We start from the raw sequence: 850,976 nt of genomic DNA, 5'->3' as shown, positions 1-850,976 counted from the left end.
TGGAAATACAGGATCAACGGGAGATACGGGTCCAACGGGAAGTACCGGATCGACGGGGAACACTGGTCCAACGGGAAGTACGGGATCAACGGGAAATACGGGAGTAACAGGTTCAACAGGACCAACCGGAAGCACGGGATCAACGGGAGCCACGGGAGTAACAGGCCCAACTGGAAGTACGGGAGCAACAGGAAGCACTGGCCCAACCGGAAGCATGGGTTCAACGGGAGTAACAGGCCCAACTGGAAGTACAGGAGTAACGGGAAGTACGGGAGCCACAGGAGTAACAGGCCCAACCGGAAATACAGGAGTAACGGGAAGTACGGGAGCGACAGGAAATACAGGGGCAACGGGAGATACGGGCCCGACAGGAAGTACCGGATCAACGGGAAGCACGGGAGCGACAGGAAGTACCGGATCGACAGGGAACACAGGTCCAACGGGAAGTACGGGATCAACAGGAAGCACGGGATCAACGGGAAATACGGGAGTAACAGGCCCAACTGGAAATACAGGAGCAACGGGAGATACGGGTCCAACGGGAAGTACCGGATCGACGGGGAACACAGGTCCAACGGGAAGTACGGGAGCAACAGGAAGTACGGGAGCAACAGGAAGCACAGGCCCAACCGGAAATACGGGAGTAACGGGAAGTACGGGAGCGACAGGAAATACCGGGGCAACGGGAGATACGGGATCGACGGGGAACACAGGTCCAACGGGAAGTACGGGATCAACGGGAAGTACGGGAGTAACAGGTTTAACAGGCCCAACCGGAAATACAGGAGTAACGGGAAGTACGGGAGCGACAGGAAATACCGGGGCAACGGGAGATACGGGCCCGACAGGAAGTACCGGATCGACGGGGAACACAGGTCCAACGGGAAGTACGGGAGTAACAGGTTCAACAGGCCCAACCGGAAATACGGGAGTAACGGGAAGTACGGGAGCGACAGGTTCAACAGGCCCAACCGGAAATACCGGAGCAACAGGAAGTACGGGAGCGACAGGAAACACCGGTCTAACGGGAAGTATCGGTCCAACAGGAGACACGGGAGCGACCGGGGCGACTGGAGTTAGTACAACTGCAACGTACGCGTTTGCAAATAATACATCAGGAAGTGTTATTTCTGTTTTGTTAGGTGGCACGAATATTCCGTTACCAAACAATCAAAATATTGGACCGGGAATAACTGTTAGTGGTGGGAATACTGTATTTACAGTTGCAAATGCAGGGAATTATTATATAGCCTATACAATTAATTTAACAGCAGGTTTACTTGTGAGTTCCCGTATAACTGTAAATAGCAGCCCACTTGCGGGAACGATAAATGCTCCGACAGTGGCTACTGGTTCATTTAGTGCAACAATCATTGCTAACTTGCCTGCTGGAGCTGCTGTTAGCTTACAATTATTTGGAGTAGTTGCGTTGGCTACATTATCGACGGCAACGCCAGGAGCTACTTTAACGATTATTAGATTAAGTTAATAAGGAGAAAACCTTGGGGCTTTTATGCTTCAAGGTTTTTTATCTCCTTATTTGTATGTAGTCTCATTGATTAGGAAAGTTTTACTTTATTCACATGAGTAAAAACATCGCAGTTCGAAAATATATTATAATAGAATGAAAAGAGAGAAATTTGGCAGAAAGGGAGGGTGGCGATGCAGGAGATGGTTACAGATTTTTTTGGACGCCCACTTCAAGATTTACGCATATCTGTCATTGATCGTTGCAATTTTAGATGTACATATTGTATGCCAGCGGAAGTGTTTGGGCCAGATTATGCTTTTTTGAAAGATGAGTTTTTACTGACGTTTGATGAAATTGAGCGTTTAGCAAAACTATTTGTGAACATCGGTGTACGAAAAATTAGACTTACTGGTGGCGAGCCACTACTTCGTAAAGATTTAACAAAACTTATTGCACGTCTCGTGAAAATTGATGGGCTATTAGATATAGGGTTAACGACCAATGCAATTCATTTAACGAAGCAAGCAAAAGTATTAAAAGAAGCTGGATTACATAGAGTAAATGTTAGTTTGGATGCAATAGATGATGATGTGTTTAAGGCTATTAATGGCCGAAATATTAATACGAAACCTGTTATAAAGGGAATTATGGCTGCAAAAGAGGCCGGGCTTGATGTAAAGGTAAACATGGTTGTGAAAAAAGGGATGAATGATCATCAAGTACTTCCGATGGCTGCGTATTTTAAAGAGCAAGGAATCCCGCTTAGGTTCATTGAGTTTATGGATGTTGGTAGTACAAATGGATGGAATTTTGATCAAGTTGTTACGAAGCGAGAGTTAATTGAGATGATTCATCGCGTGTATCCGCTTGAGCCAGCTGAAGCGCATTATTTTGGTGAAGTTGCGAAGCGATATCGTTACGTTGGAACAAATGTTGAAGTCGGTTTTATTACTTCTGTTTCTGAGTCCTTTTGTTCCTCTTGTACGAGAGCGAGAATTTCAGCAGATGGAAAGTTTTATACTTGCTTATTTGCGACAGAGGGACTCGACCTAAGGGAACTTCTTAGAGGAAATCTTTCGGATGAGGAGTTAGTAAGCGTTATACAAGATGTATGGATGAATAGAAAAGATAGGTATTCGGATGAACGGACAGAAGAAAGTGCGAAAAATCGTCCGAAAATTGAAATGTCTTATATAGGAGGATAAGAAGGGAGGCTATCGTATGCAGGAGCGATATTCAAGGCAAATATTATTTTCTGGTGTTGGAGAAGAAGGACAGAGAAAAATTAGAGAGAAGCATGTGCTTATTATTGGTGCGGGAGCTCTTGGTGCAGCAAATGCAGAAGCGATTGTTAGAGCAGGTGTTGGAAAAGTAACAATTGCGGATCGTGATTATGTAGAGTGGAGTAATTTACAAAGGCAACAATTATATACAGAAGAAGATGCAAAGCAGTATAAACCGAAGGCGGTAGCAGCGGCAGAGCATTTAAAAGCGATTAATTCTGAGGTGGAAATAAATCCGGTTGTAACTGATGTAACAGTGCAGGAAATGGAAGAGTTAGTGAAGGGTGTAGATTTAATATTAGATGCGACAGATAATTTTGAAACGCGTCTTCTTATTAATGATATTTCACAAAAGTATAATATTCCATGGATATATGGTGGTTGTGTCGGAAGCTACGGAGTAACGTATACAATTGTACCAGGAAAAACACCGTGTTTCCGCTGTTTAATGGAGCATCCAGCAAGCGGAGCAACATGTGATACGGCTGGTATTATACAGCCGGCGGTGCAATTAGTAGTTGCGCATCAAATAACAGAAGCGTTGAAAATATTAGTAGAAGACTATGGGGCGCTTCGCGAAACGATGTTATCGTTTGATCTTTGGAATAATCAACAGATGGCATTTAAAGTGAATAGACAGAAAAAAGAAACGTGTTTATCTTGCGGAAGATTACGTACATATCCGAGTTTAACATTTGAAGCACAAACGAAAACAGAAGTGTTATGTGGACGAAATACAGTACAAATCCGTCCAGGTGTGCGGAATGAATTTAATTTAGAAGAAATTAAAAAGCGCTTACAAAGAAGTGTGGATGTAAAGGCTACTCCGTATTTAGTATCGTTTCTAGTAGAGGAATTTCGTTTTGTTTTATTTACAGATGGCAGAGCTTTTATTCATGGGACGAATGATATAAATGTAGCAAAACGTTTATATGCAAGATATATAGGTTGAACCTAAAGGGAAGTCCTTTAGGTTCAACAGGGAGAAGGTTAAGACTTTCTCGCATAATCTCCACTTTTTCCACCTGTTTTTTCAAGTAAGTACGTTTCGCCGATAATCATACCTTTATCAACAGCTTTACACATATCGTACACGGTAAGAGCGGTAGCGGAAGCAGCTGTTAAAGCTTCCATCTCAACACCGGTGCTACCTTCTGTTTTAACTTTTACTTCAATCAGTAATCGATATTGTTCATCGGATTGTTTCCAATCGAAAGAAACGTCAACACCTTTTAATAATAAAGGATGACACATTGGGATAATATCAGAAGTGCGTTTCGCAGCCATAATACCAGCGATTTGTGCAACTGCTAATACGTCACCTTTCCCGATTTCATTATGAGAGATTTTATCGTAAATTTCTTTCGTAACGACAATGCTAGAGCGCGCAATTGCTGTTCGAACGGTTGCTTTTTTATCGCTTATATCAACCATTTTCGCGCGTCCTTGGTCATTAAAGTGTGTGAATGAAGACATGGAATTCCTCCTTGAAGTAATTTCTATTTAATATATAAAGTTTAATCGAGATAAAAAAAATTGCAAATATGGGGTGAGAAACGATGGTAGAAAAACGAATTCCGATTCAAGTTGCTGATGCAGTAGAGAGAGTAATGGAATATGCGAAATTTGGTGAAGTAGAAGAAGTTTCTATTACGGAAAGTTACGGGAGAATTCTTGGGGAGGATGTTGTCTCTGATCATGACGTTCCTCATTTTGATCGTTCCCCTTACGATGGTTTCGCAATTCGAGCGGAAGATACGAAAGAAGCAAATCAAGAGAATGCAATTGAGTTTGAAGTAATAGGAGAAATCGGGGCGGGGTCTGTTTTTCTAGATACAGTAGGATCTTTTCAGGCGGTTCGTATTATGACAGGAGCAGCTATTCCAGCGGATTGTAATGCAGTCGTAATGCTAGAACTGACGGAAGGTTTTGAGAAGGACGGAAAAACATATATGAAGTTAAAGCGTCCTTTTCATAGTGGCGACAATGTGTCATGTAAAGGGGAAGATATAAAACAAAATCAAGTTCTCGTTCAGAAAGGTGTTGCAATTAATCCAGGTGTTGCGGCCTTATTAGCGACGTTTGGATATAGTACTGTGAAAGTTGTAAAACAGCCTGTTGTTGGTATTGTGACGACAGGAAGTGAATTGTTAGAAGTACATGAGTCGTTACAACCGGGGAAAATTAGAAATAGTAACTCTTATATGATTGCTGCTCAAATTATGAAAGCTGGAGGTAAAGTCCGATATTATGGCCAACTTGCCGACGAGTTAGATGCATGTTTTACAGCTGTTCAATCAGCGATGGATGAAGTTGATATTTTAATTACGACAGGCGGTGTGTCGGTAGGAGATTATGACTACTTGCCGGCTATTTATGAAAGATTACAAGCGAATGTACTCTTCAATAAAATAGCGATGAGACCAGGAAGTGTAACGACTGTAGCTGAAGTGGATGGAAAGTTACTTTTCGGTTTATCAGGGAATCCGTCAGCTTGTTATGTGGGATTTGAGTTATTTGTGCATCCGGTTATAAAAACTTATTTGTATGCGAAGGAACCCCACGTATATAGAGCAGATGCTATTTTACAAAAAGATTTTCCAAAACCAAATCCGTTTACTCGTTTTGTAAGAGCAAAGGTGACAATCGTGGACGGGGCATTACACGCGACGCCGGTCGGTTTAGATAAATCGAGTGCGGTATCTTCACTTGCAGATGCGAATGCTTTTATTGTGTTGCCTGGAGGAACGAGAGGCTTTGAGGCAGGGATGAAAGTGTCTGTATTATTGTTAGAGCACGCTGAGGGATGTGATTGGCCATGGGCAAAGCCCCTTCAATCTTACAAATAGTAGGGTATCAAAATAGCGGGAAAACAACACTTGTAGAGAAAATTGTACATGCATTAGCTGAACGGAAAATAAAAGTTGCTACGATTAAACATCACGGGCATGGAGGGTTTCCAGAAGTAGCGCAAAAAGATAGTGAAAGGCATAGAAAGGCCGGTGCTGTCGTAAGTAGTGTAGAAGGCGCTGGATTACTTTCATTGTCGTCATTAAGAGAGGAATGGTCCTTGCAAAAAATTATCCGTTTATACGAGTTTTTTGAAGTGGATACAATTTTAATTGAGGGCTATAAAAAAGAGAGCTATCCGAAAGTGGTGTTACTTCGTTCTGAGGAAGACGTTGAACTTTTACATAAAGTAGAAAATATAGTAGCAGTTATTACGTGGTATGATGCTCCTGCAAACTTACGAGAAGAATATAAAGTATTTCATATAACAGAAGAAGATTTGTATATAGATTGGTTTGTACAAACGGTAAGGAGTGCGAAATGACACATACGTATTATGAAGTAATTGATACAGAAATTTCAATTGAAGAAGTAGCGAATAAGGTTATTCGCCGCGAATGTGGTGCTGTTACAACATTTATTGGAACGGTTAGAGAGTTTACGAAAGGGCGTCGTACATTATACTTAGAATATGTCGCTTATAAAACGATGGCAGAAAAGATGCTAGAGAAAATCGGATCAGAAGTGAAAGAGAAATGGCCAGATACACACGTTGCGATTACACATCGCATCGGTACACTGCAAATTTCTGATATCGCGGTTGTTGTGGCTGTTTCAACGCCGCATCGTAAAGCGGCTTATGAAGCAAATGAATACATTATGGAACGCATAAAACAAATTGTTCCGATTTGGAAAAAGGAGTTTTGGGAAGATGGAGACTCTTGGATTGGCGATCAATTAGAAAAAACGCCATATCCGGCGGGAGAGCCTGGGAAGGAGCTATAAGTATGATTCGAGTATTGTTATTTGCGAACTTGCAAGAAGAAGCAGGAAGAAGTGAATTACAAATAGAGAAAGAAAGTATTACGGTTGCAGAGTTAAAAGATGTTATTGCAAAAGAATATAATGTACCAGTCACAGAACCAATTATGGTTGCGATTAATGAAGAATATGCAAATGAGGATGATACGATTCAATCTGGTGATGTTGTTGCACTAATCCCACCAGTGAGCGGTGGTTAATATTGGATTCATTAAAACGACTTTCCTATATAGGGAAAGTCGTTTTTTTTATGGCGTTTTTGAGAACACTAACGTATAGAACAAGGAGGGCGTTATGAAAAAAATATGTGTAATGCTAACAATGATATGTTCTATCTTTTCCTTTTTGCCAAGTTATTCTTTGGCAAAAGAATCGAATGAACAACTTTTAGAAAGTGCATTATTAAATCGATATTATTCTGTGATAAGACAAGTGACAGAAGATCAATATGAATGTGCTTCAGTTATCAATATAAAGCGTCTCGGCAAGAATGGTGAGTTCGTTCCTAGATATGAAGTGACGCTACAATTTCTTACATTTCAAGGAGCACATAATCCGCCAAATGATAAAGTTACGCTTACTTTGGAAGATTATTTAGATCACGTAAGGATAAAGAAAGTGGAGCGAGAAAAGAATGTTTCTGGTGCTATTGCAGAAAAAATTTGTGAAAGGGAAAAAGAAAAAATAAAAGCTCACTCTACTGATTCAGAGTGATAACCTATGACATTTAGTAAAGAAAGGTAATGAGCGATGGATATATTTTTAGCGATTTTACCAGCTATATTTTGGGGAAGTATTGTGCTATTTAACGTAAAACTGGGCGGGGGGCCTTATAGTCAAACGCTCGGTACAACGTTTGGCGCACTTATTTTCTCGATTGTTGTTTATATTTTTATGAAACCAGTGTTGACCCCAACTGTTATCGGAGTTGGAATTGTGTCAGGCTTATTTTGGGCGCTCGGTCAGGCGAATCAATTAAAAAGTATTGATTTAATGGGCGTTTCGAGAACGATGCCGATTTCAACGGGACTTCAATTAGTTTCGACGACTTTATTTGGAGTCATCGTATTTCATGAGTGGTCCACAACAATATCAGTCGTCCTTGGTGTATTAGCTCTCGTTTGTATTATTATTGGTGTTATTTTAACATCTCTTCAAAGTGAAGAAGAAAAGAATGCAGAGCAAGCGGGGAATTTTAAAAGGGGCATTATCATTTTATTAATTTCAACAGTTGGTTATTTAGTTTATGTAGTAGTGATTAGACTGTTTAACGTAGATGGTTGGTCAGCTTTGTTGCCACAAGCAGTTGGTATGGTGTTAGGAGGGATTTTGCTTACTTTTAAACATCATCCATTTAATAAATATGCAATACGAAATATTATTCCAGGATTAATTTGGGCAGCTGGAAATATGTTTTTATTCATTTCACAGCCGCGTGTTGGAGTGGCAACAAGTTTCTCGTTATCGCAAATGGGAATTATTATTTCGACACTTGGCGGGATTCTTATATTAGGTGAAAGAAAAACGAAACGCCAATTAACGGGTATCGTTGTCGGTATCGTTTTTATTATCGCAGCCGGAATTATGCTAGGTATAGCAAAAAGTTAAAGGAGGTATGGAAATGTATAGTGATTTAGAAGGAAAGGTTGTCGTTATTACAGGATCAGCAAGTGGTCTTGGGAGAGCAATGGGAGTAAGGTTTGCTGCGGAGAAAGCAAAGGTAGTGATTAATTATCGCTCACGGGAGTCAGAAGCGAATGATGTGTTAGAAGAAATTAAAAAGGTAGGCGGAGAAGCGATTGCTGTAAAAGGTGATGTGACGGTCGAATCAGATGTGGCGAATCTCATTCAATCTGCTGTGAAAGAGTTTGGTACGCTTGACGTTATGATTAATAATGCAGGGATAGAAACTGCGGTACCATCGCATGAAATGCCGCTTGAAGATTGGAATAGGGTAATTAACACAAATTTAACAGGTGCTTTTTTAGGAAGCCGTGAAGCGATTAAATATTTTGTAGAACATGATATTAAAGGATCTGTCATTAACATGTCGAGTGTTCATGAGAAAATTCCGTGGCCGCTATTCGTGCATTATGCAGCTAGTAAGGGCGGTATGAAACTAATGACAGAAACGTTAGCGATGGAATATGCACCAAAAGGTATTCGAGTAAATAATATAGGGCCAGGTGCAATTAATACGCCGATCAATGCAGAGAAGTTTGCTGATCCTAAAAAACGTGCTGACGTAGAAAGTATGATACCGATGGGCTACATTGGAAAACCAGAAGAAATTGCAGCAGTAGCAACTTGGCTCGCTTCTTCAGAGGCGAGTTATGTAACGGGCATTACGCTATTTGCAGATGGTGGAATGACGTTATATCCATCGTTTCAAGCTGGGCGTGGGTAATAGAAAAGGACGAAGAGATAAAACTCTTCGTCCTTTTTTACAAAAAAAAAATAGCGGCCAGCTATTTTAAATTTAGTGATTAATTGTATCTTGAAGATATTCTGTTGCTTGATGTTCAGAAACATTTTGTACGAGTGCAACTTCACTAATCATCATTTTTCGGGCATTATCTAGCATTTGTTTTTCGCTCGCATTTAAAGCTCTCTCTTTATTGCGGCGAAGTAAATCCCGAACAACTTCTGCGCTATCTTGCAGATTGCCGTTTTTCATTTTTTCCATATTCATTGTATATCTTTGTTTCCAGGAAAGTGATGTATCTGATTCCCCGTTTTGAAATTCAAGAAGTATATCATCTAACGTACCTTTATCTACGATATAACGAATACCTGATTTTTGTAATTGATCCATCGGAAGCATTACTTGCATATCTTTACTAATGATACGTATTACACAATATTGACGTATTGTTCCTAATATTTCTTTCTCTTCAATGGCCTCGATGACTCCTGCGCCGTTCATTGGATAAACGATTTTATCACCAATTTGAAACAAATCATCCACCTCCATATGTGGTAACCATCTTTAATGATAGCATAAGTAAATGGAAATGTCAAATTTTATATAATACCATAATAATTATATTTGAGTCAATAAGTAAAAGCTCTTTTTATGTATATTTTTTTGCTTTTATTTATGGATGATTTTTTTAGAAAAATAGTACAGGTGAAGAAAGGAGGCATATCCACTTATTTTTAAGCATAAAATGTAAAATCGCTAATACAATATACCTAAATCCGTTCTTTGCAAAGGAGGGAGAGAAGGTGGGGCGCACAATAAAAATCGATATTACAAATAAAGTGGTAGCTAAATTTAGACCAGATTATTTGGAATTGTATACGAGTAAATTTATGATAGGTAAGTTTTATGTCTATACTGAAGGTAAACAATATGTGTTAGAAGACGGATATATATATGAAGACGGAAAGTTTTATCGCATCATAGATACGCACCGTGGCAATAATCAAGCGGCGGAGGGCTGCGATCTAGGATGGTGTTAACATGATTCGTGTAAAAGTGTTTGATGAAAGTCACGAAAAAGACTTAGAAGACGCTGTAAATGTTTTTTTGAAAAAGATTGATGATAGTAACTTTGTAGACATTAAGTACCAAGTCGGTGTTTCTATTAACGATGACGAAAACCAAATTTATTGTTTTTCAGCAATGATCGTTTATAAAGCATAAAAAAGAGCTGGATGAGCCAGCTCTTTTTTATGCTTTATGTTGGGACAACATGTGTCGGTAATACGTTCATAATAGATTGGGTTGCGCCTAATTTCTTTGTCGTTAAAAGAGGCTCACCTGTCTCATGATTTTGGGCATCTTTACACATACCAAGGTGATAGCGATCACCTAAAAATGGATCAATATAAAAACCGTTTTTGAATACTTTATCATTCGGATGTTTTTCATGGTGAATATCAGAGCAGTTAATGCAATAGAACATAGCGTTCAACCCCTTTTTATTTTTGTTTGAAAAAAGTGAGTCGGTAGTCATTTCGCTCCTAAGGAAATGTTGAGGAGAAGAGAAATAACTACCTACTCAAATGGTGGGCATATTCCTTCTGATTTTTCATATCTCGCGTAGTGTCCCTGAGGGAAGGAGGAGAGACGAAATACGCATGATATACGTAAGGCGCTTCTTCCAAGATGAATGATGGAGTTTCATGTTGAGAGAAGTTTTTATTTTTTGTTGCCTTTGTGAGTATATTATGAGGAAATGTTCGGAGGGTGTTTGTCCTGTTGAAAAAATGTTGAGAATTTCTCAACAGTAAAAAAGAGTTAGTGTTGACATGAAACTAAAAGGTGTTATATTATCGAAGTGTAACCAAAAGGTGTTATATTTGATTACCGAATAAAGGAGAATGGAAATGGAACAACAAAATACATTAACTGACATTAAACAAACGATCGTTTTTAACGCGTCTATTCAAAAGGTGTGGAATGTAGTATCAACTGCAGAAGGGATTGCCTCATGGTTTATGCCAAATGATTTCGTATTAGAGGTAGGACATGAATTTCATATACAATCACCATTTGGACCATCACCATGTAAAGTATTAGAAATCGATGAGCCAAATCATCTATCTTTTTCATGGGATACAGATGGCTGGGTTGTTTCATTTCATCTGAAAGACCTAGGAGATAATAAAACAGAATTTACGTTAATTCACGGCGGCTGGAAACACCCTGATGAAATTCTTCCGAAAGCGAATGCGAAGAGCTCTATTATTCGCGACAGAATGAGCGGAGGCTGGGTAGCGATTGTAAATGAAAAACTGAAAAAGGTTGTCGAAGGCTAAGTGTCCTCATCAGCAGCGAAATATGATGTGTTTCAAGCAATTGCTGATCCAACCCGCCGAGAAGTAATACGGTTATTAAGTGATAAAGAGTTACCGATTTCCAAAATAACGGATCATTTTCCGATGAGTCGTACTGCGGTTGTAAAGCACCTTCATATTCTTTCAGAAGCGAATTTAGTAAGTGGAAGAAAAAGCGGAAGAGAGAAAATATATCGCTTGCATCCAGAACCATTAGAGGAATTACAACAGTGGCTCTCGTATTATGAACGTTTTTGGGATAATAAATTGTCCATGCTGAAACATATTGTGGAGAATGAAGAGTAAAAGAGGATGACCAAAATGGTCATCCTCTTTATTATTGCTCACTTGTTTGTGTAGCGGGCTTTAATAAAAGCCAAGCGATAATTAATGTACATACTGCTAATACGAAAGTGCTCATATAAATGACGTGTACACTTGATGCTAATGCGGATTGAGATTCGCTTACTACGTTTGCTGTAGTTCCGCCGTGTCCGCCAGATACAAGGTCAAGGTTTTTAATACCACGTGCGTGAATCATCGTATTGAAGATTGTGCCAAATACTGCCGCACCTAATGTTTGGCTAAATGTATTGATAAATGTGTTTAAACCTACTGCTGTCCCGCGTGTTTGAGCTGGTACGGCAGCTTGAATTGTTACCATATAAATAGGTGTTACAAGTCCCATTCCTAATCCGAATAATCCGACTGATACATAAATAAGGAATGATGGTGAAGTAGTTGACAATGTAAATAGTAAGAAGGTAGCGACTGATAAAATGCTAGCTCCAAGTAAAATGATTTGTTTCGTTTTCAATTTGCCGACTAAGTTACCGGAGAAAATAGCACCAAATGTCCACATAACAGGGATTGGCATTAAAATAAGTCCAGCTTCAGTCGCATTTTTCCCTAATACACCTTGGCTCCAAATTGGAAGGTACATTGTAATACCGATGATCATTGCACCAGCCATAAGAGTTAATATGTTTATCGTAGATAATGTACGGTTAGAGAAAAGTGCTAACGGAATTAATGGTTCTGGAGACTTTTTCTCGATGTATAAGAAAAGAATGAATGCAACGACAGCAAAGATTAATAGGCCGATAATTGATATGTCTCCCCAATTTTGCTTACTGCTACCTGTTAATAATGCATATAGTAGAGCGATTGTACTTAATGAGAATACTGTTGCACCAAGATAGTCGATATGGTGCTTAGCAGGCTTAATAGATTCTTTGTAATAAATTGCAATCATTAAGCAAGCGATAATTCCAAATGGAACGTTTAAGAAGAAGATGTAGCGCCAAGATAGAGAATCAACTAAAAATCCACCTACTAATGGCCCGATAACACCTGAGACGCCCCAAACAGCACTTATCCATCCTTGTGCTTTTGCGCGGTCTTTCGCTTCGTCATATAAGTCACCAATGATTGTCATAGTAATTGGCATGACAGCACCAGCACCTAAACCTTGAAGGGCACGAAAGACGATAAGTTGTTCCATCGATGTAACGACACCGCAAAGTGCAGAGCCGACTAAAAAGATTGTAGCTCCGATGAGTAGAACTTTTTTACGGCCGAATAAATCAGCTAGCTTTCCGTATATTGGAGTTGAAACCGCTGTGGCAAGCATGTAAATTGCGTAAACCCAGCTAACAAGTTCAACGCCTGATAAATCACTCGTTATACGAGGGATCGCTGTACTAACAATCGTTCCTTCTACAGCAGAAAGAAACGTCATTAGCATTAAAGACATCATGACTTTTTTTCGCATATGATTTCCCCTTACCCTTTTTCAAATATTCAACAATATAAAATATAAAGCTACTAAGGTATATAAAGCAATAAAAAAGCACTGGGAAGTTAAGGGGAGGGGATATTTGTCGTTTTTTGTCGGTAAGTCGATATATTTGAAAAATCGCCGATATAAGTAGCAGAATCGCTGATATATTTGGAAAATCGCCGATATAAGTAGCAGAATCGCTGATATATTTACAGAATCGCCGATATAATTTCATGTACCTATAAAAAAAGAAACAGGAATCCCTGTTTCTCAGTTTAATATTGCATTTTTGCATTTTCTCCAGCTGTTGTTCCAGCAATTCTACCAGTAACAAGGGCAGATGTAATGTTATAGCCACCAGTATAACCGTGAATATCAAGAACTTCCCCGCAGAAATATAAGCCATTTGTAAATTTAGAAGACATTTCTTTCGGGTTAATTTCTTTAACGGATACACCGCCGCCAGTAACGAATGCTTTTTCAATGGACTGCGTACCATTTACATTCACAGTAAATTCTTTAAAGTCTTTCACAAGTGCACGAATCTTCTCATGAGAAACTTGTCCAGCTTGCTCGCTGCCATCAATTTCATTTTTTTCTAATAAGAATAGGAAGTAACGTTCAGGAACATAACCTTTTAAAACGTTTTTAATTCCTTTTTTCGGATCTTCCTTCATTTGTTTCAGCATGCGCTGGAATAGTTGTTCACTATTTTCTTCTGGCAATGCATCGATGCTCATTTGCACTGTATTCGTTTTGAACTTTTTCAGTGCTTTTACAACGAATTGACTACAGCGAAGGGCAGCAGGACCAGATAGGCCGAAATGAGTGAAGAGCATGTCCATTTTGTGAGAAATGATAGCTTTTCCTTTCGGGTTTAATACGCTTAAGTTTACGTCTCGTAAAGCGAGGCCTTGCAGTGAACGGTCTCGAATAAATGGTTCGTTTGAAAGGATTGGTACTTCTGTTGGGAATAATTCTGTAATTGTATGACCAGCTTTTTCTGCCCAAGCATATCCGTCTCCAGTAGAACCAGTTTGAGGAACAGATTTTCCGCCAACAGCGATAACGACGTGATTTGTTTCTAGCACTTCGCCAGTCTTTAGTACGACTGCTTTCGTTTGACCATTTTCATATTCAATCGTTTCAACAGGTGTATTCGTGCGGATCTTTACACCTAAATCTTTTAATCGTGTTAAAAGTGCGTCTACTACCGATTGGGCTTTATTTGAAACAGGGAACATGCGGCCATGATCCTCTTCTTTCAGTTTTACACCGAGATTTTCGAAGAATGTAATAATATCTTCATTATTGAAAATAGAAAAAGCGCTGTATAAGAAGCGGCCATTTCCTGGTATATGTTTAACGATCTCATCAAGTGGTAGACGGTTCGTTACGTTACAACGGCCACCACCTGAAATCGCAAGTTTACGCCCTAGTTTATTTCCTTTATCAAGAAGCAAGACACTTGCGCCTTCTTCTGCAGCACCGATTGCAGCCATTAGCCCAGAAGGCCCGCCGCCGATGACAATAACATCATAATGCATAATATATCGACCTCATTTTCTACATTTCCTGCCTAAAAGAATAGCATGTTTTCCCTTAAAAGAAAAATAGAGTGAAGTACTGCTTAAGGAGAGAATTGTGGTACAATACAAAAGTTAGAGTTCAGCACTATCCTGCTATTTGTGGGCCATAGGACTAAAACCTTAAGAGTTAGGGGAAGTCTAATAGTTCTCGAATGCTCGAATAGTTCAATTTATTATAGTTTCACTTTACCCCGCATTAACGGGCAGTAAGACTCCCACCTTAAAGTTTGCTTAGGTCAAAGAAGTAGGTGGGAGATTAACTGCCCCTAAATGCCCGATTGGTGGGGGCTAATAATCTGTGGGGAAGAACACCCCACTGATTAAAGTTTCACTTTATGTAGATGTAGGAGGATTTTTGTATGTCCGATTCGAAATTTCTGCGCGGAACGCTTATCGTTACGTTAGGGACATTTTTAGTGAAGTTCTTAGGCATGATTTACGTCTTTCCGTTTCATGCATTAGTAGGGACAGAAGGCGGAACGCTCTATACATATGGATACATTCCATATACGATCTTTTTAAGTATTGCAACGGCAGGGGTGCCGCTTGCTGTTTCAAAATTCGTTTCCAAATATAATGCGCTTGGCGATTATAAAACGAGCCGGAGAATGTTCCGCTCGGGAATGGTTATGATGATAGTAACAGGAGTTCTTTCATTCCTAGTACTGTACATGACGGCGCCGTTGTTTGCAGAAGCAATGCTTGGTAAACAAAGTGTACACAGTAATATAGGAGAAGTTACGACGATTATTCGTCTTGTAAGTTTTGCGCTTATTGTTGTGCCGGCAGCGAGTTTAATTCGTGGTTATTTCCAAGGTCACCAATCGATGGGACCAACTACTGTTTCGCAAATTATTGAACAAATTATTCGTATCGTCTTTTTATTAGCGGGTAGTTTTATCGTTATTAAAGTACTTGGCGGTACAGTTGCAACAGCAGTTGGGGTAGCGACATTTGCTGCATTCGTTTCAGCAGTTGGAGCGCTCGGTGTACTCATTTGGTACTGGCTAAAACGTAAAAAACATTTGGATCAATATTTAATTGAACAAACTGTACCAGAATCGACAGTGAGTACTGTTCAATTATTTAAAGAATTATTTGCATATGCGATTCCTTACGTTGTAATTGGGTTAACAATTCCTTTATATCAACAAATTGATACATTGACATTTAACTCAATTATGCAAGCGATTGGCCAAGGTGATATTGCAGAGCGAGCGCTCGGTATTTTCACAATGTGGACGCATAAATTAATTATGATTCCTGTATCACTTGCGACAGCGTTTAGTTTAACGCTCGTACCAGCGATTACAAAATCATTTACTGAAAAGCAATACCGTTATTTAAAGTTACAAATTACACAAACATTCCAGGCAAATATGTTCTTAACATTGCCAGCAGTTGTCGGTATTTCATCACTTGCATATCCAATTTATACTGCATTTTACGATTCAGATCCATTAGGTGGACAAGTATTAATGTGGTATGCACCGGTTGCGTTGTTATTTGCTTTATTTACAGTAACAGCGGCAATTTTGCAAGGTATTAACCAACAAAAGCATGCGATTATCGCACTTATAATGGGTGTTATTTTGAAATTTGTATGTAACGTAATCTTTATTCGTTATTTCGGTACAGTAGGGGCGATTCTAGCAACAGCTGTTGGTTTCTTAGCTTCTGTTTGGTACACAAATCAACAAATTAAAAAATACGCACACTATTCATTCGGTGTTGTATATAAGAGAACGTTCCAAATTGCAGTATTAACATTTGTAATGGTTGTGGTCGTAAAACTATCACAATGGATTCTATCCTTCATGATTTCGCCGGATGGCCGAGTTGGCGCTCTTATTACAGTTGCGATTTGTGCAGGTCTTGGCGGTCTCGTTTACGGATTGTTAGCAATTCGCACAGGAGTACTTGAAAGAGTATTCGGCGGAGAAGCGTTAGAGAAAATCCAGCGTAAACTTGGCAATAGATTGAAAATAAAGTTGAAATCAAAAGGGGCGTAATTACGTCCCCTTTTCTATGATAAATAAAGAAGGTGAAAAACGTGAGATTAGATAAATTATTAGCAAATATGGGATATGGAAGTAGAAAAGAAGTAAAGAAATTATTGAAAGACGGCGTTGTGAAAATTGATGGAATACCGGTGAAAGATGCAAAGGTTCATGTAAATGTAGAAGAACAAGAAGTTATGATTCACGGTGAAGTCGTGGAATATAAAGAGTTTGTCTACTTAATGATGCATAAACCACAAGGCGTTATTTCAGCTACAGAAGATGATAATCATGAAACGGTAATAGATTTATTAGAGTTAGAAGATGCGATTTTTAATCCGTTCCCAGTGGGAAGACTTGATATTGATACAGAAGGTTTCTTATTAATAACAAATGACGGGAAGTTATCACATCAATTGTTATCTCCGAAAAAGCATGTGCCGAAAAAATATTATGCACACGTTGCAGGAGTAGTAACGGAAGAGGATGTAAAAGAGTTTGCTAAAGGTGTTATTCTAGATGATGGCTATGAAACAAAGCCAGGTGCACTTACAATATTAAAAAGCGATGATATTTCTGAAATCGAGCTTGTCATTACAGAAGGAAAGTTCCATCAAGTGAAGCGTATGTTTGAAGCGGTAGGGAAAAAAGTAGTCTACTTAAAGAGAACAGAGATGGGACCGTTAGTGTTAGATGAAGAGCTAGAACTTGGACAATACCGAGAGTTAACAGATGAAGAAGTAGAGATGTTAAAAACATATCAAGTAGATACTGACAAATAGTGCTATTTTTAGGTGCAGAAAAGACCCCTTTCTAATGAGTTAGAAAGGGGTATGTATTTATTTACATACAATTATTTTTCGTTATGAGGTCATTCTCACTTTCTTTCCTGTTGTTGTCCACTTACCGCGGCAAGGGCTATACACGAGTTCATTAAACTGCAACACATTTAGATCACGTTGTATCGTTCGCGGTGTGATCCCGAACTCATCTACAAGGTCTTTCGTCGTTACCGTTCCGTTTTCATTGATGTACATATAAATTGATTTAATGCGTGTTAGCATACGAGTAGTTGTAGGTTTCAAGAGAAAACCACTCCTCTACTAGTTTTTTTGACCCCATTCAGGAAAGAAGGTCGTTACTACCATTGTACTCTACATGATAAAATTCATGCTTTAATCTACTTAAATTTTACAGAAATTTAACAAATATTCATATAGAAAAATATTGGTAGTTGACATTGTATATATGGTCAGTCAACTAACACATAAAATTCTACGTAAAACGCCAAATTCCTGCAAATTTTTTTGAAAAAATAAAAGAAAAACTAATAAGAAATATCTGAAATATTACAATTGTTCGGTATTTGGTTTTCGTATATGGCATAAGAGATTTCGGTTTGTTATGATGAAAGAAACAATATAGTGAAGGATGGATGCGTGATGTCAGCAATTAATTGGACAGAAGAAGTTGCAAAACGAAAAGATGATTTAATTCGTGATACACAACAATTTTTACAAATTAAAAGTGTATGGGAAGAAGAATCGGCGAAAGAGGGCGCACCATTCGGTGAAGGTGTAGAAAAAGCTTTATCTTTCATGTTACATAAAGGAGAAACGGAAGGCTTTACTTCTAAAAATTTAGAAGGGTATGCAGGTCATCTTGAAATGGGACAAGGAGAAGAATTAGTAGGTATTCTTTGTCACGTTGATGTTGTACCAGAAGGAGATGGCTGGACGACTCCTGCATATAGTGCAGATATTCGTGATGGGAAGATTTTTGCACGTGGTGCAATTGACGATAAAGGCCCAACGATGGCAGCTTACTATGCGATGAAAATTGTGAAAGAATTAGGTTTACCTCTTTCAAAACGTGTTCGTATGATTTTAGGAACAGATGAGGAAAGCAATTGGAAATGTGTAGATCACTACTTTAAAAACGAAGAAATGCCAACAATCGGTTTTGCGCCAGACGCGGACTTTCCAATTATTAATGCAGAAAAAGGAATTTCTGATATACAAGTTGTGCAAAATGGTAGTGAAGAGAAGAAAGGTACATATGAACTTGTTTCATTTGAGTCAGGTCGCCGTTTAAATATGGTTCCTGATTTTGCAGAAGCGGTTGTTACAGGAGAGGATGTAAGTGCACTTACAGTAGCATATGAAGAGTATTTACAAACTGCTAAAAAAATAGGTGAAGCAATTGTAGAAGGTAATACAGTGACATTGCGAATTAAAGGGATTTCAGCTCACGGATCTACTCCGGAGAAGGGAGAAAATGCAGGCTTATTACTGGCAAACTTCTTAACTACAGTTGCTCTTGATGGAAAAGGGGCATCGTTTGTATCGTTTGCAACAGAAACATTTACAGGAGATACTTTAGGAGAGAAAGCTGGTATTTCTTATAAAGACGATATTAGTGGTCCATTAACAGTGAATGTTGGTCGCCTTTCTTATGCGAAAGAGAATGGTGGTAATTTAGGATTAAACGTACGTTACCCAGTTACGACTAACTTTGAAGAAACGATTGCAAAGTTAAAAGAATATATGGGTACTCATGGATTTGAAGTGGCAGATTATTCGAACTCTCGCCCGCATCATGTTGATAAAGATCATGTATTAATTCGTACGTTGCAACGTGTATACGAAGAACAAACAGGTGAAAAAGCAGAACTATTAGCAATTGGCGGCGGTACTTACGCTCGTTCGTTAAAAGCTGGTGTTGCATTTGGCCCATTGTTCCCTGGAAAAGAAGAACTTGCACATCAAAAAGATGAGTATATTGAAATTGAAGACTTATTAAAGGCAACAGCAATTTACGCGCAAGCAATTTATGAATTAGCGAAGTAATGGATATATAAATAATAAAAGACCGTCCCGATACATACTTTGGGACGGTTTTCTATTACGTGTCGTTTGTTGGTAAGCAGATGTTCCTTGTCGAAATGTCGATATCATTTCATCTATTAACGCGACCTGAACTTGGTTAGACTTGTAGGGAAGTTGGATTCTTTTTAATGGAATGAGATAAGAAAGAAAAGCAACAATAGAAAGAAGGAGAAGATGTACATGGAACTGCATTATTTTGTCGCGATTACGTTACCAAATCATATAAAAGAAGTGCTGTCTAACTATAGAGAGGAAATGCAGGAGAAATTACCATTTCGTTCGTGGGTACATAAAGAAGACTATCATATTACCCTTTCCTTTTTAGGGAGTGCGACAGAGGAACAATTAGAAGGAATAAAGAATGGATTACAAACACTTATACAAATGAAAGAACTATCGTTCACATTACAAGGATTTTCAACGTTTGGTATGGAAGACAGGCCGCGTATTTTTTGGGCAAAGGTAAGCGAAAATCAAGATTTGTTTCAATTGCAAAAGCGAGTACACGTTATGTGTGAAGAGAATGGATTTTCTTTAGAAACGCGCCCATATCATCCGCATATTACTGTTGCACGTAAATGGGTAGGAGAAGAAAAGTTTGATTTAGAACATATAAAGGAAGTGCCTGAAATATCATTTCAAGCGGATACGATTACTTTATACGAATCTCACGTAAAGGAGACGCCGAAATATAAAGCAATTGCTGAAATAAAATTACAAAAATAGAATGTATGAAAACGTTTTTTATACAGGTGAATATACTATAAAGAACAATGTGTTACTGTATAGGGCTTCGCTGATAAGAAAAGCCTTATCATTTGCAGCTCGTTTCATTTTAACTTTAAGAATGATGGTGATTTTTTTATGTTGAAAGTAAAACGTCCATTTGATGCCTATTTAGATGAAATGAATAAAATTACAATTTTGCTCCCACATGCGTATGGAACAAGTCGGACATTTCGTTTGCAAGAAGGAAGTAACGTGAAAGATTTACCGATTGCTCATACAATTGCGCTTCCGGATGCAACGAAGTATGAGTGCTTTATAGAAGAGCCGCTAGATGTGGGGAAGTATTATACAGTACGAGATGAACGGAATGAAGAAACAGATTTACAAATAGGTGCTGTCATAAGAACAGCGATTTTCGATGAAAAGTATTATTACGAAGGTACAGATTTAGGGGCAGTACACCAAAAGGAAGCAACTACATTTAAAGTATGGGCTCCAACTGCGAGGCTTGCGAAAGTAAGAATTTATAAAAGTGATAAAGAATATACCGATCACGAAATGCACAGAGAAGAAAATGGGGTATGGGCTCATACATTACAAGGCGATTTAGCCGGAGAAAAGTATACATTTCTTGTTTGTATAAATTTAATATGGAACGAAGCTGTGGATCCTTATGCAAAATCAGTGACTGTAAATGGGAAGTACGGCGTTGTTATTGATTTGGAAAAGACGAATGTAACAAAGCGAGGGCAATTACCACCTTTACAAGCAATGACAGACGCCATATTGTATGAACTGCATATTCGTGATGCTACTATTCATCCGAATAGTGGAGTGAGTAAAAAAGGAACATATAAAGGGCTAATGGAAGAAGGGACAACAGGACAAAATGGGACGTTAACAGGTTTGTCTCATATAAAAGATTTAGGTGTTACACATGTTGAACTATTACCTTTATATTGTTTCGGTGGTGTAGATGAGGCAAACCCTTCCTCTGCGTATAATTGGGGTTACAATCCATTATATTACAACGCACCAACGGGATTTTATGCTACAAATCCTTCTGACCCGTATAACAGGATCGTAGAGTGTAAACAGCTGATTGAAACATTTCATGAGCACGGTATTAGAGTGATTATAGATGTTGTATATAATCATGTGTATGAAAGAGAGCTATCGTCATTTGAAAAGCTTGTTCCAGGATATTATTTTCGTCATGGTGAAAATGGTATGCCTTCTAATGGGACGGGAGTCGGAAATGATATAGCATCTGAACGGAAAATGATGAGGAAATTCATTGTAGAGTCTATTTTATATTGGCTTACAGAATACAATGTTGATGGATTTCGATTCGACTTAATGGGAATTTTAGATGTTGATACAATAAATATAATAGAAAAAGAAGTGCGAAACATAAAGCGAGATGCACTGCTATTAGGAGAAGGATGGGATCTACAAACACCACTTCCTCTAGAGGAAAAAGCAACGTTAAATAACGCAAAGAAAATGCCGCATATTGCGCAATTTAATGATCAATTTCGTGATGGGATAAAAGGGAGTACCTTTCATATAAATAAACGTGGTTTTGCATTTGGTGGGTATGTAGACTGTAATCATTTGCAGTATATTGCATCAGGAAGCCTTTTGAGTATGAAAGAAACAGGTTTGTTTCTAGAGCCTGTGCAAAGCATTAACTATGTAGAATGTCATGACAATATGACGATGTGGGATAAACTAATGCGCAGTAATGAAGAGTCGGAAGAGATTTTGAAAAAACGTCACGTGCTAGCAACTGCAATGGTGATTCTGTCGCAAGGCATCCCTTTCTTACATGCTGGGCAAGAGTTTTATCGTACGAAGCAAGGAAATGAAAATAGTTATAATGCAAATGATGAAATTAATCAATTAGATTGGGATCGAAAAGAGAAAGAAATAGAAACCGTTAACTATATAAAAGGTTTAATTGCTATTCGTAAAGAGCACGGAGCATTCCGGTTACAAAATGCAGACCTTATAAAAAAGTATATGACTTTTTTGCAAACATCCCCAGAAGTACTTGCATATCATTTAGAACATGTAGAGTCGTTTGGACCGTGGAAAGAAATTGTCGTTTTATTTAATAGCAGTTTAGAAGCGAAAACGGTGCAACTGCCGAAAGAAGAAACGTGGCATGTGCTAGTAAACGAAAAGCAAGCGAAAATAGAGCCAATTTCTTCATTTAGAGGAAAGGAACTTAGGCTCGCTCCGATTAGCACGTATATATTGACGATAATGTGACAAATCGCTACTTGACGATGAGAATGTAATAAATGTAGAATTGACAAAGGTGACGATTTTGATAAGTTGTCATTCTATGGCTGGTTTTGTAAAATAAAATAGAGAATTTTTGGCTTATGCCAAGTTTTCTTTTCATTTACAGTAAAATATATATGAATCCACAACATGTGTAGAAATGTTGCGGTTTTTCTTTTCATAACTATAAAAGATAAGGATTTGTTAACGGGTAATGAATATGGAATGGTTGGAACAATTATTAGGAAAAGAGTGGAGTCTTGTACCGGCTGGTGGAGTAACGGGCGATGCATATATTGCGCAAAACGGACAACAGAAGTTATTTTTAAAGCGGAATACATCGCCCTTTTTAGCGGTATTGTCAGCAGAAGGAATTGTTCCAAAATTACTTTGGACAAGAAGGGTAACGAACGGTGATGTAATTTCTGCTCAAAAATGGCTTCCGGGACAGAAGTTAGAGCCAGAGGATATGAAACTAGAACGTGTTGCGAAACTTTTGAAGAAAATACACTCCTCTAAAGCACTTGTGCAGATGATTCAGAGACTTGGGAAGCAGCCGCTTCACGCACAAGAGTTATTACAACAACTGCAACTTGTTTTAAGAGGAGATATAAGGGATGAGGAAACAATTCAGCAAGGTCTTCAATATTTAATGGATTCATTAAAAGATATTGAATACAATGAATTCGTTGTATGCCATTGTGATGTAAACCATAACAATTGGCTATTGTCGGATGAAGATGAGTTGTTTTTAATTGATTGGGATGGAGCTGTAATTGCTGACCCAGCTCTAGACCTCGGTATGTTATTATATTGGTACATTCCGCGCCAAGAATGGAGTGAGTGGCTCGGTTACTATGATATTGAAATGGATGAATCGCTGCTTAAACGTATGAGATGGTATGTGATAGCACAAACGATTTTGTCTATTCAATGGCATACAACAAAAAAACAGCAAGCAGAAGCTGAATATTGGCATCAATATTTACAGCAACTACTTGCTTCAGAGTAATACTTAAGAAAAATTGTCCATTCCAGCAATCCACTGAGTAAGTTGTTCTTGATTATTGGAAATGTGGTTGTCCAAATTAGAGGAAGATTTACCCGATTGACTATAAGAATATACATCGTTTAGCATTGCTTTAGCGTCACTACTTATATTATCGTTTGCGAGTAACGATTGAATGAGACGCTCTAATTGCTCGCATTCAGAAACTGTCCCGCAACAATCACTTTGGTGATTGACTAAAATATCTTTCAGCACTTCTAATTGATGTTGTTGATTAATTGGCATGAACGGATCATCCTTTCGATTGTTTTTCTCTTCTTAGAAAAGTAAGAGAAAAAGCTGTTTCGTCATGGAATGTTTAATGCTGTATGTAGTTTTTATCAAAATGGTACATCTTATACTTGAAAGAAACGGACCGAGTGCTCGTACGTACTTGGTTTTTTGTTTGGTAGATTGATTAAAAACAGAAAGAAGGAATTATTCCTTTAAAATAGCTATGTAAAGAGAGGGAAACATCTATGCGTTTAAGACATAAACCATATGCAATGGATCGAATTAATGAGTATTCACATATCGTAATCGGAAACCCAGAGGAGCGCGCTGGTAACTGGAAAGAAGTATTTGGAAATGAGCAACCCATTCACATCGAAGTAGGTACAGGTCGTGGCCGCTTTATGTATGATATGGCAAAAGCCAATCCACATATTAATTATATTGGAATTGAAAAATTCACAAGTGTTGTTGTAGATGCACTTGATAAATTAATTGAAGAAGAATTACCGAACTTAAAGTTAATTAATAAAGATGCTGAAGATTTAACAGTTTTCTTTGCAAAAGGTGAAATTGATCGCGTGTATTTAAACTTCTCAGATCCATGGCCAAAGAAACGTCATACGAAGCGTCGTTTAACGTACAAAACGTTTTTACGCAATTATGAAGAAGTGTTAGTAGAAGGCGGAGAAATTCATTTCAAAACAGATAACCAAGGTTTATTTGAATATTCTCTTATGAGTATGGCGGAGTATGGTATGTTACTAACTTACTTAAGCTTAGATCTTCATAACAGCGACTTTGAAGGTAACATTATGACTGAGTACGAAGAGAAATTCTCTAGTAAAGGTCATCGCATTTACCGAGTAGAAGCAAAATATCGTACAGAGCCTATGCAGTAATGCATAGGTTTTTTTGTGTCTAAAATAATCAGAATTTTATGTTAGTATTAAAAGAAAAGGGGGATGAAAAATGGAACAGTTACAAGTTGGAGATATAAAAGTGACGTGGCTAAAAGGTGGGAACACACATTTAGACGGAGGAGCAATGTTTGGCGTTGTGCCGAAAGTACTTTGGTCACGTAAATATAAACATAATGATACAAATCATATTTATTTACGAACAGATCCGTTACTTTTACAAACGAAAGATGGCAACATGCTCATTGATTCTGGTATAGGAAATGGTAAATTGAATGAAAAGATGAAGCGGAATCAAGGTGTAACGGAAGAGTCGTCAGTTGAGAATTCTTTAGAAAAGATGGGACTAAAGCCTGAAGATATTCATTACGTTTTAATGACGCACCTTCACTTTGATCATGCATCTGGTTTAACGAAATGGGAAGGTGATCAACTTGTACCAACTTTTCCAAATGCAAAAGTTTACGTAAGTGAAACAGAGTGGAATGAAATGAGAAATCCAAATATTAGATCCCGTAATACATATTGGAAGGAAAATTGGGAGCCGATTGTAGATCAAGTTGTTACGTTTCAGCAAGAAATAGAAATTACGGATGAAATAAAAATGGCGCATACGGGCGGCCATAGTGACGGACACGCAGTGATTGCTTTAGAAAGCAAAGGGGAAACGATGCTGCATTTAGCAGACCTATTGCCGACGCACGCTCATCAAAATGTATTATGGGTCATGGCTTATGATGATTATCCGATGACATCGATTGAAAATAAGAAAAAGTGGATGAAGTATGGAGCTGAAAAGGATGCTTGGTTCACTTTTTATCATGACGCGTATTACCGTGCAGTAAAGTGGAATGAGGAAGGGTATATTGTAGAAAAAATAGAACGGAAAACGGGTATAGAAGCATAAAAATGGGAGGGTGTTCCAGCAGTCTGTTGGAGCAGTCTCCTTTTTGTTGTCGTTTTTTGTCGGTAAGTCGATATATTTCAAAAATCGCCGATATAATTTGAGTTACGGTCGATATATTTCAAAAATCGCTGATATATTTGGAGTTGCAGCCGATATATTCGAAAAAACGCCGATATAATTTCAAGCACTATCTGCAATTAAAAAATAAGAGGTTCACCTAATGGGAACCCTCCTGTTTATGCTGCTATAACCTCTAGAACAGTACCTGTTTTAGCATCAACTAAAAATTCAAATCGTTCTTGTATATCATTTAACATCGTTGTAAGACCGCCGCGATACACTTCATACGCGACATCATATTTTTCAAATGTCTCTGGAACCATATGTACCCAAGAGCCAGTAATTTCACCTTTATGACTTAATGCTTGTTTTACCATTTTCAATGCTTTTTCTGAAGAAATATGGGATTGTTCTTGTACTTTGTTTGCAACGAAATAACCAGCTGCAAATCCAACGCCAAGACCTGCTACTAAACCTTTCCAGCTCATATATTCACCTCAATTCTATAAAATAAAAATAGTGTACCGATAATAATTATAAATCAAATACAGCTAAAAAAGAAGAAACTAGAAACATTTCGAAAATTTCGTTACAATAAAAGAGGTATTCTACTAAGGTTTGAAAGAAGGGGACTTCGTGAATAAAGAGACATTACAATTATTTCGTACGTTAACAGAATTACAAGGTGCATCAGGTTTCGAACATGATGTACGCCGTTTTATGAAGCAAGAATTAAGCAAATATGCAGATGAAATTGTACAAGACGGTTTAGGTAGCGTATTTGGTCTGAAAAAAGGGGACGAAACTGGCCCGCGTGTTCTTGTAGCAGGTCATATGGATGAAGTAGGTTTCATGATTACGCAAATTACGAAAAACGGAATGCTTCGTTTTCAACCGTTAGGCGGCTGGTGGAGCCAAGTACTATTAGCTCAGCGCGTTCAAGTTATGACGAAGAATGGTCCTGTTATTGGGGTTGTTGGTTCTATCCCTCCTCATTTATTAAGTGACGCGCAACGTGCAAAACCGATGGATATAAAAAATATGTTAATTGATATAGGCGCAGATAGCTATGAAGATGCGATTGAAATTGGTGTAAAACCAGGACAACAAATCGTGCCAATCTGCCCGTTTACGCCGATGGCAAACGAAAAGAAAATTATGGCGAAAGCTTGGGACAACCGTTATGGATGTGGCCTTGCAATCGAATTACTAAAAGAATTAAAAGACGAAACATTACCAAACACATTGTACTCTGGTGCGACTGTACAAGAAGAAGTTGGTCTTCGCGGTGCTCAAACTGCTGCAAATATGATTCAACCAGATATTTTCTATGCGCTTGATGCAAGTCCAGCCAACGACGCATCTGGTGATAAAACACAGTTCGGTCAATTAGGAAAAGGTGCTCTTCTTCGTATTTATGACCGTACGATGGTAACGCATAGAGGAATGCGCGAATTCATTTTAGATACAGCAGAAACACATAACATTCCGTACCAATACTTTATTTCGCAAGGTGGTACAGATGCGGGCCGTGTACATACAAGTAACTCAGGTATCCCATCAGCAGTGATTGGTGTTTGCGCACGTTACATTCATACACATGCTTCTATTTTACATGTTGATGACTATGCAGCAGCAAAAGAGTTAATTACGAAGCTTGTAAGAGCAACAGATAAAACGACGTTAGAGACAATTAAGAATAACGCGTAGAGAAGAAGGGCTGAAGAGCCTTTCTTTTTTTGGATTGAATAGATGCTCGAGCGATATATGGTAGCGGTCAGTGCTTAATTGATTCTCGTACGGGGATTAAAACCCCAGGTAGGAAGTGAGAGTAAGGTTGCTTTTGGGTTCGAGGTCTGCAATGTTGTGAGAAAAACTCTTCTTTTTCAGAGTGAAGAGACAAACAAGCGATGTGTGGTGGCCGTGCTCCCGTGTATAAAGAACAATTTGATTAAGGGAAAATGATAAATTTTTATAGAGGTGAATGAAATGAAAGTAGTAGTTGGATCGAAGAATAAAACGAAGGTTGGAGCTGTGGAGAAGGTTTGGAAAGATGCTACAATTACATCTCTTTCTGTTCCTTCAGGAGTAGCAGCACAACCGTTTTCAGATGAAGAGACGATGCAAGGAGCGATCAATAGAGCGAAGCGGGCGCTAGAGGAAGGGGAAGCTCAAATTGGCATTGGACTAGAAGGCGGCGTAATGAAAACGGAGCACGGTTTATTTATGTGTAACTGGGGCGCGCTAGCAACAAGTGATGGTAAAACGTTCGTTGCCGGCGGAGCACGTATTACGTTACCAGATGATTTTTTAGCACCTCTTGAAGATGGCAAAGAGTTAAGTGAAGTGATGGAAGAGTTTGTACAGAGAAAAGATATTCGTAGTCATGAAGGTGCTATCGGTATTTTTACGGATGATTATGTGGACCGCACGGAATTATTTGTACATGTTGTTAAGTTACTTGTTGGGCAATATAAGTATGATGAAAAACAAGCATAAACCTTGCACCGTGCGCGATGTATGGTAGTATAAAAGAAAGATTATAACATGAAAAATGCACTCGTTAGAGGAGGAAATATAGATGAAATCATTAGAAAGCATGGAGCAATTCCAAGAGTTAAAAAATGAAGAGAATGTAGTCTTTATGTTCTCAGCAGAATGGTGCCCAGACTGCCGCTTTGTAGATCCATTTATGCCAGAAGTAGAAGAGAAATATAGTGATTTCTCATTTTACTACGTAGATCGTGATGAGTTTATTGATCTATGCGTAAAATTAGACGTATTTGGCATTCCGAGCTTTGTAGCGTACAATAAAGGTGAAGAAACAGGTCGCTATGTAAACAAAGATCGTAAAACACAAGAACAAATCGAAGAGTTCATTGAAGGTTTAAAATAAGGCAATTTGCCAATTGAATTGTAAAACAACCTCTACCTTCGCGGGGGAGGTTATTTTTTTGGAAGGGAGGAAAAAGAGATGAAGATGACAAGTAAAAAGATGAAAGACGAGTTAATGAAGAAATTATCTCGCCCGGAATGGGACTTTCAGTATGATAGCGAGAAAGAGGTTCTACGTATAGAACAGAAAGACTCGAAAAAAGGTATTAACGTATCGCTTCCAGGAGTTGTGGCAAAATGGGAAGTGAATAAAGAAAAAGCAATCGAAGAGGTTGCCTATTACGTACAAGAAGCGTTAATTGCGATGCATAAGGAAGAAAATAGCGCGGCGAAAATTTTACCTGTTATTCGCTCTACTTCTTTCCCGAAACAAGCAGAAGAAGGAAATCCGTTTATTATGACGGATCATACGGCGGAAACACGTATTTACTATGCGCTAGATTCGAATAAAACATATCGTCTCATTGACGAGCGTTTATTACAAAAATTAGGGCTTACAGAGCAACAAGTACGTGAAATGGCATTATTCAACGCTCGCTCATTAAGTTATGAATTTAAACAAGACACAGTAGCAGGTAATACATTCTACTTTTTAAACACAAATGATGGGTATGATGCGACGCGTATTTTAAACGAATCATTACTACAATCGATGCGTGAAAAGATTTCTGGTGACATGGTTGTTGCTGTTCCTCACCAAGATGTATTAATTATTGCTGATATCGTCAACGAAATCGGTTATGATATTATTGCACAAATGACAATGAAATTTTTTGCCGAAGGGCATGTTCCGATTACATCACTTTCATTCGTATATGAAGATGGGGACTTTGAACCAATCTTTATTTTAGCGAAGAATCGGAAGAAGACAGATGGAAAAGAGAAAGGATGAACGAAGTGAACGTTTTTTACAACCTTGAAGGAATTGGTGACACTTTAATTGTTGCCTTACAAGATATTACTTTAGAGAACCGTACTTTTGATCGCAAAGGAGATGTTGCACGCGTATACGATCGTGAAAGCAATGTAACAGCAGGATTCAACATCTTTAATGCATCTTCTTACTTAGAAGTAAAAGAAACAGGTAACCTTACGTTAACGAAAGAACTTGTAGAAAAAATCAACGAAATTTTAGCGAAGAACGGCTTTGAAGAAACAGTAGAAGCAGATCTTTCTCCGAAATTTGTTGTAGGCTATGTAGCTGAAAAAGAGAAACACCCAAATGCCGATAAGCTAAACATCTGTAAAGTAGAAATCGGTACAGAAACATTACAAATCGTATGTGGCGCACCAAACGTTGATGCAGGACAAAAAGTTGTCGTTGCAAAAATCGGCGCTGTAATGCCAAGCGGTATGTTAATTAAGCCAGCTGAGCTTCGCGGAGTTCCTTCTGCTGGAATGATTTGTTCAGCACGTGAATTAGAGCTTCCAGATGCTCCACAAGAAAAAGGTATTCTTGTATTAGAAGATAGCTTTGAAGTTGGACAAGAGTTTAAATTTTAATTGATATAAGAAAAGAGAGGTTGTCCTTTTGGGCAGCCTCTCTTTTCGTTTTGTCATCTTTTGTCGGTAAGTCGATATTCATTGTCGAATCGTTGATATATTGCGAGTTACGATAGATATATTTGAAAAATCGTTGATATATTGCGAGTTATGATAGATATATTTGAAAAATCGTTGATATATTGCGAGTTACGGTAGATATATTTGAAAAATCGTTGATATATTGCGAGTTGTGACAGATATATTCAAAAAATCATTCATATTATAAGGATGTCACCTTTTTTCACAAAATCTATATTGTATTTTATAAACAATCTAGTTAAAATTTAGAAAAATAGAAGGGGATAGACGTATGAAACAACAACCAAAAATCGCAGAACTTCTGAAACGAATTGAAACTTCAAAACAGCAAGATATCGAGTTAGGTACTTATGAGATATATTTGTTTAGTGAAATTGAATTAGAAAAAGGACAAATTGGTTATCGATATGATAAACATAAAAATTCATTAATAAGTAAAGAACACGGAAAATGGAAAGATGAATGGATTGTTATTGGATATGAAACAGATATGGGAGACCCAGTTTTCGTGAATATCGATGATGATGCGTATCCAGTGTATACGGCAGAGCGTGGTACAGAAGTGTGGCAACCCGTTCATATTGGAAATATAGATGAGATTATAAAACAATTATAAAAAACTTTGAGGCCGGTGCAAAGTGTAACGGATAGTGTAGATGAATATTGGAAGAGTAAAGCTTAAACGCAGTCTTACATGTAAGGGTGCGTTTTTCTATATGAAAACAATCGTAAATTAGAATATTATGGATAAATATGACATGCTTAATTTTACCTGCACTTTTTGCCGAATGCTGATACAATAAAGGATGTTACTATTTAGTAGAAAGAGTGGTAAGCATGTTAGATTGGATGAAAAAGCTGTTTAACAAAGAGGAAGAACAAACAGCGATGAATAAAGAAGTACCAAAGCAAGTTGAAAGTCAGCCGAAAATTCCTCGTGTAAACCACTACACTGAAGCAAGAGAAGCACAAATGGCAAGTAGGAATGCAGGTAAATGCCGTTTTCCATTAGTACCGGATAATGGGTTCGATGAAGAGGATGTTATAGAAACAGGGCATTTTGAAGAACAACCTGTTCAAGCTGTAACATATGAAAATGAGCCTATTCAAAGAGGAATCAAAGTGGAAAGAAGCAGACGACAGTATGTGGAGAAGGTAGTTTCTACATATGAAGAACCGGAAATGCAATATGAACCGGAGCGAGAACCTGTCGTAAAGAAAGCATCTACACCAGCGCAAGAAAGTAACCGTAGACCATTTCGTCCAACAGAAATGATTTCGCCAATTTACGGATATAATCGTCCTTCAGTAGAGAAAAAGGAAGAAAAGCAGGAGGAAGTAAAGGAAAGAGAAGACCTTGAAATATCTGTAGAGGGCAAATCAGTCGTTGATGCATGGTTAGAGAAAAAAGGATATACATTATCTGATTTCTCAGATGGACAAGCACCGACTTCTTCTAGTCATGGAGCTGCTAACGAGCAAGGAGAGCGACAATATGAAGAGAGTAAAAAGGAAGAAAAGTCAGTTGTCGATCAATGGCTAGAGAAAAACGGTTATGAAATCGAACGCCAAGAGCCTATAGTAGAAGAAAAAGAAGTGGTTCAAGAAATGAGTGCACCGCAGGAAGTTCCAGCGGCTGAATTACTTCATGAAACAATTGCTGAGCGCATGGAAGGTGCGAAGCAAGAAAGTGATGTAGTGGACAAACACATTCTACAAGAGGAATTAGTAGATTCTAAAGTAGAGCACGAGGATACAATATTATCAGAAGAAATGAAACGTAGTACAGAAATAGAACAACCTACTATTGAAGTAGAAAAACAAGCACCAGAAGAATCAGTGATTGTCAAAGCAGAAGAAAAACTTGAAGAAACAATTGTTGTAGAAATACCAGAAGAAGTGGAAGTAATTGCGGAAACAGAAGAGTCAGAAGAAGTAGAAGTAATTGCGGAAACAGAAGAGTCAGAAGAAGTAGAAGTAATTGCGGAAGCTGAAGAGTCAGAAGAAGTAGAAGTAATTGCGGAAACAGAAGAGTCAGAAGAAGTAGAAGTAATTGCGGAAGCTGAAGAGTCAGAAGAAGTAGAAGTAATTGCGGAAGCTGAAGAGTCAGAAGAAGTAGAAGTAATTGCGGAAGCTGAAGAATCAGAAGAAGTGGAAGTAATTGCGGAAACAGAAGAACCAAAAGAAGTAGAAGTAATTGCAGAAACAGAAGAACCAAAAGAAGTAGAAGTAATTGCAGAAGCTGAAGAGTTAGAAGAAGTAGAAGTAATTGCAGAAACAGAAGAACCAGAAGAAGCCGAACCTGTAGCACTTGAGGAAATGCAACAAGAAATGGTGTTAAATAAAGCAATTGAACAAAAGAATGAATGCATACATGTTGCTGAGGCTGATGAACAAACGAAAAAAGATGTTCAAAGCTTTGCGGATATTTTAATTGCAGAAGAACAACGAGTTGTAGAGGAAGCACCGGTCGTAGAAGAACAACCAGTTGCAGAAGAAACATCGGTCGTAGAAGAACAACCAGTTGCAGAAGAAGCACCGGTCGTAGAAGAACAATCAGTTGTAGAAGAAGCACCGATTGCAGAAGAACAACCAGCTGCAGAAGAAGCACCGGTCGTAGAAGAACAACCAGCTGCAGAAGAAGCACCGGTCGTAGAAGAACAACCAGTTGTAGAAGAAGCACCGATTGCAGAAGAACAGCCAGTTGCAGAAGAAGCACCAGTCGTAGAAGAACAAACAGTTGTACAAAAAGAAGAACCAAAACGTGAGAAAAAGCGTCACGTACCATTTAATGTTGTTATGTTGAAACAAGACAGAACGCGATTAATGGAAAGACATGCGGCTAGAACGAATGCAATGCAACCTTCTATGAGTGAACGAGTAGAGAATAAGCCTGTACATCAAGTAGAAGAACAGCCACAAGTGGAAGAAAAACCAATGCAACAAGTAGTAGTGGAACCACAAGTGGAAGAAAAACCAATGCAACAAGTAGTAGTGGAACCACAAGTGGAAGAAAAACCAATGCAACAAGTAGTAGTGGAACCACAAGTGGAAGAACAACCAGTGCAGCAAGTAGTGGTAGAACCACAAGTGGAAGAAAGACCAATGCAACAAGTAGTAGTGGAACCACAAGTGGAAGAAAAGCCAATGCAGCAAGTAGTGGAGCCACAAGTGCAGCAAGTACAACAAGTAGTGGCAGAGCAAGTACAAAAGCCAATTTCAAGTACGGAAGTAGAAGAGAAAGCATATGTTGTAAATCAAAGAGAGAATGATGTGCGCAATGTATTGCAAACGCCACCGACGTATACGATTCCATCATTAACATTACTATCGATTCCGCAGCAAGCAGCGTTAGATAATACGGAATGGTTGGAAGAACAGAAAGAATTATTAGATACAACGTTTAATAATTTCCACGTTGGCGCACATGTTATTAATGTATCGCAAGGTCCAGCAGTAACTCGTTTTGAAGTACAGCCAGACCCAGGTGTAAAAGTAAATAAAATTACAAACTTAAGTGATGATATTAAGCTAAGTTTAGCTGCGAAAGATATTCGTATTGAAGCGCCGATTCCAGGGAAGAGTGCGATTGGAATCGAAGTTCCCAATAAAGAAAGTAAGCCAGTATTTCTTCGTGAAATTTTAAGAAGTCCTGTGTTTACAAAGAGTGAATCACCGCTTACGGTTGCGCTTGGACTTGATATTTCAGGTGATCCAATTGTAACGGATATTCGAAAAATGCCACACGGACTTATTGCAGGTGCAACAGGTTCAGGTAAAAGTGTGTGTATTAACGCCATTTTAACGAGCATTTTATATAAAGCGAAACCACATGAAGTGAAGTTAATGTTAATCGATCCGAAGATGGTTGAGCTTGCACCATACAATTCTGTTCCACATCTTGTAGCACCTGTTATTACGGATGTAAAAGCAGCGACAGCTGCATTAAAATGGGCAGTTGAAGAAATGGAGCGCCGTTATGAATTATTTGCGCACGCAGGAGCTCGTGATTTAACCCGTTACAATACGATTGTAAGTGAGCGAGAAATTCCGGGAGAGACATTACCTTATATCGTTATTGTCATTGACGAGCTAGCCGATTTAATGATGGTAGCACCTGGTGATGTTGAGGAAGCGATTTGTCGTATTGCGCAAAAAGCACGTGCTTGTGGTATTCATTTATTAGTAGCGACGCAGCGTCCATCTGTAGATGTTATTACAGGTTTAATTAAGTCGAACATTCCAACGCGTATTGCGTTTACTGTATCATCTCAAGTTGATTCGCGTACGATTATTGATATTGGGGGCGCGGAGAAATTACTTGGCCGTGGTGATATGTTATTCTTAGGGAACGGTACGTCTAAGCCAGTTCGTGTACAAGGTGTATATGTATCGGATGATGAGATTGAAAAGACAGTTGATCATGTGAAAAAGCAAATGAAGCCGAATTACTTATTTAAGCAAGAGGATTTATTAGCGAAAACAGAACAGGCTGAGTCGGAAGACGAATTGTTCCTTGATGCATGTCAATTTGTTGTAGAACAAGGGGGAGCGTCCACATCTTCTGTACAGCGAAAATTCCGCATCGGTTATAATCGCGCGGCACGTCTCATTGAAGAGATGGAATCGCAAGGAATTATTTCTGAAGCACGAGGAACGAAGCCAAGAGATGTCCTTATTTCTGAGGATGAATTTGCCGCTATGCAGGAAACAAATGTATAGTAAACGGTTTTGCTGTATACTAAGAGAAAATGTTGGATAGTAAAGTAGGGAGTAAAGCGACATGAAAGAAATTGAATTAAAATTAAAAGGTGAAATAAATAGACTAACAAATAAAACATTTAAATTTGACGAACGCGTTGGAGAAGGTTGGTTCTCTGCCGTTTACTTTTTAAAGACTAGAGAAATCATCGAAGAATTTCGCCCGAAAAGTGTTGTAACGATGCAATTTTTCCAAAAGGAAAATGCAGTTCTTTGCGGAACAGATGAAGTTATTGCATTGCTACAAACATTCGCTAAAAATCCTGAGGAACTTGAGATTAACTCTTTAAAAGATGGCGATAAAATTAGTCCATTTGAAACAGTGTTAACAATTCATGGTCCTTATGAAAATTTCGGATTTTTAGAAGGTGTTATTGATGGGATTTTAGCTCGTCGTACATCGGTTGCAACAAACGTATATAACGTTGTCCAAGCTGCGCGTAGCGTAGATAAAGAAAAACCAGTTATTTTCATGGGAGACCGTGATGATCATTATACACAACAAGCTGGTGACGGTTATGCAGCATACATCGGTGGTATGAGCGCACAAGCGACGCATGCGATGAATGAATGGTGGGGCAAAAGTGGTATGGGGACAATGCCTCACGCATTAATTCAAATGTTTAATGGTGATGTTGTGGAAGCGGCAAAAGCATATCATAAAAAATTCCCAGAAGATGAATTAGTTGTATTAATTGATTACAACAATGATGTCATTACAGATGCACTTCGCGTAGCACGTGAATTTGGATCAACATTAAAAGGTGTACGTGTAGATACGTCTCGCACGATGATTGATCAATACTTCATTCGCCACCCAGAAGTACTTGGAACATTCGATCCACGTGGTGTAAACCCATCGCTTGTATTCGCACTTCGTAAAGCACTTGATGAAGAAGGATTCCAGCATGTAGACATCGTTGTAACTGGTGGATTTGATGAGAAACGTATTCGTGAATTTGAAGCTCAAAACGTACCTGTTGATATATACGGAGTAGGAAGTAGCTTATTAAAAATGAATATTGGCTTTACTGGTGATAACGTAGAATTAAATGGAAAACCAGAGGCGAAAGCTGGTCGCAAATATCGTCCAAACCCACGTCTAGAACGTGTTCAATTAGAAAAAAGAGAAGATATGTAAGAGAGAGAAAAACTGATAGGTGATTGACCCTATCAGTTTTTCTGTTATCATAGTATAGCGGCTTCTTTTTTGCTATAATGGATTTGTTATGGACATAAAAAAGAAGTACGTACGAGTTTATCCTGATAAGTGAAGGGAAGAATAACTTCACTACATCAAAAATGTATGATGATTACCAAAATAAGAAAAGATTCATATACTGTCTTATAGATAGGCCGTTGTATTAGTTCGAAATGTTGGAGGTTCTTTAAGATGACAGTTTACCATTTTGTAGGAATTAAAGGAACAGGAATGAGTTCATTAGCGCAAATTCTTCATGACATGAAGCATACTGTTCAAGGGTCTGATTATGAAAAGCGTTTCTTTACACAAACAGCGTTGGAAAAGCGTAGTATCTCGATTCTTCCTTTTGATAAAAATAATGTAAAAGAAGGACAAGTGATTATTGCAGGAAATGCATTTCCTGATACGCATGAAGAAATCGTAGCAGCAAAAGAATTAAACATCCCAGTACATCGTTACCATCACTTCTTAGGTGACCTTATGAACCAATACACAAGTGTTGCTGTAACTGGTGCACATGGAAAAACATCAACAACTGGTTTGTTAGCCCATGTAATGCAAGGTGCACACCCTACATCTTACCTTATTGGAGATGGAACAGGGCATGGGGTAGAAAATAGTAAGTATTTTGTATTTGAAGCTTGTGAGTATCGTCGTCATTTCTTGTCTTACAATCCAGACTATGCGATTATGACAAACATTGATTTTGATCATCCAGATTATTTCACAGATATCAATGATGTATTCAGTGCATTCCAAGAGATGGCATTGCAAGTGAAAAAAGGCATTATTGCATGTGGAGATGATGAAGAACTTCAAAAAATTCAAGCGAAAGTACCTGTTATTTTCTATGGATTTGGAGAAGATAATGATTTCCAAGCACGTAACATTCAAAAGAGAACAGATGGTACTATTTTCGATGTATTCGTTCGTAATACGTACTATGACACGTTCAAAATTACAGGATACGGCAATCACAGCGTATTAAATGCATTAGCAGTAATCGCGCTTTGCCATTATGAAAATGTTGATGTAGAAGCAGTTAAGCATCAGTTAACAACTTTTGAAGGCGTAAAACGTCGCTTTAATGAGAAGCCGATGGGAGAGCAAGTTATTATTGATGACTACGCACACCATCCGACAGAAATTAATGCAACGATTGAAGCCGCTCGTCAAAAACATCCAGAGCGTGAAATTGTCGCTGTATTCCAGCCGCACACATTCTCACGTACAGAAAAGTTCTTAGATGAGTTCGCTGAAAGCCTAAGCAAAGCTGATCAAGTATACTTATGTGATATTTTCGGATCAGCGCGCGAAAACAAAGGTGAATTAACAATCGAAGATCTGCAAAAGCGTATTGACGGTGCAGAATTAATTACAGATACAACAACGGATGTATTAAAGAAACATAAAAACGGCGTTCTCATTTTCATGGGCGCAGGAGACATCCAAAAATTCGAAGCAGCTTACGTAAAAGAAGTTCAAGTTGCAGAGAAGTAATAGAAAAGACGCATAGCTTAGCTGTGCGTCTTTTTTGTTGTGTTAGATATATGTTAAAAAGCGTTGATATGTTGGTGCGTATTGTTCTTTTTATAGTTTTGTTTTAAGAAAACGATATATAGTAAACTAAAAAGTACATATCCAATTAAATAATAGAATGAAAACAGATCGAATTGTTTTGTTATCATAATTCGAATCGCGAAAAATCCAAATGGAAGGGCAATTAAAACGCTAGTACTAAAGGAAATAACTGTTTTTAAAAACTTTAATTGACTTGTATTCCAATGATTTTCTCTACAAATAAACCAAATGTTGCTCGCGATAAAGGCTAGTAAAAATGGCAAGCAAGCTGAAATGTTGATAAAACCAAGTACAATCGGTATTGATAGAGCGCCAAGTGGAGCAATTGAAAATCCTGTAAAGTATTTAATAAATGTATTCGTAGATTGATGTGCTTTTTCAATCACATCTGTATATTCTACTGCAATTTCCTTTGCTAGTTCTTTTGGAGGAAGAAATTCTGCAATCACTTGTGAAGGAATGACTCCTGATGGTATCCCTTCACTTTCTTTACTTAATGCATTTTCGTATAAATCAGATTTAATTTCTAGCACATGTTGTTCGCGTGCTGATGTAGGTAAGTTCATTAAACCTTTCTGAAAATCGTGTAAGAAAGAAATAATGAGTTCATTTGCAAAGAATTGTTCCTTGTTCATTTTTTATCCTCTCCTTTAGCTAGTAACATTAGAGCTTGATACACGGCATCATAATCATGTAAGCGACTATGTAAAATTTCTCTCCCTTCGTCTGTAATGCGATAGTATTTTCTTTTTGGGCCATCACCAGACTCTTCCCAATAGGAAACAGCCCAATTGTTTTTCGTGATTCGATTTAATATAGGATAAATCGAGCCATTGGGGATATGAAATACAGGGATTTCTTGTAATGCACTTGTAATTTCGTATCCGTACATAGGTTGTTTACTTATTAAGGATAAAATAGCGAGATCAAAAACACCTTTACGTAATTGAATTATAAAATTATCATTTTTTTCCATACTTTAACTATATACGATTCATATCTAGATATCAATCATATATAGCGGATTTTTATTTCTGTATTGACCTAGAGCTAACTCTAGGTTGTAAGATGAATATGTAAAAACAAGGGGGAGAGAACATGTATAAAATCGGTGAAGTAGCAGAATTAACAGGGATGGGTATTCATACTTTGCGTTACTATGAGAAATTAGGATTATTACCACCACCAACGCGAAATAGCGGGATTCGTCAATATACAGAAGGTGATGTGCGCCTATTAAAATTTTTATGTTCATTAAAACAAACTGGAATGTCATTAGAAGAGATGGCTGAGTTTGCAAGTGATGGATGCATTATAGAGGAAATTAGGCAGAGGAAAGAGGAAGTGCCAGCGAAAGTAAAAAAGAGAATTTTAATTTTAACAACTCATTTAGAAAGATTAAAAGAACAGCAAGAACAATTGCGAAAAGTTGTCCAGCTAACAGAAGAGAAGTTAGAAATCTATTACGGTTTTCTAGAAGGAAAAGACTTGGAGGCCGACAATGAAAAATAAAGTATATGCGCAGTTATTAGGATTTGCGATATTTACTGGTGGAACATTTAATGCTTCGAAATATGCGGTGCAGTATTTCGAAGCGATTCATATAGCAGCATGGCGTTTTGGGATTGCTGCATTTGTGATGTTATGTCTGTTAAAAATACGAAAAGATTTTGAGGTGGAGGTATGGAGGCAAAACAGGATCTATTACCTTTTGTTAGGCATTGTTGGTGTATTCGGTTTTAACTTCTTTTTCTTTTTAGGAATGAAACATACAGAAGCTATGAATGGTGCACTTATTATGGCGACAAACCCGCTTGTTACGACGCTGTTAGCAAGTGTCATTTTACGGGAGAAAATAGTAAAGCGTCAAGGTATTGGAATGTTACTTGCACTAATTGGTGTTGTTTTTGTGCTTACGAAAGGTTCGTTTATCGCAATACAAAATTTATCATTTTCAAAAGGGGATTTTTATATTTTATTAGGAAATATTTGCTGGGCGTTATACGGTGTACTAGGCAGAAAGTTTATTAAAACTGGGAGCCCAATACAGACTACAACCTATACAATGACTATTGGTGCTCTTGCCTTTACCATCATGTCTTTTACGCAAAAAAGTACAGTGCCACTTTTTGAAATCACCCTATTAGCTTGGGGAGCGATTCTCTTTATGGCAATCGGAATGAGTGTGCTAGGTTACTTATGGTGGAATAATGGAATTGCTCAAATTGGTGCAGCAAGGACATCTTTATTTTTTAATCTAGTGCCTGTAGTTACAATGATTATTTCTTTTGTAGAGGGAGTAAATATAGCACCCGCACAATGTATTGGGATGCTATTGGTTATTACGGGAGTATTGTGTTCATCAGGTTTTATACAAATAAAATCAAAAGAAAGTGTGAATATTTAACATTTTTTGCTTAGAAATGTTAGAATAATAAGAAAAATAAAAAGGGAGCTAAAAAACATGTTCACACTCCGGGTAGATGACGAAATCGAACTACAATTACTAGAAAAACATCATAAAGAGGAACTATATCAATTAATAAATCAAAACCGTACTCATTTAAGAAGATGGCTCCCTTGGGTAGATGGGACGAAATCTGCTGATGCTTATGATGAAATTTTTCCGATGTGGTTAAAGAAGTTTGCAGAGGGAGACGGTTTTGAAAGTGGTATACGTTACAAAGGAAAGCTCGTTGGGATGGTAGGCATTCATCCAGTGAGCTGGGGGAAGAAAGCGACGAGTCTTGGGTATTATCTTGCAGAAGATGCTGGCGGGAAAGGTATTATGACGCGTAGCGTGAAGGCTGTACTTCACTATGCATTTGAGAATTTAAAATTAAATAAAATGGAAATTAGATGCGGTGTTGAAAATGTGAAAAGCCGCGCGATCCCAGAGCGTTTAGGATTTAAGTTAGATGGTATTTTAAGAGATGAAGAATGGCTATACGATCACTTCCACGATATCGCTGTATATAGTTTATTAGCTTCAGAATGGAAGGAGATTCGATGAACGAGAAGATTCATATTGTTCCGTATGAAAGTACATTTCAAGAGGAAGTAGTAAACCTTATCGTTCATATTCAGCAAAAAGAGTACAATGTCCCCATTATGAAAGAAGAGCAGCCGGACCTGCTTGAAATAGAAACATTTTATCAAAGGAATCATGGCAACTTTTGGGTAGCAATTTATGATGGTAAAGTAGTTGGAACAGTAGCTTTATTAGATATTGGGAATCATCAAGTAGCGTTAAGAAAAATGTTCGTAAAAAAAGAATTTCGGGGAAAAGAGTGGGGTGCATCACATAAGTTGCTCCAAACAGCAATTTCGTGGGCTGAGAATAAAAAGCTGAAGGATATTTACTTAGGAACGACAGTGAAATTTTTAGCGGCGCATCGCTTTTATGAAAAGAATGGTTTTGAAAGTGTGAGTATAGATGAGTTGCCAAAAAGTTTTCCAGTGTTGCAGGTGGATAAGAAATTTTATAGATATATTGTTTAAGAAGGTCATATAGAAATGGCCTTTTTTTATGAACTAAAATGGAAAAAGTGGTATAATTTAGGTTAGGGGGTGCATGTATGAATTTTCCGATTCAAAGAAGTAAGTCAGTAGTCATTTTCGTTTGTCTCACGTTAGCTTTTATGTTTGTGTATCCACTCGTCATGATTGTCGCAAATAAAGAGCAGTGGATGACAGCGTTAATTGGGATGAGTTTATGCTTCCTTGTTAATGTACCACTCGTTTGGGAAGTATTTATTAAAAAGCATAAAGTAGAAGATGGTGTATTAAAGTACGGTATTTTAAATGATGATGTTGTATTAAAAGATATAAGAGTTGTTAGTCAAGTTGGAAACTACCTTGAAATTACGACGAATGCATACAAAGTACATATGGTTGCGATGCCGCAACATATGAAGCAGTTTTTATCACTTGTAGAAAAAGAGAATCCACATGTGAAAATAGAAATGGTAGGGAAGAAATGAAATATGTAAAACCTTTGTTTTGCTTGGAAATATTATTTGTACTTGTTGGTTGCACTAGAGTATATATGAAATGGGATCTGCCTTTATATGTTCCTATATTGATTGGTACTATTGCAGTGGCGCTTTTGTATTATTTTCACTTCCAGCAAACAAAAAGTGAGAAAAGTAGCTCAATATAGAGTGAAGATAAAAAAACGCTCGGAAAAAATCCCGAGCGTTTTTTATTATTTTAAGTTCTCTGGATTTAAAGCTTCTAATTCAGGTACAACGAAGCGTCCGTCTTTACGGATTAGTACGTCGTCGAAGTAAATTTCGCCGCCGCCGTATTCAGGGCGTTGGATGCATACTAAATCCCAGTGAATGTTCGAGTTGTTACCGTTCCAAGCATCGTCGTAAGCTTGTCCAGGAGTGAAGTGGAAGCTGCCATCGATTTTTTCATCGAATAGGATATCTCCCATTGGATGTAAGATGTATGGGTTTACGCCAATTGCGAACTCACCAACGTAGCGTGCGCCTTCGTCTGTATCGAAGATTTTGTTAATGCGTTCTGTATCGTTTGCAGTTGCTTCAACGATTTGGCCGTTCTCGAACTTAAGTTGTACATTTTCAAATGTATAACCGTTGTAAGGAGATGGTGTATTGTAAGAAACTGTACCGTTAACAGAATCACGAACTGGTGCAGAGTATACTTCACCGTCTGGAATGTTTAAATGACCAGAGCATTTAATTGCTGGAATGTCTTTAATAGAGAATGTTAAGTCAGTTCCAGGGCCAGTTAGGCGAACTTTATCAGTTTTATTCATTAATGTAACAAGGCTATCCATTGCCTTATCCATTTTACCGTAGTCTAAGTTACAAACTTCGAAGTAGAAGTCTTCGAAAGCTTCTGTGCTCATTTTTGCAAGTTGCGCCATAGAAGCATTTGGGTAGCGAAGAACAACCCAGCGTGTTTTTGGAACGCGAATGTCTCTATGAACTTTCTTACCAACTGTTTGACCGTGAATTTGCATTCTTTCACTTGGCACGTCAGCTTGTTCGTTAATGTTATCGCCAGAGCGAAGACCGATATAAGCGTCCATATCTTTCATTACGTTTGCTTCATAGGCTGCGATTTGTTCAAAATGTTCTTCAGTAGCACCCATTAATAAAGAGCGATCTACTTGATGATCTTTTAAAGAAACGAATGGGAAACCACCAGCTGCATATGCTTCTTTAACAAGTGCAGTTACAAGTTCTTTTTGTAAGCCAAAGTTTTCAATTAATACTTTTTCGCCTTTTTGTAAGCGAATAGAGTAGTTAATTAAATTGTATGCTAACTTTTCAATGCGTGGATCTTTCATATGTAAAGCCTCCCTACTAATTATGTATCCTCTCCTATTGTAACCTACTTAGTGGAATTTGTTGAATCATTTATGTTAAAGTTAACGAATAAGTATGAAAATTCTAATGGAAAGATAGGGATTAGAACGAAACGGAAAATGATTGTATAATAGGGGAAAGTATGAAAAAGATAAAGGAAGTGATGAAATGCAAGTTCTTTTATATGTAAGTGCAGCTATTATCGCGGTTGCTTTCGCTGTATTAGTAGTGTATGTATGCAGAACGTTGTTATCGGTTCAGAAGACGTTAGAAAACGTTGCAAGCACGTTAGAAGGTTTAGAAAAGCAAATGCAAGGGATTAGCGTAGAAACGGAGCAATTATTACATAAAACAAATGCGTTAGCTGATGACATTCAACAGAAGTCACAATCATTAAATAAAGTAGTGTCGGGTGTAGATGGAATTGGAACGACAATCCATTCTTTAAATACGAAACTTCGTAATGTATCAGAGTCTGTTACGGACGAAATTGAAAATAATGCAGATAAAGTAGCGCAAGTTGTACAGTGGAGTAGCGCAGCAATTGAAGTATACAATCATTATCGTGCGACAAGACAAGAGAAAAAGGTTGAAAAAGAAGAGCGTAAATTAGAAAGACTTGAGAAAAAAGCTGAAAAGAAAGAGAAGCGCTCTAGACTTCGTATGAGAGGTGAATCGTGATGAATATGACAAAACTTGAAACAATTGAAGAGCTTGAAGTATTAGTAGAAAAAAACGAACCTTATGTTCTTTTTAAACATAGTACGACATGTCCGATTAGTCATGGTGCCTATACAGAATTTCAAGCTTATTGTAGTGAAGAAAGGGCAGTGCCAGCGTATTACTTATACGTACAAGATGCGAGAGATGTTTCGAATCGTGTTGCAGAACAGTACAGCATGAAACATGAATCTCCGCAAGTGTTATACATAAAAGATGGGATGGTAGTATGGAATACGTCTCATTGGAACATAAAAAAAGACGCTTTAGAAGAGAATATTAAGTAAAAAGAAGCAAGCGAAAGGTGCTTGCTTCTTTTTTTGTTTTTGTTGAAATATATTTAATGGTACACTGTTATTAGTTCAAATTAAATAACTAGATTGTTGAAAGTAGGTTTTAAGTAATGAAGAAAATGGCATTATCCTTCGCGGTCGTAAGTTTATTACTAGGAGCTTGTAGTAATGATACGATTAGTAAGAAGGATGAAGTTATACAAAAGGATACGAAAGAAAAAAGTATGATTCCAAGAACTGCTGTTTCTAAAGATTATTATAGAACTGTAATTCCTTTAAAAGAACAAAAGGTTATAAATACAGCTAATGTAAAAACAAATTCTAAATTAGATTTAGCAGAGTATGAAAATGGTTTAATGAATATTGCAAAAGAGCAATTTGATACAGAAAACCATGTGCTTCAATTAAATCAGTATATTCCTGAGAAGTTAGTTGATGAACTAGTCGCAAAAGTAGAAGCACCCGTTTTGACAAATATTATAGAACAAGACTATTTCGGGAAACAGAATTCAAATGAATTAAGTTTATCTGGCGTTGTAATTGGGTTAGCTATGTCTTCAAGTGTATCCAATGAAGAGGCAATGTCTAAGGGGACTGAAGTTGCTAAGCAACTTATTGAAGCTATTCATAAAAATGACAAGTATAATAAATCCCCAATTACGTTTGCTATCTTTAAGCAAGAAAGTACAAGTTCTTTAAAAAATGGCACGTATATTGCTAGTGCTACCGTTCAAAAGAATGATACGAACCTTGGAAATTGGAATGCAATTGAAGAAAAAGCGTATTCATATCCTTCCGATGAATTTACACAAGCACATGGAGAAGATAATGAAAAAATAAATAAATTTGCTGAGGCAATGAAAGGTTTTTCTCCTGGAGACTTTATCCCAGTAAATGCTAAAGTTTCTTATAAGAAAAATCAAATGGATACATTAAATATGGATATTGTTATTAAATATAACGGTAAAACAGAATTAATGGCTCTTACTCAACTCGCCGCTCAAAGTATGTTAGACCAATTACCGAAAGATGCAAAAGTACAATTGCAGATAAAGTCCGAGAATAAAATTGAGGCAATTGTTATAAAAGAGAAAAACAGCGATAAACCGTTTGTTTCCTTCTTATAAAAAAAGACAGTGTTTAAACTGTCTTTTTTTACTGTAAATGAAAGGGGACGATGGGACAGGGCGTCATGTAATACGCTCCATATTTCCGCTGTACTAATCTCAAAGAAAGAAACCTATTTTACCCCTTGCATTGTCGATTTTTGTTGGTAAGTCGATATATTTGGAAAATCGCTGATATAAATTTCATTTACTATCGTACTGCTTAAAATAAGGTTTCTACGCATGAGATATCTATATTTTTACAAAAAATGCCCTTTTTTTCATAAAAAATACGAAAATACGAGAAAAGAAGCGAATTTTTTCGAAACTTTTGCGGGAAAATATTGTATGAGCCTGCGTTTTTATCGTATCATTAGTAAAAGGAAGAACTCGGGACGATTGGTGGCATCTGCAAATAGAGTTGATGTCTTTTTTTCATTCAAGTAACCGATACATAAAAATAGATAGCAAAAATAGAAGGAGTGTGCGATGAGATGAACGTAACAATATATGATGTAGCGCGCGAAGCGAACGTTTCAATGGCTACCGTGTCACGCGTTGTGAACGGTAACCCAAATGTAAAGCCTACAACAAGAAAGAAAGTATTAGAAGCAATTGATCGTTTAGGATACCGCCCAAATGCGGTAGCACGTGGATTAGCAAGTAAGAAGACAACTACAGTAGGTGTTATTATTCCTGATATCTCAAATACGTTTTATGCAGAACTTGCTCGTGGAATTGAAGATATCGCAACAATGTACAAATATAACATCATTTTAAGTAACTCTGACCAAAACAAAGAGAAAGAGTTCCATTTATTAAATACGATGCTTGGAAAACAAGTGGACGGAATTGTTTTCATGGGTGAAGATATTACAGATATTCACATTGAAGAATTTAAAAAGTCTCCAGTACCAATCGTATTAGCAGCGTCATTTGATGAGCAAAATGAAACGCCATCAGTAAACATTGATTATACACAAGCAGCTTACGACGCAATGAAGCACTTTATTGAACAAGGACATAAGCGTATCGGTTTCGTCTCTGGTCCTTTCATTGATAAAGCGGGAAGCGCGAAGAAGTTACAAGGTTATAAAAAAGCTTTAGAAGAAGCAGGTATTTCATATGATGAAAATCTTGTAATCGATGGAGATTACACATATGATTCAGGTATCGAAGCATTCGAAAAGCTTTGGGGCCTTGATGAAAAGCCAACAGCAATCTTCGTATCTTCTGACGAAATGGCACTAGGTGTAATCCATGCAGCACAAGACGCTGGATTAAACGTACCAACTGATGTAGAAGTACTTGGTTTCGATAATACACGCCTTGCATTAATGGTTCGTCCACAACTTTCAACAGTTGTACAACCGATGTATGATATCGGTGCAGTAGCAATGCGTCTATTAACAAAGTATATGAACAAAGAAAAAGTGGAAGATCACACTGTTATCTTACCTCACCGTATCCAATTTAGAGATTCAACGAAGTAAGTATAAAAAAGCTCACAGCGATTGCTGTGAGCTTTTATTTATATTCAGGATAGTATGTTTGAACTATAGTATCCACCGTTTCATTTTTCTTAACGTGTAAAAATCTTGCGTATAATTCTTTTCCGGTTTCAAATGGTGTATCGTCTAATTCAAACACATGTAATAGTTTTCGAAACGTCCATGTTATTTGCTCATCGTACATATTAACGTACGTATGCTCAGACTGTATAGCGATCTGTTCACTTAGTGCATGAGCTTCTTCCAAACTGTGTGCCTTAACAAGAATAATACTTTCTTCAAAAAGTGTATCGTGATTTTCTTCATAATGCTCATCCATTTTCGTAGGATCAGGCTCACCAGAATGAACAGATTCAAACAATAATTTTACAGCATATATATCATGCTGCATGTTTCACCTTATAAATAATACTTGCGACAAGCGAAGCAGGTATTGTAAATACGTTACTTTGGTAATGGTAATGTACTTGAGATTCTTCATAAGACATGTTGTCATATAATTCGTTTTGTGACACATTCATTTTCCTCTGTTTTTCTTTGAGTATTTTAATGTAGTTATACTGTATTGGGACGAGAATGATGAAATAGGCTAATACGATTAGTGAAATCCAAATCATTATGAACACTCCCTTATAAAGAATATTTATATATGGTAATTATATCAATTTATACGAATAATATCCATTTGTTTCTAGTGGTCAATTTCCTTTCCAAAATGCAAAAAGTTCTTCAGGACTTCGTAAATTATGTTCAAGACATGTTTGGGCAGTGTGTTTAAAGCTTTGTATGAATTGTTCTAACCTAGAAGGATCATATTGTTTCACATTGCCAGCAATAATAGTTTCATCTTTATCTAAGTTAAGTGATATTTTTAGCGAAGTTATATTTGTTTTTAGTTGTACAACTTCCATGTAAAAAAACTTTTTGTCTAAGTCAATTATAATATAATCATATCGCTCTACTTGTTTACAGTATCCTACAATATCATCTTCCAATTGAAATCCTCCCGAGTATATGGCTTATTGGTGACTTCGCTACAAAATGGTATTGTTCCTTGTTATATGTCACATAAGTGTAAAAATAACTATTATAGGGCAATGTCATGTATAATAGAAAGAAAAGGCTTGTGAGGGGGGAGAAGAGATGATCGTTCTTTGGATAATTACGCTTTGTATGACTGCTATTTTTGCATATATGACGTTAAAACAAAATGGTTTAAAGCGATTTGTTCCAGGAAGTATTCTTGCAGGAATTGCCCTTATCACGTATGTAATTTCTATTTTTATTGAAAGTGTATCAGTGGATATGAGCACAAGTTTAATGTTTATGGGGATTACACTATTTGCAAGTAGTATTATGGTACTTATGGTTGCTGGTATTATTTTATTTATTCATATGAATTCGGAAACGTTATAGCATATAGAAAAGGCATGTCCCCTTGGGACATGCCTTTTTATCCGTTCAATTATGCTCTATCTTTAGAAGAGTTTTGCTGTTTTAGCAAGTCGCGAATTTCGCCAAGAAGAACTTCTTCTTTTGTTGGTTCTGGAATTTCTTCCTCTTTTTCTTCTTCTTCTTCTTCTTTTCTAGATGTTAGTTTGTTGAACACTTTAACGAACATAAAGATAGCCGCTGCAATAATTAAGAAATCAAAAATTGTTTGGATGAAGTTACCGTACATAATAGATGACTTACCGAATGTAAGTTTTAAATCTGTAAAGTCAACGCCACCTAATACCATACCAAGTAATGGTGTAATAACATCTTTTACTAAAGAACTAACGATTTTACCGAATGCAGCACCGATTACAACCCCGACAGCTAAATCAACGACATTCCCTTTGAAAGCGAACTTTTTAAACTCGTTCCACATGTGTTAATCCCATCCTTTCCACGATTCATTATGAAATTTATAATTCCTATCAACATATTCTATAGAAATTTTCGAGAGAAATAAAGAGGGAATGGGAATGAAAGTAAATTCTGAAAAATGTATCCGTTTTAATTTTTGTTTACATTATGCAGCAGAGATTGCAAAAGTTGCTGCGTTTTTAATCCTTCTAATCCATCTACAACAGGCTTTGTATCTCCTTGTACACATTCAATGAAATGATGAACAGCATCTTCAAAACCACGTTGTTTTAACGTCGTATCCCATGATGGGGAACCAATTTGAGAAACTGCATTTTCTTGTTCAACTTCAAATGTGTTCATGTTTTTTACGCGAATGATTTTTCCCGCCGTTACAAGTTCAATTTGTTCTAAATTTGTACCGGCATGGCGATGCATTGCGGTAGAAAGTAACATTCCATTTGCAGTTGTATATGTATGATGTCCGTAAAGAAGTTCATTCTTTTCATTGATTTGCATCATATTATGGACGACGTTAAGCTCATCGTTAGCTAACCAGCGAGCAGTATCTACAATATGTAAGTAATCATCTAACATCGTAAAGTCGTACGTATAGGGCCCGACTTTATTTGTACGATGCTTTTCAATTCGAATCCATGAAATATGATGAGCTTGCTCTTTTGCCGCAACATACATAGGAACGAAGCGGCGATTAAATCCGACCATTAACTTTCGGTTATATTTTTCGCTCAACTCGACTAGTTTTTCAGCCTGTTCCACTGTAGCAGCTAACGGCTTATCAACGTAAACATCGATTCCTTTTTTCAGAAGTTCAGAAACGATTTCATAATGCGATGCAGTTGAACTATGAACGAAGATTGCATCACATTCCGAAGCTAACGTTTCAATAGAATGGAAGTCTTGAATGCGGTATTGCTGGCAAACTTGTTTTCTTTTCTCCGCGTTAGGTGTAAACGCCCCTACAAAATTCCAATCTGTTTCTTTTGTAAGTGTTGGAAGATAAGCTTTTTGTGCAATACTTCCAAGTCCAATCATCCCAATTTTAGGTTTTTTCATGTGTATTCCCACCCTATTAATAGTAATGTAACGGGTTAAATGTAGCATAGGGTGGGGGAGGAAGGCAAAAATTAGCTTTTTACTTATGTCCTTCTAGCAAAATCTTTTCTATCTCTTCAAAGTTATGAGCACGAGCATGCTCTAGCGGAGTAACACCATCATTATCTGGAATGTTTACATCTGCACCGTGCTCAATAAGAAGGCGGATAACTTGTTGTTGTGTTTCATTTCCGTTACTTAGTACGATGGCTTCCATTAAAGCTGTCCATCCGAGATTATTGACATGGTTTACATCGATATTTGTTCGCGTGAGGAGTTCTTTTATAACATCAACATAGCCATGTTCTGAGGCTGGGATAAGAGCTGTACCGCCATATCGATTCGTAAGCGATGGATCTGCGCCAGCATCAATTGTTAGTTTTAAAATATCTAAGTAACCTTCTGCCCCGGCGTATAGAAAGGGATTGTTTTTCATATCATCTTGGATATTTACGTCAGCACCAGCATCGATAAGCGCTTTTGCGGTTTTTACATCATTTTTGTATGTAGCAATCATAAGAGGGGTGCGTCCTTTATTGTCTGTTATATTTATGTCAGCCCCTTTTTTGAGTAACGATATAACAGTATTCGTTTCTTGTTTCTCAGTAGCTGTTAGTAGCGCTGTCTCCATGTTTGTCATCTCCTTTTTAACTTCTTGTTCTTGCGAGCAACCTTGTAAAAAAATTACGCAACATATCATGCTTACTGTTTTTTTGAACATGGAATCTCAACCTCCTCATTTCAACTGTAAAATAAGAACATTAAATTTTTATAAACTGACGCTAAAATTACTATAAAATCGCTTGAGTATTTGAACATATATTCTTATGCTTTAAATAATAAGGTTTGATAAAGTGAGGATGTAACATATGTCTATTAAAACAAGGTTTTTATTTTCTTATATCGCTGTCATTCTCGTTTCCATTACGCTTATATTAATCGCGGGATTTTTAATCGTTTTTTCGATAACAGGTGACTTGGAAGCAGTGAGAAATTTCTATAAAAGCTCCTATATTCAAAAGCCGCTTACGTCAGAAGAAGAGAATGCGTATATTGAGTTAAAGACGGCAGCAAAGAAACATCAATCGCAACTATTAGATGAATCGTTCGTTTCATCACTTGAAAAAGAAGGGGTGAAAATCGTTGTAAGAAAGGGAGAAAACATTTCTTATGCTACAAAAGTATTTGAAAGTGGGGCTTTAAAGGAAGCCCTTCCGAAATTTGAATCTGCAAATATTAATAGTCGTGGTACAACGGAACTCGGCGATACATTTTATCGATATGTAAAGTTTGATTTTTATTTTCCTCAGGAAGAAGAGGGGAGTATATTTGTATTAAAGAAGCAAAGTTCATTTGTAGATCTTACACAAAAGTTATTTCCGATTTTGTTCGTATCACTTTTACTGTTAGCTATTTTACTTATTGGATTATTAAGTTACCTCGTCTCAAGAAGTGTTATAAAACCAATCTTTGTATTGAAAGATGCGACTGAAAAAATTAAAGAAGGAAATTTAGATTTTCAAATACCAGTTACATCGCACGATGAAATTGGGCAATTGAATCAAGGATTTGAGGAAATGAGGAAGAAATTAAAAGAATCGATAGAGATGCAAACGCAGTATGAAGAAAATCGAAAAGAGCTCATTTCAAACATCTCTCACGATTTAAAAACACCAATTACATCTATTATTGGATATGTAGAAGGAATAAAAGACGGAGTAGCAAATACGCCAGAAAAAATGGATAAGTATTTGACAACTATCCATACGAAAGCAAGACATATGGATACACTCATTGATGAATTATTTTTATTCTCAAAGCTCGATTTGAATCGAGTTCCCTTTCAGTTTGAAACGGTTGAATTAAATATGTTTATGCAAGAATTAATAGAAGAGATGCAGATGGATTTAAGTAAAGAAGGTATAGAAGTTAACTTACAATTACATGCATCACCACTTTACGTAAAGGCTGATTGCGAAAAGATAAATAGAGTGATATCAAATTTAATTCATAATAGTGTGAAATACATGGATAAAGAAGAAAAGAAAATTACTGTAACAGTATCGAGTGATAACAATAAAGTGATTGTGAAAGTAATGGACAACGGATCAGGTATAGAATCTGATACACTTCCTTATATTTTTGAACGTTTCTATCGTGCAGAGAAATCGCGAAATTCTAGTACAGGTGGAAGTGGACTTGGCTTAGCGATAGCGAAGCAAATTATTGAAGAACATGGCGGGAATATTTGGGCGGAAAGCGAGCTTGGGGAAGGTACAAGCATTTTCTTCTCATTGGAAAAAGTAGAGAAATGTGGTGAGTAAATTGAAAAGAATTTTACTAATAGAAGATGAAGTAAGCATTGCAGAATTACAGCGAGATTATTTAGAAATTAATGATTTTCAAGTTGATGTCGAACATTCAGGAGAAACAGGTTTACAAATGGCCCTGCAAGAAGACTACGATTTAATTATTTTAGATATTATGCTTCCGAAAATGAATGGATTTGAAATTTGTAAGCAAATTCGAGCTATAAAAGATATTCCGATTTTACTTGTTTCAGCAAAAAAAGAAGATATAGATAAAATTCGCGGGCTCGGTTTAGGAGCGGATGATTATATAACGAAACCGTTTAGCCCGAGTGAGCTAGTAGCAAGAGTAAAAGCGCATATTTCTCGTTATGAAAGATTATCAGGGAATGTAAGTAAGCAACGCGATACGTTATATATTCACGGAATCTCTATTGATCAACGGGCGAGGAAAGTGTTTATCAACAATGAAGAAATTGCGTTTACAACGAAGGAATTTGATTTATTAACATTCTTTGTCACAAACCCAAATCAAGTATTAAATAAAGAACAGTTATTTGAGCGCATCTGGGGATTAGATTCCGCTGGTGATTTAGCAACTGTTGTCGTTCATATTAGAAAGTTACGTGAAAAAATTGAAAGAGATCCAGCTCACCCGCAATATATTGAAACGGTATGGGGGGCTGGTTATCGTTTTAACGTGTAGGGAACCTGTCAAAGCTTTGGCAGGTTTTTTATGTGATCAAAAGGGAATAATAGGTAATTTATGTTAAAATATAAAGAGAGATAAAACATAGGAGAGTGTGAGAGGGCGTGCTACATTTTGGGAGATACATTAAAAGATAATAAATCACACAAGGCTTTAAAAATCGGGACTAATATTATACTTATCTTATTAATTATTGGTGCAATACAAATGTTTTATGATGAAGATTATACAAATGATCATTTCGGTGGGTTGTTTATGATGGTCTTTTTTGCAATTAAAATAGTTTCTAGTTTTCTAATAAGTTTAAAAGAAGGAGATAAAAAGGCAGTATTTATTGATTTAGGTTTAGTGGTTTTGTGTGTTCTTCTTTTAATTGTTACTAGTTGAAATATTTCTTTTGAAAAAAACTCATAGTCTCATAGAGGCTGTGAGCTTTCCTTAATAATAACGGTACTGGCGTAATGATTTATAAAATGTTTGAGTGGTAGAAGTAAACAGAGTAGTTTCTTCTAAAAAAGGATAATGATTACTCTCTTCAAATATCACAAAAATAGAACTACGTATGCCCTCATGCATATCGATAGAATACTGAATCGGGCATTGCACATCGTGTCTTCCGCATATAATAAGTGTCTTTGTTTTCATAGAAGGTAAATGTTCTCGTAAATTAAATGCTGGATATTCGTGAGAAAAAGCATTCATCCGGCTAGCAGATATTGTTTTTACAATTGGTTTACAAAAATAAGAATTATAGTTTTCCGGTTTATATAATGATAATTTTGTTCTCTCAGTAGATAGCTCTTTCCGTTCTTCACTTGTAAGGAGAGGGTTTTTTAAGTTTTCGATGAGTTGTTGCATATAATGAAACTGAGGATGTTCCGGATGATAAATGCAAAATGGTGTTTCGGTATAATTACTTGCTGCCGCTCCAACGACGACTAGTGATTGTAAGGATTTTGGATATGTAATTGCGTATAGAAGTCCAAGCATACCACCTGTTGAGTGGCCAGCGAAATGCCATATTGGAAGTTGTAAAGCTTCTCGTATCGCTTCTAAATCGTGAATCGTTTCAATCATACTTAATTCTTTTTCTGAATTGGCTTTTGCGGAGTTACCAGCATCTCGTAAATTAATGAGCAATACACGATGCGTAGAAGTGAAAACATCCGCAAAGTAATCACCAGTCTCATTAAATTGGGAATAGTGATGTGTAATGCAAAGCGGTTCGCCACTGCCTTTAGTAAAAAGCTCGAATGTGCCACGTTTCGTGTTGACCATTTGTTGTTTCCGCATAATATCACGACCTTTTCTTATAAAGTCCGTTAGTACATAAAAATATATCAGCGATTATTAGAATATATCGGCGTATCTCGAAATATATCAGCGATTATCAAAATATATCGGCGTATCTCGAAATATATCAGCGATTATCAAAATATATCGACTTACCGACAGAAATCGACAATAATAGCAAACTTTAAATAAAAGGAGGCTATTCAAAAACGAGCCTCCTTTTCGTTTAGTACAAAGATTTTTTCATATTATTCCGAATAATTTCAAGGGATTTCGCTACAGTTAATGCATTCTTTTCTTCAATTTCTGGTTTTCGGGGGATAGGTTTATACATGTTGTCTGGATCTTCCCATGTGAGAGGAAGTTCTGTTTCAGCTTGTCCTTTCCAAGCGTCAATCCATTCTGGAGGGAGATAACCTGAGATGTTTTGGATGTTGTTCATTTCGAGCCAAATGAGTGCCCAAGCCCTTGGGACGACGCGCCAGTGGTCATAGCCACCGCCGCCGACAGCAATCCAGCGACCTTCGCAATATTCGTTAGCGATTTCGCGAGCGAGCTTCGGTATCTCGCGGTAAATATTCATCGTTGCGCAAAGGTGTGTAAGTGGGTCGTAATAATGTGCGTCAGCACCATTTTGCGTTAAAATAATATCCGGTTTAAAGTATGCGGCCACTTCTCTTACGACAGTTCGATAGGAATCTAAAAACGATTCGTCTTCTGTAAAAGCATCGAGTGGAACGTTAAAAGAATAACTATAGCCATTACCTTGTCCGCGTTCATTTACAGCGCCAGTTCCAGGGAATAAATATCGCCCCGTTTCATGTAGTGAAATGGTGCATATGTTAGGATCGTCATAAAAAGACCACTGTACACCATCACCGTGATGAGCATCTGTATCAATATATAAAACGCGTAAACCGTATTTCTTCTGAATATATTTCATTGCGATGGAACTGTCGTTATAAATACAAAAGCCAGATGCCTTGCCGCGGAAGCCGTGATGTAAGCCGCCACCTAAATTAAGCGCGTGCTTTACTTTTCCAGAAAGAACAGCGTCAACAGCTGTTAATGTACCGCCAACGAGTAATGCACTTGCTTCGTGCATATTTGGAAACATCGGTGTATCTTCTGTTCCGAGTCCATATGTCATCGCAATTGATTTTTCTAACTTACCTTCTCCAGCACGTTTTACCGCATTTATGTACTCCTCTGTATGAATGTAGGCAATCTCTTCATCTGTAGCCATCCGTGGTGAGATGATTTGAGAAGGAGAGATGAAACCACCCTTTTGTAATAAATCGTACGTAAGTGTGACGCGCAGTTGGTTAAAAGGATGATCAGGGCTAAATGAATAGCCCCGAAAGTCATCCGAATAAATAAACGCGCTACTCATGCTTGCATCCCCATAATGTTCGGCCATAATACGCGGTAGCCTTCTGCTTCAAGTGCATCAATCACTTTTAGCGGATTCATCGTTTGAATGCGGAAAACGAGTACTTTATCATTCTCATCTTTTGCTGGGGAGACGAGAACGCTCACGATATTTATTTGTAACTCACTAAAAATAGCAACGACTTTTCCGAGAATGCCAGGTTCATTTTTTACTTGAATTTCAATTTGTGAACTCGGTTGATGTGCTCCTGTTAATTTCACTAACGTGTGCAGTACAGTAGATTCAGAAATAATTCCAACTAACTTTCCTGCCTTTGTAACAGGAAGACAGCCAATTTTATTTTCAAAAAATAAAGTAGCAATTTCCTCAACAAAGTCGAGAGGATGGCAAGTCATAACAGAATGTTTCATAATCAGTTCGAGCGGTTGCTTCAGCATATCGAGTGAAACTTGTTCATCTAAGATAGACGGACTTGCATCTCTTACATCCCGATCCGAAATAATGCCTACAACATGATTATTTTGATCGACAATTGGAATGTGCCGAATGCCTTTCGTGCGTATCGTTCGGATTGCTGTTTCGATTGTATCGTTTGGGTGTAGTGTCACCACATCTTGATTCATAATTTCTTCTACAATCATTCCAGTTGCCCCCTTTATTTAGTACATAAAACGATTGTGAAAACGTAGACGATCAAATGCTTGAATAGAATCCGTATCAACGCGTTTGCCGATGCGGACCATTAAACAGTTAGCAGGATGTGAACAAATTTCAGGATCATCTGTAGCCATCCATTGTAACCCGCCAGCATTCATCATCTTTTCCATTACTTTTCGGTACTCCCAAACATTTAAGCCTGTTTGTTTCAAATCCCAGTGCCAATAATATTCAGTCGTCAATATAATGTAATCTTCCATATAATCGTCCATCATAGAAACCTCTAGTAAGTTCTTTCCGACAGAACTCCCGCGGAAGGCTGGGACCACTTCAATTGCCCCAAGCTCAATTAAGTTTTCCATTTTTCCTTCTGACCATCGTTCAAGTGGATCAGGATACAAGTATGTAACATATCCAACAATCGTTTGGTCATGTCTAGCAATAATGAGACGAGCTTCTGGCAATTTAGAAATTTCGACAATTGCTTTATATTGCTGCTCGGCAGGACGAAACGCAACTAAATCTGGATGAAATTCATACATTTCTAAGTTATGTGTAGAGACAGGCCCTTCAATAATTAAAGTGCCTTTCGCTGTTTTTAAGTTTCTAGCATTATATATTTTTTTATGGATCAATGTATTGCTCACCACCTTGAGGGTTTGTGAATCTATTCATATCGTACTTTATAATATATGCGATGTGAATCGAAATTTGTCATTAAAAATTTGTCTAAAAATCAACAAATATACTGAAAATTTTAAATAATGTTATTATAATAGATAATAGAATACATAGGAGGGGGATGTAAAGTATGAAAGTAGAAACGCTTCCTGTCATTAAAGGAGAAAATAATTTGCCGAATTATGATGAGGCATACGCGAATTTTAACTGGGAAGAGGTTAATAAAAACTTTACTTGGAATGAAACAGGCCGAGTGAATATGGCGTATGAGGCAATTGATAAGCATGCGAAATCCGATCGGAAGAATAAAGTAGCCCTTTATTATCAAGATGGATCTCGAAAAGAGAAGTATACATTTAAGGAAATGAAGGATTTTTCTAATAAAGCAGGAAATGTCCTAAAAAATTATGGCGATGTAGAAAAAGGCGATCGCGTTTTTATTTTTATGCCGCGTTCCCCAGAGTTATATTTCGCACTTCTTGGTGCAGTGAAGTTGGGAGCAATTGTTGGTCCGCTATTTGAAGCATTTATGGAAGGCGCAGTTCGCGATCGTTTAGAAGATAGCGAAGCAAAGGTGTTAATTACAACGCCTGAATTGTTAGAGCGCGTACCATTAAATGATTTACCAGCTTTAAAAACAGTCTTCCTTGTTGGAGATAATGTAGAAGAAGGCGGTAAAACGGTAGCATTCAATCCTTTATTCGAACAAGCTTCAAAAGAATTACATATTGAATGGTTAGGCCGTGAAGACGGTTTGATTCTACATTACACGTCTGGTTCTACTGGTAAACCAAAAGGTGTGCTTCATGCACAAAACGCAATGGTTCAGCACTACCAAACGGCGAAATGGGTATTAGATTTAAAAGAAGACGATGTATATTGGTGCACAGCTGACCCAGGCTGGGTAACGGGAACTGCTTACGGTATTTTCGCGCCGTGGTTAGTCGGAGCATCAAATGTTATTTTAGGCGGACGCTTTAGTCCAGAAGCTTGGTATGAAGCATTGCAAGATTACGGTGTAACAGTTTGGTATAGCGCACCAACAGCTTTCCGTATGTTAATGGGTGCTGGACAAGATGCAATTAAAAAATATGATTTATCACAAGTGCGCCACGTGTTAAGCGTTGGTGAACCGTTAAATCCAGAAGTAATTCGCTGGGGTATGAACGCATTTGGACTTCGTATTCATGATACGTGGTGGATGACAGAAACAGGTGGACAAGTTATTTGTAATTACCCTTGTATGGAAATCCGTCCAGGTTCAATGGGTAAACCAATTCCAGGTGTGAAAGCAGCGATTGTTGATAATGAAGGAAATGAAGTGCCTCCATACACAATGGGTAACTTAGCAATTGGCAAAGGTTGGCCAGCTATGATGCGTGGAATTTGGAATAACAAGCAAAAGTATGAATCTTACTTTATGCCGGGCGATTGGTACGTATCAGGTGATTCTGCCTATATGGACGAGGATGGATACTTCTGGTTCCAAGGACGTATTGACGATGTAATTATGACGTCAGGTGAGCGCGTTGGTCCGTTTGAAGTAGAAAGCAAATTAATCGAGCATGCTGCTGTTGCAGAAGCGGGTGTAATTGGTATTCCTGATCCGGTGCGCGGCGAAATTATTAAAGCATTTATCGCGCTTCGTGCAGGGTACGAACCATCTGAAGAATTAAAAGAAGAAATTCGTCAATTTGTAAAGAAAGGTCTAGCAGCTCATGCAGCGCCAAGACAAATTGAATTTAGAGATAAATTACCGAAAACGAGAAGCGGTAAAATTATGCGCCGCGTATTAAAAGCGTGGGAGTTAAACTTACCAACAGGTGACTTATCAACGATGGAAGATTAAGAGAGAAAGGTCTGAACGAAATAGCGTTCAGACCTTTCTTTTTTCTTCTCTCTTTAACCTACATATAAAGAGGAAAGAAAATGAAAACAGAAAAAGAAAAAATGATACTAGGAGAAATATATATACCGACTGATCCAGTTGTATGAAAAGATGTGCCAGATCATGTAGTAGTTGGCGGAAATCCTGCAAAGATTATAAAAAAATAAAATAATATTTGAACGAAGTGCCTTCCTCATCTGTATACATTTATGAAAGAATAGATGAGGGAGGCTTTTTTATGTCTAATAAATTACTTCTTACTTTTGCTTTAATCGGAATTATAGTTGTATTTTCTTGTGGAATGTTTTTGCCAATGCCAATTGGATTTAAAGTTTCAATGTTCACAGCTGGAGTTATGATGAGTGTTATGTTTTCAATCATTATTCCATTTGATAGAAAACATATAGTACGGAAAAATGGATATAAAATTGATTTTACAAAAACAAAAGTGTATTTTCGCTGGAATGTATTTGATACGATTTCGGTTTGTCTTGCAGTGTATGCATGTATATGTGTGCAAGTATTAAACTTTTTAGTTTCAAGTGGTCATACGATACAAAATCCGTATGTTCAATTTTTTACGAATCAATCGCAAGTATGGATTATTGTCGCAAGTTGCTATTTAATTTCCCGTATTTCATTAACGTTAAAAGGAATAAAGGAGATTAAAAATCATGGCGCAGATTGGGATTGAGGAGGAACTTATGCTTGCATATCAAAGCGGAGATAAGCAGGCTGGGGAAAAACTATACGTTTTAATCAAACCGGCGCTATATACATTTTTGTATCGATTTAACCGGGATGAACAATTAAGTATTGACCTTGTCCAAGATACGTTTTTGACATTAGAACGAAAGAAACATATGTATGAACTTGAAAAGGGAAAAATAAAAACGTATTTATTTCAAATCGGTTATCGTCTTATGATTAATAAATTAAATAGGAGAAAAAAGTGGCGTACGCTTTTGCCATTTTTAGTGCCGATTCCGGAAAAAGAATTTTCTCACGAAGATCGGCTCACAGTAAGAGAAGCAATTTTGAAAGTTCCAGAAGAGCAAAGAGCAGTCCTAATCCTTTCTTATTATCATGACATGCAGCAAAAAGAAATTGCAGAGGTATTAGATATTCCAGTCGGAACGGTGAAGTCGAGACTTCATAACGGGATAAAGAAATTGAAACAATTGCTGGAGGTGGACGAAATTGAGCGAAAATCCCTTTAAGAGTGAATATAAATTAAAACAGCATTTAGATAGTGACCATGTAGAAGTACCGGACTTTCCAAAAATGGTAAGTCGATTCGATCGATTAATCGGGTTTCTTGGTTCCCCGGCGAAAGATCCTGTGGAAGCGACAATTGGGAATGATTTATCAGTTGTGTTTCACGTATCGTTATTAGTTGGGGTTCCAATTCTCTCTCTTATTACGATACTCTTTATGACGTTGTAAAGGATTGGCAAGAAGAGAAACCCGACCTTATTTGACACGCCTATATAAATGATGGTATAAAGAAAAGTATATGAATAATTGAGCGTGGAAAGGGAGAAGTAGTGATCATTTCCCTGTTTTAGAGAGCTGATGGCCGGTGAAAATCAGCACATAGATGATCGCGAATTACGCCCCTAGAGCATCTTTTTTCGATTGAATTGTATTCAAAAGGGAAGAGACGGTGCTAAGCCGTTATGTAAATAAGGTGGTAGGCTTTTTTTGGTCTGCAACTAGGGTGGTAACGCGATAATCAAAATCGTCCCTTATTTGAAGGGGCGATTTTTTTATGTTTTTAACCTTCACGCCAGTAATGAACTTAAAGGAGAGTATGTAGGATATGGGTATTTTACAAGATCTTGAATTTCGCGGTCTAATTAATCAGCAAACAGACGCTGAGGGCCTTGAGCAATTATTAGAAAAAGAAAGCGTTAAATTATACTGTGGTTTCGACCCGACAGCGGATAGCTTACACATCGGTCATATGTTACCAGTATTAATGTTACGTCGTTTCCAATTAGCTGGTCACCAACCAATCGCACTTGTTGGCGGTGGTACTGGTATGATCGGTGATCCAAGTGGTAAAAAAGCAGAGCGTACATTAAATACGAAAGATACAGTTGCTTACTACACAGAAAGCATTAAAAACCAACTTTCAAACTTCTTAGAGTTCGAAAACGTGGACAACCCAGCAACAATGGCTAACAACTATGATTGGCTTGGTAACTTAGATGTCATTTCATTCTTACGCGATATCGGTAAAAACTTCGGTTTAAACTATATGCTAGCAAAAGATACAGTAGCATCCCGTTTAGAGACTGGTATTTCATTTACTGAGTTTAGTTACATGATTTTACAATCATACGACTTCTTAAACTTATACCAACACCATAATTGCCGCCTACAAATCGGTGGTAGTGACCAATGGGGTAACATTACAGCTGGTCTTGAATTAATCCGTAAATCAGAAGAAGATGCGAAAGCATTCGGTTTAACAATTCCACTTGTTACAAAATCTGACGGTACGAAGTTTGGTAAAACAGAAGGCGGCGCAATTTGGTTAGACCCAGAGAAAACAACTCCTTACGAGTTCTACCAATTCTGGATTAACACAGATGACCGTGATGTTGTTAAATACTTAAAATACTTTACATTCTTATCTCATGAAGAAATTCTTGAGCTTGAAAAGCAAGTAGCCGAGGCACCAGAAAAACGTGCAGCACAAAAAGCATTAGGTGCAGAAATGACAAAACTTGTTCACGGCGAAGAAGCATTAGAACAAGCGATTAAAATTTCAGCTGCATTATTCAGCGGTTCTGTAGCAGAACTAACTGCAAGCGAAATCGAGCAAGGATTCAAAGACGTACCATCTGTAGAACGTACTGCAGAAGATACAGTATTAATCGACTTACTTGTAGAAAGCAAAATCTCTCCATCAAAACGTCAAGCACGTGAAGATGTAACAAACGGCGCAATCTACGTAAACGGTGAGCGTACACAAGCATTAGACTACGTTGTAACAGAAAAAGACCGCATCGAAGGTAAATTCACAATCATTCGCCGCGGTAAAAAGAAATATTTCTTAATTCGTTACTAATCCGAAACGAATATAAACAAATAGTACCCCGAATTGTAGGCTGAAAAGTTTATGATTCGGGGTTTTTATGTATGGATTTAAAACGCCGCATCTTTTCTTTTAAATAGAATATAAAGAATTAATATGAGCATATAAAGTAAACTCACTAGCATAACGATAAATGCTGTTGGATAAAATTTTGCTGCATATATAAAGAAATCAATTTGATAAATATCTTCGTAATTTGAAACGGTGCCTTTGAAGTAATTCGTAAACTTAGCGCTATATTTCCATTCATCAGGATCATCTATTAAATTACTTCCCTGATACCAATTAATAAGCGCGGAAGTAATAAACAACATACATGCACTGCCTAACTGAACCATTTGGTTTATTGTCAAAATGAATCAACCTCCTATTTTATGGTTATTATAGCGTGCATTCATATACTTGTAACCATTTTGTTGTAATCTCCTTTTCGAGTTCATACGGAAATCACATGTAAGCGGTATGATAAATGTATAACAACTAGAAAGGAGTGGTAAAACGAAATGTCACTAGAAGCGCTCATTATTTTTTCTTTGCTAAATGCGGGTCAGCTTGCAGAGAATTCGAAGGTGGATGTACATAAAGAGCAGAAAGATGCTTATGTATATGTTCAGAAAGAGGAAAATAAATAACTTTATTTTATATATAAACGAAAAAAGCCAATCCACAGGATTGGCTTTTTGTCATTAACGAGAGTAGAACTCTACGATTAATGCTTCGTTGATTTCAGCTGGTAACTCAGCACGCTCAGCGTGACGAGTGTAAGTAGCTTCTAATTTGTCAGCATCGAAAGTTAAGTATTCTGGTACGAAGTTGTTAACTTCGATCGCTTCTTTAACAACAACAAGGTTGTTAGATTTTTCGCGAACGCTGATAGTTTGACCAGGTTTTACACGGTAAGATGGGATATCTACGCGAGCGCCATCAACCATGATGTGACCGTGGTTTACTAATTGGCGAGCTGCACGACGAGTGCGAGCTAAGCCCATACGGTAAACTAAGTTGTCAAGACGAGCTTCAAGAAGGATCATGAAGTTTTCGCCGTGCTTACCAGGCATTTTACCTGCTTGGTCAAATGTGCGACGGAATTGACGCTCAGTCATGCCGTACATGTGACGAAGTTTTTGTTTCTCTTGTAATTGTAAACCGTATTCTGAAAGTTTCTTACGTTGGTTAGGACCGTGAGGACCTGGTGCGTAAGGGCGTTTTTCTAATTCTTTTCCTGTGCCGCTTAGAGAGATTCCAAGACGACGAGACAGTTTCCAAGCTGGACCTGTATAACGAGCCATAGTTGACTCCTCCTTTAAAATGTTTTTATTTACGTAAAATAAAAACAGACGTAATCGATATTTACGGGCATTTTGTTTTCATGTACCTTCGCTCCAGCAGCAGGGAGTTACGAGATACACCTCCGTAGAGGAACAAAATACAAACGATAAACTCACATTACAAGGCTGCCTTTTTATTTTACACAAACGCTATTATATCTTTTACCCAGAGTTTCGTCAAGCGAGTACGTTTTTGTTTTATGCATATAAATTTTGGAAATGAACAAGAAGGAATTTAAAACGATATAAAAGAAGAGATAGAAACACAAATAAAACGCTTACATAAAATGAAGTAAAACGTTCATCAAAGTTTTAATGATGAATATGCGGCAATAAAAACATAAAAGGGGATGTTTTTATGAAAAAGAAGCATATGGAGACAGCGTTAATTCATCACGGTTATACATCAGAGGAACATAAAGGAAGTTTAACACCGCCTTTATTTCAAACGTCTACATTTACATTTGAGACTGCCCAGCAAGGAGAGGCGAGTTTTGCGGGAGTGGATCCATCTTATATTTACTCAAGACTTGGAAATCCGACTGTGAAATTATTCGAAGAACGTATGGCGGTGTTAGAAGGAGGAGAAGAAGCGCTTGCTTTCGGATCCGGTATGGCAGCTATTTCCGCAACGTTAATTGGCTTTTTAAAAGCTGGAGATCATATTATTTGTTCAAATGGATTATACGGCTGCACATACGGTTTTTTAGAAGTGTTAGAAGAAAAATTTATGATTACGCATTCGTTTTGTGATATGGAGACAGAGGCTGATATGGAAAATAAAATTCGCCCGAATACAAAGCTTATTTTCGTTGAAACACCGATTAATCCGACAATGAAATTAATTGATTTAAAACAAATGATTCGGGTTGCGAAGCGAAATGGGTTACTTGTTATTGTTGATAATACGTTTTGTTCACCTTATTTACAAAGACCGCTTGAACTTGGCTGTGACGCGGTTGTTCATAGTGCGACAAAATATATTGGTGGTCACGGTGATGTTGTGGCGGGTGTAACAATTTGTAAAACGAAAGCGTTAGCTGAAAAAATCCGCCCGATGCGAAAAGATATCGGCGGTATTATGGCACCGTTTGACGCATGGTTATTGTTACGCGGATTAAAGACACTAGCAGTAAGAATGGATCGTCATTGTGATAATGCAGAAAAAATTGTATCGTTCCTAAAAAATCATGATGCGGTAGAAGGTGTTTGGTATCCAGAAGGAGAGTTAGCATCTCGCCAAATGAAACGTGGGGGCGGCGTTATATCTTTTTCAATTAAAGGCGGGAAAGAAGAGACGCAGGCGTTTATTAATGACCTTCACTTTATTACAATTGCGGTAAGTTTAGGAGATACAGAAACGTTAATTCAGCACCCGGCAACGATGACGCACGCCGCGATTCCAGCTGCGTTAAGACAAGAAATGGGCATTTATGATAATTTAATACGTTTATCTGTCGGTTTAGAATCGTGGGAGGATATCGTTTCTGATTTAGAGCAAGCGTTAAAGAAAATATCTACTGTTAGTAATCAATAAAAAAAGAGCTAGCTATCGATTTTGTACGTCATGTACTTAATCGATAACTAGTTCTTTTTTGTTACATATGTTTTAGGAGTGTTTCCACAAACTTTTCTAAATAGCGCTGATCTACTTCGTCGAAACGTTTTTTTTCAGGGCTATCAATATCAAGTACACCAATGACATTCCCATCCTTAATAATCGGTACGACGATTTCTGAATTTGAAGCACTGTCGCAAGCGATGTGTCCTGGGAATTGGTGAACGTCTGCTACAAGCTGCGTAGTTTTCGTTTCAGCTGCAACGCCGCAAACGCCTCGTCCAAATGGAATGCGTACGCAAGCAGGCATTCCTTGGAATGGTCCAAGAACAAGCTGATTTCCTTCTGTTACGTAAAAGCCAACCCAATTAACACGATCCAAAAATTGGTTTAATAATGCGGACGCATTTGATAAGTTTGCGACTACGTTTGATTCGCCAGTTAATAATGCATCCAGTTGTTTTATTACTGTCTCATATTGCTGCACGCGAGATCCTGTATAACTTTCTTTAGTAAACATGGAAACAGCTCCTTTTTTATCGAGATGTGTAAAATATTAGCAAAATACGATGTATTTCACATGACTTTGTCGATAGAAAATTAAAGGAATTTGTCTTAAAAGTCAAGAAATTTACACTATAGCTGTTCAGTGAGAGGAAGTGAGCGCATGAAACAGACGAAACAAAAAGTAATTGATGCGGCAATATCGTTGTTTAACACGAAAGGTTATGATGGAACGTCGGTGCGAGACATTGCAAAGCGAGCGGATGTGAATGTAGCGAATATTTCATATTATTTTGCTGGAAAGCAAGGCCTATTAGAGCAGCTTATTACTAATTTTTTAGAAGGGTATATTCATGTGATTGAAACGTCCTTTGAACAGAGAGAATATTTGTCGGCTAAAGATGTGATGGTGCAAATGGTGCGCGGGATTTTACGATATCAATTTGATAATAGGGAACTGACACGTTTTTTTTACCGAGAGCTTTCGCTTGATACGACATTAATTCGCGAAGTGATGACCGTTTATTTTTCTAAAGAAAGATATTATATAGAGCAAATGATTAGACAGGGACAAATGAAACAAGAGTTTAAGAAGGTATCTTTTACAATGTTTATGACGCAATTAAAAGGCATGATAAATATGCCGTTTTTATATCCGCAATATATATCAGAAGTGTTGCATTCTTTTCCATCTGAGACCTTTTTCTTAGAAATGTACACGAAAGAAATTGAACAATGGATGGAACAAACATTATGTATAACGAATATGTATTATGAATGGCCAAGAGCTGTTCATATGTGAGAAATCCCCACCTAACGAACTGAGGTGGGGATTTCTGTGCTTTCTTTTCTTTGCCATAAATTGTTGCATAATAGCGCGATAATTGTTAATGAGGCTCCAGCAACTTCAATTTTGTCGACTGTATAACCTCGAAAGATGGAACCGATAAGTGCAAGTACAGGAACTAAATTCATAAATAATATGCCATTAATAGATGAGATATAGCGATTTCCTGCGTTCCAGCAAAATACTGCGATAACGCCTGCAATAATAGACATATATAAGAGTTCAAAACGAACGTTCATAATTGTCGATAGTGAAGGTACAGTAACGACGTTTGTATAAGTTAAAAAAGTGACGATAGTGATGAGTGAAATTGAGCCAAATAAACAAGTTAACGTCGTATACCTAAGTGGCGACCAAGATTGAAAACTAGCACCACCGTTTGTATAAATGACCCAGCAAGTAACGCCGCATAACATAAGTATATTCGTTGAAAGGTGACTGGCAGCTCCAAATAATAAGTGAATATTTCCTTTTGAAATGACAAGCATAACACCGATAAGTGCAACGAACATACAAAGGAAAGTGTAGTTTTGTGGACGTTTGTTTTTTGTTAGCCACTGCAATAATAAAGCGATGAGTGGCATAAGAGACTGAATCATCGCGGCATGGATGGCTCCAGACGGTCCGGCAAGTTGTTGTCCGTAGAAAACGAGAAAACCGTATCCTGCGAAACCGACTGTTCCGTAAAAGAGTAACGAAAGTGTTTTCTTTTCTAAGCGGAGTGACTTTGTCCCTTCGGTAAGTAATAGCAGAATAAGAAAAATAATAGCTGCTGATCCATAGCGAATCGTTGTGAAGAAGAACGGATCGATAAACTGTAAGGCGTTTGCCATGACAGGAAACATAAATCCCCAAGCCGTTACGGCAAGTAAGCATAGGAGGGACCCGATTAGCATTTGTTTTTTGTTCAAGAGTATCTTTCCCCTTTACATTTCGTTATAGTAAGTTGATGAAATAAGTATAAAGAGTAATTGTTTATAGAAGGAAATATCGATTTTTTATGACAGTTATAACTTTTTGTTAGAGGTGTGTACGATGGATTTAGAGGCAGTACGATCGTTTATTGAAGTGAAGAATACGCGAAGTTTATCAAAGGCGAGTAAGATTTTACATATTTCTCAGCCGGCGCTTAGTAAACAAATTCAAAGGTTAGAAGCGGATTTAGAGGTTACTTTATTAAAACGTTCCGCGCAAGGAGTCGAATTAACAAGTGCTGGAGAGTTATTCATAACAAGAATGTTACCGATTTTGGGACACATACATGAAGTGAAAGCCGAAATGAAGAAATTTCAAGAGAAGCGGAACATTTCTATAGGCATATTGCCAAGTTTAGCAGCACATTACATATCAAAATGTAAAGATATATTAGGTGACGGGTTCGAAGTAGAATGGAAAATTGAGCATACGAAAGTACTGATGGGACTCTTTAAAGAACGTAAGATTGAAGCGATGTTCATCGATTCAGTAGTAGAAGGCGCTACGTGTATAAAAGAAATGCGAGAAGAAAAAATTGTGTGTGTCGTTTCAAATGATCATCTTTATAAAGAGAAAACAGTAATCCAAATGGAAGATTTGCAAAATGAAAAGTTAATCGTATATCCAGAAATCTGTGATGTAAGGAAAATGATTACGAATATGTTTCAAGGGATAGGTGCGAAACCAATTATTGCATTTGAAACTTCTTATGCAGAACCGATGCTTGCGATGGTCAGTGCTGGACTTGGCATTACGTTACTTCCAGAAATAGCAGTAGAGCAAGCGGTAAGGCAAGGAAATGTGCATGCGATTTCTATTGAACCGCCACTTTTGCGCAAAATTTATTTCGCATCTCATATGGAAGAAGGCCTTGTATTGCATTCATTTGATGATGAGAGGTAATCCAAACGGAATATTGAGAAAGATTACAATTGCATTGAAAGAAACATGAAATTTTAAAAAAAACTAGGTCAAAAACAAACCATTACATGGTATGATTAGTACATTGTTAGTTGTTAAATATAGGGGAATTCCCTTTTTATACATAATGCCTTCCATTTCATAAACGGAACGGACAAAAAAAGAGATATAACTAGGAGGCTTTTTTGCATGGATTCTATCCTGACGATCGTTATCATTGTAGTAAGCTCTATTCTAGTGCTGCTCATGATAGAGCTTGTGATAAGAAATCGTTCATATAAAGATATTGAAGCACTTGAGCAGTGGAAACAAGAGATAAAAGATAAACCTGTGGCAGATGAACTAAAACGGGTGAAAGATTTAAATATGACGGGTCAAACAGAAGAACTGTTTGGTAAATGGCGTGAAGAATGGGATGAAATTGTATCAACAACCATTCCGAAAGCTGACAAAGATTTAGCGCAAGCGCGAAAATTCGCCTCGCAATTCTCCTTCCGAAAAGCAAAGCATGCGATGAATGAATCCATAAGTGGTTTAGATGACGCTGATAATCGTATTACAGACATTTTAAATGAATTACAGCAATTGTTAGAAAGCCATGAAAAAAATAGCTCAGAAATCGAAGGGTTACGTGATACATATCGTAGTATGAAGAAGAGTGTTCTTGCTCATAGACATATGTATGGAGCAGCAGAGCAGAAAATCGAAGAGATGCTAGACGCTGAATCTGAGAAATTTAAAACCTTTGAAGAAGCAACAAACAATGGCGACTATTTAAAAGCGAGAGAAATTGTTATTAGTTTGGAAGAAGGTTTAGCAGATTTAGAAATCATTATTCACCAAATTCCAGATTTATTGGTAGAGTGTCAAGCGACGTTACCAGTTCAGCTGGAAGATTTATTACACGGACATAATGATATGGTAAGACAAGGTTATGTATTAGATTATTTGGAAGTCCCTAAAGAAGTTCGCGATATGACGAAACAACTACAAACATGTTTAATGGATATACAAGAGCTTCACATAACGGAAGCGGCTGAAAAAGTAGAAAACTTAAAAACGCGTTTAGATGGCTTCTATGATCAACTGGAACAAGAAGTGCATGCGAGACATTATGTGGAGCAAAAAACACTTTCTGTTTATGAAGACTTAGAAGAAATTCGCATTGAAACGATTGAAACAAAAGCAGAAACGCAACTTGTGAAACAAAGTTATCAGTTACAAGATAAGGACATTGAGTCTCAAAAAGTAATTGAAAAGCAAATGCACATTTTAATGAAACGTTTTGAAATGCTGCAATTACGCGTTGCGGAACAAGATATTGCCTTCTCTATTATTCGTGAGGAACTAGAAGAGGTTTATGAGCAATGTGAAACATTAAAAGTACTTCATGCAGAATATAAAGAAATGCTGCAAACGATGCGTAAAGAAGAATTTGAAGCACGTGAGAAGTTACAAGAAATGCGAAATACTATTTTCGAAACGAAACGCTTTATGCAAAAGTCGAATTTGCCAGGTCTTCCAGAGAGTATTATGGAAGATTTAAAAAGAGGACAAATGGCAATGCAAGCTGTATATGAGCAATTAGAAGTAAAGCCGTTAAATATGAATGCTGTAAATAGCAGTTTAGAAGAAGCTTACACAACTGTTAATGGTGTTGCTGAAATGACAGAAGAGTTAATTGGACAAGCGTATTTAGTTGAAAAATTAATTCAATACGGTAATCGTTACCGCAGTCATGATGAGAACCTTGCAGAGAGCTTAAATTATGCGGAGAAATTATTCCGTGAATATCAATACGATGCAGCTTTAGAACAAGCGGCTTCTGTACTAGAGCAACTTGAGCCTGGCGTTGTTCAAAAAATAGCTGAATATGTAGACAATGAACAAACCCTTTCATAAGGGTTTGTTTTTTTGTGTAATTTTGCAGGCGATGTTGCTATAATGAAGAGCGGAATACAGTAAGGTTATTCGTTTTAAAATATAACGGAACCTTTGAGTAGTCTTAGCGTAATGACACGTATTTGTGATATGATTATATGATGTGACAGCGCTGAAAGGGGAAGAACGATGATCTATTTTGATAATAGTGCGACGACAAAGCCATATCCAGAAGCTCTTCAATCGTACGTAACGGTTGCGGGGAAATATTTTGGGAATCCTTCTTCTATTCATTCGCTTGGAGGAGAGGCAGAGCGTCTATTAACACAATCAAGAACAATTGCAGCGCAGCTTCTTCACGTTAAACCTTCTGAAATTATTTTCACATCAGGTGGAACGGAAGGGAATAACCTTGCGATTAAAGGAATAGCGATGAGGAATCGTTCGCGCGGTAAACATATCATTACAACAAATATTGAACACGCGTCTGTGTTTGAAGCATATAAACAATTAGAAGATCTCGGTTTTGATGTAACATATTTACCGGTTAATGAGCATGGTGTTGTATCGGTAGAGGATGTAAAACGAGCACTTCGTGAAGATACGATTCTTGTGTCAATTATTCACGTGAACAACGAGACTGGAGCAATTCAGCCCGTTGCTGAAATTGGAACGTTATTATCGAATTATCCGAAAATAAGATTCCATGTGGACCATGTACAAGGGATAGGAAAAGTACCGCTTAATTTATACGCTTCTCATATTGATCTTTGCTCAATATCTGGACATAAATTCCACAGTGTAAAAGGAACGGGTCTTCTTTATGTACGTGATGGCGTAAGGTTAGATCCAATTTTATCAGGTGGTCAACAAGAGCTGAAGTATCGCTCTGGTACAGAGAACTTACCTGGCATTGTAGCGATGGTGAAAGCACTTCGCATGACAATGGAACAAGTGAAAGAAAAGGTAGCTCATTTGCAAAGTTTACAAGCAGAGCTTGTTCGTTTCTTTAAAGAGATGGAAGATGTAACGATTAATACGTCGCTTGCATACGCAGCACCGCATATTTTAAATGTATCATTTGTAGGTTTAAAACCAGAAGTGGTCGTTCATGCTTTAGAAGAGCACGGTGTATATGTATCAACGAAATCGGCTTGTTCTTCAAAAGCAAATGAAGTGAGCAGAGTGTTAGTGTCAATGGGAGTACCGCATGCCGCTGCTGCAAGTGCTATTCGCATTAGTTTGGCGCCAGAAAACACGATGGAAGAAGTAAAGCAATTTGAAGGTATTGTGAAAGAGACGATGCCAAAATTATATGAAGTGATGAGGTAAAGGAATATGATGACATATGAATATATTTTAGTTCGTTATGGAGAGATGACGACTAAAGGTAAGAACCGTTCTAAATTTGTAAGCACATTAAAAGATAACGTGAAGTTCAAACTGAAAAAATTCCCAAATATTAAAATCGATGCAACGCATGACCGTATGTACATCCAATTAAATGGCGAAGATCATGAAGCGGTATCTGAAAGATTAAAAGATGTATTTGGTATTCATAAGTTTAACTTAGCGATGAAAGTACCATCAGAATTAGAAGATATTAAAAAAGGTGCATTAGCAGCTTTCTTACAAGTAAAAGGCGATGTGAAAACATTTAAAATTACTGTACACCGTTCTTATAAGCATTTCCCAATGAGAACGATGGAATTATTACCTGAGATTGGTGGACACATTCTAGAAAATACAGAAGATATTACTGTAGATGTTCATAATCCAGATGTAAATGTACGTGTAGAAATTCGCAGTGGTTATAGCTACATTATGTGCGATGAGCGTATGGGAGCTGGCGGTTTACCAGTTGGCGTTGGCGGAAAAGTAATGGTACTTCTTTCTGGCGGTATTGATAGCCCAGTAGCAGCGTACTTAACGATGAAACGCGGCGTATCTGTGGAAGCAGTTCACTTCCATAGCCCACCTTTCACAAGTGAGCGCGCGAAACAAAAAGTAATCGATTTAGCACAAGAATTAACGAAATACTGTAAACGTGTAACACTTCACCTTGTTCCATTTACTGAAGTGCAAAAAACGATTAATAAAGAAATCCCATCTAGCTATTCAATGACAGTTATGCGCCGTATGATGATGCGTATTACAGAGCGTATCGCAGAGGAGCGTAACGCACTAGCAATCACGACTGGTGAAAGTCTTGGACAAGTAGCAAGTCAAACATTAGATAGTATGCATACGATTAATGAAGTAACGAACTATCCAGTTATTCGTCCACTTATTACGATGGATAAATTAGAGATTATTAAAATCGCTGAAGAAATCGGCACATATGAAATTTCAATTCGTCCGTACGAAGATTGCTGTACAGTATTTACACCAGCAAGCCCAGCGACGAAGCCGAAGCGTGAAAAAGCGAATCGTTTTGAAGCGAAATACGATTTCACACCATTGATCGATGAAGCTGTAGCGAACAAAGAAACTATGGTATTACAAACGGTAGAAGTAGTGGCGGAAGAAGAAAAATTTGAAGAACTTTTCTAAAACCATAAATTACCATATCTAAAACGTGTATGAAGTCATGTTATTTATCACACTCTATACTCACAAGGAGGTGATATAACATGGCACGTAGCACAAATAAATTAGCGGTTCCTGGTGCTGAATCAGCATTAGACCAAATGAAATACGAAATCGCTCAAGAGTTTGGTGTTCAACTTGGAGCTGATGCAACAGCTCGCGCTAACGGTTCTGTTGGTGGCGAAATCACTAAACGTCTAGTTTCACTAGCTGAGCAACAATTAGGCGGTTACCAAAAATAATCCCATATGATGGCTTAGAAAGAGCGGGTTCTCCCGCTCTTTCTTTTTTGTGTTGTGTCGCTATTTGTTGGTAAGTCAATATATTTAATTTTTTGTTGATATATTCTAAGTTGTGTTCGATATATTCGACAGAACTAAAAAATTTGTCAAAAGATGAGGGTTCAAAATTGACAGAAAATTCTTTATTATATAAGGGAGGCATAAAGAAAAAGGAGGATGTTTATGAAGAGAGAGGAATTGTTGGCACCACCGTCTTATAATTTAGTTTCTGAAATAGAGAAATATACAGGTGATAAAGAGAAGCTTGCTTTAATTTGGCAAGATGATAAAGGGAATCGACGAGAAGTTACATACGCTGAGTTAATGAAAGGTGCAAATAAAATTGGAAACGCTTTTATAAAGAGTGGTCTGCAAAAAGGGGACAAGCTCCTCATTATGATGCCGCGTTTAATTGAAGCATACATGACGTATATCGCTGCGATTAAAGCAGGATTTGTCGTAATTCCGAGTTCGGAAATGTTGCGCAAAAAGGATATTGAATACCGCATTGGACACGGGGAAGTAAAAGCAATCGTAAGTTACGAGCCTTACATTGGACAGTTTGATGATATAGAAGCGATGGAGTCCCTTCAAAAATTCGTTCTGAGCGAGCAGTCAGTAGATGGATGGATCAATTTAAAAACAGCGTTAGAAACAGAAAGTGACATGTTAGAGATGGCAAAGACAGATAAAGAAGATATGGTCTTTTTATCTTACACGTCAGGAACGACAGGAAATCCAAAAGGTGTTGTTCATACGCATGCGTGGGCATACGCTCACTTACGTACGAGCGCTCCAAATTGGCTTGGAATTGAAGAGAATGATGTTGTATGGGCAACAGCTAGTCCAGGATGGCAAAAGTGGATTTGGAGCCCGTTTTTAGCAACTCTAGGCTCGGGGGCAACAGGGTTTGTATACCACGGTAAGTTTGAACCAAAAACGTATTTAAATTTATTAGACGATAATAAGGTGAATGTGCTCTGTTGTACACCGACTGAGTATAGGTTAATGGCAAAGGTAGAAGATTTAAGACAGTACAATTTAGAGGCGTTACATAGCGCTGTATCCGCAGGTGAGCCGTTAAATAGAGAAGTCATTGAAACGTTCCAAAAGCACTTTCATATTACAGTGAGAGACGGCTATGGGCAAACGGAAAATACATTGCTTGTTGGTGTAATGAAAGGAATGGATATTAGACCAGGATCAATGGGGAAACCGACGCCAGGTAACCACGTTGATATTGTAGATGAAGAAGGCGTTCCGGTACAGGTAGGAGAGGTTGGTGATATTGCGGTTCACATTGAAACACCAGCCCTCTTTAAACAATACTATAAAGACGATGAGCGCACAGCGATGCAATTCCGCGGTGATTATTATATTACCGGTGATAAAGCAAAGAAAGATGAAGACGGCTATTTCTGGTTTGAAGGGCGTGGTGATGATATTATTATTAGCTCTGGTTATACAATCGGGCCGTTTGAAGTAGAAGATGCGCTCGTAAAGCACCCTTACGTGAGAGAATGTGCAGTTGTCGCAAGTCCTGATGAAATTCGCGGAAGTGTCGTGAAGGCATTTATCGTATTAAGAGAGAATATAGAAAAGAACGAAGAAACATTAATTCCAATACTCCAACAACACGTCAAAGAACTTACTGCACCATATAAATACCCTCGCAAAATTGAATTTGTAGATGAACTACCAAAAACGATTTCTGGAAAAATTCGCCGTATTGAGCTTAGAAAACAAGAGATGGAGATTCCGTCAAAATAAATTTGAAAACAGTGAAGGAAATAGTTGAATGAAATGGAAAACAATGATAATATAAAAACGAACACAAGTTCGATTTTATAAATTGAAAAAAGAGGTGTCCGTATGATTTTAGGTATTAATCCGTACTTAGTTTTAGATGGTAGTGGGCAAGAAGCTGTACAGTTTTATAAAGAGGCGTTAGATGCAAAAGTGGAAGTCATGCAAACTTTTGGTGATATGCCTGAAAATCCAGAATACCCGGTTCCAGCTGAAGCGAAAGAGCGCGTTTTACACGCTACTTTAAAAGTTGGTAGTACGGATCTTATGATTTCTGATACATTTCCAGGTCAAGGGCATGCAATTGGATCTCAAGTAACAATCGCAATTCAAATTAGTAACGCGGAAAAAGCGAAAGAAGTATTCGATAAGTTACAAGAAGGTGGCGAAGTTATTATGCCCCTTCAAGAAACGTTCTGGAGCCCAGCATACGGACAAGTAAAAGATAAATTTAATATTGAATGGCAAGTTACAACGTCTACTACTGAACAAAAGTAATGTTTAGAAAAGCACCATGTTTTGAAATGGTGCTTTTTTTTATACAATAAAACAAAGGAGATGAAATATATGGGGGAAATTTGGTATGGCGGCAACATTTACACGATGAGGGAAGAAAATGAAAAATTGGACGCTGTTTACGTTGAAAACGGTATGATTGTTGATGTTGGAAGTAAAGAAGAGTTAGAAAGCCGATATGCTGCGGTTACATTGCATAATTTAGAAGGCAAAACAATGATTCCAGGTCTCGTTGATAGCCATATGCATCTTATTGGTCACGGGGAGAGATTACTTCGTCTAGATTTATCAAATTGCACATCATATAGCGAAGTACTTACTCTCGTTCAGAAGCGCGTAGAAAAAGCCCCAAAAGGTTCTTGGATTATTGGAGAAGGCTGGAATGAGAATAACTTTACAGATACGAAAGATGTTCACGCGCGTGATTTAGATGAAATTTCGAAAGAACATCCCATTTTATTAAAGAGAGTTTGTCGCCATGTTACATGGGTGAACTCATACATACTGCAAGAAGCGAACATAACAGAAAAGGCAGAAGATCCAAAAGGCGGGAAAGTTGGACGGGACTCATTCAATAAATTAACAGGACTTTTATATGAACAAGGCCAAGAGTTAATCAAACATGTCCAGCCTGAAATTGATGAAGCCTACTTACAAAGTGCTTTGCAAACAGCAATTAAAGACTGCTGGCAATATGGACTCGTTGGCGGGCATACGGAAGATTTAAATTATTACGGTGGATTTAGAAAAACGCATAATGCGTTTTCTCATGTTATAAAAGAAATGCCATTTAAAGCACATTTACTCGTTCACCATGAAGTAGCACATGAACGAAAAGAATATGAAAATGAGCATTATATTGAGTTTGGGGCAATGAAAATTTTTTCTGACGGTTCTTTTGGCGGAAGAACAGCTTTATTAAGTGAACCGTATGAAGATGCGAGAGAAACAAATGGAGTTGCCATTTTCTCACGTGAAGAACTTGCGGAATTAGTGAAGAAAGCACGAGACTTACATATGCCAGTTGCGATTCATACTATCGGTGACTTATCGCTTGAATATGTCATTGATGCGCTTGAATTGTATCCGCCAGCAAAAGGATTACGCGACCGCATTATTCATTGTCAGCTAGCTCGTGAAGAGTTGATTGAAAGAATGAAAAACTTGCAAGCCATTATTGATATACAACCAGTCTTTGTTTCATCAGATTTTCCATCAGTCATTGAAAAACTAGGCGAGCACCGTCTTCGTTATGCGTATGCTTGGAAGACGTTACTGGAAGCGGGATTACACTGTAACGGGGGATCTGATGCTCCAATCGAGCAAGTAAATCCGTTTCTAGGCATATATAGTGCTGTCACACGTAGAAGTTTTATTGACGGTGTATGCTATATGCCAGAGGAAAGATTAACGGCATATGAGGCTGTTAATCTATTTACAACAGGAAGTGCCTATGCAATTGGAAAAGAAGCGAAGCGAGGGCAAATTACAAAAGGATATGAAGCAGACTTTACGATATTAGACCGCGATATTTTTGAAATAGAGGCAGAGGAAATAAAAGAAGTACAAGCAGAGATGACCGTAATAGATGGCAAAGTCGTCTATAGAAAAGGTGCGTAAAAATATATGAGCGATTATCGGAATATATCGAACGTAACCTGAATTATATCAGCGATTATTGAAATATATCGAACGTAACCTGAATTATATCAGCGATTATTGAAATATATCGAACGTAACCTGAATTATATCAGCGATTATTAGAATATATCGACTTACCGACAAAAACTGACAAGAATATCGGCCGGATAGCGAGAGGTTGTTGCTCGCACCAATCGGGGTAAATAAATAACCGTAGAATTATGGGCCACCATAATTCTACGGTTATTTTAATCTTATAAAAACGTTCTCTGTACTTTTTCCCAGAAAGAGTTGTTTTTTAATTTAACTGTTTTAATTTGTTTATCGCTTAAGCGTACAACAGCTTTTTCCACTTGTTTAATGCTAAGCGCTTCATTATCCATACCGATAACAGGATAATCGTTACCGTCTGGTCTTAGTTTTAAAGTTAATGTACGTTCGTGATTTAAAATGAACGGTGAACCAAGTGTACGGTATGTGTTGTTATTTAAAGATGCTAATTCACTTACTTGGAAGCAAGGGATAAGCGGGTCAACAACTGCACCACGTAACGATTTATTGTAAGCTGTACTTCCTGTTGGAGTAGAAACAACTAAACCGTCACCTCTAAATGTTTCGAAATATAAATTATCAACGTGAACATCTACAACGAACGTTTTAATAATGCTAGAACGTAATGAGAACTCATTTAAACAATGGAAAGATGTGCTACCATCTACATCTACCTCAATTGTTGGATATTTTCGCACTTCAATTTCATTTTTTGTAATTTCTTGAAGGGCTGTATCAACGTGATCAATATGGAAATCGCAGTAGAATGAAATTTCATCTTTCGTAGAAATCCCTGCGTATAAACAATCTTCCCTAAAACCAGTTTTACGAACGGCTTGTAAGAAAGTTGCATCATCTCCAACACTGACGATAGCGTTTGCATTTTTTGGATGATCTAATATGGTAAATCCATTCTCTTCTAAAATACGATAGATTGGTTTCATTTTTTCAACGAGCTTTGCTTTGTCATCACCATAAAAGAAAAATAAATTGCGACGATCTGCCATTATGTATCCCTCCACTGCAGTTAAATTTTCTATGCTTCGTGCTACATATCATTAGAGTCCGTTCCCTGATGATATGTTCAAATAATATATTTCGATATAAATTGTCAAAATACCTTTTTATTTTTAGAAAAATTTTTATATTCAATCTTATGAAACGCTGTTTAATGATGAATAAAGTTGTCGATAATGGGTACGGAGTGAAAGGATGATACGTATGAAGTGGCTCATAATTGGAATAATAATTCTTCTCCTTTTTATTTTGTTTATACTATTGTCGAAAATAAAGCTTAAAGTGACATTTTTATATTCAGAAATGGAAAAGCAATGTTTGCTTCAAGTGAAAATATGGATGATCCGATATACATTTGATGTGTTGGAAAGAATTGAAAAACAGCAGAAGAAAACAGGACAAAAAATCGAAAAAGCTGAAGAGGACGGCGGACTTGATAATAAAATTATGGCACAACTTGATAGTATTGGGGAACTGATAAAAAAGCTGCAAGAAGTTCATACTATCGTTAAAGATTTTCTCAAACGAGTGAAAATCAATGGTTGGAAATGGCATACGCAAATTGGAGCAGGCGACGCAGCTAGTACTGGAATTGTCACCGGATATGCATGGGGGACAAAAGGAATGGCTGCTGGAGTTGTAGGACAATATATGCATATTGTCGACGTACCAGAATTTGAAATTACTCCTGTTTTTCAAGGGAAAGGATTTGCATCAAGATGTGAGTTAACAGCATCTTTTCGTATATTCCGTACTATAAAAACAGCGGTGAAATTACTCGTGTTTATGAGAAGACAAAGATCTGGTACGACAGAAAAATCTGTTCAAGCATAGGGGGGATATAGAATGGACCATCCAATTCAAGGTTTAATGACAACTGCAATGCAGCATTTAAAACAAATGACTGATGTAAATACAATTGTGGGCGATCCAATTAAAGCGGCAGATGGAAGTGTAATTCTTACCGTTTCAAAAGTTAGCTTTGGATTTGCTGCTGGTGGAAGTGAATTTGGTAAAGTAGAACATTCAGGCCGTCATCCATTTGGCGGGGGAAGTGGTGGAGGAGTTTCTATTAATCCTGTTGCTTTTCTTGTTATAAATGGAGATGGTGTGAAAGTGTTACATTTAGATAAGCAAACACACGTCATCGATAAAATAATTGAATTAGCGCCACAAGCTGTTGATAAAGTGAAAGAAATGATGGATAAACGAAAAGAAGATGATCCTGAATTTCAAATTTAACGAATAAAGAAGCTGATCAATGGATTGGCTTCTTTAATTTTTTTGTAAATAAAGCGATTTTATTTGCATTATCGATAGGGACAAACTATCATTTACATTGTACATATTTTGTTTAAATAAGGGAGGATTTTCAAGTGGCAAACGTAACTTTTAAAGGTAACCCAATGACTTTAGTTGGAACAGAAGTTAAAGTTGGCGATCAAGCGCCAAACTTCCAAGTGTTAGCAAACGACTTATCTCCAGTAAGTTTAGAAACATACAAAGGCGAAGTGAAATTAATTAGTGTTGTACCTTCAATCGACACAGGTGTGTGTGATGCACAAACACGTCGTTTTAACCAAGATGCAGCAGGTATTGAAAACGCGAAAGTATTAACAATTAGCGCTGACTTACCATTCGCTCAAAAACGCTGGTGTGCAGCAAACGGTTTAGAAAATGTTGTTACACTTTCTGACCACCGCGACCTTTCATTCGGTGAAGCTTACGGCTTAGTAATGAAAGAGCTTCGTTTACTTGCTCGTGCAGTATTCGTAGTAGATAGCAATGACAAAGTAGTTTACGTAGAATACGTAAGTGAAGGTACAAGCCATCCAAACTATGAAGCAGCATTAGAAGCAGCTAAAGCTGCAAAATAATGCAAAAGAAATGACCTCTTATAAAGAGGTCGTTTTTTCTCATATATTGCTCTGTAACGGCATCGATATATGAGAAAAAACGTTATATCATATATAACTGAAAGGGGAGCTCTTTGTAGGAGGTCGCTTTTTCTTTTTGGAAAAAAACACTTTGTGGTATGATATAAGTTATGTGTAAAAGAGAGAAGGAGGAATGTACGTGAGTCAGACAGTAGAAACTTTATTTTCTATTTTTGATTCTTCTGCGGTAGTTTTACGTAAAGAATTAGATGTAACATATTTAGAGGCGCTTGTAGAAACAGGGGATAACTTGTTTGAAGGAGCGATTTTACAAGAGGAATTATCAGAATCAGCAATTGAAAGGCTGAATCGTGAATATAGTACGTTTAATGAAGAAACATATAAAGGTGAAGAAATTCGTAAAGCATTTCAGTTAGCCATCTTAAAAGGAATGAAAGAAGGCGTACAAGCGAATCACGAAATGACACCTGATGCAGTTGGTATGTTCATGAGCTACTTATTCCATAAATTTATGCAAGGTCAAAATGAAATTGCTGTCTTAGACCCTGCAATTGGAACAGGTAACTTAATGACTACCGTATTTAATAGCGCCAAAGAAGGACTAGCAATGAGTGGATTTGGTGTAGAAGTGGATGAAGTGCTAATTAAACTTGCCTTAGTAAATGCGAATTTACAAAAGCATGCAATCGAATTCTTCCATCAAGATGGACTAGCACCGCTTTATATTGATCCAGTTGATGCAGTTATTTCAGACTTACCGATTGGCTACTATCCAAATGAAATCGGTGCAAGTGAATATAAATTAAAAGCAGATGAAGGAATGTCATATGCCCACCACCTATTTATTGAACAAAGTGTGAAGCATACGAAAGAAGGCGGCTACTTATTCTTCCTAGTACCGAACTTCATTTTTGAAAGTGATCAAGCACCGAAATTACATGCATTTATTAAAGAAACATGCTTTATTCAGGGGTTATTACAGCTACCTGTTTCCATGTTTAAAAACGAGAAAAATGCAAAAAGTATATTTGTTCTCCAAAAGAAAGGCCCTAGTGTAACGATGCCAAAACAGGCATTATTAGTGGAGTTACCTAAATTCTCCAACATGAAGGCGATGGAGGACATTATGGACCAATTAAATACTTGGTTTGCAACGCATAAATAAGGCTAGGTATATGTAACAGGGTTAGTAATTCATGTAGTACAGTTTTATATGATATGTCATATTTTTAAATATATACAAGATTTAACTGAATTTTTTTGAAATCTGTAATATATTTTTTTTCTTGGTGTTACAATTTTTTCACTTGAAATATATGTCGTACGATGTTTAAATTAAAATCGTGAGTATAAAATTTGCTAATGATGAAACGTTTTCATATTTAGTAAATTTGATCAGATAAAATCGAGCGGTTTGTGGAAACATCCACACAACTACCAAGAGAAAAAGGGGCGAAAGACTAGATGTCAAAAATCATCGCGATTAACGCAGGAAGCTCTTCCTTAAAATTCCAATTATTTGAAATGCCAAGTGAAACAGTATTAACAAAAGGTTTAGTAGAACGTATCGGTTTAGAAGATAGTATCTTCACTATTACTGTAGATGGCGAAAAACAAAAAGAAATTACAAACATTCCAGATCACGCAGTAGCAGTTAATATGCTTCTAAAAAAATTAACTGAAAACGGAATCGTTAAATCTCTAGATGAGATTGGCGGTATCGGTCACCGTGTTGTTCACGGCGGCGAAAAATTTGCTGACTCTGTTCTAATTACTGATGAAGTATTAGCTGATATCGAAGAATTAAGCGATTTAGCACCACTTCATAACCCAGCAAACGTTGTTGGTATTAAAGCATTCCAAGAAGTATTACCAAACGTACCAGCAGTAGCAGTATTCGATACAGCATTCCACCAAACAATGCCGGAATCTGCATTCCTATACAGCTTACCATATGAGTACTATGAAAAATTCGGTATCCGTAAATACGGTTTCCACGGAACTTCTCATAAATATGTAACTGAGCGTGCGGCTGAACTATTAGGTCGTCCACTTGAAAGCTTAAGCTTACTTTCTTGTCACTTAGGTAACGGTGCAAGTATCGCAGCAGTAGAAGGCGGTAAATCTATCGATACTTCTATGGGCTTCACTCCACTTGCTGGTGTAACAATGGGTACACGTTCTGGTAACATTGACCCTGCGTTAATTCCATACATCATGGAAAAAACAGGCCAAACAGTAGAAGAAGTAGTTAACGTATTAAACAAGAAGAGTGGTATGTTAGGTCTTACTGGTTACTCTAGTGACCTACGTGACATCATTGCGAAAGAAGAAGAAGGCGATCACCGTGCGAAAGTAGCACTTGATGTATTCGTAAGCCGTATCCACAAATACATCGGTTCTTACACTGCTCGTATGAAAGGTGTAGACGCAATCATCTTCACAGCTGGTGTAGGTGAAAACAGTGCGATTATTCGTGAACGCGTATTAGAAGGCCTTGAATACATGGGCGTATACTTCGATGCAAAACGCAATAACGTATTCGGTGAGGAAGCATTCATCAACTTCCCACATTCTCCAGTAAAAATTATTGTAATTCCAACTGACGAAGAAGTTATGATCGCTCGTGACGTACTACGTCTTGGAAACATTGGTTAATATATGAAAAGAAAGACGAGATCCTATAGGATTTCGTCTTTTTTCTTTTGGATATAGTTTAAAATTCCATTTGGATAGAGTACTTTCTTCTTCTGAATGAATGCTGTAATGGGGATCCACTTCGCATACGATACTGTTTGCTCATCTTGTATATTCACTTTTTCCATTTCATATAGTGATTTGTCTAATAAGCGTAAAGAATATAGTTGAATGATTTCATGAGCAATTTCTCCATCAAGATGAAAGATGTTTTCTAAGCAACCTAAATAAGCAGTGATTTCCACTTCTGTATGAAGCTCTTCTTGAAATTCACGAATAACGGTATGTGCTGATTTTTCACCAAATTCAATTGAACCGCCAAGAGGCCGGTAATATGTTTCATCGTCTGTATGATATTCTTGTACGAGAAGCCGCTCGTGATGTAAAGCAAGACTGAAAGCTTTTGCACGTGGATACATATACAATCACTCCTTATTTATCCCGCTTTAACGGGCAGTAAGACCCCCACCTCAAAATTCAGCGGAAGCAAAGAAGTTAGGTGGGGGTCGGGCTGTCCGTAAAAGTCCGATTGGTGAGGGCTGATTAAAGTTTCACTTTATTTTGTATAAGGATGATTATAATGTATTGCGTAATAAAAGTGTCGTGTATTTAAGAATGTGGTCGAATTACAATGCCATTAAATAAGTCATTCCAAAATGCTTCATTGTACTGAAATACATCCATAATAGGACATTTTATAACGCAAATATTTTGCAATCCCCAATCTTCTTCCGTAACAGTTGGTACATCTTCAGGAATGAGTAATAGGACAGAGAATGTATGTGTAACGATTTGAGATAAAATGTGTTCCAAGGAACGTGCTTCTTCGTATGTTCCTCCAGTTCGAATAAATAATATGGATTGTGCTGTGTCAATTGTAGTTAGAAAACGATTAATTCGGTGCTCATAATTTAACTTAATTTCTGTATAAGAAGGCCAAGAAGTTGGTGTGTTTACATCTGTTTTAAAGTCGTGGCAGGAGTCGATTTCATATAGATTGTCCCGTAGTCTTAATTTCGCATCATCATCCCAAAATGAGATGAAGGATAGGTTTTCTAACTGTAAAAAACGGTCGAATCGATTTTGTAATAATATATTCACCTTTTCTAATGATGGGCTTAGCATAAAATCAATAACGCCAAAAAATGGCGATAATTTGAATTGATATAACGCCCAAGCAGGCCAGCAGTTTTGTCCTAAACTGAATACTGCATGATATTCTTTTTTTATATCGGATAGATTCATGTGATTTATCTCATCCTTTTTGTTAATATTTTATGTCACTAAAAGTGGTATGTGAATAAAGATAGACAAGCATATTTGCAAAGAATAAGCAGAAATATGTTACAATAGAAAAAAATCGAACGAGGTGGTTGTTACGATGCGATCGAAGCGAGAACAAGCCATTTTAGACAATATAAAAGAATGGGAATCGCAATTAGTTGAGCAAGAAGCGACTGATTTTCAAAAACTGTTTGATAAATGGGTACATAATACAATTGCGAAACTACCTGAGAAAAAACGAAAAGATTTCTTTACGAAAGCAGATGGATGGCTCTTTCATTTGCATGCATTGATTCAAAGTTCACAATCACAGTTAGAGGCGCGTAATCGTATTTTAGGAACATCGAGATTATTTGATGAATCGATTGAGCAACTAGAGGATTTAAAAGCATTATCTATCGATCAATTAACATACATAGCAGAGCAGCAAACAGCACGCCATCGCCTATATTCATTCGTACAAGGCGGAGCAACGGGTGCTGGAGGTTTATTATTATTAACAGCTGATTTTCCGGTTATGATTGCGTTAAATGTGAAGGCTGTCCAACTTATTGCAACGTCATTTGGGCATGATGTGAACAAGCCTTATGAAATGATGCTTGCGTTAAAGGTATTTCATGCGTCATTACTACCAGGAAGACTTCAGCAATACGCATGGTACAATTTACTGCAAGAGCTAGAACAAGAAGATTCCTTCTTCTACGAAGGAGATGAAGCGGTGTTACAACCAGCTTCGACTGAAATTATTTTAAAACAAATTTTGAAAACATTTTCGATTTATGCTCTTCGTCGTAAATTATTCCAAGGTATTCCGGTAATTGGAATGGCAATCGGGTCTACAGTGAATTATCGTTTAACAAGAAACGTTACTGAATTTGCAAATAGATTTTATCAAGTGCGCCACATAGTCGAGAAGGAAAAAAGAGCATAAAAAAAGCGAGAGGCCGAAGCCTTTCGCTTTTTTAATTTGTTGCATGCTTTTTGGACATTGGAATAGATACTGGCTGCTTTTCTTCTGCTTTTTCTGTTTTTGGATAATAAATTAAATCCAATGTTTTTGCCTGTACGGCAATCGAAAGAATAGTAAAAGCAATTTCTGTCCAATTTAAATAATATAATGAAAGCGCAAGAACAATCGCGTCAAAGACGAAGAAAATTTGCCCAATTGTAAAACGTGTTTTTTTACTTAATACAATTGTTAAAATATCGTCTCCACCGGTTGCACCGCCAAATCGCAATATAAAACCGAGTCCAATACCAGCTAACGCACCGCCAACTACTGCAGCTATAAATAAATTGTTTGATAAATCGACCGTAAATGGAGAATAATTTTCCATAAGAGAATAAAATACTCCGAATGAAATTGAACCTAAGAATGAATAGCCAACCATTTTTCTACCTAACAATGAAGCGCATAGTAGAATAATTGGGATATCCATCATTACAGTTGAAATAGATGGTGAAATATCATAAAAATTTTGGATGAATAGTGCGATACCTACAAAGCCACCTTCTGTTAAGTGGTTTTGGAAGTGAATGTGATATAGCGCTGCTGCTAAAATAAATGAACCGATTAAAACCATAAAAACTTCTTTAATAATTTGTCGACTTTGGATGTTCCTCATCGTTATTCCTTCTTTCCGTAGTTAGTAGTCCTTTTTTGTGTTGTAAACTAACTACGAGCTCACATGTAGCTTCAGTTAGTTTACGAAAAAACTAACTACGCTATATGTCGCTGAAGAAATAACGAATAATCCTCTCGTCCATCAATTCTCCCTACTTTCGTTTTAGTTTAAGTCTTAAAACGACTAAACAAAACGTGGAGTAGGATTCTTCATTTAGCAATCCTGCTCTTCTTTGTTTTGTTTAGCTAGTAACAATTAAGCCCTAAACAAAACGCTATGTGTAAGAAGAGTCTTTTTTTTGCCAAATTATCCTTCGGGCAATCATAATTTCCCCACTCTCGTATTTTTTTCGCTAGACTAAAGTATCTGAGCTGGAAAATACGCTACGTGTATGATTCGTCAATACGATGCCACATGCTCCTTCGAGCGATCATGATATCAAAATCCCTTCCTTCAAGATTTATATTATTATATCATACTTTCAAAAAATGTATGCGGATGGAAACCGACAATAAACGGAGGAAATCTACAAAAATTGTTATGTTTAAATATTTTTGTAGAAAAGCCTAAGTTATTTCGCAGAATTGGACAGTTTTTAACGGGTTGTCCAATAAGTAAGAAAAATCGGTTTTATTCAGTTGTATCCTTTTTATCTTTAAAAAACGCATCCCAGCTAATCACACTTAAAAAAGTTAAAGCGATAATAACGAAAGCGCGCATAAGTGTAAGGCCTCCTTTTGTACATAGTATATGAATCATTTACTTTATAATGTGTCATTTTTTTACAAGTTTTAACTATTATGAGAGTATATTAATATAGACAGATGAAGAGGAAAGTGAGAATATGCTAAAAGACATGTTTAAAAGAAAAGAGTTAATATGCGTTTCATGTCAGAAAAAGATTCAATATGAAGAAGAGCTTGTTGCTTTTGTAAAGTTGCCGAAAGAAAGAAGTATATTAGTTGGTCCATTTGATGTGTGTTTGGCAAAAACAGCAAAAGAAATATATTGTAAATCGTGTTACGACAAAAAAGCATGACCCAAAGTAATTGAGGGGCATGCTTTTTTTATTGGTGTGCTTTCCCCTCAGATACATTTTGAGTGAGTCGATACCAAAGCCAAAGGTCATTAATGATGGAAGCGAGATCGGCAATTTCTGAATTCAGTTTGCAAGAAATTTCGAAGTCTTCTTCGTTATTTAAATGATGCTGTTTTGCATTAATATAATGTTCGAGTTCTTTTATACGATCAGGAATCTTTCCGCGAACTTGTTCCCATTTTAATAAAATCGCATGTTGCATTTTTTCGGGGATATCTTCCCAGTCTTCTTGTAAATGCGGAATTTCAATTCCGAGATGTTCATCGTATAAGAAATACTTTTCCATAAGTTCACCCCCGTTTTCCTGCTTATATTGTACAAAAAAACAGAAAGAAGTTCGACGAAATTGTTTGAAAAAATTTGAAAATGACTCTTGATACATTTTGTAAAAGGTGTTAAAGTGTGAATTATTATAAAAGAAAATGAATATTTATTCTTTAGGGGGATGCAAAATGGAGAAGAAAAAAGTTGTATTAGCATATTCTGGAGGCCTTGATACTTCCGTTGCAATTAAATGGTTACAAGAGAAGAATTATGATATTATCGCGCTTTGTTTAGACTTAGGGGAAGGTAAAGACTTAGCATTTGTAAAAGAAAAGGCACTTTCAGTAGGTGCAATTAAATCATATATGATTGATGTTCAAGAAGAATTTGCAAATGAATATGCATTGATGGCGATGCAAGCGCACACGTTATACGAAGGGAAATACCCTCTTGTTTCAGCGTTATCACGTCCGCTTATCGCGAAGAAATTAGTAGAGATTGCAGAACAAGAAGGAGCGACTGCAGTGGCACACGGATGTACAGGGAAAGGGAATGATCAAGTTCGTTTTGAAGTTTCTATTCAAGCGTTAAATCCTTACTTAGAAGTGATTGCGCCTGTACGTGAATGGAAATGGTCACGTGAAGAAGAAATTGCCTATGCAAAAGAAAACGATGTACCAATTCCGATTAATTTAGACAGCCCATTTTCAATCGATCAAAACTTATGGGGACGCAGTAATGAATGTGGCATTTTAGAAGATCCATGGGCAGCACCGCCAGAAGATGCATATGAGATGACATTAGCATTAGAAGATACACCGAATAAACCAGAGTTTGTAGAAATCGGCTTTGAAGCAGGCGTACCGACGACTTTAAATGGTACTGCATACCCACTTTCAGAACTTATTAAAACGTTAAATGCACTTGCTGGAAAACATGGCGTTGGACGTATCGATCACGTAGAAAATCGTCTTGTTGGTATTAAATCGCGTGAAGTATACGAATGCCCAGCAGCAATGACATTAATTACGGCGCATAAAGAACTTGAAGATTTAACACTCGTAAAAGAAGTAGCACATTTTAAACCGATGATTGAGCAAAAAATAACAGAGCTTATTTATAACGGTTTATGGTTCTCGCCTTTAAAACAAGCGCTGAATGCTTTCTTACAAGAAACGCAAAAGAATGTAACAGGCATGGTGCGTGTGAAATTATTTAAAGGTCATGCAATTGTAGAAGGACGTAAATCTGAATACTCTTTATACGATGAAAAATTAGCAACATATACTGCTCAGGATGAATTTAATCATGATGCAGCAGTTGGATTCATTTCATTATTCGGTTTACCGACGAAAGTATACAGCCAAGTGAATCAAAAGAAGGTGGAAGCGTGAGCAAACTTTGGGGCGGACGTTTTACAGAAGAAGCGGAAGCATGGGTTGAAGAGTTCGGAGCATCCATCTCCTTCGATCAACAATTAGTAAATCAAGATATAAACGGAAGTATTGCACACGTAACGATGCTAGCAAAGCAAGGCATCGTTACGAAAGAAGAAGCAGAGAAAATAAAGATAGGTCTTCAATATTTATTAGAAGAAGCGAAACAAAATAAATTGCATTTTTCCGTTGAAGCGGAAGACATTCATTTAAATATCGAAAAGATGTTAATTGAAAAAATCGGTGAAGTAGGCGGGAAACTTCATACTGGCCGAAGTCGTAACGATCAAGTAGCGACAGATATGCACTTATATTTAAAAGAAAAAGTAGAGCATATTATAAAAGCTACAAAACAATTGCAGACGGTTCTTGTTCATCAAGCAGAAAATAATATTGAAACGATTATGCCTGGCTATACGCACTTACAGCGTGCTCAGCCAATTTCATTTGCGCATCATATTCTCGCTTACTTTTGGATGTTAGAGCGCGATGTGAATCGTTATGAAGATTCGTTAAAGCGTATTAACATTTCGCCATTAGGAGCAGGAGCGTTAGCTGGGACAACATTCCCGATTGACCGAGAATATAGTGCGGAGCTTCTTGGATTTCATGGAATCTATGAAAATAGTTTAGATGCAGTAAGCGATCGCGATTTCATACTGGAGTTCCTCAGTAACTCATCTATGCTTATGATGCACTTATCACGCTTTTGCGAAGAACTTATTTTATGGAGTAGCCAAGAGTTTCAATTTATTGAAATGAGCGATCAATACGCAACGGGAAGCAGCATTATGCCACAAAAGAAAAATCCAGATATGGCGGAACTTATTCGTGGTAAAACAGGCAGGGTGTACGGTAATTTATTTAGCTTACTTACAGTAATGAAAGGATTGCCGCTCGCTTACAATAAAGACTTGCAAGAAGATAAAGAAGGAATGTTTGATACAGTAAAAACAGTAGAAGGATGCCTTCATATTATGGCAGGCATGCTAGAGACGATGACTGTCAACAAAGAAAAAATGGGGCAAGCTGTAACGCAAGATTTCTCTAACGCAACAGAAATTGCTGACTACTTAGCAAACAAAGGACTACCATTCCGTCAAGCTCATGAAATTGTTGGAAAGCTAGTGCTGCACTGTACACAAAAAGGAATTTATTTAGTAGATGTACCACTTGAAACGTATAAAGAAATGAGCTCGTTATTTGAAGAAGATTTGTATGAAGTGCTGTCACCATATGCAGCTGTAAAGCGTCGTAACAGTGCTGGTGGAACAGGATTTGAACAGATTGAAAAGGCTTTGGAGAAGGCGAAGGGATTAACGAAAGAAGTTATCAAGAATTGAGTTAAAAAGTACGCCAGTCTGTTAAAGTCTGGCGTACTTTCTTTTTTACTAGTATTTAAGTTATGATATAGTAAAAAAGAATAATTTAGGGGAAGTCTATGAAAAAAATAATATTTATCGTTTTACTGTTAATTAGCTTAAGTGCAAATGTTAAAGTGTTTCTCCTAGACAAATATATCTTTGTTGGTGAACAAGTAAAGCGAGAGGAAGCGATTCTTGCAACGATGTGGCACTTGCAAGAAAAAGGATATAAAGAAAGTGATATTTCGTACATAAAACCGGCCTTTTATAGTAAAATCGGTTCTTACGGTATGAATGTACAGTTTAAAGATGAACCAAACGAATCATATACATATAGAGTTTTGAAAGATGCGAAAACCAATAAAGTAACTGTACACCAAGATAGCAATGAGCCAGGTGGTATGGGCGGGAAGCATCAAGAGCTTAAATAAAGAAAGAAAAACGACTGATGGCATTCGCCTGCAGTCGTTTTCTTTTAATCATACTTATGTCGATCTTCCGTAATTCGAATATACTCAATATCCATTAAATCTCGCAGTAATGCACCATTACTTAGCTCAATTCCATGTGTTTCTCTAAAATGTGCGCGAATTGTATCTAACATTTCGATTTCTTTCCCATTCACATCTAAAATAATACGTTCAGAATCATCCATGTAGCACCCTCCTTTTCTAAACATATATATTTTGTCCGTTTATTTCTAAAAAATGTATGTTAATGTAATGTTAGGAAATAAGAAAGGGATGGAAAATGAGACGTATTTATTTTATAGGGTTAATTTTGTATACGCTAATTGTATTGCACGTTGCATTCCCAAATATCTTTTCATTTGAGGATGTAGAAACAGTACATATCGGGATATTTATCTTTATTCTATTTGTAGTAGACTGCTGTATTTCGATATGGCTTTCGAAAAGAAAACATGTACAAGATAAAAAAGAAATGGAACGAAAAAAGAGAAAACGTTCATTTTGGATAACGACGTATTGTTTTTCTTTAGTGATTGCCGCTGCTTGTTTTAGTGAACATATTCCAATAGAAAGATTAAATATTGGATTTGGAGCGTTCGTATTTGCATACTATTTTTTCATGCATTTTCTTCCTTATATGAAAGAAAAGCGAGGAGAAGAGGAAGATCCGCTTGTAGAAGAAGCGAGAGAACAAGAGCATAAGAGAATAGAAGAAGATATACAGAAACTTGGGGAACAAAAATGGTATTTGAAATCTAAAATTATATATGTTCTTTGCTTTATTACGCCGCCAATCGGTTATTTGTATGTATTCTGCCTTCGTAAAAAAATGACAGAAGATGCAAGGCAATCTTATTTAACAGTAGCTACGATTATGATGGCATTATGGTCTTTGAAGTTTCTTCCGCCTTATGTGTTGGCGATCGTTATTGTTGTTGTGGTTTGTTTTGTGTTTATAGTAAAGTATGTGAAATAAGTTGTAGTTATATAGACTACAGCTATATAATTATAATCGCAATAGTTTTATATAATGATATTAAAAAGGAGATGCGGTATGAGTTTAATTAAATTAGTAACTAAAGCAGCCGCTAAAGTTACAGCCGAAGTAGTGGGCGGTGCGATAGAAGCAGTAGGAGAAGTTACGAACAGTAATTTCATAAAGGATGTTGGAAAAGGTGTTAATAAAGCTACTGTGAAAACTGGGGAAATCGTTGGGAATCTTGCTGATGGGACGTATGATGCTATAGGTGGTCTTATTACAGATGATAAACAGCAAGCGAAGCGAGGATACGAAGAAATACTTGGAACAGTTCAAGATACAGCAACGACAATTGGAAAAGGGATTGTACATGTTTCGGAAAAGGGAGTTGAAACTGTACAAGCAATAAGAGAAGGAGATACTGATAAAGCAATAGAAGCAGGGAAAGAATTAGCTAAAGTTGCAGCTGTAGGCGTCTTCTCAGTTGGAGTTATTGATATAGTTGATGGTGTGGATGGAATCGCCGACGGAGTAGAAGGTGATAGTGTAGCACAAGCATCAGCTCCAGAAGTAATGGATGCAGAATATCCAGCGGAGGAAAACCCGAATACGCATCATGTAACACCCCATGAAAGAGTTTTACCTGACGGGAGAACAATATGGGTAGATGGTGATGGCGATACGAGTGTACATACACAAGGTGGCTGGGAACAGCATAATCCAGATTACAGAATTCCAAAAGTATAAATGAAAATAGGGTAAATAAGAGAAGCCTCTTATTTATCCTATTTATTTTTATAAATTAAAGCTCACCTTGCTCCTCATCACCACGAACAACAAGGACATCGCATTTCGCATAGCGAATAATATGTTCAGAGACGCTACCAATTAGGAAACGCTCAACAGCATTTAAACCAGTTGCACCACACATAATTAAATCTACTTTATGATTTGGAGCGATTTCTTTTGAAATTTTTGATTTAGGATTACCAAATTCTAATACAGTTTCAATTTTTTCAAGGCCAGCTTCAAGCGCAGTTTTTTTGTAGTCTTCTAATAAGTCTTCTGCAAATAGATTTGCACGTTCAGCAATTGCACGGCTATAAGCTTCTACTGCTGAGTATGCTTTTACATCAACGATATGAGCAATAGTTAATGTTGCATTGTTGCGTTTTGCGACTTGAATTGCTTTTTTAAAGGCTTTTTCTGCTTCTTTAGAACCATCCACCGCGATTAAAATATTTGTATATGTATTATTCATAGTAAATTCCTCCCAATCATTTTTATTACCGTTTACAACTTTATTATAAAACAAATTTTGGTAATGCGCTTGCCAGAAACGTTACAGAATTTCGAAAACTCTGTTTTGATTCATTTTAGTTGTAATTGGTGCGAGAACTTGTTACATATGAACTATAGCAATTTAAAAGGGGGCCGTTTTGTGAGACACGCGCTCATTACAGCCGGTACGAAAGGTTTAGGAAAGCAAGTAACAGAAAAATTATTGGCTAAAGGCTATTCAGTAACAGTAACATATCATAGCGATATCACGGCTATGGAAAAGATGAAAGAAACATATAAAAATATGGAAGAGCGTCTACAATTCGTGCAAGCGGATGTCACGAAAAAGGAAGATTTACATAAAATAGTAGAAGAAGCGATAAGCCGTTTTGGCAAAATCGATTTCTTAATTAATAATGCTGGTCCATATGTATTTGAACGAAAAAAGTTAGTCGATTATGAAGAAGATGAATGGAATGAAATGATTCAGGGTAATTTAACAGCGGTGTTTCATTTGTTGAAACTTGTCGTTCCGATTATGAGAAAACAGAACTTTGGCCGTATTATTAATTACGGATTTCAAGGGGCGGATAGCGCACCGGGATGGATTTATCGTTCAGCTTTTGCCGCAGCGAAAGTAGGACTTGTTTCATTAACGAAAACAGTTGCTTACGAAGAAGCTGAATATGGTATTACTGCAAACATGGTATGTCCTGGTGATATTATTGGTGAAATGAAAGAAGCGACGATTCAAGAAGCACGTCAGTTGAAAGAACATAACACACCAGTTGGTAGATCTGGAACAGGTGAAGATATTGCAAGAACGATTGTGTTTTTATGTGAGGACGATTCCGATATGATTACCGGTACAATTATTGAAGTGACTGGTGCAGTTGATGTTATTCATAGACATCGATAGAGAAAAATAAAGAGAAGTTTCGAATAATTGGACAGTTTATCCTTTATGCAAAGAGGTGCGGATAATACTGTCCTTTAATATAAAATTAAATCTATCGGAAAACTTGTATTATTTTTTGTCAAATATTGAGATATTATGTTAAAATATAAGAGCGTAGAAAGCGCTTTAAAAAATGATTCAGGGGTCATTTCATAACTCAAGGGGGAACTAATAATGCGTATCGGTATTCCAACAGAAATTAAAAACAATGAAAACCGCGTGGCAATGACGCCAGCGGGAGCAGTACATTTAGTACAAAATGGTCATGAAGTTTTTGTTCAAAAAGGAGCAGGTTTAGGATCTGGCTTTACGGATGAAGAATACGTACAAGCTGGTGCGAAACTTGTTGAAACTGCTGAAGAAGCATGGAATCAAGATATGGTTATGAAGGTAAAAGAGCCAGTAGCAAGTGAATACGGCTATTTCCGTGAAGGTTTAATTTTATTCACATACTTACACTTAGCTCCAGAACCAGAATTAACGAAAGCATTAATTGATAACAAAGTTGTATCAATTGCATACGAAACAGTACAATTAGACAATCGTTCATTACCATTACTTGCACCTATGAGTGAAGTAGCAGGTCGTATGTCTGCACAAATCGGTGCACAATTCCTTGAGAAAAACAAGGGTGGTAAAGGTATTTTACTTGCAGGCGTTCCAGGGGTAAAACGCGGCAAAGTAACAATTATCGGCGGTGGTCAAGCTGGTACAAACGCAGCGAAGATTGCAGTAGGTTTAGGTGCAGATGTAACAATCATCGACTTAAGTGCAGAACGTCTTCGTCAACTAGATGACATTTTCGGTAACCAAGTAAAAACGTTAATGTCTAATCCATACAACATCGCAGAAGCCGTAAAAGAATCTGATCTTGTTATTGGTGCAGTATTAATTCCAGGTGCAAAAGCGCCAAAACTTGTAACAGAAGAAATGATTCAATCAATGGAACCAGGTTCTGTCGTTGTAGATATCGCGATTGACCAAGGTGGTATTTTTGAAACAACTGACCGTATTACAACTCATGACAACCCAACTTACGAAAAACATGGCGTTGTTCATTATGCAGTTGCTAATATGCCAGGTGCGGTTCCACGTACATCAACTCTTGCATTAACAAATGTAACAGTACCATATGCAGTACAAATTGCGAACAAAGGCTACAAAGATGCTTGCTTAGGCAACACTGCATTACTAAAAGGTATTAACACATTAGATGGATACGTAACATTCGAAGCAGTTGCAGAAGCTCACGGTTTACAATACGCTGATGCGAAAGAGCTTCTTGAAAAAGCTCCTGCTTTATCATAATTAAAATATATGTAGCCTTCCTTTTTTTAGGAGGGCTTTTATTTAAAATAAAAACATCTTATAATATATATAATAAGAAATTAGGATGATAATGGGAGGCACGACATGGGGTATATTTATGATATTTTGTCATTTGTTTTGCTTATAGCAGGAATTATTACAATGATTTTAGGTAAAAAGAAGAATAATCCGAAACTAAGAGGTATTGGTATTGGAATTGTAACCGCAGTACTTATTATTGGATTGCCTGATTTTGCAAAAGGTTATATGAAAGGTGTACTTTCTGCTGGAGATAGTACATTTCCGATAAAATAAAAAAAAGATCTTTAATTTTTCTTATAGTTAGGAAAGATTAGGGATCTTTTTTGATTTCAGAATATGGGATTTTTTTCTTGTTAGTAAAATACCTCTTATGCTAATTTTAAGATAAGTATATAAAGGGGTGTAAAGGGGAGAGATTCTATGGGGAAAATAAATTTAATAGAGCTAACAAAAGACATTCAAGAGCAACATAAAAACTTCGTCGTTTCAAATGTAAATAGTCATTGCTTACGAATCGCTGTGTTTACTGGTGAATATGATTGGCACTATCATTCTAATTCAGATGAATTATTTATTGTGTTAGAGGGAGAATTACTTATTGATTTTGAAGATGGAGAAACAGCGGTATTAAAGCCGAATGATTCTATTTTAATTCCAGCATGTACGATTCATAGAACGAGAGCATTAAAGAGAACGGTAAATCTTTGTTTTGAACATATAGAGGCGGATACGATTAAAGTGGAGCAATTATGAAAAAATTATCTGTAGCTGAGTATAGAAAAATCCTTCCGATTTTAGAAAGCCATACAAAAACGACGACGTTTGCTTATGCGGTATGTGATCAAGTGATAGATGGTGATGTTTTTGTAAACGAGAAGTTAACAGCAGGGCTAATTCGTACAGCGAATGGCATTTATTATTTATTTGGTCATACGGATGATCAAAATTACAACGAAGATTTATTTTCTTTTATAAAAAAGGCTATTGAAAAAACAGAGAAGAGATTTACATTGTTCTCTTCGAGTGACGAGTGGGAAATGATGATAGAAGAACGTTTTAGTCATGTACTTCGAAACATCCCGCGAATGAAGTTTCAAAGCGTAATCTTTGAAGAGAGAAAACAAGATTGTAACAAAAATACATATGAAGTGAAGCGTATTGATAGAAGATATATAGAACGAAGCAGTGAATTTACAGAAGAGTACTACAAAGAATATTGGGGATCAAAAGAAACATTTTTAAACGATGGTTTTGGATTTTGTATAGAACTAGAGGGAATGATTGTAGCGGAATGTGTTTCAATATTTCGTGGGAATGGATTTGCTGAAATTGATATTGTGACGCATAAAGCATATCAAGGGAAAGGATTAGCCCAAGCGGTTGCAACACGGTTCATTGAACATTGCATACAAAATGATATTATACCGTGCTGGGATTGTTATGTAGACAATATTCCTTCGCAAAAATTAGCTAGTAAATTAAGTTTTTATAATCCAATAGAATATAGCTTGTTTGTACGGAAGAAAACGGGGGAATAAAAATGAATGTGGAGTTAACGAGATTTAAAGTGAAGCCTGGTAAAAGTCATCGTGTAGATGAATGGATGCAGCTTCTGAATGAAAATATGAAAGAAGTACTTTTGACATTAAATGACGAAAAGATGTACGTTGAGACAATTTTCCGGGAAATAAGAGATGGAGAAGAGTACTTATATTGGTATTCTGTGCAAGGAGAAGGCGGGGCTCTTGTCGAAAATTCTCATCATGAAATTGATAAAAAGCATTTGGAATTTTGGTATGAATGTATCGATGAGGAAGTCCCCTCTGTTGATATGAAAACAGAAGTCGTTATGATTCAAGATATTGTGAAGGACGCGATGAAATAATAGATTGGTATTTTATAATCGTAAAATGGTCATCTTTTTGGTTGGAATATATATTATTGGAGATGCTGTAGGATGAGAATTAGTAATAAATATATCACTCTCGATGAAATAGAAGTAATAAGAGAACCTTTAAATAAATTGCATGAATATCATAATAATACATCAAAACATTTTTCTGGTGACTATCCAAGAATGTCATTTGAGGAACGTATTGAAAATTATAAACAAAATTCAAAGTACGGAGAGTATAGAATTGAATTATTAGTTGAGACGGAAACAGATAATATATTAGGATGTTGTATAGCATATAGCAAAAGTGTAAACGGAAAGATTGAAGTTTTATTCGTTGATGAAAAACACCGAGGAAACGGATTTGGTTTGAAATTAATGAATAGTGCAGTGGAATGGTTTAAAGCGAAGAAGATAGATGAAATTGAATTAACAGTAGTGTACGGAAATGAAGCTATATCGTTTTATGAAAAGCTGGGGTTTTATCCTCGTTCAATTATTATGGCAACTAAGTCATAGATAGTATGGAGAGAGATGAGTAAGAGTTTTTATTTCAAAAAATGATTTATATGTTACTAAAGTATATGTGAAAGGCGCATCAAAATAGATGTGCTTTTTATTATGATAAAAATGTAGAAAAGCTGTATTTGGATATCTTTAAGTGAAGATAAAAGTGGGATATTAAGAATCTTTTAGGACAAACTATAAAGAAATAAAAAACAGAAAACCAAAAGACCTACCAATATACGGTATAGTCGTAACAGGCAAAACAGAGGATTTACAAAGTTTACAAGGAGCGCCATATATTAAAGCGGCTGTTAGAGGTGTAACAGTTGAGAAATATTAATTACAGTCTATTAATGTGAATAATCAGAAAATTTATGTTATACTATATGAAAAGGAGGTTTATATGAGGCAAATACATGGAGCAATTTATATTTACATAACAATGTTTTTCGTGGCGATATCTTATGGATTAGGGCACGTGTATTCGCATCCTATACTAACTTTTTTAAGCGGAGCATGTATGGCGTTTGCGCTTCTTGTCCACCTTTTCTCAGTTTGGATTGTGAAATTTCAATTAAATATTAGTGAAATAGAAGAAGGCACTTTTTAAGTGGCCTTCTTTTTTTAATAATATTTTGGAAGTTCTTGTAGCAATGTTTCAACTTCACATTCAGTTTCTTCACATATAGAAAGCTTGCGCAGTCTGAAAAATAAGCTGCGTAAGAAAGATTTTATATTTCCGTATAGAAACTCGTACGATTCAATATGTAATGTTTGTTTTTGAACGGGTAATTGAGCTACTAAATCACGAAGGGCTGATATGAGTGCTTCTTCCTTTAAGCCATTTTGTAGCATTGCCACAATCGGATAAACGAGACGCTCGTCTTCTTCATATTTGTAGTAAATAGAATGGACACAGACTTTGTTTAATAAAGTTTGTAATATTTCTTCGTAATGTAAAGTTTCCAGTTTAGGACTACGAACAAGCGCTTCAAATGTATCGGAAGCATGAGCGATACTATGTGCCCAGCCGTGGTTTTGCACATATCCCCGGAAATCATGTTCGTTGTTCATATATAGAATTAGTTGATCTTTTACATTTGAAATATCAGTCTGTGATAAGAAATTATGATTTGTATCAGCATCAATAATGAGGGCAATTAATAATGTTGTAAATGCACGGGTAAATACCGCATCTTCATCAGCCGAATGAATCTTATACAATAAATATTTTTCACTGATGCTTTCTAATAGTAGTTTCTGTAATTGCGTGTGTGAAAGGTATTCCTTTTTGATGAGATGATAAAAAGTAGAGTAAATAAGTTTGTCTCTTAAATAGCTATCAGTAACACCGATATGTTCAAGCATATTGGAACTTAAAGAATCAATGTTAACTTTGTTATCCAGCATGTAATTATTATTACGAATTTCTTCTAACTGTTGTTGTAACATATAAACCTCCTGTTTTAGAAAATTCTGTATTTTAATAGTATAATAGAAGGAAGAAATAGACAATAAATAAGTGCATTTGAATGGAGGGGCATGATGAAGAGAGCATTATTCTTTTTCATTAGTATTTTCTTTTTAGGAAGCTGCTCGATTTGGTATGTTACTTTTTCTAGCGAGAGCAAAAGTTGGACGGGACAATATAAAGGCCATATTAAGGATGACAGTGAAGATGGAATGTTTACATTTCGGTATAAGGGCGGAGATGGAAATACAGAATTTAAAAATTTAGAGATTGCTATTAATGGAGCCTTTAGCACAATGACACAAACGTCAGAAAATCATAAAGGAGCAAAGATTGAAATGAAGTCTTCTTGTGTAAGTTGTGCGCCTCTATCTAAAGATGAACCGATAGAGATTGTGATTAAATGGGATGATAAGTATGAAGAGAAGATGGTGTTAAAGCGGAAATAGAAAAAGGCAGCACTTACGCTGCCTTTTTTATTATTTTACAAATTGTAATTCTTTCGGGAATTTCGTTAAAATTTCTGATCCGTCTTTTGTGATATAAATATCATCTTCAATACGAACACCACCTACGTTTGGTACGTAAATACCTGGCTCGATTGTGAAGACCATACCTTCTTTTAATGGAGACTCGTTACCAGCTTTTACATCTGGATATTCATGTACGCTAATTCCAAGTCCGTGACCAAGACGGTGCGGGAAGAAGTCGCCGTAACCTGCATCTGCGATAACAGAACGAGCAGCGTTGTCGATTGCACCAAGTGTAACACCTGGTTTACATGCTTCAACTGCTTGTAGTTGTCCAGCAAGTACAGTGTTGTAAATACGAGTTTGCTCTTCAGAAATGTCGCCAAATGCCACTGTACGTGTAATGTCAGAGCAATAACCATCTATGATTACGCCTAAATCAAATAGTACGAAATCGCCGCGTTTCATTTTGTTTGCACCTGGAATACCGTGTGGAAGAGCAGAGTTTGCACCTGCTAATACCATCGTATCAAATGACATTTTATGTATGCCTTTTGTTTTTAATTCGTGTTCAATAATTGCTAATACTTCTAGTTCGCTACGATCTTCTTTAATTGCATTTACACCAACTTCAACAGCATAGTCTGCCATTTTAGCTGCTTCGCGTAAAATAGAAAGTTCTTTTTCGTCTTTAATTAAACGAAGTTCACGAACTTTTTCCTCAGCTGACGTGAAAGCTGCATTTGGGAATAATTTTGTTAATTCTTCGTAGCGCTCTACGTTTAAATGTTCTTTTTCAATTGCAACTGCATTTGCATTGATACCGCGGTCTTTAATTGCTTTTGCAATCATATCCCATGGTCTGTCAGTATCAGTAAATCCGATAATTTCATGTGCCCAGCCAGCGTTACGTGCTTGGCCTTCTTCCATTTTAGGGCAAATTAAAATAGGTTCTTTTTCTTGGAATACAAACATACCAAGAAGTCTTTCGTGTGGTTCACAGTGGAAGTTTGTCATGTAGAAGACGTTTGGTGTAGAAGTTAAGAACGCAGCTTCTACGTTTTTTTCTTTTAGCCATTGCATTAAATTTTCTAATCTAGCATTCATCGATTGGCACCCCCGAGATATTTAATTACAAATATAACTTTAACTCGGAAGAAAGCGTTATGACAAGTAAATCGATGTTAGAAAAGACAGGGAATTGAAAAATCATGTAGAATAAAAAGTGAGAATGTAATAAGGGGAGGAATGTAATAATGAAAGTATCTTATCACGGGCATTCAGTTGTAAAGATTGAAACGAATGGAAAAGTAATTTTAATTGATCCGTTTTTAACAGGAAATCCAAAAACAGATTTAAAGGCTGAAGATGTAAAAGTAGATGCGATTCTTTTATCACACGGTCATGGTGATCATGTTGGAGATACAGTAGAACTTGCGAAGAAAAATAATGCAGTTGTAGTGGCACCGTTTGAACTAGCGACATTTTTAAGTTGGCAAGGTGTAAAAACACATCCGATGCATATTGGTGGTTCACATGAATTTGACTTCGGAAAAGTGAAGTTTACACAAGCATTCCACGGTTCTAGTTATATTGATGAAGAAAATAAGACGATTACATATACTGGTATGCCAGCGGGTATTTTATTTACAGCAGAAGAGAAGACTTTGTACCATGCAGGGGATACTGCTCTATTCTCTGATATGAAATTAATTGGGGAATTAAATAACATTGATGTAGCATTTTTACCAATTGGTGATAATTTCACAATGGGACCAGAAGATGCTGTTTTAGCAGCAAAATGGGTTCAGGCGAAAACTGTTGTACCGATGCATTACAATACGTTCCCGGTTATTGAACAAGATCCATATCAATTTGTAGAAAAGCTACAAAATTGTACAGGGAAAGTATTAGAAGCTGGAGAAAGTATTACACTATAGAAAAGAAACCCTTCATTTGAAAAGACAAGTGAAGGGTTTTTTACGTGTGTAGGACAGCTTGTAAAGGTTGTACTTGTTTTGATGATTCTTTTCTTTTTGGAAGTGGCTGTTCAGGTGTTTCATTCAATTCCATTGCAACTTTTTTCCCGTCTACGAAAGCTAACAATACAGCACCTACAACTTCTAATAATTTTTTCATCATGTATCCGCTCCTTTGTTTCATTTCTTGTCTTCATTGTATATGGAAGTGGCTGGACAAACTATCGAACGAGATGACAATACCATTACATTGTTGTAATAGAAGAAGTGGTGTAATGTAAGGTGTATTTTGTTATAAAAAAAATAGTACAGATATACAAAGAGAGAGTGTAACAGTTTTGAAAATATAGTATACTGAAAATACAACACATGAAGAATTTAGGGAAAAGAAAGTATGGTGAAACCATTTGGCTACCAAGCATAACCAAATTTTAGAACATATTAATAGCCTGCCAGTAGGGCATAAAATTTCTGTAAGGCAAATTGCAAAAGATTTGAGTGTAAGTGAAGGTACAGCTTATCGTGCAATTAAAGATGCAGAAAATAAAGGGTATGTTAGTACGATTGAACGTGTCGGAACAATTCGAATTGAACAAAAGAAGAAAGAAAATATTGAAAAGCTGACATATGCAGAAGTCGTTAACATTGTCGATGGTCAAGTACTTGGAGGCAGAGAAGGACTACATAAAACGTTAAATAAATTCGTAATCGGAGCAATGAAATTAGAAGCGATGATGCGCTATACAGAAGCTGGAAACTTACTTATTGTCGGTAATCGTACGAACGCACATCAATTAGCGTTAGAAACCGGAGCTGCGGTGTTAATTACGGGCGGATTTGATACGGAAGATCATGTGAAGAAATTAGCAGATGAATTAAAACTGCCGATTATTTCAAGTAGTTACGATACATTTACAGTTGCAACGTTAATTAACCGTGCGATTTACGATCAGCTTATTAAGAAAGAAATTGTACTCGTTGAAGATATTTTAACGCCAATTGAAGAAACGTTATATTTAAAGCCAGATGATACAGTGCAGCAATGGCATGCGTATAACGAAGAGACGATGCACGGAAGATATCCGATTGTTGATGAAAATAAAAAGGTGTTAGGTATTGTAACTTCAAAAGATATGATCGGTGTAGCGAAAGAAACACCAATTGATAAAGTGATGACAAAGCATCCGATTACGGTAAATGGAAAAATGTCTGTCGCAGCTGCGGCGCGTATGATGGTGTGGGAAGGTATTGAGTTACTTCCAGTTGTTGATGAAGGAAATAAGTTGCAAGGTATTATTAGCCGTCAAGATGTACTTCAGGCGTTGCAAATGATTCAGCGTCAACCGCAAGTCGGTGAAACAATCGATGATATTGTAACGAATCAATTTATGACGCCGAAAGAAGCGAAAAATGAGCATCTATATCAATTTTCAGTGACGCCGCAAATGACGAATTCAATCGGAACGCTATCTTACGGTGTATTCGCAACGATTGTGACAGAAGCAACGAATCGCGTTATTCGTGCGCAAAAGAAGAGCGATTTAATTGTTGAGAACTTAACAATTTATTTCGTAAAACCAGTTCAAATTGACAATGTTGTATCGGTTCATCCGAAAGTATTAGAAATTGGACGTAAATTTGGTAAGGTTGATGTAGAAGTACATCATGAAGGTAATGTTGTTGGGAAAGCATTACTTATGGTGCAATTGATCGATAAATAAAAAGATGGAGCAAGCCGCTTTGGTTTGTTCCATTTTTTTTAAGAAGGTATAGTAGAGCTTTTTAAAATTTAGTTATCAACTGAATCTATTATGTTTTTAATTGCAAAAAAAAAGGTAAATTACGTTCTGTTTCATATTTATAAATAGAAGCGTGCAATCATTTGAAGATGCTTGAACAATAATTGTGGAGGTGTCGAATGGGAGTAATAATTCTCTTTTTAGGGGTAGTATTTGCAATAACTTTTCATGTGTTAACACATCGAAGAATGGATATAAAGAAAAAGAAATTGTATGTAGTAAGTTTGATTTTCGCTATTGTTTGTTCCTTTATCTCTACAGCTGGAGAAAATAAGGGTGATTTTCTATACTTTGGTGTACCAGCTGAAACATTTGTTTATTATGGTGGATGGGAAATATCTTTTAATCCATTAGGCTTTTTCTTTAACTTTATTTTGTTTTATTGGATTTTGAAGCTGTTATTTAAGCTGCGTAAGAGTTTGGGTAGTGAAGTGCAAAAATAGCAGTATATGTTGGAGACTTTAGCTAATCTATATCAGGTTAGAGAATTGGTTGTTAGTCGATAGAAAAGCTTACACTACTAATTATTAAAGGGAAACTATGCTGCACTATATGTACTAGGGGGGGAGAAGAATGGATTTTCACATTAAAGAGCAGTTATGTAAGCAATATAATTTAAATAGTTTTACGAAAGTTTCATTGTTGCATGGGGGAGAAAATCAAACATATATGTTCGAATCGGACAAAAATAAATTTGTAGTTAGGCAGTATAGAGAAGGACGTTATACAGCCGAGCAAATAGAAGCTGAAATACATTGGTTAATAGCGATACAAAAACAAATGTTAGTACCAGAAGTAGTTGTAAATAAAGATGGTGACTGGATCACACCTGTTATGAAAGATGAGGTAAGTATCCAGTATTTTGTTGTCTTTAGGTTTATAAATGGAAGTGAAATTATAGAACCAAAGGATAAAGATTATGAAAAACTTGGATCACTCATGCGAATGTTTCATGAAAAAACAAATGGAGTACTTAAAAGTGTGCCGCAAACTTGGAGGGGTTATGAAAGACCTATATATAGCGAGAAAAAGATGATTCATGAGCCTTTACAATGTTTATTACATGCTTCTTTTTTATCTTATGAGGATAAAAATAAATGCTTGAGAATTGCAGAAAGAATACAAGAACTTACAAACTCAATTCAATTGGGAGAAAAACAATTTGTTCACGGAGATATGCATTTTGGAAATATTCTTGTAGACAAAGAGGATTGGTATTTACTCGATTTTGATGAATGTGGATTTGGGTATAAAGAGTTTGATATTGGTGTTCCTAGATTGCATTTAATTGCTTCTGGACAGTTAGAAGAGGCATGGGGGAACTTCATGATGGGATATGGGGGAAATATTTCGGAAGCAGCCATTCGACTTGGAACTGCTTTAAGAATCTTTTATATGGCAGGGAAAATACCATTAAGACTTGATATTGAACCTATTAAAAAGAATCCTGATTATTTCATTCGCCGATATATTCAGTATGCGGAAGAGGAGTTATGCAGTAAGACAATTGTCTGATAAAAAAACAGAATATTAATTCATTTGGATTCTAGACTATGTTATAATTTGATTGTAAGAAAATGGATTTATGAAAGGTGGTATGCATGATGTCATCAACAGTACTCTTTTTTGGTAGTATCGCACTATTTTACTTCCTTGTGATGATACCGATTCAATATTTATACTTACAAGGTTTACATGAAAAAAAGAAAAAAACAGGATTATCTCAGCGAGAACTATATGAAAAAATGTCTTTTGGGGAAGAACAATTACATCTCCATGTGCAAGGCAATCCATTCAATATTCCTTCTGCGTTTGTCGCATATATGATTTTAAAAGTTAGAGGACGTAAAAAAGCATCACAATGTTGATGCTTTTTTACGTTGTTTCATAGACTTCGGCTTCTTCAACTGCTAATGGTAAGAAATGTTTATATTGGCGAAATCCATTAAAGGCACTTGCACTGCCAAATAGAACGAATAAGATACCAACGATAATACGAGCGGTTGAAAGTTCTAAAAAGAATTGGTTTATCCCGAAGAATAAGACGAATGAACCGAGTGCCATTGCGGATTTTCCTGAGAGCCAACCTTTCTCCATTGGGCGGTTTGTACGAAAGTATTTTGTTTTGTAGAAGAGGTACAACATAAATGAGACGATAATACAGAAGACTAATACTGGCATCATGCACACTCCCATCGCTTTATGAAAAAATAGTAGAGAAAAAAGAAATATCTAAACTTTCTAATTTTTATTATAAAGCAATTGTTCGCATGTATGAAATACTTTCCGTTATAATGGAGGATAAAGTGAGACTTTCATTAGTGTGGGGATGTTTCCGCGCTAATGATTAGCCCGCATTCATTGGGCTTTTACTGCACGTTGAAGTGAAGAAGTTGAATAAAAAGGAGATTATACATATGCATGAGCAAATTTTAGGAGCAATTAAAGAGTTTGATACAATTATTATTCATCGTCATGTGCGTCCGGATCCAGATGCGTTAGGTTCACAGGGCGGTCTTAGTACAATTCTACAAGAATCGTTTCCAGAGAAAAATATTTATACGGTTGGGTACAATGAACCGTCATTAGCATATTTACGAGTAATGGATGATATTGAAGATAGTGTATACGAAAATGCGCTCGTTATCGTTTGTGATACAGCAAACCAAGAACGTGTTGACGATCAACGCTATACAAAAGGGAAGATGTTAATCAAAATTGATCATCATCCAAATGAAGATCCATACGGAGACATTACGTGGGTAGATACGACAGCAAGTTCTACAAGTGAAATGATTTATGAGTTTTATAATTATGGAAAAGATAAAGGGTTACAAATAACGAAAGAAGCAGCTCGTCTTATTTTAGCGGGTATTGTTGGGGATACAGGTCGTTTCTTATTCCCGAATACAACAGCGAAAACACTTCGTTATGTGAGTGAGCTTGTTGATATGGATGTGAAGTTTACAGATTTATACAACGAAATGTATAAGACGAAAGAAAAGATTGCTCGTTTAAACGGCTATATTTTACAAAACTTTACGATGGTAGAAGAAGGAGCAGCTTACATTAAATTAACGAAAGAAGTATTAGAAGAATTTGATGTACTTCCTTCTGAAGCATCTGGCGTTGTTGGAGCACTTGGTAACATTGATGGATTAAAGGCATGGGTTCTATTTTTAGAGGAAGACGATGTGATTCGTGTTCGTCTTCGCTCAAAAGGGCCAGTAATAAATAAATTAGCAATGCAATATAACGGCGGAGGGCATCCGATGGCTTCTGGTGCAAAAGCATCTTCTTGGGAAGAAGCGGATCGTCTTTTTGCTGATTTACGTGAGCTGTGTAGATAAGAGATTATATAGTAGAACAAAAAGAAGGAGTGGCGCTAAAGCCCTCCTTCTTTATTTTTCTTTCTCTATCGTAATGCTAATTTCAAGCACGGTATCAAAAGATATTGTATCGACTTTGAAACGGTATAGCCGATCGTAATGTTTGTACGTTTTGTTTTCGATTACTTTTTTGAGTAGGTCTTTATTTTTTGCGATACTTTGTATGTTTTTCGTTAAAAGATGCTGGAGGTCATTATGGATAGAAGTGGTCATGTTTTCAATTGTAAGGTTGTCTAAATCGTATTTTTCTCGATTTATAAGTTTTATTTTAATCTCTTGAATGGTTAAGAGCCGTTTATTTTCAGTATTTAATTTTTCTTGATCTTCGAGAAGGACGTGGAGCTTTGCTTCTTGTTTTTCTATAATTTCTCTTTGTTCTGCTATTTTACTAGCTTGTTCTTCTTGAAAAACACCGTATATGTACAAAAAAATAAACCAGCTCAACACGCCCCCAACAGCAGCACCAGCTAAAACTAAATACCATCTTTTTGCTGTATTGGCACTTGGTACTCTCATACATGCTCCTGCGTTAGCCATTTAATAATAATAAGACCAGTTTGCATACCACCTGTTGCGAAAAAAATAAGGAGAATTTGTTTTACGATATCTTTCATATCCCCGCCAAAGAAACTTCTTTCAAAACTATAAAAAGTATCAAATGTTCCGCCGATCGCTGCAACGAGTGCCCAAATTCTTAAATTTTGGGCGAATTGATTAATGTAAGTGAGAGTTGGTTTTCCGATAAGAAATGCACCAAATCCACCAATTAATGAACCACCAAGTATAACCCCAAAGGCAATAAAATAACTAATAATAAGCAGAGAGAAAAAAGTGTGTTCTCTTACATCCATCGTCATTCCCCTTTCTTCTTCATATATATGGACAAAGTATAAGAAGTATGTTTTGATTTCCTCTTTCCTCTTCACCTATAATAAAAGTAGTCAAATAGGTAAAGAGAGGGTACAACAGTGAAGTTTGTGCATTTACAATGTCAAACCGTTTTTAGTTTATTAAAAAGTGCTTGTAAAATTGATGAACTTGTAATTAGGGCGAAAGAGCTCGGTTATTTATCGCTAGCTATTACGGATGAAAATGTTATGTATGGCGTTATTCCGTTTTATAAAGCATGTAAGAAACATGGTATACATCCTATCATCGGCTTAACAGCTTCTATTTTTAGTGAAGAAGGAGAAAAGTCTTATCCGCTTGTCTTACTTGCTGAAAATGAAATAGGTTATCAAAATTTATTAAAGATCTCTAGTAGCATTATGACGAAGTCAAAAGAAGGTATTCCGAAGAAATGGCTTGCACATTATGCGAAAGGATTAATTGCTATTTCACCAGGTAAAGATGGGGAAATCGAACAATTATTATTAGAAGACAAAGAGAGTCAAGCTGAAGAAGTAGCTCGTATGTATCAAAATATGTTCGGCAGTTTTTATATGAGTTTACAGCATCATGCGATTCAAGATGAACTGCTTCTGCAAGAAAAATTACCTGCATTTATGAATAGGATAAATATTCCAGTTGTAGCGACGAACGATGTACGCTACATCAATCAAAGTGACGCACTTGTTCATGAATGTTTATTATCTGTTGAAAGTGGAACGAAAATGACGGATCCTGATAGGCCGAGGCTGAAAACAGATCAATATTATTTAAAATCATCAGATGAAATGGAAGCCCTATTTTCTCACGTAGAAGAAGCGATTTATAACACAGTAGAAATTGCAGAACGTTGTAGAGTAGAAATACCGTTTCATGTAAATCAATTACCGAAATTCCCTGTTCCATCTAACGAGACGAATGATATGTATTTGCGCCGCGTTTGTGAAGAAGGATTACAAAAACGTTATGGTACGCCGAAAGAAGTACATATAAAGCGTTTGAATCATGAATTAAACGTGATTTCTAGCATGGGGTTTAGTGATTATTTCCTCATTGTCTGGGATTTTATGAAGTACGCGCATGAAAATCATATTTTAACAGGACCAGGTCGTGGATCAGCGGCTGGCTCACTCGTTTCTTACGTATTAGAAATTACAGATATTGATCCAATTGAATACGATCTATTATTTGAAAGGTTTTTAAACCCAGAGCGTGTGACACTTCCAGATATTGATATTGATTTTCCGGATATAAGACGTGATGAGATGATTCGATATGTGAAAGATAAATATGGTCAGCTTCGTGTTGCACAAATTGTAACGTTTGGGACGTTGGCAGCGAAAGCGGCAATTAGAGATATTGCGCGTGTAATGGGGCTTCCGCCGCGAGATATTGATATATTCTCAAAACTTATTCCATCAAAGCTTGGTATAACGTTAAAAGATGCATATGAGGAATCGCAATCACTCCGTGAGTTTATACAAGGGAATCTTTTGCATGAACGTGTGTTTGAAATTGCAAAACGTGTAGAAGGCTTACCGCGTCATACGTCTATTCATGCAGCTGGCGTTATTATGAGCCAAGAGCCATTAACCGGAAGTGTTGCAATTCAAGAAGGGCATAACGATGTGTATGTTACGCAATACCCAGCTGATGCATTAGAAGAACTTGGGTTGCTCAAGATGGACTTTTTAGGATTACGTAATTTAACGTTACTTGAAAATATTATAAAGTTTATCGTGCAAAAAACAGGAAAAGAAATCGATATAAGAAATTTACCACTTCAAGATGAAAAGACATTCCAATTGTTAGGTAGAGGGGATACAACAGGTGTATTCCAGCTTGAATCAGGCGGTATGCGAAATGTACTTCGCGGGTTAAAGCCGAATGAATTTGAAGATATTGTTGCTGTTAACTCGTTATATAGACCAGGACCGATGGAACAAATTCCAACCTTTATTGAATCAAAACACGGAAAAAGACAAATTGAATATTTACATCCGGACTTAAAGCCGATTTTAGAAAGAACATACGGTGTAATTGTATACCAAGAACAAATTATGCAAATCGCGTCGAAGTTGGCGGGCTTCTCGCTCGGAGAAGCCGATTTATTACGCCGTGCAGTGAGTAAAAAAAATCGTGATATTTTAGATCAGGAACGTAAGCATTTTGTGCAAGGATGTTTACAAAATGGTTATGACGAGACATCTGCAGAGAAAATTTACGATTTAATTGTAAGATTTGCAAATTACGGCTTTAACCGAAGTCACGCTGTAGCCTACAGTATGATTGGATATCAGCTTGCTTACTTAAAAGCGAATTATACGCTGGAATTTATGACGGCACTATTATCGAGTGCAATTGGAAATGAAGATAAGATTGTGCAGTATATACGCGAAACGAAGCGAAAAGGTTTTCATGTTTTGCCGCCGTCTCTTCAGATAAGTGGTTACAATTTCCAAATAGAAGGAAATGCAATACGTTACAGCTTACTTTCCATTCGAAACATCGGAATGGCTACAGTGACAGCATTAATCGAAGAACGAGAGAAAAAAATGTTTGAAGATTTATTTGAATTTTGTCTGCGCATGCCATCAAAGTTTGTAACAGAGCGAAATTTAGAGGCGTTCGTCTGGTCTGGGTGTTTTGACGATTTCGGTGTTTCGAGAACGAATTTATGGAAAAGTCTTAAAGGAGCGTTAGAGTATGCCAATCTTGCACGTGATTTAGGAGATGCTGTTCCGAAATCAAAATACGTACAAGGAGAAGAGCTCTCTTTTATTGAACAGTTAAATAAAGAGAAGGAAGTACTAGGTTTTTATTTATCAAGCTATCCGACAGCGCAGTATGTGAAGTTAGCGAAAGAATTAGAAATTCCAACTCTCGCTCAGGCGATGCGACATAAGAAAAAAGTACAAAGAGCTATCGTGTACATAACAAGCGTGAGAGTGATTCGTACGAAAAAGTTGCAAAAGATGGCATTTATTACATTTTGTGATCAAAATGATGAAATGGAAGCAGTTCTTTTCCCCGAAACGTATATACATTTCTCAGATAAGTTACAAGAAGGAGCAATTGTTTTAGTTGACGGCATGATTGAGCTTAGAAATCATAAGCTGCAATGGATTGTAAATGGACTATATCCGTTAGAAGAAATGGATGTGTATGAAGAAAAGAAAGATGCGTCTGTTTACGTGAAATTGCCATCTCAATATGAGAAAAAGCTTTTAAATCAGGTTACTAAAATATTGTTTGACTATTCGGGTTTTGCGAAAGTACTAATTTATTATGAAAAGGAACATAAAATGGTACAATTATCACGAAGTTTATCGATTCATCCAAGTGAAGAATGTTTAGGAGCACTTCGTGAAATTGTCGGGGAAGAAAATGTGGTTGTGAAAATATAATGGACAATTTCCCTACATTTCGATTATTATAGTAGTAGTGTTCGTGGTCAGACCACTTGGAGAAATTGATATCAGCAAGAATAATTTGAGGAGAGTGGATAGTTTGTCAACACTTCGTGAAGAAGCACTTCACATGCATAAAGTGCATCAAGGAAAATTAGAAACTGTATCAAAAGTAAAAGTAGAAAATGCAAAAGATTTAAGTCTTGCATATTCTCCAGGGGTTGCAGAACCTTGTAAAGAAATTTATGACGATAAAAGTAAGGTATATGAATATACAATGAAGGGAAATATGGTAGCAGTTGTGACAGATGGAACGGCTGTACTTGGTCTTGGTAACATCGGGCCTGAAGCATCTCTTCCAGTAATGGAAGGTAAAGCTGTATTATTCAAGAGCTTTGCTGGTGTAGATGCATTCCCAATTGCCTTAAATACAAACGATGTAGATAAAATTGTTGAAACTGTAAAATTAATGGAGCCAACTTTTGGCGGCGTTAACTTAGAGGATATCGCAGCACCAAACTGCTTCATTATTGAAGAACGTTTGAAAAAAGAAACAAATATTCCTATCTTCCATGATGATCAACACGGAACAGCTATCGTAACAGTAGCGGGTCTTGTGAACGCGCTAAAACTAGTTGGAAAGAAAATGTCTGACATTAAAGTTGTCGCAAATGGCGCAGGTGCAGCAGGTATTGCAATTATTAAACTTTTATATCGCTATGGCGTACGCGACATTATTATGTGTGACCGTAAAGGGGCAATCTATGATGGTCGTCCTACAGGTATGAATCCGGTGAAGGATGAAGTGGCAAAATATACAAATAAGAATCGTATCGAAGGTTCTTTAGCTGATGTTGTACAAGGTGCGGACGTATTCATTGGTGTATCTGCAGAAGGTGCATTAACAGAAGAGATGGTTCGTACAATGAATGACGATGCAATTATTTTTGCAATGGCGAATCCAGTTCCAGAAATTATGCCAGAATTGGCAAAAGCAGCGGGCGCAGCTGTTGTTGGAACGGGTCGTTCTGACTTCGCAAACCAAGTAAATAATGTACTAGCGTTCCCTGGTATTTTCCGCGGTGCACTTGACGTACATGCGACACAAATTAACGAAGAAATGAAGATGGCAGCTGTACAAGCTATTGCTGAGCTTGTAGCAGAAGATGAGTTAAATGCAGACTATATCATTCCAGCACCGTTTGACGCGCGTGTAGCGCCTCAAGTAGCAGCTTACGTTGCAAAAGCTGCAATGGAGACAGGAGTAGCTCGCCGTCAAGTAGATCCAAATGAAGTTGCTGAGAAAACAAAACAATTAGCGCTGATTGGTAAAGAATAAGCGAGGAATTTCCATTGACATCATCAAATACAAAAGTATATCTCGAAATTGTAAAAAAAATCCGTTCCATTATGGAAGAGGATGGATTGGTAGCAGGGGATCGTTTGCCGTCTGAGCGTGAGTTAAGTTCACGTTTAAACGTAGGACGTTCCTCTGTAAGAGAAGCGTTGCGTGCTTTAGAACTTGTAGGATTAATTGAAACGAGACGTGGTGAAGGGACGTTTATTCGAAACTTTTACGATAACGGTCTTGTACAATTGATTGCTCCGTTCTTGCTGCAAGATGAGAAAACAATTCGTGATTTATTACAAACAAAACGATTGCTTGAGAAAGATATGATTCGAATTGTATGTAATTTACCGAAAGAAATGTTTTCTAAAGTGCTAAGTAAATTACATCAAGTGCTTGAAGGAAATGAAAACTCAGTTCCAATGCTTCACCAAACGTTCTTTAAAACACTTATTGAACAAGTCGATAATTATTTACTATATCGCATTTGGATGATCGTAAATGATTACGTATCAACGCTTTCTTGTAAAGTTTCAGGAGATTCTATCGATATGTATAGAAAGCTTTACGCTATTTTGGAAGAAAAACAAGAAAATGATGCACTAAAAATTTACGATGAATTAGTAGAGAATATACAGTTTCACTCGTAATGTATAAAATTTGTCGAAATGACCATGACACGTTATGACAAACATTCTATCGCGTAGCGGTTAAAGTTAAACGTAAAGAGTGAGGTTATTAGACAGATTGAGAAGATAAGGCTAACATCAAACTTTGGTGTTAGCCCAATTTTCTTCTTACGCTAACCTTAGCTCTCAACGAAGGGGGTCAAATTGTGCTAAGAGATTTATTCGTGAAAAAGAAAAAGTACGCTGCAATACCTTCAGAACAAGTACGAAAAGATGTACCAGACGGCGTTATGACAAAATGTCCGAAATGTAAAAAAATCATGTATACGAAAGAGCTTCTAAAAAATTTAAAAGTATGTGTGAATTGTGGATATCATCATCCTATGAATGCATGGGAACGTCTTGATAGTATATTGGACGAAGGGTCATTCCGTGAGTATGACAAAGAAATGGTTTCATTAAATCCACTCGAGTTTCCAGATTATGAAGAGAAACTAGAGAGCGATCGTAAGAAGACTGACTTGAACGAAGCGGTTGTAACTGGTGAAGGAACAATTGATGACATGCTTGTTGTTGTTGCAGTAATGGATTCTCGTTTTCGAATGGGGAGCATGGGCTCTGTTGTAGGAGAAAAAATTGCCCGTGCGGTTGAAAAGGCATACGACTTACAAGTTCCATTTATTATCTTTACTGCTTCGGGTGGTGCCCGTATGCAAGAAGGGATATTAAGTTTAATGCAAATGGCAAAAACAAGCGTAGCTTTGAAAAAGCATAGTAATGCAGGAGGATTATTTATTTCTGTTATGACTCACCCAACGACGGGCGGGGTTTCAGCGAGTTTCGCTTCACTTGGTGATTATAATCTTGCAGAACCAGGGGCGCTGATCGGATTTGCTGGTAGACGTGTAATTGAACAAACGGTGCGTGAGAAACTACCGGAAGATTTCCAAACGGCAGAATTCTTACTAGAACATGGTCAATTAGATGCGGTGGTACATCGTGATGATATGAGAGAATCGCTTCGTAAGATTTTAGAAGTTCATCAAGGAGGGGAAATGGCTGTATGGCAGAGCTAGAATTTGAGAAACCAGTTGTTGAGCTAAGAAATAAGATTCGTGAACTGAAAGACTATACGAAAAACAGCCAGATGGACTTCAGTGAGGAGATTCGTATTTTGGAAGACAAGCTAGAAAATTTAGAGGAAGATATATACGGCAATATGAAAGTATGGGACCGTGTTCAAATTGCTCGTCATGCAGAACGACCGACAACGCTCGATTATATTGAGCACTTATTTACTGATTTTTTTGAATGTCATGGAGATCGTCTATTTGGCGATGATGCAGCGATTGTCGGCGGCATTGCGAAGTATAAAGGGATGCCTGTAACTGTAATCGGGCATCAACGCGGAAAAGATACGAAAGAAAATATTCGCCGTAATTTTGGGATGCCTCACCCAGAAGGATATCGAAAAGCATTGCGTTTAATGAAGCAGGCGGAAAAGTTCAATCGTCCAATTATTTGTTTTATTGATACGAAAGGAGCTTATCCTGGTAAAGCTGCTGAAGAACGTGGTCAAAGTGAAGCGATCGCCCGCAATTTATTTGAAATGGCAGGCTTAACGGTGCCTGTTATTTGTATCGTTATCGGCGAAGGTGGTAGTGGTGGTGCACTAGGTCTTGGAGTAGGAGATTACATTCATATGCTAGAAAATTCCACTTATTCTGTTATTACGCCAGAGGGTGCAGCGGCAATTCTTTGGAAAGATGCAGGAAAAGCAAAGGAAGCTGCAGAGGCGATGAGAATTACAGCAGCAGATTTGAAAGAATTAGGTGTAATTGACGAAATTATTCCAGAGACAAAAGGTGGAGCACACCGTAATATTTTGAAACAGTCAGAAAATATAGATTTAATGATTAGAAAAACTTTTGAACAATTAAACGGAATTTCGAAAGAGGAATTAATCGAAAAACGTTATGAAAAATATATGAAAATTGGGCAAGTTTCGTTTTCAAACGCTTCCATTTGGATAAAATAAGAAAAGCGTGCGTTCCACTTCGCGAATGCACGTTTTTATTATGAAAAGACACATCTTCTCCATTGTATTTTTATATTTTTTCGTGTTATTTTATTATAAGGCAAATAATCTTTATGAGGTGAGTACAAATGAAACGTATTGGTGTATTAACAAGTGGTGGAGATTCACCTGGTATGAATGCTGCCATTCGTGCAGTGGTTCGTAAAGCGATTTTCCATGATATTGAAGTATATGGTATTTACCATGGATACGCTGGATTAATTTCTGGTCACATTGAAAAATTAGAACTAGGTTCTGTTGGCGATATTATCCACCGCGGTGGTACGAAATTATATACAGCAAGATGTCCTGAGTTTAAAGACCCAGAAGTACGACTAAAAGGTATCGAGCAATTAAAGAAACATGGTATCGAAGGACTTGTTGTTATTGGTGGAGATGGTTCTTACCAAGGCGCTAAAAAATTAACTGAACAAGGATTCCCATGTGTTGGTGTACCAGGTACAATCGACAATGATATCCCTGGAACAGACTTTACAATTGGTTTCGATACAGCTTTAAATACTGTTATTGATGCAATTGATAAAATTCGTGACACAGCTACATCTCATGAACGTACATATGTTATCGAAGTAATGGGACGTCACGCTGGTGATATCGCATTATGGGCTGGTTTAGCTGATGGTGCGGAGACAATCTTAATTCCAGAAGAAGAGTATGACATGGATGAGGTTATCGCTCGTCTGAAACGCGGTAGTGAACGTGGTAAAAAACACAGTATTATCGTTGTAGCTGAAGGTGTTGGAAGTGCAATTGACTTCGGTAAGCACATTGAAGAAGCAACAAACTTTGATACTCGTGTAACTGTATTAGGTCACGTACAACGTGGTGGATCACCAAGTGCACAAGACCGTGTATTAGCAAGTCGTCTTGGTGCAAGAGCAGTTGAATTGTTAATTGCTGGTAAAGGTGGACGTTGTGTAGGTATTCAAAATAATAAACTTGTTGATCATGACATTATCGAAGCGTTAGCTCAAAAACATACAATCGATAAAGATATGTGTCAATTATCTAAAGAATTATCCATCTAATCGGCGTAATGTCGGATATTTGGGAACGGTTTCATAATTTTCGGAGGTGCAATATGCGTAAAACTAAAATTGTATGTACTATAGGTCCTGCTAGTGAAAGTATTGAAAAATTAGAGCAATTAATCGAAGCAGGTATGAACGTTGCTCGTTTAAACTTCTCTCATGGTAGCCATGAAGAGCACGGCGCTCGTATTAAAAACATTCGTGAAGCTTCAAAGAAAACTGGTAAAACAGTTGGTATCTTACTTGATACAAAAGGTCCAGAAATCCGTACTCATGACTTCGTAGACGGACAAGCTGAGCTTGTAACAGGTGCAGAAGTAGTTCTTTCTACTGAGCAAGTATTAGGTACTGCAGAGAAGTTCTCTGTATCTTATGCTGGTCTTTATGACGATGTAGACCCAGGTTCTCGCATTCTAATCGATGACGGTCTTATCGAGCTAGAAGTAATCGAAAAAGCTGACGGAAACATCCGTACAAAAGTTCTTAACAGCGGAACTGTAAAAAATAAAAAAGGTGTTAACGTACCAAACGTAAGCATTAAGCTTCCTGGTATCACTGAAAAAGACGTAAAAGATATCATCTTCGGTATCGAGCAAAAAGTTGATTTCATCGCAGCTTCATTCGTACGTAAAGCAGCTGACGTATTAGAAATCCGTGAATTATTAGAAGAGCATAACGCTCAATACATCCAAATCGTACCAAAAATCGAAAACCAAGAGGGTATCGACAACATCGATTCAATCTTAGAAGTTTCTGACGGTTTAATGGTAGCTCGTGGTGACATGGGTGTAGAAATTCCACCAGAAGAAGTACCATTAGTACAAAAACGTCTAATCAAAAAATGTAACGTGTTAGGTAAACCAGTTATTACTGCAACACAAATGTTAGATTCTATGCAACGTAACCCACGTCCAACTCGTGCGGAAGCAAGTGACGTAGCTAACGCAATCTTCGATGGTACAGATGCAATCATGCTTTCAGGTGAAACAGCTGCTGGACAATACCCAGTAGAAGCAGTAACAATGATGGCTAACATCGCAGTACGTGTTGAAAAGTCATTACAATATGAAGATATGTTCAAAAAACGTATTAAAGAGTTCACTCCAACAATTACAGATGCAATTAGCCAATCTGTTGCGCATACAGCACTTGCTCTTGATGTAGCTGCAATCGTAGCTCCAACAGAAAGCGGATATACTGCGAAAATGATCTCTAAATACCGTCCAAAATCTCCAATCGTAGCTGTAACATCTGACGAGCAAGTAGGACGTCGTCTTGCACTTGTTTGGGGTGTACAAGCATTTATGGCTGAGAAGCGCGCAGCTTCTACTGACGAAATGTTAGATACAGCGATTCAAACAGGTATGGATGCAGGTCTAATCGGACTTGGAGACACTGTAGTAATCACTGCTGGTGTACCAGTTGCTGAAACTGGTACAACAAACTTAATGAAGATCCACGTTGTTGGTGAAGAAGTTGCTAAAGGACAAGGAATCGGTCGTAAAGCTGCAAAAGGTAAAGTAGTTGTAGCGAAAACAGCTGCTGAAGCTGTAGCGAACGTAAACGAAGGTGATATCCTTGTTACAGCAAGCACTGATAAAGATATGATTCCTGCAATCGAAAAAGCTGCTGCTCTAGTTGTAGAAGAAGGCGGTCTAACAAGCCATGCGGCTGTTGTAGGTGTATCAATCGGTATTCCTGTTATCGTTGGTGTAAACGGCGTAACAGCAACTTTAAAAAATGGCCAAGAAGTAACAGTTGATGCAGCACGCGGAATTGTTTATAATGGACATGCGGAAGTGCTATAAGTAATACGGAGAGAAGGATCGGAGTCCTTCTCTTTTTTTTTACACAAAAAATGAGATAAAACTAGCTTGAGGCGTCTGAAATTGCTTTTAAAAGCTGTTTATTATGAAATTTGATAGGGAAAGTGCATTCGGATTTCATGTGGTGTATATGAGCGTTTTGAGGGCGTTAAAAGTGATGGTATATGAGAGGGGTGTAGAACTATGAAGTGGTTACTATTCTTGTTTATTTTAATACCGGCTATTGAAATTACAGTCTTAATTGGATCGAGTCATGTAATAGGTTTGTGGTCTACGTTCGCTATGATCGTATTTACAGGTGTTGTAGGTGTATATTTGGCGAAAAGACAAGGGTTTAAAGTACTTAGAGAGATTCAATCTAAGTTGAATAGAGGAGAAATGCCAGGAGGGGCAGTGCTAGATGGTATTTTTATCTTTGTAGGAGGTATTCTTTTAGTGCTTCCTGGATATGTAACGGATATAATGGGTTTTATCTTTGTTATTCCTGTGACGAGGGCTTTGTTGAAACCGTTTGTTATGAAGTGGATGGAATGGAAGTTTAGAAAGAACTCTACTATTATTGTGCAGAAATAGTACTTAGATCATAGCGATCTAAGTACTATTTTTTTATCTGCAACAGGATGAGAGGGTGGTTAAAGTTCAGTTAACGAAAGATGTGTTTTAACATGCGGCGAACGTGGCGGTTAATAATCGATGGGGATAGGATCCTTGTAGATTAAAGTTTTGCTTTATTGTATTTGTTGTGTATTTTTTTCGATTTGAGGAGTTATTAGCTCTTAATCAGTGTGTTTAAAGTGGGAATCTGAACTTAAGATTGTTTTTGTATGTAAAAGAATGAATTGGAACGAAAAAAGTTAAATAAGAGCAGGGAAATGGTCAGTTTAAGTCTCATTCTGTGCTATTTTGTATATTTATTCATTTACATAAAAAGTAATAAATGTAAGTAATAATTATAAAATTAATAGAATAAATATGTAAAATCACCACGAAATATGCGTTTTTTATGCAAAAAAACAAGAGAATTATCTTTTTTGAGTGCAATTCTCTTGTTTTATGTAATGAGTATGAAAAATAAGTACAAGGAATAATCAGTGGGAATTTCCCACTGATTACATGTAAGTTTTTTGTTGTGTATGAATTAGAAACTATTATTTTGAAGGTGAGCCTTTAATATATTTCCACAAATCATGGAATACACGAGCTTTGTGCAATGTATTAAGTAGTACTAAGGTGACTGGACCGATGATTAATCCTAAGAAGCCAAAGAGCTTAAAGCCGACAAATAGAGCAATCAGTGTTGCTAATGGATCGAGGCCGATATTAGATGAAAGTACCTTTGGCTCCATAATTTGTCTTTGGAAAATCACGACGATGTATAAAATGAGAAGACCGATGGCGAAAGCAGTGTCGCCAGTGAAAAATACGTATATAACCCAAGGAACGAAGACAGCCCCTGTTCCTAAATACGGGAGTAAATCTACAACCCCTGTAATAATCGCGATAGTAATGGCGTATGGTACGCGTAATATTAAAAGTCCGATTAGTACAATAACAGTTGTCATAGATACGAGTGTAAGTTGCGCTTTAACAAAACCGAATAAAGCTTTTCTTAAATCCACAAAAATAGTTTTTCCATAGCCATGAACACGGTTGGGTAAAAACTTTCTTACTTTCTGAGCAAGACGATGCCAATCGTAACTAATAAAGAAAGTGGCTAATAAAACGAATACAAGTACAGTTAAAGTGGTTGGTAGTGCACTAATGAAATTTGTTAACCCGCTTATAATGGCGGTTAAAAGTTCTTTCATTTGTGTCGTTGCTTCGGTTCCTAAGTTTTGGATGTTTTGTGTAATCGTATAGCGCTGTGGTTCCCCAAGATGATTAAATTTAGAGATTAAATCATCATAGAGAGGCATAATATGATTAAGTGCAAACTGCTGAGCGAATGCAACGATATCCGGAAATTTTACTGTAACAAGTTGTAGTAAGTATGTTGTGGCAGATATTGCTTCTGTTACAAGATATGTAACGAGTCCGACGATAGCTCCAAATACGAGAATTAAGCTAACGAGTACTGCGAGTGCGCGAGGAAATTGTAGTTTTTGATTAAGGAAATTGACGACAGGATTAATCAAATAAGCAAATGCGAAAGCGATAATAAAAGGGTAGATAAGCCCTGACATATATAGTAATGCATAGAACCCGGCTACCGTCGCTATAATGACAAATACGAGTCGCAATATCATATATAGTAAGTTTCGATTCAAAGATGTATACCTCCAATTCCAATTTGGATTATCCTATTTCGTTCAACTTGTAACGAGTGTGCCCCACTGATTAAAGTTTCACTTTATGTTATAGTGGAATGATGGATTTTCCTGCTTTTTCAGTACGTGAGTGACTGTGAAAGCTTGGTGTTGATGCTTCTACTATATGGTAAAAACTTCATTTTCTCTTCTTTTTATTTTACCTGTTTCTAATTAGAAAAGAAAGGAGAGACGCCCGTTTTTTAAAATGTATACATGCTTACATTTGGATGGTGAAAGTCTCAGTTTGTCATTTTAAAATGCGTAAAAAAAATGAAGTGATTCATGTTGAATAGGCATCGATATAGCATGTATAACGATAGGTTTAAAGGTATTTTTGTTTGGAAATGAGTTCATTATTTTCAGAAAGGAAGTGCAAACATGATTAGTCAGTCAACGTTATTTTTATTCATACTACTTATTATAGGACTTATTGCGAAAAACCAATCGCTTACTGTAGCTATTGGTGTGTTATTTCTATTAAAATTTACATTTCTAGGGGATAAAGTCTTTCCTTATCTACAAACGAAAGGGATTAACCTCGGTGTTACGGTTATTACAATAGCAGTACTCGTACCGATTGCGACGGGGGAAATAGGATTTAAGCAACTTGGAGAAGCAGCGAAATCGTATTATGCATGGATTGCTTTAGCTTCAGGGGTAGCAGTTGCTCTGTTAGCAAAAGGTGGCGTACAATTATTAACGACAGATCCTCATATTACAACTGCGCTCGTTTTCGGGACAATTATAGCAGTTGCTTTATTTAATGGGGTCGCTGTAGGTCCATTAATTGGGGCTGGAATTGCCTATGCAGTAATGAGTATTATACAGATGTTTAAATAAGGAATTTTATAGTAATATAAAATTTTTGAATTCTTTCTGTTCACAAAAGTCAGATAATTGTTTATAATAGGATTAGAAACTTTGAAAAGTTACATAACAGCAGAGACTTTACACCAGATAAAATAAAAACAACATAAAACAATTTTATAATGATATTGTTTTATGTTGTTTTTATCATAAAACTCTTCGGAATTCATTTTCCTCACTAACTTGTTGTTTTGAGCGTGAGGATTCGGGGAGACATTCACGCTCATGCTTTCCATGTAGACAATGGACAATAAGAGGGGAACATCGCAACAAATTTGCATGATCGTGCATTTTGCTTGCCTAAAGAGTGAACGGGCGTTCATAATTCAAAAGGGGAGCAAATAGATATAAGAAGCAAGGTTGGGAGAATTTTCAGGAAAAGGAGAGAATGTCATGACTGTTATTCGAGGTTTAGAAGGGGTAGTAGCAACAACATCATCTGTGAGCTCTATTATTGATGATACATTAACTTATGTTGGGTATAATATTGATGATTTAGCTGAGAATGCTACATTTGAAGAAGTAGTGTACTTATTATGGCATCGCAAGCTTCCTAACGAGCAAGAACTAGCGAAATTTAATGAGATTGTATCGGAATACTATAAAGTTCCAGGTGAGATTTTAGCATATTTGAAACAAGTAGATTTAAAAATCGCACATCCGATGTCTGTTTTACGAACTGCAATTTCCATGCTATCATTATACGATGAGAGCGCTGAAATTATGGATGAAAAGTCCAATTATTTGAAAGCGGTTAAATTACAGGCTCAAGTGGGTACTTTAGTTGCTGCTTATGCAAGAATCCGTAAAGGTTTAGATGTTGTTGAGCCTAGAAATGATTTATCATTAGCTGCAAACTTCTTGTACATGTTAAATGATCGCGAGCCAAATGAAGTTGAAATTGAAGCTTTTGATAAGGCGCTTGTACTTCACGCAGATCATGAGTTAAACGCTTCTACATTTACTGCACGCGTTTGTGTAGCTACACTTTCAGATGTATATTCTGGCATTACAGCAGCAATCGGTGCGTTAAAAGGTCCTCTTCACGGTGGGGCAAATGAAAATGTAATGAAGATGTTAACTGAAATCGGCGAAGAAGAAAATGTAGAATCATATATTCATAATGCTCTTCAAAATAAAGTAAAAATCATGGGCTTTGGCCACCGTGTATATGAGCAGGGTGATCCGCGTGCAAAACATTTACGCGAAATGTCTAAGAGATTATGCGTGCTTTTAGGAGAAGAGAAATGGTATAATATGTCTATCAAAATTGAAGACATTGTAACAAAAGAAAAAGGTCTTCCACCAAATGTTGATTTCTATTCAGCTTCTGTATACCATTGTTTAGGAATTGACCATGACTTATTTACACCTATTTTTGCAATTAGCCGTATGTCAGGCTGGTTAGCTCATATTCTAGAACAATATGAAAATAACCGTTTAATCCGTCCGCGTGCTGATTATAATGGACCAACACATCAAGTGTATGTTCCAATTGCACAACGATAAGCGAATAACACTATTTTGATAGTGAAAATACGCTTTCAAAAGTCTGATTTTTTCGGAAAAATGTAATGATTAGAATATTTTAATTTGACTAACGGTTTGAACTGAGGGGTTATTCCCTCAGTTTCATACATATGAAATTTCAAACATGGGGGTTATCACATTGACGACAGGTGAAAAAATTACTGTAACTAATGGTGTTATGAATGTACCAAACAATCCGATTATTCCATTTATCGAAGGAGATGGAATTGGTCCTGATATTTGGGCAGCTGCATCTCGTGTACTAGAAGCAGCAGTTGAAAAAGCTTATGATGGTGAGAAGAAAATCGTTTGGAAAGAAGTGCTTGCAGGGGAAAAAGCATTCAACCAAACAGGCGAGTGGTTACCAGAAGAAACTTTAAATTTAATTCGTGAATATTTAATCGCGATTAAAGGTCCACTTACAACTCCAGTTGGCGGTGGTATTCGTTCTCTAAACGTAGCACTTCGTCAAGAATTAGATTTATATGTATGTCTACGTCCAGTTCGTTATTTTGAAGGTGTTCCTTCACCTGTAAAACGTCCGGAAGATACTGATATGGTTATTTTCCGTGAAAATACAGAAGACATTTATGCTGGAATTGAATATGCGCAAGGATCTCCAGAAGCAGAAAAAGTTCTTGCTTTCTTAAAAGAAGCAATGGGTGTTAATAAAATCCGCTTCCCAGAAACATCTGGTATTGGTATTAAACCAATCTCAGAAGAAGGGACAAAGCGTCTTGTTCGTGCTGCAATTCAATATGCAATTAACGAAAAACGCTCTTCTGTTACATTAGTTCATAAAGGAAACATTATGAAATTTACAGAAGGTGCTTTCAAAAACTGGGGTTACGAAGTAGCGGAACAAGAATTCGGCGACAAAGTATTTACTTGGGCTGAATATGATCGTATCGTTGAGAAAGATGGCAAAGATGCAGCGAATAAAGCGATGGCAGACGCTGAAGTGGCTGGAAAAATCATCGTAAAAGATTCTATTGCAGACATCTTCTTACAACAAATTTTAACTCGTCCACGTGAGTTCGATGTTGTTGCAACAATGAACTTAAACGGAGACTACATCTCTGATGCACTTGCTGCACAAGTAGGTGGAATTGGTATTGCACCTGGTGCAAACATTAACTATGTAACTGGACATGCTATCTTTGAAGCTACGCACGGTACAGCTCCAAAATATGCAGGTTTAGATAAAGTAAACCCATCTTCAGTTCTTCTTTCTGGTGTATTATTATTAGAGCACTTAGGATGGAACGAAGCTGCGAAATTAGTAACTGCTTCAGTTGAGAAAACAATTGCTTCAAAAGTAGTAACTTATGATTTCGCACGCTTAATGGAAGGTGCAACAGAAGTGAAATGTTCTGAGTTCGCTAATGAACTTATTAAAAACATGGATGTAGCGATAATCAAAAACGCATAATTAAAGTGGGGGGTAAATTATGACAATCAAACGCAAGAAGGTTTCAGTCATCGGTGCAGGATTTACAGGAGCAACAACAGCATTCTTATTAGCACAAAAAGAACTTGCAGATGTTGTATTAGTGGACATTCCACAGCTGGAAAATCCAACAAAAGGGAAAGCGTTAGATATGTTAGAAGCGAGCCCAGTACAAGGTTTTGATGCTAACATTATTGGAACATCTGATTACGCAGATACTGCTGATTCTGACGTTGTTGTAATTACAGCAGGTATTGCGCGTAAGCCTGGTATGAGCCGTGATGATTTAGTAGCAACAAACTCCAAAATTATGAAAAGTATTACGCGCGACATTGCAAAACATTCACCAAATGCGATTATTGTTGTATTAACAAATCCAGTTGATGCAATGACATATTCTGTATTTAAAGAAGCAGGATTCCCGAAAGAGCGTGTTATCGGTCAATCGGGCGTATTAGATACAGCTCGTTTCCGTACATTCATCGCACAAGAATTAAATCTTTCTGTGAAAGACATTACAGGATTTGTTCTTGGTGGACACGGTGACGATATGGTACCTCTTGTACGTTATTCATATGCAGGTGGCATTCCGTTAGAAACGTTAATTCCGAAAGAGCGTTTAGAAGCAATCGTAGAACGTACCCGTAAAGGTGGCGGCGAGATTGTAGGCTTATTAGGAAACGGTAGTGCATATTACGCACCAGCTGCTTCTTTAGTTGAAATGACAGAAGCAATCTTAAAAGATCAACGCCGTGTATTACCGGCTATTGCGTACCTTGAAGGTGAATACGGTTATAGTGACCTTTACTTAGGGGTACCAGTAATTCTAGGTGGTAACGGAATTGAAAAAATTATTGAATTAGAACTTCTTGCAGATGAAAAAGAAGCGTTAGATCGCTCTGTAGAATCTGTACGTAATGTTATGAAGGTTCTTGTTTAATCATTAAATATAAGTAGAAAAAGATTCGGGGCCCCGAATCTTTTTCTACTATTTATACAAATGTTTTTTTGAAATAACATGAAAACGCTATCATTTGTAATATCCTATAATGAAACTGTAGATTTATACTATACATTGCCCTCATCATAGTAAATATCGGATCAAGTATCGCTTTTAGTAGGATAATAAGGTGAAAAAATCGGAGGGGGTTGTAACATGTTAAAGAAAAAAGTTCAAATTGGTCGTAAAATGGATGAAATTACAGTAGGAGAGAAATTATCTATCACTGAAAAAATTGAGGATAAAGATTTGTTATTGTACTTAGGGTTAACGAATGATGCCAATCCATTATATATTCAGCATGATTACGCATCCCAAACTCCGTATGAAAAGCCGATTGTACCAAGCATTATGCTAACTGGAATGATTACAACGGCAGTTACGAAATATTTACCAGGTCCAGGTAGTCATATTACTAGGAAGGACCTTACGTTCGTGAAGCATGTTCACCATTATGAAACGTTACAAATCCACTTTGAAGTTGTGGCTGTTTCTGAGGAGGAACATACAATTGATATGCTTGTATCTGCTCATGATGAAAAAGGGGATACTGTTGTGAAAGGCTCATTAACAGTAACACCACCTTACAAATCAGTCTCTATTATGGAAAAAGCATTAGATAATTTTTAAAACATGAAAATGTGAATAGCGCTAGCATGCCTTTCATAAGGGGGCTAGCGCTATTTTTAGTTGAAGAATCCCTCTTTGAACCCTTCAGCAAAATCTGAACACCCCGTTTTAATTGTATCCCAGCTCGGTACGTTAAAAGTAAGGAAACATGTTACTAATAAAGTTAAAATAGATAGTAATATTCGCATAATAGCTCCTTTATTGCATTTATTAATATATTAAAATTAATAATATATCAATTGGTAATTAAAGTCAATTAAAGGGTTTTTTTAAGATGAAGTGGAAGAGAGAAGACGTTATCTTTGAAACGATAAGAGAAGCTGAAGTATGGGCGGACGGGGTTGCGAATGAAATGTATGGAAGACTATTTGATGGATATGAAACGCTAGATTATAAAATAGCGTACGCTGTATCTTTTTCTTAGCGCAAAGTCGAGAATATCATATCCATACGAGTATTGAATTTAATAAAGATATAGAAGTGTATAAAGTATGGATCACTACAAGTTAATTGCACAATCCGAATCCATGAATAGACAATTATATTGAGAGGGACCTTGTTTTCTAGTATGATGAGAATAACGGGGAAAATACTAGGATGAAGAAGGTTTCAAGTCTATAACTTGGAGGAAAAGAATGAACAATCGTATTTTAGTAGTTGATGATGAGGAGTTTATCTTAACTTTAATCGAATTTAATTTACAACAAGCTGGTTTTGAAGTGATAACAGCGATGGATGGAGAAATGGCGCTTCAAAAAGCGACAACAGAACGTCCAGATTTAATTATATTAGATTTAATGCTTCCAAAAATGGATGGTATGGAAGTATGTAAAGAATTACGATTGCAGCGCGTTATGACGCCAATTTTAATGTTAACAGCAAAAGATGATGAATTTGATAAGGTGCTAGGTCTTGAACTTGGGGCGGATGATTATATGACGAAGCCATTTAGTCCAAGGGAAGTTGTCGCGCGTGTGAAGGCAATTTTACGCCGCACGAAATTACAACAAGAAGAGCAAGTTACAGAATCGTCAGATGAAGAGAGCATTACAATTGCTGAACTTAAAATTTTACCGGAGTTTTATGAAGCTTATTTCCAAGGAAGAAAGCTTGAATTAACACCAAAAGAATTTGAACTACTTGTTTATCTTGCGAAAAATAAAAGTCGCGTATTAACGCGTGATCAATTATTAAGTGCTGTATGGAATTATGATTTCGCTGGTGATACACGAATTGTTGACGTTCATATTAGCCATTTGCGCGATAAAATTGAACAAAATACGAAAAAACCGACGTACATTAAAACGATACGTGGTTTAGGATATAAATTAGAGGAGCCAAAAGGGGATGAATAAATTTCGTTCCAGGCTTCTTTTTACATTTGTTTCTCTTATTGTTTTTATTTTAGTCGGACTCGGTTTATTGCTGGAAACCGTGTTTGAAAACTATTATATAGATCATGCGAAAGAGAGAATGGTAAAAGAGACAGAGTATGTTGCGGTATTAGCAGAAGAACAAGGTTTTGATGATGTTTTAAAAAATCCATATATATTTAAAAAGCTAGAAGAAAAAATTCAGGCTTCTATTGCCTTTGTAGATGAGAAAAAGAAAGTTCAATATAGCGGGGGAGAACCGTCTGCTTTTAGCCAAGGGATAATAAAAGAACTTTCCTCTGAAACAACGAAACAAAGAAATAAAGTCATTACGAAAGAAACAGATCAAAATAATGAATTTTACCATGCAGTGTTCGTGCAAGATGTAGCAGGGAAACAAGGATACATTTTGGTGAAGAGCACAATTGAGCCTTTGAAAGACGTTCATCAAAAAACGTGGGGATTATTAATTATCGGATTTGTTATTGCGTGTCTTGTAGTCGTATTTTTAGGTATGAAAATTACAGGGCAATATATTAGGCCGATTGAGTCCGTTACGAAAGTTGCCATCGAATTAGCGAAGGGGAATTATAAAGCACGCGCTTATGAAAGTCATTCGGATGAAACGGGAATGTTAAGTAAAGCGATTAATATTTTAGCTCGTAATTTACAAGAGATGACACTTGAGCAAGAAATGCAACAAGATCGTCTGCATACGTTAATTGAAAATATGGGAAGCGGAATGATTTTAATTGATAGCCGCGGTTATATCAACCTTGTAAACCGTTCGTATAAGGAAACTTTCCACGTCACAGATGAAGAATATTTAGATCGTTTATATTATGAGTCGTTTCATCATCCGGAAATTATAGAGCTTGTGGAAGAAATCTTTATGACAGAAGTGAAAGTGCGCAAACAAATGTTATTGCCACTTGGAATTGAGCGAAAGCATTTCGAGGTATATGGAGCACCGATTATCGGGACGAACCATGAATGGAAAGGGATTGTCCTTGTATTCCATGACATTACTGAGCTGAAAAAGTTAGAACAAATGAGAAAAGACTTTTTAGCGAATGTTTCTCATGAACTAAAAACGCCGATTACTTCTATTAAAGGTTTTTCAGAAACACTTTTAGACGGTGCTATGGATAATAAAAAATTCTGCGAACATTTCTTGCACATTATTTTAAAAGAAAGTGAACGTATGCAAGGATTAATTGAAGATTTATTAGATTTATCAAAGATTGAGCAACAAGGATTTAAATTGAATATGGGTACCGTTGATATGAAGGGACTTCTTGAAGATATTCATATGGTGCTTGATAATAAAGCGGGAGAAAAAGAAATCTCTTTACAAGTAAATGCATTAAAACGTGTCTCTGTCATTGGAGATCCAAGTCGTTTGCAGCAAATCTTTATTAATTTAATGAATAACGCAATCGTATATACACCGGCTGGAGGCGTTGTTTCTGTAGAATTAGCAGAAGATAAATATAATGCTTATATAAAAGTGTCGGATACTGGAATTGGTATTAGTAAAGATGAAATTCCACGTATTTTTGAACGCTTTTACCGAGTGGATAAAGCGAGAAGTAGAAATACTGGTGGTACAGGTCTTGGGTTATCAATCGTAAAGCATTTAGTCGAGGCCCATCACGGTACGATTACAGTGGATAGTGAAGTAGGAGAAGGGACAACCTTTACAGTTGTTTTACCAAAATCAGCAACTGAAAAATAGGATGAAGGATGTTTACAATATATTAACAATGGCTTAATTAAATATTAATAAAGCTCTGTTAATATAATACATGAAAACCCCTTCATCCAAGGAGTAATTTTGGACGAGAATAGTTAAGCTGTTCTCGTCACTTCCCTTTATGCCAATATAAGTCTGTTTTATATATGAAAGAAAATAACCGTTATTTTTCTTCTCTCTATTAGTCATGTTAATATAGAGAGAGGAAAGAAACGGTTTTTTTCTGTGAAAAAAATCATTTCAAATTTGTATGGGGAGGTTTCTGATTTGGAAAAAAAGGTCGTATTAGTAGATGGTAATAATATCGCGTATCGTGCTTTCTTTGCACTACCGCTTTTAAATAACGACAAAGGTATACATACGAACGCAATTTACGGTTTTACAATGATGTTAATGAGAATATTAGAGGAAGAAAAACCGACGCATATGTTAGTTGCATTTGATGCGGGTAAAACAACGTTCCGTCACAAAACGTATAGTGAGTATAAAGGAGGACGTCAAAAGACTCCGCCTGAGTTATCAGAGCAATTCCCATTTATTCGTGAGATGCTTGATGCATTCAATGTACCGCGTTATGAATTAGAAAATTATGAAGCGGATGACATTATGGGAACGCTAGCGAAAGAAGCGAGTGAACAAGGAGCTAGTGTAAAAGTTATTTCAGGAGATAAAGATTTACTTCAACTTGTTTCTGATAACACGCTTGTATGTATTCCTCGAAAAGGGATTACGGAAGTAGATGAATATACGAAAGAAGCTTTATTTGAGAAATACAGCTTATCACCGAAGCAAATTATCGATATGAAAGGTTTAATGGGAGACCAATCAGATAATATTCCAGGTGTACCAGGAGTTGGTGAAAAAACTGCGATTAAATTGTTAACACAGTTTGGAACGGTTGAAGAAGTGTATGAAAATATAGATCAAGTAAGCGGGAAGAAATTAAAAGAAAAGCTGGAAGCAAATAAAGACCAAGCTCTTATGAGTAAAGATCTTGCAACGATTATTACAGACGCGCCGATTACAGTGCATGTGGATGATATGGAGTATAAAGGGTATGAAGCAAGTGATGTCATTCCAATGTTCGAGAATTTAGGATTCACATCTCTTTTAAATAAATTAGGTGTTACGCCAGAAGAAACGGCTCCAGCTGAATTAGATGATATTACATTTGATATTGTGGAAGAAGTTACAGAAGAAATGCTTCAACAAGATAGTGCGCTTATCGTTGAAGTACAAGAAGATAATTATCATAAAGCAGATATTCAAGGTTTCGGTATTCAAAATGAAAACGGATGTTACTTTATTCAGACAGACATTGCACTTAAGTCAGATGCTTTTAAAGAGTGGCTTGCAGATGGAGAAATGAGAAAGTATACATTTGATGCGAAGCGTGCGATCGTTGCACTGAAATGGAACGGTATAGATATGCAAGGGATTGACTTTGATCTATTAATTGCTGCTTACTTACTTGACCCGGCTGATACAGATAAAGATTTCCGTACTGTAGCGAAAATGAAAGAAACGCATGCTGTGAAATCTGATGAAGAAGTTTACGGAAAAGGTGCGAAGCGTGCTGTTCCAGAGCTAGAGATAGTAGCGGAGCATGTAGCTCGTAAAGTGCATGTATTATATGATGTGAAGCAAACATTCGTTGAAGAGTTAGAAAAGAATGAGCAATATGAACTGTTTACAGAGTTAGAATTACCACTTGCACGTGTATTAGCTGATATGGAAGTAAAAGGTGTAAAAGTTGATACAGAACGTCTTCGTAATATGGGAGAAGAACTTGCAGGTAGATTAAAGGAAATGGAACAGGAAATTTATAAGCTGGCGGGAACAGAATTTAATATTAATTCACCGAAGCAGCTTGGTGTGATTCTGTTTGAGAATTTAAACTTACCGGTTATTAAGAAGACGAAAACAGGTTATTCTACGTCAGCTGATGTACTAGACAAGCTGATGGATCACCATGAAATTATTCCAAACATTTTACATTACCGTCAATTAGGGAAACTAAATTCAACTTATATTGAAGGTTTATTAAAAGTTGTACATGAAGATTCATCTAAAATCCATACTCGTTTCAATCAAGTATTAACGCAAACGGGCCGATTAAGTTCAACGGATCCAAACTTACAAAATATCCCGATTCGATTAGAAGAAGGAAGAAAGATTCGTCAGGCATTCGTTCCATCAGAAGAAGGATGGATTATGTACGCAGCGGATTATTCACAAATTGAACTTCGTGTATTAGCTCATATTGCAAATGATAAAGGGCTAGTCGACGCGTTCCAACATGACATGGATATTCATACAAAAACAGCTATGGATGTATTTGGCGTTGAAAAAGATGAAGTAACTTCAAATATGAGACGACAAGCGAAAGCTGTTAACTTCGGAATTGTGTATGGTATTAGTGATTATGGTCTTTCACAAAACTTAGGAATTACAAGAAAAGCAGCAGCGGAATTTATTGAAAAGTATTTAGAAAGTTTTCCTGGTGTACAAGAATACATGGATGACATCGTAAAAGATGCGAAACAAAAAGGATATGTAGCTACATTATTAAATCGCCGCCGTTACATTCCGGAAATTACGAGTCGTAATTTCAACTTGCGGAGCTTTGCTGAGCGTACAGCTATGAATACACCAATTCAAGGTACTGCAGCAGATATTATTAAAAAAGCGATGATTATTATGGCAGATCGTTTAGAAGAAGAAGGATTACAAGCGCGTCTTCTATTGCAAGTACACGATGAATTAATATTTGAAGCACCAAAAGAAGAAATTGAAAAATTAGAGAAGCTTGTACCAGAAGTAATGGAGCATGCAATTGAACTCGCAGTTCCGCTGAAAGTTGATTATTCTTACGGTCCAACTTGGTACGACGCAAAATAAGGAAGTGATGAAATGCCTGAATTACCAGAGGTTGAAAACGTCAGACGGACACTTGAAAATCTTGTAACAGGAAAAACGATTGAAGATGTTATTGTTACTTATCCGAAAATCGTAAAACGACCGGATGATGCAGAAATCTTTAAAGAAATGCTAAAAGGCGAGACGATTGAAAATATAAAGCGAAGAGGAAAGTTTTTGCTTTTATATGTAACAAATTATGTCATTGTTTCACATTTGCGTATGGAAGGTAAGTTTTTACTGCATCAAGAGGATGAGCCAATTGATAAGCATACGCACGTCCGTTTCTTATTTACAGATGGAACTGAATTACATTATAAAGATGTGAGAAAGTTTGGTACGATGCATCTCTTTAAAAAAGGTGAGGAAATGAATCAAATGCCTCTTGCTGACTTAGGTCCGGAGCCATTTGATGCTGAATTGACACCACAGTATTTACAAGAGAGATTGCAAAAGACAAATCGTAAAATAAAAGTTGTATTGTTAGACCAGCGTCTTTTAGTAGGACTTGGAAATATATATGTAGATGAAGTTTTATTCCGTTCTCAAATTCATCCAGAACGAGAAGCGTCGTCTTTAACAGTAGAAGAAATTGAGCGAATTTATGAGGCGACTGTTACAACGTTAGGTGAAGCAGTGAAGCGTGGCGGAAGTACAATTCGAACGTATATCAACTCACAAGGGCAAATTGGTTCGTTCCAAGAACTGCTAAATGTATATGGAAAAAAAGGAGAACCGTGTGTGACTTGCGGTACGATATTAGAAAAAACAGTTGTTGGCGGAAGAGGAACGCATTATTGCCCGATTTGTCAGCCAAGAATATAGAAAAGAGATAACATCGGATAGGCATTTGTCATATACATACAGCAGAGCTATGTATAAGGGAGGAGCTTACCGATGTACCTTTATTTATCTCTTATTTTATTAGCTTTTACATTAAGCTTAGATAGCTGTAGTGTAGGGCTAACATATGGTTTAAGAAGCGTAAGAATTCCACTAAGATCAATTGTAATTATCGGAATGTGTTCAGCGGCTGTTATGCTTGTTTCAATGGGAATTGGACATATGATCGCGAAAATATTTTCACCTGTTATCGCAACGCGTATCGGTGGGCTTGTTCTTATTGGAATAGGGATTTGGGTATTATATCAATTTTTTCGAAGTGAGAAAAAAGAAGAACCGAAGCAAGAGGAGAAGGTCTGGAAATTAGAGATTGCCTCGCTTGGGTTAGTCATTCAAATTTTACGGAAACCGACTGTAGCAGATTTCGATAAATCAGGCACCATTTCTGCAGGAGAAGCATTGCTTCTTGGTATCGCTCTTTCTGTAGATTCATTCGGTGCTGGAATTGGTGCGTCTTTATTAGGATATGCACCTGCTATGATGGCGATATTAGTTGCAGTGATGAGTTCTTTGTTTTTATTTATTGGAATGAAACTTGGAACGGTTTTATCAAATATGAAATGGTTGCAAAAATTTACATTCCTGCCTGGGGTATTACTCATTATTATTGGAATTTGGAAAATGTAAGTACGGGCGTGGAACATTAGTTTCGCGCCTTTTATTATGAGGAGGGTTATGATGACGGTAGTAATTGGATTAACGGGAGGTATTGCAAGCGGAAAAAGTACAGTATCTCAAATGTTTCGCGAGCTCAGTATACCAGTTATTGATGCAGATATTATTGCAAGAGAAGTTGTAGAAAAAGGAAAACCAGCATATAACAAAATTGTAGAAGTGTTTGGAACGGAAGTACTACAAGAAGATGGAGAACTGGATCGACCGAAATTAGGAAGTGTCGTTTTCTATAATGAAGAGAAACGATTGCAGTTAAACAAAATTGTTCATCCTGCAGTGCGTGAGGAAATGAATAGGCAGAAGGAAATGTACATAAAAGAAGGTATGCAAGCGGTTGTGTTAGATATTCCTCTCTTATTTGAAAGTAAATTAACAAGTCTCGTTGACCGCGTTTTAGTTGTAGCAGTTAAGCCGCATACGCAATTAGAACGTTTAATGAAGCGAAATAATTTTTCAGAAGAAGAAGCAACAGCTCGTATTCAATCTCAAATGTCGTTAGAAGAAAAAGTGAAACATGCAGATGAAGTGATAAATAATGATGGCACAATTATGGGAACGAAAACACAATTACAGGCGATTTTAAAGAAATGGAACATTATTGACTAAAAAATTGTGAAATTAATGAAAATGCTTAGTGACATACCCCCTTTTTGTGTTATACTATTATTGGGATTGGAGATAAATAGTATAACGCATTCAAGGGGGATAACATATTATGACTCGTGTGGCAATTAATGGATTTGGACGTATTGGGAGAATGGTATTTCGTCAGGCAATAAAAGAAAGCGCATTCGAAATTGTAGCAATCAATGCAAGCTATCCATCTGAAACGTTAGCACATTTAATTAAATATGATACAGTTCACGGCAAGTTTGACGGAACAGTAGAAGCATTTGAAGATCACTTATTAGTTGATGGGAAAATGATTCGCCTTTTAAACAACCGCGATCCAAAGGAATTGCCTTGGACAGATTTAGGTGTTGAAGTTGTAATTGAAGCAACTGGTAAATTTAATTCAAAAGAAAAAGCAATTCTTCACGTTGAAGCTGGAGCGAAAAAAGTTATTTTAACAGCGCCTGGTAAAAATGAAGATGTAACAATTGTAGTAGGTGTGAACGAAGACCAATTAGATATTACAAAACATACTGTTATTTCAAATGCATCTTGTACAACAAACTGTTTAGCACCTGTTGTGAAGGTGTTAGATGAGCAGTTTGGAATTGAAAACGGTTTAATGACGACAGTTCACGCTTATACAAATGACCAAAAAAATATTGATAACCCACATAAAGATTTAAGAAGAGCACGTGCTTGCGGACAATCAATTATTCCGACAACGACAGGTGCTGCGAAAGCGCTAGCAAAAGTTCTTCCACATTTAAATGGAAAACTTCATGGTATGGCACTTCGTGTACCAACACCAAACGTGTCTCTTGTTGACTTAGTAGTAGATGTAAAACGTGATGTAACAGTGGAAGCTATTAACGATGCATTCAAAACTGTTGCAAACGGTGCGTTAAAAGGCATTGTAGAATTCAGTGAAGAGCCTTTAGTATCTATTGACTTTAATACAAATACACACTCAGCTATTATCGATGGTTTATCTACAATGGTAATGGGTGATCGTAAAGTAAAAGTACTTGCTTGGTATGATAACGAGTGGGGCTACTCTCGTCGTGTTGTAGATCTTGTAACGTTAGTTGTTGACGAATTAGCGAAGCAAGAAAATGTGCAACATATTTAATTGAATAAGGAGAGGGCAAGTGGAATATTTGCCCTCTTTTTTTTATTTTTTTCTGAAAAGGAAAAAAATTATAGGAGTATATTTTTGAAAGTGGACATACCACGAAACGTTGGGGTTACTGTATTTGTGAATCATTTATTTTTTTTAGGGAAAAGTAAAGAGGAAAATATGACAGAAAATCGAAAAAACTGTTGTTGCAAAATGAAAATAAACAAAGTATACTAACACTCGTAAACTTAAGAGCTGAGGTACGTAGTCACTACTTAAAGGGTTAGGACCTCTCTGGACTAACTTTCCCCCGTGGTAGTGGAGCAAGCCAAATTGCAAATTAGTTTTCAATTCGAACAGTTAGAATAAATTTACAAGGGGGAACTGTAGAATGGATACTATGGATACGATGGGTCGTCACGTGATCGCTGAACTTTGGGATTGCGATTTCGACAAGCTTAATGACATGCCGTATATTGAACAATTATTTGTGGATGCAGCACTAAGAGCTGGTGCTGAAGTGCGTGAGGTTGCTTTCCATAAATTTGCACCACAAGGTGTAAGTGGAGTAGTAATTATCTCGGAATCACATTTAACAATTCATAGCTTTCCGGAGCACGGTTACGCAAGTATTGATGTTTATACTTGTGGGGATCGTATTGATCCAAATGTTGCTGCAGAATATATTGCAGAAGGTTTAAACGCGAAAACGCGTGAGAGCATCGAGCTTCCTCGAGGCACTGGTAGCTTCGAAATTAAGCAGAGAGAAACAAAAGCTCTTTAAAAAAGAACATAATTGATTTAAAATGTAAAGAGGTGTATAATGCACCTCTTTTTTAGTTTATAAAAAAGGGAAAATATAATGTACTCGTTAGTTGAATAAATGGAGCTCTTACGAATAAGTTAACAACGCATCTATCATCGTATTTTTTTAAACGAGATAATAATGCGCTTAAACTTAAAGTGGTAAGAGAGTTAAAATGAGTTATATAATAATGTATATATATTGTCAGATGAAGTAAGTAGAGAAAAAATAAAGAGTATAGTGTAAAGGAGTGAATATATTGCGTTGTCCATCCTGTTCTCATAATGGTACAAGAGTGTTAGATTCGCGTCCGGTAGACGAGGGGCGCTCTATTCGAAGAAGGAGAGAGTGTGAAAGCTGTTTAAGCCGCTTTACGACATTTGAAAGAGTGGAAGAGTCACCTCTTATCGTTGTAAAAAAAGAAGGAACACGAGAAGAGTTTAATAAAGAAAAGATTTTACGTGGCTTAATTAAAGCGTGCGAAAAAAGACCAGTATCTTTAAGACAATTAGAAGAAGTAACTCAAAGTGTGGAACGTGAACTTCGTAATTTAGGTATATCAGAAGTGAAAAGTGATATGATTGGTGAAATTGTTATGGAAGAACTGCGTGATATCGATGATGTTGCTTACGTGCGTTTTGCTTCTGTATATCGCCAATTTAAAGATTTAAATGTATTTATTGAAGAATTAAAAGATATACTGCAAAAAGAAAGAGAGTAGAATCTGTATCGTATTCTCTTTACATACCGTAAGTAATGAGATAAGAGAGCTAGAAGCGAAAGCTAATAGCTCTTTTTCGCTAATAAATTATATAGTGAAGATTGGATGAGAGAAAGGAAAGCAAGAATGGAAAAACAGTCATGGATGGAGCTATTGCCGATTGATCGTTATAAAGTAAGTGCGAAAGGGTTATTGCATAATTACGACCGAAAAGTGTTAACGATGTTATATCAGCCGTTAATAGGTAGTAGAGCTTTTAGCTTGTACATGACGCTATGGGGAGAGTTAGAACAAGATCGTGTATTTGGAAAAGAGAATACGCATCATTCCCTTATGGTGACCATGCAAATGCAGCTTCCCGAAGTATATGAGGAACGAGTAAAGTTAGAGGCAATTGGACTTTTGAAAGTATATATTAAGAAAGAAAAAGATATTCGAATGTTTATATATGAGCTGCAACCACCTTTATCTCCGAAGCAGTTTTTTGATGATATTGTTTTAAGTATCTTTTTATACAATCGATTGAGTCGGACAAAATATAATCAAGTAAAGCATTATTTCTTAGAAGAAGAATTTGATTTTGCTTCTTATGAAAATGTTACGCGTTCTTTTAATGATGTGTTTGGTTCGTTTAATCCAGGGCAGCTTGAGCATGCGCAAGAAGACCTTCGTATTCCAAAAACGACAGCTATGCCAAGTAATGAAAAGGGAGACGCTCCGAAAGTTTGGAATGATTTCTTTGATTTCTCCTTATTTGTAGATGGCTTGTCCGCTCTTGTCCCTAAAAAGGCGATTACAGATCAAGTGAGAGACTGCGTTATAACACTCGCTTACGTGTATGGTGTAGATGTGTTATCGATGCAAAATATCGTTCTTGGTGCAGTGACGGAGATGCAGACAATTGATATCGAAAGGCTTAGAAAAGGAGCGCGTGATTGGTATCAGTTCGAAAACGGCCAAGCGTTACCTGTATTAAGTGAAAGAGTACAGCCTCACGCTGCACGTATGATGAAAGAAAAAGAGCCTTCTACGCAAGAAGAGATGTTAATCAAACAGCTAGAGGAAATCTCACCAAAGCAACTATTGAAAGAAATCTCTGGCGGTGCAGAGGCAACGAAGGCTGACTTGCAAATCGTTGAAGATGTAATGATCAATCAAAAATTAACGCCAGGTGTTGTGAATGTACTTATTTATTACGTTATGCTACGCTCAGATATGAAACTTGCGAAAACGTATGTGGAGAAGATTGCTGGACATTGGGCACGTAAAAAGGTCGGTACAGTAGCTGAAGCAATGGCGTTAGCGAAAGAAGAAAACCGTCAATATCAAGAATGGGCTGAGACGAAGAAGAAAGGCCGTACGTCGAAGAAAACGGTACGAAAAGAAATGGTACCAGATTGGCTGAAAGAAGAGCCGAAAGAACAAGAGAAAGAAACTGTGAAAAAAGATGTAAATGCTGAAAAAGGTACAACGTTAGAGGACGAACGAAAACGATTAGAAGAAGTGTTAAAAAAATATAAGCGTGATTAATAGAAGAGAATGAACGCTCTTTGAGGTGAGAAAATGGAGCATATTCAAAATTCATTTGCAAAGTTAATGGAAAATGAAAATTTTAAAAATAGATATGAAGTATTAAAGGCGGAAGTAATGGCACATCCGCGTGTGAAAGAATTTATAGACGAACATAAAGGGGAAGTAACAACGTCTATGATTGAACGCAGTCTTGTGAAATTATACGAATATATTGGACAAAGTGTAGGTTGCGCGGATTGTCCGGATCTAGGTTCGTGTAAAAACATGCTGCAAGGGTATGAGCCAAAGCTCGTTATCCAAGGGAAGATGATTGATATTCAATACGATCGTTGCGTGAGAAAAGTAGCCTATGACGAAAGAAAGAAATATGAAAAGCTCGTTCAGAGTGTATATATGCCGACTGATATTTTACAAGCAACGATGGAAAACTTAGACCCTTCAGATTTAGATGCGCGTATTGATGCAATTGGTGCAGCCAATGAATTTTTAAGTACATATGAACCTGGTAAAAAAGTACAAGGTTTATATTTGTACGGTAAATTTGGTGTAGGGAAAACGTATTTATTAGGAGCAATTGCGAATGAGCTTGCTCGAAAGAAAATAAGTTCAATGCTCGTATATTTCCCTGAATTTTTACGTGAAATTAAAAGTTCAATTCAAGATAATTCGATTGGGGAAAAGATTGATGCGGTGAAACGCGTACAAGTTTTAATGTTAGATGATATTGGAGCAGAAGCGATGTCAAGCTTTGTGCGTGATGATGTACTCGGTGCAATTTTACAATTCCGTATGTTAGAAAACTTACCGACGTTCTTTACGTCTAACTTTGATTTTAAACAACTAGAACATCATTTAACATATACGCAGCGCGGTGAAGCGGAAGAAATGAAAGCAGCTCGTATTATGGAGCGAATTAAATATTTGGCGAAACCAATTCCGATTGGCGGGAAAAACCGTCGTCATAAGTAAAGAGCAAGCTGAGAAGCTTGCTCTTCTTTTGTAGTTAAACGCTTTTTAAAGTAGCCGAATTATAAAATGAAAAGTTCTTATTGAAAATTCCTAGTAGCTTGTATCATTTTTTTCTCCCTCCCTTAATATATATAAAATTAGCAAGCCATATCGAGTGGATTTTCTAACGATAAGAAATGTAATTCTACTAAGAGTGAACTTTCACGCGGGACGGACTCTTATAGGATTTGTAACGTATAGATACAGTCCTTTAGAGCAGGGATAAAAGGGGGGACAAAAGTGATTGAAATTTGCTTCGAAGAAAAAAATGATGCTATGCACGTATATAGACAACTACTGAAAAGAGCGGAATTGTTATATAAGGAAACGAGTGTGTATTTACAGGAACAAAAAGTGGTGATTCACATACCAGTATGTGAATCAAATTATATTGAAAAGATTTTATTGCCAGTAATGGTATATTTCATTGTGAATGTGAAACAAAATGAGTGGATATATACAATCTTAACAGAGAAGTTTTTTTATGAAGAAGAGGAAGAGTGCCATCAAATATTGCATATGGCACAAGAGATTTTAAAAGGAAGAAGAAAAGGAATTGCTCGTGAATTAACACGTCACACATTTGAATCATATATTAAATCCTCTTTAAATAACTGGCTTTGTGATCCGCTTTCATTCTCGTTTTCATCATATGTTCGTTTTCGTCTTCGTACATATAGGGAAATGGTAGCTAAGCTTGCTGAAGTGGCAATTGATGAGTATAAGTTAGAACAAGAATATCAAATGTTTATTGAGACGCTCCGGCAACAAGTCCGTAGCCGGAAATCACGTTTGTCATGTGTACATCTTATTTTTGATGAAAGTTTTATTTTCTATGATGATAAAGGTAGACGTTTAAAACAAGAGAAATTGGTTCAATATATAGATGAAGACTTATTAAAACAAAAGGATGTATATATTGATACGAAAGTAATTGCACCACTTCTGTCTATTTCGCCGAAAAAAATTTATTTATATACGAAAGAACAAGACCATAATATGATTATTACTTTGCGAAATGTATTTCAAGAACGGGTACAATTACATGGATTACATGAGTTTGAGCGCAATGTGAAAAATTTAAAAAATAAAGGTAACGCCCTTGATTTTCTAAGTTTTTGAGCATATAATTACCTACATAAATGAAATATATTGAAATGTCATGATGAGGACATGAGTAGTTTTCTACGATTTTCAGAGAGGGAAGCCTTAGGGTGTGAGCTTCCTAGTACGGGATTATTACTTACCACCTCTAAACTTTAGCAGTGAACGATTCTTCTAGTAATTGCTAACGGACAACACCGTTATGTTGAACTTGAGCAATTAACAATAATGTTAATTGGAACAAGGGTGGAACCACGAATTCAACACTCGTCCCTTTTTACGGGATGAGTGTTTTTTATTTTGAGAAAAAGAGGAGTGACCAGTGATGGCAGATGTAGTTAAAATTACTTTCCCTGATGGAGCTGTGAAGGAGTTTCCAAAAGGCGTAACAACTGAAGAAATCGCAGCTTCTATTAGCCCAGGCTTAAAGAAAAAAGCTGTGGCTGGAAAATTAAACGATGAGATGATTGATCTTGTTACACCAATCGAAGAAGATGGTGCAGTTTCTATCATTACATTAGATTCTGAAGATGGCTTATATATTTTACGCCACTCAACAGCTCACCTTTTAGCACAAGCGTTAAAACGTTTATATAAAGATGTTAAGGTTGAGCTTGGCATTGGTCCGGTAATTGAAAATGGCTTCTACTACGATATTGATATGGAAGAAGCAATTACAGTTGAAGACTTCAAGAAAATCGAAAAAGAAATGCAAAAAATTGTGAACGAGAACTTAGAAATCGTTCGTCATGAAGTACCACGTGCAGAAGCAATTCGTCGTTTTGAAGAAATCGGCGACGAGTTAAAATTAGATTTAATTAACGATCTTCCAGAAGATGCAGTTATTTCAATCTATGAGCAAGGCGAATTCTTCGACCTTTGCCGTGGTGTCCACCTTCCATCTACAGGGAAAATTAAAGTATTTAAATTATTAAGCGTTGCGGGTGCTTACTGGCGCGGCGATAGCAATAATAAAATGTTACAACGTATTTACGGTACTGCATTCGTTAAGAAAGCAGAATTAGATGAGCATTTACGTATGCTTGAAGAAGCGAAAGAGCGCGATCACCGTAAATTAGGTAAAGAATTAAAACTATTTACTAATAGCCAAAAAGTAGGACAAGGTTTACCACTTTGGTTACCAAAGGGTGCAACAATCCGCCGCATTATCGAGCGTTACATCGTTGATAAAGAAGCAAGCTTAGGCTATGATCACGTATACACTCCAGTACTAGGAAGCAGAGAGCTTTATGAAACTTCTGGTCACTGGAACCACTACCGTGATGGTATGTTCCCATCAATGGAAATGGATAATGAAGAGTTAGTTCTTCGTCCAATGAACTGTCCTCACCACATGATGGTTTATAAAAACGATATTCACAGCTACCGTGAATTACCAATCCGTATTGCGGAACTTGGAACAATGCACCGCTATGAAATGTCAGGTGCGTTATCTGGATTACAACGTGTACGCGGAATGACTTTAAACGATGCGCACATTTTCGTACGCCCAGATCAAATTAAAGAAGAATTAAAACGTGTTGTAAACTTAACTCTAGAAGTGTACAAAGATTTCGGTTTAGAGAACTACTCATTCCGTCTATCTTATCGCGACCCAGCAGATACTAAAAAGTACTATGCTGATGATGAGATGTGGGAAAAGGCACAAGGTATGTTAAAAGAAGCTATGGATGAAATGGGTCTTGATTACTATGAAGCTGAAGGTGAAGCGGCATTCTACGGTCCAAAACTTGACGTTCAAGTTCGTACTGCTCTTGGAAAAGACGAAACACTTTCAACTGTACAATTAGACTTCTTACTTCCAGAACGCTTTGAACTAGCTTACGTTGGTGAAGACGGTAAACAACACCGTCCAGTTGTAATTCACCGTGGTGTTGTATCAACTATGGAACGTTTCGTAGCATTCTTAATTGAAGAATACAAAGGTGCATTCCCAACTTGGTTAGCTCCAGTTCAAGTGCAAGTAATTCCAGTTTCTCCACAAGTACATTTAGACTATGCGAAGAAAGTACAAGACGAATTACGCCGTGCTGGTATGCGTGTTGAATTAGATACTCGTGAAGAGAAAATTGGTTACAAAATCCGTGAAGCACAAATGCAAAAAATTCCGTACATGCTTGTAGTAGGTGACAATGAAGTAACTGAAAACGGCGTAAACGTACGTAAATACGGTGAACAAAAATCAGAAACAATCGCATTAGATGCTTTTGTTGATATGATTAAAGTAGAAGGAAAACGATAAGAAAAAGCCGCGGTATACCGCGGCTTTTCTATGTAATATAAGTAAGAGGAATTAGAAAAAAAAACCATGTAATACTTATCGTAAAAAAGTATTGCAAGTATGTTAGTTGTTTGTTACAATATTTCTTGTTGTTAGTAAAACACATCGCGTCTTCTTGACAGACGTCATGTCCTATGATAAACTCATCAAGGATAATAGAATATTGTTTTGTGGAACAAGTAGAAGCACCCGCTTCTCACCTGATGGACGCATTCGCAGTTTACAGGTAAATGTATTTCTTACTTAAGATTTTACAAGTGTGGGTGTCGTATGCCCGCACTTTTTTTGTCGGGTTCTATGACTACAAACTATGTTCTGAGAAAACCTTGGAGGTGGCTTACTATTAGCAAGGATATGATGATTAACGAGCAAATTCGTGCACGTGAAGTACGTTTAGTTGGTGCAAATGGCGATCAACTTGGAATCAAGTCTCGTAATGACGCTTTAGACTTAGCTGCAAATCTTAATCTTGATTTAGTATTAGTTGCTCCAAATGCGAAACCGCCAGTATGCCGCATTATGGACTACGGTAAATTCCGCTTTGAGCAACAGAAGAAAGAAAAAGAACAGCGCAAAAATCAAAAAGTAATTAGCATGAAAGAAGTTCGTTTAAGTCCAACAATTGATGAACACGACTTTAACACAAAACTTCGTAATGCTATCAAGTTTTTAGAGAAAGGCGACAAGGTTAAAGCGTCAATTCGCTTTAAAGGACGTGCCATTACTCATAAAGAAATCGGTCAACGTGTTTTAGATCGCTTCTCAGAAGCTTGTGCTGAAGTTAGTACAATCGAATCTAAGCCTAAAATGGAAGGACGCAGTATGTTCTTAGTTTTAGCACCGAAAAACGATAAGTAATAGATAGAGGAGGAAATACCTATGCCTAAACAAAAAACTCATCGCGGCGCTGCAAAGCGTTTCAAAAAGACTGGATCAGGTAAACTGAAACGTTCTCACGCTTACACAAGCCATTTATTCGCTAACAAATCTACAAAAGCTAAACGTAAACTACGTAAAGCTGGTGTAGTAAGCGCTGGTGACTTCAAACGCATTCGTCAAATGCTTGACAACTTAAAATAAGTTCGGCTGATATATAGAACAATTAGGAGGTAATATTATGCCAAGAGTAAAAGGTGGTACAGTTACTCGTCAACGTCGTAAAAAAGTAATTAAATTAGCAAAAGGTTACTACGGTTCAAAAAATACATTATTCAAGGTTGCTAACCAACAGGTTATGAAATCTCTAATGTATGCATTCCGTGACCGCCGTCAAAAGAAACGTGACTTCCGTAAATTATGGATTACACGTATCAACGCAGCAGCTCGTATGAATGGTCTTTCTTACAGCCGCTTAATGCACGGTCTTAAAAATGCTGGCATCGAAGTTAACCGCAAGATGCTTGCTGACTTAGCTGTTCATGACGAAAAAGCTTTCGCTGAATTAGCAACAGTTGCAAAAAACAACATTAACTAATTAATTAGTTGAAACCTTAGAAGATTTTTCTTCTAAGGTTTTTTTATTTGTATGCAAAGAGAAGTGTGTCGTTATCGATATGACAAAATCAATATAAAAGTTATAGCAATATAGAAGAATATGCATATGAAGTCAGGAGAATCCTCCTGGCTTCTTTTAATTATCATCCTCTGGAAAGAAGAGTAGCTTTCCTACCTGAAACGACACTGCTATAATGGAAAGATGATATGGAACTTTCATCAGATAAAATAATATTTTTATTAGTGGACAATCCACGTATAATGATTAACTACCACCAATCGGAGTGAACAATCTAATCGTGATGATTGAAACGTATTTGTAAATTAAGGACAAGCTATTTTGTAAAGAGGTAAATGGCTGACTTATTAATAAGAAACGAAAAAAATAATGAACTTTGAGATGAAACAACATTGTTGCGTAAAATGCGATGTTGGAGGAGGACAATAGAGTGGACTTACTACAACTATTTAAATTACAAAAAGAATTAGATGACCGTATTGCGAAAGAACATGACTTACAACCGAAAAAATTGTTAAAAGAGAAAATGTTAGCTCTTCTTGTAGAAATTGGAGAACTTGCAAATGAAACACGTTGTTTTAAATATTGGAGCAACAAACCAGCATCAGAACGTGAAGTAATATTAGAAGAATACGTAGATGGTTTGCATTTTATTTTATCAATCGGAATTGATTTAGGTATTGATAAAAACTTCTTATTCTATAAGTGTGCACAGACGAATAAAACACAAGTGGAAATTTTCTTAGACACATATGCGAAGGTGATTCGTTTTACGGATCAACCATCTATTACGAACTATATTGAATTATTTACAAGCTACCTTCGACTTGGACAAGCGCTTGAGTTTGAACAAGAAGAGATTGAAAAGGCATATTTAGATAAAAACGAAGTAAATCATCAGCGTCAAACACAAGGATACTAAGTTAATTTTTGAATATTTCAATTTCCTTTTGTATAATGAAGTGAATGAAGAAAAAGGAGGGTGTTGGCAATGACAAAATTAGACGAAACATTGACAATGCTAAAAGAATTAACAGATGCGCGTGGTATTGCGGGTAACGAGCGTGAACCACGTGAAGTAATGAAGAAATATATTGAGCCGTTTGCGGACGAACTTTCTACTGATAATTTAGGAAGTTTAGTTGCGAAAAAAGTAGGGGAAGAGAACGGCCCAAAAATTATGGTTGCAGGTCATTTAGATGAAGTTGGCTTTATGATTACACAAATTGATGACAAAGGTTTCCTTCGTTTCCAAACGGTTGGTGGCTGGTGGTCACAAGTTATGCTTGCACAACGGGTAACAATTGTAACGCGTACAGGAGATGTAACAGGTGTTATCGGTTCAAAACCACCTCATATCTTACCTCCAGAAGCGCGTAAAAAGCCAGTTGACATTAAAGACATGTTCATCGATATTGGTGCTTCTAGTCAAGAAGAGGCAATGGAGTGGGGCGTACGACCAGGAGATCAAGTTGTACCTTATTTTGAATTCCAAGTAATGAAGAATGAAAAAATGCTACTTGCAAAAGCATGGGATAACCGAATTGGTTGTGCAATTGCAATTGACGTATTAAAACAATTAAAAGATGAAAAGCATCCAAACGTTGTATACGGCGTAGGGACTGTACAAGAAGAAGTCGGTCTTCGTGGTGCAAAAACATCTGCAAACTATATTAAACCGGATATCGCGTTCGCGGTAGATGTTGGTATTGCTGGTGACACACCTGGTGTAACATCAAAAGAAGCGCAAAGTAAAATGGGTGATGGACCACAGATCATTTTATATGATGCTTCTGTTATTGGTCATACAGGTTTACGTGACTTTGTAGTTGATGTTGCTGATGAATTACAAATTCCATACCAATATGATTCAGTAGCGGGCGGTGGAACGGATGCAGGTGCAATTCATATTGCTGTAAATGGTATTCCGTCTATGGCAATTACGATTGCAACCCGTTACATTCATTCTCATGCGGCAATGTTACACCGTGATGATTATGAAAATGCAGTGAAGTTAATTGTAGAAGTTATTAAACGTCTTGATAAAGAGGCTGTACATAACATTACATTTAATTGATAGAAAAAGCGAAGGAGCCTCTCCTTCGCTTTTTTGTGTTTTAAAAAGGTCGTTCTAATCCCGCGGCAGTATGAGCCCCTAAAATGATTAAACGAGTTAATTGCATGGCCATAAAATGTGGGGTATATATCATCCCTTTTTTTAGCCATGACATAATCATGCCGAGGTGGGCACCAGTAACATAACTAAGGAGAATATCACGTGGAACCATTAGTTTTTCATCGTTAGGCTGTGCAATAGAGAGGCTTAATGTTAAATGTGTTTGAATTGCTTTCATCATCTTATACGTATAGTTTCCAGCAGCTTTATCACCAAGCATGACGTTATAGAAGTTCGCATTTTCTGCGATATGTTCAAATAAAGCCAAGAAATTTGGGTGTGGTGAATCAAATGTAAGTTGAAAATCTTCTTTATTTCTATTTTTTGGTTTAATAACTTCTGTTAGCTTCTCTAACATTTCTTCAATGCTTTTGTCTAATAAGTCATATTTATCGTGGTAATGGCTATAAAACGTAGCACGATTTACAGGAGCACGTTCTGCAATATGTTGAACAGTTACATTTTCAAACCCTTTTTCGCCTACTAAAGCGACAAAAGCATCCTGTATGAGTTGTCTCGTCCGTTTTACACGTGGATCATTTGTATTTTTAATAGACATTTTTACTTCACCTCGTTTAATTTTCTGTATTTAAACAACATATTGGTATCATATTGTTGTTTAAGCGACATTTCGTACGTGAATTGTCGGTTGTAGATTTGAAATAATTATTTATAATTATAAACGATAGTCCTTCAGAAATCAGCACCGCTCGCAGGTAGATAAATTTCGATTTACACTGCAGATGGTGTGATTTTTTTGTTTAAAAGTTAATATAATTAACAATTAAACAATCTAAACAATAAGGACGTAAATAGTTTAGAAAAAAATTATATGCGATATAAGGAGAGGAATGCAATGAATCAGTTTCGAAGAATGGTGATTATCAACATTATCACATTAATTGTACTAGTTGGTGGTGGTATTGGTGGTTATTACTATTACAATCAAGCGGAAAATTACTTAAAAACAGACAATGCAAAAATTGATGGAAAGGTAATTCCGATTGCATCACCAGTAGCAGGGAAATTAACTGACTGGAAAGCTGAAGTAGGTAAGAACTACAACGAGAATGATAAATTAGGTGCTGTCACTGTAGCAGCAGCGAATGGAGAACAAACAGTAGATGTAACAATTCCACAAAATGCAACAGTTGTACAATCAAACGCAACAACAAATGCTTTCGTTGGAGCAGGTAGCCCGATTGCTTATGCATTTGATATGAACAATTTATGGGTAACAGCAAATATTGAAGAAACAGATGTTGATGATGTTCAAAAAGGTCAAGATGTAGATGTGTATGTAGATGCATACCCAGATACAACGTTAACAGGAAAAGTAGAACAAGTTGGCTTAACAACAGCGAACACATTCTCTATGTTGCCATCAAGCAACGCAACAGCGAACTATACGAAAGTAACACAAGTAGTACCAGTTAAAATTTCTTTAGATCATAGCAAATCAGTAAATATTGTTCCTGGCATGAATGTGACAGTTCGTATTCATAAGTAAGGGGGAGATGAGATGTCCTCAATTGTAATTGCAGGATATGCACTATTTTGTATAATCGTCTTCTTCCTTGTAAATCGTCTTTTACGAAAGAAAAAAACGAAAATGGGAGAAGAACAAGTCCCAGCCGTAAGTAAAATAGAAGTAAGTAAAGTTGAAACAGAAGAGAAAGACATTGAACGAAAGCAAGAACCGGAAATTTCTAATGTAGTTGAGTTGGAAACAGGAAAGCAAGAAGAAGTAAAACAAGAAAAAGAAGTGCCGAAAAAACAAATGTCTATGCCTGTAGAGAATGTGAACGTAAAAGCAGTGGTAGCTGTATTAATTCTCGGCATGTTCGTTTCTATTTTAAACCAAACAATCATTAACGTTGCATTGCCTCCGTTAATGAATGAATTTAACGTATCAACTTCAACAGCACAATGGTTAATTACAGGCTTCATGCTTGTAAATGGTATTTTAGTACCGATTAGTGCCTTTTTAGTTTCACGATTTACGTATCGTAAATTATTCGTAGCAGCAATGTTATTCTTCACGGTAGGATCTATCATTTGTGCTACTTCAGGAAACTTTACAATGATGATGACGGGCCGTGTTATTCAAGCGGTTGGCGCGGGTATTTTAATGCCGGTTGGTATGAATATCTTCATGACACTATTCCCGCCTCATAAGCGCGGAGCAGCGATGGGATTACTAGGCGTAGCAATGATTTTAGCACCAGCTATCGGACCAACTGTAACAGGTTGGGTAATTGAAAATTACAGCTGGAACTTAATGTTCTATGCGATGTTTATTATCGGTTTAATTATTACGTTCCTATCTTTAAAATTCTTTACACTAGCTCAGCCAGTGTCTAACACGAAATTAGATATATTCGGTGTGGTTAGTTCAAGTATTGGACTAGGAAGCTTATTGTACGGATTTAGTGAAGCTGGAAACAATAGTTGGACTAGTGCCGAAGTTGTTATTTCACTTATTATCGGTGTAATTGGTTTAGCGTTATTTATTTGGAGAGAGTTAACAACGGATAATAAAATGCTTGATTTACAAGTATTTAAATACCCGGTATTTACTTTTACTTTAGTAATTAACGCAATCGTTACGATGGCATTATTCGGAGGTATGTTATTACTTCCGGTATATCTGCAAAACATTCGTGGCTTTACGCCAATTGAATCTGGTTTACTACTTCTTCCAGGATCATTAATTATGGGGATCATGGGACCAGTAGCGGGTAAATTATTCGATAAATATGGCATTCGTCCATTAGCGATAATTGGATTGGCAATTACGACGTATGCGACATATGAATTTACAAAATTATCGATGGATACACCGTATAGCGTTATTATGACGGATTATATTATACGCTCAATTGGTATGTCATTCATTATGATGCCAATTATGACAGCTGGTATGAACGCGCTACCGATGAAATTAATTTCTCACGGTACAGCAACGCAAAATACGTCAAGACAAGTAGCTGGTTCAATTGGAACAGCGATATTAATCACGCTTATGACGCAACAAACGACTGCGCATGTAGCAGATTATGGAAACATGTTAACAACGTCAAATCCAATTTTAGTTGATAAAGTGCATGGCATGGGGCAAAGCTTAGCGGCCTTAGCTGGCTCAGCGCAAGCAGGAGATGCGATGAGCACGCAACTATTATTTGGACAAATTTCGAAGTTATCTGCAATTAACGGTATTAACGATGCCTTCTTAATTGCAACGATACTCGCAGGGATTGCTTGGGTGTTATCGTTCTTCTTACCATCAGGCAATAAACCAAATAGAAAAGCAGGGAATTAATTTCCCTGCTTTTTTGTGTTTTTTTACGTAGTTAGATATAAAAGATGATAACCAGTTACGGAGCACAGCCCTGTTATAACCAAAATTGTCCCCATAGAACGAATACTTGATATTTGTCTTCCGCTTATAATAGCTAATAGTCCAGCTAAAGAGAAGAAGAACCAATATAAAGTTCCCGAAATTGGAACCATCCCCTCTAAATCTATTCCATAACCTATACAAATGATAGGAACAACGATAAGAGATATGCTAATTAAACCAGCTATAATAGTAAGTAATTTACGATATTTCATACCAGCAATAATTAAAAAAATGCCGACGATGAATTCGCATAACATCAAAGTAAGAGCTAAAATCATCCAAGTTAATATTCCAAACACTTTTGCATTACCTCCGATTTGTAGGTTGATAAAAAATATTATATATAGAATGAATCACCTACAGACATGAGTAACCAGAAGATAACCCCTAATATACCAGCGATAAAAATAATGAATCCCATATTACGGATACTTTTAATTTTTGCTTGTAATCCACTTATTCCAGCTAATAATCCAGTTAAAGAAAACAGTATCCAATATAAAGTAGTTGAAATAGGAAGGATTGTATTGCCCTCCATTCCCATGCCCCAAAAAACAAAAGGTAGTGTGACAAAGGAAAAGCTAAGTAGCCCCATTAAACCGACAAATAATTTACGGTGTTTCACGCTAGTAACAATTAAAAAAATACCACCAAAAAATCCGCATAAAACAAGAAGTGGCATATAAATAACCCAAAGTAAGCTCAACATATGTAATCTCCTTCTGTGTAATCAGTTATATTTTACTACATGAGGTTTATTTTGGATATTATTAATAAATATGTATAAATTGATAGAAATGAGTAATAACGATACGAATTAATAGATGTAGAGCATGAGAGAGAGGAGGAGACATATGAAAATTACAGAAGAAAATGTGGTGAATCAGCTAAGGAAAAGGAACGAAAAAGCATTAGATTTTATTATTGACCAGTACAGCGGACTAATAAAAAGTATTATTCAGAAGCATTTAGCTTCGTTTGAAGATGTGCAAGAGGAATGTATGGACGATGTGTTATTGGTAATTTGGAATCATATTGAAGAGTATGATGAAGAGAAAAATACGCTAAAAAATTGGATTGCAGCTATTACAAAATATAAATCTATCGATTATGCGAGAAAATATACGAAGACAGTAAATGAAAAAGGAATAGATCAAATAGATGAAATAGCGGTACATACCGATACTACTAAAAGAGAAATTAGTAATGATATGGAACATATATTAAATCATTTAAAGAAGAACGATAAAGAAATCTTTATGTTGCATTACGTGGAAGAAGAGTTTGAAGTTGTTATAAAAGAGTAAAGAGAGGTATCGTGATGATACCTCTCTTTATCCTAAAAAGGCTAACATATTATTTATAATATGAAGTAATATAGCTGGAATAATGGATTTTGTTTTTTTACATAAAATTGCCATAAATAGACCCATGATGAACATACTAAACATCACACCAGTTGAGTATATATGACCTATTCCGAAGAGGAAACTAGACCCAAGTGCTGCAATCCAAAAGGGGAAGCGCTGTTGTAGGAAGTGAAGAATAATGCCGCGAACTATAAGTTCTTCAAAAATAGGTACAAGTATAGCGCCACCTATTAGCAATAACAGTTTGTATTGTTTTAACATTTCTAGGTCTAAAGCGGATGACTGTTCTTTTACCGCATCAGGAAAAATATTATTAATGATAAATATATCATTAACGATATGTAGTCCGTAAAAAAGGATTATATAGATGTAGGTGCTTACTTTTTTTAATGCTGTAAAGTTTAGTGTTGGGACAATTAAATTTCTTAACGGTTTATATGCATAAATTAAAATTAATAAAATGCACAATACAAATAAATGCCTTCCAAAAGTAGTAAGTGATTTTGCTAAAGCAATTTGTTTTGGATCGGTTAAACTGTCTGTATAAATAACGGTAGGAAGACCTATAAAGAGATCAGCTAGAAATCCTGTTCCCCAAATCGCGAAAACGAGCGAAAATAGAAATTGTGAGAGTGACATAGGATGTTTTTGTGGGTAAGTTAGTTGCGTGGCTTGTATAATAGTGAATCACCTATCCTTTTTTATTAAATAGTTATATATAAAGATTATAGAATATTTATGCAAAAAAGTCATCATTGTAGTAAAAAGATATGTTGAAGCTACTATTTACAGACATTAATAATTTTATATAGATGTTCTGTACAAATGGTTTGTCTAAAAGTGTTAACAGAAGAGTTTATAATTGTGATAAAAGAGTAAAGAGAGGTATTGTGATACCTCTCTCTTAATATAAAAAAGCGATTACGTTGGTTAAAATGTGTAATAGGACAGCTGGAATAATAGATTTAGTTTTTTTGTACAATAAACAAGCGAAAATTCCAGTAACAAATGCACTAAACATAACTCCCACAGAGTAGACATGAGCAATACCGAAAATTAAACTTGAGAGGATTACAGCTATCCAAAAGGTAAACTTCTCTTCGAAAAAACGAAGAAGAATCCCTCTGCATACAAGCTCTTCAAAAATAGGGGCAAAAATCCCACTAGCTAGAAGTAAGAGAAGTGGATAGTGCTCTAGTGTTGAAAGTTGTAATGCATCAGACTGTTCTTGTACGGATGAAGGGAATAATTTATCTAGCACAAACATATCTACAAACAAGGTGATTACATAATAAATAAGAACATAGATGTACATCCGAAAAGATTTTAAAACTCGAAAATCGAATGTAGGTAATACTAGTTCTTTCAGTGGTCTATATTTCGTGATAAATGCAATTAGTAAAAGTAAGGCAACTAATTCGTAACTTACATTTTTTATAGAATCAAGCAAAAATTTATTTGTATTTGGGTTAATGTATCCGTATAACTCAATAGGTAAAAATGTAAGAATTATATTTATTAATGAGAGACATGGAAAGAGAATGAATAAAACTCCAAGAAATTGTAACCATGACATAGAGTAGTTCTGTTCATTAGAAAGTTGTGTAGCAGATTGCATATGTAAAATCACCTCTTTATATTTGTATATTTAATTATAGAACATCTTGTTTTCGGGTGTAACATTTAAATATTACATATAAAGGTGTATTTTCCATAAAATAATAAAAGAGGTATCACCCTATAGTGATGCCTCTTTCTTATTGATAACTATGTTCTGCTTTGTTATTTGATTTTGATTGTTCTATTTGTAATTCACGCTCTACCAATCGGTCTAATTGCTGAATTGCTTTTAATGCTTTTTCATAAGAAATTGTTCGATAATGATGCGCTCCGCCCGGTTCTTCATCTGCTTCGTCTGCCCATTTAATAATATTTTGAAGAGACGTTCTTTCAATTTCTTGTTCCACTAAGAAAGAATCTGTATGAAGAAGAATTGCGATAGAAATTTCTTTTGCTAGTTTAGGGTGCTCTCCTAATCTAATAAGCAATTTATGAGCTCTTTCTGCTCCTTTAATTGCGTGTATATCATTCTTTTTATATAAATCATAGTCCCATTCGCCGCCTGTGTACCACGTATGATGTCCGATATCATGAAGGAAACCGGCTTTTGTCGCAGCATCGACTGAGGCGTGATGCTTTTTAGCTAAGTGAAACGCATGGTAAGCGACAGCGATCGCGTGGACCATCCCAGAACGATTTACGTATTTTTGTGTAATGTGGTGTTTAAAAATTTGTTCAAGCGTAATACGGTGCATAAAACATTCACTCCTTTTATCTAATGGTGTATATGAAGAAAAATCGATCGGTTTAAATGTATTTTGAACATTGTACTCCATCGAGTAGCGTTAGTAAAGTAGAAATGTTTAGGAGAAGAAAAAAATCACCTTAGCTTATGCAAAGGTGATTTTTAAATTGCTTATTTTTTTAATCCTTGCTCTAGTGTTTCTAACATTTCATGCTTTTCATTTTCATCAGCGTTTTTCCAAATGACTTCGAATAAAACACCAAGACCTGGAAGCATTTTTTCTTCACCGCTTTGAATTGCATCGACAATTGTTTCTTGTAATTGGTCTTGTGTATTACCAGATACATTTGCTAATACAGCACCGCGTAAATTAAAACTCATTGTTTTCACCTCTTCTTCAGAATTGAAACTGACGTTAGTTTTTGTTCTTTTTTATGTAAATATGTATGAAAAATAGGCTATAATGATAAGACAAGAAGAGAGGGAAATACATATTATGAAAAACATTGATTCAGTACAAAATCCGCGTGTGAAGCAGTGGAAAAAGCTGCAAACGAAAAAAGAGCGCGATAAAAAAGGTTTATTTTTTGTAGAAGGATTCCACTTAGTGGAAGAAGCTTTAAAAGCAGGAGTTGTAACAGAACTTATCGTTTCAGATCAGACAGACCTTCCGAAAGATTGGACAGTTAATGATGTGGAAATGTATATCGTACCGGAAGCAATCGTAAAAGTACTTCGTGAAACAGAAACGACACAAGGTGTATTTGCTGTTTGTGAAAAGCATGAGAAGGAAGTAGCTCTTGCTGATGGGAAGTTTCTTTTATTAGATGGCCTGCAAGACCCAGGTAACTTAGGGACAATTATTCGTACGGCTGATGCAGCTGGTATTCATGCCGTTGTGCTTGGAGAAGGTTGTGTTGATGTTTATAATAGTAAAGTACTCCGTTCTACACAAGGTTCTATTTTTCACTTACCAATTGTAAAAGGGAACTTAGAAGAATGGGTAGACAAGCTAAAAGAAAATAACGTTCCTGTATATGGAACAGCTCTTGAAAATGGAGTTCCGTACGGGGAAGTAACACCAGCTGGTAGCTTTGCATTAATTGTAGGAAATGAAGGAAACGGCGTACGCCAAGAAATTCTTGCAAAAACGGATCGAAACTTGTATATTCCGATTTACGGCGGGGCAGAATCATTAAATGTTGCAGTTGCAGCAGGGATTTTAACGTATTATTTGCAAAGCCCGGTTGCGAACAAATAAAAAACTTCTTATAATAAGTTGAAGTATATTATATTAAAAGTTAAATAACGAAAAACGTTGATAGAGAAGAGTAGCTTACAAAATCGCCATATAGGGAGAGAATGCCTTAGACTGAAAGCATTCTTATGGTAGACGGAAGTGAATTCACCTCTGGAGTTGACGCCAGGACCATGTATATGTAAAGGCGTTCCGGTCAGAATTGATCGTTATAACTAATGAGTGGGCAGACATGTTCTGTCAATTTAGGGTGGTACCGCGAATTTACCTCGTCCCTTTTTGGGAGCGAGGTTTTTTTATTTTTAAAATTAGGAGGGTTCCAAATGGAAGCACGTTTAAAAGAGCTAAAGCAAAAAGCGTTAGAGCTTATTGAAGAAGCGAAAGAGCTAAAAGGCTTAAACGACGTACGCGTAGCGTATTTAGGAAAAAAAGGTCCAATTACAGAAGTATTACGCGGCATGGGAAAATTATCAGCAGAAGAGCGTCCACGTATGGGAGCATTAGTAAATGAAGTACGTGAAGCGATTCAAACGCGTCTAGACGACAAAATCAGCAACTTAGAAAAAGCAGTAATTGAAGCGAAATTAGCAACTGAAACAATTGATGTTACATTGCCAGGTCGTCCTGTTGAAACAGGTTGTCACCATCCGTTAACAGCTGTTGTTGAACAAATTGAAGATGTATTCATCGGTATGGGTTATGAAGTAGCAGAAGGAACAGAAGTAGAAAAAGACTACTACAACTTCGAAGCATTAAACTTACCGAAAGATCACCCAGCGCGTGATATGCAAGATACATTCTACATTACAGAAGAAACGTTACTACGTACACATACATCTTCTGTGCAAGCACGTACGATGGAAAATAATAAAGAAAAAGGCCCAATTAAAATTATTTGTCCTGGTAAAGTGTATCGCCGTGATGACGATGATGCGACGCATTCACACCAGTTCATGCAAATTGAAGGTCTTGTAATTGATAAAAACATTCGCATGAGTGACTTAAAAGGTACACTGCAAGTATTCGTGAAAAAGATGTTCGGTGAAGATCGTGAAATCCGTCTTCGTCCAAGTTTCTTCCCATTCACAGAGCCATCTGTAGAGATGGATATTTCTTGTATGATGTGTCATGGCAAAGGTTGCGGCACTTGTAAAGGAACTGGTTGGATTGAAATTTTAGGTGCAGGTATGGTTCACCCGAACGTACTTGAAATGGCTGGTTATGATTCAAAAGAATATCAAGGTTTCGCATTCGGTATGGGCGCAGAGCGTATCGCAATGTTGAAATACGGCGTAGATGACATTCGTCATTTCTATACAAATGATGTACGTTTCTTACAACAATTCAAACGAGCGTAAGGGAAGGAGAGGATAAGTATGTTCGTATCATATCGTTGGTTACAAGAGTATGTAGATATTAAAGATGTAACGGCACAAGAACTAGCAGACAAAATCACGAAAAGTGGTATTGAAGTAGAAGGCGTTGAAGTATTAAATAAAGGTGTAAAAGGTGTTGTAGTTGGTCACGTATTAGAATGTGAAAAACACCCAGAAGCTGATAAGTTAAGCAAATGTTTAATCGATATCGGTGAAGAAGAACCAGTTCAAATTATTTGTGGTGCTGCTAACATTGCAAAAGGTTTAAAAGTACCAGTTGCAAAAGTTGGCGCTGTACTTCCTGGTAATTTCAAAATTAAAAAAGCAAAACTACGTGGTGAAGCTTCTCACGGTATGGTTTGTGCTCTTCAAGAGCTTGGCATTGATGGAAAGTTAGTTTCAAAAGAATATGCAGATGGTATCTTCATCTTCCCAAGTGACGCTGAAGTTGGTGCAGATGCACTTGAAATTTTAAACTTACATGATGAAGTACTTGAGCTTGGTTTAACACCAAACCGTGCAGATTGCTTAAACATGTTAGGTGTTGCATATGAAGTAGCTGCTATTTATGGCTGTGAAGTAAAACTTCCAGCTATCGACCTACAAGAAACAGCAGAAAAAACTGCTGATTACATTTCTGTAAGTGTAGAAGCGAAAGAAGAAAATCCATTATACATTGCAAAAATGGTGAAGAACGTAAAAATTGGTCCATCACCAATGTGGATGCAAACTCGCCTTATGGCAGCTGGCATTCGTCCGATTAGCAACGTAGTTGATATTACAAACTACATTTTAATGGAATACGGTCAACCGTTACATGCATTCGATTACGATAAATTAGGTTCAAAAGAAATCGTTGTTCGTCTTGCAAAAGAAGGCGAAAAAATTGAAACATTAGATGATCAAGAGCGTACGTTACAAGACCACCATCTTGTCATTACAAACGGAACAAAAGCTTTAGCAGTTGCTGGTGTAATGGGCGGAGCGGATTCAGAAGTTACAAATGAAACAGTAAACGTTCTAATTGAGTCTGCATACTTTGCAGGTCAAACAGTGCGCCGTACATCAAAAGACTTAGGTCTTCGCAGTGAATCAAGTGCACGTTTCGAAAAAGGAATCGACCCAACACGTACATTTGAAGCAATTCAACATGCAGCTGCTTTAATGGCAAAATACGCTGGCGGTGAAGCACTTGAAGGAGTAGTAGAAGCTGACAACTTACAAGTACAAGAGCGTACAGTGTCTGTTACTGCTGAAAAAGTAAACCGTGTATTAGGTACAAATATTTCTGCAAGTGAAATGGGTACAATGTTCACAAACTTAAAATTCCCATTCACAGAAGTAGAAGGAACATTCCACGTGAATGTACCAGCACGTCGTCCTGATATTACAATTTCAGAAGACTTAGTAGAAGAAGTGGGCCGTCTATACGGTTATGATCACATTCCAGTTACATTACCTTCTGGAACGATGACACGTGGTAAATTAACAGCAGCGCAAACGAAACGTCGTAAAGTACGTCGCTTCTTAGAAGGTGCTGGTTTATATGAAGCAATCACGTATTCATTAACAAGCGCTGACAAAGCGAAACAATATATGGTGGAGCCAAACGAAAAAGCGCCTGTAGCTCTTGCACTTCCAATGAGTGAAGAACGCAGCCAACTTCGTTTAAGCTTAGTGCCACAATTGTTAGAAGCAGTTTCATACAATGTCGCTCGTAAAAACGATAGCGTTGCTTTATACGAAGTAGGTTCTATCTTCTTACCGACAGAAGAAGGAGAACTTCCGAAAGAAGAACAACATCTTGCGGGTGTTATGACAGGTCTTGCTCTTCACCATGCATGGCAAGGTGAGAAAAAAGTAGTAGACTTCTTCGTTGTGAAAGGTGTACTAGAAGGTCTATTTGACGTACTTGGCGTTTCAAACCAAATCACATATGCACCAGCAAAACGTGAAGGTATGCACCCAGGTCGTACAGCTGACATCGTATTAGAAGGCGAAGTAATTGGTTTCATCGGTCAATTGCACCCAGAAGCAGAAAAACAATTAGATGTGAAAAATACATTCGTATTTGAACTATCTCTTGTAAAAGTATTCGGTGCAGACGCTGAAGAAACTTACTACTCAGCAATTCCACGTTTCCCATCTATGACACGTGACATGGCTGTTGTCGTAACGAAAGAAACAAAAGCTGGCGAAATGAAGCAAGTTATTGCTGAAGCTGGTGGAGAACTTCTGAAAGACGTAACACTATTTGACTTATACGAAGGTGAAAAAATGGAAGAAGGCAAGAAATCACTTGCATTCTCTATGAACTACTTCGATGCAGAGCGTACGTTAACAGACGAAGAAGTAACAGAAGCACATAACCGCGTGTTAACAGCGGTAGAAGAGAAATTTGGTGCGGAGTTACGTAAATAATAAGAAATTGCCGGATTTATTCCGGCAATTTTTTTATGGAACGATTGTAAAAATCGTCGATATATTTTTAGGTGTCTTGCATCTTTCTCTCGAATGTAGTACATTAATTTTAGTTTAACAAAATGAAAGACGATGATAAGGAAAAGTAGTATATACTATAATCCAAAGCGAGTCAGGGACGGTGAGAGCCTGATGAGGCGGTATATGTGAAGAACACCTTGGAGTTGCTAACCGAAATTGAATCTTGTATTCAAGAGTAGACTTAGACGGGAATCCGGCCTGTTACAAACCGGGAAGTATGTATTACATACGAGTTAAAGTTGGTCTTTATGACAAATTGGGTGGTACCGCGAAGTTTAACCTTTCGTCCCTTTATGGATGAAAGGTTTTTTTGTATTTAAATATATCAGCAAAGGAGAATTTAACTATGGAAAACACATTAGTAAAAAGTCTGTATAGAGATACAGATAAATACGCAAGTCAAACAGTACAAGTATCAGGGTGGATTCGTAACTTACGTGATTCAAAAGCATTTGGCTTCATCGAATTAAACGACGGTAGCTTCTTCAAAAGCGTTCAAATCGTTTTCGATACAGAATTAGATAACTTCAAAGAAATTGCAAAACTTCCACTTAGCTCTTCAGTTAAAGTAGAAGGTAAAGTAATTGTAACGCCTGGAGCGAAACAACCATTTGAAATTAAAGCAGAAAAAATTGATATTGAGGGCTTATCAGATTCTGATTATCCACTTCAAAAGAAACGTCATACGTTTGAATACTTACGTACAATTGCTCACTTACGTCCAAGAACAAATGCATTCTCTGCAACGTTCCGCGTACGTTCTATCGCAGCATTTGCGATTCACCAATTCTTCCAAGAGCGTGGATTCGTACATGTTCACACACCAATCATTACTGGTAGTGATACAGAAGGTGCGGGCGAAATGTTCCGCGTAACAACGCAAGATTTAAACAACGTACCAAAAGGCGAAGACGGACAAGTTGATGAATCAAAAGACTTCTTCGGCAAAGAAACAAACTTAACAGTAAGTGGACAGCTGAACGCTGAAGCTTATGCATTAGCATTCCGTGATGTATACACATTCGGACCTACATTCCGTGCAGAAAACTCAAACACAACTCGCCACGCAGCTGAGTTCTGGATGGTTGAGCCTGAGATTGCATTTGCTGAACTAGGTGACGTAATGAACCTTACAGAAGATATGCTGAAATATGCAATGAAATACGTATTAGAGCATGCACCAGAAGAAATGGAATTCTTCAACAGCTTCGTTGATAAAACAGTTCTAGAGCGTATGAACAACGTAATTAACTCTGACTTCGGTCGCATCACTTATACAGAAGCAATTAAAGTACTTCAAGAATCAGGTGCTGACTTCAAATACCCAGTAGAATGGGGTATTGACTTACAAACAGAGCATGAAAGATACTTATCAGAAGAAATCTTCAAACGCCCTGTATTCGTAACTGACTATCCGAAAGACATTAAAGCATTCTACATGCGCTTAAATGATGACGGTAAAACAGTAGCTGCTACTGACCTTCTAGTTCCGGGCATCGGCGAATTAATCGGCGGAAGTCAACGTGAAGAAAGAATGGACGTTTTAGTAGATAGAATTAAAGAATTAGGCATGAAAGAAGAGGACTACTGGTGGTACTTAGAACTTAGAAAATACGGCGGTACAAAACACGCTGGATTCGGTCTAGGTTTCGAGCGCTTCCTAATGTACATCACTGGCATGGCTAACATCCGTGACGTAATTCCATTCCCAAGAACTCCAGGTTCTTCTGAATTCTAAAATATGAAAAAAGCGAGAGGATTTCCTCTCGCTTTTTATTTTGTATAGTTTATTCTCCTGTAGCAAAAAGTAACGCGAAGGGGTGAATATAAATGAGTAAAAAAGTGAAAAAAGATCATTCAAGATCGGGCCTAGGTTCTCCAGAAGTAGAAGGACAAGGAACGACAACACATGAAACAGGTTCTCATAAAGTATCTTCATCTAATAAGAAGCAGAAACAAAGCTAACATAAAAAGGAGAGTCTTGGCGACTCTCCTTTTTATGTGTTACATCTTTTTATCATGAATCTCTTTTGTAATGTTATCTACATCTTTGTCTAATCGATCGAAATAGAAAAACCACAGTAAACTCATGAACACGTAATAGATGGCCATCACGCCAAGATTATCAGATATATTTTCAAATGTAGATTTAGTAGTGAAAAAAGCGCCCCAAATGGTAGAAATAGTGAGGTAAGATAGAGGACCTACGATGTGTACGAAAGCATATAATACCTTTTTAACTTTTACAGCGTTCATATGAAAAACCTCCTTTTTCTAATCATACATTCAAGTTCCTCACAGAAGTGTTGTAGTTTTGCTGGATTATGTATTAACGAGCGGGCATCGTGTTTCCCGATAAACCTGCGGATCCGAAAGTTTAATAAGAAAGATCGGCCATAGCGCTCTATTAAATCGTTGAACTCTCGTTGTTCGCTTAGTAGATGAATGTTTTCCCTAATTTCGAACTGTCTTTCGTGTGGATTACCTAGTAAAATATTTAGAATCATTTGTAGAAGTAGCAATAGGGATCCCCTCCTATGTTAGAATAATCTGTATATTATAATTATAACAAAACTATAAGGATAATAGTAGGATGAAACAAAAAACAGGAGTTTGTAGGCTCCTGTTTTTGTCGATACTATTTTAGTAAGCGAAACGCCTTTTCCGTATTAGCAAAATGCAGTTTCACAAACTCAGGTAATCGTTCTTTACCAAGCTTTTGAATTAATTTAGCGGCGGCGATATCAACTTGTTTACCTGCACCTTTTGGAAGGGGCATACCAGCTTTTTTGCTTAGTTCGTTAAATTGTTTTACGAATGAGTAACGAGCTAAAATGGAGGCGGCGGCTACTGCTAAATGGACGCTTTCGCCTTTCGTTGCGAAGTAAACATTTTCACGTTGTACCTGTTTTTGTTTTGCTAAATATTTGTAGTATGTATCAGGCTGTGTGAATTGGTCGATTAAGACGCCTTCAGGTTTTATAGGTGCCATTTTAGCTAATAAGTTTGTAATAGCTTTATTGTGTAGTAAAGCTTTTAACTTACCTTGGTTGTTTCCTTTATCAAATAGCTCGTTATATTTTTCGTTATGAAGAACGAGAGAGCTGTAAGGAACAACGTGTAGAAGTTGTTTTGCAATGGCAGTAATTTGTTCGTCATTTAAGTTTTTAGAGTCTTTTACACCAAGTTCTTTTAGTAGTGGAATTTGCTTCGCATCCACATATACAGCAACGACTGTCATCGGTCCGAAGAAATCACCAGTCCCCACTTCATCTGACCCTACGATCGACATTGTACCGATGGAAGCAGGCGGTGCATAACGGTGTGAATCAACAGATCTTTTTACAGCTGTTTTCGGTGTTTGAGAGACAGTTTGCCAACGAGAAGCTTCTGCTTCAGCACGTCCACCTTGGAACATTACTTTTCCAGATTTATACGCTGTGATTGTGCAAGATGGCACTTTTGCCATGAAGATTCCGCCTTGTGGAGTTTTCGGGCTAAGCGAATGTTTATATTGTTGTTTCATGTCTTCAATTACTGTAGAATTTGTTTGAATTACGATAGAATTTGACATAATGGTCACCCCTTTTTTTATATTGTTATTTTTATCATATCGGATTGTTCTTTCTGTTTCCATATTATGAAGGTTCATGGTATGATAAACTTTAGGATTCTGTACGTGATTGGAGGCCGGTGAGTTGTCACAACAAAAGGGAAAGAAAAGTCGAATTAATGTAGAAATCTATGGTCAGCAATATTCAGTTGTTGGCGATGAAAGTACAAGTCATATCCGCATGGTAGCAGCGATTGTGGATGATAAAATGCGCGAACTCAATGCCAAGAATCCTTCGCTTGACACGAGTAGACTAGCGGTATTGACGGCGGTAAACGTCATACACGATTACATAAAATTAAAAGAAGAACATGAGAAATTGAAAGAAAGTATGACAAAAAAAGGAATGGAATAACATGATTGATATTATTATCATTTTACTGCTTGTTATGGGATTTTTCCTCGGCTTACGCAGAGGGTTTATTCTGCAACTTGTAAAGTTAACAAGCTTTATTATCGCATACCTTGTTGCATACTGGTACTGTAAAGATTTAGCGCCAGCACTTGCGAAATTTATTCCGTATCCATTTGATAAAAACGTATCTGTTCCAGAATGGATTGATGCAAATAATATTGAGACAGTATTTTATCAAGCGCTTGCGTTTATCATATTGTTTATTATCACAAAAATTGCACTTTCATTACTTGGTAATTTGTTAAATATGTTTGCAGAAATACCGGTTTTAAAGCAAGTAAATGCGTTTGCGGGGGCACTCCTCGGATTTTTAGAAGTATATATTATTTTGTTTGTCTTAATTATCATTGGAAACATTCTTCCGATTGAACAATTACAAACACCATTACAACAATCATCAATTAGCAAAATAATTGTAGACGATACACCGATTCTCTCTGAAAAGGTGAAGGAACTATGGCAGACAGGTAGCAGAGTATAACTTCTCTTTTTTCGGAAAGAGAAGTTTTTTTCTATGAAAGAAAGGCGGGGTAATGATGAAAGTAAATAAAAAACAAGTTATCAAATTATTAGAGACAATCGGGCTTTTTATGGAACTAAAGGGCGCGAATCCATTTAAAATATCTGCATTTCGTAAAGCGGCAGCAGCATTAGAAAGTGATGATCGTAGTCTTTCTGAGATTGAAGATTTCACGAAGATTCCGGGCATTGGAAAAGGAACAGCGGCAGTTATTCAAGAATATATAGAATCGGGAACATCTGAAGTATTACAAGAGCTTGAACAAGAAGTGCCAAGTAGCTTATTACCGTTATTAAAATTACCAGGCCTTGGTGGTAAAAAGGTAGCTAAGTTATATAAAGAACTTGGTGTTGTTGATATGGAATCGCTAAAAGCGGTTTGTGAGGAAAATAAAGTACAAGCTTTAGCTGGTTTCGGCAAAAAAACAGAAGAGAAAATATTAGAAGCAATCGATCAAGTAGGATCTCGTCCAGAGCGTTTACCAATCGCGATGGTATTGCCTATTGCCGGGGAAATAGAGGAGAAATTGTCGAATATTGCTGAGGTAATTCGTTTCTCTCGCGCTGGTAGTTTGCGCCGTGTTCGTGAAACAGTAAAAGATTTAGACTTTATTATTGCAACGACAGAACCAGCTGCAGTACGTGAGCATTTACTACAATTTGATAATATGATTGAAGTAATCGCGAGCGGAGATACGAAAGTTTCGGTCCGTCTTCAATATGAATATGATATTTCGATTGATTTCCGCCTAGTAAAACCAGAAGAGTTTATTACAACTCTTCACCATTTCACAGGATCAAAAGACCATAACGTAAAAATGCGTCAAATCGCAAAAGATAAAGGCGAGAAAATTAGTGAGTACGGTGTAGAGAACTTGGAAACAGGTGAAGTGAAAACATTTGAGACGGAAGAAGAATTTTTTGCTCATTTCGGTCTTCCATTTATCCCGCCAGAAGTGCGTGAAGATGGAAAAGAAATTGAATTAATTAAAGAGTATCCTAACTTAATTCAGTTCTCTGACATACAAGGTGATTTACATATGCATACAACATGGAGTGATGGTGCTTTTTCTATTGAAGAGATGGTACAAGCGTGCCGTGCTCGTGGATATAAGTTTATGGCAATTACTGATCACTCACAATACTTGAAAGTAGCGAACGGTTTAACGAAAGAGCGCCTTCGTGAACAAGCGAAAGAAATTGAACGTATGAACGAAAAGTATCCAGACATTACAATTTTACGCGGAATTGAAATGGACATTTTACCGGATGCCTCGCTTGATTTTGATGATGAAGTATTATCAGAACTAGATTATGTCATTGGAGCAATTCACTCTAGCTTCTCACAAGACCGTGAAACGATTATGAAACGTCTTCGTGCTGCGCTAGAGAATAAACATGTCACAATGATTGCCCATCCGACAGGACGTCTTCTTGGACGTCGTGAGGGCTACGATGTAGATACAGACTTATTAATCGAACTCGCAAAAGAAACAAATACAGTTTTAGAATTAAATGCGAATCCAAACCGTCTAGATTTAAGCGCGAAATTATTAAAACAAGCACAAGATGCCGGTGTAAAAGTAGCGATTAACACGGATGCTCATACACTTGAAATGTTAGAAGATATGGAAACAGGTGTAGCGGCAGCACGTAAGGGTTGGATTCAAAAAGATAACGTAATTAACACGTGGGATATTGAACGTTTATTAGACTATATTAAACGTAATAAGTAACACAAGGGGGACCTGCAACATGTTAGAAAGAACGTTGCGTGTATTAGAATATAATAAAGTAAAAGAACAATTACTTGAACATACAGCATCTTCACTTGGTCGTGACAAAGTGAAGCATTTAGTGCCGAGCACTGATTTTGAAGAAATTGTAGAAATGCAAGATACAACGGATGAAGCAGCGAAAGTTATTCGTCTAAAGGGTAGTGCACCATTAGGTGGTATTACGGATATTCGCTCCAATGTGAAGCGTGCAAAGATTGGAAGTATGTTAAGTCCAAATGAACTACTTGATATTGCCAATACGATGTATGGCAGTCGCAATATGAAACGTTTCATTGAAGATATGGTTGATAATGGTGTTGAGCTTCCCATTTTAGAAACTCATGTCGCTCAAATTGTATCTTTATATGATTTAGAAAAGAAAATTACAAATTGTATCGGTGATGGCGGGGAAGTAGTCGATAGCGCAAGTGATAAACTGCGCGGTATTCGTACTCAAATTCGTACTGCAGAAAGCCGTATTCGTGAAAAGTTAGAAAACATGACGCGTTCTTCAAACGCGCAAAAGATGCTGTCTGACTCAATTGTAACGATCCGTAACGAACGTTACGTAATCCCAGTAAAACAAGAATATCGCGGCGTATATGGCGGTATTGTTCATGATCAATCAGCTTCGGGACAAACGTTATTTATTGAACCGCAAGTCATTGTAGAGTTAAATAACGCGCTCCAAGAAGCACGTGTGAAAGAAAAACAAGAAATCGAACGCATCTTATTGATGTTAACAGAAGAAGTGGCAGTAGAAGCCGATATCGTTTTATCAAACGTAGAAGTAGTTGCAAATCTTGATTTCATTTTTGCGAAAGCTTTTTATGCGAAGCGAATTAAAGCAACGAAACCGATTGTAAATAACGAGCGTTATATGGATTTAAGACAAGCTCGTCATCCGCTAATCGATCCAGAAATTATTGTGCCAAATAACATTATGTTAGGGAAAGATTTCACGACAATTGTTATTACAGGACCGAATACAGGTGGTAAAACAGTTACGCTGAAAACAGTTGGTATTTGTGTGTTAATGGCGCAATCTGGTCTTCACATTCCAGTAATGGATGAGTCAGAGATTTGTGTATTCAAACATATCTTTGCTGATATCGGTGATGAGCAATCGATTGAACAAAGTTTAAGTACGTTCTCCTCACATATGGTGAACATTGTTGATATTTTAGAAAAAGCTGATTTCGAAAGCTTAGTTTTATTCGATGAATTAGGTGCTGGAACAGACCCACAAGAAGGGGCTGCACTAGCCATTTCGATTTTAGATGAAGTATGTAATCGTGGTGCTCGCGTTGTTGCTACGACGCATTACCCAGAATTAAAAGCATACGGATATAATCGTGAGCAAGTTATTAATGCGAGCGTTGAGTTTGATGTAAATACATTAAGCCCAACGTATAAATTATTAATCGGTGTACCAGGACGTAGTAATGCCTTTGAAATTTCGAAACGCCTTGGATTATCTGATCGCGTCATTGAGCAAGCACGCAATCACATTAGTACAGATACAAACAAAATTGAAAATATGATTGCGAAGTTAGAAGAAAGTCAAAAGAATGCAGAGCGTGACTGGAACGAAGCAGAAGCACTTCGCAAGCAATCTGAAAAACTACATCGCGAATTACAACGTCAAATCATTGAATTTAATGAAGATCGTGATGAACGATTATTAAAAGCGCAAAAAGAAGGGGAAGAAAAAGTCGAAGCTGCAAAGAAAGAAGCAGAAGGCATTATTCAAGAACTTCGTCAATTGCGTAAAGCACAGCTTGCAAACGTGAAAGATCACGAGTTAATTGAAGCGAAGAGCCGTCTAGAAGGCGCAGCACCAGAGCTTGTGAAGAAACAAAAAGTAAACGTGAAAAACACTGCGCCGAAACAACAGTTGCGCGCAGGTGATGAAGTAAAAGTATTAACGTTCGGTCAAAAAGGTCAATTACTTGAAAAAGTAAGTGATACAGAGTGGAGCGTACAAATTGGTATTCTGAAGATGAAAGTAAAAGAATCTAACATGGAATACATTAACACACCGAAACAAACAGAGAAAAAAGCAGTTGCAACAGTAAAAGGTAGAGACTATCACGTTTCATTAGAACTTGACCTTCGTGGTGAACGATTTGAAAATGCAATGGCGCGCGTTGAGAAATATTTAGACGATGCCCAGCTTGCAAGCTATCCTCGCGTATCAATCATTCACGGTAAAGGAACAGGAGCGCTTCGCCAAGGTGTACAAGATTACTTGAAGAAGCATCGCGGTGTGAAAACATTCCGTTACGGTGACATGGGCGAGGGAGGCTTAGGCGTAACAGTTGTCGAATTAAAATAGAAAACAACGAAACAAAGGGGAAACCATTATATGTTTATGGACAAACTTGCAAAAGTATTGTTAGCTTGTTGCGGAATATTTTTGGTGATTGGGGTTATTTATTTAGTTGTTTTTGCGAAGTAAACGAGCGTCAATCGTGGCATAATGATATTGCCATAGATTGACGCTTTTAATATATGTGAAAAGGAATAAGCTATGAAAATCAACCAATACATAAGCGAAGCAAAATCCTGCTCAAGACGTGAAACAGATCGCCTTATTAAAGCTGGGCGCGTGGCTATTAACGGCGAAATATGTACGCACGGTGCACTCGTGAACGATGGTGATGTTGTAACGATTGATGGGCAGGTTCTTGCAAAAGAAGAGAAAGAAAAGGTGTATATCGCCTTTCATAAGCCAGTTGGCATTACTTGTACAGCAGCTGATCATATTGAAGATAATATTATTGATTATATCAATTACCCAGAGCGAATCTTTCCAGTTGGGCGATTAGATAAAGCGTCAGAAGGCCTTATTTTATTAACGAATGACGGTGCGATTGCAAATCAAATTTTACATGGTGATCATGAGCACGAGAAGGAATATGTTGTCACAGTCGATAAACCTTTTACGGACTGGTTTATTGATGAGATGTCCAGCGGTGTAAAGATTAAAGATGGAATGACGAAGCCATGTAAAGTGACGAGAGTGGATCAGTCTACATTTCGCATCGTTTTAACGCAAGGAATGAACAGACAAATTCGTAGAATGAGTCGAGCTTTCGGGTTTACTGTAACAAAGTTAAAGCGAGTACGCATTATGAATATAGAGCTAAATGAGCTTGAAGTTGGAAAGTGGCGGAGCGTTACAGCTGAAGAGTTAGAAATTTTAATAGGGCAGTTATAGGGAGGGGAAATTTTCTCCCTATATTTTTTTGTCAGAAAAAATAAAACTATTGATTTTTTAAAAAATAGCCCATATAATAAAAAACAACAAGTTTCGACAAGATATTTTATAAAAGTAATGATGAGGACATGAGTTGTTTTTTACGATTCTCAGAGAGGGAAGCCTTAGGCTGTGAGCTTCCTAATACGAAAAGACAAGCTTACCACCTCTAAACTTCAAGAGTGAACTGCATACATGATGCATTGTAATTCTTGGCGGATAAAACCGTTATCAATTTACACGAGCTATAAAATGAGCTTATTTCGCTATAAATTCATTTTATTAGAATAAGGGTGGAACCACGATTTCAACACTCGTCCCTTTGTTAGGGACGGGTGTTTTTTGCGTTCTTTTACGGGGAAGTATGCTTGAAAGAGGATATGTGACGGATTTTAATTCAGAATATTTTGTTAATTTATAATTATGTAGGAGGTTAGTAGAAATGAAATCATCTTTAAAGTTTTCTGAGATGTTTGCAATAAGTTTAATGTTATTTGCACTATTTTTCGGTGCGGGTAATATGATTTTTCCACCAGCATTAGGACAAGGCGCTGGAACAGATGTATGGATCGCGCTATTTGGTTTTGTCGTAACAGGCGTTGGATTGCCTTTATTAGGAGTTATCGTTATAGCTTTAAAGGGAGATATTAATGAGCTAGCAGGGCGTGTACACCCTATATTCGCACTAGTTTTTATTACTGCAATTTATTTATGTTTAGGCGTATTCGTAAGTGTGCCGCGTACAGGAACGGTTGCTTATGAAATGAGTGTTGCACCATTTTTACCAAGTGAAATAGCTGGTCAATCGTATCCACTTGTTATCTTTACATTTATTTTCTTTGCTCTCACTTTCTATTTAGCTTTAAACCCATCAAAATTAGTGGGCCGCATCGGTAAAGTATTAACTCCGATTTTATTAGCTGTTATTGCAATTATTGTAGTGAAAGCACTTATTACACCAATGGGTGAATTTGGTGCACCAACAGAAGCATATAGTGCTCCGCTATTTAAAGGTTTTATTGACGGATATTTAACTTTAGATGGACTTGCAGCACTTGTATTCGGAAATGTTGTAATTCATGCGTTAAAAGAAAAAGGTATTACAAATAAAAATAGCATTGCAAAAGTAACAATTTTTGCAGGATTTATTGCAGCACTTGGTTTACTACTCGTTTACTTAGCGCTTGCTTATCTCGGAGCTTCTAGTGTCTCTCTTGGAATGGGAGCAAACGGCGGAATTATTTTAACAAACGTTGTAAATCATTTATTCGGTAGTTACGGAACTTTATTATTAGGAATCGCAATTTCAGCAGCATGTTTAACAACTTCAGTAGGGATTGTCGCAGCTTGCGGAGAATATTTCTCTTCTTTATTACCGAAGCTTTCTTATCAAAAAGTTGTTTTCATTTTCTGTGTATTAGCATTTATGGTAGCGAATCTTGGTTTAACTCAGTTAAATGCATTAGCATTACCAATCTTAATCGCAATTTACCCAATTGGTATCGTGCTAATTATATTATCACTGGTTGAAAACTATATTCGTCTTCCTTTAGTAATGTATGTAGGTGGTATTGTAGGAGCATTCATGATTAGCTTCTTTGATGGATTACACAATGCAAATCTTGAGATTGCAGCATTAACACCAATTTTAAATAAAATTCCATTATATAGTGTTGGGATTGGTTGGTTCGTTCCTGCTCTAGTAGGTATTGTAATTGGATATGTCATTTCATTGTTTCAAAAGCAAGAAGTTGCTGTAGAAAAATAGAGAAAAGAGGCTTTCTATGAAAGAAAGCCTCTTTTTTTGTAGAAAAAGCCACATATAAGGAAATTCAGATATTTAAAGTTTTATACGTAATATAGTTGACAAAAAAATTATGAGTAGGCTAAGATTGACTTAGTTGTGGAAATATTGGAAGGAAAGTGAGGAGTGAAAGGTATAAGACTTTCTATAACGATATCATTTTGGTAGATAGAGGTGATAGAGTAGAAAAATGGTTAGTTTTATTTTTTTTGAGCTTTATTGAGAATGATAATCAACGAAAAATAGGGACTTATGTTAAAATACGAATTACTCTTTATAAAGAATAGGGAGGGGGATTATTTTTAACATACAGTGAGAATGATAATCAATAATATCTACATTACATAAATAAACTACAATTAAATAATGATAGAAGATTGTTATTTTTTTCTAACAAAATGAGAATAATTATCATTTTCAAAAAAAGTATGGATGAAAGATAAACAAGGAGGAAGTAAGCCAAATGAGAAAGATTTCTGTATTACCCGCTTTTATTATAACGTTCGTATGTATGCTAGCTTTTCTTATCATGCCATATGGGAAAGTTTCAGCACAACTAGCTGACGGTACTTATGACATTAACTATGTCATTCAAAAAGCAGAAAATGATTCAGCTTCAATGGCAAATGATTATTTTGAAAAACCAGCTAAGCTAATTGTGAAAAATGGTGAGATGAGAGTACAAATTCCGATGAATCATAGTGCTTGGATTACAGAATTTAAAGCACCTGAGAACGGGAATTTTGTTGATGCAAAAGTAGTTAGCAAGGACGAGGCTGCTGATAAAAGAACGGTTGAATTTAAAATTGATGATTTATCAAAACCATTAGGAGTAAAAATTCATGTTGTCGTACCAAGTGCAAACTATGACCACCACTACACAATTCGTTTTGCTTTTGATGCAAATGTAAAAGCTGTAGGTGGAGATAACGGCGCGGCTGCTACAACAAAAAACAATGATCAAACGAAAACAGGTACACAAGTCAAAGAAGAGAAAACAAAAGTAGAGAATAAAGAAACAACAAAAGAAGCGAACAAAGAAACAAATAAAGATACAAAAAATGAAAATGGTAAAGCTGAAAAAACAGATAATCCTAAAACAGGCGATGAAGCACGTATCGGATTATTTGCGGTGTTAATTCTTATTTCAGGTGTTTTCTTAATTCGTAACGTGAAGTTTAGTAAATAAATAAAAAGGAGCGTTATTTCATTGAACAGGTATCTTAAGATTGTTGTTGCTATGTTTTTAATGATATTTACATTCGTATCAACACTACAACCACTTGCAGTTCAAGCAGCTACTCAATTAGCTGACGGTGAATACTCAATCGGTTTTAAAGTTCTTAAAGACGCATCGGATGAAATATCCATGATGAATGAATACTCTGTAAGTCCAGGAACTTTAAAAGTGAAGGATGGGAAAAAGAAAGTGTCCTTTACATTAAAAAATAGTTCATGGATTACGAAATTTGAAACAGACAAAGCAGGTCAACTTGTTGAGACAAATGTAATTAGTGAAGATAAAGAAAAAGATACAAGAGTAGTAGAATTCGATGTGGAAGATGTAGAGAAGATATTAAAAGCGAAAGTAAAAGTAGATATTGATTTTCTGAACTATCATCATGAATATGATGTTCGTATTGCATTTGATCAAAATAGCATTACACCAATTCATGTAGAAAAACCAGATGAAAAAGAGGACCCAGCTAATAAGCCAGATCCAAATGAAACTACGGATCCAGGTCAGAAGCCCGACCAAAAGCCTGACCCAGATCAACAACCAAATTCTAACACAATTGAAGATGGTGCGTACAGCATTCCTTTCAAAGTGTTAAAAGATCAAACAGATGAAGAATCTAAAATGAATAGTTACATGGAAAATCCAGGAGTATTGAAAGTAGAAAATGGTAAGAAAAAAGCGGTTGTAACGTTAAAAAGTAGCTCATTAATTAAAAATTTCCAAACGGAAAAAGATGGTGCATTTGTTGATGCAAAAGTAGTGAGTGAAGATAAAGAAAAAGATACAAGAGTAGTAGAGTTTGAAGTAGCTGATTTATCGAAAAAACTTAATACAAAAGTATTTATTGAGATGGCATCAAGAAATTATAAACAAACACATGACGTACAACTTGTATTTGAACAAGACAAATTGGAAGCTATTAAAAGTGAAGACAAACAACCAGACGGAGACAAACAACCAGACGGAGATAAACAACCAGACGGAGATAAACAACCAGACGGAGACAAACAACCAGACGGAGATAAACAACCAGACGGAGACAAACAACCAGACGGAGATAAACAACCAGACGGAGGTAAACAACCAGATGGAGGTAAACAACCAGACGGAGGCAAACAACCAGACGGAGGCAAACAACCAGACGGAGATAAACAATCAGACGTAGATACCATTAAAGATGGTGAATACAGTATTGGTTTTAAAGTATTGAAAGATAAAACAGAAGAAATTTCAATGATGAATACGTACACGAAGAGTCCAGGTGTATTAAAAGTGAAAGATGGGAAGAAATATGTATCCTTCACATTAACGAATAGCTCATGGATTACAAAGTTCGAATTTGAAAAGAATAATTCATTTGTTGATGCAAGTGTATTAAGTGAAGATAAGAAAGCTGATACACGTGTAGTAGAAGTAGAAGTAGCTGATTTATCTAAGAAACTAAATGCAAAAGTGAAAGTAGATATTGATTCAATGAATTATCACCATTTCTATGATATTCAATTTGCATTTGATAATGATAGTATTCAACCGTTAGACAACCAAGGTGGAAACGATAACCAAGGTGAAAATGACAACCAAGGTGGAAACGATAACCAAGGCGAAAATGACAACCAAGGTGGAAACAACAATCAAGGCGAAAATAACAACCAAGGTGGAAACAACAATCAAGGCGGAAATAACGACCAAGATGGAAACGACAACCAAGGTGGAAATAACGACCAAGGCGGAAACGACAGCCAAGACGATAACACAGCAATTGATCCAAACGCTCTTAAAGACGGTGAATACAGTATCGGTTTTAAAGTGTTAAAAGATAAAACAGAAGAAATTTCAATGATGAACACATATACGAAGAATCCAGGTGTATTAAAAGTGAAAGATGGAAAGAAATATGTATCCTTCACATTAACAAATAGCTCATGGATTACGAAGTTTGAGTTTGAAAAGAATGGTGCGTTCGTCGATGCGCAAGTATTAGGTACAAATAAAGAGAAAGATACAAGAGTAGTAGAAGTGGAAGTAGCTGATTTATCGAAAAAGTTAAATGCAAAAGTGAAGGTAGATATCGATGCAATGAATTATCATCATTTCTATGATATTCAACTTGCATTCGATAAAGGAAGTATTAAAGCTTTAGGTAACCAAGGTGGAGATACTAACCAAGATGGTAATGGTAATCAAGTCGGAAGCGACAACCAAGGCGGAAGCGACAACCAAGGTGGAAGTAACAACCAAGATGGAACGAATAATCTAAATGAAAAACCAACAGTTGATCCGAAAAATTTAAAAGATGGTCAGTACGATATTGCTTTTAAAGTGTTAAAAGATAAGACAGAAGAAATTTCAATGATGAATCAATATGTTGTAAGTCCAGCAAGATTAACAGTGAAAGATGGCAAGAAGTATGTTGCAATGACACTGAAAAATAGTGAATGGATTACGAAGTTCCAAACAGAAAATAATGGTGGATTTGCAGATGCAAAAGTAGTAAGTGAAGATAAGGCTGCCAATACAAGAGTCGTAGAATTTGAAGCTAATGATTTATTTGCAAAATTAAATGCAAAAGTAAAAGTAGATATCGATTCAATGAATTACCATCATTTCTACGACGTACAAATTCAATTTGATACGACGAAGATTGGCGCTGTAGGAACGGTAAAAGAAGAGCCAAAGAATGAACCGAAAAAACCAGTAACTACACCAAAAGTAGATAATGTAAAAACAGTAGGAACTCCTGATTTTAACCGAAATGCAGATGGTAAAAAGAAAAACGAAGCTACAAATAATGATTCGAAAAAAGAGAAAAACTCAAAAACTGCAGATACAGCACAACTTGGTTTATACATGATGTTACTGCTAGGTTCACTTGCTTTACTAGTTCGTAAATATAGAGCAGGTAGATTGTAATTTTTGGAGTCTTGATGCATGTTCGCGTGCATCAAGACTTGTTTCATATTGTTTGGAAAGGAGTGGTGATTGAGAGTGAGGAAAATTGCAAGTGTACTAATGGCTATCATTTTATTAGTGAGTATAGCTGGGTGCTCATCACCTAAAAAAGAAACCGCGAAGCAAGTAAAGAGTGAGAGTAAAGAGCGAATTGTTGCAACGACAGTCGCTGTTACTGAAATTATGGATGTGTTAGAAGTAGATTTAGTTGGTGTTCCAACTAGTTCTAAAACCTTACCGAAGCGATATAAAGGTTTACCTGAAGTCGGGAATCCGATGAGTCCTGATATGGAAAAAGTAAAGTCGTTAAAGCCATCAGAAGTATTATCCGTGACAACACTTGAATATGAATTAAAGCCAGTCTTTGACGGTGTAGGTATGAAAGCAAATTTTGTGGACTTAACTAGTTTAAAAAATATGCAAAATTCCATTAGTAATTTAGGTAAGCAATATGGACGCGAAAAGCAGGCTGAAGCAGTTGTAACGAAGTTAGATAAAAAGGTTGCTAGCATTCAAAAAGAAGTAAAAGGAAAGAAAGAACCGACAGTGCTTATTTTATTAGGTGTACCGGGGAGCTATTTAGTAGCAACTGAACATTCCTATATTGGAGATTTAGTAAAACAACTAGGTGGTAAAAATATTGTACAAGGTGAACAAGTAGAGTATTTAGCTTCTAATACAGAGTATTTAAAGAAAGCTGATCCGGATATTATTTTACGAGCAGCTCATGGTATGCCTGATGAAGTTGTAAAAATGTTTGATAAAGAATTTAAAACAAATGATATTTGGAAACACTTCGCTGCAGTTAAAAATAATCGTGTTTACGATTTAGAAGAGCGTTTATTTGGAACGACAGGAAATTTAGCAGCAATCGAAGCTTTAGATGAATTGAAGAAAATGATGTATCCGTGATGCATTTTCATATAAAGGAAGAGTGAAATGAATAAAAAAACTTGGAGTTTCTTCATTGTTACTGTATTGCTTATTGTTATGACGTCATTGTCAGCAATGAAAGGGAGTTTAGAAGTAGGTATTGTTGACCTTGTGCAAGGGATATTTACAGGGGCAAATGAAGATGTTGAAGTCATTAAAGATTTACGTTTCCCGCGCATTATTATTGCACTGTTTACTGGGGCGGCTCTTGCTGTTTCTGGTGTGCTTTTTCAAGCTGTTATGAAAAATCCACTCGCTGATGCTGGAGTGATCGGTATATCTTCAGGAGCAAGTTTTATGACACTTGTTATTATAACGTTATTCCCGCAATTCTTTTTCTGGACACCAGTATTCGCCTTTTTAGGTGGTGCGTTTGCGTGTTATCTCGTTTATGCATTTTCATGGAAGTCAGGGTTAAGTCCACTTCGTATTATTTTAGTTGGTATAGCTATTAATGCGATGTTTACTGGATTAAATGAATCGTTCATTACGATTTGTGGATATTTCATTAAGAGTATTAAGCAAACGACGACTTCTAATATAACGATGAAGACGTGGGGCGATGTAGAAATAATGGTTACGTATGGAACAATTGGTTTGGTTCTTGCTCTGTTTGTAGGAGCTTGGTGTAACTTATTATCGCTACAAGATAAGACTGCGAAAAACTTAGGTTTGCACGTGACGAGAGTTCGTCTTATTATTTCTGCTATTGCAGTACTCTTAGCTGCAGTATCAACAGCGATTGCAGGTGTTATTGCTTTTGTAGGATTACTCGTTCCGCACATTTCAAGGCAATTAGTCGGTTCAGATCATAAAGTATTAATTCCATTTTCTGCTCTTGCAGGAGCGTTATTAATTTTGACGGCGGATACGATTGGAAGGTTAATTGTACCACCTAACGAAATTCCAGCGGCGACGATTATGGCAGTTATTGGTGGCCCATTCTTAATATTCTTGCTTAGAAAGAGTGATAAAGTTCATGGAAATTAAAAATGTAACCTTTTCGTATGATAATGTAACGGATCGATTAAAGTCGGTTAGTAGTGAAATAGAAATTGGTAAAGTTACAACAATTATTGGTCCAAATGGTTGCGGGAAATCGACATTACTTGGCGTGATGTCAAGAAATCATAATCCTCGTAGCGGAGAGGTCATACTAGATGGGAAAGCAATTAGCCAATATAAACCGAAAGAGTTTGCTAGAAAGTTAGCCGTTGTCCATCAACAAAATGAAGCACCAGCAGATATGACGGTAGAGAAATTAACAAGTTTTGGTCGTATGCCTCATAAAAATATTTTTTCCACGCAAACGGATGAAGATAGAGAAGCGATCGAAAGGGCTTTAGCCTGTACAAATTTGTTAAGTAAACGTGATAAAGAAATTCATGCTTTATCGGGCGGAGAGAGACAGCGAGTTTGGATCGCGATGACATTAGCTCAAAGGACACCAATGCTTTTCTTAGATGAACCGACAACATATTTAGATATTTATTATCAGCTAGAAATATTAGAGTTAGTGAAAGAGTTAAATGAAGTGTATGGATTAACGATTGTGATGGTACTACATGATATTAATCAAGCCATTCGTTATAGTGATCATATTATCGTTATGAAAGACGGGGAAATTGTTACGAAAGGTAATCCTAATGAGGTAATAACAGAAGAAATGGTTAAAGCAATATATGGTGTAGATGTCGTTGTAAAACAAGACGAAGATACAGGGTTATACATGGTACCAATGGGAATTTAAAGGCTGGGCATAATCCGTTTTGAGGTGATAATTTGAATAGTAAGAAAGAACGGAAAAAGAATTCTTTTTTTCAACGAATACTTACAATTGTATTTTTAGGAATCTTTTTCTATTCAATGTATGAATTGGGTGGGATTTTCATGGATTATTATGAAAATCGTAAAGTAATGGCTGAAGCGCAACATATTTATAAGAGAAGTCCAATGGAAGAAAAATCAGAAGATGGGGAAGTACGTAAACAGTTTCAAGCTCTCCAAAAAATTAATCCAGAAATAGTGGGATGGATTACGATGGATGATACACAAATCAATTATCCAATCGTTCAAGCGAAGGATAATGATTACTATTTATTTCGTAATTATAAAGGCGAGGATATGAGAGCGGGAAGTATTTTTATGGATTATCGTAATGATGTGAAATCTCAAAACCGAAATACTATTTTATATGGTCATCGTATGAAGGACGGTTCTATGTTTGGAAGTTTAAAAAAGATGTTGGATGAAGATTTCTTCATGTCCCATCGTAAATTGTATTACGATACATTATTTGAAGGATACGACGTTGAAGTTTTTTCAGTATATACGACAACGACGGACTTTTATTACATTGAAACGGATTTTGAAAGCGATGCAGCGTATACAGCATTCTTAAAGCAAATTCAAGATAAATCCCTTTACAAAACGGATACGAAATTGACGGCTAATGATGAAATTATAACACTTTCTACATGTGACTATGCACTTGATCCAGAAGCAGGAAGATTAGTCGTACATGCGAAACTAGTAAAAAGACAGTAAATAAAAAAGTATAGAATATGAGAAGTGGTAACGCTTCTCATATTCTATACTTTAAAAAAAACAGTTTTTACTGTGCTGCAGCCATTGGCATACGTACAACTTTTACATCATAGTAAGAGATTTTATTATCAAGAATATAATCTGGCATTCCGCCTTGATGGGAGTGAGCAGCTTTAAATGCTGGGCTCTTTGTCCAACCTTGGAAATCTTCTTTTGCATTCCAGCGCGTGCTAATTGTTACCTCGTCATAATCAACTGTATTTTGCGTTAGAAGAACTTCTAATCCTAAAAATCCTGGCATTGTTTCGACTTGACCTACTTTATTAAAACGATCAATTAATTTATGTCCATTTCCCTTTGTAATTTTAGCTGTATTTGTAACAATAATCATGTTTATTCCTCCTATAAGTTGTAGCTTTTATTTTCGAGAATTCATATACATTAAATGATAATGAAAATCATTATCATTGTCAATGGTAATCTTAAATTATGATAATATTTTTAATCCCGCTATTTGTTGGGCAGTAAGACCCCCACCTCAAAATTTAGCGAAAGCGAAGAAGTTAGGTGGAGGGCGGGCTGATTAAAGTTTCACTTTATGTAGTATAATATCCTCCTGTTGACTATATATTTAACTTGGTTATATATTATGTAAATAGAATCAATTGAAAATATATAGAAGTAAAGTATGGTTTATACTTTGCTGTCGCAATACTATGAACAAGGAGGGCATTATGGTTGAATCACTTTTACTTAGTATCGTTATTATTATTACATTAGGTATTGCTTCACAATGGACTGCATGGCGCTTCCAGCTTCCTGCGATTGTTGTTATGGCAGTTGCTGGATTATTAATTGGTCCGGTTTTCGGTATTATTAATCCCAAAGAGGTGCTTGGGGATGTTTTTAGTCCACTCGTATCACTCTCTGTTGCGATTATATTGTTTGAGGGTAGTTTAAGTTTAGATATACGTGAACTGAGGGGGCTATCAAAACCAGTATTTCGTATCGTTACGTTTGGTGCGTTTATCGCGTGGATTGCTGGCTCGCTTGCAGCTCATTACGTCGCTGGATTAGATTGGGCGGTTGCATTTATTATTGGAGGACTTTTTATTGTGACAGGTCCAACGGTAATTATTCCGTTGTTACGCCAAGCGCGATTAAAACCAAGAACAGCTGCAATTTTAAAATGGGAAGGGATTATCGTTGATCCATTTGGCGCTTTGCTTGCTGTATTCGCCTTTCAAATTGTAAATTTCTTAACGAAAGAAAATGTACAATTACATACGTTGCTGTACTTCTTTGCAGGTTCATTATTTGCAATGGTACTCGGTTATGTATTTAGTATTTTTATGAGCTATATGATTTTAAAGGGAAAAGTACCAGAATATTTAAAAGCCCCAATTTTGCTAGTTACGGTACTGTTATGTTTTGGCATTGCGGATGAAGTGATGCATGAAACAGGTATGCTAGCTGTGACAGTAATGGGGATTACGCTTGCGCGGATGAAAAAATATATTTCTTCTATCGGTGATATTCGTCATTTTAACGAAAATATTTCCGTGCTACTAACGTCGACTGTTTTTATCATATTAACAGCATCCCTTCCAAGAACAACGATTATGGAGATTTTCAGCTGGCCTATTATAAGCTTCGTACTTATGATGCTATTTGTTGTACGCCCTTTATCGATTTGGATATCGACAATCGGCACAGAGTTAACAAAAGCAGAACGGGCGCTAGTTGGCTGGATTGCGCCGCGAGGTATTGTTGCATTAACGGTTTCAAGTTACTTTGCGACGGAGTTATTACAAGAAGGTTATAAAGATGCTTCTATATTAACGGCACTTACATTTGCACTCGTTATTACGACCGTTTGTGCTCATGGATTTTCAATTGGATTTTTAGCGAAAAGATTGGGATTGGCGAATACGGAGCCACCAGGAATTTTAATTTCAGGTGCGAGTACATTCTCATCTGCTTTTGCATTGCACTGTAAAGAGATGGGTATTCCGAGCTTAATTGTAGATGTATCAGAAGAGCATTTGCAATGTGCAAAGGGGAAAGGGCTTAATACATATAATGGCCAAGTACTTTCTGAACAATTACAATTTGAAGTTGATATGAATCAGTACGAATACTTAATTGCAGTTACAGATACGGATTCTTATAATGTATTAGTCGCAAATACATACGTACCGCAGTTTGGACATCATAATACATTTTTACTTCCAATCCATGATGTGGAAAAGATTGAACAAGAACGCATTTCCCTTTCGAAAAAAGCTCATTTACTGTTTGGTCAAAATGAAATTTATGAAGAATTAAATAGAAAAATTGAAGATGGTTATACGTTTAAAACGATACAAGTTGCAGAAGAACAAAAGATTAATAAAGAAGAAATCGATTTAGAGGATTTAATACTATTTATTCGCCATAGAGATGGTAGTCTTACTTTTTCAACATTGTATAAATATATAGCTGTTATGCCAGGGGATGAGCTAGTTGTACTAGCAAAGCAATAATATGGTATAGTGAAACGAGGCTGTTTTTCAGTCTCGTTTTTTAAGTGCTTCCTATAGAGAAAGCATGCAAATGGAAAGGAAGTTTTTATATGCGATCAGAAGTAACTGTAAAAATAAAACCGAAATTTATAAAAGAAATTAAAAGTGGATACCCGCTTATTTTAAAAGATGCGATTCAAAATTTAAATGATGTTCAGGAAGAAGGAACAATCATTAAAGTGGTAGATGAGAAAAACCACTTTGTCGGAAAAGGTTATTATGGAAAACAAAATAAAGGATACGGCTGGATTTTAACGAGAAAAGAGAGTGAACAAATTAATCAATCTTTCTTTGAAAGTAAAATTAAATCTGCCTTACATAAACGAAAACAATTTTACAAATCAAGTGATACGACAGCATTCCGTGTTCTAAACGGTGAAGGTGATGGGCTTGGAGGCTTAATCATCGATTATTATGACGGCTATTATGTAGTAAGTTGGTATAGTGAAGGGATTTATACTTTCAGAGATGAGATTATAGCAGCTCTTCAAAAAGTAGCAAACTTTAAAGGCATTTATGAGAAGAAGCGTTTTGATACGAAAGGGAAATACATTGAAGGCGATGATTTCGTAGCAGGAGAGCGCGGTGAGTTCCCGCTTATCGTAAAAGAGAATGGTGTGAACTTCGCTGTTTATTTAAATGACGGAGCGATGGTTGGTGTATTTTTAGATCAACGTAACGTGCGAAAACAAATTCGTGACAAATATGCGAAGGGAAGAACAGTGTTAAATATGTTCTCTTATACAGGTGCTTTTTCTGTATTTGCAGCGCTTGGCGGAGCGAGCAAAACGACGAGTGTCGACCTTGCAAATCGTAGTTTAAGTAAAACAATTGAGCAGTTTAGTGTAAATGAAATTGATTATGAAGCACAAGATATTATTGTAGAGGATGTATTCCTTTACTTTAAATATGCAGCGAAGAAAAAGATGAAGTTCGATATGGTTGTATTAGACCCTCCAAGCTTTGCGCGCTCGAAAAAATATACATTTAGTGCAGCAAAAGATTATAAAAATTTATTAAAAGAAACAATTGCCATTACAGAAAATAACGGTATTATCGTTGCTTCTACAAATTGTAGTGCATTCGATATGAAAAAGTTTAAAGGCTTTATTGATACAGCCTTTAAAGAAATGAATGGTAAATATAAAATATTAGAAGAACATTCTTTACCAGAAGATTTCCGTACAATCGATCAATTTAAAGAAGGAGACTATTTAAAAGTAGTTTTCATCGAGAAAATTAAAGGGTAATAAAGAAAAGGAGCTCGAGTTTACTTGAGCTCCTTTTCTTATTGAACGATATTTTGTACTCTACCGACTTGCCCGTCCTGCAATCGCACTTTAATGCCATGCGGATGAGAAGGGGAGTTCGTTAAAATATCTTTTACAATGCCACGTGTTAATTTGCCAGTTCGTTGATCTTGTTTTAATACAATATCAACTTCAAGGCCAGGTGTGATATTAGAACGTTTTTGTCCGTTCATTTATACACCTGTACGTCTACGTTGGTTGTTTGTCTTTTTCGTTTGTTGGTTTTGTAATTTTTTTGTTTCTTGGCTTTGGTTTTTGGCATTTTGACCATTACCGTTACCTTGCTTTTTCTTTGCAAGTTGTTCGCGCATTAAATCAGCTAAGCTTACTTTTTTGTTTTCTGACATGATAAGTCTCCTTTATATAAAGTTAATTATGAACTATCGTAGTAAATTTCATCATATCATTGTTAGGGAAGGAAGGGAAGTTGGTTTGAAAATTCATATAATTGTTTCCAGTCTGTTGTAGTTACGATACAATTGAATTGTTAACGTTTGTAAAAAGGGGATAGACATATGTCACATCATATATTATTAGTTGAAGATGATCTCTCAATTCAAGAGATGGTGGAAAAGTATTTAATAAAAGAGGGCTTTCAAGTTACAATCGCGTCTGATGGAGAAGAGGGCGTGAACACATATTTAAAAGGTTCATTTGATTTGATTATCCTAGACATTATGATGCCAAAGTTAGATGGCTTAGAGGTTGTGCGAATCATTCGAGAAAAAAGTGCTGTTCCGATTTTAATGATGTCGGCAAAAGATACAGATGTTGATAAAGCTGTCGGATTAGGGCTTGGAGCAGATGATTACATTTGTAAGCCATTTTCTATGATTGAATTAGCCGCGCGTGTAAAAGCAGGTATTCGCAGGTCTACGAAATATTCGGCTACAGAAACAACAGAAAAGACGATTCAAATTGGTGATTTAACGATTGATCCAATTAATTTTACTGTGGAAAAAAACAGGAAGCCTCTCAAACTTACTTTAAAAGAATTTGAGATTTTAAAACTGTTTGTAAAGAATCAAAATCGTGTATTTACAAAAGCACAAATATATACACTAATTTGGAACGAAGAGTATTACGGTGACGATAACGTTATTAATGTTCATATGAGAAGATTGCGTGAGAAAATCGAAAGTGATCCATCTAATCCAGAATACATTAAAACGTTATGGGGCATCGGCTATAAGCTGGAAGTGATGTAATATGATTAATTTGTTAATAGGTATTATTTTTATATTGTTATGTGTTATTTATATGCAATATAAAATGAGGAAAAATAGTAGTAAAAATTTACGATACACATATGAAAAGTTAGAAAGTATTGTAAATGAAAAAACAGGCGAGACGCTACTCGTTATGACAGATGATCTAGAATTGCAAAAATTATTAGTGGCAATTAATCAATTATTAGATGCAAAACAGAAAACGAATGCAGATCATGCAAAAGTAGAAATTTCGATGAGAAAAATGCTTTCAAATATTTCACATGACTTGAAAACACCACTAACAGTTATTCTTGGATATACAGAAATGTTAAATAAGGATAAAACGATAAATAAAGAAGAACAACAAATCTTACTTGAAAAGGTTCATGTGAAAACACTAGAAGTAATGGAACTGATTCATAAGTTTTTTGATTTAGCAAAATTAGAATCTGGTGACAAAGCAATCGAGATGACAAAAGTGAATATGAATGAAGTTTGTCGTGAGAAGATTTTATCTTTTTATGATTTAGTGACGTCGAAAGGTTTTCATGTTCATATTGATATACCAGAAAGAAATATATATGCACTTGGAAATGTAGAAGTATTAGGCAGGGTATTGAACAATTTTATATCAAATGCGATTACATATGGCGACGATGGAAAGACACTTGGTATGACGTTAAGAGATGATGAAACGAATGTGTATATAGACGTATGGGATACAGGAAAAGGAATTGATGAATCGCATATTGATAAAGTGTTTGAGCGTATGTACACACTTGAAGATTCAAGAAATAGATTGTACCAAGGTAGCGGTTTAGGGTTAACGATTACGAAAAGGCTTGTGGAAGCGATGGATGGAAAAATTCATCTTTCTAGTAAGCCGTATGAAAAAACAATTTTTACAGTTGCATTAAAGAAGATGCAGTTTTAGCTTGTAGAGAAGTAGATTCTACAAGCTTTTTTGCAGCGTAAGGAATTTGTAAGAAACGGGTAAGAAAAAAGAGATTTCCGTTGTCTATTATAGAAATATAAAGTAGTGCGAAAGGGGAAAGTGATATGACCTATATATTAAAAACGAATCAGTTAACGAAAGTGTTTAAAGGAAAAGAAGTTATTTCTAGCGTTAACATGCATGTGAAAAAAGGAGAGATATACGGTTTCTTAGGACCGAATGGTGCTGGTAAAACAACGATTATGAAAATGATTACAAATTTAATAAAACCGACGAGCGGTGAGATTGAAATTTTCGGTGAGAAGTTAACAGATACATCTTATGAAGTATTAAAGAGAATGGGGACGATTATTGAATATCCAATCTTTTATGATAAATTAACGGCGAAAGAAAACTTAGAATTACATTGTGAATATATGGGCTATTACGATAAAAATGAAATTGACCATGCTTTACATTTAGTGAAGCTGCAAGGTATAGATAATAAAAAAGTAAAAGATTTTTCATTAGGAATGAAACAACGACTCGGTATTGCAAGGGCAATCGTAACAAAGCCAGAATTACTCATTTTAGATGAACCAATTAACGGTTTAGATCCAATTGGTATTAAAGAATTAAGAGACTTATTTAAAATGCTCTGCAAAGAATATGGCATTACATTATTAGTCTCTAGTCATATTTTAGGTGAGATGGAGCTAATGGCGGATACAATTGGTGTCATTCAAAATGGAAAACTAATAAAAGAAGTTTCAATGAAGAGTATTAACGGAAAACAAACAGAGTACATTGAAATTACCGTTCCTGATGTGAAGCGTGCAGCTTATATTTTAGAAGATAAACTTGGTATAAAAAATTATAAAATAATGAGCGGAAATATGATTCGTGTGTATGATACGGCAGTGTCTCAGCAAGCCATTTCAAAAGCGCTTATTATGAACGATGTGGAAATTGAAAGTATGAATAAGAAACATAGTTCCTTAGAGGAATATTTCTTAAATGTAATGGATGGAGAGGGCATTCATGCTTGATGGATTGTTAGTGAATCTAGTAAGTGGATTGGTCGTAATGTTCATAAGCGGGATTTTATATTATAGGAAACCAGAGCGGAAATGGTTGTTAATTCTACTAATGATAGGAATGTTAAGCGTAGTTACTGCTGGAATTAGAATGTTAGCAGCATAAAGACAGTTTATATAAAGAATGGAGGCGTGGTTTGTATGCTTAGATTAATGAAGCTCGAATGGAAGAAACATCAATTATCTAGTTACTTTAAAAGTGTAGCAATTTGTATTATAGCAATTTTCGCTGTAGTAAGCCTTATGGCAGTGGGAATGAAAGCCGAGGAAGACGTGCTCTTCTCTGACTTCACACAGAACATGGCTTTAGTAAATATTTTTATTAGGGTAACATTCATTATTTTTAGTTCGGTCATTTTATCACGTTTAGTAATTGATGAGTATAAGAACAAAACGATACAACTATCATTTATGTATCCGCTGCAAAGGAAAATGCTAATGAGTGCGAAATTAACAATTGTTTTCTGTTTTTGTTTTGTGAGCATGATTATCGCGACTTTCATTATTAGCTTGCTCGTATATTTTGTGAGTCCAATGATGGGACTGATTGAAACACCTGCTACGATAGGCGAAATAATAGCTATCGTTCCAGGTACTATTATAAGTGCATTTATGATATCTGGTATAAGTTTAATTCCTTTATTTTTTGGAATGAGAAAGAAATCGACACCGACAACGATTACTTCGGCAGTAATAATTGGTATGCTGATTAGTGGTAACGTTGGTGCTGGAAACGGTCAAGTAAGTATGTTTGATTTTATAGCTATCCCAATCGTGCTCTGTTTATTAGGAATTTTCATTAGTTATCTATCATTTCGTAAAATCGACAAGATCGATGTGGCGTGAAGTAAGCTTAAAACAAAAACGAACTGGGGTATGAATAATGAAAAAAATGATAGTAATTGCAATAGTATTCATTACAATTGCTAGTGTAGTTTTTGGTATTAAGGTATTTCAGGGGAAAGATTTTAAGAAAGAAAAGTCTTTTGATATAAATAATATAAAAGAAATAGAAGTAGACAATGAAAACTGGAATCTTGAATTTAAAAGTACAGATACTAACAAAATAGTCATTTCGGCTCAAGGTAAACGTTTAGATAAAGAGGTAGATCCTGTCGAAATAGAACAGGCAGGGAATAAAGTTATAGTTAAGCAAAAACAAAAGGCGACCAGATTTTTTTATGGTTTTACGTTTAGGAAGAAAAATAGTATATCTATAGCTATTCCGAAGAAAGAAATAGATAAAATTGTATTAAATAATAAATCGGGTGATGTGAAAATAAACGATATAGTAGTAAAAAGCATCGTGACAAAAGGCAAATCTGGAGATGGAATGATTACAGGACTATCGGCAGAGAAGGGTGAATTCACATCCGAAAGTGGAGATTTAATGTTAAAAGATAGTTTATTACAAGATGTAAATATAACTTCCACTACTGGCGATAATTATGTGAAAAATGTAAAAAACGAAAATATGAACATCACTTCAACATCTGGGGAAGTATTACTGAAAGATATGACAGAAGGAAAATCATTATTTATAGAAACAAAATCAGGGGATATTGGCGTACGGTATAAAGGTGTCCCGGCATCATTGAAGCTTATGGCCAAAAGTAATTCGGCTGACGTAATAGTGGATTTAAAAGGATTTAGGAAAGATAAAAGTACAGACAAAATAAAAGTAGGAACCATTGGTGATGCAAAAAATGAAGCGAAGATTTTAAGTGAAACAGGAGTCATTTATATTGATTAAATCTTAGGAGGAAGGAGGACACTATCATGCTACATTTAATGAAGCTAGAATTGAAAAAGTTTAAGCTTGGTTGGTACGTGAAGAGAGCAATTATTGCAAATATTGTTATACTGGCATTAATGATCTTTGTGAGCATCATCGCTCAAGTAGAAGGTGATGCAGAAATAAGGAATCCAGAGACGATATTGTTAATGGCTAGCACAATAGTAAGAGCAACATTTATTATTTTTGGTAGTGTATTAATCGCAAGGTTAATAATTGGCGAATATAAAAATAAAACAATACTACTTATGTTTTCTTATCCTATTAACCGAAAGAAAATGATGGCTAGTAAGTTGGCTATTACAGCGATAGTAACATTTATAACAGTTATTGTATCTAACATTTTAGTAGTAGGAATTTTCTTTGGGATAGATAGTTATTTTTCAATTCTTCCTAATTCATTCACAGTAGATCAATTGGTGCAAGAAGGAATAAAACTGGTTCCTTTAGCCATTGCAACTGCGGGAATGAGTTTAATCCCTCTATATTTCGGAATGCGTAAACGTTCCGTGCCAACTACAATTGTTTCATCTCTTATCGTTGTCTCAATTGCAATGAATACCAACCCAGAGTTTCCCACAGCAACTTTTCTTCCCCTTCAACTAGCACTTGCAGCAATTGGAGTGGTGATTGCATATTACGGAATTAAAAATATAGAGAGGGAAGATATAACTGTATGATAAGAATACGTAAAATAGTTTCACATGAAACAAGTTACAGAAAAAGACAAGATGTGTAAACACCTTGTCTTTTTTGTCGTTACATTTTAGGTGCTTCCATTCCAGCCGCAGCCCATTCTTCTTTTGCAGGGCCATATACGCCAGGGACTGTTAAGCCAGCTTGCCTCATTAATACCGTCATTTGTCCGCGGTGATGATTTTGATGATTGATGAGTGTCATTAAAAATATAGAATTCGGCATAGGGCGACCAAAGAAGTCATTAATAGTAGCTAAGTCTTTATCAGTCCATTTACTTTGAAGTGTTTCAACAAAAGCCGCGTTTACTTTACGGTATTCAGCTGCAATTGTTTTTGCAGAAGTTGGAACAGGATAATCTTTCATTTCTCCTTCAAATTTAAGTCCCGTACCAGATAGTATAACTGGAATTGCCGTCACGATATGCCAAGCAACTCTTCCTAACATCCAATGTCCAGGTGCAATTTCTTGTGACAAAGATTCATCTGTTAGTACATCGAGCATCTTTTGAGTAGATTCAGCCTCGTATGTCCACGATTGTAAGAAGCCTTCAATAGTTTGGTACATTGTTATCCCTCCTAGTTATGTTCATAGGTTAAATTCGTGAAAAAAAGATAGTTTCCTTCGGGCTTATGAGAATGAATGAAAAAAGAGGCTTCTCACATAAGAAGCCTCTTTTTTAATTAACCTTCTTCCCACTCTTTCTCATTAGCCATAAGAAATAAGGCGCTCCAAGTACAGCAACGTCCAAATCTGTGTTAACAATAAAAGGGGGGAATAATCGCTGAGCCGAGAGCTGAAATACCGGTTCTTATTAAAGTAAGGAGTGTTGAGCTAAACCCTAATTTTCATGAAAAGAAAAGTACAATTCCAACTGCAAGTAATCTGCCGATGAATACACCAATTGGATTGAAATTTATATGTGTATGCAGAATGGAGAAAAAGAATTTCGTTTGAGCAAGAAGGCGAAAGTACAAGCAACAGGAGTAAGAATCGCATGTAATAATTACTAGAATGTATGGAATAAATCTGCGTTTATCCCCACTAGGAAAAGTATGTCTTTGTTATTTAGATAGTTGTTTTCTAACTCGTTGATTGTACTTAAAAGATCGAATGTAAAGGAAGTGATCAACATGTCTTCATGGCTCAATAATACAAATGGATATTGTAGTTGTAATAATCAAAATGGTGTACATGTTGATTCATGCTGTTTTAGTTGCGATGGGACAGTGCCTAAAGTTGGTCCAACGGGTCCGACGGGGGCAACAGGATCAACAGGAGCGACAGGCCCAACAGGATCAACAGGTGACACAGGTCCAACAGGCCCAACAGGATCAACAGGAGCGACAGGATCAACAGGTCCAACGGGAGCGACGGGAGTAACAGGATCAACAGGTCCAACGGGAGCGACGGGAGTAACAGGATCAACAGGTCCAACGGGAGCGACGGGAGTAACAGGATCAACAGGTCCAACGGGAGCGACAGGAGTAACAGGATCAACGGGTCCAACGGGAGCGACAGGAATAACAGGATCAACAGGTCCAACGGGAGCGACAGGAATAACAGGATCAACAGGTCCAACGGGAGCAACAGGAATAACCGGAGTAACGGGTCCAACGGGAGCAACAGGAATAACCGGAGCGACAGGAATAACGGGAGCAACGGGAGCAACGGGCCCAACCGGAGTGACAGGAATAACGGGATCAACAGGTCCAACGGGCTCAACGGGGGCAACCGGAGCAACAGGTACAAGTATCACGGCGACGTATGCATTTGCAAATAATACGTCGGGAACAGCGATATCGGTACTTCTCGGTGGAACGAATGTCCCGCTTCCGAATAATCAAAATATCGGTCCTGGTATTACGGTTTCCGGGGGAAATACAGTATTTACGGTTGCAAATGCTGGGAATTATTATATTTCATATACGATTAATATAACGGCTTCATTATTAGTCAGTTCTCGTATTACAATTAATGGAGCACCACTTGCTGGAACGATCAATTCTCCTGCGTTAGCAACTACATCATTTAGCGCAACAATTATTACAACTCTTGCAGCAGGAGATGCTATTAGTTTGCAACTATTTGGTTTGTTAGCTGTTGCAACATTATCAACAACTACACCAGGAGCTGTGTTAACGATAATAAGGTTAAGTTGAATAATAACTCTCTTACTCTTTTAAGATTCGGAGAGTTTCTACATATAATAAGAAGTTAATGAAGTAAAGCATAGTTATATAAAAGTCAGAATATTATGATTGTAACGTTATGGTGACTATAATATAATGAAAACAACCTCATGAATGAACATTCATTTATTTTTTATGTATTTGAAGGGGGAATGAAGGTGGAAAAACCATGGTTGAAGAGTTATCCAGAGGAAATTCCGAGTACGATTTCTTATGATATTCAGCCGCTTCATAAATATGTAGAACAGATGGCTTCTCGCTACCCAGAAAAGAAAGCGCTTCACTTTTTAGGAAAGGATATTACATTTTCGGTCTTCCATGATAAGGTGAAGAGATTTGCAAATTATCTTCAAAAGCTCGGTGTGGAAAAAGGTGATCGAGTTGCTATTATGTTGCCGAATTGTCCGCAAGCTGTAATCGGTTATTACGGTACATTACTTGCGGGAGGTATCGTAGTCCAAACAAATCCATTATATACAGAAAGAGAATTAGAATATCAACTTCATGACTCGGGAGCAAAAGTCATTCTTTGCCTCGATTTAGTGTTCCCAAGAGTAACGAATGTTCAATCTGCTACAAAAATTGAGCATATTATCGTAACGCGTATTGCGGACTTTTTGCCCTTCCCTAAAAATCTATTGTATCCATTTGTGCAGAAAAAACAGTCAAATTTAGTTGTGAAAGTATCAGAGAGTGAAACGATTCACCTTTGGAACTCAGTAGAAAAAGAAGTGAATACGGATGTTGAGGTGCCTTGTGATCCTGAAAATGATTTAGCTCTTTTACAGTACACAGGAGGAACAACTGGATTTCCGAAAGGCGTTATGTTAACGCATAAAAACCTCGTTTCTAACACTTTGATGGGAGTTCAATGGTTATATAATTGCAAAGAAGGAGAAGAAGTCGTTCTTGGGGTTCTTCCATTTTTCCACGTGTATGGCATGACGGCTGTTATGAATTTAAGTATTATGCAAGGATACAAAATGGTTCTTATTCCAAAATTTGATATGAAAATGGTCTTTGAAGCGATTAAGAAGCATAAAGTGACATTGTTCCCAGGGGCACCAACTATTTATATCGCTCTTTTAAATAGCCCGCTTTTAAAAGAATACGATATTTCTTCTATTCGTGCTTGTATTAGTGGATCAGCACCACTGCCGGTAGAAGTACAGGAAAAGTTCGAAACAGTTACAGGTGGTAAACTAGTAGAGGGATATGGTTTAACAGAATCATCTCCAGTTACACATAGTAATTTTTTATGGGAAAAGCGAGTGCCAGGTAGCATTGGAGTTCCGTGGCCAGATACAGAAGCAATGATTATGTCGCTTGAAACTGGTGAGGCATTACCACCGGGAGAAATCGGTGAAATTGTAGTAAAAGGCCCTCAAGTTATGAAAGGGTATTGGAATAAGCCAGAAGAAACAGCAGCTGTACTGCAAGATGGGTGGCTTCATACAGGGGATGTTGGCTACATGGATGAAGATGGCTTCTTTTATGTGAAAGATCGTAAGAAAGATATGATTGTTGCGAGTGGATTTAATGTGTATCCTCGTGAAGTAGAAGAAGTATTATATGAGCATGAAAAAGTGCAAGAAGTAGTGACGATTGGAGTTCCCGATCCATACCGAGGCGAGACAGTTAAAGCGTTTGTTGTGTTAAAAGAAGGTACAGAGTGTTCTGAGGAAGAATTAAATCAGTTTGCTCGTAAATATTTAGCGGCCTATAAAGTTCCGAAAGTATATGAGTTTAGAGATGAACTGCCGAAAACGACAGTTGGGAAAATTTTGCGCCGTGTCCTAATTGAGGAAGAGAAAAGAAAGAATGAGGATGAGCAAACGGGCTAAGGCCCTTTCTTTTTGAAAAAATGGGATTGACACTTTTCTAAATAGTCAGTATTATAAGAATATGAATGACTATTCATTCAGTCATCTTCTTGAAGGGGACAGTAAAGTGAAGAAAAATAGACCGAAATACAATCAAATTATTGATGCGGCAGTCATTGTGATTGCGGAGAATGGGTACCATCAAGCGCAAGTTTCTAAAATAGCAAAGCAAGCTGGGGTAGCTGATGGCACGATTTATTTATATTTTAAAAATAAAGAAGATATATTAATATCCTTATTCCAAGAGAAGATGGGAGAATTTGTCGAAACAATTCGTCAAAAAACAGCAGGAATTGAAAGCGCTGTATCGAAGTTATTCATGTTGGTAGAAACGCACTTCTTGCTGTTGTCGCAAAATGATCCTCTTGCTATCGTTACGCAATTAGAGCTAAGACAGTCCAATCAAGACTTACGCCTGAAAATAAATGAAGTATTAAAAGGCTACTTACAAGTTATTGATGAGATTTTAGAGACAGGTATAAAGCAAGGTGAATTCCAAGCGGATTTAAATGTTCGCGTGGCAAGACAAATGATCTTTGGAACAGTAGATGAAGTTGTGACCAATTGGGTAATGAGCGATCATAAGTATGATCTGGTCGCACTTTCAAAAACGGTACATGGGCTACTTATTGCAGCTTGTGGTTATCGTCAATAATGGGAGGGATCATGTTGAAATTCCTATCTGTAAGAGTTGAAGATCATATCGCGGTGGCTACGTTAAATCATGCGCCAGCTAACGCGATGTCTTCACAAGTTATGCATGACGTTACTGAATTAATTGATCAAGTGGAGAAGGATGATAACATTCGTGTTGTTGTTATTCACGGTGAAGGGCGCTTCTTCTCGGCGGGAGCAGATATTAAAGAATTTACATCTGTTACTGAAGCGAAGCAAGCGACTGAATTAGCGCAGCTTGGACAAGTTACGTTTGAGCGCGTTGAAAAATGTTCAAAACCAGTTATCGCGGCAATTCATGGAGCGGCACTTGGCGGCGGCCTTGAGTTTGCTATGTCTTGCCACATGCGCTTTGCAACTGAAAGTGCAAAACTTGGTTTACCTGAATTAACACTTGGATTAATTCCTGGATTTGCAGGTACACAGCGATTACCACGTTATGTTGGGAAAGCGAAAGCTTGTGAAATGATGTTAACAAGTACACCGATTACTGGTGCAGAAGCATTAAAATGGGGACTAGTTAACGGAGTTTTTGCTGAAGAAACATTTTTAGATGATACGCTTAAAGTTGCAAAACAGATTGCTGGAAAAAGCCCAGCGACGACTCGTGCTGTACTAGAGTTATTGCAAACGACGAAATCGTCTCATTATTATGAAGGTGTACAACGCGAAGCTCAAATCTTTGGTGAAGTATTTACGAGTGAAGATGGAAGAGAAGGTGTCGCAGCATTTTTAGAAAAGCGTAAGCCTTCATTTAGCGGCAGGTAGTTCAATTATTTTTTTAATATAAATTAACAGAAAATTAAAATTGATAGAATCTTTCTGAAAAACAAGGGGGTAAATGGAATGAACATCTACGTACTCATGAAACGAACATTTGATACAGAAGAAAAAATCGTAATTAAAAACGGTGCAATTTACGATGGCGAAGCGGAATTCATCATCAACCCTTACGATGAATATGCAATTGAAGAAGCAATTCAAGTAAGAGACGCACAAGGTGGAGAAGTTACTGTCGTAACAGTTGGTGGCGAAGATAGTGAGAAAGAACTTCGTACGGCGTTAGCGATGGGTTGCGATAAAGCGGTATTAATTAATATTGAAGATGATGTAGAAAATGGTGACCAGTTCACGACAGCAAAAGTGCTTGCTGAATATTTAAAAGATAAAGATGCAGATTTAATTTTAGGCGGAAACGTTGCAATTGATGGTGCATCTGGACAAGTTGGTCCGCGTGTAGCTGAAGCATTAAATATTCCGTACGTAACGACAATTACAAAACTTGAAATTGACGGTACAAACGTGAAGATTGAGCGCGATGTTGAAGGTGATACAGAAGTGATTGAAACTTCATTACCAGTTTTAGTAACAGCACAGCAAGGTTTAAATGAACCTCGTTATCCATCGCTTCCAGGTATTATGAAAGCGAAGAAAAAGCCACTAGAAGAATTAGAATTAGATGATTTAGATTTAGAAGAAGATGATGTGGAAGCAAAGACAAAAACAATTGAAATCTATTTGCCTCCTAAGAAAGATGCAGGAAAAGTGTTACAAGGCGAGCTGCAAGATCAAGTAAAAGAACTTGTATCGTTGCTCCATACAGAAGCGAAAGTAATCTAATAAAATACGAAATTATATATGCAGGAGGGAAAATCTATGGCTCGTAAAGTATTAGTAATGGGTGAAGTTCGTGATGGATCGCTACGTAACGTTTCGTTTGAAGCGGTAGCAGCAGCAAAAACAATTGCAGAAGGCGGTGAAGTAGTAGGTCTTCTAGTTGGAGATAGCGTTGCTTCTTTTGCAAATGAGTTGATTCATTACGGTGCAGATCGCGTTGTGACAGTTGAAAATGATAAATTAAAATCATATACATCTGATGGGTATGCACAAGCATTTTTAGCTGTATATGCTGAAGAAAATCCAGAAGGTATTGTATTTGGACATACAGCACTTGGGAAAGATTTATCACCAAAATTAGCAGCGAAGCTTGAAGCTGGTCTAGTTTCTGACGTAACTGCTTTAGAAGTTGAAGGTGGAAATGTTATCTTTACTCGTCCAATTTACTCTGGTAAAGCGTTTGAGAAGAAGATTGTAACAGACGGCATCTTATTTGCGACAGTGCGTCCAAATAACATCGCAACGCTTGAAAAAGATGAGTCTCGCAGTGGTGACGTGTCTTCTATTACAGTAGATGTGAAAGACTTACGTACAATCATTCAAGATGTCGTCCGTAAGACGGCAGAAGGCGTTGATCTTTCTGAAGCAAAAGTTATTATCGCTGGCGGACGCGGTGTGAAGAGTGAAGAAGGATTCAAGCCATTAAAAGAGTTAGCTGACGTACTAGGCGGCGCTGTTGGAGCATCTCGTGGTGCTTGTGACGCTGAGTATTGTGATTACTCATTACAAATTGGGCAAACTGGTAAAGTTGTTACACCAGACCTATACATTGCATGCGGTATTTCTGGTGCGATTCAGCATTTAGCTGGTATGTCTAACTCAAAAATAATCGTTGCGATTAATAAAGACCCAGAAGCAAGTATCTTCAAAGTAGCTGACTACGGTATTGTTGGCGATCTATTTGAAGTGGTACCTCTTTTAACAGAAGAGTTTAAAAAGTTAAAAGTACATTCATGATTTGAGTACCCTTGAGTTCCAAGTGAAGTACCCCTATATATAGAAAAAGGTGAGAGATCCCCTGTCTCTCATCTTTTTAGTATTTAATCCGTATTTTTATATAGTATAAAGGAACACTTTTTTGTTACAATACATAACGATACATATTATTCGCCACGTATATAAGTTAATGATATACTCTTGGTAGAATATACTTGAAGGAGGAAATAAAATGGCAATTGTAAACGCAAATGACCAAAGCTTCGCAGCAGAAACTAGCGAAGGTGTTGTATTATTAGATTTCTGGGCACCTTGGTGTGGACCTTGTAAAATGATCGCTCCTGTATTAGAGGAAATTGATGCAGAACTAGGCGAAAAGGTAAAAGTAGTAAAAGTAGACGTGGATGAAAATCAAGAAACTGCTCGTCAATTCGAAGTAATGAGCATTCCAGCTCTTTTCGTATTAAAAGACGGTAAAGTAGTTGATCAAGCGTTAGGTTACAAACCGAAAGAAGCGTTAGTAGAATTAGTTTCTAAACACTTCTAAAATAAAAAGGCTACCATTTGGTAGCCTTTTTTATTTTCTTTTTTTACACCTTTCCGTTACAATAAAAGAACGTATGTTGGGTATTTTGGCATAGTATGTTTTCATGTGAAAATAAAAATGCTAAGCATGTAGAAATGGAGGGTAACGAGTGCATGAACATTTAAAAGAGAAGTTGGCTATTTTACCAGATCAACCTGGTTGTTATTTAATGAAAGATAAGCAAGGAACGGTTATATATGTCGGAAAGGCAAAAGTGCTTAAAAATCGTGTGCGCTCGTACTTTACTGGTTCGCATGATGGGAAAACACTTCGGTTAGTAGGAGAAATTGTAGATTTTGAATATATTGTAACCTCCTCAAATCTAGAGGCGCTCATTTTGGAGTTAAACTTAATAAAAAAACATGACCCAAAATATAATATTCAATTAAAAGATGATAAAACATATCCTTTTATTAAAATTACAGCTGAGAAACAACCGCGATTACTTATTACGCGAAATGTAAAAAAGGATAAGGGAAAGTATTTTGGTCCTTATCCGAATGCACAATCAGCTCATGAAACGAAAAAACTGCTAGATCGTATGTACCCGCTTCGTAAGTGCTCAAATATGCCCGATAAAGTTTGTTTATATTATCATATGGGTCAATGTTTAGCACCTTGTGTGAAAGAAGTTACGGAAGAACAAAATAAAGAAATTGTAGATGAAATTATTAAGTTTTTAAATGGTGGACATAAAGAAGTTCGTTCAGAATTAGAAACAAAAATGTATGAAGCTTCAGAGAAACTAGAGTTTGAACGTGCAAAAGAGTTACGTGATCAAATCGCTCATATCGATGCGATTATGGAAAAACAAAAGATGATTATGAGTGATTTAGTGGACCGTGATGTGTTTGGCTATGCAGTTGATAAAGGGTGGATGTGTGTTCAAGTTTTCTTCGTTCGAAAAGGAAAGCTAATTGAACGTGATGTTTCTATGTTTCCAATATATGATGAACCAGAAGAGGGATTCTTAACGTTTATCGGTCAATTTTATGAAAACAGCAGTCATTTTAAGCCGAAAGAAATAGTTGTTCCAGGAAGTATAGACTCAGAATTAGTAGAACGCTTTTTAGAAGTGGAAGCGACACAGCCGAAACGCGGTAAGAAAAAAGATCTTGTAGAACTGGCAAATAAAAATGCGAAGATCGCCTTGGAAGAGAAATTCTATTTAATTGAACGTGATGAAGAGCGAACGATTAAAGCGGTAGAGAATTTAGGGAAGCAGCTCGGAATTGAAACGCCTTATCGTATTGAAGCATTTGATAACTCAAATATTCAAGGGACAAATCCTGTTTCGGCAATGATTGCTTTTATTGATGGGAAACCAGCTAAGAAAGAATACAGGAAATATAAAATTAAAACAGTTCAAGGACCAGATGATTATGAGTCTATGAGAGAAGTTGTGAGACGCCGTTATACAAGGGCGCTGAAAGAGGGGTTACCTTTACCAGATTTAATCATTATTGATGGCGGAAAAGGTCATCTGGCGGCTGCAAGTGATGTTTTAGAAAATGAGCTCGGTTTATATATTCCGATGGCAGGTCTTGTAAAAGATGACAAACATAAAACATCTCATTTAATTATTGGAGATCCACCTGAACCTGTGATGCTTGAGAGAAATAGCCAAGAATTTTATTTATTGCAGCGTGTTCAAGATGAAGTGCATCGATTTGCGATTACATTCCATCGTCAATTACACGGGAAATCTGTCATTCAATCGGCACTCGATGATATTCCTGGAATTGGAGATAAACGAAAAAAGATATTGTTAAAACATTTCGGATCGTTAAAAAAGATGAAAGAGGCTTCTGTAACAGAATTTGTCGAAGCGGGTATGCCGAAAAATGTCGCAGAGACGATTTATAGTTATTTAGCGGATAAGAAGACGTTGTAGTTTACAACGTCTTCTATTTTTTGGTATAATTTCTGAAGATTTAAAATAAATTCAAATGAATGAAAATGCAAAAAGTCAACTAAACTGATATGTCTAGTTGACTGTGGGTAATGCTACACTTCAATGAGATCTTTTATATCCCATTTTACGAGAAATGTAATAGAGTCTGAACGTTTTTTCTTTTCTTCGTAGGACTCTGCAACGACGTTTCGTTGCTTTTGAATTTGTTCAGCGATGAACCCAGCTTCTAATTGATAAGAAGAATGTCTTTTTTGTTTTTGACGTTCAGCGATGAGTGTGCCTTTAAGTTGGAACTGCATTTCACGACGCTTATGTTCAATAATGCTTAAAGTGCCCCAGCCAGCTTTTTCAAAGAACTGAATGACTTCTTCAATTGTGTCTAGTGGATATTTTCTTGCAAGGTTTCTACCGGACCAGTATAAAATACCATCTAGATCGTTACCGATTAAATCAGGTAGTAATTCTTCACGTAGCAATTCGTAAGCGAAGGCGTTCAATGAAACATCTTCTAAAGATGTTGTATCGATTGTATTTTTACTCACAATATTCCCCTCTTTCTATAGGGATTATTATATAACATTTCTCATTTATAAAAACAGATTTTTCTTTGGGAAAATCTGAATATATAAGAAGAAAAAAAGAATTGGCAAATTATATGCAAATTATGTATACGTTTTCTTGACGCTTCGACAAAAATAGGAGTAAAATGAACTTGGTATCAAATTATGCTGAAATATTTCGAATAATTTTTTCAGTTTTTCTTATGCCAATAGTGAAAAAACATTATTGCCATAAACTAATCTGAAAACAGCAGTCAATCATTCAAGGGGGGTAATGGGGACATGAAAGGCCGCGAGTATACGTTTCGTAAGTGGCACTCATTAATGGGGGTCATCCCGGTTGGTGTCTTTTTGACGCAACATTTAATTGTAAACAACTTTGCAACACGAGGAGCAGAGGCTTTTAACAAAGCTGCAGGCTTTATGGAGCTCCTTCCATTCCGGTATGCGCTAGAAATTTTCATTATCTTTTTACCGATACTGTACCATGCTATATATGGCTTATATATTGCATTTACAGCTAAGAACAATGCGGTTTCTTACGGTTATTTCCGTAACTGGATGTTCGTCTTCCAAAGAATTTCAGGTATCGTTACACTGATTTTCATTTCTTGGCACGTCTGGGAAACTCGTATTCAAGCAATGTTAGGTAAAGAGGTAAACTATGACATGATGGCAGATATTTTAAACAATCCAGCTATGTTTGCATTCTACTTAGTTGGTGTTGTTTCAACAATTTTCCACTTTGCAAATGGACTATGGACATTCTGCATCAGCTGGGGAATTACAGTATCTCCACGTTCACAAAGAATCTCTACTTATGTAACATTAGCTATTTTCTTAGGTTTATCTTATGTAGGTGTGAGTGCATTATTAGCGTTCATCGATCCACAGCTAGCAAACCAGTAAGGAGTGGGAGAGCATGAAAGGGAAACTTATAGTAGTCGGCGGTGGCTTGGCTGGCTTAATGGCAACGATTAAAGCGGCAGAAGCAGGAGTAAATGTTGAACTGTTTTCTTTAGTACCAGTAAAACGTTCACATTCTGTATGTGCTCAGGGCGGAATTAACGGTGCCGTAAATACGAAAGGTGAAGGGGATTCTCCATGGATCCACTTTGACGATACAATTTATGGTGGGGACTTCTTAGCGAACCAACCACCAGTTAAAGCAATGTGTGAAGCAGCACCTGGTATCATTCATTTAATGGACCGTATGGGTGTTATGTTCAACCGTACGGAAGAAGGACTTCTTGATTTCCGTCGTTTTGGTGGAACGCAACATCACCGTACAGCATTTGCTGGTGCAACAACTGGACAGCAATTACTATATGCATTAGATGAGCAAGTACGTCGTCACGAAGTAGCGGGACTTGTAACGAAATATGAAGGTTGGGATTTCTTACGAGCTGTTGTTGATGATGAAGGTGTGTGCCGAGGAATCGTTGCACAAGACTTACAAACTATGGAGATTAGAAGTTTCCGAGCAGATGCCGTGATTATGGCAACAGGGGGCCCTGGTATCATCTTCGGAAAATCAACAAACTCCATTATCAATACAGGTACAGCAGCTTCTGCTGTATATCAACAAGGCGCATATTATGCAAACGGTGAGTTCATTCAAATTCACCCAACGGCAATTCCGGGAGACGATAAATTACGTCTTATGAGTGAATCTGCACGTGGTGAAGGTGGACGTGTTTGGACATATAAAGATGGTAAACCATGGTACTTCTTAGAAGAAAAATATCCGGCTTACGGAAACCTTGTACCTCGTGATATCGCAACGCGTGAAATCTTTGATGTTTGCGTAGAGCAAAAACTAGGTATTAACGGTGAAAACATGGTGTACTTAGATCTTTCTCATAAAGATCCGAAAGAACTAGATATTAAACTTGGTGGAATTATTGAAATCTATGAGAAATTTACAGGTGATGATCCTCGTAAACTACCAATGAAAATCTTCCCAGCTGTTCACTATTCAATGGGCGGGCTATGGGTTGATTATAAGCAGATGACAAGCATTCCAGGTTTATTTGCAGCAGGTGAGTGTGATTATTCTATGCACGGTGGTAACCGCCTTGGCGCGAACTCACTATTATCAGCAATTTACGGTGGTATGGTAGCAGGACCAAATGCAATTGAATATATGAAAGGTCTTTCTAAATCATCAGATGCTGTTTCATCTACTGTGTATGAACAAAATGAATTAATCGAAACAGAGAAATTTAACAATATTTTAACGCTCGATGGTAACGAAAATGCGTATGTTCTTCATAAAGAGCTTGGAGAATGGATGACAGATAACGTTACAGTAGTTCGTGAAAATAAAAAATTATTAGAAACAGATGCAAAAATTGAAGAGTTAATGGCTCGCTACAAACGTATTAACATTAACGATACAGCGAGATGGAGCAACCAAGGTGCTTCATTTACACGCCAACTTGCAAATATGTTTGAATTAGCACGTGTTATTACAATTGGCGCATATAACCGTAATGAGAGTCGTGGAGCGCATTACAAACCTGAATTCCCAAATCGTGATGATGCAAACTTCTTAAAAACTACGATGGCGAAATTTGAAGGAGAAGGAAATGCACCGGCATTCCATTACGAAGACGTGGATATTTCATTAATTAAACCACGTAAACGTGATTATTCTTCAAAACACGATGTAGCTGCTAAGAGTGAAGAGAAGGGGGATAAACAACATGTCTGAGAAAACAATCCGCCTCATCATTACGAGACAAGACGGACCAGATGCGCAAGCGTTTGACCAAGAGTTTGAAATTCCGTATCGTCCGAATATGAATATTATTTCGGCCCTTATGGAAATTCGTCGTAATCCTGTTGATTCAAAAGGAAACAAAACAACTCCGATTGCATGGGATATGAACTGTTTAGAGGAAGTATGTGGTGCATGTTCGATGGTGATTAACGGAAAACCACGTCAATCATGTACAGCGCTTATCGATCAATTAGAACAACCAATTCGCTTAAAACCGATGAAGACATTCCCGGTTGTTCGTGACTTACAAGTTGACCGTAGTCGCATGTTTAATGCTCTAAAACGTGTTAAAGCTTGGATTCCAATTGATGGTACGTATGACTTAGGACCAGGACCAAGAATGCCAGAGAAGAAACGTCAATGGGCTTATGAGCTTTCAAAATGTATGACATGTGGTGTTTGCTTAGAATCATGTCCAAACGTAAATAGTAAATCGGACTTTATTGGACCAGCACCGTTATCACAAGCTCGTTTATTTAACTCACATCCAACGGGTGAAATGCATAAAGCAGATCGCTTACGTGCAATTATGGGTGATGGAGGACTTGCAAACTGTGGTAACTCTCAAAACTGTGTGCAATCATGTCCAAAGGGTATTCCATTAACAACTTCAATTGCGGCGTTAAACCGTGATACAACAATTCAATCGTTCAAAGATTTCTTTGGTAGCGACAATAACTATTAAAAAATATTGCCTCTTCATTTCGAAGGGGCAATATTTATAACTATATTTTTCTGTTTATTCTGTTTATTTTGGAGCGAAAAGGAGAGGGAACAATGAAGAGGATTTCTTATATTGAAGACTTTGAGCAATGGGAAAGTGGTTTTTCGTTTTACAATCCTGTAAAGGTTCGTTTTGGTGAAGTAGATATGTTTGGACATGTAAATAATGTCGTTGCCTTCACCTATTTTGAAGAAGCGCGTATCGCATTGTTTAAAGAACTTGGATTTATGCAAGAATGGACGCATGAATCTTCAGAAACGATGATTGTTGTTGCGGATTTACAATGTAATTTTATTAAACAAATATATTTTGATGAACAGTTGAAGGTGTATGTAAAAGCGGGATCAGTTGGAAATTCTTCATTAGATTTGCATTATATGGTGAAGAATGCAGAAGGAGAGGTTTGTTTAGTTGGTCGTGGAATGATGGTCCAAGCGTCGAAAAAAACAGGAAGAGGCGAACCGTGGCCTGAAGAGTGGAAGAAAAAATTACTACAATAATAGAGTGAAAGAAAAATAAGAGAGCAACATGCTCTCTTATTTTTTGTCTTCCATCGCTTCTTCTAATGTTAAATGATGTTTATATATGTATGTAGCGTATGGATTTCCAACGTAGCGCAAATGCCATGGTTCATATGAGTATTCTGTTGTTTCTGTTTTATCTTCTAAATAACGAATGACAAAGCCAAATTCATGAGCATGTTTTGCAACCCATTTACCTTCGGCTGTCTCTCCAAAAATAGGCTCTAATTGGAATTTAGCAGATTTTGAACTAATATCCATTGCTAAACCAGTTTGATGTTCACTCGTACCAGGAATGGCGCTTACTGAATCTGCCTCAGCTTTTCCTTGACGTCTAACGTATGTATCATGTAATGATTTTTGGCGTTTGTATGAACGATAACCAGATACAGCTGTAAGTTCAAGTCCTTCTTTTTTTGCTGCTGCAAACATATTTTCAAGCGCATCTGCAGCATCTTTGCGTAGCAATGTTTTTTCTTTATCTTTTGGACTAGTAAATGGTACATTTGGTCTTGTTAAGTCTTCAGGTGTGTATCCATCTGGTAGTTTTCGATGTTTATTAACTAATACAAGGTTAGAATCTGGATTTGTTACAACGGAAAAATCATTGTCTAGCTTCTTGGCGTTATGATCAGCTTTTGGAAAAGCAGGAATCTCTTCTTTTTGGTGATTATTATGCTGTTGACTTTCGACAGCTTTCGCCTCATTTTGTAGTGGCGATTTAGAATCAAAGTAAGCGAAAGAAGTGATACCGATTACAATAGTAGCGGCAGAAATAAGGATTATTTTTTTCATGATGCCTTGTAATCACAATCCTTTCTTAATAAAATATGTATCGTTTTTTATTATAAGTCTAGTTTACTGAAAAAGAAATATAAGAGTCGTAACGTAATAGAAATGCAAAGAAAATGTCAGAAAATGTGTGGAATTGTAGTATTTTTTTATATAATTCATTTCTTATCTTTCATGAAATTCATTTTTTATGTAATATATATACATAAGAAGATGTAGCGATTATCGAGAATAAAGAACTTCTTGTATAGACTAGGAGTGAATGGGAATGGATTTTGCAACACTTATTGGAATCATTTTAGGAGTAGTGGCGGTAGTTGTAGGGATGGTCGTCAAGGGCGCTGACGTAATGGCCTTAGTTAATCCTGCCGCAGCATTAATTATTTTTGTTGGTACATTTGCTGCAGTATGTATCGCATTTCCGATGAATCAATTAAAAAAGATTCCAAAATTATTTAAAGTTCTTTTTGGTTCTAATAAAAAAGATTTAAGTTATGAACAGTTGCTAGAATTGTTTGTTCATTGGACATCTGAAAGTAGAAAATACGGTATTTTGTCTTTAGAGCAGCAATTAGACAAAATTCAAGATGAATTTCTTTTGCGTGGTATGAAGTTTGTGATTGATGGCGTATCTGCAGAAGATTTAGAACAGATTTTAGAAGCTGAATTAGAAGCAATTGAAGAAAGGCATGCAAAGGGGGCAGCAATTTTTTCTCAAGCTGGTACATATGCACCAACATTAGGGGTTTTAGGTGCTGTTATTGGTCTTGTAGCTGCACTTGGTAATTTAACTGATATTGAAAAGTTAGGTCACGCTATTTCGGGTGCATTTATTGCAACGATTTTTGGTATTTTCTCAGGTTATATACTATGGCATCCATTTGCAAATAAATTAAAGCAAAAATCTGCAGCTGAATTAGAGAAAAAACGTTTAATTATTGATTGTTTATTAATGTTACAAGAAGGTACATATCCGTTTATTATGAAGAACCGCATTTTAGGTGCACTTTCTGCAACTGAGCGCAAAAAGCTTGAAAAAGGGGCAGAAAAAAATGCGGAGTAAAAAAAATAGAAGAAGTAAAAAGAAAAAACACGAAGAACATATCGATGAAACTTGGCTAATCCCTTATTCTGATATGTTAACGTTGTTGTTTGCATTGTTCATCGTTTTATTCGCAATGAGCAGTATAGATGCTGCTAAGTTTAAACAGATGGCTGTTGCTTTTCGAAGTGAATTAGCTGGTGGAACAGGTAACAAAGAATTTTTAAGTGATCAGAAGCCAAATGATGAAAAGGAATTATCAGCAAGTAGTTTAGAGTCTGAGAGGATTAAAAAGAATGCTGAAGCTGAAGTAAAGCAACAAGAAATGAACGAATTAAAAGCGGTACAAAAAGGTATTGATAAGTATATTGAGGAAAATCGATTATCTTCTTCTTTTAAAACTGATTTAACAGAAAAGGGATTGAAGGTAACGATATTAGAAAATGTACTATTTGATTCTGGGAAAGCGGACGTAAAATTAGAATCGTTAAGTATTGCGAAAGAAATGTCTAATTTACTTGTTTCAGCATCACCTCGTGAAATCACAGTATCTGGACATACAGATAATGTTCCTATTGCAAATGCGCAATTTGCATCGAACTGGGAATTAAGTACGCAGCGGGCAGTTAATTTTATGCAAGTATTACTGCAAAATAAAGAATTACAACCAGGAAAATTTAGTGCAGTTGGTTACGGAGAATATCGGTCAATTGCTCCAAATGATACGCAAGAAGGAAAAGCGAAAAATAGACGTGTAGAAGTGTTTATTTTACCTTTAACGAGAAATATGCAATAAAAGAGGAGGGCACATGCCATCCTCTTTTATTTTGCATCAAATGATTTTAAGTTGTCATGGCGGATTTTATCTTTTTCTGCATCTGATTTTTTGAAATCATAATCATATAAAGCGCCTTCCCAATCACCATACATCGGATTTGGGAAAATAATAAATTTCTCACCAAATTGTGCTTTTGAATCTGCTACTGCTTGATTGCGATCTTTTACAGACTTTCCATCAAAACCAGTGAAGTCAGATAAGTTATCACCGAAGAATAAGACGATATCATGTGTTTGAGAAACGAGTTCACGTCGTTTTTCTTTTCCTTTTTCTTTCGGGTCTTGTAGTAATATATGTTCTTTCGTTGCTTGAGGAGCACCTACACGTTCAAGATTTTTAATTGTTGCATCTAGTTGGTTCGTTTTACGATTTGAGATGTAGTAAATATCTACACCTTTAGACTCTGTATATTTTAAGAAATCAATTGCACCTGGGAGGGCTTCAGCTTCAGCCTTATTAATCCAATCATCCCATTTATATGGATAGCCTTTGCCTGTTTTTACGCTCATTGCTTGATGAGGACTGTTGTCTAAAACAGTTTCATCTAAATCAAGTACGATAGCAGGTTTTTTCTCTGTTCCTTTTGCAAGAACTGCATCAAGCTTCAATTGACCGATATTGTATCCTTGGTAGTACAGTGCTTTCGTTTCACCGGCTGTTTGATACCATAAATCAGCCATTAATTGCTGGTCTGTTAATTTTACTTTCTCTTCTTTCGCCACTGTTTTCTCTTGTGTTCCTGAACATGCTACAAGCGATGTAGATAGAACCGCTACAGATAATAAAGTGGTAATGCCCCTTTTCATCTTCATATGTACCCTCCTTGATGTTAGAAAACCAGTTAATATTATATATCGAAAAATAATATTTTTCGTATGAACATTTGCATATTGTCTTTTGTATATATAGTAGTATGTCCTATATTAGAAAGATGAGAAAAAATGATGGGAATTATTTTGACAAGTTTAATTGTCGAAATGACAATAATAATTGACAAATCATGTGATTTTATTTACAATTTTAACTAAATGAAACAAATGATGGATTAGAGAGATGCTACATAATAAGAGGATGGAGTGTAGTGCTATATTTTATCCTGAATAAACATAGTCTTTGAAAGAGAGTATGAATGATAATAAAGGGGAGGCTTTATACTTTGAGTTTACAAATTCAAAACTTAACGAAACAATTTGGGGAATCAAAAGCAGTTAACGGCTTGCAAATTTCGTTACCAAAAGGTGAAGTGTTAGGATTACTTGGACGAAATGGTGCAGGAAAAACAACGACAATCAAAATGCTTCTCGGATTATTAACGCCTAATGAAGGCTCTATTACATGGGATGGAAAACCATTTGGGACTAGTGGGGTAACGATAGGATACTTACCAGAAGAAAGAGGTTTATATACTAAAAGTAGAGTAATAGACCAGTTGCGATATTTTGGTAGATTAGAAGGAATGACGAAAAAAGAAGTAGATCTTGCTATTGATCACTGGTTAGATCGATTAGCAATACCAGAATATAAATTTAAAACAGCAGGAGAGCTTTCAAAAGGGAACCAGCAAAAAATTCAATTAATTGCTGCTCTTCTTCATAATCCAGAACTTCTCATTTTAGATGAGCCATTTAGCGGACTGGATCCAGTGAATGCTGGAATGTTAGCTAGCATTATTGAAGAACAAGTACAGAGCGGAAAGACAATTATTTTATCTAGTCATCGTATGGAACAAGTAGAGGCTTTTTGCCAACATGTATGTATTTTGAAAAAAGGCGAAGCAGTCGTAAAAGGCCAATTAAGTGATATTAAAAAACAATATGGTTTCCGTAATTTAACGATTGAAGATACAGAAGTGAATGAGAAGGGATTAGAAGCTATACATGTATCGTATGAAAAACAACAAGGCCTTCTTTATGTGCGAGTACAAGATGATGCAGAAGCTCTAAACATTTTACAACAATTACAAGAACAAGGTGTTACCTTACGACAATTTAAAATGTTAGAGCCGACGTTAAACGAAATTTTTGTAGAGAGGGCGAAATAACGATGCGTAAATTTTCTCACGTATTTTCATTTTATTTTAGAGAAGCATTTTTATCTAAAAAATCATTAATTACGAGTGCGATTTTGTTTTTAGTTGTGTTTGGCCTTTTTGCCTTTAATCATTTCACTGCTGATAATGATAAAGGAAAAGATAAATTTGCTGTAGTAACAGAAAGTGATACGTATAAAGTGCAAGAAAGTGATGTAACAAAGTTACTCCCGTCTGCTAAAGTAACGGTAGAAAATAAGGATAAGTTTAATGAGTTACGTAAGCAAGTGGAAGATGGGGATTTAGACGGTTTATTCCGTATTACAGAAAAGAATGGTATTCCAGAAGTGACGTATATGTATAGTGGTTTTCCAAGTCAATCAACTGCTACACTTATGGCGAGTTATTTAAAAGAACAATATACAGCGGTAATGATCGAAAAAAATAATGTATCTGCAGAAGTAGCAAAGCAGTTACAGATGGAAATTCCGTTAAAGCAAGAGGCAGTAAAGGATCATGCATCTTCCTTTGGAATTGGTTATGTTTTCTCGTTTGCTTTATATATGTTTATTGTTATCTTTGGTGCTGCAATTGGAACAACTGTGGCATCTGAAAAATCATCTCGTGTTATGGAGTTAATGCTTCCGAAAGTAAAACCATTAACAATGCTACATGCCAAAATTTTAGCAATTGTTTCTAGTGCTTTACTATTACTTGTTATTGCTTCTTTCGGTTTTCTTGTACCAAATTTATTAGGGTGGGTGGATTTAGATAATGCATCCTTAATAGGACTTACACTAGATTTTTCTAAATTGGATGCTGTAGTAATTAGTATGTTCTTTGTGTATTTTGTTACGGGTTACTTACTATACGCAATGCTATATGCAGCGGTTGGTGCTGTTGTATCAAAAATTGAGGATGTGCAATCTCTTTCGTTCCCAATTACAATGTTAGGTATGGCGGCATTTTTTATTAGTCTTAAATCATTATTTGATCCAAATAGTACATTAGCTATAGTTAGTTCATATATTCCATTCTTTACACCTATGGTTACTTTTTCAAGACTTGTATCTGGTGAAGCGGGCACTGTAGAAATTATTGTGACGTTAGTCATTTTATTGGTGACTATTGTTATCGTCAATATGCTAACAAGCCGCATTTACGTAAATGGTGTAATGAATTACTCAGACAAAGTGAAATTTAAAGACTTAGCAAAATTCATAAAGCGTCAATAACGAGAGAAAAGCATGGTTTTCTATTGAAATCATGCTTTTTCTTTATGTATAAATTAAAAATAGTATATAATAATAAGAGTCGTCTTTTAATAGAATGAATAAAAAGGAGGGTGTGCAGATGGGGATTAGTAGTCGTTTTACAGTAGGTGTTCATATGCTGACATTACTTGCGATAGATCGAAACTCTCGCTGTACCTCTGAATGGATTGCCGGTAGTGTGAATACAAATCCAGTTGTGATTCGTCGCATTACAGGAATGTTGAAGAGAGCAGGACTTGTTGATGTACAAGCTGGTAAAGGTGGTACGACACTTGCTCGTGATTTAGAAGAAATTACATTACTTGATGTATATAAAGCAGTGGAAGTTGTAGAAGAAGGACAGCTATTTTCCTTCCATGAAAATCCCAACATTGAATGTCCAGTAGGAGCTAATATTCAATCAGTATTAGAAATTATTTTAATGCAAGCACAAGAAGCGATGGAAAATGTACTTGCAAATGTAACGGTAGATCAACTAGTTACAAATTTAAAGTCTAAAATGAAAGAGTAAAAAAGCGAGCATCCTCGTAATGAGGGCTCGCCTTTTTTTATTCAGAAATATTGAAAATTCTATTTTTCAGTATTTAAAATGAATTTACCTACGATAGCTGCTACGATACCACCAAGAATTGGTGCGATGATGAATACCCATAGTTGAGAAAGGGCTTCTCCGCCAGCGAATAAAGCTGGGGCGATACTACGAGCTGGGTTAACAGAAGTTCCAGTTAACGGAATACCTAATAAGTGAACTAAAACTAATGTGAAACCAATTACTAATCCTGCTAGAGAAGAACTTCCTTTTTTACCTGTTACAGCAACGATCACTAAAATGAATACGAAAGTTAAAATAAATTCAACTAGAAATGCTCCAGATAAACCAAGAGTTCCAAAACCGTTTTGTCCTAAATTATCTAAAGGTGTTTTAGCAGATTTTAAAATTGTTACTAACGTTGCAGTTCCTAATAAACCACCTAAAATTTGAGCTAATACATAATAACAAAGTTCCATAGCGTTCATTCGTTTGTTGATGAACATAGCTACTGATACTGCTGGGTTAATGTGACATCCAGAAATTGTTCCGATGCTATATGCCATAGCCACAATAGATAGACCGAAAGCCATAGCGATTCCTAGTGTTCCAATTCCTTCAATTCCGCCGCCAATGACAGCTACTCCAGTTCCGAATAATACTAGTACAAATGTACCAATAAATTCAGCGATTGCTTTTTTTAACATAATTTACCTCCTATTGTTGCGCATGAACCGTATTATAACATAGGTTTTAGTATAAACCGTTAATGAAATACTATTCTGATAAGGCACAATAGGGGGACAATAAAAAAGAGTATAGTTCTTTGTCACAGAACCATACTCTTTTTTTATGCTGTTTTTTTCTGTTTAACGACTGGAACAGAACGGTTTAAAATGCTATTTGCAACCATTCCTAACATAATAATAATCATTCCAAGTAGGGAAAGCCCGCCAGGAAATGAACCATTTAAGAAAATAATTTCGCCAAGCACGGTAAAGACCATCGTTCCAGCTTGCGTTGCTTCAACAGCTCCAAGTAGAGCGAGATTATCTTTGGCTAAGTCAGTAGCAAAGAAAAATGTCATTGTCGCTATAACGCCAGAACATAATGCTAACAAAAATCCTTGTAGCATTTGGCTTGATGTTGGAATACCAGTAGTAGAAAATCCGTATATACCAAGTAAAATTGTTATAGGAAGACTGCCTATTGCCATTCCTAATACACGTTGGAATGTATCAAGACGCCCGCCAACAAGTTCCATCATTTTTCGGTTACCGAACGGATATAAGAAAGCAGCTAACACGACAGGTAAAAACCCTGAAATGAACTGAGTTATTGTAATGTGACCTGCAGCAGTTGTTTGCATACAAATTACACCAAGTAAAATAAATAATGCGACATATAAACTACGAAGTGGAATTTTTCCGCGTACAAGTTTTGTTCCTGATTTCGTTTCTATTTTAACGAAAAATAATGGCGAGAGTAGTAAACCTGCTAATATCGTAACTTGCCAAGTTCCAGCAACGAGCCAAGCTGGAGAAAAGACAGCTGCAAAACTTAATAAAGAATAGAAACCAATACCAGCAACAGAACCCCACCCGATCCAAGCCAATGGATGTTTCTTTAATTCTTCCCATAACTCCCTTAAGTTTTTGCGAAATAAAACGATAAGGAATAAAATAGGGAGAGCAAATAAAAAACGGAAGGAAGCTGTCCAAGCCCAGCTCGTTCCAGATACATTCATCGCTCGATTTATAATAAAAGTTGCGGAAAAAAAGGCTGATGATAAAAGGCCTAATAAAATTGCGCGCATGAAGTATAGCACTCCTTTCGGAATTTAATGATTATGTATAGTATGATATACTTTATCTAGATAAAAGTAAACTATTTTATATTTTAAGGTGGTTTTATAGATGAAAGAACATGAAGATATGCAAACGAAAGAAGTCATTCAGCAAGTAGGTCAGTTATTAAGGCAAATTCGAAATGAACAAAAATTAAGTTTAGAAGAATTAGCTCAAAAAACAGGGGTTAGTAAATTAACATTAGGAAAGATTGAAAGAGGCGAAACGAATCCGACGTTAGCCGTCATTTGGAAAATAACGAAAGGATTATCGATTCCTTTATCGAGATTGATGGTTGTTGGAGAACCTGTAGCTGTTGCGCGCTGCGGAGAAGGATTTGCAGTAGACGTAGGACAAGCATGGCATTTAGAAACAATGTTCCGTTATACGAAAGAAACGGGGATGGAAATGCATCGTGCTTGTTTACGATCGAATAGTATATATGAACCAGAAGCTCATCATGAAGGTGCTATTGAGCTTGTAACGGTAATGAAAGGGAAAGTATCAATTCAAGTAGAAAGCGATGTTTACGAATTAAATGAGTTTGACTCTATTCAATTTGAAGCGAATAAGAAACATAGTTATAAGAATGAAGAAGATGAAGTGGCGGTATTACATTTAACGATGAAATATTCTTCGTGAAAAAATCACCTATAGAATGCTATAGGTGATTTTTTATATTTCCATTAAGTATATGCATAATGTCACTAGTACGAACGCGGCATAAGTAATAAACAAATGAAATAAACTAAAAAACCAGTCCCAAAACATAAAATAGCAATAACCCAAAGTATGCGAATGAGAGTAGAGCTAATATCAAAATATTCTCCTAAACCACCACATACACCAAATAGCATTTTATCAGTTTCGGATTTATATAATTTTTTTGACATATTACGATCAACTCCTTTTTATAGCAAACTATATACTTCTATTCTATATGGAAATCTATGAGGAGACTATGAGGTTGTATGACATTTTTTTATAAAGTGAACTGTATTTTACAATTTAGATGTGAGGTCATATAAACAATAAATCTAATTTATAGCGCAGTATAATAGTTTGCGGTAAAAATAAAAAGGTCTTAGGTAGCAAAATTTAAGCTACCAAAAAGGCCTCATATTATTGTTTCATTTTATAATTGAATTGTTGATGTATCCAATGTGAAAACAGATAACAAATACTTAGTGAAAGAGTAACCGCTATACTAACCCAAATGCTCGTTAAAGGACCGATTAAGAAGTAAACTACATAACCGATAAGAGCACCAATAATCGAGATGAGCGGTATAATGATGCTGATTTTTTGCTTGCTGAAAATAACGAATAATATTGTGATGATAAGAGATGTATAAAGAATACCAAAGAAAAAAATAATTTCTAAAATCGTATAGTTTGTAGTAATTGTAATGAAAAAAGCTAAAAATCCGATAGTGATAGAAATAAAATGAGTTGTATATAATTTGAAATTTATTTTTGTAGGTATCATCGGTATAAAATCTCGAATGAGTTTAGTAAATCCATGCATCCAAGAAATAAAACTAGAAGTTATTGCGCTTAACGAACCGATAACGAGCAGATAAAATAAAATGGTAAATTCTATTTTTTTTGGAAGCTGGACTAGAAGATCGTATAAATGATCTAAGCTCCCACTAAAGATAACTATCATAATTAGAGAAGCGAATGCCAAAGGGATAGTAATCCATATAAATCCTGATAGTAAAAAAGTTGGAATAATTTTTTTAGGATGAATACGGAAAGCTTTATCCCAAGATGCAGGGCTTATTAATACTCTTCCTGTTTCAATGAGAATACCGGCAGTAAGAAAATATATTCCATTTCTATTTTCATAAAATAGCAAGTACGGGTGATATAAGCGGATTCCATCGTATACATGGGTAATGCCATCTTGCACAAAAAAATAAATTGGAATAATGATCATAGTAGAAAACATTAATACAGTTTGCATAATAGCCATTTTAGTAAATAGCTTTGCGTTACTTAATATTACGAATATTGTACAAAGGGTAATGAAAAGGAAAGAACCCAATGTATATGGAATATGGAAAAAAACATTAAGTAAAATACTAGCAACTTTCGTTTGAATGAACATACTTTCTATACTTAATAGAACAAGGAAAGAGCATACAATTATATATCCTTTGCGAGAAAGTTTATAAGATAAGTAATCGTGAATGGATTCTCCTTCTGGGAATGTAGAACGTATTTTTTTTATTAAAATCCCCAATAAAATAAGAGTAAAAGGGCCAATCATCGCATAAAGAATACCAGCGATTAGCCCATAATTAATAATCGATTCAGGTAAAGCGAGCGTCGATATACTTGCGACCCATTTAGATAATAAAAGAACAGTACCAGTTCCAATGCCTAATTGTAAAGGTGTGAAAGCTGAGTTGTTTTTCTTCACAATTTATCCCTCGTCTCTATATTCTTTCGGAGTCATTCCGGTCATCTTACGAAAAACAGTGCTGAAATAATGCTGACTATTAAAACCAGATCTTTCAGAGATTTGAGAGATACACCAATGTGGGTGTTCCATTAAATATTTCTGTGACATTTCAATCCGATATTGCATGATATATCCGGAAAATGAAACCCCTACTTCTTCATGGAATTTTCGGCTTAAATAAGTCGGATTTGTATGTACTTTAGTTGCGATGTCTGCTAAGTGTAGTTTGTCATGAAAAGTTTCATGGATGATGTCTAATGTATCTTGAATAATACGTGAGTAGGAAGGGGTATTAGCATCTCCTTTGTACTTTTGTAATATATCGATGAGTTCTTTCTCTATAATTGGCTTTGTTATGTAGTCAATAACGCCTAGACGAATAGATTGTTTTGCATAATCGAAATTTTGATATGCGGTTACAATAATGATATCGAGGTTAGAGTTATTATTTTTTAATTTCTCACCTAGTTGTAGGCCGGATATGCCCGGAAGGTGAATATCTAAAAGTGCCAAATGAATTGAGAATTTTTCATTTATACGTAAAGCTTCAGCCGCATCTAAAGCTAGATGTAATGTCCAATTAGGGAACTGACGGTGGATAAGAAATTCTAATTGTTCCAGTTCCAGTGGTTCGTCATCTACTAATAGCACGTTCATTTTTGTATTACCTCCTCTGTGTTTTTTTCTGTGATGAAAGGCCATGTGATTTCTACTTTCGTGCCATTCTCTTTTGTAGAGAGGAAAGAGAATGTAGTTTGTTCTTGAAAGAATAACCGAAATCGTTGTTTTATATTTTCAAGTCCGTATCCGCTTTCTTCCGTATGGGAAGTAAATGGTTCGTTTTGAGTACCGTTGTCGGATACTAGAAGTGTAATTCGGTTATTTGTATTGTGTAGATGAATATTTAAAATAGCTTGACCAGCTTTTTTTTCAAGACCGTGTTTAAAAGAATTCTCAACTAACGTTTGAATAACGAAAGGTGGAATATAAGCATTCTGTAAATCTTCAGAAGAAGTAATATTTATTGAAAGTCTCGAGCGAAACCGCATTTTTTGAATCTCAATATAATAATTCGTATAAGCCAGTTCTTCAGAGATTGGAATTAACAAATCTGTTGTTTTATATTTTCCTTTCAAAAATAGAGAAAAGATCTCGAGTGATTTGACAACTTCATCTGTTCTCTGTAGACGAGCTAAGCTCAAAATTGTATTTAATGTATTGAATAAAAAATGAGGCTGAATTTGTTGCGTAAGTTGATGATATAAAGACTGTTGCAACTCTCGTTCCAGTGCTATTTTTTTCTTTTCACTTTCTAGTAAATCGATTCGTTTTTCAAAAATAAATAAACATAATAAAATAATAGCTCCAAAAATTGGAGCTAAGACAAGTATAGTTATTAATACAGCAAATGCTTCATAAGTTAACATACATACCTCAATCTTGTTTTTTATTATTATACTAAAGCGTTGTAAATGTTTCTATTATTCAGACTCGGATCAAATGATATGACAGGCTACTTTATGACCTTCGCTTATAGATTGAAAACTTGGTTGCTGCGTAGCGCATTTTTCAATGGCATACGGACAACGAGTATGAAAACGACAGCCTTTTGGCGGGTTTAGAGGAGAGGGGAGGTCTCCTTTAAGTTCAATGCGTTCTTTTTTCGTTCCTGCACTAATGGTAGGAATTGCTGAGAGAAGCGCTTTTGTGTAAGGGTGTTGCGGATTGTTAAAAAGAGAATGTTTATCGGCAATCTCCACAATGGTACCAAGGTACATTACAATGATGCGATCTGATATGTGACGAACGACAGCTAAGTCGTGAGAGATGAATAAATATGTTAACCCGTATTGTTGTTGCAACTGCTTTAATAAATTTAAAACTTGTGCTTGCACTGAAACATCTAAGGCGGAGACAGCCTCGTCACAAATAATGAGTTTTGGATTAACAGCTAAGGCGCGTGCGATTCCGATTCTTTGTCGTTGACCACCGCTAAATTCATGTGGATAGCGCTTCACTGCATCAGGTGGAAGACCAACTTTCCCGAGCAGCTCAATAACTTTCGCCATTCTTTCACCTTTTGGGCATACGTTTTGAATGGCTATAGCTTCTTCTAAAATGCTCCCTACAGTTTGCCTAGGGTTTAAAGAAGCAAAGGGATCTTGAAAAATAACTTGTAAATCTTTTCGAACCTTTCGCATTGCTGAGTTATTTAATTCTAGTAAATCCTTGTCTTGAAAAATAATTTTTCCACTTGTTGCTTCATCAAGGCGTAATATTGCACGCCCAGTGGTGGATTTTCCGCAACCAGATTCACCAACAATACTAACAGTTTCCTTTTCGTAAATTGTAAAGCTAATATCGTCAACCGCTTTAATATAGTTAATAGAGCGTCCTAGAATTCCTTTTTTTATAGGGAAGTATTGTTTTAAGTTTTGTACTTGTAATAACTCTTTTTTATTTATTTGCGTAGCAGTAGACATATTATAATACCTCCAATTTTTCTGAAGATGATTTATCCCAAAGGTCTGTAAACATCCAGCATCGAACTTTACTTCCATCTTGTGTGAGTTGAAGTTCTGGAAGAGTATTGTGACATAGTTCTTTTGCATGTGTGCATCTATCAGCAAAGCGACATCCGCTCGGCATATGGTATGGACTCGGTACGGATCCAGGAATAGTTTGTAACTCTTCTTGGTCTGTATCGAGTCTTGGAAGAGATTGAAGAAGTCCTATTGTATAAGGATGTTTTGGACTAGTAAATATATGCTCGATATCTGCATATTCGACGATTTTTCCAGCGTACATAACGGCGACTCTATCGCATGTTTCTGACACGACTCCTAAGTCATGTGTAATCATGATAATTCCCATACCGAGTTGTTTTTGAAGTGATTTCATAAGTGATAATATTTGGGCTTGAATTGTTACATCAAGAGCAGTTGTTGGTTCGTCTGCAATGAGTAAATCTGGATTGCAAGCAAGTGCCATTGCAATCATAATGCGTTGTCGCATTCCTCCACTTAGTTCATGAGGCTCTTGTTTTGCACGCTTTTCAGGAGAAGGAATTCCAACTAGTTTCAACATATCTACGGCTTTATTCCAAGCTTCCTTTTTATTTAATTTTTGATGGATACGAATTGCTTCTGCGATCTGTTCCCCAACAGAATATACTGGATTCAAAGATGTCATTGGTTCTTGGAAAATCATTGAGATTTGATTTCCGCGAATTGCACGCATTTCAGCTTCGTTTTGTTGTAATAAATCTTTTCCTTTAAATAAAATGCTCCCCTCAATTTTACTGCCGCTTTCTCGGTCAATTAATCTCATAATGGATAGAGAAGTGATACTCTTCCCACAACCAGATTCACCTACGATGCCGAGTGTTTCTCCTTTAGAAACAGAGAAATTTAAACCATCAACCGCTTTGCTTACACCTTCGTCTGTAAAGAAATGTGTTTTTAAATCTTTAACTTGTAATACCTCTTCCTTTTTATTCATGTTTGTGCACCCCCTTAATTAAGCTCAATACGTTTATTGAAATGACGGTATAAAATATCAACAATAAGATTGACTAGAACGAAGATGACCGAGGCGATTAATACGCCTCCTTGTAACATTGGTAAGTCTCTCATTCGGATGGCGTCTACGATCAATCTTCCAAGTCCATTTATAGCAAAAACTGATTCTACTAAAACTGTACCGCCTAAAAGGGCACCAAATTGTAATCCAACAACAGTAATAACGGGAATTAATGCGTTTCTCAAAGCATGTTTATATATAACAACTCTTTCTTTTACCCCTTTTGCTCTTGCTGTTCGTATATAATCTTGGCGTATAACATCAAGCATACTTGAGCGAGTCATACGTGCTACAATTGCTGCGCCAGATGCACCAAGTGTAAGTGCTGGTAAAACCATGTGCATCCAAGTTCCCCAACCAGAAACCGGGAATATTTGAATTTGGACAGAGAAGTAGAAAATGAGCATAAGTCCAAACCAAAAGCTTGGTAATGAGACACCTAACAAAGCGATAATCATAATAGAAACATCTGTCCAAGAATATTGCTTTGTAGCAGAGATGATACCAGCAATCATCCCAATTACAACTGTAATGACGATACTACACAGTGCGAGTTCAATAGTGATTGGAAGGCGGATTAATACTTCGTCTAACACTGGGCGGTTAGAACGAATTGAAACCCCGAAATCTCCTTGTAATATATTTCCGATATAAGAGAAATATTGCATGATAAAGGGTTTGTCTAATCCTAATTGATGGCGTATTTGCTCGACAGTTTCTTTTGATGCTCCTTCACCAGCGATAAGGAGAGCTGGGTCACCGGGTACCATTTGCATAATTAAGAAAACGACGAATACAACGCCGAAAAGAACGGGAATTAATTGTAGTATTCTACGAAAAATAAACATTAGCATGTATAATGCCCCTTTCTATTTTTTAAGTCTCGGATCTAGTGCATCACGTAATCCGTCACCAAACATGTTTAAACCGATTACGAGTGTAGACATTGCGATTCCAGGAAACATTGCAATATGTGGTGCGGTAAATAAAAAGTCGCGCCCATTACTTAACATGGCACCCCATTCAGGTGAAGGTGGTTGCGCTCCAAGTCCTAAAAATGATAATCCAGCTGCAGATAAAATTGCTGTAGCTAAGCGTAAAGTAGCTTGGACGATAATAGGTGATAAGATGTTAGGGAATATGTGTTTCATAATAATAGTAAAATCATTTGCCCCTAGTGCTCTTATAGCATCGATATACTCTAATTTTTTTACTGTTAATGTAGAAGCTCTAACGATACGAGCGAACATAGGGATTGAGAAAAAGCCAATAGCGATAATTACGTTTACAAGACTTGGTCCTAGTGCGCCTACAATGGCAAGAGCAAGTAAAATACCAGGGAAAGCTAGCATAATATCAATGATTCGCATAATGATTGTGTCAAACCATCCACCGTAATAACCAGAAATGATACCAAGAATAATGCCGAACAATGCCCCTATAAATACAGAAGAAAATCCAACAAGTAACGAAAGGCGTGTCCCGTGTAAAAGGCGGCTTAAAATATCTCTGCCTTTATCATCTGTTCCCATCCAATGTTCCATAGATGGTGGTTGTAATTTGTTAACTAACTGAATATCAAATGGATTGTAGGGTGCTAACAATGGGGCAAATATAGCTATTAAAATATAGAAAAGAACGATAATACCCCCGATAAATGCCATCTTATTTTTTTTCAGTTTTCGATAGCTAATGATCCATTTCGATGTGTTCTTCGTTTGAATTGTTTGCAAAGAAGTATTTTCTTCTTTAGAAAGACGAACTTCCATTTTTCGTACCTCCCTTTCTTTCTTTCTTTATGATTAAATTATCAGAAAATTAAAACGAGTCAACGAGTTTAAAACAATAAGTAAAGAAAGTGCAAATAGAAGTAAAGATGTTTCAAAATAATTCAGAAAATTCAATAAGTAAAGAAAGTGCAAATAGAAGTAAAGATGTTTAAAAACTTTTTTCGCAAAGTTATTTATAATTACAAATACATAGACGAAATTGAAAAAGAAAGGGTGGTGGAATGATCTGCTATTAGAAAGTAGGGGATAGAAAGCTAGATGTAAGGTTTCACTTTAGGATGTAGAGATAAAAGAAAGTGGAGGGGGAAGGGCGATGAGATTCAAAAGGGGACTTGTGATTTGTTTTATCACAATTTTATGTCTTTCAGTTTTTCTAGCGGGGTGTTCATCTAATACGAAGACAGGAAATGAAGGATCAGGAAGCAATGGAACAAAAGAAGGCGGTGTTTTAACAATTGCTAGACTGTCAGATGCTGATAATTTAGATCCGCATTTTATTACAAACATCCCTTCCGCAAGTGTTGTGTACCATAAAGTATATGAAAATCTTGTACAGCGAGATAAAAACATGGATTTTAAGCCGATGTTAGCAAAGGAATGGAAACAAATTGATGATTTAAATTGGGAATTTAAGTTGCAACAAGGAGTGACATTCCAAGATGGTGCACCATTTAATGCTGAGGCAGTAAAGAAAAACTTTGAACGTGTATTAGACCCGAAAGTAGGTTCAAATCGAGCAACTGTTTATTCCATGATTCAAGAAATAAAAGTAATTGATGAATATACGGTACAGTTCGTATTGAAATACCCATACTCACCTCTTTTATCTATTTTCGCAAGTAATGAAGGAAGTATTTTAAGTCCGAAGGCAATTGATGAAAAAGGGAAAGGCTTAGCGCAGCATCCGGTTGGGACAGGTCCATATACTTTTAAATCATGGAAACCAGGTGAAGAAATTCGACTTGAAAAGAATAAAAATTATTGGGGTGAAAAATCAAAGATTGATGAAGTGGTATTCAAAGTAGTACCAGAAGATGCAACACGTATCGGAATGATTGAAACTAGTGAAGCTCACATTGCAGAGAATTTACCTGTAACTGAGGTAGAGCGTGTGAAAAATTCACCATCCATGGAGTTAATTGAAAATGAAGGTTTAGGTGTAGAATATATTGGCTTTAATGTACAGAAAAAGCCATTTGACAACCCGCTCGTTCGTCAAGCGATTGCACATGCGATTGAAACGAAAGGGATTTTAAAAGGGGTATATAACGATGTTGGGACTGAAGTGAACTCGGTAATGACTCCTAAAGTATTCGGTTATACGAAAGACGTAAAAGGATATAAGTATGACATTAATACTGCAAAAAAATTATTAGCAGAGGCTGGCTATCCAAATGGGTTTAAAACAACAATTTGGACGAATGACAGCAAGGTTAGAATGGCGTTAGTGGAAGTAATTCAATCTCAATTAAAAGGGATTGGCGTTGATGTAGAAATAAAAGTTATGGAATATGGTGCGTTTTTAGCTGCAACGAATAAATCAGAACATGCGATGTTTGTTGGAGGATGGGGAAACGCAACAGGTGATGGTGACTATAATCAATATAATTTATTCCATTCTAGTTCACACGGAGCAACTGGTAACCAATTCTTCTATAGTAATCCGGAAGTAGATAAATTAATAGAAGAGGCTAGAAAAGAAAAAGATGAGACGAAGAGAAAAGAATTGTATAAACAGTTACAAGAAATTGAATTAAAAGATGCTTTATTAGTACCAATTCGAGGGATTAATCATATTGCCGCAACTACGAAAAATATAAAAGGATTTTGGATTGATCCATCTGGGTATTTGCGACTGGAAGGTGTAGAACTACAGTAAAATAGGAAATTCTATCAGTGTAAAACATTATTTTACACTGATAGAAATTTTTATCTATTTTTGTTTCATTTATACAGTAGAAAAATCATATTGCGAAGGGAGATTGACAAAGTGAGTGTAAAATCACAATATTGGTTAACGAATGTGAAACTTGAATGTGGGTACGTATATGAGGAATCGCGAATTACAAGTACAGAAACAGAGATTTGTAGTTTATTTATTGAAGATGGAAAGATTACGAAGATATTACCGGGAATTATATCGGAACAAGATGGTGAAGTAGTAAATGCAAATGGTTTACTGGCATTACCAGCATTTGAAGAAATGCATATTCATATTGATAAAACGTATTATGGTGGACCGTGGAAAGCATGTACACCAGTAAAAAGTATATTCACTCGCATTCATGAGGAGCAAACTATTCTTCCGAAGCAATTAGAAACTGCAAAGAGTAGAGCGGAGAAAATGTTGCAATTACTTCTTGAAAATGGAGCGACAAATATTCGAACACATTGCAATATTGATCCTGTAATTGGTCTTGGGAATTTAGAAGCAACGATTGCGGCACTGGAAACATATAAAGATAAGTTATCAGCAAAAATTGTAGCATTCCCGCAACACGGTTTGTTAAGAAGTAATTCCGTAGGGCTTGTAAAAGATGCTATGCGTATGGGAGCTCATTTAGTAGGTGGAGTAGATCCAGCCACAGTAGATGGTAATATTGAAAAATCATTGAATACAATTATGGATATTGCAGTAGAGTTTGATTCAGATATTGATATTCATTTGCATGACGCGGATCAACTCGGAACATTTACAATGAAGAGATTAGCTGCATTAACAGAAGAAGCAGGGTGGCAAGGAAGAGTTACGATTAGTCATGCTCTTGGACTTGGAGATGTATCTGTAGAAGAAGCAGAGGAAATGGCTGAACGACTTGCGACATTAGGTATTGATATAACGTCAACAGTTCCAATTAGTAGACATGTAATTCCAGTTCCGTTATTAAATCGTAAAGGTGTAAAAGTTTCGCTAGGAAATGATAGTATAACTGATCATTGGTCTCCGTTTGGGACAGGAGATATGTTGCAAAAGGCAAATTGTCTAGCGGAGAGATTTAGATGGATTGATGAGCGCTCTTTAGGGAAAGCACTTCAGTTTATTACGGGTGGGAAATCTATATTAGATGATCAAGGAAATCGTCAATGGCCAAAAATTGGGGATGAAGCAAATATCGTCTTTACAGAAGCATCATGTTCAGCCGAGGTAGTAGCAAGACAAACAGAGCGCTGTGCGGTTTTATATAAAGGGAATGTTGTTGCTGGTAGTTTGGAAAAAACGGCTATAAATAATCTTGTTTGAGAGGATGATTGAAATGCAAAATGTGTATTGGTTAACGAATGTACGATTAGAAACAGGTTACAAGTTTAATAATGAAGTAGTTACAGGTACAGAAACAGCTTTGCATCATTTACTTATACAAGATGGAAAGATTGCAAAGATTGTACTTGCGGATGTACCGCTTCAAACGGAATATGAAATGAAAGATGCGAAAGAATTGCTTGTTCTTCCGTCGTTTGTGGAAAATCATTTTCACCTTGATAAGACAAGACTTGGTGGTCCATGGGAAGCATGTACACCAGTAAAAAATATTATTGAGAGATTAGAGTTAGAACAGCAAGAGTTACCAATTTTAGCTCAAACAACTGGAGAGAGAGCAGAGTTATTACTAAGCAACATTTTAAATGCTGGTTCGACTCATATACGAACGCATGTAAATATTGATCCGTATATCGGTCTTAAAAACTTAGAATCTGTACGTCAAACTTTAGAGAATATGAAAGATGCGTTTACATATGAAATCGTAGCATTCCCGCAGCATGGTTTACTTCGTACAGAAGCGCATTCTCTTATGAGAGAAGCGATGAAAATGGGCGCAACTTTAGTAGGTGGTGTAGATCCAGCTACTGTAGATAATAATATTGAAAAATCACTTTTTGATATGATGGAAATTGCTGTAGAAGCAAATGCCGATGTTGATTTGCATTTACATGATGCAGGGCATTTAGGTATTTATACAATTAAAAAGTTAGCTCAGTATACAGAGGAGGCTAGTTGGGACGGACGTGTTGCGGTCAGTCATGCGTTTAGCCTAGGAGATGTATCTAAAGAAGAAGGAGCAGATATGGCAGACTTATTAGCTGAAAGAGGAATGTCTATTATTACGACAGTACCAATTAACAGAAATATGCCGCCAGTACCATTACTTACAGAAAAGGGCGTTTCCGTTTCTTTAGGTTGCGATAGTATGTTTGATTCATGGGGACCATTTGGAAATGCTGATATTTTTGAAAGAGTAGGGCGTTTAGCGGAAAAGTATCGATGGATTGATGAAAAGTCTTTAGCTTCTTCTTTAACTTATATTACAGGTGGAAAAACGCCATTGGATCAAGACGGAAATCAAGTTTGGCCTAAAGTAGGAGATAAAGCTGATTTTGTTTTCTTACAAGCTACTTGTTCAGCAGAAGCGATAGCTAGACGTGCACAGCGACCTGCTGTGATGAAAGGTGGAAAAATAGTAGCAGGTTCCTTGCAACATGTTCAAGGCGTATTGATTTAATTTACGTATCTCCCTAATTTATATATATTTTTTCAAGGGTTCCTAATGAAAGAATAGGAATCCTTCTTTTTTACGAGAAAAGGAGGGGAATAGGTGACACGTACATATATATTACTGTTTATATGTGTAGTAGTTTGGGGGAGTAATTTTATATTTGGTGCGATTTTAGTAAATACATTTCATCCAGTGTTGTTAACGACACTTCGCTTACTATTTATTAATTTGTTTTTTCTAGCGTACGCTATTATGTGTAAGAAAGGCTTATATATAGAAAAAAATGAAATGAAAGGTGTATTATTAATTGGAGTCATAGGTGTCGCGATTAATCAATGGTCTTTTTATGAAGGGTTACAAACAGCAGATCCAACAACAGCTGCGCTAATATTAGCACTTACTCCTGTCATGACTTCTATTTTAGCGGTATTTATTTTAAACGAACCGTTAACAGCTAAGTTAGTAATAGGAGGGGGAATTGCTACTTTTGGAGTGTTTTTTGTAATTGGTGTTGGGCAGAGGTTTGTCTTTTCAGAAGGGTTAATATGGATTTTTATAACGATGCTATCTTTTTCTTTATCTATCGTTTTAATTCGGAAATTGGGGAACAGAGATGATATGTTTTTGATTACATTCTTTTCTTCAATTTTTGGTTTTTTAATTATGCTACCGTTTCTTGCTTTTACCTTTTCTCACATAACGTTGAAATACTCTATAGAGAGTTGGTCGCTTCTTATTGTGACAGCAATACTTATGCATGGAATTTGTACATTGGCTTGGAATAATCAATTGAGAAAAGCACAAGCATCAACAGCAGCCATGTTTTTAAATTTAGAACCATTCGTTACGATGGTGGTAGGCTATATTATATTGCAGAAAAGTGTAACAGCTATTCAAATAATTGGAGCTGTTTTTATCGTTTGTGGAGTGTACACTGCGACATTTGGATACGGGAAGAAATCGAAGGGACAAAGAGTTTTGTTTCGAAAAGCTACGTAATAGTATAGTGTGTATTTCTATGTGAAATGTATGGAAGGGATGAAAAATTTGGACAATCAACATAATCAAAATCATATTATGGGAACTTTGCAATGGTTTATATTTTTATTAGCGAATTCAATCGCATTACCAATTGTCGTTGGCGGATTATTTCATCTTACGACGGAGGAAATATTTTATTTAATGCAGCGTACATTTTTTGTAGTTGGTATATCTTCTTTTTTACAAGGGTGGCTTGGACATAGACTACCAATTGCAGATGGACCAGCTGGATCATGGGTTGGCGTATTTACCGTACTTGCTTACGCAACTGTCGGGCAAGATCAATTACATAGTACATTGCAAATTTTAGAATTAGGAATGATAATCTCAGGTGTTATTTTAATAGGACTAGGAGTAACTGGTTTCATCGGACGTATTTTATTTTTATTTACGCCACTTGTGACAGGGACGTTTTTACTTTTATTATGTTTACAATTAAGCGGTGTATTCCTAAAAGGAATGCTAGGGATTACTGCTACTGTTTCTCAAATTGATGCATTTACAGCGATAATTGCGTTTAGTATATTTCTTTTCGTTATTATACTATCTAATTTTGGGAAAGGTTTTGTCAAAAGTTATGCGGTTTTAATAGGATTAATTAGTGGGTGGATTCTTTTTCTCATTGCAGGAAAAGTGACGATTCCATCTCAAGTAACTCATTTTGTGCAACTTCCGCAAATATTTGCTTGGGGACTTCCAAAATGGAATACAGGTATGGCAGTATCAAGTTTCGTTATGGTATGTATTTTAGTTTCAAATACAGTGGCAGCTATTATAGCGATTAATCAAGCTACCATTCAAAAAGCGACTATTGAACAGAAACAGTTGAAGGATGGAACGTGGGTTGGAGGCATTTCACACATCATTTCTTCCATATTTTCAACTGTAGGTGTCGTGCCGTTACCGGCAACGGCAGGATTTATACGTTTAACGAAACAAAAATATATACGTTCGTTCTTACTAGCATGTATGTTACTAGTCGTAATGTCGCTGTTTCCAAGTATTATTCGTTATTTAGCATCTTTACCATCCGCTGTTGCATCTGCGGTTTTAATGGCTTCTTTCGTACAGTTAATTGGAATTGGGTTAAATAATATAAAACAAGTGGAGCTTAATGAAAGGAATGTAACAATTTTAGGCGTTGCAGTATTATTTGGTAGCGGCGTTATGTTTTTACCGTCTGGAGCGCTCCAGTCCTTGCCGTCTGTCATACAATATATATTTGGAAATGGTTTGTTCGTAGGTACAGTTGTCAGCATATTACTAGAACAAATATGGCGTACCGAAAAGTAAGTGGATACAAAGAGTGAACGCACTGTATAAAAGTCTAAAATAACATGTGAAATAAAGCCCATTTTCATTCACCACCCGCACATTTCGTTCATACAATATCTTGACTAAATAAACACCCAACTTACACATACACAGCTCTGGCTTAAGCAAGGAGGGTTATACCAGTTGAAGGAAAAAGCGTATCAATCTAAACCTTTACTCACAAAGAGAGAGAGAGAAGTATTTGAATTACTGGTTCAAGATAAAACAACGAAGGAAATTGCAGGTGAACTTTTTATCAGTGAAAAGACAGTTCGCAACCACATCTCAAACGCAATGCAAAAGCTAGGGGTTAAAGGACGTTCACAAGCAGTTGTTGAGCTTCTTCGTATGGGAGAGCTCGAGTTATAAAAAGAAAGCCGACTTATATAAAAGAGTCGGCTATTTTTTTGTTTCATGCGTTATATGAATGATAAGAACACTCCATACATAAATAGGTAGTAAGGAGGGGATATGTTGAAAAGGATATTGTTAGTTTCAACAAGCGCTCATGATATGAATGGACACCCGACTGGTTTGTGGCTGGAAGAGCTCGCAGCTCCTTATAACTTGTTTGAAAAAGCTAAGTTCGATGTTGATATTGTGTCGATACAGGGCGGTAGAGTGCCGATTGATAGAGTTTCTATTCCGAACGGGATACCTCGTGAATTTAAGCATGTCGCTTCTTTATTGCAAAATACGAAGTCGATCTCAACGGTTCATTTTTCGGATTATGATGCGGTTTTATTTGGTGGGGGACACGGGGCGATTGTAGATTTTCCAGGTAATCCATATGTTGCAAATTTAATTGTGAATATGTACAACAACAACCGAATTGTAGCGGCTGTTTGTCACGGAGTAAGTTCTTTAGTCGGTGTGAAAAATAAGGACGGCTCGTTTTTTAGTGCGGGTAAGCATATAACAGGTTATACAAATGATGAGGAAAAAGCTGTACATTTAGAAAAGCGAGTGCCGTTTTTGTTAGAAAATAAATTGAAAGAAGAAGGGGCTTTGTTTTATGTTGCTCCAAATTTTACGCCGCACGTCGTAGTAGATGGGCGTTTAATTACAGGGCAAAATCCGCAGTCTAGTATGGAAATAGGGAAAGCTATAAGAAGAGCTGTAAATAAAGTATAGAAAAAGTGCTCGTTACTCATAAAGGTAGCGGGCACTTTTTCTATAGGATAAATGACCCCTTAAACTAAAAAGATGTATTGAGTATAGTGACTTCATTTATAATTAATCGTGAATTTGCTATACTATTTTGTATGGACAAAAGGGGAGGCTCTTTTAATGAGAAAAGTTGCGTGTGCAAATACTTATATTAATAAAATAAAGCCCGTTATTAGAAAAACGAGTTTTAGTCAATTGAAAATAGATGAAATTGCGAAGTATATGGATATTAGTAAAGCTACTTTATATAAACGTTTTTCTTCAAAAGATGAGATTATTGAAGCTGTGGTAGAAGATTTTATGAACTATCTTCTTGAAGGGGATGCGGATAATCAAGATGAAAGTATGTCTTTTGCAGAACGTTTCCAAAAGACGTTTATTCACTCTTTAAAATGTGTGACATACATTTCAGATGTCTTTTTACAAGATTTGAAAGAGGCATATCCGCACTTATCTGATCGGTTAGTCGCTGCACAACAAAATCGTAATCATAATTTGCAAATGTTTTTTGAAGCTGGTATGGAACAAGGTTACTTTAATAAAATGAACGCACAATTATTTATGGTGCAAGATGATGTGATGTTAAGACGTATAATAGATCATTCTTTTTGTATTCAGTACGATATTACGTTAAAGAAAGCGATACTTGATTTTTATCAACTAAAGAAGTATCAACTGTTTAAACCGGAGTATATAGAAGCAATTGATGATTCGGAAATTGAAAAAGAAGTTATGGCTATTTTGCAAATGATTTCGTAAAAAAAGCAGATTTTCCTATAGTAATGGAAAATCTGCTTTTTTTATTACATGTTCTTTTTTAAGTGTTGTAATACTAATTCAGCTACTGGACCACCTGAAGCTGGGTTTTGACCAGTGATAACACGATTATCTTCTACAGCGAAAGCTTCCCAAGGCTGCGCTGCTTTTTCGTAAATTCCTCCATTTTTAATAAGTTCATCTTCTGTTAAAAATGGAACGAATTGATCTAATTCAGCTAGTTTTTCCTCTTCATTTGAGAATCCTGTTACTTTTTTACCGCTAATTAAACGTTCCCCATTACTTAATGTAATATGAAATAAACCAGCAGCTCCGTGACAAACAGAGGAAACAATTCCTCCATTTTCATAAATGCTACGGCTAATCATTTGGAGTTCTTTATTTTCAGGGAAGTCCCAAATTACACCGTGACCACCTGCGTAATAAATAACAGCATAGTCTTCTGGATTCACCTCACTCGGTTTTATTGTAGAACCGAGGCGATTCATAAATTCTTTCTTTTGATACCATTCCCAATCGATGCTCTCCGCCATTGCTAAACTATGCGGATCAATCGGTGTATAACCACCTTGTGGGCTAACATAATCTACTTCGTAACCAGCTTCTTCAACTTTTTTAACGAAATGAACAGCTTCACCAAGCCAAAGGCCAGTAGCTCGATTTAAATTTGGATATTTTTCAACGCTCGTTAATACAACTAACATTTTTTTCTTCATCATAATCCTCCTGTAATGTTTCTTCCGTATACAAGTTCATTATTTTATTAAGTTAGAAATTGCAAATTTGAATAACCGTGTTAGTCCTCCTTATATCGGATTCGAAATTAGTGTATAACAATTTTTGAACAAAGTAAACTAAAAACACTAAATTAGTTTACTTTGTATGTTTTTCGTTGACAAACTGTAATGCTGAAACTATGATAGTTCCATGAATATCGAACAACGTACATGTTTCGTTTCGAATTCAATTTGTCGCGCGATAAATGTATACATTTGATGAAGTTGTCTAGTGATAATAGAAGAGCTAAACAACTTCATTTTTCGTTTTCAATTACTACAATCAGGAGAGGTGTTACACATGGGGGAAGATATAAACAATCATTCAAAATGGTTTGTTTTCACATTATGTTTTATCGTTTTATTAGGACCGATGAATGCGGTTTTATTTAATGTTGCGTTAGAGGATATTGCTCATGATTTATCTATTAGTCAATCGAAAGTAAGTTGGGTTGTAGTAGGTTATTCTTTAGTTGTCGGTATTGGTTCAATGATATATGGGAAGCTTGCTGATCGTTACAGTGTAAAAAAACTATTAATTATTTCGATTATCATATTTGTAGTGGGTTCTATTATTGGATTTATGAATCAATCTTATGTGATTACCATTCTTGCAAGATTAGTGCAAGCGAGCGGGGGTGCAGCGTTTATTGCGCTTAGTATGATTGCAGTGGCCAAATTAGTTGTTCCTCATAAGAAGCCTGGTGCGTTAGCGATGATTAGTTCTTCTATTGCATTAGCAGTAGGTATTGGCCCTTTAGTTGGCGGGGTTATTACAAATACACTAGGGTGGCCATATTTATTTTTATTTATGGTTATTTCAGTAGTGGGGATTTTCTTGCTTATAAAATTTATGCCAGAAGAAGCACGGCACACGGATGAAGCGTTTCATTTTGATTACATTGGAGCGGCGTTACTATTTGCATTCATTACGACTGTTTTATTAGGTGTCAATATGAATAGTTGGCTATTTGTGTTATCGATAATTTCTTTATTTTTATTCACGGTTCGTATGAAGAAAGCGGAGCATCCATTTATCGATATTGAGTTGTTTTCGAACAAAGCATTTCTTCGTTTAATAACAGTCGGATTTATAATTAATGTTGCGTTATGTGCTAATTTATTATTGTTGCCATTACTGTTAGGAAGAGAGCACGGATTGTCTCCATTTGTTATCGGAATTGTATTATTTGTTGCATCACTCTTTGGTATTGTGTCTAGTTTTATTACTGGAAAGATTGTCCCTTCGTTTGGAAATGTGAATATGATTTATGTAGCGTCTGTCATTATGATTGTTGGCTTTTTAATTTTAGGGTTTATTCCGAATGGAGGTATAGTCGTTATTGTATTGGCGATTATTTTGACATTTATGAGTTATTCTGCCATTCAAGTATCATTGAACACATTTATACCGAAAACATTACATGCAGCTAAAGTTGGAGTCGGTCTTGGCTTATATAATTTAATTAACTTTTTCGGTATGGCATTTGGACCAGCTGTTGCGAGCAAAATTATGGAATCTACAAATAGTTATCGTTTCAATTTTATTTTAATCGTCATGTTAATTTCTGCTCATTTCTTCTTATTAATAGGAATGTCTTCTTTCCAAAAAAAGATGGAGCATTAAAGATGTACTTTATTATAGAAGAAACCGACTTTCATATAGAAGGTCGGTTGTTTTTCTGTCTTGCAAATTATGAAAAAAAGGAGCAAAATAAAAAAGGTCCTAGTCTATACAGGTACAAATGAAAATTTTCATATAGAAGCAGTTTAAGTGAGCGAACTTAAAGTGTGAAAAATATAATGATAAAATAAGATGATGAATGAGAAAACGGGTGATGAAGTTGAATAGAGCAATCGGTGTTATCGATTCAGGAGTTGGCGGTTTAACAGTGGCGAAGGAATTAATTCGTCAGTTGCCGAAAGAGCGCATTATATATTTAGGGGATACAGCACGTTGCCCTTATGGTCCACGTTCTCGAGAAGAAGTGCGTCAATTTACGTGGGAAATGACGGAGCATTTACTAGATTTAAATATCAAAATGTTAGTTATTGCATGTAATACAGCAACTGCAGTTGTATTAGAAGAGATGCAGAAACAATTACCAATTCCAGTGGTAGGAGTTATTCACCCAGGATCACGTACAGCTTTAAAAATGACAAACACGTATCATGTTGGGATTATTGGAACGATTGGAACGGTGAAAAGTGGTGCATACGAAGAAGCGTTAAAGTCTATTAATAATCGTGTTATGGTAGAAAGTTTAGCGTGTCCACCTTTTGTTGAGCTTGTAGAGAGCGGTAATTTCGAAAGTGAAATGGCGTATGAAGTTGTAAGAGAAACGTTGCAACCGCTGAAAAACACTGATATTGATACGCTTATTTTAGGCTGTACACATTATCCAATTTTAGGTCCTGTTATTAAACAAGTAATGGGAGATAAAGTGCAACTCATTAGTTCTGGTGATGAAACGGCACGTGAAGTAAGTACCATTTTATACCATAGTAAAATGTTGAATGAGGGAGAGGAACAAAGTGATCATCTCTTCTTAACAACAGGAAAAATAGGCCTATTTAAAGAAATTGCATCAAAATGGTTCGGTCAACCGATTGAAAATGTGAAACATATTTATTTAGAAAAAGAATAATAATAGAATTCATATAAGTGAACTCCTGAGAAATCAGGAGTTTTTTTGTTTATAGGGAGCACAGCTTGTTCTAAAACATGAAACAGCTCGTATACATAATAGTACAAACTTAGATTTTAGGGGGGAATGGCATGCCTAAATCCACTTTTAAATGGGTTGTTGGTGCTACTGTGAGCGCTGTTTTACTAACAGGGTGTGGCTTTATAAATCAAGAGAAAGCAACGGAACAAATTGATCCACCAAAACAAGTTACGTATACAGAGGGTGGAAAGAAAGAAGTATCTAAGAAAGATAAGCAAGGACAAACGGTGAATAGAGAACTATACCTTGTTGATAAAAATGGCTATGTTGTACCGCAAACGTTAGCTATACCTACTCCGAAAGCAAATGAGGTTATTCAGCAAACGTTAGAGTACCTTGTGAAAGATGGACCGGTAACGAATTTGTTACCGAATGGGTTCCGTGCAGTCATTCCGGCGAATACATCGATGACCCTAAACTTGAAAAAAGATGGGACGGCAGTCATTGATTTTTCTAAAGAAATGAAAAACTATGCAAAAGAGGAAGAACGTCAAATCGTTGAATCTATTGCATGGACGTTGACGCAATTTAAAGAAATAAAACAAGTGCAGTTCCAAATAAATGGTGAAAAATTAGCGAAGATGCCTGTTGGTGGTACACCGCTTGGTGAAGGGGTGAGCCGTGCGAACGGTATTAACTTCGATGATGAGCAAGTAGCGGATGTAACAAATACAAAACCAGTAACACTTTATTTTATGGCACAAAATAATAATAAACAGCAATACTACGTACCAGTAACACGCCGCGTTGTAGAAGGAAAAGAAAATGATTATGCAGCAATTGTAGATGAACTTGTAAAAGGGCCGATTCATCAATCGCTCCTAAATGATTTTAATCCAGGAGTTAAGCTGATTACGAATCCGAAATTACAAGACGGAAATCTTACATTAAACTTTAACGAAAATATATTTATAAACCCAGATAAAAATATGGTTTCAAATTATGTATTGAAGTCGTTAGTTTTATCTTTAACTGAAAAGAAAGGCGTGAAAAGCGTTTCTATTGAAGTGAATGGTAAAGCAAATCTTATAGATGAAAAGGGCGGAAAGTTAATAAAACCTGTAGATCGTCCAGAAAACGTGAATACAGGTAGTTTTTAATCGTCAATAATTTGATATACTTAAGTAAGAAAGAGGAATTGCTTTTTGGGTTCCTCTTCTTTTATTGTATACATATCATACATTTAAATTTGGCTATACTAACAAGTAGTTATGAGGAGGTTATTTTTATGCGAGTAGATGGTAGAGAAAAAACAGAATTACGCCATATACATATTCATACGAATTATTTAAAACATCCAGAAGGATCAGTGTTAATTGAGGTTGGGGATACAAAGGTAATTTGCTCAGCGACAATTGAAGAGCGCGTCCCGCCATTTATGCGTGGAGAAGGAAAGGGCTGGGTAACAGCTGAATATGCGATGATTCCACGTGCGACAGAACAACGTACAATTAGGGAGTCAAGTAAAGGGAAAGTAACAGGACGTACAATGGAAATCCAGCGCTTAATTGGACGAGCATTACGTGCGGTAGTTGACTTAGAAGCGCTTGGTGAGAGAACGGTTTGGATTGATTGTGATGTTATTCAAGCGGATGGTGGAACGCGAACTGCTTCTATTACAGGTGCATACGTAGCGATGGTATTAGCGTTTGAGAAGTTATTACAAGCAGAAAAAGTATCTAAAATTCCAGTAAAAGATTATTTAGCAGCAACGTCAGTAGGAATTGTTGAAGAACAAGGTGTTGTTTTAGATTTAAACTATGCAGAAGATTCTAAAGCAGACGTTGATATGAACGTAATTATGACTGGAAAAGGTCAGTTCGTTGAAGTGCAAGGAACTGGAGAAGAAGCGACGTTTAGTAGAGCGCAGTTAAATGAATTACTTGATGCTGCAGAACAAGGCATTTTCCAACTGATTGATATGCAAAAAGAAGCGTTAGGTGACATCGTATCTCATATAGAGTAGAGGTGGAAAATATGGAACAAGTTGTTGTAGCGACAAAAAATATGGGGAAAGTACGTGAATTTGCTGAGTTATTTGAGCGATTTGATTTAGAAGTAAAATCATTACACGATTTCCCTCATATTGAAGAAGTCGAAGAAACTGGTGAAACATTTGAAGAAAATGCGATCTTAAAAGCGGATAGTTTGAGTAGACAGTTGAATGCAATCGTAATTGCGGATGATTCAGGTCTTATTGTTGATGCTTTAAACGGGAAACCAGGCGTGTATTCAGCTCGTTTTGCTGGAGAGTCGAAAGATGATCAAGCGAATATTGATAAAGTTTTACAAGAATTAAATGACGTAGCGTTTGAAAAGCGTAAAGCTCGTTTCTACTGTGCATTAGCGGTTGCTTTCCCTGAAGGGGATAAAAAGCCTGTCATTGTAAACGGGACATGTGAAGGTTTTATTTTAGAACAACGCCGCGGGGAAAATGGCTTCGGATATGATCCGATTTTTTATGTGGAAGAATATAAAAAAGCGATGGCGGAACTAAGTTCAGATGAGAAAAATGCTATTAGTCACCGCGGACGTGCTCTACGTAAGCTAGAAGAAAAAATCCCTGAATGGTTTTTAGGAGAATAAGGGAGAGAAATTGATGAAAGCTTTAATCGTAAGCGATAGTCATAGCTCTGTGAAGGAATTACAGCAGTTAAAAGAGAAGTATGAAGGGAAAGTAGATATCATGATTCATTGCGGTGATTCAGAGCTAACGCCTGCTCATGAAGAGTTGCAAGGTTTCCATGTTGTAAAAGGGAATTGTGATTATGCTAACTTTCAAGACGAAATTGTAACTGATGTAGATGGTGTTCGTTTCATAGTTGTGCACGGACATCGTCATAACGTGAAAATGACGTTACAAACATTAGCGTACCATGCTGAAGAGGTAGGGGCGCAAGTTGCATGCTTCGGACACTCTCACGTATTAGGTGCGGAATTAATCGACGGCGTTTTATTTATTAATCCAGGCAGTATTTTATTACCGCGTCAGCGTGTAGAAAAGACATTTGCTTTATTAGAAATGGATGAAAATCAAATGGAAGTTCGTTTTGAAACACTAGACGGACAGCTAGTTGAACAAGCAGTTTTTAAAAGAGGATAAGAAAAATTATCCTCTTTTAAAAAAGGTGTTGACTTTATGTATGGTTATACATATAATAAATATTGTCGATAGGGCAACGGCGCTAACGAAGAAAAATAAAATAACATATGCGGGTGTAGTTTAGTGGTAAAACAAGAGCCTTCCAAGCTCTGGTCGAGAGTTCGATTCTCTTCACCCGCTCCATGTCCCAGTAGCTCAGCCGGATAGAGCATACGCCTTCTAAGCGTACGGTCGGGAGTTCGAATCTCTCCTGGGACGCTAAAAAACCTTGTTATCTTTTGATAACAAGGTTTTTGTTTGTCTACAAATTGATGTATGTGCAAGAGGTTTAAAAATATTATAACGGGATATATGATAATGAGTATATGCAACAGATTAAAGTGCATTAAAAAGAGCGCCATTTATGTGCCCTATTCCTCTTATTTAATTTAAAGAATCAATAGGTTTATGATGGAACTCAAATCCATATCCAGATTCTCCTAATTGTTCACTTACAATATTATAAAACTTTTTACCGCCCTCGTACGATTGAGCAACCGTTATCGAAACTTATCCTTGTTAGTGTGTTACAATGAATAGAAGCGGAAAACGAGAATCTCCAATTGACTAGACCTGTGATTGGTTAGACAGTTTAAGAAGGTTGTATAAAAAAGGGAGATGGCGCAAAGATGGCGAGATCAAATGAGAACGATTTAACGGAGAAATTGGCAGAAGGTTACCGAAAATATGGTGATGGCAACTTTACAGTACAGAACATCGGTGATGAAACCAACCCGGATTGGACTATCGTAAAAAATGTGAGGAAAGGATCGGCAGGTATTCGAGAAGAGGAAGATATATTAAGACTGCGATCAAAATATATAAAATAGTACGGAAATGGGCGGAGTGGGAGCTCGAAATTCTCCTGGGACGCTGAAAAAACCTTGTTATCTTTTGATAACAAGGTTTTCTGTTTAGTTATTAATAAACTTCTCAAATACAAAACCATAATCTTTCACATTATATTGTTTCTTCGTATCAACGAGCCAGTTAAAGGCGATTTCGTTCATTTCTTTAAATTGCTCTGCTAAATTTACTTGTGCATTTGAAATCTTACAATTCTGTAAGGTAACTGTAAGGTAGTTCGATGGTAACAAATTGCTAATCCTCTATAATGAAGGTAACAACGATAAAACGAGGAGGAAGAAATAATGAAGGGATTAATCGTAACGGGTTTAACAGTTGCTTTTGGATTTGTAGCGTATGAGAAATTAACGTATGTAGTTGATGTTGTAAAACATTTAATCGCTTAGAGGAAACTACCATGAGAGGGAAAGGGAATGAGTGAATGAATGGAATGGTTATTTGGAATTATAGGTACTTGTAGTGTAGTGTTATTGTTCTTTGTCCCGAGTGGTATACTTAGTTCGACAACGAGTTTGTTCTTCTTAAGTTTGTTTGCTTGTACGATGCTTATCATTATGTTTTTAATGAAGCGAAGTAAACCAATCTTCTACTTTAGCATGATTGTTATGGCAATTATTGTTCTCCAAATTATTACCCTTGTTATATACCCCACTATTATAAAAGCTTTCCATTAATGATGAATCCTCTGCTTGAATTGCTGAGGGTTTTTATTTGCATATTTTTAATTTTGAGTAGGAATTCACTTGTATTGAAATGTAAAAATTAAATATTTCTATATTTCAAACAAAGGGTTTCGGGATGTTGTGTTCTCATTACTCATTTGATATATTTACTTTAAAGATAATTAAAATCTAGAAAAAGAGGCGGACGTATGGATAAAAAAGAAAATACGGTCGTATTGTTTCCGCAACTATCAGAGCGCTATATTGATGAAGGTTTTTTAGCGCTGAAAGAGCGGAAATTCGAAGATGCATTGCGCTGCTTTGAAATATTACGTCAGTATAATGCAGAAACGGAACAAACGGAACTAGCTTCGGTTATTTGTTTGTTAGAATTAAAACATATGGAAGAAGCGAAAGAGAAATGTGAACAGTTACTGGAAACAGGAGCGGTCTTATTTGGTGATATTCTTGAAACGTATGTGACAATTTTAGTTCAAACAAATGATTATGAAGGCGTTATTGAAACTGTTGAAAAAGTTTTGCAAACGAAAGATATAATGCCGGAACAAAAGGAAAAATTAGCACAGCTCGCTTTATTTGCAGAAGGTATGTTAAATGAAGTAGATACATCACGAGTTGATTCGAATTTTGAGTTAGATGAATTTACTAATGAAATATTTGGAGAAAACTTTGGGCAAAAGCTAAGAGCGATTCAGCAACTTTCGTTAAAAGACTTAGATCTTGCATTACCTATTTTAAAGAAATTTTTAATAGACGAAAAACAGCACCCTTATTTGAAAACTTCTATTTTATATAAAATGATAGAAAATCAAATAGAAGAAGAGATAGAGGTAGAAAAGTTTGGGAATACGATCAAGGTAATTCCAGCATTTACAGGTCATAATGAGGAGCAATCCGATAACATTATACATACATTATCAAGTCGATTAGAACAAAATTATCCTGATATATTTGATGCGATGGTTACATATTGGAAAGAGTTGCAAATTAGCGTTTTCCCATTCGCTCTATTAATGGATAAAGTGGAGATTTGGGCTGCTGTTTTAGAGAGAATTGGTAGAAAGCGTTTCGGATTGACTATTAATGAAGAAGAGCTTATGACAGCGTATAATATTGAATTAGAAGAGTTTCATATTGCCTATCAATGGTTATTACGTGTCGAAAGAGAAGGATATTTGCCCGTATAATTATGAAAAAGAATCGTTCGGTTCTTGAAACGAGCATATTCTATGTTATAATGTAAGGGTTGCAAAAGGCAGAAATCTGCCTGTTTGTAAGAGAAGAGAAGTGTAATTCTCTTACTTAATATGTTTCATATTATTCTCGAACAAAATATACCGTAGTTGTCTTTTAGGCAATTAGTAGATTGGAACATTATATCTGAAAGCTTTTGCTAGAGGATTATTTGTACTTTTGTTATTTCAAAAAAGAGATAATGAAGATCTTAATCTATAGAGGTATGTGCATACATTATTATAGTTGGAGGGAAAGAATAAATGGCTGCAAAATGGGAAAAATTAGAAGGTAACGTAGGCGTTTTAACAATCGAAGTTGATGCTAAAGAAGTAAACAACTCTATCGACGCTGCGTTCAAAAAAGTAGTAAAAACAATCAACGTACCAGGTTTCCGTAAAGGAAAAATGCCTCGTCCGTTATTCGAACAACGCTTTGGTATCGAATCTTTATACCAAGATGCTTTAGATATCATCTTACCAAAAGCATACGGTGAAGCGATCGATGAAGCTGGTATCTTCCCAGTTGCTCATCCTGAAATCGACATCGAGAAGTTCGAAAAAAATGCTAACCTTATCTTCACTGCAAAAGTTACAGTGAAACCTGAAGTTAAATTAGGTGAGTACAAAGGTTTAGCAGTAGAAAAAGTTGAAACAACTGTAACTGACGAAGATGTAGAGAACGAATTAAAATCTTTACAAGAGCGTCAAGCTGAACTAGTTGTTAAAGAAGAAGGAACTGTTGAAAACGGTGATACAGCTGTAATCGACTTCGAAGGTTTCGTTGATGGCGAAGCATTTGAAGGCGGAAAAGGCGAAAACTATTCTCTAGCAATCGGTTCTGGTACATTCATCCCAGGTTTCGAAGAGCAAGTAATTGGTCTTAAATCTGGTGAGTCTAAAGACGTTGAAGTATCATTCCCAGAAGAGTACCATGCTGCTGAATTAGCTGGCAAACCAGCAACATTCAAAGTAACAGTTCACGAAATCAAAACAAAAGAACTTCCTGAGTTAAACGACGAGTTCGCTAAAGAAGCTGACGAAGCGGTTGCAACTCTTGATGAATTAAAAGCAAAACTTCGCACAAACTTAGAAGAAGGCAAAAAGCATGAAGCTGAGCACAAAGTACGTGACGAAGTAGTAGAATTAGCTGCTGCTAACGCTGAAATCGACATTCCAGAAGCTATGATCGACACTGAGTTAGATCGTATGGTTCGTGAATTCGAGCAACGTTTAAGCCAACAAGGTATGAACCTTGAGCTTTACTACCAATTCACAGGTACTGATGCTGACAAGTTAAAAGAGCAAATGAAAGAAGACGCTCAAAAACGCGTAAGAATCAACCTTGTTCTTGAAGCTATCATTGAAGCTGAAAACATCGAAGTTACTGAAGAAGAAGTAACTGCAGAAGTTGAAAAAATGGCTGAAATGTACGGTATGCCAGTAGACGCTATCAAGCAAGCTCTTGGAAGCGTAGACGCTTTAGCTGAAGATCTTAAAGTTCGTAAAGCTGTAGACTTCTTAGTAGAAAACGCTGCATAATAAAATAACAAGGCGCGATTTTAATCGTGCCTTGTTTTATAAATATAGAAATATATTTATAAAACTTTTCGATGAAGAAGGAAAACTTCCTTAATAAGTCGAATATACATATTTCAAAAGTTTTAAAAACTTTTTATTTGTACATAACTAGTCATATTATTTGTATTTCTCGCCACGTAGTGACATAATATGTATTTACATACGATACATTTATCGTGTACATACGAAGGCAAGAGGTTAGCACTTTGTAAGGGGTGTGAAAATATGTTTAAATTTAATGATGAAAAAGGGCAATTAAAATGTTCTTTCTGTGGTAAAACACAAACGCAAGTCCGAAAGTTAGTTGCAGGTCCAGGTGTTTACATTTGTGACGAGTGTATCGAACTTTGTACTGAAATTGTACAAGAGGAGCTTGCGAAAGACGAAGAAGTAGAATTCAAAGATGTACCGAAACCGGTAGAAATTCGTGAAATTTTAGATGAGTATGTCATCGGACAAGATAACGCGAAAAAAGCACTAGCGGTAGCGGTATATAACCATTACAAACGCATTAATTCTAACAGCAAAATTGATGATGTAGAATTAGCGAAGAGTAATATCGCACTTATCGGGCCAACAGGTAGTGGTAAAACATTACTGGCACAAACGTTAGCGCGTATTTTAAATGTTCCATTTGCAATCGCGGACGCAACATCTTTAACTGAAGCTGGATACGTTGGGGAAGATGTAGAAAACATCTTACTTAAATTAATCCAAGCAGCTGATTATGATGTAGAAAAAGCGGAAAAAGGAATCATTTATATTGATGAGATTGATAAAGTGGCACGTAAGTCTGAAAATCCATCAATTACACGTGATGTATCTGGTGAAGGTGTGCAGCAGGCACTTCTGAAAATTTTAGAAGGTACTGTAGCAAGCGTTCCACCTCAAGGTGGCCGTAAGCATCCGCATCAAGAGTTTATTCAAATTGATACAACGAACATCTTATTCATCTGTGGTGGGGCGTTTGATGGCATCGAGCCAATTATTAAACGTCGTCTTGGTGAAAAAGTAATTGGATTTGGTTCGGAGAAGAAAAATGCTGATGTAAATGAGAAGCATGTTTTATCTCACGTATTACCAGAGGACCTTTTAAGATTTGGTTTAATTCCAGAGTTTATCGGTCGTCTTCCAGTTATTGCGAACCTAGAGCCGCTTGATGAAGATGCTCTTGTTGATATTTTAACGAAACCGAAAAATGCACTTGTTAAGCAATTCCAAAAACTATTGGAGCTTGACGATGTTGAGTTAGAGTTTGAAGAAGGCGCACTAATTGAGATTGCGAAAAAAGCAATTGAACGTAAAACAGGTGCTCGTGGACTTCGTTCTATTATTGAAGGCTTAATGCTTGAGGTAATGTTCGAGCTACCATCTCGCAAAGATATCGAGAAGTGTATTCTTACAAAAGAAACAGTAGCTGATAATGCAGCACCAAAATTGGTGTTACAAGACGGTACTGTACTTGATACAAAAACATCTGCATAATGCGAAGGAGAAACAGCAATTTTTATAATTGCTGTTTTTCTTTATGTTTAGCTATGTTCCTCCGCGGAAATACTAAGAGATAAAACATTGCGGGAGGAAATAAATGATGAGCTGGACAAATATATTTTTACTTGTTCAACTTGTTTTTGGTGTAATTGTCGGATTGTATTTTTGGCATTTACTTCGAAATCAGCGAACACAAAAAGTTTCAATTGATCGAGAATCAAAAAAAGAATTAGAACAGCTTCGTAAAATGCGCGAGATTTCTTTAACAGAGCCGCTTGCGGAAAAGGTGCGTCCTACATCCTTTTTAGATATTGTAGGGCAAGAGGACGGGATTAAGTCGTTAAAAGCGGCTCTTTGTGGTCCAAACCCGCAACATGTGATTATATATGGTCCGCCAGGTGTCGGAAAGACAGCGGCAGCGCGTCTCGTATTAGAAGAAGCAAAACGAAATCCGAAATCTCCATTTCGCACAAATGCAACATTTATTGAACTGGATGCGACGACAGCTCGGTTTGATGAACGTGGTATTGCAGACCCTTTAATTGGTTCGGTGCATGATCCAATTTATCAAGGTGCTGGTGCGATGGGGCAAGCAGGTATTCCGCAACCGAAAAAAGGTGCGGTAACAGATGCTCACGGTGGTATTTTGTTTATTGATGAGATAGGTGAACTACATCCGATTCAAATGAACAAAATGTTAAAGGTGCTAGAAGATCGAAAAGTGTTTTTGGAAAGTGCATACTATAGTGAAGAAAATACGATGATTCCAACGTATATACATGATATCTTTCAAAAAGGTTTACCAGCCGATTTTCGCTTAGTTGGGGCGACGACACGTTCGCCAGATGAGATACCTCCTGCTATTCGGTCGCGCTGTTTAGAAGTGTTCTTCCGTGAGTTAGATACAGAAGAAATTCAAAAAGTAGCAAAGAATGCGGCTGAAAAAGTGGAAATGCAAATCGGTGAAAATGGTATTGAAATGATTGGGATGTATGCGAGAAATGGGCGAGAAGCGATTAATCTTGTACAAATTTCTGCTGGAATGGCAATAAATGAAGAACGTCCTTTCATTAAAGATGAAGATATAGAGTGGGTTGTTCACTCTAGTCAACTTACACCGAAGTATGAAAAACGCATTTACCCTATTCCGAGAATCGGTCTTGTAAATGGACTTGCTGTATACGGACCAAATACAGGTGCGTTATTAGAAATTGAAGTAACAGCAATCAAGGCGAAAGATAAAGGATCGGTAAATGTTACCGGAATTGTTGAAGAGGAAAGCATTGGTAGTCAAACGAAATCCATTCGTCGTAAAAGTATGGCGAAAGGTTCTGTAGATAATGTATTAACAGTGCTTCGATCTCTAGATGTATTGCCAGAAGGGTACGATATACATATTAATTTTCCAGGTGGTATCCCGATTGATGGGCCTTCGGCGGGAATTGCTATGGCAACAGGTGTGTATTCAGCAGTGCATCATACGTATGTGAATAATGAAGTAGCGATGACTGGTGAGATAAGTATACACGGGGAAGTGAAACCTATCGGTGGTGTGTACGCAAAAATAAAAGCTGCGAAAAAGGCAGGAGCTAAAAAAGTTATCATTCCTGCTGAAAACATGCAACCATTTTTGTATACAATAAAAGGAATTGAAATTATTCCTGTTCGGAAGTTGAAGGAAGTATTTGAGCTAACGTTTATACAGGAAAATATACATCGAGAGCTCGATGTACATACTACGATAGACGAAACAGATGCACAATCAATGTGAGAATGAACGATAATAGTATTTGCCAGACTTCGTTTAAGTTTGTATGCTTAAGCGGAGTCTTTTTTCTTTTATAAGGGAGAAAAAACGAGGGATTTACAGTTGCGGAGAATCTCTGCAATTGCATCTAGATGTATTGTAATATAAAATAGTTGAACAGGAGTTTAATTTATTATGGAGGTGCTATGTCTAGTATGAATACGAATGAAAGAATCGTGCCCCTCCTACCATTAAGAGGCGTTCTCGTATATCCAACGATGGTTCTGCATCTTGATGTAGGACGTGATAAATCGATACAAGCACTAGAGCAGGCGGCAATAGATGAAAATATCATCTTTTTAGCAATGCAAAAAGAAATGAATATCGATGATCCGAAAGAAGATGACATATATAGTGTAGGTACAGTGGCGAAAGTGAAGCAAATGTTAAAATTGCCTAACGGTACGCTTCGTGTCCTTGTAGAAGGTTTACATAGAGCAGAAGTAGTAGAGTTTATCGAAGAAGAAAATGTAGTGCAAGTTTCTATTAAAACGATAACGGAAGAAGTGGAAGCTGATTTAGAAGAGAAAGCTCTTATGCGCACATTACTGGAGCATTTCGAACAATATATTAAAGTTTCGAAAAAGGTTTCAAATGAAACATTTGCAACGGTAGCTGATGTAGAAGAGCCAGGAAGATTAGCGGATTTAATTGCTTCTCACTTGCCAATTAAAACGAAGCAGAAACAAGAGATTTTAGAAATCATATCTGTGAAAGAACGATTACATACACTTATTTCAATTATTCAAGATGAACAAGAATTACTTAGTTTAGAAAAGAAAATTGGACAAAAAGTGAAACGTTCAATGGAGCGCACGCAAAAAGAATATTTTTTACGTGAGCAAATGAAGGCGATTCAAACTGAACTTGGCGATAAAGAAGGTAAGGGCGGGGAAGTTGAAGAACTTCGTGAGAAAATTGAACAGTCAGGAATGCCTGAAGAAACAATGAAGGCCGCACTGAAAGAATTAGATCGTTATGAAAAGTTACCAGCAAGTTCTGCGGAGAGCGGTGTTATTCGCAATTATATCGATTGGTTATTAGCACTTCCGTGGACAGAGGCAACAGAAGATATGATTGATCTTGCTCATTCTGAAGAGATTTTAAACAAAGATCATTACGGTCTTGAGAAAGTGAAAGAGCGCGTACTTGAATATTTAGCGGTACAGAAGTTAACGAATTCATTAAAAGGGCCTATCCTTTGTTTAGTAGGACCACCTGGGGTCGGAAAAACTTCGTTAGCGCGTTCTATTGCAACATCATTAAATCGTAATTTTGTCCGTGTATCCCTTGGTGGTGTGCGTGATGAATCTGAAATTCGTGGTCACCGTCGTACGTACGTTGGAGCAATGCCAGGACGTATTATTCAAGGTATGAAAAAGGCGAAATCAGTTAATCCAGTCTTCTTATTAGATGAAATTGATAAAATGTCTAACGATTTCCGTGGAGATCCTTCAGCAGCATTACTTGAAGTGTTAGACCCAGAACAAAACCATAACTTCAGTGATCATTATATTGAAGAACCATATGATCTATCGAAAGTTATGTTTGTAGCAACTGCGAATACACTTTCCAGTATTCCAGGTCCGTTACTTGACCGTATGGAAATTATTTCGATTGCTGGCTATACAGAGCTTGAAAAAGTTCACATTGCTCGTGAACATTTATTGCCGAAACAATTAAAAGAGCATGGCTTACGAAAAGGTAATTTACAAGTACGTGATGAAGCGCTTCTTGAAATTATCCGCTATTATACACGTGAGGCTGGTGTTCGTACATTAGAGCGCCAAATTGCAAAGGTTTGTCGTAAAGCAGCAAAGATTATCGTTACAGCAGAACGTAAGCGTATTGTAGTAACAGAGAAAAACGTTGTTGATTTACTTGGTAAGCACATATTCCGTTATGGGCAAGCTGAAAAAACAGACCAAGTTGGTATGGCGACAGGTTTAGCGTATACGGCAGCAGGTGGCGATACACTGGCGATTGAAGTGTCTGTAGCGCCAGGTAAAGGGAAATTAATTTTAACAGGGAAACTTGGGGATGTTATGAAAGAATCCGCGCAAGCAGCGTTTAGCTATATTCGTTCTCGTGCAGAAGAGCTTCAGATTGATCCTGATTTCCATGAGAAAAATGATATTCATATTCATGTTCCAGAAGGAGCAGTTCCAAAGGATGGACCGTCAGCAGGTATTACGATGGCAACGGCACTTATTTCTGCGCTAACAGGTATTCCTGTAAGTAAAGAAGTGGGGATGACAGGTGAAATTACACTTCGTGGTCGTGTATTACCGATTGGTGGTTTAAAAGAAAAAACATTAAGTGCTCACCGCGCAGGTTTAACAAAGATTATTTTACCAGCGGAAAATGAGAAAGATTTAGATGATATTCCAGAGAGCGTAAAAGAAAACCTTACGTTTGTGCTTGCATCTCATTTAGATGAAGTATTGGAGCACGCATTAGTAGGAGTGAAACAATGAAAGTAACAAAAGCAGACATTGTAATTAGTGCTGTTAAACCAGAACAATATCCAGACGGTGACTTACCAGAAATTGCATTAGCAGGTCGTTCAAATGTCGGGAAGTCTTCCTTTATTAATAAAATTTTAAATCGTAAAAAGTTAGTACGTATTTCTTCTAAACCAGGAAAAACACAAACATTAAACTTCTTCTTAATTAATGAGATGATGCACTTTGTGGACGTTCCAGGTTACGGATATGCGAAAGTATCTAAAACAGAGCGCGCGGCTTGGGGTAAAATGATTGAAACGTATTTTACAACACGTGAGCAATTAGATGCAGCTGTATTAGTAGTTGATTTACGTCACAAACCAACAAATGATGATGTAATGATGTATGATTTCTTAAAGCATTATGACATTCCAACCATTATTATTGCAACGAAAGCCGATAAAATTCCGAAAGGGAAATGGCAAAAGCATTTAAAAGTTGTAAAAGAAACGCTTGATATTGAAAGTGGCGATGAAGTCGTTCTATTCTCTTCTGAAACAGGGCTTGGGAAAGAAGAAGCGTGGAAAGCAATTCATAAATTTACAAAAACAAAAAACGCGTGACGAATGTCGCGCGTTTTTTTCTTTATACACTTTTAGCGTACGTTTAATGTAACCTCAATATTTCCTCGTGTTGCTTTAGAGTAAGGACATACGCCGTGAGCGGCTTCTACAAGTTCTTGTGCTTCGCTATGTGAAACGCCAGCGACATGTACATCAAGTACAGCAGATAGGCCGAAACCACCGTCTGTATCTTTTCCGATAGAAACGTGAGCAGTTACTTCTGTACTTTCTACTTTCACACGTTTCGTACGAATGACAAGTTGTAATGCACTATCAAAACAAGCAGCGTAACCAGCAGCAAATAGTTGTTCTGGATTTGTTGCCTCTCCGCCTGCACCACCTAGTGCTTTCGGCATTTTCACATCAAGATTTAATATGCCATCATCTGATACTACTTTTCCATTTCTTCCACCTGTAGCAGTTACTGAAGCAGTATATAATTTATCCATGTTTATTCCCCTTTTCTATCATTAATTGTTTTCATTGTTTCAATTAGTTTATTTAATTGAATTAATAAAGAACGATATTCTTGTTCTGTAATTCCTAAATTTGTTGCCATCGTTGTCGGCAATGAACAAGCCTTATCTTGTAAATCTTTTCCTTGTTCTGTTAATTCAATACACACTTTTCGCTCATCTTCTTTGGAACGAACGCGTTTTACAAGGTTTAATGATTCCATTCGTTTTAACATAGGTGTTAACGTACCGGAATCTAAAAATAGACGTTCTCCAATTTCTTTTACTGTTAATCCATCTTGCTCCCATAGTACGAGTAAAGTAATGTACTGTGGATACGTAATGCCCATTTCTTCTAAATATGGTCGGTAAAAGCGTGTAACCTCTCTAGAACAAGCATAAATAGAAAAACAAAGTTGATTATCGAGATGCAAAGAATCTTCTGTCATGAATGACTCCTTTCTAATTAAGTTGTGCACAATTTAATTTTGTAAAATCAATATAACGAAAAAGAAATACAATGTCAAATACATTGTATTGAGAAAGTTTGTGCTACAATTTGGAACAATCATACATATTTTCCTTCATGATGAAAGAAGATAGGAAAGATGATGTTATAATTTATATGGAATAGTTTCCATCACTTGATTATGAGGGCTTTTTTTGGTAACGTACAAATAGAGTTATTAATTTATAATCATTATAAAGTAGAAAAATTTTATTCATTTTACTGAATCTCCTTTCTTACATATGGAGAATAAATAAAAAAATAATCGGTTGTTCACACGATTGTCAGATTCATAAGAGGAAAGTTGTATTATGATAGTAGATAAAGTGATAAAACGGGTGAAGGGGGACATGCTGCGTGCATATTCTTGTTGTTAGTGTAAATTATCGAACAGCCCCTGTAGAATTTCGTGAGAAACTCACATTTCAGGCAGCAGAGCTAGAGCAAGCAATGACTACATTACAAAATCAAAAGAGCGTGTTAGAGAATGTCATTGTATCAACTTGTAATCGCACTGAGGTTTATGCTGTTGTCGATCAATTACACACGGGACGGTATTATATTAAGAAGTTTTTAGCTGATTGGTTTCAGCTTGAAATAGAAGAAGTCGCACCATATTTAACTATTTTTGAACAAGATGGTGCAATTGATCATTTATTCCGCGTAACGTGCGGTTTAGATTCTATGGTAGTTGGAGAGACGCAAATTTTAGGTCAAATAAAAGATAGCTTTTTAGAAGCGCAACAAGTAAAAGCAACAGGGACAATTTTTAATGAATTGTTTAAGCAAGTTATTACATTGGCGAAACGTGCTCACTCAGAAACGACAATTGGTGAAAGTGCGATGTCTGTTAGTTATGCTGCTGTTGAGCTAGGAAAGAAAATATTCGGCGAGTTAACAGATTGTCACGTGCTTATTCTCGGTGCTGGTAAAATGGGTGAACTTGCACTACAGAACTTATATGGAAGCGGTGCTCGTAAAGTAACAGTCATGAATAGGACGCTTTCAAAAGCAGAAATAATGGCTGAGAAATATATGGGACATGCAAAACCTTTAAGTGAATTACAATGTGCATTATTAGAAGCTGATATTTTAATTAGTTCAACTGGTGCATCGGATTATGTCATTACGAAAGAGATGATGACAAAGGTAGAGAAAATGCGCTCTGGTCGTCCATTATTTATGGTTGATATTGCAGTGCCGCGTGATATTGATCCAGCAATTGATGAGCTAGAAGGTTCTTTCTTGTATGACATTGATGATTTGCAAGGAGTAGTGGAAGCGAACCGTGCTGAACGTTTAAAAGAAGCAGAGAAAATTCAATTTATGATTGAAGAGGAAATTGTTGTATTTAAAACGTGGTTAAGTACACTTGGTGTCGTTCCGTTAATATCAGCTCTTCGTGATAAGGCACTTGCTATCCAAAGTGAAACGATGGAAAGTCTGGAACGAAAAATACCGAATCTTAGTGATCGTGAGAGAAAAGTAATTAGTAAGCATACGAAAAGTATTATTAATCAATTATTAAAAGACCCAATTTTAGTAGCGAAAGAAATAGCTGCTGAAGAGGGAGCAGACGAAAAATTAGCGTTATTTGCAAAGATTTTCGATTTAGAAATGGAAGACGTAGAGAGTCGTGCGGAAGAAGTAGAACATAAAAGAGCGTGGACACCATCCGTTCCATCTTTATAATTTGGAAGGATGATCGGATGAGTTTTTTAAATAACAGTATTATTTATCATATTGCAATTATTTTATATGCTTGTAGCATTAGTTTATATTTTATAGATTATTTCCAAAGTAACCGAAAGGCGAACCGATTTGCTTTTTGGTTACTTTCGATTGTGTGGGTTCTGCATTCTATTTTTATGTTGCTTAGAGCTACAGATTCAGAAACGAACCCTCTTTTAACTTTATTATCAGGGATTTATTTTTATGTTTGGCTATTGATTACGATGTCTTTAGTCATTAATCGATTTATGAGAATCGATTTTTTAGTCTTTTTTACAAATGTTGTAGCATTTGGCGTAAGCGCTTTTTCTATTTTTACACCGCTCGGAAAGATGTCGCCGGTACTTGCAGAGCAATTAGTTTCGGAACTTGTATACGTACATGTCGGTATGGCTATTATTTCTTATGCAACTTTCACTGTATCGTTCATTTTTTCTATTATGTATTTATTGCAATATCGCCTATTAAAAAAGAAAAAATGGAATGCGAGATTAAGAAGGTTAGGGAATTTACCGAAGCTAGAATCGATGTCTTACGGATTAAATTTATTTTCTGTTCCATTTTTCTTACTAGCTATTTTATTAGGATGCATATGGGGATATACAAAATTGGACAATTTCCATTGGTATGATACGAAAGTAATCGGGTCTTTTGTCGTTCTGTTTATATATTGTGCTGGTCTATATTTACGAGCGGCAGATGTATTGCTAGGGAAGAAAATCGTGCAGTGGAACATCGGAGCATTTCTCGTAATGCTAATTAACATTTTTCTATTAAGCAGTTTATCCAACTTCCACTTTTGGTATTTATAATGAGGAGAGAAAATTATGCGCAAAATTATTGTAGGGTCACGAAAGAGTAAATTAGCATTAACGCAAACAAACTGGTTTATTGATCAGTTAAAAGCGCTAGGTTTACCATATGAATTTGAAGTGAAAGAAATCGTCACAAAAGGCGATGTAATTTTAGATGTTACTCTTTCAAAAGTAGGTGGCAAAGGCTTGTTTGTGAAAGAGATTGAACATGCGCTACTTACGAAAGAAATTGATATGGCTGTACATAGTATGAAAGATATGCCGGCCGTACTTCCAGAAGGATTAATGATCGGTTGTACACCAAAGCGTGTTGACCCTCGTGATGCTTTTATCTCAAAAAACGGAGCGTCGTTTAAAGAGTTAGCAGAAGGCGCTATTTTAGGTACGAGTAGTTTAAGACGTAGTGCACAGCTACTCGCTGCGAGACCAGACTTACAAGTGAAGTGGATTCGCGGAAATATCGATACACGTTTACGCAAATTAAAAGAAGAAGATTACGATGCAATTATTTTAGCGACAGCAGGATTACAAAGAATGGGCTGGGATAATGAAGTTATTACAGAACATTTAGATGAGACGTTATGTGTACCTGCTGTAGGACAAGGTGCATTAGCGATTGAGTGTCGTGAGGATGATAAGGATTTACTGCAGTTGTTAGCTCATATGAATGATGGAATAACAGAAAAAACAGTGGCAGCAGAACGCGTATTTCTTCATAAACTTGAAGGTGGATGCCAAGTTCCAATCGCTGGATATGCAACTCTTACGGAAAACGATGCAATCGAATTAACAGCTCTTGTCGGGTCTATGGACGGTTCGGTTTTATTGAAAGAGACAGTAGTAGGAACTGATCCAGAGAAAGTAGGATTAGAGGCTGCGGACCGTTTAATTAACCAAGGCGCAAAAGAACTCATTCTTGCTGCAAATAAGGGGCAACAATAAATATGAACGCTCTCGCTGGCAAAACGGTATTGATTACACGTGCCCAGCATCAAGCAAAACAAATGAGTGTAGCGGTGAAAGAAAAGAGCGGAATTCCATTGGAAATTCCGCTTTTGCGTATGGAAGGTATGTCTCATAGGCAAATTCAACATATAGCAGGGCAGTTACATTCGTATGACTGGGTTATTTTTACGAGTAAAAATGGGGTAGCTTTTTTTCTAGATCGTTTGAGACAGAAGCTACCTGTAACGACTAAAATTGCTGCAGTAGGTGTGAAAACAAAGTTAGAGTTAGAAAAGCGAGGCTATCGAGTGGATTTTGTTCCAACTTCATTTGTTGCAGAAGTATTTGCAGAAGAGTTTGTAAAAAGATTAAGTGGAAACGAACGTATTTTATTTCCGAAAGGGAATTTAGCAAGAGACGTAATTCCAGTTGCGCTTCGTGAAATGGGTGTTTCTCTAGATGAGCTTATCGTATATGGTACGAAAGAAAATGTAGAGAAAAAGCAAGAGCTTATAGAAGCATTGAAGTTAGGGAAAGTAGACATTATTACATTTACGAGCCCTTCCACTGTTACGAGTTTTGTTCGTTTACTTGAGGATACAAACTGGAGAGAATGGACAAAAAAATGTACAATTGCTTGTATAGGGCCTATTACGGAAAAAGAGGCGAGCCTTTATTTTCCGCATATTATTATGCCGAAAGAGTACACTGTAGAAGCATTACTACAATGTGTTTGTGAATCTATAAAATAAAAGAATGGGGATAGAAATCTATGAACTCTTTACAATTTAATCGTCATCGTCGCTTAAGACAAAGTGGAGGCATGCGTGCGCTTGTGCGTGAAACGTTTTTACATACGGAAGATTTTATTTACCCTATTTTTGTATTAGAAGGAGAGAATGTTCGTAATGAAGTGCCTTCTATGCCAGGCGTATATCAAATATCTTTAGATTTATTGCAAGCTGAAATGCAAGAAGTTGTTGATTTAGGTATTCGTTCTGTTATTGTATTTGGTTTACCTGCTGAAAAAGATGAAGTTGGATCATCAGCATATTGTGATCATGGAATTGTGCAACGCGCGATTCAGCAAATTAAAGGTGAATTCCCCGATCTAGTAGTAGTTGCGGATACATGTTTATGTCAATTTACAAGCCATGGTCATTGCGGTGTAATTGAAGATGGTATTATTTTAAATGACGAGTCTCTTGCAGTTCTTGCAAAAACAGCTGTAAGCCAAGCGAAAGCAGGAGCGGACATTATTGCGCCATCAAACATGATGGACGGATTCGTAACAGCAATTCGCCACGCATTAGATGAAAATGGTTTTGGACATGTACCAGTTATGTCGTACGCTGTTAAATATTCATCAGCATTTTACGGACCATTCCGTGATGCGGCGCATGGTGCACCGCAATTTGGTGATCGTAAAACATATCAAATGGACCCAGCGAACCGCATGGAAGCATTCCGTGAAGCAGAATCAGATGTAATGGAAGGGGCAGATTTCTTAATTGTAAAGCCAGCTCTTTCTTACTTAGATATCGTTCGTGATGTGAAAAATAACTTTAATTTACCAGTCGTTGCTTATAACGTAAGCGGTGAATATTCAATGATTAAAGCGGCAGCGCAAAATGGCTGGATTAATGAAAAAGAAGTTGTACTTGAAAAATTAATTAGTATGAAACGCGCAGGAGCAGATTTAATTATTACGTATCATGCGAAAGATGCAGCAAGATGGTTACAAGAAGGAGGCGCTAAATAATGAAAAAGTTTGATAAGTCGATTGCAGCGTTTGAAGAGGCTCAAGATTTAATGCCTGGTGGCGTAAATAGCCCAGTTCGTGCTTTTAAGTCTGTCGGTATGAATCCGTTGTTTATGGAGCGTGGAAAAGGCTCTAAAGTATATGATATCGATGGAAATGAATACATCGATTACGTATTATCATGGGGTCCTTTAATTCATGGTCATGCAAATGATCGTGTTGTTGAGGCTTTAAAAGCTGTTGCTGAAAAAGGTACGAGCTTCGGTGCTCCAACGGAAATTGAAAATAAATTAGCGAAACTTGTTATTGAGCGTGTTCCATCAATTGAGATTGTGCGTATGGTTAACTCTGGAACAGAAGCGACAATGAGTGCGCTACGTTTAGCTCGTGGTTATACAGGGCGTAACAAAATTTTGAAATTTATCGGTTGTTATCACGGTCATGGTGACTCGTTATTAATTAAAGCGGGTTCTGGTGTAGCAACGCTAGGTTTACCAGATAGCCCTGGTGTACCAGAAGGTGTAGCGAAAAATACGATTACAGTAGCGTATAACGATTTAGAAAGTGTGAAATACGCTTTCGAACAATTCGGTGATGATATTGCTTGTGTCATTGTAGAACCAGTAGCAGGGAATATGGGTGTTGTTCCTCCGCAACCAGGATTTTTAGAAGGTCTTCGTGAAGTAACAGAGCAAAATGGCGCATTGCTTATTTTTGATGAAGTAATGACAGGATTCCGTGTTGCTTATAATTGTGGACAAGGTTATTACGGTGTAACACCTGATTTAACTTGTTTAGGTAAAGTAATCGGTGGTGGATTACCGGTAGGAGCATACGGTGGTAAAGCAGAAATTATGCGCCAAGTTGCACCAAGCGGACCAATTTATCAAGCGGGTACTTTATCAGGTAACCCACTAGCAATGGCAGCAGGTTATGAAACGTTAGTACAGTTAACGCCAGAATCGTATGTAGAATTCGAGCGTAAAGCTGAAATGTTAGAAGCTGGTTTACGTAAAGCGGCTGAAAAACATGGCATTCCGCATCATATTAACCGTGCGGGTTCTATGATTGGTATCTTCTTTACAGACGAACCAGTTATTAATTACGATGCAGCAAAATCTTCAAACTTAGAATTCTTTGCAGCTTACTATCGTGAAATGGTAGAGCAAGGTGTATTCTTGCCACCATCTCAATTCGAAGGTTTATTCTTATCGACAGCACATAGTGATGCAGATATTGAAGCGACGATTGCAGCGGCTGAAATTGCCATGTCAAAATTAAAAGCTTAATTGAATAAAGAAAATCGCTCTCCGTAAGGGGGGCGATTTTTTTTATTCATAAAGTCAGCTTTCCGTACATAAATCTGTAATGACATATAGTTTGGGAGGGGGAAAAGAAGTGGCAACAGATCATTCATTACGTTTTTCATTAAAAGAATCTGTTTGGTTCCAAAAAGGACAGGAAGTCGAAGAACTTTTGTCAATTTCGTTAGATCCAGACGTTGAGATAGAAGAGCTTGATCATGAGGTAATTGTGAGAGGGCAATTAGATTTAACGGGAGAGTATGTTGCAAGGCAAGATGATTCAGCTTATTCATTAAGAGATTTATCGCCAGCGAAGTCAATAGATTATGTAGAAACGAGAGAAGATGGGGTTAATGAACTTGTTCATTCCTTTCCGCTTGAAATATCAATCCCGAGAAATCGTGTGAAAGTAATTGAAGAACTATATGTATCTATCGAGGAATTTGATTATGAGCTAAAGGAAAATGGTTGCTTACAATTATTAGCGGATATATCTATTACAGGTTTATGTGATGAAGAACGAATCGAGGATGAAGAGGAAGAGGAAGAAACGGCGTATGCTGAGTTGGAAGTTGATTCAGCGCAAGAGGATGAAAATAGACCGACGCCGCAAGTAGAAGAACCAGCTTATAAGGAATCAGATGAGTGGGAAGATTACGCGTTTGAACCGTTCCAACTAGAAGAAAGAAAAGAGCAGGAAGTAGAAGAAGAGGAAATAGAAGAACATGAATTTGTAGAGCGTGAAGAGGAGAAAGAAACAACGCCGCAATTTGAATTGTTCGGACGAAAAGATTTCAAGAAAGAAAAAGCGAAAAAACAAGAAGAGCAAGAAGAAGAAACGTATTCACAGCGAGATGAAAATGCGCTTTATTTAACGAAATTATTTACGAAAGAACCGGAAGAAGAATTTACAAAGTTAAGAATGTATTTCGTGCAAGAAGGAGATACGATCGAATCTGTTGCAGAACGTTATGAAACATCTGTACAAAACTTATACCGTGTCAATCAAACAGAAGATATATATTTAACTACAGGACAAATTATTTATATTCCTGTTTCAAGAGCAAAAGCGAAATAAGTGAGTGTTTTCACTCACTTATTTTTCTAAAGGCTATGTTTTGAATAGAAAGGGTTATTCGTATGGATATGGAATTACGAAATCGCTATGAACCCATTGTAAGGCAATATAGATTGGATACGCAGCATATGGAAGAACACGGAAGCGTGACGAAAATTTATACGAATCAAGGTCCATATGCGCTCAAGAAAATAGAAGGCAGGAAGTTAGAGCGGAATAACTTTCTGCACCATATTCAATATTTAAAGGAGAAAGGTTTTTCAAATTATGTACCTATATACCATGCGACGGACGGAAATTATATTTTAAGTGACGGTACGTATAATTATTATTTAATGCCTTGGTTAGAGCGTGCGGAAGGGAACGGCGAGGATAATGATCAATACCATAAAATGTTTCAGACTCTCGGAACGTTGCATCAAAAAACGGTAAAAGAAGAAACGTATACAGAAGAGGATTTAGAAAAACATTATACAAATATATCCGATCGCTGGGAAAGTGATGGAGAGATGTTAGAAGAGTTTCTTGTAGAATCTGAAGCGAAGTGGTATATGTCTCCGTTTGAATTGCAATATTGTACGTACTATCATCATGTAATGAGGGCGCGTGAGTTTGCAACGAAGCAATTAAATGAGTGGAACGATGCGATGAAAGAAAAAGAAAAAACACGTATTACTTTTGTACATGGTAACGTATCGCTTAATCATTTTTTATTTGATTATGAACGGAATGGCTATTTTATTAGTTTAGAAAAATCGAAGTTTGCAACACCTGTGCAAGATATTGTAGGCTTTTATTCTCGGTCTTTAAACACATATCCAATTGCGCGAAGTGATCGGTTTGAATGGTATCAAATGTATCAAAAAAATTTCCCTTTTACGAAAGAAGAGCAACTACTCATGTTTGCGTATATGACGTATCCATCGCAATTTATTCGGCAAATCCAGTCTTATAAGAAAAGAAGAGAGCGGCGTAATGAGGAAAATGAACTTCTCGGAGTAAAGAGTTTGCAACAAGCGCATTGGCTCGTTAGTAATATAGAATATTTCCTTTCGCAATTACAAGCTGCCCAGCAAGGGAACGGATAAAGAAGGTAAGTAGAGGGTGCTTTAATTTATTAAAGAATATTTCGAAAAAATATGTAATACAAAGAAGATGATTTCTGTTGAGGCGGAAGTCATCTTCTTTGTATTGGGTTGATATCTATAGTGATTTACAGTTTTTCATTTTCTAATTGTGTAAAGGACTTGCAAGGATTTGGATGTGGATTATCATCGAAATATAAAAGCATCTGGCAATTTAATTAATGCTGAAAGAGTCGTTTATATTACTGGAATGTTTTTGTTTTTTTATATGATGATTAATAGTTATATTCATCTACTTTAGGAGAGGGATACGGTGGGAGAAACAATCCGAAATAAGAGGGATTTCTAACGCCGTTATGGCTGTATTTAAAGATAGGGTAATTTTTAGAATTTTTTGTATTTATTTTCAAAAAAGAAGGATAAATGGTTTTTTTTTGTAGAATTTACCACGTGTAATAAAAACATTTTATAAGGAGTTGCTTTTATTGTGAAAAAAATCAAAAAACCTATACTCGTTTTATCAGCTGCTACTATGTTTTCATTGGTTGTTATACCGTCTACTAACACTTTTGCTGCAACAGCATCTGTTCCGAAAAAAATTGAACAGACTCCGGTGAATTCGTCTTATCAAGTTTATAATAGTCAAGGTGATTATACAGCTCATGGGGTCAAGCTTAAATCTATTTCTGTTGCTTTTAGAAGCGGTGGATGGTTACTGGAACAAATCATAAAACCTTTTAGTAAAGCAAACGCGAGTATAATTCGTTCCAAATCTAAAGCCATTGCAGATAAGTTAGATGAAATTACAGAAGTATCAATATTAGTAGTAGCAAGTGGGCTTAGATCCGTTGGCTTACCTGATGATGTAGCTAAAGCTTTGGCTAAAATTATAGTAGCGTTTGTGTTATAAAACATAATGTTCCCCGTATCTTAATTAAAGTACGGGGAACATTATGTTTTTATTTATAAGGGGGAGTATAATGCGAGAAATATTTAGTTTTGCTAGTGTTGCTTTTATTATTATTTGTTTTTATATAGTTAGTGTCTCTTTTTTTATCTATTTATTGAGTTTAATATCATTTTTAGGCATACGTATATTGGAGTGGAAATCGATTGTATTTTTTTCGCTTGGAACTTTTTTTTGGATGATTCCATATGAGGTAATATCACTACTACATAGTATTCGTGTTAGAAATAAAGCGATATTAAATCTTTTGGTTGCGTTATTAAATGTAATTTTATTTTCTTATTTTATTATTTGGTTAGATACAAAGATAAAAGGAATTTTATTCTCTAGTCAAGGATTGGTTGTATATATAATATTTATCATTATATTTTTAATAGGGATTCAAAAAAAGGGGGAACAGTTAGAGAAAAATGATAAATAACAAATCTGTATTTTTTAACAATTCTATAAAGAGATAAAAGTCGTAGTTTCAAATTTATCTTGACGAATAAGGTTTCGTTTTTTACACTATTGTATATAATAATTAACAATCATATAAATGCCTTGAAGGGGAAGAGTATAACAAGAAACGTCTTCAGAGAGGAGAATCATTAGCTGGGAGATTCTCTAGATAGTTATGTTAGAAGGTAGCCCTGGAGCATCTTTTCTGAACGGAATAGTTCTCATTAGGAAAAGACGGATTTGTCCGTTATCAAATTAAGAGTATAAGCAAATTCCTGAATTTGTTTGTAAATAAAGGTGGTACCGCGATGTCCCTCGTCCTTTTTTGGATGAGGGGCATTTTTTATTTTAAGGAGGGAAAATAATGTCAAACACGGAAAAGAATTTACCAACTAAATATGATCATATGTCCGTTGAAGAAGGCCTTTATCATTGGTGGTTAGAAGGCAAATATTTTGAAGCAACAGGAGACGAGAAGAAACAACCGTATACAATTGTAATTCCACCTCCGAACGTAACTGGTAAGTTACACTTAGGTCATGCTTGGGATACAACTCTTCAAGATATTTTAACTCGTACGAAGCGTATGCAAGGTTACGATGTATTGTGGCTTCCAGGAATGGACCATGCGGGTATCGCAACACAAGCGAAAGTAGAAGGGAAACTTCGTGAAGAAGGTATTTCACGTTACGATCTTGGCCGTGAGAAATTCCTTGAAAAGGCTTGGGAATGGAAAGAAGAATACGCTTCTCACATTCGTCAACAATGGGGGAAAGTTGGTTTAGGACTAGACTATTCTCGCGAACGTTTCACATTAGACGAAGGTTTATCTGATGCGGTTAATAAAGTATTCGTTCAATTATACGAAAAAGGCTTAATTTACCGCGGTGAATATATTATCAACTGGGACCCGGCAACACGCACAGCTCTTTCTGATATTGAAGTAATTCATAAAGAAGTTCAAGGTGCATTCTACCATATGAACTATCCGTTAACAGATGGATCTGGTCACATTCGTCTTGCAACAACTCGTCCAGAAACGATGCTTGGTGATACAGCGGTAGCGGTTCATCCAGAAGACGATCGTTACAAGCATTTAATCGGAAAAACAGTTACACTTCCGATCGTAGGCCGTGAGATTCCGATTATTGCTGATGAGTACGTAGAAAAAGATTTCGGAACAGGCGTTGTAAAAATTACGCCAGCTCATGACCCGAATGACTTTGAAGTAGGTAACCGTCATGACTTACCACGTATCTTAGTAATGAACGAAGATGGAACGATGAACGAAAAAGCTGGTAAGTATAACGGTATGGATCGTTTCGAGTGCCGTAAAGCGTTAGTAAAAGATTTACAAGAAGCGGGCGTATTAGTAGAAATCGAGCCTCATATGCATTCAGTAGGTCATAGTGAGCGTAGTGGTGCAGTTGTTGAGCCTTACTTATCAACACAATGGTTCGTAAAAATGGCTCCACTTGCTGAGAAGGCAGTAGCGCTTCAGCAAAAAGAAGAAGAGAAAGTAACGTTCGTACCAGAGCGTTTCGAAAACACATATTTACGTTGGATGGAAAATATTCACGACTGGTGTATTTCTCGTCAATTATGGTGGGGACACCGCATTCCAGCTTGGTATCATAAAGAAACTGGTGAAGTATACGTAGGTACAGAAGCACCAGCAGATATTGAAAACTGGAATCAAGATAACGACGTACTTGATACATGGTTCAGTTCAGCACTATGGCCATTCTCAACACTTGGTTGGCCAAATGAAGATGCAGCAGACTTCAAGCGTTACTATTCAACAGATGCACTAGTAACTGGTTATGACATCATCTTCTTCTGGGTATCTCGTATGATTTTCCAAGGTTTAGAGTTTACAGGCGAGCGTCCATTTAAAGATGTATTAATTCACGGTTTAGTTCGTGATGAGCAAGGACGTAAAATGAGTAAATCTCTTGGTAACGGTATTGACCCAATGGAAGTTATCGAGAAGTACGGTGCAGATGCAATGCGTTTCTTCTTATCAACAGGAAGTGCACCAGGTCAAGATTTACGCTTCAGCATGGAGAAAGTAGAATCTACTTGGAACTTCATTAATAAAATTTGGAATGCATCACGTTTCGTATTAATGAACATGGATGACATGAAATATGAAGAAATCGATTTAACTGGTGAAAAATCAGTTGCAGATAAGTGGATTTTAACTCGCTTAAATGAAACAATCGAAAGCGTAACACGTAACATGGATAAATATGAGTTCGGTGAAGCTGGTCGCTCATTATACAACTTCATCTGGGATGATTTCTGTGACTGGTACATCGAAATGGCGAAACTTCCTCTATACGGTGAAGATGAAGCAGCTAAGAAAACAACTCGTTCTATTTTAGCTTACGTATTAGACCAAACAATGCGTCTATTACACCCATTCATGCCATTCGTAACAGAGAAGATTTGGCAACATTTACCGCACGAAGGCGAATCTATTACAGTAGCAGCGTGGCCAACAGTTCGCGAAGATTTACAAGATACAGAAGCTGCAGCAGAAATGCACCTTCTAGTTGATATCATTCGCTCTGTTCGTAACATTCGTGCAGAAGTTAATACGCCAATGAGCAAAAAAGTTCAAATGCAAATTAAAGCAAAAGATGAGGCTGTACTTGCTCAACTTACGAAAAACAGCTCTTACATTGAGCGTTTCTGTAACCCAAGCGAATTAACAATTCAAACGGACTTACAAGCGCCAGAAAAAGCAATGACTGCAATCGTAACAGGTGCAGAGTTATTCTTACCGTTAGCTGATCTTATCAATCTTGATGAAGAGAGAGCGCGTCTTGAGAAAGAGCTTGAGAAGTTCGATAAAGAAGTAGAACGTGTACAGAAGAAACTTTCAAACCAAGGTTTCGTAGCGAAAGCTCCTGCAGCAGTTATTGAAGGAGAGCGTGCGAAAGAGCAAGATTACCTAGAAAAACGCGAAGCAGTTCGTCAACGTCTAGCGGATCTTGAGAAATAAAAATGTTTTTTAGAGACTCACTATATTGGTGAGTCTCTTTTCTTTGCGTATAATAGAATGATGAAGGTTGTCTTTTGAAAGGGGAAAGCATACGTGATACATACATACGAAGAAGCGATAGGTTGGATTCATAGCCGATTGAAATTTGGTATTAAACCGGGATTAGAAAGAATGAGATGGATGCTAGAAGAGCTCGGAAATCCAGAGCGTCACATAAAATGTGTTCACCTTGCTGGTACAAATGGAAAAGGTTCAACGTTAACATATATGCGCTACATGTTAGAAGGTGCAAAATATAAGGTAGGAACTTTTACCTCCCCTTATATTGAAACATTTAACGAGCGTATTAGTGTGAACGGAACACCAATTGCAGATGAAGAGATTACTGAACTTGTAAAGATGGTAAAGCCAGTCGTTGAAAAACTAGATGAGACGGATTTAGGGGAAGCGACTGAGTTTGAAATTATTACTGTTATGGCAATTTGTTATTTCGGTAAAGTTAATTTCTGTGATGTTGTTTTATTTGAAACAGGGCTTGGAGGGCGCTTTGATTCTACGAATGTGATTCATCCAGTTCTCACGATTATTACGAATATCGGTCACGATCATATGCATATTTTAGGTAATACATTAGGAGAAATTGCATATGAAAAGGCGGGGATTATTAAATCTGGTGTTCCGGTTATTACTGGTGTGCAAGATGAGGAAGCGTTGCAAGTCATTCAAAAAGTTGCAAAGGAAAATCATGCAAACTTATACGAGATGGGCAACCATTTTACAGCGTTACATAAACAGTCTAGTGAAGATGGAGAACAGTTCGATTTCACTTGTCCTTTCGCCTCTTTTGAAGATGTGCGAATCACAATGAAAGGCAGCCATCAAGTAGGAAACGCAGCACTTGCACTTATGGCAGTCATGTATGTAAAAACATACTTATCATTTTTAATTGAGGAAGAAGAAATAAGAACTGGATTACAGGAAGCGTATTGGGTGGGGCGCTTTGAAAAACTGCAAAGTAATCCGGATATTATTATAGATGGTGCTCATAACCCAGAAGGTATTGAAAGTCTTGTGAAAACGGTAGAATCACATTACAAAGATAAAAATGTAATAGTTTTATTTACTGCCCTTGGTGATAAACAATTGCACAATATGGTAGGTCAATTAGAAACCATCGCCGATGAAATTATTTTTACAACATTCGCCTTTGATCGTGCTATTTTAGCAGGCGAGCTTGCATCGTATGCAAAGAAAGAGTCAAAATTAGTTTTTGAAAATTGGAAAGAGGCAATTGATACGAAGGTTGAAATGCTTGGAGAAAATGATGTTTTTATCATAACAGGTTCCCTTTATTTCATTTCGGAAGTTCGAAAATATATTCGCGAGAAAAACTAGATAGTCTTTGCTATCTAGTTTTTTTGTTCTACAAATGAAGTCAAATGCATACATATAAGATAAATATATAGGGTTATTTGGCGAATTCCTCTGACAAATATCTCGTTTTTTTGTGAAATGAATATGATATGATGCGGACAACGATAAGAGGTGAGGTGTGAGTGTATGGACAAGCAATCACGAACGATCTCAGTGAAAGTGAATGGAACAGAAGCGAAGTATGAGGAGAAGAAGAAAGATGAATTTGACTGGATGGTAGTAGAAAGTGAAAGGCCAAAAAACGTTGTTCCGTTTCAAAAATTGAAAGTAGCGTCTACGGAAAAAAATCGAAAGAAGTGGAGCAATACGTTAATTGCAATCGTTGCAACTGCAATTATTATTGGTACGGCGTTTGGGATGGGGATGCTACAGTTACTGAAAGGACAAGGTGCGACAGGAGGAAGCGAAGTAACAGCTTCGAAGCAGATGCGAAAGGAAGAATCAAAGGTGGGTGGAACGGCAGAACAAACACCAGCACCAAAAGAGGAAAAAACAAAAGCACAGACAGGAACGTCATTAGATCCAATGAAATTATTTTTTGTTCAAGGAGGAATCTATTCTTCTGAAGAAAAGGGACAGGCCGCTCTTGAAGAGTGGAAAGGTAATGGAGGTGTAGCAGCCTTAAAACCGAGCGGTGATAAGTATGCATTAGTTGTTGGTATTGCTAGCGATGAACAAGGCATAAACCAATTAATGACGCAGTATAAAAAAGATAATGTCTCCGTATTGAAAAAGGACTGGGATATAATAGATAAAGCGTTACTTAAAGATGATAAAGAAATCGGGGCGTTTTTAACAAAAGTACAGCCATTATATACTCATTTAGCAAAATATGCTTCTAGCGTACAAGCTAGTGAAAAAAGTAATGCAAAAGATATAAGTGAAATCGAAAAAGAGTGGAAAGCGATTGAAAAAGAAGGGAAAAGTATGAAGCAGGAAGAAGCGAAGAAATTGTATATGTATACGTCGGTAGCTGTGCAAACAGTGAAGGACGGAAAAGATGATAAGGAATCTTTAGCGAAATTAAATCAAGTTATCATTGATGGTATACTTTCATACGAAAAAATTGTTTCACAAAAGGTGAAATAATAGGATAATGAAATGACGAAGGAAGAAGTGTAGAGGCTTCTTTCTTTTCTTTTGAATTTAGAGTAAAGTGCTTTCTCTATGACAGGAATATAATCGTGTTTTAGTAAGGAAGTATTATTTTGTTTAGAGAAAATAATATTTCTTTTATTTGTGGACAAACTATTCCTTTGATACGATTGATATAAATGATTCTGCTTCATGTGAGAAAGGAAGGAGAAAATATGAAAAAAATTATTTTAGCTTCAGGATCACCTCGCAGGAAGGAATTGCTTGAGTTAGCGGGTGTACCATTTGAAATTGTTGTAAGTGAAGTAGAAGAAACGATTGGTGCGTATTCATCGCCTTCTGATATTGTTATGTCCCTTGCCCTGCAAAAAGCATCTGCGGTAGCAGAAAATAACAGTGATTATATTGTGTTAGGTGCAGACACAATCGTTACATATGAGTCGCGTATTCTTGGAAAGCCATCTAATGGGGCTGAGGCGAAAGAAATGTTGCAATTATTATCAGGGAAAACACATGAGGTGTATACAGGTGTTGCAATTATAGCAAAGGACAAAACAGTCACTTTTTACGAGCGTACAGAAGTTACGTTTTGGGAATTAACAGAAGAGGAAATTGACACATACATTGCATCAAAAGAACCTTTGGATAAAGCAGGAAGTTATGGGATTCAAGGTAAAGGATCTATTTTTGTTCAACATATTCAAGGGGACTACTATAGTGTAGTTGGGTTACCAATTTCACGTCTTGTTCGGGAATTAAAACAATTTAATATTGATGTAACCCATGCGTAAAACTGCATGGGATTTTCTTTGAGAGAACAAATAAAGGGGTGGAGAAATGAACGGTATTCGTGATGTTGTCAAAGAAGAACAGCCACGGGAGCGTTTATTGTTAGAAGGGGCTGGAAGTTTATCCAATCGGGAGCTTCTTGCAGTGTTACTCAGAACAGGTTCTAAAGAAGAAACAGTTTTAAAGTTATCGGATAAAATTTTGCATCATTTTGATGGTTTACGTATGTTGAAAGACGCAACGCTAGAAGAGTTAGTGAGTATACATGGTGTTGGAGTTGCGAAGGCATCACAGCTCATCGCTGCTTTTGAACTCGGTAGAAGAATGGTGCGTTTAGAATATCAAAATAGATACAGCATTCGAAGCCCGGAAGATTGCGCCAGATATATGATGGAAGAAATGCGCTTCTTGCAACAGGAGCATTTTGTATGTCTCTATTTGAACACAAAGAATCAGGTTATACATAGGCAAACGATTTTTATTGGAAGTTTAAATACGTCAATTGTACACCCGCGAGAAGTTTTTAAAGAAGCATTTCGCCGTGCGGCAGCCTCGATTATATGTCTCCATAACCATCCCTCAGGAGATCCGGCGCCGAGCCGAGAAGATATTGAAGTAACAAAACGCTTAGTAGAATGCGGTCGGATTATCGGAATTGAAGTGCTCGATCATATTATAATAGGTGACCATAAATTCGTGAGTTTAAAGGAAAAAGGTCATATTTAAGACTATGCTTTTTACTTATTTTGTTTTATAATGTGATTTATGAGTTTTTTGTAGAAAATTATCTACAAAAAGGATAAAGATATAAAAAACGTACTGTTTTTATAATATAAAGTAAGAAAAAATGAGTCCGTGAAAACAAGAAAGGAAGATAAATAATATGTTTGGATTTGGTGGCTTTACTCGCGATCTTGGAATAGATTTAGGAACTGCGAACACGCTTGTATATGTAAAAGGAAAAGGTGTAGTTTTACGTGAACCTTCAGTAGTAGCGTTACAAACTGATACGAAACAAATCGTTGCTGTAGGTAGCGATGCAAAACAAATGATTGGTCGTACACCAGGAAACGTTGTGGCACTTCGCCCGATGAAAGACGGTGTAATTGCTGATTACGAAACAACAGCAACAATGATGAAATACTACATTCAACAAGCTCAAAAATCAAATGGATTCTTCTCACGTAAACCATATGTAATGGTATGTGTACCATCTGGTATTACAGCTGTAGAAAGACGTGCAGTAATCGATGCGACTCGTCAAGCTGGTGCTCGTGATGCTTATCCTATCGAAGAACCATTTGCAGCAGCAATTGGTGCGAACTTACCTGTTTGGGAACCAACTGGTAGTATGGTTGTTGATATCGGTGGCGGTACAACAGAAGTTGCAATCATTTCGTTAGGTGGTATTGTAACAAGTCAATCAGTTCGTGTTGCTGGTGATGATATGGACGATTCAATCATTCAGTACATTAAGAAAAGCTACAACTTAATGATCGGTGAAAGAACAGCTGAAGCATTAAAATTAGAAATCGGTTCTGCAGGCGAGCCAGAAGGTATCGAACCTATGGAAATTCGCGGTCGTGATTTAGTAAGTGGTTTACCAAAAACAGTACTAATTCAACCAGAAGAAATTGCAGACGCATTAAAAGATACAGTAGATGCAATTGTAGAATCTGTTAAAAATACGTTAGAGAAAACTCCACCTGAATTAGCGGCAGACATTATGGACCGTGGTATCGTATTAACAGGTGGCGGAGCATTACTACGTAACTTAGATAAAGTAATTAGTGAAGAAACAAATATGCCAGTTCTTGTTGCAGAAGACCCATTAGATTGCGTAGCAATTGGAACAGGTAAAGCATTAGACAATATCGATCTTTTCAAAACTGCTGCTCGATAATATTGCAAAATAAAAATCAATGAAATTAAGAGGGTGTGAACGTGCCACAGTTTTTCTTAAACAAAAGATTAATTGTTTTGTTAGTTAGTATTATTCTTCTCGTGGCATTGATTGGAATCTCATTGAAAGAACGGAACAGTTTAACATGGCCAGAGCAGTTTGTTAAAGACACTGTCGGTGTTGTAGAACGTGTATTCCAAAAGCCAGCGAAATACGTAGCTGGATTCTTCGAAAATGTAGAGGATGTAAAGCGCACGTATGAAGAGAATAAAGAATTAAAAGCAAAATTAGATAACTATGCAAAGTTATCAGGTGACGTAAAGCAATTAGAAGATGATAAAAAGAAGTTACAAGAGTTAACTGGTAAAAAAGAGTTGCCTAGTGATTATACTGAAATTCCAGCTACTGTCGTTTCTCGTAATCCAGATAAATGGTACGATTTAGTTGGAATTGATAAAGGAGCACAGCAAGGAATTAAAAAAGATATGGCTGTAGTAACTTCACAAGGTTTAGTTGGACGAGTGAAAAGTGTATCTCAGTTTACATCATCAGTAGAGTTATTAAGCTCTATGAGCCGAACAAATCGTGTTTCTGCTATCGTACAAGGGAATGAGAAAATCTTTGGATTGATTGAAGGTTATGACAAAGAAAAGCACTTACTCCTTTTCACAAAGATTGGCTCTGATGCTGAGGTGAAAACCGATCAACTAGTTGTAACATCTGGACTTGGTGATATTTTCCCGAAAGGTCTTGTAATTGGAAAAATCGTAGATGTTCAGCCGGATCCATATGGTTTAACAAAAACAGCTTATGTAAAACCTGCCGCTGATTTAAATGACGTAGAGCATGTTATAGTTGCGAAACGTGCAATGCCTTCAGCGCCATTAGAATAGGAGGGGGAGAAGAGATGATGAAGATTTTAAAAAGAGCAGCTCTTCCTCTTTTGCTCCTTTTTGTTTTTCTATTTGAAAATATGTTTGCTACTATTGTTCCAACAGAGGTTTTTTGGAAAGACAGTATAGCATCACCTCATTTCTTTATCATTGTGTTATGTTTTATTACTGTGTACTATAGTCCGGTCCAAGGGATTTATTACGGACTATTATTTGGTTTCTTATTTGATACCGTATACACGGAACTTGTTGGTATATATATTTTTGCGTATCCGATTTTAGTTTATTTAGTTTATAGTGTGATGAAGGTACTACAATTGAATTTATTTATTGTTACTTCTATCGTACTAGCTAGCATAGTAGCATTAGAGTATTATGTGTATGGATTTTTAACTTTGTTAGGACGTACTCATATGTCGGCGTATGTCTTTTTCACAGATCGTCTCCTGTCTACTTTATTGCTAAATGCAATTTTCTTATTGATAGTTTGTTTCCCACTGAGACGATATTTAGTGCGTCTTTCAAAAGCGATGGAAGAAAAAGAAAAAAGGATTTTCTAATTTTATGTCGAATTGAATCGGTGGGGTGAACTTTAGTGGAAGAAAAAAAGCAACAAAATGTAACAATAAAAGGGACAAAAGACGGAATAACCCTTCATTTAGATGATTGTTGTTCATTCTCTGAATTATTGAAGGAATTGGATGAAAAGCTTTCTACACATTACTATGATGGTGATGGACGCTCTTTAATTGAAGTGCATGTGAAAGTGGGAAACCGTTATTTAACAGAAGTCCAACAAGAAGAGATTCGTACGTTAATTCGTAATAAAAAGAATCTCGTTGTGGATTCGATTGAAAGTGATGTTATAACGAAAGAGGAAGCAATAGCTTGGAAAGAAGAAACAGAAATCGTCCCTATTTCCAAAATTGTTCGCTCTGGACAAGTTTTACATGTAAAAGGAAATTTATTGTTAATTGGTGATGTTAATCCAGGCGGAACGGTTATCGCTGGGGGGAATATTTTTGTCGTAGGATCATTAAGAGGAATTGCACATGCGGGGTATTATGGGGATTCAGATGCTGTAATCGCTGCATCTGTTATGAACCCGATGCAACTTCGAATTAGTGATGTGGCAATGCGGGCTCCGGAAGAGAAAGAAGACGGAGCGGAGGCGGCAGAATGTGCGTATATTAATGAGAACAATCACATTGTTGTCGATCGACTGCAACTTCTCACTCATCTTAGACCTAATTTAACAAAGTTAGAAAGGGGAATTGTATAGCTGTGGGAGAGGCAATAGTAATTACATCTGGAAAAGGCGGTGTAGGTAAAACTACAACGTCTGCGAACATTGGGACAGCCCTAGCGTTATCTGGAAAGAAAGTGTGCTTAATTGACACAGATATCGGTCTTCGAAACTTAGACGTAGTAATGGGGCTGGAAAATCGTATTGTATTTGATCTTGTTGATGTCGTTGAAGGGCGTTGCCGTTTACCTCAGGCTCTTATTAAAGATAAACGTTTTGATGATCTTTATTTATTACCTGCAGCACAAACGAGTGATAAATCAGCGGTAACACCTGAACAAATGGATGAATTAATACAAGTATTACGTCAAGATTATGATTACATATTAATTGATTGTCCTGCGGGGATTGAGCAGGGATTTAAAAACGCGGTAGCTGGTGCGGATAAAGCAATTGTTGTTACGACGCCAGAAGTATCCTCAATGCGCGATGCGGATCGTATTATCGGGCTTTTAGAAAAAGAGGATATTGAACCACCGAAACTTGTTATTAATCGTGTGCGTAGTCATATGCTTCATGAACAGGATATGTTAGATGTTGATGAAATCGTACGTACATTGTCAATCGAGCTTCTTGGTGTTGTCGAAGATGATGATGAAGTTATTCGTGCTACAAATACAGGTGAGCCTGTAGCGTTGCAACCGAGCGGAAAAGCAGCGTTAGCTTATCGTAATATTGCAAGACGTTTGTTGGGTGAGAATGTCCCATTACAAGCATTTGAACAAGAAAAGGTATCGGTATTTACAAAGGTGAAAAACTTCTTTGGAATCCGTTAAAAGCACTTCGCATATTTGCGGAGTGCTTTCTTTTTTCTTCACACGAATATCTTCCATACCTAGCTCATACATATGTACAAACTGTATACAACTGTTTCTATGTACATTAGCTTAACGAAAGAAAGGAGACAGTATGAAGAATAGACGTGTAGAAGAAATTAAAAAACGGATTGCGAAGAGGAAGGCAGAGCAAGAAAGGATGGAGGAAGAGCAGTATTTTGCTGGAGGGAATTTTGATAGTGAAACAGTATTTATTGAAGATGGAGAAAAGGAAATTCATCCTTTATTTCGAAAAGAAGTGTTTTTCTTCAAAGTATTGTTATCAGCAATATTAGTTCTTTCTGTCGCTATTTTATATAAGAATGCACCAGCTTCTTTCGACGGTGCTAAAGCTGTTACAGAAAAAGTGATGAAAGAAGAATTTCAGTTTGCTACTGTAGCGAAATGGTACGAAAAACAGTTTGGAAAACCGCTCGTGTTCTATTCGCCTAATGAGAAAAAAGAAGAAACGATTCAGCAAAAAGATTATGCCATTCCTGCTTCCGGAAAGGTGATGCAAGGGTTTCAAAAAAATGGCCAAGGTGTATTTGTACAAACAGCTACAAATGCAACTGTTGAGTCAGTGAATGAAGGGCTAGTAGTTTTTGCGGGCAAAAAAGAGGAACTTGGTAATACAGTTCAAATTCAGCATGCAGATGGTACGGAGTCATGGTATGCAAATTTAAATGATATGTCAGTGAAATTATATGATTATGTTTCAAAGAAACAAAAAATTGGAACAGTGAATAATGATGCGAATAATAAAAATGGTAAGTTTTATTTCGCAATAAAAAAGGATGAAAAATTTATTGATCCGATTCAGGTGATTTCATTTGATTAAATATAGAGATGTTTTAACGAAGATTTCAGTGCATCCATTGTTTTGGGTTATTATTGTCATTGGTATTTTTACGGCACGTTTTAAAGAGTTACTACTGTTATTTTGTATCGTTCTTATTCATGAACTTGGGCATGCTTTTGCAGCGGCACACTATAATTGGCGTATTAAAAAGATTCAACTTTTACCGTTTGGTGGTGTAGCTGAGCTTGAGGAACATGGGAATAAGTCTTTGAAAGAGGAGCTTGTTGTCGTAATTGCAGGACCTATTCAACATATTTGGATGATGGCGGTAGGATATATGTTGTTTACAGTTGGTTGGCTTGATGCGGATTTATATTATTTCTTTATGTGGAATAATATAATTATTTTAGCGTTTAATTTACTACCTATTTGGCCGCTTGATGGTGGGAAAGTATTGTTTAACGTATTATCATATCGTTTTCCTTATTTACAAGCACATGAAAAGATGATGAAATTATCATGTGTTTTTTTTAGTGTCATACTAGGATGGCAGTTACTTTGGAATAGTAACAATATTATGATGTGGATACTACTCATATTTTTAGCGGTGTCATTATATCAAGAATGGAAACAAAGACGGTATGCATTTATGCGTTTTTTATTAGAACGTTATTATGGGAACAAAAGAGGAATTGAAAAGATTGCACCAATTGAAGTGAAAACAGAAGAGCGTTTATATACAATCTTCACAAAATTTCGTAGAGGGTATAAGCACTCTATTATCGTCCATGGAAAATATAAAGAACATTACACATTGGATGAAAATGAATTGCTTTATGCGTATTTTACTGAAAAACGAACAACTTCATCTGTTGAAGAATTAATCGGTTAGTGTTGACGTTAGCACTAACCTTTTATTATTGTAAAAGCAAAGAAGATTATAAAGTGAGGAAAGTATTTTGAAAACGTTATATATGAACTACGCTGGATCGGAAAAACGCGTTGCAATTGAAGAGAATAAGAAAATTGTTGAGTTTTTATGGAAACGAAATGAAGAACAAGAGATTGTTGGGCATATTTATGTTGGACGTATCGTAAGAACGATTGCTGGAATGAACGCAGCTTTTGTAAATATCGGTTTAGAAAAACATGCGTATCTTTCGTACGATGATGTACCATCTTCTTATCGAATACATGAAGGACAAGCGGTGCTCGTACAAGTTGTGAAAGAGGCAATTGATACGAAAGGGCCAAAATTGACAGCGAACATAGAATTTACCGGGAAATATGTCGTTTATATGCCATATGATGAAATGCGCGCGGTTTCTCGGAAAATAAAAAACAATAAAAGAAGGCAACAACTACTCCAAATTGAAGTGGAAGGGACAGGAGGTTATATTTTCCGCTCTGCTTCTGAAAAAGGAGAAATTGAAGAAATACAAGCTGAAATGCAAAGGTTACAGCAGTTATATGAAGAGTTAAAAAGAAAAGAGGGCCAAGGAAAGGCACCGTTACTACTTCATCGACCGGCGACTTTTTTAGATCGTGTATTTCAAGAGAATCCGATTGAAACGATTGAAAAAGTAATTGTAGATACAAGAAGTATAGTAAAAGAGTTAGAAGAAAAAGTTGGTAAAGAGAAAGTGTCCTTTTATAATGAAAAATCTTCAATGTTTAACCATTTTGGAATAGAGCGTGAAATTGAGAAAGCACTTCAAAAAATTGTGTGGCTCCCGAATGGCGCTTATTTAATTGTGGAGCAAATGGAGACGATGACTGTAATTGATGTGAATACGGGTAAGTTTACTGGAAAACAGAATTTACAAGATACAGTCCTTCGTACAAATGAAGTGGCAGCTGAAGAGATAGCGCGTCAATTAAGACTGCGTGATATCGGTGGTATGATATTAATTGACTTTATTAATATGAAAAGAAGAGAAGATAAAGAAAAAATAAGAGAATGTCTCATCGCTGCTATGCAACATGATCGTACATATACAAGGGTGCTTGGGTTTACAGAGTTAGGGATTTTAGAGATGACGCGTAAACGTAAAAAACATTCTTTACGTGACGTATTACTTGAAGAGTGTGCACCGTGTAAAGCGACAGGGTATGTGATGTCATATGAAACGATTGCGTATGAGCTAGAGAGAGAGCTAATTACATATGGAAATATAGAAGATGAGGCGGTATTAATCTCTGCACCTAAAGAACTGCAAAAACAATTTTTGAAAAAAGAATTACAAAAAAATATTCCATTTGAAATTTATTTCAAAGATGATATGATCGAAAAGTATGCAATCATCCGTTTTGGAAGTAAAAAAGAAATTGTAGAGCGGAAAAAATAGTTAGCAGAACATTTATTGACAACCGTCTATGATTCATGATAACATCTTTATGTTATAGTTTATAGCACCTAAACGGCTATATGCTACAACCGCACAAGACAGGTTCCCTAAAGGCATTTATGTCTACCTCGTTTTTGGCGAGTCTTAGTAATTAAGAGGAGGTGCAAGTATGTACGCAATTATCGAAACAGGTGGAAAACAAATTAAAGTTGAAGCTGGTCAAGCAATCTACATTGAAAAATTAGATGTTGAAGCTGGTGAAACTGTTACTTTTGACAAAGTTCTTTTCGTTGGTGGCGAAAACGTTAAAGTTGGTAGCCCAGTTGTAGAAGGTGCAACAGTTACTGCGAAAGTAGAAAAACAAGGTCGCGCTAAGAAAATCATCGTTTTCAAATACAAAGCGAAAAAGAACAATCGTAAGAAACAAGGTCATCGTCAACCTTACACTAAGCTAGTTGTTGAAGCTATCAACGCTTAATTCTGGTTAACATGATTAAAATTACGATAAGTCGCACGAAATTAGGAAGTATCCAATCATTTAAAATGACTGGACATGCCGATTATGCGCCACATGGACAAGATCTGGTCTGTGCTGGAACTACAGCGGTTGTGTTTGGTTCTATAAATGCAGTGGAAGAACTTTGTAATGTGCAAGCAACTATTGAACTCGGAAGTGATGGCGGATTCTTAACGTATGAATTGCCTAATGATTTAGACGTTCATGCAGCAGAAAAAGCACAAACGCTTTTAGAAGGATTGGTTGTTTCGCTTAAGACGATCGAACTTGATTACGGAAAGTATATCCGTTTAATAGAAAAAGTGCAGGAGGTGTAACGTATGTTAAGATTAGATCTTCAGTTTTTCGCATCTAAGAAAGGTGTAGGTAGTACAAAGAACGGTCGTGACTCTCAGTCAAAACGTCTTGGTGCTAAACGCGCAGATGGTCAAACGGTTACAGGTGGTTCAATTCTTTACCGTCAACGCGGTACAAAAATTTATCCAGGTGTTAACGTTGGTCGTGGTGGCGATGACACTTTATACGCGAAAGTTGACGGCGTAGTACGCTTTGAGCGTCTTGGCCGTGACCGCAAACAAGTGAGCGTATATCCTGTTGCTCAAGAAGCATAAGAACTCACGGAAAACTCTAACCTGAGTGCAGGTTAGAGTTTTTCTATATTAAGGAGTATCTAAATGAATAAAAAATGGACAATTATAGATGCATTGCGCCATTCAAGACATGATTGGCTCAATCGTATGCAGATGGTGAAAGGAAACCTTTCCCTTGGAAAAGTGGAAGAAATTCATAGTCTCATCGATCGTTTTGTCCAAGAAGCGAGACAAGAATCCAATCTGATGGGGCTATCAATGCCTTTATTTTCAGAGTGGATTTTAACATATAATTGGAAACAGCAGCCGTGCTTATTGGAGTACGAAGTATTAGGGAAATTACATAACTTATCTCACTTAGATGAGACTGTATGTACATGGACGAATCAATTTTTCTCAATGCTTCAGCATAGTTTAGACGTATATGTTGAAAATTATGTTTGTATCACAATTGAATGTGACGCGGAGAATGCTCGTTTCTTTTTTGATTTTCGTGGTAAGCTAACGAGTGTAGAAGAACTACAGAATTGGCTTGCGACCCAAAACAATAAATGGTATTCCATTTCTTATACAGTACGAGACGAAGAAGTCTCAGTTATATTACAACCAATCGAAAAAAGTGTGGTGAAATAATGTTTGTAGATCAGGTCAAGATATATGTAAAAGGCGGCGACGGTGGTAACGGAATGGTTGCGTATCGTCGTGAGAAGTATGTACCTAAAGGTGGCCCAGCAGGTGGCGACGGTGGTAAAGGTGCAGATGTTGTTTTCATTGTTGAGGAAGGCTTACGTACATTAATGGACTTCCGCTACCAACGTCATTTCAAAGCTGATCGCGGTCAGCACGGAATGAGTAAAGGTCAGCACGGACGTAAATCTGAAGATTTACTTGTAAAGGTTCCGCCAGGAACTGTAGTAAAAGATGAAAAAACTGGTCAAATTCTTGCCGATTTAGTAACGCATGGACAAACTGCTGTAATTGCAAAAGGTGGCCGCGGTGGCCGTGGTAACTCACGTTTCGCAACAGCTACGAATCCAGCGCCAGAAATCGCTGAGAACGGGGAACCAGGTCAAGAGCGTGATGTCATTCTAGAACTTAAAGTACTAGCAGACGTTGGACTTGTTGGATTCCCAAGTGTAGGTAAATCTACATTATTATCTGTCGTATCATCAGCACGTCCGAAAATTGCAGAGTATCACTTCACAACAATCGTTCCAAATCTTGGTGTTGTTGAAACTGGTGATAACCGCAGCTTCGTTATGGCTGACCTTCCTGGACTAATTGAAGGCGCACATGCTGGCGTCGGACTTGGACACCAATTCTTACGTCATATTGAGCGTACACGTGTAATCGTGCATGTAATTGATATGTCTGGTTTAGAAGGCCGTGATCCATATGAAGATTACGTAACGATTAATAATGAATTAAAAGAATACAATCTTCGCTTAACGGAGCGTCCACAAGTTGTTGTTGCAAACAAAATGGATATGCCAGATGCAGAAGAAAACTTACAAGCATTTAAAGAGAAAGTGGGAGACGAAGTAAAAATCTTCCCAATCTCAGCTGTAACAAGACAAGGTGTTCGTGACTTACTGTTTGAAGTAGCGAACTTAATAGAAACAACACCAGAATTCCCAATACATGAAGTTGCGGATGAGTCTGATACAAGTGTAATGTACAAATTTGATACTGAAGGTGTTAAATTTGAAATTACACGTGAAAGTGATGGCACGTTTGTTATCTCTGGTTACGATATCGAGAAAACATTCAAGATGACAGACTTCTCACGTGATGAATCTGTACGTCGTTTCGCTCGTCAAATGCGCGGAATGGGTATTGATGAAGCGCTTCGTGCACGCGGTGCAAAAGACGGAGATATTGTAAAAATTCTTGAATATGAATTTGAATTTATCGACTAAGACTGCCGAAATATGGCAGTCTTTTTTTATATCGTAAAAGTCTGATTTATACAGGAAAAAATCCCCACTAATTAAATTTTCAATTTATAATAGAAAAAGAAGTGGTTTTATAAGAACTTTTTATGGGGAGAAAGTGAACATGTATAAAATATTAATTGTAGAAGACGATGAAAAAATCGCGGGGATATTAGAGGAGCATTTAGAAAGGTATGGCTATCAGTCATTTCGAGCAAGTGATTTACGACATATAAAAGATGAGTTTGTAAATGTAAATCCACATCTCGTGTTACTTGATATTAATTTACCGTATTTTGATGGTTTCTATTGGTGTCGTCAAATCCGCACTGTATCGAATGCACCAATTATTTTTGTTTCTGCAAGAACGGGGGAAATGGATCAAGTAATGGCAATTGAAAATGGCGGAGATGATTACATTACGAAGCCATTCCATCTAGACATTGTAATGGCTAAAGTGAAAAGTGCGCTTCGGCGTGGGTATGGTGAATATGCTTCTGCGGCAGAAAGTGATTGTTTAGGTGTAAATGGACTGTTGTTATTCCCATCTCAGCACGTTGTTGAGTGGCAAGGGCAACAAACAGAACTGACAAAAAATGAATTTTACTTATTAGAGTGTTTAATGAAACAAGCAGATCAATATGTAACGCGCGAAGAATTGTTAGAAGCCCTCTGGGATGAGGTAGCTTTTGTTGATGATAATACATTAACCGTAAATGTAAAACGTGTAAGAAAGAAACTAGAGGAGCTAGGCATTAAAAATGCAATTGTAACGAAACGTGGATACGGTTATGCGCTTCTTACAGAGTGGGGAGAAGGCCATGAAGGTTAAAGATTACCTCATGGACCGCTTTTCTTTAATTCTTTCTTACATTGTTAGCCTCTGTTTATTTGGGCTCGTTTTGCAGTTGCAAAGTCTTTTAGAAAAGCGATCTATTGATTGGAATACGTGGTTATACGGACTTTTATTAGGGACAGTAGTTTTTACTGTATATCTCATTTACGATTACCGAAAACGGAGTGTGTTTTTAAAGAGGATTGAAAAGTATGTTACTGGCGGAAATACATTACATGATTCCTTACTTATTGATACTTCTTATACGGCAGAGCAAGAGATGGTCGTTGAATCGTTTACGCTATTAAGACAGCAATATATGAATGAAGTTCATAAACAACATGCAAAAGAACAACAGCAAATGATATTTATGAACCAATGGATTCATCAAATGAAAACACCGGTATCTGTTATTGAGTTACTATTACAGAAGTTTGGTAAAGAGCATCGTGAAGCAAGGGCAACAGTTGAAAGTATTCGTGAAGAAAATAATCGCATACTAAATGGTTTAGATTTAGCGTTACATATGGCAAGGTTAGAACAGTTTGCGAAAGATTATAAAGTAGAAGTAGTAAATGTGATAGATATTATTAGAGGTATTATTAATGAAAATAGAAAGTCTTTCATTCAATCGTCTGTATTTCCGAAAGTGATGTTTGAGGAAGATACTTGTATGGTTGCCTCTGATAGAAAATGGCTCAGTATTGCTATAGGACAAATTGTTGTAAATGCAATTAAGTATACAAAAATTTCGGAAGCAGAGAAAAAGGAAATTCAATTTCAAATTGAAGAGAAAGATCAAAAGGTGTTATTACATATTAAGGACAATGGAATCGGTATTCCAGAGCAAGATGTAAAGCGTATATTTGATCCATTCTTTACAGGGGTAAATGGCCGGAAAACGAGAGAAGCGACTGGAATGGGTTTATATATTACGAAGGAAATTTGTGATAATTTACATCACGGTATGTATGTGCAATCGGCTGAAGGGGAAGGGACAACATTCACGTTCCAATTTGCAAAAGATGAAGAATATCATACATTAATGAGAAAAATGACAAAACTGTAAGATAACAAAACGTTTTGTAAGGGAAATCACTCGTTTCTTTTTCTTATTTTTCTTATAGTAAATGTAAGAAGAAAACACATAGGGGGATTAGAAATGAGTGTTCTTGAAGTAAAAGGATTAACGAAGGTGTACCAATCGAAAGGTTCAGTAGCAACGACTGCTTTAAATGATATAAATTTTAAAATAGAAGAAGGCGAATTTGTAGGGATTATGGGTCCTTCAGGGAGCGGAAAAACAACGCTTTTAAATTTATTAGCAACAATTGATAAGCAAACTTCAGGTCATGTGCTTGTAAATGGTGAAGAAATTAATCAAATGCGTGCTGCAAAATTAGCGGAGTTTCGCCGTACACATTTAGGATTCATTTTCCAAGATTTTAACTTACTTGATACGTTATCGATTAAAGAAAATATCATTTTACCACTTGTAATGGCGAAGAAATCTGTAAATGAAATCGATGCAAAAGTGCTTGAGATTGCAAAGTTTTTAAATATCGAGGGCATTTTAAATAAAAAGGTATATGAAGTATCAGGTGGCCAACAACAACGTGCAGCAGCTGCGAGAGCGATCATTCATGAACCGACGCTAATTTTAGCAGATGAGCCAACTGGAAACTTAGATTCTAAGTCGGCAAAATCATTAATGAGCGCGTTGCAAGATTTGCATGAACAAAAGAAAGTAACAATTGCAATGGTAACGCATGATCCAGTAGCGGCGAGTTATTGCGAACGTATTCTTTTCATACGTGATGGAGAGATTTTCTCAGAAATACATAAGGGAAGAACGAAACAAGCCTTTTTCCAAGAAATTCTGGACGTACTTGCGATGCTAGGAGGGGAATATCATGAACTTTCGCCAGCTCGCGCTTAATAATGTAAAAGGAAATTGGCGTAACTATAAAGCGTTTCTTATAAGTAGTTGTTTATCGATTGTCGTATTTTTCATGTATGCTTCTTTTATTTATCATCCAGATGTCGTAAGCGGTAATATTAGTATGAGAAAGATGATCACAAAAGGATTAGAATCGATGAATTATATTGTGGTCATCTTCTCGGCACTCTTTATTTTATATGCAAATTCAACGTTTTTACGAGCAAGAAAAAAAGAGTTTGGTCTATTAACATTAATAGGCGGAACGAAATCGCAGCTCGGCCGAATGATTATATTAGAGCAACTGATGTTAGGTAGTATTGCAATTGTAATTGGTATTGGGGTTGGAATGCTTTGTTCAAAATTATTTTTCCAAGCGTTAAGCGTATTATTGAAAATAGATAAGACACTTCCACTTGTTTGGAATAGTAAAGCAGTTCTTATTACAGCTGGCGTATACTTTATCCTATTTTTAATCCTATCATTGTTTAGTGTTTGGACAGTAGGACGCTTGCAAATTATTGATTTATTGAGAGAAGCTAGAAAGCAAAAAGTAGAGCCGTTTGCATTTACATGGTTATGTGTAGTTGGTATAGGATGTATTATTGCTGCATATGTACTTAGCTTCCAAGTAACGTTTCTGAATTTCCTCATCCTCTTTTTACCGGTGGTAGGACTGACAATTGGCGGAACGTATTTATTATTTACACAAGGTAGTACAGTTGTATTAAAAGCATTACAAAAAAGAAAGCAATCTTTCTATACGTATCCAAATATGTTTGTTCTTAGCAATCTTATTTATAAAATGAAAGATAATGCTCGTTTTCTATTTGTAATTTCTATTATTACGGCGGTAGTATCTTCAGCAGTAGGTACACTGTACGTATATTTTGAAAATATGAGTGCGAAAACGGTAGAACTTACACCACATGCTATTTCATATGAGGAAAAGGGGTTAAATACGCATAATCTTATTAATGAAGAAAAGGTACAGGAGCTTGTGAAGAGACACGGGTTTGAAGATGCGCGAAAAGTAACCTACGTTAAACTACCGGCAACACAGAAAATAACGTTGTTTAATAGTGAACATGAAGTACCGATGACGATTATTTCAGAAAAAGAATATAATGCAGAAGTGCGCAAACAAAAGAGAGAGCAACCTACAGAAGTTCATAATGCACCAGGTAGTGCAACGATGGTTATGGTTGATATGTCAAATGAACTGATGAAGATAGATCGTACGAAACCGTATGAATTTACAATTAACGGGCAAAAGCAGTCTGTTCAATTAAATAATCCAACGCAGTATTCTGTTTTTAATGATAGTGAATATCTTATTGTAAATGATCAAGATTTTGAGAAATATGCAAAACTCGTACCAGATGAAGAAAAGACGAAATATTACGGTTATTATATCGAGGATTGGAAAAATACAGAAAATCTTGTATTAGATTTGAAAAATGAAATTGCACCAGAAAAGCAAGGAGAATTGAGAAATTCAGTGTTTGCGTATAAGGATATAAGAGAAGGTGGAGCAATTACAATGTTCATCGGTTTCTTCGTAGCCGTACTGTTCTTCTTCTTCGCTTGTAGTATGACATACTTTAAATGGTTTAACGATAAAGAACAAGATCGTATTCAATTTAAATCGTTAAAGAGAATCGGTATGACAGATAAAGAAATTCGCAAAATTGCGATTCGACAAATGGGAGTTATCTTCTTTATCCCAATTTTAATCGGTTCCATTCATAGTGGAGTTGCTCTTCATACGTTAGGGAAAATGCTTTATATTGATTTGTGGAAATCAGGTGCGCTTGTAATTGGAGCATACATTTTAGCTTCTGCCATTTACTTTATGATCGCGCAAAGAGGATATTTAAAACACGTAAAAAGCTAGGGGAACCTCTAGCTTTTTGCCTATGTAGTAAGTTACAGGAGGACGATAGATGAACATTCGGCAACTAGCGCTGCAAAATATAAAAGGAAATTGGCGTAATTATAAAGTGTTTTTCTTAAGTAGTTGTTTTGCGATATTTGCGTCTTTTGCATACATGTCCGTCATTGTACATCCGTATATGCAAGAGACGATGTGGTATCAAAACGTACGCTGGGGACTGATCATATGTAATGTTATTATCATTTCTTTTTTCGTCATATTTATTTTGTATTCTACTTCTATTTTCATAGAGGCACGTAAGAAAGAATTAGGATTATATATGTTAATGGGAGCAACGAAATCTAACGTAATTGGCGTAATTATGACCGAGCAAATGTTGATCGGGGTATTTGCTAATATTTTTGGTATTGGGCTTGGTATGATTTTTTTAAAGCTCTTCTTTATGGTGTTTAGTATGTTACTGGGGCTTCCGAAAGAACTCCCTGTCATATTTGACTTGAGAGCAATTGGGGGAACATTTATTGCGTATATGGTCGTATTTGTTGTCTTATCATTTATAAGTGCTTTACGTATATGGAATATAAAAATCATTCGGTTATTGAAAGAATTTCGAGCAGATAAAAAAGAGAAGAAAACATCAATGTGGCTTTGTATATTCGGATTTATTTGTTTAGGTATAGGATATGCGTTAGCGTTACAAGCGACCATACTAACGATAGCGGTCTATTTTTTCCCTGTGTCTATACTTGTCTCTTTCGGAACGTATTTTTCTTTTACACACGGCACTGCTCAAATATTAGAAATAATAAAACGAAATAAAAAGATTATGTATACATATCCGTATTTATTTATAGTGAATCAATTGTCACATCGAATGAAGGAAAATGGTCGCTTTTTCTTTCTGATGTCTATGGCAACGACGTTTGTAGTTACAGCAACAGGTACGGTGTTCTTATATTTTTCTGGTATGCAAGATATGTGGCGTGGCGGGGGCGTGCATTCATTTTCTTACATAGAAAAAGGTGCTTCTTCTCATGAAGTCTTTACGGAGGGCACGGTTGAACAATTATTGCACCAATATGGGTATGATGATTTTCAATCTATGAGTTTTGTTGGAGTGTATGCATCTTTTCAGACCAATAAGGGAGAAACAGAAGTAGCGCCACTCATTAAACAAAGTGAATACAATCAAGAGGCGAGAAAACAAAAACAGAAAACGTATCATCCTAAAAAAGGTACAGTGACACTCGTTTATTATAATAAATATAATAATTCGAATGTATATAATCAAAAAGAGATTCAATTGCAAGTAATGAATCAACCATATCAATTCGTATTTAACGGCCAGAAAGAAGGGGTTCAATTTAACCATCATCCTTCGTACATTAATGGTCTGTTCTTCGTTATGAATGATGAAGATTTTGATAGTATAGCAAATCAGGTTCCTGATTCTGAAAAAATGATATATAGGGGCTACACATTACCAAATATCGAAAATACGAAAAAATTAAATGAAGATTTACGGAAACATATGAAACAAGATAATAATAATGCATTTCGAAGCAATATGGAGTTGTATGTAAATATGAAAGAAGGCGGCGATATTACTCTATTTGTAGGCTCATTTATTAGTATATTATTCTTTCTTACTTCATGTAGTATTGTGTATTTTAAATGGTTCCATAATATTGCATCGGACCGAAAGCAGTATGGTGCACTCTCTAAACTTGGAATGACGAAGGAAGAAGTATGGAAGGTTTCTCGTTGGCAATTGTGTATGCTATTTTTTGTACCAATTATAGTAGGGAGTATGCATAGTGCAGTTGCGTTATATACGTTTCATAAAACGATCTTTATGGATGGTTCATTAAGAAAAGTAGCTTTGTTTATTCTATTTTATATCGCCGCATGCATCATGTATTTCTTTTTCGCGCAAAGAGAATATAAGAAACATTTAGACTAGCAAACGCTAGTCTTTTTTAAATATTCCAAATTTACATAGAAGAATATAAAAAAGTATGGTATAACAGTAAGAAAACGAAAAAGAGGGGAAAAGACGATGATTCGAGTAGGATATTTAGGACCAGAAGCAACATTTACAAATATGGCGGTGAGTCGTTTTTTTCCGGAAGCAGAGCATGTACCGTATCGAACGATTCCAGACTGTATGGATGCAGCTGCAAATAGAAATGTAGATTATGCAGTGGTACCACTAGAAAATGCCATAGAAGGTTCAGTGAATATAACGGTTGATTATCTTGTACATGAGCAACCACTTTCTATTGTAGGAGAAATTACAGTGCCCATTCAGCAACATTTACTTGTACATCCGCAGTATGCAGAAGTGTGGGAAGAAGTATATGCAGTGCATTCTCATCCACACGCTATTGCCCAATGTCATAAGTTTTTAAATGAAGAATTAAAAGGGATAACTGCCCGAGATATGACATCAACAAGTGCTGCTGCGCAATATGTGAAAGAACATCCTGAAGAAAAAATTGCTGCCATTGCAAATGAAGCAGCTGCAGAGAAATACGGATTAACGATTGTAAGGCGAAGCATTCATACACATAAAAATAATCATACACGTTTCCTAGTACTCCATAAGAAAAAGAAAGCAATACTCTCAAATAATGGAGAAAACCGCGGAGAGAAAACGACGCTTATGATAACGTTACCTGCTGATTATGCAGGGGCACTATATCAAGTGTTATCAGCTTTCGCATGGAGAAAATTAAACTTATCAAAAATTGAATCGCGCCCGATGAAAACGGGTCTTGGAAATTACTTTTTCTTGATTGATGTCGATAAAGCATATGATGATGTATTATTGCCAGGCGTAACGATGGAACTTGAAGCACTCGGTTTTTCTGTTACGGTGCTGGGGAGTTATTCTTCTTATTGGTTATAAGGGGAGTTAGGTTATACCGTGTGATAGATCAATAAAATCCCACCTATAAATGGTGGGATTCTTTATTTTAACTTCGCAAGACGATCTTCTAACTGACCACGCCAAACATCAGCTAGTTCTGGAACAGCAAGAATCTTTTCGATGCCATCTTTATCTTTTCTATTATGAAAATAAATTTCGTTAGAGAATAAAACAGATACATTGTTTGATGGACGATCTAGTAATGTAATTTTAGAATCTTTACGTACAGTACCTTCTTGAAGAACGCGGCATAGATAGCCAGTAAATCCAGTTGCTACAATGCGCGGCAGTATGCCAGGAATACCGAGGCGTTTTGAAATCGTGCTACAAGGTACTCTTGCTTGTGTCACCTGAATGATTGCTTCACCTAATTTGTATGTATCTCCGATGCAAACATCACGCTCTAACATATTTGTTACGGTAATGTTTTCGCCAAATGCAGAAGCGGGGAGTGTTGTTTGGAATTCTTCTTCCCATAGTGCGTAATGCTCGTGTGGATACACGCAAACGGCGCGTTCAGGTCCACCATGGTGTTTTAAATCAGCTACATCATCACCAAGGAAGCCATCTTTTGAGAGAAAAGCTTCTTCTGTAGAATCTTTACATATACCTGTTATCATTTCTTTATCTTCGCCATATTTCATTTGTTTCGGTTTGCCAATGCTAAAGTGAACGAGTTCAATTCTCATATTTGATCTCCTTTACAATTGATTACAATATTATAGCATTAAAAAAGCACAGAGAATTATAAAAACTCTGTGCTTTACATTAATAAACGAGAAATCCTGCTTTATCTAAAGCCTCGCAAGCAGCATCTAATTTTTCTTTTGAATCTGCCTCAATAGTATGTAAGTGAATACCGTCTGTTAATTGCGATAGATAGGAAGCATTTGTGTTTTCGATTTTTTGTAAATATTGCTCTACATCAAAGCGATTGCTTACCATGATAGATGCTGTTAAGTCACCGTATACAGGATGCTCAACTTTTACATCTTTAATTGTAACGCCGTGGTCAACAAGCATTGTAAGTTCTTGACGTACTTCTGCTGGCTTATGTTGGCATACAATTACGCGTTCGAAAGCTTGTTGTTTTTCTTGTGGTTTTAAATATAAATAGCCTTGAGCAGTCGCAATGATCGGTTCGTTTCGTGCTTTAAGCAAGGAAATATCTTGCACGATAACTTGTCTACTTACGTTTGTCTTTTTCGATAGCTCATTTCCGGATAACGGTTCATTTGCAGCGAGAAGCCACTGAAGGATAAGCTGTCGTCTTTCTTCACCTAAAATCTTTTTTTGTTCATTTTGTTTCATTATGATTTAACACCTCTATAAAATTGATTTCCAATTGTGTGTAGTGCATGAATAGTAGTATCAATTTGATCTTTCGTTGTTTGTTGTCCGAAAGAGAAGCGGACATATTGTTTTGCCTCTTCATACGTTTTTCCAATTGCAAGCATTGTTTTCGAAGGTTCTTGTTTACCAACTTGGCAAGCACTTCCGGTAGAAATGGCAATACCGCGGCGATTACATTCTAGCATTGTATATTGGCCTTCTATTCCTTTTATTGTAACCCCAATAATATGTGGTAAACAAGAAGTAGAATGACCTTCTACTTCAATTTTTAGCGGAAGTGTTCGTATTTGCTCTAAAAAGTAAGATCGTAACCCTTTAAAACGTAAACTTTCTTCTTGTTGATTTTTTAATATATTCTCAGCAGCTGTTAAAAAAGCTGCGATGCCAGGAACGTTCACTGTACCTGGACGAAATCCTTTTTCGTGAGAAGTCCCCGGAAATATTTGTGTCCAGCGAACTTGCGGATTGATATAGCAAGCGCCAACACCCTTCGGTCCGTATATCTTATGTGCTGAAACAGAAAGACTATCAATCCCCATCTCAAAAACATGGATAGGAAGTTTACCAAAGGTTTGTACACAATCTGAATGAAATAAAACGTTATATTTTTTTAAAAGTGCCCCAATCTCTGCGATATTTTGAACGGTTCCGATTTCAGAGTTTCCATGCTGTATACTTGCTAGAACAGTATCTTCTGTAATAGCTTCTTCTAAATCTATTAAACGAATGAGTCCATTTTTATCAACAGGAATTTCAGTAATTGTATACCCTTTTGATTGTAAGGATTGAAAATAACTTCGAATGGATGCATGTTCCATAGGTGTCGTAATAATATGCTTCTTATTTTGGGCATTGAGAAGGGACTGAATCGCAAGGTAGTTCGATTCTGATCCACCGCTCGTGAAGAATATCCCTTGTTCCTTTCCGCCAATCATTTCGGCAAATGTTTTTCTACAAACTTGTAGTAAAGAAGAGGCCGTTCCTCCAATATCGTGTAAACTTTGTTCATTTCCGAAGTATTGCGATGCTGCTTTCGTATATGTTTGTAATGCTTCCGCGCTCATAGGTGTAGTAGCTGCATAATCAAGATATATCATCATGTAAGTTCCTCTCTCTAGTAAGAGTTACATTTCTTTTATTTTTTTAAATGGTAGTGAAAATAAGAATTATAAAAAAACTCTTGTCATTATTTTAAAACTATGTAAATATAGGTGTCAAGACAGTTGAAAAGTGTAAAGTAGGAGGCAACAATTATGCCAAGTGCAGATGTCTTAATTATTGGAAGTGGCGTTGCGGCACTTCGTGTTGCAAAAGAGATTTGTCACGAAAAGAATGTGATTATTATCACAAAGGAAACAAATCGTAATAATAATACATATTTAGCGCAAGGTGGAATTGCCGCAGCCGTAGCTACATATGACAATCCAAATGATCATTTTGAAGATACGTTAGTAGCAGGATGTCATTATAACAATGAAGATACGGTTCGTTATTTAGTTGAAGAAGGGCCGAAAGAAATGAATCATCTCATTGAAAATGGAATGAAATTTGATGGAGATGAAACGGGCCCTCACCTTGGAAAAGAAGGTGCACATCGGAAGCGGCGTATTTTACATGCAGGTGGCGATGCAACAGGAAAGAATTTATTAGAGCATTTCATTCAAGAAGTAGTTCCGCATGTTACGGTAGTGGAACAGGAAATGGTGCTTGATTTTATTATAGAAAACGAAAAATGTGCTGGAGTTTTAACGCGAGATAGTGAAGGGAAGTTGAAGCGTTATGATGCAGATTATACGGTGTTAGCCTCAGGCGGGATTGGTGGTTTGTATGCTTTTACTTCTAATGACAAAACAATTACGGGTGATGGACTTGCGATGGTGTACCGCGCGGGTGGGGAGCTCGTAGATTTAGAATTTGTACAATTCCATCCAACGATGTTATACGCGGGCGGGCGATGCTGCGGTCTCGTCTCTGAAGCAGTCCGCGGTGAAGGAGCTGTCCTTATAAACGGAAAAGGGCAGCGTTTTATGATGGATATACATCCAGATCATGATCTCGCACCGCGTGATGTAGTGGCAAGAGCGATTCATGAACAGCTTTTGTCGGGTGAAAAAGTGTATTTGAATATCGAGTCTATTCAAAATTTCGAAGAACGTTTTCCAACTGTATCAGCATTGTGTAAAAAGAATGGTGTTGATATTACTAAAAAACGCATTCCAGTCGTACCCGGTGCTCATTTTCATATGGGTGGCGTGAAAACAAACATTGATGGGGAGACGTCTATTCCAAATTTATATGCAGTCGGTGAAGTAGCTTGTAATGGGGTTCATGGAGCAAATAGATTAGCGAGTAATTCATTATTAGAAGGTCTTGTGTTTGGAAAAAGAATAGGACAGCATCTTTTAACGAAAGCGACAAAAGACAGATTGAACAACTTTGCTGAGAAGGAAAAGAAGTTTATCGTTCTGAATCATTTGCCGACGAAAGAAGAAATACAAGAATGCATGATGAAATATGTTGGGATTGTGCGAACAGAGCAAAGTTTATCTTATGCAAAGAGATGGCTTAGTAAGTACGGTGTTCGAAATATGATATTACAACATGATGTTCTTACAAATGAAGAGATAACGCTTATGAATATGTTAACAGTTTGTGAGCTTATCGTCGTATCAGCTTTGCAAAGAGAAGAAAGCATTGGTGGCCATTATCGAAGTGATTATCCACATAGAAATAGCGTAAAAAAAGAAATCGTTCGAGTAAAAAGAAAACTACAACTTGTGTAATGAGGGGAAGAGGGGCTTTATGAATACGATAAAGGTTAAAGAAGCATTAAATCGATTTTTTCTAGAAGATATAGGAGAAAGAGATGTAACATCTCAGCTTATTTTTCCAGATAATTTACTTTCAAAAGGAACGTTTCTTGCAAAGGATACAGGAGTCTTTGCGGGACGTTTAGTCATTGAAGAAGGGTTTAAATTAATTGATGAGAGAATTAAAGTGGAGCTTCATAAAAAAGATGGAGATCTTGTAGAAAAAGGCGAAATAATTGCAACTGTCCAAGGACCAATCGCATCGTTATTAACGGCAGAGCGCGTTATATTAAACGTTATCCAGCGTATGAGTGGGATAGCGACAATGACATACGAGGCTGTTCGTGCCTTAGATAGCAGCCATACACGTATTTGTGATACGCGAAAAACGATGCCAGGGCTACGTATGTTTGATAAGTATGCAGTCGTGTGCGGAGGCGGATTTAATCACCGTTTCGGCCTATATGACGGTGTCATGATCAAAGATAATCATATTGCTTTTGCTGGTTCTATTACGAAAGCTGTTACATCAGTGAAAGAAAAGTTAGGACATATGGTGAAAGTAGAAGTGGAAACAGAAACAGAGGAGCAAGTGAGAGAGGCTGTAGCTGCTGGTGCAGATATTATTATGTTTGATAACCGTACGCCAGATGAGATTCGAGAGTTTTCAAAGATTGTACCAAGTGCCATTGTTACAGAAGCTTCAGGAGGTATTACCATTGAAGATTTATCGAAATACGGAAAAACAGGGGTAGATTATATTTCACTTGGAGCGTTAACACATTCAGTGAAAGCACTTGATATTAGTTTCAATATTGAGGCGTAAGGAAAGTGGCTTAGAGGGGGAGAAAGAAATATGAGTATTTTAGAAAAAGTACAACCGATTGAAACGATGTTACCAGAGCGTTATTACACGATGTCAACAGAAAACATGGAAAAGCGGGTTCGTGAAATTAAAGAAAAAATGGGGGGAAAACTATTTATTCCAGGCCATCATTACCAAAAAGATGAAGTGGTACAATTTTCTGATGCAGCAGGAGATTCACTTCAGCTTGCGCAAGTTGCAGCGAGCAATAAAGAGGCGAAATATATTGTATTTTGCGGTGTACACTTTATGGCAGAAACAGCAGATATGTTAACGACAGATGATCAAATTGTTATTTTGCCAGATATGCGTGCAGGTTGTTCGATGGCAGATATGGCAGATATTGAACAAACAGAAAGAGCATGGAAAGAGCTCATGAAATTATTTGGAGATACGATGATTCCGTTAACGTATGTAAACTCTACGGCTGCAATTAAAGCGTTTTGTGGTCGTAATGGCGGAGCAACAGTAACTTCTTCTAATGCAAAACAAATGGTATCATGGGCTTTTACGCAAAAAGAGCGTCTCGTTTTTTTACCGGATCAACATTTAGGAAGAAATACAGCGTACGATTTAGGTATCCCGTTAGATAAAATGGCAGTATGGGATCCACATACTGATTCATTAGAGTACGATGGAGATATAGAAGAAATTCAAGTGATTTTATGGAAAGGGCATTGTTCAGTTCATCAAAACTTTACAGTGAAAAACATTGAGAACGTACGGAAAAATCATCCGGACATGAATATTATTGTACATCCGGAATGTTGCTACGAAGTTGTAGCTGCTTCGGATTATGCAGGTTCAACGAAATACATTATTGATATGATTGAAGCGGCTCCATCCGGAAGTAAATGGGCGATTGGTACAGAAATGAATTTAGTGAACCGAATTATTCAACAACATCCAGATAAAGAAATTGTTTCACTTAACCCCTTTATGTGTCCGTGTTTAACGATGAACCGAATTGATTTGCCGCACTTATTATGGGCACTTGAAACGATAGAAAAAGGAGAAGAAATTAACGTTATTAGCGTAGATAAACAAGTGACTGAAGAGGCAGTTCTTGCATTAAATCGTATGTTAGAGCGTGTGTAAAGCAGCGGATTCCCGTTGCTTTTTTTCGTACATATAATCATAACGAGAACAAAATGGGCATACATTGTTTTGAAGAAATCATTGCGATTATCTTATACTTATTCCGCTTCTAATGATATCGAAAATCGAAGAAGTGATACAAGTGAAAAGAGGTTAACGTTATTTAGAAAGGGTTACTTCATGAGATTTGTTACTTATAGATAAGTTATACAGGAGGGGGAAAATTTGAAAATTCATATCGTGCAAAAAGGGGATACCCTTTGGAAAATTGCGAAAAAGTACGGAGTGGATTTTGATACGTTGAAAAAAACAAATACACAACTTAGCAATCCAGATTTAATTATGCCAGGTATGAAAATTAAAGTACCATCAAACAGTGTACACGTAAAACAGCATGCTGGAGCAGGTTCAGCACCTCCAAAACAATATGTAAAAGAAGTGCAACAAAAAGAATTTGCAGCAACGCCAACGCCGCTTGGAATAGAAGACGAGGAAGAAGTTACGTATCAATCAGCACCAATTACACAAGAGCCTGCCATGCAACAAACACAAAAAGAAGTGCAAGTAAAACCACAGAAGGAAATGCAAGTGAAATCACAAAAAGAAGTGCAAGTAAAACCACAGAAGGAAATGCAAGTGAAACCACAAAAAGAAGTGCAGGTAAAACCACAGAAGGAAATACAAGTGAAGCCACAAAAGGAAGTACAGGTGAAACCGCAAAAAGAGGTGCAAAAAGAACAGCCAATTCAAAAAGAAAAACCAGTTGAAAAACCGTCAGTGATTCAAAAACCACCTGTTATAGAAAAACAAAAACCAGCGGAAAAAGAAAATACGAAGTTTTCGGTAAATGTGTTACCGCAGCCGCCGCAACCACCAATAAAAACGAAAAAAGAATATAAAATTTCAGATGTAATTAAAAAAGGAAGCGAGTTAATTGCTCCTCAAATTACTAAAATGAAACCTAATAACATCATTTCTCCGCAAACGAAAAAAGACAATATAATATCACCGCAAGTAAAGAAAGAAAATGTAGGGAATATCGTATCACCACAAGTGAAGAAAGAAAACGTAGGAAATATAGTATCACCGCAAGTGAAGAAAGAAAACGTAGGAAATATAGTATCACCGCAAGTAAAGAAAGAAAACGTAGGAAATATAGTATCACCGCAAGTAAAAAAAGAAAACGTAGGAAACATAGTATCACCGCAAGTAAAGAAAGAAAATGTAGGAAACATAGTGTCGCCAAATGTATCGAAAGAAAATGTAGTGATTCCACAAGTAATACCACCAAATATTCAAGTGCCAAATATAATGCCAATTATGGATAACAATCAGCCACCAAACATCATGCCAATCATGGATAATAATCAGCCACCAAACATGATGCCGATCATGGATAACAATCAACCACCAAACATGATGCCGATCATGGATAACAATCAACCACCAAACATCATGCCAATCATGGATAACAATCAACCGCCAAATATAATGCCAATTATGGATAATAATCAAATGCCAAATATGATGCCGATAATGGATAACAACCAAATGCCGAATATGATGCCAATTATGGATAACAATCAAATGCCAAATATGATGCCAATCATGGATAACAATCAACCACCGAATATGATGCCATATCAAATGCCGTACCAACAGCCTATGATGCCGCCGAATCCGTATTATCAACAACAAAATCCATATCAAATGCCATATCAGCAAGGAGCACCGTTTGGACCGCAATATACGTCTATGCCAAATCCAAATATGATGCCGATAGATAATAATATGCCGCCGCTCGTGCAAGGAGAGGAAGATTGTGGATGCGGAGGAGAGAGTAGGCTATATAGTCCGCAACCTGGAGGGCCACAATACGCGAATCCTTTATATTATCAACCAACTCAATCCGCATATGCACCACAGCCAGGAACGATGTATTATCAACCAGATCCACCAAATGTATTTGGGGAGCCAGTTTCAGAAGAAGAGGATGAAGAAGAAGTTTAAAAAAGGTGGGATGATTCCCACCTTTTTTGTATGTAGATTCGTTCTGGAAACGGAAGATTTACACCAAATGTTAGAAAATCCCCAGTGAAATATTAACAGTGTAAAAACCTTCTCTGTTACTCATCATAAGAGGGAGCTTTTCAGAAGAGAAGTTCATTCTAACAGAGGGGGTTTTTGTATTGAATACGAAAGTAAAAGTGATTGCTGCTTCTTTGTTAGTTACTAGTGCATTAGCTGCATGTGGTACACCAAAAAACAATGCAATGGATGGACGTAACTACAATTATGAGCGTACATCTTATAATGATACACATCAGTATCGTGATAATGTGACGCGTAACGATCGTTATACAGACTATGTAACATATAGAAATGGTCGTAACGACACAGGATACAACTATTACCGTGATGTAAATTATAACGGTCAAATTGCTAATCCGCATCCAACACGTAATATTACAATGAACAATTCATACATTAACAATGATGGTAAAACTGCAGAAAGAATTACAAATCGTGTGAAACGTATGAATAACGTAGACCGCGTATCTACAGTTGTATATGGAAACGATGTGGCGATTGCGGTAAAACCACGTAACACAGTAACAAATGAAACGGCAATGGCGAACGAAATTCGTCAAGCGGTTTCAAATGAAGTTGGAAACAGAAACGTATATGTATCTGTAAGAAATGACATGTTTACTCGTGTCGATGCAATGAGTACACGCTTGCGTAACGGTACAGTTACAAACGATTTTAATCGTGACATAGTGAATATGTTCCGAGACATTCGTTACGGTTTAACTGGTACAGTGCGATAGCAAAATAAAAGAGGAAGGGTAGCCCTTCCTCTTTATTCATCGTTGTCTTGTAAACGACGCTTTTTTATAAAATAACTAACGGAGTAAGATACTAAAAAGCATATGAAGAGAATGCTGCCTGTTAAAATAGCTTCAAAGAGAGGTCTTTCTGGACTGAAAATAATATAAATAATAGCCATAATAATTCCAACGATAAGGGAGCGAAAGACAAGTTTATAGTAAGGAGTTAATTGGATGTCCTTTTTGCTTTCTTCTACATCAATTGAAACGCTTAACTGTAAATAACTAAGCACAATACTCGTAAGAATAAATAATAGCCATAATGGAGATTTTGTAATTTGATCTAGTCCTTCAGTGAATCCGATATAGCCTAAAATTCCAATTATACCAAGTGATTGAAAAAGAAAGGCAATACGTATATTTTTTAATGTTTGCAGAATGAGACGTTCATCTTTTATTTTTTTCACAATATCCATCTCCTGTTTATGATGATTTCGCTGTTATATTAATTGTAACATATATATTGCATTTATCAATTTATAATTTACATATAATTTGTTTGGATGAAAGAGGAAATAAAATATTTTTATAAACATGTTGCACTTATACTTTATTAATGTTATATTAGCAAAGCGATGAGCTAATTTACGTAAGACGAGAGATATGCTTAAGTGCTAAACACGCGAATGTGGTCGCCTGGTCTCTCGCCGTAAACGCATCAAGACGCCTGCTTTGCAGGCGTCTTTCATTTTGTATGAATGTAAAGGGAAGAATGGAGAAATCCAATCTTCCTTTTTTTATCGAAAAGGAGTCTGAAAATAAAGTTATTTACAACTGCGAATGAAAGAGTTACTATTTAATGGTAATATATTACATGTTTTTTATATATAAAAGGTTGGGATGAATAGGATATGGAGAATTTTGAATGTAGAAATACAGAAGTTGTATTAGAGAAATTTCAGGTCGTAACACCTATATTTCAGGCGTTGGGGGATGAGAATCGTCAGCAAATTATTATGCTATTGTTAGAAAACAAACAGATGAATGTAACGCAAATAACAGATAAAATGGGGATTTCTAGACCAGCTGTTTCACACCATTTAAAAATTTTAAAACAAGCAGAACTAATTGTAGCGGATCGACATGGAAAAGAAATTTTTTATTCTATAATAGCCGGAGAATTTTTAAAACAGGTGAAGGATTTACTTCAAGCAATAGAATCGAATTATTAATTTTTTTTAACTAATAAGTAAACAAGTTTAAACTTTTAAACTTGTTTACTTGAAAGGGGTAATAAAAATGAAAAAAATAAATCGTATGTATGTCATTATGTTACTTGTTCCTTTATTTTGGGGTGGCTCTTTTGCAACAGCAGAGCATGTTATTACTGAAATTCCACCGATTACAGCGGCAACAATTCGTTTTGGTTTAGCGGGTTGTATTTTAATGGGCATAGTTTTTATGAAATCTGAGTGGAATACAAGTTTGTTATTAAAGAATTGGAAAGGGCTGTTATTTGTATCATTAACAGGTATTTTTGGCTACAATGTTTTTTTCTTTATGGGACTTAACTATACTTCCACTTTGAATGGCTCGCTTATTATTGCTACAATGCCCGTTTTTGTAACCTTAGGAGCAATATTATTTTTTAAAGAGTCTTGGAGTATAAAAGTCGGAATAAGTTTAATGTTGTCTCTTATCGGTGTAATAGTTGTTATTACGAGCGGTTCAATAAATACACTTATGTCTTTGTCATTTAATAAGGGCGATCTTTTATTTATAGCTGCTTTAATCTGTGGGGTGTTATATAGCTTAACAGGAAAAAAAGTTATGAGTGGTGTCTCCCCTTTATTAACTACAATGAGTATGACGGTATTGGGTACTGGGTTTTTAGCAGGCCTTTCTCTATATGAAGATGGATGGGGAAAGGTTGGGACGTTTTCTTTACAGGGATGGATAGAAATGTTGTATATGGTCATATGCGGGACGTTAATTGGATATATCGTGTTTAATAAAGGAGTAGAAGAGTTAGGTGCAAGCAAAGCGAGTATGTATTTAAATCTAACTCCTATTGTAGCTACTTGTATATCAGTTGTCCTATATGGAGCAGCTGTTACGTGGCAACAGATAGTTGGAATGGCAATCGTATTAATTGGAGTCTATATAGCGACGGTACAATCCAATAAAGATATAAAAAAGCTTTCAAGTAATCAATATGTTTCGAAATAGGTAGAAATCATTGGACTCTATAAGTCTTAATGAGAGTAATCTATGAATTAGGGATAAAACCCCCATTTCCGGAAAAACTACTAATGAAAGTATGATCTTGCCTAAAAGAGGTGAACGGAAATGAAATGGATACTGATTGCGATGCAAGCTTTCGTTATGATGTTTTGTTTCGTTTATGGAACGAATGCGAAGGCGGAAGGGCCAGTACCAGAAGTAACAGAGAAAGACCCTCAAGTTACAATTTTATTAGAGCGAATGTATGTTGATGGAGAAGTAAGTGAGGAAATCTTTACAGAAAAAGTAGCAGACTTAGAAAAGTTTTTACAGCAATATAAAGAATGGCAGCTCGTTGATCGTGATGATGTACAAATCGTATTACAAAAGAAAGTTGACGATATTTCTCCGTTATTAAAAACGAGCGGTTATTTTGGAGTGTCAGAGGAAGGGATATTACAAATTTTCAAAGGTGTACCGAAAAGCGATAATGCGATTCATTCCTTCTTTCAAATTGATATGAAAAAGCTTGAGAGTTATGAGCGTGCGAAATTGAAACGTGGTATTCGTATTAAATCAAAAGAAGGTTTTGTGAAGACGATTGAAAAAATGAAACAATATGCAGTGCAAAATAAGAAAAAAAGCAGCTCATGGTGAGCTGCTTTTTTTCTTATTTATTTTTATCTAAAATTTGTTTTGCGATTTCATCGATTAGCATATCTTTTCCGATTGGATTGAAAGCTTTCGTATTGAAGATTTCGTTTGATACTTCATATACGTGATTGTTTTTTACTGCTTTATTGTCTTTCCAAACGGCACTGTTTTTGTAGTCTTCGTAAACTTTATCAGCTTCACCGCCAAAGTTTACAATAAACATTTGGTCAGGTTGGAATGCAACAAGACCTTCTAGCGATACTTGCGCCATCGTTTGTTTTAAATCTGTACCTTTTGTTGCTGGAAGTTTTAAGTCGTTAAAGATGATGTCACCGTACCCGAAGCTACCGTATACACGGAAGTTTTGTGGTGTAACTGCGATGAACATAAAGCTCTCATCTTTTGTTTTCTCCTTAATCTTTTTAGATAAAGAGTCGGCTTTTTTATCGTAGTCTGCAATCCATTTGTCGACATTCTTTTCTTCGTCAAATAGTTTACCTACTTCTTTAAACTTACCGCGCCAGTCTTCTAAGTTTGTTTCTAGAACAACTGTCGGTGCTACTTTTTCTAGTTGATCATAAATTTTTAATTGACGATTGTTCAAAATAATTAAGTCTGGTTTTAAAGCAGTAACAGCTTCTAAATCAACTTTAGGTGCCCAATACCAACCTACTGCTTTTACTCCGTCTAGCTTTTCTGTCAAATGCTTTTGGATTTTATCTTTATATGTATTTGCTGTACCAACAGGTTTGTGTCCAAGAAGTAATAATTCTTCTGTTGAACCAGATAAATCAACAATTCTCTTTGGATTTACTGGAATTGTAGCTTCCCCTTTAGCGTGTTTTACAACTTTTGTTTTCGGTTGTTCTTTTGCTTTTGATTCTTCTTTTTGAGAAGAACAGCCAACGATAGAAAGAACAACTAGCATAATAGTAAATAAAATAAATAGCTTACGTTTCATCCTGATGTAACCCCTTTAATTAGTATTGATAATCATTATCGACCTCTGTATATTAATGTGCTTTAACCTTTCTGTCAATGAAAATAACAGAAGTTTCAAATAGAGAACATTTGTTGGGGCAGTCTCGCTTTTCTATCATTAAATATGTTAAAATGGAATACATGATTTAAGAGGGAGAGATCGTATTTTGTTTGAATATGTTACAGGTTACGTGGAGTATGTAGGACCGGAATATGTCGTAATTGATCATAATGGAATTGGTTATCAAATTTTCACACCGAATCCGTATGTATTTCAAAGAAGTAAGCAAGAAATCCGTGTCTATACATATCATTATGTGAGAGAAGATATTATGGCGCTTTACGGGTTTAAAACACGTGAAGAGCGTTTATTATTTACAAAGTTGTTAGGTGTGTCTGGTATTGGACCAAAAGGCGCTCTTGCAATATTAGCTTCTGGTCAAACAGGACAGGTCGTTCAAGCAATTGAACATGAGGACGAGAAGTTTTTAGTGAAGTTCCCGGGCGTAGGAAAGAAAACAGCGCGCCAAATGATTTTAGATTTAAAAGGAAAACTAGCAGACGTTGTACCAGATGCATTTGTTGATTTATTCTCAGATACAGAACGTTTTGATGAGAAGAAAGGTTCGTCAGCTGAGCTTGATGAGGCGCTGGAAGCTCTGCGCGCACTTGGATACGCGGAACGAGAAGTTTCTCGCGTTGTACCAGAGTTATTAAAAGAATCCTTAACGACGGATCAGTATATTAAAAAGGCACTTAGTCTTTTACTAAATGGTAAGAGGTGAGTATAATGGACGAACGTCTCCTTTCAGGGGAATCTGCATATGAAGATGCGGATTTAGAATATTCATTACGGCCACAGACGCTCCGTCAGTATATTGGCCAAGATAAAGCGAAACATAATTTAGAGGTGTTTATTGAAGCGGCGAAAATGCGTGAAGAAACGTTAGATCACGTGCTTTTATATGGACCACCAGGTCTTGGTAAAACGACGCTTGCGAATATTATTGCCAATGAAATGGGCGTAAATGTTAGAACAACTTCAGGACCGGCAATTGAAAGACCAGGTGATTTAGCGGCTGTTTTAACAGCACTTCAGCCAGGGGATGTATTATTTATTGATGAAATTCATCGTTTGCATAGATCAATTGAAGAAGTGCTATATCCTGCGATGGAAGATTTTTGCCTTGATATTGTCATTGGAAAAGGACCGTCAGCAAGGTCTGTACGTTTAGATTTACCGCCATTTACATTAGTTGGAGCAACGACGCGTGCAGGTGCGTTATCAGCGCCGCTTCGTGACCGTTTCGGTGTGCTTTCAAGATTAGAGTATTATACAGTAGATCAGCTTTCTGAGATTGTTGAACGTACAGCAGAAGTATTTGAAGTTGAAATTGACTCGTTAGCCGCACTAGAAATTGCAAGACGTGCTCGTGGTACACCTCGTATTGCGAATCGTTTATTACGACGTGTACGAGATTTCGCACAAGTTCGTGGTAACGGAACGGTTACGATGGAAATTACACAAATGGCATTAGAATTGCTGCAAGTAGATAAATTAGGTCTAGATCATATTGACCATAAATTATTGCTTGGTATTATTGAGAAGTTCCGTGGTGGTCCAGTTGGATTAGAAACGGTTTCGGCAACGATTGGAGAAGAATCTCATACGATTGAAGATGTGTATGAGCCGTATTTATTACAAATTGGCTTTTTACAACGAACGCCAAGGGGCCGAATTGTAACGCCACTTGCATATGAGCATTTCGGAATGGAGATGCCAAAAGTATGACGGAGATGCCAAAATTGCTTATTACAGCAGGTATCTTACTTATCGTTGTTGGATTAGCTTGGAAGTTCATTGGAAGGCTTCCAGGCGATATTTTTGTGAAAAAAGGAAACGTTACCTTTTATTTTCCTATCATTACATGTATTGTGTTAAGTATTGTATTATCTTTTATTATGTATATAATAAATCGATTCAAATAAGAAATAGGTGGATATAGTTATGGATATTAATCTGTTTGATTTTCATTTACCAGAAGAACTTATTGCACAAGTCCCATTAGAAGAGCGTGAAACATCAAGATTAATGGTGTTAGACCGTGAAACAGGCGATATTGAGCATAAACATTTTACAGACATTCTTTCTTACTTACATGAGGGGGATTGTTTAGTTTTAAATGAAACGAAAGTAATGCCTGCTCGTCTGCATGGTGTGAAAGAAGATACAGGCGCACATATTGAAGTACTTCTTTTAAAACAAGAAGAAGGCGATAAGTGGGAGACGCTTGTTAAGCCAGCGAAACGTGTAAAAGAAGGAACTGTTATCTCTTTTGGCGAAGGAAAATTAAAAGCAACTTGCACAGGAACTGCAGATCAAGGTGGACGTCAGCTTGAATTTTCATATGACGGCATCTTCTATGAAATTTTAGATGAACTTGGGGAAATGCCACTTCCTCCATATATTAAAGAGACGCTAGAAGATCGCGATCGCTATCAAACAGTATATGCGAAAGAAATCGGTTCAGCAGCAGCGCCGACTGCAGGACTTCATTTTACAGAAGAGTTACTGGAAAAGTTAAAACAAAAAGGCGTTGAGTTAGCATTTATTACACTTCACGTAGGGCTTGGAACATTTAGACCAGTTTCTGCTGATACAATTGAAGAACACCATATGCACGCAGAATATTACCATATGTCTGAAGAGACGGCGGCATTATTAAACCGTGTAAGAGAGAATGGTGGACGTATTATTACGGTAGGTACGACTTCAACTCGTACGTTAGAAACAATTGCGACAGATCATGACGGCAAGCTTTGTGCTGCTTCTGGCTGGACAGACATTTTTATGTACCCAGGTTACGAATTTAAAGCAATTGATGGTTTAATTACAAACTTCCATTTACCAAAATCAACATTAATTATGCTTGTAAGTGCATTTGCAAACAGAGATAATGTACTTCATGCTTATAATGAAGCAGTAAAAGAAAAATATCGTTTCTTTAGCTTTGGTGATGCAATGTTCGTTGCCTCTCACGCTAAAATGGGAAACAAATAAAAGGAGTAAATTATGACAGCAATTCGTTATGAATTTATTAAAACTTGTAAACAAACAGGTGCCCGTTTAGGACGTGTACATACGCCACACGGTTCATTTGATACACCAACATTTATGCCAGTTGGTACGCTTGCAACAGTTAAGACAATGTCACCAGAAGAATTAAAAGCAATGGATTCTGGCATTATTTTAAGTAATACGTATCATTTATGGCTACGTCCAGGTCACGAAATCATTCGTGAAGCAGGCGGTTTGCATAAATTTATGAACTGGGATCGTGCAATCTTAACGGACTCTGGTGGTTTCCAAGTATTCAGTTTAAGTGACTTCCGTCGCATTGAAGAGGAAGGCGTTCATTTCCGTAACCACTTAAATGGAGATAAATTATTCTTATCACCAGAAAAAGCGATGGAAATTCAAAATGCATTAGGTTCAGATATTATGATGGCATTTGATGAGTGTCCACCATTCCCAGCTACTTTTGAATATATGAAGAAATCTGTAGAGCGTACAAGCCGCTGGGCAGAGCGTTGCTTAAAAGCACATGAACGTCCACAAGATCAAGGTTTATTCGGTATTGTACAGGGTGGGGAGTTCGAAGAGCTTCGTCGCCAAAGTGCAAAAGACCTTGTTTCAATGGACTTCCCTGGTTACGCGGTAGGTGGTTTATCTGTAGGTGAGCCGAAAGATATTATGAACCGTGTACTTGAGTTTACAACGCCACTTCTTCCAGATAATAAGCCACGTTACTTAATGGGAGTAGGTTCTCCTGACTCGTTAATCGATGGTGCAATTCGTGGTATTGATATGTTTGACTGCGTACTTCCAACTCGTATCGCTCGAAATGGTACATGTATGACAAGTGAAGGCCGCCTTGTTGTCAAAAATGCGAAATTTGCAAGAGATTTCGGTCCGCTTGATCCAAACTGTGATTGCTATACATGTAAAAATTACTCTCGTGCGTACATTCGTCACTTAATGAAATGTGATGAAACGTTCGGAATTCGTTTAACGTCTTATCACAACCTTCATTTTCTGTTAAACTTAATGGAGCAGGTGAGACAAGCTATTCGTGAAGACCGTCTTGGCGATTTCCGCGAAGAATTCTTTGAACAGTATGGCTTTAATAAACCGAATGCTAAAAACTTCTAATACATAATTTAAAAGGAGGAACAAAAGATGAATCCAGGTATGATGAATATCGTTATGATCGTTGCGATGTTTGCGATTTTCTATTTCTTATTAATTCGCCCGCAACAAAAACGTCAAAAAGCAGTTGCTCAAATGCAAAGTGAGTTAAAAAAAGGTGATGCTATCGTAACAATCGGTGGTTTACACGGTACAATTGAATCAGTAGATGAGACGAAAATCGTTGTTAAATCTGGCGGTTCACACTTAACTTTCGATCGTAATGCGATTCGTGAAGTTGTGAAAAACTAATAAGGAAGGCCCTGCATGAAATGTGCAGGGCCTTTTTTTAGTTATTTTGTTTGGACATATTTACACCGAAAATGCCACCAAGTGTACTCGCGCCCATTAATGCTAATTGGTAAAGTAACTGCGAGTTCGATAAAGTTTGAGAGAAGCCTAAATAGTTAACTAGAAAAACAAGTATAGTGAATGTAAGTCCTGTTGAGAAGCCTACTAGCCAACCTTTCCCTTGTGCTTTTTTGCCGGCAGTAAACCCGGATATAAGCATAGATAAAAGTGCGAGTATAAAAATAGTAACAGCTAATGTTCCTTCATTCATATCTGTAAATTTTAATAAAAGAGCCATAATCATGCTAGTAACTGTTGCGAGAATTAATAGGATAACGATACCGAAGCCGATTGCAGTTGATAATTTTTTCGTTCCATCCATTTATACATTCCCCCTTTTTAATACAAGCATATTTTCCTTTTGCCTAAGTTAGACTATTTTCTTTTTTATAGGGGAGTCTATACGTAAAAAGGAGATGTAAAAATGGAATGGGTATCAATCATTGGCCGGACGATGCTTTTGTATATCATCATCTTAATTATTTTTCGTCTTATGGGTAAACGTGAAATTGGAGAGCTAAGTGTATTAGATTTAGTCGTATTCATTATGCTTGGTGAAATGGCAGTAGTCGCAATTGAAAATACCGATAAATCACTTTGGCACCAATTAGTTCCGATGACTTTTCTTATGTGTATACAAATTATTTTGTCAGTTATTTCGTTAAAGTATCAACGCTTTCGGCATTTAATAGAAGGTGAGCCAGCCATTCTTGTAAATGCAGGAAAGATTGATGAAAAGAAGATGAGAAAGCAACGTTATAATATAGATGATTTAATGATGCAATTAAGGGAACAAGGAGTTGGAGACATCCGGGATGTAGAATATGCTATTTTAGAACCATCTGGGAAGTTATCTGTCTTTCAAAAACAAAAAGGCGGGCAGGACGCATTGCAGTTTACGCTTCCCCTTATTATCGATGGAGAAATTCAATCTAGCCATTTACAAATGATTGAACATACAGATGAATGGCTTATTGGCAAATTAAAAAACTTAGGTTATAACGATACAACACAAATTTTATACTGTAGCTTTCAAAATGGACAATTTTTTGTTGATTTAAAAGAAAATTAGAGGCTTACTATACGACGTAGTAAGCCTATTTACTTCAAAAATGAAAGTTTTCGAATGATAGGGAGACGACTTAACTCTTCTTTTCGAATGAGTTTGAAACTGAAGAGGAGCACAATATAAACGAGTGTTGTTAAAGTGATTTCCCACAATGTTTGTATGCCAAGTGAATGAGAGAAAATTATATACTTATGAAGATAAAAACCGAAAGAGCCTGCGATACCGATGGCAAGTCCGCCAAAAATATAGTCTTTTGCGTAAATGGTAAATGTAATTTTCTTTAAAACAGTAGCATAATGAAGAAATGTTACTGTTACGATATTTGCTGCAATTGCAAGGGCAACCCCCATCATTTGAAACTCTGGCCTTGAGGCTAGTACGAAAATAACAATTAATTTCACGATTGCACCAATAAACGTATTCATCATGGCCGCACGTGCTAAGTTTAAAGCTTGTAAGACAGAGGTAAGTGGACTTTGAAAATAATGAAATAAAAAGCAAGGTGCAAGAAGCTGGATGAACGCTGTTGCACTATCCGATCCATACATAAGAGTTAAAACAGGAGAAGCAAATACGTATAATATAACGACTGACCACCCGCCAGTAATGAGTGAGATTCGAAGAGCTTGTTGTAAGCGGTGTTCTACTAATTTATGTTGTCTTTTTGCCATTGCCTCGCTAATTGATGGAACGAGTGCTGTCGAAAGAGCGTATGTAATAAAGGCTGGTAGTGAAAGAAGCGGGAATGCATACCCGTTTAATATACCGTATTGCTGAGTTGCGACGGAGGCAGCAACGCCGGCAATCGCTAAGCTTTGCATAACGACGATAGGTTCAAAAAAATAGGAAACGGAACCGATTAAACGACTTCCTGTAGTTGGAAGTGCAATATCCATAAGAGAATAAAATGTTCCTTTGCTCTCCTTTACAGTAGTGAAAAATCCAGAGCGTATAGATAAATGTTTTTCGCGCTGGAATAAAGTAAGTAAAAATAATAACGATGCCACTTCACCGAGAACGGCTGATAACATAGCGCCAGCTGCAGCATATTCTACGCCGTAAGGTAAAAATAATTGAATACATATAGCGATAATGGTAATGCGGACAATTTGTTCTATCACTTGGGCGTAAGCGCTAGGTTTCATATTTTGTTTTCCTTGGAAATAGCCGCGTAAAACAGAAGAAACAGCAATAACAGGAACGACAGGTAGAATAGCCATTAATGGATAATACGTTCGTTCATCAGTTAATAATGTTTTTGCTAAAATAGGTGTGAGAAGCATAATTCCAATTGTTAAAATGATGCTAATAACAGATGTAACAGCTAATGATACTGTTAATATTTTTTTAACTTTTTGTTTATCATTCACAGCTTCTGCTTCTGCTACAAATTTTGCGATTGCGACAGGAAGACCGATTTGTGTTAATGTAATTGCTAGAATAAATGTAGGGACGGCCATCATATAAAGGCCAACGCCTTCTTCTCCTAAAATACGTGCCATTACAATACGATTAATAAATCCTAAAATTTTGGTAATAAAGCCGGCTATCATTAAAATAAATGCGCCTTTTAAAAAGCTTTGTCTCGTCATGGTCTTCTCCTACCTTCTCAAAATCAGTGGAATGATTTACAATAATTTATATGCACGTACGAGACAAGAATGACAAGCATTTAAGAGAGTACTCTTGAAAGTAGTTATTGCTGTCCATTAGAGCGGGATTAAAAGCGACTTTTCGTGCTGAAATAAGAAGGAGATGTTATATATGTTAGATAGAGAGGCTTTGGTAGAATCGTACCGCGGACAGTTACAAGTCGTTTTAGAAAGTAAAGTAGAAGAGTTCCAAATGTTCGGTTACGACCGAGTGACAGATGATGACATTTGGAAATTTCTTAAAGTGAAAAAGTGGAAGAAGATAGACAGCGATGTTAGATTGTATGAATTAGTTAATGACGTATTAACAGTAAGTGCTAATGAATATATGACTTATTTAACTGTTGAAGCATATCAAGCGCCGCTTTGGTCATTTGATGAATATGAAAATAAATAACCGACTGCAATTGGTTTGTTCTTCCTTTTGCAGTATAATGATAGGTATTGATAATGAGGAAATAATTATGTCTAAGATTATATATAAAGGGGGTAGTGAAGAGAGAAAATAAATAATGAAAGTGTAGGTAATGTGAAAAACTTACCGACACAGCTGGTGATGAACTAGCAAAATTATAGAAAGGAAGTCTACTAACTAGGCGTATGCACACGTGTGAAGGTGAATCGTAAAAGATTTATTTGAAGTGTTAGTAGCGGAAAGAGGGTACATATGGCAAAGCGTGGTACGAGAATTGCCGCCTTTTTCCTCATCGTTTTATTAATCGGTGGAGTAATTGGTGCGGCAGGAAAAGACATAGCAAAAGGAATTAGTCTAGGACTAGACCTTCGCGGTGGTTTTGAAATTCTGTATGAAGTAAAACCAGCCAAAAAAGGTGATAAAATCGATCGAGATGTACTTGTAAGTACAGTAGGTGCTCTTGAAAATCGTGTCAATGTTCTCGGTGTAAGTGAGCCGAACATTCAAATCGAAGGACAAGATCGAATTCGTGTACAGCTTGCTGGTGTACAAGATCAGCAAAAAGCACGTGAAATGTTATCAACACAAGCGAAATTAACATTCCGTGATGTAGATGACAATCTTCTTATGGATGGAACGGATTTAAAAGGTGGCGGAGCGAAGCAAACATTTGATGAGCAAGGCCGTGCGAGTGTAGGTCTTACACTAAAAAGCGCTGAAAAATTCCGTGAAGTAACTGAGAAAATTTCAAAAATGCCACCACCAACGAATTTAATGGTAATTTGGCTTGATTTTGAAGAAGGAAAAGATTCGTATAAAGCAGAATCTGCAAAACCGAATCCGAAATTCTTATCAGCAGCAACAGTAAGTCAAGTATTTAACCAAGCTGAAGTATCTATCGTAGGTGGAAACTTCACAGTTGAAAGTGCAAAACAACTTTCATCTTTATTAAACGCAGGTGCACTTCCGGTTGATTTAAAAGAAATGTATTCAACATCTGTTGGAGCGAAATTTGGTCAACAAGCGTTAGAGCAAACAATTTTCGCTAGTGCGATTGGTATCGCTCTTATTTTCTTATTTATGCTTGTATTCTACCGTTTACCAGGACTTGTAGCGGTTATTATGTTAGGTCTATACATTTTCGTTACATTACTTGTCTTTAACTGGATGCATGCAGTTCTTACGTTGCCAGGTATTGCGGCGTTAGTGCTCGGGGTAGGTATCGCAGTGGATGCGAATATTATTACGTACGAGAGACTAAAAGAAGAACTGAAAATTGGTAAGTCAATGATGTCAGCATTCCGTGCTGGTAACCATCGTTCATTAGCAACAATTTTAGATGCGAACATTACAACACTTGCAGCAGCTGGTGTATTATTCGTTTACGGTAATAGCTCTGTAAAAGGATTCGCAACAAGTTTAATTGTAAGTATTTTAGTCGGTTTTATTACGAACGTATTCGGTACTCGTTTCTTACTAAGTTTACTTGTAAAGAGCCGTTACTTCGATAAAAAACCAGGATACTTTGGTGTGAAACAAAAGGATATTATTCCGTTAACAAAAGGTGTAGTACATCCACCAACGAAATTTGATCGTATTAACTTTGTAAATGTCGGTCATAAATTCCTTATCTTCTCGATTGTAGTTGTAATTGCAGGTGCAATTATTTTACCAATTTTCAAAATGAATCTTGGTATTGACTTTGCCAGTGGTACACGTATCGACCTGCAATCAAAACAATCAGTTACTGTGTCTGATGTTCATAAAGATTTTAAAGAATTGAACATTGATGTGAAGGAAGAAAACATTGTACCGACTGGAGATGACAATAAGGGATTCGCAGTTCGTACATTAGGTGTTCTATCAAAAGATGAAATTGCGAAAACAAAAACATTCTTCCACGATAAATATGGTACAGATCCAAACGTAAGTACAGTTTCGCCGACAATTGGTAAAGAAATTGCAAGAAATGCATTTATCGCAGTATTAATTGCTTCTGCAGTTATCATTTTATACGTAAGTATTCGATTCCGATTTACGTACGCATTATCTGCAGTGCTTGCATTATTACATGATGCATTCGTTATGATTGTTATATTTAGTATTTTCCAATTGGAGGTAGACTTAACGTTTATCGCTGCCGTGTTAACAATCATCGGTTATTCTATTAATGACTCAATTGTTACGTTTGATAGAAACCGTGAATTATACAAACAGAAAAAACGAGTTCGCGATATAAAAGACTTAGAAGAAATCGTAAATGCAAGTATTCGCCAAACGCTTGGTCGTTCGATTAACACCGTATTAACAGTGTTATTCCCAGTAATTGCACTGCTTATCTTCGGTAGTGAGTCACTACGTAACTTCTCGTTTGCGTTACTTGTTGGACTAGTTGTAGGTACGTATTCTTCTGTTTTCGTTGCTTCTCAAATTTGGTTAATGCTTGAAAACCGTCGTTTGAAAAAGGGCAAAAACAAGAAAAAGGTTGAGAAAGTAGAATCTGAACCGCAAGTATAAAAAAGATGATGTCTCTTTATGAGGCATCTCTTTTTTCGTTTGTGGATACAATAAGATAGTTACTTTGAAATGATGAAATGGAAGAAAGTGGTGATGTTATCGCTGTTTTTGTTACAATAAAAAGATAGGTTAAGAAAAGAAGGGATTTTAATGATGGAAAAAGATGAACGTTTTAAACAGGCCGAGTTTGGTGCTATTGTCGGGATCGTTGGTAATATTATATTAGCGATTATAAAGGCGGTAATTGGTTATATTGGGAACAGTAAAGCGCTATTAGCAGATGCGGTGCATTCTGCATCAGATGTAATTGGTTCGCTAGCTGTACTGTTTGGGTTACGAGCAGCAAAGCAGCCGCCCGATGAAGATCATCCGTATGGTCATGGTAAAGCGGAATCGATTTCAGCGATTATTGTTGCAGTATTATTATTTATTGTGGGAATCGAGATAGCGATTTCGTCCATAAAAGCTTTTTCACAGGAACTAGAACCGCCGAAAGGGATTACAATTTTTGCTGTCGTTCTTTCAATTATCGTGAAAGAAGGAATGTTTCAATATAAATTCCGATTAGGGAAAAGGGTAAATAGTGATGCAATTATTGCAAATGCATATGAGCACCGTTCAGATGTGTTTTCTTCAATTGCAGCTTTAATCGGTATTTGTGCAGCGATTATTGGTGGTAAGTTCGGGTTAGATTGGCTTGTGTATGCCGATCCAATTGCAGGATTATTTGTTTCACTTCTTGTTGCAAAAATGGCATGGAGTATTGGGGCAGAAGCAATTCATGCAACGCTTGATCATGTTCTTCATGAGGAAGATGTTATTCCGCTTAGAGAAGCAGTACTTCAAATAGATGGTGTAAAAAAAATTGGTTCTTTATACGCAAGGGAACATGGTCATTATGTTATTGTTGATATTAAAGTTTCTGTAGATCCATACATTACTGTAGAAGAAGGGCATCGCATTGGAAAGCATGTGAAAGAAACGCTTATGAAACAAGATAACGTACAAAATGTGTTTGTACATATAAATCCGTATTCTCCAAATTAAACATTATTAACATTTTAGTATATAGATATTGCATCGTAGTTTGCATTATATTGTCACCCCTTAATCTGTCTTGTATAATGAACAGGTTAAGGGGTGATTTCGTGTTACAACCGAAGACGCGTTGGAAAGAAAAAGAATATAATGGCGAGCGAGTGAGTGAATTAGCAAGTAAATTACAATTATCACCACTTGTCGTTTCGTTATTCCTCGGTAGAGGATTAGATACAGAAGATAAGATTTTAGATTTTTTAAATACAGAAAATCAAGAATTTCATGATCCATTTTTATTAGAAGGAATGGATAGAACGGTAGAACGTGTAAATAAGGCGATTCAAAATGGAGAGCAAATATTAATATTTGGTGACTACGATGCGGACGGAGTAAGTAGTACGACTGTGTTATATCTTGCCTTGCAAGAATTAGGTGCAGACGTAGAATTTTATATCCCAAACCGTTTTACAGAAGGTTATGGACCAAACGAAGAAGCATTTCGTTGGGCGCATAGCGCAGGATTCTCATTAATTATTACTGTCGATACTGGTATCGCAGCTGTACATGAAGCGAAAGTAGCGAAGGAACTTGGGATAGATCTAATTATTACAGATCACCATGAGCCGCCACCAGAATTGCCAGAAGCACTTGCGATTATTCATCCGAAATTAGATGGCGGTGTGTATCCGTTTCACTATTTAGCGGGCGTTGGTGTTGCGTTTAAAGTTGCGCATGCACTACTGGGCCGTGTACCAGAACATTTATTAGAAATTGCAGTAATTGGTACAGTAGCCGATTTAGTATCACTTCACGGTGAAAATAGATTGCTAGTGAAGCGCGGTTTAAAACATATGCGCATGACGAAAAATATTGGACTAAAGGCGCTATTTAAAGTTGCTAACGTTTCGCAAAGTGAAATTACAGAAGAGAGTATTGGCTTCTCAATTGCACCTCGTATTAATGCAGTTGGACGTTTAGAAGATGCTACGCCGGCTGTACATCTTTTATTATCAGAGGATCCGGAAGAAGCGAAAGAGCTGGCTGAAGAAATTGATGAACTGAACAAACTGCGAAAAGATATTGTAAAGCAAATTACAGAAGAAGCTATCGCTGAGGTGGAAAATAATTTCCCGCCTGAAGAAAATAAAGTATTAGTGCTTGCAAAAGAAGGCTGGAATCCAGGTGTAATTGGAATTGTCGCTTCTAAATTAGTTGAACGTTTTTATCGTCCAACGATTGTACTATGCATTGATCCTGTAAAAGAAACTGCAAAAGGTTCAGCGCGTAGTATTGCAGGATTTGATTTGTTTGCAAACTTGTCAGATTGTAGAGAGTTATTGCCACACTTCGGAGGACATCCGATGGCAGCGGGAATGACGCTACATATGAATGATGTAGATGAATTACGCCGCCGTTTAAATGAACAGGCAGATACAATTTTAACGGAAGAAGATTTTATTCCAATTACAGCTGTCGATGCTTTTTGCAAAGTGGAGGACGTAACACTTGCAGCAATTGAAGATATGCAAAAGTTAGCACCATTTGGTGTTGGAAATCCAAAGCCACGTATTGCAGTGAAAGATGCGGAGTTAGAAAGTATTCGTGCAATCGGATCAGACGGTTCTCATTTAAAGATGTCTCTTCGTGATGGACAAGCAACATTGGATACAATTGGATTCGGTTTTGGTGCGTATGCGAAAGAAATTTCTCCAGTTGCAAAAGTATCTGTAATAGGAGAAGCGTCTATCAATGAATGGAATAATTTTAAGAAGCCGCAATTAATGGTGCAAGATATTGCTGTAGAGGCATGGCAATTATTTGATTGGCGTAGTATGCGTAACGTAGAAGCAAATGTAGCAGAACTTCCGAAAGAAAAAATCACGATGTTGTATTTTTCTAAAGAGGTATTGAATAAATTTTCTTTAGAAGACTATAAAGAGCATATGATGCATGCATCAGAAGTAACCGAGTTAGATGAGCAATACATCGTGTTACTTGATTTACCAAAAGGAACAGATGAATTACGAGATCTATTTAAAGTTGGGTTCCCGTCGCGAATTTATACGCTATTTTATCAAGAGAATAATCATTTATTTAGCACTGTTCCAACGAGGGATCACTTTAAATGGTACTATTCATTCTTGAGCCAAAAATCACCATTTTCTTTAAGGCAATATGGAGAACAACTATGTCAACATAAAGGTTGGTCAAAAGATACAGTAAATTTCATGACACAGGTGTTTTTTGAGTTAGAATTTGTTACAATAAAAGATGGCGTCATTTTTATGGCAGACAAAAAACAAAAGCGTGATTTAATTGAATCGAACACATATCGTGAGAAAATGAACCACTTACAATTAGAAAAAGAATTGGTTTATAGCACATATCAGCAACTATATACATGGTTTGAAACGATTCGTAATCATAAAGAAGTAGAACAGTTAGGGTAAAGGATTTGTATTTACAAACCTTTTAGATCTGAGGAGGATTCAGAAATATGGATTTCAAGCAACATATCGCAATTGTACCGGACTATCCAAAAGAAGGTATTGTGTTTAAAGACATTACACCGTTAATGAACGACGGTAAAGCATACAAAGCAGCAACAGATGCAATCGTTGAGTATGCAAAAGAGAGAGACATCGACCTTGTAGTAGGTCCAGAAGCTCGTGGCTTTATTATTGGTTGCCCAGTTTCTTACGCATTAGAAGTAGGATTTGCGCCAGTTCGTAAATTAGGAAAATTACCACGTGAAGTAATTACAGTTGACTACGGTAAAGAATATGGTAAAGATGTTTTAACAATCCATAAAGATGCAATTAAGCCAGGCCAACGCGTATTAATTACAGATGATCTATTAGCTACAGGTGGAACAATCGAAGCGACAATTAAGCTAGTTGAAGAGCTAGGCGGAGTTGTAGCAGGAATTGCATTCTTAGTAGAACTTACTTACTTAGATGGTCGTAAAATGTTAGATGGTTACGATGTATTAGTATTAGAAAAATACTAATCGCTATATAGGTAAAACTACGGTGATAAGAAGTACCCGTGAATCTCTTGGAGAGGAGCGGGTACTTTTGTATAATTGAACAAAAAATTATGGTGAAATGTCAGTAAAATCTTTTCCTTTTCACAATTCACAATCATTGGGTTATAATGATAGAATATAATTTATTCTATTTAATAAAGATAAAGTCAATTTTCAATAAAAGGTGATTCGATGGCAAATGAGCAGGTACTAACAGCTGAACAGGTACTCGAGAAAGCAAGTCAATATTTAGTGGATGAAGATATTGAGCTAGTAGCACGTGCCTATGAATATGCACGCGATGCGCATAGCGAACAATACAGAAAATCGGGTGAACCATACATTATTCATCCAATTCAAGTTGCAGGTATTTTAGTTGATTTACACATGGATCCAGCTACAGTATCAGCAGGTTTCTTACATGATGTAGTAGAAGATACAGAGATTACATTAGAAGATATTGAACGGGAATTTAATAAAGAAATTGCTATGCTTGTTGATGGTGTGACAAAGCTTGGAAAGATTAAATATAAATCTCATGAGCAACAACAAGCAGAAAACCATCGCAAAATGTTTATTGCAATGGCTCAAGATATTCGAGTTATTTTAATTAAACTAGCTGATCGTCTTCATAACATGCGTACATTGAAACATTTGCCTCAAGAGAAGCAGCGTCGCATTGCGAATGAAACGTTAGAAATCTTTGCGCCTTTAGCACATAGACTCGGAATTAGTACTATTAAATGGGAGCTAGAGGATACGTCACTTCGCTACTTAAATCCACAGCAATATTATCGTATTGTAAATTTAATGAAGCGTAAACGTGCAGAACGTGAAGAGTATTTAGACGAAGTAATGACTGGTATTCGTGAGAAATTAGACGAAGTTGCAATTCAACCTGAAATTTCTGGAAGACCAAAACATATTTACAGTATTTATCGTAAAATGGCACTGCAAAATAAACAGTTCAATGAAATTTACGATTTATTAGCTGTACGTGTCGTTGTAAATAGTATTAAAGATTGTTATGCAGTACTTGGAATTATTCATACGTGCTGGAAGCCGATGCCAGGTCGTTTTAAAGATTATATTGCAATGCCGAAAGCAAATCTATATCAATCTCTTCATACGACTGTAATTGGACCGAAAGGTGATCCGCTTGAAGTGCAAATTCGTACGAAAGAAATGCATGAGATTGCAGAATTCGGGATCGCGGCACACTGGGCGTATAAAGAAGGAAAAACAGCAGAAACAACAGGTACATTAGAGAAGAAACTTACATGGTTCCGTCAAATATTAGAATGGCAAAATGAAGCTTCTAATGCAGAAGAGTTTATGGAGTCGTTAAAAATTGATTTATTCTCTGACATGGTATTCGTCTTTACACCGAAAGGCGATGTAATGGAATTACCACTTGGATCTGTTCCAATTGACTTTGCATATCGTGTGCATTCAGAGATTGGGAATAAAACAATTGGTGCAAAAGTAAACGGGAAAATGGTGACACTTGACTATAAATTAAAAACAGGTGACATCATTGAGATTTTAACATCGAAACATTCGTATGGACCAAGTCAAGATTGGGTGAAACTTGCTCAAACATCTCATGCGAAAAACAAAATACGTCAATTCTTTAAGAAGCAACGTAGAGATGAAAATATTGAAAAAGGCCGTGAACTTGTTGAGAAAGAAGTGCGTAGCCTAGAGTATGAGATGAAAGAAGTATTAGCTCCTGACAATTTAAAACGTGTTGCTGAAAAATTCAATTTCGCAAATGAAGAAGATATGTTTGCGGCAGTTGGATATAATGGTATCACTGCATCACAAATTGTTACGCGACTAACGGACAAGTTCCGTAAGCAACGTGAAGAAGAAGAGATTGTTGAAGTTAAAGAAGTTCGTAAACCGATGAAAATTCGAAAATGGGATTCTGGTGTTAAAGTAAGTGGTGCGGATAATTTATTAATTCGTTTATCAAAATGCTGTAACCCAGTTCCTGGTGATGATATTGTTGGGTATATTACGAAAGGTCGAGGCGTATCAATTCACCGCCGTGATTGTGTAAATGTTCATACAGAAGAAGCTATAGAACGTTTATTAGAAGTAGAATGGGAAGGTAGCCCTGAAAAAGAAATTGAGTATAACGTTGATATTGAAATTTCAGGTTACGATCGCCGTGGTTTATTAAATGAAGTCTTACAAGCTGTTACAGAGACGAAAACGTACATTTCGGCAGTTTCTGGTAGAAGTGACCGTAATAAGATGGCGACAATTAATATGTCAATCTCTATTCGTAACTTACAGCACTTGAAAAAAGTAGTAGAACGCATTAAACGTGTTCCAGAAATTTATGCAGTACGACGCATGATGCATTAATAGGGAGTGTAGAAAAGATGAGAGTTGTTTTACAACGATCAAAAGAAGCGTCTGTCACAGTAGACGGTGAGATCGTAGGACAAATTCCGTTCGGTTTAACATTACTAGTTGGCATTACGCATGAAGATACAGAAAAAGATGCAACTTACATTGCAGAAAAAATTGCGAACTTACGTATTTTTGAAGATGAGAGCGGAAAGATGAACCATTCTGTACTCGATGTAGAAGGGCAAGTTCTATCCATTTCGCAATTCACATTATACGGAGATTGCCGCAAGGGAAGACGTCCAAACTTTATGGATGCTGCCAAACCTGACTATGCAGAGCGTTTATATGATTTCTTTAATGAAGAAGTACGTAAGCAAGGATTGCATGTAGAAACAGGGAAGTTCGGAGCAATGATGGATGTTTCTTTAATCAATGATGGTCCGGTTACCTTAATTGTGGAAAGTAAATAGTGTTGCAAGAAGAGAGGGGATGAGCCCCTCTCTTCTTTTATGGTTTTTAATGGTATATTTTGTTAATTATTGTTATGATAGTTAAGAAAATAAACGATATAATCGGGGGATTATGGGAGGTAAAACTTATGGAAACATTTGTACTCGTTCATGGAGCATGGGATGGCGGTTATGTTTGGAAAAAACTAGCTGAACTTTTAAGGGAAGAGGGTCATAGTGTATATACTCCTACATTAACTGGACTTGGGGAACGAACACATCTTATGCAACCTAATATAGGGTTGAAGACATTTATTCAAGACATTGTTAATACTATTAAATATCAGGGTCTAAAAGATGTAATTTTGGTAGGACATAGTTATTCTGGTATGGTAATTACAGGGGTGGCAGAAGTAATTCCCGAGTTCATTAAGGAGCTAGTATACGTGGATGCAATGCTTCCGGAAGATGGTGATTCTGTTATGGATATTTCTGGACCGGAAATGGCCGCGCATTTTATAGAAGAAGTAAAAGTATACGGGGAGGGATGGCGTGTTCTTCCTAGAAATACAATAGATGAGAGAAAATCAGCGATGCCATTGTTGGCTTTTACACAATCGGTTGAAATAAAAAACTCTAAAGCACAATGTATACCGCATATATACGTAGAAGTAAAGGATAATCCAGAACATTGGCCAATGACGTCTATCTTTTTAGAATCAGCAAAAAAAGCAAGAGATAGAAAATGGGAGGTTTTTTCTATTGAAGTTGGTGGGCATTGGGTAATGGAAACTAATCCAGAGGCATTGGTCCGTATATTGAATCAGAGTGTAGAAGTAATTTAATGTATGCTTTACTTCCTATAGAAGAAATGGCCGCGCAAGTTGTATTACATGTAATGTTAGAAATTCTCGTAATTGGGGTAGGTATTGTATCGTATCGTTATATTATTTGAAGCATCATATGCTAGCAAGTGGACTAGCTCATTGTTATAAATCCAATACTAATGTTTATTTTGAGTCAATAGCTTTTTCGTTTATGTATAACTCTCTAATCAATATGGAACAATAAAAAGTAAAACATCCATATTGAATGTGAGGGATATACGTATGCGTATGAATGAAAAAGGGCATTCTGTTACAAATGGTGCAAATCAACTGTTTAACGTGAATTTTCATGATTTTATTTCAAAAGAGCAAAACAATACTTCAATGGAGCTTGCTTCTGAGTTTGGGATTTCTCTTCAAGATGTAAAGCGTCTAAAGAAGCAGATTGAACGCTCTTAGAGCACTTGACAATCCTACTGAACAAACGTATAGTAATTTTATATTTACATATGAATATAACCGTTGATAGAGAAGAGTAAATGAGACACACATGGAAAGAGAAGAAATGTCTTAGGCTGAAAACATTTCTACATGATGACTGATTGAATGACACTCTAGAGGTTTCAACTTGAACGGCATATACGCTTAGTAGGGATGAACGCACATTTAAGCGTTATTAAAAAAGTGGAAGCATACGTGCTTCAATTAGGGTGGCACCACGGGTATAATACTCTCGTCCCTACTGTTCAAACAGTAGAGGCGGGAGTTTTTTTATTTTTATTAAGATTAAAACAATTTGAGGAGGAACTGAATATGTCTATTCAAATCCCACGCGGAACGCAAGATATTCTTCCAGGCACTGTTGAGTTATGGCAGTATATCGAAGGGCAAGCACGCGAAATTTGCCGTCGTTACAATTATAAAGAAATTCGTACACCGATTTTTGAACACACTGAGTTATTTTTACGTGGTGTTGGTGATACGACAGATATCGTGCAAAAAGAAATGTACTCATTCCAAGATCGTGGAGAGCGTAGTTTAACATTACGTCCAGAAGGTACTGCACCTGTTGTACGTTCTTACGTTGAAAATAAAATGTTCGGTGACGCAACACAACCAACGAAATTATATTATATCGGTCAAATGTTCCGTTACGAAAGACCGCAAGCAGGCCGCTATCGTCAATTCGTACAATTTGGTATTGAAGCAATCGGTAGTAACGATCCTGCAATTGATGCAGAAGTAATTGCACTTGCTGTAGAGTTTTACCGCGGCATGGGCTTAAAAAATATTAAAGTTGTATTAAACAGCTTAGGTGATGCAGCAAGCCGTCAAGCACACCGTGATGCATTAATCGCACACTTTGAGCCACGTATCGGCGAATTCTGTTCTGACTGTCAATCTCGTTTAGAAAAGAACCCTCTTCGTATTTTAGATTGTAAGAAGGACCGTAACCATGAATTAATGGGAACAGCACCATCTATTACAGAATACTTAAATGAAGATTCAGCAGTATACTACGAAAAAGTTCAAGAACTATTAACGATGATGGATGTTCCATTTGAAAAAGATCCGAACTTAGTACGTGGTTTAGACTACTACCAACACACTGTATTTGAAATTATGAGTGAGGCAGAAGGTTTCGGTGCTATTACTACATTAAGCGGTGGTGGACGTTACAACGGACTTGTACAAGAAATCGGTGGACCAGAAATGCCAGGTATCGGTTTTGCGATGAGTATTGAACGTTTAATTATGGCATTAAAAGCTGAAAACATTGAATTGCCAATCGAACATAGCATTGATTGTTACGTTGTAGCGCTTGGAGAAAAAGCAAAAGACCATGCTGCAAAAGTTGCGTTTGATCTTCGTAAAGCTGGATTATCAGTTGAAAAAGATTATTTAGATCGCAAAATGAAGGCACAATTTAAATCAGCAGATCGTCTAAAAGCGAAATTTGTAGCTGTATTAGGGGAAGATGAGTTAGATAAAGGTATCATCAACTTAAAAGATATGGCAACAGGCGAACAAGAAGAAGTAGCATTAGATGTATTTGCTTCATACGTAGCAGAGAAATTAATATAGGGGGAACTTACAGTGGCTGAAAGAACACATGCATGTGGAAAAGTAACAGTAGAAGCAGTTGGACAAACAGTTCAATTAAAAGGTTGGGTACAAAAACGCCGTGATTTAGGTGGATTAATCTTTATCGACTTACGTGACCGTACAGGTATCGTACAAGTTGTATTTAACCCAGAAACATCAAAAGAGGCGCTAGAAGTAGCAGAAACAATTCGTAGCGAATACGTATTACACGTAGAAGGTACAGTTGTTGAGCGTGGTGAAGGCGCAATTAATGACAATATGGCAACGGGTCGTATTGAAGTACAAGCAACGAAAGTAAACGTATTAAATGCAGCGAAAACAACGCCAATCATTATTGCTGATGATACAGATGCATCAGAAGATGTGCGTTTAAAATATCGTTATTTAGACTTACGTCGTCCTGTAATGTTCAACACATTCAAAATGCGTCACGACGTAACAAAAACAATTCGTAACTTCTTAGACACAGAAGAGTTCTTAGAAGTGGAAACACCAATTTTAACGAAGAGCACGCCAGAAGGAGCTCGTGATTATTTAGTACCAAGTCGTGTACATGATGGTGAATTCTATGCATTACCACAATCTCCACAGCTATTTAAACAGCTTCTTATGGTCGGTGGATTTGAACGTTACTATCAAGTAGCACGCTGTTTCCGTGATGAAGATTTACGTGCAGACCGTCAACCAGAATTTACGCAAATCGATATTGAAGCTTCATTCTTAACACAAGATGAAATTTTAGATATGATGGAGCGCATGATGACGAAAGTTATGAAGGATGCAAAAGGTGTAGAAGTGAGTGCACCGTTCCCTCGTATGAAATATGCTGATGCAATGGCTCGTTACGGTTCTGATAAGCCAGATACACGCTTTGAAATGGAACTAACAGACTTATCTGAGTTTGCAGCAGGTTGTGGATTTAAAGTATTTACAAGTGCTGTAGAAAGTGGCGGACAAGTAAAAGCAATTAATGCAAAAGGTGCTGCGAGCAAATACTCTCGTAAAGATATCGATGCATTAACTGAATTCGTAAAAGTATACGGTGCAAAAGGTTTAGCTTGGCTTAAAGTGGAAGAAGACGGCTTAAAAGGACCGATCGCGAAATTCTTCGGTGAAGAAGATGCAAATGTGTTAATGAGCACATTAGAAGCTACTGCTGGTGACTTATTACTATTCGTAGCAGATAAGAAGAGCGTTGTTGCAGATAGCTTAGGCGCACTTCGTTTACGTCTAGGTAAAGAGCTTGAGTTAATTGACGAAAGTAAATTTAACTTCCTATGGGTAACAGATTGGCCACTTCTTGAGTACGATGAAGATGCAGATCGTTACTTCGCAGCTCACCACCCATTCACAATGCCATTCCGTGAAGACGTTGAGCTATTAGAAACAGCACCAGAAAAAGCACGTGCACAAGCATATGACCTTGTATTAAACGGTTATGAGCTTGGCGGTGGATCACTTCGTATTTACGAGCGTGACGTACAAGAAAAAATGTTCAAAGCACTTGGATTCTCACAAGAAGAAGCACAAGAGCAATTCGGATTCTTATTAGAAGCATTCGAATACGGTACGCCACCACACGGCGGTATTGCATTAGGTTTAGACCGTCTTGTTATGTTACTTGCAGGTCGTACGAACCTTCGTGATACAATTGCGTTCCCGAAAACAGCAAGCGCAAGCTGCTTATTAACAGAAGCTCCAAGCCCAGTTGCAGAAGCACAGCTTGAAGAGTTAAATTTAAAATTAAGCTTAAAAGAAGAGAAGTAAGAATAGGGTCTAGATGGTTATACTAATACCATCTAGGCTTTTTTTGAGAGGTTGTTTAAAAAGTCCGGTTCAGATAACGATCGCATCTCGTCGTTACGTATCCCAGTCCGGTGCTCGAGTAGTAACGCTACACTGCGCTCCTCCTGGCTTCAGCGCCTCGATCTGCTCGGTTCTCTGAATCCTCCTTTTTAAATGTGTATTTAGGAAGAAATAAAATTCTGGTCTATGTTTTCATTCTCGAAATATGTATTTTTAGGAATTCTATAACTTTTTCTATACAAATAGTCGGAAAAACGCTAGAATACATGGTAGACCATTTTTGTAATAGGAGTGTAGAGCTGAATGTTACATCAATTTTCACGTAATGAATTAGCCTTCGGTAAAGAAGGACTTGAAATATTAAAAAATAGTACAGTCGGTATTTTAGGAATTGGCGGCGTAGGTTCTTTTGCAGCTGAAGCGTTAGCGCGTTCTGGCGTAGGACGTCTCGTATTAGTTGATAAAGACGTTGTAGATATAACAAACGTAAACCGTCAAATTCACGCTTTAGTATCTACTGTAGGACGTTCAAAAGTAGAATTAATGAAAGAGCGTATCGCAGACATTAACCCGGAGTGTGAAGTAATTGGACTAGAAATGTTTTATACAGATGAAACATATGAAGAGTTCTTTAAGCACGGTTTAGACTTCGTAGTGGATGCATCTGATACAATTACGTTCAAAATTCATTTAATTAAACAATGTTTACGTCGTAAAATTAAAATTATCTCAAGTATGGGTGCAGCAAATAAAATGGACCCAACTCGTTTCCGTATTGCGGACATCTCTAAAACACATACAGATCCAATTGCGAAAGTCATTCGTACGAAGCTTCGTAAAGAGGGTATTAAAAAAGGTGTAAAAGTTGTCTTCTCTGACGAAAACCCAATCGTAATTCGTGAAGAAGTACGTAAAGAAATCGTACCAGACGAAAATGCAAAAATTCGTAAAGCGAAATTACCGCCTTCATCAAATGCATTCGTACCATCTGTGGCAGGCCTAATTATGGCAAGTCACGTTGTACGTGAACGCATTAAAAATGTAGAAGTGAAGCGTGTAGGGCAAGAATAAAAAGAAAGCATATATCCATTTCGGATATATGCTTTTTTATATGTGCTAAAGAAATAGGGGTATTTGCATTGCTACTAGTTCAAATGTAAGCAAGGCCAGTAAGTAATAATCATACTTGTCTGATTTATAACCTGAGGTCTTTTTTAAACTGTGAATGGTAAAAAGGCCTAACGTTAGAACGAGAATACCGAGTGTTATTTTGAAGGCTACTAATGAAATGGCAATCAGCTCCTTTCAATCGTATATGTTTATAGTAACATTTAAGTAAAAAATATCCAGTTGATTCAGGGAGTTCTTTGTATAGCGGGTTTGCTTATTTTGTAAATATTTGTCGGTAAATCGATATTCCTTGTCGAATAGTCGATATAATTAAAAAATCGTTGATATATTGTAAGTTACGATAGATATATTCGAAAAATCGTCGATATAATTTCATTTACCAATATGCTATCCACCGAAGAGACAAAAAAAGATGTCACTTAGCCGGAAAATTGGGCTAGGTGACATCTTTTTTAATTCTCTGCAGAATAAATAATATCTAAATTTCCATTTTGATCTGTCTTGAAAATGGGAGCGATCTGCTCTTCTTGTTCTTCAACTGAAACGAGTTTTCGAGCACGATCCATAATTCTAACGAGCATTGCATAATCTTCTTCGATTGCTTGTTGTTTTTTTGTGAGTGCGGCTAATTTAGTTTCAAGCTCATCATTCGTTTTTTGCAAGGAAGTGAGCTGAGTTTGTAATACTTCATTTTCAGTTTGTAACTTTGCGAGTGAAGGATTATTGTGCTCTAAGTTTTGCAAAAACGAGATGACATTTTGCATTGTAAGTTCTTGTTTACTTGGTACAATATCTTCTGAAAACTCAGCGTCGATTACGAGTTGTTTCGTTTTTGTGAACTGATTTTTTTCTATTTTAGCTTCAGAACGCTTTAATTCTTTACGTTGTTTTTTCGCAAGCTGCACCGCATCTTCATAATTCGGTCTTACTTCAGCATTCCATCTAAAACCGCAAGCTGCGGAAGTGCGGTTTAAAGCATCGCCGACTTCATCGAATGCTTTTATTTGTGTACTGCCGCTGCGAATATGTCGTAAAACAGTTTCTGCTAAAAGGAGATCGTCTTCTTTTGTCCATGCATCTTGACGTGTTTTCATAAGCGAAGCCTCCATAATGGTGACGTTTTTGCTTATGTTACCCTTTATTTTTCGTTTTATTCGAACTTTGTAATCTTTCATATACAGTAGAAAGTGCTTGTTCAAATTTCCCTGTCGTTTTCGGTTTATAATATTGTTTGTTTTTTATTTTATCAGGTAAGTATTGTTGCGGTACCCAACCATTTGGATGGTCGTGTGGATATAAGTAGCCAATGCCTCTTCCAAGTGCCTCTGCGCCTTTGTAATGACTATCTTTTAAATGACTTGGAATATCGCCTGTTTGACCGTTCCGTAAATCGTGTAAGGCAGCATCAAGTGCTTTATAAGCTGAGTTTGATTTTGGTGATAGGCAAAGCTCAATAACGGCATTTGCAAGTGGTATGCGCGCTTCTGGGAATCCAACGCGTTCAGCTGATTCTATTGCGGCTAGCGTACGCGGTCCAGCTTGCGGGCTAGCAAGTCCAATATCTTCATATGCCATAATAAGAAGACGTCTACCGATGCTTTGTAGGTCACCGGCTTCAATAAGACGTGCTAAATAGTGAAGTGCTGCATTTACATCACTTCCGCGCACCGATTTTTGAAATGCCGATAATACGTCATAATGAGCATCTCCGCCTTTGTCATGAACGAAGCTCTTTTTTTGTAAGCATTCTTCGGCGATTTCCAGCGTAATTTCCGCAGCTTTGTCATTAGTTGTAAAGCTAGATAAAACAGCTAGTTCCAGTGCATTATAAGCGGAACGCATATCTCCGCCTGATGCATTTGCGAAGTGATGTAATGCTTCAGGCGTAACAGTTACATCATATTCCCCAAGACCTTTTTCTTTATCTTCAAGTGCTCGTTTTAAGCCAATTAAAAGATCATCTTCTGTTAATGCGTGTAATTCGAAGATTTGACACCGACTTCGAATAGCAGAATTAATAGCATGGAACGGATTACTCGTCGTCGCACCAATTAAAGTAAGGAGTCCACTTTCTAAATGAGGTAATAGAAAATCCTGTTTTGCTTTATCTAGACGGTGTACTTCATCTAAAATTAAAACGAGGTGTCGATGCATCTTTGCCTCTTGTACGACAACTTCCATATCTTTTTTATTATGAGTAACAGCGTTTAATAGGCGAAAAGGGGTTCCGGTACTTCCTGCAATTGCGCTCGCAATGGATGTTTTTCCAGTGCCTGGAGGGCCATATAAAATCATAGATTGAAAATGATTTGCTTGGACCATTCGCCATAAAATTTTTCCTTCACCAACTAAATGTTGTTGTCCGATAATTTCTTGAATATTTGTAGGGCGCATTCGATGTGCGAGTGGTTGTTTCATTTTTACCGTCTCCCTTAATGTATAATCTCTTTCTATCGTATCATTTTTTTTAGTGGAATTTGAAATAGGATGCTGTTTTGTGGGAAAAATGAATATGAATATTTTCATTTTTCTTTCAATTGTAATAATTTCCGAGTTTTTCAATGTGATTTTATGTTATCATTTTGATACACAAGTTGAAATTTCTTATAATACTATATTATGCTATAATTTCATAGGATTTTAAATTGTGTTCTTTTATAAATAAGATATAACCAATAGAAGTGAAAATTTGAAAAGAGGTGCAAAATAGATGAAGATTTCAACGAAAGGCCGCTACGGCTTAACAATTATGATCGATCTTGCAAAAAAGTTTGGTGAAGGTCCGATTTCATTAAAATCAATTGCGCAGGCACATGACTTATCGGAACATTACTTAGAGCAATTAATTTCACCACTTCGTAACGCGCGTCTAGTAAAGAGTACGCGCGGAGCATATGGCGGATATGTATTATCAGATCAACCGGCTAACATTACAGCTGGGGATGTAATCCGTGTATTAGAGGGTCCAATTAGTGTTGTAGAAATGATAGAAGAAGAAGAGCCAGCACAACGCCAATTATGGATGCGTGTTCGTGATGCGGTGCAAGAAGTGTTAGATAGTACAACATTAGAAGATTTAGTACGTTATGAGGAAGAAAATCACGGGGGCTATATGTTTTACATTTAATTCCTTGTGAAACGATTTGGAAAGAAGGAGATTTAATGGAACGCATTTACTTAGATCATGCTGCGACATCTCCGACTCACCCAGAAGTGGTCGAAAAGATGATTCCATATATGACAGAAACATTCGGAAACCCGTCTAGTATTCACTTTTATGGACGTCAAACGCGCCATGCAGTAGATGAGGCGAGACGCGCATGTGCACGTAGCATTCATGCGAATCCGAATGAAATTATATTTACGAGCGGTGGTACGGAAGCTGATAATTTAGCGCTTATCGGTGTAGCGCGTGCGAACCGTCATAAAGGTAACCATATTATAACGACACAAATTGAACATCATGCAATTTTGCATACGTGTGAATTGTTAGAGCGTGAAGGATTTGAAGTGACATATTTACCTGTTGATGAAACAGGACGCGTTCAAGTTTCTGACATACAAAAGGCATTAACAGAAGAGACAATTCTTGTATCTATTATGTTTGGGAATAATGAAGTTGGGACGATGCAACCAATTGCGGAAATAGGTAAGCTGCTAAAAGAGCATCAAGCTTATTTCCATACAGATGCGGTACAAGCTTACGGTTTAGTAGAAATTGATGTGAAAGAGTTTTGTATTGATTTATTATCAATTTCGGCTCATAAAATTAACGGGCCAAAAGGTGTCGGGTTCTTATACGCTGGTGCAAATGTGAAATTTGAACCGTTATTAATAGGCGGGGAGCAAGAAAGAAAACGCCGTGCTGGTACTGAAAATGTGCCGAGCATCGTTGGGTTGCAACATGCAATTTTGCTAGCTGAAAAAACTCGTGAGCAAAAAAATGCCCAATATGAAGAGTTTAAAGATATAATGGTATCTGTCTTCAAAAATGAAGACATTACTTTCGAGGTAAACGGAAACTTAGAATATCGATTACCACATGTGCTTAATATTAGTTTTACAGGAATGAACATTGAACCGTTTCTTGTGAACTTAGACTTAGCTGGCATTGCAGTATCAAGTGGTTCGGCTTGTACAGCTGGTTCGATTGATCCATCACATGTATTAGTGGCGATGTTCGGAAAAGACTCCGATCAAATACGTTCATCCGTACGTTTTAGTTTCGGACTTGGAAATACGAAAGAGCAAGTTGAGAAAGCGGCGTACGAAACAGTGAAAATCGTGAAGCGATTAACACAAAATTAGCATGGGAGGTGACATGATGAACAAACTACCTCACGAAACACGCGTTGTCATCGGGATGTCCGGTGGCGTCGATTCATCTGTAGCGGCTCTTTTATTAAAAGAGCAAGGTTATGATGTAATCGGAATTTTTATGAAAAACTGGGATGATACAGATGAGAATGGTGTCTGCACAGCAACAGAAGATTACAATGATGTAATTGAAGTGTGTAACCAAATTGGTATTCCGTATTATGCAGTAAACTTTGAAAAACAATACTGGGATAAAGTATTTACGTACTTCTTAGATGAATACCGAGCTGGTCGTACACCAAACCCAGATGTAATGTGTAATAAAGAAATTAAATTTAAAGCATTTTTAGAGCATGCCATTGCGCTCGGTGCTGATTATGTAGCGACAGGTCATTATGCACGCGTTGCTTATATGGACGGCGAATATAAAATGCTTCGCGGCGTTGATGACAATAAAGACCAAACGTATTTCTTAAATCAATTAAGCCAAGAGCAATTATCAAAAACAATGTTCCCGCTTGGTGAACTGAAGAAACCACAAATTCGTGAAATGGCGAAAGAAGCTGGTTTAGCGACAGCGGCGAAGAAAGATAGTACTGGTATTTGCTTCATTGGTGAGCGTAACTTTAAAGATTTCTTAAGTAACTATTTACCAGCACAACCAGGTGTGATGCAAACGTTATCTGGCGAAGTGAAAGGAAAGCATGACGGTTTAATGTACTACACAATTGGACAACGTCATGGCCTTGGTATTGGTGGTAACGGTGATCCGTGGTTTGCTGTTGGGAAAAACTTGAAAGAAAACATTTTATATGTTGATCAAGGATTCCATAACGAACTTCTATATGGCGACGAAGTTATTGCTACAAATGTTGGCTGGGTAAGTAATAAAGCGAAAGAGAAAGAATTTAAGTGCACAGCGAAATTCCGTTATCGTCAAGAAGACAATAAAGTAACGGTTCAAATCGTTGATGAAAATACAGTTCGTATTCTTTGTGACGAGCCAATTCGTGCAATTACACCAGGACAAGCAGTTGTTTTCTATGATGGAGATGAGTGTTTAGGCGGTGCTACAATTGATGAAGTGTACCGTAGCGGTAAGAAATTGGATTATTTAGGATAAAAGAGAAGCCTCTACCGATTCGCGGTTAGAGGTTTCTTTTACATAAGGCGAATTTTCGTTCGCTTGGAAAATACATTCTTTGTTATAATTTGTTGTAGAGGTGAAGGACATGTCAAACAAACTTGAAACAGGTATTCAATATATGCAAGAAGGAAACTGGGAAGAAGCTGCTAAAAATTTCACAGAAGCAATCGAAGAAAATCCGAAAGATGCGCTTGGATATATTAATTTTGCAAACTTATTAGATGTACTAGGTGACAGTGAGAGAGCAATTTTATTTTATAAACGTGCATTGGAGTTAGATGATAAATCTGCGGCTGCTTATTATGGATTAGGAAACGTATATTACGGTCAAGAGCAATTTGCAGAGGCGAAAGCTGTATTTGAACAAGCGATGCAAGCTGGATTACAATCAGCTGATGTAACGTTTATGTTAGGTATTACACATGTGCAACTTGGAAATGATCGTCTTGCACTGCCGTTTTTACAAAGAGCAACAGAATTAGATGAAAACGATGTAGAAGCTTTGTTCCAGTGCGGACTTTGCTTTGCACGACTAGAACATATTCAAGAGGCGAAACCTTATTTTGAAAAGGTATTAGAAATGGATGAAGAGCATGCAGATGCGTATTATAATTTAGGTGTTGCCTACGTATTTGAGGAAAAAAATGAGAAGGCTCTCGCTTTATTTAAGAAAGCAACTGAAATTCAGCCAGATCACTTTTTAGCGGGTAATGGTGTTCGTTTATTAGAGCAAGAAGCTGAATAAGATGAAAATATAATTAATGAGTAGTTATCCCTCATCTAAATAGGTGGGGGATGTACTGCTCATTAAAGTGAAACGAAACCGGAAAGGAGAGGAAAGATGGGAAATCAACATGCAATGGATTTGTTTGAGGAAGAGAAAAAGTTTATAAAAGCGCAAGTTCTTCATACCATTTTCCACAACGAAGAAAACCTCTATTCCGTTGTCAGTATGAAAGTCATTGAAACGAATGAAACGTACGACGAAAAAAAAGTGATGATAAACGGTCATTTTCCCCGCATGCATGAAGATGAAGTGTTTACGTTGACAGGTCATTTTAAAGACCACCCGAAGTATGGGAAACAATATTTAGTTGAAACGTTTAAGAAAGAATTGCCGCAAACGAAAGCCGGTATGGTGCAATATTTAGCGAGTGATTTATTTAAAGGGATAGGAAAGCGTACAGCTGAAAAAATTGTGGACCATCTGGGGGAACATGCTATTTCTAAAATTATGGATGATCCTGAGGCTTTAAATGGTGTTGTTAATAAACAAAAGGCTCAGGAAATATATGAGACAATTATTGAACATCAAGGATTAGAGAAAGTAATGAGCTTTTTAAATGGTTACGGTTTTGGAACGAAGCTTTCTATTAAGATTTACCAGCAATATAAAGAGATGACATTAGAAGTGATTCGTAATAATCCATATCAGCTTATTGAAGAAGTGGACGGAATTGGTTTTGGAAGAGCGGATGATATAGGGCGTGCGTTAGGGATATCGGGTAATCACGACGACCGTGTACGCGCAGGATGTTTTTACACGTTAGAGAATGTCTCATTACAACTTGGCCACGTTTATATGAGGAAAGACCAACTTGTAAGAGAAACGATGTCACTTTTAAACAATCAAGAAGGAAGAGTGACTGAGGAAGATATTGTAGGCTGTATTGAAACGATGCAAAGTGAAGGGAAAGTCATCATAGAAGAAGAGCGAGTGTATTTAGCAACGTTATTCTACTCTGAAAAAGGTGTTGTAAAGTCCATTCGCAGGCTTATGAATCAAGAAGAAACACCTTCATTTCCAGAGGCAGAAGTGTTAAAAACATTAGGTGAAATTGAAGAACAACTGAACGTACAATATGCACCGTTTCAGCAAGAAGCAATTCAAACGGCACTTCATAAACCGATGATGTTATTGACAGGTGGACCAGGAACAGGGAAAACAACAGTTATTAAAGGAATTGTTGAAATGTATGCGTCACTTCACGGGCTATCGTTAAATCCGAATGAATACAGTGATGATAATCCATTTCCGATATTATTAACGGCTCCAACAGGAAGGGCAGCGAAGCGAATGAGTGAATCAACAGGGCTTCCAGCTTGTACAATTCACCGTTTACTTGGCTGGACGCCCGAAGGGTCTTTCCAACGGAATGAAACAGATCCGGTACAAGGGAAATTACTCATTATTGATGAATTTTCAATGGTTGATATTTGGCTTGCAAATCAGCTGTTTAAGTCATTGCCGACTAACATTCAAGTTATCGTTGTAGGCGATGAAGATCAATTACCATCTGTAGGACCTGGACAAGTATTAAAAGATTTATTGAATGCAGGTGCAGTTCCAACAGTAAAGCTTACTGAGATTTATCGTCAAGCGGAAGGTTCATCAGTAATTCAACTTGCCCATGCGATAAAAAATGGAACGCTCCCACCAGATTTAGCGCAAAACCAAAAAGATCGTTCATTTATCGGTTGTACAGGAGCTCAAATTGTTGAGGTTGTTAAGAAGGTTTGTGAGAATGCGAAGACAAAAGGGTTTAGCGCAAGAGATGTACAAGTATTGGCCCCGATGTATCGTGGACCGGCGGGTATTAATGTACTAAACGAAGCGTTGCAAGAAGTGTTTAATCCGAAAAGGGAAAAGAGTAAAGAAATTGCTTACGGTGATGTTGTATACCGAAGAGGCGATAAAGTCTTGCAACTCGTTAATCAGCCGGAGAGTCAAGTTTTTAATGGTGATATCGGAGAAATTGTTTCGGTGTTTTATGCGAAAGAAAACGTTGAGCAACAAGATATGATTATCGTTTCATTTGATGGAATTGAGGTAACATATACAAAACCAGATTTAAATCAAATTACACATGCCTATTGCTGTTCCATTCATAAATCACAAGGTAGTGAATTTCCGATTGTGATTATGCCGATAGTAAAAAGTTATAATCGTATGTTACGTCGTAATTTAATTTATACTGGTATTACAAGAAGTAAGAAGTTCCTTATTATTTGCGGGGAGGAAGCTGCTTTCCAGTCTGGTGTAAATCGCCTTGATGATGCAATGCGTCAAACGACTTTAGCTAGCCGATTGCAAGAATCACAAGGAGAAGTACAGATGGTAACGGTTAACGGCGAAGAAATGGACGTGGAAAACATTTCACCGTATGATTTCATGTAACAAGGTGAAATTATATAGTGAAACTTTCAAACGTATAACGTTGAAAGGCTCCAGCAATGTATAAATGAATGCAGTTTGGACATAATGGCGAATAGAATCCGGGAGACTGTAAGGAGATGAACGCCATATGTTTATTTGTCCAAATTGCAAAGGGAAAGACATTGGAAAAATAGGTGTCAACCAATTTTATTGCTGGAATTGTTATATCGAATTATCGGTTTCAAAGGGGAAAATCCATACGCATCAAGTAGAAGAAGATGGTTCACTAAGCTCTCTTGATGATTTATTTGATGAGAATGAAAGAACGATCGGATAACGAAAAGGGGGATTTACTTTGAATCTACGCAATTCATTAATCGCATTAGGTGTTGGAGCGGCAGCATATCAATATGCTCGCAAACAAGATGTATTTTCAAAACGCAATATGAAAAAAGCACGTAAGATGATTAAATCTTATTTATAAGCGTAAAAAACTCCCTTCATGATAAGGGAGTTTTTTTATGCACTTGTATGCAAATATAAAAGTCCAATTTCAGAGAAGAGATAAGATAGGCCGTAACATCCAACGCCAAGCATTCCGTAATGAAATAATTGCTTCGCTTTTTCCTTTCGTGAGGAACGAATAAAGAAGCCTTTCCAAATACCAAACCCGATACAAATCCATTCAAGAATCATAAAAAGTGCAGATAATATGAGCATAAATAAAACCATTATGAGCCCTCCTGATTATAATGTTTCATGCTGCATTCTTAGGGGTGGTTGTCCTTGTTATGTTATGTATATGTACATCTTTACAAAACAGTATGGTCTGCACGAAAAGATTTTAAAACTTTTGCACATAACCTACCCTATTTATTTTCAAAATAAAGGTGGAGGAGGTTTTTCGTGTGAAGAATCTTAAAATCATTTGGATATATCGTTTAGGGTTATTGTTACTTGTTTTTCTTTGTTTGCTCGTCTTTTTAAAAATTAAGCCGCTATGGGCACCGATTATTTTTGTATGTAAAGTGGCCATTACACCGTTTCTTATTGCATGTTTCATTGCGTATTTATTGCATCCTTTAATTGAAAAAATTCATAAGGAAGGGATGCCGCGTACACTCGCTATTTTGCTTATTTACATCCTTTTCTTTGGCGGGATTGGTTATGGAATTTATAAAGGAACGCCGGTTGTGATTAAGCAATTACAAGAAATCAATGAACAATTCCCGCAGTTTACAAAAATGTATGATTCTTGGATGGATGGTGTTACAGAACAAACAGCGAATTTCCCGTCATTTATTCATGAAAAGGTGAAACAAATTTTTGTCGGAGTAGAGACGAAGATACAAGCACTTTTAAATAAAGTGATGAGCACAGCTCGTGGTGTACTAGATTCGTTACTCATTATTTTCTTAATTCCGTTCATTGTATTTTACATATTAAAAGATTACGGCGAGTTTTATCATATCTTTTGGAAACTAGTCCCGAGTAAGTGGCGTAGTACGGGGCAAATGTTGGCGAAAGAAATTGATAAGTCACTTGGAAGTTATATTCGCGGACAGTTATTCGTTTGTTTAGTATTAGGAGGAGTATCGGTTCTTTCTTTTTGGTTTATCGGTATGAAATATCCATTATTACTTGGCATCATCATCGGGATAACAGATATAATCCCATACTTTGGCCCTATTTTAGGAGCGATTCCAGCGTTGATGATTGCAGCAACGGTATCAACAAGTTTACTCATTAAAGCGGGGATTACGATTGCTATTTTGCAATTCGTAGAAAGTAACATTTTATCCCCTTACATCGTTGGTAAGTCGCTTCGCATGCATCCTGTTATTATTATGCTTGCATTATTAGTTGGGGGAGAAGTGGCAGGAATTGTAGGGTTATTAATATCAGTTCCTGTTTTAGCGGTCATTCGCACAGTGATCGTTCATGTAAGGCCCCTTTGGAAAAAAGAAGATGTGTAATAGGAAGGCCCTCTACTTATAAAAGTAGAGGGCTATCATTATTTAGAGAGTTGCTCGTTTATTTTTTGAACGAGAGAGCTTACATCATTTGTTTGAATATGTTTTATTTTTTTCCATTCATTATCATACATAAATACAATTTGATTGCTGAAAAGCCGCTTTTGTTCTTTTAAATTTGAAATTTTTGCGAAAGCGTACTCTTCAAATAAAGGGTTCTTACTTACATCTGGTCCATAAAAGAAGAGCCGTTTGTCTGTTAAAATTAGCAATCCTGGCCTTGCGACGGAACGATAAATAAATATGTCTAGTGAACAGGCTACGTAAAACAATATTGTTTCATCAGTCGTTAACATATTTTTAGCTTTGTTCAATAAGGTTGTCATTATAATCGCTCCTTTATTATTAATAATTTAATTATAACAAAAATAAAATATTCAGAAAAGTGCGTGGGAGTAGTACAATTTGTTAATACATGCATAATATATGAAAAGGCTGTTAAGAATGAATAGTAGAATAGCTATGATTAATAAGTAATTGATATAATATAAATGATTATCTACATTGACAAACTTAAGAGAATTCTATTATATTTAGTCATATAATACATTAAATCAATGACGGAACAAGTACGTTACAGTCCATTTATAGAGAGAAGCTTCCATATGGCTGAAAGAAGCTTTAAATGAAGGGTAACAGAAAGCTAATCCTGAGAGCAGCTAATCACTGCCGTCTTGCCACGTTACGGCACCATGAGGTGATGAATTGATTCGTATAGCAATCAATTCATAATTAGGGTGGTATCGCGAGTTAACTCTCGTCCCTTTTATAGGGGCGGGAGTTTTTTATATTTAAGGAGGAAAATACAATGAAACAACTAACAGGCGCACAAATTCGTCAAATGTTTTTAGACTTTTTCCAAGAAAAAGGACATGCAGTAGAACCTAGTGCATCACTAGTTCCACATGAAGATCCATCTCTTCTATGGATTAACAGTGGTGTAGCAACATTAAAAAAATATTTTGATGGACGTGTAATCCCGCAAAATCCACGTATTACAAATGCTCAAAAATCAATTCGTACAAACGATATTGAAAACGTAGGGAAAACAGCTCGTCACCATACATTCTTTGAAATGTTAGGAAACTTCTCAATCGGTGATTACTTCAAAGAAGAAGCAATTACATGGGCTTGGGAATTTTTAACGAGCGACAAATGGATCGGATTCGATAAAGAATTACTATCCGTTACAATCCATCCAGAAGATGAAGAAGCATTCACAATTTGGAATGAGAAAATGGGCGTTCCAAAAGAGCGCATCATCCGCTTAGAAGAAAACTTCTGGGATATCGGTGAAGGACCAAGTGGACCGAATACAGAGATTTTCTATGACCGCGGAGAAGCTTACGGTAATGACTTTAGTGACCCAGAATTATATCCAGGCGGAGAAAACGAGCGTTACTTAGAAGTATGGAACCTTGTATTCTCTCAATTTAACCATAATCCAGACGGTTCATATACACCACTTCCTAAGAAAAACATCGATACAGGGATGGGTCTAGAGCGTATGACATCTATCGTTCAAGATGTGCCTACAAACTTTGACACAGACTTATTCATGCCAATGATTGGTGCAACAGAAACAATCTCTGGTGAGAAATATCGTAATGGTGACTTAGAAAAAGATATGGCGTTTAAAGTAATTGCTGACCATATCCGTACAGTAACATTCGCTGTTGGTGACGGTGCTCTTCCATCTAACGAAGGCCGTGGTTATGTATTACGTCGTTTATTACGCCGTGCGGTTCGTTATTCGAAGAAATTAAACATCAACCGTCCATTCATGTTTGAATTAGTACCGGTTGTTGGAGAAGTAATGAAAGACTTCTATCCAGAAGTACTTGAAAAGAAAGATTTCATTGCAAAAGTTGTGAAAAATGAAGAAGAGCGTTTCCACGAAACACTTCATGATGGTGAAGCAATTTTAGCTGAAGTTATCGCAAAAGCGAAAGAAGAAAAAACAACGGTTATTTCTGGAGTAGATGCGTTCCGTCTATATGACACATACGGTTTCCCAATTGAATTAACAGAAGAATATGCAGAAGAAGCTGGTATGACTGTTGATCATGAAGGTTTTGAAAATGAAATGGAAAAACAACGTGAGCGCGCACGTGCTGCTCGTCAAGATGTTGATTCTATGCAAGTTCAAGGCGGTGTCCTTGGAGAAGTGAAAGTAGCGAGCGAGTTCGTTGGTTACGGTACAGTTGCAACAGAAAGTAACGTTGTTGCACTTGTGAAAAACGGTGAATACACAGACAGCTTACAAGTTGGTGAAGAAGGACAATTAATGCTTGATGTAACACCATTCTATGCTGAGAGCGGTGGACAAATTGCAGACCGTGGTTATCTTCTTGCTGATGGCGTGAAAGTTCTTGTAAAAGACGTACAAAAAGCACCAAACGGCCAAAACTTGCACAAAGTTGTAGTTGAAGAAGGTACATTAACGAAAGATGCGGCTGTAAAAGCTATTATCGATACGAAAAACCGTAGTAGCGTTGTGAAGAACCATACAGCAACTCACTTACTACACCAAGCATTAAAAGACGTACTTGGAACACACGTTAACCAAGCAGGTTCTCTTGTAACTTCTGAACGTTTACGCTTTGACTTCTCTCACTTCGGTCAAGTACAAGCTGACGAATTAGAAAAAATTGAGCGTATCGTAAACGAGAAAATTTGGGAAAGTATTGATGTTGAGATTTCTCAAAAAGCAATTGAAGAAGCGAAAGAAATGGGCGCAATGGCATTATTCGGTGAAAAATACGGTGATGTTGTACGCGTTGTACAAGTTGGCGACTATAGCTTAGAGCTTTGCGGTGGTTGTCACGTTGATAACACAGCTTCTATCGGTATTTTCAAAATCGTTGCTGAGTCTGGTATCGGTGCAGGAACTCGTCGTATTGAAGCAGTAACTGGTAAGTCTGCTTATGAATTAATGAACGATCAAGTAGGTTTATTAAAAGAAGCAGCTGGAAAAATGAAAACAAATCCAAAAGATATTTTAACAAGAGTAGATGGTTTATTTGCTGAAGTAAAGCAACTTCAAAAAGAAAACGAATCTCTTGCAGCAAAATTAAGTAACATTGAAGCCGGAAACTTAACTGATTCAGTAATGACAGTTGATGGCGTGAACGTATTAGCGGCAAAAGTAAATGTTGCAGATATGAACAACTTACGTACGATGATGGATGACCTGAAAAATAAATTACAATCTGCGGTTGTCGTATTAGCGTCTGTAAATGATGACAAAGTAAACATCTTAGCTGGCGTAACGAAAGACTTAATTAGCCAAGGTTACCATGCTGGTAAACTTGTGAAAGAAGTAGCTTCTCGTTGTGGCGGTGGCGGTGGTGGCCGTCCTGATATGGCACAAGCGGGCGGTAAAAACCCAGCGCAAGTTGAGGAAGCTTTAGCATTTGTACAAGAGTACGTTAAATCTGTTTCAAAATAAAGAGATAGTAGTGTACAATGGTAGGGAGAGGAGAAGTTCTTCTCCCTATACTTACTATATAAGTGAGGTGCTTGAAATGGACGGTTTTGATAAAACAATGAAGTTTAGCATTCAAGATGAAAAACAGAGTGTCCATGTAAATGATGTACTTTTAACTGTGTATGATGCACTTCAAGAAAAAGGCTATAATCCGATTAACCAAATCGTCGGTTATTTATTAAGTGGAGACCCAGCATACATACCTCGCCATAAAGATGCACGAAGCATCATTCGCAAGCTTGAACGTGATGAATTAATTGAAGAGCTTGTGAAGTCTTACTTGAAACATCATCGTGAGGAGTAATTTATGCGGATATTAGGTTTAGATGTAGGTACAAAAACAGTCGGAGTTGCAATTAGTGACGAAATGGGCTGGACAGCGCAAGGGCTTGAAACAATCAAGATTAACGAAGAACGAGGTCAATTTGGTTTTGACCGCATTTCTGAGTTAGTAAAACAGTATGATGTGGACAAGATAGTAGTAGGTTTACCTAAAAATATGAATGGTACAATTGGCCCGCGTGGTGAAGCATGCCAACAATTTGCAGAAAACCTACGAGAGCTGTTACAATTAGACGTTGTAATGTGGGACGAGCGTTTGTCAACGATGGCAGCGGAACGTCTACTCATTTCAGCCGATGTAAGCCGTAAGAAGCGAAAGCAAGTAATTGATAAGATGGCTGCAGTCGTAATCTTACAAGGATTTTTAGATAGTAAATAAGAGGTGACCAAAATGGAAGAAAATCAAATTACAATTGTAGACGAAAAAGGTAACGAACACTTATGTGAAATTATTTTCACTTTTGACGCTGAAAAATTTGGCAAAAAATCATACGTAGTCTTCTCTCCAATCGGTGAAGTAGACGAAGATGGAGACCAAATTTACGATGCAATGGCTTATGAGCAAAATGAAGAAGAGGGCGGAACTTTACTTCCAATCGAATCTGAAGAAGAGTGGGAAATGGTACAAGAAATGTTCAACACTCTAGCTGATGAGCAAGAAGCTGAATAATAAGTACTGAAAAGGTGGACGATATATAGTCCACCTTTTTTTATATGTAAAATGAAAGATTTTTTGTCGAAACTGCGTAATCCTTTGTAGTATAATGAGACGGATTGTAGAAAAATAAAGTATCTGTCAAAAATGATAGGTAAGTTTATTGTGATTTTTCATCGTTTTGTATAGAAAGATGTACATATGGCCTACAATTGAATAAGGAGGAAGAGTTTTGGTAGAGAATCAAGTGAAAAAGAAGCGTAGACGCATTTTTTTATTTTCGATTATTGCACTGCTTTTAGTTTGTGGTTCAGTCTATGCGTATATTTCATCCGCATTAGGACCAGTTGATAGCGGGAATAAAAAAGAGATTGAAGTAGAAATTCCAAAGGGATCATCTACTAGTAAAATTGGTGAGATTTTAGAAGAAAAAGGTGCTGTGAAAAACGGTACAGTTTTTAGTTTTTATACAAAGGCTAAATCTAAAAATTTACAAGCGGGTACATATTTATTAAATCCTTCAATGAGTGCAAAAGATGTTATTGAGCAAATGTCATCTGGTAATGTACATCGTCCAGCTCTTTATAAAGTGACGGTAAAAGAAGGGGCACAAGTAACTGAAATTGCAGAAACGGTTGCAAACGAATTAAAGTGGAATAAAGATGATGTTGTACGTCAATTAAACGATAAAGCATTTATTCAAAAAATGCAGCAAAAGTATCCTAAGCTGTTAACGGATAAAATCTTTGATAGCAATATTAAATATCCATTAGAAGGTTATTTATATCCTGCGACGTACTCTTTCTATAAAAAAGATACAACTTTGGAAGAAATTGTTATCCAAATGCTTGAGAAAACGAATGCAATCATTGTTCAAAACGAAGCAAAAATGAAAGCGAAAAACTGGGATGTGCATCAGCTTTTAACATTGTCTTCACTTATTGAAGAAGAGGCAACAGGCTTTACAGATCGTCAAAAGATCTCTAGTGTCTTTTATAATCGTTTAGCAAAAGGTATGCCGCTTCAAACGGATCCAACGGTATTATATGCACTTGGAAAGCATAAACAACGTGTATTATACGAAGATTTAAAGATAAACTCACCGTACAATACGTACGTTGTGAAAGGATTGCCGGTGGGCCCGATTGCAAACTCTGGTAAACATTCAGTGGAAGCAGCGCTAGAGCCTGCGCAAACAGATTATTATTATTTCTTAGCTGCACCAACTGGTGAAGTGTACTATGCGAAAACATTGGAAGAGCATAATGCACTAAAGCAAAAATATATTACGAAAAAGCAGTGAAATGGGGAGGGATAGCGAAAAAGGTCGCACATCCCTCTTTTTTGTGGTAAAATATATCGGGTTAAAAACTGGCAGAAGAATCGTTTTTAATATCAAAACGGGACGTACAAGCTAAGGATAAAGCTGGCTTGTATTTTTATTGCATTCTATGTGTGAAAAGACGTCATAGAGGCACTTCTCCATGTAAATAAGGAGGACCATTATGGAGGATGCAGTTAACGAGTACCTATTATCATTTATTGATCCGAAAGATAAATTAATTCTTGAAATGGAAGACTATGCGAAAGAAAATCATGTGCCAATTATGGATCGACTTGGAATGGAATTTATGTTGCAATTTTTACGTTTAATTGGACCGAAGAGCATTTTAGAGCTAGGTACAGCAATTGGCTATTCTAGTATTCGTATGATGCAAGCTATTCCAAATTCTCGCATTGTGACAGTTGAGCGCAATCGCGATCGATATGAAAAAGCACTTGAATATATAGAACGTTCACCAGTTAAAGAACGTATTTCCGTTATTTACGGTGATGCGTTAGAAACAGGCGAGCAAGTAGAAGAACATGGAACATTTGACGTTATTTTTATTGACGCAGCAAAAGGACAATATCGTCGCTTTTTTGACTTATATGAACCGTTATTAAATCCTGGTGGCGTAATTATTTCAGATAATGTTATGTACCATGGCCTTGTAACGACGAAAGAGAAAATTGAAAACAGACGTACACGTGGTTTAATCCGTCGTATTAAGACGTACAATGAATGGCTTATGAACCATGAAGGATATGATACAACGATTTTCCCAATTGGTGATGGAGTAGCTGTTAGTAAAAAGAAAGGGTGACCAAGGTATGAAGAAACCTGAATTGTTAGTAACGCCAAAAGCAGTGGCGGATATCGAACCTCTTGCGAAAGCAGGAGCAGATGCGGTAATGATCGGCGAGCAAAAGTTTGGTTTACGTTTAGCAGGTGAGTTTTCACGTGAAGATGTGAAACAAGCTGTGAAAATTGCACATGAAAATGGTGTGAAAGTATACGTAGCAATGAACGCTATGTTCCACAACGATAAAGTAGAAGAATTAACAGACTATGTTGCATTTTTAAACGAAGTACATGTAGATGCAATTGTTTTCGGAGATCCAGCAGTATTAATGGCGGTTCGCGAAGTAGCGCCAAATATGCAATTGCACTGGAATACAGAAACAACAGCAACAAACTGGTTTACTTGTAACTACTGGGGACAAAGAGGAGCAAAACGTGCTGTATTAGCTCGCGAGCTTAGCTTAGATGAAATTGTTGAATTAAAAGAAAATGCTGAAGTGGAACTTGAAGTGCAAATTCACGGTATGACTTGTATGTTCCAGTCGAAGCGTTCGTTAGTAGGAAACTACTTTGAGTATCAAGGACGTCATCTTGACATCGAAAAGAAAAAATATGAAGAGAATATGTTCTTATATGACCCAGAGCGTAACAATAAATATCCAATTTATGAAGATGAAAATGGTACTCACATTATGAGTCCAAATGATATTTGTTTCATCGATGAGTTAGAAGAGCTAATTGATGCTGAAATTGATAGCTTAAAAGTTGATGGTGTACTAAAAAGCTCTGCATACATTATTGAGGTAACGAAGAAATATCGTAAAGCAATTGATTTATGTGTAGAAGATCGTGATGCGTATTACGACGTGAAAGACGACTTATATAAAGAGATAGAAGAAATGCAACCGGTGAATCGTCCGTTAGATACAGGATTCTTCTTTAAAGAGACGGTTTACTAAACGAGGAGGGTGTAGGAAATGACTGTACAAGAAATTTCACGAGTGATCGATGGCAAACGCGTTATTGTGAAGAAACCTGAACTGTTAATCCCTGCGGGTAACTTAGAAAAATTAAAAGTAGCTATCCATTACGGGGCAGATGCTGTATATTTAGGTGGACAAGAATTTGGTCTTCGTTCGAATGCAGGTAACTTTACACTGGAAGAAATGGCAGAAGGTGTGGAATTTGCAAAGAAATATGGAGCAAAAATATATGTAACAACAAATATCTTTGCACATAATGAAAATATGGACGGGCTAGAGGAATATTTAAAAGGGATTGAAAAAGCTGGCGTAACGGGAATTATCGTTGCTGATCCGCTTATCATTGAGACTTGTAAACGTGTAGCGCCTTCTGTTGAGGTGCATTTAAGCACACAGCAATCACTATCCAACTGGAAAGCAGCACAGTATTGGAAAGAAGAAGGTTTACATCGTCTTGTATTAGCTCGTGAAGCAAGCTATGAAGAAATGAAAGAGATTAAAGAAAAAGTGGATATTGAAATTGAAGCATTCGTCCATGGTGCAATGTGTATCGCATATTCAGGAAGATGTACGCTAAGTAACCATATGACAGCGCGTGACTCTAACCGTGGTGGTTGTTGTCAATCTTGTCGCTGGGATTATGATTTAGTTCAAACAGTATCACAACATAAAGATGCAAAAGAGCTTCCTCTATTCCAAGAAGAAGATGCTCACTTTGCAATGAGTCCAAAAGACTTAAATTTAATTTTATCAATTCCGAAAATGATTGAAATTGGAATTGATAGCTTAAAAGTTGAAGGACGTATGAAATCAATCCATTACGTAGCTACTGTAGCGACAGTATACCGTAAAGTAATTGATGCATATTGTGCGGATCCTGATAACTTTGAGTTTAAACAAGAATGGTTAGATGAGCTTGATAAATGTGCAAATCGTGATACAGCTCCTGCATTCTTTGAAGGGGTTCCAGGACATCAAGAGCAAATGTTTGGAAATCATAGTAAGAAAACAACGTATGATTTCGCTGGTTTAGTGTTAGATTATAATGAAGAAACGGGCATCGTAACGATTGAGCAACGTAATCATTTCAAACCAGGACATGAAGTGGAGTTCTTTGGGCCAGAAATAGAAAACTTTACGCAGACGGTGGAGAAAATTTGGGATGAGGATGGAAACGAATTAGATGCAGCGAGACATCCGTTGCAGATCGTGAAATTCAAAGTGGATCAACCAGTGTATGTGAATAATATGATGCGCAAAAGCATACTTCAATAAGAAAGAGTGATAGTCGAATGGGGACGAATAAGCCTGTTGTAATTGGAATTGCTGGTGGTTCAGGGTCAGGTAAGACAAGTGTAACGAAAGCGATTTTTGACCATTTTAAAGGTCATTCCATTTTAATCTTAGAGCAAGATTATTATTACAAAGATCAAAGCCATTTACCAATGGAAGAGCGTTTAAAAACAAATTATGATCATCCATTAGCGTTTGATAATGATTTGTTAATTGAACATTTGCAGCAGTTGCTTGCATATAAACAAGTAGAGAAACCTGTATATGACTATACATTGCATACGCGTTCAGATGAAATTATTCCAGTTGAGCCGAAAGATGTAATCATTTTAGAAGGAATTCTTATTTTAGAAGACCCACGTCTTTGTGAGTTAATGGACATTAAGTTATTCGTTGATACAGATGCTGACCTTCGTATCCTGCGCCGCATGCAACGTGATATTAAAGAACGTGGTCGTACGATGGATTCAGTTATTGATCAATATGTAAATGTTGTACGTCCAATGCACAATCAATTTATTGAGCCTTCTAAGAAATTTGCGGATATTATTATCCCTGAAGGTGGACAAAACCACGTTGCAATTGATATTATGGTTACAAAAATTGCAACAATTCTTGAACAAAAAGTAAATTTGTAATAGCATAGTAAAAGATATACGGTAGGAAGGGATTTTTTCCCTTCCTATCGAATACAATGAAACATGCAACCTCATCTATATATAGGTGAGGGCATATTTATATCAACTTTCCATACATATCTTCTTTATATAAAGAAGAATTGGGAATACGGGGTTGTATGTGACAACTCCGCTAGTACAGGCGTGCTAGAAACCTCCGCTTTACATATAAGCGGGGGAGTTTTCATATGGAACTCCTCTTTTTTTCGGGGGATTGGTATATAAAAGGAGTGGAAAATATGGCAACAGAAAAAACATACCCTATGACGCAAGAGGGTAAGCAAAAGCTAGAGAACGAACTTGAGGATTTAAAAACGGTAAAACGTAAAGAAGTTGTAGAGCGCATTAAGATTGCACGTAGCTTCGGAGATCTTTCTGAGAACTCTGAGTATGATGCAGCGAAAGATGAGCAAGCGTTCGTAGAAGGACGTATTACACAATTAGAAAACATGATTCGTAACGCAGTTATCATCACAGATAACGGTGAAGAATCTACAGTTGTTACATTAGGTAAAACAGTAACATTTAAAGAACTACCAGATGGAGATGAAGAAGCTTATACAATCGTAGGTAGCGCAGAAGCAGATCCATTTGAAGGAAGAATTTCTAATGATTCTCCAATCGCAAAAAGCTTATTAGGTAAGCAAATTGGCGAAAAGGTAGCAATCCAAACTCCAGGTGGAGAAATGCAAGTAGAGATTATCTCTGTAAAATAATTAAAAATCACTCGTGTAAAAGCGAGTGATTTTTTTATTTGTATAAAAGATGAAACACTCCGTCCAAACTATACTAGACGAGGTGTTTTTTTATGGAAATAAAACGGAGAATTACAATTGTTTTAATTTGTTTTATATGTGTCATGTTTATGTTACTTTGTCGTTTAATTCAAATACAAATTATCGATACGGAATCATTTACGGATCGTAAGATTAACTTAATTGAAAAAAGTGTTACACAACGGACGCAATCCATTACGGTAGATGATGGACGCGGCCATTTTATAGATCGTAATGGTAAGGAGATAGGTGAGAAAAAGTATCCTGTTTTAATTGTTTTTCCATTCCTACAATTAAAAAATGACATGTTGGAGAAAATTGCGCATATCATTGGTATGTCGAGACAAGAGATTGAAAGTCAAATGAAACATAAGAAAAGTGCATTTATCCTGCAAAGAGGAAATGAACCACTTCGCTTGGAACGAGAGCAGATGGAGAAGGTGAATCAATTAAATGTATTAGGCATTGTAGCAGCTGAAGTTCGTTTGCGGCAAACTAGCGTGATGAATCATTTAATTGGTGATGTGGGTGAGAATGAACGAGAATTTCAAAAACGATACGGAGAAGTTAGAAAAATTTCAAAACAAACACCGATTGGCATTTCAGGATTGCAGCAATCATTTGATGAATTTCTTTTGACTGATGGAGAGGCAAAAGTATTGTATCAAGTGGACCGGCAAGGAGAACCGATTTTTGGAAAACAAGCGAAATATACATCACCTGGAAATCCATTTTATCCAGTGACGATTCAAACTACTTTACATAACGAGTTACAGAAGAAAGCAGAAGAAGTAGTTGAAGCAAGTGAAATAAAGAAGGGAGGAGTAGTGCTACTTGATGTAAAGAAAAATGAAATTTTAGCGATGGTCAGCAAACCATCTGTACAGGTGAAAGATGAGAGTCTATATAAAACTACACTTGAAAATCAAATGTTAACACCACATTTTCCCGGTTCTGTTTTTAAAACAATAGTTGCAGCGGCAGTGATTGATCAAAATAAAAATGTTTTTAATCGCGCATTTAATTGTAATAAAGATTTATATGGTGAAGACCACCCAAAAGTTATGATGGGTACACTTAGTTTTAAAGAGAGCTTTGCTAGAAGCTGTAACAGGACATTTTCAGAGTTAGGAAATGAGCTAATACAAAAGGATAAGATGGTGTTAGAAACTTATGTAGAGGCTTTAGGAGGCGCTGAGAAGGTTGGATGGAGAGGTTCTGTATTTCATACAACTCATTTTGAGCAAATGCCAGAGGAGAAAAGTGTTACGATTTGGGGGAGTGAAGGAGATAAGAATAGTAAAAAAGCGGTAGCGCAAACAGCAATTGGACAGAAAGATGTACGTATGTCACCTCTAGCGATTGCAAATATGATGGCGACGATTGCTAGAGGTGGAGAAAAGATGGAAGTGAAAGCTGTTGAAAAAATAATGTACAAAAATGGAACGGATTTTTATACATTTGAAGACCATACATTAGGTGGGAAACAGCTTTCATATGAAACAGTGAAAACATTACAACAGTTATTAAGGAGCGTTGTAACAACGGAGAAAGGCACAGGAGCAGCATTTAGTTCCTTACCATTAAGCGTTGCTGGAAAATCTGGGACAGCACAAACAGGAAAAGGAACGAAAGAGAATCGTTGGTTTGCAGGTTATTTTCCATATGAAAATCCAAGATATGCTTTAGTTGTCGTGGATATAGAAACGAGTAGCAATGTAAATGCAGTTACACCTATTTTTAAAGCAATCGTAGAATCAATCTATCGATTAGAGAATGAAAAGTAATCTTGCAATTCATAGTAAAATGTTTTCATTTCATGAAAATATTATTGTAAATGTTCAACCTTTCTAGATTTAATGTTACAATAGCAAGTATGAAAAACTGCATGGAGGTTTGAAGAATGGCAGGAGGATCTAGATTCCAACAGAAACAACAAAAACGTCGTCAAAACGGTGTTTTAAATATTGCAATCGCTATTGTACTAGTAGCAGTAGCTATTGTAGCATATCAATTGTTTGTTCCTGATACGAAAGAGCAAGCGTCTTCTAGCGATAAAAAGGTGTCTCAGCAAACAAAGAAAGAGAATAAGTCTGAGAAAGCTAAAGGCAAAGAAGAGACGAAGAAGAATGAACAAGAGAAAACAGAGGCTAAGAAGAAAGAAGAAGAAGAGAAGCTAAAGGCTGAAGAAGAACAGAAAAAAGCTGAAGAAGAAGCGAAAGCTAACGAGAAAGTACCAGCTGAAAAAACACAGCCAAAGGCAACTGACGCTTATACGAAGTCTTCTTGGAAGCCAGTAGGAACAGAACAAGGTGCAACACCTGCGATGACGTTTAAAAAAGGTACAGCAGATTGGAATGAGATGAATCAAGCGATTTCAGCTGCAATTGACGTTCCAGTAGAGCAATTAATTATTCATCGAATCGGAAATAACGGTAAGAATAAAGCTTACGGTAACGTACAAGATAAACAAACAGGTAAAAGATATTATGTAAATATTGATTGGGTAGACAATGAAGGCTGGAAACCAGTACTTGTTCAAACTCTAAACTAAAAAAGAGAAGCTCCTAAGGAGCTTCTCTTTTTTAGTTAGCGTAATTTCTTTAATTTAAAATGAACAACCGCGCTATAATATGGTCTTTTACTTTCAGGATCCATAACCATTTGATGCGAGATGTGATGAACTTCAAGCATAAGTGCTTTATTATTATCGATTTGTTCACTGATTTTACGTTCTAAAGAAGCTAAGTCTCCCGCTTCAAAAAATTCTACTTTATCTTCTAACATTTCAAAGGTAAATGACATGAAGACGGCCCCTCTCCTATGTAATCAACTATAGTGTAACAAAGAAAAGAAGGAAATACCATGTACATTTCAATTGACATTTTTAGAAAGAGGGAATATCATACTGATAAAACCGATAAGAAAAAGGGGAATTTTTATGGGTACAGAATTTAATGGTTTATTTGATGAGTGGGCTCATACGTACGACTCATTTGTACAAGGCGAAGATATACAATATAAAGAAGTTTTCGCCCATTATGAGGACATTCTAGAGGATGTAGTTAACAAGTCATTTGGTAACGTATTAGAATTTGGTGTCGGTACAGGTAATTTAACAAATAAATTATTACTTGCTGGCCGCACAGTTTACGGTATAGAACCGTCACGTGAAATGCGCATGATTGCAAAAGAGAAATTGCCAAAAGAGTTTTCCATTACAGAAGGTGATTTTCTTTCGTTTGAAGTCCCGAATTCCATTGATACCATAGTAAGCACCTATGCATTTCATCATTTAACAGATGATGAAAAAAATGTAGCGATTGCGAAGTATAGTCAATTGCTAAACAAAGGTGGTAAAATAGTGTTTGCTGATACGATATTTGCAGATCAAGATGCATATGATAAAACTGTTGAAGCAGCAAAACAAAGAGGTTTTCATCAGTTAGCAAACGATTTGCAAACGGAATACTATACACGTATTCCAGTTATGCAGACTATTTTTGAAAACAATGGCTTCCATGTAACGTTTACGAGATTAAATCATTTCGTGTGGGTAATGGAGGCAACTAAGCAATAGAAAGAGGGATTAGATTGAGAATTGCTGTAATTGGAGCAATGGAAGAAGAAGTACGTATTTTACGTGATAAATTAGAACAAGCAGAAACAGAAACGGTTGCGGGTTGTGAATTTACGAAAGGGCAATTAGCAGGACATGAAGTAATCTTGTTAAAGTCTGGTATTGGTAAAGTAAATGCAGCGATGTCAACGACAATTTTATTAGAAAGATATAAGCCTGAAAAAGTCATTAATACTGGTTCAGCTGGTGGCTTCCATCATTCTCTAAATGTTGGGGATGTCGTTATTTCAACAGAAGTTCGTCACCATGACGTAGATGTAACAGCATTTAACTATGAGTATGGTCAAGTACCAGGAATGCCGCCTGGATTTAAAGCTGATGAAGCATTAGTTGCATTAGCTGAAAAATGTATGCAGGCAGAAGAAAATATTCAAGTTGTAAAAGGTATGATTGCAACAGGTGATTCATTTATGAGTGATCCGAACCGAGTTGCAGCAATTCGTGATAAATTTGAAAACCTTTATGCAGTAGAAATGGAAGCAGCAGCTGTTGCACAAGTATGCCACCAATACGAAGTTCCGTTTGTTATCATTCGCGCACTTTCTGATATTGCTGGTAAAGAATCAAATGTTTCATTTGATCAATTTTTAGATCAAGCAGCTCTTCATTCTACAAACTTTATTGTAAAAGTATTAGAAGAGTTAAAGTAATGTAACAAAAAGGCAACTGTCTCATATAAAGAAAATACATACAGTTGCCTTTTCTTTATTGGCAAATAAGGGGGAGAACACGATGAATGTATATCGTGGAGTTCATGAGTTAATTGGTCATACACCAATTGTGGAAATTACTCGTTTTTCACTTCCAGAAGGGGTCCGTTTATTTGCAAAGCTTGAATTTTATAACCCAGGCGGAAGCGTTAAGGACCGATTAGGAAGAGAATTAATCGAAGATGCGCTAGAAAAAGGACTTGTTACAGAGGGCGGAACAATTATTGAACCGACAGCTGGAAATACTGGTATTGGACTGGCACTCGCAGCGTTACAACATGATTTACACGTTATCGTTTGTGTACCAGAGAAATTTAGCATTGAAAAACAAGAATTAATGAAAGCACTAGGCGCAACGGTCGTGCATACGCCGACTGAGCAAGGAATGACCGGTGCAATTGCAAAAGCAAAAGAGTTAGTAAATGAGATACCGAATTCATACTCTCCAAGTCAGTTCGCAAATGAGGCAAATCCTCGTGCATATTTTAAAACATTAGGACCTGAACTGTGGGACGCATTGAATGGAGAGATTAACATATTTGTTGCTGGAGCAGGAACTGGCGGTACGTTTATGGGGACTGCATCTTACTTGAAAGAAAAAAATGTAGATATAAAAACGGTTATTGTGGAACCAGAAGGATCTATTTTAAATGGTGGTAAGGCTGGTTCACATGAGACCGAAGGAATTGGACTGGAATTTATCCCGCCATTTTTGAAGACATCTTATTTTGATGAAATTCATACGATTTCTGATCGAAATGCATTTTTACGAGTGAAAGAATTAGCGCAAAAAGAAGGACTTCTTGTTGGGAGCTCTTCAGGAGCAGCATTTCATGCAAGTTTACTTGAAGCAGAGAAAGCGGCGCCAGGTACAAATATCGTAACGATTTTTCCTGATAGTAGTGAGCGCTATTTAAGTAAAGACATATACAAAGGATGGGAATAAAAAATGAGAGCAAAGACAAAGTTAATTCATGGTATTCGCATAGGAGAACCTTCAACTGGATCTGTAAATGTACCGATTTATCAAACGAGTACGTACAAACAAGAAGCAGTTGGTAAGCATCAAGGATATGAATATTCACGTACAGGAAACCCAACACGTGCAGCTTTAGAAGAAATGATTGCGGTATTAGAAAACGGCCATGCTGGTTTCGCATTTGGTTCAGGAATGGCGGCTATTACAGCTACAATTATGTTGTTCTCAAAAGGTGACCACGTTATTTTAACAGATGATGTGTATGGCGGAACGTACCGCGTGATTACGAAAGTGTTAAACCGCTTCGGTATTGAGCATACATTTGTAGATACAACAAACTTAGAGGAAGTTGAAGAAGCCATTCGTCCAAATACGAAAGCGATTTATGTAGAAACACCAACGAATCCGTTACTAAAAATTACTGATATTAAAAAAATATCTACTCTTGCTAAAGAGAAAGATTTATTAACAATTATTGATAACACATTCATGACGCCATATTGGCAGTCGCCAATTTCTTTAGGAGCAGACATTGTACTTCATAGTGCAACGAAATATTTAGGAGGTCATAGTGACGTAGTTGCAGGTTTAGTAGTTGTAAATAGTCCGCAATTAGCAGAAGACCTTCACTTTGTACAAAACTCAACAGGAGGCATTCTTGGACCACAAGATAGCTTCTTACTACTTCGTGGTTTAAAAACATTAGGAATTCGAATGGAAGAGCATGAAACGAATTCACGCGCAATTGCTGAGTTTTTAAATAATCATCCAAAAGTGAATAAAGTATATTATCCAGGTCTTGAGTCACATCAAAACCATAAATTAGCAACAGAACAAGCAAATGGATTTGGTGCGATTATCTCATTTGATGTAGATACCGAAGAAACATTAAATAAAGTACTTGAGAGATTACAATACTTTACACTGGCTGAAAGTTTAGGAGCAGTAGAAAGTTTAATTTCTATCCCATCTCAAATGACGCATGCATCAATCCCAGCAGATCGTCGCAAAGAACTAGGAATTACAGATACATTAATTCGAATTTCTGTCGGTATTGAAGACGGAGAAGATTTAATTGAAGATTTAGCACAAGCGTTAGCATAGTAAAAATGCACTGCTAGTATAGGCAGTGCATTTTTACTATATTAATTTGTGAAATATTTCACAAATTAGACAAACACAAATAAAATAAATTCATGTATATTAAGTTCATGAAGTGTTACCCACGAACAAACTTGTGAAATATTTCACAAACAATGAGGTTCATGTAGGAAAGCAATTCTATTTTTTTGCGCTAATCAGGACTAATTATGACCTGTAGGGTCTTATTTAGTCCAAGATAGCAGAATAGGAGGAATTTACATGGTAGTCAAAGAGAAAGTTGTAAATGAAATGCAGGAAGTAAAAGAGATGATTGATATGTTAGTGAATAACGGTCAGAGAGCTTTACAAGCATTAGAAAGTTTTACACAAGAGCAAATTGACAACATTGTTCATGAAATGGCATTAGCAGGTGTTGATCAACATATTCCGCTTGCGAAGTTGGCTGTTGAAGAAACAGGTCGTGGTGTATACGAAGATAAATGTATTAAAAATATTTTTGCTACTGAATATATTTGGCATAGCATAAAGAAAGATAAAACAGTAGGGATTATTCACGAAGATCCTCATGAAGAAATAATAGAAATTGCGGAGCCCGTCGGTGTAGTAGCTGGGGTAACACCAGTAACGAATCCAACATCGACAACAATGTTTAAAGCATTAATCGCGATAAAAACGAGAAATCCAATTATTTTCGCATTTCATCCTTCAGCACAAAACTGTTCTATTGCAGCTGCGAAAACAGTATACGATGCAGCGGTGAAGGCGGGGGCACCAAAACATTGTATACAGTGGATTGAAAAACCTTCTGTCGAAGCAACAAAACAATTAATGAACCATGAAGGCGTTGCTCTTGTTTTGGCAACTGGAGGGGCTGGTATGGTGAAATCAGCTTATTCTACTGGAAAACCAGCGCTAGGTGTAGGTCCTGGTAATGTACCATGTTATATAGAGAAATCAGCGCATATAAAACGAGCGGTTAATGATTTGATTTTATCTAAAACATTTGATAATGGTATGATTTGTGCATCAGAACAAGCAATTATTGTAGACAAGGAAATTTATGATGATGTGAAAACAGAAATGATTGCAAATGATTGTTATTTTGTAAACGAGGAAGAGAGAAGTAAATTAGAAAAGCTTGTTATTAATGAAAATACATGTGCAGTAAATAGTGATATTGTAGGAAAATCCGCACAGTATATTGCCGAATTAGTTGGAATTACTGTACCTAAAAATACAAAAATGCTTGTAGCTGAAATACAAGGCATCGGAGCCGCATATCCACTATCTCGTGAGAAGTTAAGTCCAGTATTAGCTTGTGTAAAAGCAAATTCATTAGAAGAAGGGTTTACATATTGTGAAGAAATGTTAAACCTCGGTGGTTTAGGACATTCAGCAGTTATCCATTCTGTAAATAAAGAAGTGCAAAAGCAATTTGGATTACGTATGAAAGCTTGCCGCCTTATTATAAATGCCCCTTCATCACAAGGTGGAATCGGTGACATATATAATGGATTTATTCCATCACTTACGCTTGGCTGCGGTTCCTACGGGAAAAACTCGGTTTCTCAAAACGTAACAGCGACGCACTTATTAAATATAAAAAGGTTGGCAAATAGAAAAAAGAATATGCAGTGGTTCAAATTACCACCAAAAATTTATTTTGAAAAACATGCGACATCATATTTAGCAAATATGCCTAACATTTCACGTGCGTTTATTGTAACGGATCCAGGAATGGTTGAGCACGGATATGTAGATACGGTTACGCATTATTTACGTAAACATGCAAATGATGTGAAAGTTGAAGTTTTCTTTGAGGTTGAGCCAGATCCGTCAGATGAAACTGTGTTTAAAGGTGCGGAAATGATGAGAAGTTTTCAGCCTGATGTCATTATCGCACTTGGTGGTGGTTCAGCGATGGATGCAGCGAAAGGGATGTGGCTTTTCTATGAGCACCCAGAAACAACATTCTATGGAATTAAACAGAAGTTTTTAGATATAAGAAAACGTACATGTAAATATCCGGAATTAGGAAGTAAGGCGCAGTTTGTTGCTATTCCAACAACATCTGGAACAGGATCAGAAGTGACACCATTTGCGGTTATTACAGATAAGAAAAATAATATAAAGTATCCACTCGCCGATTATGAATTAACGCCAGATGTAGCAATTGTTGATCCACAATTTGTAATGACAGTACCACCACATGTAACAGCAGACACTGGGATGGACGTATTAACGCATGCAATCGAGGCGTATGTGTCTGTTTTAGCAAATGACTATACAGATGGATTAGCATTAAAGGCTATTGATCTCGTATTTAAATATTTACCAAGAGCATTTAAAGATGGACATGATGAAGAAGCACGAGAAAAAATGCATAATGCTTCTGCAATCGCAGGGATGGCATTTGCAAATGCTTTCCTAGGTATTAATCACAGTTTAGCACATAAAATTGGACCAGAATTTCATATTCCGCATGGGCGTGCGAATGCAATTCTTATGCCGCACGTAGTTCGCTATAATGCTATTAAGCCAAGAAAACACGCATTGTTCCCAAAATATGAGCATTTTGTAGCTGATGAACGCTATGCACATATTGCGAGAATGCTCGGGCTACCAGCAAGTTCGGTGGCAGAAGGTGTAGAATCACTCGTCAAAGCAATTATTGATCTCGGAAAAAGTTTAAATATAAATATGAGTATTGCGGGACAAGGAGTTGCTAAAGACCAATTTGAAGAGGTTGTTGGATTATTAGCAGAAAGAGCTTTTGAAGATCAATGTACAACAGCTAATCCGAAATTACCTCTCATTTCAGAGCTGAAAGAAATTTATATGAAAGCATATAAAGGTGAGTAATGGTTATGAAAGAGTCGCCATAAAGCGGCTCTTTTTCTTTTGGAAAACATCTCCCAGAATGGCTGTATTTACTTGTCTTTCAGTTTAATAGAATATGATACAGTGAAATGGAGGGGTGAGAATATAATGAAGGAATTACAAGAAAAGATAGAAGATTATACTCGGTTCGGACAAATTCTTCTCGCTGTAAGTACATTGTTAATGGTTGGCTTATTGATTCCGACTGGAGCAAAAGAAACGATACAATTTTTTGTTATGATGGGGAGCATCGTTATATTTTTAAGTTTATCTTTCTTTTTCTTTCAGCGTGTGAAAGTGATGCGAGACAAGTTAGAGGGAAACGAATGTGAATAATATTGATAAATAGTGCGTTACAAAAAGAAGGAATCTTTTTGTAACGCTTTTTGTTTTTTTCTAGAAAATGTATGCGTTTCATATTGACAATGATAATCCTTATCAATTAAAGTAGAATAGTAGTTAATGATTATCATTATCAATTAGAGGTGGAAGAATGAAAAAATCTATTACGCTATTTACAGCGATTTTATCTATTTTTTTCTTATTAATAGGTTGCAGTGCAAAGGGAGACGAAAAAGCAGCGGCAACAAAAACAGAAAAAGGAAAAGAGAAAATAGAAGTTACCGATCTGTCAGGAAGAAAGGTAATATTCGATAAAGTGCCAGAGAGTTTTGCTACATTAAGTATGGGAGACATGAATATTATTCATGCTTTAGGCGGAAAAATAGTGGGTCGTCCGGATGCAAAAATAACTCTTCCAGAGGATATAAAGAAAGTGCAAGTAATCGGGAATGCACATCAGCCGAATTTTGAGCAAATTGCTAGCTTAAAGCCCGATGTACTTATTGCTAACAATGGGTTTCAAAAGAATGTTTCAACGGTTGAAGGGCAAGGAACGAAAGTAATGATTTCTTCTACGAATTCGGTACAAGATATTCAAAAGAATATTGAACTATACGGAACGATAATGAAGAAAGAAGATAAAGCAAAAGAACTTAACCAAAAAATTACGAATCAAATGAAGACATATGAGAAAAAGAGTGATGTGAAAGCATTGCTAGTGTATGGAGCACCTGGTACTTATTTAGCAGCATTACCAACCTCTTTATCAGGTGATATTTTAGAAAAAACAGGCGGGAAAAATATTGCCGCTGATTTTCCAGAAATGAAGGAATATCCGCAATATGCACAGCTAAGTGTAGAACGCATTATTGAGGCGAATCCTGATGTGATTTACTTAATTACACATGGAGATCCAAAAAGCGTTAAAAAAGCATTTGAAGGCGAAATGATGAAAAATGAAGCGTGGAAAAACTTAGATGCAGTAAAACAAAATCGCGTAGTTATTTTGCCACCTGACTTATTTGGATCAAATCCTGGAACAAAAGTTACAGAAGCGATGGACTTTATGTATAAAAGTATACAAGATGTAAGGAAATGATAAGTATGGAAAGTAGTGAAGTAGTAAGGGAAAAGGAACATCCTTTTGCGAAAAAAAGATGGATCATAGCAGTTACTTTAGTTGTATTAACGATTTTATGTCTTTTTTACGGTCTTTTCGCAGGAAGCCTATCCTTTTCTTTACGAGATATTGTAACAGGGATACAAGATGAAGGTTCGACAGTTCATCGAATTGTATGGGACCTTCGTATACCAAGAGTGCTCGTTGGATTTATAGTAGGAACATGTTTAGCTGCATCTGGCGCAATGCTGCAAGGGGTGATGAGAAATCCTCTTGCAGACCCTGGTATTATCGGGGTGTCATCTGGAGCAGGCCTTGTCGCAATTGTAATTATGATTTTATTCCCTCAGCATATGGCTTTTTTACCGCTCGGGGCGTTTTTAGGAGCTTTCATAACGGCGATGGTCATTTATGCTTTATCATGGCAAAAAGGGGCACCGCCTTCAAGGATTGTCTTAGTAGGTGTGTCAATTAATGCATTAATTGGTGCAGCGACGTCAGCGTTAATGTTATTACATAGTGATAAAGTACAATCCGTGTTACCGTGGTTAGCAGGTGGCATTGGTGGTGTAAGTTGGGCACATTTAAACATGATTATTTATTATGCAATATTCGCTATTATATTGGCTTTCTTTGGTATCAAGCATATTCGAGTATTAATGCTTGGAGATGAAATGGCGAAATTATTAGGTCATAACGTGGAGAGAAGCCGGTTTTATTTAATAGTAGTAAGTACATTATTAGCTGGAATTGCGGTTAGTGTTTCTGGTCTTATTGGATTTGTCGGTCTCGTCGTACCACATATGTTACGTTTATTAGTTGGGAATGATTATAAATATTTATTGCCATTATCATGCCTTGGCGGAGGCATATTACTTGTTTTCGCGGATGCGATAGCTCGAAGTTGGTTCGATCCAATTGAATTACCTGTCGGTATTTTATTATCCTTCTTAGGCGGTCCGTTCTTCTTATATTTAATTCATAGAGGAGGCAAGCAACGTGATTTCCGTTAACAAAGTGTTTTACGCACATTCCGAAAGATTTCAAATGCAAAATATGAATGTACATATTAAAGCTGGAGAGGTCGTTAGTTTAATTGGACCGAATGGGTCAGGGAAATCTACTTTGCTTCGTTTAATGGCAAGACTACTTAAACAGAGCGAAGGAGATATCGTTTTAGATGGAAAAAGTATTCATACGATGAAAAGTGCCGATGTAGCGAAGCTATTAGCGATGTTACCACAAATGCATGATCATCAATTAGATTTAACAGTGAAAGAATTAATCGAATTTGGAAGAGGCCCTCATAAATCATGGAGAGGTCGCTTAAATAAAGAAGATGAAGAAATTGTTGATTGGGCATTGTCTGTTACAAATCTTGAAGGGTATGAATATCGTCTTTTACAATCTTTATCAGGAGGAGAAAGACAACGCGCTTGGATTGCAATGACGCTAGCACAACGTACGAACGTCTTATTATTGGATGAGCCAACAACTTTTTTAGATATCGTTCATCAGTTGGAAGTAATGGAACTTGTGAAACGACTAAACGAGGAATTTGGCATGACAATTATAATGGTTTTACATGATATTAACCAAGCGGCTCAATATAGTGATCGTTTACTCGTATTAAAGCGAGGGAAGCTTCAGTATGATGGTATACCAGAAGAAGTGTTATGTCATGAAATGTTTCAACATGTATTTGGCATAGAGGTAGATATTTTTCAAGGAAGCGAAAAGCCATTTTTTACACCGAAACGAATTTCTAAAAAAGGAGGAGCAAAATGCGAACAGAAGAACGTGTTACCACTGAGTTAGTAAGGGAATTTGTTATGGCAGCTCACGGAGATTTAGAAAAAGTACAAGAACTGTTGGCTGAATCGCCAAGTTTACTTCATGCTTCTTACAATTGGGGTGGATCAGATTGGGAAAGTGCGTTAGGAGCAGCGGCACATGTAGGGCGTAAAGATATTGCTCTTTACTTATTAGAAAAGGGTGCTCGAATGGATATTTTCGCGGCCGCTATGCTGGGGGAATTAGAAGTTGTACAAGCTATTTTAGTAGCACAACCAGAAGCATTACGTGCATCTGGTCCACATGGTATTTCTCTTCTTCAACATGCACGAATGGGTGGAGAAAAAGCACAGCGTGTATTTGACTACTTAACGGTGCTTTCTTACTGACCGCCAAAGTTCTTATGTGCGGTAAACTTTTCACTTTTATATAATTGGAAAGTTTACCGCCCGTTAGAACGGGATAAGTATCTAGTGTATTTGAAAATCCTACACCCCCCTCAATTGTAGTTTTCTTTATGCTAGTTATGATATGGATGCAGTAGACAATATTTGTCTACTGCCTTTTTTAAATTCTTTTGAGATTGAATATTCTGTATTTCAATGTTAGTTCATTTATAATAGATAGTAACATTTAGTATGCATACAAAACATGAGCGTGTAATTAAGTACAAATTCGTGGGAAGGAGTGCAGAAATGTTTCATACAGATCGTTTACAAATTCGCAAATATACAATGGATGATTTACAGTTCTACGCTTCACTGTGGGGAAATGAGAAGGTAATGCGCTATATTGGAAATGGGACGTTAAAAACATATATGCAGTGTAAAAAAAGTTTGGAGGAGTGGGTGATTCCTAGCTATAAAAACGGTCTCGGTTTATTTGTATTAATTGAAAAGGAAACAGGAATACGAATTGGTCATGCAGGATTAGTAAAGCAGCAAATAGATGGAAAAGAGGAAATTGAAATTGGTTATTGGTTATTACCTCAGTATTGGGGAAAAGGGTATGCGAAAGAAGCAGCGGCAGCATTTCGAGATTATGGCTTCCAAGCGTTACGAATGAATAAATTAATCTCTCTTATTAATCCGGATCACCCCGCCTCAATCTTTGTTGCTAGAAAAACGGGGCTTAGTTATGAGAAAACAACTTCATTTCATGGGATGGATGTTCTCGTTTATTCCATTAAGCGCGTTGGATGAAAAAAGGTGAATTGTATTTTTTGAAGAATGGTATATAAAAATAAAGGGGGGATTACATGTACATTTATCATAATGGACTTATTATTCGTGAGGGAACGAATGGTGTACCTGCATATGCAATTAAAACTTTATTCGAAGATGCCGGTTGGAGCAATGATAATATCCCTTCTTGGCAAATTGAAAAATTCACGATAGCATTTGAAAATTCAACATGGGCATTCACAATTTGGGATGAAGAAGAGATGATTGCGATGGTTAGAGTCATTTCTGATGGAATCATGGTCGCCAACATAGTAAATTTAGTTGTGAAATGTGAATATAGAGGGAAGGGATTAGGTAAGAAACTTGTTGCTCTTTGTTTGCAAAAATTGCCACATGGTGACTGGTTTGCGCATACTTCTGCGAGTAATTTTGATTTTTATAGAAGTTGTGGTTTTGAGGTGAGAGAGTTATCGAGAAATGGAACATGTGCGTACTATGGATATCAAATAGCCAAAAAAGAGGGGCACCGATAAGGAGAAAAAGTAGAACAGAAAAAGGCTTACTATTTTAATAATATAAACTGAACTAAGATTCATTTTATGATAAAATGAAAGAAAATTCTGTTTATTATTAGGGGGATAAAAATGAGTATAAAAGTTGGGGATGTATTTAAATATGAAAGAAGATTTACTGAGGAAGAGGTTTTTGAATTTGCAAATATTACAGGGGATAAAGGTAGGCATCATATGGAATATGATGAAAATGGACGTTTAATGGTTCATGGTTTATTGACTGCTAGTATTGGAACGAAAGTAGGCGAAGAATTACATTACATAGCAAGAGAATTAGTAAGTGAGTTTATTAGACCAGTTTTTACAGGAGATACGATCACTTGTGAATTAACTTTAACGAATGTTGAACAGATGGAAGGATACAAAAAGGTTTCAATCGAGTCAGTTTATCGCAATCAAGACGAAAAAACCGTACTAGTTGGGACAAGCTATGGAGTTATAAGGGGATAAAAAAGAAGCCTGATTTGCAGGCTTCTTTTTTATTTAATAAACACGTTTTCGATTTTCTGCATGGCTAGAGATGAGTAATAATGCAGTTTCTTCCCCTATATTACGAACGATATGAGGAACACATGCATTCCAGGAGAAGGAATCACCTTCTTCTACAATTGCAATATCTTCTCCATGTTGAACTTCTAGTTTGCCGCGTAATACAAGGTGACATTCTTCTCCTTCATGGGCATTTGGTGTGTTTTCTTTCGGAAACCCAGCAGGAATTTCTACGAGATTGAGGCGAAGGCCACCTTGCTCTGCAACATGTTCAATTCTTTGTTCATCTTTTCCGTATACACTATATTTACGCTCTACCTTTTTGACAACTTTCAATCGATCTTTTTGTTCTAACAATAAATAGGGAAGAGGAACGTTTAAAAAATTGGAGATCGTTTCTAAAGTTGAGATAGATGGTGATGTTTTATTATTTTCAACCTGACTCATAAACCCTTTAGAAAGACCTGTTCCTTCACAAATTTGTGCAATTGTTATGCCTCTACGTTGACGAATTTCACGTATTGCAGAACCAATATTCATAAAATCAAGCTCCTTTTTATAAACAACTATTTGTATCATAGCAAAAAAAATATATATTTTCCCAGTGAAAATGAATTGACGAATAAAAAAAATTAGTGTATGTTTTGTAATATAAATAAAAGTTTCGTATAAGAAAACTATAAAGGAGAGAAAGAAATGAATCAACATATTGGTAACTTAATTATTCGTATCGTGTTAGGGGTAACGTTCTTTATGCACGGTTTAACAAAATTCCAATCGGGAATTGACAATATTGCAGGGTGGTTCACAAGCATTGGTTTACCAGGAGGACTTGCATACGGTGTAGCAACAGTTGAATTAGTTGGCGGTCTATTATTAATTCTAGGTTTAGGTGTAAGATATATTGGATTATTATTTGCACTAGTTATGGTTGGAGCAATTGTAAAAGTAAAATGGTCAGCTGGTTTATTAGGAGATGGAAAAAATCCTGGTTTCGAATTAGAGCTTGCATTGTTAGCAATGGGTGCGTACTTATTTGTTGCGAAAGCGGATGGTTTTGTAGATAATTTCTTAAAAGAGAAAATGTCAAAGAAGAACTAATTTAAATGGGAGGCTAACAAGATGAGTTTTCAACTTCATCCCGATACAACACTTGATGTTGTTCATTTATATGTATCAAATATAAAGAAATCACTAGAGTTTTATACAGAAGTACTACGTATGAAAGTGCTAAAAGAAGATGAAATGGTCGTTACATTTGGGAATGAAAATAACGAACCACTCCTTATCATTGAAGAAAAGAAAGAAGCCTTACCAAAGCAAAGAGGGAGAACGGGTTTATATCATTACGCAATTTTATTACCGAGCAGACAGGATTTAGCGAATATCCTTCGTCATCTTGTAGAAATGGTATATCCACTGCACGGCGGAGCTGACCATTACTTTAGTGAGGCCCTTTATTTAGCTGATCCAGATGGAAACGGGATTGAAATTTATCATGATCGTCAAAAAGAAGTTTGGCGTGATGAGAATGGAGAGCTACCATTTGTTAGTAACCCGTTAGCTGGTGAAGAATTATTGCAACAAGGAATTACATGGAACGGATTTCCAGCTGGTACTGTGATGGGACATATTCATTTCCATGTAGCTGATTTGGAAGAAGCGAAACGTTTCTATGTGGATGGTCTTGGCTTTGAAGTAACGATTCCAGCCCGTAATGGGGCGCTCTTTGTATCGGCAGGTGGCTACCATCACCATATCGGTTTAAATACGTGGCAAGGTGAAGGAATACTACCACAAATGCCAAATTCCGTTGGCTTGAAATATTTCACAATTGTATTAGCAAATGAAAAACAAAAAGAGCAAGTATGTGAAAGCTTAAAAAATATTGGCAAGATTGCTACGTACAAAGATGGAATATTACAAGTAGAGGATCCATTTGGACATTGTATCCATTTCAAAATAAAAGGAGAAGCCTAATAAAGGCTTCTCTTTTTTACTTTCTTATAATGGCTTTTTCATTTTGGACAAATAGTTCATCAAATTGCTTCGCAAGCTCAAAATCGAGTTTCGTTAAACCTTTTGCATTCCAAGATGACAAAGTAATAATGACTGCTTTATACTGGATAAGGATAAATGGGTGGTGATTATGTTCTTCTGATAGTTTGGCGGCTTCAGAGACAAATTCGACTCCTTTTAAGTAGTCGGAAAACATATATTTTCTTTCAATCCATTTTTCATCTTTTACTACCCATTTATCTAACCTCAATAATTCTTCTTGAACTTCCTCTTCAGTTAATCGTAGCATCATTTTTCACATCCTTTACTGGAAGTAGCGTAAGACCATTGTTAATAAGACGTGTTACAGCTTCATCCGTTGTGAAAGTAGAAAGTTGTTGTAATAATGCTGCTGATGTTTCGTGCCCTTTGTTATGCTCTAAAAGCAATTCTAATATTTCAAGGCGAAGTAACCATTCTTTCGGATACAATTTATTTAATACTTCTTGAATTGCTACTAATTGCTCGATATGCGCGTCGTGTAAAATACCTTCATTTCGGATATCGCGAACTGTTTGATACATACGTTCAAGTTCATTCAGTACAAGTGGAGCAGGAATTTCTTGGATTTCTTCATCCATTGGGAAAAATGCTGCAGCATCTGCGGCACCTGGGAATACCGAAGTAATTGTTGAACCAACAGCCATATCAAATGAGCCCCATGAAGCATCAAATAAAACGCGGTCGTTATAAGTAACTGTGCAATTGATAAAGGAAATAAGCGCAATTTTTTTATCGTTTTTTACAATATCTGTTACTGTTCCTTTTACATGAATACCACTTGCAAAAGTAAACTCAGCAACATTTCCAATTGTAATTCCTAATGATTGTAATTGTTCATCTGTACAATTTTCTAATGTAATATTTTCAGTGAGTAATCCAATTGGTGCTCCAAACCCGTCACTGTGTACAGATGTAGAATGATTCGCTAGCTGTTTATTGTGAATTGCTAATGCTGTTGGCGAGCTCGTTCGCATGTAAATCAATTCACCTTCATCGTTTTCAATTGTCTCGGTAAATGTACCTGTAATTTGTAAGCCGCTATTTAATTCAGCAGTTGCATGATTTTCAGAGCGAATTGCTTTTTCTAATCCTTCTTTACCACCTGTTTTAAAGGCCATCGTTTCAGAGAATTTCTCAAGTGCTTCTGTTAATTCTTCAAATGATTCACAAACAAATAGTTGTGGTTGCATTTTTGTTACGTCATAAGTTGTACTTGTACATGCCTCTATAGAGAATGGAACCTTTTCTACAGCGTCTGTTAAGCAATATTTGCTTTCGCCAACAGAAGAAAGGAGACCAGCACCATATATTTTTGGAGCATCTATATTTCCAATTAATCCATATTCTACTGTCCACCAGAAAAGACGTGAAATTTGTTCCGCTTCTGATAAGCCAGAAACTAACTTTTGTTTTTCAATTACATTATTTTCAGCAGCTGTAACTTCATCAGGAGTAGAAGTAGGGCTTTCTTTTACAATTGTTAATGTACGAACAGCTTCGAATGCATCATGTTCTTCTTTTGTTGAGAAAGCTTTTGCACCAATTTGTCCAAATCGTTTCACATATTTTGCATATGTAGGATCAAGTAAAATAGGTGCGTGTCCTGCAGCTTCGTGTACAATATCTGGAGCTGGTGTATACTCGATATTCTCTACCTTGCGAATATCTGTTGCGATTGGTAGCAATCCGTGCCCTTGAAAATCGAAAAATGCGACGCCAGGAATAAGTCCGTCAATCGTTACAGCGCCCCAGCCGCTTGGCGCCAAACATTCATTCATTTCTTCTACCTTTGGAATTGCATCTATATTAATACCAGATGATTGTAGTCCGTTCACATAGGCTGGATGAGCAACGTCTTTTAAGAAGCTATGATTTTGTCTCATAATGTAACGCCATACAGCGTGGTTCACCGGTGTGTATTGATCATAATGCTGTGTGGATACGAATGGTTTTAAATGCGATGGAATTTCTGTTTTCTTTGTCATTTAGACATCCTCCTTTTTTAAAATAAAATTAAGTATCGGTTTCGTATAGATTGTATCACCCCCTTTCAAAATTGTAAGCGCTTATAAAATTTTATCATAAGATTCGGAATTATTTAACATTTGTTTCTGTGAGAAATAGAAAAAGCCCCTATCGTAAAATCTGATAAGGGCAAAAGCATCGTGGTGCCACTTTATTTTACATCTAAATCAACATTTAATTTAGATGTATTTCCAGCTGCATCTGTTGCTACAATGTGAATTGTATTTTTACCTTCTTGTAATTGAGTACGATCTAAATAAATACCGTAATTTTTCTCCCAAGGATTTAGGAATGCACTTTCCCATACACCATTTCCGTTGATTTCATACTGTAGTCTCACTGGAATTCCAGGTGCTACCCAACCAGATTCTGTCATCCAATCTAGTAAGATATCATCCACTTTTCCTGTGATTACAAGGTTTTCTTGGTCAATTTCGTATGTTAACTTAGGTGCAGTTCGATCCAAAAATACAGCAGCTGTTTGTTTTGTTTCCCCACCAGAATTAGAGGCAACTGCTTCGATTTGGTATAGACCGTCAGCTAACGGAGTACCATCTGCTTTTGTACCATTCCATTTGAAAGGTTTGTATCCAGCTGTTTCATTTTTAGCTTGATGGATAATCCCTTGGTACGTTACACGTTCTTTTGTAACTAAATTTGCGTGCAATGTTACATCATCCACAGGTGCAACTAAATAGTAGTTGATGAGATTATCGTCTAATATTTGGTCACCATTTGGACTAAATGTAGAATTAATAATTTCGAGTCCATCTATACGTTTGTAATCTTTAGGATCGATACTAAATGTAAATGGAATGCGAGTTTCTTCCTTCTTACCTTGTTCTTTTATATACACATTTCCAGTATAGACACCTTGGGGTAGCGAACTATCGACAGTGATAGTAAATGGTTTTTCGGTACTACTATTCGGCTGTATGCTAATCGATGAAGGTACAGAAGTTTTTACTTTTGTTTTTGTGTTTGTATCTAGCAATTCCACACGAGTTGAAAAACTTTTCTTTTTACTAGATAGATTTTGTAACGTAATATTTTGCGTCAGTTTTACTTTCCCACTGTTTGGCTTAATAAGACCGAAGCTCACATTGTTAGGTTTGACTAATACATCTGTTTGAGCTGCTTTCGGGATGTTAATTAAACCAGACCCTTGTGTCATAATAGGATATGTATTTTCATTCACATCTTTTAAAGTTTTTGCGGTATTGGCAAGGGATGCTTTTAATTGCTCTGTCGTCCAATCAGGATGCATTTGACGCAAGAGGGCAACCGCTCCAGCTACTTGTGGAGCAGCCATACTTGTACCATTATGAGATTCATAGCCTCCTCTCGGCACTGTGCTCGTAATTTGTACGCCAGGTGCAATTATATCTGGTTTTATAAGCCAACTACCTTGTGACGGACCTCTGGAACTGAAGTTAGCAATCAATTCGGTTGGATTTGGCTGGCCAATTTTTATATTTTTCTTACGTTTTGTAATTAAGTTTTTCAACTCTTCACCGTTTACATTTGATAATTGCATAACTGGAAGGGCAAGATTTTCACGCATAAAATATTCTGGCATAATATTGATTTCTTTTTCTGTAGAAATGAATAGTACACCAACTGCACCAGCTTGTTTCGCTTGTTCTGCTTTTACTAACGTACTAGAAGTACCTTGTAAAACAAGTGCAAATTTCCCTTTCACATCTTGTTTTGCATAATCGCTTGGATTACCATAGCCAACATATACAAGTGGAGAATCATTTCCTATTGGGAAATCTGATTTTGATAACGGTAATCCTTGGTATGTTTTGCTGGAACCAGCTACTTGGAATGTTGGAAACGGAATAGAAACTGTAGATGCTCCAACTGATATCACGCTACTTGCATTTCCAGGTGCATCAACAGACCAAGGTTTTGGACCATCATTTCCATTGGAAACGACTGCAGTAACCCCAAGCTTTGCTGCACGTTCTAACGTTAAAGTTACAGGCTGATCAGGTACATTTAAATCTTGTCCAAGGGATAGATTTAACACATCAGCACCATCTTGAATTGCTCGTTCAATACCTTGAATAATATCATCTGTTGTACCAGTACCACCGTCATTCATGACACGATAAGCTAAAATAGAAGCATTCGGAGCAACGCCTTTAATTTTTCCGTTACCAGCAATAATTCCAGCTACATGAGTACCATGTACGTTACCATCCATTGGATCATTATCTTCATCAACTGTGTCATATCCACCGATATAATTTGCTTTTAAGTCAGGATGTGTATAGTCTACACCAGAGTCGATAATCGCTACTTTCATACCTTTTCCATCAAGCGGTTTGCCAGATGGGTCTTTTAAATTCCATGCTTCAATTGCACCAATTGTTGGTCCGCCGATATTTGGTGCTTCTTCATTAGTAGTACTTTTTGATGTTTCATGTAATTTATATGTTAAGTTCGGATAGACTGCTTTTACTTCAGGTAAAGAAGCAAGAGCGGTAATTTGATCTCCAGGAACTGAAATAGAGAATCCAGAAAATAACGTATTATACACTTCTTTAATTTTTGCACCAGGTGCTTTTTCTTTTATTTTCTTAGTTGTATCTTCTTGTGCTTTTTTTAGCTCGGTATGATAAGACTGTGCATGATTATTTTGTAAATCTGGAGCATGCTGAATGTTACTTTGTGAAGCGAGTGGAGCATGTTGCAATTCTACAATGACAGAAATTTCTTTTGATGTTTTTGTTTCAACATTTTGCGCAATTTTGTTTTCTCCTCATTGTTCAATGTTCGCTTTTAACTGTGGACTAAATTGTTTCTCCTTTTGCAACGATTCAGCATGTGCGCTTAAAGCTCCAAAACTGGAAAAGACGAGCGCCATACTTAATAGTGTAGATGTAGTTTTTTTCATTGAAACTCCCCCTAATAAAAAGTGCTAATATTCCGAAAAAACATCTTACAAATTGATCTCGAATTACATAATCGGATGTTAGCTAAACTATATTTTCGACATAATTCATACCAATCCTCTATGAATTTGAAATTTCTTGGGAAATTTTTTCTGATTATGTCGAATAGGTATCTTTTACATATTGTAGGTGGACATTGAGGAATGCTATGAGGGAAATGGAGGGGTGTTATGAAACGGTTCATAGTAAGCGTTGGTACAATGTTAGTCGTATTTTTATGTTCAACTATTAATAGTAGCGCAGAAAATAATGAATTTAAAATTGCTTTTATTCGTCATCATGACCTCTGGATTAAAGTTGATGGAAAAGAAAAACAACTTACAAAAGGAGAGTATATAACAGGGCCAAAGTGGTCTCATGATGGAGAGTGGCTGGCATATGTAAAAGGAAAGAAACAAAGTAATCTTGAGTTATATCGGCTAAAAGATGGAAAGAAAGTTACGCCGTTTCACTCAGAAGTATCAAATTATCAATGGTCACCAACAGAAAATATAATTGCATTTATATTTACAGGTACATTACATACCTTCGAGGTAGAAAAAAAGAATGCAGATTTTGAAAATGTATCGGCTGGTGTAGGTGATTATGCATGGTACCCGAATGGAAAGAAGTTTCTTGTATCTTCTGAAGCACACTTACTTCCAACTGGATGGACAGGAGCTCAGCTATATGAAGTACAAAAAGATGCACATATGAATCCTCACAAAATGAAGCATTTGTATGCATTGCCAAATGAACATGATGATTTCCTAGCGTTAGTTGCAAGTGGCTTTCAGTGGTCGCCAGATCAAGAGTGGATTTCATTTTTAGCAGTACCGACAGCTTCATGGTCAGCTGATAGTAATACGCTTTGCTTAGTTCGTGCAGATGGCAGTCGGTTTGAAAAAGTAGATCAAATGTTATTAAACACACAATGGTTCAAATGGGCGCCAGCCAACAATATATTGGCCTATATTGAAGGAAGCGGGAGAGTTGCATTAGAGAATAAACATTTGAAAGTAAAAGAATTGCCAGCACTTCAGCAGAACACATTTACACCGAAAGGATATGTCGATTGGGATTTTACATGGAAGAACGATAACGTAATTATCGTCTCTCGAGCAAAAGAGGGAGGATTTGAAACATTGCCAGAAAAAAGGCCACTACCATCTTTATATGAGGTTGATAGTACAAGCAATGTACAGCATCGAATCACAAAGCCACCTCATAAGCAGGGTGATTATCATCCAAACTTTATGAAGAAGAGCAATCAATTAATATGGATACGTTCAGACCGTAAGAAAGCAGATGTATGGCTTGCTCATAGAGATGGAAAGCATGAAATGAAGTGGATTGAAAATATAGATGTACCAGAGTGGTATTATGAGAAATGGAATTGGGGAAATGTTATATCGGTGAAATAACAATAAAAAATCTGCCTAAAAGATAATTTTAAGCAGATTTTTTATTATTATTTATGCGTTTTATTTGGCTTTTTTTTCGCTGGGTTTCCGTTCCCTTGACGTTTTCTATTTTGTTCATCTTTTGCTTGTTTTTCATGCAGTGTATCTAAAAAGTCATTCGAGTTACTCATTTTTCTATCGCTCCTTTCCTTTCATCTTGTCCTAATTACTATAACCATTTAGGAGGATAATCATGAGATAAAAAGTTAAGCGCTTAATTTTCTTCGATAGTATACGTAAAATATGCCATACGTAATAAATAGCATAAATAAAATTTGTAACTCTACATTTTCTTTTAAAATAGTTGCGACAGAAGTTGGTAAGTATGGTGATGTATTACTCGTTTCTATACCTAACCATTTGTTTAAGAGATTAATGGTACAAAACATAAAAACACCGGACCAGCTTGCAATGATTGCCTTTTGCTTAATTTTTGTTTCGCGTTCATCATCTGTAATCCAAGGGTTAGCAGTTTTATCACTGCTAAAAAATCCGTTTATATATCCCCATATAATCATGCCAATTAAGATGGTTAGCCATTTCATATGCATGTTTCTCCTCTCTCTTGTAAAAAGTATTTTACACATACAATTGTAATGTTTTCCAATTCGTTGTGTCAAATATTTTTTACATATCGATGTTTCATATAGCAGGAATAAAGGATGGAATAGGGAAGAAATATGTAAGAGGATTTTATAGTGAGAGGAGGATGGGGATGAAACTCATCTTTGTTCGGCACGGTGAAGGAGAACATACAAAAGATTCGCCATCAAGTTTACAAGTGCCTCATCCACCGTTAACGGATGAGGGAAGGAATCAGGCTAAATTACTTCAATGCAATGTACCCTTGCAAGAAACGGATATATTAATTGCTAGTCCTACAATTAGAACTTTACAAACGGCAACAATATGGAGTGCGAAAGTAGCTTGTCAAAAAATTGTCCACCCATATGTATCCCCACGTATTTTTCCTTATCGAGAAGGAGCGACAACATTACCATGTGATCACATAGTAGATCAGGGGGTAATAACAAATTTATTTCCACATTTTTTGATAGAGAAAAGTACAAATAAACAGCTATGGACGGAAGGTATAAATACTATTCCAGAGAATCGTTTTCAGCAAATCGTAGATGAATTTCTTCTTTGGTGTTGTCAGCTAGGCGCTGAAAGAATTTGCATTGTATCTCACGACGGGACAATTACTGCGTATCGGCAATATTTACAAAAAGTCGTTTTAACTAGAGCTGATTTTTTGCAAGAAACGGGTATATATGAAATGGATGTATCCCTTAAAATTTTGATTGAGGAGATCTAATTATAGGATGGTGGGTGTATGTGGAATGTTGCACTAGTAGTTGGCTTTAATTCTGATTTAGAGGCACAATCAATCCGAGCATCACTTGAATACTTTGGGGCGAAAGTTATAACGTACTGGATTGGTAGACCGAAAGAATTCATCGACATTCTTTCTGGAAAGGGTTTATATAACGATATTAATTATGTCGTCTTTTGCTTTCATGGTGAGGAAGGAAAGTTTGTCATGGAAGAGTTAGGTGAAGATATATATGAACAAGATGAACCGAGAGGATACTTTGGTGCAGAAGAAATTTATAAATATGCAAAATTGCATAATACAAATATTGTAAATAGTGGGTGTACGTTAGGGGAACAAAAACTAGCAGAATCTTTCTTACGTAGTGGTGCGAAATCGTATATTGGATCGATAGATTATGTAGATGGAAATGCAGCACTTATGTTTACAATACGCTTATTTTACGGGCTTATTAACCATGAAAAAACGTTAGGAGAGGTTTTTGAAGAAGCACGGTTAATTGATAAAGAGACACATACATTTCGATTATATAAGTAGTGTGAAACACGTTTATTCTATATTCGAATAAACGTGTTTCACATTTAACTCACATTTTTTTTACATTTTCTTCAATGAAAACCATTATCACTTATGGTATGATATGTTCAAGTTTTTACAGGTAATAAAAGTTACTATATAAACGTTAGTTTTTAATGTTTCATACACATGTCATGAATTATTCATAATTAACATTTTAAAAATAAGTAACTAATGTTATTTTATAACTTGTAACTAACTTAATTACAAATTTAGGAGGAATATATGGTTATTCAATTTTTAAGAGAAAACAAAGCAGTTTCTTTTGTGTTAGCGGTAATTCGAGTGTATCTTGGTTACACATGGTTAATGGCTGGAATTGGTAAACTACAAGGAAAAGGATTCGATGCAACGGGTTATTTACAAGGTGCAATTGAAAAATCTAAAGGAGCACAACCGGCTGTTCAATCTTGGTGGGCATCATTTTTACAAGATTTCGCAATTCCAAACGTTGATCTATTTAATACACTTGTAACGTGGGGAGAAATTTTAGTCGGAATTGGTTTAATTGTAGGCTGTTTAACAAAAACAGCGGTCTTTTTCGGTCTTGTAATGAACTTTTCCTATATGTTTAGTGGGTCAATTGGTGTGAATCCTGAAATGGTTATTCTATCAATGTTCGTTCTAGTTTCTGGTATGAATGCTGGTAAATTTGGAATAGATGGTTTCGTTATTCCGAAAGTATTAGGTTCAAAAACTCAAAAACGCCAAAAGCAAGCTGCTTAATATATGAAAGCGGGTATCTCAAAATGAGATACCCGTTTATTTTTCAGTTATTATAGGGTTTTTGTCAAAGAATTCTTTCACATACCCTACAAACTCCTGTGGTTCCTGACGAAATGGTGCGTGATAACCTTTTTCGATAATATGGAAAGTACTATTTTTTAAAAATTGATGATACGTTTCGCCCTCTTTCCAAGAAACGCTACTATCATTTCTTCCCCATATAATTAAAGTTGGTTGTTGTATTTCATTTGCATTGATTTGAAGACGTCTAGGCCATAATTTCATTTTATTGTAATGTTCTTCATCATTACGTTTAAATTTCACTTTGCTCTCATCATAATCTGCAATGGCAGAAACGGTATTTAAATCAGTCGACAACTGTGGTCTTGGTGATCCTTGTTTATTAACGAGTGTATGAGGACCGCCCGTAGCATCAGTTAAAATAAGGTGGGTAACGGATTCTGGATATAAATATGTTAAATTAAGAGAAATTTCTCCGCCCATTGAGTGGCCCAATATTGCAAACGAATCGTAACCTAGTTTTTTCATTAATTTATAATACAAATTTGCATGAGTTGGGAAAGAATAATAAAAATCCATCGGCTTAGATGAGCGCCCGAATCCTAAAGCATCTACAGAAATAATTGTATGATCTTTTGCTAAGTCTGAGTAAATCTTTTGAAAACCATCTGACGATCCTCCAAATCCATGGATCATAAGTAAAGGTGGTTTTTCATTGCCAATCTTTTTGAAGTAAATGGTTTGACCATCTATTTCTACCATTTTTTCCTCGGTAGCTAGTTTTGCTGTAAGTGTATTTTTAACTTGTTTTACTTGTTCTACTGGCTTTTCTGCTGCACTACATCCTACTAATAGTGTAAGAGTAAGACAACCTACCATAAAATAGCTAAATCGCTTCAATTAGGTGTCCCCTTTCTAACATAACGCTGTATCTATCATAGCAAATAGCATATTACGATTTCCAGGAAGTTCGCTACCATTTTTTATCATAAGAGGTGAAAGGAGCGTTTCTTGGAAATTTTCTATTTGAAGAAATTTGCGAAATGAAAATTGTGAATGTGGGACATCAATTCTTACTGTGCCATTCCAACATTCACATATGTTTTGTAGTAATTGAATAGCATCTTCTTCTCGTTTGGCGATAAGTGGATTGATACATAATATACTATCTTTTTGTATGCATAAGGAAAAAGCTTCTATACAGTTATGTCTCTCAATTTTAAAAGAGTGGCTCGTTTTTGGTAATAGTAATGAATAAAGTAAAGAACGATCGGCACCAGTTGTAATTTGATCGAGGGAAATAAGCGATATAAGATCTTTTTCTTTTACTTGTTTTGTATGAGTGATATGTGTCTTAGTAGTTTGTTTTTCAAAACGATGAATCGTCGTTACTGTTTGAAATCCGCATGATGTATACAGAGGCTCGCCAGCTTTTGTTGCAATAAGTGCAATTGGTTGTTTTGTAAGAGTGTGTTCTAAGCAGTGATTAAGCAAAATACGCCCGATACCTCGTCTTTGAAAATGAGGATGGACGATTAACATGCCAATAGTAGAAAAACTTTCTTTAAAAGGAAAGACTCCTCCAGCTGCAATCAGTTTATTTTCATGCATATAACCGACAAGTGTACCGAGAGAAAGGTACATTTCGAATTGTTTTTTCATAAATGCTTTATTTTGTAACCATCCAATAGATTTGCAAAGGTCGAGTAAATCAAAAATAAAAGTTTCATCTAGCTTTATTATTTTCATACATGTTCACCACGTTTCTATTAATTTTCATAAAAGTAGATTGAAAATGTTAAATAAGAGATTTACGTTAAATGAAATCCAACTTGTTTATATTTTGATTGTAAAGGAGAAGATGGTTGATATGAAAAGACAAAGTTATACAAATTATAACTGATATTTACATAAGTTAACAAAAAATTTACATATAACTAATTTTCTCTTAATAGTCTTCTATTAAATTTGATAGTGGGAAATGAATAACCTAATTAGGGGGACAAGACAGTGAAAAAGTTTGTGAAAAAAGCATGGCCATTTGCAGTTGTGGCATCATTAGCAGTTACTTCGGTAGCAACATGGAATTTTACACGTTCTAGTGAAGTGAGTGCAGATGAGAACGGAAGCAATGCAAAGATTAAAAATGTCATTGTATTAATTGGGGATGGTATGGGCCCTTCATATATGACAGCTCACCGTTATATGAAAGATAATCCAAAAACTTTTGAGATGGAATCTACAGAGTTTGATAAACATCTTGTAGGAACACAAAAGACATATCCAGAAGATGAACATGAAAATATCACAGACTCTGCATCTGCAGCAACAGCTATGTCAGCAGGAATTAAAACATATAATGCGGCAATTGCAGTTGATAATGATAAAGCAGAAGTGAAAACTGTTCTTGAACAAGCGAAAGAAAAGGGGAAATCAACAGGACTAGTTGCTACTTCTGAAATTACACATGCAACACCAGCTGCTTTCGGTGCGCATGACATTAGTCGTAAAAATATGGACGCAATTGCAAATGATTATTTTGATGAGAAAATTAAAGGGAAGCATAAAGTAGATGTTATGCTTGGCGGCGGCGTAAAAAACTTTGTTAGAAAAGATCGCAATCTTACAGAAGAATTTAAGAAATCTGGTTATAGTTACGTAACAGATCGAGATCAATTGTTAAATGATAAAAATGATCAAATTCTTGGTTTATTTGCACCAGGCGGTTTAGATAAAATGATTGACCGCAATGAGAAGACACCTTCATTAGAAGAAATGACAAATGCAGCAATTGAGCGTTTGAACAAAAATAAAAAAGGTTTCTTTTTAATGGTTGAAGGAAGTCAAATTGACTGGGCAGGACACGATAATGATATCGTTGGTGCAATGAGTGAAATGGAAGACTTTGAAAAAGCATTTAAAGCTGCGATTGAGTTTGCGAAAAAAGATAAAAATACGTTAGTTATTGCAACGGCAGACCACGCTACTGGTGGATTATCTTTAGGTGCAAATGGTGAGTATAACTTTAAAGTAGATCCAATTAAAGCTGCAAAACGCACACCAGACTTTATGGCAAATGAGATTGCAAACGGTGCAAATGTAGAAGAAACATTGATAAAATATATTGATTTACAATTAACACCTGAAGAAATTAAAGCGGTAAATGATATTGCTCCTTCAAAAGATGTAACAAAGATTGATAATGCGATTGAAGATATTTTCAATAAGCGTTCGGTTACAGGATGGACAACAGGTGGACATACAGGAGAGGATGTAAACGTATATGCATTTGGTCCTGGTAAATACTTGTTCTCTGGCGTTCAAGAGAATACAAATATCGCGAAACGTGTCTTTGATATTGTTGGCGGTGGCGACCCGAATAAAGGAAGACGCTAATTATAAACGAAAGTGAGGCGAAATGCCTCACTTTTCTTTTTAGGAGATGGGAAGATGAGAGCTTTTTTCAGGGGGATAGGACCCTTTCTAATAGGTGTATTATTGCTAGTTGGATGTCAATCCAAAGAGAATCAGATAGAACAAAAAGCTACTACTACAAAAGCTGAGGAAAAGGTACAAATAACGAAAGAAGAAGAGAAATCGATTCAAGATGTTATGGATAAATTTGTAAGGACAACAAATGAAAAAAATCTTGCTGAACATATAGAATTATTTTCAAAGAAGATGCCTAGTGCCGAAGACTTAAAAACGCAAAAAGAAGCAGCTTTTCAAAAGGGAAATAAGAAAATTGAATTGGAACATATAGACATAAAAGCTAGTAAAGCAGGGTATGTTGTTGTTGAAACAAAAGAAAAGGAAATAGATGGAGAAATCACTCTTCAGAAAAAAGCACAGTATGCACTTGGAAAAGAAGAGGATGGCTGGAAAATTGAAGAGGTTCGCACGATAGAGAAGAAATAAAGTGAAATTTTCCGTAAATAGCGCAAAAAGGTTCTCATTGGCGAGAACCTTTTTTTATAGTGGTAACATAATTTGATCTGAGCATGCTTCGATATCATCAATATCTTGGCGAATGGTTGCCATTTTATTATCAAGATCTTCAGCTTTCATTGCGGCATCATGTAGTTCATCTTTTAAATACTCAGGTATTTTCCCTTCATATTTATAATAAAGTTTATGTTCTAAACTTGCCCAAAAGTCCATTGCGAGCGTACGTAACTGAATTTCTGCAAAGACTTCTTTTGTACCAGAATTCAGTGATAAAGGATATTTAATAATCATGTGTAAACTTTTATATCCATTTTGTTTTGGATTAGCGATATAATCTTTTACCTCTATGATTTCCATATCTTCACGCTTTTGAATGACTTCTTTCAAATGATAGATATCTTCTACGAAGCAACATGTAATACGAATGCCAATGATGTCTTGTAAATGCGTTTGCGCATTTTCAACTGTCGGTAATAAATTTTTACGCTCAAGTTTTTTAATAATACTTTCAGGTTGTTTTAATCTTGTTTTTATATGTTCAAACGGGTTGTAATCTTCTAAAAATTGGGCTTCCCGGTTCATAATTTCAAATTTAGTTTTTAACTCTTCTAAAGCAAATGTATATGGTAGTACAAAAGCTTTCCAGTAGTTAACTGTTGATTGATTATATTCCATTTATATACACACCTTTTCCTATTTACAAGTGAGGTTGTTATTATACTAAACACCAAATCATGTAGGCGCAAGCAGCAAATGATGAGATCATAAAACGATATTTAGTTTTCATACTTTCAACTCCTTTCAAATAAAATTTTATATAAATAAACGTGATTGTTAATAAGTTCACTATGTACAGTTTCTATAGTAATAGATTCGTGTGAATTTCGTATGAACTAATTGTTTCAGCTTTTTGTCTTTTTTTTGCAAATCATCATTATTCTCGATAATTTAAAGTGTTTTTATTTGATTTATTCATTTGTATAAATTAATGTATATTTGAATTTATAGTTATTAAGGAGGCTATACGGTGAACTTTGAAGAATTAGCAATTGCTAGACGTTCTGCAATGAAATTTGTACAAGGAATAGAAATCCCAGATGAGGACTTTAAAAAAATATTTGAGCTCACAAAGCTTTCTCCATCTTGTTACAATTTGCAACATACACATTATGTTGTAATTCGTGATCAAGAGCGCAAAGAAAGATTAAAAGAGTTAGCCTTCGGACAATATAAAGTATCGAGTGCATCTGCGGTAATACTTGTTTGTGGTGACAAGAGAGCATACCAAAATGTCGAAAATATTTATTTCGGTATGAAGGTTTTAAAGATGATTGATGAATGTGAGTATGAAGATACAATTAAGCAAACGAAAGGGTTATATGAAGGAAAAGGAGAACGCTTCATGGAAGAGGAAGCGATTAGAAATGCTTCGCTAAGTGCGATGACTTTTATGTACGCAGCTAAGTATTATGGATATGATACGTGTCCAATGATCGGTTTTGATGAGAAAGCAGTACAAGGTGAATTGAATATGCCAGAGCATGTAGTACCTGTTTTAATGATTACGATAGGAAAAAGTGATACTACTAAAATTCGCCCACGAGGATATAGAAAACCAATTAGTGAGTTTGTTACATATGAGACATTTTAATAAAAAGTATAAAGTACTAAAAATAAAAGGGGGCTGTCCCATAAGTCTCTTTCGAAGTAAGATCACATGAAATTGAAAAGGCAGAAACGTTATAAAATCAACATTTCTGCCTTTCACTTTTTATACGATTTTGGCTAAAAAGCACCTTTTGGGACAGCCTCTTTTTGTTTTGCAATTGACAAATAGAATGAAGTTATATAATATTTAAATCGTAATCATTACGTTTTAGCTTGCGATCTTTAAAAGAAAGGAGAATTACATATGCGTGTAAATATTACATTAGCTTGTACGGAGTGTGGTGATCGTAATTATATTTCTAAAAAGAATAAACGAAACAATCCAGAGCGTATCGAACTAAAAAAATATTGTCCACGATTAAAACGGGTAACGTTACATCGTGAAACGAAGTAGAAGACTAGAGATATCTCTAGTCTTTTTTCGTTTATCCCGCTATTTGCCGGGCAGTAAGACATTTACCTCAAAATTCAGCGAAAGCAAAGAAGGTAGGTGGGGGTCTTACTGCCCGTAAAATCCCGATTGGTGAGGGCTGATTAAAGTTTCACTTTATATTTCTTTTGTTTGTTATAATTACCTTAAATTGTAATAAAGGGAGCGGTATGATGAATCAAAAAGATAAAGAAAGAAAAGAGCAAGTGGCTCATATTATTAACATTCCAGATGATTATAGGCTTGTTGTAGATGATCAAGAAGGTGTGGATGACCCATATCATCTATTATGGTGGGAGCATAAAGCGGATGGGGAGAGAACGATACAGATTACGTTGAATAGACATACTGGTAATTTAATTGACTTTAGGATAGAGGATGAAAAAGCTTTTTCGAGCGGTAAGGAAGCGATAGAAGAGAATAAAGCAAGAGAGGTTGCAAATACATTCTTAAGAAAATATACAAAAGAAGGATATGAATTTTATACATATGTAACTGTTAAGGATGATTGGCGCGGTTGGAAAAAAGTAAATTATATGCAAGAAGTGAATGGCTATCCATTGCCGAATACGGGGTGTGTTGTGCTAGTACATCCATTAGGTGATGTGATGCATTTTTATTATAATGGACAAAAAGCTATCGAGAAAAAACCGTTATGGCCAAGTGATATTGTTGAGGAGAACGTCGTCTTAGAAAATTTGAAGGCTAGACAAGATATGAGACTTGCATTTGTAGATTTAACACACTCCTCATGTGAGTATGAAAATGGAGAAGAAGTAAAAGGGTACCATCTTGTATATGAACCAGATCCTAGCCATGCGTTTATTAAAGCAAGTACAGGCAAAGATTTGTTTGGGCCAGATCACTATAGAATAGCTTCTACAGTACCGGTTGTTAAAGCGATAAAAAACAGTGAAAGAAAAGATGTGCTCGATTTATTAGATTGGGATAAAGAAAAATTTATAAACGTAGATGAAAAAGAGGATAGGTATGAAATTCAGATGAGATTTGTACTGGAGAAAGAATTACAAAAAGAAAGAAAAGAGAAAGATGCATATTCAATGGAGGAATTCTATAAAAAGTATTCCCCGATATTGAAACATGATAACTTCGTTGTAATTACTTTAGATAAAGAAACAAATCAATTACTTTCCTGTTTAATGTGGAAGGATGAGCGAGAAAGGAAAACGCTCTTATCTAGAGACCAATGTTTAGACAAAGCACTTCAATTTTTGGAGCATATTATTCCGGATGCAACCAATTATGTTCAACTTTGGGATAATTATGAAAAGGAAGATGGAATTGAGAGATTTTCCTTTTCAATATATGTAAATGACATTCAAGTAGAGGGAAAATATATTATGATTAATATTAATACAGAGAATGGTGCTGTGATGCACTACTCTGGAGAGTCTAGCAATTTTATAAAAGAATTGCTCACATACGAAACAACACCAAAAGTAACAAAGGAAAAAGCGTTAGAAATATACAGAGGGGCCATGCGAGTTCATTTAGAATGGTTTTTAGAAAATGAGGTAGAGGAAACAATTTACGAACTATTGTATAAACAAACAACGGATGAAAATCATAAAGAATCCTTCGACTGTAGTCGAGAAATTCGTTATATTGATGCGCATACTGGGGAGAAAATTTGGAGTAAATAAACTTTTAAATAGGGAAAAAGGTCTTCGAGAGAAGACCTTTTTTAGAAAGAACGATTATTCTTCGTATGTATTAATTTTATATAACCACTTCTGTACACTAGCAGGCGGTCCTTCTGTTCTCCACTTTATTGTACACATTCCACAAGAACAGTGAACTTTTCCTTTTGCAAAAATACCGGCAATTTCAGGAGTATATCCCCATGTGTGTTTTGCAATATTCATTTTTCGACGCATTGTACGTTGACGTTGGTGTCTTGTATAAGCACGTGTTCTTTCAAATTTCATATTTGTAATCCCTCCTTGTAGTACAAGTAGCTTGCAAGAGCGTACAAGGAGTTCATCTCTTACAAGCTACTCAGGTACAAGAGGGAAATGAAATATTTCATATTCCACTCTCCAATCTTTTGTTTAAGTATACGTAGTGAAGCTTTATGAGACAATTATTATGCTTAAAAACATACGGGAATGATATCGTACAGACACAAACAACCTCATGCCCACATACACTTAGTAAAGACCACTATTTTGGCGGAGGTGAAAGGTTTGAGTCTATTCGCCGCAATTGGATATATGGTTCGAGAAGTGTTTGTTTTTGTTTCTTATGTGAAGAACAATGCGTTTCCGCAGCCATTATCATCAGACGATGAGAGAAAGTACTTAGAGTTAATGGAGCAAGGTGATGCTCAAGCGAGGAATCTGTTAATTGAACATAATTTACGGCTTGTAGCTCATATCGTTAAAAAATTTGAAAATACAGGGGAAGATGCAGAAGATTTAATTTCAATTGGTACAATCGGGCTCATTAAAGCAATCGAGAGCTATTCGGCAGGAAAAGGTACAAAACTTGCGACGTACGCAGCACGCTGTATTGAAAATGAAATTTTGATGCATTTACGTGTATTAAAGAAAACGAAAAAGGACGTTTCACTTCATGATCCGATCGGGCAAGATAAAGAGGGGAATGAAATATCGCTTATTGATATATTAAAATCAGAGTCTGAAGATGTAATTGATATGATCCAGCTTAGTATGGAGTTAGAAAAGATTAAAGAGTATATCGATATTTTAGACGAACGAGAGAAAGAAGTAATCGTGAAGCGTTTTGGACTGGGGCTTGATAAGGAGAAGACGCAACGAGAGATTGCGAAGGCACTTGGTATTTCCAGAAGCTACGTATCAAGAATTGAAAAGCGCGCTTTAATGAAAATGTTCCATGAATTTGTAAGAGCAGAGAAAGAGAAAAAAGCAAAAGAATAATGTACATTACAAGCAGCCGTATTTTAAAATGGGCTGCTTTTCTTTTTGGAAATAAGGAAAGAAAAAGAGTTGTGTTCAGAAGAAATCCATGTTCACTGTTGAAAATGACGGATTCTATCTGTAATATTAGAAGGTGCTAAACAATTTAAGAATGATACCGTACTTAGTTTTCTGCATGTATAATATGGCGGTTCTATATGATATGTGGGAATAAGAACTAATTTTACATATGATATAGAAGGAAAAGAAGGGGAAGCTAAAGTTATAGACTGATTAGGAGGTTCCGCAATTTGCGACGTACATTATATCGACTTATGATCGAACTTACAAATGGTCGTTTTACTTCTTATATATTACGTAAATTTGCACAATCTCGTTTGAGCTCTATCATTATTCCATCGTATGCGAAAGTATTTCAAATTAATCAAGATGAGATGGAAAAGGGTTTGAAGGAATATAGAACATTGCATGAATTATTTACACGTAAGCTAAAAGAAGGAAAGCGTAGTATTGATACAGATGCATCGAGTATCGTTAGTCCTGTTGATGGTGTTTTTGCTGATCACGGTCCTATTGAGGACACAAAAACATTTGATATTAAAGGCAAGCGTTATTCGATTGTGGATATGCTAGGTAATGAAGAACGTGCACAGCGATATGCAGGTGGTACATATATGGTTATTTATTTAAGCCCAAGTCATTATCATCGTATTCATAGTCCGCTTTCTGGTTCTGTGACTGAAAGATTTGTACTCGGTAGAAAATCATATCCGGTAAATGCAGCTGGTATGGAATACGGGAAAGAACCATTGTCAAAAAACTATCGCTCCGTTACAGAAGTGAATAGTGACGGTGAACATATGGCGCTTGTAAAAGTAGGAGCTATGTTTGTAAATAGTATTGAGCTGCTGCATGAAAGAGACGCTGTTCAAAAAGGTGAAGAAATGGCATACTTTACATTCGGTTCAACAGTTGTGTTATTGTTTGAAAAAGATATGATAGAAGTAGTGCAAGAATTGAAGAGTGGACAAGAGCTTCGCCTTGGTGAAAAGATTGCTACTCGATTGGCTCATAAGTAAAAAAGATTTTATAACTGTAAGCAAGATTTATGGACAAAGATGCGTAATGATGAAATTCCCTAGATGGGAGTACTTGTTTATTCGAGAGCCATCGCAGGATGGCTCTTTTTACAAGTTAGTTACTTAAAATTTCACTTTATATGTAATCAAGACGATTTGACGAGCTTGTCCTCTAATGAGCGTCTAATAATTTCTTGTTTTATAAGTAAAATGAAGTCGGGATTTAATTTTAGTTCTTTTGCTTTATAATAAGACTCAGTGAGTAACTCAGTAGATAACTGTTCCATATGTTTTGTTTTCAAGGTGAGTCACCTCCTAATAATATAAGGATTGATTCGTTGTTGCATTTAATGTACCAAAAAAATATGACAGTCACAAACGGGTGGTTATCCACACACCTAGGTGGATAAAATGTGTATAGATTGTTGGTAAATTCCAAATTAACTGAAAAATTAATGTGGAAAATGTGTACAATTTTATCCACAGGCCATATATCGAAATATGTTGTCGAAAAATTTTTATGAAAACTCCTCAAAGAGGTGAAAGAAATTGAAACTATTTTTACCAAATGAATATGTGAAAAATGTATATCATGTTCAACCAGAAGATTTGAAAAAACGTGGAATTAAAGGTGTTATTACTGATTTAGATAACACTTTAATTGAATGGGATCGTCCAAATGCAACGCCACAACTTGAAGAATGGTTTTTGAAAATGAAAGAGCAAGGCATTCAAGTAACGGTCGTTTCAAATAATAATGAGCAACGAGTGAAAGATTTTGCTGATCCATTAGGCATTCCATTCATTCATAGTGCGCGTAAGCCATTTGTTCGTGCGTTTAAGCGTGCGATACGAGAGATGCAGTTGCAACCAGATGAAGTTGTAGTAATTGGGGATCAGTTACTGACAGATGTGCTAGGTGGAAACCGAGTTGGACTGCATACAATTTTAGTTGTACCAGTAGCACAAACAGACGGATTAGTAACGCGCTTTAATCGAAAAATTGAACGAAGAATTATGAGAAACATGAAGAAAAAAGGTTTAATTAACTGGGAGGAATAAAGTTTGACTGAAACAATTAAATGTATTGGTTGCGGTGTAGAAATTCAAACAGAAGATAAAAATGAAGTGGGATATGCTCCTGCCTCATCTTTAGAAAAAGAACAAGTCATTTGTCAACGCTGTTTTCGATTGAAACATTATAACGAAATTCAAGATGTCTCATTAACAGATGATGATTTCCTACGTATTCTAAACGGTATTGGAAAATCGGATGCGTTAGTAGTTAAAATTGTAGATATTTTTGACTTTAATGGTAGCTGGTTACCTGGCTTACATCGTTTCGTGGGAAATAATAAAGTATTACTTGTTGGGAATAAAGCTGATTTAATTCCTAAGTCAGTAAAACATGATAAAGTAAAGCATTGGATGCGCTATAGTGCAAAGCAGCTAGGATTAAAGCCAGAAGATGTCTTTTTAATTAGTGCAGCGAAGGGACAAGGGATTGCTGAGCTGGCAGATGCGATTGAGTATTACCGCGGCGGAAAAGATGTTTACGTTGTTGGATGTACAAATGTAGGGAAATCAACATTTATTAATCGGATGATTAAAGAATTTAGTGATGAGACTGAAAATGTAATTACAACATCTCATTTTCCAGGAACAACGCTTGATTTAATTGATATTCCGTTAGACGAAGAATCTTCTTTATATGATACACCAGGTATTATTAACCACCATCAAATGGCTCATTATGTTGGAAAACAAAGCTTAAAGCTTATTACACCAACAAAAGAAATTAAGCCGATGGTGTTCCAATTAAATGAAGAACAAACATTGTTCTTTAGCGGATTGGCACGTTTTGATTACGTAAGTGGCGGTCGTCGTGCATTTACTTGTCACTTCTCAAATCGTTTAACAATCCATCGTACAAAGCTTGAGAAAGCAGATGAATTGTATAAAAATCATGCAGGGGATTTACTAAGCCCGCCAACACCAGAAGAATTAGAAAATATGCCAGAGCTAGTGAAATACGAGTTTAATATTCGTGAACCAAAAACGGATGTTGTATTCTCTGGATTAGGATGGGTTACTGTGAACGAACCTGGAGCAAAAATTGTTGCACACGTACCAAAAGGAGTAAGTGTTTCATTGCGTAAATCTTTAATTTAATATGGAGAGGGATTTATGAAACAATTATATGGTGTAATCGGAAATCCAATTGGACATTCATTATCACCCGTTATGCATAACGATGCATTTGAACACTTGAATATGGATGCCCATTATCATGCTTTTCTTGTTAAAGAGGAAGTGCTAGGGGAAGCAGTAAGAGGTTTAAAAGCGTTAGGTATTTCAGGATTTAATGTAACAACTCCGCATAAAGTTGCGATTATGGATTATTTGGATAAGATTGACCCGCTAGCAAAACAAATTGGTGCAGTAAATACGGTGGTTCATAAGGATGGAAAATTGATTGGCTACAATACAGATGGAATTGGTTTTGTCCGAGCACTGCAATCCATTAGTAGTGAACCACTTCAAGAGAAACGTATTTTATTATTTGGCGCAGGCGGTGCTAGTCGAGCTATTTATTTTTCACTTGCTGATGCAGGGGTGAAAGAGATTGATGTAGCGAATCGTACAGTAGATAAGGCGAAAGAACTTATTGCTGCATGTACAGCTACTGTTCATTCTGTTGCTTTATCATTAGAAAAAGCAACAAAAGAACAAGGGAATTATGATATTATCATTCAGACGACAACGATAGGTATGCATCCACGCGTCGAACATACGCCGTTACAAATTTCTTCGTTGAAAAAGGGAACAATTGTATCAGATATAATTTATAATCCATTTGAAACGAAAATTTTATGTGAGGCGAAAGAGCAAGGTGCAATCATTCAAAATGGTATTGATATGTTTGTTTATCAAGGAGCGCTTGCATTTGAAATGTGGACAGGTTGCGTACCGAATATTGAACGAATGAAACAATTAGTTATAAGAAAGCTTGGAGGCTAACATATATGTTAACAGGAAAACAAAAAAGATTTTTACGTGCACAAGCACATCATTTAACACCAATTTTTCAAGTAGGAAAAGGCGGAGTAAATGAAAATATGATTAAACAAATTGCAGATACTTTAGAAGCTCGTGAGTTATTTAAAGTAAGTGTGCTACAAAACTGTGAATTCGATCGCCGTGAAGTTGCAGAAGAGCTTGCAAAAGGTGCACGTGCTGAAATCGTTCAAGTAATTGGAAGTACAATTGTTTTATACAAAGAATCAAGAGAAAACAAGCAAATTAAACTTCCTCGATAAAAATAGCATATGCTATTTTTATCACTAGTAATGGTGTAGAGATCGAAACCAATTGAACTTTTATTAACAGTAAACTCTCTTCGGATGGAAATGAAGAGAGTTGCTGTATGTAAAAGGAAGGGGCGTTTCTTTTGAGAAAAATTGGCATCATTGGCGGTACATTTGATCCGCCGCATTATGGGCATTTGCTCATTGCAAATGAAGTATATCACGCTTTGAATTTAGAAGAAGTATGGTTCTTGCCGAACCAAATTCCGCCGCATAAACAAGGGCGGAATATTACAAGTGTAGAAAGTCGCTTACAAATGTTAGAACTTGCGACTGAGGCAGAGGAACATTTTTCTATTTGTTTAGAAGAGCTAAGCAGGAAGGGCCCATCTTATACGTATGACACTATGCTACAATTGACGAAGAAGTATCCGGATGTGCAGTTTCACTTTATTATTGGTGGAGATATGGTTGAGTATTTACCAAAGTGGTATAACATTGAAGCGTTACTTGATCTTGTAACGTTTGTTGGAGTTGCAAGACCTGGTTATACATTGCATACACCTTATCCTATCACCACTGTGGAAATTCCGGAGTTTGCAGTTTCTTCATCTTTATTACGCGAGAGATATAAAGAGAAGAAAACATGTAAATATTTACTTCCTGAAAAAGTACAGGTATATATCGAGAGGAATGGGTTGTATGAATCGTGAGGAAGCACTTCATATTGTGAAACAACAAATGCATGAAAAACGTTATATACACACAATTGGTGTAATGGAGACGGCAATTGAACTTGCTAAATTATACGGTGTGGATGAAAAAAAGGCTGAAGTTGCAGCTATATTCCATGATTATGCGAAGTGTAGAGCGATTTCAGAGATGGAAGAGATCATTAAAAGTGAAGATTTGCCGAAAGATTTACTTTGTTATAACAAAGAGTTATGGCATGCACCTGTTGGGGCATACTTAGTAGAAAAAGAAGTAGGCATTACGGATCCTGAAATTCTGCAAGCTATTACATATCATACAAGTGGTCATGAGAAAATGACGATGTTAGATAAAGTAATTTATGTAGCTGATTACATTGAACCTGGGCGAAAGTTTCCGGGGGTAGAGGAAGCTCGTAAACTCGCATATGCGGATATAAATCAAGCTTTATTATTTGCGTTAAAGAGAACAATTCAATTTTTAATGGAAAAAAATCAAACGATTTATCCATTAACATTCCAAACATACAACGCAGTTATCAAGGAGGAAATGAGTAAATGAAAGATAAAGATTTATTAGTATTAGCAGCAAAAGCAGCTGATGATAAGAGAGCAGAAGATATGGTTGTCCTAAATATGCAAGGTATTTCACCAATTGCAGATTATTTCATTATTTGTCACGGTAACTCAGATAAGCAAGTGCAAGCAATTGCACGTGAAATTAAAGCGAAAGCACACGAGTTCCAAATCGACGTACAACGTATGGAAGGTTTTGACGAAGCTCGCTGGGTATTAGTTGACCTTGGAGATGTAGTTGCTCATGTATTCCATAAAGATGAGCGTAATCACTATAATTTAGAGCGTCTATGGGGCGATGTGCCACGTGAAGATATTACAGAAGAGTTAGGCCAATGAACTACGAGCAATTTGCGTTGCTGTACGATGAACTAATGAATGATGTCCCTTATGATAAATGGGTGGAATTCACAGAGGAAAGCTTGCAGCAAGCGGATATGAAAGAGGCGAAGATTCTTGATGTAGCATGCGGTACTGGTAATGTAACGCTTCCGCTTGTACAAAAGGGTTACGATGTAATCGGTGTCGATCTTTCGGAAGAAATGTTAGCAGTCGCACAGCAAAAACTAGGCGGAGAAGGGCATTTTATTCCTTTTTACCAACAAGATATGCGGGAGCTTGATGTTCCAGGTGAGTTTGAATGTGTAACGATCTTTTGTGATTCATTAAACTATGTATTGCAAGAAGATGGAGTGCAAGAAACATTCCGAAGAGTGTTTCATCATTTACGTCAAGATGGTTTGTTTTTATTTGATGTACATTCTTTATATAAAATACATCATGTATTTCAAAATGAAACATACACAGTGAATGGAGAAGAAATATCTCTTATTTGGAATTGCTTCCCTGGTGAAGATTCAAACAGTGTAGAACATGATTTAACATTCTTTGTTCAAGACCCAGAAGAAGATGTGTACCATCGTTTTGACGAATGTCACGTACAACGTGCATATCCGGTTGAAGAGTTAACGAAATGGCTTGAAGAAGCTGGTTTTACAGTGCTTCGTGTAACTGGTGACTTTGAGCGACTTGAAGTTACAGAACAAACAGAACGTATTTTCTTCATGGCGAAGAAAAACGGATAAAACAAAAGCAACCGAGAAGGTTGCTTTTGTTTTGTAAAGGAGCTGTAATTTTAGTTCTAGAATAATAAGAAGATGATATGTGTGAAGTGTGAAAATGCTAGTTTAAGTGAAAATATAATGTGAAAAAGTAAGTATTTATAAAAAGGATTTGGAATAACGATGACGTATTTATTATGTGTGCTTATTGAATTGCTGATCAACGCATTTTAAATCTTCATCAAACTTCTCGTGTGTCCGCTCGATTAATTTATGAAACATATCCCCAACATGTTCTTCTAAAACCCGAATGCCTTCTCCTGTAACGCCGCCTTTCACACATACTTTTTCTTGTAAAGTAGGCAATGTGAAAATCCCTTTTTCGAGTAGTTTCCCCATTCCGACGACCATTTCACTTACTAAAGTAGTGGCTTCTTCATGTGTAATATTTGTTTTATCTACAGCAGCGTTAATGAAACATTGTAATAAATAACTAAAGAATGCAGGGCCGCAGCTTGCTATATCAGATGAAACGCGCGTTATATCTTCTTCTATTACAAGGGGAGTAGAAATGTTTTTGAATAAGCGAAATAGTTTTTGTTGCCATTCTTCAGAGCAGTTACTTCCAAATGTAAATAGTGATGCGCCGGATAGGGCGCGGTTTGTAATGCTCGGAATAATACGGGCAACATGGCAAGGTACAAGTGTCTCTAATTGTGATGGAGATATTGGACTTGTGATAGAAACTAAGCACTTTTCATCAGAAAAATGTTCAGCGTATTTTTGCAAGATTGGGTATATATCTATCGGCTTTACGCAAATAAAAATAAGATGTGATCGTTCGATTACCTCATCAATAGTTTTGGCTATATGAACAGAAGGGTGTTTTTCCTTTATATGATATGCTTTGGCGGGCGTCCGATTAATGATCGTAAGGCACGAAGGTTTGACAGCACGGGTTTCTAAAAATGCATCGATTAGTATATTCCCCATGTTTCCTGTCCCTATAATTCCTATGTTCAATGTTTCATCCCTCCTTCGTAACAGCTTTCTCCTAAACAATATGAATGATGTTATAAATTTATGATTAGAGGTGAAAAATGATGTGGGATTTTCCAAAGAAATGGTTAGGATTAGTTGCTATTATTGGAACTGTGCTTTTTCTTATTTTCTGGAAAACGAATGAGCATACAGAGCGATCAGTTATTGCAACGGATGTTCAAGAGAAAGATATAGAGAAGAAAAGTAAACCGAAAATATCGGATACAAAGCAGCAGAAAAAAATAATTGTAATTGATATGAAAGGGGCTGTTGTTAAAGAGGGGGTGTATGAAATGAAAGAAGGGGACCGGGTCAAGGATGCTATTGAAAAAGCAGGTGGTTTTTTGCCTGAGGCAGATAGGATGAAGGTAAATTTAGCACAAATGGTACAAGACCAAATGATTCTTTACGTACCGAATAAAAACGAACAAGTGCAAGAAGTAGCTGCTGTTTCAAAGGGAGAGGGAAAAGTTCAAATAAATGCAGCTTCTAAAGAACAACTTGAAAAAATTACAGGTATTGGTTCTCGGAAAGCAGAAAGTATTTTGAAATATCGAGAGGAACATGGTCCGTTTCAAAAAATAGAAGATTTGTTAGAGATTGATGGGATTGGTGTGAAGTCTTTGGAGAAAATAAAAGATCAAATTATTATTCCGTAAAAGATTGACGAAGTTTTTCTTCATTCGCTACACTACAAGTAGACAAAAAAGTAGGTGAAGAATATGGAACGAATTTCATGGGATCAATATTTTATGACGCAAAGCCATTTGTTATCTTTACGTAGTACATGTACAAGGCTTGCAGTAGGAGCGACAATTGTTCGTGATAAACGAATTATTGCTGGTGGATATAATGGTTCAATTAAAGGTGGCGTACATTGTATAGATGATGGATGCTACGTTATTGACAATCATTGTGTTCGTACAATTCACGCAGAAATGAATGCTTTATTACAATGTGCAAAATTTGGTGTGAAAACGGAGGAAGCGGAAATTTATGTTACGCATTTTCCTTGTTTACAATGTTGTAAGGCGATTATTCAAAGTGGTATTACAGCAGTTTATTATGCACAGGATTATAAAAATCATCCGTATGCCGTAGAGTTATTTGAAAAAGCGAATGTAACGGTGAAACACGTTCCGCTAGAATATGATATTGCAGCATTAGAGGATCAAAAACGTCATATGGAGTTAAAAGAACTATTTGCATCTTTAGAAAAAGAGAACTTATCAATGGAAGAATTACAGCATGTATTCACGAAAGCAAAAATGATGCTATAAGGAGTGGGTATGAGTTGCAAGGACAATGGGGCTATGTTGCAATCTCATTTATAATAGGGATTGCAATTGCCTTCTCCTCTTCAGTTGTATTGCTAACTTGTTGTCTCGTTGTATATGTTTTCTTTTGTTTATATCGTACTTCGCGTAAAACCTTCTTTTATTGTATGATAGCGTGTTTTAGTGGCGCTATGTACACCGCGTATGTTCAAGGGCAAAACAAGCCTCTGGGAGAGTCCTATGAAGCTACAAGAGGAGTGATACATACTACACCTCTTATTAACGGCGATCGCCTCTCATTTCAAGTTGAAGATCAGAATAAAAATATAGTGCAGTTAAGTTACAAAATGAAATCAGCCTTGGAAAAGAAACAAATGCGACAATTACATGCAGGAGTATCATGTGTATTCGAAGGTGAGAGGAAAGAACCACAAATAGCTCGGAATTTTCATGGTTTTAATTATCGTGATTATTTATATAAGCAAAATATTCATTTCATATTGGACGCTACATATATTTCTGAATGCCATAAAATATCGTTGTCACTGGTGCAGTGGATTCTTCTTTTGAGGCAACAAGCAATCTCAGAAGTTACAGAAATGTTTCCAGAACAATCAGGTGCTTTTATGAATGCATTAGTATTTGGTGATAGACAACAAATGACATTTGAAGTTGAAGAGCAATATCAACAATTCGGTCTCGTGCATTTGTTGGCGATTTCAGGATCGCATATCGTATTGTTAATGGTAATCGTGTATTTTATTTTGCTAAGAAGCGGTGTGACAAGGGAGGTAGCGACAGTATGTCTTATCTTCTGCATTCCTCTATATATGATTTTAGCAGGAGCGTCACCATCTGTTATAAGAGCTTCTATAACAGGAGTTTTCATGTTAATTGCTTTTATGTGTTCTATTCGTTTATCTAGCTTAGATGCTTTAAGTATAACAGCTATATGTATGCTTATATTTGATCCATATCTTGTGTTTAATATTGGTTTTCAGTTTTCTTTCGTCGGTAGTTTTGCTTTACTTTTATCTGCCCCGCTTTTACTAGAGAGTGGTAATGGAGTAATTCGAAATTCTATTTATATTTCTCTTATTTCACAGCTCGTTAGTACTCCGATTTTGTTATATCACTTCGGTTATTTTTCTCCATATAGTATTTTCTTAAATATCCTATACGTTCCGTTTTTATCTCTCGTTGTATTGCCGTGCAGTATTGTTATTTTGATATGTATACCGATCATTCCGTTTCTTGCAAAAAGGCTTGGGAATGTATTATCAATAGGTTTGAATCTTTCTAATGATTTTTTAAGTTATTGCGAAAACTTACCATTTACCCGTCTTAATTTCGGACAAACACCTATACTTCTTGTAGCCCTATATTGCGTGAGTATTATTAGTATATTGATGGTTTGGGAAAGGCGAATGACGAAGGGGATTCTGTTTATATCTGCGGGTGTATTTCTTTTTATTAGTACATGCCATTATGTATATCCGTATTTTCGAGAAAGTGGGAGTGTTACCTTTCTCGATGTTGGACAGGGAGATGCAATATTAATTCGCCTCCCGTATGATCAAGAGATTTACCTTATTGATACTGGTGGAACAATTCGTCCAAACAAGGAAGAATGGCAACGTAAAAAGCATGAATTTTCTGTCGGAAATGATATTTTGATTCCTTATTTACAAAAGGAAGGTATTAAAAAGATCGATAAATTAATTATAACGCATGGAGATGCGGACCATATAGGTGCTGCACAAGAGTTGTTATCAAATATAACCGTAAAAGAAGTTGTATTTGGCCGAAAGGAACAAGATGCGGAATTAGAAAAAATAGTAAAGAAACAGGCTTTAGAAAAGGAAGTGAAAATAAGAGAAGTGAGAGAAGGAGAAAGTTGGAGCATAAATGGAGCGGAATTTTTCGTATTAGCGCCAACAGGGAAGGAGAGCAGTGAAAATAACGCTTCAATTGTAATGTTGGCAAAATTAGGAGGACTAACGTGGTTGTTTACAGGTGATTTAGAAGAAGAAGGTGAGAAGTTTTTAGTAGCTACGTATCCAGAGTTGCGAGCGGATGTTTTAAAGGTTGCTCATCATGGGAGTAATACGTCATCTACAACAACTTTTCTGAGCGTCGTACAGCCTAATATAGCCGTTATTTCTGCCGGTGAGCGTAATAGGTATGGGCACCCTCATAAGGACGTTATAGAGCGTTTTGAGAAGAGGGGGATTGAAATATGGCGTACGGATAAGCAAGGGGCTATCTCCTATGTTTTTAAAGGGGAAAACGGAACCTTTCGCAGCAAAATCACATATGATGAAACACATAATAGATAAAAAAGACTGCCAGTAAGCAGCAGTCTTTAAGAACCGATAAATTTAATAACAGTTGCAATGATGAAAAGTGTTGCGAAAAAACCAAATGAGACGATAAATCCTACCCCTGAATCAATAGCGTCATTGCGTTTACTTTGAACGTCTTGTTCAAAATCATTCATTTAGAATCCCTCCCCAACATTCCACTTTAGTATAAAATATTGTCAGAAAAAAATCTACAATTTCCATGTGAGGAGAAATAGAGCGTTTTTACTACTTTTAGATCATGAAGTAATATGAATTTTTGTTTCCAAGCATGTTAACAGTTGGCACTTATACTCGAATTTTTATTGCGAATAATAAAGGGAAGGTGATTACCGCACACCAATAAGAAACCCGGGGCTTATTGCGTGGCGTTTAATATAAATAAAGGGACGGGTTATATTGCCTGTTCCTTTGTACTTGTAAAACAAAAGCTAGGGCATTAGTATAAATATATATTGCCAAGTTAGGGAGTAGGAAAAAGTATGAGTGATATACATAAAAAGATTAAAAAGAAGCAGTTTGCTCCGTTATATTTACTGTATGGAACGGAAGCGTTTTTTATAAATGAAACGATAAAGCTTATTACAACAGAAGCGCTTGAAGAGGAAGATCGCGAGTTTAATGTTGTTACATATGATTTAGAAGAAGCATATTTAGAAGATGTGGTTGAGGATGCACGTACACTTCCTTTTTTCGGAGAACGTAAAGTGTTATTAATAAAATCACCACTCTTTTTAACTTCACAAAAAGAAAAGTTAGAACAAAATATAAAAATTTTAGAAGAATATATCGGGGAACCTTCTCCCTTTTCTATTCTTGTTTTTGTTGCGCCTTACGAAAAGCTGGATGAACGAAAAAAAATTACAAAACTATTAAAGAAAACAGCGGATGTAGTAGAAGCGAATGCAATGCAAGTGCAGGATGTTCAGAAGTGGATTGTTGCTCGGGCAGATGAAGTGCATGTGCATATTGATCATGCGGCTGTTAGCTTGTTGTTAGAGCTTGTGGGAAGTAATGTAACGATGTTGGCGAAGGAAATGGACAAGTTAACGTTATATGTCGGTATGGGCGGAGACATTACACCGAAACTCGTTGCAGAGCTTGTGCCAAAATCAGTTGAACAAAATGTGTTTGCTTTGACAGAAAAAGTGGTAAAAAAAGATATCGCGGGTGCGATGCAAATTTTGGATGGATTATTTACGCAGCAGGAGGAACCTATTAAATTGCTTGCGTTATTAGTAAGTCAATTCCGTTTACTGCATCAAGTGAAAGAGTTACAGCAGCGTGGTTACGGCCAAAATCAAATCGCGTCTCATATTGGTGTGCATCCATATCGTGTAAAATTAGCGATGAATCAAACGAAGTTTTTCTCTTTTGAAGAATTAAAAAAAGTGATAATGGAATTAGCGGAAGCTGATTATAGTATGAAAACGGGAAAAATGGATAAAAAACTTGTGCTCGAGTTTTTCTTAATGCGGTTAAATCATATGTGATGAAACAAAAAAAGTTCACGTGCTAAGAGCGTGAACTTTTTTGTATATAAAAAAACGATCCGAATGGATCGTTTTTTAAACGCCTTACGCGTTTACTTGTTTCGCTAAGCGAGATTTTTGACGAGCTGCAGCGTTTTGGTGGATAAGACCTTTACGAGCTGCTTTGTCAAGTTTTTTAGAAGCAGTTTTGAAAGCTTCTTTAGCATTTTCAAGATCGTTATTAGTAACTAAAGCTTCTACAGTTTTAACAGCAGAACGCATGTCAGACTTGATAGAAGCGTTATGTGCACGACGCTCTTCGCTAAGTTTAGCGCGTTTGATAGCAGATTTGATGTTTGCCATACTTTTCACCTCCCTGGTGCAATCGAATGACTCGATTCTTAACATAGAACAAGTGATATTCTATCAAACGGTGAAGAGAATTGCAATAGTATATCCATGAAATTTCACGTAAAGGAAAGAATGACCTTATATAACTTTGGGAAATCTAACGATATTTACTATGAATGACGGAGGAGATACGATGAAAGAACCACTAGATTTAAGTAAATATAGTGTTAGAACGGACCTTGCTGTAGAGGCACATCAAATGCTGCAAGAGCGCCAAGAAGAGCAACAAGGGATACAAGGAGTTGTTGTAAAAGAGAGGGAAGAAGAAGGTATTACCATTACAAAAGTAACGATTGATGAAGTTGCCTCGGAATCGATGGGTAAAAAACCTGGAAATTATTTAACGCTTGAAGTACAAGGTATACGTCAACAAGATACGGAGCTGCAACAAAAAGTAGAGCGTATTTTTGCAAAAGAATTTTCGTATTTCTTAGAAGAGGTTGGCGTTACGAAAGAAGCGAGCTGTTTAATTGTTGGTCTTGGGAATTGGAATGTAACACCAGATGCGCTTGGACCGATAGTTGTAGAAAATGTATTGGTAACGAGACATTTATTTCAATTGCAGCCTGAAAGTGTAGAAGAAGGCTTTAGGCCTGTTAGTGCAATTCGGCCCGGGGTAATGGGGATTACAGGAATTGAAACGAGCGATGTCATTTATGGAATCATTGAGAAGACGAAGCCAGACTTTGTCATTGCAATTGATGCATTAGCTGCTCGTTCTATTGAAAGGGTAAATAGTACGATACAAATTTCTGATACAGGAATTCATCCAGGGTCGGGTGTTGGGAATAAACGTAAGGAACTCAGTAAAGAAACATTAGGTATTCCTGTTATCGCAATTGGTGTTCCGACTGTGGTGGATGCCGTTTCGATTACAAGCGATACAATTGATTTTATTTTGAAACATTTTGGCCGAGAGATGAAAGAAGGAAATAAACCTTCCCGATCTTTGTTGCCAGCTGGTTTTACATTTGGAGAAAAGAAAAAATTAACAGAAGAGGATATGCCGGATGAAAAAAGCCGAAATATGTTTTTAGGTGCTGTAGGTACACTGGAAGATGAAGAGAAAAGAAAATTAATTTATGAAGTGTTATCTCCTCTTGGTCACAATTTAATGGTGACTCCGAAAGAAGTGGATGCCTTCATAGAGGATATGGCAAATGTAATAGCAAGTGGTTTAAATGCAGCGCTGCATCATCAAATTGATCAAGATAATACAGGAGCATATACACATTGATGAGAAGAGATGATAATCATGTAAGCCGCTTTTCGCTTTTATGTATATGTAGTGCGGCTATATGCTTACTTATGGTAATAGCAGGGGTGGCACTTGCAAATCACGGATTGAAAAGTATGAAAGGATATCAGCAAATGTCGTATGAACAAATCGCTCATATGACAGGAACAAAAGGTGATGCTGCTGAATCAGAAATTTTGGAGAGTTCGTTTTCCGCTACTGAAAAACAAAAACAATTAGAAAGCTTAAAAAGTTTTAATATTGTAGAAGGAATGGGCATGGCGATAGCAAGCGTTGCCTATGAAATAACAAAGTTTGGAACAGATATAGTTGTTGGGAAAGTAAAAGGGATTTTTAGTTAAGAGTCAAACGGAGGACGGTTGTTTTACAGGTTTGTAAGACAGCCGTTCTTTAATTTGAAAAAGGTTTGTCTCTTATGGTTTGTTCGCATAAGATATAAATAGAATGATTTGTATTGTAAGCAGCACGAGTTTTCATTGAATCTTTGCTGCTCTATTGATATAATCAGTGCTAGTGTATATTGGCGAGACTATTAGGAGTTGAGAACATAGATGAACAAAGAAGAAAGAGCAAAAAGACAGTCCAAAATTCGTAATTTCTCTATCATTGCTCATATTGACCACGGAAAGTCAACGTTAGCAGACCGTATTCTAGAGAAAACAAACGCGTTAACACAACGTGAAATGAAAGCTCAGTTGCTTGACTCTATGGATTTAGAGCGTGAGCGTGGTATTACAATTAAATTAAACGCAGTACAATTAAACTATAAAGCAAAAGACGGCGAAGAATATATTCTTCACTTAATTGATACACCAGGACACGTCGACTTTACGTACGAAGTATCTCGTAGTTTAGCGGCTTGTGAAGGCGCGATTCTTGTAGTAGATGCAGCGCAAGGTATTGAAGCGCAAACGTTAGCAAACGTATACTTGGCGCTTGATAATAATTTAGAAATTTTACCAGTTATTAATAAAATTGACTTACCAAGTGCAGACCCAGAGCGTGTACGCCAAGAGGTAGAAGATGTAATTGGTTTAGATGCATCAGAAGCTGTACTTGCTTCTGCAAAAGCTGGGATTGGTATTGAAGAGATTTTAGAACAAATCGTTGAAAAAGTACCAGCACCAACAGGTGATTCTGAAGAGCCATTACAATGTATGATTTTTGACTCTTTATATGATCCGTACCGCGGTGTAATTGCTTATATCCGTGTTGTAAATGGAACGGTAAAAGTTGGCGATAAAGTACGTATGATGGCAACTGGTAAAGAATTTGAAGTAACAGAAGTAGGTGTATTTACACCGAAAACTACGCAACGTGACGAGTTAACAGTAGGTGATGTAGGTTTCTTAGCGGCATCGATTAAAAATGTTGGTGATACACGCGTTGGTGATACGATTACACACGCGAAACGTCCAGCAGCTGAGCCGTTAGCAGGTTATCGTAAATTAAACCCAATGGTATTCTGTGGTTTATATCCGATTGATTCTGCACGTTACAACGACTTACGTGATGCATTAGAAAAGTTAGAGTTAAACGATTCTGCTCTTGAGTTTGAACCAGAAACATCTCAAGCGCTAGGATTTGGTTTCCGTTGTGGTTTCTTAGGACTTCTTCACATGGAAATTATTCAAGAGCGTATTGAACGTGAATTTAAAATTGACTTAATTACAACGGCGCCAAGCGTTATTTATAAAGTTTATTTAACAAACGGTGAAGATGTTATTGTTGATAACCCATCTAATATGCCAGATCCACAGTCTATCGATCGTGTAGAAGAGCCATTTGTGAAGGCTTCAATTATGGTTCCGAATGACTATGTTGGAGCTGTAATGGAAATCTGCCAAGGTAAACGTGGAACGTTTATTGATATGCAATATTTAGATGAAACACGTGTTACATTAACATATGAAATCCCGTTATCAGAAATCGTATATGATTTCTTCGATCAATTGAAATCAAACACAAAAGGATATGCATCATTTGATTACGAGTTAATTGGTTACAAACCATCTAAACTTGTGAAAATGGATATTCTTTTAAATAATGAACAAGTCGATGCTCTATCATTTATCGTACACCGTGATTCAGCGTATGACCGTGGTAAAGTGATTGTAGAAAAATTAAAAGATTTAATTCCAAGACAGCAGTTCGAAGTGCCAATTCAAGCGACGATCGGAAACAAAGTTGTAGCGCGTTCTACAATTAAAGCGATGCGTAAAAACGTACTTGCGAAATGTTACGGTGGTGACATTTCTCGTAAGCGTAAACTTCTTGATAAGCAAAAAGAAGGTAAAAAACGTATGAAGTCTGTTGGTTCTGTAGAAGTACCGCAAGAAGCATTCATGGCTGTACTGAAAATGGATGACAACTAATAGTTGGAATGAAAAAAGAAGTCGTTTATGCGGCTTCTTTTTTACGTATAATTACTTTTTAGACATCTGAGTAGCTCTCATTTACAATAGTGAGAGAGCTTTTTAGTTCATATAAAGTTAGGAGTTTGTTAATGTCCGAAAATATTCGAAAAGATATTCAAGAAAAAATACAAAATGGCAATTTTAATTGTGAAAAGGAATTGACGCTTTCTATTATTAGTGGGAAGTGGAAAGTTGTAATATTGTGGCATCTTGGTGTGGAAGGGCCTCATCGTTTTAGTGAATTACAGCGATTATTTCCGAGCATTTCTCATAAAGTTTTATCAAACCAATTAAAAGAGTTAATGGAAGATGGGATTGTTGATCGAACAGTATACCCAGAAATTCCACCGCGAGTGGAATATTATATGACGGAATTAGGCATGTCGCTTTTACCAATCGTTGAAATGATGTATGATTGGGGAAAAATGCGAATGGAACAAATTCGTAATACGTTAGAGAAGTAAAAGAAGCCTCCCGAGCGTGGAGGTTTTCTTTTTAGAAAGGTAGGAGTTATTTTTGGTGCAAGCTGCATATATTCATATTCCGTTTTGTCAGCATATTTGTCACTATTGTGATTTTAATAAAGTGTTTATTGAACGCCAGCCGGTCGATCAATATTTAGAGTATTTAGAGAAAGAAATAATAAATACAGTTCAAAAGGTACCGTTTGATAGTATGAAAACGATTTTTGTTGGCGGGGGAACTCCAACAGCATTAAATATGGAACAGACAAAGAAATTATTAAATATTATAAATCGTCGTTTACGTCCGTTTGCCCCGAATTGTGAATTAACATTTGAAGCGAATCCAGGTGATTTGCCGAAAGAGAAATTAAATGTATTGCTAGAAGGTGGAGTGAACCGAATTAGTTTTGGGGTGCAAACATTTCGAGATGAATTGCTTGAGAAAATTGGACGTAAGCATACGAGAGAAGATGCGTTTGTAGCAATTAGAGAAGCGCAGGAAGTAGGCTTTAAAAATATAAATGTAGATATTATTTATGCTCTGCCAGGACAGACGATAGAAGATGTAAAAGAAACATTAGACATTGCTTTTACGCTTGGTGTACAACATTTCTCGGCATATTCATTAATTGTGGAACCGAAAACAGTATTTTATAACTTAATGAATAAAGGGAAATTAAGACTTCCAGGTGAAGACCACGAAGCGAAAATGTACGAAATGGTAATGGATGAAATGGAGAAACATGGCTATACCCAGTATGAAATTAGTAATTTTTCAAAAGGTAATAATGAAAGTAGACATAATCTCACATACTGGAATAATGAAGAGTATTATGGATTTGGAGCTGGAGCGCATAGTTATGTAAATGGAGAACGTATCCAAAATGTAGGGCCGCTCAAGCAATATTTCAATAAAATCGATGAAACCGGATTTCCGTATTTAGATGTTCACGTGGTGACGGAGAAAGAAAAAATGGAAGAAGAATTGTTCTTAGGACTCCGAAAAACAAAAGGTGTATCTAAAATAGCGTTTCAAAAGAAATTTAATATGGAAATGGATCAAGTTTTCGCGAAGCAGTTACAAAACAACCAAGAACAAGGATTGCTTGAAGAGAGCGATGGATATGTTCGTTTAACGCGAAAAGGGAAATTATTAGGGAATGAAGTATTCCAATCATTTTTGATTGACTAATTAAATGTTCCATTAACGTGAAAAAGTTTCATTATTTCGTGACGTTTCCGTTGACAATTGAATGTCAATTTTGGTAAGTTATTAATAGATTTAGCACTCGAAGACAAAGAGTGCTAACAGAGGTGATGATGAGATGCTTACGGAACGTCAGCTCTTAATTTTACAAACAATTATTGATGACTTTATTGGATCAGCGCAACCTGTTGGGTCAAGGACGTTGGCTAAAAAAGATGAAATTACGTTTAGTTCAGCTACTATACGAAATGAAATGGCTGATTTAGAAGAACTAGGATTTATTGAGAAAACGCACAGTTCTTCTGGACGTGTTCCTTCTGAAAAAGGATACCGATTTTATGTAGACCATCTTTTAGCGCCGCAAAATTTACCGAACGATGAAATTGTACAAATTAAAGATTTATTTGCTGAAAGAATTTTTGAAGCGGAAAAGATTGCGCAACAATCGGCTCAAATTTTATCAGAGCTTACAAATTATACGGCCATTGTTCTTGGACCGAAGTTAAGCACAAATAAACTTAAAAACGTACAAATTGTTCCGCTTGATCGTCAAACCGCAGTCGCTATTATTGTAACGGATACAGGGCATGTACAAAGCAAAACGATTACCGTTCCGGAATCTGTTGATTTATCAGATTTAGAAAAAATGGTTAATATTTTAAATGAAAAGCTATCTGGCGTACCGATGGAAGAACTTCATAATAAAATCTTTAAAGAGATTGTTACAGTTTTACGTGGGTATGTTCATAATTACGATAGTGCAATAAAAATGTTGGATGGTACATTTCAAGTTCCGTTATCGGAAAAGATATACTTTGGAGGAAAAGCAAATATGCTTTCCCAGCCAGAGTTCCATGACATTCACAAAGTAAGGTCCTTGCTGACGATGATTGATAACGAAGCCGAGTTTTATGATATTTTGCGTCATAAACAAGTAGGTATTCAAGTGAAAATTGGTAGGGAAAACTCTGCGACAGCCATGGAAGATTGTAGTTTAATTTCTGCAACATATTCGATTGGAGAAGAACAGCTTGGAACAATTGCTATTTTAGGTCCGACAAGAATGCAATATTCTCGGGTAATTAGTTTGTTACAGTTATTTACGAGACAATTTACAGATGGACTTAAAAAGTAAATGAGAGTAATACATTCGCTCAAGTGATGAACTTTTCATTGCTGTGTGTAATATATAATGCTTAGGTAATCATGCTATGCATGATACCTAATACCTTTTAAGGAGGTGAATATTGTGGAAGAGCGTAACGAACAAGTGGTAGAAGAAGTAAAAGAAGCGCAAGTTGAAGAAGCTGTCACGCCAGAAAACAGTGAAGAAACTGTAGAAGAAAAAAGTGAGGCTGCTCTTTTACAAGAAAAAGTAGATGAGTTACAAGCGAAACTAACGGAAACGGAAGGTCGCACATTACGTCTACAAGCTGATTTTGAAAATTATAAGCGCCGTGTTCAAATGGATAAACAGGCTGCTGAAAAATATAGAGCACAAAGTCTAGTTTCAGACATTTTGCCAGCTCTTGATAATTTTGAAAGAGCGATGCAAGTGGAAGCAACTGATGAGCAAACGAAATCCTTACTACAAGGTATGGAAATGGTGCATCGTCAATTGCTAGAAGCGTTGGCTAAAGAAGGTGTTGAAGTGATTGAAGCTGTTGGTAAACAGTTTGATCCTAATGAGCACCAAGCTATTATGCAAGTAGAAGACAGTGAATTTGAATCAAATGCGGTAGTTGAAGAATTCCAAAAAGGTTATAAACTAAAAGACCGTGTGATTCGCCCATCAATGGTAAAAGTAAATCAATAATTTACATAAAAGTAGGAGGATTCGCCATGAGTAAAATTATCGGTATTGACTTAGGTACAACAAACTCTTGTGTAGCTGTTATGGAAGGTGGAGAACCAAAGGTTATCCCAAATCCAGAAGGAAACCGTACAACGCCTTCTGTTGTAGCTTTCAAAAATGAAGAGCGTCAAGTTGGGGAAGTTGCAAAGCGTCAAGCAATTACAAACCCAAATACAATCATGTCTGTTAAACGTCATATGGGTACAGACTACAAAGTAGAAGTTGAAGGTAAAGATTATACACCACAAGAAATTTCTGCAATTATTTTACAAAACTTAAAAGCTTCTGCTGAAGCATACTTAGGTGAAACAGTAACGAAAGCTGTTATTACAGTACCTGCATACTTCAACGATGCAGAACGTCAAGCAACAAAAGATGCTGGTCGTATCGCTGGTTTAGAAGTTGAGCGTATTATCAACGAACCAACAGCAGCAGCACTTGCTTACGGTTTAGAAAAACAAGATGAAGAGCAAAAAATCTTAGTATATGACTTAGGTGGCGGTACATTTGACGTATCTATCCTTGAGTTAGCAGATGGAACATTCGAAGTTATTTCAACTGCTGGTGACAACCGTCTTGGTGGAGATGACTTTGACCAAGTTATTATTGACCACTTAGTGGCTGAGTTCAAAAAAGAAAATAACATTGATTTAAGCCAAGATAAAATGGCACTTCAACGTTTGAAAGATGCAGCTGAGAAAGCGAAAAAAGATCTTTCTGGCGTAACACAAACACAAATTTCATTACCATTCATTAGTGCTGGAGCTGCTGGCCCATTACACTTAGAATTAACATTAACAAGAGCGAAATTCGAAGAGCTTTCAGCAGGTCTTGTTGAAAGAACATTAGAGCCAACTCGTCGTGCATTAAAAGACGCTGGTTTTGCTCCAAGCGAATTAGATAAAGTTATTCTTGTTGGTGGATCTACTCGTATCCCAGCTGTACAAGAAGCTATTAAACGTGAAACTGGTAAAGAGCCATATAAAGGGGTAAACCCTGATGAAGTTGTAGCATTAGGTGCTGCAGTTCAAGGTGGCGTACTTACTGGTGATGTAGAAGGCGTACTATTATTAGACGTAACTCCACTTTCTTTAGGTATTGAAACTATGGGTGGCGTGTTCACGAAATTAATCGAGCGTAACACTACAATTCCAACAAGTAAGTCACAAGTATTCTCAACAGCTGCTGATAATCAACCAGCAGTAGACATTCACGTATTACAAGGTGAGCGTCCAATGTCAGCTGACAACAAAACGTTAGGTCGTTTCCAATTAACTGACCTTCCACCAGCACCACGTGGTATTCCACAAATCGAAGTAACATTCGATATTGATGCGAACGGTATCGTTAACGTACGTGCAAAAGATTTAGGAACAAGCAAAGAGCAAGCTATTACAATTCAATCTTCTTCAGGTCTTTCTGATGAAGAAGTAGAACGTATGGTACAAGAAGCAGAAGCAAATGCTGACGCTGACCAAAAACGTAAGGAAGAAGTTGAACTTCGTAACGAAGCTGACCAACTTGTATTCCAAACAGATAAAGTTGTAAAAGATTTAGAAGGTAAAGTGGATGCGGCTGAAGTTGCAAAAGCAACAGAAGCGAAAGAAGCATTACAAGCTGCGATTGAGAAAAACGAGCTTGAGGAAATTCGTGCGAAAAAAGACGCTTTACAAGAAATCGTACAACAATTAACTGTTAAATTATACGAGCAAGCTCAAGCAGCTGCAGGGCAAGCAGAAGGTGCACAAGGCGCACAAGATGCTGGCGCGAAGAAAGACAATGTAGTAGACGCTGAATTTGAAGAAGTAAAAGAAGATAAGTAATAATAAATAAGTAAGATGACAAAAAGTCAAAGTCAAGCGTGCCTTGGCTTTGGCTTTTTTCACGAATGAGGAGAAAAGTGTGAGGTTCTTAAGTTTTTTACTTTGCATACTGTAAGTGAGGAAACTTTGTTGCAAAGCACTTTCTTTCGGTGTTAAAATTACGTTTATGTGAAAGATTCGGGGGTTGTAAATTTATGAGTAAACGAGATTATTATGAGGTCCTTGGACTTAGCAAGGGTGCTTCAAAAGATGAAATAAAAAAAGCGTATCGTCGTTTGGCTAAAAAATACCATCCAGACGTAAGTAAAGAAGAAAATGCAATTGAAAAGTTTAAAGAAGTACAAGAAGCATACGAAGTATTAAGCGACGATCAAAAGCGTGCGCAATATGATCAATTTGGTCATGCTGGTGCAAATCAAGGTTTCGGTGGCTTTGGCGGCGGCGGAGACTTCGGCGGTGGCTTCGGTTTTGAAGATATCTTTAGTTCATTCTTTGGCGGTGGTGGCGGCAGACGTCGTGATCCAAATGCTCCGCGTCAAGGTGCTGACTTACAATATCAAGTCACTTTAGATTTTGAAGAAGCGATTTTTGGTAAAGAGTTAAATGTTGAGATTCCAGTAGAAGATCCATGTGATACTTGTAAAGGTAGCGGAGCAAAACCAGGAACTTCAAAAGAAATATGTAAACATTGTTCAGGATCAGGTCAAGTAAGTGTAGAACAAAATACACCGTTTGGTCGTATTGTAAACCGTCAAGCTTGTGGCCATTGTTCAGGAACTGGTCAAATGATTAAAGAAAAATGTACGACATGTCACGGTTCTGGTAAAGTACGTAAACGTAAAAAAATTAACGTTAAAATTCCAGCAGGTATCGATAATGGTCAACAAATCCGTGTATCTGGAAAAGGTGAAGCGGGCGTAAATGGTGGGCCAGCAGGAGATTTATATGTTGTTGTTCATGTAAGAAGTCATGAATTCTTTGAGCGTGAAGGAGATCACATTATTTGTGAAATGCCATTAACGTTTGCGCAAATGGCACTTGGTGCTGAAGTGGAAGTTCCTACTGTTCATGGTAAAGTGAAGCTGAAAATTCCAGCAGGAACACAAACAGGAACAGAATTCCGCTTAAAAGGAAAAGGTGCTCCGAACGTACGTGGATACGGTCAAGGAGATCAATATGTAGTCGTGCGTGTTGTTGTACCGACGAAATTAACTTCACATCAAAAAGATTTATTACGTGAATTTGCAGGACAAGAAGAGCAGGATGATAGTTTATTCGGAAAGCTTAAACGTGCTTTCAAAGGGGAATAATGGAAATAAAAAATGGAGTTGGTAAATTGTGAAATGGTCAGAAATTAGTATTCATACAACAGAAGAAGCAGTAGAAGCTGTCTCTCATATTTTACATGAAGCTGGTGCTAGTGGAGTTGCGATTGAGGACCCAGCGGAGTTGACGAAAGAGCGCGAGCAACAATATGGTGAAATTTATGCATTGAACCCAGATGAGTATCCGGCAGAAGGTGTGTTAATAAAAGCATATTTCCCGCAAACGGATTCTTTACATGAAACAATTGCAGGTGTAAAATCATCTATTGATGTGCTTCCATCTTACGACATCGAAATTGGTACTGGAAATATTACCGTTAACGAAGTCAATGAAGAAGATTGGGCTACTGCTTGGAAAAAATATTACCATCCAGTACAAATTTCTGATACATTCACAATTGTACCGACTTGGGAAGAATATACACCATCTTCTCCGGAAGAAAAAATTATTGAATTAGATCCAGGTATGGCGTTTGGGACAGGAACTCATCCAACAACAACGATGTGTATCCGTGCTTTAGAAAAAACAGTACAGCCAGGTAACACGATCATTGATGTAGGAACAGGTTCTGGTGTACTGAGTATTGCAGCAGCAAAACTAGGTGCGTCTTCTGTTCAAGCATATGATTTAGATCCGGTTGCGGTTGAAAGTGCAGAAATGAATGTACGTTTAAATAAAACAGATGATATCGTGACTGTTGGACAAAATAGTCTTTTAGAGGGTATTGAAGGTCCTGTTGATTTAATCGTAGCTAACTTATTAGCAGAAATTATTCTTTTATTCCCTGAAGATGCAGCAAGAGTTGTGAAGTCAGGCGGATTATTTATTACATCGGGCATTATTGCTGCAAAGGAAAAAGTAATTTCTGAAGCGCTAGAAAAAGCTGGATTTACAATTGAAGAAGTGTTGCGAATGGAAGATTGGGTAGCAATTATTGCACGAAATGCGTAATATAGATTTTAGTCTATAATGAAAAGGGGAGTCTCTCACTATAAGGTGAGGGACTTGCCGTTTGTTATATGAAAAATGATAACGTTTCGTTCTTTTCGTAAGTATTGGCTTACGAAAGGAACGAAACTCTACTAAGGTGATTATATGCAACGTTATTTTGTAGAAGAGAAATATGTAAATGAGACAAGTATTCGCATTGTAGGTGATGACGTACATCATATCGCAAGAGTGATGCGTATGTCAGCTGGTGATCACATTTATTGCTGTGTAAACGGAAAAACAGCCGTATGTTCAATTGATGAAATTACCAGTGAATTTATTAATACGGCTATTGTAGAATGGGTAGAGGCGTCAAGTGAACTTCCTGTTTTCGTGACGATTGCAAGTGGACTGCCGAAAGGAGACAAGCTAGAGTTAATTTTTCAAAAAGGAACTGAGCTTGGGGCAGCTGCATTCTTACCATTTCAAGCATCTCGCTCTATCGTAAAATGGGATGCGAAAAAAGCTGATAAAAAAGTTGAGCGTTTAAGAAAAATTGTGAAAGAAGCTGCGGAACAATCACATAGAAGTGAAATTCCAGAAGTACATGCTCCGGCATCATTTAAGCAATTGCTTTCAATGAGTGGTGAGTATGATGTTTGTCTTGTTGCTTACGAAGAGGAAGCAAAACAAGGCGAGAAATCTAATTTTGCGAAAGCTTTAACGATGATGAAACCAGGTCAAAAGCTATTGATTGTATTTGGCCCAGAAGGCGGTTTAGCTGAGGAAGAGATTACAGCGCTTCGTGAACATAAATTTGTACCATGTAGTTTAGGACCAAGAATTTTAAGAACAGAAACGGCGCCGTTATACGCGTTAAGTGCTGCTTCGTATCATTTTGAATTGATGGGGTGATGATCAATGTCAACTGTTGCGTTCCATACGTTAGGTTGTAAAGTAAACCACTATGAAACAGAAGCCATTTGGCAATTGTTTAAACAAGGTGGATATGAAAGAACTGAATATGAAAAGAAAGCTGATGTATATGTTATTAATACATGTACAGTAACAAATACGGGAGATAAGAAAAGTCGTCAAGTTATTAGACGTGCTGTTCGTCAAAACCCAGATGCGGTTATTTGTGTAACGGGATGTTATGCACAAACATCTCCAGCGGAAATTATGGCGATTCCAGGTGTAGATATTGTAGTTGGTACACAAGATCGTGAAAAGATGTTAGGATACATCGAAGAATTCCGTAAAGAGCGTCAGCCAATTAATGCTGTCCGCAACATTATGAAAACACGTGTATACGAAGAACTGGATGTACCTTATTTCACGGATCGTACACGTGCATCTTTAAAAATACAAGAAGGTTGTAATAACTTCTGTACATTCTGTATTATTCCTTGGGCGCGTGGTTTAATGCGTTCTCGTGATGGGAAAGAAGTTATTAAACAAGCGCAGCAATTAGTAGATGCAGGTTATAAAGAAATCGTATTAACAGGTATTCATACAGGTGGGTACGGTGAAGATATTAAAGATTATAACTTAGCTGGATTACTTCGTGATATGGAAGCGGAAGTAGGCGGATTAAAACGTCTTCGTATTTCTTCTATTGAAGCGAGTCAGATTTCAGATGAAGTAATTGAAGTGTTAGATAAGTCTGAAGTAGTTGTACGTCACTTACACATTCCGTTGCAATCTGGATCTAATACTGTATTAAAGCGTATGCGTCGTAAATATACGATGGAATTTTTCCAAGAGCGCTTAGATCGTTTGAAAGAAGCGTTACCAGGTCTTGCGATTACATCAGACGTAATCGTTGGTTTCCCAGGTGAAACAGAAGAAGAATTCATGGAAACATACAATTTTATTAAAGAAAATCGCTTCTCTGAGTTGCACGTATTCCCGTACTCAAAACGTACAGGAACACCTGCAGCGCGTATGGAAGATCAAGTTCCTGAAGATGTGAAGAATGATCGTGTTCACCGTTTAATTGAACTATCTAATCAATTAGCGAAAGAGTATGCATCACAGTTTGAAGGAGAAGTACTTGAAATTATTCCAGAAGAACAATTTAAAGAGGGCGACCGTGAAGGCTTATATGTAGGTTATACAGATAACTACTTGAAAATTGTATTTGAAGGATCAGAAGAATTAATCGGTAAACTAGTGAAAGTGAAAATCACAAAAGCTGGTTATCCATATAACGAAGCGCAATTTGTTCGTGTTCTTGAAGATGATGTGAAAAAGGAATCAGCAAGCGCATAAAGTGAAACTATAATCAGCGGGCAGCCTAATCCCCACCTAACTTCTTTGGTTTCGCTGAATTTTGAGATGGGGGTCTTACTGCCTGGCAAATAGCGGGATAAAAAAGCATGCAAACGGAAACGATTTGCATGCTTTCTTTTTAGTGGAGAAGTTAAGTACTGAAAATGTATGAAATGAGTAGTTGTTTCGTACATTCCTGCATGAGAAAAGGTGTAATGATAAAAATATAGTTGCCTTCAGGGGAAAGGATAACAGCTATCCGCATAGTTTTTGAAAAAGGAAGAGCATCTATTCTTCTTTTATTCTGCCAAATAGTTGACCTGAAGTGATAAAATGTATTATAATCGTAAAAGACATGCTGAAGAAGTGTTTCTTTTTGCATGCTGAAGTTAGTATGTAAGTGTGATGTTTCGGAGGGAGGGAAAGAGAATGTCAAAAACAGTCGTTCGTAAAAACGAGTCTTTGGAGGATGCACTTCGCCGTTTTAAAAGATCGGTTTCTAAAACTGGTACACTTGCTGAAGCAAGAAAGCGCGAGTTTTATGAAAAACCAAGTGTAAAACGTAAGAAGAAATCTGAAGCGGCAAGAAAGCGTAAATTCTAAGAGAGGGTGTAAGTTATGAGTCTTCTCGGTCGTTTAAACGATGATATGAAACAAGCGATGAAGAATAAACAAAAAGAAAAATTAACCGTCATTCGTATGGTTAAGGCTGCTTTACAAAATGAAGGTATTAAACTACAGCATACTCTTACTGAAGAAGAGGAACTAACAGTTTTAGCTCGTGAAGTAAAACAGCATAAGGACTCCCTCCTTGAATTTAAAAAAGCTGGTCGTGAAGACCTTGTTAATAAACTGCAAAGTGAAATTCAGATTTTAAGCGCATATTTGCCGGAGCAATTAACGGAAGAAGAGCTAGTTGATGTAATCAAACAAGTTATTTCTGAAGTTGGTGCGACTTCTAAAGCAGATATGGGTAAGGTGATGACTGCTGTTATGCCGAAAGTAAAAGGTAAAACAGATGGATCACTTGTGAATAAGCTGGTTATCCAGCTATTAGCATAAAAAAACGTCTCATTTCGTATGAGACGTTTTTTTATGCTTTTTTTCAGTTTGGACGTGATATTACAAGCTCTTTTTTCATACATATGGGATGAGAGGGGGTCTTTTGGGATGAAAAAATTAGAACAAATGAAGAATTGGTTAACGAAGCAAATAGACCTGCCAGTGGATGTGCTAATGGATCTACCTCGGATCACGCTTGTTGGGCAAGTGCATATCTATATAGAAAATCATCGAGGGTTATTAGTGTTTTCAGATAAAGAAGTAAGATTGTTGTTAAAACATGGTCAATTATTGATTAAGGGGCAGTCCTTTGTTATTAAAACAATCCTTCCGGAAGAACTTTTGCTTGAAGGGATAATTGAGCAAGTGACGTTTTTAGAAGACGAAAAGAAAGAGAAGTGAGGGAAACTTCCGTATGTGAAGTTTTTCTTCTTTATTTTAATGATTTACCCCTACTATGTAGTTTATCCCGCTATTTATGGAAAATAAAACTCTTTATTTCATTTTCGTACGAGCTATTTTGCTAATTAAAGTGAAAAGTAGTGTGTCTACTTTTGGAAAGGTAGTGAAGGTAGTAGATGAAAAATAAATGGTTTATAAAGTGGCTTGGATATGTAAAGGTACGAATTGAAGGTAGAGGAGCGGAACGGTTCGTTAACGAATGTGTGCGTAGAAAATTATTAGTTTGGGACGTTAAGAAAATCGCCGATGAAACGTTAGTCTTTTGTATGCTATTACGAGATGTGAAAAAAATAAAGCCGATTTATAGAAAAAATGAGTGTAAACTATATTTTATTGGGCGTTACGGTTTTCCATTTTGGAATAAGCGCTTAATTAAAAATAGTGGATTCTTAATTGGTTTTTTAATTTTCTTCTTTGGCATGATTGCATTATCGAATATGGTTTGGAAAATTGAAATTACGGGAGCGAAACCTGAAACAGAATATATATTGATGAAAGAATTGGACAAAATGGGTATTAAAAAAGGAAAATTACAATTCCAAATGCCTAGTGTAGAAGATGTACAACGTCATTTGACGGACAATATTAATGCGATTACTTGGGCAGGACTAGAAGTAAGGGGAACGACGTACCATTTTAAAATTGTTGAAAAAAATGAGCCGAAAAAAGAAAAAGAACAAAGGCCGCAAAATTTAGTGGCAAAAAAAGAAGCGATTGTTACAAAAACATTTGTTGAAGTTGGAAAACCAGTCGTTTTAAAAAATGATCATGTAGAAAAAGGGCAGCTTCTCGTATCAGGGATATACGGTAATGAGGAGAGTCCAACCATTGTTTCGGCGAAAGGTATTGTATATGGAGAAACGTGGTACACATCTGAGGTGAATGTACCACTCAAGACGCAATTTCAAGTATATACTGGTAATACGTATAATGAGCATTACCTTACATTTGGGAGTACAAAAATAAAAATATGGGGATTTCAGCATGATAAGTATAAACGTTCTCGTACGGAAAGTGTAAAACATGATGTGAAATTATTTGGTTTTACACTGCCGATTGCATATGAAAAAGATGTAGTGCGAGAAGAGGAAGAGGCGAACCGAGAATATACAGAAAAACAGGCAATGAAAGTAGCGAAAGAAATGGCTGAAAAAGAACTAAAGAAAAAATTGGATGAACATGCTATGATTGTAAGTGATAAGATTTTGAGTAAAGAGGTTGAGGCGGATCAACTAAAAGTCACTTTGCATTATACTGTGATTGAAAATATTGCAGAGCCACAACCAATATCCGAATCCGATATTCAAGGAGACTGAGTAATGGCAGAACAATTAGTAGAAATGAACCAACAATTGGAAAATACTAACGAAGCAATCGCTCTTTTTGGAGTCAATGATGCTCATTTGAAAGTAATTGAACGGGAACTGAATGTATCAATCGTAACTAGAGGTGAAACTGTTCATGCATCTGGAGCAGTTGAAACTGTGACACTCGTAGAAAAAATCTTACAACAACTACTTGTTGTTATTCGAAAAGGTGTGTCAATTACAGAAAGAGATGTTGCGTATGCAATTCAGCTCGCACAACAAGGGAAAATTGCTCAATTTGAAGAGTTATATGAAGAAGAAATCTTTAAAACGGCAAAAGGTAAATCCATTCGTGTAAAAACGATGGGACAAAGAAGATATATTCATGCAATGAAGAAAAATGATATTGTATTTGGAATAGGACCTGCCGGGACTGGGAAAACATACTTAGCTGTAGTAATGGCTGTAAGAGCTTTAAAGCAAGGGTATGTAAAGAAAATCATTTTAACGAGACCGGCTGTAGAAGCTGGAGAAAGTTTAGGATTTTTACCAGGTGATTTGAAAGAGAAGGTAGATCCGTACTTACGTCCATTGTATGATGCTCTGCACGATATTCTTGGACAAGAATATACGCAGCGTATGATGGAGAGAGGTGTAATTGAAATCGCTCCTCTTGCTTATATGAGAGGACGTACGCTCGATGATTCATTTGTTATTTTAGATGAAGCGCAAAATACAACGGGTGCACAAATAAAAATGTTTTTAACTAGATTAGGTTTTAGTTCTAAAATGGTTATTACGGGGGACCCTTCACAAGTAGACTTACCAAAAGGGGTAAAATCAGGGCTTACGCTAGCCGCTAACATTTTATCTGGTGTATCAGGTCTTTCATTCATTACGTTAGAACAAACGGACGTTGTAAGGCATCCACTGGTACAACGTATTATTGAGGCATATGATAAAATGGAATGATCCTATTTGTCAGGATCATTTCTTTTTGTATTAAGGTTGGCGAACGGCATATTTTTTACTATCATAAAAGATAAGAGAAATAAACTATAGGTACTGGTGTATAAAAATGTTACCTAAAAGTATCGTTGGCTAGAAGAAATGAAAGCTATAAATAGTTTCACTTTATTTCTAGAGAGGAGAAGGTATTGAAATCATGTTAAGATCTCAAGAAATTTCTAAGTGGTTTCGTAATTTACAACATTCGAAAAAACTAAGTTGGATTTCTTACGTTTTATTAGGGGCGGTGCTGTTTTTTGCACTTATGAATAATGTGAAACCAGAGCAATTAGATGTTGATATGTATTCTATTGCGAAAAAAACAATTCATTCTCCTATTAAAATTGAAGATAAGGTTATAACGGAAAGAAAAAAACAAGAGGCCGCTCAAAAAGTCGGGGATCAATATACATATAGAAGTGAATATAAACAAAATAGAGTAGATATTGTAAATGATGTTTTTGCTAAGGTGAATGAAGTAATTCAGGAGATGAAAGCTGCTGGACCTGAAGAGCAAAAAAAGATGACCGATGCGAATAAATTAGAAAAGTTGAAGAAGAAGTTGCCATCTAATTTAACGAAGGAATTATCGGATGAGAATTTATTATACTTTATTAATGCAGAACCGGATCAATTAGAATTAGCAAAGAATGCGGCTTTAACGTCTGTTAGCGTTATCATGGGTGGAAATATTAAAATGTCCGAAGAAATGGCGGCGAAAGAGCGATTTGTTAATGAAATGAAAAGCCTGAATGTGAATAGTGGATTGAAAGAAGCTGTGAATGCGCTAGGATCATATGCGATTACAGCAAATTATTTCTATGATCCGGCTGTAACGAAAGAGAAGAAGAAAGCAGAAGAAGATTTAGTTCCACCTGTTTATATTCTTCAAGGACAAGTTATTGTTAGAGAAGGTGAAACAATTTCAAGTGATATGTATAATCAGTTGAAATTAGTCGGTTTATTAGAAAAAGGTAATAGTTTTCAGCCTTATGTTGGATTAGCGGTGCTCATTGGTGTGTTACTATACTTTATGCATAAACAGTTTGAAGTATTTTTACAGCGGAAAAGAGAAGACAAACCGTACATTTTAGCGTATATTACAATTTTGTCTATCACGATTGTTTTAATGAAAATTATTAGTTTGTTTCAAAAGCTTGAATATGCAGGAATTGCGTATGTTGTCCCAGTTGCGATGGGAACGATACTTGTAAAACTAATGATTGGCGATCGATTTGTATTTTTAACAAGTATGATTTTTTCTGTGTGCGGAAGTATTATGTTTAATGAAGGAGTAACAAGTACACTAAATTATAGTGTAGGCATTTATGTGTTATTAAGTTCATTATCAGTGAGCATTTTCTTAAGAGAAAAAAATCGTCGTACGATGATTTTACAAGCTGGTATACTCGTTTCAATCTTAAATGTAGTCGTCTTGGCGGCGTTATTATTATTACGTAATGGGAATTTTTCGCCTCTTGAAATTGGTACCCAATTATTAATGGCTTCCCTTTCAGGAATTATCTCATCCGTTTTGGCTATGGGGATATTACCATATTTAGAAAGTGGACTTGGAATTGTATCAAGTATGAAGCTTATGGAATTATCAAGTCCGAATCATCCGCTGTTGCGTAGAATTTTATTAGAAGCGCCAGGGACATATCACCATAGTGTAATGGTAGCAAATCTTTCTGAGGCGGCTTGTGAAGCAGTTGGAGCAAATGGTGTATTAGCGCGTGTAGGGGCGTACTATCATGATGTAGGAAAAACAGTACAACCACAATTCTTTATTGAAAACCAGATGGGAATTGAAAATCCGCATGATAAATTAGATCCTGTGACGAGTAAAGATATTATCATTGCTCATGTAACCGATGGAGTAAAGATGCTCGAAGAATACCATATTCCGCAAGAAATTATCGATATTGCTGGACAACACCATGGTACAACGCTCCTGAAATATTTTTATTATAAGGCGATTAAAGAAGATAAAGAAAAATATACAGAAGAGATGTTCCGTTATCCGGGATCAAAAGCAACTTCTAAAGAATCGGCAATCGTTGGTATTGCGGATAGTGTTGAGGCAGCGGTACGTTCTATGAATCACCCAACGCCAGATCAAATTAATAATTTAGTACAAAGTATTATTAAAGATCGCCTGCAAGATGGGCAATTTAGTGAATGTGATTTGACATTTAAGGAACTACAAATCGTTGGAAAAACGTTATGTGAAACGTTAAATGGTATTTTCCATTCGCGTATTACATATCCGGAACCACCGGAAGATAAGGAGAAAGAATGAGTTTATTAATTGATTTCATTGATGAAACAGAAGAAGTGAAAGAAGAGTATGTGAATTTAATTCGTGAGATATTAGGAAAAGCAGCTCAAATGGAAAAAATAGAGGATGGTGCAGAGTTATCAGTAACATTTGTAGATAACGAACGCATTCGCGAGATTAATCGTGATTACCGAGATAAGGATCATCCTACTGATGTCATTTCTTTTGCTATGGAAGAAATGGGAGAAGGAGAAATGGAAATTGTAGGTGTAGAGATGCCGCGTATGTTAGGTGATCTTATTATTTCTATTCCGAGAGCGAAAGAACAAGCTGAAGAGTATGGACATTCTTTTGATCGTGAACTTGGCTTTTTAGCGTTACATGGCTTTTTACATTTACTTGGTTATGACCACATGACAGAAGCGGATGAAAAAGAAATGTTCGGAAGACAAAAAGAAATTTTAGAAGCATTTGGATTAGGACGATGAAAAAAGGAAAACTTATAGATAGTTTTGGGTATGCTATAGTCGGTATATTCTTTTGTCTTCGTCATGAACGAAATATGAAAATTCATTATTTAGCCGCAGTTGTTGTTATGTGCTGCGGCTTTTATTTCCATATTACAAAAGTAGAATGGATGGTATTACTTATTGTAATAGGAATTGTAATGAGTTTAGAGATGGTAAATACGGCTGTGGAAAAAACAGTAGATTTAGCGACTACCGATATACATCCGTTTGCGAAAGTCGCAAAGGATGTCGCGGCGGGAGCGGTTTTATTGTTTGCGATAATAGCCGTTATAATTGGTGCTATTATCTTTTTACCGTATGTGGTATAGTTGCATTCCGAAGCTTTTCTTAAGCTTTGAAGGTGCCGTAAAGGCCTTTAATAAGAGAGTGTATCTATTCACAGCTGTGAACAGGAAGGATGCGGGAATATGAATGGTCAACAATTAATTCAAGAAGCAATCGAAGCGCGTAAACAAGCGTACGTACCATATTCTAAATTTCAAGTAGGTGCAGCATTACTAACGCAGGATGGAAAAGTATATCGTGGATGTAATGTTGAGAATGCTTCATATGGCTTATGTAACTGTGCAGAAAGAACAGCTTTATTTAAGGCGGTTTCTGAAGGAGATAAAGAGTTTGTAGCTATCGCAATTGTGGCGGATACGAAGCGTCCAGTACCTCCTTGTGGAGCATGTCGACAAGTTATGGTAGAATTATGTAAACAGGATACGAAAGTATACCTATCAAATTTACATGGTGACGTTCAAGAGACAACAGTCGGGGAATTGTTACCAGGAGCATTTTTAGCGGAGGATTTACATGAATAGAAAAGGTTATAAATCAGGTTTTGTCTCTATTATTGGCAGACCGAATGTTGGGAAATCTACATTTTTAAATCGTATTATTGGTCAAAAAATTGCTATTATGAGTGACAAGCCACAAACAACTCGTAATAAAATTCAAGGCGTATATACAGAAAATGATTCACAAGTAATTTTTATTGATACACCAGGAATACATAAACCGAAACATAAACTAGGCGACTTCATGGTGAAGATGGCGCAAACGACATTAAAAGAAGTTGATATCGTTCTATTTATGGTGAATGCTGTTGAAGGCTTTGGTCGTGGTGAAGAATTCATCATCGAGAAGTTAAAAGAAACGAAACAACCAGTATTTTTAGTTATTAATAAAATTGACCAAGTTCACCCAGAACAATTATTAGAGCTAATTGATCAATATCGCAAATTACATGACTTTGCAGAAATCGTACCAATTTCTGCATTAGACGGTAATAACGTAGAGGCCCTAATTGGTACAATTAAAAAGTATTTACCAGAAGGACCACAATACTACCCAGATAATCAAGTAACGGATCATCCGGAGAGATTTATTATTGCAGAGCTTATTCGTGAGAAAGTACTACATTTAACACGTGAAGAAGTGCCGCATTCTGTGGCTGTTGTTATCGATGCAATTCAAAAACGCGAAGGCGGGGCAGTTTATATTAATGCAACGATTGTTGTGGAACGTCCGTCGCAAAAAGGGATTATTATCGGAAAACAAGGGAAGATGTTAAAAGAAGTCGGTAAGCGAGCTCGTTTTGATATTGAAGCATTACTTGGTTCTAAAGTATTTTTAGAAGTATGGGTAAAAGTGCAAAAAGATTGGCGTAATAAAATGTCTCAGCTTCGTGACCTTGGTTTCCGCGAAGACGAGTATTAAAATAGAGTAAAGCTGTAATCAGCGGATGTTTTGTTCATCCGCTGATTATTGGTTTTTACGAGTTTTGATAAATTAGGAAAAATTTTTCTCACATGAAAATGGACAAAATGGGTCAATTTAATAACAACAAAGGAAATTGGTTTATAGGCTACGCTTATTGAGAAAGGTGGATTCTTATGCTAGATTTTACCTGGAAGTTTTTCTCCAAAACAGGAAGCATTGAGACGTATTTGCTTTTGAAAGAAATGGAAAAAGACGTAAACGATGAGATGGATCAACATGAAGAGGAGCTAGCGCATTTAGACTCTCCAATTTCTTGACCCGTTTTGTTCAAACCTTGGATGGTGACGAACATGTTTCAAAAAGTTGAGGGCATCGTTATCCGTACGACAGATTACGGAGAAACGAACAAGATTGTTACAATATTCTCAAGAGAATTGGGTAAGGTAAGTGCAATGGCAAGAGGAGCGAAAAAACCGAAAAGCCGGTTAGCATCTGTTTCGCAACTTATGACACATGGTCATTTTCTTATTCAAATGGGATCTGGACTTGGAACTTTGCAACAAGGCGAGATTATTTCAACTATGAAAGAAATTCGCGAGGATATATTTTTAACTGCTTATGCATCATTTATTGTTGAGTTAACTGATAAAGCAACAGAAGATAAAAAACATAATCCGTATTTATTTGAAATGTTATATCAAACGTTGCATTATATGTGTGAGGGTGTTGATCCAGAAGTATTATCATTAATTTATCAAACGAAAATGCTTCCGGTATTAGGGATGCGCCCGTACTTTGATACATGTGCGATTTGTCATCAAGAAACAGATTTTGTCGCCTTCTCTGTTAGGGAGGGCGGTTTTCTGTGCTCACGTCATGCTGAGCAAGATCAGTATCGTATACCAGTGGGGGAAGCCGTTCATAAATTATTGCGTCTTTTCTACCACTTCGATTTACATAGACTTGGCAATGTATCAGTGAAGGATAGCACAAAAAAACAAATGCGTTTAGTATTGAATACATATTATGATGAATATTGCGGGATTTATTTGAAATCAAGACGTTTCTTAGAACAACTTGATAAGTTTCAAATATAATTTGGGGCCGTATACGGTCCTTTTTACATCCTTTCTTTTTCGAATAGCATATTTAGTATATAATATTTAAGAGATAGTATAACTTTTTTCGTTGTGCATTAAAGGTGGTGATTATCATAGAGCTGAATAAACGGCAAGAACATATCATTCAGATTGTAAAAGATCACGGTCCTATTACAGGGGAGTCAATTGCTGCGCAATTGGGATTAACACGTGCAACGCTAAGACCAGACTTAGCAATTTTAACGATGGCTGGTTATTTAGAAGCACGTCCACGCGTAGGTTATTTTTATACGGGTAAAACTGGGGGGCAGTTATTATCTGAAGCTGTTAAGAAAATTAAAGTACAAGATTATCAATCTAGACCGGTTGTAATTGATAAAAATGTATCGGTATACGATGCGATTTGTACTATGTTTTTAGAGGATGTAGGTACATTATTCGTTGTAGATCAATCGACTCTATTAGTAGGCGTTGTATCTCGTAAAGATTTATTACGAGCTAGCTTAGGGAAGCAGGATTTAACCTCACTTCCGGTTAATATTATCATGACAAGGATGCCAAACATTGCGATGTGTCGTAGAGAAGATTCTTTATATGATATTGCGATGGAATTAATAGAAAGACAGATTGATGCGATGCCAGTTGTAAAAGATACGAAACAAGGTTTAGAAGTGGTTGGACGAATTACAAAAACAAATATTACACGTGCGTTTGTAAACTTAGTAAATAACGAATAAGTGTAATTTGTTTAAAGTGAGGTAATGTAATGGATAATAAAATCGTATATGTCGTATCTGACTCTGTAGGAGAAACGGCTGATTTGGTTGTTCGAGCAGCAATGGGGCAATTCCCATTTGCTCCTGATATTAGACGTGTGCCGTATGTAGAAGATACAGGGACATTAAAAGAAGTGATTTCGATTGCTAAGAGCAATCAAGCACTTATTTGTTTTACGTTAGTAAAGCCTGACATGCGCCAATATTTAGTGACAGAGGCTGCAAAAGAAGGTGTAGAGGCATATGATATTATTGGCCCTCTAATCGATCAAATTGAAGAAATTACCGGGCAAGTGCCTAGATATGAGCCTGGTGTTGTTCGTAGGTTAGATGAAGAATACTTTAAAAAGATTGAAGCGATTGAGTTTGCTGTGAAGTATGATGATGGTAGAGATGCACGTGGTATTTTAAAAGCAGATATCGTGTTAATTGGGATTTCGCGCACATCAAAAACACCACTTTCTCAATATTTAGCTCATAACAAACGTTTGAAAGTTGCCAACGTACCACTAGTACCAGAAGTAGATCCGCCTGAAGAATTATATCAAGTGGCTAAAGAAAAATGCTTCGGTTTGAAAATTACGCCAGAGAAGTTAAATCATATTCGAAAAGAGCGATTGAAATCACTTGGACTAAGTGATGGAGCAACATATGCCAATATTAATCGTATTAAAGAAGAGATTGATCACTTTGAGAATGTAGTTAGTAAAATAAATTGTCAAGTAATTGATGTATCGAACAAAGCGATTGAAGAAACAGCTAACATTATTGTGAATGCAGTGCAAAACCAAAAAATGTTTTAGCACATTTACCAAAGGTGAATGTGCTTTTTTCGCTCGTGAGAAACACAGTGCCTGCTGATTTCGTAATAGATGATAGCGAAGTGGTTATGCTTATATTTTTCGGTCTTTTTATTATGCTAAAGGTAGGGTTTCGCTATCCTGAAATAGAAGATGAAAAAATAAAGGGATATGTAGCGTAGTTGAAGAAAATATATTATAATAAAAAATTGTGATAAAAACCTATATTTTACGTTTAGACTTTAATTTTTCAGAATAAACTAGGGATAGGATTTAAGAAATGACATGTAATTACGTTAAATCGACAAAATCTATACAAGAAAACGCACATTATGGAAGGATTCGCAGAAGGGATGTAGAATACAGAAATATGCAAAACATCAATATGGTATGAGTTGATGCAGATGCATATACTGTGAAGGCTGACAATTGTGCGAGCTGGAACGAAATTTCATGTCAAAATTTTGTTTGTCACATCGTATGCTCATCGTTTAAGGAAGCAGCGAGGGAATTTGGATCTATGTAGATGCTGAATAAGCAAAAGTTGATTTCTTTATATGTATCAACATGCAAAAAACAGATCTCGTGATCACATAGGATATGGTGCTTGCTAATCTTCTTATGAAAAAGTGCATATGTATTGTCTCTATGAGGTACATTTGTAATAGATGAGCAAATGGATACAATTTTATATAGTAGGTAGTACGTATCTGCGAAGTTACGCAGAAAAGGGTCTGCAAAATCGCTTGATAACGTGATCGACAATATTTTCTAATAAGTTTAGAAAAAATATTGTCGAATTATAAAGGAATTTTTTAATTTATATCGAATACAAAATACGACACGGAGATGGAGTTATGGGGAACAGAATTCCTGAAGAAGTTGTTGAACAAATTCGGACATCATCCGATATTGTCGAAGTGATTGGTGAATACGTTCAACTTAGAAAACAGGGACGTAACTATTTCGGCCTTTGTCCGTTTCATGGTGAGAATTCTCCTTCATTCTCTGTTTCATCTGACAAGCAAATTTTTCATTGCTTCGGATGTGGAGAAGGTGGAAATGTATTTTCCTTTCTAATGAAAATGGAAGGACTGGCTTTTACCGAAGCTGTTCAAAAGCTAGGTGAAAGAAATGGAATTGCGGTTGCAGAGTATACATCAGGGCAAGGACAACAAGAAGACATATCTGATGACACTGTCATCATGCAACAGGCTCATGAACTTTTGAAAAAGTATTATCATCATTTATTAGTAAATACAGAAGAAGGAAATGAAGCACTTTCGTATTTGTTAAAACGTGGTATTACAAAAGAGATGATTGAGAAGTTTGAAATTGGTTATGCGTCACCTGCTTGGGATGCAGCAACGAAAATCTTACAAAAAAGAGGTTTATCGCTATCAAGTATGGAACAAGCTGGTCTTCTCATAAGAAGCGAGAAGGATGGTAGTCATTATGATCGCTTCCGTGGAAGGGTTATGTTTCCAATCTATACGTTACAAGGTAAAGTGATAGCGTTTAGTGGAAGGGCATTAGGAGATGACACTCCGAAATATTTAAATAGCCCAGAAACACCAATTTTTCACAAAAGTAAATTGTTGTATAACTTCCACCAAGCGAGGCCGTTTATTAGAAAACGTGGGCAAGTGGTCCTTTTTGAAGGGTATGCTGACGTACTAGCTGCGGTAAAAAGTGGTGTGGAAGAAGCTGTTGCGACAATGGGAACAGCTTTAACTGAAGAACAAGCAAAACTTCTGCGACGTAACGTTGAAACTGTTGTTCTTTGCTATGATGGTGATAAAGCAGGGCGAGAAGCGACGATGAAAGCAGGGCAATTATTGTTGCAAGTTGGTTGCCAAGTGAAAGTTACATCCTTGCCAGATAAGCTTGATCCTGATGAATATGTGCAACAATATGGGACAACTGCTTTTGAAAATCTTGTGAAATCAAGTATAAGTTTTGTTGGTTTTAAAATAAATTATTTGCGTTTAGGGAAAAATTTGCAAGATGAGTCGGGCAAAGAAGAGTATGTGAAAAGTGTTTTAAAAGAGTTATCGTTGTTACAGGATGCGATGCAGGCAGAATCATATTTGAAGTCATTATCGCAAGAATTTTCGTATTCAATGGAAACACTTTTGAATCAATTGCACCAATATCGCAAAGAACAAAAGGTACAGCAAAAACAAGTAAAGCAGGTTTCTAAGCCGTCTCAAATTGTTCAAACAAAACCGAAGTTAACAGGTTTTGAAAGGGCAGAAAGAGAAATTATTTACCATATGTTGCAAAGTCCAGAAGTGGCCGTTCGTATGGAATCCCACATAGAAGATTTTCATACAGAAGAACATAAAGGGATTTTATATGAACTATACGCATATTATGAAAAGGGAAATGAACCTTCAGTCGGAACATTTTTAAGTTGGCTCTCTGATGAAAAGTTGAAAAATATTATTACTGATATTTCGACGGATGAATTTATTAATCCAGAATACACAGAAGAAGTGTTACAAGGCCATTTGGAGACGCTTAGACGTCATCAAGAAAAACTTGAAAAGATGGAAATCATCTTCAAGATAAAACAAATGGAAAAAACAGATCCTGTAGAGGCTGCTAAATATTATGTAGCATATTTACAAAATCAAAAAGCGAGAAAATAGCTTTTTTGATAAATTTTTAGTATAATGAATGTTTGTATCTCGCGTAAGGAGGGGAACAGATGGCTGACAAACCAGCTCGTTCTAAACAAATTGAAACTGAAATGACCCTTGAGCAAGTGAAAGAACAACTCACTGAGCTCGGAAAAAAACGTGGCGTTCTTACATATGAAGAGATTGCAGAACGCATGAATGGATTTGAAATTGAATCCGATCAAATGGATGAATACTATGAATATTTAGGTGAACAAGGGATTGACTTAGTTGGCGACAATGACAACGACGAAGGCCCTAATAATCGCCAAATAGCAAAATCGGAAGAAGAATTCGACCTCAATGATTTAAGTGTACCACCAGGGGTTAAAATCAACGATCCTGTTCGTATGTATTTAAAAGAAATTGGTCGTGTAGATTTACTATCTGCAGAAGAAGAGATTCGACTTGCAACGCGTATTGAAGAAGGCGATGAAGAAGCGAAACGTCGTCTTGCAGAAGCAAACTTACGTCTTGTAGTAAGTATTGCAAAGCGCTACGTGGGCCGTGGTATGCTTTTCTTAGACTTAATCCAAGAAGGGAATATGGGTCTAATTAAAGCGGTTGAAAAGTTCGATTATCGTAAAGGTTTCAAATTTAGTACGTATGCAACTTGGTGGATTCGCCAAGCAATTACACGTGCGATTGCAGACCAAGCAAGAACAATTCGTATCCCAGTTCATATGGTTGAAACGATTAATAAGTTAATTCGTGTACAACGTCAATTATTACAAGATTTAGGACGTGAACCATCTCCTGAAGAGATTGGTGAAGAAATGGATCTTGCTCCAGAAAAAGTACGTGAAATCTTGAAAATTGCACAGGAGCCAGTTTCTCTTGAAACACCGATTGGTGAAGAAGATGACTCCCATTTAGGTGATTTCATTGAAGACCAAGAAGCAACATCGCCTGCGGACCATGCAGCGTATGAATTGCTAAAAGAACAATTAGAAGATGTGTTAGATACACTAACAGATCGTGAAGAAAATGTTCTACGTCTTCGTTTTGGTTTAGATGATGGACGAACTCGTACGCTTGAAGAAGTTGGGAAAGTATTCGGCGTAACGAGAGAACGTATCCGTCAAATTGAAGCAAAAGCACTTCGTAAATTGAGACATCCAAGCCGTAGTAAGCGTCTTAAGGATTTCTTAGAATAGGCTACCTTTAAGTTTACTTCACCTTTGTGAAGTAAACTTTTTTATTTTGTTAATTTTTGTTAAACTTTAGCTGTCAGCAACGATTACAATTTCTTGTAATTTATTTTACAGAATTGTCTTTTGATTTGCAAATGCTCATTTTTCGATTTTTCGATTAATTTTGTTTATTCTATACAAAAATATATGTAGAAAAGTGAAAAATATGATGAGAAACGTTAATAATTATCGAAATAATAAGCGATATAATAATAAAAAACAATAAACTGAATTTATGGAATATTTTTAACGATTAGTAGTTTACTCTTTTCTGATAGAGCGTTTTCAAGTACAATGGAAATGACTGAATCATCTAACTATTTAGGGGTATAGAGGGGGGAGAAGAGATATGAAACGTAATCCGCTGATTCCGTTCGCTCTTATTGCAGCATTGGGTATTATCGTTATGTTTGTATTTTCATTTCAGGGGCTAAATAAATCTAAAGAGTTAGCTGATGCAAAAAATGGCGGGAAGCCAGCACAAACAGCATCCAAGCCAGAGGATATTGTGAAGCAAAGCTGTACGAGCTGCCACGGTGATCAATTACAAGGGGCGGTAGGACCTAATTTACAAAAAATTGGTGGGAAACTTTCAAAGGATGAAATTAAAGAAATTCTTTCGAAAGGAAAAGGCAATATGCCAGCGAATATAGTTCCAGCTGATCAAGCCGCTAAAGTAGCTGATTGGTTATCGAAGAAAAAATAAAGTTCCGTATGACAAGCCTTTTGCTTAAGCAAAAGGCTTGTTTTTCTATATTTTCTAAAATACGATGAATGATAGAGAAGTGAATTGTTGTTATAGGCTTGCAACAACTACTATAAATTCATTATCATGGAGACAGACTGACAAGAGAAGGAGTAATGGAAATACATGAATGAAGTAAAGCTTTCAAAACGATTAGAAGAAGTTGTGCGTGAAATACCAGTAGGATCTACAGTTGCCGATATTGGATCGGATCATGCGTATTTACCGTGTTATACAATTATAAATAATATTGCTACTAAAGCAGTTGCTGGAGAGGTTGTAGATGGACCATTTCGCTCTGCGCAGGCAACTGTAGCTGAAAGTGGCTTACAAGATAAAGTAGATGTGCGTAAAGGGAATGGATTAGCTGTTATCGCGCCAGGAGAAGTAGATGTAATTACGGTTGCCGGAATGGGCGGAGCGTTAATTCGTGATATTTTAGAAAGTGGTAAAGAAAAATTAGAAGGTGTAACACGTTTAATCTTACAGCCGAATATTGCAGCGCATCACATTCGTGAATGGTTTATTGCGAATGGATGGGAGCTTATCCATGAAAAAATCGTAAAAGAAGATGGGAAAATTTACGAGATTTTAGTAGGGGAGCGAGGAAATATCACGGTTCCTTACTCTGAAAATAAACAGGCTGAATTATTTATGGGACCATTTTTAATGAAAGAAAAAAGTGAAGCTTTCGTTGAAAAGTGGGAAGGAGAATTAAAAAACTTCCAAAATATTTTAAAGCAGTTAGAACGTGCGGCTGATTCTGAAGAAACAAAAGCGAAGCGTGCGGAAGTAGAAGCGAAAATGAAAATGATAGGGGAGGTTTTATCATGAGTAAAATTCCAAATGGCCATGAAATTATTTCGTTATTTGAAAGTATGTATCCGAAGCATTTGGCGATGGAAGGAGATAAGATTGGCTTGCAGATTGGAGCGCTTAATAAACCCGTGCAGCACGTATTAATTGCGTTAGATGTAACGGAAGAAGTTGTGGATGAAGCAATTCAATTAGGAGCGAATGTCATTATTGCGCATCATCCTTTAATTTTTAACCCGCTAAAAGCGATTCATACAGATAAGGCATATGGGAAAATTATTGAAAAGTGTATGAAAAAAGATATTGCAATCTATGCCGCACATACAAATGTGGATGTTGCTAAGGGCGGGGTAAATGATTTACTTGCTGAGGCGTTAGGATTGCAAAATACAGAAGTTTTGGCACCGACATATGCAGAAGAAATGAAAAAAATTGTTGTGTTTGTGCCTGAAACTCATGCAGAAGAAGTACGAAAAGCATTAGGAGACGCAGGTGCTGGTCATATCGGCAATTATAGTCACTGTACGTTTAATAGCGAGGGTACAGGTACGTTTGTACCTCAAGAGGGGACAAATCCTTATATCGGGGAAACTGGACAGTTAGAGCGCGTAGAAGAAGTGCGGATCGAAACGATTATTCCAGCTTCACTACAACGAAAAGTGATTAAAGCAATGGTAACAGCACATCCATATGAAGAAGTAGCCTATGATGTGTATCCACTTGATAACAAAGGTGAAACGTTAGGGCTTGGAAAAATAGGGTATTTACAAGAAGAAATGACACTTGGACAGTTTGCGGAACATGTAAAGCAATCGTTAGATGTAAAGGGTGCGCGAGTTGTTGGGAAATTAGAGGATAAAGTGCGCAAAGTAGCTGTACTTGGTGGCGATGGTAACAAATACATCAATCAAGCTAAATTTAAAGGTGCGGATGTATATGTAACAGGTGACATGTATTATCATGTTGCCCATGATGCGATGATGCTCGGTTTAAATATCGTCGACCCAGGACATAACGTTGAAAAGGTAATGAAGCAAGGTGTACAAAAGCAATTACAAGAAAAAGCAGATGCAAAGAAACTGAATGTACATATTCATGCTTCGCAGTTACATACAGATCCATTTACATTTGTATAAGAAAAATAAAAAACCGTTGCTCATATAGGCAACGGTTTTTATTATTGTTCTTTTTTCACTTTTACACGAGGTAATATTTTTTGTAACGGTACTTTTCGAACTCTTTCCCATGTAGCAGGATTCATTGGGTCATATTGTTCTAAGAAAGCGATAACCTCTTTTGTAATTGGTGTTGGAGTAGAAGCACCTGCTGTAACAGCTACGTTTTCTACACCTTGTAGCCATTCTAATTTGATTTCACTTACGTCTGCAACGCGGTATGCTTTCGTACCAGCGATTTCTTGTGATACTTGTGCTAAACGGTTTGAGTTATTACTTTTCGGATCACCAACAACAATTGTTAAGTCTGCAACATCAGCTTGTTTGGCAACCGCTTCTTGGCGAACTTGAGTTGCTAAACAAATTTCCTTATGGAACTCTGCTGTTGGGAATTTCTTCTGAATGTCCTCCATTAAATGTTGAACATCCCATTGGCTCATCGTTGTTTGATTTGTAACTAAAATTTTATCCGTTGGAATTTCTAATGTTTTTAAATCATCGGCTTTTTCGATAAGATGAACGATATCAGGTGCGATACCAACTGCGCCTTCTGGTTCTGGATGATTTTTTTTGCCGATATAAATGACATGGTAACCTTCAGCTTTCTTTGCTTCAATAAGGTCATGTGTTTTTGTAACATCTGGGCAAGTGGCATCGATTGTTGTTAAACCTTTTTCTTTTGCACGTTGTTTAACTTCTGGAGAAACACCGTGTGCAGTGAAAATAACAGTACCAGAATCGATTTTATCTAAAATGTCTAATCGACTTGGACCATCTAATGTGATGATGCCATCTTCTTCGAATGCATCTGTTACATGTTTGTTGTGAACAATCATACCTAAAATATAAATAGGTCTTGGTAATGATGTATCTAATGCGGCGTTACGTGCAATAACCATCGCGTCCACAACACCGTAGCAATAACCACGAGGGGAAATTTTAACAATTTTCATATGAGTAATCCTCTCCTTCTAAACAAGGGATACTTTTGTGCATAGTCTTTTACATTATAAAGGAGGAGTGGATAGAAAACAAAGGATTGTTACACATATAGTTTTGGTTTTGTTGCTATTTTTTGAACAGGCTCCTCTCGTACTTCTTTTTCAATGACTGGCTCAATCACCATTTTTTTTCTTTTTCTTTTTTTGGGTGGAGGAGGTGGAGTTGCTACCTCAACCTTTTCTGTTAGGTCTTCAGCTTGATCTTCGGTTGGATTTTCTTCCGTACTTTTTCCGGAGGTGAGGATTTTAACAATGCTTGGTAGGTTACGCATAATGGGACCGTACTGTTCGACGACAGGGCTTACAGATTGAACGACTTGTGATACTTTTTCGATATTATTTATCATATTAGTAGGATTCGAAATTAAATTCGAAAAAAAACTACCGATGCCGCTACTTGATGTGGCTGTAGTTGCTGCACCGCCGCGCGTGTCGTTTGATTCATACATTTGAGGGGGAATCATTTGCTCGGGATGCTGCTGCATGTATGGTTGATATTGCTGTTGATATTGTTGCGGGTATTGGTGTTGGTATTGTTGCTGATATTGCTGTCGATATTGAGGTGGCGGTTGCTGGTGCATCATTGGCGGTCCTTCCATTTGTCGATAAGGCGGAACCATTTGCATGAAAGCTTCGGTTGGATCGTGTTTTTTAAAGAGTTTAGCAAGAAATCCTTTCTTTTTTTGTGCCATCGGTGGTAGTTGTGGAATTGGATATGGTGTATAAGGTTGCTGCCCTGGATTCGGATACATTTGCCTCATGGGGGATTTTGGAAACATGTGAGAAATCCTCCTTTCTTCAGTTAGGTATATACACATACAATATGCAATAAGAGGGAAGAAGGTTAGTTTTTGAAGTAAAAACCTAAACTAAAGATGGATTTTACTTGTAGATTTCGATATAATGTAGACTTGACTGATTTGTGCGCGCAGTAGAAATTTAGAAAGAAGGTGTAACTTATGACACAACAAACTTTTACACAGTATGATTTTAAACCATTTTTAATAGATGCAGTTCGTGAACTACGCTTTACAGAGCCGACAGGAATTCAACAGAAAATTTTCCCGGTCGTGAAAAAAGGTGTAAGTGTAATTGGACAATCCCAAACAGGTTCTGGGAAAACACATGCATACTTACTTCCTACATTGAACAGAATTAACCCAGGTCGTGAAGAAGTACAACTTGTTATTACAGCGCCTACTCGTGAGTTAGCACAACAAATTTACGAAGAAATCGTGAAATTAACAAAGTTCTGTGCGGAAGATCAAATAATTACAGCACGTTGTTTAATTGGTGGAACTGATAAACAACGATCAATTGAAAAGTTGAAAAAACAACCTCATATTGTAGTTGGAACACCAGGACGTATTAAAGACTTAGTAGAAGCACAAGCGCTATTTGTTCATAAAGCAAATACGATTATTGTCGATGAAGCAGACTTAATGCTTGATATGGGATTCATTCATGATGTAGATAAGATTGCAGCACGCATGCCTAAAAACTTGCAAATGCTAGTTTTCTCTGCAACAATTCCTCAAAAACTAAAACCGTTTCTGAAGAAATATATGGAGAATCCAGAGCATATTCATATCAATCCAAAACAAGTTGCAGCTGGAAATATTGAGCATTATTTAGTGCCTTCTAAACATCGTAACAAAATCGATTTAGTGAAAAGAATGTTGCTACAATTTAAGCCGTATTTAGCAGTTGTTTTCACGAATACGAAGAAAATGGCAGATCAAGTTGCTGACGGATTAACGGAACGCGGCTTAAAAGTTGGACGAATTCACGGAGATTTATCACCTCGTGATCGTAAAAAAATGATGAAACAAATTCGTGACCTTGAATTCCAATATATTGTTGCAACTGATTTAGCAGCTCGTGGTATTGATATTGAAGGAATTAGTCATGTTATTAACTACGAACTTCCATCAGATTTAGATTTCTTCGTTCACCGAGTGGGAAGAACAGCACGTGCAGGCTATTCAGGTATTGCAGTGACGATTTATGATCCAGCAAACGAAGAAGCGTTAGATAGTTTAGAAAAACAACGTCATATCGAGTTTAAACATGTAGATTTACGTGGAGATGAGTGGGCGGATTTAGGTGAACGTCGTCGTCGTAAGAGCCGTAAAAAACCAAATGATGAACTTGATGTTATGGCAACGAAAGTTGTTAAAAAACCGAAAAAAGTAAAACCAAACTATAAACGTAAACTTGCAACAGAACGTGACAAAGTGAAAAGAAAATATAGCAATAAAAAAAGATAAGGGATTTCCCTTATCTTTTTTTATCCAGCTATTTGTGAGAGCCGTAATCAATATGGATAGAAAATATTGATTAAAGTTTCGCTGCATCTAGATAATGTAAATGAAGAGTATAGTCTTTTTAAATAGTCGTATAAATTTATGTAGTGCGTTTTTTGTGAACAAACAATTCACTACATATTTCTACAAATTATGCTATCATTATATCTATTGTATATTGAAGAGGTGATTGTATGTTAAAGATTGGATCTCATGTTTCTATGAGTGGTAAGAAAATGTTATTAGCAGCAAGTGAAGAGGCTGTTTCATACGGTGCAACAACGTTTATGATTTATACAGGTGCACCGCAAAATACAAGAAGAAAACCAATTGAAGAATTGAACATAGAAGCAGGAAGAAAACATATGGAACAAAACGGTATCGAAGAGATTATCGTACATGCGCCATATATTATTAATGTCGGAAATACGACAAAGCCAGAAACATTCCAATTAGGTGTAGATTTCCTTCGTATGGAAATTGAGAGAACATCAGCATTAGGTGTGGCAAAACAAATCGTTCTTCACCCAGGTGCGCACGTTGGTGCAGGGGCAGACGCTGGTATTCAACAAATTATTAAAGGGCTGAATGAAGTATTAACGCCAGATCAGACGGTGAACATTGCGTTAGAAACGATGGCAGGAAAAGGAACAGAATGCGGCCGTAGCTTTGAAGAAATTGCAAAAATTATTGATGGTGTAACATATAATGAAAAACTATCGGTATGCTTTGACACGTGTCATACGCACGATGCAGGATATGACATTGTAAATGACTTTGACGGTGTATTAAACGAATTTGATAAGATTGTTGGTATCGATCGTTTACAAGTACTTCATATTAATGATAGTAAAAATGTACGCGGCGCAGGAAAGGACCGTCATGAAAATATCGGTTTCGGTCATATCGGTTATAAAGCATTGCATCATATTGTGCATCATCCGCAATTAATGCACGTACCAAAAATTCTGGAAACACCATATGTAGGTGAAGATAAAAAGGACAAGAAGCCGCCATATAAATTGGAAATCGAAATGCTGAAAAATGGTACTTTTGATGAAGGACTTCTTGAGAAAATTAAAGCGCAATAAGCAATAAGGAGGGGAATATCCCCTCCTTATTTTAGTAGTTGTTGAAATAAAGTATTTACTTGTTGGGCAGTAGCGGGCGAGGTTACTTGAGCTATTTGTTTTAAGAGCGCTAGTCGTTCGTCATTATCGTAAATGTTAATATTCTTTCCTTTCATAAGTCCAACAATTTGATCAGCTTGTGCAGTCGTAATTGGAACATCATATTCTTTACTATATTTCAATAATTCCTTTGTAGAAATATGATTTAATTTTTTATTTACAAGTTGTTTAATGAGGTTCATCGAGTTATCCTCCTTCACACGTTCTTCTATCGAAATATATGAGTACGTAGCTTGTACATATTCATATAGAGCTTCTTTTTTCATGAGAAAAAGAAGCGTATGTTATAATATAAGGACAAAACTATAGAAAAAGAGTATAAGGGAGGACTTATGGAGCAGAAGCAACATCGAAAAGAAAGTGTTATCCATCTTATGTATCGTTTAGTTATGATTATTTTTGGAGCAGCATGCGCAGCGGTAGCGATTGAATTATTTTTAATGCCAAATAAAATTATTGATGGTGGAATTATTGGTATTTCTCTTATATTAGATTATCTTACTCCTAATATTTGGTGGTTAAGTTTCTCTACTTTGGTCGTTATTCTCAATATCCCATTTATGTATTCGGGTTATAAGCAAATTGGAAAAACGTTCATGTTATCTTCGGCGTTCGGTATTGTAGCTTTAGCGTTTATTGAATCAACGTTACATGCTGTTCCGCCATTTACAACAGAGCCAATTTTAGCGACAGTGTTTGGTGGTCTTATTTTAGGGCTTGGTGTAGGGCTTGTTATTCGTCATGGTGGATCAATGGACGGAACAGAAATTATGGGTATTTTATTAACGAAAAAATTACCTTTCTCCGTAGGCGAATTTGTAATGTTTGTGAACTTATTCATTTTTGCATGGGCAGCATTTGTATTTGGTGTGGAACAAGCGATGTATTCTGTTATGACGTACTACATTGCATTCAAAACAATTGATACAGTCATTCAAGGTTTAGATGAAACGAAAGCTGTTTTAATTGTATCAGATCAATATGAGGAAGTATCAAATGCGATTTTGCATCGTCTTGGTCGTGGAACTACAAAGCTTGTAGCGAAAGGCGGTTACACGGATAAAGAAAAAGAAGTTATTTATGCAGTGGTAACACGTCTAGAAGTGACAAAGCTAAAATCAATTGTGTATGAAATTGATGCGAATGCGTTTGTTACGATTATGAGTACACAAGAGACAAATGGTGGTAAGTTTAAATCGGCTATTCACTAAAAAATTAATTATAATATCTTTTGAAAGCAGAGAATTTTTCTCTGCTTTTTGTTATAATAGTAAGGTTTCTTGAAAAAGTAGATATATTTTAGGCAGATTGGTTTACAACTATAATAAGCTGTACTATAATTCAAATAGATATAAATCGGAATCATTCTGAATTAAAATAGGTGAGATGCTATGAACAATATATTAGAAATAGAAGGATTGTCATTTCGATATGAAGATCGAAATGTGTTAGAAGATATAAATTTGCAAGTTCCGAAGGGAGCTTTTTTAGGTTTAGTTGGGCCAAATGGTTCAGGGAAATCCACTTTGCTAAAATGTTTATTAGGCGTTTTAAAGCCAAAACAGGGAAGCATTCGTTTGTTTGGTGTTGATAGTAAGAAGTTTAAAGAGTGGAACAAAGTTGGTTATGTGTCGCAAAAGGCAAATAGCTTTAATTCTGGTTTTCCGGCAACTGTGTTTGAAGTTGTGTCAATGGGACTCGTTTCGAAAAAAGGGCTGTTTCGCTTTTTTACGAAAAACGATAAGAAAAAGGTAGAAAAAGCGATTGCTGATGTAGGAATGAGTGAGTTTCAAGGGCGTAATATTGGAGAACTTTCTGGTGGACAACAACAGCGCGTATTTATTGCTCGTGCGCTCGTTAGTGATCCTGAATTACTTATTTTGGACGAGCCCACTGTTGGAATTGATGTGAAGAATGTAGAAAGTTTTTATGAGATATTAGAGGATTTAAACAAAAGGCTAGGAATCACATTAATTCTCGTTACGCATGATATGGGAGCTGTTACCGAGAAAGTAACACATGTTGCATGCTTAAACAAACATTTACATTTCCATGGAAATGTAGAAAAGTTCCGAGAGTTAGAAGATGCAGAAATGTCCGTCTTATATGGACATCATGTTCATCGTTTCGAACACGAGCATGAGCATCACGGGAGGATATAATGATACAAGATTTTTTACAATATGACTTTTTACGTAACTCTTTATATGCAGGAATTTTAATAGGACTTGTTGCGCCGCTTATCGGTGTATTTGTTGTCATTCGCCGCATGTCGCTTATTGCGGATGCATTAAGCCACGTGACATTATCGGGTATTGCTGCAAGTTTACTACTAGAAAAAACAATTTTCACAGGGGGATTTTTAAATCCGTTATATATGGGGATGATTTTTTCTATTGGTGGGGCGTTACTTATTGAAAAACTACGTACTGTATATAAACATTATCAAGAATTAGCAATTCCAATTATTCTTTCAGCAGGAATGGGGATTGGCGTTATTTTTATTTCACTTGCAAATGGGTTTAACACAGATTTATTTAGTTATTTATTTGGTAGTGTAAGTGCTGTAACAAGTACGGATTTAATAATTATCGGCATTGTAGCAATTGTTGTTATTGTAACGATTACTTTATTATACAAAGAGTTATTTTTACTATCGTTTGATGAAGAATACGCTGTATCAACCGGCTTGAGTGCAAAGTGGATTCACTTTATTTTCATTATATTGGTTGCGCTTGTCATTGCGGTATCAATGCGTGTAGTGGGGGTTCTTCTCGTATCATCATTAATGACGTTACCAGTTGCAGCAAGTATTCGTATTGCGAATGGATTTAAACAAACAATTTTCTTCTCCATTTTATTTGGTGAAATTGCAGTAATTGGTGGAATGTTTGCTTCGTATCAACTTGATTTAGCACCAGGTGGTACAATTGTTATGATAGCGGTTCTTATTTTAATTGGTGCGATTTTATGGAAAAAGAAAAAAACTGCATAAAGTAGGGATAGATATGAATCTAACAGAAGCTTTACGCCTAATGAAAGATAAAGGATACAAACATACTGGGAAAAGGGAAGAAATGCTCAGGTTATTTGCAGCTCACAATCGTTATTTAACAGCGAAGGACGTTTTAGAGCATATGAAGGATGATTATCCAGGTCTTAGCTTTGACACGATTTATCGTAACTTAACGGTGTTTGCTGAAATCGGTGTTTTAGAACAAACGGAATTAAACGGTGAAAAACATTTTCGTTTTACATGTTCTATTATGGAACATCATCATCATTTTATTTGTTTAGATTGCGGAGGGACGAAAGAGATTACTTCTTGCCCGATGGATTTTATGAATAAAGATTTTAATGGTTATGAAGTAACAGGTCATAAGTTTGAAATATACGGACGTTGTCCAAAATGTGCAAAGTAAAAGCTCGTTAGTTCTATAACTGACGAGCTTTTTTACGTAGAAAAGAAGGTTGCTCACAAATGTTGTGGGCAACCTTCTTTTTATTGTTCTTGTGTTTCTTTTTCTTTTTCTCGTTCAGCAGCCATTTCAGCAGCAATTACGTCGATTTCTTTTTTCAGTTCTTCTACCATTATTTCTTCTGGTACTTTACGAACGACTTGCCCTTTGCGGAATAATAGTCCTTCTCCGCGCGCGCCGGCAATACCGATATCAGCTTCACGAGCTTCACCAGGACCATTTACAGCGCAGCCAAGTACTGCAACCTTAATTGGTACTTGTAGTGTAGAAATGTACTCTTCCACTTCGTTAGCGATGCTAATTAAATCAATTTCAATACGACCGCAAGTTGGACAAGAAATAAGTGTTGCTGCATTAGATGCAAGGCCGAATGACTTTAATAGTTCACGCGCAACTTTTACTTCTTCAACTGGGTCAGCACTTAATGAAATACGTAGTGTATTTCCGATGCCTTTACTTAAGATTGCTCCAAGCCCAGCGGCACTTTTTACAGTTCCGGCAAATAACGTTCCAGATTCTGTGATACCTAAATGTAGTGGATAATCAAAAGCACGTGCAGCTTTTTCGTATGCTTCAATTGCCAAGTTAACATCAGAGGCTTTCATAGATACGATAATATCGTGGAAATCTAAGTCCTCTAAAATTTTAATGTGATGTAGGGCGCTCTCGACCATACCATCTGCAGTTGGATATCCGTACTTTTCTAAAATGTGACGCTCTAATGAACCTGCGTTTACACCGATACGGATTGGAATACCGCGTTCTTTTGCTGCATTTACAACAGCTTCTACTTTATGGCGACGACCAATGTTACCTGGATTGATACGTACTTTATCAATGCCACCTTCAATTGCTTTTAAAGCAAGGCGATAATCAAAATGAATATCAGCAACAAGTGGAATGTTGATTTGTTTTTTAATATCAGCAATAGCGTTTGCCGCGCGTTCGTCTGGAACAGCAACACGCACGACTTGACAGCCAGCTTCTTCTAAACGTTTAATTTCAGCAACTGTTGCTTCAACATCATGTGTTTTTGTTGTTGTCATACTTTGTATAATTAATTCATTATTACCGCCAATTGTTAAATTACCGACTTTAACTGGACGTGTTTTTGTACGATGAGTCATTTCATTCACGAATAGATCGCTCTCCTTATAAAAGAAGTTTCTTATTTAGTCCCTCATATCAATGATAGTATACGTGATACAGGGCTATAGAAACCGAAGTACTCGGTTTCACTTTTACTATTGTATCAGCGCCTTTATGTAATTGACAAGGATTAAGTGATTGCTTATTGATATAACGGGAATTTATAAGACTTTCCAATTTGTATTTTTGTAGCAGATGTACTTTTGTTTAGTTGTTTAAAGTCATCAATTACTTTTTCAATGGAAGGGATTTTTTTCTTGTTAATTTGTTCGGTAATAGAAAGAACTGTCTCACCTGTCTTGACTTCAATTGTTTTATAAGTGACATCTGTTTCTTTTTCTGCTTTGTTCTCTTTCTTTTGTTTTGTATTTGTACTTTCTTGTTTTATCGTTTCGGCCGCATTTGTTTTTTTATATGAACTTAACATCGGTAAAGTGCCGATTTTTATATCGTAATAAAATATATAACCAAGAACAAGCACGAATAAGAATATACCTAATCTCTTCATATTCTTCACTCCTTTGCTAGGAATATATGCTTGTCCAAAAAAAAAATGCCTATTTAGGCATTTTTTTGTTCTTATTTCTCTTTCGGTTTTGGAACTTCTTTAATCGTTAAGTATAGAACAATTAAAACAACTGCGATATAAATGAATGTTGAACCGGGTACAACGATCTTGAATAAATCCATAATCATAAAGAAGATTGTTGGAATTGTGTAGCTGTAAGCAGTTAACGTCCATACTTGCTTATAAGACAATTTACGTTGACCACTCATAGCAGAACCTATAAACGCAAGTAAAGTAATTCCTAAGAAAGTAATAAATAATTGGAATAGGTATACTAACACACCAATAACGGCTAGTAAAATTGGGTAAATACTATCGAATACAGAAATGAAATCTTGCAAATCTTTCTTCTCAAGAGATGTTCCTAATAAATCATTATAAGAGTATGTTTGTGTTTGACCATTTCCTATAGAAACTACTTTATCTTTTAAAATAAATAAACCAGTTTTGTTTTGATATTTTTCTATATCTGTTGTATTGGGATCAAATACGAAAAGAGCATCTCCCTCTTCTTTTTGAATAGGTTGTTCAATATCAGCTTTTAGTTCACCATTTTCGATTTTAAAATCAGGTAAATCTTTTTCAATTGCTTGATTTACCATAGTAACACTATCTTGGATAAAGCTACCGTAAAAGAATGTTCTTGGGATAGTAGTGATTAGACAAAGTAGCATAATATACAAAATGGTTTTTCCGATTTTTTGAAAACGGAATAGCGCCATATCTTTAGGCGAATATACGCTTTTGGCTAATTGGGTAAATATGGACATAGATTCACTTCCTTTATGTATGTATAAAATCATTGTAACGTAGGAATCTAGGGAATCTCAAGATATATTATATTTATATATAGTAGAGATAACTAAATTTCTTTTTATTAATTTTCTTCTTTTAAATGAGAAAAATACAATTGACAGTTTTCTTTTCTATATGGTAAATTTATCTTACATTTCTTAAAGGGTATATCCGATAGGAATTCCTTTATTTGATGTATTATTACATACATAATTGTGGACCCTTAGCTCAGCTGGTTAGAGCAGACGGCTCATAACCGTCCGGTCGTAGGTTCGAGTCCTACAGGGTCCATATCCATTTCACCTGTTTATTATGTCAGTAGGAAGCTTCCTTGTAGAAGGGAGCTTTTTTTATGAAATATATGAGCATTTTAATTGAAAAGAAGTGGGAATTTTGCTACTTTAATGATAGCAAGACAATGTGATTTATTTGTTTGCACCCTATGGCAATTAGGGTAGAATGTAGTTGTATGTCACTTAAGTGGCAATACATAAACTGGGAGGAATATAACAATGGCAAAACACGAATTACCAAATTTACCTTATGCGTATGATGCTTTAGAGCCTCACTTTGACAAAGAAACAATGAACATCCATCATACAAAGCACCATAACACGTACATCACAAACTTAAACGCTGCTTTAGAAGGTCATGCAGAATTAGCTGACAAAAGCGTAGAAGAATTAGTTGCAAACTTAAACGAAGTACCAGAATCAATCCGTACAGCAGTACGTAACAATGGTGGCGGACATGCTAACCACACATTCTTCTGGACAATCTTATCTCCAAACGGCGGCGGACAACCAGTAGGCGAACTTGCAACTGCAATTGAAGCGAAATTCGGTAGCTTCGATGCATTCAAAGAAGAATTCGCAAAAGCTGGCGCAACTCGCTTCGGTTCTGGTTGGGCTTGGTTAGTAGTAAATAATGGTGAGTTAGAAGTAACAAGCACGCCAAACCAAGATTCTCCTCTAACTGAAGGTAAAACTCCAGTTATCGGTTTAGATGTTTGGGAACATGCTTACTACTTAAATTATCAAAACCGTCGTCCAGACTACATCGGTGCATTCTGGAACGTTGTAGATTGGAACGCTGCTGAAAAACGTTACCAAGAAGCAAAATAATTGTAATAACGATAGAAAAAGCTAGGAGAATGCTCCTAGCTTTTTTCTATGCTTTCCTTTTACATAATTGAGCTTGTCTTTGGAAGACTAGAACATGAAGTAAAGGAGAGTTGTGTATGAAGTGGAAACATATAATTGGTGACGTTGAAGTGAATCGGGATTTAGTGTTATTACTCCTTATTGGAGGTTTATACACGCTCGCAATTTCTTTATCGAATACGTTTGTTAACATTTATTTATGGAAACAAACACAAAATTATGTGAATCTCGGCTTGTATAATTTGGCCAGCGTTGTATTGCAGCCCCTCACATTTCTTATAGGTGGGAAATTAGCGAAGCGTATTGATCGCTCGATCTTGTTACGAATAGGCGTAGGCACGTTAGCGATTTTTTTTATCGTTGTTTTAGTAGCGGGGAAAAGCGCTTCTCACTATATTTTATTAATGGGGGCTCTTTTAGGAGTCGGATATGGTTTTTACTGGCTCGCGTTTAACTTATTAACATTTGAGATTACAGAACCAGAAACAAGAGATTTCTTTAACGGGTTTCTTGGGCTTCTTACATCCTTCTCTGGCATGATTGGACCGATAGCAGCTGGATACACAATTTCACGTATGGAGAAGTGGAGTGGTTATACGGTCATATTCTTTCTCTCGTTATTGTTATTTGCAATTGCTGTCGTTTTAAGCTTTTTTGTATCTAAGAGAGAATGTGAAGGTCGTTATGAGGTTACACAAGTTTTGAAAGAGCGACGGATTGATAAAAATTGGGGGAGAATTACACGCGCTCATTTTTTCCAAGGATTGAGAGAGGGGACATTCATTTTTGTTATTTCAGTATATGTGTACTTAGCAACCGATAGTGAGCTTGCATTAGGGAAATATAGCTTAGTAAATTCTGCTGTATCATTTGTATGTTACTATTTAGTCGCCCGTATGTTAAAGAAAGAGTGGCGAAAAAAAGCAATTTTACTTGGAGGCATTATTTTATATGCTGTTGTATTTTTAGTTATATTCAATGTTACATACACAAAATTACTTATTTATGCAGCATGCATTGCGATTGCATACCCTATTTTACTCGTTCCATATGGATCGATGACATATGATGTAATTGGTAGAGCGAAAAATGCGAGAGAGTGGCGTGTAGAGTATGTTGTTGTCCGAGAATTATGGTTAAATGCTGGGAGAATTTGTTCAGTTTTAAGTTTTTTATGTGCTGTATTATTCTTTCCGCCTGAAAAGAGTTTACCTGTCTTACTATGTATTTTAGGTGCTGGACATTTTCTTATTTATTTTGCAGTTAAAAATGTCAAATATGATGAAGGAAATGCAGGGAACACAAGTGTCGTAGCGCAAGGAACCACGCAGAATCAAACAGAACCAGAAGGTTAACTTATCGTTTGTTTTATGCTAGAATAGAAAAAGATGTAAGACAGCAGTGAGGACACCTGTATGAAGGTGTCCCTTTCAAATTACATAGCTGTTGGTAGAGGGGGTTTGTATGGGCAAGAAGCAGAAACAACAAAAGAAAAAGACTCACGTTCCTTTTCGGTTAAACGTGCTGTTTTTCTGCGTGTTTTTAATGTTCTCCGCGGTTATTGTAAGGCTTGGTTATGTACAAATTGTTCGCGGTGAGGAATATAAGAATGAAGTGGAGAGGAAAGAAAACTCGACGATAAGTAATCCTGTACCACGTGGGAAAATATTTGACCGTTATGGGCGAGCTGTAGTAGATAATGCAGCTGTACGTACGATTACATTTACAAAAATGAAAGGATCAACTGCAGAGGCTCGCTTAGAAACAGCGAAAAGATTAGCAGATTTGATTGAAGTACCGACAGATAAATTAACAGATCGCGATAAAAAAGATTATTGGCTTGCTATTCATAAAGAAGAAGCGCAAGAAAAAATTACGAAAAAAGATCGTCAAGAGTTTAAAGATAAAAAAATTGACGATAAAGAATTAGATGAGCGTCAACGAAATCGCGTGACGGAAGAAGAAGTGAATCAATTATCCGCAAAAGATTTAGAAGTGCTAGCGATTAAAAGCAAAATGGACGGCGGATATGCGATGACGCCACAAGTCATTAAAAAGGATGCTACAGAACAAGAATATGCGATTATTAGTGAAAATCTAGCAACATTACCAGGTGTAGATACGAATGTTGATTGGGATCGAAAGTATATTTATGATGATTTATTCCGAAGTGTACTTGGCGGCGTGTCAACGTCTGATGAAGGTTTACCTAGAGAAAGACTAGATTACTATCTTGTTCGTGATTATAATCGAAATGACCGCGTAGGGAAAAGTTATCTTGAGCAGCAATATGAAGATAGTTTGCACGGTAATAAAGCGGAAGTGAGAAATATTACGGATAAAAACGGTAATATTTTAGAAACGATTAATGTATCAAAAGGGCAAAGTGGTAACAATCTGAATTTAACAATTGATATGGAATTACAAAAGCGTGTAGAAGAAATTATCACGAAAAATTTATTGAGATATAAAGGGGGACAACCTCTTTTAGATCGCGCATTCGTTGTAATGATGAATCCAAAAAATGGTGAAGTTTTATCTATGGCAGGGAAACAGTTAGTGGAAGAAAATGGCGAAACGAAAGTGCAAGATTTCGCATTAGGAACGATGACAAGTTCTTATCCGATGGGATCAACTGTAAAAGGTGCGACAGTACTTACAGGATATCAAACAAAAGCGATTCAACCGGGTTCCTACCAACTGGATGAACCAATCGTATTGAAAGGAACGCCGAAAAAATCTTCTTGGAAGACGATGGGATCTATTAATGATCTGACAGCATTAAAAATGTCTTCTAACGTATATATGTTTAAAACAGCGATGAATATCGCAGGTGTTCAATATGTGAGAGGTGGTACGTTAGATATACCAAAAAAAGCATTTGATACGATGCGCTATTATTTCGGACAGTTTGGACTTGGTGTAAAAACAGGTATCGATTTACCAAACGAATCTGCGGGTCAAATAGGTAGAGGAAATCAGCCTGGTTTCTTATTAGATTTATCAATTGGACAGTATGACACATATACACCACTTCAATTAGCACAGTATGTTTCAACAATTGCAAATGGTGGTTACCGTATGCAGCCGCAAGTTGTAAAAGAAATTCGTCAACCGGAAGCGAAACAAGGCGAAGTTGGAAAAGTCGTTCACTCAATGGAACCAAAAGTACTAAACCGTATTGATATGCCTGAATCACAAATTAAACGTGTTCAGGAAGGATTTAGACAAGTATTTAATGAGTCAGGTGGTACAGCTGCGAAATACTTTACAGGCGCATCATATAAAGCTGCTGGTAAAACAGGTACAGCTCAAACTGTGTATGGCGGAGATAAAGAGATTGGTAGAAAAGCAAACGGTGATCGTAAAGAAACATATAACTTAACATTAGTAGGTTATGCGCCACTTGAAGACCCTGAAGTAGCATTTTCTGTTGTTGTACCTTGGGTAGATGATAAATCAGGTATTAACGGATATATTAGTCGTGACATTATGGACGCGTACTTTGATTTGAAAAAGGTAGAAAATGGCGAAGCTACACAAGAGGAAATAGATAAGAAAAATAAAAAGCAAGATGATGAATAAAAAAGTTGTAAAAAAAGCACACTATCTGAAAAGATAGTGTGCTTTTTTTTTGATTCATGCATACGTTTTAATAAAGTGGACAAGCAGATCATATCGGAATTTTAAGGGACCTCGCAAATAATACGTATGCATTCACTATGGAAGTTATGGACCAATCCTCAGTGAAGATGAACAGTGGCTACGGATTAATAATTTACCTAATGTTGATTCTTGTGGAACTTTACAAAACTTTTACAAACAATTAAAACCGAATTAATAGTTTAGCAGTATTCTTATATCTGTAATCCTGTTATTTCCGGTTACTTCTAGGAGGAAGAACACGTGAAATGGATAAGTGCATCAATTAAAGTTTTCATACTGTCGACATGTTTCTTTTATGTTGGCACGTCTACTGCATTTGCTGTGAATGAAATGGGAGAAGTGAGAGTTGATGGATCCTCAACGGTTTTTCCTATTATAGAAGCAGTAGCGGAGGAATATACAAAGGTGCATCCAAACGTGAAAATTTCCATCAGTGTTTCTGGAACAGGAGGAGGATTTAATCGTTTCAGTAAAGGAGAAGTAGATATAAATAATGCTTCGAGAGTAATGAAACAAGTGGAAGAAAATGAAATGAAGAAAAACTCCATTCAGTTTACACCGTTTGAAGTCGCTTATGACGGCCTTACGATCGTTGTGAATCGTCAAAATACTTGGGTAGATAATATGACGGTAGACGAGTTACGTCTATTATGGAGTGAAGATGAAAGTGAAAAGCGATGGTCACAAATTCATTCATCATGGCCACGTGAACAGGTAAAGTTTTATGCGCCAGGTGTAGACTCTGGTACGTATGATTATTTTCAAAATGTCATCTTACAAAAAAGTCGCATTGTAAAAAAAGTCTCTTTGTCTGAAGATGATCAAGTTATTATGCAAGGGGTAATGAATGATAAAAATGCCATTGGTTTTGTAGGATATGCTTATTATATGGCCAATCGAGATAAGGTGAGAGCAATAAAAGTGAATGGTGTACTTCCGACGAAAGATACCATCCAATCAGGTGAGTATAAGCCGTTATCTAGGTCGCTATTTGCTTATGTGAATCATGCATCTATCCGAAATAAAATGAATGTAGCAAATTATATTGAGTTTATGATTCAGCATGTTGGTAATCTTGCTGAAGAGGTTGGATATGTAAAATTACCAAAAGAAAAATACAATGAACAGCTGCGGATGTTAACAGAAATAAAAAGGTAATGTCAGGGTGGAAAGGGGTTTTCATCTTTGGCTTATAATGACAAAAGTCAAATTACATTTTCTGTACAACATTTGATTGAAAGAAATACAAAACATAGAAAAAAAACGCAGCGAATCAATCGAATCGTTCCATTATTACTAAAAATAATTGCTAGCGTGTCTATTGCGACGACACTTGGAATTATTTTTACGCTTTCTAATGAAACAATAATGTTTTTTAAAAAAATATCATTGCTCTCCTTTTTGACAGAGAAAGAATGGTTACCTTTTTTTGAAAATCCTAAATTCGGTATATTACCACTTATATGTGGAACGGTACTTGTAACAGCAATTGCTATGTGCGTAGCAGTTCCTATCGGTTTAGCGTGTGCCGTATTTTTAAGTGAATATGCTTCAAACAGTGTAAGAAAAGTATTAAAACCGATGTTAGAACTATTAGCAGGTATCCCGACAATTGTATATGGCTTTTTTGCATTAACAGTTGTTACACCGCTTTTACAACGGATTATACCTGATTTACAGTTTTTTAATGCGATTAGTCCAGGTATTGTTATTGGCTTTATGATGATACCTACAATTGCATCTCTGTCTGAAGATGCAATGAGAGCTGTAGCAAAAGGAACGAAAGAAGCTTCGTTGGCACTTGGAGCAACTCGGTTTGAGATGGTAAAACAAGTCGTGTTTCCTTCAGCTTTCGCAGGGATTATGGCAGCGATTATATTAGCTGCCTCAAGAGCAATCGGTGAAACGATGATCGTTGTAATTGCAGCAGGGTCCACACCGAACGTATCTCTCGATCCGACACACTCTATTCAAACGTTAACAGCTTATATTGTGCAAGTGAGTTTAGGTGATGCTCCGCATGGAACAATTACTTATTACAGCATGTACGCTGTAGGCGCAACGTTATTCTTGTTTACTTTTATAATGAACATCATTTCGCAGTTTATTATGCGCCGCTTTAGGAGGGTGACATAATATGCGCATGTTGAATCATAAAAAAATACAAGAAAATATGGCATCACGTTTTTTAAAAGATCGAATTTACAAATTGTTATTTTATATGGCAATTTTGTTTTCAATAGTAATCCTGCTTATTTTGCTTTTTCAAATTTTTGAAAAAGGTGTCAGTTACCTTTCGTTAGATTTCTTTACAAACTTCGCTTCGCGTAATCCGAAAGAAGCTGGGATTGCTGCAGCTTTGTCAGGAACAATATTATTTATGAGTATTGTTATACCACTCTCCTTTATATTTGGGGTCGGAACTGCTCTTTATTTAGAGCAATATGCGAAGGAATCTATATTTAAAAAGGTAATAGAAATTAATAATCAAACGTTAGCGGGAGTACCTTCCGTCGTATTTGGCTTACTCGGCTTAACCATTTTTGTATACGCTCTTCACTTAGGTGAGAGTATTATTGCAGCGGCACTGACGATGAGCTTACTCGTCTTACCGACAGTTGTTGTAGCGAGTCAAGAAGCGATACGATCTGTACCGAGGTCATTATTAGAAGCTTCTTACGGGTTAGGTGCTACGAAGTGGCAAACGATGTATCAAGTTGTATTGCCATATGCGTTCCCAGGAATTATAACAGGTTGTACGTTAGCGATATCAAGAGCGATTGGAGAAGCGGCACCGTTATTAGTTATCGGGGCACTTGCATTTGCAAATTATGTTCCGTTTAGTATGTTTGATAGATTTACAGTTTTACCAATTCAAATTTTTAATTGGATGAGTAGACCACAGGAAGAATTTCAGTATGTAGCAGCTGCTGGGATGATTGTTTTGTTAGGTTTGTTGCTCTTGATCAATATAGTTGTCCTATGGTTACGAAATCGAAAATAAGTTGGAAATGGATGAAAGGGGAATTCAAATGGTAGCAACAGTAGTAAATGTACAGGTGAAAAACGAGGAGAAAATCGAGACTGCGCCAAAGAAAGTAGTATTTGATACGAAAAACTTAAATTTATGGTATGGAGAAGACCATGCTTTAAAAGATATCAACTTAAGTATTCATGAGAATGAAGTTACAGCAATTATCGGGCCAAGTGGTTGTGGTAAATCAACGTACTTAAAAACATTAAATCGTATGGTAGAGTTAGTACCAATCGTGCGAACTACAGGCGTAATTGAATATAGAGAGCGCAATATATTTGATAAATCATATCCAGTTGAAGAATTACGAACACATGTAGGAATGGTGTTCCAAAAACCAAATCCATTTCCAAAATCTATTTATGAAAATGTAGCATACGGTCCGAAAATTCATGGTATTAGCGACAAGAAAACGTTAGATGAAATTGTTGAAAAAAGTTTACGTGGAGCAGCGATTTGGGATGAGTTAAAAGATCGTTTGCATGATAATGCATACGGTTTATCTGGTGGACAGCAACAGCGTCTATGTATTGCACGTTGTTTAGCGATTGAACCAGACGTTATTTTAATGGATGAGCCAACATCAGCACTAGATCCAATTTCAACATTAAAAGTAGAAGAATTAATTCAAGAGTTAAAGAAAGATTTTAGTATCGTTATCGTAACGCATAACATGCAACAAGCTGCGCGTATTTCAGATAAAACTGCTTTCTTCTTAAGTGGAGAAGTTGTGGAGTATACAGATACAAATAAATTATTTACGACACCTTCAGATAAGCGTACAGAAGATTATATTACAGGCCGATTCGGTTGATGTCGCTAGCAAGGCTAAGAGCAAATACCCTCTTAACAGAGGGTATTTCTTGTTTTATTGAGAAGGAATACATCTCCTATGTAAGGTTGATTACAGAGATAAGAGGCCTTACATAGGAGATTTATATATAATGGCACACAATATTGAGGGGGAAGAGACAATGGTAAGAGAACAATTTCAATGTGATTTAAAAACGTTACAGCAAAAGGTGATTGAGCTTGGTGAATTAGCGAGAGAAGCTTTATTGCTTGCTATGGAAGGGCTTCATAAAAAGGATGTAGAGAAAGCGTTAGAGGTAATAGATGGTGATTATCGTATGGATAATTTAGAAGAGGAAATAAATGATCTTGCGCTTATGCTCATTACGAAGCAGCAACCTGTAGCAAGTGATTTAAGAAGGATTTTCATTTCAATTAAAACAGCGACAGATTTAGAACGGATTGCAGATCATGCTGTTAATATTGCGAAATCAACCATTCGTCTCGGGGAAAAAGACGTGTCTGTTAGTTTGCACAATCTTGATGAGATGTTTGCGATTGCAAATAAGATGTTACAGTTAGCCCTAGATGCATATGAGCAAGAAAATTTAACTTTTGCGAAGCAAATTGCCGAAATGGATGATTCTGTTGATGAAATATATGGGAAAGCGATTCGTGAATTTATATCTTCAGTTCCAGAACAACCAGAAGCAATTACACAAATTACACAATTATCCTTTGTAGCGAGATATATTGAACGTGTAGCAGACCATATTACAAATATTGCTGAAAATGTTTTTTATTTAGTAAAGGGAAAGCATTACTTATTAAATGAATAAAGAAAAAAGCAGGTGAAACATCACCTGCTTTTTTTAGTCAAAACATGACAAAAAAAGCTCGTTGTTTCCTTTAGTTTATGATGATAAGATGTATCATAATATAATGGGAAAAATAGGACATATAGATTGTTCGCTTATTAAGTAATATATTACTAAGTCAATAGTAAGCGCTTTCTTTTTTGGCGTTTAAAAGATACATGTATATAGGGAGTTTTACCGCCTGTCAAAGCCCGAGTGGTCAGGGCTCACAATCAGTGCGAGAGGAACAAACCCCACGCTGATTAAAGTTTTATTTTATACTGCTAGTTAATGTGGGGTAGATAATATACATATCGTATATGAAGTTACTTAACATTATATAAGTGGAGGCTGAAGTATATGAAGGGGGTTATTTTAGCTGGAGGAAAAGGAAGACGCCTTAGACCATTAACATGTAATACTCCAAAGCCGATGTTGCCATTATTAGAAAAGCCAGTTTTAGAATACAATATCGAATTATTACGTCAGCATGGTATACGTGAGATTGCAATTACTGTTCAGTATATGAGTACGGCCATCAAACAATATTTTGGTGACGGTAGCAAATGGGGCGTTAACTTGTACTACTTTGAAGACTCTCCACCGCTTGGAACTGCTGGGAGTATTAAACAAGCGGAAAAATTTTTGGATGAAACGTTTGTTGTCATAAGTGGGGATGCGTTAACTGATTTTCAATTATCAGAAGGAATTACGTTTCATGAACAACAGAAAAGAATGGTAACTATGTTTGTAAAGGAAGTAGAAAATCCACTCTCATTTGGTTTAGTTGTAATGAACAAAGAACAAGAGGTTACACGATACATAGAAAAACCGAGTTGGAATGAAGTAGTCTCTAATATTGTGAATACAGGTATATATATTATGGAGCCAGAAATTTTTTCTTACATACCGCCCCGAGAATTTTTTGATTTTAGTCAAGATGTGTTTCCGTTATTGGCAAATAAGAACGCATTATTTGCATATTTGTCAGAAGGTTACTGGTTAGATATCGGTACATTTGATCAATATCGACAAGCACAATTTGATTTGTTAACGAAAAAATTGCAAGTACCTATCCCGTATACGGAAGTATTACCGATGGTATGGATGGGAGAAGGGGTAACGATTGGAAAAGGAACGAAAATTCACGGTCCTTCTTTTATTGGTGAAGGAGCAAGAATTGGTGCTGGATCTGTAATTGAGCCATACTCTATTATCGGGAAAAATAGTGTTGTTTCAAGTTATTCTCATCTTCAAAAGAGTATTATTTTTGCAAATGCGCACATTGGGGAATATTGTGAGTTACTAGAAACGACAATAGGAGAACATACAATGGTGGAAGATGATGTTACATTGTTTCAAAAAAGCATTGTAGCGGATCATTGTCATATAGGGAAAAGTACGGTAATTAAGCAAAAGGGAAAACTATGGCCATATAAGGCGATTGATAGTCATTCGGTAGTAGGATCGGCTGGTGTTCAAGAAAGTGAGAAGAGTGCAGGATGGTTGCAAAAAAGCCGCATTGTAGGAAGAGGTAATGTGGAGATTACACCTCAATTTATTGTAAAGGTTGCGATGGCGTACGGATCTCTTTTTACAAAAGGGGAAAGTATATTAATCGGGAGTCAAGAACATATAGAAACGACTTCTTATAAAAATCTTTTTCTTCATGCAATTCATGGTATTGGGATTCATACGATGGAATGCAAAGAAATGAACGAATCACTTTTTCAGTACAGCATTCAAGATTTGCAATGTGCGGGCGGGGTTTTCATTCAAGCGGAAAAAGAAAAAGAGATTGTTATAAAGTTGTATGGTAAGGATGGGGCACAGTTAACGTATAAGCAGCAAAAAGCGATAGAACAAGTGTATATGTCTGAGTCGTTTTATTACGTATGTGAGAAGGAAATGGGGCGGAATAAGCTAGTACACGTTTCTTTACATAATTATATAGAGGCTGTATTAGAGCGTATTGATATTGAGAAAATAAAAAAACAGAAGTTCCATCTTCTTATTAATAAGAGAAATGATATGTTACAACATTTGCTTATGCTCTTTTTGCAAAGACTCGGATGCACAGTTACGTGGATTTATGCGGGCGAACAAAAGGATCATGTGAAAGCTTTAATGAAATCAAGTAAAGCAAATATGGCGCTTATGTTTTCAGAGCAAGGAAATTATTTCGAGTTATATGATAATCATAGTAATATTTACCAAGGGACGGATTTTGAAGAGATTGATATTCCAGATTTATTACTGGAATCGGCAGGAAATATTTACCCAATGTCTTTGAAATTAGGAGAATGTTATCTTCTATTTTATACGCAGGATGAAAAAAAATCGTTTCAAGCGAGATGGAAGCGAGATATTTTATATCGAATTGGAAAATTATTCGAGTTAATAGCATTGCAGGGAAAAACCTTTCTCAGCATAGTAGAGCAATCCCCGCCGCTTTATTTACTTTGTGATGAAGTTGTATGTTCGTGGAATGAAAAAGGGAAGGTGATGAGGAAATTATTGGCGGATATCGAAAGGAAGGAAGAAGGCATATTTGAAGGAGTACAGTTCAAATATACCGAAAAAGAGTGGTCTTATATCGTTTCTGACACAAAACAACCGAAATTTTTAGTGTATTCACATGCTAGAAACCCAGTAATAGCAAGGGAAAACATGAAAAACCTTATAGAAAAAATTAGACAATATCAAAAGGTGTAGAATTTTTATTTTAAAAGTGGTATTATAGTATAGTCTGATTTAAGTTATTAGTACTGGAGGGAAATAAGAATGCGTGTGAATATTACTCTAGCATGTACAGAATGCGGAGATCGTAACTATATCTCAAAGAAAAACAAACGTAACAACGCTGAGCGTATCGAGCTTAAAAAGTATTGCAAGCGTGACAAGAAGTCTACGTTACACCGTGAAACAAAGTAAGCAGTAGGAATATTTTCCTACTGTTTCTTTTTTTATTCGATTCCTCTCTTAAAAGTGATACACTATCATCGTAGAGAAAAGTATCACTGTGAGGGGGAAAATGTGTGAGAGAAGAGAAACTACGTTTACGTAAACAAATAATAGAGCACATGAATTCTTTATCAAAAGAACGGTATACAACTTTATCAGAGCAAATAGCATTTTCGTTGTATGCACAAAAAGAGTGGGCTGAAGCTAAAACAATTGGAATCACTCTTTCAATGGAAAATGAAGTGAATACATATCCTATTATCGAAAAAGCTTGGGAAGAAGGAAAGAAAGTTGTTGTTCCGAAGTGTAATAAAGAAACAAGAACAATGTCCTTTAGGCAAATTAGTAATTTTGATCAATTGGAAACAGTGTATATGAATTTACGTGAGCCAATTCCAGCGCTTACGGAAGAAGTGAATGCAGATGAAATTGACCTTCAAATTGTACCAGGTGTAGCTTATACAGAGCGAGGAGAACGGATTGGATATGGTGGTGGCTATTATGATCGTTATCTCATGCATTATAAAGGGAAAACGCTATCATTAGCTTATAGTTTTCAAATGGTAGACCATATTCCAATAGAGCCGTTTGATAAAAATGTAGAAAAAATTATTACAGAAAAAGGAACAATGGTTAAAAATGGGCTTGTATAGACAAATAAAAATTGACGAGACTTTTTCTTCTTGATTATAATAAAATATGTGAACGTTTTCTTATTATAATTTTTTATAGTAAGTGAGCATAGAGGGTGATGAAATGTTATCTATATATGATATTCAGCAATTGCTAAAGAAATTTGGTACGATTATTTATACGGGAGATCGAATTGCAGATTTACAATTAATGCAAGATGAATTGCGTGAATTAAATCAATCACAGCTAATCGATTCACAAGACTATCAAACAGCTTTATTTTTATTGAAGCAAGAAATTCAAAAAGAGCTAAATAAGAATTAGATAAAGGTAGGTAAGTAACATGGAAGAGAAATGGTTAGTTGGTGTTGACCTTGGTGGTACAACGATTAAATTAGCATTTATTAATGTATACGGTGAAATTTTACATAAGTGGGAAATCCCTACGAATACAAATGAGCAAGGAAAACATATTACACTTGATGTAGCGAAAGCTATTGATAAAAAGTTAGAAGAGTTAGGCGAATTAAAAAGTAAGTTAATCGGTATTGGTATGGGAGCTCCTGGCCCTGTACACGTGGCGTCTGGAATGATTTATGAAGCGGTTAACTTAGGATGGAAGAACTATCCGTTAAAAGATTTATTAGAAGTAGAAACAGGATTACCTGTTGTGATTGATAATGATGCGAACTTAGCAGCGCTTGGTGAAATGTGGAAAGGTGCTGGTGAAGGAGCAAAAGATTTAATTTGTATGACGCTTGGCACTGGTGTTGGCGGCGGTGTAATTGCCAATGGAGAGATTGTACACGGCGTAAGCGGTGCTGCTGGTGAAATCGGACACATTACAGTCGTTACAGAGAATGCTTTCCCATGTAATTGCGGGAAGTCTGGTTGCCTAGAAACTGTAGCATCTGCAACAGGTATTGTGCGTGTTGCTATGCAAAAAATACAAGAGACTGATAAAGAAAGTATTCTACGTTCTATGTTAGCAGAAGAAGGACGTATCACATCAAAAGACGTATTTGAAGCACATGGACAAGGTGATGAACTAGCAGGCGAAGTAGTAGAAAAGGTAGCTTCTTATTTAGGATTAGCTGTAGCGAACCTTTCTAGCACGTTGAACCCAGAGAAAATCGTTATTGGCGGAGGCGTTTCTAAAGCTGGAGATGCACTTTTAGAACCAATTCAACGCTATTTTGAGCAATATGCTTTCTCACGTGCTGTAAAGAGCACGAAGTTAGCTATTGCAACACTTGGTAATGATGCAGGTGTTATCGGAGGAGCTTGGCTTGTAAAAAAGCACAAATACGAAGCGAAGATGATATAAGTTGTGAAGTATGAAAAGAGGAAGGGGAAACCCTTCCTCTTTTTGTGCGAAATCTTGATGAAGACGAGCATGTAAATGAATTAAGCTGCTGGTGGGTACCCGTTATATAGAACAGTCATGATTGTAAACCATCCGAAAACGAGTACAGTTGCAATTGCAAAGCCGCCCGCGAGAAAATTCTTTTCGCGAAGTGTTCTAAGCGTAGCAAATACAGCTAACAGAGTGACAAGCGTAAAAATAATAACAAGGCCCATACAATATCCTCCTCTGTCTACCCATTCCTTAATATGAGTTTTTGGAATATTTACTCTTTTATATTGTACATGTTTTAAAAATGATTGTCGAGATAGCATCCTTTCTTTTCCTAAGAGAAAAAAATGTTGTATCATTGAAAGTAAGTTTAATAATTGGAGGAGATTTTTATATGAAATGGATACAAATGCCGTTAGGCCCATTACAAACAAATGCTTATATTTTAACGAATGAGAAAAATGAGTGTATTATCTTTGATCCTGGTCACGAAGGAGAGAAGCTCGTTACATATTTACAAGAAGAACAATTAAAGCCACTGGCTGTTTTATTAACACATGCTCACTTTGATCATATTGGTGCTGTTGATGCGGTAAGAGACGCTTTTCATATTCCTGTGTATGTACATAAAGAAGAAGCAGATTGGTTAGGCGATGCAACTGTAAATGGTTCTCAAATCTTTATGATGAATCGCAGCATTACAGCAAAACCAGCAGATCATATTATTGATGCAGAAGGTGCATTAGCAATTGGTTCATTTAACTTTGAAATTTTTGAGACACCAGGACATTCTCCAGGCAGTATTTCTTATTACTGTAAAGAGGCGAATGCTGTATTTTCTGGAGATGTATTATTCCAAATGAGTATTGGAAGAACAGATTTACCTGGTGGAAGTTTTGCAGAGTTGATTGGAAGTATTGAAGAGAAATTATTTGTATTACCTGATGAAACAGCGGTGTTATGTGGACATGGTCCAGAAACAAGCATTGGTTTTGAAAAAGAAAATAATCCATTTTTACAGTAAGGAGCTAGTATGGGGATGGAGCTCATTTTAAAAGAATGGATGGAAAAAGAAAAGGATTATTCAATTTCATACAGTACATATATGAACCTCGCATTATATGCAGAGGAACATGGATATTATATGAAAGAACGTGAAAAAATTGGAAGACAAGGGGATTTTTTTACAAGTAGCAACGTATCCTCTGTTTTTGCAAAAACATTTGCTAAGTTTTTTATTCGTCTTGTTGAAAATGGTGAAGTTGCTCCGAATATTTGTGAGATTGGTGGAGGAACAGGAAGGTTTGCTTATGATGTTTTACAAGAATGGAAGCAATTATCACCGGAAACCTTTATTGATTTAAACTATTCAATGATTGAAATGAGCCCTTTTCATAGAAAATTGCAGCAAAAGACTCTTTGTTCGTTTTCTAATGTGTCATATTATAGATCGCATAATGAAATGGGAGAATCGTTTGAAGGGATTCTTTTTTCGAATGAGTTATTTGATGCATTTCCTGTTGAAGTAATTGAGAAGAGAAATGGAATATTGTATGAAGTACGTGTTACGTACACAGAGGAAGGGAAACTTGCAGAAGTATGTAGGCCATTACATAAAACAATTGGCCGATACTTATTGAAATATAATATTCATCTTGCTGAAGGACAGCGGTTTGAAGTGCCGATTGCGATGGAAGAATATATAAAAGAAATTGCGAAATGGTTTCAACGAGGTGTATGTATTACAGTTGATTATGGATATACAAAAGAAGAATGGATGCATCCTGCACATCAAGAAGGTAGCTTACGAGGATATTATGAGCATAAGTTAATTCGTAATCCTTTAGCGTATCCAGGTGAAATGGATCTTACTACTCATATTCATTGGGACGAACTGAAAGAAATGTTTAGCCTGCAAGGTATGAATATGGTATGGCATAAGAAACAATCTGAGTTTTTGTTAGCAGCAGGAATACTAGAGCTGCTTACGAATCATCAAGATCGGGATCCTTTTTCTGAAATTCAAAAACAAAATCGTGCAGTTCATTCTATGATTTTGAGCGGAGGATTAGGGAGTGCATGTGATGTTGTTATACATACGAAACATATGCAACAGTTACACTTGGATCGGTATTTGAAAATATAAAAAACAAGACACAGCATAGTTCTGTGTCTTGTTTTTTAATACGACTTATGTAGCATCATATATTTCCTCTCATGATATATATTTATATTAAAGATATGAGATGAAAAATATAAAATACGTCCTTTTTCTCTGTCTATGAGTCCCTAACCCAATAATACGCGAACGAGTTGAATAATTGTCTCGTTTTCTACTTTGTAATAAATTTCCAATCCTTTTCTTTCACTTGAAACGATTTTAGCACTTTTTAACTTTGCTAAATGCTGTGAAATTGTAGATTGTGGCATGTTTAAGCCAGTGTACATTGTAGAAACGTTGCTTGGACCGCGTTCAATTAATCCTTTTACAATACATAAGCGAACAGGATGAGCAAGTACTTTCAATAATTCTGCATTGCTTTCATATAGTTCTATTTCTTTTTGAAAGGTTTCTAACATGTTCTTTTCCACCTCCGTGTGAGCTGTTATACCATACTATACATACCAAAAAATTAAAGAAAAGAAAACAGTTGTTGCAGAAAAACATTCCTAAAGTAAAGAAATTGTAAGAAAAGAGACCCTGATGTAAATAAAGTAGATAATTTAGCACGGTTTTGTAAAATGACATTTTTGGGTGAAAATTTCGATGCGTTTTAAAAATTGAAAGATATAGATATATTTGTAACACAATTTTATCATGATTTTCTTATTCTTTCAAATGAATATACGAAATTTTTAAAATAATATGACAAAGGAATTATAATGTTATATATAGAATATAAAACAGGTTAAAAGAAAAGAAGCCGAATGTAGTCAGCTTCTTTATGGTGAAAATGAAATGTTTGAATATAGCTGATAAATCTTAGAATTACACGAAGGATTGACAAATATACTTATCAGCGTAAAAAAGAAGATATGATAACTTAATTTCATATCTTCTCTGCTCTCTATGCATTTACAGGCTCTTCTACATAAGAAAGGGCATTTTCAAAATCGGATATTAAATCGTCAACATTTTCAAGACCGACGGATAGCCGAAGTAATGAATTTGAAATCCCTCTTTCATCACGAGCTTCTTGCGATAGTGCTGCATGTGACATTTTAGCTGGGTAGGAAAGGATCGATTCGACAGCCCCTAAACTAACCGCAAAGACAGGTAATTTTACTTTTGATAAAAATTGGCGAAGTGCGTCTTCTGATTGTAAAGTGAAAGATAGGACAGCTCCTGCTGATGTAGCTTGAGATTGTTGAATGTTAAATCCAAGATGTGTTTGTAATCCTGGATAATAGACATTTTGAACTTTAGCGTGCTCTTGTAAATAGTGTGCAATTTTATTGGCATTAGCAGCTGAATGCTCAAGACGTACATGCAATGTTTTTAGACCACGAAGTACGAGAGAACAATCTTGCGGGCCTAGAATAGCGCCGAATGAATTTTGTAAAAAGCCAAGTTTTTGAGCGAGATCGGTATCTTTTACAACTGCTAATCCGGCAGTAACATCACTATGACCGGCAATGAATTTTGTGGCACTATGAAGAACGACATCAGCGCCAAGGTCAAGTGGTTTCTGGAATAGTGGTGTCAAAAATGTATTATCAACAAAAGTAAGGGCGCCAATAGATTTTGCAAGTTTAGAAACAGCACGAATATCTGTCACTTTTAAAAGTGGATTGGAAGGTGTTTCTACATAAAAGAGTTTTGTATTTGGCTTAATGTTTTGCTTTATTTCTTCTAAATTGGTCATATCAACAAATGTATGTGAAACACCGTAACGGGAGAGAACTTCAGTTATCATTCGATAAGTTCCTCCGTATACGTCTTCTGAAATGAGTACGTGATCACCTTGTGAAAGGAGGAGGAATGCAGTAGAAATCGCTGCAATTCCTGATGCGAAGGCAAATCCTTTTGTTCCGCCTTCTAATAAAGCAATGATGTCTTCAAGAGCTTCACGAGTTGGATTGCCTGACCTGCTATAGTCATATTTCCCGAACGTATCTACATCAAATTGGTGAAATGTTGATGTGTTATAGATGGGAACGTTAACAGCTCCTGTTTGCGAGTCATGTTTATATTGGTTGTGCAGTAAGAGTGTATCTATAGAATAACTCATATTCTTACACCTTCTTTTACAAGTTTAATGGCTTGCTTTAAGTCTTGAATTAAATCGTTACTATTTTCAATACCAACGGAAAATCGAAGAAGACGATTACATACACCGTTTGCTGTTCTAATTTCTTCAGGAATATCAGCGTGTGTTTGTGTTGCTGGATATGTCATTAAACTTTCAACACCACCGAGACTTTCGGCAAATGTAATTAAGGATAAAGATTGTAAGAATGGATTAATCCATGTTTCATCTTTCAGACGAAACGAGATCATGCCGCCTCTTCCAGGATAAAATACATCTGTCACCCCATCTTCATCATTTAAATAAGCAACAACTGCTTTTGCATTTTCTTCATGTTGTCTCATGCGAAGCGCTAACGTTTTCATACCACGGATTAATAGCCATGAGTCAAATGGACTTAAGACCGCACCAGAGGCATTATGATAATGAGCGATTTCCTCACAAAGTTCCTTTCCTTTTGCAACGACAAGTCCGCTTAGTACATCGTTATGACCACCTAAATATTTCGTTGCGCTATGAAGTACAATATCGGCACCTTCTGTTAATGGCTGCTGTATATAAGGTGTGTAGAATGTGTTGTCTACAATAAGAAGTAGTCCGTGTCTTTTCGCTACAGTTGCAACAGCGGCAATATCGGTAACTTGCATTAATGGATTAGTTGGAGTTTCTATGAAAATAGCCTTCGTTTTCGTTGTGATGGCTTGCTCAATTTGTTTAATAGATTGTGTATTTACGTATCTACATCGAACGTTCCACTTTTTTTCGTGCTCAGAAAATAATCGATAAGTGCCACCGTATAAATCTTCAGAAACAATAAGTTCGTCTCCAGAGCGGAATAGGGAAAGGACAAGAAGAACGGCTGCCATCCCTGAACTACAGGCATAACCTTGTTCACCGCATTCTAAGTCTGCGATTGCCTGTTCTAATAGGCCGCGCGTTGGATTTCCAGTTCGTGAATAATCAAATCCAGTAGATTTACCAATTCCTTCGTGACGATAAGCAGTTGAAAAATAAACAGGTGGATTAACAGTTCCCGTTGTAGTTTCACTCCGGTTTCCGATTTGCGCTAATTTTGTTTCGATAGTTGACATGTAAAAATTCCTCCTTTTTAAATTGAACCATTAGTTGAATATAAAATAAAAAAGCCTTCTAAGAAGAAGGCTTTCGGTTTGAATAGAGTCTTCTTCTCATCTGTCAAATCTTTCACAATTTGCTGGAATTAGCACCTTATTAACAAATGTTAATGGTTGCTGAGGCGTCATAGGGCCAGTCCCTCTACCTCTCTAGATAAGAATGTTCGTATGAAATTTTATTATGTTTTTAACTTTACAACAAAAGATAATTGAATTGCAACTTTATTTTAAATAATTTTTATTTTTCCGCAAGTGTCATTGACTTTTGTATTTGTGCGTGCTAAATTTATAAAAAAATTAACAAACATTGTTAAAAGGGGAACGCATTTCCTTTTAGCTACATAAATAAAATAATAAAGACAAACTCTTATTGAGAGCGGTGGAGGGAAAGGCCCTGTGAAACCCGGCAACCTTCAAACGAAATGTTTGAAACGGTGCTAATACCTGCAAAACGAATGTTTTGCATAATAAGAGGAGGATCGATTATGTCCCCCTCTTCAAAGTGAAGAGGGGGTTTTTATATTGATAGAAATGAGGGAGATTTGTGAAATTACTAGATTTATTATCAAAAGGAATTGTAATAGGTGATGGTGCGGTTGGGACGTTATTACATTCACATGGTTTGCAAAGTAGTTTTGAAGAATTGAATATATCTGATCCAGATTTAATTGTATCGATTCATAAGCAATATGTAGCGGCTGGGGCAGATGTGATTCAAACAAATACGTACGGAGCAAATGAAGCGAAATTACGTATGTATGGATTAGAAAATCAAGTTACTGAAATTAATAGAGCGGCAGTAAAACTGGCGAAAGCATCTGTTACAGACAGAAATGCAATTTTAGGCACAATTGGTGGTATGAAACATATCGGGGCGGTTACGACAACTGATATGGAGCGAGAATTTATGTTACTGGAACAGGCAAGTGCATTATTAGAAGAACAGGTTGATGGACTGCTATTAGAGACTTTTTATGATGAGTTTGAATTACTTCATGCTGTCCAGGTGTTACGAAAAGAAACAAATATTCCAATTGTAGCGCAATTGGCGTTACATGAGGCGGGTACGACTCAAAATGGAAATGATGTAAATGAAATATTAAAACAACTTTTAGATTACGGTGCAAATGTTGTTGGATTGAACTGCCAACTAGGGCCACTTCATATGACGGAAGCTTTTAAAATGATATCGATTCCGAAAAATGGTTACTTGTCAGCATATCCAAATGCAGGTCTCCCAAATTATGTGGAGGGACGCTACGTATATGAGGGAAGTCCAGCTTATTTCGAAGCGATGACACCGAAATTTATTGAGCAAGGTATTCGGTTATTGGGTGGTTGTTGTGGCACGACTCCAGAACATATTGAAAGTATGAAACGTGCTACTTTAAATGTTACGCCTGTAATAGAAAAGGATACGATTCAAAGACCAAAAGTAGTTCATACACATGAGAAACGTTCAAAAGCCCATGTCACTTTAGCAGAGAAAGCAAAAAAACAAACGACAGTAGTAGTGGAATTAGATCCACCGAAAACGTTAGATACGCAGCGATTTTTTGAAGGTGCAAGAGCATTGAAAAGAGCTGGAGCAGATGCTATTACTCTAGCAGATAATTCATTAGCATCGCCTCGTATCTCGAATATGGCAATGGGAGCATTATTAACGAAGCATGATATTCCGGTATTGACGCACTTAACATGTAGAGACCATAACGTCATCGGACTACAATCTCACTTACTAGGTCTATCAGCGTTAGGTATGGAAGAAGTGTTAGCTTTAACTGGAGATCCAGCGCGTGTTGGTGATTTTCCAGGTGCCACTTCTGTATATGATTTGTCCTCTATTGAGCTCATTAAAATGATTAAAGAAATGAATGATGGGCGCTCTATTTTAGGGAAATCGATAGGGCCAGCAACAAGGTTTTCTGTAGGCGGCGCATTTAACCCTCATGTAAGACATTTAAAAGCAGCGGTTAAGCGAATGGAACGGAAAATAGATGCTGGAGCGGAATATTTCTTAACGCAGCCGATTTATGATATCGCATTAATTGAAGAAGTGTATGAAGCGACAAAGCATTTAGAACAACCTATTTTTATTGGGATTATGCCATTAATAAGTAAAAGGAATGCAGATTTTCTTCATTTTGAGGTGCCAGGAATTACGCTGCCTGAAGCAGTAAGGGAGAGAATGGATGGACATGAAACGAAAGAGGCAGCAATTGAGGAAGGAATTCGCATTTCACAAGAACTAATTGATGCGGCGATGAAATATTTTAACGGCATTTATCTGATTACACCATTTCTAAAATATGAAATTACAGAACATCTTGTTAAATATGTGAGAGAAAAGCAAGAAGTGAAAGAAGGTATTAATTGATGAAATGTATAGAAGAAAAATTACAAAATAACATCTTACTATTAGATGGTGCAATGGGAACGATGATCCAACAAGAGGACTTAACTGCGGAAGATTTCGGTGGAGAAGAGTACGAAGGTTGTAATGAGTATTTAGTAGAAACAAGACCAGATGTTATTTTAAAGATTCATAAAGCCTACATTGAAGCTGGAGCGGATATTATTGAAACAAATACATTTGGGGCGACAAATATTGTGCTAAGTGATTATGAGTTATCTTATTTAGACGAGGAGCTAAATGAGAAGGCAGCGCGTTTAGCGAAGCAAGCAGTCGAAGAAAGCGGGAAGGAAGTATATGTTGCGGGAGCAATGGGACCGACAACGAAAGCGATTAGTGTTACTGGTGGTGTAACGTTTGAAGAATTAATTGAAGCTTATACACGGCAGGCAAGAGGATTGTTGAAAGGAGAAGTGGATGTATTACTCGTTGAGACGAGTCAAGATATGCGTAACGTGAAGGCTGCTTATATTGGAATTCAAGCGGCTTTTGATGAACTAAATACAGTTGTACCTATCATGATTTCGGGAACGATTGAACCGATGGGAACGACTCTAGCTGGGCAAACAATTGAGGCTTTTTACTTATCGGTAGAACATATGAAGCCATTATCTGTTGGATTAAACTGTGCGACTGGTCCGGAGTTTATGAGAGACCATATTCGTTCTCTATCTGATTTATCGGAGTGTTACATTTCTTGTTATCCAAATGCAGGTCTTCCTGATGAAGATGGACATTATCATGAATCTCCATCCTCGCTTGCCGAGAAAGTGAAGCGATTTGCAGAAGAAGGATGGGTTAATATTATCGGTGGTTGTTGTGGTACAACACCAGAACATATAAAAGCAATGAAATCCGCATTAACGTCTCTTAAACCTCGTGAACAGCAAGAGAGAGCGGGACATGGGGTTAGTGGATTAGAGGCACTGCAATATGATGACTCCATGAGACCGTTATTTGTTGGTGAAAGAACAAATGTTATTGGATCACGTAAATTTAAAAGATTAGTAGCAGAAGGGAAATTTGAAGAGGCTGCTGAAATCGCTAGAGCGCAAGTGAAGAAAAATGCTCATATTATTGATATTTGTATGGCAGACCCGGACCGCGATGAAATAGAAGATATGGAAAACTTCTTGGCAGAAGTTACGAAAGTGTTAAAAGTACCGATTATGATTGACTCAACAGATGAACATGTGATGGAGCGAGCTCTTACTTATATTCAAGGGAAAGCTGTTATTAATTCAATTAACTTAGAAGATGGAGAAGAGCGATTTAAAAAAGTGACACCGCTTCTTCGTAAATATGGTGCTGCAATTGTAGTTGGAACAATCGATGAAGATGGAATGGCAGTAAGTGCGGAAAGAAAACTAGAAATTGCGAAAAGAAGTTATGAGTTATTGACGACGAAATATGGTATACGCCCATCAGATATTATTTTTGATGCACTTGTATTTCCTGTAGGGACAGGTGATGAAGAGTATATTGGCTCGGCGGCTGCGACGATAGAAGGGATTCGCCTTATTAAAGAAGCATTACCAGAGTGTTTAACGATTTTAGGTGTAAGTAACATATCATTTGGTTTACCACCAGCTGGTCGCGAAGTGTTAAATTCCGTCTTTTTATATCATGCAACGAAAGCAGGGTTAGATTACGCGATTGTAAATACGGAAAAATTAGAGCGCTATGCGTCAATTCCTGATGAAGAAAAACGCCTTGCAGATGCATTGCTTTTTGAAACGACGCAAGAGACGTTGGAGAAATTTACAAACTTCTATCGCGTGGCAAAAAAGAAAGATGTTGTTGTCCAAGAAACATTAACACTTGATGAAAGGCTCGCAAATTACATTGTAGAAGGTACGAAACAAGGTTTACACGAAGATTTAAGTCTCGCACTTACAGAAGGAAGAAAACCTTTGGATATTATTAATGGCCCACTTATGACAGGAATGGATGAGGTGGGACGATTATTTAATAATAATGAATTGATTGTTGCTGAAGTACTGCAAAGTGCTGAAAGTATGAAAGCAGCTGTAAGTTATTTAGAGCCACATATGGAATCTAGTGACAGTGCGAAAAAAGGGAAAGTATTATTAGCGACTGTTAAAGGGGACGTACATGATATTGGGAAAAATCTCGTTGAAATTATTTTAGCGAATAACGGATATGAGATTATTAATTTAGGAATTAATGTACGTTCGGATCGAATTGTTCAAGAAGTACAAGAAAAGAAGCCGGATATTATAGGTCTTTCTGGCTTGTTAGTAAAATCGGCTCAACAAATGGTAACGACTGCAGAAGATTTAAAAGCGGCGGATATTGATATTCCAATCGTTGTAGGCGGGGCAGCGTTAACGAGAAAGTTTACAGATAATCGCATTTCGCCATCTTATAAAGGGCTCGTATGTTATGCGAGTGATGCGATGACGGGGCTGGATATTATTAATAAGCTTCAAAAAGAAGAAGAGCGTGAGAAGATGAAGCAGGATAAAAAAGAACGTCATCTTCATATCGTAACAAAAGAAGAGAAGAAAGTAGAAATTCCAGCAGTAATTGAGCCATTACCGAAGGCTGAGGTTATCGTGCCGGATTCAACAAAACGAATTGTATTAAGAGATGTTCCTGTTTCACATCTCGCGCCATTTCTAAATAGACAAATGCTGCTTGGACATCACCTTGGCCTAAAGGGAAGTGTGAAGAAACTTTTGCGAGAGGGAGATAAAAGAGCGCATGAATTAAATGATTTAATAGATGAATTATTGCAGGAAGGACAATCTTGGTTAAAACCGAAAGCAGTGTATCAATTTTTCCCAGCGCAAAGCGACGGACAGAATATTGTAATATATGATCCAGAAGATCATACGCGTGTTATAGAGCGTTTCACATTCCCAAGACAAGGAAAAGCACCATATCGTACTTTAGGTGACTATTTACGCCCAGTTGGAGATGAGATGGACTATGTTGCTTTCCTATCTGTTACGGTTGGAGAAGGTGTTCGTGACATTGCTGAAGAGTGGAAGGCGAAAGGTGATTATTTACGCAGTCATGCTATTCAATCGTTAGCGCTTGAACTAGCAGAAGGACTTGCTGAAAAAACACATATGCTCATTCGCGATCGCTGGGGGATTCCAGATTCGCCAGAATTGACGATGGAAGAACGCTTCCGTACGAAATATAGAGGGATACGAGTGTCCTTCGGTTATCCAGCATGTCCAGAACTTGCAGATCAAGAAAAGTTATTTCGCTTAATTCATCCAGAGGAAATAGGTATTTCATTAACGGAAGGATTTATGATGGAGCCAGAAGCGTCTGTAACGGCTATGGTATTTTCTCACCCCGAGGCAAGATATTTTAGTGTATTATAGTCTAGAAGGGGGAGACGTATGAAAAAAATAGTCTTTACAGGTGGCGGTTCGGCAGGGCATGTAACACCTAATTTAGCCATCATTCCACATTTACAAGAACAAAATTGGGATATTTCTTATATTGGTTCTCATCAAGGAATTGAGAAAACGATTATAGAAAAGGAAGGCATTCCGTACTATAGTATTGCGAGCGGAAAGCTACGCCGTTATTTTGATTTGAAAAATATAAAAGATCCTTTTCTTGTGATGAAGGGTGTTATGGATGCGTATGTAAGGATTCGAAAACTAAAACCGGATGTGATTTTTTCAAAAGGTGGTTTCGTATCTGTACCAGTTGTAATAGGCGGATGGTTAAACAGGGTACCAGTTTTATTACATGAATCTGATATGACGCCAGGACTAGCAAACAAAATTGCGCTCCGTTTCGCTTCGAAAATATTTGTTACATTTGAAGAAGCTGCGAAACATTTACCGAAAGAAAAAGTAATTTATACAGGATCTCCTGTACGTGAAGAAGTACTAAAGGGAAATCGTGAAAAAGGTTTAGCATTTTTAGGTTTTTCACGTAAAAAGCCAGTTATTACAATCATGGGAGGAAGTTTGGGCGCAAAAAAAATTAATGAAACGGTTCGAGAAGCGTTACCAGAACTTCTGAAAAAATATCAAATTGTTCACCTTTGCGGAAAAGGTAATCTTGATGATAGTTTACAAAATAAAGAAGGATATAAACAATTTGAGTATGTACACGGAGAACTGCCAGATATATTAGCCATAACAGATTTTGTTATTTCACGTGCGGGCTCTAATGCCATTTTTGAGTTTTTAACATTGCAAAAGCCGATGGTTTTAATTCCACTATCGAAATTTGCAAGTCGTGGAGATCAAATATTAAATGCAGAATCATTTGAAAGACAAGGATATGCCTCTGTACTGTATGAAGAAGATGTGACTGTCAATTCTCTTATAAAGCATGTCGAAGAATTAAATCAAAATAATGAAGTGTATAGAACAGCTCTAAAAAAATATAATGGAAAAGAAGCAATTCAAACAATCATTCAACATATTTCAGAGGCATGATGAAACAATCATGCCTCTTTTAGTAGGATGAAAGATTCCAAGAAACGGTGTTTTTATGTTACAATAGCAAATGGATTAGTAGGGAGATTCCAATTAATGAAGCGTGAAAATACGAATGGATTAGGAGTGACTGTGTTGGAGCTAAGTCTCTATGAAAATACTGCACTTATTATATGCTTTGTGTTGTACGTTGGTAGTGTTATTGTTTATATTTCAAGGAAGTTTTCGCAAGAAAGAGAGCTTGAAAAATCAGAGATAACAGCTGAACTAGAAATGTTAGCTGATGAAAGTTATAAAAAGCAAAAAATAAAAGAAGATCATGAAGCATCCCATCATTTAAACGCAAATAAGTTTTAAAGATGGGGATTTTTTTTGAAGGAGATGCAGCAGAATTTGCATCTTATGTTATGAATCATGTGAAATAATAGTAACGGTATACAAGGTTATAAAAGTGATCTTTTGGGTACAGTGATGATAAGAAACATATATAAAGGAGTACATAATATGAAATTAGAAAATGGATGGGAAACGAGCTTTTTAGAAGTCGTACAAAATAGCGAATTTAAGAAAGAGGCACTTCTTAGCCAATTACTTTTTGCAGATAGTGAAGAAGTTGAGGAGCTTGTAGATGATTATGGTTATGAAGAAATCATTGACCGCGAACATGATGATGAATTAGCTCATATTTTAGGAGAAGAACTTTTTAGTGAGATGGAACGACACGTATTCTTATCTTCACAGTCAGAAGAAAAACTTATTTCATTCGTAAATGGATTAGGTTTTCATGTGTTAGATTGGATCGTTCTTCTTGAAACAGAATTTGGCATCGATAGTGCACACTTTACGTCGGATGCTGTGAAAATGTTAGAAAAGCGTTTCAGACAATTTCCATACATAGAAGATAAAACAATTTTTGACATGACATTTGGAGAAGCAATGGATGTATTAGAGTCTATTACGGGATTACAACTGAAAGAAAAGATGAATGTATAATGTAAAAAAAGAACGTGAGACTATCACGTTCTTTTTTTACATTATAATAATTTTATCATCTAGTTTCGTTTGTCCGCTAAGAAGTGCGTTTAAATATTCCACTTTTCTTATACAGGCTTGTATATGTCTTTCAACCTCTTGTAACTCTGCTTGGTGATGCGTTTCAATAGGATGAATTTGTACGTTGAATTTTTCAAATTGACTACTATATGTTATTTCTGCATAGCCGCTCATAATATCTGTTTCGTTATGAAATAAAAATTGCTTCGTTTTGTCACAGAATGATACATTTTGAAAGCCATATACTTTTAATGCTTCAATTACTTTTTTTATCATTTTTGTATTCATTTTTTTTAACCCTCTTTACGAAGTTCTACTTATACATTATAACATAAAAAATTACATAGAAAGCGCTTCCAAGTGTATTTTATTATAAACTTTACGTTTCAATCACAAAAATGAAACAAAGAAAAAATAATTGTAAAGAAGGAAGGACTCTTTTATTGTTTCGTCATATATATAGAGAAATAGTGCAATGAAAGGAAATTTTCCGAGGTGGAGATCGTATTTCCAATTTGAGCGCAGTAAAAGAGGTGAAGATCTTGAACTTTGATATTGTAGGACAAAAAGCATATATAAAAGATGGACCGCATCGGAACCGAATTGGAATTGTAAAGAAAAACGAGACAAAATTAGAATCGCAGTTTGCTATTGTAATTGGAGAACAAATCATTGAGGTAGAGCTAAAGGATATCGTGTTAGTTGGAGTAGACGTAGGACAATTTCATAAATGGTGCGAACAAAATGGTTATTTGTGAAAAGGACGGGCTGTGAGATAATGAAGTATATGTGAGGAAAGAGAATATGTTATTGTATTCTCTTTTTCTATGTGTAAGGAGACGGAGATGAAGTATACAGAACGAGATTTTACATTGGAGTTAAAAGAGAACATTCAATGCATGGAGAAGGAAATAGAGAGAATAGCATTTAAACTTTTTAAAGATTATTCACATTTGTACATAGAAAAAAACATGGAATTATTTATAGAACTCATCAGAGATAAAGAAAATCCTTTTGAAACAGGATATTCTTCATCAATTTCGATAGCTGTATTAGATGAAGAAGGAAAGATGGTTGAATTTTATACAGTTCCTATCTGGGAATGTTGTAGTTATTTTTTTGGAGTACCGCTTCCAATAAGGTTTTGGGGAAGTAAGTTAAGTGGTGAACTTGTTGATGAATCTTATTGTGAGATAGAGGAGGAGTTAAAGGAGCGGTTGGAAGAATTTTTACAGTTTGCGGGTGAGGAATAATAGTTAATCTGTAGTTTATAATTAATAGTTATTAAAAAAATGAAAAACGGTGTAATTTCTTTATATCTGTACATAGTGTTTGAAACAATATGTTATGCCTTATGTATAAAAGATAAAGAGGAAGATGAAAAGAACTAAAAAAGGACGCTAACCGTTTTGTTAGCGTCCTTTTCATTATGAAGCAATTTCACCAGTTTTTGTATCATCTTGATTGTACGTATCTTGATCTAATTCACCAAGCCATTTACTAGAAATAAGACCTGCTGTCATAGAACCACTTACGTTAAGAGCTGTACGCCCCATATCGATTAATGGTTCAACTGAGATAACAAGAGCGACAATACCGATTGGTAAGTTCATTGTAGATAGTACGATTAACGCTGCGAATGTTGCACCGCCACCAACGCCGGCAACACCGAATGAGCTAATAGCAACGACAGCGATTAAAGTTAAAATAAATTGTGGTTGTAATGGATCAATTCCTACAGTTGGAGCGACCATCATTGCAAGCATTGCTGGATAAATACCTGCGCAACCGTTTTGTCCGATAGATACTCCAAATGAGGCTGCGAAGTTTGCAATCCCTTCAGAAATACCAAGTTTTTCTTTTTGAGCTTCAATATTTAATGGCATTGCACCAGCACTAGAGCGAGATGTGAATGCAAATGTTAATACAGGGAACACCTTTTTCAAATATTGAATTGGATTTAAACCAGATAGAGCAATTAATAATAAGTGGATAACGAACATTACGATAAGTGCCACGTAAGACGCTAACACGAAGTTACCAAGTTTTAAAATAGCATTTATGTCGCTACCAGCAACTGTTTTTGCCATAAGAGCTAATACGCCGTATGGAGTAAGACGTAAAATTAATGTTACCATACGCATTACAATTGCATATACAGCATCAAGCATTTTCTTAAATAGCTCTGCTTGTTCTGGATATTTTCGTTTTACACCTATAAAGGCGATGCCGATAAAGGCTGCAAATATTACAACAGAAATTGTTGATGTTGGACGAGCGCCTGTTAAATCAAGAAATGGATTTGTAGGCAATAGTTCTAATAATTTATCTGGAATTGTTGTTTTTTCAATAGAAGTAAATCTTTCTTCAACTAGCTTCAGACGAGCAGATTCTGCATCACCTTGTTGCAGGCCTGTTGCAGATACATCAAATCCTGCACTTGCAGCGATACCGACAGCTGCAGCAATTCCTGTAGTCAGAATTAAAATTCCGATAATAAGACCACTAATTTTACCAAGGTTTTTCGTTAACTGTAATTTTGTAAATGCTGAAATAATAGATACTAAAATAAGTGGCATAACGATCATTTGAAGTAACTTCACATAACCGTTACCGATTAAGCCAAACCAAGTATTTGATTCAATAATTACTTTAGAAGTTGGCTCATAAATAAATTGTAATATAAGACCGAAGATAATTCCGACTCCTAAAGCGGTAAATACACGTTTATTAAAAGATACATGCTTACGTTGCATATAATATAATACGCCAACTAAAATGAGCATGACTGCAACGTTAATTCCGACAAGCAGTGTATTCATGATGATTCCCCCTAATTCCAATCTGTTATATAGAATATAAAACAATAAAACCTATAAGTCAACTAGGGAATTCCGGGATTAAAAAAAAGATGGCAAAATGCCATCTTTTAATGTCCAGCCCCAGGGACAAGTAAAAATGTCGTGTAGTATGTAAATCCTATGAAGAAAACAGTTAAATATGCCCCGAATACGTATATATACATACGCTCTGTTAAATTTAAATAGCTTAAAAGTACGAAGAATCCTGTTTGTCCTAAAAATAGTAGTGCAGTCGAATGCATATCCCCTACGTAAAACATAACCGAGAAAATTCCAGTCCAAAAGCCGAGAACGCGAAACATGCGCTCCATGCCATCTCCCTCCTTTTCTAAAAAAAGTAAACCTCACTTCATTATAGTTTATTTTTCTTACTATTGTAAATATTCGTTCATATAAAAAGAAGCCAATTATAATTGGCTTCTTTTTATATGAGAAATCAAATTGTTAGTTTATAATTACAAGATTTACATCCATCTAGTAAACTATCATTTCGTGTTAATTCCGTGTTAGGGAATAGGATTTCAAAAATCCCTTTCATCATATCTCCGTGCATATTACAAATTTCAGTTGGGTGATGGACAGCAACTTCTTTAAATGGACAATTGTGTACATCATAGAAAATTTTTGTTCCATCTGCACTTAATTCAAATGCAGGTGATAAGCCAGCTGTTGAAAAGGCTTCCTTTGCAATTTGAACTTTTTGCTCCACTGTTAAAGCATCTTCGCTCACATTTAAGCGCTGCATATGTTGTTGCATTAATTCGGCCCCGAATTGTTTCCCTGTTTCGTAGAGCGCTTTTTCACCAGCAGCACCAAGGCTAAGTAAAGAATTAAACGCGATTCTTGCTAACAATTGATAGTCACGGAATGGGAATTGTAATTGGATAACATCTTCAGATAATACATATAATCTGCTTGGTCGTCCGCCTTTTCCAGTTTTCTTCGTTTCAGATTTCAGCATATGAACATCTTCTAATTTAGATAAATGTAAACGCGCTACGTTTGGATGAATGTCAAACTCATCAGCAATTTCTTGTACAGTTACGTAACTATGTTTTTGAGAAATATATTTATAAATGTAATAACGAGTTGGGTCAGCTAAAACACCTGTAATTTTTAAAGCTTGTTCCATGAGGATCTCCACCTTTATCACTTTATCCAAGATAATAACATTATAATACAGATAAACATGGGTATAGGTAATTTTAGACAATAATTCGGAAATTGTTCATAATTTCACAAACATATTTTTCCTTTTTCATCTAGTGAAAATGCAAAAATACCGATTTTTCAGATGGATTTCTTCATGCTATATACATAGTGGGGAGGGAAAAATGATGAATGGAATTGAAAGCTTTGCGAATACGATTTTGAAAGAGGCGTGTAGGGTACAAGCTTCGGATTTACATATTGTGCCCCGGAAGAAGGATGTAGTGATTCAACTGCGCATAGGGAAAGATTTAATGACGAAACAATACATTGAAAAGGAATTTGGAGAAAAACTTGTTTCACACTTTAAATTTTTAGCATCCATGGATATAGGGGAGAGGCGGAAGCCACAAAATGGTTCACTGTATTTACAAATGGATGGACAGGAAGTGTATTTACGTCTTTCCACGCTTCCAACTGTATATCAAGAAAGTCTCGTTATTCGTCTTCATTTACAAGCATCTATTCAGCCGTTATCTCATCTTTCGTTATTTCCAAGTACAGCGAAGAAACTACTTTCTTTTTTACATTATTCCCATGGGTTACTCGTATTTACTGGACCGACTGGATCGGGGAAGACAACAACAATGTATGCATTATTAGAGGTAATTAGAAAAAAGAAAACACGCCGCATCGTTACACTGGAAGATCCAGTTGAAAAAAGAAATGACGATGTATTACAAGTTCAAATAAATGAAAAAGCAGGTATCACATATGAGGCGGGACTAAAGGCTATTTTGCGTCATGATCCAGATGTTATTTTAGTGGGTGAAATTCGTGATGAAGAAACAGCAAAAATCGCTATAAGAGCAAGTTTGACTGGCCATTTAGTAATGACGACACTGCATACGAATGATGCGAAAGGAGCAATACTTCGGTTTATGGACTTTGGCATAACAAGGCAAGAGATTGAACAATCTTTATTGGCTATAGCTGCACAGCGACTTGTTGAATTGAAGTGTCCGTTTTGTAAAAGAAAGTGCTCAACTGTATGTAAATCAATGAGGCAAGTAAGGCAAGCGAGTATTTATGAGTTGTTATATGGATATGAGTTAAAACAAGCGATTAAAGAAGCAAACGGGGAATGTGTCACGTACAAGCATGAGACATTAGAGTCTTCGTTGCGAAAAGGATACGCTTTAGGATTTTTAGAAGAGGATGTTTATGTTTAAGAAAATATGGAGTTTAAGTGATCAAGTAATATTACTGAAACGATTAGGAGAACTATTAGAAAAAGGATACTCTCTTTTGCAGGCATTAGAATTTTTACGGTTTCAATTACCTTTAGAAAAGAAAGTACAATTGCAGCGCATGATTGATGGATTAAAAAATGGAAAAAGTCTACACGATTCTTTTCATCAATTAAAGTTTCATCAGGAGATGTTAAGCTATTTATTTTATGCCGAGCAACATGGTGATATTTCTTTTGCGTTGCAACAAGGGAGTGCACTTCTTTATAAAAAGGATAAGTATAGGAAAGATATGATGAAAATAATGCAGTATCCTATGTTTTTGGCGTTCTTTTTAATAATCATGATTTTGATTTTTAACCGCATTTTATTACCACAAGTTGACATGGTATATAGTTCATTTGGTTCTACAGCACCGTTATTTACAGAGCAAATTTTAAGTGCAATTAAGCTACTACCTTATCTTATTTTTAGCACTATTTTTATCGTTACAATTGGCTGTAGTTTATATATATTTTACTTTCGGAAACTCCCACATATGAAGCAGGTAAAAATTATGCTTCGTATCCCCCTCGTAAAAACATTTCTTATTTTAAAGCATTCGCATTATTTCGCTACTCAATTGAGCGGTTTATTACACGGTGGGCTATCAGTACTTGAGGCTCTAACAATAATGATGGAACAAAAATACCATCCGTTTTTTCGATATGAAGCGGGTCGAATTGAACGCCAATTAATTGCAGGAGAATCGTTGCAATCTATTATTGCTAAAAGTGGATATTATGAGGAAGAACTTTCTTATATTATTACACATGGCCAAGCAAACGGTAATTTGGCGATTGAATTAGGTGATTATAGTGATCTGATTATGGAAAAGATGGAGCAAAAAATTAACCGTATGTTAGTGATTATTCAACCGATTTTATTTACGTGTATTGGAGGAATAGTCGTTCTTATGTATTTAGCGATGATTATGCCAATGTTTCAAATGATGAATTCTATATAGGAGGCATTTACATGCAGAATGAGGAAGGGTTTACCCTTTTAGAAATGTTATTAGTTATGGTCGTCATAACTGTATTATTACTATTAATTATTCCTAATGTAGTTACGCAGCGTTCATCCGTTGAAGGAAAAGGATGTAAAGCCTATGTGAAATCTATAGAAGCACAAGTACAAGTATACCAACTACAACATAATAAAATTCCTACACTAAAAGAGTTAAGTGATGATAAATATATTACAGCTGATAAGTGTCCGAATGGTGAAGCGATTCATATTTCCAATGATGGCACAGTAACAAGTGGGAAACAGTGAAGCAAAAAGGTTTTACACTTTTAGAAATGCTACTCGTTTTATTTGCCATTTCTGTACTAAGTGTGGTCACGTATTTTCATGTACATTCATTATATGAAAAACAAAAAATTGAACAATTTTTAAGACAGTTTTCAAATGATATTTTGTATATGCAACAATTAGCTATAAATCGTCAAAAACACTATACATTACGATGGCATAAAGATAGACATATGTATTATATAGGGGAATCGAGTATGGATCATTCTATCATTAAAAGAGAATATGATAGCGATATACAATTGGATTTGAATACTTTTCCAAATCCGATGACATATAATCCGAGTGGGAATATTAATAGAGGTGGCACGATTTTACTTTCGTATCGAAGTTATAAATATGAGATTGTATTCCAGCTTGGAAGAGGGAGATTTACGTATCGTGAAATGTCAAAAAGGGTCAGTGATGGCTGAAATGCTTGTAGCATTAAGTATAGTAATGATGATGGTATCTTTACTACTTCCGCAAACAGTATTGATTATGCAAGAACGAAAAAACATACAAATTCGTTATAAGGCATTTGTATTATTAAAAAAAGAAGCGGCTTTATATATGTATGAGAATGAGGCAAAACAACAGAAAGAAAAAGTCATAAATGGAAATGTATATTACACATATTGGGGAGGAAATGAAGTTTGTGCGATGTGGAAAGATGTGAAAGGAAAAATGATGGAACAATGCTTTTATGCGGGAGAAAAAATGAATTAGAAGTTGGATTTACATTAATTGAAATGATCGTATGTTTTTTTCTGTTATCACTTTTCTTTTTACTCTTACCACGTTTAAGCTTTATTGGAATAGAAAACAAGCAATCAAAAGGGTTAAATAATTGGGAATGGGATGTGTTTGTAGGACAAGTACAGTTAGAGTTTCGTGAAGTATCATTTGTGGAAAAAATAGTTCCTGAAAATAGAGAGAGTATGTTGCGCTTCCGTCTTCGCACTGGAGATGAAGTGACGTATGAAAAATTGAATAATCACCTTATAAGAAAAGTGAACATGCGCGGAAGAGAAGTTATATTACAAAATGTTGAAATGGTTTCGTATGAAGTAACACCTCATTTGCTCTTTATCAATGTGAAAGATAGGAGCGGGAAAAAATATGAAGGTGTAGCTATAAGGTATAGCGAAATGGGAATACATGTATGATAAAACAAGATGGATTTACGATGCCAGGAACAATCATTTTTCTTATATTATTAACTTCGTTCTTTATATACGAAACGAATATGTTGCTTATAGATAAAAAATTTTATATTGAAATAGAGCAAAAGTTTGTACTGGAGGAAATACTAAATCAATCTATTACAAATATAAAAAAAGACTTACGGCAAAAAGAAAAGGAAGATACTTTTTTCTTTTCATATGAAAAGGGCGAAGCGAGTGGAAATTACGTATTTGAAAACGACGTTATTCTCGTTTCATTGCAGTGCAAAATAAAACAGGAAGTTTTCTATAAAGTAAGCTTTCGGTATAGAAAAAAAGATGAGAAAATATTCGATTGGATAGAAGGATAGTATGTGAAATATATGGATAAAAAACCATGATTTATCATTTGAAAATAGGCTGTTTTTTAAAAGGAAATGGATAAATAAAACAATTAAAAGTTTAAATTTTCTCAAAAAAGAGAAAGGTAGAAAGAATATGATATATTCATGCTATCCAATCATTATTTTTAGGGAGAATAGGGAAATGACAAACAACAATCAAATAGATGAAAATAAGGAACAAACTATTTTTGATCATAAAGGAAATGCAATTATGACAGAAGATAGGGAAATACAAATTATTTCAAAATTCGAAGAACCTCTTATTGTCGTGTTAGGAAATGTATTAAGTGATGAAGAGTGTGATGAATTAATTGAATTGTCTAAAAATAAATTAGCACGTTCTAAAGTTGGTTCATCGCGTGATGTAAATGATATTCGAACGAGTAGTGGTGCATTTTTAGATGATAATGAACTTACTGCGAAGATTGAAAAACGAATTTCATCTATCATGAATGTTCCTGTTTCGCATGGAGAAGGATTACACATTTTAAATTATGAAGTGGATCAACAATATAAAGCACACTATGATTATTTTGCCGAACATAGTAGATCAGCTGCTAATAATCGTATTAGTACGCTTGTCATGTACTTAAATGATGTAGAAGAAGGCGGAGAAACTTTCTTTCCGAAATTAAATCTTTCTGTGCACCCTAGAAAGGGAATGGCAGTATACTTTGAGTATTTCTATCAAGATCAATCACTAAATGAGCTTACGTTACACGGAGGGGCACCTGTAACGAAAGGTGAGAAATGGATTGCAACGCAGTGGGTAAGAAGAGGCGCTTATAAGTAAAAGCGTGTATGAAACGTTTTGTTCTTCATTTTATAAGAAGAACAAAACGTTTTTTTATTAAATAATGTAATCTTTCGTTATAATAACAAATAATAACGGATGATTGAGAGGAACGAACATGAAATCTATATACATAACCGGCTATATGGGAGCTGGGAAAACAACAATTGGAAAAGTATTAAGTAAAGAACTTCATATGGATGTTATAGATACAGATCAAAAAATTGAAGAGAAGCAAGAGAAGGAGATTCGTGATATTTTTGCCGAAGAAGGTGAAATGGCTTTTCGGGAATATGAAAGTAAGATGTTACGTTCACTACCTGTTGAAAATGTAATCATTACAACTGGCGGCGGAATCGTTGAGCGAGAGGAAAACCGGAAATGGATGAAGGAAAATGGAACTGTCGTGTATTTATATTGTGATCCACATGTAATTGCAGAAAGGCTTCGTGAAGATACGACACGTCCACTATTTCAGAAGAAAGATATAGATGCATTTGTAATGAAATTCGAATTGCGCCGAGCTTATTATGAAGAGGCCCATATCCATATTGATACGACGAATAAATCTGTAAAGCAAATTATGGATGAATTAAAAGAAAAGATTAATGAATAAAAAAGTGGACATACTAATCAAGTAGAGGTGATGATAATATGTCTACTAATGATTATGTTCGCTTTGTGACACAGCAGTTTGTGTCGTATATGGATGCTCCAAAAGAAGATCGTAAACAAAAGAAAGAACAACGCCGTGCTGAAAAAGAGCCATTTATGAATAAGTGGTTTGGTGTTATGCCGCTAAGTGCTGCTTTGTTTTATCAAAACGTAAAAAATAAAAGAAAAAAATCAAGTTAAAGATTTCGTAATATGTGTAGTAAAATGAAAATCCCCTAGTAGCATCATACTACTAGGGGATTTTCATTTACTGCATAGACTCTTTTTCTTCTGTAACGGCATGTATTTTATTGTTCACCCAGACAAATCCAATTCCGATACAAATGGAAATGCCCCATCCAACAGCGGTCATAATTGCTCTCATTTCACCGTAGCCATCTACACCGAAAACAGAGATGAAATAAATTTTTAAGAAGCTTTTTAATATGAATTGTAGACCGAAAAAGAGCGTTAAATATTGCAATGCTGGATAGATACGACTATCACGATACAGTTCACGACTTTTATCACGGTCATGCCCTTGCAGTGCTGCAATATCTGCTGCGAAATATAACATAAGTGGTTTTTTTATAAAAATTGTACATATAACGATAATGCCGAGTACGATGTGATAATATGCATCGTTCCACAACATTCGTTCAGCTGATCCAGATAATAAATCTACTGTCGTATTAGAAATGAGTGTAATTAAAATAAAGAACCCTGTTACGTTAAACTGTTTTTCTTTTTTAAAGGTATACAGTGTATAAATAATCCCCGGAACAGAGGAAAGTAACATTGCGTAATAAGGATCGATATAAGGTTTTGCAAATTTCCAAATGAGGAATGGGATTACGAGATAAAAGACAAGATCTAATATAGCTTTTTTATTTTGATTCATATACAGCCTCCTTAAGTCATACATATATTTTATAATATAATTTCTGAAAATTGTATAAGGTTTAGTGGGAAAAGAAAAGAAAAAGTATATGTTTAGTAGATTGAAAAAAATACCCCTAGCGTAGTAAGTTTTTTTAGTATACAATAAAGGAAACGCTTTCATTTTTAGTTTGTTCACAAAATAGACGGAAAATCACATATTTACTATCGATATGTTGCTTTATAATGAAACTAATTAAATATACATGCATACAATATTGTGAAATAAATAACATAAATAATTTATATAAATGTAAACGTTATCAAAAGAGAGAGGTGGAGGCAATGAGTAAATTTTTCTTCAATCATAATCCAGCAACAGTAGAGGATGGAAGGCTTGTTGAATATGCTGAAATTATTTATGGAGAAGGCGGCCGTTCTGTATTAGAAAATTTAATGGTGAAGGCATCTATCAGATTGCGTGATCGTTATCCGAATAAATCTGACGAGCAGATCTCGAACCTAGTAAATAAAGGCATCCATGATATGTTTCAAAAATATGTGAGTGAGTAAGAAGTAAGAGTAGCTAACGGCTGCTCTTATTTTTTTGTATAAGGATGGTGTCTCTAGCTGAAAATAAGGGTGTATTTTGAAAGATATAAAAAGGAGGGGAAATAATGAGCAATGGAATTGGTCGTTCAAAAGAAAATCTTCCAACTGATGCTAATCATGTGAGTGCAAAGGATCGTGCGCATCAAAAACGCATGGCAAAGCAAAAACAACAAGAGCGTAATGGCGATAGAGGATAACTCAAAAAAGCTCCTTCTAAAACAGAAGGGGCTTTTTAAGTTAGAAAATGATTCGCGGTAACATAAAAGAGTCCACCGTTAATAATTTGTACTGTAATGCGGGGTTCATATTGTTCTTGCAGTGCTTGTTTTTCAATTTCATAGCTTTCAGGAAGTTCATCACTTTCTTCATAAAAACGATTTAAAAGGTCCAAATCGTGATTCCAGCGCACTCTTGCTTCTTTCGCCCACGTATGGTCATCTTCTGCAATAATATTTTTTAAAGCATCCTCTATACGTTGTAAACCGCTTTGCGGTTTAATAATAGGCGAGAGCGTAAAACAAAAGTCAGGTATTTTCGGTGTAAGTTTAATTTTAGTTAATGTTTCATGAAAGTTTGCAATCATTGTGCCAGAAATAAGATGAATGCCAATCGAGTGGAGGATATCTTTTTTTCGATCACATTGATAGGAAACTTTTATATTTACACCGAGCCACGGATGGAGCGGTGTATGTGTTGCTCCGCTATGCCGTACTTCCTCATATAAGCGTATGTAAGAGCCTAATTCTTTTGTCGTTTGAAAAATTTGATGAAGACGTGGTGAACCGTAGTGAATAAGTTCACCATCGTTTTCTTCATTTTCTGGATTTGTAATAAGAGTAAGGCGCATCGGATTCGGTACGCCTCCTGTCTTCTCAAGATAGTGCCAATAAAAAGGACGGTTCATTAATAATTTATCCATCTCAATTGTTAATTGCACATCCAATAGATGAGGAGAACGTTCTAAAATTTCACAGTTATTCGCCTCAAAAAAATTGTATAAGTAATTATGAATTTCATGTTGCTGCATAGCCTTGCACCTCAGCTTCATTTCGCTTCGCAAAGTCGATAATAGATGTTAAGTTTTCCATCTTAATTCGGATTTCTCCTTCGCTTTTTGATTGCGCAAATATTTCTTGAATGTGTGCGTCGATGTTTTTCATATTAATTCTCGTTAAAATTTCATCAAGTTCACCGATCACACGCTCAAATAAATTAATTTTTTCATATAACAGTTTCAAAATATGTTCTTCCACAGTGTGTTTTGTAGCTAAGTTATAAATATGAACATCATTCTTTTGACCAAGGCGGTGAATACGTCCGATTCTTTGTTCAAGGCGCATTGGGTTCCATGGTAAATCGTAATTGATCATATGGCTACAAAATTGTAAGTTAATTCCTTCACCACCAGCTTCCGTTGCGATTAGCACTTGCGCATGATTTTGGAAAAGTTCCTTCATCCAATCTTTCTTTCCCCGTTTAAATCCGCCGCGGAATGGGACAGAAGAAATACCGTGCTGTTGTAAAAACCATTGTAAGTACATTTGTGACGCTCGGTATTCTGTGAAAATGACGACTTTATCGTCAATTTCTTTTATAAGCTCTAGCGCTTTATTTGCTTTTGAGTTAAAAGGAATACGGTTAATTTTGTCCATTAGCACATCAATATGCGGATCTTTTACGTAATTCTCATTTTCCTTCTGTCGTTTTTCTACATGTTTTTTTAATGAATAGTAAACGGCCTCGCGACTACTACACGCTTCCCGTTTTAAAGTTAATGATGAGAAAGCAGATGTGAAGGCGTCTTGTCCTCGCCAATTTTCGATATCATTATATAGAGCTTGCTCTTCTTCATTAAACTCAACAAAAATTGTACGTACATGTCTCTTTGGCCAATCAATCCCGGTATTATGACGCCGATTTCGGACCATTACTTTGTTAATAAGAGCTTTTAAATCTTCATCAGATTCGGCTGAACGATTTTTTGAAGCATAATATTCTTCAAAATTGGATTGATTGCCTAAATGTCCTGGTTTTAATAAAGAAACGAGGTTGAAAATTTCATCAATCTTATTTTGGACAGGAGTAGCGGTTAATAATAAACAAAATTTCTTTTTTAATCGCTGTGCAAATTCATAGTTTTTTGTTTTATTATTTTTAAGTTTATGTGCTTCATCGATAATAATAAGGTCATATTCTAAGTTCAAAACGATATCACGATGTGGTGAACGTTTTGCAGTATCAATTGATGATACAATCACATCGGCTTGTTCCCACGAGTAGCTTTTCTTTTGAGCTACAGCTGGAATGAAAAACTTTGTATTTAATTCGTATGCCCATTGTGATACGAGAGAGGCTGGAACGAGTATAAGTACTTTTTTCACAAGGCCGCGGACCATATATTCTTTTAAAATAAGTCCAGCTTCAATCGTTTTTCCAAGTCCTACTTCATCTGCTAGAATCGCTTTACCATTCATTTGTTCAATAACATTTTGAGCGACTTCTAATTGATGAGGAAGTGGTGTGAAATGGGATAAATGTTTCGGTGCTTGTAATCCATCAAAAGTAGGAACAAGTAATGATTTTTCTGTTTCATAAGCTAAATGATATAAATCCCAGTTTGTCCAAGGACCATCTTCATCAATTCTATTTAAAAAATTGTTTTGCCACGTTCGATCTATGGAAATATCGACATTCATTACGACTCTCCCACCTTTTATAAACTAAAGTAATTATGAAAAAATCTTTACTATATAAGCCTTGTAATAAGGCGCTATTACACTTACTGAAAGGTAAACAATAAGTAAAGATAAAGGACTAAATCTTAAAAACTGTATGTAATAAGATTAAGCTTAAAAAATTCTAAATTATTTTTTATGCTAGAATATTGATGAAATATAGCGAATAATGTTAGGATAATGGTGTGAAATGTGTGGAATCTTTCGTATTTTATCCAAGAAAGTGATTTTTTATTTACGCTTTCATAAAAAAATATAATGAGATTCCGTATATCCTATCTTTTTAGAATGAAAATGTTTAGAAATGAGTAACAACTTTTATTGATTTGTCAGAGCATAAGGGGGAGAGATCATGATTACATTACAACGTACACCGTTATTTGATGTATACGCGAAGTATGGTGGGAAAACAATCGACTTCGGTGGTTGGGAGTTACCAGTTCAATTTTCAAGCATTAAAGAAGAACATGAAGCTGTACGTACAGCGGCAGGTTTGTTCGATGTGTCTCACATGGGAGAAGTTGAGGTAAAAGGTGTAGATAGTTTAGCATTTTTACAACGTGTTGTTACAAATGACGTATCTACCTTAAAGGTAGGGGGCGCACAATATACAGCAATGTGCTACGAAAATGGTGGTACAGTAGATGATTTATTAATCTACAAACGTGGTGAAGAAGACTATTTATTAGTTATCAACGCATCAAATATCGAGAAAGATTACGAATGGTTAGCTAGCCATGTAATTGGCGATGCGACAGTAGTCAATGTTTCTAGTGAAGTTGCACAGCTTGCAATTCAAGGACCAAAAGCAGAAGGCATTTTACAAAAAGTTGTGTCAGAAGATTTGAAAGAAATTAAGTTCTTTAAATTTAAAAACGATATTCTTGTAGATGGAATTCCAGCACTTGTATCTCGTACAGGTTACACAGGTGAAGATGGATTTGAAATTTACTGTAAGAGTGAGGATGCTGCAAAACTTTGGGAGAAACTTCTTGAAGTTGGAGCAGAAGAGGGCTTAAAACCATGTGGCTTAGGTGCTCGTGATACACTTCGCTTCGAAGCAACATTACCACTTTACGGTCAAGAATTATCAAAAGATATTACACCGATTGAAGCTGGAATTGGCTTTGCGGTAAAACCAAATAAAGAAGCAGACTTCTTTGGAAAAGCAACGTTAAAAGAGCAAAAAGAAAACGGTGCACCTCGTAAGTTAGTGGGCATCGAAGTAATTGAACGTGGAATTCCTCGTACGCATTACCCTGTATTTATTGGAGAAGAAAAGATCGGGGAAGTAACAAGTGGTACACAATCTCCAACGTTAAAGAAAAGCATTGGTTTAGCACTAATTGATGTAAAATACGCAGCAGTTGATACAGAAGTAGAAATTGAAATTCGTAATAAACGCGTCAAAGCAGTAGTTGTTCCAACACCATTTTATAAACGTTCAAAGTAACGGGGAGAGGGGTAGATTTCATGTTGCATCGTTATCTTCCAATGACAGAAGAAGACAAAAAAGAAATGTTACAAACGATCGGCGTTCAAACGATCGATGAGTTATTCTCTGATATTCCAGAGAGTGTTCGTTTTAAAGGGGATTTAAAAATTAAAGAAGCAAAATCAGAGCCAGAGCTTTTAAAAGAGCTATCTCAAATGGCTAGTAAAAATGCGAACTTAAAAGAGTATGCTTCTTTCTTAGGAGCAGGCGTATACGACCATTACGCTCCAGTAATCGTAGATCATGTTATCTCTCGCTCAGAATTTTATACAGCTTACACGCCATACCAACCGGAAATTTCACAAGGGGAATTACAAGCAATTTTTGAATTCCAAACAATGATTTGTGAGTTAACAGGAATGGATGTAGCAAACTCTTCTATGTACGACGGAGGTACAGCTTTAGCTGAAGCGGCAATGCTAGCAGCTGGCCATACTCGTAAAAAGAAAATTCTTGTATCTAGCGCAGTTCATCCAGAATCAAGAGCTGTACTTGAAACGTATGCAAAAGGTCAACATCTTGAAGTTGTTGAAATTAATCATAAAGATGGTGTAACAGATTTAGACGTATTACAAAGTGAAGTAGATGATACAGTTGCTTGTGTAATCGTTCAATATCCAAACTTCTTCGGACAAGTTGAAAAATTAGCTGATATTGAAAAAATCGTTCATCAACAAAAATCATTATTTATCGTTTCTTCAAATCCATTATCATTGGGCGCATTAACACCACCAGGAAAATTTGGTGCTGATATTGTCATCGGTGATGCACAACCATTTGGTATCCCAACGCAGTTTGGTGGACCACACTGTGGTTACTTTGCAACAACGAAAGCATTCATGCGTAAAATTCCAGGGCGTCTTGTCGGACAAACTGTAGATTCAGATGGGAAACGTGGGTTTGTATTAACGTTACAAGCACGTGAACAGCATATTCGCCGTGACAAAGCGACGTCTAACATTTGTTCAAACCAAGCGTTAAATGCATTAGCAGCATCAGTTGCAATGACAGCACTTGGTAAACAAGGTGTGAAAGAAATGGCACGTCAAAACATTTCTAAAGCACAATATGCAAAACGTCAATTTGAAGCGAAAGGCTTCACAGTTACATTTGCTGGACCATTCTTCAATGAGTTCGTTGTAGATTGCAAGCGCCCAGTGAAAGAAGTAAACGATGCATTATTACAAAAGAATATTATCGGCGGTTACGACCTAGGCCGTGATTATAAAGAGCATGAGAACCATATGCTTGTAGCAGTAACTGAGCTTCGTACAAAAGAGGAAATTGACACACTTGTAAACGAAATGGGGGCTATCCAATGAAGAACCAAGACCAAGCACTTATCTTTGAAGTAAGTAAAGAAGGACGCATAGGATATAGCCTACCAAAATTAGATGTAGAAGAAGTGAAACTAGAAGATGTATTTGAGAGCGATTATATTCGAGTAGAAGATGCAGAGCTACCAGAAGTATCTGAACTTGATATTATGCGCCACTATACAGCACTTTCAAACCGTAACCACGGTGTTGATTCTGGATTCTATCCACTTGGGTCTTGTACGATGAAATATAATCCGAAAATTAATGAGAGTGTAGCTCGTTTCGCAGGATTTGCAAATATTCATCCGTTGCAAGATGAAAAGACAGTACAAGGTGCAATGGAATTAATGTACGATTTACAAGAGCATTTAATTGAAATTACAGGTATGGATACTGTTACATTACAACCAGCAGCTGGTGCACACGGAGAATGGACAGGCTTAATGTTAATTCGTGCATACCATGAAGCAAATGGTGACTTTAACCGTACGAAAGTAATTGTTCCTGACTCTGCTCACGGAACGAATCCAGCATCTGCAACTGTAGCTGGTTTTGAAACAATTACGGTAAAATCAAATGAACATGGTCTTGTTGACTTAGAAGACTTAAAACGTGTTGTAAATGAAGAAACAGCAGCACTTATGTTAACAAACCCTAATACATTAGGTTTATTCGAAGAAAATATTTTAGAAATGGCAGAAATCGTCCATAACGCAGGCGGTAAATTATACTATGATGGTGCAAACTTAAATGCGGTATTAAGCCAAGCGCGCCCAGGAGATATGGGATTTGACGTTGTGCATCTAAACCTTCATAAAACATTTACAGGTCCTCACGGCGGCGGTGGCCCAGGATCTGGTCCAGTAGGTGTGAAAGCTGATTTAATTCCGTACTTACCAAAACCAATTTTAGAGAAAACGGAAGATGGCTATCGCTTTAACTATGATCGTCCAGAAGCAATTGGGCGCGTAAAACCATTCTACGGTAACTTCGGAATTAACGTTCGTGCATACACATACATTCGTTCTATGGGTCCAGATGGACTACGTGCAGTAACAGAGTATGCGGTATTAAATGCGAACTATATGATGAGAAGATTAGCACCATTTTATGATCTTCCATTCGATAGACATTGTAAGCATGAGTTTGTATTATCAGGTCGTCGTCAAAAGAAACTTGGTGTACGTACATTAGATATCGCAAAACGTCTGCTTGATTTCGGTTACCATCCACCAACAATTTACTTCCCATTAAATGTGGAAGAATGTATTATGATTGAGCCGACGGAAACAGAATCAAAAGAAACATTAGACGGTTTCATTGATAAGATGATTCAAATCGCTAAAGAAGTAGAAGAAAATCCAGAAGTTGTACAAGAAGCACCTCATACAACAGTCATTAAACGTTTAGACGAAACGATGGCTGCACGTAAACCAGTTTTACGTTATGAAAAGCCAGCTCCTGTACAAGTTTGATTAGAATAACAAAGGAAGAACTCGCTATATGCGAGTTCTTTTTTTGTATGGAGAATTTGTTCCGCAATTTGTGGCCTGGTAATCAGTAGAGATGAACAAAAAACACCCACTGATTAAAGTTTCACTTTATGCAGAAGTGGTGAAGAAAATGTTAAAAATTTATATTTTTTGTTTCATAATGGTGTAAAGAAGCAGTTTTATAGGTGATTTTGTTGAAAAAGTCAGTTTGATAAAAGTATTTATTTTTGTTAGAATTTTATTGAAATTAAGAAGGTGTGATGAGGCAAAAATTACTCATTTTTATGTATATGTGAAAAAACGAGCAAGACGGGGGTGAAAGTGTGGGATATCGATGTTATAGAATGGTATACCATTTAGAAAATGGAGAAACAATTAAAGATGTAAAAGAATTTTGCTATCGAGACCAAGGAAAAGTGTTAGAAAGAGTAGCGCATCGTGTAATGGATAATAGAGAAGTGACGGCAATTGATAAGCAAGGAACGATCATTTCAATAGCATGTGAGGACATTGTAAAGGTGGAACTGGATTACATAACAGAAAGTTAACCTTGAGTCATATCGAATTATTCGATAAAATATACTGTTGAATGGTGAAGTGAGAAGAGAGGAGTTTATCATGGGTAGTACAAGACACTTTTATATGTTTATCTTAGCGTTTGTTCTTGTTGTGGCATTAACGATTTATTTAATTGTTGATAGCACTTGGTACAACACAGTTCATCCGGCGTTCCTTCTGTTTATGTATGTAGGAATTGCGGTAGTGAGTTTCGGAATGAGAGATGAGATGTTAGATCGCTTTGAAAAGTGATACATATACGAAAGGCCAACAGGAAAATGTTGGTCTTTTTTTCTTGCCAAAAATAGGATGTTGTGTATATACTGTATATATAAGGTATATACAGTATATACACACTGGAGGAAAACATGAATATTATTATTTCGAATTCTTCCCAAGACCCTATTTATGTACAGATAAGAAAACAATTAAGCCAGCTTATTTTAAATGGTGGTTTAAAGGGTGGAGACCAATTACCGTCTATTCGTAGCTTAGCAAAGGAATTACAGATTAGTGTAATTACTACGAAGCGTGCGTACGAGGAGCTTGAGAAAGAAGGATATATAGAAACTGTTGCTGGGAAGGGGACTTATGTTTCACGTAAAAATAATGAACTATTAAAAGAACAAAGGCTTCGTCTATTGGAAAGTAAAGCGGAAGAGATTGTAAATGAAAGTAAAGCGTTACAGCTTTCACTTGAAGAATTACAGCAGATGATTGCGTGTTTATATGAGGGGGAATAAGAGATGTTAGAGTTAAAAAACGTATGTAAAAGCTATGAAGATTTTGCAGTAAAAAATATAAGTTTTACATTACCACGCGGATATATTATGGGATTTGTCGGACCGAATGGGGCTGGGAAAAGTACGACGATCAAAATGATTATGAATTTAATTCGAAAAGATAGCGGCGATATAAAAATTTTTGGCAAGGACAATAAGAAAGCCGAAAAGGAAATAAAGCAAAATATCGGCTTTGTATATGATGAAAATCATTATTACGAAGATTTAACGTGTGAGCAAATGAAGCGTATTATTGCACCGTTATATAAAAAGTGGGATGAAGAGCAGTATCAATCGTATATGCATAGATTGCAAGTTCCGAAGTATAAAAAAATTAAAGAATTATCAAAAGGAATGAAAATGAAATTTGCGATTGCCATTGCGCTCTCGCACCACGCAGAATTTATCATCATGGATGAACCAACAGCAGGATTAGATCCAGTTGTTCGAAGTGAATTACTTGATATGTTGCAAGAAATTGTAATGGAAGATGAAGTATCGGTATTATTCTCAACGCACATTACAACAGATTTAGAGCGCATTGCAGATTATATTACGTTTATCAACGATGGAGAAATTATATTTACTGGTGAAAAAGAAGACTTGATGGAGAACTACGTAATCGTAAAAGGAAGTAATGATTTATTAGATCGAGAAGGAAAAGAACTATTTGTTGGATTACGAAAAAATAAATTTGGTTTTGAAGGTTTAGCGAAGGATAAACAAACAATTATCGACTGGTTTGGAAATGAGGTTGTACTAGAAAAGCCTACATTAGATGATATTATCGTTTACACTGCGAAAGGGAGGGGTGCCTATGCGTCAGCTCGTATATAAAGATTTGTTCTTTTTTCGAGGGATATGGCCAGTGTATCTTACTATACCCTTTATATTCTTTTTATTTGAAAACGGTGATGGAATGCTGTTTCCTATGAGTTGTGTATTTATAATTCTTTCCTCAGTTATTATATTAATCATAATAGATGAACGGAATACAAGTGACATTATGATTAATAGCTTACCGCTAAGTAGAAAGGATATCATAATTGCTAGATATATTTCCTGTGCAATATTCATTGTAGGGGGCATGATTTCTACTATGCTAGTTGTTTTTCTTATAAGGTGTATCGCGCTGTTATTGGTGATATCGGTGCATACTATCCTAAGCTTTACATTGAGATTTCATGGTATGAAGTAATAAATGGAATTGTTTATGCCGTATTTTGGATGGTCACCTTTTTCCCTATGTATTATGTTACAAAATCAAAGGCGGTAATAAGTATAATAGCAGCAGCTTCAATAATAGTTAGCGGGATACTTTGGATATTTATTAGTGATGGAATGAAGGAAGTAGCACCTTCATTCCTTGATTGGATTATGAATCCTCTGCATATTGGTGTATTTATAGTTGGATTCATTGCATTAGTCAGTATTTATATCGCTTCTATGTTTCTTACAATTAAAATTTATGGAGCGCGTGATTTATAGAGAGGGGAATTACCATGCAGCAATTGATTTTGAAGGAGTTTTTCTTACAAAGAAAAATGTTTCTTATCTATTTGATCTTACCAATATACGGAGCATTCCAAAACTCTATAGAACCATTTCAAATGGCGTATGTTTGTTTTGCTATATGTCTTTTGATGATTTCAATCTCTTTATCAAATGAAGAGAAAAATAGTACGGAAAAAATATTAGTAAGTCTACCTTTTACTAGAAAAGATATTGTCATTGCGAAATACATATCTACACTATTTTTTATGGCATTCAGCTTAATCATTACATTCGTTTTCTTTGTACTACCTGTATGTGTATTAAAAGAGAATATAAATATTCCTTGGTATGCAGCATTTATAGCTATTTTCTTTTCTATTCTGTATGCTGTTATGATCCTTCCCATAAAATATAGTGAGGATAAGCGAACGGTTACTATGCTGGGATTAGTTATGCTTTTTCCTATAATAGGTTTACTAGGATTTATGTGCAATATATTTACGGATGAAAGGCTTATGGTAATGATTTTTCGAACTTCAAATGTGCTATTAGTTGTAAGTGTTTTAAGTATAGGCGCGTGTGTAAGTTATTTAGCTTCAATGTTTGTAGCTATTGTGAGTTTTAAAAAGAGAGAGCTTTAATACTTATGACTGGCCTTATATAAAAATGAATAATTGATGTTAAGGAATGAGTTTAGTGAGGTGTAATATATGATTAAGCAACTAGTTTTCAAAGATATGATGTTGCAAAGAAAGTTGGGATTTATTAGTTTTATATGTTTGCTTTTCCTGATAATTGTTGATTTTGGTAGCGACAATTTTCTTTTGAAGCTTAGCATATCTATACCTATCCTTGGAACGATATGGTCGACCAGTTATGAGGCTAGAAGTAAGAGTGAAAAAATATTAAATAGTTTACCGTTTGATCGTAAAGACATTATCGTAGCAAAATACGTATTTGTAAGCATTTTAGTTCTTTTAGGTGTGATTTTCTCACTTTTAGTTGGTCTAATTCAGTTGCAAAATGAACATATAACTGGATTTATGCTGTGGGGAGAGATTCTTGGCGGAATAACGGGAGGATTGGTTTATAGCATGATCGTACTACCAATTGAATTTTCGGTAGAATATAGCAGTTCGAAACAGGTTGCTTATTTTATGGGAATTATAGTTGGTGGATTAAGTGGAGTGATTGTAAGTAGTGAATGGTTAGATGTAGAGAATGTTTGGAGCACGAGTCTAGTCGTAAATATTTGTTTTATAGCAGGGCTTCTTATTTTGTATGTTATGTCCATGTTACTCTCAATTAACTTATACAATGAGCGTGATTTATAAGGAGGGAGCGATTGTGAAGCAACTTATAATAAAAGACTTTATCGTGCAATGGAAGTATTTAATATGGCACTTAATATATCCTCTTTTCATGTATATGACATTAATAGACATGAAAAGTTTTTACATAATTATGTCAGCTATAATTCCAGTTATAGCAATTTTAAGAACATTTAATGACGATAAAAAATATAATAGTGAAGTAATAGTAAATAGTTTACCACTAGCAAGAACGCAAATTGTGTTAGCTAAATACATAATGGCACTTATTATTTTTATTATAAGTATGATAGTGTCTAGTCCTGTAGTAATCAATCGGTTTGAAGATGGAACTGTTGAATTTATAACGACAACAGTAATTACGATTTCTGGTTTTGTTTTTATATATTTAAGTTTTGTCTTACCGATGTTGTTTTGGGTTAGCTACAAAAAAGCTACTTTTATTACGTTTTTCATACTAATAGCACCGACAGCAATTGGTACCATGTTCTTTGAAATCAGCATGGAACAAATTCAACTATATAACAGCGTGTTATTCATTAGTTCAATATGCATGTTTATAATATCTATCTTCGTTTCAGTGAAATTGTATGAAAAAAGAGAATTTTAGAAGGTGCCCTATAAAAGGCACCTTCTTCAATAGCGACAATAGGAAAGTAAAAGTTTATAAACAGAGAGGTTACTCGGTACAACATCTTTTGGAGTATGTAATATAAAGCTGAAAACGATAACGAGAATGAGAAAGAGGAAAAATAAAAATAGGATCTGCTTATGTACGGAATTTTGCATATTATCCACTCCTTTTTTAGGTAGTATGTCCAAAAGAAAGGAGTGTATGAAAAATTTTAGGAGGGGAGAATGATGAGCAAAAGAAAATGGTTATATAGAATAGGGATATTTTTCGTTTCAATCGGTCTCATATTAGCAAATGTTTATTCAGATATACCACCGTTATTTCCTAGTTTGCATAAAGGGGTTGGTATAAGTATTGCCATAGTCGGTCTGTTTTGTCTTATCACATCAAACTTTTATAGAAAGTCTGAATGAATATAAAAAAGGACAGTTACTCTTTTTCAGAAGAACAGTCCTTTTTAAATAACTTATTCCATAGCCTGGCGATACTCCATATAATGACGATTGCAATGGAGGCAATAATGGACCAGACGATTGATATTATTTCAAGTGTCATGTTAGGAAGGAATGTGAGAATGGATACTACTTTATGAAACAACCATTCTATTATGTGAAAACTTATTTGTAATAGAATGACGATACCAAGTGTGATCCATGCTAACAGTTGCTTCCCTTTTTCTTTCCACATGACATTCACCTCACGTCAGCTTAATAGTTTTAAGCCAACAGCGCCGCATAGAATGCAGCTTAAGAAAGCAAGACGACGCCAATCCGCTGATTCGCGGAAAATAAGGATGCCTAGAAGTGCACTTCCGGCAGTTCCGATTCCAGTCCAAATCGCGTAAGCAGTTCCCATCGGTAATGTGTTCATCGCAAGGGATAAGAAGAAGAAGCTTACGCCGAAGTTAGCGATTAAAATAACTTTTGGTGCCCAGCCTTTCTTTTCAGTGGCTACTTTCATAAAGAGTACACCAATAATTTCACAAATACCAGCTAGAATTAAAAATACCCAAGCCATTTTATGCGGCCTCCTTCGCTTCTTTTTCTTCTGTTACTCGTTTTAAACCAATTACGCCAAAGAAGATTAAACCAATTAATAATACTTTTACGATAGAGAATGGCTCTCCGAAAACGAAAATTTCTGTAAGAACGATTCCACCAGCTCCAATTCCAGTGAAGACTGCGTATACAGTACCAACAGGTAAATCTTTATAAGCCCTAAATAATAAGACGAAACTAATTGTAATTAATAACGCAACACCAGCCCATTCAAGTGGAGCCTCCGCGTGTTTTAATCCAATTACCCAAAAGATTTCAATAATACCAGCTAAGATTACATAAATCCATGCCATATGTCATTTCTCCTTCCTACCAGTCGTTAGGTAAAGGGCTTAAAAACGACGCATTGCAAAGGAGCAATCCGTCAGTTTGAAAGTCCACGCCAAAATACTTTCCAAGAAGCGTCTAAACGTGTCTCAAAACGATTTAAACCTGCGTATAGTAGTTCAACCATAAGACCGTCAAGTAAGCATAGAAAAGCCTCTAAGGCGTCTTTTACTTCAATGTTATGCAACTCATCTCGTTCGCTTGCTCTTTTAAATACAGGGAATAAAAGTTTTCCGACGTTTTCAATGTGTACATTTGCTTTATTAATAATTTGTTCGCGAAATGCATCAGGCGGAAAATAAGAAGTTCGTAACCAAAACATTGATTCTTCACTTTCACCAAATCGTTTTGCATAGCCCTTTAGTAGCTGTAAGAGCAATTCTTCAGTAGACGAATTGGAAAACTTTTCGATATCGCCTGTGAAGCTCTGTAAATCTTTTTGAAGAGCGGATTCTAAGCATATAAAATATAGCTCTTCTTTTCCTTTAAAGTGTGCGTAAATTGATGGTTTTTTAATCCCGACTTCTTGAGCAATATTTGCTAATGAAGTTCCTTCGTAGCCGTAGCGTGCGAAATGAGAAAGTGCTACAGCTTTAATGCGGTTTGCTGTCATTTTCATCCCCTACCTACCGTTCGTTAGGTTTATTATATGCGAGTAAAAATATAAAGTCAATAGGTGAAGAGTTGAAAAAGAGCGCTATAGGTAACGCTCTTATTAGACAGTATCTCGTTCGATTAAATGGAATGAAAGCTCTTTTGCGTTCCCGATAATTTGCTCGCTTTGGATTTGTTTATGGAATAAAGAAAACGCATGTGAGCCCATTTCGAGACCGGGATGTTCAATTGTTGAAATTTCTAACGCCTTTGAAATTTCATGATTATCAAATCCGAGGATAGCAAGATCTTCGGGTACTCGAAGACCTTGCTTTCGAGCCTCTGTTAATAAACCAGCTGCAACTTGATCGTTCGCTGTAAAAATAGCGGTTGGACGATTTTTCATGTTTACAATACGATGGAGTATTTGTGCACCGTCTTGCATTGTATAGCATTGGTGAAAAATCCATTCGGGATGTAACGTTTTGCCTTCGTTACGAAGTGTATCAGCAAACGCTTTTTCACGTTCCATAGAATTTACACTTGTTTTTCTTGCTAAACAAATCCCGATTTTTTCATGACCTTTATTGAGTAAATAGGCGGTGCCGAGACGGAAGCCTTCATAATGATCTACGTAGACAGATGAAATGAGGGGGTGGTGCATTTTTTCGCATGAAATAATAGGAGCAAATTTTGCGAAAGGTTCAATTTGTTCCCATGAACTCGTTCGAGAGCAAATAATCATCCCGTCGAATTGTTTCATTTTCATCATTTCCAGAACACGAATTTCTTCGATACTATCGTAATTCGTTTGACATAAATTAATGTGATATCCAGCTGCTAACGCTTCGTTGCCGATTCCTTCAATAATGGTACTGAAGTATGGAAGGTTAATGAAAGGGAGCATAACACCGATCGTATATGTTTTTCCCTTTATTAAATGAATAGCATTTATATTTTTGGCATAGTTCAATTCTTCAACAGCATCTAGAACACGCTTACGTTTTTCTTCTTTTACGTAAGGGTGATTATTCAGGACGCGAGAAACAGTTGATATGGATACACCAGCGGTTTTTGCAATTTGTTTTATATTGGCCATATGTATCACCTCTCTCCTTATTATAAAGGGAAAATAATAAGAATGAAAAAATCTTGACCTGAAAAGCTTTTCACAAACTATGGTATGAATAAGGCTTCTTTTTATTCGCGTAACCTTTTCACTTGGGCGTAAGAATGATAGAGGTCTTTTTGTTTGCAAAATAGTTTTGTCAAAATGTGTGAGAATAACGTGGAAAGTTTTCAAAGGTGGAGCTTGGTGGCGAAGCGAATATGAAGAGCATATAAACGCTTCGTTCGTTAAGAGGGCGGTATGAAAGGGCGGAAACAAATTGAAAAAAAGGATCATTTGTTTCGTGTTTTCTAGTTTCGTACTAAGTTCATGTTCGTTTCAGCAAACGATACAAGAAGAAAAACAATTTGTAGGAACAACAGGAGGAACTATAGATCGTGTTACGGATCCAATTCCGCTGAAGGAGCTTCCAAAATATTTTCCAGTGAAATTTAAAGTGCCAGCGTTTTTACCGTATGACATTACGAGTGATGTGAAGGGGGAAGTCAGAACGATTGGAAAAAAGAACGCTGTCTTAATGATTAAATATAAACAGCAGGAGTCAGGTAGAAATGAGTATATTGAGTTAAATGTTGCGAACTTTCCTTATAGTTTTCCGGATCTTGTGGAAGAGAAACGATTTCAAGAACAAATGAAATTGAATAATGGAGCATTCGCTTATTTTAAAAATAAGGATGACTCCGAGCGAGGAGATGAATTTGCTGCACTTATATGGAAAGAGAAAGGACTTGAATATCAGCTGCTGTATCGTAATGCACAAGAAAATGATAAAGATGTGATTAAGAAAAATTTAGTATACATTGCAAATAATATGGAATGAAAAAACTAGCTGAATCATTCAGCTAGTTTTTGTATGTTATTATTTCTTTTTAATTTTTCCAGTCCACGTTTTGAATCCACCTTGTAATTGGTAGAAATCTTTGTAGCCTTGTTTCTTTAAGTATTGAGCCGCACGACCAGTACGGAATCCGCTTTGACAGTATAAGTAAACTGGTTGATCTTTACGAAGTTCTTTATGACGAAGGCGAATTTGTGATAATGGAATGTTACGTGCGCCTAAAATATGCCCTGCAGTATATTCGTCTGCTTCGCGAATATCGATAAGCTGTGCTTTACGGTAGCCAGCGCGAAACTCTTCTTCTGAAAGTGTTGTAATTAATTTTTTCTGATAGAAATACATCCATACAGTGTAACCGATGAACGCTACGATTACGGCTAATAAAATAATCCAAGTTGTTGACACGATTCTATCGCTCCCTTTTTTCTTATCCTACTTTCAATATTATAATGCCCGTATGTATTTATGCAACAGATTCATTTGTATATAAGAAGAAATTTCGTATTCTTTCACAAATTTTGTCGAATTTGGTAGACTAGAGAATGTGAAAAATAATTGGTTATATGAGGTGCAGGATGGGAAAAGAAAAATGGTGTTATATTAACTCTGGTCAATGTTCACCGGCATTTAATATGGCGTTAGATGAATGTTTATTAAATTGGCAAAGTGAAAAGAAAATGCCACCAACCATTCGTTTTTACGAATGGGAAGTACCGACATTAACAGTCGGGTATTTCCAACGTGTTGAAAAAGATATTAATATGGATGTAGTTAACGAAAAGAAATATGGATTCGTTCGTCGTCAAACAGGCGGTAGGGGTGTACTACATGATAAAGAATTAACGTACAGTGTTATTGTGTCTGAAGATCATCCGAATATGCCAAAAACAGTTACAGAAGCGTATCGTGTTATTTCGCAAGGTTTACTAGATGGTTTTAAAGCATTAGGGCTAGAAGCGTATTATGCAGTTCCAAAAACAGAAGCAGATCGTGAAAATTTAAAAAATCCACGCTCAGGCGTATGTTTTGATGCGCCGTCTTGGTATGAAATTGTAGTAGAAGGAAGAAAAATCGCAGGTAGTGCGCAAACACGTCAAAAAGGTGTTATTTTACAGCACGGGTCGATTCCGTTAGAAATAGATTTAGATGAGTTATATGATCTGTTTTTATTCCCGAATGAACGTGTAAAAGAACGTATGAAGAGTATGTTCTCTTCTAAAGCGGTAGCAATTAATGAATTAACAGACCGTACGTTTACAATCGAGCAGTTAATTAAAGCGTTTGAGGTTGGGTTTGAAAAAGGATTAGATATAGAGCTTGTTCCGTATGAATTAACAGAAGAACAATTACATGAAGTGCAAACATTAGCAAAAGAAAAGTATGAAAGTAAAGAATGGAATTATAAAAAATAAGAGGTGGCAATTGCCGCCTCTTATTTTTTTATAGTAAATTAAGTACTTTTTCTACTTTGATTCCTTTATCTTGTAAAGAACGAAGGCGATTGACAACGTCCATAATTTCTTTGTCAAATGTAACGCTAATACCTTGGCTTTGTAGTTCTTCTTTTAAGCTTTCAATAGAATCATCTATGTCGATGCCAAGCTCGTAATCTTGACAAACTTCAATTGTCTTTTTCACGAGTTTCACATAATTTTCTTGTAGTTTTGAATTTGTTTCAGTCAAAGCAGGTTGCTTCGGTTTTGCAGGCGCGACCGGTGCTGTCTCTTGCTTTGTAACTGGAGTTGGTACTTCTCGTTTCACAGGTGCTGGAGTAGATAATTCTACAGCTGCTTCTACACTTACTGGCTTCGGTGTCGGAGTAGGCTTAGGTGCTGTAGCAGGTGTTTCCACACGTGTAACAGGCTTTGGAGCAGGTGCAACTGCTTTTGGAGCTTCTACAACTACTTCTTTTTTCGGAGTAGCTTCTACAACTGTTTCTTCTTGTTCAGCAGCCTCTTTATTTTCTTTACTCCACATAACGCGTTCTATTTCTAGAGAAACATTATTTTTGTTCATCGCTGTTAATGTAACTTTACCAACTTCAGCGTTTCCAGTGAAATCAACAATTTTATAAATAACACTCTTGTTCCAATCCACGTTTCCGCTCAAAAATAATTCTTCGTTACATTTCGGCGTTAAGCCCTCGATTTTAATTTCTGCGTTTACACCGTTTTCACTATATACCATAATTAGCGAAGCATTTACATCTTCGTCTGCTAACATTAGTTCACGTACCATTTTGCCGGTGCGTACTTGCGTTTTCTTCTTAACTGACATCTAATTTCTCCTCTCAAAAATTCAGTAATAATAAAAAAATCGTATAACGAAAAATAATTGCTCACGAAGATTTATGATACCGATAATAAAAGCATCACGTCAACAATTAACTTTAATTATTTTGCATTTTTCTTATTTTCTTTATGAAATTTTTCAATTTGTAAAATTAGACAGAAGAAAAACAGCCTTTTGAAGGGCTGTTAAAAATTTGATTTTTTATATAGGAATTTATATAAAGCATAAAATAGGATAGCGATTAAGGCATTTTGCCAAAAGGTTAGATGATAAATGAGATAAGGTTGTTTTTTAAAATAAATATTTAAGAATATAGCGGAACAAAATGGGATAGCAAATGCGAATCCAAATAAAATTTTTCTTTTCCAATTCATTTTCTGATCAAAGGAGTACCGCTTTAATAAATATAAAATAAATAGTATACCTAGTATAATTATTGAAACAGACGAAGTAGTTCCAAGGATACTAAAAGGTGGACTTATTATTTCGGTGTTCTTTTCAAAAAAGAAAATGAAAAGAGAAGCAATGGTGTCCATTCCAAACTGTATAGCGAGAAGTAAGCTAATAACAAAGCCGATTAAAGAAGTTTTTTCTAACATTGTTTGAACCGGCAAAGCCGATATGAGTTCATCACAATAAGATTGTAAGTCATCACCAAAAATGTCATAAGCATTCTTATTTTCTGTTTGTGCTTCGATGAGATGGTCTAATATTTCTAGTAATAGTTCTTCTACTTGCTGCTCTGGCACGTTAGATAAACGAAGATAAACTAACATATCGCTATAAGCAACTTCATTTTCAGGTGTTAGAAGTTCGCGTTTTTTGTTGTTCAATTTAATCATGTCTTGTGCATTCATCCCCATCACTCCCCCTGTAATAAATTGTTCACCGTTGTTGAAACCATTCCCCAGCTTTGTTTAAATTCTTCAAGCTGTTCTAATCCTTTATCCGTTACGTGATAATATTTTCTCTTTGGCCCAAGTGAGGAGGCTTTTAATGTTCCTTCAATCAATTTTTCTTTTTGCATACGTAACAATAACGGATATATGCTTCCTTCACTTACGAATGTAAATCCGTGTTTATTTAATTTTGTACTCAGTTCATATCCGTACACTTCTTCTTGTGAAATGATGTATAGGATGCAACCTTCGAGTACACCTTTTAACATTTGGCTGTGCATGATTTCACCACCTTTTACTCAGGTAACTTGCGTTGCAAGGTAGCTATTATCCAAATTATAACATTCAGTAACTTGCAAAGCAAGTTACTGAGGTGGAAAACTTTAATGCGTGTTAATTTTTCCACGTTCCCCATACTAACGAGAGGAGGGAAGTATATGAAACCGTTTATGCCAAAACTCGTTTACTTTGAACCGAAGGCACTTGAATATCCACTTGGAAAAGAGCTGTATGAGAAGTTTACGAAGATGGGACTAGAGATTCGTGAAACGACATCCCATAATCAAATTAGAAATTTGCCGGGTGAAAATGATTTGCAAAAGTATCGCAATGCAAAGGCGACACTTGTCGTTGGAGTGAGGAAGACATTAAAATTTGATACGTCAAAACCGTCAGCTGAATATGCAATTCCGCTTGCAACAGGGTGTATGGGACATTGTCATTATTGCTATTTGCAAACAACACTTGGGAGTAAGCCTTACGTTCGCGTGTATGTGAATCTTGATGAAATATTTGAGAAAGCACAGCAATATATGGATGAGAGAGCACCTGAAATCACAAGGTTTGAAGCTGCTTGTACATCAGATATCGTTGGAATTGATCATTTAACACATGCATTAAAGCGGGCAATCGAATTTATTGGAGAAAGTGAGCATGGGCGTTTACGTTTCGTTACGAAATATTCGCACGTTGATCATTTGTTAGATGCAAAACATAACGGGAAAACTCGTTTCAGGTTTAGTATTAATTCACGGTATGTGATTAAAAATTTTGAGCCGGGGACGTCACCCTTTGAAGAGCGTATTGAAGCAGCACGTAAAGTAGCAGGTGCTGGTTATCCACTTGGCTTTATAGTTGCGCCACTTTATATGCATGAAGGATGGGAAGAAGGATACCGTGAATTATTTGAACGACTGTACAATGCACTAAAAGATTTGTCCATACCGAATTTAACATTTGAATTAATTCAACATCGCTTTACAAAACCAGCAAAAAAGGTCATTCAGGAGCGTTATCCGAGTACGAAGCTTGAGATGGATGAAGAGAAGCGTAAATATAAATGGGGACGGTACGGCATCGGGAAATACGTATACAAAAAAGATGATGCGGAAGTATTGGAAGAAACGATAAGAGGCTATATACATGAGTTTTTTCCTGATGCAGAAATACAATACTTTACTTAAGAGGAGTCTGTATACAAATACAGATTCTTTTTTGTTTTATATATTTAGGCTTGTTTTCAACTTGTCACGTTATTCTTTCTGGTGTATCATTTTATTGATTGCTTCGTACGGAATGAGCAAAATGAAATTGGATGGAGGAAACCGATGCCTACCCCTAGTATGGAAGATTATATTGAACAAATTTATTTGTTGATTGATGAAAAGGGTTATGCCCGCGTATCTGATATTGCTGAAGCGCTTAGTGTACATCCATCCTCTGTAACAAAAATGGTGCAAAAATTAGACAAAGATGAATATCTAATTTATGAAAAATATAGAGGGCTTGTATTAACATCAAAAGGTAAAAAAATTGGAGAACGTCTCGTATACCGTCATGACTTGCTAGAGCAATTTATGCGTATTATCGGTGTGGATGAAAGTAAGATTTACAATGATGTAGAAGGAATTGAACATCATTTAAGCTGGGAAGCAATTGATCGCATTGGTGATTTAGTGCAATACTTTGAACAAGATGAGGTTCGAGTGGAAACACTTCGTGGTGTTCAAAAAGCAAATGAAGAGAAAAGTAATTAAAGGGAACGTATGTCGTTTCCTTTTTTATTTCAATCGAAAAGGATGGGAGAATTATGAAAGCAATTATTTTTGATTTTGATGGATTAATTGTGGACACAGAAACAATATGGTTTCACTCTTTCAGAGACGCCGTTCGTGAGTATGGTGGAGATTTACCTTTAGAGGAATTTGCAAAGTGTATTGGAACGACAGATGATGTACTGTATGCATATTTAAATGATCAATTAAAAGAGAAGTTTAACAAGCATGCATTAAAAGAAAAAGTGAAAACTTTACATAAAGAGAAAATGAAAATAACAGAAGCTCGTGACGGGGTAAAAGAATACTTACAAGAAGCGAAAGAAATGGGATTAAAAATCGCATTAGCTTCCAGTTCATCTAGAGAATGGGTTATTCCTTTTTTGGAAGAGCTACAAATTCGAGATTATTTTGAAGTCATTAAAACGAGAGAAGATGTTGAGAAGGTAAAACCAGATCCAGCACTTTACCGAGTGGCAATAGAAGGTTTAGGGATAGATTCGTCTGAAGCCGTTGTATTTGAAGACTCGTTAAACGGATTGAAAGCAGCAATTGCGGCAGGGTTAACGTGCGTTGTTGTACCGAATGATGTAACACGGAATTTACCCTTTGAAAATCATCACCTTCGCATTGAAAGTATGAAAGATAAAAGTTTGAAAGAAGTGCTTCAAAGTATAAAGAAAGACCGTATTTCCTAAAAGGAAGCACGGTCTTTCTTTTTGTTTTTTTTACCTTCAATGACAGTTAAATGAGATTGTTTTCTTTTTCGCTTCAAAGTGGAAGGAGTACCTTTTTTCCCTTTGTCATTAGAAGCGTTTGATTTAAAGAAAGAATTGCTTAGGGGTGCTACATTTTGTTTCCCATGTTTGCGGTTCGATTGTTTTGCAGCACGCTTATAAGAGCTTTGCGAATTTGCAGAACCACTAGAGTTTGTAAACATTTTGTAGAGTAAATAAAAGATACCAACGACAGCCAACATGATACCAATATTTCTTAACACTCCCATTGGATCTGTAATGACAGATGAAACAAGGCCGAATATTGCTAATCCGATAATAAGCACAAATATAGCGAAAGTAAACGAACGACCGTTCATAAGGAACACCTCCTAAAAACATATATTAAAATTAGTATATTAACGATGAGGAAAGGAGTTGAACACCATTTTTAAATAATTATTGTTTGTTTTCTAAACGTAATAATTCTTCAAACGATGCAATGGCTACTTCCACTTGATCATCTGTTGGTTCTTTCGTTGTTAATAGTTGTAGCCATAATCCGGGATATCCAAGTATGCGTAATACTGGAATATCGCGTAATCGATTCGTAAATTGTAACACTTCAAAAGAAATACCGAGAACGACTGGAATTAATAAAATTCGGTTTAACACTCTGGCCCAAAGTGGATCTGTAGGGACAAGGAAATAAACAAACATTCCAATAATGACTGTAAATATAATGAAGCTACTGCCACAACGATAATGAAGGCGCGTTTGTTTTTGAACATTTTCTACAGTCATTGAAAGATTATTCTCATAGGCATTAATTACTTTATGCTCCGCACCATGGTACTGAAATACCCGCTTAATGAGTGGCGTTAAAGAAATAAAGTATATATAGCTCAATAATAGCATGAGCTTAATGACACTTTCGACAATGATTTGCCCTGTATGAGATGGGAAAATCGGTCTCGTTAATTCAGCTAGTAATGCAGGAACTGCTGTGAAAATGACTTTACCGAATATGAAAGATAAAACGCCAACTGCTGCAACTCCTAATACCATCGTTAATTTCGATTGTTCTTCTTTTTTATTTGCGATTTGTTCGTCTTCTTCTGGGTGGACATCAAATCGTTCTGAAGCAAAGTTTAAATGTTTTGCCCCGTTCGCGCTTGCATCCACAATAGCGGCAATCCCTCGTAAAAATGGAATTTTTTTTAGGATAGATAATGCTTTATTGCGAACGCGTGGTAATCGATAAAATTCAATCGATTTATCTTTACGACGAACCGCTGTAACAGTATATTCTCTACCGCCAAACATAACTCCTTCTATGACTGCTTGCCCGCCATATATTTGTTTTGACTCTTCTGCCATGTTAACACCAACCTGTATTTGTTTCTCTCTTATGTAGAAAAAGAGGCAATTGTCATACTGGGTTCTGTCGTTTTGAAATAAGACAATCACCGAGTTTCCTTTATTTTATCGACAAATACAAGTAGATGACAAGGAAAAATGTTACGAGAGTCGGACATTTCTTATTCTTTTTATAGACAAATTTCGCAGTATTTAAACATGGTTCAAAATAGTTTCGGGCATACTATTGAGCGGAGGTGTTAATGTGAGTCAAGAACATATAGGAACAAGAAATTTTGTGCAAATTGGTTTATTTGGTGGACTCTTTTGGGGAGGAATATGGTATTTCCTTCATATATTTTCATTTACAGAAGCGGGACCGAACTATTTACTTCTACCATTTGCCTTTGGAAGTTGGAAAGAAGGGGTATGGGGAAATGTGTCAGGAATTGTTTGTATGGGACTACTTTCGATTTTAATTGCCTTTTTGTATAAAGCGTTTTTGGCAAAGTTTGAAGGAGTTCTTCCAGGGATTATTTATGGTCTATTTTGGTGGGCGTTACTATTTTTCGGAGTGGGGTTAATAGCGCCTGCTATTAAAAGTGCACTCCATTTACCGAAAGAAACAATTGTGACGACGATATGCATTTTTATATTGTATGGTGTATTTATAGCATACTCTGTTTCTTACGCAGTAAATACCAATAAGGCCGAGCGAGAAGGGGAAGAGAAGACAAACTATTCAAACAAGTAACTCCTATGTTAAAATGTTATATAGACATTTAATATTAAGGAGTTTTAAGCATATGAAAAAGGTACTCCTCGTAAACGGTCCTAACCTAAATCGCCTCGGTGTCAGAGAGGTAAATGTATATGGAAAGGGCACGCTAGCGACACTTGAAGCAGATATGAAGCAAGAAGCAGAAACAATGGGAGTGGAGTTAGAATGTTTCCAATCGAATCATGAAGGTGCGATTATCGATCGTATTCATGAGGCGGAAGATATATATGAAGGGATCATTTTAAATCCTGGAGCATTTACGCATTATAGCTATGCGATTCGAGATGCAATTGCAAGCATTTCGATTCCTGTTATTGAAGTACATATTTCTAACATTCATCAGCGTGAGTCGTTCCGTCACGAATCTGTGACGGCAGCTGTTTGTGCGGGACAAATTGTTGGATTTGGTTTTTATGGCTATAAGTTAGCGTTATTTGCATTAATGGAGAAATTGAGGGAGGCATAAAGTAATGGAGAAAATCGAAAGATTAAGAAGTGCATTTGATGAGGCTGGTATTGACGGTATTTTGTTAACAAATGAACATAGTCGTAGATATATGGCTAACTTCACAGGAACAGCTGGTGTTGTACTCATTTCGAAAAACCACGCTCAATTTATTACAGATTTCCGTTACGTAGAGCAAGCTACTAAACAAGCGGTTGGATACGAGATTGTACAGCATGCGGGATTAATTATCGATGAAGTTGCAAAGCAAGTGAAAGAATTAGGAATTCAAAAGCTTGGCTTTGAGCAAGATACTCTTACATATAGTTCTTATTCAGCTCATAAAGAAGCGATCGATGCTGAATTTATCCCAACTTCTGGGCTTGTAGAAAAGTTACGCTTGATAAAGACTGATTCAGAGATTAAGATATTAAAGGAAGCTGCACAGATTGCAGATGCTGCCTTTGAACATATTCTATCATTCATTCGCCCGGGAGTATCTGAAATTGAAGTGTCAAATGAACTTGAATTTTTCATGAGAAAACAAGGAGCAACATCTTCTTCGTTTGATATTATCGTTGCTTCAGGTCTTCGTTCGGCATTACCGCACGGCGTGGCATCTGAAAAAGTGATAGAAACAGGAGATTTCGTTACATTAGACTTCGGCGCTTATTACAAAGGATATTGCTCTGATATTACTCGTACGATTGCAGTTGGTGAACCATCTGATAAATTGAAAGAAATTTATAATATCGTTTTAGAAGCACAATTACGTGGTGTGAACGGTATTAAAGCTGGTTTAACTGGCCGTGAAGCGGATGCGTTAACGCGTGATTACATAACGGAAAAAGGATACGGTGAATACTTCGGACATTCTACTGGTCATGGAATCGGTCTTGAAATCCATGAAGCACCAGGTTTAGCATTCCGTTCTGATACAGTACTTGAACCAGGTATGGCTGTAACAGTAGAGCCAGGTATTTATATTCCAGGTATTGGCGGCGTACGTATTGAAGATGATATCATTGTGACAAGTGAAGGTAATGAAGTAATTACGAAATCACCAAAAGAACTTATTATTTTGTAATACACAGGAGGATTTTTTTACATGATTTCAGTAAACGATTTTCGTACAGGTTTAACAATTGCAGTGGATAATGGCCTTTGGCAAGTACTTGATTTCCAACACGTAAAGCCAGGTAAAGGTGCTGCATTCGTTCGTTCTAAACTACGTAACCTTCGCACAGGTTCTGTTCAAGAGAAAACATTCCGTGCTGGTGAGAAAGTAGAAAAAGCACACATCGAAAACCGTCGTATGCAATACTTATACGCAAGCGGTGAGGCTCACGTATTTATGGATAACGGAACTTATGAGCAAATCGAACTTAGTGAAAAACAAATCGAGCGCGAGCTTAAATTCCTAAAAGAAAACATGGAAGTATCTATTATGACTTACCAAGGCGAAGTACTTGGTGTTGAACTTCCAAACACAGTTGAATTACAAGTTACAGAAACAGAGCCAGGTATTAAAGGTGATACTGCTTCTAACGTAACAAAACCAGCTACATTAGAAACTGGCCTTGTTGTACAAGTACCAATCTTCATTAACGAAGGCGAAACACTTATCATCAACACTGGTGAAGGTAAATACGTTTCTCGTGCATAGTAGAAAAGCACTCGTGATTATCACGAGTGCTTTTTTTATAGAAAATAGGGCAAATAATAAATCGCTGTTATAACAAAACTAACGAAGACAAGTGAAAGGGTACCCATAATATATGGAGTTAAAATAATTTGAAATGGTTTTATTTCACCAGTTTCAATGCCAGTCAGTGTTTTACTGATTGCGTGATCCGTAATGTTGTTTCTATGATTACTCATAATAATTAGCCATGTAATTGCAAATATTGCTAAACTACCAAGGAAAAAGGCTTCCATGAATGACCAGCCGACCAATGATGAAAAAAGATAAATAAGAGCTAATTCTACTACAACGGTTAAACTAATTTTCAATGCCTTCATATTTTTCCTCCTCATTTTGTAATTCCAACCAGTTTAAAAATTTTTCACGTGACACGACGTGCAGAGAGCAAGATGACCTTACTTCTTTCTCTAGTGCAGCGTGTTCGTATGGAAACTTATTTTCCACATGCAATGAAATATAAGGTAGTTTTTCTTGTGCTTTTAAAGAGCGAATATTATTCGTTTTAGCACCAGCAAATACATAGGAAAGTTGTAAGTCTAAAAAAGCAATCTTAAAAATTTCTTTTTTTGCAGCCTCATTATATCCTTTTCCCCAGTATGGATAGCCGAGCCAGCTGCCAATGTGAGATTGTTTCTTCTCGTAATTAATATGTTTAAGTGTGGTGAGACCAATTATTTCATTCTCTGCATTTACAATCACTCTCGATAAAGACTTCTTTTGGCGTTCTTCTTCTATGGCGAAAAGAAGGAATGCTTTCGTGTCTTCGATTGTTTCTACTTTTATTCCTAATGCGTTTTTTACATGTGGATCACTTGATAGCTTGAAAATCGCATTTGCATAACGGAAATCGAGTGGTAGTAAAGTAATTCGTTGCATCATTTTCCCTCCTTTTCAATAAATATACCATAAAATACCATTATTATTAAGAATATTCAAAATATTATAGGCGGTAGATAAAAATTATGTTTTTAATTCTGAAATAGACAACCTCTGCATATGGTTGTACAAATATATTCTTTTTTAGCACATGCACTAGTAACCGTTATGGGAGAAGGTGGGAGAATGAAACAGTGGCTAGCGGCAATGGAAACATCTGTGCTTGTAATGGGGCTGCTTCGGTTGTTTTCAGGTAGCGCGGAAATATTCGCCGCTTTGCTTATGCTTTATGTGAATGATGCGAAGAAAGCATTGTTTATAAATGGTATGTTGGCGTTTGTTGGACCGACCGTATTAATTTTAACAATGACAATAGGCATAGCGAGTGTGGCAAGTGAGATCTCTTTCTTGAAACTCTTTTTTCTAGCGCTTGGAATTGGCTGCATTTTTATCGCGTTGTTGAAATAAGTAAGTCGAGTATAGTGGGGCGAAGCTGATGAAAGAAGTATTAGAAGTTTTACCAAAAACGATGAAGCAGTTAGTGGAAAATTGTAAGCAGTACGATGCTCTAGAGGAAATCCGTGTTCGAATTGGAAGACCGCTAGAGTGTATTGCTCAAGGTGAAGTGTTTTTTTATGACTATATCGTTACAGCAGAGGATGCTATTTACTTATTGAATAAGTTAAGTCACTTCTCAATTTATACAATGGAAGAAGAATTAAAGCGTGGGTATGTGACACTCCGAGGAGGTCACAGAATCGGCTTAGCAGGAAAAGTTATTACAGAAAAAAGCACAGTGAAAATGATTCGAGATGTCTCTTCTTTTAATATTCGTATTGCTCGTCAAAAAATAGGCATTGCTGAACCACTTTTACCGTATTTGTATGAATCACGATGGTTAAACACGATGGTAATTGGCCCGCCGCAAACGGGGAAAACAACACTTTTAAGAGATGTAGCACGTTGCATGAGTCAAGGTGTAAGTGCTTCGAAAATACCTTCGTGTAAAGTAGGGATCGTTGATGAACGGTCAGAAATTGCTGGCTGTGTGAAAGGAATTCCGCAGTATGATTTTGGCACACGAGTAGATGTGTTAGACGCATGTCCAAAAGCTGAAGGAATGATGATGATGATTCGTTCTATGAGCCCAGATATATTAATTGTGGATGAAATTGGTCGTAAAGAAGATAGTGAAGCAATTATGGAGGCAGTACATGCAGGGGTTCAGCTTTTTATAAGCGCACATGGCTTTTCTTATGATGATGTTGTGAAACGCCCATCATTAAAGGCAGTGCTAGAGCTCGGCATTTTTGATAGGTTTGTGGAATTGTCAAAAGCAAGAGGGCCAGGAACAGTTATGCAAGTGAAAGATAAATATGGAAAACCGGTATTACCTCATAGAAAGGCTGAGGGCGTATGGTGAAAATATTTGGTGCAGTGTTAATCGTTGCGGTCAGCACCTTTTTCGGGTTTTCATACGCCAAAAGATACAGTGAGAGACCGAGGCAACTTAGATTATTAAAAGCGGCACTGCAATCATTAGAGGCAGAAATTATGTACGGGCATACACCATTGTCTGAAGCCGCTGAGCGATTAGTGAAACAAATGCCGAAGCCGTTAAATTGGATATTTCAAAGTTTCGCTAGCAGGCTAGAAAGTGGAGAACAAACAGTTAGAGAAGCTTGGATAGATAGTTTGAAAGAAAATTGGAAGCTAACAGCATTTCAACAAACTGAGTATGAGATTTTGCAGCAATTTGGTGAAACGCTCGGACAACATGATCGTGAATCACAACAAAAACATATTCGGTTATGTATTACACATTTAGAGAGAGAAGAAGAAGAAGCGAAAGCATTACAGCTGCAATATGAAAAGATGATTAAGAGCTTAGGAGTACTAGCGGGGCTACTTATCGTAATTTTACTGCTATAGGGGGGAGAAAGGCGATGTCCATTGATGTTGGATTAATATTTCAAATCGCCGGAATCGGCATTGTTTTAGCTTTCATTCATACTGTACTAAAAGAATTAAAGCGTGAGGATATTGCAAATTGGGTTATCCTCGTCGGTTTTGTCGTTATTTTATTTCATGTCGCATTTTTAATTAATACACTATTCGACAAGATTAAAAGTGTCTTTCTCTTCCAGTAAAGGGGGCGGTTCGAATCGAAATTATACAAATTGTCGGATTAGGCCTCGTTGCTACGTTTTTAGCGGCTGTATTGAATCAGCATAAATCTAGCATTACGTCATTATTTATTGTGTTCGTAGGTAGCGTAATGTTCCTTCTTTTAATCGATCAAATTCACGCTATTTTACAAATGATTGAGAGAGTAGCGAGTGAAGCGAAAGTTAGCAACGTATATGTAGAAACGTTGCTAAAAATTATTGGGATTGCTTATATCGCTGAGTTTGGAGCGCAAATTACAAAGGATGCAGGACAGGGGGCAATCGCTTCGAAAATTGAATTAGCTGGAAAGATTTTAATTCTCGTTATGGCGATCCCTATTTTGACGGTTGTAATTGAAACTATTCTCGGATTTTTACCGACGGGATAAGGGGGAGTGAATGTTGAGGGGGTTTGGAGCTAAGCTGCTATTTGCTTGCTTCCTTTTCTTTTCTTTACCGGTTGTTGTACAAGCTTCTCCTGTAGAGACAAACGTCGTTGATCAACAATTGGATAAGCTCGGAATTGAAGATGTGAAGCAATTTTGGGACGGGCTTGTTACAAAATATGGAGGTTACTTACCAGAGAGTCAAAAAGGTAGCTTTATGGAGTTTGTAAAGGGAGAAAAAGAAATCTCTATAAAAGAGTGGATGCTAGGTTTATTAAAGTACTTATTTCACGAACTTGTTGCAAATGGGAAACTACTCGGAACGCTCATTATGCTCACAATTTTTAGTGCATTGTTGCAATCACTGCAATCTGCATTTTCAAAGAGTAGCGTAAGCAAAATAGCCGATGCAGTTGTATATATGGTACTAATTATTTTCGCTTTAAATAGCTTTTATGTCGTTATGACATATGCAAGAGAAACGATACAAACAATGGTAGATTTCATATTAGCGTTATTGCCTATCTTGCTTGCACTCATAGCGACAGGTGGTGGTGTTGTATCCGTATCGTTTTTTCATCCGATTATCATCTTCTTAATGAATACGAGTGGGCTTTTGATGAATTATATCGTTCTACCACTTTTATTACTTGCAACGATATTAAGTATTGTAAGTACGATGAGTGATCAATATAAAGTTACGAAATTGTCCAAGCTTCTGCAAAACGTTAGCGTCGGGATTATCGGTATCTTTTTAACGATTTTTTTAGGCGTATTATCTGTACAAGGAACAGCGACAGCTGTTGCGGATGGAATCGCTGTGAAAACAGCTAAATTTGTAACAGGAAACTTTATTCCCGTAGTAGGAAGAATGTTTACAGAGGCGGCGGATACAGTTATTAGTGCGTCGGGATTATTAAAAAACACAGTCGGAATTATCGGACTCGTCATTCTATGTTTAATTGTCGCTTTTCCAGCGATTCAAATTTTTTGCATCGCATTTATTTATAAGTTCGCAGCAGCAGTATTGCAACCAGTTGGCGGCGGAGCAATCATTCAATGTTTAGATATCATTGGACGGAGCATCATTTATGTATTTGCTTGCTTAGCTATCGTATCGTTTATGTTCTTTTTAAGTATCACAATTATTATTGCTGCGGGGAACATTACACTTATGATGCGGTAGGAGGTGAAGGGTATGCAATTTGTTACAGAGTGGATTAGAAATATTATCGTTTTTTTACTCTTAGCGACAATGCTTCATCTTATTCTTCCAAATTCCAATTTGCAAAAGTACGTTAAATTCGTTGTAAGTCTATTATTAGTTGTTTTAATTTTAACGCCTCTATTTAAACTATTGCAAACAGATGTAAATGAAGTAATCGCAAATTTTAATGAAGAGAAGTACGTAGCAGAAGGATCTGTAAAAAATTCAATAGATTCGAAGAAAAAAGAAATACAAGCTCTAACACGTGCATATAGTTTAGAAGAGATGGCTACCAAAATGAAAAAAGAAGTAGGAAAAGAGTTTGAGAAACAGTATGGTATGTCAGTCTCTGAAATACAAATAGTCGCAGCGGAAAGCACAGCGGAAGTAAAGTCAGCGAAAGATATTCAATCTGTTGTTGTGACGTTGAAAGAAAAAGAACGTAGTAAAAATGATGCAATCGAAACAGTAAAACCAGTTGAAATTAATACGAAAGAACCACCGAAAAAAGTAGAGGAAACGAATGGAGAAATGAAAGACTTCTTTTCAAGCAGGTGGCAACTAGAGAATAAACAAATCCAAGTTCAAATGGAAGGGAGGACAGGTAGAGTAAATGGACAATAAAGATAAAAATTCGAAGTTCTCATTTTTTCGAAACTTATTGAATGGAGATGAAAAAGAAAGTAATGAGAAGGGAAAAAAGGTAACACCTAAGTTCTTACTTGTCCTACTCATACTTGGAATGTTGCTTATGTTTTCTAGTAGTTTTTTTTCAAGTAAAAAAGAAGAAGTACCTGTATTTAAAGAACAAAAAACTCAAAACCAGGAAAAAGATGTACCAACTTTTGGACAAAAAAATAATGATAATATGTCAAATGTAGAAAAATATGAAAAAGCGTATGAACAAGAATTAAAAGCAGCCTTAGAAGAAATAGCAGGAGTAAAAGATGTAACGATTAATGTGAATTTAGATTCATCAGAGGAAAAAATATTAGAAAAAAATACAGTGAAACGTTCACAAACAACAGGTGAAACAGATAAAACAGGCGGCAAGAGGGAAGTAGAAGACGAGTCTCTTGATGAAAAGACAGTCATTATACGTGAAGGGGATAAAGAAACTCCCGTTGTTTTACGAACAGAGAAACCGAAAGTGCGAGGTGTTCTTGTCGTAGCAAAGGGAGTGGATAATATACAAGTTAAAGCGATGGTAAAAGAAGCTGTAATACGGCTGCTAGATGTGCCAGCCCATCGTGTTTCAGTTTCACCGAAAAATTGATAGGGAGGAAATAAAGTGTTAAAAAAACAAACGGTTTGGCTATTAACGATGTTAAGTTTAGTTGTTGTACTATCTGTGTATTACGTAACAACTCCAGACAAAATGAATACAGCATCGCCGGCAACAGGTGAAAAGATTGGACAAGAAAAACAAGGTACTGATAAAGCAGTAACAAACGAAGCGCCTAAAGAAACGCCTAAAAAAGAAAATACAAACAAGGAAACATCAAATAAAGAAACAAACAAAGAAACAGATAAAAAAGAGAGTGCTACAAAAGAAACAAGTAAAAAAGAAGCTAACGTAACAGTTCAATCAAGTGATGAAAATTTCACAGCGTTACGTATGCAAATGGAAGATCAGCGAAGTGAACAAAAAGCAAGATTACAAGAAGTGATGAATTCAGCAAAATCTTCAGCAACAGAAAAGAGTAAAGCAAAAGATAATTTTGATGCAATCACTACAATGGAAACGAAGCAAGAATTACTTGAGACAGTAATTAAATCTCAAGGTGGATATAAAGATGCCCTTGTAAGAGCTGATGGAACTGACATTAAAGTAACTGTAAAAGCAGCAAAACATTCACAAAAAGAAGCGAATAAAATTATACAACTTGTAAGAAGTGAAGGCGGATCAAAAGATGTAGGTGTAAAATTTGATCCACCAACAAAATAAAACGAATAATCCGCGGGGAATTCCTCCGCGGATTATTCGTTTTTAGTAATCGGATTGTTTGAAAATAGTTAGATAAAAATAATAATAGAAAAAAAGCTATCATTTTCGATAGCTTTTTTCTGTTTCGTCTTTGTTTTTACTATGTTCAACTCGGAACGGAGAAATACGTTGTGAGTAAAAGATTAGCGGTTCATGGTAGTGATGATTACTTTTTCCGGATTTGACGTGGATGAAGAGAACGAATGCCCAGACCATTACGGCAGGTAAGAAGAGAATGAGCCATATCATATGTCCACACCTCGATACGATATATTTTCTACACTTTGAACATACTATTCTTATATGAAGGAATGATGAACGACGTGTAAACAAAAAAATAATATTTGGTAAAAATACGTTATTGACTATAGATGTGGCAAAGGGTAGAGCGGGAGTGGGGTGTTTACTGTGTACAGTTTTGAATAAGTAGTGGATGTTTTTTAGGAAGTGGTCTTGCCAATTTCATGTGAAACTTGGTATTATTACTAGGTATTAAATTTTTATTGGGATAATATTTTTACAGGAGTTTCGATTTATTATAAAGAAATATAAATTGGAATGTTTAAAAAATTTATCGTAAGATGGAAATAGTAACTATTTCTATTAGTAAATGAAATACATTTTCTAATAGAGTACATCGTATTTTTACAGTCAATCTAGTTTTAGTGAAGAGAAATCTGTAAAAACGGGACAAACAAGAGTATGGGAGTGGATTTTACATGTTTAAAATTCAAGAAGTTCGTGAATTAATTAAATTAATTGATAGCTCTAATATTGATGAATTTGAATACAAAAAAGATGGTACGACAATCAAAATGAAAAAGCGTGGTAATGAAGTTGTTGCGGTGCAAGCACCTGTAGCGAAACAAGCCGTGCAATCAGTGGCACCTGTTGAAGTTGAAACGACAGTAGCGGCAGCGCAAGTGGAAGTACCAAAACAAGAAGAGAAAAAAGCTGTTCAGAATGAAAACCTACATAAAATTACATCACCAATGGTAGGTACATTCTATTCTTCTTCTTCTCCTGATACGCCTCCATATGTAAGTGTTGGGGATAGAGTATCGAAAGATTCTATCGTATGTATTGTCGAGGCTATGAAGTTATTTAACGAAATCGATGCAGATGTAGATGGAGAAATTGTTGAGATTCTTGTTAATAACGGACAGCTTGTTGAGTATGGACAACCGCTATTTCTTGTAAAAGCGTAATAAGGGAGTCTTTGTGATGATAAAAAAAGTATTAATAGCCAATCGTGGGGAAATTGCTGTACGAATTATTCGTGCTTGTAAAGAAATGGATATTGAAACAGTCGCAATTTATTCAGAAGCAGATAAAGAGTCACTTCACGTACAAATTGCTGATGAGGCGTATTGTGTAGGACCAACGATTTCGAAAGAAAGCTATTTAAATTTGACGAACATTATTAGTGTTGCGAAGTTAACAGGCTGCGATGCAATTCATCCGGGATACGGATTTTTAGCAGAGAATGCAGATTTTGCAGAGTTATGCCGTGAGTGTAACTTAATTTTTATCGGTCCAAGTCCAGAAGCTATTTCAAAGATGGGCACAAAAGACGTTGCTCGTGATACAATGAAAGAAGCAGGGGTTCCGATTGTACCAGGTTCACAAGGAATTATTAAAAATACCGAAGAAGCGATCGAACTTGCGAATCAAATTGGATATCCTGTTATTATTAAAGCGACTGCAGGTGGCGGCGGAAAAGGTATTCGTGTTGCGCGCCATGAAGAAGAGCTTGTAAAAGGAATTCAAATTACACAGCAAGAAGCTAGTACCGCTTTTGGGAACCCTGGTGTATACTTAGAAAAGTACGTTGAAGATTTCCGCCATGTTGAGATTCAAATAATGGCAGATACACACGGAAATGCCATTCATTTAGGAGAGCGTGATTGTACGATTCAGCGCCGCTTGCAAAAACTACTAGAAGAAAGTCCATCACCAGCACTTGATGAAAATGTGCGTAAGCAGATGGGTGAGGCGGCAGTTAAAGCGGCGGTAGCGGTTGATTATACAGGTGCTGGTACGGTTGAGTTTATTTATGAATATAAAACGAAAAGCTTTTATTTCATGGAGATGAATACGAGAATCCAAGTTGAGCATCCAGTTACTGAAATGGTAACAGGGGTAGACTTAATTAAAGAACAAATTCTTGTTGCTTCTGGAGAAAAGTTATCGTTACAGCAAGAAGAAGTACAATTTAATGGTTGGGCAATTGAATGCCGAATTAATGCGGAAAACCCTGCCAAAAAATTTATGCCATCTCCAGGTAAAGTAGAAATGTACTTGCCACCAGGCGGATTTGGTATTCGCGTCGATTCAGCTGTATATCCGGGATATTCAATCCCACCTTTCTATGATTCGATGGTTGCTAAATTAATTGTTCACGGAAAAACACGTGAAGAGGCAATTGCAAAAATGAAGCGTGCACTCAGTGAGTTTGTCGTTGAAGGCGTACATACAACAATCCCGTTCCATTTGCAATTGTTAGATCATCCTGATTTTGTAAAAGGTGAGTTTAATACGAAATTTTTGGAAGAGCATGAACTTGTGACGCAGTGATACATTAAAGGAGGTTTTTTTCATGGCTGAACATATGTTAGATATGGGTCAAGATACAACTCTTGGTAAAGTAGAAATTGCACCAGAAGTAATTGAAGTAATCGCAGGTATTGCAGCTGCTGAGGTAGAAGGCGTAGCGGCAATGCGTGGTAATTTTGCTACAGATGTTGTTGAGAAGTTAGGTAAGAAAAATCATGGTAAAGGTGTAAAGGTTGAATTAGCAAACGAAGATATTATCGTTGACCTTTATGTTGTAATGTATTTTGGCGTAGCAATTCCAGTTGTTGCACAAAAGATTCAAGACAACATTCGCCAAGCACTCTTTACAATGACAGGGCTTGAGCCAAAAGAAGTGAATGTTCACATCGTTGGCGTAACATTCGAAACACAAAAAACAGAAATCGAACCAGTGTAAGAATGAAAAAGGTGCCTAGTAACATAGGCATCTTTTTTATCGTTTCATTTCTTCACAAATTACAACCCTCTAATTATTATACTATTTCAAAAAATGAGAAATAAAAAAGAAAATGTTTCGTTTTACCAAAAAACGTACATTGTGATAAGATATGGAACTTGAAGTTAATCTTTTTATTATTTTTCAGCCTTGTAACCCGTGTGTGAAACGATAAATTGTGTTATTATCATTGTATTATAAGGTTGGAAAATCAATGAAAACTGTAAGAGTAAGTGAATTGACGGCTTATAAATTATAATAATATAACAAAGCATAAGGAAAGACTTGAAGCATAAAGGAGAGTTACAATGAAACGTAGGACGGCTAGAGAAAGAGCTATGCAAGCATTATATCAAATGGATATTACAGGTGAATTAGAACCGAAAGTAGCAGTGGAAAACACGCTAGATGAAGGTGAAGAAACAAATGAGTTTCTAGAATCACTTGTTGTAGGTTTTGTAGAAAATAAAGAAGTAATTGATGAAGCGATTCGTCAAAATTTAAAAAAGTGGAAGCTTGAGCGTATTAGTATTGTTGATCGCAGTATTTTACGTGTAGCTGTGTATGAAATGAAATACATGGAAGAAATTCCACACAACGTAACAATTAACGAGGCAATTGAAATTGCTAAAACATTTGGGGATGAGGAATCTCGTCGTTTTATTAACGGCGTTTTATCTAATATAAAAGATACACTGTAATTTCTTTAAGGGGGAATCTTAAAATGGTAGCAGTAATCATCAAAGGAAATGAAGTTGCGGAGAAAAAACGAGCACAATTAACAGAAGAAGTTGTGAAGTTGAAAGAGCAAGGGATTGTACCAGGATTAGCAGTTATTTTAGTTGGAGAAGATCCAGCATCTCGTTCTTATGTAAAAGGAAAAGAAAAGGGCTGTGAACAAGTAGGAATCTATTCAGAGCTAATTGAATTTCCTGAAACAATTACGGAGGAGCGTTTGCTTGCTGAAATCGATCGCTTAAATGGCGATGACCGCATTAATGGCATATTAGTGCAATTACCTTTACCAAAACATATTGAAGAAAAAGCTATCATTGAAAGAATTTCACCAGAAAAAGATGTAGATGGATTTCACCCAATCAGCGTAGGACGTATGATGACGGGGCAAGATACATTCCTTCCATGTACACCGCATGGTATTGTAGAGTTAGTAAAAGAAACAAATCTTGATATCTCAGGAAAACATGTTGTAGTAATTGGAAGAAGTAATATTGTTGGCAAGCCAGTGGGACAATTGTTCTTAAATGAAAATGCAACTGTCACATACTGTCATTCTAAGACGCAAAATATGAAAGAGTTAACGAAATTAGCTGATATTTTAATCGTAGCAGTAGGACGACCTAAAATGGTAACAGCTGATTATATGAAAGAAGGGGCAGTTGTAATCGACGTTGGTGTAAACCGTTTAGAAACAGGAAAACTTTGTGGTGATGTTGACTTTGACAACGTGTTAGATGTTGCAGGTTACATTACACCTGTGCCAAAGGGTGTTGGTCCAATGACGATCACAATGCTTCTTCATAATACTGTTGAATCGGCTAAGCGTGCAGGTGTCGTTTGTAAATAATTTGAGTCGGCTATGAGGAGAGAGAAATGGAGAAACAATATTTAACCGTTACAGCGTTAACACGCTATATAAAAACAAAAATAGAATATGATCCGCATTTACAGTCTGTTTGGTTAAAAGGTGAAATTTCCAACTTTAAAAATCATAGCCGTGGCCACATGTATTTTACATTGAAAGATGAAAATGCAAGAATCGCAGCGGTTATGTTTGCGGGTCATAATCGTAATATTAAATTCAGACCTGAAAATGGGATGAAGGTACTCGTGAAAGGGAAAATTTCTGTTTACGAGGCGAGTGGTTCTTATCAAATTTATATTCAAGACATGCAGCCTGACGGAGTCGGAAACCTGCATTTAGCTTACGAACAATTAAAGGTTCGTTTAGAGGAAGAAGGATTGTTTTCTCAAGTTTATAAAAAAACAATCCCTCCTTATGCGAAAACAATAGGTGTGATTACGTCACCAACAGGAGCAGCGATTCGTGATATTATAACAACGATTAAACGTCGTTATCCAATTGGAAATGTTATTGTGTTTCCAGTACTTGTACAGGGGGAGTCAGCAGCTCCCTCAATTGTACAAGCGATCCGTACAGCGAATGAAATGGAAGGGATAGATGTCCTAATCGTTGGGCGCGGTGGAGGTTCTATTGAGGAATTGTGGGCGTTTAACGAAGAAATGGTTGCAAGAGCTATTTTCAAGAGTGAGATCCCTATTATTTCAGCAGTAGGCCATGAAACAGACTTTACAATTGCGGATTTTGTTGCCGATTTAAGAGCACCAACACCAACTGCAGCAGCTGAGCTGGCAGCGCCTAATATTATCGAGTTACAAGAAAAGGTATTACAAAGAACTCTAAGGTTGCAAAGAGCAATGAGAGAGTTAGTACATAAAAAAGAAGAAAAACTACAAGTATTGCAAAAATCTTATGCGTTCCGTTATCCAAGACAAGTATATGAGCAAAAAGAAGAGCAATTGGATAGAGCGTTAGAACAGCTTGTGTTAGCGAAAGAGCGCTATATTGATAAAAAGGTAAATCAGTTAAAACAGCTTTCATTTTATTTAGAGAAGCACCACCCATCTCAAAAAATTATGCAAACAAAGGTAGCAGTTGAAACATTGCAAAAGCAATTGCAACGTGAAATGCAAACGTTACTCCAAACGAAAGAATTTGCCTTTGTAAGAGCTGCTCAAAAACTTGAAGCGCTAAGTCCGCTTAAAGTAATGATGAGAGGGTACGGGCTTGTATATGATGAAGAGAAGCAAGTGTTAAAAAGTGTGAAAGATGTTAGCCTTGGAGATGCTGTTTCAGTTCAATTACAAGATGGAATATTAGATTGTAGCGTATCAGGAATAGAGGAGCGTGAATTGAATAATGGAAAATAAATTAAGCTTTGAAGAGGCAATTTCGCAACTTGAGCACCTCGTTTCTAAATTAGAGCAAGGTGACGTACCTTTAGAAGAAGCAATTTCTTATTTTAAAGAGGGTATGGAATTATCTAAGCTTTGTGATGAGAAGTTGAAGAACGTACAAGAACAAATGGCAGTTATTCTTGGGGAAGATGGAGAGCTTGAACCGTTTACTGCTTTAGGAGATGAAGCATAGTGACAATTGCTTTTGATACTTTTTTGAAAGAAAGTAAAACTTTCGTAGAAGAGAAGCTTGTAAGCTATGCAAATGAATTACAATGTCCAAATGTACTTCGTGAAGCGATGGCATATTCTTTGGAAGCGGGTGGAAAGCGTCTCCGCCCGTTACTTTTATTTGCAACATTACAAGCGTTTGGTAAAGAAAAAAATCTTGGTGTAGGTGCAGCTTGTGCTCTTGAAATGATACATACATACTCGTTAGTTCATGATGATTTACCTTGTATGGATGATGATGATTTAAGAAGAGGGAAGCCCACAAATCATAAAGTATTTGGTGAAGCGATGGCAGTTTTAGCAGGAGATGGTTTGTTGACATATGCTTTTCAAGTTATTATGGCATATGAGCAAAAGGAAATCTCTGCTGAGAAAAAAGTAAGACTTGTACTTGAGCTTGCAAAGGCGGCAGGGCCAGAGGGAATGGTTGGCGGACAAGTAGCAGATATGGAAGCGGAAGGGAAACAGCTTACGATCGATGAGTTGGAGTATATTCATAAGCATAAGACTGGGAAACTACTTGAATTCGCTGTACTTGCAGGGTCGATACTTTCTAATGCCACAGAAGAACAGGAAGAAAAATTACTTGAGTTTGCAAAATATATCGGCCTAGCTTTCCAAATTCGAGATGATATTTTAGATGTGGAAGGAACCGAAGAAGAGATTGGAAAACCGATTGGTAGTGATGTTTCCAACGAAAAGAGCACATATACGACGTTATTTACTGTAGATAGAGCAAAGGATATTTTAGAAGAAACGATTGCAAAAGCAAAAGATGCTATTAGTTCCTTGCAATTACAAGATGAATATTTACTATCTATTTGCGATTTGATTGCAAAACGTAATAACTAATATAACAGCGTTTTCATTTGTTGAGTCATTCATCATTTTATGATATAAATGTAGGAAAAGGTTTTTCTTTTCTTGTTATTGGCAAAAATATATGTAGATTACATTGCCGTTATCACTTCGTGTTAGCGGCTATTTTTTTCATCGCCTAAAGAAATATGGTTTATAATAAGATTAGGGCGCAATAGACTGGTTAATAGCAGGACAAGGTGAAAAATAAAAAAGAGAATTTCTTGTTTTGTGTAAATGTTTTTTATAATATTTGACATGTTGACAGATTATGAAATGAAAGTGAGTGATCCATGTGGATCTAACGCAAATTCAAAACCCTAGTTTTTTGAAAGATATGTCTATCAGTGAACTAGAGGGATTGAGTGAGGATATTCGTAAGTTTTTAATTGAAGAGCTCTCTCAAACAGGTGGACATATTGCGCCTAATTTAGGTGTAGTAGAACTCACAATTGCTCTGCATAAATTATTTGATAGTCCGAAAGATAAATTTTTATGGGATGTAGGACATCAATCCTATGTACATAAAATTTTAACTGGACGTGCAAAAGAATTCGGCACATTAAGGCAATATCAAGGTCTATGTGGTTTCCCAAAACGTTGTGAGAGTGAGCACGATGTATGGGAAACTGGCCATAGCTCGACATCATTATCTGCTGCAATGGGAATGGCTCTAGCACGTGATTTAAAGAAAACGAAAGAATATGTTATACCAATCATTGGTGATGGCGCTTTAACGGGCGGAATGGCTTTAGAGGCATTGAACCATATTGGACATGAAAAAACAGACATGATTGTTATTTTAAATGATAATGAAATGTCAATTGCGCCAAACGTTGGTGCGCTTCATAATGTGCTTGGACGTCTACGTACCGCAGGAAAATACCATTGGGTAAAAGATGAGCTAGAGTATATTTTGAAGAAAATCCCAGCTGTCGGTGGGAAAGTTGCTGCGACAGCAGAGAAAATAAAAGATAGTCTTAAATATTTACTAGTATCTGGTGTCTTTTTCGAAGAGTTAGGCTTTACATATTTAGGTCCAGTCGATGGACATGATTATGAAAAGTTATTCGAAACGTTGCAATATGCAAAGAAAACAAAAGGCCCAGTGCTTGTTCATGTTATTACGAAAAAAGGAAAAGGTTACAAACCAGCTGAGAGTGATGTTATTGGCACTTGGCATGGAACAGGACCTTATAAAATTGAATCAGGTGACTTCGTTAAACCGAAAGAAGTTGCACCAGCATGGAGTGCTGTTGTTAGTGAAACAGTACTTAAGTTAGCGAGAACGGATGAGCGTATCGTTGCAATTACACCTGCAATGCCTGTTGGATCGAAACTTGAGAAATTCCAAAAAGAATTCCCAGATCGTATGATTGATGTAGGTATTGCAGAACAGCATGCTACAACAATGGCAGCGGGTATGGCAACGCAAGGTATGAAACCATTCTTAGCGATTTATTCAACATTTTTACAAAGAGCTTATGACCAAGTTGTTCATGATATATGCCGCCAAAATTTAAATGTTTTCATCGGGATTGATCGCTCTGGTTTAGTAGGAGCAGATGGTGAAACGCATCAAGGTGTATTTGATATCTCATTCTTACGCCACTTGCCGAATATGGTACTTATGATGCCAAAAGATGAAAATGAAGGGCAACATTTAGTATACACGGCGATGCAATATGAAGATGGACCAATCGCATTACGTTATGCGCGAGGTAATGGACTTGGCGTTCATATGGATGAAGAATTAAAGGCGATTCCAATCGGTTCATGGGAAACGTTAAAAGAAGGTACACAAGCAGCTATTTTAACATTTGGTACGACAATACCAATGGCAATGGAAGCGGCTGAGCGTCTTGAAAAGGCTGGTATTTCAGTGAAAGTAGTGAACGCTCGCTTCATTAAACCAATGGATGAAGCATATTTACATGATCTCTTAGGAAAAAATATACCAATTTTAACGATTGAAGAAGCTTGCTTAATTGGTGGTTTTGGAACAGGAGTAGTTGAATTTGCGTCTGAGAACGGGTACCATAGTGCGTTAGTTGAACGAATGGGTATTCCAGATCGTTTCATAGAACACGGTAGTGTAACAAAATTATTAGAAGAAATCGGTTTAACGACAGATGCTGTTGTAGACCGTATTCATACAATGATTCCATCAAAACAAAAAAGGGCGTAACAAATGAGTGCGAAAAAAGAAAGAGTAGATGTACTATTAGTAGAGCGAGGGCTTATAGAAACACGTGAGAAAGCAAAACGCGCCATTATGGCCGGTCTTGTATATGCGAATGAGATGAGATTGGATAAGCCAGGGGAGAAAATCCCACAAGATACAGAGATTACGGTGAAGGGGCAAGTTATGCCGTATGTAAGCCGTGGTGGTTATAAACTTGAAAAGGCATTAGAGACATTTCATCTTGATTTACAAGATAAAGTTATGATAGATATTGGTTCATCAACTGGTGGCTTTACCGATTGTGCGCTTCAAAATGGAGCGAAATTATCTTATGCATTAGATGTAGGGTACAATCAACTTGCGTGGAAATTGCGTCAAGATGAGCGTGTTGTCGTAATGGAACGAACGAACTTCCGTTACGTAACACCAGCAGACTTAGAACGTGGTTTACCGCAATTTGCTAGTATCGATGTTTCGTTTATATCATTAAAACTTATATTGCCAGTTTTAAAAACAATGCTTATGCCGAATGGGGATGTAGCAGCGTTAATTAAACCGCAGTTTGAAGCTGGAAGAGAGCAAGTTGGTAAAAAGGGTATCGTTCGCGATCGAAAAGTACATGAGGCTGTCGTAGAAATGATTGTCGACTTTGCTATAAAAGAAGGATACGACGTAGAAGGCTTAACATTCTCACCGATTACGGGCGGGGATGGTAATATTGAATTTTTAATTCATCTGAAATGGCATGGTGAACGTGAGAAGGGCGAAAATCATTCTCCAATTTCTGTTGAGCAAGTAGTTACAGAGGCACATGATGTCCTAAAACAAAAAGGGAAAGGGGAATAACATATGTTGTTCCTCTTTTTGTTGTAATTGTATAATGATTGTAAAAACAATTGTGTACAAGTAACGAATTATAAGTTAACATAAATAAGTGAAGTATACCAATGTTTAAACTATGGTAAGAGATAGTGTGAGGTGCAAATGTATGAATAAAGGTCAGCGCCATATTAAAATCAGGGAAATTATTGCGAACAAAGAAATTGAAACACAAGATGAATTAGTTGATATTCTACGTAATGAGGGATTTAATGTAACGCAAGCGACAGTATCGCGCGATATTAAAGAATTGCACTTAGTGAAAGTGCCATTACATGATGGTCGCTATAAATATAGCTTGCCAGCAGATCAACGATTTAACCCGTTACAAAAATTAAAACGCAATCTAGTGGATTCATTTGTAAAATTAGACACGGCAGGACATATGCTTGTGCTAAAAACATTGCCTGGTAACGCTCATTCACTTGGAGCACTTATTGATCATTTAGAGTGGGATGAGATTATCGGAACCATTTGTGGTGATGATACTTGCTTAATTATTTGCCGTACACCTGAAGATACAGGTGTTGTCTCTGATCGTTTCTTAAATATGTTGTAACAAAAAATCTTGTTTGCTTTCCTCTGTAAAGTGGAAAGTGAACAGGATATTTTTATTGGTTAAAAACGTGAATTCTTAATTGTAATATAATATTTTCTTTGAATAAAATTAGGAAATAGGTGGATTGACCCGTAAAACAAATGTTTGGTACAATGGAGCGGTTAGAAAAGTAATTTATACATACAAACATATAGTATGACTATTTGAATAAAGAACTGAGAAAAGCCCTTCATAGGGGATTAGTTTATAACGAGGTGAATGGGGCATTGTTATCGGAATTATCGATTAGAAACTTTGCTATTATTGAGGCATTAAATATTTCTTTTCAAAAAGGATTAACGGTTTTAAGTGGTGAAACAGGGGCCGGAAAATCGATTATTATTGATGCGATTAGTTTACTTGTAGGTGGCCGTGGTTCAGCAGAATTTGTTCGATACGGAACAGAAAAAGCTGAGATAGAGGGGCTATTTTATGTGGAAGATGATAAGCATCCATGTATTGAAAAAGCAGAAGAGTTGGATATAGAAATAGAAGACGGCATGATTATTTTGAAGCGTGATATCGCTGCAAACGGAAAAAGTGTATGTCGTGTAAATGGAAAACTAGTTACCCTTAGTGTATTAAAAGAAATTGGAAAAACACTTGTTGATATTCATGGACAACACGAAACGCAAGACTTAATGAATGAAGAACGTCATCTATTTATGCTCGATCATTTTGATGGAGAGCGTATCGTTAAACAATTAGATATATACCAAAACGTATATGCTGACTATGAGAAATTAAAAAAACAGTTGAAATCGTTAAGTGAAAATGAACAACAAATGGCACATCGTTTAGATTTAATTCAATTTCAGCATGAAGAAATCCGTAAAGCGGATTTAAAGATAGATGAAGAAAATGACTTAACTGAAGAACGATTGCAAATTTCTAATTTCGAAAAAATTTACAAAGCATTAGGGGATGCGTATCGCTCGTTAAGTGCTGACGGACAAGGGTTAGATAATGTACGAAGCGCAATGGGACAAATGGAGAGTATTACACATTTAGATGAAGTGTATCAAGAAAATCATGATTCCATTGCCAATAGTTATTATTTATTAGAAGAAGTTGCCTATCAACTAAGAGAAAAGCTCGATATGATGGAATATGATCCGAATCGCTTAGATGAAATTGAAACGCGTTTAAATGAAATTCGTATGCTAAAGAGAAAATATGGAAATACTGTAGAAGAGATTTTAGCGTATGCTGATAAAATTGAACAAGAAATTTTTACGATTGAAAATAAAGACGTTCATATTGAAACGACGAAGAAACAGTTGAAGGAATTAGAAAGTGTTATTCTGAAAGAAGCAACGTTGTTAAGTAATATGCGTCATGAACTTGCAGAGCATCTTACAAATGCCATTCATCAGGAATTAAAAGAATTATATATGGAAAAAACAAAATTTGAAGTGAGAATTATGAAGCGAGAAGGAAATGCAGAAGAGCCTCTCGTGGAGGGAGCACCGGTAAGACTTACAGCGGATGGTTACGATCATGTGGAATTTTATATTTCAACAAATCCGGGTGAGCCGCTAAAACCACTTTCAAAGGTTGCTTCTGGCGGAGAGTTATCCCGTATTATTTTAGCTTTAAAAAGCATTTTTTCTAAGCATCAAGGTGTTGCATCTGTTATTTTTGATGAAGTGGATACTGGTGTAAGTGGCCGGGTCGCACAGGCTATTGCGGAAAAGATTTATCGAGTATCAGTAAACTCACAAGTACTTTGTATTACGCACTTACCTCAAGTAGCTTCAATGGCGGATTCGCATTTATTTATTCGAAAACAAGTAGCAAATGATCGAACAATTACATCAGTTACCGTTTTAACTATGGAGGATAAAGTAACAGAAATAGCTCGAATGATTTCTGGTGTGGAAATTACAGATTTAACGACAGAACATGCGAAAGAATTACTTACGCAAGCGCATCATTTTAAACAGACAGCAGAGGCTATCCAGTAATGGATAGCTTTTTTTCTCAAATGATGATTTCTTAATTCTTCCGGTTATAAATAAAGCATTGCAAGGAGAGATTAAAAAGTGAAGCCAAAAGGCTGAATGTGGGGTAGGAGCGAGGAGAGTGAACAAATTGAAATTAGAAAGATTTCGCAAAATAATAGGTATTTTTCTCCTTGTTTCTTTAGTTTTTATTGGGTGTTTTAAACCGCTTCGGACGTTTATTTCATCTCCGAAGCAACTTGTTGTTTTTGAAGGACAACAATCAGAAATAGCTTCATTACCAGTATTTAAAGCTTCATCTACAGATCGTCATGTGTTTACAGTAAGTTCAAATGAACAAAAACAAGGACTTATGGTAAATTCTCATCAAAATGGTGAAGCAGATATGGTGTTTCAGCTTGCTGGTTTTCCAGTGAAAAAAGTAAATGTGAGAGTATTAAAAGATTTCAAAGTTATTCCAGGTGGACAATCAATTGGTGTAAAGTTAAACACAAAAGGGGTACTTGTTGTAGGCCATCATTTAATTCAAACTGAAAAAGGGAAAGTATCTCCTGGTGAAACAGCTGGTGTGCAAATTGGAGATATGATTACTGAAATTAATGGTAAAACAATTGAAAGAATGAGTGATGTAGCACCATTTATTCATAATAGTGGGGAAACAGGCGAACCGCTTAATCTCGTTTTGCTAAGGGATGGAAAGCATATCCGCACTAAATTAACACCACAAAAAGACAGTGGAGAATCGTCTTATCGCATTGGTTTATATATTCGTGATTCGGCAGCTGGAATCGGAACAATGACATTTGTTCATCCTGATTCTATGAAATATGGGGCACTTGGTCATGTTATTTCTGATAATGATACGAAAAAGCCGATTCAAGTCGAAGATGGACAAATTATGCGTTCGACAGTTACATCAATTGAAAGAGGTAGTCATGGGAATCCAGGGGAGAAATTAGCGAGGTTCTCACCTGATCGTGAAGTGATTGGCAATATTACAATAAATAGTCCATTTGGTATTTTTGGCAAATTGAATACAAATATGACAAATGGCGTAATGGATAAAGCAATGCCTATTGCACTATCTCATCAAGTAAAAGAAGGACCAGCAAAAATATTAACGGTTATTGATCAAGATAAAGTGGAAGCGTTTGATATTGAAGTTGTGAGTACAGTACCGCAAAAGTTTCCGGCAACAAAAGGCATGGTAATAAAAGTAACAGATAAACGTTTATTAGCGAAAACAGGTGGTATCGTACAGGGGATGAGCGGAAGTCCAATTGTACAAAATGGAAAGGTAATTGGCGCTGTTACACATGTATTTGTAAATGATCCAACATCAGGATATGGTGTTCATATTGAATGGATGTTACATGAGGCTGGAATTAACATTTATGATCAAGAAAGAAAAGCGAGCTAATTAATAATTAGCTCGTTTTTCTATTGAAAAATTCGTTGAAATTTTGTAAAAGCTCCGCAAGAGGTGTTTTTTGTTGTAAAATAAAAGGAAAGGGTTGAACGTTTCGTTGTTTTTCTATGATGGAATGTGTTGCGAAAAGGAATAATTAAACGATAAACATATTTTTTTGTGATTTTATCGGAAAGTAACAAACTTTAAAAGGGAATTTTCACACAATTGTCGAACAATTCATGTAGCCTAGAAGGATACACATGTCGGAGAATCGATTCGGTAAGGGAGGAAAAGCTGTGGAGAAAATTAAAGTATGTCTTGTGGATGATAATAAAGAATTAGTATCAATGCTAGAGAGTTATGTAGCTGCTCAAGAGGATATGGAAGTAATTGGTACTGCTTATAATGGTCAAGAGTGTTTAAATTTATTAAAAGATAAGCAGCCGGATGTACTTGTATTAGATATTATTATGCCACATTTAGATGGGTTAGCTGTACTAGAGAAAATGCGCCATATTGAAAGGTTAAGACAGCCTAGCGTAATTATGTTGACAGCGTTTGGACAAGAAGATGTGACGAAAAAAGCAGTTGACTTAGGTGCGTCATATTTCATATTAAAACCATTTGATATGGAGAATTTAACGAGTCATATTCGTCAAGTGAGCGGTAAAGCGAACGCTACTATTAAACGTCCACTGCCATCTTTCCGATCAGCAACAACAGTAGATGGAAAACCGAAAAACTTAGATGCAAGCATTACGAGTATCATTCATGAAATTGGTGTGCCTGCTCATATTAAAGGGTACATGTACTTAAGGGAAGCAATTTCTATGGTGTACAATGACATCGAATTACTTGGATCTATTACGAAAGTATTGTATCCAGATATCGCGAAGAAATATAATACAACAGCAAGTCGTGTCGAGCGTGCAATCCGTCACGCAATTGAAGTAGCATGGAGTCGTGGGAATATCGATTCTATTTCGTCCTTATTCGGTTATACAGTATCCATGTCAAAAGCAAAACCTACGAACTCTGAGTTCATCGCAATGGTTGCGGATAAGTTGAGACTTGAACATAAGGCTAGCTGAGAATAGAAGAAGTAAGGGATTTAAGTTTTAATAAAGCTTAATAATTCTTGAAATGTATACTCGATAGTAAATTTAAAACCAATGAACTTTTTAATTAATGACCAATGAATGTTAGAATTCGTTGGTCTTTTTATTGTACATGTTCGAAGTGAAGGTTAAAATGAATCATGGTATATCCAATGAGGGATTTTAGCAAGGAAGCCATTCATGATATAATAGAAAATAATAAAAAGTCCTGCGAAACAGGACTGTATTATTCTTCGTCTTTATTTTGTTTTTCTAATTCAACTAACTTTTGAATTAAAATGTGCTGCGGCATATGCATAAGTTGTTCAAGTGGAACGCCTAATGCTTTTGATAGGCGGACTGCAGTGTCTGGAGAAATTTGTAATGGTCTCATAGAAGTACCTCCTTTTTCGTATAGTATAGCATAAGATTGGGGGAGTGAGGATGACTCTTATATTTGCGCATCGTGGTGCAGCGGGAACGTACCCAGAAAATACGATGATTTCATTTGAAGCAGCTGAATCTTTTAAGGCAGATGGAATTGAGCTGGATGTTCAATTAACGAAAGACGGAAAGGTTGTCGTCATTCATGATGAAACAGTGAATCGGACAACGAATGGAAAAGGTGCGGTTCGAAATTATGTATATGAGGATTTATGTAAATTAGATGCGAGTTATAAATTTGGTGATAAAGTAGGATTTTGTAAAATACCTCTTTTAGAAGAGGTGTTAAAATGGATTGAAAAAACAGAGTTGTTACTTAATATTGAACTTAAAAATAATAAAATTCCATACAGAGGTTTAGAAGAAGAAGTTATAACGCTTGTACGGAAATTTAATCTAGAAGATCGTGTTATATTTTCTTCATTTAATCATTACAGTATGAAAAGGTGTCATATGATGGCTCCAGATATTCAAACAGCGATTTTATATCGCGAAGGTTTGCATAGTCCGTGGGCATATGCAAAAAAAATGGGGGCTACAGCAGTGCATCCTAATTATCGTTATCTTCAAGATGCTGTTGCCGAACTAACGATGGAAAGTGATGTAGAGGTTCGGCCCTATACAATTAATGAAGAAACACTTATGCGTAAATATTTTGATATGAATATTTCGGCGATTATTACGGATTATCCTGAAACGGCAAGAACATTATTGCCAATAAAAAAATGAGACCGCTTGTAACGGTCTCATTTTTTTATTTGTAAATAGTAGGGCTTTCCTATCTTCGAAAGCGAGCTTGTACTTTATTTCGTTTACGATCTCGGTGTAAGACGAAACCACCAAAGATATAAAATCCGAGCGCGAAGCAGAGAGCCCCGATTAAAAATTGTAACCATAGTATAGAGAGTGGAGGAAATAAAATCCCGAATACGGTATCTCTCATTAACTTAATGCCAAACACAGCTAATGAAATAGGGATGAGTGCTAATAATAGAGCAAGGTAACGCTGCATATAAATGCTCCTTTTCAGATTATTTTGTTTATTTTAATGATGTTATATGAAAAGGGGGTTTGTCAAGAGGGGGCTGAACGAGTAAGATAAGGGTGTGAAAAATTTTGCAGAGATACTCCGAGAGGAAGTGTAATATATGAAACAAAAAGTTTTAATTGTTGGTGCAGGTGAAGGTGGTAGTACACTGCTGCGTCTGTTACAGAGTTCGAATATATTTCAAATTATAGGGATTATTGATATAAATCCGATAGCAAAAGGGTTACAGATGGCAAAGGAATACGGGATTGCAATTGGAGAGAGTGTGACTCCGTTTCTTTCTATGCACATTGATGTAATGTTTGATATGACAGGTGACGATGATTTACATAAAGATTTATTAAAGAAAAAGCATAAAGATACTCTTCTTATACCAGGTGATATTGCAAAAATTGTTACGAGATTAGCACATGAGAAGGAAAATTTAATTGGAAAGTTAGAAGAGCAAACGCAGCAAGGTGATTTAATTTTAAACTCTACGCATGACGGTATGATAGTGATTGATCAAGAAGGACAAGTTCGCCTATTCAATAAAAGTGCAGAACGTATTATCGGATATAAAAAAGAAGATGCGGTAGGGAAATATATTTTAGAAGTTATTCCGACTAGTAAGTTGCTTCGTATTATACGTACGAAACAAATAGAAGTAAATTATGAACTGACGCTTGAGAATGGAAAGAAAATTATTACAACCCGTATTCCAATATTAAAAGAGGGAGGAGAAGTGCAAGGGGCATTTGCGATTTTTAAAGATATAACAGAGGTTGTAGATCTTGCGGAAGAAGTTACAGATTTAAAGGAGATTCAAACGTTACTTGAGGCGATTATTAACTCGTCTGAGGAAGCCATTTCGGTCGTGGATGAAAAAGGTCGAGGGTTAGTAATTAACCCTGCATATACGAAATTAACAGGTTTAACAGAAGAGGACATTATTGGAAAGCCGGCTACAACTGATATTGTAGAAGGTGAAAGTATGCATATGAAAGTACTTCGAACGCGTAGGGCGGTACGAGGCATACATATGAAAATCGGACAAAAAAAGCGAGATGTAATTGTAAACGTAGCACCAGTTATTGTGGATGGAATATTGAAAGGGAGCGTCGGTGTAATTCGCGACGTATCAGAAATTCAAAAATTAACAAATGAACTGAATAGAGCAAGGCAAATCATTCGAACGTTAGAAGCGAAATATTCATTTGATGACATTGTCGGAAATTCAGATGAAACAACGGCTGCTATTGAACAGGCGAAACTGGGGGCGAATACACCAGCAACAGTGTTGTTACGCGGGGAGTCAGGGACAGGTAAAGAATTGTTTGCGCATGCTATCCATAATGGAAGTAATCGGAAATATAATAAGTTTGTTCGTGTAAATTGTGCGGCTATTTCGGAGACGTTGTTAGAAAGTGAATTGTTTGGTTATGAGGAAGGGGCGTTTTCTGGCGCGAAAAGAGGGGGAAAACGTGGATTCTTTGAGGAAGCGAATAACGGCAGCATCTTTTTAGATGAAATAGGGGAACTATCTGCAAATACGCAAGCGAAACTCCTTCGCGTTTTGCAAGAGAAAGAAATTGTAAAAGTTGGTGGAACGAAAGCAATTCCTATCAATGTCAGAGTAATTGCAGCGACGCACGTGAATTTAGAAAAAGCCATTCTAGAAGGGAAGTTTAGGGAGGATTTATATTATCGATTAAATAAAATTCCAATTCAAATTCCATCTCTTCGTCAGCGTAAAGAGGATATACCGGCAATCGCAGACAGATTAATTCAAAAAATCAACCAAGATTATGGCCGAAATATAGAGGGGCTCACTAATTCTGCTATTTCATATTTACAATCATATGAATGGCCAGGGAATGTGAGGGAACTTGAAAATATTTTGGGGAGAGCTATTATCTTTATGAATTATAACGAGACCTATATTGATGTACAACATTTACCGCCACTACATAACGAAGAGCAAGTGGAGTCAAAGCAAGCGCATTTATTGCCTGAGTTAGAAGAAAAGCCACTTGAGCATTTAGTGACGGAGTTTGAAGGGAATATCATTCGTGAATATTTAGAGAGATTTGGTGGAAATAAAACACAAACAGCAAGAGCGTTAGGAATTTCGGTTCGAAATTTATATTACAAGCTAGAAAAGTATGAGTGTGCAAAAAATAGCATGCAATAAATTGCGTACCGTGCAATTTATTGCATGGTATACAAAAAGTGACAAAATAAGACAGAATCTTTTGTTATTTTCCAAAGTATTGATTTTACTGTGTTTTGAATGCGTTTTCATTATTGGTAAGACCACTTTTGAAAGTTGGCACGGTATTTGCTTAATAAAAAGACGAGGGACGACGGAAAGGGTTGATTACAAAATATGAAGTTAGAACACTTAATTGATCAAGCGGCAGGCCAGCCTAAAAAAACTGTGGCTGTAGCAGTAGCTGAAGATCATGAAGTAATTGAAGCTGTAGCGAAAGCAATTACATTACAGCTAGCTCAATTTCGTCTATATGGAAATCAAGAAAAAATAATGGGGATGCTACAAGAACATAGTTTACAAACTTCAGAACATATTGAAGTGATTGCAACACAGTCAAGTGCTGAGGCTGCAGAACTTTCTGTTAAAGCTGTAAGAAATGGCGAAGCAGATGTGCTTATGAAGGGGAACATCCCAACAGCAAATATTTTGAAAGCTGTATTAAATAAAGAGTGGGGACTTCGTAAAGGTAGCGTACTTTCACACGTTGCAGCATTTGAAGTTCCAAACTACAATCGTCTCATTTTTGTTACAGATGCAGCGATGAACATTGCACCTGATGTAACACAAAAAGCTGCTATTATACAAAATACTGTAGAAGTTGCCCGGGCAATAGGAATTGATTTGCCGAAGGTAGCACCAATTGCAGCGGTAGAGGTTGTGAATCCTGCGATGCAAGCGACAATTGATGCAGCGATGTTAACTCAAATGAATCGCCGCGGACAAATTAAAAATTGTGTCGTTGATGGACCACTTGCTTTAGATAATGCAGTATCACAAATTGCAGCAGAACATAAAGGCATAGTAAGTGATGTAGCAGGTAAGGCAGACATTTTACTCGTCCCAACAATTGAAGCTGGAAATGTACTATATAAATCACTCGTATACTTTGCGGATGCAAAAGTAGGAGCAATGATTGCTGGCGCAAAAGCACCGATTGTTTTAACATCTCGTGCTGATTCAGCAGAAACAAAAGTATATTCATTAGCATTGGCAGTTGCCACTGCTTCAAAATAAACCAAATAGGGTAAAACATTAGGGGGAAACGACAATGGCATTAGAAATCTTCGAATACTTAGAAAAATATGATTATGAGCAAGTGGTATTTTGTCAAGATAAAGAATCAGGTTTAAAAGCAATCATTGCAATTCATGATACAACACTTGGACCTGCTCTTGGTGGAACAAGAATGTGGACATATGATTCTGAAGAAGCGGCGATTGAAGATGCATTGCGTCTTGCAAAAGGGATGACATACAAAAACGCAGCAGCTGGTTTAAACTTAGGTGGTGCGAAAACAGTAATTATCGGTGATCCACGTAAAGATAAGAGCGAAGCAATGTTCCGTGCATTAGGTCGTTATATTCAAGGACTAAACGGACGTTACATTACAGCTGAAGATGTTGGTACAACAGTAGATGATATGGATATTATCCACGAAGAAACTGACTTTGTAACAGGTATTTCACCATCATTCGGTTCTTCTGGTAACCCATCTCCAGTAACTGCATACGGTGTTTATCGTGGTATGAAAGCTGCTGCGAAAGAGGCTTTCGGTACTGATAATTTAGAAGGAAAAGTAATTGCTGTTCAAGGTGTTGGTAACGTAGCATATCACCTATGCAAACATTTACACGCTGAAGGCGCAAAACTAATCGTTACAGATATTAATAAAGAAGCTGTACAACGTGCAGTAGAAGAATTCGGTGCAACAGCAGTTGAGCCAAATGAAATTTACGGTGTTGAATGTGATATTTACGCACCATGTGCATTAGGCGCAACAGTTAATGACGAAACTATTCCACAACTTAAAGCAAAAGTAATTGCAGGTTCTGCAAATAACCAATTAAAAGAAGATCGTCACGGCGACATCATTCATGAAATGGGTATTGTATACGCACCAGACTATGTAATTAATGCAGGTGGCGTAATTAACGTAGCAGACGAGTTATATGGATACAATAGAGAACGTGCATTAAAACGCGTAGAATCAATTTATGACACAATTGCAAAAGTAATCGAAATTTCAAAACGCGATGGCATTGCAACTTATGTAGCAGCTGATCGTCTAGCTGAAGAGCGCATTGCAAGCTTGAAAAACTCTCGTAGCACATACTTACGCAACGGTCACGACATTATTAGCCGTCGCTAATCATTCATATATTACTTTTACAAAAGGTGTGGTTACCTCTTATGAGGTTTCCACCTCCTTTTGAATTTATTAGTGGAGGTAGCAACAGTGTCTGTAAATCGAATTCTTGTTATTAATCCGGGTAGTACATCCACAAAAATTGGTGTTTTTGATAATGAAAGACCCGTTTTAGAAGAAACTATTCGTCATGACGAAGAACAGATTGGAAAATATAAGCGAATTATCGACCAATATGAGTTTCGTAAAGAAACGATCTTAGAAGTTCTACATTCTCACGGTATTAACATTTCAAAATTAAACGCAGTTTGTGGCCGTGGGGGATTACTTCGTCCAATCGAAGGCGGAACATACACAGTAAACGATGCGATGTTAGAAGATTTAAAAAATGGTTTTAGCGGTCATCATGCTTCAAACCTTGGGGGCATTTTAGCATATGAAATAGCTTCTGGATTAAATATTCCGGCATTCATTGTAGACCCTGTCGTTGTAGATGAAATGGAGCCTATTGCTCGTATAAGTGGTATTGCTGGTATGGAACGCAAAAGTATTTTCCATGCATTAAATCAAAAAGCAGTTGCTCGTAAAGTAGCTGAACAGTTAAATCACAAATATGAGGATTTAAATTTATTAGTTACACATATGGGCGGCGGTATTACAGTTGGTGCTCATAAAAAAGGAAGAGTAATCGATGTAAATAACGGTTTAAACGGAGAAGGCCCATTTAGTCCAGAGCGCGCTGGTACAGTACCAGTAGGGCAACTAGTAGAAATGTGTTTCTCTGGTGAGTATTACCGAGATGAAATGATTAAAAAACTTGTCGGACAAGGTGGACTTGTAAGTCTTATCGGTACAAATGATGCGATTAAAGTAGAACAAATGGTTGAAAAAGGTGATCCTGAAGCAACTCTTATTTATAAAGCTATGGCATATCAAGTTGCAAAAGAGATTGGCGGAGCTAGCGCTGTACTTCACGGGAAAATCGATGCAATCGTATTAACTGGTGGACTTGCTTACAGTAAAATCCTTGTTGATGAAATAAAAGAACGAGTAGACTGGATTGCAGATGTTATCGTACATCCAGGAGAAGATGAATTACAAGCATTAGCAGAAGGGGCACTTCGTGTACTACGTGAAGAAGAAGCTCCAAAAGAATATATTGTACGTGAAAAAGAAACGGTAGCTAGGGGTTGAGATAATGGCAAAAGAATATGATTTAGTCATCGTTGGCGGCGGTACTGGTGGATATGTTGCTGCAATTCGTGCATCACAACTAGGGTTAAAAACTGCACTTGTTGAAAAAGAAAATCTTGGTGGTACTTGTTTACACAAAGGATGTATTCCTAGTAAAGCCCTTTTACGTAGTGCGGAAGTATACGCAACTGCTAAAAAAAGCGAAGAGTTCGGAGTTATTGCAAGTAATGTAGAACTAAACTTTGCAAAAGTACAAGAGCGTAAAGAGAAGATTGTAACGCAACTTCATAAAGGTGTTCAGCACTTAATGAAACAAGGTAAAATTGATGTGTTTGAAGGTATTGGCCGTATTCTTGGCCCATCTATTTTCTCTCCGATGCCAGGGACAATTTCAGTTGAACTTGCAAGTGGAGAAGAGAATGAAATGTTAATTCCAAAAAATGTACTTATTGCAACAGGTTCTCGTCCGAATTCATTACCAGGTTTAGAATTAGACGGAGAGTATGTAATGTCTTCCGATCATGCCCTAAAAATGGAAACGCTTCCTAGCTCGATTATTATCGTTGGTGGCGGTGTAATTGGTATTGAGTGGGCATCTATGCTTGCTGACTTCGGTGTAGAAGTTACAGTATTAGAGTATGCGAAAACGATACTACCACTAGAAGACCAAGACGTTTCAAAAGAAATGCAACGTCTATTCAAGAAAAAAGGTATTAAAGTGGTAACTGGTGCAAAAGTATTACCAGAAACATTGGTAAAAGATAATGGAGTAACAATTCAAGCTGAACATAACGGTGAGAATAAAGAATTTAAAGCAGAAAAAATGCTTGTATCTGTAGGACGACAAGCCAATACGCAAAATATTGGTTTAGAGAATACGGATATCGTTGTGGAAAAAGGATACATTCAAACAAATGAGTTTTATCAAACGAAAGAATCTCATATTTACGCAATCGGTGATGTAATCGGTGGCTTACAGCTTGCTCACGTTGCTTCTCATGAAGGAATTGTTGCAGTAGAACATATTGCTGGTAAAGAAGTTACACCAATTGATTATTCTATGGTATCAAAATGCGTATATAGCAGTCCGGAAGTTGCTTCTGTCGGTTTAACAGAACAAGAAGCGAAAGAAAAAGGCTATAAGCTAAAAGTAGGTAAGTTCTCATTCCGTGCAATCGGAAAAGCGCTTGTATACGGCGAATCAGATGGTTTCGTAAAACTTGTAGTTGATGAAGAAACAAATGATATTCTCGGTGTTCATATGATTGGACCGCATGTAACAGATATGATTTCTGAAGCGGGTCTTGCAAGAGTACTTGATGCAACACCTTGGGAAGTAGCACATACAATTCATCCGCATCCATCATTATCTGAGGCGATTGGTGAAGCAGCATTAGCTGTAGATGGAAAAGCGTTACACGCATAAAAATGTGGATTTAGGAGGTTATGAAAAATGGCAGAAGTAAAAGAAAAGCGCCATGAAGAGCTTGGCTTAAGTGATGAGCAAGTATTAGAAATGTTCCGTACGATGTTACTTGCACGTAAAATTGACGAACGTATGTGGTTATTAAACCGTGCTGGTAAAATTCCATTCGTAATTTCTTGTCAAGGACAAGAGGCAGCACAAGTTGGAGCAGCATTTGCTCTTGATAGAGAGAAAGATTATGCATTACCATACTACCGTGATATGGGTGTTGTACTAGCGTTTGGTATGACAGCGAAAGAACTGATGCTATCTGGTTTCGCGAAAGCTGGAGATCCAAACTCTGGTGGTCGTCAAATGCCTGGTCACTTCGGTCAAAAGAAAAATCGTATTGTGACAGGTTCATCTCCAGTAACAACGCAAGTACCACATGCAGTTGGTATTGCATTAGCTGGAAAAATGGAAAAGAAAGATTTAGTAACGTTTGTTACATTCGGTGAAGGTTCTTCCAACCAAGGTGATTTCCATGAAGGTGCAAACTTTGCTGGCGTACACAAGTTACCTGTTATTTTTATGTGTGAAAATAATAAATACGCAATCTCTATTCCAGTTGAAAAACAATTAGCATGTAAAAATGTATCAGACCGTGCAATTGGATACGGTATGCCTGGATATACAGTAGACGGAAACGATCCGCTTGCAGTATATAAAGCTGTAAAAGAAGCAGCAGACCGTGGCCGCCGTGGTGAAGGTCCAACTTTAATTGAAACAGTATCATATCGTTTAACAGCACATTCAAGTGACGATGATGATCGTGTTTATCGTGATAAAGAAGAAGTAGAAGAAGCGAAGAAAAATGATTCAATTGTAACATTTGCTGCTTATTTAAAAGAGGTTGGCGTGTTAACTGAGGAATCTGAAAAACAAATGTTAGACGAAATTATGCATATCGTAAACGAAGCAACAGAATATGCAGAAAATGCTCCGTATGCAGCACCTGAAGATGCATTGAAGCACGTATACGCAGAATAGGGGGGAACGTTTCATGGCTGTAATGTCTTATATTGATGCTATTACATTAGCAATGCGCGAGGAAATGGAACGCGATGAGAAAGTATTCGTTTTAGGTGAAGATGTTGGTAAAAAAGGTGGCGTATTTAAAGCGACACACGGATTATATGATCAATTTGGTGAAGATCGTGCGCTAGATACACCACTTGCAGAATCTGCAATCGCTGGGGTTGCAATTGGTGCAGCAATGTATGGAATGCGTCCAATCGCTGAAATGCAGTTTGCGGATTTCATCATGCCAGCAGTAAACCAAATTGTTTCTGAGGCAGCAAAAATTCGTTACCGTTCTAATAATGATTGGACTTGTCCAATCACAGTTCGTGCGCCATTTGGCGGCGGTGTTCACGGTGCGTTGTATCATTCACAATCTGTAGAAGCGATGTTTGCAAACCAACCTGGTTTAAAAATCGTTATCCCTTCTACACCATATGATGCAAAGGGTTTACTAAAAGCTGCAATTCGTGATGAAGATCCAGTATTATTCTTTGAGCATAAACGTGCATATCGCTTAATTAAAGGTGAAGTGCCAGAAGATGATTACGTATTACCAATCGGAAAAGCAGATGTAAAACGTGAAGGTGATGATATTACTGTTATCACATACGGATTATGTGTTCATTTTGCTCTTCAAGCAGCTGAAAAGTTAGCGCAAGATGGCATCTCTGCACATATTCTTGATTTACGTACTGTATATCCATTAGATAAAGAAGCAATCATTGAAGCAGCTTCTAAAACAGGTAAAGTTCTTCTTGTAACAGAAGACAATAAAGAAGGAAGTATTATGAGTGAAGTGGCAGCAATTATCGCTGAAAACTGTCTATTTGATTTAGATGCACCAATTGCGCGTCTTGCAGGTCCAGACGTTCCAGCAATGCCATATGCACCAACAATGGAAAAATTCTTTATGGTAAATCCAGATAAAGTTGAAAAAGCAATGCGTGAACTTGCGGAATTTTAATCGGGGGGACTATACATGGCTGTAGAAAATATTACAATGCCTCAGCTCGGGGAGAGCGTTACAGAGGGTACAATTAGTAAATGGCTCGTTAATGTTGGCGATCACGTAAACAAATATGATCCGCTTGCAGAAGTAATGACTGATAAAGTAAATGCTGAAGTACCATCTTCTTTCACTGGTATTGTGAAAGAGTTGATCGCTGGTGAAGGTGATACGTTAGCTGTAGGTGAAGTAGTTTGTGTGATTCAAGTAGAAGGCGCAGATGAAGTAGCAGCAACAGCTGTTGAGGAAAAAACAAAAGAAGAACCAAAGGCAGAAGTAGCTACGCCTGAAAAAGCACCGAAAGCAAAACAACCAACTGATGGAAAACCTCGTTTTTCACCAGCTGTGTTAAAACTTGCAGGTGAACATAACGTTGATTTAGATCTAGTAGAAGGTAAGGGAGCAAACGGCCGTATCACTCGTAAAGATATTTTAAAGCTAGTGGAATCAGGAAATATTCCGCAAGCAGGTGCGGCGAAGAAAGAGGAAGCGGTAGCGGCAGTAGTAGAAGCGCGTCCGGAAGCACCAAAAGCAGCGCCAGTAGCACAAAAAGTAGAAGCTGCGAAACCAGTTTCTGTACCAACAATGCCTGGCGATATCGAAATTCCAGTAACAGGTGTACGTAAAGCAATCGCAGCGAACATGTTACGTAGTAAACACGAAGCGCCACACGCTTGGATGATGATTGAAGTAGATGTGACAAACCTTGTGTCATACCGTAATTCAATTAAAGGTGATTTCAAAAAACGCGAAGGCTTTAACTTAACGTTCTTTGCTTTCTTCGTAAAAGCAGTAGCACAAGCGTTAAAAGAGTATCCTCAAATTAATTCAATGTGGGCTGGCGATAAAATCGTTCAGAAGAAAGATATTAACCTTTCTATCGCTGTTGCGACAGAGGACGAACTATTTGTACCAGTAATTAAACACGCGGACGAGAAGACAATTAAAGGTATCGCTCGTGAAATTACAGAACTTGCGGGAAAAGTACGTACGAAATCGTTAAAAGCGGACGAAATGCAAGGCGGAACATTTACAATTAATAACACAGGATCATTCGGTTCTGTTCAATCTATGGGTATTATTAATTACCCACAAGCGGCTATTTTACAAGTTGAATCAATTGTAAAACGCCCAGTAATTATGGAAAATGGTATGTTCGGTGCTCGCGACATGGTTAACTTATGTTTATCACTTGATCACCGTGTACTAGATGGTTTAATTTGTGGTAAGTTCTTAGGACGTGTAAAAGAAATTTTAGAAAATACGTCAGAAAATAATACATCTGTATATTAAATAAAAAGCTCGCTTATGCGAGCTTTTTATCATCTTATTTCTTCATCTACATCCTACTATATGTATAATACCTTTCCCAGTAATCTTACAATGAACCATTATGTATTAGGAATTTATGAAAATACATTGCTGATATATGGTATATGGATATAAAATAAGAAAAGAATAATTTTTTTGGCAAATCTTACTGACGAAACTGTAGTATAATATATTGTATTGTATGAAAAAGAGAGTTATTCTATATAAGTGTTTTATAGATAATGTGTAATCAGTCGTCAAAACATGAAGAATGTTGACTCCTGGTTTTTTATTTTGCTGTAACAATGTTTCAGGAGGATGTCATGAAAAGAAGTACCGAGTTTCTAAAAAGTTTAGATGTAAAATTAATTTTAATTTTGTTAGCATTATGTGTTACAAGTATAGCTGCTATATATAGCAGTCAGCAAACTGGCCAATATGGAGAGGCAAACTTTGCGATGAAACAAGGTTTGAACTACATAATTGGGGTTGTATTGTTATTGCTTGTTGCAAGCATCGACTTAGATCAATTACAAAAATTGTCTTGGCCACTTTATATCGTTGGATTTGCTTCACTTATTCTTTTGAAAATACTACCGGTTTCCAATTTCACACCTGAAAAATTAGGTGCAAAAAGATGGTTTGTATTTCCACTAGTTGGACAAATTCAGCCATCTGAGTTTTTCAAAATTTCATTGCTTCTCGTAGTAGCAAGTATAGCAGTGAAACATAATGCGCAGTATATGGCAAGGACATTTCAAACGGACTTAAAATTAGTAGGTAAAATTATGCTAGTATCCCTCCCGCCTATGGCTGTTGTATATAGCCAACCGGATACGGGGATGGTGTTCTTATACGCTGCTGCCATTGCATGTATTTTATTTATGTCAGGTATTCAGAAGAAATTGATAGCGTTATGTACAGTTATTCCAGTCACCATACTATCCACGTTAATATTTATTTACGTAAGGTATGAGGATTTCTTCTTTAATAAGTTAGTTACGCTACTAAAACCGCACCAACAATCACGTATTTTAGGTTGGTTAGATCCATTTGAACATACAGATCAAGGTTATCAAACACAGCAATCAATTTTAGCTGTAGGTAGTGGCGGTATGGAAGGGAAAGGGTTTGGCGAAGGGAATGTTTATATCCCTGAGAAGCATACAGACTTTATTTTCGCTACAATTGCCGAAGAAGGTGGATTTATCGTAGCAGCGTTAGTTGTATTCTTGTTCTTATTACTACTATATAGAACAATTATTATCGGTTATTCTGCTGATAATTTATTCGGTACATTATTATGTGCTGGGTCAATTGGGATATTAACGGTTCAAATATTCCAAAATATCGGTATGATTGTTGGATTAATGCCTGTAAAAGGGATTGCATTACCTTTCTTATCGTATGGGGGAAGTTCCTTGTTCTCGAATATGATTATGATGGGTCTCATATTATCGGTACGAAAAACGTATAAAAAGTATATGTTTTCCGTTAAGTAAAAAAAGCTGGTTCGTTTTTAAACGAACCAGCTTTTTTACATATATACTCATAAACGTTGCAAACTAAAACAGACTAGCAGTTTAGGATGTAAGGAGTGCAAAGTGATGCATATGCATATTTTTGAGGGAGCACGGCATCTTTCTAATAGTGAATGGGTTATTCGGGCTATTATAGCATACATATTTTTAATATTAGTTGCGAAAGCGATGGGGCAAAGGTCCATCGCACAACTTCGCTTTTTAGATGTTGTATTGGTGTTATTGCTTGGCGGGAATATTTCTAACGCATTGTCTGATGAAAAAGTAGGATTAATGGGCTCGATGATTACAACGTTTATACTCGTTGTACTTCATATTATAAGTTCAGTTTTAATGTTGAAGTGGGATAGATGGAGACGCTTTTTAGAGCCAGCACCTATCATTCTTATACACAACGGCTCCATTGATTTTAGCAATTTGAAAAAAGCGAGAATTACCGTGGAATATTTATTTTCAGAACTTCGTATGCGAAATGTGAGCGATATTCAAACAATCAAATTAGCATTATGGGAAGCGAACGGTGTCGTTTCTATATTTCGGTATCCAGAATATGAGGCAGTTTCCCGACTTGATCTAAAAGTGGCGGGAAAAAAATCTCCAGTTTCTTTTGTATTAGTAAAGGATGGGAGCATTCAGCAAGATGTTCTTGCATTATTAGGGAAAACAGAAGAATGGGCGAGAGAATTTCTAGAGAAAAACGCAGAAGTTGAATCCATTTTGTTAGCTACAGTAGATGAAACACATAAAATAAATATTTTGTTAAAAAAATGAAAAATATACGCATTTTGTCGTTTCATACATATGATACAATAGTGTGGACAACGAAAAAGGAGGGATACGATGGGATATGTAGAAGAATTACGGAAAATAGTTGGTCATCGCCCTTTAATTTTAGTTGGTGCTGTTGTACTCGTTATAAATGAAAATAGATATGTATTATTACAACAAAGAACAGAGCCTTACGGAAAATGGGGGCTGCCTGGTGGATTAATGGAGCTTAGTGAATCACCAGAAGAAACTGCTTTTCGTGAGGTATACGAAGAAACAGGAATAAAGGTGAAGAACCTACGATTAATCAATGTGTTTTCTGGAGCGAACTATTTTACAAAATTAGCAAACGGTGATGAATTTCAATCTGTAACGACCGCTTATTATACGGACGAATACGATGGAGATTTTGTTATGAACAAAGAAGAAGCGGTTCAGCTTAAATTCTTCCCACTAACAGAACTACCTGACTATATTGTTGGGTCGCATAAAAAAATGATTAGTGAATATATGAAGATTATGGAAAAAAAGATATAATAATAGTGAAAGAAATACAAAAACACAGTTCTGGTTGGTAGTCCAGACGCATGATTTCATGTCAGTAACCTTCCCCTCCGGGATGTCCCGTATTTCTAATTTTTTTTAGGGGGGGCTGTCAATGGATTTGACAGTATATCACGATGGCCAATTTTTTGTTGGAATCATTACATGTAAAGAAAAAGGGAAGTTGTATGGAGCGAGATATATTTTTGGAACGGAACCTTCAGACGAAGAAGTGCTTATATTTGTGAACGGTTCAATGTTAGCGTATTTTCAGCACTTTGCAAAATGTGGCGTGGAAGTGAAAGAAAAACAGCGTCCCAAAAATATAAAGCGAATCATACGACAAGCTGCAAAAGAAGTAAATGTAAACCGCTTTACTAAGGCGCAAGAGGCAATTAGCTTATCTTATGAACTGCATAAACAAGAAAAGAAAGTGCAATCTAAGGAGAAGCGAGAGGCTGAAAAACAAAGAAGACGTTTAATCAAAGTACAAAAAGCAAAGCAAAAACATCGTGGTCATTGAGAAAAGGTGTTAGAGCAAGAGCTCTAACACCTTTTCTATGCTGAAATACAAGTAAACTTACTTGTATTTCATAAACATTAACTGGTAAGATACAAATAGGTAGTTTTAGAGGAGGGAAAAGATTGATTAATTTTAACTTTTTTATGAATGATGTTGTCCGCCAAGCGCGTGAAGAGATTGTCTCTGCTGGATATACAGAATTGACGACGCCAGAAGCAGTAGACGAAGCGTTTAAAAGAAATGGAACAACACTTGTAATGGTAAACTCTGTATGTGGTTGTGCAGGCGGTATTGCTCGTCCTGCTGCTGCGCATTCTGTACATTATGATAAACGTCCTAACCACCTTGTAACGGTGTTTGCAGGTCAAGATAAAGAAGCGACAGCAAGAGCTCGTGAATATTTCGAAGGGTATCCACCATCTTCTCCATCATTTGCTTTATTAAAAGATGGAAAAATTGTAACGATGGTAGAGCGTCATGAAATTGAAGGTCATGAACCGATGCAAGTTATTGCAAAACTACAATCGTATTTCGAAGAGAATTGCGAAGAACTATAATCAGTGGAGGTGGTTCATCCCAACTGATTATAAGTCCTTATAAAAATAAATGAAAAGGCGGTACGTCCACACTCAAGTGGATGTACCGCCTTTTTTTATTTCGTATTAAAATTTTTGGGATATGCATAGTTTTGTTATTTTATGCATCTTTTTATACACGGATAACTGTATTTTAACTCGTTTTATATTTATTTTTATTTTATATATTGCATAAAAATAAAAGTGCTGATACAATACAAACATCGAATAAATATTCTATTAAACTTTTAAATATACATTATTAGGGGGAAGAAAGATGAAGAAGTTATTATCAATATCGTTTGCACTTATTTTAATTGTAAGTATGTTCAGTGCTTGTAGTAATGGGGAAGAAAAGGCTACTGGAAAAAATAAAAAAGTACTCGTTATGGGGACTTCAGCAGATTATAAACCATATGAATACGTAGAAGCTTCAAAGAGTGATGAAATTATCGGCTTTGATGTTGATGTTGCTAAATATATCGGAAAAGAACTTGGTTATGAAGTGAAAGTGAAAGATATGGATTTTGGTGGTTTATTAGCATCTCTTAGCTCAGGAAAAGTTGATTTCGTAATGGCAGGTATGACGCCAACTGCAGAGCGTAAAAATAATGTTGATTTCACAGATATTTACTTTGTTGCGAAAAACATGGTCGTTTCTAAAAAAGACTCTAACATTAAATCTATAGAGGATTTAAAAGGGAAAAAAGTAGGGGTACAAACAGGATCTATTCAAGAAGAGAAAGCAGCAGAATTTAAAAAGCAAGTAGATTTCAAAGTTGAGGGACGTGACCGTATACCAGAAATCGTACAAGAAATTAAAGCTGGTCGTTTTGATGCTGCAATTATAGAAGACACAGTTGCTAAAAATTATTTAGAGAAAATGAAAGAGTTACAAGGAATTGAAATTAAAGAAGCTCCAGAAGAAGTTGGAGCAGCAATTGCCCTTCCGAAAAACAGTGATAAAACAGCTGAATTTAATAAAGTAATTAAAAAAATGCAAGAAAATGGAGAAATGGATAAATTAGTGAAGAAATGGTTTGGCAGCGAAAAATAAGCTGCCTTTCACTTTTCTGTGAGGGGAATGAAAAGAATGAACTTAGATTTTTCGGCGATTACGCCTTCGATACCATATATATTAAAAGGTCTAGAAGTTACTTTGAAAATTGTAGCAGTATCAGCTTTAGCAGGGTTTCTTTTAGGGACGTTATTAGCACTTTGCAAAATTGCTAGAATACGAGCATTAAATATAGCGGCAGATCTTTATACATCAATTTTCCGTGGTACACCACTTGTATTGCAATTAATGATTATTTATTTCGGTGTCCCGCAAATAATTGGTTATGAAATACCGGCATTCTTAGCAGCTGTACTTGCATTTAGCTTAAATTCAGGTGCATATATGTCAGAAGTAATCCGTGCCGGCATTCAAGCGGTTGATAAAGGACAAACAGAAGCGGCGATGGCTTTAGGAATTCCATACGGAAAAATGATGCGAAATATCATTTTTCCTCAAGCTTTAAAAAATATATTACCGGCACTTGTAAACGAGTTTGCGACACTTACGAAAGAATCGGCTGTAGTAACAGTAATAGGAGCAACGGATTTAATGCGTCGTGCTTATATCGTAGGCGGGGAGACTTTTAAATACCTTGAACCATTACTTTTTGTTGGACTCATTTATTATATGCTAGTCATTATTCTTACATTAGTCGGGAAGGCAATTGAAGGGAGAATGAAGAAAAGTGATTAAAATTGAAAACCTTCATAAATCATTTGGAAAAAACGAAGTATTAAAAGGGATTACAACAACGATTGAAAAAGGGGAAGTAGTAGCAATTATTGGACCGTCTGGATCAGGGAAATCAACATTTTTACGTTGTATGAATGTGTTAGAAGCACCGACAAATGGTCACATTTGGATTGGAACGGAAGAAGTAACGAATCCAAAAACGAATATTATGCACGTTCGTGAAAATGTCGGAATGGTATTTCAGCATTTTCACCTATTTCCTCATATGACTGTATTAGAAAATATTACGTATGCTCCTATCAATGTAAAAGGAGTAACGAAACAAGAAGCTGAAAAGAAAGCCGAAAAACTGTTAGAAAAGGTCGGCTTATTAGATAAAAAAGATACGTATCCAAATCGTCTTTCGGGAGGACAAAAGCAACGTGTAGCAATTGCAAGAGCGTTAGCAATGGAACCAGAAGTAATGTTATTTGATGAACCGACATCAGCACTAGATCCAGAGATGGTAAAAGAAGTGTTAGAAGTTATGAAATCATTAGTTACGACAGGAATGACAATGGCGATTGTTACACATGAAATGGGATTTGCAAAAGAAGTAGCAGATCGTGTTCTCTTTTTAGATGGTGGAAAGCTTGTAGAAGATAGTGCGCCAGCAGAATTTTTTGCAGCACCGAAAAGTGAGCGTGCGCAACAATTTTTACAAAAAATATTGTAATATGTAAAGGATACGTGAATAATAAGTAGAAAAGGATGACATTGTGTCATCCTTTTTTTATACTAACTGTAAATACGTTTATACATATAGGAGCAATGCTATGTTCAAAATTGGATACCGTACAGTAAAAACAGCAATAGGGACAGGCGCAGCCGTTTTTATTGCTCAGTTATTAGGATTAGAATTTTATAGTTCAGCGGGTATTTTAGTTATATTATGTGTACAAAATACGAAACGTAAATCACTTCAAGTATCGTTACATCGTTTTTTAGCTTGTGTATTATCAATGGTGTTCGCATTTTGTATTTTTGAAACAATTGGATATACACCACTAGCAATTAGCGTACTATTACTTACATTTATTCCGACTGCAGTCATGTTTAAAATTCAAGAAGGTATTGTTACGAGTTCAGTTATTGTGATGCATCTATATTCATTGAAACAAATTACATGGCTTATTGTTGGGAATGAAATTGCGATATTAACGATAGGGATTAGCGTGGCTCTATTAGTAAATATGTATATGCCAAGTAGTGAAAATAAGCTAAAAGAGTATCAAGGTAAAATAGAAAATAATTTTAAAACGATTTTGTTTGAAATGGTTGTATATTTACGAAACCGAGAAAGTAGTTGGAGCGGGGCAGAACTTATTGAAACTGAAAATATGCTAAATGAAGCTAGAGATTTATCGTTTAAGAAACTTGAGAATGCATTTATGCGAGAAGATGACTATTACTATCGCTATTTCAATATGCGTATGCAACAATTCGAAATTTTAGAGCGAATGATTCCGTTAGCAGCTTCTTTATCGTGGACATATGAACAAGCGGACATGATTGCGGATGTGGTTGAAAACATTGGAAATGCTATTAGCCCTCAGAGTACCGGGGTTATTTCTTTAAGGCAGCTTCAAGAAATGCGAGAATTATTTAGAGATATGCCATTGCCGGCTACACGTGAAGAATTTGAGATACGTGCGAAACTTGTTCAACTTGTATACGAAATGGAACAATATTTACTCATTAAAAGTCGCTTTAAAGGAAAGGATAATATAAAAGAACTTATATAGAAGGTAGGAATTATCTATGCCGTATCTTCTCTCTTTCCTATTATGTCTTTCTTTATCGCCTATTTGGCCTCTTGGTGATAATCCGCGTGCCGGTGATCCTTTCATTATTGTAAATAAAGCGACGAATAAACTAGCTTATATTGACGATGGAAAGATTCAAAAGGTTTTTCCAGTCGCGACAGGAAAAACAAATGAATTAACCCCAGAGGGAACTTTTGATATTGTAATGAAAGCAAAGGACCCATATTATATTGCGAAGAATATTCCTGGGGGATCACCGAAAAATCCACTTGGATCTAGGTGGATGGGATTTAATGCAAGAGGAACTGATGGGAGTAAATATGGAATACATGGAACAAACCAACCGAGTTCAATTGGAAAGTATATTTCACAAGGATGTATAAGAATGAAGAAAAATGATGTGGAATATTTATTTGATCGCATTCCAATTGGAACGAAAGTATGGATTGTAAAATCGAAAAAGTCATTTCAGCAATTGGCAAAAGAAAAAGGAGCCATTGCATATGAAAAAGTCAACGAAAAAGTTGGCTTTTTCTATTGTAATAAGTTGTCTTGACATGTGTACATAACCATGCGTTAATGAGAGTATAGAAAGATAAAATGAGATAAAGGGGTTGCTCATATGTACTTGAATCCAAAACTTTCGTATATGCAGTTTTTTATGGGATTTCTATTTATTATTACATTCATATTGGCAACTTTTAATATATGTTCTTATCTTGTAGCGATTGTATGTATGGCATTACTTAATCTTACTTTTGTTATTGGGGCATTTCAGCAGAAACAATATACAAGTTTTGTGATAGCACTTGTAATGTCATTTTTCTTTAGTATTGTAGCGATTGTGCTTTACATAAAATAAACCATCTCGATTTCGAGATGGTTTATTTTATTATGTGTAAAAAGTAAAAAAAGGACGAACAGATCGCCCTTTTTACCAAAACATACTTGCGCCAGCAAGTAATGTTGTTACAAGCATAGAAATTAGCATTACATAAATCATAACTTTTTGAGCTTTTTTATGCATCGTTAAACCTCCTTGCAAATCAGTACAATATCATTGTAACGAGAAATGATATTGTGGACAAGGGGGAGAGAAATGACAAAATTCGAGAAGTGTGTGTAAAGTATAACAGGAAATTTGTATGTACGTAGAGAATATATAAGAATGATAGGGTATAAGTTTTTTGTTATGCAAGCTGAAGAATGGAGATACGATGATGAAAATATATGAAACAAATCGTTTACATTTAAGGGAAATTGATGAGTCGTATGCTGAAAAAGTTCTTCAATATTACGACAGAAATCGTGAATTTTTAAAAGCCTGGGAAGAGTATAGACCGGATGATTTTTTTACGTTAGATTATCAAAAGAAAAAGTTACAAAAGGATAGAAAAGAGATCGCAGAAGGTAAAATCATCAGACTTTGGATTTTTAAAAAAGGTGATGATACGAAAATAATTGGATGTATTTCATTTAATTTAATTGTTCGTGGAATTTACCAATCTTGTGTACTCGGCTATAAATTAGATAAGGAAGAGTTAAACAAAGGTTATACGACAGAAGCGCTTAGAAAAGCGATTCAAGTTGCTTTTGAGGAATTTCAATTACATCGTATAGAAGCACCGATTATGCCACGAAATTTAGCATCTATACAAGTCGTAACGAAGATAGGTTTTCAGTATGAGGGCGTGTCTAGGAAGATGTTAATGGTTAATGGAGTGTGGGAAGATCATATGCGCTGGGTATTGTTAAATGAGTAATAGAAAGCAGATGGTTATCTAGACATATAAACCGTCTGTTTTTTGTCTTGTATTTCGAAACTTTTGCGAAATTCTGTTATAATTAATAGTGTTACATACATAATGGTAGTGCAGGAGGCGCAGTCTTATGATTAATCAAGAACGTTTAGTAAATGAATTTATGGAGTTAGTACAAGTAGATTCTGAAACGAAATTTGAAGCAGAAATTTGCAAAGTATTAACAAAGAAATTTACAGATTTAGGTGTAGAAGTATTTGAAGATGATACAATGGCTGTTACTGGGCATGGCGCAGGTAACTTAATTTGTACATTACCAGCAACAAAAGATGGTGTTGATACAATTTACTTTACTTCTCATATGGATACAGTAGTTCCTGGTAATGGAATTAAGCCTTCTATTAAAGATGGATATATCGTATCAGATGGTACTACGATTTTAGGGGCGGATGATAAAGCGGGATTAGCATCCATGTTCGAAGCAATCCGTGTTTTAAAAGAAAAAAATATCCCTCATGGTACAATTGAATTTATTATTACAGTTGGAGAAGAATCTGGTCTTGTTGGTGCAAAAGCATTAGATCGTGAGCGCATTACAGCGAAATATGGTTACGCGTTAGATAGCGATGGGAAAGTTGGCGAAATCGTTGTTGCAGCTCCAACACAAGCGAAAGTGAACGCGATTATTCGCGGGAAAACAGCTCATGCTGGTGTAGCACCAGAAAAAGGTGTATCTGCAATTACTATCGCAGCGAAAGCAATTGCGAAAATGCCACTTGGTCGTATTGATTCTGAAACAACTGCAAATATTGGACGTTTTGAAGGTGGTACACAAACGAATATCGTTTGCGATCATGTACAAATCTTTGCAGAAGCGCGTTCTTTAATCAATGAAAAAATGGAAGTACAAGTTGCGAAAATGAAAGAAGCATTTGAAACAACTGCAAAAGAAATGGGCGGCCAAGCAGATGTTGAAGTAAAGGTTATGTATCCAGGATTTAAATTTGCTGATGGCGATCACGTTGTAGAAGTTGCAAAACGCGCAGCTGAAAAAATTGGTCGTACACCTTCTCTTCACCAAAGTGGTGGCGGAAGTGATGCAAACGTAATTGCTGGACACGGAATTCCAACAGTTAACTTAGCAGTTGGTTATGAAGAAATTCATACAACAAACGAAAAGATTCCTGTTGAAGAATTAGCGAAAACAGCAGAATTAGTTGTTGCAATCATAGAGGAAGTAGCGAAATAATATAACAAAAAAGCGTGTAAATCAATTGTGATTTACACGCTTTTTACTTTGATTCGATTGCTTTTACAAGGCGGATAAGCCAATACAAGAAAATCCATGGCAGTATGTAAGTTGTTACTACATGGACTAGACGAGGAAAGAAACCAGCTATGTTTATATCAAATATAGGAAGAAGTAAATAATTGATTGTGACGATTAGTATAATTATGAGAAACGTATAATTGAGTTTATCAGTTGATTTCATAATAATCACCCCTAATTACAAAAAATATCCACTTTATTTAAATTATAGCAATAAATATGATGGAAAAGAACAAGTAATAATTATAATTATTGTGCAAAATTTGCTATAATAAAAGAACGAACGTTCTGATTAGGGGGTGAGTACTATGCGAGAAATGTATCCAAAAAAAGGTCGTGTTATTTTACATGTAGATATGAATTGTTTTTTCGCATCTGTTGAAATTGCTCATGACTCATCGTTACAAGGGAAGCCGTTAGCGGTTGCTGGAAATGAAAAAGAAAGAAAAGGAATTATCATAACATGTAGTTATGAGGCGAGAGAATATGGAATACGTACAACGATGCCACTTTGGGAAGCGAAAAGGTTATGTCCGCAATTAATTGTAAGGCGCCCTAATTTTACATTATATCGCGAAGCTTCATTTCAAATGTTTCAAATTCTTTCCCGTTTTACGGAAAAAATACAACCAGTCTCAATAGATGAGGGGTATTTAGATATTACAGACTGTTACGCACTCGGTTCACCTCTTGAAATAGCAAAGATGATTCAGCAGGCGTTATTAACAGAATTGCAGCTTCCATGTAGCATCGGGATTGCTCCGAACCTTTTCTTAGCAAAAACAGCTTCTGATATGAAAAAGCCTCTCGGTATTACCGTGCTCCGAAAACGAGATATTCCAGAAATGATTTGGCCACTTCCGGTTGGAGCGATGCATGGAATTGGAGAAAAAACAGCTGAGAAATTAAAAGATATTCATATACAAACAATTGAACAGTTAGCAAAAGGAAATGAACATATCATTCGCGCTAAAATTGGAAAGCATGGTGTTGATTTACAAAGAAGGGCAAAAGGTGTGGATGATAGAGAAGTTGATCCGAGTCAAATGGGACAACATAAAAGCGTTGGTAATTCGATGACTTTTTCAAAGGATATGGATGAAGAAAAAGAATTACTTGATATGTTAGAAAGGCTATCAAAATCAGTGAGTAAAAGATTACAAAAGCGAACTCTTGTCAGCTATAATATTCAAATTATGATTAAATATCATGATAGGCGGACAGTAACGAGGAGTAAGCAATTGAAAAATGCCATTTGGGAAGAACGAGATATTTTTCAAGCGGCCTCTCGTTTATGGAAGCAACATTGGGATGGCGATTCCGTTCGTTTATTAGGTGTTACAGCTACTGAAATAGAGTGGAAGACTGAATCGGTGAAGCAATTAGATTTGTTTTCATTTGAAGAAGATGCGAAAGAAGAGCCGCTACTTGCTGTCATTGATCAAATTAATGATAAGTATGGAATGCCGCTTTTACAACGAGGTAGTCAATTATTACGTAAGCAAGAAAAGTCTTTTCAGCAAAAATTAGAAAATAAGTTTATGTAGAAGGTGTCATGAAGCTGTAAATATCATGACACCTTTTATGTTCAACTTGCTTCTAAATCTAATGAAGTTTTCCAACCAGCTGCAGTAACGCCAGATTCTAATAGCATTCTGCTCACTATTTTTTCAATTAAGACTGCTGTATTTGTGTTGCAGTGTAATGTCGCTTGTATACATACTTTTTGATTAGAATCTACGTCTTCACTATACAATTCTTTTAAACCAATGCCTTCAGAACTTACCATATGCATAAGTAAAAAACGAATATGGGCTTCATGTTCTTCTGAACAAGTGAGAGAAAGTAAGTAGTTCGTTTGTTCAGGTGATTCTTCTTTTGATTTCTGATTCATAAAGAGAGCGATTGGGCGAAGCAGTATGTTTGCTAGTAAAACACCAGCTGCACCTAATATAGCTGCAATGAGGAAACCAGCGCCTGTAAGAGTACCAACAGCAGCTGCGCACCATAGGGTAGCCGCAGTATTAAGCCCCCTAATACTAAAACCATCGCGGATAATAACGCCGCCTCCTAAAAAACCAATCCCACTGACGACTTGAGAGGCAATACGTGAAGGGCTAGCATCGTGATCAATCATGACGGATAATAAAACAAATATACAGGCACCAAGTGATACGAGAGCATTTGTCCGTAGCCCAGCCATCCTATGTCTCCATTGTCGTTCCATTCCGATGCAAGCACCTACAATAATTGCAATAAATAATCTTAGTACAATGTCATACCATACCATCATGGTCACCTCCGTACATATAAGTCTAAGTTATGTTTTTGAGAATGAGCGGGAAGCACCCGCTCATTCTCATTTTTATAACCAGCTATGAAACTTTTTAATATAAAGATTTTTCAGGAATTGTGTTAAGAAAGCATAGCCTAATAGTATTCCTACTAACCAAGGGAAATAGCTAAGTGGTAATGCTTGTAATCCAACGGCTGCTCCAAGTGGCGAGAATGGAATATAAATTCCGATTATCATAATACAAGCGGTTAATAAAAGAACCGGTACTGATGCGGTACTTTGAATAAATGGAATCTTCTGTGTTCTTATCATGTGAACAATTAAAGTTTGTGTTAGCAATCCAACGACAAACCAACCAGATTGGAATAATGATTGTTCGCTAGCTGTATTTGCACCGAAGACGTTCCACATGACCACATAGGTGATGATATCAAATATGGAACTAATGGGACCGATGCAAATAATGAAGTTCCGTAAATTTGCAGTATCCCATTTTCTTGGTTTTTCTAAAAACTCTTTATCCATTTTGTCCCATGGGATAGACAGTTGTGAAATATCATAAAGTAAGTTTTGAATTAAAAGGTGAATGGCAAGCATCGGCAAGAAAGGAATGAAGGCACTTGCTACTAACACACTAAATACATTTCCGAAGTTAGAGCTTGCTGTCATTTTAATGTATTTCAAAATATTACCGAATGTAGTGCGTCCTTCTAAAATACCTGCTTCTAATATCATTAAACTTTTTTCAAGTAGAATAATATCGGAAGACTCTTTTGCAATATCAGTTGCAGTATCAACACATATGCCAACGTCAGCTTCCCGTAACGCTACGGCGTCGTTAATGCCATCTCCCATATAACCTACAGTGTGTCCGTTTCCTTGTAATACTCGTATAATGCGGGATTTTTGCATTGGATTTAGTTTAGCAAAAACAGTTGTTTCTTCGGCTAGCTTTGCTAATGCTTTATCAGGTAAAGCATCGATTTCGTAACCAAGGATAGGCTCGCCAATATTTAATCCAACTTCTTTACATACCTTTTTTGTCACGATTTCGTTATCACCAGTTAAAATTTTTACTTGTACACCATGTTTTTGTAATGCTTGAATGGCAGTAGCGGCAGATGGTTTCGGCGGATCTAAAAAGCCAATATATCCAGCGAGAATCATATCATTTTCATCTTGTACGGCGTACTCTTTATTATTTGTTGGTCTATTTTTTTTATAAGCTACAGCAATAACGCGCATACCTTCACTATTCAAAGTTTCACTTAGTTGTTTTACATGTAAGCGCATGTCATCGGTAAGAGAAGCAATTTTGCCATCTATTTCAGTGTAGTTGCAAATAGATAAAATTTCTTCTACAGCCCCTTTACAGACCATTGTATGTTCACCTGAATTGTTTTTTACAATGACGGACATACGCCGACGAGCAAAGTCGAATGGAATTTCATCTAGCTTTTGAAAAACAGATGGATCAAATTTTTGATTTTCTTCTGTATGTTTTATAACGGCTTTATCTATTAAATTTTTCAATCCTGTTTGATAGAAGCTATTTAAATAGGCAAAGTGTAATACACGATTACATGTATTACCATTAGGATCTAAGTGGCGAACAAGTACAACTTTATCTTCTGTTAAAGTTCCTGTTTTATCGGTACAAAGAATGTTCATAGCACCTAAGTTTTGAATAGAATTCAGCTGTTTTACAATTACTTTCTGTTTAGACATGTTAACGGCACCTTTAGCTAAATTAGCAGTCACAATCATTGGTAACATTTCAGGTGTTAGACCAACTGCGATTGCAATAGCGAAGAAGAAAGCTTCTTGCCAATCCCCTTTTGTGAATCCGTTAATGAGAAGAACGATAGGTGCCATAATAAGCATGAATGTAATTAAAAGCCAGCTTACTTTGTTTACACCTTTATCAAAGCTTGTTTCTACGCGCTTACCGATTACTTTATTTGCTAAAGAGCCAAAATACGTATCGGTACTTGTGGAGATGACAACCGCTCTTGCGCTACCACTTACAATATTTGTCCCCATGAAGCAAAGATTTTCCATATCGAGTGGATTGTAATTTTTTTTCGTGCTTTTCGGTAATAGATGTTTATTTTCTGTATGGTAGCAGTTTTCGTATTTTTCTACAGGAAGTGCTTCTCCTGTTAAAGAAGATTGGTTCACAAATAAATCTTTAGCCGATAAAATACGCACATCAGCTGGAACAATGTCTCCGGCTGAAAGTGAAATAATATCGCCAGGTACAAGTTCCTCAATTGGAATTTCCGTTGTATCAGTTTGCTTTAAATTTTTTACATTTTTTGTTTCGTGTACAAATCCATCTATTCTAAAGACACTCGCCGTTGTTCGAACCATAGCCTTTAACTGATCTGCAGCTTTTTGAGAACGAAATTCTTGTGAAAAGCGAATCGTTGCACTTAGCATTACCATTACAGATACGACAATCGTTCCTTGTATGTCATCTGTGAAAAAAGAAAGTGCGCCGAGAGCTAATAAAACAAAAATAAATGGATTTTTAAATGCCAGCAGAAATTGAATGTACCACGGTGATGTTTTATTATGAGCTATTTCATTAAGGCCATATAAAGAAAGTCTACGAGACGCTTCTTCTTTAGAGAGTCCATTTTCTGTTGTTTCTAAAAGTCGTAACGCTTTGTTTGCATCCTGCGTTGCGACTTCCACTAATAATTTGTGATTTGTTTTCATACAATCTTGATCGTATGAATGTTTCGTTTCTTGTTTTTGTAAATTTAACATCGGTAGTTCCTCCTTTTTCATGAAGGAGGAAACAAGCTGTTACTCGACTATTTAAAATTAGGAGGAACAGTTTCTTTCCTACCTACATGATGAAATATTAACGTAAAACATATGGGTATCTGGGCCGAATCATCAATTGCCAACTGTTCCTCACCTCCGTACAATTTAGTAGTTTCTGAATATGCTATGTTTGTTTCATAGTAAGGTGCATATATACGTAAAAAGACCTTTACTCAAAACGAGTAAAGGTCTGAATTCGTAGTTAAAAGAGTCCACGACAAAGACTGTTAGTAAATATAGATTAAAACAGTTTTGTGTATGACAAAATATACGCACCTCTCCCTCGTTGAGTTTTAGCACTGTATAGCATAGGTACTGAAACCAGCTACGTTAAAAAAGGCCTTCATTCCGACCTTTCCTGTTGACCCATTGGCGTCTCTCGACATTTTTGGGCAGCAGCGTTTCTCTATACAGGAGCCTCACCTAACAGAGACCATATTCAATTACACGTTGAATGTTAGCACTGAAATTTTGTAGTGTCAATATATTTTTTTGAAAACTCAAATAGATTCATCTTGGCTATATAGTAGGAAATAAGAGGGGGGTTTTTGGAAATAAGTTTGGAAAATAAATACCGTAATAAACATAAAAAAAGCACTGATTACAGTGCTTTTTTTATAGATTATGAGATTGTAACATTTTCAAAAATAACAATTTCTGAACGATTTGTTGTTGAAACACGTTGTGCATAATATGTTAAAGCTGAAGAAATATATGTTGGTAACGAATCATTTGTATGTGTTGTTGTATATTCATGGATTAATTCTTTCAAAGTCGTCCATTCTAATTGTGCTGGGTGATCAGACACGAAAGAACTTACCCAGCGATCAAATGAAGATGAAAAATCAGTTTGTAAACGAAATGCTTCTTTCATAATAAAACGCTCCCTTAAAATGTAGTATAATCATTTTAACATAAAACACGAACGATTGCTAAGTTTTTTAAGTATAACGTTCGTGATATATAGTTGTCTAGATGATTGGTTATGTAAATTCGATTTGCCATTTGAAATAACATTCCGTAAGATGAAAGATAGATTATATAAAGAGCTGGAGGAAAGAAAGTGGAATTTGTATTTTTAGGAACTGGTGCAGGTGTTCCTTCAAAAGGAAGGAATGTTTCGGCAATTGCTTTGCAATTGTTAGAAGAACGAGGACAGACTTGGTTATTTGATTGTGGTGAGGCGACGCAACATCAAATATTACATACATCAGTACGTCCACGCCGCATTGAAAAAATATTTATTACGCATTTACATGGGGATCATATTTTTGGTTTGCCTGGTTTATTAGGAAGCCGTTCGTTCCAAGGAGGGACTACACCTTTAACAGTGTATGGACCAAAAGGAATTAAACAGTTTATTGAAGTCGCATTATCAGTAAGCACGACACATGTAAAATACCCGCTTGAAATTGTTGAGATAACAGAAGAAGGTACTGTGTTTGAAGATAATGAATTTCAGGTGGAAACGAAAAGATTGTCACACGGTATTGAATGTTTTGGGTATCGTATTATAGAGAAAGATATACAAGGCGCCCTTTTAGTCGATAAATTGCTGGAGATGGGTGTGAAACCAGGTCCACTCTTTAAACGTTTAAAAGATGGAGAAGTGGTTGAATTGGAAAATGGTACGATACTAAACGGACAAGATTTTATCGGCCCACCTCAAAAAGGAAGAATTATTACCATTTTAGGTGATACAAGATTTTGTGAAGCGAGTAGAGAGCTGGCACAAGACGCTGACGTACTAGTTCATGAAGCCACTTTTGCGGCAGAAGATGAACAACAAGCTTATGATTATTTTCATTCCACATCTAAGCAAGCTGCGAGTATTGCACTTCAGGCAAATGCAAAACGATTAATATTAACTCATATTAGTTCTCGTTATCAAGGGGATACATATAAGGAATTATTGAAAGAGGCAAGAGAGCTATTTTCTAATACAGAAATAGCTACAGATTTAAAATCATTTCCAGTGGACAGATAATAATGTTGTGAAAAAATGGTGACGAAAGGTTGCCATTTTTTTATTTCTAAAAAAAAATAAAAATAAAACTGTTATCATTTTACGCTTATATAGGATGAAACAGAAAGTTTTAATGATGCAAAGATATAAGATGAAACAACATAGTATCGATTGTTTAGAAAAACTGTTATATAAGTCAGACGACATACGAGTAGTACAAATAGCAAAAACAGATTGTTATTCAGAACTTTTAAAATTCATTAAAAGTAAGCGTTTTATTAAAAACAAGCTATAATGAGGACAGATTATAATTTACTGTAGGCTACATGTGTTTGAGACGTTTATCATAACAAGTGAAGTTGAATAAATTGTGAGAGGGCAACATGGAAATTATAATAGGAAGGACATTACTATTATTTGTATGAAGCCTTTTTCACTTTTTAGCTTTAAGGCATCAAAAGGTATGAAAGCAATGGGCGTTTCACTTGTTTGTGCTATGCTTGTAAGGGGTTCTGTGTTAAACTTTGGATTGCTACAAGACTTTACTGTAGATTATCTTATATTATGTGTAAATGAAGGTAATGCTAAGTTTCTTATTTCATATTATAACTGGTATTATTTCAGGATATATCGCTTCACTGTTATTCAAAAACGATCCAATTCGTATAGCGGAACAAATTCGTAGTACAACTGGAAAAGCAACCGATTTGGTAGCTTAATAGAATAGTAAAAAATTTTTTCATAGAGGTTTAGGGGGAGTTATGATGAAGTATCGCTCAGTATTTGATATTATCGGTCCAGTTATGATTGGTCCATCAAGTTCACATACAGCAGGCGCAGCAAGAATGGGGCAAGTTGCTCGCCAGCTGTTTCGTCATGAACCAGAAAGAGTAAGCATTTCATTATATGGATCATTTGCAAAGACGTATCGTGGGCATGGTACAGATGTAGCGCTAATAGGTGGGATATTAGGGTTTGAAACAGATGACTTACGTATTCCAGAGGCGCTAGAGATAGCAAAAGAGCGCGAAATTGAAGTGGAATTTATTGAAGAGGATGCCAATGCACCTCACCCAAATACAGCGAGAATTCGTTTGTATAAAGGTGAAGAAGAAATTGAAGTTGTTGCTTGCTCAATTGGTGGCGGTAAAATTGAAGTTGTAGAATTAAACGGATTCGATCTTCAATTATCAGGCACGAGTCCAGCACTACTTATTGTAAATAACGATCGCTTCGGTGCTATTGCAGCAGTAGCTTCAATCCTTGCGAAACACGAGATTAACATTAGTACAATGAGTGTTTCTCGTAAGGAAAAAGGAAGAAGAGCGCTTATGGTCATCGAAACAGATGAAATATTAGCAGATGAAGTGATTGAAGAAATAAAAGCGCAACAAAATATTTGTCAAGTAACTATTATGGAATAATTGCAGGGGGGACACACCATGTTTCGGAACGCAGCGGAACTAGTGGCGCAAGCTAAAGAACAAAATGTAAAAATCGCAGAAATTATGATTCAATGTGAAATGGAAACAAGAAGTATTTCACGTGAAGAAGTAATTGCTGGTATGGAAAAGAACTTAGTCGTGATGGAGCAAGCGGTAGAACGTGGTATTCGCGGAGTGAAATCACCAACTGGTTTAACTGGTGGAGATGCTGTAAAAGTTCAGGCGTATATGAAGAGTGGAAAAGGCTTATCTGGAGATACGATTTTGGACGCAGTGAGTAAAGCTGTTGCAACAAATGAAGTAAACGCAGCGATGGGAATTATTTGTGCAACACCAACAGCAGGGTCTGCTGGAACAGTGCCAGGTGTACTATTTGCACTAAGAGAAAAATTGCAGCCTACACGTGAAGAAATGATTGAATTCTTATTTACAGCGGGAGCTTTCGGTATGGTTGTTGCGAATAACGCTTGTATTTCTGGTGCAGCGGGAGGATGCCAAGCTGAAGTTGGTTCAGCAAGTGGAATGGCAGCTGCAGCTGCAGTTGAAATGGCTGGTGGAACACAAGACCAAGCAGCTACAGCGATGGCAATTTCATTAAAGAACATGCTTGGTTTAGTATGCGATCCTGTTGCAGGACTTGTAGAAGTACCTTGCGTAAAACGTAATGCAGCAGGAGCTGCAAATGCGATGATTTCAGCTGATTTAGCATTAGCTGGTGTAACGAGTACGATTCCATGTGATGAAGTAATTGAGGCGATGTTTAGAATCGGACAAACGATGCCAGTAGCACTTCGTGAAACAGCTGAAGGTGGACTTGCAGCAACACCGACTGGTCGCCGTCTGCAAGAAGAGATTTTTGGGAAGACGAATAACTAAAAATATATGTTTATAAAAAATGGAGCTCAAGTAAGATTGAGCTCCATTTTTTATTTTTCTTTTGTTAATTGTTCTAACGTTTTCCCAAGGTTATGTGATCGTTGCGCTGCCTGTGTAATACAGGAAATAAGCGCTTGTTGAAATTGGTGTTCTTGTAATACTTCAATGCCCGCTTCTGTCGTTCCACCAGGAGAGGTAATTTCCTTTCGCAAAATAGACGGGTGTTTTTCACTTGCTTTTAGCATTTCAGCAGCACCAATCATCGTTTGGAGAATAAGTGACTTTGCAACATCTTCTTTTAAACCGATTTTTTTTGCAGCTTCTTCCATCGCTTCTACTACGTAATAAATATAAGCAGGCCCGCTTCCGGATAATGCAGTGACAGCATGCATCTCTTCTTCCTCTACAACAGAGACGAGACCGATCGTTTCAAATAAAGCTATGGCAGTTTGAATATGTTCCTTTGTTGCATGTTTTGAAGATGAGATAGCAGTAGCTGATTTTAAAATAGCTGCAGATGTATTTGGCATGGCACGAATAATCGGAACGTCTTTTTGAAGTAGATTTCTAATTGAATGAGTAGAAACACCTGCTAATAACGAAATAATAAGCAGGTTATTATGTATGTCTTCTTTAAAAGGGGTAAGCGCTTCTGCAACATCTTTTGGCTTCATTGCTAGAAAAAGAATATTTGTATTAGTAAGTAGTTCTTTTTTATTATGTGTACCTTTGACACCGTATTTGTTATGTAGCTCCTGTAACCTTGTCTCATTAGAACGATTACTTACAGTAATTTGTTCGCCTTTCACAACATTTGCATGTAACAAGCCACCAATAATCGCTTCAGCAATAGAGCCCGCACCGAGAAAGGAAATGTTTTGAATAGACATGATGTTCCTCCTTTAATTTTGGTTAGAAATTCTTATAAATGTACATACATTCGTTTTTTTCTAGGAAACACCTCTTTTTATCTGAAAATAATGACAAATATATAAGGAAGTTGTAAACTGAAGAAGTATTCATTTTTGAACCGGAAAGAGACAGGGGGGCTAAGCATGACGGCGATTCACCGAATGGAGATTCCTGTGCCATTTGCAGTTGAAACTGTGAATGTGTTTTTAGTTGAGGGGGAGACATTAACATTAATTGATACAGGGACGAATACAGAAGAGGCAAGAAATGCGTTAGAAAGTCAGTTAGGTACATTAGGATATACGATAGAAGATATTAAAACAGTAGTTATTACGCATCATCATGCGGATCATTGTGGGCTTTTAAATATATTTTCTGAGAAGACGAACATTATTGGACACCCTTGGAATGAGCCGTGGATCACGCAAAATCCAGAATTTTTAAAGCGATATCATGATTTTTTTAGAGAGACGGCTTTACAATTTGGTGTTCCAGCAGCATTTTTGAAAGACGAGGCGTTATTGACGACAAGGACACTGAAATATTCTTGTAATAGATCGTTAACGCATACTGTGAGAGAGGGAGATCGTATTGATTCAATGCCTGGTTTTACAGTAATTGAAACACCGGGTCATGCTTCCACTCATATTTCATTATATAGAGAATCTGATGGAATACTAATTGGCGGAGATGCTCTCATTAGTCATATTTCTTCGAATCCAATATTAGAACCACCATATGAAGGACAAACAGAAAGGGCACGTCCATTATTACAATACAATCAAACGTTAAAGCGTTTAAGTGAAATGAATATTTCGCGCATTTTATCAGGACATGGAGAAGATGTTCTCCATGTGAAGCAACTTATTGAAACGAGATTACAAAAGCAAGAAACACGTGCATTTAAAGTGCTTGAGTTATTAAAGGAAAAACCAATGACAGCATTTGAAGTATGTGTAAAACTATTTCCGGTATTATATAAGGAACAATTGCCACTTACTATTTCAGAAACGGTTGGACAATTAGACTTTTTAGCATATAATCAACAAGTGATGATTGATGAATCTTCGCAACAATTGATTTATTATGCAAAGTAGGTGACAGCAATGACGGGACGTTTACAAAATAAAGTAATCGTCATTACAGGTGCTTCTAGTGGAATTGGAGAGCAAGTTGCAATGCAAGTTGCAGAGCAGGGAGCGACTCCAGTATTAATGGCTAGAACAGAAGAGAAATTAAAAGCGCTAGCAGACAAAATTAAAGAAACTTATAATACGCCTTGCTATTATTATGTATTAGATGTAAGTGAAGAGACGGGGATAAAATCTGTTTTTTCAAAGGTATTACAAGAAGTGGGACGTATTGATATATTAGTAAACAATGCGGGATTTGGTATTTTTAAAACGTTTGAAGATGCGTCAATGGATGAAGTGAAAGATATGTTCCAAGTAAATGTATTTGGATTAGTAGCTTGTACGAAAGCAGTTCTACCTTATATGGTGAAAAGAAACGAAGGGCATATTATTAATATTGCTTCACTTGCTGGGAAAATTGCAACGCCGAAATCAAGTGCGTATGCAGCGACGAAACATGCAGTATTAGGATTTACCAATAGTTTACGCATGGAGTTATCCAGTACGAATGTTTTCGTAACAGCGATTAATCCAGGTCCGATAGATACAAACTTTTTTGAAATAGCTGATCAATCCGGTACATATGTGAAAAATATGGGACGATACATGTTAAAACCAACATATGTAGCAGAGCAAATTGTAAAATCGATGCAAACGAAAAAGCGTGAAGTAAATTTACCGAAATGGATGGGCATTGGTCCGAAACTGTATGCTTTATTCCCAGGTTTATTTGAGCGCGTAGCAGGTAAATCATTAAGTAAAAAATAGGAGATTTCCATATGGAAATCTCCTATTTTTTTATCCCGCTTTAATGGGCAGTAAGACCCCCCTCAAAATTCAGCGAAAGCAAAGAAGTTAGGTGGGGGATCAACTGCCCATAAAAGTCCGATTGGTTCAACTAATAATCAGTGGGGGATGAAGAAAACCCCCACTGATTAAAGTTTCACTTTATTTTCCAGTCACATAATCGTAAACGATATCCTCAACTGCCTCGTATACATCAATTTTAGTATTTGAATGAATAATCGTTTGAATATGTTTAACAAGCATTTCCTGATCCTCATTTGACATAGGATTACATTGATATTGCTGAAAACTTTTTATAATCATTTTCTCAATTAATTTTTCATTCATGTTTTCCCCGCCTGTATGTACATATGTATTGTTTTATTGTACTTGAAGTGAAATAAAAAAACCACTATGCAATATTTATGTATAAAAATTCTGTTGTGTATATTATTTTTCTAGTAAAATTAAGTTTTTTAAGTTTGTAAAATTAATAAATATTTAATTGACTCTATAAATATACAATATTATAATCATACTTAATTTAAAGAATCGATATGAGGAGGAGCATATGAAGGTCGCGATTATTGGAGCAACTGGGTATGGAGGTATTGAGTTAATTCGGTTATTAGAACAACATCCATATTTTTCGATAGCATCTCTCCATTCTTTTTCACAAGTTGGCGAGTGTATAACAAATGTATATCCGCATTTTCAAAATGTTCTTGTTCATACGTTACAAGAAATTGATGCGGAGGAAATAGTGAAAGAAGCAGAAATTGTATTTTTGGCAACCCCGGCAGGAGTATCAGCAGAGCTAACTCCAAAATTATTAGCAGTAGGTTTAAAAGTAATTGACCTATCTGGAGACTTTCGTATGAAAGATCCTTTCATATATGAACAGTGGTACAAAAGGGCAGCTGCAAAAGAAGAAATTCTTAGTAAAGCTGTATATGGGCTAAGTGAATGGAAAAGGTCCGAGGTTCAAAATGCAAATTTAATTGCAAATCCGGGATGTTTTGCTACAGCTGCATTATTAGCGACATTGCCATTAGTTCGTAGCGACATAATTGAAGAAGATTCCATTATTATTGATGCGAAATCAGGAGTATCTGGAGCAGGAAAAACGCCAACAACGATGACTCACTTTCCTGAGTTATACGATAACTTGCGTATTTATAAAGTAAATGAGCATCAACACGTTCCTGAGATTGAGCAAATGCTCGCGGAATGGAATAGGGAAACGAAGCCAATCACGTTTAGTACACATTTAATACCGATATCACGGGGAATTATGGTTACACTTTATGCGAAAGTAAAGCGAGAAATGGAAATAGAACAACTTCAAAAATTATATGAAGAAACGTATGAACAATCAGCTTTTGTTCGAATTCGCATGCAAGGAGAGTTTCCAAGTCCGAAAGAAGTGAGGGGCTCAAATTATTGTGATATGGGGATAGCTTACGATGAAAGAACAGGAAGAGTGACAGTCGTTTCTGTTATAGACAATATGATGAAAGGTGCGGCTGGGCAAGCAATTCAAAATGCAAACATAATAGCGGGACTAGAAGAAACAACAGGTTTACAACATATGCCGCTTTATCTATAAGGGGGGACATGATGATTAAAGTAGCGTCTATTACAAAAGTAGAGAATGGTTCGATTGTAACTCCAAAAGGTTTCTCGGCCATTGGCAATGCAATTGGTTTGAAAAAGGAGAAAAAGGATTTAGGGGCAATCGTTTGTGATACACCAGCATCATGTGCTGCTGTTTATACAACAAATCAAATACAAGCAGCTCCCTTGCAAGTAACGAAGGATAGTATAACGACTGAGGGGAAATTACAAGCTATTATCGTCAATAGTGGAAATGCAAATGCTTGTACGGGAATGAAAGGATTACAAGATGCTTATGAGATGCGTGCATTAGGGGCGAAACATTTTGGAATGAAAGACAATTACGTTGCAGTAGCTTCAACAGGTGTAATTGGTGTTCCGCTGCCGATGGATATAATCCGAAATGGGATTGCTACTCTTATCCCGGCGAAGGAAGAAAGGGAAGCTCATTCTTTTTCTGAAGCGATTTTAACGACGGATCTTATAACGAAAGAAACTTGCTATGAAATGGTGATTGATGGGAAGAAAGTGCTGATTGCTGGTGTTGCGAAAGGTTCAGGGATGATTCATCCAAATATGGCAACGATGTTAAGTTTTATTACGACAGACGCTCATATAGAGCATGACGTATTACAAACCGCATTATCACAAATAACGAATCATACATTTAATCAAATTACGGTAGATGGAGATACTTCTACGAATGATATGGTCATCGTTATGGCAAGTGGATTATCAGAAACGAAACCAATCGATATGGAACATGCAGATTGGGAAACTTTCATATTTGCTTTACAGAAGGTATGTGAAGATTTAGCGAAAAAAATTGCACAAGATGGTGAAGGTGCTACGAAGTTAATAGAAGTAAATGTGCTAGGAGCTCAAACGAATGAAGAGGCAAAGAAAATTGCAAAGCAAATAGTCGGTTCGAGTCTTGTGAAAACAGCAATACATGGTGAAGATCCAAACTGGGGGCGAATTATTAGTAGCATTGGACAAAGTGAAGTCACGATTAATCCAAATACAATTGATATTACTCTTCAATCTATCGTTGTGCTGAAAAATAGTGAACCTCAAATGTTTTCTGAAGAGGAAATGAAAATGAGATTACAAGAACATGAAATTATGATTGATGTGTATTTACATTTAGGAGAAGAGACCGGATCAGCTTGGGGCTGTGACTTAAGTTATGAATATGTGAAAATAAACGCTTGTTATCGTACATAAGGAGAGGGAAGATGAGCGATTATATTGTAGTGAAATGCGGCGGTAGTATGTTGGATCAATTAAATGATGTGTTTTTTGATTGTATAAAGAAATTACAACAGAAGTATAAAGTAGTGATTGTTCATGGTGGTGGCCCAGAAATTGATGCTAAATTAAAAGATTGTAACATCAACGTAGAAAAAAGAGATGGATTACGGGTAACACCAAAAGAAGTTATGGATGTTGTTCAAATGGTGTTATGTGGAAGTACGAATAAAAAACTCGTAATGAATTTACAAAAGCATAATTTACTTGCGGTAGGTTGTTCGGGATGTGATGGCAATCTACTTCAAGTTCAACCTGTCAGTGAGGAGATAGGATATGTGGGAGAAGTAAGGTATGTCGAAACGGCCTTACTAAAAGGATTAATAAATATGAATTATATTCCTGTTATTGCTCCAGTCGGCATAAATGATAATGAGATTTATAACATAAATGCAGATACCGCCGCAGCTGGAATTGCGGCCGCATTATCTGCAAAAGAACTCATTTTTATTACGGATGTAGATGGGGTATTGCATGAAGGAAAGTTAGTAAAGAAAACCGACGAATTTGAGATTGTTAATTTTATAGAAAACGGTGTTATTACCGGTGGAATGATTCCGAAAGTACAGGCAGCACTAGCATCATTAAAAATGGGAGTGCAAAAGGTTAGTATCGTAAATGGGATGAAGGATTTTACCGAGATTACAGGTGAGTGTATCGGAACGACGGTAACGAGGGGCGTGAGTATTGCATGACAAGTCATCTTTTTCAAACGTATGGGAGAAGAAAGATTGAGTTTGTAAAGGGAAAAGGAACGAAAGTCATTGATAATAACAGTAAGCAATATTTAGATTTTACATCAGGAATTGGTGTATGTAATTTAGGACATTGTCATCCTACTGTTATGAAAGCTGTACAAGAGCAACTGCATGAAATATGGCATATATCTAACCTGTTTACAAACAGCTTACAAGAAGAAGTCGCGTCATTATTAACAGAAAACATAGCATTAGATTATGTGTTCTTCTGTAATAGCGGGGCAGAGGCGAATGAAGCTGCTTTGAAGCTAGCCCGTAAGCATACTGAAAAATCTCTCGTCGTAACATGCGAGCAATCTTTTCACGGTAGAACATTCGGAACGATGAGTGCGACGGGACAAAATAAAGTGAAAGAAGGATTTGGTCCGCTCCTTCCCTCTTTTTTACATACGCCTTTTAACGATATAAAGGCATTAGAGGAAGTAATGAATGAAGAAGTTGCGGCAGTAATGATAGAAGTTGTTCAAGGAGAGGGAGGAGTCATACCTGCTGATCTATCTTTTTTGAAAGCGATTGAAGCATTATGTAAGAAGTTCGGGGCCTTATTTATTATAGACGAAGTCCAAACAGGAATCGGAAGAACAGGGACATTATTTGCTTACGAACAAATGGGAATAACACCTCATATCGTTACTACTGCTAAGGCGCTTGGAAATGGCATTCCAGTTGGAGCAATGATTGGCCGGAAAGAACTTGGAATATCGTTTCCTGCAGGGTCACATGGTTCAACGTTTGGTGGAAATTATATTGCAATGGCTGCGGCGAAAGAAGTATTGCAAATAACTAAGAAACCATCGTTTTTAAAAGAAGTAAAGGAAAAGGGCGAGTACGTATTACAGAAGTTGCAAGAGGAATTACAACATGTCGAATGTATTCAAAATATACGTGGTAAGGGGCTTATGGTTGGAATTGAATGTACGCATGAAGTTGCAAGTTTTATAGAACAACTAGAAGAAGAAGGACTTCTCGTATTACAAGCAGGACCTAATGTTATAAGACTATTACCGCCACTTATTGTAACGAATGAAGAACTAGAACAGGCAGTATATATGATAAAAAAAGTAGTTTGTACAAAAAGCGTATCAATCATATAAGGGGGAATTTTCATGTCAACTGTACAAGTACCGAAATTAAATACGAAAGACCTTTTAACACTAGAAGAATTAACGAAAGAAGAAATTATTTCTTTAATTGAGTTCGCAATATATTTAAAAAAGAATAAGCAAGAGCCTTTACTGCAAGGCAAAATATTAGGTCTTATCTTTGATAAACATTCAACTCGTACTCGTGTATCTTTTGAAGCAGGAATGGTACAGCTCGGGGGACATGGTATGTTTTTAAGTGGAAAAGAGATGCAAATGGGAAGAGGAGAAACTGTTTCAGATACTGCGAAAGTATTATCGCAGTATATTGACGGGATTATGATACGTACATTCTCACATGCGGATGTAGAAGAGCTTGCAAAAGAATCGAGCATACCTGTTATTAATGGATTAACGGATGACCATCATCCTTGTCAAGCATTGGCAGACTTAATGACAATATACGAAGAAACAAATACATTTAAAGGAATAAAATTGGCTTACGTAGGTGATGGAAATAATGTATGTCATTCATTGTTGTTAGCGAGTGCAAAAGTCGGAATGCATATGACTGTTGCAACGCCTATAGGGTATGAACCGAATGAAGAGATTGTAAAAAAAGCGTTAGCGATTGCCAAGGAAACAGGAGCTGAAATTGAAATTTTGCATAACCCTGAATTAGCGGTGAATGAAGCAGATTTCATTTATACTGACGTTTGGATGAGCATGGGGCAAGAGGGCGAAGAAGAGAAATATACGTTGTTTCAACCATACCAAATCAATAATGAACTTGTTAAGCATGCGAAGCAAACATATCGCTTCTTACACTGTTTACCTGCCCATCGTGAAGAAGAAGTAACAGGCGAAATTATAGATGGGCCAAAATCTATCGTATTTGAGCAAGCCGGTAATCGATTGCATGCGCAAAAAGCATTATTAGTAAGTTTATTTAAAAATGTAGAAGAGCTTTCCTAAATGATGTACACCTCCAGTTGTGAGACACAAATAACAATTGGAGGTGTATTTTTTTTATTGAAATGTCATATGTATATTTAGTTAACTATTTCGATATCATCTATAATAAAAGAGGAAATGAAATTTGTTTTTCGGGGTGTGTAAGGGCATACTAGGTATAAAAATATAGTTAAAGAGATGATGAGAGTGAAAACAACTAAGAAAACATATTCGTTTTTTCAGCGGATGTGGAGAATATTAAAGTTTCAATATTATAAGTTGCTTCGATCACCAGAAGGAGCGAAGAAAGTATCGTTAGGTTTTGCGATTGGTTTTGGTTTAGAGATGTTGGTTATATATACGGCATCGCTCGTCTATTTAATATTTTATCCAATCGTCAGGTTAGCAAAGGGATCTTTTCCTGCCGCGGTGATTGGCAATATTATTGGAAAAATATCGTTTCTCCCAGTAGTTTTATTTCCGCTTGCGTATGCGCTAGGGAAAATGATTTATCCATTTCATGTGCAAAAAATACATCATGAACCCTTTACAATATCGGACTTGTTTTCAAGTCACATTTTTACGATATTAAAGAGCTTATTACAGAGTGAAGTGTATGTATTAATTGGAATGACGATTTTAGGGGTTGTGTTTGGTGTAGTTTCATATTTCGTTGTGCATTATTTATATGAAAAGAACCGTAAGTTACGTTTGAAGAACAGAAAGAAAAGAGTGAGAGAACCACTCATGCAAATATAAAGAGTGTCACACTCATTTTCTCCTTTGAATATGTTTAAGAAAAAGGAGGAGAGAATGAATGTATTATTATTACGTACCGCAAGTATATCCATATGTAAATTATTATCCGGTTTATGATACGAGTAGGCAATATGAATTATATCGACAACAACAACTACCGCAAATACCATCGCAACAACCTACGCAAGATCAAAAACCATATTTAACGACATGGCCATATTCAAATGTATACTATGGCAATTATTACGAATCATAAAGCTGCTTCTATTTAGAAGCAGCTTTATACGTTTGTTTTCAAAATTAAATTTTGAATGGTTTGAAGAGAGTGAATGAGTTTTTCACGTTCTTCCTCAGATAACGTTTGGAAATTTTCTTTTAATTTGTCTAAAATGAATTGTTGATACTGATTTACTAACAATTTCCCTTCAGCTGTCAGGGAAATTAAAATGACCCGTCGATCTTTTTCGCTATAATGACGCTCTATTAGTTCTTCTTGGATCAGTTTGTTTAATAGAGGTGTCATGTTAGGCCGTGAAATCGCTAGCCGCTTGCCGATTTCGGAAACTGCTAATGTGCCATTTTCATGCAGAAGCAGTAATACTTGTGTATGTGATGGCGGCATATGTCTTTGAGAAGAAAATTCTCCAGGAAGCATAAATTTGCGATAAAAAAGAGGCACTAGCGAAAGAAGATGATCAACAATACGTTCCCACTCGCGTGATTCCATATAAAGGCCCCCTTCCACTCTCATTGTAACAAAAAAGACATGTTATAAAAATAGAATTGTTTCATGCGAATTTTAATATTTGTAGGCCAACACTTTTTTTGTAAAGGAATCGGCAATAATCGAATAGCCTTTATCATTTGGGTGTACTTGGTCAAAGAGTAAATCTTTCTTATCATTCGATATTAATTTGCGAATTGGTAAAACGATAGATGGTTGATTTGCTTTTGCAATGGAATAAACGGATTCATTCCATCCGTCTAAAAACATATCTGCATAACTTGCGATGGAGTCATCGAGTTGTAACGGGTTATAGAGTTCAGAAAGAATGAGTAAAGCATCCGGATTTTGATCTCGGACTGTCTTTACAATATTTTTTACATCCGCTTCAAAATGAGCTTTTTCTTTATTTAACATTTTAATACCGTCTATAACACCGACATCACGATTTAAGCGAAATAAATTATTTCCCCCAATGTTAATTGTAATAATATTGGCTGCTCTAATTTTTTGCTTTACATCTTCTGATTGAACCTTTTTAGCGAGACGATCTGTTGTAAGACCGTTTATCCCAAGGTTTTCTACAGTAATTGGTTTATGAATTTGTGCTTCTATTTGTGTAGAGGCTAATTCAGCAAATCCCCCTTGTGTCGATCCATATCCTTTGGCAAGCGAATCACCTAGTACGAGATGATAAAAGGAATCGTTTGTTTGCTTATCAATCCAACTTGGAGTAGATGTTTTTTCTGTTTTTTCTTCGGGTTCATTTTGTTTTGTCTCATCGTTCTTTTCAAAATAAGAATAAGAAATGATTAGAAGGAGGAGACAAACAATTGTTAAGATGACTTTTTTCATAATTCATCCTCCTTGTAATTGGTAATTGTATCATATTCAGCAGTATTAACAATGTAAGGGCATATTATATGTTTATGAAAAGTTTACAATAACTTTACAGAAAATTTGTAGAAGTATGTCAAAAAATATTGACGATATGAAAGTACATTATATATGATAATGTCAGATAAGGTGAAATTTTAATTAGTAGGGCTTTATTTCCCGATGAGTAAAATCTCACCAATCGAGCGTTTAAGAGGACTACTCATTAACGCAGGATGAAATGAAAATCTTATCTCCAATAGAAGAAAAAAGGTATGTGATTAGAGACGGATTCATTTCATTATTTTTGGTAATTGTATAAGGGGGATTTTTTGTGAAAAAGTCAAAAAAAATGCTAGCTGGAGCAACTCTTGCTATTGGTGTTATAGCGCCGCAAGTATTGCCAGCAACAGCTCATGCGGATGAGCAAACTGGGGAGAGTACGGTTAACTTACGAATTCTAGAAACATCAGATATTCACGTTAACTTAATGAATTACGATTATTATCAAACGAAAACCGATAATAAAGTAGGTCTCGTGCAAACTGCAACACTTGTGAATAAAGCGCGTGAAGAAGCGAAGAACTCTGTCCTGTTTGATGATGGGGATGCATTACAAGGGACACCGCTTGGAGATTATGTAGCGAATAAAATAAATGATCCGAAGAAGCCTGTGGATCCTAGTTACACGCACCCATTATATCGTTTAATGAATTTAATGAAGTATGACGTCATCTCTCTTGGGAATCATGAATTTAACTACGGTTTAGATTATTTAAACAAAGTAATTAGTAAAACAGAATTCCCGGTTATTAACTCGAACGTCTATAAAGATGATAAAGATAATAATGAAGAGAATGATCAAAATTACTTTAAACCATATCATGTTTTTGAAAAAGAAGTAGAAGATGAATCAGGTCAAAAACAAAAAGTGAAAATTGGCGTAATGGGATTTGTTCCACCTCAAGTTATGAACTGGGATAAAGCAAATCTAGAAGGAAAAGTGAAAGCAAAAGATATAGTTGAAACAGCGAAAAAAATGGTGCCAAAAATGAAAGCAGAAGGTGCCGATGTTATCGTTGCACTAGCGCATTCAGGTGTTGATAAGAGTGGTTACAACGTTGGCATGGAAAACGCATCGTATTATTTAACAGAAGTTCCTGGTGTAGATGCGGTATTAATGGGACATTCACATACTGAAGTGAAGGACGTATTTAATGGTGTTCCAGTTGTAATGCCTGGTGTCTTTGGAAGTAACTTAGGTATTATAGATATGCAATTGAAAAAAGTAAATGGAAAATGGGAAGTACAAAAAGAGCAATCGAAGCCGCAACTTCGTCCGATTGCTGATAGTAAAGGAAACCCACTCGTACAATCTGATCAAAATTTAGTTAATGAAATTAAAGATGATCACCAAGCGACAATTGATTATGTGAATACAGCTGTAGGAAAAACGACAGCGCCAATTAATAGTTATTTCTCATTAGTACAAGATGATCCTTCTGTACAACTTGTGACAAATGCACAGAAATGGTATGTAGAAAAGTTATTTGCTGAAAATGGACAGTATAGTAAATATAAAGGAATTCCAGTTTTATCTGCAGGTGCACCATTTAAAGCAGGTGGCCGAAACGGTGCTACATATTATACGGATATTCCAGCTGGAACGTTAGCGATTAAAAACGTTGCAGATTTATATGTATATCCAAATACGTTATATGCTGTAAAAGTAAATGGGGCACAAGTAAAAGAATGGCTTGAAATGTCTGCAGGTCAGTTTAATCAAATTGATCCAAAGAAAACAGAAGAACAGCCATTAGTAAATATCGGATACCCTACATATAACTTTGATATTTTAGATGGCTTAAAATACGAAATTGATGTAACACAACCAGCGAAATACGATAAAGATGGAAAAGTTATAAATGCTAATACGAATCGTATTATAAATATGACATATGAAGGTAAGCCAGTAGCTGACAATCAAGAGTTTATCGTCGCTACAAATAACTATCGTGGAAGTAGCCAAACGTTCCCAGGCGTAAGTAAAGGGGAAGTTGTATACCAATCACAAGATGAAACGCGTCAAATCATTGTGAAGTATATGCAAGAAACGCCAGTTATTGATCCGGCAGCAGATAAAAATTGGGCATTTAAACCGATTGTTGCCGATAAATTAAATACAACATTCGATTCTTCACCAAATGCACAAAAGTATATAAAGAAAGATGGGAACATATCATATGTTGGACCATCTGAAAATGAATTCGCTAAATATGCAATTGATATAACGAAGAAGAACGATGATGATAAGGAAACTGGTGGAGAGAATCCAACAACACCGCCAACAGGTGAAGGAAATAATGGAGAAAATCCAACGACACCACCAACAAGTGAAGGAAATAATGGAGAAAATCCAACGACACCACCAACAGGTGAAGGAAATAATGGAGAAAATCCAACGACACCACCAACAGGTGAAGGAAATAATGGAGAAAATCCAACGACACCACCAACAGATGAAGGTAATAATACAGGATCTGGACAAACTACAACGGATAATCAAAACGTAAAAGAAACAACAACTGTAAGTGAAAAGAAAGAAGAACGTGATTTACCGAAAACAGGTACAAGTGTTGTTTCTACAATTGGAGCAGGTTTGGCGTTTGTTGGAGCAGGATTCCTTCTGTTATTTAGAAGAAAGAAAGCAAATAGATAGTGGAGAAATATAAAAAGGATTACCGATTCAGGTAATCCTTTTTGATATATTATGAAAGTGTTACAGCTTTTTCCTTCTTCCATGAAAGGCCAAATCCAGTAAAGCCGACGATAATTGTTACAACTGGACAAGCTAAGCAGAAGATTGCGAATGGAACGTAATCAAAAGTTGGAACGCCAAGGACGTTCGATAAGAATACGCCACTTACTCCCCATGGTACGAGCGGGTTAATAACTGTACCTGCATCTTCTAATACACGTGATAAATTACGACGTTCTAAACCGACTTCATCATATTTATTAGCGAATGCTTGTCCTGTTAAAACGATAGATAAGTACTGCTCACCAAGTAAGAAGTTCACACCGATTGCAGTTGAAGCAGTAGAAATAATTAAGCGTGTGCTAGTTTTTACGAAGCTAGAGATGATATTCATTAGCTGCGTAATAATACCCATTCCTTGTAATAATCCTCCCATACAAAGAGCTAGGAAAATAAGAGCGATTGACATCATCATACTTTGCAGGCCACCTCGAGATAATAAGCTATCAATATCTTTCATACCCGTTTTAGAAACGTAACCGTCTTGCATAATTTTCATTAAATCAGTTAAAGAAGTACTAGGTTTAAATATAAATAGGATAATGATCCCTACTATAATTCCAGCAAGTAATGTTGGAACTGCTGGAACTTTTTTAAATGCGAATAGGAACAGTAATAAAATTGGAATAAGTGTAAAGATAGAAATCGTTGCATTTTTCTCTAATGTGCTAATGAAGTTTGTGAAGTCAACGTCTCCACTAGTACCGCTTCCTAAAATGAAAAATGCGATAAAAGCAATAATGAAAGCTGGAACTGTTGTCCAAAGCATGTTACGAATATGCTCAAATAAATCTACACCCGTTACAGCTGGCGCTAAATTTGTTGTATCAGATAAAGGAGACATTTTATCTCCAAAGAATGCACCAGAAATAATTGCACCAGCGATTAGAGCAGGATCGTATCCGAGAGCACTACCCATGCCCATAAAGGCAAGTCCTACAGTTGCGGCAGTTGTAAAGGCACTACCGATACTTGTTCCAACAATTGCACAAACAACAAAAACAGTTGGAATGAAAATTTTTGGGGATACAAGCTGGAAGCCGTATACCATTAAAGTTGGAATTGTTCCAGCAGCGATCCAAACACTAATTAATACGCCTACAAGTAAGAATATAAAAATAGATGGAATACCAGCTGAAATACTACTTATCATTCCTTTTTCCATCGTAGACCAATCAATTTTTTTCATAAATCCAAATGCTAATAAAAGAACGATACCAAATAAAATTGGGATGTGTGGTGAAACTTCTAATTGAATAACACTAAAGCCAATGCAGAAAAAGATAAATACTGTTAAAAGAACAGATTCAATTTTTGAAACCATTGTTTTCCCCTCCTAAGTAATCTAAAATAGATCTTTTTTATATAAAATTCGCCAATATTGTTTATTTCCTTCTAAATTTTAGAATTTTGTGACAAATTACCGGTAATTGTTGTTTCTTTAATATGATACGGAAATGAATGGATAAAAAAACGTCCCTGCATATAATTATGCAGGGACGAAGAAATCGCGGTACCACCCTAGCTTGTGAAATGAATGTATCACAAAATAAAGGGTCGTATGATATGCGCTAATAAAATAAAAACGCCCCTGCAATATATGCAGGGACGAAAAGTTCGCGGTACCACCCTAAATTGTGAAACAGTGTCGTTTCACCACTCTTTAGATATAACGGTCTATAACCGTCTTTCACTACTCCTTACGTTTCGCAAAAGAAGCTCCAGGGGGTAATTCATAATTCGCTCTGTACTGGTTCGCACCGACCACCAGCTCTCTGAAAGCAGAAATCGAAATACTACTAAATCCTATCAATGCCGATTCATATGATGTTAGTTAAATTTTTATCATATATTCGTCTCACATGTCAATAAAAATATTCAATAATTTTTTAGGGAAATAAAGGAGAACGATTTTAATCCTATGAAAATGTGCGTTATAATGAATTTGAAAGGGGAGGAAAGAGTGAAGAAAAAAATAATTCTTTTTACCACTTTACTAGTCATTGGCGGAAGTGCTGGCATTTACACAGCTTTTGCAGCTGAATCAGAGCAGGCGAAGCAAAAGCAAATACAGCAGTTAGAAGTGAAGAAAGCGAAAGAAGCTGAAGAGAAGAAGTCGATGGAAAAAGCAGCTGATAAACTAGGGGTTTCTACGGAAGGAAAAACAAAAGAAGAGGTTGCGAAAGAAGTAAATACCGCAAGATTTGAGAAGCGACATGATCTATTGATTGAACATGCAAAACAACTTGGAATTGAAACAGAAGGAAAAAAAGACGAAGAGATTATTTTAGAAATCGGAAAGATACAACATGGAAAGTAGAACAACTTATCTTATGATAAGTTGTTCTTTTTTAAGAACTACTTGATTTAAAAATAATTGACAGTCATTTAGATTTAATGTTAACTATATTTATAAACTAGTTAACATTAGGGGTGACAATTGTGACTTTTAGTAAGAGTACGACTGACAAACCATCATATACATATGAAGAGTTATCGGAGAAAAATAAAGCCTATGTATGGCATCCATTTACACAAATGAAGGATTATTTAGAAGAAGATCCTGTCATTATTGAACGGGGAGAGGGAAGAAAGCTATATGATGTAAATGGAAATGAATATTGGGACGGTGTTTCGTCTATTTGGTTAAATGTTCATGGACATCAAGTGCCAGAACTAGATGAGGCAATTCGTGAGCAATTAAATAAAATTTCCCATTCTACTATGTTAGGGCTTGCTAACGTTCCATCTATTTTATTAGCCGAAAAAATAATTGAAGTTGTACCAGAAGGTTTGAAGAAAGTGTTTTATTCAGACTCCGGTTCTAGCGCTGTTGAAATTGCAATTAAGATGGCCTTTCAATATTGGCAGCATAAAGGAAAACCGAAGAAACAAAGATTTGTTACATTAAAAGAAGCGTATCATGGTGACACAATTGGAGCTGTTTCAGTGGGAGCAATAGACTTGTTTCACCAAGTGTATAGTTCGCTTTTATTTGAAGCAATTAAAATGCCTTATCCATATACATATCGTTCTCCTTATGGAAATAATAAGGAGGAAATTGTAAAAAAACATTTAGAAGAAATGGAAGAGCTGCTGAAAGATAAACATGAAGAGATTGCGGCGATTATTGTAGAACCTTTAATGCAAGGTGCTGGCGGTATGATTACAATGCCAAAAGGATACTTAAAAGGGCTACGTAATTTATGTACAAAATATAATGTTCTATTTATTACAGACGAGGTAGCGACTGGATTTGGGCGTACTGGAAAAATGTTTGCATGTGAACATGAAAATGTAACACCGGATATTTTGACAGCCGGAAAAGGTTTAACAGGCGGATATTTACCAGTTGCAATTACTGTAACGACAGATGAAATTTATAATGCCTTTTTAGGAGGCTATGAAGAACAAAAAACATTTTTCCACGGACATAGTTATACAGGGAATCCGTTAGGGTGTGCGGTAGCAATTGCAAATCTAGAACTATACGAGAAAACAAATTTAATAGAAGAGGTGGCACGTAAAACAGAATATGTGGCGACGCAATTAGAAGACCTCTTTGCATATAAACATGTAGGGGACATTCGTCAATGCGGGTTAATGGTTGGAATTGAACTTGTGAAGAATAAGGAAACGAAAGAAGTGTTTGAATGGACAGAGAGAGTCGGTGTTCAAGTATGTAAACGCTCAAGAGAACTAGGTATGATTTTGCGCCCGCTCGGTAATACGATTGTATTTATGCCCCCTCTTGCTTCTACAATTGATGAGATTGATGATATGTTACGTATTTTGTATAAAGCAATCTCGGATGTTACGGAGGGAGAATAATGAGTGGCTTTTTTATAACAGCAACGGATACTGAAGTGGGGAAAACTGTAGTCGCCGGTGCATTAGCAGGTGTATTTAGAGAACTGGGATATAACATCGGGGTATATAAACCGTTGCAAAGTGGACATGTTGCATCAAATCCAGAAGGAGATGCAGCAAGGCTAAAGGCATTATCAGGTGTACCGACAAAAGAAGATGAAATTTGCCCTTACTCTATTGAAGAGCCGCTTGCCCCGAGACTTGCCATGAAAAGAGCCGGAAGGACAGTAGCGTTAAAAGACATTATTCATCACTATAATGAACGATTGAAAGATTTTAATAGTCTACTTGTAGAAGGAGCAGGTGGATTAGCTGTTCCATATACAGAGGACGCTTTAGTAATTGATTTCGCAAAAGAATTACAACTTCCACTTATTGTAGTAGCACGCCCTACATTAGGAACAGTAAATCATACAGTTTTAACGATCGCTTACGCAAAGGCATATGGTTTAACAGTAGCAGGTGTCATTTTATCTGGCTGCAAAGAATGCGAAATGGAAAGAGTGCAAGAAAATAAAGAAATGATTGAAGAGCTAAGTGGGGTACCGGTTTTAGGTTTATTACCATTCTTTGCAGGTGAGTTTACAAGAGAAGAAGTCTTGGAATCTGCTAAAGAATATATAATGATTTCAAAATTAGAGGAGCTTATCCGAAATGAATCAAACGTGGCGCACACATCTTCAATCTAAATTGCAACAATTACATGAGCGAGAGCAGTATCGTAATTTGCATGTAACAGAACAAGCAGAAGAGACATGGCTTATTCGAGATGAGAAAAGGATGCTAAATTTAGCGTCAAATAATTATTTAGGGTTAGCTGGAGATGAAAGGTTAAAAGAAGCTGCTATCGCATGTACAAGAAAATATGGAACTGGGGCGACAGCATCAAGGCTCGTGGTAGGAAACTATTCACTGTATGAAGAGGTTGAGAGAAGTATATGCGATTGGAAAGGCACTGAAAAAGCCTTAGTTGTGAATAGTGGATATACCGCAAATATTGGAGTGATCTCTTCATTAGTGAGTCGTCACGATATTGTGTTTAGTGACAAATTAAATCACGCAAGCATTGTTGATGGAATTATATTAAGTGGGGCAGAGCATAAAAGGTATGGTCATAATGATTTGGATCATTTAGAGAAGTTATTGAAAACAGCGTCACCTGAAAAGCGGAAATTAATCGTAACAGATACTGTTTTTAGTATGGATGGTGATACTGCGTATCTAAGGGAGTTAGTAGAGCTGAAAGAGAAATACGGGGCAATTATTTTAGTGGATGAAGCACATGCGAGTGGAATATATGGAATTGGCGGAGCTGGATTATCTCATATAGAAGAAAATCTTGCTCGAAAAATAGATATACATATGGGGACGTTTAGTAAGGCTTTAGGGTGTTATGGTGCGTATTTGACAGGCGATGCAATTTATATAGAGTATTTACACAATATGATGAGAAGTTTTATTTTTACTACTGCATTACCGCCTGGAACGTTAGGAGCAGTGCAAAAAGCAATTGAAATTGTGAAAGAAGATAATGAAAGAAGAGAGAGACTTATAGAGAATGGAGCATATTTCAGAAACCATTTACGAGAAGCTGGTTTTGATATTGGAAATAGCTCAACTCATATTGTACCGATTGTAGTCGGTTCAAATGAAACAGCTTTACGGTTTAGTAAAAGATTGCAACAGGTAGGGATTGCTGCAATTGCAATTCGTCCGCCAACTGTACCGATTAATAGTTCTCGAATTCGCTTTGCAGTTACATCGCAACATACAATAGCTGATTTAAAATGGGCTATTGACCGAATTACTCACATTGCGAAAGAAGAGGAGCTTTTCGTATGAAAGAGCTGAAGATTATTTTTATTCCTGGATGGGGAATGGAAGAAAATATTTGGGATTTAGTACTTCCCCATTTTAAAGGATATCCTGTTCAATGCATTGATTGGCGTAACGTGAAAGAACAAAGTGAGTTTGCGAACAGGATTATAGATGTAGCACAGGATGAAAATGTAATTTTAGTTGGATGGTCACTAGGAGCATTAGCGGCAATTCAAGCTTATAAAAAAATTAAGGCAAAGGGTATCGTGCTAATTGGTGGTACTGCTAAATTTACAAATACAAGTGACTATAGTAGTGGATGGAATACTTTGCATGTAGAACGGCTGAAAAGAAATTTGGAGAGAAGGAAAGAAGATACGCTCAAGCGGTTCTATGAAAATATGTTTACGAAAGATGAGTTGAAAGAGAATAAAAGGTTTGAAGACATCGTAAAACATTTTAAAGGTGATTCTATGCAGTCTTTACAATTCGGTTTGGATTATTTAATAGAAACAGATATGAGAGCAGCATTGAAAGAAATTAACGTCCCTATACTACTTATTCACGGAGAGCGGGATGTAATATGCCCATTGTCTGCAGCATGTAGTATGGCTGAGAATGAAACTGCCACACTCAAGGTAGTAAGTGAGGCTGGACATGCATTATGCGTAACGAATTTCGAATATTGCGCAAATGAAATCATTCAATTTGTAGAGGGGATACGACATGATCAACAAAACGTTACTACAAAAACGATTTAACGTGGCAGCTGTATCCTACGATCAATATGCAAATGTACAAAAAAAGATGGCGCATTCATTACTTTCTGCATTGAATCGGCGATATAGTGCAAATTCATCGATACGTATTTTAGAACTTGGATGCGGGACAGGATATGTTACAGAGCAATTATCAAACTTATTTCCGAAAGCACAAATTACAGCTATTGATTTTGCCGAAAGTATGATTGCAGTTGCGAGAACTAGACAAAATGTAAACAATGTAACATTTTATTGTGAGGATATCGAAAGATTACGACTAGAAGAAACGTATGATGTCATTATTTCAAATGCCACATTTCAATGGCTAAATGATTTAAAACAAGTGATAAGAAATTTATTTCGTCATTTATCTATAGAGGGGATATTACTCTTTTCAACATTTGGACAGGAAACATTTCAAGAATTGCATGCTTCGTTCCAGCGGGCGAAAGAAGAAAAAAATATACAAAATGAAACATCGATTGGGCAACGTTTTTATTCGAAAAATCAGTTGCGCCATATATGTGAGATAGAAACAGGGGATGTACATGTTTCTGAAACGTGTTACATAGAGAGATTTACAGAAGTTAGGGAGTTTCTACATTCTATTCGTAAAGTAGGAGCGACCAATAGTAATGAAGAATCATATTGTCAAAGTCCCTCACTCTTTCGTGCGATGCTTCGCATATACGAAAGAGACTTCACGGGAAATGAAGGGATAATGGCAACGTATCATGCTTTATTTGTGCATATAACAAAAGAGGGGAAGAGATGAAATGAAACAAGTACAAACAAAAAGGGATTGGAAAAAACTTGCATACGACGTAGTAGAAGAGAAAGTGATTACGAAAGAAGATGCAATAGCGATATTAGAGGCTGACGATACAGAGATTTTAGAAATTATGAATGCTGCGTATATCATTCGCCACCATCACTTTGGTAAGAAAGTAAAATTAAATATGATTATTAATACGAAGTCTGGATTATGCCCTGAAGATTGCGGATATTGTTCACAGTCTATTATTTCAGAGGCGCCGATTGATAAATATGCTTGGCTAACGCAGGAAAAGATTGTAGAAGGGGCACATGAAGCAATTCGTCGTAAAGCGGGTACATATTGTATTGTAGCATCTGGTCGTCGTCCGACTGATAAAGAGGTAAATCACGTAATTGGAGCAGTTAAAGAGATTCGTGAAACGACAGATTTAAAGATTTGTTGTTGTTTAGGTTTCTTAAACGAAGATCAAGCAGGACGTTTAGCGGAAGCGGGTGTACACCGTTATAACCACAACTTAAATACACATGCGAATAATTACGAAAGCATTTGCTCTACTCATACGTATGACGATCGTGTTGATACAGTTCAAAAAGCGAAACAAGCCGGTATTTCACCATGTTCTGGGGCGATCTTTGGAATGGGAGAGACAATAGAAGAGCGAGCTGAAATTGCATTCGAATTACAACGTATAGATGCAGATTCAATTCCATGTAATTTCCTTGTTGCTGTAAAGGGTACGCCGCTTGAAGGACAAAAAGAGTTAACACCAGTAGAATGTTTAAAAGTGCTGGCGATGATGCGCTTTGTAAACCCAACGAAAGAAATTCGTATTTCAGGAGGGCGTGAAATCAATTTACGTTCTGTACAGCCAATCGGTTTATTTGCAGCAAACTCTATTTTTGTTGGAGACTACTTAACGACAGCTGGACAAGAACCGACTGCAGACTGGGGTATGATTGAAGATTTAGGATTTGAGATTGAAGAATGTGCACTTTAAGATAGAAAAAAGCAAACTTGTAAAAGAGTTTGCTTTTTTTGTAAATAAAATGTAATAAATAGTTGTGAATGCTTGATACTAGTGGTTTTTGAGCGAAAAAAAGAATTTTGGTGGACGAATTTTCCAAGCCCCAATTGTACATAGTAAATATGTAATTTATATTGGGTTGGAGGATTTTACATGCACAAATATATATTAGCGATTATGACTTGTCTCATTTTACTAAAAGCAATAAGTGCTGATCCAGTTAAGGCCGCCGAAAATCCTGAACAAAAAGAGATGCAACAACGAATTGAACAACATTTTCGAACGAAAGCTGAACATTTTGGATTGAAAACAGAAGGGAAAGATTTAAAGGAAGTACGAAAAGAAATTACTATTATAGAAGAAGCGAAGAAAAGAGAGAATGTATGGAAAACAGCACAGACGCTTCGTATACAAACAGAAGGAAAGACAATGGATGAATTAATAAAAGATGTACGGAGAAAAGTGAAGAAATAAAAAAAGAGGCCTCAGCCTCTTTTTTTATGCCCATTGTTTTGATAAGTGAGCCATTTCAATCGCAGCAACGGCAGATTCATAGCCTTTATTACCAGCTTTCGTGCCCGCGCGTTCAATTGCTTGCTCAATCGTTTCAGTCGTTAATACACCGAAAATAACGGGGATGTCTGTTTGTAGTGATAAAGATGCAACACCTTTTGCTACTTCATTACAAACGTAATCGTAATGTGTTGTAGCACCGCGAATGACAGTGCCTAACGTAATAACAGCATCATATTTCCCGCTATTCGCCATCTTTTTAGCGATTAAAGGAATTTCAAATGCGCCAGGAACCCAAGCAACATCGATATCAGTTTCTTCTACACCGTGACGCTTTAATCCGTCTAAAGCGCCGCCAAGTAACTTACTTGTAATAAATTCATTAAAGCGTCCAACAACAACCCCAACTTTTAATCCTGTACCAACTAAATGACCTTCGAATACCATAATAAATCTCTCCTTTAATTATAAGTTTAGTAAATGTCCTAATTTGTTTACTTTCGTTTGTAAATACGTTTTATTCTCTTCTTTTGCTGGCATTTGTAACGGTACACGCTCGATTACTTCTAAATCGTAACCTTGTAAGCCAGCAATTTTTCTTGGGTTATTCGTTAATAATCGTAAATGTTGTAAACCTAAATCTTTTAATATTTGAGCGCCAATACCGTAATCCCGCAAATCAGCAGGGAAGCCAAGCTTTTCATTTGCTTCTACAGTATCGAATCCTTCTTCTTGTAACTTATAAGCGCGAAGCTTATTCAGAAGCCCAATGCCTCGTCCTTCTTGTCTCATATAAAGAAGAACGCCCTTTCCTTCACGCTCAATTTGAGCAAGTGCAGCATGGAGTTGTGGTCCGCAATCACATCGGCACGAGCCAAATACATCTCCTGTTAAGCACTCTGAATGAACGCGTACAAGTACAGGATCTCCTGTTGAAATATCACCTTTTACGAGTGCAATATGCTCTTTCGAATCTAAGGAATTAGAATAGCCAATTGCATGGAAAGTACCGAAATCTGTAGGTAATGTAATTTCCACTTCTCGCTTCACTAATGTTTCATGGTGGCGGCGATAAGCAATTAAATCTTCTATTGTAATCATTTTTATATCAAATTGTTTTGCGCACTGTAGTAAATCAGGTACCCGTGCCATCGTACCGTCCTCATTAATAATTTCACAAATGACGCCAGCTGGTTCTGCTCCGCAGAGCTGTGCTAAATCGACAGCAGCTTCTGTATGACCAGCCCGGCGCAAGACACCACCTTCTTTCGCAATTAATGGAAAGATATGTCCGGGACGATTGAAATCAGCACCTTTTGATGCAGGATTTAACATTTCTCGTATCGTAGTTGCACGTTCGTGGGCACTAATCCCAGTTGTTGTAGAAACATGATCAATGCTCACTGTAAATGCAGTATGATGCGAATCTGTATTATGAGCTACCATTGGTTCTAATTGTAGACGTTCTGCGTACCCTTCTGTAATTGGTACACAAACGAGACCACGTCCATGTGTAATCATAAAGTTAATTGTTTCTGGCGTAATATACTCTGCTAAAGCGATAAAATCACCTTCATTTTCACGGTTTTCATCATCACATACGATCACGACTTTTCCTTGTTTTAAATCTTCTAGAGCTTCTTCAATACGATGAAACATAATGCTTCCCCCTTATAGAAATCCGTTTTCTTGTAAAAAGCTTTCGGTCATTGAACCTGTTCGTTTTACTGGTTTAGAAATAAAGCGTTCGATATATTTACCAATCATGTCACACTCAATGTTTACGATGTCACCGGCATTCTTTTCTCCGATAACAGATTCACTTACTGTGTGCGGGATGAGTGAAATTGTAATGGAAGATTCGTCTATATCAAATATTGTTAAACTCGTTCCATCAACAGCAACGGACCCTTTATGCAAACAATAGCGTAGCAATTCATCAGAAATAGCTATTTTGTAATAGACGGCATTATAGTGTTGTTTTTTGTTTAATATCGTTCCGATGCCATCGATATGTCCTGAAACGAAATGTCCACCGAATCGTCCGTTTGCAGCCATTGCACGTTCTAAATTTACTTTGCATTGCGGTTTAAGCATGCGAAGTGATGTTGATTGCATCGTTTCAGGCATTGCGTCTACTGTGAATGAAGTTGTTGTGAAACTCGTTACAGTCAAGCAAATACCGTTAACCGCGATGCTATCACCTAAGTGAACATCTGATAAAATTTTATTGGCATGAATCGTTAACTTCATCGCTTCGCCGCTTTGTTGCATGTTTGCAATCGTTCCTAATTCTTCTACAATTCCTGTAAACATTCCATCACCTCACTTCGGGCATGCGCAACAATTTTTATATCATCGCCAATTTGTTTCATCTCTTGAATTTCCAAGGAAAGTGCATCTTGTAATGTTGAAAAACCATTGCCGCCAAATAAAGTAGGGGCATTTTTTCCACCAATTAATTTTGGACTTATATAAGTTACAATTTCATTGAAATACTTTGTTTGTAAGAAACTTGCATGAACGGTTTGACCACCTTCGACGAAAAGAGAAAGAATTTGTTTTTCGCCGAGTAGGTGTAAAACATCCTGTATTTCAATCTGTTTCGTTTTCATTTGGAATATAGCTATATTTTCAGATTCATAAGAAGCTATTTTCTCTGGATTTACATCCTTACCAACTATAATCCATGTCGGTGCTAAACTATCTGTTATGACATGAGAAGATGGTGGCGTTCGTAAATGGGTATCTAAAATAACGCGTATAGGATTTTGCCCCCCGTTAGGAATTCTTGTTGTTAAATGCGGATTATCAGCTATAACTGTATTCACTCCAACAAGAATTGCATCGTGTGTATGACGATATTGATGAACATCAGCTCGTGCATCTTCACTTGTAATCCACTTACTTTCACCGGTTACGGTTGCTGTTTTTCCGTCTAAGCTCATCGCTGTTTTTATTGTTACAAATGGACGTTTCGTTTTCATGTAGTGAAAAAAGTAGCGATTTAATAAAACTGCTTCTGCTTCCAGAACACCGGTAGTTACTTCGATGCCAGCTTCCTCTAATCTTTTTTTTCCATTACCAGAAACGAGAGGATTGCAATCAAGAGTAGCAATTACAACCCGTTTGACTTCTTTTTTGATGAGCAATTCACAGCAAGGTGGTGTTTTTCCAAAATGGCTACACGGTTCAAGTGTTACATACACGGTGGCTCCTTTTGCTTTGTCACCAGCCATATGAAGAGCATGAACTTCTGCGTGTTCTTCACCAGCACGTAAATGAGCTCCCATACCGACGATGTTTCCGTCTTTTACAACAACAGCACCAACCATAGGATTTGGACTTGTTTGCCCAGATGTTCCTTCTGCTAATTGCAGAGCAATCCTCATATATTCTTGATCTGTCATTTTCTTCACCTCTCCTAAAAAAATCAAAAAACCCCAAGGATTTTAATATCCTTGGGGTTTGGGAGACGTGATTTCTAGAAATATAGTTCGAATACGAAAGTATAGGAAAGAAACCTAACGATGATTGATATTTTGGCATAAGGAAGAAACCTAGCACAAATATCAAATTTTTCAAACGCTAGTCGTATCTTTTTATTTCAGCATAGAAAGGTAAGTATACAAAATAAAACATATATATAGATTTGAATTGAATCTATAAAAATATGCATACTGAAATAAAAGTGTATTCGCTATATAAAATTACTAGAAAACATATCCTTCTCCCATCCAGACTATACTGTCGGCCCTAGAGTTTCACTAGATCCACCGTTTTCGAGTTGAAAACGGGTCACGGACTTAGAAGTTTGCACTTCATCACCGCCGGTTGGGAATTTCACCCGACCCCGAAGGATGCTGTTTGCTCAAATTATAGCACAAAAAAAATAAAAGGCTAGTAAAAAGTATTCGAATGTGAAGAATTGTGTGAAAATATATGTAGGCTGAGATGGAGACAAAAGTATTAGAAATGTTGTAAGGAGAAGGGATATAACGGAGTTGCTAAAAAGAAAAAACATGCACAAAAAAATGTGCATGTCACATGTGAAATTATTCTGCCTCTGGTGCTCTAACAACAGATTCGAATTTACCTTTATGCGAAGCATCGCAATAAGGCATATTTTTTGATAAACCACAACGGCATAAAGAAAATGCCGGTTTTGCTGGGAATACATTCCCTTGTGAATCAACTAATTCCACGTCCCCTGTAACGCGAAAAGAGCCATTATCATTTACTTTAATTTGTACTTTAGCCAACGCTATCCCTCCTTCCCAAACGCTTAATTTCATCATATAATCAAGAGAAGTACTTGACAATATGAAAAGAGCACTTTCTTTGGAAGAGAAGAGAGTGTTATAATGTTTTTTATAACTGACTAGAGTAAGGTGACGAAAGATGGATAAACAATTACGTACATTACGAAATATTGCAAATGAGCGCACGTGGGCTTCATTTTTGAATGATAATCATCCATATAGTTTGTTACACTGGTCCATTGCTGGTGTAGGACAAGAGTCAAAGGATGTTTGGTTACTGCAAGATGAGGTAACATTTCAAACGACAGAATTTCCAACGCTAGATGATGCAATAAAGTGGATTTCTGAAAATATGGAACAAGTTACAGACGTTTTAGCGCAATAAAAAAACAGGCTTATGCAAGCCTGTTTTTTGTTTCTTTTACATATGAGTTTAAAAATTGATCAACGGCTGCTTCATACTCTTCTTTATTTTCGTTATAAGAGCAAGCGTGTGCGCCGTGTTCTGCAATATAAAGTTGTTTATTGTTTTCCTTCGCTTCATAGAGCGCTTTCGTCATATCAGCTAAAATATAATCATCATCTTTACTATGAATAAAGAGGACGGGATTGTTAATGTTTTTTATACAATCGATTGGTGAAACTTCACGAATCGTATAACCGTCACGCACTTTTAAGAAAGCATTTGCTAAAGGTAATAAAGGCCATTTCGGTAAATGGAATTCAACCTTTAAACGATGTTGTAATTGTCCGTAGAAATCAGAAAAAGGACAATCTGCAATATAGAAATCAGCACCATCTTCTACAAGTCCTGCGTACTGAAGAAGTGTTGCAGCTCCCATCGATTCACCATGAATACCGAGTGTTATATTTGTTCCAAAACGACTTTTTAGCCAGTCAACTACAGATTTTAAATCATGCTTTTCATAGTATCCATAGCTTGTTGTTTTTCCGCCAGTTTTACCATGACGACGATGATCATAAATAACGACATTATATCCTCTGTTTAAAAATAACCTTGCATATTTTACAGAGTTCATTTTATTTACAGTTACGCCGTGACAGAAAATCATAAACTTATTGGAATGGCCAGCAGGAATGTAATATCCGTGAAGATCATATCCGAATTGCGAAGGAATATGAATTTCTTCTTTATGAAGAGCATCAAAATCCTCTATACGAAAATGTTTTTTCGTTTCTCTTTCGAGTATTTCTTCCTCTGTTTTTTTCTTTAAGTACATCACCTTATTTGTAAAGAAAATCCCAAGGGCAGTTATCGCACCTAGTATAGTAAACAATGCTGCAAAAAAACGTTTCATACTTTACCTCATCCTCCAAATACCGTTACATGTGATACACTTATATTGTATCACAAGGATAGAAAAGGGGAGAAATAGGAAATGGTGCATATACAAAAAATTACACCAGCGATGAAAGAAACAATCCGAATGTTCATGTGTGAGAACTGGGGGAGTTCATTGATGGTTTCACGTGGTAAGGGACATCAGTTAGAAGAGTTGCCAGGATTTGTTGCGCTCTCAGAAGACAGAATAATCGGAATTGTAACGTATGAATTGATCGGAAATATGTGCGAAATTGTATCGTTAGATAGCTTTGAAGAAAGAAAAGGAATAGGGACAAAACTTGTGGATTGTGTATTACGAGTTGCAGAAGAAGAACGGTGCAGGCAGGTTTGGCTTATAACAACAAATGATAATATGAATGCGTTACGTTTTTACCAAAAACGTAATTTTTTGATGACGAATTTATATGTAAATGCGGTGGAAGAGGCACGAAAAATAAAGAAAGAAATTCCGCGCATCGGGTATGATAATATCCCGATTTTACATGAAATTCAATTAGAATATAGTTTAGTGTAATGATGTAACAATTTTCAGAAATATAAATCATTAACCTTGACGAATATTGTAATTTAGGTTACCGTAAAATTGTAATCTATTACCATATTAAGGGGTGACGATGTGGCAACTATACGTGATGTTGCAAAATTGGCAGGTGTTTCAGTCGCAACCGTTTCACGAGTTATAAATGAAAAAGGATACGTTCATGAGGACACAGTAAAACAAGTAAAGGAAGCAATTGAGGAATTACGTTATAGGCCAAATAGTGCAGCAAAGCCACTATTTAAAGAGAATTCAACGATAATTGCATTACTTGTAGATAATCTATATGACCCATCAAACATCACTTTGCTACATTGTATTGAGGAAATAGCGTATAAAGAAGGATATCAAATTATTGTTTGTAATATAGAGAATAAAGATAGATACATACATATGTTGAAGGAAAATAACGTTGCAGGTGTTATTTTGACAAGATCCGTTTTTAAAAGTATAGGAGAAATCCCACTTCCGTTTGTTGTGATTGATGAAAAAAAATCTCATGCAAATTATTATGAAAGTGGCCAAAGAGCGGTCTCTTTATTAAAAGAAAAAGGTTGTCACTTTCTTGCTTATTTCGGTGAGGGCGAAGATAGTGAAGAAATGGAAGAGTACATATCAGGATTTTTAGACGCTGTTTGGGAGGAAGGAATCTCTTATCGAGAAGAATGTGTACAAGGGTATACGAATAAACAGTTTGTTACATTATTGCAAACTTATCCGTATATAGATGGAATTGTAACTTCAAGTGATAAGATTACCTTTGAGTTAATTCGAGCAGCAAAAAAATTAAATATCCGTATACCGGATAAATTGAAAATTATTGGACTGAACGGGAGTATAGACAGTGAGTGGGCAGGTCCGTCATTTATGCAAATGGAAAGTTGTATCGAAGAAAATGGGAAAATAGCATTGCAACAATTAAAGGGAAAAATAAAAAAGTAAAAGGTGCGTATAAAACGCACCTTTTATAATGTAATTGCGGCAATAAAGCCGAATATAAGTAACGGTATATTGTAATGTAAAAAAGTTGGTACACACGTATCCCATATATGATGGTGTTGACCATCAGCATTTAAACCGGATGTTGGTCCAAGTGTACTATCTGATGCTGGAGATCCTGCGTCTCCTAGCGCTCCGGCTGTACCAATAATTGCAATGGTGGCCATTGGACTAAATCCAAGCTGAATACAAAGAGGTACAAAAATGGTTGTTAAAATAGGGATGGTTGAAAAAGATGATCCAATCCCCATCGTAACGAGCAGTCCAATTACAAGCATAAGAAATGCAGCGAGTGGTTTGTTATTCCCAATTATATGTGCACTCGTTTGTACAAGAGATTCAACATGTCCTGTTTTTCGAAGAACAGCTCCGAACCCAGCGGCAGAAATCATAACAAATCCGATAAAGGACATCATACGCATTCCGCTTGTTAAAATTGCATCAGCTTCTTTAAGAGGTAGACTACCACTAACTGATAAAACGATAATCCCCGCTAGAGCGCCGAAAATCATTGATTCTGTTGCTAATTGAACAGTTAATGTAGCTAAGATAGATACTAGCCCGAAAGTAATGCTTCGTTTTGTATAGGGAACGATTTCATTTTCAGTAGTATGAATTTGTTCTGTTTCATACGTACGAGGTTTTCGGTACGTAATAAATACTGCCACACATAATCCGATAATCATACCGATTGCTGGAATGGTCATTGCTTTTGGAATAAGTGCGACATCAAATGTAAGACCGCTTTGCGCAGCATTTGTTTGTAATACATCATGATAAATTTTTCCGAATCCTGCTGGAATCCACATATAAGGAGTAATCAATCCGAATGTAATAATACATGTAACAAGTCTGCGATCCACTTTCAGCTCATTTAATACTTTTAAAAGTGCTGGAATTAAGATGGGGATGAAAGCGATGTGAACAGGAATCACATTTTGTGAGAAACAAGCCATCGTTAAAATGATAAATAGAATAAGTATTTTAGAGTAAACTTGTTTTTTCGTGTCTTGTTCATTGCCAATCCACTTTAATGCCGTTTGAATCATAGCATCTGGAAGTCCGGTTTTGGAAAGAGAAATAGCGAAACCACCAAGCATTGCATAACTTAAAGCGATTGGAGCACTGTTTCCAAGACCAGTTGTAAAAGTGTTAATCGTTTCTGAAATATCGAGTCCACCGATAAGTCCGCCTGTTAAAGCTCCAACAATGATGGCGACAATGACCTGGACACGTAACAAACTAAGCAATAGCATAACTGCTACTGCAATGAGTACAGCATTCATAATAAATGTAATCTCCCCAAAATTTTATTGTGTTAAGGCAAGGAAATATGAATCACCTTGCTAGATTTATACATAGTTGCGACATATTATTATAAATTGTTTCTTATGAAATGTAAAAGAGCCTTTTGTTACTAATGGTGAAAAGCTAGCTCTTGTTTAATGGATTGTAAAGAACGAGCGAATAATTCTGGCTCTTCTAAATCGGGAGAATGTGCTGAATTTGGGAACCAAATCATCTTTTTTATCGGTGCTTCTATTACATCACAATATTCCTGAACGAGTGCATAAGGAGTTTGATAATCATAGCGACCAGAACAAAAATAAACTGGAATAGATAAACTCGTAATAGAAGAAAAGAAATCGATTGTCAACATTTCTTCCCATAAAACGCCAGATTTTAAATTTCCTGCGAGAAACTTGAACCAATCTAATAGTGTATATTCGGGAGAAAAGAAGCCTTTTCGTATGAACGAAAAGGAAGATCCGTTTTGGATTGCACCTCCGAATGTGCCAAGCCATTTTCTTTGAATAATAAGGCGTCTCGTATCTAAAAATGGCGGTTTTCCTAATTTTAAAAGGGACGCTAATGCTTTTTTATGATTATATTTTTTTGCAGAACGAATTAAATGCTGATATAGTAATTCCTCGTTTTGTTTCATATGTACAATTTGCCCAATACCGATATAAGCCTCGATATATTGTGGATAATAGTGTGCTATGTTAAGCCCGATAATACTTCCCCAAGAATGACCAGCGAGAAATAGTTTCTGTTTATTGAACTTTTTAAGTACATATTGAATCACTTCTTTTGCATCGGAAATGAATTGTTCGATTGTAAAATTTGCTCCGAAATCTTTCATTGAAAAGGATTTACCTGCCCCGCGCTGATCCCAATTAATTACGATGAAGTGTTTCTCCAATTCTTTTTGAAAATGACGAATAAATCCGATTTGTGCCATGCCTGGTCCACCGTGACAGCATAATAAAATAGGCTGCTCTACGTTTTGCCCGCGCATAAGGAGAGTTTGTTTTCGGTTGTTAATCATAACGCTTTCCATCGTAGCGATACTATTAGGAATGAGTTTTTTATTTTCATTATAGAACTGCGGGGTATTGCTACGAAAAAGCATATTGAAAACCTCCTTTTCTAAAATCGTATGAATCGCACAGGCTATTCGTTTTGCATATACTGTTAGAAAATCATTGTAACATACCATACTAGTGTCATTTCAATATGGGAGGAGGGAAATTGTGACGATTGGAGAAATTATCGATTGTTTAAATAGGCGTGAATCCATCGCTATTATAGCAAAACGTCTTGAAATAAGCCCGTATACATTATCGAAGAAATTAAGATTGATTGGATACGAATATGATGGAGAACAGAAAAAGCGTATTTTTGTAGGAGATGGAGAAGAACCGCGTCACTTACAACTCCAAGAAGCGACAGCCCTTCAATATGCGAAAACGGATTATCAACTATTAATTTATGAACAATTACAAAGTATTTATGAGTTATTAAGAAAGAAAGAAGAAGTAATTGCGCCCATGCTGAATATAAGTACAGAAAAAAAGAAACGTACCTTTTCTATTAATAAAGAAATATTAGCAAAACTAGACGTTATATCAGAATCGAAAGGAATTCAAAAATCTAAACTTGTAGAAGAGGCGTTACAACAATTTTTACAACAATATGATTTTAACAACACATCACATATTGATAAATAAAGAAAAGGATACTATGTTCATTGTAAGAACGAGTATCCTTTTTAGGTTTCACATATATGACGGATAAAAGGTTTATGTGTATCTTTTACGATGAAAAATTAAGATTGTTTATTATGAGTGTACTTAATTTGTTTTTTGAATTCTACCATCGATAATTGGCTGAATAGGTTCTTTTAATTGTTTTACGTAATCGACTAGCGCTTCAAAGTCGTTTGGACCAGTCTCTGGATTTTTACCATTTTTAAATGATACAAATCCATCACCGCCAGAAGCTAAAAAGGCATTTGCCACTACGCTATACGTTTTAGATGGAGATAATTCTTCACCGTTTGTTAAACGTATATTTGTAACTTTTTCACCGTTTGGTTTATTTGCATCCCACGTATATTGAATACCTGAAATTTGAAGCATTCTCGTCGTTCCTTTTTGCCATTGTTGATTTAAAATGTCGCGAATATCTTGACCTGTTAAATCTACTTTAATTAATTGGTTTCCAAAAGGCTGAATGCCGTATAATTCGCCCCATGTAATATCGCCAGCATCTAAGTCATTACGAATGCCGCCCGGATTCATAAGTGCGATTTGAGTTTGCATCGTTTGGCGCTGGGCATCGGCAACTAAATTTCCAAGAGTGGACTCACCAGCATCATTTTGTTTACGGTCGATAGGTGCTGTAGATTTTCCGACAACTTCATTTACAAGCGGTGCAATTTTTTCTTTATATTGATCTAGTTTTTTCTTTACTTGTTTATCAGGTTCTACACCTTCATGGTATGTTGTAACAACTTCAGCTTTTTTCTTTACAATATCTTTTGTTTTACGATCAATTGTTACATCTACATCTGAGAAAGCCATTCCGTAAGAGTTCGCTTGGACGATTAGTTTATTATTTACAGTACCATTTACATACGTGTGACTATGCCCACCAAAAATAACATCAACTTCCGGATCTGTTTCATTTGCAATTCGAGTAAGGTCTCCATTTGTCACACCAGACTCATCTGTTGTTCCACCGACATGAGCAAGGACGACAATGGATTTAACGCCAAGACGCTTTAATTGCTGCGTTGATTTATTAATTGCTTCTACTTCGTCAGTGATTTCTACATTTTTAAGCATAGTAGGCATCACGACATTTGGTGTATCAGTTGTAACTACGCCAATGAATCCTACAGGCACACCATTTACCATTTTTACAGTAAATGGCGGTAAAAATAAGCGGCCAGTGGATTTATTATAGAAGTTTGCAGCGACATAAGGGAAATTTGCACCTTTGAAATTCCCTGTTTTTTCGTGATAGCCACCGTAAATGAGACGTTTCATTTCATCAATACCTTCATCAAATTCGTGGTTACCGATTGTACCAACATCAAATTTTAAGTCATTTAAAAATTCAATCGTTGGTTCGTCTTGTAACAATGCTGAAACTGGTGGACTAGCTCCGACAATATCGCCAGCGTGTACGAGAAGTGTATTCGGGTTTTGCTTTTTACGTTCTTTTAAATAAGTAGCTAAGTAATCAGCGCCACCAGCTTCTTTGTTATTAATTTTTTTAACAGTATCTAGTTGTCCATGGAAATCATTAATACCAAGCATTTGTACGTCTATGTAGCGGTTTTGTTCAGCTGGAGTCTGGGATGGGGGAGCAGCAAATACGGTTGAAAAAGTAATGGTGCTTAAAACGGCAACAGCAGGAATGATTTTTTTCCACATAATCTAATTCTCCTTTTTTTATAATCTGACATCATACGACATAATTTTAATAGATTCATAGGATTATATCTATACAAAAAAATAGTTTTTTCGAAAAATTAACATATTTACAAAAAGTGAATAATAGAGTAAAGGACCTTTTTTATTGTCGAGTTCATTGTGTATCTACTATAATGGAGAAAAAGTAAAAGGTGAGTAGTATGAAGAAAAAGAAACAAAGACAAATGCAAAGACAATCGCAAATGAATCAACCAAAGAAAGAATCTCTTACATTAGGTGATCAATTAAACGATTCACTTATGCAGCAATTAAAAAATAAGAAGAAAGAGTTGCAAGTGAGAGAAGAGAAAAAAGAGGCAGCAGAACTGGAAAGAAAGCGTCAAGAACAAAAAGAACGTGAAAAGAATAAATCATTTGAAGAACTGTTAAGTGAAAGTAACCTTACTTGGAAAGACTTTAAATAATAACGAAAATGATCAGTGAAATAACGCTGATCATTTTTTTGACGAGCTTGTAAGAAAAGGGGAGTTAGAATGAGAAAAATTGTAGTTGTTCCGCATGAAAATCATTGGGGGGGAAAATTTCAAATAGAGGCTGAAAGATTAAAAGCAGCGATGCCAGAAACGGTGAAAATGCATCATATTGGAAGTACGTCAGTGCCGGGACTGGCAGCGAAACCAATTATAGATATGATTATGGAAGTGGAGAGTATCGACAGAGTAGATCATTGGAATGAATGTTTTGAAAAGCTTGGTTACATCGCAAAAGGGGAGAATGGTATTTCAAGACGCCGCTATTTTATTCATGGAACGGAGGAAAAACGTTCGTATCACTTACATGTGTTTGAAAAAGGAGATCCTGAGATAGTAAGGCATTTAGCATTTCGTGATTATATGATGGCTCATTGTGAAGAAGCTGAGGCATATGCAACTTTAAAGAAAGAATTAGCTGAAAAGTATACATATGATGGTGCGTTATATTCGGAAGGGAAAACTGAGTTTGTACGTAATATTGATGAAAAAGCGAAGAAATGGATAGAAAATAACGTGAATGAATGAATTCGTATTATTGATGAATGTGTATAAATTTATTATGTAAACTGTACGTATGTTTTGACTTTTTGGTTGAATCTTGTTCAAATAAAGTGGTGGCTTATAAAAAATGTAATGATGAAAGGGAGACGACTGTGCACATTCCAACAACTACACTTCATAATGGCGTAAAAATGCCGATGATTGGTTTAGGCGTTTATAAAGCGAAAGAAGGCGACGAAGTAAAACGAGCAGTAAAAACAGCGTTAGAAGTTGGATACCGTTCGATTGATACAGCAACTGTATATGAAAATGAAAGCGGTGTCGGAGAAGCGGTTCGTGAATCAGGGATTCCAAGAGAAGACATTTTTATTACAACAAAAGTTTGGAATGACGATCAAGGATACGAGGAAACACTTGAGGCGTTTGAGAAAAGCTTAAAAAAATTACAAATGGACTATGTAGATTTATATTTAATACATTGGCCAATAAGAGGGAAGTATGTTGATACGTACCGAGCGTTAGAAAAACTGTATGAAGAAGGTAAAGTGCGCGCGATTGGCGTTTCTAATTTCCATAAACATCATTTAGAACTGCTATTACCAAATTGCAAAGTAAAGCCGATGGTAAACCAAGTGGAACTTCATCCGATGTTAACACAATTTGAATTGCGTAATTTCTGTCAAGGTGAGCAAATTCAAATGGAAGCATGGAGCCCATTAATGAGAGGCGGCGAAGTATTTCAGCACCCGATTATTCAAGCTATTGCTACTAAATATGAAAAAACACCTGCGCAAGTTATATTAAGATGGGATATTCAAAGCGGGGTAGTGACGATTCCGAAATCTGTTACACCATCTCGCATTCAGGAGAACTTTTCTATCTTTGATTTTTCACTAACGGAAGAAGAGATGACTCAAATTAATACGTTAAATCGTAATTTACATGTAGGAACGAATCCTGATAAATATGATACGTTATAAAAAGACGCTACCAGTATGGTAGCGTCTTTTTAACGATGTAAAGCGTACGTATCACATTTCGCAATTTGCTGAAGCTGTATATATTCTGCTGTTGTTAACTTTGTTTGTTTACTAGCCTGTACATTTTCTTGTAATTGCCCAATAGAGCTTGCACCAGGTATAACAGCTGCAACAGTTTCGTTATGTAAGCAATATTGAATAGCTGTTCCTGTTAAAGAGCTTTCCCCGATTAATTCTTTTACACTCGCGAGTGTCTCATATAATTCATCGTAAGAATAAGAAAGGTAATCCTTTTCTTTTACTCTATCTATCTTTCTTGCATTGTTGTCAGTTAGAATTCCTTTTGCAAGTGGTCCGCGAGCAATGACGCTAATTTGATGTTCATTTAGAAGTGGGAACCATTCTTCAGGGCGACGATTCAAAAGGCTATATTCCATTAGTACACTAACGATATTTGAACGTTTTGCATATTCACGGATGACATTTGGACGTATTGAAGAAATACCATATTGGCGAATGATACCTTCTTTTTTTAATTCTTCAAAGGCTTCAATTGTTTCATCTATAGAATCTTCAATCGTCCCGCCATGAAGTTGATATAAATCAATATAATCAGTTTGAAGTCTACGTAAACTTTCTTTCACTTCAGCCTTTATGTAATTTTTAGAAGGATCCCAAGACCAGCCGTTTTTTTCTTCTGTCCATCGATTTCCAACTTTCGTTGTAAGAATAATTTGGTCTCGTTTTCCTTTTAAGGCTTTTCCAACAAATTCTTCGTTTAATCCATAATCATATAAATCCGCTGTATCAAAAAAATTGATTCCTAAATCGATTGCTTCATCGATAATACGCAAGGCTTCTTTTTCAGATGTACCGAGAGACATACAGCCAAGTCCCATTTCTGTCACAAATAAATCTGAGTTTCCTAATTGACGTTTTTTCATAAGTCAACCTCCTTCTCCTTATTCTTATTCTTATTGTACGCAAGGGAAAAGAGGTTGACAAACGTTTACTTTTTAGTTGCTGTAATCCACTCTTGTACAGTTGTATACTCTTTGCCATATTGTTTTAGCTTATGGCGAATTTGCCATGCTTTTCCGACTAAAGTGACGCGATTTGGTAAAATATAAACTTTCATTTCTATCACGCTCCTTTCAATGTGGTAAAATGTATGAGGAAAGAATAGGAAATAGAACAGGGAGATGAAGTAGTATGAGTAATCTTGCAGAGAGAACAGTAAAAACTGAGCCGATTTTTGATGGTAGAGTTATAAAAGTTCGTGTTGATGATGTAGTATTACCAAATGGAGCAATGAGTAAACGTGAAATTGTAAATCACCCTGGTGCAGTTGCTATTATTGCTATTACTGATGAAGGGAAAATTGTGCTTGTTGAGCAGTATCGTAAAGCGCTTGAAAAGGCGATTATAGAAATTCCAGCCGGCAAGTTAGAACCTGGTGAAAAACCTGAGGTGACAGCAGTACGTGAATTAGAAGAGGAAACAGGTTATGTATGTGAAAATATGGAGCTTATTACTTCTTTCTATACATCTCCAGGATTTGCAGATGAAATTTTATATGTATATAAAGCGACAGGTTTGACGAAAAAAGAAAATAAAGCTGCGTTAGATGAAGATGAGTTTGTGGAATTGATGGAAGTATCATTAGAAGAAGCGAATACTCTTATGAAAGATCTTCGTATTCATGATGCGAAGACGATGTTTGCGGTACAATATTTACAACTACAAAAATAAACACTCGCCATAGGCGAGTGTTTTTTAATTGATTTTTGCATATACGCGTGCATCACGTAAGCTACCATCTGGTGCTATGAAATCATTTTCCATTGTACCTTCTAGAATAAATTCTAAACGTTCTGCTAATTTACATGCATTTGTATTTGTTGCATCAATACGAATTTCAATTCTTCTAGCACTTAGCTTATCAAAGGCAAATTGAATGGCACCTTTCACAGCTTCGGTCATATAGCCTTGTTTTGTATAAGCGCTATGTAGCCAGAAGTGAAGTGAAAACTTTGGAATATCCCAGTTTTCAGGCTTAAGCGTTATAGCTCCGATGAACGTACCAGATACTTTATCGTATAAGTGAAAATCAAGTGTTTCACGAAGTAAAAACTGTCCGTGAGCGTTACGAACGATTTCTTCAGCACTTTCTTCTGTTTCAGCGTTAATTGGCATCCACGGTACTAAGTCTTCTAGAGAAGCTTGGATTGCTTCATACACTTCTGCACCATCACCTGGAAATGGCTTACGAACTTGTAAGCGTTCAGTTTGAAATAATGTTGGAAAATCTAATAATAATGGTTTCAAGAGAAATCCCTCCTATTCTCTACTTTTTAGTTTAGCAAAGTAGAGCGGAATTTCAATGTTAATTCGTCATACTTTTTTCTTTCTTTCATACATTTTTAGTAAGAGTGTGAACGGAGGGAAGAAAAATGTGGAGAAAAACTTGGCAAGACCGTGTAATGTCTCACATACAGGAAAACTCTTCATTATATATATTTAACGCTGTTTTGTTATTGATGGGAGTAATATTTGGAGCGATTCTTGTAAATAGTTTACAATTAAATCAAAAACAAGATTTATCATTTTATTTGCAACGTTTTTTTGGACAAGTTTCTAAAGGAGAATTTGCTATTGCAGGCGAAATGTTTCGAGAAAGTTACTTTTCACAATTAAAATACATTGGATTTATTTGGATTTTAGGGATTTCAATTATTGGATTGCCACTTATTTTTATTTTATTATTTGCAAAAGGAGTAGTTGTCGGATTTACAGTAGGTTTTTTAGTAAGTCAGCATGGATGGAATGGATTATTATTAGCATTCGTTTCTGTATTGCCACAAAACCTCATTATTATCCCAGTATTTCTCGTTATGACAACAATTGCCGCAAGTTTTTCCTTACGCATGATTAGACATCAATTTATCCGGAAAATAACTGAGCCGCTATTACCATTATTGATCCGTTATACATGCTTCTTTCTTGTAATTGGAGCGGTGTTAGCTCTTGCTTCTAGTGTAGAGGCTTATGCATCACCAGTTTTAATGAAAGAAGTCGTTGAGGCTATTAATAAACAATAAATACTTTATGAGAATAATTATCAATTTGTTTTTATTGTTTTTCTTTTGACAGAAGCCCTTCTTCTGATATAATGGTGTAAGAGTGGCGAGGAGGGAGTAGTACCGAATGGAAGAAAGAATTGAACGAATTAAGAAGCAATTACATGCAGCGAGCTACAAATTAACACCGCAACGTGAAGCAACAGTTCGTGTGCTGCTAGAAAATGAAGAAGATCATTTAAGCGCAGAAGATGTTTACCTCCTTGTAAAAGAAAAGTCGCCAGAGATCGGATTAGCAACCGTCTATCGAACTTTAGAACTATTATCTGAGTTAAAAGTTGTCGATAAGATTAACTTCGGAGACGGTGTTTCACGCTATGACTTACGCCAAGAAGGTGCGCAGCGTTTCCACCATCATTTGATTTGTACACAATGTGGTGCTGTACAAGAAATACAAGAAGATTTACTTGGTGAAGTGGAAAGGAAAGTAGAACATGACTGGAGCTTTAAGGTGAAGGATCATCGTTTAACATTCCATGGGATTTGTAAAAATTGTCAAGAAAATGAAACGGATGAAAAATAACCTTTTCCTATTTAACTAGGAAGAGGTTTTTTATTTGAATAAGGTATAAATTGGTGAAAGCTTGGCATATGTTGTAATAACTTATATTTTGGAGGAATTTACAATGCGCCGAGCTTTAAAATTAACTTTTGATGGGATAAAAGTATTTTTATTATTTACAAGTTGTACGATTTTGTTTTATTTCGCTATACTATGGATAAATGAAGAATATGAAAGCTATCATCGTTATGAAAAGCCAAAAGAAGAGACTGTAGAAAAAGTATCAGGGAATGAAGAGCCGGCAAAGGATGCTTTCGTAAATAGAATGATGTTTTTCTATGAAAATGGGGAGTAGTGTAGATTGGAAGATCAATTAAAAGATTTTATTCATTATATGGTTGTTGAAAAAGGACTAGCGAAAAATACAGTAGTATCTTATGAACGTGATTTAAAAAGTTATGTAAAGTATTTGCAAAAGGTAGAACAAGCGAAAAGCTTTCACGAAGTGACACGCTTGCACATTGTTAACTTTCTGCAGCACTTAAAAGAAAACGGAAAATCTTCGAAAACATTAGCACGTCATATTGCATCGATTCGTTCGTTTCACCAATTTTTACTTCGTGAACGAGCAGTAGAGCACGATCCATCCGTACATATTGAAACGCCGCAAGGAGAACGGAAATTACCGAAAGTATTGTCAGTTGATGAAGTAGAGGCGTTACTGCAGACCCCAAAAATGACGAGCGCTTTTGGGGTTCGTGATAAAGCGATGCTAGAGTTATTGTATGCAACAGGACTTCGTGTTTCAGAATTAATTGCATTAAATTTAGAAGATGTACATTTAACGATGGGATTTGTTCGATGCATAGGGAAAGGGAATAAAGAAAGAATTATTCCACTAGGAAGTTTAGCGACGGAAGCAATTCAAAAGTATATTGAAAAGGGAAGAAGAGAATTGATGGGGAAAAAAGTAGTAGATGCACTCTTTTTAAACCATCATGGCAATCGATTATCAAGACAAGGATTTTGGAAAATTTTAAAACGATTAGCGAAAGAAGCAAATATTGAAAAAGAGCTTACACCTCATACATTGCGTCATTCTTTTGCTACGCATTTATTAGAAAATGGAGCAGACTTACGTGCTGTGCAAGAAATGCTTGGACATGCAGATATTTCAACGACACAAATTTATACGCATGTTTCAAAAACTAGATTAAAAGATGTATATAAACAGTTTCATCCGAGAGCATAGGTACTATGCTCTTTTTTCATAGATTCAAAAGGCTATAGCACTTCACAGAAACTTCACAAACATTTCGTACATTGTTTTCAGCAGAAGACTAGAATATTACAATGTATTTCCTCTATACTAAATAAAGTATGAAGGAGGAAATGATGATGAAAAAACTTATTATGACTTTATTTATCGCGATGCTAGCATTGGCTGGCTGTAATACAAACAAAGAAGAACCGAAAAAAGAACAGAAACTAGAAGCTGTAAAAGTAGCAGTTCAAACAAATCCGAAAGAAATTAAACCTGGTGAAAAAACAGAAGTACAAGCACTTGTTACACAAGGAAAAGAAAAGGTAACAGATGCTGATGATGTAAAGTTTGAAATTTGGAAAGCTGGCGACGAAAAGCACGAGATGCTAGAAGGTAAGCATAAAGGAAAAGGTGTTTATGCTGTAGAGAAAACGTTCGAGACGGATGGCGTATACCATATTATCGCTCACACAAATGCGCGTGAAATGCATGTTATGCCAGAAGTAAAAGTGGCTGTAGGAAATGCGAAAGTAGAAGATGCGAAAAAAGAAAATAGTGATCATGGTGCAGGACATGGTGATCATAAAAGCGATACAATGATTCACCTTATGGCTGGTGACATAAAAGCAAATGCTGAATCAACAATGAAAGTTCATTTAAAACAAAAAGAAGAAGCTTTAACTGGTGCTGAAGTACAACTTGAGATTTGGAAAGATGGTGTGGAAAAACACGAATTCATTCCAGCAAAAGAAGGAAATAAAGGGGAGTATGAAACGAAACATACTTTCAAAGAAAAGGGTTCTTACAAAGTGAAAGTTCATGTTAAAAAAGGCGAATTGCATGAACATAAAGAAGAAACAGTAGAAGTAAAATAAAAAGGTAGCTCTTTAGAGCTGCTTTTTTTATTTTTATTCTGAAAATGATTAGTGGGAAAGAACAAAACCGCCACTGATTAAAATTTCACTTTATATGAAGAAATAAATCATAAAATGATTAGCACTTCTGTGCATAATGGATTACAATAGAAGTGTGAAGAAAATGAGAAATTCTACGAAAATGTATTAAAAAGAAAGCGTAAACATGTTATGATATCAGTATCAGATGTCTGACATCTGACTTAGAAAAAACTAGAAATGTTTTTGAGTCGTTTCAAGGTAAACGAAATAGGTTAGAGAATGATTTAAAGAAGTACTGTTTGATAATGAGAACGAAAGATAATTCTTATGGAGAACAGTTTCACTTTATAGCGTTTTGAACATACTACAAGAAGTAGAACTGAACTTATAGGAGGTCGCAGTTATGAATAAATATAAACGTATATTCCTAGTCGTAATGGACTCTGTTGGAATCGGTGAAGCACCAGATGCTGAACAATTTGGTGATTTAGGATCTGACACAATTGGTCACATTGCTGAACATATGAATGGGTTACAAATGCCTAATATGGTAAAATTAGGTCTTGGTAACATTCGTGAAATGAAAGGCATCTCTAAAGTAGAAAAACCACTTGGATATTATACAAAAATGCAAGAAAAATCTACTGGTAAAGATACAATGACAGGCCACTGGGAAATCATGGGTCTTTACATTGATACACCATTCCAAGTGTTCCCAGAAGGATTCCCAAAAGAATTACTTGATGAATTAGAAGAAAAAACAGGCCGTAAAATCATCGGTAATAAACCAGCTTCTGGAACTGAAATTCTTGATGAACTTGGTCAAGAACAAATGGAAACAGGCTCTTTAATTGTTTACACTTCTGCTGATAGCGTACTACAAATCGCAGCACACGAAGAAGTAGTGCCGCTTGATGAGTTATATAAAATTTGTAAAATTGCACGTGAATTAACGTTAGATGAGAAGTACATGGTAGGCCGTGTTATTGCTCGTCCATTCGTTGGTGAGCCTGGAAACTTTACACGTACACCGAACCGTCATGACTATGCATTAAAACCATTCGGCCGTACAGTAATGAATGAATTAAAAGATAGTGATTATGATGTGATTGCTATCGGTAAAATCTCTGACATCTATGATGGTGAAGGGGTAACTGAATCACTTCGTACGAAGTCTAACATGGATGGAATGGATAAGCTTGTAGATACATTAAATATGGACTTTACAGGTCTTAGCTTCTTAAACTTAGTTGACTTTGATGCATTATTCGGTCACCGTCGTGATCCACAAGGATACGGAGAAGCTCTGCAAGAATATGATGCACGTCTTCCAGAAGTATTCGAAAAACTAAAAGAAGATGATCTATTATTAATTACAGCAGACCACGGTAATGACCCAGTGCATCATGGTACTGATCATACACGTGAATATGTACCGTTATTAGCATATAGCCCAAGCATGAAAGAAGGCGGAAAAGAGTTACCACTTCGTCAAACATTTGCTGATATTGGTGCAACTGTAGCAGAAAACTTCGGTGTGAAAATGCCAGAATACGGAACAAGCTTCTTAAACGAGCTAAAGAAATAGGGGGATAAACAAATGAATCGTGAACTTATTACAAAATCAGCTTCATATTTAAAAGAGAAATTTCAAGAGACACCACAAGTAGGACTAATCCTTGGATCTGGACTAGGTGTATTAGCAGATGAAATCGAGAATGCAGTAACAGTACCTTACAGTGAAATCCCTGAATTCCCAGTTTCCACTGTAGAAGGCCATGCAGGTCAACTAGTATTCGGTACACTTCAAGGTGTAACAGTAGTAGCAATGCAAGGACGTTTCCACTTCTATGAAGGATATGATATGCAAAAAGTAACATTCCCAGTTCGTGTTATGAAAGAACTAGGAGTAGAAACAGTTGTTGTAACAAATGCAGCTGGTGGTGTAAATACATCATTCGAACCAGGCGATCTTATGTTAATTTCAGATCACATTAACTTCATGGGTACAAATCCATTAATCGGACCAAATGATTCTGAAATGGGTGTACGTTTCCCTGATATGTCTACATCATATACAGTAGAGCTTCGCGAAATGGCGAAACAAGTTGCAGCAGACTTAAATATTAAAGTACAAGAAGGTGTATACGTTGGAATGACAGGTCCTGTATATGAAACACCTGCTGAAATTCGTATGCTTCGCACACTTGGTGGAGATGCAGTTGGTATGTCAACAGTACCTGAAGTAATTGTAGCGCGTCACGCTGGTATGAAAGTACTTGGTATTTCTTGTATTTCAAATATGGCAGCTGGTATTTTAGATCAGCCACTTCACCACGATGAAGTAATCGAAACGACAGAACGTGTTAAAGCTAACTTCTTAGCATTAGTAAAAGCAATCGTAAAACAAATGAAGGGGTGACCTCACAATGAGAATGGTGGACCTAATTGCAAAAAAACGTGACGGACATGCATTAACGACAGAAGAAATTAACTTTATTGTTGAAGGATATACAAATGGTGATATTCCTGATTATCAAGTAAGTTCACTTGCAATGGCAATTTTCTTCCAAGATATGAACGATCAAGAACGTGCAGATTTAACGATGGCAATGGTAAATAGCGGTGATACAATCGACTTATCAGCTATTGAAGGAGTAAAAGTAGATAAGCACTCGACAGGTGGCGTTGGTGATACAACAACACTTGTATTAGGTCCATTAGTAGCCGCTTTAGGTGTACCGGTTGCAAAAATGTCTGGACGTGGTCTAGGACATACTGGTGGTACAATTGATAAATTAGAAGCAGTTCCAGGATTCCATGTTGAAATCGAAAATGATGAATTCATGCGTCTTGTAAATGAAAATAAAATCGCAGTTATTGGTCAAAGTGGAAACTTAACACCTGCGGATAAAAAATTGTATGCACTTCGTGATGTAACGGCAACAGTAAACTCAATTCCGCTTATTGCAAGCTCAATTATGAGTAAAAAAATTGCTGCTGGTGCAGATGCAATTGTTCTTGATGTAAAAACTGGAGCAGGTGCATTTATGAAAACAGATGAAGATGCAAAACGTTTAGCAGAAGCAATGGTGCGCATTGGTAATAACGTTGGTCGTAATACGATGGCTGTTATTTCTGATATGAGTCAACCACTTGGTGAGGCTATTGGTAACGCACTTGAAGTACAAGAAGCAATTGATACATTACAAGGTAAAGGACCGAAAGATTTAGAAGAGTTATGTTTAACGCTTGGAAGTCAAATGGTATACCTTGCTGGACAAGCTTCATCTCTAGAAGATGCACGTGAGAAATTAATTGAAGTAATGAACAACGGTAAGGCGCTAGAATCATTTAAAACGTTCTTATCAGCGCAAGGCGGCGATGCATCTGTTGTTGATGATCCTTCTAAATTACCACAAGCACAATTTAAAATTGAAGTGGAAGCGAAGGAAGACGGTTATGTATCAGAAATCGTTGCAGATGAAATCGGAACAGCAGCAATGCTTTTAGGAGCAGGACGTGCGACGAAGGAATCTGAAATTGATTTAGCAGTTGGCTTAATGCTTCGCAAAAAAGTAGGGGACAGCGTGAAAAAAGGTGAATCCCTTGTTACCATTTACGCAAACCGTGAAAATGTAGAAGATGTAAAAGCAAAAATTTATGAGAACATGAAGATCTCTAAAGAGCATGTAGATGCACCGACATTAGTGCACGGCATCGTTACTGAATAATAAAGAAGGGCCAGGGAGTATTTCTCCTTGGCTTTTTTTGCTATTTTTTGTTTATAATAATAGTGGGTGAAATTATGATTAGAATTTGTGCAATAACAAAAACAGATGAAGTATTATATGATGTTTCGCTAGAGGAAACAACGAAAGACCATATTGTATGGTATTGGCTAGATTTATATAAGCCGACGAAAGAAGAGTATACATACATTTTGCAAGATCATTTTAAGTTCCATCCCCTTGCAATTGAAGACTGTATAGAATATGTACAGAGGCCAAAAGTTGATTTTTATGATGGATATAACTTTTTAGTTCTTCATGCATTTGGTGAGGATGGATTAGAACCGCACGAGATTGATTTATTTATAAGTGATCGTTATATTGTTTCTTTCCATTTTTCTCATAACAATGCAATTGAAAGAGTATGGAAAACGCTTGGAGAAAAGAAGCGTATTAAAAATAGTCCCCTGCACGTAGCGCATACAATTATCGATCAAATTGTAGATGACTATTTTGCGCCTGTATATTACATTGAGGATCATTTAAATGCAATTGATGATAATTTAACGGGTGAAACGGCAGGAAGTGTACTAGAAGAAGTATTTGATATACGTGCAGATTTATCGAAGTTAAGACGTACAATTATTCCGATGCGTGATTTATTGTATCGTATTTTAAATTCGACTCGTTTTTACGGTATAAGTGATCATGAAATTTATTTTAAAGATATACATGATCATTTGCTTAAATTGACCGAAATGATTGAAGCAAGCCGGGAGTTAACAGCAGATATTCGAGATAGCTATTTTTCATTAAACTCGCATCATATGAATAACATTATGAAAACATTAACTGTATTCTCGACTATTTTCATGCCATTAACATTTATTGCGGGAGTATATGGAATGAACTTTACGCATATGCCAGAGCTCGGTGGACAATATAGTTATTTTATTTGTTTACTTATTATGGCACTAATTGGTGGCGGCATGATGGCTTGGTTTTATAAAAAAGGATGGTTTAAGTAAAAAACACCGAGGGAAAATTCCTCGGTGTTTTTACTTAACCAATAGCATGTAATACGAACATGGCTAAGAATAAGCATGTAATGATATACATAGACGGTGCGACTTCTTTACGCTTTCCAAGAGCAACTTTTAAGATAGGATAAGCAATAAATCCGAACGCAATGCCATCAGCGATACTATATGTGAGCGGGATCATGACGATAATTAAGAACGCTGGAAATCCTTCTGAAAAATCGTTCAGAGGAATTTGTTGAATGCTTGTAATCATCAGGCCGCCAATAATAATTAAGATTGGTGCAATGGCACTATCAGGAATTAGTTTGACAAACGGAAGTGCAAACAGTGATGCAAAGAATAACAACCCTGTAACGATAGACGTCAGACCTGTCTTTCCGCCTGCAGTAATACCTGCGGCACTCTCTACTGTTGATACGGTAGGGCTTGTGCCAAATAGACCACATGTCATTGCTGAAATTGCATTGGCTTGGTAAGCACGTGGGAATTTACGGTCATCTTCTAATAAACCGTGCAGAAGTCCCATGTTCTCAAAAATAAGCACCATGCTTAAGGAGAATGTTGCAATCCAAAATGGTAAGGAAGAAAGTTTGCCAAATGACATAGCCCCAAACACATCGCCGTAATTAGCGAATGAGAATGAACTATTTCCGATTTGACTTGTATCAACAAGGCCAAACAGCCATGCAATACCAGTTCCTATTGCAATCGTCCATAAAAAGTTTCCACGTACGTTACGAATAAATAATACGAGTGCAACGATAAGAGTAAGCACGGTCGCAAGAACGACAGGACTACTTAATTTACCCATTGCAACAGCAGTATTTGGATTCGAAACGACTAAACCACCTTTTTGTAATCCGATAAATGCTAAAAACAATCCGATACCGACAGTAATAGCTTCCTTTAATGACTTTGGAATCGATACGGAAAGCACGCGAGCGATTGGTGTAAACGCAGCAATTGCAAAAATAATACCAGAGATGAAGACAGCTGCTAATGCTTCCTGCCAAGTTAATCCGAGCGTATGGACAGCAGTGTACGTGAAGAATGCATTTACACCCATACCAGGGACAAGAATAGCAGGTGCATTTGCCCAAAATGCCATGAGCAGACATCCGACAAATGAACTGAAAACAGTTGCTAAAATTCCAGCTTCAAGAGGAATGCCAGCATCGGATAAAATGGATGCATTTACAATCATAATATATACGATCGTAAAAAATGACGTAACTCCAGCTAAAACTTCTTGTTTTGGTGATGTTTCGTGTAAACCTAATTTAAATGTTCTTTCAAGTATTCCTTTCATGTTAAACCTTCTTTTTCATATCCCTCTCCCACCCGTGATATCTCTTTCGTAAGAGCTCACCGTCCTTTATTATATCAGAACATCATGTTTTTACAACAAGGAAAATGATAACGTTTACTTATAAATAGAATTATTTATAAATACGTAAAAATCGCCCGTATTGTAGAAATGATCTCTAATTCTCCCGATTGAATGGGAGGAGCTGCTTGTGCATGTAAAGTAGCATAGGACGCGACTTCCCTTGGTAATTGAGCAGATTCTTCAACGAATGAGAGTGGAACGGGATTAATGTTTAAATTGTATGTACTCGCAATAGCGCGAGCTTTTTCTACAGCTTGTTGCAGGGCTTGAATGAGAGCTTGCTCATAATATTTATTTGGGTGAGATATTCGAAACCGTAAACCTTTTGCTACGTTTGCTCCATTTGAAACGGCTATATCATATACTTCCCCTGCTTTTTGTACATTTAAAACGGTAATTTCATACAAATGTTCCACCCGATATCCTTGTAGTAATGCTTTATCATTTACATACTCGTATTGAGGAGTGATCGTATAAGAAATCGTTTCTATATCTTTATCAGCGATACCAAGCTGTTTAAGTGCATCCAGCAATTGTTTTGATTGTACTGCATTTTCTTCTTGCGCTTGTTTCACATTTTTACTATCAGTTCGAATGCCAAGTGTTAGTATAACGACATTTGGTTTCGCTTTGACAATACCCTCACCTTGTACAGTAATAGTCGCTTCTTTACCAGTATTAGCTGTGCGTACATTGTGTAAATAAGGATTCATTCCACCTTGCATATTCCATCACCATCCTTTTTATATGTATATGTGTGAACAAAAAAGAAATTTGTATGAAAAAGTTACATAAATGGGAATGTTAAAGAAAGAAAGCATATACAACGAGGGTATTTATAGATTATAATATGTGTAAATATGATAAAAAAGGGACGAGGCTAGTGAACGAAAAAAGAGAAACACTGATTTTAGAGTTATCCGGATCATTTCGAAAGATGATACGTTTATTACAAAATGATATTAATACACGTTTTGCAGAACATATGCCATATAATGAATTTTCTGTATTACGCGCGTTATTTTTAAACAGTCCACAGATGGCTTCGCAAATTGCGAGTGAAGTAAACGTAACCTCCAGTCATATTACAGCTGTTACAGATCGTCTTGTACGAAAAGGATTAGTAGAAAGAAAACGTTCTAATTCAGACCGTCGTATCGTGTACTTAGAAATTACAGAGCACGGAAGAGAAGTAACTGAAAAACTAGAAGCTGTACGAAAAGAATATTATAAAGAGAGATTTAAAGGTTGGAGCGATCAAGAAATAGAAATGGTGTTAGAGCTATTTGGCCGCGTATTATAATAAATGAGGATAGGGAGCGACAGCTTTCCTATCCTTTTTCTTTTGAATAAAAACATTTTGAAACTCCAATACTTTAATTAAAAAGAATCGGAGTGAAAAATAATGAAACGTATTTGTACGCTTTTCATTATGATTGGAAGTTTTTTCTGCTTTCATCAATTCGCGGATGCCGCAACGCCTCTTCAAGTCGTTCAAAAAGAATTACAACATATTTCAAATAAGCAACCTGTTTTATATTCAAAACTATGGATTCGCTCTATGCAGAATGCTATTTTATTTCATCACAGTGATAACATTCGGCATGAAGATACGATAAGCAATGTAAAGAAGTCTTCTCTTGTAAAAGTAAAACAACTTCCACTTCAGAAAGCATCACAGTACATCCCGAGATTATCACAATATATTTCTAAGTTTGAGGCTGAGAATGTGCAAGTGTATTATGTTGCAGCTCGCTATGAAGTGAAAAAAGAGAACCCATACCAACTAAATGGCATGAATTATTTTATGCAAGTGTTTATTCAACAAGGGGGAGAATGGAGAATTGCTGAAAGTATAGTTGCTCCAACAGATCAAATCGTGGCAAATGGTGACGGGTTTGGAATGAACCAAGAAAAAGAGTATGGGAAAAGAAGAGAGAATGTAAAATAACCTCCTCATCGAGAGGAGGTTATTTTATTTAAAATTCCAAGAGACTTTCCATTTTAATATTTTAGGTAGGAGGAAATACGTAATGAAACTAGTTACTAAAAATCCGATGTAAAAGCTGGACAATGACTGCGCTCGACTTAGTATTAAACCTCCAACGATCCCCCCAAAGAAAATCGCACAAGCCAAAACTACTTTTTGTAGTTTTGGATATAATAAGTAGTTACCATTTCGCTCATTGATTGAACGGGCATATAAATATATACCGAGTGGTAATAAAATAATGGTATGTACGATAGGGCCAAGCAATGTTTTTGCCGGGGGGATTTTTGTAAAGTTTGGTTCGTTATGACGTACTCCATTTTGATCAGTATAAGCGCTTTGTGGATCATAATTAAAGTAAATATTAAAATCTTCTGCTGGACTAGAAATACGTATGTTTTCCATAACATTATGTATAATACCATTGTTCTCATGAAAGTCGGCACTCGAGTGAACAGCAATGACTCCTGATATTAGAGATGGAAGTAACGCTGGGAAGATTAATATAGCTGCAGTAAGAAATCCTTGCGATATCACATTTCCAGCGATTGTTCCTATACATAAGGCAAGTGTATAAATAGCAATTAATACAATTAACATGTATATAAAGTAACGATGAAAGGGGGAGAATACTTGATATTTATTATGAAAAGTCAACTTTTTCATAATAGCAAATAGTCCCCAGTTTAGAACGACAACAGCGGCGATATTACAGATTCCAAACAACCACTTTGTTATATAAAGGTGCGAACGTTTAAAGGGCATAGACCATAACAAGTCGCTAGCGTTATTTTGTCTTTCCCATCCAATTAACGTACAAGCTAGAACGATAAGTACACTACCTAACAGCAGAACAGAATCTAGAAGTGTTAAATCAAAATGGTAATGATATACATAGTTCCACTTTTTATTGTCATTTAGAAATTGTTGCTCTTGAATAGAAGTCATATAGTATTGATATGACAAAGTATAGAAGCTGACGAGCCAAAATAACCATACAACATATTTACTTTGTTGATACGTTCTTAGCCACAGTGCTTTTTGAAACATAGGATCTCTCCTTTAAAAAACTTTATAATTTGTTAGGCGTGATAATATAACATAAGTAATGATTCCGGTTAGAAACAAACCGATATAGTAACTAGGTAGGAAATTAAAATGGTTTATTTTATAGCCGCCTAGTAATGCAAAGTAAATGGTTGAGCCCCATATCCATATCGGTAAACTCTTTTGGAACATAAATATCTTCTGAGTGTTTTCATTTGGTGATCTTGTATATAAATATGTTCCAAGTAGTAAGTAAACTAATGTATAAAAAATCGGAACTAACATTGATTTTGCTGAATAATATATATGAGATGCTGGATCTCTTAAAGCAGTTGGATTGTTCTCGATCTTACGGGATTCCGGATCATAGTAATAATTGATAGAAAAATGACTAATTGGTGCAGCTGTATTTGTTTTTTGATTGATTTCATAAAGTTGTCGATATAAGTTTTCATTTTTAATATTTGCAGCGTATAAATGGTTAGTTGTAAAAGTGTATAGTAATGTAATAAATGTAACCCCTGCTAGTAACCATGGAACACAAAAAATAATCTGCGAAACGATGCTTCCAGTAAAAGTACCGATACATAAGGAAGCTGTATAGACTGCAACATAAGAAACTATCGCATAAAGAAAGTATCGATGAAACGGACTAAAAGATTGATAATCAAAATGAATCGTTGTTCTATAAATAACATACATAAGAACCCAATTGATAAGTAATGAGCCCACAATACAAAATGAACCGAAAGCCCATTTTGATAAGAAAACATCTTTTCTTTTAAATGGCAATGTCATAAGTAGTGTATTAGATTGGTAGCTGCGTTCCCATCCTATCAATAAGCAGGCTAAAGCGATAATAAGAATAGTTAACCAAAAACTATTACTTTCTCCTGAAGAAAAAATATAAAAATAATAATACTGTTTCCCCTCTTCTTGTAATTCATAATACGCATCAAGTTGTTGCTGAGCACTTCTATAGTAGCCAAAAGGTAACAAGTAAAACGAACTAAAGAAGAATAGTAACACAGCATATTTTCCGCGCTTCCAATTCCACATCCATAACGCTTTATGAAACATACCCATCCTCCTCCAGTGTCGTAACGAAGACATCTTCAAGCGACATTGTTAATTCTTCAATGAGCAGTGGTTGTTCTTTATAAAACTTTTCCAGTGTTGTAGCCACATTTCCTTCAATTAAGATTGTATATACTTTTCCTGTTTGATTTAATATTTTAATATTGCTTAAGTTTTCTAGTTTTTGAGGTAGTGAACGTTCATAAGCTACTTGGATTTTAGCAAATCGTGATTTGGCATCGTCTAGTGATGTAATAGACGAAATAGTATGGCCTTTTAATATAATGATTGTATCTGCAATTTGTTCCACTTCATCTAAATGGTGAGTGGAGATGAAAATGGTAATTTCTTTTTCTGCAACTTCTCCAACGAGAAACTGTAAAATCTGCCTTTTCACGATAGGATCAAGTCCATTTGTCGGTTCATCTAAAATGATATATTCTGCTTTTGTAGAAACAGCTAAAATGATGGCGAGCAGTGCTTTCATTCCTTTTGAGTAACTACGAATTCTTTTGTTTGGTAAGTTAAAACGTTCTAACAGTTCATAGAAATATGCTTCATCAAATGCGGTATAAACCTCTTTGTAAAACTTTACAATTTCTTTTACCGTATATCCGTTCAATATGTTAGTAGAATCCGGAACATATACGATTTTTTGCTTTATTTCAGGACACTGATGAACGTTTGTATCTTCATATGTAACAGTCCCTTCATCAGGGTCTAAAATGCCGACCATCGTTCGTAATAAAGTTGTTTTCCCCGCACCGTTTCTTCCGAGTAATCCGATGATACTCCCTCTTTGCAATGTGAAAGAAACATCATCTAAAATCGTTTGATTATCAATTGTTTTCTTCAAGCTTGTCACTTTCAGCATCCGCATTTCCTCCAATCTCTTTATAGTATGAATCTATCCAATCATGAATTTTATCTTTCGTAACACCAAGATAAGAGGCTTCTAATAGTAATTGATGAAATTGCTTTTCAACCATAGCGATTTTCCTTTCGTCTAATGTTGGGGTAATCGATTGGGATACAAATGTTCCTTTTCCTCGTAATGTTTCAATAATCCCTTGTCGCTCTAACTCTTGATACGCTTTACTCACTGTATTTGGATTTATAACGAGTAAAGAAGCGAGTTCTCGTACAGAAGGTAGTTTGTCACTTGGAGCTAACATGTTCTTTAATACGAGTTCTTTTATATTTTGAACAATTTGTTCCCATATCGGAGTGTTGCTTCTTGGATCAAGTTGAATATGCAAGAGCAATGTCTCCTTTCTAACTTGTATTAAGTGTACTATTGCGAGTAATACACTTAATACAATAAAGGTGATGAATTTGTTTGTCAACTGAAAATGTTAGAAAAATATGGTATTAAAAAACAGTGAATTGGAAAAAATAGGTTTGATATAGAATGGAGGGTTAGTCATGAAGCGAGTTTTTGGAATACTTGTTTGTTTCATGTTATTGCTTTCTGGTACTTCAGTTAGTTTCGCACAATCTGAGAAGACGAAGCAGGATAAAACAGAAGAAACAACGCCGAAGTTAGCAGAACAAGCGTCGTCAGCAATTGTAATTGAACAAGATACAGGTAAAGTTTTGTTTGATAAAAATCCAAATGAGAAATTACCGCCTGCTAGTATGACGAAGATTATGACAATGCTATTAATTATGGAACAAGTTGAAAAAGGAAAATTAAAACTGACCGATAAAGTTAGAGCGAGTGAGCATGCAGCTTCAATGGGTGGATCACAAATCTTTTTAGAGCCTGGAGAAGAGATGACTGTAAATGAAATGCTAAAGGGTATTGCAATTGCATCTGGAAATGATGCGTCTGTTGCAGTAGCGGAGCATATCGCTGGTTCAGAAGAAGGTTTTGTAAATATGATGAACAAAAAAGCGAAAGATTTAGGACTGAAAAATACTCATTTTCAAAATCCGACAGGTCTTCCGGCTAAAGACCATTATTCTACAGCAAATGATATGGCTATCATGGCGAAAGAGTTGATGAAGTACCCACTTATTCGCAAATACACAGGAAAATATGAAGACTATTTACGTGAAGATACGGATAAGAAGTTTTGGCTCGTTAATACGAATAAGTTAGTACGTTTTTATCCTGGAGTAGATGGTGTAAAAACGGGCTTTACGACAGAAGCAAAATATTGTTTAACAGCATCGGCTGAAAAGAATGGGATGCGTGTTATTTCAGTTGTTATGGGAGCACCTACATCGAAAGAACGGAACAATCAAGTAACGAAGCTTCTTGACTACGCATTTGGTCAATATATGACAAAGAAATTGTATACACGAGGCGAAAAAATTAAGACTGTCCAAGTAGGAAAAGGGAAAAAAGAAAAAGTAGATTTAGTTGCGTCAGACAATGTATCTCTTCTTATGAAGAAGGGCGAAAATATGGACAAGGTAAAGCAAGAGGTAATTGCTGAAAAGAAAGTGAAAGCGCCGATTAAAAAGGGCGATGCACTTGGTACACTTGTTATTAAAAAAGATCAAGATGTTTTATTAAAACAAACAATTGTAGCAAAAGAAGATGTTGCTGCAGCGAGCTGGTGGGAGTTATTTAAAAGAAGTTTTGGGATGTTTTCAACATCAAAATAGCGGCAAATATTTTGCCGCTTTTCTATTCGTATGTAAGTAAATAATTGCTGAATGGTTTCACTTTATGGCGAAATAGTTCTTCTTTTGTCAGTAGGAAGGATTCTTATGTTGTATCACGAAAATCTTTATGTATGTAAATGAGTAAAGTTTGAGCATAAGGAGGAAATCGTGTGAGTCTTTCCATGCAATTAGAAGTAAAACGTGACGTCCTATGTGTGAGACTAGCGGGTGAATTAGATCATCATACTGCTGAAGAGTTGCGAACGAAAGTAACAGATATGATTGAGACACATGGTGTTCATCATATTGTTTTGAGCCTAGAGAACTTATCGTTTATGGATAGTTCTGGTTTAGGTGTTATATTAGGCCGATATAAGCATGTAAAGGGATTAGGTGGAGAAATGGTTGTTTGTGCAATTTCACCTCCTGTTAAACGTTTATTTGAAATGTCGGGCTTATTTAAAATTGTTCGTCTAGAAGAAAGTGAAGCGCATGCGCTCGCGACGTTGGGGGTGGCATAAATGAGAAATGAAATGAACCTTCAATTTTCGGCATTAAGTCAAAATGAATCGTTTGCTCGCGTTACAGTAGCTGCTTTCATTGCACAACTAGATCCAACGATGGAAGAACTTACGGAGATTAAAACAGTTGTGTCAGAAGCAGTCACAAATGCAATTATTCATGGGTACGAAGGAAATGCAGAAGGTGTTGTTTATATTTCTGTAATTTTGGAAGAAGCAATGGTGAAACTCACGATTCGAGATGAAGGGATTGGCATCTTTAATTTAGATGAAGCGAGACAACCCCTTTTTACAACTAAACCTGAATTAGAGCGTTCCGGAATGGGATTTACTATCATGGAAAATTTTATGGATGAAGTAGAAGTTATTTCAAACGAATCTTTCGGGACAACAATCCATTTGACAAAATACTTATCAAATAGTAACGCTCTATGCAATTAAGGAGAATAGCCTATGGACATAGAGGTCAAAAATGAGAAGAAGAAACCTCAGTTAAAGGACCACGAGCTAAAAGCGTTAATTCAAAAAAGTCAAGATGGAGATCAACAAGCGAGAGATACAATTGTTCAAAGTAATATGCGTCTCGTATGGTCGGTTGTACAGCGTTTTCTTAACCGCGGATACGAACCAGACGATTTATTTCAAATTGGATGTATTGGGCTCTTAAAATCGGTAGATAAATTTGATTTATCTTTCGACGTGAAATTTTCAACATATGCAGTTCCAATGATTATTGGCGAAATACAGCGATTTTTACGTGATGATGGATCAGTGAAAGTAAGTAGGTCTTTAAAGGAAACAGGAAACAAAATTCGAAAGATGAGAGACGAGCTTTCGAAAGAATTTGGAAGGGCTCCAACGATTAATGAAGTAGCTGAAGCATTAGAACTAACGCCAGAGGAAGTGGTTCTAGCGCAAGAAGCGAGTCGTGCTCCTTCATCCATACATGAAACGGTGTATGAAAACGACGGAGATCCAATTACTATTTTAGATCAAATTGCAGATCAATCTGAAACGAAATGGTTTGATAAAATTGCTTTAAAAGAAGCAATTAGAGAATTAGATGAGCGAGAACGTTTAATTGTATATTTACGCTACTATAAAGATCAAACGCAATCAGAAGTAGCGGAACGAATAGGTATTTCTCAAGTGCAAGTTTCAAGACTTGAAAAGAAAATATTAAAACAGATGAAAGATCGAATAGATGAATAGTTATCTATTCGATCTTTTTTTATGAATGTAATAGGAGGGTATTATAAACTTTCGTAAAAATTAACAGAATTTATTGATAATTTAGTAAATTTAAAATATAATCCAATTATGAACTTGTCACAAAGGGGGAAGGAAGTATGGAAACGAGGCAACAATGGGGAACGAGGGCTGGATTTATTTTCGCAGCGGTCGGCTCTGCCGTTGGATTAGGAAACATATGGCGTTTTCCTTATACAGCGTATGAAAATGGAGGAGGCGCATTCTTTTTACCGTACTTATTCGCATTATTAACGACTGGTATTTCATTGTTGGCATTCGAATTTGCTCTTGGGCACCGTCACCGTGGTTCAGCACCACTTACGTTCTTCCGTATTCATCCGCGTGCTGAATTTATCGGTTGGTGGCAAATGTGTGTAACATTTATCGTTTCAACATATTATGCAGTAATTATTGCTTGGTCTATTTCGTATACGTATTTTGCAATTACTGGCGCATGGGGGAAAGACACGGAATCATTTTTATTTAAAGAGTATTTGCATGTTGCAGATAAGCCTGGACAGTTTGGAGGGCTCGTACCGGAAGTATTAATTCCACTAGCTCTCGTTTGGATTATTGTGCTTGGTGTTGCATTTAAAGGAGTTAAAAAAGGAATCGAAGTTGTTAACCGTATTTTCATCCCTTTACTAGTTGTTATGTTCCTTATTATCGTAGTTCGTGCGGTGACAATGGAAGGTGCGATGCAAGGATTAGATGCATTCTTTAAACCAGATTGGAGTCGCATTTTTGATGGGAAAGTATGGCTTGCTGCTTACGGTCAAATCTTCTTTAGTTTATCTTTAGCATTTGGAATTATGATTACGTATTCTAGTTATTTACCGAAAAACTCAGATACAACAAATAATGCCTTTATTACTGGATTTGCAAACTCAGGATTTGAATTATTAGCAGGGATTGGGGTCTTTGCGGCTCTTGGATTTATGGCACACAATATGGGAGTACCGGTTGATAAAGTAGCAAGTGCGGGTGTAGGGCTTGCGTTCGTAGTATTCCCGCAAATTATTAATGAATTACCGATGTCACCGTTATTTGGTGTATTATTTTTCTTATCATTAACGGTTGCTGGAATTACGTCCCTCATTTCGCTTGCGGAAGTATGTTTTGCTGCTGTATCTGAAAAGTTCAGCTTAAGTCGCCAAAAAACAATTGGAATTATGGGGACGCTTCTCGTACTCGTTTCTCTCGTTTTTGCAACACGTGGCGGGCTTATGTTCCTAGATGTTGTCGATTATTTCGCTAATAACTTTGGATTAATTACAATTGCATTAGTGGAAGTAGTTACGATAGGGCTCATTCTACGCCGTTTACCAGTTTATCAAAATCACGCAAACTTCGTATCTGATATTAAGTTAGGGACGTTTTGGAGAGTGAGTTTACTCGTTATTACTCCGCTTATGTTAGGGTACATGTTAATTGATGGTACAATCCAAAATATTAAAAAGAACTATGGAGGTTACCCAACGGAGTTTGTCGTAACATATGGTTGGTCAATTGCAGCAGCGTTCCTTATCGTTGCGCTAATTATTAGTCTGAAAAAATGGAATGCACAAATACATTCGGATTCTGCTAAGCTTGAAAAAGAATGGAAAGATCGAGGTGTTTCATAATGAGTGGATCAGCGATTATGATGATGGTTATTGGAATAGTAGTCATTTGGGGAGGGCTCGCATTAAGCATTGCAAATTTATTTAAGAAAAAAGCATAAACTAAAAAACATCTGTACCGAAATGGTACAGATGTTTTTTTATGAAAAAATTGTATTAGAAAAAAATTGAATAACCATACTACAACTACGAGGAAGAGTGAAGAGGTGAATGAAAATTGGAACAAACAATTTATATTAAAATGCGTAATCGATTAAAAGTTTCTCCTACGTATGAAGTAAAGCTGGGAGATGTTGCTCAACTTGCCGGAGATGCTGCAGTAGTTCAGTCGTTACAGGATGAGGTAATTTATAAAATTACAGCGCGTGATAAAACGCATGTTGTAATTGATGTTATGAAAATAATTGAGATTATTAGGCGAAAAACCGCTCATATACAAATTAATTTACTCGGTTCTGGACAAACTCTTGTTGAAATTATATATGAAAAAAAGAAAGTACATCCGATTTTTTTCGGACTTGTATGGTTGTTACTTTTCATTGGAGCAGCTCTTGCCATCATATATTTTCATGAAGATGTAAGCATGCAACAAGTGCACCAACGGTTATATTACATGATTACGGGAAAATTTAAGGCGCAACCACTTTTATTTCAAATTCCTTATTCATTAGGTCTTGGGCTAGGCATGGTTTTATTTTTTAATCATGTATTTCAAAAGCGTATTAATGAAGAGCCGAGTCCGTTAGAAGTGGAGATGTTCCAATACCAGCAATCACTTGACCAATATGTAATTGTTCATGAAAACAAGGATAATATGAAAAAACTTACCGATGATTGAGTCTGGATTCGTTATTTTAATTGCTTTAGCAGGAGGAATTGCTGTAGGTAGCGGATATGTTGCGTTTTTAGCTGTACTTGGTATAATCCCTCGTCTAGCTCAATTAACGAGAAGTGGAAAGCACATTCAATATTTTGAGTGGGCAGTTATTGCAGGTACATTAACAGGAGCTTGGTGTAGTTTGAAAAACATTACATTTCAAACGTCGCAATATTGGCTTGTTATATTAGGAATATTTTGTGGCACATTCATTGGAATGCTCGCTGCCGCATTAACGGAAGTGTTAAATGTTCTACCTATTTTAGCGAAACGAGTAGGGGTAGAGGGGAAGATTGTTGTTTTACTCGTTGCTCTTGTGCTTGGAAAAGTAATAGGCTCGTTGTTTCACTGGATTTATTTCGTAAAGTAGGAGGCAATATATAAATGACAGGGCGAAAACTAAAGGACGATTACGTAAATAAAGTGAAGGAATACCATCCGAAGCCAAATTATTTTTTAAATTGTGTTAAGGCATTTTTTGTAGGTGGATTCATTTGTACAATCGGAGAAGTATTGATGAAATTTTATATACATTATTTTCATTTTAGTGAACAAGAGGCAGGGAATCCAACAGTCGCAACTCTTGTACTATTATCGGCGATTTTAACAGGTTGTGGTGTATATGATAAAATCGGTCAATTTGCTGGAGCAGGTTCGGCCGTACCTGTTACGGGATTTGCGAATTCTATGGCAAGTGCTGCGCTAGAGCATAAGAGTGAAGGAATTGTGCTTGGGGTTGCTACAAACATGTTTAAGCTAGCGGGAAGTGTAATCGTTTTTGGTGTTGTCGGTGCGTACATTATTGGGTTAATAAGATATACTTTTAAAATTTTTATGTCTTAAAGGAGGGGCTAGTATGAGGTTGACAGGAAAACAAACGTGGGTATTTCAAAATGATATTTATGTGAATGCAACCGGTACTGCCGTCGGTCCAAAAGAAGCTGAAGGCCCTCTTGGAAAGGAATTTGATATTTCATATGATGATTTACATTGCGGAGAGGAAAACTGGGAGCTTGCGGAACGAAGATTAATGTCAGATTCTATTCAACAAGTCATGCAAAAAGCAAATGTAGAAACATCACAAATTGATTTCTTTTTAGCGGGTGACTTATTAAATCAAACAGTAACAGCAAATTACGTTGCGCGTAAGTGGGGAATTCCCTTTTTAGGCATGTTTAGTGCTTGTGCGACCTCGATGGAGACTTTAGCGGTCGGATCAGCCTTTATAGATGGCGGATTCGCAAATCGTGTTTTAGCGACGGTAAGTAGTCATAATGCAACAGCTGAAAGACAGTTTCGTTATCCAACAGAGTATGGGGGACAAAAACCAGGAACAGCAAATTCCACTGTTACAGGTGCGGGATCCATATTAATTAGTAAAGAAAAAAGTGCCATTAAAATCAAGGCGGCTACGATTGGAAAAGTGCAAGATTTAGGAATTGCGAACCCTTTAGATATGGGATCGGCGATGGCACCTGCTGCAGCTCATACAATTCAGCAACATTTTGAGGATTTGAAGAGAAGTGCAGCCGATTACGATTTGATTGTTACCGGTGATTTATCAGCTATTGGGACACCAATTGCGAAACAACTGTTACTGGAAGAAGGTTATGATATTGGGCATATATATAACGATTGCGGATTAATGATTTATGATCCCGGTCAAGAAGAAGTATTTGCTGGTGGTAGTGGTTGTGCTTGTTCAGCTGTTGTCACATATGGTCATTTATTAAGCGAGATGCAAAAAGGGAATTTACAACGAATTTTTGTCGTTGCTACTGGTGCGTTATTAAGCCCGATGATGATGCAGCAAAAAGAAACAATTCCAACAATTGCACATGGTGTCGTATTTGAGAGAGTGAAGGGAGAGTGAATTGTGGATTATATATATGCATTTCTTGTAGGAGGCGCTATTTGTGTAGTTGGGCAAGTATTGTTAGATTTCGCAAAGTTAACACCAGCCCATTTAATGGCTACCTTTGTAGTCATAGGAGCAGTTTTAGATGGATTCGGATTGTACGATAAGCTTATAAAGTTTGCTGGTGCTGGGGCGACAGTTCCTATTACAAGTTTTGGACATTCCCTATTACACGGGGCAATGCATGCTGCAGAGAAACACGGATATATAGGGATTGGTATGGGTATGTTTAGTTTAACGTCTGCAGGTATTTCAGCAGCAATATTATTTTCATTTTTTGTAGCACTTATATGTAAACCGAAAGGATAAATCAAATGAGACGAAGGGTTGTTTTGGTCACAGATGGAGATGAATATGCAAAGCGAACAATTGAGCTTTTAACGAAGGAATTTGGGGGAAGGTGTATTTCAGCATCACAAAGTAATCCAACCAAATTGACAGGGAAGAAAGTTGTTGAGCTTATTATGCAAACGCCATATGACCCTGTATTTGTCATGTTTGATGACAGTGGATTTATTGGAGAAGGATCTGGTGAAAAAGCTTTAAAATATGTAGCCACGCATAAACAAATTGATGTACTTGGGATTTTGGCAGTAGCGTCTAATACACACCATTGGGAATGGGCACGTGTAGATGTAAGTGTAGATCGGAACGGGAATTTAACGGAATATGGTGTTGATAAATTTGGACTTCCAGATGGTGAAATTGGCAGAATTAGCGGAGATACAATTTATTGTTTAGATGATTTGAATGTTCCCGTCATTGTTGGTGTTGGTGATATTGGTAAGATGTGTGGAAACGATGAATGGGAGAGAGGCTCACCAATTACGAAAAAAGCAATTCAGTTAATTTTGGAAAGGAGTGGATTTTATGACGAAGCCTAAAAAAATAGATATTCCGATTTCAACTTTCATAAGTGACAATGAAAATTATTTAAAACAAACGGCTGGATTAGGCGTCACATTTGATGTTGGTATTCGTAAATTTCAAATTTTGAATAAAGAAATTGCAGTGTTATTCGTAAATGGACTTTGTGATACAAATTATATTATTCCTATTTTAGAAGAAGCTGTGGATACGAATGAAATAAGGGATGTTGAAGAAGATACTGTAAAGCTTTTAGAGAATCGTTTAATTCATCAGCAAGTAAGTAAAGTGAAAACGATGGATGAAGTAATGCTTCAAGCGTTATCAGGGCTTATTGTTATATTTGTGGAAGGCGAAACAGAAGCGTTCGTGATAGATGTTCGTAGCTATCCAGGACGAACACCGACAGAGCCAGATACTGAAAAAGTAGTACGCGGTGCGAGAGATGGATTTGTTGAAAATATCGTTGTAAATACAGCGTTAATTCGTAGAAGAATTCGAGATCCACGTCTTCGAAATGAAATTATTCGAGTAGGGGATCGATCGCAAACGGATATTTGTATTACATATGTACAAGATGTTGCAAATCCAGATTTAGTAAAGATTATAAAACAAGAATTAAATAATATCGATGTCGATGGCATTACGATGGCGGATAAAACAGTGGAAGAATTTGTTGTAAAGCAAAGCTATAATCCATTCCCGCTTATTCGATATACAGAAAGACCGGATGTAGCAGCAAATCATTTATTAGAAGGACATGTTCTAGTACTAGTTGATACATCACCGAGTGCTATGATTACGCCAACAACATATTTTCATCATTTACAGCATGCAGAAGAGTTTAGACAAAATCCAGCTGTCGGAACATTTTTACGTTGGGTACGCTTTTTAGGTGTTTTATTCTCCTTGTTTTTACTACCGTTTTGGTTAGTGTTTGTATTTGATCCAACTCTTTTACCAGAAAATCTTGCTTTTATTGGACCGACTAAGATGACACATTTACCAATTTTATTACAGGTGATAATGGCAGAAGTAGGACTTGAATTTTTAAGGATGGCAGCCATTCATACTCCAACGCCGTTATCGTCAGCAGCAGGATTAATTTCTGCCATATTAATTGGTCAAATAGCAATCGATGTAGGTTTGTTTGTACCAGAAGTTATTTTGTATGTAGCAGTTTCTATGATCGGTGCTTATGCAACACCGAGCTATGAATTAGGGCTAGGGAATAAGGTTGGAAAATTATTTGTTATTATTTTAACAGGTCTCTTCCATGAGATGGGCTTTGTAATTGGTATGACGATATTGATTTTATTTTTAACGTCTATAAAAAGTTTGCAAACCCCTTATTTATGGCCGTTTTTACCATTTGATTGGGGCGCATTAACAAAAATTCTACTCCGTCCGACGATGTCTAGTTTAAAAGTACGACCAAGTATTGTAAGACCTCAAAATGTAAAAAGACAAAAATAAACGGGATTATACACCCGTTTATTTTTTTAGCAAAAATTTATTGTTTTTTAACAAAAATCAAACATTTTTTGTGTACACTTAGAGTAGATATTGTGTATGGAAGGGGAAGAGGACATGATTAAATTATTTGTAAGTGATTTAGACGACACGCTCGTTTACAATGTAAATCATATGCAAAAAGAAGATGAACGTGCAATTTGTTGGTTAGCTGAAAAAGGGACAAATATTTGTTTTGCCTCAGGCCGCTTTACTCATCGAATTGATGAAGTCGTAAATAGGTTTGAATTCCCATATTACACAACTGGCTTAAATGGAGCGACAATGTTACTTCCGGATGGGAATTTATTTTATGAATCGAGTTTTGAAAATACGGTTGCCCAGGAAATATATCAATATATACATAAAAAAGGACTAGCGGATATTGTTTGTGCAAATGAGCAGCGATATACAAAAAGGAAGAATGAACATCACCATAATTTTGAAGCGTATATGGGCGTGCATATCGCTGAAATTGAAGCGTTAGAAGAGGAATTTGGTAAAACTGTACATCCTGCGAAATTGTTTGTTTTTGGGGAAGAAGAGACAATTGAAGCATTAGATCAAGAATTACGAAATACATTTCAGAACGAAGCGGAAGTTTTTATGTCTGGTAAACGCTATGTTGACATTATGCCAAGGGGAGTAAGTAAAGGGAGTGCTTTAAGACGACTAATGGAACATTTGCAAATTGAAGCAAATGAAGTTGCATGCATTGGAGATTCTTTCAATGATATTTCTATGTTTGAAGTAACCCCGCATTCATTTACTCTGCACCATGCTCATCCATATGTGAAGGAGAAAGCGAATCATATTGTTCGTTCGGTTGAAGAAGCTATTATGAAATTGCCGTTACTTGTATAAAAAAGAAGCTCGCTACTAGCGAGCTTCTTTTTACTTGAATAACGATTTAACAAAATCAATGATACTTGAGAAGAAATCTTTCACTTTATCTAGGAAACTTTGCCCTTCTTCAGATCCTAAAAAGGCAGAAACGTGTTCTTTTGCTTTATTTAACTGACTGCCAACTTGATTCCAATCAATGTTAAGATTTTTCATTTTATCAAATAGAGCAACTAAGTTATCTAACTGTTCATCCGTTAATGTAATACCAAGTTGATCCGCAATTTTTTTAATTAATGAACGTAAATCTTCAGTCGTTTTTGGCTGCTCTTTCGCAATTTCTTCTTTAATTTTCGCAACAAGTTGAACTGCTTTTTCTTCACCAATTTTATCGCCGAGCTGGGATGTTTGCACCATTTCTTCATTGGCTACTTTTTTTACTTCCTCAGGAATTGCTTTGTTTGATGTTGTTTCATAGGCTTTCATTAAACCAGTTAAAGCAGCAGTTCCAGAAACTTTAAATGGTGCAGTAATTTGAATTTCTGCATCTTTCACACCTGCTGTAATAAGTGCGTTTGTGTACATTGCATCTGTTATTGAATTAATGTTTTTTGAACGTACAATGAGACCAGAACCTGGCTTTGTGTATGTGATCATAGAAGAGGAAATTGCTCTCGTACCAATTTGCGCTTTTGGAACAATCCCTTCTAGAAATTTATGTTCTTCCGCATTAGACACAGTAATAATTGTAGCATCTTTTGGTGCTTTCATTTCTTTTAACAGATCTTGTTTTTGTTGTTCAGACAAGTTTTCTCCTAGTGTAACAATTGATTCTCCTTCGATGATGTCTGCAAACGAAGCTGTTGGCATAATAAATACTGCTACAGCTAATAGCAGAGCTAGTAATTTCGTTTTCACGAAAAATCGCTCCCTTTCTCTTTCTAAAATTTTCGGGCAACACAGTTATTATAGTATATATTTCTTATTTGTCACCTAGCTTTTTCCACATTTCAAAAAAGAAGTATGTAGATTGTCGGATTCTTTTTGTTTCTAGTCATGAATGTGGTAATATAGTGCTGAGATAGTTGAAAGGAGACATATACGTATGAAAACTTTAGGATACATAGTAATGGAAAATGGTGAAAAAATCGATTTGGAATTTTTCCCAGAAGAGGCACCAAAAACAGTAGAAAACTTTAAAAAACTAGCAGAGCAAGGATTTTATGATGGTGTGACATTCCACCGCGTTATTCCTGGCTTCGTAAGCCAAGGTGGAGACCCAACAGGAACAGGTGCGGGTGGCCCAGGTTACTCTATCCCATGTGAAACTGATGGAAATCCTCATAGACACCTTGTAGGATCACTTTCTATGGCTCATGCTGGCCGTAACACAGGCGGTAGCCAATTCTTTATCGTTCATGAGCCACAGCCACACTTAGATGGTGTACATACTGTATTCGGTAAAGTAACAAGCGGTATTGAAACAGTATTAAACATGCGTCAAGGTGATGTAATGAAAGAAGTTAAAGTTTGGGAAGAATAAGTGAATGAGAAAAGAGAGCTATTGCTCTCTTTTTTTAATAGGAATGGGTATTTCGTTTACGGTACATGATACAAGTAGTAATGTGATTGTAGTGAAAATAAGTCGCTTATGAGAACAAAATATTAACAAATTACATAGAATACATTAGATTACACATTTCAATAAAAGTTGTTTATTACATTCATTTTGCTAGAATTCATCTGCTCTAAGGTGATGAATAGTGAAGTGATAATGAGCGGTGGATGTTTCTTTTCACTTTCATATAACAGTGTTTCTTCTTTTATCTACTTAACAAAAATAGTAATGAAACGTATATTTGACTTTCTTCTTTTCGCTTTGTATGATTATCAAGTTGTTTTAAGCTCTTCTCACTCTGTTGAAAATATTGTAAAATGAATGTGATATGAAAAGAGTGATTGAGGGGATTTAATAGTTTGTAACTTTTGTAAGAAGGGATAAGGGTTATGTTAATTCGTTTTAAAAAAAGTTATGAAAAGATTGCAATGGGGCTTCTTTCATTTATGCCAACTGAAAAAGATGTGAAAACATTACAATTGACTATGAAAGATTATGAAGCAAAGGATGATTGGCAATTGTATTTGTGGAAACAAAACGAAGATTTTGTTGGGATAATGGGGATTGTAAAAAAAGAGAATCAAGTTTTGGAAATTCAGCATTTGAGTGTGAATCCATCTCACCGTCATATGGGTATTGGGACGAAGATGGTTCAAGAGTTAAAGAGTAAATTTCTTGAATTTACAATTTGCGGAAATGAGCAAACAGCAAGTTTTTGCAAAAAGTGTAAAGGGCTTGAACAAAATATACATTCGTGAAAGCAGAGATAAGTAGTTTATTATCTCTGCTTTCTTTTTTGTAATTGTTCGTTTCGTTCAGCGATGACTTCTGTTCGATCACGTAATGTGTGCTTATGTATTATAAATTCATTAGAAGTAGCATTCACGTCTTTCCAAGGAAGGTTTTGTTTCTGACATAATTCTATGCAGTACTTTTCTAATGTTGTATCCGACAATGGTAAAAATAACGGTGTAAAACTTTCTTTTTTCTGGATAGATTGCAATTTATCTTTGAGTAAGAACAGAAGTTGTGCCTCATTTATTCCTAAACGAAGTAAATGTGCACTGTTTTTTTCTAAAATCGTTATGGCGCTTTTCATCATCTTCTCTGCGCCATTCCAGTTAGAGCGTCTGTGATGGTATAAAGAAACTGCAATTTGAATGAGGCCGACTAAATAATGATCCCGATTTCCTCTCGGTTTTGTTTTCCAATATTCTTCCAGTATTTCGTGGCATTCAAAATAATCATAATCTCCGTGAAAATGAATTAAAAACTGTATGTATTCCGTAGGATACATTTTCTTCGCCCCTATCTAACGGTTATAAGTATAAGTTTATCATAGAAATATGAACAATAAACGACTAGGGAATTTCTCCCTAGTCGTTATTGTTCATATTAGCAGAAGCAAGCTGCCCCTACAATAATGAGTAAAATAAACAATACAACAAGTAATGCGAACCCACCGCTAAAACCACAATCAACGTGACCCATAGTTTTTTGACCTCCTACATTGTTCTTACTACACTGTTATCATATGAAGTGGTGGGCATGATGCCATAGGCATAGGTCTATTTTTAATTAAATTTCTTAAAAAGGTTGGATAGAACATGAGTATGCTCTATACTTATGTTGTTATAGAAAAAATGTGGTGGGATGCTTTGTGCAGTATAATTTTAAAGTAGAGGCTTTTGAAGGGCCTTTAGATTTATTGTTACATTTAATACATCGTTATGAAATTGATATATATAATATTCCTGTAGCGGAAATTACAGAGCAATATTTATCTTATGTTCATACGATGAAAGAACTACAATTAGATGTTGCAAGTGAGTATTTAGTAATGGCTGCAACGTTATTACAAATTAAAAGTAAAATGTTGTTGCCGAAACATGAAGAAGATGTACTTGATAACGGTGATGACTTTATAGATGATCCTCGTCGAGAATTGATGGAGAGGTTAATTGAATATAAGAAATATAAGCAAGTTGCTACTGAACTAAAAGAAAGAGAACAAGAAAGAGCACAGCTATATACACGTCCGCCAATTGATTTTACATCGTTGCAACAAGAAGAGGAGACAAGCTTGCCTCTTGATGTTACGTTATATGATATGCTAGCGGCATTTCAAAAATTAATGCGCCGTAAAAAAGCAAAGAAACCTGTGACAACACGTATTACTCGTCAAGAAATACCAATTGAACAGCGTATGACAGATATTTTAAAGCTGTTAGAAATACAAGGTGGTCGTCAAAGTTTTTATGATTTGTTTGTTGATGATGAACGGGAAATAATGGTTGTAACATTTTTAGCGGTTCTTGAGCTTATGAAAAATCAACAAATCGTAATTGAACAAGAACATAATTTTGATGAAATTTTCGTATCAAGCTATACTAAATCTGCATAGAGTTAGTATGGAAAATGGGATAGAAATAGTATATCTCATGCTAGGTTTGAATGTATCGTTTGGAACAAGAGAAAAAATATTGAACCGAACGCATTGATTGTGATTCGGTTTTTTGATGTGTATTTTTATGGAGAAAATAGGAGGAAGGAGCTCGTAAGATGGATAGAACAGAACAGAAATCAATCATTGAAGGGCTTTTATTTGTTTCTGGTGATGAAGGGATTTCTCCTGAACAAATAGCAAAAGTCCTTGAAATTGAAGGAAACGAAGTAATCGATATTTTAGAAGAAATGCAAAAAGAATGTGAAGGTGCACACCGAGGTTTGCAAATTGTACAGTATGCAAAAGTATATCGTTTTGCTACAAAGAAAGAACATGCGTCGTACTATCAAAAACTAATAGATATCCCAACAGCTGCTTCACTCTCTCAGGCTGCGCTAGAAACGTTAGCAATTGTTGCATATCGTCAACCCATTACAAGAACAGAAATGGAAGAGATTAGAGGAGTAAAAACCGATAAGGCGTTACAAACGTTAGTATCACACTTACTTATAAAAGAAATGGGAAGAGCAGAAGGACCTGGGCGTCCGATTTTATATGGAACGACGAAAGAATTTTTAGACACATTTGGATTAAAAACATTAGATGATTTACCTCCGCTTTCTGAAGAAAACGAACAAATGAATGAAGCGGATTTATTCTTTGGTTCTTTACAAGAGATATCGAAATAAAAGCTTAGCATTTTGCTAAGCTTTTTTTTGTATATCAATTATATACCGTGCCATACTAATTGAAAAAAGGAGACGAGTTATGAGAGGTATACGAAGTATTTTATTATTAGTTTCTGTTTTGTTATGCTTTTCTTTAAATAGTGCATCGGCAAAAAGGTATATGATGTCTATTCATACCGCGTCTCCTTTACATATGCAGCGGCAACATTTTGGTAAAATGAAAGTGAGTTTCTTAAAAGTTGGGCAAGGTGATGCAACACTTATTATATTGCCAAATGGACAAACGATGTTAATTGATGGAGGACCTTATGAAGCTGGTGAGGTTATCATCCAAAAGCTAATTGAAAAAGGAATTAACCATTTAGATGCTATCGTCAGTACTCATCCTGATATGGATCATATTGGAGGGCTCATTCCGATTGTAGAGCAAATGCCGGTATCACTTATATTAGATAGTGGAAAAACATATAGTTCTCTTACTTATCATACGTATCGAAATCATATAAAGAAAAGGGGAATCCCTTTCATTTCAGTAAAAGAGGGCCAATACATACCGCTAGATCCGCATGTTTCCATACAAGTATTAAACAATGGGAAGTCCAAAGATGAAAATAATGAATCTTCAATTGTATTAAAGGTTCGGTATGGTAAGGCAGATTTTTTACTAATGGGTGATGCTGATGTGCGGACGGAAACTGAAATATTAAAGCAATTTGATGTACATGCAGATGTGCTAAAGGTGGGACATCATGGCTCATATACTTCAACAAGTGAAAGGTTTATAAAGAAGGTAGAACCACAGTTCGCGATTCTTTCTTATGGTAGCAAAAATCCGTATGGGCATCCGCATCAAAGTGTAGTGAGACGATTAAAACGGCGTGGTATAATGATGTATGGAACAAATAAGCGTACAGTAGAAATGGAAACAGACGGCGAACATATTACAATAGGGTCTAGCGGATTAATGCCATTACTTAAGTGATTCATACGTTAGATGATATAGTTCCTTTTTGGAAAAAATGAATAACATATATTATAATTGCGAGAGACGTACTAAGCTTCCTTTTTGTTAAGCAAAGAGGAAATTTCATTAGAATGTATAGACAACTACTCGTGCATATATTAAGATGGAATTAGGCGAATAAGGTAATAATAACAAGTAGGTATTTCATGGGAAAGGATCGATGAAAATGAAAACGCAAGTTGTCATCAATGCCAAAATTTATACAGGTCAAGAAGTAGTAGAAAACGGATTTATTCGTTACGCAGAAACAATTAAAGAAATTGGTTTGATGGCTCAATATGTATCACAAGAAAATGAAACTGTTTTAGATGCGGCAGGGAAAATTGTGATTCCAGGTATGATTGATGTTCATATTCATGGTGGATACGATATTGATGCGATGGATGCAAATAGCGATGGGTTAGTAACTCTAGGGAAAGAAATGTTAAAAGAAGGAGTTACAACTTACTTCCCAACAACAATGACACAAGCTCCAGAAGCAATCGAAGCAGCACTACATGCTGCGAAGGAAGCGAAAGAAAAAGGAGCACATTTCGAATATATTCACTTAGAAGGACCGTATGTTTCAAAGAAACGTGCAGGTGCACAACCACTTGAACATATTGTTCCTGCGAATATTGAACAATTTAAACAATGGCAGGAAGCAAGCGGAAATTTAATTAAATTAGTAACATATGCACCTGAAGAAGAAGGTGCGTTAGAGTTTGAGCAATATCTTGCTGAAACTGGTGTTGTTGGCACAATGGGACATACCGATGCAATTGATGCGCAACTAAAAAATAGAAACATTACACATGCAACGCATTTATACAATCAAATGCGTGGATTACATCACCGTGAACCAGGAGTTGTTGGTCATGTGTTATTAAATCCAGATGTAATGGTTGAAGTAATTACAGATGGTATTCACATTCACCCGGATATGGTGAAATTAGCATATAAATTAAAAGGACCGAAAAAAGTAAGTGTTATTACTGATGCAATGCGTGCAAAAGGTCTTGAAGATGGATTATATGAGCTTGGCGGACAGCCAGTACATGTAAAAGATGGTAGTGCTCGATTAGAAGATGGAACGTTAGCTGGTAGTATTCTAAAAATGGATCAAGCTTTCCGAAATGTAATTGAATTTACAGGTTGTTCAATCGAAGATGCAGTACTAATGACATCAGTGAACCAAGCAGAAGAGTTTGGATTAAATAATAAAGGTGCATTAGCGGTAGGAAAAGATGCAGACTTTGTTGTGATGAATGAAGATTTACATGTATATGATACGGTTCGTTTAGGAATTCATATGAAGGAAGGGAAGTAATGAAATGAATATTCTTGTTGTAAAAACTCCAGAAGAACTAGCAGAAGCAGGTTATAAATTAATTGAAGAAGTTGTAAAAACAAAAGAAAATCCAACATTAGGAATGGCTACAGGAAGCTCTCCATTAGGTATTTATGCAGAAATGCGAAAAAATAAACTTGATACAAGCCGTGTAACCACTGTAAACTTAGATGAGTACGTAAATTTACCACATGAAGATAAAAACAGCTATCACTATTTCATGCAAGAACAGTTGTTTGATCATCTTCCATTTAAACAAACTTATGTACCAAACGGGATGGCAAGTGATTTAGAGGAAGAGTGCAAACGTTACGAGGGCATTCTAGCTGCTAACCCAGTTGACCTACAGATTCTTGGAATCGGTGAAAACGGTCACATCGGATTTAACGAACCAGGAACACCGTTTAATTCTCCAACAAACATTGTTGAATTAACAGAATCTACACGCCAAGCAAACCTTCGCTTCTTCGAAAAAGAAGAAGATGTGCCAACTCATGCAATTACAATGGGAATTGGAAGCATTATGAAAGCGAAACAAATTCTACTTGTTGCTATGGGTTCTAAAAAGGCAGAAGCTGTTAAAGAATTATTGCAAGGTGCATATAGTGAAGCGTGTCCTGCTACAGTTTTACAACGTCATCCGAATGTAACCGTAATCGCTGATCAAGAAGCTCTATCTTTATGCAGTGAGGCGATTGCTGATGAACATCGACAAGTATTCACCATTTCCGATCTATTATCAGATTCAAGAGTGGGTGAAACAGCTAATTGAGGACGGCGAATGGAAGCCGGGAGATAAAATCCCATCTGAGAATGAACTTTGCGATAAGTTCGAAGTGAGTCGTATGACAATCAGACAGGCGATTAATAATTTAGTGGAACAAGGTTATTTATATCGGAAACGTGGAATCGGTACGTTTGTCCAACTTCCGAAAGTGGAACAAAAACTGCAAGGAATGACAGGATTCACGGAAGATATGATTTCTCGTGGGATGAACCCAAGTAGTCAATTATTAAGTTTCCGCCTAGTTCCAGCTACTGCGAAAATAGCAGACCGGCTGAGAATACAGGAGGGAGAGTCGGTTTATGAAGTGAGGCGTATTCGCTTAGCTGACGATGAACCGATTGCTTTTGAGACGACATATTTGTCGCCAGCTCTTGTAAAAGATATTAACGAAGAAATATTGCAACAATCTTTATATGAACATTTAGAGAAAAAACTGGGCTTCAAACTTGTTAGCGCTACTCAATCAATTGAAGCTTCAATTGCAACGGATAATGAAGCGGAACATCTGCATATTCCTAAAAAGGCGCCAGTGCTTGTCATGCGTCAATGGTCATATTCAGAAGGTGAAGTACCGTTAGAGTATGTGAAATGTATTTATCGTGGAGATCGTTATAAGTTTATTACAAACATCGCACGTAACAAATAATATATTTCAGTTTGTGAAGTACAGTAAATGTCAAATTGTTTAACATGTAAAGAAAAAATACGACTCATCCTTACAAGGAGTGAGTCGTATTTTTATTATGAGCAATTACGTGGTTAACAGCTTCTTTAACTGTATTTACTACATAGTGAGCGTGTTCTTTTACTGCGTCATCTGCTTGAGCCATAGCAAAACTGTGAGGAGTTAGAGCAAACATTGGAATATCATTATAAGAATCCCCTATGCAAGCAACTTCCTCTGGTTGTAATTGAAACTCTTTTAATAAAACAGAAATAGCAGAACCTTTACTAATATTAGGTGGCATTACATCTAAGCATTGTTCTGCTGAAATGAATGTACTAACTTTTCCATGAAATTTTTCATCAATTTTTTTCTGAAGGAGTTGTAAGCTCTCCTTTGTTCCACCGACAGAAATTTTATTCGGGAAAATTGTATCATCTATTTTCTGTAATAAATTTGGTTCTTCGACAGAAGTCATCGTTACTTGTTGCTCAAGTTCGTGAATAAACGGTGTTTTTTCTTCAATGTAGTAATTATGTTCATCACTAACATAACGGAAATAAGGATCTTCATTCGTCATGTGTAACAATTCAGGAAGAATGCTGGAATCAAAAGTTGCAGATAATAGCTGCTTATTTTCATTTGTATATACAAAAACACCATTAACACTAATGCGGTGGAAATTTGTATTTACAGCTTTCATTAAGTCTGCAATTTCATTATCAAGTCGGCCAGAAGCGAAACAAAGAATCACATTTTGTTCAGCAAGACTACGAAGTGCTACAATATCCTGTTCGTCAATTAAACCTCCGTGTTGCATCATTGTACCGTCGATATCACTTACAAACATTTTAATCATGTTGTTATCTCCTTTCTATGTACAGTTGCTCTTACATTATACGCATCATATATAAACATGTCTAAAAAATGAATTTTTATGAAATGGTAGATGTTTTACATTGACGACAAAGAAGAATGTTCTGTAACATAAAAGCAGGCTATTTAAGTACGAGGGTGGTGTTATATGAGTAATTATCTAGAAATTAAAAAAGTTTTAAATAATAATGTCATCATTGCTAGCCATCCTGAACATGAGGAAGTAGTAGTGATTGGTAAAGGAATTGGATTTGGGAAAAAAGCGAAAGATGTATTGGAGCAAGAACAAATTGAAAAAATGTTTGTTCTAAAAAATGAACGTGATCGTGAACAATACAAACTGCTAGTTCCACATGTGAGTGAAAAATTAATTGAATTAATGAATGATATTATGTTCTATATTCAAGAAAAAGCAAAATCTCCATTGAATGAACATATTCATATCGCTTTAACAGATCATATTTCTTTTGCAATTAAGCGTTTAAAACAAGGGTTTACAATTGATAATCCTTTTTTAGTTGAAACGAAAATGCTCTATCCAGAGGAATATAAAATTGCTGAAGGTGTTGTAAACCTTTTAAATTCTCGTTTGCAAATTACATTGCCAGAAGGAGAAATCGGGTTTATTGCACTCCATATTTACAGTTCACTTACAAATTCAGATTTATCTTCAGTTAATCAAAACTCCCGTCTCATTGCACAGCTTGTATCTTTAATTGAGACGAACTTACAAATTACATTAGACCAAGAAAGTATTCACTATTTACGCCTTATTCGTCATCTTCAATATGCTATTGAGAGGGTGAAAAAAGGAGAAAAAGTAGAGGAATCGCAAAGTTTTGCTGATTTATTAAAGGCGGAATATCCTGTCTGTTATAATTTAGCTTGGAAGCTAGTTAAGGTTATGCAAAAAGAATTGCAACTTCCTGTTTATGAAGCAGAGAGTATATATTTAACGATGCACCTGCAGCGCTTAGTGAAGGCAGAGCATGTGTAAAAAGACATATATTTTTGTCGAAAATGAAAACGTTAAAAAAAATCATTGAATCGCTTACAATAGTTATGTATAATAACTATTGCAAAGTTATACAAATTTCGACAAACACATTAAGGTATAAAACGAAAACGTTTGCCTTAATTATAGTGAACTTATACGTAAACCTATTTTTGACACGTGTTACTGATTCGATCAGGCATGAGTGGAGAAAAGTAAGGAATGTAAGCTAGAGAAAGGGATATACTACCCTTTGTATAGCTATCGTTCTATCTTTTTTTCCTCATGCCTTTTTGGCGTTTGTCGGAAGGTATCAATATAGATAAGAGAGGAAGGGTTTCCATGTTTAAGAAGATCTTTGGTGTTCTTCAAAAAGTCGGAAAAGCGCTTATGCTTCCAGTAGCGATTTTACCGGCAGCAGGTATTTTACTTGGATTTGGTAATGCATTTCAAAATCCACAGTTAACAAATGTTATTCCTGCTTTAAAAGCAGATTGGTTCGTAATGGTAGCAAAAATTATGGAACAATCTGGTGATATTATTTTCGCTAACCTTGCATTACTATTCGCAGTTGGGGTAGCAATTGGCTTAGCTGGTGGAGACGGAGTAGCTGGTTTAGCAGCATTCGTTGGCTACTTAATTATGAACAAAACGATGAGTGTGTTCTTAGAAGTAGATAAGCTAGTGAAAGTAACAAGTTCTGGAGCAGACCCAGTAAAAGTTGGATTTGCAGATCCAGCGTATGCAAACGTATTAGGAATTCCAACGCTACAAACTGGAGTGTTTGGTGGTATTATCGTTGGGATAGTAGCGGCATATTGCTATAATAAATACTTCAACATTGAATTACCATCATACTTAGGTTTCTTTGCAGGTAAGCGTTTCGTACCGATCGCAACTGCAACATTCTCTTTAATAGTAGGTATTATCATGTGCTTCGTTTGGCCATACATTCAAGGTGGCTTAAACACGTTCTCACATCAAATGATTGATGCAAATAGAACATTAGCAGCATTCATATTCGGTTTAATTGAACGTTCATTAATTCCGTTTGGATTACATCACATTTTCTATTCACCGTTCTGGTTCGAATTCGGTCAGTATACAAATGCGGCTGGCGAATTAATTCGTGGTGACCAAAAAATCTTTATGGCACAGTTAAAAGACGGTGTAGAATTAACAGCAGGTACATTTACAACTGGTAAGTATCCGTTCATGATGTTCGGTCTTCCAGCAGCAGCTTTAGCAATGTACCATGAAGCACGTCCAGAAAATAAAAAATTAGCAGCTGGTATTTTAGGTTCTGCTGCATTAACATCTTTCTTAACAGGTATTACAGAGCCACTTGAATTTTCATTCTTATTCGTAGCACCAGTATTATTCGGAATTCACGCTGTATTCGCTGGTCTATCATTTATGACAATGCAAATTTTAGGTGTTAAAATTGGTATGACATTCTCTGGTGGTTTAATCGACTTCCTATTATTCGGTGTACTACCAGGCCGTACGGCATGGTGGTGGGTAATTATTGTTGGTCTTGTACTAGCGGTTATTTACTACTTCGGATTCCGATTTGCAATCCGTAAATGGGATTTAAAAACACCTGGCCGTGAAGTTGCAAATGCGAATGAAGGTGCAGGAAAAGCAGAAGCTGGTGAACTTCCTCGTGAAGTATTAGTAGCACTTGGTGGTAAAGAAAACATTGCTTCTTTAGACGCTTGTATTACTCGTTTACGTGTTCAAGTTAACGAACAAAAGAATGTAAATAAAGATCGCTTGAAAGAACTTGGAGCAGCTGGTGTACTTGAAGTTGGAAATAACATTCAAGCTATTTTTGGACCGAAATCTGACACATTAAAATCACAAATTCATGATATTATGTCAGGTCGTACACCTCATGTTGAAAAAGCAGAGCCTGTAAAAGTAGAAGAAGCTCCTCAAAAAGTTGATGAAAACGAAACAATCGTTTCACCAATTGAAGGGAAAATCCTACCTATTACAGAAGTGCCGGATCAAGTATTCTCAGGAAAAATGATGGGAGATGGATTTGCAATTGAGCCAACAGAAGGAACAGTAGTTTCTCCAGTTAATGGTGAAATTGTCAACGTATTCCCTACAAAGCATGCAATTGGTATTCAATCTGAAGGTGGAAAAGAAATTTTAATCCACTTCGGTATTGATACTGTAAAATTAAATGGTGAAGGTTTTGAAGCACTTGTAGCGCAAGGTGACAAAGTGAAACAAGGACAACCATTATTAAAAGTAGATCTTGCATTTGTAAAAGAAAATGCACCATCTATCATTACACCAATTGTATTTACGAATTTACAGCAAGGGCAGCAAGTCGAATTGAAAAAAGATGGAAATGTTAAGAAGGGCGAAAACGCTATTATTGACATTCAGTAGGAATTTGACGCAAAATGTTTATAATTATAATAGGTGATGTGGTTGACCGAACATCGCCTATTATATACAATAGATGATGTAGTACTCACGTCTATACAACTAAAAAATACTGTAATTTAAAGGAGATAAATTATCATGGAAAAAATCTTTAAAGTAACTAGCGACTCAGGAATTCATGCTCGTCCAGCAACTCTACTTGTAAACACTGCAAGCAAATTTGGTTCTGACATTAACTTAGAGTATAACGGAAAGAACGTTAACTTAAAATCAATCATGGGCGTTATGTCTTTAGGTATTCAACAAGGCGCGGAAATTAAAATCACTGCAAATGGTGATGATGCAGCTCAAGCACTAGCAGCTATCGAAGAAACTATGAAAAACGAAGGATTAGGAGAATAATGACTCTTAACATTCAAGGGATCGCTGCATCAAGTGGGATTGCTATTGCAAAGGCTTTCAGACTTGAAAATCCTGAATTTAACATCGAAAAGAAATCAATTACAAACGAAGCTGCAGAAATTGCACGCTTAGAAGCTGCGCTTGAGAAAGCAAAAACTGAATTAGAAGCTATTAAAGACCACGCTTTTGCTGAGCTAGGTGCTGACAAAGCTGCGATCTTTGAAGCACATTTATTAGTGTTAAATGATCCAGAACTAGTAAACCCAGTAAAAGATAAAGTAAATAGTGAAAAAGTAAATGCTGAATTTGCAATGGATGAAGTTGCATCAATGTTTATTTCTATGTTTGAAAACATGGATAACGAATATATGAAAGAACGTGCTGCGGACATTCGTGACGTAACAAAACGTGTTCTTGCACATTTACTAGGCATTAACTTCTCAAATCCTGGTACAATTTCTGAAGAAGTAATCATTATTGCTGAAGATTTAACACCATCTGATACAGCTCAGTTAAACCGTAAGTATGCAAAAGGTTTTACAACTGATATCGGTGGACGTACATCTCACTCTGCAATTATGGCTCGCTCTATGGAAATTCCAGCTGTTGTTGGTACGAAAGTTGTTATGGAGAAAATCCAAAACGGCGATATCGTAATCATCGATGGTTTAGATGGAGAAGTAATTGTTAATCCATCAGAAGAAACTCTTCGCTCGTTTGAAGAAAAGAAAGCGAAATTTGAAGAGCAAAAAGCTGAATGGGCAAAATTAAAAGATCAAGCTACTGTAACAAGTGATGGACATCACGTTGAGCTTGTTGCAAATATCGGAACACCAAATGATGTACAAGGTATTATCGATAATGGCGGAGAAGGCGTTGGTTTATACCGTACAGAATTCTTATACATGGGCCGTGACAATCTTCCAACAGAAGAAGAGCAGTTCGAAGCGTATAAAGCAGTTCTTGAAGGTGTAAAAGAAGGTCAACCTGTTGTTGTTCGTACACTTGACATCGGTGGAGATAAAGAGCTTCCATACTTACATTTACCAAAAGAAATGAACCCATTCTTAGGATACCGTGCAATTCGCTTATGTCTTGATGAGCAAGATGTGTTCCGTACACAACTTCGTGCATTACTTCGTGCTAGCGTATACGGTAACTTAAAAATTATGTTCCCAATGATTGCAACTCTTGATGAGTTCCGTCAAGCGAAAGCGATCTTATTAGAAGAGAAAGCAAAACTTGTAGAAGCGGGTACAACTGTTTCTGATTCTATTGAAGTTGGTATGATGGTTGAAATCCCAGCTTCAGCAGTATTAGCAGATCAATTTGCAAAAGAAGTTGATTTCTTCTCTATCGGAACAAACGACTTAATTCAATACACAATGGCTGCAGACCGTATGAACGAACAAGTATCTTACTTATACCAACCATATAACCCATCTATTTTACGTCTTGTAAAAATGGTTATCGATGCTGCTCATAAAGAAGGCAAATGGGCTGGTATGTGTGGTGAGATGGCGGGAGATTCACTTGCGATCCCATTATTATTAGGATTAGGTTTAGATGAGTTCAGTATGAGTGCAACATCTATTCTTCCTGCAAGAACACAACTAAGCAAGTTGTCAAAAGCAGAAATGGAAACATTAGCAGAAAAAGCATTAATGATGTCAACTGCTGAAGAAGTTGTTGAACTAGTTAAAAGTATATAATCAATAAAAAAACCTGAGTCGATTTGAAATCGGTCTCAGGTTTTTTCTATGAGAAAAGTAAAACTTATTTTCTTACTTTTGAAGATAAGGAACAAAATTAGATAGCGATAGCAACGATATCAGCTGGGCATACACGTAAAATACCAGTAAAAGTATTTCGGTTTTGATTGTGCTTATCGTCTTTATTGTTATCTTTGTTATCTTTGTCATTGTTATTACGAGCTAAAGCAGAGAAAAGAGCAACACCGTTACAGAAACCTTCAAAAATTACATTGTTGAAAGATCCAACACCTTTAACGCTTAATAGAGAAAGCTCTGTTCCAACTGAAATGCTAGCAAGTACGTTACATACAGCTGGTTGTTGTGGTCTAACTACTTCTTTCTCTTTCTCTTTCTCATGATGTCTGCACTCTCTTTCATGATGATGACAGTCTCTAAAGTTATCACAGCATCCAAATGATCCAAACATAATCCTCATCACCCCCTTCACACTTATAATCTATGTAAGTTCGGTAGTGAGTGACTGGACAGAGAGTGGAATTTTTTCTAGGGGAATTTCTCATTTTAAAAGACTAGCTGGGTGTTTATTACGGAATGATGTTTAAAATAGGATAGATATCACAAAAAAGTGTAAAGACCACCGAAATGAATGAAATAGGTAGCCTTTACACTTTTTTGCTTTTATATAAAACGATGATATATACAGGAAGAGCTAACAGTAGCGGTACAATGGATCGTGCAGTATGTTTTTCTGATTCTAATTGGAATGCTTCTTCTTTTGGAAATTGTAAAACTGAAATATTTGCAGCATCGCCAATAAAATATAGAAGCAGTACAGTTACTATGTAACATAAAAGTGCAATAAAGCTTCCGTATGAACTCAATGAAAATCCCTCTCTTGTTATCTATTTGTTATCATTGTATCATAATTGTAACAAAAACACACGGTTATATTTCGATGCTTTAACAAAATTCGACACGAAACGTCATTTATATGTATGTGAATAGCATGAAATTTACTGTTTTTTATGTGTGGATGTCGAATCATACATTTTAGTATTACGGATGTGTGACAGAATAAAAAAGAAACGAAGGTAATGAAATTACCTTCGTTTCTTTTTTATTCGTATGAAAGGGCAGTAAGACCCTCACACTGATTCAAGTTTCGCTTTATTATTTTGCCCATTCACTCACTTGTTCTACGCTCATTCGTGGTGCAGGATGGCCTTTTAAAGTTGATTCCCCAATTGTAATAAGCATAATTGGTACATAGCGAGATGAAACATTGAATTCTTCTGTAAGTGCTTGTGGGTTGAAACCACCAATCGCACAAGTATCCCAGCCAGTTGCTTTAGCTGCAAGCATAAGTTGCATTGCTGCTAAAGATGCATTTGAAAAGGCTGCATCTCTTGGGAATTGCTCACGGGCATATGCAGACTCAATATTTTTAGCTAAGCGTTCTTTTGCTTCTTCTTTCATAAATCCTTGTTCTACAATTGGACCATAAACGGGTTCAACGTTTTTATAAGCTTCTAAATCACCTAAAATAGCGACTACAGCAGAAGCATCAAGAATTTGTTGTTGGTTATAAGCAATTGGATGTAATCGTTTCTGTACATCTTCACCTTGGAATACAAGGAATTTCCAATGCTGTAAATTCCAAGCGGAAGGTGCTTGAGCAGCTCCCTTTAAAATCTCGTGTAACTCTGTAGATGAAATTTCTTTCTCTGGGTTGAATGCACGTGTAGATGTGCGTTCATATAAAACATTAAAAAAGTTTTCATTTGTCATTATATATCCTCCAAATTACATATCAAATTATGAAAAAAATACATGTAATATATTCTACTTACATTTTGTAAGTTATCGAATTTAAGAATATAATATCTTTATTTTAATTGTCAAGTTTTCAAGCGGAAGCTAGGGCATTCATACAAACGATACAATTCCTATAATCATACACTAAAAAAGGAATTTATAGAGTGAAAAAGCAAAGATAACATTCTCAATTAGCTTGTTAATATGTATCCCTCACTCATTAAAGTTTTTAGAGAACAGTTTTTTATAAAATGTTTGTGAGGAATTCTGTAGAACAAGATATATGAAGTGAGTGAAGACTAGTGATGAACATACTACATTTTTTATTAGAGAATACGGTTTTCCAAAATGTATTACAAGATCTTCAGTTAAATGTCCTTTATATAGAAAATGGATGCACACATCAACAAACGATAGAAAATATCCATCCAAAATGTATGTTTATAGCAAATAGTTTTGAAGAAGGAGAAGTATTATTTCAGAGGACTAAACCACATATTGTAATTATGTATGTAACAGATTTTTCTCAAATAAAATATATAAAGAATATGTATAATCCACAGAGTACATTTATTGTCATTTGGGATCAACAAATAACAAGCGAGTTTGCAGAGGTACTTACGTTAGGAATACGTAATATTGTGATAGCCCCTGTGACTCCGCAAATGGTGTTAGAGGAAGTAAATAAAAGTTTATATCAGCTTTCTTTAGTGCGGCAAGTAAGTTTGCAACAAGAACTACTTCAAACGATGTTTGATTTTCGAAATGATCTATTATTTATAGTAGAAGACGATGAGATTGTTGATTGTAATACAAATTTTTTAGAGTTTTTCGGATATGAAAATTTGTTTGCTTATCGTGAGCAACATTTAGTATTTGCTGAACATCTTATTAGAGAAAATGGATACTATTCAACAACTCATGATATAACATGGTTAGATGATACATTATCATATGATAGAAGAATTAAGATGTCCAACTATGAAGGGGAAGTGTCAACTTTTTTATTGCGTGCGACACCATTGCCAGAAGATTTATCAAGATTTATTGTGAAGTGTACAGAGATTACCGAATTAGATGAAATCTATCAAGAACAAGAAAGACTTGCTATGATAGATTCGTTAACAGAGATTTATAATCGTTTGAAATTCCAACAAATACTCGAGGCAGAATGGGATAATGCGATGCGTAATAATGAAAACATAGCACTTATTTTATTTGATATAGATAATTTTAAAGCAGTAAATGACACGTATGGCCATGATTTTGGTGACTTAGCATTAATTGAGCTTGCAGAGCTCATGAAATCTAAAGTGGAGCAGCAACATGTATTTGCTAGGTGGGGAGGAGAAGAATTTATTATTTTAGTAACGAATACAGTAGAAAAAGAAGCATTTCAAGTTGCGGAATCATTACGATTTTTCATTGAAACAAAGCAATTCTCAGGAATTTCGAAATTAACAGCGAGCTTTGGAGTTGCATTATATGAAAAAGGGATTACAAGAGAAGAATTAATGCAACGAGCGGATATTGCATTATATGAAGCGAAAAAAAATGGGAAAAATCAAGTGTGTGTATATAGAAAAGAAAAAAAGTGATTTTTCGCAACAAATTGTTGCGATTTTTTTTTATTACTTGATAATAGAGTGTAGGGGGGATTTTGAACGAAGGAATTATGGAGGAACAAAATGATAAAAAAAATGATAAAAAAAATAATGATGATAGTTTCAATATGCGCTTTAGTTTGTGGAGGAGTATACTATTTTCTCTATAATTCTAATATAAAGGAAAATAAAGAATTAACAACTAAGGTGAATCCTGCTGTTGAATCAGAAGTACAAGAGAATATAGAAGAAGAAAAAGAAAAGCAAATTGATTACGCTAGCATATCTCAAAAATTAGATCAATATTTAGTCGGAAAGCAATTCAATGGAACAGTTTTGGTAACAGATAAAGAGCATGTTATATTGAATAAAGGATATGGGTATGCTGATGTTCAAAATAAAATAGAAAATACGCCCCACACAAAATATCGTATCGGTTCTATTACGAAAACAGTTGTGGCTACATCTATTTTACAACTGCAGGATCAAGGTAAGCTAAATATTCAAGATAATGTAAATAAATATATTCCTTCATTTCCGGAGAATAAAAATATTACGTTATATCATTTATTAACGCATACCTCTGGTTTACCTGAACACGCAAAAGGCAATGTTAATGCTGCTTCCCGTTTACAGTTAATGAATTGGATTGGACGTCAAAATTTAGAATTTCCTGCAGGAACAGGTTGGAGATATACAGATTATAATTATATGGTGCTTGCCTATATAATAGAACATATATCGAAAAAACCTTTAGGAGATTATATAAAAGAAAATATATTTACAAAAGCAGATATGCATGAATCTGGTATGGGAAATATGGTACCTGGAGATAAAAATTTTACAAAGGGTTATGTGAAAAAAAATCAAGAGCTTGTACCAGCGCAGAAGGTAGGCATGGATTGGCTATATGGTTGTGGTGAGATGTATACGACAGTTGGAGATATGAAGAAATTAGACGAAGCAATTATAAATGGAAAACTTCTTTCTGAACAAAGTATACAAGCGATGTTTTCACCTTCACCAGAACGAAAATATGCATTTAGTTTTTACATATATCCGGATTATTTTCATAATCATGGTGTACTATCTGGTTGGAACACTTTCAATAATTTTAATAAAGAAAAAGGGACTTTTGTTATTTTATTTTCAAATGTGAAAAATAGTATGGATGATGACTTCAATAAAGATTTCCGAAAGATGGTAAGTGATTTATTAGAACAAAGGGGATGAGAAAATGAAACATAAAAATGTATCAATTGGTTTCATTGGTATTGGTGTAATGGGAAAAAGTATGGTGCGTCATTTCATGCAAGACGGTCATACAGTATATGTATATAATAGAACAAAATCGAAAACAGACTCTTTAGTGCAAGATGGTGCAAATTGGTGTGATACACCGAAAGAGTTAGTAAAGCAAGTTGATGTTGTAATGACTATGGTTGGGTATCCACATGATGTAGAAGAAGTGTACTTTGGGATAGATGGAATTTTGGAGAATGCAAATGAAGGTACGATTGCAATTGATTTCACGACATCTACACCAACATTGGCAAAACGTATTAATGAAGCCGGTAAAAGTAAGAATGTATATACGTTAGATGCACCTGTATCTGGAGGAGACGTTGGTGCGAAAGAAGCAAGACTCGCAATTATGGTCGGTGGAGAGAAAGAAATATATGAAAAATGTTTACCGTTATTTGAAAAACTAGGAACAAATATTCAGTTGCAAGGGCCTGCTGGAAGTGGACAACATACAAAAATGTGCAATCAAATTGCGATTGCTTCTAATATGATTGGAGTATGTGAAGCTGTTGCTTATGCAAAAAAGGCTGGATTAGATCCTGATAAAGTATTGGAGAGTATTTCAACGGGAGCAGCAGGTAGCTGGTCATTAAGTAATTTAGCTCCTCGAATGTTAAAGGGAGATTTTGAACCAGGTTTTTATGTAAAGCATTTTATGAAAGATATGAAGATCGCGTTAGATGAGGCTGAAAGATTACAATTACCAGTACCAGGTTTAAGTTTGGCGAAGGAATTGTATGAAGAGCTAATAAAAGATGGGGAAGAAAATAGCGGAACACAAGTGTTATACAAAAAATATGTAAGGGGGTAAATGAGATGGATCTTCAAAAATTTGATGAGATGATTGATACTGTACAAAGAACAACATGTATACAAATTAATGAAAAACAAAAAGAAGCTTTTAAACAAAAATATGATTTTGAACCGAATTTCGAATATGGAAGAGATGAGAAAGGGCATTACGTTATTCGAACTTCAAAAAAGATGCTAGAAGAAATGGAATTTTATTTGGCATTGAAATATGATCGAGATGGAGTTGACCTTTACATGGAAGCGGAGATTGATGGTATATATCATGTATCTGTTAGCTATAGTGAAGACGCTTTGCACCTACAAGAATTGTTTCAATTTCTAGAAGAAAATAAATAAAAGTCCTCATTTGAGGACTTTTATTTATTTAGGTATATTTAATTTTATAATTACAAGCTAGAAGCACGGCGGCATCGTTCCATTGGGAATGGAATAACTTGCGCGATGTGATTAGGACCAAATTGTTTTGTACGAGCATGGCGTATTATATAAAATGCACACAGAATTGAAACAGGAATAGCACCGAACAAACCAAAAAATAAAGCGCTTACACAAGATGCAACAAAACCTAAAACACCAACTTCTAATTCTTCCATAATAGCTCCTAGAATAATAGGAAGTGCTCCACACGTAACCCCTAGTATAAGTGCGATAAGTAAACTCATGATTATCCCCCTCTGTTTGCGATATTTTTTCCTTCTTAGTTAATTGTAGTATATCATATATAAAACAGAATTTTCAGAAAAAATTCAAAAAAAGTTCAATAAATGTTCAAAAAGTATTAATAAATATACTTGAAAAATTGAAGGGAGAGATTGTACTGAAAAGAAGGAATAATACGGTTAGAACCATAAAAAATCAGGCTTATTTCAAAATGAAATAAGCCTGTTCCATAGGAGGATGTATATATGTAGAGTGAATAAAAGGTTGGAAAAGGGGGTCCAAGACCTTTTATTCAACTAACTACCTTAATAGATTGGAACCCAACCTTCAGTTGTAACAAAAATACGAATAGCTACAACTTGACGATCATCTTGCAAGGTAAAATAATGTCTTGCATTTTCAGGAACAGATATGAGATCGCCTGGCTCAAGTTCAACGTCAAAGAATGTCCCATCTTTTCCTTCAATGGCAAAGATGCCATGACCACTAACAATAAAGCGAACTTCATCATCAGTATGATGGTGTTCTTTTTGGAAATTAATTAATAGCTCGTCAAGGTTAGGTGTGCTATTTGAAAGTGAAATTACATCATGTGCTTTATAACCTCGGCGTGCTGAAACATCAGCAATTTCTTTTGAAAACACAGCTAATATTTCAGCTTTGTTTTCATCTGTTAACGAATAATTTTCATTTAAATGAGGAGGAAGTTTAGAAATATTCCATTTCTCATATAAAACACCTTCCTCTTGTAGAAATTTAGATACTTCCACTTCATTTTCAATGCGAGTATTTACTTCATGAATACGAATTTGCGCCATTAGAAACGCCTCCTTGAATTGATAATAGTTTTATATGAAATTGGAATAAAAACTCATAAGCTTCTAATCTTTTCTTTGCATCAAAGCTATCTCGGCCCCATACGGTAATACCATGGTTACGGATTAATACTGCCCCCGAATCTCCTTGGATATGCTTGCGGAAGTTTTCTCCAAGCGTTGGGATATGAGCATGGTTTTCGATAATAGGAATGTGAATTGTTGCATCTTCTTCCCAAATATCGAGAGCTTTAATAATTTCTTGATTTTGAAGTGTGACTGCATCACTATATAAATTTGTGATAACATTGTTATCAGTTGTATGAACATGAAGGACGCACCCGGCATTCGTATTGTTATAAATATGTGTATGCAAGATTGTTTCTGCTGAAGGGCGTAATTCAGTCTCTAATACGGGAACCCCTAGATGATCTACTAATAGAAAATCATCTGGAGTCGTTTTTGTTTTATCTTTACCACTTGCTGTAATGAGAAAAGTGAGTGGTTCATGACTAACCTTTATAGAAATATTACCACTCGTTGCTGGAAACCAATTTCGTGTTGTTAATTCTTTTTTTATCTCGCTTAAGTCATACCATTGACGAAAAAGTTGTTTCATAATTTCACCTCCAACAAATGTTTTAATTCAGTTTGAACATCGTGAAACGTTTCAAATGGTGTATAAGAAATATGATTTTCCTCACATTTTGTAATAAGGAAATCACGAGCGAACACTTTATCCGCTTGTTTCGCAGCTTGTAAATCAGTAATTGAATCTCCAATTACAATATGGAAGTCATTCGTATTACTTAATTTACGGATGAGTGATGATTTACATAATCCGCAATGATTTTGACAATGATGATCACAAGGATGAGGCCACTTAACGGCAATGAATTCACTTGAAAAGTCTGTTTCATTACAGTAAATTTGCTCTTTTGGAATAATTCCTTGTAAGAGTGGATAGACGAAGAAATCCATTCCACCCGATATAACATAAAAGGAAATATTATTTTTATTTACAAATTGTATAAATTCATGAAAACCGTTACGAATTTCAGCAGTCTCTATTAAAAATTGAATAATTTCATCGTGCAGATTAGTAGGTATGAATTGAAATAATTGAGAAACACCTTCTTGAATAGATAGCTCCTGTGATAAAATTCTATTCTTTACTTCTTCAGCTTCTGGTGGTGCGAATTTTTCCATAATGGACATAATGTTATCATTATTTGTAATCGTGCCATCGAAATCACAAAATATTTGAATACTCATAATTTCACCTCATGAGAGGGATTTCCCCATATTTGTAGTGCGCTATGCAAATTTATGTCATCTACTTCATGGAGTGGTTTATTTTGCAAAGTAGCATCAATGGCAGTACGGAAAGCTTTACCGCCGCCTTGCGCTCCATTTGGATGTCCATGTATTCCGCCACCAGCATTAATAACAACATCTTTACCGAAATCTCGTACAATAAAGGGAACGAAACCAGGGTGAATACCAGCAGATGGAACGGAAAAGCTCTTCTTGAAAAATACATCGTTTTCAGTTAAATATTTTGAGATAGCAAGAGCTTCCTCTTTTTCTAGCGCAACACTTCCGTATGGAGATGGGAATAATGAAAAATCAGCCCCAGCATAACGGAGTAGCTTTCCGAGTAATAATGGAGATGAAACTCCATATAACTTAGATGCAGAATAAGCACCACTTACAGCAGGGTGTGCCATAATAGGAACTGGGATTTCATCATCTTCTGCAAGTGATTGTAGTACATCTAGTCCGTAAGAGAATACGTTAAATAATAGAATATCGGCTCCAGCTTGCACTGCACGTTTCGCATTTTCTTTTAAATCAAAAGTTCGTCCTGTTAAATTTACGGCATATAACGTTTTATGTCCGTACGTTTCATATACGGATTGTAAAACTTCTTTTCCAGATATGATGCGTTTCGTAAGTGGTGTTAATGCATTTTCAAATAATATTTCATCATCTTTTACGATATCTACACCACCAATTGCTTGATCGCGTAATTGCGTTTTTAAATACCCAATATTTCGTCCAATCATTCCTTTAAAAATACTCATTAAAAGGGGACGATCATGTACTTGTAAAAGATTTCGAATACCATCTATCCCGAATTTTGGACCAGGAAAATGTTTTTTTAACTCGTCTGAAAAAGTTAAGTCAATTAATTTTACTTCGCCATCAAGGGATAGCTTTCCAAATGTAGTCGTTAAAATTGCTGGTAAATCTGGACTGAAGTTTAATAACGGATATTCGATTTTAATAATTCCGCGTTTTACTTTTTTACGTAAATACGAATTGGTATGTTCATGTTCAGCTAATTCCTCAACATGAATGACATTGCCTTTATGCTGCTTTAATTGTTCTTGCAATAAATGCGGCAAATGAGTCCAAGAGCCAATTGTTAAACCGAGTGCAATTTGCTCAGCTTTTTTTTCTAAGTTATGTGAATCATCATGGATTAAATACGTCGCTATAATTCCGCTCATTGTTATAACCTCCTAGTTAAATAAAAAAACCTCTCAGCTAAGGAGAGGTTTTTTTACAACCAGCTCCTTATCTGTCAGCGTAATGCTGCGAGAATTAGCACCGTGTCTACAATTGTAGATCGGTTGCCGGGTTTCGTCGGGCTCGTCCCTCCACCTGCTCTTGATAAGAAGTATTTAGAAATGTTTAAATTTTTAAGATAACTGAATTTTGTCAGATATTTTTCATGTTGTCAATTACTTTTTGAAAAAATTTAATTTATCAATTCGATTAATGGCTTCTCGTAATCTATCTTCTGTATGCAAGAGACCGACACGGACATACCCTTCGCCATGCTCACCAAATCCAACACCAGGAGCAACTGCAACGTGTGCTTTTTCTAGTAAAATATCAGAAAATTGCTCAGATGTATATCCTTTTGGAACAGGAAGCCATGCAAAGAATGACCCTGTTGGAATGTCTACATTCCAACCAATTGAGTGACAAGCAGAAATAAGAGCGTTTCTTCGAGATTCATAACTATTTACAAGGTCTATTACGCAAGACTGTGAACTTAATAGTGCTTCGCGGGCAGCATCTTGAACTGCACCAAAGATGCTAACATACATATGATCTTGTAATAGGTTAATTGTTTCAATGACACTTTCATTCCCTACAGCAAAAGCGATGCGCCAGCCAGCCATATTAAAAGTTTTCGATAATGTGTAAATTTCGATTCCTGTATCTTTGGCACCATCTGCTTGTAAGAAACTAACTGGCTTTTGACCATCGAACCCTATAGCACCATAAGCAAAATCATGAACAACTAATATATTGTGTTTATTAGCAAATTGAATCGTTTCATCAAAAAAATCTTTTGATGCAGTAGCACCTGTAGGGTTATTTGGGTAGTTTAAAAACATTAATTTTGCACGCTCGGCAATAGAGTCATCAATTTTCGTATAATCTGGTAAAAACTTATTTTCTGCAATAAGCGGCATTGTTTCAAATTGTGCTTTTGCTAAAGCAACTCCTGATAAATAATCTGGATAGCCTGGATCTGGAACGAGAATCGTATCACCAGGATTTGTAAAACAAATTGGTAATTCTACTAATCCAGCCTTTCCACCAAACAATATAGCAACTTCAGTTTTCGGATTTACTACTACATCATATTCACGTTGATAGAATGTTGCCACGGCTTCTTTTAAGCTTTCATGTCCGCGAAATGGCGGATATTTATGATGAATGGTCTTTTCTGCAGCATCTTGCAAAGCTTTTACGATATGCTGCGGTGTTGGTTGATCTGGATTACCTTGACCTAGATTAATAACATCGTGACCAGCTGCTACAACTTTGTTAACTTTTGCAACAAGTGAAGCGAAAAATTGTGTTGGCAATGATGTTACTATCTCAGAAGGTTGAAATGATTTCATACTTTCCACCTCTTTTGAAAGTTGTTACAATTCTAGTGACAAATGATATAATCTTTCCAGTATTTTGTAAAGAAAAAAATAAGAATGGGGCTGAAAAAATGAAAGTCGCATGTATTCAAATGGATATTGTCTTTGGAGATGTAGAAAAAAATATTGAGAATGCTAAAAATAAAATAAGTGAAGCGATGAAAGAAAGACCAGATGTTATCGTTTTACCAGAACTATGGACAACAGGATATGATTTAACGAGACTCTCTGAAATTGCAGATAGGGATGGATTGGAAACGAAAGAAAAGTTGATAGAATGGTCGAAACAATATGGTGTACATATTGTTGGTGGTTCTATAGCAAAGCAAACAGAGCAAGGTGTTACAAATACAATGTATGTTGTAACGAATAAAGGAGAACTAGTCAATGAATATAGTAAAGTGCATTTATTTCAGCTTATGGATGAACATAAATATTTAATAGCTGGAAATCGTACTGGTGAATTTAAGTTGGATGATGTAGAGTGCGCCGGCACCATTTGCTATGATATTCGTTTTCCGGAGTGGATGCGCGTTCATACTGCTAAAGGTGCAAAAGTTTTATTTGTTGTAGCTGAATGGCCATTAGTTCGTTTAGCACATTGGCGTTTACTATTACAAGCAAGAGCAGTTGAAAACCAGTGTTATGTTGTAGCATGTAATAGGGCAGGGAAGGATCCAAATAATGAGTTTGCTGGCCATTCTTTAATTGTCGATCCTTGGGGCGAAGTTGTTGTAGAAGCAAATGAAGAAGAATCAATTCTATTTGGAGAGCTTACATTCGAGAAAATTAAAGAAGTACGCAAAGGAATTCCAGTTTTTGCGGATCGACGTCCAGAATTATACAAATAAAATGTTGACAAGTGATTTTTATTCTTGGTATAGTCTTCAACATAAAGTTAAAAATTCTAAAAAATTATACAACTCTTATCAAGAGCAGGTGGAGGGATTTGGCCCGATGAAGCCCAGCAACCGACCGTAATACCATTGTGAAATGGGGCGTTTATGACGCCAAAAGGCACGGTGCTAATTCCAGCAGAAAGTAAAACTTTCTGGCAGATAAGAGGGGAGAAGATAAACTTCAAACCTCTTTCTTAGTGGAAAGAGGTTTTTCTACGTCAGAAAAACCTCTGAATATAAAAAAGGGGGAGAAGACGATGGGATATTATGCATTAACTGAAACAACAGCTATACAATATGCGAAAGAACACGGTTATTTTGAAAAGAAAGCAAATGTAGTTTGTCATGAAATTGGAGATGGAAATTTAAATTACGTGTTCAAATTAGATGATGGAGAGAAGTCTATTATAATAAAACAGGCACTGCCGTATGCGAAAGTAGTTGGTGAAAGCTGGCCGTTGTCTATAAAAAGAGCAACGATTGAAAGAAAGGCATTACAAATTTTTGCGCAGTATGTACCAGATTATGTTCCAGTAGTGTACAGTCATGATGAAGAGTTAGCGATAACGGTAATAGAAGACTTATCAAGACTAACAATTACAAGAAAAGGATTAATAGACGGAGAAGAATATCCGCTTTTATCCCAGCATATTGGTCGTTTTCTAGCACATGTTTTATTTTATACTTCAGATTTTGGTTTACAGTCAGAAGAGAAAAGGGTACTAGAAGGTACATTTGTAAATCCAGACCTCTGCAAAATTACAGAAGATTTAGTGTTTACAGATCCATTTGGCCATTACGATACGAATGATTATGAGCCGGAGTTACAATTGGCTGTTGATGAACTTTGGAGTGACAAAACTTTAAAACTAAAAGTCGCACAATATAAATATAAGTTCTTAACAAGAAAGGAAACTCTTATTCATGGTGACTTACATACAGGTAGTATTTTTTCATCACCTTCTGAAACGAAAGTGATTGATCCAGAATTTGCGACATATGGCCCATTTGGATTTGACATTGGTCAATTTATTGCAAATCTATTATTAAATGCTTTATCTAGAGAAGAAGAACAGAGAAGTGTACTATTTTTCCATATAGAGAAGACGTGGAGTTATTTTGTAGAAACTTTTACGAAGTTATGGATTGGAGAAGGTGTAGAAGCATATACGAAAGAAAAACAATGGTTACCAATTATTTTGCAAAATATCTTTACTGATGCTGTTGGATTTGCTGGATGTGAGCTTATCCGAAGAACAATTGGCTTAGCGCATGTAGCTGATTTAGATGAAATAGCAAATAAAGAAACGAGAATTCAAGCTAAGAAACAAGCGTTATCCTTAGGTAGAGAACTAATAAAATATGAATCTAAGAACGCTGATATTCAACTGTTCCGAGCATTATTCCAACAGACAATTTCTGGAGGGGTAAAAGCATGAGTACAGTTGTTACGATTCCGAGGTCTGTCAGTTGGAAAGGTGATGCCATTGCAGTATTAAATCAAACAAAGTTGCCGCATAGCACAGAATACAAAACATTAACGACGATTGAAGAGGTATGGAAAAGTATTGTCATGCTAGAAGTACGAGGAGCACCTGCAATTGGAATTGTAGCTGCATTTGGCTTGGCGCTTGCATCAAAAAAATATACTACTTTACATATTGAAGAATTTCAAAAGAAGTTTAATAGAGATTGTAATTATTTAGGGACGTCACGCCCGACAGCAGTCAATTTATTTTGGGCAATCGATCGTATGAGAGAATCTATTCAAGAAATTACTACAATAAAAGAAGCGCAAAAAATATTAGAAGAAGAAGCGCTTCGTATTCAGCAAGAAGATGAAGCGGTATGCCGGAGTATTGGAGAACATGCATTAACATGCTTTAAAGACGGTGATAACATTTTAACAATTTGTAACGCTGGCAGTATTGCAACTGCTAAATATGGTACTGCATTAGCACCGTTTTATATTGGGAAAGAAAAAGGTGTACATTTACATGCATATGCATGTGAAACGAGACCGGTTTTACAAGGCGGTCGCTTAACGACCTGGGAATTAAAACAGGCAGGTATTGATGTAACACTTATTACAGATAATACGGCAGCTCATGCTATTCAAACGAAAGAAATCAACGCAATTATTGTAGGAGCGGACCGAATTGTCGCAAATGGGGATACAGCAAATAAAATCGGAACGATGAATTTAGCTATATTAGCAAAGTATTTCGATATCCCGTTCTACGTTGCAGCTCCACTATCTACATTTGATATTACGAAACAAACAGGTGCAGAAATTGTTATTGAAGAAAGAGATGAAACAGAAGTTACGAAAATTTTTGGGAAACAGGTAACGCCAGTTGGAACTACTGTTTATAATCCTGCATTTGATGTAACACCGAATGAATTAATTACAGGTATTATTACTGAGCAAGGTATTATACGTGGAGATTATAAGCGAGAAATTGCATCATTGTTTCAAAAAACAAGCTAATACATAATAGCTTGTTTTTCTATGCCTAAATGTGTTCTTTTTTCTTATTTATATAATGAAAGGAGGAGAAAAAGATGGAAGAGTGGATCAAGATGATAGGTAATGTAGGGTTTCCAATTGTTGTAACATTATATTTACTTCATCGAATTGAAAGTAAATTAGATGGGGTAATTGTTGCAATAGAGAAGTTGCCACGGCAATTACTACAGTATGATGATCCTCGCGATAAAAAATAAAGTTTGCTCTTCGTGAGCAAACTTTATTTTTTATTGAGCAGTATAACCACCATCGATAACGACAGCTTGTCCAGTTATACCTTTAGCTTTTTCGCTCGCTAAAAACATCGCATAATCAGCAATCTCTTGTACTTGTAATAAGCGTTTTTGTGGGACAAGTGGATAAATGACATCCTCTAAAACATTTTCAAGTGGTACATTTCGTGTAGTGGCCAAGTCTTGTAATTGATTCCGTACGAGAGGGGTATCGACATAACCGGGACAAAGCGCATTAACAGTAATTCCGTGAGTAGCCCCTTCTAAAGCGGCAACTTTTGTTAATCCAATTACACCATGTTTTGCGCTATTATAAGCAGCTTTTCCAGCGAATCCAACGAGGCCATTAATGGAAGCTACATTAATAATTCGGCCATATTTTTGCTTTTTCATAATGGGAAAGGCATGCTTAACGGCGATAAAAGGAGCGATTTGCATAATTTTAATTAGTAGCTCGAATTTTTCGGTTGGAAAATCTTCAATTGGTGAAACGTGTTGCATGCCTGCATTATTAATTAATATGTCTAATGAACCGAAATGAGTAACAGTTTGAGAAATGGATGCTTCTATTTCTTCTTCGGATGTAACATCACATTTTAAGCCGATAGCTTGAAAGCCCTCTTTTTGTAGTTGTTCAGCAGCTTCTTTTGCACGTTCTTCAAGACGATCGGTAATAACAACTTTTGCCCCTTCTTTTGCAAAAGCGTTTCCCATTTCATATCCAATACCACTTGCAGCACCTGTTAAAAAAACAACTCGATTTGTAACCATGATGAAAAACATCCCTTCGTAATAAAGTTCTCATATTGCTCTATTTAGAGAGTGGATAAGAAAAATCCTGCAAAGATTTGGAAAAATATTGTTAGCTATCTTGTTTTGCAAAATAGTCTCTGCTATACTATTTTGTAAAGCAAGATACTTACGCTTATCTATCTTGTAAAACAAGATAGTAGGAGGATTTGAATTATGTCGACAAGTCAAATGCTGAAAGGGATTTTAGAAGGATGCTTACTTGCTATTATTTCTGAAGGTGAAATATACGGTTATGAAATGAGTGAGAAGCTAGCAAAGTATGGCTTTACAATGGCGAGTGAGGGAAGTATTTATCCGTTATTAATACGAATGCAAAAAGAAGGATTCATAAAAAGTGTAATGAAGGAATCCCCATCTGGTCCAAAACGGAAGTATTACACGTTAACAGAAGATGGCGAAGATGCACTGGATGAATTTATGGATCGCTGGGAAGCGATGCAAAGTAGTGTGGAACGTCTACTTGAAGGGAAGGGGAGAAGAAAATAATGCTATCAAATGAAGCACGAAAGTTTTTATTAGATATGAGGTTGTTTTTGACCGCAAAGAGTGTGAAAGAAAGCGATATTGAAAGCTTTATTGAAGACGCAGAACTTCATTTAATAGAAGGTGAGAGTAATGGAAAAAGCGTAGAAGAAATTTTCGGAAGCTCACCGAAAGAATACGCAAATGAACTTGTAAAAGTGATGGAAAGAGATAGACAGGAAACGTGGAAGCAAATTGGTTTTACAGTAATGAATATCGTATCGTTTTGGATTATTGCTTCTGTTCTAATAGTAAATAACGGACTATTACAGATGTCACTTATTCAGTGCGTTGGATATAGTTTTTCATTAATTTTAGTTGTGATAGGTCCTAATTTTCTACTTCGCAAAATGACTTTCGTAACAAGTTTTACAAAAACATGGTTTGCTATGTGGTCGTTAGTCATAATCGCACCAATGTTTCTAATAGGGGCTGTAACGATATTAGATGTGATTTATCCTACAAAAATGTTTATATTCACCCAAATGCAAAGTTATATATTAGCTGGTAGTATTTTCATCATTACAGTAGCAATCAATATATATTTTAATGGATGGTTTAAAAACTTATATTTAATTATTCCACTTTCGATTATGTTATTGTTTAAAACATTTACATCAGAAGACCTTGTTCCAATGTTATTTCAAATTATATGTTTATACGGAAGTTTGTTTATTTTAATTTTTGTTGAAATTATGATGAAGACGAATAGAAGAGAGACGGTTTAATAAGGGAGGGATTATCATGCAGATTTCTAAAGAAGGAGAAAAGTTTTTAATTGATACGAAAGTGTATTTAATAACGAAAGGAATGAAAGAAGAAGATGTTGACGCTTTTTTAGAAGATGCAGAACTTCATTTAATTGAAGGTGAGAAAGAAGGGAAAACGGTAAGTGATATATTTGGTGATTCGCCAAAAGAGTATGCGGAAGAATTAGCGAAAGAGATGGAGAAAGATAAAGGCGGGAGTATAAAGAGTATTTTAGGTATGATAATTGGTATTGGCGGGTATTGGTTACTTACAAATATTTTATTTGAAAGCCCAAATCATGAATTTACATTAACGAATGTACAATTAATTGGATACCCAATTGTTTTAATGATTACGATTGTAGGAATTATATTTGCTTTTAAAATGTCTTCATTTAAGAGTAAACTAATAGAATTTGGCATTCTTTATGTGGCATCTTTGCTACCAGTTTTATTACTAGTATTATTAATGTTTATGAATAAATGGTATGGGACACCTGTATTACAATTAACGACTATACAAAGTTATATACTAGCTGGAGTTATCTTGCTAGTACTGTTAATTGGAGAAGCATACATACTTGGCTGGATTGGGATATTAGCTGTTATTGTCCCGCTATTCATTATGTTTGTATTTAAAGAATTAGGGAAGAACAACCCATATTGGGGAATGCTAGAGCCGTTACTTCTGTACGGAAGTTTATATGTATTAATGAGATGGTCTTTGAAAATTGAGGAGAAAAAAACTGTAAGCTAGCTTTATATTAATAGCGAACGAACTGAATTTTTTATTAAGAGGAGAACAAATATGCAAAGTATATTTCTAGGTATATTGTCTATTACATTTTTAGGTTTAACGATTTTTGGGCTATATACTACCTTTTCGAAAAAGGTACACGATGACTATTTCGATACTTTATTAGATGACACATCAGGTTATGTTTTGTTCTTCGGTTTAATAGGAAAGTGGCTGCTCTGGATATGCAAAAAATTATTTCCAAAGAAATATTATATAGAGATTTTTAGAGTAATTGTATTTATGTTTAGTTGTATATTTGCATCCGTTGCAGCCGGAATGTGGTTTATTGATTGGAATCTATTGTTTTAAACAGTAACAAGGGCGTTACTGTTTTTTTCTTTGCAATAAAGAGCTTTGTAAAGAGAGTGCTTTTTGTTCGTTCGTTAATAGGGATTGAATAGGAACATTTTCAGGGCGTGGGACGATCGGATACATAAGATTTGTTGGAGAAGGATGGTGCTCCGATCCAGTTGGGGAATGAGGATCTGCGTGAGTAAGTTTTCCGTGAACACGTCTTGTAAATAAAATATGACCAATTTCATGAGCGAGCGTATATATATTTTTCATAGGAGCAGCCGAGTTTGTTAAAACGATATACCCTGTAAGTTGCTGTTGTTTTGCTAAAGAGTAGGCACAGGCAATTACTGCTGTTTCTTTGAAATAATCACTGCCAATATAACAAATGTAAAGGTCGCATTCAGGAGCTTCATTTACACAAGTTTGAAAAAAGGATGCTAATTTTTCCTGACTTTGAATAGAATCTTTATAACTAATTTCACGGTCAGAAAAACGAAAAAGTTCATTTAAAACAATTACTTCTTGAATTTGAAATGTAATGGGGTGCCAAATTGATTCTGCAACTGCTAAATCTTTTGCAATACGGTCATCAGAAATATCGGCGCCTGGCGTAATGCAAATACATATATTGACGTATGGATCCATAAGGAACACCTCAACTGAAAAAATTCTTTCTATAATATATGTTGGGAAAAGATCCTATGTATGGATAAACGCCTTGTTTATTACAAGTCGAAAAAATTTCATAGTTCTATAACATGGTTTGGCTGTCTTTTTGATATAGTAAAGGAAAGGGGGAGAATATATGTATACATTAAAAATCGTTTCAGACAGAGAAGCACTGTATCAATTTGCAAGTTATGTAAGAGTTGTACAAGGGGTGGAAGATGTATATGTAGAGGTGGGAGAACCTTTATATGAACATCCATTAATGAAATTTTATGTACATATTAAGCTTGAGGAAACATATGAGCAACATAAAGCGTTACAAGAAATAGCAAGATTAGTAGAATTAGGGCGTTTTACATATGTCCATTATCGTAATGATGAAATAGAAGAAGCTTTTGAAGCTGTAAAATATGAAAGTTTTAAGAAATAAAGGTGAAAAAAGGGAGCGAAAGCTTCCTTTTTTTTCTTTAAAATTACATCAACAAAAGGAGAAAAATTTTGTTATGATAAGGGAGGGTGAGGAAAGGAGAGTTTACATATTGGGGTATATTGAAGAGTTACGCAAAGTCGTTGGTACAAGGCCGCTTATTCTAGTAGGATCAGCAATTATTATCTTAAATGATAATCAAGAAGTATTGCTTCAATATCGTTCAGATACATATGATTGGGGTGTACCTGGTGGAGCGATGGAGCTAGGAGAAACGACAGAAGAAACTGCTCGTAGAGAACTATTTGAAGAGACGGGACTAAATGCGAAAATTATGCAATTTATCGGGGTTCTTTCGGGAAAAGAAGTGTACTTCCAATATCCAAATGGAGATGAAATTTTTAATGTCATTCATCTGTATCAGGGGCATCATGTGAGCGGAGAATTAAGGCTTGACCATGAAGGATTACAGCTTCAATATTTTCCTGTAGATAAGTTACCGAATTTGAATAAAACAACTGAGAAAATTTTACAAAAATTTCTATATGCATTAACAGAATAGAAGGTTAATTCCTTCTATTTTTATTATATTAAATATTTTGATTTTTTAGTATGTTTATAGTATGATAGGTGTAGACATACATCTTATGGAATTTCACCTAAAAACTGACTAGGGTACATAAGAGAGGGGCAAGTGCAAAATGCATAATGTTGTTATTACAGCTGCAGTTCGTTCGCCAATTGGAACTTTTGGGGGAGCGCTAAAAAATGTAACGCCAGTAGAATTAGCTGTTCCTGTACTTCAGGAAGCTGTAAAACGAGGCGGGGTAGAACCACACGAAGTTGATGAAGTGATTTTAGGTCATTGTATTCAAAGAACTGATGAAGCAAATACGGCAAGAACAGCTGCATTAGCGGCAGGATTTCCTGACACAGTTACAGGTTATACAATCCAACGCCAATGTTCTTCAGGTATGCAAGCAATTATGTCGGCTGCAATGCAAATTCAATTAGGTGTAAGTGAAGTTGTCGTTGCAGGTGGAGTAGAAGCAATGAGTTCAAGCCCTTATGCATTGAAACAACACCGCTGGGGACAACGCCTACAACACGGAGAAATTCGTGATACGGTGTGGGAAGTATTAGAAGATCCAATTCATCATATTATGATGGGAGAAACAGCGGAAAATTTAGTTGAACAATATGAAATTACAAGAGAGGAACAAGATGAAGTTGCGCTTCGCAGTCATACATTGGCGCTAAAGGCAATTGAGTCTGGATACTTTGACGATCAAATTGTTCCTATTACAATAAAAGAACGTAGAAAAGAAGTAGTGTTTTCGAAGGATGAACATCCACGTGCTGACATTACAGCAGAAAAATTAGCAGGATTAAAACCAGCTTTCCGTAAAGATGGTTCTGTAACGGCAGGGAATGCATCTGGCCTGAATGACGGAAGTGCGGTTTTAGTATTAATGAGCGAAGAAAAAGCGAAAGAAAAAGGCTTACAACCGTTAGCTAGAATTGTTGGATATTCAGTAGCTGGAGTAGATCCAAAAATTATGGGTATTGGACCAGCACCAGCAATTCGTAAGGGGTTAGAAAAAGTAGAGTGGTCATTAGAAGATGCAGATTTGCTGGAAATTAACGAAGCTTTCGCTGCACAATACTTAGCTGTAGAGAAAGAATTAGGTTTAGATCGTGAAAAGGTGAATGTAAACGGTAGTGGTGTAGGACTTGGACATCCAATCGGTTGTACAGGAGCTCGTATTACTGTAAGTTTAATTCATGAATTGAAAAGACGCGGATTAGAAAAAGGAATTGCCTCTCTATGCGTCGGCGGCGGTATTGGGGTAGCATTATTTATAGAAGCACTATAAAAAAGAAGCAGCAATCGCTGCTTCTTTTTTTATGATTCAAATAAATGATGAAATAATCGATTACGATTTTCAAAGAAAAGTTTCGTCGTTTGGTAATGCTCAGTTTCTTCTAATGTGGATTCATGAATCCCTTCTTGTGTTAAAGAATATATAGTGGATTCAGGATAAGCCATTAAAATAGGAGAATGCGTTGCGATAACAAATTGTGAACCTTGTTCCGCTAGTTCATGCATTCGAATGAGCATAGAAAGTTGTCTCATTGGTGATAGAGCAGCCTCGGGCTCATCTAAAATATATAAACCTTGTCCTGAAAAACGATTCATAAATAAGGAGAAAAATGACTCACCGTGTGATTGGGCGTGTAGTGAAGTACCACCATATGAGTCAATAATTGGATTTCCACGAGCTTCTGAATCGGCATCCATTTCATCAATATAAGAAGCAACATTATAAAACGATTCAGCACGAAGAAAGAAACCATCGTTTGGTGTATTGAAACTTTTGGAAATTCGAAGATGTTCATGTAAAGATGAATGGGAATCGTTTGTACTAAAACGGAAGTTTTTCGTTCCACCTTCTGCATTAAATCCTAAAGCAATTGCAATCGCTTCGAGTAATGTTGACTTCCCCGTTCCGTTTTCTCCAATAATGAATGTTACATTTGGATGGAAAGCTAGTGATTGTAATGTTCGAATAGCGGGTAAACAGTAAGGATATGCGGAGAAACTAGGGATATTTTCTTTTTTTAATGTGACATTTTTTAAAAAGGGTACGTCAATCAATATAGAAACCTCAATTCATAACGGATTTTGATTCTAAAAAAGCAGCAAATACAAGGGTAAGACAACTTGCAAATAGTATTGCATATTGAAGTGCGCCAAAGCCAAGACCTTCCCAGCCGAAAGTCATTCTCTTCCATATGAAAATAAAAAGAATGCTTATAAAACCAACGAGAGCAGGTATATATTTTATAATTTTGTAGTGCTTCCATAGATAGAAGCCAATGTATGTACTTAAAAACAAGGTAAACAGAACAAGAAAAAAGACAAGTGTTAATGACACGTGAATCCCTCCTTATTTTCTGAATATTTTATGTGGATTATATCATTTAAACTATCATATTCCAATGTGAAAATAAATATTGCATGGAGATTATTCATGTCGTTATGATAGTATGTAATCTATTGTAATTATAAAAAGGAGTTAAAACATGCCGTTTACATTTGCACATCCAGCAGCAGTTCTTCCTTTTGCAAAAAAGTATTCTCAACATATTTCAGTAACGGCTCTTATATTAGGTAGTATGGCGCCTGACTTTGAATATTTCCTACACTTTAGACCGTATGGTGTAATTGGGCATACGTGGCTTGGGTTCTTATATTTTAATTTACCACTCGTATTTTTATTAGCATACATATATCACTACATTTTAAAAAAGCCGTTTGTAACACATTTACCTAAACCATTTGCTGGCTACTATACATATGCAGTAGATGAGAGGTGGGGGCTTTACACAAGGAAAGATTTCTTTGTATTTTGTTATTCAGCATTATTCGGTATGTTAACGCATGTTGTTTGGGATGCATTCACTCATAAGACAGGCTATTTTGTTATGAAAATACCATTATTGCAAAGAGAATGGTACGGTATCTCTGTTTATAAATATATGCAACATGGAAGTACATGTATTGGTTTTCTGTTATTAGTATACGTTTTATGGAAGTGTAGAAATGAAATGGGTAAAGACCTTATTTTAGCTTCGGAAAAAATAAAATATTGGATTTCGGTAATTGTTGTGGCAACTATTATATTTATCGTGCACGCGTTCGTAGATCCCTATTTTCATATTTTCCAAATAGGGGGTATAATAGTATCTGGACTGACAAGTTCGTTTTGTGGACTTCTCATTGTTTCTATAGTTTACAAAGCAAAGGACTAATTAATATTAATGAATGATAGTGTTAGGAGAAATTATATGATGAAAGCATGGAAAAGTATTTTTGTTTTATGTAGTTTTCTTCTTATGTTAAGTGGTTGCTTCCATCAAGAAGAAAAGAAAGCTGAACCGAAGAAGAAAGAATCTATTCCTGAAACAAAAGAATATGGTGGGCGTGAGCTGAAAAAAGTAGGACAAAAAGTGAAAGAAACAGGATGGGGTACTTTTAAATTAGAACAAATTCATTCTGTGAATCAAACATTTGAAGTAGCACCAATGAAAATTCACGTACAAGATGTGAAAGTAATCTCTTTATCGCAGATGAGTAAAGATGCAAAAAATACATTAAAAGTATATACGGCATTAACTCCTGAAGAAGTAAAGCGTAGATTAGGAGATAAAGTCAGTCAAGAAGATGCGGAGTTATATGCATCGCTAAGTGGTACAGAGATTAGTGATACGATTCGTTACGTTGAAATTACATATAAGGTGGAAAATAGCGGGAATAAAAATATACAATTTTTCTCTATGAATGATGTTGCGATTAATGATAAACAACATTTTAAAGTAGCAACGCAAAACTTTTTATATGATGAAGATACGCTCGTTGGTACAAAAAATGTATCAAGGGAAGACTATAAGCCTGGTGAAACAAGAGATGGTATTATCGGCCTAATACTTGATGATGGAAAAGAAAAGGTAAAGGATATTAAATTTACAACAGATAATGTAATCGCAGCAAATACAGAAACGCAAGATGTTGTAAAAGAGCCACAAACTTTTAACATCTCACTTTCTCAGTAAGTTGTTTTTAAATATATGTAAGAAAAAAACAGTCAGCGCTCAAACTATTATGCTGACTGTTTTTTCTGTTCTTCTATGTATGAATCTACACTTTGAAAAGGCACCTTAATTTTAAACGCATCTTTTTGTTCATGAAATTGTTTTTCATTATAGGGGCCAAAACGTTTATTATGCTTTACGTCAATAATCCAATAATGCTCGCTTTTTTTATTTGCAATTGCTGCGTCAGGATTATTAGGGTCTGACTTTTCCTCAGTTTGTTTTGCAATAATGTATTTATCATCCCAGGCTATGTCTGTAATTTTTGCAGGAATGTATTGTGTGGCATATACAGCATCTTGCGTGGGGAAAAGTTCAAATGCATTTCCAGAAGTACGTATGAGTTCATATTCATCGTTAATCGTATATGTTATATGATTTGTATTTCCAGCACAACCGGCTAATAGGAATGCGACGAATAGGATTATCCATTTTTTCAATATGGGAACCTCCTTTACAATGCTGTTGTAACACATTGTACAAGAAAAGTAAGAGAAACGCTAGTTTACAATGTTTTTTAGAAGTGGTACGATGAGACGGGTAAAGAAGGATATGAAGGAGTCGACATAAAAATGAAGTTAAAGATGCATCGTCCAGCGCTTGTAATGAACCGCATAGGTGCTTCCCTAATTGACATGTTTTTAATCTCGGTTATGTATGGTGCAGTAGTAGCTGTTATGACTGGAAATTATAGTGCTATTTTTAATCGCTTTAATATTAGTTTTGGCGATTATAGATATGATCTTGCAGTAGTTTTTATATTAATGGCGATATATTTTATTTTGCTACCCTTTATTTGGAACGGTGTAACACTTGGTAAAAAGGTAACGAGAATAAAATTAATTTCATTGAAGAGTGAAAAGTTAACATTACAAACATTAACGATTCGATTTTTTGTATTGTTATTACCGAACATATTACTGCTTGGAATTCCGATATTATGTAACGTATATATGATGTTATTCCGCAAAGATAATTGTGGTTTTCAGGATTTAATTACAAAAACGAAAGTGATAAGTCTTGTATAACAAAAAGAGACCTTTTTATGTAAAAAGGTCTCTTTTTGTTATACAAATATATTTTAATGGATATATAATAGGGAAAAAGTTAATCTATATCATTTTCGAATTTAATAGATTGAAAATTAAGAAAATGTTATAATGATTAAAATAATATGTTTATATAATAAGGGGGAAATTGAAGTGACTGGAGGTAGCGTAATCTTTTGGGGGATTTTAATTTTCATCGGTTTAGTTTTCGATCAGCGTAATAGTAAGAAAAAAGAAGGAGTAAAAAAGTAACCGTTTACAAATGAATAAGCAACTTTTCTTGCTTGCAGACTAATCTCATAAAGGAGTATACTGAATGACGGTAAGACTTATAGAAGGGGTAATGAAAATGAAGCTTGCAGGAAAAGTTGCTATCGTAACTGGCGGTGGCATCGGTATTGGACGTAATACAGCTCTTTTGTTGGCTAAACAAGGCGCAAAAGTAATTGTGACGGACATTGATCAAGAAAGTGGACAAGCAACAGTGGAGGAAATTACGAATCTAGGCGGAGAAGCACTTTTTGTATCCTATAATATGGAAAAACAAGGAGATTGGCAACGCGTAATCAGCATTACTTTGAATGCATTCAGTCGCATTGATATGCTTTTTCAAAATGCTGGTTTATATAAAATAGATTCTATATTTTCACGCCAACAAGAGAACGATTCCAATGTACTTTGTATTAATGACGTATGGATAGAGATAAAACAATTAACGTCATCTTTTATGAAACAGCAAGAAGAAGTGGTGCTAAGTGACTTACCGATTTTCGGTATTATTAGCACGAAAGGACAATCATTTCATACAGTAGAAGCCCTCGTATAATAGTGAAAACCGCCCTCAATATATGTGGACGGTTTTTTTGTATGAAAATTATTTTTTAACGAATGCGTTGTTCGTTTTGACTATCAAAGAAATGCGCTTTATTCATATCAAATGCTAGTTTAATTTGGTCACCAGGTGAGAATGTATGTCTTGCATCAACACGTGCTGCAAAATCTTGATTTCCAAGTTTCATATATAAAATAGATTCAGCACCTAACAATTCAGCAACTTCTATTTTTGTTGTAAAGGCAGTAGATTGTGAAGCTTCTAAAAATAATAGTTCATCATGAATATCTTCAGGACGAATCCCTAAAACAATGTCTTTATTTACATAACCTTGTTCACGTAATATCTTCATTTTTCCTTCAGTTACTTTAATTTTTATTGCATTGTCTATAACGAAATCGGTTTCAGTTAATTTACCACGGAAGAAATTCATCGCTGGAGAGCCGATAAATCCACCAACGAAAATATTTTCAGGTGTTTCATATACTTCTTTTGGAGTACCGATTTGTTGAATTTTTCCGTCTTTCATAACAACAAGACGAGAAGCCATTGTCATCGCTTCAGTTTGATCATGCGTTACATAAATTGTTGTCGTTCCAAGGCGGTGGTGTAACTTAGAAATTTCTGAGCGCATTGCAACACGTAATTTAGCGTCTAAGTTAGATAATGGCTCGTCCATTAAGAACACTTTCGCGTCTCGGACGATTGCTCTCCCTAACGCAACACGTTGGCGTTGTCCACCGGATAAAGCTTTCGGTTTTCTATCTAAATATTGTTCCAGTCCTAAAATTTTTGCTGCATCTTTTACACGACGATCAATTTCATCTTTTGGTATTTTTCTAAGTTTTAATCCAAATGCCATATTATCATACACACTCATATGTGGATATAGGGCATAGTTTTGGAAGACCATTGCGATATCGCGATCTTTTGGAGGGACATCATTCATTAGCTTACCATCAATTGAAAACTCTCCTTTTGAAATATCTTCAAGTCCAGCCACCATTCGTAATGTTGTAGATTTTCCGCATCCAGAAGGACCGACAAATACGATAAATTCTTTATCTTGAATGTGTAAATTGAAGTCTGTTACAGCTGTTACGTTATTATCATATATTTTATAAATGTTTTCTAATTTCAGTTCTGCCATGGTATTTCCCCCTAGAAATAATTATGCAAACGTTTTCTTTGAGTTTATTATAAACGAATAGATTTAAAAAATAAACAAAAAAATAAAACGTTTTCATATATTGGATAGTTATTAGTGATTTTCATATGTTTTCTTAGAAAAATAAGAATAAAAGTTGTAAGCGCTATTTTAAATTAAGATAGAATCTGTTATCATTCATTAATGAAAACGTTTGCGCCTTGGAAAAGAGAAAATCGAATTATGAATGAAATGGGGTAGCATAATGGAAAAACAGTGGTGGAAAGAAAGCGTAGTATATCAAATTTATCCTCGTAGCTTTATGGATAGCAACGGTGATGGCATCGGGGATCTTCGCGGTATTATTTCAAAGTTAGATTACTTAAAAGAATTAGGGATTGATGTAATTTGGTTATCACCAGTCTATGAATCTCCAAATGATGATAATGGTTATGATATAAGTGATTATTGTAAAATTATGAATGAGTTCGGAACAATGGAAGATTGGGATGAGCTATTACATGAAATGCATGAACGTAATATGAAACTTATGATGGACTTAGTTGTTAATCATACTTCTGATGAACATAATTGGTTTATTGAATCACGTAAATCAAAAGATAATAAATATAGAGATTACTATATATGGCGCCCTGGAAAAGAAGGAAAAGAGCCGAATAACTGGGGAGCAGCGTTTAGCGGATCTGCATGGCAGTATGATGAAATGACAGATGAATATTATTTACATCTGTTTTCTAAAAAACAGCCAGATTTAAATTGGGATAATGAAAAGGTAAGACAAGATGTTTATGAAATGATGAAGTTTTGGTTAGAAAAAGGAATTGATGGTTTCCGTATGGATGTTATTAATTTTATTTCTAAAGAAGAGGGATTACCAGCTGTTGAAACAGAAGAAGAGGGGTATGTTTCAGGTCATAAGTATTTTATGAACGGTCCAAACATTCATAAATATTTACATGAAATGAATGAAGAAGTATTGTCTCATTATGATATTATGACGGTTGGTGAAATGCCTGGTGTAACGACAGAAGAAGCGAAATTGTATACCGGGGAAGAACGAAAAGAACTGCAGATGGTATTCCAATTTGAACATATGGATTTAGACTCAGGAGAAGGCGGAAAATGGGATGTAAAACCATGTTCACTTCTTACTTTAAAAGAGAATTTAACGAAGTGGCAAAAAGCATTAGAACATACAGGCTGGAATAGTCTGTATTGGAATAACCATGATCAGCCTCGTGTTGTATCTCGTTTTGGTAATGATGGAATGTATCGCATTGAATCTGCGAAAATGTTAGCGACGGTGCTTCATATGATGAAAGGAACACCTTATATTTATCAAGGCGAAGAAATCGGAATGACAAATGTTCGATTTGAATCGATTGATGAATATCGAGATATTGAAACATTAAATATGTATAAGGAAAAAGTGATAGAGCGCGGTGAAAATATAGATAAAGTGATGCAGTCTATTTATATAAAAGGCAGAGATAATGCTAGAACACCGATGCAGTGGGATGATAAAGATCATGCTGGATTCACAACAGGTGAGCCCTGGATTACGGTAAACCCTAACTATAAAGAAATCAATGTGAAACAAGCGATCCAAAATAAAGATTCAATTTTTTATTATTATAAAAAATTAATTGAGTTACGCAAAAATAACGAAATAGTTGTGTATGGATCATATGATTTAATATTGGAGAATAATCCATCTATTTTTGCATATGTAAGAACGTATGGAGAAGAAAAACTTCTTGTTATTGCAAACTTTACTTCGGAAGAATGTGTATTTGAATTGCCTGAGGACATTAGTTATAGTGAAGCAGAGTTATTCATACACAATTATGACGTAGAGAATGGACCGATAGATAACATGACATTACGTCCGTATGAAGCAATCGTGTTCAAATTGAAATAAGAAAAATCCTTATACCACTTTGGTATAAGGATTTTTTGGTTACCATTTTAATATGGAGAATCCATATGGAGGAAGTGTAACTTGTAATACACTTGCTTCCGCTGAAAATTCTTCGTTTGTATAAATATTAATGATTTTCTTTCCAGTAACATGGAGAGGCAGTGAAGCTGTAATATCACTATTAGTCGGATTTAAAACGAAAAAGATAGTTTCATCTTCATATGTTTTTGTATAAGAAATATAATTATGTTCATCATTTGCTTCAATGAATTGGAAAGTACCATGTCCTCCAAATGCTTTATATTGCTTTCGTAACGAAATTAATGTTTGTACATGTGTAAATAATAGATGATCTTGTTCTTTCGTGTCCCAAACCATACATTTGCGGCAATCAGGGTCCATACCGCCATCCATACCAATTTCGTCTCCATAATAAATACAAGGAGAGCCGATGAAAGAAAGGTGGAATACATAAAGTAACTTTAACTTATTTTTATCTCCGTTACATGTTGTCAATATTCTTGGTGTATCATGGCTGTCTAATAAATGAAATGCTGCTTCATTTACATTCATAGAGTAGGAATGTAGAGATTCTATAATTTGTTTCATAAATTCATTTGCCTTAATGGAATCGTTAGCAAAGTAAGACAATAGAGCGTTTGTAACAGGATAGCTCATTACAGCATCAAATTGATCTCCTTGTAGCCAAGGAAGTGCATCGTGCCAAATTTCTCCTAAAATATATACTTCAGAATTTAATACTTTTATCTCACTTCGGAACTCTCTCCAAAATTTATGGTCGACTTCATTTGCTACATCAAGGCGCCAACCGTCTATATTGAATTCTTTTACCCAATAACGCCCTACTTCAAGTAAGTATTCTTTTACATCCGGGTGTGCAGTGTTTAATTTCGGCATATACGGTGTAAACGCGAAAGTATCATAATTCGGAAGTGGCTCAGTTCTAATTGGGAACTCATGAATATGAAACCATTCTTTATATGCTGACTGTTCACCATTTTCTAGTACGTCTTGAAATTTATCGAAAAAGTATCCACTGTGATTGAATACGGCATCGAGCATTACTTTTATACCATGTGTATGACATGCCTCAACAAGTTCTTTGAATGTTTCTTTTGTGCCAAATTGCGGATCGATTTCCATGTAGTCAATTGTGTCATATTTATGGTTTGAATGTGCTTTGAAAATAGGTGTGAAATATATTCCCGAAATTCCAAGCTTAACAAGGTAATCGAGGTTTTGCATAATACCAGCAAAATCTCCGCCGAAAAAATTAGTTGGAGTTGGTTCAGCGCTTCCCCAAGGAAGGGTGTTTTCTGGATTCAACGTACGATCTCCATTAGCGAACCGTTCTGGGAAAATTTGATACCAAACAGTATCTTTAATCCAGGAAGGTGCTTTGAATACATCATTTGCATGAATAAATGGAAAACAGAAAAAGTTACCAACGTCATCATTTGGAATGCTAGAAAAAAATCCACGTTCTGCATAAATAAGCGTTTCTGTCTCTGCTTTTAATTCAAATCCGTAACGTAAGCGCTTAAATTTTGGTTCGATGGAAATGGACCAATAATCAAACAATGCAGTAGAACCAGTTTTTTTCATCGGTGCACTTGAAGAAATCCACTTCCCGTCTGTCCATTCATAAGGATCACCATAAATAAGAGTGGTGCTTTGAACATCGTCTCTTTTCGTACGTATTCGGATGTGAATCGTTTTTTCATCGTAAGCGTATGCGTAATTATCTTTTGGCCTATGATAGATGGCGTCTTTAAGCATATAAAAAATCCCCCTTTACTATCTCTATGCATATTGTTCCCTTAAGTATAATATTAAAGCATATGTTGCAAACGATTGCTTTTTGTATAGCTTTAATATTGCTTATAAGAGTAGTATTCATTTCATATAAAGTCAATCTATAAAGAGTGTAGTAATAATATTTTAAAAATTAATATTTGCAAAATGAATAAAAGAATGTATAATGATAGACAAATAGCGCAAACGTTTTCATAGATTGAGATATCGTTTGCGCTTCTATTAAACTATTCAATGCAAACGTTTTCAATTAGTAAGGTACATATACAATTCAGGGAGGTTTTTGGGATGAAGAAAGCATTATCATTATTAACGGTTTCAGCATTATCAATTGGTATGTTATCTGCATGTGGACCGAAAGATTCAGGGAAAAAAGAAGAAAGTAAAGCAAAGAAAGATTACGATCTACTCGTTTGGGAAGATGATAAAAAAGGTGTTGGTTTAGAACCAGCAGTGAAAAGCTTTGAGGAAAAATATAAAGTAAAAGTAAAAGTTGTTGAAATGCAAATGACAGATCAAGTGAAGAAGTTACGCCTTGATGGACCAGCGGGGACGGGACCAGATGTTGTAACATTGCCACATGATCAAATCGGAAATGCAGTAACAGAAGGTTTACTTTCTGAAGTGAAAGCTGATGATGCTGTAAAGAGTAAATTTACTGATTCATCAATAGAAGCACAGACATATAACGGAAAATTATATGGTTTACCAAAAGCAATTGAGACACCAGTCTTTATTTACAATAAAAAACTAATGCCAAAAGCGCCAGAAACGATGGACGAGCTGTTTAACTTCTCAAAAGAATTTACGAAAGATGGCAAGTACGGATTTTTAGCATTAGGAGATAACTTCTACTTTGCTAATGCATTCATGGCAGGTATGGGTGGTTATGTGTTTGGTGAAAAAGATGGAAAGCCAAATGCAAGTGATGTTGGATTAAATAATAGCGGAGCAGTACAAGGTGCTGAGTATCTTCAAAAATGGTACAAAGAAAAGTTATTCCCGAAAGGTATTATCGGTGAATCTGGTGGACCTGCTGCTGATGGGCTATTTAATGAAGGAAAAGCAGCATCTATCATGAACGGCCCTTGGGCGTTCCAAGCAATGGAAAAGAACGGAATTGATTATGGCGTTGCTCCAATGCCGAAATTACCAAATGGTCAACCAATGAAAACGTTTGTTGGGGTTAAAGGATGGCATGTAACAAGTTTCTCTAAACAAAATGATTTAGCTACAAAGTTCACTGAATGGGTAACGAATGAAGAAAACGCAAAAATTCGATTTGAGAAGACGAAAGAAATTCCTCCAGTAAAAGCAGTAATGGAAGATCCAATTATTAAAGATAACGAAGCTGCAAAAGCAGTTGCAACACAATCTGAAAATGGAATTCCAATGCCAAACATTCCAGAAATGCAAGAAGTATGGAAACCAGCTGGAGATGCGCTTCAATTAGTTGTTACGGATAAAGAGGCACCAAAAGCAGCACTTGATAATGCAGTGAAGCAAATTAAAGGTAATATTGAGGCAAATCATAGTAAGAAAAAATAAGGTGAAATTCGTGCCTCTAATATGAGGGGCACGAATTCTCTCCCAAGAAAAAAGGGGGAAGGAACATGCAAACATCTATGGAACCAGCAAACGGCTTAAACGGTTCAAAACATAGGAAAATGGCAACCATGTTATCAATTATTCCAGGCGTGGGCCAAATGTATAATAAACAATTTGTAAAAGGTCTTATTTTTCTAGTATTAACAGGTTCATTTATTGTAGCCTTTGCTGATTTATTAAATATGGGATTATGGGGAATTGTAACGCTTGGTACAGAAGTTCCACGTGACCATTCTGTCTTTCTATTAGTAGAAGGAATTTTGGCACTCATTGTCATCGTGTTTGGACTCGGAATATATGCATTTAATTTATATGATGCATACCAAAACGGGAAGAAACGTGATATAGGAACACCGTTAAACTCTGTAAAAGAGCAATACCGTAATTTACTAGATCAAGGTTTTCCATATTTAATGGTTTCACCAGGGTTTTTATTACTTATCTTTGTCGTTGTATTTCCAATCATTTTCGTAATTTTAATTGGATTTACGAACTATGATTTATATCATTCTCCTCCAGCTAAATTAGTAGATTGGGTAGGGTTTAAAAACTTTATTGATATCTTTACATTACCGATGTGGAGAGAAACGTTTTTAAGTGTATTTTCTTGGACTGTCATCTGGACATTCGTTGCAACGACATTACAAGTTGCGCTTGGTATTTTCTTAGCGATTATCGTAAATCAGCCTGGTATTAAAGGGAAGGCGATTATTCGAACAATCTTCATTTTACCGTGGGCGGTCCCAGCATTCGTATCTATTCTTGTTTTCTCTGGTATGTTTAATGAAACATTTGGAGCGATTAACAATCAAGTATTAGCTTTATTCGGGATTGAAAAGATTGCTTGGATGACAGATCCATTTTGGGCGAAGATTGCTTTAATTATGATTCAAACGTGGCTTGGATTCCCGTTCGTCTTTGCAATGACAACAGGTATACTGCAATCGATTCCAGGGGAATTATACGAAGCGGCTACAGTAGATGGAGCTACAGCTTGGCAACAGTTTCGTAAAATTACATTGCCACTTGTTCTATATGCAACAGCACCAATATTAATTACGCAATATACGTTTAACTTTAATAACTTTAGTATCATCTATCTATTTAACGGTGGGGGTCCTGCTGTAGCTGGACAAGACGCAGGTGGAACAGATATTTTAATTTCATGGATTTATAAGTTAACGATGACTTCGGCGCAGTACGGGAAGGCGGCAGCTCTTACAATGATTTTATCGTTAATCGTTATTACAGTGGCGTTATGGCAATTTAAGAGAACAAAATCATTCCAAGAAGAGGATATGATGTAAATGAATATTAAAAGACAAAAGATGTTACGTCTCTCATTAAGTTATCTCGTTATTTTCGTAATGTGTGCCATCATTTTCTATCCATTATTATGGATTATTGGCTCATCGTTTAATCCGGGTGATAGTTTATCTGGATCAAGTATTATTCCGCAAAATGCAACGTTAGATCATTATCGTAAGTTATTAGATTTAGAGAATAGTAATTATTTACTATGGTATAAAAACACATTAAAAGTAAGTGTTTTAACGATGATTTTCTCAGTGTTAGCAATTAGTTTTACTGCTTATGCATTTTCGAGATACCGTTTTGTTGGAAGAAAAAATGGTTTATTAACATTTTTAATTTTGCAAATGATTCCAAACTTTGCAGCGTTAATCGCTCTATATGTATTAGCTCAGTTAACAGGATTAATTGATACGCACCTTGCATTAATTTTAATTTATGTAGGCGGGGCAATTCCAATGAATACATGGCTTATGAAAGGGTATTTTGATACGATACCGAAAGAGTTGGATGAGTCAGCTCGTATGGATGGAGCAGGACATTTCCGTATTTTTTGGCAAATCATTATGCCACTTGCAAAACCAATCGTAGCAGTTGTAGCGTTATTCACTTTCATCGGTCCATTTACAGATTTCATTTTAGCGAGTATTATTTTGCGCACACCAGAAAATTATACGTTAGCAGTTGGATTATATGAAATGGTGGCGAAGAAATTTGGAAATGAATTTACAACGTTCGCAGCGGGTTCCGTATTGATTGCAATCCCAATTTCAATTTTATTCCTATCACTACAAAAATACTTTATCTCTGGTTTAACTGCTGGAGGTACGAAAGGATGAAAAATGGGACATTATGTCCCATTTTTCTTTTCATCTCCCTATAAAACATTTTATAGGGAGATGAAAAGAGATTTGACATCACATATGAAAAGAAGTGAAATAAATAGTATATTATAGTATAGGAAAAAAGAGCTCTATCCCTTACAATACATGGAGAGGGAGAATATGATAGGTTTTTACAAGATATAATCAATGAAAGTTTATAACTTCCCCTATTACTTGCAACGGGTGCAAGATGAAAATATATAAAATGGCAGAGAAGTGAAAGGAGGGGGATTTTTATGACAGTTACAATTAAAGATGTGGCGAAGAAGGCGAATGTAGCACCATCTACCGTTTCTCGTGTAATTGCTGATAATCCAAGTATAAGTGAAAAAACAAAGCGTCGTGTTCGGAAAGTAATGAGTGAACTAGGGTATCATCCTAATTTAAACGCAAGAAACCTAGCTAACCAAACAACAAAAACACTTGGCCTTGTTATGCCAAGTTCTGCAAGTAAAGCTTTTCAAAATCCGTTTTTCCCAGAAGTTATAAGAGGGATTAGTTCATTTGCACATGTGGAAGGGTATGCGCTTTATATGTCGACAGGTGAAACGGAAGATGAAATTTTTAATGGTGTTGTAAAGATGGTGCAGGGGCGCCAAATTGGTGGCATTATTCTTTTATATTCAAGAGAGAATGATCGGATTATTCAATATTTACATAAACAAAATTTCCCGTTCGTATTAATCGGGAAACCATATGATCGTAAAGAAGAAATTACATATGTAGATAATGACAATTATACAGCTGCAAGAGAAGTAGCAGAATATTTGATTTCATTAGGTCATAAACAAATCGCGTTCATCGGCGGTGGATCAGATTTACTTGTGACGAGAGATCGTTTGGCTGGTATGAGTGATGCTTTAAAATTAGCAGACATTGTATTGCCGAAAGAGTATATTTTACATTTTGATTTTTCAAGAGAAAGTGGTCAACAAGCCGTGGAGGAATTAATGGGGCTAAAGCAACCACCGACAGCAATTATGGCAACGGATGACTTGATTGGACTTGGTGTGCTAAGTGCACTTTCTAAAAAAGGATTCGTTGTACCGAAGGATGTTTCAATTGTAAGCTTTAATAATGCTTTATTATCAGAAATTGCGAGTCCTCCGCTTTCAACAGTTGACGTGAATATATATCAGCTAGGATATGAGGCAGCAAAAGCTTTAGTTGATAAAGTAGAGAATGCGGAGTCTACTGCAAAGTGTATCATTATTCCACATAAATTACTGAAGCGTCAAACTTGCGATCATTATGCAAAAAAAAGCTAAGAGTTTAACTCTTAGCTTTTTTTTGTAGAAAGGCTTCTAAACGGTCACAGCCTTCTTTTAAAGTTTCAATACTATACGCATAGGACAAGCGAAGGTAGCCTTCCCCATATTCAGAGAATGCTGTTCCGGGAACGACGGCAAGTCCAGCTTCTTTCACAAGATCAAGTGCAAAATCAAATGATGAAGATGTTAAATGACCAACATATGGGAATAAGTAAAATGCACCTGTTGGCTTTTCAACTGTTAAGCCCATTTGAATAAGTCTATTATATACGTAATCACGGCGTTTTTTGTATTGATGACGCATCATTTTTGGTGCATCTTTAGCAGCTGTTAATGCTTCAATTGCAGCATATTGAGCGATTGAAGTAGCGCACGTTACGTTGTATTGATGAACTTTTAATATATGCCCAGCTAAATAGTTTGGTGCAAATAATAGACCGATACGCCAGCCAGTCATAGAATGCGATTTTGATAAGCCGTTAATGACGATAGTCTTTTCGCGCATTTCTGGGAAATGAGCAATCGATGTATGTGTTTGTTCATATACAAGTTCACTATAAATTTCATCAGAAAGGACGAAAATATTTTTATCTTTTAAAACATTTACAATATCCTGTAGTTCTTCTTTTGATAAAGTGACACCAGTTGGATTAGAAGGATACGGCAGTACGACGCATCTTGTTTTTTCTGTAATAGCATTTTCCAGTGCTTCGGCTGTTAAACGGAAGCCAGTTTCACGAACATCGATAAAAATAGGTGTTGCACCGCATAATCGAATAATCGGCTCGTATCCGGGATAAATAGGAGCAGGTAAAATGACTTCTGTTCCTGGCTCTAAAATCGTTCGAAATGCAACATCAATTGCTTCACTGGCACCAATTGTAACGATGGTTTCGGTTTCAGGTGAATAATGTAAATCGTAGTTATCTTTTACAAAGTTACAAGCTGCCTTGCGTAATTCTAGTAAACCAGCGTTATGTGTGTAGCTCGTATAATTTTCTGTAATAGCCCGTTTTGCCGCTTCTTTTACGAGAGAAGGTGTAGGAAAATCAGGTTGTCCAATTGTTAAAGAGATAAGGTTATCGTAGTTTTGAATCATGTTAGAGAATTGACGGATCCCAGAAATTTGGATGTCCTTCACTCTAGGATTAATGAATTGTTCCATTGTATCTCCCTTTCTTCCGTTTGAAAATTAAGTTCATTTTAACATATTTTCTATCATTTCGCTTGCGTATATGTTACGTAGAAAGAGAGGGATAATAGAAAAAAAGCCGCTGTAAGCGACTTTTAATATCCGTACTCCCAATCTATTTCATCCTCATTCCAAAGTACAGATGATACTTTGCCAAGGTGAACAACTGATTCATTCACAGCACATGTGCAATTTGCCTCTCCTGTTTTATGCTGTAACTCTTCATATACTGATTTTTCAACATTTTCTAGAACGACTAAATTCTCTTCTTTTAAAACAAGCGTAGTACCCGCCATATTTATCTTCCTCCTACTAAAATAATGATCACTTATTTGTAAACATAGATAGTATGGATTATATGCTGTATTTTGCTATAGTTGTCCGTCTCATGAAGTATTTTTTTATTTTCTTTGTAATCCGTATTCATTGTATACTGCCGGACAGAAATTTGGTACAGGGTTTACATTCATTTCGAAAATCTGTAACAATTATTATGTGTTGTTAACAAAGAATTAACAAATATGTTAAGAAAAATCAAAATCTTACAACAAATACGTCTGTAAAATGATATAATCATATCAAAATACATATAGGGGATGAGAGGCTATGGAGCTTATCCGTGATTTAATGATCCAAATTGCTATCATTATTTTGCCACTATTTTTATACGAAGCGATTCGTTTAAATCGTTATCAAGAAATGCCTCCGAAGCCGAACCGCTACTTTATTATGTTTTTATCTAGCATTACACTCGTTCTCTCTATGACATACTCTATTTGTTTTGGGGACGTTTGCGGGTATAACTTTCACCCAATCCCAATTGTTAGTGGTTTTTTATATGGTGGGATTGTTGGTTTAATCCCGGCCGTTATTTTTGTTGTCTATGAATGGGCGCTAAAGGGCATAAACCTTCTTCCAGTCATAGAAGTAATATTTCTATTGATAGTTCCATTATTTTTATCAAAGAAATGGTCTCTATTTTCAAGGGATAAGAAGCTAATTTTGGCCTTTATGATTTCATCATTGTACGTACTCGTTTCTTTAGTGATTGGCATGATTAACGTTCTGTTAGAAACGGGGTTTACACCATATGTTTCGCACTTATATAGCGGATACATATTCGCTTCGCTTATTATGGTTATGACAATGGTATTTCAGGTGTACTTAACAGAATATTTAAACGAAAATGCAATACTACGTACAGAGATGCAAAAGTCAGAGAAACTTAATATAGTAAGTGAATTAGCAGCAAGTGTTGCACATGAGGTTCGAAACCCGCTCACTGTTGTTCGTGGTTTTATTCAATTGCTTGAAAGTACGGAAGATGTGAAGAATAAGGATTATATGCGTCTCGTATTAGCCGAATTGGATCGGGCAGAACAAATTATTTCAGATTATTTGAATTTAGCAAGACCACAAATTGAGAAGAAAGAACATATTTGCTTATCAGCCCAATTAATAGAAATGACAACTCTTATGTCATCATTTGCAGCGATGCAAGGTGTATATTTGCAAGTTGAGATTTCTGAAAGTCTTTATACGATTGGTGATAAGACGAAATTAAAACAAGCTATTATGAATGTTGTTAAAAATGGTATTGAAGCAATTCAAGGAAATAAAGGATATTTAAAGGTAACGGCTATGCAAAAAGATGAAACGATTGTAATAAGAGTTAAAGATAGTGGTGTTGGTATGACGAAAGAACAGTTAGCCAGGCTCGGACAACCGTATTATTCTTTAAAAGAAAAAGGAACAGGATTAGGTCTTATGGTAACATTTAGTATTTTACAAGCACATAATGGTACGCTGGAATATAAAAGCGAAAGTGGGAAAGGCACGGAAGCGATTATTATATTACCAGCTGTAAGAAATAAGGAATAAAAGTTACCGATAGAAGGTAACTTTTTATTTTATATTAGAAAAAATATATTATTTTATTCAGTTGTTTTTTCTTGTTTTGTTCGGCTAAATAAACTTCTAAATGATTGGAAAAAGCTTTGTTCTTTTGAAGCTGCGACTAATCTTTTTGTTTCTTGAATTTCGCGAATGACTTGCATAAGTTGTGCATCACGGTTGCTGTCTTTATTATAAATTTGATTTACGAGTTTATTCATTTTTTCTTCTTGCTTAGATTCTCGTTTATACATATGATTCATTAATAAGTCCATCTTTTCTTTTTGCAAGGCATCTGTTTGAGCGGCATGATCTACTAACTCTTGTAGCATCTTTTCCTGAGAGCCTTCTTTTACATAAACTTGTTGCATCAATTCATCTAGCTTTTCATCTTTTAAACGATTTTGGGTAATTAGGGTAGAATTTTGATGAATAATTGCTTCATTTAACTGAGCGAGCATTTCAAGTTTTAACATAAACTCCTCAAAGTTACGCCCGTCTTCTTTTTCTTTCGGTTGTATCTCTTGCTTATCTTGTATAACTGGTACAGGAGGAGCTTCTTTTTCTTTTAAAATAATTGGTATCGTTTCTGAAATGTCTTCTTGCAATGTAGCAGCTCTTTCATGTATAGATTTCAATAGTTTTAAATCATCAAGTTTATAAATACGGGCATCAGCTGTTTTGGAAATCATATAACCATGTTCCTCTAATAGTTGACTATATTTGCGAACTATATGTTTTGGGATGCCTGTTTTATTCGTCACATCTTTCGTTTTATAGGTAGCTTCCATAATATTTCCTCCCCAAAAAGTATCGTATATATCATTTCAATCTTTTATGAGGACTTCCTTTGAAAAAGAATGTCGGAAGGTTATTAGTTTTCTACAGCATTAGTGAAAAGATGAAGAAAAATGAGAGTTTTTGGCGGAATGGCGAAGAAGAGCTAAAATAATGTCTGAAAACATATACAGGAGAAGTTTGTTATAATAACTGAGGAAAAGAAACTGGTAGAATCATGGAGGTATACATGAAGCAATTAAAAGGTATTATCATTTCAATTATTGCAATTCTTTCTATTGTAGTAGCGGTGTATGAAGTGCTTGTTCCAGAGGAAACAAGTATTAAAAAAACAAATGCGTATGATCAAGTTCTAGAATTTCCGAAAGATCGATACCCAGAGACAGGGAAACATATTACGGATGCTATAAAAGAAGGGCATTCAGAAGTGTGTACAATCGACCGTGGTGGCGCTGCGGATAGAAGAAAATTATCGTTAGCTCCATACCCATCAAAAAAAGGGTATGATCGTGATGAATGGCCAATGGCGATGTGTAAAGAAGGCGGAAAAGGAGCGCACATCGAATATATAAGTCCAGCAGATAATCGCGGAGCAGGCTCTTGGGTAGGAAATAAGTTAGATAAATACCCAGATGGTACGCGTGTAAAATTTGACGTAAAGTAGTAGTTGTATATTTCATAATGAAGGAGGAGGGAAACGATGGAGTTAACAATTTCGTATTCGCAATTAATGTTAATGAATTATGACGGTGAGCAGCCTTACGTTGACTGGACGGATGAAGATTTTGAGAGAGGTTATGCGAAGGCGGATGGAACTGTTATTTTTGAAGCACTTTCTGATTATATTTGTGAAGTAAAAGTGACCCCAGGGAAACATATTGAGAAAGAAGAAGTAATTAGAACGGTTACAGTTCCTTTTACAGTTGAAAATGAATGTATCGTTGTAACAAGTATTCTTTCAAATAAATTTCAAATTCCTATTCCAAATGGTGAGTATACGGTTGTATTACAGGCAACACCCCTTGAAGAACCAACGGATGATGAATTATATAAAATACAATATGAATTCTTTTTTGAAAGTAAAGAATAAAAAATGGGGTATCCTCAAAAAGGATACCCCATTTTTTATTATGCGTTTGTTTTTAGCAAGGAACGAGCGTCTTTTGCCGCTTGCACCATGTGCTCTAAAGCTGGGATAACTTCTTCTGTTCTTCTCGTTTTTAAACCACAATCAGGATTAATCCAGAAATATTTAGGATCGCATACTTTTAAAGATTGTTCTACGATTTTATACATTTCATCTTTACTTGGTACACGTGGGCTATGAATATCATATACACCTAGACCGATGCCTTTTTCATATGTTGTATGTTTTAATGTATCAATAAATTCACCGTGACTTCTTGATGTTTCGATAGAAATCACATCTGCATCTAATGCGCGAATCGCATCAACGATATCTTCGAAGTTACTGTAACACATATGAGTATGAATTTGTGTTTCATTTGCTACAGATGAAGTGGCTAAAAGGAAGGATTGTACTGCCCATGTAATATAAGCGTCCCAATCTTTTTCTTTTAGTGGCATTCCTTCACGAAGTGCTGGCTCATCGACTTGAATTACTCGAATTCCGGAAGATTCAAGTAGTTCAATTTCATGACGAAGAGCTAATGCAATTTGATATGAAACTTCTTTTCTTGGAATGTCATTTCGAACGAAGGACCAATTTAAAATCGTAACAGGTCCAGTTAACATTCCTTTTACAACTTTCTCTGTTAAGCTTTGTGCATAAACAGTTTCCTTAATAGTCATTCCGTTAATAAAGGCTACATCACCATAAATAACAGGTGGTTTTACGCAGCGGGAACCGTATGATTGCACCCAACCGTTTTTAGTGAATGAGAAACCAGCAAGGCGTTCACCAAAATATTCGACCATGTCAGTTCTTTCAAACTCACCGTGTACAAGAACATCAAGACCAATTTCTTCTTGGTAACGAATCCATTTTTCTGTCTCTTTTTCAATAAATTGTTCATATTGTTCATTTGAAATAACACCGTTACGCCATTCTTTTCGCGTTTGGCGAACTTCAGTTGTTTGCGGGAAGCTACCGATAGTTGTTGTTGGTAACAACGGTAACTTCAGAGCAACTTGTTGCAATTCATATCGTTTTTCAAATGGAAGAGGTCGTGAAAAATCTTCTTCTTTTAGTGCTGTTCGTGCTGCTTTGACATCTTCTCGGTTACGTGCAGCAGATGAACGAATTGTATGATGTACATTTCGATATGTTTCCAGCTCATTACGAATGCTTTCTGTACCTTGAGTTAGAGCGGAATGAATAAGAACTAACTCTTCTAATTTTTGATTTGCAAATGCCAACGCGTCAAATAGCTCAGTCGATAAGTGAGTTTCTTCTGTTTTATCGATTGGCGTATGCAATAAGCTACAAGAAGGCTGAACGATGAAGTTTTTCGTTTGGACTTGTTTTTGTAACGTTGTAAATAACGTAAGAACTTCATCAAGATCGGCTCTCCAAATGTTACGGCCATCTATACAACCAACAGCTAAAGTTTTATCAGCTGGGAATCCATATTTTGAAATAGCATGTAGATTACCTTCTTTACCATGAATGAAATCTAATCCAATACTTGATACTGGGAATGTAATGATTTCTTCATAGTTTTCTTCTACACTATCAAAATATGTTTGTAACAGAAGATTCGCATTTGGAACTTCTTTACGAATAGCTTCATAAATTTCTTTTGCTTGTTGAACTTCTTCTTTCGTTAAAGAAGCGAAAATCGGTTCATCAACTTGAATGATTTGTGCACCAGCTGCATGTAGTTCTGAAAGCAGTTGTACGTAAGGTGCAACTAACTGTTTTAAAATAGTAGTAAATTGCTCTTGTGTATAGCCTTTAGCTAATTTCAAGAAAGTATATGGTCCTAAAATAACAGGTTTTCCATCTACTCCTAATTCTTGTTTTGCCTCTTCGTATAAGCGAAGTGGACGATTATCTTTTAAAGAGATTTGTAATCCCTCTTCATATTCTGGAACGATATAATGATAGTTTGTGTTAAACCATTTTGTCATTTCGGAAGCTACGTGATCTTTAGAGCCACGCGCCATTGCGAAATATACATCAAGGTAAGATGTAAACTCAGAAAAACGTGATGGGATAAATCCTAGCATATAAGCAGTATCCAAAACGTGATCGTAATATGTAAAGTCTCCAATTGGAATAAGTTCAATCCCTTTTTCTTGCTGTGCTTTAACGTGTTGAAGACGAATTTCTTTCATTGTTGTTAAAAATTGTTCTTCATCAATTTTATTAGACCAAAAAGCTTCCAATGTTTTTTTCCACTCTCGTTGTAGTCCGATACGTGGATAACCTAAGTTACTTGTTTGAATTGCCATTTCAAATTCCTCCCTAATTGAAAGTAAGCATTTCCGTTTACTAGGAAATACCTATAACAAAAAGCATATAGGCATAGAAAATAAGCCTTCCTTTTTGTTTTAACACCTCATCATCATCCGTGAATCTATCAGTGTTGTTAAAACAGGCAGGTCTCCTGACTTATGCTTCATATGATTTCTTTCACCTTCCCGTTTTCACAGTGGCATTAAAAAGAAATCTCAGCATTTACAGTGGCGGGACCGTGTTGGAGTTTCACCAAGCTTCCCTTTTAAACACGAAACAAACTGTTCGTGTACCCATTTTCCTTTTGAAAGGAATTTAACAAGCGATATGATATTGAAACAAATTCTAACACAATTTTTGGAATTTTGTCTACTGTTTTGAAATAAGAAAATTCTAAAGTTTTTTATTTTAATTATTTGTATTTTTCTGATTTTTTAGAGTGAAGAAACATGAGGAGAATTGAAATAAAGTGCGATTAAATTTATAAAGAAATGGGTACCTATACATACATAAGATGCCAGTTAAGTTATTAAATAATTGGTTTATCTTATATAGAAAATTAAACAAGCATAACCCCAACCTAAATTAGAATGGGGTTATACTTGTTTTAGACTTTGAAATAAAATAACTATATTGTCATTTTACAGTTTCTATTTTAAAAGTTTAATCCGTATCTATATCAATTTCTATTTTAAAAGTTTAATCCGTATCTATATCAATTTCTGAAAGTCGCCCGGCAACAGCATCTGCAAGAAGGGTGTTTAACCATTGCAATTCGACTGTAATATGTTCAATAACGCTTTGCAAAATATATCGCTGTGCACGTGGGATGTGTCCTTTGCTACTATCATATATAGTTTGCATATTATGTAAATATTGAATGGTGTCATTTTTCTTTTTTTCTAAAATAGGAACTAACTCTTCATCATTACCAAAATGAGCGAAAGAGAGTGCCGAATAAATTGGTTTATATATTTGATTTTTTGCCTCGAATTGTTTTAATAGTAATGTGTGAAATAACCGCTTACCTTCGTCTGTTATATGAAAAATTGTTTTATCTGGTCTATTTGTATCTCGAACAATAGTTGTAACACGAATTGCCCCTTGTTTTTCTAATTGCTCAAAGGCATAGTAAAGTGATCCTTTTGCATATTTAATGTAACAGTCCATTTGTCGTTCTTTCATGATGTGCTGCACTTCATATGGATGTTTATCTCCTTCGAGTAGTAAGCCGAGAATGACTAATTTCATGCTCATGCTGTCTCAACTCCTATATATAAAAACTTTATACATATTATAAACGGCATATCCGTTTTCATAAAGGGATATGCCGTTTCTTTTCTATATATTAGCTTACTTGCTTTTGTTTTTGTTTCGTTTTTGGTCCTGTAAAAAGACGCTCATTTCCCATAAGTAAAATGCAAATAATACTTAGTACAGCCGGGATCAGTGCCCAGAAGAATGTACTGGCAATAGATGTAGCTAGAGCTTCTTTAATACCAGTTAATATTTCAGTTGGTATTTTATCGGTAGCACCTGGTGATAATAAGAAACTTGTGTCTCCACCCTTTGGAGCTAATTTTGCTAGTTCAGGTGGGAAGAGAGTGTTTAGTTTATCTGTAAAAATATGATTTTGAATTGTACCGAAAATTGTTACACCAAGAGTCATACCGAGTGAACGGAAAAATGAGTTTGTTGATGTAGCAGAACCACGGTCTCTCATTTCTAATTTGTGAATCGAAGACATACTTAAAACTGAGAATGAGAAACCAACACCAAGTCCAGCGAGAACCATAAATAGTGTTACGAGTAGGCGAGGTGTGTCCATTGTTAAAGTGCTTAGTAAATAAATGCCAAGAACGAAGAAAACTCCAGATGCCATCATAATGTTACGATAACTTGTTCGAGAAGCTAACTGTCCACCCGTTTGACTTCCAATTACAGAGCCAATCATCATAGGTGTTAAAATTAATCCAGCATTTGAGGCTGAACCACCAAGAACACCTTGAACGAAGATTGGGATATAAACTGTACAGATGATAAAAGCGGCACCATAGAAAAAGGCAACACCTTGGCTAGCTGCGAATAAAGGTTTTTTAAATAGATGGAAAGAAATGATAGGCTCGGTTGCTTTTCGTTCTACGAAGAAGAAAATAATAAGCATAATAACAACTGTTGTAAATAAGCCGATAATCACAGTGGAATCCCATGCGTATTCTTTACCACCAAGTTCTAATGCGAACATTAAGCAAACGATACTAATAACAAGTGTAATAGCGCCAGCCCAATCAATTTTTTGTTTTCTAAATTCTAGAGATTCACTATAATATTTCGTAATGAAGAAGAAGGAGATAAGTCCTAATGGAATATTAATATAGAAGACCCAGTGCCAACTTATATAGTCTGTAATATAAGCACCTAATAAAGGGCCGAATACACTAGATGTTCCGAAAACAGCACCGAATAGCCCTGTCATTTTTCCGCGCTTTTCTGGTGGGAATATGTCGTACATAATAGTGAAGGCGATAGGCATAAGAGCTCCGCCACCAATTCCTTGAATTGCTCTATAAATACTTAATTGCTCAATACTAGATGCTGTTCCACAAAGTGCAGAACCGAACAAGAAAAGAATAAGGCCACCAATATAAAAGCGTTTCCGTCCGTACATATCAGAAAGTTTTCCGAAGATAGGCATTCCTGCCATTGTTGCTACCATATATGCAGACGTGACCCAAACGAACTTGTCAAATCCTCCTAGGTCTCCAACGATTGTTGCCATTGCTGTTGCAACGATTGTATTATCCATTGCCGCCATTAAAATACCAAGTAGTAAACCCGCAACAACAAATTTTGTCTTGCTGGAGTCTTTTTTTGATAATTGAGATTCCAAAGATAACCCTCCTTTAATAATAAGTAAACTATATTAAGTTTTGAGTGCAGCGCATAAAAATTATAAATATATTTTTAAAAATCAATTTACACAAGTGCACTGACAAAGCCATAAAGAATATTATAGTCAAATTTGACTAAAAGGCAAACTTTTTCTTCCGTCAAAATATTCTGTTGTATGGACAGCGAAAAAGTGAGTAATACTTAGTATTGGTAAAAAGTCAATGAAGGAAATTGTAAAAAAATATTTCAGTAAGAATACCTGCTGTTAACAGATGAAAAATGGTTTTTTCTTTACTTTGTCGAATAGGATAAAAGGAAGAGTAATAACTATATATCGTTTGTAACGAGCTTTATTAATATTGTGTAGAGAGGCAGAATAAGGTCGTATGGATATGATGCATCCGAAATGGGGTGAATATTATTATGAAAATATGGAAACGAATTCCGGATCAAGGAAGGCGTTCAATACCGCTACAACCGGTATTATGGATTGATGGCTCAAAAAAGGAAAACGAATGTCCTAACGTAGCAGTTACATTACAAATCCGTAGTATGTATAAAGAAAAATTTTCATATGAACTGACCTATGATGTAAACGACATACTTATTATTCGAATTGAAGTTGAAAATAAAGGAATGGAAATGATTTCACGAGTTGTAGTAAGCCATATGATTCGAGATTATTTTGCCTATATTCCAAATTCATTAAAGGTTGATAAGGGGATGAGCGAGTTTCTGTTCCAGCTTGTAAGGTGGAGAATCGATAATTTATTACCAAATGAGAAGGTAGAATTAATTTGTAAAATAAAAGCAAATAAAGATAAAGAACTCAAAAACACACTATTTCAGGCTACATATACATTTCAATATAACGGAGTATCATATGGTCCGTTGCAAACAAATGAAGTTGTTGTACGGCAATAATCAAAAGGAACCTGTATGAAAGGTTCCTTTTTGATTCCCTTTTTTGTTCGATCCATATTTACAATAGCGTCGATTTGATTGTATGTAATGAAGTTTACTCCGAAAGAATTAAATAGTAATTTTAGCGACTACAGAAACCCCGATAGTAAACGTATAATATCTGATAGATTTTTCTTTTGTAGCATGTAGGTCACCATATTTTTAAAATGATGCATGGCATATATATGAAATAGAATAGAAATGGTAGACAAGCTTAAGCGGAAATGTACACTCAATATGTACATTTTTTATTTTGTAGAAAAACATAATTGTTATAGAAACATATATTGGTATAGAAGGGAGGTGAAGTATGAAACATAAAGGGAAAATTAGTGGATTATTACTTGGGAATACAGTGGCAGTTACAGAATGGATTGCGCTTCAGGATGTAATTACAAAACTGGATTCGCGATCATTTTATACCGTCTTTATTATTTATATATTGCAAATGATACTCAGCTATTATTTTGGACATTGGTATGATAAAAAAGCGAGTGGGCGTATGGATACGGAAGTAGGAGGAATGGCAAGTAATGATTTTGTAGTTGATTTTTTTGAGAAAGTAGCTGCTTTATCAGAACGAGATTCTCATAATATTACAGTGTACATTCTTTCTGTGAAAGAATGGAAAGGACTTAAAGAAACAGTGCAAGAAAAAAAATTGGAGTTGTTAGTACAAAAATTGGAGAGCACGATTGTAAAGACAATTCGTAAAGGCGATGTCGTTACGAAGTGGGATGAAAATAAGTATGTGATTGTGGCGATTGATAACGGACATGAAAAGTCGACAATAACAAACCGATTAATGAAAAATATTGAAAGTGAAATAGAAAATGGTTTGTTAAGTATGACTCTATTATTTGGGGCTGCTAGTTATCCTATAGAAGGAAAAACGTTTGAAGAATTGTTAAGAAAGGCACAAAATCAATTGTACCAGCATAGAAATTTGTAAAAAAATAAGTGAAATTTTGATTTGAAGAAATATGATATGAAGAAGTTTTTATTGTAACATTTTTTTGACTTTTATTACAAAAAGAACTTTTTTTGTAATAAAAGTCTTTAAAATTATATGAAATAGGCATATAATTATGATGGATGTGTCAATGCATTTTGCACAATGTGTTTCATTTTAAAAGTGTAGAGGAAAGTATACTCTACACTTTTCCTTTTTAGGGAATGACAAGAATAATTGTAAGTTGTTGCAAGATAGCATTTATACTGTGTAAAATGAACGAAGAGATTATTTGATAGAAAGCGGGAAAGGGAATGATAGAATGATAGACGTGTGAGAACAACGAACATCTTTTATCAGGTGAATGATTACTGTTGTTCTTCAAATTATTATGGTTATGATGAATTCCGTTGTACTTTTGTGTAATACATAATATCAATAGGTTTTAAAAAGTGCCAAGTAAAAGATGGATATGGAACTGCTATTTAGTTCAAAAACGGAAAATGTAATTTCAAGTAATACAATTTGTACAAGCATTATAAACAATATGAATGATTTTCGTGAAAAAGGTGCGAGTGTGGAGTTTATAGAAGGTTATATAAGTTCATAGCTTTTTACACGATGATCGTATATAAGTAGGAGGAAAAAGATGTTGAAATATAGTAAATTAGCAATTGTAACTGCATTATCAATGACTTTACTAGCGGGTTGTTTCGGGCCGAAACCAGAAGAGGAATTATATATTGCATTTGAAAATGCTGCAAAGCAAGAAAAAACAATGTTTGAAGATGCAAAAAAACTTGAAACTTTAGAGAAAGAGGGACAAGAATTATATAACCAGATTGTTCAAGAAGGAAAAGATAATAATCAAACTGTTAAGGAAAAACTAAACCAAGCAGTGAAAAATACAGATGAACGAGAAAAAGTGCTTAAAAAAGAAAAAGAATCTTTAAATAAGGCACAAGAAGAAGTGAAATCGGCAGATAAATATGTGAAGAAAATTGAAGATAAGAAATTGAAAGATCAAGCGGATAAAGTGAAAAGCACATATGAGAAACGACATGATTCATTTAACAAAATGTATGATAGCTATAATAAATCGTTAAAACAAGAAAAAGAATTATATACAATGTTACAAGATAAAGGTACGAAATTAAAAGATATTAGTGAAAAAGTAAAAGTAGTAAATCAGTCTTATAAAGATATTGAATCAGAAAAAGACAAGTTTAATGAATTTACGAAGTCTTATAATACAGAAAAAATTGCTTTTTATAAACAAGCAAATATTAAAATTAAAGAAGAGAAAAAATAAAACAGTTTGGCCTACAATTGGCCAAACTGTTTTATTTTTTTGTATAGGTACGACTATACCATGGGACAGGTTCACTTAATTTCTTTTCTTGTTTTAGCGCTTCAGGACCAATATAATCTTGAAGTGTTTTTTTTGCTACTGTTAAAGATAAGGTTGTTTTCGGATTTCGATAGGAGGATTCAAGATGACCGAGATGTGGTAGGATTCGAAAATCTTCTTTTGTAGGAGGAATATGGAAAAAGTAATCACCTAAACGTATAAGAACATCAGATTGTTGTTGGCTAAAACGTGGATTTCTAGAGAAATGTAATCCTTCTTTAATAGCTTTTTTTTCAGTAATTAAGCGTTCTAAAGCTGTCTTTTTTAACCAGTATAAATACTTCGGATTAGTTGCAGCTTTAGCATGACGATTCACAACGAAAATAGATTGAGCTAGTCGATTAATAGAATGTTGGTTTTGTAATTGAGATTGTGGTTGTGAAGGTTTCATATTAAATCTCCTTTCAATTTTTCATTATTATACCATAAGTAAAAGCGATTTTTATTATATGCAAAAAGTGATTGTATATATTTTCAATATTAAAGCAATATTGTTACAAAAAACAACTATTTTGTATAATAGTAATAGAATGTGTTTTAGAAATTTGATAATGAAAGAGTGAGAAGTTTGAAAGAAATATTAAAACAGCAATATGCCATTATAGATATTGGATCTAATACAATGCGTTTAGTTATTTATGAAAAGCAAAATGGAGGTTTTTATAAAGAGATTGAAAATACGAAAGTGGTTGCAAGGTTAAGGAATTACTTAGTCGATGGTGTGTTGATTGAAGAAGGAATAGAGGTATTGTTACAAACATTATTTCAATTTCAAGAAAGTACACGATTCCATCAGTTGCGCCATGTACTTTGTGTTGCAACAGCAACAATTAGGCAGGCTGAGAATCAAGAGGAAATTAAAAAACTTGTTGAAGGACAAACAGACTTTACTCTTAGAGTATTATCAGAATATGAAGAAGCGCGTTACGGCTATTTAGCGGTTATGAATTCAACTTCGTTCTCGGAAGGGATTACAGTAGATATTGGTGGAGGAAGTACGGAAGTTACATACTTTCGAAATAGAGAGATTTTAGAGTATCATAGCTTTCCTTTTGGGGCACTTTCTTTAAAGCAACAATTTATTAAAGGGGACATACCTACTGAAGAAGAGTTGGAAAAGCTTCAAACGTACTTAGAATATCAATTTCGAACATTACCATGGTTAATTGATAAGAAATTACCCCTTATTGCAATTGGTGGTAGTGCGAGGAACTTAGTGAAAATTCATCAAAATTTAATTTGTTATCCTATAGCAGGAGTACATTTATACAAGATGAAAGAAGAAGATATTAAAAATGTGAAAGAAGAATTGGAAGGCTTGTCGTTCATAGAACTTCAAAAATTGGAAGGATTGGCAAAAGATCGAGCGGATACAATTGTTCCCGCAGTCGAAGTATTTCATACGCTTGTTAATGTTATAGAGGCACCAGCATTTGTATTAAGTAGAAAAGGATTAAGAGAAGGTGTTTTCTATGAAGAGTTGACAAAAGATTTGGGGATTTCATATTATCCGAACGTGGTCGAAGAAAGTTTGTATTTATTATCACATGAATATGAAATGGACATGGAATTTGTAATACAGCTTATTAAACATGGAAGATTAATTTGTCAACAGCTTGAAGAAACAGGGCTGATTTCTATGTCAGTAAAAGACTGGGAAGTGTTCCATCAAGCAGCGAAAGTATTTAATATAGGCAAATATATAGACGAAGAAGCGAGCCGTTTACATACGTTTTATTTATTAGCAAATAAAACAATTGATGGTATGATGCATAAAGAGCGAGTTAGATTAGCGCTTATTGCGTCTTATAAATCAAAAATGTTATTCAAACAACATCTGTCTCCGTTTGAAGGATGGTTTGATAAAAATGAACAAAAAAAAATTCGCCTATTAGGGGCTGTTTTACAATTTTCAGCAGCTCTAAATATAAGACAAAGATCGCTTGTTGAATCGATATCTATAACAGAAAGTAAAGAAGGATTAACATTTAAAATTGTATGTGAGCAATCGGCATTAGCGGAAAAAGTGCAAGCTGAAAAACAAAAAAAGCAGCTGGAAAGAGTATTGAAAACGAATATTAACTTATTCTTCGAATCAAAACACTAAGTTGTACGGATGTCTTTACAAAAAATTAACACTTTGGAATATTGTAATTTGTTAAAATGAAAGTAACTAAATTATAGTAAAAAAGTTTCAAGGGAAGTGTGAAGAGGATGGAAATGTTGAAGGGGAATATAGTCAATTTAAATGATACAGCTTATTACAACAATAGAGAACTAAGTTGGTTAGCATTTAATGAACGTGTACTACAAGAAGCACAGGATGAAATGAATCCGCTTTTAGAAAGATTAAAGTTTATTAGCATTTTTAGCTCCAATTTAGATGAATTCTTTATGGTACGTGTAGCAGGATTGAAGGATCAAGTGAGCGCTGGGTTTAACCAACCAGAAAATAAGGCCGGCTTAACACCAAAAAAGCAATTAAATAAAATTGCGATAAAGGCCCATGAATTAATGACTGTACAATATGATACGTTTAAAAATTATGTGTTGCCAGCGTTGGAGCTAGAGGGGATTGAGCGTTTAACATTCCATGATTTGACGAAAGAACAAAGAGAATTTATAGAAGAGTATTTTGATGAGCAAATTTTCCCAGTCTTAACACCTGTAGCTATCGATGCGTATCGTCCATTTCCTATGTTATTAAATAAAAGTTTGAATTTAGCTACTCTTTTATATGATGAGAAACAAGTGGAGGAAGAAAACCGCACGAAGTTAGGAATTGTACAAGTTCCTTCATTACTTGAACGTTTCATATTTTTACCGAGTGAAGGGCAAAAGCATAAATTTATTTTATTAGAAGATGTAATTAGTGGTTTTACTCATAAATTATTCACTGGATATAAAGTATCATCTGTTACTCGTTTCCGTATTACACGCAATGCGGATTTAACGATTCATGAAGAAGGTGCGAGAGATTTATTAAAAGTAATTGAAAAAGAATTAAAAAAGCGTAAGTGGGGAGCTGCTGTACGTTTAGAAGTTGGCAAAGAACACATTGATGAAAGAGTATTAGCGTTATTATATGAAGTGTTGGAAGTAAAAGATGAAGATGTGTATATAATGGATGGACCGTTAGATTTAACATGTCTATTTTCTTTATATAAAAAACTAGCGCCTTTATATGAACATTTAGTATATCCGGCTCTTATTCCACAACGACCTCAAGATTTAGGGGATGCGGAAGATGTATTTGAAAAAGCAATTGAGCATGATATTTTATTACATCATCCGTTTGAATCGTTTCAGCCAGTAGTTGATTTTGTTCGTGATGCAGCAGACGATCCGAATGTACTTGCGATCAAACAAACATTATATCGAGTAAGTGGTGATTCTCCAATTATTCAGGCGCTAAAGGTAGCGGCTGAAAAAGGGAAACAAGTGACGGTATTAGTTGAGTTAAAGGCAAGGTTTGATGAAGAAAATAATGTGCATTGGGCTAAAGAATTAGAACAGGCGGGTTGTCATGTTATTTACGGTGTAAGTCATTTGAAAACACATAGTAAAATTACGCTAGTTGTAAGAAGAAAAAACGGAAAAATTGAAAGGTTCGTACATCTTGGAACCGGAAATTACAATGATGCAACCGCAAAGCTATATACTGATTTTGGCTATATTACGTCACGAAAAGACTTTGGGGTCGATGCAACAAATTTCTTTAATTATTTGAGTGGTTATACAACAAAGCCACATTTTCATCATTTATCGGTTGCACCATTTGATATAAGAGAGCAATTTATCGATTTAATAGATGAAGAAATTCGTTATCATAGGCAATATGGAAATGGATATATCATTGCTAAAATGAATTCATTAACTGATAAACCACTTATTAAAAAAATGTATGAAGCATCACAAGCTGGAGTAAAGGTAGAGCTCATCGTTCGAGGAACATGCTGCCTACGACCTGGTATTCCAAATGTAAGTGAAAATATTCGGGTAGTTAGTGTTGTCGGGAGATATTTAGAACATAGCCGTATTTATTATTTCCATCATAATGGAGAAGAGAAAATATATTTATCTTCAGCTGACTGGATGACAAGAAATATGGAGAAACGTGTAGAAATATCTTTCCCGATATTAGATATTGAAATGAAGGCACGAATTAAGGCGATTTTACAGCTTACTTTAGCTGATAATGTGAAAACACGTGAACAAAATAAAGACGGTGACTATTATTATGTTATTAATAATGGGGCAGAAGAGATTGATAGCCAAGTGAAGTTATTTAAGATGGCGTATCAAAACACAGATGCCGAATAATGAGAACAAAGTAAAAAACCTCTTTTTTAAGAGGTTTTTTACTTTGTTCTCTACTTATTATAAAGGATGCGTAGAGAGAATACTTTTTATTATAAGCAAGTTAATGGATTATGAATCGGTTAAGAAAGGAAATAACATTAGTAGAATTGTTGCGGTACATTAATAATAGAATGGTTGTTGACAAGGTCCGCCATAACAAGGATAAGGTGTCGGCGGTGGGAAAGGTGGTGGATATGGTGGATAATACGGTCTAGGACCGAAAGCTAATGCTCCGCCAAGCAGTCCACCAGCAATACCAGCTAGAAATGGGACGCCAAAAAACGGAAAGAAGCGTGAGTCGCCTACTGGACCAATAGGTGCTGAACGGACTGGGATTGGTTGATAATATGGATACATGAACAAACCTCCTTTATTGGACTCACTTTTATCATATGGTAAATGAAACATGGATGAGCGCGTACAAGAAAGGATATGTAAGAAAATAGGCGAATGATTACGAATGTTGGAGTGTAAAAATTGTTATCTCAGGTTTTGCCATAAATCGGAATGGGACACGTGTTCTGCCAAGGCCGCGATTGACATAGAGAGCTAAATCTTGGATCGTATAGAAACCTTCTACATAGTTTTTAGCAAGTGTTGGGGTAATAATGGCGCCTAAAAAAGGTATTTGTACTTGTCCGCCATGGCTATGACCAGAAAGTTGTAAGTTAACTGGATATGTAGCAATTTGCGGTGCAATATCTGGTTCGTGAACAAGAACAATGTTATAAATGTTTTTCCGAGCGCGCTGTAGTGTTTCCTTTATTTTGGGTTTGCCTAATAGTATATCATCAAGACCGAAAATTGAAATTTCACTATTATCCAGTAGACGGATTCTCTTTTCACTGTTTAGTAACAGTTCAAATCCAGATTCACGCATGATGTGTTCGTAGTATTCCGTTCCATATCCGCCGTGATCATGGTTACCATAAATAGAAAATTTACCGAAGGGTGCTTGTATATTTTTTAAAATAGATGCAACGAAAGGAGTGTCAGTATACGTTTGATAATTATCAATGAGATCACCAGTAAAAAGAACAATGTCGGGTTTTACAGCATTAATTTTAGAGACGATTTGAGATAAATGTTGGAGAGAGAAATAGTATCCGAGATGTAAATCGCTAAATTGAAGAATCTTCATACCGTGAAAGCTTTTTGGGATGAGTTGTGATTTCAGTGTATGTTCTGTAAAAGAGAGCAGATGAGGCTCAATATATTTAGCATAATAGTATCCGATACTAGTCGTTATAAATGAATATAGGCAAGTACGCATTCCAGTTTTTAAAAAATCTCTTCTTGTAATTTTCTTCATAAAAATATGAGTATACCTATTTGGCTTATATTACATGTATTCGTTACATTTACAGGTTACTCAAATCTCCTTTCGTTTTTTTTTAATATATTTTAAATCATGTAAAAGTAGTATAGATAACGAAAAAGTGAATAAAAAGAAATCTCTTTACGTTAAAATATCAGAAAAGTTTAAAAATATAAAGATTTCTATTAAATAAAATGATAAAATGAATGTGTATTCATTTTTTGGAGGGGATATAATATGAAAGAAAAAGTAGTTATTGTAACAGGTGGATCGAGCGGAATGGGAAAAGGAATGGCGACTCGTTTTGCAAAAGAAGGGGCACGAGTTGTTATTACAGGACGTACAAAGGAAAAACTAGAGGAAACAAAATTGGAAATTGAACAATTTCCAGGACAAATATTACCGGTACAAATGGATGTAAGAAATACGGATGATATTCAGAAAATGATTGAACAGATTGATGAGAAGTTTGGACGAATTGATATTTTAATAAATAATGCAGCTGGAAACTTTATTTGTCCAGCAGAAGATTTATCCGTGAACGGCTGGAATTCGGTTATTAATATTGTGTTAAATGGTACATTTTACTGTAGCCAGGCTGTCGGAAAATATTGGATTGAAAAAGGTATAAAAGGAAATATCATTAACATGGTAGCAACATATGCGTGGGATGCAGGTCCGGGAGTGATTCATTCGGCTGCAGCGAAGGCTGGAGTATTAGCAATGACGAAGACACTCGCTGTTGAGTGGGGACGTAAATATGGAATCCGAGTTAACGCTATTGCGCCAGGACCAATTGAACGTACGGGCGGTGCTGATAAATTATGGATTTCAGAAGAAATGGCTAAGCGTACGATACAAAGTGTTCCGCTTGGAAGACTGGGTACGCCAGAAGAAATTGCAGGTCTAGCTTATTATTTATGTTCAGATGAAGCTGCGTACATAAATGGAACTTGTATGACAATGGATGGAGGACAACATTTACATCAATATCCATTTTAAAAGGGATAAGAAAAATGTGACGGAATTGTGACATATGAAAGAAAAGTGTTTACAAGAGGTCATATATACGTTATATTTAAGACCTCTTTTTTCTTCATAGTAGAATTGCTAATTCCCCTTAGCATTTTACCCCTCTAATCCCTTCAGGAAAACTGAAGGGATTTTTTATTATTTTTCCGTAAATATCATGTTATAATTTTTGAAAAGTAAAGGGAGGGAAGCACGTTGATAGATGCATTAGATGTAATGAGTAACTTGGATAAAGTCCTTCCTTATTATCAAGCAATTTTTAGTGCTGATGAACATACTGTAATTGGATATGAAGTAGTAGGGCGTATTCAAACAGAAGAGGGCATACAAAGTTTAGCTTCTTTCTTTCATGATGACTCTATTCCAAGTGAGTTTCAACTAGAAGCGGATAACATTATAGTAGAAAAAGCTTTAAATCGTTATTTAGAAAGTGATCAAAAACTATTATTATTTATACATCGAAATGCTAACGTATTAATGAACGATGATGATGAAAGTTTGCTTCAACTTTTATTGATGTATGAAAAACAAGGTTTAAATTTGAAAAACATTGTTTTAGAGATTACAGAACATGAATGTAAAGAAGATATAGAGCAATTTAATCATTTGCTTATGTATTATCGTACATATGGTATTCAAATTTCGATTAATAAAGTCGGAACAGGTACAAGTAATTTAGAACGTATTAGCGTGTTAGCACCTGATATTTTAAAAGTAGATTTAACAAATTTAAGGCAAACTGCACTTTTACAATCTTATCAAGATATTTTATATTCTTTATCATTACTTGCTAGAAGAATTGGTGCGACATTGTTATATGAAGAAATAGATGCTTTTTATCAACTACAATATGCTTGGAAAAACGGTGGTAGATACTATCAAGGAAATTATTTGAAAGAATGTTTACCTGATTTTATTGAAACGAACGTTTTGAAAGAACGACTTGGTAATGAGTGTCATCAATTTATTCAACATGAGAAGAAGAAGTTACAAAAAATTTATAATTTAACAGAAATGTTACGCGATCGAATTGGTGATGTTCTAGCGAAACAGAAAAAAAATGAAGATATAAATGATTGGTTATTACAATTTAGCCAAAGTGTATCACAATGTAGTTTTCGTATATTTATTTGTAACGAAGATGGTTTCCAACAATCAGGAAACGTTATGAAAAAAGATGGGGAATGGATTGTGATGCCTGAGTATTATATGAAGAACTGGAGTTGGCGCCCGTATTTTCTAGAGAATATTATGAAAATGCGTTTTGAGAATAAGGCAAGACTTTCAGATTTATATGCTGATATTGAAACCGGTGAGATGGTACGAACATTTTCTTTCCCGATTGATGATGAAAACTTTTTATTTATAGATTTATCGTATGAATATTTATATGAAGAAGATGTTTTATTTTAATGCACGAAGAGATTCGTGCATTTTTTGTTTGTTTTTATCATAAATTGGTAATAGTGAAAATGGTGCCGAAAATGCTGTCTATCGTTGTAAAGATTTTACGAACGAAACCAGCCCTTTCTTTGCATAATCATTGTTACAATGAATACTACAAAGACAAGTTTTCTTAAAAGGAAGGTGAAAAAATGAAAAAATATGGAATATGGTTAGTTCTATTTGTATGCGTTGCCTTTCTAGTTGGTTATAGTGTTACAACTGTTTTAGGAAAAGAGGAAGTGAAAATTGATCGGAAAGAAGTGTTTACAACGATACAAAAGGGCTATGAAACCCAATTTTCAATTCGTGGGAAGCGTTTGCCGATGAATAAGATGATAGAAACGTTATCACCATATTTTACAGAGAATTTCCTTCAAGTATTTACAGATGAAAATAGTAGAAGTGATAAACAAAGTGGTGAATATTTACTTCCAGCAAAAGAAGCGCCATTTTCTTTTAATTCAGAAACGAAAATGTCATATGATGAAGAGCATAAAATTTTATATGTTTATGAGCGGGCGAAAAGTGGACAATATCAAATTGTAACATTGCAAAGAGATCAAGGGAAATGGAAATTGGCTGGATATCATGAAAGTCAAGAACTTTTAACTGAAATAAAAAGGTTACAACAATTATAAAGTGAAACTTTAATCAGGGGCATATCCCGTTTAATATGAACTTGCCACAATCAGATGCATACTTCCAAAATATATCGGGATAAGAATAGGAATAGGTCTTTACCTATTCCTATTCTATATTAAGAAGTTGTTGTAATTTTTCAATTTGAAAACCAGCAACAACTTCTCCATCAATTACAACCGTCGGAGTTGAATAAGAATCATAGTCATATAAAAGACGATTGCGAGCAGCGGCGTCTTTTTTTACGTCAAACTCTTCGTATACAACGTTATTATGCTTTAAAAATTCTTTCACAATAACACATGGCGGACAATCAGGTTGTGTGTAAACCTCAATTTTTTTCATTGCAATTCCTCCTTTTTACTGTTTTTTATTATATTCTTCCAGTATAAAAATCGCAATAAAGAAGGGAAAAGATGTTCTTTCTGTTTTTTCCTTCGTATTTCGACAAATTTTTAGTTGAGTTTCTGGCCAATAACCTTTATCCTAGAGTGTGGAACATTTTTTCTGTTATGACGGATAGAATGAGTATAGCTGTAAAACCTATTGGTAGGAAGATCAGAGAAAGGAGAGATTTCATGTCTCTACTCCAAGGAATTTTAACTCGACTTGTTAGTCTACAAGAACAAGCTGAAAGCGGTGAAGTAGCACAACGCTATTTTGAAGTGAACGGTGAGCGCAAATGTAGCGTGAAATTTTTCGATAAAAGTGAAATGTATGAGTTAGAAGTGTATCAACAAGGTGAAAAACCTCAAGTGTATCAATTCGATAATATCGACATGGTTGCAATTGAGATTTACGATATCATTTCTTGATACATATAAAAAAGGTGTTGCCATAGGGCAACACCTTTTTTAGTTCTATTACTTTTAGTATATATGTATAAGGATTTTTCATTTTTCCTACAATGGTAATAAAGTGAAATTGTAATCAGTCGTATTTCTGCGTCTTATACTGCTTATTAGCTATTGCCAATTGGGAGCGCATAGTATAAATAGCAGGATGAAAATAGTGAGGAGGTGTGTTATATGGAACGTTTACCAGTTGTGATTTGTCCTAACTGTCACAATTCTGCTGAGATTATTCATGTATTAACGGCTCAATCGAATCAAAATGTAATTTATACGTGCCAAGTTTGCCAATATGTAATTCGGAATATTGAAACGAATAAAGGGTAGGGAGTTATAATTTTTGTTTTTGTCCCATACAATGAGAATACGAAAAGTCTGTCTAATTGAAAGGACGTGACTATGTGACCGGTGAACATAAATTTTATAATGTTTCAGAGAGACATTTAAATTTTGATATGGTCTTTACCCGTATTTGTAATTTCATTGAAAAGGATCCGCGAAATTTATATCGTTTATCCATTGGGACAGACTCACAAGCACATCAAAAGGATACGAGGTTTATTACAGCAATTCATATTCATCGCGTTGGAAAAGGAGCCTGGGGGTGTTTACACCATCAATCAGTAAAAGATAAGCCAGAAACTTTACGTGAGAAAATATATTTAGAGACGCAGTTTAGTCAAGAAATCGCATGCCTATTTACTCCAAATCATATACAAACAATATGGGATTTATTGCATCCATATGCTCAAGATGGGGCTGGTTTTATAATGGAGATTCACTTAGATATCGGAAATGATGGTTTAACAAAAGAATTTATTCTAGATATGACAGCGAAAATTCAAGCGATGGGGTTAACTGCAAAAATTAAGCCAGATGCTTATGCGGCGTTTAGTTATGCAAATCGATATACGAAATAAAAACAATTTATATATTTCTTCCACTAAAAACTGAATATTACATCTATTAAATAGGCTAAAAATTTTATATAATAATGGTAACGATGCGAGTATAAGGAGAGGGGTATATGAAAAGGGAATTTGTTTTAACGGAAGAAGAGGAAAGTTTGTTACTAGATGTTTTATTTCAGCAAAATTATGCGAGTGAAATTTTAGCTGTGGAACTTACAGATATCGAGAATGGTTTAAAAAAGACAGACGTAATGCAATATAAAAAAATCACAAGGTTATTTTACAGATTAAAAAATAAAGGGTATTAAGCGCTACCGGAATGGTAGTCTTTTTTTTATGTTATATGCTAAAATAGCTGTGTAATTTTGTTTTTTACTGAAAGAATGTAAGGACAAAATAATAATATGAAAACGCTGTCATAAAATGTGAATAGAGCCGGTGATTATAAGCAGGAAAAAGGGAAAATGGGGGATGTAATATGATTAGTATTCCAAAAGACGAGTTTCAACAAATTTTTGTAAAAGATTTAATGATTTCATCAGAAAAAGTAGCACACGTTCAAATAGGGAATGGTTTAGAGCATGCTTTACTCGTACTTGTGAAATCTGGATATTCGGCGATACCTGTTTTGGACCCGATGTACAAATTGCACGGGTTAATTAGTACTGCTATGATTTTAGACGGTATGTTAGGGCTAGAACGCATTGAGTTTGAAAGACTTGAAGAGATGAAAGTAGAGCAGGTAATGAAGCAAGATATTCCGGTTCTTAAGTTAGAAGACTCATTTGCAAAAGCTTTAGAAATGACTATTGATCATCCATTTATTTGCGCTGTCAATGAAGATGGGTATTTTGAGGGGATTTTAACACGTCGAGCTATTTTAAAATTGTTGAATAAAAAAGTAAGGCAACATAATCGATAAAGTGAGAAAAGTGACTTCATAGAAACGGAGAAGTCACTTTTTTTTCGTGCATATCAGTTGTGTATGTATTATATTTAAAAAGATAAAAAATATAAGAGTATGTAGTTAAATTACGGATGAAAAGCTTATTGAGATAAGGTGTATGGAAGCTAAGGAAAGAGGGAGAAAGTTGCAAATTGATGATTTTCAAATGATGGTTGTGTTAGCACAGGAATCAAATATGAGAAAAGCGGCGGAACGTTTATTTGTTTCACAACCTGCGCTTAGTCAACGATTACAATCTATGGAGAAACAATGGGGAATGAAGTTTTTTATTCGCTCGCAAAAAGGATTGACAATTACACCTGAAGGGGAAAAAGTAGCAAATTACGCAAAAGAAATGCTACAAAGGGAAGAGGATATTAAAAGTGAGTTAGCTGTTTTTAGAACAGAAACTCACGGGACGTTAAAAATAGCTGTCGCATCAGTTATTGGTCAATATTGGCTCCCTCCTGTTTTGAAAAAGTTTGTGCATAAATATCCTTCTGTGAAAATATCGCTGTTTACTGGCTGGAGTAGTGAAGTGCAAAAGCAATTTTATGAAGGTGACGTTCATGTTGCTATATTGAGAGGAACACAAGAATATAAAGGCCAGAAGCAACAATTATTTGAAGATGAACTTTATTTAGTGGATAAAGAAATAAAAGATATTTCGATGTTAAAAGAAACAAATAGACCATTTATTCAATTTAAAAGTGATTCGACTTATTATGGACAAATACAAAATTGGTGGTATGGTTTATTTTCTAATCCACCTAAGAGAACAATTGTCGTCGATCAAATTGAGACTTGTAAACAACTCGTTTTAAATGGTATAGGTTATGCTCTTTTACCTTCTACTGTTTTAAAAGAAGTACAGGAAAATATGTATAAAACACCTGTTCAATTAACGAGAGAAACGTGGTTATTGACGAGTGAATCAGCTAGACAATTGAAGCAAGTACAAGCATTTTTAGAAATTATAGAAGAAATTCAAATGGAAAAATAGGATTATTATCTTGCTACTCGCTCTATCGTTTGGTAGAGTAACATTATAAATGGATTTAGGAGGCAACAAGAATGAAAATGATGGACGCTAACGAAATTATTTCGTTTATTCAAAAAAGTGAAAAGAAAACTCCTGTAAAGGTATACATAAAAGGGGATTTAAAAGAAGTAACATTCCCTGAAACGGTACAAGCATTTGTAAATAAAAAGTCTGGTGTATTATTTGGAGAATGGTCTGAAATTAAGACAATTCTAGATGAAAATAGCAAGTACATTGTTGATTACGTTGTTGAAAATGACCGTCGTAATTCTGCAATTCCAATGCTTGATTTAAAAGGTATTAAAGCTCGTATTGAGCCAGGCGCGATTATTCGTGACCACGTTGAAATCGGCGACAATGCTGTTATTATGATGAATGCAACAATTAATATCGGTGCTGTAATTGGTGAAGGTTCTATGATCGACATGAACGCGGTACTTGGTGGACGTGCAACTGTTGGTAAAAACTGTCACGTAGGTGCAGGTGCAGTACTTGCAGGTGTTATTGAGCCACCTTCAGCAAAACCAGTTATCGTTGAAGACGATGTTGTTATTGGTGCTAACGTAGTTGTGTTAGAGGGAGTTACAGTAGGTAAAGGTGCAGTTGTAGCAGCAGGAGCTGTTGTAACAGAAGATGTACCTCCATATACAGTTGTAGCAGGTACTCCAGCACGTGTAATTAAAGAGATTGATGAGAAGACAAAAGCAAAAACTGAAATTAAACAAGAGCTTCGTCAATTAAACCCAGAGAAATAAAAACAAAAAAAGCGTAAGAGCATAAACAGGCTCTTACGCTTTTTATAGATAGAGGTGCAAAAATGGCAGTAAGCAAATTCGTTCAAATTCGTAGAGACTTACACAAAATACCGGAAATTGGTTTTAAAGAGTGGAAAACACAACAGTATATTTTAGATTACATAGGAACGCTTTCGAATGAACATGTGGAAGTGAAAGTATGGAGAACGGGTGTCATTGTTAAAGTAAAGGGGAAAAATCCAGAAAAAGTTATAGGTTATCGCGCAGATATAGACGGTTTACCAATTACAGAGGAAACTGGATATGAGTTCGCTTCTGTTCATGAAGGAATGATGCATGCATGTGGACATGACTTACATACGACAATCGGTTTAGGCCTTCTAACAGCAGCTGTAACAGAAAGAATAGATGATGACCTTGTATTTCTATTCCAACCAGCTGAAGAAGGGCCTGGAGGGGCTCTTCCTATGTTAGAGAGTGAAGAGTTAAAAGAATGGAAGCCGAATATTATTCTCGGCCTTCATATTGCACCTGAATACCCTGTAGGGACAATTGCTACAAAAGAGGGGCTATTATTTGCAAATACATCAGAGTTATATGTTGATTTAAAGGGGAAAGGTGGACATGCAGCTTACCCTCATACTGCAAATGATATGATTGTCGCAGCTAGTCATCTTGTTACACAGCTTCAGTCCGTTATTAGTCGTAATGTAAACCCACTTGACAGTGCAGTAATTACAATCGGAAAAATAACAGGCGGTACAGTTCAAAATATCATAGCAGAAAAGTCTCGATTAGAGGGAACGATCCGAACGTTATCAGTGGAATCGATGAGCCGTGTTAAAAGTAGGATTGAGGCAATTGTTGCAGGTATAGAAGCTTCCTTCCAATGTGAAGCCGTTATTGACTACGGAGCGATGTATCATCAAGTATACAATCATGAAGCATTAACGAGAGAGTTTATGCAATTTGTAAGTGAACAAACTGATATGAAAGTAATTACATGTACTGAGGCAATGACAGGTGAAGATTTTGGTTATATGCTTCAAGAGATTCCTGGATTTATGTTTTGGCTTGGGGTAAATTCAGAATATGGTTTACATCATGCAAAATTACAACCAGATGAAGAGGCTATTGAGAAAGCTATCGTATTTTTAGATCAATATGTAAAGTGGAAGGGAACTAGAAAGTAAACTTGCTCGCCAACTTGGTGGGTATTCGTTAGTTTCAAGGTGAAAACATCTTTTATCCCACTTTAATGGGCAGTAAGACCCCCACCTCAAAATGCAGCGAAAGCAAAGAAGTTAGGTGGGGGCGGGCTGCCCATTAAAGTCCGATTGGTGAGGGCTGATTAAAGTTTCACTTTATATTTGTTTTGAATACACATCGGCATACAAATGGATAAAATAATGAGCAGTGGTTTCGAGCCGCTGCTCATTATTCATTATCGCTTATTGAGAAGATGATTAGTTAACTAGCTTATATATGTTTACAATTCGTGTGGAAAGTGTGTAAAATCAAGGTGAAACGTAGAAAAAAGGGTGGGGAATTACGTGCAGATTAGCAGTGCGATTTTATGTTTTGTTTTATATACATATGTTATTATTGCGGCGGTTTATTTTGGGATAAGTTTTTATGCCTACCGTTTAGCGAATAATAATGAATATGAAGAGACATACAACTGGGTGAAAAGGTATTTATCACCTGTACTAGAAATTATGAATGGGTTTGTTCTTTTTTTATTTATTGGATTAATTGCTTTTTCAACGAGCTTAGTAGGAAATAAGACTACATTATTTGTACTAGGTATCATTATTTTTATGCTATTAGGAATTCGTATTGGTAATACGGTATTTTGGAATGAGAGAAAAGTAGATGGTTGGACGGGAATGCTAATACCGTGTATGCTAGCTGCTATCGTGACGAATATAGAACATGAATATTATCAGTTGCATTTTTGGCTCATAATTGTTTTAACAATTCTCTCTGTGTTGTATATAAGTACTGTCGTGCTAACATACATTGCAAATGAAAAGGGAGATGTAAAAGGTACGCATTTCTTTAGAGGGCGTGCATTGTTATGGAGTGTGCCAACGATGGCGGTTATAGCAATTATTGCGATATTAGTAAATGGGTATCAATTTACGAATTGGCAACTGTTTTTAGAAAATTGGTGGATTTTCATTCTTTCGTTTATCGCTTTTTTAGGTGCAACGCATTATTTATTTCATCAACACCATTATATATTGGCATTGCTATTCGCATTCACACAACTATTATTTGCTTTCTTCGGACAAGAAACGTTATTATTCGTTTTTGAAACGTTTAGTTCATTTGGAAACATATTTGTATTTGGTATGTTAATTTTCAGTATCGCATTTTATTTACAACAGTATTTTTATATGCAAAAACAAAAATAAAGAATGATATACAGGTTTTTGTAGCAAATCTAAAGTATGTTACAATAAAAATACATAGTATTCGATGTTATTGGAGGAATTCCTGTGGGTGAAAAAGAGAAAGAATTTGCTGTCATTGGGCTTGGGCGTTTTGGTGGAAGTATTTGTCGAGAACTTGCTCAATTAGGTATGGAAGTAATGGCAATTGACTCAGATGAGGATAAAATTAATGAGTTTGCAAATATAGCTTCACATGCTGTAATTGCCGATTCAACAGATGAGATGGTATTAAAAAGTCTTGGTATTCGTAATTTTGATCATGTAGTCGTTGCGATTGGGGACAATTTGAATTCAAGTATTTTAACAACGTTAATTTTGAAAGAGTTAGGTGTAAAAAATATTACTGTAAAAGCTCAAAATGATTACCATGAAAAAGTATTAAGTAAAATAGGAGCAGATCACATTGTGCACCCAGAGCGTGATATGGGAAAAAGGATTGCAAATAATATTGCATCAAGTAATGTATTAGACTATCTTGAGCTTTCAGATGAGCATAGTATTGTAGAGATTATTGCAAATAAAAAAATTGATGGTCATTCTTTAATCGAATTAGATATTCGTGCGAAGTTTGGATTGAATATTGTAGCGATTAAACGTGGTAAAGAAGTTATTGTATCTCCTCGAGCTACGGAAAACATTCAAGCGGGAGATATATTAATTGTAATTGGTCATGACGATGAAGTAGATCGTTTCAAGCACTTTTTAAGATAAGAGAAAAGGACAATACCATAAAGGTATTGTCCTTTTTCTTATATCTCCATAATGATTGGTAAAATCATTGGGCGACGTTTCGTTTTCTCATATAGGAATGGTGCTAATGTGTCTGTAATTTCATTTTTAATTTCAGACCATTGTGTTGTTTTACGTTCCATTACTTTTTCTAAATGAGTTGTAATTAATGTTTGAGCATCATTAATTAAATCACTACTTTCGCGCATATAAACGAAACCACGTGAGATAATATCAGGCCCTGCTGCAACTTTAAATTCTTTCATATCAATGCTTACAACGACAATAACAAGTCCTTCTTCAGAAAGGATACGACGATCGCGTAATACGATATTACCGATATCTCCAATACCATTTCCGTCAATATAAACAGATCCAGATGGTATTTTACCAGCTACACTTGCTTCATCTGAACGTAAGGCAAGAACATCACCATTATCCATAATGAAACAGTTTTCTTCTGGAATACCACAATCATTTGCTAATTTCATATGCATACGTTGCATACGATATTCACCATGAATTGGCATGAAATACTTCGGTTTAATTAGACGAAGCATTAGCTTTTGTTCTTCTTGTCCACCGTGTCCACTCGTATGAATGTTTGACAGTTTTCCGTGGATTACATCAGCACCAGCACGGTACAACATATTAATTGTACGGCTTACACTAATTGTATTACCAGGGATTGGTGAAGAAGAGAACACAACTGTGTCGCCAGGAATAATTTGAATTTGACGATGGGTACCATTAGCAATACGTGAAAGTGCTGCCATTGGCTCCCCTTGACTACCTGTACATAAAATAACAACTTTATTAGCCGGTAGACGATTTAATTGAGATGCATCTATGAATGTATCTTTCGGACAGCGAATATAACCGAGGTTTTGTCCGATTTCAATCGCTGCCTCCATACTTCGGCCAAATACAGCCACTTTACGATTGTTTTCAACAGCCGCTTCAACGACTTGTTGCAAGCGATGGATATTTGATGCAAAGGTTGCGAAGATAATACGACCTTCTACTTTGCGGAAAATATCTTGAATACTATCACCAACACGGCGCTCAGACATTGTAAAGTTTGGAACTTCACTGTTTGTACTGTCAGATAAGAGACAGAGTACACCGTCTTTTCCGATTTCAGCCATTTTTGTTAAGTCCGCTGGTTCACCAACTGGTGTGAAGTCAAATTTGAAATCTCCAGTATGAACCACTTGTCCTTGAGGTGTTTTCACAACAACTCCGTATGAATCTGGGATACTGTGAGTTGTACGGAAGAAGGAAACAGATGTCTTTTTAAATTTAATAACATCATCTTCTTGAATTTCATAAAGTTTTGCTTTACGAAGTAATCCGTGCTCTTCTAATTTGTTTTTGATTAGTGCAATTGCTAATTTTCCGCCATAAATCGGAATGTTTACTTGACGTAATAAGTAAGGAATTCCACCGATATGATCTTCGTGACCATGTGTAATGAATAATCCTTTAATTTTATCTTCGTTTCGCACAAAATAAGTGTAATCTGGTATTACATAATCGATTCCGAGGAGTTCGTCTTCTGGAAACTTAATTCCAGCGTCAATTATAATAATTTCATCTTGAAATTGAACAGCATATGTATTTTTACCGATTTCACCAAGACCACCTAAAGCAAAAACGGCTGCTTGATCATTCTTTAGAAATTTCATATGACTATACGATTTCCGCTAATGTTAAATCAGCGTTTTCTTTTTCATATTCAAGATGATTGCCAGTCACAGACTGAACGAATTCGATATTATATGCGAACTTATTTAATTTTGTACGAACATCCTTCTCAGACGTAGCCTCTAAATATAAAACTTTTGTATTTTCACGTACTGGAACCTCAGTCATTTTTTCTTGATAAAATACTTTAAAAATCATTTGGAAAACCTCTCCTTGTCTATGTTTTGCATTATCTGTTACTTATTATAAAGCAAACAGTCACGATTTTCATGTTTTTTCGAATGAGAATGAAGAAAAAGCCCGAAATGGGCACAATTTAAGCGATCGTCTTTTTACGGACTAGATCTTTTAAATAACGCTTCAGCTTTTTCTTCAGCTTCTTCAGCATGATTACTCCTTCCTTTCCTTATTTTAAACATGCATATTACTAGTGAAAACGCCGTCTCTGATATAAGAAAGAGGACAAAAGTGAATGTTGAATCTTGTCTTTTCTCATACAGAGAAAGTTATTCTATAGTAACGATTAGTAGCCGTTAGTTATAGCTATAGTATGAGAAAGAATAGAAAAGAAAATTCATACGAACAAGTATCCACATTTTTTACTAATATATATATGCAGGTTTCATAAATAAGGTCAGAAAGTGAACGCTTTCTTCACAGATGTTTAATATGTTATACTTTTTTTTAGAATTTGAAAAGCGATAATCAAAATAGGAATATAGAGTAACAGAAAGGATTTTGACAAATGAATGATAAAATTGTCTTTTTTGATATTGATGGAACATTATTAGATCATGATAAGAAGATTCCGCAATCTACGCGAGACGCAGTAAGGCAGTTACAAGAAAAAGGCGTGCATGTAGCAATTGCGACAGGACGTGCGCCATTTATGTTCGAAGATATTCGTAAGGAACTTAATATCCACAATTATGTTAGCTTTAATGGACAGTACGTTGTATTTGAAGATGAGGTAGTATTTAATAACCCATTACATCCAGCTGCTCTACATAAGTTTACTCAGTTTGCAAAACAAGAAGGATATCCACTTGTATATCTTGATCATCAAGAAATGAGAGCATCAGTGGAATATCATGATTATGTAAAAGAAGGTTTTGGAAGTTTAAATTTTGAGCATCCGGCATATGAACCTGATTTTTATGAGAAGCGTAATATTTATCAAACACTTCTTTTCTGTGAAGTAAATGAAGAAGAAAAGTTTATAAATCAGTACCCAGACTTTCATTTTATTCGCTGGCATGCGTATTCAATGGATATTATTCCAAATGGTGGTTCTAAGGCAAAAGGGATTGAGAAATTCATTGAAAAGCTAGGATTTAACCGTGAACAAGTGTATGCATTTGGGGATGGCTTAAATGATTTAGAAATGATTGAAGCGGTTGGAACAGGTATTGTAATGGGGAATGGTCATGAAGACTTGAAAAAACTTGCAAATCATGTGACAAAGGATGTTAGTGAAGACGGTATATATCATGGTTTAAAATGGGCTGGATTGCTATAAGTGAATATGGAATCTATTTCATATAATAAAAAGGCGGAAGATTATCTTCCGCCTTTTTTATTATCGCTCCAGAGGTTTTGAATCGTCAGGAGCGGCAAATGGATTTTCTTTATTAATGTGGTCATAGAACATAACACCATTTAAATGGTCAATTTCATGTTGAAATACAATTGCTGGTAAACCTTTTAAACGTAATTTTACTTCTTCGCCGTTGATAGAAGTTGCTTTCACTGTAATTCTTGTATAACGAGGGACATAACCAGGTACTTCACGGTCTACTGATAGACAGCCTTCACCACTTTGTAAATATGTACGTTCAACAGAATGGCTAATGATTTTTGGATTGAATAATGCATGACTATATAAAGTACCGTCCGTATCTGTTACATGAACCGCAATCATTTTCTTTGAAATACCGATTTGCGGAGCCGCTAATCCGATTCCAGGGCGTAAACTATATTTTTCAGCCATTTCAGGATCTTGGCTATTTATTACAAATTCAATCATTTCTTTAAGGGTATTTGTATCTTCTTCGCTCGCTGGTAGTACTACCTCTTCTGCAACGTTTCGCAAAATAGGATCTCCTTCGCGAATTACATCTTTCATTGTAAGCATATGTAATCTCTCCTTTCCCCTTTAGTCTACCAAAGGAGATGGAAAAAGTCATCGGCAAGTAAGGGGAAGATAGATCGGTTATGTAGGAATAAAAAGAAAGAGACGGCAGAGCCGTCTGTTTCTTTCCATAGTTGTTTCATTTTACATTAGCGAATGCAAGCAGCACCAACGATAATTAAAAGAATAAACAACACAACGATCAAGGCGAAGCCGCGTCCAGAACCACCACAAGAACCGCCATAACCGTAGGAAGGATATGAACAAGTTGGATAGCAATATGAATATCCGTACATGAGATGACCTCCTTTATCATTTCCCGCTAATACTGCGGTTACTATAATGTATGGAGGGAAGAGTAGAAATGTATGGGTAATTACCTATAAAAGGAAGAAGAGTTTGTATATTTTTGCTAAGAAGAGAGAAAAACTAAAGAGAATTAAATCGTTTACATATTATTCTAAGAGAAAAAACAAGTTAAAAAGGGAATAATATAACAGCAGGTTAATGCTTACTAATACAGATGTGAAAAATAAAAACACGTTTGTGTAGGAGAAACCTGCAGATTATTTATAAAAAAACGTATTCAAAGTAATTGACATCGTAATTAGAATAGTTGTAAACTAAAAAACGTGATCAAGATTGTATTAATATGTTTCTGAAAAAACATTAGTACAGATTGTTAGGTACACAAAATTATTCTCAACCGACAAATAAATTTGTTGGTTTACATTGTTGCGTTTTCCATCTAGCGAATAGATAGTGAAAGCGTTTCAGAATATGGTTCAAGAGAGGAAGAGGTGAACGGAATGGGTACTAAAACAAAAAAGACCCTATTTAATGTTGATGAGCAAATGAAAGCTATCGCAGCTCAATTTGAAACATTACAAATTTTAAATGAAAAAGGCGAAGTTGTGAATGAAGCAGCTATGCCTGAATTATCTGATGATCAATTAAAAGAATTAATGCGCCGTATGGTGTATACTCGCGTACTAGATCAACGTTCTATTTCTTTAAACCGTCAAGGACGTTTAGGTTTCTACGCACCAACAGCTGGACAAGAGGCTTCTCAATTAGCAAGTCATTTCGCACTTGAAGCAGAAGATTTCATCTTACCAGGATATCGTGATGTGCCACAATTAGTATGGCACGGTTTACCATTATACCAAGCATTCTTATTCTCTCGTGGACATTTCATGGGTAACCAAATGCCTGAGAACGTAAATGCACTTGCTCCACAAATCATCATCGGTGCGCAAATCATCCAAACTGCTGGTGTTGCGTTAGGTATGAAATTACGTGGTAAAAAATCTGTTGCAATTACTTACACTGGTGACGGTGGTGCTTCACAAGGTGACTTCTACGAAGGTATGAACTTTGCGGGCGCATTCAAAGCTCCAGCAATCTTCGTTGTACAAAACAACCGTTATGCAATCTCTACTCCAGTAGAAAAGCAATCTGCAGCTAAAACTGTAGCACAAAAAGCAGTAGCAGCAGGTATTTACGGAATTCAAGTAGACGGTATGGATCCATTAGCTGTATACGCAGCAACTGCTTTCGCTCGTGAGCGTGCAGTAAATGGTGAAGGTCCTACTTTAATCGAGACTTTAACATTCCGTTACGGTCCACATACAATGGCTGGTGATGACCCAACTCGTTACCGTACAAAAGATATCGAGAACGAATGGGAACAAAAAGATCCAATCGTACGCTTCCGTGCATTCTTAGAAAACAAAGGCCTATGGTCTCAAGAAGTTGAAGAGAAAGTAATCGAAGAAGCAAAAGAAGATATCAAACAAGCAATTGCTAAGGCTGACCAAGCTCCAAAACAAAAAGTTACTGATTTAATGGAAATCATGTACGAAAAAATGCCTTACAACTTAGCTGAACAATATGAAATTTACAAAGAAAAGGAGTCGAAGTAAGCCATGGCTCAAATGACAATGATTCAAGCAATCACTGATGCTTTACGCGTTGAAATGAAAAATGACCCTAACGTACTTGTGTTTGGTGAAGACGTTGGTGTAAACGGCGGTGTATTCCGTGCTACTGAAGGTTTACAAGCTGAATTCGGTGAAGACCGTGTAATGGATACTCCACTTGCAGAGTCTGGTATTGGTGGACTTGCAGTTGGACTTGCACTTGAAGGATTCCGTCCAGTTCCAGAAATCCAATTCTTCGGTTTCGTTTATGAAGTAATGGATTCAATTTCTGGTCAATTAGCTCGTATGCGTTACCGTTCTGGTGGACGTTGGACTGCTCCAGTAACAGTTCGTTCTCCATTCGGTGGTGGTGTTCATACTCCTGAACTACATGCTGATAGCTTAGAAGGTTTAGTGGCTCAACAACCTGGTCTAAAAGTTGTTATTCCATCTACTCCATACGATGCAAAAGGTCTTTTAATCTCTGCGATTCGTGACAACGATCCAGTTATCTACTTAGAGCATATGAAATTGTACCGTTCATTCCGTCAAGATGTACCAGAAGGTGAATACACAATTGATTTAGGCAAAGCTGACATCAAACGTGAAGGTACAGATGTATCTGTTATCGCTTACGGTGCTATGGTTCACGCTGCATTAAAAGCTGCTGAAGAACTTGAAAAAGAAGGTATCTCTTTAGAAGTTGTTGACTTACGTACAGTTCAACCATTAGATATCGAAACAATCATCGCTTCTGTTGAAAAAACAGGCCGCGTAGTTGTAGTTCAAGAAGCTCAAAAACAAGCTGGTATTGCAGCTAACGTTGTAGCGGAAATTAACGACCGTGCAATTTTAAACTTAGAAGCTCCAGTTGTACGTGTTGCAGCTGCTGATACAGTATTCCCATTCTCTCAAGCTGAGAGCGTATGGTTACCAAACCATAAAGATATTGTTGAAGCTGTTAACAAAGTAATGAACTTCTAATTTTTACTTATTCATGTGCAAAAGAAATCAGCACATGCTGATTTCTTTTGCCATATTCCATAATAAAGAAATGAATCAGGGGGCTGAATTCCGTGGCATTTGAATTTAAACTACCAGATATCGGTGAAGGTATCCACGAAGGTGAAATCGTAAAATGGTTTATTAAACCAGGCGACGAAGTAAACGAAGACGACGTACTTCTTGAAGTACAAAATGATAAAGCAGTAGTAGAAATTCCTTCTCCTGTTAAAGGTAAAGTACTTGAAGTACTTGTAGAAGAAGGTACGGTTGCAGTAGTTGGAGATACATTAATTAAATTTGATGCTCCTGGATACGAAAACCTTAAATTTAAAGGCGACGATCATGACGAAGCTCCTAAAGCTGAAGAAGCAAAAGAAGAAGCTCCTAAAGCTGAAGCTACTCCAGCAGCAACTGCAGAAGTAGTAAATGAGCGCGTAATCGCTATGCCATCTGTTCGTAAATATGCTCGTGAAAACGGCGTAGACATTCATAAAGTAGCTGGTTCTGGTAAGAACGGTCGTATCGTAAAAGCTGACATCGATGCATTTGCAAATGGTGGACAAGCAGTAGCAGCAACTGAGGCTCCAGCAGCAGTAGAAGCTACTCCAGCAGCAGCGAAAGAAGAAGCACCAAAAGCACAACCAATCCCAGCTGGTGAATATCCAGAAACTCGTGAGAAAATGAGTGGTATCCGTAAAGCAATTGCGAAAGCAATGGTTAACTCTAAACATACAGCTCCTCACGTAACATTAATGGATGAAGTAGATGTAACTGAACTTGTTGCTCATCGTAAGAAGTTCAAAGCTGTGGCAGCTGACAAAGGTATTAAATTAACTTACCTTCCATACGTTGTTAAAGCTTTAACATCTGCATTACGTGAATACCCAATGTTAAACACTTCTTTAGATGATGCTTCTCAAGAAGTAGTTCATAAACATTACTTCAACATCGGTATCGCAGCTGATACAGACAAAGGTCTATTAGTACCAGTTGTTAAAGATACAGATCGCAAGTCTATCTTCACAATTTCTAACGAGATCAATGATCTTGCTGGTAAAGCACGTGAAGGTCGTTTAGCTCCTGCTGAAATGAAAGGCGCTTCTTGCACAATTACAAACATTGGTTCTGCAGGTGGACAATGGTTCACTCCAGTTATCAACCACCCAGAAGTAGCAATCCTTGGTATCGGCCGTATCGCTGAGAAACCAGTTGTGAAAAACGGTGAGATCGTTGCAGCTCCAGTATTAGCATTATCTCTAAGCTTTGACCATCGTTTAATTGACGGCGCAACTGCTCAAAAAGCATTAAACCAAATTAAACGTCTATTGAATGACCCACAATTATTAGTAATGGAGGCGTAATAACAATGGTAGTAGGAGATTTCCCAATTGAATTAGATACAGTCGTTGTTGGTGCAGGTCCTGGTGGATACGTTGCGGCAATTCGTGCAGCACAATTAGGTCAAAAGGTAGCGATTATTGAAAAAGCTAACCTTGGTGGCGTATGCTTAAACGTTGGATGTATTCCTTCAAAAGCGTTAATCAATGCAGGTCATCGTTATGAGAATGCAATGCATTCTGATGACATGGGTATCACTGCAGAGAACGTAAAAGTTGACTTTACAAAAGTTCAAGAATGGAAAAACGGCGTAGTTAAGAAATTAACTGGCGGTGTTGAAGGCCTTCTTAAAGGTAACAAAGTTGAAATCATTCGCGGTGAAGCTTACTTCGTAGATGCTAACACATTACGCGTAATGACTGAAGATGCAGCTCAAACTTATACGTTTAAAAATGCTGTTCTTGCAACTGGTTCTACACCAATCGAAATTCCAGGATTCAAATACTCTAAACGTGTTATCAACTCTACAGGTGCTTTAAGCTTACCTGAAATTCCTAAAAAACTTGTTGTAATCGGCGGCGGTTACATCGGTATGGAATTAGGTACTGCATATGCTAACTTCGGTACAGAAGTTACTGTAGTAGAAGCTGGCGACGAAATCTTAGCTGGTTTCGAAAAAGCTATGAGCTCTGTTGTTAAACGTGCTCTACAGAAAAAAGGTAACGTAACAATCCATACAAAAGCTATGGCTAAAGGCGTTGAAGAAACAGAAACTGGCGTAAAAGTTAGCTTCGAAGTTAAAGGTGAAATCCAAACTGTAGAAGCAGATTACGTATTAGTAACTGTAGGTCGTCGTCCAAACACTCAAGAAATCGGTCTTGAGCAAGTTGGAGTTAAAATGACTGACCGCGGCATCATCGAAATCGATGAGCAATGTCGTACAAATGTACCAAACATCTATGCAATCGGTGATATCGTTCCTGGACCACCATTAGCTCACAAAGCTTCTTACGAAGGTAAAGTAGCTGTAGAAGCAATTAGTGGCCATGCGGCAGCTATCGATTACATCGGAATTCCTGCAGTATGCTTCACTGATCCAGAATTAGCATCTGTTGGTTACACTAAGAAACAAGCTGAAGAAGCTGGAATGACTGTAACTGTATCTAAGTTCCCATTCGCTGCTAACGGTCGTGCATTATCATTAAACAGCACTGACGGTTTCTTACAACTTGTAACACGTAAAGAAGATGGTCTTCTTGTAGGTGCTCAAGTTGCAGGTGCAGGCGCTTCTGATATTATTTCTGAGATTGGTTTAGCTATCGAAGCTGGAATGACAGCAGAAGATATCGCTCAAACAATCCACGCTCACCCAACATTAGGTGAAATCACAATGGAAGCAGCTGAAGTTGCTCTTGGAATGCCAATTCACATTGTAAAATAATTTAAGTAATGAAAATAGCCCATCTCTTATTTAAAGAGATGGGCTATTTTTTATTTTATAATAAAAGTGGCTTGCAAGGTCTTTATACGTACTTGTCGAATGAATATATAATAATTTAATTGAATTGTTAAAACATATATAAATCCAAAAGCCATATATATGCTTTCGTGTAATATGTAATTGATTCAAACTTAATACCATATATTAATAAAATAGAGCATGTCAAAGGAGAAGGTTCCATGAGAATATTACATGTTATATTTTATCATTTTTTATTATGGAGTGGTTTTTCCGTTGTATTATCATTGTCAAATGGTGATAAGTTGCATTATAAAGTTATTCTATTTTTTGTATTTCTTTATTTAGCATATGTGATCGCATATTTTGTATTGCAAATTAGAAAGCAGGCATTATTCCTTACGTGTTCAAATTGCATACTTTTCTTAATTATATTTTCTATTTTTTAAATTAACGTTTATAGAAATACATTGTTCTTCCATTAAATAATTTTAACTCTCCTTCTAATTTCTTCGCTAGAAAACGGCAAAATTCATTTGCTTTTCCTTTATCACCAAATGTTGCATTAGGTGGTAAAGAAACTTGAATATAAGTTTGTTCCTTTTCTATACCGACACCAACATAAATGGAGTCATATCGATCGTGAGTAGATTGTAGTTTGAATGTTGTTGCTGATGTATCTAAAATTTCATACGGAAAAGCGGTATTTGTATAAGCGTAATTAATTTGAACACCGGTTTTGGAAGTAACTGTTTTATAATAATGAAAAAGTTGTTTTATATCATCTATTGAAACAGATTGTTGATTGGATTTAGGTACAAGCGTAATAAAGGCATGTTGCATATAAGTTCCCCCTAACTTAGTAGAATACTCTCATTCTACATCCTACTGAATTTTTTGACAATTAAAAGGAGTATTCCTTTTTTTGTTTAATATACTAATGAAAGGTGATGTAGAAAGGTGGAAACCGATGTTTGAAAAATTGTATGATGAGCATGAAAGTGTGAAGGTACGATTTTTGGGGTTTATGACACATGATAATCGTTATGATTTTGGTGTTATTTATACAAATATGTTTTTTGGAAAGCCACTTATTGTTTGCATGCAAACAGGAAGGTCTACTTTACTTGGACGAGATGATGTAGAGAATGTTCAACATTTACAGGAAGTTTTCAAATTAGGCTCAGAAGAGGAAGCAGCTGAGTTATCTCAGTTTTTCTCATTTCTAGTTCCATCTACATCTTTGCATGCGGAATACGAAGAATAAATAATGTAAAACAGTCGTACGTATAAATATGGCTGTTTTTTTGTTTGAATATCGCATACTAATTTAAATTTAAAATATTTAATGTGTTATACTAAAAACCTATTGACGTAAAAAGTATAACATATTAAAATAAAGACAGAAAGTTAAGCGGTTACAAAAAGTTTTTGGGATTATAAACTTAGGGGGAAATGAAAAATGGGAACAATCGTATGTCAAGATTGTGAAGGTACAATTGCACACTTCGAGGATGAGAAAGTAACAGTACTTTACGGGAAATGTGGATCTTGCGGATGTGATCACACAGAGCATACAAAAGCCCAATAATTGATAGGAAATGGACAGCTGAAAGTTTTTAGGACCATAAACTTAGGGGGAAATGAAAAATGGGAACAATCGTATGCCAAGTATGTGAAGGAACAATCGGACATTTTGAAGATGAAAAAACGACAGTGCTTTACGGAAAATGCGGAACAAATTGTGACTGTGCTAGTAGAGATAATGCGAAAGCTTAATGATAAATAAATAGATTACTATTAAAACTCAGGGGGAAATGAAAAATGGGAACAATCGTATGCCAAGTATGTGAAGGAACAATCGGACATTTTGAAGATGAAAAATCAACAGTACTATACGGGAAATGTGGATCTCATTGCGACTGTGACCATAAAGAACATTCAAAAGCTTAAATAAAAAAAGCACCTACATATGTAGGTGCTTTTTTTAATAAACTGTAGTTGTGTTGCCAACTGTTGCAACAATTGCATCATCTCTAATCGGAATAAATCCTATGGATGGCTGTGGTGTGCTAGGAGAAGCATGGTAGCTCATGAGACGGCTATCAATACGGGTAATAGTATCGGTTAAGAAAGCGGAAATGAAAGCGTAAGGGACTCGTCGCTCATTTAATGCGTATATAATTTCTTCTTTTGTTTTTACACCTACGCCATGCCCATAAAAAAAGAAATTTCCTAGATAGATAGTATTTTCTCCTTGCCACTCGATTGTAGCTGGATTCACTTGTGGATTTTTAAAGTAAACGAGATCACCTGGGACAAGATCGCCACCTGTCTTTGTTATGAGCTTTAAATCTTGATCGTAGTCCCACGTATAAAGTAAAAGGTTTGCAAAGAGACGGTTGAAAGTTTCTTCCTCATATAATGCTAGTAAAGCTTTGTAAAAAATAATGATCATAGCGGTGGCACATTCAGTTCCATATAGTTTTCCGTTTTTGAAAATATCTTGTATGGCAATGGAAGGGGGTATGTTTGGAAGGAGCTCGAATCCTCCAAGAGACGTTCTTTTCCAATATTGAGGGTTGCAAAAAGATTGTTGAAATGTGCGAAACTGAAAACCACTTTGAAAAAGTTCTAATGCAGAAGTAATAATATGAACGCGCAAATTTAGATCAAAGCTGAGTTCATCGGATGTTCGAAAGGAATAGATTTCTTGATTTCCTGCCATTATAGATAAAATTTGTTGTTTCTCATTTGCAAATGGCTCATATTCATTTGTGATATAAGGATGTACAATAGAACGGCCTATTACAATCATAGTAGTATCCCCACCTATACGTTACATTACATAATATCGTATGAGAAAAGGGAAAAAGGGTGAAAAAAAAGCCTATCAACTGATAGGCTTGTACTCTTTGATCACGCGTAATGTTTGTAATGTCATATCTTCAGGACCTTGTACAGGTAAACCTGCTTCTAAGTTTTTACGAATATACTCTAAGTTGTCTTGTGTAATAATTTCCCCCGGAGTAAAGATTGGAATCCCTGGCGGATAAACCATAACGAAATCAGCTATAATACGACCTGCTGCATTTTCAAATGGGATGACTTCTGTTTCCGAATAAAAAGCATCTCGAGGAGAAAGTGCTAACACAGGTATTTCTGGAATTTCTACTTGCACTTGAACACCTTTATCAGCTTTATTTTTAAATGTTGCTGATAAATCTTGTAATGCCGCAATAAGTGTATTCGTCTCACTTTCTGTATCCCCAAAAGTGACAAGACATAGTATGTTGTATAAATCTGAGAGTTCTACTTCAATGTTATATTGCTCTCTAAGCCATACTTCAGCCTGATGGCCTGTAATACCTAAATCTTTTACAGATACAATTATCTTTGTAGGATCATAGTTAAAAGTAGCATCCGTACCTAGCATTTCTTTCCCTGGACAGTAAAGATGTTCAATATCATTTATAGCATTACGAACTTGTTCCGCTAATTGTATTGTTTGTTCTATGAGCGCCTTTCCTTCTGTAGCAAGACGTTTTCTAGCAACATCTAGGGAGGCTAACAAGATGTAAGACGTTGATGTAGTCGTAAGCATGCTAATAATAGATTGAACATGTTTTACGTTCACAAGGCCTTCTTTTACATTAAGAATAGAACTTTGCGTTAAAGATCCACCTAATTTGTGAACACTCGTTGCTGCCATATCTGCACCGGCTTGCATCGCTGACATCGGCAGTTCATCGTGAAAATGAATATGAACACCATGAGCCTCATCAACGAGTACAGGGATATCGTAAGAATGTGCTAATTGTACAATCTGTTCTAAGTCCGCAGCAAAGCCAAAGTATGTTGGATTAATAACAAGTAAGCCTTTCGCATCTGAGTGCTCTTCAAGTGCTTTTTTGACAGATTGGATTGTGATTCCATGTGAAATACCAAGTTTTGGATCGATTTCAGGATGCATGAAAATAGGTTTTGCACCTGAGAAAATAATAGCTGACATTACTGATTTATGCACGTTTCGTGGCACTAGTATTTTGTCACCAGGACCGCAAACGCTCATCACCATTGTCATTATTGCGCCACTTGTACCTTGAATAGAAAAGAAAGTATGATCCGCACCAAATGCAGCGGCTGCTAAATCTTGTGCTTCTTTAATCATACCTTTTGGATGATGTAAATCATCGAGCGGCGCAATGTTAATTAAATCAATTGCTAATGCATTATGCCCAATAAATTCGCGAAATTCAGGATCCATGCCTTGCCCTTTTTTATGACCTGGAATATGGAATTGAATTGGATTTCGCTTACTGTGCTCAACTAAAGCGGTAAACAATGGTGTTTCGTATTGGGACAATCTATACACCCCTTCTTTTTTTTATATTTATTAGAGTTTGTTTTATATAATCTTGTTCTAAAAAAGTTAAGTTCTTTTTTAGAATGAGACTTGTTTTTCTGCCATTCACAAAAGCTTTTTTGAGATGGGAGCTTCACTTTATTTCCTATAAAACAAAAGCATTATATCACCAATAATTATAGATGTATAGCAAAAAATATTTTTACGGTGAGTATGTTAAATAGTAGCTGCCTACTAACTTCTAGTGGAAGGCAATTCCATTAAAATGAATAAATAGTGTATAATGCAAAGTGACTATAGTGAAGTAGAAAAAATCACTTTAAGATAGCGTATTGAAATAAGAAGAAATGATAAATGAGGTGCGAAATGGAATATCAATATCCGTTAGATTATGATTGGTCAAATGAGGAAATGGTTACAATTGTGAAGTTTTATGAAGCGATTGAGAAAGCATATGAAAAAGGAATTGTAAGAGAAGAATTAATGGGTTTATATCGTCGTTTTAAAGAGATTGTTCCATCGAAAGCAGAAGAAAAGAAAATTGATAAAGAGTTTCAAGAAGTAAGTGGATATTCTATATACCGTGCGATTCAGAAGGCTAAAGAAATTGAAGAAGAAAAGCTTGTGAAAATGTAAAAAATATTTTGAAAAATAAAAACTGAAGTGATATAATGTGATAACAACTAAAAACGGACAATATAAATTGTCCGTTTTCTACTATCGATTACAAAGTGCATATAAAGGAAGGAGTGATTGCATCGTAGATTCAATCTTAGCAAGGAATTGTTCGTTGGTCATTGCTGAAAACTCCTCTGGTGATATATGAATACCAACTAATAATTCTGCTTTTTTTACAGTAGCTAGACGTTCAATCATCTTTTGTAAATCATTTGTTTCAAGTGTTTTATGTAATTTTACACTTGGTTTAGTATGGTCAATGGACCAAACGAAGTCATTTGGAATATTTGTTTTTAAATCATTTATATGTTCTAAGAAGGCGTGAGCCGTCTCCACTTTTTGTGGACACTCATAGATTAAACCAAAGTATATGAAGGCATGAGTACCCCATAATCCTATTTGGAAATGTGGTAGCATTTTATATCCGCGCTTATTTGTTGAAAAAGCAACCCAAGTATCGTTTGGTGGATTGACTTTGCGACGTGCGTGTTTTGCTACATGATAAAAAAAGTTCTCATCAGTTTGTTTGGATAAATACGCTGCAAACTGTTCCCCTAAAGCTTCTAGCTTAGGATGAATGTTCGTTTTAATTGCACTCATTCGTTCTTCGAGACCATCAACTGTAAAGACCTCAAAATCAGTTGATTTGAATGTTTGTAGTGTCATGATTGTTCCTCCAACTCCTATTTTGCTTTTATTTTAGCATAGCTTGTACTATTCATAAAAAAAACAGCACAAAAAAATTTAAATAAAAAAATATAATTTTGTTGCATAGATGATTTATCCAACATAGTATAGTATAAAACAAAAAATCAGAAAATTGAATTAATTCTAGTCCGAGGGCAGACGAATATTGGGAGGAGGCAAATAATATGAGACAGGTGATTAATGCGTTAAAGAGAACAGATGCTGAAAAGAGAATACCGGTGCTACGTTTGGAGCTAGATTATGAATTAGCAACTTTATATGATGCGATGATGGAAGATGATAAACAGAAAAAAGAAGAGTGTGTACAAAAGTTAGAAGTGTTAAGACTTGAAATGATTCGTTTAGAAGCGTAATAATAGTATATGTATAAAAAATTAGTTGGTGCGAACCTTATAAAGGGTTCGTTTTTTCTGTGAACAGTATAGATCGGAGTGTTTAAACATGCAAGAAGTATGGAAAGACATCGATGCACACGCCAAACAGTGGATTCGGGATGCGGGAGAGCATTTAATGGCATCAATGAAAAAAGCACTTATTATAGAAACAAAATCAAATGCAGCTGATTTAGTAACAAATATGGACCGAGAAATAGAACAGTTTTTAATTGGGAAAATTAAAGAAACATTCCCACATCATCATATTTTAGGTGAAGAGGGCTATGGAGACGAGGTAACTTCTTCTGACGGGGTTGTTTGGTTAATTGATCCAATTGACGGCACGATGAACTTTGTTCACCAAAAAAGAAATTTTGCAATTTCAATTGGAATTTATGAGAACGGTATCGGAAAGATTGGACTTATTTATGATCCAGTTCATGATGAATTATATCATGCGTTAAAAGGGGCTGGAGCATTTTGTAATGAAGTACCGATACCTTTATTAGAAAAAGGTACTGTAGAGCAAGGTATTGTAGCTTTAAATGCGATATGGCTTACCGACAATCCATTGCTTAATATGGAAAGTATGATGGCACTTGTTAAGAAAGCAAGAGGCACGAGATCATATGGCTGTGCAGCATTAGAGATGGTATACGTTGCAACTGGAAGAATCGATGCATATGTAACACCTAGATTATCACCATGGGACTTTGGTGGGGGACAGATAATTGTAGAGGAAGTTGGAGGCAAGGTAACAACATTCTCCGGAGCGCCACTTTCTATCGTAGAGAAGAGTAGCGTATTAGTTGCGAAGCCAGGGGTGTATGAAGAAGTGTTATCGTTTATATCCAAGTAACAAAAAAAGTAAGAGGCTGTATACAGGCTTCTTACTTTTTGACGTTATTGCGATTTACGCATTTTTCTCTTTGTTACAAAACCGTATCCAACTGTAACAAATGTGCCGATAATGCAAATAATAATACCGATTGGACTATTTTCAGCAATCATAATGCCGATACCAATTAAGAAAATAACACCGATAATTGCAGTTAATAAAAAGCGATATTGAATGTGTTCCATTTCTTCACCCTCCAATCTCATTTTACTTTCACAAAAGTAAGAATACAACTATATTTTCATTCTTGATTTTATTTTAATTGCTATTGTATCCCCTTCGCTCTTATAATAGAGAAGGATTAAAAAGACATTAGGAGTTGGACATGTTGAAAAAACGACAAGATTTACGTAATATAGCAATTATTGCCCACGTTGACCATGGTAAAACAACACTTGTTGACCAGTTATTACGTCAAGCGGGGACTTTCCGTGCGAACGAACACGTTGAAGAGCGCGCAATGGATTCAAATGATCTAGAAAGAGAGCGCGGTATTACAATTTTAGCGAAAAATACTGCGATTCACTATGAAGATAAAAGAATTAACATTTTAGATACACCAGGTCACGCTGACTTCGGTGGAGAAGTAGAACGTATTATGAAAATGGTTGATGGTGTTTTACTTGTTGTTGATGCATATGAAGGTTGTATGCCACAAACACGATTTGTTTTAAAGAAAGCCCTTGAGCAAAACTTAACTCCAATCGTAGTAGTAAATAAAATTGACCGTGACTTCGCTCGCCCTGATGAAGTAGTTGATGAAGTAATCGACTTATTCATCGAACTTGGTGCAAACGAAGATCAATTAGAGTTCCCAGTTGTATTTGCATCAGCAATGAACGGAACAGCAAGCTTAGATTCAAACCCAGCAAATCAAGAAGAGAATATGAAATCATTATTTGATACAATTATTGAACATATTCCTGCACCAATTGATAACAGCGAAGAGCCACTTCAATTCCAAGTAGCACTTCTTGATTACAACGACTATGTTGGACGTATTGGAGTTGGACGCGTATTCCGCGGTACAATGAAGGTTGGACAACAAGTTGCTTTAATGAAAGTAGACGGAAGCGTAAAACAATTCCGCGTAACAAAATTATTTGGTTACATGGGATTAAAACGTCAAGAAATTGAAGAAGCAAAAGCTGGAGACTTAGTAGCTGTTTCTGGTATGGAAGACATTAACGTTGGTGAAACAGTATGTCCAGTTGAACATCAAGATGCATTACCATTATTACGTATTGATGAGCCAACACTACAAATGACGTTCCTTGTAAATAACAGTCCATTTGCAGGTCGTGAAGGTAAATACATTACATCTCGTAAAATTGAAGAGCGTCTTCGTTCACAATTAGAAACAGATGTAAGTTTACGTGTAGATAATACAGAGTCTCCTGATGCATGGATCGTATCTGGACGTGGGGAACTACATTTATCTATCTTAATTGAAAACATGCGTCGTGAAGGTTATGAACTACAAGTATCTAAGCCAGAAGTAATTATTAAAGAAGTTGATGGCGTAAGATGTGAGCCTGTAGAGCGTGTACAAATCGATGTACCTGAAGAATACACGGGTTCTATTATGGAATCTATGGGTGCTCGTAAAGGTGAAATGTTAGATATGGTGAATAACGGAAACGGTCAAGTTCGCCTTACTTTCATGGTTCCAGCACGTGGTTTAATTGGTTACACAACAGAATTCTTAACATTAACTCGTGGTTACGGTATTTTAAACCATACATTCGATTGCTACCAACCAGTACACGCTGGACAAGTTGGTGGACGTCGTCAAGGTGTTCTAGTTTCACTTGAAACAGGAAAAGCATCACAATACGGTATTATGCAAGTTGAAGATCGTGGTGTAATCTTCGTTGAACCAGGTACAGAAGTATATGCTGGTATGATTGTCGGAGAACACACTCGTGAGAATGACTTAACAGTTAACGTTGTGAAAATGAAACAACAAACTAACATTCGTTCTGCGACGAAAGATCAAACTTCAACAATGAAAAAACCACGCTTAATGACTTTAGAAGAATCATTAGAGTACTTAAACGATGACGAGTTCTGTGAAGTAACTCCAGAATCAATTCGTTTACGTAAAAAGATTCTTGATAAGAGCGAACGTGAAAGAGCTGCTAAGAAAAAGAAATCTGTAGAAGCGTAAAATAGTAAAACAGCTACCTTTAATTAAGGTAGCTGTTTTTTTACGTTTATTTTTTAGAATATTTACTCTTTTTGTGGACAGTATTTTTTTCACAGGTTACTCTTGTATTAAGTACATAAAGAAAAATGGTTTGATTTATGAGGAAGGGGGATAAATGGTGTTAGAAAGAATGTCGTTTTTTGCGAAGTTATGTAAAGTTGATGAAAATCCAGAGCTAGGGATGTGGTTACTGTATGGCGTCATTATTATATTAAGTGCACTTGTGTATAATTTAGGTTTTGCAAGAAAACTATCTATAATAAAAAATATAGTGATATATATATCGTTAGCGATTGGGTGTACAGTGTTAACTTTCTTTGCAGTTTTTTTACCTGTTGGAGAGGGGCTTGTTGTAGCAGCAATTGTACTTGGGATTTATAGGTTGCGATTACGTCAAGCAAGACAACAAAAAGCAGGATGAGGGGGAGTTTTATGCGTTCCGTACAAGATGCGTTATATAATTGGTTAACAATTAAAACAGTTGCCGAAGCACGTCCGGATGATAGTGCTGCAAAAGAAACGTATTTGTTATTTCAAAATATGATATATGAAGAACATAAATTGAGAAATGTGGAAGTTAAGAAGAACGAGGAAATGTATTTAGTTACATATGAAATAAATGGAGAAAGAAAATCTGCAAGGTTTCCATTAGAAGCTATTGATTGTTTTTTGGATCAAATGAATCGCGAACCTGAAAAATATAAATAAGTCCTTTATCATATTGATAAAGGACTTATTTATATTTTACCAATCGTCTTCGACTTTTTTATCACGATATAATCGGAAATTACCACTTGCATGACGTTCCATCGTACGTTCAGCAATTCGTTCCGAACATTCCATGCACATATATGTATGAATAGGGCGATTACGCAGCTTTTTTGCCATAGGATTTTCATCATCTAACATATCTTTTTTATCACAAATCATACATTTGACTCTCATTTCGTCACCTCAATACGAATTCTATCAGTATAAGTATATCATGGAAGTGTAATGTTTTTGAATAATAGTGGGAAAAAATAATATTTTCGCAATTCAAAAAATAGGTTATGATAAGGATATATGAAGTATATTTGGAGGTGGAAATATGGCGAATGTAGTAGAGCCCACATTAACAGATGATTTAGTACAAACGTTACGTAAAGAGTGTATTGTTATGGTAGCAACAACAGATTTTGAAAAACAAGTTCCTAACGTAAGTGCTATTTCTTGGGTGTATGCAGTGAGTAAAACTAGTATTCGATTTGCAGTAGATCAACGTTCACGTATTGTGGAAAATATAAGACATAGTACTGGAGTGGTATTGACTATAATGGCGAATGAATCCGTATTTTCCATAAGTGGTGCAGGTGAAATTTTGACTGATAGAATGGAAGGCATTCCTCTAAAATTAACTGTAATAGAAGTAAATGTACAAGAAGTACGTGATGTTATGTTTTATGGTGCAAAACTTGCAATTGAGCCAACATATGAAAAAACGTATGATCTTCGTGCAGCTAAAAAGCTCGATAACCAAGTGTTAACAGGAATGAAAGAATTATAAATGTGATAAATAAGAAAGTCAGTTATTAACTTTTGTAATCACTTATTGTGATTTTATGTTAATAATTATAATTAAAAGTAATATATTGAATAGAAATGAATAAAAAATAAATAAAAGGTTTAATGGCTATAAATTTCGATTCTACCTCGTTTATACGGTACATATAATTATAACAATGGTTCGTCCATATTTTATGGATGAAACCCTTGTTCTACAAATTTAAAAGTGGAGTCAGGGGGTAACAGGTTGGATAAAATTTATGTGTTAGATACGAATGTACTTTTGCAGGATCCTTTATCTATTTTTTCATTTGAAACCAATGAAGTAGTGATTCCAGCAGTTGTATTAGAAGAGGTTGATTCGAAAAAACGTTATATGGATGAAGTAGGAAGAAACGCTCGTTATGTATCTAAGTTAATAGACAAATTTCGTGAAATAGGAAAACTGCATGAAAGTATTCCGCTAGAAAACGGCGGTACATTTCGTATTGAATTAAATCATCGTTCGTTTGTCCAACTACAAGATATTTTTGTAGAAAAAACAAATGATAATCGAATTTTAGCTGTAGCAAAAAATCTATCGTTAGAAGAACAAGAAAAAGAGGACGGGAAGTCTGTTATTTTAGTAAGTAAAGACGTGCTCGTAAGGGTAAAAGCAGATGCAATAGGTTTAAAGGCGGAAGATTATTTAAGTGATCGGGTTATTGAAGTGGAAAATATATATTCAGGATTTTTAGAAGGATATATATCAAAAGAACAATTGGATTATTTTTATGAAAAAGGCGAATTGCCTTTATCCGAAATTGCAAATCATCCTTTTTATCCAAATCAGTTTGTAGTAATGAAAGATGCGTTAGGTGGATCTAGTTCAGCACTAGGTATTGTGGATCATTTAGGTAAGAAGGTAAAGAAACTTATTTTTCCCAATGAACAAGTATGGGGAATACGACCACGAAATGTGCAGCAAATTATGGGGTTAGAATTGTTGCTTCGTGAAGATATTCCACTAGTTACGCTAACAGGGAAAGCTGGTACAGGAAAGACATTACTAGCTTTAGCTTCGGGGCTCATGCAAACGGAAGATTTAGGGTTATATAAAAAACTACTCGTTGCACGGCCAATTGTTCCAGTTGGGAAAGATATCGGTTATTTACCGGGAGAAAAAGAAGAAAAGTTAAGACCGTGGATGCAACCGATTTTTGATAATCTAGAGTATTTATTTAATACGAAAAAACCAGGAGAGTTAGATGCTATTTTAGCTGGAATGGGTTCGATAGAAGTAGAAGCTCTTACGTATATACGCGGGAGAAGTATTCCAGATCAATTCATTATAATTGACGAAGCACAAAATTTAACGAAGCATGAAGTGAAAACGATACTAACGAGGGTAGGAGAAAAAAGTAAAATCGTATTAATGGGAGATCCTCAGCAAATTGATCATCCGTATTTGGATGAATATAATAACGGTTTAACATACGTTGTAGAGAAGTTTAAAGAGCAACGTATTAGTGGTCATGTAAAGTTTGTTAAAGGGGAGCGATCTAATTTAGCTCAACTAGCCGCAGATTTACTATAAAAAGGAGTGAGCAAAAGCTCACTCCTTTTCTTTAAATAATTGTAAATTTACGGATGTTACGGATTGGATTTTGTCTATTAGATCCATCATTGTAATATAAATGAACAGGTCCGTCTTCTTTTAATGGTTTTCCTTCTTTTGAAAAACCAAGAATAGCATGTTTGACAGTTTCTAATGGAAGCGTTATTGTATCATCTATTGTTTCGATCTCGACTTGCGTAGCGTCATCTGAAATTTCGGCATTAGCAAGAAAAGGTTGAAATGGTATACCGAACGTTCCAGTAATTAGCTGTTCTTTTTTAAATTTCTTTACACTTTGTTGTATCGGCGGGAAAGCAGCACCATCACGGATTTCGCGATCCCAATGTTCCGAAGTGTTTTTTAAATAAGCTTCTAGTTCTGAAGTGTTTTCTCTCGTTTCATCAAAGTAAGTTGTCAAATCTACTTTTCGATCATCAAAGATCCAAACGGTTGGATCGATAGTGATTGGAAAACGAACTTTTCCATTAATAAATAAAATTTCGCTCATTGTTGTTCCCCCATTTGTGTTATACTCCCACTTTTCAGTATAATAGTATTAGACACTATTGTCACAAAAAATGTTTCTATTGCAATTTATTAAAACTATCGCTAATATTAATAGATAGGAGAGAGTAGGACGGAAACGGAGGGAATCAATTTGGCGTCTGAGACAGTATCAAATCATCAGGAAAAGGCACTAGCCCTTCTACAAGCGGATGCGGAGAAGATTTTAAGACTTATTAAGGTGCAAATGGACCATCTTACAATGCCGCAATGTCCATTATATGAAGAAGTGTTAGACACACAAATGTTTGGACTATCCCGCGAAGTCGATTTTGCAGTTCGCCTTGGTCTTATTGCAGAAGAACAAGGGAAAGCAATGTTAGGAGAGCTTGAACGTGAGTTATCTGCACTTCATGAAGCATTTACAAACAAACAACAATAACGGGTTCAAATAAGGGGGCTCAAACTGAAAAAGTTTGAGCTTTTTATTTGTATAATAAAGCAGGAAGAATCAATGTACATATGGAATACAACAATAATTAAATTGAAACAGAGAGAGGAAATGAAATGAAAAGAGTATGGAAATCAATGGATTATTCATTATTACTTCCTCTTGTTATCTTATGTGTGCTGGGAGTTATAATGGTATATAGTTCTAGTTCCATTGTTGCGATTTCGAGGTTTGATAAACCAGCAAATTTCTTTTTTAAAAGACAATTAATTACTTTAGCTGCTGGGACAATAGTATTAATAATTCTTGTTATTATCCCATATAAAGTGTGGAGAAAACGAATCTTTTTATTGGGGAGTTATGGAATTAGTGTAGCATTATTAGCAGCAGCTGCCTTCTTTGCTAAAGCGGTAAATGGTGCAAATGGATGGATATTTGGAATACAGCCTGCGGAATTTGTTAAGATAACAGTTATTCTCGTATTGGCCCATTTCTTTGCGAAAAGGCAAGAAACGAATACGTCTGTTTTTAAAGGATCAGGACCAGTACTTTTAGGTGTTGGTTTAATCATGTTTTTAATTTTAAAGCAAAATGACTTAGGTACCGATATGTTAATTGCGGGAACAGTAGGAATTATGTTTCTTTGTTCAGGAGTTAATGTGAATTTATGGATAAAGAGATTCTTGTTAACATCTATAGTATGGGCTCCGGCGTTGTATTTTCTTGGGAGTTATAAATTAAGTCAGTACCAAAAAGCACGGTTTTCTGTTTTTCTTGATCCATTTAGCGATCCGCAAAAGGATGGATTTCAATTAATAAATTCGTTTATTGGAATTGCTTCGGGAGGGCTAAATGGTAGAGGATTAGGAAATAGTGTACAAAAGTATGGTTACTTACCAGAACCACAAACGGATTTTATAATGGCAATTATATCTGAAGAACTTGGTTTTATAGGTGTGGCTATTATTTTAATCTGTTTATTACTTATAATTATTCGGGCCTTTAGAGTTGCACAAAAGTGTAAAGATCCATTTGGAAGTTTAATAGCTATCGGAATTGCAAGTTTGTTTGGAGTCCAAACATTTGTTAATGTTGGTGGTATGTCTGGATTAATACCACTTACAGGAGTTCCTTTACCGTTTGTTAGTTATGGCGGGAGTTCCTTATTAGCTAATCTACTCGCGATGGGGATATTACTCAATATTGCTAGTCATGTAAAACGACAAGAGAAACAACAGAACGAGACAGTTAAAGAAAGAGAACAAGGTGGACCACATCTTGTAGTTGTAAAATAAAACACATTGTGCTTTAGAGCATGATGTGTTTTTTATTTTTAAGTAGTTTTAAAAATGATGTATTAATTTATCTTTCAGGTAAATTGTATATCACATTAATGAAAAAGTGATATACAATTAAGTTGTTAGAAAAGGAAGAGGTATGCTATACTATTTTTGTGAGACAAATTGCTCAGAAAACTTATCATTTGTTAAAAAATAAGGTATGATGGATAAAAATAAAGTGAAGCTTTCTAAGTATAATATAATGTGGAAAGTGAAGAACTTCACGCTCTTTATGGTGTGTATATATTTTATCTCTAGAGTGGTAGGAAAGTAGAGGGGGAAAATCATGACAAAGCTGCAACGTATTCAAAAAGTATTGGTAGCTAACCGTGGAGAGATTGCAATTCGTGTGTTTCGAGCTTGTTCGGAACTGGGATTAAAAACAGTTGCAATCTATTCTAAAGAGGATAGTGGTTCTTATCATCGTTATAAAGCCGATGAATCCTATTTAGTTGGGGAAGGAAAAAAGCCAATTGATGCTTATCTAGATATTGAGGGCATTATTGAGATTGCGAAAAGTAATCATGTAGATGCAATCCACCCTGGATATGGTTTCTTGTCAGAAAATATTCAATTCGCAAAACGTTGTGAAGAAGAAGGGATTATCTTTATCGGTCCCAAAAGTAAGCATTTAGATATGTTTGGAGATAAAGTAAAAGCAAGAACACAAGCGCAGCTAGCACAAATTCCAGTTATTCCTGGTAGTGATGGGCCAGTAGATTCATTAGAAGAAGTCGAAAAATTTGCTAAAAAGTATGATTACCCGATTATTATTAAAGCTTCCCTTGGCGGGGGCGGTCGTGGTATGCGTATTGTACGTACTAGTGAAGAATTAAGAGAATCGTATAATCGAGCAAAGTCAGAAGCAAAAGCAGCCTTTGGTAATGATGAAGTATACGTAGAAAAATTCGTTGAAAAACCTAAACATATAGAAGTTCAAATTTTAGCAGATGAAGAGGGTAATGTTGTTCATTTATACGAGCGAGACTGTTCTGTACAACGTCGTCATCAAAAAGTAGTAGAAATTGCACCTAGTGTGTCGCTTTCAGATGATTTGCGTCAGCGTATTTGTGATGCTGCTGTGAAATTAACGAAAAATGTAAATTATTTAAACGCAGGAACAGTTGAATTTCTTGTAAAAGATGATAATTTCTATTTCATTGAAGTGAATCCGCGTGTTCAAGTAGAACATACAATTACAGAAATGATTACAGGAGTCGATATCGTTCAATCACAAATTTTAATAGCTGATGGACATGCATTACATAGTAAAATGGTAGGTGTTCCAAAGCAAGAGGAAGTTGTTGTACATGGATTTGCAATACAATCTCGTGTAACGACTGAGGATCCACTAAATAATTTCATGCCGGATACAGGAAAAATTATGGCATATCGATCAGGTGGTGGATTTGGGGTTCGTCTTGATACAGGTAATAGTTTCCAAGGTGCTGTTATTACACCGTACTATGATTCTTTACTCGTAAAAGTTACAACATGGGCGCTTACTTTTGAACAAGCTGCTGCAAAAATGGAACGTAACTTAAAAGAATTCCGTATCCGTGGTATTAAAACGAATATTCCATTCCTAGAGAATGTAGTAAAACATAAAAACTTCTTATCAGGGGAATATGACACTTCATTTATTGATGCGTCACCTGAACTATTCTTGTTCCCGAAACGTAAAGACCGCGGAACGAAAATGTTAAATTACATCGGGACAGTAACAGTAAATGGTTTCCCGGGAGTAGGGAAAAAAGAGAAACCAATTTTCCCAGATGCTCGTATACCGAATGTATTACACTCAGAGCCAATCCAAAATGGAACGAAACAAATTTTGGATGAGCGTGGAGCAGACGGATTAGTAAAATGGGTACAAGATCAAAAACGTGTCCTTTTAACGGATACAACATTCCGTGATGCGCATCAGTCATTACTTGCAACGCGTATTCGCACAAAAGATTTACACCAAATTGCAGAGCCGACAGCGAGAATGTTACCGAACTTATTCTCAGCAGAAATGTGGGGCGGTGCAACGTTTGATGTTGCATATCGTTTCTTAAAAGAAGATCCGTGGGAACGATTACTAGATCTTCGTGAAAAAATGCCAAATGTTTTATTCCAAATGTTACTTCGTTCTTCAAACGCGGTTGGTTACAAAAACTATCCGGATAATTTAATTCAAAAGTTTGTGGAGTGTTCTGCCCAAGCTGGAATTGATGTGTTCCGTATTTTTGATAGCTTAAACTGGGTAGAAGGTATGAGAGTTGCGATTGATGCTGTACGAGATACTGGTAAAATTGCAGAAGCAACGATGTGTTACACAGGGGATATTCATGATCCACTGCGTAGTAAATATGATTTAAATTACTATAAAAATTTAGCAAAAGAATTAGAAGCATCAGGAGCTCACATTTTAGGTATTAAAGATATGGCGGGCTTACTAAAACCAAATGCAGCATATGATTTAGTTTCAGCATTAAAAGAGACGGTATCGATTCCGATTCACCTGCACACACACGATACGAGTGGAAATGGTATATTAACGTATACGAAGGCAATTGAAGCAGGTGTTGACATTGTCGATGTAGCAGTAAGTTCTATGGCTGGTCAAACGTCACAACCAAGTGCGAACACGCTATACTATGCGTTAGGTGGAAACGAAAGACAGCCAGATGTTAATATAGATTCATTAGAAAAATTATCTCATTACTGGGAAGATGTACGTAAATACTACGCACCGTTTGAAAGTGGTATGAATGCTCCTCATACAGAGGTATATATGCACGAAATGCCAGGCGGACAGTATAGTAATTTACAACAACAAGCGAAAGCGGTTGGCTTAGGCGATCGTTTCGATGAAGTGAAAGTAATGTACCGCCGTGTGAATGACATGTTTGGTGATATTGTTAAAGTAACACCATCATCTAAAGTTGTTGGTGATATGGCATTATTCATGGTTCAAAATCACTTAACAGAACAAGATGTTTTAGAGCGTGGACATTCTATGGACTTCCCAGGATCTGTTGTTGAAATGTTCTCTGGAGATTTAGGACAACCATATGGTGGTTTCCCGAAAAAGTTACAAGAAATTATTTTAAAAGGGAAAGAACCATTAACAGTAAGACCAGGTGAATTATTAGAACCAGTAGATTTCGACGCGTTAAAAGAAGAGCTATTCCATAAACTTGGACGCGAAGTGACGATGTTTGATGTAGTTGCATATGCATTATATCCAAAAGTATTTATGGATTACGAAAAAGTTGCTGAGATTTATGGAAATGTATCTGTGCTTGATACACCGACATTCTTCTATGGTATGAGACTTGGTGAAGAAATCGATGTGGAAATTGAACAAGGTAAAACATTGATGGTTAAACTAGTATCAATTGGAGAGCCTCAGCCGGATGGAAATCGTGTGCTTTACTTGGAGTTTAACGGTCAACCACGTGAGATTGTTGTGAAAGACGAAAGTGTGAAAGCGACAGTTGCACAACGTGTGAAAGGAAACCGTGAAAATCCAAACCACATTAGCGCAACAATGCCAGGAACGGTTATTAAAGTAGTTGTAAAAGAAGGCGATGAAGTGAAAAAAGGCGATTCTATGGCAATTACAGAAGCGATGAAAATGGAAACGACAGTTCAAGCGCCGTTTAATGGTAAAGTGAAAAAAGTATATGTTAACGATGGAGATGCAATTCAAACGGGTGACTTACTCATTGAATTAGATCACTAAAATAAAAAAGAGTTGCGGAAACGCAACTCTTTTTTATTACGAAAAAATACCTTGCCAATTCGGGCAAGGTATTTTCATTTATTTTGTTTGTTTAGAAATTGATGCAGCTTCTTTTGCATTCACTTTACTTCTTGTACCTAACATAACTAAATAGCATAGTACAGCAAACAAGCAAGAAATGAATAGGGAATGTAATAATGCCATTGATAAACTAGCATTTGTAAATACGACTAAAATTCCTACGATAGCTTGAAGTGTAACAAGGATAAATGAGATAATCCATCCCCAGTATACGACAGGCTGCTGTTTGTAATGGCGGATAGCGAGAATCATCGCGTATAGTATCCAAGCGAAAATTAACATCGCTGCAACTCTATGTCCCATTTGAACCCATTCATGTAATTGAGTTGGCATAGGTCTATTTTTGCTGCATAAAGGAAAGTCTGGACAGGCTAAGCTAGCTCGTTCGTGACGTACTAAAGCCCCTGTGTAGACGACAATATAACTGTAAATTGTTACACCATAAATATGAAATTTCATTTTTTTGTCCATAATAAGTGAACGTGCATCGAATTTTTGGTCAATTTCAAAGATAAGACACGTTAATAAAATGACAGAAGCAAATGAAATTAAGGAAATACCGAAATGGATAGCAAGTACAGCTGGCATTTGCCCCCAAACAACCGCTGCGGCTCCCATTAATGCTTGTGCAACTAAAAATACGAAGGATAAAATTGCTAACGTTTTTGTTTCGCGCACATGTTTATAATATTTCCAGGACAAAATACAAAGGAGAGTGACAAGAATTCCTGCTGATCCTGATGTAAGGCGATGACTTAGTTCAATAATAGTTTCCATTGATAAATTAGATGGAACAAATTCACCGTTACAAAGTGGCCATGATTTACCGCATCCTTGGCCAGAGCCTGTTTTTGTAACTAAGGCGCCTCCTAATAAAACTATTAATAAATCAAGACTCGTAATGACTGCTAACCATTTAATAAAGCGTTGCAATCTCTTTCACCATCTTTCTGCTATGAAGTTATTGCGAAATATTTTCATTCCATTATGTATAGAATAAAACGCGCTAGTTCCTATGATATATAAAAAATAATAAAATAGCAAAGAAATGGAGGGGGAAGACAGGGAAGAGAAAACGGGTGTGGAAATAAGGTTTATAAGGAAATTTTTAGGTGAAAAATAGGCTATTTTGAAAAGAAATGGGAAGAATACGTGTTAAATATGACAAAAAAGTTTATTATAGAAGGTAACATCATGTTATGATATGGATAAGTAACAATTAAGTTTTTTATGTTCGACACAAAAAGTTCATGTTTTCTTCACAAAATGTTCGGGAAATATGATTTAATATATTGGAGTATGGGCGTAGATTAGTAGTAGAATGGGTTAACAATGTTTCTACTGTAATAATATTGCTATATAGAAGCGAAATATTTCAATTTGAAATAGGCGCAAAAAGAAAGACGAAAGTTTTAAGAGGGGGTTAAAGTGATGAACCATGCAACAAGTGAGCTGCATGATGAGTCTGCTGTTACAAGCGTACCGGAAACAACTCGGTTACAAGATTTAAAAGCGCTCGTTAAAATGGGGATTGTAAACTCAAATACACTTACTGTATTTACAGGATTTTGGTTGGCATTACACTTTAATGGATTAAGTGTAATGGACAATCTGGATAAGTTATTCTTTACAATCGTTGGTTCTGGATTAGTTATGGCAGGGGTATGTTGTTTAAACAACTACATTGATCGAGACATCGATCCATTAATGGAAAGAACAAAGACCCGTCCAACGGTTACTGGAAAGTATAAACCAGGATTTGCACTTACATTTGGACTAGTTATATTACTTCTTGGTTTTGTATTTTTATTATTAACAACACCAATGGCAGTCTTAATGGGATTTATTGGTGCTTTCACATATGTTGTTCTATATAGTTTATGGACAAAGAGAAAGTATACACTAAATACTGTTGTAGGTAGTATATCTGGTGCAGTTCCACCTTTAATTGGATGGGCAGCAATCGATCCATCTTTAGGCCATCCAATTGCTTGGATGTTATTTTTAATTATGTTTATTTGGCAAATCCCACATTTCCTTGCATTAGCAATGAAACGTGTTGATGAATATCGAAACGCAGGAATTCCAATGCTTCCTGTAGTTCATGGATTTGAAATTACGAAACGCCAAATTATGATTTGGACAGTATGTTTATTACCACTACCATTTTATATGAGTGGACTAGGGATAACATTTATGGTAATTGCAACACTGCTTAACATCGGATGGATCGTTTTAGGTTTTTATGGCTTCCGTAAGAAAGATGACATCAAATGGTCTGTGCAAATGTTTGTTTATTCCCTAAATTATTTAACAATCTTATTTGTATCAATGATTGTAGTTACATTCTTCTAAGACAACGACATAATTGGATTTCTTTACGTTGAGATTTACTTTACTTAACTATAAAGTACAATCTAATTCACAAGGAAAGTGGGGGTTGTTTGTATGAAGAAACAGTGGCGACTGCTTTCGTTCGTTTCACTGCTGGCTTTACTGTTAGGGGGATGCGGTAAAGCCTTTCAATCTACTTTAATTCCGCAAGGAGAAGTAGCAAAAATGCAATATGATCTGCTCTTACTAGCAAGTGCGATCATGGTAGGAGTAGTACTAGTAGTTACTATTATTTTCTTATATGTAATTGTGCGTTTCCGACAAAAGAAAGGTCAGGAAGATTATATTCCGGAGCAAGTTGAAGGGAATCACAAACTAGAAATTATATGGACAGTTATTCCGATTATTCTTTTGCTAATCTTAGCTGTTCCGACGGTTACATATACATTCAAACTTGCTGATGTAAGTGCGATGGAGAAAAAGAATATTGATAAAGATACTATCGTTGTTGATGTAACAGCGAATCTTTATTGGTGGGAATTTTCTTATAAATCAGAAAAGATAGTAACTTCTCAAGATTTAGTCATCCCCACAGGTAAGAAAGTGTATTTGAATTTGAAGGGTGCCGATATTAAACATTCGTTTTGGGTTCCATCTTTAGCTGGGAAAATGGATACAAATACAGATAATGTGAACAAAATGTGGTTAAAGGCAGATAAATCGGGCACTTATAATGGTTTTTGTACAGAATTTTGCGGCCCATCACATTCTTTAATGCAATTCAAAGTGAAAGCTTTAGATGAAAGCGAGTACAAAAAGTGGCTTGCTGATATGAAGAAAATTGATGGGAAGAAAGAAGTAGCTTCAACAAAGGCGCAAGAAGGCCAAGAAATATTTAATAAAAGCTGTATTGGTTGTCACGCAGTTGGATCTAATGATAGTAGACCACCTTCCGCTCGTATCGCACCAAACTTAGCAAACTTTGCGGATCGCGATACAGTTGCCGGCATTGCTGAAAACAATGAAGAAAACTTAAAAAAATGGCTGAAAGATCCTGAAAATATGAAACCAGGAAATAAAATGACTGGTAAATATGGCAACTTAACAGACGATCAAATTGATGCATTAAATGCATACTTACAAACGTTAAAAGTTGAAAAGTAAAGAGGGATTATTCGCGAAGGGGAGGTTGAAAACGTGAGTTCTGTAGCAAAAAAACAGGGGATGGGTGCTGTCATATGGGATTATTTAACGACAGTAGACCATAAAAAGATTGCCATTCTCTATTTAATTGCAGGTGGATTGTTTTTTATAATAGGCGGAATAGAAGCTCTATTTATTCGCCTTCAATTAGCGATTCCTAACAACGCTTTTCTTGTTGGGGATGCTTATAATCAAGTATTAACTATGCACGGTACAACAATGATTTTCCTCGCAGCTATGCCACTCGTGTTTGCATTTATGAACGCCGCTGTACCACTTCAAATTGGTGCACGTGATGTAGCGTTCCCGTTTTTGAATTCACTCGGATTTTGGTTATTTTTCTTTGGTGGAGTATTTTTAAATTTAAGTTGGTTTTTAGGTGGAGCGCCTGATGCAGGATGGACATCTTATGCATCTTTAGCTTTAGCCTCTAAAGGCCATGGTGTTGATTTTTATGTGCTTGGCTTGCAAATCTCCGGTATAGGTACATTAATTGGAGGTATTAATTTCCTTGTAACCATTATTAATATGCGTGCGCCAGGGATGACGTATATGCGTATGCCGATGTTTACGTGGACGACATTTGTAACATCTTCATTAATATTATTTGCTTTTCCGCCGTTAACTGTAGGATTAGGACTTTTAATGTTAGACCGCTTATTTGGAACAAGTTTCTTTAATCCAGCACTGGGCGGGAATACAATTATATGGGAGCACTTATTCTGGATTTTCGGTCATCCAGAAGTATACATTCTTATACTCCCAGCTTTCGGAATATTCTCAGAAATCTTCGCGACGTTTTCGAAAAAACGATTATTTGGTTATTCGTCGATGGTGTTTGCGACAGTATTAATTGGATTTTTAGGGTTTATGGTATGGGCGCATCATATGTTTACTGTTGGGCTTGGTCCAGTTGCAAATGCTATTTTCTCAGTTGCAACAATGGCGATTGCGGTTCCGACCGGTATTAAAATATTCAACTGGCTCTTTACAATGTGGGGCGGAAGTATTCGTTTTACGACACCGATGATGTGGGCAGTAGCCTTCATTCCATCATTCGTAATGGGAGGAGTTACAGGTGTTATGCTAGCATCTGCACCAGCTGATTATCAATTTCATGATAACTATTTCGTAGTAGCTCACTTTCATTATGTAATTGTCGGTGGTGTTGTATTTGGTTTACTTGCAGGAGCCCATTATTATTGGCCGCTGATGTTTAATAAAGTATTGAATGAAACGTTAGGAAAGATAACATTTTGGTTATTCTTTATCGGTTTCCATTTAACGTTCTTCATTCAGCATTTCCTTGGCTTAATTGGTATGCCACGTCGTTACTACACATATCTTGAAGGTCAAGGGTTGGAAATGGGCAATATGATTAGTTCTATTGGAGCGGTATTTATGGCTCTTGGAACGATTGTTCTTCTATTCAATGTAATTAAAACAACAGTATCAAAAGAAAAGGCTGGTCGTGATCCGTGGGATGGACGTACATTAGAATGGACAATGCCAGCACCTACACCAGAATATAACTTTAAACAATTACCATTTGTTCGCGGGTTAGATCCGTTTTGGATTGAAAAACGTGAAGGGAATAAAGAGATGACAGCGGCGGAACCAGTGGGTGATATTCATATGCCAAATCCATCATTTTCACCATTTATCATTTCTTTAGGGTTGTTTATAGCGGCATTCGGTGCAATGTATATGCAGGGTGGAAAAGATAAGTTTTGGTTATTAGTAGCAATTATCGGTTTAATTATTACGTTTGGTACAATGTTCCTACGTTCAGTAATTGATGATCATGGATATCATATTCATAAAGAAGATTTAGAAGATAAGGGGGGCAAGGCGTAATGCATGTAGATGAAAAATTAACGAATGAAACATTTCCAGCAGAGCCTGAAAAAGCAACCCTTGAGGGGAAAAATAAGTTTGTCGGTTTTTGGTTATTTCTTGGAGGCGAAACAGTATTGTTCGCTTCCTTATTTGGCACATATTTAGCGTTAAAGAATTCTACAAATGGCGGACCAACATCTCAAGAGATGTTCCAAATGCCACTCGTTTTCATTATGACGATGCTTTTATTAACGAGTAGCTTAACGAGCGTATATGCGATGTATCATATGAAAAACTTTAATTTTAAGAAAATGCAACTTTGGCTACTAGTAACAGTGCTGCTAGGTTTAGGGTTTTTAGGATTTGAGATATATGAGTTTTATCATTATACGCATGAATTTAAGCATACTATGAGAAGTAGCGCATTTGGTTCCGCGTTTTATGCTCTTGTTGGTACGCATGGACTCCACGTATTGTTTGGATTGTGTTGGATTTTAACATTAATCTTTAGGAATGCGAAGAGAGGTCTAAATTTATACAATGCACCGAAGTTTTATGTTGCATCGATTTATTGGCACTTTATTGACGTAGTTTGGGTGTTTATTTTCACTGTAGTATATTTAATGGGAATGGTGGGATAAACAATGGCGATAAAGCAAACGAATAATCCTAAAGTTGATCTTGTTTATCGGAAAAGAAAAAGTGCGGAGGAAATGAAGCATCAAGTTATTACATTTGCATTAATGATTTTTTTAACATTAGTTGCATTTGCAGCGGTAGCATATCCGAAAACTTTTAGTCCGACTTTTTCAGTGCCATTTATTTTACTATTAGCGGTGGTACAAGTAATTTTTCAATTGTATTATTTTATGCATATGAGTCATAAAGGACATGAAGCGGCAAGTTTCTTTCTTTATTCTGGTCTGTTGATCGGATTAATTACAATTTTAGCTTTTATGACAATTGTGTGGATTTGAAAAGTGAAGAATAAGGGAGCTTGTGTTGACACAGCTCCCTCTTCATGTTATGTGAACGGATAACCTTAAGAAGGTAGGTGTGAAAATGAGTAACTTGTGGATATTTGGTTTTCAAGCGCTATGGAGTCCAATCTTTTTATTATTTATGCTTTCGATCCTCATTGGATATTTTTTAATTATTGGGCCGTATAGAATGCGATTTGAACATGCGACAAAGGTAAGTAAGAAGCAAGTTTTTTATTTTACGACTGGAATTGTTCTTTTGTATTTTGTAAAGGGAGGGCCTATTGATTTAATTGGTCATATTATATTTAGTGCACATATGTTTGAAATGGCAGTTATGTATATTGCCGTTCCGCCTTTGTTGTTGCTTGGTATACCAGTTTGGTTATATCGTTATATTACTTCTTTTAAGTTCGTTCAAATTATATTAAAGATATTTGCTAAGCCACTTATTGCATTGTTTGTATTTAATGGCCTGTTTTCTTTTTATCATTTACCAGTTGTTTTTGATACAGTAAAACAAAGTCAAATTGCTCATCCTATCTGTCTCGCTATATTGTTCTTTACGGCAATCATGATGTGGTGGCCGATGCTAAATCCATTACCAGAATATCAAACGTTAAGTGATATAAAGAAACTTGGTTATATGTTTGCTAACGGTATATTATTAACGCCAGCTTGCGCGTTAATTATTTTTGCAACGGCGCCGTTGTTTGCAACGTATACGGATCCGGCTGCTTGGATGAAGGCGATGGAACTATGTGTACCGGCGGGAACTTTATCTGATTTAAATATAACTGGACCAGAATTTTTACACTGGATGCCGATCGTACAAGACCAACAAACAGGCGGCATCATTATGAAAATTGTCCAGGAAATAGTGTACGGTACAATTATTGGTTATGTGTTCTTTCGATGGGCGCGTCGAGAGCGTGAAAAGGATAAAGAGCAGTTACAACAATTGCCGCCGTATTTACAAACGAAGTAAAAAAGTGTATGGGTTTCCATACACTTTTTTAGTTTTACTAAACTTTAATAGATTGAATTTTCTAATTATTTATGTTAAGTTAGTGTAGGCATGTACTAAAGTGGATATAAGATTTACTACTAGCTTTAATGCATAATAATTCCATGTGTAGTACAAGTTTTTTAGAGAGTTACAAATTTATATTGTTATCTTTAATAAAACAAGGACTATTTTAAGGGGGAATTTAAATGGGTAGTAGTGGAAGTATGGTAAAGCCAATTAGTGGTTTTTTAGCAGCATTAATACAATATCCAGTACCGGTAGTAGAGTCACGTGCAGACATTGATAAACAAATTAAACAGATCATAAAAACAATTCATTCAACTAAAGCAGGGTATCCTGGATTGGAATTGATAGTATTTCCAGAATATAGTACGCAAGGGCTTAATACAAAAAAATGGACTACAGAAGAGTTTTTATGTACGGTCCCTGGGCCAGAAACAGACTTGTTTGCTGAGGCATGTAAAGAGTCTGAAGTATATGGTGTTTTTTCTATAATGGAAAGAAATCCTGATGGTGGAGAACCGTATAATACAGCAATAATTATTGATCCACAAGGTGAAATGATTTTGAAGTATCGTAAGCTAAATCCTTGGGTGCCAGTTGAACCTTGGAAGGCTGGAGATTTAGGTTTACCTGTTTGTGATGGGCCAGGAGGAAGTAAATTAGCTGTTTGTATTTGTCATGATGGTATGTTTCCTGAAGTAGCTCGTGAAGCAGCTTATAAAGGTGCAAATGTCTTGATTCGTATTTCTGGATATAGCACACAAGTTAGTGAACAATGGATGTTAACTAATCGTTCGAATGCATGGCAAAATTTAATGTATACATTGTCGGTGAACTTAGCTGGTTATGATGGTGTATTTTATTATTTTGGTGAAGGACAAGTATGTAATTTTGATGGGACTACTTTAGTGCAGGGACACCGAAATCCTTGGGAGATTGTTACTGCTGAAGTATATCCAGAGCTAGCAGATCAAGCTAGATTAGGATGGGGTCTCGAAAATAATATATATAATCTAGGTTCAAGGGGATATGTAGCGACTCCTGGTGGGGTGAAAGAAAACCCATATACGTTTGTAAAAGATTTAGCTGAAGGTAAATATAAGGTTCCTTGGGAAGATGAGATTAAAGTAAAGGATGGAACTATTTATGGGTATCCAGTCAAAAAGACGATTCATTCTTAAGTAAGATAAATAGAACAAGCGCATCATATTGATGCGCTTGTTCTATTTACTCAATGATTTGGAATTCTTTTAACTCTTTTTCGATATTTTGTAGGAGTTGTTCGCTTTTTTGAATTACATTCGTTGGGAAAGTTTCACCATCACCATATTCAACGCCGTGAGGATAATAATGTTTACCTAATAAGGGAGGGAGTAGCTTTATTTCAGCGTGTCTGCTGCCAATGTCGCCTTCAACAGCTAAACCTTGTACACGTAAATAATAAACATCGTTTAATATTTCGAATTTATAATCGTATGTAACTCGTTCATAATCCCACTGTCCAGCAAGTACAAAATGGTTCTTTTCCATAATCTCTGTTAATAGTGTTAAATCAACGACTGCCCCATTAAATTTCGTATTTGTAAATTGCATAAAATACCTCCTTTTTTAATGTTACACCATTATTTTTATAATAGTATGAATAATAAGAAAGTGCAATTCATATTGAGAGAAAAGGGATAATCCAGACTTTTTTTGCGAAAATATGATATAGTGAAAAGAGTACGGTACACACAAAAAAAGGAAAGAAAAGGATTTGTGTATATCTCAATTTTATGTTTTTTGCAGGAGGTATATCGATTGAAGAAATTATTGCGTATCGTAATGATTACAATTTTAATTTTAGCTGTTGATTTATACGGGAAATTACTCGTTTCACAATATATATTAACCCCATCTCAATCAAAGCAAGAAAATAAAATTGTGAAAAAGAAAAAACCAGTAAATGAAGACTCTTCTGATACGGTTTTAAATATGATTGGTGGGGACTCTGAAAATTTATTAGCAAAATGGGGCGAACCTTCTCGAATAGAACCATCTGCTTACGGATATGAATGGTGGGTATACAATCAAGATTTAGCTCAGTATGTTCAATTTGGGGTTGCTGAACGTAAAATTGTAACGGCGTATGTCGCTGGTGAGCAAGTTAAGGTGCCACCTTATTATATAAATGAAAAGTATGAAGATGTGTATAAAAAGAATCCACTTTCTCATGAGATTTCGTTAAAAAGAGGAAAGAATAGTTATCAATTTGAGTTATCTGATACCGAAGTGATGGAACAACCATTAGTACCAGTAGAAGATGGTTGGGCACAATTATATTTTGATCATTTTACGCATGAGCTTGTCGGTGTTCGTTATATGGATGACGAAACGTTATTGCGTCAAAGACCGTATCAGCTCGTTTATTCGGGTGAATTATTAGCAGAACAACCATTAACTCCAGATAAAATGAAACAAATAGAGAATGGGAATATGCAACAAATTTTTGATTTAACAAATATTATTCGAAGTCGTCATAATGTACCGTTATTAGCGTGGGACCAACAAACGGCAGAGGTGGCAATCGGTCATAGTAAAGATATGAAGGATAATAATTACTTTTCACACGATTCACCTACATTAGGTACGTTAGGAGATCGTTTACAGCGCGGGAAAGTAGGATTTCAACTTGCCGGTGAGAACATAGCGGCGCAACATAGTGATGGGGTTGCGGCATTGCAAGGTTGGTTAAATAGTGAGGGACATCGAAAAAATTTATTGAATGAACAATTTACAGGATTAGGTGTTGGCGTATACGATAAGTTTTATACACAAAACTTTATTCGGAAATAAAATGAAACTGTAAATTGTGGATGGGAATCTTCCCCTATGCAAATAGTAGGATAAAAAGGTGCATGAATCGTCTAAAAATAGGCGAACCATGCGCCTTTTTTTTCTTATTATATAGTAGATATACATGAAGAGGTGAGGATTATGCCGACAACAAAAGGACCGTTACATCCATCGGTTCAACAGTTTAAAGAGTTTGTAAACCATCACCCTAAAATGCTTCATGAAGTTCGAAGTGGTCATAAAACTTGGCAACAGTTTTATGAGGAATGGTACTTACTTGGTGAAGAAGATCCAATATGGGCAACTTTTAGACCGGATGGAGCGCCTGCTTTTTCTTCGGTAAAAGAAAAGAAAAAAGAAAATGGAAAAGAAAAGGATACTCGAACTGAAGAGGAAAAAACTGCTGATGTGATGGGGCAAATGCTTTCTTTCTTTAAAAAGTTAGACGTGGAACAAATGCAACATCATTTAGCCAATGTGACGAGTGCTATTGGGAGTGTGCAACAAGTTTTTCAACAATTTCAAGGAAAACGCACGCAGCAAGAAGAGAGTACTTCCGAAAATAATCCATTTTTCTTTCAGAAGGATTAGGAGGAAAGCGGATGAGAGCAGAAATTATGGAGTTTATAAAGGCTGATGAGGATTTATCTCGCTATATTAGGGAGCAACCTTACTGGTATAGAAAACTAACGCGAAACCCTGAAGAAAAAGAGGCATTTGAGTTAGCAGCTATGCAACATTTCAAAAAAACGATACCAGATAAAGTTGAGAAATTTCAAAATCAATTGGCAGTTGCTTCCATTATGATTGATATGTTTCAGTATATGAAGCAGCAAAATGCAACATAATTGGAAGGGAAAACTATGTCCGTCATGCAGAACTTTTGATACAATAGAAGCGGATTATTTAAAAAGGAGTTGCAGCATGAGCATGACGGAAATTTGTTTAGTACGACATGGACAAACTGATTGGAATTTTCAAGAGATTATTCAGGGACGTGAAGATATTCCGCTTAATGAAGTGGGGAAGAAGCAAGCGAGTCAAAGTGCAGCTGCTTTGCAAGTGGAGGCATGGGATATAATTATAAGTAGCCCATTAATTAGAGCGCAAGAAACAGCTAAGGAAATTGCAGAGGCAACTGGATTACAATCAATTTTATTAGATGAGCGATTTGTTGAACGTAATTTTGGTGAAGCTTCTGGGAAGCCAGTTGCGACTGTTAGGGAATTAATTGCAGAAGGTAAAGTAGAAGGTATGGAGCAAGATGAAGAAATTGTAGCTCGTTGTTTTGCTGCGGTAAAAGATGTTGCAGAAACTCATTCTGGCAAACGTATTATTATTGTAGCCCATTCTCATGCGATAAAAGCAATTTTACATGCAATTGCTCCGGAAGATATTTCGTTTAAGACACCGTTAAAAAACGCATGTATTAGTTATGTGAATGAAAATAGTGGGAAGTGGGATGTTGTTAAATACAACATCGCGGAACATATTAATGTATAAATGTGTACTGAAATTATTAAAAAATAGTTAGAATGATATCTTTCTGTTTAGTGAGACACTTCAATTAGTAGTTCTATTCTAAATGTGGTATGATAAATACTCGGAGGTGTCTCTCATGATTGTAGCGACGCTAGAAAGCGTATTAATATTAGATAAGGCAGAGCAGCTTGCAAAAGCGATCATCTGTTCAGATATAGCAGAAGATTACCGTAAATGTTATAAAGACTTGCATGAAGATATGGAAGTTCAGACGTTAATTCAGCAATTTACAGCGATGAAAGAACGATATGAGGAAGTGCAACGTTTCGGTAAATATCATCCTGACTATACTTTCGTTTCGACGAAAATGAGGGAATTGAAGCGTTCTGTAGATTTACATGATAAGATTGCAGCTTTTAAGCGAGTAGAAACGGCTTTACAAAAGTTGTTAGATGAAGTTAGTGTAGCAATCGGTTCTGAGGTGTCCTCTTCCATCAAAGTTCCAACAGGAAATCCATTTTTTGATGCTGGTGGCTGTGGTGGCGGTTGTGGTACCGGCGGAGGTTGTGGTTGTAAAAAAACGGGGTAAATCACCCCGTTTTTTAGAAGATAGAAGAAAACGTATACAGAGTTTGTCCTGTAATGTCATAAATTTCTGATTGGTTTTCATAAAATATAAAATATATGTTTTTAAAAGGAGAAGATGGAGAAGATTATGTTCGGGCAACGACAAAGTATGATTGTTTATTTACATTCATTGAAACATGCCAAGATTTTAAGAAAATATGGTAACATACATTACATATCAAAACGTTTAAAATATGCAGTAGTATATTGTGATATGGAACAAATTGAGCATATGATGCAAAAGTTGAACAAACTTCCTTTTGTGAAAAAGATAGAACAGTCGTACCGCCCGTATTTAAAAACGGAATTTGAAAATTCACGTCCTGATCGGGCAAAAGAATACGATTATAGCTAATAGAAAAAATCCCCTGCTAATTTTAACAGGGGATTTTTTATTTGAAATAACACATTATTTCATTGGAGGAATAAAATTATTCATTCGTAAAATACCAATTAAATGATTGAAAAACAGTTCTTTTTCTGGGAAAGTTGTGGATGGTTTTACCGTAAAGGTAGTCATTTTTTTTCCAAGTTGTTCTGCCGTTTCTTCAAATAAAATGACGCGTTTACTTTTTTTATTTTCAAGTACAGGAATGCCTTCACGACATATGTATAATGGTTGGAAATCACCAGTAGTAGTTGGTTTTAATATTACAACAAGTGAACACACTTTTTTTTCATTTTTAATTGTTTCAAATTGTAACATATGTGTTATACGTTCTTGATTTGCTTTGGCAATTTCAAGTAATTCATATAAATCAGAGTAGCCCTCTCCGAGTTCTATAAAGCGTTGAATCATATCTTTTCCTCCTCTTTCTTTTACTGTACCATCTCACTTTTTAAATGAAAAGTAGACAAAGAAAAAAAACCCTGCAAAGCAGGGCCCTTCTTATACTAGCATGTACTAGTAAGAAGGCAAAGGGAGAGGAGAAACCGGAGGAAGAACTTATGGGGAAACGTAAGTCTTCTCCGCGGTTGGCAACAACATCGAAGGTGATGTTGTTATAGTTATTTATGTCCAATCTAAATGAAGATATACATGATGAAATTAAATTTTATGTTGGGCTTTTTATTTTTCTTTTTTTTATTTTATGATAGGATAAAAAAGATAAAGTGAAACGAATAGTTCGTGTTAGCGAATGGTGAGATGAATACATAATAATGCAGAGCGGTTATTTTAAGCTAAGTTCTTCTAGTCTTCGTTGGAAGATGAATGGAATCGTAAAGTTTGGTAGCGGTTACCGAATGGAGAAAGGCTTTCTATAATTGCTCGATAGATTGAAATAAAGGTAGTGACAACAGATGAGAGTAGTTTCAGGAAAATGTAAAGGACACCCACTTAAAGCGGTGCCAGGTAATACAACACGTCCAACGACTGATAAAGTAAAAGAATCCATTTTTAATATGATAGGCCCTTATTTTGATGGGGGTGTCGCTCTTGATTTATTTGGTGGTAGCGGTGGTCTTGGAATCGAAGCTATAAGTAGAGGGATCGATAAAGCGATTTTTGTTGATCGAGACAATAAAGCGATAAAGGTAATCCATCAAAATTTAGAAAGTTGTAGAATACAGGAACAGGCTGAAGTATATCGGAATGATGCAGAACGTGCGATAAAAGCACTTATAAAACGTGAAATATCATTTGATCTTATATTAATTGATCCTCCATATAAAGATCAAAAAATTGTATCTTTAATTAGTGTAATGGATCAACATGGATTGCTACATAACGATGGTTTAATTATGGCGGAGCATGGTAATGATGTAGTTTTACCTGAGGCTATAGGAAGACTTGTAAAAGTGCGAGCTGAAAATTATGGCATTACAGCGATATCGATTTATAAGTATGAAGGTGAGGGGACGGAATGACAAGTATAGCTATTTCTTCGGGAAGTTTTGATCCAATTACCCTTGGGCATCTGGATATTATTAAAAGGGGAGCAAAAGTATTTGACGAGGTATACGTAGTAGTTTTAAACAACTCGTCAAAAAAACCGTTCTTTTCAGTGGAAGAGCGTTTAGATTTAATTCGAGAAGCAACAAAGGATATCCCTAACGTAAAAGTAGATTCACATAGTGGACTACTAGTTGAGTATGCAAAAATGCGTAATGCGAACGCGATTTTACGTGGGTTACGAGCGGTTTCTGATTTTGAATATGAGATGCAAATTACTTCTATGAATCGAAAGTTAGATGAAAACATTGAAACCTTTTTTATTATGACAAACAATCAATACTCATTTTTAAGCTCGAGCATTGTGAAAGAAGTTGCGAGATATGGAGGAAGTGTAGTAGATCTTGTACCTCCTGTTGTAGAACGTGCTTTAAAAGAAAAGTTTCAAACCCCGTTAAAGTGAACGGGGTTTTTCTTTGTTGCTCCGAAAAAATAATAAGATGACATATACATATAAGCAAAATAATGTAAATATCGGTCCGTAGTGTATAAAAGATGTCCAAAATTCATGCAGAATAGAAGAATGATTCGATAAAAAGACAGGGATATCTTTTTGCATAGGTGAAAAAGAGCTTACTTTTTCATAAAATGGTTTCCAAAATATAAAAGTAAAAATAGGGGCAAGAATACTTTGGATAATTCGTGCGAAAAAATAGGGCTTAAATCGAATGTCTGTTTCAGCTAATATGCTAGCGACTTGTGCCTGAATAGAAAGGCCGCTAAATGCTAAAATAAAGCTTGTTACCATAGCTTGCTGCAGGAGGGGTGTTTCAGTTATTTGACTAATCATTTGGCTTCCAAGTGTCATTTCAAACATGCCAGATAATATTGGGATACTAAATTCAGTAGTTAGTTGGAAGAATGATAAAATATGTTGCATAATAAAAGACAGGGCTGCTGTAATATGAAATACAGTAATCATTTTATTTAAAACAGAGAATAAAATAATAAATCCACCAATCATAAGTAGCGTTTGAATAGAAGAAACGATAGCGTCCCCAAGTAATTTTCCTATTGGTCTTTTTTCTTGCATACGTGTCTCGTGTAGAATTGAAAAAGGGTTTTGAAAAGGGTGTTTTTTAGTAACATGTTTATCATGCGTGGAACTGTTGTTATTGCCATAAAAACGCATCAGTAACCCGACAGCAAAATTACTTACATAATGTGCAGCAGCTAATACGATTCCTAATTTCGGATTATTGAAAAAACCGATAGAAACAGCGCCAAAAATAAAAAGTGGATTGGATGAGTTTGTAAAAGATACGAGGCGCTCTGCTTCAATTTGTGTTAGCTGATTGCTTTTGCGCAGTCTAGCGCTTAATTTGGCGCCAGCGGGAAAGCCTGAAGCCATTCCCATTGCCCAAACAAATCCGCCTATTCCTGGAACGCGGAAAAGTGGTCGCATAAGTGGTTCTAATATAACGCCTATAAATTTTACAACACCAATACTAATGAGAAGTTCGGCAATGATGAAAAACGGTAAAAGTGAAGGGAATACAACTTCCCACCATATATTTAACCCTCGAATGGAAGCTTGTAAAGCAGCTTGGGGGTGGAGTACAAGAGAAAAGGTTAAAAAAAGTGTTGATATGGTAAGGAAAGCCGTTTTCCATTTTTCATACATGTAAGTAAATCCCCCTTTGTCCCAAAAAACGTTCATTTCAGTATACGTGGATACGTAGTGAATTTAGACCATAAGTATGAAAAAGGAACGAAAAAAATTAAAGGGTGAGAAAAGTGAAAGAACCGAAAATTGGCTTAGCTCTTGGATCTGGGGGCGCAAAAGGTTTTGCTCATATTGGTGTTATAAAGGTTTTAAGGGAAAATGATATACCGATTCATATGATTGCAGGAAGTAGTATGGGGGCTTTAGTAGGTACATTTTATGCGGCTAGTTCAAACGTTGAAAGACTGTATAAACTGGCAAATGTTTTTAAGAGGAAATACTATTTAGATTTTACGGTTCCGAAAATGGGATTTATTTCTGGAAAACGTGTCAAAGATATGATTAAAATGTTTACATATAATAAAAATTTAGAAGAATTAGATATCCCGACGGCTGTTGTGGCTACTGATATCTTAAAGGGGGAAAAAGTAGTTTTTACAAGTGGTCCAGTTGCAGAGGCGGTGAGAGCAAGTATTTCTGTACCTGGAGTGTTTGTGCCAGAGAAAATAGATGGACGATTATTGGTAGATGGCGGAGTAATTGATCGCATCCCAGTATCGGTTGTGAAAGAGTTAGGTGCCGATATTGTCATTGCTGTTGATGTATCCCCGATTAAAGTAAATGGAGAGGTTACGTCTATTTATGATGTAATTATGCAGAGTATTGAAATTATGCAACATGAGCTTGTGATAAATCGGCAAATTGCATCTGATTTAATGATGCGACCAGCTGTAGAACAATTTAGTTCCCGGGCTTTTACAAACATTGAAGACATTATTCGAGTTGGAGAGGTAGAAGCGGAAAAGCATGTTGCAAATATTCATTTATTAATTGAGCAGTGGAAGGAGAAACATAATGTTTAAGCGTTTTCGGTTTATATATGCAATTTTAATAGGGGTTATATTGGCAATGTTACTTGTTTATGTACGCCTGCCGTATTATGTAACGAAACCAGGAATGGCTGCCAAATTAGAGCCTTACGTTCAAGTTGAAGGGGGAACAAAAGAATCAGGTGATTTTATGCTTGTTACGGTTTCAATGGGACCGGCAAATGTAGTGAATTTAATAGCGGCACAGTTTAATAAATATACACATATTTCAAAAGCGGAAGAAATATTGCAAAAAGGTGAAAGTGATGAAGAATATCAATTTCGCCAAAATTATGCGATGAAAGATTCGCAAAATGCAGCGATTTATAATGCTTATAAACGTGCAAATCGTACTGTTTCTTTTGAAAATAAAGGTGTGTTGGTTGCTGGTGTAGCGAAAGGGATGCCTTCAGAAGGAAAGCTTAAACTTGGAGATGTTATCATTGCCGTCGACGGAAAAACATTTGAAAAGACAGAACAATTTATTGAATATATGACAGGGAAAAAAGAAGGAGATACAGTAAATATTGAGTACAAGAGGGATGGGAAACAGTTAAAAGAAAATTTAAATGTAAAGACTATTCCGAATGGAAATGGACGTGTTGGTATAGGTGTTTCTATCGTTACGGAAAGAGAATTAGTGGTAGATCCGAAAGTGAAAATTGACTCTCATGAAATAGGCGGACCATCGGCAGGCCTAATGTTTACATTAGAAATATATAATCAACTGGTGGAAGATGATTTAACAAGAGGGCATGAAATAGCTGGAACAGGGACGATCAATGAAAAGGGAGAAGTTGGTCCGATTGGCGGTATTCAGCAAAAAGTGGTTGCTGCAAGTGATGCTGGTGCTGAAGTGTTCTTTGCACCAAATGAAAAAGGTGCAGAGAAATCGAATTATAAAGATGCACTTGAGGCTGCGAAAGATATTAAAACGAAAATGAAAGTTGTGCCAGTTGATACGTTGGATGATGCATTAATGTATTTGGAAAAAATGGGCAATAAATAAAAAAATCTCTCTTTTTCAGAGAGATTTTTTTATAGGAATTTTGCAGTTGTTTCATCGTAACGAATTGGGTGATGTGTTGCATCTTGTTTTAGTAGTTGTGTTCGTAATGGTTCTTGTATGATGGAGAAATATACAGAATTGGCTTTTCGATCTATGTGTAAAGTAGGATGGTCAAATGTTTTTGTATGGGTAAGGATTGGAAGCTCTATTTTTTTCTTGTTTTTTGAAAGGTACGTTTGTCCTTTTTGTGACATGCCTAATAGACGAATGTATGGTGCATGTTGCTCTATATTTGCGCAATGTATTTCTTCTTTTGTTGTATTTGTTAAAATATGTGTACAAGCTCTTTGTAATCTAGTCCACGTATAACGTTTCGTTTTTAACGCTTCCATGAATGAATGGAAGGAGGAACTGGTTTGTATTTTTGATAAAATACGATGCTCTAAACCTTCCTCAATTTCATATATATGTCGTAAGTCTTCTGGAGACATTGTCATAAGTTTGTATTTAAAAAATGAAAAGTATTGTTCCCAATTATGTAATGTCCCATAGTTTTGTTTATAACTTGCTAAAAGAGAAGCAGTCGCTTTTGGGATGAAAGGCTCAATTTCTGTAAAGGAACTATTTTCACTAAAAAGTTGTTTGCGAATACTTGTTGCGCTTGCAATATGTTGGTCGTTAAATGTTTCATCATGATAATGAGATGCGAATCTTTTTATCGTTTGTGCTTGCATAGAACTATTTTGCATTAGAATTGCTTTTATGTATTGGAAGCCTAAAATGTTATTTGGTTGTGACATGTCTATATTTTTTTCAGAAGATAAAATGTGTAGGAAAGCTTCAGATGTAGCTTTTGCGTAACTATTACCTGCGTTCATAAATTGCTTTACAAGACGATTAAAAGTCTCTTCTTCATTTTTCTGCACAGAGATGGTGTTATAAAAATTTTCGATTTGTCCATCTTCACTGCCGAAACAAATTTCAGAAACGTGTAGGGCGTTTAAAATAGAAATAGCGCCATTTGCAAAGGTTTCGGCCTTTTGCGTTGAAAAGGCATAAGGAAGCTCTACAACGAGGTCTACACCGCATGCTAAGGCCATTTTGGTACGATACCATTTGGATATGAGTGCTGGCTCACCACGTTGTAAAAAAGGGCCACTCATAACAGCGATTGTAATATCAGAGTGTGTTAACTTTTTTGTTTGTTGCACATGATAAGCATGACCGTTATGAAAAGGGTTATATTCAACAACAATACCACTGGCTTTTATGGTAATCTCTCCTTTCGATGTAGCATCTTTTTGAAAAACGTGATACTCTATATATTATTTACTATGATGACTTCATTATAGTGTAAAGAAAAAACATTGACAAATATAAAATGGCTAGCTATAATTTTGTTTGTTGCCTTGAGGTGATATGATATGAAATGGTCCATCCATCAATTGAATAAATTGAGAAATAAAGGATTGACATTGGATGAGATGGTAGATGTAAGTGAGCTAAAAGAGGTCGAGAAAGATATTCGTGAAATTAATCCTGTTCACGTAACAGGAAGAGTTGATTTTGGCTCCGGTAAGTTTACGTTCCATCTACATATAACTGGAAGCATGGTTTTACCATGTTCTCGCTCTTTAGTAGATGTGACATTACCATTTGACATTAAAACAACTGAGGTGTTCCAAACTTCACAAGAAGAATTTGAAACTGAAGCTGAAATTCATTGTTTAGAAGGAGAAGTACTTGACTTACTGCCCGTAATCAAGGAAAATATACTTTTGGAGATTCCAATGCAAATTTTCAGTGATGATGTTTCTGGTGGAGCACCGACGCAAGGTCAAGACTGGCAAGTGATTTCGGAAGAAGACAAAGAAAAGCCTGTTGATCCAAGATTGGCAGGACTTGCAAAGTTTTTTGACAAATAATCGGAAGACTGGTTCAGGCCTTCATATGAAAATAACTATTTCTTTTAAGGAGGTGGGAAGAATGGCTGTACCTTTTAGAAGAACTTCTAAAACAGTAAAAAGAAAGCGTCGTACGCATTTCAAATTATCAGTACCTGGTATGGTAGAGTGCCCAAGCTGTGGTGAAGCGAAATTAGCTCACCGTGTATGTAAAGCATGCGGTACTTACAAAGGTAAAGAAGTAATCAGCAAGTAATTGCGGGAAAATAAACGTAGAAGATATCTTCTACGTTTATTTTTTTTTGTCTTATTCTTCATTTGTTGTATTCTATCTTTTCTAGTAACTGCATATGTTTAATAAAAAATGCATAGGGAGGACTAGAGAGATGGCGACAACAAGACAAGATGCTTGGACTGATGATGAAGATTTGCTTCTGGCAGAAGTAGTACTCCGGCATATTCGAGAAGGTGGAACGCAATTATCTGCCTTTAAAGAAGTGGGAAGACATTTATCTCGTACACCAGCAGCATGTGGCTTTAGATGGAATTCTTACGTTAGAAAGCAATACAAAGAACGTATTGAAGAAGCGAAGCAACTGCGTAAAGTGGAAAATTATGAAGTGAAAGAGACGAAGGTATTAGAACCTACGTCAATTACATTGAATGATGTTATTGATTTCTTGCAAAATTATAAAGATGAAAACTCTTTAGTGGTGTTGCAACAGCAAATTGAATCGTTACAAACAGAGAAAGAGAGCCTGTTGGAGCGATTATCAGTATATGAGGAAGAATATAGAACATTGCTTGATTATATCGATCAAAAAAGAAGTGTAATGGTAGCGGAAAGAAATAGCGCTCGTTCGAATGGGAAATTAGAGAAGTTAAAGAAATAAAAAAACAGCTGCTATGTAGCTGTTTTTTTATTTCTTATGCAGACTCTTCATTTGTAACCGCATTCAAATTTGTTTCTGGGTGCCAAACGTAAAAATCACCATCAGGTACTGACACAGGTTGGAAATTTAATTTATCCCAAAAACCAGCTGAATGGATACGTGCGATCGTTTTAATTGGGAACTGCAGTCCCTTCGCATAATTTACAAGCATTTCTCCGAATCCTTGTTTTTGGAAAGTTGGTAATACTTCAAGTTTATAAAGTTCTAGGTAAGTACCTGTAATTTCGAATGGTTCCCCGCCGTTCCTTTTCATGTATAGACTCATACGTGCAATGAGTGATCCACCGTAATAAATACCGTAAAATGGAGATTCACTATTATTTTCAATAATGTTTGCTTGTAATTCTTCTAACATGGATAGTTCTTGAGCTCCGCAGCCTTTAAATTTTTTAAACTCGTCTAATGTTTTATAATTGATGAGCAAGCGCTCAACTTTTGGGAATCCCATAACATCACATCCTTTTTGTCTCATTGAATGCAGAAAAGTGAAAATATTTATAATAATATTATAACTCATTTTTTTATTTTTATGAAGATGATAGTGTATTTCTTTTATTATTTTTTTGAGGATTTGCTAAACTAAGAGTAGAAGTATAGTAATGAGTAGTATATACATATTGAAAGAAGAGGTGGCAGTTGATCATCTTTAGTTAATTATGATTCCGTATGAATCGGGGGTTCGCGGAATAAAAGAGGAGGGGAAAAAGGGACTTATGTATCGTGTTCAAATGAGTTCCTTGTGTGAAAATGAAAATTGGAGTTGTGGGACCGGGAGCTATTGGTCTATTGTATACATTTTATTTACAAAAAAGTAATCAAGATGTTACGTTGTTTACAAGGACAGCTAAGCAGGCTGACGAATTAAATATAACGGGTGTAACTTGTATTAGGGAGGGGAAACGTGAAACGGTATTCCCGCCAGTATTACCAATAGAAAGCATGCTAGACCAGCAGCTAGATTATATATTTATTGCTGTTAAGCAATATCATATAACTGACATACTACCCTTTGTGCGAGGGAAATCCTCAGTAGTCTTTTTGCAAAACGGAATGTCACACCTTCATGCTATGCAGAAAATAGAGAATGAAAATATTGCAGTTGGAATTGTAGAGCATGGTGCGAAAAAAGAAGAAAGACATACCGTTTATCATACAGGGATAGGTGTAACGAAGTTTGGAATCGTGCGCGGTCGGTCTATACATTTTGAAAAAATATTTAATTGCTTTCCTTTTCCGCATTTTCCAATTCGAATAGAAGATAATTGGAAGGATGTTATGCACAAAAAATTAGTAGTGAATGTATGTATCAATCCATTGACGGCATTATTACAGGTCAAGAACGGAGAATTGATCACGAACCCGTTTTTTTATCAGATGATGGAGCAAGTATTCCAGGAAGTCGTTTTTCTCGTTAAAGAAGAAAAAGAAATGGTATGGGAAATGGTACGTCATGTATGTGAAAGAACATCTCATAATACATCATCTATGCTGGCAGATGTAAGGGCGAATAGACAAACAGAGATTGGTGCGATTGTTGGATATGTATTAGAAGAAGCTAAGAAACAGCAACGATCCGTTCCGACACTTCAATTTTTGTTCGATGCAATAAAAGGGTTAGAAGTAAAAGTATAAGTGTAATTCTTTGCTTTTACGTGAAACATTGACTACAATGTGGATTGGTGAGAGAACAGGATACGAAAGGAAGAATTATATGGAGATAAAAGAAATCTCTGTTCCGCAACAAGGTGTTGTAGCGGACTATATGAACGGTAAAAAAGAGATACAGTCGTGTTTTGATTATATGTTAACAGAAGATGCTTTTAAACAGCGTGTACAAGATTTGCGTGAGAGGGAGTTTTTCCGCCAAGATTTAGTAGCGCATTTATTAGAATATAATACAAAATTACAAGCGGGAGAAGCTACCATTCAAAATGTAAAAGCGCTTGAAGATGAAGATACATATGTTGTTATAGCTGGACAACAAGCTGGGTTATTAACTGGGCCACTTTATACGATTCATAAAATTATTTCAGTTTTACAGCTTGCGAAGGAAAAGGAAGAAAGTTTAGGCGTTAAAGTTGTTCCTGTTTTCTGGATTGCTGGTGAAGACCATGATATGGATGAAATTAATCATACTTTTGTAACGAAGAATAAAAAAATAAAAAAGACCATTTTTCATGATCGTAATCCGAAAAAGGCGAGTGCTTCAGAGTCTGAGCTTTCTTTGGAAGACTGTAGAAAGTGGATTGAAGAAATTTTTAAAACATACCCTGAAACGAATTTTACAAAGGATGTACTGCGATTTATTGATGATTCTTTACGGAAATCGAATACGTATGTAGATTTCTTTGGTCACCTTATTATGAAAATGTTCATGAATTCTGGTTTAATTCTTGTCGATTCGCATCATCCTGAATTAAGAAAATTAGAAGTGCCGTTTTTTAAACAAATTGTAAGTAAGTATAAAGAAGTGCAAGAGGGGCTTCATAACCAACAGGAAGTAATTAAAGAATTAGGATATAAGCCAATTATTGAAACAAAGTCTAATGCAGTACATATATTTATGGAAATTGATAATGAGCGAGTGTTGCTTGAAGACAATCAAGGGAAGTTTGTTGGGAAAGATGGGACGTATTCCTTTTCATATGAGGAATTGATTGAAGAGATGGAAAGAAGCCCAGAGCGCTTTAGTAATAATGTTGTAACGCGCCCTCTTATGCAAGAGTATGTATTTCCTACGTTGGCGTTTATTGGAGGTCCAGGGGAATTAGCTTACTGGAGTGAATTACAACAAGTCTTCCATACTATCGGCTTCCGAATGCCTCCTGTCGTTCCTCGTATTACAATTACTTATATTGAGAGGGATATAGCGACAGATTTACACGATTTACAATTGCAAGAGAGTGACCCGTTTTTGAATAACGTAGATAAGTTGCGTGAAAACTGGCTATCTAATCAAATAGAGGAACCGATAGATGAACGATTTGTAGAGGTGAAAAAAGAAATAATTGATATTCATAAGTCATTACAACAGTTTGTGAAGAAAATAGATCCTGGATTAAGTTCGTTTGCAGGGAAAAACGAGTTCAAAATTAATGAACAAATTGAACTGTTGGAAAGAATGTTGAAAAGAAATGTTGAGAAAAAACATGAAGTGGAACTAAATAAATTCCGTCGTATACAATTTGCACTACGCCCATTGGGAGCGCCACAAGAGCGTGTGTGGAATGTATGTTACTATTTAAATCAGTTCGGTTTAGATTTCGTTGATCGTGTAATGGAAAAACCGTTCTCTTGGAATGGAAAACATCACGTTATAAAACTATAGAATCTTGCTCTTAGGAGCAGGATTTTATTTTTATTCCGTTGAATTTACTGTGAAGTGAAATTTTTCTGAATTATTAATTTTAAAAAAGCTAATATCGTAATTATGCAGGATACTTAAATATATGACAAAATAGCACAAAATGTAAACGTATTATTATCTTTTTCGACAGTTTTTTATTTAAATTCCCGCAAAAGATGATAAAATTTAGTATATAATAAAAGAAAATGGCGATTTGTATAGTATGCTGCCTTTGTAGGCAAGTTAAATGAGTCGTTCTTTCATAGTATTTCGTTCTCTAGTCGTGAAATATGCGTTTAGAGGAGGAGATACATTCAACATAATTAATTGGAAAAAGAGTAGGTGCAACAATGTTTAATCACGTAACAGTGCTTTTGAAGGAAACAGTAGATGGCTTAGATATAAAGCCAGGTGGTACATATGTAGATTGTACACTGGGGGGAGGAGGACATAGTTCTTATTTATTATCCCAATTAACTGAAGGCGGAAGATTAATCGCGTTTGATCAAGATGAGATAGCAATTCAAAATGCGAAAGAAAAATTCTCTTCATACGGTGAGCAGTTCATAACAGTAAGGAGTAATTTCCGTTACCTATCTGAAAAACTACAGGAATTAGGTATAACAGAAGTAGACGGTATTTTATTTGATTTAGGTGTTTCATCCCCGCAATTAGATACACCAGAGCGTGGCTTTAGTTACCATCATGATGCACCGTTAGATATGCGAATGGATCAAGATGCCCCATTAACAGCCTATGATGTTGTAAATAGTTGGTCATATGAACAACTTGTAAGAATTTTCTTCCAGTATGGCGAAGAGAAATTTTCAAAACAAATAGCAAGAAAAATTGAAGCGTATCGTGAGAATAAAGCTATTGAAACGACAGGGGAATTAGTAGAACTAATTAAAGAGGGTATTCCAGCTCCTGCTCGTAGAACGGGTGGACATCCTGCGAAGCGAGTGTTCCAAGCGATCCGTATTGCGGTAAATGATGAATTGAAAGTATTTGAAGAAGCGTTGGAATCTGCAATTGAGATGGTTAAGCCAGGCGGAAGAGTTAGCGTTATAACATTCCATTCTTTAGAAGACCGTATTTGTAAAACGACGTTTAAGCGAAATAGTACAACGCCACAATTGCCACCAGGATTACCAATTATTCCTGATGAATTTAAGCCGAAATTAAAGCTTATTACAAGAAAACCGATTTTACCTTCTGATATAGAGTTAGAAGAAAATAATCGAGCGCGTTCTGCGAAATTGAGAATCGCTGAAAAACGATAAAAAGGGGAGAGAGGTATGAGTAACTTAGCTGTAAAGTACAAGCAACAAGCGCAAGAAGAGGTTCAGATTCAAACGCCCCCACAGCAGATGGTTCAACCAAAAGCTAAAGCGAAGATTACAAGAATCGAAAAACTGTTGTATGTAGCGTTTATTGGCTTTTTATTGTATGCCTGTGTAGCGTTTATTGGAAATAAAGCAGGCCTTTATCAAGTTAATGTAGAAGCTGCGACAATAGAACAAAAAATTGTACAGCAGCAAAAAGAAAATCAAGAGTTACAGGCTGAAGTAGAGAAGTTAAGTCGTTATGAACGAATCGCTGAAGTTGCAAAAAAACACGGGCTAGAAATTAATGCGAATAATGTGAAAGGCCTCAAATAAGGCAATAGGTGTGAAGGGAAAATGAAGAGAAATATGACTAAATTTCATACCAATAAGGGAGCAGGGTATTTTATGATTTTATTCCTCCTGCTCTTTTTGCTGTTATTAGCCCGATTTTTTTACATACAAGCGACAGGAACAGTGCATAATCAGGATTTGGATAAACTCGCTCAGCAAAAACATAGTAAAACAGGAGTTCTGGAAGCGAATCGTGGGACGATTTATGATCAAAATTCCCATGTGTTAGCGCAAGATGCAAACTCTTATAAACTTGTAGCGGAATTAAAAGGTGCGAAGCCTGTTGAGAATAAAGAGGATACTGCAAAGAAAATTGCGGGAGTGCTCGGAAAAGATGAAGAGAAGATTTTAGCTACATTAAATAAAAAAGATAAAAGTCAAGTTGAATTTGGAACGCTAGGTAAAGATTTGACAAAAGAACAGAAGGAACAAATCGAAGCATTGAAATTGCCAGGTATATCATTTATTACTGAAAATGCAAGAGTGTATCCAAACGGTGATTTTGCATCTTACGTCATAGGACATGCAAAACCAAATGATAAAGGAACCTCAGTAGGTTATTTTGGTTTAGAACAAAGCTTAGATAAATATTTAAGTGCTTCTAACGGAGAAGTAGCTTATACAGGCGATCGTAGAGGCGTATCTCTTGATGGCGGGAAAGTGAATGTAAAGGCACCTAAAAATGGAGAAAATGTATATTTAACGCTTGACCAACGTATTCAAAGTTATTTAGAAGACGCAATGAAAGAAGCGAGTAAACATTATGAACCAGAAAGCTTAATAGGAATCGTTGCGGATCCAAAAACAGGGAAAATATTAGCGATGTCTACTAAACCTAGTTATGATCCAAATGATCGTCAAATTAAATATTTTTTCAATGACGCAATTGCAAATGCATTTGAACCTGGATCAACAATGAAAATTTTCACGCTAGCAGCAGCTATTAATGAAGGTGTGTATAAGGGACAAGATTATTATCAGTCTGGTACATATCCAGTCGGGAACCGCAAAATAAAAGATCATAATGGCGGTGCTGGATGGGGATCTATCACATTTGATGAAGGGGTAGAGCGCTCTTCCAACGTAGCGTTTGCTATTTTAGGGGATCAAAAACTTGGTCCAGACCGTTTCCGGAAATATATCCATGCTTTCGGATTAGATGAAAAAACGAATATTGATTTACCTGGTGAAGGTTCAAATACCATTGTATTCGATCAGCAAATACAGCAAGTAACAACAGCTTTTGGACAAGGTTCTACTGTAACACCAATTCAGCTTGTACAGGCTGCAACTGCTATTGCGAACGATGGGAAAATGATGAAACCTTATACAATTGATAAAATTGTAGATCCGATAACAGAGGAAGTAAAATTAGAACATAAACCAGAAGAAGTGGGAAAACCGGTTACAAAAGAGACAGCAGCGCAAGTAAGACAGTTATTAGAACGCGTTGTTACATCGCCGAAAGGAACAGGAACTGCTTATAAAGTCGATGGCTATTCAGTTGGTGGTAAAACAGGAACAGCGCAAATTCCGGATGGAAAAGGAGGCTATATGACGGGAAGAGAGAATTATATATTCTCATTCTTAGGTATGGCACCTATGGACAATCCGCAACTTGTTGTGTATGTAGCTGTTAAAAAGCCGAAATTGAAAGATGATGAGAGCGGCGCACAACCTTTAGCTGATATTTTTAAATATGTAACGAAGAATAGTTTAGAGTATTTAAAGATTAAGCCTAATGAAGTGAAAGATCCGAAGAAATATGTGAAAGAGCAGCAAACTGCTGTTCCAGATGTAACGGGAAAAACGATGGAAGAAGCGAAAAAAGCCATTGATAAAGCAAAACTTCGCCCAATCGTATTAGGTGAAGGGAAAGTACAGAAACAAGTACCGAAAGCGACTGAACAAACATTGAAGGGTGACCGAGTCTTCTTAGTGGGAGATAAACCTACAATGCCAAATATACAAGGCTGGGCACTTCGTGATGTTATGAATTTAGCAAAAACATTAAAGCTTAACCTAAAACCTACTGGTACAGGATACGTAACTGAACAGAGTGTGCCAGAAGGAACATTGTTGCAACCTGGTACAGAGTTAGGTGTAACACTTGTACCGCCACTTGAACCACAACAAGAAGCAGAAAAGCCGTAATGGTAAAAGAGAAGAAGTTCTAATTAAATAAGTACAAGCATATATTGGAACAAGCTAGGCGTAAGGGAGGCTTGTTCCAATATGCGTGTATCAAATGTAACAGTTAGAAAACGACTTATTTTTATACTCATATCAGGTATACTTATTTTCACTATCATCGATATTCGTCTTGGATATGTGCAATTTTTTCTTGGGAATATGTTAACGGATCGTGCGAAAGATTCATGGAGTCGTAATATTACTTTTGAACCTGAACGTGGAAAAATTTTAGACCGAAATGGTGTGGAACTTGCCACGAATAAAAGTGCTCCAACTGTCTTTGTTGTACCGAGGCAAATTGAAAAACCAGCAGAGACTGCAGAGAAGTTAGCTGCAGTATTAGGTGTGGAAAAAGATGAGATTTATAAGAGGATTACAAAAAAAGAATCAATTGTAAGGTTAGATAAAGGCGGAAGGAAAATATCACATGATAAGGCGAAAGAGGTAAGAGGATTAAGTTTGAAAGGTGTTTATATCGCAGAAGACTCTATCCGGTACTATCCATTTGGCAACTTTTTATCACATGTATTAGGGTTTGCAGGTAGTGATAACCAAGGTCTTATGGGACTAGAAAAATATTATGATAAAGAACTGAATGGTGATGAAGGTCATGTGCGCTTTTTTGCAGATGCAAAAGGGCAAAGGATGCCTAATGTTGGCGATGATTTCAAAAAACCAGAAGCTGGTTTGAATTTAGGCTTAACAATTGATGCACGTATTAATAGAATTATGGAAAGAGAAATGAATATCGCAGAGTCGACATATAATCCAGATGGTATGATTGCGATTGCGATGAATCCGAAAAATGGTGAAATTTTAGGTATGTCGAGTCGGCCGAGTTTTGATCCGGCAGATTTTCAAAGTGTTTCTCCAGAAGTGTACAATAGAAATTTACCAGTATGGAGTACGTATGAACCTGGTTCAACATTTAAAATCATTACGTTAGCCGCAGCTTTGAATGAAAATTTAGTAGACTTAGAGAAAGATACGTTTTATGATGATGGAGCAGCTGAAGTTGGTGGAGCAAGATTGAAATGCTGGAAAGCAGGAGGCCATGGTAGCCAAACGTTTTTAGAAGTAGTTCAAAACTCTTGTAACCCAGGATTTATTGAGCTGGGTGATCGTCTTGGTAAAGATCGATTGTTTAAATACATTCGTAATTTTGGCTTTGGACAAAAAACCGGAATTGACCTGCAAGGTGAAGGTAGTGGGATTTTATTTAATTTAGACAAAGTCGGTCCAGTCGAGCAAGCAACAACTTCATTCGGTCAAGGTGTTTCTGTTACGCCAATTCAACAAGTGGCGGCGGTAGCAGCAGCTGTAAATGGTGGAACATTGTATCAACCGTATATAGCTAAAGAATTTATTGATCCGAAAAACAATCAAGTTGTAAGTAAAAAGACACCTGTGGAAAAAAGAAAAGTTATTTCCAAGGAAACTTCAGAAAAAGTTCGGTATGCATTAGAGAATGTTGTAGCAAAGGGATCTGGTAAAGGTGCTTTTATTGATGGGTATCGTGTAGGCGGAAAAACAGGTACAGCCCAAAAAGTGAAAGATGGTAAATATTTAGAGAATAATTATATCGTATCTTTTATCGGTTTTGCTCCAGCAGATGATCCGGAAATTGTTGTATATGTTGCTGTTGATAATCCGAAAGGTGTAACGCAATTTGGTGGAGTAGTAGCAGCTCCAATTGTTGGGAATATTCTGCGGGATGCACTTCCTGTTATGGGAGTGAAACCGAGAAAAGAACAAGTTGAGAGAGAATATAAATGGGGCGATACACCAACTGTGGAAGTTCCAAATTTAATTGGTATGAAAAAGAAAGACTTACAGACGCAACTCGTTGATTTGAAGCTTGATATAAGCGGAGATGGAGAGAAAGTCATTAAACAGTCCCCAGAAGCAGGAGCTAAAGTGAAAGAAGGCTCAAAAATTAGAATTTACTTCGGGAATTAAAGGTAACCTAGTACGTTTTATGGTACAATTGGTGGAAGTGAGTTCTTTATAAGAAGAGTTACTTAATTTGAGACCGCAAGAGTCTCGGTTATAAATAGGTCTATTTATTAGACACAGTAGCACTTACCTCCTATTTTACATAATTAGGAGGTAACGTGTTGCTTATTAATAAAAGAGATAAATACACAATGTAGAGAGGGTTTAGTGAAATGAAGTTGCATACACTTGTATCATGTTTGCATGATTTTCCAGTTGTTCCAAAAGAAAATCCAGAAATCACATCTATAGAAGCTGATTCACGTAAAGTGAAAGAAGGAAGCTTATTTGTATGTATGAAAGGATATACGGTTGATAGCCATGATTTTGCTAAGCAAGCAGCGGCACAAGGAGCGGCTGCTATTGTTGCGGAAAGACCAATTGATGTTGACGTTCCAGTTGTACTTGTGAAAAATACTTTTCGTTCGTTAGCGGTTTTAGCTGATTATTTTTATGGTCAACCAACACACAAGTTACATTTAATCGGTATTACAGGTACAAATGGAAAGACAACAACATCGCATATTATGGATGAGATTATGCGCGCACATGGTCACAAAACGGGGCTAATTGGAACGATTAATATGAAAATCGGTGATGAAACATTTGAGGTGAAAAATACAACACCAGATGCACTAACACTTCAACAGACGTTTGCAAAAATGGTTGAACACGGTGTGGATAGCACAGTAATGGAAGTTTCGTCACATGCTTTAGATCTTGGCCGTGTACACGGATGTGATTACGATGTCGCAGTGTTTACAAATTTAACACAAGATCATTTAGACTATCATAAAACGATGGAAGAATATAAACATGCAAAAGGGTTGCTATTTGCGCAACTTGGCAATAGTTATAATCATAATCGTGAAAAATACGCGGTATTGAATAACGATGATGCTGTAACAGCGGAATATATGAGAAGTACTGCAGCAACTGTTGTAACGTATGGAATTGATACAACAAGTGATGTTATGGCAAAAGATATCGTTATGACAAGTGGTGGCACTACATTTACGCTTGTAACACCGTATGAGAGTGTAAATGTTACGATGAAATTAATTGGGAAATTTAATGTATATAACGTACTAGCTGCGACAGCGGCAGGACTTGTTTCTGGTGTAAGTTTAGAAACAATCATTGATGTAATAAAGGAACTAGCTGGAGTTCCAGGACGTTTTGAAGTAGTTGATGGTGGACAAAATTATACAGTTATTGTTGATTATGCACATACACCAGATAGCTTAGAAAATGTATTAAAAACAGCAAAACAGTTTGCAAAAGGTGACGTATATTGCATCGTCGGTTGCGGCGGTGATAGAGATAGAACGAAGAGACCAATCATGGCAAGTGTTGCAACACGATATGCAACTCACGCCATTTACACTTCAGATAATCCAAGAAGTGAAGAGCCAGGAGCTATTTTAGATGATATGGTACATGGTGCAAATGGAAATAATTATGAAGTGATTATTGATAGAAAAGAAGCGATATACCATGCAATTGCTAACGCAAAAGCTGAAGATATTATCATTATTGCTGGTAAGGGTCATGAAACATATCAAATTATTGGTAAAGATGTTCATCATTTTGATGATCGTGAAATCGCTAAAGAAGCAATTACAGAGCGTTTAAACAACGAAGAGTAACAACGTGAGAGGAGGACTACATGTGCTTGAGCAAGGTTTATTAGTAACGGCTGGGGTAGCATTCTTAATTTCTGTTGCCCTTTCGCCATTGTTTATTCCATTTTTAAGAAAATTAAAGTTCGGACAGAGTATTCGTGATGAGGGACCAAAATCACATCAAAAAAAATCAGGGACACCGACAATGGGTGGTATCGTCATATACGTATCTATGATGGTAACTTCACTTATTATGGCGATTAAGTTTAATCATTTAGGTGCAGAGGTATCGTTATTACTATTAGTGACATTTGGTTACGGATTGATTGGATTTTTAGATGACTACATAAAGGTAGTTAAGAAGAGAAATCTTGGTTTAACATCAAAACAAAAATTAGTAGGTCAGCTTGTTATTGCTATTGCGTTCTTTTTAATTGGAAAAGGGCAAGCGTTCCACACATACATCATGATTCCGGGAACGGATGTTAAGTTTGAATTAGGTTGGGCGTATTTTGTACTTGTACTATTTATGCTTATTGGTGGATCAAATGCAGTTAACTTAACTGACGGTTTAGATGGTTTATTATCAGGAACAGCTGCTATTGCATTTGGAGCATTTAGTATTATTGCTGTGGCACAAGAGCAATTTGGAGTAGCGATATTCTGTATGGCAGTTGTAGGAGCTGTACTTGGATTTTTAGTATTCAATGCGAATCCAGCAAAAGTGTTTATGGGAGATACAGGTTCATTAGCTTTAGGTGGAGCCATTGCAGCTGTAGCAATTTTATTAAAACAAGAATTGCTACTTGTAATCATTGGCGGAGTATTCGTAATGGAAACTTTATCGGTTATTATTCAGGTTATTTCGTTTAAAACAACAGGAAAACGTGTCTTTAAAATGAGTCCATTACACCATCATTATGAATTATGTGGTTGGTCAGAATGGCGTGTTGTTGTGACGTTTTGGTCTGTAGGATTTTTATTAGCTGTGTTAGGAATTTATATCGGGGTGTGGATGTAATTGAAAACTGTAACTGAATTTCAAAATAAAAATATTCTTGTATTAGGCATTGCAAAAAGTGGTTATGCAGCAGCTACATTGTTACAAAAGTTAGGGGCAAATGTTATTGTAAATGACGGAAAGCCTTTAGCAGAGAATGTACTTGCTGCAGAATTACAAGCAAAAGGAATGGATGTTGTATGTGGTGGTCATCCTTTAGAATTATTAGAGAGAAATATTTCTCTTGTAGTAAAAAATCCAGGAATCCCGTATTCTAATCCAATATTAGTTGCTGCGAAAGAAAAGCAAATTCCAATTGTTACGGAAGTTGAATTAGCATATCGTATTTCAGAAGCACCATTTGTTGGGATTACGGGGTCTAACGGTAAAACGACGACGACAATGCTTACATTTGAAATGCTAAAAGAAGGACAAAAGCATCCCGTAATTGCAGGGAATATTGGAACTGTAGCGTGTGAAGTTGCACAGGATGCGAAAGAAAATGAAGTTGTAGTTACAGAACTTTCATCGTTCCAATTGATGGGAGTAGAATTGTTCCAACCTAAAATTGCTGCGTTTTTAAATTTATTTGAGGCCCACTTAGATTATCATGGGACGAAGAAAGAATATGGTTTAGCAAAAGCGAATATTTTTAAAAACCAAACAGAAAATGATTATAGTGTAATAAATGCAGATGATGCAGATGTGATGGCTTTATCTGCTTATAGTAAAGGTCAAAAAGTACTGTTCTCAACAACGAAAGAAATTGAAGATGGTGCGTGTATAAAAGATAATGCTCTTTATTTTAAAGGTAAAAAAGTTGTTGAAGTAGGCGATATCGTTTTACCTGGTCAACATAATTTAGAAAATATTTTAGCAGCGATGAGTATCTCAAAATTATTGGGTGTTTCTAATGAAGCGATTACGGCAGTTTTAAAACGTTTTACAGGTGTAAAACATCGTTTAGAATACGTAACAACTATAAACAACCGTAAGTTTTATAATGACTCAAAAGCAACGAATATGTTAGCGACAGAGAAAGCTTTATCTGCGTTTACACAACCGACTGTGTTATTAGCAGGTGGGCTAGATCGTGGAAATGAATTCGATGATTTAATTCCGTATTTCAAAAATGTTAAAGCGATTGTAACATTTGGACAAACAGCTCCAAAATTAGTAAGAGCTGCAGAAAAAGCGGGATTAGATACAATTGAAAGTGTCGATACTTTAGATGAAGCTGTAGTGAAAGCTTATGCTCATTCTACAGATGGCGATGTAATTCTTCTTTCTCCAGCATGTGCAAGCTGGGATCAATTTAAAACATTTGAAGAAAGAGGAGACATTTTTATACAAGCTGTGCATAAACTTATATAAAGTAAATCAAAACATCAGTAGGCTAACACCTACTGATGTTTTGTTACATAGGGCAAAAGTTTCTGCCTAAAGAGGTGGTGTTTATGGGTAATGAAGAAAACGCCTGATTTTATTCTCATCATCGTTACACTTGCGTTGTTAACAATCGGAATGATTATGGTTTATAGTGCGAGTGCGGTTTGGGCCTCTTATAAAATGGGGGACTCATTCTTTTTTGCAAAAAGGCAATTGCTATTCGCAGGTCTTGGTGTAGTGGCTATGTTTTTTATTATGAAAATTGATTATTGGGTGTGGCGTACGTATTCAAAAGTAATTTTGCTAGTTTGCTTCATTCTTCTTATTCTCGTTCTTATTCCTGGAGTAGGTCTTGTTCGAGGAGGAGCGCGAAGTTGGATTGGAATCGGGGCATTTTCCATTCAACCGTCCGAATTTATGAAGTTTGCGATGATTATTTTCTTAGCGAAATTTTTAGCAGAACGACAAAAATTAATTACCTCTTTTAAACGTGGTTTACTACCAGCTTTAGGTTTTGTATTTCTTGCTTTCGGAATGATTATGTTACAGCCCGACCTTGGTACAGGGACGGTAATGGTTGGGACATGTATCATTATGATATTTATCTCAGGAGCAAGAGTCTTTCACTTTGCAATGTTTGGTTTGCTTGGTGTAGCAGGATTTGTAGGGCTAATTGCATCAGCACCGTATCGGATGAAACGTATTACATCATATTTAGACCCGTGGTCAGATCCGCTTGGAAGTGGATTTCAAATTATTCAATCGTTACTCGCAATTGGACCAGGTGGATTATTCGGGCTTGGACTTGGACAAAGTAGACAAAAGTTTCTTTATTTACCTGAACCGCAAACAGACTTTATATTTGCAATCTTATCCGAGGAATTAGGTTTTATTGGTGGTTCATTTGTGTTATTATTATTTAGTCTATTATTATGGCGTGGGATTCGTATAGCTTTAGGAGCGCCAGATTTATATGGTACGTTTTTAGCAGTAGGTATTGTGGCGATGATTGCGATTCAAGTAATGATTAATGTTGGTGTTGTAACAGGATTGATGCCTGTTACGGGTATTACTTTGCCGTTTTTAAGTTATGGTGGATCAAGTTTGACATTAATGTTAATGGCAGTAGGTGTATTATTAAATATAAGTCGCCATTCTCGCTACTAAACCCTGTTTTATAAGACAGGGTTTTTCGTATGTGTACGAAGAAACAATATGTATATAGAAATAAATACGACTGTAATAAGAAAAAGAGAAGCGGAGGAGTTAGTAGTGCGTGTATTAGTAAGTGGTGGGGGCACTGGAGGTCATATTTATCCGGCTCTTGCTTTAATAAGAGAAATAAAAAAATTAAATCCGGAAGCAAGGTTTTTATATATTGGTACGGAGAATGGATTAGAGAGCACAATCGTGCCAAAAGCAGGTATACCGTTTCAATCTATTGTTATAAGTGGATTTAAACGTAAAATATCGTTAGATAACGTGAAAACGGTGATGCGTTTTCTAAAAGGTGTACAAGATAGTAAACGATATATTCGTCGTTTCAATCCAGATATTGTAATTGGAACAGGTGGATATGTATGTGGACCTGTTGTATATGCTGCGGCAAAATTAGGTATTCCAACTATTGTACATGAACAAAATAGTGTACCTGGTGTAACGAATAAATTTTTAAGCCGCTATGTTGATAAAGTTGCAGTTTGTTTTGAAGCGGCAGCAGAACATTTTCCGCAGTCAAAAGTGGTCATGACAGGAAACCCACGAGCGTCAGAAGTAATGGATCAAAATGGAATGAAAGGAAAACGTTCAGTAGGTTTATCTCTTCCTAAAAAATCCGTGCTTATTTTTGGTGGCAGCCGTGGGGCTAGACCAATTAACGATGCTTTCGTAGAGGCAATTGAACAGTTTGGAAATAAAAGTTACGAAATATTGTATGTAACAGGTGAAGTTCATTACGACAAAGTGATGGATGCAGTGAAGCAAAAAGGGAACCCGAATAATGTTATTATTAAACCTTTCATTCATAATATGCCAGAAGTACTTACAGGTGTAGACCTTGTTGTCTCAAGAGCTGGAGCAACAACACTTGCAGAATTAACAGCGTTAGGTAAGCCAAGTGTGTTAATTCCGAGTCCTTATGTAACAAATAACCATCAGGAAAAAAATGCACGTTCTGTTGTCGATAAAGGAGCAGCAAAAATGTTGCTTGAAAAAGATTTAACAGCTGAAACACTTATTCGTGATATTGACGAGATTTTATTAGATGCACAAACATTACAAAATATGAAGCTTGCTGCTGGGCAATTAGGTATTCCAGATGCAGCAAATAAGTTGTATGAAGTAATGAATAAGCTTGTAAAAAAATAACGTTAGGTGAACGCCCTGCATACTACTGTAATAAGGATGCTTAGTATGGGGGAGATTGTTTATGGAGCAATTAGTAAATGAGCTTATAGAAGCAAATGTTGGTCGCGTGTTAGTGGATGAACCGTTAGCACGTTATACAACTATGAAAATAGGTGGACCAGCTGATATTTTAATTGTGCCAAGGCATGTTGCCGGTATTGAAAAAACGTTGCAGTTAGTAAAGAAATATAAAACAAAGTGGACTGTAATTGGTCGCGGTTCGAACCTTCTTGTATCTGATCTAGGTATAGAAGGTGTCGTTATTCGTTTAGGAGAAGGATTAGACCACTTAGAAGTCGAAAAACATAGAGTAAGAGTTGGTGGTGGGTATCCCCTAATTAAATTATCAACTTTACTTAGTCGGCAAGGGTTAGCCGGTCTGGAGTTCGCAAGTGGTATTCCAGGAAGTGTTGGCGGTGCAGTGTATATGAATGCAGGAGCACATAATTCGGATATATCAAACATATTATCAAAAGCTCTTATTTTGTTTGAAGATGGAACAATTGACTGGTTAACGCATGGAGAAATGGAGTTTTCCTATCGTACATCTGTATTGCAAACGAAACGTCCTGGTATTGTTTTGGAGGCTGAGTTTCAATTACAAATAGGTGAGCGTGAGAGAATTGTAAGTGTTATGCAAAAGAATAAAGATTACCGTCGTGAAACACAGCCATGGAATCATCCGTGCGCAGGAAGTGTGTTTCGGAATCCAACTCCATACTTTGCAGGAGATTTAATAGAAAAGGCGGGGCTTCGTGGTTATCAAATAGGTGGAGCTCAAATTTCTGAAATGCATGGGAATTTTATTATTAATACTGGGGGAGCCAGCGCGCAAGATGTCTTATCTTTAATTGCATTAATAAAACAAACAATTAAGGATGGATTTGGCGTAGAAATGCATACAGAAGTAGAAATCATTGGAAGATAACGGTTATTCGTTCCGCTCATTATCATTTATGTTATAATAAGAAGATAAGAACGGCATGAGGAACATGCCGTTCTTTATGTTACGTAGGGGGATCGTACATGAAAAATAGTAAAGTAATTAAACTACAGGATCGTGTACCAAAGTTAAAAAATCAACAGAAAAAAAAGAAGAAAAATGTTAATCATCGGTTGATTTTATACATATCAATTTTATTTCTATTAGTTCTCTTTTTAATTTATTTTCGGTCTCCGCTTAGCAATATAAAAAAGATAAGTGTGTTTGGAAATCATTATATGACAGATGAACAAGTGATGAAGGAATCAGGTGTGACGTATGATACAAGTTATTTCCGGGTGACAGCACATAAAGCTGAAGAAAATTTAACGAAACGAAAAGAAATTAAAGCAGTAAATGTAAAGAAACGTTTTCCAAATAAAATTGACGTTCATATTGAAGAATATTTAACGATTGGTTATATAAACAAAGAAGGGAAATTACAACCGTTATTAGAGAATGGGAAAACACTTGATGTACTCCCGAACGGAAAACTTCCTGTAGCAGCGCCAATTTTTGAACCTTTTAAAGAGGAAAAAATGAAGGAGTTAATTGCTGAGCTTGAAAAATTAACCCCAACTATTTTAAGGTCTATTTCTGAAATTCGTTATTCACCGACGAATGCGAATGAAGACCACCTTACTCTATATATGAATGAAGGGTATGAAGTGAGCACTACGATTCAAAATTTCGCAAAACGTATGGAAGCTTATCCACTTATCTTAAAAACAATTGAGCCGGGTAAAAAGGTATTAATTGACTTAGAAGTAGGGGCATATACGAAAGAATTAGGGGCGGAAGAAAAAAAAGAATAGAAAGATAGTGTTCGCTACGTTATTGTAGAAAAACGAAACAAACGTTCTATTGGATGTGCCTGAATTTACAAGAATGGTTCATTTGATGAAAAAGATGTAAAAATTCTTAGATTCATACTAGGATTGGTACAAGTTTCACTTTTCTATGAGTACATCTTAGTGTAGACTTATACTTGGCGGTAATCTTTACACTTGAAATGGAATTATTTCAAGATAAGCAGTTATTCACAGTTTACTGCGATATTCTTAAATGAATGTTAAATAAAAATAAGAAAAATATAGGGTTAAAAAAGGGAAACGTATAAAGACGTTGAATATTTTTCTTATAAATAGTAAAGTTGCGATTGTTGTTCCATATATTGAGTTGTATGGTATAAATAAAGAAGGAGGTGCCAAAGAATGAACAGCAATGAAATATATGTTAGTCTTGACATCGGTACATCCAATGTTAAAGTCATCATTGGTGAAATGGTTAATGACAGCTTAAACATTATTGGTGTTGGAAATGTAAAATCAAATGGTTTAAAGAAGGGATCGATAGTTGATATAGACGAGACTGTTCGATCAATTAAAAAAGCAATTGAACAAGCTGAGCGCATGGTGGGAATCCACATTGAGCAAGTTGTAGTGGGTGTCAATGCAAACCAGGTACAGCTACTTCCTTGTCACGGAGTAGTCGCTGTTTCAAATGAAGATCGTGAAATCGGGAATGAAGATGTCTTACGCGTTCTAGATGCAGCACAAGTTGTGTCAATTGCTCCAGAACGTGAGTTTATTGATGTGGTACCTCGACAGTTCATTGTAGACGGTCTTGACGAGATTAACGATCCACGCGGGATGATCGGTGTAAGATTAGAAATGGAAGGTACACTTATTACAGGCTCGAGAACTTTACTACATAACCTACTTCGTTGTGTAGAAAAAGCAGGTCTTGAAATTGTTGATATTTGTCTTCAACCTTTAGCGGCTGCAACAGTTGCTATATCTTCGGATGAAAAAAATAGAGGAGTAGCCCTTGTTGATATGGGCGGAGGATCTACAACTTTATCTATTTTTAAAGATGGAGAGTTACAAGCGACGAGCGTATTACCATTAGGTGGAGACCATATAACGAAGGATATTGCAATTGGGTTGAAAACTTCAACAGAAAATGCAGATCAAATTAAGTTGAAATATGGACATGCTTTTTATGATACAGCATCTGAAGAAGAGATGTTTACGGTTCCTATTATGGGAAGCGACCAAACAGAACAATATTCTCAGTTGGAATTATCGGATATAATAGAGGCTCGTGTAGAGGAAATTTTAATGTTTGTTCAAGATGAAGTGCGTAAGTTAGGAGTAAAGCAAGTAGCTTCTGGTTATGTACTAACTGGTGGAATTGCTTCTATGCCAGGTGTCCTTGATCTTGCATATGATATTTTACATGAAAATGTTCGTATAGCAACTCCTGATTATATTGGTGTGCGTGAGCCACAATATACAAGTGGAGTAGGATTAATTAAACATTCTTATCAAAAAGCTAAATTACGTGGGAAAAATGTACAGGAAAAGCAAGAGCATTTTGAACCAGTACCAGCACAAGCTCCAGCGCCGGTACAACAGCAACCTGCGAAACAAAAAACTCGTAATCAAAACAATAATAATCAAAATGATGACCGTATGATGTCAAAAGTAAAACGTGTATTCCGTTATTTATGGGATTAAAATTGGACACGAAAAATGAGGTTCTAGGGGGATTTCGACATGTTAGAGTTTGATACTACTCAAGATCAATTAGCGAATATAAAAGTTATCGGTGTCGGCGGTGGCGGAAACAATGCTGTAAACCGTATGATTGAACACGGTGTACAAGGTGTAGACTTTATCGCTGTGAATACTGATGCACAAGCATTAAATCTATCAAAAGCTGAAACAAAAATGCAAATTGGTGGAAAATTAACACGTGGACTTGGTGCAGGTGCAAACCCTGAAGTAGGGAAAAAAGCTGCAGAAGAAAGTAAAGAACAGATCCAAGAAGCACTTCGTGGTGCTGATATGGTATTCGTAACTGCTGGTATGGGCGGCGGAACTGGAACTGGTGCAGCGCCAGTTGTTGCTCAAGTGGCAAAAGAATTAGGTGCATTAACAGTTGGTGTTGTAACACGTCCATTTACATTTGAAGGACGTAAGCGTGCAACACAAGCGGCATCTGGTATTGCAGCATTTAAAGAAAATGTAGATACACTTATTGTAATTCCAAACGATCGCTTATTAGAGATTGTTGATAAAAACACGCCAATGTTAGAGGCATTCCGTGAAGCGGATAACGTATTACGTCAAGGTGTTCAAGGTATTTCTGATTTAATCGCAACACCAGGTTTAATTAACTTAGACTTCGCAGACGTAAAAACAATTATGTCTAATAGAGGTTCTGCTTTAATGGGTATTGGTTCTGGTAATGGAGAAAATCGTGCTGCTGAAGCTGCGAAAAAAGCGATTTCTAGTCCATTATTAGAAACATCTATTGATGGAGCTCAAGGTGTTATCATGAATATTACTGGTGGAGCTAACTTAAGCTTATATGAAGTACAAGAAGCGGCAGATATTGTAGCTTCAGCTTCAGATCCAGAAGTAAATATGATCTTCGGTTCGGTTATTAATGAAGGATTAAAAGATGATATCGTTGTAACTGTAATTGCAACTGGTTTTGATGATACAATTGCAACTCAACCACCAAAACCAATTATCCGTCCGAATGTGAATCACACGCAACAACAGCAACAGCCAGTAGCTCAACCACCAAAACAACGTGAAGTAAAACGTGAAATGAAGCGTGAAGAGCCAGTTGTACATGAGCGTCATTCAGATTCAGATGATATCGATATTCCAGCATTCTTACGTAATCGTCGTAGACGATAAAAGAAAAGGAGCATTTATGCTCCTTTTTTGTTTTATACGGGGAAAAGATCTGCCTAAGCAGGTCTTTTTTTATTTTATATATTTTAATCTATTCCGCTATTTGCCGGATAACATGATTGGTGCGTGGTGATTAAAGTTTCACTTTATATGTAAGTAAAAAGTATATAGCATTCTATGAAACATATACTTTTATTTTTTACCGACAGATTATGTCTAGAAAGCACAAAATAACAAAAAAACACCTCCGCAAATTGACACACTTTCCTATTGGATATGCATTATACTAGTCTCAACTTAAAAAAAGAGGTGAATTGTTTGGTTGTTTACGCCGACGTTGTTTGGTTGTTAAACGCCTGCATTGATTTTCTTTTACTTTTATTAACGGCTACCGTGTTAAAAAAGAAGATCAAAAGATGGAGGCTTGTGTTAGGGGCATTGATAGGTTCAACCATTGTTATTTTTGCCTTTACTCCTTTTGCTTCTATGATGACACATCCGATTATGAAACTACTGTACTCGTTACTTATTGTGTATACAGCATTTGGGTTTACAACATTTAGAAATTATGCACAAACTGTTTTTACTTTTTACTTTGTAACCTTTATGGTTGGCGGAGGATTAATGGGCACTCATTTCTTTTTGCAAACGAATGAAATGGTAAATGGGTTGGTTCAATCTCAATCAATTTCTTATGGTGACCCAATTAGTTGGTTGTTCGTTATTTTTGGTTTTCCAGTCATTTATTATTTTTCTAAAAAGCGTATTGAAAGCGTAGAGGTTACAAAAATACACTATGATCAAATTGTGAAATTGAAAATTCAATTAGCTGAAGAGGAACTAGAACTCGCAGGTTTAATTGATAGTGGGAATCAACTTTACGACCCGTTAACGAAAACACCTGTTATGATTATGCATATTTCATCGTTAGAACATTGTTTACCAGCTTGGTTAACAGAACAAATTTATTCCAAAACACAGATTCCTCAAATACCAGAAAATGATTCTGGGTGGGCGACAAAATTACGCTTAATTCCTTTCCGAGCAGTAGGAGTAGAGAATCAATTTTTATGGGCAATTAAGCCAGAAAGTGTACAAATTTATCATGAAGGTAGTTCTATTGTCGTCAATAAAGTATTGATTGGATTAAATACACAACAGTTGTCAACCAATGGAGAGTATCAATGTATTGTGCATCCGAAAATGTTAATTTCGCAAAAAATGGTAATTGCTTAATAATGGGAGGCGGGATAATATGATGAAATTAAAATTTTATTTAGTATACCTTTGGTATAAAGTATTGTTGAAATTAGGAATTAAGACCGATGAAATTTATTACATTGGTGGAAGTGAAGCGTTACCACCACCGTTAACGAAAGAAGAAGAGGAAGTTCTTTTGAATAAATTGCCAAAAGGAGATCAGGCAGCAAGGTCGTTACTGATTGAACGCAATTTACGGCTAGTTGTATATATAGCAAGAAAGTTTGAAAATACAGGGATAAATATTGAAGATTTAATTAGCATTGGAACAATTGGGCTTATTAAAGCGGTAAATACATTTAATCCAGAAAAGAAAATAAAATTAGCAACATATGCATCACGTTGTATAGAAAATGAAATTTTAATGCATTTGCGCCGGAATAATAAAAATCGTTCAGAAGTTTCTTTTGATGAACCGCTTAACATCGATTGGGACGGGAATGAACTTTTATTATCAGATGTATTAGGGACAGACGATGATATTATTACAAAAGATTTAGAAGCTACGGTTGATCGTCATCTTCTAATGAAAGCATTACATCAATTAAATGATCGTGAAAAACAAATTATGGAACTTCGGTTTGGGCTTGCTGGAGGAGAGGAAAAGACGCAAAAAGATGTAGCGGATATGCTTGGGATTTCACAGTCATACATTTCGCGTTTAGAAAAAAGAATCATAAAAAGATTACGAAAAGAATTTAATAAAATGGTGTAAAGAATAAGACCAGCCGTTATGTAGGCTGGTCTTATTCTCTTTCGTTGTATGAGGAAGGACAACGAAAATGAAAAATGAAGAGAAAACCGCATGCATAAAATCTCCTTCAAAGGAAATACTTTACACTGTACAGCAACTCCCGATAGGAGGGAACACTTTGACGAGAAACAAAGTAGAAATTTGCGGTGTTGATACAGCTAAACTTCCCGTACTAAAAAATGATGAAATGCGTAAATTATTTCGTGAAATGCAAAGTGGAGAGATAAGCGCAAGAGAGAAATTAGTGAATGGAAACTTACGTCTTGTACTGAGCGTCATCCAAAGATTTAATAACAGAGGAGAATATGTTGACGATTTATTTCAAGTTGGTTGCATCGGACTTATGAAATCCATTGATAATTTTGATTTAGGCCAAAATGTAAAATTTTCAACGTATGCTGTGCCGATGATTATTGGGGAAATACGCAGATATTTGCGTGATAACAATCCGATTCGCGTATCTCGTTCATTACGAGATATTGCGTATAAAGCGTTACAAGTAAGAGAAAAGTTGATTGCAGAAAATTCAAAAGAACCAACAGCAATGGATATTGCAAAAGTGCTTGAAGTGACTCATGAAGAAATCGTTTTTGCTTTAGATGCAATTCAAGATCCAGTTTCATTATTTGAGCCGATTTATAACGATGGGGGAGATCCTATCTTTGTTATGGATCAGTTAAGTGATGAAAAACAAAAGGACGAGCAGTGGGTTGAAGAGCTAGCACTAAAAGAAGGAATGAAGCGTTTAAATGATCGTGAGAAAATGATTATTCGTAAACGTTTCTTCCAAGGGAAAACACAAATGGAAGTTGCAGAAGAAATTGGGATTTCTCAAGCACAAGTGTCACGTTTAGAGAAATCAGCTATTAAACAAATGAATAAGACAATTCAAGGATAAGGTTTCACCATTTATGGTGAAACCTTTTTATATGTCATATAGTTTGTTTGCGCTCATAGTAGGGTAGCTGTGTTCATATAATGAAAATAATATGAAGTTGGTAAGAGGGTGCTTCCTGTTCATTTGAGAAACAATGTTTTTTCGATTCGTCATATATAAGGGAGAGGATGAAAGTGATACAAATTTCGGAATTGCAGATGAAAGATATAATAAATGTTTCAGACGGAAAAAGGCTGGGTAATATTGGTGATATTGAAATTGATATGAACACAGGGAAGATCGATTCTATTATTATTTCTAAACAGGCACGTATGTTTGGGATTTTTGGGAAAGATGTAGAAATTGTAATTCCTTGGAAAGAAATTGTGAAAATTGGGGAAGATGTCATACTTGTTAGAGTAAATCCTGTTAATTCTGTAACAGAATCAATACAAACACCGACAATTTCATAAAGAATATTACAAATTCCTCTTTTTTTTCTGTTAGGATTATGAAAAAATAAAAGTATGGTAAAATAGACAGGAAGTACCATGCTTTTTTATGTTATTTTAATTAAAAGGAGCCGCTGTTATGAGAGAACCATTTAAATATGTGGACGGTATACTGTATTTAGAAGCGTGGAAAGAACTTGGAAACATTACTGCTGGATTTACGACAAAAGATGGTGGGGTAAGTACGGGCTCCTTTCATGCAATGAATTTAGGATTACATGTGAATGATATTGCCGAGAACGTTCATGAAAATAGACGCATTTTAGCAAATAAGTTACAAAAACCATTAGAAAACTGGATTTGCTCTGAACAAGTTCATGATCATCATGTTGAAAAAGTAGGACAACAGGAAAAAGGAAGTGGCGTTTATTTATATGAAGACGGCATTTCAAAAACAGATGGCATATATACGACTAATAATGATGTTCTTCTAACATCTTGTTACGCGGATTGTGTTCCACTCTATTTTTATGCGCCATCACATGGTATGATAGGACTTGCGCATGCTGGATGGAAAGGGACTGTAAAAGAAATTGCAAAGGAAATGATTCAAAAGTGGAATGTTGAAGGAATTTCAAGTGATGAAATTCATGTTGCAATTGGACCAGCAATTGGATCTTGTTGTTATGTTGTTGATGATCGAGTGTTAACAGCTGCAGAGCAAGTAGTAAATGGTTCTGTTCCTTATAAAAAAATTTCTGATGGGCAGTACGCAATTAATTTAAAAGAAGTTAATCGTATATTATGTGTACAAGCAGGCATAAAAGAAGAGAATATTGTAATGTCATCTCTTTGTACAAGCTGTGAAGAACAACTATTCTTCTCTCATCGTCGTGATCAAGGTAAGACAGGGAGAATGTTGAGTTTCATAGGTTTTAAGGAGGAAGAAAACAAGTGACAGTACAAAAAAATTTAACAACTGTAAACGAAGCAATTAAACAATCTTGCGCACGAGCGGGACGTTCGTTACAAGAAATTAAACTCGTTGCAGTTACAAAAACGGTAGGAATTGAAAAAACAAACGAAGTAATTGAAGCAGGAATTATCGATTTAGGTGAAAATAGAAATGAAGGTTTCTTACCGAAGTACGAACATTTCGGTTCAAAAGTGAATTGGCATTTTATTGGATCATTACAAACGAGAAAAGTAAAAGAAATTATTAATGAAATCGATTATTTACATTCGTTAGATCGTCTTTCACTTGCAAAAGAAATTCAAAAACGTGCGGATAAGAAAGTGAAATGTTTTGTTCAAGTGAAAACATCATCTGAAGAATCAAAACAAGGATTGGCAATAGAAGAAACCGTTTCTTTTATTCAAAGTTTGCAAGAATTGGATAAGATTGAAGTGGTTGGACTAATGACAATGGCTCCATTTACAGGGGAAGAGGAAGAAATCAGACGCTGTTTTAAGGAGTTACGTATGCTACAAACAGAGGTGCAGGAGCTAGAATTACTACATGCGCCATGCAAAGAATTATCAATGGGAATGTCTAATGATTACACGATTGCAATTGAAGAAGGAGCTACATATATTCGTTTGGGGACGATTTTAGTAGGAAAAGCGTAAAAGGAAGGAGAATCTTATTATGAGTTGGTCAAAAGTAAAATACTTCTTTTTTGATACACCGGAAGAAAAAGAAGCAGCTCAATATAGTTATGAAAAGGAGCAAACAGACATGAAGAAGCAGCAAGATCCGCCAGAACAACAAGATGTTACGTTTCCAAAAGCGCAACCGAAACAAAATGTTGTGAGCATTGAAACAGCAAAGCAATCTTCAAAAGTTGTTTTATTAGAACCACGCACATATTCAGAAGCGCAAGGGATTGCGGATCATTTAAAAGGTAGACGAGCTGTTGTAATTAATTTACAACGAATGTCTACTGATCAAGCTGTACGTATCGTTGACTTTTTAAGTGGTACTGTATACGCTATAGGCGGGGACATTCAAAAAATAGGACCGAAAACATTTATGTGTACGCCTGAAAATGTAGATATTGTTGGTGCAATTTCAGAGTTATTCGGTGAAGAAGAAGAAACAAATATAAAGAGGTGGTAATACGCCATGGAAACAGTTTTAAGGCTTTTAGTTTATGCTATCGAGATTTACTCGTGGGCACTTATTATTTACATTCTCCTATCATGGTTCCCAGGTGCAAAGGAATCAACTTTCGGAGATTTTCTTGCGCGTATTTGTGAACCATATTTAGAACCATTTCGCAGATTTATTCCGCCGCTTGGTATGATTGATATTTCGCCACTCGTTGCGATCTTTGCTTTAAGACTTGCGACAAATGGTTTAATAAGTTTATTCGGCTATTTCTTATAGTAAGAGGTTATATGTATGAGCATCTACGAGCATTTTAGACCTGATGAAGTGGTCTTTGTGGATAAAGTGTTAGAGTGGAAGCGAGCAGCGGAGTACCATCAAGTGAAATTAACAGATTTCCTTGATCCAAGGCAACAACAAATTGTTACTATGGTAATAGGCCAAGGGGATGTTGCTGTACAATTTGATGGTGCAACGTCTCAAGCAGAGCGCAAAAGAGCACTCATTTATCCGGACTATCTAGTAATAAATGAAGAGGAATTTCAAGTAGAAGTATTGGAAATTGACTATCCTTCCAAGTTTTATACGCTAGAGCATAGGCAAATATTAGGTACATTTATGTCTCTTGGTTTAACGAGAGAAAAATGTGGTGATATTTTGCTTCAAGAAGATCGTGCCCAAATTGTAGTCGCGAAAGAAGTTGTATCTTATATTGAGATGAACTTACAATCTATAGGAAAAGTGAAAGTCTCCTTATCACCAGTGCAAGGAGAAAAAATTCTACAGATACAAGAAACGTGGGGGGAGAAATCCGGAACGGTTTCTTCACTTCGTTTAGATGTTATGTTAGCTGAAATGTTACATATATCTAGGCAAAAAGTACAACCTTTCATAAAAAATGGTTTAGTAAAAGTGAATTGGAAAACAGTGGAGCAAACCTCTTATGAATGTTATCCAGGAGATGTTTTTTCAGTGAGAGGATATGGACGCAGTAAATTGTTTTCTGTAGAAGGTAGAACAAAGCGCGACAAATGGAGAATTTTGTATGGTATACTAAAATGATTGGTTTTTTAGAAGGAAATCCTCCTATTTTGTCGAAGAAAAGATATAATTGAAAGAGGAAATTTAGATAACTACTTGGAGGTGGCGTTGTGCCGTTAACACCATTAGATATTCATAACAAAGAATTTGGTCGCGGATTCCGTGGCTATGATGAGGATCAAGTAAATGAGTTTCTTGATCAAATTATCAAAGATTATGAATTAGTCATTCGTGAGAAAAAAGCTTTAGAAGAACAAGTTGCGCAATTAGAAGGGAAGTTAGATCATTTCTCTAATATTGAAGATACGTTAAACAAATCTATCGTTGTTGCACAAGAAGCAGCGGAAGAAGTAAAACGTAATGCCCAAAAAGAAGCGAAATTAATTGTACGTGAAGCTGAAAAGAATGCAGACCGTATTATTAACGAAGCTTTAGTAAAATCAAGAAAAGTTGCTTTTGATATTGAAGAGCTAAAGAAACAAGCGAAAGTATTCCGCACTCGTTTCCGTATGTTATTAGAAACACAGCTTGAAATGTTAAACAACGATGATTGGGATAAACTAATTGAGTTAGAAGACGAAGTAGACGAGCTGTTGAAAAAAGAAGAAACAGTGTAAGCTTGACGTTTTTCTCATTATTACATATAATTTTAAACAACATATTTATTAAGAAAAACGAAGATAGGGATAAGTACCTTTTTCATACCTTATATAGCGAACTGAGGATGGTGTAAGCTCAGGATAAGGAGATAATGGGAATATCACCCTGGAGTTCCGCGCTGAACAAATAGAGTAAGCGTAGGCGTATATTCGCGTTAAGAATATAAAGAGGATTGTATACATACGTATAGAATCTACTAGGGTGGTACCGCGGGAGACTTTCTCGTCCCTTTTTGGGATGAGAAAGTCTCTTTTTTATTCCGTTTTTTAGGTCTTTCTTTTATACATGTAAGGAGGAATTGAGCATGGAGTACAAAAATACATTACTAATGCCAAAAACAGAGTTCCCGATGCGTGGGAATTTACCAAAACGTGAGCCTGCAATGCAAGAAAAGTGGGCGGAAATGAATATTTATGAAAAGGTACAAGAACATACGAAAGGTCGTCCTTTATTTGTACTGCATGATGGACCTCCATATGCGAATGGTGACATTCATATGGGACATGCATTAAATAAAGTATTAAAAGACTTTATCGTTCGTTATAAATCAATGACTGGTTTCTGTGCACCATATGTCCCAGGTTGGGATACACACGGTTTACCAATTGAACAAGCTTTAACAAATAAAGGTGTGAAGCGTAAAGAAATGACAGTTGCTGAGTTCCGTAAGTTATGTGCAGAGTATGCATATGAACAGGTAGAACGTCAGCGTGAGCAATTTAAGCGTTTAGGTGTACGTGCTGATTGGGATAACCCATACATTACCTTAGAGCCAGCATATGAAGCACAACAAATTAAAGTGTTTGGTGATATGGCGAAAAAAGGTTATATCTATAAAGGGCAAAAACCAGTTTACTGGTCACCAACGAGTGAATCAGCTTTAGCAGAAGCTGAAATTGAATACCAAGATAAGAAATCAGCATCTATTTACGTAGCATTTCCTGTAAAAGATGGAAAGAACGTATTAGAAGGTGATGAGAAATACATTATCTGGACAACAACGCCTTGGACGTTGCCTGCAAACTTAGGTATTTCTGTTCACCCAGAACTTGAATACGCTATTGTAAAAGTAAATGGTGAAAAATATATTATTGCTTCTGAACTATTTGAGACAGTTGCAAAAACGTTAGAGTGGGAAAACGCTGAAGTTGTGAAAACAGTAAAAGGTAGCGAGCTTGAGTATACAGTTGCAAAGCATCCATTCTACGATCGTGATTCATTAGTTATGCTAGGAGATCACGTAACAACAGATGCAGGTACAGGTTGTGTTCATACAGCACCAGGACACGGGGAAGATGACTTTATTGTTGGTAAAAAGTATGGCTTAGAAGTACTTTGCCCAGTTGATGATAAAGGTGTATTAACAGAGGAAGCACCTGGATTTGAAGGCTTATTCTATGATAAAGCTAACAAGCCAATTACAGAAAAATTAGAAGAAGTAGGCGCATTACTGAAGCTAACATTCATTACACATTCATATCCACATGATTGGAGAACGAAAAAACCTATTATTTTCCGTGCGACAGCACAGTGGTTTGCATCTATTGAAGCATTCCGTAAAGAGTTATTAGAAGCTGTTGCGGACACAAAATGGGTACCGGCATGGGGCGAAACTCGTCTTCATAACATGGTTCGTGACCGTGGTGACTGGTGTATTTCTCGTCAACGTGCATGGGGTGTGCCAATTCCTGTATTCTATGCTGAGAATGGTGATCCAATCATTACGGATGAAACAATTAACCATGTAGCTGATTTATTCCGTGAACACGGTTCTAACGTATGGTTTGAGCGTGAAGCGAAAGATCTATTACCAGAAGGATTTACACATCCAGGTAGCCCAAATGGTGAATTCCGTAAAGAAACAGACATCATGGATGTATGGTTCGACTCAGGTTCTTCTCACCAAGCGGTATTAGAAGAGCGCAATGACTTACAACGTCCAGCAGATTTATATTTAGAAGGATCTGACCAATATCGTGGTTGGTTTAACTCTTCATTATCGACAGCAGTTGCTGTAACAGGAAAAGCGCCATATAAAGGCGTACTAAGCCACGGTTTCGTATTAGATGGTGAAGGACGTAAAATGAGTAAGTCGATTGGAAACATCGTCGTACCGAAGAAAATTATGGATCAATTAGGCGGAGATATTTTACGATTATGGGTATCTTCTGTTGACTATCAATCTGATGTACGTATTTCGGATGATATTTTAAAACAAGTAGCAGAAGTGTATCGTAAAATCCGTAACACATTCCGTTTCTTATTAGGAAACTTAGACGACTTTAAGCCAAGTGAAAATACAGTAGCTGTAGCTGAACTTCGTGAAGTAGATCGTTACATGTTAGTGAAATTAAATGACTTAATTACAAAAGTAAAAGAAGCATATGAGACATACGACTTCGCTGCTGTATATCATGCAATTCATAACTTCTGTACAATTGATTTAAGTTCATTCTACTTAGACTTTGCAAAAGACATTTTATACATTGAAGGTGCGAACCATGAAGATCGTCGTGCAATTCAAACTGTATTATATGATGTTCTTGTTGCATTGACGAAACTTGTAACACCAATCTTACCGCATACAGCTGATGAAGTATGGCCATACATTCCAGGTGTAACAGAAGAAAGTGTACAATTAACTGATATGCCAGAAGCTGTACAATTAGATGGTGCAGAAGCATTAAAAACAAAATGGGATGCATTTATGACATTGCGTGATGACGTATTAAAAGCGTTAGAAGTAGCTCGTAATGAAAAGGTAATCGGTAAGTCATTAAATGCAAGCATTACGCTATATCCAACTGCAGAAATGAAAGCTATGTTAGAGTCTATTAACGAAGACTTAAAGCAATTATTCATCGTTTCTGAGTACAAACTTGGTGGTATGATGGAAGAGGCGCCAGCAGATGCACCGAAGTATGAACATACAGCGGTTGTTGTTGTTCAAGCAACTGGTGAAACATGTGAACGTTGTTGGGTAGTTTCAGAAACAATTGGTAAAGATGCTGAACATGAAACATTATGTGAGCGTTGCGCAACGGTTGTTAAAGAAAATTATGTAAAATAACAAGGGGTGACTGCACGTAAAGTGCAGTCATTTTTTTGGTTAACAGTATATTGAAATAACTTTCACTCTCTTTCCTATGAAGGAAAAATGTGTGAGAGGTAAGCATATAAATTTCGGACACACTAATCGTACATTGCAACTGGGAGGAATGTACACGTGAATGAAATGTATATGGAAATCAAAGAAGAATTGCAATTGATGCGAAAAGAGTTACAAGAGAGGCTAGCTAAAGAGGTTATGTACAAATATAATACAGAGTTTAGCGAAGAGCTTGGGTATGAAATTAAGGAAGAGATAAAGAAAAAACTTTTATTACATGATATAAAAGAGGATTTAAAAGATGTAGAACGTGCATTATTTAAAATGGAAATAGATATGTATGGTATTTGTGAAGACACAGGAAGAGTAATGTCGGTAAAACAAATGAAAACGATGCCGACTGCACGTACCATTCATGAATTTTTCTATGAAAAAGTAAATGTATGAATGTGCACAACGATATTATATTACCTTTTTTTAATTTATTTTATTCTTCTATAAAGGTTCATTGTGAAAAGGTTGCAGCTATGCTAAAATTTTGAGGTACACTGTCTTTGTGGGGGAAATGAAAATGATATATTATGTAATAGCGTTATTTGTCATTGCCATCGATCAAATATCGAAATGGCTAATTGTAAAGAACATGGAATTAGGTACGAGTATTCCGATTATCGATAATGTATTATACATAACATCACATCGAAATAGAGGAGCTGCTTGGGGCATTTTAGAAAATAAAATGTGGTTTTTCTACATTATTACAGTCGTTTTTGTAGCATTTATCGTATTTTATATGAAAAAATATGCAAAAACAGACAAGCTTCTAGGAATTTCATTAGGTCTAATTTTAGGCGGAGCAATTGGTAATTTTATTGATCGTGTATTTAGACAAGAAGTAGTGGATTTCATTCACGTGTATATTTTCTCGTACAACTATCCAGTATTCAATATCGCTGATTCAGCATTATGTATTGGTGTTGTATTAATTATTATTCAAACATTATTAGAAGGCAAGAAAACGAAGGAGTAATTGAATGAGTGAAGTAGTACAAGTAACAGTTGCAGAAGAACAAAAAAATGAGCGAATTGATAAATTCGTTGCAGGAATAAATAATGAATGGTCACGTACACAAGTACAACAATGGATTAAAGATGACGTTGTTACAGTTAATGGAAAATCTGTAAAAGGGAATTATAAAGTTAGAGAAAATGATGAAATTACAGTGACGATTCCTGAGCCAGAAGAGTTAGATATTCAGCCAGAAGATATGAATTTAGAAATTTATTATGAAGATGCAGATGTACTTGTTGTTAATAAGCCGCGTGGTATGGTTGTGCATCCAGCACCAGGTCATACAAGTGGTACACTTGTGAACGGTCTTATGCACCATTGTACAGACTTATCAGGCATTAATGGTGTGATGCGTCCGGGTATCGTACATCGTATTGATAAAGATACGTCTGGTCTATTAATGGTTGCTAAAAATGATATGGCACACGAATCACTTGTAAATCAACTTGTAGCAAAAACAGTAACGAGACGTTACAAAGCGATTGTACACGGTGTTATTCCGCACGATAAGGGAACGATTGATGCTCCGATTGCTCGTGATAAGAAAGAACGTCAAAGTATGACGGTTGATGAAAATGGTAAGCATGCTGTTACGCATTTCCAAGTGTTAGAGCGATTCAAAGATTTCACACTTGTAGAATGTCGCTTAGAAACAGGGCGTACACACCAAATTCGTGTTCATATGAAATATATTGGCTATCCACTTGCAGGAGATCCAAAGTATGGACCAAAGAAAACATTAGACATGAATGGACAAGCACTTCACGCAGGTATTTTAGGATTTGACCATCCTCGTACTGGTGAATATATTCAGTTTGAGGCACCGATTCCAGAAGTGTTTGAAGATGCATTAAATATTTTACGAAAATAGTATTGACAAATCATAAGAAAACTGAGATACTGACAACAGTTAAATAATGATCCTTTAACACAGCCCCGTGAGGTTGAGAAGGTAACGGTTTGAAATACATAGGGTATGCTGTACCCTTTTTCAAAAGTCCTCTCGCACACGCTGAGAGGACTTTTTTTATACCATTACTCTCACGCAAGAAAAAAGCTTGGAGGTGTAGAGCATGCAAGAGAAAGCTGTCGTTTTAGATGACCAAATGATTCGCCGCGCTTTAACACGAATTAGTCATGAAATCGTGGAACGAAATAAAGGTGTCGATAATTGTGTTCTTGTCGGAATTAAAACTCGTGGAATTTTTATTGCACAACGTTTGGCAGAACGAATTGGTCAAATTGAAGGAAAAGAAATGGAAGTTGGAGAGTTAGACATTACGTTATATCGAGATGATTTAACACTACAATCGAAAAATAAAGAACCACTTGTAAAAGGTTCTGATATCCCTGTAGATATTACGAAGAAAAAAGTTATCCTTGTGGATGATGTATTATATACAGGCAGAACTGTTCGAGCAGCAATGGATGCTCTTATGGATTTAGGTAGACCATCACAAATCCAACTAGCGGTTCTTGTTGATAGAGGTCATCGTGAACTACCAATTCGCGCTGATTATGTAGGAAAGAACATTCCAACATCAAGTGAAGAGCGTATCGAAGTTGATTTGCAAGAGACAGATCAACAAGATCGAGTAAGCATATACGATAAGTAAAGCCCTTTTAAATGTAGTCCTGTGAGGCTGCCAAAGGGTCTTGGCTTTCATATGTCAAATTTGGCATACGAAAGTGTAGGACTCTTTGTGCACAGGCACAAAGAGTTTTTTTATTGCAAAGATTTAAACTGAAGGAGGATGTAACAATGGAACAAAAGCCAGTGTTAGACGTTAATGAAGTACCGAAACCGGGAAAATGGTTATTTTTAAGTATACAACATTTGTTCGCGATGTTTGGATCAACAGTGCTTGTTCCGTTTTTAACAGGATTGAATCCGTCAGTAGCATTAATATCAAGTGGATTAGGAACGTTAGTGTTTCTTCTTATAACGAAAGGTCAAGTACCTGCCTATCTTGGGTCATCATTCGCCTTTATCGCACCGATTATAACAGCGAAAACGGCAGGGGGACCTGGAGCAGCAATGCTTGGTGGTTTGCTAGCAGGACTTGTATACATCTTAATCTCACTCGGAATTAAGAAATCAGGATCAGAGTGGATTATGAAATTACTACCACCAATCGTAGTTGGTCCAGTAGTAATGGTAATCGGGCTAGCTTTAGCACATACAGCAGTTAACATGGCGATGAATGGTGCGGATGGCAAATATAGCTTTACACACTTTTCAGTAGCATTAGTAACATTAGCAATTACAATTATATGCTCAATATTCGGAAGAGGATTTTTCAGTATCATACCAGTGTTACTTGGCATTATCGGCGGATATATCTTCGCTTACTTCCAAGGGTTAGTAGACTTAAAGCCGGTAGCTGAGGCAAAATGGTTTGTTGTACCAGATTTCACAGTACCATTTGTAACATACACACCAGAGTTTTCATGGAAGATTGTACTCTTGATGGTACCAGTTGCACTAGTAACAATTTCAGAACATATCGGACATCAAATTGTATTAGGAAATGTTATTAAAAGAGATTTAATTAAAAAACCAGGTTTACACCGTTCAATCTTCGGTGATGGAGTAGCCACATTAATCGCATCACTAATCGGTGGACCACCGAATACAACGTATGGTGAAAACATCGGTGTGCTAGCAATTACAAGAGCGTACAGTGTATACTTATTCATCGGTTCAGCGGTATTCGCAATCATGTTCGGATTTATCGGTAAGATTTCTGCACTGATTCATTCGATCCCCACACCAGTTATGGGTGGTGTATCAATCTTACTATTCGGTGTAATCGCATCAAGCGGATTACGCATGATGGTAGACGATAAAACAGATTTAAGTGACAAACGAAACTTAATGATTGCATCAGTAATACTAGTAATCGGTATTGGTGGAGCGGTACTTCACGTAGGAGAATCATTCCAAGTAGAAGGAATGGCACTAGCAGCAATTGTAGGTGTACTGTTAAATCTACTACTACCGGAAACGAAACAAATAAAACAATCTAAGCAGATTGCTTCATAATAATAACCTTTTAATTCAGTCCTGTGAGACCGGAAAGGGTGGCTTCTTTCTTGCACCCTAGTCTCACATGACTAGGGTATTTTTATGCAAAGGTTGTTATAAAAATACAAAAGTGGTAACATAAAAATCAGAAAGATGAGGGATGACGATGAGCCATTTGTTAACGATGAGTGAATTATCGGAAGTAGAAATTTCAGAAATCCTAAAAGACGCAGAAGATTTTGCGAATGGAAAAGAGAGCAAAACGACAGAGCAAACTTTTGTTGCAAACTTGTTCTTTGAGAATAGTACGAGAACGAGATTTAGCTTTGAAGTTGCTGAGAAGAGATTAGGACTTGATGTTTTAAACTTTTCAGCGGATGCATCTAGCGTACAAAAAGGAGAAACTTTATACGATACGATAAGAACACTAGAATCAATCGGAACAAAAGCAGTGGTCATCCGCCATGAGCAAGATCGCTACTTCGATGAACTAAAAGATCAGGTGAATATCCCGATCTTAAACGCTGGAGATGGATGTGGAAACCACCCAACGCAGTGCCTACTCGACCTTCTTACAATTAAACAAGAGTTTGGAAGATTTGAAGGTTTGAAGATTGCGATAGTAGGAGATGTTCGTCATAGTCGAGTAGCACGTTCTAATGCAGAAGCATTAACGAAGCTAGGTGCAACAATTTACTTTGCAAGTCCAGAAGAGTGGAAAGATGAAGACAACACATTTGGAACATACAAACCATTAGATGAACTTGTTCCGGAAGTGGATGTAATGATGCTACTTCGTGTACAACATGAGCGTCATGATCATTATGAAACAGACATTATGAAAGAGTATCATGAGAAACACGGATTAACAGTAGAAAGAGAAAAGCGTATGAAAGAAGGAAGCATTATTATGCATCCAGCTCCTGTAAACCGAGATGTTGAAATTGCAAGTGAACTTGTTGAGTGTGAGCGTTCACGCATATTTAAACAAATGGAAAATGGAGTTTACGTAAGAATGGCTGTACTAAAACGCGCCTTACCAAATGTATTAGGAGGAATGAAACATGAATTATTTGTTTAAAAATGGTCGTTATATGAATGAAGAAGGAAAAATCGTAGCAACGGATCTTCTCGTACAAGACGGTAAAATCGCTAAGGTAGCAGAAAATATTACGGCAGATAATGCTGAAGTAATCGATGTGAACGGAAAGTTAATCGCACCTGGATTAGTAGATGTACACGTACACCTTCGTGAACCAGGTGGTGAACATAAAGAAACAATTGAAACAGGTACGCTAGCAGCGGCAAAAGGTGGATTCACAACAATTTGCGCAATGCCAAATACACGCCCAGTACCAGATTGCAGAGAACATATGGAAGACTTACAAAATCGTATTAAAGAAAAAGCACATGTTAACGTACTACCATATGGAGCAATTACAGTACGTCAAGCGGGTTCTGAAATGACAGATTTCGAAACATTAAAAGAGCTTGGAGCATTTGCTTTCACTGATGACGGTGTAGGCGTACAAGATGCTAGCATGATGTTAGCTGCTATGAAGCGTGCAGCAAAACTGAATATGGCAGTAGTTGCGCACTGTGAAGAGAATACTCTTATTAATAAAGGTTGTGTACATGAAGGGAAGTTTTCTGAGAAACACGGATTAAACGGTATCCCATCAGTATGTGAATCTGTACATATTGCAAGGGATATACTGCTTGCTGAAGCGGCAGATTGTCACTATCACGTATGTCATGTAAGTACGAAAGGATCTGTACGTGTAATACGTGATGCGAAACGCGCTGGAATTAAAGTAACAGCAGAAGTAACACCCCATCACTTAGTGTTATGTGAAGATGATATCCCATCAGCTGATCCTAACTTTAAAATGAACCCACCGCTTCGTGGAAAAGAGGATCATGCAGCATTAATTGAAGGTTTATTAGATGGAACAATCGATATGATTGCAACTGATCATGCACCGCATACAGCGGAAGAGAAAGCGCAAGGAATTGAAAGAGCACCGTTCGGAATTACTGGTTTTGAAACAGCATTCCCACTTCTATACACAAACCTTGTGAAAAAAGGAATTATTACACTAGAACAGTTAATTCAATTCTTAACAGAAAAGCCAGCTGATACATTCGGCTTAGAAGCAGGTCGCCTGAAAGAAGGTAGAACAGCTGATATTACAATCATTGATTTAGAACAAGAAGAAGAGATTGATCCAACAACATTCTTATCAAAAGGAAAAAACACACCATTCGCAGGTTGGAAATGCCAAGGATGGCCGGTAATGACAATCGTTGGTGGTAAGATCGCATGGCAAAAGGAGAGTGCATTAGTATGAAAAGACAACTTATCTTAGAAGATGGAACAGTATTAATTGGAACAGGTTTCGGAGGAGAAATCGAAAAGTCAGGTGAGGTTGTATTTACAACAGGAATGACTGGATATCAAGAAACATTATCTGATCCATCATATTGCGGTCAAATTGTAACATTCACGTACCCATTAATCGGAAACTACGGCATCAACCGTGACGATTTTGAATCGATTCACCCATCTGTAAATGGTTTAATCGTAAACGAAATTTGTGATCACCCATCAAACTTCCGTAATGAAATTTCGTTAAATGACTACTTAAAAGAAAGAAACATTCCAGGATTAGCAGGAATTGATACGAGAAAATTAACGAGAAAAATTCGTCAATACGGTACATTACGCGGACGCCTTTGTAACATGGATGCAGATGTAGAATACATCGTAAGCCAATTAAAAGCGACAGTATTTACAGACCATGTAAAACGCGTATCAACGAAAGATCCATACCCAAGCCCAGGCCGCGGACATCGTGTTGTATTAGTAGACTTCGGTATGAAACATGGTATTTTAAGAGAATTAAATAAACGTGATTGTGATGTAATTGTAGTTCCTTACAACACGACAGCTGAAGAAATTTTACGCCTTAGCCCAGATGGAATTATGTTAAGTAACGGACCTGGGGATCCAAAAGATGTACCAGAAGCAATTGAAATGTTAAAAGACATTATCGGTAAAGTTCCTTTATTCGGAATTTGCCTAGGACACCAACTATTTGCTTTAGCATCTGGTGCGAATACAAGTAAGTTAAAATTCGGTCACCGTGGTTTAAACCATCCAGTAAAAAATCTTGCAACTGGAAAAGTAGCAATTACATCTCAAAACCATGGTTACGCAGTAGAAGAAGAATCAGTTGAAAATACAGAACTTGAAATTACACATGTTGCTTTAAATGATGGAACAGTAGAAGGTCTTCGTCATAAGAAGTTCCCAGCATTTACAGTTCAATACCATCCAGAAGCTTCAGCAGGACCAGAAGATGCAAATGATTTATTCGAAGATTTCTTAACAATGATTGAAAACTTCAAGAAAGAAGGGGAAGAGTTATGCCAAAACGCCTAGACATTAACACAATTTTAGTAATCGGATCAGGACCAATTGTAATTGGGCAAGCAGCGGAGTTTGACTACTCTGGAACACAAGCTTGTCAATCTCTTAAAGAGGAAGGTTACAAAGTAATCCTTGTTAACTCTAACCCAGCGACAATTATGACAGATACTGCAACTGCAGATAAAGTATACATTGAGCCTTTAACATTAGAATTCGTAAGCCGAATCATTCGTAAAGAACGTCCAGATGCAATCTTACCAACATTAGGCGGTCAAACAGGTTTAAACATGGCTGTTGAACTTGCAAAATCAGGCGTACTTGAAGAATGCGGAGTTGAAATTTTAGGAACAAAATTATCAGCAATCGAGCAAGCGGAAGATCGTGATTTATTCCGTACATTAATGCAAGATTTAAATGAACCAACACCACCAAGTGAAATTATTCATAACCTTGATGAAGCATATGGCTTTGTAAACGAAATTGGTTATCCAGTAATCGTTCGTCCAGCATTCACATTAGGCGGAACGGGCGGCGGAATTTGTCATAACGAAGAAGAGTTAATTGAAATCGTAACAAGTGGTTTAAAACATAGCCCAGTAACACAATGTTTATTAGAGAAAAGTATTGCTGGCTGTAAAGAAATTGAATATGAAGTAATGCGTGATTCAAATGATAACGCGATTGTAGTATGTAACATGGAAAACATCGATCCAGTTGGTGTTCATACAGGTGATTCTATCGTTGTAGCACCGAGCCAAACGCTAAGCGACCGTGAATACCAAATGTTACGTAACACGTCATTACGAATTATTCGTGCACTAGGAATTGAAGGTGGATGTAACGTTCAGCTTGCACTAGATCCATATAGCTTCCAATACTATGTAATCGAAGTAAATCCACGTGTAAGTCGTTCATCTGCACTAGCGTCTAAAGCAACTGGATATCCAATTGCGAAATTAGCAGCGAAAATTGCAGTCGGCTTAACGTTAGATGAAATCGTAAACCCGGTAACACAAAAAACTTACGCTTGCTTCGAGCCAGCATTAGACTATGTTGTTTCAAAAATTCCACGCTGGCCATTTGATAAGTTTGAATCAGCGAACAGAACACTTGGAACGCAAATGAAAGCAACTGGTGAGGTTATGTCAATCGGACGTAACTTAGAAGAATCATTATTAAAAGCGGTTCGTTCTTTAGAACTTGGTATTTATCACTTAGAATTAGACCACTTAAAAGAACTTGATAAAGAAACAATGAAAAAACGCATTATTAAAGCAGATGATGAGCGACTGTTTATCGTAGCAGAAGCAATTCGTCAAGGTGTAACGAAAGAAGAGATTAACGAATGGTGTGAAATGGACTTCTTCTTCTTACAAAAAGTTGAAAATATCGTAAATATGGAACGCGAAGTAAAAGCGAATGTAGGAAATATGGAAGTACTACAAACTGCAAAAGAAATGGGCTTCAGCGATCACTACATTGCAGCAGCTTGGAACAAAACGGAGCGCGAAATTTACGATATGCGTAAAGAAAATAATATGACGCCGGTATTCAAAATGGTAGATACTTGTGCGGCAGAGTTTGAATCTGCAACACCGTATTACTACAGCACATACGCTGATGAGAACGAATCAATTGTAACAGATCGTAAGAGTGTAGTAGTTCTAGGATCTGGTCCAATCCGCATTGGTCAAGGTGTTGAGTTTGACTATGCAACAGTTCACTCAGTATGGGCAATTAAAGAAGCTGGATATGAAGCAATTATCATTAACAATAACCCAGAAACTGTTTCAACAGACTTCAGTATTTCTGACAAATTATACTTTGAACCATTAACGATTGAAGATGTAATGCACATCATCGATTTAGAAAAACCAGAAGGTGTTATCGTTCAGTTCGGTGGACAAACAGCAATTAACTTAGCGGCAAAATTAGAAGAACATGGTGTGAAGATTTTAGGAACATCACTTGAAGACTTAGACCGTGCAGAAGATCGTGATAAATTCGAAGCTGCTTTAACAAAACTTGGTATCCCACAACCAGTTGGTAAAACAGCAACGACTGTAGAGCAAGCGGTAGCAATCGCAGAAGAAATTGGTTACCCAGTATTAGTAAGACCATCTTACGTACTAGGTGGACGTGCGATGGAAATCGTATATCGTCAAGAAGAACTACTGCACTACATGAAAAATGCAGTTAAAGTTCACGCAGATCACCCAGTATTAATCGACCGTTACATGGTTGGTAAAGAAATTGAAGTAGATGCAATTTCAGACGGTGAGAATGTATTCATTCCAGGTATTATGGAACATATTGAACGCGCTGGAGTTCACTCTGGTGACTCAATTGGAGTATATCCACCACAAAGCTTATCTGAAAAATTAAAAGAACAAATCATTGAACATACTATTGCACTTGGAAAAGGATTAAACATTGTTGGATTACTAAATATCCAGTTTGTAGTATTCAAAGATCAAGTGTACGTAATTGAAGTAAATCCACGTGCGAGCCGTACAGTACCATTCTTAAGTAAAATTACGGGTGTACCAATGGCAAACGTTGCAACGAAAGTTATTTTAGGGCAAGACCTAGTAGAGCAAGGATACGGAACAGGCTATCACCCAGAAGAGAAAGAAGTATATGTAAAAGCTCCGGTATTCTCATTTGCGAAACTACGTTCAGTTGATACAACATTAGGACCTGAAATGAAATCAACAGGGGAAGTAATGGGGAAAGACTTAACACTTGAAAAAGCATTATACAAAGGGTTAGTTGCTTCAGGAATTAACATCCCAACGCACGGATCAGTAATCATCACTGTAGCGGATAAAGATAAAGAAGAAGCAATGGAAATTGCAAAACGTTTCCACGAAATCGGCTATAACTTATTAGCAACAGCTGGAACAGCACAATCGTTAGCAGAGCAAAACATTCCAGTGCAAGTTGTTAATAAAATTGATTCTGAAGAATACAACTTACTTGATATTATCCGTCAAGGAAAAGCACAGTTTGTAATCAATACTTTAACAAAGGGCAAACAACCAGCGCGTGATGGTTTCCGCATTCGCCGTGAATCAGTAGAAAATGGTGTGGCTTGCTTAACATCACTTGATACAACGAGAGCAATCTTACGAGTATTAGAATCTATGACATTCTCAGCTCATTCAATGAAAGAAATTACGCAAACAAAGCGTCACGAGGTGGTACATGCATGATGCAAAAGCAAAATATGATCGTCGTTAATCAAAAAGAAATCGCAAAAAACATTTACGAATTAGTGCTTCAAGGAACTTTAGTACAGCAAATGAACGAACCAGGGCAGTTTGTACACATTAAGGTAGCAGAGGGCATTGCGCCCCTTCTGCGCCGCCCAATTAGTATTTGTAATGTAGATCAAGAGAAGAACGAATTTACAATGCTATATCGTGCGGAAGGACAAGGGACAAAAACATTAGCAACTAAAAAACAAGGTGAAATGGTAGACGTACTAGGACCATTAGGACACGGTTTTCCTGTAGAAGAAGCAGAAGCTGGTCAAACAGCATTACTAGTAGGCGGGGGAATTGGTGTACCACCACTTTATGAATTATCACAGCGCCTCGTTGCAAAAGGTGTACGTGTAATTCACATCTTAGGTTTTCAAACGAAAGATGTTGTTTTCTATGAAGAAAAATTTGCAGAACTTGGTGATACGTACGTTGCGACAGTAGACGGTACACACGGTACAAAAGGATTTGTCACAGATGTAATTGATCATTACGGAATTGACTTTGATATTCTTTATTCATGTGGTCCGTTAGCGATGCTTCGTGCATTAGAAGGACGTTACAAAGAGAAAAAAGCCTATATTTCATTAGAAGAACGTATGGGCTGTGGTATTGGAGCTTGTTTCGCATGTGTATGCCACTTACAAGAAGATCCAAGTGGACATTCTTACAAGAAGGTGTGTAGCGACGGACCAGTATTTCCAATCGGGGAGGTTGTACTATGAACAGATTGCAAGTTGAATTACCAGGATTATCATTAAAAAATCCAATTATACCGGCATCTGGATGCTTTGGATTTGGTCGTGAATATGCACAGTTTTACGATTTAAGTGTACTAGGATCAATCATGATCAAAGCGACGACAGAACAACCACGCTATGGAAATCCTACGCCTCGTGTTGCTGAAACACCGGGTGGCATGTTAAATGCAATCGGACTTCAAAACCCAGGATTAGAAAAAGTAATGAATTCTGAATTACCTTTTCTCGAACAATTTGATCTTCCAATCATTGCGAACGTTGCAGGCTCACAAGCTGAGGATTACGTGGCGGTTGCAAAGGAAATTTCTAAAGCGCCTAATGTCCATGCGCTAGAATTAAACATTTCTTGTCCGAACGTAAAAACAGGTGGTATCGCCTTTGGTACAAATCCTGAAATTGCTGCTGATTTAACGAAGCGAGTAAAAGAGGTTTCTGAAGTACCTGTATATGTGAAGTTGTCACCGAACGTGGCAAACATTGTGGAAATTGCAAAAGCGATTGAAAATGCAGGTGCAGATGGTTTAACGATGATTAATACATTGCTTGGTATGCGTCTAGATTTAAAAACAGCTAAACCAATTTTAGCAAACCGTACAGGCGGATTATCAGGTCCTGCGATTAAGCCAGTAGCAATTCGTATGGTACATGAAGTAAGCCAAGCGGTTAACATTCCAATTATCGGAATGGGTGGTATTGAAACAGCGGAAGATGTAATTGAATTCTTCTACGCTGGCGCAAGCGCAGTTGCAGTTGGTACAGCGAACTTTATCGATCCGTTCGTATGTCCGACAATTATTGAAGAGTTACCAGCATTACTAGATGAATTAGGATTTGATCACATTTCGGAATGTCAAGGAAGGAGCTGGAAGCAAACATGTCACAGTCGTTAATCGTTGCACTAGATTTTCCGGGGAAACAAGATGTAGAACAATTCTTGCGCCACTTTGAAGGGGAAGAGTTATTTGTCAAAGTTGGTATGGAGTTATTTTACAAAGAAGGCCCTGCGATTATTACGTACTTAAAAGAAAAAGGGCATAAGATCTTTCTAGATTTAAAACTTCATGATATTCCAAATACGGTAAAAAGCGCTATGCGTAGCCTAGCTAGTCTAGATGTTGATATGGTAAATGTTCATGCTGCTGGGGGAAGCAGCATGATGAAAGCTGCGATTGAGGGATTAGAGGAAGGTAAGCAAGAAGGAAAAGAGAGACCGATTTGTATTGCAGTTACACAACTAACAAGCACTTCGGAAGCTATGATGAAAAAAGAGATCGGCATTGAGAAAACGTTAGAAGAAGCGGTTGCTCATTATGCAAAATTAACGAAAGAAAGTGGACTGGATGGCGTTGTTTGTTCAACGCTTGAAGTTCCAAAATTACGTGAAGTATGCGGAAATGAATTTGTAACAGTAACACCGGGGATTCGTCTTGCAAGCGATGATGTAAATGACCAGGTGCGCGTAGCAACACCGAAACGTGCGAGGGAACTTGGCTCAAGCTATATCGTAGTTGGACGTAGTATTACAAAAGCAGAAAATCCGCTTGAAGCGTATAAAACAGTAAAACAACAGTGGGAAGGTGTAACAGTATGAAAAAAGAAATCGCATCGCATTTATTAGAAATTGGAGCAGTATTTTTACAACCGAATGATCCATTCACATGGTCTTCAGGTATGAAATCACCAATTTATTGTGATAACCGTTTAACTTTATCTTATCCGAAAGTACGTCAAGCGATTGCAGCTGGATTAGAAGAGTTAATTAAAGAGCACTTCCCAACTGTAGAAGTTATTGCAGGAACAGCAACTGCTGGTATTGCGCACGCTGCATGGGTAAGTGATCGTATGGATTTACCAATGTGCTACGTACGTAGTAAAGCAAAAGGTCACGGTAAAGGGAATCAAATCGAAGGAAAAGCTGAAAAAGGTCAAAAAGTTGTAGTAGTAGAAGACTTAATTTCAACTGGCGGCAGTGCAATTACATGTGTAGAAGCACTTCGCGAAGCTGGCTGTGAAGTATTAGGAATCGTATCAATCTTCACATACGAGCTAGAAGCAGGAAAAGAAAAGTTAGAAGCAGCGAACGTAGCATCATATTCTTTAAGTGATTACAGTGCATTAACTGAAGTTGCAGCAGAAAAAGGTATGATCGGACAAGCTGAAACGAAAAAATTACAAGAGTGGCGTAAAAATCCAGCTAACGAAGCTTGGATCACAGCGTAACACGAAAAAAGACGACTGCGGGGGAACGCGGTCGTTTTTTTATATTATTGTTAAAACTTCATGTAAAGTTCCATCAATATCAAAGAAAATCATATTCCTGTCTCCTTGCTAACAACTATTTAGCGTTTTCAGCAACCTCATATCCTTTCACAAACAATAGCGTCATATAAGAAACAATAAATGAGAAGATGCTGTACATGCCAACCCAAAAGAAAAATTTTGGAGTAAAGGCGATAACACCTATTATTAAAAAACTAGCAAACGTTACAATCGGCATTACGTAATACGTTTTCGTTTTGCGTGTTCCAATAACAGATACGATAAAGATAAATAACGGACAAATTAATAAGACGAAAATCAATTCATTCATAGGTATGTCCCCTTTTCTAATTGCAGTAATCTGTTTCTTATAAACGTTTTGAAATAATTACTCTCCTAATATAATTTCGCTAAGTAATAACGAATCCCTCTTGAAAACTGATAATTCATGATGAATTTTACAAGCAAAAAACGTAAGCAAGAGAACACTTGCTTACGCTATAGAATAAACATCGCAACGATCGTGGTGACAATTAAGCCAATCATAACTGGTAAAAAGTTTCGACGTGCAAGTTCAAATGGATCGACTTTACAAATCGCAGCGGCAGGAATAAGTGCCCAAGGAATTAACGTCCCGCCCCCGGTCCATATAGCTGCAATTTGCCCGAGTGCTGTTAATGTAGCTGTTCCATGGCCAAGTGCTGTTCCGAAAAGATTGGCAATGGAACCAGCAAGTGATATACCTGAAAAACCTGATCCATCTAAGCCGGTAATGACACCAACGATAGTTAATGTCCCTGCCGATACATATTGATTTAAAGGAACAGTTTGAGATAAAGCGATGCCTAAGTCGTTAATGATTCCGTGTGAACCTTTCGGTAAATAGTCCCCGATAATTTTCACAAAGCCACTATCTCCTAAATAAAAGAGTGCAGCGATAGGAATAACTGGTCCGAAAATTTTAAAGCCAAATTGGAGCCCTTCTATAAAGTAATCGGTCGTTTTATTCAGTCCATTACCTTTGTAGGCGATGAGAGAAATGATGATAATCATAATAACAGTTGTTCCGCCGATAAGTGCAGTTGCGTCGCTTCCTTGTAGTTTAAATTGAATCATGCAAAGGATATCGATGGCATATACGATCGGAATACAAATAGCGAGCCATTTTTTTGTCCGAGTAGATAATGAAGTGAGCGTTTTAGAAGACGTAGTTGATGAAATAGACTCTTGTATAGATAAGCCTGTATGAAATTCTTTTCGTAAGAAGAAAAAAGCGACGGAAGTTGTCACAATGCCCATAACGATAACGAGTGGAACACTTGCAGAAACAACGCTAGAAACAGGAAGACCAGCAGCGTCTGCGGTTAATTTTGGTGCGCCTTGTATAACGAAGTCGCCGGATAAAGCAATCCCATGACCGAATAAGTTCATAGCAATTGCCACTCCAATTGGCGGAAGGCCGACACGTACAGCAACCGGTAATAAAATAGCTCCCATTAAGGCAACAGCTGGAGAAGGCCAAAAGAAGAAAGAAATTGTCATCATCAAAAGACCGATAATCCAGTAGGCGAGGGTAGGGGTACGAATCATCTTTGTAAATGGTGAAATCATTGTATCATTTATGCCAGTATGAACGAGTAAATTGCTCATGGATACGATAATGGAAATGATTAATATAGTTGGTAATAGCTCAGTAATAGCGTAAATAAAACTTTGAAAAATGCCGCTAACGGCAAGAGGGATAGAACTTGTAGCAGTTAATGCTAATAAAAAGATGAAAACGATACAAATAATCGTCGTATCCTTTCGGAAAATAAAAAAGGTAATAATGGTGAGTAAACAAATAACATAGAGAGCGTGTAATAGCGTTAATTCAACTCCCATAACATTCACATCCTTTAGGCATTCGTGTAGTTTATTGTATGAAAGTAGGGTAAGTATGTGAGTATAGGAAAAAGAAAAAGTGAAATTTCATGTACTGTAATGGTAAGAATGATAAATGGATGTTACAATACAATTAATCCTAAAAATGGAATTTGAGGAGGGCTTATGCGCAAAATAATTGGGTTTTGGGGCTTTATTCTCTCTTGTAGTCTATTAATCATTTTAAATTTGTGTACAAGCAATGAATGGATCAGTATTATACCTGTTTTTGGGTTTGTACTTATACTTTTATATAACTGGGATGATATGAAACAATATAGCAAGAAAAGTATTGGAATTATGATAGGTATCATCGTTGTTTGTTCATTATTCGTAGGAGTTATTTTAATAGAGGGTCAGAAACAAATGGAGAAAATGTCTATTTTTCAAGAATGGATGTCGTCTGCAAAAAGTCTTTATATTGTAATTGTAGTAGTTATTTTTCTAAGAATTGTTATAAGCATAGCAAGTTACATATTAAAGGAGAAGTAGAATGGGGGAGTACGAATGAGAGAGAAAATAGGTTATTATGGTGTGCTCGTTTGTTTACTATTATCAGTTATTTCAGGGCAATTTTTTAAAAGTGAATGGGTACCAGTTATATTATGTATAGGAGTATTGATTTTTGCTCCTATGTATCGCTGGGATGAGTGGAAAGCATATAGCCGAAAAAAGAAAATTGTATTCAGTATTGAGTTTGTCATGATAATTAGTACGATTCCGTTTTTGTTACTGAAGGGAAATGAGATAATAGATGGAATTGTAATGTTTCAAGGGTGGTTATTTATTGCGAAATTGCTATATTTAATTTGCATTTTAATGTTGGTAGCGGTAGTCACTAAAACAGTAAATGAAAAGCTATTCGTTAATGAATAGAAGAAAGTGCCACCTTATCTGGTGGCACTTTCTTACTTTATTGAATGAGCTTTTTGCATCTTCTTAATTAAACGAATTTGTCCGCGATGATTGATTTCATCTTCAAATACGTGAAACCATTTAAAGTAGTTGTTTGCTTGTTTATCATACCAAAAGTCTGTCGTTTTAAATAACCATCCATCAGGAAACGATTGAAAAGTCTCAATCGTTTTGGAACGTACTTCTTGTAATGTATTGATATAAAATTCTATAGAGTTTCCCTTTATTTTCTCTCGCCCAAGATCTCCTAACTCAATAGCAGGTAACCAACGTTCTAATTCAGCTTCCGTTGGTTCACGGTCTTCAAAAGTATGAATCTGGTAGTAAAATTCAACAGCAGCCATGTGATATAATAGCATGCCGATTGAATTTGCTTCCTCATCATATAAATAATCAAGTTCTTCCATTGTTAAATCTTCCACCGCTTGCATTGTTGTATAGCGAGCGTAATTCATCATGGAAACTAGTTTGGAAAATTCAGGATGTAAACCATCTATTTTATCGATTACAAAGTTCAATTACAATTCCCCCCTTTTTAAATGAATACTCCAGAGAAGGAATTCTATGTGTAGAGAAAAAATCAAGTTGAAAATTTCAAAATATTAACAAGGGATTATAATTAGTTCTCTATTTGATTTTGTAATAACTTCATATCCGTCTTTTGTAATGACAATATCATCTTCAATTCTACAACCGCCCCAGTTCGGTATGTAAATACCTGGTTCAACTGTAACGACCATACCCTCTTCTAAAGTAGCCTTACTTTCTTGGGATAGGCGGAGAGGTTCATGAATTTCTAATCCAAGACCATGACCAGTAGAATGTCCAAAATATTGACCGTATCCATGTTCAGTAATGTAGTTTCTCGTTATATCATCGATACGTTTTGCAGTTTCTCCAGGTTTAATCGCTTCAGTCCCGCGTTTTAATGCTTCAAGTACAATATTGTATATCTTTTTGAATTCTTCTGATGGTTCCCCGATTACTACAGTACGTGTTATATCGGAACAATATCCGTCGTAAAGTGCACCGAAATCTAATGTAACGATGTCGCCTCGTTCAATTATTTTATTTGATGCGACTCCATGTGGAAGAGAAGAACGAACACCAGAAGCTACAATAATTTGAAATGATGAAGATGCAGCACCTTTTTTTCGCATGAAAAATTCTAATTCATCTCGTACAGTATTTTCACTTATTCCTGGTTTTAGAAACGTAAGAATGTGGTGAAATGCTTCGTCCGCAATATGAGCTGCAATTTTCATTGTTTCTATTTCAGGCGTGTCTTTAATGATACGAATATTTTCGATAATTTCGCACACTTGAATCATTTCCGCCTGTACGTACTTTTGCAAGTTTTTATATTGCTGCAATGTCATGTTGTTTTCTTCAATTCCAAGTTTTTGAATGTTTAATTGCGATACTTGATGTGCAATTTCTTTTTCTAAATTTCCTTTGTGCATAACAATTTCAGCATCTTTTATTTGTGATTTTGCTTGATCTACATAGCGGAAATCTGTTATAAAAACAGCTCGATCGGTAGAGATTAAGACGACGCCAGCACTACCTGTAAAGCCTGTTGCATATTGGCGGTTTTCTTTTTTTGTAATAAGTAACCCGTCAACTCCGTACTTATGTAGTTGTTTTTGGATATTAGTTATTCTTATATTCATTTTAATGCCTCCTTTTTATATTTAATAAAGCAAAACTTGTGCCAATATACTTATTGACAATAAAAGAGAAGCGGGAGTTTTGTGTCAAAAAAACTAGACAAATATAAAATGAGGATGTAAAAAATTTATACAGTAATGTAAACTTGCATATTATAATCTTCCAATTCTAATATTATATTTTTTGTATAAATAAATGGTGATAATTGGTATAATAAGAGGTCGTTATGTTTTCTTGTAGATAAAGGTGCGTAACGAATAAATAGGAATAAGGAATGTGAGTATATGAAGAAATTAAGTAAAGTCATGTCATTTTGCTTCGCTGCTAGTATGCTAGTTGTAACAGGGTGTGAAAAAAGTGAAATCAAAGTTCAAGCAAATGAAACGATTGAACAGCTTGATGAAGCGCCAGAAGTGACAGAAAAAGAAGCGAAAAAGATTGTAAGAAAGAGTGTAGATGCAATAGCAAATGCATTTAGTGAGATGGAAAAAGAAAATGGATGGAGTCGAAATAATCCTGGAGATTTGGCGACAGCGAAAAAAGGAGTTAAGGGATTGGTTACAGAAAAATTTGTAGAGAACCAGCTTCCTAATTCGCTTGAAACATTTAATAGATCTAGAGAGACAGATATGTTGCCATTCCCTATTAATATTGAACCAGAAATGAGATTAACGTATACACAGAAAGATAAAAATTTAACGATTGAAACGATTATACCTTCAAATGATATGGGAAATGAAGCAGAGATATGGGAATTTATTTTCGTTTATAAAGATGGAAAATGGTTAATGGATAAATGGTCATCGTATACACCGAGAGATTTAAAACTTACGAAGGAAGAAGCTAGTGAGTTTCTTAAAATTCGTGGTTTTAAGAATGTATCTTTTGTTAAAGAGGAGAACAGTGGTGACAAAAAATATATTTTTAAAGAAAATGCTAGATTAATTGCTGTAGATACAAAAACATCGGTTATTACATATGATTTAGATGAGCAAAAGCAGGAAAAAGAAACGAAAGAAAATAATAGTCAAGAACACGAAAACATTAAGGAAAATAGCATGAGTACGCATGCTATTTCTAAAGAAGAGAAGCAGACAAAAAAAGAAACTTCGTCAGCAGTAGGTAAAACTAAAGTTTTAAATGAGTTAGCGGCTCTAGAAAACCAAGAAAAACATACAAATGTCATGTCAACAAATGACATAGTAAATGAAATAGAAGGAAATTATGAACTGTGGGATAATAAACTAAATGAAATTTACAGTACATTAAAAAATACGATGTCCCCTGATGCATTTCAGTCATTAAAAACGAAACAAATTGCGTGGGTTAAAGAAAAGGAAAGTAAGGTTAAAGCAATTGGTACTGATACAAATAACGGGACGATGAGACGTATAGATGCTTCAGAAGAGAAATACAAGATGACAAAAGAAAGATGTTATGAATTAGTGAATGGGTATATGAACTAGTTGGAACGAATAAAAAAATGCGTTGCTTATAAGCAACGCATTTTTTTATTTAAGCTTTTAATTTCATTACAGTATCAGCATCGGGTGTTACATAAACAGTTTGCTGATTGTCGTACGTAACAAAACCAAGTTTTGCACCACTCGGTTTTTTCACATGGCGTATTTTGGTGAAATCAACAGGTACAGAACTAGACTCTTTTGCTTTACTGTAATAAGCAGCAATTTTGGCAGCTTCTAGTAAAGTTTCTTCAGCAGGTTCTAAAGAACGAATGACAACGTGAGAACCAGGTATATCTTTCGTATGTAACCAAATTTCATCACGACGGGCAAATTTCGTTGTTAAATAATCATTTTGTTTATTGTTTTTACCGACGAAAATCTCTGTGCCATCACTTGCTACATATTTATCTAATACTGGTTTAGTAGGCTTTTTCTTTCCGTTTTTCGTTTTACGATTGCGCATATAACCTTCTTCAGCTAATTCCTCACGAATTTCTTCAATATCTTTTGAAGAAGCAGCTTCCATTTGTTGAAGTAAGCTATCAAAATAAAGAATTTCTTCCTTTGTTTTTTCGATTTGTTCTTCTACAATAACAACGGAATTTTTCGCTTTTTGGTACTTTTGGAAATAGCGTTGTGCATTTTCAGATGGCGTTTTTAAAGGATCTAATGCGATCTTTACAGTTCCACCATTTTCATCATAATAGTTAACGACTTCAATATCTTTATCGCCTTTTTTCAAAGCGTACATATTGGCTGTAAGTAATTCTCCAAATAGTTGATATTTATCTGCTTTTCCAGCATCTTGTAATGTTTTTTCTAGTTTAATGAGTTTTTTCTCATTTTTATTTTTTTCGTTTTGCATAAAGCGCTCTAAATCATGAGCTTGTTGTTTTACACGGTCACGCTCTGCTTTTCCAAAAAAGAAACGGTCTAGCAATTCACTAACAGATGAGAATGTCTTGTCTTCTCCAGCTAAGTGCGCAAGAGGGAAAAGATAAAAGAATTCTTTCCCATTTGAAGTAGTCATTGTTGGTGAATATGTATGAGTTAATAATGGTTTTTGTATGGAGAAAAATGCGTCAGCTAATGCTTTTTCATTTACCATACCTGCTTTTTTCACTACTTCTTTTGCGAATAACGGTGATATTCCGGTAAAGGTTCCGACTAGCTGTTTATCCATGTTTCCGGATAGAAAGTCCAGCGGTCTAATAAATTCATCATTTGTTTCGATCTGAAGTGGGTTAATTTTATGTTGTGCTGGTGGTGCAATATATTCAGCTCCAGCGTATACAGTTCGATGTCGGTTTACTGCTAAGGAAACGTGTTTTAAGCTATCTAAAATATTGTTTGTTTTTGTGTCTACTAAAATGATGTTACTATGTCGTCCCATAATTTCAATTACTAATGTTTTTAGCGATTCATCACCAATTTCATTTCTGCTACGAACGGTAATTTGAATAATACGCTCTAAATCAATTTGTTCAATTTTTTCAATGAATCCACCTTCTAAATGCTTACGAAGAAGCATACAGAACATTGGCGGAAGTGCAGGTGAATCATAATTTTGATTTGTTAAGTGTAAACGTGCATATGTCGGATGAGCGGAAAGAATCAGTTTTTGATTTTTTCCGTTTGCTCGAATATGTAATAAAATCTCGTATTTTGAAGGTTGATATATTTTTGAAATTCTTCCCGTGTAAAGAGAATTTGCAATTTCATGTGTAATCGCTCTTGTAAATAATCCATCGAATGCCATAAATGAACACTCCTTTCTAACTAAAAGTTAATTATAGCATTTTTTTGGACGAGGCTGAATAAGCTTTCAATAGAGTATGTCTGGAATGAGGAGGTCGATAGCAGGATGAACTGGTATGGAATGCGTGCACATGAAGTGGAAGAAAGAACGAATACGAATGTGAAGGTTGGACTTACAGAGAAAGAAGCAGAAGGGCGAATAAAAAAATTTGGTACAAATGAATTAGATGAAGCAAAGAGGCCTTCTGCACTAATGGTATTTTTGGCGCAATTTAAAGATTTTATGGTGCTTGTTTTGTTTGGTGCAACAATCGTTTCGGCTTTTTTAGGGGAATACATTGATTCTATTGCGATTGTGGCAATTGTTATTATCAATGGTATTCTCGGATTTTTTCAAGAAAGAAAGGCTGAAAAGTCATTGGAAGCTTTAAAAGAGCTAGCCGCCCCACAAGTAACTGTACTGCGAAATGGAAAGTGGGTAAAGGCACCGTCTAAAGCACTCGTTTTAGGTGATGTTATTAAATTTTCTAGTGGCGATCGTATTGGAGCTGATGTACGTCTTGTTGAGGCGTCGAGTTTATATATTGAAGAATCAGCTTTAACAGGAGAGTCAGTTCCAGTGCAGAAGAAAGTAGAAGCGTTGCAAGGGCAAGATGTTTCAATTGGTGATCAAAAAAATATGGCTTTTATGGGTACGATGATTACACGAGGGTCTGGAACAGGAGTCGTTGTAGCAACGGGTATGAATACAGCGATGGGCCAAATTGCAAATATGTTGCAAAATGCAGAGCAAATGGAAACACCATTGCAAAGAAGATTAGAGCAACTTGGAAAAATATTAATTATTGTGGCTCTTATTTTGACAGCGCTTGTCGTGTTAGCTGGTGTGTATCAAGGGAATGAAGTATATCATATGTTTTTAGCTGGCGTGTCGCTAGCTGTTGCTGCTATTCCAGAAGGGTTACCAGCAATCGTTACAGTAGCTTTATCGCTTGGTGTACAGCGTATGATAAAAAAGAGAGCAATTGTAAGGAAGTTACCAGCAGTAGAAACGTTAGGCTGTGCTTCTGTCATATGCTCTGATAAAACAGGAACGATGACGCAAAACAAAATGATGGTAACACATATGTGGTCAGGTGGAGAATTGTGGAAAGTGACAGGCCAAGGGTATGAACCTAATGGCTCTTTTATGAAAGGTGAAAAAGAAATTAATCCAGCTAAGACGAAATCACTTTATCAACTACTTACATTTGGTTCGCTATGTAATAACGCAAATATTATTCAAAAGAAAAAGGCGTATGTATTAGATGGAGATCCAACTGAGGGGGCGCTTGTAGCTGCAGCAATGAAAGCGGGGATAACGCGTGAGGCGCTGAAAGGGAAATTTGAAATTATTCGTGAATTTCCCTTTGATTCAACTCGAAAAATGATGAGTGTTATTGTACGAGATCGAGAGGGGAAAAAGTTTGTCGTTACGAAGGGGGCACCAGATGTCCTTCTGCAAATGAGTCAAACGATTTTATGGGGGGATAAGCAGCAACCATTAAGTGAGTTGTATAGAAAAGAAGTACAGGCGGCTATTCATAGCTTAGGTAGTCAAGCACTTCGAACAATTGCAGTTGCTTTTAAGCCTTTAAAAGTAACAGACTCAATTGAACATGAAAGAGACGTTGAAAAAGATTTTATGTTAGTTGGAATACAAGGAATGATTGATCCGCCAAGACCAGAAGTAGAGCAGGCAGTAAAAGAGTGCAGAGAAGCTGGTATTCGAACAGTGATGATTACAGGGGATCATAAAGTGACTGCAATGGCGATTGCAGAACAATTAAGCATTTTACCACCAGGTGGACGCGTTGTTGAAGGGGTAGAACTCGCAACTATGGATGTAGAAGAATTAGAAAATGTTGTAGAAGATACGTATGTATTTGCTCGTGTATCACCAGAACATAAATTAAAAATTGTTAAGGCGTTGCAAAATAAAGGACATATAGTGGCGATGACAGGTGATGGAGTAAACGATGCTCCAGCTATAAAAACTGCGGATATTGGGATAGCGATGGGAATTACAGGGACAGATGTTGCAAAAGAAGCTTCATCTCTCGTATTGCTGGACGATAATTTCGCTACGATAAAATCAGCAATTAAAGAAGGTAGAAATATATACGAGAACATACGTAAGTTTATTCGTTATTTATTAGCATCGAACGTTGGAGAAATTTTGGTCATGTTATTTGCCATGTTACTTGCACTACCGCTGCCGATGGTTCCAATTCAAATTTTATGGGTGAATTTAGTTACTGACGGTTTACCGGCGATGGCGTTAGGTTTGGATAAGGCCGAGGGAGACGTGATGAAAAGAACACCGCGTCATCCGAAAGAAGGGGTATTTGCTAGAGGGCTTGCCTGGAAAATTATAAGTCGTGGCTTTCTAATTGGGGCAGTGACGCTAGTAGCATTTATTATTGCGTATAATCAACATCCAAATGAACTGAAATATGCACAAACTGTAGCGTTTGCAACATTGGTACTTGCTCAGCTGATTCATGTATTTGATTGCCGAAGTGAGCATTCTGTTTTCCACCGCAACCCGTTTGGAAATGTGTATTTAGTAGGAGCGGTTATCATTTCATTACTACTCATGCTAGTCGTTATATATTATCCACCGTTACAACCGATTTTTAGCACGATGCCAATACAAGCGAGAGATTGGTTGTTAATTGGAGGTTTATCGTCAATTCCGACCTTCTTATTAGTAGGCTCTTTATTAACAGGGAAAAAGGGGAAGAAGGAAAAGCCAATATTATATAAGAAGGGATTAAACTTGAAATAGTCAATGATATGAAAATGTGATATAATTTACAGAAGGTAGTAGAGCCTTGTCTCTATTACCTTTTTCATTGAGTTATTTCATGGCTTGGATGTGATAAAAAATGATTTGTAGTATGACAGGATTTGGAAGATCGAAAGTAGAGAGTGATACTTTTCAAATTACAGTAGAAATGAAATCGGTGAACCACCGTTTTCTAGAGATGAGTATTCGACTACCGAAGCAAATGACGGTATTTGAAGACAAAATTCGTAAAATAATTGCACAGCAAGTTCGCCGTGGACGTATTGAAGTGTCTATTAGTATAGCGGGTGAAGGGCTTGTTGAAAGAAAATTAAGTGTGAATTGGTCGCTTCTTGAGCAGTACCAATCGATTATGGAAGATATAAAAGGAAAATTTCAATTACAAGATTCTATTACACTCGAGCAATTAATGGCAATGCCAGAAGTAACAGCGATTGAAGAGGTAGAAAACGTAAATGAACAATTTGAGAACAGTTTATATGAGGCTGTTCGCCAAGCTGCTCATATGTTAAAAACGATGAGAGATGGCGAAGGAGAACGATTACATAAAGATATAGCGTATCGCTTACAAGAGATTCATAATTGTGTAAATGCTATTATTCCGCATGCACCAATTGTTACACAAAAATATCGTGAACGATTAGAAAATCGCTTAAAGGAATTACATAATCAAGATCTAGATGAACAAAGATTGCTAACAGAAGTTGCAATTTTTGCTGAGCGTTGTGATATTCACGAAGAGTTAGTTCGTTTGCAAAGTCATTTAGAACAATTCCGTGAAACACTGCAGATTGAAGAGCCTGTTGGAAGGAAAATGGATTTCATCGTGCAAGAGATGCATAGAGAAATTAATACGATTGGTTCTAAGGCAAATGACTTAACAATTTCAAAATATGTTGTAGAAATGAAAAATAACCTTGAAAAAATTCGTGAACAAGTACAAAATATTGAGTAGCTTTCAAAAAATATATAAAGTTATACGTGGTGGAGAAATCGGATAGACTTACTAGGAGGCGCAAACTATGGCCATGCGGTTTTTAAATATTGGATACGGAAATATTGTATCTGCTCATCGAATTATTGCTATTGTAAGTCCGGAGTCAGCTCCTATTAAACGAACAGTACAGGAAGCACGCGAACATAATGCTTTGCTTGATGCTACGTATGGGAGAAAAACAAGGGCGGTTATTGTTATGGATGATGGGCATGTTGTATTAAGTCCAATTCAGCCAGAGACGATTGCACATCGTTTGAATAATAAAGAAGAGTTAAGTGAGGAAGGGTAGGTTTTACATATTTATGAGAAGTAGAAGAGGATTGCTCATCGTTCTTTCAGGACCTTCTGGGGTTGGTAAAGGAACGGTTCGAAAAGAGCTGTTTAGTCATGAGGATACACGTTTTCAGTACTCCATTTCAGTAACGACACGTAAGCCACGTGAAGGTGAAGTGGATGGTGTGGATTATTTCTTTAAAGAGAGAGAAGAATTTGAGGAAATGATTCGTAATGAAAAATTACTTGAGTGGGCTGAGTTCGTAGGTAATTATTACGGAACACCAATTGACTATGTTGAAAAAACATTACAAGAAGGAAAAGATGTATTCTTAGAAATTGAAGTGCAAGGAGCAATTCAAGTTAAGAAAGCTTTCCCAGAAGGTGTATTTATTTTCTTAGCACCTCCAAGTTTATCTGAACTAAAGAACCGAATTGTCGGTCGTGGTACAGAAACTGAAGATGTTATTGAAAATCGTTTAACGGTAGCGAAAGAAGAAATTGATATGATGGACGCTTACGACTACGTTGTAGAAAACGACCAAGTTGAACTAGCTTGTGAAAGAATTAAAGCAATTGTGGTTGGCGAACATTGCCGCCGCGAAAGAGTAGCAAAATATTATAAAGAAATGACGGAGGGTCTATAATTATGTTAAATCCATCAATTGATTCATTATTAACAAAAATCGATTCTAAATATACACTTGTAACAGTGGCTGCAAAACGTGCGCGCGAAATGCAACTTGCTAATAACTGTGTTGTAGAAAAACCAGTTTCTCATAAATGTGTAGGTAAAGCATTAGAAGAAATCGATATGGAAGCGTTAAGCTACGTACCAAGTGAAGATAAAGTAACTGAATAAGACTTTGTCTTCGACAATTTAAAACATAGACTTTATAATTTTCTATGTAACGGTAACAACCTATTTACAAGTAGGTTGTTATTTTTTTACGGTAGGGAAGAAATATTGATACTGATGAGCTGATAATCTTGTTTCAGTATTATAAGTTTGAAAAAGAAAGAGGACGAGCCATATGCTAAAAGGGAAAAAGATACTTTTATGTGTAACAGGAGGCATTGCGGTCTTTAAAGCGGCTGCGTTAACGAGTAAATTGACACAATCTGGTGCTATTGTAAAAGTAATGATGAGTGAGTCGGCAATGAAGTTTGTTACACCTCTTACATTCCAGGCGCTTTCTCGCCATGATGTATATACGGATACATTCGATGAGAAAGACTCAGCTGTTATTGCTCATATCGATTTAGCAGATTGGGCAGATGTTGTACTTGTTGCACCTGCTACAGCCAATTGTATTGGAAAGTTAGCTAACGGTATTGCAGATGATATGATTACAACTACTTTGTTAGCTACTACAGCCCCAGTGTGGATTGCACCTGCTATGAATGTGCATATGTATGAAAATAAAATTGTTCAAAAAAATATGATGACGTTAAAAACGTTAGGATATACATTTATTGAGCCTGGAGAAGGTTTTTTAGCGTGTGGTTATGTAGCGAAGGGAAGATTAGAAGAACCTGAAGCGATTATTGCACGGTTAGAAGAGGCTTTTTCAGAGCAAAAACCACTACAAGGAAAAAGAATATTAATAACTGCTGGCCCAACTCGTGAAAAGATTGATCCAGTCCGTTTTATGACTAATTTTTCTTCTGGAAAAATGGGATACGCGATTGCGGAAGTGGCAGCGAACTTAGGCGCTGATGTTATACTCGTTTCGGGACCGACAGCATTACATCCACCATTACATGTAACTACGGTGCAAGTGGAATCTGCACAAGATATGTTAGAGGCGGTTATTCAACATTATGAAGACGTAGATGTTGTCATTAAAACAGCAGCGGTTGCAGATTATCGTCCGAAATATGTTCATGATAATAAAATGAAAAAGAAAAATGGCGATGCTGTAATTGAACTTGAGAGAACAGTAGATATTTTAAAAACGTTAGGTGAGATGAAAGACAAACAGTTACTTATCGGTTTTGCGGCTGAAACGACAAACGTAGAGGAATATGCAACGAAAAAATTACGTGAGAAAAATGCGAATATGATTGTTGCAAACGATGTAAAGGCGCAAGGAGCTGGATTTGGTACAGATACGAACATTGTAACAATGTATAGAAAAGATGGAGAAGTTATAGAGTTGCCACTTTTAACGAAGAAAGAGGTTGCTCGTGAAATATTAAAGCAAATTGAAATAATGTTAGAAGATGATCGTCTATGAAATTTGCAAGTGTAATTGTTGATGTACCTGCACGTCAGACAGATCGACCATTTGATTATATTATTCCTAAAAAATGGGAAGATATTGTCCAGACAGGCATGCGTGTAGTAGTTCCGTTTGGCCCAAGGAAATTGCAAGGTTTTATTATTGGGATTAAAGATTCGGTTGAAGTAGAAAGTAAGAAGTTAAAGACAATTCATGAAATTTTAGATGTAACACCCGTTTTAAATGAAGAGTTGTTAAAGCTAGGGTATTGGCTTACAAGTGAAACGTTATGTTATATGATTTCAGCTTTTCAAGTTATGCTTCCAACGGCGATAAAAGCAACATATAAAAAACGTCTACAACTTCGTAAACAAGAAGAAGTAGCACCTGAACTACTGTTTTTATTTCAGGACAAAGAAGCGATAGATTGGGAAGCGATTGAGACGCAGCCACAGCTATACCGCACGATTCAACAAGAAATTAAACATGGCACGATTGAAGTCGTTTATCAAGTAAAAGATAAGGTACAAAAGAAGAAACAAAGAGTCGTTCAACCGGAGTTGCCAGAAGATAAATTAGAATTAGCAGCATTTGAACTGAAAAGTAAAAAACAACAAGATGTCCTCTATTATTTTGTGGAAAATTATAAAAGTGTACCGTTGAAAGTAATAACAGAAGAGTTACAAATAACAGATGCTCCAATTAAAGCACTTGTTAAAAAGGGACTACTCTCAGAAAAGTATGTGGAAGTGTACCGAAATCCGTATGACGATGACGATTTTGAACAAACGAAACCATTCCCACTTACTGAGGAACAAAAGCAAGTTATTACACCGATTTTATCATCAATTACAAATGAAACTTACAATCCATTTTTACTATATGGTGTTACAGGAAGCGGAAAAACAGAAGTATATTTACAATCTATAGCAGCGGTGCTCGAGAAAGGAAAAGAAGCTATTGTACTTGTTCCTGAAATTGCACTAACGCCTCAGATGGTAGATCGTTTTAAAGGTAGATTTGGCTCGCAAGTTGCAGTTCTTCATAGTGCGCTGTCTGTTGGAGAAAAATATGATGAATGGCGTAAGATTTTAAGAAAAGAAGTGAAAGTCGTAGTTGGTGCACGTTCAGCTGTATTTGCTCCTTTTGAAAATTTAGGGATTATTATCATTGATGAGGAACATGAATCGAGCTACAAGCAAGAAGATAATCCGAGGTATCATGCAAGGGATGTAGCTGTGTGGAGAGGACAATATCATAAATGCCCTATCGTTCTTGGTAGTGCAACACCGACGCTTGAATCGTTTGCAAGAGCGAAAAAAGGTGTGTATGAATTACTGACGATGGAAAAACGTATGAACGAACAAGCTTTACCGACAGTAGAGATTGTTGATATGCGTGAAGAACTTCGTGACGGGAATCGCTCCATGTTTTCAAAGGCACTGCATGAAAAAATAGCAGATCGGTTAGAAAAGAAAGAACAAATGGTGCTCTTTTTAAATAGAAGAGGTCATTCTACATTTGTTATGTGCCGTGATTGCGGGTACGTTGTACAATGTCCGCATTGTGATATCTCGCTGACATATCATAAAATGAATCATCGTTTAAAATGCCATTATTGCAGTTACGAAGAAAATATGCCCACTGCGTGTCCTGCTTGTCAAAGTACATACATTCGTTTCTTTGGTACAGGTACGCAAAAGGTAGAAGAAGAAATTACAAAACTATTTCCAGAGGCACGAGTCATTCGAATGGATGTAGATACGACGAGTCGTAAAGGGATGCATGAGAAATTATTAAAGGCGTTCGGGGAAGAAAAAGCAGATATATTACTTGGAACACAAATGATTGCAAAAGGGTTAGATTTTCCGAAAGTAACGCTTGTTGGTGTTTTAACTGCTGATACGATGCTTCATTTACCTGATTTCCGGGCGAGTGAAAAGACTTATCAGTTATTGACGCAAGTAAGTGGACGAGCAGGCCGACATGAATTGCCAGGGGAAGTTATAATTCAAACGTATACGCCAGAACATTATAGTATAGAGTTAGCAAAGAACCAACAATATGATGTGTTTTTTGATCAAGAAATGCAAATGAGGCGAACGAGACAATATCCACCTTATTACTATGTTGTACTTGTGACGGTATCTCATCCGGAATTATTAAAGGCAGTACAAGTGACGGAAAAAATTGTCGGTCATTTACGGACGCACTGTTCGCAGCAAACGATGGTGTTAGGACCGGTTGCTTCAGCAATTCCAAGGATAAAAGATAGATATCGTTATCAATGCATGATAAAATACAAACGGGAACCAAACTTAAAGAACGTGCTCAAAATGGTAAATGAACATTATCAAGCAGAAATGCAAAAAGAGCTACAAATCTCAATTGATTTTAATCCAACAATGTTAATGTAGCGGAGGGAAATATGGCAGTTTTAGAAATAGTAAAGCATCCAAATGAAGTGTTAGAAACACCGTGTGAAAGAGTAATTAACTTTGATAAAAAGTTAGTGAAATTGTTGAAAGATATGCATGAAACAATGTTAATTGCGGACGGAGTCGGTTTAGCTGCGCCTCAAGTAGGGGTAAGCTTGCAAGTGGCGGTAGTTGATATCGGTGATGATACTGGGAAAATCGAGTTAATCAATCCATCGATATTAGAAAAACGTGGTGAACAAGTAGGTCCCGAAGGCTGTTTAAGCTTCCCGGGACTTTATGGTGAAGTGGAACGTGCGGATTATATTAAAGTGCGTGCGCAAAATCGTCGAGGCAAAGTATTTTTACTAGAAGCAGAAGGGTTTTTAGCGCGCGCAATTCAACATGAAATCGATCATTTACACGGTGTGTTATTTACATCGAAAGTGACAAGATATTATGAGGAAAATGAATTAGAATAGGTATTAAAAGGAGCGGTTTTTAAATGATAAAAGTAGTATTTATGGGAACACCGGACTTTTCAGTGCCGGTGCTTCGTCGTCTTATTGAAGATGGCTATGATGTAATAGGTGTTGTGACGCAACCAGATCGTCCGGTAGGCAGAAAGAAAGTATTAACACCTACACCTGTTAAAGTGGAAGCAGAAAAACATGGTATTCCAGTGTTACAACCGTTAAGAATCCGTGAAAAAGACGAATATGAAAAAGTATTGGCATTAGAGCCGGATTTAATTGTAACAGCTGCGTTCGGTCAAATTGTACCAAATGAAATTTTAGAAGCACCGAAGTATGGATGTATTAACGTCCACGCTTCTTTACTTCCTGAACTTCGTGGTGGTGCACCAATCCATTATGCAATTATGGAAGGGAAAGAAAAAACAGGTATTACAATTATGTATATGGTAGAAAAATTGGATGCTGGTGATATTTTAACGCAAGTAGAAGTGGAAATTGAAGAGCGTGAAACGACAGGCTCGTTATTTGATAAGTTAAGTGAAGCAGGGGCACATCTTCTATCTAAAACAGTACCTTTACTAATTCAAGGTAAGTTAGAACCAATTAAACAAAACGAGGAAGAAGTAACGTTTGCATATAATATAAAACGTGAGCAAGAGAAAATTGATTGGACAAAAACAGGTGAAGAAGTATACAATCACATTCGCGGATTGAATCCATGGCCAGTTGCTTATACAACTTTAGCAGGACAAGTTGTTAAAGTATGGTGGGGAGAAAAAGTACCTGTAACGAAATCAGCTGAAGCAGGTACGATTATTGCGATCGAAGAAGATGGTTTCGTTGTAGCAACTGGTAATGAAACGGGTGTTAAAGTTACAGAATTGCAACCTTCTGGTAAAAAGCGTATGAGCTGTTCACAATTTTTACGTGGAACAAAACCTGAAATTGGAACGAAGTTAGGAGAAAATGCATGAGACAAAATGTTCGTGAATTAGCTCTTGATGGTTTAATTCAAGTAGAAAAAAGTGGTGCATACAGTAACTTACTTTTAAATAATCTAATTGAAAAAAGTACAATTGATGGAAAAGATATTGGTTTATTAACTGAGATTGTATATGGAACAATCCAACGTCGTGATACATTAGATTATTATTTACAGCCTTTTTTAAAAAAGAAAGTTGAAGCGTGGGTAAGAGTATTACTTCGCTTATCTTTATATCAAATGATTTATTTAGACCGAGTGCCTGAAAGAGCGGCTATTCATGAAGCCGTTGAGATTGCAAAGCGTCGCGGGCATAAAGGAATTGCTGGTATGGTGAACGGTGTATTACGTTCGATTCAAAGAGAAGGTGTACCTTCTGTAGATGAAATCAAAGATCCAGTAGAACGTTTGGCAATTGCAACAAGTCATCCAATTTGGCTTGTCCAAGAGTGGACTTCAGAATATGGTTTAGAAACTGCTGAGAAAATGTGTGAAGTTAACATGTTACCGCCTGTACCAACAGCGCGTGTAAATGTTGATAAAATAACAGTAGAAGAAGCAATTGCATTATTAGCTAGTGAAGGTATAGAAGCGAAGCGTGGCGATTTATCAGATGATGCAATTCAAATTGAAAGAGGGAATGTAGCGCACACAGATGCGTTTAAAAAAGGTTTTCTTTCTATTCAAGATGAAAGTTCTATGCTGGTAGCACGTGCCTTAGAACCAGATGAGGGAGATGTAGTTCTTGATAGTTGTGCTGCTCCAGGTGGAAAAACAACGCATATTGCAGAGCGATTAAAAGGAACTGGTCAAGTCATGTCCCTTGATTTACATGCACACAAAGTACGTTTAATTAAACAACAAGCAGAGCGACTTGGTCTAGGAAATGTCGAAACAAAGGCATTAGATGCTAGAAAAGTGCAAGAACATTTTGCAAATGAAACGTTTGATAAAATATTAGTAGATGCCCCATGTTCTGGATTTGGTGTAATTAGACGTAAGCCTGATATTAAGTTAGGTAAAGATAAAGGCGATAGTGAAAGATTATCGACGATCCAACTTGCAATACTAGAAAAAATCGCACCGTTATTAAAACAAGGTGGTCGCCTTGTTTATAGTACGTGCACAATTGAAAAAATAGAAAATGAACAAGTAATAGAACGATTTTTACAAGAGCATCCTGAGTTTGAGTGGGATACTACGATAAAAGAGCGTATGCCAGAAAAGTTAAGTCCGTATATTGATGAAGGTCAAGTACAAATTTTACCGCATTATTTTGCAACAGATGGCTTTTATATTGCTTGTTTAAGGAAGAAGGTGTAGCATCGTGGAAACGACTGTGAGAAAACAAAAGAAAAATTTAGAAACGAAAAAACCATCAATTTACTCTTTACAACTTCATGAAATGCAAGATTGGTTAAAGGAGCAAGGAGAACCAAAGTTCCGTGCTGGACAAATTTTTGATTGGTTATATAAAAAACGTGTAAAAAATTATGAGGATATGTCAAACCTTTCTAAAGGATTGCGTGAAAAATTGTCGAATTCCTTTGATATTACTACTTTAAATACGTTAGTAAAACAAACGTCTTCGGATGGAACAATTAAATTCTTATTCCAATTATATGATGGATATTCTATTGAAACGGTATTAATGCGACATGAATATGGAAATTCCATTTGTGTAACAACACAAGTAGGTTGTCGTATTGGGTGTACGTTCTGTGCTTCAACGCTTGGCGGTTTAAAGCGAAACTTAGAAGCTGGAGAAATTGTAGCACAAGTAGTAGAAGTGCAACGTGCACTTGATGAATCAGAAGAACGTGTAAGTTCTCTTGTCGTTATGGGAATTGGAGAACCATTTGATAACTATGATAATTTAATGGGATTCTTACGCATCATTAATCATGAAAAAGGACTTCATATTGGTGCGAGACATATGACAGTTTCGACAAGTGGAATCATCCCGAAAATTTATAAGTTCGCTGAAGAAGATTTACAAATTAATTTTGCGATTTCACTGCATGCTCCAAACTCAGAATTACGTTCAAAATTAATGCCGATTAACCGTGCTTATAAGCTACCAGATTTGATGGAAGCTATTAAATACTATGTAAATAGAACAGGGCGTCGTATTACTTTTGAATATGGACTATTTGGAGGCGAAAATGACCAAGTTGAGCACGCTGAAGAGCTTGCTGCGCTCTTGAAAGGTGTAAAATGTCATGTGAACTTAATTCCGGTAAACTACGTACCTGAACGTGATTATGTACGTACGCCACGTGAACAAATTTTCTTATTTGAAAAAACGTTAAAAGATCGTGGAGTAAATGTAACGATTCGCCGTGAACAAGGTCATGATATTGATGCAGCCTGCGGTCAGTTGCGTGCGAAGGAGCGCAAAGAAGAGACGAGGTGACGAGATGAAAGCCGTGTTTCTATCAGATAAAGGAAAAGTTCGTCAACATAATGAAGATAGTGCAGGAGTTTTTCACAATTTAGATGGAAATATTTTAGCGGTAGTAGCAGATGGAATGGGAGGTCATCGAGCTGGTGATGTAGCTAGCTCGATGACCATTCAATTATTCCATGATTATTGGAAGCAAACGCATAATATGAACGAGCCAAAAAAAGTAGAAGAGTGGTTACATACTAGCGTGGGGATTATTAATGAGCGTATATATGAATACTCTAAGCAACATGTAGAATGTAATGGTATGGGAACAACACTTATAATAGCGATTTGTACACCAAATTTTGTGACGATAGGTCATATAGGAGATAGTCGTTGTTATATGGTATCAGAGGGGGAAATCTCGCTTGTAACGGAAGATCACTCACTTGTCAATGAACTTGTGAGACATGGTGAAATTTCAAAAGAAGACGCAGAATATCACCCGAAAAAGAATGTTTTGTTAAGGGCATTAGGAACAGAAGAGAAAGTCGGATTAGATGTGAAAACATTAGTGCTAGAGGAAGATGATCAGTTACTTCTTTGCTCTGATGGACTATCTAACAAAGTTTCTATTGCTGATATGCAACAAGTTTTACAGTTAAATGAACAGCTAGAAACTAAGGGACAACGTCTCATTCAATTGGCGAATGATCGTGGCGGGGAAGATAATATCACCCTTGTTCTCATTGATTATGCGGGTTCGACAAACGAAAGTAGGTGAAGTGCAACGTGCTGATTGGAAAACGCTTAAATGACCGTTATAAGCTACTGAAAATGATTGGTGGCGGTGGAATGGCCAATGTGTATTTAGCTCATGATGATATACTAGGCCGAGATGTAGCGGTGAAAATATTAAGACTCGACTATTCAAATAACGAAGAGTTTATTAAACGTTTCCATCGAGAAGCGCAGTCTGTTACAACGTTGTCGCATCCAAATATTGTGAATATGTATGATGTCGGAGAAGAAGATGGTATATATTATCTTGTAATGGAGTATGTACCAGGACAAACATTGAAGCAATACATAATTGAGCGAGGAATGTTACCGATAGGAGAAGCTCTTGATATTATGGAGCAGTTAACATCCGCCATGGCACACGCCCATCATTTTGAAATTGTGCACCGCGATATTAAACCGCACAATATTTTAATTCGAGCTGATGGAGTAATAAAAGTAACAGATTTTGGAATTGCGACAGCTACAAGTGCAACAACAATTACACATACAAATTCAGTACTCGGTTCGGTGCATTATTTATCACCAGAACAAGCACGTGGCGGGATAGCAAATAAACAATCAGATATTTATTCCCTAGGGATTGTTATGTTTGAGTTGTTAACAGGAAGACAACCATTTTCTGGAGAATCTGCTGTTGCTATAGCTTTAAAACATTTACAAAGTGAAATTCCGTCTCCAAAAAGATGGAATGAAAGTATTCCGCAAAGTGTCGAAAATATTATATTAAAGGCAACTGCGAAAGATCCGTTTCATCGATATCAATCTGCTAATGCGATGAAACGAGATATTGAAACTGCGCTATATCCAGAGAGGATAAATGAGCAGCCATTTTACATACCGGAAGATATGGAAGCGACAAAAGCGATTCCGGTTATTCAACAGGAACAATTATTCGAAAATGTAACTGATGAAACAATTGTTTTACAAGGAAGTAAAGTGGATGAACAGGCAAGAAAAGAAGATGAGGATTTAAATAAGAAGAAAAAACGAAGTAATAAATGGCTCAAAGTTTTAATTACAACATTTTTACTTTTAGCGATCGGAATAACGTTAGCCCTTACTGTTATTCCAGGATTCTTTATTCCAAAAGATGTAAAAGTCCCTGATGTGGCTGGTATGAAATATACGACCGCAGTAAATACATTAGTTGAAAAGGGTTTTGAGGTTACGGAACCTAATATTGTATATACAGATGATGTTGAAACCGGTGATGTTATAAAAACAGACCCTGTGGCAGGAAGAGTCGTGAAAGAAAACTCTAAAATTACTATCTATCAATCAGGTGGGAAAAAGAAAAGTAAGATGATTGATTTCACAGGAAAAGATTTAGAGAGTATAAGAACAGAGTTAGAAGAGAAATATAAACAAGTTACAGTATATTATATTGAAGATGATAGGCCAAAAGGTGCAATCGTAGAGCAATTTCCGACGTCTGACCAAATGGTGGTAGAGGCCGAGCAAGAACTGAAAATCTGGGTGAGTAAAGGTCCTTATCAAATTAGACCGGGTGATTTTTCAAGGTGGACTGAAAATAGTGCAACTGGTTATCTGAATGAGAGAAAACTAACTCCAGATATAAAACGAGAGTATTCTGATACTGTTGATAAAGGACTTGTAATTTCGCAATCTCCAAAACCAGGAACGCCGTTAAAAGAAGGAGATAAAGTGACGATTGTTATTTCAGATGGTCCTAAGCCGAAAGTAACGAAAACAGTGAAAGTGGATAATATTTCTATTCCGTATGAGTCTTCTATAATAGGTGAGAAAAAACCGCAAACGATAGAAATTTATAAAGAAGATATGCAACAAAAAATGGATAGACCAATTGAAACTAGAACAATTTCAGAGTCGGCAACTATTTCATTAGAATTTGTAATTCAAGAAGGTACAAAAGGACATTATAAAATTGTACGAGATGGTGTAACGATTATTGACAAAGAAGTACCATACCCAACTCAATAATAATGAATTCCATTTTATCTCCAAAGAGAATGGAATGTATTACTTCTGCCTGTTATGCTGTCTACATATAGTGGACTGTATAACAGGCAAAAATATATGATTCAAAAAGATATAAAAGTGATACTGTTATAAATAATATTTTAAATTTGATGGTAGATTAAATATATTAATGTGTATATATGACGGGTTTTGAAATCTTTATTTAAAGAATGATAATCCATTCAATATGAATTCCAGCTTCACTTTATACAGAATAAAGGAGAATTATATGCCAGAAGGAAAAATTGTAAAAGCTCTAAGTGGATTTTATTATGTGCAGCATGAAGAAGGGATTACACAATGTCGCGGGCGTGGTGTGTTTAGAAAAAATAAAATTACACCACTGGTAGGAGACCAAGTGGTTTTTCAGGCTGATAATCCAAGTGAAGGATACGTGCTTGAAGTATTTGATCGAAAAAATGAACTTGTCAGGCCTCCTATTGCTAATGTTGATCAAGCAATTCTTGTTTTTTCAGCAGTAGAACCAGATTTTAATCCGGGGCTGTTAGATCGATTTTTAGTGCTGATTGAATATCATAACATTAAGCCGATTATTTGCATTAGTAAGATGGATTTAGTGGATGAAAAAATGAGAGGAACTGTTGAATCTTATGCAAATGACTATCGTGAGATGGGATATGATGTATTATTTACTTCTATAAATACATCGGAAAGTATTGATATTTTAAAACCGTTCTTAGAAGGTTGTGTTTCCGTTGTTGCGGGGCAATCTGGTGTTGGAAAATCTTCTATGCTTAACGTCTTACGTCCAGAATTAGAACTGAAAACGAATGATATTTCCTCACATTTAGGACGCGGGAAACATACGACAAGACACGTAGAATTAATTGCGATTGGAAGCGGACTAGTTGCAGATACACCTGGTTTTAGTTCACTCGATTTCATAGAGATAGAGGTAGAAGATCTTACATATTGTTTTCCAGAGTTGAAAGAAGCGAGCCAATACTGTAAATTTAGAGGGTGTACACATCTTTCTGAACCGAAATGCGCTGTGAAGGCTGCGGTTGAAGAGGGGAAGATTACAGAATATCGTTATAAGAATTACAAACAATTTGTAGAAGAAATTAGAGAGAGAAAGCCGAGGTATTAGTTATGATTAAAATTGCACCATCGATCTTATCAGCAGATTTTTCAAAATTAGGGGAAGAGATTAAAGATGTAGAAAAAGGCGGAGCGGATTACATTCACGTCGATGTAATGGATGGACATTTCGTACCAAATATTACGATTGGACCATTAATTGTAGAAGCAATTCGTCCGATCACATCGTTACCGTTAGATGTACATTTAATGATTGAAAATCCTGATAACTATATCCCGACTTTCGCAAAAGCGGGAGCGGATATTATTACTGTTCATGTAGAGGCGTGCCCTCATTTACATCGTACAATTCAGTTAATTAAATCTCATGGCATTAAAGCAGGAGTTGTATTAAATCCGCATACGCCAGTTTCAGTGATTGAGCATGTATTAGAAGATATTGATATGGTATTACTTATGACAGTAAACCCTGGATTTGGTGGGCAGAAATTTATTCATTCTGTATTACCGAAAATTAAACAAGTTGCAGAAATGGTTAAAGAGCGCAATCTAGAAGTAGAAATTGAAGTTGATGGTGGTGTAAACGCTGAAACAGCAAGACTTTGTGTAGAAGCAGGAGCAAATGTACTTGTAGCTGGGTCAGCAGTATACAATCAAAAAGACCGCGGTGAAGCAATTCGTGTCATTCGTGGATAATGAATGAACGAGTCTTTATCCCAGTGAATCTTCTAGTGTAGTAAGTTTTCACTATTTATAAAGGGTAGAGAAAAAATATATAAAAAGGCAATCTACCGAATGGCAGATTGCCTTTTTACAATAGAAGGGGAAGGAAACATGATTATTCATATTTTAGCGGGAGGACCCGCGGAATATTGTGCAGATTTTTCTTCATATGAAAATGAGAAAGTAGTGTGGGCGGCAGTTGATAGAGGAGTATATCGTTTATTAAAAAGAGGTATTACTCCTGCTGTTGCGTTTGGAGATTATGACTCGGTTACGGAAGAAGAATTAGCATGGATGGGGCAACAAACAAATGATTTACATATTGTTCCTCGTGAAAAAGATCAAACTGATTTAGAAATTGCGATTAACTGGGCGTTAGAACAAAAGCCGGCACTCATTCGTATTTTTGGTGCTACTGGCGGAAGACTTGATCACGGTTTAGCGAATATACAAATGCTTTTAAAAGGATTAGAAGTAGGAATAGAGATGTGTATTGTAGACAATCAAAATGAAATAAGTGTAAAAAGAGTAGGTACACATATAATTGAAGAAAATAAAAATTTCCCTTATGTATCTTTTGTGCCTGTTACTGAAATAGTGGAAGGGATTACATTACTTGGTTTTAAATATCCTCTAACGAATAAAAAAATAGAGTGGGGATCCACACTTTGTATTAGTAATGAACTCGTTGAGGAAAAAGGTACTTTTTCATTTACTTCTGGCATATTAATGGTGATAAGAAGCACTGATTAAAGAAACAATTTTGCTCCTTACATCATATAGTGACCAAGTGGAGTAATGGGGATTAGGAGGGAAACCATGAGATTTTATACAATTAAGTTACCTAAATTTCTTGGTGGAATTGTTCGTGCCATGTTAAATACCTTCAAAAAAGATTAAAAAAAGCACCTATTACCGGTGCTTTTTCCATTGGTATAGTAAAAAAAGAGCCTAGCGGCTCTTTTTTTTATTATTAAACACGTTCGATTTTGCCAGATTTTAATGCTCTAGCAGAAACGTAAACACGTTGAACTTTTCCGTCGATGCGTACGCGAACTTTTTGAAGGTTAGCGCCCCACTTACGTTTTGTAGCGTTCATTGCGTGAGAACGAGAGTTACCAGAACGAGCTTTTCTTCCAGTAATAGCACAAACACGAGCCATTTATATTTCCCTCCCTTGATACCTTACCATACGTAATTTTTCAATGTTAGTCTTTTATGCGATGCTAAAAACACTACTATAATTTAACACAACTAAAAAGAGAATGCAACACTGTAGAAAAAAGAAATCAAGAAAAATTACTTGACACTATATGTCAATGAAGAAAAGTTGAAATCAAGAAAAATTGCTTGACATATTATAGTAATACATGTTGTATAATAACAATGGACTATTTTGCTCATCATAAAAAAGTGTAGTTTTCAACATAAAATATGAGAGTGAAAAAGAAAGAACGATGGAATTTTCTTTAAAAAGATTATATGATAGTAACTAAAGTAGTCTAACTCACTTTCACCATTTATGAAGGGGGAAAACGAGATGTCAATTGAAATTAAAACGAAGTACGGTCAAATTGATATTAGTACAGATGTAATTGCAACAATTGCTGGAGGTGCCGCGGTAGATTGCTACGGTATCGTAGGTATGGCATCAAAAAATCAGTTAAAAGATGGATTAACAGACATTTTACGAAAAGAAAATTTCACTAGAGGTGTTATTGTTCGTAAAGATGAAGATGAAGTACATATTGATATGTATATTATTGTGAGCTATGGTACGAAAATTTCAGAAGTAGCACATAACGTGCAGACGAAAGTGAAATATACATTAGATCAAACTGTAGGACTAGCAGTAGATTCTGTAAACATCTACGTACAAGGAGTTAAAGTAATAAACTTGTAATGTGCATTAAGGAGGAAAATCTGTGTCAATTCAAAAAATTGATGGAAAACGTTTATCACAAATGATCATTCAAGGAGCGAATAATTTAACGAATAATGTTCAGCTTGTTGATGCATTAAACGTATTTCCAGTTCCAGATGGCGATACCGGTACAAACATGAACTTATCTATGACTTCAGGCGCACGTGAAGTGAAAGCAAATCCTTCACAACATGCTGGTAAAGTCGGCGTAAGTTTAGCCAAAGGATTATTAATGGGAGCTCGTGGTAACTCTGGAGTTATTTTATCTCAGTTGTTCCGTGGTTTCTCGAAATCCATTGAACAAAAAGAAGAATTAACAACAGTTGATTTTGCTGCAGCTTTAGAAGCTGGAGTAGAGGCGGCTTACAAAGCGGTTATGAAACCGATTGAAGGAACGATTTTAACGGTTGCAAGAGAAACGGGTAAATATGCAGTAACAGTTGCGAAAAAACAGCGCGACTTTGTTTTGTTTATGGAAGACGTTGTGAAAGAAGCAAATGCATCGTTAAATCGTACGCCAGATTTATTACCTGTATTAAAACAAGTTGGCGTTGTAGATAGCGGTGGTAAAGGTCTTGTAGTAGTTTACGAAGGGTTTTTAGCTGACTTAAAAGGAGAAACGATTTCTTCTGATGCACCTGCCCAACCATCTATGAATGAAATGGTGCGCGCAGAACATCACCGTAGTGTACAAAGCCAATTGAGTACAGAAGATATTAAGTATGGATATTGTACGGAGTTCATGGTGAAATTAGAAGCTGATAAAGTGAAAGAACATAATTTCTCTGAACAAAAATTCCGTGAAGATATTAGTGTGTATGGTGATTCACTACTAGTTGTATCTGATGATGAAATTGTAAAAGTTCATATTCATGCAGAACATCCTGGAGACGCTATGAACTACGGACAACGTTACGGTAGTTTAATCAAGATTAAAGTAGAGAATATGCGTGAACAGCATACCGCTTTATTAGATGAGCCTGCTATGATGCCTGAGCCAACTAGCCAGCCTAAAGAGAAACAACCATATGGTATCGTAACTGTAGCTATGGGATCTGGTATTAAAACTTTATTTGAAAGCATTGGCGCGACGAAAGTTATCGAAGGTGGCCAAACGATGAATCCAAGTACTGAGGATATCGTGAAGGCGATTGAAGAAGCAAACGCTGAAAAAATCATTATTTTACCGAACAACGGGAATATCGTAATGGCAGCAGAACAAGCAGCGTCAGTTGTGGATCAAGAAGTGATTGTAGTTCGTTCAAAAACAGTTCCTCAAGGTATGGCTGCAATGTTAGCATTTAATCCAGTTGGAACGCTAGAAGAAAATGAAGAAAACATGAAAGAAGCTTTATCTCATGTGAAAACAGGTCAAATTACGTATGCTGTACGTGATACGGAAATTGATGGTGTGGCAATTCAAAAAGATGATTTCATGTGTATCGCAGATGGAAAAATCGTATCAACAAATGCTGAAAAAGTAGGGGCTGCGAAGCAATTACTAGAAGCACTAATTGATGAAGATTCTGAAATCGTAACGATTCTACAAGGTGAAGATGCAACTGACGAAGAAGTAGCTGAATTAGTTGAATTTGTAGAAGAGAATTTTGAAGATGCAGAAGTAGAAGTACATGCTGGAAACCAACCGGTGTATTCTTTCATCTTCTCTGTAGAATAAGAAAAAATTCGTTTTGAAAATAAATGGATTACTTACTTGCTAATGGATAATAAGTAGTAATATGAAGTTTATTACTAGTTTTTATTCAAAAGGCTAGCATATTGAAGATAAAAAAGAGCCTTGCTGCTAATAGTGAGGCTCTTTTCTTTCGTGTTGTTTATGAGGGATTTGAGTAGTTTCTCTTAGAATGCCTATGATAGAATATATAGGGTGAAAGAGAGCGATTACAGATGTCAATCATGTTAATGGATAATGAATCAAAAAAATAATGTGACGGAGCGTGAGAATCTTGAATGAAGTTGTACAAGTTCCCGTTACGGATGTAAAGGGAATCGGAGGAGAAACATCTGAATTACTACACGAGATGGGAATTTATACAGTTTCTCATCTATTAGAACATTTTCCGTACCGTTATGAAGACTATGCGATGAAAGATCTTGCTGAAGTAAAGCATGATGAACGTGTAACAGTAGAGGGAAAAGTTCATAGTGCTCCTTTACTGCAATATTATGGGAAGAAGAAGTCGCGTCTTACGGTTCGTGTCCTCGTAGGTCGTTATTTAATTACAGCTGTATGTTTTAATAGGCCGTACTATAAGCAGAAGTTAAATTTAGATGAAACGGTAACGATTACTGGTAAATGGGATCAGCATCGTCAAACGATTGCGGTATCAGAACTTCATTTTGGACCGGTTGTACGTCAACAAGAAGTAGAGCCTGTGTACTCAGTGAAAGGGAAACTTACAGTAAAACAGATGCGCCGTTTTATTGCACAAGCGTTAAAAGAGTATGGAGATTCTATAGTTGAAGTGTTACCTGATGGATTGCTAAGTCGATATAAATTATTGCCGCGTTATGAAGCGCTTCGGGCGTTGCATTTTCCAACAGGTCAGGAAGATTTGAAGCAAGCGCGTCGCCGTTTTGTATATGAGGAGTTTTTCTTATTTCAGTTAAAAATGCAAACGTTACGGAAAATGGAGAGGGAAAATTCGAAAGGGACGAAAAAAGAAATTCCTTCAGAAGAATTGCAAGAGTTTATCGATGCTCTTCCGTTTCCGTTAACTGGTGCGCAACGCCGAGTTGTAGATGAAATTATGAAAGATATGACATCTCCTTATCGAATGAATCGTCTGTTGCAAGGTGATGTAGGTTCTGGTAAAACGGTGGTTGCTGCAATTGGTCTTTATGCAGCAAAATTAGCGCATTATCAAGGTGCTTTAATGGTTCCGACAGAAATTTTAGCAGAACAACATTATCAATCGCTCGCAGAGACGTTCTCGCACTTTGGTATGAAGGTTGAATTGTTAACAAGTTCAGTTAAAGGTGTGAGACGCCGAGAGATTTTGGCAAAATTAGAACAAGGAGAAATAGATATCCTTGTTGGAACACATGCTTTAATTCAAGATGAAGTGATCTTTCATAGGTTAGGTCTCGTTATTACTGATGAACAACATCGATTTGGTGTAGCGCAGCGACGAGTTTTACGTGAGAAAGGCGAGAGTCCAGACGTATTATTTATGACAGCGACCCCGATTCCACGTACGTTAGCAATTACTGCATTTGGAGAGATGGATGTTTCTATAATCGATGAGATGCCGGCTGGTAGAAAGGTAATTGAAACATACTGGGCAAAACATGACATGTTAGATCGTGTTCTCGGTTTTGTAGAGAAAGAGATAAATAAAGGAAGACAAGCATATGTTATTTGTCCCCTTATTGAAGAATCTGAGAAACTTGATGTGCAAAATGCAATCGACTTACATAGCATGCTGACTCATCATTATCAGGGGAAATGTCAAGTTGGATTAATGCATGGAAGATTATCATCTCAAGAAAAAGAAGAGATAATGGGACAATTTAGTGAAAATAAAGTGCAAATTCTTGTATCGACAACAGTTGTTGAAGTAGGTGTGAACGTACCGAATGCGACTGTAATGGTTATTTATGATGCAGAGCGTTTCGGTTTATCACAGCTTCATCAGCTAAGAGGACGTGTTGGGCGTGGTAGTGAACAATCGTATTGTTTATTAATCGCGGATCCAAAATCGGAAACGGGAAAAGAACGAATGCGTATTATGACCGAAACGAATGATGGATTTGTATTGTCGGAAAAAGATTTAGAGTTAAGAGGTCCTGGAGATTTCTTTGGGAGTAAGCAAAGTGGTTTACCAGAATTCAAGGTTGCTGATATGGTACATGATTATCGGGCGCTAGAAACAGCTAGACAAGATGCGGCGTTACTAGTAGATTCAGAAGCATTTTGGCATAATGATCAATATGCGTCGTTGCGTACGTATCTTGATGGGACAGGTGTGTTCCAGGGAGAGAAGCTCGATTAAAGGGAGGCAACAAAAGTTTTTGTTGCATTCTACTTTTAATGATTATATACTACTGTTAGTACCTAGTCATAAAAATGGATGGTGCGGTATGAAAAAAAGAAGAAGTAAAAAAGAAAGACAAGAATTATTACAACAAACTATAGAAACGAATCCTTTTATTACGGATGAAGATTTAGCAGAGAAATTTCAAGTGAGTATACAAACCGTACGTCTAGATCGTATGGAATTATCTATTCCTGAATTAAGAGAAAGAATTAAACATGTAGCTACAAAGCAACATGAAGAAGATGTGAAATCTTTACCGTTAGAAGAGGTTGTCGGAGAAATTATTGATATAGAATTAGATAGACATGCAATTTCTATCTTTGAAGTGAAGGTAGAACACGTATTTAAAAGAAATCAAATTGCCCGTGGGCATCATTTGTTTGCACAAGCAAACTCACTAGCTGTTGCGGTTATTGATGAAGAATTAGCTTTAACTGCAAAGTCTACCATTCGATACATTCGTCCTGTAAAATTAGGAGAGCGTGTTGTTGCAAAAGCGCGCGTGGAAGATGTAGAGAATGACAAAGGGCGGACGGTTGTCAAAGTGCGTAGCTTCGTTGGAGAAGAACTTGTTTTTACAGGCACTTTTGAAATGTATCGATCTAGTAATTATAGTGAGGAAGGTAACAACTTATGAAAATCGCAATAGATGCAATGGGCGGCGATCATGCTCCAAAGGCTGTCGTACTAGGAGCAATGAAAGCTATTAAGGAATATTCTGATCTACATATTACGTTAGTAGGGAAAGAAGAGGAAATTCGTCAATACTTAACGAGTGAAGAGCGAATTACTATACTCCATACAGACGAAAAAATCGAATCGACAGATGAACCAGTAAGAGCGGTTCGTCGAAAAAAACAAGCTTCAATGGTACTTGCGGCACAGCAAGTAAAAGATGGCGTAGCAGATGCTTGTATATCAGCTGGTAGTACAGGTGCTTTAATGGCGGCCGGATTGTTTGTTGTAGGTCGAATGGAAGGAATTGAGCGACCAGCTTTATCCCCTACAATGCCAACTGTTGATGGAGAAGGTTTTGTTATGTTAGATGTTGGAGCAAACGTTGATGCAAAACCAATTCATTTATATCAATATGCAGTAATGGGATCTGTATACGCTGAGAAAGTAAGAGGGATTAAAAATCCTCGCGTTGGACTTTTAAATGTTGGAACAGAGGATGGCAAAGGGAACGAGCTTTCAAAACAAGTCTTTGCAATGCTTAAAGATGCGCCAATTAATTTTGTTGGAAACGTTGAATCAAGAGACTTGTTACAAGGTGTAGCAGATGTTGTTGTATGTGACGGTTTTACAGGTAATGTAGCGCTAAAATCTTTAGAAGGAACAGCACTTGCATTATTCTCTATGTTAAAAGAGCAGTTAATGAGTTCGTTTACGAGCAAATTAGCAGCGGCGGTATTAAAACCAAAACTTATGGTATTAAAAGATAAAATGGATTATTCGGAGTATGGAGGAGCGGCGTTATTTGGATTGAAAGCTCCTGTCATTAAGGCTCACGGTTCTTCTAATGACCAATCAATATTTAGTGCGATTCGTCAAACGAGAGAAATGGTAGCGAAAGAAGTTATTCCTACTATTTCAAGCGTAATGGAGAAAGAGCCACTCCAATAAGAGGAGGATTTGAAATGGGAAAACTAGCATTTCTTTTTCCGGGCCAAGGTTCACAGGCAGTTGGAATGGGTAAACAGTTAGCAGAGAATAATAAAGAAGTTGCAAATGTATTTGCAAAAGCAGATGAGGTGTTGCAAGACTCACTTTCAGAAGTGATTTTTGAAGGGCCACAGGAAAAGCTTACGTTAACAACAAATGCGCAACCTGCTTTATTAACAACGAGTTTTGCTATTTTGACAGCTTTAAAAGAGTATGATATTACACCAGACTTTGTCGCAGGGCATAGTTTAGGTGAGTATAGCGCTCTTGTAGCAGCGGGTGCATTAACTTTTGAGGATGCAGTATATGCTGTAAGGAAACGTGGGGAATATATGGAAGAAGCTGTTCCTGGCGGAGAAGGTGCAATGGCGGCTATTTTAGGTGCTGATCCACATATGCTGAAACAAGTTACAGAAGAAGTAACAAGTGAAGGGTATGCAGTACAAATTGCTAATATGAATAGTACGAAGCAAATTGTGATTTCTGGAACAAAGCAAGGAGTCGAGATTGCTTCTCAAAGAGCGAAAGAACATGGTGCAAAGAGAGCAATTCCGCTTAAAGTAAGTGGACCGTTTCACTCTGCGCTTATGAAGCCAGCGGCGGAGAAATTCCAAAGTGTCTTAAATGAAATTACAATTCAAGATACGAATATTCCTGTAATCGCAAATGTAACAGCAGACGTTATTACAAGTGGTGCGCATATTCAAGAAAAGCTAATCGAGCAGCTCTATTCGCCTGTCTTATGGTATCCATCCATTGAATATATGGTGAGTCAAGGGGTAGATACATTTATTGAGATTGGACCTGGGAAAGTACTTGCTGGACTTATGAAGTCAATTGATTCATCAGTGAAAGCATACGCGATATACGATGAAGAGACATTACAAGATACCATTTCAAATTTGAGAGGAGAAAACTGATGTTAAAAGGGAAAGTAGCATTAGTAACGGGTGCTTCACGTGGAATTGGTCGTGCAATTGCGATTGATTTAGCAAAACAAGGGGCAAATGTTGTAGTAAATTATGCTGGTAACGAGCAAAAGGCAAATGAAGTAGTTGATGAAATAAAGAAATTAGGTTCGGATGCAATTGCAGTAAGAGCAGATGTTGCAAATGCTGAAGACGTTACAAATATGGTGAAACAAACTGTAGATGTATTTGGACAAGTTGATATTCTTGTAAATAATGCAGGTGTAACAAAAGATAATTTATTAATGCGTATGAAAGAAGAAGAATGGGATACAGTTATTAATACAAACCTAAAAGGTGTATTCTTATGTACGAAGGCAGTATCTCGTTTTATGATGCGTCAACGTCATGGGCGTATTGTTAATATCGCTTCTGTTGTTGGAGTAACGGGTAATCCAGGACAAGCAAACTATGTTGCTGCTAAAGCAGGTGTAATTGGATTAACAAAAACTTCAGCAAAAGAGTTAGCGAGCCGCAATATTACTGTAAATGCAATTGCTCCTGGATTTATTGCGACGGATATGACAGACGTATTAGATGAAAATATAAAAGCTGAAATGTTAAAATTAATTCCTGCAGCTCAGTTTGGTGAAGCGCAAGATATCGCAAATGCTGTAACGTTTTTTGCTTCTGATCAAAGCAAATATATTACAGGTCAAACGTTAAATGTTGATGGCGGTATGGTAATGTAATAAAAGAATCGATTTCAACTAGTTTTTTTGGACAATATTTAATATAATATTTGAGGGGAGGTGAATGGAATGGCAGATGTTTTAGAGCGTGTAACAAAAATTATCGTTGATCGTTTAGGAGTAGAAGAAACAGAAGTAGTACCAGCTGCAAGCTTCAAGGAAGATTTAGGAGCAGACTCCCTAGATGTAGTAGAACTTGTAATGCAATTAGAAGACGAATTCGAAATGGAAATTTCTGATGAAGATGCTGAAAAGATTGCTACTGTTGGCGATGCTGTGACTTACATAGAGAGTCATCTATAATGCTTGAATGAAGTCCCGTTTTTTAGCGGGGCTTCTCGGCTTATATCTGGAGGGACCTATGCCGTACCGTAAATATAGAGAAAAAAAATACGAAACAAAATATCGTGAAGCGTTTAAAGTATTTCAAGAAAAGATAGGTATTACGTTTACAGATGAAAAATTATTGATTCAAGCATTTACGCATTCATCGTATGTGAATGAGCATCGAAAAAAACCACATGAAGACAATGAGCGTCTCGAATTTCTTGGAGATGCAGTATTGGAACTTACTGTATCGCAGTATCTGTTTCAAAAATATCCGACAATGAGCGAAGGAGAGTTAACAAAACTACGTGCAGCAATTGTATGTGAACCATCTCTTGTTCGTTTTGCAAACGAGTTGTCATTTGGTAGCCTTGTTTTATTAGGAAAAGGTGAGGAAATGACAGGTGGACGTGAACGACCAGCTTTATTAGCGGATGTCTTTGAAGCGTTTATTGGTGCCCTTTATCTTGATCAAGGGCTAGAAACAGTATGGGGCTTCTTAAAAGAAATTGTATACCCTAAAATTAATGAAGGTGCTTTTTCTCATGTGATGGATTATAAGAGTCAATTACAAGAGTTGATTCAGCGTGATGGTAGTGGCAATATTGAGTATCAAATTTTACAAGAAAAAGGGCCAGCCCACAATCGAGAATTTGTGTCACGTGTTACGTTAAATAACGTGGCTTTAGGACTTGGTAGTGGCAAGTCGAAAAAAGAAGCGGAGCAACAAGCTGCTGCAGAAGCGTTGAAAAAGTTAAAAGAACAACTATAAGGAATCCCCCTTTGAATGAGGGGGATTCCTTGTGCATAGAATGAAACTTTCCTTTCATTTGTGAATAAAAGGAAAGGAAATCCGTATAAATGTTGTTTTTGTATAAATAACATTTATAGCAACGGAGAATAGGAGGAAGGCCTTTCGTGTTTTTAAAAAGATTAGAAATAGCAGGATTTAAGTCTTTTGCTGAGCGTGTATCTGTCGATTTCGTCCCAGGTGTAACGTCTGTAGTAGGACCTAATGGAAGCGGAAAAAGTAATATTACTGATGCCATTCGCTGGGTACTTGGTGAACAATCGGCAAAATCATTACGTGGTGCAAAGATGGAAGATATTATTTTTGCAGGTAGTGATACGAGAAGAGCAGTTAATGTTGCTGAAGTAACAATAACTTTAAATAATGAAGATCAACGTTTACCGATTGAATATAATGAGGTGTGTGTAACGCGTCGTGTATCTCGTTCTGGTGATAGTGATTTTTATATTAATAAACAATCATGCAGGTTGAAAGATATTATCGATTTATTTATGGACTCTGGTATGGGAAGAGAAGCTTTTTCGATTATTAGCCAGGGGAAAGTTGAAGAGATTTTAAGTAGTAAATCAGAAGAACGTCGTGGTGTATTTGAAGAAGCGGCGGGAGTGCTGAAATACAAACTTCGTAAAAAGAAAGCTGAAGGTAAATTAGCAGACACACAAGAAAACTTAAATCGCGTACAAGATATAATTCACGAATTAAGTAGTCAAGTAGAACCTTTAGAAAGACAAGCTTCTATTGCAAAGGATTATCTCGAGAAAAAAGAAGAATTAGAGAAAGTAGAAGCAGCGCTTATTGTACATGAAATTGAAGAATTGCATGAGAAATGGGAAGCGCTTCGAAATCAGTTTGGGCATAATAAAAACGAAGAAGCTAAAATGTCAACGCATTTACAAAAAGGTGAAGAAGAGCTAGAGGAATTACGAGGCCAATTACAAGCAGTAGATGAGTCTGTAGATTCCCTGCAAGAAGTACTTTTACTTTCTAGTAAAGAGCTAGAAAAGTTAGAAGGACAGCGTGAGCTATTAAAAGAAAGAAAGCAAAATGCAACGACGCATTGTGCACAACTTGAACAGTTAATTGTTGAATTAACAGAAAAAGCTACAAGTTATGATGGTGAAATTGAATCGAGTACAGAAGTGTTGATGCAATTTGTAAATCATGTAAAAGAGCTGGAGACGAAATTGCATGATAATGAGCAATTGCTTGCAACGTTTGCTGACGATTTAGAGGAACGAATTGAGAATTTAAAAGGTGACTATATTGAACTTTTAAATCAACAAGCTAGCCATCGTAATGAGTTATCAATGATTGAAGAACAATCTAAACAACAAAACTCAAAAAATGAACGCCTTGATGAAGAAAATGCGAAATATGTAGAAATGCGTATGGAAATTACAGCGAAAAAGACAAAACTTGTGGAAAGTTATGAACAAGTAAAAGAAAAAGTAGCTGGAATCCTTTCGAATATACAAAAGACAGAAGCGGCACTTGGGAAATGCAAGGCGCAGTATAGTGAAAATGAAACAAAACTGTATCAAGCGTATCAATTTGTACAACAGGCACGTTCTCGGAAAGAAATGCTAGAAGAGATGCAAGAGGACTACTCTGGTTTCTATCAAGGGGTACGTGAAGTATTAAAAGCTCGAGAAAATAGGTTGCAAGGTATTGAGGGGGCTGTTGCAGAGCTGCTAACGGTACCGAAAGAATATGAAATTGCAATGGAAATTGCTCTAGGTGCAGCGATGCAGCATATAGTTGTACAAAAAGAAGAGCATGCTCGTAATGCAATTGCGTTTTTAAAACAGAATAAACATGGACGAGCAACGTTTTTACCGCAAGCTGTTATTAAAGGTAGATCGTTATCATTTGAGCAATTACGTATTGTAAATCAGCATCCATCGTTTGTAGGTGTGGCGGCAGAACTTGTGCAATATAACAATAAATATGAAAATGTAGTTTCAAATTTATTAGGTACTGTTATTGTTGCAAAAGATTTACGTGGGGCGAATGAGTTGGCGAAACAACTACAATACCGTTATCGCATTGTAACAATCGAAGGTGATGTAGTGAACCCTGGCGGTTCTATGACAGGTGGAGCGGTAAAACAAGCGAAATCTTCTTTATTAGGACGTCAACGTGAATTAGAAGAGTGGACGAGCAAGTTAACTGATATGGAAGAAAAAACGACGAAGTTAGAAAACTTTGTTAAAGCAGTAAAGCAAGAGATTCAAGAAAAAGAAGTGCAAATACGCGAATTAAGGCAAAGTGTAGAAGCGGAACGTGTAGATGAACAGAAATTAAGAGAAGAAATTAATCGCTTAGAATTAGAGGAACATCGTATTAATGATCGTTTATCTATTTACGATTTAGAGATTGAAGGATTCTTACAAGATCAAGTGAAGATACAAGGGCGTAAAGAAGATCTAGAAAAGATTTTAGCAACTCTTCAAGCGGAGATTACGGAATTAGATAACAAAATTGTAGCTTTAACAAAACAAAAAAGTGAGCAGCATTCTTCGAAAGAAAAAGTTCAAAAAGAAATGACTGAATTGAAAGTGTTGGCGGCTGAAAAGCAACAACGCTTATCTAATCAAAAAGAAAAAGTTGAACGATTGACGAAAGAAAAAGAAGAAACGGATGCAACACTTGTCAAAACGAAAGAGGATTTAGCATTCTTAAAACAAGAAATGACATCGAATTCAAGTGGTGAAGAGCAGATTACGAATATGATTGAGAAGAAAGCATATGATCGTAATCAAACTTCAGAGTTAATTCGCTCTCGTCGCGAACAACGTGTATCGTTACAAGAGAGAGTAGAGCAGTTAGAGCGTAATCTGAAAGAAACAACAGGTAAACATAAATACATTCTTGAGATGTTGAAAGATCAAGAAGTAAAAATAAACCGACTTGATGTAGAGTTAGAAAATAGATTACAACATTTACGTGAAACATATACGATTTCATTTGAAGCGGCAAAACTGAAGTATACAATGGTGATGCCTGCTGAGGATGCACGTAAAAAGGTGAAACTAATTAAACTCTCCATCGAAGAGCTAGGCACAGTAAACTTAGGAGCGATTGAGGAGTATGAGCGTGTGGCAGAGCGTCATACATTCTTACTAGAGCAAAAAGATGATCTGGAAGAAGCAAAAACGACGTTGCACCAACTTATTACTGAAATGGATGAAGAAATGAAAAAACGCTTTTCTACTACATTTGAAGGAATTCGAATGGAGTTTCAATCGGTGTTCTCTGAATTATTTGGAGGCGGTAGAGCGGATTTAGTCATGACGAATCCAGAGGACTTATTAAATACAGGTATTGATATCGTAGCACAACCGCCAGGGAAGAAACTGCAAAACTTAGGTTTACTTTCAGGTGGAGAGCGTGCTTTAACGGCAATTGCACTGTTATTTGGTATTTTAAAAGTGCGCCCAGTCCCATTCTGTGTACTAGATGAGGTAGAGGCTGCTCTTGATGAAGCAAACGTTGCCCGTTTTGCCCAGTATTTAAAGAAATTTAGTGATGAGACACAGTTTATTGTAATTACACATAGAAAAGGTACAATGGAAGAGTCTGACGTATTGTACGGTGTAACAATGCAAGAGTCAGGGGTATCTAAACTTGTTTCGGTTCGTTTAGATGATGGAGAAGAACTAGTTGCAAGCAAATAGGAAGGATGGGACAGTATGAGCTTTTTTAAAAAACTAAAAGAAAAAATTTCAAAACAAACGGATACGGTAACAGAGAAGTTTAAACAAGGATTAGAAAAAACGAGAAATTCGTTTGCAGATAAAGTAAATGATTTAGTCTTTCGTTACCGTAAAGTAGATGAAGATTTCTTCGAAGAATTAGAAGAAATTTTAATCGGTGCAGATGTTGGCGTTTCGACAGTGATGGAATTAATTGACCAGCTGAAAGAAGAAGTACAACGCCGTAATATTCAAGATCCAAGAGAAGTACAAGCTGTTATTTCGGAAAAATTAATAGAAATTTATAAAGGTGACAGTGATTTTACTAATGAAATTAATATGCAAAAGGATGGCTTGACAGTTGTTTTATTTGTTGGTGTTAATGGTGTAGGTAAAACGACAACAATTGGTAAGATGGCTCATAAGTTTAAATCAGAGGGTAAGTCTGTCTTATTAGCAGCAGGAGATACATTCCGTGCTGGAGCGATTGAACAATTAGAAGTATGGGGCGATCGCGTTGGGGTAGAAGTGATTAAACAAGGATCAGGGTCTGATCCAGCAGCGGTTATGTATGACGCTGTACAAGCTGCAAAAGCACGTAAAGTAGATGTATTACTATGTGATACAGCAGGACGTTTACAAAATAAAGTGAACTTAATGAAAGAGTTAGAGAAAGTAAAGCGTGTAATTGAGCGTGAAGTACCAGGAGCTCCTCATGAAGTATTACTTGTTATTGATGCTACAACAGGACAAAACGGTTTAAGTCAAGCGAAAACATTCCGTGAAGCAACGAATGTTACTGGTATTGTTTTAACGAAGTTAGATGGAACTGCTAAAGGTGGTATTGTATTAGCGATTCGTAACGAAATGGATGTACCGGTGAAGTTCGTTGGATTAGGAGAGCAAATGGATGATCTGCAACAGTTCGATCCGGAACAATATGTATATGGTTTATTTGCGAATTTAGTAGAAACAGAAGAAGTATAAGTGAAAGAAGCGGTATTTTCCGCTTCTTTTTCTATAAAAAATATGTGATGTTAAGAAAAAAACTTGACACTCTTTTGTACTCCATGTAAACTAATTCATGTAAAGGGAAATCACTTAACAAAGGATGATCCAACATGCTCGAAAAAACAACGAGAATGAACTATTTATTTGATTTTTATCAATCGTTGTTAACGCAAAAACAAAGAAGTTATATGTCGCTTTATTATCTTGATGATTTATCTCTTGGTGAAATTGCGGAAGAATTTGATGTAAGTCGCCAAGCCGTGTATGATAACATTAAACGGACTGAAGCGATGCTTGAAGAATATGAAGAAAAATTAGTATTACTTCAAAAGTTTCAAGAGCGACAGCGACTTGTTGCAAAGCTAAAACAGCTAATCAGCGAAGAAGAGCATGTGAATGAAGAAATGAAACAAGTTGTTGAAGCTATCGAAAAATTAGATTAGGAGGGCGGCAATATGGCATTTGAAGGATTAGCCGACCGACTTCAACAGACGATGCAAAAAATCCGCGGCAAAGGAAAAGTTTCTGAAGCCGATGTGAAAGAAATGATGAGAGAAGTTCGTCTAGCTCTTTTAGAAGCGGACGTTAACTTTAAAGTAGTAAAAGATTTTGTAAAGCGTGTGTCTGAACGTGCTGTCGGACAAGATGTAATGAAAAGTTTGACACCTGGACAACAAGTAATTAAAGTTGTGCAGGAAGAACTTACAGAACTTATGGGCGGAGAGCAAAGCAAAATTGCTGTTGCTAATAAGCCACCGACTGTTATTATGATGGTTGGTCTGCAAGGTGCAGGTAAAACAACGACGACAGGTAAGCTTGCGAATTTGCTTCGTAAAAAGCATAATCGTAAACCGATGCTTGTTGCAGCGGATATTTACCGTCCTGCAGCGATTAAACAGCTTGAAACATTAGGGAAGCAATTGGACATGCCTGTATTCTCTTTAGGAGATCAAGTAAGTCCTGTTGAAATTGCGAAACAAGCGATTGCAAAAGCGAAAGAAGATCATCATGATTATGTTTTAATTGATACAGCAGGTCGCCTGCATATTGATGAAGAACTAATGGATGAATTAGCGAAAGTGAAAGAAGTTGCGAAACCGGATGAAATTTTCCTTGTTGTCGATGCGATGACAGGACAAGACGCGGTTAATGTTGCACAAAGTTTCCATGAACAGTTAGGTTTAACAGGAGTTGTATTAACGAAGCTAGATGGTGATACGCGCGGTGGTGCGGCATTATCTATTAAAGCTGTTACAAATACGCCAATTAAATTTGCTGGTATGGGTGAAAAACTAGATGCACTTGAAGCGTTCCATCCAGAACGTATGGCATCCCGTATTTTAGGGATGGGAGACGTCTTAACATTAATTGAAAAAGCGCAAGCTACAGTTGATGAGGAGAAAGCAAAAGAACTTGAGCAAAAAATGCGTACGCTTTCGTTTACGCTTGACGATTTCCTAGAACAACTTGGACAAGTGCGTCAACTTGGACCGCTTGACGAATTGTTAGGAATGCTTCCTGGTGCAAATAAAATTAAAGGGCTGAAAAATGCACAAGTTGATGAAAAACAAATTGGGCATATTGAGGCAATTATTCGTTCTATGACTAAATTAGAGCGAGAACAGCCGGAAATAATCAATGCTAGTCGCAAAAAACGCATTGCCAAAGGTAGCGGTACAACGGTACAAGAAATTAATCGTTTAATCAAGCAATTTGATGATATGAAAAAGATGATGAAAACGATGACTGGAATGCAAAAAGGTAAGAAAAAAGGACTAGGTGGATTGAAGTTTCCATTCATGTAAGGAAAAAAGATGGCTCTGTTAAGAAAAAATACTTTACAAAGCAATAGTCTTTTTGCTAATATAATTATCTGTGTGAAATAAATTCGGAGGTGCTTTATAAATGGCAGTTAAAATTCGTTTAAAACGTATGGGAGCTAAAAAAACTCCTTTCTATCGTGTAGTTGTTGCAGATTCTCGTTCTCCTCGTGACGGACGTTTCATTGAGGAAATCGGTACTTACAATCCGGTTGCTCAACCAGCTGAAGTTAAGATCAACGAAGAAGCAGCATTAAAATGGTTAGGAAATGGTGCTAAACCATCTGATACAGTTCGTAACTTATTCTCTAACCAAGGTATCATGGAGAAATTCCACTTATCTAAACAAGGTAAGTAATTGAGGCAATGACTATGAAGAAGTTAGTCGAGACGATTGTCAAGCCTCTTGTCGATCATCCTGAAGAAGTAAAAGTTACACAGGAACTTTACAACGGAGAGATAAAGTATCGATTAACTGTACATCCTGAGGATGTTGGAAAAGTCATTGGAAAGCAAGGGAAAGTTGCGAAAGCAATTCGAATGCTCTTGTATTCAGTGGGACATCACAATAGTGAAAAAGTAACACTGGAAATTCAATAAACGTAAAAAGGGCGAGGAGTTATTCCTCTCCCTTTTTTAACATTTAAAGAGAAGTTGCATGTTCCATATATGAAATGGAGATGCTTAATTTATATAGAAACCAGAGGTGACATACTGTTTATGACAAAATGGTTTAACGTAGGGAAAATTGTAAATACTCATGGCGTAAAAGGAGAAATTCGTGTGGTTTCTCGTACTGATTTTCCAGAAGAGCGATATAAAGTAGGGAATACGTTATACATATCGAATGAAAAAGGTGGAGAGCCTTTCCCAGTAAAGATTACTTCTCATCGTCAACATAAAACATTCGATTTATTGACATTTGAAGGATATGGGAATGTAAATGAAGTAGAACAGTTTAAAGGTTCTCTTTTAAAAGTACCTGAAGATCAATTAGGCGAACTAGCTGAAGGTGAATACTACTATCATGAAATTATTGGTTGCAACGTTGTAACAGAAGAAGGAGAAGCGTTAGGGACAATAAAAGAAGTTTTATCCCCTGGTGCAAATGATGTTTGGGTAATTAAACGTCCAAAAGGTCAAGATCTGTTAATTCCTTATATTGATGATGTTGTACTTCAAGTTAACATTGAGAATAAATTAGTAACCATTCATGTAATGGAAGGGCTACTATAATGAAAATTGACATTTTAACATTGTTTCCAGATATGTTTACAGGTGTGTTTGGATCTTCAATTTTAAAGAAAGCACAAGAAAAAGAAGCGGTAGAGCTTCGTGTTGTCAATTTCCGCGATTATACAACGAGTAAGCATAATAGCGTGGATGATTATCCGTATGGTGGTGGCGCTGGGATGGTATTAACTCCTCAGCCTATTTTTGATGCGGTAGAAGATTTAACGAAAGAGACAGAGCGTAAGCCGAGAGTTGTTTTAATGTGTCCACAGGGTGAAAGATTTACTCAGAAGAAAGCGGAAGAGCTTGCAGAGGAAGAACATTTAATCTTTGTATGTGGGCATTATGAAGGATATGACGAACGAATTCGTGAACATCTCGTAACAGATGAGATTTCTATTGGTGACTACGTGTTAACTGGTGGAGAGTTAGCCTCTATGGTTATTACTGATAGTGTTGTACGTCTACTGCCAGGAGTACTAGGGAATCATGCTTCACAAGTCGAGGATTCGTTTAGTACAGGTTTATTAGAGCATCCTCATTATACACGTCCAGCTGATTTTCGTGGTATGAAAGTGCCAGATGTATTAATGTCAGGAAATCATAAAAATATTGATGAATGGCGACATAAAGAATCACTACGTCGTACATACACGCGTAGACCGGATTTATTGGAAGAACGAGAATTGTCTAAGCAAGAAAAGAAATGGTTAGAACAGATTAAAGAAGGCAAATAAGGGCTTGATATATTTTCTATTGCAACAGCCCTAGCAATATGCTATTATAACACTTGTGCTACTGAAATCAGTGGCCGTATTAACGATGTTCCGCTGTAATTTATTTAGACTTTATAAGAGCATCTGTTTAAAGGAGAGAATTTAATATGCAACAATTAATCGCAGAAATTACAAAAGGCCAATTAAAAACTGACCTTCCTTCATTCCGTCCTGGAGACACTTTACGTGTACACGTAAAAGTAGTTGAGGGAACTCGTGAAAGAATTCAGCTTTTCGAAGGTGTTGTAATTAAACGTCGTGGTGGCGGAATCAGTGAAACATTCACAGTTCGTAAGATTTCTTACGGTGTAGGTGTAGAGCGTACATTCCCAGTTCACACGCCAAGAATCGCGAAAATCGAAGTACTTCGCCGTGGTAAAGTACGTCGTGCTAAGTTATACTACTTACGTAACCTTCGCGGTAAAAAAGCACGTATTAAAGAAATTCGATAAGACATGTATGGGAGCTTGTAAATGCACAAGCTCCCTTTTTCCAATCTATATAAAATTTTGATATAATACGATCAGCTTACATAATCGTGGAGGGGAAAAGCATGAAGAAAGAAAAGAGTTCACTTTGGGAATGGATCAAGGCAATTTTGATAGCTGTTGTATTAGCAGGTGTTATTAGACAGTTTTTCTTTGCGCCAATTCTCGTAGATGGAGTATCGATGGCGTCTACTTTACATGATCGCGATCGAATGATTGTTAATAAAATTGGTTATCACATAGGAGATCCGAAACGATTTGATATTATTGTATTCCGAGCAACGGAAGATAAAGATTATATTAAGCGTATTATCGGCCTACCAGGCGATGAAATAGAGTATCGTAATGATAAACTATATGTTAATGGAAAGGCTTATGAGGAGCCGTATTTAGACAAGCAGAAAAAACAAATTGCTGACGGACCGCTTACATATGATTTCACTCTTGAAGAAATGACAGGGAAGAAAACTGTTCCAGAAGGTCAATTATTTGTTTTAGGCGATAATCGTCGTTTTAGTAAAGATAGCCGTTCGATTGGTACAATTTCAATGGACCAAGTGATTGGAAAAGCAAATATACTATATTGGCCGTTAAAAGATGCTCGTATTGTGAAATAAAAGAAAAAGAAGGTGGCAACATGGTAATTCAATGGTTCCCGGGACATATGGCAAAGGCTAGACGCCAAGTAACAGAAAAATTAAAGTTAATTGATGTTGTAATTGAGCTTGTAGATGCTCGATTACCTTTATCTTCTCGAAATCCGATGATCGATGAGATTATTACACATAAACCGAGGCTTGTTGTTTTAAATAAAGCGGATATGGCAGATGATCGTTTAACAAAGCAATGGATCGCATATTTTAAAGAAAAAGGCCATATGGCAATTTCAATTAACGCACAGGCTGGACAAGGTATGAAGGAAATTGCAGCGGCTTGTAAAGTGTTAGTGAAAGAGAAATTTGATAAAATGGTTGCAAAAGGTATTAGACCGAGAGCGATTCGTGCATTAATTGTGGGGATACCGAATGTTGGTAAATCTACGTTGATTAATAAGTTAGCGAAGAAAAATATTGCTAAAACAGGAGATCGTCCTGGTGTGACAACAGCTCAGCAATGGATTAAAGTTGGGAAGGAAATGGAATTACTTGATACACCAGGTATACTATGGCCTAAATTTGAGGACCAATTAGTTGGATTACGTCTAGCTACGACTGGTGCAATTAAAGATTCTATTTTAAATCTACAAGACGTAGCTGTTTATGCGCTACGTTTTATGGAGAAACATTACCCAGAGCGATTAAAAGAGCGCTATAATTTAAATGACATTCCAGAAGATATTGTGGAGTTATTTGATGCGATTGGAAAAAATAGAGGCTGTTTAATGGGCGGCGGAATGATTGATTATGATAAAACATCTGAACTTATACTTCGTGAGCTTCGTGGTGGCAAACTTGGGAAAATGACGTTTGAAACACCAGAAGAGTTTGCGGAGCAGACAGAAGATGCAGAAAAAGTAGAAGAAGTATAAGACGTGCGTTTGTACGTCTTTTCTTTTTTGTATATAAAGGGAGTGGCATGAATGCAAAAAGTGACGATTCAAGAGGCGGAACATTTACTACAAGAAATTATGAGTGAAGAGGACGACCGCTTTCAAATATTAATAAAAGATGAACGTAAAGGGGTACAAAAGCTCATTTCTAAGTGGTATAAACAAAAAGAGTTAGCGCAAAAGGAAAAAGAAAAATTTCTAGAAATGTCTAAGTATGAAAATGCGTTACGTGAAAAAGGTCTCACATATATCGCAGGTATAGATGAAGTAGGTCGTGGACCGTTAGCTGGGCCTGTTGTGACGGCAGCTGTCGTTCTTCCTAAGGATTTTTATATTCCGGGGTTAAATGACTCGAAAAAGTTGAGTGAAGCGAAACGTGAGCGTTTTTATGATGAAATTAAAGCGCAAGCAATTGCAATTGGAGTTGGAATTGTATCACCGCAAGTTATTGATGAAATAAATATTTATCAAGCGACGAAACAAGCGATGTTAGATGCTGTTGCGAATTTATCTTGTACACCACAATATTTATTAATTGATGCGATGAAACTCCCTACACCAATTCCGCAAACATCTATTATTAAAGGTGATGCAAAAAGTATTTCTATTTCAGCTGCATCCATTATTGCGAAAGTAACGAGAGATCGTATGATGAAAGAGCTTGGAGAAAAGTATCCTGCATATGGATTTGAACAACATATGGGATATGGCACAAAACAACATTTAGAAGCGATTGAAGCGCATGGCATATTAGAAGAACATCGAAAATCGTTTGCGCCAATTAAAGATATGATTCAAAAATAAGCTGCGAAAACGCAGCTTATTTTGTATTTTGACATATAAACATTACTATTTTCCAAAAAGAATAAAGCGATTTCAGTTTTCTGACACTTTATTGTAGACAGCGTGCCAATCATCTTATACAATGGCAATGTAATGTTTTTTAAACATTAAAAAACTTTTCGAGTAAAACAGGAAAACAGGGGAGGATGGGACCATGAATATCCATGAGTACCAAGGTAAGGCAGTCCTTAGAAGCTATGGGGTTAGCGTTCCGAACGGGAAGGTTGCATTTACAGTAGAAGAAGCTGTAGAAGCGGCGAAAGAATTAGGAACGGATGTATGTGTAGTGAAAGCACAAATTCACGCTGGTGGACGCGGCAAAGCTGGCGGAGTAAAAGTTGCAAAAAATTTAGATGAAGTTCGTACATATGCAGAGAGCATTTTAGGAACTACACTTGTGACACATCAAACAGGTCCTGAAGGTAAGGAAGTAAAACGCTTACTTATCGAAGAAGGTTGCGATATTAAAAAAGAATATTATGTAGGTCTTGTTTTAGACCGTGCAACTTCTCAAGTTGTTTTAATGGCTTCTGAAGAAGGCGGAACAGAAATTGAAGAAGTAGCAGAAAAAACACCTGAAAAAATCTTTAAAGAATATATTGATCCAGCAGTAGGCTTACAAGGCTTCCAAGCACGCCGAATTGCATTTAACATCAATATTCCAAAAGAGCTTGTAGGACAAGCTGTGAAGTTTATGATGGGCTTATACCGTGCTTTTATCGAAAAAGATTGCTCTATCGCAGAGATTAACCCACTTGTTACAACAGGTGATGGTAAAGTTATGGCATTAGATGCGAAATTAAACTTTGATTCTAATGCTTTATATCGCCATAAAGACATTTTAGAACTTCGTGACCTTGATGAGGAAGATGCAAAAGAAATCGAAGCTTCTAAATATGACTTAAACTACATTCCTTTAGATGGAAATATCGGTTGTATGGTTAATGGTGCAGGTTTAGCGATGGCTACGATGGATATCATTAAACATTACCATGGTGATCCAGCTAACTTCTTAGATGTTGGTGGCGGTGCGACGGCTGAAAAAGTTACAGAAGCATTCAAAATTATCCTATCTGACAAAAATGTAAAAGGTATCTTCGTTAACATTTTTGGTGGCATTATGAAGTGTGATGTTATTGCAGAAGGTGTTATTGAAGCAACGAAACAAGTAGGTCTTGAATTGCCTTTAGTTGTACGTCTTGAAGGTACAAACGTAGAGTTAGGTAAGAAAATTTTAAATGAGTCTGGCTTAAATATTGTTGCAGCAGAATCTATGGCAGACGGTGCACAAAAAATTGTTTCACTAGTGGGCTAATAGAAAGCGGGGGAGAAAAATGAGCGTATTAGTTAATAAAGATACAAAAGTTATTGTTCAAGGTATTACAGGTTCTCAAGGGTTATTCCACACAAAACAAATGATTGAATACGGTACGAAAATTGTCGGTGGTGTAACGCCAGGTAAAGGTGGCACTGATATTGAAGGTGTACCAGTATTTGATACTGTAGAAGATGCAGTGAAAGCAACAGGCGCAAACGCTTCAGTTGTATACGTTCCACCCGCTTTTGCGGCTGATGCAATTATGGAAGCAGTTGATGCAGAAATTGATTTAGTAGTATGTATTACTGAAGGGATTCCTGTATTAGATATGGTAAACGTAAAGAGATATATGGCTGGTAAACATACACGTTTACTTGGACCGAACTGCCCAGGTGTTATTACGCCTGATGAATGTAAAATTGGTATTATGCCAGGATACATTCATAAAAAAGGTCATGTAGGTATCGTATCTCGCTCTGGTACATTAACGTATGAGGCTGTACATCAGTTAACACAAGAAGGTATTGGTCAATCTACTGCTGTAGGTATCGGCGGAGACCCAGTTAACGGTACAGACTTTATTGATGCGTTAAAAGCATTTAATGAAGATGAAGAAACACATGCTGTAATTATGATTGGTGAAATCGGTGGTACAGCGGAAGAAGAGGCAGCTGAATGGGTGAAAGCTAATATGACAAAACCTGTTGTAGGCTTCATTGGCGGCCAAACAGCACCTGCTGGCAAACGTATGGGCCATGCTGGTGCAATCATTTCTGGCGGTAAAGGAACTGCTGCAGAAAAGATTAAAACGATGGAAGCTTGTGGTATTAAAGTAGCGGAAACTCCAGCAGTTATGGGCGAAACGCTAATCTCTGTCTTAAAAGAAAAAGGTCTATTTGAGACTTGTAAAAACTACTAATCTGTTGAAAGACACCTTCTTGCTTGAAGGTGTCTTTTTACAAACTTCTTGTTAACATAATAAAAATTATGGGTAAGGAGAATTGAGATGAAAAGAGAACGATTATTACATCTCCATTGCTTGTTAGCAGACCATTGGAAGGCGATAGAGAGGCTATTACATGTCGACCCAGAATTGAAGGGAATATACAATTTTAATGCAAAACAAATTGAATGTTACACTGGAATATCCTCAAAAAAATCTTCAGAATTAGTAAATTTTCTTCAAAGTTCAAATCTCTCGCAATATATATCTTATTTAGAGGAAAATCGAATCTTTTATATGACAATATGGGATGAAGATTATCCAAAATTATTACGTGAAATACAAGATCCTCCCTTTGTATTATATGGAAAAGGAGAGAAAGATTTTCTTAATAAAGCGAATAAATTAGCGGTTGTTGGAACGAGAGAACCAACTTTATATGGACATGAAAGTTTGAAATTTATTTTACATCCATTATTAGAAAAGGAATGGCTTATTGTCAGTGGATTTGCAAGAGGGATAGATACGATGTCTCATGAAATTACAGTAAGACGGCGTTGCCCAACAATTGCGATACTAGGACATGGATTATCGTATATATATCCAAAAGAGAATCGATGTTTATATGAAGCGTGGAATGAATATATATTGTTATTAACAGAGTATCCTCCGCACTATGCACCGAAAAAATGGTATTTTCCAAAAAGGAATCGGATTATTAGTGGCATAAGTAAAGGTGTTTTAGTTGTAGAAGCGAAATCGAGAAGTGGAACACTTATTACTGCAGACCTTGCTCTAGAGCAAAATAGAGAGGTATTTGCACTGCCTGGACCTATATTTATAGATAGTGCATCAGGAACAAATTATCTCATTCAACAAGGAGCGAAACTAGTAAGAAATGCAGGAGATATACTGGAAGAGATTTTAAATTAACCTTATATTTTTATGTTTTTATTAAACAATTATTGACAAATGGTAGATAGGCACTGTATGGTATATTCATTCTTGATTGACAAAAACAAGAGAAATCAATAAGATTAATGAAGACTTGAATCCACCTCTTAAGGAGGCACTAGCATGTCAGATTACCTCGTAATCGTGGAGTCGCCTTCTAAGGCGAAGACCATTGAGAAATATTTAGGGAAAAAATACAAAGTTGTCGCGTCTATGGGACACGTTCGCGATTTACCTAAAAGCCAAATGGGGATAGAAGTAAAGAACAACTTCACCCCGAAGTATATTACCATTCGTGGTAAAGGTCCCGTCTTAAAAGACTTAAAATCAGCGGCAAAAAAAGCAAAGAAAGTCTATCTCGCGGCCGATCCAGACCGCGAAGGGGAAGCTATTGCTTGGCATTTAGCCAATACGTTAAATGTGGACGTTGAATCAGATTGCCGAGTTGTGTTTAATGAGATTACAAAAGATGCAATAAAAGAATCATTCAAACATCCTCGTGCGATTAACATGGATTTAGTAGATGCACAACAAGCAAGACGTATACTAGATCGTCTTGTTGGTTACAATATTAGTCCTTTATTATGGAAGAAAGTAAAAAAAGGATTAAGTGCAGGACGCGTACAATCTGTAGCAGTTCGTTTAATTATCGAACGTGAAAGAGAAATTCAAAGTTTCGAGCCTGAAGAATTCTGGACAATTAAGACAGAATTTGTGAAAGGGAAAGACACATTTGAAGCAAGCTTTTACGGTGTAGATGGTGAAAAAGTTCAATTAACGAATGAAACACAAGTGAATGAAATAATTGAACGGCTGAAAGATAATGCGTTCTCAGTTGAAAATGTAACGCGAAAAGAGCGAAAACGTAATCCTGCATTACCATTTACAACATCTTCCTTGCAACAAGAGGCAGCGCGTAAGTTAAACATGCGAGCAAAGAAAACGATGATGCTTGCGCAGCAATTGTATGAAGGGATCGATCTTGGAAAACAAGGAACTGTAGGTCTTATTACGTATATGAGAACTGATTCAACGCGTATCTCAGAAACAGCTCAAACAGAGGCACGTACTTACATTACTGAGGCGTTTGGTACGGAATACATAGGAACAGAAAAGAAGAAAGAAACGAAGAAGTCGAACGCACAAGATGCGCATGAGGCAATTCGTCCTACTTCGGTAATGAGAAAGCCAGAGGAACTAAAGAGTTTCTTAAGTCGTGATCAACTTCGATTGTATAAATTGATTTGGGAGCGATTTGTTGCAAGTCAAATGGCGTCTGCTATAATGGATACTGTGACAGCGAGACTCATTAATAATAATGTTCAGTTCCGTGCAAGTGGATCGGTTGTAAAGTTCCCAGGATTTATGAAAGTGTATGTAGAGTCGAAAGATGACGGGGCTGAAGAAAAGGATAAGATGTTGCCACCTTTAGAAGTAGGGGAAACCGTATTTTCTAAGGATTTAGAACCGAAGCAACACTTTACACAACCACCGCCGCGCTATACTGAGGCTCGTCTAGTAAGAACACTTGAAGAGCTTGGAATTGGAAGACCGTCGACTTACGTACCGACACTTGAAACGATTCAAAAACGTGGATATGTAGGTTTGGATAATAAACGCTTCGTTCCAACTGAACTTGGTGAAATAGTAATTGAACTTATTTTAGAGTTTTTCCCAGAAATTATTAACATTGAATTCACTGCTAACATGGAGCAAAGCCTCGATGAAGTAGAAGAAGGAAATGCGAATTGGGTAAAAATTGTGGATGATTTCTACGTAGGATTTGAACCGCGTTTAGAAAAAGCGGAAAAAGAAATGCGTGAAGTAGAAATTAAAGATGAACCAGCTGGGGAAGACTGTGAATTATGTAATCACCCAATGGTCTTTAAAATGGGTAAATACGGGAAATTTATGGCTTGCTCGAATTTCCCAGATTGTCGTAATACAAAACCGATTGTGAAAGAAATCGGTGTTACTTGTCCGAAATGTGATAAAGGTCAAATTATTGAACGTCGTAGTAATAAAAAGAAACGTCTTTTCTATGGGTGCGGTACGTATCCAGAGTGTGACTTTGTATCTTGGGATAAGCCGATTGGCCGTAAATGTCCGAAGTGTGAAGGTATGCTAGTAGAGAAGAAGTTGAAAAAAGGCGTACAAGTACAATGTATTTCGTGTGATTATGAAGAAGAACAACAAATGTGAGCGTAACTGCTCACATTTTTTTCGGGAAGAAAAGGAAAGGTGATAAATATATGACAACACAAGTAGTAAACGTCATTGGCGCAGGTCTTGCAGGAAGTGAAGCAGCTTACCAAATTGCAAAACGTGGTGTCCAAGTAAGATTATACGAAATGAGACCGGTAAGGCAAACGCCAGCTCATCACACAGATAAATTTGCAGAATTAGTATGTAGTAACTCGCTTCGCGCAAACACATTAACAAATGCTGTTGGTGTTATTAAAGAAGAAATGCGTTTAATGGATTCTGTTATTATTCGTGCAGCTGATGAGTGCTCTGTCCCAGCAGGAGGGGCTTTGGCAGTAGATCGTCATGAATTTGCGGCAAAAGTAACGGAATATGTGAAAAACCATCCGAACGTAACTGTGATGAATGAAGAAATCACTGAAATTCCAGAAGGTCCTACTGTTATCGCGACAGGTCCACTTACGTCACCTGATCTTTCTGCGCAATTAAAAGAATTAACGGGTGAAGACTACTTTTATTTCTATGATGCTGCAGCACCGATTGTTGAGAAAGACAGCATTGATATGAATAAAGTGTATTTAAAATCTCGTTACGATAAAGGTGAAGCGGCATATTTAAACTGTCCAATGACGGAAGAGGAATTTGACCGTTTTTACGAGGCTTTAATCGCTGCTGAAACAGTACCTTTAAAAGAATTTGAAAAAGAAATTTTCTTTGAAGGTTGTATGCCGGTAGAAGTTATGGCAAGTAGAGGAAGACAAACACTAGTATTTGGACCGATGAAACCTGTTGGATTAGAAGATCCGAAAACAGGGAAAACGCCATATGCTGTTGTTCAGTTACGCCAAGATGATGCAGCGGGAACGTTATACAATATCGTAGGTTTCCAAACGCATTTAAAATGGGGACCGCAAAAAGAAGTGTTACAGTTGATTCCAGGACTGGAAAACGCAGAGATTGTACGTTATGGTGTAATGCATCGTAATACGTTTATTAATTCACCTAACTTGCTTCGTCCAACATACCAATATAAACAACGTGATGATTTATTCTTCGCTGGTCAAATGACTGGAGTGGAGGGATATGTTGAATCAGCGGCTTCAGGATTGCTAGCAGGTATCAACGCTGCTCGACTTGTAAAAGGTGAAGAGCCGGTTGTATTACCACCAGTAACTGCGATGGGAAGTATGGCGAATTATATTACTGCGACAAATGCAAAAAACTTCCAACCGATGAATGCGAACTTCGGTCTGTTTGCACCGTTAGAGAAGAAAATTAAGAAGAAAGCAGAACGTAATGAAGCCTATGCAACACGCGCTTTAGAAACGATTCGAAATTTTGTAAATATTTAGTTAAATTTCTTGCAAAGGCTACTAAGTTGTGATACGATTTAGTAGCCTTTATTGAGGTGAATTGTGTGAATGTGAAGAAATTGTTACAATTATTCGTTGGATATTTACAAATTGAAAGAAATTATTCAAAATATACAATTGCAAGTTATCAAAATGATTTAGAACATTTTGTGCAATTTATGGAGCGAGAAGGCATATCCTCTTTTTTAGATATTACATACGCGGATGTTCGTTTGTACTTAACGACGTTGCACGATGAAAAGTTAGCCCGTAAATCTGTCGCAAGAAAAGTATCAAGCTTACGAAGTTTATATCGTTTTTTGATGCGTGAAGGTTATCGGAAGGATAATCCGTTTGCACTTGCGTCACTCCCCAAAAAAGAATTGTCAATCCCAAAGTTTTTATATGCTGAAGAATTAGAGGAATTATTTGAAGTTTCTGATACGGAAACCCCGTTAGGTCAAAGGAATCAAGCTTTATTAGAGTTGATGTATGCGACCGGGATCCGTGTGAGTGAATGTGTCAATTTACAACTTACCGATATTGACTTTGCGGTGGGAACAATTTTAGTAATGGGAAAAGGAAAAAAACAAAGGTATATTCCGTTCGGGAGCTATGCACAAGATGCTTTAATTACTTATATAGAGAACGGGAGAAAACAGTTAGCCAAGAAAACTGAAGAACAATCTCATATGGTATTTTTAAATGCGAAAGGCACGCCGCTGACAAGTCGAGGAGTACGCTATGTATTAAATGAACTCATTAAGAAAGCTTCACTGACAATGCGTATAAGTCCTCATATGTTAAGGCATACATTTGCTACACATATGTTAGATGAAGGGGCAGATTTACGTACTGTACAGGAGCTACTCGGTCATGAAAATTTGTCTACGACACAAATTTATACGCATGTCTCTAAAGAAAGATTGCGTTCTGTCTACATGAAGCATCACCCACGGGCATAAATTGCTTTTAAAGCTATAAAAACATATAAAGGAGTTTTTTCTATGGGAAATTTCCACGCTACAACGATATTTGCAGTTCATCATAATGGAGAATGTGCAATGGCTGGAGATGGCCAGGTGACAATGGGAAATGCTGTTGTAATGAAACATACAGCTCGTAAGGTTCGTAAACTTTTTCAAGGGAAAGTTTTAGCTGGTTTTGCAGGTTCAGTTGCTGATGCATTTACTCTTTTTGAAATGTTTGAAGGGAAATTAGAAGAGTATAATGGAAACTTGCAGCGTGCTGCTGTTGAGATGGCGAAGCAATGGCGCGGTGACAAAATGTTACGTCAGCTAGAAGCGATGCTCATTGTCATGGATAAAACAACGATGCTCCTTGTTTCAGGTACGGGAGAAGTGATTGAACCGGATGATGGTATTTTAGCAATTGGATCTGGCGGAAATTATGCGCTTTCAGCAGGTCGTGCTTTAAAACAATATGCAAGTGAACATTTAACAGCGAAGCAAATTGCGAAAGCGAGTTTAGACATTGCAGGCGATATTTGTGTGTATACAAACCACAATATAATTGTGGAAGAATTGTAGAATCGTAAGGGAGGCATTTTATATGCATTTACATTTTACTCCGCGTCAAATTGTGGAAAAATTAGATCAATACATTATCGGTCAAAAGGATGCGAAGAAAGCGGTTGCTGTAGCTTTAAGAAATCGATACCGCCGAAGTAAATTAGCTGAAAATCTACGTGATGAAATTGCACCTAAAAATATTTTAATGATTGGACCGACAGGTGTTGGTAAAACAGAGGTAGCACGACGAATGGCGAAACTCGTTGGAGCACCTTTTATTAAGGTTGAAGCTACGAAATTTACAGAAGTTGGATATGTAGGTAGAGATGTAGAATCGATGGTACGTGACCTTGTGGAAACGTCAGTTCGCATTGTGAAAGAAGAAATGGTAGTAAAAGTACAAGACAAAGCAGAAGAACAAGCGAACCAACGTCTTGTTGAAATTTTAGTGCCGAGTCCGGAGAAGCAATCTGGATTTAAAAACCCATTAGAAATGCTATTTGGTGGCGCTCAAAATTCGAATCAAACAACAGATTCACAGGAAGATGTTGAAATCGAAAAGAAACGTCAAGATGTGGAAAGAAAGCTTGCTGCAGGACTTCTTGAAGATGAAATTGTATCGATTGAAGTGACTGAACAACAGTCTTCCATGTTCGATATGCTGCAGGGAACTGGCATGGAACAAATGGGGATGAATTTTCAAGATGCATTAGGAAGTTTTATGCCGAAAAAAACAAAAAAACGTAAACTTTCTGTAAAAGAAGCAAGAAAAGTCTTGACAAATGAGGAAGCACAGCGCTTAATTGATATGGATGAAGTTACACAAGAGGCTGTTTATCGTGCTGAACAGCTCGGGATTATTTTTATCGATGAAATTGACAAAATTGCTGGTAAGCAGTCGAATAGTGTAGATGTATCACGTGAAGGTGTGCAACGTGACATTTTACCAATTGTAGAAGGATCAAATGTTGCGACAAAATACGGATCAGTAAAAACGGATTATATTTTATTCGTTGCAGCTGGAGCGTTTCATATGTCTAAACCGTCAGATTTGATTCCGGAATTACAAGGGAGATTTCCGATTCGAGTAGAATTAACAAAATTATCGACGGATGATTTTGTTAAAATATTAATCGAGCCTGACAATGCGTTAATTAAACAATATATTGCTTTATTAGCGACTGAAGGTATAGAAATTGAATTTTCAGACGAAGCTATTCGTAAGATTGCTGAGATTGCTTATCAAGTTAATCAGGATACAGATAATATTGGAGCAAGAAGACTTCATACGATTATGGAGAAGCTCCTTGAAGATTTATCGTTTGAAGCATCTGAAATTACGTTAGAGAAAATAACGATAACGCCTCAATACGTTGAGGAAAAATTAGCAACGATTGCTAAAAATAAAGATGTGAGCCAGTTTATTTTGTAATAGTGTCATCAGGTGACTCGCCCTAGTTTCCAAGTGATGAAAAAATATGTGAGTAACATGTAGGAGGAACTTTTGAAATGGAATTATTAGCAAAAACAAGAAAATTAAATGCGTTATTACAGAGCGCAGCAGGAAAGCCTGTAAACTTTAGAGAAATGTCTGACACAATGTGTGAAGTAATCGAAGCGAACGTATTCGTAGTAAGCCGTCGTGGTAAATTACTAGGTTATGCAATTCACCAACAAATCGAGAATGAGCGTATGAAACAAATGCTTGCAGAGCGTCAATTCCCAGAAGAGTATACACAAAGCTTATTCAACATTACAGAAACATCTTCAAACTTAGATGTAAACAGTGCTTACACAGCATTCCCAGTAGAAAATAAAGAATTATTTGGTCAAGGCTTAACTACAATCGTACCGATCGTTGGTGGCGGTGAGCGTCTAGGTACATTAGTTTTAGCTCGTCTTGGTCAAGAGTTCTTAGATGATGATTTAATTCTTGCTGAGTACAGCTCAACTGTTGTAGGTATGGAAATTTTACGTGAAAAAGCAGAAGAAATTGAAGAAGAAGCACGTAGCAAAGCTGTTGTTCAAATGGCGATCAGCTCATTATCTTACAGTGAGTTAGAAGCAATCGAGCACATCTTCGAAGAATTAAACGGAACAGAAGGTTTACTTGTTGCAAGTAAAATTGCTGACCGCGTAGGAATCACTCGTTCGGTAATCGTAAATGCACTTCGTAAATTAGAAAGTGCTGGTGTAATTGAGTCGCGTTCTTTAGGTATGAAAGGAACATACATTAAAGTACTAAACGACAAATTCTTACATGAACTTGCTAAATTAAAAACAAACTAATTTATAAAACTCTTCTCATTTTTTGAGGAGAGTTTTTTTGTATAACAGATTGATGTTGTTCGTACATAGCGTCATAATCGCATTTTTTTGAAAGGCCATGAATTGCATTTCACTTTTTTTGCTTAAAAGAAATGTAGGTTGGTAATACTAGAATTCGAGTATGAACAAAGAAAGTTTTACATTGTTCGCATTTTCGACTTGATTGTAATATTTCAGTATGATATAGTAAGCAGTGGTGTCAGTACAAAGTACACACGTTTACTGATTTAAGTGTTGGTGCTACGTTTGTAGTTTCGCTTAGAGATGAAGTAAACGGAGGATATCAAAAACCATTTAGGAGGAACTATATTATGTCAGTAATTTCTATGAAGCAATTGCTTGAAGCTGGTGTTCATTTCGGACATCAAACTCGTCGTTGGAACCCAAAAATGAAGCGTTACATTTTCACAGAGCGTAACGGTATCTACATCATCGACTTACAAAAAACTGTGAAAAAAGTTGAGGAAGCTTTCAAAGTTATGCGTGACATCGCTGCTGAAGGCGGAGACATCTTATTCGTAGGTACTAAAAAACAAGCACAAGAAGCTATTAAAGAAGAAGCAACTCGTGCTGGTATGTACTTCGTTAACCAACGTTGGTTAGGTGGAACTTTAACTAACTTCCAAACAATCCAAAAGCGTATCAAGCGTCTTAAAGACATCGAAAGAATGCAAGAAGATGGTACTTTCGAAGTACTACCTAAGAAAGAAGTTGTTCAACTTAAAAAAGAGTTAGAGCGTCTTGAGAAATTCTTAGGCGGTATTAAAGATATGAAAGGTCTTCCAAGTGCATTATTCGTAGTAGACCCTCGTAAAGAGCGTATTGCAGTTGCTGAAGCACGCAAATTACACATTCCAATCATCGGTATCGTTGATACAAACTGTGATCCAGACGAAATCGATCACGTTATCCCAGCAAACGATGATGCAATTCGTGCTGTAAAACTTCTTACATCTAAAATGGCAGACGCGATCCTTGAAGCAAAACAAGGTGAAGAAACTGTTACTGCGTAACAAAGTTGGAAAGGTGATAAGGGGTTCGGCCTTTTATCACCTTTTTTAAGGTATAAACACCTTTATAAAAGGTATAAATACATATTTTAGGAGGATGAAAAGTATGGCAATCACTGCACAAATGGTAAAAGAATTACGTGAAAAAACTGGCGCAGGTATGATGGACTGCAAAAAAGCTTTAACAGAAACTAACGGCGACATGGAGAAGGCAATTGACTTCTTACGTGAAAAAGGTATCGCGAAAGCTGCTAAAAAAGCAGACCGCATCGCTGCTGAAGGTTTAACTTTCATCGAAACAAACGGTAACGACGGTTTAATCTTAGAATTAAACTCTGAAACTGATTTTGTTGCGAAAAACGAAGGTTTCCAAACATTAATTAAAGAATTAGCTGCTCACTTATTAGCTAACAAACCAGCTAACGTTGAAGAAGCTATGGCTCAAACAATGGAGAACGGCAAAAAAGTAGAAGAGCACATCAACGAAGCAATCGCTAAAATTGGTGAAAAACTTACACTTCGTCGTTTCGAAATCGTATCAAAAACTGATGCAGATGCATTCGGCGCTTACCTACACATGGGTGGACGCATTGGTGTATTAACAGTTCTTGAAGGTTCTACTGATGAAGCGGCTGCTAAAGATGTTGCAATGCACATCGCTGCAGTTAACCCTAAATACATCGACCGCGATGCTGTAACAGCTGAAGAAGTTGAGCATGAGCGTCAAGTATTAACACAACAAGCATTAAACGAAGGCAAGCCTGAAAAAATCGTTGCAAAAATGGTTGAAGGCCGTCTTGGCAAATTCTTCGAAGAAATTTGCTTACTTGACCAAGCATTCGTTAAAAACCCTGATATGAAAGTTCGTCAGTTCGTTGAGTCTAAAGGCGGAACATTAAAAGGATTCGTTCGCTACGCTGTTGGTGAAGGTATCGAAAAACGCGAAGACAACTTTGCTGAAGAAGTAATGAACCAAGTAAAAGGTAGTAACTAATACAGATTAGGGAACACATTGTGTTCCCTTTTTTAAAATAAAGATGTAAGCAATTGGAGGTTCATTATGAGTAAACCGAAATATAATCGTGTCGTTTTAAAGCTGAGTGGAGAAGCTTTAGCTGGCGAGCAAGGATTTGGAATTAACCCAGCTGTTATTAAATCAGTTGCGGAACAAGTGAAAGAAATTGCAGAACTTGATGTAGAGGTTGCTGTTGTTGTTGGTGGCGGTAACATTTGGCGTGGGAAAATTGGAAGTGAGATGGGCATGGATCGTGCAGGAGCAGATTACATGGGCATGTTAGCGACAGTTATGAATTCATTAGCTCTTCAAGATAGCTTGGAGAATATCGGAATTCAAACTCGCGTACAAACTTCAATTGAGATGCGTCAAGTGGCAGAGCCTTACATTCGTCGTAAAGCAGTTCGTCACTTAGAGAAGAAACGTGTTGTTATCTTTGCAGCAGGTACAGGTAATCCATACTTCTCTACAGATACAACAGCAGCATTACGTGCAGCAGAAATTGAAGCAGACGTAATTTTAATGGCGAAAAACAATGTAGATGGCGTATATAATGCGGATCCATCTATTGACCCAACAGCTACGAAATACGAAACGCTTACTTACTTAGATGTATTAAAAGAAGGTTTAGGTGTAATGGATTCTACAGCTTCTTCTCTATGTATGGATAATGATATTCCATTAATTGTATTCTCAGTTATGGAAAAAGGTAATATTAAACGTGCCGTTTTAGGTGAAAATATCGGAACAGTTGTAAGGGGGAAATAAATATGGGACAACAAGTATTAAAGTCTTCAAATGAAAAAATGGAAAAAGCAGTTGCTGCTTATTCTCGTGAATTAGCAACAGTTCGTGCTGGCCGTGCAAGCGCGTCTGTATTAGATAAAGTACAAGTTGATTACTATGGTGCACCAACACCAGTTGTGCAATTAGCGAACATTACAGTTCCAGAAGCACGTTTACTTGTAATTCAACCTTATGATAAAACTTCTATCGGTGATATCGAAAAAGCAATTTTAAAAGCAGATTTAGGCTTAAACCCTTCTAATGATGGAACTGTAATTCGTATTGCATTCCCTGCATTAACAGAAGAGCGTCGTCGTGATCTTGTAAAAGTTGTGAAAAAATATGCTGAAGAAGCAAAAGTTGCTGTTCGTAACGTACGTCGTGACGGTAACGACGATCTTAAAAAGCTTGAAAAAGCTGGCGAGATTACAGAAGATGATTTAAGAGGATATACTGAAGATATCCAAAAAGAAACAGATAAATATATTGCAAAAGTTGACGAAATCGCAAAAAACAAAGAAAAAGAAATCATGGAAGTGTAATAGCGATACTTTCGCAAATATGACCCTCTTCTTAAGGGGGTCTTTTTACACTTTTAGGCATACGTCTGCTTGCTGGAGGGTATGAATGATGTTTAAAAACTTTCCTTTTTTTAAAGGCAAAAAGGACACATCGTTTGATCATCTCGTTGAAGAAGTGAAAAAGGGATACATCCCAGAACATATTGCCATCATTATGGATGGTAATGGAAGATGGGCAAAGAGGAGAGCGATGCCTCGTATTGCGGGACATCATGAAGGCATGCAAGTTGTAAAGAAAATCACAAAATTTGCAAGCAAACTTAATGTAAAAGTATTAACTCTTTATGCTTTTTCAACTGAGAACTGGAAAAGACCAAAAAAGGAAGTTGATTATTTAATGAAGCTTCCAGAAGAATTTTTAGGTACATTTTTACCAGAATTGATTGAAGAGAACGTACAAGTCCGAGTAATAGGGCAACAAGATCGTCTTCCTACGCATACACGCAGAGCGATGGAGAAGGCCATGGAAGAGACGAAAGAGAATACGGGATTAATTCTGAATTTCGCGTTAAACTATGGAAGTCGAGATGAAATCGTTTCTGCTGTGCAACATATGATGAAAGATCATGAGGAAGGAAAAGTTCGTGTTGAAGATGTAAGCGAAGAAATGCTTTCTTCCTACTTAATGACGAGTTCTTTACCTGACCCAGAGTTGTTAATCCGTACGAGCGGAGAGCTACGTATTAGTAATTTCATGTTATGGCAAATTGCATATTCGGAATTTTGGTTTACAGATGTGTATTGGCCAGATTTTACCGAGGAACATTTGCTAAATGCGATTACAGACTTTCAACATAGAGGGCGCAGATTCGGAGGCGTGTAGAAAGAGAGGGTTTGGTAGTGAAACAGAGAATTATTACTGGAGTGGTTGCTGCCGCGCTATTCATTCCCATCGTAATTTACGGTGGCGTGCCTTTTACGGTTTTAGTGTATGCACTTGCTTCTATAGGTTTATATGAATTAATTCGTATGAATAAGCTTACGCTTATTTCAGTACCAACAGTTTTAGCTGCAGTATTATTATGGATTATTTTAATTCCAAGTAGTGCATCAGAACTGTTTACTTGGATTGGATTAGGTAAATTAGAAATCACATTTGTGATTGTTTTATTACTTTTATCATATACAGTCCTTTCTAAGAATACATTTACTTTTGATAATGCTTCATTTTTACTAATGGCGACAACATATGTTGCAATGGGATTCTTATATTTGAATGAAACGAGAATTTTAGGAATTAAATATGTGTTTTGCGCATTATTTGTTATATGGGCTACTGATTCAGGCGCATATTTCGTAGGAAAAGCATTAGGAAAAAGAAAATTATGGCCAGAAATTAGTCCAAATAAAACGATTGAAGGTTCATTAGGCGGTATCGTTTGTGGAATTATTGTGGCGCTTGTTTACAACATGTTTTTCCCAGTGGAATCGAATGTAGTAATTTTAATTGTGCTGACAATTATCATTTCTATTTTTGGACAAATTGGTGATTTAGTGCAATCTGCATTTAAACGTCATTATGGCGTAAAAGATTCAGGTACAATTTTACCTGGGCATGGTGGTATATTAGATCGAACAGATAGTTGGTTATTCGTTTTACCAATTCTCTACTTCTTATTACAATACAATTAATAAATGAACGAGGGGTTGGAGTCATGAAAAACATTAGTTTATTAGGTGCAAGCGGATCAATTGGTACACAAACTTTAGATGTATTACGCTCGCACCCAGACCAATTCCGTCTCGTTGCTTTTTCTGTAGGGAAAAATATTGACTATGCAGTAAAGGTCATTCAAGAATTTTCTCCGCAAATTGTCTCTGTGCAAAGAGAGGAAGATGTTTTAAAATTACAAGCTGTCTCTGGTAATACAAAAATTGTATATGGTAGTGAAGGACTTTTAGAAGTAGCATTACATCCAGATGCGGAGATAGTAGTAAATGCTGTTGTAGGTAGCGTAGGGTTGTTACCAACACTTCGTGCAATTGAGGCGAAAAAAACAATTGGAATTGCAAACAAAGAAACGTTAGTAACTGCAGGGCATCTTGTAATGGAAGCAGCGCGAAAACATAATGTTTCGTTACTTCCAGTAGACAGTGAACATTCAGCTATTTTTCAATGCTTGAATGGTGAAAATGAAAAAAGAATTTCTCGACTAATTATAACGGCTTCTGGTGGAAGTTTCCGTGATAAAACGAGAGATGAATTGCATCATGTGACCGTAGAAGATGCGCTTCGACATCCAAACTGGTCAATGGGTTCGAAAATTACAATTGATTCTGCTACAATGATGAATAAGGGGCTAGAAGTAATTGAAGCACATTGGCTTTTTGGTATCCCTTATGAGCAAATCGATGTTGTTTTACATAAAGAAAGTATTATTCATTCTATGGTTGAATTTGAAGATCGTAGTGTGATGGCACAGCTTGGCTCACCTGATATGCGAGTACCAATTCAATACGCGCTTACATATCCTGATCGATTACCTCTTTCAGACACAAAGCAGTTAAACTTATGGGAAATAGGAACGTTGCATTTTGAGAAGATGAACCAAGAACGTTTCCGTTGCCTACGTTTTGCGTATGAAGCTGGAAAAGCAGGTGGAAGTATGCCAGCTGTAATGAATGCAGCGAATGAAGTAGCTGTTGAAGCTTTTTTACAAAAGAGAATTGGTTTCTTAACAGTGGAAGACCTCATTGAAAAAGCAATGAACCATCACAATGTCATTGCGCGTCCGAGCTTAGAGGAAATTCTGGAAATTGATGCAGCCACAAGACGGTTTGTGATGGAACAAATTTAGCAAAGGTGGTATGGAATTGAATACAGCGATTGCCTTTATATTAATTTTCGGTGCACTCGTATTTTTCCATGAGCTAGGGCATCTATATTTCGCAAAAAGAGCAGGTATTTTATGCCGCGAGTTTGCGATTGGTTTTGGTCCGAAAATATTCTCATTTGAAAAGAATGAAACGGTGTATACGATTCGATTACTGCCCCTTGGTGGCTATGTAAGAATGGCTGGCGAGGATGCAGACACAGTTGAGTTAAAGCCTGGGAAAAAGGTTGGCCTTGTATTAAATGCAAAAGACGAAGTTGCAAAATTAGTTTTTGAAGGATATGAAAAGTATCCCAATGTTCGCGTTATCGAAGTCGAACAAGCTGATTTAGAGCATAATTTAACAATTTCGGGTTATGAAGAGTACGAGGAAGAGCTTCAAACATTCCGAGTGAACGAGAAGGCTCGTATTATTACTGCCGGTGAAGAAATTCAAATTGCTCCGTATAATAGGCAGTTTGGCTCTAAGAAATTAGGACAACGTGCGTTAACAATCTTTGCGGGCCCTGCAATGAACTTCATTTTAGCATTTGTTATTTTTGTGATTCTTGGATTTGTACAAGGTGTTCCTGTTGACAAACCAATGGTCGGAAAAGTGATGGAGAATAGTGCAGCAGAGCAAGCTGGATTAAAAGAAAATGATACAATTCAAGCTATTGATGGGAAAAACACAAGTACATGGAAAGATGTTGTTACCATTGTACGTGAAAATCCAAATAAAGAAATTACGTTACAAGTAAAGCGTGATAGTGAACAGTTTAATGTGAAAGTAACGCCAACGCTTGATAAAGAAGGTAAAGAAGAAGTTGGTAGAATTGGTGTTTACTCTCCTGTAGAGAAAACAGTGATGGGTTCTATTAAATCAGGTTTTGAACAAACATACCAATGGACGAAACTAATTTTTGAGTCTCTTGTGAAATTAGTAACTGGTCAATTCTCTATTAATGAGTTGTCAGGTCCAGTAGGAATTTATAATCTAACAGATCAAGTTGTAGATTATGGATTTACGCGTGTTTTAAGTTTAGCAGCCGTTTTAAGTATTAACCTTGGTTTATTTAATTTACTACCAGTTCCTGCTTTAGACGGTGGACGTTTGTTCTTCTTCTTAATTGAAGCATTGCGCGGGAAACCAATTGATCGCCAAAAAGAAGGAATGGTTCACTTTATTGGTTTTGCATTATTAATGTTACTTATGTTAGTTGTAACTTGGAATGACATTCGTAAGTTTTTCTTGTAAAATAAAGTGAAACTTATAATGAAATAGAGCTCGTAGAATAAAATCCCTCACCTAACTCGAGGTGAGGGGTTTTCCTGCGTGTAAGAGTAAAATGAAGAGGTGCGAATAGATGAAACAAAGTATGGTATTCAGTCCTACATTACGTGAAGTTCCAGCTGATGCGGAGATTAAGAGTCATCAGTTATTACTTCGTGCAGGTTTTATGCGTCAAAATGCTTCTGGTATTTATAGTTTTCTACCATTTGGATTAAAAGTACTACACAAAGTAGAACGTATCGTTCGAGAAGAAATGGAGCGCGCAGGTGCTGTAGAATTATTAATGCCAGCGATGCAAGCTGCAGAATTATGGCAAGAGTCAGGTCGTTGGTATTCTTACGGATCTGAATTAATGCGTATGAAAGATCGTAACGCTCGTGAATTTGCATTAGGAGCGACACATGAAGAAGTAATTACGGATCTTGTACGTGATGAAGTGAAATCATATAAAAAATTACCGTTAACATTATATCAAATTCAAACAAAATTCCGTGATGAACAAAGACCTCGTTTCGGTTTATTACGTGGAAGAGAGTTTCTAATGAAAGATGCATACTCTTTCCATGCTACACAAGAGAGCTTAGATGAAGTATACGATCGCTTATACAAAGCATACTCTAACATTTTTGCTCGTTGTGGTTTGAATTTCCGTGCGGTTATTGCTGATTCTGGAGCAATGGGCGGAAAAGATACACATGAATTTATGGTATTATCTGATGTTGGTGAAGATACAATTGCATACTCTGATACATCTGATTATGCAGCGAACATCGAAATGGCTCCTGTTGTAGCTACGTATACGAAGAGTGACGAAGCAGAAAAAGAGCTTGAAAAAGTAGCAACACCAGACCAAAAAGCAATTGAAGAAGTATCTGCATTCTTAAACATCGAAGCTGACAAGTGCATTAAGTCTATGGTATTTAAAGTAGATGAGAAATTAGTAGTGGTACTTGTTCGTGGTGATCATGAAGTAAACGATGTAAAAGTGAAAAATGTATACGGTGCTTCAGTTGTTGAGCTTGCCTCTCATGAAGAAGTAAAAGAATTATTACATTGTGAAGTTGGTTCATTAGGACCGATTGGTGTAAATGGTGATATCGAAATTATCGCTGATCACGCTGTAGCATCAATTGTCAACGGATGTTCAGGAGCGAACGAAGAAGGATTCCATTATGTAAATGTAAATCCAGAACGTGACTTTAAAGTAAGTCAATATACGGATTTACGATTCATTCAAGAAGGAGACCAATCTCCAGACGGAAACGGAACAATTCTTTTCGCACGCGGAATTGAAGTTGGTCATGTATTTAAATTAGGAACTCGTTATAGTGAAGCAATGAACGCAACATTCCTAGATGAAAACGGAAAAACACAACCGCTTATTATGGGTTGTTACGGCATTGGTGTGTCTCGTACAGTGGCAGCAATTGCAGAGCAGTTTAATGATGAGAACGGTTTAGTTTGGCCAAAAGCTGTAGCACCGTTCCATGTGCATGTAATTCCAGTGAATATGAAGTCTGATGCACAACGTGAAATGGGTGAAAATATCTACAACTCATTACAAGAGCAAGGATATGAAGTATTACTAGATGATCGTGCAGAACGTGCAGGTGTTAAATTTGCTGATGCTGATTTATTCGGCCTTCCAGTTCGCGTGACAGTTGGTAAAAAAGCAGACGAAGGTATTGTAGAAGTGAAAGTACGTGCTACAGGTGAGTCTGAAGAAGTAAAAGTAGAAGAGCTTCAAACATATATTGCTAATATTTTAAAATAGGAAGAGGTACCTCGTAATGAGGTACCTTCTCTTTCTTTGTAAACGTATTTTGTAAAAGAAGAAGGGAGAAATCTTTCTTTGTAGTACGTTTCAATTTATAATAGCAAATGGAAGGAGAGTGCTTATGTCTTTAACAAATGAACAAAAAGAGCGATTTCAAATTTTGCTCCAGCAGTTGCAAATACCAGACGACCTTATAAATCAATATTTACAAGGCGGTGGTATTGAAAGGCTCGTTATCGATAAAGCGAATAAAAGTTGGCATTTTAATTTACAAGTGCCACGTATTTTGCCTACAGAATTATATGAATTGCTAGAAACAAAGCTTAAGCAATCATTTTCTCATATTGCAAGAACAACATTTGCATTAGAAACAGAGAATAAACAATTTACTGAAGAAGAAGTGAGGGCGTATTGGCCACTTTGTACGGAACGAATTACATTTTCACCTATGTTTGCTTATTTAAAGAAGCAGCTTCCGCAGGTGAATGGAGTGAAGTTACTTATAAATGTGAATAATGAGCTGGAATCTACTGCTTTAAAGAAAAACGTTGCAAAACCAGTAGGAGATCAATACGAGGCTTTCGGATTCCCACGTTTCCAGTTAGACACACATATACAGCAAAATACAGAAGAAATGCAAAAGTTTCGTGAGCAAACGCAACAAGAAGACCGTGAGCGTGTTATACAAGCTATGGAAGAAATGGCAAAGAAGCAAGCTGAAGAAAGCAGCGTTGTGTATGAAGGACCGATTACACTTGGGTATCTTATTAAGCCAGATGAAGAGATTACACCGATGCGAGAAATTCAAGATGAAGAAAGAAGAAAAACAGTTCAAGGATATGTCTTCCATGTGGAAACAAAAGAACTTCGTAGTGGACGTACGTTATTAACTTTAAAAATAACGGATTATACAGATTCTATTATGATCAAAATGTTCTCACGTGATAAAGAAGATATTCCAATGCTACAATCCTTGAAGAAAGGAATGTGGGTGAAGGCTCGTGGTTCTGTCCAAAATGATACATTTGTTCGAGATTTAGTAATGATTGCAAATGATATTAATGAAATAACAGGACCGTCTCGTAAAGATAAAGCACCAGAAGGTGAAAAAAGAGTAGAGCTTCATCTTCATACTCCAATGAGTCAAATGGATGCTGTTACTCCAGTTTCTAAGCTTGTTGCTCAAGCTGGTAAATGGGGACATGAGGCTATTGCGGTTACAGACCATGCTGTGGCTCAGTCGTTCCCGGAAGCATATTCTGCGGGGAAAAAGGCTGGAGTTAAAGTTATATATGGTGTGGAAGCAAACTTAGTGAATGACGGAGTACCAATTGCTTATAATGAAGAACATCGTTTACTGGCTGATGAAACATATGTTGTTTTTGACGTTGAGACGACAGGTTTATCAGCTGTGTATGATACAGTTATTGAGTTAGCTGCCGTAAAAGTAAAAGGTGGCGAAATTATTGACCGCTTTGAATCTTTTGCAAATCCACATCAA

Annotated in this window: 907 protein-coding genes, 3 tRNA genes, 9 pseudogenes, 7 riboswitches and 12 other annotated features (1 of these 938 cut by a window edge); of the genes and pseudogenes, 705 read left to right on the top strand and 214 right to left on the bottom strand. The window is 36.3% G+C overall.

The window, feature by feature from the left end; genetic code table 11:
• From ACTFNE_RS05135 to ACTFNE_RS05125, 3 genes are all read left to right on the top strand, one after another.
• The coding region (locus ACTFNE_RS05135; RefSeq protein ID WP_439997963.1) for a BclA C-terminal domain-containing protein at positions 1–1,489 on the top strand (1,489 nt) is incomplete at its 5' end.
• Between the two features lie 173 nt (positions 1,490–1,662).
• Entirely contained in the window at positions 1,663–2,676 is a 1,014-nt protein-coding gene (gene moaA / locus ACTFNE_RS05130) for a GTP 3',8-cyclase MoaA (RefSeq protein WP_270706359.1), read from the top strand.
• Between the two features lie 16 nt (positions 2,677–2,692).
• Positions 2,693–3,706, top strand: a complete 1,014-nt coding sequence (locus tag ACTFNE_RS05125) for a molybdopterin-synthase adenylyltransferase MoeB (RefSeq protein WP_046198214.1) — start codon at positions 2,693–2,695, stop codon at positions 3,704–3,706.
• A 38-nt stretch (positions 3,707–3,744) separates the two neighbouring features.
• Here ACTFNE_RS05125 and moaC read toward each other — a convergent pair whose 3' ends face one another.
• Entirely contained in the window at positions 3,745–4,230 is a 486-nt protein-coding gene (gene moaC / locus ACTFNE_RS05120; protein WP_046198213.1) for a cyclic pyranopterin monophosphate synthase MoaC, read from the bottom strand.
• 83 nt (positions 4,231–4,313) lie between these two features.
• Here moaC and moeA point away from each other — a divergent pair, with 83 nt between their 5' ends.
• The 7 genes from moeA (at position 4,314) to ACTFNE_RS05085 (ending at position 8,992) form a co-directional block, all read left to right on the top strand.
• Complete coding sequence (gene moeA, locus ACTFNE_RS05115; protein ID WP_270706360.1) at positions 4,314–5,603, top strand: molybdopterin molybdotransferase MoeA; 1,290 nt, start codon at positions 4,314–4,316, stop codon at positions 5,601–5,603.
• Positions 5,573–6,088, top strand: a complete 516-nt coding sequence (gene mobB / locus ACTFNE_RS05110) for a molybdopterin-guanine dinucleotide biosynthesis protein B (protein WP_046198211.1) — start codon at positions 5,573–5,575, stop codon at positions 6,086–6,088. The genes moeA and mobB overlap by 31 nt, the downstream gene beginning before the upstream one ends.
• Positions 6,085–6,549, top strand: coding sequence for a molybdopterin synthase catalytic subunit MoaE (gene moaE / locus ACTFNE_RS05105; RefSeq protein ID WP_000149942.1), 465 nt, complete (start codon positions 6,085–6,087; stop codon positions 6,547–6,549). The genes mobB and moaE overlap by 4 nt, the downstream gene beginning before the upstream one ends.
• A gap of 2 nt (positions 6,550–6,551) precedes the next feature.
• Positions 6,552–6,785: a molybdopterin converting factor subunit 1 gene (gene moaD / locus ACTFNE_RS05100; protein WP_000621789.1), complete on the top strand. Its 234-nt coding sequence runs from the start codon at positions 6,552–6,554 to the stop codon at positions 6,783–6,785.
• 94 nt (positions 6,786–6,879) lie between these two features.
• The gene (locus ACTFNE_RS05095) at positions 6,880–7,299 is read left to right on the top strand and encodes a DUF3888 domain-containing protein (protein ID WP_000717661.1); all 420 of its coding nucleotides are present in this window, start codon (positions 6,880–6,882) and stop codon (positions 7,297–7,299) included.
• 36 nt (positions 7,300–7,335) lie between these two features.
• Entirely contained in the window at positions 7,336–8,193 is an 858-nt protein-coding gene (gene glcU / locus ACTFNE_RS05090) for a glucose uptake protein GlcU (RefSeq protein ID WP_000350858.1), read from the top strand.
• Between the two features lie 13 nt (positions 8,194–8,206).
• Positions 8,207–8,992, top strand: a complete 786-nt coding sequence (locus ACTFNE_RS05085) for a glucose 1-dehydrogenase (protein WP_270706364.1) — start codon at positions 8,207–8,209, stop codon at positions 8,990–8,992.
• A 72-nt stretch (positions 8,993–9,064) separates the two neighbouring features.
• Here ACTFNE_RS05085 and ACTFNE_RS05080 read toward each other — a convergent pair whose 3' ends face one another.
• Positions 9,065–9,559, bottom strand: coding sequence for a CarD family transcriptional regulator (locus ACTFNE_RS05080; protein ID WP_001998466.1), 495 nt, complete (start codon positions 9,557–9,559; stop codon positions 9,065–9,067).
• A gap of 254 nt (positions 9,560–9,813) precedes the next feature.
• On the opposite strand from ACTFNE_RS05080, the gene ACTFNE_RS05075 reads away from it, so the two are divergent.
• Complete coding sequence (locus tag ACTFNE_RS05075) at positions 9,814–10,050, top strand: DUF2553 family protein (protein ID WP_000533800.1); 237 nt, start codon at positions 9,814–9,816, stop codon at positions 10,048–10,050.
• Between the two features lies 1 nt (position 10,051).
• Positions 10,052–10,234, top strand: coding sequence for a sporulation protein Cse60 (locus ACTFNE_RS05070; RefSeq protein ID WP_000621751.1), 183 nt, complete (start codon positions 10,052–10,054; stop codon positions 10,232–10,234).
• A gap of 34 nt (positions 10,235–10,268) precedes the next feature.
• On the opposite strand, the gene ACTFNE_RS05065 is transcribed toward ACTFNE_RS05070, so the two are convergent.
• The gene (locus ACTFNE_RS05065) at positions 10,269–10,496 is read right to left on the bottom strand and encodes a DUF3973 domain-containing protein (RefSeq protein WP_000498984.1); all 228 of its coding nucleotides are present in this window, start codon (positions 10,494–10,496) and stop codon (positions 10,269–10,271) included.
• 424 nt (positions 10,497–10,920) lie between these two features.
• On the opposite strand from ACTFNE_RS05065, the gene ACTFNE_RS05060 reads away from it, so the two are divergent.
• Both ACTFNE_RS05060 and ACTFNE_RS05055 read left to right on the top strand, forming a co-directional pair.
• The gene (locus ACTFNE_RS05060; protein WP_000437774.1) at positions 10,921–11,352 is read left to right on the top strand and encodes an SRPBCC family protein; all 432 of its coding nucleotides are present in this window, start codon (positions 10,921–10,923) and stop codon (positions 11,350–11,352) included.
• Entirely contained in the window at positions 11,353–11,676 is a 324-nt protein-coding gene (locus ACTFNE_RS05055) for an ArsR/SmtB family transcription factor (protein WP_000098837.1), read from the top strand. It abuts the gene before it with no gap.
• A gap of 31 nt (positions 11,677–11,707) precedes the next feature.
• On the opposite strand, the gene ACTFNE_RS05050 is transcribed toward ACTFNE_RS05055, so the two are convergent.
• Positions 11,708–13,144 (bottom strand): MDR family MFS transporter, encoded by a 1,437-nt coding sequence (locus ACTFNE_RS05050; protein WP_046198209.1) that lies wholly within the window; start codon positions 13,142–13,144, stop codon positions 11,708–11,710.
• A 284-nt stretch (positions 13,145–13,428) separates the two neighbouring features.
• Positions 13,429–14,700, bottom strand: coding sequence for an NAD(P)/FAD-dependent oxidoreductase (locus ACTFNE_RS05045; RefSeq protein ID WP_000558878.1), 1,272 nt, complete (start codon positions 14,698–14,700; stop codon positions 13,429–13,431).
• A 401-nt stretch (positions 14,701–15,101) separates the two neighbouring features.
• On the opposite strand from ACTFNE_RS05045, the gene ACTFNE_RS05040 reads away from it, so the two are divergent.
• On the top strand, positions 15,102–16,754 hold the full coding sequence (locus tag ACTFNE_RS05040) for a putative polysaccharide biosynthesis protein (RefSeq protein WP_109630349.1): 1,653 nt from the start codon (positions 15,102–15,104) through the stop codon (positions 16,752–16,754).
• 41 nt (positions 16,755–16,795) lie between these two features.
• Positions 16,796–17,524 (top strand): pseudouridine synthase, encoded by a 729-nt coding sequence (locus ACTFNE_RS05035; RefSeq protein ID WP_048557782.1) that lies wholly within the window; start codon positions 16,796–16,798, stop codon positions 17,522–17,524.
• Positions 17,525–17,605: 81 nt separating this feature from the next.
• On the opposite strand, the gene ACTFNE_RS05030 is transcribed toward ACTFNE_RS05035, so the two are convergent.
• Positions 17,606–17,827 (bottom strand): DeoR family transcriptional regulator, encoded by a 222-nt coding sequence (locus tag ACTFNE_RS05030; RefSeq protein WP_000805512.1) that lies wholly within the window; start codon positions 17,825–17,827, stop codon positions 17,606–17,608.
• Positions 17,828–18,184: 357 nt separating this feature from the next.
• Here ACTFNE_RS05030 and pepV point away from each other — a divergent pair, with 357 nt between their 5' ends.
• The 4 genes from pepV (at position 18,185) to ACTFNE_RS05010 (ending at position 23,663) form a co-directional block, all read left to right on the top strand.
• Positions 18,185–19,591 (top strand): dipeptidase PepV, encoded by a 1,407-nt coding sequence (pepV, locus tag ACTFNE_RS05025; protein ID WP_270706366.1) that lies wholly within the window; start codon positions 18,185–18,187, stop codon positions 19,589–19,591.
• 219 nt (positions 19,592–19,810) lie between these two features.
• Positions 19,811–20,356, top strand: a complete 546-nt coding sequence (gene thpR / locus ACTFNE_RS05020; protein WP_270706368.1) for an RNA 2',3'-cyclic phosphodiesterase — start codon at positions 19,811–19,813, stop codon at positions 20,354–20,356.
• A gap of 138 nt (positions 20,357–20,494) precedes the next feature.
• Positions 20,495–22,636 (top strand): type I pullulanase, encoded by a 2,142-nt coding sequence (gene pulA / locus ACTFNE_RS05015; RefSeq protein WP_270706369.1) that lies wholly within the window; start codon positions 20,495–20,497, stop codon positions 22,634–22,636.
• 229 nt (positions 22,637–22,865) lie between these two features.
• Positions 22,866–23,663, top strand: coding sequence for a phosphotransferase family protein (locus ACTFNE_RS05010; RefSeq protein WP_001055736.1), 798 nt, complete (start codon positions 22,866–22,868; stop codon positions 23,661–23,663).
• A 3-nt stretch (positions 23,664–23,666) separates the two neighbouring features.
• Here the strand turns inward: ACTFNE_RS05010 and ACTFNE_RS05005 are convergent, their stop codons facing one another.
• Entirely contained in the window at positions 23,667–23,945 is a 279-nt protein-coding gene (locus ACTFNE_RS05005; protein WP_001122234.1) for a YtzH-like family protein, read from the bottom strand.
• Positions 23,946–24,178: 233 nt separating this feature from the next.
• Between ACTFNE_RS05005 and trmB the strand changes: the two genes are divergently transcribed.
• Both trmB and ACTFNE_RS04995 read left to right on the top strand, forming a co-directional pair.
• Entirely contained in the window at positions 24,179–24,832 is a 654-nt protein-coding gene (gene trmB, locus ACTFNE_RS05000) for a tRNA (guanosine(46)-N7)-methyltransferase TrmB (RefSeq protein ID WP_001239380.1), read from the top strand.
• A gap of 70 nt (positions 24,833–24,902) precedes the next feature.
• Positions 24,903–25,757, top strand: a complete 855-nt coding sequence (locus ACTFNE_RS04995) for a YtnP family quorum-quenching lactonase (RefSeq protein WP_270706371.1) — start codon at positions 24,903–24,905, stop codon at positions 25,755–25,757.
• A gap of 236 nt (positions 25,758–25,993) precedes the next feature.
• Here ACTFNE_RS04995 and ACTFNE_RS04990 read toward each other — a convergent pair whose 3' ends face one another.
• Entirely contained in the window at positions 25,994–26,305 is a 312-nt protein-coding gene (locus tag ACTFNE_RS04990; RefSeq protein WP_000118540.1) for a PepSY domain-containing protein, read from the bottom strand.
• Between the two features lie 148 nt (positions 26,306–26,453).
• On the opposite strand from ACTFNE_RS04990, the gene ACTFNE_RS04985 reads away from it, so the two are divergent.
• From ACTFNE_RS04985 to murC, 9 genes are all read left to right on the top strand, one after another.
• Positions 26,454–27,527, top strand: coding sequence for a M42 family metallopeptidase (locus ACTFNE_RS04985; RefSeq protein WP_002170155.1), 1,074 nt, complete (start codon positions 26,454–26,456; stop codon positions 27,525–27,527).
• Positions 27,528–27,806: 279 nt separating this feature from the next.
• The gene (locus ACTFNE_RS04980; protein ID WP_046198203.1) at positions 27,807–28,316 is read left to right on the top strand and encodes a DUF84 family protein; all 510 of its coding nucleotides are present in this window, start codon (positions 27,807–27,809) and stop codon (positions 28,314–28,316) included.
• An 82-nt stretch (positions 28,317–28,398) separates the two neighbouring features.
• Complete coding sequence (locus ACTFNE_RS04975; protein ID WP_000838192.1) at positions 28,399–28,713, top strand: thioredoxin family protein; 315 nt, start codon at positions 28,399–28,401, stop codon at positions 28,711–28,713.
• 78 nt (positions 28,714–28,791) lie between these two features.
• The gene (locus tag ACTFNE_RS04970) at positions 28,792–29,604 is read left to right on the top strand and encodes a DUF1444 domain-containing protein (protein WP_046198202.1); all 813 of its coding nucleotides are present in this window, start codon (positions 28,792–28,794) and stop codon (positions 29,602–29,604) included.
• Positions 29,601–30,215, top strand: coding sequence for a YtpR family tRNA-binding protein (ytpR, locus tag ACTFNE_RS04965; RefSeq protein WP_001006769.1), 615 nt, complete (start codon positions 29,601–29,603; stop codon positions 30,213–30,215). Before ACTFNE_RS04970 ends, ytpR begins: the two co-directional genes overlap by 4 nt.
• Before the next feature lie 352 nt (positions 30,216–30,567).
• Positions 30,568–30,912, top strand: coding sequence for a thiamine transporter (locus tag ACTFNE_RS04960; protein ID WP_270706373.1), 345 nt, complete (start codon positions 30,568–30,570; stop codon positions 30,910–30,912).
• A 221-nt stretch (positions 30,913–31,133) separates the two neighbouring features.
• The gene (locus ACTFNE_RS04955; protein WP_439997962.1) at positions 31,134–35,018 is read left to right on the top strand and encodes a DNA translocase FtsK; all 3,885 of its coding nucleotides are present in this window, start codon (positions 31,134–31,136) and stop codon (positions 35,016–35,018) included.
• Between the two features lie 61 nt (positions 35,019–35,079).
• Positions 35,080–36,198: a nicotinate phosphoribosyltransferase gene (locus tag ACTFNE_RS04950; RefSeq protein WP_000658369.1), complete on the top strand. Its 1,119-nt coding sequence runs from the start codon at positions 35,080–35,082 to the stop codon at positions 36,196–36,198.
• 252 nt (positions 36,199–36,450) lie between these two features.
• Positions 36,451–37,761 (top strand): UDP-N-acetylmuramate--L-alanine ligase, encoded by a 1,311-nt coding sequence (murC, locus tag ACTFNE_RS04945; protein ID WP_046198199.1) that lies wholly within the window; start codon positions 36,451–36,453, stop codon positions 37,759–37,761.
• A gap of 53 nt (positions 37,762–37,814) precedes the next feature.
• Here murC and ACTFNE_RS04940 read toward each other — a convergent pair whose 3' ends face one another.
• Positions 37,815–38,477 (bottom strand): HAAS signaling domain-containing protein, encoded by a 663-nt coding sequence (locus tag ACTFNE_RS04940; RefSeq protein WP_270706429.1) that lies wholly within the window; start codon positions 38,475–38,477, stop codon positions 37,815–37,817.
• On the bottom strand, positions 38,474–38,818 hold the full coding sequence (locus ACTFNE_RS04935; RefSeq protein ID WP_000414143.1) for a PadR family transcriptional regulator: 345 nt from the start codon (positions 38,816–38,818) through the stop codon (positions 38,474–38,476). The genes ACTFNE_RS04940 and ACTFNE_RS04935 overlap by 4 nt, the downstream gene beginning before the upstream one ends.
• A 122-nt stretch (positions 38,819–38,940) precedes the next feature.
• Between ACTFNE_RS04935 and ACTFNE_RS04930 the strand changes: the two genes are divergently transcribed.
• From ACTFNE_RS04930 to ACTFNE_RS04905, 6 genes are all read left to right on the top strand, one after another.
• A complete protein-coding gene (locus tag ACTFNE_RS04930) occupies positions 38,941–39,354 on the top strand; it encodes a MerR family transcriptional regulator (protein ID WP_270706431.1) in 414 nt (137 codons plus the stop codon).
• The gene (locus tag ACTFNE_RS04925; protein ID WP_270706432.1) at positions 39,344–40,249 is read left to right on the top strand and encodes a DMT family transporter; all 906 of its coding nucleotides are present in this window, start codon (positions 39,344–39,346) and stop codon (positions 40,247–40,249) included. Before ACTFNE_RS04930 ends, ACTFNE_RS04925 begins: the two co-directional genes overlap by 11 nt.
• Positions 40,250–40,306: 57 nt before the next feature.
• Positions 40,307–40,855, top strand: coding sequence for a GNAT family N-acetyltransferase (locus ACTFNE_RS04920; protein ID WP_270706434.1), 549 nt, complete (start codon positions 40,307–40,309; stop codon positions 40,853–40,855).
• Positions 40,852–41,343 carry a GNAT family N-acetyltransferase gene (locus ACTFNE_RS04915; protein ID WP_001003093.1) on the top strand — a complete coding sequence of 164 codons (492 nt, stop codon included), beginning with the start codon at positions 40,852–40,854 and terminating at the stop codon, positions 41,341–41,343. The genes ACTFNE_RS04920 and ACTFNE_RS04915 overlap by 4 nt, the downstream gene beginning before the upstream one ends.
• Before the next feature lie 77 nt (positions 41,344–41,420).
• Complete coding sequence (locus ACTFNE_RS04910; RefSeq protein WP_270706436.1) at positions 41,421–41,825, top strand: PH domain-containing protein; 405 nt, start codon at positions 41,421–41,423, stop codon at positions 41,823–41,825.
• Positions 41,822–42,004, top strand: a complete 183-nt coding sequence (locus ACTFNE_RS04905; RefSeq protein WP_000878351.1) for a hypothetical protein — start codon at positions 41,822–41,824, stop codon at positions 42,002–42,004. Before ACTFNE_RS04910 ends, ACTFNE_RS04905 begins: the two co-directional genes overlap by 4 nt.
• Before the next feature lie 45 nt (positions 42,005–42,049).
• Here the strand turns inward: ACTFNE_RS04905 and ACTFNE_RS04900 are convergent, their stop codons facing one another.
• Complete coding sequence (locus tag ACTFNE_RS04900; RefSeq protein ID WP_046198194.1) at positions 42,050–43,165, bottom strand: aminopeptidase; 1,116 nt, start codon at positions 43,163–43,165, stop codon at positions 42,050–42,052.
• A gap of 187 nt (positions 43,166–43,352) precedes the next feature.
• Here ACTFNE_RS04900 and ACTFNE_RS04895 point away from each other — a divergent pair, with 187 nt between their 5' ends.
• The 4 genes from ACTFNE_RS04895 to ccpA all read left to right on the top strand — a co-directional run bounded on the left by ACTFNE_RS04895 (position 43,353) and on the right by ccpA (position 46,796).
• Positions 43,353–43,865 carry a DUF948 domain-containing protein gene (locus ACTFNE_RS04895; protein ID WP_001197726.1) on the top strand — a complete coding sequence of 171 codons (513 nt, stop codon included), beginning with the start codon at positions 43,353–43,355 and terminating at the stop codon, positions 43,863–43,865.
• Entirely contained in the window at positions 43,865–44,191 is a 327-nt protein-coding gene (gene ytxJ, locus ACTFNE_RS04890) for a bacillithiol system redox-active protein YtxJ (protein ID WP_001057468.1), read from the top strand. The genes ACTFNE_RS04895 and ytxJ overlap by 1 nt, the downstream gene beginning before the upstream one ends.
• A gap of 116 nt (positions 44,192–44,307) precedes the next feature.
• Positions 44,308–45,324: a CamS family sex pheromone protein gene (locus ACTFNE_RS04885; protein ID WP_000738019.1), complete on the top strand. Its 1,017-nt coding sequence runs from the start codon at positions 44,308–44,310 to the stop codon at positions 45,322–45,324.
• Positions 45,325–45,797: 473 nt separating this feature from the next.
• Positions 45,798–46,796, top strand: a complete 999-nt coding sequence (gene ccpA, locus ACTFNE_RS04880; protein WP_001103293.1) for a catabolite control protein A — start codon at positions 45,798–45,800, stop codon at positions 46,794–46,796.
• Between the two features lie 34 nt (positions 46,797–46,830).
• On the opposite strand, the gene ACTFNE_RS04875 is transcribed toward ccpA, so the two are convergent.
• The 3 genes from ACTFNE_RS04875 to dhp61 all read right to left on the bottom strand — a co-directional run bounded on the left by ACTFNE_RS04875 (position 46,831) and on the right by dhp61 (position 47,809).
• A complete protein-coding gene (locus tag ACTFNE_RS04875; protein ID WP_270706443.1) occupies positions 46,831–47,193 on the bottom strand; it encodes a DUF4288 domain-containing protein in 363 nt (120 codons plus the stop codon).
• 1 nt (position 47,194) lies between these two features.
• A complete protein-coding gene (locus ACTFNE_RS04870; RefSeq protein WP_270706437.1) occupies positions 47,195–47,431 on the bottom strand; it encodes a DUF3949 domain-containing protein in 237 nt (78 codons plus the stop codon).
• 81 nt (positions 47,432–47,512) lie between these two features.
• Positions 47,513–47,809 carry a protein Dhp61 gene (dhp61, locus tag ACTFNE_RS04865; protein WP_270706438.1) on the bottom strand — a complete coding sequence of 99 codons (297 nt, stop codon included), beginning with the start codon at positions 47,807–47,809 and terminating at the stop codon, positions 47,513–47,515.
• Between the two features lie 148 nt (positions 47,810–47,957).
• On the opposite strand from dhp61, the gene ACTFNE_RS04860 reads away from it, so the two are divergent.
• Complete coding sequence (locus ACTFNE_RS04860) at positions 47,958–48,230, top strand: DUF3917 domain-containing protein (protein WP_000636593.1); 273 nt, start codon at positions 47,958–47,960, stop codon at positions 48,228–48,230.
• A 49-nt stretch (positions 48,231–48,279) separates the two neighbouring features.
• Here ACTFNE_RS04860 and mscL read toward each other — a convergent pair whose 3' ends face one another.
• The 3 genes from mscL to ACTFNE_RS04845 all read right to left on the bottom strand — a co-directional run bounded on the left by mscL (position 48,280) and on the right by ACTFNE_RS04845 (position 50,502).
• Complete coding sequence (mscL, locus tag ACTFNE_RS04855; protein WP_109630320.1) at positions 48,280–48,687, bottom strand: large conductance mechanosensitive channel protein MscL; 408 nt, start codon at positions 48,685–48,687, stop codon at positions 48,280–48,282.
• A 128-nt stretch (positions 48,688–48,815) separates the two neighbouring features.
• Positions 48,816–49,742 carry a Gfo/Idh/MocA family protein gene (locus ACTFNE_RS04850; RefSeq protein WP_270706439.1) on the bottom strand — a complete coding sequence of 309 codons (927 nt, stop codon included), beginning with the start codon at positions 49,740–49,742 and terminating at the stop codon, positions 48,816–48,818.
• 79 nt (positions 49,743–49,821) lie between these two features.
• Positions 49,822–50,502 (bottom strand): ankyrin repeat domain-containing protein, encoded by a 681-nt coding sequence (locus ACTFNE_RS04845; RefSeq protein WP_046198189.1) that lies wholly within the window; start codon positions 50,500–50,502, stop codon positions 49,822–49,824.
• A gap of 148 nt (positions 50,503–50,650) precedes the next feature.
• Between ACTFNE_RS04845 and ACTFNE_RS04840 the strand changes: the two genes are divergently transcribed.
• The 3 genes from ACTFNE_RS04840 to ACTFNE_RS04830 all read left to right on the top strand — a co-directional run bounded on the left by ACTFNE_RS04840 (position 50,651) and on the right by ACTFNE_RS04830 (position 53,186).
• Positions 50,651–52,105: a sensor histidine kinase gene (locus tag ACTFNE_RS04840; RefSeq protein ID WP_046198188.1), complete on the top strand. Its 1,455-nt coding sequence runs from the start codon at positions 50,651–50,653 to the stop codon at positions 52,103–52,105.
• Position 52,106: 1 nt separating this feature from the next.
• Positions 52,107–52,796, top strand: coding sequence for a response regulator transcription factor (locus ACTFNE_RS04835; RefSeq protein WP_033671272.1), 690 nt, complete (start codon positions 52,107–52,109; stop codon positions 52,794–52,796).
• Positions 52,797–52,913: 117 nt separating this feature from the next.
• The gene (locus tag ACTFNE_RS04830; protein WP_046198187.1) at positions 52,914–53,186 is read left to right on the top strand and encodes a hypothetical protein; all 273 of its coding nucleotides are present in this window, start codon (positions 52,914–52,916) and stop codon (positions 53,184–53,186) included.
• Positions 53,187–53,237: 51 nt separating this feature from the next.
• On the opposite strand, the gene ACTFNE_RS04825 is transcribed toward ACTFNE_RS04830, so the two are convergent.
• The 4 genes from ACTFNE_RS04825 to acuA all read right to left on the bottom strand — a co-directional run bounded on the left by ACTFNE_RS04825 (position 53,238) and on the right by acuA (position 56,777).
• Complete coding sequence (locus tag ACTFNE_RS04825) at positions 53,238–54,092, bottom strand: alpha/beta fold hydrolase (RefSeq protein WP_071727089.1); 855 nt, start codon at positions 54,090–54,092, stop codon at positions 53,238–53,240.
• A 226-nt stretch (positions 54,093–54,318) separates the two neighbouring features.
• The gene (acuC, locus tag ACTFNE_RS04820) at positions 54,319–55,485 is read right to left on the bottom strand and encodes an acetoin utilization protein AcuC (protein ID WP_439997961.1); all 1,167 of its coding nucleotides are present in this window, start codon (positions 55,483–55,485) and stop codon (positions 54,319–54,321) included.
• Positions 55,482–56,126: an acetoin utilization AcuB family protein gene (locus ACTFNE_RS04815; RefSeq protein WP_270706420.1), complete on the bottom strand. Its 645-nt coding sequence runs from the start codon at positions 56,124–56,126 to the stop codon at positions 55,482–55,484. The genes acuC and ACTFNE_RS04815 overlap by 4 nt, the downstream gene beginning before the upstream one ends.
• 18 nt (positions 56,127–56,144) lie before the next feature.
• Entirely contained in the window at positions 56,145–56,777 is a 633-nt protein-coding gene (gene acuA, locus ACTFNE_RS04810) for an acetoin utilization protein acetyltransferase AcuA (RefSeq protein WP_000581400.1), read from the bottom strand.
• A gap of 176 nt (positions 56,778–56,953) precedes the next feature.
• Between acuA and acsA the strand changes: the two genes are divergently transcribed.
• The 5 genes from acsA to tyrS all read left to right on the top strand — a co-directional run bounded on the left by acsA (position 56,954) and on the right by tyrS (position 61,790).
• The gene (gene acsA / locus ACTFNE_RS04805; RefSeq protein ID WP_000862052.1) at positions 56,954–58,672 is read left to right on the top strand and encodes an acetate--CoA ligase; all 1,719 of its coding nucleotides are present in this window, start codon (positions 56,954–56,956) and stop codon (positions 58,670–58,672) included.
• Positions 58,673–58,949: 277 nt separating this feature from the next.
• On the top strand, positions 58,950–59,405 hold the full coding sequence (locus ACTFNE_RS04800; protein ID WP_046198183.1) for a hypothetical protein: 456 nt from the start codon (positions 58,950–58,952) through the stop codon (positions 59,403–59,405).
• Complete coding sequence (locus tag ACTFNE_RS04795) at positions 59,386–59,931, top strand: RNA polymerase sigma factor (RefSeq protein WP_000057186.1); 546 nt, start codon at positions 59,386–59,388, stop codon at positions 59,929–59,931. The genes ACTFNE_RS04800 and ACTFNE_RS04795 overlap by 20 nt, the downstream gene beginning before the upstream one ends.
• A complete protein-coding gene (locus ACTFNE_RS04790) occupies positions 59,912–60,157 on the top strand; it encodes a hypothetical protein (RefSeq protein ID WP_046198182.1) in 246 nt (81 codons plus the stop codon). Before ACTFNE_RS04795 ends, ACTFNE_RS04790 begins: the two co-directional genes overlap by 20 nt.
• Positions 60,158–60,233: 76 nt before the next feature.
• Positions 60,234–60,463: a binding site (T-box leader), on the top strand.
• A 70-nt stretch (positions 60,464–60,533) separates the two neighbouring features.
• Complete coding sequence (gene tyrS, locus ACTFNE_RS04785; RefSeq protein ID WP_000512078.1) at positions 60,534–61,790, top strand: tyrosine--tRNA ligase; 1,257 nt, start codon at positions 60,534–60,536, stop codon at positions 61,788–61,790.
• A 77-nt stretch (positions 61,791–61,867) separates the two neighbouring features.
• Here tyrS and ACTFNE_RS04780 read toward each other — a convergent pair whose 3' ends face one another.
• A complete protein-coding gene (locus ACTFNE_RS04780) occupies positions 61,868–62,170 on the bottom strand; it encodes a YjdJ family protein (protein WP_000154634.1) in 303 nt (100 codons plus the stop codon).
• A gap of 150 nt (positions 62,171–62,320) precedes the next feature.
• Here ACTFNE_RS04780 and ACTFNE_RS04775 point away from each other — a divergent pair, with 150 nt between their 5' ends.
• Entirely contained in the window at positions 62,321–62,449 is a 129-nt protein-coding gene (locus ACTFNE_RS04775) for a hypothetical protein (RefSeq protein ID WP_000050944.1), read from the top strand.
• A 54-nt stretch (positions 62,450–62,503) separates the two neighbouring features.
• Here ACTFNE_RS04775 and rpsD read toward each other — a convergent pair whose 3' ends face one another.
• Positions 62,504–63,106 (bottom strand): 30S ribosomal protein S4, encoded by a 603-nt coding sequence (gene rpsD / locus ACTFNE_RS04770; protein WP_000135311.1) that lies wholly within the window; start codon positions 63,104–63,106, stop codon positions 62,504–62,506.
• Between the two features lie 397 nt (positions 63,107–63,503).
• On the opposite strand from rpsD, the gene megL reads away from it, so the two are divergent.
• Positions 63,504–64,682 (top strand): methionine gamma-lyase, encoded by a 1,179-nt coding sequence (megL, locus tag ACTFNE_RS04765; protein WP_046198180.1) that lies wholly within the window; start codon positions 63,504–63,506, stop codon positions 64,680–64,682.
• A gap of 61 nt (positions 64,683–64,743) precedes the next feature.
• Here megL and ACTFNE_RS04760 read toward each other — a convergent pair whose 3' ends face one another.
• Positions 64,744–65,223, bottom strand: coding sequence for a GAF domain-containing protein (locus ACTFNE_RS04760; RefSeq protein WP_000494345.1), 480 nt, complete (start codon positions 65,221–65,223; stop codon positions 64,744–64,746).
• A gap of 147 nt (positions 65,224–65,370) precedes the next feature.
• On the opposite strand from ACTFNE_RS04760, the gene refZ reads away from it, so the two are divergent.
• Positions 65,371–66,009: a forespore capture DNA-binding protein RefZ gene (gene refZ / locus ACTFNE_RS04755; protein ID WP_000814931.1), complete on the top strand. Its 639-nt coding sequence runs from the start codon at positions 65,371–65,373 to the stop codon at positions 66,007–66,009.
• Positions 66,010–66,020: 11 nt separating this feature from the next.
• Here the strand turns inward: refZ and ACTFNE_RS04750 are convergent, their stop codons facing one another.
• Entirely contained in the window at positions 66,021–66,965 is a 945-nt protein-coding gene (locus tag ACTFNE_RS04750) for a DMT family transporter (RefSeq protein ID WP_046198179.1), read from the bottom strand.
• 124 nt (positions 66,966–67,089) lie between these two features.
• Here ACTFNE_RS04750 and ACTFNE_RS04745 point away from each other — a divergent pair, with 124 nt between their 5' ends.
• From ACTFNE_RS04745 to ACTFNE_RS04710, 8 genes are all read left to right on the top strand, one after another.
• A complete protein-coding gene (locus tag ACTFNE_RS04745) occupies positions 67,090–67,932 on the top strand; it encodes a LysR family transcriptional regulator (protein ID WP_046198178.1) in 843 nt (280 codons plus the stop codon).
• A gap of 207 nt (positions 67,933–68,139) precedes the next feature.
• A complete protein-coding gene (gene ezrA / locus ACTFNE_RS04740) occupies positions 68,140–69,852 on the top strand; it encodes a septation ring formation regulator EzrA (RefSeq protein ID WP_046198177.1) in 1,713 nt (570 codons plus the stop codon).
• Between the two features lie 168 nt (positions 69,853–70,020).
• Positions 70,021–71,163 carry a cysteine desulfurase family protein gene (locus tag ACTFNE_RS04735; protein ID WP_000638965.1) on the top strand — a complete coding sequence of 381 codons (1,143 nt, stop codon included), beginning with the start codon at positions 70,021–70,023 and terminating at the stop codon, positions 71,161–71,163.
• Positions 71,164–71,169: 6 nt separating this feature from the next.
• Positions 71,170–72,384, top strand: coding sequence for a tRNA uracil 4-sulfurtransferase ThiI (gene thiI / locus ACTFNE_RS04730; RefSeq protein WP_000989288.1), 1,215 nt, complete (start codon positions 71,170–71,172; stop codon positions 72,382–72,384).
• 80 nt (positions 72,385–72,464) lie between these two features.
• On the top strand, positions 72,465–72,662 hold the full coding sequence (locus tag ACTFNE_RS04725) for an alpha/beta-type small acid-soluble spore protein (RefSeq protein WP_000124489.1): 198 nt from the start codon (positions 72,465–72,467) through the stop codon (positions 72,660–72,662).
• 222 nt (positions 72,663–72,884) lie between these two features.
• A complete protein-coding gene (gene mbcS, locus ACTFNE_RS04720) occupies positions 72,885–74,471 on the top strand; it encodes an acyl-CoA synthetase MbcS (RefSeq protein WP_046198176.1) in 1,587 nt (528 codons plus the stop codon).
• A gap of 102 nt (positions 74,472–74,573) precedes the next feature.
• Positions 74,574–75,005: a VOC family protein gene (locus tag ACTFNE_RS04715; RefSeq protein ID WP_046198175.1), complete on the top strand. Its 432-nt coding sequence runs from the start codon at positions 74,574–74,576 to the stop codon at positions 75,003–75,005.
• Positions 75,006–75,074: 69 nt separating this feature from the next.
• Positions 75,075–76,643 carry an amidohydrolase gene (locus tag ACTFNE_RS04710; RefSeq protein WP_046198174.1) on the top strand — a complete coding sequence of 523 codons (1,569 nt, stop codon included), beginning with the start codon at positions 75,075–75,077 and terminating at the stop codon, positions 76,641–76,643.
• Between the two features lie 275 nt (positions 76,644–76,918).
• Here ACTFNE_RS04710 and ACTFNE_RS04705 read toward each other — a convergent pair whose 3' ends face one another.
• Complete coding sequence (locus ACTFNE_RS04705) at positions 76,919–77,722, bottom strand: NAD kinase (protein ID WP_000785171.1); 804 nt, start codon at positions 77,720–77,722, stop codon at positions 76,919–76,921.
• A 205-nt stretch (positions 77,723–77,927) separates the two neighbouring features.
• On the opposite strand from ACTFNE_RS04705, the gene ACTFNE_RS04700 reads away from it, so the two are divergent.
• The 5 genes from ACTFNE_RS04700 (at position 77,928) to ackA (ending at position 82,288) form a co-directional block, all read left to right on the top strand.
• Positions 77,928–78,566: a DUF2953 domain-containing protein gene (locus tag ACTFNE_RS04700; protein WP_046198173.1), complete on the top strand. Its 639-nt coding sequence runs from the start codon at positions 77,928–77,930 to the stop codon at positions 78,564–78,566.
• Positions 78,567–78,578: 12 nt separating this feature from the next.
• The gene (ytfJ, locus tag ACTFNE_RS04695; protein ID WP_000350003.1) at positions 78,579–78,974 is read left to right on the top strand and encodes a GerW family sporulation protein; all 396 of its coding nucleotides are present in this window, start codon (positions 78,579–78,581) and stop codon (positions 78,972–78,974) included.
• A gap of 134 nt (positions 78,975–79,108) precedes the next feature.
• Positions 79,109–79,609, top strand: coding sequence for a thiol peroxidase (gene tpx / locus ACTFNE_RS04690; RefSeq protein ID WP_000024528.1), 501 nt, complete (start codon positions 79,109–79,111; stop codon positions 79,607–79,609).
• Between the two features lie 199 nt (positions 79,610–79,808).
• Positions 79,809–80,795 carry a class I SAM-dependent methyltransferase gene (locus tag ACTFNE_RS04685; RefSeq protein ID WP_000084359.1) on the top strand — a complete coding sequence of 329 codons (987 nt, stop codon included), beginning with the start codon at positions 79,809–79,811 and terminating at the stop codon, positions 80,793–80,795.
• Between the two features lie 299 nt (positions 80,796–81,094).
• Positions 81,095–82,288: an acetate kinase gene (ackA, locus tag ACTFNE_RS04680; protein WP_000034576.1), complete on the top strand. Its 1,194-nt coding sequence runs from the start codon at positions 81,095–81,097 to the stop codon at positions 82,286–82,288.
• 23 nt (positions 82,289–82,311) lie between these two features.
• Here ackA and ACTFNE_RS04675 read toward each other — a convergent pair whose 3' ends face one another.
• Positions 82,312–82,746 carry an NUDIX hydrolase gene (locus ACTFNE_RS04675; protein ID WP_270706376.1) on the bottom strand — a complete coding sequence of 145 codons (435 nt, stop codon included), beginning with the start codon at positions 82,744–82,746 and terminating at the stop codon, positions 82,312–82,314.
• Positions 82,747–82,936: 190 nt separating this feature from the next.
• Entirely contained in the window at positions 82,937–83,572 is a 636-nt protein-coding gene (locus ACTFNE_RS04670; protein ID WP_001053723.1) for a DUF1796 family putative cysteine peptidase, read from the bottom strand.
• Positions 83,573–83,708: 136 nt separating this feature from the next.
• Between ACTFNE_RS04670 and ACTFNE_RS04665 the strand changes: the two genes are divergently transcribed.
• Positions 83,709–84,542, top strand: a complete 834-nt coding sequence (locus ACTFNE_RS04665; protein WP_001256869.1) for an EcsC family protein — start codon at positions 83,709–83,711, stop codon at positions 84,540–84,542.
• A gap of 31 nt (positions 84,543–84,573) precedes the next feature.
• On the opposite strand, the gene ACTFNE_RS04660 is transcribed toward ACTFNE_RS04665, so the two are convergent.
• On the bottom strand, positions 84,574–85,236 hold the full coding sequence (locus ACTFNE_RS04660) for a YitT family protein (protein ID WP_001244531.1): 663 nt from the start codon (positions 85,234–85,236) through the stop codon (positions 84,574–84,576).
• 844 nt (positions 85,237–86,080) lie between these two features.
• Here ACTFNE_RS04660 and ACTFNE_RS04655 point away from each other — a divergent pair.
• Positions 86,081–86,275: a hypothetical protein gene (locus tag ACTFNE_RS04655; protein WP_000910277.1), complete on the top strand. Its 195-nt coding sequence runs from the start codon at positions 86,081–86,083 to the stop codon at positions 86,273–86,275.
• Positions 86,276–86,303: 28 nt separating this feature from the next.
• Here ACTFNE_RS04655 and ACTFNE_RS04650 read toward each other — a convergent pair whose 3' ends face one another.
• Positions 86,304–86,621: a hypothetical protein gene (locus ACTFNE_RS04650; protein WP_000417212.1), complete on the bottom strand. Its 318-nt coding sequence runs from the start codon at positions 86,619–86,621 to the stop codon at positions 86,304–86,306.
• Positions 86,622–86,787: 166 nt separating this feature from the next.
• On the opposite strand from ACTFNE_RS04650, the gene ACTFNE_RS04645 reads away from it, so the two are divergent.
• From ACTFNE_RS04645 to ACTFNE_RS04635, 3 genes are all read left to right on the top strand, one after another.
• Entirely contained in the window at positions 86,788–87,993 is a 1,206-nt protein-coding gene (locus tag ACTFNE_RS04645) for an argininosuccinate synthase (RefSeq protein ID WP_000412314.1), read from the top strand.
• The gene (gene argH, locus ACTFNE_RS04640; protein ID WP_270706377.1) at positions 87,990–89,378 is read left to right on the top strand and encodes an argininosuccinate lyase; all 1,389 of its coding nucleotides are present in this window, start codon (positions 87,990–87,992) and stop codon (positions 89,376–89,378) included. Before ACTFNE_RS04645 ends, argH begins: the two co-directional genes overlap by 4 nt.
• A gap of 98 nt (positions 89,379–89,476) precedes the next feature.
• Positions 89,477–89,830 carry a DUF3139 domain-containing protein gene (locus ACTFNE_RS04635; protein WP_061132057.1) on the top strand — a complete coding sequence of 118 codons (354 nt, stop codon included), beginning with the start codon at positions 89,477–89,479 and terminating at the stop codon, positions 89,828–89,830.
• A 44-nt stretch (positions 89,831–89,874) separates the two neighbouring features.
• On the opposite strand, the gene ACTFNE_RS04630 is transcribed toward ACTFNE_RS04635, so the two are convergent.
• Complete coding sequence (locus tag ACTFNE_RS04630; RefSeq protein ID WP_000342755.1) at positions 89,875–90,054, bottom strand: hypothetical protein; 180 nt, start codon at positions 90,052–90,054, stop codon at positions 89,875–89,877.
• 95 nt (positions 90,055–90,149) lie between these two features.
• Here ACTFNE_RS04630 and ACTFNE_RS04625 point away from each other — a divergent pair, with 95 nt between their 5' ends.
• Together ACTFNE_RS04625 and ACTFNE_RS04620 are read left to right on the top strand one after the other, a co-directional pair.
• Positions 90,150–90,845 (top strand): hypothetical protein, encoded by a 696-nt coding sequence (locus ACTFNE_RS04625; RefSeq protein ID WP_046198168.1) that lies wholly within the window; start codon positions 90,150–90,152, stop codon positions 90,843–90,845.
• A 78-nt stretch (positions 90,846–90,923) separates the two neighbouring features.
• The gene (locus ACTFNE_RS04620; RefSeq protein WP_046198167.1) at positions 90,924–91,595 is read left to right on the top strand and encodes a hypothetical protein; all 672 of its coding nucleotides are present in this window, start codon (positions 90,924–90,926) and stop codon (positions 91,593–91,595) included.
• Positions 91,596–91,650: 55 nt separating this feature from the next.
• Here the strand turns inward: ACTFNE_RS04620 and ACTFNE_RS04615 are convergent, their stop codons facing one another.
• Positions 91,651–92,109, bottom strand: a complete 459-nt coding sequence (locus tag ACTFNE_RS04615) for a universal stress protein (RefSeq protein ID WP_001066673.1) — start codon at positions 92,107–92,109, stop codon at positions 91,651–91,653.
• Positions 92,110–92,256: 147 nt separating this feature from the next.
• Between ACTFNE_RS04615 and ACTFNE_RS04610 the strand changes: the two genes are divergently transcribed.
• From ACTFNE_RS04610 to ACTFNE_RS04570, 9 genes and pseudogenes are all read left to right on the top strand, one after another.
• Positions 92,257–93,048 carry an SDR family oxidoreductase gene (locus tag ACTFNE_RS04610; RefSeq protein ID WP_046198263.1) on the top strand — a complete coding sequence of 264 codons (792 nt, stop codon included), beginning with the start codon at positions 92,257–92,259 and terminating at the stop codon, positions 93,046–93,048.
• A gap of 213 nt (positions 93,049–93,261) precedes the next feature.
• A complete protein-coding gene (ald, locus tag ACTFNE_RS04605; RefSeq protein ID WP_001219405.1) occupies positions 93,262–94,395 on the top strand; it encodes an alanine dehydrogenase in 1,134 nt (377 codons plus the stop codon).
• Positions 94,396–94,500: 105 nt separating this feature from the next.
• A complete protein-coding gene (locus ACTFNE_RS04600) occupies positions 94,501–94,710 on the top strand; it encodes a hypothetical protein (protein ID WP_000540687.1) in 210 nt (69 codons plus the stop codon).
• Between the two features lie 147 nt (positions 94,711–94,857).
• On the top strand, positions 94,858–95,190 hold the full coding sequence (locus ACTFNE_RS04595; RefSeq protein ID WP_270706379.1) for a cupin domain-containing protein: 333 nt from the start codon (positions 94,858–94,860) through the stop codon (positions 95,188–95,190).
• On the top strand, positions 95,187–95,975 hold the full coding sequence (locus ACTFNE_RS04590) for a GNAT family N-acetyltransferase (RefSeq protein WP_270706381.1): 789 nt from the start codon (positions 95,187–95,189) through the stop codon (positions 95,973–95,975). Before ACTFNE_RS04595 ends, ACTFNE_RS04590 begins: the two co-directional genes overlap by 4 nt.
• A gap of 2 nt (positions 95,976–95,977) precedes the next feature.
• A complete protein-coding gene (locus ACTFNE_RS04585; protein WP_270706383.1) occupies positions 95,978–96,322 on the top strand; it encodes a DUF6176 family protein in 345 nt (114 codons plus the stop codon).
• 72 nt (positions 96,323–96,394) lie between these two features.
• On the top strand, positions 96,395–96,850 hold the full coding sequence (locus tag ACTFNE_RS04580) for a GNAT family N-acetyltransferase (RefSeq protein ID WP_088668385.1): 456 nt from the start codon (positions 96,395–96,397) through the stop codon (positions 96,848–96,850).
• Between the two features lie 135 nt (positions 96,851–96,985).
• Positions 96,986–97,178 (top strand): annotated as a pseudogene (locus ACTFNE_RS04575) (anti sigma factor C-terminal domain-containing protein); the annotation flags it as partial.
• 63 nt (positions 97,179–97,241) lie between these two features.
• Entirely contained in the window at positions 97,242–97,448 is a 207-nt protein-coding gene (locus tag ACTFNE_RS04570) for a hypothetical protein (RefSeq protein WP_001248905.1), read from the top strand.
• 14 nt (positions 97,449–97,462) lie between these two features.
• Here the strand turns inward: ACTFNE_RS04570 and ACTFNE_RS04565 are convergent, their stop codons facing one another.
• Positions 97,463–98,290, bottom strand: a complete 828-nt coding sequence (locus tag ACTFNE_RS04565; protein ID WP_046198165.1) for a DUF2785 domain-containing protein — start codon at positions 98,288–98,290, stop codon at positions 97,463–97,465.
• A gap of 90 nt (positions 98,291–98,380) precedes the next feature.
• Between ACTFNE_RS04565 and ACTFNE_RS04560 the strand changes: the two genes are divergently transcribed.
• Positions 98,381–98,758, top strand: a complete 378-nt coding sequence (locus ACTFNE_RS04560) for a lipoprotein (RefSeq protein ID WP_002022511.1) — start codon at positions 98,381–98,383, stop codon at positions 98,756–98,758.
• Positions 98,759–98,788: 30 nt separating this feature from the next.
• Here ACTFNE_RS04560 and pepQ (ACTFNE_RS04555) read toward each other — a convergent pair whose 3' ends face one another.
• Entirely contained in the window at positions 98,789–99,886 is a 1,098-nt protein-coding gene (gene pepQ / locus ACTFNE_RS04555; protein WP_000994042.1) for a Xaa-Pro dipeptidase, read from the bottom strand.
• Positions 99,887–100,035: 149 nt separating this feature from the next.
• Between pepQ (ACTFNE_RS04555) and ACTFNE_RS04550 the strand changes: the two genes are divergently transcribed.
• Positions 100,036–100,719 carry a metal-dependent hydrolase gene (locus tag ACTFNE_RS04550; protein ID WP_000868938.1) on the top strand — a complete coding sequence of 228 codons (684 nt, stop codon included), beginning with the start codon at positions 100,036–100,038 and terminating at the stop codon, positions 100,717–100,719.
• 40 nt (positions 100,720–100,759) lie between these two features.
• On the opposite strand, the gene ACTFNE_RS04545 is transcribed toward ACTFNE_RS04550, so the two are convergent.
• A complete protein-coding gene (locus tag ACTFNE_RS04545; RefSeq protein WP_162200387.1) occupies positions 100,760–100,918 on the bottom strand; it encodes a hypothetical protein in 159 nt (52 codons plus the stop codon).
• A 247-nt stretch (positions 100,919–101,165) separates the two neighbouring features.
• Between ACTFNE_RS04545 and ACTFNE_RS04540 the strand changes: the two genes are divergently transcribed.
• The 4 genes from ACTFNE_RS04540 to ACTFNE_RS04525 all read left to right on the top strand — a co-directional run bounded on the left by ACTFNE_RS04540 (position 101,166) and on the right by ACTFNE_RS04525 (position 104,425).
• A complete protein-coding gene (locus tag ACTFNE_RS04540; protein ID WP_000201583.1) occupies positions 101,166–102,479 on the top strand; it encodes a CBS domain-containing protein in 1,314 nt (437 codons plus the stop codon).
• A gap of 197 nt (positions 102,480–102,676) precedes the next feature.
• Positions 102,677–103,000 carry a hypothetical protein gene (locus ACTFNE_RS04535; protein ID WP_000538208.1) on the top strand — a complete coding sequence of 108 codons (324 nt, stop codon included), beginning with the start codon at positions 102,677–102,679 and terminating at the stop codon, positions 102,998–103,000.
• A 130-nt stretch (positions 103,001–103,130) separates the two neighbouring features.
• Positions 103,131–104,072 carry a phosphotransferase enzyme family protein gene (locus tag ACTFNE_RS04530; RefSeq protein ID WP_270706384.1) on the top strand — a complete coding sequence of 314 codons (942 nt, stop codon included), beginning with the start codon at positions 103,131–103,133 and terminating at the stop codon, positions 104,070–104,072.
• Between the two features lie 89 nt (positions 104,073–104,161).
• Positions 104,162–104,425, top strand: coding sequence for a DUF3949 domain-containing protein (locus ACTFNE_RS04525; protein WP_000099739.1), 264 nt, complete (start codon positions 104,162–104,164; stop codon positions 104,423–104,425).
• Between the two features lie 7 nt (positions 104,426–104,432).
• On the opposite strand, the gene ACTFNE_RS04520 is transcribed toward ACTFNE_RS04525, so the two are convergent.
• Positions 104,433–104,738, bottom strand: coding sequence for a YtpI family protein (locus tag ACTFNE_RS04520; RefSeq protein ID WP_001144763.1), 306 nt, complete (start codon positions 104,736–104,738; stop codon positions 104,433–104,435).
• A 236-nt stretch (positions 104,739–104,974) separates the two neighbouring features.
• Between ACTFNE_RS04520 and ACTFNE_RS04515 the strand changes: the two genes are divergently transcribed.
• Positions 104,975–105,907, top strand: a complete 933-nt coding sequence (locus ACTFNE_RS04515; RefSeq protein WP_046198162.1) for a DHH family phosphoesterase — start codon at positions 104,975–104,977, stop codon at positions 105,905–105,907.
• Between the two features lie 51 nt (positions 105,908–105,958).
• Here ACTFNE_RS04515 and ytrI read toward each other — a convergent pair whose 3' ends face one another.
• Both ytrI and ACTFNE_RS04505 read right to left on the bottom strand, forming a co-directional pair.
• The gene (ytrI, locus tag ACTFNE_RS04510; RefSeq protein ID WP_001265735.1) at positions 105,959–106,462 is read right to left on the bottom strand and encodes a sporulation membrane protein YtrI; all 504 of its coding nucleotides are present in this window, start codon (positions 106,460–106,462) and stop codon (positions 105,959–105,961) included.
• A complete protein-coding gene (locus tag ACTFNE_RS04505; protein WP_001998397.1) occupies positions 106,459–106,872 on the bottom strand; it encodes a YtrH family sporulation protein in 414 nt (137 codons plus the stop codon). Before ACTFNE_RS04505 ends, ytrI begins: the two co-directional genes overlap by 4 nt.
• Positions 106,873–106,914: 42 nt before the next feature.
• On the opposite strand from ACTFNE_RS04505, the gene dnaE reads away from it, so the two are divergent.
• From dnaE to ACTFNE_RS04465, 8 genes are all read left to right on the top strand, one after another.
• A complete protein-coding gene (gene dnaE, locus ACTFNE_RS04500) occupies positions 106,915–110,241 on the top strand; it encodes a DNA polymerase III subunit alpha (protein WP_439997960.1) in 3,327 nt (1,108 codons plus the stop codon).
• A gap of 133 nt (positions 110,242–110,374) precedes the next feature.
• Positions 110,375–111,583: an NAD(P)-dependent malic enzyme gene (locus ACTFNE_RS04495; protein WP_001970845.1), complete on the top strand. Its 1,209-nt coding sequence runs from the start codon at positions 110,375–110,377 to the stop codon at positions 111,581–111,583.
• 14 nt (positions 111,584–111,597) lie between these two features.
• On the top strand, positions 111,598–112,242 hold the full coding sequence (locus ACTFNE_RS04490) for a FadR/GntR family transcriptional regulator (RefSeq protein ID WP_000204431.1): 645 nt from the start codon (positions 111,598–111,600) through the stop codon (positions 112,240–112,242).
• A gap of 185 nt (positions 112,243–112,427) precedes the next feature.
• Positions 112,428–113,297 (top strand): acetyl-CoA carboxylase, carboxyltransferase subunit beta, encoded by an 870-nt coding sequence (gene accD / locus ACTFNE_RS04485; protein WP_000942861.1) that lies wholly within the window; start codon positions 112,428–112,430, stop codon positions 113,295–113,297.
• Complete coding sequence (accA, locus tag ACTFNE_RS04480) at positions 113,285–114,259, top strand: acetyl-CoA carboxylase carboxyl transferase subunit alpha (RefSeq protein ID WP_046198160.1); 975 nt, start codon at positions 113,285–113,287, stop codon at positions 114,257–114,259. The genes accD and accA overlap by 13 nt, the downstream gene beginning before the upstream one ends.
• A 128-nt stretch (positions 114,260–114,387) precedes the next feature.
• Positions 114,388–115,347 (top strand): 6-phosphofructokinase, encoded by a 960-nt coding sequence (pfkA, locus tag ACTFNE_RS04475; RefSeq protein ID WP_000821160.1) that lies wholly within the window; start codon positions 114,388–114,390, stop codon positions 115,345–115,347.
• Between the two features lie 53 nt (positions 115,348–115,400).
• The gene (pyk, locus tag ACTFNE_RS04470) at positions 115,401–117,158 is read left to right on the top strand and encodes a pyruvate kinase (RefSeq protein ID WP_046198159.1); all 1,758 of its coding nucleotides are present in this window, start codon (positions 115,401–115,403) and stop codon (positions 117,156–117,158) included.
• 201 nt (positions 117,159–117,359) lie between these two features.
• Positions 117,360–117,749: an FxsA family protein gene (locus ACTFNE_RS04465; protein ID WP_046198158.1), complete on the top strand. Its 390-nt coding sequence runs from the start codon at positions 117,360–117,362 to the stop codon at positions 117,747–117,749.
• Between the two features lie 575 nt (positions 117,750–118,324).
• Here ACTFNE_RS04465 and ytvI read toward each other — a convergent pair.
• Positions 118,325–119,443 (bottom strand): sporulation integral membrane protein YtvI, encoded by a 1,119-nt coding sequence (gene ytvI / locus ACTFNE_RS04460; RefSeq protein WP_270705105.1) that lies wholly within the window; start codon positions 119,441–119,443, stop codon positions 118,325–118,327.
• Between the two features lie 420 nt (positions 119,444–119,863).
• Between ytvI and ACTFNE_RS04455 the strand changes: the two genes are divergently transcribed.
• The 5 genes from ACTFNE_RS04455 to ACTFNE_RS04435 all read left to right on the top strand — a co-directional run bounded on the left by ACTFNE_RS04455 (position 119,864) and on the right by ACTFNE_RS04435 (position 124,962).
• Complete coding sequence (locus ACTFNE_RS04455) at positions 119,864–120,325, top strand: DUF441 domain-containing protein (protein ID WP_000625507.1); 462 nt, start codon at positions 119,864–119,866, stop codon at positions 120,323–120,325.
• A gap of 387 nt (positions 120,326–120,712) precedes the next feature.
• Positions 120,713–121,861, top strand: a complete 1,149-nt coding sequence (citZ, locus tag ACTFNE_RS04450) for a citrate synthase (protein WP_000503660.1) — start codon at positions 120,713–120,715, stop codon at positions 121,859–121,861.
• A 160-nt stretch (positions 121,862–122,021) separates the two neighbouring features.
• Positions 122,022–123,314 carry an NADP-dependent isocitrate dehydrogenase gene (gene icd / locus ACTFNE_RS04445; protein ID WP_000206898.1) on the top strand — a complete coding sequence of 431 codons (1,293 nt, stop codon included), beginning with the start codon at positions 122,022–122,024 and terminating at the stop codon, positions 123,312–123,314.
• A 19-nt stretch (positions 123,315–123,333) separates the two neighbouring features.
• Positions 123,334–124,272 carry a malate dehydrogenase gene (mdh, locus tag ACTFNE_RS04440; RefSeq protein ID WP_000153232.1) on the top strand — a complete coding sequence of 313 codons (939 nt, stop codon included), beginning with the start codon at positions 123,334–123,336 and terminating at the stop codon, positions 124,270–124,272.
• A gap of 216 nt (positions 124,273–124,488) precedes the next feature.
• Positions 124,489–124,962, top strand: a complete 474-nt coding sequence (locus ACTFNE_RS04435; protein ID WP_000914178.1) for a MaoC family dehydratase — start codon at positions 124,489–124,491, stop codon at positions 124,960–124,962.
• Positions 124,963–125,018: 56 nt separating this feature from the next.
• On the opposite strand, the gene ACTFNE_RS04430 is transcribed toward ACTFNE_RS04435, so the two are convergent.
• On the bottom strand, positions 125,019–125,150 hold the full coding sequence (locus tag ACTFNE_RS04430) for a hypothetical protein (RefSeq protein ID WP_002022497.1): 132 nt from the start codon (positions 125,148–125,150) through the stop codon (positions 125,019–125,021).
• Positions 125,151–125,236: 86 nt separating this feature from the next.
• Here ACTFNE_RS04430 and ACTFNE_RS04425 point away from each other — a divergent pair.
• The 19 genes and pseudogenes from ACTFNE_RS04425 to ACTFNE_RS04335 all read left to right on the top strand — a co-directional run bounded on the left by ACTFNE_RS04425 (position 125,237) and on the right by ACTFNE_RS04335 (position 145,383).
• Positions 125,237–125,472: pseudogene (locus tag ACTFNE_RS04425) on the top strand (hypothetical protein).
• A gap of 125 nt (positions 125,473–125,597) precedes the next feature.
• Complete coding sequence (gene phoP, locus ACTFNE_RS04420) at positions 125,598–126,317, top strand: two-component system response regulator PhoP (RefSeq protein ID WP_001065225.1); 720 nt, start codon at positions 125,598–125,600, stop codon at positions 126,315–126,317.
• Positions 126,310–128,073, top strand: a complete 1,764-nt coding sequence (gene phoR, locus ACTFNE_RS04415; RefSeq protein ID WP_048557715.1) for a sensory box histidine kinase PhoR — start codon at positions 126,310–126,312, stop codon at positions 128,071–128,073. Before phoP ends, phoR begins: the two co-directional genes overlap by 8 nt.
• Before the next feature lie 285 nt (positions 128,074–128,358).
• A complete protein-coding gene (gene polA, locus ACTFNE_RS04410; RefSeq protein ID WP_046198156.1) occupies positions 128,359–130,992 on the top strand; it encodes a DNA polymerase I in 2,634 nt (877 codons plus the stop codon).
• Between the two features lie 12 nt (positions 130,993–131,004).
• Entirely contained in the window at positions 131,005–131,835 is an 831-nt protein-coding gene (mutM, locus tag ACTFNE_RS04405) for a DNA-formamidopyrimidine glycosylase (RefSeq protein ID WP_001114483.1), read from the top strand.
• Between the two features lie 72 nt (positions 131,836–131,907).
• Positions 131,908–132,540 carry a sporulation membrane protein YtaF gene (gene ytaF, locus ACTFNE_RS04400; RefSeq protein WP_000281749.1) on the top strand — a complete coding sequence of 211 codons (633 nt, stop codon included), beginning with the start codon at positions 131,908–131,910 and terminating at the stop codon, positions 132,538–132,540.
• Positions 132,541–132,591: 51 nt separating this feature from the next.
• Complete coding sequence (gene coaE, locus ACTFNE_RS04395) at positions 132,592–133,194, top strand: dephospho-CoA kinase (protein ID WP_270705137.1); 603 nt, start codon at positions 132,592–132,594, stop codon at positions 133,192–133,194.
• Between the two features lie 109 nt (positions 133,195–133,303).
• On the top strand, positions 133,304–134,332 hold the full coding sequence (locus ACTFNE_RS04390) for a glyceraldehyde-3-phosphate dehydrogenase (protein ID WP_000198972.1): 1,029 nt from the start codon (positions 133,304–133,306) through the stop codon (positions 134,330–134,332).
• Positions 134,333–134,720: 388 nt separating this feature from the next.
• A complete protein-coding gene (gene speD, locus ACTFNE_RS04385) occupies positions 134,721–135,104 on the top strand; it encodes an adenosylmethionine decarboxylase (protein ID WP_002003660.1) in 384 nt (127 codons plus the stop codon).
• Positions 135,105–135,384: 280 nt separating this feature from the next.
• Positions 135,385–135,846 (top strand): transcriptional regulator NrdR, encoded by a 462-nt coding sequence (nrdR, locus tag ACTFNE_RS04380; protein WP_001203687.1) that lies wholly within the window; start codon positions 135,385–135,387, stop codon positions 135,844–135,846.
• Positions 135,847–135,972: 126 nt separating this feature from the next.
• Positions 135,973–137,376, top strand: coding sequence for a replication initiation and membrane attachment family protein (locus ACTFNE_RS04375; protein WP_046198155.1), 1,404 nt, complete (start codon positions 135,973–135,975; stop codon positions 137,374–137,376).
• 33 nt (positions 137,377–137,409) lie between these two features.
• Positions 137,410–138,348 carry a primosomal protein DnaI gene (gene dnaI / locus ACTFNE_RS04370; RefSeq protein ID WP_000400101.1) on the top strand — a complete coding sequence of 313 codons (939 nt, stop codon included), beginning with the start codon at positions 137,410–137,412 and terminating at the stop codon, positions 138,346–138,348.
• A gap of 279 nt (positions 138,349–138,627) precedes the next feature.
• The gene (gene ytxC, locus ACTFNE_RS04365; protein WP_046198154.1) at positions 138,628–139,509 is read left to right on the top strand and encodes a putative sporulation protein YtxC; all 882 of its coding nucleotides are present in this window, start codon (positions 138,628–138,630) and stop codon (positions 139,507–139,509) included.
• A 31-nt stretch (positions 139,510–139,540) separates the two neighbouring features.
• Positions 139,541–139,769 (top strand) — a binding site (T-box leader).
• Positions 139,770–139,816: 47 nt separating this feature from the next.
• Positions 139,817–141,754 carry a threonine--tRNA ligase gene (thrS, locus tag ACTFNE_RS04360; protein ID WP_000786082.1) on the top strand — a complete coding sequence of 646 codons (1,938 nt, stop codon included), beginning with the start codon at positions 139,817–139,819 and terminating at the stop codon, positions 141,752–141,754.
• A 210-nt stretch (positions 141,755–141,964) separates the two neighbouring features.
• Positions 141,965–142,085: a sequence feature (ribosomal protein L20 leader region), on the top strand.
• Positions 142,086–142,147: 62 nt separating this feature from the next.
• Positions 142,148–142,651 (top strand): translation initiation factor IF-3, encoded by a 504-nt coding sequence (infC, locus tag ACTFNE_RS04355; protein WP_000973214.1) that lies wholly within the window; start codon positions 142,148–142,150, stop codon positions 142,649–142,651.
• A 21-nt stretch (positions 142,652–142,672) separates the two neighbouring features.
• The gene (gene rpmI / locus ACTFNE_RS04350) at positions 142,673–142,873 is read left to right on the top strand and encodes a 50S ribosomal protein L35 (protein ID WP_001125945.1); all 201 of its coding nucleotides are present in this window, start codon (positions 142,673–142,675) and stop codon (positions 142,871–142,873) included.
• Positions 142,874–142,910: 37 nt separating this feature from the next.
• Positions 142,911–143,267: a 50S ribosomal protein L20 gene (gene rplT / locus ACTFNE_RS04345; RefSeq protein ID WP_001138362.1), complete on the top strand. Its 357-nt coding sequence runs from the start codon at positions 142,911–142,913 to the stop codon at positions 143,265–143,267.
• Between the two features lie 469 nt (positions 143,268–143,736).
• Complete coding sequence (locus ACTFNE_RS04340; protein ID WP_000365050.1) at positions 143,737–144,228, top strand: dUTP diphosphatase; 492 nt, start codon at positions 143,737–143,739, stop codon at positions 144,226–144,228.
• A 69-nt stretch (positions 144,229–144,297) separates the two neighbouring features.
• Positions 144,298–145,383 carry a M42 family metallopeptidase gene (locus ACTFNE_RS04335; protein WP_042514634.1) on the top strand — a complete coding sequence of 362 codons (1,086 nt, stop codon included), beginning with the start codon at positions 144,298–144,300 and terminating at the stop codon, positions 145,381–145,383.
• 40 nt (positions 145,384–145,423) lie between these two features.
• Here the strand turns inward: ACTFNE_RS04335 and ACTFNE_RS04330 are convergent, their stop codons facing one another.
• A complete protein-coding gene (locus tag ACTFNE_RS04330; protein WP_000023669.1) occupies positions 145,424–146,041 on the bottom strand; it encodes a TetR/AcrR family transcriptional regulator in 618 nt (205 codons plus the stop codon).
• A gap of 297 nt (positions 146,042–146,338) precedes the next feature.
• Here ACTFNE_RS04330 and ACTFNE_RS04325 point away from each other — a divergent pair, with 297 nt between their 5' ends.
• Both ACTFNE_RS04325 and ACTFNE_RS04320 read left to right on the top strand, forming a co-directional pair.
• The gene (locus ACTFNE_RS04325) at positions 146,339–146,992 is read left to right on the top strand and encodes an HlyD family secretion protein (RefSeq protein WP_001071404.1); all 654 of its coding nucleotides are present in this window, start codon (positions 146,339–146,341) and stop codon (positions 146,990–146,992) included.
• Between the two features lie 12 nt (positions 146,993–147,004).
• Positions 147,005–148,804, top strand: coding sequence for a DHA2 family efflux MFS transporter permease subunit (locus ACTFNE_RS04320; RefSeq protein ID WP_095843180.1), 1,800 nt, complete (start codon positions 147,005–147,007; stop codon positions 148,802–148,804).
• Positions 148,805–148,827: 23 nt separating this feature from the next.
• Here ACTFNE_RS04320 and ACTFNE_RS04315 read toward each other — a convergent pair whose 3' ends face one another.
• Together ACTFNE_RS04315 and ACTFNE_RS04310 are read right to left on the bottom strand one after the other, a co-directional pair.
• Positions 148,828–149,184 carry an ammonia permease gene (locus tag ACTFNE_RS04315; protein WP_270705106.1) on the bottom strand — a complete coding sequence of 119 codons (357 nt, stop codon included), beginning with the start codon at positions 149,182–149,184 and terminating at the stop codon, positions 148,828–148,830.
• 38 nt (positions 149,185–149,222) lie between these two features.
• A complete protein-coding gene (locus tag ACTFNE_RS04310) occupies positions 149,223–149,594 on the bottom strand; it encodes a DNA-binding protein (RefSeq protein WP_270705107.1) in 372 nt (123 codons plus the stop codon).
• A gap of 145 nt (positions 149,595–149,739) precedes the next feature.
• Between ACTFNE_RS04310 and ACTFNE_RS04305 the strand changes: the two are divergent.
• A pseudogene (locus tag ACTFNE_RS04305) lies at positions 149,740–150,168 on the top strand (sigma-70 family RNA polymerase sigma factor); the annotation flags it as partial.
• Positions 150,169–150,219: 51 nt separating this feature from the next.
• Here the strand turns inward: ACTFNE_RS04305 and ACTFNE_RS04300 are convergent.
• The 4 genes from ACTFNE_RS04300 to sspI form a co-directional block, all read right to left on the bottom strand.
• Positions 150,220–150,894 (bottom strand): CPBP family intramembrane glutamic endopeptidase, encoded by a 675-nt coding sequence (locus ACTFNE_RS04300; protein ID WP_270705108.1) that lies wholly within the window; start codon positions 150,892–150,894, stop codon positions 150,220–150,222.
• 265 nt (positions 150,895–151,159) lie between these two features.
• Positions 151,160–151,873: a CPBP family intramembrane glutamic endopeptidase gene (locus ACTFNE_RS04295; RefSeq protein ID WP_270705109.1), complete on the bottom strand. Its 714-nt coding sequence runs from the start codon at positions 151,871–151,873 to the stop codon at positions 151,160–151,162.
• A gap of 139 nt (positions 151,874–152,012) precedes the next feature.
• Positions 152,013–152,570, bottom strand: a complete 558-nt coding sequence (locus ACTFNE_RS04290) for an HD domain-containing protein (protein WP_000554788.1) — start codon at positions 152,568–152,570, stop codon at positions 152,013–152,015.
• Positions 152,571–152,731: 161 nt separating this feature from the next.
• Positions 152,732–152,941: a small acid-soluble spore protein SspI gene (sspI, locus tag ACTFNE_RS04285; protein WP_000009513.1), complete on the bottom strand. Its 210-nt coding sequence runs from the start codon at positions 152,939–152,941 to the stop codon at positions 152,732–152,734.
• Positions 152,942–153,023: 82 nt separating this feature from the next.
• Between sspI and ACTFNE_RS04280 the strand changes: the two genes are divergently transcribed.
• The 5 genes from ACTFNE_RS04280 to ACTFNE_RS04260 all read left to right on the top strand — a co-directional run bounded on the left by ACTFNE_RS04280 (position 153,024) and on the right by ACTFNE_RS04260 (position 159,661).
• Positions 153,024–153,821, top strand: a complete 798-nt coding sequence (locus ACTFNE_RS04280) for a TrmH family RNA methyltransferase (protein ID WP_001993769.1) — start codon at positions 153,024–153,026, stop codon at positions 153,819–153,821.
• A gap of 48 nt (positions 153,822–153,869) precedes the next feature.
• Positions 153,870–154,098: a binding site (T-box leader), on the top strand.
• Between the two features lie 43 nt (positions 154,099–154,141).
• Complete coding sequence (gene pheS / locus ACTFNE_RS04275) at positions 154,142–155,176, top strand: phenylalanine--tRNA ligase subunit alpha (RefSeq protein WP_000388219.1); 1,035 nt, start codon at positions 154,142–154,144, stop codon at positions 155,174–155,176.
• An 18-nt stretch (positions 155,177–155,194) separates the two neighbouring features.
• On the top strand, positions 155,195–157,615 hold the full coding sequence (gene pheT, locus ACTFNE_RS04270; RefSeq protein WP_439997959.1) for a phenylalanine--tRNA ligase subunit beta: 2,421 nt from the start codon (positions 155,195–155,197) through the stop codon (positions 157,613–157,615).
• Between the two features lie 123 nt (positions 157,616–157,738).
• Positions 157,739–157,990, top strand: a binding site (T-box leader).
• 52 nt (positions 157,991–158,042) lie between these two features.
• Positions 158,043–159,434, top strand: coding sequence for an asparagine--tRNA ligase (gene asnS, locus ACTFNE_RS04265; RefSeq protein WP_046198150.1), 1,392 nt, complete (start codon positions 158,043–158,045; stop codon positions 159,432–159,434).
• A 92-nt stretch (positions 159,435–159,526) separates the two neighbouring features.
• Complete coding sequence (locus ACTFNE_RS04260) at positions 159,527–159,661, top strand: YuzL family protein (RefSeq protein ID WP_000039589.1); 135 nt, start codon at positions 159,527–159,529, stop codon at positions 159,659–159,661.
• Between the two features lie 39 nt (positions 159,662–159,700).
• On the opposite strand, the gene ACTFNE_RS04255 is transcribed toward ACTFNE_RS04260, so the two are convergent.
• From ACTFNE_RS04255 to rnhC, 3 genes are all read right to left on the bottom strand, one after another.
• Complete coding sequence (locus tag ACTFNE_RS04255; RefSeq protein ID WP_000994756.1) at positions 159,701–159,952, bottom strand: hypothetical protein; 252 nt, start codon at positions 159,950–159,952, stop codon at positions 159,701–159,703.
• Positions 159,949–160,218: a hypothetical protein gene (locus ACTFNE_RS04250; RefSeq protein WP_098487447.1), complete on the bottom strand. Its 270-nt coding sequence runs from the start codon at positions 160,216–160,218 to the stop codon at positions 159,949–159,951. Before ACTFNE_RS04250 ends, ACTFNE_RS04255 begins: the two co-directional genes overlap by 4 nt.
• Positions 160,219–160,334: 116 nt before the next feature.
• Positions 160,335–161,270, bottom strand: coding sequence for a ribonuclease HIII (gene rnhC / locus ACTFNE_RS04245; protein ID WP_000071600.1), 936 nt, complete (start codon positions 161,268–161,270; stop codon positions 160,335–160,337).
• A 124-nt stretch (positions 161,271–161,394) separates the two neighbouring features.
• Between rnhC and zapA the strand changes: the two genes are divergently transcribed.
• The 12 genes from zapA to srtB all read left to right on the top strand — a co-directional run bounded on the left by zapA (position 161,395) and on the right by srtB (position 176,756).
• On the top strand, positions 161,395–161,664 hold the full coding sequence (zapA, locus tag ACTFNE_RS04240; RefSeq protein WP_000082701.1) for a cell division protein ZapA: 270 nt from the start codon (positions 161,395–161,397) through the stop codon (positions 161,662–161,664).
• A gap of 1 nt (position 161,665) precedes the next feature.
• The gene (locus tag ACTFNE_RS04235; RefSeq protein WP_000565413.1) at positions 161,666–162,205 is read left to right on the top strand and encodes a CvpA family protein; all 540 of its coding nucleotides are present in this window, start codon (positions 161,666–161,668) and stop codon (positions 162,203–162,205) included.
• Between the two features lie 55 nt (positions 162,206–162,260).
• Positions 162,261–163,979: a DNA polymerase/3'-5' exonuclease PolX gene (gene polX / locus ACTFNE_RS04230; RefSeq protein ID WP_270705138.1), complete on the top strand. Its 1,719-nt coding sequence runs from the start codon at positions 162,261–162,263 to the stop codon at positions 163,977–163,979.
• A 19-nt stretch (positions 163,980–163,998) separates the two neighbouring features.
• A complete protein-coding gene (locus tag ACTFNE_RS04225; RefSeq protein ID WP_270705110.1) occupies positions 163,999–166,359 on the top strand; it encodes an endonuclease MutS2 in 2,361 nt (786 codons plus the stop codon).
• A gap of 195 nt (positions 166,360–166,554) precedes the next feature.
• Positions 166,555–167,244, top strand: a complete 690-nt coding sequence (locus ACTFNE_RS04220; RefSeq protein WP_046198145.1) for a 23S rRNA pseudouridine(2604) synthase RluF — start codon at positions 166,555–166,557, stop codon at positions 167,242–167,244.
• A 108-nt stretch (positions 167,245–167,352) separates the two neighbouring features.
• Positions 167,353–167,608 (top strand) — a binding site (T-box leader).
• A 117-nt stretch (positions 167,609–167,725) separates the two neighbouring features.
• The gene (gene brnQ6 / locus ACTFNE_RS04215; RefSeq protein ID WP_046198144.1) at positions 167,726–169,051 is read left to right on the top strand and encodes a branched-chain amino acid transport system II carrier protein BrnQ6; all 1,326 of its coding nucleotides are present in this window, start codon (positions 167,726–167,728) and stop codon (positions 169,049–169,051) included.
• Positions 169,052–169,550: 499 nt separating this feature from the next.
• On the top strand, positions 169,551–170,276 hold the full coding sequence (gene isdC / locus ACTFNE_RS04210) for a heme uptake protein IsdC (protein ID WP_046198143.1): 726 nt from the start codon (positions 169,551–169,553) through the stop codon (positions 170,274–170,276).
• A 51-nt stretch (positions 170,277–170,327) separates the two neighbouring features.
• Entirely contained in the window at positions 170,328–173,237 is a 2,910-nt protein-coding gene (locus tag ACTFNE_RS04205) for an NEAT domain-containing protein (protein ID WP_046198262.1), read from the top strand.
• 69 nt (positions 173,238–173,306) lie between these two features.
• A complete protein-coding gene (isdE, locus tag ACTFNE_RS04200; protein WP_002163510.1) occupies positions 173,307–174,188 on the top strand; it encodes a heme ABC transporter substrate-binding protein IsdE in 882 nt (293 codons plus the stop codon).
• 27 nt (positions 174,189–174,215) lie between these two features.
• Positions 174,216–175,199: a FecCD family ABC transporter permease gene (locus tag ACTFNE_RS04195; protein ID WP_001036821.1), complete on the top strand. Its 984-nt coding sequence runs from the start codon at positions 174,216–174,218 to the stop codon at positions 175,197–175,199.
• A complete protein-coding gene (locus ACTFNE_RS04190; RefSeq protein WP_270705111.1) occupies positions 175,189–175,959 on the top strand; it encodes an ABC transporter ATP-binding protein in 771 nt (256 codons plus the stop codon). The genes ACTFNE_RS04195 and ACTFNE_RS04190 overlap by 11 nt, the downstream gene beginning before the upstream one ends.
• 32 nt (positions 175,960–175,991) lie before the next feature.
• Positions 175,992–176,756, top strand: a complete 765-nt coding sequence (gene srtB, locus ACTFNE_RS04185) for a class B sortase (protein ID WP_001086113.1) — start codon at positions 175,992–175,994, stop codon at positions 176,754–176,756.
• 67 nt (positions 176,757–176,823) lie between these two features.
• On the opposite strand, the gene isdG is transcribed toward srtB, so the two are convergent.
• Positions 176,824–177,147, bottom strand: a complete 324-nt coding sequence (gene isdG, locus ACTFNE_RS04180; protein WP_000587815.1) for a heme oxygenase — start codon at positions 177,145–177,147, stop codon at positions 176,824–176,826.
• Positions 177,148–177,490: 343 nt separating this feature from the next.
• On the opposite strand from isdG, the gene ACTFNE_RS04175 reads away from it, so the two are divergent.
• Both ACTFNE_RS04175 and ACTFNE_RS04170 read left to right on the top strand, forming a co-directional pair.
• A complete protein-coding gene (locus ACTFNE_RS04175) occupies positions 177,491–179,281 on the top strand; it encodes a cation:proton antiporter (protein ID WP_270705113.1) in 1,791 nt (596 codons plus the stop codon).
• Positions 179,282–179,370: 89 nt separating this feature from the next.
• On the top strand, positions 179,371–180,570 hold the full coding sequence (locus ACTFNE_RS04170; protein WP_046198139.1) for a class I SAM-dependent rRNA methyltransferase: 1,200 nt from the start codon (positions 179,371–179,373) through the stop codon (positions 180,568–180,570).
• Positions 180,571–180,608: 38 nt separating this feature from the next.
• Here ACTFNE_RS04170 and ACTFNE_RS04165 read toward each other — a convergent pair whose 3' ends face one another.
• Together ACTFNE_RS04165 and ACTFNE_RS04160 are read right to left on the bottom strand one after the other, a co-directional pair.
• Positions 180,609–180,803, bottom strand: coding sequence for a YwbE family protein (locus ACTFNE_RS04165; protein ID WP_046198138.1), 195 nt, complete (start codon positions 180,801–180,803; stop codon positions 180,609–180,611).
• Positions 180,804–180,977 carry a hypothetical protein gene (locus ACTFNE_RS04160; RefSeq protein WP_001293578.1) on the bottom strand — a complete coding sequence of 58 codons (174 nt, stop codon included), beginning with the start codon at positions 180,975–180,977 and terminating at the stop codon, positions 180,804–180,806.
• Between the two features lie 168 nt (positions 180,978–181,145).
• On the opposite strand from ACTFNE_RS04160, the gene ACTFNE_RS04155 reads away from it, so the two are divergent.
• The 7 genes from ACTFNE_RS04155 (at position 181,146) to ACTFNE_RS04125 (ending at position 186,347) form a co-directional block, all read left to right on the top strand.
• Entirely contained in the window at positions 181,146–181,838 is a 693-nt protein-coding gene (locus tag ACTFNE_RS04155) for a response regulator transcription factor (RefSeq protein WP_046198137.1), read from the top strand.
• 1 nt (position 181,839) lies between these two features.
• Complete coding sequence (locus ACTFNE_RS04150) at positions 181,840–182,775, top strand: HAMP domain-containing histidine kinase (protein ID WP_046198136.1); 936 nt, start codon at positions 181,840–181,842, stop codon at positions 182,773–182,775.
• A gap of 125 nt (positions 182,776–182,900) precedes the next feature.
• Positions 182,901–183,824 (top strand): ABC transporter ATP-binding protein, encoded by a 924-nt coding sequence (locus tag ACTFNE_RS04145; RefSeq protein WP_087968427.1) that lies wholly within the window; start codon positions 182,901–182,903, stop codon positions 183,822–183,824.
• Positions 183,817–183,978 (top strand): hypothetical protein, encoded by a 162-nt coding sequence (locus ACTFNE_RS04140; protein WP_270705114.1) that lies wholly within the window; start codon positions 183,817–183,819, stop codon positions 183,976–183,978. Before ACTFNE_RS04145 ends, ACTFNE_RS04140 begins: the two co-directional genes overlap by 8 nt.
• A 35-nt stretch (positions 183,979–184,013) precedes the next feature.
• Positions 184,014–184,718, top strand: coding sequence for an ABC transporter permease (locus ACTFNE_RS04135; protein WP_270705115.1), 705 nt, complete (start codon positions 184,014–184,016; stop codon positions 184,716–184,718).
• Between the two features lie 37 nt (positions 184,719–184,755).
• Positions 184,756–185,625, top strand: coding sequence for a DUF4097 family beta strand repeat-containing protein (locus ACTFNE_RS04130; protein WP_270705116.1), 870 nt, complete (start codon positions 184,756–184,758; stop codon positions 185,623–185,625).
• A 26-nt stretch (positions 185,626–185,651) separates the two neighbouring features.
• Positions 185,652–186,347, top strand: coding sequence for an ABC transporter permease (locus ACTFNE_RS04125; protein ID WP_270705117.1), 696 nt, complete (start codon positions 185,652–185,654; stop codon positions 186,345–186,347).
• A 79-nt stretch (positions 186,348–186,426) separates the two neighbouring features.
• Here the strand turns inward: ACTFNE_RS04125 and ACTFNE_RS04120 are convergent, their stop codons facing one another.
• Complete coding sequence (locus ACTFNE_RS04120; protein WP_270705118.1) at positions 186,427–186,930, bottom strand: DinB family protein; 504 nt, start codon at positions 186,928–186,930, stop codon at positions 186,427–186,429.
• Between the two features lie 566 nt (positions 186,931–187,496).
• Between ACTFNE_RS04120 and ACTFNE_RS04115 the strand changes: the two genes are divergently transcribed.
• The 8 genes from ACTFNE_RS04115 (at position 187,497) to uvrC (ending at position 196,206) form a co-directional block, all read left to right on the top strand.
• Positions 187,497–188,525, top strand: a complete 1,029-nt coding sequence (locus tag ACTFNE_RS04115) for a BclA C-terminal domain-containing protein (protein WP_439997958.1) — start codon at positions 187,497–187,499, stop codon at positions 188,523–188,525.
• A gap of 188 nt (positions 188,526–188,713) precedes the next feature.
• Positions 188,714–190,399: a long-chain-fatty-acid--CoA ligase gene (locus ACTFNE_RS04110; RefSeq protein ID WP_270705120.1), complete on the top strand. Its 1,686-nt coding sequence runs from the start codon at positions 188,714–188,716 to the stop codon at positions 190,397–190,399.
• A gap of 106 nt (positions 190,400–190,505) precedes the next feature.
• Positions 190,506–191,093: a TetR/AcrR family transcriptional regulator gene (locus ACTFNE_RS04105; RefSeq protein ID WP_000742222.1), complete on the top strand. Its 588-nt coding sequence runs from the start codon at positions 190,506–190,508 to the stop codon at positions 191,091–191,093.
• A gap of 11 nt (positions 191,094–191,104) precedes the next feature.
• Positions 191,105–191,881, top strand: a complete 777-nt coding sequence (locus ACTFNE_RS04100; protein ID WP_000911295.1) for an enoyl-CoA hydratase — start codon at positions 191,105–191,107, stop codon at positions 191,879–191,881.
• A 78-nt stretch (positions 191,882–191,959) separates the two neighbouring features.
• Complete coding sequence (etfB, locus tag ACTFNE_RS04095) at positions 191,960–192,733, top strand: electron transfer flavoprotein subunit beta (RefSeq protein WP_001029030.1); 774 nt, start codon at positions 191,960–191,962, stop codon at positions 192,731–192,733.
• Positions 192,734–192,769: 36 nt separating this feature from the next.
• A complete protein-coding gene (gene etfA, locus ACTFNE_RS04090; RefSeq protein ID WP_000101965.1) occupies positions 192,770–193,747 on the top strand; it encodes an electron transfer flavoprotein subunit alpha in 978 nt (325 codons plus the stop codon).
• A 211-nt stretch (positions 193,748–193,958) separates the two neighbouring features.
• Entirely contained in the window at positions 193,959–194,273 is a 315-nt protein-coding gene (trxA, locus tag ACTFNE_RS04085; RefSeq protein ID WP_001018943.1) for a thioredoxin, read from the top strand.
• A 148-nt stretch (positions 194,274–194,421) separates the two neighbouring features.
• Positions 194,422–196,206, top strand: coding sequence for an excinuclease ABC subunit C (gene uvrC, locus ACTFNE_RS04080; protein WP_046198128.1), 1,785 nt, complete (start codon positions 194,422–194,424; stop codon positions 196,204–196,206).
• 113 nt (positions 196,207–196,319) lie between these two features.
• Here uvrC and ACTFNE_RS04075 read toward each other — a convergent pair whose 3' ends face one another.
• Positions 196,320–196,769: a YslB family protein gene (locus ACTFNE_RS04075; RefSeq protein WP_000042220.1), complete on the bottom strand. Its 450-nt coding sequence runs from the start codon at positions 196,767–196,769 to the stop codon at positions 196,320–196,322.
• Positions 196,770–197,069: 300 nt separating this feature from the next.
• Here ACTFNE_RS04075 and sdhC point away from each other — a divergent pair, with 300 nt between their 5' ends.
• The 4 genes from sdhC (at position 197,070) to ACTFNE_RS04055 (ending at position 200,796) form a co-directional block, all read left to right on the top strand.
• A complete protein-coding gene (sdhC, locus tag ACTFNE_RS04070; protein ID WP_000678354.1) occupies positions 197,070–197,696 on the top strand; it encodes a succinate dehydrogenase cytochrome B558 in 627 nt (208 codons plus the stop codon).
• A gap of 13 nt (positions 197,697–197,709) precedes the next feature.
• Positions 197,710–199,503, top strand: a complete 1,794-nt coding sequence (gene sdhA, locus ACTFNE_RS04065; protein WP_000676754.1) for a succinate dehydrogenase flavoprotein subunit — start codon at positions 197,710–197,712, stop codon at positions 199,501–199,503.
• Entirely contained in the window at positions 199,496–200,257 is a 762-nt protein-coding gene (sdhB, locus tag ACTFNE_RS04060) for a succinate dehydrogenase iron-sulfur subunit (protein WP_001291826.1), read from the top strand. The genes sdhA and sdhB overlap by 8 nt, the downstream gene beginning before the upstream one ends.
• Before the next feature lie 92 nt (positions 200,258–200,349).
• Positions 200,350–200,796 (top strand): acyl-CoA thioesterase, encoded by a 447-nt coding sequence (locus ACTFNE_RS04055; RefSeq protein WP_000822740.1) that lies wholly within the window; start codon positions 200,350–200,352, stop codon positions 200,794–200,796.
• A 36-nt stretch (positions 200,797–200,832) separates the two neighbouring features.
• On the opposite strand, the gene ACTFNE_RS04050 is transcribed toward ACTFNE_RS04055, so the two are convergent.
• Positions 200,833–201,612 (bottom strand): M15 family metallopeptidase, encoded by a 780-nt coding sequence (locus tag ACTFNE_RS04050; RefSeq protein ID WP_000720579.1) that lies wholly within the window; start codon positions 201,610–201,612, stop codon positions 200,833–200,835.
• Positions 201,613–201,877: 265 nt separating this feature from the next.
• Between ACTFNE_RS04050 and motA the strand changes: the two genes are divergently transcribed.
• Both motA and motB read left to right on the top strand, forming a co-directional pair.
• On the top strand, positions 201,878–202,672 hold the full coding sequence (gene motA / locus ACTFNE_RS04045) for a flagellar motor stator protein MotA (RefSeq protein WP_000344868.1): 795 nt from the start codon (positions 201,878–201,880) through the stop codon (positions 202,670–202,672).
• Positions 202,662–203,447 carry a flagellar motor protein MotB gene (gene motB / locus ACTFNE_RS04040; protein ID WP_046198126.1) on the top strand — a complete coding sequence of 262 codons (786 nt, stop codon included), beginning with the start codon at positions 202,662–202,664 and terminating at the stop codon, positions 203,445–203,447. Before motA ends, motB begins: the two co-directional genes overlap by 11 nt.
• A 26-nt stretch (positions 203,448–203,473) precedes the next feature.
• On the opposite strand, the gene ACTFNE_RS04035 is transcribed toward motB, so the two are convergent.
• Complete coding sequence (locus tag ACTFNE_RS04035) at positions 203,474–204,301, bottom strand: 5'-nucleotidase, lipoprotein e(P4) family (protein ID WP_046198125.1); 828 nt, start codon at positions 204,299–204,301, stop codon at positions 203,474–203,476.
• A gap of 344 nt (positions 204,302–204,645) precedes the next feature.
• On the opposite strand from ACTFNE_RS04035, the gene ACTFNE_RS04030 reads away from it, so the two are divergent.
• The 3 genes from ACTFNE_RS04030 to ACTFNE_RS04020 all read left to right on the top strand — a co-directional run bounded on the left by ACTFNE_RS04030 (position 204,646) and on the right by ACTFNE_RS04020 (position 207,303).
• The gene (locus tag ACTFNE_RS04030) at positions 204,646–205,530 is read left to right on the top strand and encodes an ABC transporter ATP-binding protein (RefSeq protein WP_000058123.1); all 885 of its coding nucleotides are present in this window, start codon (positions 204,646–204,648) and stop codon (positions 205,528–205,530) included.
• A gap of 2 nt (positions 205,531–205,532) precedes the next feature.
• Positions 205,533–206,753, top strand: a complete 1,221-nt coding sequence (locus ACTFNE_RS04025) for an ABC transporter permease (protein ID WP_001225004.1) — start codon at positions 205,533–205,535, stop codon at positions 206,751–206,753.
• Positions 206,754–206,871: 118 nt separating this feature from the next.
• Positions 206,872–207,303, top strand: a complete 432-nt coding sequence (locus ACTFNE_RS04020; protein WP_000512998.1) for an Rrf2 family transcriptional regulator — start codon at positions 206,872–206,874, stop codon at positions 207,301–207,303.
• Positions 207,304–207,362: 59 nt separating this feature from the next.
• Here the strand turns inward: ACTFNE_RS04020 and ACTFNE_RS04015 are convergent, their stop codons facing one another.
• Positions 207,363–208,028: an MIP/aquaporin family protein gene (locus ACTFNE_RS04015; protein ID WP_000913198.1), complete on the bottom strand. Its 666-nt coding sequence runs from the start codon at positions 208,026–208,028 to the stop codon at positions 207,363–207,365.
• 143 nt (positions 208,029–208,171) lie between these two features.
• Entirely contained in the window at positions 208,172–209,137 is a 966-nt protein-coding gene (locus ACTFNE_RS04010) for a DMT family transporter (protein WP_046198124.1), read from the bottom strand.
• Between the two features lie 100 nt (positions 209,138–209,237).
• Between ACTFNE_RS04010 and ACTFNE_RS04005 the strand changes: the two genes are divergently transcribed.
• Entirely contained in the window at positions 209,238–209,810 is a 573-nt protein-coding gene (locus ACTFNE_RS04005; protein ID WP_000658051.1) for a helix-turn-helix domain-containing protein, read from the top strand.
• 65 nt (positions 209,811–209,875) lie between these two features.
• On the opposite strand, the gene ACTFNE_RS04000 is transcribed toward ACTFNE_RS04005, so the two are convergent.
• The 8 genes from ACTFNE_RS04000 to nikC all read right to left on the bottom strand — a co-directional run bounded on the left by ACTFNE_RS04000 (position 209,876) and on the right by nikC (position 216,988).
• Entirely contained in the window at positions 209,876–210,061 is a 186-nt protein-coding gene (locus ACTFNE_RS04000; protein WP_000038792.1) for a PspC domain-containing protein, read from the bottom strand.
• A 229-nt stretch (positions 210,062–210,290) separates the two neighbouring features.
• Positions 210,291–211,595 (bottom strand): sodium:solute symporter, encoded by a 1,305-nt coding sequence (locus ACTFNE_RS03995; protein WP_046198123.1) that lies wholly within the window; start codon positions 211,593–211,595, stop codon positions 210,291–210,293.
• Between the two features lie 3 nt (positions 211,596–211,598).
• Complete coding sequence (locus ACTFNE_RS03990) at positions 211,599–212,294, bottom strand: response regulator transcription factor (RefSeq protein ID WP_046198122.1); 696 nt, start codon at positions 212,292–212,294, stop codon at positions 211,599–211,601.
• The gene (locus tag ACTFNE_RS03985) at positions 212,291–213,064 is read right to left on the bottom strand and encodes a sensor histidine kinase (protein WP_046198121.1); all 774 of its coding nucleotides are present in this window, start codon (positions 213,062–213,064) and stop codon (positions 212,291–212,293) included. The genes ACTFNE_RS03990 and ACTFNE_RS03985 overlap by 4 nt, the downstream gene beginning before the upstream one ends.
• Positions 213,065–213,133: 69 nt before the next feature.
• On the bottom strand, positions 213,134–214,120 hold the full coding sequence (locus ACTFNE_RS03980) for an ABC transporter ATP-binding protein (protein ID WP_000102013.1): 987 nt from the start codon (positions 214,118–214,120) through the stop codon (positions 213,134–213,136).
• A gap of 1 nt (position 214,121) precedes the next feature.
• The gene (locus tag ACTFNE_RS03975) at positions 214,122–215,138 is read right to left on the bottom strand and encodes an ABC transporter ATP-binding protein (RefSeq protein ID WP_001034321.1); all 1,017 of its coding nucleotides are present in this window, start codon (positions 215,136–215,138) and stop codon (positions 214,122–214,124) included.
• 14 nt (positions 215,139–215,152) lie between these two features.
• Positions 215,153–216,073: a nickel ABC transporter permease gene (nikB, locus tag ACTFNE_RS03970; protein WP_000928487.1), complete on the bottom strand. Its 921-nt coding sequence runs from the start codon at positions 216,071–216,073 to the stop codon at positions 215,153–215,155.
• 15 nt (positions 216,074–216,088) lie between these two features.
• Positions 216,089–216,988 carry a nickel transporter permease gene (gene nikC / locus ACTFNE_RS03965; protein WP_000453816.1) on the bottom strand — a complete coding sequence of 300 codons (900 nt, stop codon included), beginning with the start codon at positions 216,986–216,988 and terminating at the stop codon, positions 216,089–216,091.
• A gap of 334 nt (positions 216,989–217,322) precedes the next feature.
• Here nikC and ACTFNE_RS03960 point away from each other — a divergent pair, with 334 nt between their 5' ends.
• The 8 genes from ACTFNE_RS03960 (at position 217,323) to ACTFNE_RS03925 (ending at position 225,786) form a co-directional block, all read left to right on the top strand.
• Positions 217,323–218,888: a glutathione ABC transporter substrate-binding protein gene (locus ACTFNE_RS03960; RefSeq protein WP_046198120.1), complete on the top strand. Its 1,566-nt coding sequence runs from the start codon at positions 217,323–217,325 to the stop codon at positions 218,886–218,888.
• Positions 218,889–218,999: 111 nt separating this feature from the next.
• Complete coding sequence (locus tag ACTFNE_RS03955) at positions 219,000–220,250, top strand: amidohydrolase family protein (protein WP_046198119.1); 1,251 nt, start codon at positions 219,000–219,002, stop codon at positions 220,248–220,250.
• Positions 220,251–220,263: 13 nt separating this feature from the next.
• Complete coding sequence (locus ACTFNE_RS03950) at positions 220,264–221,508, top strand: amidohydrolase family protein (RefSeq protein WP_001181865.1); 1,245 nt, start codon at positions 220,264–220,266, stop codon at positions 221,506–221,508.
• A 93-nt stretch (positions 221,509–221,601) separates the two neighbouring features.
• Positions 221,602–222,501, top strand: a complete 900-nt coding sequence (locus ACTFNE_RS03945) for a DMT family transporter (RefSeq protein ID WP_046198118.1) — start codon at positions 221,602–221,604, stop codon at positions 222,499–222,501.
• A gap of 30 nt (positions 222,502–222,531) precedes the next feature.
• A complete protein-coding gene (locus ACTFNE_RS03940; protein ID WP_000398837.1) occupies positions 222,532–223,836 on the top strand; it encodes a purine/pyrimidine permease in 1,305 nt (434 codons plus the stop codon).
• Positions 223,837–224,001: 165 nt separating this feature from the next.
• The gene (gene gerE, locus ACTFNE_RS03935; RefSeq protein WP_000659484.1) at positions 224,002–224,226 is read left to right on the top strand and encodes a spore germination transcription factor GerE; all 225 of its coding nucleotides are present in this window, start codon (positions 224,002–224,004) and stop codon (positions 224,224–224,226) included.
• Between the two features lie 102 nt (positions 224,227–224,328).
• Positions 224,329–224,991 (top strand): type 1 glutamine amidotransferase domain-containing protein, encoded by a 663-nt coding sequence (locus tag ACTFNE_RS03930; RefSeq protein WP_046198117.1) that lies wholly within the window; start codon positions 224,329–224,331, stop codon positions 224,989–224,991.
• A 156-nt stretch (positions 224,992–225,147) separates the two neighbouring features.
• Positions 225,148–225,786, top strand: coding sequence for a TetR/AcrR family transcriptional regulator (locus ACTFNE_RS03925; protein WP_001233027.1), 639 nt, complete (start codon positions 225,148–225,150; stop codon positions 225,784–225,786).
• A 44-nt stretch (positions 225,787–225,830) separates the two neighbouring features.
• On the opposite strand, the gene ACTFNE_RS03920 is transcribed toward ACTFNE_RS03925, so the two are convergent.
• Entirely contained in the window at positions 225,831–226,520 is a 690-nt protein-coding gene (locus ACTFNE_RS03920; protein WP_046198116.1) for a type 1 glutamine amidotransferase domain-containing protein, read from the bottom strand.
• Positions 226,521–226,881: 361 nt separating this feature from the next.
• On the opposite strand from ACTFNE_RS03920, the gene ACTFNE_RS03915 reads away from it, so the two are divergent.
• The 8 genes from ACTFNE_RS03915 (at position 226,882) to ACTFNE_RS03880 (ending at position 232,670) form a co-directional block, all read left to right on the top strand.
• Positions 226,882–228,207 carry an MFS transporter gene (locus tag ACTFNE_RS03915; RefSeq protein WP_046198115.1) on the top strand — a complete coding sequence of 442 codons (1,326 nt, stop codon included), beginning with the start codon at positions 226,882–226,884 and terminating at the stop codon, positions 228,205–228,207.
• 211 nt (positions 228,208–228,418) lie between these two features.
• A complete protein-coding gene (gene racE, locus ACTFNE_RS03910; RefSeq protein ID WP_000773996.1) occupies positions 228,419–229,228 on the top strand; it encodes a glutamate racemase in 810 nt (269 codons plus the stop codon).
• Between the two features lie 131 nt (positions 229,229–229,359).
• Positions 229,360–230,409, top strand: coding sequence for a spore germination protein GerM (gene gerM / locus ACTFNE_RS03905; protein WP_001126763.1), 1,050 nt, complete (start codon positions 229,360–229,362; stop codon positions 230,407–230,409).
• 128 nt (positions 230,410–230,537) lie between these two features.
• Positions 230,538–231,275 (top strand): ribonuclease PH, encoded by a 738-nt coding sequence (gene rph, locus ACTFNE_RS03900; protein WP_001261765.1) that lies wholly within the window; start codon positions 230,538–230,540, stop codon positions 231,273–231,275.
• A gap of 11 nt (positions 231,276–231,286) precedes the next feature.
• Positions 231,287–231,895, top strand: coding sequence for an XTP/dITP diphosphatase (locus ACTFNE_RS03895; RefSeq protein ID WP_270705121.1), 609 nt, complete (start codon positions 231,287–231,289; stop codon positions 231,893–231,895).
• A 13-nt stretch (positions 231,896–231,908) separates the two neighbouring features.
• On the top strand, positions 231,909–232,412 hold the full coding sequence (locus ACTFNE_RS03890; RefSeq protein ID WP_000645498.1) for a metallophosphoesterase: 504 nt from the start codon (positions 231,909–231,911) through the stop codon (positions 232,410–232,412).
• A gap of 109 nt (positions 232,413–232,521) precedes the next feature.
• A tRNA-Gly gene (locus tag ACTFNE_RS03885) sits at positions 232,522–232,595 on the top strand.
• A gap of 1 nt (position 232,596) precedes the next feature.
• Positions 232,597–232,670 (top strand) — tRNA-Arg (locus ACTFNE_RS03880).
• Between the two features lie 165 nt (positions 232,671–232,835).
• Here the strand turns inward: ACTFNE_RS03880 and ACTFNE_RS03875 are convergent.
• Positions 232,836–232,928 (bottom strand): annotated as a pseudogene (locus ACTFNE_RS03875) (DUF6572 domain-containing protein); the annotation flags it as partial.
• A gap of 152 nt (positions 232,929–233,080) precedes the next feature.
• On the opposite strand from ACTFNE_RS03875, the gene ACTFNE_RS03870 reads away from it, so the two are divergent.
• Positions 233,081–233,281: a cytoplasmic protein gene (locus ACTFNE_RS03870; protein ID WP_270705122.1), complete on the top strand. Its 201-nt coding sequence runs from the start codon at positions 233,081–233,083 to the stop codon at positions 233,279–233,281.
• Positions 233,282–233,365: 84 nt separating this feature from the next.
• On the opposite strand, the pseudogene ACTFNE_RS03865 reads toward ACTFNE_RS03870, so the two are convergent.
• A pseudogene (locus tag ACTFNE_RS03865) lies at positions 233,366–233,506 on the bottom strand (YvbH-like oligomerization domain-containing protein); the annotation flags it as partial.
• 237 nt (positions 233,507–233,743) lie between these two features.
• Between ACTFNE_RS03865 and ACTFNE_RS03860 the strand changes: the two are divergent.
• The 7 genes from ACTFNE_RS03860 to ysxC all read left to right on the top strand — a co-directional run bounded on the left by ACTFNE_RS03860 (position 233,744) and on the right by ysxC (position 243,182).
• Positions 233,744–233,992, top strand: coding sequence for a hypothetical protein (locus ACTFNE_RS03860; protein WP_001983650.1), 249 nt, complete (start codon positions 233,744–233,746; stop codon positions 233,990–233,992).
• 197 nt (positions 233,993–234,189) lie between these two features.
• A complete protein-coding gene (locus ACTFNE_RS03855) occupies positions 234,190–235,188 on the top strand; it encodes a hypothetical protein (protein ID WP_046198111.1) in 999 nt (332 codons plus the stop codon).
• Between the two features lie 309 nt (positions 235,189–235,497).
• Complete coding sequence (gene tig / locus ACTFNE_RS03850; protein WP_000729253.1) at positions 235,498–236,775, top strand: trigger factor; 1,278 nt, start codon at positions 235,498–235,500, stop codon at positions 236,773–236,775.
• A 264-nt stretch (positions 236,776–237,039) separates the two neighbouring features.
• Entirely contained in the window at positions 237,040–238,299 is a 1,260-nt protein-coding gene (gene clpX / locus ACTFNE_RS03845) for an ATP-dependent protease ATP-binding subunit ClpX (RefSeq protein ID WP_000472282.1), read from the top strand.
• 106 nt (positions 238,300–238,405) lie between these two features.
• The gene (gene lonB, locus ACTFNE_RS03840) at positions 238,406–240,076 is read left to right on the top strand and encodes an ATP-dependent protease LonB (RefSeq protein ID WP_014481760.1); all 1,671 of its coding nucleotides are present in this window, start codon (positions 238,406–238,408) and stop codon (positions 240,074–240,076) included.
• A gap of 182 nt (positions 240,077–240,258) precedes the next feature.
• Positions 240,259–242,589, top strand: a complete 2,331-nt coding sequence (gene lon / locus ACTFNE_RS03835; protein WP_046198110.1) for an endopeptidase La — start codon at positions 240,259–240,261, stop codon at positions 242,587–242,589.
• Entirely contained in the window at positions 242,586–243,182 is a 597-nt protein-coding gene (ysxC, locus tag ACTFNE_RS03830) for a ribosome biogenesis GTP-binding protein YsxC (protein ID WP_000869113.1), read from the top strand. Before lon ends, ysxC begins: the two co-directional genes overlap by 4 nt.
• A gap of 32 nt (positions 243,183–243,214) precedes the next feature.
• Here ysxC and ACTFNE_RS03825 read toward each other — a convergent pair whose 3' ends face one another.
• Positions 243,215–243,631, bottom strand: a complete 417-nt coding sequence (locus ACTFNE_RS03825) for an organic hydroperoxide resistance protein (protein ID WP_000359781.1) — start codon at positions 243,629–243,631, stop codon at positions 243,215–243,217.
• A 2-nt stretch (positions 243,632–243,633) separates the two neighbouring features.
• Positions 243,634–244,086 (bottom strand): MarR family winged helix-turn-helix transcriptional regulator, encoded by a 453-nt coding sequence (locus tag ACTFNE_RS03820; RefSeq protein WP_000133920.1) that lies wholly within the window; start codon positions 244,084–244,086, stop codon positions 243,634–243,636.
• A 416-nt stretch (positions 244,087–244,502) separates the two neighbouring features.
• Here ACTFNE_RS03820 and hemA point away from each other — a divergent pair, with 416 nt between their 5' ends.
• The 34 genes from hemA to pheA all read left to right on the top strand — a co-directional run bounded on the left by hemA (position 244,503) and on the right by pheA (position 279,291).
• Positions 244,503–245,837: a glutamyl-tRNA reductase gene (gene hemA, locus ACTFNE_RS03815; protein ID WP_000547851.1), complete on the top strand. Its 1,335-nt coding sequence runs from the start codon at positions 244,503–244,505 to the stop codon at positions 245,835–245,837.
• 17 nt (positions 245,838–245,854) lie between these two features.
• Positions 245,855–246,688: a cytochrome C assembly family protein gene (locus ACTFNE_RS03810; RefSeq protein ID WP_046198109.1), complete on the top strand. Its 834-nt coding sequence runs from the start codon at positions 245,855–245,857 to the stop codon at positions 246,686–246,688.
• A 15-nt stretch (positions 246,689–246,703) separates the two neighbouring features.
• Positions 246,704–247,633 carry a hydroxymethylbilane synthase gene (gene hemC / locus ACTFNE_RS03805; RefSeq protein WP_046198108.1) on the top strand — a complete coding sequence of 310 codons (930 nt, stop codon included), beginning with the start codon at positions 246,704–246,706 and terminating at the stop codon, positions 247,631–247,633.
• 2 nt (positions 247,634–247,635) lie between these two features.
• Entirely contained in the window at positions 247,636–248,388 is a 753-nt protein-coding gene (gene hemD, locus ACTFNE_RS03800) for a uroporphyrinogen-III synthase (protein ID WP_098487261.1), read from the top strand.
• 20 nt (positions 248,389–248,408) lie between these two features.
• The gene (gene hemB, locus ACTFNE_RS03795) at positions 248,409–249,398 is read left to right on the top strand and encodes a porphobilinogen synthase (RefSeq protein WP_001087058.1); all 990 of its coding nucleotides are present in this window, start codon (positions 248,409–248,411) and stop codon (positions 249,396–249,398) included.
• A complete protein-coding gene (gene hemL / locus ACTFNE_RS03790) occupies positions 249,398–250,687 on the top strand; it encodes a glutamate-1-semialdehyde 2,1-aminomutase (RefSeq protein ID WP_000712926.1) in 1,290 nt (429 codons plus the stop codon). The genes hemB and hemL overlap by 1 nt, the downstream gene beginning before the upstream one ends.
• Before the next feature lie 79 nt (positions 250,688–250,766).
• Positions 250,767–251,780 (top strand): stage VI sporulation protein D, encoded by a 1,014-nt coding sequence (spoVID, locus tag ACTFNE_RS03785; protein ID WP_001973756.1) that lies wholly within the window; start codon positions 250,767–250,769, stop codon positions 251,778–251,780.
• A gap of 62 nt (positions 251,781–251,842) precedes the next feature.
• Positions 251,843–252,868 (top strand): spore coat protein YsxE, encoded by a 1,026-nt coding sequence (gene ysxE, locus ACTFNE_RS03780; RefSeq protein ID WP_000367000.1) that lies wholly within the window; start codon positions 251,843–251,845, stop codon positions 252,866–252,868.
• 484 nt (positions 252,869–253,352) lie between these two features.
• Positions 253,353–253,775: a hypothetical protein gene (locus ACTFNE_RS03775; protein WP_000721399.1), complete on the top strand. Its 423-nt coding sequence runs from the start codon at positions 253,353–253,355 to the stop codon at positions 253,773–253,775.
• A 70-nt stretch (positions 253,776–253,845) separates the two neighbouring features.
• Positions 253,846–254,253, top strand: coding sequence for a hypothetical protein (locus ACTFNE_RS03770; RefSeq protein WP_001206774.1), 408 nt, complete (start codon positions 253,846–253,848; stop codon positions 254,251–254,253).
• 113 nt (positions 254,254–254,366) lie between these two features.
• Positions 254,367–254,599, top strand: a binding site (T-box leader).
• 38 nt (positions 254,600–254,637) lie between these two features.
• Positions 254,638–257,283: a valine--tRNA ligase gene (locus tag ACTFNE_RS03765; RefSeq protein ID WP_270705124.1), complete on the top strand. Its 2,646-nt coding sequence runs from the start codon at positions 254,638–254,640 to the stop codon at positions 257,281–257,283.
• 93 nt (positions 257,284–257,376) lie between these two features.
• Positions 257,377–258,678 (top strand): bifunctional folylpolyglutamate synthase/dihydrofolate synthase, encoded by a 1,302-nt coding sequence (locus ACTFNE_RS03760; RefSeq protein WP_270705125.1) that lies wholly within the window; start codon positions 257,377–257,379, stop codon positions 258,676–258,678.
• A gap of 165 nt (positions 258,679–258,843) precedes the next feature.
• A complete protein-coding gene (locus ACTFNE_RS03755) occupies positions 258,844–259,806 on the top strand; it encodes a stage II sporulation protein B (protein ID WP_270705126.1) in 963 nt (320 codons plus the stop codon).
• 221 nt (positions 259,807–260,027) lie between these two features.
• The gene (locus ACTFNE_RS03750) at positions 260,028–260,603 is read left to right on the top strand and encodes a Maf family protein (protein ID WP_061132104.1); all 576 of its coding nucleotides are present in this window, start codon (positions 260,028–260,030) and stop codon (positions 260,601–260,603) included.
• 46 nt (positions 260,604–260,649) lie between these two features.
• On the top strand, positions 260,650–261,327 hold the full coding sequence (radC, locus tag ACTFNE_RS03745) for a DNA repair protein RadC (RefSeq protein ID WP_046198101.1): 678 nt from the start codon (positions 260,650–260,652) through the stop codon (positions 261,325–261,327).
• A 157-nt stretch (positions 261,328–261,484) separates the two neighbouring features.
• Positions 261,485–262,504 (top strand): cell shape-determining protein MreB, encoded by a 1,020-nt coding sequence (gene mreB / locus ACTFNE_RS03740; RefSeq protein ID WP_000466737.1) that lies wholly within the window; start codon positions 261,485–261,487, stop codon positions 262,502–262,504.
• 41 nt (positions 262,505–262,545) lie between these two features.
• Positions 262,546–263,397 carry a rod shape-determining protein MreC gene (gene mreC, locus ACTFNE_RS03735; protein WP_046198100.1) on the top strand — a complete coding sequence of 284 codons (852 nt, stop codon included), beginning with the start codon at positions 262,546–262,548 and terminating at the stop codon, positions 263,395–263,397.
• Between the two features lie 14 nt (positions 263,398–263,411).
• The gene (mreD, locus tag ACTFNE_RS03730) at positions 263,412–263,957 is read left to right on the top strand and encodes a rod shape-determining protein MreD (RefSeq protein ID WP_046198099.1); all 546 of its coding nucleotides are present in this window, start codon (positions 263,412–263,414) and stop codon (positions 263,955–263,957) included.
• Positions 263,958–263,992: 35 nt separating this feature from the next.
• On the top strand, positions 263,993–264,679 hold the full coding sequence (gene minC, locus ACTFNE_RS03725) for a septum site-determining protein MinC (protein WP_000391517.1): 687 nt from the start codon (positions 263,993–263,995) through the stop codon (positions 264,677–264,679).
• Positions 264,680–264,681: 2 nt separating this feature from the next.
• Positions 264,682–265,479 carry a septum site-determining protein MinD gene (minD, locus tag ACTFNE_RS03720; RefSeq protein WP_000503311.1) on the top strand — a complete coding sequence of 266 codons (798 nt, stop codon included), beginning with the start codon at positions 264,682–264,684 and terminating at the stop codon, positions 265,477–265,479.
• A gap of 133 nt (positions 265,480–265,612) precedes the next feature.
• Positions 265,613–266,359: a stage IV sporulation protein SpoIVFA gene (gene spoIVFA / locus ACTFNE_RS03715; protein ID WP_000797468.1), complete on the top strand. Its 747-nt coding sequence runs from the start codon at positions 265,613–265,615 to the stop codon at positions 266,357–266,359.
• Complete coding sequence (spoIVFB, locus tag ACTFNE_RS03710) at positions 266,352–267,212, top strand: stage IV sporulation intramembrane metalloprotease SpoIVFB (protein ID WP_046198098.1); 861 nt, start codon at positions 266,352–266,354, stop codon at positions 267,210–267,212. The genes spoIVFA and spoIVFB overlap by 8 nt, the downstream gene beginning before the upstream one ends.
• Positions 267,213–267,279: 67 nt before the next feature.
• Positions 267,280–268,668 carry an Rne/Rng family ribonuclease gene (locus tag ACTFNE_RS03705; protein WP_046198097.1) on the top strand — a complete coding sequence of 463 codons (1,389 nt, stop codon included), beginning with the start codon at positions 267,280–267,282 and terminating at the stop codon, positions 268,666–268,668.
• Between the two features lie 77 nt (positions 268,669–268,745).
• Positions 268,746–268,823: a sequence feature (ribosomal protein L21 leader region), on the top strand.
• A 14-nt stretch (positions 268,824–268,837) separates the two neighbouring features.
• On the top strand, positions 268,838–269,146 hold the full coding sequence (rplU, locus tag ACTFNE_RS03700; RefSeq protein ID WP_000270907.1) for a 50S ribosomal protein L21: 309 nt from the start codon (positions 268,838–268,840) through the stop codon (positions 269,144–269,146).
• An 11-nt stretch (positions 269,147–269,157) separates the two neighbouring features.
• The gene (locus tag ACTFNE_RS03695; RefSeq protein ID WP_001973720.1) at positions 269,158–269,502 is read left to right on the top strand and encodes a ribosomal-processing cysteine protease Prp; all 345 of its coding nucleotides are present in this window, start codon (positions 269,158–269,160) and stop codon (positions 269,500–269,502) included.
• Positions 269,503–269,505: 3 nt separating this feature from the next.
• Positions 269,506–269,796, top strand: a complete 291-nt coding sequence (gene rpmA, locus ACTFNE_RS03690; RefSeq protein ID WP_000944958.1) for a 50S ribosomal protein L27 — start codon at positions 269,506–269,508, stop codon at positions 269,794–269,796.
• A 63-nt stretch (positions 269,797–269,859) separates the two neighbouring features.
• Positions 269,860–270,408: a sporulation initiation phosphotransferase B gene (locus ACTFNE_RS03685; protein ID WP_001037003.1), complete on the top strand. Its 549-nt coding sequence runs from the start codon at positions 269,860–269,862 to the stop codon at positions 270,406–270,408.
• The gene (gene obgE, locus ACTFNE_RS03680) at positions 270,408–271,694 is read left to right on the top strand and encodes a GTPase ObgE (RefSeq protein ID WP_000497112.1); all 1,287 of its coding nucleotides are present in this window, start codon (positions 270,408–270,410) and stop codon (positions 271,692–271,694) included. Before ACTFNE_RS03685 ends, obgE begins: the two co-directional genes overlap by 1 nt.
• Positions 271,695–271,833: 139 nt before the next feature.
• Positions 271,834–272,541, top strand: a complete 708-nt coding sequence (locus tag ACTFNE_RS03675) for a response regulator transcription factor (protein ID WP_046198096.1) — start codon at positions 271,834–271,836, stop codon at positions 272,539–272,541.
• Positions 272,531–273,613: a HAMP domain-containing histidine kinase gene (locus ACTFNE_RS03670; protein WP_000864967.1), complete on the top strand. Its 1,083-nt coding sequence runs from the start codon at positions 272,531–272,533 to the stop codon at positions 273,611–273,613. The genes ACTFNE_RS03675 and ACTFNE_RS03670 overlap by 11 nt, the downstream gene beginning before the upstream one ends.
• Positions 273,614–273,706: 93 nt before the next feature.
• Positions 273,707–274,483: an ABC transporter ATP-binding protein gene (locus ACTFNE_RS03665; protein ID WP_000114533.1), complete on the top strand. Its 777-nt coding sequence runs from the start codon at positions 273,707–273,709 to the stop codon at positions 274,481–274,483.
• Positions 274,458–276,380 carry an ABC transporter permease gene (locus ACTFNE_RS03660; protein WP_001011410.1) on the top strand — a complete coding sequence of 641 codons (1,923 nt, stop codon included), beginning with the start codon at positions 274,458–274,460 and terminating at the stop codon, positions 276,378–276,380. The genes ACTFNE_RS03665 and ACTFNE_RS03660 overlap by 26 nt, the downstream gene beginning before the upstream one ends.
• A 49-nt stretch (positions 276,381–276,429) precedes the next feature.
• Positions 276,430–278,343, top strand: coding sequence for an ABC transporter permease (locus ACTFNE_RS03655; protein WP_046198094.1), 1,914 nt, complete (start codon positions 276,430–276,432; stop codon positions 278,341–278,343).
• Between the two features lie 96 nt (positions 278,344–278,439).
• Positions 278,440–279,291, top strand: coding sequence for a prephenate dehydratase (gene pheA / locus ACTFNE_RS03650; RefSeq protein WP_046198093.1), 852 nt, complete (start codon positions 278,440–278,442; stop codon positions 279,289–279,291).
• 62 nt (positions 279,292–279,353) lie between these two features.
• Here pheA and ACTFNE_RS03645 read toward each other — a convergent pair whose 3' ends face one another.
• The 3 genes from ACTFNE_RS03645 to ACTFNE_RS03635 all read right to left on the bottom strand — a co-directional run bounded on the left by ACTFNE_RS03645 (position 279,354) and on the right by ACTFNE_RS03635 (position 281,765).
• Positions 279,354–280,001 carry an MOSC domain-containing protein gene (locus ACTFNE_RS03645; RefSeq protein WP_270705129.1) on the bottom strand — a complete coding sequence of 216 codons (648 nt, stop codon included), beginning with the start codon at positions 279,999–280,001 and terminating at the stop codon, positions 279,354–279,356.
• Between the two features lie 79 nt (positions 280,002–280,080).
• A complete protein-coding gene (locus ACTFNE_RS03640) occupies positions 280,081–280,623 on the bottom strand; it encodes a transcription repressor NadR (RefSeq protein WP_000812272.1) in 543 nt (180 codons plus the stop codon).
• A complete protein-coding gene (locus ACTFNE_RS03635; RefSeq protein ID WP_000973747.1) occupies positions 280,623–281,765 on the bottom strand; it encodes an IscS subfamily cysteine desulfurase in 1,143 nt (380 codons plus the stop codon). The genes ACTFNE_RS03640 and ACTFNE_RS03635 overlap by 1 nt, the downstream gene beginning before the upstream one ends.
• A 153-nt stretch (positions 281,766–281,918) precedes the next feature.
• Between ACTFNE_RS03635 and nadB the strand changes: the two genes are divergently transcribed.
• The 5 genes and pseudogenes from nadB (at position 281,919) to ACTFNE_RS03610 (ending at position 288,269) form a co-directional block, all read left to right on the top strand.
• Positions 281,919–283,448, top strand: a complete 1,530-nt coding sequence (gene nadB / locus ACTFNE_RS03630; protein ID WP_001138551.1) for an L-aspartate oxidase — start codon at positions 281,919–281,921, stop codon at positions 283,446–283,448.
• Positions 283,449–283,467: 19 nt separating this feature from the next.
• Complete coding sequence (gene nadC, locus ACTFNE_RS03625) at positions 283,468–284,301, top strand: carboxylating nicotinate-nucleotide diphosphorylase (RefSeq protein WP_001092219.1); 834 nt, start codon at positions 283,468–283,470, stop codon at positions 284,299–284,301.
• Between the two features lie 30 nt (positions 284,302–284,331).
• Positions 284,332–285,438: a quinolinate synthase NadA gene (gene nadA, locus ACTFNE_RS03620; protein WP_000025316.1), complete on the top strand. Its 1,107-nt coding sequence runs from the start codon at positions 284,332–284,334 to the stop codon at positions 285,436–285,438.
• 225 nt (positions 285,439–285,663) lie between these two features.
• A pseudogene (gene safA, locus ACTFNE_RS03615) lies at positions 285,664–285,820 on the top strand (SafA/ExsA family spore coat assembly protein); the annotation flags it as partial.
• 1,807 nt (positions 285,821–287,627) lie between these two features.
• Positions 287,628–288,269 carry a YhcN/YlaJ family sporulation lipoprotein gene (locus ACTFNE_RS03610; protein WP_001093544.1) on the top strand — a complete coding sequence of 214 codons (642 nt, stop codon included), beginning with the start codon at positions 287,628–287,630 and terminating at the stop codon, positions 288,267–288,269.
• A 32-nt stretch (positions 288,270–288,301) separates the two neighbouring features.
• Here ACTFNE_RS03610 and ACTFNE_RS03605 read toward each other — a convergent pair whose 3' ends face one another.
• On the bottom strand, positions 288,302–288,736 hold the full coding sequence (locus tag ACTFNE_RS03605; protein ID WP_000721230.1) for a hypothetical protein: 435 nt from the start codon (positions 288,734–288,736) through the stop codon (positions 288,302–288,304).
• 444 nt (positions 288,737–289,180) lie between these two features.
• Here ACTFNE_RS03605 and ACTFNE_RS03600 point away from each other — a divergent pair, with 444 nt between their 5' ends.
• The 3 genes from ACTFNE_RS03600 to ACTFNE_RS03590 all read left to right on the top strand — a co-directional run bounded on the left by ACTFNE_RS03600 (position 289,181) and on the right by ACTFNE_RS03590 (position 291,149).
• Entirely contained in the window at positions 289,181–289,501 is a 321-nt protein-coding gene (locus ACTFNE_RS03600; protein ID WP_000426918.1) for an ArsR/SmtB family transcription factor, read from the top strand.
• A 67-nt stretch (positions 289,502–289,568) separates the two neighbouring features.
• Positions 289,569–290,498, top strand: a complete 930-nt coding sequence (locus ACTFNE_RS03595) for a DMT family transporter (RefSeq protein WP_074544269.1) — start codon at positions 289,569–289,571, stop codon at positions 290,496–290,498.
• A gap of 120 nt (positions 290,499–290,618) precedes the next feature.
• Entirely contained in the window at positions 290,619–291,149 is a 531-nt protein-coding gene (locus tag ACTFNE_RS03590; protein ID WP_000871180.1) for a BofC C-terminal domain-containing protein, read from the top strand.
• 13 nt (positions 291,150–291,162) lie between these two features.
• Here ACTFNE_RS03590 and ACTFNE_RS03585 read toward each other — a convergent pair whose 3' ends face one another.
• On the bottom strand, positions 291,163–292,107 hold the full coding sequence (locus tag ACTFNE_RS03585; protein ID WP_270705130.1) for an iron-hydroxamate ABC transporter substrate-binding protein: 945 nt from the start codon (positions 292,105–292,107) through the stop codon (positions 291,163–291,165).
• A 187-nt stretch (positions 292,108–292,294) separates the two neighbouring features.
• Here ACTFNE_RS03585 and ruvA point away from each other — a divergent pair, with 187 nt between their 5' ends.
• From ruvA to yajC, 6 genes are read left to right on the top strand one after another with little or no spacing between them, the layout of a single operon-like run.
• Positions 292,295–292,912 (top strand): Holliday junction DNA helicase RuvA, encoded by a 618-nt coding sequence (gene ruvA, locus ACTFNE_RS03580; protein ID WP_000464511.1) that lies wholly within the window; start codon positions 292,295–292,297, stop codon positions 292,910–292,912.
• 5 nt (positions 292,913–292,917) lie between these two features.
• On the top strand, positions 292,918–293,919 hold the full coding sequence (gene ruvB, locus ACTFNE_RS03575; protein WP_046197784.1) for a Holliday junction branch migration DNA helicase RuvB: 1,002 nt from the start codon (positions 292,918–292,920) through the stop codon (positions 293,917–293,919).
• A complete protein-coding gene (locus ACTFNE_RS03570; RefSeq protein WP_000138162.1) occupies positions 293,916–294,116 on the top strand; it encodes a DUF2905 domain-containing protein in 201 nt (66 codons plus the stop codon). The genes ruvB and ACTFNE_RS03570 overlap by 4 nt, the downstream gene beginning before the upstream one ends.
• Positions 294,117–294,135: 19 nt before the next feature.
• Entirely contained in the window at positions 294,136–295,188 is a 1,053-nt protein-coding gene (gene queA, locus ACTFNE_RS03565) for a tRNA preQ1(34) S-adenosylmethionine ribosyltransferase-isomerase QueA (RefSeq protein WP_000354031.1), read from the top strand.
• Positions 295,189–295,200: 12 nt separating this feature from the next.
• On the top strand, positions 295,201–296,340 hold the full coding sequence (gene tgt / locus ACTFNE_RS03560; protein ID WP_000125362.1) for a tRNA guanosine(34) transglycosylase Tgt: 1,140 nt from the start codon (positions 295,201–295,203) through the stop codon (positions 296,338–296,340).
• Positions 296,341–296,367: 27 nt separating this feature from the next.
• The gene (gene yajC / locus ACTFNE_RS03555; protein ID WP_001068067.1) at positions 296,368–296,628 is read left to right on the top strand and encodes a preprotein translocase subunit YajC; all 261 of its coding nucleotides are present in this window, start codon (positions 296,368–296,370) and stop codon (positions 296,626–296,628) included.
• A gap of 37 nt (positions 296,629–296,665) precedes the next feature.
• Here yajC and ACTFNE_RS03550 read toward each other — a convergent pair whose 3' ends face one another.
• Positions 296,666–297,049, bottom strand: a complete 384-nt coding sequence (locus tag ACTFNE_RS03550; RefSeq protein WP_000349147.1) for a TIGR04086 family membrane protein — start codon at positions 297,047–297,049, stop codon at positions 296,666–296,668.
• Positions 297,050–297,151: 102 nt separating this feature from the next.
• Here ACTFNE_RS03550 and ACTFNE_RS03545 point away from each other — a divergent pair, with 102 nt between their 5' ends.
• Positions 297,152–297,799 carry a DUF421 domain-containing protein gene (locus ACTFNE_RS03545; RefSeq protein WP_270705131.1) on the top strand — a complete coding sequence of 216 codons (648 nt, stop codon included), beginning with the start codon at positions 297,152–297,154 and terminating at the stop codon, positions 297,797–297,799.
• 29 nt (positions 297,800–297,828) lie between these two features.
• Here ACTFNE_RS03545 and spoVB read toward each other — a convergent pair whose 3' ends face one another.
• The gene (gene spoVB / locus ACTFNE_RS03540; protein WP_000198280.1) at positions 297,829–299,388 is read right to left on the bottom strand and encodes a stage V sporulation protein B; all 1,560 of its coding nucleotides are present in this window, start codon (positions 299,386–299,388) and stop codon (positions 297,829–297,831) included.
• A gap of 172 nt (positions 299,389–299,560) precedes the next feature.
• Here spoVB and ACTFNE_RS03535 point away from each other — a divergent pair, with 172 nt between their 5' ends.
• From ACTFNE_RS03535 to ACTFNE_RS03480, 12 genes are all read left to right on the top strand, one after another.
• Complete coding sequence (locus ACTFNE_RS03535) at positions 299,561–299,845, top strand: post-transcriptional regulator (RefSeq protein ID WP_000886978.1); 285 nt, start codon at positions 299,561–299,563, stop codon at positions 299,843–299,845.
• Positions 299,846–300,115: 270 nt separating this feature from the next.
• Positions 300,116–302,380 (top strand): protein translocase subunit SecDF, encoded by a 2,265-nt coding sequence (gene secDF / locus ACTFNE_RS03530; protein WP_001119080.1) that lies wholly within the window; start codon positions 300,116–300,118, stop codon positions 302,378–302,380.
• 153 nt (positions 302,381–302,533) lie between these two features.
• Complete coding sequence (locus tag ACTFNE_RS03525; protein ID WP_033674155.1) at positions 302,534–303,427, top strand: cation diffusion facilitator family transporter; 894 nt, start codon at positions 302,534–302,536, stop codon at positions 303,425–303,427.
• 101 nt (positions 303,428–303,528) lie between these two features.
• Positions 303,529–305,868, top strand: a complete 2,340-nt coding sequence (recJ, locus tag ACTFNE_RS03520) for a single-stranded-DNA-specific exonuclease RecJ (protein ID WP_270705133.1) — start codon at positions 303,529–303,531, stop codon at positions 305,866–305,868.
• A 47-nt stretch (positions 305,869–305,915) separates the two neighbouring features.
• Positions 305,916–306,428 carry an adenine phosphoribosyltransferase gene (locus ACTFNE_RS03515; RefSeq protein WP_000346214.1) on the top strand — a complete coding sequence of 171 codons (513 nt, stop codon included), beginning with the start codon at positions 305,916–305,918 and terminating at the stop codon, positions 306,426–306,428.
• 210 nt (positions 306,429–306,638) lie between these two features.
• Complete coding sequence (gene relA, locus ACTFNE_RS03510) at positions 306,639–308,822, top strand: GTP diphosphokinase (protein ID WP_001262809.1); 2,184 nt, start codon at positions 306,639–306,641, stop codon at positions 308,820–308,822.
• 17 nt (positions 308,823–308,839) lie between these two features.
• Positions 308,840–309,280, top strand: a complete 441-nt coding sequence (locus ACTFNE_RS03505; protein WP_001266956.1) for a D-tyrosyl-tRNA(Tyr) deacylase — start codon at positions 308,840–308,842, stop codon at positions 309,278–309,280.
• A 128-nt stretch (positions 309,281–309,408) separates the two neighbouring features.
• The gene (locus tag ACTFNE_RS03500) at positions 309,409–310,104 is read left to right on the top strand and encodes an alpha/beta fold hydrolase (RefSeq protein ID WP_000447391.1); all 696 of its coding nucleotides are present in this window, start codon (positions 309,409–309,411) and stop codon (positions 310,102–310,104) included.
• 264 nt (positions 310,105–310,368) lie between these two features.
• Entirely contained in the window at positions 310,369–310,545 is a 177-nt protein-coding gene (locus tag ACTFNE_RS03495; protein WP_001242605.1) for a hypothetical protein, read from the top strand.
• Between the two features lie 54 nt (positions 310,546–310,599).
• Positions 310,600–310,830 (top strand) — a binding site (T-box leader).
• Positions 310,831–310,899: 69 nt separating this feature from the next.
• Entirely contained in the window at positions 310,900–312,171 is a 1,272-nt protein-coding gene (gene hisS / locus ACTFNE_RS03490) for a histidine--tRNA ligase (RefSeq protein WP_000027087.1), read from the top strand.
• 12 nt (positions 312,172–312,183) lie between these two features.
• Entirely contained in the window at positions 312,184–313,959 is a 1,776-nt protein-coding gene (gene aspS / locus ACTFNE_RS03485; RefSeq protein WP_000840898.1) for an aspartate--tRNA ligase, read from the top strand.
• A gap of 342 nt (positions 313,960–314,301) precedes the next feature.
• Positions 314,302–315,069 carry a tRNA threonylcarbamoyladenosine dehydratase gene (locus ACTFNE_RS03480; RefSeq protein ID WP_000903177.1) on the top strand — a complete coding sequence of 256 codons (768 nt, stop codon included), beginning with the start codon at positions 314,302–314,304 and terminating at the stop codon, positions 315,067–315,069.
• A 512-nt stretch (positions 315,070–315,581) separates the two neighbouring features.
• On the opposite strand, the gene ACTFNE_RS03475 is transcribed toward ACTFNE_RS03480, so the two are convergent.
• Positions 315,582–316,223, bottom strand: coding sequence for an RsfA family transcriptional regulator (locus tag ACTFNE_RS03475; protein WP_046197790.1), 642 nt, complete (start codon positions 316,221–316,223; stop codon positions 315,582–315,584).
• A gap of 37 nt (positions 316,224–316,260) precedes the next feature.
• Positions 316,261–317,547 (bottom strand): replication-associated recombination protein A, encoded by a 1,287-nt coding sequence (locus ACTFNE_RS03470; RefSeq protein WP_046197791.1) that lies wholly within the window; start codon positions 317,545–317,547, stop codon positions 316,261–316,263.
• 292 nt (positions 317,548–317,839) lie between these two features.
• On the opposite strand from ACTFNE_RS03470, the gene cymR reads away from it, so the two are divergent.
• The 7 genes from cymR to ACTFNE_RS03435 all read left to right on the top strand — a co-directional run bounded on the left by cymR (position 317,840) and on the right by ACTFNE_RS03435 (position 324,234).
• Positions 317,840–318,256, top strand: coding sequence for a cysteine metabolism transcriptional regulator CymR (cymR, locus tag ACTFNE_RS03465; protein WP_000704116.1), 417 nt, complete (start codon positions 317,840–317,842; stop codon positions 318,254–318,256).
• Positions 318,257–318,291: 35 nt separating this feature from the next.
• On the top strand, positions 318,292–319,437 hold the full coding sequence (locus ACTFNE_RS03460; protein ID WP_000439903.1) for a cysteine desulfurase family protein: 1,146 nt from the start codon (positions 318,292–318,294) through the stop codon (positions 319,435–319,437).
• Between the two features lie 16 nt (positions 319,438–319,453).
• A complete protein-coding gene (gene mnmA, locus ACTFNE_RS03455) occupies positions 319,454–320,569 on the top strand; it encodes a tRNA 2-thiouridine(34) synthase MnmA (protein ID WP_001038008.1) in 1,116 nt (371 codons plus the stop codon).
• A 109-nt stretch (positions 320,570–320,678) separates the two neighbouring features.
• Complete coding sequence (locus ACTFNE_RS03450; RefSeq protein ID WP_000066391.1) at positions 320,679–321,338, top strand: tetratricopeptide repeat protein; 660 nt, start codon at positions 320,679–320,681, stop codon at positions 321,336–321,338.
• Between the two features lie 96 nt (positions 321,339–321,434).
• Positions 321,435–323,771 (top strand): SF1B family DNA helicase RecD2, encoded by a 2,337-nt coding sequence (gene recD2, locus ACTFNE_RS03445; RefSeq protein WP_046197792.1) that lies wholly within the window; start codon positions 321,435–321,437, stop codon positions 323,769–323,771.
• Positions 323,772–323,898: 127 nt separating this feature from the next.
• The gene (locus tag ACTFNE_RS03440) at positions 323,899–324,087 is read left to right on the top strand and encodes a hypothetical protein (protein WP_000469281.1); all 189 of its coding nucleotides are present in this window, start codon (positions 323,899–323,901) and stop codon (positions 324,085–324,087) included.
• A gap of 18 nt (positions 324,088–324,105) precedes the next feature.
• Entirely contained in the window at positions 324,106–324,234 is a 129-nt protein-coding gene (locus ACTFNE_RS03435; protein ID WP_001053553.1) for a YrzQ family protein, read from the top strand.
• 35 nt (positions 324,235–324,269) lie between these two features.
• On the opposite strand, the gene ACTFNE_RS03430 is transcribed toward ACTFNE_RS03435, so the two are convergent.
• Positions 324,270–324,482 (bottom strand): hypothetical protein, encoded by a 213-nt coding sequence (locus ACTFNE_RS03430; RefSeq protein WP_000242543.1) that lies wholly within the window; start codon positions 324,480–324,482, stop codon positions 324,270–324,272.
• Between the two features lie 176 nt (positions 324,483–324,658).
• Here ACTFNE_RS03430 and ACTFNE_RS03425 point away from each other — a divergent pair, with 176 nt between their 5' ends.
• Positions 324,659–325,726 (top strand): AI-2E family transporter, encoded by a 1,068-nt coding sequence (locus tag ACTFNE_RS03425; protein WP_000793118.1) that lies wholly within the window; start codon positions 324,659–324,661, stop codon positions 325,724–325,726.
• A gap of 38 nt (positions 325,727–325,764) precedes the next feature.
• Here the strand turns inward: ACTFNE_RS03425 and ACTFNE_RS03420 are convergent, their stop codons facing one another.
• Positions 325,765–326,109: a PH domain-containing protein gene (locus ACTFNE_RS03420; RefSeq protein WP_000209473.1), complete on the bottom strand. Its 345-nt coding sequence runs from the start codon at positions 326,107–326,109 to the stop codon at positions 325,765–325,767.
• A 222-nt stretch (positions 326,110–326,331) separates the two neighbouring features.
• Positions 326,332–326,551: a binding site (T-box leader), on the top strand.
• A gap of 40 nt (positions 326,552–326,591) precedes the next feature.
• Here ACTFNE_RS03420 and alaS point away from each other — a divergent pair.
• From alaS to ACTFNE_RS03360, 12 genes are all read left to right on the top strand, one after another.
• Positions 326,592–329,234 (top strand): alanine--tRNA ligase, encoded by a 2,643-nt coding sequence (alaS, locus tag ACTFNE_RS03415; RefSeq protein ID WP_046197793.1) that lies wholly within the window; start codon positions 326,592–326,594, stop codon positions 329,232–329,234.
• Between the two features lie 76 nt (positions 329,235–329,310).
• Complete coding sequence (locus ACTFNE_RS03410; protein WP_000348590.1) at positions 329,311–329,577, top strand: IreB family regulatory phosphoprotein; 267 nt, start codon at positions 329,311–329,313, stop codon at positions 329,575–329,577.
• A 3-nt stretch (positions 329,578–329,580) separates the two neighbouring features.
• Positions 329,581–329,994, top strand: a complete 414-nt coding sequence (gene ruvX, locus ACTFNE_RS03405; protein ID WP_001221197.1) for a Holliday junction resolvase RuvX — start codon at positions 329,581–329,583, stop codon at positions 329,992–329,994.
• Between the two features lie 12 nt (positions 329,995–330,006).
• Positions 330,007–330,285 carry a DUF1292 domain-containing protein gene (locus ACTFNE_RS03400; protein WP_000392247.1) on the top strand — a complete coding sequence of 93 codons (279 nt, stop codon included), beginning with the start codon at positions 330,007–330,009 and terminating at the stop codon, positions 330,283–330,285.
• A gap of 217 nt (positions 330,286–330,502) precedes the next feature.
• Positions 330,503–331,573 carry an endolytic transglycosylase MltG gene (mltG, locus tag ACTFNE_RS03395; protein ID WP_000230081.1) on the top strand — a complete coding sequence of 357 codons (1,071 nt, stop codon included), beginning with the start codon at positions 330,503–330,505 and terminating at the stop codon, positions 331,571–331,573.
• 202 nt (positions 331,574–331,775) lie between these two features.
• The gene (locus tag ACTFNE_RS03390) at positions 331,776–332,417 is read left to right on the top strand and encodes an O-methyltransferase (protein ID WP_000389089.1); all 642 of its coding nucleotides are present in this window, start codon (positions 331,776–331,778) and stop codon (positions 332,415–332,417) included.
• A gap of 7 nt (positions 332,418–332,424) precedes the next feature.
• The gene (locus ACTFNE_RS03385) at positions 332,425–333,354 is read left to right on the top strand and encodes a peptidase U32 family protein (RefSeq protein WP_000742781.1); all 930 of its coding nucleotides are present in this window, start codon (positions 332,425–332,427) and stop codon (positions 333,352–333,354) included.
• 18 nt (positions 333,355–333,372) lie between these two features.
• Positions 333,373–334,653, top strand: a complete 1,281-nt coding sequence (locus ACTFNE_RS03380) for a peptidase U32 family protein (protein ID WP_000217969.1) — start codon at positions 333,373–333,375, stop codon at positions 334,651–334,653.
• A gap of 17 nt (positions 334,654–334,670) precedes the next feature.
• Positions 334,671–335,309, top strand: coding sequence for a uridine kinase (gene udk / locus ACTFNE_RS03375; protein ID WP_000537087.1), 639 nt, complete (start codon positions 334,671–334,673; stop codon positions 335,307–335,309).
• A gap of 278 nt (positions 335,310–335,587) precedes the next feature.
• The gene (greA, locus tag ACTFNE_RS03370) at positions 335,588–336,064 is read left to right on the top strand and encodes a transcription elongation factor GreA (protein ID WP_000179963.1); all 477 of its coding nucleotides are present in this window, start codon (positions 335,588–335,590) and stop codon (positions 336,062–336,064) included.
• Positions 336,065–336,156: 92 nt separating this feature from the next.
• Complete coding sequence (locus tag ACTFNE_RS03365; RefSeq protein WP_046197794.1) at positions 336,157–337,911, top strand: peptidoglycan D,D-transpeptidase FtsI family protein; 1,755 nt, start codon at positions 336,157–336,159, stop codon at positions 337,909–337,911.
• A gap of 116 nt (positions 337,912–338,027) precedes the next feature.
• Positions 338,028–338,678 (top strand): YrrS family protein, encoded by a 651-nt coding sequence (locus ACTFNE_RS03360; RefSeq protein WP_046197795.1) that lies wholly within the window; start codon positions 338,028–338,030, stop codon positions 338,676–338,678.
• A 35-nt stretch (positions 338,679–338,713) separates the two neighbouring features.
• Here the strand turns inward: ACTFNE_RS03360 and ACTFNE_RS03355 are convergent, their stop codons facing one another.
• Positions 338,714–338,929 carry a YrzA family protein gene (locus ACTFNE_RS03355; RefSeq protein ID WP_000010984.1) on the bottom strand — a complete coding sequence of 72 codons (216 nt, stop codon included), beginning with the start codon at positions 338,927–338,929 and terminating at the stop codon, positions 338,714–338,716.
• 136 nt (positions 338,930–339,065) lie between these two features.
• On the opposite strand from ACTFNE_RS03355, the gene ACTFNE_RS03350 reads away from it, so the two are divergent.
• The 13 genes from ACTFNE_RS03350 (at position 339,066) to ACTFNE_RS03290 (ending at position 350,899) form a co-directional block, all read left to right on the top strand.
• The gene (locus tag ACTFNE_RS03350) at positions 339,066–339,704 is read left to right on the top strand and encodes a class I SAM-dependent methyltransferase (protein WP_000536319.1); all 639 of its coding nucleotides are present in this window, start codon (positions 339,066–339,068) and stop codon (positions 339,702–339,704) included.
• A gap of 14 nt (positions 339,705–339,718) precedes the next feature.
• Positions 339,719–340,414 carry a 5'-methylthioadenosine/S-adenosylhomocysteine nucleosidase gene (gene mtnN, locus ACTFNE_RS03345; protein WP_001217039.1) on the top strand — a complete coding sequence of 232 codons (696 nt, stop codon included), beginning with the start codon at positions 339,719–339,721 and terminating at the stop codon, positions 340,412–340,414.
• Between the two features lie 82 nt (positions 340,415–340,496).
• Positions 340,497–341,420 carry an O-acetylserine dependent cystathionine beta-synthase gene (locus ACTFNE_RS03340; RefSeq protein ID WP_074610332.1) on the top strand — a complete coding sequence of 308 codons (924 nt, stop codon included), beginning with the start codon at positions 340,497–340,499 and terminating at the stop codon, positions 341,418–341,420.
• 3 nt (positions 341,421–341,423) lie between these two features.
• Positions 341,424–342,557 carry a bifunctional cystathionine gamma-lyase/homocysteine desulfhydrase gene (locus ACTFNE_RS03335; protein ID WP_270705136.1) on the top strand — a complete coding sequence of 378 codons (1,134 nt, stop codon included), beginning with the start codon at positions 341,424–341,426 and terminating at the stop codon, positions 342,555–342,557.
• A gap of 258 nt (positions 342,558–342,815) precedes the next feature.
• Entirely contained in the window at positions 342,816–345,419 is a 2,604-nt protein-coding gene (adhE, locus tag ACTFNE_RS03330) for a bifunctional acetaldehyde-CoA/alcohol dehydrogenase (protein ID WP_439997957.1), read from the top strand.
• A gap of 126 nt (positions 345,420–345,545) precedes the next feature.
• A complete protein-coding gene (locus ACTFNE_RS03325; protein ID WP_000661450.1) occupies positions 345,546–345,773 on the top strand; it encodes a YrhC family protein in 228 nt (75 codons plus the stop codon).
• A 157-nt stretch (positions 345,774–345,930) separates the two neighbouring features.
• The gene (locus tag ACTFNE_RS03320) at positions 345,931–346,878 is read left to right on the top strand and encodes an ABC transporter substrate-binding protein (protein WP_270705391.1); all 948 of its coding nucleotides are present in this window, start codon (positions 345,931–345,933) and stop codon (positions 346,876–346,878) included.
• Positions 346,879–346,883: 5 nt separating this feature from the next.
• On the top strand, positions 346,884–347,912 hold the full coding sequence (locus tag ACTFNE_RS03315) for a FecCD family ABC transporter permease (protein ID WP_270705390.1): 1,029 nt from the start codon (positions 346,884–346,886) through the stop codon (positions 347,910–347,912).
• Complete coding sequence (locus ACTFNE_RS03310; protein WP_046197802.1) at positions 347,899–348,717, top strand: ABC transporter ATP-binding protein; 819 nt, start codon at positions 347,899–347,901, stop codon at positions 348,715–348,717. The genes ACTFNE_RS03315 and ACTFNE_RS03310 overlap by 14 nt, the downstream gene beginning before the upstream one ends.
• A complete protein-coding gene (locus ACTFNE_RS03305; RefSeq protein WP_001258470.1) occupies positions 348,684–349,082 on the top strand; it encodes an ankyrin repeat domain-containing protein in 399 nt (132 codons plus the stop codon). The genes ACTFNE_RS03310 and ACTFNE_RS03305 overlap by 34 nt, the downstream gene beginning before the upstream one ends.
• A 249-nt stretch (positions 349,083–349,331) precedes the next feature.
• Positions 349,332–349,895 (top strand): GNAT family N-acetyltransferase, encoded by a 564-nt coding sequence (locus tag ACTFNE_RS03300; protein ID WP_116777367.1) that lies wholly within the window; start codon positions 349,332–349,334, stop codon positions 349,893–349,895.
• A 56-nt stretch (positions 349,896–349,951) separates the two neighbouring features.
• Entirely contained in the window at positions 349,952–350,410 is a 459-nt protein-coding gene (locus tag ACTFNE_RS03295; RefSeq protein WP_000276116.1) for a GNAT family N-acetyltransferase, read from the top strand.
• Positions 350,411–350,521: 111 nt separating this feature from the next.
• Entirely contained in the window at positions 350,522–350,899 is a 378-nt protein-coding gene (locus ACTFNE_RS03290; RefSeq protein ID WP_046197803.1) for a MaoC/PaaZ C-terminal domain-containing protein, read from the top strand.
• A gap of 33 nt (positions 350,900–350,932) precedes the next feature.
• On the opposite strand, the gene ACTFNE_RS03285 is transcribed toward ACTFNE_RS03290, so the two are convergent.
• Entirely contained in the window at positions 350,933–351,478 is a 546-nt protein-coding gene (locus tag ACTFNE_RS03285) for a helix-turn-helix domain-containing protein (protein ID WP_001020700.1), read from the bottom strand.
• 156 nt (positions 351,479–351,634) lie between these two features.
• Between ACTFNE_RS03285 and ACTFNE_RS03280 the strand changes: the two genes are divergently transcribed.
• Both ACTFNE_RS03280 and ACTFNE_RS03275 read left to right on the top strand, forming a co-directional pair.
• On the top strand, positions 351,635–352,039 hold the full coding sequence (locus ACTFNE_RS03280; protein WP_001071557.1) for a DoxX family protein: 405 nt from the start codon (positions 351,635–351,637) through the stop codon (positions 352,037–352,039).
• Between the two features lie 21 nt (positions 352,040–352,060).
• Positions 352,061–352,918, top strand: a complete 858-nt coding sequence (locus tag ACTFNE_RS03275) for a VOC family protein (protein ID WP_046197804.1) — start codon at positions 352,061–352,063, stop codon at positions 352,916–352,918.
• A 16-nt stretch (positions 352,919–352,934) separates the two neighbouring features.
• Here ACTFNE_RS03275 and ACTFNE_RS03270 read toward each other — a convergent pair whose 3' ends face one another.
• The 3 genes and pseudogenes from ACTFNE_RS03270 to ACTFNE_RS03260 form a co-directional block, all read right to left on the bottom strand.
• Positions 352,935–353,249, bottom strand: a complete 315-nt coding sequence (locus tag ACTFNE_RS03270; protein ID WP_000979545.1) for a 4a-hydroxytetrahydrobiopterin dehydratase — start codon at positions 353,247–353,249, stop codon at positions 352,935–352,937.
• Complete coding sequence (locus ACTFNE_RS03265; RefSeq protein ID WP_270705389.1) at positions 353,230–354,984, bottom strand: aromatic amino acid hydroxylase; 1,755 nt, start codon at positions 354,982–354,984, stop codon at positions 353,230–353,232. Before ACTFNE_RS03265 ends, ACTFNE_RS03270 begins: the two co-directional genes overlap by 20 nt.
• 191 nt (positions 354,985–355,175) lie before the next feature.
• A pseudogene (locus ACTFNE_RS03260) lies at positions 355,176–357,929 on the bottom strand (S8 family serine peptidase).
• 228 nt (positions 357,930–358,157) lie between these two features.
• On the opposite strand from ACTFNE_RS03260, the gene ACTFNE_RS03255 reads away from it, so the two are divergent.
• Positions 358,158–359,390: a TolB family protein gene (locus ACTFNE_RS03255; protein ID WP_270705388.1), complete on the top strand. Its 1,233-nt coding sequence runs from the start codon at positions 358,158–358,160 to the stop codon at positions 359,388–359,390.
• Positions 359,391–359,437: 47 nt separating this feature from the next.
• Here the strand turns inward: ACTFNE_RS03255 and ACTFNE_RS03250 are convergent, their stop codons facing one another.
• Together ACTFNE_RS03250 and ACTFNE_RS03245 are read right to left on the bottom strand one after the other, a co-directional pair.
• Positions 359,438–359,560: a DUF4023 domain-containing protein gene (locus tag ACTFNE_RS03250; RefSeq protein ID WP_000071861.1), complete on the bottom strand. Its 123-nt coding sequence runs from the start codon at positions 359,558–359,560 to the stop codon at positions 359,438–359,440.
• Positions 359,561–359,635: 75 nt separating this feature from the next.
• Positions 359,636–359,974: a hypothetical protein gene (locus ACTFNE_RS03245; protein ID WP_000871756.1), complete on the bottom strand. Its 339-nt coding sequence runs from the start codon at positions 359,972–359,974 to the stop codon at positions 359,636–359,638.
• A gap of 170 nt (positions 359,975–360,144) precedes the next feature.
• On the opposite strand from ACTFNE_RS03245, the gene ACTFNE_RS03240 reads away from it, so the two are divergent.
• The 3 genes from ACTFNE_RS03240 (at position 360,145) to ACTFNE_RS03230 (ending at position 362,067) form a co-directional block, all read left to right on the top strand.
• Positions 360,145–360,747 (top strand): histidine phosphatase family protein, encoded by a 603-nt coding sequence (locus tag ACTFNE_RS03240; protein ID WP_000766621.1) that lies wholly within the window; start codon positions 360,145–360,147, stop codon positions 360,745–360,747.
• Positions 360,748–360,765: 18 nt separating this feature from the next.
• Complete coding sequence (locus ACTFNE_RS03235; RefSeq protein ID WP_000267385.1) at positions 360,766–361,302, top strand: hypothetical protein; 537 nt, start codon at positions 360,766–360,768, stop codon at positions 361,300–361,302.
• A gap of 264 nt (positions 361,303–361,566) precedes the next feature.
• Positions 361,567–362,067 (top strand): DoxX family protein, encoded by a 501-nt coding sequence (locus tag ACTFNE_RS03230; RefSeq protein WP_000236600.1) that lies wholly within the window; start codon positions 361,567–361,569, stop codon positions 362,065–362,067.
• 36 nt (positions 362,068–362,103) lie between these two features.
• Here the strand turns inward: ACTFNE_RS03230 and ACTFNE_RS03225 are convergent, their stop codons facing one another.
• Both ACTFNE_RS03225 and ACTFNE_RS03220 read right to left on the bottom strand, forming a co-directional pair.
• A complete protein-coding gene (locus tag ACTFNE_RS03225) occupies positions 362,104–362,988 on the bottom strand; it encodes an alpha/beta fold hydrolase (RefSeq protein WP_242303141.1) in 885 nt (294 codons plus the stop codon).
• Between the two features lie 15 nt (positions 362,989–363,003).
• A complete protein-coding gene (locus ACTFNE_RS03220; protein ID WP_270705387.1) occupies positions 363,004–363,837 on the bottom strand; it encodes a GNAT family N-acetyltransferase in 834 nt (277 codons plus the stop codon).
• A 261-nt stretch (positions 363,838–364,098) separates the two neighbouring features.
• On the opposite strand from ACTFNE_RS03220, the gene ACTFNE_RS03215 reads away from it, so the two are divergent.
• Together ACTFNE_RS03215 and ACTFNE_RS03210 are read left to right on the top strand one after the other, a co-directional pair.
• Entirely contained in the window at positions 364,099–365,484 is a 1,386-nt protein-coding gene (locus ACTFNE_RS03215; RefSeq protein ID WP_270705386.1) for an alkaline phosphatase, read from the top strand.
• 54 nt (positions 365,485–365,538) lie between these two features.
• The gene (locus tag ACTFNE_RS03210) at positions 365,539–366,006 is read left to right on the top strand and encodes a hypothetical protein (protein ID WP_270705385.1); all 468 of its coding nucleotides are present in this window, start codon (positions 365,539–365,541) and stop codon (positions 366,004–366,006) included.
• A gap of 54 nt (positions 366,007–366,060) precedes the next feature.
• Here ACTFNE_RS03210 and ACTFNE_RS03205 read toward each other — a convergent pair whose 3' ends face one another.
• On the bottom strand, positions 366,061–366,711 hold the full coding sequence (locus ACTFNE_RS03205; RefSeq protein ID WP_000456217.1) for a GTP pyrophosphokinase: 651 nt from the start codon (positions 366,709–366,711) through the stop codon (positions 366,061–366,063).
• 352 nt (positions 366,712–367,063) lie between these two features.
• Here ACTFNE_RS03205 and ACTFNE_RS03200 point away from each other — a divergent pair, with 352 nt between their 5' ends.
• The 3 genes from ACTFNE_RS03200 (at position 367,064) to ACTFNE_RS03190 (ending at position 369,798) form a co-directional block, all read left to right on the top strand.
• Positions 367,064–367,687 (top strand): nitroreductase family protein, encoded by a 624-nt coding sequence (locus ACTFNE_RS03200; RefSeq protein ID WP_001008505.1) that lies wholly within the window; start codon positions 367,064–367,066, stop codon positions 367,685–367,687.
• Between the two features lie 261 nt (positions 367,688–367,948).
• Entirely contained in the window at positions 367,949–368,098 is a 150-nt protein-coding gene (rpmG, locus tag ACTFNE_RS03195; protein ID WP_001265617.1) for a 50S ribosomal protein L33, read from the top strand.
• 206 nt (positions 368,099–368,304) lie between these two features.
• Complete coding sequence (locus ACTFNE_RS03190; RefSeq protein ID WP_046197810.1) at positions 368,305–369,798, top strand: YcdB/YcdC domain-containing protein; 1,494 nt, start codon at positions 368,305–368,307, stop codon at positions 369,796–369,798.
• Positions 369,799–369,852: 54 nt separating this feature from the next.
• Here the strand turns inward: ACTFNE_RS03190 and ACTFNE_RS03185 are convergent, their stop codons facing one another.
• Positions 369,853–370,083 (bottom strand): hypothetical protein, encoded by a 231-nt coding sequence (locus tag ACTFNE_RS03185; RefSeq protein ID WP_046197811.1) that lies wholly within the window; start codon positions 370,081–370,083, stop codon positions 369,853–369,855.
• 258 nt (positions 370,084–370,341) lie between these two features.
• Here ACTFNE_RS03185 and sigK point away from each other — a divergent pair, with 258 nt between their 5' ends.
• Positions 370,342–371,055 (top strand): RNA polymerase sporulation sigma factor SigK, encoded by a 714-nt coding sequence (sigK, locus tag ACTFNE_RS03180; RefSeq protein WP_000051382.1) that lies wholly within the window; start codon positions 370,342–370,344, stop codon positions 371,053–371,055.
• A gap of 290 nt (positions 371,056–371,345) precedes the next feature.
• Complete coding sequence (locus tag ACTFNE_RS03175; protein ID WP_270705384.1) at positions 371,346–372,134, top strand: phosphatidylserine decarboxylase; 789 nt, start codon at positions 371,346–371,348, stop codon at positions 372,132–372,134.
• A 146-nt stretch (positions 372,135–372,280) separates the two neighbouring features.
• On the opposite strand, the gene ACTFNE_RS03170 is transcribed toward ACTFNE_RS03175, so the two are convergent.
• Positions 372,281–372,436: a sporulation histidine kinase inhibitor Sda gene (locus ACTFNE_RS03170; protein ID WP_000850094.1), complete on the bottom strand. Its 156-nt coding sequence runs from the start codon at positions 372,434–372,436 to the stop codon at positions 372,281–372,283.
• A gap of 247 nt (positions 372,437–372,683) precedes the next feature.
• Here ACTFNE_RS03170 and ACTFNE_RS03165 point away from each other — a divergent pair, with 247 nt between their 5' ends.
• From ACTFNE_RS03165 to ACTFNE_RS03130, 8 genes are all read left to right on the top strand, one after another.
• On the top strand, positions 372,684–373,196 hold the full coding sequence (locus tag ACTFNE_RS03165) for a YqeG family HAD IIIA-type phosphatase (RefSeq protein WP_000765311.1): 513 nt from the start codon (positions 372,684–372,686) through the stop codon (positions 373,194–373,196).
• A gap of 3 nt (positions 373,197–373,199) precedes the next feature.
• The gene (gene yqeH, locus ACTFNE_RS03160; RefSeq protein ID WP_000140795.1) at positions 373,200–374,306 is read left to right on the top strand and encodes a ribosome biogenesis GTPase YqeH; all 1,107 of its coding nucleotides are present in this window, start codon (positions 373,200–373,202) and stop codon (positions 374,304–374,306) included.
• Positions 374,307–374,321: 15 nt separating this feature from the next.
• Complete coding sequence (aroE, locus tag ACTFNE_RS03155; RefSeq protein WP_270705383.1) at positions 374,322–375,155, top strand: shikimate dehydrogenase; 834 nt, start codon at positions 374,322–374,324, stop codon at positions 375,153–375,155.
• A 5-nt stretch (positions 375,156–375,160) separates the two neighbouring features.
• Positions 375,161–375,454, top strand: a complete 294-nt coding sequence (gene yhbY, locus ACTFNE_RS03150; RefSeq protein WP_000955224.1) for a ribosome assembly RNA-binding protein YhbY — start codon at positions 375,161–375,163, stop codon at positions 375,452–375,454.
• Positions 375,455–375,585: 131 nt separating this feature from the next.
• Positions 375,586–376,155 carry a nicotinate-nucleotide adenylyltransferase gene (gene nadD, locus ACTFNE_RS03145; protein WP_001226054.1) on the top strand — a complete coding sequence of 190 codons (570 nt, stop codon included), beginning with the start codon at positions 375,586–375,588 and terminating at the stop codon, positions 376,153–376,155.
• Positions 376,145–376,714 carry a bis(5'-nucleosyl)-tetraphosphatase (symmetrical) YqeK gene (yqeK, locus tag ACTFNE_RS03140; protein ID WP_001078245.1) on the top strand — a complete coding sequence of 190 codons (570 nt, stop codon included), beginning with the start codon at positions 376,145–376,147 and terminating at the stop codon, positions 376,712–376,714. The genes nadD and yqeK overlap by 11 nt, the downstream gene beginning before the upstream one ends.
• Positions 376,711–377,067: a ribosome silencing factor gene (gene rsfS / locus ACTFNE_RS03135; RefSeq protein ID WP_000653200.1), complete on the top strand. Its 357-nt coding sequence runs from the start codon at positions 376,711–376,713 to the stop codon at positions 377,065–377,067. The genes yqeK and rsfS overlap by 4 nt, the downstream gene beginning before the upstream one ends.
• Positions 377,064–377,813, top strand: coding sequence for a class I SAM-dependent DNA methyltransferase (locus ACTFNE_RS03130; RefSeq protein ID WP_046197813.1), 750 nt, complete (start codon positions 377,064–377,066; stop codon positions 377,811–377,813). Before rsfS ends, ACTFNE_RS03130 begins: the two co-directional genes overlap by 4 nt.
• 171 nt (positions 377,814–377,984) lie before the next feature.
• On the opposite strand, the gene comER is transcribed toward ACTFNE_RS03130, so the two are convergent.
• Positions 377,985–378,812, bottom strand: a complete 828-nt coding sequence (comER, locus tag ACTFNE_RS03125) for a late competence protein ComER (protein ID WP_001020541.1) — start codon at positions 378,810–378,812, stop codon at positions 377,985–377,987.
• 77 nt (positions 378,813–378,889) lie between these two features.
• On the opposite strand from comER, the gene ACTFNE_RS03120 reads away from it, so the two are divergent.
• The 3 genes from ACTFNE_RS03120 (at position 378,890) to ACTFNE_RS03110 (ending at position 382,446) form a co-directional block, all read left to right on the top strand.
• Positions 378,890–379,489, top strand: a complete 600-nt coding sequence (locus ACTFNE_RS03120) for a helix-hairpin-helix domain-containing protein (protein ID WP_046197814.1) — start codon at positions 378,890–378,892, stop codon at positions 379,487–379,489.
• A gap of 63 nt (positions 379,490–379,552) precedes the next feature.
• Positions 379,553–380,110, top strand: coding sequence for a ComE operon protein 2 (locus ACTFNE_RS03115; protein ID WP_000439783.1), 558 nt, complete (start codon positions 379,553–379,555; stop codon positions 380,108–380,110).
• 14 nt (positions 380,111–380,124) lie between these two features.
• Positions 380,125–382,446, top strand: a complete 2,322-nt coding sequence (locus tag ACTFNE_RS03110; protein WP_270705382.1) for a DNA internalization-related competence protein ComEC/Rec2 — start codon at positions 380,125–380,127, stop codon at positions 382,444–382,446.
• 26 nt (positions 382,447–382,472) lie between these two features.
• Here the strand turns inward: ACTFNE_RS03110 and ACTFNE_RS03105 are convergent, their stop codons facing one another.
• Positions 382,473–382,607, bottom strand: coding sequence for a YqzM family protein (locus ACTFNE_RS03105; RefSeq protein WP_270705381.1), 135 nt, complete (start codon positions 382,605–382,607; stop codon positions 382,473–382,475).
• Positions 382,608–382,952: 345 nt separating this feature from the next.
• On the opposite strand from ACTFNE_RS03105, the gene holA reads away from it, so the two are divergent.
• The gene (holA, locus tag ACTFNE_RS03100) at positions 382,953–383,963 is read left to right on the top strand and encodes a DNA polymerase III subunit delta (RefSeq protein ID WP_001279918.1); all 1,011 of its coding nucleotides are present in this window, start codon (positions 382,953–382,955) and stop codon (positions 383,961–383,963) included.
• An 84-nt stretch (positions 383,964–384,047) separates the two neighbouring features.
• On the opposite strand, the gene rpsT is transcribed toward holA, so the two are convergent.
• Positions 384,048–384,305, bottom strand: coding sequence for a 30S ribosomal protein S20 (rpsT, locus tag ACTFNE_RS03095; protein WP_001274011.1), 258 nt, complete (start codon positions 384,303–384,305; stop codon positions 384,048–384,050).
• A gap of 181 nt (positions 384,306–384,486) precedes the next feature.
• Between rpsT and gpr the strand changes: the two genes are divergently transcribed.
• From gpr to ACTFNE_RS02935, 32 genes are all read left to right on the top strand, one after another.
• The gene (gene gpr, locus ACTFNE_RS03090; protein ID WP_000662638.1) at positions 384,487–385,590 is read left to right on the top strand and encodes a GPR endopeptidase; all 1,104 of its coding nucleotides are present in this window, start codon (positions 384,487–384,489) and stop codon (positions 385,588–385,590) included.
• Complete coding sequence (locus ACTFNE_RS03085; protein WP_001250498.1) at positions 385,590–385,952, top strand: YqxA family protein; 363 nt, start codon at positions 385,590–385,592, stop codon at positions 385,950–385,952. Before gpr ends, ACTFNE_RS03085 begins: the two co-directional genes overlap by 1 nt.
• A 210-nt stretch (positions 385,953–386,162) precedes the next feature.
• Positions 386,163–387,986 carry an elongation factor 4 gene (gene lepA / locus ACTFNE_RS03080; RefSeq protein ID WP_001030955.1) on the top strand — a complete coding sequence of 608 codons (1,824 nt, stop codon included), beginning with the start codon at positions 386,163–386,165 and terminating at the stop codon, positions 387,984–387,986.
• Between the two features lie 131 nt (positions 387,987–388,117).
• A complete protein-coding gene (locus ACTFNE_RS03075; protein ID WP_001293546.1) occupies positions 388,118–388,492 on the top strand; it encodes a winged helix-turn-helix transcriptional regulator in 375 nt (124 codons plus the stop codon).
• A gap of 52 nt (positions 388,493–388,544) precedes the next feature.
• The gene (hemW, locus tag ACTFNE_RS03070; RefSeq protein ID WP_025991619.1) at positions 388,545–389,684 is read left to right on the top strand and encodes a radical SAM family heme chaperone HemW; all 1,140 of its coding nucleotides are present in this window, start codon (positions 388,545–388,547) and stop codon (positions 389,682–389,684) included.
• 133 nt (positions 389,685–389,817) lie between these two features.
• Positions 389,818–390,834, top strand: a complete 1,017-nt coding sequence (gene hrcA / locus ACTFNE_RS03065; protein WP_000954949.1) for a heat-inducible transcriptional repressor HrcA — start codon at positions 389,818–389,820, stop codon at positions 390,832–390,834.
• A 114-nt stretch (positions 390,835–390,948) separates the two neighbouring features.
• On the top strand, positions 390,949–391,515 hold the full coding sequence (gene grpE / locus ACTFNE_RS03060; RefSeq protein WP_000392709.1) for a nucleotide exchange factor GrpE: 567 nt from the start codon (positions 390,949–390,951) through the stop codon (positions 391,513–391,515).
• Between the two features lie 26 nt (positions 391,516–391,541).
• Positions 391,542–393,377: a chaperone protein DnaK gene (gene dnaK, locus ACTFNE_RS03055; RefSeq protein ID WP_000034700.1), complete on the top strand. Its 1,836-nt coding sequence runs from the start codon at positions 391,542–391,544 to the stop codon at positions 393,375–393,377.
• 194 nt (positions 393,378–393,571) lie between these two features.
• Positions 393,572–394,687 carry a chaperone protein DnaJ gene (dnaJ, locus tag ACTFNE_RS03050; protein WP_270705380.1) on the top strand — a complete coding sequence of 372 codons (1,116 nt, stop codon included), beginning with the start codon at positions 393,572–393,574 and terminating at the stop codon, positions 394,685–394,687.
• A 28-nt stretch (positions 394,688–394,715) separates the two neighbouring features.
• Positions 394,716–395,654 (top strand): 50S ribosomal protein L11 methyltransferase, encoded by a 939-nt coding sequence (gene prmA / locus ACTFNE_RS03045; protein WP_000872108.1) that lies wholly within the window; start codon positions 394,716–394,718, stop codon positions 395,652–395,654.
• Between the two features lie 144 nt (positions 395,655–395,798).
• Positions 395,799–396,548, top strand: coding sequence for a 16S rRNA (uracil(1498)-N(3))-methyltransferase (locus ACTFNE_RS03040; RefSeq protein WP_001190157.1), 750 nt, complete (start codon positions 395,799–395,801; stop codon positions 396,546–396,548).
• A gap of 6 nt (positions 396,549–396,554) precedes the next feature.
• Entirely contained in the window at positions 396,555–397,907 is a 1,353-nt protein-coding gene (mtaB, locus tag ACTFNE_RS03035; RefSeq protein ID WP_000108686.1) for a tRNA (N(6)-L-threonylcarbamoyladenosine(37)-C(2))-methylthiotransferase MtaB, read from the top strand.
• A 429-nt stretch (positions 397,908–398,336) separates the two neighbouring features.
• A complete protein-coding gene (gene rpsU / locus ACTFNE_RS03030; RefSeq protein WP_000048061.1) occupies positions 398,337–398,510 on the top strand; it encodes a 30S ribosomal protein S21 in 174 nt (57 codons plus the stop codon).
• 15 nt (positions 398,511–398,525) lie between these two features.
• Positions 398,526–398,969, top strand: coding sequence for a GatB/YqeY domain-containing protein (locus tag ACTFNE_RS03025; protein WP_000054573.1), 444 nt, complete (start codon positions 398,526–398,528; stop codon positions 398,967–398,969).
• A 108-nt stretch (positions 398,970–399,077) separates the two neighbouring features.
• Positions 399,078–399,371: a sporulation protein YqfC gene (gene yqfC / locus ACTFNE_RS03020; RefSeq protein WP_000732265.1), complete on the top strand. Its 294-nt coding sequence runs from the start codon at positions 399,078–399,080 to the stop codon at positions 399,369–399,371.
• Positions 399,372–399,547: 176 nt separating this feature from the next.
• Positions 399,548–400,747, top strand: a complete 1,200-nt coding sequence (gene yqfD, locus ACTFNE_RS03015) for a sporulation protein YqfD (RefSeq protein WP_000792485.1) — start codon at positions 399,548–399,550, stop codon at positions 400,745–400,747.
• Positions 400,748–400,750: 3 nt separating this feature from the next.
• Entirely contained in the window at positions 400,751–401,710 is a 960-nt protein-coding gene (locus ACTFNE_RS03010; protein WP_000840516.1) for a PhoH family protein, read from the top strand.
• Between the two features lie 193 nt (positions 401,711–401,903).
• On the top strand, positions 401,904–404,048 hold the full coding sequence (locus ACTFNE_RS03005; RefSeq protein WP_000946450.1) for an HD family phosphohydrolase: 2,145 nt from the start codon (positions 401,904–401,906) through the stop codon (positions 404,046–404,048).
• Positions 404,045–404,515: an rRNA maturation RNase YbeY gene (ybeY, locus tag ACTFNE_RS03000; protein ID WP_270705379.1), complete on the top strand. Its 471-nt coding sequence runs from the start codon at positions 404,045–404,047 to the stop codon at positions 404,513–404,515. Before ACTFNE_RS03005 ends, ybeY begins: the two co-directional genes overlap by 4 nt.
• Positions 404,512–404,865 (top strand): diacylglycerol kinase family protein, encoded by a 354-nt coding sequence (locus ACTFNE_RS02995; RefSeq protein WP_270705378.1) that lies wholly within the window; start codon positions 404,512–404,514, stop codon positions 404,863–404,865. Before ybeY ends, ACTFNE_RS02995 begins: the two co-directional genes overlap by 4 nt.
• Positions 404,866–404,964: 99 nt before the next feature.
• On the top strand, positions 404,965–405,363 hold the full coding sequence (locus ACTFNE_RS02990) for a cytidine deaminase (protein ID WP_001014347.1): 399 nt from the start codon (positions 404,965–404,967) through the stop codon (positions 405,361–405,363).
• Entirely contained in the window at positions 405,356–406,261 is a 906-nt protein-coding gene (gene era / locus ACTFNE_RS02985; protein ID WP_001080241.1) for a GTPase Era, read from the top strand. Before ACTFNE_RS02990 ends, era begins: the two co-directional genes overlap by 8 nt.
• A gap of 176 nt (positions 406,262–406,437) precedes the next feature.
• A complete protein-coding gene (locus ACTFNE_RS02980) occupies positions 406,438–406,581 on the top strand; it encodes a YqzL family protein (protein WP_000883924.1) in 144 nt (47 codons plus the stop codon).
• 33 nt (positions 406,582–406,614) lie between these two features.
• Positions 406,615–407,361, top strand: a complete 747-nt coding sequence (gene recO, locus ACTFNE_RS02975) for a DNA repair protein RecO (RefSeq protein ID WP_000487010.1) — start codon at positions 406,615–406,617, stop codon at positions 407,359–407,361.
• Between the two features lie 107 nt (positions 407,362–407,468).
• Complete coding sequence (locus ACTFNE_RS02970; protein ID WP_000583759.1) at positions 407,469–408,101, top strand: helix-turn-helix transcriptional regulator; 633 nt, start codon at positions 407,469–407,471, stop codon at positions 408,099–408,101.
• A 29-nt stretch (positions 408,102–408,130) separates the two neighbouring features.
• Positions 408,131–408,943: a pyruvate, water dikinase regulatory protein gene (locus ACTFNE_RS02965; RefSeq protein WP_000368943.1), complete on the top strand. Its 813-nt coding sequence runs from the start codon at positions 408,131–408,133 to the stop codon at positions 408,941–408,943.
• 35 nt (positions 408,944–408,978) lie between these two features.
• Positions 408,979–409,122 carry a hypothetical protein gene (locus ACTFNE_RS02960; RefSeq protein ID WP_154644226.1) on the top strand — a complete coding sequence of 48 codons (144 nt, stop codon included), beginning with the start codon at positions 408,979–408,981 and terminating at the stop codon, positions 409,120–409,122.
• Positions 409,123–409,797: 675 nt separating this feature from the next.
• Complete coding sequence (gene dnaG, locus ACTFNE_RS02955; RefSeq protein WP_000528216.1) at positions 409,798–411,594, top strand: DNA primase; 1,797 nt, start codon at positions 409,798–409,800, stop codon at positions 411,592–411,594.
• Between the two features lie 59 nt (positions 411,595–411,653).
• Complete coding sequence (rpoD, locus tag ACTFNE_RS02950; RefSeq protein WP_000764060.1) at positions 411,654–412,781, top strand: RNA polymerase sigma factor RpoD; 1,128 nt, start codon at positions 411,654–411,656, stop codon at positions 412,779–412,781.
• 385 nt (positions 412,782–413,166) lie between these two features.
• Positions 413,167–413,523: a cytochrome c550 gene (cccA, locus tag ACTFNE_RS02945; protein WP_000828141.1), complete on the top strand. Its 357-nt coding sequence runs from the start codon at positions 413,167–413,169 to the stop codon at positions 413,521–413,523.
• A 165-nt stretch (positions 413,524–413,688) separates the two neighbouring features.
• Positions 413,689–414,396 (top strand): tRNA (adenine(22)-N(1))-methyltransferase, encoded by a 708-nt coding sequence (locus tag ACTFNE_RS02940; RefSeq protein WP_001006536.1) that lies wholly within the window; start codon positions 413,689–413,691, stop codon positions 414,394–414,396.
• Complete coding sequence (locus tag ACTFNE_RS02935; RefSeq protein WP_270705377.1) at positions 414,393–415,514, top strand: Nif3-like dinuclear metal center hexameric protein; 1,122 nt, start codon at positions 414,393–414,395, stop codon at positions 415,512–415,514. Before ACTFNE_RS02940 ends, ACTFNE_RS02935 begins: the two co-directional genes overlap by 4 nt.
• Positions 415,515–415,555: 41 nt before the next feature.
• Here the strand turns inward: ACTFNE_RS02935 and ACTFNE_RS02930 are convergent, their stop codons facing one another.
• Both ACTFNE_RS02930 and vrrA read right to left on the bottom strand, forming a co-directional pair.
• Positions 415,556–416,506: a 4-hydroxy-3-methylbut-2-enyl diphosphate reductase gene (locus ACTFNE_RS02930; protein ID WP_000706665.1), complete on the bottom strand. Its 951-nt coding sequence runs from the start codon at positions 416,504–416,506 to the stop codon at positions 415,556–415,558.
• Positions 416,507–416,595: 89 nt separating this feature from the next.
• Positions 416,596–417,333 (bottom strand): VrrA/YqfQ family protein, encoded by a 738-nt coding sequence (vrrA, locus tag ACTFNE_RS02925; RefSeq protein WP_046197820.1) that lies wholly within the window; start codon positions 417,331–417,333, stop codon positions 416,596–416,598.
• A 180-nt stretch (positions 417,334–417,513) separates the two neighbouring features.
• Between vrrA and ACTFNE_RS02920 the strand changes: the two genes are divergently transcribed.
• Both ACTFNE_RS02920 and ACTFNE_RS02915 read left to right on the top strand, forming a co-directional pair.
• A complete protein-coding gene (locus ACTFNE_RS02920; protein ID WP_046197821.1) occupies positions 417,514–418,824 on the top strand; it encodes a DEAD/DEAH box helicase in 1,311 nt (436 codons plus the stop codon).
• A gap of 230 nt (positions 418,825–419,054) precedes the next feature.
• A complete protein-coding gene (locus ACTFNE_RS02915) occupies positions 419,055–419,951 on the top strand; it encodes a deoxyribonuclease IV (protein WP_000912469.1) in 897 nt (298 codons plus the stop codon).
• A gap of 26 nt (positions 419,952–419,977) precedes the next feature.
• Here ACTFNE_RS02915 and ACTFNE_RS02910 read toward each other — a convergent pair whose 3' ends face one another.
• The gene (locus ACTFNE_RS02910) at positions 419,978–420,232 is read right to left on the bottom strand and encodes a DUF2624 domain-containing protein (RefSeq protein WP_001048963.1); all 255 of its coding nucleotides are present in this window, start codon (positions 420,230–420,232) and stop codon (positions 419,978–419,980) included.
• 150 nt (positions 420,233–420,382) lie between these two features.
• Here ACTFNE_RS02910 and ACTFNE_RS02905 point away from each other — a divergent pair, with 150 nt between their 5' ends.
• The 4 genes from ACTFNE_RS02905 to ACTFNE_RS02890 all read left to right on the top strand — a co-directional run bounded on the left by ACTFNE_RS02905 (position 420,383) and on the right by ACTFNE_RS02890 (position 423,472).
• A complete protein-coding gene (locus tag ACTFNE_RS02905; protein ID WP_000435966.1) occupies positions 420,383–421,261 on the top strand; it encodes a YitT family protein in 879 nt (292 codons plus the stop codon).
• A 180-nt stretch (positions 421,262–421,441) separates the two neighbouring features.
• The gene (locus ACTFNE_RS02900; protein ID WP_046197822.1) at positions 421,442–422,212 is read left to right on the top strand and encodes a metal ABC transporter ATP-binding protein; all 771 of its coding nucleotides are present in this window, start codon (positions 421,442–421,444) and stop codon (positions 422,210–422,212) included.
• A complete protein-coding gene (locus ACTFNE_RS02895) occupies positions 422,212–423,045 on the top strand; it encodes a metal ABC transporter permease (RefSeq protein ID WP_000613823.1) in 834 nt (277 codons plus the stop codon). Before ACTFNE_RS02900 ends, ACTFNE_RS02895 begins: the two co-directional genes overlap by 1 nt.
• Before the next feature lie 13 nt (positions 423,046–423,058).
• Entirely contained in the window at positions 423,059–423,472 is a 414-nt protein-coding gene (locus tag ACTFNE_RS02890; protein WP_001054512.1) for a Fur family transcriptional regulator, read from the top strand.
• Between the two features lie 80 nt (positions 423,473–423,552).
• Here ACTFNE_RS02890 and ispG read toward each other — a convergent pair whose 3' ends face one another.
• From ispG to ACTFNE_RS02875, 3 genes are all read right to left on the bottom strand, one after another.
• Positions 423,553–424,656, bottom strand: coding sequence for a flavodoxin-dependent (E)-4-hydroxy-3-methylbut-2-enyl-diphosphate synthase (gene ispG / locus ACTFNE_RS02885; protein ID WP_011040674.1), 1,104 nt, complete (start codon positions 424,654–424,656; stop codon positions 423,553–423,555).
• A 164-nt stretch (positions 424,657–424,820) separates the two neighbouring features.
• Positions 424,821–425,186 (bottom strand): hypothetical protein, encoded by a 366-nt coding sequence (locus ACTFNE_RS02880; RefSeq protein WP_212956513.1) that lies wholly within the window; start codon positions 425,184–425,186, stop codon positions 424,821–424,823.
• 71 nt (positions 425,187–425,257) lie between these two features.
• On the bottom strand, positions 425,258–426,016 hold the full coding sequence (locus ACTFNE_RS02875; protein WP_016086261.1) for a DUF1189 domain-containing protein: 759 nt from the start codon (positions 426,014–426,016) through the stop codon (positions 425,258–425,260).
• 242 nt (positions 426,017–426,258) lie between these two features.
• Here ACTFNE_RS02875 and ACTFNE_RS02870 point away from each other — a divergent pair.
• The 14 genes from ACTFNE_RS02870 to glcK all read left to right on the top strand — a co-directional run bounded on the left by ACTFNE_RS02870 (position 426,259) and on the right by glcK (position 440,477).
• Positions 426,259–426,332, top strand: a tRNA-Ile gene (locus tag ACTFNE_RS02870).
• Positions 426,333–426,553: 221 nt separating this feature from the next.
• Entirely contained in the window at positions 426,554–427,165 is a 612-nt protein-coding gene (sodA, locus tag ACTFNE_RS02865; RefSeq protein ID WP_270705376.1) for a superoxide dismutase [Mn], read from the top strand.
• 116 nt (positions 427,166–427,281) lie between these two features.
• Positions 427,282–428,559 (top strand): MFS transporter, encoded by a 1,278-nt coding sequence (locus ACTFNE_RS02860; RefSeq protein WP_000871368.1) that lies wholly within the window; start codon positions 427,282–427,284, stop codon positions 428,557–428,559.
• A gap of 109 nt (positions 428,560–428,668) precedes the next feature.
• The gene (locus ACTFNE_RS02855; RefSeq protein ID WP_046197823.1) at positions 428,669–430,789 is read left to right on the top strand and encodes a peptidoglycan D,D-transpeptidase FtsI family protein; all 2,121 of its coding nucleotides are present in this window, start codon (positions 428,669–428,671) and stop codon (positions 430,787–430,789) included.
• A gap of 321 nt (positions 430,790–431,110) precedes the next feature.
• Complete coding sequence (gene phoX, locus ACTFNE_RS02850) at positions 431,111–432,028, top strand: phosphate ABC transporter substrate-binding protein PhoX (protein WP_000871259.1); 918 nt, start codon at positions 431,111–431,113, stop codon at positions 432,026–432,028.
• 27 nt (positions 432,029–432,055) lie between these two features.
• Positions 432,056–433,006 carry a phosphate ABC transporter permease subunit PstC gene (gene pstC / locus ACTFNE_RS02845; protein WP_000323875.1) on the top strand — a complete coding sequence of 317 codons (951 nt, stop codon included), beginning with the start codon at positions 432,056–432,058 and terminating at the stop codon, positions 433,004–433,006.
• 1 nt (position 433,007) lies between these two features.
• The gene (pstA, locus tag ACTFNE_RS02840; protein WP_001242545.1) at positions 433,008–433,874 is read left to right on the top strand and encodes a phosphate ABC transporter permease PstA; all 867 of its coding nucleotides are present in this window, start codon (positions 433,008–433,010) and stop codon (positions 433,872–433,874) included.
• 28 nt (positions 433,875–433,902) lie between these two features.
• Positions 433,903–434,718 carry a phosphate ABC transporter ATP-binding protein gene (gene pstB / locus ACTFNE_RS02835; RefSeq protein ID WP_000226683.1) on the top strand — a complete coding sequence of 272 codons (816 nt, stop codon included), beginning with the start codon at positions 433,903–433,905 and terminating at the stop codon, positions 434,716–434,718.
• A gap of 160 nt (positions 434,719–434,878) precedes the next feature.
• A complete protein-coding gene (gene phoU / locus ACTFNE_RS02830) occupies positions 434,879–435,535 on the top strand; it encodes a phosphate signaling complex protein PhoU (protein ID WP_000251231.1) in 657 nt (218 codons plus the stop codon).
• 378 nt (positions 435,536–435,913) lie between these two features.
• Positions 435,914–438,268, top strand: a complete 2,355-nt coding sequence (locus ACTFNE_RS02825) for a sugar phosphate nucleotidyltransferase (protein WP_270705375.1) — start codon at positions 435,914–435,916, stop codon at positions 438,266–438,268.
• A 69-nt stretch (positions 438,269–438,337) separates the two neighbouring features.
• Positions 438,338–438,487 (top strand): 50S ribosomal protein L33, encoded by a 150-nt coding sequence (gene rpmG / locus ACTFNE_RS02820; RefSeq protein WP_001265616.1) that lies wholly within the window; start codon positions 438,338–438,340, stop codon positions 438,485–438,487.
• 104 nt (positions 438,488–438,591) lie between these two features.
• Positions 438,592–439,170, top strand: a complete 579-nt coding sequence (locus ACTFNE_RS02815; RefSeq protein WP_046197825.1) for a 5-formyltetrahydrofolate cyclo-ligase — start codon at positions 438,592–438,594, stop codon at positions 439,168–439,170.
• Between the two features lie 103 nt (positions 439,171–439,273).
• The gene (locus ACTFNE_RS02810; RefSeq protein ID WP_000949156.1) at positions 439,274–439,474 is read left to right on the top strand and encodes a YqgQ family protein; all 201 of its coding nucleotides are present in this window, start codon (positions 439,274–439,276) and stop codon (positions 439,472–439,474) included.
• Between the two features lie 19 nt (positions 439,475–439,493).
• Positions 439,494–440,477, top strand: coding sequence for a glucokinase (glcK, locus tag ACTFNE_RS02805; RefSeq protein ID WP_000391706.1), 984 nt, complete (start codon positions 439,494–439,496; stop codon positions 440,475–440,477).
• An 80-nt stretch (positions 440,478–440,557) separates the two neighbouring features.
• Here glcK and ACTFNE_RS02800 read toward each other — a convergent pair whose 3' ends face one another.
• Positions 440,558–440,731, bottom strand: coding sequence for a DUF2759 domain-containing protein (locus ACTFNE_RS02800; protein ID WP_000524853.1), 174 nt, complete (start codon positions 440,729–440,731; stop codon positions 440,558–440,560).
• A 170-nt stretch (positions 440,732–440,901) separates the two neighbouring features.
• Between ACTFNE_RS02800 and ACTFNE_RS02795 the strand changes: the two genes are divergently transcribed.
• The gene (locus ACTFNE_RS02795) at positions 440,902–441,531 is read left to right on the top strand and encodes an MBL fold metallo-hydrolase (protein WP_270705374.1); all 630 of its coding nucleotides are present in this window, start codon (positions 440,902–440,904) and stop codon (positions 441,529–441,531) included.
• Between the two features lie 9 nt (positions 441,532–441,540).
• A complete protein-coding gene (locus ACTFNE_RS02790) occupies positions 441,541–442,653 on the top strand; it encodes a class I SAM-dependent methyltransferase (protein WP_046197826.1) in 1,113 nt (370 codons plus the stop codon).
• A gap of 143 nt (positions 442,654–442,796) precedes the next feature.
• Here ACTFNE_RS02790 and ACTFNE_RS02785 read toward each other — a convergent pair whose 3' ends face one another.
• The 3 genes from ACTFNE_RS02785 to metI all read right to left on the bottom strand — a co-directional run bounded on the left by ACTFNE_RS02785 (position 442,797) and on the right by metI (position 445,848).
• Positions 442,797–443,087 (bottom strand): ArsR/SmtB family transcription factor, encoded by a 291-nt coding sequence (locus tag ACTFNE_RS02785; RefSeq protein WP_000894375.1) that lies wholly within the window; start codon positions 443,085–443,087, stop codon positions 442,797–442,799.
• Positions 443,088–443,575: 488 nt separating this feature from the next.
• Positions 443,576–444,739 carry a cystathionine beta-lyase gene (gene metC / locus ACTFNE_RS02780; protein ID WP_000122291.1) on the bottom strand — a complete coding sequence of 388 codons (1,164 nt, stop codon included), beginning with the start codon at positions 444,737–444,739 and terminating at the stop codon, positions 443,576–443,578.
• Complete coding sequence (metI, locus tag ACTFNE_RS02775; protein WP_000103875.1) at positions 444,736–445,848, bottom strand: cystathionine gamma-synthase/O-acetylhomoserine thiolyase; 1,113 nt, start codon at positions 445,846–445,848, stop codon at positions 444,736–444,738. The genes metC and metI overlap by 4 nt, the downstream gene beginning before the upstream one ends.
• 93 nt (positions 445,849–445,941) lie before the next feature.
• A riboswitch (SAM riboswitch) is annotated at positions 445,942–446,051 on the bottom strand.
• A 203-nt stretch (positions 446,052–446,254) separates the two neighbouring features.
• A riboswitch (SAM riboswitch) is annotated at positions 446,255–446,364 on the top strand.
• 70 nt (positions 446,365–446,434) lie between these two features.
• Between metI and ACTFNE_RS02770 the strand changes: the two genes are divergently transcribed.
• From ACTFNE_RS02770 to ACTFNE_RS02750, 5 genes are all read left to right on the top strand, one after another.
• Positions 446,435–448,267, top strand: coding sequence for a bifunctional homocysteine S-methyltransferase/methylenetetrahydrofolate reductase (locus ACTFNE_RS02770; RefSeq protein WP_270705373.1), 1,833 nt, complete (start codon positions 446,435–446,437; stop codon positions 448,265–448,267).
• Entirely contained in the window at positions 448,267–451,665 is a 3,399-nt protein-coding gene (gene metH, locus ACTFNE_RS02765; RefSeq protein ID WP_270705372.1) for a methionine synthase, read from the top strand. The genes ACTFNE_RS02770 and metH overlap by 1 nt, the downstream gene beginning before the upstream one ends.
• A gap of 18 nt (positions 451,666–451,683) precedes the next feature.
• The gene (gene murG, locus ACTFNE_RS02760; protein WP_046197828.1) at positions 451,684–452,742 is read left to right on the top strand and encodes an undecaprenyldiphospho-muramoylpentapeptide beta-N-acetylglucosaminyltransferase; all 1,059 of its coding nucleotides are present in this window, start codon (positions 451,684–451,686) and stop codon (positions 452,740–452,742) included.
• 96 nt (positions 452,743–452,838) lie between these two features.
• Positions 452,839–453,099, top strand: a complete 261-nt coding sequence (locus ACTFNE_RS02755) for a DUF3966 domain-containing protein (RefSeq protein WP_000817964.1) — start codon at positions 452,839–452,841, stop codon at positions 453,097–453,099.
• Between the two features lie 147 nt (positions 453,100–453,246).
• On the top strand, positions 453,247–453,735 hold the full coding sequence (locus ACTFNE_RS02750; protein ID WP_000764274.1) for a hypothetical protein: 489 nt from the start codon (positions 453,247–453,249) through the stop codon (positions 453,733–453,735).
• Between the two features lie 36 nt (positions 453,736–453,771).
• On the opposite strand, the gene ACTFNE_RS02745 is transcribed toward ACTFNE_RS02750, so the two are convergent.
• Positions 453,772–454,083, bottom strand: coding sequence for a hypothetical protein (locus tag ACTFNE_RS02745; RefSeq protein ID WP_001093243.1), 312 nt, complete (start codon positions 454,081–454,083; stop codon positions 453,772–453,774).
• 254 nt (positions 454,084–454,337) lie between these two features.
• On the opposite strand from ACTFNE_RS02745, the gene ACTFNE_RS02740 reads away from it, so the two are divergent.
• Positions 454,338–454,553, top strand: a complete 216-nt coding sequence (locus ACTFNE_RS02740; RefSeq protein ID WP_001008331.1) for a DUF3912 family protein — start codon at positions 454,338–454,340, stop codon at positions 454,551–454,553.
• A gap of 87 nt (positions 454,554–454,640) precedes the next feature.
• Positions 454,641–455,048 (top strand): hypothetical protein, encoded by a 408-nt coding sequence (locus ACTFNE_RS02735; protein ID WP_270705371.1) that lies wholly within the window; start codon positions 454,641–454,643, stop codon positions 455,046–455,048.
• 174 nt (positions 455,049–455,222) lie between these two features.
• Here the strand turns inward: ACTFNE_RS02735 and ACTFNE_RS02730 are convergent, their stop codons facing one another.
• The 3 genes from ACTFNE_RS02730 to ACTFNE_RS02720 form a co-directional block, all read right to left on the bottom strand.
• The gene (locus tag ACTFNE_RS02730; RefSeq protein ID WP_001094339.1) at positions 455,223–456,617 is read right to left on the bottom strand and encodes an L-cystine transporter; all 1,395 of its coding nucleotides are present in this window, start codon (positions 456,615–456,617) and stop codon (positions 455,223–455,225) included.
• A gap of 107 nt (positions 456,618–456,724) precedes the next feature.
• Positions 456,725–456,967, bottom strand: coding sequence for a DUF2626 domain-containing protein (locus tag ACTFNE_RS02725; RefSeq protein ID WP_000440714.1), 243 nt, complete (start codon positions 456,965–456,967; stop codon positions 456,725–456,727).
• A 125-nt stretch (positions 456,968–457,092) separates the two neighbouring features.
• Entirely contained in the window at positions 457,093–457,788 is a 696-nt protein-coding gene (locus ACTFNE_RS02720; protein WP_000434109.1) for a helix-turn-helix transcriptional regulator, read from the bottom strand.
• A gap of 205 nt (positions 457,789–457,993) precedes the next feature.
• On the opposite strand from ACTFNE_RS02720, the gene comGA reads away from it, so the two are divergent.
• From comGA to ACTFNE_RS02670, 10 genes are all read left to right on the top strand, one after another.
• Complete coding sequence (gene comGA / locus ACTFNE_RS02715; RefSeq protein WP_074543056.1) at positions 457,994–459,037, top strand: competence protein ComGA; 1,044 nt, start codon at positions 457,994–457,996, stop codon at positions 459,035–459,037.
• A complete protein-coding gene (gene comGB, locus ACTFNE_RS02710) occupies positions 459,030–460,061 on the top strand; it encodes a comG operon protein ComGB (RefSeq protein ID WP_046197830.1) in 1,032 nt (343 codons plus the stop codon). The genes comGA and comGB overlap by 8 nt, the downstream gene beginning before the upstream one ends.
• A gap of 11 nt (positions 460,062–460,072) precedes the next feature.
• Positions 460,073–460,372 (top strand): comG operon protein ComGC, encoded by a 300-nt coding sequence (gene comGC / locus ACTFNE_RS02705; RefSeq protein WP_001178695.1) that lies wholly within the window; start codon positions 460,073–460,075, stop codon positions 460,370–460,372.
• Entirely contained in the window at positions 460,369–460,824 is a 456-nt protein-coding gene (gene comGD / locus ACTFNE_RS02700) for a comG operon protein ComGD (RefSeq protein WP_270705370.1), read from the top strand. Before comGC ends, comGD begins: the two co-directional genes overlap by 4 nt.
• Positions 460,817–461,119, top strand: coding sequence for a competence type IV pilus minor pilin ComGE (comGE, locus tag ACTFNE_RS02695; RefSeq protein WP_000829518.1), 303 nt, complete (start codon positions 460,817–460,819; stop codon positions 461,117–461,119). The genes comGD and comGE overlap by 8 nt, the downstream gene beginning before the upstream one ends.
• Positions 461,089–461,559, top strand: a complete 471-nt coding sequence (gene comGF / locus ACTFNE_RS02690; protein WP_000923058.1) for a competence type IV pilus minor pilin ComGF — start codon at positions 461,089–461,091, stop codon at positions 461,557–461,559. Before comGE ends, comGF begins: the two co-directional genes overlap by 31 nt.
• Positions 461,556–461,927, top strand: a complete 372-nt coding sequence (comGG, locus tag ACTFNE_RS02685; RefSeq protein ID WP_000595196.1) for a competence type IV pilus minor pilin ComGG — start codon at positions 461,556–461,558, stop codon at positions 461,925–461,927. The genes comGF and comGG overlap by 4 nt, the downstream gene beginning before the upstream one ends.
• A 175-nt stretch (positions 461,928–462,102) precedes the next feature.
• The gene (locus ACTFNE_RS02680; protein WP_046197831.1) at positions 462,103–462,753 is read left to right on the top strand and encodes a 2OG-Fe(II) oxygenase; all 651 of its coding nucleotides are present in this window, start codon (positions 462,103–462,105) and stop codon (positions 462,751–462,753) included.
• 118 nt (positions 462,754–462,871) lie between these two features.
• Complete coding sequence (locus ACTFNE_RS02675) at positions 462,872–463,369, top strand: shikimate kinase (RefSeq protein WP_270705369.1); 498 nt, start codon at positions 462,872–462,874, stop codon at positions 463,367–463,369.
• A 38-nt stretch (positions 463,370–463,407) separates the two neighbouring features.
• Positions 463,408–463,608 carry a YqzE family protein gene (locus ACTFNE_RS02670; RefSeq protein WP_000106079.1) on the top strand — a complete coding sequence of 67 codons (201 nt, stop codon included), beginning with the start codon at positions 463,408–463,410 and terminating at the stop codon, positions 463,606–463,608.
• Positions 463,609–463,675: 67 nt separating this feature from the next.
• Here the strand turns inward: ACTFNE_RS02670 and ACTFNE_RS02665 are convergent, their stop codons facing one another.
• Entirely contained in the window at positions 463,676–464,308 is a 633-nt protein-coding gene (locus ACTFNE_RS02665) for a VC0807 family protein (RefSeq protein WP_001073109.1), read from the bottom strand.
• Between the two features lie 133 nt (positions 464,309–464,441).
• Positions 464,442–464,558 (bottom strand): GTP pyrophosphokinase, encoded by a 117-nt coding sequence (locus ACTFNE_RS02660; protein WP_071727059.1) that lies wholly within the window; start codon positions 464,556–464,558, stop codon positions 464,442–464,444.
• Positions 464,559–464,631: 73 nt separating this feature from the next.
• Here ACTFNE_RS02660 and ACTFNE_RS02655 point away from each other — a divergent pair, with 73 nt between their 5' ends.
• Positions 464,632–464,859, top strand: a complete 228-nt coding sequence (locus ACTFNE_RS02655) for a hypothetical protein (protein WP_000032699.1) — start codon at positions 464,632–464,634, stop codon at positions 464,857–464,859.
• Positions 464,860–464,963: 104 nt separating this feature from the next.
• Positions 464,964–465,095, top strand: a complete 132-nt coding sequence (locus ACTFNE_RS02650) for a hypothetical protein (RefSeq protein WP_000064661.1) — start codon at positions 464,964–464,966, stop codon at positions 465,093–465,095.
• Between the two features lie 35 nt (positions 465,096–465,130).
• Here the strand turns inward: ACTFNE_RS02650 and ACTFNE_RS02645 are convergent, their stop codons facing one another.
• A complete protein-coding gene (locus ACTFNE_RS02645; RefSeq protein WP_001183969.1) occupies positions 465,131–465,925 on the bottom strand; it encodes a YqhG family protein in 795 nt (264 codons plus the stop codon).
• Positions 465,912–467,594, bottom strand: coding sequence for a DEAD/DEAH box helicase (locus ACTFNE_RS02640; protein WP_001100019.1), 1,683 nt, complete (start codon positions 467,592–467,594; stop codon positions 465,912–465,914). The genes ACTFNE_RS02645 and ACTFNE_RS02640 overlap by 14 nt, the downstream gene beginning before the upstream one ends.
• A gap of 391 nt (positions 467,595–467,985) precedes the next feature.
• Here ACTFNE_RS02640 and gcvT point away from each other — a divergent pair, with 391 nt between their 5' ends.
• From gcvT to ACTFNE_RS02580, 12 genes and pseudogenes are all read left to right on the top strand, one after another.
• A complete protein-coding gene (gene gcvT, locus ACTFNE_RS02635) occupies positions 467,986–469,086 on the top strand; it encodes a glycine cleavage system aminomethyltransferase GcvT (protein ID WP_000631771.1) in 1,101 nt (366 codons plus the stop codon).
• A gap of 20 nt (positions 469,087–469,106) precedes the next feature.
• A complete protein-coding gene (gcvPA, locus tag ACTFNE_RS02630; RefSeq protein WP_000903231.1) occupies positions 469,107–470,450 on the top strand; it encodes an aminomethyl-transferring glycine dehydrogenase subunit 1 in 1,344 nt (447 codons plus the stop codon).
• Positions 470,447–471,922 carry an aminomethyl-transferring glycine dehydrogenase subunit 2 gene (gcvPB, locus tag ACTFNE_RS02625; protein ID WP_000795696.1) on the top strand — a complete coding sequence of 492 codons (1,476 nt, stop codon included), beginning with the start codon at positions 470,447–470,449 and terminating at the stop codon, positions 471,920–471,922. Before gcvPA ends, gcvPB begins: the two co-directional genes overlap by 4 nt.
• 362 nt (positions 471,923–472,284) lie before the next feature.
• The gene (locus ACTFNE_RS02620) at positions 472,285–472,488 is read left to right on the top strand and encodes a DUF3929 family protein (RefSeq protein WP_000262495.1); all 204 of its coding nucleotides are present in this window, start codon (positions 472,285–472,287) and stop codon (positions 472,486–472,488) included.
• A gap of 70 nt (positions 472,489–472,558) precedes the next feature.
• On the top strand, positions 472,559–472,750 hold the full coding sequence (locus ACTFNE_RS02615; protein ID WP_000535935.1) for a hypothetical protein: 192 nt from the start codon (positions 472,559–472,561) through the stop codon (positions 472,748–472,750).
• Positions 472,751–472,866: 116 nt separating this feature from the next.
• Positions 472,867–473,241 carry a GntR family transcriptional regulator gene (locus tag ACTFNE_RS02610; RefSeq protein WP_001021352.1) on the top strand — a complete coding sequence of 125 codons (375 nt, stop codon included), beginning with the start codon at positions 472,867–472,869 and terminating at the stop codon, positions 473,239–473,241.
• Between the two features lie 3 nt (positions 473,242–473,244).
• Positions 473,245–474,117, top strand: a complete 873-nt coding sequence (locus ACTFNE_RS02605) for an ABC transporter ATP-binding protein (protein WP_076868257.1) — start codon at positions 473,245–473,247, stop codon at positions 474,115–474,117.
• Positions 474,098–474,768, top strand: a pseudogene (locus ACTFNE_RS02600) (ABC-2 transporter permease). The gene ACTFNE_RS02605 and the pseudogene ACTFNE_RS02600 overlap by 20 nt, the downstream one beginning before the upstream one ends.
• Positions 474,769–474,782: 14 nt before the next feature.
• On the top strand, positions 474,783–475,415 hold the full coding sequence (locus ACTFNE_RS02595; protein ID WP_001186581.1) for an ABC-2 transporter permease: 633 nt from the start codon (positions 474,783–474,785) through the stop codon (positions 475,413–475,415).
• Between the two features lie 69 nt (positions 475,416–475,484).
• On the top strand, positions 475,485–476,108 hold the full coding sequence (locus ACTFNE_RS02590) for an ABC-2 transporter permease (protein WP_046197836.1): 624 nt from the start codon (positions 475,485–475,487) through the stop codon (positions 476,106–476,108).
• A 13-nt stretch (positions 476,109–476,121) separates the two neighbouring features.
• Positions 476,122–476,715 carry an ABC-2 transporter permease gene (locus tag ACTFNE_RS02585; protein WP_000811438.1) on the top strand — a complete coding sequence of 198 codons (594 nt, stop codon included), beginning with the start codon at positions 476,122–476,124 and terminating at the stop codon, positions 476,713–476,715.
• A gap of 248 nt (positions 476,716–476,963) precedes the next feature.
• A complete protein-coding gene (locus ACTFNE_RS02580; RefSeq protein WP_002163518.1) occupies positions 476,964–477,152 on the top strand; it encodes a hypothetical protein in 189 nt (62 codons plus the stop codon).
• A 16-nt stretch (positions 477,153–477,168) separates the two neighbouring features.
• Here the strand turns inward: ACTFNE_RS02580 and ACTFNE_RS02575 are convergent, their stop codons facing one another.
• From ACTFNE_RS02575 to ACTFNE_RS02555, 5 genes are all read right to left on the bottom strand, one after another.
• Positions 477,169–477,426: a DUF3975 family protein gene (locus tag ACTFNE_RS02575; RefSeq protein ID WP_046197837.1), complete on the bottom strand. Its 258-nt coding sequence runs from the start codon at positions 477,424–477,426 to the stop codon at positions 477,169–477,171.
• A 15-nt stretch (positions 477,427–477,441) separates the two neighbouring features.
• Complete coding sequence (locus tag ACTFNE_RS02570) at positions 477,442–477,756, bottom strand: DMT family transporter (protein WP_000312623.1); 315 nt, start codon at positions 477,754–477,756, stop codon at positions 477,442–477,444.
• A gap of 1 nt (position 477,757) precedes the next feature.
• Positions 477,758–478,090, bottom strand: a complete 333-nt coding sequence (locus ACTFNE_RS02565) for a DMT family transporter (RefSeq protein WP_000312349.1) — start codon at positions 478,088–478,090, stop codon at positions 477,758–477,760.
• A gap of 71 nt (positions 478,091–478,161) precedes the next feature.
• A complete protein-coding gene (locus ACTFNE_RS02560; protein ID WP_041184139.1) occupies positions 478,162–478,743 on the bottom strand; it encodes a TetR/AcrR family transcriptional regulator in 582 nt (193 codons plus the stop codon).
• A 96-nt stretch (positions 478,744–478,839) separates the two neighbouring features.
• Positions 478,840–479,817, bottom strand: a complete 978-nt coding sequence (locus ACTFNE_RS02555; RefSeq protein WP_046197838.1) for a LacI family DNA-binding transcriptional regulator — start codon at positions 479,815–479,817, stop codon at positions 478,840–478,842.
• 313 nt (positions 479,818–480,130) lie between these two features.
• Between ACTFNE_RS02555 and ACTFNE_RS02550 the strand changes: the two genes are divergently transcribed.
• Complete coding sequence (locus tag ACTFNE_RS02550) at positions 480,131–480,667, top strand: hypothetical protein (protein ID WP_033694824.1); 537 nt, start codon at positions 480,131–480,133, stop codon at positions 480,665–480,667.
• 39 nt (positions 480,668–480,706) lie between these two features.
• Here the strand turns inward: ACTFNE_RS02550 and ACTFNE_RS02545 are convergent, their stop codons facing one another.
• Positions 480,707–481,090 (bottom strand): rhodanese-like domain-containing protein, encoded by a 384-nt coding sequence (locus tag ACTFNE_RS02545; RefSeq protein ID WP_000108655.1) that lies wholly within the window; start codon positions 481,088–481,090, stop codon positions 480,707–480,709.
• Positions 481,091–481,260: 170 nt separating this feature from the next.
• Between ACTFNE_RS02545 and ACTFNE_RS02540 the strand changes: the two genes are divergently transcribed.
• Complete coding sequence (locus ACTFNE_RS02540) at positions 481,261–482,097, top strand: lipoate--protein ligase family protein (protein WP_046197839.1); 837 nt, start codon at positions 481,261–481,263, stop codon at positions 482,095–482,097.
• Between the two features lie 28 nt (positions 482,098–482,125).
• Here ACTFNE_RS02540 and ACTFNE_RS02535 read toward each other — a convergent pair whose 3' ends face one another.
• The 3 genes from ACTFNE_RS02535 to ACTFNE_RS02525 all read right to left on the bottom strand — a co-directional run bounded on the left by ACTFNE_RS02535 (position 482,126) and on the right by ACTFNE_RS02525 (position 484,157).
• Entirely contained in the window at positions 482,126–482,962 is an 837-nt protein-coding gene (locus ACTFNE_RS02535) for a hypothetical protein (RefSeq protein ID WP_029439901.1), read from the bottom strand.
• Positions 482,963–483,162: 200 nt separating this feature from the next.
• The gene (locus ACTFNE_RS02530) at positions 483,163–483,834 is read right to left on the bottom strand and encodes a DUF1129 family protein (protein ID WP_002156727.1); all 672 of its coding nucleotides are present in this window, start codon (positions 483,832–483,834) and stop codon (positions 483,163–483,165) included.
• Positions 483,835–483,839: 5 nt separating this feature from the next.
• Positions 483,840–484,157, bottom strand: coding sequence for a PadR family transcriptional regulator (locus ACTFNE_RS02525; RefSeq protein ID WP_000556083.1), 318 nt, complete (start codon positions 484,155–484,157; stop codon positions 483,840–483,842).
• A gap of 156 nt (positions 484,158–484,313) precedes the next feature.
• Between ACTFNE_RS02525 and splB the strand changes: the two genes are divergently transcribed.
• The 3 genes from splB to ACTFNE_RS02510 all read left to right on the top strand — a co-directional run bounded on the left by splB (position 484,314) and on the right by ACTFNE_RS02510 (position 486,628).
• Positions 484,314–485,339 carry a spore photoproduct lyase gene (gene splB / locus ACTFNE_RS02520; protein ID WP_074563457.1) on the top strand — a complete coding sequence of 342 codons (1,026 nt, stop codon included), beginning with the start codon at positions 484,314–484,316 and terminating at the stop codon, positions 485,337–485,339.
• A 144-nt stretch (positions 485,340–485,483) separates the two neighbouring features.
• A complete protein-coding gene (mntR, locus tag ACTFNE_RS02515; protein WP_001143073.1) occupies positions 485,484–485,912 on the top strand; it encodes a transcriptional regulator MntR in 429 nt (142 codons plus the stop codon).
• 53 nt (positions 485,913–485,965) lie between these two features.
• Positions 485,966–486,628: an HAD family hydrolase gene (locus ACTFNE_RS02510; protein ID WP_046197841.1), complete on the top strand. Its 663-nt coding sequence runs from the start codon at positions 485,966–485,968 to the stop codon at positions 486,626–486,628.
• On the opposite strand, the gene ACTFNE_RS02505 is transcribed toward ACTFNE_RS02510, so the two are convergent.
• Both ACTFNE_RS02505 and ACTFNE_RS02500 read right to left on the bottom strand, forming a co-directional pair.
• Complete coding sequence (locus ACTFNE_RS02505) at positions 486,625–487,026, bottom strand: SA1362 family protein (protein WP_001978909.1); 402 nt, start codon at positions 487,024–487,026, stop codon at positions 486,625–486,627. The genes ACTFNE_RS02510 and ACTFNE_RS02505 overlap by 4 nt on opposite strands.
• A gap of 79 nt (positions 487,027–487,105) precedes the next feature.
• On the bottom strand, positions 487,106–488,026 hold the full coding sequence (locus ACTFNE_RS02500; protein WP_270705367.1) for a DUF1385 domain-containing protein: 921 nt from the start codon (positions 488,024–488,026) through the stop codon (positions 487,106–487,108).
• A gap of 244 nt (positions 488,027–488,270) precedes the next feature.
• Between ACTFNE_RS02500 and ACTFNE_RS02495 the strand changes: the two genes are divergently transcribed.
• From ACTFNE_RS02495 to efp, 4 genes are read left to right on the top strand one after another with little or no spacing between them, the layout of a single operon-like run.
• Positions 488,271–488,759, top strand: a complete 489-nt coding sequence (locus ACTFNE_RS02495; protein WP_000076576.1) for a YqhR family membrane protein — start codon at positions 488,271–488,273, stop codon at positions 488,757–488,759.
• 52 nt (positions 488,760–488,811) lie between these two features.
• Positions 488,812–489,252 carry a type II 3-dehydroquinate dehydratase gene (gene aroQ / locus ACTFNE_RS02490; protein ID WP_000757087.1) on the top strand — a complete coding sequence of 147 codons (441 nt, stop codon included), beginning with the start codon at positions 488,812–488,814 and terminating at the stop codon, positions 489,250–489,252.
• Between the two features lie 4 nt (positions 489,253–489,256).
• The gene (gene pepQ, locus ACTFNE_RS02485) at positions 489,257–490,318 is read left to right on the top strand and encodes a Xaa-Pro dipeptidase (protein WP_046197842.1); all 1,062 of its coding nucleotides are present in this window, start codon (positions 489,257–489,259) and stop codon (positions 490,316–490,318) included.
• 21 nt (positions 490,319–490,339) lie between these two features.
• Entirely contained in the window at positions 490,340–490,897 is a 558-nt protein-coding gene (gene efp / locus ACTFNE_RS02480; RefSeq protein WP_046197843.1) for an elongation factor P, read from the top strand.
• Positions 490,898–490,932: 35 nt separating this feature from the next.
• On the opposite strand, the gene ACTFNE_RS02475 is transcribed toward efp, so the two are convergent.
• Together ACTFNE_RS02475 and ACTFNE_RS02470 are read right to left on the bottom strand one after the other, a co-directional pair.
• Positions 490,933–491,253 carry a hypothetical protein gene (locus tag ACTFNE_RS02475; RefSeq protein WP_046197844.1) on the bottom strand — a complete coding sequence of 107 codons (321 nt, stop codon included), beginning with the start codon at positions 491,251–491,253 and terminating at the stop codon, positions 490,933–490,935.
• A complete protein-coding gene (locus ACTFNE_RS02470) occupies positions 491,234–491,812 on the bottom strand; it encodes a GNAT family N-acetyltransferase (protein WP_270705393.1) in 579 nt (192 codons plus the stop codon). The genes ACTFNE_RS02475 and ACTFNE_RS02470 overlap by 20 nt, the downstream gene beginning before the upstream one ends.
• 186 nt (positions 491,813–491,998) lie before the next feature.
• On the opposite strand from ACTFNE_RS02470, the gene ACTFNE_RS02465 reads away from it, so the two are divergent.
• Genes ACTFNE_RS02465 through ACTFNE_RS02425 form a run of 9 tightly spaced genes read left to right on the top strand, consistent with a single transcriptional unit; the run spans position 491,999 to position 497,521 of the window.
• Positions 491,999–492,280 carry a YqhV family protein gene (locus ACTFNE_RS02465; protein ID WP_000816054.1) on the top strand — a complete coding sequence of 94 codons (282 nt, stop codon included), beginning with the start codon at positions 491,999–492,001 and terminating at the stop codon, positions 492,278–492,280.
• Positions 492,281–492,308: 28 nt separating this feature from the next.
• A complete protein-coding gene (spoIIIAA, locus tag ACTFNE_RS02460) occupies positions 492,309–493,235 on the top strand; it encodes a stage III sporulation protein AA (protein ID WP_000665885.1) in 927 nt (308 codons plus the stop codon).
• A complete protein-coding gene (gene spoIIIAB, locus ACTFNE_RS02455) occupies positions 493,229–493,744 on the top strand; it encodes a stage III sporulation protein SpoIIIAB (protein ID WP_000238697.1) in 516 nt (171 codons plus the stop codon). The genes spoIIIAA and spoIIIAB overlap by 7 nt, the downstream gene beginning before the upstream one ends.
• A gap of 14 nt (positions 493,745–493,758) precedes the next feature.
• Positions 493,759–493,962 (top strand): stage III sporulation protein AC, encoded by a 204-nt coding sequence (spoIIIAC, locus tag ACTFNE_RS02450; RefSeq protein ID WP_000020914.1) that lies wholly within the window; start codon positions 493,759–493,761, stop codon positions 493,960–493,962.
• Between the two features lie 23 nt (positions 493,963–493,985).
• The gene (gene spoIIIAD / locus ACTFNE_RS02445; protein WP_077317075.1) at positions 493,986–494,369 is read left to right on the top strand and encodes a stage III sporulation protein AD; all 384 of its coding nucleotides are present in this window, start codon (positions 493,986–493,988) and stop codon (positions 494,367–494,369) included.
• Between the two features lie 10 nt (positions 494,370–494,379).
• Entirely contained in the window at positions 494,380–495,552 is a 1,173-nt protein-coding gene (spoIIIAE, locus tag ACTFNE_RS02440) for a stage III sporulation protein AE (RefSeq protein ID WP_000943695.1), read from the top strand.
• 12 nt (positions 495,553–495,564) lie between these two features.
• On the top strand, positions 495,565–496,197 hold the full coding sequence (spoIIIAF, locus tag ACTFNE_RS02435; RefSeq protein WP_001161050.1) for a stage III sporulation protein AF: 633 nt from the start codon (positions 495,565–495,567) through the stop codon (positions 496,195–496,197).
• Complete coding sequence (gene spoIIIAG / locus ACTFNE_RS02430) at positions 496,187–496,849, top strand: stage III sporulation protein AG (protein WP_000368876.1); 663 nt, start codon at positions 496,187–496,189, stop codon at positions 496,847–496,849. Before spoIIIAF ends, spoIIIAG begins: the two co-directional genes overlap by 11 nt.
• Positions 496,850–496,864: 15 nt before the next feature.
• Complete coding sequence (locus ACTFNE_RS02425) at positions 496,865–497,521, top strand: SpoIIIAH-like family protein (RefSeq protein WP_000914702.1); 657 nt, start codon at positions 496,865–496,867, stop codon at positions 497,519–497,521.
• Positions 497,522–497,620: 99 nt separating this feature from the next.
• Here ACTFNE_RS02425 and ACTFNE_RS02420 read toward each other — a convergent pair whose 3' ends face one another.
• A complete protein-coding gene (locus tag ACTFNE_RS02420) occupies positions 497,621–497,809 on the bottom strand; it encodes a hypothetical protein (protein WP_002081027.1) in 189 nt (62 codons plus the stop codon).
• A 470-nt stretch (positions 497,810–498,279) separates the two neighbouring features.
• Here ACTFNE_RS02420 and accB point away from each other — a divergent pair, with 470 nt between their 5' ends.
• The 14 genes from accB to spo0A all read left to right on the top strand — a co-directional run bounded on the left by accB (position 498,280) and on the right by spo0A (position 512,805).
• Positions 498,280–498,768, top strand: coding sequence for an acetyl-CoA carboxylase biotin carboxyl carrier protein (gene accB / locus ACTFNE_RS02415; protein ID WP_072191089.1), 489 nt, complete (start codon positions 498,280–498,282; stop codon positions 498,766–498,768).
• Positions 498,769–498,784: 16 nt separating this feature from the next.
• Positions 498,785–500,137 carry an acetyl-CoA carboxylase biotin carboxylase subunit gene (gene accC, locus ACTFNE_RS02410; RefSeq protein WP_000592876.1) on the top strand — a complete coding sequence of 451 codons (1,353 nt, stop codon included), beginning with the start codon at positions 498,785–498,787 and terminating at the stop codon, positions 500,135–500,137.
• Positions 500,138–500,159: 22 nt separating this feature from the next.
• Positions 500,160–500,552 (top strand): Asp23/Gls24 family envelope stress response protein, encoded by a 393-nt coding sequence (locus tag ACTFNE_RS02405; protein ID WP_000807630.1) that lies wholly within the window; start codon positions 500,160–500,162, stop codon positions 500,550–500,552.
• 347 nt (positions 500,553–500,899) lie between these two features.
• Positions 500,900–501,292 (top strand): N utilization substance protein NusB, encoded by a 393-nt coding sequence (gene nusB / locus ACTFNE_RS02400; protein WP_000830249.1) that lies wholly within the window; start codon positions 500,900–500,902, stop codon positions 501,290–501,292.
• Between the two features lie 23 nt (positions 501,293–501,315).
• Positions 501,316–502,176 (top strand): bifunctional methylenetetrahydrofolate dehydrogenase/methenyltetrahydrofolate cyclohydrolase FolD, encoded by an 861-nt coding sequence (gene folD, locus ACTFNE_RS02395; RefSeq protein WP_000226728.1) that lies wholly within the window; start codon positions 501,316–501,318, stop codon positions 502,174–502,176.
• Positions 502,177–502,202: 26 nt separating this feature from the next.
• A complete protein-coding gene (gene xseA, locus ACTFNE_RS02390) occupies positions 502,203–503,561 on the top strand; it encodes an exodeoxyribonuclease VII large subunit (protein WP_000415266.1) in 1,359 nt (452 codons plus the stop codon).
• On the top strand, positions 503,551–503,781 hold the full coding sequence (gene xseB, locus ACTFNE_RS02385) for an exodeoxyribonuclease VII small subunit (protein ID WP_000428423.1): 231 nt from the start codon (positions 503,551–503,553) through the stop codon (positions 503,779–503,781). Before xseA ends, xseB begins: the two co-directional genes overlap by 11 nt.
• Entirely contained in the window at positions 503,781–504,671 is an 891-nt protein-coding gene (ispA, locus tag ACTFNE_RS02380) for a (2E,6E)-farnesyl diphosphate synthase (protein ID WP_000150362.1), read from the top strand. The genes xseB and ispA overlap by 1 nt, the downstream gene beginning before the upstream one ends.
• Positions 504,672–504,972: 301 nt before the next feature.
• The gene (dxs, locus tag ACTFNE_RS02375) at positions 504,973–506,865 is read left to right on the top strand and encodes a 1-deoxy-D-xylulose-5-phosphate synthase (RefSeq protein ID WP_270705365.1); all 1,893 of its coding nucleotides are present in this window, start codon (positions 504,973–504,975) and stop codon (positions 506,863–506,865) included.
• Between the two features lie 3 nt (positions 506,866–506,868).
• Positions 506,869–507,708, top strand: coding sequence for a TlyA family RNA methyltransferase (locus ACTFNE_RS02370; RefSeq protein WP_001274741.1), 840 nt, complete (start codon positions 506,869–506,871; stop codon positions 507,706–507,708).
• 142 nt (positions 507,709–507,850) lie between these two features.
• The gene (gene argR, locus ACTFNE_RS02365) at positions 507,851–508,300 is read left to right on the top strand and encodes an arginine repressor ArgR (RefSeq protein WP_001032581.1); all 450 of its coding nucleotides are present in this window, start codon (positions 507,851–507,853) and stop codon (positions 508,298–508,300) included.
• 266 nt (positions 508,301–508,566) lie between these two features.
• On the top strand, positions 508,567–510,306 hold the full coding sequence (gene recN / locus ACTFNE_RS02360) for a DNA repair protein RecN (RefSeq protein WP_000947749.1): 1,740 nt from the start codon (positions 508,567–508,569) through the stop codon (positions 510,304–510,306).
• Positions 510,307–510,424: 118 nt separating this feature from the next.
• Entirely contained in the window at positions 510,425–511,723 is a 1,299-nt protein-coding gene (spoIVB, locus tag ACTFNE_RS02355; protein ID WP_002028467.1) for a SpoIVB peptidase, read from the top strand.
• Positions 511,724–512,010: 287 nt separating this feature from the next.
• Positions 512,011–512,805, top strand: coding sequence for a sporulation transcription factor Spo0A (gene spo0A, locus ACTFNE_RS02350; RefSeq protein WP_014297988.1), 795 nt, complete (start codon positions 512,011–512,013; stop codon positions 512,803–512,805).
• A 253-nt stretch (positions 512,806–513,058) separates the two neighbouring features.
• On the opposite strand, the gene ACTFNE_RS02345 is transcribed toward spo0A, so the two are convergent.
• Positions 513,059–513,205: a YycC family protein gene (locus ACTFNE_RS02345; RefSeq protein ID WP_001247671.1), complete on the bottom strand. Its 147-nt coding sequence runs from the start codon at positions 513,203–513,205 to the stop codon at positions 513,059–513,061.
• A gap of 50 nt (positions 513,206–513,255) precedes the next feature.
• Here ACTFNE_RS02345 and ACTFNE_RS02340 point away from each other — a divergent pair, with 50 nt between their 5' ends.
• The gene (locus tag ACTFNE_RS02340) at positions 513,256–513,984 is read left to right on the top strand and encodes a glycerophosphodiester phosphodiesterase (protein WP_000172563.1); all 729 of its coding nucleotides are present in this window, start codon (positions 513,256–513,258) and stop codon (positions 513,982–513,984) included.
• 49 nt (positions 513,985–514,033) lie between these two features.
• Here ACTFNE_RS02340 and ACTFNE_RS02335 read toward each other — a convergent pair whose 3' ends face one another.
• Positions 514,034–514,267: a DUF2627 domain-containing protein gene (locus tag ACTFNE_RS02335; RefSeq protein WP_001190187.1), complete on the bottom strand. Its 234-nt coding sequence runs from the start codon at positions 514,265–514,267 to the stop codon at positions 514,034–514,036.
• Positions 514,268–514,403: 136 nt separating this feature from the next.
• On the opposite strand from ACTFNE_RS02335, the gene ACTFNE_RS02330 reads away from it, so the two are divergent.
• The 19 genes from ACTFNE_RS02330 (at position 514,404) to ACTFNE_RS02240 (ending at position 533,072) form a co-directional block, all read left to right on the top strand.
• Positions 514,404–516,476, top strand: coding sequence for a sigma-54 interaction domain-containing protein (locus ACTFNE_RS02330; RefSeq protein ID WP_046197849.1), 2,073 nt, complete (start codon positions 514,404–514,406; stop codon positions 516,474–516,476).
• A gap of 195 nt (positions 516,477–516,671) precedes the next feature.
• Entirely contained in the window at positions 516,672–517,571 is a 900-nt protein-coding gene (gene yqiS / locus ACTFNE_RS02325) for a phosphate butyryltransferase (protein ID WP_000763079.1), read from the top strand.
• A 34-nt stretch (positions 517,572–517,605) separates the two neighbouring features.
• A complete protein-coding gene (locus ACTFNE_RS02320) occupies positions 517,606–518,706 on the top strand; it encodes a leucine dehydrogenase (RefSeq protein ID WP_001162675.1) in 1,101 nt (366 codons plus the stop codon).
• 87 nt (positions 518,707–518,793) lie between these two features.
• A complete protein-coding gene (gene buk / locus ACTFNE_RS02315; protein WP_000115774.1) occupies positions 518,794–519,897 on the top strand; it encodes a butyrate kinase in 1,104 nt (367 codons plus the stop codon).
• Between the two features lie 4 nt (positions 519,898–519,901).
• Entirely contained in the window at positions 519,902–521,323 is a 1,422-nt protein-coding gene (gene lpdA, locus ACTFNE_RS02310; protein WP_001051291.1) for a dihydrolipoyl dehydrogenase, read from the top strand.
• A gap of 27 nt (positions 521,324–521,350) precedes the next feature.
• Complete coding sequence (bfmBAA, locus tag ACTFNE_RS02305; protein ID WP_000852555.1) at positions 521,351–522,352, top strand: 3-methyl-2-oxobutanoate dehydrogenase subunit alpha; 1,002 nt, start codon at positions 521,351–521,353, stop codon at positions 522,350–522,352.
• Positions 522,353–522,365: 13 nt separating this feature from the next.
• Positions 522,366–523,349: a 3-methyl-2-oxobutanoate dehydrogenase subunit beta gene (gene bfmBAB, locus ACTFNE_RS02300; protein ID WP_000290076.1), complete on the top strand. Its 984-nt coding sequence runs from the start codon at positions 522,366–522,368 to the stop codon at positions 523,347–523,349.
• A 15-nt stretch (positions 523,350–523,364) separates the two neighbouring features.
• On the top strand, positions 523,365–524,684 hold the full coding sequence (locus tag ACTFNE_RS02295; RefSeq protein ID WP_270705364.1) for a dihydrolipoamide acetyltransferase family protein: 1,320 nt from the start codon (positions 523,365–523,367) through the stop codon (positions 524,682–524,684).
• A 341-nt stretch (positions 524,685–525,025) separates the two neighbouring features.
• The gene (locus ACTFNE_RS02290; RefSeq protein ID WP_000831200.1) at positions 525,026–526,204 is read left to right on the top strand and encodes an FtsW/RodA/SpoVE family cell cycle protein; all 1,179 of its coding nucleotides are present in this window, start codon (positions 525,026–525,028) and stop codon (positions 526,202–526,204) included.
• A gap of 105 nt (positions 526,205–526,309) precedes the next feature.
• Positions 526,310–527,014 (top strand): DUF421 domain-containing protein, encoded by a 705-nt coding sequence (locus ACTFNE_RS02285; protein WP_000550968.1) that lies wholly within the window; start codon positions 526,310–526,312, stop codon positions 527,012–527,014.
• Between the two features lie 69 nt (positions 527,015–527,083).
• A complete protein-coding gene (locus ACTFNE_RS02280; RefSeq protein ID WP_014481752.1) occupies positions 527,084–527,548 on the top strand; it encodes an NUDIX hydrolase in 465 nt (154 codons plus the stop codon).
• A gap of 121 nt (positions 527,549–527,669) precedes the next feature.
• Positions 527,670–528,077, top strand: coding sequence for a YjdF family protein (locus tag ACTFNE_RS02275; protein WP_000366594.1), 408 nt, complete (start codon positions 527,670–527,672; stop codon positions 528,075–528,077).
• A 143-nt stretch (positions 528,078–528,220) separates the two neighbouring features.
• Positions 528,221–528,634: a BrxA/BrxB family bacilliredoxin gene (locus tag ACTFNE_RS02270; RefSeq protein WP_001998211.1), complete on the top strand. Its 414-nt coding sequence runs from the start codon at positions 528,221–528,223 to the stop codon at positions 528,632–528,634.
• 295 nt (positions 528,635–528,929) lie between these two features.
• Positions 528,930–529,709: a transporter substrate-binding domain-containing protein gene (locus ACTFNE_RS02265; RefSeq protein WP_000735472.1), complete on the top strand. Its 780-nt coding sequence runs from the start codon at positions 528,930–528,932 to the stop codon at positions 529,707–529,709.
• Positions 529,710–529,745: 36 nt separating this feature from the next.
• On the top strand, positions 529,746–530,405 hold the full coding sequence (locus tag ACTFNE_RS02260) for an amino acid ABC transporter permease (protein WP_001046921.1): 660 nt from the start codon (positions 529,746–529,748) through the stop codon (positions 530,403–530,405).
• Positions 530,398–531,120 carry an amino acid ABC transporter ATP-binding protein gene (locus ACTFNE_RS02255; RefSeq protein WP_000590218.1) on the top strand — a complete coding sequence of 241 codons (723 nt, stop codon included), beginning with the start codon at positions 530,398–530,400 and terminating at the stop codon, positions 531,118–531,120. The genes ACTFNE_RS02260 and ACTFNE_RS02255 overlap by 8 nt, the downstream gene beginning before the upstream one ends.
• Before the next feature lie 100 nt (positions 531,121–531,220).
• Positions 531,221–532,189 carry an aromatic acid exporter family protein gene (locus tag ACTFNE_RS02250; protein WP_439997956.1) on the top strand — a complete coding sequence of 323 codons (969 nt, stop codon included), beginning with the start codon at positions 531,221–531,223 and terminating at the stop codon, positions 532,187–532,189.
• Between the two features lie 16 nt (positions 532,190–532,205).
• A complete protein-coding gene (locus ACTFNE_RS02245) occupies positions 532,206–532,766 on the top strand; it encodes a L,D-transpeptidase (protein WP_001146558.1) in 561 nt (186 codons plus the stop codon).
• Positions 532,767–532,832: 66 nt separating this feature from the next.
• Positions 532,833–533,072, top strand: a complete 240-nt coding sequence (locus tag ACTFNE_RS02240) for a DUF3894 domain-containing protein (RefSeq protein WP_000281163.1) — start codon at positions 532,833–532,835, stop codon at positions 533,070–533,072.
• 72 nt (positions 533,073–533,144) lie between these two features.
• Here the strand turns inward: ACTFNE_RS02240 and prli42 are convergent, their stop codons facing one another.
• Positions 533,145–533,237: a stressosome-associated protein Prli42 gene (prli42, locus tag ACTFNE_RS02235; RefSeq protein WP_000549038.1), complete on the bottom strand. Its 93-nt coding sequence runs from the start codon at positions 533,235–533,237 to the stop codon at positions 533,145–533,147.
• A gap of 190 nt (positions 533,238–533,427) precedes the next feature.
• Between prli42 and ACTFNE_RS02230 the strand changes: the two genes are divergently transcribed.
• Together ACTFNE_RS02230 and ACTFNE_RS02225 are read left to right on the top strand one after the other, a co-directional pair.
• The gene (locus ACTFNE_RS02230) at positions 533,428–533,973 is read left to right on the top strand and encodes a GNAT family N-acetyltransferase (RefSeq protein ID WP_001993297.1); all 546 of its coding nucleotides are present in this window, start codon (positions 533,428–533,430) and stop codon (positions 533,971–533,973) included.
• A 127-nt stretch (positions 533,974–534,100) separates the two neighbouring features.
• Entirely contained in the window at positions 534,101–535,219 is a 1,119-nt protein-coding gene (locus tag ACTFNE_RS02225; protein ID WP_000609811.1) for a tripeptidase T, read from the top strand.
• A 43-nt stretch (positions 535,220–535,262) separates the two neighbouring features.
• Here the strand turns inward: ACTFNE_RS02225 and ACTFNE_RS02220 are convergent, their stop codons facing one another.
• The gene (locus ACTFNE_RS02220) at positions 535,263–535,463 is read right to left on the bottom strand and encodes a hypothetical protein (protein WP_270706413.1); all 201 of its coding nucleotides are present in this window, start codon (positions 535,461–535,463) and stop codon (positions 535,263–535,265) included.
• A gap of 145 nt (positions 535,464–535,608) precedes the next feature.
• On the opposite strand from ACTFNE_RS02220, the gene ACTFNE_RS02215 reads away from it, so the two are divergent.
• On the top strand, positions 535,609–536,847 hold the full coding sequence (locus ACTFNE_RS02215; protein ID WP_001208839.1) for a DNA polymerase IV: 1,239 nt from the start codon (positions 535,609–535,611) through the stop codon (positions 536,845–536,847).
• A 41-nt stretch (positions 536,848–536,888) separates the two neighbouring features.
• Here the strand turns inward: ACTFNE_RS02215 and ACTFNE_RS02210 are convergent, their stop codons facing one another.
• From ACTFNE_RS02210 to ACTFNE_RS02200, 3 genes are all read right to left on the bottom strand, one after another.
• Entirely contained in the window at positions 536,889–537,590 is a 702-nt protein-coding gene (locus ACTFNE_RS02210; protein WP_000262357.1) for an MgtC/SapB family protein, read from the bottom strand.
• A 75-nt stretch (positions 537,591–537,665) separates the two neighbouring features.
• The gene (gene mgtA / locus ACTFNE_RS02205; protein ID WP_046197852.1) at positions 537,666–540,371 is read right to left on the bottom strand and encodes a magnesium-translocating P-type ATPase; all 2,706 of its coding nucleotides are present in this window, start codon (positions 540,369–540,371) and stop codon (positions 537,666–537,668) included.
• A 330-nt stretch (positions 540,372–540,701) separates the two neighbouring features.
• Positions 540,702–540,869, bottom strand: a riboswitch (M-box (ykoK) riboswitch).
• 184 nt (positions 540,870–541,053) lie between these two features.
• Positions 541,054–541,305: a DUF3932 family protein gene (locus ACTFNE_RS02200; RefSeq protein ID WP_000656494.1), complete on the bottom strand. Its 252-nt coding sequence runs from the start codon at positions 541,303–541,305 to the stop codon at positions 541,054–541,056.
• Between the two features lie 189 nt (positions 541,306–541,494).
• On the opposite strand from ACTFNE_RS02200, the gene rnz reads away from it, so the two are divergent.
• The 4 genes from rnz (at position 541,495) to sdaAA (ending at position 544,718) form a co-directional block, all read left to right on the top strand.
• Positions 541,495–542,418, top strand: coding sequence for a ribonuclease Z (gene rnz / locus ACTFNE_RS02195; protein ID WP_270706412.1), 924 nt, complete (start codon positions 541,495–541,497; stop codon positions 542,416–542,418).
• A gap of 551 nt (positions 542,419–542,969) precedes the next feature.
• On the top strand, positions 542,970–543,116 hold the full coding sequence (locus tag ACTFNE_RS02190) for a hypothetical protein (protein WP_001998205.1): 147 nt from the start codon (positions 542,970–542,972) through the stop codon (positions 543,114–543,116).
• Between the two features lie 45 nt (positions 543,117–543,161).
• Positions 543,162–543,821: an L-serine ammonia-lyase, iron-sulfur-dependent subunit beta gene (gene sdaAB / locus ACTFNE_RS02185; RefSeq protein ID WP_000877446.1), complete on the top strand. Its 660-nt coding sequence runs from the start codon at positions 543,162–543,164 to the stop codon at positions 543,819–543,821.
• A gap of 18 nt (positions 543,822–543,839) precedes the next feature.
• Positions 543,840–544,718 carry an L-serine ammonia-lyase, iron-sulfur-dependent, subunit alpha gene (gene sdaAA / locus ACTFNE_RS02180; RefSeq protein WP_000489462.1) on the top strand — a complete coding sequence of 293 codons (879 nt, stop codon included), beginning with the start codon at positions 543,840–543,842 and terminating at the stop codon, positions 544,716–544,718.
• A 50-nt stretch (positions 544,719–544,768) separates the two neighbouring features.
• Here sdaAA and proI read toward each other — a convergent pair whose 3' ends face one another.
• The gene (gene proI, locus ACTFNE_RS02175) at positions 544,769–545,608 is read right to left on the bottom strand and encodes a pyrroline-5-carboxylate reductase ProI (protein WP_000027267.1); all 840 of its coding nucleotides are present in this window, start codon (positions 545,606–545,608) and stop codon (positions 544,769–544,771) included.
• 165 nt (positions 545,609–545,773) lie between these two features.
• On the opposite strand from proI, the gene ACTFNE_RS02170 reads away from it, so the two are divergent.
• Both ACTFNE_RS02170 and ACTFNE_RS02165 read left to right on the top strand, forming a co-directional pair.
• A complete protein-coding gene (locus ACTFNE_RS02170) occupies positions 545,774–546,727 on the top strand; it encodes an MBL fold metallo-hydrolase (protein ID WP_270706411.1) in 954 nt (317 codons plus the stop codon).
• 9 nt (positions 546,728–546,736) lie between these two features.
• Positions 546,737–547,531 (top strand): SDR family NAD(P)-dependent oxidoreductase, encoded by a 795-nt coding sequence (locus tag ACTFNE_RS02165; RefSeq protein WP_000147807.1) that lies wholly within the window; start codon positions 546,737–546,739, stop codon positions 547,529–547,531.
• A gap of 180 nt (positions 547,532–547,711) precedes the next feature.
• On the opposite strand, the gene ACTFNE_RS02160 is transcribed toward ACTFNE_RS02165, so the two are convergent.
• Complete coding sequence (locus tag ACTFNE_RS02160; RefSeq protein WP_046197857.1) at positions 547,712–547,897, bottom strand: YqzH family protein; 186 nt, start codon at positions 547,895–547,897, stop codon at positions 547,712–547,714.
• 223 nt (positions 547,898–548,120) lie between these two features.
• Between ACTFNE_RS02160 and argC the strand changes: the two genes are divergently transcribed.
• The 7 genes from argC (at position 548,121) to ACTFNE_RS02125 (ending at position 554,286) form a co-directional block, all read left to right on the top strand.
• On the top strand, positions 548,121–549,158 hold the full coding sequence (gene argC, locus ACTFNE_RS02155) for an N-acetyl-gamma-glutamyl-phosphate reductase (RefSeq protein ID WP_270706410.1): 1,038 nt from the start codon (positions 548,121–548,123) through the stop codon (positions 549,156–549,158).
• An 11-nt stretch (positions 549,159–549,169) separates the two neighbouring features.
• Positions 549,170–550,393, top strand: coding sequence for a bifunctional glutamate N-acetyltransferase/amino-acid acetyltransferase ArgJ (argJ, locus tag ACTFNE_RS02150; RefSeq protein WP_270706416.1), 1,224 nt, complete (start codon positions 549,170–549,172; stop codon positions 550,391–550,393).
• 11 nt (positions 550,394–550,404) lie between these two features.
• Positions 550,405–551,172 carry an acetylglutamate kinase gene (gene argB / locus ACTFNE_RS02145; protein WP_270706409.1) on the top strand — a complete coding sequence of 256 codons (768 nt, stop codon included), beginning with the start codon at positions 550,405–550,407 and terminating at the stop codon, positions 551,170–551,172.
• The gene (locus ACTFNE_RS02140; protein WP_439997955.1) at positions 551,169–552,329 is read left to right on the top strand and encodes an acetylornithine transaminase; all 1,161 of its coding nucleotides are present in this window, start codon (positions 551,169–551,171) and stop codon (positions 552,327–552,329) included. Before argB ends, ACTFNE_RS02140 begins: the two co-directional genes overlap by 4 nt.
• Before the next feature lie 12 nt (positions 552,330–552,341).
• Entirely contained in the window at positions 552,342–553,292 is a 951-nt protein-coding gene (gene argF, locus ACTFNE_RS02135; protein WP_000108858.1) for an ornithine carbamoyltransferase, read from the top strand.
• 177 nt (positions 553,293–553,469) lie between these two features.
• The gene (locus ACTFNE_RS02130) at positions 553,470–554,030 is read left to right on the top strand and encodes a DUF2062 domain-containing protein (RefSeq protein ID WP_002028428.1); all 561 of its coding nucleotides are present in this window, start codon (positions 553,470–553,472) and stop codon (positions 554,028–554,030) included.
• A gap of 58 nt (positions 554,031–554,088) precedes the next feature.
• Positions 554,089–554,286: a hypothetical protein gene (locus ACTFNE_RS02125; RefSeq protein ID WP_000291952.1), complete on the top strand. Its 198-nt coding sequence runs from the start codon at positions 554,089–554,091 to the stop codon at positions 554,284–554,286.
• 24 nt (positions 554,287–554,310) lie between these two features.
• On the opposite strand, the gene ACTFNE_RS02120 is transcribed toward ACTFNE_RS02125, so the two are convergent.
• Both ACTFNE_RS02120 and ACTFNE_RS02115 read right to left on the bottom strand, forming a co-directional pair.
• Positions 554,311–554,757, bottom strand: a complete 447-nt coding sequence (locus tag ACTFNE_RS02120) for a MarR family winged helix-turn-helix transcriptional regulator (RefSeq protein WP_000445819.1) — start codon at positions 554,755–554,757, stop codon at positions 554,311–554,313.
• A 72-nt stretch (positions 554,758–554,829) separates the two neighbouring features.
• Complete coding sequence (locus tag ACTFNE_RS02115) at positions 554,830–555,609, bottom strand: GDSL-type esterase/lipase family protein (protein ID WP_046197861.1); 780 nt, start codon at positions 555,607–555,609, stop codon at positions 554,830–554,832.
• Between the two features lie 355 nt (positions 555,610–555,964).
• On the opposite strand from ACTFNE_RS02115, the gene cpdB reads away from it, so the two are divergent.
• The gene (gene cpdB / locus ACTFNE_RS02110) at positions 555,965–558,349 is read left to right on the top strand and encodes a bifunctional 2',3'-cyclic-nucleotide 2'-phosphodiesterase/3'-nucleotidase (protein ID WP_439997954.1); all 2,385 of its coding nucleotides are present in this window, start codon (positions 555,965–555,967) and stop codon (positions 558,347–558,349) included.
• A 49-nt stretch (positions 558,350–558,398) separates the two neighbouring features.
• On the opposite strand, the gene nhaC is transcribed toward cpdB, so the two are convergent.
• Positions 558,399–559,772 (bottom strand): Na+/H+ antiporter NhaC, encoded by a 1,374-nt coding sequence (gene nhaC, locus ACTFNE_RS02105; RefSeq protein ID WP_046197863.1) that lies wholly within the window; start codon positions 559,770–559,772, stop codon positions 558,399–558,401.
• A gap of 277 nt (positions 559,773–560,049) precedes the next feature.
• Positions 560,050–560,270 (bottom strand) — a binding site (T-box leader).
• 141 nt (positions 560,271–560,411) lie between these two features.
• Between nhaC and ACTFNE_RS02100 the strand changes: the two genes are divergently transcribed.
• From ACTFNE_RS02100 to ACTFNE_RS02065, 8 genes are all read left to right on the top strand, one after another.
• The gene (locus ACTFNE_RS02100; RefSeq protein WP_000726889.1) at positions 560,412–560,768 is read left to right on the top strand and encodes a hypothetical protein; all 357 of its coding nucleotides are present in this window, start codon (positions 560,412–560,414) and stop codon (positions 560,766–560,768) included.
• Between the two features lie 122 nt (positions 560,769–560,890).
• The gene (bioA, locus tag ACTFNE_RS02095) at positions 560,891–562,279 is read left to right on the top strand and encodes an adenosylmethionine--8-amino-7-oxononanoate transaminase (protein ID WP_270705469.1); all 1,389 of its coding nucleotides are present in this window, start codon (positions 560,891–560,893) and stop codon (positions 562,277–562,279) included.
• Positions 562,279–563,007 (top strand): ATP-dependent dethiobiotin synthetase BioD, encoded by a 729-nt coding sequence (gene bioD, locus ACTFNE_RS02090; protein WP_270705468.1) that lies wholly within the window; start codon positions 562,279–562,281, stop codon positions 563,005–563,007. The genes bioA and bioD overlap by 1 nt, the downstream gene beginning before the upstream one ends.
• Entirely contained in the window at positions 562,973–564,160 is a 1,188-nt protein-coding gene (bioF, locus tag ACTFNE_RS02085) for an 8-amino-7-oxononanoate synthase (RefSeq protein ID WP_270705467.1), read from the top strand. The genes bioD and bioF overlap by 35 nt, the downstream gene beginning before the upstream one ends.
• A complete protein-coding gene (locus ACTFNE_RS02080) occupies positions 564,157–564,897 on the top strand; it encodes an alpha/beta fold hydrolase (protein WP_046197866.1) in 741 nt (246 codons plus the stop codon). The genes bioF and ACTFNE_RS02080 overlap by 4 nt, the downstream gene beginning before the upstream one ends.
• A complete protein-coding gene (bioC, locus tag ACTFNE_RS02075) occupies positions 564,863–565,672 on the top strand; it encodes a malonyl-ACP O-methyltransferase BioC (protein WP_046197867.1) in 810 nt (269 codons plus the stop codon). The genes ACTFNE_RS02080 and bioC overlap by 35 nt, the downstream gene beginning before the upstream one ends.
• A gap of 1 nt (position 565,673) precedes the next feature.
• On the top strand, positions 565,674–566,672 hold the full coding sequence (gene bioB, locus ACTFNE_RS02070) for a biotin synthase (RefSeq protein ID WP_000815866.1): 999 nt from the start codon (positions 565,674–565,676) through the stop codon (positions 566,670–566,672).
• A 180-nt stretch (positions 566,673–566,852) separates the two neighbouring features.
• Complete coding sequence (locus tag ACTFNE_RS02065) at positions 566,853–567,173, top strand: hypothetical protein (RefSeq protein WP_000549777.1); 321 nt, start codon at positions 566,853–566,855, stop codon at positions 567,171–567,173.
• A 24-nt stretch (positions 567,174–567,197) separates the two neighbouring features.
• Here the strand turns inward: ACTFNE_RS02065 and ribH are convergent, their stop codons facing one another.
• From ribH to ACTFNE_RS02040, 5 genes are all read right to left on the bottom strand, one after another.
• Entirely contained in the window at positions 567,198–567,659 is a 462-nt protein-coding gene (gene ribH / locus ACTFNE_RS02060) for a 6,7-dimethyl-8-ribityllumazine synthase (protein ID WP_000230900.1), read from the bottom strand.
• Positions 567,660–567,677: 18 nt separating this feature from the next.
• Positions 567,678–568,871 (bottom strand): bifunctional 3,4-dihydroxy-2-butanone 4-phosphate synthase/GTP cyclohydrolase II, encoded by a 1,194-nt coding sequence (ribBA, locus tag ACTFNE_RS02055; RefSeq protein ID WP_000468996.1) that lies wholly within the window; start codon positions 568,869–568,871, stop codon positions 567,678–567,680.
• 12 nt (positions 568,872–568,883) lie between these two features.
• A complete protein-coding gene (ribE, locus tag ACTFNE_RS02050; RefSeq protein ID WP_000493918.1) occupies positions 568,884–569,528 on the bottom strand; it encodes a riboflavin synthase subunit alpha in 645 nt (214 codons plus the stop codon).
• Positions 569,510–570,622: a bifunctional diaminohydroxyphosphoribosylaminopyrimidine deaminase/5-amino-6-(5-phosphoribosylamino)uracil reductase RibD gene (gene ribD, locus ACTFNE_RS02045; RefSeq protein WP_046197869.1), complete on the bottom strand. Its 1,113-nt coding sequence runs from the start codon at positions 570,620–570,622 to the stop codon at positions 569,510–569,512. The genes ribE and ribD overlap by 19 nt, the downstream gene beginning before the upstream one ends.
• 311 nt (positions 570,623–570,933) lie before the next feature.
• Positions 570,934–571,077: riboswitch (FMN riboswitch) on the bottom strand.
• Positions 571,078–571,267: 190 nt separating this feature from the next.
• Complete coding sequence (locus tag ACTFNE_RS02040; protein WP_001151582.1) at positions 571,268–571,474, bottom strand: CDGSH iron-sulfur domain-containing protein; 207 nt, start codon at positions 571,472–571,474, stop codon at positions 571,268–571,270.
• A 139-nt stretch (positions 571,475–571,613) separates the two neighbouring features.
• Between ACTFNE_RS02040 and ACTFNE_RS02035 the strand changes: the two genes are divergently transcribed.
• Positions 571,614–571,859 (top strand): YqkC family protein, encoded by a 246-nt coding sequence (locus tag ACTFNE_RS02035; RefSeq protein WP_000360809.1) that lies wholly within the window; start codon positions 571,614–571,616, stop codon positions 571,857–571,859.
• 10 nt (positions 571,860–571,869) lie between these two features.
• Here the strand turns inward: ACTFNE_RS02035 and ACTFNE_RS02030 are convergent, their stop codons facing one another.
• Entirely contained in the window at positions 571,870–572,793 is a 924-nt protein-coding gene (locus tag ACTFNE_RS02030; RefSeq protein WP_046197870.1) for an alpha/beta hydrolase, read from the bottom strand.
• 81 nt (positions 572,794–572,874) lie between these two features.
• Here ACTFNE_RS02030 and ACTFNE_RS02025 point away from each other — a divergent pair, with 81 nt between their 5' ends.
• Together ACTFNE_RS02025 and ACTFNE_RS02020 are read left to right on the top strand one after the other, a co-directional pair.
• Positions 572,875–573,354 (top strand): GNAT family N-acetyltransferase, encoded by a 480-nt coding sequence (locus ACTFNE_RS02025; protein WP_046197871.1) that lies wholly within the window; start codon positions 572,875–572,877, stop codon positions 573,352–573,354.
• A 102-nt stretch (positions 573,355–573,456) separates the two neighbouring features.
• Positions 573,457–574,320, top strand: a complete 864-nt coding sequence (locus ACTFNE_RS02020) for a LacI family DNA-binding transcriptional regulator (protein ID WP_000201356.1) — start codon at positions 573,457–573,459, stop codon at positions 574,318–574,320.
• Between the two features lie 23 nt (positions 574,321–574,343).
• On the opposite strand, the gene ACTFNE_RS02015 is transcribed toward ACTFNE_RS02020, so the two are convergent.
• Together ACTFNE_RS02015 and ACTFNE_RS02010 are read right to left on the bottom strand one after the other, a co-directional pair.
• The gene (locus tag ACTFNE_RS02015; RefSeq protein WP_074543082.1) at positions 574,344–575,663 is read right to left on the bottom strand and encodes a Na+/H+ antiporter family protein; all 1,320 of its coding nucleotides are present in this window, start codon (positions 575,661–575,663) and stop codon (positions 574,344–574,346) included.
• 131 nt (positions 575,664–575,794) lie between these two features.
• Positions 575,795–576,793: an alpha/beta fold hydrolase gene (locus ACTFNE_RS02010; RefSeq protein WP_000898953.1), complete on the bottom strand. Its 999-nt coding sequence runs from the start codon at positions 576,791–576,793 to the stop codon at positions 575,795–575,797.
• Positions 576,794–576,914: 121 nt separating this feature from the next.
• Between ACTFNE_RS02010 and ACTFNE_RS02005 the strand changes: the two genes are divergently transcribed.
• Positions 576,915–577,391 carry a ribbon-helix-helix domain-containing protein gene (locus ACTFNE_RS02005; protein WP_000151909.1) on the top strand — a complete coding sequence of 159 codons (477 nt, stop codon included), beginning with the start codon at positions 576,915–576,917 and terminating at the stop codon, positions 577,389–577,391.
• Positions 577,392–577,514: 123 nt separating this feature from the next.
• Here ACTFNE_RS02005 and ACTFNE_RS02000 read toward each other — a convergent pair whose 3' ends face one another.
• On the bottom strand, positions 577,515–579,104 hold the full coding sequence (locus tag ACTFNE_RS02000; protein ID WP_000265584.1) for a bifunctional metallophosphatase/5'-nucleotidase: 1,590 nt from the start codon (positions 579,102–579,104) through the stop codon (positions 577,515–577,517).
• Positions 579,105–579,304: 200 nt separating this feature from the next.
• On the opposite strand from ACTFNE_RS02000, the gene ACTFNE_RS01995 reads away from it, so the two are divergent.
• The 3 genes from ACTFNE_RS01995 to ACTFNE_RS01985 all read left to right on the top strand — a co-directional run bounded on the left by ACTFNE_RS01995 (position 579,305) and on the right by ACTFNE_RS01985 (position 581,118).
• Positions 579,305–579,568, top strand: a complete 264-nt coding sequence (locus ACTFNE_RS01995) for a YqkE family protein (protein ID WP_000727551.1) — start codon at positions 579,305–579,307, stop codon at positions 579,566–579,568.
• A gap of 69 nt (positions 579,569–579,637) precedes the next feature.
• The gene (locus ACTFNE_RS01990) at positions 579,638–580,162 is read left to right on the top strand and encodes a GrpB family protein (RefSeq protein ID WP_001227174.1); all 525 of its coding nucleotides are present in this window, start codon (positions 579,638–579,640) and stop codon (positions 580,160–580,162) included.
• Between the two features lie 128 nt (positions 580,163–580,290).
• Complete coding sequence (locus ACTFNE_RS01985; protein ID WP_000548013.1) at positions 580,291–581,118, top strand: aldo/keto reductase; 828 nt, start codon at positions 580,291–580,293, stop codon at positions 581,116–581,118.
• Positions 581,119–581,147: 29 nt separating this feature from the next.
• Here the strand turns inward: ACTFNE_RS01985 and lolS are convergent, their stop codons facing one another.
• The gene (lolS, locus tag ACTFNE_RS01980; protein WP_270705466.1) at positions 581,148–582,062 is read right to left on the bottom strand and encodes an aldo/keto reductase; all 915 of its coding nucleotides are present in this window, start codon (positions 582,060–582,062) and stop codon (positions 581,148–581,150) included.
• Between the two features lie 65 nt (positions 582,063–582,127).
• Complete coding sequence (gene mciZ / locus ACTFNE_RS01975; RefSeq protein ID WP_000870299.1) at positions 582,128–582,256, bottom strand: Z-ring formation inhibitor MciZ; 129 nt, start codon at positions 582,254–582,256, stop codon at positions 582,128–582,130.
• A gap of 74 nt (positions 582,257–582,330) precedes the next feature.
• On the opposite strand from mciZ, the gene ACTFNE_RS01970 reads away from it, so the two are divergent.
• Positions 582,331–582,870 carry an NUDIX hydrolase gene (locus ACTFNE_RS01970; RefSeq protein WP_000067036.1) on the top strand — a complete coding sequence of 180 codons (540 nt, stop codon included), beginning with the start codon at positions 582,331–582,333 and terminating at the stop codon, positions 582,868–582,870.
• Positions 582,871–582,894: 24 nt separating this feature from the next.
• Here ACTFNE_RS01970 and ACTFNE_RS01965 read toward each other — a convergent pair whose 3' ends face one another.
• Positions 582,895–583,446: a GNAT family N-acetyltransferase gene (locus ACTFNE_RS01965; RefSeq protein WP_000803490.1), complete on the bottom strand. Its 552-nt coding sequence runs from the start codon at positions 583,444–583,446 to the stop codon at positions 582,895–582,897.
• Positions 583,447–583,601: 155 nt separating this feature from the next.
• Between ACTFNE_RS01965 and spoIIM the strand changes: the two genes are divergently transcribed.
• From spoIIM to corA, 9 genes are all read left to right on the top strand, one after another.
• Positions 583,602–584,219, top strand: coding sequence for a stage II sporulation protein M (gene spoIIM / locus ACTFNE_RS01960; RefSeq protein WP_223290733.1), 618 nt, complete (start codon positions 583,602–583,604; stop codon positions 584,217–584,219).
• 106 nt (positions 584,220–584,325) lie between these two features.
• Positions 584,326–584,781 (top strand): ferric iron uptake transcriptional regulator, encoded by a 456-nt coding sequence (fur, locus tag ACTFNE_RS01955; RefSeq protein WP_000392655.1) that lies wholly within the window; start codon positions 584,326–584,328, stop codon positions 584,779–584,781.
• A 103-nt stretch (positions 584,782–584,884) separates the two neighbouring features.
• Positions 584,885–585,115: a YqzK family protein gene (locus ACTFNE_RS01950; protein WP_001250432.1), complete on the top strand. Its 231-nt coding sequence runs from the start codon at positions 584,885–584,887 to the stop codon at positions 585,113–585,115.
• Between the two features lie 6 nt (positions 585,116–585,121).
• The gene (gene xerD, locus ACTFNE_RS01945) at positions 585,122–586,012 is read left to right on the top strand and encodes a site-specific tyrosine recombinase XerD (RefSeq protein ID WP_000390079.1); all 891 of its coding nucleotides are present in this window, start codon (positions 585,122–585,124) and stop codon (positions 586,010–586,012) included.
• A 143-nt stretch (positions 586,013–586,155) separates the two neighbouring features.
• Positions 586,156–586,899, top strand: coding sequence for a FixH family protein (locus tag ACTFNE_RS01940; protein WP_001993299.1), 744 nt, complete (start codon positions 586,156–586,158; stop codon positions 586,897–586,899).
• 424 nt (positions 586,900–587,323) lie between these two features.
• The gene (deoB, locus tag ACTFNE_RS01935; RefSeq protein WP_001046082.1) at positions 587,324–588,508 is read left to right on the top strand and encodes a phosphopentomutase; all 1,185 of its coding nucleotides are present in this window, start codon (positions 587,324–587,326) and stop codon (positions 588,506–588,508) included.
• Positions 588,509–588,520: 12 nt separating this feature from the next.
• Positions 588,521–589,342, top strand: a complete 822-nt coding sequence (locus ACTFNE_RS01930; protein ID WP_001078446.1) for a purine-nucleoside phosphorylase — start codon at positions 588,521–588,523, stop codon at positions 589,340–589,342.
• 7 nt (positions 589,343–589,349) lie between these two features.
• Positions 589,350–590,654, top strand: coding sequence for a pyrimidine-nucleoside phosphorylase (locus ACTFNE_RS01925; protein WP_001243079.1), 1,305 nt, complete (start codon positions 589,350–589,352; stop codon positions 590,652–590,654).
• A 62-nt stretch (positions 590,655–590,716) separates the two neighbouring features.
• Entirely contained in the window at positions 590,717–591,679 is a 963-nt protein-coding gene (gene corA / locus ACTFNE_RS01920) for a magnesium/cobalt transporter CorA (protein WP_175543864.1), read from the top strand.
• Positions 591,680–591,713: 34 nt separating this feature from the next.
• Here the strand turns inward: corA and ACTFNE_RS01915 are convergent, their stop codons facing one another.
• The gene (locus ACTFNE_RS01915) at positions 591,714–593,003 is read right to left on the bottom strand and encodes an NCS2 family permease (RefSeq protein WP_000676253.1); all 1,290 of its coding nucleotides are present in this window, start codon (positions 593,001–593,003) and stop codon (positions 591,714–591,716) included.
• Between the two features lie 134 nt (positions 593,004–593,137).
• Positions 593,138–593,809 carry an SIMPL domain-containing protein gene (locus ACTFNE_RS01910; RefSeq protein WP_001161441.1) on the bottom strand — a complete coding sequence of 224 codons (672 nt, stop codon included), beginning with the start codon at positions 593,807–593,809 and terminating at the stop codon, positions 593,138–593,140.
• Positions 593,810–593,967: 158 nt separating this feature from the next.
• Between ACTFNE_RS01910 and ACTFNE_RS01905 the strand changes: the two genes are divergently transcribed.
• Together ACTFNE_RS01905 and ACTFNE_RS01900 are read left to right on the top strand one after the other, a co-directional pair.
• On the top strand, positions 593,968–594,387 hold the full coding sequence (locus ACTFNE_RS01905; protein WP_001003315.1) for a MarR family winged helix-turn-helix transcriptional regulator: 420 nt from the start codon (positions 593,968–593,970) through the stop codon (positions 594,385–594,387).
• 102 nt (positions 594,388–594,489) lie between these two features.
• Positions 594,490–595,035 carry a hypothetical protein gene (locus ACTFNE_RS01900; protein WP_270705465.1) on the top strand — a complete coding sequence of 182 codons (546 nt, stop codon included), beginning with the start codon at positions 594,490–594,492 and terminating at the stop codon, positions 595,033–595,035.
• A 24-nt stretch (positions 595,036–595,059) separates the two neighbouring features.
• Here the strand turns inward: ACTFNE_RS01900 and ACTFNE_RS01895 are convergent, their stop codons facing one another.
• The 4 genes from ACTFNE_RS01895 to ACTFNE_RS01880 are packed head-to-tail and all read right to left on the bottom strand — an operon-like array spanning position 595,060 to position 598,457.
• Entirely contained in the window at positions 595,060–596,124 is a 1,065-nt protein-coding gene (locus ACTFNE_RS01895; RefSeq protein WP_270705464.1) for an ABC transporter permease subunit, read from the bottom strand.
• Positions 596,125–596,136: 12 nt separating this feature from the next.
• On the bottom strand, positions 596,137–597,201 hold the full coding sequence (locus ACTFNE_RS01890; protein ID WP_270705463.1) for an ABC transporter permease subunit: 1,065 nt from the start codon (positions 597,199–597,201) through the stop codon (positions 596,137–596,139).
• Positions 597,191–598,072, bottom strand: coding sequence for an ABC transporter ATP-binding protein (locus ACTFNE_RS01885; RefSeq protein WP_000922153.1), 882 nt, complete (start codon positions 598,070–598,072; stop codon positions 597,191–597,193). Before ACTFNE_RS01885 ends, ACTFNE_RS01890 begins: the two co-directional genes overlap by 11 nt.
• Positions 598,038–598,457 carry a GntR family transcriptional regulator gene (locus tag ACTFNE_RS01880; protein WP_000548033.1) on the bottom strand — a complete coding sequence of 140 codons (420 nt, stop codon included), beginning with the start codon at positions 598,455–598,457 and terminating at the stop codon, positions 598,038–598,040. The genes ACTFNE_RS01885 and ACTFNE_RS01880 overlap by 35 nt, the downstream gene beginning before the upstream one ends.
• 166 nt (positions 598,458–598,623) lie before the next feature.
• Between ACTFNE_RS01880 and dacF the strand changes: the two genes are divergently transcribed.
• The 14 genes from dacF to ACTFNE_RS01810 all read left to right on the top strand — a co-directional run bounded on the left by dacF (position 598,624) and on the right by ACTFNE_RS01810 (position 609,246).
• On the top strand, positions 598,624–599,814 hold the full coding sequence (gene dacF, locus ACTFNE_RS01875; protein WP_000831986.1) for a serine-type D-Ala-D-Ala carboxypeptidase DacF: 1,191 nt from the start codon (positions 598,624–598,626) through the stop codon (positions 599,812–599,814).
• Positions 599,815–599,984: 170 nt separating this feature from the next.
• Positions 599,985–600,335, top strand: coding sequence for an anti-sigma F factor antagonist (gene spoIIAA / locus ACTFNE_RS01870; RefSeq protein WP_000059133.1), 351 nt, complete (start codon positions 599,985–599,987; stop codon positions 600,333–600,335).
• Positions 600,336–600,776: an anti-sigma F factor gene (gene spoIIAB, locus ACTFNE_RS01865; RefSeq protein ID WP_001243400.1), complete on the top strand. Its 441-nt coding sequence runs from the start codon at positions 600,336–600,338 to the stop codon at positions 600,774–600,776.
• A gap of 12 nt (positions 600,777–600,788) precedes the next feature.
• Positions 600,789–601,547, top strand: a complete 759-nt coding sequence (gene sigF / locus ACTFNE_RS01860) for an RNA polymerase sporulation sigma factor SigF (RefSeq protein WP_000350729.1) — start codon at positions 600,789–600,791, stop codon at positions 601,545–601,547.
• A gap of 137 nt (positions 601,548–601,684) precedes the next feature.
• Positions 601,685–603,211 carry a sodium-dependent transporter gene (locus tag ACTFNE_RS01855; protein ID WP_000450062.1) on the top strand — a complete coding sequence of 509 codons (1,527 nt, stop codon included), beginning with the start codon at positions 601,685–601,687 and terminating at the stop codon, positions 603,209–603,211.
• Positions 603,211–603,309 carry a methionine/alanine import family NSS transporter small subunit gene (locus tag ACTFNE_RS01850; RefSeq protein ID WP_000016826.1) on the top strand — a complete coding sequence of 33 codons (99 nt, stop codon included), beginning with the start codon at positions 603,211–603,213 and terminating at the stop codon, positions 603,307–603,309. Before ACTFNE_RS01855 ends, ACTFNE_RS01850 begins: the two co-directional genes overlap by 1 nt.
• Positions 603,310–603,425: 116 nt before the next feature.
• Complete coding sequence (gene spoVAA, locus ACTFNE_RS01845) at positions 603,426–604,046, top strand: stage V sporulation protein SpoVAA (protein WP_046197878.1); 621 nt, start codon at positions 603,426–603,428, stop codon at positions 604,044–604,046.
• Positions 604,039–604,455, top strand: a complete 417-nt coding sequence (gene spoVAB, locus ACTFNE_RS01840; protein ID WP_000572932.1) for a stage V sporulation protein SpoVAB — start codon at positions 604,039–604,041, stop codon at positions 604,453–604,455. Before spoVAA ends, spoVAB begins: the two co-directional genes overlap by 8 nt.
• Positions 604,456–604,469: 14 nt before the next feature.
• Positions 604,470–604,928 carry a stage V sporulation protein AC gene (spoVAC, locus tag ACTFNE_RS01835; RefSeq protein WP_046197879.1) on the top strand — a complete coding sequence of 153 codons (459 nt, stop codon included), beginning with the start codon at positions 604,470–604,472 and terminating at the stop codon, positions 604,926–604,928.
• Between the two features lie 13 nt (positions 604,929–604,941).
• Positions 604,942–605,958 carry a stage V sporulation protein AD gene (gene spoVAD, locus ACTFNE_RS01830; RefSeq protein ID WP_001241148.1) on the top strand — a complete coding sequence of 339 codons (1,017 nt, stop codon included), beginning with the start codon at positions 604,942–604,944 and terminating at the stop codon, positions 605,956–605,958.
• A 3-nt stretch (positions 605,959–605,961) separates the two neighbouring features.
• The gene (gene spoVAE, locus ACTFNE_RS01825) at positions 605,962–606,312 is read left to right on the top strand and encodes a stage V sporulation protein AE (RefSeq protein WP_000384637.1); all 351 of its coding nucleotides are present in this window, start codon (positions 605,962–605,964) and stop codon (positions 606,310–606,312) included.
• 5 nt (positions 606,313–606,317) lie between these two features.
• Positions 606,318–606,887, top strand: coding sequence for a stage V sporulation protein AE (locus tag ACTFNE_RS01820; RefSeq protein ID WP_001254415.1), 570 nt, complete (start codon positions 606,318–606,320; stop codon positions 606,885–606,887).
• The gene (gene spoVAF / locus ACTFNE_RS01815; protein WP_000165582.1) at positions 606,874–608,346 is read left to right on the top strand and encodes a spore germination protein SpoVAF; all 1,473 of its coding nucleotides are present in this window, start codon (positions 606,874–606,876) and stop codon (positions 608,344–608,346) included. The genes ACTFNE_RS01820 and spoVAF overlap by 14 nt, the downstream gene beginning before the upstream one ends.
• 96 nt (positions 608,347–608,442) lie before the next feature.
• Positions 608,443–609,246, top strand: coding sequence for a Cof-type HAD-IIB family hydrolase (locus tag ACTFNE_RS01810; protein WP_046197880.1), 804 nt, complete (start codon positions 608,443–608,445; stop codon positions 609,244–609,246).
• A gap of 30 nt (positions 609,247–609,276) precedes the next feature.
• On the opposite strand, the gene ACTFNE_RS01805 is transcribed toward ACTFNE_RS01810, so the two are convergent.
• Positions 609,277–610,143 (bottom strand): DUF1002 domain-containing protein, encoded by an 867-nt coding sequence (locus tag ACTFNE_RS01805; RefSeq protein WP_000850502.1) that lies wholly within the window; start codon positions 610,141–610,143, stop codon positions 609,277–609,279.
• Between the two features lie 187 nt (positions 610,144–610,330).
• Between ACTFNE_RS01805 and ACTFNE_RS01800 the strand changes: the two genes are divergently transcribed.
• The 3 genes from ACTFNE_RS01800 to ribT all read left to right on the top strand — a co-directional run bounded on the left by ACTFNE_RS01800 (position 610,331) and on the right by ribT (position 611,601).
• Positions 610,331–610,768 carry a peptidylprolyl isomerase gene (locus ACTFNE_RS01800; protein WP_000853792.1) on the top strand — a complete coding sequence of 146 codons (438 nt, stop codon included), beginning with the start codon at positions 610,331–610,333 and terminating at the stop codon, positions 610,766–610,768.
• A 213-nt stretch (positions 610,769–610,981) separates the two neighbouring features.
• Complete coding sequence (locus tag ACTFNE_RS01795) at positions 610,982–611,164, top strand: hypothetical protein (RefSeq protein WP_041184137.1); 183 nt, start codon at positions 610,982–610,984, stop codon at positions 611,162–611,164.
• Positions 611,165–611,232: 68 nt separating this feature from the next.
• Entirely contained in the window at positions 611,233–611,601 is a 369-nt protein-coding gene (ribT, locus tag ACTFNE_RS01790) for a GNAT family N-acetyltransferase RibT (protein WP_000908397.1), read from the top strand.
• Positions 611,602–611,621: 20 nt separating this feature from the next.
• Here the strand turns inward: ribT and ACTFNE_RS01785 are convergent, their stop codons facing one another.
• The gene (locus ACTFNE_RS01785) at positions 611,622–612,140 is read right to left on the bottom strand and encodes a DUF309 domain-containing protein (RefSeq protein WP_000283586.1); all 519 of its coding nucleotides are present in this window, start codon (positions 612,138–612,140) and stop codon (positions 611,622–611,624) included.
• A 98-nt stretch (positions 612,141–612,238) separates the two neighbouring features.
• Positions 612,239–612,334 (bottom strand): YjcZ family sporulation protein, encoded by a 96-nt coding sequence (locus ACTFNE_RS01780; protein WP_000510194.1) that lies wholly within the window; start codon positions 612,332–612,334, stop codon positions 612,239–612,241.
• Between the two features lie 169 nt (positions 612,335–612,503).
• Between ACTFNE_RS01780 and scpA the strand changes: the two genes are divergently transcribed.
• The 6 genes from scpA to phnF all read left to right on the top strand — a co-directional run bounded on the left by scpA (position 612,504) and on the right by phnF (position 617,765).
• On the top strand, positions 612,504–613,247 hold the full coding sequence (gene scpA / locus ACTFNE_RS01775) for a segregation/condensation protein A (RefSeq protein ID WP_270705462.1): 744 nt from the start codon (positions 612,504–612,506) through the stop codon (positions 613,245–613,247).
• A gap of 158 nt (positions 613,248–613,405) precedes the next feature.
• On the top strand, positions 613,406–613,978 hold the full coding sequence (gene scpB / locus ACTFNE_RS01770) for a segregation/condensation protein ScpB (RefSeq protein ID WP_000376222.1): 573 nt from the start codon (positions 613,406–613,408) through the stop codon (positions 613,976–613,978).
• A gap of 79 nt (positions 613,979–614,057) precedes the next feature.
• Positions 614,058–614,960, top strand: a complete 903-nt coding sequence (locus ACTFNE_RS01765) for a ComEC/Rec2 family competence protein (RefSeq protein WP_001214089.1) — start codon at positions 614,058–614,060, stop codon at positions 614,958–614,960.
• Positions 614,961–615,168: 208 nt separating this feature from the next.
• The gene (gene nagA, locus ACTFNE_RS01760; RefSeq protein ID WP_001983978.1) at positions 615,169–616,311 is read left to right on the top strand and encodes an N-acetylglucosamine-6-phosphate deacetylase; all 1,143 of its coding nucleotides are present in this window, start codon (positions 615,169–615,171) and stop codon (positions 616,309–616,311) included.
• A 4-nt stretch (positions 616,312–616,315) separates the two neighbouring features.
• A complete protein-coding gene (gene nagB, locus ACTFNE_RS01755) occupies positions 616,316–617,104 on the top strand; it encodes a glucosamine-6-phosphate deaminase (protein ID WP_001024206.1) in 789 nt (262 codons plus the stop codon).
• Positions 617,034–617,765 (top strand): phosphonate metabolism transcriptional regulator PhnF, encoded by a 732-nt coding sequence (phnF, locus tag ACTFNE_RS01750; protein ID WP_002194085.1) that lies wholly within the window; start codon positions 617,034–617,036, stop codon positions 617,763–617,765. Before nagB ends, phnF begins: the two co-directional genes overlap by 71 nt.
• A 70-nt stretch (positions 617,766–617,835) precedes the next feature.
• On the opposite strand, the gene ACTFNE_RS01745 is transcribed toward phnF, so the two are convergent.
• Positions 617,836–618,642, bottom strand: coding sequence for a Cof-type HAD-IIB family hydrolase (locus tag ACTFNE_RS01745; protein WP_000594236.1), 807 nt, complete (start codon positions 618,640–618,642; stop codon positions 617,836–617,838).
• A gap of 165 nt (positions 618,643–618,807) precedes the next feature.
• Here ACTFNE_RS01745 and glcT point away from each other — a divergent pair, with 165 nt between their 5' ends.
• The 4 genes from glcT to ptsP all read left to right on the top strand — a co-directional run bounded on the left by glcT (position 618,808) and on the right by ptsP (position 624,170).
• Entirely contained in the window at positions 618,808–619,656 is an 849-nt protein-coding gene (gene glcT, locus ACTFNE_RS01740) for a glucose PTS transporter transcription antiterminator GlcT (protein WP_000073863.1), read from the top strand.
• Positions 619,657–619,995: 339 nt separating this feature from the next.
• Entirely contained in the window at positions 619,996–622,059 is a 2,064-nt protein-coding gene (ptsG, locus tag ACTFNE_RS01735) for a PTS glucose transporter subunit IIABC (protein WP_000473205.1), read from the top strand.
• A gap of 135 nt (positions 622,060–622,194) precedes the next feature.
• Positions 622,195–622,458, top strand: coding sequence for a phosphocarrier protein HPr (gene ptsH / locus ACTFNE_RS01730; RefSeq protein WP_000411079.1), 264 nt, complete (start codon positions 622,195–622,197; stop codon positions 622,456–622,458).
• Positions 622,458–624,170 carry a phosphoenolpyruvate--protein phosphotransferase gene (ptsP, locus tag ACTFNE_RS01725; RefSeq protein ID WP_000174221.1) on the top strand — a complete coding sequence of 571 codons (1,713 nt, stop codon included), beginning with the start codon at positions 622,458–622,460 and terminating at the stop codon, positions 624,168–624,170. The genes ptsH and ptsP overlap by 1 nt, the downstream gene beginning before the upstream one ends.
• Before the next feature lie 97 nt (positions 624,171–624,267).
• Here the strand turns inward: ptsP and ACTFNE_RS01720 are convergent, their stop codons facing one another.
• The 3 genes from ACTFNE_RS01720 to ACTFNE_RS01710 form a co-directional block, all read right to left on the bottom strand.
• A complete protein-coding gene (locus ACTFNE_RS01720; RefSeq protein WP_000468014.1) occupies positions 624,268–624,639 on the bottom strand; it encodes a DUF3915 family protein in 372 nt (123 codons plus the stop codon).
• A 196-nt stretch (positions 624,640–624,835) separates the two neighbouring features.
• Positions 624,836–625,054: a hypothetical protein gene (locus ACTFNE_RS01715; protein ID WP_000100487.1), complete on the bottom strand. Its 219-nt coding sequence runs from the start codon at positions 625,052–625,054 to the stop codon at positions 624,836–624,838.
• A 289-nt stretch (positions 625,055–625,343) separates the two neighbouring features.
• Positions 625,344–625,961: a nitroreductase family protein gene (locus tag ACTFNE_RS01710; RefSeq protein ID WP_000180604.1), complete on the bottom strand. Its 618-nt coding sequence runs from the start codon at positions 625,959–625,961 to the stop codon at positions 625,344–625,346.
• A gap of 332 nt (positions 625,962–626,293) precedes the next feature.
• Between ACTFNE_RS01710 and ACTFNE_RS01705 the strand changes: the two genes are divergently transcribed.
• The 4 genes from ACTFNE_RS01705 to ACTFNE_RS01690 all read left to right on the top strand — a co-directional run bounded on the left by ACTFNE_RS01705 (position 626,294) and on the right by ACTFNE_RS01690 (position 630,046).
• Positions 626,294–627,586 (top strand): GGDEF domain-containing protein, encoded by a 1,293-nt coding sequence (locus ACTFNE_RS01705; RefSeq protein ID WP_001023204.1) that lies wholly within the window; start codon positions 626,294–626,296, stop codon positions 627,584–627,586.
• 102 nt (positions 627,587–627,688) lie between these two features.
• Positions 627,689–628,825, top strand: a complete 1,137-nt coding sequence (locus ACTFNE_RS01700; protein WP_046197884.1) for a serine hydrolase domain-containing protein — start codon at positions 627,689–627,691, stop codon at positions 628,823–628,825.
• 4 nt (positions 628,826–628,829) lie between these two features.
• The gene (locus ACTFNE_RS01695; RefSeq protein ID WP_270705461.1) at positions 628,830–629,708 is read left to right on the top strand and encodes an NAD(P)-dependent oxidoreductase; all 879 of its coding nucleotides are present in this window, start codon (positions 628,830–628,832) and stop codon (positions 629,706–629,708) included.
• Positions 629,709–629,713: 5 nt separating this feature from the next.
• On the top strand, positions 629,714–630,046 hold the full coding sequence (locus ACTFNE_RS01690; RefSeq protein ID WP_270705460.1) for a DUF3909 family protein: 333 nt from the start codon (positions 629,714–629,716) through the stop codon (positions 630,044–630,046).
• Between the two features lie 50 nt (positions 630,047–630,096).
• Here ACTFNE_RS01690 and ACTFNE_RS01685 read toward each other — a convergent pair whose 3' ends face one another.
• The 6 genes from ACTFNE_RS01685 to ACTFNE_RS01660 all read right to left on the bottom strand — a co-directional run bounded on the left by ACTFNE_RS01685 (position 630,097) and on the right by ACTFNE_RS01660 (position 635,114).
• Positions 630,097–630,372 carry a hypothetical protein gene (locus ACTFNE_RS01685; protein ID WP_000054669.1) on the bottom strand — a complete coding sequence of 92 codons (276 nt, stop codon included), beginning with the start codon at positions 630,370–630,372 and terminating at the stop codon, positions 630,097–630,099.
• A 303-nt stretch (positions 630,373–630,675) separates the two neighbouring features.
• Positions 630,676–631,188 carry a 1,2-dihydroxy-3-keto-5-methylthiopentene dioxygenase gene (locus ACTFNE_RS01680; protein WP_000057309.1) on the bottom strand — a complete coding sequence of 171 codons (513 nt, stop codon included), beginning with the start codon at positions 631,186–631,188 and terminating at the stop codon, positions 630,676–630,678.
• Positions 631,166–631,804, bottom strand: coding sequence for a methylthioribulose 1-phosphate dehydratase (locus tag ACTFNE_RS01675; protein WP_000811326.1), 639 nt, complete (start codon positions 631,802–631,804; stop codon positions 631,166–631,168). Before ACTFNE_RS01675 ends, ACTFNE_RS01680 begins: the two co-directional genes overlap by 23 nt.
• Complete coding sequence (mtnX, locus tag ACTFNE_RS01670) at positions 631,801–632,460, bottom strand: 2-hydroxy-3-keto-5-methylthiopentenyl-1-phosphate phosphatase (RefSeq protein WP_046197887.1); 660 nt, start codon at positions 632,458–632,460, stop codon at positions 631,801–631,803. Before mtnX ends, ACTFNE_RS01675 begins: the two co-directional genes overlap by 4 nt.
• On the bottom strand, positions 632,457–633,701 hold the full coding sequence (gene mtnW, locus ACTFNE_RS01665; protein WP_046197888.1) for a 2,3-diketo-5-methylthiopentyl-1-phosphate enolase: 1,245 nt from the start codon (positions 633,699–633,701) through the stop codon (positions 632,457–632,459). The genes mtnX and mtnW overlap by 4 nt, the downstream gene beginning before the upstream one ends.
• Positions 633,702–633,765: 64 nt before the next feature.
• Positions 633,766–633,871: riboswitch (SAM riboswitch) on the bottom strand.
• A gap of 64 nt (positions 633,872–633,935) precedes the next feature.
• Complete coding sequence (locus ACTFNE_RS01660) at positions 633,936–635,114, bottom strand: pyridoxal phosphate-dependent aminotransferase (protein WP_046197889.1); 1,179 nt, start codon at positions 635,112–635,114, stop codon at positions 633,936–633,938.
• Between the two features lie 14 nt (positions 635,115–635,128).
• Between ACTFNE_RS01660 and ACTFNE_RS01655 the strand changes: the two genes are divergently transcribed.
• The 4 genes from ACTFNE_RS01655 (at position 635,129) to ACTFNE_RS01640 (ending at position 638,767) form a co-directional block, all read left to right on the top strand.
• Positions 635,129–635,992, top strand: a complete 864-nt coding sequence (locus ACTFNE_RS01655) for a carbon-nitrogen family hydrolase (RefSeq protein ID WP_025991622.1) — start codon at positions 635,129–635,131, stop codon at positions 635,990–635,992.
• Positions 635,993–636,064: 72 nt separating this feature from the next.
• Positions 636,065–636,206: riboswitch (SAM riboswitch) on the top strand.
• A 91-nt stretch (positions 636,207–636,297) separates the two neighbouring features.
• Complete coding sequence (gene mtnK, locus ACTFNE_RS01650; RefSeq protein ID WP_270705459.1) at positions 636,298–637,479, top strand: S-methyl-5-thioribose kinase; 1,182 nt, start codon at positions 636,298–636,300, stop codon at positions 637,477–637,479.
• Complete coding sequence (gene mtnA, locus ACTFNE_RS01645) at positions 637,476–638,531, top strand: S-methyl-5-thioribose-1-phosphate isomerase (RefSeq protein WP_046197891.1); 1,056 nt, start codon at positions 637,476–637,478, stop codon at positions 638,529–638,531. The genes mtnK and mtnA overlap by 4 nt, the downstream gene beginning before the upstream one ends.
• Positions 638,532–638,605: 74 nt before the next feature.
• On the top strand, positions 638,606–638,767 hold the full coding sequence (locus ACTFNE_RS01640) for a YvrJ family protein (protein ID WP_000393331.1): 162 nt from the start codon (positions 638,606–638,608) through the stop codon (positions 638,765–638,767).
• 30 nt (positions 638,768–638,797) lie between these two features.
• Here the strand turns inward: ACTFNE_RS01640 and ACTFNE_RS01635 are convergent, their stop codons facing one another.
• On the bottom strand, positions 638,798–639,574 hold the full coding sequence (locus ACTFNE_RS01635; protein ID WP_000258438.1) for a 3-hydroxybutyrate dehydrogenase: 777 nt from the start codon (positions 639,572–639,574) through the stop codon (positions 638,798–638,800).
• Positions 639,575–639,769: 195 nt separating this feature from the next.
• On the opposite strand from ACTFNE_RS01635, the gene ACTFNE_RS01630 reads away from it, so the two are divergent.
• From ACTFNE_RS01630 to ACTFNE_RS01615, 4 genes are read left to right on the top strand one after another with little or no spacing between them, the layout of a single operon-like run.
• Positions 639,770–640,102, top strand: coding sequence for a PadR family transcriptional regulator (locus tag ACTFNE_RS01630; protein ID WP_000107963.1), 333 nt, complete (start codon positions 639,770–639,772; stop codon positions 640,100–640,102).
• Positions 640,102–640,866: a DUF1129 domain-containing protein gene (locus ACTFNE_RS01625; RefSeq protein WP_046197892.1), complete on the top strand. Its 765-nt coding sequence runs from the start codon at positions 640,102–640,104 to the stop codon at positions 640,864–640,866. The genes ACTFNE_RS01630 and ACTFNE_RS01625 overlap by 1 nt, the downstream gene beginning before the upstream one ends.
• 16 nt (positions 640,867–640,882) lie before the next feature.
• Positions 640,883–641,644, top strand: coding sequence for a DUF1129 domain-containing protein (locus ACTFNE_RS01620; RefSeq protein WP_046197893.1), 762 nt, complete (start codon positions 640,883–640,885; stop codon positions 641,642–641,644).
• Positions 641,645–641,695: 51 nt separating this feature from the next.
• On the top strand, positions 641,696–641,995 hold the full coding sequence (locus ACTFNE_RS01615) for a hypothetical protein (RefSeq protein WP_046197894.1): 300 nt from the start codon (positions 641,696–641,698) through the stop codon (positions 641,993–641,995).
• 15 nt (positions 641,996–642,010) lie between these two features.
• Here ACTFNE_RS01615 and ACTFNE_RS01610 read toward each other — a convergent pair whose 3' ends face one another.
• Positions 642,011–642,628 carry an ImmA/IrrE family metallo-endopeptidase gene (locus tag ACTFNE_RS01610; RefSeq protein ID WP_046197895.1) on the bottom strand — a complete coding sequence of 206 codons (618 nt, stop codon included), beginning with the start codon at positions 642,626–642,628 and terminating at the stop codon, positions 642,011–642,013.
• A gap of 160 nt (positions 642,629–642,788) precedes the next feature.
• Between ACTFNE_RS01610 and ACTFNE_RS01605 the strand changes: the two genes are divergently transcribed.
• The 3 genes from ACTFNE_RS01605 to ACTFNE_RS01595 all read left to right on the top strand — a co-directional run bounded on the left by ACTFNE_RS01605 (position 642,789) and on the right by ACTFNE_RS01595 (position 644,956).
• Positions 642,789–643,082, top strand: a complete 294-nt coding sequence (locus ACTFNE_RS01605) for a DUF3928 family protein (protein ID WP_000288327.1) — start codon at positions 642,789–642,791, stop codon at positions 643,080–643,082.
• A 109-nt stretch (positions 643,083–643,191) separates the two neighbouring features.
• Complete coding sequence (locus ACTFNE_RS01600; protein ID WP_000540524.1) at positions 643,192–643,641, top strand: NUDIX hydrolase; 450 nt, start codon at positions 643,192–643,194, stop codon at positions 643,639–643,641.
• Between the two features lie 139 nt (positions 643,642–643,780).
• Entirely contained in the window at positions 643,781–644,956 is a 1,176-nt protein-coding gene (locus ACTFNE_RS01595; RefSeq protein WP_046197896.1) for an acetyl-CoA C-acetyltransferase, read from the top strand.
• A gap of 29 nt (positions 644,957–644,985) precedes the next feature.
• On the opposite strand, the gene ACTFNE_RS01590 is transcribed toward ACTFNE_RS01595, so the two are convergent.
• A complete protein-coding gene (locus tag ACTFNE_RS01590) occupies positions 644,986–645,738 on the bottom strand; it encodes an AAA family ATPase (protein WP_270705458.1) in 753 nt (250 codons plus the stop codon).
• Between the two features lie 10 nt (positions 645,739–645,748).
• Positions 645,749–646,018: a hypothetical protein gene (locus ACTFNE_RS01585; protein WP_270705457.1), complete on the bottom strand. Its 270-nt coding sequence runs from the start codon at positions 646,016–646,018 to the stop codon at positions 645,749–645,751.
• Between the two features lie 148 nt (positions 646,019–646,166).
• Between ACTFNE_RS01585 and ACTFNE_RS01580 the strand changes: the two genes are divergently transcribed.
• Positions 646,167–646,895: a DUF4184 family protein gene (locus tag ACTFNE_RS01580; protein WP_046197898.1), complete on the top strand. Its 729-nt coding sequence runs from the start codon at positions 646,167–646,169 to the stop codon at positions 646,893–646,895.
• Between the two features lie 36 nt (positions 646,896–646,931).
• Complete coding sequence (locus ACTFNE_RS01575; protein ID WP_046197899.1) at positions 646,932–647,696, top strand: hypothetical protein; 765 nt, start codon at positions 646,932–646,934, stop codon at positions 647,694–647,696.
• A 47-nt stretch (positions 647,697–647,743) separates the two neighbouring features.
• Here the strand turns inward: ACTFNE_RS01575 and ACTFNE_RS01570 are convergent, their stop codons facing one another.
• Positions 647,744–648,175, bottom strand: coding sequence for a DUF3997 domain-containing protein (locus tag ACTFNE_RS01570; RefSeq protein ID WP_000758783.1), 432 nt, complete (start codon positions 648,173–648,175; stop codon positions 647,744–647,746).
• Positions 648,176–648,307: 132 nt separating this feature from the next.
• On the opposite strand from ACTFNE_RS01570, the gene ACTFNE_RS01565 reads away from it, so the two are divergent.
• The 3 genes from ACTFNE_RS01565 to ACTFNE_RS01555 all read left to right on the top strand — a co-directional run bounded on the left by ACTFNE_RS01565 (position 648,308) and on the right by ACTFNE_RS01555 (position 649,610).
• Positions 648,308–648,763: an RDD family protein gene (locus ACTFNE_RS01565; RefSeq protein WP_000769088.1), complete on the top strand. Its 456-nt coding sequence runs from the start codon at positions 648,308–648,310 to the stop codon at positions 648,761–648,763.
• Between the two features lie 174 nt (positions 648,764–648,937).
• Positions 648,938–649,036: a hypothetical protein gene (locus tag ACTFNE_RS01560; RefSeq protein ID WP_000145657.1), complete on the top strand. Its 99-nt coding sequence runs from the start codon at positions 648,938–648,940 to the stop codon at positions 649,034–649,036.
• A gap of 64 nt (positions 649,037–649,100) precedes the next feature.
• On the top strand, positions 649,101–649,610 hold the full coding sequence (locus tag ACTFNE_RS01555) for an SDR family NAD(P)-dependent oxidoreductase (RefSeq protein ID WP_000218426.1): 510 nt from the start codon (positions 649,101–649,103) through the stop codon (positions 649,608–649,610).
• A 55-nt stretch (positions 649,611–649,665) separates the two neighbouring features.
• On the opposite strand, the gene ACTFNE_RS01550 is transcribed toward ACTFNE_RS01555, so the two are convergent.
• Positions 649,666–650,766, bottom strand: coding sequence for an ABC transporter ATP-binding protein (locus ACTFNE_RS01550; protein ID WP_046197900.1), 1,101 nt, complete (start codon positions 650,764–650,766; stop codon positions 649,666–649,668).
• A gap of 262 nt (positions 650,767–651,028) precedes the next feature.
• Here ACTFNE_RS01550 and malL point away from each other — a divergent pair, with 262 nt between their 5' ends.
• Positions 651,029–652,705 (top strand): oligo-1,6-glucosidase, encoded by a 1,677-nt coding sequence (gene malL, locus ACTFNE_RS01545; RefSeq protein WP_046197901.1) that lies wholly within the window; start codon positions 651,029–651,031, stop codon positions 652,703–652,705.
• 39 nt (positions 652,706–652,744) lie between these two features.
• On the opposite strand, the gene ACTFNE_RS01540 is transcribed toward malL, so the two are convergent.
• On the bottom strand, positions 652,745–654,505 hold the full coding sequence (locus ACTFNE_RS01540) for an alpha-glycosidase (protein ID WP_046197902.1): 1,761 nt from the start codon (positions 654,503–654,505) through the stop codon (positions 652,745–652,747).
• Positions 654,506–654,829: 324 nt separating this feature from the next.
• Between ACTFNE_RS01540 and ACTFNE_RS01535 the strand changes: the two genes are divergently transcribed.
• The 4 genes from ACTFNE_RS01535 to malR all read left to right on the top strand — a co-directional run bounded on the left by ACTFNE_RS01535 (position 654,830) and on the right by malR (position 659,612).
• Positions 654,830–656,089 (top strand): extracellular solute-binding protein, encoded by a 1,260-nt coding sequence (locus tag ACTFNE_RS01535; protein ID WP_000709918.1) that lies wholly within the window; start codon positions 654,830–654,832, stop codon positions 656,087–656,089.
• A 65-nt stretch (positions 656,090–656,154) separates the two neighbouring features.
• Positions 656,155–657,456, top strand: coding sequence for a maltosaccharide ABC transporter permease MalC (malC, locus tag ACTFNE_RS01530; RefSeq protein ID WP_001194989.1), 1,302 nt, complete (start codon positions 656,155–656,157; stop codon positions 657,454–657,456).
• On the top strand, positions 657,457–658,299 hold the full coding sequence (malD, locus tag ACTFNE_RS01525) for a maltosaccharide ABC transporter permease MalD (RefSeq protein WP_001022608.1): 843 nt from the start codon (positions 657,457–657,459) through the stop codon (positions 658,297–658,299).
• A gap of 281 nt (positions 658,300–658,580) precedes the next feature.
• A complete protein-coding gene (malR, locus tag ACTFNE_RS01520; RefSeq protein WP_046197903.1) occupies positions 658,581–659,612 on the top strand; it encodes a maltose operon transcriptional repressor MalR in 1,032 nt (343 codons plus the stop codon).
• 4 nt (positions 659,613–659,616) lie between these two features.
• Here the strand turns inward: malR and ACTFNE_RS01515 are convergent, their stop codons facing one another.
• Positions 659,617–660,780 carry an aminotransferase A gene (locus ACTFNE_RS01515; protein ID WP_046197904.1) on the bottom strand — a complete coding sequence of 388 codons (1,164 nt, stop codon included), beginning with the start codon at positions 660,778–660,780 and terminating at the stop codon, positions 659,617–659,619.
• A gap of 122 nt (positions 660,781–660,902) precedes the next feature.
• On the bottom strand, positions 660,903–661,103 hold the full coding sequence (locus ACTFNE_RS01510) for a hypothetical protein (RefSeq protein WP_000929284.1): 201 nt from the start codon (positions 661,101–661,103) through the stop codon (positions 660,903–660,905).
• A gap of 310 nt (positions 661,104–661,413) precedes the next feature.
• On the opposite strand from ACTFNE_RS01510, the gene kinB reads away from it, so the two are divergent.
• Positions 661,414–662,688 carry a sporulation sensor histidine kinase KinB gene (gene kinB / locus ACTFNE_RS01505; protein ID WP_000420387.1) on the top strand — a complete coding sequence of 425 codons (1,275 nt, stop codon included), beginning with the start codon at positions 661,414–661,416 and terminating at the stop codon, positions 662,686–662,688.
• 53 nt (positions 662,689–662,741) lie between these two features.
• On the opposite strand, the gene ACTFNE_RS01500 is transcribed toward kinB, so the two are convergent.
• Positions 662,742–663,491: a DUF3967 domain-containing protein gene (locus ACTFNE_RS01500; protein WP_000388464.1), complete on the bottom strand. Its 750-nt coding sequence runs from the start codon at positions 663,489–663,491 to the stop codon at positions 662,742–662,744.
• A gap of 236 nt (positions 663,492–663,727) precedes the next feature.
• Between ACTFNE_RS01500 and nucA the strand changes: the two genes are divergently transcribed.
• Positions 663,728–664,162: a DNA-entry nuclease gene (gene nucA, locus ACTFNE_RS01495; RefSeq protein WP_000811499.1), complete on the top strand. Its 435-nt coding sequence runs from the start codon at positions 663,728–663,730 to the stop codon at positions 664,160–664,162.
• Between the two features lie 36 nt (positions 664,163–664,198).
• On the top strand, positions 664,199–664,588 hold the full coding sequence (gene comJ / locus ACTFNE_RS01490; RefSeq protein ID WP_046197905.1) for a competence protein ComJ: 390 nt from the start codon (positions 664,199–664,201) through the stop codon (positions 664,586–664,588).
• Positions 664,589–664,626: 38 nt separating this feature from the next.
• On the opposite strand, the gene metE is transcribed toward comJ, so the two are convergent.
• The 3 genes from metE to ACTFNE_RS01475 all read right to left on the bottom strand — a co-directional run bounded on the left by metE (position 664,627) and on the right by ACTFNE_RS01475 (position 669,809).
• Positions 664,627–666,915, bottom strand: coding sequence for a 5-methyltetrahydropteroyltriglutamate--homocysteine S-methyltransferase (metE, locus tag ACTFNE_RS01485; RefSeq protein WP_270705453.1), 2,289 nt, complete (start codon positions 666,913–666,915; stop codon positions 664,627–664,629).
• A 128-nt stretch (positions 666,916–667,043) separates the two neighbouring features.
• A riboswitch (cobalamin riboswitch) is annotated at positions 667,044–667,231 on the bottom strand.
• 387 nt (positions 667,232–667,618) lie between these two features.
• Positions 667,619–668,176, bottom strand: coding sequence for a PadR family transcriptional regulator (locus tag ACTFNE_RS01480; protein WP_002163528.1), 558 nt, complete (start codon positions 668,174–668,176; stop codon positions 667,619–667,621).
• 91 nt (positions 668,177–668,267) lie between these two features.
• Positions 668,268–669,809, bottom strand: a complete 1,542-nt coding sequence (locus ACTFNE_RS01475) for an MDR family MFS transporter (protein WP_061132251.1) — start codon at positions 669,807–669,809, stop codon at positions 668,268–668,270.
• Positions 669,810–670,234: 425 nt separating this feature from the next.
• Here ACTFNE_RS01475 and ACTFNE_RS01470 point away from each other — a divergent pair, with 425 nt between their 5' ends.
• Entirely contained in the window at positions 670,235–670,735 is a 501-nt protein-coding gene (locus tag ACTFNE_RS01470) for a hypothetical protein (protein ID WP_000708168.1), read from the top strand.
• On the opposite strand, the pseudogene ACTFNE_RS01465 reads toward ACTFNE_RS01470, so the two are convergent.
• Positions 670,675–670,920, bottom strand: a pseudogene (locus tag ACTFNE_RS01465) (hypothetical protein). The gene ACTFNE_RS01470 and the pseudogene ACTFNE_RS01465 overlap by 61 nt on opposite strands.
• Before the next feature lie 164 nt (positions 670,921–671,084).
• On the opposite strand from ACTFNE_RS01465, the gene ACTFNE_RS01460 reads away from it, so the two are divergent.
• Together ACTFNE_RS01460 and ACTFNE_RS01455 are read left to right on the top strand one after the other, a co-directional pair.
• Positions 671,085–671,726 (top strand): diguanylate cyclase domain-containing protein, encoded by a 642-nt coding sequence (locus ACTFNE_RS01460; RefSeq protein WP_046197907.1) that lies wholly within the window; start codon positions 671,085–671,087, stop codon positions 671,724–671,726.
• A 649-nt stretch (positions 671,727–672,375) separates the two neighbouring features.
• Positions 672,376–673,038: a YkyA family protein gene (locus ACTFNE_RS01455; protein ID WP_046197908.1), complete on the top strand. Its 663-nt coding sequence runs from the start codon at positions 672,376–672,378 to the stop codon at positions 673,036–673,038.
• Between the two features lie 31 nt (positions 673,039–673,069).
• Here ACTFNE_RS01455 and ACTFNE_RS01450 read toward each other — a convergent pair whose 3' ends face one another.
• A complete protein-coding gene (locus ACTFNE_RS01450; RefSeq protein WP_000804868.1) occupies positions 673,070–673,528 on the bottom strand; it encodes a YkyB family protein in 459 nt (152 codons plus the stop codon).
• Positions 673,529–673,705: 177 nt separating this feature from the next.
• On the opposite strand from ACTFNE_RS01450, the gene ppx reads away from it, so the two are divergent.
• Both ppx and ACTFNE_RS01440 read left to right on the top strand, forming a co-directional pair.
• The gene (gene ppx, locus ACTFNE_RS01445) at positions 673,706–675,244 is read left to right on the top strand and encodes an exopolyphosphatase (protein ID WP_046197909.1); all 1,539 of its coding nucleotides are present in this window, start codon (positions 673,706–673,708) and stop codon (positions 675,242–675,244) included.
• Between the two features lie 107 nt (positions 675,245–675,351).
• Positions 675,352–677,460 (top strand): polyphosphate kinase, encoded by a 2,109-nt coding sequence (locus ACTFNE_RS01440; RefSeq protein ID WP_270705471.1) that lies wholly within the window; start codon positions 675,352–675,354, stop codon positions 677,458–677,460.
• A gap of 159 nt (positions 677,461–677,619) precedes the next feature.
• Here the strand turns inward: ACTFNE_RS01440 and ACTFNE_RS01435 are convergent, their stop codons facing one another.
• Together ACTFNE_RS01435 and ACTFNE_RS01430 are read right to left on the bottom strand one after the other, a co-directional pair.
• Positions 677,620–677,856 (bottom strand): hypothetical protein, encoded by a 237-nt coding sequence (locus ACTFNE_RS01435; RefSeq protein WP_000283744.1) that lies wholly within the window; start codon positions 677,854–677,856, stop codon positions 677,620–677,622.
• A 97-nt stretch (positions 677,857–677,953) separates the two neighbouring features.
• Entirely contained in the window at positions 677,954–678,811 is an 858-nt protein-coding gene (locus ACTFNE_RS01430) for a metallophosphoesterase (protein ID WP_000724517.1), read from the bottom strand.
• Positions 678,812–679,054: 243 nt separating this feature from the next.
• On the opposite strand from ACTFNE_RS01430, the gene fadH reads away from it, so the two are divergent.
• The 3 genes from fadH (at position 679,055) to ACTFNE_RS01415 (ending at position 681,933) form a co-directional block, all read left to right on the top strand.
• Entirely contained in the window at positions 679,055–679,819 is a 765-nt protein-coding gene (fadH, locus tag ACTFNE_RS01425; RefSeq protein ID WP_000660918.1) for a 2,4-dienoyl-CoA reductase, read from the top strand.
• A 225-nt stretch (positions 679,820–680,044) separates the two neighbouring features.
• The gene (locus tag ACTFNE_RS01420) at positions 680,045–681,262 is read left to right on the top strand and encodes an EAL domain-containing protein (protein ID WP_000564304.1); all 1,218 of its coding nucleotides are present in this window, start codon (positions 680,045–680,047) and stop codon (positions 681,260–681,262) included.
• Between the two features lie 182 nt (positions 681,263–681,444).
• The gene (locus ACTFNE_RS01415; RefSeq protein ID WP_270705449.1) at positions 681,445–681,933 is read left to right on the top strand and encodes a DUF3993 domain-containing protein; all 489 of its coding nucleotides are present in this window, start codon (positions 681,445–681,447) and stop codon (positions 681,931–681,933) included.
• Between the two features lie 109 nt (positions 681,934–682,042).
• Here ACTFNE_RS01415 and ACTFNE_RS01410 read toward each other — a convergent pair whose 3' ends face one another.
• A complete protein-coding gene (locus tag ACTFNE_RS01410; RefSeq protein ID WP_000717880.1) occupies positions 682,043–682,279 on the bottom strand; it encodes a glutaredoxin family protein in 237 nt (78 codons plus the stop codon).
• Positions 682,280–682,512: 233 nt separating this feature from the next.
• Between ACTFNE_RS01410 and ACTFNE_RS01405 the strand changes: the two genes are divergently transcribed.
• The 10 genes from ACTFNE_RS01405 to ACTFNE_RS01360 all read left to right on the top strand — a co-directional run bounded on the left by ACTFNE_RS01405 (position 682,513) and on the right by ACTFNE_RS01360 (position 689,609).
• Positions 682,513–682,749 (top strand): YkuJ family protein, encoded by a 237-nt coding sequence (locus tag ACTFNE_RS01405; protein ID WP_000055151.1) that lies wholly within the window; start codon positions 682,513–682,515, stop codon positions 682,747–682,749.
• 213 nt (positions 682,750–682,962) lie between these two features.
• Entirely contained in the window at positions 682,963–683,112 is a 150-nt protein-coding gene (locus tag ACTFNE_RS01400) for a hypothetical protein (RefSeq protein WP_000440538.1), read from the top strand.
• Positions 683,113–683,186: 74 nt separating this feature from the next.
• The gene (locus tag ACTFNE_RS01395) at positions 683,187–683,705 is read left to right on the top strand and encodes a ribonuclease H-like YkuK family protein (RefSeq protein ID WP_046197912.1); all 519 of its coding nucleotides are present in this window, start codon (positions 683,187–683,189) and stop codon (positions 683,703–683,705) included.
• 107 nt (positions 683,706–683,812) lie between these two features.
• Positions 683,813–684,004, top strand: coding sequence for an antirepressor AbbA (gene abbA, locus ACTFNE_RS01390; RefSeq protein WP_046197913.1), 192 nt, complete (start codon positions 683,813–683,815; stop codon positions 684,002–684,004).
• Positions 684,005–684,174: 170 nt separating this feature from the next.
• On the top strand, positions 684,175–684,618 hold the full coding sequence (gene cbpB / locus ACTFNE_RS01385; protein WP_046197914.1) for a cyclic-di-AMP-binding protein CbpB: 444 nt from the start codon (positions 684,175–684,177) through the stop codon (positions 684,616–684,618).
• 142 nt (positions 684,619–684,760) lie between these two features.
• Positions 684,761–685,645, top strand: coding sequence for a LysR family transcriptional regulator (locus ACTFNE_RS01380; RefSeq protein WP_001984809.1), 885 nt, complete (start codon positions 684,761–684,763; stop codon positions 685,643–685,645).
• Positions 685,646–685,716: 71 nt separating this feature from the next.
• On the top strand, positions 685,717–686,439 hold the full coding sequence (gene dapD / locus ACTFNE_RS01375) for a 2,3,4,5-tetrahydropyridine-2,6-dicarboxylate N-acetyltransferase (RefSeq protein WP_000783248.1): 723 nt from the start codon (positions 685,717–685,719) through the stop codon (positions 686,437–686,439).
• Between the two features lie 62 nt (positions 686,440–686,501).
• Complete coding sequence (locus tag ACTFNE_RS01370) at positions 686,502–687,632, top strand: N-acetyldiaminopimelate deacetylase (protein WP_046197915.1); 1,131 nt, start codon at positions 686,502–686,504, stop codon at positions 687,630–687,632.
• Between the two features lie 360 nt (positions 687,633–687,992).
• Complete coding sequence (locus ACTFNE_RS01365) at positions 687,993–688,859, top strand: hypothetical protein (RefSeq protein ID WP_001167329.1); 867 nt, start codon at positions 687,993–687,995, stop codon at positions 688,857–688,859.
• Positions 688,860–688,943: 84 nt separating this feature from the next.
• The gene (locus ACTFNE_RS01360; RefSeq protein WP_000504032.1) at positions 688,944–689,609 is read left to right on the top strand and encodes a potassium channel family protein; all 666 of its coding nucleotides are present in this window, start codon (positions 688,944–688,946) and stop codon (positions 689,607–689,609) included.
• Positions 689,610–689,647: 38 nt separating this feature from the next.
• On the opposite strand, the gene rnjA is transcribed toward ACTFNE_RS01360, so the two are convergent.
• Positions 689,648–691,315: a ribonuclease J1 gene (rnjA, locus tag ACTFNE_RS01355; RefSeq protein ID WP_000670368.1), complete on the bottom strand. Its 1,668-nt coding sequence runs from the start codon at positions 691,313–691,315 to the stop codon at positions 689,648–689,650.
• Between the two features lie 4 nt (positions 691,316–691,319).
• On the bottom strand, positions 691,320–691,532 hold the full coding sequence (locus ACTFNE_RS01350; RefSeq protein WP_000576444.1) for a DNA-dependent RNA polymerase subunit epsilon: 213 nt from the start codon (positions 691,530–691,532) through the stop codon (positions 691,320–691,322).
• A 547-nt stretch (positions 691,533–692,079) separates the two neighbouring features.
• Here ACTFNE_RS01350 and ACTFNE_RS01345 point away from each other — a divergent pair.
• Positions 692,080–692,853 (top strand): Cof-type HAD-IIB family hydrolase, encoded by a 774-nt coding sequence (locus ACTFNE_RS01345; RefSeq protein ID WP_000998289.1) that lies wholly within the window; start codon positions 692,080–692,082, stop codon positions 692,851–692,853.
• A gap of 60 nt (positions 692,854–692,913) precedes the next feature.
• Here the strand turns inward: ACTFNE_RS01345 and def (ACTFNE_RS01340) are convergent, their stop codons facing one another.
• Positions 692,914–693,468, bottom strand: a complete 555-nt coding sequence (gene def / locus ACTFNE_RS01340; RefSeq protein WP_046197916.1) for a peptide deformylase — start codon at positions 693,466–693,468, stop codon at positions 692,914–692,916.
• 146 nt (positions 693,469–693,614) lie between these two features.
• Positions 693,615–693,761, bottom strand: coding sequence for a YjcZ family sporulation protein (locus ACTFNE_RS01335; protein ID WP_000274562.1), 147 nt, complete (start codon positions 693,759–693,761; stop codon positions 693,615–693,617).
• Between the two features lie 513 nt (positions 693,762–694,274).
• Between ACTFNE_RS01335 and pdhA the strand changes: the two genes are divergently transcribed.
• The 5 genes from pdhA (at position 694,275) to ACTFNE_RS01310 (ending at position 699,638) form a co-directional block, all read left to right on the top strand.
• Positions 694,275–695,390, top strand: coding sequence for a pyruvate dehydrogenase E1 component subunit alpha (pdhA, locus tag ACTFNE_RS01330; protein WP_000536893.1), 1,116 nt, complete (start codon positions 694,275–694,277; stop codon positions 695,388–695,390).
• Positions 695,391–695,393: 3 nt separating this feature from the next.
• Positions 695,394–696,371, top strand: coding sequence for a pyruvate dehydrogenase complex E1 component subunit beta (pdhB, locus tag ACTFNE_RS01325; protein WP_000068166.1), 978 nt, complete (start codon positions 695,394–695,396; stop codon positions 696,369–696,371).
• Positions 696,372–696,463: 92 nt separating this feature from the next.
• Positions 696,464–697,753 (top strand): pyruvate dehydrogenase complex dihydrolipoyllysine-residue acetyltransferase, encoded by a 1,290-nt coding sequence (gene pdhC, locus ACTFNE_RS01320; protein ID WP_000863427.1) that lies wholly within the window; start codon positions 696,464–696,466, stop codon positions 697,751–697,753.
• 5 nt (positions 697,754–697,758) lie between these two features.
• Complete coding sequence (lpdA, locus tag ACTFNE_RS01315) at positions 697,759–699,171, top strand: dihydrolipoyl dehydrogenase (RefSeq protein WP_046197917.1); 1,413 nt, start codon at positions 697,759–697,761, stop codon at positions 699,169–699,171.
• A gap of 239 nt (positions 699,172–699,410) precedes the next feature.
• On the top strand, positions 699,411–699,638 hold the full coding sequence (locus ACTFNE_RS01310; protein WP_001221351.1) for a hypothetical protein: 228 nt from the start codon (positions 699,411–699,413) through the stop codon (positions 699,636–699,638).
• Position 699,639: 1 nt separating this feature from the next.
• Here ACTFNE_RS01310 and ACTFNE_RS01305 read toward each other — a convergent pair whose 3' ends face one another.
• The gene (locus ACTFNE_RS01305) at positions 699,640–700,032 is read right to left on the bottom strand and encodes a DUF1885 family protein (RefSeq protein WP_001163309.1); all 393 of its coding nucleotides are present in this window, start codon (positions 700,030–700,032) and stop codon (positions 699,640–699,642) included.
• 127 nt (positions 700,033–700,159) lie between these two features.
• Between ACTFNE_RS01305 and ACTFNE_RS01300 the strand changes: the two genes are divergently transcribed.
• The 4 genes from ACTFNE_RS01300 (at position 700,160) to ACTFNE_RS01285 (ending at position 701,142) form a co-directional block, all read left to right on the top strand.
• Positions 700,160–700,456 carry a DUF3055 domain-containing protein gene (locus ACTFNE_RS01300; RefSeq protein ID WP_001993838.1) on the top strand — a complete coding sequence of 99 codons (297 nt, stop codon included), beginning with the start codon at positions 700,160–700,162 and terminating at the stop codon, positions 700,454–700,456.
• A gap of 195 nt (positions 700,457–700,651) precedes the next feature.
• Positions 700,652–700,780: a GapA-binding peptide SR1P gene (locus tag ACTFNE_RS01295; RefSeq protein ID WP_000536778.1), complete on the top strand. Its 129-nt coding sequence runs from the start codon at positions 700,652–700,654 to the stop codon at positions 700,778–700,780.
• 59 nt (positions 700,781–700,839) lie between these two features.
• The gene (locus ACTFNE_RS01290) at positions 700,840–700,968 is read left to right on the top strand and encodes a GapA-binding peptide SR1P (protein WP_000536805.1); all 129 of its coding nucleotides are present in this window, start codon (positions 700,840–700,842) and stop codon (positions 700,966–700,968) included.
• A 45-nt stretch (positions 700,969–701,013) separates the two neighbouring features.
• Complete coding sequence (locus ACTFNE_RS01285; protein WP_000536793.1) at positions 701,014–701,142, top strand: GapA-binding peptide SR1P; 129 nt, start codon at positions 701,014–701,016, stop codon at positions 701,140–701,142.
• A gap of 34 nt (positions 701,143–701,176) precedes the next feature.
• Here the strand turns inward: ACTFNE_RS01285 and ACTFNE_RS01280 are convergent, their stop codons facing one another.
• Both ACTFNE_RS01280 and speA read right to left on the bottom strand, forming a co-directional pair.
• Positions 701,177–702,007 (bottom strand): protein-glutamine gamma-glutamyltransferase, encoded by an 831-nt coding sequence (locus ACTFNE_RS01280; protein WP_046197918.1) that lies wholly within the window; start codon positions 702,005–702,007, stop codon positions 701,177–701,179.
• Positions 702,008–702,082: 75 nt separating this feature from the next.
• Entirely contained in the window at positions 702,083–703,555 is a 1,473-nt protein-coding gene (gene speA / locus ACTFNE_RS01275) for an arginine decarboxylase (protein WP_000084882.1), read from the bottom strand.
• Between the two features lie 366 nt (positions 703,556–703,921).
• Between speA and ACTFNE_RS01270 the strand changes: the two genes are divergently transcribed.
• Positions 703,922–704,191 carry a UPF0223 family protein gene (locus tag ACTFNE_RS01270; RefSeq protein ID WP_000456556.1) on the top strand — a complete coding sequence of 90 codons (270 nt, stop codon included), beginning with the start codon at positions 703,922–703,924 and terminating at the stop codon, positions 704,189–704,191.
• Between the two features lie 81 nt (positions 704,192–704,272).
• Here ACTFNE_RS01270 and ACTFNE_RS01265 read toward each other — a convergent pair whose 3' ends face one another.
• Positions 704,273–704,899, bottom strand: coding sequence for a YktB family protein (locus tag ACTFNE_RS01265; RefSeq protein WP_000175082.1), 627 nt, complete (start codon positions 704,897–704,899; stop codon positions 704,273–704,275).
• A 206-nt stretch (positions 704,900–705,105) separates the two neighbouring features.
• Between ACTFNE_RS01265 and ACTFNE_RS01260 the strand changes: the two genes are divergently transcribed.
• Positions 705,106–705,294, top strand: coding sequence for a hypothetical protein (locus ACTFNE_RS01260; protein ID WP_001250164.1), 189 nt, complete (start codon positions 705,106–705,108; stop codon positions 705,292–705,294).
• 88 nt (positions 705,295–705,382) lie between these two features.
• Positions 705,383–706,174: an inositol monophosphatase family protein gene (locus ACTFNE_RS01255; protein ID WP_001158693.1), complete on the top strand. Its 792-nt coding sequence runs from the start codon at positions 705,383–705,385 to the stop codon at positions 706,172–706,174.
• 44 nt (positions 706,175–706,218) lie between these two features.
• On the opposite strand, the gene ACTFNE_RS01250 is transcribed toward ACTFNE_RS01255, so the two are convergent.
• Entirely contained in the window at positions 706,219–706,398 is a 180-nt protein-coding gene (locus ACTFNE_RS01250; protein WP_000400127.1) for a DUF5325 family protein, read from the bottom strand.
• A 140-nt stretch (positions 706,399–706,538) separates the two neighbouring features.
• Between ACTFNE_RS01250 and typA the strand changes: the two genes are divergently transcribed.
• The 3 genes from typA to ACTFNE_RS01235 all read left to right on the top strand — a co-directional run bounded on the left by typA (position 706,539) and on the right by ACTFNE_RS01235 (position 709,130).
• A complete protein-coding gene (typA, locus tag ACTFNE_RS01245; RefSeq protein WP_000914763.1) occupies positions 706,539–708,383 on the top strand; it encodes a translational GTPase TypA in 1,845 nt (614 codons plus the stop codon).
• Between the two features lie 157 nt (positions 708,384–708,540).
• The gene (locus ACTFNE_RS01240; RefSeq protein WP_000893666.1) at positions 708,541–708,843 is read left to right on the top strand and encodes a YlaH-like family protein; all 303 of its coding nucleotides are present in this window, start codon (positions 708,541–708,543) and stop codon (positions 708,841–708,843) included.
• An 11-nt stretch (positions 708,844–708,854) separates the two neighbouring features.
• On the top strand, positions 708,855–709,130 hold the full coding sequence (locus ACTFNE_RS01235) for a hypothetical protein (protein ID WP_001258148.1): 276 nt from the start codon (positions 708,855–708,857) through the stop codon (positions 709,128–709,130).
• 36 nt (positions 709,131–709,166) lie between these two features.
• On the opposite strand, the gene ACTFNE_RS01230 is transcribed toward ACTFNE_RS01235, so the two are convergent.
• Entirely contained in the window at positions 709,167–709,367 is a 201-nt protein-coding gene (locus ACTFNE_RS01230; RefSeq protein WP_001995040.1) for a YlaI family protein, read from the bottom strand.
• 145 nt (positions 709,368–709,512) lie between these two features.
• Here ACTFNE_RS01230 and ACTFNE_RS01225 point away from each other — a divergent pair, with 145 nt between their 5' ends.
• Both ACTFNE_RS01225 and ACTFNE_RS01220 read left to right on the top strand, forming a co-directional pair.
• Positions 709,513–709,968 carry a pyridoxamine 5'-phosphate oxidase family protein gene (locus ACTFNE_RS01225; RefSeq protein ID WP_046197919.1) on the top strand — a complete coding sequence of 152 codons (456 nt, stop codon included), beginning with the start codon at positions 709,513–709,515 and terminating at the stop codon, positions 709,966–709,968.
• Positions 709,969–710,214: 246 nt separating this feature from the next.
• On the top strand, positions 710,215–711,543 hold the full coding sequence (locus ACTFNE_RS01220; protein ID WP_000358084.1) for a PhoH family protein: 1,329 nt from the start codon (positions 710,215–710,217) through the stop codon (positions 711,541–711,543).
• 31 nt (positions 711,544–711,574) lie between these two features.
• Here ACTFNE_RS01220 and ACTFNE_RS01215 read toward each other — a convergent pair whose 3' ends face one another.
• Positions 711,575–712,072, bottom strand: coding sequence for a hypothetical protein (locus ACTFNE_RS01215; RefSeq protein WP_046197920.1), 498 nt, complete (start codon positions 712,070–712,072; stop codon positions 711,575–711,577).
• 150 nt (positions 712,073–712,222) lie between these two features.
• Between ACTFNE_RS01215 and ACTFNE_RS01210 the strand changes: the two genes are divergently transcribed.
• From ACTFNE_RS01210 to pyc, 3 genes are all read left to right on the top strand, one after another.
• The gene (locus ACTFNE_RS01210) at positions 712,223–712,510 is read left to right on the top strand and encodes a YlaN family protein (protein ID WP_000135695.1); all 288 of its coding nucleotides are present in this window, start codon (positions 712,223–712,225) and stop codon (positions 712,508–712,510) included.
• A gap of 125 nt (positions 712,511–712,635) precedes the next feature.
• Entirely contained in the window at positions 712,636–713,814 is a 1,179-nt protein-coding gene (locus ACTFNE_RS01205; RefSeq protein ID WP_000832767.1) for an FtsW/RodA/SpoVE family cell cycle protein, read from the top strand.
• A gap of 331 nt (positions 713,815–714,145) precedes the next feature.
• Positions 714,146–717,592 (top strand): pyruvate carboxylase, encoded by a 3,447-nt coding sequence (gene pyc, locus ACTFNE_RS01200; RefSeq protein WP_270705445.1) that lies wholly within the window; start codon positions 714,146–714,148, stop codon positions 717,590–717,592.
• A 78-nt stretch (positions 717,593–717,670) separates the two neighbouring features.
• On the opposite strand, the gene ctaA is transcribed toward pyc, so the two are convergent.
• Positions 717,671–718,606 carry a heme A synthase gene (gene ctaA / locus ACTFNE_RS01195; RefSeq protein WP_001188736.1) on the bottom strand — a complete coding sequence of 312 codons (936 nt, stop codon included), beginning with the start codon at positions 718,604–718,606 and terminating at the stop codon, positions 717,671–717,673.
• A gap of 498 nt (positions 718,607–719,104) precedes the next feature.
• Between ctaA and ctaB the strand changes: the two genes are divergently transcribed.
• The 7 genes from ctaB (at position 719,105) to ACTFNE_RS01160 (ending at position 726,243) form a co-directional block, all read left to right on the top strand.
• Positions 719,105–720,028, top strand: coding sequence for a protoheme IX farnesyltransferase (gene ctaB / locus ACTFNE_RS01190; RefSeq protein WP_001015058.1), 924 nt, complete (start codon positions 719,105–719,107; stop codon positions 720,026–720,028).
• Positions 720,029–720,121: 93 nt separating this feature from the next.
• Positions 720,122–721,171: a cytochrome c oxidase subunit II gene (coxB, locus tag ACTFNE_RS01185; RefSeq protein WP_000745271.1), complete on the top strand. Its 1,050-nt coding sequence runs from the start codon at positions 720,122–720,124 to the stop codon at positions 721,169–721,171.
• 60 nt (positions 721,172–721,231) lie between these two features.
• Complete coding sequence (gene ctaD, locus ACTFNE_RS01180) at positions 721,232–723,067, top strand: cytochrome c oxidase subunit I (protein ID WP_011040617.1); 1,836 nt, start codon at positions 721,232–721,234, stop codon at positions 723,065–723,067.
• Entirely contained in the window at positions 723,067–723,690 is a 624-nt protein-coding gene (gene ctaE / locus ACTFNE_RS01175; protein WP_000557861.1) for a cytochrome c oxidase subunit III, read from the top strand. The genes ctaD and ctaE overlap by 1 nt, the downstream gene beginning before the upstream one ends.
• Before the next feature lie 3 nt (positions 723,691–723,693).
• Complete coding sequence (ctaF, locus tag ACTFNE_RS01170) at positions 723,694–724,026, top strand: cytochrome c oxidase subunit IVB (protein WP_000985699.1); 333 nt, start codon at positions 723,694–723,696, stop codon at positions 724,024–724,026.
• 85 nt (positions 724,027–724,111) lie between these two features.
• Positions 724,112–725,017, top strand: a complete 906-nt coding sequence (gene ctaG / locus ACTFNE_RS01165) for a cytochrome c oxidase assembly factor CtaG (protein WP_000069014.1) — start codon at positions 724,112–724,114, stop codon at positions 725,015–725,017.
• Positions 725,018–725,244: 227 nt separating this feature from the next.
• On the top strand, positions 725,245–726,243 hold the full coding sequence (locus ACTFNE_RS01160) for a formamidase (RefSeq protein WP_000535781.1): 999 nt from the start codon (positions 725,245–725,247) through the stop codon (positions 726,241–726,243).
• Positions 726,244–726,289: 46 nt separating this feature from the next.
• On the opposite strand, the gene ACTFNE_RS01155 is transcribed toward ACTFNE_RS01160, so the two are convergent.
• Positions 726,290–726,655 (bottom strand): YugN family protein, encoded by a 366-nt coding sequence (locus tag ACTFNE_RS01155; protein ID WP_001160940.1) that lies wholly within the window; start codon positions 726,653–726,655, stop codon positions 726,290–726,292.
• 207 nt (positions 726,656–726,862) lie between these two features.
• Here ACTFNE_RS01155 and ACTFNE_RS01150 point away from each other — a divergent pair, with 207 nt between their 5' ends.
• The 6 genes from ACTFNE_RS01150 to ACTFNE_RS01125 all read left to right on the top strand — a co-directional run bounded on the left by ACTFNE_RS01150 (position 726,863) and on the right by ACTFNE_RS01125 (position 730,361).
• Positions 726,863–727,897: a CAP domain-containing protein gene (locus ACTFNE_RS01150; RefSeq protein ID WP_046198480.1), complete on the top strand. Its 1,035-nt coding sequence runs from the start codon at positions 726,863–726,865 to the stop codon at positions 727,895–727,897.
• 141 nt (positions 727,898–728,038) lie between these two features.
• Positions 728,039–728,488 (top strand): YlbD family protein, encoded by a 450-nt coding sequence (locus tag ACTFNE_RS01145; protein WP_001143326.1) that lies wholly within the window; start codon positions 728,039–728,041, stop codon positions 728,486–728,488.
• Positions 728,489–728,499: 11 nt separating this feature from the next.
• The gene (locus ACTFNE_RS01140; protein WP_001200990.1) at positions 728,500–728,745 is read left to right on the top strand and encodes a YlbE-like family protein; all 246 of its coding nucleotides are present in this window, start codon (positions 728,500–728,502) and stop codon (positions 728,743–728,745) included.
• An 82-nt stretch (positions 728,746–728,827) separates the two neighbouring features.
• A complete protein-coding gene (locus tag ACTFNE_RS01135; RefSeq protein ID WP_046198541.1) occupies positions 728,828–729,400 on the top strand; it encodes a histidine phosphatase family protein in 573 nt (190 codons plus the stop codon).
• A 115-nt stretch (positions 729,401–729,515) separates the two neighbouring features.
• Complete coding sequence (locus ACTFNE_RS01130; protein ID WP_000634351.1) at positions 729,516–729,968, top strand: YlbF family regulator; 453 nt, start codon at positions 729,516–729,518, stop codon at positions 729,966–729,968.
• 126 nt (positions 729,969–730,094) lie between these two features.
• On the top strand, positions 730,095–730,361 hold the full coding sequence (locus ACTFNE_RS01125) for a YlbG family protein (RefSeq protein ID WP_002080814.1): 267 nt from the start codon (positions 730,095–730,097) through the stop codon (positions 730,359–730,361).
• A gap of 54 nt (positions 730,362–730,415) precedes the next feature.
• Here ACTFNE_RS01125 and ACTFNE_RS01120 read toward each other — a convergent pair whose 3' ends face one another.
• Positions 730,416–730,805 carry a DUF7147 family protein gene (locus ACTFNE_RS01120; protein WP_270705103.1) on the bottom strand — a complete coding sequence of 130 codons (390 nt, stop codon included), beginning with the start codon at positions 730,803–730,805 and terminating at the stop codon, positions 730,416–730,418.
• A 503-nt stretch (positions 730,806–731,308) separates the two neighbouring features.
• Here ACTFNE_RS01120 and rsmD point away from each other — a divergent pair.
• On the top strand, positions 731,309–731,875 hold the full coding sequence (gene rsmD / locus ACTFNE_RS01115; RefSeq protein ID WP_001266987.1) for a 16S rRNA (guanine(966)-N(2))-methyltransferase RsmD: 567 nt from the start codon (positions 731,309–731,311) through the stop codon (positions 731,873–731,875).
• Positions 731,872–732,363 carry a pantetheine-phosphate adenylyltransferase gene (gene coaD / locus ACTFNE_RS01110; RefSeq protein ID WP_000200598.1) on the top strand — a complete coding sequence of 164 codons (492 nt, stop codon included), beginning with the start codon at positions 731,872–731,874 and terminating at the stop codon, positions 732,361–732,363. The genes rsmD and coaD overlap by 4 nt, the downstream gene beginning before the upstream one ends.
• On the opposite strand, the gene ylbJ is transcribed toward coaD, so the two are convergent.
• Positions 732,355–733,584: a sporulation integral membrane protein YlbJ gene (gene ylbJ, locus ACTFNE_RS01105; RefSeq protein ID WP_000273104.1), complete on the bottom strand. Its 1,230-nt coding sequence runs from the start codon at positions 733,582–733,584 to the stop codon at positions 732,355–732,357. The genes coaD and ylbJ overlap by 9 nt on opposite strands.
• Before the next feature lie 113 nt (positions 733,585–733,697).
• On the opposite strand from ylbJ, the gene ACTFNE_RS01100 reads away from it, so the two are divergent.
• Positions 733,698–734,489 carry a patatin-like phospholipase family protein gene (locus tag ACTFNE_RS01100; RefSeq protein WP_000662598.1) on the top strand — a complete coding sequence of 264 codons (792 nt, stop codon included), beginning with the start codon at positions 733,698–733,700 and terminating at the stop codon, positions 734,487–734,489.
• Complete coding sequence (locus tag ACTFNE_RS01095) at positions 734,482–735,504, top strand: SepM family pheromone-processing serine protease (RefSeq protein ID WP_000476307.1); 1,023 nt, start codon at positions 734,482–734,484, stop codon at positions 735,502–735,504. The genes ACTFNE_RS01100 and ACTFNE_RS01095 overlap by 8 nt, the downstream gene beginning before the upstream one ends.
• Positions 735,505–735,533: 29 nt before the next feature.
• Here the strand turns inward: ACTFNE_RS01095 and ACTFNE_RS01090 are convergent, their stop codons facing one another.
• A complete protein-coding gene (locus ACTFNE_RS01090; protein ID WP_368087285.1) occupies positions 735,534–736,775 on the bottom strand; it encodes a nucleotidyltransferase in 1,242 nt (413 codons plus the stop codon).
• Between the two features lie 153 nt (positions 736,776–736,928).
• Between ACTFNE_RS01090 and ACTFNE_RS01085 the strand changes: the two genes are divergently transcribed.
• From ACTFNE_RS01085 to ACTFNE_RS01075, 3 genes are all read left to right on the top strand, one after another.
• Positions 736,929–737,429, top strand: coding sequence for a YceD family protein (locus ACTFNE_RS01085; protein ID WP_000872145.1), 501 nt, complete (start codon positions 736,929–736,931; stop codon positions 737,427–737,429).
• Between the two features lie 61 nt (positions 737,430–737,490).
• Complete coding sequence (rpmF, locus tag ACTFNE_RS01080) at positions 737,491–737,664, top strand: 50S ribosomal protein L32 (protein WP_001984764.1); 174 nt, start codon at positions 737,491–737,493, stop codon at positions 737,662–737,664.
• Between the two features lie 130 nt (positions 737,665–737,794).
• Complete coding sequence (locus ACTFNE_RS01075; protein WP_000246478.1) at positions 737,795–738,301, top strand: RsfA family transcriptional regulator; 507 nt, start codon at positions 737,795–737,797, stop codon at positions 738,299–738,301.
• 34 nt (positions 738,302–738,335) lie between these two features.
• On the opposite strand, the gene ACTFNE_RS01070 is transcribed toward ACTFNE_RS01075, so the two are convergent.
• Positions 738,336–738,809 carry an N-acetyltransferase gene (locus ACTFNE_RS01070; protein ID WP_000506707.1) on the bottom strand — a complete coding sequence of 158 codons (474 nt, stop codon included), beginning with the start codon at positions 738,807–738,809 and terminating at the stop codon, positions 738,336–738,338.
• A 293-nt stretch (positions 738,810–739,102) separates the two neighbouring features.
• On the opposite strand from ACTFNE_RS01070, the gene panE reads away from it, so the two are divergent.
• From panE to pyrE, 39 genes are all read left to right on the top strand, one after another.
• Complete coding sequence (gene panE / locus ACTFNE_RS01065) at positions 739,103–739,993, top strand: 2-dehydropantoate 2-reductase (RefSeq protein WP_000782393.1); 891 nt, start codon at positions 739,103–739,105, stop codon at positions 739,991–739,993.
• A gap of 79 nt (positions 739,994–740,072) precedes the next feature.
• Positions 740,073–741,689 (top strand): bacillithiol biosynthesis cysteine-adding enzyme BshC, encoded by a 1,617-nt coding sequence (bshC, locus tag ACTFNE_RS01060; RefSeq protein ID WP_046198482.1) that lies wholly within the window; start codon positions 740,073–740,075, stop codon positions 741,687–741,689.
• A 368-nt stretch (positions 741,690–742,057) separates the two neighbouring features.
• On the top strand, positions 742,058–742,990 hold the full coding sequence (rsmH, locus tag ACTFNE_RS01055) for a 16S rRNA (cytosine(1402)-N(4))-methyltransferase RsmH (protein ID WP_000481790.1): 933 nt from the start codon (positions 742,058–742,060) through the stop codon (positions 742,988–742,990).
• A gap of 15 nt (positions 742,991–743,005) precedes the next feature.
• Positions 743,006–743,368 carry a cell division protein FtsL gene (gene ftsL / locus ACTFNE_RS01050; RefSeq protein ID WP_000067081.1) on the top strand — a complete coding sequence of 121 codons (363 nt, stop codon included), beginning with the start codon at positions 743,006–743,008 and terminating at the stop codon, positions 743,366–743,368.
• Positions 743,369–743,389: 21 nt separating this feature from the next.
• The gene (locus tag ACTFNE_RS01045; RefSeq protein ID WP_082112675.1) at positions 743,390–745,540 is read left to right on the top strand and encodes a PASTA domain-containing penicillin-binding protein; all 2,151 of its coding nucleotides are present in this window, start codon (positions 743,390–743,392) and stop codon (positions 745,538–745,540) included.
• A gap of 81 nt (positions 745,541–745,621) precedes the next feature.
• Entirely contained in the window at positions 745,622–747,538 is a 1,917-nt protein-coding gene (locus ACTFNE_RS01040) for a stage V sporulation protein D (RefSeq protein ID WP_001266227.1), read from the top strand.
• 209 nt (positions 747,539–747,747) lie between these two features.
• Complete coding sequence (murE, locus tag ACTFNE_RS01035) at positions 747,748–749,223, top strand: UDP-N-acetylmuramoyl-L-alanyl-D-glutamate--2,6-diaminopimelate ligase (RefSeq protein ID WP_000766300.1); 1,476 nt, start codon at positions 747,748–747,750, stop codon at positions 749,221–749,223.
• 22 nt (positions 749,224–749,245) lie between these two features.
• Positions 749,246–750,220 carry a phospho-N-acetylmuramoyl-pentapeptide-transferase gene (mraY, locus tag ACTFNE_RS01030; protein WP_000893058.1) on the top strand — a complete coding sequence of 325 codons (975 nt, stop codon included), beginning with the start codon at positions 749,246–749,248 and terminating at the stop codon, positions 750,218–750,220.
• Complete coding sequence (gene murD / locus ACTFNE_RS01025) at positions 750,221–751,573, top strand: UDP-N-acetylmuramoyl-L-alanine--D-glutamate ligase (protein WP_046198484.1); 1,353 nt, start codon at positions 750,221–750,223, stop codon at positions 751,571–751,573.
• Between the two features lie 90 nt (positions 751,574–751,663).
• Complete coding sequence (gene spoVE, locus ACTFNE_RS01020; RefSeq protein ID WP_000753510.1) at positions 751,664–752,755, top strand: stage V sporulation protein E; 1,092 nt, start codon at positions 751,664–751,666, stop codon at positions 752,753–752,755.
• A 105-nt stretch (positions 752,756–752,860) separates the two neighbouring features.
• Positions 752,861–753,955: an undecaprenyldiphospho-muramoylpentapeptide beta-N-acetylglucosaminyltransferase gene (gene murG, locus ACTFNE_RS01015; RefSeq protein WP_001265415.1), complete on the top strand. Its 1,095-nt coding sequence runs from the start codon at positions 752,861–752,863 to the stop codon at positions 753,953–753,955.
• A 61-nt stretch (positions 753,956–754,016) separates the two neighbouring features.
• Entirely contained in the window at positions 754,017–754,922 is a 906-nt protein-coding gene (murB, locus tag ACTFNE_RS01010) for a UDP-N-acetylmuramate dehydrogenase (protein ID WP_046198485.1), read from the top strand.
• A 98-nt stretch (positions 754,923–755,020) separates the two neighbouring features.
• Positions 755,021–755,791, top strand: a complete 771-nt coding sequence (gene divIB, locus ACTFNE_RS01005; RefSeq protein WP_000798230.1) for a cell division protein DivIB — start codon at positions 755,021–755,023, stop codon at positions 755,789–755,791.
• A gap of 399 nt (positions 755,792–756,190) precedes the next feature.
• On the top strand, positions 756,191–757,498 hold the full coding sequence (ftsA, locus tag ACTFNE_RS01000; RefSeq protein ID WP_001087555.1) for a cell division protein FtsA: 1,308 nt from the start codon (positions 756,191–756,193) through the stop codon (positions 757,496–757,498).
• Positions 757,499–757,537: 39 nt separating this feature from the next.
• The gene (gene ftsZ / locus ACTFNE_RS00995; protein WP_000888991.1) at positions 757,538–758,692 is read left to right on the top strand and encodes a cell division protein FtsZ; all 1,155 of its coding nucleotides are present in this window, start codon (positions 757,538–757,540) and stop codon (positions 758,690–758,692) included.
• Positions 758,693–759,007: 315 nt separating this feature from the next.
• Complete coding sequence (gene spoIIGA / locus ACTFNE_RS00990; protein ID WP_000261994.1) at positions 759,008–759,925, top strand: sigma-E processing peptidase SpoIIGA; 918 nt, start codon at positions 759,008–759,010, stop codon at positions 759,923–759,925.
• A gap of 19 nt (positions 759,926–759,944) precedes the next feature.
• Positions 759,945–760,664 (top strand): RNA polymerase sporulation sigma factor SigE, encoded by a 720-nt coding sequence (sigE, locus tag ACTFNE_RS00985; RefSeq protein ID WP_000976948.1) that lies wholly within the window; start codon positions 759,945–759,947, stop codon positions 760,662–760,664.
• 157 nt (positions 760,665–760,821) lie between these two features.
• Positions 760,822–761,601, top strand: a complete 780-nt coding sequence (sigG, locus tag ACTFNE_RS00980) for an RNA polymerase sporulation sigma factor SigG (RefSeq protein ID WP_000197753.1) — start codon at positions 760,822–760,824, stop codon at positions 761,599–761,601.
• A 167-nt stretch (positions 761,602–761,768) separates the two neighbouring features.
• Positions 761,769–762,053, top strand: coding sequence for a YlmC/YmxH family sporulation protein (locus tag ACTFNE_RS00975; RefSeq protein ID WP_001998116.1), 285 nt, complete (start codon positions 761,769–761,771; stop codon positions 762,051–762,053).
• Positions 762,054–762,171: 118 nt separating this feature from the next.
• Positions 762,172–762,990, top strand: coding sequence for a peptidoglycan editing factor PgeF (pgeF, locus tag ACTFNE_RS00970; RefSeq protein ID WP_046198486.1), 819 nt, complete (start codon positions 762,172–762,174; stop codon positions 762,988–762,990).
• Positions 762,987–763,661 carry a YggS family pyridoxal phosphate-dependent enzyme gene (locus ACTFNE_RS00965; protein WP_046198487.1) on the top strand — a complete coding sequence of 225 codons (675 nt, stop codon included), beginning with the start codon at positions 762,987–762,989 and terminating at the stop codon, positions 763,659–763,661. Before pgeF ends, ACTFNE_RS00965 begins: the two co-directional genes overlap by 4 nt.
• A 19-nt stretch (positions 763,662–763,680) precedes the next feature.
• On the top strand, positions 763,681–764,151 hold the full coding sequence (locus tag ACTFNE_RS00960; RefSeq protein WP_000119137.1) for a cell division protein SepF: 471 nt from the start codon (positions 763,681–763,683) through the stop codon (positions 764,149–764,151).
• A gap of 6 nt (positions 764,152–764,157) precedes the next feature.
• Positions 764,158–764,421: a YggT family protein gene (locus ACTFNE_RS00955; protein ID WP_046198488.1), complete on the top strand. Its 264-nt coding sequence runs from the start codon at positions 764,158–764,160 to the stop codon at positions 764,419–764,421.
• A 15-nt stretch (positions 764,422–764,436) separates the two neighbouring features.
• Entirely contained in the window at positions 764,437–765,204 is a 768-nt protein-coding gene (locus ACTFNE_RS00950) for an RNA-binding protein (RefSeq protein ID WP_000029725.1), read from the top strand.
• An 89-nt stretch (positions 765,205–765,293) separates the two neighbouring features.
• Positions 765,294–765,800, top strand: a complete 507-nt coding sequence (divIVA, locus tag ACTFNE_RS00945) for a septum site-determining protein DivIVA (RefSeq protein ID WP_001131612.1) — start codon at positions 765,294–765,296, stop codon at positions 765,798–765,800.
• Positions 765,801–765,851: 51 nt separating this feature from the next.
• Positions 765,852–766,076: a binding site (T-box leader), on the top strand.
• 71 nt (positions 766,077–766,147) lie between these two features.
• Positions 766,148–768,913 (top strand): isoleucine--tRNA ligase, encoded by a 2,766-nt coding sequence (gene ileS2 / locus ACTFNE_RS00940; protein WP_046198489.1) that lies wholly within the window; start codon positions 766,148–766,150, stop codon positions 768,911–768,913.
• A gap of 156 nt (positions 768,914–769,069) precedes the next feature.
• The gene (locus tag ACTFNE_RS00935; RefSeq protein ID WP_001004664.1) at positions 769,070–769,399 is read left to right on the top strand and encodes a molecular chaperone DnaK; all 330 of its coding nucleotides are present in this window, start codon (positions 769,070–769,072) and stop codon (positions 769,397–769,399) included.
• A 124-nt stretch (positions 769,400–769,523) separates the two neighbouring features.
• Complete coding sequence (gene lspA, locus ACTFNE_RS00930) at positions 769,524–769,982, top strand: lipoprotein signal peptidase LspA (RefSeq protein WP_000642177.1); 459 nt, start codon at positions 769,524–769,526, stop codon at positions 769,980–769,982.
• 4 nt (positions 769,983–769,986) lie between these two features.
• Positions 769,987–770,895, top strand: a complete 909-nt coding sequence (locus tag ACTFNE_RS00925) for an RluA family pseudouridine synthase (protein ID WP_046198490.1) — start codon at positions 769,987–769,989, stop codon at positions 770,893–770,895.
• 202 nt (positions 770,896–771,097) lie between these two features.
• The gene (pyrR, locus tag ACTFNE_RS00920; RefSeq protein ID WP_001156491.1) at positions 771,098–771,640 is read left to right on the top strand and encodes a bifunctional pyrimidine operon transcriptional regulator/uracil phosphoribosyltransferase; all 543 of its coding nucleotides are present in this window, start codon (positions 771,098–771,100) and stop codon (positions 771,638–771,640) included.
• A gap of 146 nt (positions 771,641–771,786) precedes the next feature.
• Positions 771,787–773,070, top strand: a complete 1,284-nt coding sequence (uraA, locus tag ACTFNE_RS00915) for a uracil permease (RefSeq protein ID WP_046198491.1) — start codon at positions 771,787–771,789, stop codon at positions 773,068–773,070.
• Between the two features lie 148 nt (positions 773,071–773,218).
• Positions 773,219–774,133, top strand: a complete 915-nt coding sequence (pyrB, locus tag ACTFNE_RS00910) for an aspartate carbamoyltransferase (RefSeq protein ID WP_000018849.1) — start codon at positions 773,219–773,221, stop codon at positions 774,131–774,133.
• On the top strand, positions 774,117–775,403 hold the full coding sequence (pyrC, locus tag ACTFNE_RS00905; protein WP_001108374.1) for a dihydroorotase: 1,287 nt from the start codon (positions 774,117–774,119) through the stop codon (positions 775,401–775,403). Before pyrB ends, pyrC begins: the two co-directional genes overlap by 17 nt.
• Positions 775,400–776,497, top strand: coding sequence for a carbamoyl phosphate synthase small subunit (locus ACTFNE_RS00900; RefSeq protein WP_000828682.1), 1,098 nt, complete (start codon positions 775,400–775,402; stop codon positions 776,495–776,497). The genes pyrC and ACTFNE_RS00900 overlap by 4 nt, the downstream gene beginning before the upstream one ends.
• Positions 776,482–779,700: a carbamoyl-phosphate synthase large subunit gene (gene carB / locus ACTFNE_RS00895; RefSeq protein ID WP_001126108.1), complete on the top strand. Its 3,219-nt coding sequence runs from the start codon at positions 776,482–776,484 to the stop codon at positions 779,698–779,700. Before ACTFNE_RS00900 ends, carB begins: the two co-directional genes overlap by 16 nt.
• Positions 779,697–780,476 (top strand): dihydroorotate oxidase B electron transfer subunit, encoded by a 780-nt coding sequence (gene pyrK / locus ACTFNE_RS00890; RefSeq protein WP_000983352.1) that lies wholly within the window; start codon positions 779,697–779,699, stop codon positions 780,474–780,476. The genes carB and pyrK overlap by 4 nt, the downstream gene beginning before the upstream one ends.
• Positions 780,473–781,402 (top strand): dihydroorotate oxidase B catalytic subunit, encoded by a 930-nt coding sequence (gene pyrD, locus ACTFNE_RS00885; RefSeq protein WP_001081053.1) that lies wholly within the window; start codon positions 780,473–780,475, stop codon positions 781,400–781,402. The genes pyrK and pyrD overlap by 4 nt, the downstream gene beginning before the upstream one ends.
• Positions 781,387–782,103 (top strand): orotidine-5'-phosphate decarboxylase, encoded by a 717-nt coding sequence (pyrF, locus tag ACTFNE_RS00880; protein WP_000083496.1) that lies wholly within the window; start codon positions 781,387–781,389, stop codon positions 782,101–782,103. The genes pyrD and pyrF overlap by 16 nt, the downstream gene beginning before the upstream one ends.
• The gene (gene pyrE / locus ACTFNE_RS00875) at positions 782,100–782,732 is read left to right on the top strand and encodes an orotate phosphoribosyltransferase (RefSeq protein WP_000711449.1); all 633 of its coding nucleotides are present in this window, start codon (positions 782,100–782,102) and stop codon (positions 782,730–782,732) included. The genes pyrF and pyrE overlap by 4 nt, the downstream gene beginning before the upstream one ends.
• 115 nt (positions 782,733–782,847) lie before the next feature.
• Here the strand turns inward: pyrE and ACTFNE_RS00870 are convergent, their stop codons facing one another.
• Positions 782,848–783,102 carry a YbeF family protein gene (locus ACTFNE_RS00870; RefSeq protein ID WP_001003915.1) on the bottom strand — a complete coding sequence of 85 codons (255 nt, stop codon included), beginning with the start codon at positions 783,100–783,102 and terminating at the stop codon, positions 782,848–782,850.
• Positions 783,103–783,269: 167 nt separating this feature from the next.
• The gene (locus ACTFNE_RS00865) at positions 783,270–784,655 is read right to left on the bottom strand and encodes a membrane protein (RefSeq protein ID WP_000537900.1); all 1,386 of its coding nucleotides are present in this window, start codon (positions 784,653–784,655) and stop codon (positions 783,270–783,272) included.
• A 165-nt stretch (positions 784,656–784,820) separates the two neighbouring features.
• Here ACTFNE_RS00865 and ACTFNE_RS00860 point away from each other — a divergent pair, with 165 nt between their 5' ends.
• Both ACTFNE_RS00860 and ACTFNE_RS00855 read left to right on the top strand, forming a co-directional pair.
• Positions 784,821–785,186 carry a YoqO family protein gene (locus tag ACTFNE_RS00860; protein ID WP_046198493.1) on the top strand — a complete coding sequence of 122 codons (366 nt, stop codon included), beginning with the start codon at positions 784,821–784,823 and terminating at the stop codon, positions 785,184–785,186.
• Positions 785,187–785,201: 15 nt separating this feature from the next.
• On the top strand, positions 785,202–785,570 hold the full coding sequence (locus ACTFNE_RS00855) for a YoqO family protein (protein WP_001208253.1): 369 nt from the start codon (positions 785,202–785,204) through the stop codon (positions 785,568–785,570).
• A gap of 32 nt (positions 785,571–785,602) precedes the next feature.
• Here ACTFNE_RS00855 and ACTFNE_RS00850 read toward each other — a convergent pair whose 3' ends face one another.
• Entirely contained in the window at positions 785,603–786,127 is a 525-nt protein-coding gene (locus ACTFNE_RS00850; protein ID WP_001012016.1) for a DinB family protein, read from the bottom strand.
• Between the two features lie 84 nt (positions 786,128–786,211).
• Positions 786,212–787,282 (bottom strand): M24 family metallopeptidase, encoded by a 1,071-nt coding sequence (locus ACTFNE_RS00845; RefSeq protein WP_270705101.1) that lies wholly within the window; start codon positions 787,280–787,282, stop codon positions 786,212–786,214.
• A gap of 282 nt (positions 787,283–787,564) precedes the next feature.
• On the opposite strand from ACTFNE_RS00845, the gene ACTFNE_RS00840 reads away from it, so the two are divergent.
• Complete coding sequence (locus tag ACTFNE_RS00840; RefSeq protein WP_270705100.1) at positions 787,565–788,746, top strand: lysozyme inhibitor LprI family protein; 1,182 nt, start codon at positions 787,565–787,567, stop codon at positions 788,744–788,746.
• 49 nt (positions 788,747–788,795) lie between these two features.
• Here the strand turns inward: ACTFNE_RS00840 and ACTFNE_RS00835 are convergent, their stop codons facing one another.
• Positions 788,796–790,505 carry an Rqc2 family fibronectin-binding protein gene (locus ACTFNE_RS00835; RefSeq protein ID WP_000863253.1) on the bottom strand — a complete coding sequence of 570 codons (1,710 nt, stop codon included), beginning with the start codon at positions 790,503–790,505 and terminating at the stop codon, positions 788,796–788,798.
• Between the two features lie 105 nt (positions 790,506–790,610).
• Here ACTFNE_RS00835 and ACTFNE_RS00830 point away from each other — a divergent pair, with 105 nt between their 5' ends.
• The 17 genes from ACTFNE_RS00830 to spoVM all read left to right on the top strand — a co-directional run bounded on the left by ACTFNE_RS00830 (position 790,611) and on the right by spoVM (position 808,604).
• The gene (locus tag ACTFNE_RS00830; protein ID WP_001104746.1) at positions 790,611–793,334 is read left to right on the top strand and encodes a calcium-translocating P-type ATPase, SERCA-type; all 2,724 of its coding nucleotides are present in this window, start codon (positions 790,611–790,613) and stop codon (positions 793,332–793,334) included.
• A 100-nt stretch (positions 793,335–793,434) separates the two neighbouring features.
• A complete protein-coding gene (locus ACTFNE_RS00825; RefSeq protein WP_000564125.1) occupies positions 793,435–794,310 on the top strand; it encodes a YicC/YloC family endoribonuclease in 876 nt (291 codons plus the stop codon).
• A gap of 67 nt (positions 794,311–794,377) precedes the next feature.
• Positions 794,378–794,641: an extracellular matrix/biofilm regulator RemA gene (gene remA / locus ACTFNE_RS00820; protein WP_001251458.1), complete on the top strand. Its 264-nt coding sequence runs from the start codon at positions 794,378–794,380 to the stop codon at positions 794,639–794,641.
• Positions 794,642–794,654: 13 nt separating this feature from the next.
• Positions 794,655–795,272 (top strand): guanylate kinase, encoded by a 618-nt coding sequence (gene gmk / locus ACTFNE_RS00815; protein ID WP_001257738.1) that lies wholly within the window; start codon positions 794,655–794,657, stop codon positions 795,270–795,272.
• A gap of 2 nt (positions 795,273–795,274) precedes the next feature.
• A complete protein-coding gene (gene rpoZ / locus ACTFNE_RS00810) occupies positions 795,275–795,487 on the top strand; it encodes a DNA-directed RNA polymerase subunit omega (RefSeq protein WP_000933970.1) in 213 nt (70 codons plus the stop codon).
• A 172-nt stretch (positions 795,488–795,659) separates the two neighbouring features.
• Entirely contained in the window at positions 795,660–796,865 is a 1,206-nt protein-coding gene (coaBC, locus tag ACTFNE_RS00805) for a bifunctional phosphopantothenoylcysteine decarboxylase/phosphopantothenate--cysteine ligase CoaBC (protein WP_000911757.1), read from the top strand.
• Entirely contained in the window at positions 796,862–799,267 is a 2,406-nt protein-coding gene (priA, locus tag ACTFNE_RS00800) for a primosomal protein N' (RefSeq protein WP_000666727.1), read from the top strand. Before coaBC ends, priA begins: the two co-directional genes overlap by 4 nt.
• A gap of 11 nt (positions 799,268–799,278) precedes the next feature.
• Entirely contained in the window at positions 799,279–799,749 is a 471-nt protein-coding gene (gene def / locus ACTFNE_RS00795; protein ID WP_000279468.1) for a peptide deformylase, read from the top strand.
• Between the two features lie 23 nt (positions 799,750–799,772).
• Positions 799,773–800,717 carry a methionyl-tRNA formyltransferase gene (gene fmt / locus ACTFNE_RS00790; protein WP_029439605.1) on the top strand — a complete coding sequence of 315 codons (945 nt, stop codon included), beginning with the start codon at positions 799,773–799,775 and terminating at the stop codon, positions 800,715–800,717.
• On the top strand, positions 800,714–802,048 hold the full coding sequence (gene rsmB, locus ACTFNE_RS00785) for a 16S rRNA (cytosine(967)-C(5))-methyltransferase RsmB (protein WP_270705099.1): 1,335 nt from the start codon (positions 800,714–800,716) through the stop codon (positions 802,046–802,048). The genes fmt and rsmB overlap by 4 nt, the downstream gene beginning before the upstream one ends.
• Positions 802,049–802,052: 4 nt before the next feature.
• A complete protein-coding gene (rlmN, locus tag ACTFNE_RS00780; RefSeq protein WP_000450543.1) occupies positions 802,053–803,141 on the top strand; it encodes a 23S rRNA (adenine(2503)-C(2))-methyltransferase RlmN in 1,089 nt (362 codons plus the stop codon).
• Positions 803,142–803,145: 4 nt separating this feature from the next.
• Positions 803,146–803,898: a Stp1/IreP family PP2C-type Ser/Thr phosphatase gene (locus tag ACTFNE_RS00775; RefSeq protein ID WP_000648696.1), complete on the top strand. Its 753-nt coding sequence runs from the start codon at positions 803,146–803,148 to the stop codon at positions 803,896–803,898.
• An 8-nt stretch (positions 803,899–803,906) separates the two neighbouring features.
• On the top strand, positions 803,907–805,880 hold the full coding sequence (prkC, locus tag ACTFNE_RS00770) for a serine/threonine protein kinase PrkC (protein WP_000904766.1): 1,974 nt from the start codon (positions 803,907–803,909) through the stop codon (positions 805,878–805,880).
• 268 nt (positions 805,881–806,148) lie between these two features.
• Positions 806,149–807,030: a ribosome small subunit-dependent GTPase A gene (gene rsgA, locus ACTFNE_RS00765; RefSeq protein ID WP_046198496.1), complete on the top strand. Its 882-nt coding sequence runs from the start codon at positions 806,149–806,151 to the stop codon at positions 807,028–807,030.
• A 2-nt stretch (positions 807,031–807,032) separates the two neighbouring features.
• Entirely contained in the window at positions 807,033–807,677 is a 645-nt protein-coding gene (gene rpe, locus ACTFNE_RS00760) for a ribulose-phosphate 3-epimerase (RefSeq protein WP_000589966.1), read from the top strand.
• 99 nt (positions 807,678–807,776) lie between these two features.
• Entirely contained in the window at positions 807,777–808,457 is a 681-nt protein-coding gene (locus ACTFNE_RS00755) for a thiamine diphosphokinase (protein ID WP_001998094.1), read from the top strand.
• 66 nt (positions 808,458–808,523) lie between these two features.
• Entirely contained in the window at positions 808,524–808,604 is an 81-nt protein-coding gene (spoVM, locus tag ACTFNE_RS00750; RefSeq protein WP_001213599.1) for a stage V sporulation protein SpoVM, read from the top strand.
• Between the two features lie 73 nt (positions 808,605–808,677).
• On the opposite strand, the gene rpmB is transcribed toward spoVM, so the two are convergent.
• Positions 808,678–808,866 (bottom strand): 50S ribosomal protein L28, encoded by a 189-nt coding sequence (gene rpmB / locus ACTFNE_RS00745; protein ID WP_000124776.1) that lies wholly within the window; start codon positions 808,864–808,866, stop codon positions 808,678–808,680.
• 378 nt (positions 808,867–809,244) lie between these two features.
• On the opposite strand from rpmB, the gene ACTFNE_RS00740 reads away from it, so the two are divergent.
• The 40 genes from ACTFNE_RS00740 to ACTFNE_RS00545 form a co-directional block, all read left to right on the top strand.
• A complete protein-coding gene (locus ACTFNE_RS00740; protein ID WP_000021109.1) occupies positions 809,245–809,607 on the top strand; it encodes an Asp23/Gls24 family envelope stress response protein in 363 nt (120 codons plus the stop codon).
• A gap of 22 nt (positions 809,608–809,629) precedes the next feature.
• Positions 809,630–811,306 carry a DAK2 domain-containing protein gene (locus ACTFNE_RS00735; protein ID WP_000027110.1) on the top strand — a complete coding sequence of 559 codons (1,677 nt, stop codon included), beginning with the start codon at positions 809,630–809,632 and terminating at the stop codon, positions 811,304–811,306.
• A 289-nt stretch (positions 811,307–811,595) separates the two neighbouring features.
• A complete protein-coding gene (gene recG / locus ACTFNE_RS00730) occupies positions 811,596–813,644 on the top strand; it encodes an ATP-dependent DNA helicase RecG (protein WP_001006884.1) in 2,049 nt (682 codons plus the stop codon).
• Positions 813,645–813,732: 88 nt separating this feature from the next.
• Positions 813,733–814,326, top strand: a complete 594-nt coding sequence (fapR, locus tag ACTFNE_RS00725) for a transcription factor FapR (protein ID WP_000747352.1) — start codon at positions 813,733–813,735, stop codon at positions 814,324–814,326.
• On the top strand, positions 814,323–815,315 hold the full coding sequence (gene plsX, locus ACTFNE_RS00720) for a phosphate acyltransferase PlsX (RefSeq protein WP_000684108.1): 993 nt from the start codon (positions 814,323–814,325) through the stop codon (positions 815,313–815,315). Before fapR ends, plsX begins: the two co-directional genes overlap by 4 nt.
• A 14-nt stretch (positions 815,316–815,329) precedes the next feature.
• On the top strand, positions 815,330–816,274 hold the full coding sequence (gene fabD / locus ACTFNE_RS00715) for an ACP S-malonyltransferase (RefSeq protein ID WP_000516951.1): 945 nt from the start codon (positions 815,330–815,332) through the stop codon (positions 816,272–816,274).
• A complete protein-coding gene (gene fabG, locus ACTFNE_RS00710) occupies positions 816,274–817,014 on the top strand; it encodes a 3-oxoacyl-[acyl-carrier-protein] reductase (protein ID WP_000911782.1) in 741 nt (246 codons plus the stop codon). The genes fabD and fabG overlap by 1 nt, the downstream gene beginning before the upstream one ends.
• A gap of 69 nt (positions 817,015–817,083) precedes the next feature.
• The gene (gene acpP, locus ACTFNE_RS00705; protein ID WP_000786062.1) at positions 817,084–817,317 is read left to right on the top strand and encodes an acyl carrier protein; all 234 of its coding nucleotides are present in this window, start codon (positions 817,084–817,086) and stop codon (positions 817,315–817,317) included.
• A 58-nt stretch (positions 817,318–817,375) separates the two neighbouring features.
• Positions 817,376–818,113, top strand: a complete 738-nt coding sequence (gene rncS, locus ACTFNE_RS00700) for a ribonuclease III (RefSeq protein WP_001146876.1) — start codon at positions 817,376–817,378, stop codon at positions 818,111–818,113.
• Positions 818,114–818,259: 146 nt separating this feature from the next.
• Positions 818,260–821,829, top strand: a complete 3,570-nt coding sequence (gene smc, locus ACTFNE_RS00695) for a chromosome segregation protein SMC (protein ID WP_270705098.1) — start codon at positions 818,260–818,262, stop codon at positions 821,827–821,829.
• A 15-nt stretch (positions 821,830–821,844) separates the two neighbouring features.
• Complete coding sequence (gene ftsY, locus ACTFNE_RS00690; RefSeq protein WP_000007648.1) at positions 821,845–822,834, top strand: signal recognition particle-docking protein FtsY; 990 nt, start codon at positions 821,845–821,847, stop codon at positions 822,832–822,834.
• A 134-nt stretch (positions 822,835–822,968) separates the two neighbouring features.
• Positions 822,969–823,301 (top strand): putative DNA-binding protein, encoded by a 333-nt coding sequence (locus tag ACTFNE_RS00685; RefSeq protein ID WP_000891062.1) that lies wholly within the window; start codon positions 822,969–822,971, stop codon positions 823,299–823,301.
• Between the two features lie 12 nt (positions 823,302–823,313).
• Positions 823,314–824,663 carry a signal recognition particle protein gene (gene ffh / locus ACTFNE_RS00680; RefSeq protein ID WP_000863461.1) on the top strand — a complete coding sequence of 450 codons (1,350 nt, stop codon included), beginning with the start codon at positions 823,314–823,316 and terminating at the stop codon, positions 824,661–824,663.
• 100 nt (positions 824,664–824,763) lie between these two features.
• Complete coding sequence (rpsP, locus tag ACTFNE_RS00675) at positions 824,764–825,036, top strand: 30S ribosomal protein S16 (RefSeq protein WP_000268750.1); 273 nt, start codon at positions 824,764–824,766, stop codon at positions 825,034–825,036.
• A 14-nt stretch (positions 825,037–825,050) separates the two neighbouring features.
• On the top strand, positions 825,051–825,278 hold the full coding sequence (locus tag ACTFNE_RS00670; protein WP_270705097.1) for a KH domain-containing protein: 228 nt from the start codon (positions 825,051–825,053) through the stop codon (positions 825,276–825,278).
• A 120-nt stretch (positions 825,279–825,398) separates the two neighbouring features.
• Positions 825,399–825,914, top strand: coding sequence for a ribosome maturation factor RimM (gene rimM, locus ACTFNE_RS00665; protein ID WP_000170268.1), 516 nt, complete (start codon positions 825,399–825,401; stop codon positions 825,912–825,914).
• The gene (gene trmD / locus ACTFNE_RS00660; protein WP_000686892.1) at positions 825,914–826,648 is read left to right on the top strand and encodes a tRNA (guanosine(37)-N1)-methyltransferase TrmD; all 735 of its coding nucleotides are present in this window, start codon (positions 825,914–825,916) and stop codon (positions 826,646–826,648) included. The genes rimM and trmD overlap by 1 nt, the downstream gene beginning before the upstream one ends.
• A 146-nt stretch (positions 826,649–826,794) precedes the next feature.
• Positions 826,795–827,139 (top strand): 50S ribosomal protein L19, encoded by a 345-nt coding sequence (gene rplS / locus ACTFNE_RS00655; RefSeq protein WP_001186516.1) that lies wholly within the window; start codon positions 826,795–826,797, stop codon positions 827,137–827,139.
• A gap of 101 nt (positions 827,140–827,240) precedes the next feature.
• Complete coding sequence (gene lepB / locus ACTFNE_RS00650; protein WP_000711857.1) at positions 827,241–827,792, top strand: signal peptidase I; 552 nt, start codon at positions 827,241–827,243, stop codon at positions 827,790–827,792.
• 20 nt (positions 827,793–827,812) lie between these two features.
• Positions 827,813–828,703, top strand: a complete 891-nt coding sequence (gene ylqF / locus ACTFNE_RS00645; protein WP_000236698.1) for a ribosome biogenesis GTPase YlqF — start codon at positions 827,813–827,815, stop codon at positions 828,701–828,703.
• Positions 828,704–828,754: 51 nt separating this feature from the next.
• On the top strand, positions 828,755–829,528 hold the full coding sequence (gene rnhB / locus ACTFNE_RS00640) for a ribonuclease HII (protein WP_046198499.1): 774 nt from the start codon (positions 828,755–828,757) through the stop codon (positions 829,526–829,528).
• Between the two features lie 193 nt (positions 829,529–829,721).
• Positions 829,722–830,882 carry an ADP-forming succinate--CoA ligase subunit beta gene (sucC, locus tag ACTFNE_RS00635; RefSeq protein WP_001020785.1) on the top strand — a complete coding sequence of 387 codons (1,161 nt, stop codon included), beginning with the start codon at positions 829,722–829,724 and terminating at the stop codon, positions 830,880–830,882.
• Positions 830,883–830,901: 19 nt separating this feature from the next.
• Entirely contained in the window at positions 830,902–831,804 is a 903-nt protein-coding gene (gene sucD, locus ACTFNE_RS00630; protein WP_000115178.1) for a succinate--CoA ligase subunit alpha, read from the top strand.
• A gap of 87 nt (positions 831,805–831,891) precedes the next feature.
• A complete protein-coding gene (gene dprA / locus ACTFNE_RS00625; protein WP_046198500.1) occupies positions 831,892–832,761 on the top strand; it encodes a DNA-processing protein DprA in 870 nt (289 codons plus the stop codon).
• A gap of 144 nt (positions 832,762–832,905) precedes the next feature.
• Positions 832,906–834,984 carry a type I DNA topoisomerase gene (topA, locus tag ACTFNE_RS00620; RefSeq protein ID WP_046198501.1) on the top strand — a complete coding sequence of 693 codons (2,079 nt, stop codon included), beginning with the start codon at positions 832,906–832,908 and terminating at the stop codon, positions 834,982–834,984.
• 50 nt (positions 834,985–835,034) lie between these two features.
• Positions 835,035–836,339: an FADH(2)-oxidizing methylenetetrahydrofolate--tRNA-(uracil(54)-C(5))-methyltransferase TrmFO gene (gene trmFO / locus ACTFNE_RS00615; RefSeq protein ID WP_046198542.1), complete on the top strand. Its 1,305-nt coding sequence runs from the start codon at positions 835,035–835,037 to the stop codon at positions 836,337–836,339.
• Positions 836,340–836,404: 65 nt separating this feature from the next.
• Entirely contained in the window at positions 836,405–837,304 is a 900-nt protein-coding gene (xerC, locus tag ACTFNE_RS00610) for a tyrosine recombinase XerC (RefSeq protein ID WP_001101228.1), read from the top strand.
• 42 nt (positions 837,305–837,346) lie between these two features.
• Positions 837,347–837,889, top strand: coding sequence for an ATP-dependent protease proteolytic subunit HslV (hslV, locus tag ACTFNE_RS00605; RefSeq protein WP_000526271.1), 543 nt, complete (start codon positions 837,347–837,349; stop codon positions 837,887–837,889).
• A gap of 22 nt (positions 837,890–837,911) precedes the next feature.
• Positions 837,912–839,303, top strand: coding sequence for an ATP-dependent protease ATPase subunit HslU (hslU, locus tag ACTFNE_RS00600; RefSeq protein WP_000550081.1), 1,392 nt, complete (start codon positions 837,912–837,914; stop codon positions 839,301–839,303).
• Between the two features lie 77 nt (positions 839,304–839,380).
• Positions 839,381–840,160 carry a GTP-sensing pleiotropic transcriptional regulator CodY gene (codY, locus tag ACTFNE_RS00595; RefSeq protein WP_000421288.1) on the top strand — a complete coding sequence of 260 codons (780 nt, stop codon included), beginning with the start codon at positions 839,381–839,383 and terminating at the stop codon, positions 840,158–840,160.
• Between the two features lie 350 nt (positions 840,161–840,510).
• Positions 840,511–841,212 carry a 30S ribosomal protein S2 gene (gene rpsB / locus ACTFNE_RS00590; protein WP_000111483.1) on the top strand — a complete coding sequence of 234 codons (702 nt, stop codon included), beginning with the start codon at positions 840,511–840,513 and terminating at the stop codon, positions 841,210–841,212.
• A 103-nt stretch (positions 841,213–841,315) separates the two neighbouring features.
• Positions 841,316–842,203, top strand: coding sequence for a translation elongation factor Ts (tsf, locus tag ACTFNE_RS00585; RefSeq protein ID WP_001018581.1), 888 nt, complete (start codon positions 841,316–841,318; stop codon positions 842,201–842,203).
• Positions 842,204–842,269: 66 nt separating this feature from the next.
• On the top strand, positions 842,270–842,992 hold the full coding sequence (gene pyrH / locus ACTFNE_RS00580) for a UMP kinase (RefSeq protein ID WP_000042663.1): 723 nt from the start codon (positions 842,270–842,272) through the stop codon (positions 842,990–842,992).
• A 2-nt stretch (positions 842,993–842,994) separates the two neighbouring features.
• Positions 842,995–843,552: a ribosome recycling factor gene (gene frr / locus ACTFNE_RS00575; protein ID WP_000531503.1), complete on the top strand. Its 558-nt coding sequence runs from the start codon at positions 842,995–842,997 to the stop codon at positions 843,550–843,552.
• Positions 843,553–843,637: 85 nt separating this feature from the next.
• Positions 843,638–844,414, top strand: coding sequence for an isoprenyl transferase (uppS, locus tag ACTFNE_RS00570; RefSeq protein ID WP_046198502.1), 777 nt, complete (start codon positions 843,638–843,640; stop codon positions 844,412–844,414).
• 17 nt (positions 844,415–844,431) lie between these two features.
• A complete protein-coding gene (cdsA, locus tag ACTFNE_RS00565) occupies positions 844,432–845,223 on the top strand; it encodes a phosphatidate cytidylyltransferase (protein ID WP_000813584.1) in 792 nt (263 codons plus the stop codon).
• 23 nt (positions 845,224–845,246) lie between these two features.
• Positions 845,247–846,389, top strand: a complete 1,143-nt coding sequence (gene dxr / locus ACTFNE_RS00560) for a 1-deoxy-D-xylulose-5-phosphate reductoisomerase (RefSeq protein WP_000790359.1) — start codon at positions 845,247–845,249, stop codon at positions 846,387–846,389.
• A gap of 16 nt (positions 846,390–846,405) precedes the next feature.
• Positions 846,406–847,662, top strand: a complete 1,257-nt coding sequence (gene rseP / locus ACTFNE_RS00555; RefSeq protein ID WP_046198503.1) for an RIP metalloprotease RseP — start codon at positions 846,406–846,408, stop codon at positions 847,660–847,662.
• 109 nt (positions 847,663–847,771) lie between these two features.
• Positions 847,772–849,472, top strand: a complete 1,701-nt coding sequence (locus ACTFNE_RS00550; protein WP_270705096.1) for a proline--tRNA ligase — start codon at positions 847,772–847,774, stop codon at positions 849,470–849,472.
• Positions 849,473–849,596: 124 nt separating this feature from the next.
• Positions 849,597–850,976, top strand: partial view of a PolC-type DNA polymerase III gene (locus ACTFNE_RS00545; RefSeq protein WP_270705095.1) — the start only. It continues 2,922 nt past the right edge of the window; 1,380 of the gene's 4,302 nt are visible here — the first part of the coding sequence; it begins with the start codon at positions 849,597–849,599; its stop codon lies beyond the right edge, outside the window.

Source organism: Bacillus cereus group sp. MYBKT111-2 (assembly GCF_051915205.1).
Lineage (GTDB): Bacteria > Bacillota > Bacilli > Bacillales > Bacillaceae_G > Bacillus_A > Bacillus_A paranthracis.
This window is presented reverse-complemented; position numbering and strand designations above follow the sequence as displayed.

Bases quoted from the DNA above. Each gene is read 5' to 3' on its own strand.
- moaA (WP_270706359.1), top strand. From the start codon at position 1,663: ATGCAGGAGATGGTTACAGATTTTTTTGGACGCCCACTTCAAGATTTA.
- ACTFNE_RS05125 (WP_046198214.1), top strand. From the start codon at position 2,693: ATGCAGGAGCGATATTCAAGGCAAATATTATTTTCTGGTGTTGGAGAA.
- moaC (WP_046198213.1), bottom strand. From the start codon at position 4,230: ATGTCTTCATTCACACACTTTAATGACCAAGGACGCGCGAAAATGGTT.
- moeA (WP_270706360.1), top strand. From the start codon at position 4,314: ATGGTAGAAAAACGAATTCCGATTCAAGTTGCTGATGCAGTAGAGAGA.
- mobB (WP_046198211.1), top strand. From the start codon at position 5,573: ATGGGCAAAGCCCCTTCAATCTTACAAATAGTAGGGTATCAAAATAGC.
- moaE (WP_000149942.1), top strand. From the start codon at position 6,085: ATGACACATACGTATTATGAAGTAATTGATACAGAAATTTCAATTGAA.
- moaD (WP_000621789.1), top strand. From the start codon at position 6,552: ATGATTCGAGTATTGTTATTTGCGAACTTGCAAGAAGAAGCAGGAAGA.
- ACTFNE_RS05095 (WP_000717661.1), top strand. From the start codon at position 6,880: ATGAAAAAAATATGTGTAATGCTAACAATGATATGTTCTATCTTTTCC.
- glcU (WP_000350858.1), top strand. From the start codon at position 7,336: ATGGATATATTTTTAGCGATTTTACCAGCTATATTTTGGGGAAGTATT.
- ACTFNE_RS05085 (WP_270706364.1), top strand. From the start codon at position 8,207: ATGTATAGTGATTTAGAAGGAAAGGTTGTCGTTATTACAGGATCAGCA.
- ACTFNE_RS05080 (WP_001998466.1), bottom strand. From the start codon at position 9,559: ATGGAGGTGGATGATTTGTTTCAAATTGGTGATAAAATCGTTTATCCA.
- ACTFNE_RS05070 (WP_000621751.1), top strand. From the start codon at position 10,052: ATGATTCGTGTAAAAGTGTTTGATGAAAGTCACGAAAAAGACTTAGAA.
- ACTFNE_RS05065 (WP_000498984.1), bottom strand. From the start codon at position 10,496: ATGTTCTATTGCATTAACTGCTCTGATATTCACCATGAAAAACATCCG.
- ACTFNE_RS05060 (WP_000437774.1), top strand. From the start codon at position 10,921: ATGGAACAACAAAATACATTAACTGACATTAAACAAACGATCGTTTTT.
- ACTFNE_RS05050 (WP_046198209.1), bottom strand. From the start codon at position 13,144: ATGCGAAAAAAAGTCATGATGTCTTTAATGCTAATGACGTTTCTTTCT.
- ACTFNE_RS05045 (WP_000558878.1), bottom strand. From the start codon at position 14,700: ATGCATTATGATGTTATTGTCATCGGCGGCGGGCCTTCTGGGCTAATG.
- ACTFNE_RS05040 (WP_109630349.1), top strand. From the start codon at position 15,102: ATGTCCGATTCGAAATTTCTGCGCGGAACGCTTATCGTTACGTTAGGG.
- pepV (WP_270706366.1), top strand. From the start codon at position 18,185: ATGTCAGCAATTAATTGGACAGAAGAAGTTGCAAAACGAAAAGATGAT.
- thpR (WP_270706368.1), top strand. From the start codon at position 19,811: ATGGAACTGCATTATTTTGTCGCGATTACGTTACCAAATCATATAAAA.
- pulA (WP_270706369.1), top strand. From the start codon at position 20,495: ATGTTGAAAGTAAAACGTCCATTTGATGCCTATTTAGATGAAATGAAT.
- ACTFNE_RS05010 (WP_001055736.1), top strand. From the start codon at position 22,866: ATGAATATGGAATGGTTGGAACAATTATTAGGAAAAGAGTGGAGTCTT.
- ACTFNE_RS05005 (WP_001122234.1), bottom strand. From the start codon at position 23,945: ATGCCAATTAATCAACAACATCAATTAGAAGTGCTGAAAGATATTTTA.
- trmB (WP_001239380.1), top strand. From the start codon at position 24,179: ATGCGTTTAAGACATAAACCATATGCAATGGATCGAATTAATGAGTAT.
- ACTFNE_RS04995 (WP_270706371.1), top strand. From the start codon at position 24,903: ATGGAACAGTTACAAGTTGGAGATATAAAAGTGACGTGGCTAAAAGGT.
- ACTFNE_RS04990 (WP_000118540.1), bottom strand. From the start codon at position 26,305: ATGAGCTGGAAAGGTTTAGTAGCAGGTCTTGGCGTTGGATTTGCAGCT.
- ACTFNE_RS04980 (WP_046198203.1), top strand. From the start codon at position 27,807: ATGAAAGTAGTAGTTGGATCGAAGAATAAAACGAAGGTTGGAGCTGTG.
- ACTFNE_RS04975 (WP_000838192.1), top strand. From the start codon at position 28,399: ATGAAATCATTAGAAAGCATGGAGCAATTCCAAGAGTTAAAAAATGAA.
- ACTFNE_RS04970 (WP_046198202.1), top strand. From the start codon at position 28,792: ATGAAGATGACAAGTAAAAAGATGAAAGACGAGTTAATGAAGAAATTA.
- ytpR (WP_001006769.1), top strand. From the start codon at position 29,601: ATGAACGAAGTGAACGTTTTTTACAACCTTGAAGGAATTGGTGACACT.
- ACTFNE_RS04960 (WP_270706373.1), top strand. From the start codon at position 30,568: ATGAAACAACAACCAAAAATCGCAGAACTTCTGAAACGAATTGAAACT.
- ACTFNE_RS04955 (WP_439997962.1), top strand. From the start codon at position 31,134: ATGTTAGATTGGATGAAAAAGCTGTTTAACAAAGAGGAAGAACAAACA.
- ACTFNE_RS04950 (WP_000658369.1), top strand. From the start codon at position 35,080: ATGAAAGAAATTGAATTAAAATTAAAAGGTGAAATAAATAGACTAACA.
- murC (WP_046198199.1), top strand. From the start codon at position 36,451: ATGACAGTTTACCATTTTGTAGGAATTAAAGGAACAGGAATGAGTTCA.
- ACTFNE_RS04940 (WP_270706429.1), bottom strand. From the start codon at position 38,477: ATGAACAAGGAACAATTCTTTGCAAATGAACTCATTATTTCTTTCTTA.
- ACTFNE_RS04935 (WP_000414143.1), bottom strand. From the start codon at position 38,818: ATGGAAAAAAATGATAATTTTATAATTCAATTACGTAAAGGTGTTTTT.
- ACTFNE_RS04930 (WP_270706431.1), top strand. From the start codon at position 38,941: ATGTATAAAATCGGTGAAGTAGCAGAATTAACAGGGATGGGTATTCAT.
- ACTFNE_RS04925 (WP_270706432.1), top strand. From the start codon at position 39,344: ATGAAAAATAAAGTATATGCGCAGTTATTAGGATTTGCGATATTTACT.
- ACTFNE_RS04920 (WP_270706434.1), top strand. From the start codon at position 40,307: ATGTTCACACTCCGGGTAGATGACGAAATCGAACTACAATTACTAGAA.
- ACTFNE_RS04915 (WP_001003093.1), top strand. From the start codon at position 40,852: ATGAACGAGAAGATTCATATTGTTCCGTATGAAAGTACATTTCAAGAG.
- ACTFNE_RS04910 (WP_270706436.1), top strand. From the start codon at position 41,421: ATGAATTTTCCGATTCAAAGAAGTAAGTCAGTAGTCATTTTCGTTTGT.
- ACTFNE_RS04905 (WP_000878351.1), top strand. From the start codon at position 41,822: ATGAAATATGTAAAACCTTTGTTTTGCTTGGAAATATTATTTGTACTT.
- ACTFNE_RS04900 (WP_046198194.1), bottom strand. From the start codon at position 43,165: ATGAAAGATCCACGCATTGAAAAGTTAGCATACAATTTAATTAACTAC.
- ACTFNE_RS04895 (WP_001197726.1), top strand. From the start codon at position 43,353: ATGCAAGTTCTTTTATATGTAAGTGCAGCTATTATCGCGGTTGCTTTC.
- ytxJ (WP_001057468.1), top strand. From the start codon at position 43,865: ATGAATATGACAAAACTTGAAACAATTGAAGAGCTTGAAGTATTAGTA.
- ACTFNE_RS04885 (WP_000738019.1), top strand. From the start codon at position 44,308: ATGAAGAAAATGGCATTATCCTTCGCGGTCGTAAGTTTATTACTAGGA.
- ccpA (WP_001103293.1), top strand. From the start codon at position 45,798: ATGAACGTAACAATATATGATGTAGCGCGCGAAGCGAACGTTTCAATG.
- ACTFNE_RS04870 (WP_270706437.1), bottom strand. From the start codon at position 47,431: ATGATTTGGATTTCACTAATCGTATTAGCCTATTTCATCATTCTCGTC.
- ACTFNE_RS04860 (WP_000636593.1), top strand. From the start codon at position 47,958: ATGATCGTTCTTTGGATAATTACGCTTTGTATGACTGCTATTTTTGCA.
- mscL (WP_109630320.1), bottom strand. From the start codon at position 48,687: ATGTGGAACGAGTTTAAAAAGTTCGCTTTCAAAGGGAATGTCGTTGAT.
- ACTFNE_RS04850 (WP_270706439.1), bottom strand. From the start codon at position 49,742: ATGAAAAAACCTAAAATTGGGATGATTGGACTTGGAAGTATTGCACAA.
- ACTFNE_RS04845 (WP_046198189.1), bottom strand. From the start codon at position 50,502: ATGTTCAAAAAAACAGTAAGCATGATATGTTGCGTAATTTTTTTACAA.
- ACTFNE_RS04840 (WP_046198188.1), top strand. From the start codon at position 50,651: ATGTCTATTAAAACAAGGTTTTTATTTTCTTATATCGCTGTCATTCTC.
- ACTFNE_RS04825 (WP_071727089.1), bottom strand. From the start codon at position 54,092: ATGCGGAAACAACAAATGGTCAACACGAAACGTGGCACATTCGAGCTT.
- acuC (WP_439997961.1), bottom strand. From the start codon at position 55,485: ATGAGTAGCGCGTTTATTTATTCGGATGACTTTCGGGGCTATTCATTT.
- ACTFNE_RS04815 (WP_270706420.1), bottom strand. From the start codon at position 56,126: ATGATTGTAGAAGAAATTATGAATCAAGATGTGGTGACACTACACCCA.
- acsA (WP_000862052.1), top strand. From the start codon at position 56,954: ATGAAAGTAGAAACGCTTCCTGTCATTAAAGGAGAAAATAATTTGCCG.
- ACTFNE_RS04800 (WP_046198183.1), top strand. From the start codon at position 58,950: ATGTCTAATAAATTACTTCTTACTTTTGCTTTAATCGGAATTATAGTT.
- ACTFNE_RS04795 (WP_000057186.1), top strand. From the start codon at position 59,386: ATGGCGCAGATTGGGATTGAGGAGGAACTTATGCTTGCATATCAAAGC.
- tyrS (WP_000512078.1), top strand. From the start codon at position 60,534: ATGGGTATTTTACAAGATCTTGAATTTCGCGGTCTAATTAATCAGCAA.
- ACTFNE_RS04775 (WP_000050944.1), top strand. From the start codon at position 62,321: ATGTCACTAGAAGCGCTCATTATTTTTTCTTTGCTAAATGCGGGTCAG.
- rpsD (WP_000135311.1), bottom strand. From the start codon at position 63,106: ATGGCTCGTTATACAGGTCCAGCTTGGAAACTGTCTCGTCGTCTTGGA.
- megL (WP_046198180.1), top strand. From the start codon at position 63,504: ATGAAAAAGAAGCATATGGAGACAGCGTTAATTCATCACGGTTATACA.
- ACTFNE_RS04760 (WP_000494345.1), bottom strand. From the start codon at position 65,223: ATGTTTACTAAAGAAAGTTATACAGGATCTCGCGTGCAGCAATATGAG.
- refZ (WP_000814931.1), top strand. From the start codon at position 65,371: ATGAAACAGACGAAACAAAAAGTAATTGATGCGGCAATATCGTTGTTT.
- ACTFNE_RS04745 (WP_046198178.1), top strand. From the start codon at position 67,090: ATGGATTTAGAGGCAGTACGATCGTTTATTGAAGTGAAGAATACGCGA.
- ezrA (WP_046198177.1), top strand. From the start codon at position 68,140: ATGGATTCTATCCTGACGATCGTTATCATTGTAGTAAGCTCTATTCTA.
- ACTFNE_RS04735 (WP_000638965.1), top strand. From the start codon at position 70,021: ATGATCTATTTTGATAATAGTGCGACGACAAAGCCATATCCAGAAGCT.
- thiI (WP_000989288.1), top strand. From the start codon at position 71,170: ATGATGACATATGAATATATTTTAGTTCGTTATGGAGAGATGACGACT.
- ACTFNE_RS04725 (WP_000124489.1), top strand. From the start codon at position 72,465: ATGGCACGTAGCACAAATAAATTAGCGGTTCCTGGTGCTGAATCAGCA.
- mbcS (WP_046198176.1), top strand. From the start codon at position 72,885: ATGAAGAGAGAGGAATTGTTGGCACCACCGTCTTATAATTTAGTTTCT.
- ACTFNE_RS04715 (WP_046198175.1), top strand. From the start codon at position 74,574: ATGATTTTAGGTATTAATCCGTACTTAGTTTTAGATGGTAGTGGGCAA.
- ACTFNE_RS04710 (WP_046198174.1), top strand. From the start codon at position 75,075: ATGGGGGAAATTTGGTATGGCGGCAACATTTACACGATGAGGGAAGAA.
- ACTFNE_RS04705 (WP_000785171.1), bottom strand. From the start codon at position 77,722: ATGGCAGATCGTCGCAATTTATTTTTCTTTTATGGTGATGACAAAGCA.
- ACTFNE_RS04700 (WP_046198173.1), top strand. From the start codon at position 77,928: ATGATACGTATGAAGTGGCTCATAATTGGAATAATAATTCTTCTCCTT.
- ytfJ (WP_000350003.1), top strand. From the start codon at position 78,579: ATGGACCATCCAATTCAAGGTTTAATGACAACTGCAATGCAGCATTTA.
- ackA (WP_000034576.1), top strand. From the start codon at position 81,095: ATGTCAAAAATCATCGCGATTAACGCAGGAAGCTCTTCCTTAAAATTC.
- ACTFNE_RS04675 (WP_270706376.1), bottom strand. From the start codon at position 82,746: ATGTATCCACGTGCAAAAGCTTTCAGTCTTGCTTTACATCACGAGCGG.
- ACTFNE_RS04670 (WP_001053723.1), bottom strand. From the start codon at position 83,572: ATGAATCTATCCGATATAAAAAAAGAATATCATGCAGTATTCAGTTTA.
- ACTFNE_RS04665 (WP_001256869.1), top strand. From the start codon at position 83,709: ATGCGATCGAAGCGAGAACAAGCCATTTTAGACAATATAAAAGAATGG.
- ACTFNE_RS04660 (WP_001244531.1), bottom strand. From the start codon at position 85,236: ATGAGGAACATCCAAAGTCGACAAATTATTAAAGAAGTTTTTATGGTT.
- ACTFNE_RS04655 (WP_000910277.1), top strand. From the start codon at position 86,081: ATGCTAAAAGACATGTTTAAAAGAAAAGAGTTAATATGCGTTTCATGT.
- ACTFNE_RS04650 (WP_000417212.1), bottom strand. From the start codon at position 86,621: ATGGAAAAGTATTTCTTATACGATGAACATCTCGGAATTGAAATTCCG.
- ACTFNE_RS04645 (WP_000412314.1), top strand. From the start codon at position 86,788: ATGGAGAAGAAAAAAGTTGTATTAGCATATTCTGGAGGCCTTGATACT.
- ACTFNE_RS04635 (WP_061132057.1), top strand. From the start codon at position 89,477: ATGAAAAAAATAATATTTATCGTTTTACTGTTAATTAGCTTAAGTGCA.
- ACTFNE_RS04630 (WP_000342755.1), bottom strand. From the start codon at position 90,054: ATGGATGATTCTGAACGTATTATTTTAGATGTGAATGGGAAAGAAATC.
- ACTFNE_RS04625 (WP_046198168.1), top strand. From the start codon at position 90,150: ATGAGACGTATTTATTTTATAGGGTTAATTTTGTATACGCTAATTGTA.
- ACTFNE_RS04620 (WP_046198167.1), top strand. From the start codon at position 90,924: ATGAGTTTAATTAAATTAGTAACTAAAGCAGCCGCTAAAGTTACAGCC.
- ACTFNE_RS04615 (WP_001066673.1), bottom strand. From the start codon at position 92,109: ATGAATAATACATATACAAATATTTTAATCGCGGTGGATGGTTCTAAA.
- ACTFNE_RS04610 (WP_046198263.1), top strand. From the start codon at position 92,257: ATGAACTATAGCAATTTAAAAGGGGGCCGTTTTGTGAGACACGCGCTC.
- ald (WP_001219405.1), top strand. From the start codon at position 93,262: ATGCGTATCGGTATTCCAACAGAAATTAAAAACAATGAAAACCGCGTG.
- ACTFNE_RS04600 (WP_000540687.1), top strand. From the start codon at position 94,501: ATGGGGTATATTTATGATATTTTGTCATTTGTTTTGCTTATAGCAGGA.
- ACTFNE_RS04595 (WP_270706379.1), top strand. From the start codon at position 94,858: ATGGGGAAAATAAATTTAATAGAGCTAACAAAAGACATTCAAGAGCAA.
- ACTFNE_RS04590 (WP_270706381.1), top strand. From the start codon at position 95,187: ATGAAAAAATTATCTGTAGCTGAGTATAGAAAAATCCTTCCGATTTTA.
- ACTFNE_RS04585 (WP_270706383.1), top strand. From the start codon at position 95,978: ATGAATGTGGAGTTAACGAGATTTAAAGTGAAGCCTGGTAAAAGTCAT.
- ACTFNE_RS04580 (WP_088668385.1), top strand. From the start codon at position 96,395: ATGAGAATTAGTAATAAATATATCACTCTCGATGAAATAGAAGTAATA.
- ACTFNE_RS04570 (WP_001248905.1), top strand. From the start codon at position 97,242: ATGAGGCAAATACATGGAGCAATTTATATTTACATAACAATGTTTTTC.
- ACTFNE_RS04565 (WP_046198165.1), bottom strand. From the start codon at position 98,290: ATGTTACAACAACAGTTAGAAGAAATTCGTAATAATAATTACATGCTG.
- ACTFNE_RS04560 (WP_002022511.1), top strand. From the start codon at position 98,381: ATGATGAAGAGAGCATTATTCTTTTTCATTAGTATTTTCTTTTTAGGA.
- pepQ (WP_000994042.1), bottom strand. From the start codon at position 99,886: ATGAATGCTAGATTAGAAAATTTAATGCAATGGCTAAAAGAAAAAAAC.
- ACTFNE_RS04550 (WP_000868938.1), top strand. From the start codon at position 100,036: ATGAAAGTATCTTATCACGGGCATTCAGTTGTAAAGATTGAAACGAAT.
- ACTFNE_RS04545 (WP_162200387.1), bottom strand. From the start codon at position 100,918: ATGAAAAAATTATTAGAAGTTGTAGGTGCTGTATTGTTAGCTTTCGTA.
- ACTFNE_RS04535 (WP_000538208.1), top strand. From the start codon at position 102,677: ATGGGAGTAATAATTCTCTTTTTAGGGGTAGTATTTGCAATAACTTTT.
- ACTFNE_RS04530 (WP_270706384.1), top strand. From the start codon at position 103,131: ATGGATTTTCACATTAAAGAGCAGTTATGTAAGCAATATAATTTAAAT.
- ACTFNE_RS04525 (WP_000099739.1), top strand. From the start codon at position 104,162: ATGTCATCAACAGTACTCTTTTTTGGTAGTATCGCACTATTTTACTTC.
- ACTFNE_RS04520 (WP_001144763.1), bottom strand. From the start codon at position 104,738: ATGCCAGTATTAGTCTTCTGTATTATCGTCTCATTTATGTTGTACCTC.
- ACTFNE_RS04515 (WP_046198162.1), top strand. From the start codon at position 104,975: ATGCATGAGCAAATTTTAGGAGCAATTAAAGAGTTTGATACAATTATT.
- ytrI (WP_001265735.1), bottom strand. From the start codon at position 106,462: ATGAGAGTACCAAGTGCCAATACAGCAAAAAGATGGTATTTAGTTTTA.
- ACTFNE_RS04495 (WP_001970845.1), top strand. From the start codon at position 110,375: ATGCATAAAGTGCATCAAGGAAAATTAGAAACTGTATCAAAAGTAAAA.
- accA (WP_046198160.1), top strand. From the start codon at position 113,285: ATGGCAGAGCTAGAATTTGAGAAACCAGTTGTTGAGCTAAGAAATAAG.
- pfkA (WP_000821160.1), top strand. From the start codon at position 114,388: ATGAAACGTATTGGTGTATTAACAAGTGGTGGAGATTCACCTGGTATG.
- pyk (WP_046198159.1), top strand. From the start codon at position 115,401: ATGCGTAAAACTAAAATTGTATGTACTATAGGTCCTGCTAGTGAAAGT.
- ACTFNE_RS04465 (WP_046198158.1), top strand. From the start codon at position 117,360: ATGAAGTGGTTACTATTCTTGTTTATTTTAATACCGGCTATTGAAATT.
- ACTFNE_RS04455 (WP_000625507.1), top strand. From the start codon at position 119,864: ATGATTAGTCAGTCAACGTTATTTTTATTCATACTACTTATTATAGGA.
- mdh (WP_000153232.1), top strand. From the start codon at position 123,334: ATGACAATCAAACGCAAGAAGGTTTCAGTCATCGGTGCAGGATTTACA.
- ACTFNE_RS04435 (WP_000914178.1), top strand. From the start codon at position 124,489: ATGTTAAAGAAAAAAGTTCAAATTGGTCGTAAAATGGATGAAATTACA.
- ACTFNE_RS04430 (WP_002022497.1), bottom strand. From the start codon at position 125,150: ATGCGAATATTACTATCTATTTTAACTTTATTAGTAACATGTTTCCTT.
- phoP (WP_001065225.1), top strand. From the start codon at position 125,598: ATGAACAATCGTATTTTAGTAGTTGATGATGAGGAGTTTATCTTAACT.
- phoR (WP_048557715.1), top strand. From the start codon at position 126,310: ATGAATAAATTTCGTTCCAGGCTTCTTTTTACATTTGTTTCTCTTATT.
- mutM (WP_001114483.1), top strand. From the start codon at position 131,005: ATGCCTGAATTACCAGAGGTTGAAAACGTCAGACGGACACTTGAAAAT.
- ytaF (WP_000281749.1), top strand. From the start codon at position 131,908: ATGTACCTTTATTTATCTCTTATTTTATTAGCTTTTACATTAAGCTTA.
- coaE (WP_270705137.1), top strand. From the start codon at position 132,592: ATGACGGTAGTAATTGGATTAACGGGAGGTATTGCAAGCGGAAAAAGT.
- ACTFNE_RS04390 (WP_000198972.1), top strand. From the start codon at position 133,304: ATGACTCGTGTGGCAATTAATGGATTTGGACGTATTGGGAGAATGGTA.
- speD (WP_002003660.1), top strand. From the start codon at position 134,721: ATGGATACGATGGGTCGTCACGTGATCGCTGAACTTTGGGATTGCGAT.
- ACTFNE_RS04375 (WP_046198155.1), top strand. From the start codon at position 135,973: ATGGAAAAACAGTCATGGATGGAGCTATTGCCGATTGATCGTTATAAA.
- dnaI (WP_000400101.1), top strand. From the start codon at position 137,410: ATGGAGCATATTCAAAATTCATTTGCAAAGTTAATGGAAAATGAAAAT.
- thrS (WP_000786082.1), top strand. From the start codon at position 139,817: ATGGCAGATGTAGTTAAAATTACTTTCCCTGATGGAGCTGTGAAGGAG.
- infC (WP_000973214.1), top strand. From the start codon at position 142,148: ATGATGATTAACGAGCAAATTCGTGCACGTGAAGTACGTTTAGTTGGT.
- rpmI (WP_001125945.1), top strand. From the start codon at position 142,673: ATGCCTAAACAAAAAACTCATCGCGGCGCTGCAAAGCGTTTCAAAAAG.
- rplT (WP_001138362.1), top strand. From the start codon at position 142,911: ATGCCAAGAGTAAAAGGTGGTACAGTTACTCGTCAACGTCGTAAAAAA.
- ACTFNE_RS04335 (WP_042514634.1), top strand. From the start codon at position 144,298: ATGACAAAATTAGACGAAACATTGACAATGCTAAAAGAATTAACAGAT.
- ACTFNE_RS04330 (WP_000023669.1), bottom strand. From the start codon at position 146,041: ATGTCTATTAAAAATACAAATGATCCACGTGTAAAACGGACGAGACAA.
- ACTFNE_RS04325 (WP_001071404.1), top strand. From the start codon at position 146,339: ATGAATCAGTTTCGAAGAATGGTGATTATCAACATTATCACATTAATT.
- ACTFNE_RS04320 (WP_095843180.1), top strand. From the start codon at position 147,005: ATGTCCTCAATTGTAATTGCAGGATATGCACTATTTTGTATAATCGTC.
- ACTFNE_RS04310 (WP_270705107.1), bottom strand. From the start codon at position 149,594: ATGTTGAGCTTACTTTGGGTTATTTATATGCCACTTCTTGTTTTATGC.
- ACTFNE_RS04300 (WP_270705108.1), bottom strand. From the start codon at position 150,894: ATGTCACTCTCACAATTTCTATTTTCGCTCGTTTTCGCGATTTGGGGA.
- ACTFNE_RS04295 (WP_270705109.1), bottom strand. From the start codon at position 151,873: ATGCAATCTGCTACACAACTTTCTAATGAACAGAACTACTCTATGTCA.
- ACTFNE_RS04290 (WP_000554788.1), bottom strand. From the start codon at position 152,570: ATGCACCGTATTACGCTTGAACAAATTTTTAAACACCACATTACACAA.
- sspI (WP_000009513.1), bottom strand. From the start codon at position 152,941: ATGAGTTTTAATTTACGCGGTGCTGTATTAGCAAATGTATCTGGTAAT.
- ACTFNE_RS04280 (WP_001993769.1), top strand. From the start codon at position 153,024: ATGATAAGACAAGAAGAGAGGGAAATACATATTATGAAAAACATTGAT.
- pheS (WP_000388219.1), top strand. From the start codon at position 154,142: ATGGAAGCACGTTTAAAAGAGCTAAAGCAAAAAGCGTTAGAGCTTATT.
- pheT (WP_439997959.1), top strand. From the start codon at position 155,195: ATGTTCGTATCATATCGTTGGTTACAAGAGTATGTAGATATTAAAGAT.
- asnS (WP_046198150.1), top strand. From the start codon at position 158,043: ATGGAAAACACATTAGTAAAAAGTCTGTATAGAGATACAGATAAATAC.
- ACTFNE_RS04260 (WP_000039589.1), top strand. From the start codon at position 159,527: ATGAGTAAAAAAGTGAAAAAAGATCATTCAAGATCGGGCCTAGGTTCT.
- ACTFNE_RS04255 (WP_000994756.1), bottom strand. From the start codon at position 159,952: ATGAACGCTGTAAAAGTTAAAAAGGTATTATATGCTTTCGTACACATC.
- rnhC (WP_000071600.1), bottom strand. From the start codon at position 161,270: ATGTCAAATTCTATCGTAATTCAAACAAATTCTACAGTAATTGAAGAC.
- ACTFNE_RS04235 (WP_000565413.1), top strand. From the start codon at position 161,666: ATGATTGATATTATTATCATTTTACTGCTTGTTATGGGATTTTTCCTC.
- polX (WP_270705138.1), top strand. From the start codon at position 162,261: ATGAAAGTAAATAAAAAACAAGTTATCAAATTATTAGAGACAATCGGG.
- ACTFNE_RS04225 (WP_270705110.1), top strand. From the start codon at position 163,999: ATGTTAGAAAGAACGTTGCGTGTATTAGAATATAATAAAGTAAAAGAA.
- ACTFNE_RS04220 (WP_046198145.1), top strand. From the start codon at position 166,555: ATGAAAATCAACCAATACATAAGCGAAGCAAAATCCTGCTCAAGACGT.
- brnQ6 (WP_046198144.1), top strand. From the start codon at position 167,726: ATGAAATCATCTTTAAAGTTTTCTGAGATGTTTGCAATAAGTTTAATG.
- isdC (WP_046198143.1), top strand. From the start codon at position 169,551: ATGAGAAAGATTTCTGTATTACCCGCTTTTATTATAACGTTCGTATGT.
- ACTFNE_RS04205 (WP_046198262.1), top strand. From the start codon at position 170,328: ATGTTTTTAATGATATTTACATTCGTATCAACACTACAACCACTTGCA.
- ACTFNE_RS04195 (WP_001036821.1), top strand. From the start codon at position 174,216: ATGAATAAAAAAACTTGGAGTTTCTTCATTGTTACTGTATTGCTTATT.
- ACTFNE_RS04190 (WP_270705111.1), top strand. From the start codon at position 175,189: ATGGAAATTAAAAATGTAACCTTTTCGTATGATAATGTAACGGATCGA.
- isdG (WP_000587815.1), bottom strand. From the start codon at position 177,147: ATGATTATTGTTACAAATACAGCTAAAATTACAAAGGGAAATGGACAT.
- ACTFNE_RS04175 (WP_270705113.1), top strand. From the start codon at position 177,491: ATGGTTGAATCACTTTTACTTAGTATCGTTATTATTATTACATTAGGT.
- ACTFNE_RS04170 (WP_046198139.1), top strand. From the start codon at position 179,371: ATGCGATCAGAAGTAACTGTAAAAATAAAACCGAAATTTATAAAAGAA.
- ACTFNE_RS04165 (WP_046198138.1), bottom strand. From the start codon at position 180,803: ATGAACGGACAAAAACGTTCTAATATCACACCTGGCCTTGAAGTTGAT.
- ACTFNE_RS04160 (WP_001293578.1), bottom strand. From the start codon at position 180,977: ATGTCAGAAAACAAAAAAGTAAGCTTAGCTGATTTAATGCGCGAACAA.
- ACTFNE_RS04155 (WP_046198137.1), top strand. From the start codon at position 181,146: ATGTCACATCATATATTATTAGTTGAAGATGATCTCTCAATTCAAGAG.
- ACTFNE_RS04150 (WP_046198136.1), top strand. From the start codon at position 181,840: ATGATTAATTTGTTAATAGGTATTATTTTTATATTGTTATGTGTTATT.
- ACTFNE_RS04145 (WP_087968427.1), top strand. From the start codon at position 182,901: ATGACCTATATATTAAAAACGAATCAGTTAACGAAAGTGTTTAAAGGA.
- ACTFNE_RS04140 (WP_270705114.1), top strand. From the start codon at position 183,817: ATGCTTGATGGATTGTTAGTGAATCTAGTAAGTGGATTGGTCGTAATG.
- ACTFNE_RS04135 (WP_270705115.1), top strand. From the start codon at position 184,014: ATGCTTAGATTAATGAAGCTCGAATGGAAGAAACATCAATTATCTAGT.
- ACTFNE_RS04130 (WP_270705116.1), top strand. From the start codon at position 184,756: ATGAAAAAAATGATAGTAATTGCAATAGTATTCATTACAATTGCTAGT.
- ACTFNE_RS04125 (WP_270705117.1), top strand. From the start codon at position 185,652: ATGCTACATTTAATGAAGCTAGAATTGAAAAAGTTTAAGCTTGGTTGG.
- ACTFNE_RS04120 (WP_270705118.1), bottom strand. From the start codon at position 186,930: ATGTACCAAACTATTGAAGGCTTCTTACAATCGTGGACATACGAGGCT.
- ACTFNE_RS04115 (WP_439997958.1), top strand. From the start codon at position 187,497: ATGTCTTCATGGCTCAATAATACAAATGGATATTGTAGTTGTAATAAT.
- ACTFNE_RS04100 (WP_000911295.1), top strand. From the start codon at position 191,105: ATGTTGAAATTCCTATCTGTAAGAGTTGAAGATCATATCGCGGTGGCT.
- etfB (WP_001029030.1), top strand. From the start codon at position 191,960: ATGAACATCTACGTACTCATGAAACGAACATTTGATACAGAAGAAAAA.
- etfA (WP_000101965.1), top strand. From the start codon at position 192,770: ATGGCTCGTAAAGTATTAGTAATGGGTGAAGTTCGTGATGGATCGCTA.
- trxA (WP_001018943.1), top strand. From the start codon at position 193,959: ATGGCAATTGTAAACGCAAATGACCAAAGCTTCGCAGCAGAAACTAGC.
- sdhC (WP_000678354.1), top strand. From the start codon at position 197,070: ATGAAAGGCCGCGAGTATACGTTTCGTAAGTGGCACTCATTAATGGGG.
- sdhA (WP_000676754.1), top strand. From the start codon at position 197,710: ATGAAAGGGAAACTTATAGTAGTCGGCGGTGGCTTGGCTGGCTTAATG.
- sdhB (WP_001291826.1), top strand. From the start codon at position 199,496: ATGTCTGAGAAAACAATCCGCCTCATCATTACGAGACAAGACGGACCA.
- ACTFNE_RS04055 (WP_000822740.1), top strand. From the start codon at position 200,350: ATGAAGAGGATTTCTTATATTGAAGACTTTGAGCAATGGGAAAGTGGT.
- ACTFNE_RS04050 (WP_000720579.1), bottom strand. From the start codon at position 201,612: ATGAAAAAAATAATCCTTATTTCTGCCGCTACTATTGTAATCGGTATC.
- motA (WP_000344868.1), top strand. From the start codon at position 201,878: ATGGATTTTGCAACACTTATTGGAATCATTTTAGGAGTAGTGGCGGTA.
- motB (WP_046198126.1), top strand. From the start codon at position 202,662: ATGCGGAGTAAAAAAAATAGAAGAAGTAAAAAGAAAAAACACGAAGAA.
- ACTFNE_RS04035 (WP_046198125.1), bottom strand. From the start codon at position 204,301: ATGAAGATGAAAAGGGGCATTACCACTTTATTATCTGTAGCGGTTCTA.
- ACTFNE_RS04025 (WP_001225004.1), top strand. From the start codon at position 205,533: ATGCGTAAATTTTCTCACGTATTTTCATTTTATTTTAGAGAAGCATTT.
- ACTFNE_RS04020 (WP_000512998.1), top strand. From the start codon at position 206,872: ATGGGGATTAGTAGTCGTTTTACAGTAGGTGTTCATATGCTGACATTA.
- ACTFNE_RS04015 (WP_000913198.1), bottom strand. From the start codon at position 208,028: ATGTTAAAAAAAGCAATCGCTGAATTTATTGGTACATTTGTACTAGTA.
- ACTFNE_RS04010 (WP_046198124.1), bottom strand. From the start codon at position 209,137: ATGCGCGCAATTTTATTAGGCCTTTTATCATCAGCCTTTTTTTCCGCA.
- ACTFNE_RS04005 (WP_000658051.1), top strand. From the start codon at position 209,238: ATGAAAGAACATGAAGATATGCAAACGAAAGAAGTCATTCAGCAAGTA.
- ACTFNE_RS04000 (WP_000038792.1), bottom strand. From the start codon at position 210,061: ATGTCAAAAAAATTATATAAATCCGAAACTGATAAAATGCTATTTGGT.
- ACTFNE_RS03990 (WP_046198122.1), bottom strand. From the start codon at position 212,294: ATGAACGTGCTATTAGTAGATGACGAACCACTGGAACTGGAACAATTA.
- ACTFNE_RS03985 (WP_046198121.1), bottom strand. From the start codon at position 213,064: ATGTTAACTTATGAAGCATTTGCTGTATTAATAACTATACTTGTCTTA.
- ACTFNE_RS03980 (WP_000102013.1), bottom strand. From the start codon at position 214,120: ATGTCTACTGCTACGCAAATAAATAAAAAAGAGTTATTACAAGTACAA.
- ACTFNE_RS03975 (WP_001034321.1), bottom strand. From the start codon at position 215,138: ATGAATAAAAAGGAAGAGGTATTACAAGTTAAAGATTTAAAAACACAT.
- nikB (WP_000928487.1), bottom strand. From the start codon at position 216,073: ATGCTAATGTTTATTTTTCGTAGAATACTACAATTAATTCCCGTTCTT.
- nikC (WP_000453816.1), bottom strand. From the start codon at position 216,988: ATGGAAGTTCGTCTTTCTAAAGAAGAAAATACTTCTTTGCAAACAATT.
- ACTFNE_RS03960 (WP_046198120.1), top strand. From the start codon at position 217,323: ATGAGATTCAAAAGGGGACTTGTGATTTGTTTTATCACAATTTTATGT.
- ACTFNE_RS03950 (WP_001181865.1), top strand. From the start codon at position 220,264: ATGCAAAATGTGTATTGGTTAACGAATGTACGATTAGAAACAGGTTAC.
- ACTFNE_RS03940 (WP_000398837.1), top strand. From the start codon at position 222,532: ATGGAAGGGATGAAAAATTTGGACAATCAACATAATCAAAATCATATT.
- ACTFNE_RS03930 (WP_046198117.1), top strand. From the start codon at position 224,329: ATGTTGAAAAGGATATTGTTAGTTTCAACAAGCGCTCATGATATGAAT.
- ACTFNE_RS03925 (WP_001233027.1), top strand. From the start codon at position 225,148: ATGAGAAAAGTTGCGTGTGCAAATACTTATATTAATAAAATAAAGCCC.
- ACTFNE_RS03920 (WP_046198116.1), bottom strand. From the start codon at position 226,520: ATGAAGAAAAAAATGTTAGTTGTATTAACGAGCGTTGAAAAATATCCA.
- ACTFNE_RS03915 (WP_046198115.1), top strand. From the start codon at position 226,882: ATGGGGGAAGATATAAACAATCATTCAAAATGGTTTGTTTTCACATTA.
- racE (WP_000773996.1), top strand. From the start codon at position 228,419: ATGAAGTTGAATAGAGCAATCGGTGTTATCGATTCAGGAGTTGGCGGT.
- gerM (WP_001126763.1), top strand. From the start codon at position 229,360: ATGCCTAAATCCACTTTTAAATGGGTTGTTGGTGCTACTGTGAGCGCT.
- rph (WP_001261765.1), top strand. From the start codon at position 230,538: ATGCGAGTAGATGGTAGAGAAAAAACAGAATTACGCCATATACATATT.
- ACTFNE_RS03895 (WP_270705121.1), top strand. From the start codon at position 231,287: ATGGAACAAGTTGTTGTAGCGACAAAAAATATGGGGAAAGTACGTGAA.
- ACTFNE_RS03890 (WP_000645498.1), top strand. From the start codon at position 231,909: ATGAAAGCTTTAATCGTAAGCGATAGTCATAGCTCTGTGAAGGAATTA.
- ACTFNE_RS03870 (WP_270705122.1), top strand. From the start codon at position 233,081: ATGGCGAGATCAAATGAGAACGATTTAACGGAGAAATTGGCAGAAGGT.
- ACTFNE_RS03860 (WP_001983650.1), top strand. From the start codon at position 233,744: ATGGAATGGTTATTTGGAATTATAGGTACTTGTAGTGTAGTGTTATTG.
- ACTFNE_RS03855 (WP_046198111.1), top strand. From the start codon at position 234,190: ATGGATAAAAAAGAAAATACGGTCGTATTGTTTCCGCAACTATCAGAG.
- tig (WP_000729253.1), top strand. From the start codon at position 235,498: ATGGCTGCAAAATGGGAAAAATTAGAAGGTAACGTAGGCGTTTTAACA.
- clpX (WP_000472282.1), top strand. From the start codon at position 237,040: ATGTTTAAATTTAATGATGAAAAAGGGCAATTAAAATGTTCTTTCTGT.
- lonB (WP_014481760.1), top strand. From the start codon at position 238,406: ATGAGCTGGACAAATATATTTTTACTTGTTCAACTTGTTTTTGGTGTA.
- lon (WP_046198110.1), top strand. From the start codon at position 240,259: ATGTCTAGTATGAATACGAATGAAAGAATCGTGCCCCTCCTACCATTA.
- ysxC (WP_000869113.1), top strand. From the start codon at position 242,586: ATGAAAGTAACAAAAGCAGACATTGTAATTAGTGCTGTTAAACCAGAA.
- ACTFNE_RS03825 (WP_000359781.1), bottom strand. From the start codon at position 243,631: ATGGATAAATTATATACTGCTTCAGTAACTGCTACAGGTGGAAGAAAT.
- ACTFNE_RS03820 (WP_000133920.1), bottom strand. From the start codon at position 244,086: ATGACAGAAGATTCTTTGCATCTCGATAATCAACTTTGTTTTTCTATT.
- ACTFNE_RS03810 (WP_046198109.1), top strand. From the start codon at position 245,855: ATGAGTTTTTTAAATAACAGTATTATTTATCATATTGCAATTATTTTA.
- hemC (WP_046198108.1), top strand. From the start codon at position 246,704: ATGCGCAAAATTATTGTAGGGTCACGAAAGAGTAAATTAGCATTAACG.
- hemD (WP_098487261.1), top strand. From the start codon at position 247,636: ATGAACGCTCTCGCTGGCAAAACGGTATTGATTACACGTGCCCAGCAT.
- hemB (WP_001087058.1), top strand. From the start codon at position 248,409: ATGAACTCTTTACAATTTAATCGTCATCGTCGCTTAAGACAAAGTGGA.
- hemL (WP_000712926.1), top strand. From the start codon at position 249,398: ATGAAAAAGTTTGATAAGTCGATTGCAGCGTTTGAAGAGGCTCAAGAT.
- spoVID (WP_001973756.1), top strand. From the start codon at position 250,767: ATGACATATAGTTTGGGAGGGGGAAAAGAAGTGGCAACAGATCATTCA.
- ysxE (WP_000367000.1), top strand. From the start codon at position 251,843: ATGGATATGGAATTACGAAATCGCTATGAACCCATTGTAAGGCAATAT.
- ACTFNE_RS03770 (WP_001206774.1), top strand. From the start codon at position 253,846: ATGCGAGAAATATTTAGTTTTGCTAGTGTTGCTTTTATTATTATTTGT.
- ACTFNE_RS03765 (WP_270705124.1), top strand. From the start codon at position 254,638: ATGTCAAACACGGAAAAGAATTTACCAACTAAATATGATCATATGTCC.
- ACTFNE_RS03755 (WP_270705126.1), top strand. From the start codon at position 258,844: ATGGACAAGCAATCACGAACGATCTCAGTGAAAGTGAATGGAACAGAA.
- ACTFNE_RS03750 (WP_061132104.1), top strand. From the start codon at position 260,028: ATGAAAAAAATTATTTTAGCTTCAGGATCACCTCGCAGGAAGGAATTG.
- radC (WP_046198101.1), top strand. From the start codon at position 260,650: ATGAACGGTATTCGTGATGTTGTCAAAGAAGAACAGCCACGGGAGCGT.
- mreB (WP_000466737.1), top strand. From the start codon at position 261,485: ATGTTTGGATTTGGTGGCTTTACTCGCGATCTTGGAATAGATTTAGGA.
- mreD (WP_046198099.1), top strand. From the start codon at position 263,412: ATGATGAAGATTTTAAAAAGAGCAGCTCTTCCTCTTTTGCTCCTTTTT.
- spoIVFA (WP_000797468.1), top strand. From the start codon at position 265,613: ATGAAGAATAGACGTGTAGAAGAAATTAAAAAACGGATTGCGAAGAGG.
- rplU (WP_000270907.1), top strand. From the start codon at position 268,838: ATGTACGCAATTATCGAAACAGGTGGAAAACAAATTAAAGTTGAAGCT.
- ACTFNE_RS03695 (WP_001973720.1), top strand. From the start codon at position 269,158: ATGATTAAAATTACGATAAGTCGCACGAAATTAGGAAGTATCCAATCA.
- rpmA (WP_000944958.1), top strand. From the start codon at position 269,506: ATGTTAAGATTAGATCTTCAGTTTTTCGCATCTAAGAAAGGTGTAGGT.
- ACTFNE_RS03685 (WP_001037003.1), top strand. From the start codon at position 269,860: ATGAATAAAAAATGGACAATTATAGATGCATTGCGCCATTCAAGACAT.
- obgE (WP_000497112.1), top strand. From the start codon at position 270,408: ATGTTTGTAGATCAGGTCAAGATATATGTAAAAGGCGGCGACGGTGGT.
- ACTFNE_RS03675 (WP_046198096.1), top strand. From the start codon at position 271,834: ATGTATAAAATATTAATTGTAGAAGACGATGAAAAAATCGCGGGGATA.
- ACTFNE_RS03670 (WP_000864967.1), top strand. From the start codon at position 272,531: ATGAAGGTTAAAGATTACCTCATGGACCGCTTTTCTTTAATTCTTTCT.
- ACTFNE_RS03665 (WP_000114533.1), top strand. From the start codon at position 273,707: ATGAGTGTTCTTGAAGTAAAAGGATTAACGAAGGTGTACCAATCGAAA.
- ACTFNE_RS03660 (WP_001011410.1), top strand. From the start codon at position 274,458: ATGAACTTTCGCCAGCTCGCGCTTAATAATGTAAAAGGAAATTGGCGT.
- ACTFNE_RS03655 (WP_046198094.1), top strand. From the start codon at position 276,430: ATGAACATTCGGCAACTAGCGCTGCAAAATATAAAAGGAAATTGGCGT.
- pheA (WP_046198093.1), top strand. From the start codon at position 278,440: ATGATTCGAGTAGGATATTTAGGACCAGAAGCAACATTTACAAATATG.
- ACTFNE_RS03645 (WP_270705129.1), bottom strand. From the start codon at position 280,001: ATGAGAATTGAACTCGTTCACTTTAGCATTGGCAAACCGAAACAAATG.
- ACTFNE_RS03640 (WP_000812272.1), bottom strand. From the start codon at position 280,623: ATGAAACAAAATGAACAAAAAAAGATTTTAGGTGAAGAAAGACGACAG.
- ACTFNE_RS03635 (WP_000973747.1), bottom strand. From the start codon at position 281,765: ATGATGATATATCTTGATTATGCAGCTACTACACCTATGAGCGCGGAA.
- nadB (WP_001138551.1), top strand. From the start codon at position 281,919: ATGCCAAGTGCAGATGTCTTAATTATTGGAAGTGGCGTTGCGGCACTT.
- nadC (WP_001092219.1), top strand. From the start codon at position 283,468: ATGAATACGATAAAGGTTAAAGAAGCATTAAATCGATTTTTTCTAGAA.
- nadA (WP_000025316.1), top strand. From the start codon at position 284,332: ATGAGTATTTTAGAAAAAGTACAACCGATTGAAACGATGTTACCAGAG.
- ACTFNE_RS03600 (WP_000426918.1), top strand. From the start codon at position 289,181: ATGGAGAATTTTGAATGTAGAAATACAGAAGTTGTATTAGAGAAATTT.
- ACTFNE_RS03595 (WP_074544269.1), top strand. From the start codon at position 289,569: ATGAAAAAAATAAATCGTATGTATGTCATTATGTTACTTGTTCCTTTA.
- ACTFNE_RS03590 (WP_000871180.1), top strand. From the start codon at position 290,619: ATGAAATGGATACTGATTGCGATGCAAGCTTTCGTTATGATGTTTTGT.
- ACTFNE_RS03585 (WP_270705130.1), bottom strand. From the start codon at position 292,107: ATGAAACGTAAGCTATTTATTTTATTTACTATTATGCTAGTTGTTCTT.
- ruvB (WP_046197784.1), top strand. From the start codon at position 292,918: ATGGACGAACGTCTCCTTTCAGGGGAATCTGCATATGAAGATGCGGAT.
- ACTFNE_RS03570 (WP_000138162.1), top strand. From the start codon at position 293,916: ATGACGGAGATGCCAAAATTGCTTATTACAGCAGGTATCTTACTTATC.
- queA (WP_000354031.1), top strand. From the start codon at position 294,136: ATGGATATTAATCTGTTTGATTTTCATTTACCAGAAGAACTTATTGCA.
- tgt (WP_000125362.1), top strand. From the start codon at position 295,201: ATGACAGCAATTCGTTATGAATTTATTAAAACTTGTAAACAAACAGGT.
- yajC (WP_001068067.1), top strand. From the start codon at position 296,368: ATGAATCCAGGTATGATGAATATCGTTATGATCGTTGCGATGTTTGCG.
- ACTFNE_RS03550 (WP_000349147.1), bottom strand. From the start codon at position 297,049: ATGGATGGAACGAAAAAATTATCAACTGCAATCGGCTTCGGTATCGTT.
- ACTFNE_RS03545 (WP_270705131.1), top strand. From the start codon at position 297,152: ATGGAATGGGTATCAATCATTGGCCGGACGATGCTTTTGTATATCATC.
- spoVB (WP_000198280.1), bottom strand. From the start codon at position 299,388: ATGACGAGACAAAGCTTTTTAAAAGGCGCATTTATTTTAATGATAGCC.
- ACTFNE_RS03535 (WP_000886978.1), top strand. From the start codon at position 299,561: ATGTTAGATAGAGAGGCTTTGGTAGAATCGTACCGCGGACAGTTACAA.
- secDF (WP_001119080.1), top strand. From the start codon at position 300,116: ATGGCAAAGCGTGGTACGAGAATTGCCGCCTTTTTCCTCATCGTTTTA.
- ACTFNE_RS03525 (WP_033674155.1), top strand. From the start codon at position 302,534: ATGGAAAAAGATGAACGTTTTAAACAGGCCGAGTTTGGTGCTATTGTC.
- ACTFNE_RS03515 (WP_000346214.1), top strand. From the start codon at position 305,916: ATGGATTTCAAGCAACATATCGCAATTGTACCGGACTATCCAAAAGAA.
- relA (WP_001262809.1), top strand. From the start codon at position 306,639: ATGGCAAATGAGCAGGTACTAACAGCTGAACAGGTACTCGAGAAAGCA.
- ACTFNE_RS03505 (WP_001266956.1), top strand. From the start codon at position 308,840: ATGAGAGTTGTTTTACAACGATCAAAAGAAGCGTCTGTCACAGTAGAC.
- ACTFNE_RS03500 (WP_000447391.1), top strand. From the start codon at position 309,409: ATGGAAACATTTGTACTCGTTCATGGAGCATGGGATGGCGGTTATGTT.
- ACTFNE_RS03495 (WP_001242605.1), top strand. From the start codon at position 310,369: ATGCGTATGAATGAAAAAGGGCATTCTGTTACAAATGGTGCAAATCAA.
- hisS (WP_000027087.1), top strand. From the start codon at position 310,900: ATGTCTATTCAAATCCCACGCGGAACGCAAGATATTCTTCCAGGCACT.
- ACTFNE_RS03480 (WP_000903177.1), top strand. From the start codon at position 314,302: ATGTTACATCAATTTTCACGTAATGAATTAGCCTTCGGTAAAGAAGGA.
- ACTFNE_RS03475 (WP_046197790.1), bottom strand. From the start codon at position 316,223: ATGAAAACACGTCAAGATGCATGGACAAAAGAAGACGATCTCCTTTTA.
- ACTFNE_RS03470 (WP_046197791.1), bottom strand. From the start codon at position 317,547: ATGAAACAACCACTCGCACATCGAATGCGCCCTACAAATATTCAAGAA.
- cymR (WP_000704116.1), top strand. From the start codon at position 317,840: ATGAAGATTTCAACGAAAGGCCGCTACGGCTTAACAATTATGATCGAT.
- ACTFNE_RS03460 (WP_000439903.1), top strand. From the start codon at position 318,292: ATGGAACGCATTTACTTAGATCATGCTGCGACATCTCCGACTCACCCA.
- mnmA (WP_001038008.1), top strand. From the start codon at position 319,454: ATGAACAAACTACCTCACGAAACACGCGTTGTCATCGGGATGTCCGGT.
- ACTFNE_RS03450 (WP_000066391.1), top strand. From the start codon at position 320,679: ATGTCAAACAAACTTGAAACAGGTATTCAATATATGCAAGAAGGAAAC.
- recD2 (WP_046197792.1), top strand. From the start codon at position 321,435: ATGGGAAATCAACATGCAATGGATTTGTTTGAGGAAGAGAAAAAGTTT.
- ACTFNE_RS03440 (WP_000469281.1), top strand. From the start codon at position 323,899: ATGTTTATTTGTCCAAATTGCAAAGGGAAAGACATTGGAAAAATAGGT.
- ACTFNE_RS03430 (WP_000242543.1), bottom strand. From the start codon at position 324,482: ATGGTTTTATTTATGCTCATATTATCTGCACTTTTTATGATTCTTGAA.
- ACTFNE_RS03420 (WP_000209473.1), bottom strand. From the start codon at position 326,109: ATGACAACCTTATTGAACAAAGCTAAAAATATGTTAACGACTGATGAA.
- alaS (WP_046197793.1), top strand. From the start codon at position 326,592: ATGAAACAACTAACAGGCGCACAAATTCGTCAAATGTTTTTAGACTTT.
- ACTFNE_RS03410 (WP_000348590.1), top strand. From the start codon at position 329,311: ATGGACGGTTTTGATAAAACAATGAAGTTTAGCATTCAAGATGAAAAA.
- ruvX (WP_001221197.1), top strand. From the start codon at position 329,581: ATGCGGATATTAGGTTTAGATGTAGGTACAAAAACAGTCGGAGTTGCA.
- ACTFNE_RS03400 (WP_000392247.1), top strand. From the start codon at position 330,007: ATGGAAGAAAATCAAATTACAATTGTAGACGAAAAAGGTAACGAACAC.
- ACTFNE_RS03390 (WP_000389089.1), top strand. From the start codon at position 331,776: ATGGAGGATGCAGTTAACGAGTACCTATTATCATTTATTGATCCGAAA.
- ACTFNE_RS03385 (WP_000742781.1), top strand. From the start codon at position 332,425: ATGAAGAAACCTGAATTGTTAGTAACGCCAAAAGCAGTGGCGGATATC.
- ACTFNE_RS03380 (WP_000217969.1), top strand. From the start codon at position 333,373: ATGACTGTACAAGAAATTTCACGAGTGATCGATGGCAAACGCGTTATT.
- udk (WP_000537087.1), top strand. From the start codon at position 334,671: ATGGGGACGAATAAGCCTGTTGTAATTGGAATTGCTGGTGGTTCAGGG.
- greA (WP_000179963.1), top strand. From the start codon at position 335,588: ATGGCAACAGAAAAAACATACCCTATGACGCAAGAGGGTAAGCAAAAG.
- ACTFNE_RS03365 (WP_046197794.1), top strand. From the start codon at position 336,157: ATGGAAATAAAACGGAGAATTACAATTGTTTTAATTTGTTTTATATGT.
- ACTFNE_RS03360 (WP_046197795.1), top strand. From the start codon at position 338,028: ATGGCAGGAGGATCTAGATTCCAACAGAAACAACAAAAACGTCGTCAA.
- ACTFNE_RS03355 (WP_000010984.1), bottom strand. From the start codon at position 338,929: ATGTCATTTACCTTTGAAATGTTAGAAGATAAAGTAGAATTTTTTGAA.
- ACTFNE_RS03350 (WP_000536319.1), top strand. From the start codon at position 339,066: ATGGGTACAGAATTTAATGGTTTATTTGATGAGTGGGCTCATACGTAC.
- ACTFNE_RS03340 (WP_074610332.1), top strand. From the start codon at position 340,497: ATGAATGTATATCGTGGAGTTCATGAGTTAATTGGTCATACACCAATT.
- ACTFNE_RS03335 (WP_270705136.1), top strand. From the start codon at position 341,424: ATGAGAGCAAAGACAAAGTTAATTCATGGTATTCGCATAGGAGAACCT.
- adhE (WP_439997957.1), top strand. From the start codon at position 342,816: ATGGTAGTCAAAGAGAAAGTTGTAAATGAAATGCAGGAAGTAAAAGAG.
- ACTFNE_RS03325 (WP_000661450.1), top strand. From the start codon at position 345,546: ATGAAGGAATTACAAGAAAAGATAGAAGATTATACTCGGTTCGGACAA.
- ACTFNE_RS03320 (WP_270705391.1), top strand. From the start codon at position 345,931: ATGAAAAAATCTATTACGCTATTTACAGCGATTTTATCTATTTTTTTC.
- ACTFNE_RS03315 (WP_270705390.1), top strand. From the start codon at position 346,884: ATGGAAAGTAGTGAAGTAGTAAGGGAAAAGGAACATCCTTTTGCGAAA.
- ACTFNE_RS03305 (WP_001258470.1), top strand. From the start codon at position 348,684: ATGCGAACAGAAGAACGTGTTACCACTGAGTTAGTAAGGGAATTTGTT.
- ACTFNE_RS03300 (WP_116777367.1), top strand. From the start codon at position 349,332: ATGCATACAAAACATGAGCGTGTAATTAAGTACAAATTCGTGGGAAGG.
- ACTFNE_RS03295 (WP_000276116.1), top strand. From the start codon at position 349,952: ATGTACATTTATCATAATGGACTTATTATTCGTGAGGGAACGAATGGT.
- ACTFNE_RS03290 (WP_046197803.1), top strand. From the start codon at position 350,522: ATGAGTATAAAAGTTGGGGATGTATTTAAATATGAAAGAAGATTTACT.
- ACTFNE_RS03285 (WP_001020700.1), bottom strand. From the start codon at position 351,478: ATGAATATTGGTTCTGCAATACGTGAAATTCGTCAACGTAGAGGCATA.
- ACTFNE_RS03280 (WP_001071557.1), top strand. From the start codon at position 351,635: ATGAATCAACATATTGGTAACTTAATTATTCGTATCGTGTTAGGGGTA.
- ACTFNE_RS03275 (WP_046197804.1), top strand. From the start codon at position 352,061: ATGAGTTTTCAACTTCATCCCGATACAACACTTGATGTTGTTCATTTA.
- ACTFNE_RS03270 (WP_000979545.1), bottom strand. From the start codon at position 353,249: ATGATGCTACGATTAACTGAAGAGGAAGTTCAAGAAGAATTATTGAGG.
- ACTFNE_RS03265 (WP_270705389.1), bottom strand. From the start codon at position 354,984: ATGACAAAGAAAACAGAAATTCCATCGCATTTAAAACCATTCGTATCC.
- ACTFNE_RS03255 (WP_270705388.1), top strand. From the start codon at position 358,158: ATGAAACGGTTCATAGTAAGCGTTGGTACAATGTTAGTCGTATTTTTA.
- ACTFNE_RS03250 (WP_000071861.1), bottom strand. From the start codon at position 359,560: ATGAGTAACTCGAATGACTTTTTAGATACACTGCATGAAAAACAAGCA.
- ACTFNE_RS03245 (WP_000871756.1), bottom strand. From the start codon at position 359,974: ATGAAATGGCTAACCATCTTAATTGGCATGATTATATGGGGATATATA.
- ACTFNE_RS03240 (WP_000766621.1), top strand. From the start codon at position 360,145: ATGAAACTCATCTTTGTTCGGCACGGTGAAGGAGAACATACAAAAGAT.
- ACTFNE_RS03235 (WP_000267385.1), top strand. From the start codon at position 360,766: ATGTGGAATGTTGCACTAGTAGTTGGCTTTAATTCTGATTTAGAGGCA.
- ACTFNE_RS03230 (WP_000236600.1), top strand. From the start codon at position 361,567: ATGGTTATTCAATTTTTAAGAGAAAACAAAGCAGTTTCTTTTGTGTTA.
- ACTFNE_RS03220 (WP_270705387.1), bottom strand. From the start codon at position 363,837: ATGAAAATAATAAAGCTAGATGAAACTTTTATTTTTGATTTACTCGAC.
- ACTFNE_RS03210 (WP_270705385.1), top strand. From the start codon at position 365,539: ATGAGAGCTTTTTTCAGGGGGATAGGACCCTTTCTAATAGGTGTATTA.
- ACTFNE_RS03205 (WP_000456217.1), bottom strand. From the start codon at position 366,711: ATGGAATATAATCAATCAACAGTTAACTACTGGAAAGCTTTTGTACTA.
- rpmG (WP_001265617.1), top strand. From the start codon at position 367,949: ATGCGTGTAAATATTACATTAGCTTGTACGGAGTGTGGTGATCGTAAT.
- ACTFNE_RS03190 (WP_046197810.1), top strand. From the start codon at position 368,305: ATGATGAATCAAAAAGATAAAGAAAGAAAAGAGCAAGTGGCTCATATT.
- ACTFNE_RS03185 (WP_046197811.1), bottom strand. From the start codon at position 370,083: ATGAAATTTGAAAGAACACGTGCTTATACAAGACACCAACGTCAACGT.
- aroE (WP_270705383.1), top strand. From the start codon at position 374,322: ATGAAACAATTATATGGTGTAATCGGAAATCCAATTGGACATTCATTA.
- yhbY (WP_000955224.1), top strand. From the start codon at position 375,161: ATGTTAACAGGAAAACAAAAAAGATTTTTACGTGCACAAGCACATCAT.
- yqeK (WP_001078245.1), top strand. From the start codon at position 376,145: ATGAATCGTGAGGAAGCACTTCATATTGTGAAACAACAAATGCATGAA.
- rsfS (WP_000653200.1), top strand. From the start codon at position 376,711: ATGAAAGATAAAGATTTATTAGTATTAGCAGCAAAAGCAGCTGATGAT.
- ACTFNE_RS03130 (WP_046197813.1), top strand. From the start codon at position 377,064: ATGAACTACGAGCAATTTGCGTTGCTGTACGATGAACTAATGAATGAT.
- ACTFNE_RS03120 (WP_046197814.1), top strand. From the start codon at position 378,890: ATGATGTGGGATTTTCCAAAGAAATGGTTAGGATTAGTTGCTATTATT.
- ACTFNE_RS03115 (WP_000439783.1), top strand. From the start codon at position 379,553: ATGGAACGAATTTCATGGGATCAATATTTTATGACGCAAAGCCATTTG.
- ACTFNE_RS03105 (WP_270705381.1), bottom strand. From the start codon at position 382,607: ATGAATGATTTTGAACAAGACGTTCAAAGTAAACGCAATGACGCTATT.
- holA (WP_001279918.1), top strand. From the start codon at position 382,953: ATGAGTGATATACATAAAAAGATTAAAAAGAAGCAGTTTGCTCCGTTA.
- rpsT (WP_001274011.1), bottom strand. From the start codon at position 384,305: ATGGCAAACATCAAATCTGCTATCAAACGCGCTAAACTTAGCGAAGAG.
- gpr (WP_000662638.1), top strand. From the start codon at position 384,487: ATGAAAGAACCACTAGATTTAAGTAAATATAGTGTTAGAACGGACCTT.
- ACTFNE_RS03085 (WP_001250498.1), top strand. From the start codon at position 385,590: ATGAGAAGAGATGATAATCATGTAAGCCGCTTTTCGCTTTTATGTATA.
- lepA (WP_001030955.1), top strand. From the start codon at position 386,163: ATGAACAAAGAAGAAAGAGCAAAAAGACAGTCCAAAATTCGTAATTTC.
- ACTFNE_RS03075 (WP_001293546.1), top strand. From the start codon at position 388,118: ATGTCCGAAAATATTCGAAAAGATATTCAAGAAAAAATACAAAATGGC.
- hrcA (WP_000954949.1), top strand. From the start codon at position 389,818: ATGCTTACGGAACGTCAGCTCTTAATTTTACAAACAATTATTGATGAC.
- dnaK (WP_000034700.1), top strand. From the start codon at position 391,542: ATGAGTAAAATTATCGGTATTGACTTAGGTACAACAAACTCTTGTGTA.
- dnaJ (WP_270705380.1), top strand. From the start codon at position 393,572: ATGAGTAAACGAGATTATTATGAGGTCCTTGGACTTAGCAAGGGTGCT.
- ACTFNE_RS03040 (WP_001190157.1), top strand. From the start codon at position 395,799: ATGCAACGTTATTTTGTAGAAGAGAAATATGTAAATGAGACAAGTATT.
- mtaB (WP_000108686.1), top strand. From the start codon at position 396,555: ATGTCAACTGTTGCGTTCCATACGTTAGGTTGTAAAGTAAACCACTAT.
- rpsU (WP_000048061.1), top strand. From the start codon at position 398,337: ATGTCAAAAACAGTCGTTCGTAAAAACGAGTCTTTGGAGGATGCACTT.
- ACTFNE_RS03025 (WP_000054573.1), top strand. From the start codon at position 398,526: ATGAGTCTTCTCGGTCGTTTAAACGATGATATGAAACAAGCGATGAAG.
- yqfC (WP_000732265.1), top strand. From the start codon at position 399,078: ATGAAAAAATTAGAACAAATGAAGAATTGGTTAACGAAGCAAATAGAC.
- yqfD (WP_000792485.1), top strand. From the start codon at position 399,548: ATGAAAAATAAATGGTTTATAAAGTGGCTTGGATATGTAAAGGTACGA.
- ACTFNE_RS03010 (WP_000840516.1), top strand. From the start codon at position 400,751: ATGGCAGAACAATTAGTAGAAATGAACCAACAATTGGAAAATACTAAC.
- ACTFNE_RS03005 (WP_000946450.1), top strand. From the start codon at position 401,904: ATGTTAAGATCTCAAGAAATTTCTAAGTGGTTTCGTAATTTACAACAT.
- ybeY (WP_270705379.1), top strand. From the start codon at position 404,045: ATGAGTTTATTAATTGATTTCATTGATGAAACAGAAGAAGTGAAAGAA.
- ACTFNE_RS02995 (WP_270705378.1), top strand. From the start codon at position 404,512: ATGAAAAAAGGAAAACTTATAGATAGTTTTGGGTATGCTATAGTCGGT.
- ACTFNE_RS02990 (WP_001014347.1), top strand. From the start codon at position 404,965: ATGAATGGTCAACAATTAATTCAAGAAGCAATCGAAGCGCGTAAACAA.
- era (WP_001080241.1), top strand. From the start codon at position 405,356: ATGAATAGAAAAGGTTATAAATCAGGTTTTGTCTCTATTATTGGCAGA.
- ACTFNE_RS02980 (WP_000883924.1), top strand. From the start codon at position 406,438: ATGCTAGATTTTACCTGGAAGTTTTTCTCCAAAACAGGAAGCATTGAG.
- recO (WP_000487010.1), top strand. From the start codon at position 406,615: ATGTTTCAAAAAGTTGAGGGCATCGTTATCCGTACGACAGATTACGGA.
- ACTFNE_RS02965 (WP_000368943.1), top strand. From the start codon at position 408,131: ATGGATAATAAAATCGTATATGTCGTATCTGACTCTGTAGGAGAAACG.
- dnaG (WP_000528216.1), top strand. From the start codon at position 409,798: ATGGGGAACAGAATTCCTGAAGAAGTTGTTGAACAAATTCGGACATCA.
- rpoD (WP_000764060.1), top strand. From the start codon at position 411,654: ATGGCTGACAAACCAGCTCGTTCTAAACAAATTGAAACTGAAATGACC.
- cccA (WP_000828141.1), top strand. From the start codon at position 413,167: ATGAAACGTAATCCGCTGATTCCGTTCGCTCTTATTGCAGCATTGGGT.
- ACTFNE_RS02940 (WP_001006536.1), top strand. From the start codon at position 413,689: ATGAATGAAGTAAAGCTTTCAAAACGATTAGAAGAAGTTGTGCGTGAA.
- ACTFNE_RS02935 (WP_270705377.1), top strand. From the start codon at position 414,393: ATGAGTAAAATTCCAAATGGCCATGAAATTATTTCGTTATTTGAAAGT.
- ACTFNE_RS02930 (WP_000706665.1), bottom strand. From the start codon at position 416,506: ATGAAAATTGTTAAAATTTCCCCTCGTGGTTATTGCTACGGTGTTGTG.
- vrrA (WP_046197820.1), bottom strand. From the start codon at position 417,333: ATGTTTCCAAAATCCCCCATGAGGCAAATGTATCCGAATCCAGGGCAG.
- ACTFNE_RS02920 (WP_046197821.1), top strand. From the start codon at position 417,514: ATGACACAACAAACTTTTACACAGTATGATTTTAAACCATTTTTAATA.
- ACTFNE_RS02915 (WP_000912469.1), top strand. From the start codon at position 419,055: ATGTTAAAGATTGGATCTCATGTTTCTATGAGTGGTAAGAAAATGTTA.
- ACTFNE_RS02910 (WP_001048963.1), bottom strand. From the start codon at position 420,232: ATGAACCTCATTAAACAACTTGTAAATAAAAAATTAAATCATATTTCT.
- ACTFNE_RS02905 (WP_000435966.1), top strand. From the start codon at position 420,383: ATGGAGCAGAAGCAACATCGAAAAGAAAGTGTTATCCATCTTATGTAT.
- ACTFNE_RS02900 (WP_046197822.1), top strand. From the start codon at position 421,442: ATGAACAATATATTAGAAATAGAAGGATTGTCATTTCGATATGAAGAT.
- ACTFNE_RS02895 (WP_000613823.1), top strand. From the start codon at position 422,212: ATGATACAAGATTTTTTACAATATGACTTTTTACGTAACTCTTTATAT.
- ACTFNE_RS02890 (WP_001054512.1), top strand. From the start codon at position 423,059: ATGAATCTAACAGAAGCTTTACGCCTAATGAAAGATAAAGGATACAAA.
- ispG (WP_011040674.1), bottom strand. From the start codon at position 424,656: ATGACTCATCGTACAAAAACACGTCCAGTTAAAGTCGGTAATTTAACA.
- ACTFNE_RS02880 (WP_212956513.1), bottom strand. From the start codon at position 425,186: ATGAAGAGATTAGGTATATTCTTATTCGTGCTTGTTCTTGGTTATATA.
- ACTFNE_RS02875 (WP_016086261.1), bottom strand. From the start codon at position 426,016: ATGTCCATATTTACCCAATTAGCCAAAAGCGTATATTCGCCTAAAGAT.
- sodA (WP_270705376.1), top strand. From the start codon at position 426,554: ATGGCAAAACACGAATTACCAAATTTACCTTATGCGTATGATGCTTTA.
- ACTFNE_RS02860 (WP_000871368.1), top strand. From the start codon at position 427,282: ATGAAGTGGAAACATATAATTGGTGACGTTGAAGTGAATCGGGATTTA.
- ACTFNE_RS02855 (WP_046197823.1), top strand. From the start codon at position 428,669: ATGGGCAAGAAGCAGAAACAACAAAAGAAAAAGACTCACGTTCCTTTT.
- pstA (WP_001242545.1), top strand. From the start codon at position 433,008: ATGCGCATGTTGAATCATAAAAAAATACAAGAAAATATGGCATCACGT.
- pstB (WP_000226683.1), top strand. From the start codon at position 433,903: ATGGTAGCAACAGTAGTAAATGTACAGGTGAAAAACGAGGAGAAAATC.
- phoU (WP_000251231.1), top strand. From the start codon at position 434,879: ATGGTAAGAGAACAATTTCAATGTGATTTAAAAACGTTACAGCAAAAG.
- ACTFNE_RS02825 (WP_270705375.1), top strand. From the start codon at position 435,914: ATGAAGGGGGTTATTTTAGCTGGAGGAAAAGGAAGACGCCTTAGACCA.
- rpmG (WP_001265616.1), top strand. From the start codon at position 438,338: ATGCGTGTGAATATTACTCTAGCATGTACAGAATGCGGAGATCGTAAC.
- ACTFNE_RS02810 (WP_000949156.1), top strand. From the start codon at position 439,274: ATGTTATCTATATATGATATTCAGCAATTGCTAAAGAAATTTGGTACG.
- glcK (WP_000391706.1), top strand. From the start codon at position 439,494: ATGGAAGAGAAATGGTTAGTTGGTGTTGACCTTGGTGGTACAACGATT.
- ACTFNE_RS02800 (WP_000524853.1), bottom strand. From the start codon at position 440,731: ATGGGCCTTGTTATTATTTTTACGCTTGTCACTCTGTTAGCTGTATTT.
- ACTFNE_RS02795 (WP_270705374.1), top strand. From the start codon at position 440,902: ATGAAATGGATACAAATGCCGTTAGGCCCATTACAAACAAATGCTTAT.
- ACTFNE_RS02790 (WP_046197826.1), top strand. From the start codon at position 441,541: ATGGGGATGGAGCTCATTTTAAAAGAATGGATGGAAAAAGAAAAGGAT.
- ACTFNE_RS02785 (WP_000894375.1), bottom strand. From the start codon at position 443,087: ATGTTAGAAACCTTTCAAAAAGAAATAGAACTATATGAAAGCAATGCA.
- metC (WP_000122291.1), bottom strand. From the start codon at position 444,739: ATGAGTTATTCTATAGATACACTCTTACTGCACAACCAATATAAACAT.
- metI (WP_000103875.1), bottom strand. From the start codon at position 445,848: ATGTCAACTATCGAAACAAAATTAGCGCAAATCGGAAACCGGAGTGAA.
- metH (WP_270705372.1), top strand. From the start codon at position 448,267: ATGAAATGTATAGAAGAAAAATTACAAAATAACATCTTACTATTAGAT.
- murG (WP_046197828.1), top strand. From the start codon at position 451,684: ATGAAAAAAATAGTCTTTACAGGTGGCGGTTCGGCAGGGCATGTAACA.
- ACTFNE_RS02755 (WP_000817964.1), top strand. From the start codon at position 452,839: ATGAAGCGTGAAAATACGAATGGATTAGGAGTGACTGTGTTGGAGCTA.
- ACTFNE_RS02750 (WP_000764274.1), top strand. From the start codon at position 453,247: ATGAAATTAGAAAATGGATGGGAAACGAGCTTTTTAGAAGTCGTACAA.
- ACTFNE_RS02745 (WP_001093243.1), bottom strand. From the start codon at position 454,083: ATGAATACAAAAATGATAAAAAAAGTAATTGAAGCATTAAAAGTATAT.
- ACTFNE_RS02735 (WP_270705371.1), top strand. From the start codon at position 454,641: ATGAAGTATACAGAACGAGATTTTACATTGGAGTTAAAAGAGAACATT.
- ACTFNE_RS02730 (WP_001094339.1), bottom strand. From the start codon at position 456,617: ATGAATACACTGCTTGTCGGAATTAACGTTGCAGTCATGCTCATTTTA.
- ACTFNE_RS02725 (WP_000440714.1), bottom strand. From the start codon at position 456,967: ATGGAGCGCATGTTTCGCGTTCTCGGCTTTTGGACTGGAATTTTCTCG.
- ACTFNE_RS02720 (WP_000434109.1), bottom strand. From the start codon at position 457,788: ATGGAACAAGCTTTAAAAATTACAGGTGTTTTAGCTGACCCAACTCGT.
- comGA (WP_074543056.1), top strand. From the start codon at position 457,994: ATGAATGGAATTGAAAGCTTTGCGAATACGATTTTGAAAGAGGCGTGT.
- comGB (WP_046197830.1), top strand. From the start codon at position 459,030: ATGTTTAAGAAAATATGGAGTTTAAGTGATCAAGTAATATTACTGAAA.
- comGC (WP_001178695.1), top strand. From the start codon at position 460,073: ATGCAGAATGAGGAAGGGTTTACCCTTTTAGAAATGTTATTAGTTATG.
- comGE (WP_000829518.1), top strand. From the start codon at position 460,817: ATGGCTGAAATGCTTGTAGCATTAAGTATAGTAATGATGATGGTATCT.
- comGF (WP_000923058.1), top strand. From the start codon at position 461,089: ATGCTTTTATGCGGGAGAAAAAATGAATTAGAAGTTGGATTTACATTA.
- comGG (WP_000595196.1), top strand. From the start codon at position 461,556: ATGATAAAACAAGATGGATTTACGATGCCAGGAACAATCATTTTTCTT.
- ACTFNE_RS02680 (WP_046197831.1), top strand. From the start codon at position 462,103: ATGACAAACAACAATCAAATAGATGAAAATAAGGAACAAACTATTTTT.
- ACTFNE_RS02675 (WP_270705369.1), top strand. From the start codon at position 462,872: ATGAAATCTATATACATAACCGGCTATATGGGAGCTGGGAAAACAACA.
- ACTFNE_RS02670 (WP_000106079.1), top strand. From the start codon at position 463,408: ATGTCTACTAATGATTATGTTCGCTTTGTGACACAGCAGTTTGTGTCG.
- ACTFNE_RS02665 (WP_001073109.1), bottom strand. From the start codon at position 464,308: ATGAATCAAAATAAAAAAGCTATATTAGATCTTGTCTTTTATCTCGTA.
- ACTFNE_RS02660 (WP_071727059.1), bottom strand. From the start codon at position 464,558: ATGCATGTATATTTAATTAGTTTCATTATAAAGCAACATATCGATAGT.
- ACTFNE_RS02655 (WP_000032699.1), top strand. From the start codon at position 464,632: ATGAGTAAATTTTTCTTCAATCATAATCCAGCAACAGTAGAGGATGGA.
- ACTFNE_RS02650 (WP_000064661.1), top strand. From the start codon at position 464,964: ATGAGCAATGGAATTGGTCGTTCAAAAGAAAATCTTCCAACTGATGCT.
- ACTFNE_RS02645 (WP_001183969.1), bottom strand. From the start codon at position 465,925: ATGCAGCAACATGAAATTCATAATTACTTATACAATTTTTTTGAGGCG.
- ACTFNE_RS02640 (WP_001100019.1), bottom strand. From the start codon at position 467,594: ATGAATGTCGATATTTCCATAGATCGAACGTGGCAAAACAATTTTTTA.
- gcvT (WP_000631771.1), top strand. From the start codon at position 467,986: ATGATTACATTACAACGTACACCGTTATTTGATGTATACGCGAAGTAT.
- gcvPA (WP_000903231.1), top strand. From the start codon at position 469,107: ATGTTGCATCGTTATCTTCCAATGACAGAAGAAGACAAAAAAGAAATG.
- gcvPB (WP_000795696.1), top strand. From the start codon at position 470,447: ATGAAGAACCAAGACCAAGCACTTATCTTTGAAGTAAGTAAAGAAGGA.
- ACTFNE_RS02620 (WP_000262495.1), top strand. From the start codon at position 472,285: ATGGTATACCATTTAGAAAATGGAGAAACAATTAAAGATGTAAAAGAA.
- ACTFNE_RS02615 (WP_000535935.1), top strand. From the start codon at position 472,559: ATGGGTAGTACAAGACACTTTTATATGTTTATCTTAGCGTTTGTTCTT.
- ACTFNE_RS02610 (WP_001021352.1), top strand. From the start codon at position 472,867: ATGAATATTATTATTTCGAATTCTTCCCAAGACCCTATTTATGTACAG.
- ACTFNE_RS02605 (WP_076868257.1), top strand. From the start codon at position 473,245: ATGTTAGAGTTAAAAAACGTATGTAAAAGCTATGAAGATTTTGCAGTA.
- ACTFNE_RS02595 (WP_001186581.1), top strand. From the start codon at position 474,783: ATGCAGCAATTGATTTTGAAGGAGTTTTTCTTACAAAGAAAAATGTTT.
- ACTFNE_RS02590 (WP_046197836.1), top strand. From the start codon at position 475,485: ATGATTAAGCAACTAGTTTTCAAAGATATGATGTTGCAAAGAAAGTTG.
- ACTFNE_RS02580 (WP_002163518.1), top strand. From the start codon at position 476,964: ATGATGAGCAAAAGAAAATGGTTATATAGAATAGGGATATTTTTCGTT.
- ACTFNE_RS02575 (WP_046197837.1), bottom strand. From the start codon at position 477,426: ATGTGGAAAGAAAAAGGGAAGCAACTGTTAGCATGGATCACACTTGGT.
- ACTFNE_RS02570 (WP_000312623.1), bottom strand. From the start codon at position 477,756: ATGGCTTGGGTATTTTTAATTCTAGCTGGTATTTGTGAAATTATTGGT.
- ACTFNE_RS02565 (WP_000312349.1), bottom strand. From the start codon at position 478,090: ATGGCATGGATTTATGTAATCTTAGCTGGTATTATTGAAATCTTTTGG.
- ACTFNE_RS02560 (WP_041184139.1), bottom strand. From the start codon at position 478,743: ATGAAAATGACAGCAAACCGCATTAAAGCTGTAGCACTTTCTCATTTC.
- ACTFNE_RS02555 (WP_046197838.1), bottom strand. From the start codon at position 479,817: ATGGCCAATATAAAACAAATTGCAAAAACCGCTGGTGTATCCATATCA.
- ACTFNE_RS02540 (WP_046197839.1), top strand. From the start codon at position 481,261: ATGGGAAAAGAAAAATGGTGTTATATTAACTCTGGTCAATGTTCACCG.
- ACTFNE_RS02535 (WP_029439901.1), bottom strand. From the start codon at position 482,962: ATGTCAGTTAAGAAGAAAACGCAAGTACGCACCGGCAAAATGGTACGT.
- ACTFNE_RS02530 (WP_002156727.1), bottom strand. From the start codon at position 483,834: ATGAATGCACAAGACATGATTAAATTGAACAACAAAAAACGCGAACTT.
- ACTFNE_RS02525 (WP_000556083.1), bottom strand. From the start codon at position 484,157: ATGCACAGCCAAATGTTAAAAGGTGTACTCGAAGGTTGCATCCTATAC.
- splB (WP_074563457.1), top strand. From the start codon at position 484,314: ATGAAACCGTTTATGCCAAAACTCGTTTACTTTGAACCGAAGGCACTT.
- mntR (WP_001143073.1), top strand. From the start codon at position 485,484: ATGCCTACCCCTAGTATGGAAGATTATATTGAACAAATTTATTTGTTG.
- ACTFNE_RS02510 (WP_046197841.1), top strand. From the start codon at position 485,966: ATGAAAGCAATTATTTTTGATTTTGATGGATTAATTGTGGACACAGAA.
- ACTFNE_RS02505 (WP_001978909.1), bottom strand. From the start codon at position 487,026: ATGAACGGTCGTTCGTTTACTTTCGCTATATTTGTGCTTATTATCGGA.
- ACTFNE_RS02500 (WP_270705367.1), bottom strand. From the start codon at position 488,026: ATGGCAGAAGAGTCAAAACAAATATATGGCGGGCAAGCAGTCATAGAA.
- aroQ (WP_000757087.1), top strand. From the start codon at position 488,812: ATGAAAAAGGTACTCCTCGTAAACGGTCCTAACCTAAATCGCCTCGGT.
- pepQ (WP_046197842.1), top strand. From the start codon at position 489,257: ATGGAGAAAATCGAAAGATTAAGAAGTGCATTTGATGAGGCTGGTATT.
- efp (WP_046197843.1), top strand. From the start codon at position 490,340: ATGATTTCAGTAAACGATTTTCGTACAGGTTTAACAATTGCAGTGGAT.
- ACTFNE_RS02475 (WP_046197844.1), bottom strand. From the start codon at position 491,253: ATGAAGGCATTGAAAATTAGTTTAACCGTTGTAGTAGAATTAGCTCTT.
- ACTFNE_RS02470 (WP_270705393.1), bottom strand. From the start codon at position 491,812: ATGCAACGAATTACTTTACTACCACTCGATTTCCGTTATGCAAATGCG.
- ACTFNE_RS02465 (WP_000816054.1), top strand. From the start codon at position 491,999: ATGAAACAGTGGCTAGCGGCAATGGAAACATCTGTGCTTGTAATGGGG.
- spoIIIAA (WP_000665885.1), top strand. From the start codon at position 492,309: ATGAAAGAAGTATTAGAAGTTTTACCAAAAACGATGAAGCAGTTAGTG.
- spoIIIAB (WP_000238697.1), top strand. From the start codon at position 493,229: ATGGTGAAAATATTTGGTGCAGTGTTAATCGTTGCGGTCAGCACCTTT.
- spoIIIAC (WP_000020914.1), top strand. From the start codon at position 493,759: ATGTCCATTGATGTTGGATTAATATTTCAAATCGCCGGAATCGGCATT.
- spoIIIAE (WP_000943695.1), top strand. From the start codon at position 494,380: ATGTTGAGGGGGTTTGGAGCTAAGCTGCTATTTGCTTGCTTCCTTTTC.
- spoIIIAF (WP_001161050.1), top strand. From the start codon at position 495,565: ATGCAATTTGTTACAGAGTGGATTAGAAATATTATCGTTTTTTTACTC.
- spoIIIAG (WP_000368876.1), top strand. From the start codon at position 496,187: ATGGACAATAAAGATAAAAATTCGAAGTTCTCATTTTTTCGAAACTTA.
- ACTFNE_RS02420 (WP_002081027.1), bottom strand. From the start codon at position 497,809: ATGATATGGCTCATTCTCTTCTTACCTGCCGTAATGGTCTGGGCATTC.
- accB (WP_072191089.1), top strand. From the start codon at position 498,280: ATGTTTAAAATTCAAGAAGTTCGTGAATTAATTAAATTAATTGATAGC.
- accC (WP_000592876.1), top strand. From the start codon at position 498,785: ATGATAAAAAAAGTATTAATAGCCAATCGTGGGGAAATTGCTGTACGA.
- ACTFNE_RS02405 (WP_000807630.1), top strand. From the start codon at position 500,160: ATGGCTGAACATATGTTAGATATGGGTCAAGATACAACTCTTGGTAAA.
- nusB (WP_000830249.1), top strand. From the start codon at position 500,900: ATGAAACGTAGGACGGCTAGAGAAAGAGCTATGCAAGCATTATATCAA.
- folD (WP_000226728.1), top strand. From the start codon at position 501,316: ATGGTAGCAGTAATCATCAAAGGAAATGAAGTTGCGGAGAAAAAACGA.
- xseA (WP_000415266.1), top strand. From the start codon at position 502,203: ATGGAGAAACAATATTTAACCGTTACAGCGTTAACACGCTATATAAAA.
- xseB (WP_000428423.1), top strand. From the start codon at position 503,551: ATGGAAAATAAATTAAGCTTTGAAGAGGCAATTTCGCAACTTGAGCAC.
- ACTFNE_RS02370 (WP_001274741.1), top strand. From the start codon at position 506,869: ATGAGTGCGAAAAAAGAAAGAGTAGATGTACTATTAGTAGAGCGAGGG.
- argR (WP_001032581.1), top strand. From the start codon at position 507,851: ATGAATAAAGGTCAGCGCCATATTAAAATCAGGGAAATTATTGCGAAC.
- ACTFNE_RS02345 (WP_001247671.1), bottom strand. From the start codon at position 513,205: ATGAGACCATTACAAATTTCTCCAGACACTGCAGTCCGCCTATCAAAA.
- ACTFNE_RS02340 (WP_000172563.1), top strand. From the start codon at position 513,256: ATGACTCTTATATTTGCGCATCGTGGTGCAGCGGGAACGTACCCAGAA.
- ACTFNE_RS02335 (WP_001190187.1), bottom strand. From the start codon at position 514,267: ATGCAGCGTTACCTTGCTCTATTATTAGCACTCATCCCTATTTCATTA.
- ACTFNE_RS02330 (WP_046197849.1), top strand. From the start codon at position 514,404: ATGAAACAAAAAGTTTTAATTGTTGGTGCAGGTGAAGGTGGTAGTACA.
- yqiS (WP_000763079.1), top strand. From the start codon at position 516,672: ATGAAGTTAGAACACTTAATTGATCAAGCGGCAGGCCAGCCTAAAAAA.
- ACTFNE_RS02320 (WP_001162675.1), top strand. From the start codon at position 517,606: ATGGCATTAGAAATCTTCGAATACTTAGAAAAATATGATTATGAGCAA.
- lpdA (WP_001051291.1), top strand. From the start codon at position 519,902: ATGGCAAAAGAATATGATTTAGTCATCGTTGGCGGCGGTACTGGTGGA.
- bfmBAA (WP_000852555.1), top strand. From the start codon at position 521,351: ATGGCAGAAGTAAAAGAAAAGCGCCATGAAGAGCTTGGCTTAAGTGAT.
- bfmBAB (WP_000290076.1), top strand. From the start codon at position 522,366: ATGGCTGTAATGTCTTATATTGATGCTATTACATTAGCAATGCGCGAG.
- ACTFNE_RS02295 (WP_270705364.1), top strand. From the start codon at position 523,365: ATGGCTGTAGAAAATATTACAATGCCTCAGCTCGGGGAGAGCGTTACA.
- ACTFNE_RS02290 (WP_000831200.1), top strand. From the start codon at position 525,026: ATGAAAAGAAGTACCGAGTTTCTAAAAAGTTTAGATGTAAAATTAATT.
- ACTFNE_RS02285 (WP_000550968.1), top strand. From the start codon at position 526,310: ATGCATATGCATATTTTTGAGGGAGCACGGCATCTTTCTAATAGTGAA.
- ACTFNE_RS02280 (WP_014481752.1), top strand. From the start codon at position 527,084: ATGGGATATGTAGAAGAATTACGGAAAATAGTTGGTCATCGCCCTTTA.
- ACTFNE_RS02275 (WP_000366594.1), top strand. From the start codon at position 527,670: ATGGATTTGACAGTATATCACGATGGCCAATTTTTTGTTGGAATCATT.
- ACTFNE_RS02270 (WP_001998211.1), top strand. From the start codon at position 528,221: ATGAATGATGTTGTCCGCCAAGCGCGTGAAGAGATTGTCTCTGCTGGA.
- ACTFNE_RS02265 (WP_000735472.1), top strand. From the start codon at position 528,930: ATGAAGAAGTTATTATCAATATCGTTTGCACTTATTTTAATTGTAAGT.
- ACTFNE_RS02260 (WP_001046921.1), top strand. From the start codon at position 529,746: ATGAACTTAGATTTTTCGGCGATTACGCCTTCGATACCATATATATTA.
- ACTFNE_RS02250 (WP_439997956.1), top strand. From the start codon at position 531,221: ATGTTCAAAATTGGATACCGTACAGTAAAAACAGCAATAGGGACAGGC.
- ACTFNE_RS02245 (WP_001146558.1), top strand. From the start codon at position 532,206: ATGCCGTATCTTCTCTCTTTCCTATTATGTCTTTCTTTATCGCCTATT.
- ACTFNE_RS02240 (WP_000281163.1), top strand. From the start codon at position 532,833: ATGTACTTGAATCCAAAACTTTCGTATATGCAGTTTTTTATGGGATTT.
- prli42 (WP_000549038.1), bottom strand. From the start codon at position 533,237: ATGCATAAAAAAGCTCAAAAAGTTATGATTTATGTAATGCTAATTTCT.
- ACTFNE_RS02230 (WP_001993297.1), top strand. From the start codon at position 533,428: ATGATGAAAATATATGAAACAAATCGTTTACATTTAAGGGAAATTGAT.
- ACTFNE_RS02225 (WP_000609811.1), top strand. From the start codon at position 534,101: ATGATTAATCAAGAACGTTTAGTAAATGAATTTATGGAGTTAGTACAA.
- ACTFNE_RS02220 (WP_270706413.1), bottom strand. From the start codon at position 535,463: ATGAAATCAACTGATAAACTCAATTATACGTTTCTCATAATTATACTA.
- ACTFNE_RS02215 (WP_001208839.1), top strand. From the start codon at position 535,609: ATGCGAGAAATGTATCCAAAAAAAGGTCGTGTTATTTTACATGTAGAT.
- ACTFNE_RS02210 (WP_000262357.1), bottom strand. From the start codon at position 537,590: ATGGTATGGTATGACATTGTACTAAGATTATTTATTGCAATTATTGTA.
- mgtA (WP_046197852.1), bottom strand. From the start codon at position 540,371: ATGTTAAATTTACAAAAACAAGAAACGAAACATTCATACGATCAAGAT.
- ACTFNE_RS02200 (WP_000656494.1), bottom strand. From the start codon at position 541,305: ATGAAAGAAGCATTTCGTTTACAAACTGATTTTTCATCTTCATTTGAT.
- ACTFNE_RS02190 (WP_001998205.1), top strand. From the start codon at position 542,970: ATGAAGGTAATGCTAAGTTTCTTATTTCATATTATAACTGGTATTATT.
- sdaAB (WP_000877446.1), top strand. From the start codon at position 543,162: ATGAAGTATCGCTCAGTATTTGATATTATCGGTCCAGTTATGATTGGT.
- sdaAA (WP_000489462.1), top strand. From the start codon at position 543,840: ATGTTTCGGAACGCAGCGGAACTAGTGGCGCAAGCTAAAGAACAAAAT.
- proI (WP_000027267.1), bottom strand. From the start codon at position 545,608: ATGTCTATTCAAAACATTTCCTTTCTCGGTGCGGGCTCTATTGCTGAA.
- ACTFNE_RS02170 (WP_270706411.1), top strand. From the start codon at position 545,774: ATGACGGCGATTCACCGAATGGAGATTCCTGTGCCATTTGCAGTTGAA.
- ACTFNE_RS02165 (WP_000147807.1), top strand. From the start codon at position 546,737: ATGACGGGACGTTTACAAAATAAAGTAATCGTCATTACAGGTGCTTCT.
- ACTFNE_RS02160 (WP_046197857.1), bottom strand. From the start codon at position 547,897: ATGAATGAAAAATTAATTGAGAAAATGATTATAAAAAGTTTTCAGCAA.
- argC (WP_270706410.1), top strand. From the start codon at position 548,121: ATGAAGGTCGCGATTATTGGAGCAACTGGGTATGGAGGTATTGAGTTA.
- argJ (WP_270706416.1), top strand. From the start codon at position 549,170: ATGATTAAAGTAGCGTCTATTACAAAAGTAGAGAATGGTTCGATTGTA.
- argB (WP_270706409.1), top strand. From the start codon at position 550,405: ATGAGCGATTATATTGTAGTGAAATGCGGCGGTAGTATGTTGGATCAA.
- ACTFNE_RS02140 (WP_439997955.1), top strand. From the start codon at position 551,169: ATGACAAGTCATCTTTTTCAAACGTATGGGAGAAGAAAGATTGAGTTT.
- argF (WP_000108858.1), top strand. From the start codon at position 552,342: ATGTCAACTGTACAAGTACCGAAATTAAATACGAAAGACCTTTTAACA.
- ACTFNE_RS02130 (WP_002028428.1), top strand. From the start codon at position 553,470: ATGATGAGAGTGAAAACAACTAAGAAAACATATTCGTTTTTTCAGCGG.
- ACTFNE_RS02125 (WP_000291952.1), top strand. From the start codon at position 554,089: ATGTATTATTATTACGTACCGCAAGTATATCCATATGTAAATTATTAT.
- ACTFNE_RS02120 (WP_000445819.1), bottom strand. From the start codon at position 554,757: ATGGAATCACGCGAGTGGGAACGTATTGTTGATCATCTTCTTTCGCTA.
- ACTFNE_RS02115 (WP_046197861.1), bottom strand. From the start codon at position 555,609: ATGAAAAAAGTCATCTTAACAATTGTTTGTCTCCTCCTTCTAATCATT.
- nhaC (WP_046197863.1), bottom strand. From the start codon at position 559,772: ATGGTTTCAAAAATTGAATCTGTTCTTTTAACAGTATTTATCTTTTTC.
- bioD (WP_270705468.1), top strand. From the start codon at position 562,279: ATGAGTGGCTTTTTTATAACAGCAACGGATACTGAAGTGGGGAAAACT.
- bioF (WP_270705467.1), top strand. From the start codon at position 562,973: ATGAATCAAACGTGGCGCACACATCTTCAATCTAAATTGCAACAATTA.
- ACTFNE_RS02080 (WP_046197866.1), top strand. From the start codon at position 564,157: ATGAAAGAGCTGAAGATTATTTTTATTCCTGGATGGGGAATGGAAGAA.
- bioC (WP_046197867.1), top strand. From the start codon at position 564,863: ATGATCAACAAAACGTTACTACAAAAACGATTTAACGTGGCAGCTGTA.
- bioB (WP_000815866.1), top strand. From the start codon at position 565,674: ATGAAACAAGTACAAACAAAAAGGGATTGGAAAAAACTTGCATACGAC.
- ACTFNE_RS02065 (WP_000549777.1), top strand. From the start codon at position 566,853: ATGCACAAATATATATTAGCGATTATGACTTGTCTCATTTTACTAAAA.
- ribH (WP_000230900.1), bottom strand. From the start codon at position 567,659: ATGGTATTCGAAGGTCATTTAGTTGGTACAGGATTAAAAGTTGGGGTT.
- ribBA (WP_000468996.1), bottom strand. From the start codon at position 568,871: ATGTTTCATCGTATTGAAGAAGCTCTAGAAGATTTAAAACAAGGAAAA.
- ribE (WP_000493918.1), bottom strand. From the start codon at position 569,528: ATGTTTACAGGAATTGTAGAAGAATTAGGAACGATTGCAAACATGCAA.
- ribD (WP_046197869.1), bottom strand. From the start codon at position 570,622: ATGACAGATCAAGAATATATGAGGATTGCTCTGCAATTAGCAGAAGGA.
- ACTFNE_RS02035 (WP_000360809.1), top strand. From the start codon at position 571,614: ATGGATAAACAATTACGTACATTACGAAATATTGCAAATGAGCGCACG.
- ACTFNE_RS02030 (WP_046197870.1), bottom strand. From the start codon at position 572,793: ATGAAACGTTTTTTTGCAGCATTGTTTACTATACTAGGTGCGATAACT.
- ACTFNE_RS02025 (WP_046197871.1), top strand. From the start codon at position 572,875: ATGGTGCATATACAAAAAATTACACCAGCGATGAAAGAAACAATCCGA.
- ACTFNE_RS02015 (WP_074543082.1), bottom strand. From the start codon at position 575,663: ATGAATGCTGTACTCATTGCAGTAGCAGTTATGCTATTGCTTAGTTTG.
- ACTFNE_RS02010 (WP_000898953.1), bottom strand. From the start codon at position 576,793: ATGCTTTTTCGTAGCAATACCCCGCAGTTCTATAATGAAAATAAAAAA.
- ACTFNE_RS02000 (WP_000265584.1), bottom strand. From the start codon at position 579,104: ATGTGGAAAAAAATCATTCCTGCTGTTGCCGTTTTAAGCACCATTACT.
- ACTFNE_RS01995 (WP_000727551.1), top strand. From the start codon at position 579,305: ATGAAGAAAAAGAAACAAAGACAAATGCAAAGACAATCGCAAATGAAT.
- ACTFNE_RS01990 (WP_001227174.1), top strand. From the start codon at position 579,638: ATGAGAAAAATTGTAGTTGTTCCGCATGAAAATCATTGGGGGGGAAAA.
- lolS (WP_270705466.1), bottom strand. From the start codon at position 582,062: ATGAAAAAACGTCAATTAGGAAACTCAGATTTATTTGTGACAGAAATG.
- mciZ (WP_000870299.1), bottom strand. From the start codon at position 582,256: ATGAAAGTTTATATTTTACCAAATCGCGTCACTTTAGTCGGAAAAGCA.
- ACTFNE_RS01970 (WP_000067036.1), top strand. From the start codon at position 582,331: ATGAGTAATCTTGCAGAGAGAACAGTAAAAACTGAGCCGATTTTTGAT.
- spoIIM (WP_223290733.1), top strand. From the start codon at position 583,602: ATGTCTCACATACAGGAAAACTCTTCATTATATATATTTAACGCTGTT.
- fur (WP_000392655.1), top strand. From the start codon at position 584,326: ATGGAAGAAAGAATTGAACGAATTAAGAAGCAATTACATGCAGCGAGC.
- ACTFNE_RS01950 (WP_001250432.1), top strand. From the start codon at position 584,885: ATGCGCCGAGCTTTAAAATTAACTTTTGATGGGATAAAAGTATTTTTA.
- ACTFNE_RS01940 (WP_001993299.1), top strand. From the start codon at position 586,156: ATGATGAAAAAACTTATTATGACTTTATTTATCGCGATGCTAGCATTG.
- deoB (WP_001046082.1), top strand. From the start codon at position 587,324: ATGAATAAATATAAACGTATATTCCTAGTCGTAATGGACTCTGTTGGA.
- ACTFNE_RS01930 (WP_001078446.1), top strand. From the start codon at position 588,521: ATGAATCGTGAACTTATTACAAAATCAGCTTCATATTTAAAAGAGAAA.
- ACTFNE_RS01925 (WP_001243079.1), top strand. From the start codon at position 589,350: ATGAGAATGGTGGACCTAATTGCAAAAAAACGTGACGGACATGCATTA.
- ACTFNE_RS01915 (WP_000676253.1), bottom strand. From the start codon at position 593,003: ATGAAAGGAATACTTGAAAGAACATTTAAATTAGGTTTACACGAAACA.
- ACTFNE_RS01910 (WP_001161441.1), bottom strand. From the start codon at position 593,809: ATGCAAGGTGGAATGAATCCTTATTTACACAATGTACGCACAGCTAAT.
- ACTFNE_RS01900 (WP_270705465.1), top strand. From the start codon at position 594,490: ATGAAACGTATTTGTACGCTTTTCATTATGATTGGAAGTTTTTTCTGC.
- ACTFNE_RS01895 (WP_270705464.1), bottom strand. From the start codon at position 596,124: ATGTTTCAAAAAGCACTGTGGCTAAGAACGTATCAACAAAGTAAATAT.
- ACTFNE_RS01890 (WP_270705463.1), bottom strand. From the start codon at position 597,201: ATGTTTCATAAAGCGTTATGGATGTGGAATTGGAAGCGCGGAAAATAT.
- ACTFNE_RS01885 (WP_000922153.1), bottom strand. From the start codon at position 598,072: ATGCTGAAAGTGACAAGCTTGAAGAAAACAATTGATAATCAAACGATT.
- dacF (WP_000831986.1), top strand. From the start codon at position 598,624: ATGAAGCGAGTTTTTGGAATACTTGTTTGTTTCATGTTATTGCTTTCT.
- spoIIAB (WP_001243400.1), top strand. From the start codon at position 600,336: ATGAGAAATGAAATGAACCTTCAATTTTCGGCATTAAGTCAAAATGAA.
- sigF (WP_000350729.1), top strand. From the start codon at position 600,789: ATGGACATAGAGGTCAAAAATGAGAAGAAGAAACCTCAGTTAAAGGAC.
- ACTFNE_RS01855 (WP_000450062.1), top strand. From the start codon at position 601,685: ATGGAAACGAGGCAACAATGGGGAACGAGGGCTGGATTTATTTTCGCA.
- ACTFNE_RS01850 (WP_000016826.1), top strand. From the start codon at position 603,211: ATGAGTGGATCAGCGATTATGATGATGGTTATTGGAATAGTAGTCATT.
- spoVAB (WP_000572932.1), top strand. From the start codon at position 604,039: ATGATTGAGTCTGGATTCGTTATTTTAATTGCTTTAGCAGGAGGAATT.
- spoVAC (WP_046197879.1), top strand. From the start codon at position 604,470: ATGACAGGGCGAAAACTAAAGGACGATTACGTAAATAAAGTGAAGGAA.
- spoVAD (WP_001241148.1), top strand. From the start codon at position 604,942: ATGAGGTTGACAGGAAAACAAACGTGGGTATTTCAAAATGATATTTAT.
- ACTFNE_RS01820 (WP_001254415.1), top strand. From the start codon at position 606,318: ATGAGACGAAGGGTTGTTTTGGTCACAGATGGAGATGAATATGCAAAG.
- spoVAF (WP_000165582.1), top strand. From the start codon at position 606,874: ATGACGAAGCCTAAAAAAATAGATATTCCGATTTCAACTTTCATAAGT.
- ACTFNE_RS01810 (WP_046197880.1), top strand. From the start codon at position 608,443: ATGGAAGGGGAAGAGGACATGATTAAATTATTTGTAAGTGATTTAGAC.
- ACTFNE_RS01800 (WP_000853792.1), top strand. From the start codon at position 610,331: ATGAAAACTTTAGGATACATAGTAATGGAAAATGGTGAAAAAATCGAT.
- ACTFNE_RS01795 (WP_041184137.1), top strand. From the start codon at position 610,982: ATGAATAGTGAAGTGATAATGAGCGGTGGATGTTTCTTTTCACTTTCA.
- ribT (WP_000908397.1), top strand. From the start codon at position 611,233: ATGTTAATTCGTTTTAAAAAAAGTTATGAAAAGATTGCAATGGGGCTT.
- ACTFNE_RS01785 (WP_000283586.1), bottom strand. From the start codon at position 612,140: ATGTATCCTACGGAATACATACAGTTTTTAATTCATTTTCACGGAGAT.
- ACTFNE_RS01780 (WP_000510194.1), bottom strand. From the start codon at position 612,334: ATGGGTCACGTTGATTGTGGTTTTAGCGGTGGGTTCGCATTACTTGTT.
- scpB (WP_000376222.1), top strand. From the start codon at position 613,406: ATGGATAGAACAGAACAGAAATCAATCATTGAAGGGCTTTTATTTGTT.
- ACTFNE_RS01765 (WP_001214089.1), top strand. From the start codon at position 614,058: ATGAGAGGTATACGAAGTATTTTATTATTAGTTTCTGTTTTGTTATGC.
- nagA (WP_001983978.1), top strand. From the start codon at position 615,169: ATGAAAACGCAAGTTGTCATCAATGCCAAAATTTATACAGGTCAAGAA.
- nagB (WP_001024206.1), top strand. From the start codon at position 616,316: ATGAATATTCTTGTTGTAAAAACTCCAGAAGAACTAGCAGAAGCAGGT.
- phnF (WP_002194085.1), top strand. From the start codon at position 617,034: ATGAACATCGACAAGTATTCACCATTTCCGATCTATTATCAGATTCAA.
- ACTFNE_RS01745 (WP_000594236.1), bottom strand. From the start codon at position 618,642: ATGATTAAAATGTTTGTAAGTGATATCGACGGTACAATGATGCAACAC.
- glcT (WP_000073863.1), top strand. From the start codon at position 618,808: ATGAGTAATTATCTAGAAATTAAAAAAGTTTTAAATAATAATGTCATC.
- ptsG (WP_000473205.1), top strand. From the start codon at position 619,996: ATGTTTAAGAAGATCTTTGGTGTTCTTCAAAAAGTCGGAAAAGCGCTT.
- ptsH (WP_000411079.1), top strand. From the start codon at position 622,195: ATGGAAAAAATCTTTAAAGTAACTAGCGACTCAGGAATTCATGCTCGT.
- ptsP (WP_000174221.1), top strand. From the start codon at position 622,458: ATGACTCTTAACATTCAAGGGATCGCTGCATCAAGTGGGATTGCTATT.
- ACTFNE_RS01720 (WP_000468014.1), bottom strand. From the start codon at position 624,639: ATGTTTGGATCATTTGGATGCTGTGATAACTTTAGAGACTGTCATCAT.
- ACTFNE_RS01710 (WP_000180604.1), bottom strand. From the start codon at position 625,961: ATGACAAATGAAAACTTTTTTAATGTTTTATATGAACGCACATCTACA.
- ACTFNE_RS01705 (WP_001023204.1), top strand. From the start codon at position 626,294: ATGAACATACTACATTTTTTATTAGAGAATACGGTTTTCCAAAATGTA.
- ACTFNE_RS01700 (WP_046197884.1), top strand. From the start codon at position 627,689: ATGATAAAAAAAATAATGATGATAGTTTCAATATGCGCTTTAGTTTGT.
- ACTFNE_RS01695 (WP_270705461.1), top strand. From the start codon at position 628,830: ATGAAACATAAAAATGTATCAATTGGTTTCATTGGTATTGGTGTAATG.
- ACTFNE_RS01690 (WP_270705460.1), top strand. From the start codon at position 629,714: ATGGATCTTCAAAAATTTGATGAGATGATTGATACTGTACAAAGAACA.
- ACTFNE_RS01685 (WP_000054669.1), bottom strand. From the start codon at position 630,372: ATGAGTTTACTTATCGCACTTATACTAGGGGTTACGTGTGGAGCACTT.
- ACTFNE_RS01680 (WP_000057309.1), bottom strand. From the start codon at position 631,188: ATGGCGCAAATTCGTATTCATGAAGTAAATACTCGCATTGAAAATGAA.
- ACTFNE_RS01675 (WP_000811326.1), bottom strand. From the start codon at position 631,804: ATGAAACAACTTTTTCGTCAATGGTATGACTTAAGCGAGATAAAAAAA.
- mtnX (WP_046197887.1), bottom strand. From the start codon at position 632,460: ATGAGTATTCAAATATTTTGTGATTTCGATGGCACGATTACAAATAAT.
- mtnW (WP_046197888.1), bottom strand. From the start codon at position 633,701: ATGAGCGGAATTATAGCGACGTATTTAATCCATGATGATTCACATAAC.
- ACTFNE_RS01660 (WP_046197889.1), bottom strand. From the start codon at position 635,114: ATGAAATCATTTCAACCTTCTGAGATAGTAACATCATTGCCAACACAA.
- mtnK (WP_270705459.1), top strand. From the start codon at position 636,298: ATGGGATATTATGCATTAACTGAAACAACAGCTATACAATATGCGAAA.
- mtnA (WP_046197891.1), top strand. From the start codon at position 637,476: ATGAGTACAGTTGTTACGATTCCGAGGTCTGTCAGTTGGAAAGGTGAT.
- ACTFNE_RS01640 (WP_000393331.1), top strand. From the start codon at position 638,606: ATGGAAGAGTGGATCAAGATGATAGGTAATGTAGGGTTTCCAATTGTT.
- ACTFNE_RS01635 (WP_000258438.1), bottom strand. From the start codon at position 639,574: ATGGTTACAAATCGAGTTGTTTTTTTAACAGGTGCTGCAAGTGGTATT.
- ACTFNE_RS01630 (WP_000107963.1), top strand. From the start codon at position 639,770: ATGTCGACAAGTCAAATGCTGAAAGGGATTTTAGAAGGATGCTTACTT.
- ACTFNE_RS01625 (WP_046197892.1), top strand. From the start codon at position 640,102: ATGCTATCAAATGAAGCACGAAAGTTTTTATTAGATATGAGGTTGTTT.
- ACTFNE_RS01620 (WP_046197893.1), top strand. From the start codon at position 640,883: ATGCAGATTTCTAAAGAAGGAGAAAAGTTTTTAATTGATACGAAAGTG.
- ACTFNE_RS01615 (WP_046197894.1), top strand. From the start codon at position 641,696: ATGCAAAGTATATTTCTAGGTATATTGTCTATTACATTTTTAGGTTTA.
- ACTFNE_RS01610 (WP_046197895.1), bottom strand. From the start codon at position 642,628: ATGGATCCATACGTCAATATATGTATTTGCATTACGCCAGGCGCCGAT.
- ACTFNE_RS01605 (WP_000288327.1), top strand. From the start codon at position 642,789: ATGTATACATTAAAAATCGTTTCAGACAGAGAAGCACTGTATCAATTT.
- ACTFNE_RS01595 (WP_046197896.1), top strand. From the start codon at position 643,781: ATGCATAATGTTGTTATTACAGCTGCAGTTCGTTCGCCAATTGGAACT.
- ACTFNE_RS01580 (WP_046197898.1), top strand. From the start codon at position 646,167: ATGCCGTTTACATTTGCACATCCAGCAGCAGTTCTTCCTTTTGCAAAA.
- ACTFNE_RS01575 (WP_046197899.1), top strand. From the start codon at position 646,932: ATGATGAAAGCATGGAAAAGTATTTTTGTTTTATGTAGTTTTCTTCTT.
- ACTFNE_RS01565 (WP_000769088.1), top strand. From the start codon at position 648,308: ATGAAGTTAAAGATGCATCGTCCAGCGCTTGTAATGAACCGCATAGGT.
- ACTFNE_RS01555 (WP_000218426.1), top strand. From the start codon at position 649,101: ATGACGGTAAGACTTATAGAAGGGGTAATGAAAATGAAGCTTGCAGGA.
- ACTFNE_RS01550 (WP_046197900.1), bottom strand. From the start codon at position 650,766: ATGGCAGAACTGAAATTAGAAAACATTTATAAAATATATGATAATAAC.
- malL (WP_046197901.1), top strand. From the start codon at position 651,029: ATGGAAAAACAGTGGTGGAAAGAAAGCGTAGTATATCAAATTTATCCT.
- ACTFNE_RS01540 (WP_046197902.1), bottom strand. From the start codon at position 654,505: ATGCTTAAAGACGCCATCTATCATAGGCCAAAAGATAATTACGCATAC.
- ACTFNE_RS01535 (WP_000709918.1), top strand. From the start codon at position 654,830: ATGAAGAAAGCATTATCATTATTAACGGTTTCAGCATTATCAATTGGT.
- malC (WP_001194989.1), top strand. From the start codon at position 656,155: ATGCAAACATCTATGGAACCAGCAAACGGCTTAAACGGTTCAAAACAT.
- malD (WP_001022608.1), top strand. From the start codon at position 657,457: ATGAATATTAAAAGACAAAAGATGTTACGTCTCTCATTAAGTTATCTC.
- malR (WP_046197903.1), top strand. From the start codon at position 658,581: ATGACAGTTACAATTAAAGATGTGGCGAAGAAGGCGAATGTAGCACCA.
- ACTFNE_RS01515 (WP_046197904.1), bottom strand. From the start codon at position 660,780: ATGGAACAATTCATTAATCCTAGAGTGAAGGACATCCAAATTTCTGGG.
- ACTFNE_RS01510 (WP_000929284.1), bottom strand. From the start codon at position 661,103: ATGGCGGGTACTACGCTTGTTTTAAAAGAAGAGAATTTAGTCGTTCTA.
- kinB (WP_000420387.1), top strand. From the start codon at position 661,414: ATGGAGCTTATCCGTGATTTAATGATCCAAATTGCTATCATTATTTTG.
- ACTFNE_RS01500 (WP_000388464.1), bottom strand. From the start codon at position 663,491: ATGGAAGCTACCTATAAAACGAAAGATGTGACGAATAAAACAGGCATC.
- nucA (WP_000811499.1), top strand. From the start codon at position 663,728: ATGAAGCAATTAAAAGGTATTATCATTTCAATTATTGCAATTCTTTCT.
- comJ (WP_046197905.1), top strand. From the start codon at position 664,199: ATGGAGTTAACAATTTCGTATTCGCAATTAATGTTAATGAATTATGAC.
- metE (WP_270705453.1), bottom strand. From the start codon at position 666,915: ATGGCAATTCAAACAAGTAACTTAGGTTATCCACGTATCGGACTACAA.
- ACTFNE_RS01480 (WP_002163528.1), bottom strand. From the start codon at position 668,176: ATGAGCATGAAATTAGTCATTCTCGGCTTACTACTCGAAGGAGATAAA.
- ACTFNE_RS01470 (WP_000708168.1), top strand. From the start codon at position 670,235: ATGAAAATATGGAAACGAATTCCGGATCAAGGAAGGCGTTCAATACCG.
- ACTFNE_RS01460 (WP_046197907.1), top strand. From the start codon at position 671,085: ATGAAACATAAAGGGAAAATTAGTGGATTATTACTTGGGAATACAGTG.
- ACTFNE_RS01455 (WP_046197908.1), top strand. From the start codon at position 672,376: ATGTTGAAATATAGTAAATTAGCAATTGTAACTGCATTATCAATGACT.
- ACTFNE_RS01450 (WP_000804868.1), bottom strand. From the start codon at position 673,528: ATGAAACCTTCACAACCACAATCTCAATTACAAAACCAACATTCTATT.
- ACTFNE_RS01440 (WP_270705471.1), top strand. From the start codon at position 675,352: ATGGAAATGTTGAAGGGGAATATAGTCAATTTAAATGATACAGCTTAT.
- ACTFNE_RS01435 (WP_000283744.1), bottom strand. From the start codon at position 677,856: ATGTATCCATATTATCAACCAATCCCAGTCCGTTCAGCACCTATTGGT.
- ACTFNE_RS01430 (WP_000724517.1), bottom strand. From the start codon at position 678,811: ATGAAGAAAATTACAAGAAGAGATTTTTTAAAAACTGGAATGCGTACT.
- fadH (WP_000660918.1), top strand. From the start codon at position 679,055: ATGAAAGAAAAAGTAGTTATTGTAACAGGTGGATCGAGCGGAATGGGA.
- ACTFNE_RS01415 (WP_270705449.1), top strand. From the start codon at position 681,445: ATGAAAAAATATGGAATATGGTTAGTTCTATTTGTATGCGTTGCCTTT.
- ACTFNE_RS01410 (WP_000717880.1), bottom strand. From the start codon at position 682,279: ATGAAAAAAATTGAGGTTTACACACAACCTGATTGTCCGCCATGTGTT.
- ACTFNE_RS01405 (WP_000055151.1), top strand. From the start codon at position 682,513: ATGTCTCTACTCCAAGGAATTTTAACTCGACTTGTTAGTCTACAAGAA.
- ACTFNE_RS01400 (WP_000440538.1), top strand. From the start codon at position 682,963: ATGGAACGTTTACCAGTTGTGATTTGTCCTAACTGTCACAATTCTGCT.
- abbA (WP_046197913.1), top strand. From the start codon at position 683,813: ATGAAAAGGGAATTTGTTTTAACGGAAGAAGAGGAAAGTTTGTTACTA.
- cbpB (WP_046197914.1), top strand. From the start codon at position 684,175: ATGATTAGTATTCCAAAAGACGAGTTTCAACAAATTTTTGTAAAAGAT.
- ACTFNE_RS01380 (WP_001984809.1), top strand. From the start codon at position 684,761: ATGGAAGCTAAGGAAAGAGGGAGAAAGTTGCAAATTGATGATTTTCAA.
- dapD (WP_000783248.1), top strand. From the start codon at position 685,717: ATGAAAATGATGGACGCTAACGAAATTATTTCGTTTATTCAAAAAAGT.
- ACTFNE_RS01370 (WP_046197915.1), top strand. From the start codon at position 686,502: ATGGCAGTAAGCAAATTCGTTCAAATTCGTAGAGACTTACACAAAATA.
- rnjA (WP_000670368.1), bottom strand. From the start codon at position 691,315: ATGAAATTTCTAAAGAATGATCAAGCAGCCGTTTTTGCTTTAGGTGGT.
- ACTFNE_RS01350 (WP_000576444.1), bottom strand. From the start codon at position 691,532: ATGATTTTTAAAGTATTTTATCAAGAAAAAATGACTGAGGTTCCAGTA.
- ACTFNE_RS01345 (WP_000998289.1), top strand. From the start codon at position 692,080: ATGAATGATAAAATTGTCTTTTTTGATATTGATGGAACATTATTAGAT.
- def (WP_046197916.1), bottom strand. From the start codon at position 693,468: ATGCTTACAATGAAAGATGTAATTCGCGAAGGAGATCCTATTTTGCGA.
- ACTFNE_RS01335 (WP_000274562.1), bottom strand. From the start codon at position 693,761: ATGTACGGATATTCATATTGCTATCCAACTTGTTCATATCCTTCCTAC.
- pdhA (WP_000536893.1), top strand. From the start codon at position 694,275: ATGGGTACTAAAACAAAAAAGACCCTATTTAATGTTGATGAGCAAATG.
- pdhB (WP_000068166.1), top strand. From the start codon at position 695,394: ATGGCTCAAATGACAATGATTCAAGCAATCACTGATGCTTTACGCGTT.
- lpdA (WP_046197917.1), top strand. From the start codon at position 697,759: ATGGTAGTAGGAGATTTCCCAATTGAATTAGATACAGTCGTTGTTGGT.
- ACTFNE_RS01310 (WP_001221351.1), top strand. From the start codon at position 699,411: ATGAGAATATTACATGTTATATTTTATCATTTTTTATTATGGAGTGGT.
- ACTFNE_RS01305 (WP_001163309.1), bottom strand. From the start codon at position 700,032: ATGCAACATGCCTTTATTACGCTTGTACCTAAATCCAATCAACAATCT.
- ACTFNE_RS01300 (WP_001993838.1), top strand. From the start codon at position 700,160: ATGTTTGAAAAATTGTATGATGAGCATGAAAGTGTGAAGGTACGATTT.
- ACTFNE_RS01295 (WP_000536778.1), top strand. From the start codon at position 700,652: ATGGGAACAATCGTATGTCAAGATTGTGAAGGTACAATTGCACACTTC.
- ACTFNE_RS01290 (WP_000536805.1), top strand. From the start codon at position 700,840: ATGGGAACAATCGTATGCCAAGTATGTGAAGGAACAATCGGACATTTT.
- ACTFNE_RS01285 (WP_000536793.1), top strand. From the start codon at position 701,014: ATGGGAACAATCGTATGCCAAGTATGTGAAGGAACAATCGGACATTTT.
- ACTFNE_RS01280 (WP_046197918.1), bottom strand. From the start codon at position 702,007: ATGATTGTAATAGGCCGTTCTATTGTACATCCTTATATCACAAATGAA.
- ACTFNE_RS01270 (WP_000456556.1), top strand. From the start codon at position 703,922: ATGGAATATCAATATCCGTTAGATTATGATTGGTCAAATGAGGAAATG.
- ACTFNE_RS01265 (WP_000175082.1), bottom strand. From the start codon at position 704,899: ATGACACTACAAACATTCAAATCAACTGATTTTGAGGTCTTTACAGTT.
- ACTFNE_RS01260 (WP_001250164.1), top strand. From the start codon at position 705,106: ATGAGACAGGTGATTAATGCGTTAAAGAGAACAGATGCTGAAAAGAGA.
- ACTFNE_RS01255 (WP_001158693.1), top strand. From the start codon at position 705,383: ATGCAAGAAGTATGGAAAGACATCGATGCACACGCCAAACAGTGGATT.
- ACTFNE_RS01250 (WP_000400127.1), bottom strand. From the start codon at position 706,398: ATGGAACACATTCAATATCGCTTTTTATTAACTGCAATTATCGGTGTT.
- typA (WP_000914763.1), top strand. From the start codon at position 706,539: ATGTTGAAAAAACGACAAGATTTACGTAATATAGCAATTATTGCCCAC.
- ACTFNE_RS01235 (WP_001258148.1), top strand. From the start codon at position 708,855: ATGCGTTCCGTACAAGATGCGTTATATAATTGGTTAACAATTAAAACA.
- ACTFNE_RS01230 (WP_001995040.1), bottom strand. From the start codon at position 709,367: ATGAGAGTCAAATGTATGATTTGTGATAAAAAAGATATGTTAGATGAT.
- ACTFNE_RS01225 (WP_046197919.1), top strand. From the start codon at position 709,513: ATGGCGAATGTAGTAGAGCCCACATTAACAGATGATTTAGTACAAACG.
- ACTFNE_RS01215 (WP_046197920.1), bottom strand. From the start codon at position 712,072: ATGAGCGAAATTTTATTTATTAATGGAAAAGTTCGTTTTCCAATCACT.
- ACTFNE_RS01205 (WP_000832767.1), top strand. From the start codon at position 712,636: ATGAAAAGAGTATGGAAATCAATGGATTATTCATTATTACTTCCTCTT.
- pyc (WP_270705445.1), top strand. From the start codon at position 714,146: ATGACAAAGCTGCAACGTATTCAAAAAGTATTGGTAGCTAACCGTGGA.
- ctaB (WP_001015058.1), top strand. From the start codon at position 719,105: ATGAACCATGCAACAAGTGAGCTGCATGATGAGTCTGCTGTTACAAGC.
- coxB (WP_000745271.1), top strand. From the start codon at position 720,122: ATGAAGAAACAGTGGCGACTGCTTTCGTTCGTTTCACTGCTGGCTTTA.
- ctaD (WP_011040617.1), top strand. From the start codon at position 721,232: ATGGGTGCTGTCATATGGGATTATTTAACGACAGTAGACCATAAAAAG.
- ctaE (WP_000557861.1), top strand. From the start codon at position 723,067: ATGCATGTAGATGAAAAATTAACGAATGAAACATTTCCAGCAGAGCCT.
- ctaF (WP_000985699.1), top strand. From the start codon at position 723,694: ATGGCGATAAAGCAAACGAATAATCCTAAAGTTGATCTTGTTTATCGG.
- ctaG (WP_000069014.1), top strand. From the start codon at position 724,112: ATGAGTAACTTGTGGATATTTGGTTTTCAAGCGCTATGGAGTCCAATC.
- ACTFNE_RS01160 (WP_000535781.1), top strand. From the start codon at position 725,245: ATGGGTAGTAGTGGAAGTATGGTAAAGCCAATTAGTGGTTTTTTAGCA.
- ACTFNE_RS01155 (WP_001160940.1), bottom strand. From the start codon at position 726,655: ATGCAATTTACAAATACGAAATTTAATGGGGCAGTCGTTGATTTAACA.
- ACTFNE_RS01145 (WP_001143326.1), top strand. From the start codon at position 728,039: ATGCCGACAACAAAAGGACCGTTACATCCATCGGTTCAACAGTTTAAA.
- ACTFNE_RS01140 (WP_001200990.1), top strand. From the start codon at position 728,500: ATGAGAGCAGAAATTATGGAGTTTATAAAGGCTGATGAGGATTTATCT.
- ACTFNE_RS01135 (WP_046198541.1), top strand. From the start codon at position 728,828: ATGACGGAAATTTGTTTAGTACGACATGGACAAACTGATTGGAATTTT.
- ACTFNE_RS01130 (WP_000634351.1), top strand. From the start codon at position 729,516: ATGATTGTAGCGACGCTAGAAAGCGTATTAATATTAGATAAGGCAGAG.
- ACTFNE_RS01125 (WP_002080814.1), top strand. From the start codon at position 730,095: ATGTTCGGGCAACGACAAAGTATGATTGTTTATTTACATTCATTGAAA.
- ACTFNE_RS01120 (WP_270705103.1), bottom strand. From the start codon at position 730,805: ATGATTCAACGCTTTATAGAACTCGGAGAGGGCTACTCTGATTTATAT.
- rsmD (WP_001266987.1), top strand. From the start codon at position 731,309: ATGAGAGTAGTTTCAGGAAAATGTAAAGGACACCCACTTAAAGCGGTG.
- coaD (WP_000200598.1), top strand. From the start codon at position 731,872: ATGACAAGTATAGCTATTTCTTCGGGAAGTTTTGATCCAATTACCCTT.
- ylbJ (WP_000273104.1), bottom strand. From the start codon at position 733,584: ATGTATGAAAAATGGAAAACGGCTTTCCTTACCATATCAACACTTTTT.
- ACTFNE_RS01095 (WP_000476307.1), top strand. From the start codon at position 734,482: ATGTTTAAGCGTTTTCGGTTTATATATGCAATTTTAATAGGGGTTATA.
- ACTFNE_RS01085 (WP_000872145.1), top strand. From the start codon at position 736,929: ATGAAATGGTCCATCCATCAATTGAATAAATTGAGAAATAAAGGATTG.
- rpmF (WP_001984764.1), top strand. From the start codon at position 737,491: ATGGCTGTACCTTTTAGAAGAACTTCTAAAACAGTAAAAAGAAAGCGT.
- ACTFNE_RS01075 (WP_000246478.1), top strand. From the start codon at position 737,795: ATGGCGACAACAAGACAAGATGCTTGGACTGATGATGAAGATTTGCTT.
- ACTFNE_RS01070 (WP_000506707.1), bottom strand. From the start codon at position 738,809: ATGGGATTCCCAAAAGTTGAGCGCTTGCTCATCAATTATAAAACATTA.
- bshC (WP_046198482.1), top strand. From the start codon at position 740,073: ATGGAGATAAAAGAAATCTCTGTTCCGCAACAAGGTGTTGTAGCGGAC.
- rsmH (WP_000481790.1), top strand. From the start codon at position 742,058: ATGTTTAATCACGTAACAGTGCTTTTGAAGGAAACAGTAGATGGCTTA.
- ftsL (WP_000067081.1), top strand. From the start codon at position 743,006: ATGAGTAACTTAGCTGTAAAGTACAAGCAACAAGCGCAAGAAGAGGTT.
- ACTFNE_RS01045 (WP_082112675.1), top strand. From the start codon at position 743,390: ATGAAGAGAAATATGACTAAATTTCATACCAATAAGGGAGCAGGGTAT.
- ACTFNE_RS01040 (WP_001266227.1), top strand. From the start codon at position 745,622: ATGCGTGTATCAAATGTAACAGTTAGAAAACGACTTATTTTTATACTC.
- murE (WP_000766300.1), top strand. From the start codon at position 747,748: ATGAAGTTGCATACACTTGTATCATGTTTGCATGATTTTCCAGTTGTT.
- spoVE (WP_000753510.1), top strand. From the start codon at position 751,664: ATGAAGAAAACGCCTGATTTTATTCTCATCATCGTTACACTTGCGTTG.
- murB (WP_046198485.1), top strand. From the start codon at position 754,017: ATGGAGCAATTAGTAAATGAGCTTATAGAAGCAAATGTTGGTCGCGTG.
- divIB (WP_000798230.1), top strand. From the start codon at position 755,021: ATGAAAAATAGTAAAGTAATTAAACTACAGGATCGTGTACCAAAGTTA.
- ftsA (WP_001087555.1), top strand. From the start codon at position 756,191: ATGAACAGCAATGAAATATATGTTAGTCTTGACATCGGTACATCCAAT.
- ftsZ (WP_000888991.1), top strand. From the start codon at position 757,538: ATGTTAGAGTTTGATACTACTCAAGATCAATTAGCGAATATAAAAGTT.
- sigE (WP_000976948.1), top strand. From the start codon at position 759,945: ATGATGAAATTAAAATTTTATTTAGTATACCTTTGGTATAAAGTATTG.
- ACTFNE_RS00975 (WP_001998116.1), top strand. From the start codon at position 761,769: ATGAAAGTGATACAAATTTCGGAATTGCAGATGAAAGATATAATAAAT.
- pgeF (WP_046198486.1), top strand. From the start codon at position 762,172: ATGAGAGAACCATTTAAATATGTGGACGGTATACTGTATTTAGAAGCG.
- ACTFNE_RS00960 (WP_000119137.1), top strand. From the start codon at position 763,681: ATGAGTTGGTCAAAAGTAAAATACTTCTTTTTTGATACACCGGAAGAA.
- ACTFNE_RS00955 (WP_046198488.1), top strand. From the start codon at position 764,158: ATGGAAACAGTTTTAAGGCTTTTAGTTTATGCTATCGAGATTTACTCG.
- ACTFNE_RS00950 (WP_000029725.1), top strand. From the start codon at position 764,437: ATGAGCATCTACGAGCATTTTAGACCTGATGAAGTGGTCTTTGTGGAT.
- ileS2 (WP_046198489.1), top strand. From the start codon at position 766,148: ATGGAGTACAAAAATACATTACTAATGCCAAAAACAGAGTTCCCGATG.
- lspA (WP_000642177.1), top strand. From the start codon at position 769,524: ATGATATATTATGTAATAGCGTTATTTGTCATTGCCATCGATCAAATA.
- ACTFNE_RS00925 (WP_046198490.1), top strand. From the start codon at position 769,987: ATGAGTGAAGTAGTACAAGTAACAGTTGCAGAAGAACAAAAAAATGAG.
- pyrR (WP_001156491.1), top strand. From the start codon at position 771,098: ATGCAAGAGAAAGCTGTCGTTTTAGATGACCAAATGATTCGCCGCGCT.
- uraA (WP_046198491.1), top strand. From the start codon at position 771,787: ATGGAACAAAAGCCAGTGTTAGACGTTAATGAAGTACCGAAACCGGGA.
- pyrB (WP_000018849.1), top strand. From the start codon at position 773,219: ATGAGCCATTTGTTAACGATGAGTGAATTATCGGAAGTAGAAATTTCA.
- pyrC (WP_001108374.1), top strand. From the start codon at position 774,117: ATGAATTATTTGTTTAAAAATGGTCGTTATATGAATGAAGAAGGAAAA.
- ACTFNE_RS00900 (WP_000828682.1), top strand. From the start codon at position 775,400: ATGAAAAGACAACTTATCTTAGAAGATGGAACAGTATTAATTGGAACA.
- carB (WP_001126108.1), top strand. From the start codon at position 776,482: ATGCCAAAACGCCTAGACATTAACACAATTTTAGTAATCGGATCAGGA.
- pyrK (WP_000983352.1), top strand. From the start codon at position 779,697: ATGATGCAAAAGCAAAATATGATCGTCGTTAATCAAAAAGAAATCGCA.
- pyrD (WP_001081053.1), top strand. From the start codon at position 780,473: ATGAACAGATTGCAAGTTGAATTACCAGGATTATCATTAAAAAATCCA.
- pyrF (WP_000083496.1), top strand. From the start codon at position 781,387: ATGTCACAGTCGTTAATCGTTGCACTAGATTTTCCGGGGAAACAAGAT.
- pyrE (WP_000711449.1), top strand. From the start codon at position 782,100: ATGAAAAAAGAAATCGCATCGCATTTATTAGAAATTGGAGCAGTATTT.
- ACTFNE_RS00870 (WP_001003915.1), bottom strand. From the start codon at position 783,102: ATGAATGAATTGATTTTCGTCTTATTAATTTGTCCGTTATTTATCTTT.
- ACTFNE_RS00865 (WP_000537900.1), bottom strand. From the start codon at position 784,655: ATGGGAGTTGAATTAACGCTATTACACGCTCTCTATGTTATTTGTTTA.
- ACTFNE_RS00860 (WP_046198493.1), top strand. From the start codon at position 784,821: ATGCGCAAAATAATTGGGTTTTGGGGCTTTATTCTCTCTTGTAGTCTA.
- ACTFNE_RS00855 (WP_001208253.1), top strand. From the start codon at position 785,202: ATGAGAGAGAAAATAGGTTATTATGGTGTGCTCGTTTGTTTACTATTA.
- ACTFNE_RS00845 (WP_270705101.1), bottom strand. From the start codon at position 787,282: ATGAATATAAGAATAACTAATATCCAAAAACAACTACATAAGTACGGA.
- ACTFNE_RS00840 (WP_270705100.1), top strand. From the start codon at position 787,565: ATGAAGAAATTAAGTAAAGTCATGTCATTTTGCTTCGCTGCTAGTATG.
- ACTFNE_RS00835 (WP_000863253.1), bottom strand. From the start codon at position 790,505: ATGGCATTCGATGGATTATTTACAAGAGCGATTACACATGAAATTGCA.
- ACTFNE_RS00830 (WP_001104746.1), top strand. From the start codon at position 790,611: ATGAACTGGTATGGAATGCGTGCACATGAAGTGGAAGAAAGAACGAAT.
- ACTFNE_RS00825 (WP_000564125.1), top strand. From the start codon at position 793,435: ATGATTTGTAGTATGACAGGATTTGGAAGATCGAAAGTAGAGAGTGAT.
- remA (WP_001251458.1), top strand. From the start codon at position 794,378: ATGGCCATGCGGTTTTTAAATATTGGATACGGAAATATTGTATCTGCT.
- gmk (WP_001257738.1), top strand. From the start codon at position 794,655: ATGAGAAGTAGAAGAGGATTGCTCATCGTTCTTTCAGGACCTTCTGGG.
- rpoZ (WP_000933970.1), top strand. From the start codon at position 795,275: ATGTTAAATCCATCAATTGATTCATTATTAACAAAAATCGATTCTAAA.
- coaBC (WP_000911757.1), top strand. From the start codon at position 795,660: ATGCTAAAAGGGAAAAAGATACTTTTATGTGTAACAGGAGGCATTGCG.
- priA (WP_000666727.1), top strand. From the start codon at position 796,862: ATGAAATTTGCAAGTGTAATTGTTGATGTACCTGCACGTCAGACAGAT.
- def (WP_000279468.1), top strand. From the start codon at position 799,279: ATGGCAGTTTTAGAAATAGTAAAGCATCCAAATGAAGTGTTAGAAACA.
- fmt (WP_029439605.1), top strand. From the start codon at position 799,773: ATGATAAAAGTAGTATTTATGGGAACACCGGACTTTTCAGTGCCGGTG.
- rsmB (WP_270705099.1), top strand. From the start codon at position 800,714: ATGAGACAAAATGTTCGTGAATTAGCTCTTGATGGTTTAATTCAAGTA.
- ACTFNE_RS00775 (WP_000648696.1), top strand. From the start codon at position 803,146: ATGAAAGCCGTGTTTCTATCAGATAAAGGAAAAGTTCGTCAACATAAT.
- rsgA (WP_046198496.1), top strand. From the start codon at position 806,149: ATGCCAGAAGGAAAAATTGTAAAAGCTCTAAGTGGATTTTATTATGTG.
- rpe (WP_000589966.1), top strand. From the start codon at position 807,033: ATGATTAAAATTGCACCATCGATCTTATCAGCAGATTTTTCAAAATTA.
- ACTFNE_RS00755 (WP_001998094.1), top strand. From the start codon at position 807,777: ATGGCAGATTGCCTTTTTACAATAGAAGGGGAAGGAAACATGATTATT.
- spoVM (WP_001213599.1), top strand. From the start codon at position 808,524: ATGAGATTTTATACAATTAAGTTACCTAAATTTCTTGGTGGAATTGTT.
- rpmB (WP_000124776.1), bottom strand. From the start codon at position 808,866: ATGGCTCGTGTTTGTGCTATTACTGGAAGAAAAGCTCGTTCTGGTAAC.
- ACTFNE_RS00740 (WP_000021109.1), top strand. From the start codon at position 809,245: ATGTCAATTGAAATTAAAACGAAGTACGGTCAAATTGATATTAGTACA.
- fapR (WP_000747352.1), top strand. From the start codon at position 813,733: ATGAAAAAAAGAAGAAGTAAAAAAGAAAGACAAGAATTATTACAACAA.
- plsX (WP_000684108.1), top strand. From the start codon at position 814,323: ATGAAAATCGCAATAGATGCAATGGGCGGCGATCATGCTCCAAAGGCT.
- fabD (WP_000516951.1), top strand. From the start codon at position 815,330: ATGGGAAAACTAGCATTTCTTTTTCCGGGCCAAGGTTCACAGGCAGTT.
- fabG (WP_000911782.1), top strand. From the start codon at position 816,274: ATGTTAAAAGGGAAAGTAGCATTAGTAACGGGTGCTTCACGTGGAATT.
- acpP (WP_000786062.1), top strand. From the start codon at position 817,084: ATGGCAGATGTTTTAGAGCGTGTAACAAAAATTATCGTTGATCGTTTA.
- rncS (WP_001146876.1), top strand. From the start codon at position 817,376: ATGCCGTACCGTAAATATAGAGAAAAAAAATACGAAACAAAATATCGT.
- ftsY (WP_000007648.1), top strand. From the start codon at position 821,845: ATGAGCTTTTTTAAAAAACTAAAAGAAAAAATTTCAAAACAAACGGAT.
- ACTFNE_RS00685 (WP_000891062.1), top strand. From the start codon at position 822,969: ATGCTCGAAAAAACAACGAGAATGAACTATTTATTTGATTTTTATCAA.
- ffh (WP_000863461.1), top strand. From the start codon at position 823,314: ATGGCATTTGAAGGATTAGCCGACCGACTTCAACAGACGATGCAAAAA.
- rpsP (WP_000268750.1), top strand. From the start codon at position 824,764: ATGGCAGTTAAAATTCGTTTAAAACGTATGGGAGCTAAAAAAACTCCT.
- ACTFNE_RS00670 (WP_270705097.1), top strand. From the start codon at position 825,051: ATGAAGAAGTTAGTCGAGACGATTGTCAAGCCTCTTGTCGATCATCCT.
- rimM (WP_000170268.1), top strand. From the start codon at position 825,399: ATGACAAAATGGTTTAACGTAGGGAAAATTGTAAATACTCATGGCGTA.
- trmD (WP_000686892.1), top strand. From the start codon at position 825,914: ATGAAAATTGACATTTTAACATTGTTTCCAGATATGTTTACAGGTGTG.
- rplS (WP_001186516.1), top strand. From the start codon at position 826,795: ATGCAACAATTAATCGCAGAAATTACAAAAGGCCAATTAAAAACTGAC.
- lepB (WP_000711857.1), top strand. From the start codon at position 827,241: ATGAAGAAAGAAAAGAGTTCACTTTGGGAATGGATCAAGGCAATTTTG.
- ylqF (WP_000236698.1), top strand. From the start codon at position 827,813: ATGGTAATTCAATGGTTCCCGGGACATATGGCAAAGGCTAGACGCCAA.
- rnhB (WP_046198499.1), top strand. From the start codon at position 828,755: ATGCAAAAAGTGACGATTCAAGAGGCGGAACATTTACTACAAGAAATT.
- sucC (WP_001020785.1), top strand. From the start codon at position 829,722: ATGAATATCCATGAGTACCAAGGTAAGGCAGTCCTTAGAAGCTATGGG.
- sucD (WP_000115178.1), top strand. From the start codon at position 830,902: ATGAGCGTATTAGTTAATAAAGATACAAAAGTTATTGTTCAAGGTATT.
- dprA (WP_046198500.1), top strand. From the start codon at position 831,892: ATGAAAAGAGAACGATTATTACATCTCCATTGCTTGTTAGCAGACCAT.
- topA (WP_046198501.1), top strand. From the start codon at position 832,906: ATGTCAGATTACCTCGTAATCGTGGAGTCGCCTTCTAAGGCGAAGACC.
- trmFO (WP_046198542.1), top strand. From the start codon at position 835,035: ATGACAACACAAGTAGTAAACGTCATTGGCGCAGGTCTTGCAGGAAGT.
- hslV (WP_000526271.1), top strand. From the start codon at position 837,347: ATGGGAAATTTCCACGCTACAACGATATTTGCAGTTCATCATAATGGA.
- hslU (WP_000550081.1), top strand. From the start codon at position 837,912: ATGCATTTACATTTTACTCCGCGTCAAATTGTGGAAAAATTAGATCAA.
- codY (WP_000421288.1), top strand. From the start codon at position 839,381: ATGGAATTATTAGCAAAAACAAGAAAATTAAATGCGTTATTACAGAGC.
- rpsB (WP_000111483.1), top strand. From the start codon at position 840,511: ATGTCAGTAATTTCTATGAAGCAATTGCTTGAAGCTGGTGTTCATTTC.
- tsf (WP_001018581.1), top strand. From the start codon at position 841,316: ATGGCAATCACTGCACAAATGGTAAAAGAATTACGTGAAAAAACTGGC.
- pyrH (WP_000042663.1), top strand. From the start codon at position 842,270: ATGAGTAAACCGAAATATAATCGTGTCGTTTTAAAGCTGAGTGGAGAA.
- frr (WP_000531503.1), top strand. From the start codon at position 842,995: ATGGGACAACAAGTATTAAAGTCTTCAAATGAAAAAATGGAAAAAGCA.
- uppS (WP_046198502.1), top strand. From the start codon at position 843,638: ATGATGTTTAAAAACTTTCCTTTTTTTAAAGGCAAAAAGGACACATCG.
- dxr (WP_000790359.1), top strand. From the start codon at position 845,247: ATGAAAAACATTAGTTTATTAGGTGCAAGCGGATCAATTGGTACACAA.
- ACTFNE_RS00550 (WP_270705096.1), top strand. From the start codon at position 847,772: ATGAAACAAAGTATGGTATTCAGTCCTACATTACGTGAAGTTCCAGCT.